This window comes from Acidovorax sp. KKS102, from assembly GCF_000302535.1.
In the GTDB taxonomy this organism is placed as follows: domain Bacteria; phylum Pseudomonadota; class Gammaproteobacteria; order Burkholderiales; family Burkholderiaceae_C; genus Acidovorax.
In genome coordinates this window covers 3,806,580-4,705,163 of sequence record NC_018708.1, presented here as the reverse complement: position 1 = coordinate 4,705,163, position 898,584 = coordinate 3,806,580, and the positions used below count along the sequence as shown (strand labels likewise).

The following is an 898,584-nucleotide window of genomic DNA, read 5'->3' as shown; positions in this document are numbered from 1 at the left end:
CGGACAGGCGCGGGGCGGTGGGTGCCACGGGCGTGGGGTGCACGCCGAGGGGACGTGCAGCGCAAGGGCGCAATGATACCGGCGTACCCCCCAGCATGCCCTGCTCGCCCACGCGCGACCGGTGCCTGACGGTCGCCTGACAGGGGCGCCCCGCGGCCCATGGGGCAGGCCCTGTGCTCCGGGAAACCCCGCTAGGGGCTTTGTTTTCACAATTTGATACTGGTTGGCGAGTCCCTCCCCCACCGGGAGGGGAGTGTTGTGAACCGAGCACCGCCATGAACCCTGTGACCCCGCCTTCCATCGCTTTGACCGCCGCTACGCCCCGGGCGGTCCACGGTCGGTTGCCCCTGCCTGCTTGGGCCGCATGCGCCGCCCTGGCGGTTGCCGGCGTGCTGGCGGGCGCGGCGCTGCTGCCACGGGCGGCGCATGCGCAGGCGGGGGGTAACGCCCCCGCGCGCATCGGCGTGGTAGGGCCGTTCACCGGGCCGTCGGCGGACTTCGGTGTGCCCATGCTCAATGGCATCAAGCTGGCGGTGGATGAGATCAATGCCGTGGGCGGCTACCTCGGCCGCCCGCTGGAGCTGGTCATCAAGGACGACAGGGCCGACCCCGACCAGGGCCGCAAGGTGTCGCAGGAGCTGCTGGCCGAGAAGGTTGTCGCCACCATCGGCTTTTGCAACACCGGCGTGGCGCTCAAGGCCATCGATCTGTTCCAGGACGCCAAAAGCCCGCTCATCGTGCCCTGCGCCACGGGCACGGCCGTCACGGCCAAATACCCCGCGCCCGACAGCTACATCTTCCGCGTGCAGGCGCGCGACGCGATCCAGGCGCCCTTTCTGGTGGACGACATCGTCAAACGCGGCTGGGACAAGGTCGCCATCTTTGCCGACAAGACCGGTTATGGCGAAGGCGGCTACAACGACGTGGTGGCCGCGCTGGCGGCCAAGAACCTCAAACCCGTGCATGTGGCGCGCTTTGACCTGGGGGTGAAGGACCTGACGGCCGAGCTGACTGCGGCGCGCAACGCGGGCGCCAACGTGGTCTACAGCTACACCGTGGGGCCGGAGAACGCCACCATTGCCAACGGCAAGAAGGCGCTTGGCTGGAAGGTGCCGCAGGTGGGGCCATGGCCGCTGTCCTTCCCGTTTTTCCTCGAAGGCGCCAAGGACGCGGCCGAGGGCGCGCTCATGGTGCAGACCTTCATCGCCGAGCCCAGCAACGAGCGCCGGGCATCGTTCCTGTCGAGCTACACCCGCAAGTACCACGGCAAGGTGGCCGTGCCCATGGCGGCAGCCAACGCCTACGACGCCACCTACCTGCTGATGTACTCCTTCCTCGGCATCCGAGACGGCAACCTGAACGGCAAGGCCATCAAGGAGTCGCTGGAGGGCAAGATGAAGACCTACTACGGCGTGGTCACCACCTACGACAAGCCCTTCAGCGCGCAGGACAAGGATGCGATCACGCGCAACATGCTGGTCATGGGCGTGGTCAAGAACGGCGCGATCACCTTTGCCTACCCCGAGGACGCCAAGCGCAACCTCATCGTGCAGCGCAAGCAATAACGAAAAACGGATGCCAGCGCTCGCCAGTGGCGAACCCGCCCACCTGACTTTGCGCTGACCATCTCGGGCGCGGTCGGCCCGGGCCGTTGGCGCAACAAGGACAATCGGCCCGTGCTGTCCGTTCTGCTCGTCACCTTCCCCTTCTTCGCGCTCGTGCTCTGCGGCTACCTCGCCGCACGGCGCAGCGTGCTGCCGCAGCCTGCCATCCCGGGGCTCAACGCCTTCGTGCTGTACTTTGCGCTGCCCTGCATGCTGTACCGCTTTGGCGCCAGCACGCCCATCCACCAACTGCTGGACCCTGCGGTGGCGGGCGTGTATTTGCTGTGTGCCTTGGTGATGGTGTTCGCCACGGTGGCGCTCACGCGCAACGCGCGCATCGGCTGGAACGACGCGGCCTTTGGCGCGCTGGTGGCCGCCTTCCCCAACACCGGCTTCATGGGCGTGCCGCTGCTGGTGGCACTGCTGGGCGCGCAGAGCGCGGGCCCGGCCATCGTCACCATCGTGGTGGACATGGTCATCACCAGCTCGCTGTGCATCGCGCTCTCGCGCCTGGATGGTGCGGGCACCCACGGTGTGGGCGTGGCGCTGAAGAACGCCTTCAGGGGCATGGCCACCAACCCCATGCCCTGGTCGATTGCGTTGGGGGCGCTGGCGTCGGCGCTGCAGTTCAAGCTGCCCGGCCCGGTGGACAAGACCATCGCCATGCTGGCCGACGCGGCCTCGCCCGTCGCGCTGTTCACCATCGGCGCAGTGCTGGCCCGCTCGCAGATGAACCAGCACGAGCAGGTCCCTGCACGGGACTACGTGCCGGTGGCGCTGGCCAAGTTGCTGGTGCACCCGCTGCTGGTGTGGGGCGCAGGCACGGCGGCCATGGCGATGGGGGTACCGCTCACGCCCTTTGCGCTCACGGTGATGGTGCTGCTGGCGGCGCTGCCCAGCGCCAGCAACGTGTCGCTGCTGGCCGAGAAATTCGGCGCCAACAACGGGCGGGTGGCGCGCATCATCCTGGTGTCCACCGCGCTGGCGTTCTTGAGCTTCTCTGCCGCCGTTGCGCTGCTGACCTGAGCCGCCAGGCCGCTGCGGTGCGGTGGGCTCAGGCCGCTGTCCGCGTCTTGCGCCCCACCAGGTACTGCACGCCCAGCATTCCGTAAAACTCCGAGTGTGGCTCTTCGGCCGCCAGGTGAAAAACATCGCCCGCCTGGTACACGCGTTCTGACGTAGCCGTGGCGATGCGGATATCGCCCGACAGGATCAGCGCCTTGGCCTCGAACGGGTGCGTGTGGTCGCCCAGCATGCCGCCGGCCTCGCGGGTCACGGTGACGGCGGGCTCGAAGCCCTCGCGGGCCAGTTCGTCTGCAAATTGTTCGGGGGTCATGGGGTCTCCTGCGGCGGTACGGGGGCAGTGTAGGTGCGGGCTCAAAGCCAGGGTGGGGGCCCGGACTCTCAAAAATGATAGCTACCAGCGCATGATGCACTAGCGCTACTGCCGGATTTGCTTCCATTTTCATGCGGGGATCGCGCGTGGGAGTCGCCCAGCCAACGTGACCGGCCCGCTGCCGTGCCGCAGCTTTGGCCTGCCTGTCGTTGCCTTCCTGAGATGGCTGCCTTGAGAAAACGATACGAAAAAACATTCGACATGGCATGCCTTTTGCGCCGACGATGTGGCGTGGTCAATGGGTGCCCACGAACGGACAACAACAGGAGATTCAAGATGAGGAAGAGGAATATTGCGCTGTGGGCACTCACGCCCGTGGCCGTTGCGCTGGTGCTGTCGGGCTGTGGCAGCGGCTCGGACAACGACCTGGCCGTGGACAACAATGCCCAGAGCTGCTCGGTGGTGTCCAGCTCCGGATCGGCCGTGGTGGTGGGCTCTGGCGTGGCGGGCGACCCGGCCGCGCCCGAGGCGGCATCGGGCTACCGTCTGGGCTACAAGGCCAAGCAATCGAGCAAATACATGGTGGTGGCCAACACCCCGCTGGCCACCAAGGCCGGCTGCGACGTGCTCAAGGCCGGCGGCACGGCGGTGGACGCCGCCGTGGCCGTGCAGGCCGTGCTGGGCCTGGTGGAGCCGCAGTCCAGCACGCTGGCGGGCAGCGCCTTCATGATGTACTACGACGCCAACACCAAGAAGGTCGTGGCGTACGACGGCCGCGAGACCGCCCCTGCTGCCGCCAACGGCTACTACCTGGTACGCCAGGACCAGGGCGATGCCTCGTCCCCCGCGCCCGTGCCCAGCGCCCGGCGCAGCGGCCGCTCCATTGGCGTGCCTGGCGTGATGCGCATGCTGGACATGGCCCACAAGGAACACGGCAAGCTGGGCTGGGACAAGCTGTTCGACGAAGGCATCCAGCTGGCCACCAACGGCTACCGCATTCCGGGCCGCATGGGCGACGCCATCAAGGGCAACGCCGCCAGCCTGGCGCTGGATGCGAATGCGGTCGCCGCCTTCTTCAATGCCGACGGCACACCCAAGGCCACCGGCACCGTGACGACCAACCTGCCGTATGCACAGACGCTGCGCACGCTGGCCAGCGGCGGCGCCAACGCCCTGTACTCCGGCCCTCTGGCCGAAGCGATCGTTGCCAAGGCGGCCCAGTCGGTGGGTGACGATGCGGCCAAGACGCCCATCACCCCCAGCCTGATGACGGTGAACGACCTCAAGAACTACCAGGCCAAGAAGCGCGAACCGGTGTGCACCACCTACCGCGCAAGCTACTACGTCTGCACCATGTCGCCCCCGTCGTCGGGCGGTATTGCCATTGCGCAGGCGCTGGGCATTCTGGAGAACTTCGACCTTTCCAAATACGGCCCCACCAACCCGACCAACGAAGGCGGCGTACCGAGCGTGATGGGCGTGCACCTAGTGTCCGAGGCAGAGCGCCTGGCTTATGCCGACCGCGACAAGTACGTGGCCGACACCGACTTCATCCCGCTGCCCGGCAAGGGCGTGTCCACCATGCTGGACAAGGCCTACCTCAAGCAGCGCGCGGCGCTGATCCAGCCGGACGGCAAGTCGCTGGGAACGGCGTCGGCAGGGGCGCTGGGCGATGTGCCTCTGGGCGTGGACAAGACGGTGGAGCGCGGCACGACGCACTTCTCCATCGTGGATGCCTACGGCAACGTGGTGTCGATGACCTCCACGGTCGAGTCCAGCATGGGCTCGTTCCACATGGTGGGCGGCTTCCTGCTGACCAACCAGCTTACCGACTTCTCGGCCCAGCCGGCTGACGGCGCCGGTGTGCCCATTGCCAACCGCGTGGCGCCCGGCAAGCGCCCCCGCAGCACCATGGCGCCCACGCTGGTGTTCAAGGGCACGGAGCCGGGTGATTTCGTGATGGCCACGGGCTCGCCCGGCGGCGGCACCATCATCCAGTACGTGCTCAAGACCGTGGTCGGCGCGGTGGACTGGAACCTCGATGCCCAGCAAGCCACGTCGCTGGTGAACTTTGGCGCCACCAACAGCACCACCACCAACGTGGACGGCGCCAACACGGCGCTGGACCTCACCGGGCTGATCGACGGCCTCAAGGCCAAGGGCCACACGGTGAACAACGCCGCGCAGTCGAGCGGCGTGTCCACCATCATGCGGGTCAACCGCAACGGCCAGACCCGGCTGGAAGGCGGGGTGGACCCCCGCCGTGAAGGCATCGTGCTGGGTGACGGCGCGCTGTAACCGGCGAACCACGCTCTGACGAGACGGGGGCTGCGTTGAAAAGCGCAGCCCCCGTTGCTTTGTATTGAGGCCGCTGTGTGGGCCTGCCGGGCGGACTTAGATGGCTAGTGGGTCCACGTCCACCAGCCAGCGGATCAACCCCTTGTGCTCCGGCTGGCTGCGCGTGGCTTGCAATATCGGCTGCCAGGCGGCCAGAAAGCGCTGCAGGGTGGCGCGGCTGCTGCTCTCCATCAGCATCTGGGCGCGCTCCACATTGGCAACGCGCTGGATCGTGAGCGGCACGGGCGGGAACAGGATCACTGTGCCATCGGGCAAACCTGGCAACTGCGCGGCGTGGGCGGCGGCGGTGGCCGCGGTCAGAAAGCCCTGCGCCACCTCCTGCGTGCGCGCATCGGCCCGCACCAGCGCCTGGTACGAGAACGGGGGCATGGCCGCCTCTTCGCGCTCCTTGAGCTGCTGGGCGGCGAAGGCTTCGTAGTCGTGCTTGCGCAGCGCCTCGAACACGGCGTGCTGGGGGTGAAAGCTCTGCACCCACATCTCAGGCTGCGTGCCGTGCACCGCTTGGGCGGCCATGTAGGCGGCGTCGCGCCCGGCGCGGCCTGCGGCCTGCATCAGCAGGGCAAACAGCCGTTCTGCGGCGCGGAAGTCGCTGCTGAAGAGTGCGCCATCGGGCTGCACCGCAGCCACCAGCGTGATGCGCCGAAAGTCGTGCCCCTTGGCAATCATCTGCGTGCCCACCAGCACATCCACCTCGCCCGAATGCACCTGCGCCAGTTGCGCCTCCAGCGCGCCTTTGGCTTTGGTGGTGTCAGCGTCGATGCGGGCGATGCGGGCGGGCGTGCGGTCGGGCCGCAGCACCTCCCGCAGCAGCGTGCCCAGCTGCTCCTCCAGCTGCTCGGTGCCCTTGCCCATGGGGTGGATGTCGGGGCTGCCGCAGGTCGGGCAGTGAAACGGCACGCGCACCGTGTAGCCGCAGTGGTGGCAGCGCAGGGTGCGGTCGGTCTTGTGAAACACCTGGTGCGCGCTGCAGTGCGGGCAGTCGCTCTTCCAGCCGCAGTCCACGCAGTGCAGCACGGGCGCGTAGCCCCGGCGGTTCAGCAGGATCATGCTCTGCTCGCCGCGCGCCACGCGTTCGGTGATGGCCTGCAGCAGCGGCGCGCTGAACACGGTGCGGCGGGGCTGCTGGTTCATGTCCACCCGGCGTACGCGGGCCAGGGCCCCGGCGCCGATGCGGCTGGGCATGTGCAGGCGCACGTAGCGGCCGCCCTCGGGGTCTTCGGCCGTGGGCGGGCGGCTGGCGTGCCAGCTCTCCAGCGACGGCGTGGCCGAGCCCAGGATCACCTTCGCGCCCTGCTCGCGTCCGCGCCAGATGGCCAGGTCGCGGGCGGAGTAGCGCGCGCCTTCTTGCTGCTTGTAGCTGGGGTCGTGCTCCTCATCGACCACGATGAGCCTCAGCCCCGGCAGGCTGGCGAACACCGCCATGCGCGTGCCCAGCACGATGCGTGCGCTGCCGCCATGGGCGGCCAGCCAGCTGGCCAGGCGTTGCGGGTTCGTCATGCCGCTGTGCAGCGACACCACGGCGCCGGGGCCGAAGCGCGGCGCAAAGCGGCCTGCAAACCGCTCCTCCAGCTGGGGCGTGAGGTTGATCTCGGGCACCATCACCAGCGCTTGGGCGGTGGGGTCGGCCTCCAGCATCTCCTGCACGCAGCGCAGATACACCTCGGTCTTGCCGCTGCCGGTGCTGCCAAACAGCAGGAAGGGCCCTTTTTCTGCAGAAATTCGGGCCCTGGCGCTTTCCTGCTCTGCGGTGAGTGCTATGTTTTCAATAGTGCCTGAGGCGTCTCCAGCGCCCTTGGCCGGGCGCCGCAGCCGCCGCGCCAACTGCTCGGGGCGCAGGTCGCGCAGCTGGGGGGGCAGCGCGGCCAGCGCCACCTCGCCCAAGGCCCGCTGGTAGTAGCGCGCCGCAAACCCCACCAGTCGGCGCCACGGCGCATCCAGGGGCGCCACACCCTCCAGCACGCCGGCGATGGGGCGCAGGGTGGCGCCATCAGGCAGCTCGCCAGGGGCCTCGTCGGCATCCCACACCACGCCCAGCACCTCGCGCGTGCCCAGGGGCACACGCACCAGCGTTCCGGGTGAGAGCGGGCGCTCACTGGCGTAGCTCAGCAAGTCGCCGACCCCGCTGTGCGAGGGCGTTTGCAGGGCAACGTGGACGATGTAGGTGGGCATAGGCACGGGCTATGGGGTGACTGGCGAGCTTAGTGCGCGTTGTGGATGTGATCTGGAGCTTTGGCGGCTAAGTGCTTGATTTGCCGAGGGTGTGTGAGTAATCCCGGATTTCTGTGGATAACTTTGTTGACATCCCGCCTGGACCCCCGCCCAAGCCGCATGAATACTGGCTGCGAACAGATTGCCCGGAAATGCGGCACTCAAAAAAAATCCTTATGAATCAATCATCTGAAGAAATTTGGCCTCGATTTTTGTGCTAAGCCCATTCGGCGTCTCGATGTTGCGCTGCATCACGTTTTGTGTGCATAAGTCGGACAGCATGGGTTCGTCAAGAGGACAGGCAGCCCCTTTTTGTGCTAGTGCCGTCATCAGATGTTCATGCATTTCTTCGGTTTGGGCTGCAAGTGGTTGATTTGACAGGGTATTTGTAAGAAATCCAGAATTCCTGTGGATAACTTTGTTGATATCCCTTGGGTTTGCCCCGCAAGTCCTTGTCAAATCGTGCTTTGGCTGGATTGCCTGTCAAAAAAGCAGGGGATTTAAATCCTTATGAATCAACGACTTAGTGCGTTGGCAAGGTTTTTTGGCAAGTTGCAGTCTGCTGTCATGCCGGGCGTGAGGATGCTCCATTTTTGTGCATAAGTGCGCTGGCGAGGCGCCTGGATCTGCGACGAAATGCCCGGGGATTGTCGCAGGGCCCGGAGTCTCTGGCGTCCCGGGTGTCACAGCGCTCCATGTCGCTTTGCTTCAAGACGGCGCAGCGGCTTGTGGCGACGATGCCGCCATGGCTACTTACTCTTCTTCCCCCATGACAGAGGCGCCCACCATGGAGCGCGACGGTTTTGTGCTGGCCCGGCTGGACGAGGTGGTGCAAGCGGCGCGCACGGACAGCCTGTGGTTCATGACCTTCGGGCTTAGGGCCTGCTAACCCCTTTTTTGCCAGTGCGAAGGCCTCCCCCGCCACGCCAATCGAGGCGCGCGACGACGCCAAGGCCGGGGCCTTGACTAGGAGTGCAACGACGAGTGGCGTGGCGGGGGAGGCCTTCCCTTCGGGTTGCGAGGCAAACGGGCCACCCGCTGTGTTGCCAAGCCTCGCTGGGGCAGCACCCCAGCTTCGTTTGGCGCCTTGCGTCTGGCCCGTTTGCTTCGCAACGCATCTGGCAAAAAAGGGGTTAGCAGGCCCTAAAGTGCTGCACGGTCGAGATGATGCACGCCGCCATGGCGCGCTACGACCTGGACCGCTTCGGCATCATCCCGCGCTCCAGCCCGCGCCACAGCGACCTGATGATCGTTGCCGGCACCCTCACCAACAAGATGGCGCCCGCCATCCGCAAGGTCTACGACCAGATGCCCGAGCCGCGCTATGTGATCTCCATGGGCTCGTGCGCCAACGGCGGTGGCTACTACCACTACAGCTACTCGGTGGTGCGGGGTTGCGACCGCATCGTGCCGGTGGATGTGTATGTGCCCGGCTGCCCACCCACGGCCGAGGCGCTGCTCTACGGCATCCTGCAGCTGCAGGCCAAGATCAAGCGGCCCCGGGTGATCCAGCGGTAGACGGCGGGTGGTTTAACTGCGCCGCAGCAGCCAGTCCGCATCGTCGCCCGGCCGCTGGGTGTGGGCCTTGAGTGCGGCGGGGGGCCTCTCGAACAATGCACGCGCCTCGCGGCTGAAATGCGCCTGGTCGGCGTAGCCATGGCGCAGCGCGGCGTCGAGGGCCCCGGCGTTGCCATCGCGCATGGCCAGCAGCGCATGTTCGGCGCGCAGCATGCGTTCAATCTCTCCCGGCCTCAGGCCCGTTAGCTGCCGGGTGCGGCGCTGCAGGTGCCGGGGCGTCCAGTCCAGCGTGGAGGCCAGGGCCTGGCGTGCGCCGCGCTGCCATGCCTGGTGCAGCACCTGCAGCCAAGCGGCGTGCCGGTCGGCCACCGCCGCCCAGCGCGGGGTCAGAAAGTCCACGCACAGCGCCTGGCGCGCCCCATGGTCGGGCGCCGTGTGGACGGCCGTTAGAAAGGAGTGCCACTCCTCGGGCAGCCAGGTCACCGCGTCCGTGATGCGGTCGGTCAGCGGCGCCAGGTCCTGCCCGGTCAGCAGCCCCAGCGCGCCGGGCTGGAACGCCAGGCAGAACGAATCGCCATCGCGGGAGGAGACCGAGTGGTAAGGATGACGGTGTGCGCCCGACAGCGTGATGGCCGGTAGGGCCGCTGCCGTAGTCGTGCCCGCACATTCCACGAGCCGGGCCGTGCCCCGCGTGAGCCAGATGATGCCGGGATAGGGGCTGGGCGGCACGCGCGTGTCCGCCGGGGTGTGGGGTGGCTGGCGGCCCAGGTCGCGCCAGAAAAAGGCGCGCACGCAGTCCGCGAGCGCGCCGGGTGGGGCTTGCAGGGCCGAGGCGGGCAGCGCCTGCGGGCCGGTGGGTGGCTCCGCTGGCGGCGGTGCGGGATGTTCCATTGCCATCACCGGGTCCCTGCCGGGTGCGCCGCGCGGCCTGGAGCCCTCGCCCGGGCGATCAGCCCTGGCGCTGCGCGCGCGAGTGGCTGTGCACAGCCTCCACTAATGCCGCCACATGCTCGGGCGGGGTGAACTGGCTGATGCCATGGCCCAGGTTGAAGATGTGCGTGGGGCCGGTGGTGCTGCGGTCGGTGTGGGGCTTGCCAAAGCTGTCGAGCACGGCATGCACCTGGGTGACGATCTGCGCGGGCGGCGCAAACAGCACGTTGGGGTCGATGTTGCCCTGCAGCGCCTTGCCGGGGCCGCCGACCTGCCCGCCGACGATGGAGCGCGCCTTGCCCAGGTGGGCCGTCCAGTCCAGGCCCAGCACCTCGCAGTCGATGTCCTTCATGTCTTCCAGCCAGATGCCGCCGCCCTTGGTGAAGACGATGCGCGGCACGTCCGTGCCATCCACGCCGGTGCGCTTGAGCTGCCCCAGCACGCGCTTGGTATACGCCAGGCTGAATTCCTGGAAGGCGCCATCGGCCAGCACGCCGCCCCAGCTGTCAAAAATCATCACGGCCTGGGCGCCCGCGTCGATCTGGGCGTTGAGGTAGGCGGCTACGCTGTCAGCGTTGATGGCCAGGATGCGGTGCATCAGGTCGGGGCGGCTGTACATCAGCGTCTTGACCAGACGGTAGTCGTCCGATCCCTTGCCCTCGACCATGTAGCAGGCCAGCGTCCAGGGGCTGCCCGAGAAGCCAATCAGCGGGACGCGGCCGTTGAGGGCCTTACGGATGCTGGTCACGGCGTCAAACACGTAGCGCAGCTTGTCCATGTCGGGCACGGCCAGTTCGGCCACTGCGGCCTCGTCGCGCACCTGCTTGGCAAAGCGTGGGCCTTCGCCCTCGGCAAAGCTCAGGCCCAGGCCCATCGCGTCGGGCACGGTGAGGATGTCGCTGAACAGGATGGCCGCGTCCAGGGGAAAACGCTCCAGCGGCTGCAGGGTCACTTCCGTGGCGTAGTCCACATTGGTGGCCAGTCCCATGAAGCTGCCCGCCTGGGCGCGCGTGGCCTTGTACTCCGGCAGATAGCGCCCCGCCTGGCGCATGAGCCACAGGGGTGTGTAGTCGGTGGCCTGACGACGGCAGGCACGCAGGAAGGTGTCGTTGGCAAGGGGGGCGAAGGTCATCCAGCGATTGTCGCAGGCCGACCGGCAGCCTTGGCAACCCCGCCTGGTGTCAGAAATTGACGCGCATCAAGCCAGTGCACCCGCGGAACCGGCTTTGCCGGGCCGCCGGGTGCGTCCCCCCTCAGGGGGAAGACGCGAAGCGGCTCAGGGGGGAGCTATCGTTCAGCGATGTAGTGCGACATCCGCACCACCTCGCCCGGCGCCAAGAACGCCCGCACTTCCGTCTCCAGCGCCTGGTCGGCCATGGTGGCACGGGCGCGCTGGTGCAGGTAGTCGGCCCAGGACTCGACGATGAAGCGCTCCACATAACGCGAGGGCTCGCCCAGGTCCTTGTACACGCGCCAGAAGGTGGCGCCGTCACGGCGGCGCGGGGCCTTCATGCGGCTGATGGTGTCGAGGAAGGCGGCGTCGGTGCCGGGGGCGATGCGGTAGCCCACTTCCACCGCAACCGGGCCCGCCTCCGGCAGCGGCTCGGCCTCGATGAAAAGCTCGTCCCAGGGCGTGGCCTGGGTTACCTCGTGCAGCGCACCCATGCGCAGCGGCATGGGGCGGGCCAGCAGCAGGCCCACACCCATCAATGCGGCGGCGACGCAGAGTGTGGGCGTGAGGCCCAGGATGTCCGACGCCGCGCCCCAGAAGGCCGAGCCCATCGCAAACGCACCCAGCGCCGCCACCATGTGCATGGCCACGGCGCGTGAGCGCACCCATTGCGGCGCGCTGGCCTGGGTGGCGGTGTTGAAGGTGGACATGGCCGACATCCAGGCCGCGCCTGCAAACAGCATGGCGATGTAGACCACCCAGGTGATGTGGGTGAGTGCCGCCACCAGCATGGCGATGCCAAACACGACGCCGCCCACACCCACGATGACCTCCATGCCAAAGCGTGCACGCAGCCGCCCCAGCACCAGGCCCACGCCCACGGCGCCCGTGCCCAGGCAGCCCATCAGCAAACCGAAACCCGGCGCCCCCGTGCCCAGGCGCTGCGCAATCACCGGCAGCAGCGCCCACAGGGCCGAGCCCGCGGCGCTGAAGGCCATCACGCGCACCAGTTGCGCCAGGATCATGCGCGAGTGCCATGCAAACCGCAGGCCGCTGAGCGTGCCGCCCCACAGCCGCTCGGCGGGCAGCTTGGAGGGCGGGTGCGCTTTGGGCGGCCAGCGGCGGATCGACTCCCACATCACCAGGGTGGTGGTCACCGTGACGGCAAACACCCAGCCCGCGCCCAGCTGCGCAAACACCAGCCCTGCCATCGTGGGCCCCACCGCGCGCGCGGCGTTGTAGGCAATGCTCACGGCGGTGATGGCCTGGGGCCATTCGTCACGCGGCACGGGGTCGATGACCGACGAGTTCCACGCGGGCGTCAGCACCGCCGTGCAGCAGCCGCACACAAACACCAGGAACAGCACCGAGGCCGACCCGCCCCAGCCGCCCAGCACCAGCAGCGTGAGCAGTGCACTGGCCCCCGCCTGCGCCAGCAAAGCGCCTGAGATCAGGCGCCGCCGGTCGGTGGTGTCGGCCAGCACACCGGCGGGCAGGGCCAGCAGGAACATGGGCATGAACACGGCGGTCTGCACCAGCGCGGCCAGAAAGGACGAGCCCGTCAGCTCCACCATGAGCCAGGCCGCCGCCATGGTCTGCATGCCACTGCCCACAAAAAAGATGCCGCCACAAATCCACAGGCCCCGGAACGCGGGTTGGCGCAGGGGGCTCCACAAAGAGGTCGAGTGCTGGGACATGAAGGATGGCGTTGGGTGTGCGTGGGTCGTTGTGGGACAAGGGGAGCGCATGCGTGCCGTGGGCGGGTGGCTCAGGGCGGGTTTGAGGATATCGCCGGTTCCCCGTTTTGGGGCAACTCCATCCTGCAAACCCCCTCAATCCACATGCCGTCCACCGCGCAGCCGGTAGGTGCGCGGCACGTCGGTGCGGGTGGCAACCAGCGCTTCGGCACGCCGCTGCATGTCGGCCAGCGCCTGGTCCAGGCCTGCCACCGCCTCGGTACTGAGCCCGGCCAGCAGTTCCTGGTTGAGCGCCTTGACCTGCGGAAACAGCTCGTCGTGCACGGCCTGGCCCGCCGCGGTGAGTGACAACTGGGCCTGGCGCCGGTCGCCAGGCATGGCGTCGCGGGTGATGAGCTTCTTGGTCAGCAGCGAGGTGATGGCGCGCGAGGTGCGGGCCCGGTCCAGCCCCAGGCGCTGGGCCAGCTCGGCCGGGGGCATGCCGGGGTGCTGCGCCAGCATCATCATCAGCCCCCACTCGCGGCGGGTGATGCCGTAGCCGCCTTCGCACAGCCGCACCACCAGGCTGCCCGCCACCGCGATCAGGCGGTTGAGGCGGTACATCAGCAGGTCGTTGGCGGCCTGCGGGTGGGCCAGCCGGTGGCCGGGCGCGGCGGGTGGTTTGGGGGCCGGGGCAGGCATCAGGGTATTTCCGGGCAATGATTGATTAGATCAATTGATTGTGTGGCCAATACAGTCCGGCCATCCACCCCCCTGCGCGGCTGCGCAGGCCCTGCCATCGCCCCTAAAGATTTCGACCATGCGCAAACCCCTTGCTGTTGTGCTGACCGCCGCACTCGCCCTGTGCGCCACCCTGGCCCAGGCGCAGGACACCCCGCTGCGCATCGTGGTGGGCTACGCCCCCGGCGGCGCGACCGACCGTGTGGCCCGCATCGTGGCCGACAAGCTGGGTACCAAGCTTGGCACGCCCGTGATCGTGGAGAACAAGACCGGCGCGGGTGGCCGCCTGTCGGCCCAGGCTGTCAAAGCCGCGCCTGCCAACCAGCCCACGCTGCTGCTGGCCAACCCCGCCGTGATGCTGGTGGCGCCGCTGGTCTTCCCTGACGCGGGCTACGACCCGGAGCGCGACTTCCGCCCCGTGAGCCACGTCAACAGCTACGAATTTGGCGTGGCCGTGGGCAGCGCCGTCCCGGTCAAAGAGCTGCCGCACCTCATGGCCTGGCTCAAGGCCAACCCGGACAAGGCCAACTTCGGCGTGCCCGCCACGGGCAGCCTGCCGCACTTTTTTGGCCTGATGGTGGGCGACGCCGCCAAGGTGCGCGCCGAAGTGGTGGGCTACCGGGGCTCGGCCCCCCTGCTCAACGACCTGCTGGGCGGCCAGGTGCCCGTGGCGTTCGATACGTTTGACACCCTGCTGCCCCAGCACGAGGCGGGCAAGATCCGCATCCTGGCCGTGTCGAGCGCCAAGCGCAGCGCGCTGGCACCCCAGATTCCTACGTTCAAGGAAGCCGGCATGGACCTGGCCGCCACCGGCTGGAACACCTTCTTTGCCCCCATGAGCATGCCCAAGGCGCAGGCCGAGCGCCTGGCAGGCCTGATACATGAGGTGATGAAAGACCCAGACACCCAGCGCAAGTTCGCAACCGCCAAGATGGAGCCCGTGGTAGCGACCATGGCGCAGACCGAAGCCATGCTCAAGGCCTACCGCGCGCAGTGGGCGCCGGTCGTGCAGCGCTCGGGTTTCAAACCTTGATAGGAAGCACCCCCTGAGCGGCTGCGCCGCTTCCCCCTCAAGGGGGACGGCGGCCTCGCTGCGGGGCCGCCCTTGCTAACCGCCCCTCGCATGGGCCGTGCCAGTTGCGCAGGTCGCAGCCCACGTTCAGTGACATTGGATCTCAGAGATGAAAACGCACTCCCGCCCCAATATCATCTTCATCGTTGCCGACGACCTCGGCTATGCCGACCTGGGCTGCTATGGCGGCCGCGAAGCAGCGTTTGGCCCGGTGTCGCCGGTGCTTGACCAGCTGGCGGCCAACGGCCTCAAGCTCACGCAGGGCTATTCCAATTCGCCCGTCTGCTCGCCCACACGTTTTGCGCTGATGACGGCGCGCTACCAATACCGCCTGCGCGGCGCGGCCGAAGAGCCCATCAACAGCAAAAGCCGGGGCAGCACCACGCTGGGCCTGCCACCCGAGCACCCCACGCTGCCGTCGCTGCTGCGCGCATCGGGCTATCGCACGGCGCTGATGGGCAAGTGGCATCTGGGCTACCCGCCTGCGTTCGGGCCGCTGCGCTCGGGCTATGAAGAGTTCTTCGGCCCCATGTCGGGCGGGGTGGACTACTTCACCCACTGCAGCTCCAATGGCGCCCACGACCTGTACCTGGGTGAGGAGGAAAAGCAGCAGGACGGCTACCTCACCGACCTCATCACCGACCATGCGCTCGACTATGTGCAGCGCATGGCGCCGGGCGCGCAGGCCGGCACGCCGTTCTTTTTGAGCCTGCACTACACCGCGCCCCACTGGCCGTGGGAGACGCGCGACGACGAGGCGCTGGCGCAGGAGGTGAAGACGAACCTGTTCCACCTGCACGGCGGCAACATCGAGACCTACCGCCGCATGATCCACCACATGGACGAGGGCATCGGCCGCATCATGGCGCTGCTGGAGGCAAAGGGCCTGGCGCGCGACACGCTGGTGGTGTTTACCAGCGACAACGGTGGCGAGCGCTTCTCGGACAACTGGCCGCTGGTGGGCGGCAAGATGGACCTGACCGAAGGCGGCATCCGCGTGCCCTGGATTGCCCACTGGCCTGCGGTGATTGCGCCGGGCGGCGTGAGCGCGCAGACCTGCATGACCATGGACTGGTCCGCCACCATGCTCGACGCCGCAGGCGCCGCCACGCATACGGACTACCCGCTGGACGGCCGCTCGCTGATGCCGCTGCTGCGCGATGCCAGCCTGCACGACGAGCCCCCGCTGTTCTGGCGCATGAACCACCGGGGCCAGCGCGCCATGCGCCAGGGCGTGTGGAAGTACCTGCGGGTGGACGGCAACGACTACCTGTTCAACCTGGCCGACGACGAACGCGAGCGCGCCAACCGTGCGCCTGTGGAGCCCGACCGCCTGCGGGCCATGCGCGCCGCGTGGGAGGCGTGGAATGCGTCCATGCCCGCCATCCCCGACGATGCGACGGTGAGCCTGGGGTATTCGGTGAAGGACATGCCGCAGCGCTGAAGTTTTAGTATTTTTGACCCCAAGCGCCAGATGAATATGCGCGGGTAGCTATCAATTCAGTAGCGATCCACCCTGTCCCGCCTCCAGCAGCCGCGTGAGCAGCGGGTGCATCACCTTGCGCGCGCTGTAGATCAGGTGGAACTGCTCCTGCACGTCGGGTGCGGTGCCCACCTGCACCAGCCCGTGGGTCTGGGCCAGGTGCTCGCCCAGCGAGACCGGCGCGGGCATCACGCCCATGCCGGTGGCGGCAAAGGTGCTCAAGAGGGCGCTGTCTTCAAACTCCCCGGCAATGTGCGGGCGGATGCGCTCGCGCTCAAGCCAGTGGTCGATGCGCGCGCGCATGGCGGCGTGGTCGGTGGGCAGCAGCACGGGCACCACGGCCAGGCTGTGCGGGAAGTTGTTGGCCGCCGCCTCGGCCCACAGCGGCGGCGCATACCAGGCAATCGCACTCGTGCCCAGCAGCTGGCTGGTGGTACGCAGGGCCGGGTTGGGCGGCGCGGAGCGGTCGGCCAGCACGGCGTCGAGCTTGTGCAGCGCCAGCTCGCCCAAGAGGGGCTGGAACTCGCCCTCGTGGCACAGCAGGCGAAGGTGGGGCTCGTCCAGCACGGGGGTCAGCAGCCGGTGCACGGCCAGCTTGGCAATGCCGTCGGAGATGCCCAGGTTCAGCCGCAGCGTCTGGCCTGTGGCGGCCTCGCGCACGCGCACGGGCAGCAGCTCGCCCAGCGCAAAGATGTGATCGGCCTCGTGCAGCGCGGCCACGCCCGCGTCGGTCAGCACCAGGTTGCGGCCCTCGGTGCGCAGCAGGCTCACGCCCAGCGACTTTTCCAGCTCGCGCACCTGGGCGCTGATGGTCTGCACGGCCATGTCCAGCCGCTCGGCGGCGCGGGCAATGCCGCCCTCCTTGGCCACCACCCAGAAGTAAAAAAGATGGCGGTAGTTGAAGCTCTGGCTCATGGGGTTTTCCGAGGGGAGAAGTCGAGGGAAGGTGTTTGGTTCGTAAAAACCGAACCAATACTACTGTGATCACAGGTTTTAAAGAAGTACCCCGGCCCCTACAGTGCGGGGCTTGGGCGCCCGGCTGGTCTGGGTGTATGAGGGCATCTTTGGAGAAACTCGATGGAAACAATCGGAACGTGGTGGATGTGGGCGGGATTTGCCGTCTTCGTGGTCATCGCCATTGGCGTGGACCTGCTGGTCATGGAGCGCCAGGGCGCGCACAAGGTCACCATGGGCGAGGCCGCGCGCTGGAGCCTGTTGTGGTTCTCGCTGGCCTTTGTGTTCGTGGCCATTCTGTGGTGGTACCTGGACAGCAGCCAGGGCCGCGAGGTCGCCAACACGGTGTCCATGCAGTTCATCACCGGCTACCTGGTGGAGAAGAGCCTGTCGGTGGACAACATCTTCGTCTTCCTGATGCTGTTCAGCTACTTTGCCGTGCCGCCGCAGTACCAAAAGCGCGCGCTCATCATCGGCATCATCGGCGCCATCGTGCTGCGCACGCTGCTCATCCTGGCAGGCGCCTGGCTGCTGGCCACCTTCCACTGGCTGCTGTATGTGTTCGGTGCGTTCCTGGTCGTCACCGGCGTGAAGATGTGGTTTGCCGCTGGGCAGGAGCCTGACATCGCCACCAACCCGGTGCTCAAGTTCCTGAAAAAGCGCATCCGCATCACCGACCAGTTCGATGGTGAAAAGCTCTCCACCCTGATCAACGGCGTCAAGCACTACACGCCCTTGTTCGTGGTGCTGATCCTGATCGGCACGACCGACATCATCTTTGCGGTGGATAGCATCCCGGCCATCTTCGCCATCACCAGCGACCCGTTCATCGTGCTCACAGCCAACATCTTTGCCATCCTGGGCCTGCGTGCGCTGTACTTCCTGCTGGCAGACCTGGCCGACCGCTTCCACCTGCTGGCCTACGGCCTGGCACTGGTCCTGGTCTTCATCGGCGGCAAGATGTTGCTCATCGACTTTGTGAAGATTCCGATTGGCTATGCGTTGCTGGTCACGGCCACGCTGATCGCCGGGTCGATCTTCCTGTCGCTGCGCAATTCGGGCGAGGCGGCCAAGGGCGCCCCACCCGCACTGCCCCCCAAGGCCTGATCGCTGCCGAACCGGGAGACCCGAGCCATGGATCTGATCGAATCGGTGATGCTGTGCATGTTATTGGGCCTGGTGGGGGCCACAGCGATGGCTTACCGCGCGGAGAACGAGCCGCGCGACGTGCGCCTGCTGGTGGGCCTGACCACCTTGTGGGGCGCTGGCACCGCAGTAGCGTTCGTCGCATGATGCAGCCGCTGTGTCGCCTGCGCCGCTGGCTGCGGGCCCTGGAGCCCCGGGCCCGGCAGCTGCTGGACCGCAGCTGGCTGGCGCAGTTCCAGCCCTGGCTGGAGCAGCGCGCGCTGTTCCGCTTTCAGCGCCAGCCGCTGGCGCGCGGGGTGGCGGCGGGCATGTTTTGCGGCCTGATCCCCGGGCCGCTGCAGATCCCGGGCACGCTGCTGGTGTGCGCCTGGCTGCGCGGCAACGTGGTGGCCGGGGGCGTGGCCACCTTCTATACCAACCCGCTCACCACCGTGCCGCTGTATGTGATGGCCTTCTACCTCGGAGCGCTGGTGATGCCCGGCGCGCAGACGCTGCCCGCCTGGAGCAGCGTGGCGCCGGGCGGAGAGTTCACGGTGCAAGCCCTGGGCACCTGGATGCAGGCACTGGGCACGCCGCTTTTGATCGGCCTGCCCACGCTGGGCCTGCTACTCGCGGTGTTGGGCTATGTGACGGTACAGTTGCTGTGGCTCGCGCCTGCCTTGCACCGCAAGCGAAGGCTGGCGCGCAGCCGCTGAGGGGGGTCAGTCGAGTTTTACGCCCACCTTGGTGATGACGCGCCCCCACTTCTCCCGTTCGGTGCGCGCAAAGCTGCCCATCTGGGCAGCGGTGCCGGGCATGGGCTCCACCCCCAGGGCCTGCAGGCGCGCCTTGGTGCGCGTGTCGGCCAGGGCCGTCTGCAGTGCCTTGCTGAAGCTGGCCACCACATCGGCCGGTGCGCCGGTGGGCACCACCAGGCCTTGCCACGCAAAGCCTTCAAACCCTTGCAGGCCCTGCTCGGAAATCGTGGGCACATCGGGCATGGTGGTCACGCGCAGCGGGCTGGCCACGCCAATGGCGCGCACCTTGTTGCCCGCGAGGAACGGGTACACCGTGGCGCTGTCGATCCACATCGCAGGCACCTGGCCGCCGATCACGTCCTGGATGGCCGGGGCCGCACCGCGATACGGCACGTGCGTGAGCCTGAGTCCGCTCTGCTCGCGGAACAGCTCGCCCACCAGGTGGTGCGGGCTGCCGGGGCCGGCGGACGCCCAGTTCACCCCATCGGGCATGCCCTTGGCCCAGGCCATGAACTCCTTGAGGTTCTTGGCCGGCACGCTGTTGGACACCACCAGGAACATCGGAAAGCGCACCAGCAGGCCCACGGGCTGGAAGTCCTTTTCGGCGTTGTAGCTCAGCTTGCTGAACAGGAACGGGTTGGCCGCCAGCGTGGCGAAGTCGGCCGAGAACATCAGGTTGCCGTAGTCCTTGTTGCGCGCTGCGTACTCTGCGGCGATGTTGGTGCCCGCGCCGGGCTTGTTGTTGATGATGATGGTGCGGCCTAGCGTGGCCGACATGGATTCGGCAATGGTGCGCGCCACGATGTCCGAGCCGCCGCCAGCGGCGTAGCCCACGACCCATTCAAGGGGCTTGGAATCCTGGGCGTGGGCCAGGGGCAGGGTGGTGGCCAGGGCCAGGCCCGCGAGGGTGGCGAGGAAATGTTTGCGCTGCATGGTGGTGTTGTCTCCGTTTTGGTCAAGGTTCAAGGCGAGTCGGGCCCTGCACCGTCTGCGCGGTGCTGAAGCCGTGGGGATGAAAAGGGGTTGCGGCTAGGCTGCCACCGCGTGAGTGGGCACCACTGGCGTGATGGCCGGGGTGGTGCGCCGGTCGGCCGTGGGCACGGCGCTGCCGCGCGCCAGTTGCAGCGCGTGCTGCAGCGTGGCCTGGTCGCCGATGTGGTTGGCCAGCAGCAGCACCAGGCGAGCGTTCATGGCGTGGCTTTCGGGCGTGGACAGGCCCTGGTGCGCCGCAATCAGCGCTTCATAAAAGTCGTCGCAGGCCTGCAGGTTCGGTTGGGTGTTCAGCATGGGCATGTTCCTTGTCGTCTTCCTGGTCAGACGGCTGCGGCTGTGGCACGCGCCAGAGCATCACGTACGGCGGCTTCGGTGGGCGTACGCCAGCGCGCACACACATGCTGGTCGGGCCGCACCAGGTACACGGTGCGCGGCAGCGCGTCCAGCCGCTGGGCGGCCAGCGCCTGGTGGTCGATCACGTCGATGCCGATCTGCAGCACCTTCACACCGGGCAGGTCACGCGCCCACACAGGGGCCGGACCAAACACCAGCAGCGTGAAGTCCGGCCCCAGTTCGCGCAGCAGCCAGGTGGGCTGGCCCTGCTTCGTCAACGGTGCATCCAGCAGCACGGCGCCGGGCACCTGCGTGCCCACAAACGCATCGGTGTCGGGCGTGTTCAGCGGCGATGCATGCAGCGTGGCGGGCACCGACAGGCGGCCGCTGTTCACGATGCGGCGTGCAAACGCGTGCTCGCGCGCCAGGTGGAGCACCGCATCGCGGAACAGGCGGCTTACCTCGCTTTTGGGTGTTATGAAGTCAGTGGCGCGGGTGGAATTGCACAGGTTCTCGTCGGCCGCGTATTCGCGCTCTGGCCCATAGGTGGCCACCAGCGCGGGGCTGGCGCGGCCCTGGAGCACCCAGTCCAGCTTCCAGGCCAGGTTCTCGGCATCCTGCACGCCGCTGTTGGCTCCACGCGCACCAAACGGCGAGACTCCATGCGCACTGTCGCCCGCAAAGATGACCCGGCCGTGCACGAACTGGTCCATGCGCAGGCAGGCAAAGGTATAGACGCTGGCCCAGTCCAGCTCGAACTGCGCATCGGCACCCAGCAGCGCCTGCACGCGAGGGATGATGTTCTCGGGCTTCTTTTCTTCCTCGGGGTCCGCGTCCCAGCCCAGCTGGAAGTCGATGCGCCACACGTTGTCGGGCTGGCGGTGCAGCAGCACGCTCTGGTTGGGGTGAAAGGGCGGGTCGAACCAGAACCAGCGCTCGGTGGGAAAGTTCGCCTCATCCGCCAGCTTCACATCGGCGATCAAGAAGCGGTCCTGAAAAATGCGCCCCTTGCTCTCCAGCCTCAGCATCTGCCGCGTGGGCGAGCGCGCGCCGTCGCAGGCCACCAGCCATTGCGCATCCATCTGGTAGGCGCCCTCGGGCGTGTCGATGCTAAGCAGCGCGCCGTCCGCGCGGCTTTGCACCGCAGTGACCTTGTTGTGCCAGCGGATGTCGATGCCCGGCAACTGCAGCGCACGCTCCACCAGGTAGGCCTCGGCGTAGTACTGCTGCAGGTTGATGAAGGCGGGGCGCTCGTGGCCTTCTTCGGGCAGCAGGTTGAATTCATAGAGCTGCTCGTCTTTGAGGAACACCTTGCCCAGGTTCCACGACACGCCCTTGTCCACCATGCGCTGGCCCACACCCAGGCGGTCCCAGATCTCCAGCGTGCGCTTGGCAAAGCAGATGGCGCGCGAGCCGATGGAGAGCTTGTGGTCGTTGTCCAGCACCACCACACGTTGCCCGCGCTGGGCCAGGTCGATGGCGAGCGACAGGCCCACGGGACCTGCGCCGATGACCACGACGGGGTGCTGCGCAGGCGTCGTGCGGTCCTGGTCAGGCGAGCGCACATATCCAAAATCGAGAGCCTGCACCTCGGCGCCGCTGGCGTGGAAGGCCTCTGGGGGAATGTCTCTGGGGTTCATTGTTGTGTCTCCTCCAACCTCGGTGGTTCAGCCTTCCAGGGCCTTCCACATTTGGATGTCGCGCTCGGCGGTCCAGATGCGTGGGTCGGGGTATTGCGTGGCCTCGTCGTACGCACGGGTCACGTCAAACGGCATGCAGTGGTTGAAGATGACCCAGTGGCCGTACTTGGGCTGCAGCTTGGCAAACGTGGCCTCGTACACCTTGCGCAGGTCTTCGCCCTTCGCCGCGCCCTCCTTCACGCTGGCGTATAGGTCGCTGATGAAGGCGCGCGTGCCCGCCAGGCCCGCCTGCACCTGCTCGGGCGTCTGCAGCGCGGCGCCACGGCCGGGCACCAGCTTTTCGGGCTTCAGAGCCGCGATGTTGTCCAGGGTCTGCGGCCAGTCCTGGAAATACGCGTCGCCCGCATACGGCGTGGCGTCGAACTCCACCAGGTCGCCGCTGAACAGGATCTTTTCCTGCGGCAGCCAGGCGACCGTATCGCCCTTGGTGTGGCCCCGACCCAGTTGCAGGATCTGCACCTCCAGCTTGCCCAGCCACAGGGTCATCTTCCTGTTGAAGGTCATGGTCGGCCAGGTCAGGCCGTCGGGCACGCTCTCCACGTTCTGGAACAGGCGCGGAAAGCGGCCGATCTCGCTGTCCTTGTCGAACTGGCCGCGCTCCACGATCAGGTCGCGCGTGTCCTCGCTGGCAATGATGTGCTCGGCGCCGTAGGCGCTGGCCCCCAGCACGCGCACGGCGTGGTAGTGGGAAAGCAGCACGTACTTGATGGGCTTATCCGTCACCTCGCGGATGCGGCGGATCACGTCCTGCGCCATCACGGGCGTGGCCTGGGTGTCGATGACCATCACCGCGTCGTCGCCAATGATGATGCCGGTGTTGGGGTCGCCCTCGGCCGTGTAGGCATAGGCGTGGTCGGAGAGCTTGTCGAAGCTCACCTTCTTCACTTCTAGGTCGGCGGCGGATGCGAAGGTTTTGACGGTGCTCATGGTGGTGATTTGTTAATGGTGAATGCGTTTATCTAAACGGAATGCGTTGATGTTAGGCAAGAAATTCGTTCATGTCTAACGCATTTGTTTAGGTGTAAACCCGAAGGGCATGTGGATGCTGCGCTGCGTGGACAATCGCCCCATGCCCACCACGACTCCCGATCTGCCCCCCGCCGACGACGAAGACACGCCCCGCAGCCCGCGCGGCATCCAGAGCGTGGAGGTGGGTGGCCAGCTGCTGAAGGTGCTGGCGCGCACCGGCCGGCGCATGGCGCTCAAGGACCTGGCCCGCGCAGCGGACATGACAGCCGCCAAGGCCCATCCCTACCTGGTGAGCTTTGGCAAGCTGGGCCTCATCGAGCAGGACGCCGTGAGCGGCCACTACGGCCTGGGCCCCTTGGCCATGCAACTGGGTCTGATCAGCCTGCAGCAGGTGGACCCCGTGCGCCTGGCTATTGCCGAGCTGCCCGCGCTGGCCCAGCGCATCGGCTACACCGTGTCGGCCTCGGTCTGGGGCGACAACGGCCCCACCATAATTCGGGTGGAAGAAGGCCCCACTGCCGTGTACGTGGCCATGCGCCACGGCACCACGGCCTCGGTGCGGCACACGGCCACGGGCAAGGTGTTCGCAGCCTTCGGCCCGCGCGAGCGCGCTGCCGCCGCATTGGCGGCCGAAGGGTTTGCGGGCGCGCTGGACGAGCCCGCATTTGCGGCCGAACTGGAGGCCGTGCGCCAGCACCAGATCAGCGAAGTGACCGACCAGCTTCTGCCCGGCATCAGCGCGCTGGCCACGCCGGTGTTTGATGGGTTCGGGCAGCTGGTGCTGTGCATCGCCGTGATCGGCCCCAGCGCCACGCTGCAGACGGGGCCTGCGAGCCCGGCGGCGCAGCATCTGCGCGAGGCGGCGCGGAGCTTGTCGCAGCGCCTGGGCGCGCCGGTCGGCCCTGTGTAGGCCGTTGGGCGATCAGCCCGCTGCGCGCCCCAGCGCCTGGTCGATGTCCCACAGGATGTCATCCAGGTCTTCAATCCCCACCGACAGCCGCACCATGTCTGCGCTCACGCCCGCGCGGGCCAGTTCCTCTTCGTTCAGCTGGCGGTGCGTGGTCGAGGCAGGGTGGATCACCAGCGTCTTCGCGTCGCCGATGTTGGCGAGGTGGCTTAAAAACTCGCAGGCGTCGATGAACTTCTCGCCCGCCGCAGCGCCCCCCTTCACGCCAAACGTGAGGATGCCCGAGGCGCCCGGTGTACCGTCCACCGCGCGGAACTGTTTTTGCGCCAGGTCGAAATACGGCGAATCCGCCAGACCCGGATAGTTGACCCACGCCACCTGCGGGTGGCTCTGCAAAAACTTCGCCACGGCCAGCGCATTGCGGCAGTGCTCGCGCATGCGCAGGTGCAGGGTTTCGGCGCCCTGCAGCAGCTGCCACGCATTCATGGGCGAGAGCACGCCGCCGAAGGTGCGGTTGACCTCCATGCGCGCCTTCATCGTGTAGCCAAAGTCGCCAAAGGTCTCGTAGAACTTCACGCCGTGGTACGCGCGGCTGGGCTCCACCATCTCGGGGAATTTGCCGTTGTCCCACGGGAACTTGCCACCCTCCACCACCACACCGCCCATGGTGGTGCCGTGGCCGCCGATGTACTTGGTGGCGCTGTGCACCACGATGTCGGCGCCGAGCTGCAAGGGGTTGCACAGGTAGGGGCTGGCCACGGTGTTGTCGATGACGAGCGGCACGCCGTGCGCATGCGCCACCTCGGCCACAGCGGCGATGTCGAGCACGTTGACCAGCGGGTTGCCGATGGTCTCGCCGTACACGGCGCGGGTGTTGGGGCGCATGGCGCGCGCAAAGTTCTCGGGGTCGGCCGGGTCCACAAAGGTGGTCTCGATGCCAAGGCGGCTGAAGCCCACGCCCAGCTGCCCCACCGTGCCGCCATAGAGCGTGCTGGCCGCCACGATGTGGTCGCCGGTTTTGAGGATGGCCAGCAGCGCCGCCATCTGCGCGGCCATGCCGCTGGCGCAGGCGAGCGCCGCGCGGCCGTTTTCAAGGCTGGCGATGCGCTCTTCAAAAACAGCCACCGTGGGGTTGCTGATGCGGCTGTAGACGTTGCCGAAGGTCTGCAGGTTGAACAGGCTGCTCGCGTGCTCGGCGTTGTCGAACACAAAGCTGGTCGTCTGGTGGATGGGCGTGGCGCGCGCGCCGGTCACGGGGTCGGGCTGGGCGCCGGCGTGGATGGCGCGGGTGCCAAAGCCGAAGTGGCGGTCGGCGCCGTTGGATGTGGGCTCTGTCATGGCGGTGGCGCAGCCCGCAGTGCTGCGCAGGGGGTTGGGTGAAGGAATTTGAATGAAATAGGCCGCAAGCGCTAGTGCAATATGCGCTGGCAGCTATCAATTTGCTAGTAAGGCAGCTGCCGCAAGCGCTTGGCGCTGATCACGCGCGTGTTCACGCCCATCCAGCCCAGGCCACCAAACAGCCGTGCGTGTTCGATCTTCACGCAGCGGTTCTGTATGACTTGCAGCCCCGCCGCCTCGGCGCGCAGGCCGGCGGCCTCGTTGAACACGCCCAGCTGCAGCCACAGGCACTGTGCGCCGATGGCGACGGCTTCGTCGGCCAGTGGCGGGATGTCCTCGCTCTTGCGAAAGCAGTCCACCATGCCGATCTTCTGGCCTTGCGCTGCCAGCGCTGCGGCCGCCTCGGTCACGCTGGCGTACGCCGTCTCGCCCAAAATCTGCCCGCCCTCACGCGCCACCAGCGGGTTGACCGGCACGATGCGGTAGCCATGCGCCTGCATGTACTTGGCGGCAAAGTAGCTGGGGCGGTGCCACTGCGGCGAAAGGCCCACCACCGCAATGGTGCGGCAGGCGGTGAGCAGGTGGCGCAGGGTGCTGATGGTGTCGGGGGTGTGGAGCATGCAAACAGTGTACGCATGCCCCGGGACCGTGGAGCAGCGTCACCGCAGCCGGTCAGGCCGGCGACTTGTACTTGATGCTGCACCCATACGGCGCCGTCGTCGCCGCCGAGATCGGCTTGCCCGCCAGCGCTTCGCCCAGCCCCACCTTCACGTAGTTGGTGGCCTTTTCGATGTCGGCCGGGCGGGCCGAGGGGATGCTGTCGATGCCGCCCGCGTAGATCAGCTGGCCCTGCGGGTTGACGATGTACAGGTGCGGCGTGGTGCGGGCGCCGTAGCTCTTGCCCACGGTGCCTTCCTCGTCCATGAGCACGGCGGTGGGGACGGCCTTGCGCTCCTGCTTCCAGGCCATCAGCCTGGCGGGCTCCAGGTAGTCGCTGCTGGCCTTTTCGGTGGAGTTGATGGACAGCCACACCACGCCTTGGCGGGTGGCGTCCTTCTGTGTGGCGGGCATGTTGCCGCTGTCGTAGTGTTTGCGCACGAAGGGGCAGCCGGGGTTGGTCCACTCCAGCACCACGTGTTTGCCCTTGAAGTCCGACAGGCGCACGGTTTTTCCGTTGGTGTCCTTGAGCATGAAGTCGGGCGCGGGCTGGCCCACGGTGGCGGCGGCCTGTGCGCCCAGGGCAACCAGGGCGGCGGTGGCGATCAACGTTCGGCGAAGCAGCTTCATGGCGGGGTCTCCTGAAGGGTTGGCGGGTGGTCGAAAGCGGAAAGGTGGGCTGGGAGCGATCTACAGCTGGGCGATGGTGGCGCGCACCTCGTCCACGCTGAGCACCTCGGTCAGCACCACCGGCGGCTTGCCGGGGCGGTAGAACACGTACACCGGCACGCCGCTGCGGCCCAGCGACGCCAGGGCGGCGGTGATGGCAGGGTCGCGGCGCGTCCAGTCGGCGCGCAGCAGGGCCACGTTCTTGGTTTGCAGGTCGGCGACCACGTTGGCATCCGCCAACGTGGTCTTCTTGTTGTATTGGCAGGTCACGCACCAGGCGGCGGTGAAGTCCACAAACACGGGGCGGCCACCGGCCACGATCTGCTCGGCCGCGCCGGGTGCCCAGGGCTGCCAGCCGGTGTTGGAGACCTGCGGGGACGACGTGGCCGCCTGCGCGGCAGGCATGTTGGTGACGTGCGGCGCAAAGGCCCAGACCAGCAAGGCCATGGCCGCGATGGACACCGTGGCCATCCACACCCGCGCCCGCCCGGCCAGCGACAGGGCCCACACCACCAGCGACAGGCCCACCAGCAGGATCAGCAGCGCACCCGCGCCGTCGATGCCGCTTTGCTGGCCCAGCACCCACACCAGCCAGACCACGGTGGCCAGCATGGGGAAGGCCATGAGCTTGCGGAAGGTGTCCATCCACGCGCCGGGGCGGGGCAGGGCGCGCGCCACGGCGGGCACAAAGCTGGCCGCCAGGTACGGCAGCGCCAGCCCCAGGCCCAGTGCTGCAAACACGGCCAGCGCCTGCGGAGCGGGCAGCGTGGCTGTCAGCCCCATGGACGCGCCCATGAACGGCGCGGTGCAGGGCGAGGCCACGGCCACGGCCAGCACGCCGGTGAGGAAACTGTCGGCCACCGGGTGGCGCGCCTGCAGGCTGGCCACCGAGGACGGCAGGAAATGCCCGAACTCGAACACGCCCGCCAGGTTGAGCGCGATCAGCGTGAACAGCGCCGCCAGCGACGCGACCACGGCAGGCGACTGCAGCTGAAAGCCCCAGCCCACCGCCTCACCCGCCGCACGCAGGCCCAGCATGAGCGCGCCGAGGGCGATGAAGGACAGCACCACACCCGACGTGTAGGCGATGCCACTGATGCGGTGCGCACGCCGGTCTTGCGCGTGCTGGGTGAAGCCCACCACCTTGATCGCCAGCACCGGGAACACGCAGGGCATCAGGTTGAGGATGAGGCCCCCGAGCAAGGCGCCCAGCAGCGCGGCGGTGAGGGTGAGGGACGAGGCGGCGGAGCCCGCAGCTGGTGTTGCCGCGCCGCCTGCCTGCGCTGCATTGGCCTTGAGCGCGGCCTCCAGCGCGGGCGATACCGCAGCCACCGACGCACCCTGCGGCCAGGTGCCCAGCACCTTCAACTCGGCGCGGTAGCCGGTGCGGGTGTCGGGGCTGGTGCCATGGCCCGGGGCCGCCTGCTCGGCCAGCACCACGGGCATCAGGCTGGGGCTGGCACTGCGCTGGGCAGACAGGGGAATCTGCGCGGTCCACACGCTGCCGTTCCAGGCCTGCTTCCACTGCGCGGCGTTGTCGATGACCTCGGCGGTCTCGGGGAACAGGTCCAGCGTCTTGCCGCGCAGCGCCACGGGCAGGCCCTGCACGCTGACGTTGAGCAGATTGCCGTCCGCGATCTGCGCCTGGCTGTCGGGAACGACGCCGTTGGTGCCCGCCAGCACGGGCTGGGGCAGGGCCTTGGCGGCGGCCTCGAAAGCCGCGCCGTTGAGCGCGGTGGTGCTCTGGATGGGCAACTGCAGCGTGAACTCGCCTTCCTCAGGGATGCACTCCTTGCGGCACACCAGCCACGAGGCGCGCAGCTTGATCGTCGCGTCCTTGGCCAGCGGACCGGGCGCAAACGTGCTGGCCACCGTCACGGGCACGGGCAGCAGCACCGTGCCTTCGTAGCCATAGTTGGCCAGCGTGCCGATGGGGATCTTCTTGGGCAGGGGCCAGGCGATCTCGCCCGCGTCCAGCCCGGCGGGCAGCGTCCAGGCCAGGTCGGTGGGCAGGCCGGAGTCGCCGGGGTTCTTCCAGTAGGTGTGCCACTCGGGCTGGTGGGTGATCTGCAGGCCCAGCCACAGCGGCTGGCCGGGCGCCACGCCCTGGGGCGCATGGGCCAGCAGCTCAGCCCGCACGTAGGGCGTTGTGACCACGCTGGTGCCCTGGCCGGTCGTTTGGGTGCCCAATTGGGCGATAGCGCTAGTCCATAAAGCGCTGGCAGCTATAAAAAAGAGAGTGGCTGCAAGGCGGCGGAACAGGCGTGAAGGCATGGTGCAGTGTGGGAGCGGGCGGGGCGGGATTGGTTCCGGCGCTGCCGCCGTTTCGATTCTCGATCCACCATTGTGCTTGGAGCCGTCCATGTCCGTGGAAACTGGCGTGGCCAGTACCAGGGCCCCCGCGCAAGGGCCGCCCCGCCGCGCTGGGGGCGTCCCCCTCCCGCGTAGCGAGAGAGGGGGAAGGCGCCGTAGGCGACTCAGGGGGTGTTGCTCACTGTGTCGCCAGGCTCAAATCCGCACGCGGGGTCCACTTTTCGGGCTGCTTGCCCGATTTGGGCGCGGCCACGAACAGCCGTTCTACCGGCAGCTTTTGCGCCACCAGGTACGCGCGGATCGCCTGGCCGCGCTGCGTGGCCAGCTCGGCGGCCATGGCCTCGGTGGCGGGTTGGTGGGCCAGCAGCAGGGCTTCCATCTCGGGCACCGTGAGGTCCTTGGCCAGGCCGACCAAATTGCGCGGCTTGGGGATGTCAGCGCGGCGGTACACCTCCTTGAGCAGGGCAGGGTACTCGGCGGCGGACACCGGGGCGGTATCCACCGGGTTGGCGCGGCGTTTTTCGGCCAGCACCAGCTGCTGCAGGTGCTCGCGCTGCAGGCCTTCGCGTTCGTCCGGCAGGCTGGCCGTACCGGTCACGGTGATCTTCAGCGCGGGGCGGTCGGCCAGGGCCTTGGCCACCTTGTCCAGGCTCTGCTGCGCCTCGGGCGTGAGGGTGGCGCTGCCAGGGGCAAAGGGCACATGGTTCATCTCCTCGCCACCACCAAACGCGCTGGCCAGCAGGCTGAAGGGCGAGGTCAGCGCCTTGCCGATGAGGTTGACGATGATCTTGAAGATCACCGGGCCGATGCGGAACTGCGGGTCGTTGAGCGAGCCACTGATGGGCAAGTCCAGGTCGATCACGCCGTTTCGGTCGGCCAGCAGGGCCACGGCCAGCTTGACGGGCAGGCTGTTGGGTGCACCCTCCACGGGCTCGCCAAAGGTCAGCTGGTTGAGCACCAGCCGGTTGCTGGCGGTGAGCTGGCCATTGGGCAGCACCTTGTAGTTCACGTCCATGCTGAGCTTGCCGCGCTCAATGCCGTGCCCGGCGTACTTGACGGAATAGGGCGTGAGCGGGGGCAGCTCCAGATCGCGCACCTTGCCGGTGATGTCGAGCGCCAGGGGTTTGGCCAGTGGGTTGAGCTTGCCGGTGACTTCCAGCGACGCCGAGCCCTCGGCACGGCCGCGCAGCTCCAGGTCGGCCAGCACGGGATCTCCACCGGGCGCTTCAGAAGAGAACGCGCTGAGCTTGCCGGTCAGCTCCGAGAGGTCGGCCGAGTAGTTGGGCTTGATGAAAAAGTCGGAGAACAGCACCTTGCCGTTGACCAGGCTCACCGGGCCAAAGACCACCACGGGGGCGAGCGGGTCGGCCTGGGCCACGGCGGCCGTGGGGGTGGCAGCAGGCGCAGCCGATGCGGCCGTGGCGGGGGCCGGTGCCGTGGGTGCTGCTGTGCTGGCCGCAGCGCTGGCTGCGTTGGCCGCCTGGGCCTCAGCCGGGGTCTTGGCAATGTCGCTCAGGTTGATGCGGCCCGCCTCGTTGATCGTGATGCGGGCAAAGAAGTCGACCAGGCTGGTTTCCTTGACCTCCATGCGCGGCGCGGTGCCGGGGGCGGTGGCCACGGCCAGGCCGCGCAGGTTCAGGCTCTTCCAGGCCAGCAGTTCCTCACCCACCTGGGCCTCGGTCTTGGGGGTGAAGGCGGCCGTGCTGTTGGCCCGCAGGTCTTCCACCACCGCATCGCCGCTCAGGCGCAGGCTGACTCCCTTGTCCGTCTGTGCCAGCGCCACCTGGCCCCGGTAGCCCACGTCGGCGCGCAGCAGCTCCACCGACAGCTGGCTGGCCAGGTAGCCGTCCAGTGCGTGCACCGGCAGGCGCGTGGCGTCGAGCTTGCCCTGGGTGGTCAGCGGCTGCAGGGCCAGCGTGCCCTGGTAGTCGATCGTGCCGGGCGCGGCCTTGTTGTTGCCCTTGCCCGGCGCGGCGGCGCGGGCGGTGAGTGTGAAGGCCTCGGGCTTGCTGCCGTCGCTGGCCAGGTTGCGGGCGGTGATGCCCAGGGCGGTCAGGTCCAGCGCCACGGGGCGCGGCTGGGCGTTGTCGGCCAGTGAGACCGTGCCGCCCTGCAGCGAAAAATCGGCCACGCGCAGCTTCCAGGGCGCGGCGTTGCTGGCGGGGGCGGGGTCAGCGGTTGCGGTGGCGCTGCCTTGCGAGGCGGGGGCGGCCTTCTCCGATTTCAGCCAGCGTTCAAACATCCAGCGGCCATCTGCGCCGCGCTCCACTGCCAGTTGCGGCTGGCTGATGGCCAGGCGCTCCAGCGTGGCGCTGCGCGCGTCCAGGGGCACTTCGGCACCTGCAATCTCCAGCTTGCCCAGGCTGGCCAAGGTGGTCTTGCCTTGCTTGACGGCCAGTTGCTCCAGCGCCAGGGGGCCCGCCTTGAGGGTGACACCCGTGGCACCTGCCTGTGCGGCTGCGCCCGTGGGGGCTTGCCAGGTCACACCCACATCACCGCTGAGCTGGCCGGTCACTGTCGGCTCCAGCGCCTGGGCCAAGTAGGGCGCGGCCAGTTGCAGGGCCAGGGCGTTCAGGGTGGCGTTGACCTGCGCCTTCTGGTCCGTGGCTTCGCCGGTGAAGCTGAGCGTGCTGCCCTGCAGATTGAGCCCGCCCTTGAAGGTGAAGGGCTTGGCGTTGTCTTTGGCAAAGGGCAGGGCGACGTCGGCTGCCTCCAGCGCAAATTCGGTGGCCTGCAGGGCGGCGGCGGGGCGCGTGGTGGCATCGGCCCAGCGCAGGGTGCCGCCACGCACGGCGGCCGTGGCGACTTCGACCGACCAGGCGGGGGCGACTGTCTTGGCCTTGGCCTTGCCCGTGGAGGCGGAGGACGCAGGGGCGGAGGCTGTGCTGGCGGTGGTCAGCGGTGAAGATGCCGCGTCGGCCGATGCTGGCGCTGCAGGTGCGGTGGTCTTGTCCTTGGCGGGCGTTGCAGGCTGTGCAGGCGCCGCCAGCTGTGCCAGGTTGATCTGGCCCGCTGCATCGCGTGTGGCCGTGACCACCGGCGCCGTCAGCTCCACATGCTGCAGGCGCACGATCTGCTCCAGCGGGCGCACATCGGCCATGTCGATCTTCAGGCGCTCGTAGCTCAGCAGGTCGGCCCCTTGGCGGTCGGCCATGCGCACACCACTGGCTTGCACGGTGCCGCTCAGCTTCACAGCCATGCGCGGGTGCTGCTCAAAGGCCACCTTCACATCCGCATCCAGCGTGGCACTTTGCACCTTCACGGGCAGGTTGGCGGGCAGGTAGCCCAGGTAGGGCGCCAGGTTCAGCCCATCCAGCCGGATCTGCGCGTCGGCTTTGCCGGTCTGTGCAAACGGCGTGCCCTGGGCCGATGAGTCAAACCGGCTGCCGTCCAGTGTGAACGCCAGGTGGGGCTCCACCTTCACCTCGCGCTGCGAGGGCAGGGTGCTGATGAACGGCACTTTCAGCGCCAGCGCGCGCACCTCGTGGGTCTCGCTGACGGTGTTGTCGATGAAGTCGATGCTGCCGCCGGTGAGCGCCAGGTTGTACAGCGCCAGGCGCGCGGGGTCGGTGTCGGGCTCAGGCTCGCTCTTGGGCGCGGTGACCTTGGCAATGATGTCGTCCACGTCGTAGCGGCCGTCGCCCAGGTGGGTGATGCGCAGGACCGGGTTTTCGATGGTGAAGGCGTCCACCACCGGCGCCAGGCGCAGCAGGGATTGCAGCTCGCCATCGGCATAGATGCGGCCAATGGTCAGCTGCGGGGGCGCACCATTGGCACCCGCCACGGCCACGTCACGCAGCGCAAATTCGAGGCTCCAGGGCTGGAAGTCGATGCCGCCAATGGTCACGGCGCGGCCCAGTTGCTCGGACGCGATGCGCTCCAGCGGGCCCTTGACCAGCGGTGGAATGGCCAGCCAGGTGACCAGCCACAGGGCGATCAGACCCGCCAGCGCGCGGACGGCGGGGCGGAACCAGCGGTGCTGGCGCAGGGTGGCAAACGAGACGGAGCGCAGGGAGATCGGCATGGCGGCAGGCAAGGGTAGGCGCCGCAGCCCCGGGGAGGCCCGGGTATCGCTACCCGGATGCCGGGCTGCTGCTGCGCGCGGGCGCTATTGTCTCCCTTGCTCGCCCGATTACGCAAACCAATGCAACCGGCAGCAGCGGTGGCTCAAGATTGTTGACAGTGGGGTCAGGCGCCGGTTACTGAGCAAAGCCCAGCACCACCCTGCTGGTCGTTGTATGCGCGGAGGGATTCTGGGGTCCCCTCACTTGCGCTGCACGCAAATGAGTGCACACCAAAGAAAAGCGCTCCTCGCTTCGCTCACTGGGCAAAACCCAGCACCACCCGCCGGGTGGTGGCGCTTTTCTTTTCAATCTTTGTAACGACGATGCCGCCGATCTCCGAGGTGTTGGCCACATGCGTGCCGCCGCAGGGCTGCAGATCGATCAGCGGTGCGTCGCCTTCTCCGCCGATGCGGATGGTGCGGATGCGCCCGGTGCCGCGCGGAGGTTGCACGCTCATGCTCTTGACCAGGGCGGGGTTGGCGTCCAGTTCTTCGTCGCTGATCGAGGCCACGGTGAGCGGGTGCGCGGCGGCCACCAGGGTGGCGATGGCGGCGGTGAGCTGCTCCTTGTCCAGCGGGTCGGCCATTGCAAAGTCCAGCCGCGCGTAGTCGGGCGTGATCGAGCAGCCGTTGACCAGCTGCGGCACCACATGGCACAGCAGGTGGCTGGTGGTGTGCAGGCGCATCATGCGGTGGCGGCGCTCCCAGTCGATGCGGGCGGTGACAGTCGTACCGGGCGTGAGCTGCGCCACGCGGTCTTCCTGCCCGGGGGCAGGGACGTGGACGATGTCGCTGGTGGGGTTGCCATCGGCATCTTTGCCCTTGCGGGTGTCGGCAATGGTGATCTGCGTGCCGTCTGCCAGCACCAGCACGCCGCTGTCACCCGCCTGGCCGCCGCCCAGGGGGTAGAACACGGTCTGGTCCAGCACGATGCCGGCATCGGTGACAGCGGTGATGTGGGCGCTGCATTCGCGCAGGTAGGCGTCTTGGCGGAAGAGGTCTTGGGTCATGGTGGCATCTTAGAACCTGTTCCAAGTCTTTTTGGAGTCGCACAAGTACCTTGCCGGGATGGGCCGCCAGGCGCGGGGCGCAGTGGAGAGCTTGGCTATCCACAAGCGCCGCAACGCCGCAGACCGCCCGGCAAGGCACTTGCCCGAAGGGTTGGAGTGAAATCGGGCCGATGAACTCGGAGTTTTGGCGCCCCTGCCGCTTGCATGGGCACGAGCCCATGCGGCGCACCCGAAGCATCCACTCATCCCGATTGCACTCCAATGCGATTTCCAAAAAGACTTGGAACAGGTTCTGAGCGGCGCCGCTGCCCGTTTCCCAGACGCCAACAGCGCCGCTACCATGCACGCATGACTTCTGACGCATTGACTCCCTTGCCCTCCCGCTTCTGGGCCGACTTATCCACCCGTGATTTCGCGGCGCTAAAGGCCAGCGGGCAGGCTGAACAGGTGGTGGCCGTGCTGCCCGTGGCGGCCATCGAGCAGCATGGGCCGCACCTGCCGCTGTCGGTGGATGCGACGCTGCTGCAGGGCGTGATCGATGCCGCGCTGCCGCAGCTGCCCGCCGAGTTGCCCGTGCTGTTCTTGCCGCCACAGAACGTGGGCCTGAGCCCGGAGCACATCCGCTTTCCGGGCACGCTCACGCTGTCGCCCGCTACAGTCATTGCGCTGTGGACCGAGATTGGCGAGTGCGTAGCCCGCGCGGGCATCCAAAAGCTGCTGCTGTTCAACGGCCACGGCGGCCAGGTGAGCGTGATGGACATCGTGGCGCGCGAGCTGCGCACGCGCTGCAACCTCATCGTCTACAGCGCCAGCTGGTTCAGCCTGCCGCTGCCCGATGCGGTGGCGGGCCGTTTCAGCGCCCAGGAGCACCGCTTTGGCATCCATGCGGGCGAGATCGAGACATCGATGATGCTGCACCTGGCGCCCGCCACGGTGCGCATGGAACAGGCGCAGAACTTCCGCTCCACTTCACAAGACCGGTCGGAGCGCTACGCTATCCTGGGCAACGGCAAAAGCGCCAAGCTGGGCTGGCAGATGCAGGACTACCACCCAGCGGGTGCCGTGGGTGACGCGGCCGCAGCCACGGCCGACAAGGGACAAGCGGTGGTGGACGCTGCAGCGCAGCAACTGGTGGCGCTGTTGCAGGAGCTGGAGGCGCTGCCGCTGTCTACCCTGGCGAATGGGCCTGACCTGGTTTGATTTGAATTGCTATCTTATTGATAGCTGCTGGCGCATGATCCACTAGCGCAAGCAGCCTGAAAGGCTCAAAAATCCGAAATATCGGCGCTCAGGCGTGCGTGACCCACTGCGCATGCTCCAGCTCGTTCAGGTGCGGCAGCGTGTTGAACGTCTGCAACATCAACCGCTTGGGCGAGATGGAGAACTCCGTCACCGCGCTGTTGCGGATGCGCATGTTCAGTGCAATGGTCACTTCGGGTGCTGTACCAAGCACCTCGCCCACGGCGGTGGAGATAGGGCTCCCCTGCTTACCATTAGCACGTTCTGGCCCGCGTGATGGTGACGCACATGGTCCAGCGTGCTGTGTGACTGAAGAATCTGGTTGTATGGTCGCTTTGTGAATGAGCCTACCCACCATGACTCACAGCTTTCGAGGCCGTGTTAGCTATTCCAGATTCTCGGGATTTCAGTGAATTGCAGTTGCTGGCCCTCATTCCGCCGCAACCAGCTGCCCCCTGCCCTTGGTCTTGGCCGTGTAGGGGGCGCCATCGGCACATGCCGTTCTGTTTCGCCAAGCCGGCGGACAGACAGTTGCAGGGCGCGGTCCCCGGCTTCGTGACGCGAGTGTCGTTGACCTGCTTGAAATGGTCCAAGTCCAGCATCAGCGCCGTCATGGGCAACTGGTGTTGTGACGCGTGTGCTCGCAGGCTGCTCCTTGGGCGGTGAAGCCGTGCCGGTTGAGCACACTGGTGAGGTCGTCGGTCATCGCCAGCGTGCGCAACTTGTGTTCGGCCTCCGTCCGCCATGCGACCAGCAGGGAGACGGTACCCAGCACCAGGCTCACATTGGTGGCCACAGCAGCTGCCAAGTTGACGGGATGAGGTGCGTGAAAGCTCGGGTCCTGGTCGGTGAAAGCGCCCAGCATGCCCCGCGCCAATTTGAACGCGGCCGAGATGATGAACAGGTTGGCCGCCATGACCGTCATGAGGGTGAGGAAATCCAGTGGCATGCGCTGCGGCCTCGGGCCTGTCGTTTACTGAAAAGCGACTTCGGCAAAGCTGCGCAGCTTGCGGCTGTGCAGGCGGTCCACGCCGCCATTGCGCAGGATCTCGATGGCGCGCATACCGATGCGCAGATGCTGGTCCACACGCTCGCGGTAGAAGTGGTTGGCCATGCCGGGCAGCTTGATCTCGCCGTGCAGGGGCTTGTCGCTCACACACAGCAGGGTGCCATAGGGCACGCGGAAGCGGAAGCCGTTGGCGGCGATGGTGGCGCTTTCCATGTCCAGCGCCACGGCGCGGCTCTGGCTGAAGCGGCGCTGGGGCGTGTTGTCGGGCAGCAGCTCCCAGTTGCGGTTGTCGGTGCTGGCCACAGTGCCGGTGCGCATCACGCGCTTCAGGTCCGCGCCGCTGATTTGCGTGACATCCGCCACCGCCTGCTGCAGCGCCAGCTGGATCTCGGCCAGCGCCGGGATGGGCACCCACAGCGGCAGGTCTTCGTCCAGCACGTGGTCCTCACGCACATAGGCATGCGCCAGCACGTAGTCGCCCAGCTGCTGGCTGTTGCGCAGGCCCGCGCAGTGGCCCAGCATCATCCAGGCATGCGGGCGCAGCACGGCGATGTGGTCGGTGATGGTCTTGGCATTGGCCGGGCCCACGCCGATGTTGACCATGGTGATGCCGCTCGCGTCCTTGCGCACCAGGTGGTAGGCGGGCATCTGCGGCAGGCGGGGCGGGGCCGCGCCCAGCTCGTCGCCCGCCTCGGCACTCAGGCCCACGCGGCGCGTGACCACGTTGCCGGGTTCGATGAAGGCGATGTATTCGCTGTCGGGCTTGGCCATCTCGGCGTGGCCCAGGCGCACGAATTCGTCTATGTAGAACTGGTAGTTCGTGAACAGCACAAAGTTCTGGAACCACTCGGGCGCCGTGCCCGTGTAGTGGCGCAGGCGATGCAGCGAGTAGTCCACGCGCGGCGCGGTGAACAGCGACAGCGGCTGCGCCTCGCCTGGCGCGGCCTGCCAGGTGCCGTTGGCGATGCCGTCGTCCATGGCGGCCAGGTCGGGAAGGTCGAACACGTCGCGCATCAGCATGCGGCGGGCCGGGGTCAGCGTGCCTTCTATGTGATCGTGTTCGGCAAACGAGAAGTGGATCGGGATGGGGTGGGTGCTGGTGCCCACTTCCAGTTCCACGTTGTGCGCCGCGCGCAGCAGGCGGAACTGCTCGGCGTAGTAGTTGGCAAACAGGTCGGGTCGGGTCAGCGTCGTCTCATAGCGCCCGGGGCCCTCCACAAAACCGTAGGCCAGCTTGGTGTCGGCCCGCGCCACGGTGGTGGTGTGCACCCGCACAAACGGGTAGAACGCGCGCACCGCGCCCTCGGGCGTCTCGCCCGCCACAAAACGCTGCATGGCGTCGCGCAGGTGGCCGATTTGTTGCTGGTAAATACGCTGCACCTGGGCCAGTGCGTCGGCCGGGTCGGTGTGGCGGGTGGGGGCGATGAAGTCGGGGATGATGGGCATTCCCCTATTGTCCACAAGCCAGAAGGCCGGGAAGGCAAGGAATGTGTTACCCGCGCAACCAGCGCTCTGTTGCCTCTGCGTCCAAAGGGGCTGACACCACAAACCCCTGGATCAAATCACACCCCAGTCCCGCCAGCAGGTCGATTTGCGCCTGCGTTTCCACTCCCTCGGCCACGGTTTGGAGCTGCAAGCTGCGGCCCATCTGGATGATGGCGGTGACGATGGCCACATCGTCGGTGTTACCGGGGGTGTCGGCCACAAAGGATCGGTCGATCTTGAGCTTGTCGATGGGATAGCGCTTGAGGTAGGCCAGCGATGAATACCCCGTGCCGAAGTCGTCGATGGAGATGCCCACGCCCAGGGCCTTGATCGCGTTCAGGGTGTCCAGCACCTGGCCGGTCTGGTGCATGAGCACGGACTCTGTCAGCTCGATCTCCAGGTACTGCGGGGCGAGGCCGGTTTCGAGCAACACGGCGGCGATCTCGGCGGCTACGTCCCGTTGGCGGAATTCAAGGGCCGAGAGGTTGACGGCCACGGGCACCGGGGCCAGGCCCTCGTCTTGCCAGACCTTGAGCTGGCGACAGGCCTCGCGCATGACCCAGCGGCCGATGGGCGTGATGAGGCCGCGCGATTCAGAGAAGGTGATGAACTCATCCGGCCCGACCAGTCCCCGCTCAGGGTGGCGCCAGCGCACCAGCGCTTCCAGTCCTTGCAGGGTGCCGTCGGCCAGGCGTATCTGTGGTTGGTAGTGCAGCTCGAAGTCGTTGCGGGCGATGGCGTCGCGCAGCAGGCGCTCCTGGTGCAGCACATCGAGGGCGCTGGCGTCCATGCTGGCGGCGTAGAACTGGCGGTTGCCACGCCCACTTTCTTTGGCGTGCTGCATGGCCGCATCGGCACAGCGCAGCAACACGTCGGCACTGGCGCCGTGGTCCGGAAACAGGCTGATGCCGATGGAGGGGGAGATGGTGAGCGGCAGGTGATCGACCGTGAACACGCCATGCATCGAGTCCAGCAGTTTGTCGGCCACCATGGCTGCGTCATCGGGCGTCTGGATGTCGGTCAGTACCACCACAAACTCGTCGCCACCCAGCCGGGCCACCACGTCGGCGTCGCGCACGCCGCTGCGCAGTCGCTCGGCCACGTTGCGCAGCAGCTGGTCGCCCGCGTGGTGGCCCAGCGAGTCGTTCACGGTCTTGAAATGGTCCAGGTTCATGAACAGCACGGCCACGCGGCCGTGGCGCCTGCGTGCCAGTGACAGCACCTGCGACAGCTGCTCCATCAGGAAGTGCCGGTTGGGCAGCTGCGTGAGGGTGTCGTGCAGGGCGATGAAGGCCTCGCGTTCCTGCGCCTGCTTGCGGGCCGTGATGTCGCGCACCACCACGATGCGGTAGTCTGCGTGGTGCAGGGGCATGGTCTTGCCGACGACCTCGACGGGGATCGCATGGCCGTCCTTGTGGCAGATGGTGACCTCGTAAGGGTCCTCCCGTCCGCTGCGGGTGTACTCCAGCGCTGTGGCGCGCCATTCGGGGCTGATGAAGTTGAAGATCGACAGGCCGGTGACTTCTTGCAGGCTGTAGCCTGTGAGCCGGGTGAGCGCCTCGTTGCCGTCGGTGATGAGGCCGTCGCGATGGAACACGATGGCCTCGTCCGTGGCCTCGGTGAACTTGCGCATGCGCTCTTCGCTCTGGCGCACCTCGCGCTCGGCGCGCCAGCGCTCGGTGATGTCGGTGATCAGCACGAAGGAGCCCAGCTGCTGCCCCACGCCGTCAAAGTGCGGAATCAGGTTGACCTCGATCATCCGCACCTCGCCATTGGGCAGGGTCTGCTCGCGGGTGTATTTCACGCGCTCACCGTGCGAGCAACGATCCACGTGCGGCTGAATGGCCTGCCAGGCCTTGTCGCCAATCGCCTCCTGCACCGTGATTCCCAGGATGGATTCGGTGCTGTGGCCGTTGTAGGCGGCGTAGCCCTGGTTGGCAAACTGGCAGCGCAGGCCCGGCAGGTCGTAGTAGGCCATCAGCGCCGGGACCGAGTCGGCAATCAGGCGCAGCAAAGCGTCGCTGGAGCCGCTGGGGCCAGGGGCGGGGGCTGCGTGGGGGCGGTCTTGCATGGGCTGGCGCTGGTGGGGTTCGTTATAGCCGATCCACCTGACTCCCAGCCTTGGGGCAATTCCGCATGTTCGCTGACCGGAGGCGCTGTGCGGCCGGTCTTTCTGTCACCATGCTGCGTTGCCGCAATCACGATCAACAGGAAAGGTGTGGGCGTCCCATGCAGGAGTTTGGCGGGTTTTCCAGCGCGCTGGCCGTATTGGCGAGCGCGGCGGGCTGTGGTTTGCTCATGGGCATCGAGCGCGAGCGCCGCAAGGGCTCCGGGCCCGACCGTGCGTTGGCCGGGGTGCGGTCGTTCACGCTGGCCTCCCTGGCGGGCGCGGCGGCGGCGCTCACGGCCGTGCCTGCGCTGGTGGCGGTGGGGGCTACCCTGGTGGCAGCACTGGCCGTGGTGGCCTATGCGCGCGACCGGTCCGGCGACCCGGGCGTGACCACCGAGATCGCCCTGCTACTGGCCTATGTGATCGGGGTGACCTGCGCGCGCGACCAGCTGCTGGCCGCCGCCCTGGCGGTGGTGGTGACGGGGCTGCTGGCGCTGCGGGACGCGCTGCACCAGTTCTCCAACCAGTGGCTGCAGCCCGGCGAGGTGCGCAGCGGGCTCATTCTGGCCGCGCTGGCCTTGCTGGTGTACCCACTGGCCCCCAACACGCCCCTGTGGCAAGGCGTGCTCAACCCGCAGGTGGTGGTGCGCCTGGTCATCGTGCTGCTGGTGATCCAGTCGCTGGCGCACCTGGCCAAGCGGCTGATGCAGGCACGCCACGCGGTGGCTTTGTCAGCGCTGGCGTCCGGCTTTGTGTCGAGCACCGCCACCATCGGCAGCCTGGGCATGGAGGTGCGCGCGGGCGGGGCCACGGCGCGCGCCAACGCGGGGGCTGCGGTGCTGTCCTGTGTGGCCACCATGGCGCAGATACTGGTGGTGGCCGCCACGGTGCAGCCCCAGTGGCTGGCGCGGCTGTGGCTGCCCGCGCTGGCAGGCGGGTGCGTGGCGGCGGCCGTGGGCTGGTGGGGTGGGCGGGGCGCGGGGCGCCGTATGGCCACGGCGACAGATGCCGGGGTGGATGGGGCTTTGGCCGTCCCACCAGATACCCCCATGTTCAAGCTGCGCGATGCCTTGCTGATCACAGCCCTGCTCACGGGCATCCAGGTTGGGGTGCAGGCGCTCACCGCCTGGCAGGGAGATGCAGGCATGCTGGCTGGTGCACTGCTGGCGGCGCTGGCCGACGTGCACGCTGCCACCGCCGCCGTGCTGGTGCGCGGCGGGCCGGACAGCGCGTTCGCACCCGCCATCGCGCAAGCCCTGATGGCCGCGCTGCTGGTGCATGCGGGCAGCAAATGTGTGGTGGCCCTGGCCAGCGGGGGCTGGCGCTACGCTGTGGCCGTGGCGCCGGGCGTGTTGGCACACACCCTGGCGTTTGTGGGGGTGCTGGCCCTGCAGGCATAGCAGCCTATGGAGGGCGGGCCGGATAATCGGCCCATGACCTCCAAAGAAAATCAAGCCCGCACTGATTTCAGCGCGCTGGCCCTAAGCCCCGCCATGCTGGCCAACCTGCAGCAACTGGGCTACACCACGATGACCCCCATCCAGGCGGCCAGCCTGCCGCCCGCCCTGCTGGGCAAGGACCTGATCGCCCAGGCCAGCACCGGCAGCGGCAAGACGGCCGCGTTTGCCCTGGCCCTGCTGGCCAACCTCAACCCCCGCCGCTTTGCCGTGCAGGCCCTGGTGCTGTGCCCCACGCGCGAGCTGGCCGACCAGGTGACCACCGAGATCCGCCGCCTGGCGCGCGCCGAAGAAAACATCAAGGTCGTGACCCTGTGCGGCGGCGTGCCGCTGCGCGGCCAGATGCTGAGCCTGGAGCATGGCGCCCACATCGTGGTGGGCACGCCTGGCCGCGTGATGGACCACCTGGAGCGCCAGCACCTGACGCTGGAAGCGCTCAACACCCTGGTGCTGGACGAAGCCGACCGCATGCTCGACATGGGCTTCTTCGACGACATCGTCACCGTGGCGCGCCAGTGCCCCAAAGAGCGCCAGACCCTGCTGTTCTCGGCCACTTACCCCGAGGGCATCGCCAAGCTCAGTGCGCAGTTCATGAAGCAGCCCGAGCAGATCACGGTGCAGGCGCAGCATGCCGAAGGCAAGATCGAGCAGCGCTGGTACGAGGTGAAAAACAGCGAGCGCCTGCATGTGGTGTCGCAGTTGCTCAACCATTTTCGGCCCGATTCGTCGATTGCGTTCTGCAACACCAAGCAGCAATGCCGCGACCTCGTGGCTGTGCTGCAGGCCCAGGGCTTCAGCGCGCTGGCGCTGTTTGGCGAGCTGGAGCAGCGTGAGCGCGACCAGGTGCTGGTGCAGTTTGCCAACAAGAGCTGCTCGGTACTGGTGGCCACCGACGTGGCCGCGCGGGGCCTGGACATTGCCAACCTGGCCGCCGTGATCAACGTGGACGTGACGCCCGACCCCGAGGTGCACATCCACCGCATCGGCCGCACGGGCCGGGGCGATGCCGAGGGCCTGGCGCTGAACCTGGCGAGCCTGGACGAGATGGGCAGCGTGGGCAAAATCGAGCAACTGCAGGGCCGCGAGTCGCGCTGGTTCCCGCTGGCGGACCTGACGCCCACGGGCAGCGGCCCGCTGGTGCCGCCCATGGTCACCCTCCAGATCATCGGCGGCCGCAAGGAGAAGATCCGCGCGGGCGACGTGCTGGGCGCGCTGACTGGCGATATGGGCTACACCCGTGAACAGGTGGGCAAGATCAACGTGAACGACTTCTCAACCTACGTGGCCGTGGATCGCGCCATCGGCGCGCAGGCCGCCCAGCGCCTGAACCAGGGCCGCGTGAAGGGCAAGACCGTGAAGGCGCGGCTGGTGAGCGGAAACCAGAAATTTGAGTGAAATTGGCTGGAAGCGCTTATCACATAATCGCTGCCAGCTATCAATTTCATAGAATTTCAGGTCCTTAGACCATAACGATGTCACGCCCAATGCCCCGTTAAGACTGAGCTGTGATCTCGGAGCCAACAAGCCAATTCATCAAAAAAGATGAATCTCATTGCGCGACAACTGCATTTTGCAGTGACCACAATGCCAATGTCCAACTAATAAATGGTCACATGGCTTGTGTCTCAGCACAATAGGAGCGGTGGCAGGCCACAACCATTTGTCTCCCCAGCGCATCATTTCCAGCACGATCGGGAACATGGCGACTCCCTTGCGGGTGAGGCGATATTCCTGGCGCGCCCCGGTGTAGGAGCGAGCGCGCAAAATGCCCAGATTTAGAAGCTCTCCCAGACGGTCACTCAATTGGTTGGGGCCAATGCGCAGGTCTTTTTCAAACTCGGAGAAAAGCTTCAGGCCCTTAAACGCAGCAGCCAGTAGAGCGCTGTTCCACCGATCTCCAATCACGCGCATCAGCGTGTGTGCCTGTGCCGCTGAAGCCTCAGCCAGAGTGCTCTGGCTAGCGCGCCTGAACATGGACTGTGTGCCGGGCTCGATATGCAGATAGCCCGGTCCGGCCTCGGCCTGGGTGTCAAAAGGTTGTATGACTACGCTGCAATGCTGGCACTGCAACTGAGGGCGCATTTTGTGTCCGCAGACCGTATGCATGAGCATGGGACGGGGTTGCTCAACTGGAGGCACGTCGTCCATAACGCCCGTACCCCATTCGGTTTCCCAAAGCCACATGGCTAGAAACATCGGCCAAAGATCCAGGCCCCGTTCTGTCAACCTGTATTCGGGGTGGCCGCCTTCAATGGCGTGGCGTATCAGCAGTTCGTTGGCCACCAACTTGCCAAGCCGATCTGTCAGCACCGCTCGCGAAATTCCGAGCTCACTCACGAAATCGCTGTAACGACGCCGGCCGCGGAACACCGTGCGCAGGATCCGCAAAGTCCATGCGTCACCGATCACTGAAATCGTGCGTTGTGCGCTGCTAGGTGAAGGAAGAAACACGTTGAAGTCGAAGAAAAAAAGGGGGGCAGAGGTGCTACCTGCTTTTATCATGGAAATTTTAGTCTGTCTATGATAGTTTTCGCCATTTTTTTAGTCTTCTAATGAAAGTAATCTGACGCAGATCACCAAACAGTGAAGTAGTCATGAAGGATGTCTTAACCCCCTATTGATCGACGAATTCATGGCTCGCGAAGGTCGGCTTGCCGACCTTCGCGCCTGAGCTCTGAGTCCGTGATGAGAGTGGTCGGGCACGACAGCCGTTCTTGAACACTGCGAATTTGTCCTTTTTTACTTTTCAGTACCCCTTGCCGGTGATGTGCCCCGCTGATGGCCGAACTTCATTCCTTTAAAGAAACCTATGCCAACCACTAACGACATCGTTGTTGTAGAAGCGTTGCGAACCCCCCGGGGCATCGCCAAAGAGACAGGGGCGCTCCATCGGGTGACTCCTATGGAGTTGCTGGCAGGCTTGCTGCGCGAGCTGCGTTCGCGCACTGGCGTGGATACGAACGAGGTGGCTGACGGCGTCTTCGGCTGCGTCACCCAGACCGCAGAGCAGGGCGGCAATATCGGCAAAGCGGCCTGCCTGCTGGCCGACTGGAGTCCGAGCGTCCCAGCGGTCACGATCAACCGCTATTGCGCTTCCGGCTTGAGTGCCGTGAATCTGGCCGCACAACAGGCCCGCAACCTGCAGGGCCTGGCAGTCGCAGGTGGTGTCGAGATGATGTCGCGGGTGCCCATGTTTTCCGACCAGGCCCCGTTCTATACCGACCAGGCCTTGAGCCGGCAGATCGGCTTCATGCCCCCGCCCTGGACATCCGACCTGGTGGCGACCCGCCACAACATCAGCCGTGAGGACTGCGACGCCTATGCGGCGCTGTCGCAGTCGCGTGCTGCAACGGCGCGGCGTGCGGGCGTGGCCAAGTCGATGGTGCCGGTGCGGGATGCGCAAGGCACGCTGCTGCTGGACCACGATGAAAACATCCGTGAATCGAGCACGCAGGAGAAGCTGGCCACCTTGCGCACGGTCTACGAGCCCGGCGCTGGCGGGCTTGATGACTGGGGTTTGCAGCGTGAGCCTGAACTCGGGCGCATCAACCATGTGCACACGGCCGGCAATGCCCCTTGCATGGCCGACGGGGCAAGCGCGGTTTTGCTGGGAACCCAGGAGGCTGCAGCGCGGCTGGGACTGCACGCCCGCGCCCGCATCGTGGCGCACGCAGACGCCTGCGTAGCCCTGACGCAAACCGGGGCGGTCGATGCGACCCGCATGGCGTTGGCGCGTGCCGGCCTCGCCGTGCAGGACATCGATCTGTGGGAGGTGCGGGACTCGTTTGCCGCAATCACCTTGCACTACATCCGGACCCTGGGTATCCCCTTGGACCGCTTCAACGTCAACGGCAGCTCGATTGCGCTGGGTCATCCCATGGGCGCCACGGGGGCGATGCTGGTGAGCTGCCTGCTGGACGAAATGGAGCGCCGCGGTCTGCGCTATGGCGTGGCAGCACTGGCCGGCGCCTCCGGGGTCGCCACTGCCACAGTGTTTGAACGCATTTTCAATTAATCAAGGAGAACTTCGTGCTTGAAATTCACAGCAAGGTCCACCTGACCTGCCTGCCAAGCGACAACCCTTACCTCATCGGCGCATGGGAACCCAGCGACACCGAATGGACCGCAACGTCTCCCGATCTGCAGGTGATTGGCGACATCCCGAAAGACCTCAACGGTGTTTACCTGCGCAACGGCCACAACCAGGTCCATGCTCCCATCGGGAAATACCACCCATTTGACGGGGACGGAATGGTGCATGCCATGCGTTTTCGCGATGGCCAGGTGGAGTACCGTAACCGCTGGACCCGTACCACGGGTTTTCTTGCAGAGCAGGCAGCCGGTCAATCCCTGTGGCCGGGCATCATGGAGCCCAAACGCGCGGTACGCCGTGGCTGGGGATCCATCGGTGCCATGAAGGACAACGCAGGTACCGACGTGATCGTGCATGCGGGCAAGGCCATTGTGACCATGAGCCAGTGCAGCGAGCCGTACCGACTCGATCCGATCACGCTCGAAACGCTGGGCCCCGATCCGGCATGGAGCCGCAGGCTCGGAGACCGAGGGATCAGCTCGCACACCCAGATCGATGAACACACCGGCGAGATGATGTTCTTCAACTACGGTGAGAAAGAGCCGTACTTGAACTACGGCGTGGTCAATGCCCGCAATGAACTGGTGCACTACGAGCCGATTGAGCTGCCCGGAGCGCGTTGGCCGCACGATCTGGGCATGAGCGAGCACTATTGCGTGCTACACGATCTGCCCATGTTCTTCGATCAGGAGGGACTGCGCAAAGGCCAACACCGCCTGAAGTTCCACCGCGATGTGCCGGCACGCTTCGGTGTCATTCCCCGGATGGGAACCAACCGCGACGTGAAGTGGTTTGAAGGCCAGCCCTGCTACATCCTGCACCTGTCGAATACCTACGAATTGGGCGACGAAGTGATCATGGAGGGTTGCATTCAGACCAACCCCGTTCCCGATCTCTCTGCCCTGCCCAAGGAAGGGTACGCACGCATGAACGCCATGCTGGACATGCATCTGCAGGAGACGCGCATGCACCGGTGGCGCTTCAACCTCAGAACGGGCCAGACCCGGGAAGAAGATCTCGACGACGAGGTGACCGAGTTCCCGATGATCAACGGCCGCTACAAGGGGCGGCCGAGCCGGTATTCGTACAACGGCTACATGACGCCCGGCTTCTGGCTGCTGGATGGACTCAAGAAATACGACCTGATGACGGGGCGCACCCAAAGCTGGCGCGCGCCCGAGGGCTGCTACGTGAGTGAAACACCGTTCGCGCCGCGAGATGGCTCCAAGGAAGAGGATGACGGCTACCTGGTGAGTTTCATGACCAACACGCAGACCAAGAAAGCCGAATGCGTGGTGTTCGACGCCAAGGACATCACCAAGGGGCCCATCTGCCAAATCATTTTGCCGGGCCACATGCCCCAGGGCGCCCATGCCTACTGGATGCCCGCCACAGACATCAACGGAGTTTCAGCATGACACAAACCATTAATTCTTCCCTCAGGCTCCCCGACTATGCGGTGCATCACCCCGCAGGAACGGCCAACGGAACCACGGTCTTTCTGTTGCACGGTGCCTTTGGTGCCAAGGAGTACTGGCGTAGCCAGGTACAGGCCATGATCCATGCGGGCTACCGCGTCGTGTCCTGGGATGCACCGGGCTATGGCCTGTCGGTCTTGCCGCCGAGCCTGACGATCGATCACTGTGCGCAGGTTTTGGCCCTGCTGCTCGCCAAAGAGGCTGGCGCCCGCAATGTCGTCATGGGCCACAGCATGGGCGGGATGATTGCCCAGAAAGCATGGGTCTATGCACGCCAGTTCATCCATGGCTATGTGCTGTCGGCTACGAGTGCATCGTTTGGCAGCCCAGATGGCGACTGGCAGAAAGAGTTTGTGCGCCAGCGTGTCGCTCCGTTGGATGCGGGCCAATCGATTCCCGAATATGCCCCCTCCATGTTGCGCTCCATGATGTCCCCGGGGGCCAGTGGCAAGCCGGTCGACTTGCTGATCACCACGGTCAGCGAAATGCGCGAGGAAACCTTCCGCGCGGCCATAGCCGCCATCGTGGGCTACGAGGGCCGCAGCATTTTGGCCGCCATCGACGTACCGGTGCTGTGCATTGCGGGTGAACTCGACGCCACCGCACCTGCGCAGGTGATGCAAAAAATGGCCAGCAAGATCGCAGGGGCGGAATTCTGCAGTATCCAAGAAGTTGGGCATTTTGGTTGGGCGGAAAATCCGGACCGCTTTAACCATGCCGTGCTTGAGTTTTTGCGCACCAGGGGGTTCACGCAATGAGCCGACACAACCCTGCGGACTCCGTCTCCTGTCTTCAACGCACTGCCATGAACTCGCATCATCCCCGTCGCAGAGCGCTGCTCTTGGGTGGTTTGGGTCTCCCGTTTGCTTCTCTGACGCCGCTATTGGCTGGCGCGCAGGTGGCTTGGCCAAACCGGTCAATCACCCTGATTGCACCCAATGCACCAGGAGGGCCTGCGGATACGCTGGCCCGTGCTGTCGCCAACGGCATGAGCAAAATACTGAACGTGCCTGTGGTGGTGGAAAACAAGCCAGGCGCGTCCGGCAAGATTGGTATCCAGGCACTGTTGCGGGCGCCCCGTGATGGCTACACCTTGGCGGTGACTTCGGAAACGGCTCTGTCGGCATTGCCGGTGTTTGACAAGAACGTGGGCTACCAGTCTCCTGCAGATTTCGAACCGTTGTCGTTGGCGGTTCGCACTCCCGCGGTCTGGTGCGTGCACCCGTCGGTGCCTGCGAACAATCTGCGCGAATTGGTGGCCTATGCCAAGGCCAATCCAGGCAAGCTCAACTACGCCAGCTTTGGCAACAACAGCTCGTCGCACCTGGCCTCGGAGAATTTCTTTCGTATTGTTGATGTTCAGCTGACCCACATTCCCTTTAAAAGCGAGACGGAAGGGCTCAACGGACTGCTGTCGGGGCAGGTGCAGGTCATGATGCTTTCGGGGGCATCCAAACCCCACATCGCCGCGAAAAAGATCCGGGGCTTGGCCACTACCAGTACAAGCCGCTGGGGCTTTCTACCAGACATCGTCACCGCGCGAGAAGCAGGAATTCCCGAGCTGGCCAACTACAGCTATGAACCATGGCTGGGCTTCTCCGCGGCAGCCGGCATCCCCAAAGAAATTCGCGATCGCTTGAACAGCGCGCTGCGCCAAAGCATGGACAGCCCTGCTGTCAAAACGATGCTGTCTGGCTTCGGCTACCGAATCATCGCCAGCTCCTCCTCCGAGATGGGTGAGGCGATCCAACATGACCTCACCAGTTATCGGGTGCTGGCCCGTTCCGGCCGTGTCACTCCCGAGTAAGGAAATTGCCATGAGCATTCTCGAAAAGATCCGCGTGTTGGACCTGACCCGGGTGGTTGCTGGTCCGTGGTGCACCCAGGTATTGGCCGATCTGGGCGCCGACGTTATCAAGATCGAACGCCCCGGCGTGGGTGATGACACGCGCCGCACCTCGCCTTTTGTTCAAGACGCCAACGGTAACAAGACCAATGACTCGGCGTTTTTCATGGGCTGCAACCGCGGCAAGCGCTCCGTGACGGTGGACATCGCCACTCCCGAAGGCGTCGCCATCGTGCGTGAGCTAGCGCTCCAGTCCGATGTGTTCATTGAAAACTACAAAGTGGGCGCGCTAAAGCGCTATGGACTGGATTACGAGAGTCTTCGCGCGCTCAACCCTTCCCTAATCTATTGCAGTGTCACAGGCTTTGGGCAGGACGGTCCTTATGCAGAGCGCCCCGCTTATGACTCGGTGTTGCAGGCCATGTGCGGGCTCATGAGTACCTGCGGCCTACCCGACGGAGAGCCCGGCGCAGGACCGATGCGTTCGGCAGTTCCCATCGCAGATATTTTCACCGGCTTGTATGCGGCCATTGCGGTGCTGGCAGCTGTGATCCACAAACAGCAGACGGGGGAAGGCCAATACATCGACACCGCCATGGTGGATGTGACTACGGCCATCAATGGGCATCTGGCGCTGGGTTATCTGATGACCGGGGAGGTGCCGCAACGCCAGGGCAACAACAACCCGATCACCGCACCCTCCGAAGTATTCAAAGCGCTGGGCGGCTACTTCACGATGTCGGCGGGGAACGACGATCAATTCAAACGCATGTTGCAGGTGTTTGAGCTCGACCCGGCTTTGGCGCAGGAGCATCGTTTCGTTTCCAACATACAGCGCATCAAGCACCGCAAAGAACTGCACGAAATCCTTGAAGCCCAGACGTTGAAGAAGTCTGTGGCGCATTGGATCGAGCGGCTCTCCGCCCAGACTGTGCCGTGCGCCCCTATTAACGACATGAAGCAGATGTTTGATGACCCGCAGGTGCGCCACCGCGGTATCGCCCTTGAAGTTACGCATGGCAGTGGCGTACAGGTGCCCACATTGCGCAGCCCGCTCAGGCTGTCGGCCAGTCCTGTGACGCACAGAGCCCCGCCCATGCTGGGGGAACACAGCGATGAAGTCCTGCGCACCGTACTGGGCAGGTCCGCATCGGACATCCATCGCTTGAAAGAGGCGGGGATTGTGTAACGGCATCACCACATGCCTCCAGGAGGCAAGCACTGCCTGCTTGCTAAGAGTGTTATCTGCGTGTTTTTAAATTCAAGTCTGGAAATTAAAAAATGAAGAAATCGTTAATCGCTGCGGCCGCCCTGTCCGTTGTGGGCATCGCTTCGGCACAGTCTTCCGTCACGTTATATGGCGTCTTGGACGCCGCTATCAGCCATTACCGCGGAGAGGGTGCTGGTTCGAAGACCTTCATGACCACCAGTGGCTTCAATAACAGCCGCATTGGTTTTCTTGGCAGCGAAGATCTGGGCGGCGGAATGCGGGCGAGCTTTGTGCTGGAAGCCGGCATCGACAATGACACTGGCGCTGGACAATCCACCAACACCAACAACCAGCCGTCTGGCGGCACACCTGCCGGTGGCCTGACCTTCAACCGCCGTTCCACGGTAAGTTTGTCTGGCCCGTTTGGGGAAGTCCGTCTGGGCCGCGACTACACACCTTCTTTTTGGAATCTACTGCAGTACGACCCCTTCAAGGTAGGTGTTGGCATAGGAACCATGCCGGTACAAGGAAGCACGTCGACGGTATTTCGCGCCTCCAACAGCGTGGGTTACTTTACGCCGGGTTGTGCAGTGGCCGCATACAAGGGCTTGTACGGCCAAGTGATGTACGCCATGGGAGAAAACCCCAGCGGCACTGCCACTTCGTCTGATGGCCGTTACGTCGGGGCACGCATTGGCTATGGCAGTGGCCCTTTCGACATCGCTTTTGGGACCGGCGTGACCAAGAATGCTGCGGCCAATGACTTCACGCAAACCAACCTGGGGGCTGCATACGACTTCGGGGTTGCCCAGGTCATGGGCCAATGGGGTATTCACAAGACCGGTTTGCCCATTGCCGCTCTGGCGCGTGGCACGAAGGCAACCCACTACACGCTCGGTGCGCGCATCCCCTTGGGCTCCGGATATATCCCGGTCTCCTACAGCCATGTTTCCCGCAACGATGCAAACAAGGGTGCTGCACACAAGGTAGCGATTGGCTACGTCTACAACCTGTCTAAGCGGACAGCGCTGTATACAACCTATACAAGCATTTCGAACAAAAATGGTATGGCATTGGGCGTCAATAGCGGCCTGAATGCGGGGCCTGCTCCCATTGCCAGTGGGAATGCCTCTGGTCTCGATTTCGGAATGCGTCATAGTTTTTAAATAGTCCGCCCTGAACAATCCGCAAGCCGTTGATCCGACACGGAGTTCTGCTCATTGATGGGCGCAGGATTTGCAAGGTATGGTTTCGCCAGCACCTGTTTTCTTGCAAATTCTTCTGGGGTAGTCCATGGGTCCCAAGCCTTCACAGCCGCACTCCGGTGAGTTGTTCCGCCCAAGGCTGGACGATCAGCTCAACATGCAGCACCCGCTGGTCAGGCTGGCCGCGCTGATCGACTGGGCCGAGATTGAGCGCACGTTCGCGGTGTCGTTTACTTCCGGGAGGGGGCGGCCTGCCTTGCCTGCGCGCCTGATCGCCGGGCTGCTGTACCTGCAACACACCTTCAATGCTTCCGACGAAGCCGTGGTCAACACCTGGGTGGAGAACCCGTACTGGCAGTTCTTTTGCGGTGAGACCTATCTTCAAACCGAGTTGCCCATCGATCCGAGCAGCCTCACGCGCTGGAGAAAGCGCATTGGCGAAGAAGGCGTGGAGACACTGCTGGCCGCCAGCATTGACGCCGCCCACCGCGGCGGTGTAGTTCGCAGCTCCAGCATGCAGCAAGTGATCGTAGACACCACCGTCATGCCCAAAGCAATCGCCCATCCCACTGACAGCCGTCTGCTGGATAAGAGCCGCAAGCATCTGGTGAAGGCGGCCGAGGACAACGGGCTGCAACTGCGCCAGAACTACAACCGAGTAGCCCCTCGCCTGGCCGCGCAGATTGGGCGCTATGCGCATGCCAAGCAGTTCAAGCGCATGAACAAGGCCGTGCGCACGCTGCGCACCCGTGTTGGCCGGGTACACCGCGAAGTGCAGCGCCAACTGCACATGCTGCCCGAAACGGCCAAAGCCAAGGTCCAGGACCTGCTGCAGCGCACCGGCCGCATCCTGACCCAGCCCGCCAAAGACAAGAACAAGCTGTACGCATTGCATGCACCCGAGGTGGAGTGCATCAGCAAGGGTAAAGCCAGAACCCCCTATGAGTTCGGCGTGAAGGTGAGTGCGACGACCTTGAAGGAAGGGCTGGTGGTGGGCATGCGCTCCATGCCGGGCAACCCCTACGACGGCCACACGCTGGCCGAGACGCTGGAGCAAGTGGGCATTCTCACCGGCACGGACAAACTGCCGACCACGGCCATCGTGGGCAAGGGCTATCGGGGTGCGCAGATCGAAGGCGTGCGCATTCTGATGTCAGGCCAAAAGCGTGGCATCACCCGGACACTCAAGGCCATGATCAAAAGGCGCAGTGCCATCGAGCCGGCGATCGGGCACATGAAGATGGACGGGCGGCTTGCCCGCAATCCGCTCAAGGGCGCGCTGGGCGATGCGTTGCACGCGGTGATGTGCGGTGCCGGGCACAACCTGCGCCTGATCCTGGCCGCGCTGCGGCTTCTATGCGCCTGATTCGGGCTGTCGATGCAGGCGGTCATCGCGGCGCTGCTTGCCGTACCCGGTGACCGCCGCCCCGTCTGCTGCTGAGAACGGAATTGTTCAGGACGGACTATTGATTCTCAGCGTTTGGCCCCTGCCGCTTCCAGCATTTGCACCATCGCGTCAAATCCCCGCTGGCGCGCCAGCTGCAGGGGCGTGGTTCCTTGGCGGTCGGTCAGGGCCTGGCTGGCGCCGGCCTTGAGCAGCGCCTGCAGCGTGGCCTGGTGGCGCGGGCCGCCGTTGCCCAGCACGATGGATTCGATGAGCGCCGTCCAGTGCAGGTTGTTCACATGGTCCAGCGGTGCCCCAGCGGCGATCAGCTGGTGCACCACGCCGTCGTGCCCCAGGTGGGCGGCGGCGATCAAGGCCGTGCCGTCGTAGCGGCTGGTCACCTGCTTCGCGCTGGCGCCCAGTTGCAGCAGCACGCGCAGCGTGGCTTCGTCGTCCGCCACGGCGGCGATCGTCACGGCGTCGTAGCGGTCGTTCTCCAGCGCATTCAGGTCGGCCCCGGCCTGGGCCAGGGCGCGGATCGCTTCGGCCTGCCGGGCAAAGGTGGCCACATGCAGCGGCGTGCGGCCGTAGCCATCGCGGGCATTCACATCGGCCCGCGCCGCGATCAGTTGGGTGAGCCTGGGCACATCGCCCCGCGCCGCAGCCGCATGCAGGCCCTGGTAGGCCGCAGTTTCTGCCGCCGTGGGAGGCACCTGGGCCTGGGCCGGGGTGGCGCAGGCCAGCGCTGTGGCCAGGGCGAAAACAAGGTTCCAGGGCTTCATGGGGGCCTCCGATGGCGTGCGTTGGGGGTGAGGACGGGTGATTACTTCAGCAGATCCTGCACCTTGGCGATGCCTGCCACGGCGCATTGCTCGTCCAGGTGGCCACCGGGTGCACCGCCCACGCCCACGGCACCGATCACTTCGTTGCCCACCTTCACAGGCACGCCGCCGCCCAGCAGCAGGTAGCCGGGGATGTTCACCAGGTTGGCTGCAGCGGGGTTCTTCTGCGCGCCTTCCATCATGGCCAGCGTGGTGTTCTTGGCCGATGCCGAGGTGTAGGCCTTGAGGCGGCTGGCTTCCAGCGTGTGGGGGCCCGCGTTGTCGGCGCGGTGCACGGCACGCACGGTGCCGGCACGGTCCACCACGGTGGCCGTCACGGCGTAGCCGTTGGCGGTGCAGGTGGCCACGGTCTGGGCGGCGATCTGCGTGGCCAGGTCCAGCGACATATTCTTTTCCGTGCGCACGCCTTCGGCGCTGGCGGCGGTGGCGATGAGGGACAGGGTGAGGGCGGCGACGGTGGCGAGGCGGTTTGGCATGGTGTTCTCCAGTGTTTTTGCGTCGGTGCCACCCTTTGTGGCGCCGTGGGAGAACTGTAGAAATTGCCGCCGTTTTCAGCCATTCGGGCGGCTACGCGCGGGCCTCCGTAGAACTACGGAAGGCCTTTGCAGACGGATTCAGGATGCAGCATCCACCAGCGCCGCATACCGCCGGATCAGTTGCGCCAGCGACTCGGCCCCCAGCTTGGCGAACAGGTTGGCGCGGTGCGTTTCCACCGTGCGCGGCGACAGTTCCAGCGCCCGGCCGATTTCCTTGTTGGTGAGGCCTTCAACGATCAGCCCCAGCACTTCACGCTCGCGGGCCGAGAGCTGCGCAAAACGCTCGCGCGCCTGCTGGTCGGCCTGGTGGCGCTCGCGCGAGCGCACATGCTGGCGCACGGCGTTTTGAAGGGCCTCGATCAGCACCTCGTCGTCCACCGGCTTTTCCAGAAACTCGGCCGCCCCGGTCTTGAACGCGCGGCGGCACATCTCCACCGTGCCGTGGCCGGTGAGCAGGATCACGGGCTGGTCCACACCCTGGGCCAGCAGCTGCTCCAGCACCGTGAGGCCGCTGATGCCAGGCATACGCACATCAAGCACGATGGCGCCGATGCTGGCACGGTCGAACCCCGCCATGAACGATTGCGGATCGGCCCAGGTCTGCACGCGCAGGCCCACGGTGCCGATGAGCAGGGCAAGGCCCTCGCGCACGGCGGCATCGTCGTCTACCAGGTGGATCAGGGGCGAGAGGGAGGGGGCGCTATTGGTCATCGGCGGGTGGTGCGACGCTGAGGGTCAGCACAAACTCGGCGCCCCGCTGGGCGGCGGACGGGGGCGTGGCCTCCGGCGCCAGGGCGAGCTGTGCGCCCATGGCCTGCGCCAGGCTATCGCACAGCGTGAGGCCAAGGCCCAGCCCGCCGGTGCGTGTGGTGTAGAAGGGCTCGAACAGGTGCTGGCGCGCCTCGGGCGGGATGCCGGGGCCGTGGTCGCGCACCGACAGGGTCACCTGCCCGCTTTTCGCGCGCGCCATGCTCAGGCGCAGCTGGCGCTCTGCGGGCGGCACCTGCTCCAGCGCCTGCAGCGCGTTCATCAGCAGGTTGTGGACGATCTGCTGCAGGGCCACGGGTTCGGCCAGCGCCGGGGGCAAGTCTGCGGCGGCCAACACCTCGGGCACCACCCCGCGCTGGACCAGCTCGGGCTCCAGCAGGTGTAGCACGTCTTGCACAGCGGTGGGCAGTGCCAGGGGCTGGGCTTGGCCTGCCAGATCGGGCCGCTCCACCAGGCGGCGCAGGCGGCCCACCACGGTGGATGCGCGGCGCGCCTGCTCCACGGCGCGGGCCATGGCGGTCTGTGCGGTGTCTAGATCGGGCGGGTCGTTGGCCAGCAGGCGCTGGGCGGCCTGAGTGCTGGATAGCAGGGCCGTGAGCGGCTGGTTCAGCTCATGCGCCATGCCCGCAGCCAGCTCGCCCAGCGTGTTCAGCCGCGACACCTGGCCCAGGCGCAGCAGCTCTTCGGCCCGTTGCCGCGCCACGCGCTGGCGCCACAAGGCGCGGCCTGCGGCCCACAGCGCTGTGGTCAGCAGGCACCAACCCAGCATGCGCCACCAGGGCAGTTCGTGCAGGCCCACGCTGCGGCGGGCCACCACGTCCAGCGGCTGGCTGGCGGCGGCCAGCAGTTTGTGAAAGTCGTAGGTGCGGATGCCGCTGCCCGGGTCGGCCTGGCCGGGCTGCACCACAAAGGCCGTGCCGCCATGCTCCAGCGTCACGCGCACTGGGCTGGTGGCCATGTCCATAGGCCACTCGTCGGTGGGGATGGTGCTGCGCAGGTCGATGTGCAGCGCATAGCTGGCTGGCGTGCCCGCCAGCACCAGGTAGAAGCGGCCTGCGGGCAGGTTCAGCCCCACCATCGCGGCGTGGCCGGTGCGGCGTGAGGTGGCCTCGGCCACTGCCAGCTCGGCCTGCAGCGCCGGCGGCCAGTCGCTGTGGGCCGAGCGCTGCAGCACGGCCAGGATTTGCGGGTACACCGACGGGAGGCGGGGCAGGGGCGATGCCGCGTTGTGCAGGCTGTCAGCCGCAGCGGCAGCAGGTTGCAGCAGCGCCAGCGTAGCCATGATGGCGTCGTGCTGCACCACGCGCTGGCTCAGCAGCCGATGCACGATGCGTGCGTCGGTCTCGAAGGCTGCATGCAGTTGCTGCAGGCGGTCCACCACCAGCCAGCCGCAACCGATGCAGGCCACGACCACCCACAGCAGCAGGCTGGGCAGGTGCAGGGCGTGTCGGGGCAAAAGGCGACGCCAGGCGGGGAGCATGCGCGGATTCTGGCATGGGGCTGCGTTGCATCAACGCTGGGTGCGCACCCTGGGCGCTCTGTTAAACGGAGCTTAAGGTGCCTCTGGTGTAATTTCTGCTTCGCCTGTTCGCCATTTTTTCGTCTCCCTCGCCTACCCACCATGTCCGCTGCTTCGTCCGCACCTCACCCCTGGCTTTCACCCCGCAACCTGCTGTGGGCCTCGGTGGCCGTGGCGGTAGTCACCATCGCGCTCAAGACGCTGGCCTGGGTGGTCACGGGCTCGGTGGGTTTGCTGTCGGACGCGATGGAGTCGTTTGTGAACCTGGCCAGCGCCATGTTTGCACTGGCCATGGTGACGGTGGCGCAGCGCCCGGCCGATGACGACCACCCCTACGGCCACCACAAGGCCGAATACTTTTCGTCGGGGTTCGAGGGCATCCTCATCATGGGCGTGTCGGCAGGCATCCTGTGGGCAGCCGGGCACCGCTTGTTCGACCCGCAGCCCATCGAGCAGGTGGGCTGGGGCCTGGGCCTTTCGGTGCTCAGCTCGGCCCTCAACGGGTTGCTGGCGTGGGTGATGTTCCGCTCGGCGCGCGAGCACCGCTCCATCGCGCTGGAGGCCGATGCCCGCCACCTGGTCACCGACGTGTGGACCTCGGCTGGTGTGCTGGTGGGCATTGCGGGCGCGGCCCTCACCGGATGGCTGTGGCTGGATGCGGTGGCGGCGATTGCGGTGGCGCTAAACATCCTGAAAGAAGGCGTGGAGCTGGTATGGCGCTCGTCCCAGGGCCTCATGGATTCAGCGGTGGAGCCCGAGGTGCAGTCCACCATCGACGCCACGCTGCAGCAGTTTGTGGCGGCCCAGGCGCCCGGTGCCGTGCGCTTCGACCATGTCTCTACTCGCCGCGCGGGCCAGCGCCAATTTGTGGACATGCACCTGCACATGCCCGCCGACTGGACCTTGCGCCACGCGGCCGAGCTGCGCGGCCAGGTCGAGCGCGCGCTGATGACGGCCGTGCCCGGCCTGCGTGCCACCATCGAACTGCTGCCCACCGATGTGGAGGCGCATTTCGACGACCCCCGTGACGATGTGAAGGATGCCGTGAAGTGATCAGCGTATTGCAACGTGTGCGCGAAGCGCGTGTGGATGTGGACGGGCAGACCGTGGGCGCCATCGGCGCGGGCCTGCTGGTTCTGGTGTGCGCCGAGCGCGGCGACACCGATGCCGAGGCCGACAAGCTGCTGGCCAAGATCCTGAAGCTACGCATCTTTTCGGACGCAGCGGGCAAAATGAACCAGAGCGTGCAGGACATCGGTGGCGGTCTTTTGTTGGTCAGTCAGTTCACCCTGGCGGCCGACACCACCGGCGGCAATCGCCCCAGCTTCACCCAGGCGGCGGCGCCCGATGAAGGGCGGCGCCTGTACGACTACCTGGTGGACCAGGCCCGCAAAGTCCACCCCGTGGTGGCCACCGGCCAGTTTGCGGCCGACATGCAGGTGTATCTGGTCAACGACGGGCCTGTGACGATCCCGCTGCGGATGCCGCCTGCCGTGGTGGACGCCTGAGTGCTGCACAGAGCTGCCTGGGGTGTGCCTGCGCACGGTGAGGCGCTACGATGGGTTTTTAAGGGGAACTCGCATGTACGAAAAGATCCTGGTGCCTGTGGACGGCAGCCCCACTTCGCTCGCGGGCCTGAATGAGGCCATTGCCCTGGCGCGTGTGATGGGCTCCACCATCAAGCTGCTGCATGTGGTGGATGAAATTTCGCTGATGACGAGCTTTGAGGCCGCCATGGCGTTACCGCCCAACGTGTTCGATCTCTTGAAGGAAGCGGGTCAGCAGGTGCTGTCGGATGCCGAGGCGCGGACGAAGGCTGCTGGCATTGCGGTGGAGGCCGAACTGTTCGAGAGTTATTCCGGGCGGGTCAGTGATTTGATCCTCACCAAAGCCAAGGAATGGGGCGCCCAGATCATCGTGCTGGGCACCCATGGCCGACGGGGTGTGGGGCGCATGCTGCTGGGCAGCGACGCCGAGCAGGTGCTGCGCCAGTCCCCTGTGCCTGTGCTGCTGGTGCGCGGCGGCTGACTTTCGTACTGGCTGCGTTCCTGGCAACGGGGTAGGTCAGCCTGTCAGTGCCGCCAGGAAAGCGCGGCCGGATTCAGCAGCCCAGTGACCACGCCGCCCCGGCGCAGCACTTTGGCAGGCAATTGGCGTGCCAAACGGGCACCGCCGTAGCCGTTGGTCTTGATAGGCGGGCGCTACAGGCTATTTGGGTTCTGGTGTCTGCGAAGAAACCAGTGGCGATACAGGCAAAAACCGAAACGCCGTCGACGCCAGCGCCAGCCAGGCCGCAATGGACAGCATGACGGCCGTGTGGGCATCCCAGCCCAAACGCTGGGCGCCGGTGGCCACGATGCCAGTGAACCACTGCATCAGCGCCACGCCCAAAAACATCGCCATGGTGTAGGCTGACAGGGCCCGGCCCGTGAGTGCGGGTGGGTACGAGGCGCGCACATCGGCGTACTGCAGCACGCCGTAGCCCGACAGCAGGCCCATCAGCAAAATCAGCACCACACTGGCCGCAGGGTGCACCCGCAAAAAGGCCAGCAGCATGAACAGCCCGGCCATCAGCAGCGAGGCATTGCCGATCCACCATCGGCGGCGGCCGACGCCCGGGTCCAGCCGGCCCGCCAGCCCGGGGGCGAACAGTGCAATCAGCGACAGCCCCAGCGCCACGTTGCCGCTGTCCACCAGCGTGAGGTGGTAGCGGTCCATCAGCAGCGGCGCCAGCCACAGGCCCCGCAGCGACAAAAACGCAGCGTAGCCCGACATGCCCAGCAGCAGGATGCCCCAGGTGTGCGGCACCGTGAGCAGCTGGCCAAAGCCCAGCAGCGCCTGGCCCCAGGTTTCGCGCTGCGCCGGGGGCGGCACCAGCGGGGCGGGCTCGTGCACCCGCAGCCAGATCAGCAGCCACGACAGCGCGCTGAGCACCGCCAGCACGGCATAGCCCGTGCGCCAGCCGCCGCCGTGCTGCACCAGCCAGGCCAGCGGCGTGCCGGTAAACAGCAGGCCCAGCCCACCCACGCCCATGGCCACGCCCGACAGGTAGGCAAACCGGTCGGCCGGGAAATGCCTTGCAATGAACAGCGTGCACGCCAGAAACGCAGGCGAGCAGCCCACGCCAATCATCAGCTGGCCCACCATCAGCCACGCGTAGCCGGGCGCTGCCGCCGAGAGCGCGGCCCCGCCAATCGCCAGCGGGAAGGCCGTGAGCACCGTGCGCCGCAGGCCCCACAGGTCCAGCCCCACGCCCATCAGCAATTGGGCCACGCCGAACGACAGGCCGAACAACCCGGCAAACGCCCCCAAAGACCCCGGCGACAGCCCGAACTCGGCAGTCAGCCCACGGGCCAGGATGGCGGTGGTGGTGCGAAACGCCTGGCTCAGCGCAAACCCGCTGAGCAGCGTGAGCAGCATGGCCCACAGCACGCGGGTCGGCGGGCGGCCGCTGTCTGCCGTGGGTGTCGGCGTGGGTGCCGATGCCGCCGCAGGCGTGGACCTGGGCGTTGGCTGCGGGGCCGAAGAGCTGCTGCTCACTGCCGCCAGAAGAACACCGCCGCCATCACCAGCCCGGTGACCACGATGCCCCAGCGCAGCACGTTGGCCGGCAGCTTGCGCGCCACGCGTGCGCCGCCGTAGCCCCCGGCGGTGGCGGCCACCATCATCATCAGCGCCTGGGGCCACAGCACGATGCCGCCCGCTGCGTAGATGGCTACCGCAATCGCGGTGAGCAGGGCCGAGACCAGATTCTTCATGCCGTTCATGGCGTTGAGCTGGGTTTGCCCCAGCAGGCCAAACAGCGCCAGCAGCAAGATGCCCAGCCCGCCGTTGAAGTAACCGCCATACCCCGCCACCGCCAGCATGCCCAGGGCCGCCTTCCACGGCGCGGCAGGGCCATGGGCCGACGCACCGGCCCACTGGCGCAGTCGGGCTCCCAGCGCAAACATCGCCGTGGCCGCCAGCAGCAGCCAGGGCACGACCTTGCGGAAGGTGGCGTCGGGCGTGATCAGCAGCAGCGCCGCCCCAGCCGATCCGCCAATGAGGGCCAGCACCACCACCGCCCGCATGGACAGGCCAGGCGGCGGCTGCATGTCTTCCCGAAACCCCCAGGCCCCTGCCATGTAGCCCGGAAGCAGCGCTACCGTGCCCGTTGCATTGGCCACCACGGGCGGCACGCCGGTGAAGACGAGGGCGGGCAGGGTCAGAAAGCTGCCGCCACCGGCGACGGCATTGAGGGCGCCAGCGACGAAGGCGGCAGCGACGAGAAGGGCGGTATCCAAAGTATCTCCTTGGCCACGGCGTAACGCGCGTGGGATTGCACCGATGTTAGGTGGAGATTCGGAGCTGTTGAGTCCGGATTGCGACTGTAAAAGGTGCGACTGCTTTGCCTGCAGCTGCGTTTTAAAGCGACATTTAAAAGTGGGTTGTCCTCCGAGTCGTGGAGGAGCCGTTCGGCAGATCAGGTCGCGTAGGGGTCTTCAAAGCCCAGCTCTTGCAGGATGTCGGTCTCGTACGCCTCCATCTCCTCGGCGTCGGCCTCGCTCGTTTCATGGTCCCAGCCCTGGGCATGCAGCGTGCCATGCACCAGCATGTGGGCGTAGTGCTCTTCCAGGCTCTTGTTCTGCTCCTTGGCCTCCCGCTCAATCACGGGGGCGCAGAGCACCAGGTCGGCGGTCACCACGGGCTCCTGGGTGTAGTCGAACGTGAGCACGTTGGTGGCGTAGTCCTTCTTGCGGTATTCGCGGTTGAGCTGCTGGCCTTCTTCGGCACCCACGATGCGCACGGTGATCTCGGCGTCGGTGGCCAGCGCGTGGCGAATCCAGCGTGTGACCTTATGGCGGGGCAGTACGGCGCGGTGGGCGGCGGCTTCATCAAAGGAGCCGAACTGCAGCGACAGGGAGAGGTGGTTCAGTGGCATGGGAGGCGAATTTGGTGGAAAGCGCTAGAAGAATATACGCTGATTGCTATCAAAAAAGGAGCGAATGATGTTCAGTCCCTGCTGCGCGCAGCGGCTGCGCGGCGGGGGGCGTCGTAGGCGTCCACGATGCGTGCGACCAGCGGGTGGCGCACCACGTCGGCACTGGTGAAGTGGGTGACGGAGATGCCCTTCACGCGCTTCAACACCCGCTCGGCGTCGATCAGGCCGCTCAGCGTTCCCTTGGGCAGGTCGATCTGGCTCACGTCGCCCGTCACCACCGCCTTGGCACCAAAGCCGATGCGGGTGAGGAACATCTTCATCTGCTCGGGCGTGGTGTTCTGCGCCTCGTCCAGGATCACGAAGGCATTGTTCAGCGTGCGCCCGCGCATGAAAGCCAGCGGCGCGATCTCGATGGCGTTGCGCTCGAACGCCTTTTGCACCTTGTCATGCCCCATCAGCTCGTACAGCGCGTCGTACAGCGGGCGCAGGTAAGGGTCCACCTTCTGCGCCAAGTCGCCAGGCAGAAAACCCAGGCGCTCGCCCGCCTCCACCGCCGGGCGGGTCAGCACGATGCGCTGCACGCTGCTGCGCTCCAGCGCATCCACCGCACTGGCCACGGCGAGATACGTCTTGCCGGTGCCCGCAGGGCCGATGCCGAAGGTGATGTCGTGCGTGGCGATGTTCTGCAGGTACAGGTTCTGCGTGGGGGTGCGCCCGCGCAGGTCCGCACGGCGGGTGTTGAGGATGATGGCGTCGTCCGGGGCCTCCAGCAGTTCGCTGTCGCCCGCCAGCATCAGCTGGATGTAGTCCTCGCCGATGGGCCGCTCGGCCATTTCATACAGGGCCTGCAACAGCTCCATCGCCTGCGTGGCTTTGGCCTTGGGGCCGTCGACCTTGAACTGCTCGTGCCGGTGCGCAATGCTCACCTGCAAGGCCACCTCGATGGTGCGCAGGTGCGCATCGGCCGGGCCACACAGGTGAGTAAGCCGGGTGTTGTTGTGGGGGGTGAAGGTGTGGCGCAGGATCACGCGGATAATTCCAGTCAGGCAACGGAAAACGGCAAGAACGACGGCGCGGCATGTCACGCCCGCGTCGCCAAAGGACATCAATGATAGGCAAATTGACCGGCACCCTGCTGGAGAAGAATCCCCCCGAGGTGCTGCTGGACTGCCACGGTGTGGGCTACGAGGTGAATGTGCCCATGAGCACGTTCTACAACCTGCCCGCCGTGGGCGAGCGTGTGAGCCTGCTGACCCAGTTCATCGTGCGCGAGGATGCGCAGCTGCTGTACGGCTTTGCGACCGCCCCCGAGCGGCAGGCGTTTCGCGAGCTGATCAAGATATCAGGCGTGGGGCCGCGCACGGCATTGTCCATCCTGAGTGGCATGGGGGTGGGTGACCTGGCGCAAGCGATTTCGCTGCAGGAGTCGGGGCGGCTGGTGAAGGTGCCCGGCATCGGCAAGAAGACTGCCGAGCGCTTGCTGTTGGAGCTGAAGGGAAAGCTGGGCGCTGACATCGGTGCTGTGCGCGGTGCCGCCAACAGCGATGCGCAAGCCGACATTTTGCAGGCGCTGTTGGCTTTGGGCTACAACGACAAGGAAGCGGCGGCGGCGCTCAAGGCGCTGCCAGTCGATGTGGGTGTGAGCGATGGGATCAAGCTGGCGCTCAAGTCGCTGGCGAAGTGAAGCGCTTATTGGGCCTCGCGAACTAGGCGTCCGTTAGAGGCCTGCACAGGACGTGCGTTGGGTGGCGACACACGCTGCAGCATGCGCAGCTGTGCGGGCCCTACATTGACCGGGGTCTTCATCACAATGCGCAGTACGCCCTCGGTGCAGGGCGGCTGGGTGATGGAGCCTGCGTACTGGTAATAGCGCCGGTCCTGCGGTAGCAGCTCGTCCACGGAAAGCACCGGCTGCGGCAGACGCACGCTGTCTTGCACATCCAGGGGCATATGGGTCCAGATGCGGGTGATGAAGGCGTTGGTGCTTCCCAACTGCATGGGCACGCTCACCACCGCTGTTTGACCGTCAGGTCCCTGGTACACCAGATCGGTTGCCATCGGGTAGTTGTGCTGATGCACGCGCTCTTCAGCAGGGTGGCGAAACTGCAGGCGCACCAAGCGCCAGGGCAGTCCGCGCAGGGTCAGGATGCTGTCGCCTTCCACTTTCAGTTCCACGCCATGCCCGCTGTGCAACACCGTGCCGCCGAAGAGCTGGTGGTTGAAGGGCAGAGGGGGGCGGGACCTGCCTCCACGTCCTGTGCTGTGATGTGGATGGGTGACTGCCGCATTCCCTGGCTGCAGGCTGCGAATTCGGGGTGCAGGTTTCCCCAGGCCTTGGGTCCCCGGTCTCCGCTGCCGTAATCCCAGCGCACGGTGCGTGAGTCTGGTGGCGGTGGAGCGGGGGGAGGTGGCACGGCCGCCGCCAGTTCGGCGGCCCGCGTCTGGATGTAGCGGCGGCTGGCTTCGGGGTCCTGAACGGCAGGGCGGGCCGGGGCCTGTGGGATGGCCATGGTCTTGGCTGGTTTGCTGGGACGCTCGGCCGGGATACGCACCTCCACGCTGGGGATAGGCTCGGCCCGCCGACGCGCACCTGCCGACGTGGTGGGCGCGTTCTTCGTTTTGGCGCGCTGGATGGCTTCGTCGATCCGAGTGGCCAAGTCGGCCTTTTCCTGCGGGTTCTCAATACGGATGGAGCCGCTGGCGGACCGGGCGGGTGAGGGTGGGGGAGTCTGACCGGTCGCAGCGAGGGCGGTAGCGCCACAGGCAACCAACACAGCCAGCTGGTGGAGGAAAAGGGGCCGGGGCAGGCAAGGGGGCGCAGGCATCGTCTTGGTCATGGTCTGGTTCATCTATCGGCGCTGTTCCCGCTTACTTGAACCCCGGGGAATGCTTGGGCGATATAGTGGCAGATTGCATGCCAGCATGGCATTCGCCGCCCAGACATAACTGCCGTGACCATCCAGACCGACGACTTCTCCCCCGCCGCCGCCAAACGCGTCATCTCTGCCGCCCCCGCCTCTCTCCAAGAGGAGGCCATCGAACGCGCCCTGCGCCCCAAGCTCCTGCAGGAGTACGTGGGCCAGGCCAAGGCGCGGGAGCAGCTGGAGATCTTCATCGGCGCTGCGAGGAAGCGTGAGGAGGCGCTGGACCACGTGCTGCTGTTCGGCCCGCCTGGGCTGGGCAAGACCACGCTCTCGCACATCATCGCGGCCGAGCTGGGGGTGAACCTGCGCCAGACCAGCGGACCCGTGCTGGAAAAACCCAAGGACCTGGCCGCACTGCTCACCAACCTGGAAAAGAACGACGTTCTTTTCATTGATGAGATCCACCGCCTCTCGCCCGTGGTGGAGGAAATCCTTTACCCCGCGCTGGAGGACTATCAGATCGACATCATGATCGGCGAGGGGCCGGCAGCGCGCAGCATCAAGCTGGACCTGCAGCCCTTCACCCTGGTGGGTGCGACCACGCGTGCGGGCATGCTGACCAACCCGTTGCGCGACCGCTTCGGCATCGTGGCGCGGCTTGAGTTCTACACGGCCGAGGAGCTGGCGCGCATTGTCCAGCGCAGTGCCGGGTTGCTCCATGCACCGATGGATGAGGAAGGTGGCTTCGAGATCGCCCGCCGCTCGCGCGGCACACCGCGCATTGCCAACCGGCTACTGCGCCGGGTGCGCGACTATGCAGAGGTCAAGGGCGATGGGCGCATTACCAAACCCATTGCCGACAAGGCGTTGGCCATGCTCGATGTGGACCCGCAAGGCTTTGACGTGATGGACCGCAAGCTGCTCGAAGCCGTGATCCACCGCTTCGATGGCGGCCCCGTGGGGCTGGACAACATCGCGGCCAGCATTGGCGAAGAGGCCGGCACCATCGAGGACGTGATCGAGCCCTATCTGATCCAGCAGGGCTTCCTGCAGCGCACGCCGCGCGGGCGCATTGCCACGCTGGCGGCGTTCCGCCACCTGGGGGTCACGCCCCCGAAGGCGAGCGGGCAAGATCTGTTTGGGGTGTGAGGGGCGTGGCAGAGCTGGGCTCTGCGCGGGCTGTGCCCCGCAGCATGCCTGCCACGATCAGCGCCTGTGCAGCGTAATACGTCGCCAGCACCCAGACCTGCGCCATGGGCAGGGGTGTCACGAACCGGTTGGTGGCCAGCAGCGAGTCGCTGAGCATGAAGAATCCGGCGCCGATGGCGACCCACAGCGAGGGGGCGTCGCGCAATACGGTGGCGCGGCCTATCGCCTGGGCCGCCATCAGCGCAATCACCAGCACATAGGCCGCGACCGGCGCGCGCAGTGCAGCCGGCAGCCCACCCGTCCACAGAAAGGCATACATCGCCACGCCTATGCCCAGCGTGGCCGCCAGTGCACCCCGGTGCGGAAACCAGGTCTGCCCGCTTTTGAACAGCGCCACATAGAACAGGTGCGCCACCAGAAAGCTCACCAGACCGGGAATGAAGAAACCCGGGAACATGAGGAACACATCCCCCGCCAAGGACCCGCCCAGGGCTGCCATCAGCAAGACCCAGGGCGTTTTGGAGCCCGACGTGCCTCTTGCGCTAGTCGAATATGCGCTAGTAGCTATCAAAATAATAGCGATTGCCATGGTCAGTGGCTTGAACAGCCAATGCCACTCCGTAAGCCCCAGCGCACTGGTGGCCGTGGCCAGCGCCGCGCTTTGCAGCATCAGCGCCATCAGCATGCCGATGCGCCCCTGCATCACCGCGCCCAGCGACCATTGCACCGTCAGCAGCACGGCAAACCAGAGGGCGTTCTGCACCAGCGGCGCCGCATCGGCCTGCCACAAAAAGGCTGCCACGCCTGTGAGCAGCAGCGCGAACTGCACCAGCGCAAACCACTGCACAGCACGCGACATGGGTGGGTGGTACAGCTGCATCTGCGCCATGCTGAAGGCAGGCTTGGGGAACCGCTCCGCCACATCCGCAGGCCGCCAGCCGGGTGGCTTGATCCAGACCTTGAGCTTGTCGAGCCAGCTGCGCGCGTGCCAGCTGTCGTGCGCCAGTCCTGCGTACACCTGGGCGTTGGCCCACAGCGGGTCCCAGCTGTTGAGCAGGCCGCGCGTGCCGTACACACATTTCTCCTGCGCGTCTTCATCCTTGAAGGTGCCGAACATCCGGTCCCACAGGATCAGGATGCCGCCGTAGTTCTTGTCCAGGTAGGCGTCGTTGACGGCATGGTGCACGCGGTGGTTGCTCGGGCTGCAGAACCAGCGGTCGAACCAGCCCAGGCGCCCCACCTGCTCGGTGTGCACCCAGAACTGGTAGAGCAGGTCAATCAGCGCCACCACGCCAAACACCAGGGGCGGCACACCGGCCAGCGCCATGGGCACATAAAAGACCCAGCCCAGCAGCGCGCCCGAACTGGTCTGGCGCAGCGCGGTGCTGAGGTTGTAGTCCTGGCTCTGGTGGTGCACCGCGTGTGCGGCCCACAGCACGGCTGACTCGTGCCCCATGCGGTGCAGCCAGTAGTAGCAGAAGTCGTAGAACACCAGCGCCAGCAGCCAGCCGGGCAGGCTGGTCCAGAACGCATCGTTGCGCCACAGTGCCACATGCTCGAACAGAGCGGTGTAGATGCCGATGCGCAGCAGGCGCGTGAAGACTGCGCTGGTCTGGCTGAGCATGCCCAGGCTGATGCTGCTCACCGCATCGGCCAGGCGGTAGGTGTTGCGCTGGCGCTTGAAGCCGACGGCCAGTTCGATGGCGATCAGCACAAAGAAGACGGGCGTCGCAAGGACGATGATCTGGCTGGGGCTCATGCTGCCGGATTGTGGTCCAGCAGCCAGCTCTCACTGGGGCAGGTGAACCCCTATAGCGCCGGTGTTTAGAGGGCCGCGCCTACGTCAGCGCACCCCGCGCATCCACGCGGATGATCCGCTCCACCACCCCGTCCATCAGTCCGCCGCGCACGCCGATCAAAAAGTCGTACAGGTTGACCGTGGGATCGCAATGACCCGGAATGAGCCAGAGCATGTGCCCCAAACTGGGCAGGCGGGCGTCGGGAGCGTCCGCATAAAGCAGGCCATGTTCGTCGCCCCCGTTGGCGTAGCGCAGGGTGCGGTCGGCGGGCAGCAGGGCGACGGTGGGCAGGCCCGAGTCGATGGCATGGCTCTTGTGGCCTGCGTCGCACACCGCATGGGTGTCGCGCACCGACACCACCTGGGTCTTGACGTACAGCGCGTGTTCAAACGCGGGCTGCGCGGGATCGCGTTCGTTGCGCGCGTAATCTGCGTCCATGAACAAAAACGAGCCCGCCTGCAACTCGCCAAACACGCCGCTGGCGGCCTCGTGAACCAGGGTGCCTGTGCCTGATCCGGTGATCAGCGGCACGGGCAGCCCGGCGGCTTCGATGAGCTGGCGCGTGTGATCCGCCGCGCGAACGACAGCGGCGATGGTCTCGCGCCGACCCACGCTACTGGCCAGGTGCTGCGCGCGGCCGTGGTAGGCCTGCAGGCCCGCAAAGCGCAGCCGGGGGCTGCGCGACACGGCCAGTGCAAGGGGCACGGCGGCCTCGCCCGGTGGCACGCCGCAGCGGCCTTGGCCCACGTCGATCTCGACCAGCACATCGATGCCCGCATCGCTGCCGGATTGGGCCATGGCTTCGGCCAGGCGGGCGATGCCATCGGCATGGTCCACCGCCACACCCAGGCGCCCGCCGCGTGCCGCCAGCTGCGCGGCCAGCCGCGCCACGCGGTGCAGCTTGGGCATGGCGATGACCTGGTTGGTGATGGTGATGTCATCGACGCCACCGGCGGCCAGCGCCTCGGCCTCGGCCACCTTCTGCACGCACACACCCTGAGCACCCGCGCGTTGCTGCAGCAGCGCGATTTCGGCGCTTTTGTGCAGCTTGGCATGGGGTCGCCAGCGCACCTGGTGCTTGCGTGCGAAGTCGGCCATGCGCTGGATGTTGCGGTCCATGGCGTCCAGGTCCACCACCAGGGCGGGGGTGTCGATCAGGTCCACGCGTTGGCCGACGGTGGTTTGCAAGGCTTCAGGCGTGGTTTTCATCGCGCACGACAATCTGGTCAAGGTGTTGGGTGTCCGCCCAGCCGACGAGGGTCAGGCCGTCAGGCGTCCACAGCAGGCGGTTGATGGCGGCGTTCGCGAGTTGCCAGGTGCGCGGCGCCTGGATGTCCTGGCGCGTGGCCAGGCGGTACAGCACGTCAAGCACGCCGCCATGCGCCACCATCACCACCTGCTCGCCCACATGCTGTTGTGCGAGCGCGGTCACGGTGCGTTCGATGCGGTCACGCAAGGTGACGAGGGACTCGCCGCCCTCGGGCGTGTAGTGCGGGTCGCGCTTGCGCCAGCGCAAGGCGTCCTCGGGCAGTTCGGCCTCGATCTCGGCAAACGTTCGGCCCTGAAAGTGCCCGAAGCTGCGTTCGCGCAGACCCGGCTCGGTCTTCAACGGGGCGCCCGTGGTGCGGGCCACGGCCTGGGCGGTGGCGTGCGCGCGTTGCAGGTCGCTGGAGTAGATGGCGGCAATCGGCTCGCCCACCAGGGCCTGGGCGACCTGGGTGGCCTGCCACAGGCCGGTATCGTTGAGCGGGATGTCCAGGTGGCCCTGGATGCGGGTGTCCACGTTCCAGGCGGTTTCGCCGTGGCGGATGGCAACGATGCGGGTGGCTTGCATGCAGTGGCGGAGTGGCTGAGGATGGGACGTCTCAGGGGGCAGGAGGTGCCAGGGGTATGCGCACTTGGCGGGGCCCCTGGGGCGGTTTTGGAAAGCCGTTGAGGGCCGCATCGAACAGCACGCCATAGACGGCCGGGTCGCTCACCCACACATCTTCGTGCACGGCCGAGGTTTCGTACACCACGGCCTGGGTGCTGGCGTCGCGCATCACGATGCTGACTGCGCGGCGGTGCAGGGGCGTGGGTTCGCCAAAGCGCCACACGCCATGCACGCCCCAGCCCCGCCCATACCAGCCGCCCATGCCCCAGGGGCCGGGCCCGTAAGCGCCGTAGGGGCCATATGGGCGGAAGGGGTCATAGCGCGGCACGGCGTCGGCCTGCACACCCAGCTGCACCAGCAGGCGGGGCGCGGCATCGTCGCGCTGCAGGCCCGCGCGCGCCAGGGCCTGGTCGGCCAGCGCGGCGATGGCGTCGAACGAAGGGGCTTGCTGCGAGGGCAGGCGCTCAATGCGGTACGTGGCGGGGGCGGGCACGGCCGCCAGCGTTGAGAAGCTCTGCACCTGGCCCTCCACCACGCGGGTGGTGCTGCAGCCTGCGAGCAGGGTGACGGTGAGGCCCAGGAGCAGGGCGGGAATCCATCGGCGTTGTGTCATGGTCAGAGTGTCCTGAAACAAGGATCTCCGTGAGAGTGCCGCTGGCCCCGGCAGTTCACGACAGTTGCACCACCTGCACACCCGGCAACGAAGGCGATGGCGCCGCGAACTCTTCCTTGTCAAACGCCTTGTCGCCGTCTTCGCTGGCGATGCCCGTGGCCCGGGCGTTCTTGAAGTCGTACAGGCTGCCGTCCAGCAGGTGCGAGGGCACTACGTTCTGCAGCGCATTGAACATGTTCTCAACCCGGCCGGGGAAGCGCTTTTCCCACTCGCGCAGCATCTCGCCCACCTGCTTGCGCTGCAGGTTCTCCTGGCTGCCGCACAGGTTGCACGGGATGATGGGGAAGTTGCGGTGCGCGGCCCAGCGGGCGGTGTCTTTCTCGGCCACGTAGGCCAGCGGGCGGATCACCACATGCTTGCCGTCGTCGCTCACCAGCTTGGGCGGCATGCTTTTCATCTTGCCGCCAAAGAACATGTTGAGCAGCAGCGTCTGCAAAATGTCGTCGCGGTGGTGGCCCAGCGCGATCTTGGTGCAGCCCAGCTCATCGGCCACGCGGTACAGAATGCCCCGGCGCAGGCGGCTGCACAGGCTGCAGGTGGTCTTGCCCTCGGGGATCAGCTTCTTGACGATGCTGTAGGTGTCTTCGTTCTCGATATGGAACGGCACGCCGGTGCTGGCCAGGTACTCGGGCAGCACATGCTCGGGGAAGCCCGGCTGCTTCTGGTCCAGGTTGACGGCCACCAGGTCAAAGTGGATGGGCGCGCGGGCCTTGAGCTTGAGCAGGATGTCCAGCAGCGCATAACTGTCCTTGCCGCCGGACATGCACACCATGACCTTGTCGCCTTCTTCAATCATGTTGAAGTCGACAATGGCCTTGCCGACCTCGCGGCACAGGCGCTTTTCGAGCTTGTGGGTTTCGCGTTCGATTTTCAGGCGGGCTGCGCCGCGCGTCGCTTCGATGGGCTCTTGCGCCCAGCACGTGGACTGGGCGGAGCCCGGGGGCGGTTGGGGGTCTTCGTTTAATACTTCGCTCATGGTGTCGTCAACAATTGAGTCTGTATTTTGCCTCAGTGGTGTCTGATTTATTTTGAGACGACAAGCAGCAATGCCAATGCTGATGCGGGTTTCAGAGGGTTCATGGGTGTCCACGATTTGATTTTCGATTTGCATATTTGCGATGCTCACGGGTTTCAAAAGCCCGGCGTGGTGCATAAGTGGGGGCAAGCTGCTGTTCGCACAGGTGATGGGGTTTGTGCCTTGGAAGACCTTCTTGCGCATCATCGAGCGTCACGAGGGCGATGCAGGTGTTTTCACCTTGGGATGCGCAGACTTGTTTCGCGTCATGGCGTTCTACCAGCTGGCATGGCGCGAATCGCTGCGCGACATCCACGTCTGCTCGGCGGCCAGTTGCAGCAAGCTGTTTCACATTGGATTGAAGGCGCCACCGGTGCGCTCGACGCCGGCAGATGCGCTGAACTCGCGCGACCGGCGTATCTATCACTATCATGCGCTGGCGCAGCGGCTGATCGTACGGGCCAGAGCCCTGTACGCCCAAGAGCCAACGGTGCCCGACCTTGATGCCAGTGTGTACGTCTTGGATGCCACCACCATCGACCTGTGCCTGGGCTTGTTTGACTGGGCACCGTTTCGTTCGACCAAGACCGCCATCAAGCTGCACACGCTTCTGGACCTGAGTGGGCCATTCCAGCGTGCATTCACATCAGCAATGGCAAGCTTCACAACGTGAACGTGCTCGAAATGCCTGTCGATGCGGGCGCCTATTACGTGATGGATCGTGGATACGTCGACTCTGCTCGCTTGTATGCCATGCATCAGGCTGGCGCATTCTTCGTCACCCGAGCCAAAGCGGGCATGGGCGCGCGGCGCGTTTACTCCGATCTCCTCGACCGCAGCACAGGCAGGGCTTTACGACAATCCGTCGCCTCCGTAGGGCGGCACAGACCCCAGGCCCGCCAGATGGCGGCGCAGGGCGGAGAGGAATGCGGCGGCGGCAGGATTGAGCGGCCTGCTCGGGTCGGTCACGGCTACGATCGTGCGCCTCAATCGAGGGGAGACGAAGCGATGCACCTTCACTTCCGCTCGTTCGAGCAGGCCACGCACGGCGACATGGGGCAGGAGCGTGCAGAAATCGCTCTCGCGCACCAGCTTTAGGATGGCGCTGATGGAATCGATCTCGAGGCTGGGGCTCAGGTGGACATCCTCCGCTTCGGCAAAGTTCTCGATGATCCCGCGCAGACCGTGTCGGCGTGTTGGAAACACCAGCTTCAAGGCCGACATGCCGCTGAAACGCAAGGAAGCAGGCACGTCTGCGTGGGCCGGCCCCATGACCAGAAGCAGATCCTCGTCGGCGATGGTTTCGCTCTTGAGTGTCAATGCCCGCCGTGGCTTGTTGATCACAGCGGCATCGAGTTGGCCGAGCGCCACCGCATCGATGAGGTCGCCGCTGAAGCCATCCGTCATCGACAGTTCGACCTTCGGATGGGCCGGGGAGAATTCCAGGATCGCATCGACCAGGACGCCCTGCGCGATGGTCGCGATCATCCCGAAGCGCACCTCCCCGTTCAGTTCGCCCGTGGCTTCAATTACCTGTTCGCGCGCTCGCTGGTAACCCGTGACGACCGGCAGGAAGAGGCGGTAAAGGCGGCGGCCTTCGGGGGTGGGCTGCATGCCTTGCGGCGTGCGCATGAAGAGACGCTGTCCCACCTCCGCCTCGAGCTTGGCCATCTGCATGCTGAGTGCCGACTGGACGATGTGCAGGCGGCGTGCCGCGCGGGTCACTGAACCGTCCTCGTAGAGGGTGATGAAGTACTGGATTTGCCGGAATTCCATGGTCGTCCAAGGTATCAATAAATCTGATTTTATTCATCATAAAAGGTTAATTGATCTGATACCAACCGACTCCTAGAATCGACGCAAATAGGCAGTCCTGCCCCCCCCAGGCGCTCTGAGAACACTCAATAAACGGAGACAACTTCCATGGTCGCAACCCGTCGCAAGGCTCTGCAAATGCTCGCGGTGCTCGCCGCCTTCGGCACCGATGCCGCCCAGGCGCTGGAGTACCCCACCAAACCAGTGCGCATCGTGGTGCCTTATCCGGCCGGCGGTTTCAACGACACGCTCGGCCGGCTCGCGGCCAAGTACCTGAGTGACTACTGGAAGAAACCGGTGATCGTCGATAACAAGCCAGGTGCCGGCACCATGATCGGCACCAAGGAAGTGGCCGGCGCGGCGGCCGATGGCCACACTATCCTGGTCGTGCAGTTCCCCTACGCCGCCAACCCCTGGCTGTACAAGAACATCGCTTACGACACGCAGAAGGCCTTCGCGCCGGTCCTGCTCGCGGGGCGCTCGCCCATGCTGCTGGTGACCCATGCGCAGGGTCCGTACCGGTCCGCAGCTGAACTCCTTGCTGCGGCCCGCATTAAGCCGAATGCCTTGACCTATGGCTCCTCTGGGGCTGGTTCATCGAACCACCTGGCGATGGCGCTGTTCGAAACCGCCACCGCCACACAGATGCGCCAGATTCCCTACAAGGGGAGCACCCCCATGCTGACCGACCTGGCCGGTGGCCAATTCGATGTGGCCCTGGATCTGCTGCCTCACGCCATGCCCTTCATGCAATCGGGGCGCGTGCGCCCGCTCGCCATCGCAGCACCGAAGCGGTCGCCCCTGCTGCCCGACGTGCCAACGGCCGCAGAAGCCGGAATCCCCGGCTACGAGGTCTCGTCCTGGCATGGCTTCGTGGTGCCATCCGGCACCCCGCCGTCCGTCGTCGATAAGCTCAACAGCGACCTCAACCGGATGCTGCTCGAGGACGAGGTGAAGAAAGCTTTCGCCGCACAGGGTGTCGTGCCCGACGGCGGAACGCCGGCGCAGTTCCGCGGCTTTATCGATGGCCAGATGGCCCTGTGGAAGAAGGTCGTGAGCGACCGCAACATCACTGTGGACTGAGAGGCCGTGCCCGGCTCCACACATGCTTGAAACACCCACTCCCCACCTGGGCCGCCGCGCGCAGCGTGTCGAAGACCGCCCGCTGCTCAGCGGCCGGGGCCGTTACGGTGACGATGCGCCCGTGCGTGCCGGCACGCTGCACGCTGCGGTGCTGCGCTCGCCCCATGCTCACGCCCGGCTGCTGGCCGTTCGTTCCGACAAGGCCATGGCCCTACCCGGCGTGCGCGCCGTCCTGACCGCCGCGGACGTGCAACGCTGGTCCAAGCCCTTCATCGTTGGCGTGAAGGCGCCGATGGAACTGTGGGCCCTGGCCGTGGATAAGGTGCGCTACGTGGGCGAGCCGGTCGCCGTGGTGGTCGCCCAGAGCCGCTATATCGCGGAGGATGCGCTGGAGCTGCTGGAGGCCGACTACGAATCCCTGCCGCCGGTCACGGACATACGCGCCGCGATCGCAGAAGGCGCTCCGGTGCTGCACGAGAAGGTGGGCAGCAATGTGGTGAGCGACCGCAGCTTCCGCTATGGGGACCCCGAACAGGCCTTCGCCAGCGCTCCGCACCGGGTTGCGCTCACGGTCGAATACCCGCGCAACTCCTGCACGCCGATCGAATGCGCGGTGGTGGTGGCGGAGTTCCTCTGCGGGGATGATGGCTACGACGTGCAGTCCAACTTCATGGGGCCGTTCTCGCTGCACACCGTGATGGCGATGGCGCTCAAGGTGCCGGGCAACAAGCTGCGCCACCGCACCTTCCCGGATTCCGGCGGCAGCTTCGGGGTGAAGCAGGCCGTGCTCAACCCCGCTGTGCTGATGTGCCTGGCGGCGCGCAAGGTCGGCGCTCCCGTCAAGTGGGTAGAAGACCGGCTCGAGCACCTGACCGCAGCCACCTCCGCCACCGGCCGCCTGTGCCATGCGGCTGCAGCGGTCGAAGCCGATGGCCGCATTACCGCCTTGTCACTGGACCAGCTCGACGACTGCGGCGGCTACCTGCGCGCGCCCGAGCCCGCCACCTTCTACCGCATGCATGGCTGCCTCACCGGCGCATATGCCATCCCCAACCTCAGCGTACGCAACCGGGTGGTGCTGACCAGCAAGACGCCCACCGGTCTGGTGCGCGGCTTCGGCGGGCCACAGGTGTACTTCGCGCTGGAGCGCCTAGTGCAGCGCATCGCGGTCGAACTCAACCTCGACCCGCTGGACGTCTATCGTCGCAACTTCATTCCTCGCGACGCGTTTCCCTACCGGGCCGCCGCCGGCGCTCTGATTGACTCCGGGGACTACCAGCGCGCCCTGGAGTTGGCGCTGCGCGATGGTCGCCTCGACGAGCTGCGCCAGCGCCAAGCGGCCGCGCGCGGCGAGGGTCGGCTGTACGGCATCGGCTTTGCAGCCATCGTGGAGCCCTCCGTCTCCAACATGGGCTACATCACGACGGTGCTGCCCCGCGAGCAGCGCGCCAAGGCCGGGCCGAAGAACGGCGCCATCGCTGCCGCCACCGTGAGCATCGACCCGCTGGGCGGCGTGACGGTGGTCATCGCCTCCGCGCCGGCCGGTCAGGGCCACCGCACCGTGTGCGCCCAGCTGGCGGCCGACGTCTTCGGCGTCGATCCGGACGAGGTGGCTGTGAACGTTGAATTCGACACCGCCAAGGACGCTTGGTCGGTCGCAGCCGGTAACTACTCCAGCCGCTTCGCCGGTGCCGTGGCGGGCACGCTGCATATTGCTTGCCAGCGCCTGCGGGACAAGCTGGCGCGGATCGCCGCCGCGCAGTTTGGATGCGAGCCCGACCAGATGGTATTTGCAGGCGGCAAGGTCTATCCCAAGGACGCGCCCGAGCGTGGCCAGCCCTTCGGCCGGCTGGCGGCCAGCCCGCACTGGGCGCCCGGCCTGCTGCCCGAGGGCGAACCCGTTGGTTTGCGCGAAACGGCCTTCTGGTCACCGCCGCAGCTGACCGCCCCGGACGAGGACGACCGCGTCAATACGTCGGCGGCCTACGGCTTCGCATTCGACATCTGTGCCGTCGAGGTGGATCGCGCCACCGGCCGCGTCCGCATCGACCGCTACGTCACCACACACGACGCCGGCACCCTCCTGAACCCGGCCCTGGCCGACGGCCAGATTCGCGGCGCCTTCGCCCAGGGACTCGGCGCGGCGCTGATGGAAGAGTTCCGATATGGCAGCGACGGCAGCTTCCAGTCCGGCACCTTCGCCGATTACCTGGTGCCCACCACCTGCGAGGTGCCCGACCCGATCATCGTGCACCTGGAGACTCCCAGCCCGTTCACGCCGCTGGGCGCCAAGGGACTGGGCGAGGGCAACAACATGAGCACGCCGCCCTGCATCGCCAACGCGGTGGCCGACGCGCTCGGCGTGACCAACGTCACGCTGCCTCTGACCCCCTCACGCGTGATGGACCTGCTGGGCTTGGCCGACCCGCCACCCTCCCAGGGCGCTGCGTCGGCCCGGCCAGCGGGCGGCAAGGCCGGCAAGGCCTTGGCGGCGCAAGGTGAGATCCTGCTGCCGGCCGAACCCGAGGCGGTGTTCGCCGTGCTGATGGACCCGGCGGCCCTGGCCAAGGTCATCCCCGGTTGCCATGCACTGCATCAGACCGGCCCCAATCGTTACCGCGCGGACGTGACGGTGGGCGTGGGCATGATCAAGGCGCGCTACGCAGCCGAGATCGCGCTGAGCGACTTGGAGCCGCCGCGCCGCCTGCGGCTGGCCGGCTCCGGCCTGTCCAGTATGGGTGCGGCAAGGGGCAACGGCCTGGTCACGCTCGAGCCCAGGGATGGCGGCACGCTGCTGCGCTACGACTACGAGGCCGAGGTCTCGGGCAAGGTGGCGGCCGTGGGTGGCCGCATGCTGGAGGGCGCGGCCAAAATCGTGCTGCGGCAGCTGTTCGAACAACTCGGCCGGCAGGCGGGCGGCAAGGGTGCCACGCCTTCGGGTTCATGGTGGCAGCGCTTGCTGGCCCGCCTGGGAGCGGCGCGATGAAGCCGGCGGCCTTCGACTACGTGCGCGCGGAAACCGCCGACGAGGCAGTGCAGCAGCTCAAGGCGCTCGGGCCCGAGGCGCGGATCCTGGCCGGCGGCCAGTCGCTGATGGCCGTGCTCAACATGCGGCTGGCGCAGCCCAGCGTGCTGATCGACATCTCGCGCACCGACGACCTGAACTTTGTGCGCAGCGAAGGCAGCATGCTGGCCGTGGGTGCGGCAGCCACGCAAGCGAGCGTGGAATGGCGCTCAACCTTGGCGCGGGAAGTGCCGCTGCTTGCGCAGGCCTTCCCCTTCATCTCGCATTTCCAGGTGCGCAACCGCGGCACCGTGTGCGGCTCTGTGGCCCACGCCGACCCGAGCGCCGAGATCCCGCTGGTGCTGTTGGCGCTGGGCGGCGAGGTGGTGCTGCGCAACGCCAAGAAGCGCCGCACCCTGCCCGCGGGCGAGTTCTTCCAGGGCATGCTGATGACGGCGCGCGCGCCCGACGAACTGGTGGAGCAGGTGCGCTTTCCGCTGGCCCTGCCGGGCCAGCGCAGCGCCTTCACGGAGTTCTCGGCCCGCCACGGCGACTTCGCCATCGTTTCGGCCGCCGCCGTGGTCGACGCGCGCGGCCTCTGTCTCGCCATCGGCGGGGTGTCGGACCGGCCGCGTCTGGCGCAGTGGCCGGCCGGCCTGCGCGGCGCCGAGCTGGACAGCGCCCTCAACGACTTCGCCTGGGAGCTCGAAGCCCAGGACGACGCGCATGCCAGCGCTACCTTCCGCCGCCACCTCGTGCGCCAGCTCGGCGCGCAGGTAATCGCCCAAGTCACGGAGACCTCCCGATGAAGCAGTGCAGCCGCGACCACCAGCACACCGTGCGCCTGACGCTCAACGGCGCCGCCCGCAGCGCAGCCTGCGAGCCGCGCATGCTGCTATCGGACTTCCTGCGCGAAGGCCTGGGCGCGACCGGGACGCACGTGGGCTGCGAGCACGGCGTGTGCGGTGCCTGCACCGTGCAGATCGACGGCGTGGCCGGCCGCTCCTGCCTGACGCTGGCGCTGCAGGTCGACGGCCGCCGCGTCGACACGGTTGAAGGACTGTGCGATGGGGACGGGCCGATGTCCGACCTGCAGGAGGCCTTCAAGCGCCACCACGCCCTGCAGTGCGGCTTCTGCACCGCGGGCATCCTCATGAGCTGCGACGACTATCTCAAGCGTGTCCCGGACCCCAGCGAAGCGCAGGTGCGCGACATGCTGTCGGGCCATCTTTGCCGCTGCACCGGCTACACGCCCATCGTGGCGGCGGTGCTCGAAACCGCGTCGCTGCGCCGCCAGGCCGCGACCACCCCCCACCCCGGAGACTGATCCATGCTCGACCTCGGTACGACCTTCCTACAAAGCGTCGAACGCAGCCCGCACGCGCTTGCCCTAGTGGACAGCGGCGTGCGTCTCACCTATGCGCAGTGGCACGAGCAGATCGGCCGCACCGTGGCGGGTCTACAGCGCCTGGGACTGGGCCGGGGCGACCGGCTGCTGTCGGTGCTGCAGAACCGCCACCAGGCGGCCACGCTGCACTGGGCCTGCCAGTTCCTGGGCGTGGTGATCGTGCCGCTGAACTGGCGCGCCAAGGCCGACGAGATCGACTACTGCCTGGCCGACGCTGAGGCCAAGGCTGTGTTCTTCGACGCCTCCAGCGAGGAGGCCACCCGTGCCAGCGGCGGTGCGCGCGCGCTGCCGCGTATCGGCGTGGGCACGTTAGAAGGCAGCGATGCCACCGGCGATTGGGAGACCCTGCTGGCCGGCCCGGCGTCGCCGCTGCAGACTGCGGCCGATGCCGAGGATTTGTCGCTGATGCTCTACACTTCGGGCACCACCGGCAAGCCCAAGGGCGTGCCGCGCCGCCACCGCCAGGAGCGTGCTGCAGCGCTGGCGCACGTGGCGCAAAACCTCTACCGGCGCGGTGAACGCACGCTGGGCGTGATGCCCCTGTACCACACGATGGGTGTGCGCTCTCTGCTCGCCATGGCGCTGGTCGATGGCGTGTTCGTGTGCATGCCCCGCTTCGATACGCAGGAGGCGCTGGCACTTATGGAGGCCGAGCGCCTGACCTGCCTATACCTAGTGCCCACGCTCTACCACGACCTGCTGACGCAGCGCGAGCGCGCCGGACACGGCAGCGGCCCCGGGCCTGACATCGCTTCCGTGAAGAAACTTGGTTTTGCCGGCGCCCCAATGCACGATGCGCTGCTCAAGCGCCTGCAGGCGGCCTTCCAGCCCGAGCTCTTCGTGAACCACTACGGATCCTCCGAGGTGTACACCTTCTCGGTCCACCAGCAGGCTCTGGACAAGCCCGGCAGCGCCGGCCGTGCCGGCATCAACACCCGGCTGCGCGTGGTGCGCCTGGACGCGTCCGGCGTCGACGACCGCGTGGCCCCCTGGGTGGAGGGTCAGATCATTGCCGACCTGCGCGGCGACGAAGCCTTTGAAGGCTACTGGAAACGCGGGGACGCCAACGCCAAGTCGCTGCGCAGCGGCTGGTACTTCACCGGCGACACCGGCTACCTCGACGAGGACGGCGACCTGTTCGTCACCGGCCGGGTGGACGACATGATCATCAGCGGCGGCGAGAACATCTCGCCGGTCGACATCGAGTCCGTCATCTCGCTGTGCCCCGGCGTCGGCGAAGTGGCTGTGGCCGGGCTGTCGGACGAGCGCTGGGGACAGCGGGTCGTGGCCTTCGTCACCACCCGCGACGGCGGTGCGCCGCTGGATCCGCACGCGCTGGACGCGCACTGCCGCAGCTCCGACCTGCCCAACTTCAAGCGGCCGCGCGAATACGTGTTCGTCGCCGAAATTCCCAAATCCCCCGTCGGCAAGGTGCTGCGCCGCAAGCTCGTGGCGGGTGAGTACACGCCCCTGCCGGCCGGCGAAGACCGTTCCGCCTGATCCCACTTCCCACTTCTCCCCGCACGCTCATGACCACTTTCGCCCCCGCCCCCGCACTTTCCACCGACCTGCGTCGCTGGCTCGCCCACCTGTCCGACACCGGCCGCGTGGCCGTCATCCGCGAAGGTGTGAAACTCGAACACCAGCTGGCCGCCATCGCCAAGCGGCTCGACGGCCGGCAAGCGGTCTATTTCCCCCGGCCCGGCGGACATGACATGCCAGTGGTGTCGGGCTTCATGTCGCGCCGCGGCTGGATTGCCGAAGCCATGGGCGTGACCGAGTCGCAACTGCTGCAGCGCTTCCGCCAGGCCGCCGAGAACCCGCTGCCCTGGCGGGAGGTGCCGACGGGCGAGGCGCTCTGCCAGCAGGTGGTGCAAAAGGGCGTCGATCCGCGCGAGGTGTTGCCCATACCAACCCACAGCGAGCACGACAACGGCCCCTACATCACCGCCGGCCTGGTGATCGCCCGAAACCCGAAGACGGGGGCGCAGAACGTCTCGATCAACCGGATCCAGGTCCACTCCAAGGAGCGCATGGCGATCCTGATGCTGCCGCGCCACCTCTGGGCCTTCTACAAGGAAGCCGAAGCGCGCCAGCAGCCGCTGGACGTGGCGGTGGTGATCGGCGTCGACCCGCTCACGCTGTTGGCCTCGCAGGCCATTGCCCCGCTCGATTGCGACGAGCTGGAGATCGCCGGCGCCCTGCACGGCGCCCCGTTGCGCGTGGTCAAGTGCCTCACCAATGATGTGCGCGTGCCGGCCGACGCCGAGGTGGTGATCGAAGGACGCATCCTGCCGGGCGTGAAGGAGCTGGAAGGCCCCTTCGGCGAGTTTCCCAAGTACTACAGCGCGCGAGAGCACCGCGAGGTGATCCAGGTGGACGCAATCACCCATCGCCGCGATCCGGTCTTCCACACGATCGTCCCCGCCGAGATGGAGCACCTCCTGCTGGGTTCCATCCCGCGCGAGGCGACGCTGCTGGCCCACCTGCAGCGCAGCTTCCCCAACGTGCTGGACGTCCATCTGTCGATTGGCGGTGTCGGCCGCTACCACCTGTTCGTCAAGATCCGGAAGACCCACGAGGGCCAGCCGAAGAACGTGATCTGCGCTGCGTTCGGCGCGCACTACGACATCAAGCAGGTGGTGGTGGTGGACGACGACGTGGAGGTGCACGACCCGCTGCAGGTGGAATGGGCAGTGGCCACGCGCTTTCAGGCCGACCGGGACCTGGTCGTGATCGCCGGGGCGCAAGGCTCGGTGCTTGATCCTTCCACCACGGTGGGCCAGGAATTCGGCGAGAACAGCGCGCCGCCATCCCACCTGCAGGGCATCAGCGCCAAGATGGGCCTGGACGCCACCAAGCCCGTGGTCTACCACGAGCATGTCTTCACCAAAGTGCGCGTGCCGGGTGAGGACACCGAGGACCTGGACGCACTGATCGATACGTCGGCCCGCGTCGACTTTGACACAGGCAAGGTGCAAAGATGACCACAAAGCGCTTGATCGTGGCGATCACCGGTGCCAGCGGCGCCATCTACGGCATCCGCCTGCTGCAGGTGCTGCGCACGCTGCCCGGTTGGGAGACGCACCTGGTGATGTCCGCCTCCGGCGCGCTCACCGCGTCTCAGGAGGTGGACCTCAAGCGCAGTGAGATCGAGGCCCTGGCCGACGAGGTGCACAGCGTCAAGGACATCGGCGCCGCCGTCTCCAGTGGCTCTTTCCGCACCGCCGGCATGGTGGTGGCACCCTGCTCGATGAAGACACTGGCCGGCATCGCGCATGGGCTGGGCGATAACCTGGTCAGCCGCGCCGCAGACGTGGTGCTGAAAGAGCGGCGTCGCCTGGTGCTCCTGGCGCGCGAGACGCCCCTGAACATGGCGCACCTGCGGAACATGGTCGCCGTGACCGAGATGGGCGCCATCGTGTTCCCGCCCGTGCCGGCGTTCTACGTCCGTCCCGCGTCGCTCGATGACATGGTCAACCACACCATCGGTCGCGTGCTGGACCTTTTCGACGTTGAGCACAACGATCTCGTCACACGCTGGGAGGGCCTGCGCCAGCCTCAGCCGGCCGCCCTGGTGCGCATGCCCAATCCCTGAATCCTCTTCTTCCATCGATCACCAAGAGACCTTTATGACCCAACTGACCCACCCGGCCCAAACCCTGCTCGAACATCTGGACGGCTTCAGCGTTCAGATCGACGCCGCGCGCGAGCGCGCAGACATTGTGCTGCACCGTCCGCCCTACAACATCATCTCCATGGCACAGCGCGACCAGCTGCGGCTGGTTTTCGAGTCGCTGGACGAGAACCCGGCCGTGCGGGTGATCGTGCTGCGTGCGCAAGGCGAGCACTTCTCCAGTGGTGGCGACATCAAGGGCTTCCTGGAAGCCTCCCCGGAGCACGTCTCCAAGCTGGCCTGGAACATCGCCGCCCCCGCTCGTTGCAGCAAGCCGGTGATCGCAGCCAACCGGGGCTACTGCTTCGGCGTCGGCTTCGAGATTTCGCTGGCCTGCGATTTCCGCCTGGTGACCGAAACCACGCGCTACGCCTTGCCCGAACAGAAGCTGGGCCAGATCCCCGGCTCCGGCGGATCGGCACGCCTGCAAAAGATGGTGGGCATCACCCGCACGAAGGACATCGTGATGCGCTCGCGCCGAATTCCGGGCCAGCAGGCGCACGAGTGGGGCGTGGCCACCGAATGCGTGCCCGATGCCGAGCTGGAAGCGGCCACCGATCGCCTGGTGGACGAGCTGCGCGCTTTCTCGCCGATTGCGCAACGCACCGCCAAGAAGCTGCTGAACGACACCGAGGACGCCACGCTGACCGTGGCCATCGAGCTGGAAGGCCATTGCTACAGCCGGCTGCGCAGCTCCGATGACTTCCGCGAGGGCGTCGAGGCCTTCCACGGCAAGCGCAATCCCAACTTCATTGGTTCCTGAACGTCGTTCGGATTCGAAGCGCTGCCTCCCATGAAGCATGTAAAACCCGTCAGCAGGCAGGATGCGTGGAACTTCATCGTGGCACGCTATCGCGACCTCACACCCGACGAGTTGAAGCACCTCCACGGACAGCAGGATGCGCATGGGCTGGACATCGTGTTGCATCTGTTTCAGGAGTACTCGGCCTTGCGGCTCGGACGATCACTTACGCCAGGCGAAGTCGCCTCCGCCGAATCGCAAATCGCCGGGTGGCGCTTCGAAGTGATCTTGCCCCTGCGGCGACTGCATCGGGCTCTGAAGGATCCGCCCGGCTTCGCTCCAGTCCAGCCGGAAAGTGCACAGGCGCTTCGTACCCTCATTGCCCGGGCAGAACTGGAGGCCGAGCAGGTCGAGTTGTACGCGCTGTGCGATTGGCTTTCTTCGATGGCGGCCACGCAGACCCATGGCGTCGACCAGCCCCATCGGTGAAGCGTTGGCCACGTTTCCTCAGGAGGATCGATGACGAAAGCACTCAGGATCGCGCAGGGCGGATTCGGACGCCTGGCACTGCTCGACATGGACACCCCGCTGGTTTCGCATGCGCACTCACAGTGCCACGTGATCTTAAAAGCCAGCGGCGCCGATTCCGCGTTCTACGTCAGCGAGGAGCGGCTCCCGGTCACCGACCGAACCGCCATCTTAGTGAATGCCTGGGAGCCGCACTACTTCTACAGCGAGCCGGAGTTTCCGCGTACCGTCTATCTGGCGCTGTACATCGAACCCCGGTGGCTGGCGATGCTGCACGGCCCGCTGCGCCTAGCGGCCCATCCCCGCTTCTTCCCGCGGCCCTGCGTGCAGATTACGCCCCGCATCCGCAAGCTGGCGGATGATCTGATCGGTGACCTGATGTCGCCGATCCCGATGAAGCAGGAGCGCCTGGAGATCGCCTTGTTCGACCTGATGCTGGCGGTCAGCGAACAGTTCTCGGCGTTGGAGAGCATCCAGGACCTGATGCGGCCGGAAGGGTTGCGACTGGCCGATTCGCGTATCCAGCGCGCGCTTAACCACATTAGCGATCACTTGGATCAGGCTCTGGATGCGGACCGGTTGGCCGCCTCCGCGCACCTGTCGCGCGCGCAGTTCTTCGTGCGCTTTCGCCGCTGCACCGGGATGACGCCACACGTCTACGTCAACACCTTGCGGGCCGAAACCGCCTGTCTGCAGCTGGCGCAGGCGGACGATCGAACCAGCCTCGGGCGACTCGCGGAAGACCTGGGTTTTTCCGACCAGGGCCACTTCACGCGCTTCTTCCGTGGCCAGATCGGCGTGACGCCCAGCGAGTACCGGCGCGTGGTGCAGGCGTATTGACTACTTGAGCTTTTCCAGTGTTGCCGCAGAAGGAACACAGACGAGCATTGCCTCGTAGGTGTCGAGAATGTTGTCCAGTGTGAATTTGCGCGTCCACAGGCGCGACGACGCGGGCGCGTCGTCAGCCGGCGCTTCCTTGATCGAGAAAACCGTCGTCGTGTAGATCGCCACCAGTGACATGCGCTGTTCCAGCACCGGGGTAGGGATGTGGGCGAGCAGATTGCGGAAATGCTCGAGGCAGCGGCGATAGCCGGTATTCCACTTGGCGCCAATGTGGGCGCGGAAAAGCTCGCGATGCGTGAGCTGCACGTTCGACAGGAAGCGCAGGTAGGTGCTGCCTTCGGCTTCGGTCACCGTCAGTTGGTACACCGGCCGGACGAAGGCGTCCAGTACGTCACGCACATGGCGCGGGCCACCGTCCGCGGCCATCTGGTCGAGAAGGGCCAGGCGGAAGGCATCTACCTTCTGCGCGCCGTCGACCAGCAGCTCGCCGATCAATTCGTCCTTTGATCCGAAGTGGTACTGCAGCGAAGCCTTGTTGCGCTGCCCGGCCGCCGCAACGATATCGGCCACCGTGACGCCGTCGATGCCGTGCTGCGCGAACAGGCGCTGTGCAACGGCCTTCATCCGAACCTTCGTTTCCCTTCCGTCCGAGCGCACGGGTTTCAATGTTGACATTGTTAGTTAATTGTGTAGACTTAATTAAGGCAGTGTACTTAAATCAATGCCGAAAGGCCAGTCCGGTGCGTCCGTGCCGGATTGCTGTGCGAAATGAAAGGAATCATCATGAATCGCGAAGAGGAAATCGTTGCACGGTCCCTGTCCTACAGGAAGCAATACGTGGAAGACACCCCCGGCTGGTACCGCGGCGAGCTGCACCTGGGCTTCACGCTGGCGTTCACCATCGGTGTGGTCTGGTATTGCGCAGCGCAACTGCAGAACACGACCTGGCAGGAATGGCTGTTCGTCGTGATTCCGATGTTTCTGTTCGGGAACTGGGCGGAGTGGGCCGGGCACCGCTATTTGTTGCACAGCCCCAAGAGCTGGATCAAGCCGGCCTACAAGCGCCACGTCGCAACCCACCACCAGTTCTTCTCCCACAAGACGCTCGATTACAACGGACACAAGGAGTGGCGCGCGTTGCTGTTCCCGCCATTTGCGCCCGTGCTGTTTGTGCTGGCGGCTCTGCCGGCGGCCCTGCTGATCGGCAACCTGTGGTCTGCCAACGCGGGGTACATCGCCATGCTGACGATGGCGTCGTACTTCCTGATGTACGAAGGCCTGCATACCTTGTCGCACCTCGAGCACCCGATTCTGGATCGCCTGCCGCTGGTCAACACGGTGCGGCGCATGCATGTACTTCATCATAACCCTGACTTCATGCACACCCGCAACTTCAACCTCACCTTCCCCATCTGCGATGCGCTGTTCGGGACCAGCGACCTGGACAAGGGGGTGCTGGGTACGCTGTTCAACGGCATGTCGGATGAGGCGCGCAAGGCGGAAGACAAGGCAAAGCTCGTTGCCCAGCAAAACGAACGCGCAAGCACGGTTGCCGAAGCCGAGCCGGCTAGCACCGTGTCGGCCGCGCAGGCGCGTGCCTGAGTTTTGCTCTTGTTCTAACGTGCAAAGGCGAGGGCGCGCGGCGTTCCTCGCCTTTGCCGTTTGCGCTGGGCGATGCTGCGGTTGCACATCGATCCAGACTCTATGGCAAAAAATCAGAGCCTGGGCCAATGCCCGCGAGAGGGCGGCCCGGTAAAGTCGGACACATATAAAGGGCCGCGGTATTTTTTCGTGATGCACGGCGAAACAAGAAACGACGCAAAGAGCGCATCACGCGCTCACCAATCCAAGGAGAAGACAATGCAATTGAAGAAGCTGCTGACCATTTTCGCCGTTGCGCTGGGCACGACCCTGAGCGCTGCGGCCGGAGCAAAGGAATTGAAGGTAGGCCTGATCGTTCCGGCCACCCATGAGTGGACCAAGGCCGCCGCCGCGATGGGCGAGGAGCTCAAGCAAAAGTCCAACGGCAAGTATTCGGTCGCGACCTTCCCGGCCGGCCAGCTGGGCAGCGAAGCGCAGATGATGCAGCAGCTACAGACCGGCGCGCTCGACATGGCCTTCATGACGGTTGCCGAAGTGACCAACCGCGTGCCGGACATGAGCGTGCTGTTCGCACCGTACCTGGTCAAGGATTACCGCCAGGCCGAAATCCTGCTCAACGGCCCCACCGCCCAAAAGATGCTCGAGCGTCTGCCGCGTGAAGTCGGCGCAGTGGGTCTGGGCTACGGCGTTGCATCGATGCGCCTGATGCTCAATGCATTCCCGACCAATAGCGGTGCCGACCTGAAGGGTCGTAAGATGCGCATCACGCCGTTCCCGCCGGTGCGTGACTTCTACCAGTTGCTGGGTGCCGCTTCGACCCCGATGCCGCTGACCGACGTGTACGACTCGCTGGCCAACGGCCAGGTCGATGGCGTGGATGCGGATGCCGAACTGGTGTGGCGCATGAAGTTCTTCGAGCGCGGCAACACCTTGGTGCACTCGAGCCACATGATGTTCCCCGTCGTCGGCCTGATTTCCGGACGCCTGTGGCAACAACTGACACCCGCCGACCGCGAGCTGATTGCCACCTCCGCACGCAAGCACCTCAACAGCCTGTTCTCGACCTATACCTCGGTGGAGGCCGAAATGCTGAAGAACATCGAAGGCACGAAGAAAATCAAGGTGGTGAAGGCCGGTCCCGAGTTCTTCGGCGACGTTCCGCAGAAGTGGGAAGAAATCTGGCTCAAGCGCGCGCCTGTCCTGGCTGACCTGCGCAAGGAAGTCGCCGCCATCAAGTAAGACCGGGTCACGGTTCTTGCGCTCGGGCGGTCCTGTCGGATCGCCCGCCCCCTCGCTGAATTGGAGTTCTCGTGGTTCAAGTCATTCACTGCTTGAGCGATGGCATCCTGCGCGTCGAACGCGGCGCCGTGCGCCTGCTGGCATTCGCACTGCCCCTGATGATCATCGCCAATACCATCGGCCGCGCATTTCGCTCTCCCATCTATTTCATGGATGAACTCGCCATCCATTGCATGGTATGGATCGCCATGATCGGGATGTCGCTGACGCTGAAAACCCGTACCGCCGTATCCGTCACGATGCTGGTCGACGCGGTACCGCTTGCGCTGATGAAGAGCATGAAAGTCCTCATCGACGTCATCATCCTCACCTTCGCCGGCATCCTGATCTACCTGTGCATCAAATGGTTCGACCCCGTTGCGCTGGCACGCGTCGGTTTCGACTTCCAGGAATTTTCCGGGGAAACCTTCAACTTCATGTACCAGGACACCACCAACACCCTGGGCATGAAGAAATTCTGGTTCTGGTTGATCGTGCCGGTCGCCGCGATGACGACCTTCGTGCATGCGCTCTCGAATCTGTTGAAGACGGCCGCGACGCCTGCCGCGGCCTTGAAGGAATTGAGTGCGTCGTCCGGCGCAAGGGGACTCGACTGATGTCTATCGCAGCTATTTTTGCCGTCCTGCTGGCCTTCGGCGTGCCGATCGCGCTGGTGCTGGCCGCCACCGCCCTGGCGTACATTTACCTCAGCGGCAATACCGTGTTGTACCTGTCGTTTCCCCAGGTGCTGTACGGCAGCATGGAGAACTACGGCCTGATCGCCATTCCGCTGTTCATGCTGGTGGGTGAGCTGATGAACGAAGGCGGCATCACGCGCCGCTTGATCGCACTCGCTTCGGTCTTCATCGGCCACGTGCGCGGCGGGCTGGCCTACATCAACATCGTCGCCAACATGTTCCTGGCATCCATCATCGGCTCGGCCAATGCGCAGACCGCGGTGATGTCCCAGGTGATGGTGCCGGAGATGGTGAGCAAGGGTTATTCGCGCGGCTTCGCCACCGCCACCACCTGTGCCGGCGCGCTGCTGGCGCCGATCATTCCGCCGTCGATGCTGTTCGTGATCTTCGGCGTATTGGCACAGGTGTCGATCGGCGACATGTTCATCGCCGGCATCATCCCCGGCCTGTTGCTGGGCTTTACCTTCATGGCGGTGATTGCACTGCTGGGCATGCGCTATCGCTACCCCGACGGCGAGCGTCTGACCAGGAAGCAAAAGGTGAGCAACGTGCTGTCCGCCATTCCGTCGCTGTCGGTTCCCGCAGTGATGATCGGCGGCATCCTGGGCGGCATCACCACGCCTACGGAAGCGGCCGCAGTAGGCGCGCTGATGTCGATCATCGTCGGCCGCTTCGCGCACGGCGACATCAAGACCGACCGCATGGGCGACATGCTCCTGCGGGTGGCGATCAACACCGGCGTCGTGCTGGTCCTGGTGGCCGCAGCCGGTGTGTTCGGCTGGGTCATCGTGTTTGAAAAGGTGCCGCAACAGATCGCGATCATCCTGCAGCAGATGACTTCCGATCCGTTCATCTTCCTGATGCTGGTGATGGTCCTGCTGCTGGGCGTGGGCTGCGTGCTGGACGGGATCGCCGCGCTGATCCTGCTGGTGCCGATCCTGCTGCCGGTCGCAACGCAAGTGTATGGAATCAATCCGTATCACTTCGGCCTGCTGATCTGCGTGAACCTCACTCTGGGGCTGCTGACGCCTCCAGTCGGAGCTGCGCTCTATGTAGCGTCCAGCGTCACCGGGGCGTCGCCAGGCGAGATTCTCAAGCCGCTGGCACCGTTCCTGATCGCGACCGCGGCAATCCTGGTGCTGCTGGCCTGGCAACCCTATCTGGTCACCGCGCTGATCCAGTAAGCAAACCACGCGCCCACCGTGTGTGGGTGCCACAATCATTCAACGGAGAACACCATGAGCAAATTGAAGGACCGCGTCGCCATCGTCACCGGTGGCGCGCAAGGCATCGGTGCGGCCTATGCACGCGCACTGGCGGCTGAAGGCGCACGCGTGGCGGTGGCCGATATCCTCGACTGCACGCCGGTCGCCAAGGAAATCGAAGCCGCCGGCGGCTGCGCGATGGCGATTACCGTCAACGTCGCCGACGAAGCCTCGACCCGTGCAATGGCGCAGGCCGTGGCCGAACACTTCGGCCGCATCGACATCCTGGTCAACAACGCCGCAGTGTACGCGTCGCTGCAGCTCAAGCCCTTCGAGGAAATCGACGTCGCCGAGTGGGACAAGGTGATGGCAGTGAATGTGCGCGGGCCCTTCCTGTGTGCGCGCGCCGTGGTGCCGTTCATGCGTACCCACAAGTACGGCCGCATCGTCAACATTTCCTCCGGCACGCCGTTCAAGGGCACGCCCAACCTGCTGCACTACGTGACGTCGAAGGGCGCGATCCTGGCCCTGACGCGTGCGATCGCGCGCGAAGTCGGCGGCGACGGCATCCTCGTCAACACGCTCGCACCGGGCCTCGTGTTGAGCGAAGGCGTGATCCAGAACGCCGACATGCGCGACAAGCTGACCGGCCCGGTGCTCGCCAGCCGCGCGATCAAGCGCGACCAGATGCCGGAAGACCTGGTCAAGCCGCTGCTGTTCCTGGTGTCCGACGACTGCGCCTTCATGACCGGCGAAACGGTGGTGGTGGACGGCGGTTCGGTCATGCATTGACCGTCCCCGAGATATCCCCTTGCAGCTCAACAATCGGAGAGAGGACAACATGAATGCCACCGCTCAACCCTGGATAGCCGGGCAGTGGGCCGCTGTCGGCGGCCGCGCGGTCGCCGACAGCGTCGACCCCAGCACCGGCAAGGTGCTCGGACAGTTCGCGGACGCCGGAATCGCCACTGCCGAAGCGGCGATCGACGCCGCGCGCATCGCCTTCCTGCGCAGCGACTGGGCGCATGCGCCGCGCTTGCGCGCGGCCGTGATGCTTGAATTCGCCAATCGTGTCGAGCGTCGCGCCGGCGAACTGGCGCTGCTGCTGGCGCAGGAGACCGGCAAGCTGTTGAAGCCGGCGCAGATGGAACTGGCCGGCACCGTGTCGGAGATCCGTTTCTACGCAGGACTGGCGCGCACGATCTTCGGCCGCACCACCGAGGTCGAGCCGGGTACGCTGTCCGTGCTCGCGCGCGAAGCGGCCGGCGTGGCAGGCATCATCGTGCCGTGGAACGCCGCGTCCATCCTGCTGGTGCGCTCGCTGGCGCCCGCGATGGCAGCAGGTTGCACCAGCGTCATCAAGATGGCGCCGCAGGCAGCGCTGTTCCAGACCGAGCTGCTGCGCTGCCTGGTCGAGATTCCGGAGCTGCCGCCCGGCGTCATCAACTTCTACAGCTGCACCAGCAGCCAGCCGAGCGAGGCCCTGGTCACCTCCCCGGATGTCGATGTGATCAGCTTCACCGGCAGCGTGCCGGTCGGCCAGCGCATCATGGCCAGCGCGGCATCGACGCTCAAGCGCTTGAACCTGGAGCTGGGCGGCAAGGCGCCGGGCATCGTGTTCGCGGATGCAGACCCGGCCGCCATCGCACCGCAGCTGGTCGCCGCCGCCACCATCGCCGCCGGACAGCAGTGCACGGCGCTCGACCGGGTCCTGGTGCACGAGTCGCTGCTGGAGCCGCTGCGCGACGCCCTGGCCGCGCACATGCGCAGCATCGCGGTCGGCCCGGCCACCGAGGCCGGAAGCCAGATGGGGCCGTTGATCGACGTCGCCAACCGCGACCGCATCGACCGCCTGGTGGACGAGGCGCGGCACTACGGCGAAGTCATCGTGCGCGGCGAAGTGCTCGGCGGGCGCCTGGCGGGCGGCGCCTTCATCGGCCCCAGCCTGGTCCAGGTCGGCGCGCTCGACTCGCCAATCGTGCAGGAGGAATTCTTCGGGCCGGTGCTCAACCTGGAAAGCTTCCGTGACGAAGCCGAAGCGGTCGCGCGCGCCAACGCCACCCGCTTCGGGCTGTCGGCCAGCGTGTGGACGCACGACGGCGCGCGTGCGCGCCGCGTTGCCCGCGCGCTGCGCAGCGGCACGGTGTGGATCAACACCCACAACAAGCTGCTGCCCGAAGCCGAGACCGGCGGCTTCGGCGCTAGCGGCTATGGCCGCCTGCACGGAGCCGAAGCGATGCTGGAATTCCTAGAGACGAAGCACGTGTATGAAGACATCGGACGTGTGAAGCCGCGCACGGAATCGACGTGAAGTCGGATTGGTGCCCTTGGGTAAACTTGTGGCGAATCCCCAAGTTGCAGCAAGTCTGAGCGTACTGCTTGGTCCGCCCCTCACGTGGCTGGACGAATGAGTTGAAGTGCTGGTCGCGGTCATCTTCGACGGCCTCGGAGCGCCGGGAGCCGTTGAGGGCTAAGGCCCTACCCACTACCCGCCGCTCTCATCAGGCCTGGGAATGGAAAGTCGGGGCTCTGTCAGGCTCGCGAAGGGGGCACAAGCTGCTTTGCGGAGAGTGGACATCCTGTGGATTCTTATCTTCCCATGCAAGAATCAGCGTGTGGAGTGAGGCTTTCGCCAGCCCGCCAGATGTCAGCGCCAAACGCAAGCCTGCAACGTCTGCAGCAGCCCGAGGTGCTGACTCTCAAGCTCTCTGTTCACTGGGCCTTAAATAACCGCACCGTGGCAAGGACCACGCACGCATAACAGCATCCCCATCGTCGGCAAACGCTGGGGGCTGTATGTAAACCCTCTCCCAGTCCGAAGTTGAACTCCCTAAAGCTCCCAGATACATATAGGGTCACCACTGTCCTGTCTCGACGCGAATGGCCACTTCGCAGTCGTCAAAAATTTCGAGTTTGGCAATCTTCACGCGCACGCCCAGCACGCCGGGCAGCTGCATCAGGCGGTTGGCCAGCTTGCCGATCAGGCTCTCCAGCAGGTTCACGTGCTCGGCGGTGCATTCGTCGATGATGATCTGGCGCACACGGCGGTAGTCCAGCACATGGCTGATGTCGTCGTCGCGCGGGGCCAGGGGCTGCACGCCCAGGCTCAGTTCGGCATCGACCTGGATGGGCTGGGGATCGACTTTTTCGTGCTCAAGGATGCCCAGGTTGGCATCAAAGCGCAAACCGGTCAGCGTCAGGATCTGCGTGCCAGTCATCTGGGAAGGGGTCTGTGTCATGGTGGGGGGCTCGTTCTGTGCGCAAGCGCCGGGCTCACATCAGGGAGAAGTCGCGTTCAAATTTCATCAGGTGCTGGCCCCCGTCCACCAGCAGCGTGGTGCCAGTGATGGACTGGTTTTCCAGCGCAAACTTCACGGTGGCTGCCACGTCTTCGGGCGTGGACGAGCGGCCCAGGGGGCTCAGGGCGTGCAGCTGGGCAAACTTTTCGTCGCTCAACATGTGACTGGTCAGCGTGAGTCCGGGCGCCACGCCCACCACGCGCACGCGCGGGGCCAGCGCCAGGGCCAGCATGGTGCCCGCGGCCTCCAGTGCCGCTTTCGAGAGCGTGTAGCTCATGAAGTCAGGGTTCTGGTTCCAGAGCTTCTGGTCCAGCAGGTTGACCACCGCGCCGCGCGCGTCGGCCTCGCCCGCAGCCGCGCGGTCGGCCACATGTCGGTGCAACGCCTGGGCCAGCAGCACCGGCGTGGCCGTGTTGCTGCGCAGGTGCTTTTCCAGCGCGGCAAAGCTGAAGGTCTGCACATCGTCGTGCTCGAACAGCGATGCGCTGTTGACCACCGCGTCCAGTTGGCCAAAGTGCGTGATCACCCGTGGCACCAGGCCGCGCACGGCAGCCTCGTCTTCAAAATCAGCATCAAAATGGGCGCTAGCGCCCGCCAGATCAGCGCAGGCAGCTACGGTATCGATAGCGTCCTGGGCCGAGGCGCGGTAATGCACGGCCACCTGCCAGCCCCCGGCGGCCAATGCCAGGGCAATGCTGCGGCCCAGGCGCTTGGCAGCGCCGGTGACCAGAACGGTGCGTGGACGGGATGTGGGGGACATGTGGTGGACAATGCGGGCCGTGACCCAAAGACCCGACAGTTTAACGACCGCCCTGCACCAGTACATTGCCCAGGCCATTGCCGCCGAGGGCGGATGGCTGGGTTTTGACCGCTTCATGGCCTTGGCGCTGTACACACCCGGCCTGGGCTATTACGCCAACGACTCCACCAAATTTGGCGCCATGCCCGAATCGGGCAGCGACTTTGTGACCGCCCCTGAACTCACGCCCCTGTTCGGCCAGACGCTGGCCGTGCAGGTGGGCGAGGCCCTGGAACGCACCGGCACCCATGAGGTGTGGGAGTTTGGCGCAGGCTCTGGCGCGCTGGCGCTGCAGTTGCTGGATGCGTTGGGCGACCGGGTGCAGCGCTACACCATCGTCGATCTGTCGGGCAGCCTGCGGGCCCGCCAGCAGGCCAAGCTGATTGCCCACGCGCACAAGCTGCGCTGGGTAGATGCCCTGCCCGAAAAGTTCAGCGGCGTGGTGGTGGGCAACGAAGTGCTGGACGCCATGCCCGTGCAACTGCTGGCGCGCCACGGCGGTCAGCAGGGCGGTGTGTGGCATGAGCGCGGTGTGGTGGTGGCCGAAGACGGCAGTTTTGCTTGGGCCGACCGCCCCACGGCCCTGCGCCCGCCCCTCGATATTGAAGGCCCGCAGGACTACCTGACCGAAATCCACGCCCAGGGCGAAGGCTTCATCCGCATGCTGGCCGACCGTCTGGAGCGGGGTGCGGCCTTTTTGCTGGACTATGGCTTTGGCGAAGACGAGTACTACCACCCCCAGCGCCACATGGGCACGGTGATGTGCCACCAGGGCCATTTGGCCGACGGCGACCCGCTGGTGGAGGTGGGGCGCAAAGACATCACCGCCCACGTCAACTTCACCGCCATGGCCCTGGCCGCGCAAGAGGCGGGCCTGCAGGTGCTGGGTTACACCACCCAGGCGCATTTCCTGATCAACTGCGGTTTGCTATCAAAAATGGAGCTGCTTGCGCAAGCAGAGCGGGCGACAGCGGCCAAATTGATCATGGAGCATGAAATGGGCGAGCTGTTCAAGGTGCTGGCCCTGGGCGCGGGCGATGCGTGGGAGCCCGTGGGGTTTGCGCACGGAGACCGGTCGCACCGGCTTTGACCGCGCAGGCACCCCATGCTCCGCTGGCTCATCGTCATCTTCCTCGCGCTGGTGTTCATCAACGGCCTGTCGCCGCTGCTGCAGCGCCTGGGGCTGGGCCGCCTGCCGGGCGACTTCAAGTTCAAGCTGTTTGGGCGCGACTGGTTCATTCCGCTGGCCAGCACCGTGCTGCTCAGCTTTGTGGTCAGCCTGATTGCCAAGTGGGTGTGAGCGGGATTGCAGCAGAGGTCTGAGCGCCCTCTGTGACAGGTGTCGAGGGCTTCAGTCCGCAGCGGCCTGCAGCGCATCCATGAATGCCTTGCGCCACCAGTGCACATCGTGTTCCTTGATGCGCGCCATGAGCCTCTGGTGCCGCGCCTGCCGCTCGGCCAGCGGCATTTGCAGCGCCTGCTGGATGCTGTCGGCCATGCCCTGGGGGTCGTAGGGGTTCACCAGCAGCGCTTCTTTCAGCTGTTCCGCCGCACCCGCAAAGCGTGACAGCACCAGCACGCCGGGGTTGTCCGGGTCTTGCGCCACCACGTATTCCTTGGCCACCAGGTTCATGCCGTCGCGCAGCGGTGTGACCAGCCCCACGGCGGCGGCGCGGCACAGGCCCGGCACACGTTTACGCGCCACCATGCGGTGGATGTAGCGCACGGGCATCCAGTCCAGCTCGCCGTAGTCGCCATTGATCGAGCCGCACAGTCCCTCCAGCTCCTGGCGCAGGTCGGCATACGCGTGCACGTCGTCGCGGCTGGGCGAGGCGATCATGATCATCGTCGCGCTGCCCCGGTTTTCGGGGTAGCGGTCCAGCAGCTCGCGAAAGGCCCGCACGCGGTGCGGGATGCCCTTGGAGTAGTCGAGCCGGTCAATGCCCAGCAGCAGGCGCCGGCGTGAATACTCGTCGCGCATGTTCTCGTAGGTCTCCACCGCGTCGGGGGCGTGCGTGAGGCGCGTGAATTCGTCCACGTCGATGCCGATGGGAAAGGACTGCACCACCACCGTGGCCCCAAACGCGCGCACGCGCTTTTCGTCCACCGCTTCGGCGCCGCCTTCGTTGCGCACATAGCGCGTGAAATGCGCCACATCGGCCTCGCTTTGCAGGCCCACCAGGTCGTAGGCGAACAGCGACCGCATCAGCCACTCGTGCTGAGGGATGGCCGCCATGATGAGCGGCGGCGGCATGGGGATGTGCAGAAAGAAGCCGATGCGCTGCTTGCAGCCCATGGCGCGCAGTTCGGCCGCCAGCGGAATCAGGTGGTAGTCGTGCACCCAGATCACATCGTCGTCGCGCAGCAGCGGCAGCAGCTTGCGCGCAAACATCTGGTTCACGCGGCGGTAGCCTGCGATGTAGCTGGCGTTGAAGTCGGCCAGGTCCAGCCGGTAATGGAACACCGGCCACAGCACGCTGTTGCTGTAGCCGTGGTAGTAGCTGTCGTGGTCTTCGCGGCACAGGTCCACGGTGGCCAGGGTGACGGCACCGGCTTGGCGGGTGTGCAGTTCGCCCTCGCCGGGCGTGCCGCCTTCGACCACGGTGCCGCTCCAGCCAAACCAGAGTCCTCCGGTCTGGTTGAGGGCTTCACCCAGGGCCACAGCCAGGCCCCCGGCGGCGGGTTTGCGGGGATCAGCAAGGCGGTTGGAGATGACGACAAGACGGCTCATGGGGGCCATCATCCGTGCAGACTGCCCCCGGCCGCTGTCGGACAGCGCCTCAAATCACGCTGTCCCAGGGCGCTGACAGGCGCACGGCGGCGTTGATCACGCCCACCATCGAATAGGTCTGCGGGAAGTTGCCCCACATCTCGCGGGTGTCGGGGTGAGTGTCTTCCGACAGCAGGCCCAGCGGATTGCGGGCGGCCAGCATGGTCTCGAAGATGGCCCGCGCCTCGGCCTTGCGGCCAATGCGCGCCAGCGCGTCGATGCGCCAGAAGGTGCAGATGTTGAAGGCCGTTTCGGGCTTGCCAAAGTCGTCGGCCGCCTCGTAGCGGCGCATGTAGGGGCCATCGCACAGGCTCTTTTCCATGGCCTCCACGGTGCTCACAAAACGCGGGTCTTTCGGGTCGATGAGGCCCACCTCGGCCATCAGTAGCACGCTGGCATCCAGCTCATGCCCGCCAAAACTCTCGGCAAACGCCTGGCGTTCTTCGCACCACGATTGGTCGAGAATCTCGGCGCGCATGCGGTCGGCATGCTGCTGCCAGTGGCGGGCGCGGTCGGCCAGTTGCAGCGTGGCGGCGATCTTGGCCAGGCGGTCGCAGGCGGCCCAGCTCATCAGGGCCGACGAGGTGTGCACCCGGGCGCGCGTGCGCAGCTCCCACATGCCCGCGTCGGGCTGGCCGTACACGCGCACGGCGTTGTCGCCCACCTGTTCCAGCCGCTTGAATTCGGCCAGGCCCGCGCGGTGCAGCAGGCGGTGGTCGTGAAAGGCCTGGGCCGCGCCCAGCACGATGTTGCCGTACACGTCGTGCTGAAAATGCTCGGCCGCCTGGTTACCCACGCGCACCGGGCCCATGCCCCGGTAGCCCGCCAGCTGGGGTACAAAACGCTCGGGCAGGTCTTTTTCCAGCCCAATGCCATACAGCGGCTGGATGTGGCCGTCGCCGCCTTCGACCACCACGTTGCTCAGCCAGCGCAGGTAGTCCTCCATGGTGCCCACTTCGGAGATGCTGTTGAGCGCGCGCACCACAAAAAACGCATCACGCAGCCAGCAGTAGCGGTAGTCCCAGTTGCGGCCGCTGTGGGCGGATTCGGGGATGCTGGTGGTCATGGCGGCCACGATGGCGCCGGTCTCTTCGTACAGCGACAGCTTGAGCGTGATGGCTGCACGGATCACCGCATCCTGCCACTCCAGCGGAATGGCCAGCGCACGGCTCCAGCTGCGCCAGTAGGCCGTGGTCTCCTGCTCAAAGTGGCGGGCGGTGTCGGCAATGCCGTCCACCAGCGTCTCGTCGGCGCCCAGCAGAAAGTTGTGTTCGCGCGTGAGCACAAACGCCTGGCCTGAAAGCACATGCGACACCGGCGCGTCGGTGGACAGGCGCAGTGTCATGCCCTCGCCCACATAGCGGATGTGGTTGCTGCCGCGCGTGATCTCGGGCGTGGTCTGGCCCCAGTCGTAGCGCACCTTGAGCGCCACCCGTATGCGCGGCGAGCCCTGGATGGGGCGCACCCGGCGCACCAGCGTCATGGGCCGGAAGTAGCGCGAGCGGCTGTAAAAGCGCGGCGCAAAGTCGGTGATCTCGATGCCATGGCCCGCCTTGTCGAACAACTGCGTGCGCAGGATGGCGGTGTTGGGCTCGTACCACTGGTGGGCCGATGCCAGGTCTTCCAGCTCGATCGCGAAGTGGCTGCCCTCGTCGCCGGGCTGCAGCAGGGCGTTGAACACCGGATCGCCATCAAAGCGCGGCAGGCAGCACCACACCATACGGGCGTGGTCGTCGATCAGTGCGCTGATGGCGCAGTTGCCGATCATCCCGAGGTTGAGCGAGCCCGTCTGGGGCTGTGTGGCGGCGGTGTTCATCGTTCGCGCTCCAGCGTTGTGCGTGCAGACGACAGCCAGCCCCGCAGTGCGGCCGATGTCATGCAGCGGTGTTGTGCCATGGTGGGCCCTTCGCCCACCTTGATGCCCCAGCCGCCCAGCGACTGCACAGCGGCAAAGCCGGCCTCATCGGTGACGTCATCGCCCACAAAGACCGGCGTGCGGCCCGCAAAGGGGGGCTGCGTCATGAAGTCGATGATGGCCTGGCCCTTGTGAACGCCACGGGGTTTCACTTCAAAGACACATTTGCCGCGCAGCAGTTCCACACCGTCCACCTCGCGCATGGCGTGTACCAGCGTGTCGTGGCACAGGGATTCGAGGTGGGGCGCCAGGCGGTAGTGCAGGGCGACGCTGACGCGTTTGGTTTCCACCAGCAGACCGGGGTGGCGCGCGGCCAGGGCCTGGGCGGCCTGCAAGACGGGCTCCAGGGCGGGTGGTGCGGTGGCGGGCACCGAAGTGTCAACGAGGCGGTATTGGGCCCCATGTTCGCTCGCCAGCGGCAGGCGCAGCGGCGCCAGAAATCCGTCGATGTCGGCTTCGGGTCTGCCGGTCACGATGGCCAGCGCACCTCCCAACTGGGCGTGCAGCGATGACAGCGTGGGAATCAGGCCCGATGCGATGCGCACCGCCTCAGGGCGTGGTGCCAGCTCGGTGAGCGTGCCATCGAAATCGAGAAAAAGCGCATGGGCAGTTGTCAGTGTGGGGAGCAGCTGCATGCGCGAAACCATAGCAGACGCTGCAATGCAGGCACGGCCACGAGGGGGATTCAGGGCTGGTAAACGCGTGCAAGGTCTGCGACCGGTTGCAACTGGGGTGGCCGCAGATGGCAACGCGGAGCCTTGAAACGAAGCGCTTGCGGCGCCATGTGATCAGTATGGAATGTCCTGCATAACTCCCTGCAGTCTGTGATAGCGCGGTCTCGGGCCATCCGCTGCGTTGCTTTTTTGGCCCATAGCCCCGCTATGGGCTGCAAAAAGGCGCCTTGCGGCCTGTCCCGATCCGCACTACCACCGACCCGCGAGGGTTATGCAGGACATCCCAAGCTTTTTTGCCACCAACCCTTGCTGCGCCATGACCGAAGCCTTGCACATCGTCTGCCCCCATTGCCACACCACCAACCGCGTGCAGAGCGCCGACCTGGGCAGCGCGCCCGATTGCGGCCAATGCCATCGGCCCCTGTTTGCGGGGGCGCCGCTGGAGCTGGATGCGACCAGCTTTGACAAGCATGTGGCGCGCAGCCACATCCCGGTGCTGGTGGACTTCTGGGCCCCGTGGTGTGGTCCCTGCCGACAGATGGCGCCCGCCTTTGCGCAGGCCGCCCGCGAGCTGGAGCCCCGCGTGCGCCTGGCCAAGCTCAACACCGAAGACCAGCAGGCCATTGCGGCGCGCTATGCCATCCGCAGCATTCCGACCATGATCCTGTTCCAGCAAGGGCGTGAGGTGGCGCGTATTTCGGGCGCGCTGGGGGCGGCCGATATCGTGCGCTGGGTGCGCACCACCGCAGGTTGATGCGCAGCGGTCAGCGGAATCCCAGCACGCGGTCCATCGACACGCTCCCCGCACCGCGCCCCACCAAGTACAACATCAGCCCCGCCCACGACAGATGGGTGGGCCATGCGTCGGGGTAGACAAACAGTTGAATCGTCAGCGTCATGCCCAGCAGCGCCAGGGCTGACAGGCGTGTGAACAGGCCCAGCACCAGCAGCACCGGGAATAGGTGCTCGGCCACTGTAGCCATCTGCGCTGCCAGCTCGGGCGGCAGCACGGGCAGCTTGTATTCGTCGCGGAACAGCGCGTAGGCGCTTTCGGAGATGGTGAACCAGCCCTCGACCTTGGTGCGTGCCGACATCCAGAAGATGCCCGCGATGGCCACCCGGTTGACCAGCGCCAGCAGGCTGTGCGGGGTGAGCGAGGTGGCGGTGTCGGCCAGGCGCGCCAAGAGCAAGCGTGGGCCTTTGGCTGGGGCCGAAGGGAAGTGTGTGCTGGTGGTCATGAAGGGCTCCTCAGCCTGTGCGTGAATCGGTGGGTCAATCGGTGGGTATCAATGCGCCTGCGTCCAGCAAGGTGCTGATCAGGGCAGCGAAGTCGGCGGTGGGTTCGACATTCAGGGCCGACGTGGCGGCGGTTTCCAGCGTGTGGCCCTCGGCGCAGGCGTCCAGAAAGGCCACCCCAGCGCGCGACAGGGGGCACCACACCACTTCGGCACGGGGCCGGGTCAGCAAGGCGCCGTCGCCCGTCCACTCCAGTGCCTCATTGGGATGCAGACCTTCACGGTGGCTCTGCCACAGGGCATAAGCCGGATGCTCTTCACACCAAGCCCAGCGTGCAGCGGGGTGGGGCCGCAGTGATGCTTGGGGCAAGGTGTCGGGGGGCTGCTGTGCCAGCCATTGGCGGTCCACGGCGGTGGCATCTGCCGCCAGATGGCATTCGGTCCAGCATCGGTCCAGGCGCGCCACGGCGCTCAGGTAGGGCAGCTCGGCGGCCGGGGCAAATCCGGCCAGAAAGTCGGCAAACCCTTCGCCATAGCTCACCAGCAGGCCGTTACGCGGCGGCTGGGTGCGGGCGAACACTGCTGCAGCGGCGCGGAACCAGTCGTCACCCACCAGCTGACCCACCGTGGGGTAGTCGGCCTGCAGCGCATCGATGCAGCCCTTGAGCACGGTGTTGCGGTACACGGCAAAGCCCGGTTGGGACTCCAGTGCCGACAGCCAGGGTGCATGGGCCGCCGGGCCGAGCAGCGCGGCAGAAAAGCCGTCCTGGAAGGTGCTCAGCTGCATGTGGTCTCCTCGGGCTGCATGGCAGTGAGCGCGTGGTGGGCCTGGTCGCGCTCTGCCAGCAGTTCGCTGAAGGCGGGCAACTGGTCGTCGCGCTCGATGAGGGTGGGCACCGGGCCAGTGCGTGCAATCACCTGCGCGTACAGCGCCCACACGGCGGGCGCCACGGGTGCATCGTGGCCGTCGATGAGCAGCGTATCGCCATGCACCGGGTCCGCATGGTGGCCCGCCAGGTGGATCTCTGCCACGGCGTGCAGGGGAAACGCGTCGAGGTAGGCCTGCGCGTCAAAACCCAGGTTGTTGGCGCTGATGTGCACGTTGTTCACGTCCAGCAGCAGGGCGCAGCCGGTGCGTCGTACCAGCTCGGCCAAAAACTCGGTCTCCAGCCAGTCGTGGCCGTCGATGTGCAGGTAGTGCGTGGGGTTCTCGATGGCGATGGGGCGTTGCAGCACGTCTTGCGTGCGGGCGATGTTGTCCGCGATGCGCAGCAAGGCGGCCTGTGTGCGCGGAAACGGCAGCAGGTCGGGCAGGTACTGCCCGCGCCAGGTGGACCACGCCAGATGCTCTGAAATGATGGCGGGTTCCACGCGCCTTGCGAGGGCCGCCAGCCGCGCCAGATGGGCCGCGTCGGGCGGCGCATCGGCTGCGAGCGACAGCGAGACGCCATGCAGGGCCACCGGGTGGCGCGCGCGGATGGCATCGAGCCAGGCCAGGCGCGGGCCGCCGTCGGCCAGGTAGTTCTCGGGGTGCACCTCCCACCACAGGCCGGGGGCGGTGCACCGCAGCGCCTCGTCGTAGTGCTGGGGCTTGAGGCCCAGGCCGGCGGTGAGAGCGGGTGCCATGGTCAGCTCTTCATGGGCGTCAGCATGCCCATGCCCTTGGGCGTCTTGATCGTGGTGCAGGTGCCTGCGGGCACAAACTTCCAGGCGTTGCCCTGGTAGTCCATCTTGGACGTGCCTGCGCAGGTGGTGCCGGGGCCTGCGGCGCAGTCGTTCTTGCCGGCCATCGAGACGCCGTAGCACTTCTCCATGGCAGGCTTGGCGCCGTCCATGGGGGCGGCGCTGGTTTGGGCCATGGCGGCGCCAGAGGTCAGGGCCACAAGGGCGAGGGCGCCGAGGCTGAGGGTGCGGGTGGTCATGGTGCGGTTCTCCAAGGGTTGATAAAGGTTGAATCCGACCGGGTGACAGCACAGCGGTTGTTTTGCGTGGCCCGATCTGCGTTGTAATTCGCGCTGTGCAGCCAGCGGGTTACAGCGCTGCGAAAAAAAATCGTGGCGGCATGTACCGCAAAATTTTTTGCACAGCCTGTAACCCATTCGTCCCGGCATCCGAATTGCCTTCAGGGAGACACCATGGAGATAGTGGAAGAGCGCTTGCGCGGCTTGCTGATGCAGGGCCTGGATGCCGATGCAGCTGCCTACCAGCGCTTTCTGAAGGAGTTGAGCGCCCACCTGCGGGCCTTCCTGCGCCGCCGCCTTGCGCAGCGGCCCGATGAGGTGGAAGACTTGGTGCAGGAGACGCTGCTGGCCGTGCACAACCAGCGCCACACGTACCGGCCCGAGATGCCGGTGACGGCCTGGGCGCATGCGATTGCGCGCTACAAGCTCATCGACTGGCTGCGCTCGCATGCCTCCAAGGAGGCTCGCAACGACCCGCTGGACGATGCGGACGAGCTGTTTGCCAGCAGCGACAGCGAGGCTGCCGAGGCGCGGCGCGATCTGGGGCAGTTGCTGCAGACCCTGCCGGACAAGCAGCGCCTGCCGATTGAGTATGTGAAGCTGGAAGGTTTGTCGGTGGTCGAGACGGCGCGCCTTACGGGGCTGTCAGAGTCGGCCGTCAAAGTCGGCGTGCACCGGGGGCTCAAGGCCCTGGCCGCCAGGATCAGAGACATGACTTACGCAAAACAGGGTTCAGGCAAATCGACGGGTTCATCCAGCGGCTCGTCGTCGCATCCTGGTTTGCGCAAGTCCCAGGAGGAATAGCATGAAAACCGATGAATTGATCCACCTGCTGGCGGCGGACGAGCGGCCTGTGCGGCGCACCGCCATCGAGCAACGGTTTGCTGTGGCCAGCGCTGTGGGCATTGCCGGCGCCGGGGGGCTGATGCTGGCGCTGTTCGGTCTGCGGCCTGATCTGTTGGCGACCATGGCGCTGCCCATGTTTTGGGGCAAGCTGATGTTTGCCGCTGCGCTGGCTGCCGCCGGCCTGGCACTACTGCGCCGCATGGCCCGCCCGGGCATGCCGCTGGGTCATGCGCTGCTGTGGCTGGCGGTGCCGCCGTTGCTGCTGTGGGCCATGGCGCTGGGGGCTCTGTGGCAGGTGCCTGCGGCCGAGCGTATGCCGCTGATTCTGGGCAGCACCTGGCGGACTTGCCCGTTCAATATCGCAGCACTGTCCGTGCCGGCGTTTGTTGCGGGCTTCTGGGCGCTGAAGGGCGCCGCCCCTACGCGACTGGCGTGGGCCGGTGCGGGCGCTGGCTTACTGGCAGGTGCGCTGGGGGCGCTGGTGTACGCCTTGCATTGCCCCGAGATGGCCACCCCGTTTTTGGCCGTGTGGTACGTGGTGGGCATGGCCATTCCGACCGTGCTGGGGGCAATCCTGGGGCCACGCTTGCTGCGCTGGTAGGAGCGACTGGCATCGCCAGGGGCACGGCGGTTCAAGGACTGATGCGTTTGTTATAGGCGCGAAACACCGTGTCCAGCGTCCAGCCCAGCGACTCGTAAAGTTTTTGCGCCGTGGTGTTGGTGTGGGCCGTGGTCAGGTCCATGCGCACCTTGCCGTGCGCGCGGGCGGTGGCTTCTGCTGCCAGCAGCAAGCTGCGACCGGCGCCTGTCTTGCGTGCGGACGGCGCCACGAACAGGTCGTACAGCGTGTAGATGGGCGCGGCCTCTACCGAGCAGAACGTGGGGTAGAGCTGGCAAAAGCCCACGGCCGTCTGCGTCCCATCCAACGCCAGAAGGATCACGGACTCTTCCCGCTCCAACCGCTCAGCGATGAAGGCCCGCGCTCCGGCCAGGTCCGGCGCCTGCTCGTAGAACTGCCGGTAGGCGTCAAACAGCGGCGCGATGGTGTCGGCGTCGGCCGTGGTGGCGGGGCGGATGTGCATAGAGGTCATGGGGCGTCGTGATCGCAAGATAGCCAAAAGGCGCACCCTTCCCAGGGCGCGAGCGGACGCGGATTGTAGGGAGGGTTGGACCGATCTTTGCGACGCAGCGCACCGGGTCAGTTGGTTGCGCCGTGCGCCTGGGTTTGCAGCCACTGTGCCACGGCTTCGACCCGTGCCTGGTGGATCAGCGCACCCACCTGCGGGCCGCTCTGGCCCCGGGCGGCGGCCTGCGCAGCAATCTCGCGCGTGATGACCGACTGGACGGCGGCCAGCACGGCCAGCAGGCGGGGGCGCTGCGGGTAGGCAGACTCTTCAAACCCCAGCCGCCCGCGCGCATCGCATTCGCAGGCCAGCAGGATCTCGGCAAACCGCTCGGGCTTGCGGATGGCGTCGCAGCGCTCCAGCAGGCGCACCAGCGCGGCTGCAGACAGGTCCTGGCTGCGGTGGATGTGGCCGTGTTCGCGCGCCACCACATCGGCGGTCTCGCGGCAGTCCACCGGCACGCGCAGGCGCTCGGCCACGTCTTTCAGCAGCTCGGCGCTGCGGGTTTCGTGGTCGATGTGGCGCGGCAGCACATCGGCGGGCGTGGTTCCCTTGCCCAGGTCGTGCGCCAGACAGGCAAAGCGCACGGTGAGCGGCGCCGAGAGCCGCGCGGCCATGTCCAGCACCATCATCAGGTGCACGCCGGTGTCCACCTCGGGGTGGTAGTCGGCCCGCTGGGGCACGCCCCACAGGCGCGCCACCTCGGGCAGCAGCACCTGCAGTGCGCCACATTCGCGCAGCACCTCGAACATGCGGGACGGCTTTTCTTCCATCAGCCCGCGCGCCAGCTCTTGCCACACGCGCTCTGCCACCAGGTGGTCCACCTCGCCATGCGCGACCATCTCGCGCATCAGCTGCATCGTCTCGGGCGCCACCGTGAAGTCGGTGAAGCGCGCCGCAAACCGCGCCACGCGCAGGATGCGTACCGGGTCTTCGCGGAAGGCATCGGTCACATGGCGCAGCACGCGCGCACGGAGGTCTTTTTCGCCGTGGTAGGGGTCAAAAAGACGGGTGGCGCCGGATTCATCTGTGCTGGATGCTATTGAATTGATAGTAAGGTCGCGGCGCGAGAGGTCTTCCTCCAGCGTCACATCGGGCGAGCTCTGCACCACAAAGCCCCGGTAGCCGCGCCCGCTCTTGCGCTCGGTGCGGGCCAGCGCGTATTCCTCGCGTGTTTCGGGGTGCAAAAAGACGGGGAAGTCGCGCCCCACGGGCAGGTAGCCTTGCGCCAGCATCTGTTCGGGCGTGGCGCCCACCACCACCCAGTCGTGGTCATTCACCGGCCGGCCCAGCAGCTTGTCGCGGACCGCGCCGCCCACCATGTAGATTTGCATCGGTGTAGTTTAGGACGAGGGTCGTATAGTCCCGCCACCATGTCCCTATCGTCTGATCTCACCATTGCCCAGCTCAACCCCGACGGCAGCGTGCCCGTGCCCCAGGCTTCTGACGCCGCCGCCAACGCGGCCGCAGAGGCCCTGCAGCGCGAAGCGCAGTTCGAGGCCCTGAAGGCCCAGGTGGAGGGCTTGCAGGAGATCCTGGCCAAGCCGCTCAACGACATCCTGGCCGAACACGACAAGTTCAAGGAGATGGCGGCCGCCTGGGATTCATTCGGTGCCATGTGGATGCTGTCGCAGCGCGCCATGCGCCGCGTGGCCATGGATCTGGCGGCCACGCAGGGCGTGAGCGAAGAGGCGGTGGTGGCCCGTGCGCTGGCCTATGCCAACCAGGTGCTCAATACCGAGGACGAAGACCTGGGCGGCACCATCGCCCCCGCCCAGCTGGCCCACATCGCGCGGCACAAAGCGTTTTTGCGCAAGCAGTTCCGTTAAAGGACCGCCTGTGCGCGGCTTCACTCAGGCGAATACAGGCCTGAAGAAGCTCCGCTCATAGCTCACGATGCAGCCCGTCTCTTCGGCGTAGCGGAAAGCCGCCTGGCAGTCCGCATCCTGCATCGACGCCTCGCGGTAGCGCTCGTAGGCTGCAAGGCTATCGAACGTGAACAGCGCCAGCGCAATGTTGTTGGCGCCCTCGCTGGGCATGAAGTATCCGTGGTGCTGGCCGCCGAACTTCTCGACCAGCGGAATCCACAGTTTTCCGTAGTGTTCAAACTCTTTCAGCTTGCTGGTGTTGAGCACATAGCGCAGGTAGATGGTGACGGCCATGGGGCTCAGCCTTCGGTATGGCGCAGGCGGTACGGTTCTTCGAAGTCCAGAAAGTCCTTCTCGGCCAGCGCCTCGTCGATCCAGGCTTTGACGCCGGGCAGGGCGCGCACGCGGTCCACATAGGCCTGGATGGGCGCAGGCATGGGCAGGGCGTAGGTGTGCAGCCGCATGCACACGGGGGCGAAGTAGGCATCGGCCACGGTGAAGTCGCCAAACAGCAGGGGGCCGCCGTGCTCCTGCAGCAACGCACTCCACATCTCCACCAGGCGCTGCACGTCGGCGCGCACGCCCGGCTTGTCGCGCCAGATCAGGGCGCCGGCGTTGCTAAGGTCGGCCTCGATGTTCATGGGGCAGTGGCTGCGCAGGGCGGTGAAGCCGCTGTGCATCTCGGCGCAGACGCTGCGGGCGCGTGCGCGGGCCTTGGCGTCGGTGGGCCAGAGCTTTTTGTCGGGATGGGTTTCGGCCACGTATTCGGCAATCGCCAGTGTGTCCCACACCACCAGGTCGCCATCGACCAGCACGGGCACCTTGGCAGTCGGGCTCACGGCGCCGATGGTGCGCTTGAACTCGGATTGCGCGTCAAAGCTGTCAAAGCGCACGCGCACTTCTTCAAAGACGATGCCCGCCTGCTTGAGCAGCACCCAGGGGCGCATGGACCAGGACGAGTAGTTCTTGTTGCCGATGTAGAGCTTGAGCATGGTGGGCACCTGAAATGAAGAGGTCAGCCCGCCATGCTAGCCGCTGCGGCGCGCGCCAGCGATGCGAAAAACCGGCCCGACTGATGCGCGGCAGGCATCATAGGCCTTGGTGCCGCCCTGCAAGTGCCCGTAGGCGGCCTGCTGCGCGGTCGCCCACAGGCTCCGAAGGGTCAGACCGGCCAGACCACGCCGTTGTCGTTCAGGATGGCATCGAGTGGCAGGTCGAACTCCTCGGGCTCGAACTCGTCCAGGTAGCCATGGGTAAAGCCCAGGCCCACCGTGAAGGGCTTGGGCTGCAGCGTGGCCAGCGTGCGGTCGTAAAAGCCGCCGCCGTAGCCCAGCCGGTAGCCGCCGGCGGCGTAGCCCACACAGGGCACAAACAGCAGCGTGGGCACGATGACTTCGGTGTCCTTGGGCTTGGGGATGCCGTAAGCGTCTTCTTCCATGGGGCAGCCGGGGTACCAGGCGTGGAAGGTGAGGGTCTTGTGCTGCTTGTTGACCACCGGCAGGCCGATGCGGCGGCGCAGGGGCTCGTCCAGCAGCTCGCCGTCTTCCTTCCAGCGGTGCAGGGCGGGCAGGGGGTCGAACTCGCCCTTGATGGGCCAGTAGGCGCCGATCACCGTGTCCGGCCGGTTCACCAGCCAGATGCGCATCACCTGCTGTAACAGGTCGGCCCGCTGTAGGCGGTCGGGCAGGTTGAGGCGTTCTTCTATCAATGTGCGCCGAAGGGCTGCTTTGTCCATCAGATAATTCCCCCATGCAATTTCTCAGAGCGATTCTGACACCCCTTGTGGCCGCCACCCTGCTGGCCGCCACCGCGCCGCTTGTCATGGCGCAAAACCGTGGTGACGATACCCTGCTGGAGATGCAGCAGGCGTTCCGCAAGGGCGACCGCAACAAACTCGCGCAGTTGCTGCCCGCTGCGCGCGGCCATGCGCTGGAACCCTGGGCGGCCTACTGGGAGCTGCGGGTGCGCCTGGGCGAGGCGTCGCCGCAGGAGATCCAGTCCTTCATGCAGCGCTACGCCGGCACCTACCAGGAAGACCGCCTGCGCAACGACTGGCTGCTGCTGCTGGGTCAGCGGCGCGACTGGAGCCAGTTTGCCGAGCAGCACCCCAGCTACCGCATGTCGGACGACCGCGAGGTGCGCTGCTACGCGCTGCTCATCGACCACATCAAGGGCACGGCACCCGCCACGGTAGCGGACGATGTGCGCAGCAACTGGTACGCCATCCGCGACGCTGACGACGGCTGCAACCATGCGGCGGGCGAGCTGTACACCGCCAAGAAGCTCTCTGCGCTGGACATCTGGCGCAAGGCGCGGCTGGGTGTGGACGCCAACCGGCCCCGTGTGGTGCGCAATGCCGTCGAAATCGTGGCGCCCGATGCGCTGCCCCAGCTCAAGGAAGCGCTCGACACGCCCAGCAAATACCTGCTCGGCCGGGCCACGGCGCGGGGCAAGGTGCGCCAGGAGCTGATCGTGCTGGCACTGATCAAGCTCGCGGGCAGCGACCCGGATGGCGCTGCCCGCCAGCTCGACAGCAAATGGAGCGTTCACCTCTCGCCTGAGGAGCGCAACTGGACCTGGGGCGTGATCGGCAAGGCGGCTGCGCAAAAGCTGTCCAGCGATGCTGTGGGCTACTTTGCCAACGTCACCAAGGACAGCGACCTCAACGACGATCTGCTGGGCTGGAAGGTGCGTGCCGCACTGCGCGCCGGCCAGTGGAAGGCCGTGGCCAAGGCCGTGGACGCCATGGGCCCTGAAGGCCGCCAGGACAGCACCTGGGTGTACTGGAAGGCGCGTGCGCTGCTGGCCGGCAAGCTCAGCGATGCAGACCGTGCCGAGGCGCGCCAGCTGTTCGAAAGCATTGCGGGCACGCGCGGGTTCTATGAGCAGCTGGCGCTGGAGGAGCTGGGCCAGCGCATCAGCGTGCCGCCTGCGCCGGCCCCCCTCACCGCCGAAGAGAAGGCGGCTGCACGCGCCAACCCGGGGCTCAATCGCGCGCTCTACGCCATTTTGCTGGGGCTGCGCAGCGAAGGTGTGCGGGAGTGGAACTACACCACCAACCTGCACCAGCCCGGCGGCATGCCGGACCGCGAACTGCTGGCCGCTGCCGACTTTGCCTGCCAGAGAGAGGTGTGGGACCGGTGCATCAACACCAGCGAGCGCACCAAGGGCGTGATCGAGGTGAACCAGCGCTTCCCCATGCCGTTCCGCAGCACCGTGGTGGAGCGCGCGCAGGGCATCGGCATCGACCCGGCCTACGTGTACGGCCTGATCCGCCAGGAAAGCCGCTTTGTGATGGATGCCCGCTCGCATGTGGGGGCCTCGGGCCTCATGCAGGTGATGCCCGCCACCGCCCGCTGGACGGCCAAGAAGATCGGCCTTACCAACTTCACGCCCGACCAGATCACCGACCGCGACACCAACATCACCATCGGCACCGCCTACCTCAAGCTGGCGCTGGACGACTTTGCAGGCTCCATGCCCATGGCCGCTGCTGCCTACAACGCGGGCCCTGGCCGCCCACGCAGCTGGCGCAACGGCCCGGTGCTGGACGCCGCCATCTGGGCCGAAAACGTGCCCTTTGCCGAGACACGCGACTACGTGAAGAAGGTGCTGTCCAACACCACCAACTACGCGGCCATCCTCACCGGCCTGCCCCAGTCGCTCAAGAGCCGCCTGGGCACCATTGGCCCGCGCGACGCGAACCTGCCCGAGGTGAACAAGGACCTGCCTTGACACCCGGGTGCTCGCCACGCGGGGGCGAGTGGCATTCGATTTGCTATCAATAGAGGAGCTGAAGGCGCATGTTCAACGAGCGCCTCAGCGGGTTTTTATTCAAAAAAGAGAGGGTGTGATGGGCAAACTGGCATGGATGGCCTGTGTGGCCACAATCGGCGCGGCCGTGGCGTGGAGCGCGGGCGCGCAGGCGCAGCCCGTGTACAAATGGGTGGATGCCGATGGCAAGACCCACTACGGATCGCAGCCCCCGCCCGCCAAGCAGGACGCCGAGCCGCTGAAGCTGCAGAGCAACAACGGCACCAGCGGGGGCAGTGGCTCCTCCAGCGGCAAGGGCGCCAGCGCCAAGGCGGGCCAGCAGTACAACCCTGACGGCACCAAAAAGATCTCCAAGGACGTCGAGGAGTTTGGCGAGGGGCTCAAAAAATCGCTGGGCACCGTGGACAGCAAGCAAGTCCCCCTGAACTGCGCCGTGGCCGTGGACAACATCCACTACCAGGCCGACCTGATGCTGGAGGTGGGTCAGAAGAACGTGCGGGACGGCTACATGACCCAGGCGGCTTTCGATGCCACGGCCCCCAAGATCCGCGAAGCCAAGGGCAAGTACAGCGTGTCCGACTGCCAGGGCGCATCGGGCAACAAGAAGTCGTTTTACCAGTGCATGTCCAGCAGCAAGAACCACGTGACGGGCTGCGACAAGCAATACAAACATTGAGGGCGTTGGGCCGACCTTCTCGGTCGGCTTGAGCCTGTGGCAGTGTGTTCAACCCCGCAGGTGCGCAGGTGCAGGCACCACGCCTCACACGTTGTGCAGCACCTCGCCCTGGCGTACCGCAGCGCCTGACCGCACCAGTTCATCCGCCAGGCTCTGTAGCCATTCGGCCTCGGTCTGGGCTGCAAAGTGGCGCGCGCGCAGCATGCCGAAATACGGCGTGGCCTGCGCCCAGGCCGTGAGGTCGGGGATGCCGATCTGCTGCCATTCGAGCAGCTTGTATTTCAGCAGCACCTTGGCCGCGTAGAGCGCGTGTTTGCCCGGGTTGCGCACAAAGCCGTCCAGGCGGCGGCGGGCGCCGTCGATGGCGCGGGGCGCATCGGCAAACACGGGGCCGTGCCCCGGGATCACGACCTGCGGCGACAGCGCCTCAATCAGGTCCAGCGTGGCACCCACCTGGGCAAAGGCATCGTCGCCCTCCAGTTCGGGGAACACCACGCCAAAGCCGTTCTCCCATAGGGCATCGGCTGAGATCAGCACGCGGCCCTGGGGCTCGAACAGCACCACCGAATGGGGGTCGTGCCCGGGCGCGGCGTGCACCTGCCAGGGCTTGTCGCCCAGCAGCACACACGAGCCCGGCACCAGCAGCGTGTCGGCCCGAAAGGGTGGGCACTCCTGCCCGGTGGGCGTGTAGCTCAGCGCGTAGGCATCCCACTGGCGCACATGGTCGGCCTGGCCGGGCGGGATGGCGGTGAGCACGCTGGGCCAGGTCTTTTGCAGCGCGGCGTTGCCGCCGCAGTGGTCGCTGTGCAGGTGGGTGTTGAGGATGCGGTCCAGCGCGCGGCCCTGCAGCGTGCCGCGCACCAGGTCAACGGTTTGATCGGCATGGCTGCAGTAGCCGGTGTCCACGATGGCCGTATCGTGCTGGCCGATGAAGAGGATGTTGTTGGCCGACAGCCAGCCGCGTTCGAGGACGGTGATTTCGGGGGGCAGGAGGTCGTGGGGCTCGGAACTGGGCATGGGGGCAGGCAATAGGTGATGCCCCAGCGTACCCCAGGTGCGCCCTGCCAGACGTTCTCCAAAACCCGCAACGCCCGGCCTGCGGCGAGCCTGGCGGGTTTCACAACGTCAGAACCTCAGAAGGTCACGCCCGCCACCAGGATCACGTTGGCGTACGGCGTGCACTCGCCCGTGCGCACCATCACGCGGGCTTGCTGCGTCAGGCGCTTGAAGTCCTCGTGCGAAACCGCCTGGGGCGTGACCGGCAGCTGGCACCAGGCGGGCAACTGGCCGCCGTTGCGCTCCATGGCTTCGGTGGCGATCACGGCCTTTTCGACCTGCATTTCTTCCAGCACCACCCGCAGCACATCCGCCACGGCGGGGATGCCAGGCGTGAGCGCCAGGTCAACGCGGCGCGGGCCGTTGGGGATGGGCAGGCCCACGTCGCCGATCACCAGCATGTCGCCGTGGCCCAGGGTGGCGATGGCGTGGGAGAGTTCGGCGTGCAGCAGGGCGGTGCGTTTCACAGGGGGCTCCAGGCGGGCGGTTGGGGGCTGTGCGCCACGGCGGCGCGGGTGGGGATGGAGGGCTGGGCGCCGGGCTGGGTGACGCACAGCGCCGATGCGCGGATGCCTTCGCGCACGGCGGCGTCCAGTGGTTCGCCGCGTGCCAGGGCTACGGCCAGCGCGCCCAGGAAGGTGTCACCAGCGGCCGTGGTGTCCACGGCTTTCACGACGAGGCCCGGGTGGTAGCGGTTGCCTGCGGCGTCGGCGGCTACGGCGCCTGCCGCGCCCAGGGTCACCACCACCTGGGCGGGGCCCTTGGCGCGCAGGGCTTGTGCGGCCTGCGCGGCATCGGCGGGCGTGGTCACGTTCTGGCCCGCCAGCGCAGCGGCTTCCACCTCGTTCACGACCAGCGTGTGAACCCGCGGCCACAGGGCCTCGGGCAGGGGCTGGATGGGCGAGGGGTTGAGCACCACGGGGCAGCCAGCGGCATGCGCCATCTCGGCGGCGGCCAGCACCTGGGGCAGGGGCGTTTCAAACTGCAGCACCAGGCCGCCTGCGCCTTGCAGCGCGTTGCCCAGCGCGGCGGCATCCAGCACAAAGCGGCCATTGGCGCCGGGCACGACCACGATACGGTTCTGCCCTGTCGCTTCCACCGTGATGGCGGCTACGCCGGTGGTGGTTGCGGTGTCGGTCTGCACGCCGCTGTGGTCAATGCCGTCGGCATCGAGCCCGGCGCGCAGGGTGTGGCCGTAGCCGTCGTCGCCCACGCGGCCGAACAAGGCCACCTGGGCGCCCTGGCGCGCGCAGGCCACGGCCTGGTTGCCGCCTTTGCCGCCGGGCACCAGGTGCAGGGCGTCGGCCAACACGGTTTCGCCAGGGCCCGGTGCGTGCTGTACCTGCAGCACCAGGTCCATGTTCAGGCTGCCGACGACGGCGATGCGGGGTGTGTGGATGGTGCTCATGATGCACCTCCTGGCGCATGGGCCGTGGAGGCGCGCACGCGCAGCTCGGGCTGCAGCATCACCTTGCGCGCGTCCTGGCGCTTGCCGTCGATGCGCTCCAGCAGCATGTCCACGGCCAGCGCGCCGATGCGCTGCTTGGGCTGGGCCACAGTGGTGAGCGGCGGGCTGGTGAAGGCGGTGAGTTCGATGTCGTCAAAGCCGACGATGGACAACGCCTCGGGCACGCGCAGGTCGCGCTCGTGCGCGGCGCACAGTGCGCCCATGGCCATGAGGTCGTTGCAGACGAAGACGGCGGTGGGGGGCTCGGGCGCGCGCAGCACGGCGTGCATGGCTTCGTAGCCGCCCTGGCTGGTGAAGTTGCCATGCCACAGCAGGCCCTCGCCGGTGCCGCAGCCCGCATCGGCCAGCGCGGTGCGCCAGCCAGCGATGCGCTGTTCGCTGGGGGCAATGCCTTCGGGGCCGCCTATGCAGGCAATGCGGCGGTGGCCCAGCGACAGCAGGTGGCGCGTGGCCAGCAGGCCGCCCTGCATGTGGGCGGTTTCCACCAGGTCGCAGGGCTGTTGCTCGGCGATGTCGATTTCGCGGTCCACCAGCACGGTCGGGATGGACAGGCCCGCGAGCTGCGTGGCCAGCGTGGCGTCGTGCCCGGTGGAGACCACGATGAGCCCGTCAATGCGCCGCTCGGCCAGCACCTGCAGGTAGGTGCCCTGGCGGTGCGCCTCGTCGTTGGTGTTGCACAGGATGACGTTGTAGCCCGCGCCAAAGCAGCGGTCTTCCACGCTGTGCACGATCTCGGCAAAGTAGGGGTTGGAGCTGTTGGGGATGAGCATGCCCAGCGTGCGCGTGTTGTTGCTCTTGAGGCTGCGCGCGATGGCGCTGGGCACGTAGCCCAGAGCGCGGATGGCGGCCTCAACCCGTTCGCGCCCCTCGGGGCTCACGCGGCGGGTGCCGTTGACCACGTGCGACACCGTGGTGACCGACACCTCGGCGTGGCGCGCAACGTCCTTGATAGTAGCCATGCAAAAAGAAGAATGAGGTCGTTGTGGGTGGGGCGGCTGGATGCGGGGTCAGTCTCTCAGACCTTGGCGCGGCGCTGGCGCAGCGTGTCCACAATGACGGCCGCCACGATCACAAAACCCGTGATGATGCGCTTGCTGGGCTCGCTGGCGCCCACCTGGGCCAGGCCCGCCTCCAGCACCGCGATGATGAGCACGCCAAACGCAGTGTTCACCACCGAGCCGCGCCCGCCCATCAGGCTGGTGCCGCCAATCACCACGGCCGCAATCACCTGCAGCTCCATGCCGGTGCCCGCGTTGGGGTCGGCGGCTTCGAGCCGGGCGGATTGCATCAGCCCCGCCAGGCCCGCCAGCAGGCCGGTCATGGCAAACACGATGACGCGGATGGGGCGCGGGTCCACGCCTGCGAGGCGCATGGCTTCTTCATTGGTGCCAATGCCCACCACGCAGCGGCCGAATACGGTGCGCGACAGCACCAGCTGTGCCACCACCACCAGCACCACGGCCAGCAAGAAGGCGAACGAGATGCCGCCAAAGAACGGCGCCGACAGCCACGAGATTGCATCGCCCACGTACTGCGTGCGCGAGTCGGTCACCACATAGGCGCTGCCGCGCACGGCTTCCAGCATGCCCAGCGACACGATGAACGAGGGCAGTCGCCACGCCACCGAAATGGTGCCCGTGATGGTGCCGCACACCAGGCCCGTGGCCAGTGCCAGCGCGGCGGCGGCGGGCACCGTCCAGCCCCATTGCAGGATGGCGGCGGCCGAGGTGGCGGCGGCCAGCGCCATCACCGAGCCCACCGACAGGTCGATGCCCGCAATGATGAGCACAAAGGTCATGCCCACCGCCATCACGGCCAGGGCCGGGATTTCGTTGGCGATGGTGATGAAGGTCTCGGCGCTCCAGAAGTATTCGGACAGCGACGAGAACAGCGCCACCATGCCCGCCAGCACGGCCATCAGGCCCAGGTACGTACCCAGCTGGCTGCGCCAGACCGAGGAGGAAGAGGGCGCCGCAGCGGGCGCGGCAGATGCGGAGGGGGCGTTCATGCGGTGACAGGAGAAGAAGTGGAAGGGGTGGTGCTGGTGCGTCCGCCGGGCTCGGAGAACGCGGCCGCCAGCAGCGATTGCTCGGACCACTCGCCGCGCTCGAACACGGCCACCAGGCGGCCCGCGCTCATCACGCCGATGCGGTCGGCCATGGCCATGAGCTCGCGCAGGTCGGACGACACCATGAGAAGCGCGCGGCCCTCGGCGGCCATCCGGTCCAGCTCGCCATACAGCTCGGCGCGCGCGCCCACGTCCACGCCGCGCGTGGGTTCATCGAGCAGCAGCACGCGGCCTTCGCGGTGCAGCCAGCGGGCGAACACCACCTTTTGCTGGTTGCCGCCCGAGAGTTGCCCTACGGGTTGTTCCGGGCCGTGGCAGCGCACGCGCAGGGTGCGGATGAAGCCCTGCACCAGGCGGCTTTCCAGCCCGCGCTGCAGCCAGCCGCCGCGCGATACGGCCGACAGGTCGGACAGCGTGGCGTTAACGCGGATGGGCTGCGAGAGCAACAGGCCCTGGGATTTGCGGTCTTCGGTGACCAGGCCGACTCCGGCGGCAATGGCCTGCAGCGGCGACGCAAAGCCCCGGTGCCAAGTGCGCGGTGCGGTGGGCGCTGGTGCGGGTGGTTTTGCTATGTTTTGTGTAGCTACTAGCGAATGATCTACTAGCGCTTGCGGCTGTTTTTGCTCTGAAGTCGGGTGCAGCGTCACGCTGCCACGGTCTGCCCGGTCGGCGCCAAACAGCAGGCGGACCAGCTCGGTGCGGCCCGATCCAACCAGCCCGGCAATGCCGAAGATCTCGCCCGCGCGCAGCTCCAGGCTCACGTCCTGCACGGCGGTGCCCCGGCCCAGGTTGTCAGCGCTCATCACCACGGGGCCCACAGGGCGGCGCGGGCGGTGGTCCAGGTCGCTCACCACGCGGCCCACCATGCGCTGCACCAGGTCGTCTTCGCTCATGCCCGCCATGGGGCGCACGTCCACCAGGCGGCCGTCGCGCAGCACGGCCACGCGGTCGGCAATGCGGCGCAGTTCTTCGAGCCGGTGCGACACATAGATGATGGCCACGCCGCGTGCGGTGAGGTGCGCAATCTGCTCAAACAGGTAATTGGTCTCGCGCGGCGTGAGCATGGCCGTGGGCTCGTCGAGCACCAGGATGCGCGTGTCGTCCTGCAGGTTGCGCGCAATCTCCACCATCTGCTGCTGGCCGATGCCCAGCTGCGAGACGGGCGTGGCGGGGTCGATGGTATCGAGCCCGATCTTGGCCAGCTGCGCACGGGCGGCGGCGTGCAGCACATCGCGCTGCAGCCAGCCGAGGCGGTGCGGCAGGCGGCCCATCAACAAATTCTCGGCCACGGTGAGCGTGGGCACAAGGCCCAGCTCCTGCATCACCATGCGCACGCCGTGGCGCTCGGCATCGCGGCGCGACGAGGGCGCGTACGCCTGTCCCGCCAATTGCATGCCGCCGCGCGTGGGCTGTTCTAGCCCGCAGAGGATCTTGGACAGCGTGCTCTTGCCCGCCCCGTTCTCCCCGGTCAGCGCCAGCACCTCGCCCGCAAACAACTCCACGTTCACGCCATCGAGCACGGTGGCGGTGTAGTCCTTGCCCACGGCCTGGATGGCGAGCAGGGGCGTGCGTGGTGAGTCGGGTGACGGGCTGGGCATGGCAGTGTGTACAGTTTTTAATTTTGCAGCGGTGAACAAAGCTCAGCGAAGCGGTTCTGGCTAGGCGCCGTGTCGCAGGCAGTACTGGAAGTACGACAAGACACGGCAACAACGCCAGAAGAGCTTTGTTCTCCGCGCCCGGGCTTACTTGCTGTCTTTAGTCACCAGCACCACATCCGTCTTCACCGTGGCGGGCAACTGGTTTTGCGGCGTCTTGGCGGCCAGGGCCTTCTGCGCGAGTTCGATGCCGAACACGGCCTGCTTGGCGGCGTACTGGTCGGCGGTGGCCAGCACGCGGCCGTCGGCCAGCATGGGCTTGATGGCACCGATGTTGTCGTAGCCCACCACCTGCACCTTGCCGGTCTTGCCAGCGGCCTTCACAGCGGCCACGGCGCCCAGGGCCATGCTGTCGTTGCCCGCCAGCAGGGCGACGAGGTCAGGGTGCTCGCGCATCATGCCGGCGGCCACGGTGTTGCCCTTTTCAATCTCCCAGTTGCCGGACTGCACGCCCACCACGGTGATGTTGGCGGCCTTCATGGCGTCCTGGTAGCCCAGGGTGCGCTGCTGCGCATTGAACGTGGTGGACACGCCTTCGATGATGCCGACCTTGTCACCGGCCTTCAGCGTCTTGGCCAGGTGGTCGCCCACGAGCTTGGCGCCTGCACGGTTGTCGGGGCCCACGAAGGGCACGGTGATGTTCTTTTCCTTCAGCGCATCGGCATCGAGCTGGTTGTCGATGTTGACCACGAGGATGCCCTTGTCGATGGCGGACTTGACCACGGGCACCAGCGCCTTCGAATCCGCCGGGGCCAGCACGATGGCGTTGACCTTTTGCGCCACAGCCTGTTCGATCATCTTGATCTGCGCCGCCGTGTCGGTCTCGTTCTTGATGCCGTTGGCCACCAGCGTGTATTCCTTGGCATGGGCCTTCTGGTGCGCCTTGGCGCCGTCTTCCATGGTGCGGAAGAACTCGTTGGCCAGCGACTTCATGATGAGCGCGATCTTGGGCTTGTCCTGCGCAAATGCAGGGCTGGCCAGCAGGCTGCCCACAACGGCGAGGGCGGCGGCGGTCTGAACGGAACGGCGGGTGAACTTCATGGGGGTTGTCTCCAGGTTGGAATGTGGATAAAGGCAACGCTGAACAAGCCTCTCGCGCCCGGCGCATCCCTGGCTCAGCACGGTCTGCAGCGTCGCAAATCCTCGCGATAGCTACGGCTATCGCTGTGGTTTGCGCCTTGCAGCCCATCCCGATCCAGGGCCCGCCGCATCGCGGAGGCTTATTCAGCGTCGCCCTCAGGCGACCGACAGCCCGGAGAGAAACCCCCGGCAGACTCCGCAAGAAAGGAGCGCCTGCGGCTGCCCGGTGCCTTGTCGCGATCGGGATGATAACGAAAGCAAACGTTTGCGCAAACGTTTGCTAATCAGTAAAAACCCGGAGATGCCGATATTGGAGGATCTGGAGCACGCCGGCGGTTTGCAGTTTTTGCGCCCAAGAAAAAGGGCGCCGAAGCGCCCTGGGGGAGGTTGCCGGGTGCGGCGTTCGGGCCGCCGCGCCCATGAACAAGGTCAGGCCTTGCGCAGTTCCCTGCGCAGAATCTTGCCCACATTGCTCTTGGGCAGCTCGTCGCGGAACTCGATGTACTTGGGGCGCTTGTAGCCGGTGAGGTTCTGGTGGCAGTAGTTGGCCACTTCGTCCTCGGTCAGGGCTGGGTCGCTCTTGATGATGAACACCTTGATGGCCTCGCCCTGCTTTTCGTCGGGCACGCCGATGGCCGCGCATTCGACCACGCCGGGGCACAGGCTGATGACCTGCTCCAGCTCGTTGGGGAACACGTTGAAGCCGCTCACCAGGATCATGTCCTTCTTGCGGTCGATGATGCGGGTGTAGCCCTGCGGGTCCATGATGCCGATGTCGCCCGTGCGCATGAAGCCGTCGGGCGTGAAGGCCTTGGCGTTCTCTTCGGGCTGGTTGTAGTAGCCCACCATCACATTGGGGCCGCGGATGCAGATCTCGCCCGACTCGCCCTGGGGCAGGCTGTTGCCTTCGTCGTCCTTGATGGCAATGTCGATGCCCGGCAGCGGCAGGCCGATGTTGCCGCTGAAGGTGGTGCTGATCACCGGGTTGTTGGTGCCGATGGCGCAGGTCTCGCTCATGCCCCAGCCTTCGATCATGGTGCTGCCGGTCACCTTCTGCCACTGCTTGGCCGTGCCCTCGCTGGCCGCCATGCCCCCGGCCTGCGACACGCACAGGTGCGAGAAGTCCAGCGTCTTGAACTGCGGGTTTTGCAGCAGCGCGTTGAACAGCGTGTTCACCGCAGGCAGCATGTGGAAGGGGCGCTTCTTCAGTTCGGCGATGAACTTGGGAATGTCGCGCGGGTTGGGGATGAGCGTGAGGCTGGAGCCCTGGCGGATGGCCAGCAGGCACAGCGTGAGCGCGAAGATGTGGTACAGCGGCAGCGCGGCAATGCTGTTGGCCTTGGAGAGGTCACCCACCTTGGACAGCGCGGGCGTGAACCAGGCCTCGGCCTGCAGCGTGGCGGCCACGATGTTGCGGTGGGTGAGCACCGCGCCTTTCGACAGGCCCGTGGTGCCACCGGTGTACTGCAGAAAGGCAATCGAATCCAGCGTGGCCTGGCTGGGTGCGAGCGACTTGTGCTCGCCCAGCGACAGCGCCTTCTTGAACGTAACCACCTTGCGCCCATTGGACAGCGGCAGGTCATACGCAGGCACCATCTTGGCCAGGTGGCGCACGGCAAAGGTGATCCATTTGCCAAACCAGAAGCCCAGCAGGTCGCCCATGGACGCCATCACCACATGCTTGACGGCGGTGTGGTCCACGACCTCGGCCAGCGTGTGGGCAAAGTTCTCCAGGATCACGATGGCCGTGGCGCCCGAGTCCTTGAGCTGGTGCTCCAGCTCGCGCGCGGTGTACAGCGGGTTTACGTTCACGCAGGTGTAGCCCGCGCGCAGCACGGCGGCCATGGTCACGCCAAACTGCGGGATGTTGGGCAGCATGATGGCCACGCGCGCGCCGGGCTCCAGCCCCAGGCTCTGCAGATAGGCGCCCAGCGCGGCCGAGCGGCGCTCCAGCTCGCCATAGGTCATCCACTGGTCCATGCAGACCGAGAACGGGCTCGATGCGTGTTTGCGGAACGACTCTTCCAGCAGGTGGGCCACAGAGCGGTATTGCTCGGGCTTCACGTCGTGCGGGACGCCCGGGGGGTAGCTCTTGAGCCAGATCTTTTCCATGCGCTTGATTCCTTCGGTGCCAAATGCCGTTGATAGGTGGGCACAGATTGTGGAAGGCGGGCGCGTTGCGGGCTATCGGGCTTGTCCTAGTGTGTGGTTAAGCTGGGTCCCGCAGGTGACAGGGTCGGCATCGAAGAGCAAATCCATCAGCGCCCGCTCGCGCTGCTCGATGGTGGCCAGAAACTGCTCCACCCCGCCGCGCTGGCGTGCGAGCTGGCCGAAGGTGTCAAACCCGGCCTCCAGAAACTTCTGCAGCGCGCCCATGCCCGCCGCGTTGGCCGGGCCGCGCATCATGCGCAGCATCATCCGCAGCCCGGGCGTGCGCGTGAGGCGCGCCAGGTCATTGCCCATGGCCAGCACGCGCTGTAACTGCTGCTGGCGCGCATGGCGCTGGCCCACGGTGCGCCACGCGGCGGTGTAGCGGGCGGCGTTGTTGGCCGCGTCGGCCCCCTGCACAAGCCAGGCGCGGCCCATGTCCTGGTCCAGCTCCTCTGTCTGCGCGTGCAGCACGGCCAGGGCCACGGCCGCGTTGACGACCGGCTGGGGGAACATGGTCTGCAGCGTGCCCGCGATGCGGCCAAACTGCTGGTCGCGGTCGGTGTAGTCGGTGTCGCTGTACAGCTCTTCCAGAAAAAAGCGCGCTGCGGGACCGAACGCAGGCGAGTCCATCAGGTCCGCATAGGTGCCCCGAAAGCGCCGCGCCTGCAGGCTTTTGACGCTGCCCACCGCCGCCCCCAATGCCGGGTCGCCTGTGCGGTGCAGGCGCAGGGCGGTCACGTCGGCGATGCAGTCGCGGATGGTCTGGGCGGCATCCATGGGGTGGGGTCCTTTCAGCGTTCTGCGGGGTGCGGTGTCGGGCGGTGGTCAGACCGCACAATGCGGCTGGTCGATTACAACATTTGCCCTTACCACCATGATCGCGCGCTGGCAACGAATCCTTCTCCTGTGCATCCTGCTGGCCATGGCCGCCTGGCTGGTGTGGCAATGGCCCCATTCACCGTTGCGTGCTGTGCTTGTGGCACTGGTGCCGCTCAGCATTTACCTGGTGGTGATGGCGGTGGAGTTTGTGCTGATGCATTTCACCAACCGTACCGACGCTGCGCCCCGTGCCCGCCTGTCGCAGGTGGTGGGTGCCTGGTGGGCCGAGGTGTGGGTGGCGCTGCTGGTCTTCTGCTGGCGCCAGCCGTTTCGCCACCAGTCCGTGCCCGACTGGCTGCCTGCGCAGCCGACCGGAAAACGCGGCGTGGTGCTGGTGCACGGCTTCATGTGCAACCGGGGTTTGTGGCTGCCGTGGTTTGCGCAGCTGCAGGCGCGGGGGCATGCCTATGTCGCGGTCAATCTGGAGCCGGTGATGGGCTCGATTGACGAGTACGCGGACATCATTGAAGACGCTGTGCGCAAGGTGACGGCGGCCACGGGGCAGGCGCCGGTGTTGTTGTGCCACAGCATGGGGGGCTTGGCGGCGCGGGCGTGGTTGCGGGCGCACCAGGCGGATGGGCGGGTGCACCGGGTGTTGACGTTGGGCACACCGCATGGGGGCACGTGGCTGGGGCGTTTCAGTCGCGCGGTGAATGGGCGGCAGATGAGCTTGGCGGGGGACTGGGTGGTGGCGTTGCAGCGGGCGGAGCCTGCGGGGCGGGCGGCGTTGTTTACCTGCTGGTATTCGAACTGCGACAACATCGTGTTTCCGGCGACTACAGCGGCGTTAGCGGGGGCGGAACACCGGTTGGTGGAAGGGGTGGCGCATGTGCAGATGGCGTTTGACCCTGGGGTGATGGCGGCTTGTCTGGAGGAGGTTGAATTGGTTCGGAGTGATCCGCTGTTTAAGTCAAACTGATAGCTCAGGCGTGCGTGACCCACTGCGCATGCTCCAGCTCATTGAGGTGCGGCAGCGTGTTGAAGGTCTGCAGCATCAATCGCTTGGGCGAGATGGAGAACTCCGTCACCGCGCTGTTGCGGATGCGCATGTTCAGCGCAATGGTGACCTCGGGCGCCGTGCCCAGCACTTCGCCCACAGCGGTGGAGATGGGGCCGCCGCTGCTCACCAGCAGCACGTTCTGGCCTGCGTGGTGGTGGCGCACATGGTCCAGCGCGCTGCGCACACCGGCCGAAAATTCGTTCCAGCTGGGCATGCCCTGGGGGCTGATGACACCTGCCATCCACTGCGCCAGCGCGTCGCACAGGATGCGGAAGTGCGCGCGGTAGCGCTCGGGCGTGTCGGCCGGGCCCAGGGGCTGGGGGTGGATGGCGGCGATCAGCGCGTGGCTGTCGTATTCGTTGAGGCCTGGCAACTGCAGCGCATTGGGCGTGGTCTGCAGGCCCTCGGCAATGCCTTCCAGCGTCTGTGTGTGGCGGCGCAACGTGCCGGTGATGACGGCGTCAAACCCCAAGCCGCGTGCGCGCCAGTGTTCGCCCAGGCGCACTGCCTGCTGGCGGCCCAGCGCGCTGAGCTGGTCGTAGTCTTCCGCGCCAAACGAGGCCTGGCCGTGGCGCACGAGGTAGAGAGTTCCCATCCGGCGGATTGTGATCAGAACCCGCCGCAGGCGTTTGTCGCAAAAGCGACCGATGCTATTAAATGTGTAGCTTTTTTCGGTTAAATCTGCAAGGGCTTCAGCCCGCCAGAACGTTGCCGAACATGGGCGCATCCACGTTGCCGCCCGTCAACGCCAGGCCCACGTGCAAACCCGGTAGCTGGTCGCGTTCCTGCAGCGCTGCTGCCAGTGCGGCGGCGCCCGCACCCTCCGCCACGTTGTGGGTGTCGGTAAAGATCGCGCGCATGGCGGCGGCCACTTCGGCGTCGCTCACCTGCACGATGTGGTCGATGTGTGGCGCCATCACGGCCAGAGCCTCGGCGTCGGCCACGCGGCAGGCCATGCCGTCGGCGAGCTGGGTGGTCACCGGTGCTTCGACCACATGGCCAGCGGCCAGCGAATCGGCATAGGTGGTGGCGTGGCTGCTGACCACGCCGACCACGCGCACGGGGTGCTGCAGCGCGAGCTTGGCGGCGATGGCCGAGCACGCGCCCGAACCCTGGCCGATGGGCACGTACACCACGTCGAGCTGGGGCACGGCGCGCAAAAACTCCCACCAGTAGGTGCTCACCCCGCGCAGCAGGTCGGGGTGGAAGCTGGGCACCATGTGGGCGCCGCGCTGGGCCGCGAGCTGCATGGCGTGTTCGCGCGCCTCCTGAAAGTCGTCGCCGTGTTCGATGAGCGTGACGCCCAGCGCGCGCATGGCGGCGTTCTTCTCCACCGAGTTGCCGCGCGGCACGACGATGGTGCAGGCCACGCCGTGGCGGCGCGCGGCCCAGCCCATGCTTTGGCCGTGGTTGCCGCGTGTGGCGCTGATGACCTCTTGGGGCAGCGCGCCGCGCTGGGCGAGCTGGTCAAAGTAGGTCAGGCCGCCCCGGATCTTGAACGCGCCCACGGGCGTGTGGTTCTCGTGCTTGAGCCAGCAGTCGGTTCCCAGGCGCTGGCTGAGCAGGCCCCAGCGGTACTGGGGCGTGGCGGCGAAGTCGCGGTACACCACCTCGGCAGCGGCTTCGATGTCGGCCAGGGTGGGCAGCAGGGCGGTGGGGTCGAGGCGGGTGTTCATGCGGCGGCTTTCTTTTCAGTCAACAGTTTGAGGGCGAGCAGACCGAGCACGGTGCCCATGAAGTAGCGCTGCGCACGCATCCAGGCAGCGTTGCGGTTGAGGAACAGCGCCACGCGGGCGGCGCCCAGCACCAGCAGGGCGTTCACGGCGGCACTGGTGCCGATCTGCACGGCGCCCAGCGTCAGGCTTTGCAGCAGCAACTGGCCGCGCTCGGGGTGCAGAAACTGGGGGAAGAACGACAGGTAGAACATGGCCACCTTGGGATTCAGCAGGTTGGTCATGAAGCCCATGAGGAACAGCGTGCGTGGGCGGTCGTGCGGCAGGTTGCGCGCTTCAAACGGCGCGACGCCCCCCGGTTTGACGGCCTGCCAGGCCATCCACAGCAGATAGGCAGCACCGACGTAGCGGATGGCGTCAAACGCCAGCGGCACGGCCGCCAGCAGCGCGGTGAGGCCCAGTGCCGCTGCCAGCAGGTGCGCGACAAAACCCAGCACCACCCCCGTCAGCGAAATGAGCCCGGCACGCGGCCCCTGGGTGAGGCTGCGCGAGACGCAGTACACCATGTTGGGTCCCGGCGTGAGTACCAGCACGAGGGCGGCGAGCGCGAAGAACAGCAATTCCTGCAACGAAAACAGCATGGCGGTTTACTCCTGGGGGGTGAGCGAAGTGAGGGTGACGGGGCCCCGTGGCGTGGAGAGTTGGGCACTGAGGCGCGGAGCGGCGCCCGGCGTGACGAGGACGGAGGTGGCGACACCCACGGCGGTGCACGCGACCTGCAATGTGGCGGCTTGCAGGTGCTGCAGTGCGAGTTGTTCCAGCTGCACGCCGCTCGCGGGCAGGCTGTCGCAGGGGTGCACGGCGCCCCACTGGATGAGGGTGGGCAGGCATCCGTCCATCAGGCGCAGGCCGTCGTCCCGCACGGTGATCTGCCACTGCAGCAGGCCATGGGGCGTGGGGCGGCTGGCGGTGATGACGGCGCCGCGATCCATGTCCAGCGCCGACAACGCGGTGCACGCGGCCTCCACGTCGGGCACGCTCGCCACCCAGTGGATGAGCTGGGGGCCGTGTTGGGCCACCTGGGCCTGCAAATTGGCGTCATCCATGTCAAACCAGCGTCTTGCGTTGGTGGATATTGCCTTGGATGCTCCTGGGTTGATAGCAATGATCTCCAGGTAGGCGCGCGGATGCGTGGGGCTTGCGACGTTGAAGATGCGGTTGTGCGTGCCCATCAGCGGGTGTTCGCCGCCCGCCGTGGGAGTGACGCCCAGCGTGCGTTCGCACCAGGCCACACCGCTGGCCAGGTCGGCCGCCAGCACGACCAGGTGGTCCACGCAGGCGGGTTGCTGGGTGGAGGTGGCGGTCACAGCAGCACCTCACCGGCCATGCAGGTGACCGAGCTGCCGCCGACCCAGATGGTGTCGCCGTCCTGTTGCACGTACACCCGCCCGGCGCGCCCCAGGCAGGTGCCTTGGGCGGCCACATATTGGGCGGGGGCCAGCCCGGCGCCGATGAGCCATTGCGCCAGCGCTGCGTTCAGGCTGCCGGTCACGGGGTCTTCGGCCAGGCCGTTGTTGCCGGGGAAGAAGGCGCGCACTTCAAAGGCGATGCCCTCGGCGTCGGTGCTGCCAATGACACCCACCTTGCCACGCGGGCCGACCACGCCCACGTCCAGCTGGCCAAGGATGCTGGCGTCAGGCTTCAGCGCCAGCACCTGCTCGCTGCTGCGCAGCATCACACCCCGCCAGTTGGGGCCGTTGTCGCACCAGGCGTGGTGCAGGATGTCGCTGCGCGCCACGCCCAGGCCCCGGGCAATCAGCGCCACGTCATCTTCGGCCAGCGGGCCGCTTTGGATGAGGGGCGGCGCGGCGAAGGCCAGGCGCTCGCCGTCCTGGCGCAGCGTGACCAGGCCCACGCCACATTCCTGCACCACCTGGCCCGCGACCTGGGGCCGTCCGCCGGCTTGGAGCCAAGCGTGGCAGCTGCCCAGCGTGGGGTGGCCTGCAAAAGGCAGTTCGCGCCCGGGGCAGAAGATGCGCACGCGGTAGTCGGCACCGGCGGCGCGCCCTTCCGGGGTGGGGGGCAGCAGGAAGGTGGCTTCGGACAGGTTGGTCCAGTTGGTGAAGTCCTGCATGGCTTTGGTGCTGAGGCCGGAGCCGTCCAGCACCACGGCAAGAGGGTTGCCACGGTAGGGTGTGGCGGTGAATACATCGACTTGCTGGAACGGGCGTTGGTGCATGGTGGTCAGGTCCTTGGTCAATCAAACGGGCAGGGAAGCGGGGTGGGCCGGGCACGCCGGGGGCTCACCGGGGTGTGGCCCGGTGTGCAAACTGGTGGTTGTGGCTCGGCGCCCTGGCGAGGCCGAGGGGGCAATCAGCCGCTGGTGCGTAGGGCGGTGCGGTACGGGGTCATAGCAGCACCGTGCCTTCAATGCAGGTGACAGCGCGGCCGCCCACCCACAGCTGGTGGTCATCGTCCTGGCGGATGTGTACGCGGCCGGCGCGGCCCAGGCATTCGCCCTGGGCCACCAGGTAGCTGCGGGGGGCGAGGCCGTCGGCAATCAGCCATTCAGCCAGGCTGGCGTTCAGGGTGCCCGTCACCGGGTCTTCAGGGTTGCCCATGGGGGCGGCAAACGCGCGCACCACCACGCCGGGCTGGGCGGTGTTGCTGGCGGCAGGGCCCACATGGATCACGCCCACGTCCTGACCCAGGTCCTTCAGGCGGGCGTGGTCGGGGTGCAAGCCCAGCACCGTGTCGGCGCTGTCGAGCAGCAGGCCCAGCCACACGGGGCCGTTGTCCAGCATCTGCGCGCCCAGAATCTGCTGCGGACGCAGGCCCAGGGCGCTCGCGATCAGTGGCACCAGCGCGGGGCTGGGGGCGCTGCGCTTGAGCGGGGGCGCGGCAAACGCCAGGGTGTCGCCGCTCAGGGCAATGCGCACCAGGCCCAGCGCACATTCCTGGATCACCATGCCGTCTTGTTGCGGGCGGTGGCCCGCCTGCAGCCAGGCGTGGCAGGTGCCCATTGTGGGGTGGCCCGCAAAAGGCAGCTCGCCATTGGGGCTGAAGATGCGCAGGCGGTAGTCGGCCCCGGCCGCGCGCCCGGCGTCGGTGGGCGGCATCAGAAAGGTGGTTTCCGACAGGTTGGTCCAGGCCGCAAAGCGGCGCATGTCGCTGTCGCTCAGGCCGTCGGCATCCAGCACCACGGCCACGGGGTTGCCGTAGCCGGGGCGGTCGCTGAACACGTCGATCTGCTTGAAGGGGCGCTGGTGCATGGAGAGGCTCACGCGAGAGGCTGATCCAACACGCCCCGGGCGCCGGGGCGGGTGCTGACCGTGTTGTACCACCGCTCCAGATGGGGGTGTGCAGGGCGATCTTGCGGCAGGCCCCACCAGCGGTGGATCTCGCAGCCCACTGGGATGTCGGCCATGGTGAACCGTTCACCCGCCATGAAGGGCTGGCGCGCCAGGTGGGCATCGAGCATCGCCATCAGCGGCTCGGTCAGTGCGACCGATGCGGCGATGAGCGCCTCGTTGCGCTGTGCTGCGGGGGTGCGAATCCACTGGAGGAACGCATCACGCCCGGCGGGGTTCAGCGTGGTCTGTTGCCAGTCCATCCACTGTTCGGCCACAAAGCGCGTGGGCAGGTCTTCGGGGTACAGGTTGCCCAGCGAATGCCGGGCGCACAGATAGCGCACGATGGCGTTGGACTCCCACAGCGTGACGCCCGTGTCCTCGTCCTCAATCAGCGGCACCAGACCGTTGGGGTTGAGGCCCAGGTAGCGTGCCTCGCGCACGATGCCGAACTGGCCGCCCGCGTCGGTGCGCTGCACCGAGGGCAGGCCCAGCTCTTGCACGGCCCACACGACCTTGCGCACGTTGATGGACGACAGGCGCCCCCAGAGCCTCAGCATGGTGAATCAGCCCTTGCTCTCGCGGATCGCCGCAGCCAGGGCGGCGATGCCGGTGGCGATCTGCTCCACGGTGGAGGTGACGAACGACAGGCGCAGAGTGCGGTGGTCGGCGTTGTCGGCATAGAAGGCCGCCCCGGGCACAAAGGCCACATTGCGCTCCACGGCCTTGGGCAGCAGCTCGATGGCGCTCATGCCTTCGGGCAGGCGCACCCACAGGAACATGCCGCCGTCGGGGCGGTTCCAGTGCACGCCCAGGCCTTGCATTTCCTTGTCGAGCGCAGCCAGCATGGCCTCGCACTGCTGCTTGTACAGCGCGCGGATGGTGGGCACGTGGCGGTCCAGGAAGCCGTCCTTCATCACCTCGGCCACCAGGCGCTGGTTGTAGCCGGGGGTGTGCAGGTCGGCCGCCTGCTTGGCTTGCAGCAGCTTGGGGTACACGGCCTTGGGCGCCACGATGTAGCCCAGGCGCAGGCCGGGGGCCAGCACCTTGGAGAACGAGCCCATGTAGATGCAGCCCTCGGGGTTGCGGGCCGTGAGCGGGGCGGGCGGCGGGGCGTCGAACCACAGGTCGCCGTAGGGGTTGTCTTCCACCAGGGGCAGGTTCAGCTCGGCGGCGGCGGCCACCAGCTCGGCGCGTCGTGCGTCGCTCATGGTGCGGCCCGTGGGGTTCTGGAAGTTGGGCAGCACGTACAGGAAACGCGCCTTGTCCGCGCCCGTGCCCACCTTGGCGCGCAGGTCGTCGATCAGCACGCCCTGGTCGTCGCTGGCCACGGACACCACGTTGGGCTCCATGGGCGTGAAGGCCTGCAGCGCGCCCAGGTAGGTGGGGGTTTCCACCAGCACGCGGCTGTTTTCGTCGATGAGGATCTTGGCGATCAGGTCCAGCGCCTGCTGCGAGCCGGTGGTGATCAGGATCTGGTCGGCATCCACGTCCCAGGGCAGGAAGTCAGCAATCGCCTGGCGCAGCGGGCCGTAGCCTTCGCTGGCTGCGTATTGCAGGGCGCCGGGTCCGTCATTGGCCAGCACCGCGGCGGACGCGGCGGCAAACGCGGAGACCGGGAAGGTCTTGGGCGACGGCAGGCCGCCCGCCAGGCTGATGATGCCGGGCTTTTCGGTGACCTTCAGGATTTCGCGAATGACCGAGGGGTTCATGCGCTCGGCACGGCGTGCCAGGGTCCACGTGCTGGTGGTGGGAAGGTCGTTCAGTTTCACTCTCGTCTCCTGCGGGTGGCCGCCTGGGCCGCTACGGTTGCAAAGTTGTTGTCAAAAAATGGGTGTGCAGCAGCCCTGGCGGGGGCGTTCACATCTTTTCAGTCCACGATGAACAGGGTGGCGCCCTGTGGGGATGTGGACCGGTGAGGTTCTGCATTGTCCGCCACCTGGTAGCTCATACCCGGTGTCAGGGTGTACTGCCGGCCGTCGGCCAGCTCGGTGTGCAACTCGCCGCTCAGGCACAAGAGCACATGGCCCTTGGTGCACCAGTGGTCGGACACATAGCCGGGTGTGTACTCGACCATGCGCACGCGCACCTCGCCAAATGTCTGGGTGCGCCATAAGGCCTGGCCCGCTTCGGCGCTTTTTTCTTCGCGCGGAATGCTGGCCCAGTCGGTAGTGGCAAAGGGAATGTTGTTCAACTTCATGCTGCGGGCCTTGGGGTGGCGTGGACGGGCATTCTCTTGCCGAGGAACACCGTGGCGATCACGGCCACGGCAAACACCAGGGTGACGGTATCGAGGTGCTCACCCAGCAGCGGCACCGCAAACAGCAGGCTCAAAAAAGGCTGGATGAGCTGGATCTGGCTGACCCGCACGGCACCCAGCGCCAGGGCGCGGTACCACGCAAAGAAGCCGATCCACATCGAGAACAACGCCACGTACAGAAAGCCCGCCCAGCTCATCGCGCCAATGCTGGAGGGCACGGCCGGCGCAAACCACCAGGCCACGGGCAGCGTGAGTGGCAGGCTGCACACCAGCACCCAGCAAATCACCTGCTCGGCCCCCAGCCGGGGTGTGAGGCGGGCGCCCCCGATGTAGCCCAAAGCGCCCGTGGTCATGGCAATCAGCAGGTAGACGTTGGCCGCCCCCAGGTACAGCCCGCCTGCGCGCCACACCATGAAGCCCAGTACCAGCCCGCTGCCCAGTACCGCGCAGGCCCAGAAGCCTGCCGAGGGCCGCTGCCGGTACCACAGCGCACCCAGCAGGGCGGTGGACAGTGGCAGCAGCGCGGTGACCACCGCGCCATGGGTGCTGGGCACGTGGCGCAGTGCCAGCGCCAGAAACAACGGGAAGCCCACGATCACGCCGAACGCTGTGATGCCCAGTAGCGGCCACTCGGCGCGCACCGGCAGGTTCAGGCGCCCCTGTGCGCGTTGCCATAGCTGGTAGCCGATGGACAGCAGCCCCGCCACGGCGGCACGCCCGAACGTGACGAACCAGGGGGACAGCTGGGGTGCATCGGTAGAGCCCACGGCCAGCCGAGTCATGGGCAAGGTGGCCGCAAACAGCGTGACGCCGACCAGGCCCCAGAGCAGGGCTTCTTTTTCCTGTGTGCGGTTCATAGGGTGAGCATCCAATACGCCGTGAGCACCAGCACGAGTGCCAGCGTGCGGTTGAACCACAGCAGCCGGGTGCCCTGCGCCAGCCACTGGCGCAGCAGCGAACCCACCAGCGCATAGACAAAGTTGCTGGTGAAAGCAAACACCATCATCACGCCGCAGATGATGGCCAGGCGCTCCCCGGGGTTGGAGGCAGGCTGCCCGGCGGCGTTGACCACCCAGCCTGCGCTGAGTGTGAGGGCGAGCATCCAGGCCTTGATGTTGACAAACTGCAGGCCCACACCCTGCCAGAAGGTCACGTTCAGGCGCGATGTGTCGATGGCCGTCATCTGGCCGGCGCGGCTGAGCTTGAAAGCCAGCCACAGCATGTAGGCCACGCCCAGCAGCGTCACAGCCCAGCGCAAGGCGGGCACGCCGGTGATGAGGGCTCCCAGGCCCAGGCCGCTGCCCAGCATGAGCAGCGTCCAGCCCGCTGGCACGGCGAGGCAAAAGCGCAGCGCGCGCTTGAGGCCCAGGTTGGCCGCGAGCGCGGTGGACAAGGTGGTGTTGGGCCCCGGCGAAAAGCTCATGGCGGTGCAAAACAGCAGCAGGGCGGTGAGTTCGGCGACGCTCATGGGGAATGGCAGGGGGTTCTTGTCGGATGTGTGGGTTCAATGTAATCTTGCAAACCAATACATGACCAGTACAGTCATTCAGCGCAGTATTGAATCTGTATTGGTTGCGAAGACAGTACACCACCCGGGGCCTTGCCATGCTGATGAAATCCTCCACCCAGTCGCTCACCGAGCAGTTGTCGACCCGGATCTCGGAGCGCATCCGCAACCGCCTGCTGGCGCCCGGCGCGCGCCTGCCGTCGGTGCGCCAGTGTGCGCAGCAAAACGGGGTGAGCCCGTCTACCGTGGTGGCGGCCTATGACCAGCTGCTGGCCCAGGGGCTGGTGGAGGCGCGCAAGAACCGGGGTTTTTTTGTGCGCGAAAGTGGCCGCGCGGCCCATGCTGCAGACGACGAGGACGCCCCCCCCGTGGACCCCGGGCTGGAGAGTGCGGCCGCCAACTGGAGCACAGCACACTGGTTTGCGGCACGTGCGGCGGGGCGCGCGGGCCCAGGGGTCTCGCCCGTCAACGCCACGGCGCTGATCCGGGGCATGTTCCACAAGATCAGCGACAAGCCCCAGCCCGGCATGGGGGTCTTTCCGCCCGACTGGCTGGAGTCCACCTTCATGCCTGCGGCCGTGCGCAAGGTCACCAACTCACGGGCCCTGCAGGACTTCTCGCTGCAATACGGCGAGCCGCTGGGCGATGCAGGCCTGCGGCGTGTGCTGGCCAAGAAGCTGTCCACGCTCAACGTGCACACGGTGCCCGAGAACATCATCACCACCGTGGGGGCCACCCATGCGCTCGACATCGTGAGCCGCACCCTGCTGCGCCCCGGCGACCCGGTGATGGTGGAGGAGCCTGGCTGGGCGGTGGAGTTTGCGCGCCTGGCCGCCCTGGGCATGCACATCCTGCCCGTGCCGCGCCGCGCCGATGGCCCGGACCTGGAGGTGATGGCGCGCTACTGCGAGGTGCACAAGCCCAAGCTGTACGTGAGCGTGAGCGTGTTCCACAACCCCACGGGCTATTGCCTCACGCCGGGCAGCGCCCACCGCGTGCTGCAACTGGCCAACCAGCACAACTTCCATGTGGTGGAGGACGACACCTACAGCCACATTGCGCCCGAGCACGCCACGCGCCTCACGGCGCTGGATGGCCTGCAACGCACCATCTACGTGAGCGGCTTTGCCAAGATCCTCGCGCCAAACTGGCGCATCGGCTTCATGGCCGCGCCGCCCGCGCTGGTGGAGCAGTTGCTCGACACCAAGCTGCTGGCCACGCTGACCACACCCGCGCTGCTGGAAAAAGCCCTGGCCTTGTGCATCGAGCAGGGCCAGCTGCGCCGCCACGCCGAACGCATTCGCACCCGGCTGGATGCGGCGCGCGCGCGCAGCGTGAAGCTGGCCCTCGGGGCGGGCTGCACCTTTGCGGCCGAGCCGGTGGGCCTGTTTGGCTGGGTGGAGACCGGGGTGGACACCGATGCGCTGTCCCAGCGCATGCTGGACGAGGGCTACCTGCTGGCGCCCGGTGCCCTGTTTCATGCCGAGCGCAAACCCAGCACCCTCATGCGTATCAACTTCGCGACGACGCAGGAGGCGGCGTTTTGGAAGACCTTTGCACGGGTGCGCGACGAGCAGGCCCGGTGAGTCGCTGAGCGCTGCCCCGTCGGGCGAAGCAGGCGCCTCACCGGGTCAACGGGAGGCAGCCTCTGGGGAGGACACGTGCAGACGCTCGACAGGGCTTATTTTCTTTCCACTTCCAGATCAGACAACACCCGCAGCAGCGCGCGATTGACCTCTTCGAGGTCCATCTCGAAGGTCTCGCACAGCTGGCGAATGGCGCTGGCATCGTCGGTCTCCAGCGCACAGGCCATCTGCAGGCCGCCGGTGTAGGGGCCGGTGCGCAGCACGGTGGCGTCGTAGATGCGTTCGGACAGGGGCAGGCGCTTGAGGATGGTGCCGAGGGGCTCGCCCAGCAGCTCGTCGAGCTGGGAGAGCAGGCCGCACAGGTAGATCTCGCGGCGCAGGTCGTTCTCGATGCCCGCGTCCAGCAGCCGTGCCGTGAGCTGGGCACGCATCACCATGGCTTCGCGCACGGGCTGCATGTTGGCCTCGGTACTCGCATGGGGCAGCTGGTCGGACAGCCAGCGCTTGATGGAGCTGTAGCCCATCATCACAAGGCCCCGGCGCAGCGAATCGATACCCGTGCGCAGGCCCAGGGCGGCCGAGTTGGTGTAGACCATGAAGCGGTAGGCGAGCAGCGGATCCTCGCCCATGATGTCTTCAAACGTCTCCAGCGACTGCTCGTCGTCGATGGCCTTCATGAGCTTGAAGATCACCGCGTGTGACGGCTGCTGCGGGTGGTGGCGCAGGCTGTAGAGCACGTCCTCGGTCGGCCAGCCGGCCAGGGCCATCGCGTTGCCCTGGTCCAGGCAGTGTTCCATGAGGGCTCGGCTGGCAATGTTTTCGTACATCTGGCCAGCCAGCACCGGGCTGGGAGCCCGCTTGGCCGCCGGTGGGGGCGCAGCGGCTGCGGCGCTGCCCGGGCGGGGTGGTGTGGTCTGCAATGCGGCCACGGCGTCTTCGGGGCGCAGTGTTAGCAGGCTGTTGTCAAAGCAGCGGGCTATTTCGGGTTCGGGCAACTTGTCCATGTCGCCACGCCACACCAGGCGCAGCCCGCGCTGGTGCGCGGCCTTCACGCGGTCATAAATGGCCGAGTCCGACAGCCACTCGCCGCGCACCTCGATCCATGGCGCGGCACGCGGAGCGTTTTCGAGCAGGTCGCACAGCAGCTGGCGGGTCTGCGCCGAGATCAGCAGCGGCGGCGAACTGGCCGACCACAGCTCCTGCAGCGTGCGCAGCAGGTGGCCACCATCGACGGTGGCCGAGGCCCCGTTATGGGCGTACAACTGGATGCCTGCGAGTTTGCGGGCTCGGTTCCACAGAGGGCGGTAGCCCAGGATCAGGCTACCTAGGACGGATTGGACCATGTGCTCTCAGGCAAAAAACGGGGCCGGCCAGCACGCGCGGGATGGGAGTCGCCGCGTACACCAGCCGGTGCTGCCGCCTGGAGGCACCGGGTGCGCCGGACGCCACGCCCGAACACCCCTGCCGCGCAGGCTGCTAGCCAATAAAGTTGAACAGCGACAACTTCTGAACCTGCGCATAGGACTTGAGTGCAGCCTCATATCCCACCTGCTGGTTCTGGAAGTCCGATATGCCTTTGATCATATCGATATCCTCGGCCCGCGAGCGGTTGTCTTCGAGTTGGATGGCGCGTGTGTCCAGCTCCCCCTCAATGCGATCGGCCCGATTGAGCAGATCGCCGGCTAAGCCACGCGCCGCCTGCAGCCGGTTCATGGCTGCATCGATCTCGTTCAGCCCTCGAGCGATACCTTGCGTCAGCACGCCGGAGTTGGTGCTGCCGTCGGGGTTGTGTGAGTCGCGGATGGCGCCAATGGCGTTCTCTAGCACAGCGAACACATTCGATGGCTGGCTAGGTTTTATGTCAAAGCTGTCGCCTGTGACGGGCGCGCCTGTGAGCTTCAGTGATATTCCGTCGAAGGCTACGTTTGTGGGCGTGGTGTAAGGCTGGGCCGACAGCAAAGTAGCCGATGTCGTGGTATTCGTGACATCGTAGGTCCCCACGCCACCCACCACCGAGAACGTGATGCGGTAATCGTTGCCGGTCAGTGCTGAAGGATTCGTCACCTGCCCCACATCGGTCCAGACGTTGCCCGTGTTGGTGGCGCCCCGCGTCACCTCAAAAATGCCATTGCCGGTCGGCACGCTCATCCAAGCGGCGTCGCCATCGAGCACCTTGGCAATCTGCGTGTTTCCGCTGGCCTGCTGTCCCGGCAGCCCAGCAAAGTTGACCGATGTAGCTGTTCCCGTAAACGGCGCTTGTGCGCTACCCAGCGCCTGAAACAGTGGCTGGCCGTTGGCGTCCTGGCGATTGGCGTAGCCCAGAATCTGGTCGCGCAAGCCTACAAGCTGCTGCACGATGGCGTCACGTTCTGTCTGGGAGTATGCGCCATTGCCGGCGCTGACCACCAGTTCACGAAAGGCTTGCATTGCGTCCCCGGCCTGACCCAGAGCGGATTCCGCCAGCATCATAGTGTTGCGCTGCATGTCCAGCGCGCGCAGATCGGTCTCGTTGCGCGACAAGCGCGTGAGAGCTCGCTCGGCTTGTGCTGCGGCCACTGGATCGTCGCTGGGGCGCACCACGCGCTTGCCAGAAGTCAGGTTTTCCTGCAGATTGGAAAGCGAGGTCTGGCGCTGGCTGATGTTGCGCACAGCCACGTCATATTGGTTGGCGGTGCTGAGCCTGTAAAGGGCGTTGCTCATAGTTGACTCCGTTCAGGTCTGCACAGGTGCCTAGCGGCCCAGACCCTGGATCAGCGTATCGAAGATATTCTGTGCGATCTGGATCATCTTGGCCGAGGCTTGGTATGCCTGCTGGTACTGAATCAGCCGGGCAGCTTCCTCGTCGAGGTTGACACCCGAAACGGCCGTGCGGTCGCGCTCCAGATTGGCTGCGATAGAGGAGGACAGTTCGGCGGCAAATTGTGCACTTTGCGTGCGTGTACCCACCTGCGCCATAGCGCTCGCAAATCCGTCAGACAATGTCGCGCCATCGAACATCGGCACGTCGCGCAAGCCCATCAGCGCACTGGCATTTCCGGTGTCGCGCTTATACCAGTCGCTGTACTGGGGATCGGTGGCGTTGCCGATCATGACGGTGTCGCCGCTTTTTGGTGCGCCCTGCAGTGTGATCTGCCAGCCGTTAATGTTGATGGCTTGCCCGGAGTTGTAACTGTAGACTGGCGGTGGCCCGGGGTGTAGTGGCGCGATAGGTATGGGCGGGTTGGTGGATATTTCCACTGGCGTGCTCGCCGTGCCAGCAATGGTAAAGCCCCCTGTGCCGTCAAAGTTCAGGGTAACGTTGGTGCCAATGGGCGGTGGCGCTAGCGCTGGTATGCCGGTTGCCCGGAGGTTTGTCAGCTGCAGCGTGCCGCCGTTGGTTTTTCCCATCGCGGCGTTGATAGGATTCGCAGCCGCCAGGTCGGCCGGGGAATATTGCAATGACTTGAGCAGCGCAGCCGCACCCACTAAGGGATTTACAAGGAATTTTTCGTTGGCCGCAGCACCCGGGAACGCAACGATTGGCGGTGGGGTGCTCCCATCAGTGAGAGCCAGTCCATCGTTACCCATGATGGTTGTCAGCTCGCCAATGGTGGCAAATGTGAATACCTTGTTGTCCGAGTGCCTTGTGACCGAACCGGCTGTGGTTCCCGTGAATGCGATTTCGTAACTGGACGCCTGCAGCTTGGTAGGGTCGGCGACCTGCAGACCCATGGTGGCTCCCGAAGTGTTGCTACTCCCTGTGGCGGCATTGCCCAGGCTGATCGGTGCGAACAGGTTTTCCCCTGGTTGGCCGTTCAGCGTCAGGCCCAACTTGTTCTGAGAATTCATGGTTTCGCTTATAGCTACCGACATGCGGCCCAAAAGGTTACGCCCCTCTGCAAGGTCGTTGTTCTGGAAGCGCAGCAAGCCTGCTATCTGGCCGCCGCCGAGCATGCTTTCGTTTAGCTCCACCTTGGAGGAAGAGCTGGGTGCCAGAAAACTCAGAACCTTCTTGCCGCTGCCTGCACCAAAGTCAGTCGGGTCGTCAATCGATAGTGTGGCTGGCTGGTTGCCCAGCACCAGCGGCTGGCTACCAGCCACAAACACGCTGACGGTGCCGTCATCTGCAGCTACTTGCGAGGTTTGGATGTGCTGGTTGAGCTCGCGTATGAGCTGGTCACGCTGGTCCAGCAGGTCGTTAGCGGGCTGGCCGTTACCCTTAGCGCGGGCAATCTGCTCGTTGATACCGGCAATGTTTTTGGCCAGGCTGTTGACGGCAAGCATGCCCCCCTTGAGTTGCTCGGCCACGGTGTAGCCAATCTCGTCGAGGCGCTGCGATGCATCGCGCATGCGCGATGCCATTTCATCCATACGCGTCAGGGCCACGTTGCGGGCCGTGAGGTCCAGCGGGCTGCTGACCACATCTGACAGCGCATTCATCATGTCGTTGATAGACGCGCCAATGCCACTGGCACCTCCGCTGAAAACCTCCTGTAATTGCCGTAGGCGGTCCATGCGTACCGTGTCACCTGCATCCACCGCCGAGGCTGCCGTGGACTGGCGAGTGAGCAGTTCGCTGTGGTTGCGCTGGATGGTTTGCACATCTACGCCCTTCCCGATGTAGCCACCGCCCGTGAACTGGCCCTGGACGGTTTGCAGCACCACCGTCTGGCGCGAATAGCCGGGTGTATTGACGTTGGCAATGTTGTGGCCTGCCGTCTGCAAGGCCACCTGGTTGGCCAGCAGGGCGCGGGCGCCGACGTTGAGCAGACTCATGGCTTACCTCGGTTCTTCTCGTCCATCACGCCTGGGCGCGCTGTACACGCAGCGCGCTGTTGATGGCGCCGCTGAGCTTCTTGGCGTACTCGGGGTCGGTGGCGTATCCGGCCTTTTGCAGCTCGGCCGCATAGGCCACGGCAGAACCCGTCTTGGCGGTGGCCTGGGCTTTCTCGTAGCGCGGGTTGTCGGTGATGAGCTTGGCGTAGTCGCGGAACGAGTCCTCGTACGAGTCGTATGCGCGGAACTTGGCCACCACCTTGCGCGGAGTGCCGTTGATGTATTCGGTGGTCGTGATCTCGGCCACCTTGCCAGTCCAGCCCTTGCCGGCCTTGATGCCGAACAGGTTGAACGAGTTGCCGCCATTGGCGGTCTTGATTTCACTCTTGCCCCAGCCGGTTTCGTGCCCGGCCTGGCCCAGCATGAAGCTGGCGGGAATCCCGCTTTCCTGCGCCACGCGCTCGGCGGTGCCGCTGAGGTGCTGCACAAAGCCTTCGCGGCCCTTGGGCACTGGCAGGGTGGTATCGACGGACGAGGTGTTGGCGGAAGCCGCCGACCGGTTCTGTGCCTGCGGCAGGCTGAGCGTGGACGGCACCGAGAAGTTGGTGTCCGCACCGCCCATCTGGCGCGAAAGCTGGCGGGCGATGGCTTCTGATAGACCGCCCTGTAGGCCTGACATGTTGACCGATAGCTGCTGGTCCAGCATGTCCTGGCCCAGGTTGGCCTGCTCGCCTTCCATGAGGCCGGACTTCATCGTGGCGTCGCGCATGCTCTTGATGAGTTCGCGCATGAACAGCGATTCAAACTGCTTGGCCGCCTCGCGCGTGACCTGTGCTCTGTTGGCGGTGCCCGCTTCGTACTTGAGGGAGTTGAGCGAGCGGATATCGACGGCCAGCGCGTTCGACGGGCTGGTGGTGCTACCGGAGGAAGGGAGTGTGAGGGCCATGGTCAAGCCTCTTGCGGTGGGGCACCCACAGGCTGTGAGTCTGGCGCGGCGCAGGCCCGTGCTCCCGTGGAACTGGCTTTGCCAGGCCACCGGGTGCGTTCCCCTCCCGCAGGAGAGGGGGAAGGCGCGAAGCGACTCAGGGGGTGCTTCATTCAGATCACCTCCAGCTCGGCGTTGAGCGCGCCGGCGGCCTTGATGGCCTGCAGGATGGCCAGTAGGTCTCCGGGCGTGGCGCCCAGCGTGTTGAGGGCCTTGACCACGTCGGCCAGCTGTGGCGACGCAGGCATCTGGATCACGTTGCCCGGCTCCTGGTTGATGGTGATGTCGCTCTTTTGCGTGACCACCGTCTGCCCTTGCGAGAGCGGGTTGGGCTGGCTGATGACAGGTGTGCTGCTGATGGTGATCGACAGGTTGCCGTGGGCGATGGCGCATGGCCCCAGCGTGACCGCCTGGTTGAGCACCACCGAGCCCGTGCGGGCGTTGATGACGACCTTGGCCGAGGGGGTGGAGGTTTCGAGCGGCAGCTCCTCCAGGTCGGCAATGAAGCCCACGCGGGCGCCGGGGTCGATGGGCGCGCGCACCTGCACCGTGCGGCCGTCCAGCGCGGTGGCCAGGCCGTTGCCCAGCTTGGCGTTGATCACCTGCGCCACGCGGCGGGCGGTCTGGAAGTCCGAGGCATTCAGGCCCAGGTTGATGGTGTCGCCTTCGTTCAGGGGGGTGGGCACGGCCCGCTCCACCTGCGCGCCCAGCGGAATGCGACCTGCGCTCAGGTGATTGATCTGCACTTTGCTGCCACCGGACGATGCGCCTGCACCGCCCACCACCATGTTGCCCTGTGCCAGCGCATAGATTTCGCCGTCAGCGCCGCGCAGCGGTGTGACGATGAGAGTGCCGCCCTTGAGCGACTTGGCGTTGCCCATGGACGAAACGTTCACGTCGATTTGCTGGCCCGGCTGGGCAAAGGCGGGCAGTTGCGCCGTGACGATTACCGCCGCTACGTTCTTGAGCTGCAACTGCGACGCCGTGCCGGGGGGCAGGCTGATGCCCATCTGCTGCAGGTAGTTGGACATGGCCTGCGTGGTGTAGGGCATCTGCGTGGTCTGGTCGCCCGTGCCGTCCAGCCCCACGACCAGGCCGTAGCCCGTCAGCTGGTTGCTGCGCACGCCCTGCACTGCCGCCACTTCCTTGATGCGCAAGGCCTGTGCAGGCGTTGCCAGACCTGCGGCCGCCAGGGCCAGCAGCAGCCACAGCGCGCGCGCCGTGCGGGTCAGGGGGGAGTGGGACGAGGCTTTCATGGCATTCATTGTGGTGGGCCATGGCCAGAACTAAAACCCAAAAAGAAGCGGGTTCACCGGCTTATTGGCTGGGTCCTTAGCCGCGTTGGCAAGGGGGGCGTAGGCACGGCCTGCGAGCGGTCTGACAGGCCATTTTTGAGCAAAAATGGCCAGAAGCGCTAGTGCAATATGCGCTGATAGCTATCAAATTCGTAGTGAACAAAGGCAACGCCCAGCCTTCCGTCAGATGCCGGAAGGACTGGGGGCATGGGCGCACTGGGCGCACTCAGGGCGCCCGGGCTGGTCAGAACGGCGTGACGGTGTTGAAGAAGCGGCCCATCCAGCCCATGGCCTGGGCTTCGTTCTGTGCGCCGCGTCCGCGCGATTCGACGCGCACGTTGGCCACCTGGGTCGAGTTCACGATGCTGCCGGGTTGTAGCGCGCGGGGGTCCACCGTGCCCGAAAAGCGCAGCACATCCACGTTCTGGTTCACGCCGATCTGCTTCTCGCCGGTGATGACCAGGTGCCCGTTGGGCAGCACATCCACCACCGTGGCGGTGATGGAACCGGTGAAGGTGTTGGCGCTTTCCGTGCCGCCCTTGCCGGAGAACGCATTGCCCGAATTGGCGCCCACGCCCAGCTTGTCGGTGAAGGTCTTGCTGGTGAAGGGCAGGGCCGTCACGCCGGCCGAGACTTCGGAGGTGCGGTCCACCGTGGAGGACGACTTCTGGCTGGCCGTCACGTTTTCCACGATCTGGATGGTCACGTTGTCGCCCACCAGGCGCGCGCGCCGGTCTTCAAACGCGGGGCGGTAGCTGGCGTTGTGGAACAGCCCTCCCGTCACCGGGGGCGGGGTGCGCGGCGCAGCGGCCAGCGGTGGCGGGGTGGTGGGCAGGATGTCCACCGGCGGCGGTGGCGACAGGGTGGCGCAGCCGGCGCACAGCAGTGCTGCGCCCAGCGCGGGGATGCCCGCACGCAGCGAGCCAAGTGCCTGCAGCAGGCGAAGAGGGCGTGTGAAAGTGCGCATGGCGAAGGTCCTGGGCAAAAGCGCGGGGGGCATTCCGGTCACAGCTGGGCGAGTTTGGCCAGCATCTGGTCCGAGGTCTGGATGGCCTTGGAATTCATCTCGTAGGCGCGCTGGGTCTGGATCATGGTGACCAGCTCTTCCACCACGTTGACGTTGGAGGCTTCCAGAAACCCTTGCTTGATGATGCCCAGGCCGTTCGTGCCGGGGGTGCCTTGCTGGGGCTGGCCGGACGCAGCGGATTCCTTGAACAGGTTCTGCCCGATGGGCTCCAGGCCGGCCGGGTTGATGAAGCTGGCCATGGCCAGGTTGCCCACGGTCTGCGGCTGCGTATTGCCCGGCACCGTGACCGCCACGGCACCTTCGGCGCTGATAGTGACGCTGGTGGCATTGGCCGGAATGGTGATGCCGTTGACCACGGGCAGCCCGCTGGACGTGACCATGCGGCCCTGCGCATCGACCTGGAACGAGCCGTCGCGGGTGTAGCCCACGGTGCCGTCGGGCATGGTCACTTCAAAGAAGCCGTTGCCGTTGATGGCGACATCCAGGTTGTTCTTGGACTCCTGAAGGCTGCCCTGCATGAAGTTGCGGCTGGTGGCCACCGTGCGCACGCCCAGGCCCAGGTGCAGGCCGGTGGGCAGCTGGTTCTGCTCGGTGGTGTTGGCGCCCACCTGGCGCAGGTTCTGGTAGATCAGGTCTTCGAACACCGCGTTGTTGCGCTTGTAGCCGGTGGTGGAGACGTTGGCCAGGTTGTGCGAGATGACGTCGAGTTGGGTCTGCTGGGCAGACATGCCGGTCTTGGCGATCCAGAGGGAGTTGATCATGGTGCTTCCTTTTGGCGGGTGCGTGCAGGGTGGGGCAGCGGCATCAGCCGTTCATGCTCAGCAACTGGCTGGCGGTCTTGTCGTTGGTTTCGGCGGTCTGCAGCAGCTTCATCTGCTGCTCGAACTGGCGCGAAGCAGCGATCATCCCGACCATGCATTCGACCGGGTTCACGTTCGAGCCCTCCAGCGCGCCCGACAGCATGCGGGCGTTGGCGTCGTTGGGCATGGGGTCGCCCGAGGTGGTGCGAAACAGCCCGTCGTCGCCGCGTTTGAGCGGGTCTTCGGGCGTGGGCGTGGCCAGCTTGAGGCGGCCAATGGCCTGGGCGGGCTGGCCCGGAATCTTGGAGGTCACGGTGCCGTCCGACCCGAGCGATACATCGGCTCCGGGCGGCACGTCGATGGGCGCGCCGCCGTCCGACAGCACGGGCAGTCCGGTCGGTGTGAGCAGCTGGCCTGTGGCCGACACTTCAAAGCTGCCGGCGCGGGTGTAGGCCTCGGTGCCATCCAGCCCCTGCACGGCAAACCAGGCATTGCCTGCGGCCATGGCGTCGAGGTTGCGGCCGGTGCGCTGCACGGGGCCAGGAGTGTTGACATAGCCCGAAGTGGCCTCCAGCGCAAACACGCGCGTCTTGGCGCCGTCGCCTTGCAGCGGCACCGAGCGGAAGGTGGACATCTCGGCGCGGAACCCGCCGGTGGACACGTTGGCCAGGTTGTTGGACAGCACCGCCTGCCGGTGGGCGGCGGCGTTGGCGCCTGTCATCGAGGTGTAGATGATGCGGTCCATGGGGGCTCTCCGGGGTCCTGTACAGGTTCAGTAGGGGCTCAGTCGATCAGCGCAGGTTGACCAGGGTGGACATCACCTGGTCTTGCGTCTTGATGGTCTGTGCGTTGGCCTGGTAGGCGCGCTGGGCGGTCATCATGTTCACCAGCTCGGCGGTGAGGTCCACGTTGGAGTCCTCCAGGGCGCCCGAGCGCAGGGCGCCGAAATTGCCGTCACCCGGTGTACCCATAACAGCCGGGCCAGAGTCAAACGACTCCACCCAGTTGTTGCCGCCCACGGCCAGTAACCCCTGTGGATTGCGGAAGTTGGCCAAAGCGACTTGTGCTTCTGCACGGGTCACGCCATTGGAGTAGCTGGCCATGACCATGCCGTCATTGGAGATGTTGATGCTTGTGAGATCACCCGAGGCGTAGCCGTCTTGCTTGAGGTCCGCGACAGCGAATTTGCTGCCGAATTGGGTGGCTGCGCTGAGGTCTAATTTGACGTCAAACGGGGGAAGGGCATTCGGATTGGCAGGATCGGGATGTACCCTCAAATTGATATCCTGGCCACTGATAAGTACGCCGGCGTTATCGAACTCAAGCGTTCCCACGGAAGTGGCTGTAGGGCTTAACGAGTCGTAGACCGCCCATTGGTTTGTATTGGTTTTGGAGAAATAGAGATTCACTGGTGTAGCTACGCCTTGTGAATCGAAAACATTGAGTGAGGTGCCGTAAGTGGAGCGTGGTGCGGCGAGCTCTATCGTTTCCGCGCTGCCGCCCACTCGGGAGGATGTGACGCTAAAAGTGTTGCCCAACTGTGTCATTGCCGATAAGTCCGCCGTGACGGGGAATGTCAGAGCGTTGGCTGCAGTCAATGTGAGGGGAATGTTACCCCCCGTAGCGATGTTCCCTGTTGTTGAGTCGAAGGTAACAGTGCCCACGGATGTGGTACTCGTCAGACTGTCAAAGACATTCCATTCACCAGGATTGGACGTTTTCTCGAAATACAGATTCACTGGGATTACGGTCCCTTGTGGATCGAAGACGGTTACTGAGGTGCTGTAAGTGTTGCGTGGAGTGGGTGGAACCGCTGCAGCTGCATCAGTTGCGGTGGCATTGAGGTTGCCGCTGGCTTTGATTGAAGACGTTGCTACTGCCGGGACGGGAGTAGGGGCCTTGACGCGTGCGTCAAGGTTGAGTACAGCGGTGATGCTAGAGGTGGCCTTGGCCTGGATGGGAGCCCCAGTTGGGAAGCTGAGAGCTTGAGCCTCGGAGGTGCTGAGTCCGGTGGTGGAATCCACCTTGAATCCCATTACCTGAGCACCTCCGGTGGTTACCAAGTCGCCTGCCTTATCCAGCTTGAAATTGCCAGCGCGTGTATAGGCGAACGATTCATCCGGCTGCTTCACCTTAAAAAAACCATTGCCGTTAATTGCCACATCGAGGTTGTTACCCGTTACGGTGACGTTGCCCTGTGAGAATTGCTGGGCTACCGCAGCTACTTCGACACCGATACCGTAGCTACTGCCACCAGCAGCTCCCATGGAGGAAGCCATCAAGTCAGCAAATTCCGCACGTGAGGCCTTGAAGCCTGTGGTGTTGGCATTGGCTATGTTGTGGCCAATGACGTCCAGGTTCTTGCTTGAGACGTTCAGGCCCGAAAGACCTTGTTGGAAACCCATGGTGGTACTCCTTAGATGAAACGGAAATTACAGAATGGCCTTGATGCCTGATTGGGCGGTCATGCCACCGCGAGAGAGTTGCATTTGTAAGGTGCCGTTCTCCATGCTGATGGCCGAAACGGTATCTGTCGTCAGGGCTGTAGACGCTACGGTGGCTTCACCATTAGTGGCAAGGACCTTGAAGCGCAGCGAGCTGTTGCCTTGGTATTGGGACGCATCCCACGCAAAGTTGTAGCGGCCCGCTGACAGCGAGCCCATATCGATCGTGCCCACCTCTTTGCCGGTGGAGTCGAGGACCTGAACCTTCACGCTGGCGGCAGAGCCTGCAAGGTCGAAGGCAGCAGTAGCCTTTTTGGTTTCACTGTCGAGCGCAAGATCGTCGCCTCCTACCAGTACCTTACGGCCCACCATGGAGCTGCCCTGCATCAGCTGCTGAGACGCGATTTGGCTGACCAGTCCTTTGACGGTTTCATTGAGCTGCTGAACACCCGTTACTGTGTTGATCTGCGCAATCTGCGAAGTCATCTGGGCGTTGTCCAAGGGGTTCATCGGATCCTGGTTGTTCAACTGCGCAACCAGCAGTTTCAAAAAGCGGTCTTGCGCGGCGGCGGGATCAGTGGATGCGTTGGCCTTTGTGCCGGAGGAGTCCGTCACCGTGGGGGCGTTGGTGGCACTGAGAATCATGGTGGTGTCCTTTTGAAGCAGGCGCTTGCCTTACTGGCCCATCTGCAGGGTCTTGAGGAGCAGCGACTTGGCCGTGTTCATGACCTCGACGTTGTTCTGGTACGAGCGCGAGGCGGAGATCATGTTGACCATCTCCTCCACGGCATTGACGTTGGAGTGGGTCACGTAGCCCTCGGCGTCCGCCGAGGGGTGGCTGGGATCGTGCACACGCCGGCCCGGCACGTTGCTTTCGCTGATGCCGCTGACCTTCACGCCCGCAGAGCTGTCGGCGCCCATGGGCGCTGTCTGGAACACCACTTGGCGTGCCTTATAGGCCTGACCGTCGGGACCGGCCACGGCATCCACGTTGGCCAGGTTGCTGGCCACCACGTTGAGCCGCTGCGACTGCGCGCTGATGGCGCTGCCGGACACATTGAAGATCGAGAACATGGACATGGGGTGGCTCGCTTTCTGAGCTGCTGGGCTGCGTGGTTATTGGCCCTGAATGGCGCTGAGCATGGTTTTGGCGTTGCCGTTGATGAACCGCAGCGTGGCTTCGTAGCGCACGGCGTTGTCCACGAAGTTGGCGCGCTCGCGGTCCAGGTCCACCGAGTTGTTGTCCAGGCTGGGCTGCGTCTGCACGGCGTAGCCGAGAGCGCCTTGCCGGTCGATGCTGGTGCTGGAATTCACGGTGGGCAGCGGAATGTGGTGCGGATCGGTGGTGCCGGCGGTTCCGTACGAGCCGCTGGTGGCCAGCCGCGTGATGGCCGCGCCGGGCGTGCCGGTGGCCGAAGATGTCACGCCCGTGGCCTCGCGCAGCGCATCGCCAAACTTGAAGTCCCGAGCCACATAGCCCGGCGTGTCGGCGTTGGCGATATTGCTGGCGATGGCGCGCTGGCGTTCACCGCGCAGCACCAGGGCGTTGCCGTGAAAATTCAGCTGGTTGGTCATCTTGTCAAGCATGTGTGCCTCACACCGTCGGTTGCAAAGTCGCCAGCCCGAGGGGCCTTTTTGGCGTTGCTTGATTATGGAAACCGCGCCTTTTTTCTAAAGCGCGAAGAAGTGGCAAATGGATGCGCAGTTCCGGGTTTTGCGTTCAAGGCGCGTGCCTATAGTTCTAGGGGTGAAATGGCCTCTGCCTTCCTCTGCGCACTGTGCGCGGGCAGTCTGGCCCGTCGATGCCCAAGGAGGCCCCCATGTCCACCCATTCCCTTTTGATGCATGCCCGCCACGGCGCTGTACTGCGCGGCGCGACCCGTTCGCCCCTGGTGGCCCGTGCCCGCGCTGTGCTGCGCATGCTGTGCTTGCTTGGGAGTGTGGCCGGGGTTCTGCTGGGTACTGCCGGTGTCGCTCATGCCCAGTCGGCGGCGGACCCTGCGGCAGACCTGGGCCCGCTCACCCAGCGCTGGCTGGACGATGCTTTGGCTCGCAACCAGTCCTCCGCACTGCCGCTGCGCATGGAAGTGAGTGTTGGCTCACTGGATTCGCGCCTGCGGCTGGCGCCCTGCGCGCGCGTTGAACCTTATCTCCCTGTGGGTGCTCGCCTGTGGGGCCGAACCCGACTGGGGCTGCGCTGTGTGGAAGGCGCGACCGCATGGAATGTGTTTTTACCCGTCACCATCAAAGCGTTTGGGCCCGCCTGGGTGCTGACGAACAATGTGGCGCCGGGCGCAGTATTGACTGCCAACGACGCCACCGAGGCCGAGGTGGATTGGGCGGCCGATGCCTCCCCCGTTCTGGCCAACCCCGATCTCTGGGTGGGTCAGACCGCCGCTCGCCAGCTCGTGGCGGGTCAGGCGGTGCGCCAGGCCATGGTGCGGGCCCCGCTGCTGTTCAAGGCGGGTGCGCAGGTCAAGGTGGTGGCCCAGGGGCCCGGCTATGCAGTCAGCTCGGCGGGACAGGCGTTGACGGCGGGCTCGGCTGGACAGACTGTGCGCGTACGCATGGAGAATGGGCGTATCGTGAGCGGAACTGTGAACGATTCTGGGACGGTGGACGTCACTCTGTGATGACGCACCGGTAATAAATGGCTAAAGTCCGGGCCAAATGGGTCGAAAACATTGCTACTGATGCCCCACATCCAACGGGGTGGTGGAGAGAGCGATGAAGATAGGTCAAACACCGGAACTGCCGGGCGGGTTGCCGCCGACGGGGCTTGCCAAGCAAGCCAAGGCTCCCGCCAGCGCTGCGGAAGGAGCCACGAAAGACGCACTGGTTGCGTCATCCGCCGGTGTGCCCGTCACTGTGTCCACCGCAGCCCGTGCGCTCAGCCCTACCACCCGCAGCACGGCAGATTTTGACGCAGGGAAGGTCAAGGCTGTGCGCGCTGCCATCGAGAAGGGTGAATTTTCGGTCGACGCGGAAGCCATTGCCGACAAATTGTTGTCCAACGCCCAGGAGATCCTGTCCCGCTCGCGGGGCTGATCGGCGTTTTGTTAGAGGGCGCAATCCGTCGCACAATGCGCCATGACTCTGGAAGAATCTCTCTTAGCTGTTGAACAGCGGATCGAACAAGTCTCCGCCGCACTTCTCGCGGCAGATCCCACCTCCCTGGAAAAACACAGTACGGCTTTGCGCGATGCAGCAGCGGATTTCTCGCGTGCGCTCGAACAAGCCGCAGCGCGTGGCATGCCGCTACCGGCTTCGCTGCAGAAGCGTGCGGATGCCATCCGCACCATGCTGACTTTGCACCGTGATAGCCTGGCCCGGTTGGCCGCCGTCACCGACCGCCAGGCCGCGGGCTTGTTGCCTCCGTCCAATGCAGCTTCTACCTACGGGGATGGCCTGGGCGCGCGCGGAGCTGCGCCAGGCGTGGCGCGCATTTACCGCTCTGCAGGCTGAGCACCAAAGACTTTTCTGAGGGAGGGGCGGGCCGGGGCGCAAGAAGTGCCCTCACAGCCATTCAGTCTGAATGCCTCGTATTGCCCGGCTTGTTGCCCGACGCGCGGACTCAGTGCGCCCGCATCTTGGCGCGCAGGCGGGCAATCGACTGGCTGTGCAACTGGCACACCCGAGACTCGGTCACGCCCAGCACGGCGGCAATTTCCTTGAGGTTCATGTCATGTTCGTAATACATGCCCATGATGTGCTGCTCGCGCTCCGGCAGGGTCTTGATGGCGTTGACCAGTGATGTCTTGAGCCGCTGATCGCGCAGCAGTTCCACCGGGTCGGCCGCGCTGTCGGCGACGTGGCGGTCCAGAAACCCGTCCTCGTCGTCGTTGCCATGCGTCATGTCTTCCAGGTACACCAGCTGGGTGCCCCGCACCTTGCCCAGCAGGTTTTGGTAGTCCGCCAGGCTCATGCCCATTTCGCCGGCTATTTCAGACTCCAGGGGGCTGCGGCCCAGCTTTTGCTCCAGCCGGTGCACGGCGTGCTCGATGTCTTTCTGGCTCTTGCGCGAACTGCGGCTCATCCAGTCACCCTCGCGCAACTCGTCGAGCATGGCACCCCGGATGCGCTGGGTGGCAAAGGTTTCAAACTGCACGCCCTGCGCGACCTCATAGCGCGACAGGGCTTCGGCCAGTCCCATCATGCCGACCTGGATCAAGTCATCCAGCTCGACGTTGGGAGGCAGCTTGGCGATCATGTGGTGCGCAATCCTCCGTACCAGCGGTACATGCTGGCGGATCATGGCATCGCGATCAAGCTGGCCTTTGGCGGTGTACATAGAGAGGGTGTTATGCACTGGTAGGGCGGGTATGCGATCTTGTTCTGGAGCCGCTTGGGGGTGCCATCGCCCGAACTTCATCCGCCTCGCGGGACTGGCGACTGGTCAGACCGTTGGGGGCAGTGCGGGTCAACGTGGGTACGTAGAGGTGCATCACAGGCTCTGGTCAGTGGCTCCGGACAAAATGCGCAGGCATGCCTGTCAAGTTGCTGGGTGTCAGCGCAGCCAGCGCTCCGTTCATGGTGCCCGCATTTTCCAGCAGTTGCAAGGCCAGACGCTGAAGATCCTGGGGGTTCTGCGTGGCAATGGTGGTGGTGCGGATGGGGCCACCCAGATGGCGTTCGGCGCAGGCCTGCAGGGTCATCAACTGGGACTGGGCCTTGCGGCGTTCGGTGGCCGTGTTGCTGTGCAGCAAGGCTGCCACCATGCAGGGCAAGCCCGTGTGCAGCGCGATCTGCTTGAGGCTCTTGTAGCTCGTCATCACCCCCGCTGCGCCGCTGCCCATGACCACCAGCGGCACCGTGGCCGTGTGGGTGAGCAGGGGCCCCAGGGTGGACGCCGGTGCGTGAATCACCATCAGGCCGTAGGTCCTGAAGTAGGGCAACAGGCTTTCCATGGGTGATCGGGCGGTGTCACCGGCCTTGCGGCTCAGGTGCTGCAGCCCCTTGGCCGCTGGAATCACGGCGAGGGAGGATGCGGTGGCGCCCAGGTTCAGGCTGGCACCGTCATTCCATGTGGCGTGTTGCAGCAGGTGCAGCAGCCCGGGGCTGTCGTCGGACTCCTGCGCCGTACCGTCGAGCACCACCACCGGGTAGCCCAGCCGCTGCAGGCTGGCGCAGATCTGCCATAGCGTTTCCAGGCCGCTCGCCGTGTTGCCCTGGCTGGCGACTGCCAGCAGCCGCAGCTCTGCCTGCGGGGTGAGGCTGTGCAGGCTGGCCGCCTGGTGAAAACCCAGATCAAGCATCGACCAGCCCCCCCTCCGTCACGGTGTCGGGAGAGTGCGAAAAAAAGAAGTTCAGGTCCGTGGCCTTGGGGTCGAAGGCCGACTTGGCGGGCGACCGCATGGAGGCGCTGATGAGCTGGTGGGCGTTGGCACGCTCCCAGTCCTCGGGCACGCGCTGGCCGTTGGTCACGCCGCGCAGCACCATCTGGTGGCGGATCAGTGCGTCGATGGCGGGGCCCAGCTTCACGGCCTCGTCCACCTTGGACAGGATGGCCTGTTGCGAGCCGTCGGTTTTGAAGGCGGTTAGCACGTCATCCAGCGTGTCGCCATGGCAGCCGGCGTTGAGCACCAGCAGGCGGTTCACATGGGGCAGGTCCAGCACATCCAGCATGTCGCGCTTGCGGGGGTCCCTGGGGGCCACGCCGGTGGTGTCGATCAACACCATCTTCTTGCCGCTGAGCAGGCCCAGCAGGTCTTGCAGCGCGGCGCGGTCGTGCGCCAGGTGGGCCACGATGCCCAGCATGCGCCCGTAAGTGCGCAGTTGTTCGTGCGCGCCCACACGGTAGGTGTCCAGCGTGATCAGCCCCACACTGCCAGGGCCGTGAATGCGGGCGCACATGGCAGCCAGCTTGGCGGTGGTGGTGGTCTTGCCCACACCCGTAGAGCCCACCATGGCGAAGATGCCGCCCTGTTCATAAAGGGGGGGATCGGTCTGGTCGGTCTTGAGGTTGCGTTCCAGCACCTCCATCAGCCAGCGGACCGATTCGCCCGCCGACAGGTCTTCGGGCATGCGTTCGAGCACGGCGCGGGCCAGCGACGGGGAGTATCCGGCACGGATCATCTTCAGCATCAGGTTGGACTGGATCGGGTTCTGGCGCGCCTGCCCCAGCCAGGCCAGCGTGTTGAAGCGGTCTTCGATCAGCTCCTTCATCGCATGCAGTTCGTTCATCACGCTCTGGTTGTTCGACTGGATCAGGTGGGCGCTGGGAGTCTCCTGCCGGCGGCGTGGTGGCTCGGGCGGAATGTCCATCGGAATGGTGCGCAGCGGGTTGTGGCGCGCCACGGAGGGGGCGGGCATGCGCTCGCGTTCGGGCTCCTGGTCGCGGCTGCGTTCAGACAGTGTCTGGGGCTCCGACGGGCCGTTCAGGGCCTCGTGGCGGCGGCGCAGCATGCGCTCGCGCACATAGTCCTGGAACGACAACGTGCTCATGGCCAGCTGTTCGGTGTCTTCCTCGACCGGGTTGCGGCCCAGGCCCGATGCTGCTGCCGGCTGGCTGGTGCGCGGTGGGGCGCTGCGCGGGGTGCTGGGTGCCAGAAGGGGCGCATTGGACGAAGAGGCGGGGGCACCACCGTCCAGAGCCGACAGCGTGTCTTCGGCCGTGGCCACCACTTCCACGCCGTTGGCCGTGGGGCGGTTGGACAGGATCAGCGTGCCGTCGCCAAAGGCCATGCGCGCCTTGGCCAGAGCCTCCCGGGAGGTGGGGGCGGTAAAGCGTTTGATGTTCATGCTGATGCACCTTTAAGGATCGGCCCAATACGGATGGTGTGGGTCTCTGGAATTTCACTGTGTGCCAGCACCTGCAGGCGGGGCGCCACGCGGCGCACCAGACGGGAGATGGCATTGCGGATCTGGTCGGGAACCAGCAGGCAGGCGGGCAGGCCCATCTCTTCCTGCTTGAGGGCCACTTCAGCGGCCTTCTGTGTGAGGATGTCGGCCACTCCGGGGTCGAGCGCAGGGCCCGCCGTGTTGCCCAGGGCCTGCACCAGAAGGCGCTCCAGGCCGGGTTCGATGGCGATGACGTTGAGCTCGCGGGTGGGGCCGTAGATCTGCTGGACGATGGCAGGCGAGAGCGCAATGCGCACGCGGCGGGCCAGCTCGACGGGGTCGGAGACCGCACCGGCATGCTCGGCCAGCGTCTCGATGATGGTGCGGATATCGCGGATGTGCACAGACTCTTCCAGCAGCAGCTGGAGGACCTTCTGGAACGTTGCGATGGAGACCATTTTGGGGACCACTTCTTCGATGAGCTTGGGGGCCAGCTTGGCCACGTGCTCCACCAGCTGCTGCGTTTCGGTGCGGCTGAGGAGCTTGGCGGCTTGCACTTGCATCAAGTGTGACAAATGGGTGGCCATCACGGTTTCGGAATCAACGACGGTAAAACCCGCCATTTGTGCGGCTTCCTTCTGCCGATCGTCGATCCAGTGTGCTGGCAGGCCAAAGGCGGGGTCGGTGGTGGCCGTGCCGATCAATGGGGTGGTGATGCCGCCTGGGTTGATGGCCAGGAACATGCCGGGGAAGGCTTCGCCTTCGCCCACCACCACGCCGCGCAGCGTGATGCGGTAGCCGCTGGGCTTGAGTTCGAGGTTGTCGCGCACATGCACTGCCGGGGGGAGGAAGCCCACTTCCTGCGCAAACTTGCGGCGCACGCCCTTGATGCGGGTGAGCAGGTCGCCCTGGCGGCTCTTGTCCACCAGGCTGATCAGGCGGTAGCCCAGCTCCAGGCCCAGCAGGTCCACGGGTTGCAGGTCGTCCCAGGTGGCTTCGCCGTCGGTGACCGGTGGCGGAGGGGCCTCGACGACGGGCGGTACCTTCTGGCGCTCGTACATCATCCAGGCGCCATATCCCAGCAGGCCGCCCATGGTCAGGAACACCACATGTGGCATGCCAGGAATCAGGCCCAGCAGGATCAGGATGCCGGCTGTGACACCCAGCACGCGGGGCGACATGAACAGCTGCTGCACGATCTGGCGGCCCATGTCGTGGTCCTTGCCCACGCGGGAGATCACCATGGCGGCGGCCACCGAGATCAGCAGGCCGGGAATCTGCGCTACCAGCGCATCACCAATGGCCAGCAGGATGTAGCTGTCGGCCGCCTGCTTGGCCGACAGGTCGTGCTGCAACACGCCAATCGTGAAGCCGCCAATGATGTTGATGAGCAGAATCAGAATGCCCGCCACGGCATCGCCGCGCACAAACTTGGAGGCGCCGTCCATGGAGCCGAAGAAGTTGGCTTCTTCCGCCACTTCGGCGCGGCGGCGCTTGGCTTCCTTCTCGTCGATCAAGCCAGCGTTCAGGTCGGCATCCACCGCCATCTGTTTGCCGGGCATGGCGTCCAGGGTGAAGCGGGCCGACACTTCGGCAATGCGCTCCGCACCCTTGGTGATCACCACGAAGTTGATCACCACAAGGATCGCAAACACGATCAGACCGACCGCGAAGTTGCCGCCGATCAGGAAGTGGCCGAAGGCCTCGATCACCGCACCGGCAGCACCGGGGCCCTGGTGGCCCTCGAGCAGCACCACGCGCGTCGAGGCCACGTTCAGCGACAGGCGCATCAGCGTCGTCAGCAGCAGCACCGAAGGGAAGGCCGCGAAGTCCAGGGGGCGCAGCATGTAGGCTGCGACCATCATCACCATCAGCGCAACGGCGATGTTGAGCGTGAAGAAGGCATCCAGCAGCCACGGCGGGATGGGCAGCACCATCAACGCCAGAATCGCCACCACCAGTAGGGGGGCCGACAGGCCCTGCAGGGCGCTGGCGTTGGTGCCCGCCCACTGCTGCAAAGACTTTACGGAGGTGTTCATACGGCAGCACCTTGCACCGCGGTGCGGTTCAGCGGATCGAGTTCAGGGGGCACAAAAGGCTCCACCAGGCTGTCGGGCATGCGGCCTTCGCCACGCAGCGCGGCCTTGAGGCGGTACACATACGCCAGCACCTGGGCCACGGCGGTGTAGAGCGTGGCGGGGATGGCCTGGTCCAGCTCGGCATGGGCATACAGCGCGCGGGCCAGCATGGGCGACTGCAGCACGGGCACGTTGTGCTCCCGGGCCACATCGCGGATCTTCATGGCGATGAGGTCGGTGCCGCGCGAGATCACCTGGGGCGCACTCATGGTCTTCTCGTCGTACTTGAGGGCCACCGCATAGTGGGTCGGGTTCATCACCACAAAATCGGCCTTGGGCACGGCGCTCACGCTGGCGCGGTCGGCAATTTCGCGCTGCTTCTGGCGGATGCGGCCCTTGATGTGGGGGTTGCCGTCCGACTCCTTGTGCTCCTGCTTGACTTCCTCGTGAGACATCTTCAGCCGCTCCTTGAAGAAGAACGCCTGCAAAGGCACGTCCACCAAAGCGGCCAGGAACACGACCAGCAACAACAGGCTCATGCCCGAAGTCAGCCAGTCGGCAATCTGGCGAAGGGCCATGGGGGAGGGCTGCAGCACCAGCATGGCAACGGTTTCGATGCTGTTGCCCAGGAACTTCCAGGCCACATAGGTCAGGATGACCGTCATCAGCACCATCTTGGCCACGTTGGCCATCTGCTGCTTGGAAAACAGGTTGGCCAGCCCCGAGATCGGGTTGAGGCGGCTGAACTGGGGGGTGATGGGCTTGGCGCTGAGGATCCAGCCGCCCGCTCCGATGGCGCTGATCAGGGCCGCCGCGCTGGTCAGCGTGGCGAACACTGTGCTCGCGATCACGCCCACGATGACCATGTCCTGCAGCCGCGACAGCATGGTGCCCGGCGCCATCACCGTGGCCGCATTGAACGCCAGCTGCTGGCTCATGGCCCACTGCATGCGGTCCATCAGCTGTGGGGCCAGCAGCAGCATGCATGCGGCGCCCGCGCCCAGAATGGCCAAGTGCGACAGGTCGCGCGAGCGTGCCCCTTGGCCGTCTTCGCGCGCTTTTTGCAGCTTGCGCTCTGACGCGGGGAGGCTTTTTTCTTGGCTGGATTCCATGATGGCATGACGGCTGGGGTCATGCCATTGTCGTGAGCGACCTGGAAATCTAAAGGTGGATAAGGGGGCTGCCGCCCCCTCTTTTCGGTGAGGCCCGGGGTGTTTTCAGTCGCTGGCGGGCGTCTGCCCGCTACGGCCGATGGTCATCAGCATTTTCAAAAATGATAGCGGCTAGGGCATATTGCACTAGCGCTTGAAGCACATTGGGCTGAAAACAGCGTGTCAGAAGCCCAGACTGGCCAGCAGATCGTCCACCTGGGACTGGTCGGTGACCACGTCGGGCGTGTTGTCCGGGTCCACCACCGGGCCTTGCAGGTGGGCCCGGCGGGCGGGCTCGGCGGGTACCTGGGCGTTGGGCGGGGCCGTCTGGATGAGCAGTTGCACCAGTTGCTCTTCAATGGTGGCTGCCAGATTCACCACGCGCGCAATCACCTGGCCGGTGAGGTCGTGAAAATCCTGGGCCATCATGATTTCCGTGAGGTGTGTGTCGGCCTCTTTGGTCACGCGCTCCACATCGGTCAGAAAGTTGAAGATCTCGCCCTTGGCCACAGCCGCCACCGGGTCCGCCACCAGCGAGTTGACGACTCGGCGCGTTTCCGCCGCAATGTAGTCGTGCTGCGCCTTGGCTTGCTCGACGCGGTTGAGCACCTTCTCGGCGGCCTCGCCCGTCAGCCGGGCGATGTATGACAGGCGGCTCTGGGCGTCGGGCAGTTCGCCCATGGAGCCGCGCAGCTTGTCGGCATACCCCAGTTCGTTGAGTGAATCGTGAAGCTGGCGGGTCAGCAGGCCAATCTTGTGGTGAACATCGGCTTCGGCGGCAGGCTGGCTGTTGTCCGGTGTGTCGTCCATGGTGTCATAGCCCCATCTTCTTCAGAATCAAGGTCACTTTCTCTTCCAGAGTTGCCTTGGTGAAGGGTTTGACGATGTAACCCGCAGCACCGCCCTGAGCGGCAGCAACGATGTCTTCCTTGCGGGCTTCGGCGGTCACCATCAGGACGGGCAGGTGCTTGAGCTTGTCGTCCTTCTTGATCTCGGCCAGCAGCTGGAAGCCGTTCATGTTGGGCATGTTGATGTCGGTCACCACAAAATCAAACTTGCTGTTGCGCAGTTTGTTGAGTGCGGCGACACCATCCTCGGCCTCGTCAGCGTCTGAGAACCCGCTCTCCTTGAGCAGGTTGCGAACGATGCGTCGCATGGTGGAGAAGTCGTCAACGATCAAAAAACGAAGGGCTGTGGTCACTTGGGACCCTTTCAGTCGAGATTTACTGTAAGCATTGTCATGGGCGGCAGGTTTGGTGACAAGTCGTAACTGTTACCTGCTTGGGGGGGGATTTTCCCGCTTTTCAGTCAACAGTTCTGTGGACGTGATTTCGGGAATCCCTTTGCCCATGAGCCGTTCTTCGGCCTCCCGGGTCAACACCGTGATGGTGATGCGCCGGTTGGAGGGGGAGCGTGGGTTCTTGGGGTCCAGCAGATCGCTGGCGGCCAAGCCCACCACGCGGCCCAGTTTAGCGTCTGGCATGCCGGCAGAGACCAGCTCTCGGCGCGAGGCGTTGGCCCGGTCTGCCGACAGCTCCCAGTTGCTGTACCCCTTTTCGCTGTTGCCATAGGGCACGGCGTCGGTATGGCCGGCCAGGCTGATGCGGTTTTCAACGCCACCAAGGGCCGCGCCAATTTCGCGGAGGATATCGCGCATGTAGGGTTTTACCAACGCGCTCCCGCTGTCGAACATGGGGCGGTTCTGGTCGTCAATGATCTGGATCTGCAGCCCGTCGGGCGTGATGTCGATGCGGATTTGCGACTTGTACTCGTTCAGGCGCGGGTTTTCTGTGATCAGCGCATCGATCTTGGCCTCCAGGGCCTTGAGACGCTCCTGGTCCTGCTTGGCGCGTTCTGCCCGCGCGGCATCGATGCTCATGCGGCGCTGCTTGGCTTCTTCCACATCGGAACGGCGCACCTGTCCATGCACCTTGGTCAGGTCGTTACCTCCGCCAGGAATCACGCTGGAGCTGTTGCCCGCCCCATCGCCACCTGCCATTGCCACCTTCAGTGGCGACGAAAAATACGCCGCTATGCCCTGCAGCTCGCCTTTCGCGGTGGACCCTAATAGCCACATGAGCAGAAAGAACGCCATCATCGCCGTTACGAAGTCGGCATAAGCAATCTTCCAGGCGCCCCCATGCACCGCGTGCCCGCCTTTCTTGACGCGCTTGATGATGATGGGCTGGAGCTTCTTTTCTGCCATGGCGATAGGGGCGTTGTGGCGCGGCTACTGCATTCGCGGTGGCTACTTCTTGCCCTTCACGTGCCCTTCCAGCTCCGAGAAGCTGGGGCGGACGTTGGAGAACAGCACCTTGCGGCCAAACTCAATGGCCGTGGCCGGGTTGTAGCCCTGCATGCTGGCGAGCAGGGTGGACTTGATGCACTGCAGTTCCTTGGCAGCGTCCTCGGTCTTTTGCTCGACCAGGCCGCCAAGGGGCTCGACGACGCCGTAGGCCAGCAAAATGCCTAGAAACGTGCCGACCAGCGCTGAACCGATCATGCCGCCCAGCACTGAAGGCGGCTGGCCCACCGAGCCCATGGTATTCACCACGCCCAGCACGGCAGCAATGATGCCAAAGGCCGGCAGCGCACCCGCCAACCGCGCCAGCGCTGCTACAGGGGCGTGGGCCTCCTGATGATGGGTGTCGATCTCGTTGTCCATCAACGCTTCGATCTCGTGGGAATTGAGGTTGCCCGACACCATCATGCGCAGGTAATCGGTCATGAACTCGATCACATGGTGATCGTTGCCCACCGTGGGGTACTTCTTGAAAATCTCGGATTCGTTCGGCGTCTCGACATCCTTCTCGATCGCCATCAGCCCCTCTTTACGGGCCTTCTGGAGGATGTCATAGAGCATTGCCATCAGTTCCATGTAGCGTGCTTTGGTGTACTTGGAGCCTTTAAGAGCCATGGGGATGGCAGCCATGGTGGCCTTGAGCACCTTGGGTTGGTTGTTGACCACAAAGGCCCCCAGCGCACCGCCCAGGATTGTGATGATCTCGAAGGGCAAGGCTTTCAGGATCACGGCAATATTTCCACCGTGCATCACATACACGCCGAAGATACAGCCAAAGCTGACGATGTAACCAATGATGACAAGCATGGTGGCGATTTTGGCAGAGTCTTAGGCGCACCGTTGGTGTAAACAAGACTGCGTTGTGCTGCCAGATTGCACCGCTGGCATTTGGTGGTCGTTGCTCGAGGCCGCTGCCTGTCAAAGCTTGCTCCCATTCTTTAATCGTCTCGTCCCGCCAGCACATAGCTAACGGTTTCAGTGAGTGTTAAAGAGTTCTGCGTTCGTGGCGAGCACTTGGCAAGCTCTAATAGCTACTAAAACGATAGTAAACCTGCCTCTTTCACAACCCAAGCCGTCATACCCGACCCGCAATCTATACACAAAAAGTTACGCTAACCCTAAAGTTTGTTGCACCGAGGGCCGATAACAAAAACAACAGGGAATGAAAGCCCTGTCCCCGGTGGCAAAACCAAAATCATAGGTGGCGCGTCAACGGGTTGGGCAGCCAGCGGGTGCTGGCATTTGAGACACCGAAAGCAATACCGCGTCTTCGGGCTTTAAGTTACACAAGGAGCTATCACCATGGCAGCCATCATCAACACCAACGTTCAGTCGCTCAATGCACAGCGCAACCTGGGCATTTCGCAAAACTCGCTGGCTCAGTCCATGCAGCGTCTGTCGTCGGGCTTGCGCATCAACAGCGCCAAGGACGATGCCGCTGGTCTGGCCATTTCGGAGCGATTCAGCACGCAGATCCGTGGTCTGAACGTTGCCACCCGAAATGCCAATGACGGCATCTCTCTGGCGCAAACGGCCGAAGGCGCCATGGCCAGCGTGACCAACAACCTGCAGCGCATGCGCGAGCTGGCTGTGCAATCTGCCAACGCCACCAACAGCAGCACTGACCGTGCGGCACTGCAGGCAGAAGTGTCGCAGCTGAGCCAGGAAATCGACCGCGTGGCCACACAGACCGATTTCAATGGCACCAAGCTGCTGGATGGCTCTTTCTCGGCCCAGGCCTTTCAGGTGGGGGCCAATGCCGGGCAGACCATCACCATTGACTCGATCGCCAGTGCGCGCACCAGCACGCTGGGCAAGTTCCAGGGCATTAACCTGGTGAATCAAACCATTGGTACGCCCAGTGATACCACGGCCGCAGCGACGGTCACTATTGGCAGCGGCTCGGCTATTTCTCTGGGCACGATTGCCAACGATGCCAAGGCGATTGCTTCGGCCATCAATGCAGCGGGCATTTCGGGCATGACTGCTTCGGCCAATGCCACCTCGGTGGCCTCGGTGGCGGCAGACGGCACGGGTGTCACGGCGGGCAACGCCACCATTACCATCAATGGAACTGCTTTGAGTGTGGCGGCGTCAACCAATGCGGCAAGCAATCGGGCCAATGCATTGGCCGCCATCAATGGCGTATCGGCGGTCACGGGGGTGATTGCCACCGACGACGGCTCGGGCCTGAAGCTTGCGGCTGCAGATGGTCGCAACATCACCACCGCGTTTGCCGCAGGTACCGCTACGGGTTCTAGCATGACCGCATTTGGTTTGGCTGCAGCCGGGACAACAGGCGCGACGGTCAATATTTCCTACGCCGCTAGCGGTCAAACGGGCAACGTGGTGTTTGCCAACGCCATGGGCAACCTCAGCACGGCTATCGGCAGCCAAGGGACGGCGGTGGCAGCACTCGACATCTCCACGGTGGGTGGGGCCAACACTGCGCTGACGGCCATTGATGCGGCACTCACCCAGATCAACTCGTCCCGCGCGCAGTTGGGTGCTATCCAGAACCGCTTCAGCTCGACCATCGATAACCTGCAGACGAACAGTGAAAATCTGAGTGCTTCGCGCAGCCGGATCATTGATGCAGACTTCGCGGCGGAAACGGCCAATCTGAGTCGTTCGCAGATCTTGCAGCAGGCGGGTACTGCCATGGTGGCGCAGGCCAACCAGTTGCCGCAAGGCGTGCTGTCTCTGCTGCGTTAAATAGCTAACTGCCAGGGAAAAGCCTCGGCGTCCATGGACGTCGACATTGGGGAAACGGCGCTGAAGTCACGGCTTCAGCGCCGTTTTGTTTTGCTGCTGGTCGCTGGAAATGCGGGAGGATGCCGGTTTACATCTGTGGTTTGCATCTAGCGATGCTCGACAAAATAAAGCCTCATGAGATGAAAGGGCCCTGAGCCTTGCGTCTCAAATCCTGTGGGCACAAAAGGCGGCGGAGCTGTTGCTGGCAGTGCACTGAATTTGGGCTTTATCAAGGAGCTATCACCATGGCAGCCGTCATCAACACCAACGTCCAGTCGCTTAACGCACAGCGCAACTTGGGCATTTCGCAAAACTCGTTGGCTACATCCATGCAGCGCCTGTCGTCGGGCCTGCGCATCAACAGCGCCAAGGACGATGCCGCCGGTCTGGCCATCTCCGAGCGCATGACCACACAAATCCGGGGGCTGAACGTGGCGGTGCGTAACGCCAACGACGGCATCTCTCTGGCGCAAACGGCCGAAGGCGCCATGGCCAGCGTGACCAACAACCTGCAGCGCATGCGTGAATTGGCCGTGCAATCTGCCAACGCCACCAACAGCAGCACTGACCGTGCGGCACTGCAGGCAGAAGTGTCGCAGCTGAGCCAGGAAATCGACCGCGTGGCCACACAGACCGATTTCAATGGCACCAAGCTGCTGGATGGCTCTTTCTCGGCCCAGGCCTTTCAGGTGGGGGCCAATGCCGGGCAGACCATCACCATTGACTCGATCGCCAGTGCGCGCACCAGCACGCTGGGCAAGTTCCAGGGCATTAACCTGGTGAATCAAACCATTGGTACGCCCAGTGATACCACGGCCGCAGCGACGGTCACTATTGGCAGCGGCTCGGCTATTTCTCTGGGCACGATTGCCAACGATGCCAAGGCGATTGCTTCGGCCATCAATGCAGCGGGCATTTCGGGCATGACTGCTTCGGCCAATGCCACCTCGGTGGCCTCGGTGGCGGCAGACGGCACGGGTGTCACGGCGGGCAACGCCACCATTACCATCAATGGAACTGCTTTGAGTGTGGCGGCGTCAACCAATGCGGCAAGCAATCGGGCCAATGCATTGGCCGCCATCAATGGCGTATCGGCGGTCACGGGGGTGATTGCCACCGACGACGGCTCGGGCCTGAAGCTTGCGGCTGCAGATGGTCGCAACATCACCACCGCGTTTGCCGCAGGTACCGCTACGGGTTCTAGCATGACCGCATTTGGTTTGGCTGCAGCCGGGACAACAGGCGCGACGGTCAATATTTCCTACGCCGCTAGCGGTCAAACGGGCAACGTGGTGTTTGCCAACGCCATGGGCAACCTCAGCACGGCTATCGGCAGCCAAGGGACGGCGGTGGCAGCACTCGACATCTCCACGGTGGGTGGGGCCAACACTGCGCTGACGGCCATTGATGCGGCACTCACCCAGATCAACTCGTCCCGCGCGCAGTTGGGTGCTATCCAGAACCGCTTCAGCTCGACCATCGATAACCTGCAGACGAACAGTGAAAATCTGAGTGCTTCGCGCAGCCGCATCATGGATGCCGATTTTGCGCAGGAAACGGCCAATCTGAGTCGTTCGCAGATCTTGCAGCAGGCGGGTACTGCCATGGTGGCGCAGGCCAACCAATTGCCGCAAAATGTGCTCAAGCTCCTGCAGGGTTGAACGGGCAGTGCAAACAGGTTCAAGTTCTGTGTGCCGTTGCCGACAAGACTGTATGGGCTGTGTTTGTTGTGCGTAGTGTGGCCTGAAAGCTGCGCTGCGTCGCAACCGGTTTTGCGTGACCGCAACAGGAGATCGACATGGGCATTTCATCCCCCGGTATAGGCAGCGGCCTGGATATTCAAGGCATTGTTGCCAAACTGGTAGCTCTGGAAAAGCAGCCGCTGCAGCAATTGCAGGTCAGGGCGTCTGGGCTGAGCGCGCGGTTGTCGGCGTATGGTCAGCTGAAATCACAAATTGCTAACCTGCAGGACCAGGCCGCCAAGTTGGCATCTTCTTCCAGTTGGGAGACTATGACGCTGAGTTCCAGCAACTCAAGTGCAGTGGTGGGCACGGCCACCGCAGCTGCAGCGCCCACGGCGTTCAGCATGGAGGTTCGTCAGCTCGCACGCGCCCAGTCGGTGGGGTCTGCGGTTTTTGGCACCGGAGCAACAGTGGGCACGGGCTCACTCAAGATTCAGTTGGGTGCTTGGAGCAAGGGCGACTTCACCCCTGATGTGGCCGACGGCGCGGCAGCGTTTGCGCCAGGGGCCTCCCCTGAGGTTTCCATCGATATCACGGCTGCAGACGATACGTTGGCCAAAGTGGCCGCCAAGATCAATGCCGCCAATGCGGGCGTCAATGCCACGGTGCTGCGCGACGCAGCGGGTGAGCGTTTGTTGGTGCGCTCTACCGCCACTGGTGAAGAGTCGGGTTTTCGCATCCAGGCGATGGACGATGACGGCAATAATACCGATGGCTCTGGGCTTTCCCGCCTGGGCTTCGATCCGGAGAATAGCGCCACTGGTCTATCTCTGACGCAGTCTGCTCGCGACACTTTGGCCACGATCAACGGGGTGGAGGTGAAGTCAAAAAACACGACATTTGCCGATGCCGTTGAGGGCTTGACATTGACCGTCGCCCAAGTGACCACTTCCCCGGTCGAGATTGGAGTCAAGCGTGACACGGCTGGGGCGCGAGGCAACATCACGGCATTCGTGGATTCATACAACGCCCTCAACAATGCGCTCGCGGCGATGACGCGCTACAACCCAGCCGACAAGTCTGCCGGCACGCTGCAGGGGGACTCGACGGCAGTGGGCCTGCAGTCTGCGCTGCGCCAGCTTGTGGGGGGGGCGGGAGCACCTGGCAGTGAATTTGGCAGACTGTCCGATATCGGCGTGCAGTTTCAGGCCGATGGCACTTTGAAAGTCGATGCAACCAAACTTGATGCTGCTATGGCCAAACCCGATGCACTCAAGGCGTTTTTTTCCGCTGACGAGGCTGGTACATCGTCGGACGGAATGGCGACCCGTATCAAGGATTTTGCTGCGGGCATGCTGGGCTCGGACGGCTTGTTTGCTACCAAGACCAAATCCATTCAAAACGCAGTCAAGCGCAATACCGACGATCAGCAGCGGGTGGCCGACCGTGCCAGCCGGCGTGAAGAGCAACTGCTGGCACAGTATGGTCGGCTAGATGCCAACCTGGGTAGGTTGAGCGCGCTCAATACCTATGTAGCACAGCAGGTGACGCAGTGGAACAATACAAAGGGTTGATTGGACTGTTTTAACCTGACTGGCGTGATATCTCAGCCTCCGTTTCATTTGATCCCCTTGGCAAGCTTTAGACAGTTTTTTCGAAGAGTTTTTCAAGGACCGCCCTTGCTTTGATGCGTTCTTCTCTCGCGGATTGGGCGAGACATCAGAGATCAGTCTCTGATTAGGTGTTTTGAGGTACATCCCTTTGTAGGGCGAGCGTCAGCTGCTATTGAATTTGGTTTTTCAAAGTGCGTAATAGCCTGCCTTGCATGATCCTGAAGTGCTACGAAAACTGCTTGAGTTTTCCCAGCAGTTGCCGATATGAATAACAAGTAGCATATGAAGGAGCCGTTGATGTACACCCCCGTCAGTTCTCGCGCAGCTTCGGCCTACCGGCAAGTGGGCGTCCAGTCCGGCGTGGATAGCGCCTCGCCGCACATGTTGATCAAGATGTTGTTTGATGGCCTTATCCAGTCGCTCAACGCCGCACGCGGCGCGCTGCAGCGCGGCGATATTGCCGAAAAGGGCCGCCAGATTGGTAAGGCCGTGCGCATTCTGGAAGAAGGCCTCAAGGGCGGCCTCAACCTTGCGGAGGGTGGTGAAATTGCCCGCAACTTAGCTGCGCTCTATGACTATTGCGTTAACCGCCTCTCCATGGCCAATGTGCATAATGACTTGGCATTGGTAGAGGAGGTGGTGAGTCTGATTACCCCCGTAGCGCAAAGCTGGAATGAAATCGGCCCCAACGGCGCACCGAACTCCGGTGTGGGAGTGTGAACATGACTACCCGGCTGATTGACTATTACAAAGCCATTGAAGACAGCAGCGCCAAGATGCTGGAAGCTGCCAAGCTCAAGGACTGGGACGGCGTGGTGCGCTACGAAGGCGCCTGTGCCGTGCTGATCGAGCAGCTGCGCTTCAAGTCGCAAGAGCACGAGTTGCTGCCTGAGCACCGGCGTGAGAAGACCCGTATCATGCAGCGCATCTTGCGCAACGATGCGCAGATTCGCTGCCTGGCAGAGCCTTGGCTTGCGCAGTTTGAGCATCTGCTCGAGGGTCAGCCCCAGATGATGCATTGAGTGCGTGCTGCGCGGCACGCACAAGCTGCTGCGAGGCCATGACCTGACCGTCGAAGGGGCGTCTATAGAGCTTGAGTGGCTTGTGGGGTGCTGGCCTGCTAGTGGCCAGGCGGTGCCAACCGTGCACCCCAAAGGCGCTCAGCGCTGAACAGAGTGGGCAATTTCGGTCTACAAACGCTCAAATCTCCGAAGTTTAAGCGGCGGTTTCAACAACGAAGTGCACGTTGCCAAAAGGTAGGCCCAGACAAGTAAGTGAAGATGACTTGTGTGACCTGCCAGTCAACCCAAGTGCACCATGAACTACACCCATCTGAGCCAAAGCGAACGTTACCAAATCCAATGCCTGCGCGACGTGGGGCTGTCGATCACACAGACAGCCCTGCGCCTGGGGCGCCACCGCAGCACCATTGCCCGCGAGATCCGGCGCAACAGCGACGCCAGCACAGCCTACCAAGCCCACAACGCCCATCAACAGGCTCTCTCGCGCCAAAGCGGCCAGACCAACGCTCAGCGCTTTGACGGTGCCCAGTGGGAGCTGGTGCTGTCGTATCTGCAGCTGGACCTGTCGCCTCAGCAGGCAGCCGCCCGCCTGGGGCTGGAAAGGCGCCTGCGCATCAGCCACACCTGCATCTACAACCGGCTGCGCCGCATGGGACAAGCTGCACCGCGCCTGCGTTGCGGCCATTGCCGGCGCAAGGCACACAGGGTGCGGGGCAACTGCGCGATCGCGTGGGTATCGCACAGCGCCCCGCCATCGTGGACAAGCGAGCGCGCCTGGGGGATTGGGAGGGCGACACCATCGTCTCGGGTGCGGGTGGGCTGGCAGGGCTGGTGACCCTGACCGAGCGGCGCTCGCGCTACACACTGGCGCAGCGTGTGCAGCGGCGCCAGGCCGAGCCGGTGGGCCAGGCCATCATCGAAATGCTCAGGCCCCATCCCAAGCGCCGCCACACCCTGACGCTGGACAACGGCAAGGAGTTCGCCGAGCACAGGTGGGTGCACAGACGCCTGAAGACGAAGGTGTACTTTGCTGACCCGCACAGCCCCTGGCAGCGAGGACTCAACGAGAACCACAATGGGCTGCTACGCCACTACTTCCCCAAGGGCAGCGATCTGGGCAAGGCCAGCGAGCAAGAGGTGCTCCAAGCCGTGTACCGGCTCAACCACCGACCCCGCAGATGCTTGGGCTGGAAGACTCCGCATGAGGTGTTCCACGGCTACAAAGTGACACCACTTACACTGGGGACTGGCGCACTTCGTTGTTGAAACCGCCAGCCAAATTCGCAACAAGCGATGGTGCGATGCGCCTTTTTTGCTATCAAAAATATAGTTTCTTGCGTTGGCATCAGCGTGATGCTACACAGTTGCCGGTTGAGGGGCGAGGGCTCAATGTCCCGCTCATCGTCACACCTGCATGTTCATGATGTCTGTGTAAGCCTGCACCATGCGGTTGCGCACGTGCAAGGTGGCCTGAAAGCCGATTTGCGCCTTCTGGATGGCCACCATGGTTTCTTCCAGGCTCACGGAGGGGTTTTCCATTTGCACCTCCCTTTGCATCTCTGAAGACTTGTTCTGAGCGGCACTCACCGACTGCAACGCGCCCTTGAGCGCGCCAGAGAAGCCGACTTCATTGCCCGTGGTTTGCGGCGCTGCGGCACGGCGCGCGACGCCAGCGCCCGTCAGCGGGGCAGTTGAGCTGGAGATGCGAAGGTCCATGGCGGTATCCGTAGGGGAATGGCGGTATGCTGCGTATCCTAGCTACCGGCCCAGGATGCATCGCGCTGAATAGATGGCCAAACGGACGGCTTATCCAGCGAACATTGTGGGGGCGTGACCGAATAATCGACCCCACGCCAGGTCTGTTGCAGGGCCTGCTTTAATGGAAAGCAAGATGTCTGCTGTTGCTGAAGTCCCTCTCAATCCGCTCCCGACGCCGGCCAGCCCCAACTGGCTGCAGCGGCTGTCCGCCCTCGACCGGGCACAGCGCATGCGGCTGGGTGCGGGCGTGGCGCTGCTGGTGGCTGCTGCCGTTGCGGCCGTCGTGATGGGGCGCCAGCCCGACTACCGGGTGCTGTTTTCCAACCTGGGCGATAAGGATGGCGGGGCCGTGGTGGCCCAGTTGTCTCAGATGAACGTCCCCTACAAGTATTCCGAGGGTGGCGGCGCCATCCTGATTCCTGCAGAGCGCGTGCACGATGTACGTTTGCGGCTGGCCACGCAGGGTTTGCCCAAGGGCTCCGTCGCGGGTTTTGAACTGATGGAGTCCAACAAATTCGGGATGACGCAGTTTCAGGAGCGTCTGAACTTCCAGCGCGGGTTGGAGGGGGAACTCACCCGGTCCATCCAGGCACTGTCGTCGGTGCAAAGCGCTCGTGTGCACCTGGCCTTGCCCAACCAGAACGGCTTTTTCCGTGAGCAGCAAAAGCCTTCGGCCTCGGTGTTGGTGAGTCTGCATCCCGGGCGCATTCTGGATCGCGCGCAGCTCGCGGGCATCGTGCATCTGGTGGCCTCCAGCGTTCCTGAGCTGGCACCGTCCGCCGTGAGCGTGCTGGACGACACTGGCAAACTGCTCTCCCAGTCCCCCGACAGCACGGCAGGTGCTGAAATCAATGCCCAGCAGCTGTTGTACGTACAGCAGCTGGAGCAGCAGTATTCCCGCCGCATCATGGACATCCTGGAACCAGTGGTTGGCCGCGACAACGTCAAGGCGCAGGTCACGGCGGAAGTGGATTTTTCGCAGACCGAATCCACCTCCGAGCAGTTCCGCCCCAACCAGACGCCGGATTCGAGTGCTGTGCGCAGCCAGCAGGTGCTGGAAAGCCGCGGGAGTGCGACGAAGACCGCTACGGGTGTGGCCGGCGCAGTGGCCAACCAGCCGCCAGCCCCGTCTGCAGCGCCCGTCAACGGCGCTAATCCTGCGCCGAATGCCGGGGGCCAACAGGGCGCAGAAGAAGAGACAAGCAAGCGCGAGTCCACCACCAACTACGAAGTGGACAAGACCGTCAAGGTAGTCCGTGGCAGCACGGGTGCAGTCAAGCGGTTAAGTGCTGCAGTCGTGGTCAACTATCAGTCGGCAGAGGACAAGGGTAAGACAGTGACCAAGGCGCTGACAGCCGAACAGATCGAACAGATGACGGCGCTGGTGCGCGAAACCATTGGGTTCAACCGTGAGCGCGGCGATTCGGTGAATCTGATGAACACACCGTTCCAGGTGACGGCAGTACCCACCACGGATGCGCCGCTGTGGAAGCAGCCGGAGGTAGTGGACCTCGCCAAGACCTTTGCCTGGCCGGTGGGTGCGGTTCTGTTCGCTGCCCTGGTACTGTTGGGCTTGGTGCGTCCTGCGCTCAAAGGCCCCGCACCTGTAAAGTCAACAGTCGGCAAGTCGGTGACTGGTGGTCAACTCGACGCTCTGGAGGCAGAAATGCCTGAGCGCCCGGCATTGGCGGCGCCCGCCCGTAAGGACGAACTTTTGCCTGCGACCCCTGAGCAGCTGCGCTTGGAAGATGCGCGCACGTTGGCCAAGGAGAATCCGGTCGCGGTAGCCAATATTCTCAAGACCTGGCTGAACGGCGATCCAGTTTAGTAGCCGCCACCGATTGCACGGACCACGACCATGGACGACCAAGGACTCCACGATGCCGCCATCATGCTGATGTCCCTCGGCGAGGAAGAGGCGGCCGAGGTGTTCAAGCATTTCTCGCCCAAAGAGGTGCAGAAGCTGGGCGAGACTATCGCGCGCATGCGCTCCGTGTCGCGCGAAAAAGTGGACGAGGTCATCAATAAGTTCTCCAACGCGGCTGCAGCCCAAAGCCTGTTGGTATCCGACACTGGCAACTACGTGCGCGCGGTGCTCAAGCGCGCGCTCGGCGACGACAAGGCTGGTTTGCTCATCGACCGGATTTTGCAGGGGGGAGATGTCTCGGGCATCGAGAGTCTGAAGTGGATGGATCCGCTGTCAGTGGCTGAGCTATTGCGTAACGAGCACCCGCAGATCGTTGCTGCCATCCTGGTGCATCTGGATAGCGATCAGGCATCGGGCATTCTGATGCACCTGTCCGACCGCCAGCGCAGCGAGATTTTGCTTCGCGTGGCCACGCTCGAAGGCATCCAGCCCACGGCCCTCAAGGACCTGAACGAAGTACTTTTCAAGGTGCTAGCGGGCGGGGACAAGATTCGTAAGAGTTCGCTTGGCGGCGTCAAGGCGGCCGCAGAGATCATCAACTTGTTGGGCGGCAACATGGACGCTGTGGTGCTCGAGTCCATTCGTGGCTACGACCCCGACCTGGCCCAGAAGATCATGGACAAGATGTTTGTGTTTGAAGATGTTCTCAAGCTCGACGACAAGGCCATCCAGACAGTGCTCAAGGAAGTGGCATCCGAGACTCTCATCGTGGCCCTCAAGGGTGCGGTGCCCGAACTGCGTGAGAAATTCTTGTCCAACATGTCTTCACGCGCCGCAGAAGCGCTGCGTGAGGATCTCGAGTCGCGTGGTCCCATGCGACTGTCCGAGGTGGAGGCGCAGCAGAAGGAAATTCTCAAGACGGTGCGCCGCCTGTCCGACGAGGGCCAGATCATGATCGGTGGTGGTGGTGATGATGCCTTCGTCTAACCAACGTTCTTATGCACGGTTCATTCCCAGTGAGGAGGTCGGCGACTTCAAACAATGGAAGTTCTCTGCCGTAGATGGGGCCGACCTGGTGGAGCCAGAGGCCGAGCCGGAACCTGTCGTGGAGCTGCCTGTCGAGCTGGATCAAGTGGCGCAGCAGGCCCTTGTCCAACAAGCCTGTGACGATGCGTATGCAGAGGGCTTCGCTCAGGGACAAGCGCAGACGGCGCTCGAATGGCAGCGCCGCATGGATGAATACATTGCCCGGCAGGGGCAAGAGGCGGCGCAGCGTTTGCAGAGCGTGCTGCAAACGCTCGATGCGAGCCTGATCGACATGCAGCAACGGATGGCGCAGCAGGTGCTGGAGCTTGCGTGCGACATCGCGCGCCAGGTGGTGCGCCAGGAACTGTCGGTCAACCCCAATGCCTTGTTGCCCGTGGTGCGAGAGGCTGTTGGCATGCTCGTGACCGAGGGGCGCCCTGCCACGGTGCGGCTCAATCCGGTAGACATGGAGGCCATGGCAGAACCTTTGCGCGAAGAGGTCAATGCACCGGGTGTGCAATGGATGGCGGATGCCGCCGTACCTGCAGGGGGCTGCCTGGTGGAGTCTGCTGGCACCGTCGTCGATGGCAGCATCGACAAGCGTTGGCAGCGTGCCATTGCGTCTTTGGGGTTGCAGTCGCCTTGGGATGACGATGCGGGTGGGGATGGTGATGACCATTGACACTCCTTCGGCCTGGACTCGGTTCATGGACGACGCGCGGGAGCGCGTGGCCGAAGGTGCGCCGCTGGAGACGCGCGGCACACTCACACGGTTGACGGGGCTGGTGCTGGAGGCCGTGGGCATCCGTGTGCCCGTGGGCTCGCAGTGCATGGTGCAAATGCCGGGGCATGCGCCGGTCTTGGCGGAGGTGGTCGGGTTTTCTGCCGACCGCGCATTTCTGATGCCTGCGGGCGACATCCATGGGCTGTCCAGTGGCGCCAGTGTGGTGCCGGCCGCACCGTACATCACCATGCCCCGCTTGGGCGAGCCTCCCCGGCCTGTGCAGCGCGCCGGGGTGCTGCGTCTGCCCATGGGCGATGGATTGCTGGGGCGTGTGGTGGATGCCCAAGGCCTGCCTCTCGATCACGGCGGGCCGGTACAGGATGTCGTGTCGGAGCCCATGGGACGCCGGCAGATCAATGCCATGGACCGGGACCCGGTGCGGGAGCCTCTGGATACCGGTGTGCGCGCCATCAATGCTTTGCTGACCGTAGGGCGAGGTCAGCGCCTGGGGCTGTTTGCAGGCTCTGGGGTGGGCAAGAGTGTGTTGCTAGGCATGATGGCCCGCTACACCCGGGCCGATGTGATCGTGGTCGGACTCATCGGGGAGCGGGGCCGCGAGGTCAAGGAGTTTGTGGAGGACATCCTGGGCGAGGAAGGCCGTGCGCGATCGGTGGTGGTGGCGGCCCCTGCCGATGCGCCCCCTTTGTTGCGCATGCAGGGCGCCTCCTATGCCACTGCCGTGGCCGAGCACTTCCGCGACAAGGGCCAGCACGTGTTGCTGCTCATGGATTCACTCACCCGATACGCGATGGCGCAACGAGAAATTGCACTGGCCATTGGCGAACCGCCTGCCACCAAGGGGTATCCGCCGTCCTGTTTTGCCAAGCTGCCCCAGCTGGTGGAGCGCAGCGGCAACGGCCTGCATGGCGTCGGCTCCATCACGGCGTTTTATACGGTGCTATCGGAGGGCGATGACCAGCAGGACCCCATCGCGGATGCTGCGCGTGCCATTCTGGACGGGCACATTGTGCTGTCACGGGCTTTGGCAGAGACCGGGCATTTCCCGGCCATCGACATCGAGCAATCGGCGTCGCGGGTGATGCACAACGTGGTGTCTCGCGGGCATTTTGATCTGGCGCGGCGGTTCCGTGCGGTGTATTCGCGCTACCAGAAGAGCCGGGACTTGGTGCAGGTGGGCGCTTACATGAGCGGCTCCGATCCGGCGTTGGACGAGGCCATTCGCCTGCAGCCGCAGATGGCGGGCTTTCTGCAGCAGGACATGTTTGAGGCAGCTTCCATGGACCAGAGCGTAGGCGCCATGGCCGCGGTGCTGGATCATTGACGGCCGGCAAGGTAGGCAGCCATGTCCAGTCTCAACGCCCTCTCCGTCGCGGTCGAAGTGGCTTCCCGCAAGCGGGACGATGCCCGCAAGGTTTTGCAGGACACGCTGGCTGCCGAGCAGGCGGCACGTGCCCAGCTCAATCAGCTGGAAGATTACGCCCGAGAGACTGAGTCACGCTGGGGCATGAAGGCCGATACGGCCATGCAGCCCGAAGTGATGTACCACCACTACCAGTTCATGAACAGGCTGGGCCATGCGGCCAGCATTCAGAACGGTGTGGTGGGTGATCAATCTGCGCGGGTGCAAGTTGCGCAGCGCGCGCTGCTGGATGCCGAGCTTCGCTTAGCCAGCCTGCGCAAGGTGGTGGAGAAGAGGCGCAGCGACTTTGCTCTGCAGCAGCAGCGCAGGGATCAGAAACAAACCGACGAGCGCGCCGCGTTGCAGTATCGCAATGTAGGCCAGGAGAATTGAACATGGGACCGACCAAAGTAGCTTCCTCGCAGGGTACCCAGCCCGCCCACACCGCCCGCGCGAAATCGTCGTCTCATTCCGAGACCGTGGAGGCTGGTAAACTCGCAGTTGGAGGCGGTTTTTTCGCGCTGCTGGCGACGTTTGAGGGCGCTACGGATGGTTTGGGCGAGAATACGCAAGGTGACAATGTGATTGATAACCCTTCGCCCGCTCTCGAAAATGCCACTGATGTCGTATCCACGCCCTCAATGGACGCGTCGGCTGTTGGTGCATGGCTCGGCCTGTTCTCTTCGCTGCGACTTCCGAATACAACGGCTTCTGCGTGGCAGTACTCGATTGCTCCGCCGCAAAATACTGAAGGCTCAAGTACGGTCAATAGGCAGACGCTGCTGCATTCACCCCGGCCAGTTGGTCTTAGTCTCGGCGGGACAGTAGCAGTAGCGCAGTCTGGCCCCCAAGGGCTTGCAGCCTCTTCGGTCAGCGCTCTCAGTGAGCCGCTGGGCTCGGCGGCCTCTGCGTGGCAGTATTCGATTGCTCCGTCCCAAAACACTGAGGGCTCAAGTACGGTCAATAGGCAGATGTTGCTGCATCCATCCCCGCCGGTTGGTCTTAGTCTCGGTGGAGCAGTGGCAGTCGCGCAGTCTGACTCCCAAGGGCTTATAGCTTCTTTGGGTAGTGGGCTCGGTGAAAAGTTGTTTGAAGGTATCCCCCAGGGACTGAGCGCGGAGACTGCGAAGTTGGATGCGTCTACAGACCTGGAACCCATACACGGAGCATCTGCTGGGTTCGGACGCGCGTTTTCGCGCACGCAGAGTGGTAGTCCGCAACGCGTCAGCGGTATGGGAGGCTCCGATGCGTCCCTCGGCTCTGCTGCTTTCAGAGACTCGGCAGTGCGTCCCACCAGTGTGCATGGCTTTTCTTCAGCGCTGTTGTCCTCCACTGGAGAGCGGACTTTGATAGGTGGGGTTGCAGGCGGCACGGTGGATCGTTCGAGTGTTACCCAGTCAGTCCCTGTTATCGGCGTGGAGTCGGCAGCACCGCTCGCCGACAGTTTGGTTGCGATGGTCGGATCTGCTCAAGCCGCAGAGTCACCCGCCGACGTTCGTTCTCATAGAAATGGAGAGGGCGCAGGAACTACTGGCGCCTGGTCTGAAGGCGTGTCAGGGCCATCGCCTTCGGATGCGGGTGGCTTCACCGATGCCACGGCGTTAGCGGACCCTAATGCTTTGGGGGCGGAGGAGCAGGTGGCCGAGCAGGTAGCCTACTGGGTGAACCAGAAGACGCAAAACGCAGAGTTGACGCTGCAGCGAGATGGCCACCCCGTGGAGGTGTCGGTGTCCCTGTCGGGCAACGAAGCGCATGTGTCGTTCCGCAGCGATCAGCAGCATACGCGGGAACTGCTGGACCAAAGCATGGCGCAGCTGAGTGATCTGTTGCGCAGCGAGGGTTTGGTACTGTCTGGCATGTCGGTGGGCACTTCGGCACATGGCAGTGAAGGTGGTGGCGAGACCGGGCAGCAGCGTCCCCGCGAAGGAGCGCGTCAGGCGCAGGTGGTGTCTGCTGTTCCAGCAGGTACCACCTCTCTGGCACGTGGTGGTGGGGCTTTGGACCGCGCGGTGGACATCTTCGTTTGATTTGCGGGGGCAGACCCCTTCGCCATTCGCACGGGCGGCGAGCGCGGTGAATGCCATGGTTTTGGGCTTTTATTCTGGCTATTATTGGTTACACCCCCGACCAATAATGGGCTATCCGGTCATGCTCGCACATTGATAGTGCCCGCATCACCTGCTCCATACCGCAAGGAACTCCATCGTGTCAGCCAATACTCCCGCAGCAGCACCCGCCAAGAGCAAGAAGATGCTGTTGATCATCATCGGTGTGGTGGTGGCTGTGCTGGTGATTGGAGGGGGGGCGGCCGCATGGTTCGTCTCCAGCCGGTCCCACGCCGCCGAAGACGAAGAGGGCGGTGGAGCACCTGCAGCGCACAAGGAGTCGCCCAAAGTCGCACCCACCTTCCTGCCCATGGAAAATATGGTGGTCAATCTGGCGGACCCAGGGGGGGATCGTTTTGCACAGATTGGCATCACCTTGGAGGTGGATGACGCCAAAACTGCAGAGCAGGTCAAACAGTACCTGCCTTCGATTCGCAGCGGCATTTTGATGCTGGTGTCCCAGCGCACTTCCTCGGAGCTGCTACAGCGCGAGGGCAAAGAGAAGCTGGCAAACGACATATTGCGTGAGGTCTCGCGGCCCTTGGGCTACTCCGTGCCGTCGGAGCGCGAGCGTGCCAAGGCGGCAGCGGCTACTGAACAGGACGGAGACGCGGAGGAGCGCCCCGCAGCGCGCAAGCGTGCCGAGCGCAATCCTGTGCGCAGGGTACTCTTTTCGAGTTTCATCATCCAATGAGCCCACGGGTTAAGGACCAGCCATGAGTGATTCATTTCTTTCGCAGGAAGAGGTCGATGCCCTTCTGGAAGGGGTCACGGGCGAGAGTCAGAAGTCCGTGGAGGAAGTGGCGGAGGCAGGGGCCGTCCGCAATTACGACATTTCCAGCCAGGAGCGCATCGTTCGTGGCCGCATGCCGACGATGGAAATCGTCAACGAGCGGTTTGCGCGCAACTTCCGCATCGGCCTGTTCAACTTCATCCGGCGCAGCCCGGAAATATCGGTGGGTACCGTGTCCGTTCAGCGCTACAGCGCGTTTCTGCGCGAGCTGGCGGTCCCTACCAATTTCAACATTGTGGCCATCCGCCCCTTGCGTGGCAGCGGGCTCATCGTGTGTGAACCCTCGCTGGTGTTCGGCATCATCGACACGCTGTATGGGGGGGTCGGCAAGTTCCAGACCCGGATCGAGGGGCGTGACTTTTCGCCCACGGAACAACGGGTCATCAACCGGCTGGTTGATGTGATCTGCGCTGAGTATAAGAAGGCATGGCAGGGCATCTACCCGCTGGAGCTGGAGTACCAGCGCTCAGAAATGCAGCCCCAGTTTGCCAACATTGCTACACCCAGCGAAATCGTGGTGTCCACGGCGTTTCAGCTGGAAATCGGAGACCTCTCCGGTGCGATCCATGTCTGCATGCCGTATGCCACGCTGGAGCCGATCCGCGATGTCCTGTATTCGTCCACACAGGGCGATTCCATCGAGGTGGATCGTCGCTGGGTGAACGTGCTCAAGCGCGAAATCCAGTCTGCAGAGGTCACGCTGGTGGCGGAGCTGGCCAAGGCCGATGCCACTGTGGAGCAATTGCTTGCGATGAAGCCTGGTGACTTCATCGAGCTGGACCGTGAGCCCCGCATCCGTGCGTCGATCGGAGGGGTTCCAATTTTTGAATGCCAGTATGGAACCCACAATTCCAAGTACGCCATCCGCATTGAAGAGTGCCTGCGTACGTCGGATATGAGCTGGCTGGGAGAGAAAAATGGCAACTGAAGAAGACAACAAGGACGCTGGTGCGGACGACCCGTTTGCGGGTTGGGCCGAGGCGCTGGAAGAGCAGAAGCGCACGGACGAAAAGCCTGCCGATGCAGAGCAAGGTGGACCGCTGTCTGGTGAGCCCGTGCGGCCGTTTTCCGGCGCCGCGGGTGGCGATACGGTCAACGACATCAACATGGTGCTGGACATCCCGGTGCAGCTGTCCGTGGAACTGGGGCGCACCAAGGTACCAATCAAGTACATCCTCCAGCTGGCGCAAGGCTCGGTGGTGGAACTGGATGCACTGGCGGGGGAGCCCATGGACGTGCTGGTCAATGGCTACCTCATCGCCCAAGGCGAAGTGGTGGTGGTCAATGACAAGTTCGGTATCCGCCTGACTGATGTGGTCACACCTTCGGAACGTTTGCGTCGGGTGAGCCGTGGATAGTGGGAGCATGACCCAGACGCTGTTGGTCGTAGTGCTGTTTGTGGGGGCCATGGCTTTGCTTCCCTGGGCGGTGCGCCGGCTTCAGCAACGACAGTCCTCGGGAGCGCTGGCGGCCGGAGGGGCATCACGCGTGGTATCCGCGGTGGCCGTCGGACCCCAGCAGCGGGTCGTGACGGTGGAGGTGGGGCCTGAAAACGCGCGGACCTGGCTGGTCCTGGGGGTGACTGCACAGCAGGTCAACTGCCTTCATGTGCTGCCCGTGGCCGGCAAGGCGGCCGAGGACGCGAGGGGCGCGTCATTACCGGCAAGCCCATCATTTGCCCAGGAGATGCGAGTTGCGTCGGCTGATGCGGGGAAGTCCGCCCATGTGTGAGCAGGTCTCTCTACGGATAAGGCGCGGAGCTCGGCGGCTAGGTCCATGGGCAGTCGCCGCGGTGGGCTTGATGGCGCAAAGCTCCGTGTGGGCTCAAAATGCCGGCGCGTTGCCGCTGGTGGTCGGCAATGGGCCTTCTGGAACCAGCTACTCGGTGCCCATTCAGACCCTGCTGTTTTTTACGGCACTGTCTTTTTTGCCGGCCGTGTTGCTGATGATGACGGGTTTTACCCGGATCGTGATTGTGTTGTCCCTGCTGCGCCAGGCCTTGGGAACGCAGTCGGCACCGCCCAATCAGGTCATCATTGGCCTGTCGTTGTTCCTCACCTTTTTTGTGATGGGGCCGACGCTTGATCGTGTGTACCAGGACGCCTACGTTCCCTACACCAACAACACCATCGGCTTTGAGCTGGCCCTGGACAGGGCGGAGGCACCCATGCGCAGCTTCATGCTCAAGCAGACGCGGCAATCGGACTTTGCGCTGTTTTCCAGGCTCGCGCGCCTGGACCCGAAAGTGACGGCCGAGACGGCGCCGATCCGTGTGCTGGTACCTGCCTTCGTGACCAGTGAACTCAAGTCGGCGTTCCAGATCGGGTTCATGATCTTCATCCCGTTTCTCGTCATCGACATGGTGGTGTCCAGCATCCTCATGTCATTGGGCATGATGATGTTGTCGCCGGTGCTGGTGGCATTGCCGTTCAAGCTCATGTTGTTCGTGCTGGCGGATGGCTGGAACCTGCTGATTGGCTCGTTGGCCGCCAGCTTCGTCACCTGAGGGATTCCGCCATGACTTCACAAATGGTGCTGACGATTGGGCGCGATGCCCTCACCTTGCTGCTGATGATTTCCATGCCTGTGCTGGGCGTGGTCATGGCGGTGGGCTTGCTGGTGAGTATTTTTCAGGCGGTCACGCAGATTCATGAGGCAACGCTGGCCTTTGTGCCCAAGCTGATTGCGGCGATGGTGGTGTTTGCCATTGCGGGGCCCTGGATGCTCAGTACCCTGGTGGACTTCATTCGCAGGACGATCGAATCGATCCCGTCCATGATCGGATAGCGCCATGGCAACTGGGGCACCAGCTTGTCTGTGGATGACGGCGGACGGCTTGGGTCTGAGTTCGACGTGTAGGGCGGAGGCAACCGGGTCTGCAAAGCGCCGTAGCCAAATCATGGGAGGAGGAGCGTGATTACCTTCTCCGAAGCGCAGATCATGGTGTGGCTGTCTCCCATCCTGTGGCCCTTTTTGCGCGTGCTCGCGTTGTTCTCTGTGGCGCCGGTGTTCTCCATGCGCGTCGTCCCCATGCGGGTGAAGATTGGCTTGGCGTTCTTGGTGGCGCTCTGCGCGCAAGGTGTTCTGGGTGAGCAGCCTGTCATCAGCGTGAACGGTCGTGAGGCGCTGGGCACGGTAGCGCAGCAGGTGGCCGTGGGGCTGGCGATTGGCTTTTCGGTCCGCCTCGTGTTCACGGCGGTCGAACTGGCTGGGGAAATCATTGGGCTGCAGATGGGGCTCAACTTCGCTTCATTCTTTGACCCTACCTCCAATGGACAGATCAGTGCTGTGGCGCGTTTTTTTGGTCATATGTCCATGCTGCTGTTTATTGTCATCAATGGCCACTTGTTGATCTTGATGGCTGTGGTCAAGAGTTTTGACCGCTTTCCTGTGGATGGCAATTTTTTGCAGGCGCTCGGGCAGATGCGCTTGCATGAACTGGGGGCTTCTCTGTTTTCCAGCGCTCTCTGGATTGCCATGCCCATGATCGCGCTGCTGCTGTTCGTCAACCTGACCATGGGCATCATTTCGCGCGTAGCGCCGCAAATGAATATCTACGCAGTGGGCTTCCCCGTCACGCTCACGGTGGGGATGCTGGGGATTGCAGCAACACTGCCGATGCTCGAGCAACCGGTGTTGGCGTTGATGCAGCAGGCTGTGGATCTGTTCTCTGCCGGCAGGTAGTCAATCCAGCTACACCAGTTGGTTACGGATCGCGTAGACCGTCAGTTCCGCGTTGTTCGAAAGCTTCAATTTTTCGAGAACCCGTGATCGGTACACGCTCACCGTTTTGGGGCTCAGCATCAATTCTTCGGCAATGTCCGACAAGCGCCGACCGGAGGCGATCTTGACCAGGGTCTGCAATTCGCGTTCTGACAGTGCCGCGTGGGGGGCCTCGGGTGTGGGCTGGGCCAGACTGTCAGCCAGCATCTGGGCCACTTCGGCGGTGAGGTACTTGCGACCCTGCATCACTGTGCGTACGGCCGCAATCAGCTCCACCGGGTCGCCAGCCTTGTTGGCGTAGCCCTGGGCTCCTGCCTTGAGGCAGCGCAACGCGTATTGATCCTCGGGGTACATCGACACCACCAGCACTTTGATGGTGGAGTGGGTTTCGCGCAGGCTGGCCAATACTTCCAGCCCGCTGCGGCCAGGCATGTTCAGGTCCAGCAGCAGAACATCGCAGGCGGCTGTGCGCAGAACTTCCCGCAGCTCGGAGTACCCGCCTGCTTCGCCGGTCACCTGAATGTCCGGTGCTTCGGCAAGCGTGTCGCGAATGCCACGCCGCAAAACGGCATGGTCGTCGCACAAGACGACATGAATCACTGAGCGTCCCCTGATGCGGATGTGTCTGGAGATGGTAGTGGTACCGAGAGGATGACCGATGTGCCCTGACCCGGACGACTGCTGATATCCAGCCAACCCCCTACGGTACGTGCGCGCTCCTGGAGGCCCTTGAGACCGAAGGCCTTGGGTTTGTCGCGAACTGTGGCATCCATGCCACGGCCGTTGTCCGCGACTTCCAGGGTCAGAACGCCTTCCTTGTCAGACAGCTCAACGTCCACTTTGCCAGGTTGCGCGTGCTTGGAGATATTGGTCAATGCCTCCTGAGCTGTGCGATAGGCCACCAGCTGAACCTCGGGGGGGCAGTCTATGGTGTCGCTGCTGCTCTGCAGTTTCGTGGGAATGCCGGTCCTGCGCTCAAAGCTGGAGGCCAGCCACTGGACAGCCGCCACCAGCCCTTGTTCCAGAATGGGGGGGCGCAGGTTCATCATGATCCGCTGGCTGGCACCAATCGCGTGTTGCAGCATGTCTGCCGCAGATGTGGCATGTTCTTGCATGACCGGGTCGGTGCTGTGACGCCCGATCCATGCCACGTCAAAACGCACTGCGGTGAGGGCTCCGCCAATGTCGTCGTGGATCTCGCGGGCAATGGCGGCGCGCTCTTGTTCGATGGATGTTTGAAGATGCTCGGCCAGTTCGGCCAGGTGACGCTGTGATATCGCCAGCTCTGCAATGGCCTGTTCGCGTGCATTGCGTGCCTCGTGCACTTCCAAAGTCCTGGCAATGACGTGGGGCAGCCGCTGGATATCGTCTTTGAGCAGGTAGTCCGCCACCCCCAACCGCATCGCATCCACCGCTGCAGCTTCGCCGATGGCGCCCGACAGCAGCACAAACGGTGGGTGATGCGGCTTTTGTGCCACATGGGCCCATGCATCCAATGCAGTGAAGCCAGGCAGGCGGTAATCTGCCAGGATGATGTCAAAGTGGCCGCTATCTATCAGATTTTGGAATTCTGCGAGAGTGTCCACCCGCTGGAGGTGGCATTGAAGCCCGGATCGACGCAAAGCACGCGTTGCCAATTCGTGATCGGCCGGTGAATCTTCAAGATGCAGGATTTCAAGGGTCTGGTCTGATGCTGCAAGGCCCATAGGAGCGCTATCATAGGATACAAATTGGAACAAACAAGGGTGTTTGTCCGATTGGGAGGGTTGGGGCGTCAGCGTCCAATGGTCGCGGATGCTCCGGTTTGCACGGAGGCCTTGGCAGGTTACTGATGCATTTATCGTAGTCCTGTGTATTTGCGTGTTTTGCTGCTACGTGCTGCGATGGAGAAACGATGCAATCTACGCTAACAACGCCTGTAGGACCTGCTGTCCAGGTTCCCGTCATGGTAGCGGCAGAGCTGCAGGACTCCTTGCTGGTCGTGATGCATGACTTGCACCGTCTGGAAGGCTTGCTGAACCATGCCACCGACAATCTGTTAGAGCGGTTTGGTGAGGCAAACGCCATGTTGACAGACGCCGTGGTGGCCGATTCACCAGAGCTGGTGGCTGCGCGGACAGCGCTGCGCAGCGCGGTGACTGAGCTGCAGTTCCAGGACATGGCCTCCCAGCTGATATGGCACACCACCAAGGTGTTACAAGGCTGTGCCTTCCGCCTGGCCTCGGAAGCCATGGGGCACGAAGAGGGTGAAGATGCCGCGCCCTTTGCAGAGATGGCGCCTGACAGGCCGAACCCTGTCACCCAAAGCGAGATGGATGCAGGTTCGGTGGACCTGTTCTGACGTTCACATCACTGGTTACCTTATATATTCAAGTCAGTTGGAGCCATACATGCAATCGATCCTTGCCGTTGATGATTCACCTTCCATGCGCAAAATGGTGTCGTTCACCCTGACTGGTGCCGGCTATCACGTCGTGGAGGCAGTGGATGGGCAAGATGCCCTCGAAAAGGCTGAGACGCACAACATCGACTTGGTGTTGGCCGACCAGAACATGCCGCGTCTGGATGGCATTGGGTTGACCCGCAAATTGCGCGAGCACCCCAAATTCAAGACCATTCCCATCCTGATCCTGACGACAGAGTCGAGCGATCAGATGAAGCAGGCGGGTCGTACGGCGGGCGCCACAGGATGGCTGGTGAAACCTTTTGATCCGAATCGCCTGATCGAAGTCATCCAGAAAGTAATCCGCTGAGCCGGGTTGACGGAGATCATTTAGTACACAGGAGCCCACCATGGCGGAAACCTACCAAGAAGGATCAGGTGCAGGCGCTGACTTCGACCTCAGCCAGTTCTATCAGATCTTTTTCGAGGAAGCGGGTGAGAACCTCGACCAGATGGAGCAGATGCTCCTGAATCTGGACCTGAGCAGTGCCAACGACGAAGAGCTCAACGGTATCTTCCGCTGCGCTCACTCGATCAAAGGCGGCTCCGCCACTTTCGGATTTTCGGATGTGGCCGAACTGACCCATCAGATGGAGTCCCTGCTCGATCGCCTGCGCCGTCATGAATTGCAACCCATCCCTCAGATGGTGGATGTTTTGCTGGAATCTGCGGATGCTTCGCGCAGCCTGCTGGCCCGGCATCAGGCGGGTGGGCAGGGTGAAGCGGTTTCCACTACCTCCTTGGTGCGTCGCATCAGTGATCTGGCTGCGGGTTTGGTCCCCGACGACGCCGCGCCTGTGGCTGCCCCTCCGCCTCCTCCTGCGCCCGCGCCTGTCGCGGTCGCCCCGGCTCCCGCACCCAAGGCTTCTGCGCCTGCTGTGCCAGGGCAGGCGCGGCAGCTGGAAATCCAGATCGGTCCACTGGACCGCCCCGAGCAGGCCGATGCGATCAAAGAGTTGTTCAGAGATATCCCTGGTTTGGGCGCAATCCGCGATGTTCCCGGCAGCCAAGCGAATACACGGGTCTTTGCGGTCGAAACGACGTCCACCAACGACGATTTGCTGGACCTGTTTGCGTTCCATGTTGCCAAAGAGCAGGTACTGATTCGTGACGCAGCCGCCTCTGGCGAGGCTGCCGCCGCAGAGGCAGACGACGAGCCGGTGGTTGCCGTAGATACCTCCGGGGGCGAGGCGCCTTACGGATTCTTCAATGGCGCTCCCGGCGCGCCCCATGGTGAGGCTGCAGCGGCCGCTCACGCGCCTGTCGCACAAGCTCCCAAAGCTGCTCCCAAGGCGAGCGCCGAGCCCAAGGTGGCGATGCAGGCGCAGATGGAGTCCACCACCATCCGCGTGGATGTGAAGAAAGTCGATCAACTGATCAACCTGGTGGGTGAACTGGTGATCACGCAGGCCATGCTGGCGCAGAACAGCCGGGGCCTCGATGCTGGGGCCTATCAGCAATTGCTGGCCGGGCTGGCCGATCTGGATCGCAACACACGCGACTTGCAAGAGTCGGTGATGTCGATCCGCATGATTCCAATGTCCATCGTTTTCAGCCGCTTCCCACGCATGCTGCGCGATCTGGCGAACAAGCTGGGCAAGAAGGTGGAACTGGTGACCCTGGGTGAAGCCACCGAATTGGACAAGGGCCTAGTCGAAAAGATCACCGACCCGCTGACCCACCTGGTGCGCAATAGCTGTGATCACGGTATCGAAATGCCGGCCGATCGTCTGGCCAAGGGCAAATCCGAGCACGGCACCATCACCTTGTCTGCGTCGCACCAAGGGGGGTCGATCGTGATCGAGGTGCGTGACGATGGCCGTGGCCTGTCGCGCGAGAAAATTCTCAGCAAGGCCCAGGAGCGCGGCATTGAGGTGTCCGATCAGATGAGCGATGCCGACGTCTGGCAGCTGATTTTTGCTCCAGGCTTCTCCACCGCCGACGAGGTGACGGATGTGTCCGGTCGTGGTGTCGGCATGGACGTGGTCAAACGCAATATTGCAGCGCTCAATGGCTCGGTGGAGATCGATTCGGCAGAGGGCTACGGCATGAAGGTGTCCGTGCGCCTTCCGCTGACGCTCGCCATCATGGATGGCATGTCGGTGGGCGTGGGCGAAGAGGTGTACATCCTTCCCCTGTCGTCGGTGGTGGAATCGTTCCAGGTCAATGCGGACGATGTCAGCACCGTGGCGCAAGGCTCGCAGCTCGTCAAGGTGCGCGACGAATACATGCCTGTCATCGCACTGGAGAAGATCTTCCAGGTCCCGCGCTTTGACCTCAACAAATCCAGCAACATCATGGTGGTGGTTGAGGCGGACGGAAGCCGTGTGGCCTTGCTGGTGGATGAGTTGCTGGGCCAGCACCAGGTGGTCGTCAAGAACCTGGAGTCGAACTATCGCAAGGTGCCCAATGTGTCGGGCGCCACCATTTTGGGTGACGGCACCGTGGCCTTGATTTTGGACACGGGTGGTTTGGTGCGCCGGGCGCGCCACTAGATACAGGTGTGAGCGCCCTGGAGGCGCTGCGCCGCCATGAAAGGAGAATGCACCATGAGTGTGATCGGTAAAACTGCAGACGCTGCACCCACGGGCGCGCGTGAATATCTGACGTTCCGCCTCGACCAGGAAGAGTACGGCATCGACATCCTGAAGGTGCAGGAAATCCGCGGCTACGAACCTCCGACCCGCATTGCGAACGCTCCGGACTTCATCAAGGGCGTGGTCAATTTGCGCGGCACGATTGTTCCTATCGTGGACATGCGCATCAAGTTCAACTGTGCGCAGGCGGACTACAACAGTTTCACCGTGGTCATCATCCTCAACCTGCGCAACCGGGTGGTAGGTATCGTGGTGGACTCGGTGAGCGATGTGATGGAGTTGACGCCAGAGAGCATCCGGTCGGCCCCCGATATCGAGAGCGCGATCGACAACAGCTGCATCCTGGGCCTGGGGTCCGTGGGCGAGCGCATGCTGATCTTGCTGGATATTGAAAAGCTCATGTCCAGCGTGGACATGGGTCTGGTCACAGCCAACGAGTAAGGCGCCGCAGTCAGCAGCCCGTGGTGGCGCAGACGTACCTCAGGCTGTGAGCAAGGCTTGCAGACCTTTTGGAGCGAACAGGACTTCCCCTCGGACGATCAATATGGCCCAAACCACCAGTGCTTCGGCGTCAGTCCGGTCAGGCCCTGCTAGGGTAGATCCTGCATATGCCGCAGCGGCGGCGCCCTCTGGCCCTTTGGCCCAGGGGCGTGAATTTGTCTGGACCAATGCAGACTTTGCCCGTGTACAGGCGCTGATCTATCAGCGCGCTGGCATCAGCTTGCACGATGGCAAGCACGCCATGGTCTACAGCCGCCTGTCGCGGCGGCTGCGCGACACGGGGCATACCAGTTTTCACGACTACCTGAGCTGGCTAGAGACCCACGACGGGCCAGAGTGGCAGGAGTTCGTGAATGCGCTGACCACCAACCTCACGGCATTTTTTCGCGAGCAGCATCATTTCGAGATTTTTGCCTCGCACCTGCGCTCCAAGCCATCTGCCAACTGGCGGGTCTGGTGCAACGCGGCCTCCACGGGCGAAGAGCCGTATTCCATCGTGATCACCGCTCTGGAGGCGCTGGGTGCCAACGCCTCTTTCAAGTTGACAGCCAGTGATATTGATTCGCGTGTGCTGGCCACTGCGGCGCAGGGTGTGTACCGGCTCGACAGCGTCAAGGGTTTGAGTCCGGAGCGTCTGCAGAAATTCTTTCTCAAAGGTAAAGGCGGCAACGCGGGCATGGTCCGCGCCAAGCCGGAGTTGCGGCGCGCCATCGACTTCATGAGTGTGAACCTCATCCGGGACGATTGGCCGTTCAAGGAGCCTTTTGACGTGGTGTTCTGCCGTAACGTGATGATTTACTTTGATGCACCCACGCAGCGGCGCGTGCTCGAAAGAATCCACCGCGTGCTCAAGCCGGGTGGCATGCTGTTTGTGGGGCACGCGGAGAACTTCAGCGAGTCCAAAGATCTGTTCACCCTGCGTGGTAAGACGGTGTACGAGCGCCGCTGACCTGTCCATGTTGTCCTGCACATTGCACCCATGACCAACATTCCCACAGGTTCATCCCTTTCCAGTGCTCCAGCGGTGCCCGGCACGGCCGAAAGGCGCCGCGCTCCGCGCATCGCACCGCTGAGTGCGGACATCTACGCATCAGGCAATGGTCCCGCAAGGGAATCTTCGCTACAGGAACTCAAGGCCCGCAGCCGCAAGCCGGGAGAGGCCTCGTTTTTCTATCTCGATCACCACTTCCAGCACAACGCTGTGAAAGTGCTGCCAGGCGAGTACTTTGTGTCGGATGAGAACATGGTCATCATGACCGTGCTCGGTTCCTGCATCGCTGCCTGCCTCTGGGACAGTCGCGCACGCGTGGGAGGGATGAACCATTTCATGCTACCTGACGGCGACCTGGCGGATGCATCGGGGCGTTATGGCTCCTATGCGATGGAGTTGTTGATCAACGAAATGCTCAAGCTGGGGGCCCGCCGCGAAACCATGCAGGCCAAAATTTTTGGTGGTGCCCAGGTGATGCACAACTTCACCACCATGAACGTGGGTGAGCGCAATACGAATTTTGTGCTGAACTATCTGCACACCGAGCGCATTCCCATCGTCTCCGAGGACGTGCTGGACATCTACCCGCGTAAGGTGGTTTTCTTTCCGGTGACTGGCAAGGCGATGGTGAAGCGGCTGGCACATGCCCATCCCGAAGCACTCGTGGCCCAGGAGGTCCGGGGCAACGCGGCCACCGTGGCCAAGACCACATCGGGTGGTTCTGTGGATCTGTTTTGATAAAGGTTGGAGTGAATGAGCAGGAAAATCCGGGTGATCGTGGTGGACGATTCGGCGCTGGTCCGTAGTCTGCTGTCAGAGATCATCAATCGCCAGCGGGACATGGAGTGCATTGGTACCGCCAATGACCCCCTGGTGGCGCGCGAGATGATTCGCGAACTGGATCCGGATGTCATCACCCTGGATGTCGAGATGCCGCGCATGGATGGCATCGATTTTCTGGGGCGACTCATGCGCCTGCGGCCCACGCCGGTGGTGATGATCTCCACGCTGACCGAGCGTGGCGCGGAGGTCACCATGAAGGCGCTGGAGTTGGGCGCTGTGGACTTTGTGGCCAAACCGCGCGTGGGGCTCGCCAGCGGGCTCAATGATTTGGCGGCGCAGATCGTGGACAAGATCCGCGTTGCTGCCGTGGCGCAGGTGCGCCGCGCTCCGGTGCGTGATGCAGCCCCAGCCGCAGGTTCGGCGGGAAGCGCAGCAGTCGCTCACGCCGCACCGGCTGCGGGCCTGCTGGGGCGTCTCTCCACCGAAAAGCTCATCTGCATCGGCGCATCCACCGGGGGCACGGAGGCCATCAAGGAGGTGCTCGTCCAGATGCCTGCGGATTCACCCGCGATCGTTATCACCCAGCACATGCCCCCCGGGTTCACCACCAGTTTTGCGGCCCGTTTGAACGGGTTGTGTCAGATCACCGTCAAGGAGGCGGTGAATGGCGAGCGCATTCTGCCGGGCCACGCCTACATCGCGCCGGGAGGCACCCAGTTCCATGTGGCCCGCAGTGGTGCCAACTATGTGGCGGTGGTGGACGACGGCCCGCCGGTCAATCGCCACAAGCCCTCGGTCGAGGTGCTCTTCAAGTCCGCTGCGGCGGTGGTGGGGCGCAACGCGTTTGGCATCATGCTCACAGGCATGGGCAATGACGGTGCGGTGGCCATGCGGGAGATGAAAGATGCGGGCAGCTACAACTACGTGCAAGACGAAGCAACCTGCATCGTGTTTGGCATGCCGCGCGAGGCCATTGCCCACGGCGCTGCCGATGAGGTGTTGCCGCTGGGGCAGATCGCTCCGGCCTTGATCGCCCGGTTGCGCGGAACGACGGACCGTTTGCACCATCGCATCTGAGGACTATCGCCCGCTATTGGCGGGGGCTGTGCAATGTCTGCCTCTTTACCTGGCGTTGGGGGCAGACTCGTCACTATTCTGAGAGTGCTGTCCAGCGCTCCAGCGCCGTCATCAGCTCTTCGTCGATGGCGGCAGCGCGGCTGGTCATGGCGGCTGCGCGCGCCGGATCCGTGCCAAAGAGTGACCCGTCGGCCAGTGTGTCATGGAGGGTTTTCTGCTCAGCCTCCAGCGCACTGATCAAGTCGGGCAGCTGCTCCAGTTCGCGCTGCTCTTTGTAGCTAAGCTTCTTTTTTGATAGCTGCGCAGGCTTATTCGATGTGCGCTCCGGTGGGTTTTTGTCTGAAATTTCCGTGGGGAACGGTTTGGCAGGCGCTGCGGCACCGGTTTGAAGCGAGCGGCTGCGCTTGGATTGCAGCAGCCAGTCTTGCACGCCGCCTTCGTACTCGCGCCACAGGCCATTGCCTTCAAAGGCGAGGGTGCTGGTCACCACGTTGTCCAGGAAGGTGCGGTCATGGCTGACCAAGAACACCGTTCCTTCATAGTTGGCGAGCAATTCTTCCAGCAGGTCCAGGGTGTCGATGTCCAGATCGTTCGTGGGTTCATCCAGCACCAGCACATTGGCAGGCCGGGCGAACAGCCGAGCGAGCAGCAGACGGTTGCGTTCCCCGCCGGACAGTGATCGCACCGGCGAGTGGGCGCGCGCTGGGGAGAACAGGAAGTCGCTCAGATAGCTCTTGACGTGCTTGCGCTGGTTGCCGATCTCGATCCATTCGCTGCCTGGGCTGATGAAGTCTTCCAGCGTGGCGTCGAGGTTCACGGCATGACGCATCTGGTCAAAGTAGGCGACCTGCAGGTTGGCTCCTTGCCGGATAGTGCCTTTGTCGGCCTGCAGCTCGCCCAGGATCATTTTGAGCAGCGTGGTTTTGCCTGCGCCGTTCGGGCCGATCAGGCCTACCTTGTCCCCGCGCAGGATCGTCCCGGAAAAGTTGTGGACGATGGTTTTGTCCCCAAAGGCTTTGCTCACCCCTTGCAGTTCTGCCACGATCTTGCCCTGATACCCGTTGGAACTACCGGTGGCGACGTCCATGCGGACGCTGCCCACGACTTCGCGGCGGGCCTCCCGTCGGGCGCGCAACTGCTCCAGGCGGCTGATGCGGCTCTGGCTGCGGGTGCGGCGCGCTTCCACACCGCGCCGAATCCACACTTCTTCTTGTGCCAGCAGCTTGTCGGCCTTGGCGGCGATCACCGCCTCCTGCGCCAGTTGCTCCTCTTTCTGGATCTGGTACTGGGCAAAGTTACCCGGGTAGGAGCGCAGCTGACCGCGGTCCAGTTCCACGATGCGGGTGGCTACACGGTCAAGGAACGACCGGTCGTGGGTGATGGTCACGACGCTGCCCGGGAAATCCAGCAACAGGTCCTCCAGCCACTCGATGGAATCCAGATCCAGGTGGTTGGTGGGTTCGTCCAGCAGCAACACGTCAGGGCGTGCCACCAACGCCTGTGCCAGCGCCACGCGCTTTTTGGTGCCGCCAGAGAGTGTGCCCACCACCGCTTCAGGGTCCAGGTGCAGTCTCTGCAGGGTCTCTTCTACGCGCTGCTCCCAGTTCCAGGCATCGTAGGCCTCGATCTCTGATTGCAAAGCGTCCAGATCCAGGCCGTCCGCCCCAGACAGATATTGATCGCGTATGGCAATCACGCGCTGCAGCCCTTCTGAGGCTGCTTTGAAAATCGTGGCACTCGGGTCCAGCGTTGGCTCTTGCGCGACGAAGGCAATGCGTACCCCTTGTTGAACTTGCAGCGAGCCATCGTCCGGTTTGGCAAGCCCTCCCAGGATTTTGAGAAGGGAAGACTTCCCTGCGCCATTGCGGCCAATCAGGCCTACCCGCTCCGCAGTCTCCAGGGAAAAGCCGGCGTGATCCAGCAGTGCAACGTGCCCAAATGCGAGTTGGGCGTCCAGTAAGGTGATAAGTGCCATAGGGCCGGATTATCCGTGCCGCGCTTGGACGGGGCGGAACACCAGCCAGCGACGGCTTAGTCACTGGACGGTTCAGACTGCAATACCAGGCAAATTTTGAAATCAAAAACTGAGCGGAGTTTTCGTCAGAAGCGGTCGCGCCCCTGCAGGCGAGCGAGGATGCGCAAGTCGTCCCCGATCCGCTCCACCGAATGGAAGCTGAGGGCATGTGCCTCCGCCAGCGACGTCAGAGGAGACATCTGAGCCAATCCCATGCCTTCCCCCATCAGCTTGGGTGCCAGATAGACCAGCAACTCATCGATCAACCCTTCGCGCAGCAGTGAGCCATTGAGCTTGTATCCCGCTTCTACATGCAGTTCATTGATCTCCCGCCGACCCAAGTCTTGCAGCATCGCGGGCAAATCCACCTTGCCGGCCTTGTTCGGCATGGTGATCACTGTTGCGCCCAGGGCTTCTAGCGCGCTGCGCTTCTCTTCGTTGGCAACCGCTGTATAGATATAGGTCCGCCGGCTTGCCCCGAAAAGCAAGGCGTCCAGGGGGACCGCCAATGCGCTGTCGACCAGCACGAGGGCAGGCTGACGCTCTGTGGGAACATCCCGCACATCCAAACGCGGGTTGTCGGCGAGTACGGTGCCGCTGCCCGTCAGTACCGCGCAGGCCCTTGCGCGCCAGGCATGTCCATCGGCTCGGGCAGCGGCGCCGGTGATCCATTGGCTCGCTCCATTGTGCAAGGCGGTCACACCGTCGAGCGAGGCGGCCGCCTTCATGCGGACCCAAGGCGTCTTTCGAATCATCCGGCTGAAAAAACCCAGGTTCAGCTCTCGGGATGCTTCCGCTCCTGGCCCCACCTCTACGGCTACCCCCGCAGCACGCAGGCGCGCGAACCCATTGCCTGCCACTGCGGGGTTGGGGTCGGCAATCGATGCGACAACCTTGGCGACACCCGCCTGAATGAGCGCATCGCAGCAAGGACCTGTGCGCCCGTGGTGTGAGCAAGGTTCTAGCGTGACGTAAGCTGTGGCGCCTTGAGGAGAGTGGCCTCGTTGCTCAGCGTCCCGCAGCGCCATCACCTCGGCATGAGGCCCCCCAGCGCGTTGGGTGGACCCTTGGCCAATGATGGCGCCGTCCTCGGCGACGAGTACGCAGCCTACGCGCGGGTTGGGGGATGTCCTGTAGAGAGCTTCATGGGCGAGCTCTAGTGCCGCCTCTGTGTAATCCGTCATGGTGGGTGTCGATGAAATAGCGGCTCGCATGGGTTGTAGCTAGAGCAGCTTACGCGACGTTCGGTAGGCGGCGACTGATGCTGCGCCTGGGATCGCCCGCCGAAAGAACGCCGCCTTGGTAAACAGACGCTGTGGAGTCTGTTGCTGGTTGCTGCGCTGGTGGTCTGCGTTGATTTTGATGCGATTTGCGGGTTTTCCCTGCTCTGTGGTGTGAAGCGTGCTATAGTCGAGGGCTTCGCTACTGAGGCCTGAGTGCAAAAGTGTTCAGGTTCTCTGGGTGGTTTGTGGTGGTGCTTCGGTGCTGCTGCAGGTGGCTTTGAGGGATGGCGAAGAAAGTTTGGTTTTGTGTTCTGGGTGGGTTAAAAACCGGTATAGAATACAAGGCTTCGCTCGGTGGAGGTGGTTGCTGCAGGTTGCAGGAGTTGCCAAGACGGGGTGAAGAAAAACAAAAAGTTTTGACAGTTCTTCAAAAACTGTGCTATAATTCAAGGCTTCGCTGATCGCAGCGAGGTTTGCAAAATGAAGAAGATTTTGGTCTGATTTGTTTTGCGGGGTCTTTAAAAATATACAGCCGATAAGCGTGGGCGTTTGATGGCGAGTGCCAAGTTCTTTGGAACTAGTGCTTAGCACTACAAACGCTCATGAGAGAGAAGTGAAGTTCACTTCAATTCTTAATTATGAGTTGCTCGAAAGAGCGAAAAAATCAAGATCGAACTGTAGAGTTTGATCCTGGCTCAGATTGAACGCTGGCGGCATGCCTTACACATGCAAGTCGAACGGTAACAGGTCTTCGGATGCTGACGAGTGGCGAACGGGTGAGTAATACATCGGAACGTGCCCGAGAGTGGGGGATAACGAAGCGAAAGCTTTGCTAATACCGCATACGATCTCAGGATGAAAGCAGGGGACCGCAAGGCCTTGCGCTCACGGAGCGGCCGATGGCAGATTAGGTAGTTGGTGGGATAAAAGCTTACCAAGCCGACGATCTGTAGCTGGTCTGAGAGGACGACCAGCCACACTGGGACTGAGACACGGCCCAGACTCCTACGGGAGGCAGCAGTGGGGAATTTTGGACAATGGGCGCAAGCCTGATCCAGCCATGCCGCGTGCAGGATGAAGGCCTTCGGGTTGTAAACTGCTTTTGTACGGAACGAAAAGACTCTGGTTAATACCTGGGGTCCATGACGGTACCGTAAGAATAAGCACCGGCTAACTACGTGCCAGCAGCCGCGGTAATACGTAGGGTGCGAGCGTTAATCGGAATTACTGGGCGTAAAGCGTGCGCAGGCGGTTATGTAAGACAGATGTGAAATCCCCGGGCTCAACCTGGGAACTGCATTTGTGACTGCATAGCTAGAGTACGGCAGAGGGGGATGGAATTCCGCGTGTAGCAGTGAAATGCGTAGATATGCGGAGGAACACCGATGGCGAAGGCAATCCCCTGGGCCTGTACTGACGCTCATGCACGAAAGCGTGGGGAGCAAACAGGATTAGATACCCTGGTAGTCCACGCCCTAAACGATGTCAACTGGTTGTTGGGTCTTCACTGACTCAGTAACGAAGCTAACGCGTGAAGTTGACCGCCTGGGGAGTACGGCCGCAAGGTTGAAACTCAAAGGAATTGACGGGGACCCGCACAAGCGGTGGATGATGTGGTTTAATTCGATGCAACGCGAAAAACCTTACCCACCTTTGACATGTACGGAATCCTTTAGAGATAGAGGAGTGCTCGAAAGAGAGCCGTAACACAGGTGCTGCATGGCTGTCGTCAGCTCGTGTCGTGAGATGTTGGGTTAAGTCCCGCAACGAGCGCAACCCTTGTCATTAGTTGCTACATTCAGTTGGGCACTCTAATGAGACTGCCGGTGACAAACCGGAGGAAGGTGGGGATGACGTCAAGTCCTCATGGCCCTTATAGGTGGGGCTACACACGTCATACAATGGCTGGTACAGAGGGTTGCCAACCCGCGAGGGGGAGCCAATCCCATAAAGCCAGTCGTAGTCCGGATCGCAGTCTGCAACTCGACTGCGTGAAGTCGGAATCGCTAGTAATCGCGGATCAGAATGTCGCGGTGAATACGTTCCCGGGTCTTGTACACACCGCCCGTCACACCATGGGAGCGGGTTCTGCCAGAAGTAGTTAGCCTAACCGTAAGGAGGGCGATTACCACGGCAGGGTTCGTGACTGGGGTGAAGTCGTAACAAGGTAGCCGTATCGGAAGGTGCGGCTGGATCACCTCCTTTCTGGAAAACTGCATTCAATATTGAACGCCCACACTTATCGGTTGTTGGAACAAGCCGCAGACCTGCGAAGGGATTCGCAAGAATGTGGAATGGGTCTGTAGCTCAGCTGGTTAGAGCACCGTCTTGATAAGGCGGGGGTCGTTGGTTCGAGCCCAACTAGACCCACCAAATTCCGATGACTGGATACGGTAAGAGGACACTGGGGGATTAGCTCAGCTGGGAGAGCACCTGCTTTGCAAGCAGGGGGTCGTCGGTTCGATCCCGTCATCCTCCACCAACCACACTTCGGGACTTCAACACCAAAGCTGCTTTGCAAAAGGCTGCTTTGTTGTTGATCAATATCGATTGATCAATCGGCTGTTCTTTAAAAATTCATAGAGTCGAAATCAGAGTTGCTAGGGGAAACTGCACATTCGTAAAGGTTTAGTGCAGACCGTGCCCCTGGTGACAAATTTTTGATTGCGTCAAAACGAATGTTCAATGAGCAAACGTGATTACGAAAGTGATTGCGAAGTAATTTGAACTCAGTAATGACGAATGTTTCTTGATAGTGATATCGAGGAATTATTCACATTACGGCATAACGCGTCAGGTGAAAGACCTGACAAGTCCTTGAAGATGATGGCGATATCTTGAAAGAGATGTCAAAGTTATAGGGTCAAGTGACTAAGAGCATGTGGTGGATGCCTTGGCGATTACAGGCGACGAAAGACGTGATAGCCTGCGATAAGCTTCGGGGAGCTGGCAAATAAGCTTTGATCCGGAGATTTCTGAATGGGGAAACCCACCTCGCAAGAGGTATCGCATACTGAATACATAGGTATGCGAGGCGAACCGGGTGAACTGAAACATCTCAGTAGCTCGAGGAAAAGACATCAACCGAGATTCCGAAAGTAGTGGCGAGCGAAATCGGAAGAGCCTTCTAGTGATAGCACGACTGTTAGCAAAACGGGATGGAAAGCCCGGCCATAGCAGGTGATAGCCCTGTATGCGAAAACAGACGTGTGGTACTAAGTTAGAGAAAAGTAGGGCGGGACACGAGAAATCCTGTCTGAATATGGGGGGACCATCCTCCAAGGCTAAATACTCGTAATCGACCGATAGTGAACCAGTACCGTGAGGGAAAGGCGAAAAGAACCCCGGGAGGGGAGTGAAATAGATCCTGAAACCGCATGCTTACAAAAAGTAGGAGCCCGCAAGGGTGACTGCGTACCTTTTGTATAATGGGTCAGCGACTTACATTCAGTGGCAAGGTTAACCGAATAGGGAAGCCGTAGAGAAATCGAGTCCGAATAGGGCGAATCAGTCGCTGGGTGTAGACCCGAAACCAAGTGATCTATCCATGGCCAGGATGAAGGTGCCGTAACAGGTACTGGAGGTCCGAACCCACTAGTGTTGCAAAACTAGGGGATGAGCTGTGGATAGGGGTGAAAGGCTAAACAAACTTGGAAATAGCTGGTTCTCTCCGAAAACTATTTAGGTAGTGCCTCAAGTATTACCTGCGGGGGTAGAGCACTGTTTAGGCTAGGGGGTCATGGCGACTTACCAAACCTATGCAAACTCCGAATACCGCAGAGTACAGCTTGGGAGACAGAGCACCGGGTGCTAACGTCCGGACTCAAGAGGGAAACAACCCAGACCGCCAGCTAAGGTCCCTAAAATTGGCTAAGTGGGAAACGAAGTGGGAAGGCTAAAACAGTCAGGATGTTGGCTTAGAAGCAGCCATCATTTAAAGAAAGCGTAATAGCTCACTGATCGAGTCGTCCTGCGCGGAAGATGTAACGGGGCTAAGCCAGTTACCGAAGCTGCGGATTTGCAATTTATTGCAAGTGGTAGGAGAGCGTTCTGTAGGCCTGTGAAGGTGTCTGGTAACGGATGCTGGAGGTATCAGAAGTGCGAATGCTGACATGAGTAGCGTTAAAGGGGGTGAAAAGCCCCCTCGCCGTAAGCGCAAGGTTTTCTACGCAACGTTCATCGGCGTAGAGTGAGTCGGCCCCTAAGGCGAGGCAGAGATGCGTAGCTGATGGGAAACAGGTCAATATTCCTGTACCGATCAATAGTGCGATGTGGGGACGGAGAAGGTTAGCTCAGCCAACTGTTGGATATGTTGGTTCAAGCCTGTAGTCGTGCCTGGTAGGCAAATCCGCCGGGCTTAGATGAGGGGTGATAACGAGTCTGCTTGCAGACGAAGTGAGTGATACCCTGCTTCCAGGAAAAGCCACTAAGCTTCAGCTATTGACGACCGTACCGCAAACCGACACTGGTGCGCGAGATGAGTATTCTAAGGCGCTTGAGAGAACTCAGGAGAAGGAACTCGGCAAATTGATACCGTAACTTCGGGAGAAGGTATGCCCCAAGTAGGTGAACTCGTACAGAGGGAGCCCAACGGGGTTGCAAAAAATCGGTGGCTGCGACTGTTTAATAAAAACACAGCACTCTGCAAACACGAAAGTGGACGTATAGGGTGTGACGCCTGCCCGGTGCTGGAAGATTAAATGATGGGGTGCAAGCTCTTGATTGAAGTCCCAGTAAACGGCGGCCGTAACTATAACGGTCCTAAGGTAGCGAAATTCCTTGTCGGGTAAGTTCCGACCTGCACGAATGGCGTAACGATGGCCACACTGTCTCCTCCTGAGACTCAGCGAAGTTGAAATGTTTGTGATGATGCAATCTCCCCGCGGAAAGACGGAAAGACCCCATGAACCTTTACTGTAGCTTTGTATTGGACTTTGAACAGATCTGTGTAGGATAGGTGGGAGGCTTTGAAGTGAGGACGCTAGTTCTCATGGAGCCAACGTTGAAATACCACCCTGGTGTGTTTGAGGTTCTAACCTAGGTCCATTATCTGGATCGGGGACAGTGCATGGTAGGCAGTTTGACTGGGGCGGTCTCCTCCCAAAGCGTAACGGAGGAGTTCGAAGGTACGCTAGTTACGGTCGGACATCGTGACGATAGTGCAATGGCATAAGCGTGCTTAACTGCGAGACTGACAAGTCGAGCAGATGCGAAAGCAGGACATAGTGATCCGGTGGTTCTGTATGGAAGGGCCATCGCTCAACGGATAAAAGGTACTCTGGGGATAACAGGCTGATACCGCCCAAGAGTTCATATCGACGGCGGTGTTTGGCACCTCGATGTCGGCTCATCTCATCCTGGGGCTGTAGCCGGTCCCAAGGGTATGGCTGTTCGCCATTTAAAGAGGTACGTGAGCTGGGTTTAAAACGTCGTGAGACAGTTTGGTCCCTATCTTCCGTGGGCGCTGCAGATTTGAGGAAGCCTGCTCCTAGTACGAGAGGACCGGAGTGGACACACCTCTGGTGTATCGGTTGTCACGCCAGTGGCATTGCCGAGTAGCTAAGTGTGGAAGAGATAACCGCTGAAAGCATCTAAGCGGGAAACTCGTTTCAAGATGAGATCTGCCGGGGCCTTGAGCCCCCTAAAGAGTCGTTCAAGACCAGGACGTTGATAGGCTGGGTGTGGAAGCGCAGTAATGCGTTAAGCTAACCAGTACTAATTGCTCGTGCGGCTTGACCCTATAACTTTGATAGCCAACACGCACACCACAATGGTTGTGTGAAAAGCTCAAAGTCTGTTATGCCAAGTTAGACGCAGTCAAAAGACACAAAATCTGATTCCAGACTCTATGAATTCGTTGTGTTGCCCCAAAGGCAGCACGACAACAAGTTATGCCTGATGACCATAGCAAGTTGGTCCCACTCCTTCCCATCCCGAACAGGACAGTGAAACGACTTTGCGCCGATGATAGTGCGGGTTCCCGTGTGAAAGTAGGTCATCGTCAGGCTCTTACAGCCCAGAAAACCCCAGTCTCATAAAGACTGGGGTTTTTTGCTTTGTAGGTACCAACAATGCGTCAACAGCAATAGACGCTACTCAGCACAAGGGGGACACGGTCTACTTGATCGGCCTCCGCCTCATCGGGCTGCAAGACGCGCGCATACCTAAGCTACTCGGGCCGTTGAGATCAGCGCCGACAAATTGGGACAAATCCATTTCCTCCCATCGAACACAGAGTGAACCGATCGGGAGAACCTCGCGAGAGGCGGCGTTCATTCTTATCTCCAATCGACGAGCACATGAGAGGTACCTGCGGCGATATCTATTCAAAACTCACTGCGCGAAATCTTTGAACACTACCCTGATCGAGAAAACGCTCGAGCTTCCCTTCCATCCACAGATAGTGCAGATGCGCCAAAGCCTCTCCCATGGCGAAAGTCATCTGATGCGTGTCTAACTTGCGCTTAAAGAGAATCGGCAAAGTATCCGCAGCACTCAGGGCGTGGTCACCTGCCGCCTGCAGGATTTCCTCAAGCCGCTCTCGGTGATGGTCTTGGAGTTGTGTGATGCGGGTGGCCAGCCCTGTGAATGGCTTGCCGTGCGATGGCAGTACCAACGTGCTCTCCGGAAGGTCAAGATAGCGCAGCAAGGAGTCTAAAAACAACTGCAGCGGGTTGGCTTCGGGCTCGCTGGCATGGACACTGACATTGGTCGATATACGCGGCAACACCATGTCTCCGCTGATCAGTGTAGTGAGCTCAGCGCAAAACAATGCCATGTGCTCAGGTGCGTGGCCATAACCGCTGATGCAGCGCCAGGCGCGTCCACCGATGTTGAGGATGTCGCCATCCATGAGGCGGTGAAAGCGGCCTGGCAATGCGGGGACCAAGGTTGGAAAGTACGATGAACGGCCACGCACATGGTCCAGAAATGACGCGTCTCGCGCACCGTGCAACGCATAAAAATCCGCCCCTGCTTCCCCGCCAAACCCCTGCGGGTCATAGACAGCAACGCGTGCCACGTTGTAGTCGGTGGCACTGATCCACAAGCGCACATTCCAGCGCTCGCACAGCCAGTGCGCCAGCCCGATATGGTCTGGATGCATGTGGGTCACGATGACGCGCAGGATGGGTAGCCCCTCCAGGCAGTTCGCAAAGACTTGCTCCCACTGGGCGCGGGTTGCAGCGCTGTCGATGCAGCAATCCACGATGGTCCACCCGTCTACCGGCGTGCCGCCAGCATCTGGCTGACGATCGCGCAACAGCCACAGATTGATGTGATCCAGTGCAAAGGGCAGGCCCATGCGGACCCAGCGCACTCCAGGTGCGACTTCCAGGGTGGCGCCCTCGGCGGGGAGCGCGTCGCCGAGCGGGTAGTGGATCTGGTGTTCGAGTGGATTCATGGAGGCAGTGTGATGGGTTAGCATTGACGTTAACGTAAACGTCATGCACTCGATGCATTGTAGAGAGCAGCCGCCATACGACTGTCTCCTGTGCGAACCCGATACCGCTGCGTGCAGCACCCACCATGGCCAATACATACACCATCAGTGACCTCGCCAAAGAGTTTGATCTCACCACCCGGGCGATCCGTTTTTATGAAGACATGGGCTTGTTGCAGCCGGAGCGCACCGGCGCCGCAGGCCGCAACCGGGTTTACAGCGCACGCGACCGCACGCGGCTGCGCTTGACGTTGCGAGCCAAGCGCCTGGGTCTGTCTCTCACCGAGGCCAAGGAGATCATCGATCTCTATGACAGCCCCCGTGACACCGGCGTACAGCTCCGCAAGTTCCTGGACGTGCTGGTGGTTCATCGCAAACAGCTCGAAGAGCAAATGGCCGATTTGCAGGCCAATCTGGAAGAGGTGCGCGAGCACGAAGAAGAGGCGCGCTCGCTACTGGCCAAGGTAGAAAAGCAAAATTGATCCATAATTGACGTTTACGTAAACGTAAATCAGGAGACTGCAGTGAGCACCCCCACCTTTGAGCCGCGTTGCATCGACTTTGCCGACCGCGTGCGCGATAGCTTCGCGCGGCAGGGGGCTATGCAGACGCTTGGCGCGTCGCTCGGGTTGGTGGCGCCGGGTGCTGTGGACATTGAACTTCCCTGGGCTCCCGCGCTGACCCAGCAGCATGGTTTTCTCCATGCGGGCATGGTGTCCACCGCCCTGGATTCGGCCTGCGGATATGCCGGTTTCACTCTCATGGCGGCCGATGCCGCCGTGCTCACCATCGAATTCAAGATCAATCTGCTGGCCCCTGCCAAAGGCGAGCGGTTCCGCATGGAAGGGCGGGTGCTGAAGCCCGGCCGCACCATCACCGTCTGTGAGGGCCGCGCCTTCGCCATCGACGGCAACCAAGAAAAGCTGGTCGCCACCATGGGCTGCACCCTGATGGCGGTGACCGGACGCGACAACATCCAGGGCTGAGCCCTGCCCATTTCCCCACCTTCTACGAGGAGACAAACCCCATGAGCATTCCCGCCAACCTGCCCGGCCTCAACTTCCAGCTGGGCGAAGACATCGATGCCCTGCGCGACGCCGTGCGCGACTTTGCACAGGCCGAAATCGCGCCGCGCGCGGCCGAGATTGACCGCAACGACCAGTTCCCCATGGACCTGTGGCGCAAGATGGGCGACCTGGGCGTACTGGGCATCACGGCGCCAGAGCAATACGGTGGCGCCGCCATGGGCTACCTGGCCCACATGGTCGCCATGGAGGAAATCTCGCGCGCCAGCGCCTCGGTGGGCTTGTCCTACGGTGCGCACAGCAACCTGTGTGTGAACCAGATCAACCGCAACGGCAACGAGGCCCAAAAGGCCAAGTACCTGCCCAAGCTTATCAGCGGCGAGCATGTGGGCGCGCTGGCCATGAGCGAACCCGGCGCAGGCTCTGACGTGATCAGCATGAAGCTCAAGGCCGAAGACAAGGGCGGCTACTACCTGCTCAATGGCAGCAAGATGTGGATCACCAACGGCCCGGATGCCGACACGCTGGTGGTCTACGCCAAGACCGAGCCTGAAATGGGCGCACGCGGCGTCACGGCCTTCCTGATCGAAAAGGGCATGAAGGGCTTCTCCATCGCCCAAAAGCTTGACAAGCTGGGCATGCGCGGCAGCCACACGGGTGAGTTGGTGTTCCAGGATGTAGAAGTGCCCGCAGAGAACGTGCTGGGGGGCGTGAACAACGGCGCCAAGGTGCTGATGAGTGGCCTGGACTACGAACGCGCCGTGCTCACCGGCGGGCCGCTGGGCATCATGCAGTCGGTCATGGACAACGTGATCCCTTACATTCACGACCGCAAGCAGTTCGGCCAAAGCATTGGCGAATTCCAGCTTATCCAGGGCAAGGTGGCCGACATGTACACCGTGCTGCAGGCGGGGCGCTCGTTCGCCTACACCGTGGCCAAGAACCTCGACATGCTCGGGACTGACCATGTGCGCCAGGTTCGCAAGGACTGCGCCAGCGTCATCCTCTGGTGTGCCGAAAAGGCCACCTGGATGGCGGGCGAAGGCGTGCAGATCTATGGTGGCAATGGCTACATCAACGAGTACCCGCTGGGCCGCCTCTGGCGCGATGCCAAGCTGTATGAGATTGGCGCGGGCACCAGCGAGATCCGCCGCATGCTGATCGGCCGCGAGCTGTTTGCCGAAACCTGCTGACCTCTCCGTAACGCCAACCTTTCACCGCAAGGACCCCATGCCCTCCTCCATCGACGACCTGTTTGTTCACAACCGCGCCTGGGCGGCCCAGATGGAGCGGGAGCGGCCTGGCTTCTTCACCAGCCTGCTGGCGCAGCAGAAGCCCAAGTACATGTGGATCGGCTGCTCCGACAGCCGGGTGCCCGCCAACCAGATCACCGGGCTGGAGCCGGGCGAAGTGTTCGTGCACCGCAATGTGGCCAACGTGGTGGTGCCCACGGACCTGAACTGCCTGTCCACCATCCAGTACGCGGTGGACCAGTTGCAGGTGGAGCACCTGATGGTGGTGGGGCACTACGGCTGCGGCGGCGTGCTCGCCGCGCTGCAGGGCACGCGCGTGGGCCTGGCCGACAACTGGATCCGCCACGTGACCGATGTGCGCGACCGCCACCGCGAGCTGATCGCCGCCACCGCGCCCGAATGGCGCCATGACGTGCTGTGCGAGCTGAATGCCATCGAACAGGTGGTGAACATCGCCCAGACCACCGTCATGCTGGACGCCTGGGGCCGCGGCCAGAAGGTGACCCTGCATGGCTGGTGTTACGGGCTCAAGGACGGGCTGATCAACAACCTGCACATGTCGGTGGACAGCACCGAAGGCCTGGAATCGCTGTACAAGGCAGCGATAGCCGGCGTGGCTGCCACCCGGCGGCAGTAAGCAGGGCGCCCCACCACGCATGCGACGGTTGCGCTGACAAGGATGCCTGCCACCATGTTCCCGCAACGCCTGGATGCCCCCCAGGCCTATGGCATTGCCAAGGCCATGATGGACGGCTTCAACCGCCACTACCGGCTGTTCCGCACCGAGTCCGCGCGGGCCAAGCACCGCTTTGAAACCGCCGACTGGCATGGCCAACAGCGGGCGCAGCGCGAGCGCATCGAGTTCTACGACCTGCGGGTGAAGGAATGCGTGCGCCGCCTGGAGAAAGAGTTCGAGGCCGGCGCGCAGCCCATGGATGTGTGGCACCAGGTCAAGCTGCATTACATCGGCTTGCTGGTCAACCACCACCAGCCCGAGCTGGCCGAGACCTTCTTCAACTCGGTCACCACCAAGATCCTGCACCGCACGCATTTCCACAACGACTTCATCTTTGTGCGGCCTGCCGTGAGCACCGAATACATCGAGAACGACGAGCCCGCCGCGCGGCCCACCTACCGCGCCTACTACCCCACACGCGAGACGCTGGGCGACACCTTTCAGGCCATCGTCGAGAACTTCCAGCTCCAGCGCGAGTTTGCCGACCTCCCGCGCGACACCGGCTGTGTGGTGGCCGCCATGCGCAGCCGTCTCGACAAGGTGCGGTTGCGCACCAACTTCCAGATCCAGGTGCTCACCAGCCTGTTCTTTCGCAACAAGGGCGCGTATGTGGTGGGCAAGATCATCAACGGCTTCAACGAGGTGCCGTTTGCGCTGCCCATCCTGCATGACGACAGCGGCAGGCTTTACATCGACGCGGCCCTGTTTGGCGAAGACGACATGCAGATGCTGTTCAGCTTTGCCCGCGCCTACTTCATGGTGGACATGGAGATCCCCAGCGCCTACGTGCAGTTCTTGCGCAGCCTCATGCCGCGCAAGCCGCGGGCCGAGATCTACAACGCCCTGGGCCTGGCCAAGCAAGGCAAGACACTGTTCTACCGCGACTTCCTGTACCACCTGAAGCATTCCAGTGACCAGTTCCGCATCGCGCCGGGCATCAAGGGCATGGTGATGCTGGTGTTCGACCTGCCGAGCTTCCCGTTCGTGTTCAAGCTCATCAAGGACTACTTTCCGCACCAGAAGGAAACCACGCGCGAACAGATCAAGGCCAAGTACCTGCTGGTCAAGCAGCACGACCGCGTAGGCCGCATGGCCGACACGCTGGAGTACAGCGAGGTTGCCTTCCCCCGCGACCGCTTTGACGATGCCCTGATTGCCGAGATCGAGAAGTTCGCCCCCAGCCAGCTCGAAATCAGTGATCGAGATGGCGACGGCCAGACCGAGGTGATCATCAAGCACCTCTATATCGAGCGGCGCATGATCCCGCTCAACATCTACCTGCAGGAAGCGTTCGATACCGGCTTGTCCGACCCGCGCGCACGCCAGCAGATGGAGCACAGCGTCATCGAATACGGCAACGCCATCAAAGACCTCGTGGCCGCCAACATCTTCCCCGGCGACATGCTGTGGAAGAACTTTGGCGTCACGCGCAACGGCAAGGTCGTGTTCTACGACTACGACGAGATTGAATACCTCACCGACTGCAACTTCCGCCGCGTGCCCACGCCGCGCAACGAGGAAGAAGAGATGAGCGGCGAGGTCTGGTACAGCGTGGGCCCGCGCGATGTGTTCCCCGAGACCTTTGGCCCCTTCCTGCTGGGCAACGATGCGGTGCGCGAGGTCTTCATGCAGCACCACGCCGACCTGCTCGATGCCGCGTTCTGGCAGTCGCACAAGGAGCGCATCCAGGCCGGCCAGATGCTCGATGTGTTCCCTTACGACCCGGAGCGGCGCTTTGCGCAGCGCGCGGCGGCGGGCTGAGCGCCCGCCAAGCCCCAATTGTCACCCACCCCTTTTCCTCTGACCCTTACCCAGGAGACCTTCACCATGTCCATCCAAGACCCCATCGTCATCGTCGGCGCCGCACGCACCCCCATGGGCTCGCTGCAGGGCGACTTCTCCAGCCTGGCTGCGCACGACCTGGGCGGTGCGGCCATCAAGGCCGCCATTGAGCGCGCCGGTGTCTCGCCCGACGCTGTGGGCGAAGTGCTGTTTGGCAACTGCCTGATGGCCGGCCAGGGTCAGGCGCCTGCGCGCCAAGCGGCCTTCAAGGGTGGGCTGCCCAAGGGCGCGGGTGCTGTCACCCTCAGCAAGATGTGCGGCTCCGGCATGAAGGCCGCGATGATGGCGCACGACATGCTGCTGGCCGGCACGCACGACGTGATGGTGGCGGGCGGCATGGAGAGCATGACCAACGCCCCCTACCTGCTGCAAAAAGGCCGTGGGGGCTACCGCCTGGGCCATGATCGCATCTTCGACCACATGATGCTCGACGGCCTGGAAGACGCGTACGAAGCGGGCCGCAGTATGGGCACCTTTGGCGAAGACTGCGCTGCAAAGTACCAGTTCACCCGCGAGCAGCAAGACGCGTTTGCTACCGCCAGCGTGCAGCGCGCCAAGGCGGCCACCGAATCCGGCGCGTTCGCGGCCGAGATCGTGCCCGTGACCGTGAAAGACCGCAGCGGCGAGCGCGTGGTGTCGGTGGACGAAGGCCCCGGCAAGGTCAAGCTCGAAAAGATCGCCACGCTCAAGCCCGCGTTCAAGAAAGACGGCACCATCACCGCCGCCTCCAGCTCCAGCATCAACGACGGCGCGGCCGCGCTGGTGATGATGCGCGAGTCCACCGCCAAGAAGCTGGGCGCCAAGCCCCTGGCCCGCATCGTGAGCCACGCCACGCACGCGCAAGAGCCCGAGTGGTTTGCCACCGCCCCGCTGGGCGCCACGCAAAAGGCACTGGCCAAGGCCGGCTGGCAAGTGGGCGACGTGCAGCTGTGGGAAATCAACGAAGCCTTTGCCGTGGTGCCCATGGCGCTGATGAAGGAGCTGGATCTGCCCCACGACAAGGTCAACGTGAACGGCGGCGCCTGCGCGCTGGGCCACCCCATTGGCGCCAGCGGCGCGCGCATCATGGTCACGCTGATCCACGCCCTCAAGGCGCGCGGCCTGACCAAGGGCCTGGCCACGCTGTGCATTGGCGGTGGCGAGGCCACGGCCGTGGCGCTGGAACTCGTCTGAGGCCACAGGCTGGAGATGGGATGATTCCCGACTTTGTACAAGGACCGCGATGACCACTCCCTCTCCCGCCATCGGCGCCTTCTGGCGCGCGTTTTCTGATGCCCAGGCATCGCTCCAGGCCCTGCCGCTGCGCGAGCGCGTGGGGGCGGCCAATGCGCTGATCGATCAGCACCTGGAAGGCCTGGCGCTGGAGATGTCCGGTGACGATGCCGATGCGGTGGTGGACCTCATCGTCACGGCCCACGGCAGCATCGAGCGGTTTCCGCTGGTGGCGCAGGTGGTGGCGACCGCACCCGCGCTGCCGCACTACCGCGTGCGTGCGTTCCGCGAGCGCACCACGCAGCCGGACTTTCCCATCGGCATGGAAGGCTTCGAGCTGTCCACCGCCGAAGTGCTGGTGGCGCTGGAACAGGACGGCGGGCAGGCGGCGCTGGAGATCCGCTTTGGCCGCGAGATTCCCAGCGACTACCAGGACCACGCGCGCAACATGGCGTTCATCATGCTCGACCACGTGCTGGGCGAATATGACTTTGCCGTGAAGGTGGGCGCGGTGGACTTTGTGGGCGCGCCGGACGATGCCCACACCCCCTGGGTGCCGCTGAGCCAGCTGCCCCCGGTGTTCGACCGCTACTGGACGGAGACCCTGGGCCACACCGGCCACTTCCCCACGGGCGAGTCCGAGTGGGACGGGCTGGAGCTGCAGTTTGACTGCCCCATCGACGAGGACGGCAACGAGCTGCCACCCGACGACATCGATAGCGAAGACGCGCCCGAGACCGGCGTGGTCATGGTCAACACCAGTGCCAACGCGGTGGCCATGCGCGCCGACCTGGCCTACGCCCTGACCGTGGACCTGGCCGTGCCCGACAGCGACACCCTGACCGCCGTGCAAGACCTGCAGGACCAGGCCGCTACCGTGCTGCAGGTGCCGCAACTGGGCATTCTGGTGCTGACGCTGATGCGCGCAGGGCGCCGGCAGGCGCTGTACTACGTGAGCGACGAACAGTTGGCCAAGCAGGCGCTGGCTCCCTTGCTGCTGCGCGACGAGGCGGCATCGCTGGAGCTGAAGGTGGCGTACGACCCTGCTTGGTCGGGTTATTTCGAGTACGCCGGCTACCTGTCTGCCTGAGCGTGCGGTGTTGCCTTGATTACTCCTGAATTGATAGCTGTTGGCGCATGATGTACTAGCGCTTGCGGCACATTGGGATTGAAAATGAACTCCATACTCGTGATCGGCGCGTCCCGGGGCATCGGCCTGGAGCTGGTGCGCCAGTACACCGACGCCGGGCGCCGCGTGATCGCCACCGTGCGCGACGACGCCGGCCGCGAACGCGTGCTGGCGCTGGGCGCCGAGGCGCTCACCGTGGATGTAGCCAACCCCGCCAGCGTGAGCGGCCTGGCCTGGCAGCTCGACGGTGAAAAGCTGGACCTGGCGCTGTATGTGGCCGGTGTCATCCGCCGCCCCAACGCGCTCACCCCGCCCACGCAGCAAGACTTTGATGCCGTCATGCACACCAACGTGCTGGGCGCCATGCAGGCCATTCCGCAGGTGGCGCCCCTGGTGGCGGACGCGTGCGGCGTGTTTGCGTTTCTGTCGTCCTCCATGTCGCAGATCGGCAGCGTGCCCAACAGCGGCTCGTGGCTGTACCGCACCAGCAAGGCCGCGCTGAACATGGCCGTGGCCGCCGCGCAGCACGACTACCCCGGCGCCACGCTGGTCACCATCGACCCCGGCTGGGTGCAGACCGACATGGGCGGCGGCGGTGCGCCGCTGACGGTGGAAGACAGTGTGCGCGGCCTGCGCAGCACGCTGGCCAGCGTGACCGCTGCCGACAAGGGCCGCCTGCTGCACCACGATGGCCGCCGCGCTGCCCATTGGTGAGATTTATATATTTCTGAACAACGACTCTGGAGACACTCCCATGCTGCTGACCCAAGACCAGGAAATGATCCGCGACGCAGTGCGCGACTTTGCACAGACCGAGCTGTGGCCGCACGCCGCGCGCTGGGACAAGGAACACCACTTCCCCAAGGAGGCCCACCAGGGCCTCGCCGCGCTGGGTGCCTACGGCATCTGCGTGCCCGAAGAGTTTGGCGGCGCCAACTTGGACTACGTGACGTTGGCCCTGGTGCTGGAAGAAATCGCGGCCGGTGACGGCGGCACCAGCACAGCCATCAGCGTGACCAACTGTCCGGTCAACGCCATCCTCATGCGCTATGGCAACGCGCAGCAAAAGCGCGACTGGCTCACGCCGCTGGCGCGTGGCGAGATGCTGGGCGCGTTCTGCCTGACCGAGCCGCATGTGGGCTCCGACGCCTCAGCGCTGCGCACCACGGCGGTGAAGCAAGGCGATGAATACGTGATCAACGGCGTCAAGCAGTTCATCACCAGCGGCAAGAACGGCCATGTGGCCATCGTGATCGCCGTGACCGACAAGGGCGCGGGCAAGAAGGGCATGAGTGCCTTTCTGGTGCCTACCAGCAACCCCGGCTATGTGGTCGCTCGGCTGGAAGACAAACTGGGCCAGCACAGCAGCGACACGGCGCAGATCAACTTTGACAACTGCCGCATCCCGGCCGAGAACCTGATCGGCGCCGAGGGCGAGGGCTACAAGATCGCCCTGGGCGCACTCGAAGGCGGCCGCATCGGCATCGCCGCCCAAAGCGTGGGTATGGCGCGCAGCGCGTTCGACGCGGCGCTGGCATATTCCAAAGAGCGCGAGAGCTTCGGCACCGCCATCTTCAACCACCAGGCCGTGGGCTTTCGCCTGGCCGACTGCGCCACGCAGATCGAGGCTGCGCGCCAGCTCATCTGGCACGCCGCCGCGCTGCGCGATGCAGGCAAGCCCTGCCTGAAGGAAGCCGCCATGGCCAAGCTGTTTGCGAGCGAGATGGCCGAGCGTGTGTGCAGCGCCGCCATCCAGACGCTGGGTGGCTATGGCGTGGTCAACGACTTCCCTGTGGAGCGCATCTACCGCGACGTGCGCGTGTGCCAGATCTACGAAGGCACGAGCGACGTACAGAAGATCATCATCCAGCGCGCGCTGGCCTGAGAGGCTGAGAGTCTTTGAACCATGTCCGCCTTGCACGCCAAAACGCCCCGGCTCTTCGTTGCAAATGCTCGCCACAGCCCGAGCTATGGCTGTGCTTTGCGCCTCGATCCGAGGCGTTTTGGCGCGCCTTTCGGGCTTGGCTCAAAAACTCTCAGCCTCTGAGCCTGCGCGCCACGGTGCCCGGCCTGCGGTGTGCAGGAGGCCTTTCGGGCGCGGTCCACAACGCTCAGCCCCTGAGGCGCAACTCACGCTCCAGCAGCGCCAGCCGCTCGGGCTCGGCATGGTGCCGGGCCACCGGCTGCACGCTGGCAAACACGGTGCGCCCCATTTCCGCGCGCCCGCTCCAGGCCAAGGCCAGCGCGTAGTCGCAGGTGCACACGGCCAGTGAGGGCCAGGCGCCCGGGGCCTTGCGCACCAGCCCCAGAAATTGCTCACACGCCTTGCCCAGGTGGCTGGCAGCCTCGCTTGCCAGGGCCGGGTCGCGTAGCGCAATCATGCCCCGCACCCAGTCGATGAATGCTTGCCCGTGGGGGGGCAGCATGGCGGGCTGCAGGGTGTCCACGAGGCGCTGCGCTTCGTCGGTGTGGCCCGCGCGGGCCTCGCCCAGGGCCAGGTCCAGCTGCAAAGTGGGCTCTCCCGGCCGCTGCGCCATCAGGTCGCGCAGGCGGGCGGTGAAGCCCGCATGGTCGCCCGTGGCCAGGGGCAGGGTGTAGATGCGGGCCAAGAATTCGTTGTCGTCCGCCGGACGCATGGGGTGGACACGCAAGCGCAGGATGGCGGCGTCCACCCCTTCGGCGCGCGCCTCGAACCAGGCCATGCGCACGGCGGCGTCCCAGGCGGGCTGCCGCAAGAACGCATGCCGTTCGGCTGCACGGGCGAGCCGCTGGGCCAGCACGTCCAGGCGGGGCAGGTCGCCCGTGGCATGAGCGTGCAGCATCTGCTGGTACATGCGCTGAAACTGGTGCATGTAGGCAAACACCCCCAGCGGCGCCAGCATGGCCAGTACCAATATCCCCTGCACCCACGGGCTCCACTGGCGCCACACGGCCAGAGCCACCAGGGCCGCGCACACCAGCAGCCAGATGCGGTTGTTGCGCAGCAGCTGCCGCAGCGTGGTCCACAGGCCAGGGTTCTCCTGGGCTTCGATCTGATCGCGCGCCAGCTGGCGCAGTGCCTTCACGTCCAGTGTGCCCAGTGCGTCGTCAGCCATCTCGGTCATCGCACGGGCATACAGCCCGGAGGTGTGCAACTGCACCTGGGTCAGTGGCGGTTGCTGCAACGCGGCAATGGCCTGCATGGCTTCTTCGGCCGTCTGGGCATGCACGAAGCCCTCGGTAGGGCGGCCTTGCGCATCCTGCGCCTGGTATAGCCAGCGGGGCTGGCCGGGCGGCGGGGTGGTCCCGGTGGTGGTCATGGTGTGGCTCCCTCCTCATATGACTTGCCAGCGTGTCGGTGTCGCCGGTCGATGGCTGCGGATGGTAGGGGGGGCAGGGGATGGCTGCGTGCAGCAGGCAGACGGGCGGTGCACCGCTGGCAGACGGCCGGTGCCGTGGAGGCGCCTATTGGAAAGGCACGGGGTGCTGTTCCCGCTGGCTTTTGCCATGGGCCAGCCACTGCACCAACACCGCATGCAGCTCTGCAGGGTTCACCGGCTTGCGCAGCACCAGGTAGCCCTCGTCCTCGGCGTCCCGCAAGGCGGGCGCGTCGAACTCGCCGCTGACCATCGCGCCGCGGGCGGCAGGGCAGCGTGCCAGCAGCGTGCGCAGGATGTCAAAGCCGCTCTCGCCCGAGCGCAGCCGCTGGTCGCAGAAGATGGCATCTGGCACCAGCCCTTCGTCGAGCCGGGCATGGGCTTCGGCCCCGGTGGAGGCATAGGCTGCCGCCACGCCCCAGGCTTCGAGCATGGCGCGCCAGGCCTTGAGCACCTGGGGGTCATCGTCCAGCACCAGGCATTGGCCCTGCAGCGGGCGGCTCGCCACGGCCTGGTGGTGCGCTGCGGCAGAGGTGGTGGGCGCGCCTGCATCGGTGGCCACATGGGCTGGCAGCCGCAGCCAGAAACGCGAACCCCGCCCCGCCAGCGAGTGCACACCGTAGGCCGCCCCCAACTGCTCGGCACAGCGCGCCACCACGGCCAAACCCAGGCCGTGCCCCGCGTCGTCCATCTGGTCGGCCCGCGATCCCCTGTAGTAGGGGCTGAACACCCGGGCCTGATCTGCGGGGGCGATGCCAATGCCCGCACCTCCACCAGCCAGCCGCCACCGCGTGCGCGGGCACTCACCAGCACCTTGCCCTGCGGCGTGTACCGGATGGCGTTCTGCACCAGGTTCGCCAGCGCCTGGCGCAGCAGCACCGGCTCGGCCCAGACGGTGGCGCCACGGCGCGGCAGCCGCAGCCGCAGGGTCAGGCCGCCCAGGCTGGCCTGCTCGCGAAACAGGCGCACCACATCCGCCAGCAGCGCGCCGAGGTCCACGGCGGTTTTGTGGCCCAGTGGCTGCCCCGACTCCAGGCGCGACAGGTCCAGCAGCGCATTGAACAGCTGGCTCATGGCCTGCATGCTGGCGCGCAGATCGGCCACCAGCGGACGCAGGACCGGGTCGGTATTGCGCAGGCTGATCGTCTCCACCATGAGGGACATGGCGTGCACGGGCTGGCGCAGGTCATGGCTGGCGGTGGCGAGGAACATGTTTTTCTCAGTCAGGGCGCTTTCTGCCTGTCCCCGGGCGGCGGCCAGGGCCTCGTTGGCCGTGCGCGTGCGGCGGTACAGCCAGAAGCTGGCGCCCGCCGCGAGCAGTGCCAGGGCCACAGCCGCCGCCAGTCCTATCTGCTGCATGCGGCGCACGCGCAGCTCGGCATCCTGCACCCGGTTGGCCTGCGCCAGCTGATCGATCTGGCGCTGGCGCTCAGCGCTGTCAAAGCGCTCCTGCAAGGTCGCCACGGCCTGGTCGCGCTCGGTATGGAACAGCTCCTTGGCCAGCGCCTGCTGCTTGCGGGTGGTGGCCATGGCTTCGCGGTACAGGCCCGCTTGTTCATACATGCGCGACAGCTCGCCCAGCAGCTGTTCTTCGATGGGCAGGGAGCCCGCTTCGTGCACAAACCGGATGCCCGCCTCCACCTCGTGCACACCGGCCGCAATGCGGCCCTGCCCCATGAGCGCAAAGCCCAGGTTGGCCTGGGCCAGTGCGGCACCATTCAATTCGTGTGCGTCGCGGTAGGCGGCCAGCGCCTCGCGCATCACAGGCTCCGCCTCCGCATACGCCTTGCGCTGCAGCAGGACGTCGCCCAGGTTGTTCAGCGCCGTGGCCTGGAGCCCGGCCAGCCCTCCTGCGCGCGCAATCTGCAGCGCTTGGCGGTATGCCGCTATGGCCGTGTCGAGGTCGCCCTGCACGTTTTCGACGTTACCCCGGTGCAGGTGCAGCCAGCCCAGCGCTTGCCGGGCATCCAGCTTCTCGGCCAGGGGCAGCGCCTCGCGGATGGTTTGCAGCGCCCGCTCCGGGTTCTTCATGTCGAAATGCAGCAGCTCCAGATGCGTGCGCGACCGCAGCTCTGCCGTGGCCGCCTGGCGAGGCAGCGTGCGCGACAGCTCCAGGCTGCGCAGCAGCTGGGCCAGTGCCTCTTCAAACTGCCCGTTGCCGCTGTGCAGCGCGCCCAGCGTCAGGTGGTACAGCCAGCGCACCCAGGGGTCGCCTACGGTCTCGGCCCCGGCCGCGACTTGCGCCAGCGTCGCCAGCCCCGCACGTGTCTTGCCCGCCACGGCCAGTTGCCGGGCCTCAAAGGCAGCGGCCAGCACCTGCGAGGACATGTCGTTCGACGTGGATGCCAGCGCCTTCAGTTGCGCGATGGCCTCCGTCACCACGGGGGCCTGCCCGGTCTCGAAGGCCGCGTCTGCCAGCGCGGCGTAGTAGGTGCGCCGGGTATCGACATGCGCCGCGCGGGCAAAGCGTGGGGCTGCCGCCTGCAGTGCCTGCACGGTCTCCGCGCTGTTGCGCTGCGACAGGGTCTGCAGGCGGTCCAGCTCGGCCAGGTCCTGGGACGGTGTCTGCGCGCTTGCGGACAGAGCTCCGAACAGGCCCAGCGCAGTGGCCAGCACCCAGGGCCGCAAAAGGCGCATCAGGACAGCTCCAGCCGCCGCCCACGCAGCAGGGTGATGGCCTCCACCCGTGTGCGCACGCGCAGCCGCTCCAGGATGCCCGTCACGTGCTCCTTCACGGTGCTCTCTGCAATGTCGAGCTGCGACGCAATGCGCTTGTTGGGCAGGCCTTGCAGCACCAGCGCAAGGATCTGTCCCTGGCGTGCGGACAGGCCCAACTCTGCCGGTGTCACCGGCAGGTCGCGGCTGCGCGGCGGCTGGCTGCCGATCTGGCCGGGCTCAAACCACACCAGGCCGCCCAGCAAGGCTTCCACCGCCAGGCCAAAGGTGTCGGGTGCGGCCTGCTTGTGGATGAAGCCCTGGGCGCCCGCCTGCCGGGCCTGCGCCATCACCGCAGGGTCATCGTCGCCGCTGATCACCGCAATGGGGGTGCCCGGGCAGTGCGCGCGCACCTGCGCGATCAGGCCCAGCGCCGAGCCCTCGGCCAGCCAGAAATCAACCAGCACGATGGCTGGTGTGCCCCGCGTGCCCACCCAGCGAAGCAGGTCGTCCGCGCCGGAGGCCACCACCACGTCCATCTGCGGCATGCGGGCACGCAGAAATTCGGCCATGCCGTGTGCCACCAGCGGATGGTCGTCGAGGATGAGCGCGTAAGGAGAGGAAGGAGACATGCGGGGGGGCGGGGAGGCAGCCCGGCGGGCGGCCCATACCGAAAGGTATGCCTGCGGGCAAATTCTGCCAAGTGTTCAGCAGGATGGACAGCGCGCAAACCCTACCAGCGTAGGGTTTCGCATGGGAGGGGGTGCTGCACAGAATCCGCGCTCCATTCACCATCACGAGGTTTCTGTTCATGACACGACAAGCCAGCGCAACGGGTGCCGGGCGCACCTGGCACCCCGCAAGTCCTATCTTCCGCTGGGCCCCCCTGGGCCTGGCTGCCGCCTTGCTGGCGGGCTGCGGCGGCGGTGATGACAACAACGGCGCGCCGCCGCCCAGCGCGGGTGTATTCAGCATCGGCGGCGCGGTCAGTGGTCTGGGCGCTGGCAAGACAGTGACGTTGCAGAACGCCGGCAAGGACGACCTGACGGTGAACGCCAATGGCAACTTCGTGTTCGCCACGCGCCTGGACAACGGCATTGCCTATGCCGTCACCGTCAAGACCCAGCCCAGCGGTCAGCGCTGCACCGTGACGGAAGGCACTGGCACGGCCACCGCCAATGTGAGCACCGTGCAGGTGCGCTGCGAGAACCTGGCGGCGGCCACCTATACCGTGGGCGGCTCGGCGAGCGGCCTGGCGGGCGGCACCGTGGTGCTGCAGAACAACGGGCGCGACGACCTGTCGGTTGCCAGCAACGGCGGCTTCACGTTCGGCACGGCACTGGCGGGTGGCACGGCCTACGCCATCACGGTGCGCACGCAGCCTTCGGGCCAGAGCTGCACGGTGCGCAACGGAACGGGCACGGTAGGGTCGGCCAACGTGAGTTCGGTGGACGTGAGCTGCGCGACGGCGGCGCTGGGGCTGCCGGAGGGTGACTGGAAGCAGGGCCAGTGTTCCGTGGTGCGGCCTGGTGTGTGGGGGCGCGTGCTTTGGCGCATTGCCCGACAAAGCGATACCCGGGCAACGGCCGCACAAGGCGTCATGACCTATGCGACGGCCGACTGCTCGGGCCAGGGCACGATCGCGGGGCCGCTCACCGATCTGGGCGTGTTCAACTTCGACCGCAGCGGAAGCACGGCAAGCGCCACAGCTTTCTGGAGCACCTGGGTGACGCCGTCGGGCATCACGTCGCGCTCTGTGTGGACTCGCAAGGGTGCCTATCTGTGCGTGTTCGGAGACAGTACCCCCACGGTGTTTCCCACGGCAGCCAGTGCAGAGGCTTACGCAGACCTCATCATTGCCAACAAGGCCTGCTACACGCAGAACTGAGGGTGCTTGGGCGCTTCCTGGCAAGGGGGCTGCCCTATCGCCCGTCGCGTTCGATGTCTCCGCCGCGTGTGGAAAAGAGAGGCCCCCATGGATTGCCATGGCGGCCTTTTTTCAATGCTGAACCGGTCGACTACTTTGACAGCTCCACCATCGTGGCCGCATCCAGTCTGCCTGACTGCGTGATGCCCCGGCCTTTCTGGAACGCGCGCAGTGCGGATGCGGTCTTGCCGCCCATGGCGCCATCGGGCGTGCCCGCGTTGTAGCCCAGCTCATTCAGGCGAGCCTGCGCGTCGCGCAGCGAAAGCCCGGCGGTGGCTCCATTGCTTTGCGCGGCAGCACGTGCGGCCGATGTCTGCGAGGGCGGTGCGGCGCCGTCCACATTCAGCCGCCCGCCGCCACCCAGGCCCTGGCCCTTCACCGTTTGGGCGCGGTAGTTGCGCAGGGACTGCACCATCTGGTTGAAAGCATCCATGAAGGCGGCCGCAATCACCTTGCCTTCGGCCGTGTTGGAGTAGCCGCCCATGCGCGCGCCGCCCGAGCCGCCCAGGAGCTGCCCCATGGCGCCAAAGTCGGTCTTGGCGGCGCTGCCTTCCGAGGCTGCCACCTGCACGCCCGAGCGGTTGTCGATGAGCGTGAGCAGCGCGCTGGCCTCCTTGGTGTTCATGCTGCCGCCAATGGCTGCCAGCAAGCCGCCTGCGCGGCCACCGACCAGGCCGCCCAGCGATGCGGAGGCACCGCCCGCGTTGTTGTTCTGGAACACGATTTCGGGCGACAGGCCATAGTCCGAGGCGACCATCTGACCCTGGCCGAACTGGCTGCCCTGCCGCATTTCGCCCGACTGCATCAGCGCGCGCTCGCGCGTCATCGCGTTCATGCCGGCTGCGCCCCGCTCCACCACCACAAAGCAGTTGGACTGCTGCACCAGCAGGCGCAGCAGGTTGGCCGTGGGCGGCAGGCGGTACTGGTCGCGCAGGATGGTGTACCAGCCGGCCTGCTGATTTTCGATCAGCGAGACGGTGCCCAGCGGGCTTTCGCAGCGCTCCAGCGAGTCGCTGGCGCCGGTGGACGCACCGCCCGCAGCGCTGCCGGTGGCCACGGTCTTGGCATCGGCGCTGCCCATGCGCATGTTGGTGGTTTCGCAGCCGCTCAGCAGGGCGGCAGCGGCCACGGCTGCGCTGACCGCGCACAGGCGCAGCGGGGTGGAGGAACGGGGCAGGTTGGCAGCGGCACGCGCGCGCCGCAGCGGGGCAGAAAGGGTGATGGTCATGGTGTCGGATGTGGCCGCATGTGCAGCGAAAGGGAGGAACACAAAGTCCTGATCTTTCGCCGTGCGGCCAACCACCGGCAACCCGACAGAAGTAGGGTGGCAGCAGCGTCACACTCGGTCCTGGGTGCGCCACGGCCCGTGGCTGCTGGGTCAGCGGCTGGACAGCGCCGCGCTCTGCAACTGCGCCAGCGTCACGAACTCCAGGGCTCGCGCATGGGTGCACTCCAGGATCACCGGCGGCGCCACACCCGCCTCGTAGGCCTCCTTCCAGCGCAGGGCGCACAGGCACCAGCGGTTGTTGGGCTTGAGGCCTGCAAACCGGTACTCTGGCCGGGGGGTGATGAGGTCGTTGCCCCGCGACAGCGAGAAGTCCAGAAACGCCTGCGTCATGCGTGCGCAGATCACGTGGGTGCCGTGGTCGTGCTCGTCGGTGTTGCAGCAGCCGTCGCGGTAAAAGCCGGTCAGCGGGTCGTAGGAGCAGGGCATCAGCATGGTGCCCAGAACATTCAGTGCAGTCATATCGGATTGTGTGTAGGGGCGTTTGCAGGCGCTGGGCGCGACGGGTCAGCTTTCGTCGCCACGGCGGCGCAGCACCACGGTGATCTGGCCGTTGGTCTCGATGGTGGCGCGTTCTACCTCGTGCTCGTGCAGGCAGCCGCCGGCACGCAGCGCGGCCTCCACGTCGTCGCGGGTCAGCAGCTCCTTGCGCATCAGGGCCTGGTTCAGCTGGCCTTTGTTGATCAGCACCTGCGCCTGGCCGTCCACCCAGCGCCCGATGCGCGGAAAGTGAAACGCCAGCCGGGCCAGGGCCACGTGGCACAGCATCAGCGTGCTGGCGGAGATGAGCCCGCCCACCAGCGAGTTGTCGCCCGCGTTCATCGAGTTTTGCACCGCGTTCGACAGGATCAGCAGCAGGATCAGGTCAAACGGCTCGTACTGGCCCGTCTGCCGCTTGCCCGACAGGCGCATGAACACCAGCAAGAACAGATACACCACCACGCCGCGCACGACAAATTCCCACCACGGCACGCTCATTTCCCACATTGCAAGGTTCCTTGTTGGATGCTTGGGTGCTGGCAGTCTACGGCCTGCCGCGCCCCTTCGATTCGGTGAGCGAAAATCCCGCACTCGCCGTCTTTGCGCGCTCCCCTGGCTTCCCATCGGGGGCCGCCCTTGCTCCTTCTGAAAGAACCGATCTATGCAACGCCGCCAATTCACCCAGGCCAGCCTCGCCGGGGCTCTGCTGTGCGCCACCGCGCAACATGCCTGGGCCCTGTCGCTGGGCAATCTGACCAATGCCGATGCCGCCAGCGGACTCAAGGCCGCGCTGACCCAGGGCGCGCAGGCAGCGGTGTCGCTGCTGGGCCGCAATGACGGTTTTCTGGGCAACCCCAAGGTGCGTATCGGCCTGCCGGGCTACCTGGACGACGCCGCCAAGGTCATGAAGTCCCTGGGCCAGGGCAAGCGCATTGACGAGCTGGTGGTGTCCATCAACCGCGCCGCCGAAGCGGCGGTGCCCATGGGCAAGGACCTGCTGGTGGGCGCGGTGCAAAACATGACGGTGACCGACGCCAAGAACATCCTCACCGGTGGCGACAACTCGGTGACCGCCTTCTTTGCCGAGAAGACGCGCACGCCCCTGGGCCAGCGTTTTCTGCCTGTGGTGAATCAGGCCACCGAGAAGGTCGGCCTCACGCAGAAGTACAACGCCTTCGCCGGCAAGGCCGCGAGTTTTGGCCTGCTGAAAGCCGAAGACGCCAACCTGGCGCAATACGTCACCGGCAAGACGCTGGACGGCCTGTACCTCATGATCGGCGAAGAAGAGCGCAAGATCCGCCAGGACCCGGCCGCCGCCGGCAGCGCCATCGCCCGCAAAGTGTTTGGTGCCTTGCGCTGAGGGGCGTCACGATGTCTTTGCCGCAGCCTAACGACCCCTGCCCTTGCGGGCGCCTGGCGCCTGCGGGCTCGGGTGGCAACAAGGGCAAAAGCGCTACCCCTTTGCCCTTTGCCAGCTGTTGCGGCCGCTACCTGGTCGCGCCTGGGTTGGATGCCTTGGCAGCCCCTGATGCCGAAAGCCTCATGCGGTCGCGCTACACCGCCTTTGTGTGTGAGCGGGCCGACTACCTGCAGGCCACCTGGCACGCCAGCACCCGCCCGGCCACGCTTGACTTTGATGTGGGCGCCAAATGGCTCGGGCTGGACGTGCGCCGATACGCCACCACCGATGCCGACCACGCCGTGGTCGAGTTTGTGGCCCGCTACCGTGTCGCCGGGCGTGCCGTGCGCCTGCACGAGACCAGCCGTTTTGTGCGCGAGGGCGGGCGCTGGTTCTATGTCGATGGAGACCTGCATGGCTGAAATTCAAGCCAAAACCACCCCAGGCGCTAGTACAACGTGCCCCGATAGCTATGAAATTTGAAGCAATCCTGTTTGACTGCGACGGTGTGCTGGTAGACAGCGAGCCCATCACCAACGGCGTGCTGCGCGACATGCTGGCCGAGGCCGGGTGGGTGCTGACGCCCGAAGAGTGCATGCGCCTCTTCATCGGCAAGATGGTGCGCAGCGAGGCCGCGCGCATTGAGCACCACACCGGCCGCCCGCTGACCGACGAATGGATGTCGGCCTTCTACGCGCGCCGCAACGCCGCACTGGAGGCGCAGCTCACCGCCATCGAGCACATCCATGGCGCCGTCGAGCGCGTGCACGCCCACCACGGCGGGCGCATTGCCTGTGCTTCGGGGGCCGACCGCTTCAAGGTTGAGATGCAGCTGGCCAAGGTGGGCCTGGCACCGTACTTTGCGGGCCGCATTTTCAGCGGCCACGAGATGCCCGCCACCAAGCCCGCCCCCGACGTGTACCTGGCCGCCGCCGCAGCGCTGCAGGCCGCGCCCACGCGCTGTGCGGTGGTCGAAGACACGGTCACGGGTGTGACCGCAGGCGTGGCGGCCGGGGCCACCGTGTTTGCCTACGCCCCGCTGGACGACGGTGCCGCGCTGCGGGCTGCGGGCGCGCAGCACGTGTTTCGCAGCATGGCGCAGTTGCCAGAGCTGCTGGGCTGCTGACCGCAGAGCCTGTTTGTGGCCCCCCGCGCGATCGCAAAAAGACTTTGAACAGGTTCTCAGGGCTGCGTATCGGGTGCGGGCGTGGTCGGCACACCTTGCTCTTCAGCGGCACGCACCTGTGCTGCCATCGCCCGCTGGTAACCGGGCCGCTGCTGCAGCCGCTGCCAATAGGCCTGCGTGGCCGGGCCAAATTGCGCACTCAGCCCCAGGTGCTGCGCCAGCAGCAGCGCATAACCCACCGCCACATCCGCCGCCGTGAAGCGGCCTGCACACAGGTAGTCGCTGGTACCGTGGATCAGCGCCGTCTCTACGGCGCGCAGCCGCGCCAGAAACCAGCGGCTGTAGTCCACCACCACCTGCGGCTGCTTGCGCTCTGTTGGTTCAAAACGCCCATAGCGCAGCACCAGCGTCTGCGGAAAGGTCAGCGTGGCATCGCTCATGTGCAGCCAGTTCAGGTACGCGCCATACGCCGGGTGCGTAGGTGCCACATCCAGCCCCGCGTCGGGGTGTGTCGCCGCGAGGTACTGGCACATCGCCGCCGATTCGGTCATGCGCACCTCGTTCGGTGCGGCGCCCTGCACCAGCAGCGGCACCGTGCCCAGCGGGTTCTCCTCCAGAAACCACCGCGCCTTGGCACGCGGCGGGAAGGGCAGCATGTGGAGCTGGTAGGGCAGTTGCAGCTCTTCGAGCATCCACAGGGGGCGGAAGGAGCGGGCGCTGACGCAGTGGTGGAGGTGGAGCATGGGGAAAAGTGGGTTCTGGTCACAGTGCTGTAGACGACGGTGCAGCGATTGGGAAGCAGATGTTGCAACGCGAATCTGGACGTTTCAACCTAGCATACGCAGACTCAAAGAACTCCATGAGTTTGCTTGAACTGGGCAACATCTTCTGCACCGCCTTGGGAAAGACGGCCTCAATGGCGTCAGGGAAGCCCTTGAGCCCATCGACACAGGCAATGAAGATGTCCTGCACGCCCCGGTTGCGCAACTCGGTGACCACCTGCAGCCAGAACTTGGCACCCTCGGTCTGCGCCAGCCACAGACCCAGCACCTCCTTCTCGCCCGTCATGGTGATGCCGATGGCCAGGTACACCGCCTTGACCCGCACCGCGCCCTCGCGCACCTTCACGTGGATTCAGTCCAGATAGACGATGGGGTAAATCGGCTCCAGCGGTCTGGCCTGCCAGGCCTTGACCTCATCGGCCACGGCATCGGTCACCGAGGAAATCAAGCTGGGTGAGACCTCGGTGCCATACATCTCTTCGAGATGGGCCTGTATCTCGCGCACCGTCATGCCACGGGCGTACAGCGAGATGATTTTGTCGTCGAAGCCGGCCCAGCGGGTCTGGTGCTTGGGGATGAGCTGAGGCTCGAAGCTGCCATGGCGGTCGCGTGGCACTTCGATGGGCAATTCGCCGAACTCGCCCTTGAGGGTCTTCTTGCTCTTGCCGTTGCGGGTGTTGCCAGCGGGGTTGGCCACCGCCTCATTGCGTTCATGGCCCAGGTGCTCAGTCAGCTCAGCGTCCAAAGCTCGCTCGACCAGCAGCTTGGTCAACTGCTTGAGCAGTCCGTTCTCGCCGATGAGGTCTTCAGGCTTCTTGTAGTTGGCCAGCAGGCCGCACAGCAGTTCTTCGGGTACGTCGTGTTTCTTGGTGCTCATGGTACATACGGACAGGCCGGCTTGCGCTGGCGGTGGATTGTCCGTTTACACAAAATTCTGCACACCCTCTCGCCAGCTCAACAGCGTGTGAGCGCGCCTCTTCCAATAGCGCGCCATAGAGAACCACTTCGGCACCAAGCGCGCGTGCGATCCACCTTCACCATGGGAGTGAAGCGCGGCATGACGATCTCCGCGTGAATGCCCATGCGCTGCGCGTGATAGGCGACGCCTTGCGCATGGTTGCCGGCGCTCGTGGCAATGACGCCACGAGCGCGTTCTTCCTCTGTCAGCAGGAGCAGCTTGTTGCAAGCCCCCCGCTCCTTAAACGAAGCGGTGTACTGGAGGTTCTTGAACTTCAGGTGGATGCGACAACCTGCCAGGTCGAGAGTAGTTGGGACTCCACGCAAGGGGTTCGGGCAATTTTCCCCTTCAGGCGCCTCGCGGCATCCTCGATCTTCGAAAGCTCAAGCATATTTCTCCCGTGGTCACGCAGACTCGCTGATGCCAGTTACGAAGGTCAACGTGGCACACCGTTGAGAAATGCAGCTTTGATGGACACCGGGTCGTTTTCTTCCAGGCCCAGCACGCGTGCCGTGCGACCCGTGGCTTCGAAGTCGGTATCGCAGAGGATCCCGCTAATCCTGATGAAAGCATCCGTAAGCGGAAGCGGCAGTCCTATTTGTTTGGCCAACGAACTCCAGGTGACCAGACCGAAGGGGATGTCCTCCGTGAAGTAACGGTGGGTCAACGAGTCGGGTTCGGGGAACGCCTGGCGTCCGTAGCCCTGGACAATCCGCTCCACATAAGTGCCGTCGGTGACGCCGTAGGCGGCTTCGAGAAACTGCCAGAAGCTGTGTGTCTTTACGTCAAGAGCTGCCGCTAGAGACAGGCGCTCTTCATCCAGGGCGTTGATGACTTCTGCAATTCTGGGAGTGACCAGCGTGTGCTGAGGGAGCTTGTCCGAGTCCTCCACCGTTTTGATGTTCAATACTGCGGGGGGAACGTGATAGATCGCGTTGCAGTTTCCAAGGCCTACCGAAAGCGTGTCGGTGCCGGCCACGTAGCGATTGCCGAAGTACTGGCTGAGTCGGTTGAGTGCCTTGTCACAGGCCATGTGCGGTATGGTTGCCAGTTGCACGGCTTGCTTGATGGCTCCGATGTAGACCTTGGCAGGACCGCGCAGGCGGCAGGTATAGAGGCTGGTTGGCGTTTCCGCGATCAGGCAGGGAGGACGCCGAGCCGACGCAAAATGCCTCGCGAGTTCCAGCGAACTCCCCAGCACACTGGGCTGGAAAACCACCAATTGCTCCGGCTCCAGCAATGCAGCAAGCTGCTGCGACAAGTATGCATGGGCGAACGCTGGTGCTGCGACGATGACGGTGTCTGCGCCCTTGACCGCCCTCTCGATATCAGTGGTTAGCAGAGGTTTCGCCGCACGGCCTTCCACATCGCCTGATAGCTCGATGCCGCCGGTCGAGTTGATCGCTTCGAAATCGCGTTCCCACCGTGAGTACAGTCGGACATCGTGGCCGAGCAGAGTCATGTGGCCAGCGATGGCTTGGCCAACGTTTCCAGCGCCGACAATTGCAATTTTTCCCATGGGGTATGTTTCTTTCATGCAAGGTTATGAATGCACCGTTCGCATGAAGGGTGCGTGAATGAATTCGTGCCGCACCGCTTGCGGCTGCAACAAACATCCGAATCCGGGCTGTTGTCCCGATTGCCGGGTGAAAACCGGATACGTTCTGTACGGTCTAGGGGAAATTAGTCGGCCGTGATCCGGCCCTTGCGGATGACTTCACCCCACTTTGCGAGATCCGACTTGATCATCGCCGCGAACTGCTCGGGCGTCTTGATGTCGGTTTCGGAGCCCATGGCCTCGTACTGCTTCTTGAAGTTGGGATCCGACAGGATCTCATTGATGGTCGTATTTAGCCTCTTCACGATCGCGGGAGGCATGCCCTTCGGACCGACGATCCCCGCCCAGGTCACCATCTCGAGGTAAGGCGCTCCCGCCTGAGCGACGGTCGGTACGTCGGGCAACCGCGGCGAGCGCGTTGAGCTTGTGATGGCCAACGCACGAATACGGCCCGCCTTGACCTGTGGCTCCATCGAAGTGAAATTGCTGATCATCAGCTGGATATGGCCAGCGGCAAGATCGCCTTCGGCTGCCGGCGCGCTCTTGTATGGCGCATGGACCATCTCGATGCCTGAGTTCATACGCAGCATTTCTGTCAGGACGTGAAGAGACGTACCTTGACCCGTCGAGCCGAAGGAGATCATGTTCGGGTTCGCCTTCGCATATGCGATCAGTTCAACGAGCGTCTTCACCGGTAGGCTCGGCGTAACGCCAACGAGATTCGGCTGCGTAAACAGCGAGGCAATTGGCGTGAAGTCGCTCTCGATGCGATACGGCAGCTGCTTCGCAGTGAGCGTACCCACGATGAACGTGGCGAGGTTGTTGCTGCCGATGGTGTAGCCATCAGGCGCTGCCTTTGCAACCACGTCCATACCAATCGCGCCGGATGCACCGGGCTTGTTTTCAATGACGAACGGCTGCCCCAGCCGCTTGTGGAGCTCGATGGCCAGTGCGCGTGCGTGGTTGTCCGCTGCGCCGCCTGGCGCCGCAGGGACGATCAGTCGGACGGGTTTTTCGGGATACTCCGCACGGGCAGCCTGCAGGGGGGCGAGGACGCCGATCATGAGCGCTGCAGCAAAGCTGGGAATTCGGTACTTCAAGGCGACCTCTACGGTTGATTGATGGTGTACTGGATCCTAGGCAAATCGGTGACCTGCATCCATGCCGCCTGAAGCAACAACCTATTCGCGCGTGGTATGTGTTCGAGCCGCGTCGGTGGCCGACTTGAGCAGCTGGAGCAGCTCCCGCGCAGGCGCTCCCAACCGCGTGTCACTCATCGCGGTCGCGTATACGGTGTAGGTGCATGCAGGCCGAAGCGGCAACGTGATGCCTCCACGCTGGCGGTGCTTGGCACCGGTCAGCGGGTCTACGACCGACACGCCCATTCCACGCAGGACCAACTCACTGACTGTCTGGAAGAGCGACACTTCGATCATTGCGTCGACCGTCACGCCGTTGGCCGACAGCAGCGCATCCAATTGCCGTTGGAATGTGCCGGTTAACGCCACGAATGGCTTTCCTGCGAACTCCTTGACATCGACTTGCTTCGCGGAAGCAGTAAGCCACTTGCTCGTGCCGATGCAGACACAATCGGACGTGAACTCCGCGACGGTCTCGAGGTTGCCGATGGACAGCTTGTCCGCCGTGAGACCAATGTCCGCCTGCCTGTTCCGGACGTTGCGCGCCACCTCGAGGTACGAAGACACCGTGAGACTTACGACGACATCCGGGAACTTGGCGCGCAGGTGCTCGATGATCTCCGGCATCACCGAGTGTCCAATCGAAGGGATGGTACAGATCGATAGCCTCCCAGTCATTTGCTTTTGCAGCTGTGTCGAGAAGCTAGTGATTTCTTCGAGGCCGACGAACGACTGCTGGACCTTCGTCATAAGAACAATGGCTTCGTCGGTAGGCTTGACGCTTCGCCCGCTCTTCTGGAAGAGTGGAAAGCCGACGACCTTTTGCAAGTCAGCGATGAGTCGGCTCATCGAAGGTTGGGGAATCCCCAACGCATCGGCGCCCGCGCTGATGCCGCCATGCAGCATCGCTGCTCTGAACGCCTCTATCATGCGGTGGGTGACGGGTCGCTTTGCCATAGCTTTGCAGTGGATGCTGAGAGATTACGCCATTGCCAGTGTTGACGGTACTGCCGTCAAGAGCCGCGTGTGCATGGCAGCTTGTGGCCGATAGCCGACCTCCATATTACAGAATCGAGTGACGGCAATCAGCCTCAATCGGGCAACTGAGGGAATGTCTTGACGGCACGCATTTGGTCGCAAGCAGTCGAATGCAAGGTGGGGCCATCTGAAGTGGCCCACGAAGCCGCCCAAAATGAGTAACGGTTTCCTGCTCCATATCCCTTTTGTGCTTTTCCCAGTCTTCCTTGTTCTCCAGCAGCAAATCCAACATGCGCTCTGCCACCCGCGCGTGAAAGTCACGCATGCTCTCGCGTTGCTCTGGTGAGCGAACTGCGAGCACGGCCATCAAGTTGAGTATGTGATTTCTATTGCCGCCACGAAAGTCGCCTGACGAGGCGACGTCCCGTATTGCAGTAACGGCGTTCGATTCGAGTTTTCCAAGCTCATTCTCAAGCCAGTCTGGCGCGCGGTCATTGAAATCAAAGCGCATAAAGTCACGTTGAGCACAGACGTTGCGAGTGTTGGCTTCGTAGGTCTTCTGCTCTTTGAAGTCGTGGACTATCACCATGTGATGTTTCCCTCGCTTCCATCCGAAGCCACGCAGATAGCCCTGCGGGACAAAGTGGTGATTGCGGGATTCGGTCATCACGGAATTGTCGCTTGCGCCCTCCGAAACTCCGCCGGCGACTGCCCCGTCCACCCGCGAAACGCCCGGATAAAACTCTTCTCGTTCTCAAACCCCGCCGCCTCCGCCACCTGCTTGATAGGGCGCTGCGTGCGGTGCAGCAGCTCCACCGCGCGGGTGCGGCGCACCTCGTCTTTCAGGCCCTGAAGCGTGGCATCTTCTTCCTTCAACTGCCGGTGCAGCGTGCGCGGCGATACGTGCAGCAGCGCGGCCAGGGATTCGGCGCTGTGCTGGGGCAGGGCGTGGGCGGGCTGGCCCGGCAGGGGGGCGGCCAGCAGTTGGCGCACGCGTTGCACCAGCAGGCGGTCGCGGCGGTAGTGCAGCACGGTCAGGGGCAGGGCGTGCTGCAGCATCTGGCGCAGGGCCTGCTCGTCGCGGCGCAGGGGCAGGTGCAGGTAGCGGGCGTCGAAGTGGATGGCCGTGCTCGGCGCGTGGAAGGTGACGGGGCCCCGGAACAGCACGGCATACGCATCGGCGTGCGGCGGGGCATCAAACGCAAATTCGGCGGCGATGAGGGGGATGCGCGAGTCCACCATCCAGCAGGCCAGGCCGTGGGCATTGCGCAGCACCGACACCAGGCAGAACTCGCGCAGCGCGCCCAGGTCGCGCGCCTCGGTGATGGCCAGGGTGGCAGTGTCGCCGGTGGTGGTGAGGTGCAGCGCAATGTCGTCCGCCAGCAGGCCGTGGTGGCGGCACCAGCGGGCCAGGGCCACCTGCAGCGTGGGTGAGCTGATGGATGCTCGCGCCAGCATGCCGTAGCTGCCCCAGGGCAGGCGGCGGCTGAACCAGCCCAGGGCCTCGTCGTCCAGCTCCTGCATGGCGGCGTCGGAGATCTGTTCCATCTGCCAGGCGGTGATGCGGGCGCTGTCGTCTTGCAGCAGCTGCGGCGCAATCTGTGCCTGGGCCAGGGCGCGTTCGGGGCTCATGCCGCGCCGTTCGTAGGCCAGAACAATGGCGCGCACGAAGGCGATGGGCGTGGCCGCCGGTGCGATGGGCGTAGCGGCGGGGGCTGTGGCGGAAGCAGGCAGGCGGTGGGCGGGTGGGGCAGGTGGTTTCACGTTACAGAGTGTGCCAGCCGTGGCACGATTTGCAACCATTGTGGCAACCCGGCCGGGCCGTGGGCTTCTATGCTTGCCTATGCTTTCGAATGGCTCGCCCTGCGCGCTCTGCCCGCGCTGGCCGGATGACCGAGGAGACAAACCCGTGACGACTGCAGCCGCAACACAATCCGCACCGCTGGTAGACAGCTACGCCCGTGGCGCTACCGATGTTCCCCTGATCGAGCAGACCATCGGCGCCTTCTTTGCCGACATGGTGGCACGCCAGCCCGAGCGCGAGGCGCTGGTCAGCGTGCACCAGGGCCGCTGCTACACCTACGCCCAGTTGCAGACCGAAGCCCACCGCCTGGCCAGCGCGCTGCTGGGCCTGGGGCTCACCCCCGGCGACCGCGTGGGCATCTGGTCGCACAACAACGCCGAATGGGTGCTGATGCAGCTGGCCACCGCGCAGATGGGCCTGGTGCTGGTCAACATCAACCCGGCCTACCGCACGTCCGAGGTGGAATACGCGCTCAACAAGGTGGGCTGCAAGCTGCTGGTGACCATGGCGCGCTTCAAGACCAGCGACTACCTGGGCATGCTGCGCGAGCTGGCGCCCGAGTGGCACCACCAGCTGCCGGGCCAGCTGGGCTCCGTGAAGCTGCCCCACCTGAACACCGTAGTGTGGATCGATGAGGCGGGGCAGGGCGCCGACGAGCCCGGCCTGCTGCGGTTTTCGGACCTGCTGGCACGCGGCAACGCGGCCGACCCGCGCCTGGCGCACATCGCAGCGACGCTGAAGGCCACCGACCCCATCAACATCCAGTTCACCAGCGGCACCACGGGCTTTCCCAAGGGGGCCACGCTCACGCACCGCAACATCCTGAACAACGGCTTCTTCATCGGCGAGTGCATGAAGCTCACGCCCGAAGACCGGCTGTGCATCCCCGTGCCGCTGTACCACTGCTTTGGCATGGTGCTGGGCAACCTGGCGTGCCTCACGCATGGCGCCACCATCGTGTACCCCAACGACGGATTCGACCCGATCACCGTGCTGCAGACGGTGCAGGACGAGCGCTGCACCGGCCTGCATGGCGTGCCCACCATGTTCATTGCCGAGCTGGACCACCCGCGTTTTGCCGAGTTCAACTTGAGCACCCTGCGCACCGGCATCATGGCCGGCTCGCCTTGCCCCACCGAGGTGATGAAGCGCGTGGTGGAGCAGATGAACCTGCGCGAGATCACCATCGCCTACGGCATGACCGAGACCAGCCCCGTGAGCTGCCAAAGCAGCACCGACACGCCTCTGGACAAGCGCGTATCGACCGTGGGCCAGGTACAGCCGCACCTGGAGGTGAAGATCGTGGACCCGGACACCGGCGCGGTGGTGCCCATCGGCCAGCGCGGCGAGTTCTGCACCAAGGGCTACTCCGTCATGCACGGCTACTGGGGCGACAAAGCCAAGACCCGCGAGGCGATTGACGAAGGTGGCTGGATGCACACCGGCGACCTGGCCACCATGGACGCCGAGGGCTACGTGAACATCGTGGGCCGCATCAAAGACATGGTGATCCGCGGCGGCGAGAACATCTACCCGCGCGAGATTGAAGAGTTTTTGTACCGCCACCCGCAGGTGCAGGACGTGCAGGTGGTGGGCGTGCCCGACCAGAAGTACGGCGAAGAACTCTGCGCTTGGATCATCGCCAAGCCCGGCACCCAGCCGACCGAAGACGACATCCGCGCCTTCTGCAAGGGCCAGATCGCGCACTACAAGGTGCCGCGCTACATCCGCTTTGTCACCAGCTTTCCGATGACGGTGACGGGCAAGATCCAGAAGTTCAAGATCCGCGACGAGATGAAGGACCAGCTGGGTCTGGAAGAACAGAAAACCGCTTGAAAGAGCAAGACCGTATGACCATTCTCGACACCCAACTCAACGCCCGCTCGGCGGACTTTCTGGCCAATGCCGCCGCCATGCGTACGCTGGTCGACGACCTGCGCGCCCAGCTCGACAAGGTGGCCCAGGGCGGCGGCGAAGCCGCGCGTGCCAAGCACACCGCACGCGGCAAGCTGCTGCCGCGTGAGCGCGTGCAAATGCTGCTGGACCCCGGTACGCCGTTCCTCGAACTCGCGCCGCTGGCTGCGCTGAACATGTACAACAACGACGCACCCTGCGCGGGGCTCATCGCCGGCATTGGCCGCGTGAGTGGCGTGGACTGCATGATCGTGTGCAACGACGCCACGGTGAAGGGCGGCACCTACTACCCGCTCACCGTCAAGAAGCACCTGCGTGCCCAAGAGGTGGCGCAGCAGAACCACTTGCCCTGCATCTACCTGGTGGACTCCGGCGGCGCCAACCTGCCCAACCAGGACGAGGTGTTCCCCGACCGCGACCACTTCGGCCGCATCTTCTTCAACCAGGCCAACATGAGCGCCATGGGCATCAGCCAGATCGCCGTGGTCATGGGCTCGTGCACGGCGGGCGGCGCCTACGTTCCCGCGATGAGCGACGAGTCCATCATCGTCAAGAACCAGGGCACCATCTTTTTGGGTGGCCCGCCGTTGGTCAAAGCCGCCACGGGCGAGGTGGTGAGCGCCGAAGACCTGGGCGGTGGCGATGTGCACACGCGCCTGTCGGGCGTGGCCGACCACCTCGCGCAGAACGATCTGCACGCACTGCAGCTGGCACGCAATGCGGTGCGAAATTTGAATAAGAACAAGCCTCTAGCGCCCGCAGATCAAGCGCAGGTAGCTCCTAAATTTGCAGCAGAAGAACTCTACGGCGTGATCCCTGTGGACACGCGCAAGCCCTTTGATGTGCGCGAGATCATTGCCCGCATCGTGGATGGCAGCGAGTTCGACGAGTTCAAGGCGCGCTACGGCACCACGCTGGTTTGCGGCTTTGCACGCATCGAGGGGATGATGGTCGGCATCATCGCCAACAACGGCATCTTGTTCAGCGAGTCGGCCCTGAAGGGCGCGCACTTCATCGAGCTGTGCTGCCAGCGCAAGATTCCGCTCGTGTTCCTGCAGAACATCACCGGCTTCATGGTCGGCCGCAAGTACGAAAACGAAGGCATTGCCCGCAACGGTGCCAAGATGGTCACGGCCGTGGCCACGGCGAGCGTTCCCAAGTTCACCATCATCATTGGCGGCAGCTTTGGCGCGGGCAACTACGGCATGTGCGGCCGCGCGTACAGCCCCCGCTTCCTGTGGATGTGGCCCAACGCGCGCATCAGCGTCATGGGCGGCGAGCAGGCCGCTGGCGTGCTGGCCACGGTGAAGCGCGACGGCATCGAGGCCAAGGGCGGGCAGTGGAGCATGGAGGAAGAAGAAGCCTTCAAGGCCCCCATCCGCCGCCAGTACGAAGACCAGGGCCACCCCTACTACGCTACTGCCCGCCTTTGGGACGACGGCGTGATCGACCCCGCCGACACCCGCCGCGTGCTGGCGCTGGGCCTGGCCGCCACGCGCAACGCGCCCATTGAAGACACCAAGTTCGGCCTGTTCCGGATGTAACCCCACCAAAGCCGGAACCGAGAGCTGCGATGGACGCTGTTGACCACTTCACCCAGCTGGCACGCTACAACGTGTGGGCCACGGCGCGCGTGCTCGATGGCGTGCGGGCGCTGCCGGAGGAGGCCTACCGGCGCGACGTAGGCCTGTTCTTCAAAAGCGTCCACGGCACGCTCAACCACCTGCTGGTGGGCGAGCACCATTTATGGTTTGTGCGCTTTGCCGAAGGCATCTCGCCCAAGGTGGCGCTGGACGCCGAGCTGGAGAGTGACCGCGCGCAGCTCGATGCCCGCCTGCGCGAAGGCGCGGACCGTTGGGTGCCGCTGATTGCGTCGTTCTCGCCCGAGCGCTGGACCGGCACGCTCGACTACACCACCATGCGCGGCACGGCGGCATCGCTGCCTTTTGCCGCCACGTTGGCGCATGTGTTCAACCACGGCACACACCACCGGGGCCAGATCACTGCGGCATTGACCGCGCTGGGCCAGCCGTGCCCCGAGCTGGACCTTGTCTACTTTCTGCAAAACCCGTCCAAGCCATGAGCAGCCAGAACCTTTCCATCACCCAGACCGGCGCCGTGGCGCGCATCACGCTCACGCAGCCGGAGATTCGCAACGCGTTCAGCGACGAAGTCATTGCCGAGATCACCGCCGCCTTCATCGATGTGGGTGGGCGCGCCGATGTGCGCGTCGTGGTGCTGGCGGCCGAAGGACCGGCCTTTTGCGCCGGTGCCAACCTCAACTGGATGCGCCGAATGGCCGACTACACGCGCGATGAAAACATCGCCGACGCGGGCAAGCTGGCCGAGATGTTGCGCGTGATTTATGAATGCCCCAAGCCTACGATTGCCCGCGTGCAGGGCGACGTGTACGCCGGGGGCATGGGCCTGGTGGCCGCGTGCGACATGGCCGTGGCAGTGGACACGGCGGGCTTCTGCCTCAGCGAAGTGAAGTTGGGGCTCATCCCCGCCACCATCAGTCCTTATGTGATCCGTGCCATGGGTGCGCGCGCTGCGCACCGTTACTTTCTGACGGCCGAGCGATTTGGCGCGGCCGAGGCGCTGCGCATCGGCTTTGTGCACGAGGTGGTGGCTGCTGATCAGCTCGATGCCAAAGTGGACGAACTGCTCAAGGCCCTGACCGCCGCCAGTCCCAACGCCGTGCGCGTGTGCAAGAAGCTGGTGATGGATGTGGCCGAGCGCGAGATCAACGCCGGGCTGATTGCCGCCACCGTGCAGGGCATCGCCGACATCCGCGCCAGCGACGAGGGCAAGGAAGGCGTGCAGTCGTTCCTCAACAAGCGCAAACCCGCCTGGTTGGGCTGATCGGTACAAGCAGACCATGGACACCCTCTGGTTCAACATCGTGCAGTGGCTCCACACGCTGGGGCTGCATGTGGATGGCGGCACGGCGCGCGCTGTGGGCGATGCGGCGGCCAACGCCACGGCGCAGCTCGACATGCCCGGCCTCCTGGCCCTGGCGGCCGCGCTGGGGTGGGCGAGCGGGTTTCGGCTGTATGCCGTGGTCTTCATCGTGGGCGGGATGGGCGCACTCGGCTGGCTGGCGCTGCCGCCGGGCCTGCAGGTGCTGCAAAGCCCGCTGGTGCTGCTGGTGGCCGGCAGCCTGATGCTGGTCGAATTCTTTGCCGACAAGGTGCCGTGGGTGGACAGCGCCTGGGACGCCGTGCACGCGTTCATCCGCGTGCCGGGGGGCGCGCTGCTGGCTGCAGGCGTGTTCGGTGCCGATAACGCCACGATGGGCGTGGTGGCGGGGCTGCTGGGCGGGTCGCTCGCCGCCACATCGCTGGCCACCAAGATGACCACGCGTGCAGCGGCCAACACTTCGCCGGAGCCGTTCTCCAACTGGGGGCTGTCGTTCTTCGAAGATGGCCTGGTGATCGCCGTGGTCTGGCTCGCCACCCAGCACCCGGTGGCCTTTGGCGTCGCGCTGGTGCTGATGGTGGCCGTGTCGGTGCTGTTGCTGGTGGTGCTGTTCAAGTTTCTGCGCGCCGTGGTGCGGCGCTTGTCTTCTTTCTTTTCTGGTTCTGCCAAGGTGGCCTAAATGTTCAAAAAAATTCTGATTGCCAATCGCGGAGAGATCGCTTGCCGGGTGGCGGCCACTGCGCGTCGTCTTGGTGTGAAGACCGTCGCTGTGTATTCCGACGCCGATGCCAACGCCAAACACGTGGCCGTCTGCGACGAGGCGGTGCACATTGGCGGCAGCGCGCCCAAGGACAGCTATCTGCGCTGGGAGCGCATCATTGAAGCCGCCAAGGCCACGGGCGCGCAGGCCATTCACCCTGGCTACGGCTTTCTGAGCGAGAACGAAGACTTCGCCAAGGCCTGTGCCGACGCGGGCCTGGTCTTCATCGGCCCGCCCGCCAGTGCCATCAATGCCATGGGGCTCAAGGCCGAGTCCAAGCGCCTGATGGAGCAGGCCCAGGTGCCCCTGGTGCCGGGTTACCACGGTGCGGACCAGGACCCCGCGCTGCTGCAACGCGAGGCCGACCGCATTGGCTACCCCGTGCTCATCAAGGCCAGCGCGGGTGGTGGTGGCAAGGGCATGCGTGCCGTGGACAAGGCCGAGGACTTTGCGGCGGCGCTCGAATCGTGCAAGCGCGAAGCCATCAACAGCTTTGGCGACGATGCGGTGCTGGTGGAGAAATACGTGCAGCGCCCCCGCCACATCGAGATCCAGGTGTTTGGCGACACGCACGGCAACTGCGTGTACCTGTTTGAGCGCGACTGCTCGGTGCAGCGCCGCCACCAGAAGGTGCTGGAAGAAGCCCCCGCCCCCGGCATGACGCCGGAGCTGCGTGCTCGCATGGGCGAGGCCGCCGTGGCCGCCGCGCGTGCCGTGAACTACGTGGGTGCGGGCACGGTGGAGTTCATCGTCGAGCAGCCCGGCGGCTACGACGCGCCCGAGCAGATGAAGTTCTACTTCATGGAGATGAACACCCGCCTCCAGGTGGAGCACCCCGTGACCGAAGCCATTACCGGCCTGGACCTGGTGGAGTGGCAGCTGCGCGTGGCGTCGGGCGAACCGCTGCCGCTGAAGCAGGAAGACCTGCGCATCACCGGCCACGCCATCGAGGCGCGCATCTGCGCCGAGAACCCCGACAACAACTTCCTGCCCGCCACCGGCGCGCTGAATGTGTACGCCTTGCCGGAATGCGTGACGTTTGAAAGAGGTGCAGTACGCGTTGATTCCGGCGTGCGCCAGGGCGATGCAATCAGCCCGTTCTACGACTCCATGGTGGCCAAGCTCATCGTGCACGGCGACACGCGCGAGCAGGCGCTGGCGCGGCTCGATGAAGCGCTGGCGCAGACCCACATCGTGGGCCTGGCCACCAACGTACAGTTTCTGCGCCGCGTGGCGAAGACGGCGGCATTCGCGCAGGCCCAGCTCGACACCGCGCTGATCCAACGCGAGCAGGCTGTGCTGTTCCACCAGGAACCCGTGGGTCTGCCGCTGGCTGCGGCTGCCGCCATTGCACAGACCCTGTTGCAAGAGCGTGCCAGCGAAGGCGCCGACCCGTTCAGCCGCCGCGATGGCTTCCACACCCATGGTGTGGTGCAGCGACGGTTCGAGTTCGATTTTGGTGGAGCACATGCCAAGGCCTGGCTGACGTACGAGCGTGGCGGCAATCTGCATCTCGCCGTTGGCGAGGGCGACGCTGCCGTGGCCGGTCCGCTGGTGTTTGCGGCCATTCCCGGCGGCATCGAGCTGCAGTTTGCCGGCCAGCGTACGCGCGCTGCCGTGTATGCGCAGGGCGAGGTGGACCATGTCTTCACTCCGCTGGGTGCCACGCAGATCACGTCCATCGACCTGCTGGCCCATTCGGGCGAGTCGGCGGCCGAAGGCGGGCGCCTGACGGCCCCCATGCCCGGCAAGGTCGTGTCGTTTGCCGTGAAGGCGGGCGATGCCGTGACCAAGGGCCAGCCGCTGGCAGTGATGGAAGCCATGAAGATGGAGCACACGATTGCAGCGCCCGCCGATGGCGTGGTGCAGGAGCTGCTGTATGCCCCCGGCGACCAGGTGACCGAAGGGGCCGAGCTGCTCAAGCTCGTGGTGGCTGAGAAGGCGTAAGCCCCATCGGGGCACCCCGTGCGTGACAGCGCGGGGTGCGCAATGCGGCTACGCTCGGGGCCCATGAAAATCACCTTTTGCTGTACCGATGCCAAGCCCGAGCCCTGGCTCCAGGGCTTTTCCGCCGCGCTGCCCGGCGCTGAGATTTCTGTGTGGCAGCCCGGCGCTCCCCAGGCCGACTATGCCGTCGTCTGGGCCCCGCCCCAGCAGTTCATGGACGAGCAGCCCGCGCTCAAGGCCCTGTTCAACATCGGTGCGGGGGTGGATGCCCTGCTCAAGCTGCGCCTGCCGCCCCAGGCCCTGGTGGTGCGCCTGGACGACGCGGGCATGGCTGTGCAGATGGCCGAATATGTGTGCCATGCGGTCATCCGCCACTTCCGCGAGTTGGACGGCTACGAGGCCGACACGGCCGCCGGGCGCTGGGGTTACCGCAAGCCGCGCCTGCGCAGCGACTACCCCATCGGCGTGATGGGCCTGGGCGTGCTGGGTGAGCGCGTGGCCAAGGCGCTGGCGCAGTTTGACTTTCCGATCAACGGCTGGAGCCGCAGCCCCAAGGCCATTGAGGGTGTGCGCGCGTTTGCGGGGGCGGACCAGTTCAACGATTTTCTGGCCGCAAGCCGCGTTCTGGTCAATCTGCTGCCCCTCACGCCCGACACCGCCGACGTGATCAATAAGGACACGCTGGCCCGGCTGCAGCCCGGCGCCTACGTCATCAACGTGGCGCGCGGAGCGCATCTGGTGGACGGGGATTTGCTGGCCGCGATCGACAGCGGGCATGTGGCGGGCGCCACGCTGGATGTTTTCCGCACTGAGCCGCTGCCCGCGGGCCACCCTTTCTGGACGCACCCCCGCATCACCGTCACGCCACACACCTCGGCGCGCACGTTGCGTGAGGAAAGCATCGCCCAGATCGCGCGCAAGATGGTGGCGCTGGAGCGGGGCGAGGCCGTGGCCGGAGTGGTGAACCCGGGGCGCGGCTACTGAGTCAATGTCCCCGCCGCGCGGGGCTCAATCCACCGTCACGCCCGCATCGCGCACCAGCTTGCCCAGGCGCTGCGCGTCGGCCTTGATCAGCGCGCCAAAGTCGGCGGCGTTGCCCGCCACCACCGGCGTGCCGATGGCTTCCCATTTGGTGCGGAAGGCGGGGTCCTTGAAGATCGCATTCACGGTGGCATTGAGCTTGTCGATGGTGGCTTGCGGGGTGCCCGCGCGCACCGCAATGCCGTGCCAGCCCGTGATCTGGTAGCCCGCAATGCCGGCCTCGGCCATCGTGGGCACGTTCGGCAGGACCTTGGCGCGCTCGCTGGACGTAACGGCCAGCGGGATCAGCTTGCCCGCCTGGATGTGGGGCAGCGAGCTGCCGACGATGTCGAACATCACGTTCACCTGCCCACCGATCAGGTCGTTGAGCGCCGGGCCTGCGCCCCGGTAGGGGATGTGCCCCATCTTCACGCCTGCCATGGTGTTGAACAGCTCCCCTGCCAGATGCTGCGGTGTGCCGTTGCCGGCCGACGCAAAGCTGAGCACCGGCTTGCCCGCCTTGGCCAGGGCCAGAAATTCGGCCAGGGTCTTGACGCCCAGCGAGGGGTGCACCTCCAGCACCAGCGGAAAGGCAGAGAGCTGGATCACTGGCGCCAGATCGGTCAGCGGGTTGAACGGCATGCTCGCGTAAAGCGAGGGGTTCACCGCCATCGGGCCACTGGCCGCCAGCAGCAGCGTGTGGCCGTCAGCGGGAGCCTGCTTGGCGACTTCGGCGCTGCCCGTGTTGCCACCGGCGCCGCCCTTGTTGTCCACCACCACGGGCACGCCCAGGCGGCTTTGCAGCTCGGGTTGCAGCATGCGGGCCATCAGGTCGGTGGGGCCGCCTGGAGGGTAGGGCACTACAAAGCGGATGGTCTTGCTGGGGAACGCGGTAGCGGCCGACTGTGCGGCGGCCTGCCCTGCAAGGCCTAGGGCCAGCGGGATGGCCAGGGCTGCGTGCAGCACGGCGCGGCGGGTGGTGCGAGCCGTGGATGAGGAAATGGGGCGGTGGTGCATGTCTGTCTCCTGTGGGGGTGGATAAGGCCCGTCTGCTGCGGGTTGATGTCGATGGAGGAAGTGAACGGGGGGCTCTCAGGGCGCACCAAAGCGCTGCCGGATGTCGGCGGCGGTGGCCAGCGGGCGGCCCAGCGCATTGGCGGCTTCTACGGCCTGGCGCACCAGTGCGGCGTTGTCGGGCGCAACGCTGCCGTCCTTGCACAGCAGGTTGTTTTCAAACCCCACGCGGGCGTGGCCGCCATACACGGCAGCGGCGGCCACGCAGGCGTTTTCTGCCGCACCGAAGGCGCATACCGCCCAGGGCTCATTGCCGTCGTGGGCGTTCAGAAACGGCAGCAGATCGCGCGGGCTGGAGGTCTGGCCCGCGCTGTAGCGGCCCAGCACGAACAGCAGGAACCACGGTGCATCCGGCACCACGCCACTGGCGCGCAGGGCCTGCCAGCGCCGCAGGTCGGGCACGTCGTACAGGATGACCTGCACCATGGTGTGGCGCTGGGCCAGGCCGGTGAAGAAGCGCTGCAGTCCGGCTTCGCCAATCTCGGGCTTGTCCACCTCGCGCAGGCCGATGGAGACGGCCTCAGGCTGCAACGCCTCCACCATGGCGATCTGCGCCGGGGCCTGGTACACGCCTGCGGCTTCGCTGGTGATCTGGATGACCAGGGCTTCGCCCACGGCCTGGCGCACCACGCGCTGGGCCTCGCGGTAGCCCTCCACATCCAGGCTGTGGCGCCCCTGCGCATCGCGGATGTGCATGTGCAGCATGGCCGCGCCCGCATCCAGGCAGGCCTTGGCCGTAGTCGCCAGCGTGGCGGGGGTGATGGGCACGGCTGGGTGGTCAGCGGGCTGTTTGTACGCGCCGTTGGGAGCCACGGTCACGATCAGCGGGTCGGCCCACTGGCTTGCAGTAGCAGGTGATGCGGGCGATGCGGTCATGAACGATCTCCTGTGTTGGTGGTGTCGGCAGGGCGCTCGATGGTGGGCAGCTCGCTGGCCAGCAGGGCCAGGCCTTGGCGCAGCAACGTGTCGTAGCGCGCACGCTCGGCCTGTTTGCGGTCTTCGGGCCAGTCGAAAAATCCCTTGCCCGTTTTCATGCCCAGCTGGCCCTGGGCTACCTTGTCGCGCAGGGCCTGGGCGGGTATGTCGGTGTTGGAGAGGGTTGGGTACATGGTGGCCGCGGCGGCGGTGTGCACCTCAATGCCCGCATGGTCGCGCTGCAGCACCGGCCCCGCCGCCAGAAAGCGGAAGCCAAAGCCAAAGCGCACGGCGGCGTCCACGTCCTCCGGCGAGGCAATGCCTTCGTCGATGAGGGCAAACGCCTCGCGCGAGAGCGCATGCTGCATGCGGTTGGCCAGAAAGCCGGGCTTGTCCTTTTTGACCAGCACCGGCACGCTGCCGCAGCCGCGCATGAAGGCGTGCAGCCAGGTGCCCAGGGCCGGGTCGCTGCGCTCGCCCAGCACCACCTCCACCAGCGGCACCAGGTGCGCGGGCATGAAGAAGTGCAGGCCCAGCATGCGCTGCGCCGTGACCAGCCCCTGGGCAATGGCGCTAATGGGAAAGCCCGAGCTGTTGCTGGCCAGCACAGCGTTGGCGGGCGCTACGGCTTCCAGCTCGGCAAACAGTTGCTGCTTGGCAGCCAGCTGCTCGGTGATGCATTCGACCACCAGCACCACGCCGGTCCAGTCCACCTCCTGCAGCGAGGCGCATACCTGCACTGGGCCTGCATGGGTGGCTTGGCCTGCGGCGGCCAGCTCCTGGGCGATCTGGGGCAGCAGCCGGTTGCGGCGCTCGGTGTGCGGGTCCACCACCGTGACGTGGGCGCCCCCGCGCGCCAGGACCACGGCCACATCGGCCCCCATGGTGCCTCCGCCCACCACCACCGTGCGGGCGTTGCGAGGCGAACTGTTGTCCATCGTGTCTCCTGTTTATCGCTGAGCGTTTTTGCTTGCAATGCAGTCTAGGTAGCCTGCATTGCGCGGTCCAGACGTCTTTTTCGATAGACTGATCGGCTATGAAGATCAATTGGTCCGCCCGCGAGGTGGATGTGTTCCTGTCGCTGGCCGAGACGCTGAGCTTTCGGCGCACGGCTTTGCAGATGCACCTGTCCCAGTCGGCGGTGTCGGGCACGGTGGCGCGGCTGGAGGAGATGCTGGATGTGCGTCTGTTCGAGCGCACCACGCGCACCGTGCAGCTCACGCTGGCGGGTGAGGTGTTTGCCGAGCAGGCGCGTTTTCTGCGCCACCAGATGGAAGAGACCGTGCGCCGCGTGCAGGAGGTGGCGCAGCTGCAGGTGGGCCGCGTTGCGCTGGCGGCGCTGCCGTCGCTGGCAGCCGGGGCCGTGCCACGGGCCTTTGCCCGGTTTGCCGCGCAATACCCAGGCGTGCAGATGGAGCTGATCGACAGCCTGGCAGGCCCGGCGTTTGACATGGTGCGCGCCGGGCGGGTGGACTTTGCTCTCACCGCCGCCAACCCCGCCTATGCCGACCTGGACTACACCCCGCTGGTGTCCGACCGGTTTGTGCTGCTGCTGCCGCGCACGCATTCCTTGGCCCGTGGGCGGGGCGCCGTGGCCTGGGCCGATGTGGCCGAGCTGCCCCACATCTCCATGCCCGCAGGCACCAGCGTGCGGCAGTACGCGCAAGAGGCCCTGCTGACGCACCGCATCCGCTTTGAACCCCACTACGAGGTGGAGCACCTGGCCACCATCGCGGCCATGGTGGCAGCGGGGCTGGGCGTGAGCGCGCTGCCCGAGCTGGCGGCCCAGGTGGTGCGCAGGCCCGAGGTGGTGACGCGCGCGCTCAAGGCGCCCGTGCTGCACCGGCCTATCGGGCTGATCACGCTGCGCGGGCGGCCGTTGTCACTGGCGGCGCAGGCCATGGTGGCGCTGCTGCGGCAGGAGGTGGAAGACGCTGACAGGCAAGGGGCCTGATGGCGCGTCCGGCGAATGGTCTGGCACGATATGAGGTGGCCCTGCGGCGGCGCTGGCGAGACAATGGCGAGATTCCTTGTCCACCCTTGGTAGCCCCATGAGCATTCCCTCCCGCGTCCGCCTGATCGACGTTGGTCCCCGCGACGGCCTGCAGAACGAAAAGACCCCGGTGCCTGCCGCCGTCAAGATCGAGCTGGTGCACCGTCTGCAGCAGGCGGGCCTGAAAGAGATCGAAGTCACCAGCTACGTCAGCCCCAAGTGGGTACCGCAGATGGCCGACAACCACGAGGTGATGAGCGGCATCACCCGCCAGCCAGGTGTGGCGTATTCGGTGCTCACGCCCAACCTCAAGGGCTTTGAGGCGGCCGTGCTCGACAAGCCCGACGAGATCGTCGTCTTCGGCTCCGCCAGCGAGGCCTTCAGCCAGCGCAACATCAACTGCAGCATTGCCGAGAGCATTGAGCGCTTTGCCCCAGTGGTAGAGGCCGCGTTGGCCGCAGGCATCCGCGTGCGAGGCGCCATGAGCTGCACCGTGGGCTGCCCGTACGAAGGCGATATTGCGCCCGAACGCGTGGCGTACCTGGCGGGGTTGCTCAAAGGCATTGGCGTGCAGCGCGTGGATGTGGCCGACACCATCGGCGTGGGCACGCCGCGCAAGGTGCAAAAGGCGCTGGAGGCGACGCTGCAGCACTTTGGCATCGATGAAGTCTCGGGACACTTCCACGACACCTACGGCCAGGCGCTGTCGAACACGCTGGCCGCGCTGGAGCTGGGTGTGTGGAACTTCCAGTCGTCCGTGGCTGGGCTGGGCGGCTGCCCCTACGCCAAGGGAGCCACCGGCAATGTGGCCACCGAAGATGTGGTCTACATGCTGCAGGGCATGGACATTGAGACCGGCATCGACCTAGACCTGCTCATCGACGCAGGCGCCTACATCAGCGGTTTTCTGGATCGCAAGCCCAACTCACGCGCGGCCAACGCCTTGCTGACCAAGCGCGCGGGCTGACCCCGCTGGTCCAACGCCACCCGGTCGCCGTCAACCGGCGTCCGGGGTGCCGCCCAGCACCTTCCACAGCGTCACGCGGTTGACCTGCTCGGCCTGGCGCAGGCCGATGAGGGTCTGCTGCGCCGCATACAGACTGCGTTGCGCATCCAGCACCGTGAGGTAGTTGTCCACGCCGGCCTTGAACCGCGCCTCCGACAGGTCGAACGCCTTCTGGGTGGAGGCCACCAGCCGCGTCTGCGCGGCGATTCGCTCGTCCCATTGCGCGCGGTCGGCCAGCACATCGGCGGTCTCGCGGAACGCGGTCTGCACGGCTTTCTCGTACTGGGCCACCGCGATGCGCTGGTTGGCCTCGGCCACCTGCACGTTGGCGCGGTTGCGGCCGGCGTCGAAGATCGGCAGGCGGACGAGTGGCACAAAGCTCCAGGTGCCGCTGCCCGCGCCAAATAAGCCGTCCAGCTCACGGCTGCCGGTGCCTATGTTGGCCGTGAGGCTGATGGTGGGGAACAGGGCCGCCCGCGCAGCGCCGATGTTCGCCTCGGCGGCGCGCAGGGCATTTTCAGCGGCCTGTATGTCGGGCCGGGCGAGCAGCACGCTGGAGGCCAGTGGCACCGGTACGGGCTGCAACGCCGCCGGGGCCTGCGCGTCGGCACGCAGCGTGCTGGCAGTGGGCCACAGGGCCGCAGGCACCGGGCCGCCCACCAGCAGTTGCAGGGCGTTGCGGTCGCGCTCCACCTGGGCCAGGTAGGTCGCCACATCGCCGCGTGCAGCGTCTACCGTGGTCTGTGCCTGGGCCAGCACCAGCCCCGATGTGGAGCCGATGGCGTGGATGCGTTCGGTCAGCGCATAGGCCTTCTCGCGGCTGGCCAGGGTGTCGCGCGCCAGTTGCAGCCGGGCCTCATCGGCGGCCAGGGTGAGCCAGGCGTTGGCCACATCGGCAATCAGGCCGGTCTGGATGTTGCGCTGGTTCTGCTGGCTCTGCAGAAATTGCTGCAGCGCCGCCTCGTTGAGGTTGCGCACGCGGCCCCAGAAGTCGATCTCGTAGCTGGCAAAGCCCAGTTGGGCTGTGTACTGCGTGGCGACCTGGGCGGGCGCGGTGGCGCTGCTCATGCCGGCGGCAGTGCGGGCGCGGCTGGCCTGTGCCTGCGCGGTGACGCTGGGCAACAGGTCGGCCCGGGTAATGCCGTACTGGGCGCGGGCCCGCTCGATGGCCTCCACCGCCACGCGCAGGTCGCGGTTGTTGGACAGCGCCAGGGCAATGACATCACGCAGCGGCTGGGCCTGCACCCAGCCCAGCGCAGCAGCCGCTTGCACGCTGGCGTCGCTGGCCATAGTGGGCTGTCCGCCGGTCGTGCCCACGGTGTCAGGCACGGGCAGGGCAGGGGTCTGGTGAGTAGGGGCCAGGTTGCAGCCTGCGAGCAGTGCGGCAGCGGCCAGGGCCGCCGTCATGGCGGCAAGGGTGACGGGCCGACGCTCGCGGCCTGGCGACAAGGGTGGGCGCGTCATGCTGCGCTCTCCTGTGTGGGGTGCGGTGGGGTGGTGGCTGGGGGCGGTGGTGCGTTGTCCTCGCTGCGCGACCGGCTCTTGAACCAGCGGCGAATCAGCAGGAAGAACACCGGCACCAGGAAGATGCCCAGCACGGTGGACGCCAGCATGCCGCCCAGCACGGCGGTACCGATGGCCACCCGCCCGCCCGCACCCGCACCGGTGCCGATGGCCAGCGGGATCACCCCGAAGCCAAACGCCAGCGACGTCATCAGGATGGGCCGCAGGCGCAGTCGCACCGCGGCGACGATGGCGTCAAACAGGTTCTTGCCCTGCTCCTGCAGCTGCACCGCAAACTCGACGATCAGGATCGCGTTTTTGGACGCCAGCCCCACGGTGGTCAGCAGCCCCACCTGAAAGTACACGTCGTTGGTCAGGCCCCGGGTGTAAGTGGCCGCAAGCGCGCCCACCACGCCCAGCGGCACGGCCAGGATCACCGACAGCGGCACGGTCCAGCTCTCGTACAGGGCGGCCAGGCACAGGAACACGAACAGGATCGAGATCGCGTACAGCATGGGGGCCTGGGCCCCTGACTGCCGCTCTTGCAGCGAAGCGCCCGTCCACTCGTAACCGATGCCCGGGGGCAGCGTGCGCAGGATGTCTTCCACGATCTTCATGGCGGCGCCCGAGCTCACGCCTGGTGCCGCGCGGCCTTCCAGCTCGTAGGCCGGGTTGCCGTTGTAGCGCAGCAGCTGCGGCGAGCCGTAGGCCCAGTAGCTGGTCGAGAACGCGCCAAACGGCACCATCTCGCCCTTGCTGTTGCGCACGCTCCAGCGGGCCAAGTCTTGAGGCAGCATGCGCGCTGGCGCGTCGCCCTGGATGTACACGCGCTTGACCCGTTCGTTGTTCAGAAAGTCGTTCACGTAGGTGCCGCCAATGGCGCTGGAGAGCACGCTGTTGATGTCGTTGTACGACAGCCCCAGCGCAGCGGCCTTGCGGTCATCGATCTCCAGGCGCAGTTCGCTGGCATCCTCCAGATTGGTCATGCGCAGGTTGGTCAGCTCGGGCCGTTTGCGTGCTTCGGTCAGGAAGGTGTTGGTGGCGGCCAGCAGCGCCTGGTGGCCCAGGCCGTTCATGTCCTTGATCACGAAGTTGAAGCCCGAGCTGGAGCCCAGGCCCCGCACGGCGGGGGGCATGACGACCAGCACCCGCGCATCACGGATGGATGCGAGGTCGCGCGTGGCCTTGTAGGCGATCTGCGCGGCGGCCTGGTTGGGCAGCGTGCGGTCCTCCCAAGGCTTGAGGCGCACAAAACCGCGTGCCGAGGCTTGGTCGCCGTTGATGCCCGAGACCTGGTAGAAGCTCAGCACATCAGGCTGCTGCGCAAAGTAGTCCCGCACCTGGTCCAGCACGCTTTGCAGCCGCGCATCGGCGGCGCCCGAGGGCAGGTTCACGTTCACATACAGAAAGCCCTGGTCTTCGTCGGGCAGGAAGGAGGTGGGCAGGCGCGCCATGAGCAGCCACACCACGCCACAAACGGCCAGAAAGATCAGCGCCATGCGCTTGGTGCGGCGCAGGGTGTAGGCCACCGTGCCCTGGTAGCGTGCCGCAGTGGCGTCGAAGTGGTGGTTGAACCAGCGGAAGAACCGGTCGTTCAGGCCCAGCAGGCCGCGCCGAATGGGCCGGTCATGCCCAGCCGATGCGGCTGCGGGCTTGAGCAGCGTGGCGCACAGCGCCGGGGTGAGGGTCAGCGCCACAAACACCGACAGCGCCATGGCCGCGACGATGGTGATCGAGAACTGCCGGTAGATCACGCCCGTGGAGCCGCCAAAGAACGCCATGGGCACAAACACCGCCGACAGCGTGACCCCGATACCCACCAGAGCGGGCGTGATCTCGCGCATGGACTGGCGGGTGGCCTCTTTGGCCGATTGGCCGGTCTCGTGCATCACCCGCTCGACGTTTTCAACCACCACGATGGCATCGTCCACCAGCAGGCCGATGGCCAGCACCATGGCAAACATGGTCAGCGTGTTGATCGAATACCCCGCCAGTGACAGCACCCCAAAGGTGCCCAGCAGCACCACCGGCACGGCAATCGCCGGGATCAGCGTGGCGCGGAAGTTCTGCAGGAACACGAACATCACGATCACCACCAGGATCATGGCCTCGCCCAACGCGCTGACCACTTCCTTGATGGAGGCGCGCACGAAGGGCGTGGAGTCCGAGCTGACGAAGTAGTCGATCTGGTTGGGGAAGTAGGGCTTGAGCTCGGCAAGCTTGGCGGCGATGGCGTCGGCCACCTGCATGGCGTTGGCGCCGTCGGCCAGCACGATGCCCATGCCCGCGCCGGGCATGCCGTTGAGCTTGGCCTTCACGGTCAGGTTCTCGGCGCCCAGCTCCACGCGGGCCACGTCCTTGATGGTCACCACCGAGCCGTCGAGGGCCGACTTGAGCACGATGGCCTCGAACTGCTCCACCGTCTTGAGCTTGGTGCGGGCGGTGATGGTGGCGTTGAGCTGCTGGTCGGACACCGCAGGCAGGGCGCCCAGCTGGCCGGCAGACACCTGGGCGTTCTGGGCGTTGAGGGCATTGACCAGGTCCGACGGCATCAGCGCGTACTTCTCCATCTTGGCCGGGTCCATCCAGATGCGCATGGCGTAGTTGGTGCCGAACACCGTCACGTCACCCACGCCGTCGATGCGGCCGATCACATCCACCAGACTGCTGGTCAGGAAGTCGCCGATGTCCACGGCGCTCATGGAGGGGTCTTTGGAGAAGAAGCTGTAGGTGACGAGGAAGTCCTGCCCGCCCTTGTTCACGAACACGCCCCGGCTCTTGACGGCGTCGGGCAGGCGGTTGGTGGCGGCCTGCAGCTTGTTCTGCACCTGCACCTGCGCCACGTCGATGTTGGTGCCGGGCGCGAACGTGAGGGTGGTGCGCGAGCGGCCCGAGGCGTCCGAGGTCGAGCTCATGTAGAGCATGTTGTCGATGCCCTTGAGCTGCTGCTCGATGATCTGCGTGACCGAGTTTTCAACCGTCTCAGCCGAGGCTCCGGTGTATTGCGAGCCGATGGTCACGCGCGGCGGGGCGATGTCGGGGTACTGTTCCAGTGGCAGCGTGACGATGGACAGCGCGCCGCCCAGCATGATGATGATGGCGATGACCCACGCAAAGATGGGCCGGTTGATGAAGAACTGAGCCATGTGCTGCGTCCTTCGTGCTCAGCGGGAGGCTGCCGGAGCGGGATTGGACGCGGGGGCCGACGCGTGCGCGGCACCTGCTGCGGCGGGTGCGTCAGCGCCAGGGGCGCCCTTGCGGCCCTTGGCGGGGGCCTTGGGGTCCACCTCCACCGCGCGCACCTTGTCGCCGGGTTTGACGCGCTGGAAGCCCTCGATCACCACGCGCTCGCCCGCAGCCAGCCCGCCCTGCAGCAGCCACTGGTTGCCCACCGCACGGTCGATACTGATCGGGCGCTTTTCCACCACATCACCGTCCTTGACCACCAGCACGCTGGGCTTGCCGGTGAGGTCGCGGGTCACGGCCTGCTGGGGCACCAGCAGGGCTTCGGGCGCGAGGCCGGTGGGCAGCAGCGCCTGTACGTACATACCGGGCATCAGCGTGCCCTTGGGGTTGGGCACCACGGCACGCAGCGTGACGGTGCCGGTGGTGGCGTTCACGATCACGCCCGCAAACTGCAGCTGGCCGCGCTGCGCGTATTCGGTGCCGTCGTCCAGGCGGATGCGCACGGGGATCTTGTCGCCCTCGACCTTCTGGAATCGGCCTGCGTCCCAGTCCCGCTGCAGCTGCATCAGCTCGGTGGTGGACTGGGTGAAGTCCACGTACATCGGGTCAAGCTGGACGATGGAGGTCAGCGCGTCGGCCTGGTTGGCCGTGACCAGCGCCCCCGGCGTGACGTTGGACAGGCTGATGCGTCCGCTGATCGGGGCTTCGATGCGGCTGTATTTGAGGTTGATGCGCGCCGTGGCCAGGTTGGCCTGGGCCACGGCCACGTCGGAGCGCGACTGGGCGGCGGCGGCCTGGCTTTCTTCAAACGCCTGCTGGCTGATGGCATCGATCTTCACCAGCTCGGCATTGCGCTTGGCCGTGGCCTCCTGGGTGCGCGCGGTGGCCTCGGCCTTGGCCAGGGCGGCCTGCGCGCTGGCCTCGGTGGCGCGCAGCGAGGCGTCGTCGATCTGGTACAGCGGCTGGCCCTGGCGCACCAGCGCGCCTTCGGTGAACAGACGCTTTTGCAGGATGCCCGACACCTGGGGCCGGACCTCGGCCGTGAGCGAGGCGCGGGTACGGCCCGGCAGCGCGGCTTCGAGCTGCTGGCTTTGCTGCTTGAGCGTGACCACGCCCACTTCTGGGGCGGCCTTGGCCGGTGCAGGGGCCTCGTTGGGTTTGCTGCAGCCGGCCAGGATGCCTGCGATCAACAGCATCCCCAGCAACGCTCCCCGGGACGGCAAGGCCCCCAGGGCGGGGCGGGCGGCGCGGCCTGACACGGGATCGGCAGGGGACGGCGCAGACAGGCTCGGGCACGGCAGGGACAACGCGGCATCGTTCATGGGCGTGGGGCTTGGGGCGTGGGGGTGGAAAGTTCGGCGCATTGTGGGGGGCGCACATTTCCTGTTTGTAAAGTGGCCGGATTTGGCCCGGGTGCCGGAGCGCAGCGCAGGGACATGCGGGGCAGGGCGCCAGGCAGGCCCTGGCGCGCGGCAAAATGGAGGGAGACCCGACCGAATCACGCCCCCATGGGGGCCCGCTGGAGACCGATGCGCATGTGTGGAGCCGAACTGAAAAACCTGCCCGAGGGCGTACAGCGTGTGGCTGCCGAGTTGCAGCGGCTCGGCCACCCGCACCTGCCGCAGATGCTGTACGATGCCGCGCGCACTGCGCAGCAGGCCGCTGATGCGCTGGGCATCCTGGTGGGGCAGGTGGCCAAGAGCATCATCTTTCGGCGCAAGAGCGACGACGTGGCGGTGCTGGTGGTCACATCGGGCGACCGCCGCGTGGACGAGAAAAAAGTGGAAGCCCATGTGGGCGGCAAGATCGGCCGCGCCGATGCCGAGTTTGTGAAATCGCGCACCGGCTTCTCGATTGGCGGCGTGTCGCCCGTGGCGCATGCCACGCCGCCCGTCACGCTCATCGACCAGGACCTGCTGCGCTTTGACGTGGTGTGGGCCGCAGCAGGCCACCCCCATGGCGTGTTCCCCTTGCACCCCACGGACCTGCAGCGCCTGACGGGCGCACCCGTGGTGGACGTGGTGCAAGCGCCTGTGGCGGACACCCCCGCGCCCCAGGTGGCCGCATGAATGCTATTGATTTGCTAGCTGCCAAGGCAAAAGAGACTAGCGCTACCGGCCAATTTGACCCCAAAAGTGCCGAGCCAGTGCCTTCGCCCTGCATTTCGGTGTGCCGCATGACGCCCGACCGCAGCCACTGCGAAGGCTGCTTTCGCACGCTGGATGAAATCCGCGCCTGGTCGCGTGCCGACGCTCCGCAGCGGCGCGCCATCTGGGCGCAGTTGTTGCAACGCGCCGGCATTGCCTGGCCCGTGCCGGAGACCGAAGCATGAAGCGCATCACGTTCTACCTGGACTTCATTTCTCCCTATGCCTGGCTCGCGTTTGAGCGCTTGCCCGAGGTGCTGGAAGGGCTGACTTACAGCGTGACCTACCAGCCCGTGCTGCTGGGTGCCCTGCTGCAGCAGCACGGCAACCCCGGCCCTGCGGGCATTGCCCCCAAGCGCGACTGGACCTACCGCCATGTGACCTGGCTGGGCCATGCGCAAGGCACGCCACTGCAGATGCCGGCGCGCCACCCGTTCAACCCGCTGCCCTTGCTGCGCCAGGCCCTGGCCTGCAGCGACGACGGCAGCATCAACCGCTACGTGGCGGGCACGGTGCTGCGCCACGTGTGGCAGGGCGGTGGGGACGCGCTCGACCCCACGCGGCTGGCCGCGCTGGCCGAGGCGTTGGCGGAACAGGTGCGCCCCGGACAGGACGTGAACAGCGACGGCCCCAAGGCCTTGCTGCGCGCCAACACCGAAGCTGCGCAGGCCGCCGGTGTGTTTGGCGTGCCCGCGTTCGGTGTGGATGGCAAGCTGTTCTGGGGGCTGGACGGCCTGCCCATGCTGCGTGCCTACCTCGACGGCGACGCCTGGTTCGACGGCCCCGCCTGGGACGCTGTCAGCCAGCTCCCATCGGGTTTACCCGGCAAGCCCTGAGCAATTTCCGGATGCTGAAAGGGGTGCTGCGGGTTTCACCCTAAGTTGTCAGAGAGCGGTCAGTTTGATGAAAGCTCTTGTTGGTTTCGCGTCAGAGGGTGGTCAGTGCCATCTCCAAGAATGCAAGGGAACGTGTTCGCGGTCTTTTCGGGGCCGCGTTGGAGCGCAATCGGGATGAGTGGATGCCTCGGATGCGCCGCATGGGCTCATGCCCATGCAAGCAGTCGAGGCGCCCAATCGCCCGATTTCGCTCCAACCCTTCGGGCAAGTGTTTTGCCGGGCGGTCTGCGGCGTTGCGGCGCTTGCCAATAGCCGAGCTATTGGCTGCGCACCGCGCCTTGCACCCCATCCCGGCAAGGCACTTGCGCGACCTCGAAAAGACCGCGAACACGTTCCCAAAGCCCGCCGCAGTGCGGTCTGTAACACCAATAGGAGACACACACCATGGCAACTGTTCATCCCGCACCGCGGCCGATGTCGCCCGAAGAGAGGAAGGTCATCTTCGCCTCGTCGCTCGGCACCGTTTTCGAGTGGTACGACTTTTACCTGTACGGCTCGCTCGCAGCCATCATCGCCAAGCAGTTCTTCAGCGGTCTGGATGCCGGTTCGGCGTTCATCTTCGCGCTGCTGGCGTTTGCGGCGGGCTTCATTGTTCGTCCCTTCGGCGCCATCTTCTTCGGCCGCCTGGGCGACATGATTGGCCGCAAGTACACGTTCCTGGTCACCATCCTGATCATGGGCCTGTCCACCTTCATCGTGGGCATCTTGCCGACTTACGCGTCCATCGGTGTGGCCGCTCCCGTCATCCTGATTGCCCTGCGCCTGCTGCAAGGCCTGGCACTGGGCGGTGAGTACGGCGGTGCTGCCACCTATGTGGCCGAGCACGCTCCACACGGCAAGCGCGGCGCCTACACGGCCTGGATCCAGACCACTGCCACGCTGGGCCTGTTCCTGTCGCTGATGGTGATCCTGGGCACCCGCACCGTGCTGGGCGAAGAAGCCTTTGCCGACTGGGGCTGGCGTGTTCCGTTCATCGTGTCGATCCTGCTGCTGGCCATCTCCGTCTGGATCCGTTTGTCGATGAACGAATCGCCGGCCTTCCAGAAGATGAAGGCCGAAGGCAAGACCTCCAAGGCTCCGCTGAAGGAATCCTTCGGTGAGTGGAAGAACCTCAAGATCGTGATCCTGGCACTGGTGGGTCTGACCGCCGGTCAGGCCGTGGTGTGGTACTCGGGCCAGTTCTATGCGCTGTTCTTCCTGACGCAAGCACTGAAGGTCGATGGCGCCACCGCCAACATCTTTGTGGCCGTGTCGCTGCTGATCGGTACGCCGTTCTTCATTGTGTTCGGTGCCCTGTCCGACAAGATCGGCCGCAAGCCCATCATCCTGGCAGGCTGCCTGCTGGCCGCGCTGACGTACTTCCCCGTGTTCGGTGCACTGACCAAGGCGGCCAACCCCGCTCTGGCTGAAGCCCAGGCCAAGAACAAGGTGGTGATCACTGCCGACCCTGCCGAGTGCTCGTTCCAGTTCAACCCCACAGGGACCACCAAGTTCACCAGCTCGTGCGACATCGCCAAGCAGGTGCTGGCGGGCGCTTCGGTGAGCTATGAAAACGCTGTGGCACCCGCTGGCACGGTGGCGACCATCAAGATTGGCGAAACCGCGATCCCCTCGTACTCCAGCAAGGGCCTGAGCGCTGACGAAGCCAAGAAGAAGGACGCCGAGTTCAAGAAGCTCGTGGCCGACGACCTGAAGGCCGCTGGCTACCCCACCAAGGCTGACCCAGCCCGCATCGACAAGGTGATGGTCACCATCATCCTGACCTACCTGGTGCTGCTGGTGACCATGGTGTACGGCCCCATCGCCGCCATGCTGGTCGAAATGTTCCCCACCCGCATCCGCTACACGTCCATGTCCCTGCCGTACCACATCGGTAACGGCTGGTTCGGCGGCCTGCTGCCTACCACGGCGTTTGCCATCGTTGCCCAGACCGGCAACATGTACAACGGCCTGTGGTACCCCATCATCATCGCCGGTGCCACGGTGGTGATCGGTGGTCTGTTCATCAAGGAAACCAAGGACGTTGACATCTACGCCAACGACTGATTGTTACTGACCGGTGTACAGGGCCCGCCCCGTAAGGGTCGGGCCCTGTGTTCCATCAAGGGGCTTGTACCGCGCACCAGTACAACCCACAACCTTGCGCGTTCAGCCAGGCCCCTTGATTGAACAAACCCATCCCAGGAGATATTGATATGTGGAAGATTGTTGTTGGCTTCGTCTTGTTTGCTGCTTTGTCGATGTACGTGATCATCACGGCGGGCGACAAGGCCGACATGGGCGGTGAAAAGCACGGTGCCGATGCGGTGCACGCGCCTGAGGCCCCTGCGAGCGCTGCGGCACCTGCTGCCGCACCTGCACCCGCTGCGGCTCCTGCCTCGGCTGCCAGCGCGCAATAAGCGCATTGCCCGGTATGACAAAGGCCCTGCCAGCAATCGCTGGTAGGGCCTTTTTTTGTGGTGACCTGAGGCTCGGGAGCGTGTGCCGTGTCAGCGCTTGAAGCGGCCGTCCGTGCCGATGATGGACAGGTCGGAGAAGTCCAGCCCGCTGTGGTCGGTAGGGCTGTAGCTCAGCTCCATGCCGCCCAGATCCCACTTCCTGATACTTTCCAACCCCATGTGGAGTTTGGCGCTGTCGGGCTTGGCGCCTGCACGTTTGAGGCCTTCCACGAGTACCTTGGCGCTCACAAAACCCTCCAGCATGGCGGGCGTCAGGTCACCGATATTCTTGGCCTTGGCCAGGTCCATGGCCTCCTTGACCACGGGGTAGTTGAGCGAGCGCTCCGACGGGAACACCTGCGTCACCACCACGCCCCGCGCCTGGTCGCCCAGGGCCTTCACAAACCCGCCCGACGCGTTGTTCGACAGCGTGACGATCTGGCCGGCAACGCCCGCAGCGCGCAGGGCCTTGATGCCATCGACCACTGCCGCGCCCGTGCCGATGAAGATCACGGCCTGGGGCTGCTTGCTGGCCACGCGGGGTGCGATGGCACTGTAGTCGGGCTTGGCGCGGTCAAACTTCTCGATGAACAGCGCCTCGATGTTGTTGGACTTGAAGCCGGCCTGCGCGCCCGCCAGGCCGTCCGCGCCAAACGTGTCGTCCACATGCACCACGCCAATGCGCTGGATGCCCAGCGTGTGCAGGTGCGAAATGGCCTTGGTCACCTCGCGCTGATAGGGCGCACGTACGTTGAACACGTATTTGCTCACCGGCTGGTGCAGCGCAATCGCCCCGGTGGACGGGCCCACCAGCGGCACGCCATGCTGCTCCAGCACCGGGATGATGCCCTGCGTGTGGGGCGTGCCACGGGTCATAAACAGGCCGATCACGCCCTTTTGTTCAATCAGCGTGCGGGTGTTGTCCAGGGTCAGCTTGGGGTCGAACTTGTCGTCCAGCGACAGCACCTCCACCTTCTGTCCGCCCACCCCGCCCTTGGCGTTGATGTGGTCGATGTAGAGGGCGGCTCCTTGCATGGATTCGGCCACCGTGGCGGCGGCCGATCCGGTGATGCCCACCGTCTGGCCGATCAGGATCTGTGCGTGGGCGGAACCGATGCCCAGGGCGGCGGCCAGGGCGCAGAGCGCACCGGCCAGGCCAGTTTTCTTCATGGGGTTGTCTCCTGCGTGTGGAGCGCCCGAGTGTAGGCATGCTCCCGCGCGGGACAACTGTAAAAACGCGTAGGCGGACGTTCAGCGGCGGAAGCGCCCGTCCGTGCCGATGATGGACAGGTCGGCAAAGTCCAGTCCGGTGTGGTCCTCGGGGCTGAAGTTCACCTCCAGCCCGCCCAGGTCCAGCTTCTTGATGCTCTCCAGCGCGGTCTGGATCTTGTCGCGGGTGGGCTTGGGGCCTGCGCGCTTGAGACCTTCGACCAGCACCTTGGCGGCGGCAAAGCCTTCCAGCATGGCGGGGCTGATTTCGGTGAGCCCCTTGGTCTTGGCCAGTTCCTGGGCTTCTTTCACCATCGGGTAGGTCACGGCCCGCTCGTTGGGGAACACCTGGGTCACGATCACGCCCCGCGCGTTGGCCCCCAGGCTTTTGATGAAGCCGCTGGAGGCATTGTTGGACAGCGTCACGATTTGCGCGGCCGAGCCCGCCGTGCGCAGCGCGTTGGTGGCGTCCACCACCGCAGAGCCCGAGGCCACCATCAACACCGCCTGCGCGTCGGCCTTGGCCACCTTGGCGGCAATGGGGGCGAAGTCGGGCTTGGCGCGGTCGAACTTTTCGGACACCACGGCGGTCAGCTTGGCGGCTGCCAAGCCCTTTTGTGCGCCCTGGATGCCGTCCGCCCCAAAGCTGTCGTCCGCATACACCAGCGCCACGCGGCTGATGCCCATGGAGGCCAGGTGGGTGATCGCCTTTTCGGCCTCGCGCTGGTAGGTGGCGCGCACGTTGAAGATGTATTTGCGCACCGGCTGGTGCAGCACCATGGCACCCGTGGACGGCGCCACCAGCACCACGCCGTGCTTGTCCAGCAGGGGCAGGATGGCCTCGGTGTGCGGGGTGCCCCGGTTGAGGAATAGGGCCAAGACGTTCTTGTCCTCAATCAGCGTGCGGGCGTTTTCCGCGGCCAGCTTGGGGTCGAACTTGTCGTCCAGGGAAATCAGCTCGATCTTCTGGCCGTTGACGCCGCCTTTGGCATTGATGGCATCGATGTACAGCAGTGCACCATCAGTGGTCTCCTTCACCCCGGCGGCGACCTGGCCGCTGAACCCTGCTGTCTGGCCGATCAGGATCTGGGCATGGCTGGCTGCACTGGCCGCGAGCGCCAGGACCAAGCCCGCCGCCCGCAGTTGCCATTGTTTTGTCATGGCGGTCTCCTCTTGTTTTGTGTGGAGGCCGCAGTCTAGCCGGATGTTCCCGGCCAGAACACCCGCTTTTCCCTAGCCGCTGCTCCATTGCGCGTGCTTTGTCCATGGTCAAAAGCACCGCAGTGCGCCTCGGGGGTAATCGACGGGCGCGCGCGCAAACCCGGAGTGCGTCCCTAGAATGTCCCGCCTCACCCCAGAAAGACCGCCTCCATGACCCAGGGACAGATCCGCATCCGTGGCGCACGCCAGCACAACCTCAAGAACCTGGACCTGGACATCCGCACGGGCGAGCTCACGGTAGTCACGGGTCCCAGCGGCTCGGGCAAATCCAGCCTGGTGTTCGACACGCTGTATGCCGAGGGGCAGCGCCGGTATGTTGAGACCTTCAGCGCCTACGCGCGCCAGTTCCTGGACCGCATGGACAAGCCGGCGGTGGACAAGGTTGAAGGCGTGCCCCCCGCCATTGCCATCGACCAGACCAACCCGGTGCGCTCGAGCCGCTCCACCGTGGGCACGATGACGGAGCTGAACGACCATCTCAAGCTGTTGTTCGCACGTGCGGGTCAGCTCTTTGACAAGCAGACCGCGCAGCCGGTGCGGCACGACTCGCCGGAGACCATCTATGCCGAGCTGCAGCAGCGCAGTGCGGCCGCCGGAGATCCACGCATCGTGCTGACCTTTCCGGTCGAACTTCCCGGTGGCACTTCCGCCGAGCAGGTGGAGCAATGGCTGTCCGCCAGCGGCTTCACCAAGGTGCAGGCCGAGCGCGAGGTGGCCACGCCCACCGGCCCGCGCAAGGTGCTGGATGTGGTGGCCGACCGCTTCCGCCTGGGCAACGCCGAGAAGGCGCGGGTGATCGAGGCCATTGAGGTGGCACTGAAGCGCGGAACAGGGCGGCTGAATGTGTACCGGCTGGTGGATGAGGGCGAGCCCGAGTTGTGGAGATTTTCGACAGGCCTGCATTGCCCGGACAGCGACTTGCGCTACAGCGACCCCATCCCCTCGATGTTCTCGTTCAACTCCGCCGTGGGCGCGTGCGACAGCTGCCGGGGCTTTGGCCGCGTGATCGGAGTGGACTACGGCCTGGTCATCCCCAACGACAAGCTCACGCTGCGCGCGGGCGCCATCAAGACGATCCAGACCCCCGCATGGCAAGAGGCACAGGACGACCTCATGCGCCACGCCGAGGCCGCAGGCATCCCGCGCGACACGCCCTGGTACAAGCTGACCGACGACCAGAAGAAATGGGTCATCAACGGCGCACCCGGCTACAAAGACGGCCAGTGGAGCAAGCAGTGGTACGGCATCAAGCGCTTCTTTGAATACTTGGAGAGCAAGGCCTACAAGATGCACATCCGTGTGCTCTTGTCCAAGTACCGCAGCTACACGCCGTGCCCCACCTGCGCGGGGGCGCGCCTCAAGACCGAAAGCCTGCTCTGGCGCATCGGCCGCAAGGAAGACGCCGATGCGGTGCTGGATCCCGCCAAACGCTTCTTGCCCGAGGGCGTGCAATGGTCGCGTGAGCAACTCGAAGCGCTGCCCGGCCTGTGCCTGCACGACCTGATGCTGCTGCCCATTGACCGCCTGCGCCAGTTCTTTGACCGCATGCAGCTACCGGTGGGGGACGACGCCAAAGGCGGCGACGCGCAAGCGCTGAAACTGCTGCACGAAGAGATCACCACCCGCCTGCAGTACCTGTGCGACGTGGGCATTGGCTACCTCACGCTCGACCGGCAAAGCCGCACGCTGAGCGGTGGCGAAGTGCAGCGCATCAACCTCACCACGGCACTGGGCACCAGTCTGGTCAACACGCTGTTTGTGCTGGACGAGCCCAGCATCGGCCTGCACCCGCGCGACATGCACCGCATCACCGAGGCCATGCTGCGCCTGCGCGATGCGGGCAACACGCTGGTGGTGGTGGAGCACGACCCGGCGGTGATGCTCGCGGCCGACCGCATGATCGACATGGGCCCCGGCCCGGGCCGCCTGGGCGGGCAGATCGTGTTTGACGGCACCACGGCGGATTTGCGCAAGGCCGACACCCTCACCGGCGCCTACCTGGGCGGCCGCAAGCATGTGGGCTTTGGCTTCAAGCGCATGGTGACGGAATCGACCCCACGCCTCATCCTCGAAGGTGCACGCGAGCACAACCTGAAGGATGTGACGGTCGAATTTCCGCTGCAGCGCCTGGTCACCGTGACCGGCGTGAGCGGCTCGGGCAAGTCGAGCCTGATCCAGGATGTACTGGCCCCCGCGCTGCTGCGGCACTTTGGCAAGGCCACCGACAGCCCCGGCGCGCACGACCGCATGCTGGGTGCGGACCATCTGTCGGACGTGGTGTTCGTGGACCAGTCTCCCATCGGTAAAACTGCCCGATCCAACCCCGTGAGCTATGTGGGCGCGTGGGACAGCATCCGCGAGCTCTTCGCCGTGGCGCCGCTGTCCAAACAACGCAGCTACACCGCTGCCAAGTTCAGCTTCAACAGCGGCGACGGGCGCTGCCCGACCTGCGGCGGCTCGGGCTTCGAACATGTGGAGATGCAGTTCCTGTCGGACGTGTATCTGCGCTGCCCGGACTGCGACGGCAAGCGCTACCGCCCCGAGATTCTGGAGATCACCATCGAGCGCGGCGGGAAGACGCTGAACGTGGCTGATGTGCTGGCGCTCACCGTGGCCGAGGCGGCCGCCGTGTTTGTCAACGACCGCGACGTGATCCGCGCGCTGCAGCCCATCGTGGATGTGGGGCTCGAATACGTGGCGCTGGGCCAGCCGGTGCCGACCTTGTCGGGCGGTGAGGCGCAGCGCCTCAAGCTCGCAGGCTTTCTGGCCGAGGCTGCACGCGTACAAAGCAAATCGCGCCAGACGGTGGCACGCAAGGGCACTCTGTTCCTGTTCGACGAACCCACCACCGGCCTGCACTTCGACGACATCGCCAAGCTCATGCGCGCACTGCGCAAGCTCATCGACGCGGGGCACTCGCTCATCGTCATCGAGCACAACCTGGACGTGATCCGCGCCAGCGACTGGCTCATCGACCTGGGCCCCGAAGGCGGTGACGCGGGTGGTCTGATCGTGGCCGAAGGAACGCCCGAAGACGTGCGAGCGCACGCCACATCCCACACCGGGCAGGCCCTGCGCGACTACGAATTGGCTTTGGGCGTGGGCGGCCATTCGGTGCACGAAAAAGCTGCTGCGCTACGAAAATCAGAGCGCCTTGCGCATATGGATCAAGCGCCAGCGGCCAAAAACGCCATTGAAATCGTCAACGCCAAGGAACACAACCTCAAGAACCTGAGCGTAGACATTCCGCGCGGCAAGTTCAATGTGGTGACCGGCGTGAGCGGCTCGGGCAAGTCCACGCTGGCGTTCGACATCCTGTTCAACGAAGGCCAGCGGCGCTACCTGGAATCGCTCAACGCCTATGCGCGCTCCATCGTGCAGCCTGCGGGCCGGCCCGAGGTGGATGCGGTCTACGGCATCCCGCCCACCGTCGCCATCGAGCAGCGCTTGTCGCGGGGCGGGCGCAAGTCCACCGTGGGCACGACCACCGAGGTGTGGCACTTTTTGCGCCTGCTGTATGTCAAGCTCGGCACGCAACACTGCACCAAAGACGGCGCCGCCGTGCAGCCTCAAACACCCGAGAGCATTGCAGCGCAGCTGCTCACGCAGTTCCGTGGCCAGCACATCGGCCTGCTCGCGCCGCTGGTGATGAACCGCAAGGGCGTGTACACCGAGCTGGCCGACTGGGCCCGTCCGCGTGGCTACACGCACCTGCGGGTGGACGGCAACTTTCTGCCGACCACCAATTTCCCGCGCATCGACCGCTTCAAGGAACACACCATCGAGCTGCCCGTGGCCAGCCTCGATGTGTCGCCCGAGAACGAGGCCCAACTCCGCACCGCGCTGGCCGACGCACTCACGCACGGCAAAGGCGTGGTGCACGTTCTCTCAGGCATTGCAGGCCTGCGTGAAGCCATGGAGGGCGGCCAGCCAACGGCCGGTATTGGCACGCTGCAGGCGTTCTCCACCAAGCGCGCCTGCCCCGTGTGCGCGACGAGCTATGCCGAGCTGGACCCGCGCCTGTTCTCCTACAACAGCAAACACGGCTGGTGCCCCGACTGCGTGGGCACCGGCGTCAAGCTCACCAAAGACCAGCGCAAGGTGTTTGACGACTCGGTGCAGGACGACAAGGAAAAGGGCCGCGAGCAGACCTTTGCCGAGCCTGAGGTGGAAGACCTTGCTGACACGGCCTGCCCGACCTGCAGCGGCACGCGCCTGAACGCCACGGCCCGCGCTGTGCGGTTTGCGGGCGTGGGCATCACCGACATTGCCGCGCTGTCCGTCACGGACGTGCGCCGCTGGGTGGAGACCTTGCGCGTGGAAGGCGGCATGACAGCCCGCGAGGCCGACATCGCCCGCGACCTGGTCCCCGAGATCCAGAGCCGCCTGGAGTTTTTGGAAGAAGTGGGCCTGGGCTACCTCACGCTGGACCGGGGCGCGCCCACGCTCAGCGGGGGCGAGGCGCAGCGCATCCGCCTGGCTGCCCAGCTGGGCAGCAACCTGCAAGGCGTGTGCTACGTGCTGGATGAGCCCACCATCGGCCTGCACGCCCGCGACAACCAGATTCTGCTGAATGCCCTGCACAAGCTGGGCGACAAGGGCAACACGCTGGTGGTGGTGGAGCACGACGAGGACACCATCCGCCGCGCCGACCACATCATCGACATTGGCCCCAGCGCCGGCAAACGCGGCGGGCGCCTGGTGGCGCAGGGTTCGGTGAGCGACCTCACGAACGCAGAAGATTCGCAAACCGGCCGCTACCTGCTGCACGCGATGAAGCACCCGCTGCAACTGCGCCGCAGCATGGTGGCGGGCGAGGTGAGCGCCGAAGCCACGGCCGCCTTTGCTCAGGCCGAAGCCGCAGCGCCCACCGGCCGCCAAAGCGCAGCCGTGAAGAAGCGCGCCGCCCAGGCCGCCGCGCTGGCGGCCGATGCACTCACCGAGGCCAAGGAGCGCGCCGCCATGCGCTGGCTGACGGTGCATGGCGCGCAGCTGCACAACCTGCAAAACGTGACCGCCACCGTGCCGCTGCACCGCCTGGTGGCGGTGACGGGCGTGAGTGGCTCGGGCAAGTCCACCCTGGCGCGCGATGTGCTGCTGGCCAACGTGCAAGCCTGGGTGCAGCAGCGCAGTACCAAGGCCGGGCGCGATGCGATGGACGCAGGCAAGGCGCCGCCGCTGGTGGGCTGCACGGGCCTGTCGGGCTTCGAAAGCATTGACCGCGTGCTGGAGGTGGACCAGACGCCCATCGGCAAGACGCCGCGTTCGTGCCCCGCCACCTACATTGGCTTCTGGGACACCATCCGCAAGCTGTTTGCCGAAACGCTGGAGGCCAAGGCACGCGGCTATGCCGCCGGGCGCTTCAGCTTCAACACCGGCGAAGGCCGCTGCCCCAGCTGCGAAGGTGCGGGCGTGCGCACCATCGAGATGAGCTTTTTGCCTGATGTGAAGGTGCCCTGCGAGACCTGCCACGGCGCGCGCTTCAACCCCGAAACGCTGGCCGTGACCTGGCGCGGCAAGAGCATTGGTGACGTGCTGCAGATGGAGGTGGATGAGGCCGTGGACTTCTTCGCCACCATGCCCAGCATTGCGCACCCGCTGCAGCTCTTGAAGGACGTGGGCCTCGGCTACCTCACGCTGGGCCAGCCGTCGCCCACGCTGTCCGGTGGCGAGGCGCAGCGCATCAAGCTCGTGACCGAGCTGACCAAGGTGCGCGACGAGGTCGGCCGCCGGGGTCAGAAGGCGCCGCACACGCTGTATGTGCTGGACGAGCCCACCGTGGGCCTGCACATGGCTGATGTGGACAAGCTCATCCGTGTGCTGCACCGCCTGGTGGACGGCGGCCATAGTGTGATCGTGATCGAGCACGACCTGGATGTGATCGCCGAGGCCGACTGGATCCTGGACCTGGGACCGGAGGGCGGCAACGCCGGTGGCCGCATCGTGGCGGCCGCTACGCCCGAAGAGGTGGTGGCCGCAGGCACGCACACGGGCAAGGCGCTGGCGCCGGTGCTGGCGCGCTGAGGCGTCGAGGGCAGGGGGCTGTGGGGCTAGGGGCGCACAGCCCCATCGGCCTCTGTCCTACGCACAGCGCGGAACATGGCGCACGTGGCGCCTGGGGTGGTTTTCCTACGATGGGCTGCAGGGGATCGGTTCCCCACCTTCCATCCACATCCCAGGACACACCGCCATGAAAACGCTCCATTTCCTCAAGACCTGTACCGCCCTTGCGGCCACCTCTGTGCTGCTGGTGGCCTGCGGTGGCGGCAACGACGACGACCCATCCCCCAGCAACGAACCCGGCGTGCTCACGGTGAGCAACGCCACCGTTGACGGCCTGAATGGCGTCTACGGCAACGGCGCACTCAACCTCACCGATGTGGACAAGAAGAACCCCATCGGCTCGGTGCCCGAGCTGTGCACCTTCCGCTTTGACGGTGCCAACAAGGTGGGCTCGTCCGCCACCGCGTTCGGCGACATTCGTTACCGCCCGGATGCCACCAGTCTGCACCAGGTGTTCCTGACCTTTGACGGCAAGGAATACGGCAGCGGCGAACCCGCCGACACCGCTGTGGTGCGCGAGAGCGACCAGGTGCGCTTCACCGGCAAGACGCTGACGGCCTCCGACGGATCGGGCGCCACGCTGCGCGTGAGCGGCATCGTGCCGATGCGCCCCAACCGCCCTGCGGGCTGCTAAGCCCCGCGCGCACCGCGCGTTCTACCGATCTCATTCGATCTCATTGCTTGTCTCCCTCCCCGGTCCTTCGGCCGGTTCAGCCCCTGCTGCCCTCGCAGCAGGGGCTTTTTTTGGGGCATGGGGTGAGGGGCCAGCCGCGCTGGGCGGGCGTCATCGCGGGGCCGGGACATTGAAGCTGGCGGCACAATGGGCCAAAGCGTGTGCGGTGTTGCCGTTGCGCTCTACGCCATTCGCAACTGATGTCCACACAACCCCCTGGCTCACCCACCGTGGTGTGGCTGCACCCTGAAGCACCGCCCAAGCCGGCCGAAGGCGCGCCCTGCAACGGCTGCGGTCTGTGCTGCCTGGCCGAGCCCTGCCCTCTGGGCGTGTTGGTGTCGCGCCGTCGCCGGGGCGCCTGTTCGGCCCTTCGCTGGAGCGATGCCGACCAGCGCTACTGGTGCGGCATGGTGGCCGACCCGGCGGCGGTGACGGGCATGGCGCACCCGTGGGCGGTGCGTGCAATGTCGGCGCTGGCCCGGCGCTGGATTGCGTCGGGCATTGGCTGCGATGCGCGGCTGGACGCGCAGGTGCTGCCGCCGGGGCCATGACAGGATGTACTCCTAATTTGATAGCTGTTAGGGCAATATTTACTAGTGCTACCAGGCATTTTTATGTCAAATGGGCCTGTGACGCGCTGGCACAAACCGGTCGCACGCCGCTGGGTGCAAAGCTTGGCAGGGCACGACGGCGTGCTTCACGGGCATGGGGGACCTAGCACCCAAGCCATCAGAATGCGCAGAAAATTGCCGATCTGCCAGTTGCCCCGCACACCATGACCAAGCTTGACGACACCGACCGCGAAATCATCAGCATCCTGCGTGCCGACGCCCGCACCCCGGTCGCCACGCTGGCGCAAAAGCTGCGCGTGTCGCGCGGTACGGTGCAAAACCGCCTGCACAAGATGGAGGAGAGCGGCGTCATCACCGGCTATACCGTGCGCCTGCGTCCCGACTCCGAGCCCCAGCGCATCCGCGCCTGGATGAGCATTGCGGTGGAGGGCAACGCCGCCCCCGCCGTGATCCGCGCGCTGCGTGGCGAGCCCACCGTGGGCACACTGCACACCACCAACGGCCGCTGGGACATCGTGGCCGAGGTGCGCGCCGAGAGCCTAGAGGCGTTTGATGCAGCCCTGGGCCGCATCCGCCTCACGCCCGGCATTGCCAACACCGAGACCAGCATCCTGCTGTCCACCTACAAGGCGTGATGCAGCCCCAGCGGTGTACCAGCGCAAGGGCTGCGCGCTGGCGCCTTGGCGACATGGGCTAGGGGGTTTCCGCATACCCTCGCGGCGCGGCCTGAAGTCCAATAGCGACGTCCTTGTTTTTGCTTTTCAGGAGCCCGCCATGCAACGTCGCCAGATCATCCAATGGGGAGCCGCCAGCCTGGCCGCCCCCGCATTCCTGGCACAGGCCCAGAGCTTTCCCAACAAGCCCATCAAGCTGATCATCGCCTTCCCGGCCGGTGGCCCCACCGACATCACCATGCGGTCGCTGGCCGACAACGCCAGCAAGATCCTGGGCCAGCCCGTGATCGTGGAGAACAAGCCTGGTGCCGGCGGCACATTGCCCGCACAGCAGCTGCAAACTTCTCCAGCCGACGGCTACACGGTGGCTCAGATTCCGCTGGGCGTGTTCCGCCTGCCCTACACCACCAAGATCAACTGGGACCCGGTCAAGGACATCAGCTATGTGCTCAACGTCACCGGCTACGCGTTTGGCCTGGTGGTGCCTGCCGACTCGCCGCTCAAGACCTGGACCCACTTTGTGGCCTGGGCCAAGGCCAACCCGGGCAAGCTGAGCTACGGCTCCACCGGCACCATGACCAGCCCGCACCTGACCATGGAACTCATCGCGCAGCAGCTGGGCATCGAACTGCTGCACGTGCCCTACAAGGGCAGCGCCGACCTTATGCAGTCCATCCTCGGCGGGCAAATCATGGCAGCAGCCGACTCCACCGGCTTTGCGCCGCAGGTCGAGGCCGGCAAGCTGCGCGTGCTCAACACCTGGGGCGCGGAGCGCCTGGCCAAGTTCCCCGATGCGCCCACGCTCAAGGAGCTGGGCCTGAACCTGGTGCAGAACTCGCCGTTTGGCATTGGCGCCCCCAAAGGCACGCCCGATGCGGTGGTGAAGCGCCTGCACGATGCTTTCAAACAGGCCATGGAGCAGGACAGCTACAAGACGGCCCTCGCCCGCTACGACATGGTGCCGATGTACATGAGCACGTCGGCGTACAAGAAGTTTGCGCAGGACACCTTCACGCGCGAGAAGGCGCTGGTAGAGAAATTGGGCTTGGCCAAACCCACCTGAGGCCACTCCCTTCGGAGGGGGCAATGCGTTCCGTGTGATGATCCGCAGCATTGAACGGAACTCACACACGATATGGCATCCCCCTCCGACAGCATCAGCATGGCCCTGTTCTGCGACTTTGAAAACGTCGCCCTGGGCGTGCGCGATGCGCAGTACGAAAAGTTCGACATCAAGCCCATCCTGGAGCGCCTGCTGCTCAAGGGCTCCATCGTGGTCAAGAAGGCCTACTGCGACTGGGAGCGCTACAAGGGCTTCAAGGCCACGATGCACGAGGCGAACTTCGAGCTGATCGAAATCCCGCACGTGCGCCAGTCGGGCAAGAATTCGGCCGACATCCGCCTGGTGGTGGACGCGCTGGACCTCTGCTACACCAAGTCGCACGTCAACACCTTCGTCATCATCAGCGGCGACTCGGACTTTTCGCCGCTGGTGTCCAAGCTGCGCGAGAACAACAAGCAGGTGATCGGTGTGGGCGTGAAGCAGTCCACGTCGGACCTGCTGATTGCCAACTGCGACGAATTCATCTTCTACGACGACCTGGTGCGCGAAAACCAGCGCGCCCAGGCCCGCCGCCAGAGCCCTGGCAGCAATCCGCCACCAGCACCCCGCCGCAGCCCTGAGGAGGAGCGCAGCCGCAAGGAAAGCCAGGACGCGCGCCGCACCCAGGGCGTGGAGCTGGCGGCCGAAACGTTTGAAGCCCTGCTGTCCGAGCGCGGCGACACCGGAAAGATCTGGGCCTCCGTGCTCAAGGAGGCCATCAAGCGCCGCAAGCCCGATTTCAGCGAAGGCCGGTATGGCTTCCGCACCTTTGGCAATCTGCTGGAGGAAGCGCAGGCGCGTGGGCTGCTGGAGTTTGGGCGCGATGAAAAATCGGGTGCGTATGTGTTCCGCAGCCATGGCGGGCCGAGCGCCTCAGCCGCGCCCGCACGGGCTGATGGAGCCGGTGAGCGCCCCAGTGAGCGCACCAGCCAGGGCGGAACCACACGGCATGACTTTCATGCGGTGGCGACGGCTCCCGATCTGCGTTCTGACAGCGGCGAAGGGCAGGGCGCGCAGGGCCGCAGCCGGGGGCGTCGTGGTGAGGGTGCGGAGCGCGCAGATCGCGCCGACATGCGGCCCACGCAGCGCAACGAACACGCTGAATCTGAGCAGGCCGATGCTCCCGCTGAGCGTCCGGCCAGCCGCTATTTCAGCCAGTCTGTACTCCCCGAGGTGGCGGCGCCAGAGCCGGTGATCGACACCACCCCGCAACAAGCGCCGGCTCCTGAGGCAGAAGGGGGTAGTGCAGACACCCCAGAGTTCAGCGCGTCCATCGAAGCCGACGTCTCCGAAGTGGCAACCCCCCGTCGCAGCCGGGCGCGCAGTGGCGATGGAACAAAGTCGGTCGCCAGCCCCCGCAAGGCAGCAGCGCCTCGTTCGCGCAGTGCGCGTGCTGGGGTGGATGCGGGCGATGCGGCCAATGCCGAGTCCCCCGCCGCGGCGCCCGAGGCACCTGCCGCTGAGGCAGAAGGCGGCACGCCCGCCAAGGCCCCGGCTGCCCGTCCCCGCAGCAGGGCCCGTAAACCTGCGACCAAGTCGGCCGAGTAAAGGCTACCGACCCGCTGCGGTCGCTGAGCGCCGCAGCGCCAGCCGCTCTTGCACTTCTTCATAGCGGGGCGGTGTGCAGCCCGCCCGCTCCACACAGTGGCTGGCGCTGGCCAGCGCATGGTGCAGCACGGCGCGCAGCCGGGCCTCCGAAACGGGCGCCGTCAAGCCACCCGGGCGCAAGGTCAGCGCTTCTTCGCCACGCTCAGGCCCTGCCAGCCAGGCGGTGATCAAACCCGCCAGAAAACAGTCGCCTGCACCCACGGTGTCCACCACCGTGATCGGCGCTTCTTCGCGCGCATGCACGCTCAGCCCATCACGCTGCAGAAGCCAGGCGCCGCCCGGCCCCAGCGTGAGCGCGAGCCATTGGGCCTGTGTTTGCTGCTGTAAATAGTGGGCGCGCTCCAATGCGTTGGCGCCCGGAACAGCCAGCGCCTCCAGGTCATCGTCGCTCACCTTGATGAGGTGGGCGTGCTGCAGGGCGGCCATCACATTGGCGCGGTAGGCATCGGCATCGTCCACGGCCGACAGGCGCAGGTTTGCATCCACCACCACCATGCGGCCTGCTACGTGCTGCGCTGCCAGCCAGGGTTGGTAGATGGCAGCGTCCTGCGCCACCAGCGCCAGGCAGCCCGTGGCCACCACCTGCAAGTCGGGCAAGGCAGCGCAAGCGGCAATCAGCGCCGCCGCCGTCACCTGCCGGTCGGCCACGCCGTCGCGGTAGAAGCTGTAACTGGCCTTGCCCTCGGCATCCAGCGCGGCCAGGGCGAGCGCACTGGGCGCACGCACCGGCGCAGGGGCTGCCAGTGCCACGCCCGCATCGTGCAGCCCGCGCGCCAGTTGCCGCCCCAGCATGTCGCCCGACAGCGGGTTGAGGTACAGCGTGCCCACGCCCTGCAGGCCCAAAGCCCTCGTGAGGTTGTAGACCGCCCCGCCCGCGCAGGGCTTGAGGCGGCCATCGGGCTCTTCGATCAGGTCAAACAAGGCCTCGCCCGCCGTGGCCACGCGCAGCGGCGGTGCGGTGGGGGCGGGGCTGGAGTCGGCGGATTGGATAGGGAAAACCATAAGTAAATCCACTTGATTTATTAACTTGCCGGCCACTATAGTTCGATCCCATCCACCCGACAAGAGTGGTTCACCTGCCAGCCGCGCAGCACGGGGCCGACAGGAATCTGCCATCCCAAAACCCGGAGACAACGCCATGCAACGCACCCCCGCCTTCGCGCTTTCTGCCCTTGCCCTCACCGGCGCCCTGGCCTGTGGCCTGGCCCAGGCACAGGCGTCCGAGCCCGTCATCGGCCTCATCACCAAGACCGAGACCAACCCCTTCTTCGTGAAGATGAAAGAGGGCGCCACGGCCGAGGCCAAGAAGCTGGGCGCCAAGCTGGTGTCGGCCGCGGGCAAGACCGATGGCGACAACGCGGGCCAAGTCACGGCCATGGAGAACCTGATCGCTGCAGGCGCCAAGACCATCCTCATCACCCCCAGCGACGCCAAGGCCATCGTGCCCGCCATCAAGAAGGCGCAGGCACGCGGCGTGATGGTGATTGCGCTGGACAGCCCCACCGAGCCCATGGATGCGACGGACGCGCTGTTTGCCACAGACAACTACAAGGCGGGCGAGCTGATCGGCCAATACGCCAAGGCCGCCGCGGCGGGCAAGAAGCCCGTGATCGCCACGCTGGACCTGTTCCCCGGTCACCCCGTGGGCGCACAGCGGCACAACGGCTTCTTGAAGGGCTTTGGCCTGCAGGCTAACGATGCCAAGAGCAACGAACTGTCGCGCCCCGCCGAAGTGGTGTGCATGGCCGACAGCTTTGGCGACCGCGCCAAGGGCCAGACCGGCATGGAAAACTGCCTGCAGAAGAACCCCGACATCAACATCGTCTACACCATCAACGAGCCCGCCGCCGCCGGTGCCTACAACGCGCTCAAGGCCGCAGGCAAGGAGAAGAACGTGCTCATCGTCTCGGTGGACGGCGGCTGCGCAGGCATTGCCGACGTGGGCAAGGGCGTGATCGCCGCCACCAGCCAGCAGTACCCGCTGCGCATGGCGGCCATGGGCGTGGCGGCTGGCGTGGAATACGCCAAGACCGGCAAGAAAGTCAGCGGCTACACCGACACCGGCGTGACGCTGATTGCTGCCAAGCCCATGGCGGGCGTGGACAGCAAGGATGTGAAAACTGGCACCGACCTGTGCTGGGGCGCCAAGTAAGAGCCGTTCGAAAAACTCTTCTGGCGTCGTTGCTGCGTCTTGTCGTACTACCGTACTGCCTGCGACGCAGCGCCTAGCCAGAACCGCTTCGCTGAGTTTTGCGATCGGCTCCCAACCGACAACTGCTTTTTCTGAGCGCCACCTTTGTCCACCCGCACGGAGCCGCCATGTCCTCGACCGCTTCCAAACTACCGCCGCTGGCCACGCTGGGGCCGTTCATCGCGCTGATCCTGGCGTGCGCCTTCTTTGCCACGCAGAGCGAGCGTTTTCTGTCGGCGCAGAACTTCGCGCTCATCCTGCAGCAGGTCATGGTCGTGGCGGTCATTGCCATCGGTCAGACGCTGGTCATCCTCACGGCGGGCATTGATCTGTCGTGCGGCATGGTGATGGCGCTGGGCGGCATCGTCATGACCAAGATGGCGGCGGACTACGGTCTCTCAGCCCCGGTGGCCATTGCCTGCGGCATGGCGGTGACCATGCTGTTCGGTCTGATTAACGGCCTGCTCGTCACCAAGATCAAGCTGCCGCCTTTCATCGTCACGCTGGGCACGCTCAACATCGCGTTTGCCGCCACGCAGCTGTATTCGGGCGCGCAGACCATCACCGACATCCCTGCGGGCATGACCGCGCTGGGCAACACCTTCCAGCTGGGGCAGACCGCCATCGTGTGGGGGGCCGTGCTCATGCTGGCCCTGTACCTCGTCACCTGGTTTGCGCTGCGCGAGACCGCACCCGGCCGCCATGTCTACGCCGTGGGCAACAGCCCCGAAGCCACGCGCCTCACCGGCATTGCCACCGACAAGGTGCTGCTGGGTGTGTATGTGCTGGCGGGCCTGTTCTACGGCATCGCCTCGGTGCTGTCGGTGGCCCGCACCGGCGCGGGCGACCCGAACGCGGGCCAAACCGAAAACCTCGACGCCATCAGCGCCGTAGTGCTGGGCGGCACCAGCCTGTTTGGCGGGCGCGGCGTCATCTTGGGCACGCTGGTGGGTGCGCTGATTGTGGGCGTCTTCCGCAACGGGCTCACGCTCATGGGCGTGTCGTCGGTGTATCAGATCCTGGTCACCGGCATCCTCGTGATCCTGGCCGTGGCCACCGACCAACTCTCGCGCAAAGGAGTGCGTTGATCATGACCAACTCCACCCATACAACAAACGCTCCGCTGGTCATGCAGGCCAAGGGCCTGGTCAAGCGCTACGGCCAAGTCACCGCGCTCGACGGCGCTGACTTTGAACTGCGCGCCGGGGAGATCCTGGCTGTGATCGGTGACAACGGTGCGGGCAAGTCGAGCCTGATCAAGGCGCTGTCCGGCGCCACCGTGCCGGACGAAGGCGAAATCCTGCTTGACGGCCAGCGCATCCAGTTCAAAAGCCCCATCGACGCGCGCCGTGCGGGCATCGAAACCGTGTACCAGGACCTGGCCGTGGCCCCGGCCATGACCATTGCCGAGAACCTGTTCCTGGGCCGTGAGCTGCGCCGCCCGGGCCCCTTGGGCAGCGCACTGCGCATGCTCGACAAGAAGAAGATGCTCGAAGAAAGCGTGGCCCGCATGGCCGAGCTGAAGGTGGGCATCCGCTCCATGACGCAGGCGGTGGAGACGCTCTCGGGCGGCCAGCGCCAGTGCGTGGCTGTGGCGCGCGCCGCAGCGTTTGCGCGGCACGTGGTCATCATGGACGAGCCCACCGCAGCCCTGGGTGTGAAGGAGGGCAACATGGTGCTGGAGCTGATCCGCCGTGTGCGCGACAAGGGCCTGCCCGTCATCCTCATCAGCCACAACATGCCCCATGTGTTCGAGATTGCCGACCGCATCCACATCGCCCGCCTGGGCAAGCGTGCGGCCGTGGTCAATCCCAAGAAGATCAGCATGAGCGATACCGTGGCCGTGATGACGGGAGCGATGGCCGCGTCTGATTTGCCTACTGAATGCCTTGCCTGAAACGCCTCTCATGCTGAAGAACATTGATCCGCTGCTGACCCCCGACCTGCTCAAGGTGCTGGCCGAGATGGGCCACGACGATGCCATCGTGCTGGCCGATGCCAACTTCACCGCCATGAGTCTGGGCGCGGGCAAGCCCGTGCTGCGCCTGCCCGGCATTGGCATGGCGCGCGCCGTGCAAGCGGTGGCCAGCGTGCTCCCCCTGGCGCAGGACGTGCCGCACCCCGTGGCGTACATGCAGGTGGGTGGCACCGAGGTGCCTTATCGCTCAGCCCTGCAGCGCGAAACCATGGACGTGCTGGCGCGTGAGGGCGTGGCCAGCGAGCAGGCCGAGGGCGTGGAGCGTTTTGCGTTCTACGAACGCGTCAAAAAAGCCTATGCCATCGTCGTGACGGGCGAGCGTCAGCCCTGGGGTAACTTCCTGCTGCGCAAGGGCGTCATCGGCGACACTCTGAACGCCTGACCGTTTCAACACCATGCTGGACACCGACGCTTCTCCCTCCGCCGTTGACAACGCCGCCGCCAGCCCCGCGCTGCTGCGCCAGCGCGGCTCCAACCACGTGGGGCTGCGCCAGTTCAACGAGCGCGTGGTGCTGCAGGCCCTGCGCACCCACGGCAGCCTGGCCAAGGCTGAGATGGCGCGCGTCACCGGCCTCACGGCGCAGACCATCGGCCTCATCACCGCCCGGCTCGACGAAGACCAGCTGCTGCGCCGCGAAGCGCCTGTGCGTGGTCGTGTGGGCCAGCCCTCGGTGCCGATTGGCCTGAACCCTGACGGCGCGTTTGCCATCGGCATCAAGATCGGCCGCCGCAGCGCCGACTGGCTGCTGGTGGACTTCACCGGCCATGTGCGCGAGCGCATCGTGCTCGACTACGCCTTCCCCGACATCGACGTGCTGCTGCCCGCCATCCGCACACACCTGAACCAGTTGCTCGACGGCCTGGGCCCTCTGCGCTCGCGCGTGGTGGGTGTGGGCGTAGCCGCGCCGTTCCAGCTGGGTGGCTGGCACCGTATGCTGGGGCTCACCGAAGCGCAGTCCGAAGCCTGGAACAACATCGACCTGGCCGAGCAGGTGCAGCAGATGACCGAGCTGCCTGTGAGTTTTGCCAAGGACACCTCCGCCGCCTGCGTGGCGGAGCTGCTGCAGGGGCGCGGGCGCGATATCCCCAGCTTTCTGTACCTGTTCATGGACACCTTTGTGGGCGGCGGGCTGGTCATCAACTCGCACCTGCACCGGGGCTTGCACGGCAACGCAGGCGCCGTGGCCTCGCTGCCGCTGTCGCCTGCCCAGCCGGGCCAGGCGCCCGCGCAGCTCATCAGCCAGGCATCCCTGTGGGAACTGGAGCAGCGCTTTCGCGAACACGGCCTTGACCCCATGGCCGCCTACGACAAGCGCGTGCTGCAGGCCCCGTGGCTGGAGCACAGCCGGGGCTGGATTGCGCGCGCTGCGGCGGGCTTGGCGCATTGCATCGTCTCGGCCACCGCGTTTTTGGATCTGGACGCCGTGGTCTTTGATGGCGCCGCAGCCCCCGAACTGCTGCAGGCCCTGTGCGAGGGCGCGCGCCACGCGCTGGCCGACTACAACTGGGAAGGCCTGCACCAGCCGCCCCGGTTGGAGCTGGGCACCATAGGCTCCGACGCCCGCGCGCTGGGCGGGGCGCTGCTGCCGCTGCACGCGTGTTTTGCGCCGGATACCGATATCTTTCTCAAGGCTTGATCGGTTTGCTATTGAAATAATAGCTGTGACGGCATATTCCACTAGCGCAAGCGGGCGTTTTCAGTGGCGGTTTCAACAACGAAGTGCACGTTGCCAAAAGGTAGGCCCAGACAAGTAAGTGAAGATGACTTGTGTGACCTGCCAGTCAACCCAAGTGCACCATGAACTACACCCATCTGAGCCAAAGCGAACGTTACCAAATCCAATGCCTGCGCGACGTGGGGCTGTCGATCACACAGACAGCCCTGCGCCTGGGGCGCCACCGCAGCACCATTGCCCGCGAGATCCGGCGCAACAGCGACGCCAGCACAGCCTACCAAGCCCACAACGCCCATCAACAGGCTCTCTCGCGCCAAAGCGGCCAGACCAACGCTCAGCGCTTTGACGGTGCCCAGTGGGAGCTGGTGCTGTCGTATCTGCAGCTGGACCTGTCGCCTCAGCAGGCAGCCGCCCGCCTGGGGCTGGAAAGGCGCCTGCGCATCAGCCACACCTGCATCTACAACCGGCTGCGCCGCATGGGACAAGCTGCACCGCGCCTGCGTTGCGGCCATTGCCGGCGCAAGGCACACAGGGTGCGGGGCAACTGCGCGATCGCGTGGGTATCGCACAGCGCCCCGCCATCGTGGACAAGCGAGCGCGCCTGGGGGATTGGGAGGGCGACACCATCGTCTCGGGTGCGGGTGGGCTGGCAGGGCTGGTGACCCTGACCGAGCGGCGCTCGCGCTACACACTGGCGCAGCGTGTGCAGCGGCGCCAGGCCGAGCCGGTGGGCCAGGCCATCATCGAAATGCTCAGGCCCCATCCCAAGCGCCGCCACACCCTGACGCTGGACAACGGCAAGGAGTTCGCCGAGCACAGGTGGGTGCACAGACGCCTGAAGACGAAGGTGTACTTTGCTGACCCGCACAGCCCCTGGCAGCGAGGACTCAACGAGAACCACAATGGGCTGCTACGCCACTACTTCCCCAAGGGCAGCGATCTGGGCAAGGCCAGCGAGCAAGAGGTGCTCCAAGCCGTGTACCGGCTCAACCACCGACCCCGCAGATGCTTGGGCTGGAAGACTCCGCATGAGGTGTTCCACGGCTACAAAGTGACCCCACTTACACTGGGGACTGGTGCACTTCGTTGTTGAAACCGCCAGTCAAAACTGCTTCTTGGAGGTCTTGCGTGCACTGTTCCGGCCGGGGGCTGGCCTCGTTGCGTGGATCAGCCAGGGGCTGTGGCGACAGCGCCCTGTCGCTTGGTTTGCTCGTCTTTAGCGGTGCGCCAGAATTGCCCTAGCCACTTCCGCAAACCCCGCGCCCCGTTCGCCCTGCGTCACATACCGTGGCAGATGTGAGAGCTGCGGCACAAACCGCGCGATGTTGGCCACGCCCACGCTGTGGATGAAGTGCTGGAACATCGCCTGGTCATTGCCTGAGTCGCCCACAAACACCCAGCGGTCCAGCTCCTGCGCCAGATCGCGCCCCAGCAGCTCGCGCACGATCCAGTTGGCGCCCTGCCATTTGTTGAAGTCCCCAAAGCAGCCGTGGATGTGGATGCTGCTCACCGTGGTCTGCATGCCTTCGCGCTGTAGCAAGTCCAGCACCTGTTGCACGGTCTCGGGCGGGTGCCGGTCGAACTCGGCGTGGTCAAAGGCCAGGTCCGTCTCGCGCCCGGCGCTGTCGCGGCTCAGGGCCACACCTGGCACTTCCGAAGCCACCAGCGCGGCGATCTCACGCATGCGTGCTTGGTTGGCGCTGCGCGTGGCGGCGTCTTGCTGGTAGCGCTTGACCAGCGGTGGTTGAGCGCCAGAGCCCCGGGTAAACGCCACAGCACCGTTCTCCGCCACCATGGCATCCACCGGCCAGGTCGAACCCCCCGGCCCGGCCATGAAGGTTTCACACCAGCCAATCGGCCGCCCGGTGATGGGAATGACCACCAGGCCCGCAGTCTTCAGGTCGGTCAGCGCCTGCAGTGCGTCGGGCGTGACGGCGCCCTCGGTAGTCAGGGTGTCGTCGATATCGGTGAACACGCCCACCAGGTCGCGGCGGGCCGCTGTCGGCCAGAGGTCCAGAGGCTGCATGCGGGCTCAACCGGCCTTCTGCAGCGCCAACCCCGCATGCTCCCGCAGCGGATGGAAGTGGATCTTCGGAAACCGCTCCTGCGCCAGCCGCACGTCATACGGGCTGGTGCACAGGTAAGCCAGCGTGTCCGCCGCGTCGTGCGCCAGTCGCAGTGGGTAGGCATCAGTAAAGGCGCGCAGGTCGGCCGCGTTGTCCGCCGTGATCCATCGTGCGCCCGTGTACTGGCAGCCTTCCAGGCGTACGTCGGCGTCGTACTCCGCCTTCAGGCGGTGTTGCACCACTTCAAACTGCAGCTGGCCCACGGCGCCCAGCAGCATGTTGCCGCCCGCGTCGGGCTTGAAGACCTGGATGGCGCCTTCCTCGCCCAGCTGGGCCAGGCCCTGCTGCAGCTGTTTGGTGCGCAGCGGGTTCTTGAGGACCACGGTCATGAACATTTCGGGCGCGAAGAAGGGCAGGCCGGTGAACTGCAGGTTGGCGCCGTCGGTGATGGTGTCGCCCAGCTGCACGCCGCCGTGGGTGGTGAAGCCAATGATGTCGCCCGCGTAGGCCTCCTCGACCGCCTCGCGGCGCTGGGACATGAAGGTGACGACCGAGGTGGGGCGCAGCTCCTTGCCGGTGCGCTGTACCTTGAGCTTCATGCCCGGCGTGTACTTGCCGCTGGCCACGCGTACGAAGGCGATGCGGTCGCGGTGGTTGGCGTCCATGTTGGCCTGCACCTTGAACACCACGCCGGAGAAACCTTCGTCCTCGGGCTGGATGGTCTTGACGACGGGCTGTTTGTTCACCTCCAGCGTGCTCACGCGCGGGCCGGGCGGCGGGGCCATGTCCACCAGGGCGTCCAGCACTTCCATCACCCCGAAGTTGTTCACGCCGGAGCCGAAGAACACGGGGGTCAGTTTGCCGGCCAGGAAGGCTTCATGGTCCCAGGCGGGCGATGCACCGGTAGCCAGCTCCATGCTGTCCATGGCGGCGTCGAACTCTGCGCCGAAGCGGGCGCGCAGGGTGTCCACATCGGTGAGTGGGATGGATTCGAAGTCCTGCGGGCGACGTTCGCTGCCGGATTCGAACACCGTCATCGTCTTGGTGCGCAAGTTGATGATGCCGCCAAAGCTCTTGCCCTGGCCCACGGGCCAGGTCATGGGGCAGCAGGGCATGCCCAGCTCGCGCTCGACCTCGTCCATGATGTCCAGCGGGTCGCGCACCTCGCGGTCCATCTTGTTCACAAAGGTGATGATGGGCGTGTCGCGCTGGCGGCAGACCTCGATCAGGCGGCGGGTCTGTGCTTCCACACCGTTGGCGGCGTCGATCACCATCAGGGCCGAGTCCACGGCGGTGAGCACGCGGTAGGTGTCTTCCGAGAAGTCCTTGTGGCCGGGCGTGTCGAGCAGGTTGATCACATGCTCGCGGTACAGCATCTGCATGACCGAGCTGGCCACCGAGATGCCGCGCTGCTTTTCGATTTCCATCCAGTCGGAGGTGGCATGGCGGCTGGCCTTGCGGCCCTTGACGGCACCCGCGATCTGGATCGCGCCCGAGAACAGCAGCAGCTTTTCCGTCAGCGTCGTTTTACCGGCGTCGGGGTGGGAAATGATGGCAAAGGTGCGGCGGCGCCGGGTTTCTGGGGCGTAGGACACAGGGGTTCCTGAATGGGATGGGTGCGGGGCAGAGCGCCCTGCGCAAGAAATCTTCGGGCCGGGACCTGCAGGGGTCGCAGGGGCGGCAGTCGCGGGATTTTACTGTTCCGTGCAAGGTCCGGGATGGATTCACCCCCGCGGGCATGGCGCCGGGAATGCACTTGCTTTTATAATCCGCCGATCCGAGGAGCGTTGCAGCGTCCCCAGCACAGGCGGGGCGTGAGGCTCGGAGTCATCTAGCAACGACGCTCATCCACTTCGCGTGCGGTGAGGCGTATCGACCATCCCCTTCGCGCAGTGGCTTTTCAAACATGCTTTGGAGCACACCATCATGAACGCACGCGTCAACGCCCCGGTCAACACCGACTGCATCATTGCCGACATCGGCCTGGCCGAATGGGGCCGCAAAGAGATCCGCATCGCCGAAACCGAAATGCCCGGCCTGATGGCCATCCGTGAAGAATTCGCTGCCAAGCAACCGCTCAAGGGCGCACGCATTACCGGCTCGCTCCACATGACCATCCAGACGGCGGTGCTGATCGAGACCCTGCAGGCGCTGGGAGCGCAAGTGCGCTGGGCCTCGTGCAACATCTTCTCCACGCAAGACCACGCCGCCGCCGCGATTGCTGCCGCTGGCACGCCTGTGTTCGCCATCAAGGGCGAAACCCTGGCCGAATACTGGGACTACACCCACCGCATCTTTGACTTCGGCGCGGCCGGCACCGAAGGCGAAGGCCCCAACCTGATCCTGGACGACGGCGGCGATGCCACGCTGCTGATGCACCTGGGCAAGCGCGCCGAAAAGGACGCCTCGCTGATTGCCAACCCCACCAGCGAAGAAGAAACCTGCCTGTTCGCTTCCATCAAGGCCAAGCTGGCGCAAGACCCGACCTGGTACAGCCGCAAGAGCGCCCAGATCATCGGCGTGACCGAAGAAACCACCACCGGCGTGCACCGCCTGAAGGAAATGTCGGCCAAGGGCTCGCTGATGTTCCGCGCGATCAATGTGAACGACTCGGTGACCAAGTCCAAGTTCGACAACCTGTACGGTTGCCGCGAATCGCTGGTGGACGGCATCAAGCGCGCCACCGACGTGATGATCGCTGGCAAGGTGGCTGTGGTCGCTGGCTACGGCGACGTGGGCAAGGGCAGCGCCCAGGCCCTGCGCGCCCTCAGCGCCCAGGTGTGGGTGACCGAGATTGACCCCATCAACGCCCTGCAGGCCGCTATGGAAGGCTACAAGGTCGTGACCATGGAATACGCGGCCGACAAGGCCGACATCTTTGTGACCACCACCGGTAACAAGGACGTGATCCGCCACGAGCACATGCTGGCCATGAAGGATCAGGCCATCGTCTGCAACATCGGCCACTTCGACAACGAAATCCAGGTCGCCACGCTCGAGCAGTACCAGTGGGAAGAGATCAAGCCCCAGGTGGACCATGTGATCTTCCCGGACGGCAAGCGCATCATCCTGCTGGCCAAGGGCCGTCTGGTGAACCTGGGCTGCGGCACGGGCCACCCCAGCTTTGTGATGTCGTCCAGCTTTGCCAACCAGACCATCGCCCAGATCGAGTTGTTCACCCACAGCGACTACTACGAAAACGGCAAGGTCTACGTGCTGCCCAAGCACCTGGACGAAAAGGTGGCGCGCCTGCACCTCAAGAAGGTGGGCGCCATGCTGACCGAGCTGACCGATGAGCAGGCCGCCTACATCGGCGTGCCCAAGCAAGGCCCCTACAAGCCTGACACCTACCGCTACTGATCCCGGTGCTGCGCGCCCTGGTGACGGGGGGCGCGCACGGTGGTGTGGCGCCGTGATGCTGAGCAATGCCTGATTGCTCATAAATTGATAGCTGCTGGCGCTTGATTCACTAGCGCTACCAGCCGATTTGACTCAAAAAGGATGGGCGCGATGCGCGCAGATGTGTTTTTGGTGGAGCGTGGCCATGCCGCCACGCGCTCGCAGGCGCAGCGCCTGATCGCTTCGGGGGTGGAGTGGCGCTTGACGCCCTTGTCGCCCTGGAACAAGGTGGCCAAGAACGGGGATGACATCCCGTCCGTGGCCGAGGTAAGGCTGCTGGACGATGCCGAGGCCAAATACATCTCGCGTGGCGGGCTCAAGCTCGAAGGCGCCTTGCAGGCCACGGGCCTGGACGTGAAGGGCCTGCGCTGCCTGGATGTGGGGCAGAGCACCGGTGGCTTCACGGACTGCCTGTTGCAACATGGCGCGGCCCAGGTGGTGGGTGTGGATGTGGGGCATGGCCAGTTGCATGAGCGCCTGCGTGACGATGTGCGCGTGGTGGGCGTGGAAGGGATCAATGCCCGCGCCATGACGGCCCAGTCGTTGCTCGAAGGCTGTGAAGCGGCCTTGTCCGAAGAGCTGGTGCAAGACCATGAAGACAACGACACCCAGCCGGTCGCTCCTTACAGCTGGATGCGCAACGGCGGTCTGGTCGATGAAGAATACGACGACAGCGACGATGCCAAAGAGCAAGACGTAGAAGCCTTCAAAGCCGAGCGCGCCGCCAAGGCCCGCGCGCGGGCCGAGGGTACTTTGCCGGTGGTGCGCCAGCGCCGAGCGGGGCGAGAGGATGTGCAGGTCACGCCCGTGTTTGACCTGGTGACGGGTGACCTGTCATTCATCTCGCTCACCCTGGTGCTGCCTGCGCTGGTGCCGTTGCTCGCGCCGCAGGGTGACCTGGTCATGCTGGTCAAGCCCCAGTTTGAATTGCAGCCGGGGCAGGTGGGCAAGGGCGGCATCGTGCGCGACGAGTCCCTGTATGCGGTGGTGGAACAGCGCATCCGCGACTGCTGCGTAGCGCTGGGCCTGGAAGTGCGGGCGTGGATCGACAGCCCGATCCAGGGCGGTGATGGCAATCGAGAGTTTTTTGTACACGCAAGGAGAGCCGCATGAATGCAGCCCACGCGCAAGGCACCGGGTTTCCGGTGAGTTTCGAGTTTTTCCCGCCCAAGACGCCTGAAGGCGCCGACAAGCTGCGCGTGGCGCGCCAGCAGCTGTATGCACTGCATCCAGACTTCTGTTCGGTGACCTACGGCGCAGGGGGCTCCACGCAAGAAGGCACGTTCGGCACGGTGCGCGAGATCCTGTCCGAAGGCGTGGGCGCTGCGTCGCACTTTTCGTGCATCGGGGCCACGCGCCAGTCGGTGCGCGAGCAGCTGGCCACGCTCAAGGCCATGGGCGTCAAGCGCCTGGTGGCACTGCGCGGCGACCTGCCCAGCGGCTACGGCGCGGGCGGCGAGTTCCAGTACGCCAGCGACCTGGTGGCCTTCATCCGCGCCGAAACGGGTCGGGACTTCCACATCGAGGTGGCGGCCTATCCCGAGGTGCATCCCCAGGCCAAGTCGCCCGAGGCGGACCTGCAGGCCTACGTGACCAAGGTGCGGGCGGGGGCGGACTCTGCCATCACCCAGTATTTCTACAACAGCGATGCGTATTTCCGCTTTGTGGAAGACGCGCACCGCCTGGGCGCTGATGTGCCGGTGGTGCCGGGCATCATGCCCATTTCCAGCTCCACGCAGCTGATGCGGTTCTCGGACGCCTGCGGTGCCGAGATTCCGCGCTGGATCCGCCTGCGCCTGCAGTCGTTTGGGGACGACACCGCCAGCATCAAGGCGTTTGGCCTGGATGTGGTGACCGACCTGTGCGACCAGCTGCGCACGGCCGGCGTGCCCGCGCTGCACTTCTACACCATGAACCAAAGCGCCGCGACGCTGGAGATCTGTCGCCGGCTGGGGATCTGATGGTGGGGGGCGAGCAGCCACCTGGCTCTTGTCGCCGCGTGGCCCGGTGTGTGCCGCTGCGGCAGCTGATGGGTCTGTGGTTGCTGTGCAGCGGCCTCGCGGTTGCGCACGCCCAGGGGCTGCAGGCAGAGCCGGACGCGCTGGCCCCCAACCTGCTGTCCGTACCGGGGGAGGCGATGCTGATCGATCCTCCGGCCAAACCGGAACCCAGCACTCCCGGCGGGTCGCCGCTCAGCCTGGAGGCGGACGAGGTGGGGTTGGCCTCGTGGTACGGGGCGCAGTTCCACCGGCGACGTACCGCCAGCGGGGAGCTGTTCGACATGCGTGCGCTCACGGCGGCACACCCCACACTTCCCTTTGGCTCCCGCGTGTGTGTGCGCAGTCAGGCCACGGGGCGTACGGTGATCGTGCGCATCAACGACCGCGGGCCCCACACCCGCAACCGGGTGATCGACCTGAGCCGGGGCGCCGCCGAGGCGTTGGGCATGGTGGGCCTGGGGCTCAAGCCGGTGGAGCTGTTCGCCCTGCAGGACGACGACAAGGATTGTCCGGCGGCACCTTGACGCCAGGCAGAGTACCGGAAGGGGCGGTCAGCCGCCCGATTCCAGCGTGTGGGTGGCGTGTTTGTCCTGTGCTAGCAGCTCGGCCATCTGGGGCAGGGCGTCTTTAAGCGCGGCCTTGAGGGTGTAGGGCGGGTTGATCAGGAACATGCCGCTGGCCGGCAGGCCGGGGCGTTTGGTATCGCCCGTGACGGTTTCCGTGATCTTGCTCGACTTGACGGTGAGCGTGGCGTGCAGCCAGCTCTTGCCCGCCTTGGTGGCCAGTGTCTTCAGGCGGCGGGGCAGGTCGTGGGCTTCGGGGCGCGGGATGATGGGGTACCAGAACGCATAGGTGCCCGTGGCAAAACGCTTGAGCGAATCGGCCGCCATGTCGAGCACCTTGGCGTAGTCGCTCTTGATTTCATAGCTGGGATCGCACAGCACCAGTGCGCGACGGGCCGGTGGAGGCAAAAACTTCTTGATGCCCTCAAAGCCGTCTTCGTGCAGCACCGCCACCTGGCGGCCTGCCTCCAGCTGGGCCACGTTGCCGGCCAGCGCGCGCAGGTCGGTGGGGTGCAGCTCAAACAGCTTGAGCTTGTCGTGGCTACGCAGCAGGCGCTGGGTGATGAAGGGTGAGCCGGGGTACACGCGCAGCGCCTTGCCCTGGTTGAAGTCGCCCACCATGTCCACGTAGGCCTGCAGGGCTGGGGTGAGGGCAGGCGTGGTTGGTGCAAAAAGCCGGGCCACGCCGTCGGCGGCTTCGCCGCTGGTGCTGGCATAGTCCCCGTCCAGCCGGTACAGGCCTGCGCCTGCATGGGTGTCCAGCACGGTCAGCGCCGCGTCTTTCTCGGTAAGGTGTTGCAAGGCAGCAATCAAAACGGTGTGCTTGAGCACATCGGCATGGTTGCCTGCGTGGAAGGCGTGGCGATAACTGAACATGACCCAATGGTAACGAGTGTGTTGTGCGCCGGGCAGCGCCCTTGTCCGGGCGCGGCACAATCGGGGGCCTTGTGGTGGCTGGGGACGTGATGTTTTTGGCAGACAGGCCGTCCTTTGTTAGCCATTTGTTGCCAAATCCGGTGCGGCCATGCCTCATGATCGCGCCTGCGGTGGGGTCCGCTTTCCGCCGTTGCGCTTGTTGTCCCATTGATTTGCCTGTGAAATTGCCAGCCCGCCCCGTCTTCTGACCATGACCGAAAGCTCCAGCACAGCCCCCGCCAGCGGTGTCAGCCATATCGATGCGCTGCCCCCTGGCACACGCCTAGCGGAGTTCGAGATCCTGGGTTTGCTGGGGGTGGGCGGTTTTGGCATGGTCTACAAGGCGTTTGACCATTCCCTGCACCGGGCGGTGGCCATCAAGGAGTACATGCCCTCGGCGCTGGTTGGTCGCGCTGAGGGGCAGTCGCTGTGGGTGCGATCGTCTTCTGACCAGCAGACCTTTAAGGCCGGTTTGCTCTCATTTGTGAATGAGGCGCGGCTGCTGGCGCAGTTCGACCACCCCTCGCTGGTCAAGGTGTTCCGCTTCTGGGAGGCCAACAATACGGCCTACATGGTCATGCCGCTGTATTCGGGCATGACGTTCAAGCAGGCCCGCGCCCAGATGCGCACGCCCCCGCCCGAGGCCTGGCTGCGCAAGCTGCTGTGGTCGGTGCTGGATGCGCTGCGTGTGCTGCACGACGGCAACACGCTGCACCGCGACATCTCGCCAGACAACATCTTCCTGCAGGACAACGGCCCGCCGGTGCTGCTGGACCTGGGTGCCGCCCGGCATGCCATCAATGACCAGGACCGCAAACACACGGCCGTGCTCAAGGTGAATTACGCGCCCATCGAGCAGTATTCCGACGGCGACGAGGAGCTGCGCCAAGGGCCTTGGAGCGATCTGTACTCCCTGGCAGCGGTCATGCACGGCTGTCTGGCCAACGACACGCCCCTGCCTGCCACGCTGCGCTCCATCCGCGACCGCATGGTTTCGTTCTCCCGCATTGCCAAAACCGTCAAGCGGCAGTTTGGTGTGGAGTATTCGGCGCCGTTTGTTGCTGCGATATCGCAGTCCCTGGCCCTGCGGCCCGAGGACCGGCCGCAGAGCATCGATGCCTTTCTCCAGACCATGGAGATGACCTCGGCGCCGGACGATGTGCAGCACTTCGACTTTCGGGCGGAATTGGGCGACATCTGGGTGGAGCCCGCCGACCAGCCTGGCCCGGGGCTGCCCACGCCCACCGTGGATGTGATCTCTGCCCCGGGCATCGTGGCCGAGATCCAGGCGCAGGCCCAGCGCGCGGAAGCGGCCGCAGCGGCACCGTCCCCGGTGCAGGCGGGCCGCCCCGGCGATGACTTTGGCGCGGACACGGTCATGCTGGCCGGTCCTGACACGGTGGCGGCCGATGCGGGCGACACGGTGTTCATCGACGCTGGCGACACCGTGGTCGCTGAGGACGATTCCCGCTTTGAGGACCTGCCGCACCACCGCTCGCCAGGCGCCAGCGGGTCGCGCGCGGTGGAGCGGCGGTCCGCACCCCTGGAGCGGGATCTGGTGCGTGGTCACGGCAAGCCCGCTCCCTCGTCACGGCGCTCGCCCCTGGTGGCCGGCATTGTGGTGGCGGCACTGGTGGCCGTGGTTGCTGGAGGCGCTTGGCGCTGGAGCCAAAGCAGCAAACCGCCGCGCGATGACATCATCACCGAGATGGCCGAGCCGCCAGCGGCAGGGGCTGCGTCAGCGGCCGCGCTGGTGGACGTCAGCGCTCCTGGGACCGCTGGCGCAGACGCAGCGGCCGCGGCCTCGGAAGGCGCTGGCACGCCGGCCGACACGGCTTCTGCCGCAGCCGCTGTTCCCGCCTTTGTGGTCGCCTCGGCGCCCAAGTCCTCCGCCCGTGTCACCAAGCGTGTGACTGCCGAGCCGGCCCCCACCCCCATCGTGGTGCACGAAGAGCCGGTGCCTGCGCCGCCCCCCGTGGTGGCCGAACCCAAGCCCCGTCCTGCGCCGCCACCCCGCCTGCCTTCGCCGCAGGAGGTGTGCGCTGACGCCAATTTCCTGGCCCGCCCCATGTGTATCCACCAGGAGTGCCAGAAACCGTCCCAGGCCAACCAAGCCATTTGCGTGGAGAACCGCCGCCGGTACGAAGCCGAAGAGCAGCGCCGCCGCCAGACGCCCAACTGACCGCTTTGGGGCTTGGACTGCCGCCCACTTGCGCGGCGACCGGGCTCTTTCGTATAATGGAAGGCTTCGCAGCGCTTTTGCGGTCCCGCGGCGAAGACTGTTTGCCACCTAAGAGGCTTCCTTCAGAGAAGCACCGACCGTGGAAAAGGACCCGCCAAACCCCTCTTTCAAGAGAAAACTCATGACAACTACTTTCAGCGCAAAGCCCGCTGAGGTCGTGCACGAGTGGTTTGTGATTGACGCGACCAACAAGGTCCTCGGACGAGTAGCCAGCGAAGTTGCTCTCCGTTTGCGCGGCAAACACAAGGCCATTTACACGCCTCACGTCGATACCGGTGACTTCATCGTCGTTATCAACGCAGCCCAACTCAAGGTCACCGGCACCAAGTCCCTGGACAAGGTGTACTACCGTCACTCGGGTTACCCCGGCGGTATCACGGCCACGAACTTCCGCGACATGCAAGCCAAGCACCCCGGCCGCGCGCTGGAAAAGGCTGTCAAGGGCATGCTGCCCAAGGGCCCCCTTGGCTACGCGATGATCAAGAAACTCAAGGTGTACGGTGGTGCTGAGCATCCACACACCGCCCAGCAGCCCAAAGTGCTGGAAATCTAAGGAGCCTTGAGATGATTGGTGAATGGAACAATGGCACCGGCCGTCGCAAGTCCAGCGTCGCCCGCGTGTTTCTGAAAAAAGGCTCCGGCAAGATCACTGTGAATGGCAAAGACATTCAGCAGTACTTCGGCCGTGAAACCTCGATCATGATTGCCAAGCAACCGCTGGCGTTGACCAACCATGTCGAAAGCTTCGACATCCAGATCAACGTGCACGGTGGCGGTGAATCCGGCCAGGCTGGCGCTGCCCGCCACGGCATCACCCGTGCCCTGATCGATTACGACGCATCCCTGAAGTCCGTCTTGAGCCAAGCCGGCTTCGTGACCCGTGATGCACGCGAAGTCGAACGTAAGAAGGTCGGTCTGCATTCCGCACGCCGCGCCAAGCAGTTCTCCAAGCGTTAAGCATTGGGCCCTGCCGGATGCTGCTCTGGGCAGCATCCACTGCAAAGTGCTCCCTGCGAGTGCTTTACAGAGAAAAACCGCCTTCGGGCGGTTTTTTCGTTTATGGTGCGCTCTTTTCTTTTTTGGGGGAGCGCCTTCCCGGGCCTGCCCGTCGAGCCCATGCGCTTTCGCCTGCTTCGCCGTCGGTTGACCATCAGCGCCCCCCGCGTGGCCATCCGCAGCGCCTTGCCCTGGCCCTTTCGCTGGCTGGCCCTGGCCGTGGTCATGGGTTTTTGCGCCGCCGTAGCGTTGTGGGCCTTCGAGTTCGGCAAGTCCATTGCCGGAATTGATACCGTGTCGCGCGATGAAGTGGTTCAGATGAGGGCAGAGATCAGCCGCCTGCGCGAAGAGGGCCAGGAGCGCCAGACGGTGGCGTTGACCGCCGAAAGTTTGCTGGCCACCGAGCGTGCCGCCAAGGAAAGCCTGATGGCACAGGTACGCCAGCTTGAAGCCGACAACCGCACGCTGCGCGAGGACCTGGGCTTCTTCGAAAAGCTGATCCCTGCCGCCAAGACCGATGGGCTGGCCATTCGCGCGCTGCAGGCGGAGGTGCTGGGCGGGATGCAACTGCGCTGGCAGGTGCTGGTCATCCAGGCGGCCCGCAATGCACCCGAGTTCAACGGGCGCCTGGAACTGGTGCTGGCGGGCACGCTGGACGGCAAACCGTGGACACAGACCCAGCCTCCCCAGGGCCAGCCGCTGCAGGTCAAGCAGTACCGCCGCATCGAGGGGGTGCTCGATCTGCCCCCCCAGGCCGTGGTAAAAACCGTGACCGCGCGCGTGCTGGAGGGCGCCACCGTACGCACCAGCCAGACCATGGCCGTCGAATAGTGCGGGCGGACGGTGGATGCGCTGATCTGGTTTCGATGCCCTCGCCCAGGCAACCTACGCAGCAGCCGCTGCCCACAACCTGCCGATTGGCTGGCACGTTTTCCATTCGCAAGCGGGCTTTTGTACCGCCTGCTCCTTCAGGAGTCTTCCGACCATGTTCTCGCGCAAAAAGCAGCCACCCATCAAAAGCCTGGTGGCACAGGGCACCAAGATCGAAGGCAATGTGCATTTTGCCGAGGGCATGCGCATTGATGGCGATGTGGTCGGCGATATCCGGGCGGCCGCGGACCAGCCCAGCATCCTGGTGATCTCCGAAACCGCGCGGGTCGAGGGCGCGGTGCATGCCGACCACGTGATCATCAACGGCCAGGTGCAGGGCCCCGTGCATGCGGGCGAACTGCTGGAGCTGCAGCCCAAGGCGCAGATCACCGGCAATGTGCATTACAAGGCGCTGGAGATGCACCAGGGGGCCGTGATTGCGGGGCAGTTGATCCCCACGGCGGTGCTGGTGGAGGAAAAGCCCCCACTGAAGTTAGCGTCAAACAGCCAGTGATCTGAATTCCCGAGAGGTTTGCAGTAGTATTCCCTGCAAACCCTGAACCCGGAGTACCCCATGAGCGCAGTTGCCGAAAACATCCAGACCGAAATGCCCGCCCCCATTCTGTTCACCGACAGCGCGGCGGCCAAGGTGGCGGACCTGATTGCCGAAGAAGGCAACCCCGACCTGAAGCTGCGGGTGTTTGTCCAAGGCGGCGGCTGCTCCGGCTTCCAGTATGGTTTCACTTTTGATGAAATCACCAACGAAGACGACACCACCATGACCAAGAACGGTGTGTCGCTGCTCATCGATGCCATGAGCTACCAGTACCTGGTGGGCGCCGAGATCGACTACAAGGAAGACCTGCAAGGCGCGCAGTTCGTGATCAAGAACCCCAACGCCACGACCACCTGCGGCTGCGGCTCCAGCTTCTCGGCTTGAAGATCGTTGTGCCAGGCAAAGACCTGCACCCCCGCTGCTGACTGAATGAACCGCCTTCGGGCGGTTTTTTCATGGGGCCGCTTGTTTCGTTTGGAAAGCTCTGCAACCCATGCATCAGGAACCCTCCCAGAAAGTGCTGCTGTGGCTGGTGGCCGTCGGCTTCTTCATGCAGACGCTGGACGCCACCATCGTCAACACCGCGCTGCCCGCCATGGCGCAGAGCCTGGGCGAGAGCCCGCTGCGCATGCAGTCGGTGGTTGTTGCGTACTCGCTGGCCATGGCGATGCTGATTCCGGCATCGGGCTGGGTGGCCGACCGGTTTGGTGCGCGCCGGGTGTACTTTCTGGCCATCGTGTTTTTTGTGGCGGGCTCGGTGTTTTGTGCGCTGTCGCACAGCCTGACCCAGTTGGTGGCCGCCCGGGTGCTCCAGGGGCTGGGGGGCGCGCTGCTGCTACCGGTGGGGCGCTTGGTGGTGTTGCGCACCTTCCCGCGCGAGAAGTTCTTGCAGGCCATGAGTTTTGTGGCGATCCCCGGGCTGATCGGTCCGCTGATCGGACCGACCCTGGGCGGCTGGCTGGTCGAGGTGGCTTCCTGGCACTGGATCTTTCTGATCAACGTGCCGGTGGGGCTGGTGGGCTGTGCCGCCACCATGCGCTACATGCCCGGGGTGGCTGCGCCGACGGTGGCACGGTTTGACCTGGCGGGCTATCTGATGCTCGCCTTTGGCATGGTGGCGCTGTCGCTGGCGCTGGATGGCTTGGCCAGCCTGGGGTTGCGGCAGGCGAGTGTGCTGGTGCTCATGATCTTCGGGCTGGCCAGCCTGGTGGCCTACTGGCTGCACGCGGCGCGGCGGCCTGACCCGCTGTTTTCGCCCCGGCTGTTCTCGGTGGACACCTTGCGTATCGGGCTGCTGGGCAATCTGTTTGCGCGGCTGGGCAGCTCGTGCATGCCGTTCCTGATTCCGTTGCTGCTGCAGGTCACCATGGGCTATTCGCCGCTGCAGGCGGGCATGATGATGCTGCCCGTGGCGGTGGCGGGCATGTCCATGAAGCGGTTCACCACCACGCTGATCACCCGCTTTGGCTACCGCCAGGTGCTGGTGGGCAACACGCTGCTGGTGGGGGTGACCATGGCCAGTTTCGGGCTGGCGGCGCCCTCGCAACCGCTGTGGGTGCATGTGGTGCAGCTGGCGGTGTTTGGGGCGGTGAACTCGCTGCAGTTCACGGCCATGAACACCGTGACCCTGAAGGACCTGGGGCACGACATGGCCAGCAGCGGCAACAGCCTGCTGTCGATGGTGCAGATGGTGGCCATGGGCATGGGGGTGGCTGCGGCGGGGGCCGTGTTGGCGGCGTTCACCGATTTCTTCCAGCCTTCGGGCACAGCGCAGACCCTGCAAGCCTTTCAGGCCACGTTTGCCTGCATGGGGCTGATCACGGTGGCATCGGCCGGTATCTTCTGGCAACTGTCGCCGCAAGACCGGTCCGGCACCCAGGCAGGCGCCTCGGTCGATGCCGGGGACCACGGCTGATCGCCCTGCCCAGTGCTGCGTGAGCCGACGAATCAGGCCGGGTACACCGCGCCCAGCACGCGAGGGCCCGCGGCGCCCGTCACGCTGGGCAGGTTGCCTGGCGCTCCCTGCAGCGCTTGGCGCGCCAGCCAGGCAAACGCGGCGGCCTCCACCTGCAGGGCAGGCAGGCCCAGCGCATCGGTGGCCACTACCCGCAGGGACGGGCAGGCGGCCTGCAGCCGCTGCATGAGCTGGCCATTGAGCGCGCCACCACCGCATACGGCCAGGGTTTTGCTATTGTTTAGATAGCTATTGGCGCATATTGCACTAGCGCTTGCGGTGAATTCGGTCAATGTAGCCTGCACATCGGCCGCAGCGGCCTGCGCAAAGGGCTGCAGGTGTGCGGCCAGCCAGGCGGGGTTGAACAGGTCGCGCCCTGTGCTCTTGGGGGGCGCCTTGTGCAAATAGGGCTCCTGCAGCAACGCGGCCAGCAGGCCCGGCAGCACCTGTCCGGTGGCGGCCCAGGCGCCGTCCTTGTCAAACGGCTGGCCCGTGTGCTGCTGGCACCAGTGGTCCATCAGGGCGTTGCCCGGGCCGCAGTCGAAGCCCAGCACACTGCCATCTGCCCCCAGCACGCTGAGGTTGGAGATGCCGCCAATGTTCAGCACCAGCACCGTCTCGTCCGGCCGGCCGAACACGCCCTGGTGAAAGGCGGGCACCAGCGGCGCACCCTGGCCGCCTGCAGCCACATCGCGGCTGCGCAGGTCGGCCACTACGGTGATGCCTGTCAGCTCGGCCAGCAGGGCGGGGTTGCCCAACTGCAGGGTGTAGCCTGTGCCGTCAAATTCCTGGGGGCGATGGCGCACCGTCTGCCCGTGGGCGCCTATCGCTCGGATGGCGCTTGCCGGGTGGCCGCTGCGCTGCAGCAGGGTGTGCACCACCTCGGCATAGGCTCGGGATAGCGCATTGTCTGCGAGGGCTGCGCGGTGCAGCTCGTTGTCGCCGGGGGTATTGAGGGCCAGTAGCTCGGCGCGCAGTGCGGGGGCAAAGGCGGCGCTGGCGTGGTGCGTGACCTGCAGGCGCGGGCCTGAGAAATCGGCCAGCACCCCATCGATCCCGTCGAGCGAGGTGCCCGACATCAGGCCGATGTACAGATCGGACATGGCCTGCCGGGTGGGGGGCGTCGTTGGTAAGCCGGGATCAGTCTGCGCTGGCCTGCTCGATGAGCGCGGCCGCGTTCAGCTGAACGCGCATGTTGGCAGCGAGGCGGTCAAACGCAGGGCGGGCGGCTGCAGACACCGGTGCGGCGGCTTCGCTCTGGGCGACGATGGTCATCGGGTCCTGGTGCACGCCATTGACGCGGAACTCGAAGTGCAGGTGCGGGCCGGTGGCCCAGCCGGTGGCGCCCACGGCGCCCAGCGTCTGGCCCTGTTCGACCGACTGGCCCTGGCGCACGTCGATGCGGCTCAGGTGGGCATACACCGTGACATGCTGGTTGCGGTGCTTGACGAACACCACGTTGCCGTAGCCGTTCTGCACACCCGCAAACTCCACCACGCCATCACCCACGGTGCGCACGGCGGTGCCTGTGGGGGCTGCAAAGTCGGTGCCCAGGTGGGCGCGCCAGGTTTGCAGGATGGGGTGCAGGCGCATCTTGAAGCCGCTGGTCACGCGCGAGAACTCGACGGGCGAGGTCAGGTAGGCGCGGCGCATGCTTTCACCGTCCAGCGTGTAGTAGGCGCCCTTGGCGGCGTTGGGCTCCTGGAACCAGATGGCCTGGTGGGTCTTGCCGTTGTTGACGAACTCGGCGCTCAGCACGCGGCCGCTGGACAGAGGCTCGCCGTCGGCTTCCAGGGTTTCGTACACCACCGAGAAGCGGTCGCCCTTGCGCAGCGAGCGCCGGAAGTCGATGTTGCCCGAGAACAGTTCGGCCACCTGCACGGCCACGGCATCGGGGATGTTCGACGCGTCGGTGGCGGCAAACAGCGAACTGTGGATGATGCCGCCCGCCAGACGGCTGTTGGTCGTCATCTTGGCGGTTTCGATGCGGGTCGCAAACTTGTTGTCGCCCGTGCGTTCGACGATCAGGCGGCGGAAGTTGCCGCTGTCGTCCGGCACCCAGCGCACCGTCAGGCGAATCAGGCGGTGGTCGTCGGTGGTTTCGGCTGACACGATGCGGCCGGTGCGGCCCAGCACGTTCTGGCGCACCGGTGTGTCGCTGCGCATGAAGGCAGCGGCGGCCGGGTCGGCCACGCCCATGCGCTGCAGCAGCGACTCGGGGGTGTCGCTGCTGCGCACCTGTTCGGAGCGGAACAGCGAAAAGCTGGGAGCGTCGAGCTGGCCCAACACCATGTTCTCGGCCAGCGACTCGACCGGGTAGTTCACCATGCGCACCGGCAGCTCGGCCGGATCGGGTGCAAAGGAGGCCACGGCAAATGCGCCGCCACCACCCGTCAGCAGGATGGCTGCGACGGCGGCGGTGATGCGTTTGGGATGTTGCTGGATTGTGCGGGACAGCCGGTCAAGCAAAGCGATGCTGGCGGTGCGGACCGTCGTGAGGCCGTGAATCAAAGGTCTATCCCCAGGGTGATTGCGGTTCCGTGGCACACCCCCGGTGCGTATGCGGGGCGGGGCCAGGAGCACAGACTGTCAGGCTGCAGCCATTCGACAGGTTGATGAAAAACAGGTCGAAACGGCGGGCCCACTAGAATCCGCCTCTGCAATGTGGGCTGAAGTATAGCGGTGCATGCTGTCTAGACATCCCAAAAAACCCTTATGAATCAATCTGCTGTTACAACAACCCCGGTCTCTGATGGTGTAAGACAAGCCCTCGAAATCTCGCTGCGCGGTGTGCAAGAGCTGCTGCCACAGGACGAATGGGTCAAGAAGCTGGTGCGCTCGGAGGCCACCGGCCAGCCGCTGCGCATCAAGCTGGGCCTGGACCCCACGGCCCCCGACATCCACATCGGCCACACGGTGGTGCTGAACAAGATGCGGCAATTGCAAGATCTGGGCCACCAGGTCATCTTTCTGATCGGCGACTTCACCAGCCTGATTGGCGACCCCTCGGGCCGCAACAGCACCCGCCCGCCGCTCACGCCCGAGCAGATCAAGGTGAATGCTGAGACTTACTACAAGCAGGCCAGCATGGTGCTGGACCCGGCAAAAACCGAGATTCGCTACAACAGCGAGTGGAGCGAGCCCCTGGGTGCGAGCGGCATGATCCAGCTGGCTTCCCGCTACACCGTGGCCCGGATGATGGAGCGCGACGACTTCCACAAGCGCTTCACCACCGGCCAGTCCATCGCGGTGCATGAGTTCCTGTACCCGCTGATGCAGGGCTACGACTCGGTGGCGTTGAAGAGCGACCTGGAACTGGGCGGCACCGACCAGAAGTTCAACCTGCTCATGGGCCGCCACCTGCAGCAGGAATACGGCCAGGAGCCGCAGTGTGTGCTCACCATGCCGCTGCTGGTGGGCCTGGATGGCGTGGACAAGATGTCCAAGTCCAAGAACAACTACATCGGCATTGCCGAGGACGCCAACACCATGTTCGCCAAGGTGCTGTCGATCAGCGACACCCTGATGTGGGACTGGTTCACCCTGCTGTCGTTCAAGAGCCTGGCCGAGATCGCCGCGCTCAAGGCCGAGGTGGAAGGCGGGCGCAACCCCAAGGACGCCAAGGTCATGCTGGCCAAGGAGATCACCACGCGCTTCCACAGTGCTGCCGCCGCCGACGCGGCGGAGCAGGACTTCATCAACCGCAGCAAGGGCGGCGTGCCCGATGAGATCCCTGAGGTGAGCCTGTCGGGCGCACCGCTGGGCATCGGCGCACTGCTCAAGCAGGCCAACCTGGCCCCCTCGACCAGCGAGGCCAACCGCCTGATCGACGGCGGCGGCGTGCGCGTGGAAGGCAGCGTGGTCAGCGACAAGGGCCTGAAGCTGGCCGCCGGCACCTACGTGGTGCAGGTGGGCAAGCGCAAGTTTGCACGGGTAACGTTGGCCTGATTTGGGGTTAAAACAGCCGCAAGTGCTAGAAAAATATGCGCTGGCAGCTATCAAGATAAAAGCGCTGGGACCGCGAGGTCCAGCGCTTTTTTTATGACCCGTCCAGGTTGTCGTTCAAATCCGGGTCGGGCACATCGCCAATCGCCTGGCGGGTGGCCTCGGCCTGCACCTGCAGCCAGGCGCAAAACGCCTTGATCTCCGGCCGCTGCGCGCTGCGCGGCCCGACCATGAGCCAGTAGGCCAGGGGCGAGTCGATGCGGTGGCCGGGCAGCACCTCCACCAGGTCGCCTGCGGCCAGGGCATCGGCAATCAGCGGCATGCGCGCGAGCGCCAGGCCCTGGCCGGCCAGCGCGGCCTGCACGATCTGGTGGGCGTAGTTGAAGTACAGCCAGCGCTGGGGTTGCAGCTTGGTCAGGTCGCGTGTGTCGAACCAGCGGCGCCAGCTCAGGTATTCCAGGTAGTGCGTGCGGTGGGCGTCGCCCGCCTCGATCAGGGTGAACTGCGCCACATCGGAGGGGGTGCGCAGCGGTTTGCCGCTCTTGAGCAGCCAGGGGCTGGCCACCACGGCCAGTTGCTCGCCGAACAGGCGGATGCCGCCCTGCGTGGCCCCGGCGGGCATGGCGTAGCGCAGGGCCAGGTCCACGTCCGACGTTTCGAGGTCCACCTGTACGTCGCTCGCATCAATGCGGATGTCGATGCCCGGGTTGTCGCGCTGGAACTCCTCCATGCGCGGGATCAGCCACATCGATGCAAAACTGGCCCAGGTGGTGATGGCCACGCTGCGTCGCCCGGCCGTCTGGCGCACCAGGCGCACGGCGGCGTCCATGCGCTCCAGTGCCGGGCCCACGGCGCGCTGCAGCTGTGCGCCCGCGCTGGTCAGCTCCACCGCGCGTGTGTGGCGCAGGAACAGGGGCACGCCCACTTCTTCTTCCAGCGCCTGGATCTGGCGGCTCACGGCCGACTGGGTAAGGGCCAACTCGTCGGCCGCCGCGCGGAAGTTGAGGTGCTTGGCCACGGCCAGGAAAGCGCGCCAGTGCCCTGTGGCCACGGGCCGGGTGCGCAAGACGGCGGGGGAGTATTCGGCAGAGGTCATGGCGGCATTCCTGCAATGGATGATTCATGCGTCGATGGAATGAATAGCGTACCGCGTTTTCATTGGACTGTGTACGGTGCAAGGCGCACCATTCAGGCTCCTCAACACGTTTTACTGAAGCCAAGGAGCCTGTCATGTCCCCCCGCAACGTTCTGGAATCGCAACAATCCGTCCATGCCGCCACGGCTGGCCGTCGCGCGGCCGGTTGCTGGAAACTGGCCACAGGCCAAGCCTTGTCCTTGCGGCCCAACTCCCATGGCGTGCTGCAGATCGCCCAGGGGCAGGCGTGGGTCACCTTGCGCGGCGTATTGGGGGACCTGCCGGGCGCCGCGGTGGACCATGTGCTGCAGCCGGGCGAACAGCTGACGGTTGCGCCGGGGCAGCATGTGGTGATGGAGGCGTGGAATCCCCAGGGCGGCGCGGAGGGGGTGGCCTTCCGCTGGGATGCGCGGACAGCCTCCGCGCTGACAAGGCCCGCCAGCCAGGCCGCCCGGGACTGGGAATGTGGCGTGGTGCAGCCGCTGCGCGACTTGGGACAGGCGCTGGGACAGGGCGGCCGTGCGCTGGGCACGGCGCTGGCCGGTGTGGCCGGCGCTGGGGGGCGGTTTGCCGCTGGCCTGGCCCGGTTTGCTCTGCTTCGGATAGCAGCACCGCTACAGCGCAGAACCGTTTGAGCGGCTCATGCAGGAAAAGCATCAATCGGTGCCGTGCTTTTCATTGGACGTTGTTCTGCAACCAGCGCACCATACGGTCATATTAGGGTTAACCCGGAGAAAGCCATGACAACCTCTCACGCTTTGCATCTGTTTGCATCTTCCCGCGCCACGGGCGCTGCCGCCGGTGAGGCGGGGCAGGTGGCCGCAGGCGCCGCCGTCACCCTGGCCCCCAAGGCCGCGATGACCCTGCGCATTGCCGAAGGCCAGGCCTGGGTCACGCTGGGCCAGGGCCTCGGCGACGGCAGCGACATGTTCCTGTGCGCCGGTCAGTCGCTGCCCGTGGCGGCCGGCCAGTCGGTGGTGGTCGAACCCCTGAACGGCCGCCGCCTGCAGTACCGCTGGGTGCGTGGCGATGCCGCCGATGCGCGCCCTGCCACGTGGTGGCGCCGTGCGTCGGTGGGCAATGGGGCTCCCGCCTGGGGCGACGCCTGCTGCGCCTGATTTGATCCCTGGGGCGCCTTGCTCCCGGTGATGTGACTCTCGAAGGGCTGCCGGTGCTTGTTGAACAAGCGCTGGCAGCCCTTTTTTTATCGGTCCGAAGGGCTGGGGGTACCGTCTTCCAGCCAGTCTGTCAGCTGCGTCTGCAGCGTCTGCATCAGCTCGTTCGACAACGCAGGCTGGGCCGCTGCGGTGGCGCGCGCCAGCACCATCCCGCCCACCATGGTGGCCAGCACATGGATGGCGCGGGCGCGGTCTTGGGGCGATGGCGCGGCGCTGCCGCTCGCATCGGCCGCGCTGTCGGCCAGCAACTGGGCAAACCGCTGGATGTTGCGCTCAATGCCCTGGGCAAACACTTCAGACACCCCGCCGCCCGCCCGTGCGGCGTCCACCGCCAGCGCGGCCACGGGGCAGCCCGAACCCGGCGCGTCGCGGTGTTCGGGTGAGAGGTAGCGCCGGACGCGGTCGCTCACCGTCGCGTGGGGCCGCTCCCCATCCAGCACGGGGATGGACCAGTCGAACGCCTTGGTGCACGCCTCCTGCACCAGCGCTTCTTTGGAGGCGAAATGCCGGTACAGCCCGCCATGCGTCAGCCCGGCATCGCGCGTGATGTCGGCGACGCCCACACCGGTCAGCCCCCGCTCGCGGTACAGGCGGGCTGCTGCGTCCAGGATGCCCTGCCGGTTCTCTGCGGCCTGTGCTTTGGAAACCTTCATGGAAGCCTCTTATTGATTGCGGTCGTACGCAAAATGGGTTTGCGGTTTATGATGACGATTGCAATCATAAACGTGCAGAACCGCTGCACCCAAATGTCTGACGAGGTGAATCCATGCAAAAAGCAAGTGGTGTGTGTAGCAACAAGGGAGTGGCCTGATGCGCCGCGTGGTGGTCACGGGCATGGGCCTGGTGTCGCCGTTGGGCTGTAGCGTGGAGCTGGCCTGGCAGCGCCTGCTGGCCGGGCGCTCCGGCCTGTCGCGCCTGTCGGACGCGGTGACCGAGGGCATCGCTGCCAGGGTCGCGGGGCAGGTGCCCGACGTGACGCAAGACCCCGAGGGCGGCTGGGATGTGGACGCTATCGTCTCGTCCAAGGACCAGCGCAAGATGGACCGCTTCATCCCCTTTGCCCTGGGCGCTGCGCAACAGGCGCTGGCCCAGGCAGGCTGGCCGCCAGCCGACGAGCGGGCGCGTGAGCGCACCTCCACGGTCATCGCCTCGGGCATCGGCGGCTTCGGCGCGATTGCCGAGGCGGTGCGCACCACGGACACGCGCGGGCCGCAGCGGCTGTCGCCGTTCACGGTGCCGTCGTTCCTGGTCAATTTGGCGGCGGGGCAGGTGTCGATCCGCCACGGGCTGAAAGGGCCGCTGGGCGCACCCGTCACCGCGTGCGCCGCCAGCGTGCAGGCGATTGGCGACGCCGCGCGCCTGATCCGCAGCGGCGAGTCCGATGTGGCCGTGTGCGGGGGCAGCGAGGCTGCCATCGACCGCGTGAGCCTGGGCGGCTTTGCAGCGGCCAAGGCATTGGGCACAGCGTTCAATGACACACCCGAGCAGGCCTCACGCCCGTTCGATGCGCAGCGCGACGGCTTTGTGATGGGCGAAGGCGCTGGCATGCTGGTGATCGAGGCGCTGGACCACGCGCTGGCGCGCGGCGCCACGCCGCTGGCCGAGCTGGTGGGCTACGGCACGTCGGCCGACGCGTATCACATCACCTCCGGCCCCGAAGACGGTGACGGCGCCGCGCGCAGCATGCAGGCCGCGCTGGCGCAGGCGGGCCTCACGGCCCAGGACGTGCAGCACCTGAACGCGCACGCCACCTCCACCGGCGTGGGCGACCGGGGCGAGCTGGCCGCCATCCGGCGGGTGTTTGGTGCGAACGCGCCGGTGGCCATCAGCTCCACCAAGTCGGCCACCGGGCACCTGCTGGGCGCAGCAGGCGCGGTGGCCGCCATCTTCACGACGCTGGCGCTGCGCGACCAGGTGGTGCCCGGCACGCTGAACCTGCACCAGCCCGATGCGTTGGCCGAGGGGCTGGACCTGGTCGCGCTGCGGCCCCGGCCCATGGCGCTTACGCACGCCATGCTCAACGGGTTTGGGTTTGGCGGCGTCAACGCTACGCTGATCCTGCGGCGCTGGACCTAGGAAGGGTTTAGAGCGGCTAACAAAACTCTTCTGGCGTCGTTGCTGTGTCTTGTCGTACTGCTCGTACTGCCTGCGACACAGCGCCTAGCCAGAACCGCTTCGCTGAGTTTTGGTAGCCGCTCTTAGTTGAAAGCGGTGCGAGGCTGCGTGTCAGAGCACCAGCTCGCCCCGCACGGCCTCGAACGCGGCGAGCGCCGCGTCGCCATCCAGCAGCTCCATGCGGGCCAGTGCGTCCACGTCTTCGACGGTGCTGAACGCCAGGCTGAAGTGCTGGAATCGCCGCCCCGCCAGGGGGCCGTGGTGCAGCACTTCCACGTTGATGTGGCGGGGGTCGTTGCGGATGCGCTCGATGAGCTTGAGCACGGCTTTTTGCGGGCCCTCCAGCTGCTGGCAAAAGCGCTGTCCGTCAAAGATCAGCAGGCCCGTGATGTCCAGTTCGGCATTCACAAAGCGCGCGCGCCCCGCAATTTCGGCCACCACGCTCAGCGGTTGATCGGGGGCGATGGTGCTCACGTAGAGCACCTCATACAGGGCGGGGGATAGATTCATAGATGCAGCCCAATGTAGGGGGCGCAAGGTGCCCGCGCAATGTCAAAAGACATAGAGGCGACAGCGATGGCACATCGCGTGCAGCTTTGTTGCAACGAGCTGTTTCGGCATGATTCCCGTCCCTAGAATCGCTCCTTCATGAACGCCACCTTGCCCGCCCATGTCTGTCCTCCGGCCTGCACCAATTGCCGGCTGCGCAAGACCGGTGCATTCACCGCCGTGAAGCCGGAGGTGCTGGACTTCATCCAGGGCTTTCGCAGCGAGACCATGGCGGTGGAAGCCGGCGGTGCGCTGGTGCGCGAGAACCAGACCAACGCCAAGCTGTTCACGCTGTATTCCGGCTGGGCGTTTCGCTACAAGACGCTGAGCGACGGGCGCCGCCAGATCCTCAACTTCTTGCTGCCCGGCGATCTGGTCGGGTTGCAGCAGGAGTTTGGCGATGTATCGGCGCACGGCATCGAGGCGCTGACCGACTGCTCGCTGTGCGTGTTCCAGAACGACAGCCTGTGGGCGCTGTTCCGCGAACACCCCCGCCTGGGCTACGACATCACCTGGCTGTCGGCGCACGAGGAGGGCCATGTGGACGACAACCTGCTCACCGCCGGCCGCCGCAACGCCACCGAGCGCGTGGCCATGCTGCTGATGCACCTGTACCGGCGGCTCGACCGCATCGGGCTGGTGGAAGACGGGTCGGTGGGCTTTCCGCTCAACCAGCAGCACATTGCCGATGCGCTCGGGCTGTCGCTGGTGCACACCAACAAGACGCTGCGGCGCCTGGCCCAGCTGGGCCTGCACGAGCTGAAAAACGGGCGGCTGCGCCTGCTCAACACCCGCGCGCTGGCGCGCATTGCCGAGTACTACGACACGCCACCCCGGCTGATGCCGCTGTTGTAGCGCCAGGTTTTGGTTCAAATAGGCCGCAAGCGCCTGTCAATCATGCGCTGAAAGCTATTGTTTATGTAGCATTTTGCGCCCCGTAGGCCGCAGCCGATAATCCAGTCAATGCCCGCGCGCCGGGCTTGTGCCGCGCAACCCCCCTTCCATTTTCATGACCCCAATCGACATCCTCATCATGGCGGCCGGCAAAGGCACGCGCATGAAAAGCCGCATCCCCAAAGTGCTGCAGCGCCTGGCCGGGCGCCCGCTGCTGCACCATGTGCTGGACCAGGCTGCACACCTGCAGGCCCGCAGCGCCATCGTCATCACCGGCCATGGTGCTACAGAAGTAGAAGCAGCTACCGCAAGCGCGACTAGCGCTACCAGCACTTTTGACTTGAAATTCGTGCGGCAGGAGCCACAACTGGGCACCGGCCATGCCGTGCAGCAAGCCGTGCCCCACCTGCGGGACGACGGCACGGCCGTGGTGCTGTCGGGGGATGTGCCGCTGACGCAGGCCGACACCCTGCGCGCGCTGGTGGCGGTCAGCGAAGGCGACAAGCTGGCCCTGCTGACGGTGACCCTGCCCGACCCCACGGGCTACGGCCGCATCGTGCGCAACGCCGACGGCGCCGTGCAAGGCATCGTCGAGCACAAGGACGCCACCGAAGACCAGCGCGCTATCACCGAGGTCTACAGCGGCATCATGGCCGTGCCCGCGCGGCGGCTCACGCCCTGGCTGGCGCGGCTGACCAATAACAACGCCCAGGGCGAGTACTACCTCACCGACATCGTCGCCATGGCCGTGGCCGACGGCGTGCCCGTGGTGGCCCACCGCATCACCGACGCGCTGCAGGTGGCGGGCGTCAACAGCCCGCTGCAACTGGCCGAGTTGGAGCGTGCCCACCAACTGCGTCAGGCCCGCGCGCTGATGGAGCAAGGTGTGCGCCTGGCCGACCCGGCCCGCTTTGACCTGCGCGACGACACCCGCACCGGCGTGCGCGGCGAACTGGTCTGCGGCCAGGACGTGGAGATTGACGTGAATTGCGTCTTCACCGGCCGCGTGGAGCTGGGCGAGGGTGTGAGCATTGGCGCCAACTGCTGCATCGCCAACGCGCGCATCGCAGCGGGCGCAGTGATCCACCCCTATACCCACATCGACGGCGAAAAGGCTGGTGCCACGGTGGGCGAGGGCGCGCTGATTGGCCCCTTTGCCCGCCTGCGCCCTGGCGCCCAACTGGGCCGCGAAGTGCACATCGGCAACTTTGTGGAAGTGAAGAACAGCACGCTGGCCGACGGCGCCAAGGCCAACCACCTGGCCTACCTGGGCGATGCCACGGTGGGCGAACGCGTGAACTACGGCGCGGGCAGCATCACCGCCAACTACGACGGCGCGAACAAGCACCGCACGGTGATCGAGGCCGACGTGCATGTGGGCAGCAACTGCGTGCTGGTGGCGCCCGTGACCATTGGCGCTGGCGGTACGGTAGGCGGCGGCAGCACCATCACCAAGAGCACGGCGCCCGGCGCGCTGAGCGTGGCGCGGGGCAAGCAAATCAGCATTGCGAATTGGGCTCGCCCCACCAAACAACCCAAGCCATGAGCGCCCCAGACGCCAGCATCGATCACGAGCTGCAGCAATTGCAGGGATTGCGCGCCGAACTGGCCCGCAGCCAGCAGCAGGTGGCCGACATGGCGGCTGCGCAGGAGGAGTTCTTGCGCGCCGTCTCGCACGACCTGCGTGCGCCGCTGCGGCATGTGACGTCATACGGCACGCTGGTGCGCGAGGTACTGGGCGACCTGCCGCCCGAGGTGGTGCAGGGCGCCGAGGTGCAAGAGGCCCTGGGCTTCCTCGCCACCATGGACCAGTCCGCCCGCCGCATGGGGCTCATGATCGACGGCCTGCACGCCCTGGTGCGTGCTAGCCGTGCGCCGCTGCGCCTGCAGCCCGTGCCGCTGGCCGATGCCGTTGCCCAGGCGCGCGCCACGCTGGCCCCGGCCGAGGCCGGACGCGCGGTGGAATGGCGGGTGGGCACCGATTTGCCCACGCTGTGGGCCGACCCGACGCTGCTGCAGGATCTGCTGGTGCAACTGCTGGGCAACGCCCTCAAGTTCACGCGCTCCGTGGCGCACCCGTGCATCACGGTGTTGGCGGACGCGGCACCCGCAGGCCAGATCGCCTTCACCGCGCAGGACAACGGCGTGGGCTTTGACCCGGCGCGCGCGGGCAGCTTGTTCGGCGTGTTCCAGCGCCTGCACCGCGAGACGGAGTTCGAGGGGGTGGGCACGGGGCTCGCGCTGTGCCGCGCCATTGCACAGCGCCACGGCGCAGAGGTCAGCGCGACGGCGGTGCCGGGCGCGGGTTGCACGGTGCGGGTGCAGTGGCCGGTGAATCCTGCAGTTGCCGCCGACGAGTCCTGAACCTGAACGCAGTGCTGGTGGCTACACCGCCGGCACCAGCGTCGGTTCCATGCACCCCGCCACCTGATTGCGTCCGCCGTTTTTGGCGACGTACAGCGCCGCATCGGCCGCGTCGATCCACGCGCGCAGGCTGCTGTGGCGGTGGTCGGCCGGGGCCACGCCGATGCTGCTGGTGATGCGCAGTTCGGGCAGGCTGCGCAGGCGCACGCCTTCGGTCTGCTCGCGGATGCGCTGGGCAATGGCCAGGGCGTCGCGCGCATGCATGCCGGGCAGCACGATGGCGAACTCGTCTCCGCCGTAGCGCCCCGCGCAGTCACCGGCGCGCACATTGCCTCGCACCACATGCGCCAGTGCGCGGATGACCTCATCACCCACAGTGTGGCCGTAAGCGTCGTTGATCTCCTTGAAATGGTCGATGTCCAGCATCAGCATGCAGGCGGGCTCGTCGGTGGTGTGGTGGCGGCGCAGCGCGGCCTCTGCCTGCTCTTGCCAGTGGCCGCGCCCGAACAGGCCGGTCAGCGCGTCCACACGGCGCAGTTCGTCCAGCATCTGGTTCTGGCGCGCAGACTGCCGGATGAGCTGGTAACTCACGGCGCTGACCGACAGCGTGTGCAGCGACATCACCGGCAGGCAGGCCACCATCACGCGCATGGAGGTCTCGGGCGCCCAGTGCAGCCCCATGACCGCAGTGCTGGCCACACCGGCCGCCAGCATCACCCACAGGGCGCGCACCCACAGTCCCCGGATGCCGGTGGTGATCTTGTCCACCATGGTCAGGGTGAGCAGCATCACGCTGGGCAGCAGGTTGAAATGCATCAGCGGCACCAGCGCGGCGACCAGCGCCGAGTCGATGAGCAGGTTGCGCACCTCGGCGGCGTACGGGTCGGCGGCGCGGCGCGTGAGCAGGTAGGCCACGTGCGGCCACACCAGCGTGGCCAGCAGCAGCACCGTCCAGGCCAGGGGGGATGCTTGCCGCTCCCACAGCACCGTCGCCACCACCATGCCGCCCAGCCCCATGCCCAGGATGCGCAAGGGGTAGATGCGGCGGGGCATCTGGCGGCGGGGCGTCGGCATGGGGGTGTTGGAGAAGGGCGGTGCTGCCACGGGGGCATCCACCGGCCAGGTAGGTTGAAAGTGCGGGGGAGCTTACAACGCCCGGTCAGGCGATACCAGCAAGAAATGACCGTGGTCCATTCCCATCAGTCGCATGGATGACGTTGCTGGGTGGTGGGATGTGCTGCCGGGCCTGTCAGGGGGGGCTGAGGGGCGAGGTGGTGAGAGGGCGCTGTTGAGGATGCAGGTGGTTTTGCTAATAAATTGATAGCGGCCAGCGTATATCAGTCTAGCGCTACCGGCACTTTGGTCTCAAATTTGGCCCGGCGGGTTGCAAAGAACGCCTTCACATTGCGCACGTTGGCGTCGCCGGTGAGCAGCCGCTGCGACAGCGCCAGGTAGCCCGGCATGTCCCGTGTGTGCACTACCAGCACAAAGTCGGGTCCGGGGGAGACGCGCCAGCACTGCTGCACAGCGGCCTCCTGCACGGCGCGGGCTTCGAAGGCGTCGAGTTGCTCGGCCCCCTGGCGGTCCAGCGACACCTCCACGATGCACGCCAGCCCGTGGCCTTGCAGGGCAGCCAGCCGGTCGGGCTGCAGGATGGCCACCTGCCGCTCGATCAGTCCCGCATCGTGCAGGCGCTTGACGCGGCGCAGGCAGGTGGGGGGCGACACGTGCACCTGTTCGGCCAGGGCCTGGTTGCTTTGCGCGGCATCGGTCTGCAACAGGTTGAGCAGTTGCAAATCAATGGCATCGAGTGGTATGGATTCCATTAAAAATCAGAAAATGAACAAAAATTTCATCATTGATGATTGGTGAAATTAAAGTTCATATTTTTCTAAAAATCAATCAATAATTTTTTTTGACGCTGCCTACCATCGCCGCATCCCATCACATTCCAACCAAAGGCAACCACCATGTGCGGCATCGTCGGCGCAGTCTCCACGCGCAACATCGTTCCCATCCTCGTGCGGGGCCTGCAGCGGCTTGAATACCGGGGCTATGACTCCTGCGGCGTGGCCGTGCATGCGTCCAGTCTCGACGCCACGCGCCCTGCCGGCCTGCAGCGCGCCCGCAGCACCGCCCGCGTGGCCGAGCTGCTGGAGCAGGTGAGCACCGAGCACATCGACGGCGCCACCGGCATCGCCCACACCCGCTGGGCCACCCACGGCGCGCCCGCCGTGCACAACGCCCACCCGCATTTCAGCCACGGCACGGGCGCGGACGCCCATGCGCACGCCGCAGGCCGGGTGGCGCTGGTACACAACGGCATCATCGAGAACCACGAAGAACTGCGCGCCCGCCTGCAGGCTCGTGGCTACGTGTTTGCAAGCCAGACCGACACCGAGGTCATTGCCCACCTGGTGGACAGCCATTACAGCGGCGACCTGTTCGACGCCGTGCGGGCCACCGTGGCCGAACTGCATGGTGCCTATGCCATCGCGGTCATGCACAAGGACGAACCCCACCGCGTGGTGGGGGCACGTGCGGGGTCTCCGTTGATCCTGGGCGTGGGCAAGGACGCCACCGGCGCCTCGTCATCGCGCGAGCACTTTCTGGCCAGCGACGCCATGGCCCTGGCGGGGGTCACCGACCAGATCGTCTATCTGGAAGAGGGCGACCTGGTGGACCTGCAACTGGGCCGCTACTGGATCGTGGGCAAGGACGGCAATGCGCTAACCACCGGGCAGCGCCCCGTGCGCACCGTGCAGGCCCACAGCGGCGCTGCCGAGCTGGGGCCGTATCGCCACTACATGCAAAAGGAAATCTTCGAGCAGCCCCGCGCGATTGCCGACACGCTGGAAGGCCTGGCCGGCATCGTGCCCGAGCTGTTTGATGGTGCGGGCCAGCATGGTGAGCCCGGCGCTGCTGCTTGGCGCGTGTTCAAGGAAATCGACAACGTCTTGATCCTGGCCTGCGGCACCAGCTACTACAGTGGCTGCACCGCCAAATACTGGCTCGAAGAAATCGCCGGCATCCCCACCCAGGTCGAAGTGGCCAGCGAATACCGCTACCGCACCAGCGTGCCCAACCCGCGCACACTGGTCGTCACCATCAGCCAAAGCGGCGAAACCGCCGACACCCTGGCGGCACTGCGCCATGCGCAGTCGTTGGGCATGCACCACACACTCACCATCTGCAACGTCGCCACCAGCGCCATGGTGCGCGAATGCAAGTTGGCCTACATCACCCGCGCTGGGGTCGAGATTGGCGTGGCCAGCACCAAGGCCTTCACCACGCAGCTGGCAGGCCTGTTCTTGTTGACGCTGGCCCTGGCGCAGAGCAAGGGCCGCCTGAGTGAAGAGCAGGAGGCCGCCCACCTCAAGGCCATGCGCCACCTGCCCGTGGCCCTGCAGGCCGTGCTGGCGCTCGAACCCCAGCTCATCAGCTGGGCCGAAGACTTTGCGCGCATGGAAAACGCGCTCTTCCTGGGCCGGGGCCTGCACTACCCCATTGCGCTGGAAGGCGCGCTCAAGCTCAAGGAAATCAGCTACATCCATGCCGAGGCCTACCCAGCCGGCGAACTCAAGCACGGCCCCCTGGCCCTGGTGACCAGCGCCATGCCGGTGGTGACGGTGGCGCCTAACGACGCCCTCTTGGAAAAGCTGAAGAGCAACATGCAGGAGGTGCGCGCCCGCGCCGGCGTGCTGTACGTGCTGGCCGACGGCGACACCCACATCGAAAGCAGCGAAGGCATCCACGTGATCCGCATGCCCGAACACTATGGCGCATTGAGCCCGCTGCTGCACGTGGTGCCACTGCAGCTGCTGGCATACCACACGGCCTGTGCGCGGGGGACGGATGTGGACAAGCCCCGGAACTTGGCCAAGAGCGTCACGGTGGAGTGACGGGGCGGATGGGGGAGAGCCATAATGGGATCGCCTCTATCCTGAAACTCCACTCTGATGCGTGTCACCCAACGTCTTAAAGCCACTTGGAGTGGCGTCGGCAGCCATGTGGTTGTTCTGAGCCACGGGTTTGGTCTGGATCAGACATCGTGGTCCGACCTGCGGCCAACCTTGGATGCACGGTTTCATGTGTTGTCCTATAACTTGGCCGGTTGTGGAGACGACGGGGCCAGCAGTTATCACCGCGACATGCATAACTCGCTCTTTGGTTATGCAGATGATTTGCTGGCTCTGCTGGACGATGCGCAGGTGCAAAAGGTCAGCTATGTGGGGCACTCTGTCAGTGGGATGATTGGCATGATTGCAGCAGTGGCCAGGCCGGATTGTTTCCAGCGCCTGATTCTGTTGCAGCCATCGCCGCGCTACCTCAACGATCCAGATGCCGGGTATGTGGGTGGCTTCGAGCAGGGCGATCTGGATGCTTTGTATGAGGCGATGGCCATGAGCTACCAGACATGGGCTGCTGGCTTTGTTCCGATGGTGATGGGGGTGGACGATCAGCACGTGTTGTCGCGGTTCAGCGAGACGCTCTTCAAGATTCGCCCTGACATCGCGCGTCACATTCTGAGAATGATTTTCCAGTCTGACCACCGCGTCATCGTCCCGCGAGTGCCAGTGCCCACTCATTTCATCCATAGCCGCAAGGATGTGGCCGTGCCTTTGGACGTAGCGCGGTGGTTGCATGCGCATTTGCCGGGTAGCACTTCGGAAACGCTGGAGCTGGAAGGCCACATGCCTCACCTCACGCAGCCTGTGGTCGTACTGGACGCCCTGATGCGTCAACTCTCCCGCGAATAGATCTTGCCCATGACCTCCCCCCATTCGACGCCAGACGATGCCCTGATCGCCTTCCTGCAGGGAGTCAGTGTGCAGTCCCAGTGTCGACTGGCTCTAGCATTGTGGCAGCGAGCGCCCGATGAGGTTGTCCCCCTGTGCAGCGTGCCAAACATCGCGCTGAGTCATACACCCGTCTGGCGCTGGCGGTTGCCGGTATCTCCAAAAACTGGCACACATGCTGTTCAGCGTCTGTCCCGCAAGGAGTTGCCCAGCTTGGTCACTGCGGGCTTGCCGTTCAGTCCGGGTCTTGCGTTATACGTCGATTGCAGTGCGTTTGGCCGGATGGCGGGGGGCGGATTCGTGCTGATATGGGATGAGGCCACGGCATTGTCTGATGGTTTTGCGGATGCAGACCTTGTTGGAGGAGAGGCCACTGTGCAGTGGTTGCGGCCTGTATATGCCCAATTGGTAGATGCGCGGCAATGGGAGGAGCAAAACGCGGAATCGGCGGCGCAGTTTCATCATGTGTTCGACAGTGTCCCGCAGGGAATCGTGGTGTTGTCCGCGCGACATCCGCAAGCGCAGATCAACGCAGCTGCAGCGGCCCTGCTGGGTCTGTCTGCGGGATGGGTGCCGGCCGAGGTTCTGGCCCAAGCCATGCGGGCCACCCGTGAGCGTTGCGACAATGCGGCCGAATTGGAGCAGGCCTATGCTCCTTTGCAGAGCGATTTGGACGCAGAGCTGGTCGCCCGCTGGTTTTTGGATGATTGTGTGTGGCGTGTGGACACGCATCCCATCCTCCAGAGCGGACACAAGGGGCGGGTTTGGTTGTTTCATGACATCACGCCACAAGTTCGACTGGAGCGTGTTCTGCGCATGGAAGCCAACCACGATCCGTTGACCGGACTTTTCAACCGCCGTGCCTTTTTCGACCGTGCCCAAGTGGCCTTCCAGCTACCATCTCCAGGCCCCAGCGACGGGCACCGCCTTGCGCTCGTGATGCTGGACATTGACCACTTCAAAGCGGTCAACGACCTGTATGGACATCCTGCGGGAGATATGGTGCTCAAAGAGGTGGCCCGCCGTGCGAAGTCCGTCTTGCGTGACGGTGATGTCTTGGCCCGTTACGGGGGAGAGGAGCTCATCGTCCTCCTGAACGTCATCAGTAGCGACACAGCCCGCGCTGCCGCCGAGCGCTTGCGAACGGTGATGGATACGGAGCCAGTGCAGGTGGGGGACCAGGCGATCACGGTCAGCGTCAGTGTGGGTCTCGCGCTCCGAAGCAGTGGGTCCGAGACGCTATTGCAGACCATTGAACGGGCCGATGCGAATCTCTACCGGGCAAAGCGACAGGGTCGAAACCGTGTGGTGGATGATGCTGATTGATACCCTCAGGGATTGCATCGCGCGCAGTGGCGCGGATCGGCCCGTGCGATCTTGTTCACCCTGGATTGGTACTCGCAGCGTGGGCAGGACCACACCTCAGCGCGGCAGGATGCGGTAGGCCGTCCGCAGGCAGAGCAGGCAAGCCCCGGTATGCGTTCGGTGACCCAGTAACCTGGGGCGTTGCAGGTTGGGCAGCGCGACTGCAGTCGCTGTAGCAAGTCATGCGCAGCTTGCTCGATGAGGTGCATGCGGGTGGGGTTGGCAAAGGCCCTCAGGTCCGTCTCCACAAAGACCTGGCGGTTGCTGGCCTGGGCTTGGCAGGCATCGAAGCAGTGCCGCAGCCGGTCCCAGTCCGCGATGCCTTTGTGCATGCGGGTATCGTCCTCGCTCTCCGGGCGCAGCACCAGCCGGTGCTGCGGGAAGCCCTCGCGCTGCGCAAATGCCTCCACGGCACTCCAGTCATCGCTCAGCAGGTGCCCGCTGCGCGCAGGCCCTTGTGCCATGCCGACGACTTCGATGCCCATGCGGTCGTCCAGCCAGGCGATCAGCTCCACGTTCCAGGGCACCATTCCTGTGAACGGATCGGGACCAAAGCTGCCCTCGCTGGCCAGGCCGGCATCGAGGCCGGAGAGCTCCATGCCCTTGCGGGCTTTGCGCCGTGCTGCATCCAGTTGCGAGCCCGCACGTGCCGTTTCGCGGGTGAAGGTGCCCAGCAGGTCGGTATCGAACCCGCTGACATGTTCAATCGTGCAACCCAGACCCGGCTCCAGCGCGGGCGCGATGACCCGCTCCTTGCCATGCTGGGTCAGCAAGGCGATGCAGCGGTCTGCATAGGGGCGTGCACTGGGGTGCATCACCAGTTCTCCGTGTGCAGCGGCTCCCAGACACCCTGGTCATAGCGCATCAGGTCGGCGCCTTCCCACCGCCAGAGGTGCAGCCACCCGTGGTCCACCAGTTGCTTGACGACGGCATGTTGATTTATCACTGCGTCGATGGACTGGCGGGGCGCATCAATCACCACGGTCAACCTCAGCGGTTCGTGGGCCCAGCGCTTCCCGTCGTGCACCGACTGCTGCGACAGGCCGATGCGCAGATCGCCGCCGTTGCCTTCAAAGACGCCGATGTTTCCGCCCACCACGTTGTGCAGCACTTTGTTGCCGCTCCCCAGCCGTGTGGGGTCGCAGGTGGATGCGTGGTACTGCCAGTTGATCCAGTGGGTGACCAGCATGGGCGCGGTCATGAGCGCTTCCAGCAGGCTGCCGTCGGGGTCTCTCTGGGCGTCATAGTCGTGCAGAAAGCTGCGTCCTTGTAGCGCAGCGCCCAGCGTCCTGTGCCGGGGTGCGATGACGAAGGCTGCGTTGCCCGCCAGGCCCCATTCCGGGCGTGTCTGGGCGCCATCGTTGGCGCGCCTGCGCAATTGCTTCAGCAAATCGTCGTGCGGTGTCCGTGGGTCGATGTGCAGGTGCGGTGCTCGTTCTCTGCGGACCTGGTCACTGGCATGGTGCAGCACCGGCCGCAGGCTGTCCCACCGTTGGCGAGCGGCTGGGAGCAGCAGGTCCAGGTCAAAGCCCTCGATCTCATCGGTTGTGGTGTTGTGCAGGGCCGCCACGAAGGCTGTGGACTCCGGAATGGCGATGCCTTGTTCCGCCAAGCCCGTACGCACGGCAGGTTCGTTCAGCAGTTGTGCCAGGCTGCGGGCGCTGACTTCGCCGGTCTGGCCGCAGCATGCGCCGCAATCCAGCGCTGCCGCATGGGCGTTGTTGGCCGACTGGCTGCCATGCCCTACCAGCAGTACCAGGGGCGCCAGATATCCGTCCAGCCCCATGGAGCGCAGCACCCGCGCTGCCAGCGACACCTTGGCGCCGATGTCCAGCCCCGTGAGCTGGGGCCGGCACAGGGGGCGATAGCGCGCTGGCAAACCTTCCAGTGCATCGTTGGCCCTGGCTTGCCGGGAGGGCCGCAGCCACTGGCCCAGCTTACCCGCATAGCCCACGCCCGCCGCTTCAACGAACGAGAAAGCCGCCCCCGGCCAGCGGCTGGCAGACAGCCATTGGTCGGCCAGCGCAAAGCGCCTGGAGCGTGCGTTGGTAGCTGCTTCTTGCAGCGTCGCATTAGTCTGCAACGCCCCAGTGGTGGACGGAACGATGCAGTCAGTGGCTTCTACTGCGGGTGCCAACAGGCCCGGCAGGTGGGGCGTGCGAGCGCTGGTGCCCAGCGGTGTGTAGGCGAGGGGCAGGCCAAAAAATCCCGCGAACCCGATGGTCTGTACGGCGGGCCAGATGGCCTCCAGGGACCGCCGTAGTGGCTCGCTGCGCACATCAATACAAAAAGCGGCTTGCACCTCGATCTCGTGCTGGTTGGGCGGGGCACTGCCGGCACCGAGCAGCCGCTGAGCCAACTGGCGCTGGTAGCCGACTTCCAGAGCTACATGCCACACTTCGTCGACCAGCAGAGCCTGCTCTGCCCGTTGCAACAAGGCGGGGGCCTGGCCCCAGGCCTGTTGCAGCGCCTGGAAGGCATGGGTGCCTGCGGCATCGTCCTTGCAATGCAGCAGAACGGCGCCCCACGCCAGGCGGATCGCCAGCAACTCCCGCAGGTGCGGGTCGGTCGTCTGGTTCAGGTGGGCCTGCCAGCCTAGATAGGCGCACCACGAAGCCCAGCCATTCACCGTCAGCAGCACCGACTCCAGATAGTCTGGCCACACCGCCTTGGGAAGGCGCAGCCTGTGCAGTACCCAGCGTTCGGCGTCTTCCCGGGTGGCGGGCAGAGCCTCCAAGGCCTCGGCGAGGTGTGGCAAGCCCATCAGCAGGCCGATGGAGTGGTCGTGCTGCAGAGTCTCGCGCCAGAACGCATACAGGCCCTCTGACCGCTGGGGCTGCCAGTCCGCCTGTGTCTGGTCGAAATACGCGGCACAAGTCTGGCTCACCTGGTGGGTGATGGCCTGGCGCCAGGACAAGCGGGTGTGGCGGTGGGGGGCGTTGTCCAGCACATCGATCAGCAGCGGCAATTGCTCCACAGGCTGGGTGTTGTGTAGGGCCTGTACGCAGTCTTCTGCCGTCAACCCGCAGGCTTGCGCCTGAGGCACCTGGCGGATCGCCTGATCAAGGTCCTGGGCGCTGATGCGTCCTTCCGTCCACGCTTGCAGTTGCCGATCGCGCGCGGGAAAGACCTGAATGCCGCCCAGCGCTGCCATGCGCGCAGCCACCCGGCGCACCGGCATGCCGATGCGCGCCCAGTGCGGGTTGACTGCAATGGCACGGTCCAGGGGCCAGGCCGGCGCGATAGCCTGGCACGCTTGTGCGCAGGCGGTGTCGATGTCGTTGTGCGAGGCCGGGTGCTGCGCGGCGTGCGTGGGCGTTGGCGCCGCGAGCTCCTCGGTGGGGCAGTCGGTCATTGATTCCATCATGGTGTTCTCCGGGTGCAGTGCGGTTCAGGGGGCGGCTCTTTGCAACGGAGTGCCCGGTACACGGGAGACAGCGTCACGCGGGGCAGGGGGTGTCCAGGCCGTGGGCCAGATGTACAGGGCCAGCCGGGTGTACGCCTCGTCGATGTAGAACCCCGCATAGCTCCACCGGCGCCACGTCCGCAGCATGTGGGGCTGCCTTTGCAGCAGCGCCAGAAAGAGGTAAAGGCCTAAAAGTCCGATAAGTGCCAGCCACCCCAGCACGTGCGCCGGAGCATCGCGCAAGCCCAGTGGCACATGGTGGATGGCAACCGCCGCTGCGGTGAGGCCTGCCACCATCACCAACCCCGCCAGGCTGTGCCAGGCCGCAGTCTTGGCGCTGGCCTGGCCCTGAGGCGACCAGAGCAGCGGTGCCCAGGCCAGCCCCAGCACGGCAGACCACCATGCGGGCCAGGGCGCATCCGCCGCCAAGTTCAGCACCACCAGCACGGTGGCCGTGGCGGCGACGGGTGCCAGCGCCAGGCTGATGGCTGTGGGCGGGGTTGCGCTGTGCATGGCCTGCAGCCGGGCTTGCCGAACCGCGTTGGACGCCGACAGAAACACGTGGGCCTTGTACAGCGAGTGGCCCACGAGGTGCAGCGCAGCCAGTGTGTACAAGCCCAGCCCGCATTCGAGCAGCATGAACCCCATCTGCGCCACGGTAGACCAGGCCAGTCGCACCTTGATGCTGATGCGCGTCAGCATCACCATGCCAGCAAGTACGGCCGTGGCCAGCCCAAAAATGACCAGCACGACGCGGGCAGTGGCTGCGTTTTCCAGCAAGGGGGAGAACCGTATCAGCACGAACCCGCCCAGGTTGACCACGCCTGCGTGCAGCAGTGCAGACACCGGCGTGGGCGCCTCCATCACCTGGATCAGCCAGCCATGTACGGGCAACAAGGCCGTCCGCAAGATCACGGCCAGGGTCAGCAACACCGCGCTGGCGTGCAGCAACGGGGACATGCCGTTGCGTGCGATGTGCGCCCACAGGGCCGACAAAGAACCGCTGCCGACTTCCAGCCAGGCCAGTGCCGCCGCACCGACCAGCAGTACGTCGGCCACCCGGTCCGCCATCTGCTTTTTGTGGGCGGCCAGGCTGGCAAAAGCCCGGTCGGGGTAGAAGCACAACAGGTGTTGCAGCGCAATGCCCACCAGAGCCCAGGCGATGGCCAGGACGATCCAGTGGTCTGCCAGCAGCAGCATATGCACGGCAGCCAGCACACCCGCCAGTGCTGCCATGTAGCGCGGCTGGCCGGGCTCTCCCTCCAGGTACCGCGCAGAAAACGCTGCGATGACGGTGCCAAGCAGTTGCACCAGAACCCCCATGCACAAGCCCATCGGCGAGGCCCTGAGCCAGCCTGCGTGGTCCAGACGGCCGATGCCGGCCATGGCAGCAATCGCCGCCAATACAGAACCTGCCAAGGCGGCACCAGACAGGACCAGCATCCAGCGCCACAACGTGGCAACCGAGCCTTTGTGGCACAGCGCCAGCGCCATGGCGGCCAGCATGAGCATGCCCGGTGCCCATGCGCTGGCGTGGGACAAAACGTGAAGAAATGGCATCACTCAACCTCCAGAAACAAGACTGGGGGCGATGATGCTGCGGGGTTATTGTTCTGTAAAATACATTGAAAAGAACAAAAAAATACTAAAAATAGAACAATGAGACTCGATCAACTCAACTTCAACCACCTGTTCTACTTTTGGCGTGTGGCCAAGCTGGGGCACCTCACCCAGGCAGCGCAAGAGCTGCACACGTCCCAGTCTGCGGTGTCCACCCAGATCCGGCAGCTGGAAGAGCGCCTGGGCGAAGAGCTGTTTTTGCGAGAAGGCCGCCGCCTGCTGCTGACCGACACCGGGCAACTGGTGCTGGCATATGCCGAGAACATCTTCGGACTGGGTCAGGAAATGCTGGGGCGCCTGCAGGGCAGCGCGTCGGGGGTGACCCGGCTGCGCGTGGGCAGTGTGGCAACGTTGTCCCGCAACTACCAGGAGAACTGGATCCGCCCCTTGCTGGCCGACCCGTCCGTGGTTCTGACGCTGGAGTCAGGACTACTGGAGGGGTTGATTACCCGCCTGGTGCAGCACCAGCTGGACGTGGTGCTGGCCAATGAGTCAGTGCCTTCCGACTCCGAGCGCCCCTTGCACTGCCAATTTCTCGGCAGCCAGTCCATCTCGCTGGTCGGCCCTGCCAGCGTGTGGCAATCCCGCTCGTTACGCATACCTGAAGATCTGGAGGGTATGGAGGTGGCGCTGCCTGGCCCCCGTCATGCGCTGCGCGCGCAGTTTGAAGCCCTGTGTGCATCGGCCGGGGTAACGCCCCGGTTGCGCGCCGAGGTGGATGACATGGCCATGCTGCGCCTGATCGCCCGTGACAGCGGCTGGCTGACCGTGCTGCCCGAGGTGGTGGTTCAGGACGAGTTGCGCACGGGCATCCTGGTCAAGGTGGGCTACTCCGCCGGGCTGCAGGAGCATTTCTACGCCATCACCACCCGGCATCGGCACCGTATCGAGGTGCTGGAAACCCTGCTGGAACGTTCGTCGGGCCGCATGGGGCCGTCCTGACAGACCCTGCTGGGATTCGTCAAAAGTTTGCCCCACGAAAAAAGCCCCGCAATGGGGGCTCGTTCAGGGGCGATGCAATGTGAGGCGGGTGCGCCGATGACACCTTCGCGCCGCCGCAGGGGATGCGCCCGGCGGTGGCGTCCGAAACGCCCGCATCGGCTTGCATTACATGGCGTTGCCGATTTCGCCGTGGGAGATCTGGCCTGTGCGAACAGCTTCTGCGGCCTGGGCACGCACGGCAGCGCGGTCGGCGGTGGATTGGTAGGTGGCAACACGCGAGCCAGCAGGTTCCATGCTGTGTGTTTTGGCTTCTACCACGGCCTCTGCGCGGACTTCGGCGCGGGTGCGCTGGGTTTCGAATTGGGTGGCGAACTGCGAAGCATCGGCTTCATCAGCGTGGGCGCCCAACGAGGCGAAAGCGGCAACAGCAGCGATGGAGAGGAAGCGTACGGTCTTGTTCATGATGCAAATCCTTGAATAAAAAAGCGTCTCAAAAAAAGCTGGCGTGAATTGCACAAAGTGCTTACGAAAAATGACTTCACTCCGGGTTCGGTGAGTCGCCTGAAGGGTTCGGCTCATCGATGGGATTAACTGTACGCCGATGGTGTTCAATTAAAAACTACTGAGTTTTTAATTGACTATTCTGGTATTCGAAATAATTGGGCTGAGATCTGAATGCACTGAGCGGCGATCTCTGCATGCCTTGCGGCAGCCGTGGCGGGTCAGTGCTTGCTGCGCGCCTTGCGTGCTGGACGGGGGGCGGGGGTGGGGGGCTTGTGGCTCGCCTGATCCAGCCACAGCAACGTGTCCATATGCGCCATGAAGTGGCGCAGATAGTCCGGAGACAGGGTGCGCATCAGGCTGAGGGAGCGAAGCACCAGCTTGTGCGCGTTGAGGGGGCCCGCATTCTCCGGCCCTCGGTGCAGGGCCTGTACCACCTGCTGCTCCGCCGCGATGTGCGACCAAGCCTTGCTGAACTGGTGCACGCTTTTGAGCGCGGGCAATGGAGCGCTGTCCACGGCAAACGGGTTGTCCCCGGCGGCGTTGTGCCGGGGCATTCCCAAGGACTGATTCAGTTGTGCCAGTGCGGAGCCTGCGTTGGCATGGCGTTCGTGGCGGGTTGATGGCGTGGTACGGGGCGGCTTCTGGGGGTAGCTCGCCAGCGCGGCTTCCAGCTTGTGCGCCAGCAGCCGCTGCACGGCGGGCGGCTGGCCGGGCAGGCGGCGTGCCAGCGTCTCCAGATAGTGGAAACGCACGGGGTCGTGATGGTGTGCGCCTGCTGCGCGCAAGGCCTCCAGGCGGGGATCGGTCATGGGGCGCGGGGGGACTCGGCCGGCCGTTGAGGCGCGGCCTTGGGGACGGGCGCCATCTCCACGCGGCGGTTTTGTGCACGGCCTTTTTCGTCGCTGTTGTCAGCCACGGGTTGTTCGGCCCCAAAGGCGGCCGCGAACACCTGGGACGACGGCATGCCTTCATCAATCAGCGCCCGGGTCACGGTGAGTGCGCGCTGGGCCGACAGCTCCAGGTTGTCCGCAAAACGTTTCTGGCTGCCGCGCAGCAACGCGGTGTTGTCGGTGAAGCCGCTGACCATGAGCATTTCATCGCGCTCGCGCAAGTACACCCCCAATGGCTGGACCAGGCTTTTGAGTAACTGTCGTCCCTCGGTACGCAGTTCGTCCGAGCCGGTCGCAAACAGCACACTGCCGCTGATGCCAATGCGTCCGTTGTTCACCGTCACGCGCCCAGCAGCCAGCGGAACGGCCAACGCCTTTTCGAGCGCCATGCGCCGCTGCTCTTCCATCTGGCGCTTTTGCACTTCTTGCTGCAGGCTGGCCACCAGGTCAATCTGCACCACCAGCACGCCGACGAGGATCAGCACAAAAGCACCCAGCAGCCCCGCCATCAGATCGCCGAAGACGGCCCAAACCGGGGCTGTCTGGTCGGTGGCATCGTCCAGAGTGTCGTCCACGCCGATCACGCAGGCACCCCTTGTTCTGCCGTGGCACGGCCATGGAGTCGGCGCAGGTCTTCCACGATGCCTTGTTGTGCGCTGATGCTCAGGTCGATCACCTCGCGGGCCTGTGCCACGTAGTAGGCCAGCTGCTCGTCGCTGCGGCCCATGGACTCGCGAAGCGCGCCCTCCATGCCTTGCAGGCTCTCCACCAGCTTGTCGTTGCTGGCGCTGAACAGGCCCACGCCGTGCTGGAAGGATTCACCGAGGCTGGACAACTCGATGGCGCTGGCTGCCACTTGCGCAGCGACCTCGTCCACCTTGTCTGCCTGTGCGCCCAGGGCCTGTGCAAACTGCTGGCCCGCCTGCTCCAGTACCTGGGCGGCCGAGCCCACCAGGGCGTCAATGGCCGCGCGCTGCTGCACAGCAGCTTCGTTCACGGATTGCAGCAGTGTGCCCAACTGGTGCGTCATGGCCGTGCGCTCGGCCAGTGCGAGGTTGTCGCGTTCGCCCAAGCGTGTCATTTCCTGCCGCAACTGGGTGATGACTTCGGCTGCCGCCTGTGGCACGTCGGAGGCGGTCTGCAGCAGGCGCGTGAGCGGTGCTTCCAGCGCAGCGCCGAGGGTGGCCAGGTGCTCTGCCACGGCGGCTTGCAGGGTCTCCAGGCGGTCCACGGCCGCCTGGCCGCGTACGGCTTCGGCATCGCGCAGGGCGACCAGCTCATCGCGCCACACCTGGGTCAGTGCCTCCATGCGCTGGCCCTGGGCTTGCATCCACTGGGTTTCGGTGTCGATGCGTGTGCGCAGCAGCGCGTCGGATTGCTCCATCAGCGCAGTGGTGCTGCCCAAGGTGCGTTCCACCTGGGCGTTCAGTTGCTGGCTCACCTGTGTGGCAGTCTCCTCCAGCGTTTGCACCAGGGCGCGTTGTTGTTCCACGGTCTGGGTGGCGGCGCGCTGCCATTCGGCGCTGAGCGTGTGCGCCAGGTTCTCCAGGGACTGGCTCCAGTCTGCCAACCGTTGCGTGTCGGCGTCGCGCTGTGCTTGCTGGGCATCGGCGGTTGTGGTTTGCAACGCAGCCAGTAAGGCCTCTGAGCGTTGTTCGAAGGCGCTGCTGGCGGATTGCAGGTGGTGCTCGATCTGCTGGGCGGCTTGGGCGAGTGCCGCGCTGGTGGCCTGGTGTTGTTCGGCAGTCTGTGCCCCGGCGCTCTGCCATTCGCCGCTGATTGTCTGGGCCATCTGGTGCATGGACTGGGTCCAGTCGGCAAGCCGTTGCGCGTCCGCAGATCGTTGCGCACCGTGGGCCTCGGCCACGGTGGCTTGCAGCGTGGTGACCAGTGCTTCGGCCTGCTGTGCAAAGGCCTGGGTGGTGGCCTGCAATTGCCGGTCCATCTGCTGTGCTGCGCGCTCCAAGGCCTGGCCCACCTCCTGCTGTTGGGTCAGGGTGTGGGTGCCTGCACGCTGCCATTCAGCGGCGAGGTTGCGGGCCATGTCCTGCATGGTGTGCTCCCAGCCTTGCAGTCGCCGCTGGTCCACCTCCGCCTGGGCGGCCTGTTGCTGTGCGGCTGATGCGTGCAGGGAGTCCACCAGGGATTTCGAGCGGTCGTCAAAAGCCTGCGTGAGTGTTTGCAATGCGCCCTCGAACTGGGTTGCCAGTGCGCCCTGCGTGCTCGTCTGCTGGTCGAGCGCCTGGGCCCAGGTGTCGGCCACCTTGCGTGCGGTGCCCTCCCATTGCGCGCTGAGGTTTTGCAGCTGCTGACTGGTGTGTTCTCGCAGCCGCTCGTGGGTACGCTGGGACTCTTGTGCCAGCCTCGCCATGGCCTGTTCCACCACCGGGCGCATGGCGGCAGTGGCCTGCTGGGCACTGGTGCTCAGGCTGTCTTGCAGCGATGCGCCCACGGCCTGCGCCAATTGGGTGTAGGCGGCAGAGGCCTCTTTGTGAAACCCCTGCTGTTGCGCCAGCAGCTGGTCGTTGAGCTGGCTGTGGCGGCGCTCCAGCCCCTCCATCATGGCTTGCAGGCGGTCGGCAATCAGCGGCAGGGCCTGGGCCTGCGCTTGCAGGGCCTGCAGGGTGTCCTCCCGCCGTTGGGCGGAAGAGAAGGCACGGAACAGCGTGGGGATGCGTGCATCCAGCTGGCGGACCGACTGCAGCCGTTCACGGCGGCTCAGGGCGGACAACAGGCCCAGCGCGGCCGACGTAGCCACCCCCGCGACGGACGTCCCAAACGACAGGCCCAGTCCCTTGATGGGCGCAGCCAGTGCGTTGCGGATGGATTCCAGGTTGCCAGAGGCCTCCAGGGCGAACACGGCACCGTGGAACGTCACCACCATGCCCACAAAGGTGCCCAGCATGCCCAGCATCACCAGCAGTCCCACCAGGTAGGGCGTGAGCGCGGGGCCCGGCAAGGCCACTCTCTCGCCTTCGATGCGTTGCCGAACCGGGTGGCGCAGTGCCGGGTCCAGTCTTTCCAGCCAGGCCTCCAGCGCAGGAGGCTCTTGATGGGCGTCGAGCGCGCGCGTCAGCGAGGCGGTGGCCGCGCGATACCGCATCAGCTCCCAGGCTCCCAGCAGGTAGGTGGCGGCGATCATCACCGTCATTGCCAGTGCCAGCGGGCTGTGGCCTATAAAACCCCAGCCCACCCAGCCAGCGGCCGCGAGGCCTGTGGCAAAGATGGCTGTCATCACACTCTTGTTCATTCCTGTTGTCCTGTCGTGTCGTTCTGGGCCGCTTCCAGCAGTCCCGTGATCGGTTCCATGCGCGTTTGCAGCTCTGCGGTGAGCAGGGCCTGCATGTCGCGTTCGAAGGCCCACAGCCAGCCTCCTGCCTGCCGCCAGCGCGCAGGCTCATCGGTCAGCCCCTGGGCTGTCAGCCGGTGCTGGTGTTGCCGATGGCGGTGCGCCAGTCGGCGCTCCAGGTGCGCGGGGAGCAAGGCCCACAGCCGCTGCTCGCGCGGTGCCAGCATGTGCTCCATGACGGCGTCCAGCGCCGCTACCTGGCGCAACTTGGGGGTACTCTGTGCGATCGCTTGGCGCACTTGAGCCCTCAGGGGCTGCAGCCGCAGCTCCATCTGCTTTTGCCGGTCCAGATAGCGTGGCGCATGGGTGGCGAAATCCGTCTCCACCATCGGGTCGGGCTCTTCCACGGGCGTGTTGTCCGCCCGGGCCCGCAGCGGTTTGGGTGCAGCGGGCCTGGTGGCCAGTTGGCCTTCGAGATCGGCCCGAACCTTCGCTACCAGGCCGGCGAGTGCCGTCATGTTCAGCACCATGGGTGGGCGTTGTGCACTGCCTGCCTGCGATGGCAGGGTCTCGATCGCGTGTAGCGCCCGGCTGAGCTGGACGGCGTCCACGGTTCCCAGCCATTGGCTCAGCTGCTCTGCCACGTCGGGGGGCTTGACGGCTGGCACCGGACGCGCGGCCCGCTCACTGGCTTCCCGCGTCCATTGCTGGAGCAGGACCACGAGGGCTGAGCTGTTGAGTCGGTGGTGTTGGGTCATCCCGCGAAGGCTGTGCACTGGGTGGGCACGGCCGAGCGGGAGGGTCCGGCGGCGCGTGCATAGGGGAACGGGTCCCCATAGGCAAAGCCTGCTATTTTCGCAGGAACGCAAGGCTGATCGGCCGGTCAGCGTCCGGCGTTGCAGCTGTTACACGACGGAAAGAGCGCCATGCGGCGCCCAGAGGCCCGGCCGCTGGGCCTTTTGGAGGCTCCAGGGCTTCAATTAGAGAGAGGCAGAGAGAGGCCTCAGGCCAAGGCCTTTGCGGCCTCAATACGTTTCCAGGTGCAGTCGGCCTTCGCGCTGCAGCGTCGCGCCCAGGACCTCCCAGCTCAGCCCTGCCTCTTGGGCAATGTCACGCAGTGCCATCACCACGCCTTCTTCCATGCCCTTGAGGCCGCAGACGTAGAAGTGGCTGTTGTCATCGCGCAGCAGGGCCAGCAGGTCGGCGGCGCGCTCGCGCATCAGGTCTTGCACATAGCGCTTGGGCTGCCCGGGCGTGCGGGAGAAAGCCAGGTTGATGTCGATGAAATCCTTGGGCAGGCTTTGCAGTGGGCCGAAGTAGGGCAGTTCCTGCTGCGTGCGTGCGCCGAAGAACAGCAAGAGCTTGCCGCCCTCAAACTTGCCGCTGTTGCGTAGCCTGCGCCGCCACTCGGTCATGGCGCGCATGGGAGCGCTGCCGGTGCCGGTGCAGATCATCACGATGTGCGATCGCGGGTGGTTGGGCATGAGGAAGCTGCTGCCGAACGGCCCCACCACCTGCACCTTGTCGCCCACCTTCAGATCGCACACATAGTTGGAGGCAACGCCTCGCACAGGGTTGCCATCGTGGTCCACGGTCACGCGCTTCACGGTCAGCGCCAGGTTGTTGTAGCCGGGGCGTTCGCCGTTGCGCGGGCTGGCCACCGAGTATTGGCGCGCGTGATGGGGTTTGCCCAGCGCATCGGCGCCCGGCGGGATGATGCCAATCGATTGCCCTTCCAGCACGGGGAGCGGCATGCTGCCGAAGTCGAGCACCACATGGTGGGTCTCGCTCTCAAAACCCGCCTCGGTGCAATTGAAGTTGCCGACCACGGTGGCTGTGGTCGGGTTTTTGGGCGGAAAAAGATTGGTGTAGGGATGGGCTGCAGACCAGGGCGGTACCGTGGCTCCGTACTGTGCGGAGCGAAACACCTGCGTGCCCGGCTCAGCAGGCGCTTCTGGGGCTTGCTGCAGCGCCGTTACCTCTGTGGCGGGCTCTCCGCCTGCTGCGACCAGTTCATGGGGAGCAAGCTCGCCCGGCAGTTCTTCCCAGCTGAACTGCTCTTCAATGCTGTAGGCCCTGCCCACCGGCACCGCGCGCCAGTTGTCGATGGAACCCGTGGGGCAGGGCGATATGCAGGCCATGCAGCCATTGCACACATCTGCCCGCACCACGTAGTTGTTGTCGTCGTGCGTGATCGCATTGACCGGGCAGGTGGCTTCGCAGGTGTTGCAGCGGATGCAGATCTCCGGGTCGATCAGGTGCTGCTTCAGGATGCCGTTGTCGATCAGCGTGTGGGTTTCCATAGTCGTTCTTCGTGCAATGTCTGTCGACGGGTGCTGTGACCTTGCATGCGTTGGCTGGCTTCAGTCGATACAGAGCAAAACCGTTGTGCCTGGCCGCAGGCGCCGGGACACCCCTGGGAGAGGCGGGCGCTGGCGGCTCAGGCTCAGCAGGGGTCAATTGAAACGCACGTACTCGAAATCCACCGGCTGGCGGTTGATGCCCATGACAGGGGGCGCGATCCAGCCGGCGAACTTGCCCGGCTCGACCACGCGGCCCATCAACGACGCCACAAACGCAAAGTCTTCGGGCGTGGGCAGCCATTCGGCCTTGCGTGCGGTCCATTCCGCCTCGCTCACCACGCGGCCGTCGGGCGACATCTTGATGCCAGCCAGCGCGCCGATCTGGCGGTTGAAGGCCTTGTGAGGAACCACCAGGCGGGTGGGAACGCCCGCTTTCTCCAGCACCTTGTTCCACCGGCCCACGCCCGCCATGGAGTCCTTGATGAAGTCGTCGCGCAGCACTTCGTTCAGCGCGTTGAGCACGGGCACTTCTTTTTCCAGCAACTGGCCGTCCTTGACCTCCAGCACCTTGTACGTCTGACCCTTGAGCACGTGGTCGTCGGTGCGTTTGCCTTCTTCGTAGCGACCCTTGAGGCCCGAGCTGTAGAAGGTAGCGGCGTTGCTCGACTGGTCTGCGCCGAACAGGTCGATGGTCACGCTGTAGTGGAAGTTGAGGTAGCGCTGGATGGTGGGCAGGTCGATGGCGCCCGCTGCACGCACCTGCGCAGGGTCATCGGTCTTGAGGTCGTTCATCACCTGCGCAGTGCGCCACAGCACGCGCGAGATGCCGCTCTCGCCCACAAACATGTGGTGGGCCTCTTCGGTCAGCATGAACTTGGTGGTGCGCGCCAGTGGGTCAAAGGCGCTCTCTGCCAGCGCCGAGAGCTGGAACTTGCCGTCGCGATCAGTGAAATAGGTGAACATGAAAAACGCCAGCCAATCCGGCGTCTTTTCATTGAACGCGCCCAGGATGCGCGGGTTGTTCTCGTCGCCGGACTGGCGTTGCAGCAGCGCTTCAGCTTCTTCGCGGCCGTCGCGGCCAAAGTGCTTGTGCAGCAGGTACACCATGGCCCACAGGTGACGGCCCTCTTCCACATTGATCTGGAACAGGTTGCGCAGGTCGTACATGCTGGGCGCCGTCAGGCCCAGGTGGCGCTGCTGCTCTACCGAGGCTGGCTCCGTGTCACCCTGGGTCACGATGATGCGGCGCAGGTTGGCGCGGTGTTCGCCGGGCACGTCTTGCCAGGCTTTTTCGCCTTTGTGGTCGCCAAAGTGGATTTCGCGGTTGGTATCGCCAGGGTTCAGAAAGATGCCCCAGCGGTAGTCGCGCATCTTCACATGGCCAAACTGTGCCCAGCCATTCGGGTCCACGCTCACGGCGGTACGCAGATAAACCTCATGGTTGGTCGATCCCTCAGGGCCCACGTCGTCCCACCAGTTGATGAAGTTGGGCTGCCAACCTTCAAGCGCGCGCTGCAGCGTGCGGTCTTCGCCGAGGTTGACGTTGTTGGGGATCTTCTCGCTGTAGTTGATGCTGCTCATGGGGTGCTCCTCTGGATGGAAATCGAATGCAGGGCAGGGGGTCAGACGCGCGTCTGGTCAAACCCGGCCTTCTGGCCGGTGCCGTAGACCTTGAGCGCGCCCTTCTCGCCCACGGCGTTGGGGCGGTTGAAGATCCAGTTCTGCCACGCGGTCAGGCGCCCGAAGATGCGGGTGTTCATGTTTTCCTTGCTGGCAAAACGCAGGTTGGCCTCCAGGCCGGTCAGCGCGTCGGGCGACATGGCGGCGCGTTCTTCGATGGCGATGCGGATTTCGTCGGCCCAGTCGATGTCGTCGGGGGCAGCCGTGACCAGGCCCAGCGCCAGTGCACTGTCTGCGTCCAGCGGCCGGCCGGCGGCGGCGCGGACCGCTTCCAGTGGGCCCGCCTCTTCATAGAAGCGGCGCTGCAAGCGGCTTTGGTCATTCACCATGGGAAGCAAGCCAAAGTTGAATGCGTTCAGGGTGAGTGTTGGTGCCTGCTCGGGAGCGTCGGGCAGGGCCAGCATGTAGGTACGGTCCGCCGCCAGCGCCAGCTCTGCCAGGGTGCCGGCAAAAGCAGAGCCTGTCTCGATCAGCGCGAAGAGGGTGCGCGAAGACACATCCAGACGGGCAAAGGTGCGCCGCAGTGCGCCGATGGTCTCGCGCACCAGCCAGTGGTTCTGGTGGGCCAGCAGGACGGCATCGCTGGCCAGCACGGCTTGTGCGTCCCCTTCGGTCTTCAGCAGCCAGGTGCCAATGTCCAGCTCGTTGGTGCGCAAGTTCAGGATGGCGTCGTCCAGCTCGCGGGCCATTGCCAGCGGCCACCAGGCGGCGCCCGCTGCTTCAATGGCGGCCGTGTCAGCGGGTTGCGCCCCTTGAGGTGCCCGGATGCACAACGTGGCTGTGCGCCGTGCGCGGTCGATGTCCACCGTTACGTGCTGGTAGCGCATGCCGTCGGCATGGTCCTGCCGCTCCACGCGGGGCAGGACAATGCCTTGTGCGCCGCTGGGGCGGGGGCTGGTCTGTGCATGGGCGGCAGCGCGCTCTTGCACAGTGGCGGCAAATTGCGCGGGCTTGGCAATACGGTCCACCAGGCGCCAGTCCACCGCGCGCTGGCCACGCACACCCTCCACGCTGGTGCAGAAGATATCGGCCAAGTCGTGCCGCACGCGGCGCTTGTCCGTGACGCGTGTCAGCCCACCGGTGCCGGGCAGTACGCCCAGCAAAGGCACTTCGGGCAGCGATACGGCAGACGACCGGTCATCGACCAGGATGATTTCATCGCACGCCAGTGCCAGCTCGTAGCCGCCGCCTGCACAGGCGCCATTCACGGCCGCAATGAACTTGAGGCCCGAGTGTTTGGAGGAGTCTTCAATGCCGTTGCGCGTCTCGTTGGTGAACTTGCAGAAGTTGACCTTCCAGGCGTGGCTGGATACCCCCAGCATGAAGATGTTGGCACCCGAGCAAAAGATGCGGTCCTTGCCGCTGGTGACGATGACGCTGCGCACGTTGGGGTGCTCAAAGCGGATGCGGTTGAGCGCGTCATGCAGCTCAATGTCCACCCCCAGGTCGTAGCTGTTGAGCTTGAGCTTGTAGCCAGGACGGATTCCGCCGTCCTCCGCAATGTCGAGGGACAGCCGCGCAATAGCGCCCTCGACCGACAAGGTCCAGTGGCGGTACTGCGTGGGATCGGTGCGGTAGTCAACGCGTTGTGGAGCGTGGGTGAGGTCTGCCATGAGGTCTCCGTGGAGAATTAATGCAATATAGTGCTTATTGCTTGCTGTTGATGTGCATCATCGTGCATGTTATGCGGTATGTCAATGCATTTTTTTGCCGATGGCAGTCGGGCAGATGTGCAGCGCTACTGAGGGCTGCGCAGGGGTGTGAGGGGGCTAACTGCACAGGCCACCGTGGCGGTGGCGCTGTGCGGTGCCGTGATGGGCGTGGGCGCTGCGGCGTCCGTGTCCGGGCTGCAGCCGCTCAGGGGGAGTGCGGGGTTTTACGCCGCCCGGGCCATGGCCTTGCGCACACTGGCACTCAGGGCTTGCAGGCTTTGCTCGGGCGTCTGGCCGGAGGTGTCCACCGTGATTTCGGCCTTGGAATAAAAAGCAGCGCGCCCGTCCAAGATGCGCTTGAGGTCGTCCATGGCCTCCTTGCTGGCGGCCATCGGGCGCATGTCGCCCTGTGCCACCACCCGCCCCATGTGTTCCTCGGGCGCGGCCCGCAACCACACGGTGGTGCAGTGGGCCAGCAGTTCGTTGAAAGTGGCAGGGTCCGACACGATGCCGCCTGGCGTGGCAAGGACCACCTCGCTGTGGATCTGTATCGTTTCTTCCAGCGCCCTGCGCTCGTAGCGGCGGTAGGCGGTGGTGCCGTACAGGTCGTGGATTTCGCGCACGCTGCACCCTGCGAGGGCCTCGATGGCGCGGCTCAGTTCAATGAACGGTACGTCCAGCTCGCGCGCCAGCAACGGCCCCAGTGTGGATTTGCCAGCCCCCCGCAGACCCACCAGCGCGATGCGGCGGTGCCTTGCTGCGTCGTTGTGCCCCCCGCTCAGCAGCTCGTGCAGCGCCAGGCGCGCGCGGCGCAGTTCGGGCTCGCTGCGGTGTTCCAGCAGTTCGCGGATCAGCAACCATTCGGGCGATTGCGTCGTGAAGTCGCCCACCAGCTCCGCCAGCGAGCAGTGCAGGGCATGGGCCACCTGCTGCAGCACCAGGATGGAGGCATTACCGGTGCCGTACTCCAGGTTGGCCAGGTGGCGCTCCGACACATCGGCAGCCACGGCCACTGCCTTGCGGGTCAGGCCCCGCTGCGCACGCAGGTTGCGAACGCGCTCGCCCAGCGCCACCAGCAGGGGGTTCTTGGGCTCTTCAGCCGATGGCGGCGCACCCTCCTGCGTGGAGGCGGGTGCCAGCAGCCCCGCCGTTTCTGTTTCGTTCATACCCATCCTTTTCATGGAGCACCCTGGCCTTCTCAGGGAAAACGCCATACATGCACTATAGTGCTTGACATGGATCTTTGAGGTAACTATGGTTCGTTAATTGGCAAAATACTGCATGTTTTGGATGCGCGCAAGGCGGTGGATCAAAAACGGTGCAGATTGGGCCCCGACTCTAGCTGCACCCACCGCCCATGTCCGACAAAACTGCATTTCACCAAGCCCTGGCTGATCTGACCGCCCAGCTCGCTGGCAAACCCCTGGATGCCGCGCTCGCGCAATGGCTTAACACTGCACACGGCCCCGCCAGTACCACCTACCAGCGCTTGCGGGAGGCGTGTATTCAGGGTGCGCGTGAGGGGTGGTTGTGTGAACGCGAGGGCGGTGGCATTCGCTATGGCCGGGTGTTCAAGCCCGAAGATGCCCTTCACCGGTTTTCTGTGGACGTGGTGGACATGCAAAACATTGCAGGCCCCCACCACACCCATCCGCAGGGCGAAATCGATTTGATCATGCCGCTGGAGGGCGATGCGGTGTTTGACGGCCACCCTGCCGGATGGTGCGTTTACCCGCCCGGCAGTGCCCACCACCCCACGGTGGCGCACGGCAGGGCGTTGGTGCTGTACCTGCTGCCCGAGGGGCAGATCCAGTTCACCCGCTAGTGCTGGCGCCTGCGCTGCTCCCCCATGGACCTTCTCGCTCAGAAAGAACGACTGCATGACTGAATTGCTCGCCAACCACGTTGCCGGCCGCTGGCAACACGGAACAGGGCCCGGCATCGAGCTGCGCGATCCTGTACTGGGCACCGCCCTGGTGCGGGTGGACGCCACGGGGTTGAACCTGCCCGAGGCCTTTGCGTTTGCCCGCGAACAGGGCGGGACTGCGCTGCGCGCCGCCACTTACCGTGAGCGGGCCGCCATGCTCGGCGCGGTCGCCAAGGTGTTGCAGGCGCACCGCGACAGCTACTACGACATTGCCACTGCCAACTCCGGCACCGTCAAGACGGACTCAGCGGTGGACATCGACGGGGGAATCTTCACCCTCGGCCAATACGCCAGATGGGGTGATGCGCTGGGCGATGTGCGCGTGCTGCGCGACGGGGACGCCATCAGGCTGGGCAAAGAACCGGTCTTTCAGTCGCAGCACCTGCAGGTGCCCCGGCCTGGGGTGGCGCTGTGCATCAACGCGTTCAACTTTCCCGCCTGGGGGCTGTGGGAAAAAGCTGCGCCTGCCTTGCTGTCAGGCATGCCGGTCATCGTCAAGCCAGGCACATCCACAGCGTGGCTGACCCAGCGCATGGTGCAGGACGTGGTGAACGCCGGGGTGTTGCCCGTCGGCGCGCTGTCGGTCATCGCGGGAAGCTCGGCGGGCTTGATGGACGCACTGCAACCGTTTGATGTGGTCTCGTTCACCGGCTCCGCCGAGACGGCGGGCGTTGTGCGGGCGCATCCGGCGGTGGCGCAGCGTTCGGTGCGCGCCAACATCGAGGCGGACAGTCTCAATGCCGCGCTGCTGATGGCTGATGCGGCGCCCGGCAGCGCCGCCTTTGACTTGCTGGTGCGCGAAGTCGTCCGCGAGATGACCGTCAAGTCCGGCCAGAAGTGCACCGCAATCCGCCGCATCCTGGTCCCCTCCACGTTGTACGCTGCGGTGGCCGAGGCGGTCAGCGCCCAACTGGCCAGCGTGGTGGTGGGCAACCCCCGCAACCCGGAAGTGCGCATGGGCTCGCTGGTGAGCCGCGCGCAGTTCGATGGGGTGCAGGCAGGCATTGCCGCCCTGGCCGCCCATACCGATGTCCTGCACGACGGCCGAACCTGCCCTCTAGTGGATGCCGACCCCGCCGTGGCCGCCTGCGTCGGCCCGGTGCTGCTGGGCGCGCGCGATGCCGACCGGGCCTCCATCGTCCATGACGTAGAGGTGTTTGGCCCGGTGGCCACCTTGCTGCCCTACAACGACCTGCCCCATGCGCTGGCCGTTGCGCAGCGTGGCCAGGGCTCGCTGGTGACCTCGCTCTACGGCGCCGACGAAAAGGCCCTGGCCCAGGCCGCCATTGCGCTGGCGGCGAGCAACGGCCGGGTGCATGTGGTGACGCCGGCCGTGGCCACTGCGCACACGGGCCACGGCAATGTCATGCCCATGTCGCTGCATGGCGGGCCCGGCCGGGCTGGCGGTGGTGCCGAGCTGGGCGGCCTGCGGGCGCTGGACTTCTACCACCAGCGCAGTGCGGTGCAGGCCAGCCCCGAAGTGCTCGCGGCGCTGGGCTGCTGACCCCGAACCCACCCCCAAAAACAACGCCATTGCGACGGAGACACGCCATGAACAGCCTTCCGGAACAGTTCAATTTTGCAGAGCATCTGTTCGCCCTGAACCGCGCGCGGGGTGACCGCATTGCTTACATCGACGACCAGGGGACCCTGAGCTACAGCGCGCTGGAAGACCGTGCGCGGCGGCTGGCAGCGGTGCTTGCCAACGCCGGTGTGCGGCGCGAGGAACGCGTGCTGCTGCTGATGCTGGACACCAGCGACTGGCCGGTGGCGTTTCTGGGTTGTCTTTACGCCGGTGTGGTGCCGGTGGCGGTCAACACCCTGCTCAAGCCGGACGACTATGCCTACATGCTGACGCATTGCCGCGCACAGGCAGCGCTGGTCTCTGGAGCATTGCTGCCGGTGCTGAATGAGGCGCTGGCCCTTGCGCCCCACCACGAAGTGCGTGCGTGTGTGGTGTCGCAGCCGCAGGGAGCGTTGGCTGCAGGGACTGTGGACATGCAGGCCGCCATGGCCAACACCCCCGTGCTGGCAGCGCCCGCGCGCACGGGGCCTGACGAGCCAGGGTTCTGGCTTTATTCCTCGGGCTCCACGGGCAAGCCCAAGGGCACGGTGCACACCCAGGGTAGCCTGTGGTGGACGGCCGAGCTGTATGGCAAGGCGGTGCTGGGCCTGACCGACAAGGACGTGTGCTTTTCGGCTGCCAAGCTCTACTTTGCCTATGGGCTGGGCAACAGCCTGACCTTCCCGTTGTCGGTAGGCGCCACAGTGGTGCTGATGGCCGAACGCCCCACGCCAGACGCCACGTTCGAGCGCTGGACGCGCCACCAGCCCACGGTGTTCTTCGGGGCGCCTACCGGTTTTGCCGGCATGCTCGCCTCGCCCCGCCTGCCTTCCCGCAGCGCGGTGGCGCTGCGCATGTGCTCGTCGGCGGGCGAGGCGCTGCCGGCCGAGATTGCACAGCGCTTCAAGGACCATTTCGGGTGCGACATCATTGATGGCATTGGATCGACCGAGATGCTGCACATCTTCCTGTCCAACCGCCCGGGCGATGTGCGCTATGGCAGCACTGGCAAACCGGTGCCGGGTTACGAGATTTCCCTGCGCGGCGAAGACGGCAGCGAGGTGCCGCAGGGCGAGATCGGCGACCTCTACATCCAGGGCCCCAGTGCCGCGCTGATGTACTGGAACAACCGCGCCAAGACCCGCGAGACCTTCCAGGGCGCGTGGACCAAAAGCGGAGACAAGTACGTGCGCGATGCCGAGGGCTATTACACCTACGCCGGGCGCAGCGACGACATGCTCAAGGTCAGCGGCATTTATGTGTCCCCCTTCGAGGTGGAGGCCACGCTGATGCAGCACACCTCCGTGCTGGAGGCGGCCGTGATCGGCACGCAGGACGCCGACGGCCTGACCAAGACCAAGGCGTTTGTGGTGCTCAAAGATGGGCAGGCGGTCACACCAGATGAACTCAAGGCCTTTGTGAAGGAACGCCTGGCGCCCTACAAGTACCCGCGTCTGATCGAGTTCCTGCCCGAGCTGCCCAAGACGGCCACCGGCAAGATCCAGCGCTTTCGGCTGCGCGAACGGGAGCAGCGGGCGTGAATGCCAACGTCGCTGCACCCGGCCCTGTGGGGGCCACAGAGCGCGTGCCCGTGGTCTGGCGCAACCGCACGGTTCATATCGAGTACCAGTGGATAGCCCCCGAGCGCAGCGACGCCCCCTTGGTGGTGTTCCTGCACGAAGGCCTGGGCTCGGTGGCGATGTGGAAGGATTTCCCGCGCCAGCTGTGCGATACGGGCGGGTTGCGGGGGCTGGTGTTCTCCCGCCCCGCGTATGGCCGCTCCACCCCCCGGGGCCCGGACGAGGTATGGGGCGTGGACTTCATGCACCAGCAGGCACATGAGGTAGTGCCTGCATTCCTCGATGCACTGGGAGTGCAGGAGGCCGCTTGGCTCTTTGGCCACAGCGATGGCGCATCGATTGCCCTGTTGATGGCTGCGCGCTGGCCGCAGCGCGTGCAAGGGCTGGTGGTGATGGCGCCACATCTCTTTGTGGAAGACGTGACCGTGCAGAACATCGAACGCGCGCGGGAGGCCTACGAACAGACCGATCTGCGCCACAAGCTGGGGCGCTACCACGACGATGTGGATTCAGCCTTCTGGGGCTGGAACCGTATCTGGCTGGACCCTGCTTTCCGTGCGTGGAACATCGAGCCCGAGGTTGCCCAGATCCGCGCACCCGCGCTGGCCATCCAGGGCTGCGACGACGAGTACGGCACCCTGGCGCAAATCCGGGGCATTGCCCAGCGGTTGCCGAGCACCCGGCTGCTGGAGCTGCCGGACTGTGCGCACTCTCCACACCGCGATCAGCCTGACGCGGTGGTGGCCGCTGCGGTTGCCTTCATCCAAGCGCAACACTGCCCGGCATAGCGGCCCACGGGGCGGTGGCAGGGCAATAGCCCGTGCCCCCAGTGAGTCCAAGCGACAGCGCTATTCCACCTGGCGCCGCAGGCCTTCCAGGTCGGTGACGGTGATGCCGCCGTATTCAATCTCCAGCAGGCCCGCGGCCTGCAGCCGCTTCAGCGCCGCGTTGCAGCGCTGGCGCGACACGCCGGAGAGGTTGGCAATCTCTTCCTGCGACACCTGCAGGTGCGTGTCGCTGCCCGGGTGCAGCCAGGGGTGGAACAGGCCGGCGAGCGCGCGGGCCACCTGGCTGTCGGTGTCGAGCAAATGGTGGGCCGTGAAGTTGCCCAGAAACCAGTGCATGCGCTCGTTGATCTGGCGCAGCAGAAAGTGGTCAAAGCTGCGCTGCGTGGCGTGCAGCCATTCAAAGGTCTCCATCGGCACTAGCGCCACGCGGCTGGGGCGCAATGCGATCACGTCGGCCGTGCGCGGCGTGCCGCGCAGCAAGGTGCCCTCGCCAAACCAGCTCCCCGCCGACAGACCGCCCAGCGTGACCGAGCGGCCATCGCCGGAGGTCACCGTCCACTTCAGCAGCCCCTCGATGGCGCCATACCAGTGCACCGGGGTGTGGCCGCGCCGGCACAGCGCGCCGCCCTGGGGCACTTCGACCTCGCGCACATCGTCCATCACCCGCTGCTGGGCGGCGCTGTCCAGGGCCGGGAACCAGGCGGAGTGCAGCAGCAGATCGGTGAGGGTAGGGGGCGCCAGTTTGACCAGCATGGTGAGAGTGTCTCCTGCGCCCCTGGGTGCTGTACAGGCGCGTGCGCGTATTCCCTGAGTCCAAATGTCATCGCGATGACTGAGTGGCGCGGGGGTACAAAAAATAATGACCGCTCCATCCACAGGAGACACATGATGATGCACACGCGCCGCCAGTTCATGCACCACGTCGGTTGCGCCTCTGCGCTGGGGGCCTTGTCGCCGCTGGCCGCCTGGGCGCAGACCATCGACCAGGTCAAGATCTTCTACGGCTTTCCTGCTGGCAGCGCGGGCGACAGCGTGGCGCGCAGGGTGGGCGAGAAGCTGGCCGCATCGCCCTACACCCGCAACCCTGCGGTGGTGGAAAACAAGCCCGGCGCGGGCGGCCGCATTGCGCTGGAGTCGCTCAAGGGCGCGCCCGCCGATGGCACCGTGCTCACGCTGTCGCCGTTTTCGTGCACCTCCATCTACCCGCATATTTACAGCCGCCTTAGCTACGACCCGGCCAAGGACTTTGTGCCGGTGTCCATCGGCGCCGTCATGCACCATGGTCTGGCCGTGGGGCCGCTGGTGCCCGCCTCCGTCAAGACGGTGAAGGACTTTCTGGCCTGGGCCAAGGCCAACCCCGGGCAGGCGAACTACGGCTCACCTGCAGCGGGCTCCACGCCGCACTTCATCGGTGCGCTGCTGGGCTTGAACAACGGCGTGGACCTCAAGCATGTGCCGTACCGGGGCTCCATCCCGGGGGTGACCGATGTGGTGGGCGGGCAGATCGCGTCGATGGTCACGCCCAGCGGAGACTTCATCCCCAACCACAAGGCGGGCAAGCTGCGGCTGATCGCCACCTCGGGCCAGGCACGGTCGCCGTTTTCGCCCGAGGTCGCCACGTTTGCAGAGCAGGGCTTTCCAGAACTCACGACCGAGGAATGGTTCGGCTTTTACGCACCGGCGCGCACGCCAGCGGCCGTGGTGGCCGCCGCTAACGCCGCCATCAACGCCGCGATCAAGGACAAGGCCGTCATGGACAGCCTGGCCGTGGTGGGGCTCATCGCCAAAGGCTCTACGCCCGCAGAGATGTTGGCCTCGCAACAGGCCGAGTACGAGCGTTGGGGTCCGTTGGTGAAGAAGGTCGGCTTCACGGCCGAGTCTTGAAAGGTCCCGCATGGCACACACCGTGAAGCGCGTGGCCGTAGTGGCCACCGGCACCATTGGCGCAAGCTGGACCGCCTACTTTCTGGCGCAGGGCCTGGACGTGGAGGCCACCGACCCATCGCCCGGGGCTGAGCAGCGACTGCGGGAAGCCGTCGCTGCGCATTGGGTGGCACTGGCGCAGCAGGGGCTGGCGCCGGGCGCCAGCCCGCAGCGCTTGCGCTTTCACGCGCGGCTGGAAGACGCCCTGGCGCAGGCCGATTTTGTGCAAGAGAACGGACCCGAGCGGCTCGACTTCAAGCTGGACCTGTTCCGCCGCATGGATGCCGCGACCCCGGCGCATGTGGTGCTGGCGTCCAGTTCCTCGGGGCTGGCGGTGACGGACATGCAGAAGGATTGCGCGCACCCCGAGCGCGTGGTGCTGGGCCACCCGTTCAATCCGCCGCACATGATCCCGCTGGTCGAAGTGGGCGGCGGCGAGCGCACCACGCCCCAGGCGGTGGCTGATGCGATGGCGTTCTATGCCCACATCGGCAAGCGTCCCATCCAGGTGCGGCGCGAGATCAAGGGGCACATTGCCAACCGCTTGCAGGCCGCTCTGTGGCGAGAGGCCTTCCACCTGGTGGACCGGAGCGTGGCCACCGTGGAAGACATCGACACCGCCATCTCGCAGGGCCCTGGCTTGCGGTGGGCGCTGATGGGACCGTTCATGAACCTGCACCTGTCGGGCGGCGACGGTGGCATTGCCCACCTGCTGGCCCACCTGGGTGGTCCCATCGAAAGCTGGTGGCAGGACCTGGGCGCCCCGTCCATGACCGAAGCCTTGCAGCGCCGGGTGGCCGAAGGTGTGGCGCAGGCGCTGGGTGATCGGCAGGCCAGCGATCTGGCCCGTGCGCGGGATGCCTTGCTCATCGAGCTGTTGCGCGCCAAGCAGGCGTCTGGGCTGCTCGGCCAACCCGACCCTGATCTCGATGCCTGAGGCATCGCGCCTCAGTGTTTGAACCTCCATCGCTCCCGAGAACCCACCATGTACCCAGCCTTTCTTGATGACGAGCGCCAGATTGCCCCTGCGCGCGCAGTGCGCACCCAGTTTGACGATGGTTCTTTCACGCTGCGCTCTCCCATGGCGCTGCAACCCTATGCCCGCTGTGTAGGGGAATGGCTGGAACGCTGGTCCAAAGAGACGCCTGATGCCCTGGCACTGGCAGAGCGGAGCGACAGCGCAGAGGGCTGGCGCAGCCTGACCTACGCCCAGCTGCGCCGCCAGGTGGGCGCCGTGGCGCAGTCGCTGCTGGACCTGCGCTTGCCCGCCGGGCGGCCGATTGCCATCCTGTCCGACAACGCGGTGGACCATGCGGTGCTCATGCTGGCGGCCATGCATGTGGGCATCACCCCTTGCTCGCTGTCGAGCGCATACGCACGCTCCCAGGACCACAGCCGCCTGCACGGCATGCTGTCGGTGCTGGAGCCCAGTCTGGTCTATGCGTCCGATGCCAGCGTCTATGCGCCAGCCCTGCAAGGCTGGGACAGTGGCGCCGTGCGCGTGTTCAGCCGCAACGCCGCTGCGTGTCCGGGGGCGCTGCCTTGGGAGCATCTGCTCGCAGGGCAGGAGACACCCCAGGTGCAGCAGGCCATGCAGGCGCTGCTGCCCGATGACCATGCCAAATACCTGCTCACCTCCGGCTCCACCGGCCGGCCCAAGGTGGTCATCAACACCCATCGCATGCTCTGCGCCAACCAGCAGATGATGGCCCAGGCATGGCGCTTTTTAGCGCATGAAAAGCCGGTGCTGGTGGATTGGCTGCCCTGGAGCCATACCTTTGGCGGCAACCACAACCTCAACATGGTGCTGTGCCACGGAGGCACGCTCTACATCGACGAGGGGCGGCCGATGCCAGGGCTCATCGACAAGACGGTGCGCAACCTGCGCGAGGTGCAGCCCACCATGCTGTTCAACGTGCCCCGGGGCTTTGACATGCTGCTGCCGTTCCTGGAGGCCGACGACCGCCTGGCCGCCGACGTGCTGGCGCGCATGCGGCTCGCCTTTTATGCGGCAGCGGCGCTGGCTCCATCGACCTGGCAGCGCCTGCAAGCCGTTGCCCGGCGCGTGCGCCCCGCGCAGCCCCTGTGGCTCACCACCTCGTGGGGCTCCACAGAGACGGCGCCCGCTGTCACCACCGCGCACTGGCACCTGGAGGGCGCGGGCTGCATTGGCGCACCCTTGCCGGGGCTGGAGCTGAAGCTGGTGCCCAACGGCAGCAAGCTGGAGATGCGCGTGCGGGGCGTGTCGGTGTTTGCGGGTTACCGCAATGCGCCTCGCGAGACGGCCGCCGCGTTCGATCACGAAGGGTTCTACCGCATTGGCGATGCAGGCTATCTGGTGGACGCGGAGCAGCCAGACAAAGGCGTGGTCTTCAACGGACGTGTGGCGGAGGATTTCAAGCTGTCCAGCGGCAGCTGGGTGTCGGTGGGCACCTTGCGGGTGGACTTGGTGTCGCAACTGGCGCCACTGGTGCAGGACATCGTGCTCACCGGGCATGACCGCGACGAGGTGGGCATGCTGGTGTTCCCGTCTGCGGCCGGCGCCGCCGACGCTGCGCGGCTGGAGCAAGCGCTGCAGGCCGTGATGCGCGCGCGCCGCGATGCTGGTGCAGGGTCTTCGCAGTGCCCCACGCGTGCCATGGTGATGGACTCCGCGCCCGATGCAGATGCCGGGGAGATCACCGACAAGGGCTACATCAACCAGGGGGCGGTGCTCTCGCGCCGCGAGGCGGCGGTGCAGGCGTTGTATGCCCAACCTGCAGCGCCAGGGGTCATCAGGGCCTGATTGCGCAAGGCCCAGGGTGTGCATGGGGGCGTCGTCGCGCAGCCGTTGCAAGCTCCACCAAAGAGAAAGGGGCCTTGCGGCCCCTGGTGCTGACGCGAGCGCCTTGTGGCGCTGGGTGCATCAGACGGTTGCGTCCTTCAGCTTCTTCAGGGCGCGGGTCTTGATCTTGACCGAAGCAGGCTTGGCGGGGAACCAGCGCTCTTCACCCGTGAACGGGTCCTTGCCAAAGCGCTTCTTCTTGGCGGGCACTTGTTGCAGGCCGATCTTGAGCACGCCAGGCAGCGTGAATTCGCCAGAGCCCTTCTTGTGCACCGAGCCCAGGATGGCGGCTTCCAGCGCAGCCAGCACGGCCTTGGTGGCCTTGGGTTCCACGCCCGACTGTTCAGCCAGGTGGGCGACCAGCGTGGTCTTGTTGAACGCGGTCTTGATGGGCTTCAGCGCAGCTGCAGCGGCCACGGGCTTAGCGGCGGGCGCAGCCTTTTTGGCTGCAGGGGCTGCCTTCTTGGCGGCGGGTGCTGCGGCCTTGACGGCCACCTTCTTTGCGGGAGCGGGAGTTTTCTTTGCAGTTGCCATGATGTTTTTTCGTTGATTGGAATGACGATGGGCCCTGCCTCTGCGGGCGAGGACCTGCGTGATTTTAGGTGCGATAACGCCAGGCGCGATAGGGCCTGCATGCTGCAGGTGTTTGCAGCCGTTGCATCGATGCGGCATTGCCTGCCGGTGCAGGGCCCGCGAGGTGGTTGCAGGCGGGTGCGCTGCGACCGTTTTTGGTGGCGTGGCCAGGGCCTGTTGACCCTCATTTCGGGGTCGCGAAGGCCCTTGCCGGCGTGCCAATCTGGGCGCGCGACGCCGCTTGTGCATGTGCACACGCCAGGAGCGCAACGACGAGTGGCGCGCCGGCAAGGACCTTCCCTTCGGATTGCCCCTGCCTGGGGGCCGTCTGCGGCGTTGCCCGTGCTTGCAAGGTTCCTACCTTGCTGCGCACCGGCGCCTTGCATCCAGCCCCCAGGCCGGACAACGCGATTCCCGAAATGAGTGTCAACAGGCCCTAGGTCACCGTCTGCCGGCCCAGCACCGCGATCACGTGGCAGCCCGTGCCTGCAATGACGCAGCCATGCCACACAGCGTGGGCATAGCGCACCACAGCATCCATTACGAAAAACACCACGCCAGCTGTGTACGCAGCCCCGCCGATGACCAGCCAGGCGGCACTCACGGCGGGCACATGGGCCATCAGGGGCAGGGCCGCCAGCAGCGCTACCCAACCCATCGCCACATACAAGGCCGTGGACAGCCAAGGTGCTGCGCGCCGCGCCCGCAACTGCAGCCAGCAGCCGACAAGGGCCGCGAGCCATACCAGCACCAGGGCCGTGATGTGGTGCCTGTGGCCTGGCACACTCCATGCAAACGGGGTGAAGCTGCCCGCAATGAACAGGTGAATGGCCGCATGGTCCAGCTGCAGCGCCCATTGCTTGGCCCGCCCCGGCGGCAGTGCGTGGTACAGGGTGGATGCGCCATACAGCAGCGCCATGGTGGCCCCGAACACCAGCACGCCCCAGATGGCGGCAGGACGCGCGGCGGGGGCGGATTGCAGCAGCTGCGGCACGGCAAGGCAGGCGCCCACCAGCGCAGCACCGTGCAGCGCACTGTTGGCCACTTCTTCGTGCAGGTCCTGCGGCCGGTCGCTCACGGCGCTCTCGCTAATGGTGGGCAGGTGTGTGCAGCCGCTCGCGCCACAGCTGCCAGCGCGCGCGCTGCAGGGCTAGAAACTCCACCACGCCCCAGGCCAGTGCACCGGCCAGCATTGCCCAGCCCATGGCCCAGCGGTAGACCTCAGTCTTGCGCGATGGCGGGTACATCGTCGTGATCCCAGCCGGTGGTGCGGGGCAGGTCCAGGCTCAGCCATCCGCGTTCATCGAACAGCTCATCGAGCAGCCGCTGCAGTCCGAACAGTTTCCAGAGCATGGTGCGCCTCTTCCAAAGGGTGGTAACTGCTGGCAAGGTAGCGCCGTTGTGTGACGGTTTCGCGTCGGTTCGCGCAAACCCCACAGGCCCGCCGCAGCGCTGTTCGTGCCGCGCCCCGGGCGCTATCCTCGCCGCGTGGCACGCGCTCTGGCGTGCCGTACACACCGACTTACCCCACACATTGAACATGCTGCCCGAGCTTGCGGCGCTGGAAAAAATCCTCGACCTGGGGGCGCCTCATCTGCAGGTGCAGGTCGTCCAGCAGGTGGCTGTGGCATCGGGGCCGCACTTGCCCATCTATGCCATCGGGTTGGGCAACCCGGCGCTGGACGTGCCTGCGGTGGGGTTCTTTGGCGGTGTGCACGGGCTGGAGCGCATTGGTGCCGAGGTGGTCATTGCCTACCTGCAGAACGTGGTCATGCGCCTGCAGTGGGACACCACCTTGCACCAGCAGCTGGAGCGGGTGCGACTGGTCTTCATGCCCATCGTTAACCCCGGCGGCATGTGGTCTGCCACCCGTGCCAACCCGCGCGGGGTGGACCTGATGCGCAACGCGCCCGTCGATGCGGTGGACCCGGTGCCCTGGGGCGTTGGTGGGCAGCGCGTGAGCGCGGGCCTGCCCTGGTACCGGGGCAGGCTGGGCGAGCCCATGGAGGCCGAGAGCCAGGCGCTGTGCGACGTGGTGATGCAGCAGCTGCTGGCGCGGCCGTTCAGCATTGCGCTGGACTGCCACTCGGGCTTTGGCGTGAAGGACCGGCTGTGGTTCCCGTTTGCCCACACCCGCCGTCCCATTCCGCACCTGGCCGAGCTGCATGCGCTGCAAGACATTTTTCTGCAGGCGCACAGCAATCACCAGTACATCATCGAGCCGCAGAGTGCGCAGTACCTTGCCCACGGCGACCTGTGGGACCACCTGTACCTGCAGGCCTGCCGCGAGGTGCCTGCGCACACCTTCCTGCCCCTCACGCTGGAGATGGGGTCGTGGCTGTGGATCAAGAAGAACCCGCGCCAGCTGTTCTCGCGCAACGGCATCTTCAACCCGCTCATCAACCACCGCCAGCAGCGGGTCCTACGGAGGCACCTGTCGCTGCTCGACTTTCTGTCCCGCGCGGCCTGCAGCCATGCGCGATGGGTGCCAGCGCCCGAGCAGCGTGCACAGCGCCGGGCCGATGCCTTGGCGGCGTGGTACTGAGATGCCCGCGCGCCCACCCCGCCAATGGATCCTGCTGCGCGGGCTGACGCGTGAGGCCGCGCACTGGGGCGCGTTTGCCGAGGGCTTTGCTCAATCGGTGCCGGGCGATGACGTGCTGGCGCTGGACCTGCCGGGCAACGGCGAGTTCCACCATCTGGCGTCACCCTGGTCGGTACAAGGCATGGTGCAGGCCTGCCGCGCAGAGTTGGCGTGCCGTGCCGTGGCACCGCCCTACCACCTGCTGGCCATGTCGCTGGGGGCGATGGTGGCCACCGAATGGGCACGCGTGGCGCCGTACGAGGTGGCAGGCTGCGTGCTCATCAACACCAGTTTGCGGCCGTTCAGTCCGTTCTGGCACCGCCTGCAGCTGCACAACATCGCGCCGCTGCTGCGGCTGGCGTGGCGGTGGCGATCTGCGGAAGCCGCCGAGCAGGTGGTGTGGCAGATCACCAGCCGCAGCGCACCCTCCGGCGCTGCGGGCGTGGTGGCGCGGTGGGCCGCTGTGCGCAGGCAGCGGCCGGTGTCGGCCCGCAATGCCGTGCGCCAGCTGGTGGCGGCCGCGAGGTACTTCGCGCCTACTGCCGCGCCTGTGGATCTTGTGTTGCTGCTGGGCAGCCAGGAGGATCGGCTGGTGTCCAGCCAATGCTCGCAGGCCATTGCGCAGGCCTGGGGGCTGCCGCTGCAGTCGCATCCGTGGGCGGGGCACGACCTGCCGCTGGACGACCCGCAGTGGGTCATCGATGCCGTGCTGCAGTGGCTGTCCAAGAGCGAGTCAACGGACGATTAACAAGAGCTACTGCGTGAGGCCATTCAACCCGCCTTGTGCCACCAGCTCGCGGTACCACTCGGCATAGCCCGCGCTGCTGGGGTGCAGGCCGTCAGCGGCATTCAGCTCCTGGCTGCGGGTCACGAACGGGTCCTGGTCGCGCGGCTTGAGCAAGCGCACATAGTGCACCTGCTGCGCGCTGGCCACCTCGCGCGCCAGGGCATGCAGCGCCTCGGACCGGCGTGACATGGCCCACGACAGGGGCGGCACAAAAAAGGGCGCGTGGCCCACGTTGCCACAAGGCATCAGCACCACCTGCCGCCCCTTCTGGCGTGCCAGCGCCACGGCCTGCTGTACCTGATCGCGCAGCGTGTCCTCGGGGGTGAAGCGGATAACGTCATTGCCACCCGCCAGCACCAGTACCAGGTCATAGCCGCCGTCTGCGCGCTCCAGCTGCTGCACCACGTCGCCAAACTTGGCGCCGTTGGCCGCCAGGTTGTCGATGCGCCATTGGGGATGGTCCTGGCCCATGCGCCCCGGCAGGCTGTCTGCTGCCGTGCTGGCCCCGGTGCCCACAGCGGTGCTGTCGCCCACCACCAGCACGCGCTGCGTGGGTTGTGGGGGCCGCGCGGTATAGGGGCGCGCGTCGCGGGCCAGGTCGGCGGCCGTCCACATGCGCCAGGGGGCACAGCCGGTCAGCAGCAGGGCGCCCGCAGCCACCGCTGCCAAGGTGGCCCATCGGCGGGTGGTGTTGTGGTGCGGGGAGGTCTTTCGCGGCATGGTGCGGGCGCTCAAAGTGGTGGTGCGCCCAGCGTACTGGCAGACCCGGCGACCCTGCGTCGGCGTCGGGCATTCGCGTGCGTAGGACAGTGCAACGCGCCGCGTCCAGACATTGCTATTGCTTGAACACGACGGCGTCCAGCGCCATTGCGCGGATCGCCTCGGCCGCGGTATCGGCCTGGGCGCGGGTGGCGTAAGGCCCCACCCGCACCCGGATGCGGCGGCCCTTGGAATTGTTCAGCTCCTGGCGGAACGCGGGCAGGCCTTCGTTGAGCAGGCGCGCCTGCGTCTTGCGGGCATTGGCTTCCTCGGCAAACAGGCCCACGTTGATGTAGTAGCCCGGGGCTGTGCCCACCGTGGGCAGCGCGGTGTCGGCGCTGGACGCTGCGGCCGCTGGGGCCTTGGGCTTGGCGGATGCAGCGGGGCGGCTGGCGGCCTCACGGCGCGTTGGCGCTGGGGTGCTGACCGCAGCCGTGGGGGCGCGGTTTGATGCTGCGGGTGTGGCGGGCTGGGGGGCGGAGGCTTTGGTGACCGGCGTGGAGGCCTTGGCTGCGGCGGGCGGTGCAGAGGCCGGGGGCTCGGTCGATTTGGGGGTGGCGGGGGGGGCGACTGCTGCAGGTGCGGGGGCTGCAGCGGCAGCAGGGGCCGGGGGCGCTACGGGCGCTGCGGTTGCCTCGGTGGCAGGCGTTGTGGGTGTGGCGGGCGTCTGTTCGGCCTCCGGCGCCGGCAACGCCCCCACGGGGTGGGTTACAGAAGCGGCCTGGGCTGCTGCCGTGGCCTGCGCCACCGTGACGGCGGGCTCTAGTGCCAGCGGTTTCACGTCCGACGGAGAAAGTGCCAGGTAGGCGATCAGTGCGGCCAGGCCCAGCACGACATTCGCCAGTACCAGCACCTGCAGCCGCTTGCGCGAGCTGGCCTGCTTTTCGAGCAGCGCACAGGCTTCGGGCACGGTGCGCGATGCGGCCAGCGCGCGCGCAATGCGCTTGCGGATGTCGGCGTACAGGATGGCGTTGCCGTACAGCCCCGGCACGGCAAAGGCCAGCACCGCAAAGGCGCCCAGCACGCCCAGTTCGATGCCCACGGGCCAGTGCAAGAACGAGCGGCCCACTCCAAACACGATCAGAGCCAGACCCTCGGCCGCCGCCACATAGACCAGCGCAGCGCCCCACAGCTGGCGAAACAGCATCCAGTTCAGGGTGCACAGGCAGGCGGCCCAGTTCCAGGTGGTGGTCGTGCGGCCCGTGTCGTCAAAGCGCTCGAACACCTTCAGGTAGTAGTCCGTGTTCACGGGCCCCAAGGCCAGGCGCGACATGGCGGCCATGGCGTTGTCGGACGGCGAATCGAGCGACATGGCCGGGATGATGGAGGCGACAGGATCCGTGTGGTCGAGCATGGTCGGATTCTGTCATGCACCGGGCGGTGTGTTACCTGCCGCATCGCAAGGTGCTGCGCGGCGGCAACGGGTGCGCGCAGCGTGGTGATGCGCTGCGGGGCGTCTGGGCAGGCCCCTGCATGCCTGCGGGGGCCTTTTTAAGTCAAATCGGCCGCAAGCGCTAGTCGAATATGCGCCAGTAGCTATCAATTAAATAGCGTTTACTATTTGCCCCGCACCAGGGCCATGATCTGGCCCGCGTCCAGCGTGGCCGCCTTCTGCTGAATTTGCGGCAGGTACTGCGTCTGCAACTGCTTGGCGGGCGTGAGCAGGCCCTGAAAGGCCTCGCGCAGCGTGGCGGTGCTCATGACCCGGCCACCGGCGTAGTAGCGCTTGGCCACCTGCCCCAGCGCGTAGGTGGTGGCAAACGAAAACGCCATGCCCGTGGCAGCGCCGCCCAGCCCGCCGAGGGTGCGACCCGCCACCTTGCCCAGCAGTCCGCCCATCAGCTTGCGGCCAAACTGCTCTAGGTACTGCGACGTCATGCCCACGCCGGCGGCGGCGATGAACTCCTTGATGTGGCCCTGGTCCAGCTCCACCCCGTGCGCCTTGCCAATGCCGTAGACCATCTTCACCTGCAGCGGGATGATGGCCATCGACGCCCACGACTGCGGCAGCAGCTCCAGCGCGCCGTTGAGCAGCGCGTAGTTGAGGATGGATTGGTCCAGCTCCGCATCCGGGGCATTGGAATGGACATTGGCGGCTGCCGCCCGGGGCGCTGCCGCAGCGCTGACCACGGGCACCGCCATCGGCACGGCCTTTTCGGCCACGTCCACCAGCGCATCGGCTTGCTGGTCAAATGCCGCCGTCTGCGGGTCGCCCAGCTGCAGCGCCGCCTTGAGGCGGGTCAGAAACTCGCGCTCCGCTGCGGTCTGGCGCCCATCCACATCACACACGCACACGGCCATCTCGTAGGCCAGCTGGCGGTGCATGGGCTCGCTCAGGCCTTGCACGGCGGCCTGCACGCTGGTGCGCTGCAGCAGCACGTCCTGGTAGATGCGCGGCAGGTCGGCCACGCCCCCGTCGCCCGCGAGCGACTGGGCAATGCGGCGGATCTCTTCGCGTTCGGCATCGTTCTTGTTGCCATCGGCAAACGCGGCCAGAAGGGCGATGGTGAGGATGGATTTTTGCTGGTCCAGGGTCATGGTCGTCGTGCGGGAAAAAGAGGTGGGAGGGGTTGCGCACCGCTTGCAGTGCGTCGTGCGGTGGCTTGTGGAGAGGTTCTTAGGCGCAGTCTAGGCAATGCGGTTTCAACGCCACAGCGTGTGGGGGATTGATAGCGCGGGCACCGCATGGCGCCAGCGCTTCGGGTTTTCCCTTGGGTAGTTCGGCGACTGTGCGGACAGCCGTGGCTTGCCTACAGTGCTGCCATCGCGCCGTCGTGGCGCACATCAATGGAGGATGAACATGGGTGCAGCGATGGTGGGTTGGGCGCATTTGCCGTTTGGCCGGCTGGACGGCATGGGGCTGGAAGACCTCATCACCCGCGCGGGCCGCGAGGCCCTGCAGCACGCGGGCATTGACGGCACGGTGGTGGATGGCGTGTGGCTGGGCAACCTCAATGGCGGCTTCACGCCCGATGTGTTTGCCTCGTCGCTGGCCCTGCAGTGCGACGACGCCCTGCGCTGGAAGCCCGCCACGCGGCTGGAGAATGCTTGCGCGTCGGGCTCGGCCGCCCTCTATGCCGCGTGTGATGCGATCGAAGCCGGCCGCGCCCGGGTCGCCCTCGTCATCGGCGCCGAAAAGATGACCGCTGTCTCCGGCGCCGAGACCACGCGCATCCTGGGCGACTGCGGCTACTCCGGCGAGGCGGGCAGTCCGCCCGGTGGCTTCCCGGGCATTTTTGCCTCCATCGCGCAGGACTACTTTGCCGCGCATGGCGACCATTCGGCCACCCTGGCGCGCATCGCCGCCAAGAACCACGCCAACGGCGCGCTCAACCCCTGGGCCCACATGCGCAAGGACCTGGGCTTTGAGTTCTGCAACACCGTGTCCGACCGCAACCCGATGATTGCCGCGCCCCTGCGCAAGACGGACTGCTCTCTGGTGTCCGACGGTGCCGCAGCCATCATCCTGGCGGCCGATGATGCGGTGGCCGATTTCCCCCGCGCCGTGCGACTGCGGGCGCGGGTGCAGGTCAACGACCTCCTGCCCATGGCGCGCCGCCGTGTGGTGGACTTTGAAGGCCCCCGGCGTGCCTGGCAGCAGGCGCTGCAGCAGGCCGGGTGCGCGGTGCATGACCTGTCGCTGGCCGAGGTGCACGACTGCTTCACCATTGCCGAGCTGCTCACGTACGAGGCCATGGGCCTGGCGCCCGCAGGCCAGGGCCACCGCCTGCTCGAAGACGGCACCGTGCTGCGCAGTGGCCGCTTGCCCGTCAACGCGTCGGGCGGGCTCAAGGCCAAGGGCCACCCGATTGGAGCCACGGGCGTGTCGATGCATGTGGTGTCGGCCATGCAGCTCATGGGCGAGGCGGGCGACCTGCAGGTGCCTGGGGCCACGCTAGCGGGCGTGTTCAACATGGGCGGATCGGCCGTGGCCAACTACGTGAGCATTCTGGAGCGCGCCCGATGAACATTGCCCACCTGCTGCGCCGCAGCGCCTTGCTGCACGCCCACCGGCCCGCGCTGCTGCATGGCGACCAGGTGTTGTGGACCTATGGCACGCTGGCCGCCCGCACCGCTGCGCTGGCCGCCCACCTGCGTACACGCTGCGGCGTGGCCCCGGGCGACCGCGTGGCCATCTACGCCGCCAATGCGCCCGAATACCTGGAGGCATTGCACGCCATCCTGTGGGCGGGCGCTGTGTCGGTGCCGGTCAACTACAAGCTGCATGCCAAAGAACTCGCCTACGTGCTGGCCGACTCGGGCGCGCGCATGGTGTTGACCTCTGAAGCGCTGGCCCCCGCCGTGCACGAGGCCGGGGCGCTGCAGGACGCGGTGCTGGTCTTTGGCTCCGACGCATACCGCGCCGCAGTTACCCACACTCCCATGGATGTGTGCGACCGCGCGCCGCACGACGTGGCCTCGCTGTTCTACACCTCGGGCACCACCGGCCGCCCCAAGGGCGTGATGCAGACCCACCGCAACCTGCTGGCCATGACGGCCTGTTACTTCACCGATGTGGACGACATCCTGCCCGGCGACGCCATGGTCTACGCCGCACCCATGTCGCACGGCGCAGGGCTCTACAACTACGCCCAGGTGTTGCGTGGCGAACGGCATGTGGTGCCGCTGTCGGGAGGGTTCGAGCCTGCCGAGCTGGTGCAGTTGGCGGCCAGCGTGGGCCAGCTCACGCTGTTTGCCGCACCCACCATGGTGCACCGCCTGGTGGACCATGTGCGCGCCACGGGCGCCGATGTGTCGGGCTTCAAGACCATCGTCTACGGCGGCGGCCCCATGTACGCCGACGACCTGCGCAACGCCCTGGCCGTGATGGGTAACCGCTTTGCACAGATCTACGGCCAGGGCGAAAGCCCAATGACCATCACCGCCCTGTCGCGCGCCCAGCTGGCCGACCGCGACCACCCTCGTTGGGCCGAACGCATGGTGTCGGTGGGCGTGGCGCAGTCGCTGGTGGAGGTGCGCGTGGTCGATGCCGCAGGCCAGCCTGTGCCTACTGGTGAGACCGGCGAGGTGGTGGTGCGCGGCGACACCGTGATGCCCGGCTACTGGAATAACCCCAACGCCACGGCGCAGACCCTGCGCGAGGGCTGGCTCTACACCGGCGACATGGGCGCGCTGGATGCCGATGGCTTTCTCACCCTCAAGGACCGGTCCAAGGACGTGATCATCTCCGGCGGCAGCAACATCTACCCGCGCGAAGTGGAAGAGGTGCTGCTGCTCCATCCCCGGGTGCGCGAGGTGGCCGTGGTGGGCCAGCGCGATGCGGAATGGGGCGAGGTGGTGGTGGCCTTCCTGGTCGCTGGGGAGGGCGGTGCAGTGCCCGGGGCAGAGCTGGATGCACTGTGCCTGGAGCACATTGCGCGGTTCAAGCGTCCCAAGGAATACCGGTGGGTGGAGGCGCTGCCGAAGAATGCCTATGGGAAGGTGTTGAAGACGGAGTTGCGGAGCAAGGGGTAGTCCTGAGGCGGTGCGGCGCAAAGGACAGCAGCGCGTTGTGACGGCCCGCCATCGCGCCTGGCCTTCGTCGGCGGGTTGTTTGTGGACAGTTGCCTGCGCAAGTTCGTACGCTTTTCAAACCGGCTTTCGACACCAGCGCCAGAACGTGGACCTGCTGACCCCCAGCTCTGCAGCGGCTGCGCCGGTGCGTCCGCCATGGCGCTCCAGCGCTGCCAGGGCCCGTGTGTGCCGATCGGGGTTTTCTGGCGGGTGCTCTGTGGCGGTTGGGGCACCAGGGTTTTGTTCGATGTCTGGCGTCGCCGCAAAGAGTTCCGGGCATTCGTCTCGCAGCCCGCCCCACTCCACGCTGTCGCTGCGGCGGTACTGAGACAGCCATACGGTGATGCGGTCGCACAGGTTTTCCAACTCGCGCACATTGCCGGGCCAGGGATGCTGTTCCATGGCACCTCCCCATTGGGCCAACACTTCAGCGGCGGTGACACCGGACACGCCGACCCGGCTCAGACTGTGGGCCAGCAAACGCGCGGCCAGGACTTGGACGTCGCCCTTGCGATCCCGCAGCGCAGGCAATGCCAGCGTGAGGGTATTGAGCCGGTAGTACAGGTCCTGGCGGAATTGGCGCGCGTTCACCATCTGCAGCAGTGGCTGGTGGGTTGCCGCTATCACGCGCACATCGACCGGGATGGACGTGACGGACCCCAAGCGGGTGATGCGCCGCTCCTGCAAGACGCGCAGCAAGCGGGTTTGCAGCGTGAGTGGCATGTCGCCGATTTCGTCCAGAAACAAGGTTCCCGTGTGGGCTGCTTCAAACAGCCCGCGCTTGCCGCCGCGGCGCGCACCGGTGAACGCACCTTCCTCATGGCCGAACAGTTCGCTTTCGAGCAGCGTTTCCGGGAACGCGGCGCAGTTGATGGCGACAAAGGGGCGGCGCGCCCTCTGGCTCGCGTTGTGCATGGCCTGCGCAAAGAGTTCTTTGCCGGTACCGCTCTCGCCGGTGATCAGAACGCTGAAGTCGGTGGCGGCATAACGGCGGGCTCTGGCGATGGCTTGCAAAAACGCCGGGGCTTGCCCCGCCAGGCTTTCAAAGCGGTGGCGCGCGGCGTGGTCGCTGCGGCGGTGCTGAATGCGCAGGCGGTTGTCTGCCTCGTGGATGGTGCGCGCGTCGTACAAGGTCAGCGCCGCGCCCGTGGTGTGGCCGCCTTCGTAAATGGGCGTGCGATTGGCAATCCAGTCGCGGCCTTGCAGGCGCAGCACCGCGCCATGTTCGGGCTGGCCGCCTTCCAGTGTCTCGCGCAGCGACAGATCGGTGGTGACGGACGCCAGCGGTTCACCCAGGCGCGGCGCACGCACCAGGCCCAAAATGCGTTGCATCGCCGGGTTGATGGCAATGATCTGCTCGGACTGATTCACCGCCAGGACTGCCTCTTGCAGCGTGTGCAGCACCGTGTTGAGCTGTTCGTATCGACCGGCCTCCAGCTGCGCCACCCGCGCCAACTCCAGAGCGTCTTCAAAGCCCTGGCGGATGCTGGCATGCGAATACGCCAGCAACCCGACCAAGCCTGCGTTTTCTGCCAGTTCCACCACCAGACTAGAGCCCACGACCACACGGATTCCATCGCTGTGCAACTGGCGGATGCAATCGCGGGCAGAGTCGGGCGTCTGGTAGGCGTACTGGTGGATGTCGATGTTTAGCAGTCCCTTGACGGATTCCAGTTCCGGGAGGGTGTGGCCGTACATCACGATGCCCACGCGGTCGGCCGTTGCCCTTGCCTTGATGAGCGCCTGCAGGATGTCAAAGCCACTCAACTGGATGGTAGCCACTGGGGCGCTGATCCCGCGCCGCAGCAGGCTGGCGTTGGACCCCGCGCTGACAAAGACATCGACCAGCCCGCTGTCCAGGCGCTGGCGGGCCAGCTCCAGCGCCACCTCAAAGCTGCCATCGATCACCTCGATATCCGCTCTGTCCCGGTATCCCGCCACGATGGGCATGGCCATCAGCCGGATCTGGCGATAGCTCATGAAGCAAAGGCGAGGGCGACTGGCAAGTGGGGTGACGGGGGTTGGCATAGGGCGGACGGTTGTGCGGACGATGCGTTGGCTGTGCAAGCGTTTCAACGACAGGTCGTTGCGTTTCATTCTTGCTTGAGTGAAACACAAATATGAAACATTGGGGCGAATGGTGAAACATGCACGCCGCTGCTGTACGACCTTGCTGCGGGCATGGCCAATCAAATCAATGCCTTACGGCAGGTGGGCGGGCTGGCACGTACTGTGCAGTAGCTGCCTTCATACCACCCTGTTTGCAACATCACTCCATGACCATGTCTGAATCTGCTCCTTCTTCCAAGCCCTCCATGCCCGCTCCCATCTCTTTGCGCCAGCGCCTGACCCAGCCCGGGCTGGTGATCGCCCCCGGGGTGTACGACATGGTGTCGCTGCGGCTGGCCGACACCTTCGGATTTGATGCCTTGTACATGACGGGCTTTGGCACCGTGGCCTCGCACCTGGGCTTGCCAGATGCCGGGCTGGCCACGTATTCGGACATGGTGGGGCGGGTGAAGGCCATGGCAGGCATGGCCCGCTCCCCGTTGATTGCGGACGGCGATACGGGCTATGGCGGTTTGCTCAACGTGCGCCACACGGTGCAGGGCTACGAGGCTGCCGGCGCGCAAGCCATCCAGTTGGAGGACCAGGAATACCCCAAGAAATGTGGTCACACCCCCGGCCGCCGGGTGATCCCGATGGAAGACATGGTGCGCAAGATTCGCGTCGCTGTCGACAGCCGCCTTTCGTCCGATTTCCTGGTCATTGCGCGCACGGACGCCCGCACCACCCTCGGTCTCGATGAAGCCCTGCGCCGGGCAGAGGCATACGCCCGCGCTGGCGCGGACATCCTTTTTGTCGAGTCGCCCGAGAGCGAGGAGGAGATGCGAAAGATCGGCCAAACCGTGGACAAGCCCCTGCTGGCCAACATGGTGGAGGGCGGGCGGACGCCTGTGCTGTCGCACAGCGAGCTGGAGTCTATTGGCTACAAGCTCGCCATCTTTCCGGTGACTGCCTTGCTGGCCGCTACCCAGGCCATGAAGACGGTGTATGCGCAGTTTCGGCGCACGGGCTCGTCGGTGAACAGCGACGCTGGCTTGATGCCCTTTGCGGAATTGACGCAGCTCATGGGTTTCGAGGATGTCTGGGCGTTTGAACGCCAGTACGCCGAGACACCCTGACTTGCGAAGCACACGTCGGCTGAAGCCTTTCACGCCTCGACAAGACGACCCCGAAGCACAACACGAAGGAGACAAACATGAAGCCCCATCCATTTTTTATCCAACACAGCCATGTGCCGCTTGCGTCCGCCATGCAGCGTCGGCGCAAGCTGCTGGCCCTGTCAGCCCTGCTGTGCCTGGGCGCGGTGGCCGGTATGCCCAAGGCCACGCACGCGCAGGACGTGTGGCCCAGCAAACCCCTTCGGCTGATTGTTCCTTTCACGCCCGGGGGCGTTACCGACACCAGCGGGCGTCTGATCGCAGAAAGTCTGGGCAAGCGCCTTGGCCAGCAGATTGTGGTGGACAACAAGCCGGGGGCCTCCGGAAACATTGGCACCGCGCTGGCCAAATCGGCGCCGGCAGACGGCTACACACTGGTACTGGGTTTTGACGGCACCATGGTGATCAACCCGCATGTGTTCTCCAAACTGCCTTTTGATACGGCCAAAGACTTCGCGCCGGTCGGCAAGATTGGGGATGCGACCCTGGTGCTGGTGGCAAACCCTGGCGTGCCGGTCAAGGGCCTGGCCGATGTGATTGCCTTGTCGAAGGCCCAGCCGGGAGGCCTCTCATTTGGCACCTCGGGGACGGGAGGCACCCCCCATATTGCCGGTGAACTGCTCAAGATCCGGACCGGTGCCAACCTGACCCATGTGCCCTACAAAGGTGGCGGCCAAGCCATGACCGATGTGCTGGGAGGCACGATTCCCCTGGTGTACACGGCGGTGGCGGGTGCGCATGGGCACATCAAGTCCGGCAAGCTCAAGGCCATTGCGGTGTCGAGTGCGCAGCGCACCAGCGCGTTGCCCGATGTGCCCACGTTTGTCGAGAGCGGTGTGCCAGACTTTGTCGTCAACTCCTGGGTGGGGCTGCTGGCACCGGTGGGTACGCCGGCGGCGGTCATCACGCGACTCAACACTGAACTGAACGCGGTGCTGAACGATGCCGCCGTGCGCGAGAAATTGCGTGTGATGGGCATCGAGCCGACCCCTGGCACTGCCGAGCAATACCGCGATGAAATCAAGCGGGACCTGGACCGGTATGGTGCCGTGGTGAAGGCGGCTGGCATATCGATCGAATGAGGCGGCTGGTCCTGCACACTTCACCTTTCTCGGAGCAAATCCATGGATCTGAATCTGAAGGACAAACATGTCCTCATCACGGGGGGCAGCAAAGGCATTGGTTATGCCTGTGCGGCGGCGTTTCTGGCCGAAGGGGCGCGCGTCAGCCTGGTATCCCGCAGCACCGAACACCTGGAGGCCGCACGTGGTCGGTTATCGGCGGATGTCCATGGCAGCGCTGGGCGCATCAGCGTCCATGCTGCGGACCTGCAGCAGCCCGAGTCGGCCGCAAAAGCGCTGGTCGACGCTGAAGCCGCCTTCGGGGACGTCGATGTGCTGGTCAACTCTGCAGGGGCTGCCCGGCGCACCCCGCCCGAGGAGCTGAGCGCGCAGGCCTGGCACGACGCGATGAACGCCAAATTCTTCACGTACGTCCACATGGTGGATCTGGTGGTCAAGAAGATGGGCGCGCGGGGCCGGGGAGCCATCGTTAGTGTGGTGGGTGCCGGAGGAAAGGTTGCCAGCCCCATCCATATGCCTGGCGGGGCCGCCAATGCGGCGCTGATGCTCATGAGTGCGGGCATGGCGGCCGCCTATGGGCCGAAGGGCGTGCGCGTGAATGCCGTCAACCCGGGCGCCACCCACACCGAGCGGTTGCAGGCGGGGATGATCGCCACGGCACGCATGCACAACATCTCGGAGCAGGAAGCGCTTGCGCAGGCCACGAGCAAGGTGCCGCTGGGTCGCCTGGCGCAGCCGGAGGAGGTTGCCAACGTGGTGCTCTTTTTGGCGTCCGAGCGTGCCAGCTACGTCACGGGCGTGGTTCTGACGATGGACGGCGCAGCAACGCCCATGGTGGTGTGATACTGGCGGCACACTCTGGTTGGACAGCGCTTCAATCGCTACCGGAGGCGCTCATTAAGCCTGCGGCCTCCGCGGTTTTGAAGCCCGTCCTACCATCCTGGCTTGCCATCCACAGACTTGACCCATGACCACCACCCTCAAAATCGATTTCGTCTCCGATGTCTCCTGCCCCTGGTGCATCATCGGCCTCAAGGCGCTGGAGCAGGCAGCGGACCGGCTTCAGGGCGAGGTCGCGCTGGATCTGCACTTTCAGCCGTTCGAGCTGAATCCGCAGATGGGGCCAGAGGGCCAGGACATTGGCGAGCACCTGCAAGAAAAGTACGGCGCCACGCCCGAGCAGAGCCAGAAGAACCGCGAGGCCATTGCGGCGCGCGGTGCGGCCCTCGGGTTCACCTTCAGCATGGACAAGCGCAGCCGCATCTACAACACCTTTGATGCACACCGCCTGCTGCACTGGGCCGAAGAGAAGGGCGTGCAGGCTGCGCTGAAGAAGGCGCTGTTCAAGGCGTATTTCACCGACGGGCAGGACCCGAGCAACCACGAGGTGCTGGTGCGCGTGGCGAGCGAAGTGGGGCTGGATGCGGCCGAGGCGCGTGCGCTGCTGGCCTCAGACCGCTACGCCGACGAGGTGCGCGAACGCGAGCAGTTCTATCTGCAAAACGGCATCCATTCGGTGCCTGCCATCATCATCAACGAGCGCCACCTGATCCAGGGTGGGCAGCCGGTGGAGGTGTTTGAGCAGGCACTGCGGCAGATTGCCACGCAGGGTTGATTGCTATTTATTTGATAGCTGCTTGGGCATGTTGCACTAGCGCTACCGGCGGTTTTTATCAAAAAAAGGGGCCCAAGGCCCCTTTTTTTGTGTGTGCGCTGTGCCTGGGCAGCTGCGTGGGCCCGTCACTTGCGCAGCGGGATGGCGGTGGCGCGGTCCACCGGCACTGCGGTCACGCTGTTCTGCGGAGAGCCGTCGATGAGCTTGTCGGAGTAGGTGAGGTACACCAGCGTGTTGCGGGCCGGGTCCACCATGCGCACGATGCGCAGGCGCTTGAACAGGATGGACATGCGTTCGCTGAACACTTCTTCCTGCTTTTTCAACGGCTCGGGAAAACTGATGGGCCCCACCTGGCGGCAGGCAATGGAGGCCTCGGCGCGGTCTTCGGCCAGGCCCAGGGTGCCCTTGATGCCGCCGATGCGGGCGCGCGACACGTAGCAGGTCACGCCCTGCACGCCGGGGTCGTCATAGGCCTCGACGATGATGTCGTGGTCGCGGCCGATCCACTGGAAGGCTGTGTCCACGGTGCCGATCTTTTCGGCAGTTGCAGCCTGCGCTGCGCCGCCTGCAAGGGCGGTGAGGGCAGCAAGGGCCACAGCGGCTGCGGCTGCCAGCGTGCGCGCGGCGGTCATGCCGTGGTCTCGCCTTCGGTGCAGCGCTGGGCCAAGTGGGCCAGGGCTTCTTCCACCTGGTCCACCAGCACCAGGCACAGGTCGCCGGGTTGCAGGCGGGCCAGCGCCGCGTCGATGGCGATGAACTCGCCACGGATCTCTTCCACATGCGTGGTGCGGGGGGCGCCCGCCAGGCCTTCGCGCAGCAGGGCCATCACTTCGCCGTCGGCGCGGCCACGCTGGGCGGCGTCCTGGTACAGGATCACGTCATCAAACGCGGCGCCCAAAATCACGGTCTGCTCGCGGATGTCTTCGTCGCGCCGGTCGCCCGCGCCGCTGATGACCACGCTGCGGCGCTTGCCGGGCAGGGCGTCTACGGCCTGCACCAGCGCGCGCATGGCGTCGGGGTTGTGGCCGTAGTCGGCGATCACCGTCGCACCCCGGTAGTCCATGATGTTGAAGCGGCCAGGGGCGTTGTCGCTGTCGTTCACAAAGCCCGACAGGCCCCGGCGGATAGTCTGCCAGGGCATGCCCACGCCCCAGGCTGCGGCCACAGAGGCCATGACGTTCTCGACCTGGAAGCCGATCTTGCCGTTGCGCGTGATGGGCACGTCACGCAGGTGGATGGTCTCGCGCCACGAGCCTTCCGAGGCCACGATGGAGTCGCCATCCACATACACGGTGCGGTGGCCTTGGGCGCGGTGCGTGACCATCACGGGGTGGTGGCGGTCGCTCGCAAAGTAGATGACCTTGCCGGGGCACGACGATGCCATGGCCGCCACGATGGGGTCGGCCGCGTTGAGCACGGCGTAGCCCGTGGGGGCCACGTTCTGCACGATCACGCGCTTGAGCACGGCCAGGTCTTCCACCGTGGTGATGTAGTTCAGGCCCAGGTGGTCGCCCGCGCCGATGTTGGTGACCACGGCCACCTGGCAGCGGTCAAAGCCCAGGCCTTCGCGCAGGATGCCGCCCCGTGCGGTCTCGAACACGGCGGCGTCCACCTCGGGGTGCAGCAGCACGTTGCGGGCGCTCTTGGGGCCGCTGCAGTCGCCGCTGTCGATCTGGCGGCCGTTCACGTACACGCCGTCGGTGTTGGTCATGCCCACGCGCAGGCCCTGTGCGGTGAACAGGTGCGCAATCAGGCGGGCGGTGGTGGTCTTGCCGTTGGTGCCGGTGACGGCCACGGTGGGGATGCGGCCGTCGTCGCCGTAGGCAAACAGCTTGTCCACCATGGCAGCCCCCACGTTGCGGGGCTTGCCGTAGCTGGGCGCCAGGTGCATGCGCAGGCCGGGGGCGGCGTTCACTTCCACAAAGCCGCCGCCTTGCTCTTCGAGCGGGCGCAGCACGGTCTCGGCCACCATGTCCACGCCGCAGATGTGCAGGCCCACCATCTGGGCGGCGGCCACGGCGCGGGCGGCGACCTCGGGGTGCACGTCGTCGGTCACGTCAGTGGCAGTGCCACCGGTGGACAGGTTGGCGTTGTTGCGCAGGATGACGCGCTGGCCTTTTTCGGGCACCGATTCGGGCGTCAGGCCTTGCATGGCCAGGCGGGCCACGGCAATGTCATCCAGGCGGATCTTGGTCAGCGAGGTGGCGTGGCCTTCGCCACGGCGCGGGTCCTGGTTGACCACGTCCACCAGCTGGCGCACGGTGTGTTCGCCATCGCCCAGCACCTGGGGCGGCTCGCGGCGTGCGGCGGCCACCAGCTGGTCGCCCACCACCAGCAGACGGAAGTCGTGGCCGGGCAAAAAGCGCTCGACCATCACGGTGCCGTAGTCGGCGGCGTTCTTGTAGGCTTCTTCGAGCTGTGCGCGGTCGGTGATGTTGACGGTGACGCCCTTGCCCTGGTTGCCGTCTTGCGGCTTGACCACCACGGGCAGGCCGACCTTGAGGGCGACTTCCCAGGCTTCGTCCACGCTGTCCACGGGCTTGCCCAGGGGCACGGGCACACCGGCCGCATGCAGCAGGCGCTTAGTCAGGTCCTTGTCCTGGCCGATGGATTCAGCCACTGCGCTGGTCGAATCGACCTCGGCCGCCTGGATGCGGCGCTGCTTGGAGCCCCAGCCAAACTGCACCAGGCTGCCGCGTGTGAGGCGGCGGTAGGGAATGCCCCGGGCCACGGCGGCTTCGACGATGGAGCCGGTGCTGGGGCCCAGGCGCTCGTCCTCGTCCAGCTCGCGCAGGTCTGCGATCACGGCGTCTGCGTCAAAGCTGCCGTTGCCCAGTGCGGCCTCGACGAGCTGTTGTGCGTATTCAAACGCCTTGCGGCCCACGGCTTCTTCGCTGTATTCGACGACCACCTGGTACACGCCCGCATCGGTGGTGGCGGTGGTGCGCGCAAAGGTCACGGGGCAGCCGGCCTGCGCCTGCAGGGCCAGCGCGGCGGTTTGCAGCACGTGGGCCAGCGACACGTCGCCGCCACCGGTTTCCGGGTGCAGCGCGCCGATGGCAGGGAACAGGGCCCGCAGGCGGGCTTCGAATCCGGCCATCTGGCCCACGGCGCGCTCGTTCTCGGCGCAGGTCACCACGGCCTCGATGGCCATGTGGCGGCTCCAGAGGTTGGGGCCGCGCAGGGCCCGGGTGCGGGTTACATCCATGGAAGTCTCTTTCAGTGGTCCATCAGGGCACAGGGGCCCTGTTCAAGTCGTGGGATGTGAGGTCAAACAACAAAAAGGCAAACGCGCGGCGGGCCATCAAGACCGCAGGGCGGCAGTGGGGACCAACTCGGGCTCGAAGGTCTTGATGCCTGCGCCGATCAGGTCGGGGGCAATGTCTAGCGCCCAGGCCGCGCCGATAGCGGCCAGCAGGGCGTCGGTATCGGGCACTACGGCGTTGCGGCCAAAGGTGAGGTCGGACAGGGCGCCAAGCACATGCTCGGCACTGCCCGTGGCCAGGACCACGCGGCCGTTCTTAACGAAGACCGCGCGGCCGTTGTCCTTGGCGCGGTGCTCGGCAATCACGGGCAGCGTGCCGTCCTGCGCATACAGCACCACATCGCCGTCCGACAGAGGGGCCAGGTCGGCCACCTGGGGGATGGCCGCATTGAGCACCGCAGCGCCTTCTGCCAGCACCACGTCCACCTGGGTGCGCATGACCTTGGTCATCTGGTCCTGTTCGTGCACGTCAAACTCGGCCAGCGTTTCCACGCCGTCCATGTCGGTCACCACGCCCACCTGGCAGCGGTCATAGGCCAGGCCGTCGCGCAAGATGGTGCGGGCGTCGCTTTCGATCACGGCGGCCTGCACCATCTTGTTCATCAGCAGGCGGTGTGCGGCTTCCCAGTGGGCGCAGTCGGTGGCTTCCACAAGGCGGCGGTCCAGAAAGAGTCCATCACGGCAAGCCAGGCCAGTGTGGTGGCCGCTCAGGTGCAGCAGCCAGGCCACCACGCGCGAGATGGTGGCGGTGTTGCGCGTGCCTGCCACGCCCACCAAGGGGATGCGGCCCGCGGGGCCTTCGTCATCGGCATCGGAGGGGAACAGGTGCTCGGCAATCGCCTGCCCCACGGGGCGGGGCGCGCCCACAGCAGGCTTCAAGTGCATGAGCAGGCCGGGGCCTGCGTTCACTTCCACAATCGCGCCACCCTGCGTGTGCAGGGGCTTGGAGATGTCGCGGGCCACCATGTCGATGCCGGCGATGTCCAGGCCCACCACCTTGGCGGCGAGTTGGGCGATGTAGGCCACCTCGGGGTGCACGTCGTCCGTGCAGTCCACGGCCACGTTGCCGTTGCGCTGCACCACCACTTGGCGGCCAGCGGCGGGCACCGAGTCAGCGTCCAGGTCCTGGCGCTTGAGTTCCAGCTGTACCTTGGTGTCGGTGGCCAGGTCGATGATCTCCAGCGGGTACTCTTCCTCATAGCCACGGCGAGGGTCGGAGTTGAGCTGGCTGTCGATGAGTTCCTTGACCGTATTGCGGCCGTTACCGGTGATGCTGACCACCTCGCCGCGTGCGGCGGCGACCACCTTGCCGCCGACCACCAGGATGCGGTGCTCGTCGCCGGGGATGAAGCGCTCCACCATCACGTCGCTGCCCTCGGGGTAGGCCACGTGGTAGGCCGCTTCGATGTCTTCCTTCTTGCGCAGGTCCAGCGTCACGCCCCGGCCGTGGTTCCCATCGGAGGGCTTGACCACCACGGGCAGGCCGATGTCTTGCGCGGCTTCCCAGGCTTCCTCGGGGCTGTTGACCACCTGGCCTTCAGGAATGGGAACGCCGCAGGACTTGAGCAGGCTCTTGGTCAGGTCCTTGTCGCTGGCGATGCCTTCGGCAATCGCGCTGGTGTATTCGGTCTCGGCGGTCCAGATGCGGCGCTGGCGGGCGCCATAGCCCAGCTGCACCAGGTTGCCGTCGTTCAGGCGGATGTGGGGGATGCCCCGGTCGGTGGCGGCGGTGACGATGCAGGCGGTGCTGGGGCCGAGGTACTGGTCGTCCACCTCGGTGCGCACGCGGGCCACGGCGGCTTGCACATCAAAAGGCTGGTCGTTGATGGCCGCCATGATCAGCGCATGGCCCTGGGCCAGTGCCACGCGGGCCACGCTCTCGTCGCGGGCGCGGAACACCATGCGGTACACGCCGCGCTGGCTGGTACTGCGCGTCTGGCCAAAGCCGGTGGGCATGCCCGCTAGGTTGAGCAGCTCGATCACGATGTGCTCTAACACGTGGCCGCACCAGGTGCCCTCCTGCAGGCGTTGCAGGAAGCCGCCGCGTTCGCCCACGCCGCAGTGGTGTTCGATCAGCGCGGGCAGCCACGCCGTCAGGCGGTCATTGAAGCCGGGGATGGTGTTGGAGGGGTAGTCCTCCAGCTCGCCCAGGTCCAGCCAGACTTCCAGGACCGGCCGGTAGGTCCAGATATTGGGGCCCCGCAGGTAGTTGATGCGAAGCAGTTGGATGTCGTTGAGTTTCGCCATGGATTGCAGCGGTTGTGGTTCCGGCCTTGGTAAGGGCTGTGCGGTAGGGGGACGAGAGGGAATTTTGTGGACGATGATTGTGCGCCAGTCCAGCGACTGTGCGCAGTGTCAGCCAAAAGGCGTTCACAGACGTTACAGGAGGATGCCGTCGCACCGTGGCGTGCAGTATCGGTGAGAATTCTTGCTTTCGCGAGAGCGGCCACCGCAGGCAGCCGGTGGCGGAAAACCCAACCAAAAATGCAACATCACCATTCTGTGGACGCCTCGGGTGTCTTTTCTGGCCCTGTGGGGGCCGATTTGCGGGCCATGCTCGCTTCCAAAGAGAACGTGTTGGCAGCTTTGCCGGTTGACCTGAGCGCCACGCTGCGCTTTGCGGCAGGGTGGGTGGTGGTGACGTCCGAACGGCTGCTGGCTTGCGACCCAGGCACCACCACATGGCGCAGCTGGCCTCTGGGTGAGGGCCTGGCGCTCAAGCTGCATGACCACGGTGGAGTGGGCTCGCTGGAGTTGCACAACCCGGCCGAGCGCCTGGCGCAGTGGCGTTTTACGCTGGCGAACCATCCGCAGGCGCTGCGCCTGGTGCAGCGTTTCGATCAGCAATTGTCCCTGGGTGCCGGCAACGTCTCCGCCGATGACGACGAGCCCGCCTGCCCCACCTGCCATGCCCCCCTGCCGCCCGACACTGAAGAATGCCCGGCCTGTGCCCGCGCCCAGCCGCCGCAAACCTCTACCTGGGTGCTGCTGCGCCTGTGGCGTTTTGCCCGGCCCTACCGCAAGCAGCTGGCCGCCGGGTTTGCGCTGACGCTGGCGTCCACCGCCGCCACGCTGGTGCCGCCGTACCTCACCATCCCGCTGATGGACGACATCCTGATCCCGTTCCAGAACGGCAAGCAGATCGACCCCTTGCTGGTGCTGATGTACCTGGGGGGGTTGCTGCTGTCGGCCCTGCTGGCTTGGGGCCTCTCCTGGGCGCGTACTTACATATTGGCGCTGGTGTCCGAGCGCATTGGCGCCGACCTGCGCACTACCACGTACGAGCATCTGCTGCGCCTGTCGCTGGACTACTTTGGTGGCAAGCGCACGGGCGATCTCATGGCGCGCATCGGGTCGGAAACCGACCGCATCAACGTGTTCCTGTCGTTGCATGCGCTCGACTTCATCACCGACGTGCTGATGATCGTGATGACGGCGGCAATTTTGTTCTCCATCAATCCCTGGCTGGCGCTCGTTACGCTGGTGCCGTTGCCCTTCATCGGCTGGATGATCCACACTGTGCGCGACCGCTTGCGCACCGGTTTCGAAAAGATCGACCGCGTGTGGTCCGAGGTGACCAACGTGCTGGCCGACACCATCCCCGGCATTCGCGTGGTGAAGGCCTTTGCGCAGGAAAAGCGCGAGGCCCAGCGTTTCCGCGACGCGAACCAGCACAATCTGGAAGTGAACGACAAGCTCAACAAGACCTGGAGCCTGTTCACGCCCACGGTGTCGCTGCTGACTGAGATCGGGCTGCTGGTGGTCTGGGCGTTCGGCATCTGGCTGGTGTCACGCAACCAGATCACGGTGGGTGTGCTCACCGCGTTCATCGCCTATATCGGGCGGTTCTATGGGCGTCTGGATTCGATGAGCCGCATCGTCTCGGTCACGCAAAAGGCCGCCGCTGGCGCCAAGCGCATTTTTGACATCCTGGACCACGTGAGTAACGTGCCCGACCCTGCCCAGCCCGTCCAGGTGGACAAGGTGCAGGGCGCCATCAGCATGCAGGGCGTGGGCTTCCGCTACGGCAGCCGTGCGGTCATCAAAGGCCTGGATCTGGACATCCGCCCCGGCGAGATGATCGGCCTGGTGGGCCACAGCGGCTCGGGCAAGAGCACGCTGGTCAACCTGATCAGCCGCTTCTATGACGTGAGCGACGGCTCCATCCAGGTCGATGGCATCGACATCCGCCGCTTTGCCGTGGCCGACTACCGCCGCCACATCGGCCTGGTGCTGCAGGAGCCTTTCCTGTTCTTCGGCACCATTGCCGAGAACATCGCCTACGGCAAGCCCGAGGCGACACGCGAGGAAATCGTGGCAGCCGCCCGCGCTGCCCATGCGCACGAGTTCATCCTGCGCCTGCCCCACGGCTATGACTCGCTGGTGGGCGAGCGCGGTCAGGGCCTGTCGGGCGGCGAGCGCCAGCGCATCAGCATTGCGCGTGCGTTGCTGATCGACCCACGCATCTTGATCCTGGACGAGGCCACCTCGGCCGTGGACACCGAGACCGAAAAGGAAATCCAGAAGGCGCTCGACAACCTGGTGCAAGGCCGTACCACGATTGCCATTGCCCACCGCCTGTCCACCCTGCGCAAGGCCGACCGCCTGGTGGTGATGGACCGTGGCGAGGTGGTGGAAGTGGGCCCACACGACGAGCTGATGGAGAAACAGGGCGCCTACTGGCGGCTGTACGAAGCCCAGGCCCGCCGCGCCGAGGAAGACGCGCAGGCCGCAGGCGTGATCATCGACAGCAGCCTGCTGCACCCGGCCCACCCCGCCGGCAACCCCTGAGACGCTGTGAGCAACCCTGCCATGAATGCTTCCCTGACCCCATCGTCGTCTATCCCTGCCTTCCAGCTCACGCGCAACCCGCACGGCCGCCTGGTCCTGACCCTGGCCGACGGCACGGCCCATGAGGGCGTGACCCCCGTGCGTGCTTTTCCCATCGCCGCGCCGGGCGAAGGGCTCTCTCTGGTGGGTGCCGACGGCCATGAACTGCTCTGGGTTCCCCGGCTGGAGGCCGTGACGGGCGCCGCCCGGCAGCTCATTGAAGAAGAACTTGAAGTGCGCGAGTTTGTGCCCACTATCCAGAAAATCCTCGCTGTTTCTAGCTTTTCAACGCCCAGCACCTGGGATGTGGAGACCGACCGGGGGCCCGCCCGCCTGGTGCTCAAGGCCGAAGAGGACATCCGCCGCCTGGGTGGCCGCACCCGGCTGCTCATCGCCGGGGGCGACGGTTTGCAGTTCCGTGTGAAGGACACCACGGCGCTGGACAAGCATTCGCGCCGCCTGCTCGAACGCTTTCTGTGACCTTTTGCGGCGGAGTCAGTCCGGCTCTGCCCATGGCCCAGGCCCAGGCAGCTGTCCTGCCGCCGTGAGTTGTCTGTGCGCTACTGCGCGACCGTGAGCAGGCTCTGAAGAGCAATTAGAAGGGGGCTGCGCCTGCCCTCTTGCGCATTTCCTGAGATTTCCAGGGAACGACCCGACCCTTGCGTATCCCTGCCCCTGCCCGCTCTCTTGCGCTGGGTGATGCACGCCCTGCCAGCGCTCTCTCCCTCTTAGGACTACGTGGTGGTGCTGCGACATTTGCACGTGCACGGCGTACTTCGGCATCCCTTTGGAAGGCTTCTGCTCGCCATTGCTACCCCTGGAAGGCGCTAAACCGTTCCCAAAGGCTGGATTTTTACTAGGGAAAACCCTAAATTTCGGCCAATCGGTGAAAAAGACCTAAATTCACCCTTCTTTTTGCCGTAATGGATGTACGAAGAGGCCGAAAGACCCTCTCCACACTTTTGTTCAACTACGGGCCAATGTCATGCAAATGCCACCTGTCGATCGATCGCCGTCCTGGCGTCCTCAGGGCGCTGATTTGTATTCCACTGGCGCCTCGGGTGCGCCTCCGGTGCGTCCCATCAACGCTCCCAACCCGGTCGAGTCTATGGACCGGCTGGGTGAGGGGGCGATCGTGCGCGAGCCGGACAAACCCTCGGCGCCCGAGGCGCCGAACCGGGACTGGACGGCGGTAAAAAAGAAGGAAACCGTCGAGGAGCCGCCGGAGCCTCCCAAAGAGCCGATCTACAAGCAGCTGCTGGAGTTCATCCAGTCCATGTGGCGCGCCAGCGGCAGCGCGGTAGAGGTAGCTCAGGACGTCAACAAGATGACCTTGCAGGAGCGTCTGGCCCAGCAGGCCAAGAACGAGCCGCTGACCTACACCGACCCCAAGGTCAAGCGCACCGGCGGCGCTTGAGCCACCGGCGCTGCCGGGCTGCCGCCGCGAAGGCGCCCCATTGCGTGTCATGGCGCCCGGTGCAGTTTGGCGAAGCCCCTGTGCAGCGGCAATCTGTGGCGTACAGGTAGCGCATCCCGTGGCCGCCGTTTACGGTGCACACAGAAGCCATGTGTACTGCCTCGGTGCATCCGGTATTTTTGCTATCAAGTAGATAGCTGGCGGCGCATATTGCACTAGCGCTCCAAGTCAATTGGATTCATTTTTGGGGTTTTGCCGCTCGGCAAAGTGCAACCCGCGTTCCTCAGGGACGGGCCTCCGGTGCTGGGGGCGACGCAATAGGGGATGCTGGTGTGGCTGCCGCTTGTGCGGCTGCCCGCTGACGATCGCGCTCGGCGCGGTATTTTGCGGCAAAGGCGCGCACTTCGGCATACGACACAAAGCCATCACCATCCGTATCGGCCTCGTCGAAGGCCGCCGCCAAACGCGGGAACAGTTTCACCTCGGAGCGGCTGAGCTTGCCGTCTCCGTTGAAGTCCAGCATCTTGAATTCGCGCTGGGCCTTCAGTTCGCCCGGGCTCACCGCCGCTGCGGGTTCTGTGGCCGCGTGTGTCTCCACTCGATGGGCAGGTGGTGGTGGGGGTGTTTGTGCCAGGGCTGCACAGGCTGCGAACAGGGCTACCGTCGCGAGGATAGGCTTCTGCAGCCACAGGGGCGCCCAGGATTTGCGAATGCGCAAAGTGTTCTCCTTCAAAGTCTCAATGGCCATGGTGGCACATGAGGGGCGAGGGCGGTGGTTTGCAACCAGGGCTTTGCAGGCTTTCACCGGGCGTTGCAAGTCTTTGCAGATCTTTTCGCAAGGGCCGGGCATGGAGCGGCAGAGCCCGCAAGCTTGCAAGGGAGGCTCCGGCGGTCAGTTCCCCACAACCCGCACCGGATTCGAGATGCCACTGTTCACATGGCCCGCAGGCACATGGCGCGCTGCCGACGTGACGTGACCGGTCTGGTCGTCAAAGAAGAAATCGGGTTCGAATTCACGCAGAAACTCGCCCTTAGGCAGGCCGCCCAGAAACATGGCCTCGTCCACCGCAATGTTCCAGTCCATCAGGGTGCGGATGGCGCGCTCGTGCGCGGGGGCGCTGCGGGCGGTGACGAGCGCGGTGCGGATGCGCATGCCGGTGCCACCTGCCTCGCCTGCCGACTGCAGACGGTGCAAGGCGGCCAGCAGGGGTTTGAACGGGCCGTCGGGCAGGGGCTGCTCGGCCTTGTCGGTTTCGTGTTGCTGGAAGGCGGCCAGCCCTTCCGCCTGGTACACGCGCTCGGCTTCATCGGAAAACAGCACCGCGTCGCCGTCAAAGGCAATCCGCACTTCGTTGGGGTTGGAGTCGCCGGCCTGCACCGACTCCGTCACCACCCGCGCTGCGGGGTAGCCCAGGTGCAGGGCCTCGCGCACATCGGCTTCGTTGGCGGACAGGAACAGGTGCGCGCCCAGTGGCCGCAGGTAGCGAAACGGGTCGCGCCCTTGCGTGAACACACCGCGCTGGATGGAGGGGAGCCCGTGGGCATGGCATGAGCGGAACACGCGCATGCCGCTTACCGGGTCATTGCGCGACAGCAGCACCACCTCCACGCGCTGGTGCTCGGAGGTGTTGAATGCGAGCAGCTTGCGCACCAGCGAAAACGCCACGCCCGGCGCAGCAGGCACGTCGAGCCGCTGGCGCTGCAGGTCCACGTAGGCGCGGTCATTGTCCTTCTCGAAGACGCGGTTCTCTTCCTCAAAATTGAACAGCGCGCGCGAGGAAATCGCGACTACCAGCTTGTCGTCGAGAGTTACAGCCATAAGTTAGAGCGTGTCATGCACTTTTACGTGCCCGCGAAAGCCGGAGAAAGGCCCGGCAACTAGGCGCAGGTCGCGTGGCGGTATGAATACCGCAAGCGGCCTGCAACAACGTTGCCGGGCCTTTCTCCGGCTTTCCCATAGGGTCGGGCCCACAGGCAGGTGCTCGCGGCGTTGCAGCACTTGCCAAGGCGCTTGCCTTGGCGGCGCGCCGCGCCTTGCGATCACCAGCCTGTGGGCCCGACGCGGGTGCGTAAAAGTGCATGACACGCTCTACTTCACAAACTGGTTGAGTTGGATGATCGGCAGCAGCACGGCCAGCACGATGAGCATCACGATCAGGCCCATGCCCACGATGAGCAGCGGCTCCAGGATGGTGGCCAGCGCCATGGCGCGGCGCTGCACCTCGGCCGAGAGCTGGCGGGCTGCGCGCTGCAGCATCACCGGCAGTTGCCCGGTCTGCTCGCCCAGGCGTGCAAACATCGACAGCAGGCCCGGAAAGCGCTTTTTCTGCGCCAGGGCCGATGCCAGCGGAGCGCCTTCGCGCACCAGCACCAGCGCGTCGAGCGCGTCGGCACGCAGCGCGCGGTTGTTCAGTGTTTCTGCGGCGGCCTGCAAGGCCTTCAGGATGGGCACACCGGCGCCCGCCAGCATGGCCAGCGTGCCGGCGAACCGCGCTGCGTTGTAGCCGCGCGCCAGCTTGCCCACCAGGGGCAGATTGAGCCAGGCGGCATCGAATTTCTCGCGAATATGGCCGATGGTGAGCGCCCATCTTGCCCCAATTGCTATCAAAATAGAAGCAATCAGCATCACCCAGCCATAGCTGCGCACAAAGGCGCTCAGGCCCAGCATGGCCACCGTCAGGAACGGCAGCGCGCGCTTGGTGCCTGCAAACACGCTGGCCACCTGCGGCACCACATAGCCCACCAGGAACAGCACGATCACGATGGCCACCAGGGTCACGATGGCCGGGTACAGCGCGGCGCCCACCAGCTTGGCCTTGAGCGCCTGGCGCTCTTCCAGGTCGTCGGCCAGGCGCTCCAGCACCAGGCCCAGGTTGCCGCTGTGTTCGCCCGCGCCGATCACGGCGCAATAGATGTCAGAGAACTCGCGCGGGTGCTGCGACAGCGCGCGGGCAAAGGTGGCGCCCGCGTTGACCTCGGCGCGCAGCGCGGCGACCAGGTGGCGCTGGCGTTCATCGTCGGCTTCTTCGGACAGCGCGGTCAGCGCGCGCTCCAGCGGCAGGCCCGACGACACCAGCCCGGCGATCTGCCGGGTCCAGATGGCCAGCCCGGTCGCGCTGAACACCGGCCGGGTGAAGAGGCGCTGGCCCAGGCTTGCGGACCGGCCGTCCAGCGTTTGGCCGGTCTGCACCATTTCCACCGCCAGCGGCACTAGCGCCTGGGCCCGCAGCAGGCTGCGCGCGGCCTTGGCGGTGTCGGCCTCCAGGAGGCCTTTGCGGGTCTGGCCTTGGGCGTCCAGGGCTTCAAAGGAAAAAGCAGGCATGCAAATGCGGGCGTGGGTGGTGGGGCGTGGGCGTGGAAATCACGCAGTCCTGCAACGGGCAAACATCCGTCGCAGGACCGGCAGCCCCTGATGGTAGCCGCTACCCAAGGCCCAGTGCCTCCACCCAGCTTCCATGCCCGGGGCATGACACAGGTCAAGGCGCTGACGCATTGCGCGCGCAGAATGAAAAGTGATCTGTGGCATCGGGTTGCAGGCGTTTTGAACGAACAAGGGGTCTTTCATGCTGAAGAACAAGGTGGCATTGGTAACGGGCGCATCGTCGGGCATCGGTCGCGCCATTGCGCTGGTGTGGGCGCGCGAAGGTGCCAAGGTGGTGGTGTCGGACGTGAATGTGCAGGCGGGCGAGGAAACCGCCGCGCTGGTGCGCTCCGCCGGGGGCGACGCGATCTTTGTGGCGGCCGACGTGGGCAAGCCCGAGGATTGCGATGCGCTGGTACAGCGCACCGTCGCCCACTACGGCCGCCTGGACGTGGCCTGCAACAACGCGGGCATTGGTGGCCCACAGGCACCGACAGCCGATTACCCGCTGGACGGCTGGGCGCAGGTCATCAACATCAACCTGTCGGGCGTGTTCTACGGCATGAAGTACCAGATCGCCGCGATGCTGAAGAACGGTGGCGGCTCGATCATCAACATGGCGTCCATCCTGGGCTCGGTGGGCTTTGCCACGGCGCCCGCCTACACGGCGGCCAAGCACGGCGTGGTGGGGTTGACCAAGGCGGCGGCCATCGAATACAGCGCGCACGGCGTGCGCATCAATGCGGTGGGCCCAGCGTTTATCCACACGCCCATGATCAGCGGGCTGGAGCAGGACGCCGGCATCAACGCCATGCTGGTCGGAGCCCACCCCATCGGCCGCCTGGGCCAGCCCGAAGAGGTGGCTGAATTGGTGACCTGGCTGGCGTCCAGCAAGGCGTCGTTTGTGACCGGGGCGTATTACCCCGTCGATGGGGGCTATCTGGCGCGCTGAAGCGCGAACAAACGACGGGCGCTCAGGCCGCCACGGCGGCCTGGCCCAGCGTGGCGTGCGCCTGGGCGGCGATGTCCAGCGAGCGCAAACGCAGTGCCGGGTCGTACACGTCGCTCACCAGCATCAGCTCGTCGGCGCCGGTGGCCTCTATCAGGCGCGCCATCCCCGCACGCACTGTGTCCGGCCCACCGATCACGGCTGCAGCCAGAAAGTCGCCAATTGCTGCCCGCTCCTGCGGTTGCAGGCGCGCAGCGTAGCCCTCGATGGGCGGCAGCAGGCGTCGGCGGTCGCCCGTCAAGATGCCCAGCACGCGCTGGTAGGTGCTGCTGGCCAGGTAGTCGGCCTCTTCGTCCGTCGGGGCCGCGATCAGTGGCACGCCAATGGCCACATGGGGCTTGGGCCAGGCAGCGGAAGGGCGGTACAGATTGCGGTACAGGTCGATCGCCTGGTGCAGCATGCGCGGCGCAAAGTGCGAGGCAAAGGCATACGGCAGACCCCGCTCGGCCGCCAGCTGGGCCGAAAACAGGCTGGAGCCCAGCAGCCAGATCGGCACATTGGTGCCAGCGCCGGGCATGGCAATCAGGCGCTGGCCGGGTTCGGCAGGGGCCAGCAGGCGCTGCAGCTCGGCCACGTCGCGCGGAAAGTCTTCTTCGGTCTCCACCCGGTTGCGGCGCAGCGCACGCATGGTGGTGGGGTCGGTGCCGGGCGCGCGGCCCAGGCCCAGGTCGATGCGGCCGGGGTACAGCTCGGCCAGCGTGCCGAAGGCCTCGGCCACCACCAGCGGGGCATGGTTGGGCAGCATCACGCCGCCGGACCCCACGCGGATGCGCGAGGTGCCACCGGCAATGTGGCCCACCAGCACAGCAGTGGCGGAGCTGGCAATGCCCGCCATGTTGTGGTGCTCGGCCAGCCAGTAGCGGGCAAAGCCCAGTTTTTCGGCATGCTGGGCGGTGCGCAGCGCAATCTGCAGCGCATCGGCCACGGTGCCGCCTTCGCGGACGGCCACCAGATCAAGCATGGACAGGGCAGGGCGGCGAGGAGTAGAGGTCATGCCCAGATTGTCCGGCGCGCGCGGCTTTTGCGCAGGCGGTGGGCGTAGAGCTGGCAGTGGCAGCAGGGTTGCCTGCGCCGATTTTTACCAGAGGGTCATTTTTTGGTAGCCAAAACGGCGGAGGCACCACAGAATGTTTCAAGACATTTCCGCGCTGGCTGCCATCCTGCGCTGCGCGGACCAGTCGTGCAAAAGGGATGACGCATGGGTTTTTTCAGCCGCTTGTTCAAGATCCGGGAGCAGGACCCCACCAGCCCCGAGACCACCTGGGCCATGGAAGACAACGGCAGCGAACTGGTGCTGGACGCTGAATACGCGGCCACGCTGATGACCGAGATCGATATCGATGCCGCCATCGCCAGCCACGAGCGTTGGCGCCTGCAGTTGCAGGACATGGTCAACGGCCGCTCCGACGAAGTCATGCGGCCTGAGCGCATCTGTCAGGACGACCGCTGCGACCTGGGCCGCTGGCTCTACGGCACAGGCCGGGTGCGCCTGGGGCATTACCCCGCGTTCGACATGCTGGTTGCGCGGCACAAGTACTTTCACCAGCAGGCGGCCGATGTGGTGACGGCCTTCCAGTCGGGCGACCAGCCCAAGGCGGCACAGTTGCTCAATGGCAGTTGCCGCCACGCGTCCAACCAGGTGCTGCTGCTGCTCAAGGAGCTCAAGCGCGGGCTGGGGCGGTAAGCCCTGCAGATGCTGGAGACGCCGCCCTCAGAGCGTAACCACGTTCTAGCGGCCCGGCCCGTGGCCTACCGCCTATCGTCCGCCGGGCGGCTCCGTGGCGGGCGGGGGCACAGCCAATTGCCACCCGAGTTCGGTGGCTACATCCATGCGGTGTTGTCCATCCAGCGTGTAGTGAATCTGCGTACCCATGGGTGCGTCCAGTTCGGGCAGCAAGGCGTGCAGCGCTACCAGTGCGTCGTTCAGTACTGGTGCGGTGATGTCGATGCGGATGAATTCCGCGATGCGCTTGCCATCCGTGCGCGCCACGCCCAGCGAGTCGCCCCAGCCGATCACCATGCCGACTCCCCGGGCGCGCAGAGCCTGGTCAATCCGGTCTTCGCGCTGGTGCAGCGGGTCCACGGCGTGCCTGGTGAGCGGGATTTTCACGAACAGGAATGCTGGCCGATCATCGGGCGTGGAGAGCACGGCTGGGGTGGGCGGAGGGGCGGAGGCGCTCATGGCCGGGCTGAGGTGGTTTTTGTGGGGGGATGCAGGCGGTCGCTCAATAACTCCGCCCATCCTTGTACATCGCATGCTGCCGCCGGTTCAGCGTGGCGGCTTCGCCCAGGCGGCCCATGGCGGACCCGGCATGGGCGTGGGTGATGGCCATGCCCAGGCCGTCGGCGGCGTCCGTGCCCGGCAGCCCTGGCAGCTGCAGCAGGCGCCGCACCATTTCCTGCACCTGGCTTTTGGCGGCGCGGCCGTGGCCGACCACAGCTTTTTTCATCTGCAGTGCGGTGTATTCGGCCACGGGCAGGTTGCTGGCCACCAGGGCGGTGATGGCGGCGCCGCGTGCCTGCCCCAGCAGCAGCGTGGACTGGGGGTTGACATTGACGAACACGATCTCGACCGAGGCCACATCGGGCTGGTAGCGGGCTGCGACTTCGGTGATGCCGTCGAACAGGATCTTCAGGCGCCCGGGCAGGTCGCCCAGCGCCAGCGTGGTGGTGCGGATAGTGCCGCTGGCCACGTAGCTGAGGTGGTGGCCGTCCATGTCCACCACGCCGAAGCCGGTGGTCTGCAGGCCGGGGTCAATACCAAGGATGCGCATTTGCTCTCGTTTTTATAGCTATTTGGGCAATGGGGACTAGCGCTACCAGTCGATTCTTCTACAAACCGAAGTACCAGCGTGCCGAATGGAAGAACACGGGCGCTGCAAAACACAGCGCGTCCACCCGATCGAGCAGGCCCCCGGCACCGGTGACGGACATGCCCTGCATGCCCCAGCTGGTGATGCCCCGGTCGCGCTTCAACGCCTTCATCACCAGGTGCCCCAGGCTGCCCGCCACGCAGGCCAGCAACGCCATGCCCAGCGCCTGGCCAGGTTTGAAGGGGGTGATGAAAGTGAGCAGCCCGCCCGCGAGGCCGCCGGCGGCCACGCCGGCCAGCCAGCTCGTCCACTGAAAGCTCTGACTCACCTGCGGTGCCACCGGCTTGTGCGGAAAGCGCCGCCCCAGCAGGTGCTGCACCAGCATGCACGTTTGCACCACAAACACCAGGAAGAACACCAGAAACGCGCCCTTGTCGCGGTAGCCCGGAAAGTCCAGCAGCAGCAGCGCCGGCACGTGGCTCATGCCGTACACGCAGACCATGATGCCCCACTGCAGCTTGGCATTGCGCTCCAGAAATCGCTGGGGGTCATTGGCCAGTGCGCTCACCACCGGCAGCGCCAGGAACACATACACGGGGATGAACACGGTGAACAGGTCGAAGTGCTTGCTGCCCACCAGCCAGAACTGCAGGGGCAGCACCACGAAGAACGCCAGCACCAGGCTGCGGTGGTCGCCCCGGCGTGTGGGCGACAGGGTGATGAACTCGCGCAGCGCAAAAAAGCCGACGATGGCGAACAGCACGGTGGCCACTGTCTCGCCCAGTACCCAGCCCACCCAGAACACGATGGCCATGACCCACGAGGTCTTGAGCAGCCCCCAGAAGCGCTTGGCTTCCAGGGCCTGGGCTTCGGCTTCGGGGTCGTCGCTCGGGTGCTCGCGCAGATTGCGCACAAAGGCCCACAGCGTGACGATGGACAGGATGCCGAACACGACCAGGAACAAGGCCCCGATCTGCTGGGTGGCGGTGAGGTTGCGCAGGAATTGGTTCATGTCAGCGCGCGCTCCGGGGCGCAGCGTTCGGCAAGTTCAGGGGCTTCGCACGGGTCATGGTCAGACTTCCCGCAGTGCAATGACGGCGCGGCGCGCGCGATCGAGGAACGGGCGGCGTTCTTCACCCGCTTCGAGCTGAATGGGCGCGCCAAAGGTCACCGAACACAGGATGGGCACTGGCACCACTTCGCCCTTGGGCATCACGCGCTGCACGTTGTTGATCCAGGCGGGCACCAGCACCACCTGCGGAAACATCTGCGCCAGCTTGAACAGGCCCGATTTGAAGGCCTGGGGCTCGTCGCCATGGCCGCGTGTGCCTTCTGGGAAGATCACGATGGAGTCGCCGCTCTCCAGTGCGCGCACCAGCGGGGCCAGCGGGTCGGATTCGGGCAGTGCGGCGCGCAGTTCTTCGGGCGTGGGTGCGCGGGGGGGCGCTTCGGGCGAGGGGTCTGGGCCCCCGGCAGCTGCCGTGTCGGCATCGGCTGCGGCGGCCTGTGTCACGGTGGGATCGGCGGCCACGGGCGCTGCGGGCCGCGCGGGCGTGGCCTGGCGGTCCACATATACGGCGTTGAACACGGCGGTGGTGATCCACTGCCGGAACGGCGTCTTGGTCCAGTAGTCCTTGGCGGCGATGGGCCGTGTGATGCTGCGCAGTTCCTCGGGCAGCGCCGCCCAGATCAGCACCATGTCGGCATGGCTCTGGTGGTTGGCAAAGTAGATACGCTGCTCGGCCTTGGGCGGACAGCCATACCAGCGGGCCTGGGAGCCGGTGAGAAACCGCACGATCCCCAGCAGAAGGAAACTCATCAACTTGGCAAGCATGGCGGGGATGATACGGGCGCCGGGCCAGCATGCCAGGCAAGGACCTGGGCAGCGCTACACCCAGATGCGATAGACCCAGAAAGCTTCGCCCCCATAGATGCCGTCATACAGCGCCTGCGGTGCGTAGCCGGTGATGCGGCGCGTGACGCGGCACAGGTGCGACTGGTCCGAGAACCCGGCGCCCACTGCCACATCGGCCCATTTGACCGAGCCCTGCGCAGCCTCGGCCGCGATGGTGTCGAAGAACGCCTGCTCGGCCTTGCCAAAGCCGCGCAGCTCGCGCAGGGGCAGCCCGGCCCAGCGCTTGATGCGCCGCTCCAACTGGCGCAGGCTGCGGCCGGGGGCGGACAGGGCAGCGCGCTGTGCGAGGTGTGCAGCCCAGTCGCCGTAGCGCTGTGTGGGCAAGGATTGTGCGGGGCGGCAGGCCTGCCAGCGGGGCTCCAGAAAATCTTCCAGGTGCTGCAGGCGGGCCGCGTTGTCGGGCAGGTTCTGCACCGCTTCGCACAGCGCCAGCCAGTCGGGCGGCAACAGCGATTGCGCGTCCACCATGCGATCGGTCAGGGCCCCAGGGTCCACGCCGGTGAGCTGGTGCAGCGCGTCGGGCATGAACATCACCATCATGGCGTGTGTGGGGCCTGCGCAGTAGCTGGAGGTGGGGCGGGTCTGCGGGCCGGCCAGCACCCAGCGGCCGGGGTAGGCCTCGCGCGGGCTGTGCTCTGTGGGCATGGAGTCGGGGCGCTCGGCCACCAGGGCCTCGCTGCGACCTTCAAACCACCAGCTCAAGCTGCACAAGGGGGACGCCGGAAAGCGGTTGATGCGTTGCGCGTCACTGAGTGTGTGGCCCACCGTGCTGCGCGCCATGGCGGCGCGCACGCAGGCCGTGAGGCTGGCGCGCGGCAGCCACAGCTCGCCCGAGGGGATCAGCCCGGCAGGGTGCCGTGGGGAGAGGGGGGCCAAGCTTGCCATGGGGCGCGAGTGTAGGCGACGGGGGCTGTCGCAATCGTTCAATACCAAGTCGTCGCTGCGCTGCAGCATGTGGGGCATGAACTCGCCCACAGTCACCACGTCGTCTGTTTCTTCTGTTGCTTCTCCCACTCCTCCCACCACGCCTGCAAGTCCGCGCGGCCCGCGCAGCCGCTGGTGGGGCCTGCCGCTGCTGCGCGCCATGCGGGCCGACTACCTGGGCTTTGTCACCCAACTGCAGCGCGAGCATGGCGACCTCACCCGCATGCGCTTAGGGTACGAAGATGCGTGGGACCTGATGCACCCTGACCTGGTGCGCGAGGCATTGGTCACCCATGCCGACCAGCTCATCCGCTGGGAGCGTGGCATGGAGGTGTTCGAGGAAGTGTTTGGCCAGAGCGTGCTGGTGACCGAAGGCGACACCTGGCAGCGCCAGCGCCGCATGCTGATGCCCGCCTTCACGCCCAAGCGGGTGGCAGGCTACGCGCAGCTGATGACCGATGCCGCCCGCAGCGCACTCGACACGGCCGTGCCGCCAGGCCAGCCCGGTGCCCAGGTGGCGGTGGATGCGCTGTGGACGGACGTGGCCATGGACGTGATCCTGCGCACGCTGTTCAGCACCTCGGCGCAGGCCGATGCGCGCGAAGCCGCCTGGGCCACGCAGACGCTGTCAGAAGCCGCCTTCCACGAAATGTTCATGCCCTTCACGCTGCCCGACTGGCTGCCCCTGCCGGGCAAGGCTGCCAAGCGGCGCGCCATCCGGTCGCTGAAGGGGCTGGTCTGGCGCCACATCCACGCCCGCCAGGCCGAGGTGGCCGCACCCGGTGCCCCGGAGCGCTCAGACCTGCTGCACATGCTGCTGGCGCTGCGCGACGAGCAAACCGGCGAGGCCTTGTCGGCGCAAGAGGTGTTTGACCAGTGCATCGTCAGCTTCCAGGCCGGGCACGAAACCAGCGCCACCACGCTGCTGTGGTGGACCCTGCTCATGGCCCAGCACCCAGAGGCTGCGCAGCGCGCCCAGGCCGAGGTCGATGCCGTGTTGCAGGGCGGCACCCCCGGCCCCGAGCATCTGGCCCAACTGCCCTGGCTGGGTGCCACGCTCAAAGAGGCGCTGCGCCTGTACCCCCCGATCGCCGCGCTGATGAGCCGCCGCACCACCGCGCCCATCACGCTGGGCGGCGTGCCGGTGCCCCAGGGCGCCATGCTGCGCATCACCCCCTGGGTGTTGCACCGCGATGCGCGCTGGTTTGCCGAGCCGGACCGTTTTGTGCCCGAGCGATTTCTGGACGGCGCGCCACCCATCCCCCGGGGCGCGTGGATTCCGTTTGGCCTGGGGCCGCGCGTGTGCATTGGCCAGCACTTTGCGATGCTGGAGATGACGCTGCTGGCGGCGATGCTGCTGCAGCGCTACACGGTGCGGCTGCCGGAGGGGGGCGCCGTGGGAGCGCCCCGGTTTCAAGTGACACTGCGGCCGGAGGGGACGTCTGCGCTGTGGCTGCAGCGGCGCGATGCGCCGCAGGGGCGATAAGGCGCGCTGTTTAGCGGTGGGTGACGTTCAGGGCAACTCCGCGCCGCCCATGCGCCCCAGGATCGTGCGCGTGCGCCCGGCCAGGTAGGCCGATCCGGGCGTTTTCTCAAAGCGCTTGGGCGCAGGCAGCATCACGGCCAGGCGTGCGGCCTCGGCGGTGTTCAGGCGGCTGGCGCTTTTGCGGAAGTAGTGCTGCGCAGCGGCCTCGGCGCCGAACACGCCCTCGCCCCATTCCACGTTGTTGAGGTAGATCTCCAGGATGCGCTGCTTGGAGAGCAACTGCTCCAGCGCCAGCGTGAGCACGAACTCCTGCCCCTTGCGCAGCAGCGTGCGTTCGCCCGACAGCAGCAGGTTCTTGGCCAGCTGCTGGGTGATGGTGGAGCCGCCCCGGATCTTGGGGGCACGCACCGGGCGCTCGGGGGCGCGGGCCTGCGCCTTGCTGGCCTGGGCTTCGGCCTTGGCGTTGCGCTCCCAGGCTTTTTCGATGGCGTTCCAGTCCACGCCGTCGTGGTTCACAAAACCATCATCCTCCGATGCGATCACCGCGCGCTTGAGGTGGTCGGAGATGTCCGCATACCGCACCCATTGCTGGCGCCAGGGCACATGGCCTTTGCTGGCCAGCAGCGTCCAGGCTTCGGAGCGCTGAAAGGTGGTGGACTCGGGGTTGATGGCCGCCATGGCGGCGATGCGCAGCACAAAGAACAGCTGCAGCGCCACGAAGGCAATCACCAGCAGTCCCAGCCAGCGCAGCACGGCTTTCATCGTGGCGTCCCCGGGGCTCAGGCGGTGGCAGACTGCTGCATCTCGCGCAGCACCTGGGCCGACGGCGGGCGTACGCCGCGCCACAGCAAGAAAGCCTCGGCGGCTTGCTCCACCAGCATGCCCAGGCCGTCGCGGGGCACCGCGCCGTGCTGCCGGGCCCAGTCGAGGAAGCCCTGCGCTGCAGGGCCGTACATCATGTCGTAGGCCAGGGCGCCGGGGCGCAGCACGCTGGCGGGCACCGGGATGCCGCCGCCAGAAAGGCTGCTGGCCGTGGCGTTGATGATTACATCGAAATGGGCCGATAGCGCTAGTGGATCTTGTGCTGATAGCTCTGCTTTTTGTAGCGCGGCCAGGGCACTGTGCGACTGCACCAGCGCCTGCGCCTTGGCCAGGGTGCGGTTGGCCACGGTGATGTGGCGGGCCCCCGCCAGCAACAGCGGGCCCAACACGCCTGCGGCGGCGCCCCCGGCGCCCACCAGCAGCACATCGCGCCCGGCCAGCGACACGCCCGCGTTGCGCGTGATGTCGGCCACCAGGCCCAGGCCGTCGGTGTTGTCAGCGTAGATGCTGCCGTCGGCGCGGAAGGTGAAGGTGTTCGCCGCACCCGCCAGTTGCACGCGCTCGCTGCATTCGGTGGCCAGGCCCGGCGCTTCGGTCTTGAAGGGCACGGTGACGTTGCAGCCGCGCCCGCCCTCAGCGGCAAACGCGCGCACGCCCTGGGCAAAACCGTCCATGGGCACCAAGCGGCGTTCATAGGCAATGTGGTCGCCGGTCAGCTCGGCAAAACGGGCGTGGATGGCGGGCGAGCGACTGTGGGCCACGGGGTTGCCCATCACGCAGTACAGGTCGGCAGGGTGGCTCATGATGGATGACGGCAAAAACGAGACTGAGGGAGGTGCGGGAGGGACATACCCATCGCACGCCGCCGTGACAACAACAAAGTCTGGGAGGGTGCTCGACGGATTCCGAAGCGCGGCTGGCGCCTAGCGGGCGTTTTCTTTCACCATGGTTTCCAGTGTCTGGTCACGGGTGAACTTGAAGCGCGCCACCATGGCGATTTGGTCGTATTCGCGGCGCATTTCGCGGTTGAAGGCGTCAAACGGGCCTGCGGCGCGGGCAATGGCCTCTGCACGGCGGTCCAGTGTGGCGTTGCCAGAGCCCTGCACGATCTCGGTGCCCAGTACACGGCCGTCGTGGTTGACGGTGAGGATCATGGTTAGCTCACCATACAGTTTCTTGCCGCCCTGTTCCGGGAAGTTTTCCGTGCCCTTGTCTTCCACCTTGTGGCGCAGGGTGTCGTAGTAGGCCGCATAGACTTTTTCCTGCGTCGCCGGGCTGATGTAGCGCTTCTTGGGGCGCGAATTTTGGGCGTTGATGCGCTTTTCGATCTCGGCCAGCAGCTTGACGAGCTGGCGGCGCTTTTCCTGCTCGCTGGCCTGTTCGGCGCTCTGGCTGGCCTGGCGCGGATCGGGCACGGGCATGGTGGCCAGTTGCTTGCGCAGCTGGGCCAGCAGCTGGGCCTGCTGCTCCTGCATCGCGTCCATCTTGCGCTGGGCTTCTTCGTAGTCGTCACCCACCGTGGTCAGCGCGGTGTACGGCAGGGGGCTGGTGGCCCGGCCCTTCTCTGCTTCGCCACCGCCCGCCAGGTTGGCCTGGGCAATCGCCTGGGCCTTGTCCGGGCGCTCGTTGGACTTGGCGTTGACCAGAATGACTTCGAGTGGTGTGTCCTGGAACACGCGGTTGAAGCCCTCGGGGTCGATGAAGCGCACCGAGATGAGCGCGGCATGCACGGCGATGGAGACGCCCAGTGCCAGCTGCAGCGTGCTGAAGGTGCGGAGGAAGGCAGGGAGTTTCATCGCCGGCAATTATCAGGGGCTGTCCGGGGGCTTCAAGCGGCCGGTGCTGCCGCAGCGGCATCGGCAGGGGCCTCGTTCACATCCACCGCAATCGCAATCGGGCCGGCCACGGTGTCGTCGTCCTCGGCATCGTCCACGGGGCCATCGTCGCTGGTGTCTGCGGGGTCGTCCAGGCGCTCGATCACGGTGCCGTGGATGTCGAGCGTGATCTCGTCCACCTCGCCCAGCTTGACCTTGAGGCGCGCGCCGCGCGGCAGGTTCTGCGCGCCCAGCACGGGGAAGACCAGCGGAATGTCGTCAGCCCGCACCAAAAAGCTACCGCCCGGGCCTTCCTTGAAGACAGTAGCGTTCAGCTCGGTGATGCCGTTCTGCTCCACATATTTCAGCGTCCAGAAGCGTTCCATGCCCGCCTGGTAGCCGTTGTAGGCGCTGTAGGCCGCGTCAAAGCTGCTGATGATGGAGAACAGGTCGGCGTCCTTGGGCTTGAAGGGCGCGGCCAGCGCGGCCGTCTTGCCGTGGCGCGCGCAGGCAATGATCTGCCACTGGTTGACCAGGTCGGTGTAGCGGCGCAGGGGGGATGTGGCCCACGAATACGCCTTCACGCCGATGCCCGCATGCGGCAGCGCCTTGGTGCCCATGCGCACCTTCACGCCCGGCGCCATGCTGGCCTGGCTGCGGTAGATGCCGGGCACGCCCAGCTCGGCCATCCAGCTACCCCAGGTGCTGTTGGCCACGATCATGGCCTCGGCCACGATCAAATCGAGCGGTGCGCCGCGCTGGCGCACGCTGATCTGCACCTGCTCGTCGCCGGTGGGCTCGGCGCCGTTGTTGCCGACCAGGCGGAAGTTGTAGTCCGGCCGGTTGAAGTTCTCAGGCTTGCCGCGCACGACTTCGCGGCGGGCCTTGAGGTCCTTGGCGAGGCGGTGCAAAAATGATAGCTGCGGGCGCAATTCGGACAAGCGCTTGGGGTCGTTTCGGTGCTCAAACGCCGGGTTGGTGAGCCATTCTTCCGTCACCACGCTGTCGAGCTGGTCGTGGCGCAGGTTGGCGGCCACGTGCACGCGCTCCAGCTTGGTCTCGGAGCCTTTGAACTCCAGCGTGGCTTCGTCGATGGTCACGTACAGCGACACGGCTGGGTTGGCGCGGCCTTCGTCCAGCGTGTAGGTTTGCACCACGTCGTCGGGCAGCATGGTGATCTTGTAGCCCGGCATGTACACGGTGGACAGGCGGGCACGGCCGAGCTGGTCGATAGCGCTGCCGGGCTGGATGGCCAGGCCGGGCGCGGCGATGTGGATGCCCAGCACCACGGTGCCCGTGCCCAGCCCCTGGACGGACAACGCGTCGTCGATTTCGGTGGTCTGCGAGTCGTCGATCGAGTAGGCCTGCGCGGGCGACAGCGGCAGCTCGTCGGCAATGACGGGGGCGGTAACGGCCGGAAAGCCCGTGCCCTTGGGGAAATTCTCGAACAAGAACCGCTTCCAGTGGAACTGGTAGCTGGAATCGATGGCGCCCGCCTTTTGCAGCAGGTCGAGCGGCGCGGTGTGCGTGGTGCGGCTGGCCTCGACCACGGCCTTGTACTCGGGCGCGTTCTTATCGGGCTTGAACAGAATCTTGTAGAGCTGGTCGCGGATGGGCTGCGGGCATTCGCCCCGGCCCAGTTGCGCTGCCCACTCGTCGATCTGCGCGAGGATGGCCTTCTTCTTCTCGATGGCGGCCAGGGCCTGCTGCAGGATCTCGGCCGATGCCTTCTTGAAGCGGCCCTTGCCTGCGCGGCGGAAGTAGTGCGGTGCGTCGTACAGACGGAACAGCGCACCGGCCTGCTGGGCCAGGGTGGCGTTCTCGGAGAAATAGTCCCGCGCCAGGTCGGCAAAGCCAAATTCGTCTTCGGGCGCGAACTCCCAGGCCAGGTCCAGCTCGATGGTCTCGGCCACGGCCTGGGCCTGGGCGACGAGTTCTGCCGGGGCGGGTTTTTCGAACTTCAGGAGGATGTGGGCGGCCTTGACCTTGACCCGTTTGCCCGAGTCCAGCTCCACTTGGGCAGAGGTATCGGCTTCGGACAGGATACGGCCGGCGAGAAATTTGCCGGCTTCTTCAAACAATGCGTGCATGGCGGCGATTGTCCCATGGGCGCCAGCGGGCGCCCGGGCGGCGGCGCATATGATCCATGGCGCGCCTTTTTGCCCCTACCTGCCATCCCATGCCCTTTGCCACCATGGCCACGCCGCTGACTCTGCTGGCACTGGCGCTGCCGTTCCTGTTCTGCTTTACGCAGGCCCCCATCAACAACTTCTGGCCCCTGCTGGCGTCCTGGGGCTGCGGCGCGGTGCTGGTGTTGCTGGCCCTGGCTCGCTGCGGCAGTACGCCGGGGCGGGGTCAGCAGGGGGAGACCGGGGGGGCGCCCGCCCTGGTGTCGAGCCGGATGCTGGCCGCCGGCCTGCTGGTCGCAGCGCTGGCCAGTGCGGCCATCGGGCTGCTGCAGTATTTTGTGGGGGACCCCGGCCTGCCCGGCGTGCAGCCCTCCACCCTGGGGCAGGCCATTGGCAACCTGCGCCAGCGCAACCAGCAGGCAACGTTGCTGAGCCTGGGCGTCTGGGCGCTGCTGTGGGCCCTGGCCCAGATGCAGGCACGTCTGGACCACCCCGGCATCGCCGCCCCTGTGCAGGGAGGAAAGGCCTGGCCCGGGTGGTTGACGGGGTTGCTGGTGGCCTGGGCGTTGGCGTTGCTGGCGATGTCGAGTGCCGCCACGGCCTCACGCACCGGGGCCGTGCAGTGGCTGTTGATGCTGGGGTTGGTGTTGTGCTGGCGCGTGTCGTGGGGGCGCCTGGTCCTGGGGCTGGGACTGGTGGGTTTGATCTTGTACGGCGCAGCGGCCTGGCTGCTGCCCCGCTTGCTGCTGGACTGGACCGGGTTTGCATCGGACGGGCTGTTTGTGCGCATCCTCGACGAAGAGCCAGGCTGCACCAGCCGCCGGGTGCTGTGGGCCAATGTGCTGCACCTGATCGCGCAAAAGCCCTGGGCGGGCTGGGGCTGGGGGGAGCTGGATTACGCACACTACGTCACAGTGTTCCCCGGGGAACGGTTTTGTGTGCTGCTGGACAACGCCCACAACCTGCCCTTGCACTTGGCGGTGGAGCTGGGCGTGCCGGTGGCGCTGATCTTTTGTGCCGCCGTGGTGGTGTGGGTGCTGCGCGAAAAGCCCTGGCGCGAGACCGATCCGGCGCGGCAACTGGCCTGGGGCGTGCTGGCGCTGGTGGGGCTGCACAGCCTGCTGGAGTTTCCGCTGTGGTACGGGCCGTTCCAGCTGGTCACGGTGGTGGCCGTCGCGTTGCTGTGGCGCTGGCAGCTGCCCGGCTGGGCAAGCTCGCTGGGCGCGCGCCGGGGTGCGGCCGCCATCATCTTGGCCGGGCTGGCACTGGGGGCCTATGTGGGCTGGGATTTTTATCGCGTCGGCCAGCTGTACCGGCCGTTGGCCGACCGGCCACCCTCCCTGCGCCAGGACACCGTTCGCAAGGTGGGCAACACCCCTTTCTTCACCGATCAGGTCGATTTTGCGCTGTTGACCACTATCGAGCTTTCACCCAGCAATGCGGGCCAGGTCTTTGGGGTGGCCAATAAGCTGCTGCACTTCTCGCCGGAGCCCCGGGTGATCGAGCCGCTGATCGAAAGCGCCACGATGCTGGGGCTGGACGACGAGGCGGCGTTTCACCTCAAGCGATACCGTGCTGCGTACCCGGCGGACTATGAGCGCTGGCGCGAGCAGGGGCGGCGGATTTCGTCCCACCTGAAGCCCTGACCGCATGCGCTGCGGACGGCTGCCGCGCGTTCAGGCCAGTTGCAGGAAATGGCTCACCAGCGGCAGGTAGTCCCCATAGTTGCCCAGCGCGTGGTCGCCCCCCTCCAGCACCACCTGCTTGGCCTGCGGGTAGCGCCCCACCATCTCACGCCAGTCCAGCACTTCGTCGCCCTTGGCAATGAGGGCCAGTTCGCGGGCGGCAGCGGGGCGGGCCCGCATGTCCAGGGCCTGCAACTCTTCGATGTACTCCGGCAAAAAATAAAAGCGCTCGCTCGGGTCGTGCCAGCTGGTCTGCTCGCCGATGTAGCGGGCGAGGTCGCGTGCCGGGTCCACAGCGGGGTTGAGCATCACGCTGGGGCAACCCGCGTGCTGCGCCACCCAGCTGGCATAGAAGCCGCCCAGCGACGAGCCAATCACGGCCATCGAACGCCGGGGCCAGCTGGCAATGCCCTGCGCCACCAGCGCCATGGCGGCACGGGGCGATGGCGGCAGCTGCGGGCACCAGAAGGTCACGGAGGGGTGGTGGGCCGCCACGTGGGCCGCAGTCTGGCGCGCCTTGGCCGACGAGGGGGACGAGCGAAAACCGTGCAGGTACAGCAGGTGGGTGGTGGTCATGAGACAGAAAGTGATCGGGGCAGGGGAATCACTGCTTTAACCGGGCTGGCGCAGGCATAAGATGTGTGCACCAGGGCGCCACACCGTGCGGCGCCTGGTTTTGCTACCCGCACCATGACCGATTTTGCCCCGCTTTCCACTGCCAGACGATGGGCGCTCGGATCAGGCGACAAGCCGCCTGCGTCGCTGGGGCGGTTTGAACTCAAGAAGCAGCTGGGCCGGGGCGCCCAGGCCACCGTGTGGCTGGCGCTGGACCCGCGCCTGCAGCGCGAGGTGGCCATCAAGCTGATGCGCCCCATGCAGGACCAGGACCCCTCCGTGCTGGAGCAGTGGCTGCGCGAGGCCCGCCACGTGGGGCGTCTGGCCCACCCCTACATCGTGCCGGTGTTTGAGGCCGATGTGCAAGGCGCGCAGCCCTACATCGTGTTCGAGTACGTGCCCGGAAGCACGCTGGCCGAGCACCTGGCCCAGCAGGGGCGCTGCACGCCCCACGATGCCGTGGCGCTCATGGTGGATGTGCTGGATGGCTTGCATGCCGCCCACCAGGCGGGCATCGTGCACCGCGATCTCAAGCCGTCCAACATCATGATCGATGCGCACCGGCACGCCCGGGTGATGGACTTTGGCATGGCGGCCCCTGTGCAGGCCGCACCGGATGCGCAACTGGCGAGCGGCACGCCCGCCTATATGGCGCCGGAGGCTGCGGCGGGCGCCGCGCCCACCCCCGCGATGGACGTGTATTCCGCTGGCTTGGTGCTCATCGAGATGCTGACCGGGCGCCCCCTCATCCACCAAAAGGACACCTGGCAAGCGCTGTACCGCATTGCCAACGAAAACCTGGCCCTGCCCGCCGACCTGGGCCCCGGCGTGGACGATGGCCTGCGCGCCATTCTTCAACGGGCCATGGCGCGTGACCCGGCGCAGCGCTACGCCACGGCGGCGGATTTTCGGGATGCGTTGCGCGCCTGGGCGGCACCGGCCAGTGCGCCATCGGCTGCCAGCAACGCCACGCTGGACTTTTTGCTGCGGCGCATGCGCCACAAGAGTGACTTCCCGGCCTTGTCGGACTCGGTGGCGCGCATCCAGCGGGTGGCCAATTCGGAAGACGACAGCATCAGCGACCTGACCCACGAAATCCTGAAAGACGTGGCGCTCACCAACAAGCTGCTGCGTCTGGTCAATAGCGTGCATTACGCCCACGCCAGCCGGGGCACCATCAGCACCGTGTCGCGCGCAGTGAGTCTGGTGGGCTTCAATGCGGTGCGCAACATGGCGCTGAGCCTGGTGCTGCTGGACCACATGCAGGACAAGGCCCATGCCAGCCAGATGCGCGAGGAATTTTTGCGCGCCATGATGGCGGGCTCGGTCGCGGCCGAACTGTGCAGCACCAGCCAGGCGGCCGAAGAGGCCTTCATCGGCGCGATGTTCCAGAACCTGGGGCGCATGCTGTGCGAGTTCTACTTTCCCGAAGAGGCGCGGCAGGTGCGCAGCCTGGTGGCGTCCGGGCGGCTGGAAGGGGGCGAGGAGGCCGCATCCGTCCAGGTGCTGGGGCTGGGGTTTGAAGACCTGGGTGTGGGCGTGGCGCGCGTCTGGGGCCTGCCCGACAGCCTGCAGCGCTGCATGCGCAAGCCCCTGGGCTCGCCCATGCAGCGTGCGCCCGAGCAGGGCGTGGAGCGTTTGCGCTGGGCTGCCATGGCGGCCAATGAGGTCGCCAGTGCCCTGTTGTTCAGCGAGCCCGCCCAGCTAGAGGGACAACTGGGACAGGTGGCCACACGCTACGCCCGCACGCTGGCGCTGTCGGCCGAGGCCATTGCCGACGCCACGCTGCGCGCGCGGCACAAGCTGGTGGCGCTGGCCGAGGCGCTGGACCTGCGCGTGGACCCCGACACGCCGGCGGCCCGCCTGCTCAAGCTGCCCTCGGCCGCCGGGGCGCAAGCCACACCCGACGACGCCTTGGGTGCCCACGAGTTGCGGGTGACGGAAACCCAGCCCCTGCCCGCTGTGCTGGAGTCTCAAGCGGGTGGCGCAGTGTCGGTAGCGCAGGTCAATGAAGTGCTGGCGGCAGGCATCCAGGACATCACCAACGCGATGGTCGAGAGTTTTCAGCTCAACGATGTGCTGCGAATGATCCTGGAGACCATGTTCCGCGCCCTGGGTTTTCGGCGCATGGTGTTTTGCCTGCGCGAGGCCCGCACCGACATGCTGACCGGCCGCTTCGGCCTGGGGGAGGGCAGCGAGGGGGCCGTCCGGGCCCTCAAGGTGCCGCTCAAGGCCCAGGGCGACCTGTTTGCCGCCGTATGCCTGCGCGGCGCCGACACCCTGATCAACGACGCCACCGAGCCCCGCATGCAGGCGCGCCTTCCCGAGTGGTACCGCAAGGGCGTCAATGCACCGTCGTTCCTGCTGCTGCCGCTGCAAATCAAGGGGCAGCCCTTTGCCCTCATCTATGCCGATCAGGCCACACCGGGGGGCATTGTGGTGGATGACAAGGCCTTGGGCCTGCTGCGCACCCTGCGCAACCAGGCCGTGATGGCCTTCCGGCAGGCGGGGTAGGGCTGCGGCTCGCGATCTCTCTGCCAGGGCGTTGGCTGCTCTGACGCCCGGCATCCGCCGATAATCGGGGAATGGCCGTCGTTTTTGAAAAGCCCACGCTCGTCCAGCGTCTGGCGCCCCTGTTCCGGGGCTTTGACCTCCCCCTCCTGTTGCTGGTTCTGTTGCTGGCCAGCGCCGGGTTGCTGGCTATGTATTCGTCGGGCTATGACCACGGCACGCGGTTTGTGGACCATGGGCGCAACATGCTCATCGCAGGGGCCATCCTGTTCATGGTGGCCCAGGTACCCCCCCAGAAAATCATGGCCTGTGCCGTGCCGCTGTACCTCACCGGCGTGGCCCTGCTGGTGGCGGTGGCGCTGTTTGGCATCACCAAAAAAGGGGCGACGCGCTGGATCAACGTGGGCATCGTCATCCAGCCCAGTGAGATCCTCAAGATCGCCATGCCGCTGATGCTGGCCTGGTGGTTCCAGAAGCGCGAGGGCACGCTGCGCCCGCTGGACTTTGCCGCGGCAGGCCTGCTGCTCGCCGTCCCGGTGGGCCTGGTCATGAAGCAGCCTGACCTGGGCACCTCGCTGCTGGTGCTGGCGGCTGGGCTGTCGGTGATCTTCTTTGCGGGCCTGTCCTGGAAGCTGATCCTGCCGCCGGTGCTGATCGGCGGTGTGGGCATCGCTACCCTGGTGCTGCTGGGTGACCAGCTGTGCGCAGACGGCGTGCGCTGGGTGGTACTGCACGACTATCAGCAGCAGCGCATCTGCACCTTGCTGGACCCCACCCGCGACCCGCTGGGCAAGGGCTTTCACATCATCCAGGGCATGATCGCCATTGGCTCTGGAGGGCTGTGGGGCAAGGGATTCATGGCGGGCACGCAGACCCACCTGGAGTTCATCCCCGAACGCACCACCGACTTCATCTTTGCTGCCTATTCCGAAGAATTTGGCCTGGCAGGCAACCTGTTCCTGCTGGTGTGCTTTCTGCTGCTGGTCTGGCGCGGGCTGGCCATTGCTGCAGGGGCCAGCACCTTGTTCGGTCGCCTCATGGGGGGCGCGGTGTCGATGATTTTCTTCACCTACGCGTTTGTGAACATGGGCATGGTCAGCGGCATTCTGCCGGTGGTGGGCGTGCCCCTGCCCTTCATCAGCTATGGCGGCACGGCCATGGTCACACTGGGGCTGGCACTGGGCATCCTGATGTCGGTGGCGCGGTCCCAGAAGCAGGAAACCAAGGACCCTCTCCCTGCCGCGCTGTAGGGCCTTGTGCAGGCGGTTGCCCGCAGCACGCCCTCGGGGTACAAACCGGCTGGCCAACTGTGTTTTGGTCGCTCAGCATCCGGAGGGTTTCCCATGGCGGCGAAGTTTGAGCTCAAGAAGTCGAAAAACGACAAGTTTGTCTTCAACCTGCTGGCCGCCAACGGCCAGGTCATCCTGACCAGTGAGATGTACGAGTCCCGCGCCAGCGCGCTCAATGGCATCGAAGCGGTGCGCAAAAATGCCCCGAACGATGGTCGTTTTGGACGGCTCAGCGCCAAGAACGGTGCGCCGTATTTCACCTTGAAAGCCGCCAACGGCCAGGTGATTGGCCAAAGCCAGATGTACTCCGGTGCCAAGGCCCGGGACGCGGGCATCGAGTCGGTGCAGGCCCATGCGGCCGAGGCTGGGCTTGACGACCAGACGGCCACCTGACGCAGTGGGCTGCGCTGAAGGAGCGCCGGGTGCACATAGGGGCATGTGGCCACCGCCCGGGCAAGGGCAGGTTGGGCGCCTAAAATGCCTTGATGACTCTCCGCTCCACCACTGCCGCGCCCCAGCGCGCGGCCACCAGCCAGCGCATCGATGTTGCCCGTGAACTGCTGCTGACCCCTTTTGGCCTGGACGAAGGCCACCTTGCCCGCGCATTGGCCGAAATTCGCACCCACCAGGTGGACGATGCGGACCTGTACTTCCAGTACACCCGCAGCGAAGGCTGGAGCCTGGAGGAAGGCATCGTCAAGACCGGCTCCTTCAGCATCGATCAGGGCGTGGGAGTGCGCGCCGTCAGTGGCGAGAAGACAGCCTTTGCGTATTCGGACGACATCTCAGAGGCGTCTTTGCTGGATGCGGCCCGCACCGTGCGGTCTATTTCGGCTGCAGCGCAGGCAGGTAAAGCGCGAGTAGCTCCCAAAAAGGTAGCGGCGAGCCGCAGCCTGTACCCGGGCGTGGACCCCATCGCCTCGCTGGACAGCACGGCCAAGGTGGCGCTGCTGGAGCGGCTGGAGCAGCGCGCCCGCGCCAAGGACCCGCGCGTGGCACAGGTGATGGCAGGGCTGGCCAGCGAATACGACGTGGTGCTGGTAGCGCGCGCCGACGGTACTCTGGCGGCGGATGTGCGCCCGCTGGTGCGGCTGTCCGTCACCGTGATTGCCGAGCAGAACGGTCGCCGCGAGATGGGCTCTGCAGGCGGCGGTGGCCGTTTTGGCCTGGCCTATTTCGACGACGAGCAGATGGGCAAATATGTCGATGAAGCCGTGAACGCGGCCCTGGTCAATCTGGAGTCCCGCCCCGCCCCGGCGGGCGAGATGACCGTGGTGCTGGGCTCGGGCTGGCCCGGCATCCTGCTGCACGAGGCCATTGGCCACGGGCTGGAAGGCGACTTCAACCGCAAGGGCTCGAGTGCTTTCAGCGGCCGCATTGGCCAGCGTGTGGCGGCCAAGGGCGTCACAGTGCTGGACGACGGCACCATTGCCGACCGCCGAGGTTCGCTGAACGTGGACGACGAAGGTCACGCCAGCCAGCGCAACGTGCTGATTGAGGACGGCATCCTGAAGGGCTACATCCAGGACTCCCTGAACGCCCGCCTGATGGGCGTGGCGCCCACCGGTAACGGCCGGCGCGAAAGCTACGCCCACATCCCCATGCCGCGCATGACCAACACCTACATGCTGGGCGGCGACAAGGACCCGCAAGAGATCATCGCCAGCATCAAGAAGGGCCTGTACGCCAGCAACTTCGGTGGCGGGCAGGTGGATATCACCTCGGGCAAGTTCGTGTTCTCGGCCAGCGAGGCGTACTGGGTGGAAAACGGCAAGATCCAGTACCCCGTCAAGGGCGCCACCATCATCGGCAGTGGCCCCGAATCGCTCAAAAAAGTGACCATGATCGGCAACGACATGCGCCTGGACAGCGGCGTGGGCACCTGCGGCAAGGAAGGCCAGAGCGTGCCCGTGGGCGTGGGGCAACCCACGCTGCGCATCGAAGGTCTCACGGTGGGTGGCACGGCCTGAGGGTTGCGTTGGTAGTCTGTCGGCAGACCTTGGGTGGTGCGTGACTTCGCGTTTTCACCTGCTTTTCGGGGCTTGTACTGCGCATTGGCCAGCGCACAATGGGTGACACCATGCCCGCCACGCGCCCCAGTCAACTGCTGACGCTCCAGTCGTTTGGAGATATCAGCCGCTTCTTGCGCGAAGGCGTGGCGGACGAAGATTCACGCCAGCTCCGCGACAGCCTGGGCGTGTTGTCCACGCAGATCGACGAGGCGGTGCGCACCCGCCGCACCAGCACCGACACCACCGAAATCACGCGCCGCGTGGTGGCCTTGTCCCACAGCGCGCGTGAACATCAGCTGTTTTTGACCGGCCTGGGCTCGGCATGGCACGCGCTGTACGAGTTTGGCGCCTACCAGCGCGCACTGCGAGAGCTGCGCAACGCCATTGCTGACTGGCAGTCGATGCTTGAGCAGCGCAGCACCAAAGAAAGCGCCAGTTTCGACCAGTTCGAGCTGCTGGCCTGGCGCACGCTGGGCGAGGCGTTGCTGCTCATTGACATGTACGAGCACCAGAGCAATCCGGCAAGTGATTTGCAGGACATGCCGCCGCCGCGCAAGCCCTCGGCACTGCAGCGCTTGCGGGCATGGTTTCGGGGCTGCCGGCGGTGAATGGCCGGGGCGCCACGTGTTGTAAGCGGGCGCGTGTCGTGCATTCGCAACAGACGGAGGGTGCCGAACCGGCGCACTCCTGTGCTACATTGGCTGCCATGCAAGTTCGTAGCGCGTTTTATTTTTGGTTTTTTATCTCGGTCCCCGGCGGATGAGAGGAAAACGCGCAAGCACACACAACCTCCCCATACCAACCGCCGACGCTGCAAAGCCCGGCGGTTTTTGTTTTTCAGCCCTCCCGTTTTTCCATCCACTCCAACCGACTCCACGAGGAAGCAACCATGACGGCCACTACCAACCCCACCAGCGATGCCTGGTACCGCAGCGTCGAGAAAACCAGCCAGACCGACGACGAACGTATCAAGGACATCACCGTGTTGCCTCCTCCCGAGCATCTGATCCGCTTCTTCCCGATCGGCGGCACGCCGGTCGAGTCGCTGATCACCCGGACCCGCAAGAACATCCACAACATCATGGCGGGCAAAGATGACCGCCTGCTGGTGGTGATTGGCCCTTGCTCCATCCACGACCCTGCCGCTGCTGTCGAGTACGCCCGCCGCCTGATGGCCGTGCGCACCCAGTACGCCGACACACTCGAAATCGTGATGCGCGTGTACTTCGAAAAGCCACGCACTACCGTGGGCTGGAAGGGGCTGATCAACGACCCCTACCTTGACGAAAGCTACCGCATCGATGAAGGCCTGCGCATTGCGCGCCAGCTGCTCATCGAGATCAACCGACTGGGCATGCCTGCCGGCAGCGAGTTCCTGGACGTGATTTCGCCCCAGTACATCGGCGACCTCATCAGCTGGGGCGCGATTGGCGCGCGCACCACCGAGAGCCAGGTGCACCGCGAGCTGGCCTCTGGCATCTCGGCGCCCATCGGCTTCAAGAACGGCACGGACGGCAACATCCGCATCGCCACCGACGCCATCCAGTCGGCGAGCCGGGGCCACCACTTCCTGTCGGTGCACAAGAACGGCCAGGTGGCCATCGTGAACACCAAGGGCAACAAGGACTGCCACGTGATTTTGCGCGGCGGCAAGATGCCCAACTACGACGCTGCCAGTGTGGCCGCTGCCTGCAAGGACCTCGAAGCCGCCAAGCTGCCAGCCACGTTGATGGTGGACTGCAGCCATGCCAACAGCAGCAAGCAGCACGAAAAGCAGCTGGACGTGGCCCGCGACGTGGCGGCCCAGGTGGCCGGCGGTTCGCGCAGCGTGTTCGGCCTGATGATCGAAAGCCACCTGACCGCAGGCGCCCAGAAGTTCACGCCTGGCAAGGACGATCCTTCGGCACTCGAATACGGGAAGAGCATCACCGACGCCTGCTTGGGCTGGGACGCCTCGCTGCAGGCGCTGGCCGAGCTGTCGGACGCCGTCAAGGCACGCCGCGCCCGCTGATCGCTGGCTCCATTGCAAGGTCTAAACTGGGGCCTCTTGCTGCACGCACTCTGCGTGCAGCAGCGGTCACCAGTCACCGCAACAACACAGAAAGGCGATCCATCATGCACAGCGAAGTGTCGGTCAAGCTGGCCGCAAACCAGGAATACCGTTTTGATCTGGAGGGCGCCGAGCCCATGGCCCACGAGGCGGGGCGGCGCTGGCTCGACGATCAGTTCATCGCGCTGGACTGCGAGCCTCTGCGCGCCAGCGGCAAGGTGCTGCTGGCCGACAAGGTGCTGACCGTGGCCCGCGCGGCCGGTGTGGCGCTGATGCAAGACCCCACCTGGTCCCGCGACTTTGCGCGTGCCGCCAGCGCCGCACTCGCCAAGCCCATCGTGCGGGTGGACGTGCCGGGCATGGCGGTCACGTTTTGAACGCCATTTGATAAAAATTGGCTGCTAGCGCTGGTGGAGTATGCGCCAGTAGCTATTATTTTTGTAGTGCTTGCAGCAGCTTGGCGTGGATGCCGCCAAAGCCACCATTGCTCATGCACACCACGTGGTCGCCCGGGCGTGCGGCCTGGGTGACCTGGGCCACCAGCGTATCGATGTCCGGGGCCGTCTGGGCGCACTGGCCGGGCCCGACGCCCAGCGGTGCCAGCGCCTGTGCAGCATCCCAGTCCAGCCCTGCCGTGTGGCAAAAGGCCAGATCGGCGGGCTCCAGCGCCCAGGGCAGCTGGCTTTTCATCGCGCCCAGCTTCATGGTGTTGCTGCGGGGCTCGAACACCGCCAAGATGCGTGCGCCAGCGCCTAAGGTACGGCGCAGGCCGTCAAGCGTGGTGCGCAAGGCGGTAGGGTGGTGGGCAAAGTCGTCGTAGACGGCCACACCGCCCACCGTGCCACGCAATTCCATGCGCCGCTTGACGTTCTGAAAACTGCCCAGAGCGGCCGCGGCCTGTGCGGGCGCCACGCCCACATGGTGGGCCGCCGCGATGGCCGCCAGCGCATTGAGCTGGTTGTGCACGCCGGTCAGTGTCCATTCCACGCGCGCCACGGTTTGCCCCTGGTGCACCACGTCAAAAGCCTGCGGGTCACCCACGGCGTGAAAGTCGCTGACGGCGGCGCCAAAGCTGGTCACCTCGCTCCAGCAGCCGGTGTGTAGCACGCGGGCCAGGCTTTCTTCCAGTCCATTGACCACCACGCGCCCCGACGGAGGAACCGTGCGCACCAGGTGGTGGAACTGGCGCTCGATGGCCGCCAGGTCGTCAAAGATGTCTGCGTGGTCAAACTCCAGGTTGTTCAGCACGGCGGTGCGGGGCCGGTAGTGCACGAACTTGCTGCGCTTGTCGAAAAAGGCGGTGTCGTATTCGTCGGCCTCGATCACGAACAGCGGTGCGGCGCCGAGCGGCGTGGCGGCTGGCGCGGGGCGCTGCGCAGCGCCCAGGCGCGCGGACACGCCAAAGTTCAGCGGCACCCCGCCGATCAGAAAGCCCGGCTGCTGCCCGGCCGACTCCAGAATCCACGCCAGCATCGAGGTGGTGGTGGTCTTGCCGTGCGTGCCGGCCACGGCCAGCACATGGCGACCGTGCAGCACATGCTCGGCCAGCCATTGGGGGCCGCTGGTGTAAGGCAGGCCCGCGTCCAGAATGGCTTCCATCAACGGAAACTTGGGGGAGCCGTCGGCCAGCCGGGCGCGGCTGACAACATTGCCCACCACAAACATGTCGGGCTGGAGCGCGAGCTGGTCGGCGCTGAAGCCTTCGATCAGGTCGATGCCCAGCGCGCGGAGCTGGTCGCTCATGGGTGGGTAGACCCCGGCGTCGCAGCCCGTCACCTTGTGCCCTGCCTCGCGCGCCAGGGCCGCGAGGCCTCCCATGAACGTGCCGCAGATGCCCAGTATGTGTATATGCATGGGCGCAGATTCTAAGGCCGGGGGGGCCTCCTTCAAGGCAAAAAGGACTGCTGGCGCCGACTCTGTCTGCCTGAGGTGCTCTCAAAATAGTAGTTCCCCTGCGCGCCGGTTGTCTGGGTCGCCAGTGCCGCCTGGGGTCATCGGCCGCCGTGTCACGGCTTCGCGCCACAATGCAGGGTCTTTAGTTCTCCACCGCTGCCATGCACACACCCCTGAGCGAAGAAATCGCCCAAACGACCGCCCGCCTGGTGGTGGAGGAGGGGCTGGAATGGGGCCCCGCCAAGCGCCGGGCGCTGCGGCAGATGGGCCTGCCAGCCCGCACCCCGCTGCCTGACAACGATCAGGTGGAAGAGGCGGTGCGGGAGTATATCCAGCTCTTCTGTGCCGACACCCAGCCGCGCGAGCTGCGGGCGTTACGCCAACTGGCCCTGGTGTGGATGGACCGCATGGCGGCCTTTCGGCCGCATCTGGCGGGGGCGGTGTGGCATGGCACGGCCACGCGCCTGTCAGACATTTACCTGCAATTGTTCTGTGATGACCCCAAATCGGCAGAGATCGCGCTGATCGATCATCATGTGGACTACGAACCGCGAACGGTCACTGGCTTTCATGGCGAATCGGTGGAGGCGCTGAGCCTGGGTAGCAAATCGCCCGAGCTCAATGAAATGATCGGTGTGCACCTGCTCATCTATGACCTGGACGACCTGCGGGGTGCGCTCAAACCCGACGCCAAGGGCCGGACACCGCGCGGTGACATCACGGCCGTGCGCCGCTTGCTTCAGGAATCCACGACCCCATGACACAGCCTGCTGAATCTCTCGCCCCGGTGACTCCCGATGTCTCCGCTCCCTCGGCAGCGCGCAGGCGCCTGTTGTATGCGGGGGTGGCTGGGGCTGCGGCTCTGGGTGGCGCGGGCTTCGCATGGTGGAAGTTTCAGCCCCATGCCGTGGAGCCGGGGGCCGAGCAGGCGCTTTGGGGGCTGGAGTTTGAAACGCCCGCCGGTAGCACCGTGGCCATGAAGTCCCTGGCTGGCAAGCCGCTGCTGCTCAATTTTTGGGCCACGTGGTGTCCACCCTGCGTGGAAGAGCTGCCCATGCTCAACGCCTTCTATCGCGAACAATCTGCCAAAGGCTGGCAAGTGCTGGGTTTGGCGATTGACCAGCCCTCGGCGGTGCGCAAGTTTCTGACGCGCATTCCGCTCGATTTTCCGGTGGGGCTGGCTGGTTTGGGCGGCACGGATCTGGGACGGTCGCTGGGCAACCTGACAGGAGGCTTGCCCTTCACGGTGGTCCTGGGCGGGGAGGGGAAGGTGCTGCACCGTAAAATGGGGCAAGTGACCACTCAAGACCTGCAGCTTTGGGCGGGGCTGCGTTGAGGATGCGCGCCCATATACACGGGCTGTATAGGGGTTCTTGACGTGTCTTCTCTCGATGAAACGGCACTTTCCCATGCCGAAGTTCATGAAAAATACGGGTGGAAGACTGCGATAGGGTGAAATTGGAGTAAATTCGCGCCCTATTCAGTTTTATAGCCGTTGGAGCTTCCATGGATCTGCGAAAACTCAAAACCCTCATCGATCTCGTGTCCGAGTCGAACGTCTCTGAACTCGAAATCACGGAAGCCGAGGGCAAAGTCCGCATCGTCAAGAGCGTGGGGGGAGTTGTTCAGCAGTACGTTGCTGCCCCCGTGCAGGCCCCTGTGGCCCCCGCACCCGCTGCTGCACAAGTTGCCGAGCTGCCTGCGCCGTTGACACCCGCAGCCCCAGCGGGCCACATCGTGAAGTCCCCCATGGTGGGCACCTTCTACCGCTCGTCCAGCCCCGGCGCCAAGCCTTTTGTCGAAGTGGGCAGTCAGGTCAAGGAAGGCGAGACCATCTGCATCATCGAGGCCATGAAGATCCTCAACGAGATCGAGGCCGACAAGTCGGGCACTGTGACCCGCATCCTGGGCGAAAACGGCCAGGCCGTGGAATACGGACAACCTTTGTTCGTCATCGAATAAGGCGCGCATGTTCAAGAAAATCCTGGTCGCAAACCGAGGGGAGATTGCCCTTCGCATCCAGCGCGCCTGCAGTGAACTCGGGATCAAGGCCGTGATGGTCTACTCCGAGGCCGACCGCGACGCCAAATACGTCAAGCTGGCTGAAGAGGCTGTCTGCATTGGCCCCGCTCCTTCGCCACTGTCGTACCTCAACATGCCGGCCATCATCTCGGCGGCCGAGGTGACCGATGCCGAAGCCATCCACCCTGGCTACGGTTTCCTGTCCGAGAACGCGGATTTCGCCGAGCGCGTCGAAAAGAGCGGCTTCCAGTTCATCGGCCCTACGCCCGAGTCGATCCGCATCATGGGCGACAAGGTGTCGGCCAAGCAGGCCATGATCCGTGCGGGCGTGCCCTGCGTGCCGGGCTCTGAGGGCGAACTGCCCGACGATCCGGTGCAAATCCGCCGCATCGCCAAGGCCATCGGCTACCCCGTCATCATCAAGGCCGCCGGCGGCGGCGGTGGCCGCGGCATGCGCGTGGTGCACACCGAGGCGGCGCTGGTCAATGCTGTGCAAATGACCAAGGCCGAGGCGGGCGCTGCGTTTGGCAATCCGGCGGTGTACATGGAGAAGTTCCTTCAGAACCCACGCCACATCGAGATCCAGATCCTGGCCGACAAGCACCGCAACGCGGTGTATCTGGGCGAGCGCGACTGCTCCATGCAGCGCCGCCACCAGAAGGTGATCGAAGAGGCTCCGGCCCCTGGCATCCCCCGCAAGCTGATCGAGAAGATTGGCGAGCGCTGCGTGACCGCGTGCAAGAAGATTGGCTACCGTGGTGCGGGCACGTTCGAGTTCCTGTACGAAAACGGCGAGTTCTACTTCATCGAAATGAACACCCGCGTGCAGGTGGAGCACCCTGTGACCGAATGGATCACGGGCGTGGACATCGTGAAGACGCAGATCATGGTGGCGGCTGGCGAAAAGCTGCCCTTCACCCAGCGCCAGATCGAAATCCGCGGCCACGCCATCGAATGCCGGGTGAACGCGGAAGACCCGTACAAGTTCATCCCGTCGCCCGGGCGCATCACCACGTGGCATCCACCGGGTGGCCCTGGCGTGCGCGTGGACTCGCATGCCTACAGCAACTACTTTGTGCCGCCGAACTATGACTCGATGATCGGCAAGATCATCGTGCACGGCGACACGCGTGAGCAGGCCCTGGCCCGCATGCGCACGGCGCTGTCCGAAACGGTGATCGAAGGCATCAACACCAACGTGCCGCTCCACCGCGAGCTGATGGTGGACGCCAAGTTCATGGCGGGTGGCACCAACATTCACTACCTGGAAGAGTGGCTGTCGCAGCACAAGCGCTGAGCAGGCAGACTTGCAGGTCGGTCACATGCTGGCTCCTGGCAACGGGTGCCAGCATTTCACTTTTTTCGAGAGACGCCTATGTTTGAGCTGAGTCTGATGTGCCCCGAGGACCGGATTGAAGCGGTCAGCGATGCGCTGGACGCGCTGGATGCGCTTTCCGTATCGGTGGAGGACGCCGATGCGCAGACCGACGCCGAACAGGCGCTGTTTGGAGAGCCTGGCATGCCGCCGCCCAAGGATGGCTGGCAGCGCAGCCGTGTGGTCGCCTTGTTCCCCTCCGAGGTGGCGGCCCGCGAAGCGCAGCAGTTGCTGGTGGTGCAGGACTTTTTTGTGGGCTGCCAGGTGCTGGGTGTGGCCCAGGTGCCCGAGCAGGACTGGGTGCGGCTGACCCAGTCGCAGTTTGCACCGGTGGACATCACACCCGATTTCTGGATCGTGCCTACCTGGCATGAACTGCCCGCCCAGGCCGTACGCAGCATCCGGCTCGACCCCGGCTTGGCGTTTGGCACGGGCACACACCCCACCACACGCATGTGCCTGCGCTGGATTGCGCGCAACGGCGCTACGCAGCCCGGTCAGGGCAACCCCCTGGGGCGGGTGCTGGACTATGGATGCGGGTCGGGCATTCTGGCCATTGGTGCGGCCAAGTTCGGCGCCACGGACATTGATGCAGTCGATATCGACCCTGCGGCTGTGGAGTCCACCGTACAAAACGCCGAGGCCAATCAGGTCACGCTCAAAGCAGGTCTGCCGGACAAGGCACAAGGCGAATACCAGACGGTGCTGGCCAACATCCTGGCGACGCCGTTGCGGGTGTTGGCCCCGCTGCTGTGCAGCTATGTGGCTGCGGGCGGCCATCTGGTGTTGGCGGGCATTCTGGAGCGCCAGGCGGATGAGCTCAAGGAGGCGTACGCGCCCTGGCTGCCGCTGGAAGTGGCGGACGCAGAGGATGGCTGGATTCTGATGACCGCACGCCGTTGAACGTGCGCGAGCGCTGTTCTGGCGGCCGTGGCATGGCCTCTACAATCCTTCGCTGATGAGCCAGATCACCCGCTGCCCGTCCTGCGCCACCACCTTCAAGGTCGTGGCGGACCAATTGCGCATCTCGGAGGGATGGGTGCGTTGCGGCCAATGCAAGGAGGTATTCGATGCCTCTGCCCATTTGCTGCCGGTGGCGCCTGAAGCGCTGCTGCCCGATGTGTCGCTCACGGACCTGCGGGCGCCCACAGCCCCGGTCGCCCGCAAGCCCGATGCGCTGGGTGCGTGGGGCGGCGGCAAATCCACTGGCGCCGCTCCGCCCGCAGCTGCGAATGCCGTAAAGGCGACCACGCCTGTCACTGGGAGTGTTTCGGAGTCCGCTACCCGGGCAGCGGTGACCAACACGGTTGACGCCCCGCTGTTCAGCGCAGTGCATGATGTAGCTGCAGCTCCTGTGCTGGATATCCCCAGCCCGGCGGTGCCCGCGTTTCTCACGGCAGGCGCTCGCAAGGAAGCCTCTCCCGAAGTTCTGGGGGATGACCTCGTCGCCCCCTTTGCCTGGAGGACCCACAGCGCGCCACGGGCCCCGGCTGCGGTGGATGCCGGGGTAACGCTATCGGCCCCAGTGCCTGCGGAGATCCGGGAGCCGGTCGTGGAACCCAGCACGGCTCTACGCGCTGGCGATTCCGCATTGGATGCGCACGGGTCTGTACATGGACATGGGGATGCCGCGGCGGTGCCCTCGGGTTTGGTGACACCCGTTGCCGGCGAGGAGGCCGGCAGCTTGGCCGGAGGGTCTTTGCCTCCTGTGACCGAGCCCCCCAGCCCTGCTGGTTACGAACTGCCTTTTGCAGAACTTCGCGATTCCGAAGTGACACTGGATGCGTCCTTGGATGCGGATGCCGCTGGCCTCGTCGACCTGTCGGGCGAGCCGATCCATTCAACGGGGGCATCGGAGGCTTTGGCGCCGCAGCCATCCGACCCCAGTGCAGCGCTTCTGCACGAAGTGCGGAAGCCCGCGCCAGCGCCGGTCGCGGAGTCCGTTGCTCTGGCACCTCCGTTGCCTTCCGTCGACTTTGTGCCCAAGGCGGATGCCCCGGAGACGCCGGCTATGGAGCTGGTGAAGGACGATTCGCACGCTGCCATCCTGCGGGCGCGACCTCGGCGCGCTGCAGATGATGACGATGAGGCCGAGGGCCAGGAGTCTGACCCCGAGGTCAGTTTTGTGCTTGCTGCGCGCCGTAAGGCGTTCTGGCGCAAACCTGTCGTGCGGATGGCGTTGGGGCTGGTGTTCTTTATTTCCCTGCTGGGCTTGGCGTTGCAGATTGCCGTGCAGGAACGCGACCGCATTGCCGCGCTGGACGCTCGCACTCGTCCTTGGCTGGTGAAACTGTGCGAGCCCTTGCGCTGCGAGCTTGCTCCCGTGCGCCAGATTGCCGATGTGGTCATCGACAGTTCTTCCTTCAACAAGGCGCGCGGCGACAGCTACCAGCTGGCGCTGACGATGAAGAGCACCGCCACCATCCCCTTGGCCATGCCTGCGGTGGAATTGACCTTGACCGATGCCCAGGACCAGCCCGTGTTGCGGCGGGTCTTGTTGCCCGCCGACATGGCCGCGCCGGCGGAGTTGCCCCCGAAGGGGGAGTGGGGCACCTCGGTGTCGGTGCTCGTGACCACAGGCGGTGCACGTGTGGCGGGCTACCGGCTGCTGGCGTTCTATCCCTGATTTCTACCAACAACTTACCGAGTTTCACTATCTATGGCTGCCCTCATTTGTGGTTCCCTGGCGTTCGACACCATCATGACTTTCGAGGGGCGTTTTGCTGAGCAGATCCTGCCGGATCAACTGCACATCCTGAATGTGTCCTTCCTGGTCCCTTCGCTGCGCCGCGACTTCGGGGGGTGTGCGGGCAATATCGCTTACAGCCTCAAGTTGCTGGGTGGTGAGCCACTGCCCATGGCCATGCTGGGCAGCGACGGTGCCGACTACTTGCAGCGGCTGGAGTCGCTGGGTATCAATGCTCGCCACGTTGGGCAGGTGCAGGACACCTACACCGCACAGGCGATGATCATGACGGACCGTGACAACAACCAGATCACCGCCTTTCACCCCGGTGCCATGATGCAAGCCCATGCCAACCGCATTGGTGCCGACAGCCGTGTCGGCGTGGGGATCATCGCGCCGGATGGGCGCGATGCCATGCTGGAGCATGCAGCCCAGTTCGTCGCGGCAGGCATCCCGTTTGTGTTCGATCCGGGTCAGGGCCTGCCCATGTTCAACGGGCAGGAATTGACCCAGTTCATTGAACAGGCCACCTGGGTCACCGTCAATGACTACGAGGGGAAGATGCTGTGCGACCGCACCGGCTGGTCGCTGGCCGATATCTCCCGCAAGGTGCAGGGGCTGGTGGTGACATTGGGCGCTGAGGGCTGCGAGGTCTGGGTGAATGGTGACAAAACCCATGTCCCCCCCGTGAAACCTGCCGCCGTGGTGGACCCTACGGGCTGTGGCGACGCCTGGCGCGGCGCGCTGCTGTTTGGTTTGGAAAAGGGCTGGCCACTCGTACGTTGTGCCGAATTGGGCAACCGGGTGGGCGCCCTCAAGATCGCGCAGCGTGGCCCACAGAACTACACGCTGGATTTCGATCCGCTGGCATAAGCCACTCAGCCAATGTCGCCCGCGTTGCGGTACGTCGGGCGATACAGCGCTATTTGCTCACCGGGCGACCCTCGGGAGAACCCATACCAAGATGCAGGCGAAAAAAAAACCCGGTGCGTGTGCACCGGGTTGAGCGCGTGGCGCGCCAGGATCAGGGCTTGTTGCCCGTAGGGAAAGGCCAAGCTGCCTGAGGGTTCAGCGTGGTTTGTGCTGCGGGGGCAGCAGCCGCAGGGGCAGGCGCCTTGGGGGCCTTCTTGGCCGGTGCAGCTTTCTTTGCGGGGGCAGCCTTGGCAGGTGCGGCAGCCTTCTTTGCAGCTACGGCCTTCTTGGCGGGAGCGGCTTTCTTTGCCGGTGCTGCTGCCTTCTTGGCAGGTGCAGCCTTCTTCGCAGCTACGGCCTTCTTGGCGGGAGCGGCTTTCTTTGCCGGTGCTGCTGCCTTCTTGGCAGGTGCAGCCTTCTTCGCAGCTACGGCCTTCTTGGCGGGAGCGGCTTTCTTTGCCGGTGCTGCTGCCTTCTTGGCAGGTGCAGCCTTCTTCGCAGCTACGGCCTTCTTGGCGGGAGCGGCTTTCTTTGCCGGTGCTGCTGCCTTCTTCGCAGCTACGGCCTTCTTGGCAGGAGCGGCTTTCTTTGCCGGTGCTGCTGCCTTCTTGGCAGGTGCAGCCTTCTTTGCGGCTACGGGTTTGGCTGTTGCAGCCTTCTTCGCGGGAGCAGCCTTTTTAGCGGCCGGTTTTTTCGCAGTTGCCATCATGTTCTCCTTGGGTCAATTTGCAAAGAGCACTTCCTGTCTGCAGTGGACAGAAAGCGATCCATGGAGATGGATCAAAACTCCATCTCCATGAACACGGGAACGCCCCGCAGGGCAGCACTCTGCGGCGCTGTCGGTGCTGGGCGTGGTGTAAAAATCCATGTGGTGTGGCCTGCAAAAAAAGCGCTAGTCCCAGGACAGCGCACCACCGGACTGGTATTCAATAACCCGGGTCTCGAAGAAGTTGCGTTCCTTCTTGAGGTCGATCATCTCGCTCATCCACGGGAACGGGTTTTCTTCGTTGGGGAACAGTGTCTCCAGCCCGATCTGCGTGGCGCGGCGGTTGGCGATATAGCGCAGGTAGCCCTTGAACATGGAGGCGTTCATGCCCAGCACACCACGGGGCATGGTGTCTTCGGCGTAGCGGTACTCCAGCTCGACAGCCTTGAGGAACAGTGCCTTGATCTCGGCCTTGAATTCCGCCGTCCACAGGTGCGGGTTTTCCAGCTTGAGCTGGTTGATCAGATCGATGCCGAAGTTGCAGTGCATCGACTCGTCGCGCAGGATGTACTGGTACTGCTCCGCAGCGCCTGTCATCTTGTTCTGCCGGCCCAGCGCCAGAATTTGCGTGAAGCCCACGTAGAAGAAAAGGCCTTCCATCAGGCAGGCAAAAACGATCAGCGACTTGAGCAGGGTCTGGTCGGTTTCGGGGGTGCCGGTTTTGAAGGATGGGTCCATGATCGCTTCGATGAAGGGGATCAGGAACTCGTCCTTGTCACGGATCGACTGGACTTCGTTGTAGGCGTTGAAGATCTCGCTCTCATCCAGGCCCAGCGACTCGACGATGTACTGGTAGGCGTGGGTGTGGATCGCTTCTTCGAAGGCCTGGCGCAGCAGGAACTGGCGGCACTCAGGGGCAGTGATGTGGCGGTAGGTGCCCAGCACGATGTTGTTGGCGGCCAGCGAGTCGGCGGTGACGAAGAAACCGAGGTTGCGCTTGATGATGCGGCGCTCGTCGTCGGTCAGGCCGTTGGGGTCCTTCCACAACGCGATGTCGCGCGTCATGTTCACCTCCTGGGGCATCCAGTGGTTGGCGCAGGTGGCCAAGTATTTTTCCCACGCCCACTTGTACTTGAAGGGCACCAACTGGTTGACGTCGGTCTGGCCGTTGATGATGCGCTTGTCGGCTGCATTGACGCGGCGATGCGCTGCGGCGGTGACGGGTGTCGTGGAGGTTTGTGCTGCAGGGGCCGTGGTGCCCACGGGTTGCAGCGAAGGTGTCTGGAAAGCGAGAGGCGGTTGTCCCACCTGGCGGTTGTTGGGCAGACCGCCGTCCAGTTGATTTTGCGATGAGGGCTTGACTTCTTCGTCCCAGGTCAACATAGATTTTCCAGTGTTCGGATTATGAAAGCAGTGCTGCGAAAAGAAAAGCACTGAAGCGTTGTGCAGCAAGGTTTTGTTGCTTCACAGCACCGAAGCAACGCCCCGGGCGATTCCGAAGCGTTGCTCGCAAAGTGCTTACTGGCAGGCCTCGCAGCCAGGATCGTCGATGGCGCAGAACTTCACGTCCGTCGCTGGCACCGCCGCGGCCTGTTGAGCAGCTGCTGCTGCAGCAGCTTCCAGCGGGCTGGGCTGCGCTTGCGCCGTGGCAGAAGCTGCCGATGCGCCGCTGTCTCCACCCGACGACACGGCATTGAGCTGGCGCGTGTTCACGGTGCTCATCTCGACGTGTGTGGCGCTTTGCGTGCGCAGGTAGTAGGTGGTCTTGAGGCCACGGACCCATGCCAGCTTGTAGGTGTCGTCGAGCTTCTTGCCCGATGCGCCAGCCATGTAGATGTTCAGGCTCTGTGCTTGGTCAATCCACTTCTGGCGGCGCGATGCGGCCTCCACCAGCCACTGAGGCTCGACTTCAAAAGCTGTGGAGTACAGCGCCTTGATGTCCTGCGGCACGCGGTCGATGGGATGCAGCGAACCCTTGAAGTGCTTGAGGTCCATGATCATCACGTCATCCCACAGGCCCAGGCGCTTGAGATCGCGCACCAGCCCGCTGTTGATCACGGTGAACTCGCCCGACAGGTTGGACTTGACCGACAGGTTGCCAAACGAGGGTTCGATCGAGGCATCCACGCCGATGATGTTGGAGATGGTGGCAGTGGGCGCAATGGCCACGCAATTGGAGTTGCGCATGCCGTCCTGCGCAATCTTCTTGCGCAGGGCGTCCCAGTCCATCGTGGACGAGCGGTCCACTTCCACATAACCGCCACGGGCCTTGGCAAGCATGTCCAGCGTATCAAACGGCAGGATGCCGCGGTCCCACAGCGAACCCTTGTAGCTGGAGTACTGGCCGCGTTCCTTGGCGAGCTCGGTGGAAGCCCAATAAGCGTAGTAGCAGATGGCTTCCATCGACTTGTCGGCGAATTCCACTGCTTCTTGCGAGGCATAAGGAATGCGCAGCGCATACAGGCTGTCCTGGAAGGCCATCACGCCCAGGCCCACGGGGCGGTGGCGCAGGTTGGAGTCGCGGGCCTTGTTCACGGCGTAGTAGTTGATGTCGATCACGTTGTCCAGCATGCGCATGGCCACGGTGATGGTCTTCTTGAGCTTCTCGTGATCGATCTGGCCGTCTTTGATGTGCTGCAGCAGGTTGACCGAGCCAAGGTTGCAAACGGCAGTTTCGGTATCGCTGGTGTTCAGCGTGATCTCGGTGCACAGGTTGGACGAGTGCACCACGCCAGCGTGCTGCTGGGGCGAGCGCACGTTGCAGGCATCCTTGAACGTGATCCAGGGATGGCCGGTTTCAAACAGCATGGTCAGAATCTTGCGCCAGAGGTCGGTGGCCTGCACGGTCTTGGCGGGCTTGATCTCGCCGCGTGCGGCTTTTTCTTCGTAAGCCACATAGGCCTTTTCAAAGTCGGCGCCGAACAGATCGTGCAGATCCGGCACGTTGGAGGGCGAGAACAGGGTCCAGGTGCCCTTTTCCATCACGCGGCGCATGAACAGGTCGGGAATCCAGTTCGCCGTGTTCATGTCGTGCGTGCGGCGGCGGTCGTCGCCGGTGTTCTTGCGCAGTTCCAGGAACTCTTCGATGTCCAGGTGCCAGGTTTCCAGGTACGTACAGACGGCGCCCTTGCGCTTGCCGCCCTGATTCACCGCCACGGCCGTGTCGTTCACCACCTTCAGGAACGGCACCACGCCTTGCGATTCGCCGTTGGTGCCTTTGATGTGGCTGCCCAGTGCGCGCACGCGCGTCCAGTCGTTGCCCAAGCCGCCCGCGAACTTGGACAGCAGGGCGTTTTCCTTGATGGACTCGTAGATGCCATCGAGGTCGTCCGGCACCGTGGTCAGGTAGCAACTCGACAGCTGTGAGCGCAGCGTACCGCTGTTGAACAGCGTGGGCGTGCTGGACATGAAGTCGAAGCTAGACAGCACTTCGTAGAACTCGATGGCGCGGGCCTCGCGGTCGGTTTCGTTCAGCGCCAGGCCCATGGCCACGCGCATGAAGAAGGCTTGGGGCAGCTCGATGCGGGTCTTCTTGACGTGCAGGAAGTAGCGGTCGTACAGCGTCTGCAGGCCCAGGTAATCGAACTGCAGGTCGCGCTCGGCCTTGAGCGCAGCACCCAGGCGGTTCAGGTCGTATTGCTTGAGCAGGCGCTCGTCCAGCAGCTCGTTGTCCACCCCCTTCTGGATGAAGGTGGGGAAATAGTCCTTGTAGGCCTGGCCCATGTCGCTTTGGGTCACGTCACGCCCCAGCACCTCACGTACTATGGTGTGCAGCAGCAGGCGGGCCGTGGCGTAGGTGTAGTCGGGATCTTTTTCGATCAGGGTGCGGGCGGCCAGAATGGATGCCTTGTAGACCTCGTCCATGGGAACGCCGTCATACAGGTTGCGCATGGTCTCGGCGACGATGGGAGCGGCCTTGATGTCAGCGCCCAGGTTGGCGCAGGCCGACTCGATCAATGCGTGCAGGCGCAGGATGTCCAGCTGCACACGTTGGCCGTTGTCGATCACGTGCATCACCGGGGTGGCGGGAGCGAGCTGTTCCTGGTGGTGGGCGCGCTCCTGCGTGCGGCGCTCGCGGTACAGCACGTAGGCGCGGGCGACTTCGTGGTGCTCGCCGCGCATCAGGCCCAGCTCGACCTGGTCCTGCACATCTTCAATATGGAAGGTGCCGCCGCCCGGGCGCGAGCGCATCAGGGCGCGGACCACGTTCTGGGTGAGCGTATCTACCACCTCGCGCACGCTGGCAGAGGCGGCGCCCTGCGTGCCGTGCACTGCCAGAAACGCCTTCATCATCGCCACTGCAATTTTCTGGGGCTCGAACGGCACCACCGCGCCGTTGCGGCGAATGATCTGGTAATGCGTGAGCGGGTGCCCGGAAGCTGCGGCCGCTGCAGCGTGTGTGGCGGTATCCGCAGAGGTGGTGGGCGATGGGGAAGGCGTGTTCAAAGCAGCTTGCATGGGTGTCCTCTTCTGTGGGCTGTCTGGGGTGGCGTGCGGCCTGGAGCGCCGCCGCAGTGTGTTGGTGCTGCACCGGACTTCAGTCTGGCGCACACTATATATGGTGTGTCGAGGCGGTTCAAGACACTACCGGTAGTGTACCGCTGGAATGAGTCCCCAAAACCGAAACAGCAGGTTCCCAACCCCGTTGCCTTGGCAATAGGCACCTGCGGCGAACCCTTGTAAACGCGATGTGGGCGATGCAAAACCTTGCAGCGGCGTACCTTGGCGGCGGATTTCCTGCGCCAGGCCGCGCTGTGCTTGGCTGCAAAAATATGTGCGAACGCACAAAGAAAAAATTGCCTTGATGCGCCCGTGCGACAGTGAAAGCGCGGCGTCAGCGAAGCTGCTGCGGGCCCGTCTGTGTGCCTTGCGGGAATCGCTGCGCTGGCCAGCCCAGGGCCTGTTGCAGCCTGGACCAGTCAAAGCCCGGGCCGGGGTCAAGCTTACGCCCCGGGGCGATGTGTTCATGCCCCGCGATATGCTCGATGGGGTAACGCTGCGCAATGTCCTGGCAGACCCAGGCCAGTGTCTCGTATTGGGCGGACTCGAAGGTGAGGCCCTCCAGGCCCTCCAGTTCAATGCCGATGGAATCGTCGTTGCACTGGCTCCTGCCTCGGTAGAACGATTGCCCCGCATGCCAGGCTCGCTGGTCGCAATCCACAAACTGCCACAGCGCACCGGTGCGCTCGATGAAAAAATGGGCGGACACCTGCAGTCCGCGAATGCCCTGGTAGTAAGGGTGCGCGTCCCAGTCCAAAGTGTTGGTGAACAGCTGTTGCACAGTGCCGCCGCCGTATTCACCCGGGGGCAGGCTGATGGAGTGCACCACGATCAGGTCCACCCCCGAGGCCTGTACGGGGCGTGGTCCGAAGTTCGGCGATGCCAGCCGCTGGGCTGCCAAGTGCCATCCGCCGTCCCAGTGCGTGGGGGCTGCTGCCGGGGCGCTGTCAGCCCTGGTCGTCATGCGGGTCCTGGTCGTTGGGTACCGCGATGTTCAGCCGGGCAATGCGGTAGCGAATCTGGCGCAGGCTGATGCCCAGGCGTGCCGCCGTGGCCGTGCGATTGAATCCGGATTCTTTGAGCGCGCGGATCAGGATCTCGCGCTCCTGCTGATCCAGCCAGGCCTGCAGGTCGCTGGGGAGGGGCACGGTGCATCCGCTGGCCAGAGGCTGTTGGGTTGGGGCGGTATCGGGCGGGGAGGAGGCTCCGCCAGTCGGAACCTCTGCCGCACTGGCCAACGCGGACGGTGTAGGGCGCGCCCTCTGCACCTCTGCCGCGCCGCTGGGCGCATCCACCTGCAACTCGTCCCCATCGCTCAACGCGACTGCACGGTGCAGCAGGTTTTCCAGCTCGCGTACGTTTCCGGTCAGTGGGTGGGCGGCGATGGCGTTCAGTGCATGGTCGGTGAGCTGGGGTACCGGCATGCCGGACTCGTTGGCAATGCGGGTGAGCAGTGCTGCACACAGTGCGGGCAGATCCTCCCTGCGCTCGCGCAGCGGCGGGATGACGATCTCGATCACATTGAGCCGGTAGTACAGATCCTGGCGGAACCGGCCGGCCTGGACATCGGCCGCCAGGTCGCGGTGGGTGGCGCTGACGATGCGCACGTCCACGGTTTCTTCCTGGGTGGAGCCCAGCGGCCGCACGCTGCGCTCCTGGATGGCGCGCAACAACTTGGATTGCATCGCCAGCGGCAGGTCACCGATTTCGTCGAGGAACAGGGTGCCCCCGCGTGCGGCCTGGAAGTAGCCGTCACGGTCTTGCGAAGCCCCGGTGTAGGAGCCCTTTCGGGCACCAAAGAATTCGGCTTCCAGCAGGTTTTCAGGGATGGCTCCGCAGTTCACGGCGACCAGGGGGCCATCCGCGCGCTGGCTGCTGGCGTGCAAGGCCTGGGCCACCAACTCCTTGCCGGTGCCCGACTCGCCATGGATCAGCACGGGCGCCATGCCGCGCGACACCTTGGCCACGCGCTGTTTGACGTTGCGGATGGCGTCGGACTCGCCCACCAGGCGATCCAGGGCGGCGTTGGCACTGCCGAATTCGCTGGCCGCCGCATTGGGAGACCGGCTGGAGCCGTTGCTGCGTGCCGCACGCGGAGGGGGGACTCCGCCGGTGCCCTGGATGGTCGAGGCCACCACCGAGCGGAACTGCTTGAGGTCCACGGGCTTGGTGAGATAGTCGAAGGCCCCCGCACGCAGCGCCTCGACCGCGTTTTCTGCCGATCCGTAGGCGGTCATGACCACGCAGCGCTCCCGGCGCTGCTGGTCGCGCAGGTCCTGCAGAAGCTCCATGCCAAACCCGTCAGGCAGCCGCATGTCGGTGATCACCGCGTCAAAACGCTGGGCCTTGAGTTGCTCGCGGGCCTCCTGCACGTTGGACGCGGTCTCGACCCGGTAGCCCTCGCGCAGCAAGGTGAGCTCGTACAGGGTGCGCAGATCGGGTTCGTCGTCAACGACAAGGATGGAGGCGGCAGGGGCGTTCATGGAGGCTGCAGTCAGACCACGATGGTGTCAAACAAGGTGGCATTGTCGGCGGGGCGGGTCGTGCGGCGGAAGCCCACGGTGAAGGCGTTGCCTCCGATGTCTCCGCGTGCGGTGGGGCGGTTCAGGCGCTGGTAGCTGATGGAGGCGCCATGGCGCTGGCACAGCTCCCGGCAAATATAGAGGCCCAGGCCGCTGGAGCGGCTCTCGGACGAGAAGAAGGGCTCGAACAGATGCCGCTCCACAGATTTGTCCATGGGCGCTCCGTCGCTCCACACCTGCAGGCTGACCTGGCCGGCAGGCGTATTGCGCGTGGTCACCGACAGCGAGTCGGGCTCCGGGCCCATGTAGCGCAGGGCGTTGTCCAGCAGGTTGACCAGAACGCGACGCAGGTGCTCGGCGTCAAACTCCACCTGGGTGGCACCGGTATCCAGCGACACCACGGCGCGTCGCCGCGCGGGGTCCTGGGCCTGCCAGTCGTTCCAGATCTGGGCGACGGTTTCGTCCAGCACCACGGTGGAGGCGGGGGCGTGGCTGATCTGGTGCTGCACGCGGGCAATGTCCAGCACCTCTTCGGCAATGCGTGCCAGGCGGTCGGCGTTCTGCTGCACCATGTGCGCCAGGCGCTTTTGTGCCGGCTCGTGCAGGTCTTCTTCCAGCAGGGCATTGGCCTGCACGATGGCGGCCAGCGGGTTGCGGATCTCGTGGGCCACGGCGGCAGACATGCGGCCCATGGCCGCGAGTTTTTCGGTGCGCAACCGCGCTTCCATTTCCCGCAAGTCGTGCAGGAACATCACGCACAGCCGCTCGGAGTGCGTCTGCAAGGCCGCATTGCGTGTGGACGTGAGCCAGGTGCGCACATGCAGGCCGGTGGGGCTCTGGCCTTCGTGCAGCAGATCAACATCGGCCGTCTGGGGCTGTTCGTGACGGAAGGTGCGCCGCGCCAGGATCACCAGGGGGTGCCACGGCGCGGTGGAGGTCAGGGCAAACGGCAACTCGGTCAGTGCCACGCCACCCAACAGCTGCAGCCCTGCGGGGTTGGCAATGCGCACCACATCGGTCTCGTCCACCACCAGCACCCCGTCGGTCAGGTTCTGGATGACCAGTGCACTGACCTGCGTTTGCACGCGCGCCGCGATCTGGCTTTGTTGCGCCACTTCCTGTTCGCGCGCCAGGCGGGTGGCCAGCTGGTGCACCAGATAGCTCACGATGAAGTAGCCTGTGCCGGTCAGCGCACTTTGCAGGTAGCGCTGGCCCTCGTCGCCCGTGCTGTACTGGCCCACCCACCAGGCCCAGCCCAGCAGCAGCAGCGTGACTGCGGCAGTGGTGCCCAGGGCCAGGGTCAGCGTGCCCATGACCGCTGCGATCAGGATGGGCAGGCCGAACAGGGGCGTGTAGTTCATGGTGCCCGCATGCAACAACTGCAGCGCAGTGATCGCCGCCAGGTCCACACCAATGGAGGGCAGCCACTGCGGGCCGGCGCCGGGCGACGGCGGGGCTTTACGCGACAGCACCCGCAGCACCATGGTAGCTACGAGGTAGGCGACACAGACCGCAATTACGGTAGGACTCTCCGCTTGGTTGATGAGTTGCCCGGCCCCCTGCAGCACCAAAAGTGCCAGGGCCACCATGACGCGGCCCGTCAGAAAACCGAGCCACAGCCGTGCGAAGGGGGCGTCTGCGGAAGGCGGCAGTGGGCCTGCGGGCGCTGCTTGCATGGTCACAACGGCAAGGCGTCGTTCAGGCCGGGCCCATGCGCCGGTGCTCGGCGCTGCAATAGGCCTGACTGCCCATCATCAGGGCTTCGGCCTGCGGGATGTGCACGCCGCAGTGCGCGCAGGCCAGCATGTCCTGCGGCAGGGCAGGCGGTGTGGGGGGCGCTTTGGGCGCCGCCGCATCAGGGGCGCGGCGGCTGCGCCAGATACCTACGGCCACCGCGATGACGACCAACAAGACCAGGTACTTCATGCGCTGCGGCCCAGAACAACTTCCAATACAAAACGCGAGCCCACATAGGCCAGCAGCAACAGGGCCGAGCCCGCATACAACACACGCACCGCATTGCGGCCCCGCCAGCCAAAGCGGGCACGGCCCAGCAGCAGCGTGGCAAAGGTCAGCCATGAGAGCATTGAAAACACGGCCTTGTGGTCCCACCGCCAGGCCCGGCCATACAGCGTCTCGCCAAACAGCCAACCGGCCAGCAAGGTGGCGGTGAGCAGCACAAACCCCGCCGTCACGAACCGGAAGGTCAGTCGCTCCAGCGTCAGTAGTGGGATGCCGCTGTGCGGGTCTTCAGCCTGCCGGATGTGGCGCTCGGCGCGTGTCATGAGCCAGGCATGCACCACCGCCGCTGCAAACAGGCCATAACACGCAATGCCCAGCGCCAGGTGCAAAGGCAGCCAGGCGGATGCGGTCACGTGCAGCGGCTGCCCGGGGAACAGCATGGCCAGCACGATGGCGGCCGCGCCCAGCCCTGCCAGTACCCAGCGTGACTGCATTTGTGGAAACAACTGCCGTTCCACGGCATAGACCGTGAGCACCAGCCAGGCGGTCATCGACAGCGCGGGCGCAAAACCGAACCGGGGCGCATCGCCCCACAGGCCCCAGACCAGCACCGCGCCGTGCAGCAACCACGCGACCAGCAGCGCATTGCGCGCTGCTGCAGCCCCCAGGCGGGAGGCTGCGGCAGCCGGCACGGCATAGGCCACGGCAGCGGCCAGGGCCAGCAGCCAACTGACGGGGGAGCTACTCGTTAAAATCATGGGCACAGTTTAGCCTTTCGCCCACCGCCAGCGCCCTGGCGGGGCTGCGCACGCAACGCCCTTGTTGACGGCGCGCAGCCAATACCGGAAACACCCCTATGGCCTCCGCCCTTACCGACAAACTCACGCGCCTCGTCAAGGAGATGCGCGGCCAGGCCCGCATCACCGAATCCAACGTGCAGGACATGCTGCGCGAAGTGCGCATGGCGCTGCTCGAAGCCGACGTGGCCCTGCCCGTGGTGCGCGACTTCATCGCCCGCGTGAAGGAAAAGGCCCTGGGCCAGGAGGTGCTGGGCTCGCTCAAGCCCGGGCAGACGCTGGTCAGCATCGTCAACCGCGAACTGGCCGCCACCATGGGCGAGGGCGTGGCCGACATCAATCTGGCCGCCCAGCCGCCTGCCGTGATCCTGATGGCCGGCCTGCAAGGTGCGGGCAAGACCACCACCACGGCCAAGCTGGCCAAGCACCTGATCGAAAAGCGCAAGAAGAAGGTGCTGACCGTGTCGGGCGACGTGTACCGCCCGGCGGCCATCGAGCAGCTCAAGACCGTGACCAAGCAGGCCGGTGCCGAATGGTTCCCCAGCACGCCCGACCAGAAGCCGCTCGACATCGCCCGCGCTGCCCTCGACTACGCCAAGAAGCACTACTTTGACGTGCTGCTGGTCGATACGGCCGGCCGCCTGGCCATCGACGAAGCCTTGATGAAGGAAATCAAGGACCTGCATGCAGCGATCAATCCCGTCGAGACCCTGTTCGTGGTGGATGCCATGCAGGGCCAGGACGCCATCAACACGGCCAAGGCCTTCAAGGAAGCGCTGCCCCTCACCGGCATCGTGCTCACCAAGCTGGACGGCGACTCACGCGGCGGTGCCGCGCTGTCCGTGCGCCAGATCACCGGGGCGCCCATCAAGTTTGCGGGTGTCTCGGAGAAGATCGACGGGCTGGAAGTGTTCGATGCCGAACGCCATGCGGGCCGCATCCTGGGCATGGGCGACATCGTGGCGCTGGTGGAGCAGGTCACCGCCGGGGTGGACATGGAGGCCGCACAAAAGCTGGCGGCCAAGGTCAAGAGCGGTGACGGGTTCGACCTGAACGACTTTCTCTCGCAGATCCAGCAGATGAAGCAGATGGGCGGGCTTTCGAGCCTGATGGACAAGCTGCCCTCTCAGCTCACCGCCAAGGCCGGTTCGCTGGACATGGACAAGGCCGAAAAAGACATCAAGCGCAAGGAAGGCATCATCCAGAGCATGACGCCCCTGGAGCGCCGCAAGCCCGAACTCATCAAGGCCACGCGCAAGAAGCGCATTGCCAATGGCGCGGGCGTGCATGTCCAGGAGGTCAACCGCCTGCTCAAGGAGTTTGAACAGATGCAGGGCATGATGAAGAAGATGAAGGGCGGCGGCCTGATGAAGATGATGAAGCGCATGGGCGGCATGAAGGGCATGGGCGGCGGAGGCATGCCCAAGATGCCTTTCTGAAAGGTTTTCAAGCCTTTTTGGCACCAGGCGCTACAACCATATGCCTGAGCTGCTATGAAAATATGAGTGAACAAAAAAGCCGACATGTGTCGGCTTTTTTATGGCCTGCCCGGCTGGGGGCGGTGGTTCGGTCTGGCACCTCAGGCGGTTTGCAAGGCCATGGGCCGCCCCATGCGCCCCGCATGCAGCCAGGCGCGGCGCAGCACCGGGGGCGACCACGACTCCTCAGGAATCAGCAGCAGTCGCTGGGCACGCAGCGCCCGGCCCAGCGCGATCTGGCTGGTCCACACCGCCAGCGGAATCGCCAGTGCCAGCGGCAAGCCCACGGGCATCAGCCACAACAATGCGCTGCTGTCGATCAGCGCCACGCCCGCTGCCAGCATGGCGATCACGGCGCTCATGGGGGCCAGCTGGCGCACGGCGTGGCGCCAGGGCACGGCATGGGCTTCGCGCGGGGGCGACTTCCACTCCAGCTTCAGGCCGGTCAATGCGATCAGCACGAACAGCGAATGCGCCAGCATGCGCACGGGCGCCTGCAGGATGGCCATGACGCTCTCCAGCACGGCGCTCTTGAGCAGGCTGAAAGCGCCGCCGTACTGCTTTTGCTCGCGGCGCATGAACACCGCAGTCACGCCCAGGATGCGGGGCAGGAACAGCAGGCACAGGGTCCAGGCCCACAGCGCCAGCAGCTCGGCGGGCAGGATGTGCCAGTCCGCCACCAGCTTGGCGCCCGACAGCCACAGGGCCGTGCCCAGCGTGAGGAAGGCCAGCCACAGCGGCGCCGACAGATAGGCCATGGCGCCGGTGATGAACATGGAGCGGTGCACGGGGTGGATGCCGGGCTCGGCCATCAGGCGCGCGTTCTGCAGGTTGCCCTGACACCAGCGCCGGTCGCGCTGCAGTTCGGCCAGCAGGTCGGGCGGCTGCTGCTCGTAGCTGCCGATCAGGTCGGCCACCAGCCACACGTGGTAGCCCGCGCGGCGCATCAGTGCGGCCTCCACAAAGTCGTGCGACATGATGCCGCCAGACAGACCACCCGTGCCCTGGATGGGCGCCAGCGCGCAGTGCTGCATGAAGGGCGCCACGCGGATGATGGCGTTGTGGCCCCAGTAGTGAGATTCGCCCAGCTGCCAGTACTGCATGCCCAGCGTGAACAGGCGGCCCGTGACGCGCGACGCGAACTGCTGCGCGCGGGCGTGCAGCGTGACATGGCCGATGGCCTGCGTGGCGGTCTGGATGATGCCGGCCGTGGGGTGGGCTTCCATCAGCTTGGCCATGGAAACGATGCAGTCGCCGCTCATCACGCTGTCGGCGTCCAGCACCACCATGTAGCGGTAGTCCTTGCCCCAGCGGCGGCAGAAGTCGGCCACGTTGCCTGCTTTGCGGTGCGTGCGGCGCGTGCGCAGGCGGTAGTACACCTGCACCTGGGGCTGCTGGCTGTGCTGCGCCAGGGCGTTGCGCAGCTCTTCCCAGGCAGCGCGCTCGGCGCGGGCAATGGCGGGGTCGTTGCTGTCGGAGAGCACAAACACGTCGAACGTGGTGCCATGGCCGGTGACGGCCACCGACTCGCAGGTGGCCCGCAGCCCGGCAAACACGGTGGCCACGTCTTCGTTGCAGATCGGCATGATGATGGCGGTGCGGGCGTCGGGCGCCAGGGTGTGCCCAGCTACGCTACTTGCCGACAGCGCATGCCGGTCGCCGCGCAGCATCACCCAAAAGCCCATCAGCCCGGTCAAAAAGCCGGTCACCACCCAGGCGGACAGGAGGGCAAACAGCGCGATCTGGCCGTAGCCCAGCCACGCGTTTTCGTAGTCGGGCTGCACGCTGGCAAACAGGGTGCTGGCCAGGGCCGTCGTCAGCACAGTGAGCAGCGCAAACGTCCAGCGGCGGCGCTGCGCTGCGCCTTGCCACGCGGCGGTGGATTCAGCGGGGGCTTGTGCCGCCGTGGTCGGTGCGGGTTGTGGGGATGTACGGCCCGTGAGGCGCAGCAGCACGGCAATGCCCACGCTGTTCCAGAAGCCGCGCCAGGGCAGGGGCACCATGGAGCCGCGGTGCAGGGGCGGTGCCGTCACCGCATTGGGGTGGCGCTCCTCGCGCAGGGTGCTGCGTCGGCTGGGGGTTGGCCGGGGGTAGGCCACACCGCGCCGCGCGACCACGGCAGGGCCGGTGGATGCGTGGGTGCCGTGGGGGTCATGAGGGCTTACTCGGGAAGACTGATGTGCGTCCATGTTTCACTCACAGCGTGGTTGTCGTGTTGGAGAAAAGCGCGCAGCTCGATGGGCCGGTCGGCCTGCAGGCGCTGGATGCGAACGGTCATGCGCCACCCGCCGGTGGCGGGGTTGCGGTAGGCAATGTTTTCCAGCACCTTGGCGTTGGCATCGCTGGTCACAATGGCCTTGAGGGAGGCCTCCGCAGGCAGGGCCTTGAGAGCCGGGCCCTCGAAATCGACCACGTACTGCACCTGCTGGCGCAGAGCCTGGGCCGACAGCTTGGTGTAGCCCATGCCACGGCGCGACTGGGTGGCCCAGGCGCTGGGCGGGCGCTGCTGTTCATCGCCCTGCCAGCTGAGCTCATAGGCAAATTCCAGCGGCTGGCCGGGGGCTGGCATCTGGGCGGGCACCCAGTACGCCACGATGTTGTCGTGCGTCTCGTCGGGCGTATTCAGCTGCACCAGCTCCACACGGCCCGCGCCCCAGTCGTGCAGGGGACGGACCCAGGCGCTGGGGCGGCGCTCGTAGCGGGCTTCCACGTCCTCGTAGCTCGCCCACTGGCGGTCGCGCTGCATCAGGCCAAAGCCCTTGGGGTTTTTGGTGGCGAACGAGGTGACCAGTGTTTGCCGGGGGTTCTGCAGCGGGCGCCACAGCCACTCGCCTTCGCCCGTGGCCACCATGAGTCCGTCGGAGTCATGCACTTCGGGGCGGAAGTCTTCCTTGCGTGGCTGGTTCTCGCCGAAGAAGAACATGCTGGTCAGCGGCGCAACGCCCAGCGTGGCGATGGGTGGGGTGCCCGAGGCGGCGCGCAAAAAAATGCGGCTGCGCACCGTGGTGGTGGTCTGCGCGCCGGGCTGGATGTCAAAGCGGTAGGCGCCCGTTGCGCGTGGCGAGTCGAGCAGTGCGTACACCGTGACCTGGGTGGACAGCGGGTCGGGCCGCACCAGCCAGAACTCGGTGAAGCGGGGAAATTCCTCGCCCCGGCCGCCCACGGTGTCGATGGCCAGCCCGCGTGCCGACAGGCCGTACTGCTGGCCTTGGCCCAGCGCGCGGAAGTAGCTCGCCCCCTGGAAGACCACCAGCTCGTCCTTGTAGGCGCTGGAGTTCAGGTGGTTGTGCAGTCGAAAGCCTGCAAAGCCCAGGTCGCCCCAGGCCTCGGGCCGCAGCTGGTTCTTGCCGTAGTCAAAGTCCGCGCGGCTGTAGGGGATGTGGCGCACGCCCTGGGGCGTCACCTCGTTGATCAGCACCGGCTCTTTCTGGTACAGCCCCAGATGGAAGAACATGGCCTCGTAGGGCAGCTTGTCGGCTCGCCACAGGGCGCGATCGGGGCGCCAGCGGATGTCGCGCACCTGGTCGTAGTTGAGCTGTGCGAGGTCGGCCGGGAGCTTGTCGCTCACGGGCCGGTAGGGTTGGCTGGCGCGTTCGCGGGCGAGGCGGGTCACGCTCTCGAAGTCAAAGCCCTGTGCGTGCGCGCCGCCGGCCAGCAGGGCGGTGGCCAGGGCCATTGCGGGCCCTGCGCGCCTGCCGATCTGGCGAAAAAAGGAGGGAAAAACTGCGTGCATGGCAGGCATAGGGCAAACCCTGTGCCAGCTGCAAAAAACGCTTTGAAATCAATGGTTTGGAGAGGGCTCTGCGTGTAAGCAGTTGTGCAATGGCCTGTAAGCGCCACTCGGCCCCCGCTTTTTGTCGCCGGATGGCGACAAGGGGTGGGTGCTTGGATCAAAACACCCAGTAAATCAATGACTTACTCGTGTCGCTCATCCACGACATCGTCCGCATCGCCTGCATCCTGCTTGAACTGTCCAGGCGTCAGCGCGTGCTTTTGCAGCAGGCGGTAGAACTCGGTGCGGTTGCGTTGCGCCAGCCGCGCAGCATCGGCCACATTGCCATCGGTCATCTTGAGCAGTCCCACCAGGTACTCGCGCTCGAAACGCTGGCGGGCCTCGGCAAAGCTCAGCACCTGGGTGGACGGGGTGCGCAGCGCGCGCTGCACCAGCGTCAGGGGCACCAGGGGGGTGGTGGACAGGGCGCACACCTGCTCGACCACGTTGTAGAGCTGGCGCACGTTGCCTGGCCAGGCGGCGGTGGTCAGTGCCTTGAGCGCCTCGGGCGCAAAGCCAGACAGGCGCTTGTCGTATTTGCGGGACAGGCGGTCCAGAAAGTGATTGGCCAGCAGCGCGATGTCTTCGCGCCGCTCGGCCAGGGTGGGCAGCACCAGCGACACCACATTCAGCCGGTAATACAGGTCCTCGCGGAACTGCGCGCTGGCCATGGCGGCTTCCAGGTCCCGGTGCGTGGCCGAGATGATGCGCACGTCGATGGGCGTGGCCTGGCTGGCACCCACGGGGCGCACGGCGCGCTCCTGCAGCACCCGCAGCAGCTTGACCTGCAGGGCAGGGGGCATGTCGCCAATCTCGTCCAGCAGCAGGGTGCCGCCGTCCGCAGCCTGGAAAAGCCCCTTGTGGTTGCTCACCGCATCGGTGAAGGCGCCTTTGACGTGGCCGAACAGCTCGGACTCCAGCAGCGCCTCGGGGATGGCGCCGCAGTTGACGGCCACAAACGGGCGGGCCGCGCGCGGGCTCGCCCGGTGGATGGCGCGTGCCAGCAGCTCCTTGCCCGAGCCGCTGTCGCCGCGCAGCAGCACGCTGGCGTCCGACTGGGCGACCATGTACGCCTCGGACAACAGGTCCGTCATGCGGTGCGACCGGCTCACGATCTCGGCCCGCCAGTCCTCGTTGGCATGCGGCTGCGCCACGGCAGGGGCGCTGAGCGCCAGCGCCTGCGCGATCTTTTCCAGCAGCTCCTTGCCGTCGTAGGGCTTGGTCAGGTAGGTGAACACCCCGCGCGACGTGGCCTCCACCGCATCGGGAATGGTGCCATGTGCGGTCAGCAGGATCACGGGCAGTGAGGGGTGGCGGGCGCGCACTTCGTCAAACAGGGCCAGGCCGTCGCGCCCCGGCAGGCGCACATCGCTCAGCACGAGCTGCGGGCGGGCAATGTCCAGCTGCGCCAGTGCCGCTTCGGCCGAGCCCACGGCCACCACGTCGTGCCCGGCGGCTTTCAGGCGCAGCGACAGCAGCCGCAGCATGTCGGCGTCGTCGTCCACCACCAGGATGCGGGCGGGTGGGGCGGCGCGGGTGGGGGCGGAAGAGGGCATGGCGGGTAGGTCGGTCAGTGGGCGGGCCGTGGCGCCGCGCCATTACTCGCTGCAGGCGCGGCGGGGGCGGAGGGTGGCGGTGCTGGGCGCGTGCTCAGGCTGCGCTCGATGGCGCGCACGGCCTCCAGGCGTTCGCTGAGCTGGTCATTGCGGCGTTGGCTGTCGCGCAGCTGCTGGGCCTGGCGGTCGAGCTGATCCTCCAGCCGGCGTTGTTGCAGCAGCCGTGCCTCCAGCAGCCGGGCCAGCGGGTGCAAGGGTTGCGCTGCGGCGCCGGTGTTGCCCAGCACGCGCTGCACCAGGCCCAGCGCACGGGCGGTGTCCACGGCCTGGCGCGTTTGTGCCAGGGCCGTGGCCAATAGCAACGGCGTGTCGGCCGTGGCGTCCTCCGCTTCGCTCAGTCGGGCAATTTCCCTGGCGAGTTCGGCCGGGGGCAGCTTGAGCACACGGTCTGTCTGGGCCAGTAGCAGGGCAATGGGGGCGTTGCTATCGGTCTCCGTACCGCGTGCTTCGGTGGCGCCGACTTCGATCGCCGGAGCTACAGGCACGGCAATGATCATGGCCACCGGAGGTGGCTTGGAGGGGGCAGGTGGGTGCGCGGTGGTGGCGCAGCCTGCCAGCACGGTGCCCAGGGCAAGCACCGGCCATCGCAGCGCGTGGGAGGGAAGGGGAGGACTGCTAGGCGGCATGGGGAAGTTCGATGCGAAAGAAGGAGTGTGCGCCTTCGTCCACCAGGCGCACGCTGCCGCCATGGGCCTGCACATATTCCTGCACGATGGACAGACCGATGCCAGTGCCGCGCACGGCATCGTCTGGTTGGCGAACACCCCGGTAAAAGGGTTCAAACACGCGGTCACGATCCACCCGGTCCACGCCGGGGCCTTGGTCAAAGACGTCCAGACGCACATGACCGGGAGGTTGCGAGAGCACCAGCCGCACCGTGCCCTGGGGCGGTGAAAAGCGGATGGCGTTGGACAGCAGATTGCTGACGGCGGAGGTGATCTTGTCGGCGTCAACGGGCATGCGCACGGGCGGCCCCTCTACCCGCACGGTCAGGCCCTTGGCCTGCCACTGCAGCCGCTGGGCCTCGACCTGGGCCTCCAGCAGCGCCAGCAGGTCGGTGTCGCGGCGCTGCAGCTGGCGAGCCTCAAAAGCGGCGGCATTGAAGCGCAGCAGGGCCTCGATCTCACCTTGCAGCTGCAGCGTGTTGTGGTGCAGGATTTGCGCGACCTCGCGCTGGCCTGCAGTGAGTTCGCCTGTCACGCCATCCTGCAGCAATGCCACGCCTTCGCGCAGCGCGGCCAGCGGCGTCTTGAGTTCGTGGGACACATGGCGCAGGAAACGCGCCTTGTCGGCGTCCAGCTCCAGCAGCCGCAGCCGCAGCCACTCCAGTTGCTGGCCCAGCCGGCGAACGTCGTCCGGGCCGGAGATCAGCACCGGCTCGTCCAGCTGGTTTTCGCCCAGCTGACGGATCGCACCCTCCAGTCGCTTGAACGGCCGCGCGAGCCAGATGCCCAGCGACAACGCCAGCACCAGCGCCAGCACAATCGCGCCCACCACCTGGTGCGTCACGCTGCGGCGGCTTTGCTCCACCTCGTCCTGCAGCGCGTTGTTGCGTTGGGTGTTGAGGTCCTGCACCGTCTGCACCATGGTGCCGTGCAAGGTCTCCAGGGCCACAAACTCTTCGGCAACCAGGCGTTCGTTGTCCAGTGCGCGGTCCGGCGGTGCGTCCAGCAGGGCTTTGACGGCATCGAGGTGGGTGCGCCACGCCCCGGTCTGCGCAGCGGGCAGGCCTGCGGCCTGCAAATGGTCGAGCACCGTGAGGGCCTCGACCGCCATGTCGTCGAAGCTGCGGCGCAGGGGCGCATCCCGCAGCACCAGGGACTGCCGCGCCGCGCGCTCCAGGGCCTGGCCGCGCTGGTTCAGGCCCTGTGCGGCTGCAGTCAGCGCAGTGGCCTCGGCTGTGCCGTGGCGGCTGAGCACCATAAGCTGCTCCAGCGTGTGCAAAGCCCGCAGCGAGCTGACCCCCAGCAAGCCGGCAATCAGCACGAACGCCAGCAGCAACAGTTGCTGGAAGGAGAGGCCATGCAACAGGCCTTCGGCGGGTGGCGGTGCCGTGGGCGGTGTGCTGGGGGTGGGCATTGCAGCCAAAAGGGCGCGGGGCGTGCGGGGTGTCGGTACCCGCGCGTCAGCCGGCCAGTGCGGCGGTTTCGTGCGTCAGCACCTCGCCCCGCAGGGTGTAAGCCTTGGCTTCGGTGATGGTCACATCCACCATCTGCCCCACCAGGCGGGGCTGCCCGGCAAAGTTGACCACCCGGTTGCATTCGGTGCGGCCCATCAGCTCGCCCGCATCGCGCTTGGAGGCGCCCTCCACCAGAATGCGCTGCACCGTGCCCACGCGGCTTTCACTGATGGACTTGATGTTGGCGTTGATCACGCCCTGCAGGTGCTGCAGGCGGCGCAGCTTCACGTCGTGCGGCGTGTCGTCGTGCAGACCCGCAGCAGGCGTGCCAGGGCGGGGGCTGAAGATGAAACTGAAGCTGTTGTCAAAGTGGATGTCGTCGATCAGCTTCATCATCTTGTTGAAGTCGTCTTCCGTCTCGCCGGGGAAGCCCACGATGAAGTCGCTGCTCATGGCCAGATCGGGGCGGATGGCGCGCAGCTTGCGCACCGTGCTCTTGTATTCCATGGCGGTGTAGCCGCGCTTCATGGCCATCAAAATGCGGTCGCTGCCGTGCTGCACGGGCAGGTGCAGGTGGCTGGCCAGCTTGGGCAGCTTGGCATAGGCCTCGATTAGCCGGGGCGTGAATTCGTTGGGGTGACTGGTGGTGTAGCGAATGCGTTCGATGCCGGGGATGTCCGACACGTATTCGAGCAGCAGCGCAAAGTCGGCAATCTCGGCCGTGCCACCCATCTTGCCCAGGTAGGCGTTCACGTTCTGGCCCAGCAGGGTGATTTCCTTCACGCCCTGGTCGGCCAGGCCCGCCACTTCGACCAGCACATCGTCAAACGGGCGGCTCACTTCTTCGCCACGGGTGTAGGGCACCACGCAGTAGCTGCAGTATTTGCTGCAGCCTTCCATGATTGACACAAAGGCCGAGGCACCTTCGACGCGCGCGGGCGGCAGGTGGTCGAACTTTTCAATCTCGGGGAAGCTGATGTCCACCTGTGGCTTATCGAGCTGCTCGCGCTGGTTGAGCATCTCGGGCAGGCGGTGCAGGGTTTGCGGGCCAAACACCACGTCCACATACGGGGCGCGCTTGATGATCTCGGCGCCTTCCTGGCTGGCCACGCAGCCTCCCACGCCAATCTTCACGCCGCGCGCCTTCAGGTGCTTGATGCGACCCAGGTCGCTGAAGACCTTCTCTTGCGCTTTCTCGCGCACGGAGCAGGTGTTGAAGAGGATGAGGTCGGCCTCGTCCACGTTCTGGGTGGGCTCATAGCCCTGCGCGGCGTTGAGCACGTCGGCCATCTTGTCCGAGTCGTACTCGTTCATCTGGCAGCCGAAGGTTTTGATGAAGACTTTTTTGGCCATGGCAATTTCGCAAAAAGGCAAGCAAACACCGCGCCCTGCGTGGCGCGGAGACTGTGAAGGGGCAGCGGCGCAGCGGCCTGGCAGTAGCGCGGCGGAGGGGTTACTTCAGCGCGGCGCCCGAGCTGGTCGTGATGTTGGTGATGACGGCGTCACTGCCCTTGCGGGGCTGCGCAGCCTCGCTTTCGGTCAGGATCCAGGCAGCGTGCAGCATGCCGGTGCTGTTCTCCAGCACATAGTTGACCTTGAAGGTCTGGCCCATCACGGTGTGCGCCATGACCAGGGTGTTCTGGGGGCTGAACAGCCGCATGCCCGGGGCCATGCGGATGGTCTTGCCATTGAGTGTGGCTTCGGACGCGGTGTTGATGCTCAACGTGCCACGCAGCGCGGCTTCAGGGAACGGGCGTGAGAGGCCCAGGCCGGGCAGGGTCTGGGCCGAGGCGGGTGCCACGGCGCAGAGGGCTGTGCTGGCCATCACTGCCAGCAATGCAGCTTGGAAAAATCGAGGTGCCCGGCGGGAGGGGGCTGGGCCGGAAGAGCGTGTGGTGCAGCGGTTCATGGTTTACATCCAGGGGCTGAAGGCACAATTTTAGAAGGGGGTTGCCAGCGTGGCACATCCCTCGGACAAGTCAAGCGGCCCGTGCATCAATGGTCACTGGAGCGGGTTCTTGGGCTTGCCTGAAAGAAAAAACCCACAGTGGGTTGCCTCACTGTGGGTTTTTGTATTTGGTGGTCGTAGGTGGACTTGAACCACCGACATCAGCATTATGAATGCTGCGCTCTAACCAACTGAGCTATACGACCGCAGACCAAGATTATAGAACAAAAATTATTGGTGTGTGAAGTTTGCCGTGCGTTTGTTCATGAACGCGTCCATGCCTTCCTTCTGGTCCTGGGTGGCAAACAGCGCGTGGAACAGGCGGCGCTCGAACATCACGCCGTCGGCAAGCGTGCCCTCGAAGGCACGGTTGACCGATTCCTTGGCCGCCATGACGGCAATCTGCGAGAAGCCGGCAATGATGATGGCAGCGCCCCGCGCTTCGTCCATGAGCTTGTCGTAAGCCACTACGCGGCTGACCAGCCCAGCGCGCTCAGCTTCGGTCGCGTCCATCATGCGGCCTGTCAGTGCCATGTCCATGGCCTTGGACTTGCCCACGGCGCGGGGCAGGCGCTGTGTGCCACCGGCACCAGGGATCACGCCCAGCTTGATCTCGGGCTGGCCGAACTTGGCATTGTCCGCAGCGATGATGAAGTCGCACATCATGGCCAGCTCGCAGCCGCCGCCCAGTGCAAAGCCGCTGACGGCTGCAATGACGGGTTTGCGAATGGAGCGGATGGTCTCCCAGTTGCGGGTGATGTAGTCGCCCTTGTAGGTGTCAGCAAAGCTGTACTTGGCCATGGCACCAATGTCCGCGCCCGCCGCAAAAGCCTTTTCGCTGCCGGTGACGATCATGCAGCCGATCTTTTCGTCCGCATCGAAGGCCTTGAGGGCAGCGCCCAGTTCATTCATGAGTTGGTCGTTCAGCGCATTGAGTTGCTTGGGCCTGTTGAGGGTGATGATGCCGACCTTGTCCGCTTCAACGCGCACCTCGATGGTTTCGTAAGCCATGAAATCTCCTGGGGGTTATGGTTGGTTATGAAAGCTGCAGCAATATACCCAAGGCAGTGGGGCTTTGCTGTCGTCAGGTCAGCCAGCGTCCCAGCGCGACGGCGTCTGTCACCGTCAGGCTGATGGTGTCTGGCGCCATGGATGGAGCTGCAGCGTTGCGTCGGCCCTTGGCAGGGACTCCAGTCGACTGGACCGGCGGCATTTCCAAGGGCAGGCGCAGGAGCCGCCCGTCGCGTGCCACCAGGGCCTGCAGGGTGGTGAGGGTCCCCGCGTAGAAAGTGACGTCGTCGAGCTTGCTAATGCGCCAGCCCTGGCCCTGCACTTCTATGCCCAGCCACTCATCGCCGGCAGACATTCCTGCCTTCTCTGCGGCTCCGCCACGCAGCACGGTCTTGATCTGCACGCTGTGGTTCTCGGCTACGCGCAGGCCCAGGCGCTGGGCCAGCTGCGGCCGGTCGGCCTTGAGCGCCACGCCGTGGGCGGCCAGCAGCTCTTCCAGGGGCAGATCGGCAGTGCTATGCACCCAGTGCGCCAGCTCCTTGTCGAATGGCCGCCCGGCCAGGTCGTGGAGCACGGCGCGCAGATCTGCTTCGGTCATCGGCCCGCCCGCGCAGCGCTTCCACAGAGCCTGCATCACATCGTCCAGCGTGGCTTTGCCCTCACGCCGCAGAGCCAGGTCCAGGCACAGGGCCACCAGCGAGCCCTTGGTGTAGTAGCTGACGGTAGTGTTGGGTGTGTTCTCGTCCTGCCGGTAGTACTTCACCCAGGCGTCAAAACTGGCCTGGGCCACAGTTTGTACCGACCGGCCGGGTGTTTGCAGCACCTGGTTGATCGTTTTGGTGATGAGCTTGAGATAGGTGGCGTCGTCCAGCAGCCCGGCGCGGCGCAGCAGCAGGTCGTCGTAGTAGCTGGTGAAGCCCTCGAAGAACCACAGCAACTCGGTGTAGTTCTCCTGCGCATAGTCGTAGCCGGCGAACTCGGCGGGCCGCAAGCGCTTGACGTTCCAGGTGTGAAAGTATTCGTGGCTGATGAGGCCCAGCAGCGTGGTGTAGCCCTCACTGGCCCGCGCCTCGCCCTGACGCGGCAGATCACGCCGTCCGCAAATCAGCGCTGTCGAGTTGCGGTGTTCCAGCCCGCCATAGCCGTCTCCCACGGCGTTGAGCATGAAGACGTAGCTTTTGAAAGGCGCCTTGCCCTCGCGGTGCCAGAAGCGGATGGCGGTTTCGCAAATTTTCTGCGTGTCGGCCAGCAAGCGCTTGCCGTCGAACGACGGAGCCGCACCCGCCACCACAAACTGGTGGGCAATGCCGCAGGCCTTGAAGCGCCCCACCCAGAAGTTGCCCAGCTCCACCGGGCAATCCACCAGCTCGTCGTAGTCGGCCGCCAGATACAGGCCAAAGCCTTGTTTGTCGGCATCCAGGGGCCGTAGGCCAGTGGCGGCAGCCCAGGTCGCCGTGGCAGCCGTGCGTGCCAGCTCCAGGGTGTGGGGCTGCGTCTCCTGGCCATGTACGCGCAGGCACAGACTGGTGCCGTTGAAAAAGCCTCGTGAGGCGTCCAGCCAGGCAGTGCGTACGGAGCTGTCGTAGGCGCACACCTGATAGGTCAGCACCAAGGGCTTTCCCTCTGCGCATTGCACTTGCCAGCGGTGCTTGTCCAGTTGGGCCGTTTGCAAAGCGCGTTGGCCTTGCCGAGCCGCCAGCGCTTGCAGATTCTTGGAGAACTCCCGCACCAGGTAGCTGCCCGGGATCCAGACCGGCAGAGACAGTTCTTGCGATGCCGCTGGCCGCTGCACCGTCAGCGTCACGGTGAACAGATGCGCGTGCAGGTCTGTGGGTTCGACGCGGTAGTGAATGTCTGCAGCAGAGGCTGGGCGGGAGAGGGGCATGGCATGTGCCGCGCAAGGGCCGCGCGGGGTCGTCGGTCGGGGGCTTTCAGCGGCGGGTCAATTGGCGGAGGGGGTGTCGCTGGCGGCTTCGGCCAGGCGCTTTTCCACCTCCTGGGCACCGATGGCGCCGGGCACGCGTGTGCCGTTGGCAAAAATCAGGGTGGGGGTGCCGGTGATTTTGTACTTCTTGCCAAAGGCCAGGTTGCGCTGCAGAGCACTCGTGTCGCAGCTGGCGGCCGGTGCGGGCTTGTCACGCACCATCTGGTCTTGCCATGCCGTGGCCTGGTCCTTGGAACACCAGATGTTGCGCGACTTTTCGGCCGAATCCGGGCTCAGGATGGGGTACAGGAAGAGGTACACCGTCACGTTGTTGATTTGCTGCAGGTCGCGCTCAAAGCGTTTGCAGTACCCACAGTTGGGGTCCTCGAACACGGCCACCTTGCGCTTGCCGTCGCCGCGCACAATGGTCACGGCATCTTTCAGGGGCAGGGCGGAGAAGTTGACCGCTGTCAGCTTGTTGATGCGGTCTTCGGTCAGGTTGCGGCGCGCCTTGGAGTCGATGAGTTCGCCCTGGATCACATAGTCGCCCTTCGCGTCGGTGTAGAACAGGTCGGTGCCGATGCGCACTTCGTACAGACCTTTCATGGGAGTTGGGCGCACTTCGTCGATCTTGTCCATCTGAGGAATACGCTGGGCCAATGCCTTGCGGATGGCGTCCTCTTGCGCCGTGGCGCTCAGGCTCAGGGTGGCTGCCGCGGCGGTCAGCAAAGCAGTGGTCAGTTTCATCGTATTCCTGTCTATCAAACTCGCGCGTTCAGCGCATTCCCATGGCTTGGCGGGCCACAAAATCTTTCAGCATGCCGCTGCGTTCAAAGCCCTTCATGCCCCAATTGCGCAGGGCTTGCCAGGGGGCTTCCTGGCGCGCAAACAGTTGCTGCAATCCATCGGTGGCCAAGCCCATCGCTGCCAGGGCAGCTTTTTGTTGCCGCTCATAGCGGCGCAGCAGTCGCAAGTCAGCCACGCTGCGCCAGTAGTCGCGGGTGCGCAGCACCTCGGCCAGGGCTGTCACATCAGCCAGCCCCAGATTCAGCCCTTGCCCTGCCAGCGGGTGCACGTTGTGGGCGGCATCGCCCGTGAGCACCCAGCTTCGTGCAGCATTTCCGGTAGAGGTCGCGCCGCACCAGCGGTCTGCCTTGGCCAGTTGCAGCGGCCACGTGGCACGCTCTGCAATGAGTTGAACGTTGCCCAGTGTTTGCTGGCTCGCCGTCTGCAACTCTTGCGCAAAAGCGTCGGCAGACAATGCCATCAGCCCGGACACCCGGTCCTCAGGGACGGACCACACCACGGCCACAGAGTTCCCCTGGACGCCCTCCAGCGGCAAAAAAGCCAGAATGCCTTGCGGCGAAAGCCACTGGCGTGCCACCTGTCCATGCGGATGTTCGCAGCGCACCCGCGTGGCAATCGCGTGCTGGGCATAGGGCGTCACGTCAAAGCGCACGCCAAACTCGGCCCGGGTGGTGCTGGCGCGGCCTTCGCACACCACGGTCAGGGGCGCGGCCACCGGGCTGTCCACCACCTCCACCAGGGGCTGAAACCGCACAGCCTGGGCCAGGCGCTCTTCCAGGGCCGGCACATCCACGATCCAGGCGAGTGCTTCCACCCCCTGGGGGGCGGCATCGAAATGCACGCAGCCGTCCTGATCACCCTGTACCTGCATGTGCTTGACGGCGGTGGCGTGTTCAGCATCGGGCCAGCTGCGCAGCGATTCGAGCAGGCTGCGGGACGCTGCATTCAAGGCATAGGCCCTTACGTCGGCGGTCGCCGCGCTGTGTGGGCCCGGGGCGGGCACCAGGGCCACCTTCAGTCGTTCCCGTGCCAGCAACAAGGCCAAAGTTCGGCCCACGATGCCGGTGCCACGAATACAGATATCAAAGGTTGGGGCCATGAGAGGCATTGTAGGAGGGGTCTTACCCCCTGCGATGAGAGGGCAGAATTGCGGTCTGGCCTTTCTGGCCCCCTTCTTCAGGAGCACCCGGCGTGAGTTTCCCTTCCGAGTCTGATCTGTCCGGCACCATTGCGCGGCTGTTTGTGTACCCCGTCAAATCCTGTGCGGGCATCGAGGTGCAGCAGGCGCTGCTCACCGAGACCGGGTTGGATCTGGACCGCGCCTGGATGGTGGTGGATGCGCAGGGCATGTTCCTCACCCAGCGCAGCTTGCCCCGCCTGGCGCTGATCCGGCCCCAGCTCAAGAGCGACGAAATGGTGCTGCGGGCTCCGGGCATGCTGGCATTGCATGTGGCGATCGACGCGGTGGAAGCGCCGGCCACGGTGACCGTCTGGCGCGACACGGTCCCTGCGTGGGACATGGGCCCTGCGGCGGCGCAGTGGTTCAGCGATTTTCTGGGGCAGCCTTGCCGCCTGGTGCGGTTTGACCCAGAGCATCGGCGCCTGTCCAGCCTGGAGTGGACGGGGGGCGTGGAGGTCCCCAACCAGTTTGCCGACGGGTTTCCGCTGCTGGTGACCAGTGAGGCCTCCTTGCAGGACCTTAATGTGCGGCTTGCCGCCGAGGGGCATCCCTCCGTCGGCATGGAGCGGTTCCGGCCCAATGTGGTCTTGGCCGGAGTGGATGCCCACGACGAAGACCGTGTGGACATGATTCACGTGGAGGGCGATGGCACCACCGACGTCCACCTGCAGCCGGTAAAGCCCTGCGCGCGATGCCCCATTCCCGACATCGACCCGGCCACGGCCGAGAGCCATCCGTCGGTGGGTGACACCCTGCGCACCTACCGGCAGGACAAGCGGCTGGACGGCGCCATCACCTTTGGCATGAACGCCATCGTGCGCAGCGGCGCGGGGCAGTGGCTGCGCGTGGGGCAACGCATGGCCGCCGATTTGCGGTTTGAATGAGTGCCTGATGCAGGCCCTCGGCAGCGGGTGCTGGGCGGGCCCGTAAAATCGGCGGTTTGTCTCCAGAACACCAGAAAGCCCTGCCATGAGCCTCCAATGCGGCATCGTGGGCCTGCCCAACGTCGGCAAGTCCACCCTTTTCAACGCGCTGACCAAGGCTGGTATTGCCGCCGAAAACTATCCCTTCTGCACCATCGAGCCCAATGTGGGCGTGGTGGAAGTGCCAGACCCCCGCCTCCAGCAACTGGCCGAGATCATCCACCCAGAGCGCATCGTCCCCGCCATCGTCGAGTTTGTGGACATTGCCGGCCTGGTGGCGGGCGCCAGCCAGGGGGAAGGCCTGGGCAACCAGTTTCTGGCCCACATCCGCGAAACCGACGCCATCGTCAACGTGGTGCGCTGCTTTGAAGACGACAACGTGATCCACGTGGCAGGCCGTGTGGACCCGATCTCGGACATCGAAGTGATCCAGACCGAGCTGTGCCTGGCCGACCTGGGCACGGTCGAGAAAGCCCTGAACCGCTACACCAAGGCCGCCAAGTCGGGCAACGACAAGGATGCCGCCAAGCTGGTGGCGCTGCTCACGCGCATCCAGGCTGCCCTCAACGAAGGCAAGCCCGCCCGCTCGGTCGAGATCACCAAGGAAGAGCAGCCCCTGCTCAAGTCCCTGTGCCTGATCACGGCCAAGCCCGCAATGTTCGTGGGCAACGTGAGCGAAGACGGTTTTGAGAACAACCCGTTCCTGGACCGCCTCAAGGACTACGCGGCCAGCCAGAACGCCCCTGTGGTGGCCATCTGCGCCAAGATGGAAGCCGAGATGGCCGAGATGAGCGACGAAGACCGCGACATGTTCCTGGCCGAAATGGGCCAGACCGAGCCGGGCCTGGCGCGCCTGATCCGTGGCGCTTTCAAGCTGCTGGGCCTGCAGACCTACTTCACGGCAGGCGTGAAGGAAGTGCGCGCATGGACCATCCACATCGGCGATACCGCACCCCAGGCGGCCGGCGTGATCCACGGCGACTTCGAGCGCGGCTTCATCCGCGCGCAGACCATCGCCTTTGAGGACTTCATCGCCTACAAGGGCGAGCAGGGCGCCAAGGATGCCGGCAAGATGCGCGCCGAAGGCAAGGAGTACGTGGTCAAGGATGGTGATGTGCTGAACTTCCTGTTCAACGTCTGACCACCCCCCAGACCCGTGTGGGTCTGCCGTGCTCCCCGCCATCCCTGTCTGCCCTTGGGCTGGCAGGGATTTTTTCTGGCGATGCCGCGTTCGATCCCGCGGCTGTCCACCCATTCACCCGTTCTGGGTTATTTGCGCATGAATACCGGAATCCTCTACGCCGCCCTGGCCTATGTCGCCTGGGGATTGTTCCCGCTGTACTTCAAGCAGGTGGCCGATGTGCCCTCGCTGGAGGTGGTGATGCACCGCACGCTGTGGTCGCTGGTGGTGGTGCTGGGGCTGCTGGCGTTGCGCAGGCAGTGGGCGTGGATGGCGTCGGTGGTGCGCCAGCCGCGTGTGCTGGGGGCCTTTGCGCTGTCGGCAGTGCTGCTGTCGGGCAACTGGCTGACCTACGTATGGGCCGTACAGAACCACCACGTGGTCGATGCGAGCCTGGGGTATTTCATCTTGCCGCTGGTGAATGTGGCGCTGGGCTTCGTGTTCCTGCGCGAGCGCCCCCGGCCTGGGCAATGGCTGGCCGTGGCGGTAGCTGCGGCTGGTGTGCTGTGGCTGGCAGTGCAGGCAGGGCGCCTGCCCTGGATCGCGCTGGTGCTGGCCCTGACTTTCGGGTTCTATGGCCTGTTGCGCAAGGTCGCGGTGTTGGGCGCGCTGGAGGGGCTCACGCTGGAAACCTTGATGCTGGCGCCGGTGGCGGCCGTGGTGCTGGCCTCGTGGAGCTGGCAAGGGCAGGGCGCTCTGGTGCAAGGCGACCTGTCCACGGTGGGGTGGCTGTTGTTGGCTGGGCCCATGACCGCCATTCCTTTGTTGCTGTTTGCCGCCGGTGCCCGGCGCATTCCCATGTCCACCCTGGGCATCCTGCAATACATCTCTCCCAGCCTGCAGTTTGCGTTGGGCGTCTGGGTGTACAACGAGGCCTTTCAGCCTGCGCGTCTGGTGGGCTTTGTGCTGATCTGGGCGGCTTTGGTGGTGTACAGCGTGGAGGGCTGGTGGGCGCGCCAGCGGGCGGTGCTCGCATAGCACGCCTGCGGGTGGGCGGTTGTCGCCTGAGCTACTGCAAACGCGCAGATCGATTTTGTCAGCCACGCGTAAGATCCTGCGATTTGTCTGACGGGTGCCGCATGTGTGTTGCTGCGCCACCTTTCCTTTCTCTTTCAGGCCTGAGCCCGCCACCACATGCTTTTGGGACGCAAAAACCTGTTTTCGGCGACGGATGCCTTCCCGTTGACCGATGCCGTGCTGGAGTTCGACGATTCTTCGTCGGTGGCCGTCCGACCTGGACGGCGCGCACTGGACGGCTTTGGCCCCCGGGGCGAACGCAGCGCTTCGTCCAAGTGGTGGGCCGTGGCAGGGCTGATTGGCCTGTACGCGCTGGCCCTGGCGGGGTTTTACGCCCTGGGCGTGGTGGGGGCTCAGGTGTTATGGGTACTGGCTGGCCTCACGGCTGCGGGCTTTGCCGTTTTCGGTGCCGTGTTCCGGTCGGGCTTGCAGCGCAAGCTCAGGCTGCGGCATCTCAAGCTGGGCATCGTGACCACGGCCATCGGCGGCATGCTGGTGGTGTTTTATCTGGAGCCGGTCACGCAGATCCTGCTGGCGCCGTTCATGTTCGTGGCAGTGGCCTACGCCATCTTCACCGTGCCCCGGCGCACGCTGCTGGTGCTGACGGCCGCTGTGTTGTGCGCCTATGCGGCGGTGATTGCTGCGCACTATGCAGAGCAGGGCAACGACGCCCTGTTGCGGCTGGAGCTGATGCACCTGCTGGCACTGGCCGTATCGGTGCCGGCGTTCATCGTCCTCATGGGCCGCGTGCAGCGGCTGTACCGCAGCCTGTACCAGGCCAGCCGCAAGATCAAGAACATCCAGGAAGACGCGCAGCGCGACACCTTGCTGGGCTGCTTCAACCGCCGCTACATCCTGGCGGCGCTCGAAGAACAAAAGCAGCTGGCCGATGAAAGCGGGATTCCGCTGTGCCTGGCTGTGCTGGACATTGACCACTTCAAACGCATCAACGACGAGCTGGGCCACCTCGGAGGCGACGAGGTGTTGCGCACCTTTGCCCGCATTGCGCAGCAGGGCGTGCGTGGCGGTGATGTGTTTGGGCGGTATGGGGGGGAAGAGTTCTTGCTGATCTTCCCGGCCACCTCGCTGCTGCCCTCGCTCAACACCTGCGAGCGCATCCGGGCCCAGGTGGAGTCGCACGCCTGGACGGACCTGCTCAAGGGCCGCGTGACGGTCTCCATCGGCGTGACGCAGTATGTGCTGGGCGAGTCGGTGCTGGAGTTCTTCTCGCGGTCAGACACCGCCATGTACATGGCCAAGGAGGGCGGGCGCAACCAGGTGGTGGTCGAGGAGCCGATTGCCAAGGGCGACTCGCAGATGTCGGACTTGTCGATTCCCAGCAGCCACGCGTTCTTGTAGGGACTCGCCCGCATGGGCGCACAAGCCCCCGGGCGCCCTGCGCATCGGAGGCATCGACCCACCATGAGTTCATTGCCAAAGCCCATTGCAGCAGGGCTCTGGCCGGCAACCTAAATCGCCAGATGACCAGGCATGAAATACAGCAGCACGCTGGTCATCGCCAGATAGCGCAGAAACTTGCCCACAGCCATGTAGGCCAGGCATTGCCAGAACGGCAGCTTGAGCCAGCCGGCCACCGCGCACAGCGGGTCGCCCACCACCGGCAGCCAGCTCAGCAGGCAGGCGCGCGCGCCAAAGCGCTTGAGCCAGTTCAACGCCTGCACCTCGGTCGCATTGCCTCGCGCCTTGTCCACGGCCTTGTGCGCCCCCAGGCCCATCCACCAGCTCACGCCACCGCCCAGGGTGTTGCCCACGGTGGCGACCAGGATGGCAGGCCAGAAGAGGTCCGGGTTGAGCTTGATCAGGCCAAACACGGCCGGCTCGGAGCCCAGTGGCAGCAGCGTGGCCGAGACAAACGACACCACAAAGACCGTGCTCAGTCCGAACTGCGGCAGGGCCAGCCATTCGAGCAGCTGGTGCATCCAGATTTCCATAGCGGCTGAGTGTAGGGGGCTGCCGGGGCTTCGTTCGCCCCTGGGGCGCTGTCCTACAGCGGCGCGCGCCATCGGCGCATGGCCGGGCTGGAAGGGCTTTTGTATCGTGAAAACACATTGGCCCTGAATGACACACCCAGGAGGTCGCCCATGCTGGCATTGCCCACCACGCCCACTTCCCGCCGCTTGAATCCCACCGCTGCCATGCCGCCAGCGACCCGCTGGTCGTCCGTCGCCGTGGCCCTGCTGCTGTCGGCGTGTGCGCACAGCCCCCAGGCCGCGGTGCCCGCGCCGGGACTGCAAAGCGGGGTCATGCCGTGGGAGCAGACGGCCACCTCGCCCTGCGACAAGGAGCCCACCGCAAGGCCCGCGCTGGAGCGTATTGGCCGTGAGCTGCAGTCCCAAGGGATGGCATTGCAGGCCACCTGCAACGCCGCCAGCGGGGGCTGGGTGGTGCAGGTGCAGGTGGTGGATGGCACCAAGGCCCATAAGGTGGTGCGCGGGCCGCTGGCCGACGGGCAAGCGGTGGACATGGGCACCCCGGCGGGCGCTGCGCGGTCCGAGGCCGCAGCGGGAGCCACGGGCTTTTCCCCCGATGTGTTGCACAACCGCCAGTGGCTGCGTGCGCTCATGGCGCGCCACCAGTTCGACAACCTGCCGGATGCCTGGTGGCATTTCGCGCAGCGGGGTCTGCCGCCGGCGCAGGCTGCAGACACTGATCTCGCCGCACGTTGAAGTGAAGCGCTTTCCCCGGGGCACCTGACCTCAGGGGGAGAGTAGGGCCGCAGGGCCATAGCGGTCCATCAATGAAGCCCTGGCGGCAGATAGAAAGCGCGTGCACCCCATTTCAGTTGCTGAAATTTTGAGCAGGTACAATCCCGCCTCCTTTTTCAGCATCGTTTGCTGCCTCCCCGCTTCCTACCCCGCCCATGCAAATCGGCCACATTCCTTTGGCGAACCGGTTGTTCGTCGCCCCGATGGCGGGCGTCACCGACCGGCCGTTCCGCCAGCTGTGCAAGGCGCTGGGGGCGGGCTATGCGGTGAGTGAGATGGTGACCTCGCGCAAGGACTTGTGGAACAGCCTCAAAACCTCGCGCCGGGCCAACCATGAAGGGGAGCCGGGGCCCATTGCCGTGCAGATTGCCGGCACCGATGCGCCGATGATGGCCGAGGCGGCGGTCTACAACGTGGAACGCGGCGCGCAGATCATCGACATCAACATGGGCTGCCCGGCCAAGAAGGTCTGCAACAAATGGGCGGGTTCTGCGCTGATGCAGAACGAAGCCCTGGCGGTGGAGATTGCCGCTGCGGTGGTCGAGGCCTGCGCGCCTTTCAATGTGCCCGTCACCCTGAAGATGCGCACCGGCTGGTGCCAGGAGCACAAGAACGCTGTGCACCTCGCACGCCAGTTCGAGGCCGTGGGCATCCAGATGCTCACGGTGCACGGCCGCACACGCGAGCAGGGCTACAAAGGTCAAGCCGAGTACGACACCATCGCAGCCGTCAAGGCGGCGGTGAAGGTGCCCGTGGTGGCCAACGGCGACATCACCTCGCCCGAAAAGGCGCGCGATGTGCTGGCCGCCACCGGCGCCGACGCGATCATGATCGGCCGCGCCGCCCAGGGCCGGCCGTGGATCTTCCGCGAGATCGGCCACTTTCTGGCCACGGGCGAACACTTGGCACCACCGCTGGTGGCCGAGGTGCGCCGCCTGCTGCTGGACCACCTGCAAGACCACTACAGCCTGTACGGCGAGCTGACCGGGGTGCGCAGTGCGCGCAAGCACATTGCCTGGTACCTGCGCGCGCTGCCTGGCGGCGAGGCCCTGCGGGCACACATCAATACGATCGAAGACTGCACCACGCAGTGGCAGGCCGTGGCTGACTACCTGGACACCCTGGGCCAGCAGATGGACCGGCTGCCTGCCGCCACCGACGTGGATGCCGACACAGAAGAACAAGAGGGATTGGCTGCATGAGCAAGAAACACATAGAAGAATGCGTGCGCGAGAGCCTGCAGGGCTACTTTCGCGACCTGGGCGGCGAGACGCCCGATGGCATGTACGACATGCTGGTGCGTGTGGTCGAAAGGCCGCTGCTGGAAGTCGTGATGCAGCAGGCCGACAACAACCAGTCGCGCGCCGCCGAATGGCTGGGCCTGAACCGCAACACCCTGCGCAAGAAGCTGGTCGAGCACAAGCTGCTCTAAGAGACTGAGAGTCTCTTGTACGAACCCGCCATGCACGCCAAAACACTCCGGCTCGTCGTTGCAAATGCTCGCCATAGCCCGAGCTATGGCTGTGCTTTGCGCCTAGATCCGAAGCGTTTTCGCGCGCCTTTCGGGCTCGGCCAAAAAACTCTCAGCCTCTGACTGCTCTATAAGACATACAACTACTAAATTAATAGCTGCCAGCGCATGATGCACTAGCGCTACAGCCCGTTTTTATTCAAAACCTCCGCACCACCACCATGAACGCACTCCTCTCCGTCTCTGACAAGACCGGCATCGTCGAATTCGCGCAAGCGCTGCACGCGCTGGGCATCAAGCTGCTGTCCACCGGCGGCACCGCCAAGCTGCTGGCCGACAAGGGCCTGCCCGTGACCGAAGTGGCTGAGGTCACGCAATTCCCCGAAATGCTCGACGGCCGTGTGAAGACGCTGCACCCCAAGGTGCACGGCGGCCTGCTGGCCCGCCGCGAGCTGCCAGAACACATGGCTGCGCTGAAGGAACACGGCATCGACACCATCGACCTGCTGGTGGTCAACCTGTATCCCTTTGAAGCCACCGTGGCCAAGGCTGGCTGCACACTGGCCGACGCCATCGAGAACATCGACATCGGCGGCCCCGCCATGGTGCGCAGCGCCGCCAAGAACTGGAAGGACGTGGGCGTGATCACGTCGGCCGACCAGTACGACGCCGTGCTGGCCGAACTGAAGGCCGGTGGCAAGTTGAGCGACAAGCTGCGCTTTGCGCTGTCGGTGGCCGCGTTCAATCGCATTGCGCAGTACGACGGCGCGATCAGCGACTACCTCTCGTCCGTCACGTTCGAAGCAGAAAAACTGTCGGAAACCTATGTGCCCACGCGCACCCAGTTCCCCGGCCAGAGCAACGGCATCTTCACCAAGGTGCAGGACCTGCGCTATGGCGAAAACAGCCACCAGCAGGCCGCGCTGTACCGCGACCTGCACCCTGCGCCCGGCTCGCTGGTCACCGGCGTGCAGCTGCAGGGCAAGGAGCTGAGCTACAACAACATCGCCGACGCTGATGCCGCGTGGGAATGCGTGAAGAGCTTTGAAGCCGCCGCCTGCGTGATCGTCAAGCACGCCAACCCCTGCGGCGTGGCCGAGGGCCTGGATGCGCTGAGCGCTTACAGCAAGGCCTTCCAGACCGACCCCACCAGCGCTTTCGGCGGCATCATCGCGTTCAACCGCGTGGTGGACGGCGCCGCCGCAGCGCAGGTCAGCAAGCAGTTTGTCGAAGTGCTGATGGCCCCCGACTTCACCGCCGATGCGCTGGAAATCTTCAAGGCCAAGGCCAACGTGCGCCTGCTCAAGATCGCGCTGCCTGCCCACGGTGGCAAGACCGACTGGGAACGTGGCCGCAATGCCATGGACGCCAAGCGCATCGGCTCGGGCCTGCTGCTGCAGACGGCCGACAACCACGAGCTGTCGCTCATCGACCTCAAGGTCGTTACGAAGAAGCAGCCCACGCTGGAAGAAATGGAAGACCTGCTGTTCGCCTGGAAGGTCGCCAAGTACGTCAAGAGCAACGCCATCGTCTTCTGCAAGGGCGGTATGACCATGGGCGTGGGCGCAGGCCAGATGAGCCGCCTCGATTCCGCCCGCATCGCCAGCATCAAGGCGGGCCACGCAGGCCTGACCTTGCAAGGCACGGTTGTGGCGAGCGATGCGTTCTTCCCCTTCCGCGACGGCCTGGACGTGGTGGTGGATGCGGGGGCGACCTGCGTGATCCAGCCCGGTGGCTCGATGCGCGACAACGAAGTGATCGACGCTGCCAACGAGCGCGGCGTGGCCATGGTCTTTAGCGGCGTGCGCCACTTCCGCCACTGAGATGACGGGAATGGCGACGGGGCCTGCAGCGGTGCGCGTGCATGATGCACCGCGACGATGAGACCCCGCCACCCCGGCCCCGCTGGCTGGGGTGGGCCCTGATTGGGTTCATGGCGCTGGTGGTGTTGGGCATGCTCAACCTGGGCTGGCGCATGTTGCAGCCCGTGTCGGGTGCTGGCGGGCAAGGCAGCGCTGCTTCACCGCCCTCCGCATCGGCCGGATTTCGCCTGGTGGAAGCATCCGATTGCCTGCGCTGCCATGGCATGGAGCGCCACTACGTCGGTCCGTCGTTTCAGCAGATTGCAGCGCGGTACCGTGACCGCGCCGACGCGATCGATTACCTGGCCGGCAAGATCCGCAACGGCAGTGTGGGCGCGTGGGGGCGCACCGTGATGCCCCGCCACCCGCAAGTCACGGAAGCCCAGGCGCGTGAGATGGCGCAGTGGCTGGTGTCGCTGCCGGTGCCGGCTGCTGCGGCACCCGGCGCGTCGGCCTCAGAGGCCGCATCGGCGCCACGCTGACGGCGACGGCGACCTGGGCTCCAGGGAGCGAGATTTCTGTCGGAGCTCAGGCCCCAAAGTTCATCGGCAGGCCCACATAGTTTTCCGCCAGCGATACCGAAGCAGCACGCGAGTGCACCAAGTAGTCCAGCTCGGCCTCCTGGATCTTCTGGCCGAACTCGCCCGTTTCTGGAAAGCGGTGCATCAGCGAGGTGAACCACCACGAAAAGCGCTCGGCACGCCACACGCGGCGCAGGCAGCGGTCGGAGTAGGTGTCGATGCCCACGGACGATTTCTCTTTGTAGAACTCGGACAGCGCGGTCCACAGGTAACCCACGTCGCTGGCGGCCAGGTTCAGGCCCTTGGCGCCGGTGGGGGGCACGATGTGGGCCGCGTCGCCGGCCAGGAACATGCGGCCAAAGCGCATGGGCTCGGCCACAAAGCTGCGCAGCGGGGCGATGCTCATCTCCAGCGCCGGACCGGTCACCAGGTTGGCGCGGGCCTCGGGGTCCAGGCGGTTGCCCAGCTCGGTCCAGAACTGGTCGATGGTCCAGTTCTCGACCTTGTCAGTCGTGGGCACCTGCACGTAGTAGCGGCTGCGCGTGGCGCTGCGCATGCTGCACAGCGCAAAGCCGCGCTCGGTGTTGGCGTAGATGAGTTCGTGCGACACGGGCGGTACATCGGCCAGCACGCCCAGCCATCCAAAGGGGTACACGCGCTCGTAGGTCTTGAGCAGGTTGGCCGGTGCGCTGGCGCGGCACACGCCGTGGTAGCCATCGCAGCCCGCGATGAAGTCACAGGCCAGCTCGTGGGTCTGGCCGTCCTTCTGGTAGGTCACGCGCGGGTTTTGACCATCAAAGTCGTGCACTTGCACATTCTGCGCGTCGTACACGGTGGTCAGGCCCGCCGCGGCGCGGGCGTCCATCAGGTCGCGGGTCACTTCGGTCTGGCCGTACACGGTCACGCGGCTGCCGCCGGTCAGTTCGTGCAGGTCGATGCGGTGGCGCTGGCCCTTGAACAGCAGCTCGATGCCATCGTGGGGCAGGCCCTCGGCATGGGCGCGGGCGCTCACGCCTGCCTGGTCCAGCAGGTCCATGCAGACCTTCTCCAGCACCCCGGCACGGATGCGGCCGAGCACGTAGTCGGGGCTGCGCTGCTCGATGATGACGGCGTCAACGCCAGACTTGTGGAGCAACTGACCGAGCAGCAGGCCGGCGGGGCCGGCACCAATGATGGCAACCTGGGTGCGCATGGGAAACCTCTGGGAAAGGGATGTGGAAGCTGGGGAGATACCGAAAACCAATGGCCTTGAGCGTAGGTTGATCCAGATCAACGCGATATCCGACAACGCCGATTTCGTGCGATCAGTCGATGCTTTGTGCGATGATCGCGCAGTCTCCGGGGGGGCTGGAGTTGGCAACTCTGGCCGTCATCGCACCGAGCTGCTGCGGGGCTCCGCCAGCCCTTGCGCCCCGGGTCCATCCACCTGCACTTCACACACCACCGCCCATGGCTTCCACCCCCATCGCCAAGGCAGATTTCATTGAAGGCATGGCCAAGGGCATGGCCGTGCTGGAGAGTTTTGACACCGAGCGCCAGCGCCTGAACTCCACCCTGGCAGCGCAACGCACGGGCCTTACGCGCGCGGCGGCGCGGCGGCACCTGCTGACGCTGGCGTACCTCGGGTACCTGGAGACGGATGGCAGCTACTTCTGGCTGGCTCCCAAGGTGCTGCGGTTTTCGGGCAGCTACCTGGCGTCTGCACGGCTGCCACGCGTGCTGCAGCCCACGCTGAACCGGCTTGCCGCGCAGACCCAGCAGTCGTTTTCGGCGGTGGTGCTTGATGGGGATGAGGTGGTGATCGTGGCGCGCAGCGGCGTGTATGGCGCGCCGGCGCGGGTGCTGGCCTATGGCTTGCACCTGGGCGCGCGGCTGCCGGCCCACCCTACGTCCACCGGGCGGGTGTTGCTGGCGGCGCTGCCCCCGGCGGAGCTGACGGCCTGGCTCAAGAACCGGCCCCTGCACCGCCTCACGCCGCTGACGATCACGCAGGTGGGCCCGCTGCGGCAGGTGATCGCCAAGGTGCGGCGCGACGACTATTGCCTGGCGGTGGAGGAGCACGAGCTGGGCGTGCACGCGCTGGCCGTGCCGCTGCGCAACCTGCAGGGCCACACCGTGGCGGCGCTCAACGTGGTGGCATCGCCCAAGCAGATGGACGAAGGCAGCCTGCAGCGCGACATGCTGCCGTTGCTGCAAGACGCTGCCCGCGAGTTGCGCGGACTGCTGTGAGTCTCCTCTGCTGCAAGCCTCGTCGCCATGAAAAATGGCCCTCGTGAGGGCCATTCAGTGCCAAATTGGCAGGAAGCGCTAGTGCAATATGCGCAGACAGCTATTGTTTTGAGAGCGTCTTGAACACTTCACGCGCTGCAGTCACAGTGGCTGCCACGTCGTCGGCAGTGTGGGCAGCGCTTACAAAACCGGCTTCGTACAGGGCCGGTGCAATGTAGATGCCCCGGTCGAGCAGACCGTGGAACAGCTGGTTGAAGCGCGCGCTGTCGGTCTTGAGCACCTGGGCGTAGTTTTGCGGCAGCTCGGGAAGCAGGAAAAAGCCGAACATGCCGCCCTCGCAGTCGCCGCAGAACGGCACGCCTTCAGCATCGGCGGCCGCTTGTAGTCCATCGACCAGCGAGCGGGTGCGGGCCGACAGCGCATCGAAAAAGTCGGGCTTTTGGATCTCGCGCAGCGTGGCCAGCCCGCAGGCCGTGGCCACCGGGTTGCCCGACAGCGTGCCCGCCTGGTACACGCCGCCCAGTGGCGCGAGGTGTTCCATGATGGCGCGCGGCCCGCCAAAGGCCGCCAGCGGCATGCCGCCGCCGATCACCTTGCCCAGCACGGTGAGGTCGGGTTGGAAGCCGGGGATGCTCTTGGCGTACACGCTTTGGGCGCTGCCCAGGGCCACGCGGAAGCCCGTCATCACTTCGTCGAGCACCAGCAGCGCGCCATACTCGGTGCACAGCTCACGGCAGCGTTTCATGAACGGCACGCTGGCGCGCACCAGGTTCATGTTGCCCGCAATGGGTTCGATCATCACGCAGGCCAGCTCCTTGCCGTGCAGGGCAAAGGCTTCTTCGAGCTGCGGGATGTTGTTGTATTCGAGCACGATGGTGTGCTGCACTACCTCGGGCGGCACACCGGCGCTGGTGGCATTGCCAAACGTGGCCAGGCCCGAGCCGGCCTTGACCAGCAGCGAGTCGGCATGGCCGTGGTAGCAGCCCTCAAACTTGATGAACTTGCTGCGACCCGTGGCGCCGCGCGCAAGGCGAATGGCGCTCATGCCCGCTTCGGTACCCGAGCTGACCAGGCGGATCATCTCCATCGAAGGGACCAGGCTCAGGATCTCTTCGGCCAGCTCCACTTCGCGCTCGGTGGGTGCGCCAAAACTGAAGCCTTCGAGCGCGGCCTTCTGCACGGCCTCCAGCACCGCCGGGTGGCCGTGGCCGAGGATCATCGGGCCCCAGGAGCCGATGTAGTCGATGAAGCGCTGGTCGTTCGCATCCCAGAAGTAGGCGCCTTGCGCACGCTTGACAAAGCGGGGTGTGCCTCCGACCGCCTTGAAGGCCCGCACGGGCGAATTCACGCCTCCGGGGATCAGCGCCTTGGCGCGTTCGAACAGGGGAATATTGAGATCAGTGTTTGGTGTCATGGGGTGGCATCACAAAACCCTCCAGGGCCTGTGTTTCGTCAATCGTGGGTTCTTCTTCGTCGCCGTCGGTCTCTTCGCCCTCGGGCTGCGCCCAGAACATGCGGTCGGGCACGATGTGCCCCATGCCGGGGCGAAAGCCTGCATCCAGGCAGCGGTCCAGATAGCCCAGGGCTTCGCTGGTGGCTTCGCCCAGATCGTTGCCGCTGCCTACCAAGGCGGTGAGCGCTGCCGACAGGGTGTCGCCCGCGCCGGAGAAGGTGGCATCGAACAGCTCGAACTTGCCGCTGCCCAGCACGGTCTGGGGCGAGGCCAGTACGTTCTCGACAAACTGCTCGGGCAAGGGGATGCCAGTGACTAATGTGTAAGGCACGCCCATCTCGGAGGCTGCGCGGGCAATGTCGCGCGCGGTGGGGCTGCGCTCGCCCGTCCAGTCCGGCAGCAGCCAGCGCCACAACGTGCTGTGGTTTCCAACCAACACCGAGGTCTGGGGCAGCAGCAGCTCGCGGAAGGCGTCGAGGTACTCGTCAATCAGCTCGTCGCGCCACCAGGACAGGTTGGGCATGTAGGCGATCACGGGGACTTCGTCGTAGTCGGTCGTGATCTCGGCAATGGTGCTGATGTTCTCGGGGCTGCCCACAAAGCCGACCTTGATCGCCTGCACGGGCAGGTCTTCCAGCACGGCCCGCGCCTGCTCGGACACCGCCTCGTCGTCGAAGCTGAAGTGGTCAAAAATCTGAGCCGTGTCGCGGGCATAGGCCCCGGTGACCACGGCAATCGGGTGTCCGCCGACAGAGGCGATGGTGGTGATGTCGGCGGTCAGTCCGCCCGCTCCACTGGGGTCGCTGGCGTTGAAGACCAGCACACAGGCCGGGCTCGCTTCCTCCGCGTCATCGTCGTCAATATCTGGGATTTCGGAGGGGGGGAGGGAGGCTTTGGTGGTCATGGACCAGATCCTGCTGGAGGGGTGGCACAGAAGCTGCAGGCCGCGGAAATCGCTAGATACAATCGTTGCATTCTATGTGAAGGCCCTTTAAGCTGTGACCGACTTTAAAACTTGGATGTGTTTGATTTGCGGCTGGATTTATGACGAAGCGCAGGGGTCTCCCGAGCACGGCATTGCACCCGGCACGCCTTGGGATCAGGTCCCGATGAACTGGACCTGCCCAGAATGTGGCGCCCGCAAGGAAGATTTCGAGATGGTCCAGATCTGAGGCGCTCCAGCACCATTCGCTGCTGCGTTGTTTATTTTCTCCATCGGGAGCAGTGACAATTGACTACAACAGGCGCATCTTTCAAAGTGCTCGTGGTGGATGACAGCAACACCATCCGTCGAAGCGCCGAGATTTTTCTCAAGCAGGGGGGGCACGAAGTCTTGTTGGCCGACGACGGCTTTGATGCTTTGGCCAAAGTCAATGATTACCAGCCTCAGCTGATTTTTTGCGACATCCTCATGCCCAAGCTCGACGGGTACCAGACCTGCGCCATCATCAAGCGCAATGCCCGTTTTGCAGATACTCCGGTAGTGATGCTGTCCTCCAAGGACGGTGTGTTCGACAAAGCGCGTGGGCGCATGGTTGGCTGCCAAGAATATCTCACCAAGCCGTTTACCAAAGACCAGCTGTTGCAGGCCGTGCAGCAGTTTGGCAATTCCCAACAAGGAGCTATCTAATGCCCATTCAGAAAGTATTGGTCGTCGACGACTCGAAGACCGAGTTGATGTTTTTGACGGACCTGCTTCAGAAAAAAGGCATGCAAGTTCGTACTGCAGAAAATGCCGAGGAGGCATTTCGCCGTCTGGCCGAAGAAAAGCCCGACCTCATCCTGATGGATGTGGTGATGCCCGGCCAAAACGGCTTCCAGCTCACGCGTGCCATTACCCGCGACCCCCTTTACGCTGATGTGCCGATCATCATGTGCACCAGCAAAAATCAGGAAACCGACCGTGTCTGGGGCATGCGCCAAGGTGCGCGCGGCTACATCACCAAGCCGGTGGACCCCGCAGAGCTACAGGCCAAAATCGACGCTCTGAACTGAGGCAGCGGCGCGCTCATGGCAAACCGCGAAGCCCTACGGGAGCTCCAGACCCGACTTGCCAGCCGCTTGCAGGCTGCAAGGTCCGAAGGTACATCTGTGTCCTCCTGGCTGGCTGTAGAGTCCGCCGGGAATTTCTATTTGCTGCCCCTGGGGCAGTCCGGGGAGATCTTCCCTTGGGTATCGGTGCAGGCCGTGCCTTACACCCAGAGCTGGTTTCTGGGTGTGGCCAACCTGCGAGGTGGCCTTGTGGGGGTGGTGGACCTCGCGGGTTTGCTGGGCTTCAAAGCGCCGCGCACCGAGCAAGCGCTGTCCGAGGCCAGTCTGCTCGCGTTCAATGCCGCGCTCGACGTGAATGCCGCCCTGCTAGTGGACCGCTTGGCGGGTCTGCGTGGCACGGATGCGTTTGTGTCGTCCGAGTTGCCGGCCGAGGAATCCCCCAGCTTCTTCGGTACCACTTATATTGATTCCAGTGGTACACGCTGGCAGGAGCTGAACTTGCAGATCCTGTCCCAACATCCCGCTTTCCTGAGCATAAGTGCTTGAGTTTTTCTGTAAGGCTGCACCATGTCCGTCGTCAATCAATTTGGAAAACTGTTCAACCGGAAACCCGTCACGCCTGATACTGGCGGCGCCGCCGGCGTGACCGATGATGGGCGGGACCTTATGGCCACAGGGGCGCTGGATGGCCCGCAACTGAGTGACTCCTACCAGGCCGAAGCGATGAACAGTGTCCAGGGCGATCCTGATGGCTACACATCCGAGCTCACAGCTCATGAAGCCAAAGAAGACCTCATCAGCCTGCCTCTGCTAGGCCGCTCGACCGCCGCAGGCCACCAGCGCCGGCTGCTGGCCTTGCTGGCCGTGGGGGTGGTGGTGCTGGCACTGATCGCCGGTTGGGTGCTGCAGCTGGCCGACCGTTCCGCGCAGCAGCTGGCGGCTACCGGCCAGTCGCTGATGCAGTCGCAACGTCTCGCCAAGTCGGTGTCGCAGGCGCTAGTGGGTAGTCCACAGGCCTTCCCGGACGTGGTGGAAAGCTCGGGCGTGTTGGCCCGCAACGTGCGCGCCCTGAATTCGGGTGACAACGAGCTGGGTGTGCAGTCGCTGGGCGAACCTTTCAAACCCGATCTGGACGCCGTCAACCCCCTGATGGAGCGCGCTGAGCGCAACGCCAGCGTGGTGATGGGCCAGCAAAAGATCCTGACGCAGGTGGGTGACGCTCTGCGCACCATCAACCGCCAGTCGTCCGACCTGCTGGAAATCGCTGAAACGGTGTCGTCGCTCAAGCTGCAACAAAACGCTCCTGCAGCCGAAATCTCCGCCGCAGGCCAGCTGGTGATGTTGACCCAGCGTATTGGTAAGTCTGCTAACGAGTTCCAGACCATGGAAGGCGTGAGCCCCGAGGCCGTGTTTCTGCTGGGCAAGGACTTGAACTCCTTCAAGGAAATTGCGCAAGGCCTGCTGGAAGGCAGCCCTGAATTGCGCCTGTCGGCCACCAAGGACGCGCAGACCCGCGAGCAGTTGGAAGCGCTGATCAAGCTGTACGAACAGACCCGCACCCAGGCCAGCGCCATTCTGGGCAACCTGCAAGGACTGGTGTCTGCCCGCGAAGCGCAGTCCGCCATCGTTGCTGACAGCGAACCCCTGCGCCGCCAGCTCGAAGGCCTGCAGAGCAAGCTGTCCGCCCAGACTGGTCTGGGCGCAGGCCAGTTCGCCGCTCTGGCGCTGGCAGGCTTGTTCGTGCTGCTGTGCGGTATCGGTATTTCGCGCGTTCAGCTGCTGGACAGCCGTGGCCGTCAGGCAGCTGCTGAAAACCAGCAACGCGACGCTAAGCGCCAGGAGCAGGAAGCCAAGCGCGTGAACGACGCCAACCAGGCCGCCATTTTGCGTTTGATGAACGAACTGCAGTCGGTTGCTGAAGGTGACTTGACGCAAGAAGCCACGGTGACGGAAGACATCACCGGCGCTATTGCTGACTCGGTGAACTACACGGTGGAAGAGTTGCGCCAGCTGGTGGGCAGCGTGCAGAACACCGCGACCCGCGTGGCGCAGACGACCGCCCAGGTGGACAACACCTCGACCGAACTGCTGGCGGCATCGACCGAGCAGCTGCGCGAAATTCGCGAAACCGGCCGCTCCGTTCTGGACATGGCGACCCGAATCAACGAGGTGTCCACACAGGCGCAAGAGTCCGCTACGGTGGCCCGTCAGTCGCTGCAAGCTGCGGACTCGGGTCTGCAGGCCGTGCAGAACGCCATCGGCGGTATGAACTCCATCCGCGACCAGATCCAGGACACTTCCAAGCGGATCAAGCGCCTGGGCGAATCGTCGCAGGAGATCGGTGAAATCACCGAGCTGATTTCTGACATTACCGAGCAGACGAACGTGCTGGCTCTGAACGCCGCCATTCAGGCCGCGTCTGCCGGTGAAGCCGGTCGCGGCTTCTCGGTGGTGGCGGAAGAAGTGCAGCGCCTTGCTGAACGCTCCGCAGACGCTACGCGCCAGATCTCGGCGCTGGTGAAGGCCATTCAGACCGACACCCAGGACGCCGTGGCCGCTATGGAGCGCTCCACGCAGGGTGTGGTGGAAGGGGCCCGGCTGTCCGACAGCGCCGGTACCGCACTGACCGAAATCGACCGCGTGTCGCGCCGTCTGGCTGAACTGATTGAGCAGATTTCGTCTTCGACTTCCCGGGAAGCTGTTCTGGCCAACGAAGTGGCCGACAACATCCAGCACATTTTTGCGGTGACCGAACAGACGGGTGAAGGTACCCGCACGACTGCGCAGCAGGTGCGCGAGCTTTCGCACATGGCCGAAGAACTGCGCCAATCGGTGGCACGGTTCAAGATCGCCTGACGCAGCAGTTAGTCATCAACCAGCTGGCTCATTGCAGCCGGGGACGAATCCATGTCATCTATTGATGTCAACAATGCACCGGCCGCCGACGGGACCCAGGGAGATCAGGACCTGGGTCCTTTGGCTTGGGTGCTTGACGAGCTGCGCAAATCGCTGGACGGTGCCGTCAAGGCGATGCGTCGCTTTGTGCGTGATGCCGAGGTAGCACGCGAGTCCGATCTGGCGGCGCTGGACGCTGGCCCCTTGCGCATTGCACGCCAGCAGTTGCACCAGGCCTGCGGCGCGCTGGAAATGGTGGGCATGGGCCCGCCCGCACTGGTGCTGCGGTCCATGGAATCGGCGGTGCAGAAGTTTGTGCAGCGCCCCGAGACCTGCAGCGATGACGCTGCCGCCGTCATCGAGCGTGCCAGTTTTGCACTGATCGAATACCTGGAAACCGTGCTGGCTGGCAAAGCCGTGTCGCCGGTGGCGCTGTTTCCGCAATACCGCGATGCCCAGGCCCTGGCGGGCGCTGATCGTGTTCACCCCGCAGACCTGTGGCCGGTGGAACGCCGTTTCCGCGAACCTGAAGGCGCGGTGTCGCTGCCTCCGTTGCCTTATGGTCCCGAGGCGCGTGCGCGGCTGGATGCTGCAGTGCTGCGCATCGTCAAGTCGGGTGATCTGAAGGCCGCCCTCAGCTTGCGCGACACCTGCCTGGGTTTTGTGGCTGCCCAGACGGATCGGCAAGCGCGCGCGTTCTGGAAAATCTGCGCGGGCTTCTTCGACGCCTTTGGCTCGGGGCTCCTGCCGCCGGATGTGTACGTGAAGCGCGTGGCGTCCCGTGTGCTCATGCAGTACGCCACCCTGGCCAAGGGCGATCCAACGATTGCCGACCGGCTGGTGCAGGATCTGCTGTTCTTCTGCTCGCAGGCGCGGGTGGCAGATCTCCCGGATGACGCTGCGCCCTCGCTGAGGGCGGTTCGCCAGGCTTTTGCGTTGGACCGGTTCAAGCCGGTGGACTACGAGACCGCCCGCTTTGGCCGTTTTGACCCGGCGGTGCTGGCCCAGGCGCGCAAGCGCATTGCCTCCGCCACGGAAACCTGGTCCGCCCTGGCGGGCGGTGACCGAAACAAACTCAAGCCAGCCGCAGACCAGTTCAGTCTGGTGTGCGACTCGCTGCGCAAGCTCCACCCCGGCAGTGAGAACCTGGCGCAGGCGCTGACGCGTGCCCTTGATTCCACCACCCGATCGGGTGAGCCTCCATCGCCCGCGTTGGCCATGGAAGTGGCTACCTCGGTGCTGTACTTGCAAGCGGCCTTTGAAGAGCTGGACACCGCGGACGAACAGATGGAAGCCCGCGCCAGCCGTCTCGCAGAGCGTCTGGACGCGGTCACGGCAGGTGCCGAACCTGAACCGCTCGAGCAATGGATGGAAGAGCTGTACCGCCGGGTCAGCGACAACCAGACCATGGGCAGCGTGGTCGATGAACTCCGCGTGACCCTGGGCGAGGCCGAGAAGGCCATGGACCAGTTTTTCCGAAACCCTAAGGACACCGCTGTGCTGGCGACCGTGCCAGGGCATCTCGCGCAAATGCGTGGCGTGCTGTCGGTGCTGGGGCTGGACCAAGCGTCGCTGGCCGTGGTTCGCATGCGCGACACGGTGGAGCGTCTGCTGATCAACGAGGTGCCCGAAGAAGAACGCCAGGGAGCTTTTGAAAAGCTGGGCAACAGCCTGGGAGCCTTGGGCTTCCTGATCGACATGCTGAGCTACCAGCGCACCATGGCGCGCAAGCTTTTCGTCTACGACGAAGATCTGGGCGAGCTGCGCATCCTCATGGGCAAGACCCGTGCGCGCGCCTCCGATGCGGTGGAAGAGGCTCCAGCCAAGCTGGAAGAGCGTTCAGCCACCGTGGTGCCCGACGTGATTCCACGGTTCCCTGTGCAGGAGCCTGCCAGCGAGCCCACGGACTTTGCGCCGTTCCCTGATTTTGATTCGGCCCCTGCGGCCGATGCTGGCGTGGCGGCTGAGCCCGCCGGCCTGGCCCCGGACATTTCTTTTGACGTTCCGGCCCCTGCCGTGGTGGCCCCTGCGCCAGCCGAGGCGGCGTCCCCGGTGCCCGCCGCTGCGCCCGCCGCAGTGCCCGATGTGGAAGACGAACTGCTCGACGTGTTCCTCGAAGAGGCGCGCGAAGTGGTGGTGAACGGCCTGGCTGCCATCGAGCAGCTGCGGGGCGAGCCCGGTGACCTGAGCGAGCAGACCACACTGCGTCGTGCGTTCCATACGCTCAAGGGCAGTTCGCGCATGGTGGGGCTGAACGACTTTGGCGAAGCCGCCTGGTCGATGGAGCAGGTGCTCAACGTCTGGCTCGCCGAACAAAAGCCCATGCAGCCGAGCCTGCTGCAGCTGTCGACCGACGCCCTGCATGCCTTCAGCAGCTGGGCCGATGACATCGCTGCAGGCCGGGCGACGGGCTGGGACCCCGAGTCTTTCCGCCGATCCGCCGACGCCATGCGTCTGGACGGCACACTGGTGCCGCTGGCCATGGCCTCGGGTGGCGCTGCCGTCCTGGAGCCCGTCCTGGACTCGGCAGTGGCAGACGTCGCAGAGGAGCCCGCACCGGAGCCGACCATGGCTGCGACGGCCCTCCCCACCGAGGCGCTCGAAGACGAACTGATGGTGCCGGACTTCCAGGCCACCGAAATATCGGACCATGTGCCCGAACAGCCTGCCGAAGTCGCCAGCGCTGCGCCAGAGGTGGCCGAGGAGATTGACTTCTCCGTGTTCACCGCAGCACTCAACGAGCCCGCTCCCGAGCCCGCGCCGGCGGTGGATCCGTCCAGCGCAGACTTCGTGCTCGATCTGGAGCTGCCCGATCTGGAACCTGTGTCGGCCGAGATGCCAGCGCCAGCAATGGCTCACGCAGAGCCCGTCGACGCGCCGCTGGAAGTCCCCGCAGACGCTCTGGGCGACGAATTCTTGCTACCGGAAGACCTGGTGCTCGACGCGCCCGAACCGGAAACCGGGGTGGTCACGGAGGCCAGCGTTCCTTCGGACGGGTTGGAAGCGCTGGATGTGGCCGAGCTGGAGAAGCTGCTGGAGGCCGAGTCGGCCGAGGCTGCTGCACTGCAGGCACCTGCCCCCGAGGACGTTGCCGAGGCAAGTCCCGAAGCCTTGCCAGACGACCTCGCTGAAGCAGGGTCCGCGCAAGACGTGGCGAATCTGCTCGATGTCCTGCCGCAGGAAGAAGGCGGCAGCGACGATGCCGTCAAGGTCATCGACACGCTGCGCATTGGCATCCCGCTGTACAACGTGTACCTGAATGAGGCCGATGAATGGTCTCGTCGCCTGGTGACCTGCTTGCAGGAATGGGCGCTGGAGCTGCACGAGCCGCTGCCTGACACGGCCGTGGCCTTGTCGCACTCGCTGGCCGGCAGTTCGGCCACGGTAGGCTTCACCGCGTTGTCCGAAATGGCACGCGTGCTGGAGCACACGCTGCAGCATGTGCAGTTGCAGTCGGGGGGCACCGAGGAACAGGCGTCCGCCTTCATGGCAGCGGCGGAAGACATCCGTCGCCTGCTGCACCAGTTTGCTGCCGGGTTCCTCAAAGAGCCCAGCCCGCAAGCGCTGGCCCAGCTGCGCCAGATTCTGGAAACCGAGGTGGTCAGCACCCAGTCTCCGCCCGAAGAGGATGCGCAGGCCTACCTCGACGCAGCAGAGCAGGAAGCCTCCGAAGCTGCCGCTGCCGGATTGGCACCAGAGCCGGTGGTGCAGGCGCCCGTCGCGGATGCCGCGCCAGAGCCAGCTGCACCAGCCGTACCCGAGCCCGTGTCCACACCTGCCGTGGGCCATGTGGCCCCCGCGCTGTCTGCGGTCATCCACGACCACGATCAGCTCATTGACGATGCCATTGCGCACGCCATTGCCTCGATCCCGGACGCGGACGACGACATCGATGCGATCGACGTCATCGACCCCGACCTGTTCCCCATCTTCGAGGAAGAGGCGGCCGAGTTGCTGCCGCAGCTGGGTGGTGCGCTGCGCCAGTGGGCCTCACGCCCCGATAACCTCAGCGCTCGCAGCGAAGTGTTGCGGGCCCTGCACACGCTCAAGGGCAGTTCGCGACTGGCCGGTGCGATGCGCCTGGGCGAAATGGCCCACCGGCTGGAATCTGCGATCGAGCAACTGGACGCGGAAACCGTCACGGCCGACCAGATCGAGCCGCTGCAAGGCAGTTTCGACGGCCTGCAAGCCAACTTCGAGGCGCTGCGCGCCATTGGCCAGGCTCCCTCGGACGGTGTGGTGGCCCTGCCGGTGGAAGCCGTGCCCGCCGCCCGCGCCAGCGTGGCGGATGTGGAGGCCTCCGTCCCGTCGGCGGCCGTACCGTCTGCCAAGCCGGTGGCGATGACGGCTCCGGCCGTGCGCCTGCCCGGACCCTCGCAGCTGGCGCCCCTGCGGGTGGCTGCCAACCAGTCGGTGCGCGTGCGTGCACAGCTGCTGGACCGCTTGGTCAACCAGGCGGGCGAGGTGATGATCAGCCGTTCGCGCCTCGACGCGCGCCTGGGCCAGTTCCGCAGCTCGCTCACCGATCTGTCGGGCAACCTGGACCGTTTGCGCCAGCAATTGCGCGATATCGAGGTGCAGGCCGAGTCGCAGATGCAGTCGCGCCTGGCGCTGTCCAAGGACTCTGCGGCAGGCTTCGATCCGCTGGAGTTCGACCGCTTCACACGGGTGCAAGAGTTGACCCGCATGATGGCCGAGTCGGTCAATGACGTGGCCACGGTGCAGCGCAATCTGCAACGCGCCATGGAAGGCGCTGAAGATGACTTGATTGCCCAAGGCCGCCAGGCGCGTGAGCTGCAGCGGGATCTGCTGCGCACACGTATGGTGGAGTTCGAGGGGATTGCCGAGCGCTTGTACGCGGTGGTGCGCCAGGCCTCGAAGGAAACCGGCAAGCAGATCAAGCTGGACATCACCGGCGGCTCCATCGAAATGGACCGTGGCGTGCTGGACCGCATGACGCCCGCCTTCGAACATTTGTTGCGCAATTGCGTGGCCCACGGCATTGAAGAGCCTGAAGTGCGCACGGCGGCCGGCAAGCCAGCGTCGGGCACCATCACGGTGGATCTGCACCACGAAGGCAATGACGTATCGGTCGAGTTCCGCGATGACGGAGCGGGTCTGAACCTGCCGCGCATTCGCGAAAAGGCCGTGTCTCAGGGCATCGTGGAGCCCGGCGTGGAGATGAGCGATGCGGATGCGGCCAACCTGATCTTCATGCCAGGCTTCTCGACGGCCTCCGAAGTGACTGGTCTGGCAGGGCGGGGCATCGGCATGGACGTGGTGCGTGCTGAGATCAATGCGCTGGGCGGCCGCATCGAAACCTCCACCGAGGCGGGCAAGGGTGCGGCATTCCGCATGGTGCTGCCGTTGACCACCGCAGTGACGCAGGTGGTGATGCTGCGCTCGGGTGATTTGGCGATCGGCGTTCCGGCCAACGTGGTCGAGATCGTCCGCCGCACCTCGGCCCCTGACTTGGCAGAGGCTTACCGTACCGGCGTGTTTGACGACGGCATGGAGAAAATTCCGTTCTTCTGGTCGGGAGCCCTGCTGCAGTCGTCCAGCCGCAGCACCGAGCCGGCGGGCAAGACCCGCCCGGTGGTGATCTTCCGAAGCGCTGCCCAGCGTGTTGCGATGCACGTGGACGAAGTGCTGGGCAACCAGGAAGTGGTGGTGAAGAACCTGGGGCCGCAGTTGTCCCGTCTGCCGGGTCTGGCGGGCATGTCCGTGCTGGCATCGGGTGCAGTGGTGCTGATCTACAACCCGGTGGCCTTGGCCACGGTGTATGGCGACCAGGTGCGTGCGGCCAGTGCCGACATGGCACCAGCGCCCGACGCCCCCGCCGCAGGCGGCACGGGTAAGGCCGTCGTGTCTCAGCAGTTGTCGGGACCGAGTCAGGTGCCGCTGGTGCTGGTGGTGGATGATTCCATCACCGTGCGCCGCGTGACGCAGCGTCTGCTGCAGCGCGAAGGCTACCGTGTGGCCCTGGCGGCCGATGGTCTGCAGGCGCTGGAGCGCTTGCAGGAAGAGCGCCCGACGGTGGTTCTGTCCGATATCGAAATGCCGCGCATGGACGGCTTCGATCTGGCGCGCAACATCCGTGCAGACGGTGCCTTGCGTGATCTGCCCATCATCATGATCACCTCGCGCATTGCTGAAAAGCACCGCGAGCATGCGATGGAGCTGGGCGTGAACCATTACTTGGGCAAGCCGTATTCGGACGAAGAGCTGCTGAGCCTGATTCAGCACTACGCCCGCATCGCCGCAGCGGCCGAGGCCTGACACCATGCCGGCCCACTCCCGACCCTGCGAGTCAGCCTGGGTCGGGGGTGCTCATTCGTCACCATCGCTTGTGTCCCGTGCATGGATACGGCGGACCGCGTCTCCGTGATGGACCCGCTGGCACCATCCCCATCCCCCGATCCCCGGCTGCTGGCTTGCCTGGCCCTGGTGGCGCGCGAGCGCGCTTCGGACCTCTTTCTGATGGCCGGTGCTGCGCCCACCATCAAGCGGCAGGGCGCCTTCATCCCCATTGCGCAGCAAGTGCTCTCAGCCGACGATGTGCGGCAAATGGCCTATTCCATCCTGCGGGAGGCCCAGCGCAAGGAGTTTGAGGCCACGATGGAATGTGACCTGTCGCTGCAGACCGCCGATGGCGAGCGCTTTCGGGTGAATGTGCACATGCAGCGGGGGCAGGCCGGCATGGTGATTCGCCATGTGATTGCGCGGATTCCCACGCTGGAAGAACTGGGGTTGCCGCCCGTGCTCCAGCGGCTGGCGTTTCTCAAAGGGGGATTGGTGTTGACGGTGGGCTCGGCAGGCTCAGGCAAGACCACCACGCTGGCGGCACTGCTGGACCATCGCAATACGCACACCGGCGGGCACATCCTTACGGTGGAAGACCCCATCGAATACCTGCACAGCCACAAAAAATCCCTGGTGACGCAACGCGAGGTAGGGCTCGATACCCTGTCGTATGACGAAGCGCTGCGCCGCGCCATGCGTGAGGCGCCTAACGTGATCATGATTGGCGAGATCCGCGACCGGGCCACCATGCAGCACGCGCTGCACTACGCCGAATCCGGCCACCTGTGTGTGTCCACCCTGCACGCCAACAACGCCAACCAAGCCGTGCAGCGCATCGTCAACTTCTTCCCCGAGGATGCGCACCGCCAACTGCTCATGGACCTGTCGCTCAACCTGCGCGCCGTGATTGCGCAGCGGCTGGTCCAGGGGCTTGCGGGCCATCTGGTACCCGCTACTGAGATCATGCTGCTGACGCCCTATGTGGCCGAGCTGATCCAGAAGGGGCAGATCGACGAACTCAAGACCGCCATCACCCGCAGCGGCGAGCAGGGCATGTGGAGCTTTGACCAGTCGCTGCTGGGCATGGTGGAGGCGGGCGCGATATCGCCCGAAGAAGCCATCGCCAACGCGGACAACCGCACCGATGTCCGCTTGCGGCTGCGGCTGGCCGCGGGGGCCTCGCTGGGCGGCGAGGGCATGCAGATGGCGCCGGAGGAACCCCCGCCGGACGAACCACCGCCCACGACACATCGCTGACCCACCGTGTGCCCTGCTCAACAGGGCGGGTGTTACCCCCCGGCCGTCTTGACGACGGCGTAGCGCTCCAGCGTGCGCTGCCGCGCTGCGTCATGCTCCACCACGGGCAGGGGGTAGGTGTCACCCAAGCGTACCCCCGCCTCCTGCAACTCCAGCGGCCGCGCCAGCCACGGGGCGTGCAGCGCCTTGGTGGGAAGCGCTGCGAGCAGGGGCAGGTAGCGGCGGATGAACTTGCCCTCCGGGTCGAACTTCTCGCTCTGGCTCACCGGGTTGAAGATGCGGAAATAGGGCTGGGCGTCGCACCCGCTGGAGCTGGCCCACTGCCAGCCGCCGTTGTTGGCGGCCAGGTCGAAGTCATTGAGGTGCGTGGCAAAGTAGGCCTCGCCGCGCCGCCAGTCGATGCCCAGGTCTTTCACCAGAAAGCTGGCCACTACCATGCGTAGGCGGTTGTGCATGTAGCCCGTCTGGTTTATCTGCGCCATGGCGGCGTCCACCAGCGGGTAGCCGGTGCGGCCCTCGCACCAAGCGGCAAACAGGGCATCGGCTTCAGGGCCGGTCTCCCAGGCGATGGCGTCGTAGGCAGGCTTGAAGCTCTGGCCCACCACATGCGGGTGGTGGTGCAGGATCTGGAAGTAGAAGTCCCGCCAGATCAGCTCACTGAGCCAGGTCGTGGCGCCCGGGTTGCCCTCCAGCATCAGGCGGTGCGCCGTGCGCGCGAGCAAGCGCGGCGAGATGGTGCCAAACCGCAGGTGCACGCTCAGGTAGCTGGGCCCTTTCACTGCCGGAAAGTTGCGCGTGTCCTCATACCGCTCGATGCGGCCCAGAAAATCGTCGAACAGCTGCTGTGCGCCCCGGGCTCCCGTGGGCAGGCGCAGCTGGGACAGGTCCGTGGGCTCAAACCCGAGGTCCTGCAAGGTGGGCACGGGCTGGCAATGGGCCTCAGGGCGGGCTGCCAGATGGTGGGCGTGGCGCTCCACCGGATAGCTCTTGAGCTGGAACGCGTCGATCTTCTTGAGCCACGCATTCTTGTACGGCGTGAACACGCTGTACGGGTTGCCCGTCTGCGTCAGCACCTCGCTGCGCTCCAGCAGCGTATGGTCCTTGAACGTGTGAAAGGCCTTGCCGGCGGCCGCCAGGCGCGTGCGTACCAGGCGGTCGCGGTCCAGCGCCTGGGGTTCATCGTCGTGGTTGGCAAAGACGGCCTGCACGTCCAGGGCGCTGACCAGTGCCGGAATGGCATCGCTGGCCACGGCGTGCCACACGATGAGGCCGCCCCTTTCCTGCCCCGAAAGCTCGCGCAGCGTGTCGTCCAGCTCCACCAGCGACTCGCGGATGAACTCCACCCGCCGGTCGGCGCGGGGCAGGGCGTCGAGGATGTGCTTGTCAAAGACGAAGGCGCAGAACACCTGCTCGCAGCGCGTCAGCGCGTGGTACAGGGCGGCCTGGTCGTGGGCGCGCAGGTCGCGGCGGAACCAGACCAGGCCGCGGGGGTAGCGGGGCTCGGGGGAGGAGGGCATGTTCACCGTTAAAATTGCGGGATGTCTTTCGATTCTGCGCCCATCAACCTGACGCATCATTTCCTGATCGCGATGCCCGGCCTGGAAGATGAGTCTTTTGCGCGCAGCGTCGTCTATCTGTGCGAGCACAGCGAGCGCGGTGCGCTCGGCCTCATCATCAACAAGCCCACCGATATCACCCTCAAGGGCCTGTTCGACAAGGTGGACCTGTCCCTGCGCCGCGAGGACCTCACCAAAGAGCCCGTTTTCCAAGGCGGCCCGGTGCAGACCGAGCGCGGTTTTGTACTGCACGAACCCATGCTCATGGACAAGGGGGAAACCGACGAGTCGGCCTATGCCTCCACCATGACCATCCCCGGTGGCCTGGAGATGACCACCTCCAAGGACGTGCTCGAAGCCCTGTCCACGGGCGCCGGCCCCCGCCGCGTGCTCATCACGCTGGGGTACTCGTCCTGGGGCGAGGGCCAGCTCGAATCTGAGTTGGCCGAGAACGCCTGGCTCACCGTGGCGGCCGATCTGTCGGTGATCTTCGACACCCCAGTGCCCGAGCGTTACGACCGGGCCCTGTCGCTCCTGGGCCTGCAGGCCTGGATGCTGTCGCCCGAGGCGGGGCACGCATGACTGGTGCGCCCGCTCAGTCCATTCAGCCGCCAGCCGTTCCTGCGCATTTCCAGACTTTTCTTGCTTTTGATTTCGGGCTCAAGCGCACGGGCGTGGCCTCGGGCAACCGCATGCTCAAGAGCGCCACGCCCCAGCGCACCATCCAGGCCGAGGGCGACGCCCGTTTTGCCCAGGTGGCCGAGCGCATCAAGGAATGGCAGCCTGACGCTTTGGTGATCGGCGTGCCTTACCACCCGGACGGCGCAGCCCACGAAAACACGGCACGTGCGCTCAAGTTCGGGCGCCAGTTGCGTGGCCGCTTTGGTCTGCAGGTGTTTGAGGTGGACGAGCGCTACAGCACCACCGAAGCCATCGCCGGTGGCGCCAAGGATGCCGACGCGGCCTCGGCCTGCATCATCCTGGAACAGTTTTTGAGGAATCTCCCATGACCACCCCATCCCCCGGAATGTCCGGCAGCCTGGTGCTAGACGCCGAGGCGCTGTACCGCGAGCTGCTGCGCGGCGTGCGCAGCATGCTCACCCCCACCACGCGCCTGGCGGGCATTGCCTCGGGCGGTGCCTGGCTGGCCGAGCGCTTGCAAAAAGACCTGGGCCTGGAAGGGCCCGCCGGTGTGCTCTCTTCGGTGATGCACCGCGACGACTTCGCCCAGCGCGGCCTGTCGGCCAGCGCACAGACCGCGCTGCCGTTTGATGTGAACGGAGCCGACGTGCTGGTGCTCGACGACGTGCTCTACACCGGCCGCACCATCCGCGCCGTGCTCAACGAGCTGTTCGACTACGGCCGCCCCGCCAGCGTACGCCTGGCCGTGTTGGTGGACCGGGGTGGGCGCGAGCTGCCCGTGCAGGCCGACTTTGCCGCCGCGCGCGTGGCGCTGCCCGCCGCCCAGTCGCTGGCCCTGGCGCGGGGCGACAGCGGCACCTTCCAATTCCAAGTCCAGGACAAAGACTAAAGAGGCCCGACCGTGCTGCACAAGCGCAACCCCCAACTCAACAAGAACGGCGAGCTGATCCACCTGCTGTCCATCGAGGGCCTGCCGCGCGACATCGTCACGCACATCCTCGACACGGCCGCCAACTTCGTGAGCGTGAACGACCGCGAAGTGAAGAAGGTACCTCTGCTGCGCGGCAAGAGCGTGTTCAACCTGTTCTTCGAGAACAGCACGCGCACCCGCACCACCTTCGAGATCGCGGCCAAGCGCCTGTCGGCGGACGTGATCAACCTGGACATCGCGCGCAGCTCGGCCAGCAAGGGCGAATCGCTGCTCGACACCATCGCCAACCTGAGCGCGATGGCCGCCGACCTGTTCGTGGTGCGGCACAGCGAGTCGGGTGCGCCGTACCTCATCGCCCAGCACGTGGCCCCCCATGTGCACGTGATCAACGCGGGCGACGGCCGCCATGCCCATCCCACGCAGGGGTTGCTGGACATGTACACCATCCGCCACTACAAGAAGGACTTCAGCAACCTCACCGTGGCCATCGTGGGTGACGTGCTGCACTCGCGCGTGGCGCGCTCCGACATCCACGGCCTGACCACCTTGGGCTGTGCCGAAGTGCGCGTGGTGGGCCCGCGCACGCTTGTGCCATCTGACATGGCGCAGATGGGCGTGCGCGTGTGCCACACGCTCGAAGAAGGCATCAAGGACGCCGACGTGGTCATCATGCTGCGCCTGCAGAACGAGCGCATGAGCGGAGCGCTGCTGCCGTCCAGCCAGGAATACTTCAAGAGCTTCGGCCTCACGCAGGAGAAGCTGCAACTGGCCAAGCCCGACGCCATCGTCATGCACCCCGGCCCCATCAACCGTGGCGTGGAGATCGACTCCGCCGTGGTCGATGGCAAGCAGAGCGTGATCCTGCCGCAGGTGACCTTCGGCATCGCAGTGCGCATGGCGGTCATGTCCATCGTCGCGGGGAATGAAGCGTGACCCATCGGGTAATCGCTCCTGTTTTAATAGCTGCTAGCGCATATATCACCGGCGCTATCGGCCTATTTGGCTTGAAATCATGAAGATACTGATCCAGAACGGCCGTGTGATCGACCCCGCCTCGGGCCTTGACCAGACCTGCGACATCGCGCTGGCGGCAGGCCGCATCGTGGGGGTCAACCGCGTGCCGCCCGACTTTGCGCCCAACCGCACCATCAACGCTGCCGGCTGCATCGTGCTGCCCGGCCTGGTGGACCTGGCGGCGCGGCTGCGCGAGCCGGGCCACGAGCACGAAGGCATGCTCGAATCCGAGATGGCCGCAGCCGTGGCCGGCGGCGTGACCAGCCTGGTCTGCCCGCCCGACACCGACCCCGTGCTCGACGAGCCCGGCCTGGTGGAGATGCTCAAGTTCCGCGCCGAGAAACTGCACCAGTCGCGCCTGTTTCCGCTGGGCGCTTTGACCCGCGGTTTGGCCGGCGAGGTGCTGACCGAGATGGCCGAGCTGACCGAGTCCGGCTGCGTGGGCTTTGGCCAGGCCGAGGTGCCGCTGGCCAGCACCCAGGTGCTGCAGCGCGCGCTGCAATACGCCGCCACCTTTGGCTACACGGTGTGGTTGCGCCCGCAGGAGATGCATCTGGGCAAGGGTGTGGCCGCCAGCGGTGCGCTGGCCACGCGGCTGGGCCTGTCGGGCGTGCCCGTGGCGGCCGAGACCATTGCGCTGCACACCATTTTTGAACTGCTCAAGACCACCGGCGCGCGCGTGCACCTGTGCCGCCTCAGCAGCGCTGCGGGTGTGGATCTGGTGCGCCGCGCCAAGGCCGATGGCCTGAAAGTCACGGCCGACGTCAGCATGAACTCGCTGCACCTCACCGAGAACGACATCGGCTTCTTTGACAGCCGCGCGCGCCTGACGCCGCCGTTGCGCCAGCAGCGCGACCGCGACGCCCTGAGTGCAGCGCTGCTCGATGGCACCATCGATGCGCTGGTGTCCGACCACACCCCGGTCGATGAAGACGCCAAGACCCTGCCGTTTGCCGAGGCCGAACCCGGCGCCACGGGCCTGGAGCTGCTGCTGTCGCTGGCACTCAAGTGGTCGCAGGACAGCGGCGTGCCCTTGCAGCGCGCGCTGGCCGTGGTCACCGCCGAGCCCGCACGCGTGCTGGGCAACGCGCTGGGCACCTTGCAGGCCAGCGTGGGCCAGATCGTGGAAGGCGGCGTGGGTGACCTCTGCATCTTCGACCCGCAGGCCGCCTGGACGGTGCAGGACGACGCGCTCGCCAGCCAGGGCAAACACACGCCCTTCTCGGGCTACGAGCTGCCCGGCCGCGTGCGCATGACCCTGGTGGGCGGACAGGTCGCTTTCGACCGCAGCTGAGACGACTCAACGCGATAAGGCCCAGCCGTGAAGTTCCTGCGCGCCAGCTGGCGCCTCTTGCGGCTGCTGGGCCATATTGCCAAGGGCCTGTGGATCGTGGCGCTGCGGTTTCCGTCGCTGTCGCGGGACCAGCAACACGCCCGCGTGCAGGTGTGGTCGATGGAGCTGCTGGCCCATGCGGGCATCAGCCTGCGCATCCTGGGCCAGCCCCCGGTCACTGGCCCGGTGATGCTGGTGGCCAACCACATCTCGTGGCTCGACATCCCGGTGATGCACGCCGCGCGGCACTGCCGCTTTGTCTCCAAGTCCGACGTGCAGGGCTGGCCGCTGATCGGCACCCTGGCCACGGCTGCAGGCACGCTCTACATCGAGCGCAGCTCGCGCCGCGATGCGCTGCGCATGGTGCGCTCCATGCAAGAGGCGCTGGAGCGCGGCGAGGTGCTGGCCGTGTTCCCTGAAGGCACCACGGGCGACGGGCGCGAGATGCTGCCCTTCCACGCCAACCTGCTGCAGGCCGCCGTGGCCGCGCAGGCCCCGGTGCAGCCCGTGGGTCTGCGCTTTGCCGACAAGGCCACCGGCGCCACCAGCTTTGCGCCGAGCTACATCGGCGACGAAACCCTGGTGGGCTCGATCTGGCGCACGCTCAGCGCCCCGCCCATCGAAGCTGTGGTGCACTACGGCCCGCCGGAGCTGGCGGGCGAACGCGACCGGCGTACCTGGACGCAGCACCTGCACGACACGGTCAATAAACTCCGTCGCAGCTGATCGATTGAGTCCGCGGCGCATGACCTGCGTGTATGCATGATGCGAGGGCTAACTGAACGCAGTATTCATTGTCGGTAACCTCAATCGATAGTGCGGTGCATTGCCCCAGTGTCTGATAGCGCTACGCCTAATGTCGGCACTCGTGCTGTGTGTGAAAAAAATCACACTTTTGTAACCAATCGTCTTCAACTGTATAAAAATAATCTATCATGAGCATCTCTTGATAAAAAAGAGATCATCGAATTTTAAATATCCCAGTAAGTTGATCTTTGATTTTGATGGTATTTCAAAATCATTGATTAGTTTTAAGAAATTAATTTTCAAAATGTTCAAAAAATATTTATCCTTATTGATGATTTTGGTTGTGGTTTTTATTTCTGGATGTGGAAAAAGCCTTAGCGGAGTTTATGAGCAAGCCCCAGGTGACAAAGGAATGGTAGATGTAGGTCTTTCTATCGAATTCGTGTCTGGTGAAAAAGCCTACATGAGTGTGATGGGAGTAAAAACTGAGGTCAAATATTCTATTGATGGTAAAAATCTCAAAATAGAGAATGCTGGGGTAAATCAAATAATGACTATTCAGGATGATGGCTCAATTCTCTATCCGCTTCCAATGGTAGGTAATGTGGTTCTGAAGAAGAAATAAAATATTGCTGATTGGTGGGTGTTTTAGAATTCGATGCATAAAAATCAATTTGCTTAGATAAATTAATAACAAAATGATTTTTATAATATCAATCGGTTTGTATAATTTTTTACATCTCTACTAAAGGAGTAGTTAAAAATTATTGCAACTAATCTGCATCTTCGGTGCCTCCATGACTGAGACGCGAACGATTAATAACGCCCGGATATTCCATCCACAATCCGCTTTGGGCGCCACGGATGGCGCTGCGGTGAGTTTGCCTAGCATTCTGGGTAGTACTGTCATCCTGTATTCGCAAGTTGCGCCCACAGCCCTCAGCGCGGGCGTTCTCGCGGCTTTTCTTGGTGTGGCTTGGGTCACATTGTTGACGTCGCAAAGCAGTCGCCCGATTGCATATACGACGCGCTTTTTTGAGGCTGCAACGCTGGCCACGTTAGTGCTTCAGATGGCACATCGTCTGCCGCAGTTTGGTCTGCAAGACACTGAGGCGACACGCCTTGGTTTGTTATGTGGCATATCGGCATTGGCGGGTTTGGTTGTGGGGCTGCTATGGCTGTTGCGTGCGGAGCGGTTGGCGCGATTCATTCCGGCGCCTGTATATAGTGGTTTTGCCAGCAGCATTGCGGTGTCCATCGGCATTTCCCAATGGTCTAGTTTGAAAACGCAGCTCGATCAACCTCAGATGGCCTTGCCGGTTGCTGCTGCGGTTGCCACGGTGGTGGTTAGTGCATTGGTGGTCAAGCGGTTTCGTCCACAATGGCCTGCCTCGGCAGTGGGGCTGTCCGCGGGTATTGCTATTGGCTTGGCCACGGCTTTTTCCGACACTCCGCTGCCCCGATTGATGGAATTTCAGTCGTGGAGCGTTCCGGTGCAGCTCGCCGACTTCACCGGTTTGTGGGGGCCTTCAGAACACCGGTGGTATTGGTGGCTGGATCTGGTGAAAGGTGCAGCCATACTCGGCGCGCTGGTCTTTTTGAACAATGTCGTGACGGGTGAGCAATTAGCTCAGTTGGATGATCGGCGCTTCCTGACTAGCGTAGATAAGACGGTACAGGCCTTTGCGATAGCCAGTGCGGGTGCGCTGGGATCTCCTTCGGTTTCGGGTTCATTGTCGGTCTCGATGATGGCGGCACGCTCTAGGTCGCTGACTGCCATAGCAATGTGCGCCCTGGCGTTACTGTTGGGTGCAATCTGTGCCTCTGGCGCGCTTGTATTGATTCCAGTCGCTGCGCTTTCCGGTCTACTACTGGTGGAGGCATGGCAACTTTGGGACCGCGGCAGTGCCCGGCATGCGCTGCGATTGTTCCGCAACCGTACCGTTGATAGGCACCACAAGGAAGACCTTATGGTTATCGCCGGTGTAATGGCCGCATCTCTGTTGGTTAATATGGTGGCTGCCTTACTGGTGGGGCTACTGCTGGGTCTGGTTCTGCATGCCCATCGCAACACGCAAAAGCCGGTACGACGAACATTGTCTGGCCTTGAAATCCAGTCGAATTGTGCGCGGGCGCCTGCCGAGTTCGAATTCCTTGCACAGCACGGCAGTGAGATTCGGGTGTTGCAGTTGGATAGTCATCAGTTTTTTGCTTCAGCTGCCTTACTGCAGGATGCGGTACGTCAGGTGTTCGTTGAAGCCCGCTTTGTTGTCATGGACTGGGCGGCCGTGCGGCAGATTGACTCCAGTATCGCTCAGGGAATCAGTAGGCTACAGGCACAGGCTCAGCGATTAGGAATCGTGCTCATGCATGCAGGCACGCAGTGGAGGCACAGCAATGTGCATGCGCTGCTGTCCAATGATGTGCCCGAAACACGCATTGCTCCCGATCTGGATAGAGCGTTAGAGACGGTGGAAAACATGCTTTTGCAACGGCTCTTGCCACCGTTCCAAACGGAAGACCAGCAAGGCCATCTGCTTTGGCCTTCGCATCTGACGGACGATGAGAGCCATGTTTTGAGATGCGTGATGACCCTCCATACGTTCGAACCCGGGCATTGTTTTATCCGTGAAGGCGAGTCCAGTGATGCGCTATGGTTCATCACGCGCGGGCAAGCTAGTGTGCAGTTGACGACCGAGGACGGTGCGCACCTGCGCCTCTCTGGGGTGCGCGCCGGGACAGCGGTGGGGCAAATCGGATTTATCGATAAGCAAGTACGTTCAGCCTCCGTTGTGGCAGAAACTGGAGTCGAAGCGATGCGCTTAGGCCGTGCAGCGTTCCAAAAGCTCTCGCATGAGCATCCGGAATTGGTGCAGAAGCTGCTTTCCCAATTGAGTATTGACTTGGCGACGCACCTGAGGGCGGCGAATTTGCACGCTTTGGCGCAGGCGCATCACGTAATGGCTTAGTGCAATGCTGAACAAGCCGTCACGATTTGTCGTGCGGCACTGATCGGTGCTGTTTTTTTGGATTTTTTTCGACTTTGTCGCTCGATCGGGCTATTTGCTGGGCTTTGAGGTGCGATTTTCACCCACACGGATTCATTTTTCCCTGGGGACGCCTCTAGCACTGTCAGCGTTGGTAAGTGCCAAGGCAGTAGATGCACGCTTTGCGTTCTTATGCAGCCCCGATAGTGCACCTCGGTGAAATTCTCACAGCTGCTTGAACGCCGCAAAGACATATTGAAACTCGGGTACCTACCTGAGGTTTGCCGCAGTTCTTCGTTTGTTGAGTTTCATGAACCTCGTCTGCACGACACACGCGCTGTTTGGTGAAACCCACTTTGATCGGGAACATTTCCGGTTTTATGGTGCTGCTCTTTGCTATATGAAGTTTGTTACACTTTGTCTCAACGGTGACGCGGGCTGTGACTCACCATCTGCATCTTCATACGGTGCTCTCCCTCCCGATCTCTTGCGCGTATTGCCTTGAATATGCGTTGTCGGCTCACAATCCTTCAATGAGCACGTGTGTGCCAATGCTTGCCAAGCCCCTGCGTGGTTCCATGCAGCGGCACCAATAGTCCGGTAGTTGCCACCGTCAGCAGCAAGCACAGTAGATTCATCAGCAGATGGTGCTGGTGCCCTTGGACTTTCTTGCTGGCATCAAAGGCCAACTTTCCGCTTTGCCGGCGACCACGGTGGTAATAGGAGTTAGTCAAGGCTCCACTTGGCGGTAAGACGCGTTTTAATCACAGGCGCCACTGCTGGCGCAGACGCTCGTGCAGCGCTTCACACTTACCTTGCTGGGCACTGTGCACAAAGGCCTTTCGCACCTCAAGCCAAGATAGATAGATCTGAGTGGGCAGATTGCGCGAGATATAGATGGTGCGTGGCACCCAGCAATATGTTTCGAAAGCGCTGCGCAGGGAATAAGTTGCAGGCTTGGCTCGTTCGCCTTGTTTGCCTTGAACAAATCGTGGGGAAGCGCATATCCACTGTTTGTAGGTGCAGTCGCATGCCTGCGCAGCTGCTGGGCGAAGGAGCCGCAAGGCGCGGCATACGGTTGGGTGCTGGCGCGCGCCAGTTGTTGTTTAGGCAGCGTGCACTGCGAGCTAGTAGCTTTGGGCGCAGCACGCAGCGTGTAACCGTGCCGGGCGCGTTTCGACCCATTCTCTCAGCCCAACCAGGCACAAATTGCATTGGGGCCTGCGATTGCCGCGCACCACCTCGGGCAAGGTTGCATACTCGCCAAGAGGTAGTGCGGGTAATCGGACTGTCTTTGATTTCGTATTGTTCCTATGGGATCATCACGGCAGGGTGAGAATTTGTCTCTTCTACACCCTGTTGGGCTTGCAGCATGAAGCCAGTCCAAGTTTTAACCCGCTTCCCCCGACTGGAACATTACGCACAAGCAAAGAAAAACTGCTCAAATAAATTGCGCATCAACAACCCCCACTAAAGAGATGGCGGCGGAGGTGTCATCGGGGGTGATCGCTGCTGCAATTGCCATTCCCTTAGAGATAGAGTCTTGAGACGAGTTGTAATTGACTCCCCACTCGATAGATACTTTCTTGGCTACATCCAGTTTGTTGTCTAGCAGTGTTTGTACCCAGTGGAAGGGGTTATTTGGATCGCTGAATGTCGCGCCATGAGCGGCATCCAAGATTGACGATACCAACGCCCCCTTCGAGGCCCGCCCGCTCGACAGTTCGGCACGCCAGAAGCTCAAACCACCAGCATCAGCGCCTTCGGAGCGCCCCAGTACATTTCGGTAGACGATATTAATGAAGTCGTCGTCTGTCATGTCGGCTCTGTAGCCTGTAATGTCCGAGAAGTAGACGCCTGCGTTGTAAAAAGCTTCTGCAATTTGATTGATGGTTTGACCTGATTTGAACGTCTCAATCCAGAACTGCATGCCATCGCCATCCGGCATCCGGTTAAAGAAGGCCACGTAGAGTTCAGCGATACGGTTCAGGCCTGCTTGGGGAATCGAGCTGGCCACCCCGCGGACTGCCAGGTTGAGCGACAAGTCGGTAAATGCAACCCGTTCAACTCCATTCAATGTATCGATACCATCCCGTTGTAGCTGTGTGTCCGTAATCGAAGTCGAACCCGTGATGCGGTCAATCCGGATGCCGTACTGAGCAGCATTGCCGTAGTAAACGGCTGTGTCTAATCCGGAGCCTCCGTTGAGGATGTCGTTTCCGGCAAGTCCAACAAGAATGTCGTTGCCTTCCTGGCCATTGAGTTGGTTGTTGGCAGCATTTCCAAACAGGGTGTTGTCCAAAGCATTCCCTGTTCCTGCGAGGGCAGCGCCAGTCAATGCCAAATTTTCAACATAGGAACCAAACATACCTGGACCGTCAGTGTCGCCCAGGCTGTAGTTGATGGAACTCACCACCCAATCGATACCCCCATCGGGTGTTTCCACAATGTATTGGTTGTTATTGCTGACAACGTAAACGTCATCACCCAAGCCATAGTTCAGAATCTCCACGCCACTGTCGTCGTCAATGATGATGGCGGTGACGACGTTGTTGGCAATCGGCACGGCGGTGCCCGATGCGTCTTTGGCGTAGCTCAGCTCAGAAAGAACGAATCGGCGTTTTCGGCTACGACATCATCGCCGATGGGCACGCGGACAGTCTGGGTGGTGACGCCGGGGGCAAAGCTCAGCGTACCAAAGGTCGTTTCGTATTCGTTTGCATAGGAGGCGGCTGTGCCTGCATTTGTGGTGTAGCTGACCGTGATTGTGCTGGTGGCGGGGGCGTTCAGGCGCACGACGAACTCGGCATAGCCGTCGGCCTCGCTGACGACGATGCTGCCGGTGCTGATGATGGGCAGTGCGATGGCGGGTTGATCGTTGCCGCCGATGAAGGCGGTGCCGACGCCGTCGGCTACCACGACCTCGGAGGTGCCGGTGATCGCACCCAGGTTCAGGTGGAAGTACTCGTTGCCCTCGATGGTCAGGTCATCAAGGATGTTGATGCTCACACGCTGGCTGGTCTGTCCTGCGGCAAAGGAAACGCTGCCGGTGGCGGCGGTGTAGTCGGCTCCTGCAGTGGCCGAAGCATCGGCAGTGCTGTAGGCCACGCTGAAAGCGGTGGAGGCAGCTTTGTTCAGGATCAGGTCAAACGTGGCGATGCCAGCTTTTTCGTCCACCACTACATCGCGTACCGACAGGGATGCCTTTTCGTTGTTGTCGATGGTGCCGTTGCTGTTGATGTCGGCGACCTTGGTGTCGTTATCAATGATGATAGCGCTGGCAGTGGTGTTGGCGATGGACACTACAGCGCCTGAGGCGTCTTTGGCGTTGGAAAGTGTCAGAAAGAACGAATCGGCGTTTTCGGCTACGACATCATCGCCGATGGGCACGCGGACAGTCTGGGTGGTGACGCCGGGGGCAAAGCTCAGCGTACCAAAGGTCGTTTCGTATTCGTTTGCATAGGAGGCGGCTGTGCCTGCATTTGTGGTGTAGCTGACCGTGATTGTGCTGGTGGCGGGGGCGTTCAGGCGCACGACGAACTCGGCATAGCCGTCGGCCTCGCTGACGACGATGCTGCCGGTGCTGATGATGGGCAGTGCGATGGCGGGTTGATCGTTGCCGCCGATGAAGGCGGTGCCGACGCCGTCGGCTACCACGACCTCGGAGGTGCCGGTGATCGCACCCAGGTTCAGGTGGAAGTACTCGTTGCCCTCGATGGTCAGGTCATCAAGGATGTTGATGCTCACACGCTGGCTGGTCTGTCCTGCGGCAAAGGAAACGCTGCCGGTGGCGGCGGTGTAGTCGGCTCCTGCAGTGGCCGAAGCATCGGCAGTGCTGTAGGCCACGCTGAAAGCGGTGGAGGCAGCTTTGTTCAGGATCAGGTCAAACGTGGCGATGCCAGCTTTTTCGTCCACCACTACATCGCGTACCGACAGGGATGCCTTTTCGTTGTTGTCGATGGTGCCGTTGCTGTTGATGTCGGCGACCTTGGTGTCGTTATCAATGATGATAGCGCTGGCAGTGGTGTTGGCGATGGACACTACAGCGCCTGAGGCGTCTTTGGCGTTGGAAAGTGTCAGAAAGAACGAATCGGCGTTTTCGGCTACGACATCATCGCCGATGGGCACGCGGACAGTCTGGGTGGTGACGCCGGGGGCAAAGCTCAGCGTACCAAAGGTCGTTTCGTATTCGTTTGCATAGGAGGCGGCTGTGCCTGCATTTGTGGTGTAGCTGACCGTGATTGTGCTGGTGGCGGGGGCGTTCAGGCGCACGACGAACTCGGCATAGCCGTCGGCCTCGCTGACGACGATGCTGCCGGTGCTGATGATGGGCAGTGCGATGGCGGGTTGATCGTTGCCGCCGATGAAGGCGGTGCCGACGCCGTCGGCTACCACGACCTCGGAGGTGCCGGTGATCGCACCCAGGTTCAGGTGGAAGTACTCGTTGCCCTCGATGGTCAGGTCATCAAGGATGTTGATGCTCACACGCTGGCTGGTCTGTCCTGCGGCAAAGGAAACGCTGCCGGTGGCGGCGGTGTAGTCGGCTCCTGCAGTGGCCGAAGCATCGGCAGTGCTGTAGGCCACGCTGAAAGCGGTGGAGGCAGCTTGCTCAGGACCAGGTCAAACGTGGCGATGCCGGTTTTTTCATCGACCACCACATCGCGCACCGACAGGGACGCCTTCTCGTTGTTGTCGATGGTGCCGTTGCTGTTGATGTCGGCGACCTTGGTGTCGTTGTCAATAATCGTGGCGATGGCAGTGGTGTTGGCAATGGGCACTACAGCGCCTGAGGCGTCTTTGGCGTTGGAGAGCGTCAGAAAGAACGACTCGGCGTTTTCGACCACGACATCATTGCCGATGGGCACGCGCACGGTCTGCGTGGTGACGCCGGGGGCAAAGCTCAGCGTGCCAAAGGTCGTTTCATAGTCAGGCGTATAGGAAACGGCCGAGCCAGAATTGGTGGTGTAGTTGACCGTGATGGTGCTGGTGGCGGGGGCGTTCAGGCGCACGACGAACTCGGCGTAGCCGTCGCCTTCGCTGACGACGATGCTGCCGGTGCTGATGATGGGCAGTGCGATGGCGGGTTGATCGTTGCCGCCGATGAAGGCGGTGCCGACGCCGTCGGCTACCACGACCTCGGAGGTGCCGGTGATCGCACCCAGGTTCAGGTGGAAGTACTCGTTGCCCTCGATGGTCAGGTCATCAAGGATGTTGATGCTCACACGCTGGCTGGTCTGTCCTGCGGCAAAGGAAACGCTGCCGGTGGCGGCGGTGTAGTCGGCTCCTGCAGTGGCCGAAGCATCGGCAGTGCTGTAGGCCACGCTGAAAGCGGTGGAGGCAGCTTGCTCAGGACCAGGTCAAACGTGGCGATGCCGGTTTTTTCATCGACCACCACATCGCGCACCGACAGGGACGCCTTCTCGTTGTTGTCGATGGTGCCGTTGCTGTTGATGTCGGCGACCTTGGTGTCGTTGTCAATAATCGTGGCGATGGCAGTGGTGTTGGCAATGGGCACTACAGCGCCTGAGGCGTCTTTGGCGTTGGAGAGCGTCAGAAAGAACGACTCGGCGTTTTCGACCACGACATCATTGCCGATGGGCACGCGCACGGTCTGCGTGGTGACGCCGGGGGCAAAGCTCAGCGTGCCAAAGGTCGTTTCATAGTCAGGCGTATAGGAAACGGCCGAGCCAGAATTGGTGGTGTAGCTGACCGTGATGGTGCTGGTGCCCGGGGCATTCAGGCGCACGACGAACTCGGCATAGCCGTCGCCTTCGCTGACGACGATGTTGGTGATCGGCAAAAAATAGGCCATTGTGGTTCCTTGAGTAAAGGGGAATTTTGGTTAAATTTGTAAGCTAGATTGTTACAAGGCTCGAACCAGCTAGCTGCGCGAGCGCTTTCGGCCTTGCCATTGAACGTTCAGTGAGGCCATGAGCCGTAGATTTCTCCCGGTTCGCTAGTGCACCCAAGTAGTCATTGCTTGCTCGGTTGTTGTAACGAGAATATATAGAACCAGTGCATAAAAAGTGACTGTTTGATAGTTTTGCGACAGTTGTAGCGTGAAATTTTTCACCATCTTCTAGAGTGTTGACGGTGCAGCCTGACCGTGCTTTTCAAGCACTTTCTGTCACGTCAATTTGCTCCCATGCCATGTTCGCGTTCGCATTGCGGTGTTTCATATATCGAATCAAGGCGGCCCTGCCCGAGAAGCTGGCGGGCCTGCCCCGCACGGGTTTTGATGTGCAGGACGGTGCAGCACTGGGCTTGCCCACCAGCCAGGCCAGCGCGCAATACGGCAACGACGACAAGCAGCTGCGCCTGGAGATCGTGGACGTGGGCGGCCTGGGGCAGATGGCGGTGATGGCCATGGGCATGGCGCAGGGCGAGAAAGAAGACCAGACCAGCGCCGAAAAGACCTGGCAGGAAGGTGGTCGCACCCTGCACCAGCGCTACGACAAGGACGGCAGCCACGCCGAGTTCAAGACCATCCTGAAGAACGGCCTGGTGGTCAGCATCGAAGGCGACAAGATCGGCGTGAAAGAGCTGCGAGCCCTGATGTCGCAGGTGGACCTGAACGGCCTGGAGGGCCTGCAGCGCAAGGGCAAGTCCTGAGCGGAAGGGTGGTTGCTATTGATTTAATAGCTATTCAGGCGCGTTAGACTAGCGCATCCGGCCGATTTTGATCCCAACACCGCCTTAGCCGCGCGGAAACGTCACCACGTGGTCCACCTGGGCGCGGATGCCGATCCACTCGCCCAGCGCGTGGTCGTGGTGGCTGGGCACATGGGCCAGCACCGTGTGGCCGCTGGCCAGGCGCAGGGTGTACAGAAACTCCGAGCCCCGGAACGACTTGCGCACGATCTGCGCCTGCACGGGCGCATGGTCGTCGTGCACGATGTCGTCGGCGCGCAGCAGCACATCACATTCCCCAGCGGGGTAGCTGCTGGGCAGAGGGCACTCGTCCAGGTCGGTCAGGTCGCCTAGAGGAGTTTGTGCCACCACGTTGTTGCCGCGCTGCACCAGCGTGGCCGGCGCAAACACGCCGTGGCCGATGAAGTCCGCCACAAACCGCGTGGCGGGGCGGTGGTACAGGGTGTACGCGTCGTCCCACTGGTGCAGGTGGCCCTCGTTCATCACGCCGATCACATCGCCAATCGCAAACGCCTCGAACTGGTCGTGGGTGACGAACAGGGCCGTGGCGCCAGCGGCTTTCAGGATGCCGCGCACCTCGTGTGCCAGACGCTCGCGCAGGTCCACGTCGAGGTTGGAGAACGGCTCGTCCAGCAGCATGAGTTGTGGGCGCGGTGCCAGCGCGCGGGCCAGTGCCACACGCTGTTGCTGGCCGCCAGAGAGTTCGTGCGGGTAGCGGTGCTCGCTGCCTTCCAGCCCCACAAGCTTCAGCACCTCGGCCACCCGCGCGGCCTGCTCGGCCCGGGGCAGCTGGTGGATGCCAAACGCTACATTGCGGCCCACCGACAGGTGCGGGAATAGCGCGTAGTCCTGGAACACCATGCCGATGCGACGCAGCTCGGGCGGCACGCTCAGGGTGGCGCTGCTGACCACGCTTTTGGTCAGGCGGATCTCGCCGCCCGTCACGGGCTCCAGCCCCGCCACGGCGCGCAGCAGGGTGGTCTTGCCGCAGCCGGAGGGGCCGATCAGCACGCCGATGTCACCCGCTTTCAGGCTGAGCGTGACGCCGTGCACAGCGGCCTGTGCGCGGCCTGCGTAGCGCACTTCGAGTTGGGAGACCTCAAGAAACATATCCGCGCATTTTAGGCGGCGTGGAGTGAATGCTTAAAATTCGCATTTGCATTCCTGGGTGCTGGTGTAGTGTTGCGCGCTGGATGGCACATTGAAGACCGATGGATTTTTGGTCAGGGCAAGGCGCAAACCGCAGCGATACCCGAAGGTATCGCGAGGATTTGCAACGCAGCCCTGGTCGAAAAGACGCGGTTTTTAAGTGCTAGACAGCGTGCAACACTGCACTAAGGTGCCCATGCCTTTGGGCAGGTGTGCGCTTTCTTTCCTCTGCCGAGCCCATCGCCTTGCGCCGTACCCCGTTCTCTGTCTTTCGCAGCATTCCGCTGATCCTGTTTGCGGGCTTTCTGGCCTTGCCAGTGCTGGCGGTACTGGCATCGTGGTTGCCGTTCTCGGCCACGGGGCAGGGCGATGCGCAGGCGGGCGCCATCTTGCGCGAGATGGCATCCACGGTGCTGCCCGGCTATGTGTGGACCACGCTGTGGCTGAGCGTGCTGGTGGCGCTGGGCGCCGCCGTGGTGGGCACACTGGCCGCTGCGGCAGTGACGCTGTTCGACTTTCCGGGCCGCCGCACCTTTGAATGGTTGCTGCTGTTGCCCTTAGCCATGCCCGCCTACGTCACGGCCTATGCGTACACCGACTTTCTGCAGTTCAGCGGCCCGCTGCAGGTGGGCCTGCGCAACACCTTCGGCCTGGAAGGCCGCTTGCTGCCCGAAGTACGCAGCCTGGGCGGCGCCGTATGGGTGTTCATCTTCTCGCTGTACCCGTACGTTTACCTGCTGGCGCGCACGGCCCTGGGGGAGCGCGCTGCCCACCTCATGGAGGCCGCACGCCTGCTGGGCGCACCGCTATCCCGCCGCATCCGCGCCGTGGCCCTGCCGCTGGCGCGCCCGGCTGTGGCGGCGGGCGTGGCGCTGGTGCTGATGGAAACCCTGGCCGACTTCGGCGTGGCCAGCTACTTCGGCATCCAGACCTTCACCACCGGCATCTACAAGGCCTGGCTGTCGATGGACAATCGCTTGGCTGCCGCGCAGCTGGCCACTATGCTGCTGGTGGTGGTGATGGCGCTACTGCACCTGGAGCACCGCGCGCAAAAGCGCATGCGTTTTGCCACCGGTGGCGGGCGCGCAGGCTCGGCCGAGGCGCAGCCGCTGCGGCTGCGGGGCGCGCGCCGCTGGGCGGCCTGGGCCGTCTGTGCCGTGCCTGTGCTCATGGGGTTTGTGGCACCCGTGGCCTTCATGTTGCGGCCGCTGGCGGCGGACTGGTCGGTACTGCCCTGGGAGCGATTCATGGAATGGGCCTGGCACAGCGTGCGCCTGGGCGGCATCACCGCCGCACTGGCCGTCGCCATCGCGCTCGCCCTGGCTTTTGCGGTGCGCCGCCAGCCCGCCGCCGTCACCCGTGGCGTGGTGCAACTGGCCAGTGTGGGGTATGCCGTGCCCGGCGCCGTCATCGTCGTGGGGCTGCTGTTGCCCGTGGGCTGGCTGCAAGCGGCCATGCCGCAGTGGGGCGTGGGCGCGCTGGTCACCGCCACGGCGTTTGGCATTGTGTGGGCCTACCTCGTGCGGTTCTGTGCAGTGGCCCTGCAATCCATGCAGAGCGGCTACGCGCGGATTCCGCCCAGCCTGGACGATTCCGCCCGCATGCTGGGCATGGGCAGCGCAGGCCTGCTGGCGCGCGTGCACTGGCCCCTGCTCAAGCGGTCCACCGCCGCAGCGGCGCTGCTGGTGTTTGTGGATGTGATGAAGGAGCTGCCTGCCACCATGGTGCTGCGCCCCTTCAACAGCGACACCCTGGCCGTGGTGGCCTACCAGCTGGCCCGCGATGAGCGCCTGGGCGAAGCGGCCTTGCCGTCACTGGCGCTGGTGGCCGTGGGGCTGGTGCCGGTGATTTTGCTTAGCCGTACGTTGCGCAGTCGGCACTGACACCAGGACGCCTTAGCGCGCCTGCTTGCGGCGAACTGTTTACTGAGACCCCATGCCCGGCTCACGGGGCAAAGTCAGCGTGAAGCGCGACCCCTGGCCCTCCGAAGAGGACAGTGTGAGCGTGCCCCCCATCAGCACCGCCAACGCCCGCGACAACGCCAGCCCGAGGCCTGTACCGCCGTGCTGGTAGCTCACCTGGTCGCTGCCTTGGCGAAATTTCTCGAAGATGGTTTCGTGCAGGTGCGCGGGGATGCCGGGGCCGGTGTCCACCACGTGGAAGCGCACGGCGTCTGGGCTGGCATCCACCTCGATGGCGACCGAGCCCGTGTCGGTGAACTTCATGGCGTTGGACAGCAGGTTGTTGAGCACCTGCTTGAGCCGCAGACCGTCGCACATCAACGTGTGCGGGGCGTCCGGGGCGATGCGCACATGAAGCGCCAGGTTCTTGTTGGCGGCCGTGACGGCAAAAAAGTCGGCGGTGGACTGAACAATCTCCGCCACGTTTTGCTCGGTGGGGAGATGGGGCATGGCGCCGGCTTCCACCTTGGCCAGGTCCAGGATCTCGGTGAGCAGGGCGTTCAGGTGTTCGGCGGCCTTGCGGATCAGGCTCGCCTGTTCCTTGAAGCGGGGCTGGTCCAGCCGCATTTCCATCAGCTCGGCAAAGCCCCGGATGCTGGTGAGCGGCGTGCGCAACTCGTGCGAGACGGCGGCCAGAAACTCGCTTTTGGCCTGGCTGGCCGAGCGGGCTTCGGCTTCGCTGATGCGCAGGGCGGCGTTCGTGCTTTCGAGCTTGTGCACACTGCGCAGAAAGATGACGGCCGCCCCCACGAGTGCCACGCTGAACAGTGCCATGGTGAACAACGCCACGTTGCGGTTGCCGCGCCACCCGCTCAGGGCCTCGTCGGTACTGGTGGCCACCACCAGCAGCAGCGGGTAGTTGCCCACGCGGCTATAGGCGTAGATGCGCTCGATGCCATCCAGCCCGCTGGCGCGTATGTAGTGGCCGTTGGCCCCCAGTTCTTCGGCGTTGTTGTTGGCGGCACGGGCCACCACCTCGCCCATGCCGATGCTCTGGCCGCCCATGACGCGGGCGCGCACGGCACGGTCGTTACCGACCAGGGTCACGATGCCCGTCTTGCCCAGCTGCACGTCCCGGTACACGTCCTCGAAGTAGCCGGGGTTCACCGAGGCCACCACCAACCCGGCAATGCTGCTGGTGCCATACGAGATGCTGCGCGACAGCTGGATGGTCGCCTTGCCTGAGACCTTGCCCACCACCGGTTTGCCGACGAACAGGCCGCTGGGCGTCATCTGCAGGCGCGCGGCTTCCGTTGCGGTGCGGGTCAGGTGCACCTGCACATGCTCACGCTCCGACAAGTCCACATGGCCTGTTTTTTCGCCGGTAGGGTCGATGTTGCTGCCGACAAACCGGCCATCAGGACCTACCAGCGACAGCTGGGTGAGGATGTCGGGGGCGAGGCCCGTTTCGTTGGCAAAGCGCGTGAAGTCGGCCTTGTCAAAGTCACCTGCCAGCACCGCGTCTCGCATGCGGATCGTGGCCTGGTCTACCGCGGCCATAACCCGCACGGTCTGCTCGCCCAGGCTCAGTGCCAGGTTGCTGTTCTGGCGGATCTGCGCGTTCATCGCATCGCGCCACGACACATTGAGCAAGATGGCCACGGTGGCCCACGCCAGCAACAGCACCAGTGCGGTGCCCAGCACCACCATCGTCCGCAGGGGCAGGCTGGAGTGGGGTGGCCTGGACGGCGCGGGGTGCGCGGTCGGTGGGGGCAATGCAGGGGTATTTGAAGGCGGGGATGCTGGGGCCGTCATGGGCAGGTGTTTCAAAAGGCAACTGCAACCATCATAGGCCTGCGACCTGTCACGGTCACGGCCTTACACCCCGCCCGGTATCGGCCGCAGTTTCACGCCCAGCCTGCGCCACCCCAGTACGACGCCTGTCACGCTCATCACCGCCCCGCCGAGGCTCAGCGCGATGAGCAGCACATCCCACAGCGGTCTGCGCTCCAGCAGGGGCAGCCAGTCCCAGCTGTGCAGCAGGGCAAACAGCCAGCGGCTGGTACGGCGGTGGCTGTCGGTGCGGCTTAGCACCGCACCGGTGTGCGGGTCGATGTGCACCCAGGTGGCGTGCGGGTCGTCGAACACCACGCGCAGCACGGGCAGGGGTTTGTCGACGCCGCCAGTCATGGTGTGGGCAGCGCGGTCGTAGTAGTGCAGGTCGTAGGCCGTTAGCGTTTCGGTGCGCACCACCGCGTGGGGCAGCAGGTGCGCGGCGGCTTCTGCCACAGCACCCGGGGCCCACACGTGCGCGGTGGCGGTGGTGGCGTCCAGCACGGTCGGGGCGCCGGTGGGGCTGTAGGCCAGCACCAGCGTGTGGCCGGCATGGCGCACCCAACGCAGCTCACGGGTGTTGGGCGATGCCGCTGAGAGCAAGGCGTGTACCGTTGCTGCCTGCGCGGGCACTTGCAGGGGGCCGCCATGCATGGCCTGCTGGCGCAGTGGCATTGCACCGCTGTCGAAAATCTTCCACGGGTTCATGGACATGAGGCCGCTGAAGATCCAGGTGAACGTGATGACCGCAAAAACGAGCCCGAACACATGGTGCCAGCGCATCATGAAGCCCCGGTACGGCGTGCGCGCGCCCGTCTTGTACCGGCCCCGGAAGCGCCAGCGCAGCACGCCCACCACCGTGCCCGTCACCGTGAGCGTGATGCCCGCGATGGACAGCCAGTTGACGATGTCCGTCCAGTAGTCGTTGAAGACATTGCCCCGGAAGGGGTAGAGCCAGTGGATCCAGGCGCCTGCGTAGTTCCAGGCGCGCTCTTGCAGCGGCGCATCGCGCACCACCTCGCCCGTGGTGCCCGACACATAGACCACGGTGCCCGCGCTGTCGCCCAGGTGCAGGCGGTGCAGCGGGCGGTGCGCGTCCAACGCGCGCGAGTGGGTGAAGGCGTCTTCGTCGATCGTGCCCTCGTAGTCGATGGACGGGTTGGCTTCCTGCGCAAAGGCGCGGGCCGAGGCGATGGCGTGCGTGGCGTCCGCGCGCTGTAGCCGTTCGCCGGTGATGGCGTCGATGACTGCAGGCGCCGGTGTCCGGTGCGGGCGTGGTGCGGTGTCGCCGGTGGGGGCGGCGGGCACCACCAGGTACACCGCGCGCCCGCCGCTGGCCACGGCCAGCCGCAGGTCCTGCAGCGGGCCTGCCAAGCCTGCGCGCGCCAAGGCGTCAGCAGGCTCCAGCAGGCGCTCCGTGCCCAGCGTGGCGCTGCGAAGGGGCGGCAGATGGGCCAGGCGCTCGGCCTGGGTGAGCTTGGGGTAGCCCACGTACATCATCACCACGCCCGAGAGGAACCACATGGCGAAGAAGGCGCACAGCAGTACGCCCAGCCAGCGGTGGACGAGGTACAGCCAGCGTTTGGCGTGTGGCATGTCGGGTGCTCCGCCTGCGTCAGAACGCGGTGTGCAGCGTCACGTCCAGCGTACGCGGTGCGCCCAGGTAGACCTGGTCGCGCGTCTCGGCCGCGTAGATGCGGTCGGTGGCGTTGCGCACGCGGCCCGTGAGAGTGGTGGACTTGTTGATCTTCCACGCCAGGCCCAGGTCGAGCAGCGTGTACGACGGCCAGAACTTGGTGTTGGCCGCATTGCCATACACCTTGCCCACATGGCGCACGCCTGCGCTGGCGGTGACGGTGGGTGTGATTGCGTACGACGCCCACAGGTTGGCCACCTGCTGCGGCACCAGCTGGGGCACGTTGCCCGCACGCGAAACGCCGCCCTGCACAAAGTTCTCATACCGCGCGCGGACCAGCGACAGGTTGCCCTGCAGCTGCCACCGCGGGGTGGGGCGGATGCCTGCCGACAGCTCGATGCCCTTGGACGACTGCTCGCCTACCAGCACCGTGAGGCTGGGGTTGGACGGGTCTTGCGAGGCGATGTTCTTACGGCGGATGTCAAAGGCTGCCACTGTGGCGCTGCCCTTGCCGTCCCAGAAGTCGAACTTGCTGCCCACCTCGACCTGGCGACCCGTGGTGAGCTCGCTGTTGTTGCGCACATCGGCAAACGAGGCCGAGGCCAGTGAGCCCGAGGGTGGATCGGCCGCGTTGGAAGCCTGCGCATACAGGTTGGCGCCGGGCGCAATGTCCCACACCACGCCCAGGCGGCCGGTGGTGGGGCTGTAGCTGCGGCTGAAGGTGGCGGGCGATGTGGCCGTCACCGCACGGCGGTTCACCAGGTCGAGGTCGATGCGCTCGTGCCGCAGTGCGGTGATGAGGTTCACCCCGGAGGCCATCAGGGTGCGGTTTTCCAGGTACAGCGCGGTGTTGGTGATCTTGTTGTCCTTGTCAGGGGTCAAGACGGGCGACATGCCGGGAATGTCGAAGAAGTTCTCGGTGGAAAAGTGGTAGGGGTTGACCGTGCTCACGGTGACCGAGGGACCGAACGGGAAGCGCGTCTGCTTGTTCACACTCACATCGAGGCCAAAGGTCCAGTCGCTCTTTCTGCCTGCGAGCTGGCCCTGGTAGGTGACCTCCAGCCGGTCGCCCACCAGCTGTTGATCGTGGCGTTGCAACAGCGGGGATGTGCGCGTGACCGTCGTGTTGGCAGCGTTGAAGGTGTAGGTCTCCACGTTGCGGTAGTCGCGCAGGGCGTCGTATATGTAGAACGTGTTCTTGAGCTGCAGCGCATCTGACACGCGCCACTGCGCCACCGAGCGCAGCCACTGCACGCGGTGCTCGTACAGGCCATCGGCGCTGTTGTAGTTCTTGAAGCGCGTGGAGGGGTCGATGGTCAGCGCGCCCACGGCGGGGTTCAGCACCGGCGTGCCCCAGTAGGGGCGGTCCACATGGTCCTTCTGGTACTCGTAGGCCAGCGTGTGGCTGAAGCCTCCGCCCAGGTCCGACAGCAGCGAGGTCGCGAGCTGGGTGGACTGGGTTTGGGTGCCCTCGGTCCAGCTGCCCGCGTTGCGGTGGTTGAGGTCGATGCGCGCGTAGTGCGCGGGGCCTGCAGTGCCGTCGCCGCCTGCGATGCGGCGGTTCAGGCCTACGGATACTTCCTTCATGTCGTAGGAGCCCAGGCGCAGCTGGCCCTCGGCAAAGTCGCTGCGCTCGGCCGTCTTGGTGATGTAGTTGATGGAGCCACCCACGCCGCCCGAGCCGTACAGAAAACTCGACGCGCCGCCGATGGCCTCGACACGGTCGTAGATCCAGCTGTCGACCGCGCGTGTGGCGCTGCCGTATTGCGGATTGATACCGTTGTAGAGCTGTGCGACCGAGTTGCTGGTAAAGCCCCGGTAGTGCGCAGACATCGAACCCGGTGCGTTGTGTGCCACCACGCCTGGCACGGCGCGCAGGATCTCCTGCGTGTCTTGCGCGCCGCGTGCGTCGATGGTGGCGCGGTCCACCACGGTGACGGAGGCCGGGTTATCGCGCACCGTCAGGCCCAGGCGGCTGCCGGTGTCCACGGGCGTGTCCAGGTTGAGCTTGCCGTTGGGAGATGCGGCGGCATCGACCACATCCACGGCCTGCATTGTGGGTGGGGTGTTGGTCTGTGCATGGGCTGCGACAGAGGATAGTGCGCAGGTGGCAAGTACGCCCAGGCACAGAGGGGAAAGGGGCAGGCGCGGCAAGGCCGCAGCGCTGCGCGAAGCAAAAGAAATACGGGACATGAAAACGCTCTTGTCTTGATGCGACAGCGCAGCCAGGCCCGCGTGGGTTGCACGCAGGCCTGCGCCATCTGGAAACCAGCGGGTACAAGTCAGCACCCGACCACCAGGTACCGGGCGCTGCCAACAAGCTTCAGATCAAGAGCGCGATGGGGGCCCGCGTGCGGGCAGGGGGGCTGCAGTGGCGGCCGCGATGCGGGCTGCCTCGACGAGCTGCAGCGCATGGGCCAGGGGGTGGGGCGGCAGCACGGCGGCTACCGGTGTAGGGGGCGGGGCGCTGGGGGTGGAGCACAAGGGGCAGTCCATGCCCATCGCGCCCATTTCGACGGTGCCATCTTCGGTCTGCACCAGCAGCTTGATGGCGCCCGTGCCCGAGCAGATCACCTCAAAGGCCTGGGGGTGCACCAGCGGCGATGCGATGGCCACCCCCATCGACGCCACGAACCATGCGAGCACCCACAGGCGCAGCGCAGAGAAGGTTCGGAGGGCGGTCATGGGGCGCGATGATAGCGGCTGCCGTCGTGGCCGGAATCAGCGGCGCAGAGCAGCCAAATTGTTGTTGCTATACAAATAATAGCTGCCAGCGCATGATTCACTAGCGCTTGCGGTCGATTTGGCTGAAAACCGTTGGCGAATGACCTTTGCGATGCCCGTGCGCGCCAGCGCGGTGCAGGCGCCTGGCCTCGCCACTCCGGGGCTGGAGTGGCGTCGCGGGCGCAGGCTTGTGTCGCGCCCGCCTCAGGCCTGCGTGTAAGCGGTCTTCACCGTGGTGTAGAACTCCGCCGCGTAGCGCCCTTGCTCGCGCGGGCCGTAGCTGCTGCCCTTGCGGCCACCGAAGGGCACGTGGTAGTCCACGCCCGCCGTGGGCAGGTTCACCATCACCATGCCGGCTTGCGCGTGGCGCTTGAAGTGCGTGGCGTGCTTGAGGCTGGTGGTGGCGATGCCGCTGGCCAGGCCAAAAGGCGTGTCGTTGGCCAGGGCCAGCGCCTCTTCGTAGTTCTTGGCGCGCAACACGCTCACCACGGGGCCAAAGATCTCTTCGCGGTTGATGCGCATGCCGGGCGTGGTCTCGGTGAACAGGGCGGGTCGCAGGTAGAAGCCGGGCGCGCCGTCGGCGTTCTTCTCCAGTGCCTCGCCGCCGTAGGCGAGCTTGGCGCCTTCCTGCTGGCCGATGCCGATGTATTCCAGGTCTTGCGCCAGCTGGCGGTCGTCCACCACGGGGCCGATGTCGGTGCCGGCCTTGCGGGCGTCATCCACCTTCAGGGTCTTCATCTTCTCGACCATGGCGGCCACGAAGCGGTCGTGGATGCCTTCGGTCACGATCACGCGGCTGCTGGCGGTGCAGCGCTGGCCGGTGGAGAAGAAGCCGCTGTTGATGGCCGCGCCTACGGCCACGTTCAGGTCCGCGTCGTCCAGCACCACAAACGGGTTCTTGCCGCCCATCTCCAGCTGCACCTTGGCGCCGCGTGGCACACAGGCCGCCGCCACACGCTGGCCGGTGCCGACGGAGCCGGTAAAGCTCACGCCCGCAATGCGCTCGTCTTCGAGCAGCACGGCGCCCACGTCTGAACCGCGACCCATCACCAGGTTGAATACACCGGCGGGCAGGCCCGCGCGGTGCAGGATGTCGGCCAGCGCCCAGGCAGAGCCCGGCACCACCTCGGCGGGCTTGAAGACCACCGTGTTGCCGTAGGCCAGGGCCGGGGCGATCTTCCAGGCCGGGATGGCGATGGGGAAGTTCCACGGCGTGATGATACCGATGGTGCCCAGCGGCTCGCGTGTGATCTCGATGCCCACGCCGGGACGCACGGAGGGGATCATCTCGCCGCCAGGGCGCAGCGCCTCGCCCGCAAAGAACTTGAAGATGGCCGCCGCGCGGCCCACTTCGCCGATGGCTTCGGGCAGGGTCTTGCCTTCTTCGCGGGCCAGCAGGTCGCCCAACTCTGCCTTGCGGGCAATGATCTCGTTGCCCACTGCGTCGAGGATGTCAAAGCGCTGCTGGGGCGTGGACAGGCTCCAGGCCGGGAAGGCCGCGTGTGCTGCGGCGACGGCGTCGAGTGCCTGCTCGCGGCTGGCCACGGCGTAGTCGCCGATCACGTCGCGCGTGTCGGAGGGGTTGGTGTTCTGGTACGTGCGGACGCCTTCGGTCCAGTTGCCGGCGATCAGGTTTGCGTGCATGGCGGTGGTGGTGTGAAAGGGTGGGTGGTTGAAGAAAGTCGGATCAAAGCCCAGGGGCCAGGACGGCGTGGCCGAGAGCGCTGTCCGCTGCGGGCGGCGTCCATCCAGGCCACTTGGGGTACCAATGCGGGGCAATGGTGGATTTGTTGTATGTCATCGTACAACATAAGCGCATCTATGGGTACTTCGGGTAACTACTCATGAGATCACTCCTTGCCGCCTGGGCCCTGCTGTCGTATCTGGCTCATCGGACCCGCAGGGCGACAGGTCAGCGCGCCGGGTGGGCGGCATTGCCGGGTCCCCCGGACTTCAGCCGGCCTCGGCCTGCGCGCGCCGGCGGCGTTCGCGGCTGTTGGCCAGGTGGGTGCGCATGGCAGCGCGGGCGGCGTCGGGGTCCTGGCCGACGATGGCGTCGTAGATGCTTTCGTGCTCTCCATTCACGCGGCGCAGGTACTGCCTGCGCTCGTCATTAGGGGCCTCCACCGAGTCCAGCCGCGCGCGCGGAATGATCATGCTGCCCAGCGTGCCCATCAGCTCGGCAAAGTGGCTGTTCTGCGTGGCGCGTGCGATCTCCAGGTGAAACTGAAAGTCTGCCGCCACCGCGTCGCGCCCGGCGTCCACGGCTGCTGCCACGGCGTCCAGCGCCTCGCGCATCGTCTTGAGGTTGGCGGGGGTGCGGCGCTGCGCCGCCAGCGCGGCGGCTTCGGTTTCTACGCCGATGCGCAGCTCCAGCACTGCAATCACATCGCGCAGGGTGCTGAACTGGTCGGGGGTGATCTTGAAGCCAGGGGCCTGCCCGAGACCCAGCACAAACGTGCCGATGCCATGCCGTGTCTCTACCAGGCCGGACGCCTGCAGCTTGGAAATGGCCTCGCGCACCACCGTGCGGCTGACGTTGAACTCGGCCATGATCGCGGCCTCGGTGGGCAGCTTGTCGCCCAGTGCCAGGCGCCCGTCGCGGATGCGGTCACCCAGGGAGTCCACCAGCTCCAGGGCCAGGGTGCGGGGCTTGCGGCGTGGGGCAATGTCGGTGCTCATGTCTCGGTGTTATCCCTATGTGTTGGACGGGTTGAAAGGAGTACATTGCCTCCTCGTTGTATGACAACTGATGACGTTCAACCACTTGTAACGCCACTGTACCAAGAACCTCCGCAAAAGCCATGCCCTGTCACCCGACACCGATCCGTTTTCAACGCTTGTTATTGACCGGGGCCGCTGGCGGACTGGGGCGTGAATTGCGCACGCGCCTGAAGGCGTACTGCACCACCTTGCGCCTGTCCGACATCGCCGACCTGGGCAGCGAGGCGCCGGGCGAAGAACTGCGCCCCGCGCGGTTGGAAGACGCCAGTGCCATGTTGCCGCTGCTCGAGGGCGTGGACGCCGTGGTGCACCTGGGGGGCGTGTCCACCGAGCAGCCCTGGGACCCCATCCTGCAGGCCAACATCGTGGGGGCGTACAACCTCTATGAGGCCGTTCGCAAGCAAGGCGTCAAGCGCGTGGTGTTTGCCAGCTCCAACCACGTGACCGGCTTTTACCGCCAGGACGAAGTGGTGGGCCTGCGCGACCCGGCGCGGCCCGATGGCCTGTATGGCCTATCCAAGGCGTTTGGCGAGGACCTCTCGCGCTTTTACTTTGACCGCTACGGCATTGAAACCGTGTGCCTGCGCATCGGCTCCTCCTTCCCCGAGCCGCGCAACCGCCGCATGTTGGCCACGTGGATGAGCTACGACGACCTGGAGCGCCTGGTGGTGGCCAGCCTCACGGCGCCGGTGGTGGGTCACAGCATCATCTATGGCATGGGCGACAACACCACCACCTGGTGGGACAACACACTCGCCCGCCACATCGGCTACCGCCCGCAGGACAGCTCCGAGCCCTTCCGCGCCAAGGTGGAGGCAGCAGACCCGCAGCCCGACCTGACCGACCCGGCCGTGATCTTCCAGGGCGGGCCGTTTGTGCGCACCGGTCCGTTCGAGTGAGCGAACCCATGGAACTCTTGCTGCCTCACCACAAGGACCAGGTGGGCGAAAGCCCGCTGTGGAGCCCTGCCGAGCAGGCGCTGTACTGGGTGGACATTGAAGGCCGCGCGCTGCGCCGCCTGCGCTGGGCCGATCGGCAACTGATGAGCTGGACGACCCCTGAGCGGCTGGCCTGTATTGCGCTGCATGCGAGCGGCGGGCTCATCGCTGGCATGGACACCAGCGTCTTCCACCTGCAGCCTGCCGACGACGGCACTTCTTTGGTCTGCACCCTTATCTCTGCCGTGCAGCACCCGCAAGCCGGCATGCGCTTCAACGACGGCCGCTGTGACCGCCAAGGGCGCTTCTGGGCTGGCACCATGGTGCGCGACATGTCGCTGGCCCAGCCTGCGGGCGGCTTGTACCGACAGGATGCACGCGGCCTCTCGGCGCCGCAAGTGCAGGGCCTGGTCACCCAGAACGGCCTGGCCTTCAGCCCGGATGGCGCCACCATGTACCTCAGCGACAGCCACCCCAGTGTGCAGAAAATCTGGTCGCTGGACCTGCACGACGACGGCAGCCTGGGGCCGCGCCGCGAGTTCGTGGACATGCGCGAACTGCCGGGCCGGCCCGACGGCGCTGCCATCGACACCGACGGTTGCTACTGGATCTGCGCCAACGATGCAGGCCTGGTGCATCGCTTCACGCCATCGGGCGTGCTGGACCGCTCGCTGGCCGTGCCGGTCAGCAAGCCCTCGATGTGCAGCTTTGGCGGGCCCGACATGGACCTGCTGTTCATCACCTCCATCCGCCCCGGCCAGCCGCAGGGCAACGATACAGCCCACGGCGGCGCGGTCTTCGTGACCCGCCCGGGCGCCCAAGGGCTCGCAGAAGCCCCGTACCAGAGCGCGTGAGCGCAGCGCGCCAACCCCATTCAACCCAGGAGACAAAGCACCATGAACGTTCCACACCTCTTTGGCCGCGTGGCCATCGCCGCCGGCATCCTGCTTGGCAGCCTGGCCGCGCAGGCCACCGAGTTCCGCTCGTCCGACATCCATCCCGAGGACTACCCCACCGTGCTGGCCGTGCGCCACATGGGTGAGACGCTGTCCAAGGCCACCGGCGGCAAGCACAGCATCAAGGTGTACGCCAAGGGCTCGCTCGGCATCGAGAAGGACACCATCGAGCAGACCAAACTGGGCGCCATCGCCATGACGCGCGTGAACGTCGCGCCCATGAACAATATCTGTCCTGCCACCATGGTGCCCACCATGCCCTTCCTGTTCCGCGACAAGGAGCACATGCGCAAGGTGCTGGACGGCGCCATCGGCGACGAGATCCTGAAGGACTGCGAATCGCAGGGCTTTGTGGGCCTGGCGTTCTATGACTCCGGCGCACGCTCGATCTACACCGTCAAGAAGCCCATCAAGACCCTGGCCGACGTGAAGGGCCTGAAGGTGCGCGTGCAGCAGAGCGACCTGTGGGTTTCGCTGCTCGAAGCCATGGGCGCCAACGCCACCCCCATGCCCTTTGGTGAGGTGTACACCGCGCTCAAGACGGGCCTGGTGGACGCCGCCGAGAACAACTACCCCAGCTACGAAAGCTCGCGCCATTTCGAAGTGGCCAAGTACTTCAACAAGACCGAGCACTCCATGGCGCCCGAGATCCTGCTGTTCAGCAAGCGCGTGTGGGACAAGCTGAGCGCCGACGAGCAAAAGGCGATCCGCGCAGCCGCCAAGGAGTCGGTGGTGTACATGCGCAAGCTCTGGGACGAGCGGGAGGAGAAGTCGCTGGCCGTCGTCAAGGCTGGTGGCGCTGACATCGTGGAAGTGGACAAGGCGCCCTTCAAGGCGGCCATGAAGCCGGTGTACGACAAGTTCCTGAAGGACCCCAAGCTCCAGGACATGGTCAAGCGCATCGACGCGGTCCAGTGACCCTGGCCATCCCTGCCGCAGGGCCCGACGCCCGGCGGCAGGTTTCTTTGTTTGCCTTCTGAATGTTCCTTCTATGTACACGCGACTCTGTGCCTTCATCGCGCGCACCTGCCTGAAGCTTGGCGTGGGGGGGCTTGTCCTCCTGGTGTGCGCCGTGCTCTACCAGGTGATCGGCCGCTACATCTTCAACGACACACCCACCTGGGCCGAGAGCGGTGCCGTGCTGCTGGTGCTGTACGTGACCATGCTGGGCATGGCTGTGGGCGTGCGTGATGCGGGCCACATCGGCCTCGAATCCTTCCTGGTGCTGGCGCCCGATTGGCTGCGCACCAAGCTCGAGTTGCTGATCCACGCCCTGGTGCTGCTGTTCGGCATCGTCATGGCCTGGAACTGCGGTGTGCTGGCTGAATCCGTGGCGCCCTACAAGATTCCCACGCTGGGCATCTCCGAAGCCTTCAAGTACGTGCCGCCCGCCATGGCCGGCGTGCTGGTGGCCATGTTCTCGCTGGAGCACATCATCGCCATCCTGCGTGGCGTTGAAGTCGAGCCTGCCTGGCACTAAAGAGACTGGGAATCCCTTGTCCATGCCCGCCTTGCACGCCAAAACGCCCCGGCTCGTCGTTGCAAATGCTCGCCATAGCGCTGGCTATGGCTGCGCTTTGCGCCTAGATCCGGAGCGTTGTGGCGCGCCTTTCGGGCACAGCCAAGGAATTCCCAGCCTCTAAGTCCGCTCCTTAAACGTCTTCATAAAAATTCCATCACCATCATGGCGTTGACCATCCTGTGCGTGAGCTTCACGCTGCTGCTGCTGCTGGGCGTGCCCGTGGCCTTCTCGATCGGCCTGTCCTCGCTGGCCACCATCCTGTACGAAGGCCTGCCGCTGGCGGTGGGCTTCCAGCAGATGATTTCGGGCATGAACCCGTTCTCGTTTCTGGCGATCCCGTTCTTCATCTTCGCGGGCGAGATCATGATGTACGGCGGCATTGCCGACCGCATCGTCAACTTTGCCAAGAGCGTGGCGGGCCATGTGCGTGGCGGCCTGGGCATGAGCAATGTGCTGGCTTGCACGCTGTTTGGCGGTGTCTCGGGCTCGCCGGTGGCCGACGTGTCCGCCATGGGCGCCGTGCTCATTCCGCAGATGAAAAAAGAGGGCTACCACGCTGACTACGCGGTGAACGTGACCACCCACGCTTCGCTGGTGGGCGCGCTTATGCCCACGTCGCACAACCTGATCATCTTCACGTTGGCTGCTGGGGGCAAGGTGAGCATTGCGGCGCTGATCCTCGCGGGCATCGTGCCGGCCCTGCTGCTGACCATCTGCAATCTCGCAGCCGCCTATTTCGTAGCCGTCAAGCGCGGCTACCCCGCTGGCACCTTCCCGGGCTGGGAGATTGTGTGGATCTCGTTCCGCGCCTCGGTGCCCGGCCTGGCGGTGGTGGTCATCATCATCGCGGGCATTTTGTCGGGGGCGTTCACCGCCACCGAGTCGGCGTCGGTGGCGGTGCTGTGGGCGTTGATCCTTTCGGTCTTCGTCTACAAAAAGCTCACGCGCGAGCAGTTCCTCAAGGCCGCGTCCAAGGCCGTCAAGACCACGGGCACAGTGCTGCTGCTCATCGGCATCTCATCCATGTTCGGCTACCTCATCGGCCTCTACGGTGTGGCCGAACTCACGGGCGATGCGCTCAAGTCCATGACCACCTCGCCCTGGGTGATCTTCCTGTCGGTGAACATCATCCTGTTCGTGCTGGGCACCTTTCTCGACATGGCGGCCACCATCCTCATCTGCACGCCCATCTTTTTGCCGATCTGCCAGCAGTTCGGCATGAGCACGGAGCAGTTCGGCATCGTCATGCTGATCAACTGTGCGCTGGGCCTGAACACGCCGCCCGTGGGCACCACGCAGTTCATCGGCTGCACCATCGGGGGCGTGTCGGTGGGCGAGGTGATGAAGACTATCTGGCCGTTCTACAGTGCGCTCATCGTGGCGCTGATGCTGGTGACCTATGTGCCGCAGTTTTCGATGTGGCTGCCAGACCTGGTGCTGAAAGGAGGCACCCCCTGAGCCGCTTCGCGTCTTCCCCCTCTCCTTCGGGAGGGGGACGCACCCAGTGGCCTGGCGAAGCCAGTTCCACGGGTGCACTGGCTTGCGCTGCGCCGATTTTGCCGGCCGCTGACGGCGCCTTGCGCCATGGAACACTGAGATGAGCAGTCCTTTGACCATCCGCATGCATGCGGAAGACAACGTCGCCATCGTCGCCAACGACGGTGGCCTGCCTGCAGGCACCCTGCTGCCAGCCGGTGTGCCGGGCGCAGGCATCACGCTGCGCGACAAGGTGCCGCAGGGCCACAAGGTGGCGCTGGCAGACATCTCTGAAGGCGGCGTGGTGCGCCGCTACAACGTGCCCATCGGCTATGCGCTCAAAGACATCGCGGCGGGCAGCTGGGTGCACGAGCGCCTGCTGCAGATGCCTTCGGCCCGCGCGCTCGAAGGCCTGCCCATGGCCACCGTGAAGCCCCCGGTGCTCGAACCCCTCACAGGCTACACCTTCGAGGGTTATCGCAATGCCGATGGCTCGGTGGGCACGCGCAACATCCTGGCCATCACCACCACCGTGCAGTGCGTGGCCGGTGTGGTGGCGCAGGCCGTGCGCCGCATCAAGGCCGAGCTGCTGCCTTTGTTTCCCCATGTGGACGATGTGATCGGCCTGGAGCACACCTACGGCTGCGGCGTGGCGATTGATGCTCCCGATGCCATCATCCCCATCCGCACGCTGCGCAACATCAGCCTCAACCCCAACTTTGGGGGCGAGGTCATGGTGGTGAGCCTGGGCTGCGAAAAGCTGCAGCCCGACCGCCTGCTGCCCCCGGGCAGCTTCCCCATCACTGACGAGCGCGATGCGGCTCTGGGCCCCGAGACGGTGTGCCTGCAGGCCGACGAGCATGTGGGCTTCATGTCCATGCTCGACCACATTGTGCAAAGCGCGCGTCCCCACCTGGAGCGCCTGAACGCCCGCCGCCGCGAGACCATCCCCGCCAGCGAGCTGGTGCTGGGTGTGCAGTGCGGTGGCAGTGATGCGTTCTCGGGTGTCACTGCCAACCCTGCTGTGGGCTTCTGCGCCGACCTGCTGGTGCGCGCTGGCGCCACGGTGATGTTCAGCGAGAACACCGAGGTGCGCGACGCCGTGGAGCAGCTCACCAGCCGCGCCGCCACGCCCGAGGTGGCTGACGCTATCGTGCGCGAGCTGGGCTGGTACGACCGCTATCTGGACCGGGGCCGTGTGGACCGCGCGGCCAACACCACGCCGGGCAACAAGGCGGGCGGGCTGTCCAACATCGCCGAGAAGGCCATGGGCTCCATCATCAAGAGCGGCACTGCGCCCATTGCGCATGTGCTGGCGCCGGGCGAGAAGTTGCGCCGCGACCAGCGCGGCCTGGTGTACGCCGCCACGCCCGCGAGCGACTTCATCTGCGGCACGCTGCAACTGGCTGCGGGCATGAACTTGCACGTGTTCACCACGGGCCGGGGCACGCCCTACGGCCTGGCTGAATGCCCGGTGGTCAAGGTGGCCACGCGCACTGACCTGGCGCGCCGCTGGCACGACCTGATGGACATCAATGCCGGCAAGATCGCTGATGGCGAGGCCACCATCGAACAGCTAGGCTGGGAGATGTTCCACATGCTGCTCGACGTGGCCAGCGGCCGCAAGAAGACCTGGGCCGAGCAATGGCAGCTGCACAACGCGTTGGTGCTGTTCAACCCGGCGCCGGTGACCTGAAGTTTTAGGGGCTATGGCCCCTTGTGTTCTCCCTTTAACAGCCCTTGCCTGCAAGGGCTGTTGTCCTTGAAAGACCGCATCTCATGGGGCATTCCCGATTTTCCGACCGCAAGGTCGTCGTGGCGCTGGCGCTGCTGTGCTGTCTGCTCTGGGGCAGCTCGTACCCCGCCATCAAGACCGGCTATGCCTGGTTCGGCATCGCCCGCAATGACATCCCCACACAGCTCGTATTCGCAGGCTGGCGGTTTCTGGGGGCCGGTCTGATTCTGCTGGCCTGGGCCGTTGCCACGCGCAAGGCCATCTGGGGCCTGGGGCCCGGGGCAGGGCGCCAGCTGGTGGTGCTGGGCCTGGCGCAGACCACGCTGCAGTACGTGTTCTTCTACGTGGGCCTGGCGCATACCACGGGCGTCAAAGGCTCCATCATGAACGCCACGGGCACCTTCTTCAGCGTGCTGCTGGCGCACTGGGTGTATCACAACGACCGGCTGAGCCACGCCAAGCTCTGGGGCTGCGTGGTGGGTTTTGCGGGCGTGATGGTGGTGAACCTGGGGCGCGGCACGCTGGACCTGGACTTCACGCTGCTGGGCGAGGGCTTTGTGGTGATCGCCGCGTTCGTGCTGGCGGCCGCCAGCATCTACGGCAAGCAGGTGTCGCAGCGCATGGACTCGGTGGTGATGACGGGCTGGCAACTGGGCCTGGGCGGTGTGGCGCTGCTGGCCATCGGCTGGGCGCTGGGGGGCTCGCTCACGGGTTTCACCGCGGGCTCGACCGTGCTGCTGGTGTATCTGGCGCTGCTGTCGTCGGCCGCTTTTTCGCTGTGGAGCATTTTGCTCAAGCACAACCGCGTGAGCCAGGTCACGGTGTTCAACTTCACCGTGCCGATCTTTGGCGCGGCGTTGTCGGCGCTGTTTTTGGGCGAGGCACTGTGGGAGTGGAAAAACCTGCTGGCCCTGGTGCTGGTGTGTGTGGGCATCTGGCTCGTCACGCGTGATACGGCCAGTGCCACCAAATAGACTCGGCCCATGGCTTACACACTTTCCCGCGAAGCGTTTAAACAAGAGCTGCACGGCCAGCGCACGGACCTCTTCACCCTGCGCAGCCCCGGCGGCCTTCAGGTGGCCGTGAGCAACTATGGCGCGCGCTTGGTGCAGGTGGCGGTGCCCGACGGTCAGGGTGCTCTGGCCGATGTGGCGCTGGGCTACGACAGCCTGCAAGGCTACCTGGACGGCCAGCTCTCCATGGGCGCACTCATTGGCCGCTGGGCGGGGCGGCTGCGTGCGGGCACGCTGACCCTGCCGGACGGATCGCACCGGCAACTGCCCACTAACAGCGGGCCACACCACCACCATGGGGGCCCGCGCGGCAGCCGCTTTCAGGTGTTTGCGGTGGAGCAGGTACAGGCCGATGCACTCACCCTGAGCCACACCTTCCGCACCGAAGACGACGGCGTGCCCGGCACGGTGTGCGTGCGGCTCCACCTGCAGGTCACGGCCGACAACGCGCTGCACATGGCCTGGACGGCCGAGGTGCTGGATGCGCCCACGGTGCTTAATCTCACCGGGCATGCGTTCTTTAACCTGGCAGGCCAGGGCAGCACCCACGGCCACACCCTGCAGGTGCCCGCCAGCCGCTACGTGCCATTGGCCGCTGACGTGTGCCCCACGGGCGGGCTGTCGGGAGTGCAGGGCACGCCGTTCGACTTCCGCCAGCCCCGCCGTGTGGCGGATGCCATCGCAACACCCCATGAGCAGCTGGCTGTGGCGGGCGGGCTGGACCACTACCTAGTGCTGGACGAACAGGCTCCGCCCCTTGCCCCTCCGTCGTCATCCATCACTCCAACGGGCTTGCGCCTGGCCGCGCTGCTGAGCGAGCCGGTGAGCCGCCGTGCGATGGAGGTGTGGAGCACCGCCCCTGGCGTGCAGGTGTATGCAGGCCACGGCCTCAAGGCCGACCCCGCCCGGGACCTGGGGCGTGGAGCGGGGCAGGGCGGCTGGCTGTGGCAGCCGGGCGACGGTATCTGCCTGGAGCCCATGGAGTACCCCGATGCGCCCAACCACGCGGGCTTTCTGGTGCGCTGGTGGCAGCCGGGCGAGGTGGTGCGGGGCGCCATCGTGTACCGCTTCGTCAGTGGTTGAAGGCCCGTAGTGGGGTGGCATGGGAGGCCCGTGCCGCGCTACCATGCCGCCTGGCTTTTAACCAAGGTGGCTCATGCACATGTCCAACGCCCCCAGCACCCAGTGGAAAGAAGTGGTGGCACCCGATGAAGCCCAGCGCTTTGCGGGCTACGCGCGCCAGTTTGCCGAGCTGCAGGCACGCAAGTCGCAAAAATATGGCAACGGGCGGGGCCTGCACCGCAAGCAACTCACGGCCGCGTATGGCCGCCTGGAGGTGCTGGGCGATCTGCCCGCGTTTGCCGCCCAGGGCTTGTTCGCGCGGCCGGCGCAGTACGACGTGCGGGTGCGGCTGAGCAACGGCGGCATGGACAAGGCGGCGGACCACAAACCCGACATCCGGGGCTTTGCGATTAGTGTGCGCGGCGTGCAGGGCGACTCCGCGTTGGGCAACGGGCCCGCCAAAAGCCAGGACTTCCTGCTCATCAACCAGGAAAAGTTCGCCTTTCCCCAAAGCGCCGAGTTTGTGGATTTTGTGATCGCTGCGTCGCATGGCGGCGGCGCGTTGATCAAGTTTCTGGTGCAGCGCCACGGCTTGCTGGGGGCGGCCCGGCAGATCGCCAGGACGGTCAAGACCTTCGGGCGGCCCTTTGGCGGTTTTGCATCCCATCCCATGTTCAGCGCTGCGCCCATCGCGTGTGGGCCCTATGCAGTGCGTGTGCGCCTCGTGCCCCATGCGTCCAACGGCGCGCCCGTCAGGCAGGTGCAGCACGACTGGGATGCCGAATTCTCCGGCCGCCTGCGCCAGCAAGACCTGCAGTGGGACCTGCAGCTGCAGCCGTTTGTGGACGAGGCCACCACCCCCATTGAAGACGCCAGCGTGGACTGGCCCACGCCCTACACCACCGTGGCCCGGCTCACCCTGCCACGGCAGGACCCGGCCGCCGATGCAGCCCTGGCCGCCGAGGTGGAAGCTGCTGTGTTCGACCCCTGGCAGGCGCTGGCTGCGCACCGGCCCCTGGGCGACGTGATGCGGGCCCGCAAGGTGGTGTATTTCGAGAGCCAGAAAGGCCGTGGCGCCGCGTGACCTGCGGGGTGCTGCGACCGGGGCGCTTCGTGAGGAGCGCTCCCACATGACTCAGAAAAGCAAAAAGGGACTTTGAACAGCTTCTAAGTTTCGTCTAAGTGTTGGTGCCCACACTGCCCTCCATCGCAACTCCGATTGGAAAGGCACCACACCATGAACACGACAACGCTGACCTCCACCCCCCGCCGCCTCATCCTGGCCCTGGTGGCCGCCGGTGCGGTGGGTGCCACGGGCGCAGGCCTCATCACCGGGCACCAGGCCCGCGCCCTGACCCCGCCCCCCGCCATCGTGGCCCAGACGCCCGCCGCCCCCGGCGGGGCCTTGCCCAGCTTCGCTCAGATCACTGCGCAAAACGGCCCGGCAGTGGTCAACATCAGCGTGACGGGCAGCACTAAGGCCGCCATGGCCGATGACGACGGTGAAGACGAAGGCCAGCCCGCCGCGCGCCAGGGCCGGGCACCGCAAATGGACCCCAACGATCCGTTCTACCAGTTCTTCCGCCAGTTCGGCTTTCCGGGCGGCATGGGGCCACAGGCCCAGCCCAACGTACCCACGCACGGCCAGGGCTCGGGCTTTATCGTCAGCCCCGATGGCCTGGTGCTGACCAACGCGCATGTGGTCAAGGGTGCCAGCGAAGTCATCGTCAAGCTCACCGACCGGCGCGAGTTCCGCGCCAAGGTGCTGGGCTCTGACCCCAAGACCGACGTGGCCGTGCTCAAGATCGACGCCAAGAACCTGCCCACCGTGCGCCTGGGCAGCACCCGCGACCTGCAGGTAGGCGAGTGGGTGCTGGCCATTGGCTCGCCCTTTGGCTTTGAAAACAGCGTGACGGCCGGCGTGGTCAGTGCCAAGGGCCGGTCACTGCCCGACGACAGCCTGGTGCCCTTCATCCAGACCGACGTGGCGGTCAACCCCGGCAACTCCGGTGGTCCGCTGTTCAACGCCCGTGGCGAGGTGGTGGGCATCAACTCGCAGATCTACAGTCGCTCGGGCGGCTACCAGGGGGTGTCGTTCTCCATCCCCATCGAGCTGGCCGCCAAGATCAAGGACCAGATCGTTGCCACCGGCAAGGTGCGCCACGCGCAACTGGGCGTGGCAGTGCAGGAGGTGAACCAGGCGTTTGCCGAGTCGTTCAACCTCGACAAGCCCGAAGGCGCGCTGGTGGCCAGCGTCAGCAAGGGCAGCCCGGCTGAGAAGGCCGGCCTGCAGGCGGGCGACGTGATCCGCCAGGTGGACGGCCAGCCCATCGTCGCTTCGGGCGACCTGCCCGCCTGGGTGGGCCAGGCGCAGCCGGGCCAGCAGGCCAAGTTGTCGGTGTGGCGCCAGGGCAAGCCGCTGGAGCTGACCGCCACCCTGGGCGACGCCAGCGACAAGGCAGTCAAGCAGGCGCGCAACGATGACGCCGTGGGCAAGGGCCAACTGGGTCTGTCGCTGCGCCCGCTGGACCCGCAGGAGCGGCGTGCGGCGGGCCTCAATGAAGGCCTGGTCATCGAGCAGGCACGGGGCCCCGCTGCTGCGGCCGGTGTGCAGCCGGGCGACGTGCTGCTGGCCATCAACGGTGCGCCCATCAAGGACATCACGCAGGTGCGTGCCGCCATGGCCAAGGCGGGCAAGTCGGTGGCGCTGCTGATTGAGCGCGACGGCGACAAGATCTTTGTGCCTGTGCGCCTGGGCTGACCCATGGCCTGCGCCCGCCGTCGGTTGGTACCCTGCGGCGGGCGCTGCGCATCAGCGCGGCAGGGGCTCTACTTCCTTCGTCCAGCGGTCGATCAGGCGGCGGCGTTCGGCAGCCTTGCCGTATTTCTCGAAGTCGTATTTGATGAGCTTCACGTTGTCCAGCGTCGGGATGCGCGGGTCCATCTTGAAGGTCTTGTTGGCAGGCACCTGGTAGCTGCCCACCTGCGCGCCCACGGCCTGACCTTCGGGGCTCATCAGCCAGTCGTAATATTTCTTGGCGTTGTCCATGTTGCGCGCGCCCTTGACCAGCGCAATGCCGCCCACCTCGTAGCTGGTGCCTTCACAAGGCGCCTGGGTTTTTACCGGGTACTTGTCGGCCTTCCATTTTTCAAAGTTGAACATGAAGGTGATGCCCACACCCACCTCGCCCTTGGCCACGTTGGGCGCCTGCGCCTGGCCGCTGCGGGTGTAGGTGGTGGTGTTCTTGTGCAGGGCCTTGAGGTAGTCGAACGCCTTGTCTTCGCCCATCAGCTGCACCAGCCCCGCAATCACGGTATAGGCCGTGCCGCTGGAGGCGGGGTGCGAGATTTCTACCTCGCCCTTGTAGGCGGGCTTGATCACGTCGGACCAGCACTGGGGCTCGGGCAGCTTTTTCTTCTTGAGCGTTTCGGTGTTGTAGCCAAAGCCGATGGCCGAGCTGTAAAAGCCTCCGACCTGGTGGCCCGACATGGCGTACTGGCGCACGCTCCAGCTATGCAGGTCATGCAGGTAGGCAGGGCGGTATTCGGCCAGCAGGCCCTGCTCGGCCGCCTGCAGGAACGGATCACCCGTGCCTCCCCACCAGATGTCGGTCTTGGGGTTGTTGGCCTCGGCGCGCAGCTGCGCGGCAATCTCGCCCGTGCCTTTGTGAGCCTGGTTCACCTTGATGCCGGTCTTCCGGGTGAACTCCTTGGCGGCTGCTTCGCACCAGGGCGCGTCGGTGCTGCACAGCGCGTTGACCACGCCCTGTGCCTGGGCGCCCGTGGCAGACAGCGCGGCCAGCGCAACGGCTGCAGCAACGTGGTGGAGAGGAGGGAATGTGATTGGAATTGCCATCGGTCTTGCTCCTTGTGTGTTGTCGTAATGGCCCGGCCCCTGGGGCGGGCGGTGTGCGCGTGGCGCTTTCATTGTGACAGTGATGTGTCAAATTCAAGTCGTTCTGGCAGCTCGGTGCTGCGCCAGCGCCCATGCCGCCGCTATCCTTGGCAGCCAGCCCTTTTCCTGCAGTCCTGACCGACCGACCTTTCTGCCCCCTTGCCATGCGCCTGCTGCTTGTTGAAGACGATTCCATGATCGGCGAAGCCGTGCTGGACCTGCTGCGCGCCGAGCAGTACGCGGTGGACTGGGCGCGCGATGGCGACGCGGCCGATACGGCACTGCGCACCCAGGCATACGACCTGGTGCTGCTGGACCTGGGCCTGCCCAAACGCGACGGCCTGGCCGTGCTGCGCGACCTGCGCGCCCGCAAAAACCGCACCCCCGTGCTGGTAGCCACCGCGCGCGATGCCGTGGCGCAGCGTATCGAGGGGCTGGATGCCGGGGCCGATGACTATGTGCTCAAGCCCTATGACCTGGACGAGCTGCTGGCCCGCATCCGCGCCCTGCTGCGCCGCGCAGCGGGCCGGGCCGAACCGGTGTACGAGCACCAGGGCGTCAGCATCAACCCCGCCACGCGCGAGGTGACCGTGCGCGGCACACCGGTGGTGCTGTCGGGGCGCGAATGGGCGGTGCTGGAGCCGCTCATTGCGCGGCCCGGCATGGTGCTGTCGCGCCAGCAGCTGGAGGACAAGCTCTACGGCTGGGGCGACGAGGTGAGCAGCAACGCGGTGGAGGTCTATATCCACGGCCTGCGCAAGAAGCTGGGGCCCGAGCTGGTGCTGAACGTGCGCGGTGTCGGGTATCTGGTACCGAAGATGTGATGGAAAAAATCTCACGCACCTTTCAGGCCCTGCTCCCGCGCTCCTTGCGCATGCGGCTGCTGATGTTCTTGCTCGCCGCCATCGTGCTGGCCGGGGCGGTGCAGGGCGCACTGGCCTACCGGGGGGCGCTGGAAGAGGCCGATGCGCTGTTCGACTACCACATGCAGCAAACCGCGCTGGCCCTGCGCTCGGGCCTGCCGGTGGATGCGCAGGGTCTGGGCCCCGGGCTGGACCCCGAGGACGAAAACCACGAATTCATCGTGCAGGTGTGGACTAACGAGGGCCTGCGCATTTTTGAATCCGCCGTGGGCGCTGCCCTGCCGCAGATTGCCGTGCTGGGCTTTACCAACGTGCAGGCGCGTGGCGGCACCTACCGGGTGTTCTCCATGCAGACGCGCTCGCAGGTCATCCAGGTGGCGCAGAACATGGCCGCGCGGCGCGACATGGCCCGCAGCCTGGCACTGCGCACGCTGGCGCCGCTGGCCATCATGGCGCCGCTCTTGGTGCTGGCCGTGTGGTGGGGCGTGAGCCGGTCGCTGGCCCCGGTGGAGCGCGTGCGCCGCCAGCTGGCACAGCGCCAGGCCGACGACCTCTCGCCCGTGAGCGATGCGCAGCTGCCCGACGAGGTGCAGCCGCTGGTGAGCGAACTCAACCTGCTGTTCGAGCGTGTGCAGCACGCGTTTGAGGCGCAGCAACACTTTGTGGCCGACGCCGCGCACGAGCTGCGCTCCCCCCTAGCTGCACTGCGCCTGCAACTGCAGGGCCTGCAGCGTGCGGGTGACGACGCCGCGCGTGCGGCCGCCATCGAACGCCTGTCGGCCGGCATCGAGCGCGCCACGCGCCTGGTCGAGCAGCTGCTCACCCTGGCGCGGCAGGAGGCCAGCACGGCCGTGAATGACCCCGTAGACCTGCGCGCCACAGCGCAATTGGCGCTGGCCGACGTGGCCCCCGCCGCCCAGGCGCGCAGCATGGATGTGGGCCTGCTGGACTCTGACGCGGCCACCGTCACCGGCAACGCCGAGGCCCTGCGCATGCTGGCCCGCAACCTGCTGGACAACGCCATCAAATACAGCCCGCCCGGCGGCCAAGTGGACCTGCAGGTGCGCAGCGAGGGCGACCACGCCGTGCTCACCGTGGAAGACAGCGGCCCCGGCATTGCCCCCGAGCACCGCGAGCGTGCCATGCAGCGGTTTGTGCGCGTCACCGCCGACGGTGCCCCCGGCAGCGGCCTGGGCCTGGCCATCGTGCAGGCCATTGCCCAAGGCCATGGCGCCACCGTGGTGCTGGACAGCTCGCCGCGCCTGGGCGGCTTGCGGGTGACCGTGCGGTTTGCGGCTCCCAAGCCCTGAGCTGTGTGATGCCCTGTTTGCTATGAATTGCATAGCGTTTCAGGCATGTTGCACTAGCGCTACCGGCCAAAAAGCCTTCATAAGCACCCGCAGAGTGCTTCAAAGCGCCTCGTCACGTGTGCGCCACACCGCCAGGGGCCTGCCCCGCACAATGCGGGGGTAGCGCGCAGGCTGTGCCGGTTCCCGATCTGCCTGCACCCACTTCCACCTCAGCAAACACGCATCGGCATGAACTTCATCGTTTTGGGCGCAGGCGCCATTGGTTGTTATGTGGGTGGGCGCCTGGCCGCGCACGGCCAGCCCGTGTGCCTGGTGGGGCGGCCGCATGCGCTGGAGCCCATCGCGCAGCACGGCCTGAAGGTCACCGACCTGGACGGCTTTGACCGCACCGTGCCTGCGTCCTCATTGCAACTGGCCCCCACGCTGGCTGACGCCGCGCCCGGTGCCGACAGCGTCATCCTGCTGTGCGTCAAAAGCGGCGCCACCGAGTCGGCCGCGCGCGAGCTGGCGGCGGCCTGTGCGCCCGGCACCCCGGTGATCTCGCTGCAAAACGGCGTGGACAACGTGGCCCGCATCGCCGATTTGGCGCCCGGCCTGAACGTGCTGGCTGGCATGGTGCCCTACAACGTGGTGCTGCGCGGCGCGCACGTACACCGCGCTACCGCAGGCTATCTGCAGCTGCAGAGTGATGCGGTCACCGAGCGCATCGCGCCGCTGTTCAATGCCGCCGGCTTGGCCACCACGCTGCCGTCAGACATCCGCGCCGTGCAGTGGGGCAAGCTGCTGCTCAACCTCAACAACCCGGTCAACGCGCTGTCCGACCTGCCCCTGCGGCAAGAGCTGCTGGACCGCGACTGCCGCCGCGTCTTTGCCGCGCTGCAGACCGAGGCGCTGCGCGTGATGGCGCGCGCGGGCATCACCCCCGCCCAGGTCACCGCCGTGTCGCCCACGCTGCTGCCCCATGTGCTGCGCCTGCCCAACTGGCTGTTCACGCGGCTGGCCAAGCGCATGCTGCTGATCGACGCCACGGCGCGCTCGTCGATGTGGGACGACCTCGAAGCCGGGCGCGTGACCGAGATCGACGCGCTGTGCGGCGCTGTGGTGCGGCTGGCCGCGCAGCAGGGCATGGCAGCGCCGCTCAATGCGCGCATGTGCGAGCTGCTGGGCGGGCCGCGCCAGCGCCTCACGGGCAAGCAGATGCGCCAGATGCTGGGGCTGTGATTGCGGTTATGGCTTCGTGATCAGGCCACGGTTGCTGCGCTGTCCAGCGGCACGCGCAGCCCCGTCTTCAGGCTGGCCAGCGCCACCGAGGTCCGAAAGCGCTTGATGTTGTCATCCCCCTCAAACAGCCGCCGCGTCAGCGCCTCGTAGTCCGCCATCGACGCCACGTTCACCACCAGCAGGTAGTCCGCCTCGCCCGTCACGCTGTAGCACTGCTGCACCGCGTCTTCGGCCGCAATGCGTGCGCGCAGCGGGGCGGTGCGGTCGGGGCGTTCGTTGTCCAGATGCACATCCAGCACGATGGTCAGCGGCTTGCCCACCTTCACCGGGTCCAGCACGGCCACATTGGCGCGGATCACGCCGCTGTCCTTGAGCCGCTGAATGCGCCGCTGCACCGCAGGCGCCGACAGGTTCACCGCCTGCGCAATCGCGCGCTGGGGCGTGGTGTTGTCGGCCTGTAGGATGTCAAGAATCGCGAGGTCAAAGCGGTCAAGTGCTGTCGGAGTGGCCATGGGGGTTCCTTGGAACGGGCTCTGAGGGTGAGCGAAAGTTGCGCGCAAGCCCCGAAATTCGAGTCAAAAGCACGCCGAGGTCGCACTATATTTTCAGCCCATGAGCGCTTCACCTCTCCGTTCTCTTCTGCACCGCTTCTTCCCCTTCCTGGCGGTACTGGGCTCCGTCACCGCACTGGGCATTGGTACCTCATGGGCCAAGCACTGGCTGTTTCCGGTGGTGGGGGCGCAGGGCACCACCGCCGTGCGCGTGGGCTTTTCGGCGCTGCTGGTATTGCTGCTGTGGCGGCCCTGGCGCTGGCACCTGTCGCGCGCGGACGCGCGGGCCGTCATGCTCTATGGCGCGGCGCTGGGCGGCATGAACCTCATGTTTTACATGTCGCTGCGCACCTTGCCGTTTGGCCTGGCGGTGGCCATCGAGTTTGCGGGACCGCTGGCGGTGGCGATCTGGTCATCGCGCCGCGCGGTGGATTTTGTGTGGGTGGCGCTGGCCATCGCCGGCCTGGGCATGCTGCTGCCGCTGGGGCTCAACGGCAGCACATTGGACCCGGTGGGCGTCTTCTACGCCCTGGGCGCGGCCGTGTTCTGGGGGTTGTACATCGTGTTCGGCAAGCGCGCCGGGCATCTGCACGCGGGGCATTCGGTATCGCTGGGCCTGCTGGTGGCCGCGCTGGTGGTGGTGCCCGTGGGCGTGGTGCATGCGGGCGCGGCGCTGCTGTCGCCCGCCGTGCTGCTCATTGGCGTGGCGGTGGCGGCGGTGTCCAGCGCCATCCCGATCTCGCTGGAGATGATGGCTTTGAAACGCCTGCCCAAAGAGGCCTTCGGCATCATGATCAGCATGGAGCCCGCCGTGGCCGCACTGGTGGCCATGGCGCTGCTGGGCGAGCACCTGAGCGCGGTGCAGTGGCTGGCCATTGGTTGCATCATGGCTGCATCGATGGGCAGTGCCATGACGGCTGCGCGGCCCGCTGCTGCCGACCGCACGGCGCCGCAAGCGGCCTGAAGGCGCGGGCTGGCGGAGCGGGGCTGCCAAGCGGGCGGTGCCATGGCACGGCGCATTGCCTGACAGGCGTGCGGTCTGCCGGCTGGCTTGATCGGTTGGGTTGCAGGGCTAAAAAAGGACTGTGACGGCACCCCCTTGGCGCCGTCGCCCCATGTCCAAGGAGCCCATCATGATTCCCCCTACCACCCCTTCCACTGCGGTCACCGCACCCGTTGACGAAGACCTGGCCGAGCAAGCACGCCCCGGCTACGGCATCCCATCGCAAGACCCCCGAACCGGCGCCCAGACCGCGCTGGAGCCTGAAGACGCAGAGCGCGAAGCCCACTCCGCCTTGATGGGCGGCGGCATGATGGCCGGCGCCGCAGCCGGTGCCGCCGTGGGCGTGGCCGTCGCGGGCCCGGTGGGTGTTGTGGTCGGTAGCACCTTGGGCGGCATTGCCGGTGCGCTGGGAGGTGCTGCAGCGGGCACCATGGTCAGCCCGGATGAGCCTTTGGCCAATGCTGTGGAAGACGATCACCTTGCGCAGTCTGCGCGAGGGCCTGCAAACAAGAGGGACTCGAAGTAAGGCCGCCAAGGCAGCCACGCGCCGATTGGAGCAGGGCGCGTATTGTGTGCGGATGCTTCAGATTTGATAGCTGCTAGCGCATATTGCACTAGCGCTTACAGCCATTTTGGCTATGAATCTGGTCCCCTCGACAGGAATCGAACCTGTATCTAGCGCTTAGGAGGCACTCGTTCTATCCATTGAACTACGAGGAGGCGAGGCAGCCGCGCATTGTAGTGGCGCGCGGGGGGGCTTCCTGGCCGCCGGGTCCTCAGTCGTATTTCACGGTGTAGATGATGTCCACCGCGCTTTTCTCGCCGGTTTGCCCGCGCAGCGTGAGACGGCGGGACAAGTCGTAAAAGATGTAGAGCGTGCCCAGCGTGCCCGACAGGCTGCGCTCATACGTCACGTACAGGTCTTTGGACAGGCGCTTGCCGAAGGTGAGGGCGGCGGCGCTGGCATCTTCGCCCGTGGTGGCACCGCGAAAGCCGATTTCGTCCAGGCCCAGGCGGCTGGCGGCGTTGGCGGTGGGGCTCTGGCCGCCGTTGCGGCCCAGCAGCGCCAGTGCGGCTTGTTGCAGCACGGCCGCTTCGGCGCCTCCGGCCGAGGCATTGCGGCCCAGCACTACCCACGACAGTTTTTCGGCATCGGGCAGTTCAGGGTCGGAGTACAGCGTGACGCGCGGCGCCTGTGCACTGCCCGTGACCTGCACGCCCGCGCGCACGCTGATGTTGGGGCGCAGCGCCAGGATGTCGAGCGAGGGGTTGTTGTACGGGCCGTTGAAGCGGATGAGACCTGTCTCCACGTCCAGCATCTGCCCCCAGGCGCGGTAGCGGCCTTGATCGGTGCGGACCTCGCCGGTCACGCGGGGCGGGGCGCCGGGCACGGCGCTGCTGCGGATGTCCACCTCGCCCGTCAGCCGGGTGGTGATGCCCTGGCCTTGCAGCGCAAAGTCGCGCCCCAGGTTGAGGGTGATGGCGATGTCGGGCGGCTTGGCGGTCTCTGCCTGCGCGGCCACTTGGTTGGCCTTGGCGGCGGCCTGGGCCTTGGCCTGGTCTTCGCGGTCCTTGGCGGCGGAGCGCACGACCACGTCCGAGCCCAGGCGCGGCGCGGATTCATCCGGCAGGATGATGGTGGCGCGGTCGGTGGTGAGCTTGCCGCGCAGGCTGATCTGGCCCTGCTGCAACTGGGCCTGCAACTGGCCCGACACGCTGACCTGCCGGTCGGCACGCACCAGCACTTGCAGGGCCTTGGCCTCGGCCTGCAGGGACATGGTGATGCCCGACAGGCCAGTGCCTGCCGTGGCGCTGTCGCCCCAGGCCACACGGCCGGTGGCGGTCAACGTGCCACCGTCTTGTGCTGCGGCCGTGCGGTTGCCGCTGAAGCCTGCAATGCGCGCGCTGCTGCCCCGCCCGCCTTGCAAGCGGAACTCGGTGATGTTGAGCTGGTTCCCCTGCAGCGTGGCGCGCAGGCGGCCGCCTTGCAGGTCCACGCCATCCACCACCGAGCGCACTGCCATGTCGTCGGCTCCCAGGGTGCCTGCCCAGCGCGGCGCATCGCGCGTGCCCGACAGGGTGGCGCTGGCATCCAGCGTGCCGCGTACACGCCAGCCGGGCGGCGCCAGCGCAGACCACACGCCCACGTCGGGCAGGCGGGCGCGCAAGGTGCCGGCCAGTGGTGCGTCGGCAGGCCAGGTGATAGGGGCACCGGCGTTGGCCGCGGACAGGCGCGTGCTGGCGGTGGCGTCGATCTCGCCCGCGCGGTCGCTTGCCCAGAGCAGGCGCGCGCGCAGCGTGTCGCCTTCGGCGGTGACCGTGATTTCTGCCTGGCGCACACCGGCGGGAGTGCCTGGGGCGCTTGATGCGCTGGATGCGCCTGCAGGCGGCGTGGCCGCAGTCGCCAGCACGGTGGTGGCTCCGGCGCCGGTGCCCTGGCCGCTGCTTTGCACCGCTGTGACGGCCGTGGCATCGCCCGCGAGGATGCGCAGGTCGCCACTGGCGCGGCGCAGGCTGGCGCTGGCGCGCAGGGCGTCGCCCGTGGTGTCCACACTCCATTGCCCGTCAAGCACGATGCTGCTGGCCAGCCCCATGCGCGCAAGCAACGGCTGCGCGGGCCGGCCCGCGGCGGCGGGCGTCTCGCCCAGGCCCAGCGCATCCACCCAGGCCATGGGCAGGCCCTGCAGCGTGCCCTGCGTTTGCAACCGCAGGGGGGTGTTGGATGCCGTGGCGGCAGACCATTGCACCGGCGACCAGCGCAGCGCCACGGTGCCCGGCAAGGGGCCTGTGACCCGGGCCTGACCGGCCGATGCCTGCAGGCTGAGGGCGCTGGTGGTGGGCGATGGTGCCGCACGCCCGCTGGCCGGTGACCTGGGGGCTCCAGGGGTAGGGGTGCCGGTGCGCACGGTCAGGCCCAGGGGCTCAGCCAGTTGCAGCGTCCACGGCCCGGGGCGTTGGGCGGCCTGGGCCTGCAGGCGCAGTTCGCTGACCTGCAACTGCCATTGCCCGGCACCCACCAGGGTGCTGGCAAGGCGGGTCTGCACCGTGGTCTGCAGGGCCTGGGGCGCTGGCGTGCGGACCTCGCCGGTCAACGCCAGGGAGGCCTGCGCCAGGTTGCCCCCCAGTTCGACTTTGAAGGCGCGCAGTTGCAGGGCTTGCCCGGCGGATGTGCCGCCGCTGGCGTTGGTGGTGGCCGGGAGCGTCAGGTCCAGCTGGGGGGTGTTCAGCGTGGCCTGCAGATCAAAGCGGTCGGGGTTGCGGGCGGGTGCGCTGTTGGCGGTGGCAGTCTGAAGTTGCTCAGTCAACGTCTGCCATCCACCCTTCCAGCGCGCGGTGATCTGTAAGGCGCCCTGGGCGCTGACCCCGTGCAGAGTGCGCTGTACGGTGGTGCCCACCACGGGCAGGCCGGCCAGCCAACGCTGCGTGAGTGCTGCATCGGTCCACTGCAGCTGCAGGTCGCCAGCGCCGCTGCGCGGGGCCAGTGTGCCTTGTGCCTGTGCGGTGGCGCCGGGCACTGCCAGGGTGACCTTGCCTTGCGCAGATTGGGTGCCCAGTGCGACCTGCAGCGCGGTGGTTTCCACGCGGGCCTGCAGTGCGTCCAGCAACAAGCGGTCCAGCCGCACCGTGCCGCCGTCGGCGGCCTGCCAGGTGCCTTGTGTGCTGAAGGTGTTGATGCGCAGCAGTGCTCCCGCTGCTGCCCTGGTCTTTGTGGTTGCAGCGCGCGCCGCCGTGCCGGTGTCTGCTCGCACGTCGGCACTGAAGCGCACGGCGTCGCCCTGGGTTTGCGCGGTGACGCGGCCGGAGAGCGGGGCTGCAGCCAGCAGCGTGTGCAGGGTGTCGGGGCGCAGCGCGCGCAGGGTGGCCTGGCCCTCCAGCGCGTGGGTGGCGGGGGTGTAGTGGCCTTGCGCGGTGATGCTGCCCGTGCCCGCCTGCAGGGTGGCGTTGGGCACCGTCCAGCGGGTACCGTCGTAGCTGGCGCTGGCGTCCAAGGCGGTCAGGGGCAGGCGGGTGGTGTCCCAGGGGCCGGGCAGGTCGTTGCGCAGCGCGGCCTGCAGGCTCCAGCCTGCTGTGCCTGCCGTGCCCGCGCCGCCGGATGTGGGCCCGGCTTGCAGCGTGCCGTGCAGCTGCGTGACCGGTGCCTGCGGCCACAGGGCCGCCAAGTTGACGGCGCGCAACGTGGCGTTGGCGGACTGCAGGGGTTGCTGCGCCCAGGGTGCCAGCGTGGCGGCCAGATCGGCCTGCATGGGGTCGGCAGTGGGCGCAGGGGTTGTGCGTGGGGTAGGAGGTTTTGATGCGCCCGGTTGGCTGGCGGGCGCGGCGGCGGGTGGTGTGGCGGCTTCGCTGGTCGGCTCGGGCTTCAGGCGTGCCTGCAGTTGCAGCTGCGCAGCGGCGGTGGCCAGTGTGCCCTGCAGCGTGGCGTGGGCGCCCACCTGCAGCGCAGCGCCGCCCCCGGGTACGCCGGTGCGCACGGTGCCATCCAAGGTGGCATCCAGCGCCATGGGGGCTTGTGCGTCCAGCGTGGCGCGGGCGCTGTACTGGCCCTGGGCCAGCTCCACTGCGCCGATGGTCAGGCGGTGCTGGCGGCCATCAAACCGGTAGTCGCCCACCAGGCCCTGGGCTTCCACGGCGGGTGACCCGGCCCACACAAGCTGGTCGACCCGGAACGGCACGCCCAGCTGCAGCGGCAGCACCAGGCTGGTAAGGGGCGTGGGGGGTGGCTCGGGTGTGTCAGTGGTTTTGGGCTGGGGGGTGATCGCCACGCGGGCGGCATGCACCTCGCCCAGCTCCAGGCGGCGCTGCAGCAAGGGGGCTAGCTGCCAGCCCAGGCGGATGTCGGTCACTTCCACCGCCAGGGTAGGACTGCTCCAGCGCAGCCAGCCAATGTGCCCGCCGCTGCGCAGCGAGCCACTGACATCGCGGCTCTCCAGCTGCTGGTTGGCAGGCAGGTATTGCGCTGCACGGGCCAGCGTGGTGGCCAGCGACGTGCCGCTGCCCGCCCACCACCACAGCAGCGCGCTGGCCGCTAGCAGCAAGGCCAGCAGCGTTACCAGCAGCCAGCCCACGGCCCGCAGCCAGCGCGGCATGCGAGGGGGTTGAGGGCGGGGTGCCGACGAGGACCCGGCGCTGAAGTCCGACGCGCGGGCGCGGGGCTTGGGAGTGTGGGGGGCGTCGCTCATCGCCATCAGAAGCTGAACCCCAGGCGCAGGTGCAGCCGCACCTCTTTGGTCTTGACGCCGTAGGCCAGGTCGGCCTGCAGCGGGCCCACGGGGCTGCGCCAGCGCACGCCGGCACCCACGCCCACGCGCGGGCTCAGGTCACCCACCTTGTCGGCCACGGCACCGGCGTCCACAAACAGCGTGCTTTCCCAGTCGGTCATCGCCCCTTTGTAGACGATGGGGCGTTGCCATTCCACGCTGCCCACGGCCAGGTAGCGGCCCCCGTACAGCTGGCCGTTGTCGGTGCGCGCGCCGATGCTGCGGTAGCCGTAGCCGCGCACGGTGGTGTCGCCGCCCGTCACAAACAGCTGCGTGACGGGGATCTGCGCGCCCTCGCGCGCCAGCACCGCGCCGGCCTCGGCCCGCAGGGCCACACGGGCATTGCGGCCGATGCCTGCGTCGTCCTGCACGCGCCCTGCGGGGAGGAAGGACTGCCACCGCACCAGGGAGCGCACAAACGGGTCGCGCTCGGGCCGCAGCGTGGTGCCCAGGCCCAGCTCCACCGCCAGGCCGTGGCCGCGCGCGGGGGCGGTCAGGCTGTTGAAGTAGCGGCCCGTCCACCCGTAGTTGATGCTCAGGGCGGTGCTGGTGTCGGAGGGCGACCGCGTGTTGTCAGTCAGGCCCTGGCTGTTGGCGTAGTCGTACTGCAGGAAGTAGTTGCGGTCGATGGATTTGGTGCTTTTGCTGCGGCCCGCGCGCAAGCGGCCGCTGTTCACGTCGTAGTCGCCCGTGGCCTCGCGCAGCAACTGGCCGCCCGCAAACCAGCGCCAGCCGTTGTCGCTGGGCAGGTCCGTCCATTCGGTGTTGGCGAGCTTGGTTTCGCGGTCGAGCGCGAGTTTGGTCACCGCGCGCCAGCCAAGGACGGGCATCTGGTTGTGGATGTGTTCCAGGGACAGGCGTGCGCCGCTGTCGGTCGAGAAGCCCGGGCCAAAGACCAGCTTCTGCATCGGGGCCTCACGCACCTGGGCCACGACGGGGGCGGCCTGCGGGTCGGTGCCTTCGGTGTCGAGGGTGAGGAACACGGCGTCGTAGTAGCCGCTGCTGGCCAGGCGCAGCTGGGCATCCAGCATTTCGGCCTCGTCATACACGGCGCCCGTGGGCAGGCGCGCCAGGCGCCGCGCACCGTCGCTGTCGTAGCGCTGGCTGCCCTGCACGCGCAAGGGACCGAAGCGGTAGGCGGGGCCGGGGTCGTAGCTCACGCCCAGCTGGGCTTCGTGCCGGTCGGCATCGATCTCGGCCCGGCTGTTGGCGATGCGGGCCGTGGGGTAGCGCCGGGCCTGCAACTGGCGCAGCCCGTCGGTTTTGGCGCTGTCCCAGGCCGACTGGGTGAAGGGCTGCCCGGGGGCGAGGGACCAGTTGCGCTGCAGGCGCTGTTGCCGTCGCGCCAGGGTGTCCTTGTCGGCTTCGTCGGTGCCTGCCACCGTGATGTCGGCCCGGGCAATGCGGGTTTGGGGGCCGGGCTCCACGGTGACCGTGACGGTGCGGGGCGCGCCCTTGCGGGTGCCCGCAGTCTCCTGCGCCTCGGTCAGCTCCACGGTGATGGTGGGCGCAAAGTAGCCCAGGGTGCCCAGCAGTTCGCGCGCGTTGGCGTCGGTGGCGCCCAGGAGGCGCTGCAGCTCGTTGGCCTGCAGGTCGGGCAGCTGGCGAAAGCGCTGCAGCTCCAGGTGGCGCTCCAGTGTCTCGCGCACCGCGTCGGGGGCGCGCACCACCACGTCAAACGATGGGGCACCACTGCTGGCTTCGGGGCTGATCAGGTCGCTGTGGGTGTCGCCGGTCGTGGGCTCATCGGCACGCGGCAGCAGGCTGCAGCCGCTCAGGCACAGCGCGCCGGAAAGCAGCAACGCCGACCACAGGGCCGGCGTTGGGGTACTAACAGTGGCGGGGCGCAAAACGCGAAGGGGCACGGTGCGAGAGGATGTGTCAGGGGATCGTGTGGGGAGGGCAAGCCTGTCAGCCCGCCCAATGCATCCCCGACTATGCCCTGAAACGGCAGCGCCCCCTGTCGGACAGATGCTCACAAGGCATCAATCCGTGCTGCGGCGCCTATTTGGACAGCAGCCGCATCGTCTCTTCCAGCCCCTTGAGCGACAACGGGTACATGCGGTTGCCCACCAGCTGCTGGATGATGCTGATGCTTTGGCGGTACTGCCACACGCCCTGGGGCTCGGGGTTGATCCACGCAAACTTGGGGAAAGCGTGCGTGAGGCGTTGGATCCACTCCGCGCCCGGCTCTTCGTTGTTGTATTCCACGCTGCCGCCGGGCTGCAGGATCTCGTACGGGCTCATGGTCGCGTCGCCCACAAAGATCAGCTTGTAGTCCTTGTTGTACTTGCGGATGATGTCCCAGGTCGGGAACTTCTCGGCAAAGCGGCGGCGGTTGTTCTTCCACATGAAGTCATAGACGCAGTTGTGGAAGTAATAGAACTCCAGGTGCTTGAACTCGCTCTTGACCGCGCTGAACAGCTCCTCGACGCGCTGAACGTGTTCGTCCATGGTGCCGCCCACGTCCATCAGCAGCAGCACCTTCACGTTGTTGTGCCGCTCGGGCACCATCTTGATGTCCAGGTAGCCCGCGTTGGCGGCCGTGCTGCGGATGGTGTCGGGCAGGTCCAGCTCCAGCTCATGCCCTTCGCGCGCAAACTTGCGCAGGCGGCGCAGCGCCACCTTGATGTTGCGTGTGCCCAGCTCCTGCTGGTCGTCGTAGTCCTTGTAGGCGCGCTGCTCCCACACCTTCACGGCACTCTTGTTCTTGCCCGCGCCGCCAATGCGCACGCCCTGTGGGTTGTAGCCGCCGTGCCCAAACGGGCTGGTGCCGCCGGTGCCGATCCACTTGTTGCCGCCTTCGTGGCGTTCTTTCTGTTCTTCGAGGCGCTTCTTCAGCGTCTCCATGAGTTCGTCCCAGCCCATCTTCTCGATGGCGGCTTTCTGCTCGGGCGTGAGTTCGTTCTCCAGGATCTTGCGCAGCCAGTCGGCCGGGATCTGCTTGGTGAAGTCGGCCACCATTTCGACGCCCTTGAAGTAGGCGCCGAAGGCCCGGTCGAACTTGTCGTAGTGCTTCTCGTCCTTGACCAGCGTGAGGCGCGAGAGGTTGTAGAAATCGTCCAGGCTCCACGCGTCATCTGACTTGGGGCCCACCACACCGGCCTGCAGCGCTTCGAGCAGGGTGAGGTATTCCTTGACCGACACGGGCAGCTTGGCCGAGCGCAGGGTGTAGAAGAAGTCGATGAGCATGATTTGGGCCTCTAGCGCTAGTGTTTATTGCGCGTGACGCTCTAAAAGATATAGCAGCTGCGCCTTGGCCTCCGGCCATTCGCCAGCACGCATGCTGTACATCACCGTATCGCGGATGGTGCCGTCGCGACGCAGCGCGTGGCCGCGCAGCACGCCGTCTTTCTTGGCGCCCAGGCGTTCGATGGCGCGTTGCGACGCAAAGTTGTAGTTGTCGGTGCGCCAGCCCACCACATGGCAGCCCAGCGTGTCGAACGCGTGGCCCATCATCAGCAGCTTGGCGGTGGTGTTGACGTGGGTGCGCTGCACGCTGTGGCGGTACCAAGTCCAGCCGATTTCCACGCGTTTCACGGCGGGCACGATGTCGTGGTAGCTGGTGGAACCGAGCACTTTGTCGGTGGCATCTTCCACCACGGCAAAGGCAAAGCGGTTGCCGTCTTCGCGCATCTTGAGCGCGGCTTCGATGTACGCGGAGGTGTCCTGCGGCTCGGGCACCGAGGTGATGCGCAGCTTCCACAGCTCGCCATCGGCAGCAGCGGCCCGCAAGCCGTCTTCGTGGGCCAGCGCCAGCGGCTCCAGGCGGACGCCGCGATCCCGCAGCGTGACAGGTTCTACAAAAGCCATGGGTCTCTACCCTTTGATCATCAGTCTTTGGATGGCTGGCTGCGGCGGCTGTTCTGCCAGCGCCGAGCCCCATGCAGGCCCAGGCCGCCGCCGATACCCACGAGGGCGATTCCCACCAGGCTGCCGGTGCCGTAGCCAGGCGCGAAAATGTCGAGCCCGAGCAGCTGGCCGAGCCAGAAGCCCAGTAGCGCACCCCCCACAAAGCCCACGGCATCCGCAACGCCGTTGACCAGCAGCTGGCGGGTGTTGTCGTGGCCGTTGCTGTAGCTCACTCAGCGGTTCCTCTGGTTCATGAACACCAGCTTTTCAAACAGGCTCACGTCCTGTTCGTTCTTGAGCAGCGCGCCCACCAGCGGGGGCACGGCCACCTTGTTGTCGGCGCTTTGCAGGGCGGTGAGCGGAATGTCTTCGGCCACCAGCAGCTTGAGCCAGTCGATCAGCTCGCTGGTCGAAGGTTTCTTTTTCAGGCCGGGCAGGTTGCGCACGTCATAGAACGTCTTCATCGCCACGGTGAGCAGTTCGCTCTTGAGCGTGGGGAAGTGCACGTTGATGATCTGCCGCATGGTGTCGGCTTCGGGGAACTTGATGAAGTGGAAGAAGCAGCGGCGCAGAAACGCGTCGGGCAATTCCTTTTCGTTGTTCGAGGTGATGAACACCAGCGGGCGGTGCTTGGCCTTGATGAGTTCGCGCGTTTCGTAGCAGTAGAACTCCATGCGGTCGATTTCGCGCAGCAGGTCGTTCGGGAATTCGATGTCGGCCTTGTCGATCTCGTCGATCAGCAGCGCTACGGGGCGGTCGGCCGTGAAGGCCTGCCACAGCACGCCCTGGATGATGTAGTTGCGGATGTTCTTCACGCGCTCGGCGCTGTCGCCATCGTTGAGCTGGCTGTCCCGCAAGCGACTCACTGCGTCATATTCATACAGGCCCTGCTGGGCCTTGGTGGTGGACTTGATGTGCCACTGCAGCAGGGGCATGTCCAGCGCCTGCGCCACTTCCTCGGCCAGCATCGTCTTGCCCGTGCCGGGCTCGCCCTTGATCAGCAGCGGCCGTTGCAGCGTGATGGCGGCATTGACGGCAAGCATCAGGTCTTGGGTGGCGACGTAGTTCTGGGAGCCTTGGAATTTCATGGGGGAAAACACCGGATCGTTGATGAATGGGCTTGACAGGGCGCTGGCTATAATCAACGGCTGATCAGAGCCCAGAGCTGAACTTCCACGAGATTGTGCGCGCAAAATGAACAAAACGTTGACCACGCTATTTGCCCTGGCTGTCGCTTCCGTGACCGCCTTGTCCCACGCCCAGGAAGCCAAGGGCGACGTGGAATCCGGCAAGCAAAAGATTGCCATGTGCATTGGGTGCCACGGCATTCCAGGCTACCAAGCCAGCTTCCCGGAGGTGCACAAGGTGCCCATGATCTCGGGCCAAAGCGCCAAGTACATTTCGGCAGCGCTGGTCGCCTACCAAAAGGGTGAGCGCAAGCACCCCACCATGCGCGGCATCGCCGAGTCGCTGTCCGAGAAGGACATCGCTGATGTGTCGGCCTATTACGAACAACACGGCAAGACCGGCGCCGAGCTGCCTGCCAAGCCAGCGCGCGAACCCAGCGTGCAAGTGGCCGAGCTGCTGAAGAAGGGCGCTTGCGTGTCTTGCCACGGCGACAACTTCGCCAAGCCCATCGACCCGTCTTATCCCAAGATCGCTGGCCAGCACGCTGATTACCTGTTCGTCGCTCTCAAGTCCTACAAGGTCGAGAAGAACGCCAACGTGGGTCGTGGCAACGCCATCATGGGCGGTGTGGCCAAGCAGTTCACCAACGCCGAGCTGAAGGCTTTGGCCAACTACGTGAGCAGCCTGGACGGCGACCTGCACACAGTGCCCCAGTCGCGCTTCCGTTGATCAGCAGTCTTGCTGAGCGCAACAAAAAAGCCCGCTTCGGCGGGCTTTTTGCTGGGCGACTGAATCGTCAACGACTGGCGGCCCATGCCCCCACCGCCAGACACACGCAAGCCGTGACCGTCAGGCGCCATCGCAGCGGCAAGTACCACGCAGGAAGCGCGGTACGCGCAGCCAGCCGATGGTCTTGCACCAGGTGCGCAGCAAAGCCTGCGATCAGCAGCACCGACCCTGCTACAGGGGGCAATAACATGGCAGGCCAGGCCATCAGCGATGGCACCACGCTCCATACAAAGCAGCGTGTGCGCTCTGGGGCGCTCAGCCCGCTTTGTGCCATGGCGAAGCCCCAGTGCAGAGCGCCCACAAAACTCAGAATCACCGCGCCGTAGGCCAGCAGCGCTGCGCTCCACCACGGTGCGCTGGGTGACCACAGGCCCACGGCTGCCAGCGCCAGGAACGGCAGCAGGCCGCCGTAGCCCAGCCAGGCCACTGCCGGCGGGATAGGGGCGGAGGAGGGCGAAGGCAAAGGTGGTGTGGGCGTGTGGATATGCGTCGACATGAAAGCCTCCAGATGTGTGTCTGCATTGTCTGGAAAGTGAGACTCCCGAGTGCCATGCATGGTTGTGCGTGCCAGCCAGCCGTCTTTTCGCGGGTGCCTCAAGCCCTATGCCTACAAAGCAGCCCGGTATCGCCAGTTAAAATATTCGCTGGGTGTCGGCGCCATGGTGGCCCGGCAGGTTCATGCGCTGGTCGGGCCGCCGCGCGGCTTTTCTGCGACCCATGAACTCATCCCCTACCCTGATCCAGGTGGTTGGTGCCGTCCTTTTCGGCCTGGCCATTCTTCACACCTTCTCCACCAAGTATTTCGAGCACCTTGCGCACACGCAGCCCCGGCACGCGGGCATCTGGCATCTGCTGGGCGAGGTAGAGGTCGTCTTCGGCTTTTGGGCGATGGTGCTCATGCTGTTCATGTTCTCCATCAGCGGCAAGCAGGAAGCCACGGCCTACCTGGACTCGCGCAATTTCACCGAGCCGCTGTTCGTGTTCGCGATCATGGTGATCGCCGCGACCCGGCCCATCCTGGAATTGTCTGGGGTCCTCGTCCGGACGCTTGCCGCCTTGTTGCCGGTGCAGCGCGGCATGGCCATGTACTTCGTGGTGCTGGCGTTCGTGCCTCTGCTCGGGTCGTTCATTACCGAACCGGCGGCCATGACGCTGGCCGCGCTGATGCTGCGGGACACGCTGTTCTCTCATCCCATCTCCAGCCGGCTCAAGTATTCGACCATCGGCGTGCTGTTCGTGAACATCTCGATTGGTGGAACGCTCACTTCCTTTGCGGCGCCACCCGTCCTGATGGTGGCTGCCAAGTGGAACTGGGACATTGGGTTCATGCTGTCCAACTTCGGCTGGAAGGCAGCAGTGGCTGTACTCATCAATGCAGCCATCGCGATGCTGATCTTCCGCAACCAGCTGGGCCACATGGGCCGCAAGATCCCTGTCTCCGAGTCCCCCGTGCCGTGGACCGTGGCGGGCGTGCACCTTGCCTTCCTGGTGCTGGTGGTGGTGTTTGCCCACCATCCCGCCGTGTTCCTGGGCCTGTTCCTGTTCTTCATGGGGTTCACCACGGCGTACCAGCGCTACCAAAGCCCGCTGATCTTGCGCGAGGCGCTGCTGGTGGCGTTCTTCCTGGCTGGGCTGGTGGTGCTGGGCGGCCTGCAGCAATGGTGGCTGCAGCCCCTGCTCATGAAGATGGATGCCAACGCTGTGTTCTTTGGCGCCGCGGCACTCACCGCGTTCACCGACAACGCTGCGCTGACCTACCTGGGCTCGCTGGTCGAAGGTCTGAGTGACGAGTTCAAGGTGGCCCTGGTGGCGGGCGCCGTGACGGGGGGCGGCCTGACGGTGATTGCCAATGCGCCCAACCCGGCAGGTGCATCCATCCTGAAGGAGAAATTCTCGGACGGCGTCATCAATCCGCTGGGTCTGCTGCTGGGGGCCTTGCCGCCTACGCTGGTGGCGGTGACGGCGTTTCGGGTGCTGTAGTGTTATGAGACGGTCAGCGATCAGCCAGCACCGCCTGGTTGGTCATGGCTTCACAGATGGATCGGATCTGAGGGCGCATCAGCCGGGCCACCTCATCACGCCGGTGCGATTCGAGCCTTCCTGAAATGGCGGCCACGCTGATGGCGGCGATGGGATTGTCCGGGGGGAAGGCAATGCCAATGGCGGCTGTGCCAGGGGTGACCACGCTGTCCAGAAACGCGTACCCCTTGTCGCGGCCCACCTTGATCGCTTCGCGCAGGTAGGGGGCTGTGACGAACCCGTACTTCTCATACTTGGGCGCGTTGGCATCGATGATGGATTCGGCCTCATCCGGCGGAAGTGCGCACAGGATGGCTAACCCGCCCGCTCCCACGCCCAGAGGGCGGCGAATGCCCACGTCCAGCGCCAGCGACTTGATCGGATAGTCGCCCAGTGCACGGTGGGTGCACACCGCCTCCAATCCGCTGCGTTCGCTCAGGTAGATGGTGTCCTGCGTCACTTCGGCCAGCTTCTGCAGCGCGCCGTCACACAGTTCCGACAGTCGGTAGCGGGGCCGTGCGAGCAAGCCCAGCTCATACAGCAGCGGTCCCAGGTAGTACTTGCGCGTGTGCATGTCCCGGTTCAACAAACCTTCTGCCTCCAAGCGATGAAGCATGCGAAAGCAGGTCGATTGCGGCAGCCCGCTTGTGGCTGCTATTTCGCCGATACGCATCCCGCCCCTTCCACGAGACGCCACGATGCGGAGCATCTGTACTACCCGTTCAATGCTTTGGGTACCTGTTTTAGAGTTTCCACTATGTGGCGGTTCTTTTGTCTCTAAGGGGACTTCTATGGCATTTTTATTCATGATGTCTTTGTAGTTTGTATCCACATAGTGGGCAATATAGGGTTTACCCAGAGGGTTTGAGCGCCGTTTGATTTTTTAATAAGTTATCAAACGATTTGTTCAACTTCCACATAGTGGATAACTGGGTAAAGCCGCATGTCTTACACGATGACTGAAAAGATCCTCGCCCGGGTTGCAGGAGTGCCTGCCGTCAGGGCGGGTGACGAGATCCTGGCAAGGCCGGATTTCGTGATTGCCTACGACTTTCCGGGCTATACCGATGTGTTCTTCAAGGAGGCCAAAGAGGAGTTCGGTGTGGACAAGGTGCCGAGCCCTGAGCGCTTTGTGCTGTTCATCGACCACATGGTCCCGGCCGCTGCTCCCAAGGAGGAAGAACTCCACAAGATCACCCGCGCCTGGGGCAAGGAGCAGGGTGTGCCTGTGCATGAGCGCGAAGGCATTGGCCACCAGGTGTCGGCCGAGCTGGGTTACGCCACGCCGGGTGCCTTTGCAGTGCACTTTGACGGGCATGTGAGCCAGTTGGGCGCGTTTGGTACCCTGGCGATGGGCGCCCGCAAGAGCGTGCTGGAGACCTTTGTCTCCGAGCGCATGGCGCTCGTGGTGCCCGGCACCGTCAAGATCGAAGTCACCGGTACAGTGCAGCCCGGCGTGATGGCGCGGGACATCTTCCACCACCTGGTGCGGGTGATGGGGCCTTCTTCCTGCCGCTTCAAGGTGGTGGAGCTGTGCGGCCCTGTGATTGACGCCATGAGCATCGAAGGCCGCCAGACGATCTGCGGCCAGGCCATGTTCCTGGGCGCGACGACGATGCTGATCGCGCCCGATGCCAAGACGCTCGAATATGCCAAGGGCCGCGCCAAGATCGCTCTGGACCCGGTGTACCCTGATGCCGACGCGCACTACGACCGTGTCGTGACCGTGGATGTGAGCGATCTGGCCCCCATCGTGGTGGCGCCGCCCAGCCCCGCCAACACGCGGGACCTGACCGAATACGCGGGCCTGGAAGTGCACATGGGCTATCTGGGCAGCTGCGCCAGCGGGCGGCTGGAGGATCTGCGCGTTGCAGCGCAGGTGCTCAAGGGTCGCAAGATCAAGCCGGGCTTCCAGCTGCATGTGGTGCCCACCTCGCAGGCCATCATGTCGCAGGCCGCCAGCGAAGGCCTGATCTCCACCCTGGTGGACGCAGGTGCATTCATCAGCTCGTCCAGCTGCGACTACTGCTATGGCCGCATCGCCACCATGACGGATGGCCAGCGCGCTGTCTCCACCGGCACGCTCAACACGCCCGGCCGCATGGGCAGTGCCGATTCCGAAATCTTCATCTGCAACGCCGCGGTGGTGGCTGCATCGGCCCTGGAGGGCTGCATCACCGACCCCCGGCCCTACCTCGCCAACACCGAAGGGAGCGCAGCATGACCCTGCCCACATTGCACGGCCGCGCGGCCTGGATCTTTACCGAAGACGACTACGACATCGACCTGATCGTTGGCATCAAGAACATCAAGATCACCGACATCAACGAGCTGGCAGCGGTCACCATGGCCAGCTACGACCCTGACTTTGCCCAGTCTGTCAACAAAGGCGATCTGCTGGTAGGCGGGCAGAACTTTGGCTATGGCCACCCGCATTACCCGGCCATGCGCGCCATGCGCCACCTGGGCGTGGCAGGCGTGATTGCCGAGTCGTTCTCTCCCGGCTTCTTCCGGGGCGAGATCAGCATGGGGTTCCCGCTGATCACCTGCCCGGGCATCCGTGCGGCGACGCAGCGGTGGGACACCCTGCAGGTGGATTGGGAGCGCGGCGTGGTGGTCAACCAGCGCACGGGGCAGACACTGCCGTTCGAGCCCTGGTCGTCCACCGAACGCGCCACCATCGAGGCGGGTGGGTTCACGCCCTATCTCAAGGCCCGGCTGGCACGCGAGCGTGCTGCCGCAGCGTGACGCGCAAGGGCTCAATATGTTGCAAATGATCGTGAGCGGCGTCGCCCTGGGCGCCATCTATGGGCTCATCGCTCTGGGCATCGTGATGGTGTTCAAGGCGACGGGCATCCTCAACTTCGCGCATGGTGAGGCGGCCATGCTCTCGGCCTTTGTGGCCTACACCCTGTTCAAGCTGGGTCTGCCGCTGTGGGCGGTGGTGCCGCTCACGTTGCTCTTTGGCGCAGCGCTGGGCATGGCGATCGAGCGGTTCATCATCCGCCGCTTCATTGGCAAGGCGCTGCTGTCGTCTGCGATCTGCACGCTGGGCCTGTTCCTGGTGTTTGGTGACCTGGCCATCTGGGTGTGGGGCAAGGACACGCAGGAGCTGCCCAGCATCTTCCCGGCCGCGCCCATCGACATCGGGGGCGTGATCGTTTCGGGCATCGACCTGGGCATCGTGGCCGTGTGCGCCACGCTGGCCGCCCTGCTGTTTGCGTTCTTCCGCTTTACGCGGCTGGGTATCGCCATGCAGGCGACGATGGAAAACCCCACGGCTGCGCGCCTCATGGGCATTCCGATCAAGCGCATCTATGCGTTGGCTTGGGCGCTGTCGCACGTGATCGCAGCTACGGCGGGCTTGCTGATTGCGCCGCTGACTTTCGTGCACTTTTCGATGATGCAGCACGCACTTCACTTCGCGTTCGCTGCTGCCGTGCTGGGTGGCATTGGCAGCATGCCAGGCGCGCTCCTGGGCGGCGTGATCATTGGTGTGTCGTCAAACCTCACTGGCGCCTACGTGTCCTCGGCCTGGAAGGACGCCGTGCCATTCATCGTGATGCTGGTCATCCTGATCCTGCGTCCCCACGGTTTGCTGGCCCGCGCCCAGATCAAGAAGGTCTAAGGAGCCGCCATGACCAAAGTCTTTGACGCATACCCCTGGCTCGGCCCGGTGCTGTTCGTGCTGGCCTTCGTGCTGGCGCCTCTGGTGCCCGGTGGCTACGTGCTGTACATCTTCACGCTCGTCATCATCTACACGCTGGCTTCGTTCGGCACCAACATCCTCACGGGCTACACCAACCTGATCTCCATGGCGGGTGCCGTGTTCTTCGGCATCGGTGCCTATGGCTCGGCCATCCTCACCACGCACTTTGGCGTGCCTCTGGTGCTGTCGATGTTCATTGCCGCCAGCATCGCCACCGTGGTGGGCTTGCTGCTGGCGCTCCCCGTGCTGCGACTGGAAGAGGTGTTCCTGGCGATTGCCACGCTGGGGTTTGTGATGATCTCGGTAGAGATCGCCAAGTCCAGCGGTGACATGTCGGGCGGTGAGAACGGCATGGGCGCGCCTGGCCCCACCTTGTTTGATTGGGCGCTGGACGAGCGCGCGTACCACGTGTTCACCGCCGTCGTGCTGGCGGGGGCGCTGTGGATTGCGCGCAATCTGGCACGCAGCCGCTTCGGGCGGGGCTTTCTGGCCATCAAGGGCAGTGAGACGGCCGCTCGCGCTCTGGGCCTGAACACCACAGCGCTCAAGCTGGTGGCGTTTGGCGTTTGCGCTTTCTACACCGGGCTGTCAGGCGCTTTGTACGCGCCGCTGGTGCGCTTTATCGACCCATCGCTCTTCAGCATCATGGTGTCGATCAGCTTCGTCTCGATGGTCATCGTGGGCGGTCTGGGTTCCATCCTGGGCTCAGTGCTGGGCGCGGTGTTTGTCATCGGCGCGCCGCAGTTGCTCACGTACCTCGGGTTCGATCAGTTCCAGCGCGCACTGTACGGCGTGGCCATGATCCTGGCGTTGATGTTCCTGCCCGATGGGCTGGCCAGCCTCTTCAAGCGAAAGCGTCTGCCCGGTGCGGATGCAGCGCAGAGCGGGGGTGTGCGATGAGGGTAATGGACGCCAAGACCTTGCCGTCGCAGGCGCCGGTATCGGCAGTATCCGGCCGACCAACGCCGTTGCTCAGCATCAAGGGTGTGCGCATGGCGTTCGGCGGCATCGTGGCCGTGCAGGATGTGAGTTTCGATGTGATGCCCGGCACGGTACATGCATTGATCGGGCCCAACGGCGCAGGCAAGACGACGATGCTCAACTGCATCAGTCGCTTCTACACGCCCCAGCAAGGCGCTATGCGGTATCGCACACCCGCGGGTGAAGTGGAGCTGCTGGGTTGCAAGGCCCACCAGGTGGCGCGACTGGGCATTGCCCGCACGTTCCAGAACCTGGAGCTTTTTGCGGAACTCACGGTGTTCGACAACGTGCTGATCGCCCGCTCGATGGCGATGCGCGCCACGCTGGTGGAGGCTTTGCTGGGCCTGCCGCGCCAGCGCCGCGAGGAGCGTGCAGAACGTGAGCGCGTCGAGACCGTGCTCGAAAAGCTCAACCTGCAAGCCCATGCCCACGCCGTGGTGCGCGACCTGCCCTATGGCACGCAAAAGCTGGTGGAGCTGGCCCGTGCCATGGCGCTGGAGCCGCGCCTGATGTTGCTGGACGAGCCCGCTGCGGGCATGAACAACCGCGAGATCGATGCCCTGGGTGAAACGCTCAAGCGGCTGCAGGCCAGCACGCAAGCGACGCTGCTGCTCATCGAGCACAGCATGCCGCTGGTAATGTCCATCTCGGACACGATCACTGTCATGCACAACGGCGCGTTTCTGGCACAGGGCACACCCAGAGAAATCGAAAACCATCCCGCCGTGGTCGAGGCGTATCTCGGAGGAGGCAAGAGTGGCAAACGGCGTTGAGACATCCAGTGCACCGGCACTGCTGAGCGTGGACAACCTGAGCGCGGGCTACGGAAAGATCCGCGCGCTACACGGCGTCAGCCTGCGTGTGCCTCAGGCCCGCATCGTGTGTGTGCTGGGCGCCAATGGGGCCGGCAAGACCACGTTGATGCGTGCGCTCTCGGGCCTGTTGCCGGTCAGCGAGGGGCAGGCCATTTATGATGGCCAGTCCATTGCCAACGTGCCTGCCGAAGCACTGGTGCGCCGCGGCATTGCCCATGTGCCGCAAGGCCGCATGGTGTTTGCGCAGCTTACGGTGCGCGACAACCTGGTACTGGGCGGGTACACCCGTCCCGCCGCCGAGGTACGCGATGACATCGACCGTGTGCTGGGCTATTTCCCCCGGCTCAAGGAGCGCATCACATCGCGTGCCGGAACCCTGTCCGGCGGCGAGCAGCAGATGCTGGCCATTGCCCGGGGTCTGCTGGCCAAGCCACGCCTGCTGATGCTGGACGAACCATCCATGGGCGTTGCGCCCATCCTGAAGGACGCCATCTTCGAAACGCTGCGCGACATCCGCGACCGCGAAAACCTCACGCTGCTGATCGTGGAGCAGGACGCCGACATTGCGCTCGACATCTCCGATGAAGGCTACGTCATTGAGACCGGCCGCGTGGTGATGCAAGGGCCCGCTGCCGAACTGGCGGGCAATGAAGACATCCGCCGCGCCTACCTGGGGGGCTGACGCCAACCCACACCTCCCTATTCCTTTCCCCATGTTCCCTTCCCACCGATAAACACAGGAGACAAACCATGAGTCACTTCATTCCACGCCGTACCCTGCTGGCCGCAGCGGCCGCCTCGCTGATTGCTGCATCCTTCAGTGCCCAGGCATTCGAAAACAAGGAAGAGGGCGTGCTGACCCAGGAGATCGTTCTGGGCTCATCGCAGCCGCTGTCGGGCACGCTGGCCTACATGGGCAAGGCCGTGGATGAGGGCATGCGCACCTACTTCGACATGGTCAACGAGCAGGGCGGCGTCAACGGCCGCAAGATCAAGCTGATCACCTATGACGACGAACTCAAGCCCGCCAAGTCGGTGGCCAATGCGAAGCTGCTGGTCGAGCGCGACAAGGTGTTCGCGATGGTTGGCAATATCGGCCACGCCACCAACATCAGCGCCTACGAATACAGCTCCACCAAGAAGGTTCCCACCATCGGCGCGCTGAGCATCTCGGACCTGACCTCCAACCCGCCGCGCGACCTGCTGTACGTGCTGCCATCGCCCCAGTCCACCGAGACGGCGGCCTACATCGACCACGCGGTCGAGGTGCTCAAGGCCAAGAAGATCGCGATGCTTTACCAGAACGACGGCTGGGGCAAGCCAGCCTACGACATTGCCGTGCAGCGCATGGAAAAGCACGGCATGAAGCTGGTTGAGGCGCAGACCTTCGAGCGGTTTGCGACCGACCTTACCTCGCAGGTGTTCAAGCTCAAGCAGGCCGAGCCCGATGTAGTCATCGTCTACGCGCTGGGTCAGGAGGCCGTGCAGTTCTTCCGCGGTGCCGAAAAACTGGGCTGGAAGCCTACGGTGTTCGGTGCGGGCGGGCTCAACGACCCCAAATTCATCGAGCTGCTGGGCAAGACGCAGTCCAAGCTGTACGTGGCTTCGTACTACGACGCGGTGGACGGCAACAACCCGGCCATCCAGTCGTTCTTCCAGCGCTACGCCAAGCTGTACCCCAAGTCGGCACCCACGTCGATGGCGCTGATGGGCTATTCGTCGGCCGCTGTGACCGTCGAGGCGCTGAAGCGTGCCGGTGCCGAGCCCAGCCGTGCCAAGGTGGTTGCTGAGCTAGATGGCATGAAGGATTTTGACCAGAAGATCGGCCCCAAGATCACCTTCCAGCCTATCAGTGCTGGTGGTTATGCGCGGCGCGGCCAGACAGGCGTGGCGCTGATGGAGCTCAAGGACCAGAAGTTCGTGTCCATGGGCAGCTATATCGACCCTGTGAAGCGCTGAGGACCTGACCATGACCAAGAGCTTGCGACAACAGCTGCGTGCGCGCATCCAGTCAGGCCCGACCTTCTGGATGGCGGGCGCGCAAGACGCCCTGTCGGCCCTGCTGGTGGACCAGTCGGACTTTGACGGGATTTTCACCACCGGCTTTGGCATCTCGGCATCCTTGCTGGGCCAGCCAGACATGGAGGTCTACACGTTGACCGAAAACGTGGGCGTGGTGCACAACATCGTCAATGTGGTGAAGAAACCGGTGTTTGCAGATGCCGACACCGGATACGGCAACGTCATCAACGTTGCCCGTACAGTGCGTGAGTTCGAGAAGGCGGGTGTGGCTGCGATCTCGATCGAAGACCAGATCAGTCCCAAGCGCTGCCCGGCGGCGGCGGCCGTGACGCCCGTGGTCTCCATCCCCGACGCTGTAGCGCGCATCAAGGCAGCGGTGGATGCTCGCCATGACCCGGACTTCCTGATCGTGGCCCGCACCGATGTGGCCGACCCCGAGGAGGCTATCGAGCGTGCCGTGCGTTTTGCCGAGGCCGGTGCGGACCTGATCCAGCCCATCTCGCGCACCTTCAAGGGCTATGAGGATTTGGTGCGCTTGCGCAATGCCTCGGGCCGTCGGCTGTCGCTGCAGCTCATGCAGGGGCTGTGGATGTCGCGCCTGACGCGCTCGCAGATCGAAGAGGTGGCAGCCTTTGCGACCTACCCGGTGGTGACGCTGATGAGCACGGTGCATGCTTTGCAGAAGAATCTGGCGACGCTGTCGGCACGTCGCACGGGCGATGTGGACGGTTTGCCCTGTGGACAGACCAGCATGGCCGACTTCAAGGAAGTGATTGGCTGGAAGGCGATGGAAGAGCGCCAGACGCATTACGAAACGGCTTGATCGTCCCCGAAGGGCTTTCACCACCAAAAACAAAGGCCAGTGCTCATGGGGCGCTGGCCTTTGTCGCTTTCTCAGAGGCTTGCTGGATCAATCGCGCGTGGCGCGGCGTTGCACGGCGGCAATGTAGGCATTGCCATCCGGCGGGCGGCCGGAGCGCTGGCTTTCCCACAGCATCTCGCCCAGGCAGTCCATGGCGGCGTGGTGTGCGTCGTGCAGCGAGTCGAGGCGTGCCGTCAGCAACTCCACCGCCTGGCGGATACCACGGGGCTGGTCGATGCTGCACTGTTCACTGATCGACAGGTGCATCGACAGGTGCAAAAACGGATTGGTCTGACCCGGTGTTTCGTCGTAGTTTCGCGCCACGGCGGCGTCGGCATCCGACAGGTCGCCATGGTATTCGGGGTGCTCGGCGATCCACAGGCTGGCCAAAGTTTCGATGGCTTCCATGGGGGCGCCGCTCTGGGTCTTGGCGTGCACGCCGCACAGAAAGCGGCGCACATCGGCTTGGGAGGGGCTGAACATGGAGCGTGAGGGTAGCACGCAGGGCAAGGGCTTGGCATGCGCAGGGGCGGTAAGTACGGAGGACAGAGATTGGGCCGTGCGGGTCGCGCCTGTGCGCTACAGGGCGCCGGGGCGGCGTCCTACGCGGGCGGCGGGCTCGCGCACCTACATTGGGCTGGCGCAAAGGCAGGGAGCCGGGACCCCTTTGTCGCAGTCCTCAAAACCCGGCATGTTGGGAGAACTGTCATGAAGGCAATGCGAATTGTGGGTGTCCTGCTGCTGGTGCTGGGCCTGGCCGGGTTTTTGACCGGTGGTTTCAGCTTTACCAAGGACACCACCCAGGCCAAGCTGGGGCCGCTGGAACTCACCGTGAAGGAAAAAGAGTCCGTCAACATTCCGCAGTGGATGAGCCTGGGCGCGATGGTGCTGGGCGGCGTGGTGTTGGTGCTGGGCTTTCGCAAGAACTGAGGTCACCCATCGTTCACCCGTCGTGGCGAGCGGCTGGGGTTGCGGCTCCGGCCCTTGCCCTATCCACGTAAGACGAGTGTTGGTGCTTCAGTTTCAGGCGCTCGTCGCGATGGGTGACCCCCAACTCCCGTTGAGGATGCTCCGTTCGTCCCAAGGCGCCTATCCCCGCGGCGCCCCCATCATGCGCGAAATGGTCCGCGCCGCACTCAGCAGCGCGGGCAGCAGGCTCTCCTGCATCATGGCCGCACTCGTGCGGTTGGCCTGACCGCTGATGTTGAGCGCCGCCACCGTCTGCCCTGTGCGGTTGGTCAGAGGCGCAGCAATCGAAATCAAACCCTCTTCCAGCTCCTGGTTCACCAGGCACCAGCCTTGCTGTCGCGCCTGGCGGATGTGGGCCAGCAACGCCTCCATATCCGTGGTGGTGTGCGCGGTAAAGCGTTGCAGGGGGTGGCCCTGCAGCCGGGCCTGCAGTTCGTCGTCCGGCAACCCGGCCAGCAGCATGCGGCCCATGGAGGTCCAGCACGCGGGCAGGCGCGAGCCCACGCCCAGCGTGGTGCGCATGATCTTGTGCGTGGGCACGCGCAGCACATAGACGATGTCCAGGCCGTCGAGCACGGCGGCCGATGACGACTCGCGCACCTCTTCCACCAGGTCTTCCATCACCGGCTCGGCCAGGTTCCAGATGGGCAGCGAGGACAGGTATGCAAACCCCAAATCCAGGATGCGCGGGCTCAGGCGAAACAGCTTGCCGTCCGTTTCCACATAGCCCAGCGTCTGCAGCGTGAGCAGGATCCGGCGCGCGCCTGCGCGGGTCAGGCCCGTCTGCGCGGCGACTTCACTCAAGGTTTGCTGCGGTGTGGCCGCGCTGAACGAGCGGATCACCTCCAGCCCGCGCGCGAACGACTGCACATAGCTGTCGCTGGGTTTGGGGTCTTTGGCTTCAGGGGTTTGGAAATTCATACGTATGCCAACTATAATTCTTTAAGCGAACATTTGTTCTATATACGAACAAATTTCAGAGAAACGAGACAATACAAGCAAACCAAGAAAGCGTTGCAATGATCAACAAACTGGCGGACTCGGTGGCCCAGGCCCTTGCGGGGGTGAAGGATGGTGCCACGGTGTTGATAGGCGGGTTCGGCACGGCCGGCATTCCGGGTGAGCTGATCGACGGCCTCATCGCCCAGGGGGCACGCGACCTCACTGTGGTCAACAACAACGCCGGCAATGCCGACCAGGGTCTGGCCGCGCTGCTCAAGGCCGGGCAGGTGCGCAAGATCATCTGCAGCTTTCCGCGCCAGGTCGACAGCTATGTGTTCGATGAGCTGTACCGCAGCGGCAAGCTCGAACTCGAACTCGTGCCCCAGGGCAATCTGGCCGAGCGCCTGCGCGCTGCGGGCGCGGGCATTGGCGCTTTCTTCTGCCCGACGGCCTACGGCACTGAATTGGCGGCGGGCAAGGAGACGCGCGAGATCAATGGCAAACACTACGTGCTGGAGTACCCCATCCACGGCGACGTGGCCCTGATCAAGGCGGAAAAGGGCGACCGCTGGGGCAACCTCACCTACCGCATGTCGGCGCGCAACTTCGGCCCTGTGATGGCCACGGCTGCCAAGACCACGATTGCCACCGTGCATGAGGTGGTGGAGCTGGGCGCGCTGGACCCGGAGGCCATCGTCACCCCCGGCATCTACGTCACGCATGTCGTCAAGATCGACCGCACGGCCACGCAGGCGGGCGGATTCAAGAAATCCGCGTGATATTGGCCGCAAGCGCAGGAAGAATAAGCATGAGCAGCTATCAAAAGCGTAGTAAGGACGAGTTGGCGAAACGCGTGGCGCAAGACATCCACGACGGCGCCTACGTCAACCTGGGCATCGGCCAACCCACCCTGGTGGCCAACCACATCCCCGCCGGCCGCGAGGTCATCCTGCAGAGCGAAAACGGCATCCTGGGTATGGGCCCGGCGCCCGCTGCGGGGCTGGAGGACTACGACCTCATCAACGCGGGCAAGCAGCCGGTGACCTTGCTGCCTGGCGGCGCGTACTTCCACCACGCCGACAGCTTCGCGATGATGCGCGGCGGCCACCTGGACATCTGCGTGCTGGGCGCCTTCCAGGTGTCGGCCACGGGCGATCTGGCCAACTGGAGCACGGGCGAGCCCGGCGCCATCCCCGCCGTGGGCGGCGCGATGGACCTGGCCATCGGCGCCAAGCAGACCTGGGTGATGATGGACCTGCTGACCAAGCAGGGCGCGAGCAAGATCGTGACGCAGTGCACCTACCCGCTCACCGGTGTCGCGTGCGTGAAGCGCATCTACACCGATCTGTGCACACTGGCCTGCACGCCCACCGGGTTGCAGCTCATCGACACCGTGCCCGGGCTGTCGCTGGCCGAGCTGGAGCAACTGGTGGGCCTGCCCATCTGGGCCCCGCAGACCACGGCGGCCTGACCGCACCTATCAAACCCACCCGAGAACCGAGGAGACAAAAACCATGACGACCCGCCAAGCCTTCATCTGCGACGCGATCCGCACCCCCTTCGGCCGCTACGGCGGTGCGCTCAGCAGCGTGCGCACCGACGACCTGGGCGCCATTCCCATCAAGGCGCTGATGGAGCGCAACCCCGGCGTGGACTGGGCGGCGGTGACCGACGTGCTCTACGGCTGCGCCAACCAGGCTGGTGAAGACAACCGCAACGTGGCCCACATGAGCAGCCTGCTCGCGGGCCTGCCCATCGACGTGCCCGGCGCCACCGTCAACCGCCTGTGCGGCTCGGGGCTCGACGCCGTGGGTACTGCAGCGCGCGCCATCAAGGCGGGCGAGGCGGGCCTGATGATCGCGGGCGGCGTGGAGAGCATGAGCCGCGCGCCCTTCGTCATGCCCAAGGCCGAGAGCGCTTTCAGCCGCAACAACGCGGTGTATGACACGACGATTGGCTGGCGCTTCATCAACAAGCTGATGAAGGAAAAGTACGGTGTGGATTCGATGCCCGAAACCGCGGAGAACGTGGCGACCGACTTCAAGATCGAGCGCGAAGCCCAGGACCAGATGGCCCTGCGCAGCCAGCTCAACGCCGTGGCTGCTATCAAGGCCGGCCACCTGGCGCGCGAGATCGTGCCGGTGCACATCCCGCAAAAGAAGGGCGAAGCCATCATCGTGAGCCAGGACGAACACCCGCGTGAGACCAGCATCGAAGCGCTGGCCAAGCTCAAGGGCGTGGTGCGCCCCGATGGCACGGTGACGGCGGGCAACGCCAGCGGCGTGAACGACGGCGCCTGCGCGCTGCTGCTGGCCGATGAAGCCAACGCCGCCAAGTATGGCCTCAAGCCCCGCGCCCGCGTGGTGGGCATGGCCGTGGCCGGTGTGGCGCCGCGCATCATGGGCTTTGGCCCCACGCCTGCCACCCTGAAGGTGCTGGCGCAGACGGGTCTGACCATCGACCACATGGATGTGATCGAACTCAACGAAGCCTTTGCCGCGCAAGGCTTGGCCGTGCTGCGTGCGCTGGGCATCAAGGACGACGACGCCCGCGTGAACGCCTGGGGCGGCGCCATTGCGCTGGGCCACCCGCTGGGCGCCAGCGGCGCGCGCCTGGTCACCACCGCCGTCAACCGCCTGCACGAACACGCCGGGAAGTACGCGCTGTGCACCATGTGCATCGGCGTGGGCCAGGGCATTGCCGTGATTCTGGAGCGCGTGTGACCGTGATTGAGCGCAACCCCACGCCGGTCACCGTCATCACCGGTGCCAGCAACGGCATCGGCCGCGCGATTGCCGAGGCCGTGCTGGCCCAGGGCCACGCCGTGGTCAATCTGGACTACGTGCTGCCCAGCTGGAGCCACCCGCGTCTCATCTCGTACCAGGGCGACCTGACCAATGAAGCCTCGACCCGCGAACGCGCGGCCGAGATCGCGGCCAAACACAACGTCACGGCGCTGGTGAACAACGCGGGCGCCACGCGCCCCGGCACCATCGACACCGCGACCACCGCGCAGCTGGATGACGTGGTGGGCCTGCATCTGCGCGCGCCCATGCTGCTGGTGCAAGCCTTTTTGCCCACACTGCGCGCCTGCGGCCAGGGCCGCATCGTCAACATGTCGTCGCGCGCCGCGCTGGGCAAGGGCGAGCGCATCGTCTACTCCGCCACCAAGGCCGGAATGATCGGCATGACACGCACGCTGGCCATGGAGCTGGGGCGTGACGGCATCACCGTCAACGCGATTGGCCCCGGCCCCATCGCCACCGAGCTGTTCCGCCAGAGCAACCCCGACGGTGCGCCGCAAACGCAGCGCATCCTGAACAGCATCGCCGTGGGCCGCATGGGCACGCCCGATGACGTGGCACGCGCGGCGCTGTTCTTCCTCTCGCCCGACAACGGTTTCGTGACCGGGCAAGTGTTGTACGTGTGCGGAGGCACCACGCTGGGAGTGGCGCCTGTTTAGAGCGGCTAACAAAGCTCTTCTGGCGTCGTTGCTGTGTCTTGTCGTACTGCTCGTACTGCCTGCGACACAGCGCCTAGCTAGAACCGCTTCGCTGAGTTTTGTTAGCCGCTCTTAGCAACTTGAACTGATCTTCCCTGCCGCCCCGCAAGGGGCACACCCCTGTTCTCGCCCGGAGGCCTCGGCGCCCGGTTGAGGCCACGGCGCGGCCGGATGTCGCGTCCGTGAGACCCCTTTCATCCACCTTCTTGAAGGAGACAAACCATGACCCGTTCCATCCAAACCACCCGCCGTTTCGCGCTGTCGGCCGCTGCCTGCGCGGGTATAGCCGCTATCGCAGGTGCGGGCCTGCTGGGCAGCAGCGCTGCACTGGCCCAGGCCTATCCCAGCAAGCCCGTCACCATCGTCGTGCCTTTCGCCGCAGGCGGCACCACCGACATCCTGGCCCGCATCATCGGCCAGGCGCTGACCACCGAGCTGGGCCAGTCGGTCATCGTGGACAATCGCGCGGGCGCGGGCGGCAACATCGGCGGCGCCATGGCGGCCAAGGCGCCGGCAGATGGCTACACCCTCTTCATGGGCACGGTGGGCACCCACGCCATCAACGCCAGCCTGTACAAGAAGATGCCGTTTGACCCTATCAAGGACTTCGCGCCGCTGACGCGCGTGGCCAATGTGCCCAACCTGCTGGTGGCCAACCCCGCCCAGCCCTACAAGACGGTGAAGGAACTGATCGCCTACGCCAAGGCCAACCCCGGCAAGGTCAACTTTGGCTCGTCGGGCAACGGCAGCTCCATCCACCTGTCGGGCGAGCTGTTCAAGAGCCTCGCCAAGGTGGACATGGTGCACGTGCCCTACAAGGGCAGCGCCCCGGCCGTGACCGACCTGCTGGGCAACCAGATTGGCATCATGTTCGACAACATGCCCTCGGCCATCCAGCATGTGCGCAGCGGCAAGCTGGTGCCCATTGCAGTGACCACGGCCAAGCGCTCGCCCGAGCTGCCCAACGTGCCCACCATCGCCGAAGCGGGCGTGCCGGGCTATGAAGCCACCTCGTGGTTCGGCATGTTTGCACCCGCAGGCACACCCGGGCCGGTGCTGGCTAAGCTCAACTCCGCACTGGTCAAGGTGCTGAACCAGGCCGATGTGAAGAAGAAGATCAACGAGCAGGGCGCAGAGACCTACAGCGAAACGCCCGAGCAGTTCGCTGCTTTCATCCAGGCCGAGTCGGTCAAGTGGGGCAAGGTCGTGAAGGAATCTGGGGCGAGCCTGGACTAAGCGCTACTGAGATTTTTCAGCTACCAAATTGATAGCTGCTACCGCGTGTACAACAGGCGGTAGCAGCTATTTTTGTTTTATATCAGGCAGCCGGGCTCACTGCACCCGGTACACACGCCCCGTCTGCGCACCTTCCACGCTGCGCTGGTAGGCCAGCGCCACGCGCGCGGCGGGAACGGGCTCGAACCCCGGGAAGAACGGCCCGTAGCTGCCCATGGATTCGGCCAGCACTGTGGGGCTGATGGCGTTGATGCGCAGGCCGCGCGGTAGCTCGATGGCGGCGGCGGCCACAAAGCCTTCGATGGCCGCGTTCACTGCCGTGGCGCTGGCGCCGTTGCGGATGGGCTCGATGGAAAGCACGCCGCTGATCAGCGTGATGGAGCCGCCATCGTTCAAGTATTTATGGCCCACCAGCGCCAGTTGCACCTGGCCCAGCAATTTGTCTTGCAGGCCGATGTTGAACTGCTCGGGCGTCATCTCCGCCAGCGGGCCAAAGTACAGATTGCCCGCTGTGCTCACGATGGCATCGACTTTGCCCACCGCCTCGAACAGTTGGGCGACCGCGCCTGGCTGCGAGAAGTCCGCACGGTGCGTGCCACTGCTGCGGCCCACGGTGATCACGTCGTGGCGCGCGCCCAGGTTGGCCAGCACGGCTTGGCCGATGGTGCCGCTGGCGCCGATGAGAAGAATCTTGGACATGGTGTTTTCCTTTGGTGTCAAAAAGGGGTTGATGAGGAACTGACAGCCCGATTCTTTTGCTAATCAATCAATGCATAAAGTGCCTGCAAGTTATGCTTGTGCTAACCATTGATTAGTAATTGAGGGAGTTGCCATGGACAAGCTGCGCAACATGGAAGTCATGGTGGCGGTGGTGGAGGCGGGCAGCTTTGCCGCCGCCGCGCGCCAGCTGCAGATATCGGCCGTGATGGTGGGCAAGCACATCCAGCAGCTCGAAGCCCACCTGGGCGCCCGCCTGTTCCAGCGCAGCACCCGCCAGAACAGCCTGACCGAGGTGGGCGCCGCGTTCTACGAAGACAGCAAACGCGTGCTGGAGCAGGTGCGCTGGGCCGAGTCGGCCGTGGAGCGCAGCCGCGCCGTGCCCCAGGGCCTGCTGCGGGTGAGTGCGCCCTTCACGCTGGGCAACCATGTGATCGCGCCGCTGGTGGCCGACTTTCTGCAGCGCCACGACCAGGTCCGCGTGGACCTGCAGCTCACCGACAGTGTGGTGGACCTGGCAGGCGAGGGTTTTGACGTGGCCGTGCGCATTGGCCAGGTGGTGAACGAGGGCTTGGTGGCACGCCCGCTGCGTCCCTACCGCATGGTGATTGCCGCGGCCCCTGCCTACCTGCAGCGCCACGGCACGCCCAGGCGCGCGGCCGACCTGGCGCAGCACCAGTGCCTGAGCCACTCGGTGTGGCAACGCCGGGTGGAGTGGACGCTGCGCGACGGCGAGGAGGAGTTCTTCTGGCCTGAGAACGCACGCTTTGTGTGCAACCAGGGCGACGGCCTGCGCCAGGCGGCACTGCGCGGCCTGGGCCTCATCATGCAGCCCGAAGTGCTATTGGCCGACGACCTGGCCAGCGGTGCGCTGGTGCCGGTGATGCAGCACTGCCTGCCCGTGCCGCGCCCGGTGCACTTGGTCTATGCGCCCGACCGGCGGCAACTGCCCAAGCTGGCGCGGTTTGTGGAGTTTGTGGTGGCTGCGCTGGGCACCGCCTGAGCGGTGCGGTTCAGGTTTTGACTACTGTGGCCTGCGGCCCAGGGCCGCTCACTCCACCGCGTTGCTGGGCACTTCAGGCCCGATCTTGAACACCCCGCTCACCCGCGCACAGGGTACGCCGTCGGCGGTGACCAGGCCCTGCGCAAACACCAGCGAGCGTGTGATGCGCAGCGGCTCGGCCTCGCCCTCCACCCAGGCGCCCAGCGGGGCGGGGGCCAGGTAGTCGATCTGCAGGCTGATGGTGGGCAGGAAGCGGTTTGACACCTGGTCGCTTTTGCGGTGCACCGACAGGGGTACCAGCATGTCGCAAAAGGTGGCCATCATGCCGCCGTGCAGGTTGCCCATGGGATTGGTGTGGCGCGGCTCCACGCGAAAGCCGAACTTCACCACGTTGCCCTGGTGCAGCACATACAGCGGGCCGTTGTGCTGGATGTAAGGGCCGCCCGCCACCAGCGGGGCAAAGCCCTCGGGAAGGGGGGCAGTGGTGGCGTTCTCGGGGGCGTGCGTCATCAGCGGGCTTCCTTTTCAATGTCGTTGGCAAAACTAGCGTCCTGCAGGCTGCTGCGGGTGGCGTCGCCCTGCAGCCAGCCGCTGTACACCGTGCGAAAGTCGGCCACGATCTGCGCGAGGGGCATGTCGTCAAACGCGCCGCGCTGGTGCACGTATTCCATGTGGCGTGCGCCCGACTTGTCGAACGGGTGATAGATGGAATCGTTCTCGCCGTCGAACTCCAGCGGCAGCAGGCCGAAGCGCTCGCACAGCTCGATGTTGAAGGCCGGTGTGGCCTTGCGCCAGGCGCCATCGAGCCAGATGTCGGTGTAGCCGTGCCAGATGAAGAGGTCGGTCTTCATGGTCTCGCGCATGCGCTCGGTGCTGAGGTGGTTGCGCACGTCGGCAAAGCCCATGCGCGCCGGGATGCCCGCCGCGCGGCACACAGCGGTGAGTAGCGCGGCCTTGGGCACGCACCAGCCGTAACCGTTGGCCAGCACGGTGCTGGCGGTCATGCCCTGGGGCGACAGGTCGATGCGGTAAGGGTCGTAGCGAAAGCCGTCGCGCACAGCCAGGTACAGGGCCACGGCGCGCTCGCGGTCGGTGGTGCCGCGTGCGTGTTGGGCGGCAAAGGCCTGGATGGCGGGGGCGTCGCTGTCGATGAGGGCCGTGGCGCGCAGGTGGGTGGGCGTGGGTGCGGTGGTCATTGTGGTGTGTCTCCTGCAGTCGGACGGGGGCCAGTGTGCGGGCCCCGGGCTCCTGATGCTGTCACAGGCGCGCCAGCCTTGCTCGGCAGGGCTGTATGCGCCTGTCACACCCGCCAGGCGGGTAGCTCCCAGTTGCGCCACACCGCCAGCCCGCGCAGCCCGGCCGTGAGCACCACGCAGGCCACCAGCGGCGCCCAGTCGGGCGCCTGCAGGTGGCGCAGGGCCACATCGGCCCAGCCGCCGGCAAAGGCGCACAGAGCGTAGGGCCGGTGGTCGCTGAAGGCCTGGGGCACCTCGTTGCACAGCACATCGCGCAGCACGCCGCCAAACACGCCGGTGATCACGCCCATCATCACGCCGATGATGGGCGGCATGCCAACGGCGGTGGCAATGTCCACGCCCACAGCGGCAAACAGGCCCAGGCCGATGGCATCGGGCAGCAGCATGGCGCGTTCGGTGGGCTCAAAGTGCCGCTGGCGCATGAACAGCATGGCGCCAATGCACAGCGCCAGAATGCCCCACACAAATTCGGTGTGGCGAATCCAGAAAAAGGGCCGCTGGTCGAGCAAGAGGTCGCGCAGCGTGCCTCCGCCAAACGCGGCCACGAAGGCCGCCACACACACGCCCACGGCATCCAGCCGCTTGCGTGCGGCGGCCATCACGCCCGACAGTGCGAACGCCACGGTGGCGGCCACCTCCAGAACGAGACGCAAGGTCTGAATCCATGGGGCATCGAGTGGAATGTTCATGGGCGCTGTTCGGGCGTAGCGATGTGGGTACGAGGGGCTAAGGACAGCAACTGTTTGGGGACTCTATGCTATGGAAGATATAGCTATGAATCTCAATTTTTCAGTCGCTTGCAGCCTTCCTTTCTAGCTCTGGCGCGCTGACTGGCCTGCTGTGCCCATCGCCATCTGCGCCCCTTCCATACCCCGGGTAATCCCCCCCCGTGGCGTTCAGCGCCGCACTCTCCTGCCGCTCCCTTGCCATCTGCTCCGCAAACTGGTTGCGGCCTTCGCGCGCCACGGCAATGAACTTGGCGCGGTCCTTGTGGTGCGGGTACATGCGGTCGGCCAGCGCGATGTTGTGGGTGCGAAATCGCTGGGTGATGGCGGTGGCCTGCGCGGGGGGCAGGCCCATCAGCTCCAGCACGGTGTGGGCGCTTTGCAGGCTGGACTCGAACAGCTCGCGCTGCACCAGTGTCACGCCCAGGTCGCGCAGCTTGTTCCAGTGGGTCACATCCCGTGCGCGGGCCACGATCTGCAGGTGGGGGAAGTGCTCGCGCGCCAGCTTGGCGATTTGCAGGGACTGCTCGGCATCGTCCACGGCCACCACCAGGATGCGCGCGTGTTCGGCCCCGGCAATGCGCAGCAGGTCGAGGCGGGTGGCGTCGCCGTAGAACACGCGGTAGCCAAAGGTGCGCGCCACCTCCAGCATGTCGACGCTGTGGTCCAGCACGGTGGTGGGGATGCCCTGGGCCAGCAGCACGCGCGAGACGATCTGCCCGTAGCGGCCGAAGCCCGCGATGATGATGGGCGCCTCTTGGGGTTCGGAGATTTCCTCGGCCTGGGGCTTGGCGGTCTTGAGCTGGGAATAGCGGCGCAGCAGCACGCGGTCCAGCAGCACCAGCAGCAGCGGGCTGATCAGCATCGACAACGCCACGGCGCCAATCAGCAGCGAGGCAGTTTCGGCGGGGAACACGCTGGCACCCGCAGCAGCCTGGAACACCACAAACGCGAACTCGCCGCCCTGCGCCAGCAGCAGGGTGAAGACGGGGCGCTCCTGGTAGGGAATCTCGACCACCTTGGCCAGTGCGTAGATGACCACCGCCTTGGCCGCCAGAAAGCCGACCAGGATGGCGGCCATGAGGCCGGGCGAGCGCAAGATGACACCGAAGTCAATGCTCATGCCCACGGCGATGAAGAACAGCCCGAGCAGCAGGCCCTTGAAGGGCTCGATGTCGGCCTCCAGCTCGCGCCGGTATTCGCTGTCGGCCAGCAGCACGCCGGCGAGGAAGGCGCCCAGCGCCATTGACAGGCCCACCAGCACCATCAGGTAGGCAATGCCCACCACCAGCAGCAGCGCGGCGGCGGTGAAGATTTCGGGGGTTTTGCTCTTGGCGATCCAGCGCAGCACGGGGCGCAGCAGCAGGCGCCCGCCCAGGATGATGGCCGCGATCACGCCGACGATCTTGAGCACCTCCAGCACCATCTCGCCCGGGGTGTGGCCTGCGCCCTCACCGGCGGCCGCGCCCAGCACGGGCAGCAAGGCCAGGATGGGGATGGCAGCCACGTCCTGGAACAGCAGGATCGAGAAGCCGGCCTGGCCGCTTTGTGTGCGCATCAGGTTGCGCTCGGCCAGCGATTGCAGCGCAATGGCTGTGGACGACAGCGCCAGGCCCAGCGCGCCCACCAGGCTCACGCGCCAGGGCAGGCCGGCCAGCGCACCCAGCGCGAACAGCACTGCCGCGCAGCCCAGCACCTGGGCGGTGCCGGTGCCAAAAATGGGGTGGCGCAGCGCCCACAGGCGGCTGGGTTGCAGCTCCAGCCCGACCAGGAACAGCATGAGCACCACGCCAAACTCGGCAAAGTGCAGGATGTCCTGCACGTTGCTCACCAGCCCCAGGCCCCAGGGCCCGATGGCGATGCCCGCTGCCAGGTAGCCAATGATGGCGCCGAGGCCCATCGCCTTGGCAATGGGCACGGCCAGCACGGCGGCGGTGAGGTACAGGAAACCGTAGGTGAGCCAGGTGGGGGCGTGTTCCATGGATGGGCGTGCGCTTGGGGGTCGTCGTGGGGAGGCAGAACACCGCGCCCCCGATGAGTGGGGCGGGTGTGGCAGATTCTGGCACCGCTGCAAGGCGTTGGGTTGGGTGCCGTGGGTTGGATATATGATGCTATTTATTTGATAGCTATTAAGGCATGATTATCTAGCGCCTGAGCCTGTTTTTATGCAGATCATGGTGCATGGAGCCCCGCGTTGCTAAGATGCGGGCCCTTCTTCGCACACAGGCACGGTGACCCATGGATTTGCAGACTTGGCTGGCTTTTTTTGCGGCGTCTTGCCTGATTGCGGTGTCGCCGGGCTCGGGGGCCGTGTTGTCGATGAGCCATGGTCTGTCGTTCGGCGTGCGCAAGACGGGCGCCACCATCGTGGGCCTGCAGCTGGGGCTGCTGCTGATTTTGCTGATTGCTGGGGCGGGTGTGGGCTCGCTGCTGCTGGCGTCCGAGGTGGCGTTCAGCATCGTCAAGGTGCTGGGCGCGTGTTACCTGATCTATGTGGGCTTCTGCCAGTGGCGGGCTGGCGACCAATCGCCGGTGCAAGGGGATGAGACCGAGTCGGCGGGCACCTGGCAAAAGCGCTGCCTCACCGGTTTTCTGACCAACGCCACCAACCCCAAGGGCATCATCTTCATGGTGGCCGTGCTGCCCCAGTTCATGACCGACACGCGTCCGCTGTGGATGCAGCTGCTGGTGATGGCCGCCACCACCGTGACGGTGGACGTGGTGGTCATGCACGGCTACGCTGCGGGGGCCAGTGCCCTGCGCCGTCTGATGCGCAGTGCGCGGGCCGTGCGGGCGCAGAACCGCGTGTTCGGAGGTTTGCTGATGGCGGTGGGGGCGGGGCTGTTCTTCGTCAAGCGCGGCGGCCAGCACGCCTGAGGCGGCTGCGGCACCGCTGGAGTGTCAGAGGGTGCTTCTGATTTGATAGCTGCTAGCGCATATGGATATTGCGCTTGAGGCTGATTTGGCTTGTATTTTCATGGACCTGCAGATTCCAAGGAGCTTGTCATGCCAGTAGTTGTTGTCGCCAACCCGAAGGGCGGCGTGGGCAAGTCCACGCTGTCCACCAACATCGCGGGCTACTTTGCCAGCCAGGGGCATCCCGTGATCCTGGGCGACACCGACCGGCAGCAGTCCGCCCGGCTGTGGCTGGGCCTGCGCCCGCCCGCTGCGCGCCCCATCGGCAGCTGGGACACCAGCTCGGACGTCATCAGCCGCCCGCCAAAGGGCACGACGCACGCGGTGCTGGATACGCCCGCCGGCCTGCACGGCTGGCGCCTGAACGACGTGCTCAAGCTGGCCGACAAGGTCATTGTGCCGCTGCAGCCCAGCGTGTTCGACATTTTTGCCACGCGGGCCTTTCTGGACCAGTTGGCCGAGCACCGCCACGCCGCCGGGGTGCCCGTGGGCATCGTCGGCATGCGGGTGGATGCGCGCACCAAGGCGGCCGAGCAACTGCACCACTTTGTGGACAGCCTGGGGTTTCCGGTGCTGGGCTATCTGCGCGACACGCAAAACTACATCCACCTGGCAGCACACGGCCTCACGCTGTTTGACGTGGCCCCCGGCCGTGTGGCGCGCGACCTGGAGCAGTGGCAAGGGATCTGCACGTGGCTCAATTCTTGAAGGACAGCGTGAAGCACGACGTACATCCATCCCCCCGGGAAAACACCTGTCACCCGGCAGACAAGGCGCGCCAGAGCGCGGGGCTACATTGCAACGATGAAAATCTTCCGCTCTTATTCCGAAGTCAGCGCCTGTGTGGGCCAGGAGGTCGCTGTGACCGACTGGATCACCATCACGCAGGAGCAGGTCAACCTGTTCGCCGAGGCCACGGGCGACCACCAGTGGATCCACGTGGACCCGGAGCGTGCCAAGGCCGGGCCATTTGGCGCGCCCATTGCGCACGGGTTTCTCACGCTGTCGCTGATTCCCAAGTTCTTCGAAGTGGGCCTCACGATCGAGGGGGCACGCATGGGCGTGAACTACGGGCTCAACAAGGTGCGCTTCACGGCGCCGGTGCCGGTGGGCAGCCGCTTGCGCGCGCGCCTCACGCTGCAGGCTGCCGAGCCCGTGGCGCCCGATGGCATGCAGATGACCTGGCTGGTCACTGTGGAGCGCGAGGGCAGCGACAAGCCGGTGTGCGTGGCCGAATCGCTGGCGCGCAACTTCGGCGCCCCGGCCTGAGCCGGGTTGCCATCGGGCAGGAGGTCTGAACCATGGACCGCCTGCAAGCCATGAAAATTTTCGAACGCGTGGTGGAGGAGGGCGGCTTTGCCGCCGCCGCCCGCGCCATGGACATGTCGCCCCCCGTGGTCACCCGCATGGTGGCCGAGCTGGAGCAGCACCTGGGCACACGCCTGCTGCAGCGCACCACCCGCAAGCTGGCGCTCACCGACGCGGGGGAGTCGTACCTGCAGCGGGTGCGCGCCATCCTGCACGAGATCGACGACGCCGAGGCCGCCGCTGCCGCCAGCACGCGCGATCTGCGCGGCACCATCCGCATCGTGGCGGCGCCGGTGCTGGCCACCAACTTTCTGGCCCCCATGGTGGCGGTGTGGCATGCCTACTATCCCAAGCTCATGCTCGACATCAGCATGGACGCCTATGCCTCCAGCCGTGTGGATGAGTTCGACGTGACCATCATGGTGGCGGGCGAGGACTTCGACGCCAACATCGTCGCGCGTCCTCTGGTGCAGGGTGAGGCGATCGTGGTGGCGTCTCCTGACTACCTGGAACGCCGGGGCATTCCGCGTGAGCCGCAAGACCTGATTCACCACGACTACCTGCGCGATTCGAGCGCGCCCGTGCGCCTGCAGTCAGGGCCTGGCCGCAAGCTGCGCCTGCAGTCGCTGCGGGCGGACGTGCCAGACGAAGAGGTGGACGCACCGGCGGTGCTGCAGTCCGTCAGTACCGAGCTGCTGATGCGCGCCGCTGTGGATGGGGCGGGCGTGGCTGTCACGTCGCGCCTGCTGGCCGAGGAGCACCTGGCCCGGGGCGAGCTGGTGCACATCTTGCCGGGCTGGATCTTTTCGCGTTACACGATCTATGCGGCGCTGCCCTCGGGCCGCATGCTGCCCGCGCGCACGCGGGTGTTTCTGGACTTCCTGGCCGAACACGTGCCCCGCGCCATGGCGGAAAAGTCCGGCCAGCTCAGTTGAGCTGTGCGAACCCGCTGATGATCGTGCCCTCGGGCTCGACCATCACCTGCCCATCAGGCATGGCAAAGCTGTTCTGCCGCCAGGCCTCGAACACGGTGACCGCCACGGCGTTGGACAAATTGAGGCTGCGCTGACCGGGCACCATGGGCAGGCGCAGGCGCTGCGCTGGTGGGAAGCTCTCGCGCAACTCGGGGGGCAGCCCCCGCGTTTCCGCGCCAAACACCAGCCAGTCGCCGGGCAGAAAGCAGGTGGAGTGCACGGGTTGCGAGCCGTGGGTGGTCATCGCAAACATCCGGGTCGGGTCCGGCTGGGTGTCCCGCAGAAAGGCCGTCCAGCCTGCATGGACCTGCACGCTGGCATATTCGTGGTAATCCAGCCCTGCACGACGCATCTGGCGGTCTTCCATCGAGAACCCCAGGGGCTCGATCAGGTGCAGCGAGCACCCGGTGTTGGCCGCCAGGCGAATCACATTGCCGGTGTTGGGCGGAATCTCGGGTTCGACGAGGACGATATGGAACATGACCGCCATTGTCATCGTTGGACCTGTGAGTTGAGCAACCGCTCGTAATCAAAAGTATCCCTTTAGTACCTGTTCGGTGTCTGTTCGGTGCCGGTTCGGTACCTGTCTGGCGCTTTTCAGTCCAGCCCCGTGCGCGCCAGCACAGCGACCGTGACGTGAGCCACGCCTGCCTCGCGCAGTGCCAAGGTGGCTGCATGCAGGGTGGCGCCCGTGGTCATCACGTCGTCGATCAGTACCACCCGCTGGCCACGCAGGCTGGCTGCGCGGGCGGGTTCCACGGCGAAGGCGCCGCGCAGATTGCGCAGCCGCTGCACCCGGGGCAGGCCGCTTTGGGCCTCGGTGGCGTGCAGGCGCAATAACGTGTGGCAGTCCGCCTTGGCACCAGCCAGTTGCCTTGCCAGAACGGCTGACTGGTTGAAGCCCCGCTCGCGCAGGCGCTCGGTGGACAGGGGGACTGCCAGCACCCGGTCGGCCGCCTCCAGTGCCGGCTCCATCCAGGGCGTGCTGCGCATCAGGGTGGCCAAGGCCCTGCCCCATCCCGGGTCGCCCCTGAACTTGAACTGCGCCAGAGCGTCGGCCCAGGGGTACGCGTAGTCTACGGCGGCAATGCAGGCGTCGAAGCTGGGCGGGTTCTGGAGGCAGGCGCCGCACACAGCAACCCCTTCGGGCACCCTCAGCGCGCAGCGCTGGCAACGCGTGGCAGGCTGGGCAAACCGCATCACACACGCATTGCAGACACGCTGGGACGGCCAGGCGTGGCACACGGCGCACTGGCTAGGCACTTTGTCCACCCAGGCGTGGAGGCGGCGTGAAATCCCTGGCAAACCCAAAAAGAGCATGAATCAATATACTCGCGCGTCCTTCTGCCCCGCCCATGTCCTCCGAGCGCCCCCCCACCATTGATCCTGTTGCCGCAGCCCGCTGGCATGCTGCGGCCCCGGCCGCGTCCCCCTGGCTGCACGAAGAGGTGGCGCGCCGCATGGAGGACCGGTTGCAGTGGATTCGCCAGGCACCCGCCTCCTGGTGCCATTGGGACCCAGTGCGTGGGGGTCTGCAGGCGCATGCCCTGGTGAGTGCTCGCTACCCGCAGGCGCGTTGCCAGGTGTATGAGACCAGCGCGCATTGCGAACCTGTGGCGAGGCAGGCATTGGCCAAGCCCTGGTGGAACCCCGCCCGCTGGGGTGCCGGGGCCTTGCAAATGGGGCCGCCGGCCGATGCCAGCGTGCAGATGTTGTGGTCCAACATGGCGCTGCACATGGCGGCCGACCCGCAAGACCTGATCGGCCGCTGGCACCGTGCCCTGGCGGTGGATGGCTATCTGATGTTCTCGTGTCTCGGACCGGACACCCTCCGTGAGCTGCACGGCGTGTATGCCGCCATGGGGTGGCCGCCCGCGGGCCATGCCTTCACCGACATGCATGACTGGGGAGACATGCTGGTGCACGCCGGTTTTGCAGAGCCGGTGATGGACATGGAGCGCATCACGCTCACCTTTGCCACGCCCGAGCGGCTGGTTCAAGAGCTGCGCGAGCTGGGTGCGAATTTGCATCCTGATCGCTTTCCCTCATTGCGCGCACGGCGCTGGCGCGACAAGCTCTACCAAGTGCTGTCCGAGCGTCTGGCCGATCCGGGCCAGGGAGGTCAGTTGGCACTGACTTTTGAAATCATCTATGGCCATGCCTTCAAGCCTGCACCCCGGGTGCGCGTCAGTTCCAGCAGTGCGGTGTCGCTGCAGGACATGCGCGCCATGTTGCGCAAGGGCGGCACTGAGAACTAACCTGTAACGGCGTGTCAATGACTTGGAACAAGGCACGCTACAATTCTTGGCTATTGAGATTTCGGGCATCTTCCCGCGCAATTTGGCAGGCTGTGCTTGTTGTGCCCAAGGCGCAACGTGTGCTGCAGCCGGCAGTCTTGTGAGCACTCACGGTGACGGGCTTGGTTTTTCGTTTTGCCACGGTGTCGGGTCAGCGCATTGACTGGCGTCTGGTTCGCAATTGTTCGGTCACGCCGACGCAATTGGGCTGGATGTATCTGTCGTTGTGTGTGGTGTCCCTGGGAATCGCGACATTCTTCTGGATGCTCGGCGCTCACCTGGTGATGCCCTTCGCCTGGCTCGAAATCGTGGCAGTAGGGATTGCATTCGCCATGTACGGTCGCCATGCGGCGGATGGCGAGAGGATTTCATTGCAGGGCTCACGCCTTGTGGTGGAGCTGGAGACAGCAGGCAGGCTGGAGCGCGCGGAGTTTGACCGGAGCCGGGTTCGCGTAGAGCCCAAGACGGGAGACCATTCGCTGATCACGCTGTCTGCACAGGGCCGTACGGTGGAGGTGGGGCGCTATGTGCGCCCAGAGCTCCGGCCGGCCTTGGCATCGGAGATCCGCATGGCCTTGCGCGCTGCCTGACCCCACGCAGGCGCGCGAAAGGGATTGGTTAAATTGAGGCTTAGAAGTAAGTGAGAACTATGAAGAGCATTTCCAACAAGCTGGCTTCTCTGCTGCTGATTGCCGGTGCATGGGTGGGCTCCGCAGCCCATGCCGTTCAGGACCTGCCTGGCGGCCCTGCAGTCAACCAGCTGAACCTGGCGCCGCCCGTCACCAAGATCGCAGAAGAGCAGCATTTTCTGCACTGGATGATGCTGATCATCTGCACGGTGATCTTTGTTGCAGTGTTCTCCGTGATGTTCTACTCGATCTGGAAGCATCGTCGCTCCAAGGGTGCGAAGGCTGCCAACTTCCACGAGTCGGTGACGGTTGAAGTGGTCTGGACCATTGTGCCGTTCATCATCGTGATCCTCATGGCCTTGCCCGCCACCAAGGTGTTGGTCGCCCAGAAGGACACCACCAACGCCGACCTCACGATCAAGACCACGGGCTACCAGTGGAAATGGGGCTATGACTACATCACCGGCGAAGGCGAAGGCTTGGCCTTCATCTCCACACTGGACAGCAGCCACCGTGTGATGTCTGACAGCGGCAACGTCAAGGACGCCCCCGCCAACTACCTGCTCAAGGTGGACAACCCCATGGTGGTCCCGGTCAACAAGAAGATCCGCATCATCACCACGGCCAACGACGTGATCCACGCCTTCATGGTGCCTGCCTTCGGCATCAAGCAGGACGCGATCCCTGGCTTTGTGCGTGACACCTGGTTCCGTGCCGAGAAGATCGGCGACTACTACGGGCAGTGCGCAGAACTGTGCGGCAAGGAACACGCCTACATGCCCATCCACGTGAAGGTGGTGTCCGCCGAGGACTACACCGCCTGGGTGGCCGAACAAAAGAAGAAGGCCGCAGCCAAGCTGGACGACCCCACGAAGGTGTGGGCGCTGGACGACATCCTCAAGCGCGGCGAGAAGGTGTATGCGGCCAACTGCGCTGCCTGCCACCAAGCCAACGGCAAGGGCGCTGGCCCCATCAAGCCACTCGACGGTGCTGCCGTGGTGCTGGATGCCGACCATGCCAAGCAGATCCAGGTCTTGCTCAAGGGCCAGAACAATGGCGCCATGCCTGCATGGGCGCAGCTGAGCGACACCGACATCGCCGCCGTGGTCACCTACACCAAGAACAACTGGTCCAACAAGACCGGCCAGCTGGTGCAGCCTGCTGAAGTTCTGGCCCTCCGTGGCAAGTAATCATCGCCCCATCGTATTGAGGAATTCACCATGAGCGCAGTACTCGACAACCACGGGCACGCTGGCGACCACGCACACGACGGCCACGACCACCATGGCCCCACCGGCTGGCGCCGCTGGGTGTTCGCCACCAACCACAAAGACATCGGTACGCTGTACCTGCTGTTCTCGTTCACCATGCTGATGGTCGGCGGCATCCTGGCGCTGCTGATCCGCGCCGAGCTGTTCCAGCCCGGCCTGCAACTGGTGAACCCGGAGCTGTTCAACCAGCTCACCACCATGCACGGCCTGATCATGGTGTTCGGCGCGATCATGCCGGCCTTCGTGGGCTTTGCGAACTGGATGATTCCGCTGCAGATCGGCGCCTCCGACATGGCCTTCGCGCGCATGAACAACTTCAGCTTCTGGCTGATGATTCCTGCCGCACTGATGCTGGTCAGCTCGTTCTTCATGCCCGGCGGCGCTCCCGCTGCCGGCTGGACGCTGTACGCACCGCTGACGCTGCAAATGGGTCCTTCCATGGATGCCGGCATCTTCGCGATGCACATCCTGGGTGCCTCGTCCATCATGGGCTCGATCAACATCATCGTGACCATCCTGAACATGCGCGCCCCTGGCATGACGCTGATGAAGATGCCCATGTTCGCCTGGACCTGGCTCATCACCGCCTATCTGCTGATTGCCGTGATGCCTGTGCTGGCCGGCGCGATCACCATGACGCTGACGGACCGTCACTTCGGCACCAGCTTCTTCAACCCCGCCGGTGGCGGTGACCCGGTGATGTACCAGCACATCTTCTGGTTCTTCGGTCACCCCGAGGTGTACATCATGATCTTGCCGGCTTTCGGCATCATCAGCCAGATCGTGCCCGCATTCAGCCGCAAGAAGCTGTTCGGCTATGCCTCCATGGTGTACGCCACTTCGTCCATCGCCATCCTGTCGTTCATCGTGTGGGCCCACCACATGTTCACGACCGGCATGCCTGTGACGGGCCAGCTGTTCTTTATGTACGCCACGATGCTGATCTCCGTGCCTACGGCCGTGAAGATCTTCAACTGGATCGCCACCATGTGGCGCGGTTCGATGACGTTTGAAACCCCCATGCTGTTTGCCGTGGGCTTCATCTTCGTGTTCACCATGGGTGGTTTCACTGGCCTGATCCTGGCCATGGCCCCCATCGACATCCAGCTGCAAGACACCTATTACGTGGTGGCCCACTTCCACTACGTGCTCGTGGCCGGTTCGCTGTTCTCCATGTTTGCTGGCGTGTACTACTGGCTGCCCAAGTGGACCGGCGTGATGTATTCCGAAACCCGTGGCCAGATCCACTTCTGGGGCTCGCTGATCACGTTCAACATCACCTTCTTCCCGATGCACTTCCTGGGGCTGGCTGGCATGCCCCGTCGTTATGCCGACTACCCCATGCAGTTCGCTGACTTCAACGCGATTGCCTCGGTGGGCGCGTTTGGCTTCGGTCTGATGCAGGTGTACTTCTTCCTGGCTGTGGTGTTGCCTGCCATGCGCGGTAACGGCGCCAAGGCCCCTGCCAAGCCATGGGACGGTGCCGAGGGCCTGGAGTGGGAAGTTCCTTCCCCCGCGCCTTTCCACACGTTTGAGAATCCTCCCAAGCTGGACGCCACTGCAACCCGCGTGATTGGCTGAACACCATGTCCATGACCCCCGAGCAAAAGAAGAACAACCTGCGGCTGGCGCTGATCCTGGCGTCCGTGGCGGTGGTGTTCTTTGTCGGGTTCATGGTCAAGGTGGTCTTGCTGTCCCGCTGAGCCACCGGCTTACCCCATGAGCCTGCACCGCGAAAACGCCAAGATGGTCGGCAAGCTGGTCGTGATTGCGGCCGGCATGTTCGCCTTCGGCTACGTGCTGATCCCCATCTACAAGCACATCTGCGAAGTGACGGGCATCAACATCCTGTCGCTGTCGGAGCGGCAGGTGCCCGGCAACGGTGTGGCCGGCAAGGATGTGCGCGTTCCCGCCAACACCCAGGTGGACAAGTCGCGCACCATCACGGTGGAGTTCGACGCGAACTCGCGCGGTCCGTGGGACTTCAAGCCGGCGCAGCGTTCCGTGCAGGTGCACCCTGGTGAGCTGACGACGGTGATGTACGAGTTCCAGAACGTGCAGAACCGCCGCATGGCCGCCCAGGCCATTCCCAGTTACGCGCCCCGGCAGGCCGCTGCGCATTTCAACAAGCTGGAATGCTTTTGCTTCAATCAGTACACCCTGGAGCCTGGTGAAAAGAAAACATGGCCCGTAGCGTTCGTGATTGATCCGAAACTGTCCAAAGACGTCACCACGATCACGCTGTCGTACACCTTCTTTGAAGTGGGCGGCAAGACACCCGCAGCCCCCGAATCAACGGCTGCTACCGTTGTGCCGGGTGCCAATGCGGCGGCCTTGCAAGGAGCGGGCTCATGAGCGCGCCTCTCGGGCCATCGGCAGACGTGAAGCCGTCGCAACGCAAAGGCTCGTTGCTGCGCACGGTGCGCGCGGTGGCATGGTCGCTGATTGGCTTGCGCAAAGGCAGCGAGTACCAGCAAGATGTCGAAAAACTCAACCCGATCCACATCATCGTGGTGGGGTTGATGGCGGTTTTTTTGCTGGTGATGGGCCTGATCGGGCTGGTGAACTGGGTCGTGTGAGTGTGTTGGCTGGTTTGTGCGAACAAATACTGAAAACAAAGATTTTGAGAATCAGGAGCTGAAATGAGTGCATCAACCCACGGCGGAACCCCGTACTACTATGTGCCCGCCGAGTCTCGCCACCCGGTGATGGCCGCGGCCGGTCTGTTCTTTGTGATCCTGGGCGCTGGCCAGTGGATCAATGGTCACGACTGGGGCAAATATTCGCTGGCCGTGGGGCTGGTGTGGTGGCTGTTCACGCTGTACCAGTGGTTTGGCGATGCAGTGCGCGAGAGCGAAGGCGGCCTGTACGGTCACAAGATCGATCTGTCGTACCGCTGGAGCATGAGCTGGTTCATCTTCTCCGAGGTGATGTTCTTTGGAGCGTTCTTCACCGCCCTGTGGTGGGCGCGCTCCCACTCGGTCCCCGCGCTGGGCAGCCTGGACAACGCGCTGCTGTGGCCCGACTTCAAGGCCGTCTGGCCCAGCATGGCTGCCGGTGTCACGGCATCGCCCGCCGGCATCATCGAGCCCTTCCAAACCGTAGGCCCCTTCTGGCTGCCCACGATCAACACCGCGCTGCTGTTGACCTCGGGCGTGACGCTGACCATTGCCCACCACGCCCTGCGTGAAAACCAACGTGGCAAGACCATCGGCTTCATGTGGGCCACGGTGCTGCTGGGCTTCGTGTTCCTGCTGGTGCAGGGTTACGAGTACTACCACCTCTACACCGACCTGAACCTCAAGCTCAGTTCGGGTGTGTTTGGTTCCACGTTCTTTATGCTCACCGGGTTCCACGGCTTCCACGTGTTCCTGGGTATGCTGATGCTGCTGGTGATCACGCTGCGCCTGCAAAAGGGCCACTTCACGGCCGACAAGCACTTTGGCTTTGAAGGTGCTGCCTGGTACTGGCACTTTGTGGACGTGGTGTGGCTGGGCCTGTACGTGCTGGTCTACTGGATGTAAGCCAGGTCCGGACGCCATCAAAAAAAGCGCCTCGCGGCGCTTTTTTTGTTCTACCGCTCGGTGGTGCGGGGCAGTAGTGGCCTGTGATGGGCGCAGGTTCTCCGGTTGGTGTGTCAAGCCCCAGGGTCAACGGGTGGCGGGCAGCCCGGTGGGCTGGATGTATCCCAGCTGCCAGGCCACCAGAATGCACAAGAACAGCACGATGGACAGCCCCACACGCACCGCCAGCGCCTTGGCCATGTGGTTGCCCTTGCTCTTGTCGTCGCGTCCGTTGCGCATCATGAAGAACAGGGCGGATGCCAGGCTGGCCAAAATGGCGATGAACGCCAGCACTACGAGGTATTTCATGGAGCGTATTATCCTGTGACCCCCCTTCGCCGTCCTGCGGGCCTGCGTTTTTGGCTCATTACCCTGGCTGCCGTGGTGGGCATGCTGGTCACCGCCTCTTTGGGACGTTGGCAGTTGTCGCGCGCCGCCCAGAAAGAGTCGCTGCAGGCGATGCTGGATGCGCGGGCCAGCCAGCCGGCCATAGACGGGCGTACGCTGACGGACGCGACTAGCGCGACGCCCGAGGCGCAACAAGCCCTCGTACACCGTGCTGTTGTGCTGCAGGGGCGCTGGCTGCCTGAGCACACGGTGTATCTGGACAACCGGCAGATGCAGGGGCGCCCTGGGTTTTTTGTGCTCACGCCACTGCAGCTTTCTGGTGGGGGCGCTGGAGTGGTGCTGGTGCAGCGCGGATGGGTGGCTCGGAATTTTCAGGACCGTACCCAGCTGCCTTCCGTGACCACGCCGGCGGATGCCGAGGTGCGCATTCAAGGTCGTGTGGCCTTGTCGCCCTCGCGGCTGTACGAATTCCAAGGGGGCGATAGTGCACAGGGGTCTTCCCGCATCCGGCAAAATCTGGACTTGGCAGCGTTCCGCACCGAGACCGGTCTGGCGCTCGCCCCCCTCACGGTGTTGCAGACGGGCCCAGTGGGCGACGCGGGCGATGGCCTGCTGCGCGACTGGCCTGTGGTCGGCGCAGGTGTCGAAAAACACTACGGTTACGCATTTCAATGGTTCGGGCTCTGTGGCCTGATAGCACTGCTTTATGTCTGGTTCCAAATCGTCCGACGGTTCATTCGCCCGCGCAGCCAGCCTGCCGCCTGACTCACAGGCGGGTGCCCGTGCGGAGCACCCGCTGGGGCTGACCGTACACACCTTGCCCGAGGCGGGGGAGGCCGTCGCAACCGCTCAGCGTGCGCGCCATGGGCGCTGGAAGATGCTGGGCGTGCTCCTGATCTGCGCCGCGCCAGTGGTCGCCTCGTACTTCACCTACTACGTGATCCGCCCGGAGGGTCGGCGCGTTTATGGCGAGCTGATCAACCCCCAGCGCACCGTGCCTGCGCTCACCGCCTCCACGCTTGATGGCGGGGCCAAGCGGCTGGAGTCGCTCAAAGGCCAATGGCTGCTGGTGAGTGTGGCCGGGGGCGATTGCGATCCGGCCTGCCAGAAGCACCTGTACCTGCAGCGCCAGCTGCGCGAGAGCCTGGGCAAAGAGAAAGACCGGGTGGACTGGGTCTGGCTGATCAACGACAACGCCTTGCCTCCAGCCGCCCTCACCCCCGCCCTGCAGCAAGCCACTGTCTTGCGGGTCGATCCCAGTGCCCTCAAGGCATGGCTGGAGCCGGCCCCGGGCCAGCAACTGGCAGACCACCTCTATGTGGTGGACCCGATGGGCAACTGGATGATGCGTTTTCCGGCGGCCATGGACACCAGTGGCGCCGCCAAGGCCAAGCGGGACCTGGAGCGGCTGCTGCGCGCTTCTTCTTCGTGGGACGAGCCGGGGCGGCCGGTCAAGCCATGACCGATACCCAACCGCTGTACGACCTGGCCCCAGTGTTCGAGCTGATGCTGCTCGGCCTGGTGATTGCGCTGGGGCCGCTGGTCTGGGTGTGGGCGCGCAATCGCCGCAGCACGCCCATGCGGCGCTTGCAGGCGCTCACGGTGCTCACGCTGTTCCTCACGTTTGATCTGGTGCTGTTCGGCGCCTTCACACGCTTGACCGATTCGGGCCTGGGTTGTCCCGACTGGCCCGGCTGTTATGGCAGCGCCAGCCCGGTGGGTGCCCGCGCCGAGATTGCGGCCGCCCAGGAGGCCATGCCGACCGGCCCCGTGACGCACGGCAAGGCCTGGATCGAGATGATCCACCGTTACTTGGCCACAGGTGTGGGGGTGCTGATCATTGTGATCACTGTGTCGTCCTGGGTACAGCAACGGCGTGCCCGGCGCGATGGCGGACAGCAGGCGCCTCCGCTCAGCCCCTGGTGGCCCACGGTGACCTTGTTGTGGGTGTGCCTGCAGGGTGCGTTCGGCGCACTCACGGTGACCATGAAACTCTTTCCTGCCATCGTCACCCTGCATCTGATCGGTGGCCTGGTGCTGCTGGCCATGCTGTGTGTGCAGGCCGTGCGCCATACCCACAGTGCCCAGGGGCGCTCACCGGTGACCTTATCCCCCGTGCTGCGCTGGGGGCTGGTACTGACAACGCTGCTGTTGGCCCTGCAGGTGGTGCTGGGGGGCTGGGTCAGCACCAACTATGCGGTGCTGGCATGCACCACCTTCCCCACCTGCCAGGGCAGCTGGTGGCCCGCCATGGACTTTGCGCAGGGCTTCCAGATCTGGCGCAAGCTGGGCATGTTGCAAGACGGTAGCCACATCAGCTTTGCTGCGCTCACCGCCATTCATTACGTGCACCGCCTGATGGCCTATGTGGTGCTGCTGGCACTGGGCCTGGTGGCCTGGCGCTTCCATCGCAATGGCGTGTTGCCCACGCAGGCCCGGTGGATTGGCTGTCTGGCCTTGCTGCAGCTGGTGACGGGTTTGTCCAACGTGGTGCTGGACTGGCCCCTGGTGGCCGCGGTGTTGCATACCGGCGGCGCCGCTGCCCTGGTGGTGGTGCTGACCTGGTCCTTGGTGTCCAGCCGCGCGGCACCTGCGCCCCGAGAGTTTTCCGCGCCCACGGGCGCATCGAGAGTATCTGCATGAGTGTTGCCCCCTCCGCCGTTGCTGCGCCGCCCTCGCGGTTCCAGCAGTTTTATGCGCTGACCAAGCCCCGCGTGGTGCAGCTCATCGTCTTTTGTGCGCTGATTGGCATGGTGCTGGCCGTGCCCGGCCTGCCCAACGCTGCGCAACTGGCCCACATGGCGCTGGCGTGCCTGGGCGTGTGGCTGGTGGCCGGTGCTGCGGCCGCATTCAATTGCATCGTCGAGCAGGGTATCGACGCCAAGATGAAGCGCACCGCCTGGCGCCCGACGGCCAAGGGCGAGCTGTCCAACGCGCAGACGCTGCTGTTCTCAGCCGCCCTCTGTGCCGTAGGCTCCGTGCTGCTGTACGTCTGGATCAACCCGCTGACCATGTGGCTCACCTTTGCCACCTTTGTGGGTTATGCGGTGGTCTACACCGTGATCCTCAAGCCCCTCACGCCCCAGAACATCGTGATCGGCGGCGCCTCCGGGGCCATGCCACCAGTGTTGGGCTGGGCAGCCATGACCAACGATGTGGGGCCCGAGGCGCTCATCCTCTTCCTCATCATCTTTTTGTGGACGCCGCCGCATTTCTGGGCGCTGGCCTTGTACCGGGTGGAGGACTACCGCAAGTCCGGCCTGCCCATGCTGCCCGTCACGCACGGCAACGAGTTCACGCGGTTGCAGGTGTTCCTGTACACGCTGATCTTGCTGGCCGGGTGCATGATGCCGTTCATCTACGGCATGAGTTCATGGATCTATCTGGCTGCCGCTGTGCTGCTCAGCCTCGGTTTCTGCGGGTACGCGTTCGCGCTATGGCGCAATTATTCGGACGCTCTGGCCCGCAAGACCTTCCGCTTCTCCCTTATCCACCTGAGCGTGCTGTTTGCGGCACTGCTGGTGGACCACTATGTGCTGTGATGATCTCCATGCAGAAACGAAACGCTCTTCAATTGATAGCGGCTGGTGCAATATCCATATGCGCTACAGGCCTCCTGGGTGCATGTTCCGAGAAAAAGGCCGAATTCCGGGGCGTGGACGTCACCGGTGCTGAGTACGCCCGCGACATTCCACTGACCGACCACAACGGCCAGCCACGCCACATCAAGGACTTTGCCGGCAAAGTGGTGGTGGTGTTCTTCGGCTACACCCAGTGCCCCGACGTGTGTCCCACGTCGATGCAGGAGCTGGCCGAGGTCAAGCAGATGCTGGGCAAGGACGCAGGTCGTCTGCAGGGCATTTTTGTGACGGTGGACCCGGAGCGCGACACGCCCGAAGTGCTCAAGGCCTACATGGCCAATTTCGACCCGAGCTTCTTGGCGCTGTACGGCACACCCGAGCAGCTGGCCGCCGTCGCCAAGGACTTCAAGATCTATTACAAGAAAGTCGATGGCAAGACGCCCACCAGCTACACCATGGACCACTCTGCAGGTAGCTACGTGTACGACCCCGCAGGGCGCCTGCGGGTCTACAACCGCTATGGCAGCGGCGCACAGGCCCTGGCGGCCGATGTGAAGGTGTTGTTGGCCGAGGCCGGGGGCTGAGCCCCTCCAGCCCCTGAGTGACCCGGGGCCTGTCCCAGGCCGCCGTTATGCGAGGCACTGTGCGGCCCCGCATGAGCTGATGCTCTTGGGCCTTATTCGGCCTTGATGCCCCGCATCGCAATCACGCCGCCCAGCAGATTGGTGTCGGCCTTGATGCGGTTCGCCAGGCCTTCGGGAGACGAGCCCACCGTCTGCCACCCTTGCTGGAAGAGCTTGCTGCGCACGTCCTCGCTGCGGGCGATTTCGCTGAGCAGCGCGGCCAGCTTGGCCTGGATGGGCTTGGGCATGGTGGAGGGCGCTGCGAAGGCGTTCCAGATCTCCAGGTTGAAGTTGCTGATACCAGCCTCTGCCAGGCTCGGCACATCGGGGGCCAGCGGGCTGCGTCCGGACGAGGTCACGCCGATCGCGCGCAGCTTGCCCGCACGCACCTGGGCCTGGGCCAGCGCCGGGGGCAGCAGCGCCATCTGCAGCTGGCCGCCCAGCATCGCGTTGGCCACCTGCGGATAGCCGGGGTAGGGCACATGCACGGGGTTGATGTTGCTGCGCGCCTTGAGCAGTTCGGTGCCGATGTGGCCCACGGTGCCCACGCCGGGCGTGCCATAGCTCCACTTGTCGCCCCCGTTGCGTGCGGCCACGAAGAAGTCCCGCGCAGTGCCGTTGGCAGCCACGCCGGGCTGGTTGACGGGGGCCGTGAGGATCAGCGGCGAGGTGCCGATCAGGCTCAGTGGTGCCAGGTCCTTGATCGGGTCATACGGAACGGCCGGGTTCAGCAGCTTGGCAATCGTCATGTTGCCGTTGATCATCAGCCCGATGGTGTGATCGTCACGGGCCTTGGCCACAGCGTCGGCGCCGATGTTGCCGCCTGCGCCCACCTTGTTGTCCACGATCACGGGCTGGCCCAAGGCCTTGGAAAGGGGCTCCGAGAACGTGCGCGCCGTCAGGTCCGGTGACGAACCGGCTGGAAAGCCCACAATGATCTTCAGCGGCTTGGTCGGCCAGGCCAGTGGCGCGGGCGCCGTAGCGGCAGCCTTGCCGGCGCTTTGCGCCAGCGCCCACGGGGACGCGGCAGCCAGGGCGATCAACAGCGAAGCACGGCGGGAAACACGGCCGGTAAAGGCGGGACGTGAGGGCATGGGGTGCAATCTCCTTGAAGGTTATTCGGGGGCCCAAACGACGCGGGGCCCCAGAACTGGGGCCCCACGAGGCAACTTCTGCAGCCGGGGATATTAACCCCGCTGCCCGGCCCGGTCAGGCGTATTCGGCCAGAGCCTTTTTCATCTTCTTCATGGCGGCCACTTCGATCTGGCGAATGCGCTCGGCGCTCACGCCGTACACGGCGGCCAGGTCGTGCAGCGTCATGCCGCCGCTGCCATCGTCGTTGACCTTGAGCCAGCGCTCTTCCACAATGCGTCGGCTGCGGTCGTCCAGGCTGGCCAGGGCGTTGGCAATGCCGTCGGTGGCCAAGGCGTCGCGCTGGCGCGACTCGATCATGGCGGTGGGTTCGTGCGATGCGTCGGCCAGGTAGGCAATGGGGCCAAACGCCTGCTCGCCGTCATCGGCCGGGGCCGGGTCCAGCAGCACATCACCACCCGCCATGCGGGTTTCCATCTCGATGACTTCTTCGCGCTTCACGTTGAGCTGCGCAGCCACGGCGTCGATCTCATGGTCTGACAGGGTGTCACGGTGCGTAGCGACATCGGCGGCCGAGGCGTCGGCCTTGAAGCCCTGCTTCATGGAGCGCAGGTTGAAGAACAGCTTGCGCTGTGCCTTGGTGGTGGCCACCTTGACCATGCGCCAGTTCTTCAGGATGTATTCGTGAATCTCGGCCTTGATCCAGTGCATGGCGTAGCTCACCAGGCGCACACCCTGGTCGGGGTCAAAGCGCTTGACGGCCTTCATCAGGCCCACATTGCCTTCCTGGATCAGGTCGCCATGGGGCAGGCCGTACCCGAGGTACTGGCGTGCAATCGAGACCACCAGACGCAGGTGCGACATCACCAGCCGGCCGGCGGCATCCAGATCGTTGTTGTCCTTGAGTTGGCGTGCGTAGGTCTGCTCTTCTTCGTGCGTGAGCAGGGGCAGGCGGTTGACGGCCGAAATATAGGCGTCCAGGTTGCCCAAGGGGGGCACCAGCGCCCAGGGATTGGCGGGTGCCAGAGACATCGTCGCGGTTCCAGATTGAATGTTCATTCCGGGAATCCTTTCCTCTAAGCCATCATATTAGCACTCTCTCTGATTGAGTGCTAAGCCCGGAGTTCCCGTCGGGTTGCTCCTTGATACCGTTTGACATCTCTGAGTCAAATTGGCATCAAGTGCTGGTACAGCATGCCTTTGAAGCTATCAAAAGCATAGTAATCTACTCTCCATGAGTCGCCTTCAAACGATCAGGTCCACCTGCTGCACCGTGCCCACGCTGCCGTCTTCCCGCAGGTAGGCGCTGGTGGAGCGCACGGTGCCCAGGCTGGCGTTGTCGGCGGTGCGCAGGGCAAAGGGGGTGGCGATGGCGTGGGTGGAGAGTGCGCCCACGCCCACGTCGGCCAGGGTGCGCAGGTTCCCAGCCCCCTCGGTGCCCTCCGCCGAGGGAGTCCACACCTGGAGCTGCTGAAAGACCGGGTCGGCCTCGTCAATCCAGCCGTTGCCGTCGCTGTCATAGGCGGCCAGCTCGGCAAAGCCGTTGCCGGTGCCGGGGCCGAACAGCTCCCGGCCGTTGTCGATGCGGCCGTTGTGGTTCAGGTCCAGGGCGAGGTAGCCCCGGTTGCCTGCGAGCAGGGGCACTTTGTCGGTCTGGCCGTCACTGTCCAGGTCAAACGCGAAGCGCAGGTCCTGCAACTGTGCGGCCGAGCCGTCGAAGTTGATGACCAGCGGGTCGACCACCGCGGCGTCGCCCAGGCGGAGGCTGAATGACGATTCCTGGCGGTAACTTCGCTGCATGTCCAGCTGCAGGCTGAAGCGGATTTCCTGCCCGTCGGCAGTGCGCACCATGCCCTGGGCGGTGAATTGGGTGCTTTCGGTTTCTACGACCACTTCGCGTTGCTCTACCAGCAGGCCCCACCCGGCACGCGGGCGGCCTGCCTCGGCCGCAGGCGTGGTGGCCGGGCGGCTCGTGGGCAAGAAGGGTGGGGACGGTACGGGTTCCGTCTGGCCGGTGTACACCCGCACCTGCACGCCCGTCATGCGGGCAATCAGGTCGCGGATCATGGCCAGCTGGGGTGTCAGTCCGTCGTCCGGGCTGCTGTCTGTAGCGGTGGCCGTGGCCGCGTCGGCTTCCTGTGCAGCGCGGGCCAGGCGTGCTGCGCTGGAAATTTGTACGGCGGGTGCCGCCCGGCTAGGGCCAGGGGCGCTGATGGGGCGGCGGTCGCCCACCCAGGCCTCCATGCGGCTGCTTTGGGTGTGCATGCGGCTGGCCGCATGCTGGGCCTGCATCTGCAGTGCGGACGATTCAATCTTCATGGGACACCTCCACGGTTTCCACACAGAGATATCGACGCCACAACACGGGAACTTGAACGGCGCCAAGCCCGTTTCCATTCGTCGCTGGTGCCCCGTGGCGGGCGCGGTGGCGTCTCAGCCTCCCTATACGCCCTGCCGCACCCGGCTTTCAAAGTCTTTCAGCGTGAGCGGGCGGCCAAACAGGTAGCCCTGAAAGGCCTGGCAGCCGTGCGCCAGCAGAAACTGGTGGTGGGCGGTGGTCTCCACCCCTTCAGCAATTACGGACAGGCCCAGGCTGCCGGCCAGCGCGATGATGGAGCGGGCGATGGCGGCGTCGCTGGCGTCCAGCAGCACGTCGCGCACAAAACCCTGGTCGATCTTGATCTGGTCCAGTGGCAGGCGCTTGAGGTAGCTGAGCGACGAGTACCCCGTGCCAAAGTCGTCCAGCGAAAACCCCAGGCCGTGGGCCTTGAGGGCGCGCATGGTGGCGATCACGCTGTCCACGTTGTCCAGCAGCAGGCTTTCGGTCAGCTCCAGCTTGATCTGTGCCGGGTTGGCGCCGGTCTGCCGCACCAGCGCCAGCACCTGGGCCACAAAGTCGTCCTGCAGGAATTGGCGCGCGCTCACGTTGATGGCCAGGCTCAGGTGTGCAAACAGCGGGTCTTGCTGCCAGCGGGCCTGCTGGCGCAGGGCGGTTTCCATGACCCATTGCCCCAGTGGCAGGATCAGGCCCGACTCCTCGGCCAGCGGGATGAACTCTGACGGTGGCACCATGCCCTGCACCGGGTGCTGCCAGCGCACCAGGGCCTCTGCGCCGGTCACGCGCCCCTGGCTGTCCACCTGCGGCTGGTACAGCAGCAGGAACTGGGAGCGCCGCAGGCCGTTGTGCAGCTCGGTCTCCAGCAGGGCGCGGCGGTTCACGGCCTGCTGCATGTCGGGGTCAAAAAAGCGCAGTGTGTTGCGCCCGTCGTCCTTGGCACGGTACATGGCCATGTCGGCCTGCTTAAGCACTTCGTCCACCGAGTCGCGCTGGTGATTGAGCAGGGTCACGCCGATGCTGGCGGTGAAGTGGTGTTCGTGCCCCGCCAGCTCGTAGGGCTGGCGCAATTGCGCCAGGATCAGCTCGCCCAGCGTGCGCGCCTGCGCGGCGGCCTCGGGGGCGTCGCTGCTCAGGTTCTGCAGCACCACCACAAACTCGTCGCCCCCCAAGCGGGCCACGGTGTCCTGCTCGCGCACGCAGCTGCGCAGGCGCTGGGCCACGTCCTTGAGCAGCAGGTCACCTACCTCGTGGCCCCGGGTGTCGTTCAGGGTCTTGAAGTTGTCCAAGTCCACAAACAGCACGGCCGTGGTCAGGCCTGATCGGGCTCCGTTGACCAGCACCTGCTGCAGCCGGTCCACCAGCAGGCGGCGGTTGGGCAGCTGGGTGAGCGCGTCGTAGAACGCCAGGTAGCGGGCCTCGTCCTCAGCGGCCTTGCGGCCCGAGATGTCGATGTCGATGCAGAACATCTCGGGCGGGTGGCCTAGTACCTGGATGTAGGCATGGCTGGAGAACACATGCACTGGCGTGCCATCCTTGCGCTGCAGCTGCAGCTCGCCCGCCGGGATCACCTCGCCGGTGGCGAACATGTGCTGCATGTGCGCTCGTACGTCGTTGCGCATGGGCGGGGGGATGATGAGGTCGAGCAGATTGGCACCGATGGCCTCCTCGGCGGTGTAGCCGTACAGCTGTTCGGACGCCTGGTTCCAGTAGCTGGTGGTGCCGTCCTGCAGGTAGCCCTGTACCGAGATGGACGGAATATTGCGCAGCAGCGAGCGAAAACGCAGCTCGGACTCGCGCAGCGCACTTTCTGCCTGCTTGCGCTTGGTGATGTCGCGGGCCAGAAACACCACGGCCGCCTGGTCGCCCACCTGCACGCCCAGGGGCTGGGTGCGCCCCTCAAACTGGCGCAGCCCTGACAGGGTCTGCATTTCATATTCCACGCTGTGGGTCTGGCCAGACTGCAGCGTGTCCCGGATGAGCTGCATGAACCGTTCGGCCTGCTCGGCGGGCAGCACGTCGTGCAGCCGCTGGCCCACCAGCACCGGGGCGCTGGCCACCAGGGCGGAGTCGTTGGGGGACAGCACCTCGACATACCGGCCCTGGGCATCCAGCACCAGCAGCACATCAGGAATGGCCTGTGTGATGGCATGCAGGCGCGCGGCCGTGCCGGTCAGCGCGCGTTCGGTGGCCATGCGCTGCTCCACGTCGTGCAGCAACAGGCCCAGCACCACGGTGGCGGGGGTGAAGGTCAGCAGATAGGGCAGGGCCAGCGTCTGGTTGATGCGCTGCACGGCCTCGGCGGGCAGCAGCTGAAACAGCGCGATCACCGCCGTGTGCAGCAGCAGCCCGAACAGTGCCAGGGTGACGGGCTCCACACCCAGCCGCCCCCGGGCGCGGCCCTCGCGGTACACCAGCCCCATGGCAGTGCACAGCCCGATCACCATCAGCCCCACCTCGGCCCCGGCGCCCCCCAACCACAGGCGGCCCGTGGCCGCCATCAGCGCCGCGATGCCCGCCACCAGCGGGCCGCCAAACAGGCCGGCCATGCTCAGCACCACCGACCGTGCATCAAAGATCACACCCGGCATCAGCACCACCGGGGTGAGCATGCCCACCACGCAGATGCCGCCGAAGATCAGTCCCGAAAAGACCTGGCCCACCCACGGGTGCTGGCGCCAGACGCGGATGTTGAACCCGTGCAGAAAGCACAGCGCCAGTAGCAGCGCAACGCCTTTGACCAGCTCAATGAACATGGGCCTCCGTGCTTTCCAAGGGGAAAGCCCATGATGGAGGAAACGTTGCGATCCGTAAACGTGTAAATGGCCCCGGATGGGGCCATTTCTAAGGAGAAGGCTGTGCCGCTGAGGCTCAGCTCAGCAAGGCCTGGGCAAATTCGCGGGCGTTGAAGGTTTCCAGGTCTTCGAGCTTTTCGCCCACACCGATGAAGTACACCGGGATGGGGCGCTCCTGCGCGATGGCGGCCAGCACGCCGCCCTTGGCCGTGCCATCGAGCTTGGTGACGATCAGGCCGGTGAGCTGCAGCGCGTCGTCAAACGCGCGCACCTGGGCCAGGGCGTTCTGGCCGGTGTTGCCGTCGATCACCAGCAGCACCTCGTGCGGGGCCGTGGCATCGGCCTTGGTGACCACGCGGCGGATCTTCTTCAGCTCTTCCATCAGGTGCAGTTGCGTGGGCAGGCGGCCGGCAGTGTCCACCAGCACCACGTCCTTGCCGCGCGCCTTGCCGGCGGTCACGGCATCAAAGCTCACGGCAGCGGGGTCACCGCCTTCCTGGCTCACGATCTCGACCGTGTTGCGGTCAGCCCACACACCGAGCTGCTCGCGCGCAGCGGCACGGAAGGTGTCGGCGGCGGCCAGCAGCACGGCGGCACCTTCGTCTGCCAGATGTTTGGTGAGCTTGCCGATCGAAGTGGTCTTGCCCGCACCGTTCACGCCGGCCACCATGATCACGGTGGGGGTGTGCTCGCCAATCACCAGGGCTTTTTCGAGCGGGCGCAACAGGTCGGCCAGTGCATCGGCCAGCAGGCCTTTGACGGCCGCAGGGTCGGTGGTCTTGCTGTCCTTCACACGGCGCTTGAGGTCCGTTAACAGGTGGGTAGTGGCTTTCACGCCGGTGTCGGCCATCAGCAGGGCCTCTTCCAGCTCCTCGTACAGCGCGTCATCGATCTGCGTGCCGGTGAAGACGGTGGCAATGCTGCTACCGGTCTTGCGCAGGCCAGCCTTGAGGCGGTCGAGCCAGCCTTTGCGCTCGGGCGCCGGGGCGGGGGGCGCAGCCGAGGCCGCAGGTGCCGCCACGGGCGCAGGCGGTGGCGTGATGGGCGCGGGCGGAGTCACCGGCGCGGGGGCGGCAACAGGAACCGGGGGCGCGACGGGGGGGAATGCTGGGCTTGTGGCCACTGGACCAGCGGCCGGTACGGTAACTGCAGGCGCGGCAGGGGGCGGTGTGACGATCGGCGCCACCGGTGGCACGGCTACGGGCGCCGGAGCGGGCTCGATGGCGGGCGCGGGTGCTGCGGGGGGCGGCGCAGCGGGCTCGGGCGCTTTGCTGCCAAACGGATTGCGCAGCCAGCCAAAACCGCCCGGGGCGGGCGCCGCCACGGGCGCGGGTGCGACTGGCGCAGGGGCGGTAGGGGGCGCCACGGCCGGCGTGGCGGGTGAGGGCGGCGCTACGGGCGCCTCCACGGCGGGCGCCGGTGCGCCTACCGGCTGGGCCGGGGCGGGCGCATCGGTGGGGGCGGGCGAAGGAGCGGGCTTTTTCTTGAAAAAACTGAACATTGGCGGGTTCTTAGAATCTCCCCATTCTATGAAACGCGCTTTCACCCTTCTGGGCCTGCTGGCCTGCCTCTCGTCCGGGGCTGCCTTTGCGGCCACCACCCCGGTGTCTCAACCCTCCAGCGCGCCGTCTGCCACGGCCTCAGGTGCGCAGCAGTTCACGCTAAAGAACGGCATGCAGCTCATCGTGCAGCCTGACCGCCGCGCGCCGACGGCGGTGCACATGGTCTGGGTGCGTGTGGGCTCGATGGACGAGGTGGACGGCACCTCGGGCGTGGCCCATGCGCTGGAGCACATGATGTTCAAGGGCACCAAGACCTTGCCGCCGGGCGAGTTCTCGCGCCGCGTGGCGGCGCTGGGCGGGCGGGAGAACGCATTCACCAGCCGCGACTACACCGGCTACTACCAGCAGATCCCGTCCAACCGGCTGGAGGACGTGATGAAGCTCGAATCGGACCGGTTTGCCAACAACCACTGGCCCGACGAGGAGTTCAAGAAAGAGATCGAGGTCGTCAAGGAAGAGCGGCGTCTGCGCACCGAAGACCAGCCCCGCGCCGTACTGGCCGAACAGCTGTTTGCTGCCACCTTCAACGCGTCGCCCTACCGCCGCCCCATCGTGGGCTGGATGAGCGACCTGGACGCGATGACGCCTGAGGACGTGCGCGCCTTCCACCGCCAGTGGTACACCCCCACCAACGCCGCCGTCGTGGTGGCAGGTGATGTGGATGTGGCCCAGGTGCGTGCCCTGGCCGAGAAGTACTACGGCAGCCTGCCCGTGCACGCGCTGCCCGCGCGCAAGCCGCGCACCGAGCCCGAGCAGAAGGGCCTGCGCCGCATCGCCGTCAAGGCCCCGGCCGAGCAGGCCTATGTGGCCCTGGCCTTCCGCGCGCCCAGCCTGGACCGCGTGGACAACCTTACCGACGAAGACCGCGACGCCCTCGCGCTGATGGTGCTGTCGGCCGTATTCAACGGCTACGACGGTGCCCGGCTGGACCGCGCACTGACACAGGGCCCCAACCGCGTGGCCGACAGCGCCAGCAGCTCCGCCATGGTGACGGGGCGCGGCCCCAGCCTGTTCATGCTCAGCGGCGTGCCCGCTGCGGGCAAGACGGCCCAGCAGGTCGAAGACGCGCTGCGCGCCGAGGTGACCCGGGTGGCGAAGGAGGGGGTGAGTGAGGCCGAGCTGAACCGCGTCAAGACGCAATGGATCGCCTCCACCGTGTACGAGCGCGACTCGGTGATGAGCCAGGCGCAGGAGCTGGGCGGCAACTGGGTGCAGGGCTTTCCGCTGGACGCCAACGAGCGCCTGCTGGCCCTGCTGCGCACCGTGACCCCGGCGCAGGTGCAGGCCGTTGCCGCCAAGTATTTTGGCGACGACCAGCTCACAGTGGCCACACTGCTGCCCCAGCCGCTGGACGCCCCCCGCGCCCGCCCCCAGCTGCCCCCGGGCGCTGCCATCCGCTGAAACCGCCCTGCGGAAACTGCCCATGATTACTATCAAAAACATAGCTGTCCGTGCTTTATGCACTAGCGCTATCGCCCTTTTTTCCTCCAATTCGGCCTGGGCGCTGCTGCCCATCCAGCACTGGACGGAGCCCAATGGGGCCAAGGTCTATCTGGTCGAAAGCCCGGTCATCCCCATGGTGGACGTGCAGATCGACTTTGACGCCGGTACGCGCCGCGACCCGGCAGGCCAGTCCGGCCTGGCCAATGCGGTGGCCGCCATGGCCAGCAAGGGCGTGAAGTCCGGGCGCGACGCCACCGCCGAGCCGGCGCTGGACGAAAACGGCCTGGGCGAGGCCTGGGCCGACCTGGGCGCCAGCTTTGAAGCCAATGCCGACAACGACTCGCTGCACTACGTGCTGCGCTCGCTGACCGACCCGCCGCTGCTGGAACGCGCCGCACGCCTGGCGGCCCGCCAGATTGCCGAGCCCGTGACGACCGACGACGTCTGGCAACGCGACCGCGCCCGCTGGAGCGCCAGCCTGAAAGAAGCCAACACGCGCCCCGCCACCGTGGCCAACCATGCGTTTGCCGCTGCGGTGTATGGCAGCCACCCCTACGGCGTGCGCACCACCGAAGAAACGCTGGCCCGCATCAGCGTGGCCGACATGCAGGCCTTTCACGCACAGTACGTGGCCGCCTGCCGTGCCAAGGTCAGCATCGTGGGCGCCGTATCGCGTGCCCAGGCGCAGACGCTGGTGGCTACGCTGCTGTCGCGCCTGCCTGCCACTGCAGGCTGCGCACCGCTGCCGCCGGTGGGCGAGGTGGCGGCGCTGACGGCGCCTGCCGAGAAGGCCATCCCATTTGCGTCGGCCCAGGCCCATGTGCTGATCGGCCAGCCGGGCTTCCAGCGCCGCGACCCGGACTTCCTCGCGCTGCTGGTGGGCAACCACATCCTGGGTGGCGGCGGTTTTGTCTCGCGCCTGACCCACGAGGTGCGCGAAAAGCGCGGCCTGAGCTATAGCGTCTACAGCTACTTTGCGCCTGGCCTGCACGCCGGGGCCTTCACCGTGGGCCTGCAGACGCGCCCCGACCAGGCCGCTCAGGCCGTACAGGTCTCGCGCGACGTGATCGCCCGCTTTGTGGCCGAAGGCCCCACCGAGGCCGAGCTGCGCGCCGCCAAGGACAACCTCATCGGCGGCTTTGCGCTGCGCATCGACAGCAACAAGAAGCTGCTGGGCAACGTGGCCAACATCGCCTGGAACGACCTGCCGCTGGACTACCTGGACCAGTGGGCCAAAAAGGTCGAGGCCCTCACGGTGGCCGACGTGCGCACCGCCATGGCCCAAAAGCTGCAGCCTGACCGCATGGTGACCGTGGTGGTGGGAGGCAAGCAGCCATGAGCCGATCCACCCTGCGCGGCAGCGCCATCACCGCCGAAATCCGCAAGGCCCAGGCCGCCGCCGCTGCGGCCCCCGTGGACCCCAAGGCCGCCAAGAAAAATCCCAAGGACAAAGCTGCTGCGGCGGCCGCCCCCAAGGGCGCGGGCGAAATCCGCATCATCGGCGGGCAATGGAAGCGCACCCGCCTGCCCGTGGCCCAGCGCCCCGGCCTGCGCCCCACGCCCGACCGCGTGCGCGAAACCCTGTTCAACTGGCTGGGCCAGGACCTGGCGGGCTGGCGCTGCCTGGATGCGTTTGCAGGCACGGGCGCGCTGGGGCTCGAAGCCGCCTCGCGCGGCGCCGCATTGGTGCTGCTGGTGGAAAACGATGCGGCGCTGGTCGCCCAGCTGCAGGTTCTGCAGGCCAAGCTGCAGGCCAGCGCCGTACGCGTGCAGCGCGGCGACGGCGTGTCTGCACTGAAGCAGGCCACACCCGCCAGCCTGGACCTGGTGCTGCTGGACCCACCATTCGATGGGCCGTTTTTCGAGCCCGCCCTGCAGGCGGCCAGCCAGGTCGTGGCGGCCGGGGGCTTCATCTACCTCGAAGCGCCTCGCGTGTGGGCAGATGAGGAACTGGCGGCAGTGGGGCTGTTTGTGCACCGCCACCTGAAAGCTGGGGCCGTCCATGCGCATTTGCTGCGCCCTGTGGCGGCCGCTGCGGCCTGAGCCCAACCGGTTCATGTTGCACTGCATAATGCGCGCACGCGGCCCGGCGGGCCCTGCGGGGAGCGCCCCGGGGGCCGGGGCCAACGTCAATCGCCAGACAGGAGACAACCAGCCATGGCCCAGAACGTGCTCGCCGTGTACCCCGGAACCTTCGACCCCATCACCCTGGGCCATGAAGATGTGGTGCGCAGAGCCACCCAGTTGTTTGAACGTGTGATCGTGGCCGTGGCGGCGGGCCACCACAAGAAGACCCTGTTCTCGCTGGAAGAACGCATCGACATGGTGCGCGAGGCCGTGAAGATGTATCCCCAGGTGCAGGTCGAGCCCTTCTCGGGCCTGCTGCGCGACTTTGTGGTGTCGCGCGGCGGCAAGGCCATGGTGCGCGGCCTGCGCGCCGTGACCGACTTTGACTACGAGTTCCAGCTCGCGGGCATGAACCGCAGCCTGATGCCGCAGGTTGAAACCGTGTTCCTCACCCCCAGCGACAAGTACCAGTTCATCAGCAGCACCTTTGTGCGCGAGATCGCGGTGCTGGGCGGCGAGGTGACCAAGTTCGTGTCGCCCTCGGTCGAGGAGCGGCTGGCGGTCAAGGTGCGCAGCCTGGCAGCGCCGGGCGGCTGAGGACATTGTCCGAAATGCACCAAGAGCCCCTGTTTGGGCTCTTTTGTGCCGATAGCGCTAGTGCAATATGCCTGGGCTGCTATCAAAATCATAGTTTATAGATCCTGTGGCCTCAGTCCATGGCGGGCGGCAGCCTCGCCGCAATGGCGTGTGCCTGCGCGCGCAGGGCCTCCAGCATGGGCACGACCTCGGGCAACGGTGGGCGGTACAGCGGCAGCAGCGCCGTCACGCTGAACGGGATGGAAAACGCCAGCCGCCGCAGCACCAGTCGCTCGCTGGCGGCGGCCAGGGCGGTGACCGGGTTGACGATGGCGATGCCCAGGCCCTGCTCGACCATGGCGCACACTGCGGCGGCGCTGTGGGTCTCCACGCGAAGCGTGCGCTCCACGCCCGCCTCGGCAAACCGGGCGTCGATCAGGCGGCGGTAGGGGTCTTCGGCCGAGAGGCTCACAAAAAACTCGCCCGCAAAGTCGGCCAGGTCCAGCACCGGCTGGTGCGCGAGTGCGTGGCCTGCGGGCAGCACGGCCACCTCGTCCAGCGTCAGCAGCACCTCCGCCCGCGTGCCGGGTGGGGCGGTGGTCTGCTCGCACAGGCCCAGGTCAAACCGCTGGGCACTCATCCATTCTTCGAGCAGGGGCGATTCCTGTGGCGTGACAGATAAGCGCGTTGTGGAGTGTGCCTCGGAGTGCGACCGCATCAGCCGTGCCGCCGCGCCCGGCAGCAGCGCATGGGCCAGCGCGGGCAGGCACAGCACCGACAACTGCACGGCCCCCGACCGGCCCAGCGCCACGGCCCGGTCCACCACACGCTCCAGCCCCTGCCAGGACCGCTGCACCTCGTCCCACAGCGCCAGCGCCCGCGCATTGGGGCGCAGGCGGCCCTGCACGCGCTCGAACAGGGCGTAGCCCAGCAGCGATTCGAGCCGCGCCAGCTCGCGGCTCACGGTGGGCTGCGAGCTGTGCAGCAGGTCGGCCGCGCCGGTGGCGCTGCCTGCGGTCATCACGGCGCGGAAGACCTCGATGTGGCGGTGGGTGATGCGGTGGGTGGTACGGTAATTCAGTGGGGGCTCGGTCATGCCAGTCATGCGCTGAGCATATCCATATTGAATGGATGGCGTAAATCAAAGCATTCGACTGAATGCGTGGATGGCGGCATCATCCGCGCATCGTTCACGCTGAGAGCGGCTAACAAAACTCTTCTGGCGTCGTTGCTGTGTCTTGTCGTACTGCTCGTACTGCCTGCAACACAGCGCCTGGCCAGAACCGCTTTGCTGAGTTTTGTTAGCCGCTCTTAGTACCCTTGGAGCCTCCCCATGTCCAACCCCTTTTCGCCCGCCCAGCTCTGGGCCCTGGCCGACCAGTTTGGCACCCCGCTGTGGGTGTATGACGCGGCTACCATCCGCCAGCGCATTGCGCAGGTGTCCAACTTCGAGACCATCCGCTTCGCGCAAAAGGCCTGCTCCAACATCCACATCCTCAAGCTGATGCGCGAGCAGGGCGTGAAGGTGGATGCGGTCTCGCGCGGCGAGATTCTGCGCGCGCTGGCGGCGGGCTACGTGGCCGGTGGCGAGCCGTCTGAGATCGTCTTCACCGCCGACCTGTTCGACGCCGCCACGCTCGACTGCGTGGTGGAGCATGGCGTACCCGTCAACGCAGGCTCCATCGACATGCTGCACCAGCTGGGCGCGCGCTCGCCGGGCCACGCGGTGTGGCTGCGCATCAACCCAGGCTTTGGCCACGGCCACAGCAACAAGACCAACACCGGCGGCGAGCACAGCAAGCACGGCATTTGGCACACCGACCTGCCTGCGGCGCTGGTAGCGATTGCGCAGCACGGCCTGAAGCTGGTGGGCCTGCACATGCACATCGGCTCGGGCGTGGACTACAGCCACCTGCAGGAAGTGTGCGGCGCCATGGTCAACCTGGTGCGCACGGCGCATGCGGCGGGGCATGACCTGCACGCCATCTCGGCGGGCGGTGGCCTGTCCATCCCCTATCGCAGCGGTGACCCGGTGGTGGACACGCAGCATTACCATGGCCTGTGGGACGCCGCGCGCCAGCAAGCCGAGGCCATCGTGGGCCACAAGCTCGGCCTGGAGATCGAGCCCGGCCGCTTTCTGGTGGCCGAATCCGGCGTGCTGCTGGGCCAGGTGCGCGCCACCAAGAACGCGGGCAGCAACCACTTCGTGCTGGTCGATACCGGCTTCAATGAACTCATGCGCCCGTCCATGTACGGCAGCTACCACGCCATGAGCGTGCTGCGCCGCGACGGCTCCACGGCCGCCGAGCAGCCCACGGTGGTGGCGGGCCCGCTGTGCGAGTCGGGCGACGTGTTCACCCAAGGCGACGGCGGCGTGGTGCTGCCACGCGACCTGCCTGCCGCGCAGGTGGGTGATCTGCTGGTGATCCACGACACGGGCGCGTACGGCGCCAGCATGTCCTCCAACTACAACACGCGGCCCTTGATTGCCGAGGTGCTGGTGGACGGCGGCCAGGCCCGCCTGATCCGCCGCCGTCAGACGGTGGACGAGCTGCTGGCGCTGGAACTGGGGCTGTAAGCCCGGCCGCAGCGCTGGCCTCCTACGCTGTGGGGTGGATCTGCCACAGGTCCAGGTAGGTGAGGGCCTACGGGTTTGGGGTGCAAAGCCGGACAAGGGGCGGCCGGGGTGAGAAATACAGTGAAACCACCTGAACTTCTCACCCTTTCAAGGAGATTCCCATGCCTCTCATTGCCTGGCTACTTGGCGTCCCGCTGTCGGTTGTGCTGCTGCTGATGTTGTTTGGGGTGTTCTGAATCCAGACCCCGGTGCGCATTGCAAACAGCGCCGCAAAAAAGGCCCCTGAGGAATTCCGCAGGGGCCTTTTGTCTTGGGGGAGCAGTATGGGATCACATCAGCTCAGAGGCCGGCCCGCGCCCCATGAGCGTGACAACCGCATCGGCCGGCGTGAGCTGGCCATCCAACAGCGCCACCACCGCGCGGGTGATGGGCATGTCCACCTCCAGCGCTGCTGCCCGCTGCGCCACCGTGCGGGCGCTGTAAACGCCCTCGGCCACATGGCCCAGCGACTCGACGGCCTGGGGCAGGGTTTTGCCCTCGGCCAGCAACATGCCCACGCGCCGGTTGCGGGACAGGTCGCCCGTGGCGGTCAGCACCAGGTCGCCCAGGCCCGACAGGCCCATGAAGGTATCGGGGCGCGCGCCCAGCGCCAGGCCCAGCCGCGTCATCTCGGCCAGGCCGCGCGTGATGAGCGCGGCGCGGGCGTTCAGCCCCAGCGCCAGCCCGTCGCACAGGCCGGTGGCAATGGCCAGCACGTTCTTCACCGCGCCACCCACCTCCACGCCCACGATGTCTTCGTTGGCATACACGCGCACGCTGGGGCTGTGGAAGGCACTGACCAGCGCATCGCGCACCTGCGCATGGGGGCTGGCTGCCACCAGGGCGGTGGGCTGGCCCAGCGCCACTTCTTGCGCAAAGCTGGGGCCGCTGAATACGCCTGCTATTAAATCAGGAGCTATCTGCGCTTGTATCTCGTGCGCCAGCAGCCCAAAAGATGCCGGGTCGGTCCCCGCAGGCACGGCTTCAAACCCCTTGCACAGCCAGGCCACGGGCGCAGCGCAGCCGTGCAGGGTCTGCAGCATGCCGCGCAAAGCGGCCATGGGTGTGGCCACGATGACGAGGTCGGCGCCGGTCCATAGCGCAGCAAAGTCGCCATGGGCCAGCGTGAGGGAGGGGGGGAGGGTGATGCCGGGCAGGTAACGCGCGTTGTGCCGCTGCGTCTGCATCTGGGCCGCCTGGGCGGCATCGCGCGCCCACAAGGTGACGGCATGGCCTGCGGGGTGCTGGGCGGCACTCATGGCCACCGCCGTCCCCCAGGCTCCAGCGCCCAATACTATGATTTTCATAGCTGTATGCGCTTATTCATCCAGCACCACAGGCATAAATGCCTGTGAATGCTTACTGCGTGATGATGGGCGAAGCTTGGCCAGCAGCTTGGGCTTGCTGTTGCTCGTACATGGCCTGGAAGTTGATTTCAGCCAGGTGCACAGGCGGAAAGCCAGCGCGGTTGATCAGGTCGGCCACGTTGCCGCGCAGGTAGGGGTACACGATCTGGGGGCAGGCGATGCCCATGATGGGGCCCATCTGGTCCTGGGGCACATTGCGGATTTCGAAGATGCCGGCTTGCTTGGCTTCGACCAGGAACACGGTCTTGTCCTTGATCTTGGTCTGCACGGTGGCCGTGACGGCCACTTCGAAGATGCCTTCGGCCACAGGGGTGGCTTCCACGCCGAGCTGGATGTCCACGCTGGGCTGCTCTTGTTCGAGCAGGATGGCGGGGGAGTTGGGCTGCTCCAGCGACATGTCCTTCAGGTAGACGCGCTGGATCTGGAACACGGGGTTTTCTTCGGTTGCCATGGTGAAGTCTCTTTGCTCTTACGAAATTGCTAGCAAAACAAAACCCGCCGGGGAGCAGCTCCCGCAGCGGGCACATGGGGCTGCATTATGCAGCGCCCAGACAGGGGGTCAGGCGCCGAGCAGGGGCATCAGCTCGCCACGGCTGTCCAGCGCCACCAGATCGTCGTGGCCACCCACATGGGTGTCGCCGATGTAGATCTGCGGCACCGTGCGGCGACCGGTGATTTCCATCATGTGGCTGCGCGCGGCGGGGTCTGTGTCGATGCGGATCTCCTCGATCTGCTCCACGCCCTTGGACTTGAGGATCTGCTTGGCCCGGATGCAATAGGGGCAGACGGCGGTGGTGTACATCTTCACGGGTTGCATGGCGAACCTTCCTCTTTCTTCCTGTGGGACTGAAAAACCAGTCGCAAGACTAGCGCTGACCGAATAACTGGGGGCGGATCAGGCTTTTTCCACAGGCAGGCTGGCTTCGCGCCAGGCCTTCATGCCGCCGGCCATGGCCTGGGCGTTGTCGTAGCCCAGCTTTTTGGCAATGCCGACAGCGCGATTGGCGCGGGCGCCGCTGGCACAGACCAGCACCACGGGCAGGGCCTTGTTCTTGACCACGGTGGGCAGGCGCTCTTCCAGTTGGGAGACGGGCACGTTCTTGGCGCCGGTGACGTGGCCGGCCGCGAATTCGTCGGCTTCGCAAACGTCGATGACCACCGCTTTTTCGCGGTTGATGAGCTGCACGGCGCGTGCGGGTGTCAGCGAGCCGCCACTGGCGTTCTGCAGGACCGGCCACAGCAACATGCTGCCCGAAGCCAGTGCAACGAGGAACAGATACCAGTTATCAATAATGAATTTCACGAAGCTTCCTTGGGTTGGCGAACCGCGTAATTCTAGAATGCCGGGTTTGGTCTGCTTTTTCTTTAGCCCGTATTTCCTGGGGAAACCATGTACAAGCTCGTTTTGATCCGCCACGGCGAATCCACCTGGAACCTTGAAAACCGCTTCACCGGCTGGACCGATGTGGATCTCACGCCCACCGGCGTCTCCCAGGCCATGTCGGCCGGCAAGCTGCTCAAGGCCGAGGGCTACGAGTTCGATCTGGCGTTCACCAGCGTGCTCAAGCGCGCCATCCACACCCTCTGGTACACGCTCGACGAAATGGACTGCACCTGGCTGCCCGTGGTCAAGGACTGGCGCCTGAACGAGCGCCACTATGGCGCCCTGCAGGGCCTGAACAAGGCCGACATGGCCAAGCAATACGGCGACGAGCAGGTGCTGGTGTGGCGCCGCAGCTATGACACGCCGCCGCCCGCACTGGAAGCCACCGACCCCCGCAGCGAGCGCGGCGACCGCCGCTACGCCGGTGTGGCTGCCGAGAACGTGCCCTTGACCGAGTGCCTGAAAGACACCGTGGCCCGCGTGCTGCCGTTCTGGAACGAGGCCATGGCGCCCGCCATCCGTTCGGGCAAGCGGGTGGTGGTGGCAGCGCACGGCAACTCCATCCGCGCGCTGGTGAAGTACCTGGACAACATCTCCGAGACCGACATCGTGGGCCTGAACATTCCCAACGGGATTCCACTGGTATACGAGCTCGACGCCGACCTCAAGCCCATCCGTCACTACTATCTGGGCGATGCCGAAGCGGCGGCCAAGGCTGCAGCTGCCGTGGCATCGCAGGGCAAAGCGTAAATCGCAGGTAAAGAGCGGGGAAAACCCCGCTTATCCCCGCCAAAGTGAGCGTGCATGCGGAACTGCAGCGGGTTTGGCCCTTCCAAGGTGTATATTGGTTTCGAAGCGGTAAAAGGTGTTGTATGGGCCACAAACTCAAGATTGCAGGATGGGTATCGGTAGGTGTGGTGGCGGGTGCGCTCACCACGGTGTCACTGCAAACGGTGGCGCGCGGCGCCATGACACCGCTACCACTTGAGGAAATCCAGCAACTCTCCGCCGTGTTTGGTCTGGTCAAGACCGATTACGTCGAGCCGGTGGATGACAAGAAGCTCATCACCGACGCCATCTCCGGCATGGTGTCCAGCTTGGACCCGCACTCCCAGTATTTCGACAAGAAGTCCTTCAAGGAATTCCGCGAGGGCACGTCCGGCCGCTTCGTGGGCGTGGGCATCGAGATCACGCAGGAAGACGGCCTGATCAAGATCGTGTCGCCCATCGAGGGCTCTCCCGCCTTCCGTGCCGGTCTCAAAACCAATGACTTGATCACCAAGATCGACGAGACCGCCGTCAAGGGCCTGGCGCTGAATGACGCCGTCAAGCGCATGCGCGGCGAGCCCAGTACCAAGGTCACGCTCACCATCTTCCGCAAGGATGAGAACCGCACGTTCCCTGTCACCATCACCCGCGAAGAGATCAAGACCCAGTCCGTCAAGGGCAAGGTGATCGAGCCGGGCTACGCCTGGATCCGCCTGTCTCAATTCCAGGAACGCACGGTGGACGACTTTGTGCGCAAGGTGGAAGAGGTCTACAAGCAGGAGCCCAACCTCAAGGGCCTGGTGCTGGACTTGCGCAACGACCCGGGCGGCCTGCTGGATGCCGCCGTGGCCATCTCTGCGGCCTTCTTGCCCGAGAACGTGACGGTGGTGACCACCAACGGCCAGCTGGCCGACAGCAAGGCCACCTACAAGGCCGCGCCCGACTACTACCAGCGCCGGGGCGGCGGTGATCCGCTCAAGCGCCTGCCTGCATCCCTCAAGTCGGTGCCTCTGGTGGTGTTGGTCAATGAAGGCTCTGCCTCCGCCAGCGAAATCGTGGCGGGCGCATTGCAGGACCACAAGCGCGCCACCATCATGGGCAGCCAGACTTTTGGCAAGGGCTCGGTGCAGACCGTGCGGCCGCTGGGCCCTGACACGGGCATCAAGCTGACCACCGCCCGCTACTACACCCCCAGCGGCAAGTCGATCCAGGCCAAGGGCATCGTGCCCGACGTGATGATTGACGAGTCGGAAGAAGGCAACATCTTCGCCGCCCTGCGCATGCGCGAGGCGGACCTGGACAAGCACCTGAACAGCGGCCAGGGTGAAGAGAAGAAGGACGAGGCTCGCGAGAAAGCCCGCGAGGAAGCCCGCAAGCGCATGGAAGAAGAGGCCAAGAAGCCTGCGGCCGACCGCAAGGTGCCCGAGTTTGGCTCCGACAAGGACTTCCAGTTGGTGCAGGCCCTCAACCAGCTCAAGGGCCGCCCTGTGCTGGTCAGCAAGACGCTGACAGAGCGTAAGGAAGAAAAGAAAGAGAATTGAGCCCTTCGCGCTCTGACCCCGGGCTGGATTTCGCGAGGAATCCAGCCTTTTTCATGTCCGCCTGTTTCACCGTTGATTTTTTGGCCGCTGCAGGCCTGCCTTCCCATGACCGATGACCAGCTCCTGCGCTATTCCCGCCACATCCTGCTCGACGAGGTGGGCATCGAGGGGCAGGAGCGGGTGTTGGAAGCCCATGCTCTCATCATCGGCGCTGGCGGGTTGGGGTCGCCCGCTGCGCTGTACTTGGCTTCCGCCGGTGTGGGCCACATCACACTCGTCGATGACGACGTGGTGGACCTGACCAACCTGCAGCGCCAGATTGCGCACACCACCGCGCGCGTGGGCAGTCCCAAGGTCCAGTCGGCGGCGCAGGCCATGGCCGACATCAACCCCGAGGTGCAGGTCACCGCACTGCAGGCCCGGGTGCATGCGGCGGCTCTCGACAGTCTGGTGCGCGATGCCACAGTGGTACTCGACTGCAGCGACAACTATGCGACCCGCCAGGCGGTCAATGCCGCGTGTGTGCGTCACAACAAACCCTTGGTGGCGGGGGCTGTGATCCAGTTCGATGGGCAGATCACGGTGGTGGACCCGCGCGATGCGCGGTCGCCTTGTTATGCCTGCATCTTCCCGCCCGACGCGGAGTTCGAAGAAGTCCGCTGCTCCACGATGGGGGTGTTTGCACCGCTGGTGGGTGTGGTGGGCGCGATGCAGGCGGCCGAAGCGCTCAAGCTCATTGCGGGGGTGGGGCAGTCGCTGGCGGGTCGGCTGCTCATGCTGGATGGCCGGGCCATGGAGTGGAACACCATGCGGGTGCAGCGCCATGCCGACTGTCCGGTATGTGTTGCGCGGTAGGACTCTTCCTACATGGCCAGCGTGCTGTGGCTGGCAGAATCCGGCGGACAGAAGCCTTAAATTCAAGGCTAGGACAGGGTGATCTGCGCTGTCCGTACAGATGGACCCGCCCGTGAAACTGCGCACCTACATTGTTGAAGACAACGCCACCATCCGAGAGAACCTGATCGGGACTCTGGAGGAGTTGGCGTCTGTGGAAGCAGTGGGCGTGGCAGAAACGGAAGACGAGGGCACGAACTGGTTGTCCACCCACCCCGAGGAATGGGACTTGGCCATCGTCGATCTGTTCTTGCGGCAAGGCAGCGGGCTGGGTGTGTTGGCGGCTTGCCGTACGCGTCGGCCGGGGCAAAAGATGGTCGTGCTCAGCAACTACGCCACGCCCGATGTGCGCATGCGCTGTGCGCAACTGGGCGTGGATGCGGTGTTCGACAAGTCCAACGAGATCGATGCCCTGGTGGACTATTGCGTGCAACACAGCAGCCTGTCGCACACCATGGGCGCAACCAGCAGCGGCGGAGCGCCAGCTGCCTCATCAGGCGCGGCGCAGTGACACCACCCGCCGCCGCGTGCGTAGGTGCATGCGGTGGTCGCGGTGTTTGCTTTTCTTCCCTTTTTTGGAGTGCGGCAGGTGACCTTGCCCGAGCCCTGCGAGGCAGCAGGGCGCAGGCAGGCGAGGCGATGTCAGTCGATCAGGCGATTCTTGAGCGCGTAATAGGTGAGGTCGCTGTTGGACGACAGGCTCATTTTTTCCATCAGGCGTGTGCGGTAGGTGCTCACCGTCTTCACGCTCAGCGACAGCGACTTGGCAATGTCCCCCGCCGTCTCTCCCTTGGCCAGCTTGAGAAACACCTGGAACTCGCGCTCCGACAGCTGCTCATGCGGCGGCGCGTCGTCCTTGCGGTTGAGTTGCTGCGCAAGCAGCTCGGCAACGGCAGGCGTCAGGTAACGGCGGCCCAGCGCGATGGTGCGGATGGCTTCCACAATTTCCGACGGCTCGCACTCCTTGTTCAGGTAGCCGCTCGCGCCCTGGCGGATCAGGTTGATCGCATAGTGTTCTTCGGGGTACCCGCTCAGAATCAGGATGCCCATGTCAGGCGCCTTGGCGCGCAGCATGGCCAGGGCATCCAGCCCGCTTTGGCCGGGCATCGACAGGTCCATCAGCAGTACATCGATTTCCTTGTTGCGCACCAGGTCGATGGCCTCGCGGCCGTTGGCGGCTTCGCCCTCGACCCGAAGGTCCACATGCTCGGACAGGAACTGCTTGAGCCCGGAACGAACAATCGCATGGTCATCCACAATGCCGATCTTGATCATTGATGCTTCTTTCGAGGCGGCAGCCACAGACTGCCGGTGTGTGTTGAAGTCCAGATGCCCCATCGTGTCATGGCACGGCAGGGGCGTCAAAACGGTAGTCGGTCATTATCCAGAATAAGCGTATGAATCTCCAAGAAAACACCCGGCGTTGGTTACCAAAAGTCCGACAGATGGCCTTGAGCCTGCCCATGGCGCTGCTGGCGGCCATGGTGCTGGTGGGCATCAATGAAACGGGGCACATGCGTTCGCAAGATGCGGTGGAGCAATTGGCCCAGGGGCTCACCACACGGTCTGATGTGAACAAGCTGTTGCAGAGCATGCTGGACGCAGAAACCGGCCAACGCGGCTATCTGCTCACGGGCAATGAAACCTACCTGGAGCCCTACGACAAGGCCGTGGCCACCGTGCAGACCAATCTCGACAGCCTGCGCATGCGATTCATGGATGCGCCTGCAGACATGCAGGAGTTTGCGCTGCTATCGCGGCAGATATCGCGCAAGCTGGCCGAGATGGAATTGAGCTTGCGCCTGCGCCGCCAGGGCAACGAAGACGCGTGGAAGTTCATCCTCAACACCGATGTGGGCAAGGAACACATGGAGGCGATCCGCCAACATGCGCAAGAGCTCATCGCCCGCAGCGACAAGCGCCTGCAGCAGGGCCGCGAGCAGATCGAGCAGTCGCTGATGCTGTCGCGCATCGGCATTGCCACCGTCACCGCCATCGGCCTGCTGGCCTTTTACATGTACCTGCGCCAGACGCAGGCAGTGCAAACGGTGAACCTGCGCGAGCAAGAGGTGCTGGAGCGCGAGCGCGACCGTCTGGAGGGCCTGGTGCGGGACCGCACCGCCACGTTGTCTGAGCTGGCCAACCACCTGCAGCAGGTGCGGGAAGAAGAGCGCGGCCATCTGGCGCGAGAGCTGCATGACGAACTGGGCGCGTTGCTGACAGCCGCCAAGCTCGATGTGGCGCGCCTCAAGTCCAAGATCGACGCCACCGCACCCGATGTGTCGGAGCGGCTCAAGCACCTGACGGAGACGCTCAACAGCGGCATTGCGCTCAAGCGCCGCATCATTGAAGACCTGCGGCCTTCGTCCCTGTCGAACCTGGGGCTCACGGCCGCGCTGGAGATCCTGACGCGCGAATACGCCGAGCGCGCGGGCATCGACGTGGAGACCAGCCTGGAGCCGGTGCAATTGCCCGATGCAGCGCAGCTTACGGTGTACCGTATGGTGCAGGAGGCGCTGACCAATATCGGCAAGTACGCCAAGGCCAGCAAGGTACTGGTGTCGGTGCACGGCTACCCCACCCATGTGGCGGTGCAGGTGCGCGACGATGGTGTGGGTTTCGACCCGGGCACCGTCCGCCCCACCTCGCACGGCTTGGCTGGCATGCGCCACCGGGTCGAGGCGGCGGGTGGGCGCCTCACGCTCACCTCGCGCCCAGGGAACGGCACGCTGCTATCGGCTGTTTTGCCGCTGCCGCGCAATGCCTCAGATACACGCCGCGACGCCGCTGCGCACGACGCCTGAAAGCCAGGCTTGCGGCTTTTCCCATCCCTATTCTTTCCCTCTCGCCGCGATGCAAGGCAAACCGGGTACGGCCATCACGGGCACAGGGCGCTGCACCTGGGCCGCAGTATCGCCCTGCGCGGCGCAGCCGTCGGTATCTGCCCGTGCGTGCCGTCCTACACCACCCCCACTGCGCCGCCGACACGGGGGCGCGCCGCACACCGGCATTCAGGGCTGCGGGCGATACCTACAGTTGACCCCAGGCGCTGAGGTTTTGGCGCCACCCGATCTGCCGGCAAGCCGGCCACCCATAAGGAGATGGAAATGTTGCACTACGCAGTTGTTTTTCTGGTGATCGCGCTGATTGCAGCCCTCTTCGGTTTTGGCGGTATTGCTGCCGGCGCCGTGGGCATCGCAAAGATTCTGTTCTTTGTGTTCGTGATCATGGCCGTGGTCACCTTCGTGCTGGGTCTGCTCAAAAAGGGGTAAGCCTGGCCTGACGGCCCGGCCTTCGCCCCATCCCCTCGCGCATTCCCCTTTTGCATATTCCAAGGAGTTTTCTGATGAGCCTTCAGACCACAACCGACAAAGTGACGACTGGCGTTCGCAACCTCACCGATGACGTGCTGCAAAGCGCCCAGGAGGCCGTGCAGACCACCCGTGCTGGCGCAGACCAGTCGCTCGACAAGGCAGAAGCCAGCGTGCGTGCCCTGCGCCGCCAAGCCGACCCCGCTATTGACGACCTGGCCGCCCGTGCCCAGGACCTGGCCGCCCGCAGCATTGACTATTGCGCCGAGACCAGCGCGCGTGCACGCCGCCAGATGCAGCAGGCGGCAGAAGCCACCAGCAAGTACGTGGCCGAGCAGCCCGGCAAGTCGCTGGTGATTGCCGCCGCATCGGGTGCCCTGCTGGCCACCGTGGCGATGTGGATGACGCGCCGCCGCGATGCATACTGAGCGTTGAAGGTGGGTGATGCCGGTGTTCGTCCGCCGGTGCCTCGCCAGCGCTGATCTTTTTTGTCCCCTTTTCCCACAGTCCGCCGGTCGCGGAGGGTGCAACAGACCGGTGGATTGAATATGTCCCAGCACCCGCGTTCCCAACCATTCTTGAACAAGGAAAACACCATGAAATACGCACGTGCCCTCGCTTTCGCCGCAGTCGCTGGCATCACCATCGTTACGGCCACGGGCTGTTCGGTGGCTCGCGAACAGCAGACTGTGGGTTCTTATGTGGATGACGCCGGCATCACCGCCGCCGTGAAGGCCAAGATGGCCGAAGACAAGAACGTGTCCGCCACCTCCATCAGCGTAGAAACGCTGAACGGCACGGTGCAGCTGTCGGGTTTTGCCAAGTCGCAGACCGAAAAGAACCAGGCAGAAAACATTGCCCGCAACACCAAGCACGTGCGCGAAGTGCGCAACAGCATCGTTGTGCGCCCCTGACCGGACGGGGCTTGCGCCACGCGCATGGGCCTAGCGCTCCCGCCTGATGGCGTTACCCCCTGAAGCAGGCTCCAGGCATGTCCCGGGGCCTGTTTTTTTATGGGCCCACCCTGTTGATGTATCGGGTGGAACCTGCACTGTTCATTCACCTTGCTCCGGGCCACGGGGTATAAGCTCCACACCATGCGGGTATTCAATTGCGACCATTGCGGTCATCTGGTTTTTTTTGACAGCGTGCAGTGCCTGCATTGCGGCAGTGCGCTGGCATTTCTGCCCGATGTGCTGACCATGGCTGCACTGACCCTTGCGCCACAGGATGGTGCAGACCTGTGGCGCCGCCGGGGCAGGCAGGGCGACGCTCATTCCAGCGGGCGCCTGTACCGCATGTGCCGCAACCACACGGACCACCAAGCCTGCAACTTTGCGATACCTGTCCATGACTTCACAGAGCTGTGTGTGTCGTGCCGCCAGACCCGTGTGATGCCCGACCTGTCTGAGCCTGCGAACATGGGGCGCTGGATGCAGATCGAAGCCGCCAAGCGGCGGCTGTTCTACAGCCTGGCCCGCCTGGGGCTGGAGCCTGCGCCCGGCGGCACAAGCCCGGTGTTTGAATTTTTGGCGGAGGTGCCGGGCGGCCCACCCGTGCTGACGGGCCACAACAACGGCACCATCACCCTCAACGTGGCGGAGGCCGATGACGATGAGCGTGCGCGCCGCCGCATCGCGCTGGGTGAGCCCTACCGCACGCTGATTGGCCATTTGCGCCATGAGTCCGGGCACTTCTACTGGGACCAGCTGGTGCGCGATGGCGGGCGGCTGGACGACTTTCGCCAGATGTTTGGTGACGAGCGCCAGGACTATGCAGCGGCCCTGGAGGCGCACTACGCCAAGGGCAATGACGGCAACGACTGGGCCGACCACCATGTGAGCGCCTACGCCGCCGCGCACCCCTGGGAAGACTGGGCCGAAACCTGGGCGCACTACCTGCACATGATCGACCTGCTGGAAACCTCGGCCAGCTATGCCACCGAGGTCACCGTGCCCGGGATTTACGGCCCGCAGCGCAGCAGCGCCATCGACCCCTTTGCCAGTCCGGCGCCCGACTTCCAGTCCATGGTGCAGCACCTGGTGCCGCTGACGCTGCTGCTCAACAGCCTCACACGCAGCCTGGGGCAGCCCGACGCCTACCCGTTTGCGCTGGCAAGCGCGGTGTTGGCCAAGCTGCGCTTTGTGCACGACATGGTGCGCGAAGCGGCCGCGCGGCCGGCCCCTGTGGCCGCTTCGGCCCCCGTTCCGCCAGCCCCACCTGCTGCCCCTCAAGGTGTCAAAAAGAATAGCAAATCAGCCAATAAAGACCGGCGCTAGCAGGCGGTTTGGCTGAAATTTGGCTGCCACGCCGTCCGCAGGGCCTTAAAACGGCCTGGAACTTGCTTGAGGGCTTGCAGGAGATTGGCTCTCATGCAGAAGTTCGACGAGATGGTTACCCGGCTGCCCCTGGCCGGCCTGGACGGTGCGGCAGGCTGGGCGGGCAGCGATGTACGGCCCCACTATGCGCGGTTTGCGCAATGGCTGGCGCGCCAGAGCGCCGAGTCCATGCAGGCGCGCCGCGCCGAGGCCGAGGTCATCTTCCGGCGCGTGGGCATCACCTTCGCCGTCTACGGCGCCAAGGACGAGGACGGCGCGGGCACCGAGCGGCTCATCCCCTTCGACCTGATCCCCCGCATCATTCCGCAGCAGGAATGGGCGCACATGCAGCGGGGCCTGGTGCAGCGGGTCACGGCGCTCAATCGCTTCATCCACGACGTGTACCACGGCCAGGACATCCTGCGCGCAGGCATCGTGCCTGCCGAGCAGATCCTGCGCAACGCCCAGTTCCGGCCGGAGATGGTCGGCGTTCATGTGCCGCTCGACATCTACTCCCACATCAGCGGCATCGACATCGTGCGGGCACCGGATGCGGCAGGCGAGGGCGTGTACTACGTGCTGGAAGACAACCTGCGTGTGCCCAGCGGCGTGAGCTACATGCTCGAAGACCGCAAGATGATGATGCGGCTGTTCCCCGAACTGTTCGCTCAGCACCAGGTGGCACCGGTGGCGCATTACCCGGACTTGCTGCTGGACACCCTGCGCGCCAGCGCCCCGGCCGGCGCGGCCGACCCGACCGTGGTAGTGCTGACCCCCGGCATGTACAACAGCGCCTATTTCGAGCACGCCTTCCTCGCGCAGCAGATGGGCGTGGAGCTGGTCGAGGGGCAGGACCTCGTGGTCAAGGACCAGTTTGTGTACATGCGCACCACGCGTGGCCTGCAGCGGGTGGATGTGATCTACCGCCGGGTGGATGACGATTTCCTCGACCCCGACGTTTTCCGCCCCACCTCCACCCTGGGCTGTGCGGGGCTCATGGCCGCCTACTGGGCGGGCAATGTCGCCATCTGCAACGCCGTGGGCACGGGCGTGGCCGACGACAAGTCCATCTACCCCTACGTGCCGGACATGATCCGCTTCTACCTGGGGGAGGAGCCCATCCTGCAGAACGTCCCCACCTGGATGTGCCGCAAGCCGGACGACCTGCGGTACGTGCTGGACCATCTGCACGAACTGGTGGTGAAGGAGGTGCACGGCGCGGGCGGCTACGGCATGCTGATTGGCCCCGCAGCCACCCGGGCCGAGATCGACGCTTTCCGCGCAGCAGTCATCGCCAAGCCCGACGGCTACATCGCCCAGCCCACGCTGAGCCTCTCCAGCTGCCCTACCTATGTGGACAGCGGCATTGCTCCCCGCCACATCGACCTGCGGCCCTTTGTGCTCAGCGGCCAGAAGGTGCAGATGGTGGCGGGCGGCTTGACGCGCGTGGCTCTCAAGGAGGGATCGCTGGTGGTCAATTCATCGCAGGGTGGAGGCACCAAAGACACCTGGGTGCTGGGCGACCAGCCTGCGGCAGCGCAGGCCTCGTCCCTGCCCATGCAAACACAAAGCCAAGGGAGGGAATGACCATGCTGAGCCGTACTGCCGATCATTTGTTCTGGATGGCCCGTTATACCGAGCGGGCAGAAAAGCCCTGCGCCGCGGGGCTTTCGAAAAAATGCCGCAAGCGTGTGCCACACGCTCGGGGTTCTCTGCCCTCGTCCGAGAAGGAGCTCACATGCTAAGCCGCACCGCTGATCATTTGTTCTGGATGGCCCGTTACACCGAAAGGGCAGAAAGGCCCTGCGCAGCGGGGCTTTCGAAAAAATACGGCAAGCGTGTGCAACACGCTCGGGGTTCTCTGCCCTCGTCCAAGAAGGAGATCACATGCTGAGCCGCACCGCCGATCATTTGTTCTGGATGGCCCGTTACACCGAAAGGGCAGAGAACACCGCCCGGATGCTGGACGTCAACTACCAGAGCGCTTTGCTGCCCCAATCGACCGAGGTCGCCACCCTCGGCTGGCAGGGCTTGCTGTCCATCAGCGAGCTGCTGCCCGCCTACACCGCCCAGCACGGCGAGGTGACGCCCGCCAAGGTGCTCGACTTCATGGTCAAGGACCCGAGCAACCCCTCGTCCATCGTGGCCTGCCTGCAGGCCGCGCGCGAGAACGCGCGGGCGGTGCGCGGGGCGCTCAACACCGAGGCCTGGGAGATCCAGAACCAGACCTGGCTTGAAGTGAACCGCCTGATTGCGAGCGGTGCGTTGGAGCAGGACCCTGCACGGTTCTTCGAATGGGTGAAGTTCCGCTCGCACCTGTCGCGCGGGGTGACGGTGGGCACCATGCTGCAGGACGAGGCGCTGCACTTCATGCGGCTGGGCACGTTTCTGGAGCGGGCCGACAACACGGCGCGGCTGCTGGACGTGAAGTTTCACGCGGTGCAAAGCGACTTCAGGGGCGCGGCCGCGGCGCAGGACCAAGACTATGACTTCTATCACTGGAGCGCCATCTTGCTCAGCGTGTCGGGCTTCGAGACCTACCGCAAGGTGTACCGCGATGTGATCACCCCCGAGCGTGTGGCCGAGCTGCTGATCCTGCGGGCCGACATGCCCCGCTCATTGCACGCCTGCATGAAGGAGGTGCTGGGCAACCTCGACATGCTAGCCAGCGGCCAGTCGGCCGAGACCCAGCGGCACGCGGGGCGGCTGCTGGCGCACCTCAGGTTCGCGCGCATCGATGAAATCCTGACCCATGGCCTGCACGCCTACCTCACCCAGTTCCTGGAGCGGGTGAACGACCTGGGGGCGCGGATCAGCCGGGACTTCCTGGTGCCTGCGGCGGTGTGAGGGGGGCGTCTGACGCAGTCAGTGCAGCGGCCGCAGCACCAGTGGCCGCGGCTTCGGGCACCGGCTCCACCGTCACCCCCACCTGCAGCACATGGTGGTCGCCGCCGTGGATCACACCGCGCAGCGGCGACACGTCCGAAAAATCGCGGCCGATGGCTAGCGTCACATAGTCCTCGCCCGCCGGCCGGTCGTTGGTGGGGTCCAGGTCAAACCAGGCGTTCTCGACCAGCGCGCCGCCCCTGTCATCCGCTGAAGGCGACCACACCGACACCCAGGCGTGCGATGCATCGGCGCCCACCAGCCGGGGTTGGCCGGGCGGGGGCTCGGTCAGCAGGTAGCCGCTGACATACCGAGCCGCGAGGCCCAGGCTGCGCAGGCAGCCAATCATCACGTGGGCAAAGTCCTGGCACACGCCCCGGCGCAGCCGCAGCGATTCGAGCGCGGGCGTACCCGCGTCGGTGGCATTGGCGGTGTAGGCAAAGTCGGCATGGATGCGCGACATCAGGTGGCTGGCGGCCTGCATCAGCGGGCGGCCGGGTGTAAAGCTCTCGGCGGCATAGGCCACAAAGTCGGCGTGCCGGGGAATGTAGGGCGAGGCAAAGCTGAACTCGGTGGCCGCGTGGTAGGGCTGGCCGCGCCGGTAGCTCAGCCGCTCGCGCACGGCATCCCAGGGCTCGCCGGGCGGCGCGGCGGGCACGGGCAGGGTCTCCAGCAGGCTTTCGGCGCGCACCCGCAGTTGCTCGTGGGTGAAGGGCAGGCTGAAGAACGTGCGGGTGTTGCCAAACACGTCCTGCACCATGTTGCACTGGGTTGGGGCGGGGTCCACCTGCAGGCTGTGGGTCAGCACGCGCTGCACCATGCCGGTGCGCGGGCGCAGATGGGCCATGTGCTGGGCGTTCTGCACCGTGGGGGTGTAGTGGTACACCGTTTCGTGGATGACGCGCAGCTTCATGGTCAAGCTCCCACGCTATGGCGAAGTGCATCGATGGAGTGGGTGAAGTAGCGCGTGGCTAGCACATCCGACAGTCCCAACACGCCCCGCACACAGCGGCCCAGATAGTCCTCCAGCGCGGCATGGCGGCCCTCGGCATCCTGTGTGCATAGGGCCACCAGCGACAGGTCGGAGGCCTCGGGGATGCCCATGGCGGCGGATTCGCCGGGCGTGCCCGCAGCCGCTTCGATCTTGGCAATGCGCCCGCGCAGCGTCTGCGCCACCCAGGCCAGCGAGCGGGGGTTGTCGCGGTCGATCACCAGCAGGTCCAGCAGCGCGGGCATGTCGCGCCGCTGCTGGTACTGCGCGTGGAACGTGATGGTGCTGTCAAACAGCGCCACCATGGCCTCAAAGCCGCCTTCATCGTGCACGGCGCCGGTCTGCAGGCCGCTTTCCAGTGCCGAGGCCAGAAAGCCCAGGCGCTCCAGATGCCGCCCGATGGACAGCAGGCGCCAGCCGTCGTCGCGGGTCATGCGGTCGGTCTGCTGGCCGGTCATGGCGGCGGTGTGGCCGCTCAGCACTTCCAACTGGCGCAGCGCATCCAGCGGCGAATAGTCGCCGTCGTCTTCGGCCCCGGTGCGGGGCGCAAAAAACTCCGCCTCGGCCCGCACGATGAGGTTCCAGTGCTCTTGCGACAGGCGGTCGCGCACGGCCGATGCGGCGCCCAGAATGCCGCGCAGGTTGAAGCCCACGCTGGTCACCTGAGCGGGCTGCGTCAGCCCGGCGATCAGCGAGCGCTCGAACACGCGCCGCGCCTGCCCCGCCGCCGGCACCGTGGGCAGCACCAGCCCCTGGCTCACGCCGATGGCGCTGAGCCAGGCCAGCAGCGGTTGCGAGGTCTGGTCCTCGCCGTTCAGGCATTGCAGCGTGATGCGCGCCAGGCGCGTGACGTTCTCGGTGCGCTCGGTGTAGCGGCCCAGCCAGAACAGGTTTTCAGCCGCGCGGCTGGTCACCTGGCGGCTGCGCTGCACCACGGCGGGCGCGGCCTGGTTGTGGGCCAGCAGCGTGGTGGTGTCCACGGGGCCATCGGTTTGCACCCACACATCGGCGCTGCTGCCGCCGCGCTGCATGGACGTGATGCCGCTGTCGCCTTGGGCCAGGCGGGCCAGCCCGCCCGGCAACACGCGCCAGGAGCCCGGGCCATCACACACTGCAAACACGCGCAGCATCACCGAGCGGGGGGCGATGGGGCTGCTATTCGGCGCGGCATCCTCCGTGTCCTTCGTGCGCCAGGTGGGCATTTGCGACAGCGGCAGGTGGGCCTGCACGGTGTATTCATCGCCCTGCGCTTCGATGCGCGCAGACCACTGCATCAGGTCTTGCGCCGACAGCGCGCCGCCCAACACAGGCACGCGCTGCGCCATGGGCCAGGTGGGGCGAATCACGCTGTGCGCGAGCTGCGGCAGCACCGCCTGCATGGCCGAGCGTTCGCCACACCACCAGGTGGGCAGCGACGGCAGGGCCAGCTCTTCGCCCAGCAGGTGACGCGACAGCGCGGGCATAAAGCCCAGCAGCGCCGACGATTCGAGGAACGCCGAGCCCGGCGCATTGGCCACCAGCACGTTGCCCGCGCGGATGGCCTGTAGCAAGCCGGGCACGCCCAGGCGCGAGTCGCTGCGCAGCTCCAGCGGGTCTAGAAACTCGTCGTCCAGGCGCTTCAGGATGCCGTGCACCGGCTGCAGGCCGTGCAGGGTCTTGAGGTACAGGCGCGCGTCGCGCACCGTAAGGTCGTTGCCCTCCACCAGCGTCAGGCCCAGATAGCGCGCCAGGTAGGCATGCTCAAAATAGGTCTCGTTGTACGGGCCGGGCGTGAGCAGCACGATGCGCGCATCGGCCCCCGCAGGGCTCATCTGCCGCAGCCCGTCGAGCAACGCGCGGTAGGTGGCGGCCAGGCGCTGCACATGCATCTGGCTGAACGCCTCGGGGAACAGGCGCGAGATGAGCAGCCGGTTCTCCAGCAAATACCCTAGGCCCGAGGGCGCCTGCGTGCGCTGCGTGACCACCCACCAGTCGCCCTGCGCATCGCGCGCCATGTCGAACGCGGCGATGTGCAGATGGGTGCCGCCCACGGGCTGCACGCCGTGCATGGCGCGCAGGTAGCCGGGGTGCCCCTGCACCAGGGCGCTGGGCAGCAGGCCGCTGCGCAGCAGCTCCTGCGGGCCATACACGTCGGCCATCACGCGGTCGAGCAGGCGGGCGCGCTGCAACACGCCGCGCTCGATGTGCGCCCAGTCGCCCTGCGAGAGGATCAGCGGGAACAGGTCCACCGACCAGGGCCGCTGCGGGCCGTCGGCATCGGCATAGACGTTGTAGGTGATGCCGTTGTCGCGCACCTGGCGCTGCAGGCTCTGCATGCGCCGGTCCAGGTCCTGAAAGCCCTCAGGGCCCAATTGATCAAAAAATTGGGCCCAGGCGCTAGTGATGTTTGGGTTGTTTGCTATTGATTGAGAAGTTGATGCTGCGGTGGCCGTGCTGGATGCGTCCGGCACACGGGCACCCCGCAACTCGTCAAAATGCCCGGCCGCCGCTGCAGGCGCCAGCGCAGCCGCCCATTGGGCCGCGCTGTCGGAAGGGTCGGGGGGGGGAAGGCTGTCGTTGAGATGGTTCACTGCGCTCGATTTTCGGGCATTTGGTCTCGGGCACTCTGCGGGTTACCCGCAGCGTCGAAACTGGCGCGGCCCAGGCCAGGGACGCCGAGCAAGGGCCGTCCCGCAGCGAGGGCGTCGTCCCCCTTCAAGGGGGAAGGCGCCGCAGGCGACTCAGGGGGTGGCTTTCCTACGGCCGCATCTTGCGCCGCAGATCCAGCGTGAACGGAAACTCCCGGCTGCCCGGCAGCTCAATCGTCGCAGGCGGCACCGCCAGCCGCCCCGGCGTGTGGCCCATGCGCGAGAAGCGCGCCAGGCGGCGGCTTTCGGCCTCGTACGCGTTGACCGGGAAGGTGTCGTAGTTGCGCCCACCCGGGTGCGCCACGTGGTACTGGCAGCCGCCCAGCGACCGGTTCATCCAGGTGTCCACGATGTCAAACGTGAGCGGTGCGTGGGCGCCAATGGTGGGGTGCAGGGCCGAGGGCGGGTTCCAGGCCTTGTAGCGCACACCCGCTACAAACTCGCCGGTCGTGCCCGTGCTTTGCAGGGGCAGCGGCTGGCCGTTGACGGTGACCACATGGCGGCTTTCGTTCATGCCCGTCACGCGCACCTCGATGCGCTCCAGCGACGAGTCCACGTAGCGCACCGTGCCACCGGCAGAGCCTTCCTCGCCCATCACATGCCAGGGCTCCAGCGCGTTGCGCAGGGTCAGCTCCACGCCCATCGATTGGACAGTGCCGACCATGGGGAAGCGGAACTCGAACTGCGGCGCAAACCAGGCGGGGTCAAACGCGTAGCCTGCGGCGTTCATCTCGGCCACCACATCGTGCATGTCCTGCTGGATGAAGGTGGGCAGCATCCAGCGGTCGTGCAGCTCGGTGCCCCAACGGGCGGCGGGGGCGCGGTAGGGCGCCTTCCAGAAGCGGGCGATCAGGGCGCGCAGCAGCAACTGCTGCACCACGCTCATGTGGGCATGGGGCGGCATCTCAAAGGCGCGCAGCTCCAGCAGGCCCAGGCGGCCGGTGCTGCTGTCGGGCGAGAACATCTTGTCGATGCTGAACTCGCTGCGGTGCGTGTTGCCGGTCACATCCACCAGGATGTTGCGCAGCGTGCGGTCCACCAGCCAGGGCGGCATGTCCTGGCCATAGATCGCGCGGTTGGCTTCGATCTCGCGCAGGGCGATTTCCAGTTCGTAGAGCTGGTCGTTGCGGGCCTCGTCCACACGCGGCGACTGGCTGGTGGGGCCAATGAACAGGCCGCTGAACAGGTAGCTCAGGCTCGGGTGGTTGTGCCAGTACAGCAGCAGGCTGGCCAGCAGCTCGGGCTTGCGCAAGAAGGGCGAGTCGGCCGGTGTGGCGCCGCCCATCACAAAGTGGTTGCCGCCGCCGGTGCCGGTGTGGCGGCCATCGGTCATGAACTTCTCGGCCGACAGGCGGGTCTCCCACGCGGCTTGGTAAAGAAACTCGGTGTGCTGCACCAGCTCCTTCCAGTGGCTGGCGGGGTGGATGTTCACCTCGATCACGCCGGGGTCGGGCGTCACGGCCAGCACCTTCAGGCGTGCGTCGCGCGGCGGCGGGTAGCCTTCCAGCACGATCTTCATGCCCAGTTCTTCGGCCGTGGCCTCGATGGCCGCCAGCAGGTCCAGGTAGTCCTCCAGGCGCGCCAGCGGGGGCATGAAGACGTAGAGCACGCCGTACTTCTCACCCACCTTCTCGGCCTTGGGGCCGCTGGCGCGGCGCGGGTCGCGCACTTCCACACACAGGGCAGTGCGCGACAGGCCTGCGGCCGACTGGAACTTGCCCGGGGGCTGCATGCCCGCATGCGGGTCGGGCTGCCCGGCCTGGCGTGCGTGGTCGCCGCCTGCGGTGCCTTGCACCACGCGGCGTGCTTCGCCCGGTGCGGTGGCGCCCGCCAGGTAGGGCAGGTCACGGTCGCCGGTGACGGGGCCCGCTGGAAGGGAATACCGCGCCCGCAGCGTGGTCGCAGCGGGCAGTGGGCCTTGCGGTGCGGTCGGGTCTTGCGGGATCAGGTGCTCGGTGTCCGACGCCTTCACCCAGGGCAGGGCGTCCAGCGGCAGGCGGTAGCCCATGGGCGAATCGCCGGGGATGAGCAGCATGCGGTCGTCGCGGAAGAACCAGGGCCCGGTGCTCCACACACTGCCCGCCAGCGTGCCCGCACCCACACCCGCCTGCAGCGGCAGCACATAGCCCACCACGCTGTCGAGCTTTTGCTCAAACACGCGGCGCAGGCGGGCGCGCTCCAGCTCATCGTCCAGGCGCGCGTCGAACGGGTCCACGTTGATGGGCAGGCGCCGCTCGCGCCACAGGTAATAGAAGGTGTCTTCGTAACCGGGCTGAATGTAGCGGTCGGTGATCCCCAGCTTGCGCGTGAGCGTACGCACAAAGCGCTCGGCGTCGGCACTGGTGTAGTGCGAGGGATCACGCTCGTCGGCAAACAGCGCGGGGTTCTGCCACGCGGGCTGGCCGTCGGCGCGCCAGCAGATCGACAGCGCCCAGCGCGGCAACTGCTCGCCGGGGTACCACTTGCCCTGGCCAAAGTGCAAAAAACCGCCCCGGCCGTATTCGGCGCGCAGCTTGTGCGTGAGTTCGGTGGCAAAGCCGCGTTTGGTGGGGCCCAGGGCATCGGTGTTCCACTCGGGCGCGTCGCGGTCGCCCACGGCCACAAAGGTGGGCTCGCCACCCATGGTCAGGCGCACATCGCCTGCTACCAGGTCGGCGTCCACCTGCTCGCCCAGCGCCAGCACGGCCTGCCACTGGTCTTCGGTGTAGGGCTTGGTCACGCGGGGGGATTCGTAAATGCGCGTCACGCGCATCTCGTGACTGAAGTCCACCTCGGCCTTGTCCACGCCGCCTTCAATCGGCGCGGCCCCCGAGGGCTGCGGCGTGCAGGCCAGCGGGATGTGGCCCTCTCCCGCCATCAGGCCGCTGGTGGCATCCAGGCCAATCCAGCCCGCGCCGGGCAGGTAGACCTCGCACCAGGCGTGCAGGTCGGTGAAGTCGTGGTCGGTGCCACTGGGGCCATCTAGCGCCTTCACATCGGGGGTCAGCTGGATCAGGTAGCCCGACACAAACCGCGCCGCCAGCCCCAGGTGGCGCAGCAGCTGCACCAGCAGCCAGCCCGAGTCGCGGCACGAGCCGCTGGCCTTTTGCAGCGTCTCCTCGGGCGTCTGCACGCCGGGCTCCAGGCGGATCAGGTAGCGAATGTCCTGCGACACCTGCTGGTTCAGCTTGACCAGAAAGTCCACTGTGCGCCGTTTGCTGCGGTCGATCTTGTCCAGGTACGCCTGCACCAGCGGCGTCATCGGCTCGGTGGCCAGGTAGGGCGCCAGCTCCTGCTGCACATCGCTGCTGTACTTGAAGGGGATGTGCTCGGCCTCGGGCTCCAGGAAGAAGTCGAACGGGTTGTACACCGCCATCTCCACCACCAGGTCCACGGTGACCTTGAACTCACGTGTCTTCTCGGGGAAGACGAGCCGTGCCTGGTAGTTGGCAAACGGATCCTGCTGCCAGTTGATGAAGTGCTGCGCGGGCTCGACCTTGAGCGAGTACGAAATCACATTGCTGCGGCAATGGGGCGCAGGCCGCAATCGGATCGTCTGCGGCCCGAGGCCGACCAGCCGGTCGTATTGGTAATGCGTGACGTGGTGGAGCGCGGCGTGGATGGGCATATGCAGGCCATGCTAGCAAGTCCCGAGCCATCGCGGGCAACTATTCCGGGGGCGGTGACAAGCGGCCATCGGCTGTTCACAATGTGCGGTCCGTGCCCCGCTGCTGGGGCTGTCTGCATGCTTCTCATCGTGCACCAACTTGGTGATGCCTCTTTTCATCCATGTCCCACTCCCCCCAACTTCTGCTCCTGCCCGGTCTGGCCGCCGATGAACGCATGTGGCGCGGCGTGCTGCCGCTGCTGCCCGCCGCGCTGCGCCCCGAGGTCGCCACCGCCCACCAGGATGTGAACCTGCATCGCATCGAGGACTTTGCCGCACGGCTGCTGGCACAGCACGCGGGGCCGCTGGTGCTGGCCGGTGCGTCGATGGGCGGCATGATCGCCATGGAGGCCGCGCGCCAGGCGCCGCAGCGGGTTGCGGGGCTGGCCTTGCTGGGCACCACCGCGCGACCCGAGACACCCGACATGCGCGCCCTGCGCGAAGGTGCCATCGAACTGTTTGAACAGGGCCGGGTGCGCGAGGTCATCGAGCCCAACGTGGCCCTGGCCTTCCACCCCGTGAACGCCGCCAAGGCGGAGCTGGTGCAGGCCTATCTGGACTTTGTGCTGGACGCGGGCCCCGACCACCTGGTGCGCCAGAACCGTGCCGTGATCCACCGCCCCGATGCGCGCTTGCACCTGCCTCAGGTAGCTTGCCCCGTGCTGGTGGTGTGTGGCGCAGCCGACCAGCTCACGCCGCCCGAATGCTCGGCAGAGATTGCGGCGCTGGTGCCCGCTGCCGAACACCACCTGCTACCCGACAGCGGCCACATGCTGACCATGGAGCAGCCGGAGGTGGTGACCGGCTTGCTGGTGCAGTGGCTGGGCCGCAATGGATGGATTTGATCTAGTGCTTGAGGTTTTTTTGGCCGCTACCGCGCGATGGGTAAGCTCTGATAGCTATTGAATTAATAGCTAATCAAAACTCCAGGTTGTCAATCAACCGCGTGCTGCCCAGCCGCGCAGCACCCAGCGCCACCAGCGTGCCTGCCGCATCCTCGGCCGTGGCGGGCAGCAAGTCGGCGCGGCGGCGCACCGTGAGGTAGTCGGGCGCCCAGCCCCGCGCGCGCAGCGCGTCCTGCGCCTGGGCCTCCAGCGCGCTGCGGTCGCTGGCATCCAGCCACTGCTGCGCCAGCCGCTTCAGGGCCTGCGACAGGGCCACGGCCTCCTGGCGTTCTTCCAGGCTGAGGTAGCCATTGCGCGAACTCAGGGCCAGCCCATCGGCCGCGCGGCAGGTTTCGCCCGCCACGATCTCGATGGGCAGCGCAAACTGCCGCACCATGTGGCGGATCACCATGAGCTGCTGGTAGTCCTTCTTGCCAAACACGGCCACGCCACCGGTGGCGCCCAGCACGCAGGCAAACAGCTTCATCACCACCGTGCTCACGCCCACAAAAAAGCCGGGGCGGAAGTGGCCTTCGAGCATGTCGGCGAGCTGCGGGTCGGGGTGCACCTTGAAGGTCTGGGGCTCGGGGTACAGGTCCGCCTCGCGCGGGGCAAACAGCACATCGCAACCGGCGGCCTGCAGTTTTGCGCAGTCGGCCTCCCAGGTGCGCGGGTAGCTGTCAAAGTCCTCGTGCGGCAGAAACTGCAGGCGGTTCACAAAGATGCTGGCTACGGTCACATCGCCCAGGGGTTGGGCCTGGCGCACCAGGGCGATATGCCCCTCATGCAAGTTGCCCATGGTGGGCACAAAAGCCGGGCGGCGGTAGGGGGCCAGGGCCTGGCGCAGGTCGGCAATGGAGCGGGCAATCAGCATGGGGTGGGAGGGTCAGAGAGATAAGAAAAGGGCTCACCAGGCGTGCACAGCGTTGTCCGGGAAACGCCCTTGCTTCACGGCCTGCACATAGGCCTCCATGGCGCGGCGCACGCTGCCCGCGTCCTGCATGAAGTTGTGGACAAACTTCGGCATCTTCCCGAGGTTCATGCCCAGCATGTCGTGCAACACCAGCACCTGCCCGGCCGTGCCGTTGCCTGCGCCGATGCCGATGGTGTGGCAGTGCGGCAGCTCGGCCGTGAGGTCGGCGGCCAGCGCAGCGGGCACCATCTCCAGCACCAGCATGGCGGCGCCTGCGTCCTGCAACTCATGCGCCTCTTTGCGCAGCGTGCGGGCGGCATCGTCGGTCTTGCCCTGCACGCGGTAGCCGCCCAGGGCATGCACCGTCTGCGGCGTCAGGCCCAGGTGGGCGCACACCGGCACGCCGCGCTGCACCAGGAATTCCACTGTGGGCGCCGTCCAGCCCCCACCTTCGAGCTTGACCATGTGCGCCCCGGCCTGCATCAGCACGCAGGCGCTGCGCAGCGCCTGCTCGCGGCTTTCGGCATAGGTGCCATAGGGCAGGTCGGCCACCAGCCAGGCCGTGCCCTGCACGCGGTGCAGGCCGCGCGCCACGCTGGCCGTGTGGTAGGCCATGGTGTCGAGTTGAACACCCACGGTGCTGGGCAGGCCCTGGCACACCATGCCCAGCGAGTCGCCCACCAGGATGCATTCCACCCCCGCCGCATCGGCCACGGCCGCAAAGGTGGCGTCGTAGGCGGTGAGCATGGTGATTTTTTCGCCCGCTGCGCGCATCTGCGCCAGGCGCGGCAGGCTCACGGGGCGGCGCTCGGGCAGGGGCGATGCAGGCGGCAGCGTGCCGTAGGGCGTGGCAGAAACAGGGCTGGTGGCGGTCATGGAGCGCGGTAGGGCCAAAAAATTGCCGCGAGTCTATGCGACCAATACTGGGTGTACTTATTGGTTTCCTGCGCGGGCAGGGCGGGCCTGCGCTGGCACAGTGGCCTTTGCGTTCCCGGTATGCTCGCGGCCCATGACAGCAGCGACACCCCCCGCGAAAAGCACTATGAGAGACAACGATGTAAAGGCCCTGGCCCAGGCCGACGTGGCCCGCGCTCTGGCCGAAGACGTGGGCACCGGTGACCTCACCGCCGGCCTGATCGACCCCGCCCGCCGCGCCCGCGCGCGCATCCTGGCGCGCGAAGCCGCCGTGATCTGCGGCGCCCCTTGGGCTGAAGCGGCCTTGCGCGCCCTCGACCCCACGGTGCAGATCACCTGGCATGTGGCCGAAGGCCAGCGCTGCGCCCCCGACCAGGTGGTGCTGGAGCTGGAAGGCCAGGCCCGCGCACTGCTGAGCGCCGAGCGCACCGCACTCAACTTTCTGCAGCTGCTCTCGGCCGTCGCCACCAAAACCCGCACCTATGTGGATGTGGTGGCGGGTACGCGCGCGCAGATCGTGGACACGCGCAAGACCCTTCCCGGCCTGCGCCTGGCGCAAAAGTACGCCGTGCGCGTGGGTGGCGGCACCAACCACCGCATTGGCCTGCACGATGCGGTGTTGATCAAAGAGAACCACATTGCAGCCGCCGGTAGCGTGACGGCGGTGCTGCGCGCCGCACAGGCCGTGGCCGCGCAGGCGACTTTCATCGAGATCGAAGTCGAAACCCTGGAGCAGCTGACCGAGGCGCTGAATGCGGGTGCCAAGATGGTGTTGCTGGACAACATACCGCTGCCCATGCTGCGCGAGGCGGTGCGCATCAATGCGGGCCGCGCGATTCTGGAAATCTCGGGCGGTGTCACGCTCGAAGGCCTGCGCGAACTGGCCGAGACCGGCGTGGACCGCATCTCCATCGGCACGCTGACCAAAGACGTGAAGGCCACCGACTTTTCGATGCGCCTGCAGGAGCTGGCATGAGCACCGCAACCCTGAACCGCATCGACGTCGAATACGAGCAGCCTGACGAGGCGACATCGGGCGCCGTCTGTTCCACCAAACACGCCTGGGCGCGCGTGCCGCCCGAGCCGTCGCAGGCAGAACGCGCCGCGCTCAAAGACAAGATCCGCCGTCTGCTCAAGGAAAAAAATGCGGTCATGGTGTCGCACTACTATGTGCACCCGGACCTGCAGGACCTGGCCGAGGAAACCGGCGGCCTGGTGAGCGACTCGCTGGAGATGGCCCGCTTTGGCCGGGACCACGCGGCGCAGACCCTGGTGGTGAGCGGCGTGCGCTTCATGGGCGAGACGGCCAAGATCCTGAGCCCGGAAAAGACCGTGCTCATGCCCGACCTGGACGCCACCTGCTCGCTGGACCTGGGCTGCCCCATCGACGAATTCAGCGCGTTCTGCGACCAGCACCCCGACCGCACTGTGGTCGTCTACGCCAACACCAGCGCGGCGGTGAAGGCGCGTGCTGACTGGCTGGTGACATCGAGCTGCGCGCTCGACATCGTGAGCGCCCTCAAGGCCGCAGGCCAGAAGATCCTGTGGGCGCCCGACCGCCACCTGGGCGCATACATCCAGCGCGAGACAGGCGCCGACATGGTGTTCTGGAACGGTGCCTGCATCGTGCATGACGAGTTCAAGGCGCTGGAGCTGGAGCTGCTGAAAAAGCAGCACCCACAGGCCAAAGTGCTGGTCCACCCCGAAAGCCCCGCCGACGTGGTGGCCCTGGCCGACGCCGTGGGCTCCACCAGCGCCATCCTCAAAGCCGCGCGCGAGATGGATGCCACCGAGTTCATCGTGGCCACCGACAACGGCATGATGCACAAGCTGCGCACGCTCAACCCTGGCAAGACCTTCTACGAAGCGCCCACGGCGGGCAACAGCGCCACCTGCAAGAGCTGCGCGCACTGCCCCTGGATGGCGATGAACGGCCTGGCCGATGTGGCCCGGGTGCTGGAGACCGGTGCGAACGCTGTGCACGTGGACCCCGCACTGATTCCGCGTGCGCGTCAGCCGATTGACCGCATGCTGGCCTTCACGGCGGCGCTCAGGAATGGTCAACCCACCGGCGCACTGGTGCCCCACCTGGGCGCTGCTTGAGTGCGCACGACGCGTTGATGTTTGCTCATGTTTTGATAGCTACAGGCGCATGATCCACTAACGCCTCCGCCTGCTTTGACTTCTAGTTGCCACATTGACTTCACCCAGCCGCTGAGCGCAGGCGCCGCGCGCCTGCGCCACCGGTTTGAGGCCCCGCGCGAGGTGCTGGTGGCCCAGGCACAGCACGAGGTGCGCGGTGTGCTCGACGCCGTGTTTGCCGCCGCACAGCAAGGACGCTGGTGCGTGGGCCATGTGCGCTACGAGGCCGCCCCGGCCTTCGATGCCGCATTGCAGACCCATGCGGCCGACGGCCCGCTGGCCTGGTTTGCCGTGTACGACGCGCCCCAACCCGGGACCGACGACGCGGCGGATGCGGCGGCAGCAACCCCTGCGCAGGTGGTGTGGGACGACAGCCCCGAGCGCGAGGCGTTTGACGCCGCACTGGCGCAGATCCAGCAGGCCATCGCGGCGGGCGAGCTGTACCAGGTCAACTACACCGCGCCCTTTCGCGGCACGTTGCAGGGCTCGCCGCAGGCCCTGTTTGCTGCGTTGCTGCGCGCGCAGCCCGGGGGCTATGCCGCTTACCTGCAGGCGGGTGACGAGCAAGTGCTGTCGGTGTCGCCCGAGCTGTTTTTTGACTGGCTGGACGCGCCGGAAGGCGGCACCCTGCTGGCCCGCCCGATGAAGGGTACGGCCCCGCGTGGCGCCACCCCCGAGCAGGACGCGCAGCAGGCCGAGCACCTGCGCACGGCGCCCAAGGAGCGTGCCGAGAACGTGATGATCGTGGACCTGCTGCGCAACGACATGTCGCGCATTGCGCTACCGCACAGCGTGCAGGTGCCTGCGCTGTTTGCCACGCAGGCCTTGCCCACGGTGTGGCAGATGACCTCGGACGTGACGGCGCACACGCGGCCCGGCACCACGCTGACGGATGTGTTTGCGGCGCTGTTCCCTTGTGGCTCCGTCACGGGGGCGCCCAAGGTGCGCGCCATGCAGATGATCCGCGCGCTGGAGCCCGCGCCACGCGGCGTCTATTGCGGCGCGGTGGGCGTGGTGCGGCCGGGCGGCTCTGCGGGGCCGGACGGCCTGCACCCGGTGGCGGCCACCTTCAACGTGCCCATCCGCACCGTGGTGCTGCGTGGCGTGGGTTCGGGTGTGGGTGTGGGTGTGGGTTCGGGTACGGGTACGGGTACGGGTACGGATGCCTCCCCCGCCGTGGCCGAGGCCACCTGCGGCATTGGCAGCGGCATCACCTCCGGTGCCGAGGCGGGCGCCGAATGGGCCGAGTGGCACCACAAGCGCGCCTTTGTCGAGCGGGCCAGCGCTCCGTTCGAGGTGCTCGAAACCCTGGGCTTGCACCACGGCAAATTCGTGCACGCTGACCAGCATGTGCGCCGAATGGGCGAGGCGGCTGCGCATTTCGGATTTGCGTTCAACGCCCACGCGGTGCGCCAGGAGCTGCAGATTGCCGCCCTGCAACACCGCGATGGCGACTGGCGGGTGCGCCTGCTGCTGGCGGCGGACGGCAGCGCACGCGCCGAGGCCTTTGCGCTGCAGACCACGGCAGTGCCTGTGCGCCTGCAACTGGCGCTGCGCCCCTTTGCGGCCGCACACAGCGAGTTTGTGCGCTACAAGACCACGCGGCGCGCGCACTACGCGGCGTTTGCACCCACCACCCCCGGCGTGTTCGACACGGTGCTGTGGAACGAGGCAGGCGAGATCACCGAAGGCACCTTTGGCAACATCGCCGCGCTCATCGATGGGCGCTGGGTGACGCCGCCCCTGTCCTGCGGCCTGCTGCCCGGCGTGGGCCGCGCCGTCGCACTGCAGGACGGCCACGTGGTGGAGGCCGTGCTGCGCGTGGCCGACATTCCCCGCGTGCAAGGCTGGGCGTTCATCAACAGCCTGCGCGGCTGGCTGGACGCCACGCTGGACGCGTAGCGAGCCCTTTTCCCTCTATCTCCCTGTTGGCAAGCAGGTGCCCACGGCGCCTGGCGGTCGTGGCCTTAGCCGTTCCAACCCGCATCCTGTGCATCAGGATGTGACGCTCCTTGTCGGGTCTGTGGGCGCTGCCATGTTGCCCGCTCGTTCTGACAGCTGCGTCTTGCGAGGCCTGTGGCTTCGGCTGGGCCGATGCGCCCCTTGCATCCCGCTACCTCCTGTGCGCTTGCTTACACCGCATTGCGCCCGGCCCACAGGCCTATAGGACACGGCCTACAAAAAGCGCTGCGGGCCCCCACGAACATGAACCCACACAAGACGCGTTTCAACGCTTTGTGTGCAACCTTTGTTCAACCCTTTCGACAGGAGCCACCATGTCTCAGCACAACCCGCAGAACCAGCACAACACCCCCTCGTCTCAGCGCCAGTCGCCCGCCGGGCAGCAGCAGGCCGAGCAGAGCACGGGCAGCCACAGCAACCGCCAGCAAGGCGCCCGCAACGACGCGGACACTCATGCCCAGGGCCGCGACCAAAAGCAGCAAGGCAGCCGCGACTCGCACAAGAGCCAGCCGTGAAACCGGGCAGGCCGCAACAGCATGTGGCCAGCCGCACCTTTCCCTCCCCATTCACTTTGATTTTTTGACTTTCCCATTGACCGCAAGGAGAACACCATGGGCTACAGAGACAGCGACGACAGCAACTTTTCCCGCCATGGCATGGGCCGCGATGCCGACGACATGCGCTTTAACGAGCGCGGTGACCACCAGGGCTACGGCAGCGAAGACCATCGCGGCAGCAGCCCTGGCGGTTACCGGCAGGGGTTCGAGAACCGCAATGACCGCAGCGACCGCTATGAGCAAGAACGCTACGGCCAGGAACGTTATGGCCAATACGGCCTGAACCGCAGCCGTGGCGAATCGCAGGGCTACCCACGCTCGGGGCGCGAAGGCTTTGGCTCGTATGGATCTCAGGACCGCCCGGGCTACGCCAACGGCCCAGGCCGTCAATACCAGGCATGGGGCGCCCCGTATGACAGCCAAGGCTATCGCGATGACGAAGGGCGCTTTGCCTCGCCCTATCGCGATGATGAACGCGGCCAGGGTGGCTATGGCAACGCCTACGGCTTCACCCGCAATGCATCGCCTGCCCAACAGAACCGCGGCCATCGCGATCCCGACTACCAGCAGTGGCGCGACGAGCAACTGCGCATGCTGGATGACGACTACGACAGCTGGCGCAAGGAGCGCTACCAGAAGTTTTCGGATGACTTCAGCCAGTGGCGCTCCAGCCGCACCAGCGGCAGTTCGGGTCAGCAGCAGCCCGGCCAGCAGAACCAGAAAGGCGCGGGCTCCCAGAGCGCATCCAGCACTGCGTCTGGCGGCAACCAGGGCAATACCGGAAAGTCCAAGGATGCCAGCTGACCGTTGCTGCGACTGAAGTGGCCGGGCCGGGGCAGTGTGTACTGCCCCGGCCCGGTCGTTGAACTCGCCGTCCGTACCACCGTGGGCGCACTGGCCTCGAAGCCCAGGCGCCCCTTTTTTGGCTCCGGTTGACCTGGAGCCCCCTGTCGGCAGAAAGACATGCCGCCGTGACCGCATCCGTCCCCTTCGCTCCCGGCCACCAAGGGCGCGATCCATGCCTTTACCAAGGCGCTGGCGCACAACCTGGCCGACCGGGGCATTCGCGTGAATGCGGTGGCGCCGGGGCCGGTGTGGGCACCGCTGATCCCGGCGGACCGCCCGGCCGAAGAGTTGGAAAAGGTTGGCGTCATAACGCACCTGGGCCGCCCGGCGCAACCCGAGGAAATCTCGCCCGCCTACGTGTTCCTGGCGGCGCCTTGTTGCTCCAGCTACATCACGGGCATCGTGCTGCCCATCACCGGCAACGCAGGCGACGGGGCCTGAGTCCGGTGAGCGGGGGCCGCGTCAGAGCCGTTCTTTGGCGTACGAACCCCGGTCCATATCGACGATCTCCACACTCAGCTGCACCAGCACGCCCTGCGGCCGGGGCGTGCGTTCGCGCAGCACGGCGGCAATGAGGTCAGACAGCTCTTTCTTGGCCTCGGGTGTGCGCCCGGCGAGCAAGCGCAACTGGGCATGCACAAAGGCGCGGTTGGCGGGCGCAATGCCGATCTCGAAGCTGTCGGCCACGATGAAGCGAGTCTTCAGGTCCGCCTCGTCCTGCACCTGGGGATGGGCGCACAGGGCGGCGTTGAGGGCGGTCAGCGTTTCGGCTTCGGGGTAGTGGGGCAGATTGGCCGAGTATTCGATGGTCAGGTGGGGCATGGAATCGTCTCGCTGAAGGGATAAGAAGGGGCCTGCGTGGGGAGGTGGCCTGGGCTGTGCATGGTACTGCGGTGCATCAGCGGTTGAGTGACTGCATTGCCAGCGCATGCAGCGCCTCTATCAACTGCGCAACGTCGTCGGTGGTGTGCGCGGCCGACAGCGCAATGCGCAGCCGCGCCGTGCCTGTCGGCACGGTGGGCGGGCGGATGGCAGGCACCCACAGGCCTTGGGCGCGCAGGCCTTCCATCACCGCCAGCGCGGCTTCATTGCTGCCAATGATCAGCGCCTGCACCGGCGTGCGCGAGGGCAGCAGGTGCCAGCCCAGGGGGGCAGGCAGTGTGGCCAGGCCCTGGCGCAGCTGTGCGATGAGTCCGTCCAGGTGCGCGCGCCGGTCGTCGGCCGCCTCCATGAGATGCAGGCTCTGGCGCAGCGCGCTCGCCAGCAGCGGCGGGGCAGCGGTGGCAAAGATGTAGGTGCGCGTTTTCTGCAGCAGCCATTCGACGAGCGCGGCATCCCCCGCCACAAACGCACCGGCCACGCCCGCTGCCTTGCCCAGTGTGGCCATGTACAGCACGCGGCGCGAGGCATTGGGCCCTGTTAGCCCGGCCTGTGCCAGACTGCCGCGCCCCTGAGGCCCCAGCACGCCAAAGCCGTGGGCATCGTCCAGCAGCAGCAGGGCGTCATAACGCTCGCACAGCGCCAGCAGGGCCGGGATGTCGATCAGGTCGCCGTCCATGCTGAACACGGCGTCGCTGATGACCAGCTTGCGCCGCGCAGGGCTGGCGCCGAGTTGGGCTTCCAGCGCAGCCAGGTCGGCATGTGGATAGCGGTGGATGGTGGCGCGCGACAGGCGGGCACCGTCGATCAGGCAGGCGTGGTTGAGCGCGTCGGAGAACAGCGCATCGCCATCGCCCACCAGCGCCGGGATGATGCCGGTGTTGGTGGCATAGCCCGCATAGAAGTACAGCGCGCGGGGCAGTTGCACGTAGGCGGCCAGGTCGTGCTCCAGCGCATCGTTGGCGGCGCTGTGGCCGCTGACCAGGGGCGATCCGCCAGAGCCCACGCCAAAACGCGCAGTGGCCTCGCACGCGGCCTGGGCCAGTGCAGGGTGGCTGGCCAGGCCCAGGTAGTCGTTGCTGCAAAAGGCCAGCATGGGCTGGCCGTCCACCCGCAGGCGGGCGCCGCCTGCGGGCTCCACCACACGACGGCGGCGCAGCAGGTGGGCGCGTTCGATGTCGGCCAGCCGCGCAGGGATCTCGTCGAGCCAGGACGCTTGTGGCGCGGTGGGGGCCGTCATCGCCAGTCCTTCGGCAGATCAAACACCAGGCTGCCGGGTTCCGGCAGTTCCTGGTACGGCACATCGGCCAGCAGTGGTGCATTCAGCCGTGCTCGCAGGTAGGCGATGTTGTCTTCCACCGCCTCCATGTCGGGGTCCACGCGGTTGGCCACCCAGCCCGCCAGCGTGAGGCCGCGCGCGCGGATGGCCTCGGCCGTGAGCAGGGCGTGGTTCAGGCAGCCCAGGCGCAGGCCCACCACCAGCACCACGGGCAGCGCCAGGGCCTGGGCGAGGTCGGCGCCCGTGAGTGTGTCGGTGAGCGGCACATGAAAGCCGCCTGCTCCCTCTACCACCACGGCATCCGCCTGGGCGGCGAGCGCCTGGTAGCTGCGCACGATGGCGGTGATGTCGATCTGCACGCCCGCCCGCGCCGCAGCGATGTGGGGCGAGAGCGGGTCGGGCAGCAGCACGGGGTTGTCCAGCGCTGGCGGCACGGCCAGGGTGGAGGCCGAGCGCAGTGCGATCGCGTCTTCACTGGCCCAGTCGTCCCCCCAGGGCACCAGGCCAGCCGCCACAGGCTTCATGCCCACCACGCGGCGGTGGTGGCGCGCCAGCGCGTGCAGCAGCCCGGCGGACACCAGCGTCTTGCCGACACCGGTATCGGTGCCGGTCACAAAACATCCCATCATCAACTTTCCTCCTGCAGGGTGGCGTTCAGTGCATCCAGCGCGCCATGGGCCAGGCATTGCACCGCCTCGTCGTCGAGCGCATAGGGCGGCATGGCGTACAGCGTTTTCCCAATCGGCCGCAGCACCAGTCCCCGCGCCATGGCGTGCTGGTGGTAGCGGCGCGCAAAGTCGGGCAGGGGTGTGTCCACATCCCAGGCCCAGATCATTCCGATGCGGCGTGCATGCCGCACGCGTGGGTGCTGGTTGAGCGATGCGCAGGCAGCGTCGATGCGCTGCGCCAGCGCCCTGTTGGCGTTCAGCGCATCCAGCTGCTCAAACAGTTCCAGCGTGGCCAGCGCTGCGCGGCAGGCCAGCGGGTTGCCGGTGTACGAGTGCGAATGCAGAAAGCCGCGCGCCACGTCGTCATCGTAGAACGCGGCGTACACCGCGTCCGTCGTCAGCACGGCCGACAGGGGCAGCGTGCCGCCCGTGAGGCCTTTGGACAGGCAAATGAAATCCGGCCGGATGCCTGCCTGCTGGTGCGCGAACATCGTGCCCGTGCGGCCAAAGCCCACGGCGATTTCATCGACCACCAAGTGGACCTCGTAGCGGTCGCACAGTGCGCGCGCCAGGCACAGGTATTCGGGGTCGTGCAGTGCCATGCCGGCGGCGCACTGCACCAGGGGTTCGACGATGAGTGCGGCCGTGGTGGTGTGGTGTTCTTGCAGCCAGGCTTGCAGCGCGGCGGCGGCGCGCCGGGCCACGTCCTGTGCGGTTTCGCCCGGGGCTGCGCCGCGTGCATCGGGGCTGGGAACGGTGTCGGCCAGGCGCACCAGCGGGGCATAGGCCTCGCGGAAGATCGCGATGTCGGTCACGGCCAGCGCGCCCACGGTTTCGCCGTGGTAGCCGCCTGCCAGGCCCACGAAACGGCTCTTGGCGGGGCGGCCAGTGTTGCGCCAGTAGTGCGCGCTCATCTTGAGCGCAATCTCGGTGGCGGCTGCGCCGTCGCTGCCGTAGAACGCGTGGCCCAGGCCGGTGAGCGCGGCCAGGCGTTCTGACAGCTCCACCACGGGCGCATGGGTGAAGCCCGCGAGCATCACATGGTCCAGCCGGCCGAGCTGGTCCACCAGCGCCGCCTGGATGTGCGGGTGGCTGTGGCCGAACAGGTTGACCCACCAGGAGCTGATGCCGTCCAGATAGCGCTGGCCGGCGGTGCCATAGAGCCACGGGCCCTGGGCGCGGGCAATGGCCACGGGCGGCTGCGCCTCGTGCCGCTTCATCTGCGTGCAGGGGTGCCAGACGCTGGCCAGGCTGCGGGCCACCAGCCCGTCGTGCGTGGGCTGCATGGTCAGACGGCCTGGGTGGGCACGGCGTGGCGCAGTGCGGTCTGGCGGTTGTGCTCGTCCACAAACACCAGCTGCGGTTGGTGTGTGGCCACCTGGTCTTCGTGCACCTGGGCAAAGGCCGCAATGATGATGAGATCGCCTGTGGACGCGCGGCGTGCGGCCGAACCGTTGACCGAGATCATGCCGCTGCCGCGCTGGCCCCTGATGGCGTAGGTGACAAAACGCTCGCCGTTGTTGATGTTCCAGATGTGGATCTGCTCGTTCTCGGCGATGTTGGCGGCGTCCAGCAGGTCTTCGTCGATGGCGCACGAGCCTTCGTTGTGCAGCTCGCACTGGGTCACGGCCACGCGGTGGATCTTGGATTTGAGCAGAGTGCGGAACATCGGCTTCCTTGAATGAAGTCTGTGGATGGGGGAGTGCCTGCCGGAGGCAGGGCCGTGGCCGGTCAGGGCTGCGTAAAGTCCAGCGCGCAGCTGTCGCCCAGTGCCTCGCGCCACACGCGCACGCGGCTCACGCTGGCGCGCAAGTCGGTGGGCAGTGCCTGGGCGATGAACAGGCACAGGTTTTCCAGCGTCGGCGTGCCCAGGCCGGGCACCTCGTCGAGCATGTGGTGGTCCAGCTGCTCGCGCACCACGGCCAGGCCCTGGCGCAGCAGGCCCAGGTCCAGCACCATGCCGGTGGCGGGGTCGCGCGGGCCGGTCAGGAACACTTCGGCATGGTAGGTGTGGCCGTGCACGCGGCGGCTGCCTTCGGCCTCGATCTCGCGGCGCAGGGTGTGGGCGGCGTCGAAGAAGAAGCTCTGGGAGATGGTGAACAACATACGGTGATTTAGAAGGACTTGGAGAGGCTAACAAAGCTCAGCGAAGCGGCCCTGGCTAGGCGTTCCGCCGCAGGCAGTACCCGTAGTACCAGCACTAGGGAAGGGCGGGACAACGACGCCAGGGGAGTTTTGTTGGCCTCTCTCACCGGATGCCGGTGAGCTTGTGGGTTTGCAGGCTGAGGCGCCATGCAGGGTGGGCCAGGCAGGCGTTAATGCAGGCGGCAGTGTTCTGGCGCTGCAGCAGGCCGTCCATGGGCTGCAGGAATCGGTGGGTGAACTGCGTGTCCTGCTCCAGCGCTTGCAGGTCAAAGCCGGGCTGGGGCCAGACGAGTTTCAGCTCCTGCCCGCTGCGCTGCACCCACGGGGCACCGGCCTTGGGGCTGATGCACAGCCAGTCGATACCTTCGGGGGCGGCAACCGTGCCGTTGCTTTCGACGGCGATGCGGAACTGCTGGGCGTGCAGCGCGTCGATCAGCGCCGCATCGACCTGCAGCAGGGGCTCGCCACCGGTCAGCACCACCAGTCGGTGGCCCGCGCCCGCAGGCCATTGCGCAGCGATCAGCTCGGCTAACGCGGCGGCTGTCTCGAACTTGCCGCCCAGCGTGCCGTCGGTGCCCACAAAGTCGGTGTCGCAGAACTGGCAGATAGCCTGCGCGCGGTCCTGCTCGCGGCCCGTCCAGAGGTTGCAGCCTGCAAAGCGGCAGAACACGGCGGGTGTGCCCGCCTGGCCGCCTTCGCCTTGCAGGGTGTAGAAAATTTCTTTGACGCTGTAGGTCATCGGGCCACCGGTGGTACGAGAAGGGTGGGGGCGGCCGGCGCTGCCACCTCGGGGTAGTCGCGGCTGAAATGCAGGCCCCGGCTTTCGCGGCGCAGCTGGGCGCTTTTCACGATGAGGTCGGCCACCTGCACCAGGTTGCGCAGCTCCAGCAGGTCGCGCGTGACGTGGAAGTGCGCGTAGAACTCCTGGATCTCGCCCTGCAGCATCGCAATGCGGTGCGCGGCGCGCTCCAGCCGCTTGTTGGTGCGCACGATGCCCACGTAGTCCCACATGAAGCGGCGCAGCTCGTCCCAGTTGTGGGAGATGACGACGGACTCGTCGGCATCGGTCACGCGGCTGTCGTCCCACGCGGGCACGGTGGGCAGTTCGGTGGTCGGGGCTGCCGCGATGGCCTGCGCAGCGGCGCGGGCGAACACCATGCATTCGAGCAGCGAGTTGCTGGCCAGGCGGTTGGCGCCGTGCAGGCCGGTGCAGGCCACCTCACCCACGGCGTACAGGCCTGGCAGGTCGGTGCGGCCCGCCAGGTCGGTCAGCACGCCGCCGCAGGTGAAGTGGGCCGTGGGCACCACGGGGATGGGTTCCTTCGTGATGTCGATGCCCAGTGACGCGCAGTGCGCCAGGATGTTCGGAAAGTGTTCCTGCAAAAACGCAGGGCTCTGGTGCGAGATGTCCAGGTGCACGCAATCGAGGCCGTGCTTTTTCATCTCGAAGTCAATGGCGCGGGCCACCACGTCGCGCGGGGCCAGTTCGGCGCGGGGGTCGTGGTCCAGCATGAAGCGCGTGCCTCCGGCTGATGGGGGCAGCTTGAGTTGCCCGCCTTCGCCGCGCACCGCCTCGCTGATGAGGAAGGACTTTTCGTGCGGATGGTAGAGGCCCGTGGGGTGGAACTGGATGAACTCCATGTTCGCCACGCGGCAGCCTGCGCGCCAGGCGGCGGCAATGCCGTCGCCGGTGGCCGTGTCGGGGTTGGTGGTGTACAGGTACACCTTGCCCGCGCCGCCTGTCGCCAAAATGGTTTGCGGTGCGCGGAAGGTCACGACCTCGTCGGTGTCGCTGTCCAGCGCGTACAGCCCCAGGCAGCGGTGGCCCGGCAGGCCGAGCTTGCGCGTGGTGATCAGATCCACCAGCGTGTGCTGCTCGAACAGCGTGATGCCGGGCGTGGCGCGCACCACGTCGATCAGCGTGCGCTGCACCGCCGCGCCGGTGGCGTCGGTCACATGGGCAATGCGGCGCGCGCTGTGGCCGCCTTCGCGCGTGAGGTGCAGCTGGTCGCCTTCGAGCGTGAAGGGCACGCCCAGGGCGCGCAACCAGGCGATGGATTCGGGCGCGTTCTCCACCACAAAGCGCGTGGTGGCCAGGTCGCACAGGCCTGCGCCGGCGACCAGCGTGTCTTCGATGTGCGCGGCAAAGCTGTCGTCATCGGCCAGCACGGCAGCAATGCCGCCCTGGGCCCAGCCGCTGGAGCCGTCTTGCAGTGTGCGCTTGGTGATCACGGCCACGCGGTGCGTGGGGGCCAGGTGCAGCGCGGCGGAGAGGCCTGCGAGGCCGCTGCCTACAATGAGAACGTCGAAGTCGTGGGATGCCATGGCTTGCGGGTAAGGGGTAATGCCACGGCCACCGGCCAGGGCCGTGAACAGTGGGAGGCGGCGCTAGGCCGGCGTGTAGGCCAGGCGCACGTAGATGGGCGCAAAAGCTTCGGCCTGCGTGATCTCGATCAGCGTCTCTTTGGCCAGCTCCAGCAGCGCGATGAAGGTCACCACCAGCACGGTGCTGCCTTTTTCGGGCTCGAAGAGTTCTTCAAACTCCACAAAGCGGCGGCCCTGCAGGGTCTTGAGTACCATGCTCATGTACTCGCGCACGCTCAGTTCTTCGCGCGTGATCTTGTGGTGCTGTACGAGCTTGGCGCGCTTCAAAATGTCGCGCCATGCCTCTTGCAGCTCCACCACATGCACGTCCGGAAAGCGCGGCTGCAGGCTCTGCTCGATGTAGACCTGGGCCTTCAAAAAGTCGCGGCCGTACTGCGGCAGGTTGGCCAGGCGCATGGCGGCCATCTTCATCTGCTCGTATTCAAGCAGGCGGCGCACCAGCTCGGCACGCGGGTCTTCGGGTTCCTCGCCGCCTTCCTGCTTCTTGGGCGGCAGCAGCATGCGCGACTTGATCTCGATCAGCATGGCGGCCATCAGCAAATACTCGGCCGCCAGTTCCAGGTTGCGGCTGCGGATCTCGTCCACATACGCCAGGTACTGCTTGGTCACCCCCACCATGGGGATGTCGAGGATGTTGAAATTCTGCTTGCGGATCAGGTACAGCAGCAAATCCAGCGGGCCTTCAAAGGCTTCGAGGAAGACCTCGAGCGCGTCAGGCGGGATGTACAGGTCCTGCGGCAGCGCAAACAGCGGCTCGCCATACAGGCGCGCCAGGGCCACCTGATCGACCACATCGGGCATGCCGGCCCCATCCAGCGAGGGCGCGCCGGGCGAGTCTGCCGCTTCGGCTGCGTTCGCGGTGGTCATGATCTGCTATTGAATCAGTAGCTGCCAGCGCAATAAATACCTGCGCTTGCGGCTAAAAACATGCTCAATCGGCGTTGGTCTGGTACACGTAGGGCTTCTGGGGCACCTGGGCGTCGCGGTACTCGCCCCAGATCTTGCGGTCCACTTGCTTGTCCCACAGCAGGGCACGGCCGGCTTGCTGCTGCTGGTCCAGCTCGGGACGGCTTGCCTTGAGCTGGTTGATGAACTGGGTGGCGTCGGATTGGTAGTCGGGGCGGCGGAAAATAGACATGGACTGTGAACTCTTTCTTGGAACGCGTCAGGCACAGTGATGCACCGAAGGTCCAAGATTTTACCGGGACGAATTTATGCGCTTGATATATCGCTCGGCCGCCATGGCTGCGGCCACCTTTTCCCTGCTGGTGCTTGCCGCCTGCGACCCGCAACGCATCAGCGAGCTCAAAGAGGGCGTTTCGACCGAAGCCGACGTGCGCGACCGCTTCGGTGCCCCCGAGAATGTGTGGGACGAGCCCGGTGGCGCGCGCACCTTTGAGTACAACCGCCAGCCTGCCGGCCAGGTCAACTACATGATCACCATCGGCCCCGACGGCCGCATGACCGCGCTGCGCCAGGTGCTGACGCCCGAGACCTTTGCGCGCGTGTCGCCCGGCATGCGCATGGACGAGGTGCGTCGCCTGCTGGGCAAGCCCGCCAAGGTCACGCCCTACGAGCTGAAAAAGGAGACCTGGGCCGACTGGCGCTACCTGGAGGCCCCCAACCAGTCCAAGGTCTTCACGGTGGTCTATGGGCCCGACCAGTTCGTGCTGCGCACGCAGTCGGGGGCGGACACGGACGCACCGGAGTTCAAGGGCGGGAAGTAGCGGCACCTTCGCGCACTGGCCCGCTCTGGCCCGCACTGGCGCGTTGCTTGCTTCTCATCTTGCAGACTGACCGCTGGATGCGCGCCGGGCTGCCCCCAAGTTCCTAGTGCTCCACCGGCGGAAAGCCTCCGCGCCTTTGCCACGCCACCCATCGCTGAACGCCCATGTCCGATACCCCGCCCACCGCCAACGACACTGCCCCGCCGCTGTCCGCCCTGCGCCATGGCGCCTTTGAAGATGCCCAGGCCCTGTTCGCAGGCACCTTGTTTGTGGCCATGGCGCTCATGCTGTTCAACCAGGCGGGGCTGCTGGTGGGCGGCACGGCGGGCGTGGCGTTCTTGCTGCATTACGTCACCGGCATTTCGTTTGGCAAGCTGTTCTTTGTGGTCAACCTGCCGTTCTATTGGTTCGCCTGGACGCGCATGGGGCGCGAGTTCACGATCAAGACCTTTGTCTGCGTGGGCCTGCTGTCGCTGCTTACCGAGCTGTTCCCGCACGTGATGCATGTGGACTACCTGAACCCGCTGTTCGCCTCGTTGCTGGGCGGGCTGCTGCTGGGCACGGGCTGCCTGTTCCTGGCACGCCACCGATCCAGCCTGGGCGGGGCCACGGTGGTGTCGCTGTACCTGCAAGGCCGCTACGGCATGCGTGCGGGCAAGGTGCAGATGATGATTGACGGCACAGTGGTGCTGCTCGCGCTGTTTGTGGTGCCGGTGGACCGTGTGGCGTATTCAGTGCTGGCGGTGCTGGTGATGAGCGGGTTCTTGTGGATCAGCCACCGGCCAGGGCGGTACACGGGAGGCTGAACGTTGCTCAGTGCGCAGGCCGAGTGGATTCCAGGATCTGAATGCCACTGTTGTCCGGGGCTGGGTTGCTGGACACGGCATCTGCAGCCATCCCGACGCCTTTGCCCATCACCCGGACGGTGCCCACTGTGGCATCTGCCGCCAACCCTACGGCCGAGGCCGTGACGCTCACGGCAGTGTTGGCCACCGTCACCACCGTGCAGCCCGCGAGCGCGGGCATGGCAACAAACAGAGGCAGGGCTTTTGCGGCCATCGCCGCCCGGTACACCACAGGGCGCATGGGGCCGCCGTGCTCAGCGCACCCGCATGCCGGGCGTGGCGCCCGGCCAGGGGTTGAGCACGTAGATGCCGGGGTTGGCTTTCTCGTCGCCATGGCTGGCGGCCAGCACCATGCCTTCGCTCACGCCAAACTTCATCTTGCGTGGGGCCAGGTTGGCCACCACCACGGTGTGTTTGCCGATCAGGTCGGCGGGTTGGTAGGCGCTGGCAATGCCTGAGAAGACATTGCGCGTGCGGCCTTCGCCCACGTCCAGCGTCAGGCGCAGCAGCTTGGTGGAACCTTCCACCGGCTCGCAGTTCACGATCAGCGCGATGCGCAGGTCGATCTTGGTGAAGTCGTCGATGGTGATCGTGGGGGCGAGTTCTTCACCACCAGGGGATGCTACGGTTTCTGTAGCTGCTTGCGCTGGGGGCTCAAACAGTGCTTCAAGCTGCTCGGGCGTCACGCGCTGCATCAGGTGCTGGTAGGGCTGGATGGCTTGCACATCGCCCGCTGCGTTCCACTGCTGCATGTTCACGCCCACAAAGCCTTGCACCGCCTGGGCCAGACCCGGCAGCACGGGGGCCAAGTAGCGGGTGAGGGTGGCAAAGGCGTTGACCAGCACCGAGCACACCTGGTGCAGCGCCTCGTTGTTGGCGGCGTCCTTGGCCAGGTCCCAGGGCTTGTTCTGGTCCACGTAGGCGTTGACCTTGTCGGCCAGCAGCATGATTTCGCGCGTGGCCTTGCTGTATTCGCGCGTTTCGTACATCTGCGCGATGGCGTCGCTGGCACCGCGCACCTCGGCCAGCAGGGCAGCGCCTGTGGTGCCAAAGTTGCTGGTGAGCTTGCCGTCAAAGCGCTTGGTCAAGAAGCCCGCTGCGCGGCTGGCGATGTTCACGTACTTGCCGATCAGGTCGCTGTTCACGCGCAGCATGAAGTCTTCGGCATTGAAGTCGATGTCTTCGTTGCGCGCGCTCAGCTTGGCGGCCAGGTAGTAGCGCAGCCACTCGGCGTTCATGCCCAGGCTCAGGTACTTGAGCGGGTCCAGGCCGGTGCCACGGCTTTTGCTCATCTTCTCGCCGTTGTTCACCGTGAGGAAGCCGTGCACGAACACGTTGTTGGGCGTCTTGCGGCCGCTGAAGTGCAGCATGGCGGGCCAGAACAGGGTGTGGAAGGTAACGATGTCCTTGCCGATGAAGTGGTACTGCTCCATGGCCGGGTCGGCCATGTAGGCGTCGTAGCTTTCGCCGCGCTTTTCCAGCAGGTTCTTCAGCGACGCGAGGTAGCCCACGGGCGCATCGAGCCACACGTAGAAGTATTTGCCTGGCGCATCCGGGATCTCGATGCCGAAGTAGGGGGCGTCGCGGCTGATGTCCCAGTCGCCCAGGCCTTCGCTGGTGGTGCCGTCGGGGTTGGTGCGGACGGTGAACCATTCCTTGATCTTGTTGGCCACCTCGGGCTGCAGCTTGCCGTCCTGCGTCCAGTTCTCCAGAAACTCCACGCAGCGCGGGTCCGAGAGCTTGAAGAAGAAATGCTCGGAGTGCTTGAGCTCGGGCTTGGCGCCGGAGAGGGCCGAGAAGGGGTTGATCAGGTCGGTGGGCGCGTACACCGTGCCGCACACCTCGCAGTTGTCGCCGTACTGGTCCTTGGCGTGGCACTTGGGGCATTCGCCCTTGATGTAGCGGTCGGGCAGGAACATGTTCTTCTCGGGGTCGAAGAACTGTTCGATGGTGCGCACCTCAATCAGGCTGCCGTCGGCGCGGTCGCGCAGGTCGCGGTAGATCTGGCGGGCCAGGTCGTGGTTTTCTGGCGCGTCGGTGCTGTGCCAGTTGTCAAAGCTGATGTGAAAGCCGTCCAGGTACTGCTTGCGGCCCGCAGCGATGTCGGCCACAAACTGCTGGGGTGTCTTGCCGGCCTTTTCGGCGGCAATCATGATGGGCGCGCCGTGGGTGTCGTCGGCCCCCACAAAGTTCACCGCGTTGCCCTGCATTCGCTGGAACCGCACCCAGATGTCGGCCTGGATGTATTCCATGATGTGGCCGATGTGGAAGTTGCCGTTGGCATAGGGCAGGGCGGTGGTAACGAAGAGTTTGCGGGCGGAGGTCGTCATGGAGTGCGGCTTTCTCAGGCGGAGCCCGTGATTTTAGGCGGTCGGCAGTGTCCTTGACCGCTGCAGGCGCTGCACCGGATAGGCCCGGTCGCGCAGGTGCCAGCCGTGGCCTGTGCGCCAGCCTCTGACGGCGCCACAATGCCTCGCAGTCAAATAATCATGAGGAGACAACACATGGCCAGAACATGGGCAAAACGGGTGGGGTGGGGCGTGGGTGGCGCGATATTGGTGGTGGCTGCCTATCTGGCGGCGTGGCCTGTGCCCATTCAGCCGGTGGCCTGGACTGCACCTGCCGCCCCTGGCTACCAGGGCGTGCACGCCCCCAACCAGCGCCTGGCCCAGCTGAACATCATTGATCTCAAAGGCGAGGTGGGCCCCGAGCACATCGCCTTTAGCAAGGACGGCAAGCTCTACACCACGGTGCTCAGCGGCAACATCCTGCGCATGAACCCCGACGGCTCGGGCCAGGAGGTGTTTGCCAACACCGGCGGGCGGGTGCTGGGCTTTGACTTTGATGCGGCAGGTAACTTGATCGCGGCAGATGCGGTTAAGGGCCTGCTGTCCATCGCGCCCGATGGCAAAGTGACCGTGCTGGCCGACAAGGTGGGTAACGGCCCCATCCGCTACGCCGACGCCGTAGTGGTGGCCCAGAACGGCAAGATGTACCTGAGCGATGCCTCCACCCGCTTTGCCCCCAAGGACTGGGGCGGTACGTTTGAAGCCAGCGTGCTCGACATCCTGGAGCAGGCCAGCACGGGCCGGGTGATCGAATACGACCCAGCCACGCGCAGCACGCGCGTGGTGGCCCGGGGCATCAGCTTTGCCAACGGCGTGGCGCTGAGCCAGGACGAAAAGCACCTGTTCGTCAACGAAACCGGCAAGTACCGGGTGTGGAAGATTGCGGTGGACGCGAATGATCTGGACATCGGCCAGCCAGGCTCCCAGGCTCGGGTGCTGCTGGACAACCTGCCCGGCTACCCCGACAACCTGATGCGTGGGCAGGGCGGCAAGGTGTGGCTGGGTTTTGCCAAGCCGCGCGGCGCGGCCATCGACAACATGGCGGGCAAGCCCTGGCTGCGCAGCCTGACCTTGCGCCTGCCGCGTGCGCTGTGGCCCATCCCCCAGCCCTACGGCCATGTGATCGCATTCACCGATGACGGCAAGGTGGTGGCCGACCTGCAGGACCCGAGCGGCGCCTACCCCGAGACTACGGCCATCACCGAGACGGCCGACCGGCTGTATGTGCAGAGCCTGCACGCACATGGCCTGGGCTGGTTGCCCAACAAGCCTTAGGGCTCAAGCCCTGGGACGCCTCAGACGGGTTCCCCGTGGTGTCTGGTCTGCACCTCGGCACCGGTATCCGTCCACCCAAAAAACCGGCACACCTCGGCCCGCATGGCCAGAGTGTCGGCCCGGCCCAGGGCCATCAGCTCCTGCGTGTAGCCGGACTCGAACAGCAGGTAGCTGGCCAGCGCCGCGCCGCGCACATCGGCCATGTTGGAGGTGACTCCAAGCGCGCCCAGCATGGTGCGCACGGGGCCCGGCAGATCGCCCACGTGGCGCGCCGCCACGGCGTCCAGGCGCTGGGAGGGGGCGATCACCAGCAGCTCGACGGGGCGCAGTGCGCTGTGCAGGCGCTTTTCTTCGGGGATGAGGGACAGGGTCTGGTTGATGCGCTGCACGCGCTCCACGTCCACCGCCAGCGCGTCCAGAAAGATGTTGGACAGCGCATGCCCCGCGATCTGCGCCAGTGTGGGGTAGTTGGGTGTGGGGTTGACGGCAGCGTCGCCCTTGGGCTCGTGCATGCGGCCCGCGCCGATCACCAGGATGCGCTCGGCCCCCAGGTGGATGGCCGGGGCGATGGGAGCCGACTGGCGCATGGAGCCGTCCCCAAAGTATTCGATGTGGTCATCCACCTCAATGCCCTTGGCCGGAAAGATGAAGGGAATGGCCGAGGACGCGAGCAGATGCTCGTGCGTGATGCGGTCGCTGGCGGCCTTGCGCTGCGAACGCACCCAGGGCTTGACGGGCGTGGCCGCTTCAAAAAAGGTGACGTGCTCGCCCGAGCTGTAGCTCGACGCCGTCACGGCCAGCGCGGTGAGATGCCCTTTGCGGATCAGCCGGGGCAGGCGCACCAGTGGCACCATCTTGACCAGCAGCTTCTCCAGCGGCGTGTTGTCCAGCAGCGATTTGGGCCGCATGCGCCGCCAGCGCGCCAGGGCCCAGCCCAGCGACACCAGCGTGAGCCAGCGCGCGCCGCTGCGCATCACGCTCAGCGAATCGGCGCCATACACCTGGCTGGCATGGAACTGGCGCCACACGCGCGCGATGCGGCGCACCGCGCGGTCAAAGTGGTCGGCCCCGCAGGCCAGCGCGGCCGCATTGATGGCCCCCGCCGAGGTGCCGGTGATGATGGGAAAGGGGTTAGGCCCATGCGCTTCCCCACAGGCTTGGCGCAGGTCGGCAATCGCTTCCAGCACCCCCACCTGGTAGGCGGCACGGGCACCGCCGCCGGTCAGCAGCAGGCCCGTGGCGGGTGCAGAGGGCGCGGTGCCAAGGGCTGCGGTGGGGGTTGTGGATGACATGGACGGTTGGAGGGTGTGAGGCCCCCAGTGTGGAGGGGTGCCCAGGCGCGGTTCATGTGGGAAAACCCGCATGTGCGGGCCACCCCACAGGGGGTTGGGGGGGTTAACGCTGCTTGAGCAGCAACTGCGCCACCGCGTCACCTTGCAGCACCACGATGCCGTGCTCGCGGGCAAATGCCTGGGCGTTCTCGCTGACCTGGCCCAGGGCGGCCACGTACACGCCCGCTGAAGCATCGGCTGCGGTCATGGCCGTGTGCAGCTCCCGCAGCGGCTCCACCCCGTGGGTGGCCGCTTTCCAGCGTTTGGCGCTGACCAGCGTGGTCTTGCCGCCCTGGCTCAGGCGCATGTCGGCCCCGGTGGCGTTGTTGCCGGTCAGGCGTTCCACGCTGTAGCCCGCGCGCTCCCAGGCGGTGGCCAGGGTGTCGGCAAAGCTGCGCCAGGGCATGCTGCCCACGGCCTCCAGCATTTCCACGACCTTGGCGGGGTTGGGCGCGCGCAGTTGCCGCCAGGCGGCCATGCAGCCCACCACAAAGATGGGGAAGCCCGCCAGCGCGCCTACCACAAAGTATTCCTTGGGCAGCAACGCCCCGGCCGCCAGCGTGATGAGGCCCACCACCACAAAGCTGATCCACCACGGCGAGCGCAGCAGGACGGCAAACAGGGAGTTTTCGGACATCTTGAATTTCACGGGAGGCCTTTTGGGGGAGAGTGCGATGGTGCAATGCGGTGCGCATTGTCCTTCAGCGGCAGGGGGCGGGAGCTTGGGAATAGACTACCGGCCCCACAGGAGTTATTTGAATGTCAGTCACCGAACAGGGCCTTTTGGCCGCACTTTCCAGCGTGCTGGACCCCCACACGGGCAAGGATTTTGTCAGCACTCGCGCCCTGCGCAACCTGCAGATCACCGGTGGCGACGTGGCGTTTGACGTGGAACTGGGCTACCCCGCCAAGAGCCTGGTGCCCGAGCTGCGCCGCCAGCTGGTGGCCGCCGCCAAGGGCGTGGCCGGGGTGGACAACGTGTCGGTCAACATCACCACCAAGGTCATCGCCCACGCCGTGCAGCGCGGTGTGCAGCTCTTGCCCCAGGTCAAGAACATCATCGCCGTGGCCTCGGGCAAGGGCGGCGTGGGCAAGAGCACCACGGCTGCCAACCTGGCCCTGGCCCTGGCCGCTGAGGGCGCCAGTGTGGGCGTGCTGGACGCCGACATCTACGGCCCCAGCCAACCCATGATGCTGGGCATCAACCGCCGCCCCGAAAGCGACGACGGCAAGACCATGGAGCCGCTGGAGAACTACGGCGTGCAGGTCATGTCCATCGGTTTTCTGGTGGACCAGGACGAAGCCATGATCTGGCGCGGCCCCATGGCCACCCAGGCGCTGGAGCAACTGCTGCGCCAGACCAACTGGAAAGACCTGGACTACCTCATCATCGACATGCCGCCCGGCACCGGCGACATCCAGCTCACCCTGAGCCAGCGCGTGCCCATGACCGGCGCCGTCATCGTCACCACCCCGCAAGACATCGCGCTGCTGGACGCGAAGAAGGGCATCAAGATGTTCGAAAAGGTGGGCGTGCCCATCCTCGGCATCGTCGAGAACATGGCTGCCCACGTGTGCAGCAACTGCGGTCATGTGGAGCACATCTTTGGCGCCGATGGCGGCAAGAAGATGGCCGCCGACTACGGCATGGACTACCTGGGCGCGTTGCCGCTGAACATGAGCATCCGCCTGCAGGCCGACAGCGGCAAGCCCACGGTGGTGGCCGACCCCGACGGCGAAGTCGCGGCCATCTACAAGAAGGTGGCGCGCGATGTGGCGGTGAAGATCGCCCAGCAAGCCAAGGACTTCTCCAGCAAGTTCCCCACCATCTCGATCAGCAAGAACACCTGATCCTCCCGAGCCGCCTGAGCCGCCTCACTGCGCCATGAACCTGCTCGCGTCCCTGCGCTACCTGGTGGCGCTGCACGAGCACCGGCACTTTGGCCGGGCGGCGCAGGCCTGTCATATCACGCAGCCGGCCCTGTCCAACGCGCTGCGCGCGCTGGAAAAGGAGTTTGGCGTGGTGGTGGTGCGCCGGGGCCGCAGCTTCGAGGGCTTCACCCCTGAGGGTGAGCGCGTGCTGGCCACGGCCCAGCGCATGCTGCACGAGCACCAGGTGCTGCAGCAGGACCTGAGCAGCGACGCCGCCCACCCGCGCGGCACGCTGCGCCTGGGCGCCGTGCCCACGGCCATGCCCATCCTCGCTCGGTTTGCGGCGCAGTTGCAGGCGCGGCACCCGGGCATCGTGCCGGTGGCGCTGTCGATGAGCTCGCAGGCGCTGGAGGCGGGGCTGGAAAACATTTCGCTGGACCTGGCGCTGGGCTACACCGAACGCATGCCCGCACGCGGCGGCCCGCTGCGGGCCTGGCCGCAGTATGTGGAGCATTACTTTCTGCTGCGTCGCGCGTCGCGCCCCAAGGGTTCGCCGCGCGGGCTGCAGATCGGCCCGCCCATGGCCTGGGCCGATGCGGCGGCGCTGCCGCTGTGCCTGCTCACCCCCGAGATGCACAACCGCAGCCTGGTCGATGGCGCATTCCGCGCCGCAGGCGCCACGGTCATGCCCGCCATGGAAACCGATTCGGTACTGACCCTGGCGCTGAGTGTGGTGGCGGGCACCGTGTGCAGCGTGCTGCCCGGTGCGCTGGTTGATGCCGTGCGCGGCCATGACGGGCTGGAGGCGCTGCCGCTTACCACTCCGGTGCTCACTACGCCCATCGGCTTCATGTCGCACCGGCAGGTGCAGCCTACGCGCGCCCTCGATGCCGCGCTGGCACTGGCGCAGGACGCGGATTGGCTGCAGCACGCCGCAGCGCACAGTGGACTTCTGGTCGCTGATTGATCGCTAACCGCAAGGGTCGCGGTGGCTGATTCACAGGCCGTTGTTAACGCGGCTGTTTCATTTGTTTTTGTGATCGACCCATGTGCATCGGCAATTTGACGCCGCAGGCGCCCGTGGCCGACACTGCGACGGCCCGGGCACCCTATGCAGGTGCCTGCATACAACCCCATCAACGCTCCCACGTCCCCGGTCCATGCACCTTGCCCCCGAAGCACCAACCGTCGCCGTTGTGTCGGTCAACGACATGCGCGAGCGCATTCGCCGCAAAAGCCGCCTCAAGGGCCGCCAGCCCGAAGACGCTGCGATGGCCGACGTGGCGCAGTTGCTGGGCCCGCGCCCGGCCACCGGCTTTCGGCGCGACCTGCTCATTGAGTATTTGCACCGCCTGAACGACCACTTTGGTGTGCTGCACGACCGGCACCTGGTGGCGCTCGCCAAGCAGATGAACCTACCCATGGCCGAGGTGTATGAGGTGGCGAGTTTCTACCACCACTTCGAGATCGTGCGCGGTGAAGACGCCCAGGCGCCGCGCCTGGTGCTGCGGGTGTGCGACAGCCTGAGCTGCAGCATGGCGGGCGCGCGCGAGCTGCTGGCCGCGCTGCCCGAACGCCTGCGTGCGGCCGGGCAGGGTGACGTGCAGGTGTTGGCCGTGCCCTGCGTGGGCCGGTGCGAACAGGCGCCGGTGGCCGTGGTGCACCAGTGCCCGGTGCCGCATGCCACGGTGGATGCGGTGCTGGAAACGGTCAGTTTGAAGCCAAATCGGGCTGTGGCGCTTCATCCACAAGCGCCAGCAGCTATCAATTTTGATGTTGCAGCGCTCGCTGAGCAGAGCGTTCCCGCCCAGCCGGAAGGCATCAGCCCTGCCTACGCCGACCTCGCCGCGTACCGCGAGCAAGGCGGCTACCAGACCGCCGCCGCGCTGGTCAACGGCGAAATGGATGCCGAGGCCGTGCTGGCCGCCATGGAAGACTCCGGCCTGCGTGGCCTGGGCGGCGCAGGCTTCCCGGCCGGGCGCAAGTGGCGCATCGTGCGCGACCAGCCTGCGCCACGACTCATGGCCGTCAACATTGACGAAGGCGAGCCCGGCACCTTCAAGGACCGCACCTACCTCGAACGCGACCCGCACCGCTTTCTGGAAGGCGTGCTCATCGCCGCCCAGGTGGTGGGCACCGAGGCCATCTATATCTACCTGCGCGACGAGTACCACGGCTGCCGCGCGCTGCTGCAGGCGGCGCTGGACGACCTGCGCGCCGAGCCGCCGTGCCCGCTGCCACACATCGAGCTGCGACGCGGTGCGGGCGCCTACATCTGCGGCGAAGAGTCGGCCATGATCGAGAGCATCGAGGGCAAACGCGGCGAACCCCGCATGCGCCCGCCCTACATCGCGCAGGTGGGGCTGTTTGGCCGCCCCACGCTGGAGCACAACTTTGAAACCCTGTACTGGGTGCGCGACATCGTGGAGCGTGGCCCGCAGTGGTTTGCCAGCTTTGGCCGCCACGGCCGCAAGGGCCTGCGCAGCTTCAGCGTGAGTGGCAGGGTCAAGCACCCCGGCGTCAAGCTCGCACCTGCGGGCATCACTCTGCAGGAACTCATCGACGAATACTGCGGCGGCATGCAGGAAGGCCACCAGCTCTATGCCTACCTGCCCGGCGGCGCCTCGGGCGGCATCTTGCCTTCCAGCCTGAACCAGATTCCGCTCGACTTCGACACGCTGCAGCCTTACGGCTGCTTCATCGGCTCGGCCGCTGTCATCGTGCTCAGCCAGCACGACCGTGCGCGCGATGCCGCACTGAACGTGATGCGCTTTTTTGAACACGAAAGCTGCGGCCAGTGCACCCCTTGCCGCGTGGGCACGGCCAAGGCGGCCACGCTGATGCAGGCACCGCAGTGGGATGAAGAACTGCTGGACGACCTGGCGCAGGTGATGGGCGATGCGTCCATTTGCGGCCTGGGTCAGGCGGCACCCAACCCGATCCGCTGCATCCACAAATACTTTGCGCATGAGGTGGGCGAGGGGCCCTGGCCGGGCGACCTGCCCAAGCCGCGCAACAGCCCGCTGGCGGAGCAACTGCCCCAAGGAGGCCAGCCATGAGCGCGCTGCCCCACACTCCAGGCGTGGCCTTCGAGCTGGACGGCCAGCCCGTCACCGCCAACCCCGGCGAAACCATCCTCAAAGCGGCGCAGCGCCACGGCGTGGAGATTCCGCACCTCTGCTACACCGACGGCATGCGCCCCGATGGCAACTGCCGTGCCTGCGTGGTCGAGATTGCGGGTGAGCGCACGCTGGCGCCCAGCTGCTGCCGCGCACCCACCGAAGGCATGAAGGTGCAGGCGGCCAGCCCCCGCGCCCGCAAAAGCCAGCAGATGGTGGTGGAGATGCTGCTGTCTGACATGCCGGACGTGGGCTATCAATGGAACGATAACGAACCAGATACTCCTGAATTAATAGCTGTTGGCGCATGTGCATCTAGCGCTACAGGCGGATTTGATTCAAAAACTGCCCCGGCGGTAGGTCAGCATGGCGAATTGAGTGCTTGGGCTGATCGCCTGGGCGTGACCGTGCGCCCCGCGCTCCAGGCCCTGCGCCGCGAGCAACCTGCGCCCGACCTCAGCCACCCCGCCATGGCTGTGAACCTGGACGCCTGCATCCAGTGCAACCGCTGCGTGCGCGCCTGCCGCGAAGAGCAGGTGAACGGCGTGATTGGCTACGCGCTGCGCGGCGCGGAGAGCAAGATCGTCTTCGACCTCGACGACCCCATGGCCGAAAGCACCTGCGTGGCCTGCGGCGAATGCGTGCAGGCCTGCCCCACCGGTGCGCTCAGCCCCAAGACGCACATCGGCTCGCAAAAGGTGGACCGCAAGGTCGATTCGGTCTGCCCGTTTTGCGGCGTGGGCTGTCTCATCACCTACAACGTGCGCGATGAAAAGATCATCAGCGTCGAAGGCCGCAACGGCCCCGCCAACCACGGCCGCCTGTGCGTGAAGGGGCGGTTTGGTTTTGACTACGCGCACCATCCGGACCGCCTCACGGTGCCGCTGATCCGCAAGCCCGGCGTGCCCAAGGAGGTGCGCCCCTACGGTGCCGACTGGCGCGATACCTTCCGCGAAGCGACCTGGGACGAGGCGCTGGACCTTGCCGCAGGCCAGCTCAAGACCCTGCGCGACACCCACGGCCCTAAGGCGTTGGCGGGCTTTGGCTCGGCCAAGGGCAGCAACGAAGAGGCCTACCTGTTCCAGAAGCTGGTGCGCACCGGCTTTGGCAGCAACAACGTGGACCACTGCACGCGGCTGTGCCATGCCTCCAGCGTGGCTGCGCTACTCGAAGGCGTGGGCTCGGGCGCAGTGAGCAACCCGGTGAACGACGTGGAACATGCCGAGCTGATCTTTGTGATTGGCTCCAACCCCACGGCCAACCACCCCGTGGCCGCGACCTGGCTGAAGAACGCCGCCCAGCGCGGGGCCAGAATCGTGCTGGCCGACCCGCGCGTGACGGACATCGGCCGCCACGCGTGGCGCACGCTGCAGTTCAAGGCCGACACCGACGTGGCCATGCTCAACGCATTGATCCACACGGTGATCGATGAGGGCCTGGTGGATGAAGCCTTCATCCAGGATCGCGCCAACAACTTCGAGGCCCTCAAGGCCAACGTGATGGGCTGCAGCCCCGAGGCCATGGCGCCGGTGTGCGGCATCCCGGCCGAGACGCTGCGCGAGGTGGCGCGGGCGTTTGCCACGGCGAAGGCATCGATGATTTTGTGGGGCATGGGCGTGAGCCAGCACGTGCACGGCACGGACAACGCGCGCTGCCTGATCGCGCTGTGCGCTGTCACCGGCCAGATCGGCAAGCCCGGCTCGGGTCTGCACCCGCTGCGCGGCCAGAACAACGTGCAGGGCGCGAGCGACGCGGGCCTGATCCCCATGATGTTCCCCAACTACCAGCGTGTGGACAACGCCGGGGCACATGCGTGGTTTGAAGAATTCTGGGGGACGAAGCTCGATGAAGCGCCGGGCTACACCGTGGTCGAGATCATGCACAAGGCCCTGGCGCCGGACAGCGACCCGCACAAGGTGCGCGGCATGTACATCATGGGCGAGAACCCCGCGATGAGCGACCCCGACCTGAACCACGCGCGCCATGCGCTGGCCAGCCTGCAACACCTGGTGGTGCAGGACATCTTTTTGACCGAAACCGCGTGGCTGGCCAACGTGGTGTTGCCCGCCAGCGCCTGGCCCGAAAAGACCGGCACCGCCAGCAACACCGACCGCATGGTGCAGATGGGCCGCCGCGCGCTGAACCCGCCGGGTGACGCGCGCCCGGACCTGTGGATCATTCAGCAGATCGCGCAGCGCATGGGACTGGGCTGGAACTACGAGGGCGAAGAATCCGGCGTGGCCGCCGTGTACGACGAAATGCGCCAGGCCATGCACGCCAGCATCGAGGGCATCACCTGGGACCGGCTGGAGCGCGACTCCAGCGTGACCTACCCCTGCCTCACGCCCGATGACCCCGGCCAGCCCATTGTCTTCATCGACAAATTCCCCACGCCCACAGGTCGCCTGCAGCTGGTGCCCGCCAGCGTGATCCCGGCGGCCGAAAAGCCCGACGCCGACTTTCCGCTCGTGCTCATCACCGGCCGCCAACTGGAGCATTGGCACACCGGCAGCATGACGCGGCGCAGTACCGTGCTAGACGCCATCGAGCCCATGGCCACGGCCTCGCTGCACGGCGACGAGCTGGCGCGGCTTGGGGTGGAGCCCGGATCGCTGGTGGGTATTCGTTCCCGGCGTGGCATGGTGCAGGTGCGCGTGCGGCGGGACGACGGCACGCCGCATGGCACGGTATTCATGCCGTTTGCGTATGTGGAAGCCGCAGCCAACCTGCTCACCAATGCGGCGCTGGACCCGTTTGGCAAGATCCCCGAGTTCAAATATTGCGCCGTGGCCGTGGAGCGGCTGGAAGTCGCTGCAAGCTGACGGTGCGCGAGGGGGCTTTACGGGCATTGCCGCCGATGGCGCGGCTCCAGGGGTACAGTCAGCGCCCATGACTGAGCGCCCCTACACCGACGTTGCCGTGATCATGCGGTGCGAGCATATCGATAACCGCTGGCAGCCCTGGCGGTGGTCGCTGGCCGAGGTGGTGGTCCACGAACCCACCTTCGGTAGCGAACCCCGGCCGCTGATCCAGGACGAGCGCGAGCAGCGCTGGTTGTTCCCCGGCTTTCGCGTGGAGCTGTTCCGTGACGATGCCGAGGGCTACCACCTCAACCTCACTTCCCCGGCTCCCTGCTGGTTTGTGATGTGGCGGCGCGATGAAGACACGGGCACCGGCGCCATCCCCCTGGCCCGTCCCGTGGCGGTGAGCCTGAGCTATCACGACGCAGGCCGCTGGCTGGACGCGCAGGAAACCGTGGAGCAGGTGCCTGCCGACCCCGAGGTGGTGGAGGCGCTGCGTACCTTTGTGGCCGAGCATTACCAGCCCGAGCCCAAGCGCCGTAAGCGCCCGGACAGCTTCCGTACCTTGCAGGACCGCTTTGGCAACCCGGCCTCGGTGTCCACCGAGAAGCTCCGTGGTGGAGGCGGAGGGGGCGGCCATGGCTGATGGATTCCTCGGGCGCTGGTCGCGCCGCAAGCAGGATGTGCAGGCGGGTAAGCCTGTGCAGGACCCTCCGTCGCCTGCACGCACCCCTGCACCGCAGATAGCGCCTCCAAGCCCGTCGCCAGCGCCAGTGTCTGCGGCTGCACCAGCTGCCCCCGTCACCCCGGCACCCGATGCGCCACCACCGCCCACGCTGGCGGATGCCGAGGCGCTCACCCCCGCATCGGACTTCAAGCCCTTCGTGTCCCGCGCGGTGTCGCCCGAGGTGCGCAACCTGGCCATGAAGAAGCTGTTTGCCGACCCGCACTTCAATGTGATGGACGGTCTGGACATCTACGTCGGCGACTACACCCAGCCCGACCCGCTGCCCGCGGGCATGCTGCGCAAGATGGCCAGCGCACATGCGCTGGGATTTTTTGACCACGAGAAAAAGGCATCGGCCACTGCACCCGGTCTGCCGGGCGAACAGGCACCGGATGCGGCTGCTGTGGCCCCAATATCCCCGCCGGCCAGTCAGTCTCGGGATGATGCGGAGGCGCAAGGCCCCGCAGACGTGGCACAGTCCCGGGTATGCAACGCTGTTCCTAGCGTTCCTTCCAGCGAGCCTGAGGTGGCCCCGCGCCCTGCCCAGGATGCGGTGGTCACGCCAGCCAGCCATACCCACAATGACCACGACGCTCATTTGCGACTGCAACCAGACGATGCCCCTCAACGCCAAGGCGTTGGGCGAGGCACTGCATGAAGACCTGACCCTTCACTCTACCCTGTGCCGGCGTGACGCAGGGGCGTTCCAAAAGGCCATCCAGTCCGGGCAGGACGTGGTGGTGGCCTGCACCCAGGAGCAGCGCCTGTTTGGCGACCTGGGCCAGCAGACCGAAGGGGCGGTGTCGCCCATCCGGTTTGTGAACATCCGCGAAACCGGGGGCTGGAGCCGCGATGCCGCCAAGGCCAGCCCCAAGATCGCCGCCCTGCTGGCCGCAGCGCGTTTGCCCGACCCGCCACCCGTGCCTACGGTCACCTACAAGAGCACGGGCCGCTTGCTCATCATCGGCCCGCTGGACCAGGCCGAGCAGGCCGCTGCCCTGGTGTCGGATGTGCTGGATGTCACGCTGTTCACCCAGGGCCCCGGCAACGCCGGTGGCGCGCAGGCGCGGCGCTACCCGGTGCTGGGTGGGCGCATCACAGGGCTCACAGGCTGGCTGGGTGCGTTTGAGCTGCAGTGGTCTGCCGACAACCCCATCGACCTGGACCTGTGCACGCGCTGCAATGCCTGCGTGGCGGCTTGTCCTGAAAATGCCATCGGTCTTGACTACCAGATCGACATGGCCGCCTGCCAGTCTCACCGCGCCTGCGTGAAGGTGTGTCAGGTCGCTGGGGCTATCGACTTCACTCGCGATGCCACGGCGCAGACCGAGCGTTTTGACCTGGTGCTGGACCTGCGTGCGCCCACCGCCACGCCCACCTTTTTGCAGCATGCGCTGCCGCAGGGTTACCTGCGCTGGGACGGGCGGGACCTGGGCACGCTGCTCAAGCTGCGCGAGCTGGTGGGTGAGTTCGAGAAGCCCAAGTTTTTTGCCTACAAACAAAAGCTATGCGCCCACAGCCGCAACGAAACCGTGGGCTGCAATGCGTGCGTGGACATCTGCTCGGCCGAGGCCATCGCCAGCGACAAGAGCCGCCAGCAAATCAAGGTGAACCCCAACCTGTGTGTGGGCTGCGGCGCCTGCACCACCGTGTGCCCCACGGGCGCGCTGACCTATGCCTACCCCAGCGCAACGGATCAGGGCACCAAGCTCAAGACGCTGCTGTCCACCTACGCGGCTGCCGGTGGCAAGGATGCGGTGGTGCTGCTTCACAGCCAGGAGCGCGGCCAGTCGCTGGTCGAAGAACTGGGCCGTGCTGCCCAGCTCAAGTTGGCACAGGGCGTGCCTGCCAATGTGATCCCGGTGGCACTGTGGCACACGGCCAGCACGGGGGTAGACCTTTGGCTGAGTGCCATCGCCTACGGCGCCTCGCAAGTGGTGGTGCTGAGCACCGACGAAGAAGCCCCGCAGTACCTCGATGGTCTGCAGGCGCAAATGGATGTGGCGCAGGCCATCCTGCGCGGCCTGGGCTACACCGGCACCCATGTGCAGTTGCTGCGCGCCAACCACCCTACCGCGCTGGACGCAGCACTGCAGGCCCTGGGCCAGACGCGCCAGAAGACCCCGGCCGTGGTGGCCCGCTTTGCGGTGGCCCAGGAGAAGCGCAGCACGCTGGAGATGGCGCTCGACCACCTGACGGAGCAAGCCCCCATGCCCGTGGCCGAGCGGCCTGCCGCTATTGCGCTGCCCGCGGTGGGCTCCCCTCTGGGCACCATCGAGGTCAACAAGGACCGCTGCACCCTGTGCCTGAGCTGCGTGAGCGCCTGCCCGGCCAGTGCGCTGCAGGACAACCCGCAACTGCCGCAATTGCGCTTCATCGAAAAGAACTGCGTGCAGTGTGGCCTGTGCGCCACCACCTGCCCGGAAGACGCCATTACCCTGCAACCGCGTCTGCTGCTCACGCCCGAGCGCGCGCAACTGCGGGTGCTCAATGAAGCCAAGCCCTGGGCCTGTGTGCGTTGCGGCAAACCCTTTGGCACGGTGAAGGCCATCGAGGCCATGCTCGGCAAGCTCTCGGGCCACCCCATGTTCCAGGGCGAGGCGCTGGAACGCCTGAAGATGTGCAGCGACTGCCGTGTGATCGACCTGTATTCCGCACAAAACGAGACGAAAGTGACCGACCTGTGAGCGCCCCATCCACCTTGACCCCCTTGGGCGGCAGCTCTGCGCTCGATGAGGAAACTGCCCGCGCCGAGCTGTACGGTTTGTTATCGCAGCTGTATTACGCGGCGCCCAGCCCGGAGCTGTTGTCCGCCTTGCGCGTGGCCGTGACCGAGGCGCCCGCCAACGGGGGCTTTTTGCAGGAGCCCTGGCAGCAACTCGTCGCAGCGTCGCGTGCGCTCAGCGACGCTGAGATTGCGCAGGAGTTTGATCGGCTGTTTGGCGGCGTGGGCAAGCCTGAAGTGTTTCTGTACGGCTCGCACTACCTCAGCGGGTTTCTCAATGAAAAGCCGCTAGCGCGCCTGCGCACCGATCTGCAGCAACTGGGCCTAGCGCGGGACGACACCATGCCCGAGACCGAGGACCATGTGGCCTACCTGCTGGAGGTGATGCGCTACTTGATCGCGGGAGACGATGTAGCTGTCTGCAACCTGACATCCCAGCGTGAATTTTTTTCAACGCATCTGCAGCCCTGGGTTTTGCAACTCTGCGATGCCTTGGCTGCACAGCCCCAAGCACGGTTTTATGCGGCTGTGGCGCACTTCACGCGGGCCTTTGTGTCGGTGGAGACCCAGGGCTTCGACATGTTGGATTGATCCCTGGGAGTGCTCGTAAACCCTAGTTCGACCGCTACAAAAGATGAGTGTGTTACTGGGAGTTGTAAAGCCCGATGGCGGGTTTTTACGCACTGACATAGACTGTATGAATTCCGTTTCATAGCTGCCAGCCTTTCTGGAGACAAGCATGCAGAACAGCCAGCCAAATTCCTCCCGCCGGAGCTTCTTCTCCGGTGCTGCCACCGTAGGTGCTGCCGCAGCAGCCGTGGTGGCCCTTCCCCAAGTGGCTCCGTCCGATGCCGTGGTGTCCGAACCCGCGCGCGTCGCTCCCGAAAAGGGCGGTGGTTACCACCTGTCTGCCCGCGTGAAGCAGTACTACAAGACCACCCAACTCTGACATCGGGGCACGCCATGTTGCTAACCAAGAAGTCTTCCCATTCCGTGCAGGGCAACAGCTCTGCATCTCCTTTTGTGCACAGCCTGCGCCGTGGCCTGTCGCAGGCCCTGCCCACCATGGACCGCCGCTCGTTCCTGCGTCGCTCCGGTCTGGGGGTGGGCGTGGGCATCGCCGCGTCCCAGCTCACGCTGGTCAAGAAATCCAACGCCGCCGAAGGTGCCAAGGTTGGCATCGGCGACAGCAAGATCGAAGTACGTCGCACCGTGTGCACCCACTGCTCGGTGGGTTGCGCCGTGGATGCGGTGGTTGAGAACGGTGTGTGGGTGCGCCAGGAGGCGGTGTTCGACTCGCCCATCAACCTGGGCGCCCACTGCGCCAAGGGCGCGGCCTTGCGTGAGCACGGCCACGGCGAGTACCGCCTGCGTTACCCCATGAAGCTCGTCAACGGCAAGTACGAGCGCATCAGCTGGGACACGGCACTGAACGAGATCACCGCCAAGATGCAGGAGCTGCGCAAGGCCAGCGGCCCTGACAGCGTGTACTTCGTGGGTTCGTCCAAGCACAACAACGAACAGGCCTACCTGCTGCGCAAGTTCGTGAGCTTCTGGGGCACCAACAACTGCGACCACCAGGCGCGCATTTGCCACTCGACCACGGTGGCTGGTGTGGCGAACACCTGGGGCTATGGCGCCATGACCAATTCGTACAACGACATGCAGAACAGCAAGGTCGCTCTGTACATCGGCTCCAATGCGGCCGAGGCCCATCCGGTGTCCATGCTGCACATGCTGCACGCCAAGGAAACCGGCTGCAAGATGATCGTGGTGGACCCCCGCTTCACCCGCACAGCGGCCAAGGCCGACGAGTACGTGCGCATCCGCTCGGGCACCGACATTCCCTTCCTGTTCGGTCTGCTGTACCACATCTTCAAGAACGGTTGGGAAGACAAGAAGTACATCAACGACCGTGTCTATGGCATGGACAAGGTGCGCGACGAAGTGCTGGCCAAGTGGACCCCGGACAAGGTGGAAGAAGCCTGTGGCGTCAAGGAAGACCAGATGTTCAAGGTCGCCAAGATGCTGCACGACAACAACCCCGGCACCATCGTCTGGTGTATGGGGCAGACCCAGCACACCATCGGCAACGCCATGGTGCGTGCGTCGTGCATCCTGCAACTGGCCCTGGGCAACGTCGGCAAGAGCGGCGGCGGCACCAACATCTTCCGTGGCCACGACAACGTGCAGGGCGCGACCGACGTCGGCCCTAACCCCGATTCGCTGCCTGGCTACTACGGCCTGGCCGAGGGTTCGTGGAAGCACTTCGCCAATGTGTGGGGTGTGGACTTCGAGTGGATCAAGAAGCAGTACGCATCGCCCGCGATGATGACCAAGAACGGCATCACCGTGTCGCGCTGGATCGACGGCGTGCTGGAGAACAACGAGCTGATCGATCAGGACTCCAACCTGCGCGGCGTGTTCTTCTGGGGCCATGCGCCCAACTCGCAAACCCGTGGCCTCGAAATGAAGCGCGCCATGGACAAGCTGGACCTGCTGGTGGTGGTGGACCCCTATCCATCGGCCACCGCCGCCATGGCCGCCATGCCCGGCAAGGCCGAGGACCTGAACCCCAACCGCGCGGTGTACCTGCTGCCAGCGGCCACGCAGTTCGAGACCAGCGGATCGTGCACCGCCTCTAACCGTTCCATCCAGTGGCGCGAGAAGGTGATCGAGCCGCTGTGGGAGAGCCGCTCCGACCACATGATCATGTACCAGTTCGCGCAAAAGCTCGGCTTTGCCGATGAGCTGTGCAAGAACTACAAGATGCAGAAGGTTAAGGGCATGGACGAGCCCGTGCCCGAGGACATCCTGCGCGAAATCAACAAGTCGGTCTGGACCATTGGCTACACCGGCCAAAGCCCTGAGCGCCTGAAGGCCCACATGAAGAACATGCACTTGTTCGACGTGAAGACCCTCAAGGCCAAGGGCGGCAAGGACAAGGAAACCGGCTACGACTTTGGCGGCGACTACTTTGGCCTGCCTTGGCCCTGCTACGGCACGCCCGAGCTCAAGCACCCTGGCTCGCCCAACCTGTACGACACCTCCAAGCACGTGATGGATGGTGGTGGCAACTTCCGCGCGAACTTCGGGGTAGAAAAAGACGGCGTCAACCTGCTGGCCGAAGACGGCTCGCATTCGCTGGGCTGCGAGATCACCACGGGCTACCCCGAGTTCGACCACGTGCTGCTGAAAAAGCTGGGCTGGTGGGACGACCTGAGCGATGCCGAGAAGGCCAAGGCCGAAGGCAAGAACTGGAAGACCGACCCCACGGGCGCGATCATCCGTGTGGCCCTGAAGCATGGTTGCCATCCTTTTGGCAACGCCAAAGCGCGCGCTGTGGTGTGGAACTTCCCTGATGCCATTCCGCAGCACCGCGAGCCCCTGTATGGAACGCGGCCGGACCTCATGGCCAAGTACCCCACCCACGACGACAAGAAGGCCTTCTGGCGCCTGCCCACGCTCTACAAGACCGTGCAGGAAAAGAACATTGCCGACAAGGTGAGCGAGAAGTTCCCGCTCATCATGAGCTCGGGCCGTCTGGTCGAGTACGAAGGCGGTGGCGAGGAAACCCGCTCCAACCCCTGGCTGGCAGAGTTGCAGCAGGAATCGTTTGTCGAGATCAACCCCAAGACCGCTGCGGACCGGGGCATTCGCAACGGCGAGCGCGTGTGGCTCAGTTCGCCCACGGGCGCCCGCATCAACGTGCAGGCGCTGGTCACCGAGCGTGTGGCACCCGACACGGTGTGGATGCCTTTCCACTTCTCGGGCCGCTGGCAAGGGGCGGACATGCTGGCGTATTACCCCAAGGGCGCAGCGCCCGTGGTGCGCGGTGAAGCCGTGAACACGGCCACCACCTATGGCTACGACAGCGTGACCATGATGCAAGAAACCAAGACCACGATCTGCAACGTGGAACGCGCCTGATCGCGCCACGCAAGGAGACACACATGGCACGAATGAAATTCATCTGCGACGCAGAGCGCTGCATCGAGTGCAACGGCTGCGTGACCGCCTGCAAGAACGAACACGAAGTACCTTGGGGCGTGAACCGCCGTCGCGTGGTCACCCTGAACGACGGTGTGCCGGGCGAGAAGTCCATCTCGGTGGCCTGCATGCATTGCAGCGATGCACCCTGCATGGCCGTTTGTCCCGTCAATTGCTTCTACCGCACCGAAGAGGGCGTGGTGCTGCACGACAAGGACGTGTGTATCGGCTGCGGCTACTGCAGCTATGCCTGCCCCTTCGGCGCACCGCAGTTCCCCGCGTCCGGCACTTTTGGTGTGCGCGGCAAGATGGATAAGTGCACCTTCTGCGCCGGTGGTCCTGAGACCCACGGCAGCCAGGCCGAGTTTGAAAAGTACGGCCGCAACCGGCTGGCCGAGGGCAAACTGCCCGCCTGCGCTGAAATGTGTTCGACCAAGGCCCTGCTGGCCGGTGATGGCGATGTGGTGGCGGACATCTTCCGCAACCGCGTGGTGCAGCGCGGCAAGGGTGCCGAGGTGTGGGGCTGGGGTACGGCCTATGGCTCACAACAGGCAGGCCAGCCTGCAGGAGGCAAGTCATGATGCAGCGCACCGTACACCTGACCCTGGCCGCTGCGGTGGCCGCTCTTGCACTCACAGCCTGCGGCGAGAAACCGCAGACCGGCATGGGCATCCGCAGCGATGCTCCTCCTTACGCGGGCACTGGCAGCAACTTTACGCAGCCTGGCTGGAAAGCCGGTGACAAATCCAGCTGGGAAGCGCAGTTGAAAGCGCGCCAGCAGTACGGCCAGAACGAATACACCCGCACCCAGGCGAAGTGAGGTCCACCATGAAATACATCGTGTGGTCCATGGCCCTGGCGGCAAGTCTGGCCTGTGGGCTGGCTGGCGCACAGGCGCAGCCAGCTGCGCCGGACGCAGCGGCAGCGGCCCCCTCGGCGCCTGCTGCCGGCACCGCGCCCGCTGCCGTGGGCGGCGTGCAAAGCCAGAACATCTTTCAGGTCAAACCCGACGCCAGCGCTGATCCCAAATACGCGGAACAGAGCAACGGCGAACGCATGAAGGTGCAGCCCGGTAACAACGCACCCATGTGGCGCCAGGTCGGGCAGGGCGTGACGGGCTACAGCAGCCTGCCGGTGACCCAGGCGCCCGAGGCGGGCAACCTGATTCAGCGCTTTGTGCAGTACCCCGGCTCGCGGGTGACCAACGCGGGCGAAGCCTGGCGGCAGGTGCGCAACAACTGGATCATTCCGTACGGTGGGTCGTTGCTGCTGATCGTGGCGGGTGCGATTGCGCTGTTTTACTGGCGCAAGGGCATGATCATGTTGCACGGCGCCGAGACGGGCCGCAAGATCGAGCGCTTCACGCCCTTCGAGCGGTCGGCACACTGGGCGAATGCCATTGCTTTCGTGGCCCTGGCGTTGTCCGGCCTGGTGATGGCGTTTGGCAAGTTCTTCCTGCTGCCGGTGATGGGCAGCACGCTGTTTGGCTGGCTGACCTACGCGCTCAAGAACGTGCACAACTTTGCGGGTCCCTTGTTCGCGGTCTCTCTGATCATCGTGTTCTTCACGTTTGTGAAAGACAACCTGCCCACCAAGGAAGACATCACCTGGATCGTGAAAGGCGGTGGTCTGCTGTCGGGTCACGAGGTTCCTTCGCATCGCTTCAACGCGGGCGAAAAGGTGGTCTTCTGGGCTGGCGTGCTGGGGCTGGGCTTCATCGTGGTCGCCTCGGGGTTGGTGCTCGACAAGCTGATCCCCGGCCTGATCTATGAGCGCGGCACCATGCAGATCGCACACATGGTGCATGCCGTGGCGACGGTGGTGATGATGGTGATGTTCATGGGCCACATCTACATGGGCACCGTGGGCATGCAGGGCGCCTACAAGGCCATGCGCACGGGCTACGTTGATGAGACCTGGGCCAAGGAGCACCACGAGCTGTGGTACGACGACATCCAGGCTGGCAAGATCCCCAAACAGCGCAGCGCGACCGCCCCCGCCGGGGAAGCCGCTGCAGGCAAGCCCGTTCAGGCATGAGGCGCTCCATGACAACAATGCAATTCCTCACCCCCAAAACCGTGGTGGCGCTGTGCGCCGCCGGCTTGTGCACGCTGGCGTCCGCCAAGCTGCCGGCTCCATCCCCCGAGGCCGCTGCCAAGGCCGCCGAAGCTGCCGCCAAGGCCGCATGGGCCGGCAAGGTGGACAACTACAAGCTGTGCCTGTCGCAAGACAAGGTGGCCGCGCACTACCGCAAGACCACGCCCTCGGCCAAGCCAGCGGCTGCTGGTGGAGCGGCTTGCGCAGATCCCGGCCCCTTCGCCTACACACCGCCAGCCGCCAAACCGGCCGAGGCTGCAGGCGCCCATTCGCCACCAGGCACGGCCAGCAGCCCTCCCAGCACGCAGGTGCCCGCAGCAGCGGCTGCGCCTGCCTCCAAGTCCTGACGCACGTTGTCGCTTCAGGCCACGGGCCGCGTTCCCTTGTGGGGCGCGGCTTTTTTGTGGGCGGTGGTGCGAAGGGTGCCTGACGGGGCCCACGTGCCGGGGCGCCGTGGCGCAACCACTTCGCAACCTATTCCCTTTCGCCCACCGCTGGCGTCTTGCACTGCGTATATTTGCCCCATGAGTTCTTCGTCTGCCCCTTCCGGCTCGTCCATGCCCTCGCTGCCGCGCTTGACGCGGGCCCATGCCCCGCTGACCCACGCCGTGGAGATCGTGAATGAGCTGGGCGAGCGCGAGCAGGTGCAGATCCCTGCCGAGCGTCCATTGACGATTTATGTGGACAAGCGCGAGCTCGTCACGCTGATGACATTGGGAGCGCAACCGGAGTTGCTGGTGCTGGGCTACTTGCGCAACCAGCGGCTCGTCGAGTCGGTGTTCGACATTGAATCCATCACGGTCGATTGGGAGGTGCATGCGGCTGCCGTGCGCACGCGCCACGGTATTGCGCGCATTGAAGAGCGCACGGCCAGCAAGGTCGTCACCACGGGCTGCGGGCAAGGCAGCGTGTTTGGCGGGCTGATGGACGAAGTGGACCGCATTCAGTTGCCCGACGCCCGCCTGACCCAGGGCCAGCTTTACGGCATCGTCAATGCGATTCGCCTCAAGGAGACCACCTACAAGTCGTCCGGCTCGGTCCACGGCTGCGCGTTGTTCCAGGGCGAAGAGTTGCTCACCTTTGTGGAGGATGTCGGACGCCACAACGCCATCGACACCATCGCCGGCTGGATGTGGATGAACCCTGAAAAGCCTGCGTCAGGCAGCCCCGCTGAAGGCTCTGCGCCCGTTCCCATGTCGGGGGCGGACAAGGTGTTTTACACCACGGGCCGCCTCACCAGCGAGATGGTCATTAAGTCCGCGCAGATGGGGGTGCCCATCGTGGTATCCCGCAGCGGCATGACACAGATGGGCCACGCCGTGGCCCAGCAGTTGGGCCTGTGCGCCATTGGGCGCGCCACGAATCGCCGCTTTGTCTGCTACAGCGGTGCGCACCGCCTGGTTCTGCAGCCGGAGCTGGCGCAGGCACCCGTTGTGCCACCCGCGCAGAGTGCTGGCCCACGCTGAGGCCCAGAGGCGCTGGGCGTGCACCGCCGGATGGGGCAGGACGAAAAAAAGCCGGCGTCTGAGCGCCGGCTTTTCATTGTGGGCTGTCAGGGCTTAGTAGCGACCGCCGCCAAAGCCGCCGTTGCCATAGCCAACGTCCGAGCGCTTGTTGGTGTTGTAACCCGAGGCGCTATAGCCACCGGCGCCGCCGGTGGTTTCACGGGGGCGGGCGAGGTTGACCACGATCGAGCGTCCATCCACGGACATGCCGTGCAGTGCGCGGATGGCCGCCTGGGCCACTTCAGCATTGGCCATTTCCACGAATCCAAAGCCTTTGGAGCGGCCGGTTTCGCGGTCCATCATGACCTTGGCGGAAGACACGCCGCCGAACTCGGCGAAGTTGCTTTCGAGGGTGGCGTCGGTCACGGAGTAGGGCAGGTTGCCCACGTAGATTTTGCTGCTCATGGAAGAGCCTTTCTGAGGTGTGGTGCGCACGAAAAGCGTACCGTGGGGAGACAGCTGCGCGCGCCGGCTGGCCTGGCAACTGAAGGGGTGGAAGGGTGACTGGTGAAAACGATCTGGCGTTTGCAGATCAATCCATCAGCACACAGGCGGGTGCGCCATGCAGGTCTGGAGCCAACCCTGGGTGACTGCAAAGAGCCGCGCCGCCTCGCGCGAGGCAAAGGCTTTGTCAAAACGGAACACGCGGCAGTAGCTGCCGTTGCCTGCGGCGCGCTGGACCGAGAAGGAGGCGCGAAAGCCGCCGCAGTCGGTGGGGTGTGTCGCGGGCGAAACGACGTACTGGCCCATGGAGATGGCGTTATTTGAAATCTGTTGCATTCGGGAACGCAGACCTGCACAGGTTTGCGCGAGCATCGATGGACTCGGTGGGCTGCAGCTCTTCAGACCCACTGGGCGACAAGCGTCGCCAAAGGCGTCCCGCCTGGGACGTTGAAATCGCGTGGAGGCAGGGGTTGCGATGACAGCTCGCGTCGTGAGCGGTAACTGCAACAAGCCGAATTATGCTCCATGAGTTATTTAATATCAAATCAATATTATTTTTAGTTTTATTTTGCCGCTGGGAAGGCCCTTGCCAGCGGTACGAGCGCCGGGGCAATGGCGCCATGGAGCAGGCTATGGATTGCTCAGCTCAGGGGCTCGCGGAGTGGCGCGCAGCCTCCGAGTTTCGGCTGCGATCATGCGCATCGAGACGTCAACCTGCGATGGCATGATGCGCGCATGAAAGACCTGAACGCCAGCAGCAGCACCTGGGCCGACACGTTACCCAGCCAATGGGGCCCCGAGTTGGCCCACACGGAAATTGAAGTTCCTTTGGGCCGATCGCCGCAAGACCCGCCGCCATCGCTGGTAGGCAGGGCGGCTCTTGCGCCGGAACGCCTTTCGCTGTGGGGCTGGATGCGCGAGGGATTGCGCGCGGCCTTGTTCCTTGCGCCGCGCACGGGGGCCGCAGCGCCTACGCCCTGGCAATTGCTGGTGCTGTCGCTGATCAGCGCGGCGCTGCTGGTGGGGGCCGCACGGTGGCAGGTGGTGGGCCCTGCGCAGTTCAGCCTGCGGGGTTGGCTTGCACCCATGTGGAGCGGCCTGGTGCTGCTGTGGCTGGCATGGTGGGCCATGGCGCCCGCACAGCGAGCGCCGGCCCTGGCGGGCGAGCCTGGATCCCTTGGCCTTTCCGGCGGATTGGCGGCCTGGTATGTGCTCTCGGCATGGGCCCCTCTGGGCCCCTTGCTGGTGCTGTATGTGTTGATGGGGATGGCGGTTCACCAGCCGGAGTGGTGGAGCGGCGCGGTGGCCAGCATCGTTTTCTGGGTCGCCTATGGTGTGCTCACTGTGTGGGTGCTGGCCGCCCTGGTGGTTGTGAGCGCACGCTTCATCCGCTCCCGTGTGCGAACCGCGGTGTTTGGGCTGGCGATGGCCGCAGTGGTGGGCGTGGGCATGTGGCAGTTTCAGGACCAGCCCTGGGAGGAGGACGCCCAGGCGCTGGCGGATGCCTCTGCGCAGTCTGCCGACGGTGCTCCGCCTCCGGAACCTGCACACCTGACGCTGTCACAGGGCCTGTTTGAAGACCAGCAGCTGCTGTGGCAACAGCAGGTGGAGGCCTTGGCGCCAGAGCGCCCTGGGGTGACGGATGTGTACGGGCTGCTGTTTGCCCCCTATGCAGATGAAAACGTGTTCCGCCGCGAAAGCAGCATGGTCAGCGCGCTGCTGCAGGAGCGGTTTGACGCCCAGGGGCGGGTGCTGCACCTGCTCAACCATGCGGACACTGCGCAGACCCACCCGTGGGCAACGCCCGAGAACCTGCAGCGCGCCATTGCGGCCCTGGCCGCACGCATGGACCGTGAGCACGATGTGCTGGTGATCTACATGACCTCGCACGGCGCGCGCAACCATGAGCTGGCGGCGTCGCATTGGCCGCTGGAGGTGCCGCCGGTGACACCCGAGATGCTGCGTGCAGCGCTCGATGAGGCGGGCATCCGCAACCGGGTGATCGCGGTGTCCGCATGCTTCTCCGGAGGCTGGATCGAACCGCTGGCCACGGACAGCACCCTGATCATGACGGCGGCCGATGCCACCCACACCTCGTATGGCTGCGGCAGGTTGTCGGAGCTTACCTTTTTTGGCCGCGCGGTGTTCCATGAGCAACTGCGCCAGACCCATTCCTTTACCGAGGCATTTGCCAAAGCGGTCCCGCTGATCCAGCAGCGCGAGGTCGAGGCCGGAAAGGCCGATGGCTTCTCGAACCCGCAGATCCGCGTGGGCCCCCAGATCACCCCGGTGTTGCAGGCCCTGGAGCAACGGCTGCAGGCGCTGGCGACCAACGCCACCAACGAAATCCCCGCCGTGGCAGCGGACACGGCAGAACCGGCGCTGGCCACGGCTGCGGCGACCCCGTCCGCTGCCGGCCCCACCGCGCGGCCCTGACGGTTGGCCTTGAGCCGGTGCTAACACCCCACAGACCGCCAGCCCGTTGGCTTTGCGCTAAGGTCCGCCCATGAACCTGTCTTTTTTGCGCCTTGGCTGGCGCACCCTGGCCCGGGACCTGCGTGCGGGCGAGTTGCGCCTGCTGATCGTGGCCGTCACCCTGGCCGTAGCCGCGCTCACCTCGGTGGGGTTTTTTGCGGATCGCCTTCAAGGGGGTCTGCAGCGCGATGCCCTGCAGCTACTGGGGGGCGACGCGGTGGTGGCCAGCGACAACCCGACGCCAGCGGCTTTTGTGGAGCGCGCCAAGGCGCTCGGGCTTCAGTCGGTGACCACGCTGGGCTTTCCGACCATGGGTCGTGCCAGCGATGCGCAGGGTGGTGCCAGCAAGCTGGTGGCTCTCAAGAGTGTGCAGCCGGGCTACCCGCTGCGCGGCAGCCTCACGGTGGCCGATGCTCCTGGCGCGCTGGAGCAGCCGACGCGCGACATCCCGGCGCCTGGCGAAGTGTGGGTGGATGCGCCGCTGCTGGAATCGCTCAACCTTGCCATGGGCGACAGGCTGTTGCTGGGCGATGCGCAATTGCGCATTGCGCGCATCATCGTCATCGAGCCGGACCGGGGTGCGGGCTTCATGAGCTTTGCGCCGCGGGTGATGGTCAACGAACGTGACCTGCCCGCCACGGGCCTGGTGCAGCCCGCCAGCCGCCTGACGTATCGCTTTGCCGTCATCGGCCCGGCACCTGCCATCCAGGCGTTCAATGAGTGGGCAGTGGCCGAGGCCAAGAAGCCCGAAGTGCACGGCGTGCGCGTGGAGTCGCTGGAAAGCGGCCGGCCCGAGATGCGCCAGACGCTGGACCGTGCCCAGAAATTCCTGAGTCTGGTGGCGCTGCTGGCAGCATTGCTGTCTGCGGTTGCCGTGGCGCTGGCCGCGCGCGGGTTTGCGGCGGAGCACCTTGATGCCTCGGCCATGTTGCGCGTGCTGGGGCAGAGCCAGCGCACCATTGCGGGCGCCTACACCACCGAATTTGCGCTGATCGGATTGTTTGCCAGCTCGTTGGGTGTGGCGCTGGGCTACGTGGTGCACTACGCCTTTGTGCTGCTGCTGGCGGGCCTGGTGGAGTCGGCCCTGCCGCCGCCCAGCCTGTGGCCGGTGGTGTTTGGCCTGGGCATGGGGCTCACGCTGTTGTTGGCGTTTGGCTTGCCTCCGGTACTGCAACTGGCTCAGGTGCCGCCGCTGAGGGTGATCCGGCGCGATGTGGGCGGGCTCAAACCCGCCTCGCTGGCCGTGCTGGGTGTCGGCATTGCAGGCTTTGCGGCGCTGTTGCTCGCAGTCAGCAGCGACATCAAGCTGGGGCTGATTGCCGTGGGGGGCTTCGCGGGCGCGGTGGCGCTGTTTGCGGGGTTGTCGTGGGTGGCAGTCAAGCTGCTGCGCAAGAGTGTGAATGAGGCCACGGCCCCGCGCTGGCTGGTGCTGGCCACGCGGCAGATCTCTGCACGCCCGGCCTATGCCGTGGTGCAGGTCAGCAGCCTGGCGGTGGGCTTGCTGGCCCTGGTGCTGCTGGTGCTGCTGCGCACCGACCTCATCAGCAGCTGGCGCAAGGCGACGCCGCCCGACGCGCCCAACCGTTTTGTCATCAACGTGATGCCAGACCAGTCCGATGCGTTTCAGCAGACGCTCAAGGACAGCGGCGTGGCGCGCTATGACTGGTACCCCATGATCCGGGGCCGCCTGGTGGCCGTGAACGGCAAGCCGGTCGGCCCCGACAACTACACCGACGACCGCGCAAAGCGCCTGGTGGACCGCGAATTCAATCTCTCCAACGCCGTGGAGGCGCCCCCCCACAACCAGGTGGTGGCCGGGCGCTGGACGCCCGGCGAGGAGGGCGCCATCAGCGTGGAAGAAGGTATCGCCCAGACGCTGGGCCTGCAGCTGGGCGATCGTTTGCAGTTCGATATGGGCGGCGTACAGGACGAGGCCCGCATCACCAGCCTGCGCAAGGTGGACTGGGGCTCCATGCGCGCCAATTTCTTTGTGATGTACCCGGTGGCAGAGGTCAAGAACGTTCCGGTCACCTACCTGGCCGCCTACCGCGCCCCCGAAACCCACGGTTTTGACAATGCGCTGGTGCGCCAGTTTCCCAACATCACCAATGTGGACATGGGCGCCACCATTGCCCAGGTACAGCGGGTGCTGGAGCAGGTGATCCGGGCGGTGGAGTTTCTGTTTGCCTTCACGCTCGCGGCCGGGCTGGTGGTGCTGTTTGCTGCCGTCACCGCCACCCGCGAGGAGCGCGCACGGGAGTACGCCATCATGCGGGCCGTGGGTGCCCGGGCCAGCCTGCTGCGCCAGGTGCAGCGGGCCGAACTGGTGGGCGTGGGTCTGCTGGCGGGCTTTCTGGCCAGTGCTGTGGCCGTGGGCGTGGGCTGGGCACTGGCCCGCTACGTTTTTGACTTCACCTGGACGGCTGCTCCCTGGGTGCCGCTGGCGGGGGCACTGGCAGGCGCAGTGCTGGCGCTGGCTGCGGGCTGGTGGGGCCTGCGTGAGGTGCTGCTGCGCCCCGTGGTGGATACGCTGAGGCGCGCCGCTGAATAACGCGCTGGCACACAGGTCCAGTGCACTACCTGGACAGGCGGTGGGTCTCATGGGGCGGCTTTTGCCGCCCTCGGTGGCAGAGCACGTTCTTTGGATGTTTAGCCGGCCCGCCGTCCAGACAATGCCTGGCCGACCACACAACGCCCGCACGCGAAGCAAGGGGTTGCGGAACGTTGCCCCCTAGGGCTGATATTTGCGCAAAACGGGCAATAGCGCCGGTTGAATATACGCTGTTAGCTATCAAATAAATAGCGAACGCGTGCCAATGCGCTGACTGCGTTTACCGCATTTTTGCCGCTCCGGGCCTAAAAAATCGCTTTTTGGGCCACCGGTGCGACAATAGAGGGCTAAATGACAAGTTCCTTTTCCAATCTATCGCTGGCTGAGCCGCTGGCGCGCGCCGTAGCCGAAATGGGCTACGAGTCCATGACGCCCATCCAGGCGCAGGCCATCCCGGTGGTGCTCACCGGCCAAGACGTGATGGGCGCCGCCCAGACCGGCACCGGCAAAACGGCTGCCTTCTCGCTGCCCCTGCTGCAGCGTCTGCTCAAGCACGAGAACAGCTCTACATCCCCTGCGCGCCATCCCGTGCGCGCCCTGGTGCTGCTGCCCACCCGCGAGCTGGCGGACCAGGTGGCCCAGCAGATCGCCCTGTACGCCAAGCACACCAAGCTGCGCAGCACCGTGGTGTTTGGCGGCATGGACATGAAGCCCCAGACCATCGAACTGAAAAAGGGCGTCGAAGTGCTGGTGGCCACCCCCGGCCGCCTGCTGGACCATATTGAAGCCAAGAACGCGGTGCTCAACCAGGTCGAGTACGTGGTGCTCGACGAGGCCGACCGCATGCTGGACATCGGCTTCCTGCCCGATCTGCAGCGTATCCTGAGCTACCTGCCCAAGCAGCGCACCACGCTGCTGTTCAGCGCCACCTTCTCACCCGAGATCAAGCGTCTGGCCGGCAGCTACCTGCAAAACCCCATCACCATCGAGGTGGCCCGGCCGAACGAAACGGCCTCTACCGTGGAACAGCGCTTCTACAGCGCTAACGACGATGACAAGCGCCGCGCCATCCACCATGTGCTCAAGACCCGTGGCATCAAGCAGGCGTTCATCTTCGTGAACAGCAAGCTCGGCTGCGCCCGTTTGGCGCGCAGTCTGGAGCGCGAGGGCCTCAAGACCGCCGCGCTGCACGGTGACAAGAGCCAGGACGAGCGTCTGAAGGCGCTGGAAGCCTTCAAGAAGGGCGAAGTCGATCTGCTGGTGTGTACCGATGTGGCCGCGCGCGGCCTCGACATCAAGGACGTGCCTGCGGTGTTCAACTTCGACGTGCCGTTCAACGCCGAAGACTATGTGCACCGCATCGGCCGCACGGGCCGTGCGGGCGCGTCGGGTTTGGCCGTCACGCTGGTGTCGGGCAGCGATGCCCGCCTGGTGGCCGACATCGAGAAGCTGATCAAGAAAAAGATCGATCTCGAAGCCATCGAGTACGAAGAAGACCGCCCCCGCGGCCGCATCAATGACGGCCGCCGCGCATGGCGCGAATCTGGCGAGGCCGGAGACCCGCGCGACGTGATTCCCGCCGCCGTGCGCGAACGCAACGAGCGCCGCGAGCCGCGTGAACACCACCGAGGCTTCCGCCCAGCGGTGGCATCGCGTGACCCCTTCTTTGAAAAGCCTTACGAACCCAGCAATGAGGATACCGCCCCCGCCTGGGAGGCCGCAGCCAAGTCGCCCGCGCGCAGCAGCATTTCGGCCAACATCAAACCCAAGCGCAAAGTGGCCGCCTTGTTCAAGGCTGTGCAGCCGGAAACCTCCACGCAATAAGCGCAAGCGCTCTCTTTGCGCTGACTGCCGTGTTGACTGTCCCGGGTTTGTTTTCCGCCCGGGCCTCTCATCTCCCTAGCGCCTGCTCTCTCTAGTCCGGCTGCTGCGCCTGTTCGCAGTGCACCTGCAGCAGCTCGCGGTCAGCCAGCGTCTTGCCAAAACGCACGGCGCTCAGGCAGCCTCCCCACACACAGCCGGTGTCCAGGCCCAGCAGGTCGCTGCGGTTGAGCCACCCCAGCGTGGACCAGTGGCCAAAGGCCATCAAGGTGCCAGCGGTGCGCCGACCCGGCACGTCAAACCAGGGCATCAGGCCCTCCGGGGCGGCGCTGGCGCTCTCGGTGCTCTCAAAATCCATCACACCGTCCGATGAGCAAAAGCGCATGCGCGTCAATGCGTTGACGATCACGCGCAGCCGGTCCGTGCCGGTGAGTGCGTCATCCCAGTGATCGGGCGTGTTGCCGTACATGGCGTGCAGAAAGGCGGGCAAATCTGGGCTGCGCAGCACATCCTGCACCTCCTGCGCGCGTGCCAGCGTGTCTGCGGTGCTCCAGGCAGGGAGCACGCCTGCATGCACCATCAGCAGGGTCTGACCGGAATGCTCGTGGGCCCGCGCCAAGGGTTGATGACGCAGCCATTCGAGCAAAGCGCTGCGGTCCGGGGCGTCGAACACCGAGGCCAAGGTATCGCGGCGCGACGGCTTGCGTGCGCCATGTGCGGCAGCGAGCAAGTGCAGGTCGTGGTTGCCCAGCAGGCAGCGGATGGCATCCCCCTGCTGCATGCAGCGGCGCAACACTGCGGCGGAGTCGGGGCCGCGGTTGACGAGGTCCCCGAGCAGGTACACCGTGTCCCGGCTGGCAGAAAAGCCGATGGTGTCCAGCAGGCGCCCCAGAGCGCCGTCGCAGCCCTGGATGTCGCCGATACAGTAAATAGCCATGATGGTCTGGGGTCGTAAAAGGTGTGGAGTGAAGCCTTGATTTTCTGCTGAGGCGCAACGGGCTTCGCGCGAGGCTTTTCACGTGGAGCACCGTCCCTCACTGCGCAGAGGGTGTCGGGGAGCGTGGGTTGCCTGGATGGGCGCATGCGTGTCTGCTAACCCAGGGTGTGCCAGCATATTCAGACCCTTGCCCGAGGGAGATAGTGCACGCCATTACATCGCAGCCGCATTTTGATGGCGGAAGCTGTGCGTTTATCTGCCGTAGACGAAAAGAGGATGTGTATGGGCCGCATATTTCAAACCCTGGGAGGGCAGGCCAACGCATTGAGCTGTATTGCTGCACATCGGAAGTGCTTTTTGAAAGTTTTATGGGGCTTTGCGCCAGGAGATAGCCTGCTGACGAATATGCAAGGCCCATTTCTGTGGTTTCTTAATGCAAAATTTTTACCTCGGCATCTGGCATGCCTTCTGTTATTCATATAATCGTCAAGTCTCCAACCCTAATTCCTTATTCAGACACCATGACCAGCTACAAAGAACTTTTGAAGCAGCGTGAAGCCCTTGAGCAGCAAATCAGCGAAGCCCGTCGCCGGGAATTGGCGGATGCTGTGTCCCAAGTTCGCTCTCTGGTGGCCGAATATGGTTTGACCGCCCAGGACGTGTTTCCAGCCGGCAAGGCCGCTGGCAAGACCGGCCGCAGCTCCACGGCGGGCACCAAGGTGGCTCCCAAGTACCGCGACCCAGCCACCGGCCAGACATGGACGGGCCGTGGTAAAGCGCCCAAGTGGATTCAGAACGAAAACCGCGAAAAGTTCGCCATCTGAGAATCTGCACCCCCTGTGCCCAAAAATAGCCCGCTACTGCGGGCTATTTTTTTGGGCGTGGCATGGTTGGAGGTTTTGGGGCATGGCTATCGCGTCCCTTCCGGCATCTGGAGTACCGGTACATCCCATAGCCGCTAAAAATCCGCATGCTGCTCCTATTGGGGGGTTATCGCGATGCAGACCGCGCAGGCCTCAAGCCGACCATCGCGCCAAACAAGTGTCGGCGTGTTGTCGGCACTCGGGCGCTCGGTGGTCAATCCGCAGCATATTGCTGCGCCATCTCCCGCAGTACCTGCGCGGTAAATGCATCGGCCGGGAAAAACGATTCCACGGCCAGTTCCTGCAGGGTCACATCCACCGGGGTGCCGAATATGGTCGTGGTGCTGATGAGGGACAACATGCCCTGCACGCTTTCAAAACAAAACGGCATCACGACTCCCAACATTTCTCCGGCCATGACGAGCGGGGGCGATTCCTCGGGTGCGGGATATTCGAGCAGCTCTGCCTGCAGGGCCAACAAGGCGGGGTCGGCCGTGGCATAAATCTGCTGGCGCAGGCGCTCGAAGAGGTGGTGGCGCCATTGGGCCAGATTGGCGATGCGTGAGGCCAGTCCGTCCGGGTGCAGGCTCAGGCGAAATACGTTGACTGGGGGCGCGAGCAGTTCGGGGCTGACATGTGCAGCCAGCAGGGCTTGTGCAGCGCGGTTGGCGGCCACCACGTTCCAGCAGCGGTCCAGTGCGATGGCGGGGCAGGGTTCGTGGCCCTTGAGGACCAATTCCACCGCCTGGCGCGCGGCGGCCAGTGCCGGGTCGTCCAGCGCGCGCTCGCGGTACATGGGCGCGTAGCCAGCTGCCACCAGCAGTGTGTTGCGCTCTCGCAGCGGGATGGCCAGGCGCTCGCACAGGCGCAGCACCATGTCGCGACTGGGGTTGGTGCGGCCGGTCTCCATGAAGCTCACGTGCCGCGTGGAGATGTCCGCCTCGTCGGCCAGCTCCAGCTGGCTCAGGTGCCGCTGCTGGCGCCAGGTGCGCAGGTGGTCCCCAAAACTGGCGGGCCCAGGTGTTGCCGCGCGGTGCGGCAGCGGGTGGCGCGGAGTGCGACGGGAGGGCGGGGAAGGTGTGGACGTCATGCCCAGCATCCTAGGCCCAAGCTGCGCAGCGGCCATTACCTGGCACGTTATCGACGCCATGCGCCTCGGCGGCAACCATGCAGGCTTCTTCAACCCTCCAAGGAGCTTGTCATGTTCAACCTGCTGTCTTCCCCCGCCTTCTTGCGTGCCCTGGTCTGGTTCGATGCGTCCACCGGGCTGCTGCTGGGCGCTTTGCATCTGCTGCTGACGGCGTCATTGGCCGAATGGCTGGGGCTGCCGTCCGGCCTGCTGGTGGTGTCGGGCGTCTTGCTGCTGGGCTACGCCGCGCTGGCCACCCGCATTGCCCGTGCGCAAACCATGCCGCGTGGCAGCCTGTGGGTGCTGATCGTTGCCAATTTCGGGTGGGCGCTGGCCAGCCTGGCGCTGCTGCTGGACAATGCCGTCGCACCCACATTCTTGGGCCAGGCCTATCTGGTGGTGCATGTGGTTTCGGTGGCAGTCATTGCCGAGCTGCAGTGGATGGGGGTGCGCCGCCTGCCTGCATGGGCGGTAGCCTAGTGGGCAATTGCTATGAATTTAATAGCTATCAGGGCATGTTCATGTAGCATTGGGCGACTTTTTCCTTGAAAAGGTGGGTAACGCGTCGCCTGAGCCCTTACGATGGGTCTGTGGGCACGGGGGCACATACCCCCAGCGATTGCACCGTCATGGGGGACTGCCAGAATAGGCGCTGTCGCCTTTTCATCAAGGAGTTCGCCATGGCCTCATCGCCCAAGCCGCCAGCCACCCCATCGTCCCGGCCCGCCCGCCACGCCTTTGCCAACACGCTCAAGGGCTTCAAGACCGCATCGGGCAAGGAGGGCAAGTTCTACTCCCTGCCCGCGCTGGCCAAGCAGTTCCCGCAGATCCAGCGCTTGCCGGTGTCCATCCGCATCGTGCTCGAATCGGTGCTGCGCAATTGCGATGGCCGCAAGGTGACGCCGGAGCATGTGGAGCAACTGGCCCGCTGGGCGCCCAATGCCGAGCGCAAGGACGAGATCCCCTTCGTCGTCTCGCGCGTCGTACTGCAGGACTTCACCGGCGTGCCGCTGCTGGCCGACCTGGCCGCCATGCGCAGCGTGGCCGCCAAGCTGGGCAAGAACCCCAAGAAGATCGAACCCCTGGTGCCCGTGGACCTGGTGGTGGACCACTCCATCATGGTGGACCACTACGGCAAGAAGAATTCGCTCGACCTGAACATGAAGCTCGAATTCCAGCGCAACCGCGAGCGCTACGAGTTCATGAAATGGGGCATGCAGGCCTTTGACACCTTTGGTGTGGTGCCTCCGGGCTTCGGTATCGTGCACCAAGTCAACCTCGAATACCTGGCGCGTGGCGTGCACAAGCGCAAGGACCATGTTTACTACCCCGACACCCTGGTGGGCACCGACAGCCACACCACCATGATCAACGGCATTGGCGTGGTGGGCTGGGGCGTGGGCGGTATCGAGGCCGAGGCCGCCATGCTGGGCCAGCCCGTGTACTTCCTCACCCCCGATGTGGTGGGCTTTGAGATGACGGGCCAGCTGCGCGAGGGCGTGACCGCCACCGACCTGGTGCTCACGGTGACCGAGCTGCTGCGCCAGCACAAGGTGGTGGGCAAGTTCGTCGAATTTTTCGGTGAAGGCACGCGCACCCTGGCGTTGCCCGACCGCGCCACCATCGGCAACATGGCGCCCGAATACGGCGCCACCATGGGCTTCTTCCCGGTCGATGAAAAGACCATCGACTACTTCAAGGGCACGGGCCGCACCAAGGGCGAGATCGAGGCTTTCGAGGCCTACTTCAAGGCCCAGGGCCTGTTTGGCGTGCCCCTGGCCGGCGAGGTGGACTACTCGCAGGTCGTGACGCTGGACCTGGGCAGCGTGACGCCCAGTTTGGCGGGCCCCAAGCGCCCCCAGGACCGTATCGAACTCGGCAAGGTCAGCAGCCAGTTTGCCGACCTGTTCAGCAAGCCCAATGCACAAAACGGCTTCAACCGCCCGGCGGAGCTGTTGCACACGCGGTTCCACATCCACCGCGCTGCAGAGGTGGTGACTGATGTGACCCCCGACGGCAAGCCCACACCCGCCGGGGCGCCGCGTTCGGTGGTGGAGATGGAGGCCAACAAACCCGCGCTGGCCACGGCCCGCGACCACGCCCAAGCCACCACGCTGCCCAGCAAGGGGGCCGACCCCACGGTGGGCAACGGCGATGTGCTGATTGCCGCTATCACCAGCTGCACCAACACCAGCAACCCCAGCGTGCTGCTGGCCGCAGGCCTGCTGGCCAAGAAGGCGGTGGAGGCGGGGCTCAAGGTACAGCCGCACATCAAGACCTCGCTGGCCCCCGGCTCGCGCATCGTCACCGAATACCTCACGCAGACCGGCTTGCTGCCCTACCTGGAAAAGCTGGGCTTTGCGCTGGCGGGCTATGGCTGCACCACCTGCATCGGCAACGCGGGCGACCTCACGCCCGAGCTGAACGAGGTCATCACCAGCAACGACCTGGTGTGCGCGGCCGTGCTGTCGGGCAACCGCAACTTCGAGGCGCGCATCCACCCCAACCTCAAGGCCAACTTCCTGGCCAGCCCGCCGCTGGTGGTGGCCTACGCCATTGCCGGGACCGTGCTCAAGGACCTGATGACCGAGCCGGTGGGCCAAGGCAAAGGGGGCAAGGACATCTACCTGGGCGATATCTGGCCCAGCAGCGACGAGGTCCATGCACTGCTCAAGTACGCCATGAACGGCAAGGCCTTCCGCGAGAACTATTCCAAGGTGGCCTCCGACCCCGGCAAGCTGTGGGAGAAGATCAAGGGCGTGAGCGGCACGGCCTACACCTGGCCCGCCAGCACCTACATTGCCGAGCCGCCGTTTTTTGCCCAGTTTGCGCTCGACCAGGGCGCGGCGGCCGCGTCGGCGGTGCACGGAGCGCGCATCATGGCGCTGTTTGGCGACTCCATCACCACCGACCACATCTCGCCCGCTGGTTCCATCAAGGAGAGTTCGCCCGCCGGCCAATGGCTGCTGCAGCACGGTGTGCAAAAGGCAGACTTCAACAGCTACGGCGCCCGCCGTGGTAACCATGACGTGATGGTGCGCGGCACCTTCGCCAATGTGCGCATCAAGAACCTGATGATCCCGCCCACCGCTGATGGCTCGCGCGAGGAGGGTGGCGTCACGGTGTTCCAAAACGAGGGCGCGCTGCAGGGCGAGAAGATGTTCATCTTCGACGCTGCCATGCAGTACATGGCGCAGGGCACGCCCACCGTGATTTTTGCGGGGGAAGAGTACGGCACTGGCTCCAGCCGCGACTGGGCTGCCAAGGGCACCCAGCTGCTCGGCATCAAGGCCGTGGTGGCGCGCAGCTTCGAGCGCATCCACCGCTCCAATCTGGTGGGCATGGGGGTGCTGCCGCTGCAATTCAAGGCGGGCGATTCGTGGGAAACGCTGGGCCTGACGGGCAACGAGGTGATCGACGTGGTGCCCGACGCTGCACTCACGCCGCAAAGCGATGCGCGCCTGGTCATCCACCGGGCCGATGGCACGCGGCAGGAGGTGACGGTGACCCTGCGCATCGACACCCCCATCGAGGTGGACTACTACCAGGCCGGGGGCATCCTGCCCTTTGTGCTGCGCCAGCTGCTGGAGGGGTGAAAGGGGGCCGCCGCGCCCCGTACTGATGCGTGCGCGCAACGCCAGTGCGGGGTGCTGTCCTGCGCTGTCTGGAACGGGGCTTCGGCCCCGTTTTTCATGGGGCGAGCGCTCTGGTTATTTCCTTACGCGTAGATACACTTGTGACGTTGCGCGGCCATTTCGCCGGCACTGCCTTTCACCCCTTTGCCCATGCCCCCTCCCACCAGCTCTCCGACCGCGCGCATGCCCTGGTCGGATGCACCCGCCATCACTGTGGTGTTGGTGGTGGCATTGCTGGCGCTGGTCGTGGTGCCACTGGCGCAGATGCTGGGCGATGGGGCAGGCGCGCAGCACGGGCTGGAGCCGCTGCTGGAGTTGGTGGCGGTGCTGCTGGGGTTGCTGGTGGTGTCCGTGTCCCTGCATGCGCTGGAGGCGCAGGAGCAGGCGCGCGCCAATGTGCTGGTAGTGGGCTTTGGCGTGGCGGCGGCATGCAACTTTCTGCACGGCGTGCTGGTGCATTCCGGCCCCGTGCACATGCCCCCGGGCAGTGCCGACATGTCGCTGTGGCTGAGCAGTTGGGCGCGTGTGGCCGAGGCGCTGACCCTGGGGCTCACCGCCACGCGCCTGTCGGCCCCCGGCCCGGCCCGTGCGTGGCTGGCGGCAGCGGGGGGCGTCACGCTGGTACTTGCGGGGGCGGCGCTGGGACCGCTGCCCCACTGGTTTGCCCATGCTGCAGACGGGGCCTTGCGCCAGGTGGTGGCTGTGGGGCTGGCCCTGGCACTGGCCGCCAGTGCGGTGTTGCTGTACCGCCGCAGCCACAGCGAAGAGGCGCCGCGCGAGCGCCTGTTTGCCTGGGCGGCCGGAGCGTTCGTGTGTGGTGAGGTCACCGTGGGCTCGCTGGGCGGGCATTCGACGCTGGGTGGGGTCTTGTCCCATGGCTTTCGGGTGGTGGCGTATGCGCTGTTGTACCAGGCGGTGTTTGACGCAGGCATTCGTCGCCCGTTTGCACGCATCCAGGAGGCCGAAAGCCGTTTGCGCGAGAGCGAGGGGCGTCTGTCACTGCTCGGGCGCAACCTGCCGCACAGCGTGTTGTTCCAGATCGTGCGCGAGCTGGATGGCCGGGTGCATTTTGTGCACATGGGAGACGCCATCGAGCGGCTGAACGGTGTGCGGGTCGAAGACGTGCTGCAGGACCCGCGCGTGCTGTACCGGCAGATCCTTCCTGAAGACATCGACCGCCTGCGCCAGGCGGAGCGCCAGTCCTACCTGTCCATGACCAGCCTGGAGGCGGTGTTTCGGGTGCGCCGCACCGACGGCCAGGTGCGCTGGATGCACCTGAGTTCGTCGCCGCGCCGGTTGCAGGATGGCCGGGTGCTGTGGGATGGCGTGCAGACCGACATCACCGCCCACCATCAGGCTGAAGAGGCCGCGCACGCCCAGCAGGCGCTCATGGCCAACACGCTGCGCCATGTGCCGGGCGGTGTGTCTCGGATCGACCGGGACTTGCGCGTGCTGTACGTCAATGAGCAGCAGGCCCGCTGGCTCTACACCACGCCCCAGGCGCTGGAAGGACAGCTGCTGCGGGATGTGATCCCTCCCGAAGTGTTCGCGCGCATCCACCCGCACCTTGAAAAGGCCTTTGCGGGCGAGACGGCGGTGTTTGAGAACCGCATTGATGGCCCCGACGGCACCCAGTTCCGCCACACCACCATCGCCCCCGAGAGCGTGACGGCGCAAGGGGTGGCAGCCGTGGTGCTGTTTGCCTACGACTTGACGGCGCTCAAGCGCATCGAACAGGAACTGGCCCAGCAGAAGGCGCACCTGGCCAGCGTGGTCAACGCCATGCCGGACATGGTGTTCATGAAGGACACCAACGGGGTGTACCTGTCGGTCAACCCGGTGTTTGAGCGTTTTGCCGGCCGGCCGGAGAGCCAGGTCGTGGGCTGCAGCGACTTTGACCTGGTGGCGCCCGCCGACGCCGAGCGCTTTCGCAAGTACGACCAGCGCGCCATGCAGGCCTGGCAACCGTTGGTGTACGAGGAGACGCTCACCTTCGCGGAAGACGGCTACCAGGGCCAGTTCGAGACCATCAAGACACCCATCCGTGACTTGCACGGCCGCGTGACGGGCATCCTGGGCGTGTGCCGCGACATCACCGATCGCAAACGTGCCGAGCAAGAAATCGAACGCCTGGCCTTCTACGACGCCCTCACGGGCCTGCCCAACCGCCGCCTGCTCCTGGACCGCCTGCAACGCTCCATCGCTGCCTGCCAGCGCACCCGCAATCTCGGCGCCCTGCTGTTCATCGACCTCGACAACTTCAAGGACTTGAACGACACCCTGGGCCACGACATGGGCGACCAGCTCCTGGCCCAGGTCGCCGCCCGCCTGGTGGGCAGCGTGCGCGAAGCCGACACCGTCGCCCGCTTTGGCGGCGACGAATTCGTCGTCATGCTCGAAGCCCTGGCCCCCGACCTGCAAAACGCCGCCACCCAGGCAGAAACCGTCGCAGAAAAACTCCTGGCCAGCCTGAACCAGCCCTTCAACCTGGACGGCGCCCAGCACTACAGCACCCCCAGCATCGGCATCACCCTCTTTGGCGACGAACGCCTCACCGTGGACGAACTCTTGAAGCGCGCCGACCTGGCCATGTACCAGGCCAAAGCCGCAGGCCGCAACACCCAGAGATTCTTCGACCCCGACATGCAGGCAGCGGTGAACGCCCGCTCCAACCTCGAAGCCGACCTGCGCCAGGGCCTGGCCCGGGGCGAGCTGCTCGTGCACTACCAGCCTGTGGTCGACCACCACGCCCGCCTGCTGGGCGCAGAAGCCCTCGTGCGCTGGCGCCACCCCCAGCGCGGCATGATCAGCCCGGCCGACTTCATCCCCCTGGCAGAACAGACCGGCCTCATCCTCCCCCTGGGCCAATACGTGCTCCAGACCGCCTGCGAACAACTGCAGCGCTGGAGCCAACACCCGGACACCGCCCACCTGTCCATCTCCGTGAACGTCAGCGCCCGCCAATTTCGGCAACCGGGCTTCGTGGCCGAAGTGCTGCAAACCTTGAAGAACCACAACGCCGACCCCCGGCAGCTCAAACTCGAACTCACCGAAAGCCTGCTGCTGGGAGACATCGAAGACACCATCGCACGCATGGTGCAACTCAAAAGCGAAGGCGTGGGCTTTGCGCTGGACGACTTCGGCACCGGCTACTCTAGCCTGAGCTACCTCAAGCGCCTGCCGCTGGACCAGGTGAAGATCGACCAGAGCTTCGTGCGGGACGTGCTGACGGACCCGAACGACGCGGCGATAGTTCGGACCATCCTGGCGCTGGCCAAGAGCCTGGACCTGGAGGTGGTGGCCGAGGGGGTGGAGACGACGGGGCAGTTGTCGTTCCTGAGGCTGCATGGGTGCGAGGGGTTCCAGGGGTATCTGTTTGGAAGGCCCGGGCCGGTCGAGCTGTTTGAGCGTGAGTATTTACCAGGCCACTCGGCACCCTCGCTGGCCACCACGCTGCCCGCACGGCAGGAGCAACGGCCATGAACGGCGTGGGCATCCTGTGGGTGGACATCGATACCCAGCACGCAGCGGCTGCGCGGCGACTGATCGCGGCGCGCTACCCGGACTGGCGAGTGGTCAACAGCCCTACGCCCGAAACCGCCAAGGCCCCCCTCGCCAGCCAGGCCTGGGACGCCGTGGTGTTGTGCCTCAAACCCAGCGACCAGGAACTGCCCGGCCTGCTGGAGCTGTGCGCGGGCCGCCCGGTGCTGATGTGCATCGATGCAGCGCAAGAGGCCCTGGCCGCGCGCGCGTTCCGCTGCGGGCTGGGCGACTATGTGCTGCGCGAGGCCGACGGCGCTGCACACCTGAGCGAGCTGCTCAACCGCCTGGTGGCGCTGGTGCAGGGCGCGCAGGGGCAGGGCCAGCCCGTGCGCATGGTGGACGCCCGCATCTGGCAAGAGGCGTTGACCATGCTGCAGGAACAGCGCTCGGCCCTGCAGGCCACGCTGGCCAGCATGAGCCAGGGCATCTTCAAGACCGGGCCCGATGGCCGCATCACCGTCTACAACGAGCGCGTGCTGGAGCTGCTGAATTTGCCCGAATCACTGATGGCCACCCGCCCCACGCTGGCCGACCTGACGCGTGTGCAGGCCGAGCGCGGCGACTTTGGCGAGGGCTACAGCCTGGTGGACCGGCGAGGGCACGACTACGTGGCCCAGGGCGCAGTGGCTCCGGCCCCGGCCTTGTACTGGCGCACCACGCGCGATGGCCGCACGTTCGAGGTGCGCACCACCTCGCTGGCCGATGGCAGCCTGGTGCGCACCTTTGCCGACGTGAGCGACTACGTGCGTGTGGAGAACGAGCTGCGCGAGAGCGAGGCGCGCTTCCGGTCCCTGAGCGATCTGTCGTCCGACTGGTATTGGGAGCACGACGCCGAGGGGCGCTTTGTGCAGCTGGCCGGGGACCTGAGCGTGAACGGCATCCCGCTGTCGGACGTGATGGGGCGCACACGCTGGGAGATCGGCGCCCTGAACATGACCGATGCCGACTGGGCTGCGCACCGCGCCGTGCTGGCAGCACACCAGCCGTTCCGCGACCTGGAGCTGCAACGCCGGCGCGCGGATGGCAGCATGCACTGGATCTCGGTCAGCGGGGTCCCCGTGTTCGATGCCAATGGCGCCCTGCGTGGCTACCGGGGGGTGGGCCGCGACATCACGGAGCGCAAGCAGGTCGAAAGCCAGATCGAACGTCTGGCGTTCTATGACTCGCTGACGGGCCTGCCCAACCGCCGCCTGCTGGTGGACCGGCTGCAACATGCCACGGCGGCGGTGGCACGCTCTGGCACCCAGGGTGCCCTGCTGTTCATCGACCTCGACAATTTCAAGGACCTCAACGACACCCTGGGCCACGACACTGGCGACCAGCTGCTGCTGCAGGTGGCGCAGCGGCTCAAGGGTTGCGTGCGGGAGTCCGACACCGTGGCCCGCTTTGGGGGTGACGAGTTCGTGGTGCTGGTGGAGGGCCTCAGCGCCGACCCCGCCCATGCCAGCGCCGAGGCCGCGCTGGTGGCCAGCCACATCACCACCACGCTGGGCAAACCTTACGCGCTGGGCGATGCCAGTCACCACAGCACACCCAGCATCGGCATTGCGCTGTTCGGCCAGCAGACCGTGAGCGTGGACGAGTTGCTCAAACATGCGGATCTGGCCATGTACCAGGCCAAGGCGGCGGGACGCAACACCCAGCGCTTCTTCGACCCCGACATGCAAGCGGCCGTGAGCAACCGTTCGGCCCTGGAGGCCGACCTGCGCCGGGGCCTGCAAGAAAAGGAACTGGTGCTGTACTACCAGCCGGTGGTGGATGGCAAAGGCCGCTTGCAGGGTGCCGAGGCCCTGGTGCGCTGGCGTCACCCGCGCAGGGGCATGGTGTCCCCCGCCGAATTCATTCCGCTGGCCGAGCAGACTGGGCTCATCCTGCCTCTGGGCCAATGGGTGCTGGAAGCGGCGTGCGCACAGCTGGTGGCCTGGTCGCGCAGCTCACTCACCCGGCAGTTCTTCCTGTCGGTGAACGTGAGCGTGCGGCAGTTCCGCCAGCCGGACTTTGTGGAGCAGGTGCTGGGCGTGCTGGACGCCACGGGCGCCAACCCGGAGCGCCTGAAGCTCGAACTCACCGAGAGCCTTTTGATGGCCGATGTCGAGGACGTGATTGCGCGCATGGAGCACCTGCGCCGCTATGGCGTGGGCTTCTCGCTGGATGACTTTGGTACGGGCTATTCCAGCCTGAGTTACCTCAAGCGGCTGCCGCTTGACCAGCTCAAGATCGACCAGGGTTTTGTGCGCGACCTGCAGACCGACCCCAACGACGCCGCCATCGTGCGCACCATCCTGGCCTTGGCCGACAGCCTGGACCTGGCGGTTGTGGCCGAGGGCGTAGAGACCACAGGCCAGCTCGAATTTTTGCAGCGCTACGGCTGCAAGGCTTTTCAGGGCTATCTGTTTGGTCGGCCCATGCCCGCCGAGGTGCTGGAGCGTGCGCTGCGGCCTGCGCTATGACCTGCGTTAAGACAAAGGCCCGCCAGCGCGCGCAGTTCACAATCGCGCCATGAAAAAACAGGTGTTGGTCGCCGGTGGCGGCATTGGCGGCTTGGCCGCTGCGTTGGGTGCATCGCGTGCCGGATGGGAGGTGCGGCTGTACGAGCGTGCTGCTGCCTTCAGCGAAGTGGGTGCGGGCGTGCAGATCGGGCCCAACGTGGTGCGCCGCTTGCAGGCCTGGGGCCTGCAGCAGCCGCTGCAAGCGGTAGCGGCCTTCCCCAGCCGCTTGCAGGTGCGCAATGCCGTCAGCGGCAAAGAACTGGCCGTGTTGCCCCTGGGGCCCACGGCGGTGGAGCGCTACGGCGCGGCCTACGCCACCATCCATCGTGCGGACCTGCATGGCCTGCTGCTGTCTGCCGTGACCCAATACACCGACACGCAACTGCACCTGGACCATGCGATCGAAAGCTTTGCCGATGCCGACGGCGTGGTGACCGTGCGCACCAGCCGGGGCAAGCAGGTCGAGGGCGATGCCCTGATCGGTGCCGATGGCCTGTGGAGCCGCACGCGCACCCAGCTCCTGGGCGCCGTGCCGCCACGCGTGACGGGACACCTGGCCTACCGCGCGCTGGTGCCACAGCATGCGCTGCCCGATGCCTTGCGCACAGCGCAGGTCACCGCTTGGCTGGGCCCACGCCTGCATGCGGTGCAGTACCCCGTGCGCCGGGGCGAGCTGCAGAACCTGGTGGTCATCGTGCAAGGGCCTGCACCGCAAGACCTGGAGAGCTGGGACCACGCCGCCAACGCCGCAGGCCTGGAGCATGCGCTGCAAGGCACCTGCACCGCGCTGCAGGACGTGGTGCGCAGCGTGAGCGCCGTGGGTGGCGCTGGCTGGCGCCTGTGGCCCTTGTGCGACCGCCCGCCGGTGCGCAGCGCCGACGAGATGGCACAAGGCCTGGTGGCCCTGCTGGGCGATGCCGCGCACCCCATGCGGCCGTACCTGGCGCAGGGGGCTGGCATGGCCATTGAAGACGCGGCCGAGCTGCAGCGGGCGTTGGCCATGCACGACCTCGATGTACCGCTGCGCCTGCGCCGCTATGCGCTGAACCGCTGGCAGCGCAACGCGCGGGTGCAGGCCAGGTCCACGCGCAATGGTCGCATCTTCCACGCCACAGGGCCCGTGCGCTGGGGGCGCGACCTGTCGTTGCGCCTGCTGGGTGAACGCGTGCTGGATGTGCCGTGGCTCTACCGGGGCGATGGTTCCAGCGCCAGCTCGTTGTGATGGGGAGTGTGGGCAGGCCCTGCGAATAAGCCTCAGGCGCAGGGGGCGCGTACGGGGCTTTGGAAGAACCTCCCGGTTGTCAGGACATTCCCTATCCGGGGCAACCCCTGCCAGTGTTTTGCAGGGTGAACTTCGCGCAGTGTGCCACGCTCTATCCCTGTGTGTGCAACGCCACAAAAAGGCCAGTCACATGCCCGCGAATTGGCTGTTCAAGCGCAGTTCGTGGTGCTACAAAGTATCAAGCCGGTAGCGATTGCCAATGCAACACCGTGGTACCACCTGAGCCCGCCAGGGGTGCCGCCACAGGAGGTCGTATGGATGCCATCAGCAACTTCGCCGCGCGCTACGCCCGTAGCCGCGAAGAGGAAATGTCGATCGACGAGTACCTCGCCGAGTGCAAACGTGATCCCATGGCCTACGCCACATCGGCCCAGCGCATGCTGGCCGCTATTGGCGAGCCCGAGATGGTGGACACGCGCAACGACCCGCGCCTGTCGCGGCTCTTTGCCAACAAGGTCATCAAGCGCTATCCGGCCTTCACCGAGTTCTACGGCATGGAGGAGTCCATCGAACAGGTGGTGAGCTTCTTCCGCCATGCCGCGCAGGGGCTGGAAGAGCGCAAGCAGATCCTTTACCTGCTGGGCCCTGTGGGTGGCGGCAAAAGCTCCATTGCCGAGCGCCTCAAGGCGCTGATGCAGAAGGTGCCGTTCTATGCCCTCAAGGGATCGCCGGTCAATGAATCGCCGCTGGGCCTGTTCGATGCCGCAGAAGATGGCCCCGTGCTGGAGGAGCAGTTCGGCATTCCGCGCCGCTACCTGCAGCGCGTGCTGTCGCCCTGGGCGGTGAAGCGGCTGGAAGAGTACGGTGGCGACATCCGCCAGTTCCGGGTGGTCAAGCGCTACCCCAGCGTGCTCAAGCAGGTGGGCATCGCCAAGACCGAGCCGGGCGACGAGAACAACCAGGACATCTCCAGCCTGGTGGGCAAGGTGGACATCCGCAAGCTCGAAACCTTTGCGCAGGACGATACCGACGCCTACAGCTACAGCGGCGGCCTGTGTTTGGCCAACCAAGGGCTGCTCGAATTCGTGGAAATGTTCAAGGCGCCCATCAAGGTGTTGCACCCGCTGCTCACGGCTACGCAGGAGGGCAACTACAAGGGCACCGAAGGTTTTGGAGCGATTCCGTTTGACGGCGTGGTGCTGGCCCACAGCAACGAAAGCGAGTGGAAGGCGTTTCGCAACAACAAGAACAACGAGGCGTTTCTCGACCGCATCTACATCGTCAAGGTGCCGTACTGCCTGCGCGTGAGCGAGGAGATCCGCATCTACGAAAAGCTCATCCGCGAATCGTCGCTGGGCAACGCCGTGTGTGCGCCCGGTACGCTCAAGATGATGGCCCAGTTCGCCATCCTCACGCGGTTGAAGGAGCCCGAGAACTCCAGCATCTTCAGCAAGATGCAGGTGTACGACGGCGAGAGCCTCAAGGACACCGACCCGCGCGCCAAGAGCTACCAGGAGTACCGCGACTACGCGGGCGTGGACGAGGGCATGACGGGCATCTCCACCCGCTTTGCGTTCAAGATTTTGTCCAAGGTGTTCAACTTCGACAGCGCCGAGGTGGCCGCCAACCCGGTGCATTTGATGTATGTGCTGGAGCAGCAGATCGAGCGCGAGCAGTTCGCCACCGATCTGGAGACCAAGTACACCGGCTACATCAAGGAGTTCCTGTCGCCGCGCTACGCCGAGTTCATCGGCAAGGAGATCCAGACGGCGTACCTGGAAAGCTACAGCGAGTACGGCCAGAACATCTTCGACCGCTACGTCACCTACGCCGACTACTGGATTCAGGACAACGAGTACCGCGACACCGACACCGGCGAGGTGTTCGACCGCAGTGCGCTCAACGCCGAGCTGGAGAAGATCGAGAAGCCCGCAGGCATCGCCAACCCCAAGGACTTCCGCAACGAGATCGTCAACTTCGTGCTGCGGGCGCGCGCCAACAACCAGGGCAAGAACCCGAGCTGGACCAGCTACGAAAAACTGCGGCTGGTGATCGAGAAGAAGATGTTCTCCAACACCGAAGAGCTGCTGCCGGTGATCAGCTTCAACGCCAAGGCCAGCGCCGAAGAGGCCCGCAAGCACGAGGACTTTGTCACCCGCATGGTCAACAAGGGCTACACGCCCAAGCAGGTGCGGCTACTGTGCGAGTGGTACTTGCGGGTGCGCAAGAGTAGCTAGGGTCGGTGCCAGGGCCACAGGCCCTGTATGGGGAACGGGAGCAACGGATGGCATTGCAAATCATCGACCGCAGGCTCGCTGGCAAGAACAAGTCGGTGGGCAACCGTGAGCGATTTGTTCGCCGCTACAAAGAGCAGATCGCGGATGCGGTGCGCCGTGCCGTCTCGCAACGTGGCATCCGCGATATGGAGCAGGCCGAGAACATCACCATCCCGCGCAAGGACATCAGCGAGCCTGTGTTCCACCACGGCCAGGGCGGCATCCGCGACACCGTGCACCCTGGCAATGCAGAGCATGTGCGCGGCGACCGCATCGAGCGGCCCCAGGGCGGTGCGGGCGGGCGTGGGTCGCAGGCCAGCGACAGCGGCGAGGGCGAGGACGACTTCACCTTCACGCTGACCAAAGAAGAGTTCATGCAACTCTTTTTTGAAGACTTGGCGCTGCCGCACCTGATGCGCACCCACATCGGCGAGAACCCGCAATGGAAGTCGCGCCGCGCAGGCTACAGCCAGGACGGCATCCCCAACAACCTGGCCGTGCTGCGCACCATGCGCGGCGCCTTGGGCCGGCGCATTGCGCTGGGCAAGTCGGCGCATCGCGAGCTGCTGGCGCTGCAGGCCGAACTGGACGCGCTGCTTGCGCAGGACGACGGAACCAGCGAGGCGGTGGCCGAGCTGCAGCGCCGCATCGACGCGCTCACGGCGCGCATCGGCAAGATTCCATACCTCGACCCCATCGACCTGCGCTTTCGCGCGCGCACGCCGGTGCCTGTGCCCAGCAGCCAGGCGGTGATGTTCTGCGTGATGGATGTGTCGGGCTCCATGGATGAGACGCGCAAGGACCTGGCCAAGCGGTTCTTCATCCTGCTGTACCTGTTTCTCACGCGGCACTACGAGACGATCGACATCGTGTTCATCCGCCACCACACCCAGGCGGCCGAGGTGAGCGAGGAGCAGTTTTTCCACTCCACCGAAAGCGGCGGCACTGTGGTGAGCAGCGCGCTGGTGCTGCTGGACCAGATCATCCGTGCGCGCTACCCGCAGGGCGACTGGAACATCTACGTGGCCCAGGCCAGCGACGGCGACAACTTCACCAACGACAGCGGCATCTGCCGCAACCTGTTGGTGGACAAGATCCTGCCGCTGGTGCGCTACTTTGCCTATGTACAGGTGGCCGAGGAAGAACAGAACCTGTGGGACGAGTACAGCCAGCTCGCGCCGCTGTACTCGCACTTTGCGATGCGCAAGGTCTCCGCACCCGGCGACATCTACCCCGTGTTCCGCGACCTGTTCAAGAAAGAGGGGGTGGCCGCATGAACAACGTGGTGCAGTACCCCGTGCTGGAGCGCCGCCAGAGCGACAACCCCTGGAAGGCCGCTGCCGTGGGCGAGCGCCGCCACCGCGCCGTGCCCGGCCAGCCTCTGCCTGCGGGTGCGCGGCCTGCGGAGCCATTGCCCGACCCGAGCGACTGGACGTTCGAGCTGATCGAGCGCTACCACGTGGCCATCGCCGCCACGGCCGAGCGCTTTGGCCTGGACACCTACCCCAATCAGCTGGAGATCATCACCGCCGAACAGATGATGGACGCCTACTCCAGCGTGGGCATGCCGGTGAATTACCGGCACTGGAGCTACGGCAAGGAGTTTTTGGCCACCGAGCGGCGCTACCGGCGCGGGCACATGGGGCTGGCGTACGAGATCGTCATCAACTCCAACCCCTGCATCAGCTACCTGATGGAGGAGAACACCACCGCCATGCAGGCGCTGGTCATTGCCCACGCCGCCTACGGGCACAACAGCTTCTTCAAGGGCAACTACCTGTTCCGCATGTGGACCGATGCGTCCAGCATCATCGACTACCTGGTGTATGCCAAGGACTACGTGGCCCAGTGCGAGGAGCGCTACGGCACGGGCGAAGTGGAGCGGCTGCTGGACTCGTGCCATGCCCTGGCCAACTTTGGCGTGGACCGCTATCGCCGCCCCTCCAAGAAGAACCTGGCGCGCGAACGCCTGGAGCGCGAGCAGCGCGAAGCTTACGCCCAGCAGCAGGTCAACGAGCTGTGGCGCACCTTGCCCACCCGCCCCGGCAAGGAGGATGCGGCGCAAGAGCACAACCGCTTTCCGCAGGAGCCGCAGGAGAACATCCTGTACTTCATCGAAAAGAACGCTCCCCTGCTGGAGCCCTGGCAGCGCGAGATCGTGCGCATCGTGCGCAAGATCGCACAGTATTTCTATCCGCAGCGCCAGACCCAGGTGATGAACGAAGGCTGGGCCACCTTCTGGCACTACACGCTGCTCAACACGCTGTACGACGAGGGGTATCTGAGTGATGGCGTGATGATCGAATGGCTGGGCTCGCACACCAACGTGGTCTACCAGCCGCCCGTGGGGCACCGTGCCTACAGCGGCATCAACCCCTATGCGCTGGGCTTTGCCATGTACCGCGACATCCAGCGCATCTGCCAGAACCCCACAGCGGAAGACCGGCACTGGTTCCCCGACATCGCAGGCACCCCCTGGCTGCCTGCGCTGGACCATGCGATGCGCAACTTCAAGGACGAGAGCTTTATCGGCCAGTACCTCAGCCCGCACCTGATGCGCGAGATGCGCCTGTTCGCGCTGCATGACGACGCCGCCGAGCGCGACCTGGTGGTCAGCGAGATCCATGACGAGAACGGCTACCGCAGCCTGCGCCAGCTGCTGTCACAGCAGTACGACCTGGGCACGCGTGAGCCCAACATCCAGGTGTGGAACGTAAACCTGCGCGGCGACCGCAGCCTGACCTTGCGCCACACCCAGTACCAGGGCCGCCCGCTGGCCGACGACACGCACGAGGTGCTCAAGCACGTGGCGCGGCTGTGGGGCTTTGGGGTGCAGATCGAGAGTGCGGACGCCGATGGCAACCACCCGGTGCTGCTGCACCAGGTGCCCGCCTCCGCCACCTGACCGGGCTGCGCTGGTACCTGCGCCGCGGGTGAAGGATTGTTGCTCTGTTTTTGATAGCTGCTGGCGCATGATGCACTAGCGCTACCGCCAGATTGGACTCAAAAATCAGGCGAAGCGGCCTTGGCCCGTGGCGCACGGGCCTGCAGCGGGCAGTCGGTAGCCACACGCTCGGCCAACGTCTGGCGCAGGGCCTGCAGCGCGGCAATGCGGTCGTCAATCTCCTGCAGCTTGGCGGCCAGCACCTGCGCCAATGCGGGGCCGGGCTCGGCGGCGTCCCAGATGGCGGGCAGCCGGTCGCCGATCTCCGCCAGGGTAAAGCCCAGCTGCTGTGCGGTGCGGATGTACTGCACCAGCGTCACCACCTCGGGCGGGTAGTCGCGGTAGCCGTTGTCCAGGCGCCGCGCGCGAATCAGGCCCTGCTGTTCATAAAAGCGCAGCGCCTCGCGGCTCAGGCCCGAGGTCGTGGCCAGTTCACCGATCAGCATGATCCCGCTCCCCTCACAAAGTGCTTGACCCTGAAGCGTACTTCAAGGTGGAAACTCGGGGCCTCATTGATCCATTCACAGAGGTTTCCTGTCATGCACATCCCCGCTTTCGCTTCCGGCCGTTATCTGCGCATCGTGCGCGCCAGCGGCTGGTACGACCTGCTCGTCACCTGGCCTTTTGCCTTGCCCTGGACCTTTACCTGGCTCTATGCCCAGCTGAACCTGTTGGCCCAGGCGCTCGCATTGCCCGGTACCTTGCACCCCTTGGACACCACGCACATGCTGCTGGCCAACCTGCTGGGCTCGGTGGTGGTGGTGTGGTCGGTGGCGCGCATCGTGGCGCCCACGGTGCTGCTGGGGTGGCTGGATGGCGTGGCGCGGTTTCTGTTTGCGGCCTGGCAGATCTACGCGGTGGCACACGGCGCCAATGCCATCGTGCTGGGTTTCACCGCCTTCGAGTTGTTGTTTGGCGTGCTGCAATGTTGGCGTGTAGCAGGTGCCCGCGCGGCGCTGTGCCCGCCTGACCCCGCGCGGGTGAATGAGCTGGTCAATGGGCGGGCGCGGGCAGCAGCCTGAAGGCCAGTGCACCCACCACCAGCATGGCCGCAATGGTCAGCATCACCGCCACGTACGGGTCTGCACCCTGTGCGGCGGCGATGGAGGCCGCCACGCCCGTCACCCACTGCATCAGCGCCACGCCCAGGAACAGCGCCATGGTGAACACCGCCATGGCGCGCCCTGTGACCGCAGGGGCGTAGGCCGAGCGCACGTCCGAATACTGCAGCACCATGTAGCCCGACAGCAGGCCCACGGCCACGGAGCCGCCCACGTCCAGCCATTCGGCATGCAGAAAGCCCATGGCTGCAAACAGCGCCGCCAGGAGGGCCGTAAAGCCCAACAGCCAGCGCCTGCGCCGTGTGGGGCCGGGGTCCAGCCGACCAAAAAAGGCCGGGCTGAACAGCGACACCAGCGATGACAGCATGGCCACATTGCCGCTGGCCACCAGCGAATAGCCGTGCCGCTCGATCAGCAGTGGGCCTAGCCACAGTCCACGCAGCGTGAGGAACGAGGCATAGGTCATCAGCGCCAGCAGCATGATGCCGGCGGTGTGCGGCAGCAGGAACAGCGCGCCAAAGCCGCGCACCGCCTGCAGCACCGATTCGCGCGGAGCGGCCTCGTCGATGGGTTGTTCGGGTTCGTGCACCTTCCAGAAGATCAGCAGCCAGGCCAGCGCCGCCAGGCCCGCCAGCACGCCAAACCCCATGCGCCAGGACGACTGCTGCACCAGCCAGGCCAGTGGCGTGCCGGTGAACAGCATGCCCAGTCCGCCCACCCCCATGGCCACTCCGGACACCATGGCAAACCGCGACGCCGGAAAGTAGCGTGCGATGAACACCGTACACACCAAAAATGCGGGTGCGCAGCCCACACCGATCAGCACCTGCCCCAGCAGCACCGCGCCATAGCCCGGTGCCAGTGCCGACAGCACCGCGCCCGCAATGGTCAGCGGAAACGCCACCAGCAGCGTGCGCCGCACGCCGTACAGGTCGATGCCGATGCCCATGAACAGCTGCATGGTGCCAAAGGCAAACGCAAACGCCCCGGCAAACACCCCCAGCGCCTGTGCCGTCAGACCGAACTCGGCCCGCAAGCCCGTCGCCATGATGGCCGTGATGGTGCGAAACGCCTGGCTCAGCGCAAAGCCTGTCACCAGCGCCAGCAGCATGGCCCATGCGGCGCGGGGGGCAAGAAGCGGTGGGGAGGGCGGCGAAGGGGGCACGGGGACGGTCTCCAGGGCAGATGGCGGTGGCGTTTGGGAGCGGCTCTCCCTCGGCCATCAGGCCCGGTGAGGTTACCTGCAGAGCAGAACCGCCGCTGTCGCCGACGGACGGGGCGGCGCCCGCCGAGCAGCGCCCGCAGGTGGGCTGGTTCGCAGGCTCTTAGGGTATGTCCCAGTCTGCCCGCTGCATACCCCACCAAACGCATCGGATGTTGCCCGTTTTGGGGTGCTTGTGCCAGCAATCGGACGTTTACGCGGTGGATTGGGCTTTTGAATGCACCCAATCGGGCCTCGTCTGCGGGTCGCAGGCGCCGTCATGAGGGCGCCACAGGGCGTTGGCAGACTTTAGAGGAGGCTCTCGATGTGGGGATGACCCCAATGACGGTGCCGGGGGCGTGGGGCACTCTTGTGTCCATGCGCTGCACCGGGTGTTGGTCACGGTTCTGGAATCGCAGATTTCGGTCTCTCGCAATCAGGATGGTGCAGGTGGTGGTGAATGGCAAGGTTTGTGCTTAGTGGCAGCCAGGGGCGCTGAAAAGGCCCTGTGGGCCGGTGGCCACAAGCCGTTGGATGGAAGTTATCGGGCGCGCTGCGAGGCTGCGCCGCGATGTCAGGAGTGACCGATGAAGACGATGGTTTTGCTGGGTTCGGGTGCGTTGGCTACCCTGTTGTTGTCGGGCTGCGCAAGCCAGCCCCCTGCCATGCAGGCGTTCAGCGCCCCCGCCGACGGCAGCAGCATGCAATACGCCTGCGGCAATGGCGAAAAGGTCGAGATGCAGTTCTACCCCGAGCAAGGCCGCAGCGTGATGCGCCGCAGCGGCTGGACGGTGGAACTGCCCAAGCAGCCGGCTGACAGCGGCTACGCCTACAGCAACGGCCCCACCACGGTGCTGGGCAAGGGCAACGAACTGACGATTCAGATTGGACACCTGGCACCGATCTGGTGCCGCAGCAACCGCGGCATGATGGTGGCGGGCGTCCAGTAGTCGACACACCCTCGGCAAGCGACGGTCTTGTGGTTGTCGGCGGGGGCGCCCAAAGCGCCCCCGTTTTTTATTCATCGTTTCCACCAAGCCGTGACAGCGCTGGTTGACCATCGTGGCGGCCAGCAGCTGCTGTGGTTCGCACTCAGAGATCCGTGCGCAGTTTCCAGATCTCGGGGAAGAGCACTACATCCAGCATCTTGCGCAGGTAGCTCACCCCGCCCGTGCCGCCCGTGCCGCGCTTGAAGCCGATCACGCGCTCCACGGTAGTCACGTGGCGGAAGCGCCATAGGCGGAAGGCGTCTTCCAGGTCTGTCAGTTCTTCGCCCAGCTGGTACAGGTCCCAATGTTTTTCGGGGTTGCGGTACACGGTGAGCCAGGCCTGCTCCACCCCATCGTTTTCTACATAGGGCTGCGTCCAGTCGCGCTCAGTGTGGCTGGCGGGCACGGCCAGGCCACGCCGCGCCATCAGGCGCAGGGCCTCGTCGTACAGCGACGGGGCTTCGTAAGCCGCCTGCACCAGCGCCAGCAGGTCGGCGCGGTGCTCGTGGGGCTTGAGCATGGCGCGGTTCTTGTTGCCCATCGAGAACTCGATGCAGCGGTACTGGTAGCTCTGAAAGCCGCTGGATTGGCCCAGGTACGGCCGCATGGCGCTGTATTCGGGCGGCGTCATGGTGGCCAGCACGTCCCACGCGTGCACCAGCTGCTCCATGATCTTGCTCACGCGCGCCAGCATCTTGAAAGCAGGCGGCAGCTCGTCGCGCGCAATGTGGCCGATGGCCGCGCGCAGCTCATGCAGCATGAGCTTCATCCACAGCTCGCTGGTCTGGTGCTGCACGATGAACAGCATCTCGTCGTGCGCGGGCGACAGCGGCTTTTGCGCGGTGAGGATGGCGTCGAGCTGCAGGTAGTCGCCGTAGCTCATGCTTTGGCTGAAGTCGAGCTGGGCGCGCTCCTCGTGCACGATGGATTCGGGCAGGGCGGCAGATGCCGCGTTGTTGTTGTCACCCGCAGGGGTTTGCGAGAAAGGGCACATGATGTTGGTTTGCCTTTCCGATCAGGTGACGGCGTGCGTCTGGTTGAACTCGGCCTTCTGCCACTCGCCGCTCTCCAGCACTTGGCGCATGTGCTCCACGGCATTCCACACGTCTTCAAAGCCCAGGTACAGCGGCGTGAAGCCAAAGCGCAGGATGTCCTTGTGGCCAGTGCCGCCGTCTCCCTTGCCTGCATCAGGAGCCGCGCCGGACCCGGCGCGGAAGTCGCCAATCACGCCGCGCGCAATCAGCGCCTGCACGATGGCGTAGGCACCGCTGCCCTGGCCGCCTACGCCAGCCCCTTCGTCGCGCGTCAGGCACACCTGCGAGCCGCGCTGGGCATGGTCACGCGGCGTGGCCAGGCCCAGGCCGTGGCCCGCGCAGCGCTCTTCCACCAGCTGGATGAACAGGTCAGTCAGCGCCAGCGACTTGGTGCGCAGCGCGGCCATGCCGCCCAGGCCTTGAGCGGCGGTGAATACATCCAGCCCGCATTGCAGGGCCGACAGGCTGATGATCGGCTGCGTGCCACACAGGTAGCGTGTGATGCCCGGGGCGGGCTGGTAGTCGGGCGTGAAGGCAAAGGGTGCAGCGTGGCCCCACCAGCCGGACAGCGGCTGCATGAACTTCAAGTCCGGGCGGTTGGCATGGCGTGGATGCACCCACACAAAGGCCGGTGCACCGGGGCCGCCGTTCAAATATTTGTAGCCGCAGCCGATGGAGAAGTCGGCGCCCGCGCCGTTCAGGTCCACAGGGACCGCGCCCGCGCTGTGCGCCAGGTCCCACACGCACAGAATGCCCTGGGCGTGCGCCGCAGCGGTGATGGCAGCCATGTCGTGCATGGCGCCGGTGCGGTAGTTCACGTGCGTCAGCATCAGCACGGCCACGTCGCTGGTCAGCGATGCGGCAATTTCTTCAGGCTCCACCAGCACCAGCTCCAGCCCGCGTTCCTTGCACAGGCCTTCGGCAATGTAGAGGTCGGTGGGGAAGTTGCTGCGCTCGCTCACGATGCGCTTGCGGGCGGGGCTGTCTTCGCGGGCAATGTTGAGCGCCGCGCTCAGCACCTTGTAAAGGTTGATGGAGGTGCTGTCGGTGCACACCACTTCATCCTTGCCTGCGCCGATCAGCGGGGCAAGCTGGTTGCCCAGGCGCTGGGGCAGGTCAAACCAGCTGGCGGTGTTCCACGATTTGATGAGGTCGGTGCCCCATTCGCGGGTGACCACATCGGCCACGCGCGCAGCGGCGGCCTTGGGGGCCACGCCCAGCGAATTGCCGTCGAGGTAGATCACGCCCGGTGGCAGGGCAAAGTGGTCGCGCAGAGCGCGCAGCGGGTCTTGGGCGTCGCGGGTGCGGCAGTCTTGAAAGGTGATGGGCATGGGCGTTGGGAGAGGTGATTGCTATGTTATTGATAGCTTTTGGCGCATGTTGTATTAGCGCTGCCAGCCAAAAATGCTTGAAATTCTGTGGATCGCGCTAGTCCAGCGCCCGCAGCACGGCCCGCACGGGGGATGCATCGGCCGTGGTCAGCTTCAGCGGCAGGGCGATGAGTTCGTAGTCGCCTTCGGGCACGGCGTCGAGCACCAGGTTTTCTAGCACCCGCAGGCCCCGGCGGCGGATGACCTGGTGGCTGTCCAGCGTCTTGCTGTCGGCCGGGTCGATGCTGGCGGTGTCGATGCCCACCAGCAGCACGCCCAGGTCAGCCAGGCGCTCGATGGTCTCGGGCGCGTAAGCGGCCAGCTGGGCGTCCCAGCGGTCCACAGGCATGTGTTCGTAGGTGCGCACCAGCACGCGCGTGGGCAGGGTGCCGTTCACCGCGTGGGCGATGTGCTCCCAGGTGATCAGCGGGCCGCAGCCGATGGCGTGGATCACGCGGCAAGGGCCCAGAAAGGCGTCGAGCGATACATCGCCAATGCTGGCGCCCTGCGCGTCGTAGTGCAGCGGTGCATCAGCGTGGGCGCCCACATGGGGCGACATCGTGATGGCGCTCACATTGACCGGGCAGCCGGGGCCGATGGTGGCGCACCACTGCTGGCTGTAGGCCGTGTCGCCGGGGAACACGGGGCTGCCCGCGTGCACGGGCGGCGAGATATCCCAAAGCCGGCGGGCGGTGGGGGAGGAAGGCGTTGACATGGGACAAAGTTTGCATGTCCCGAAAAAACCGTGGTGTCGGTTATTTCCAACACCACGTCGATTTTTTGTTGAGGTCTAAACTATTTTGATGCGGCAGTAGCCCGGCTGCTGGAAGGGTGCCACCTTCACAGAATCAGGCCTTCCTCCAGCGGCGCCAGTCCGTGCCGCGCCCGCGCCTTGTGGCAGGCGTAGTCGCCCGCCGAGAACTCGCGGCAGGGCGCGGGGCGCAGTTCGTAAATGCTGCACGCCACCTGCTGGCCCACCTGGCCAGTCAGCGCGGCGCAGCGGATGGGCACCTGCTCCGTGCCCCGCATGCGGCAGGTGCTGCCGTTCACATCCAGTGCCAGACCGTCGGGCACCGAGCCGCCCATGGCCTGCATCTCGTACACGGCAAAGTCCACGCGAAAGCTGGCGCAGCAGGCGCCGCAGCTGAGGCACGGGTGGGCGGAATCGGCGGTGGTCATGGTGGTCGCGTCGTCGGACATGCAGTGCGTGCGTTCGGCCTGCGGCGGGGCCATCAGGCGCTGTGGGGGAGGGGAATGCTAACGAAAAAGCCCACGCCTTTGCCATTCAAACCCACGCCGATCTGCGCCTGCCCGCCCATGCGCAGCACCGCCTGCCGCACGATGGCCAGGCCCAGGCCCGAGCCATTGGCGGCATGGCCCGTGCCACGGTAAAAGCGTTCGAACACCCGCTGCTGCTCGCTGGCCGGGATGCCCGGCCCGTCGTCCTGCACTGCCAGCTGCAGCGCCGCGCCCTCGCGTCGCAGCGCCACCGCCACGTTGCCGCCGTGGGGCGTGTAGCGCAGCGCGTTGTCGATGAGGTTGTGGGCGATGGACTCGAACGCAGGCTGGTCGAGCCGCGCGGGCAAGGTGTCGGGCGCGTCCAGCGACAGCTCGATCTGCCGCGCGATGGCCTGCGGCGCAGCCTGTGCCAGCGCGCCACGCAGCCATTGCGCCATGTCCAGGTCGCGCGCTGCGGGGCGCTGCGCGTCGTCCAGCGCGGCCAGGTCCAGCAGTTGCTGCGCCAGGTGCGAGGTGCGGGCGATGGCCTGCTCCAGGTGGGCCTGGGCCTGCGTGCGTTCCTCTTCGCTGGGCGAGCGGGCCATCACATGGGCCTGGGCGGTGATCACGGCCAGCGGTGTGCGGATCTCGTGCGCTGCGTCCTGCACAAAGGCGCGCTCGCGTTCCACCTTTTGCCGCAGCTGGGCGAAGAGGTGGTCCAGCGACTGCTCTAGCGGCTTCAGTTCGCGATGACGGGCGTTGAAACCCACCGATTGCAGGTCGTCCTGCCCGCGCTGCGCAATGCGGCTGGCCAGTTGCTGCAGCGGCCGTAGGCCATGGCGTACCGACAGCCACACTGCCAGCAGCACAAAGGGCGACGCCAGCAGCAGGTAGGGCAGCAGCGCGCGGCCGTTGTACTGCAGGAAGTTGGAGTCGGTGCGCTTGGTCTCGAACACCCGCAGCACCCAGCGCGCATTGCGGCCGGTGTAGATGCGGAATGACCGGCCTTGCAGGGCGGCTTCTTCAATAAAAGGCTCAGCGCGTTGTGAGGCGGGCGGCACGGCCACGTTCTGCAGCCCCGGCGATGCAAACACGCGCTGGCCCGATGCCGCGTCCAGCAGCTCGTGCATCTGCACCCCGGGCAGCAGCCCGATCTGGCGGCGGCGGATGTTGGTCCAGTGGTCGGTGGCCGCCACGGCCGTGGCGGCGTGCGCGGGGTCGGTGATGGAGGCCAGCGAGTCCAGCACCGCGTCGCCGTATTTCATCAGGCCCGGGTCGCGGGTGATGGTGTGCTTGTAGTTGACGAAGTTGTAGCCCAGCAGCACCGCCCACACCACCACAAACGCCACCAGCACCGAGGCCACGCTGCGACGCATCAGCGTGGGCTCGGCCAGCCAGGCCCATGCGCTGCCCAATGCGTGCTTCATCGTCGTGGTCATGCCTGCAGCAGATAGCCCACGCCCCGCACCGTGCGGATCAGCTCCGCACCGATCTTGCGGCGCAGGTTGGACACATGCACTTCAATGGCGGCAAAGTCCACCGGCTCGCCCAGCGGGTCCAGCCGCTGCGACAGCACGCTTTTGGACACCACCACGCCGGGCTCGCGCGCCAGCTCCAGCAGCAGCTGGAACTCGCGGGGCGACACGTCCAGCACCGCACCGTTGCGCTGCACCGCGTGGCGGCGCGGCTCGATCACCAGCTCGCCCAGCACCCAGCGCTCGCTGGCCTGGCGCGCACTGCGGCGCAGCACGGCGCGGATGCGGGACATCAGCTCGGCTGTGGCAAAGGGCTTGATCACAAAGTCGTCCGCCCCACCGTCCAGGCCCGCCAGTCGGTCCTCCACGGCCGAGCGGGCCGTGATCACGATGATGGGTACCTGTCCGCCGTCACCCATCTGCGCACGCCAGCGCGCCAGCAGATCGAAGCCACTGCCGTCGGGCAGCGTCAGGTCCAGCAGCACGCAGTCGATGGTGGTGGCATCCACGGTGGCCGGGGCGTCCACCGCGCGGCGCAGCCACTCGCTGGTCAGGCCCTCCACCTTCAGCGCGGACTGCAGCGCCCGGCCCAGGTCCAGATCGTCTTCGATGAGCAGGATGTGCATGGGGCGATTGTGGCGGGCCGCAGCTTAAGCCATGCCAAACGTAGAGGGCAGGCACAGAAGTTCCTGCCACCGCGGGCGCCACTTTGGGTAGAGTGGGCGCAGCGCAAGCCCCAGCCGCCCCACCAGGGCGCCATGGACGGGCGCTGCACTGCAGTCAACCCTCCGCTGACAGAAAGAAAGGTATTCCTATGCAGATTGGCTTTATCGGACTGGGCGTCATGGGCCTTCCCATGGCACTGAACCTGGCGCGCGCCGGCACCCCGTTGTGGGTGTGGAACCGGTCGCCCGAGAAATGTGAGCTTCTGCGCGCCGCTGGCGCGCAAGTGGGCGCAACGCCCGCCGAGATCTGCGCGCAGGCGCAGGTCATCATCCTCATGCTGGCCAACGAACCGGCCATGGATGAGGCACTGCAGCGCGGCACGCCGGGTTTTGCCACCCAGGTGCGGGACCGGATCATCGTGCACATGGGCACTACGTCACCCGAGTATTCCAAGGCACTGGAGCAGGACATCCTGGCCGCCGGCGGGCGCTATGTCGAGGCGCCTGTCTCGGGCTCGCGCAAGCCGGCAGAGGCCGGACAGCTGGTGGGCATGCTGGCGGGCGACCCGGCCAGCGTGCAGGCGGTGCAGCCGTTGCTGGCGCCCATGTGCCGCACCACCTTCGTGTGCGGGGCGGTGCCGTCGGCCTTGCTGATGAAGTTGTCGGTGAACCTTTTTCTCATCACCATGGTGACTGGCCTGTGCGAAGCCGCGCACTTTGCCGACCGCAATGGCCTGGACATGGAGCTGTTCCGCTCGGTGCTCGATGCGGGCCCCATGGCCAGCAGCGTGTCGCAGATGAAGCTGGCCAAGCTGGTTGCGCGCGACTTCGAGGTGCAGGCCGCCATCCACGACGTGCTCAAGAACAACCAGCTCGTGGCCCAGGCGGCTCGCAGTGCACGGCTGGCATCGCCGCTGCTGGACGCGTGCCACGCACTGTTCGCGCAGACCGCTGACATGGGCCTGGGGCAGGAGGACATGGTGGCGGTGGTCAGGGCGCTGGAGGCGCGTACCGAGGCGCTGTAGCGGAGCACTTCGCCCGCAGCACGCAGCGATATGCGTGCCGGTATGGCGACCCGGCCCTTTGGCTGGCGCAAAGGTTGGGCATTCCACAATGCCGCCATGTTGTACGAGATGAGGAGGAGTTCCATGGCGCCAAGATGGATAGGGTGGTGTGCGGTGTTGTCGGCAGTTTTGTTGGCGGGCTGTGCCAGTGGCCCGACGCATCCCGCACTGGCAGGAGCCCAGCTGCCCGAATTGATCCCCGTGCGCGACTTCGTCGCCAGCCGCCAGTCCACCGGCGGCTACCGTGTGTCGCCCGATGGAAAGCGCATTGCCTGGTTTGGCACCGATGGCGTGGTGCCTGCGATCTGGGTGCAGTCCATCGATGGGGGCGACGCCAAGGCGTTTCGCATCCGTGCGCGCGCCATTCGCTTCAGTGCCGACAGCCGCTGGCTCGGCATCACGGCCGACCCCACGGGCGATGAAAACACCCGCATCTATGCGGGCGCGGTCGAGGGCCCCGGTACCGACTTGCGCGAGCTGATGCCTGCACCGCGTTCAGTGGCGCATTTTGCGGAGGCGGTGGATGCCTCGCCCGACTTCATCGTCACCTCCAACCAGCGCGACAAGAAGGTGTTTGACCTGTACCGCGTGAACCCGGCAGGTGGCGCGCCGGTGCTGCTGGCCACCAACCCCGGCAACGTGAACTGGTGGGGCGTGGACACCACGGGCCAGCTGCGCGCCCGGGCACAGATCCAGGGCGAGCAAGTGCTGCTGGAGCGGCCCGGCACAGCACAGGGCACCTGGGTGACGGTGGCAGAGCGCAGCCGGTGGGACACGCTGAATATCTTTGGCCTGCACGACGAGGGGCGCAAGGCCTGGGCCCTGTCGAACCGGGGACGAGACAAGCTGGCGCTGGTGCGGCTGAACCTGACCACGGGTGGCGAGGAGGAGTGGTTTGCCTCGCCCGATGTGGACCTGGACGACGTGACACTCAGCCGCCGCACCCGCGAGCCCTTATTGGCTTATTTCATGCCCGTGACCCGTCCTGCCTGGCGTTGACACGAGGACCTTTCAAAAAGGGTATGTGTCATGGAATCAAGTGTCAAACGCACGCAGCGCGACTACACACTGGCCTTTAAGTTGGCGGTGGTGGAGCAGGTGGAAAAAGGCGAGCTCACGTACAAACAGGCGCAGCAGCACTACGGCATCCAGGGTCGCTCGACGGTTCTGGTCTGGCTGCGCAAGCACGGTCGCCTGGGCTGGAGTCCTGCGGCATCATCTGCATCATGCCGCTAGACAAGACCAAAGGACCGCACGCCCGAGCAGCAGATCAAGGCGCTGCAGGTGCAGCTCGCACAGGCGCAGGAGAAGGCCAGGCTATTCGAAGCCGTCATCGACGTGCTGCGCAAGGACTATGGGGTGCGCATCGTAAAAAAGCCTTTGGGCAAGTCCTCGCGCAAAACCTCATCGCAGGGTTGAGCGTGAAGAGGGCTTGCCAGCATATGGGCCACAGCCGTCAGGCGTATTACCAGGGTAGGCGCCGCGAGGCCGATCGCTTGGCGAATGCGCAGACGGTGGTGGAGTTGGTGCGCGAGCAGCGCATGCGCCAACCACGCATAGGCACGCGCAAGCTGCACCACTTATTGCAGGAGCCGCTACAGCGCCGAGGCATCGACTTGGGCCGCGATGCAATGTTCGACGTCCTGCGCAATGCCAGGCTGCTGGTGGCACCCCGGCGGGCGTATCACAAGACAACAGACAGTCACCACCGCTTCAGGCACCATCCGAACCTTCTCAAGGTAGGGCCGCAACAGATCCACGCCAGCGGCAGCGAGCAGGTCTGGGTGGCTGACATCACCTACTTGCCCACACACGGCAAGTTCGTCTATCTGAGCCTGGTCACGGATGCGTATTCCAGGAAGATCGTCGGCTGGCACGTGCATGAGAGCCTGCAGACCGAAGAGGTGGCGCAGGCCATGAAGATGGCGCTCTCGGGGCGACAGAGCAGCCGACAGTTGGTGCACCACTCCGACAGGGGTATCCAGTACTGCGCGACGTACTACCAGGCCCTGCACAAGCGCCACGGCGTGATCTGCTCGATGACGGACGGCTACGACTGCTACCAGAACGCGCTGGCCGAGCGGGTCAATGGCATCTTGAAGAGTGAGTTCTTGCTGCAGCGCCCCGCCGATCTGGGGCAGGCCAGACGCATGGTCGAGCAGTCAGTCGACATCTATAACTGCGAGCGACCGCATCTGTCGCTGAAAATGCAAACGCCCGATGCAGTGCATCGGGCGTCATTGGCCGGATAGTCCGGCTGGAGTTTTTAACCGTCCTGGGTGTCAACGCTATTCAGGACGGGTCACCGGCTACCCGGCGCGCAAGGTGTTCGACCCTGCGCTGGATGCCCGGCTGTCTGCGCTGGCCGGTGACAAGCCTGCAGAGGTGCTGGTGACCAGCCTGGACCAGACCGACAAGGTGCTCACGGTGGCGGTGGCCACCGACCGGGGCACGCGCAACTACCTGCTGCGCGATGGGCACGAGCCCCGCTTCCTGGGCGAGAACCGCCTGAGCCTGATTGCCAAGGACCTGGCCCCCACCGCGCCCATCACCTACACCGCGCGCGATGGTCTCACCATCCACGGCTACCTCACGCTGCCCGTGGGCGCAGCGCCGCAGCGGCTGCCCACCGTGCTGCTGGTGCATGGCGGCCCGTGGCGGCGCGACCGCTGGGGTGATGGTTTCACCAACCGCGCCATGCAGCAATTTCTGGCCAACCGGGGCTATGCGGTGCTGCAGGTCAACTACCGGGGCTCCAGCGGCTACGGCCGCAACCACATGGAAAAAGCCCGGGGCGAGTTCGCGGGCCGCATGCACGACGATCTGGTGGACGGCGTGCGCTGGGCGGTGGAGCGCGGCGTGGCCGACCCGCAGCGCGTGGCAATCTATGGCGCCAGCTACGGCGGCTATTCGGCCCTGGTGGGCGCCACCTTCACGCCCGAAGTCTTTGCCTGCGCCGTGGATGTGGTGGGCGTGACGGACATCGCACGCCTGCTGGAAGCTGCTCCGCCCTATTGGGAGCTGGGCCTGCCCTGGTGGCACCGCTATGTGGGCAACCCGGCCGTGCCGGAAGACCGTGCGCGCATGGACGCGAAGTCGCCCCTGTACCGGGCGGAGCATGCGCAAAAGCCCATCCTCATCATGCACGGCGTGAACGACCCGCGCGTGAAGCTGGAGCAGTCCGAATGGATGGTGGCGGCCCTGCGCAAGGCGGGCAAAGAGGTGGACTACGTCACCTTCAAAGGGGACGGCCACGGCAACCAGCGCTGGCCCAACAACCTCACCATGTACCGCAAGACCGAGGACTTCCTCGCCCAATGCCTGGGTGGGCGGACCAGTGGTTTTGACTACTACCAGCTGGGCGCGTGGGCGTTCTGATGGGGCAGGCCGTCACTTGGTTGCTTGCCCGTTGGGAGCAGCGCGGCTGCGGGGTTGCCACCGCACTGGTCTTGGCCGCCGCGTGTGGTGCGGCAGGCGCCCAGCCCGTTGCACCAGCGGGCGCGGCCTCGGCTGCTGTAGAGGGTGCCGCCCCTGCGGCTCCGGTCTACACCCGTGCGCGGCTGGTGTCTGTGGAGTTGGATGCGAGCGGCAACGCCACGCTTGTGCGGCTCAAGCTGCTGCCCCGCGCCAAGCTGCCGTTCACCACACAGACCTTCCGGGTGGCCAACCCCGCGTTGCTGCACGGCATTTCGCAGGGAGCCTGGGTGCAGTTCACTGCCCGGCACATCGATGGCGAAAACACGCTCACGTCCATCCGCGTTACGGCGGAGTGCAAGCGGTTGGAGCCATGTGACTGACTGCCCGGCAGGGCAAGGGCCACTGCAGCTTGCGCTGCATCAAGGAGAGATTGCGACGGCGACCACTGCGATACAGATATTGGTAGAATGAGAATCACTATTATTTGTATCGAGGCCAGTCACCATGAAAACCATGGACGATGGCGCTGCGGCGCGGTTGCATCTTCCTACGCAGCAGAACCTGTCCTCGCGGCTGGATCAATTGCCGCGCCGTGCCTTGGGCCGGGTCACGGGCTTGTTGCCCGCGCAGGACGCGCAAGAGCACAGCATGCTGCTGCGCTTGCTGGAGATCGGCTTTCTGCCCGGTGAAACCGTACAGGTGGTCGCGCGCGGCGGCTGGGGCGGCGACCCCATCGCGGTGCGCGTCGGGCAGGCCACGTTTGCGCTGCGCCGCCAGGAGGCCTCCATGGTGCAGGTGCAGCCGCTGGATGACGCCACCCTGCCTGCCAAGGAGCTGGTATGAACGCCCAGGCCACTGTGCAGCCCACCCCCGCCGATGCGCCCCTGCGCATAGCGCTGCTGGGCAACCCCAACTGCGGCAAGACCGCGCTGTTCAACCTGCTCACCGGCGCGCGCCAGAAGGTGGCCAACTACGCGGGCGTGACGGTGGAGCGCAAGGAAGGCCTGCTGCAGACCGCCGCCGGCCGCCGCGTGCGCGTGCTGGACCTGCCGGGCGCCTACAGCCTGCATGCACACAGCGTGGACGAGGCCATCACCCGCGACATCGTGCGCGGGCGCCGCGCGGGCGAGCCCGTGCCTGATGTGCTGGTGTGCGTGACGGATGCCACCCACCTGCGCCTGAACCTGCGCCTGGTGCTGGAGGCGCGCGCCCTGGGCCTGCCCATGGTGCTGGTGCTCAACATGATGGACGTGGCTGAGCGCCAGGGCATCGCCATCGACCGCGAGGCGCTGTCGCGCGAGCTGGGCATGCCCGTGCTGGCCACCGTGGGCGTGCGCGGCAACGGCGCCCAGGAGCTGGTGCGGTGGCTGGACAGTGCCAACCTGCAGCAACTGCAGCGCCCGGTGGTGGCGCCCGATGCGGCGGCACGCCTGGACGCGAGCGATCTGGAGGCGCAAAACGACGTCATCCGCACCCACCAAGAGGTGCGGCGCATTCTGGACCAGGCCGTGCGCGTGCCGGTGGTCAGCCTGCGAACGGACGACCGCATCGATGCGGTGGTACTGCACCCGGTGTGGGGCATGTTGATCCTGGCGGCCACGCTGTTCCTGATGTTCCAGGCGGTGTTCAGCTGGGCCGAGCTGCCCAAGTCGTGGATCGAAGATGGCGTGGGCTGGCTGGCAGCCCTGGTCAACGCCCACATGGCCGACGGCCCCTTGCGCAGCCTGCTGACCGACGGGGTGCTGGCGGGCGCGGGCGGGGTGCTGGTGTTTTTGCCGCAAATCCTGTTCCTGTTCCTGTTCATCCTGGCGCTGGAGGATTCGGGCTATCTGCCGCGTGCGGCGTTCTTGCTGGACCGCGTGATGGGCACGGTGGGTCTGTCGGGCCGCTCGTTCATCCCGCTGCTGTCGAGTTTTGCCTGCGCCGTGCCAGGCGTGATGGCCACACGCTCCATCACCCACTGGCGCGACCGGCTGGTGACCATCATGATCGCCCCGCTCATGACCTGCTCGGCGCGTCTGCCGGTGTATGCGTTGCTGATTGCGGCCTTCATCCCCGAGCGCACCGTGGCGGGGGTGTTCAACCTGCAGGGCGTGGTGCTGTTTGCGCTGTATGTGGCGGGCATCGTCAGCGCCATGGCCGTGGCGGCGGTGGCCAAGCTGGCCCGCAGCGACACGCGCGCCACGCCGCTGATGATGGAGCTGCCCGCATACCGCTGGCCCAGCGTGCGGGGCCTGGCTTATGGGCTGTACGAGCGGGCGGTGATTTTCATCAAGCGGGTGGGCGGCATCATCCTGGCCGTCACCGTGTTGTTGTGGTTCCTGTCCACCTACCCCGGCGCGCCAGAAGGCGCCACGCAGCCCGCCATCACCTACAGCCTGGCCGGCCAGCTGGGCCGCCTGCTGGAAGTCATCGTCGCGCCGATTGGCTTCAACTGGCAGATTGCCATTGCGCTGGTGCCTGGCATGGCGGCGCGCGAGGTGGCGGTGAGCGCACTGGGCACGGTGTACGCGCTGTCTGCCACGGGCGACGAGGTGGCCAGCCAGCTGGGGTCGCTGATTGCGGGCTCGTGGTCGCTGGCTACCGCGCTGTCGCTGATGGCCTGGTATGTGTTTGCGCCCCAGTGCATCTCCACCATCGCCGCCGTGCGGCGTGAGACCAACGGCTGGCGCTACCCGCTGCTCATGGTGGGGTATCTGTTTGCCATGGCGTATGCCGCCAGCTTTGTGACCTACCGCGTGGCGCTGGCGCTGGGCGGGGGCTGAGGAGAAACGTTGTGATGGCCCAGCAAGTCATCGTTGGTCTGATCGTGCTCGCTGCGGCGCTCTATGTGCTCTGGCGGTACCTGCCTGGGCGCTGGCGCCAGGGGTTGGGCAAGGTCCACCCGGGGTTGGTCCAGTCGCCGGGCTGTGGCGCGAGCGATGGTGGGTGCAGCAGCTGCGGCAGTTGTGCGGCGCCATCCGATGCAGCAGCTTCAAAACCCGTGGCCATGCCCGTTCGTCGCGGGCCTGCTTCTTAGTGAGTGCTATCTTTTAGATAGCTAATGGCGCATGATTCACTAGCGCTGCAGGCCGTTTTGGCTCCAATTAACTACTGGCACAGCTGGCCCTGGCCCAGCGCGCTCAGCGCCTGTTGCAGGTTGGCGCGCGCCTGGGCCTCGTAGCGCTGCGCAAAGTAGTCCGTGCCGTAGATGTGCGGGCGATCCAGAAACCCCTGCAGCACCGCGCTGCGCCCCGCCACATAACGCGGCCAGCGCACAAAGAAGTATTCACGCCGCACGTTGCGTTCGAACTGTCGGTACACCGCGTCGTTCTGGCCCAGTATGGCCAAGTCGATGTCCACCACCCACAACGCATCGCCGGTGAGTGGGCCCGGGGTGTGGCGGGTGTCCATCACCTGCTGGTGCACGGTCTCGGCCAGCGTGGTGGGCAGCCCTTGGCTCAGCAGAAACTGGTGCGCCCGGTCGGCGCTGCGCTCTTCGTTGTGTGCACTCCACGGCCAATAGATGGCGTCGTGGTACCACAGGGCGAGGGCCACAGCATGGGGGTCATGGATCGCGCCGGGTTGGTGGTCCTGCACCGCCTGCAGGTGCCGCAGGCAGGCCCGCAGGTGGGTGGTGTCGTGGTAGGCGCGGGGCCAGCGAGCCCAGCTGCGCAGCAGGCGCCGGCCTTCAGCACGCCAAGCGGGCGTGTCGCGCCCCAGCGCTTGGCCCAAGGCCTGCCAGTGCGCCAGCAATTCGGCGCTGTAGGCGGGCTGGCGGCGCCAGGGCATGGGGCTGTCAGGCCAGTTTGCCCAAGAGCAGATATTCCATCAGGGCCTTCTGGACGTGCATCCGATTCTCCGCTTCGTCCCACACCACCGACTGCGGCCCGTCGATCACGTCGGCCTCAACCTCCTCGCCCCGGTGTGCGGGCAGGCAGTGCATGAAGAGGGCGTCGGGTTGGGCGGCGGCCATCATTTCGGTGTCCACGCACCAGTCGGCAAAGGCCTTCTTGCGCGCTTCGTTCTCGGCTTCGTAGCCCATGCTGGTCCACACATCGGTGGTGACCAGATCGGCGCCCCGGCAGGCTTCCATGGGGTTGCTAAAGAATTGATAGCTGCCCGCGCTGATTCCATGGGCGCCAGCGGCCAATTTTTCGTCCACTTCGTAGCCGCGTGGCGTGCTCACATGCACCTTGAAGCCCAGCAGCGACGCCGCCTGCAGCCAGGTGTTGGCCATGTTGTTGCCATCGCCCACCCAGGCCACCGTCTTGCCCTGGATAGAGCCACGGTGCTCGATGTAGGTGAAGATGTCCGCCAGGATCTGGCAGGGGTGGTATTCGTTGGTCAGGCCGTTGATCACGGGCACGCGCGAGTTGGCGGCAAAACGCTCGATCTTGCTTTGCTCGTAGGTGCGGATCATCACCAGGTCGGTCATGCGGCTGATGACCTTGGCGCTGTCCTCGATGGGCTCGGCGCGGCCCAGCTGGCTGTCGCCCGTGGTCAGGTGCACCACACTGCCTCCGAGCTGGTACATGCCCGCCTCAAAGCTCACGCGCGTGCGGGTGCTGGCCTTCTCGAAGATCATGGCCAGCGTGCGGTCCACCAGCGGGTGGTGCTTTTCGTAGGCCTTGAACTTCTTCTTGATGAGCGCGGCGCGCTCGAACAGGTAGGCGTACTCGTCGGCGGTGAGGTCGGTGAACTGCAGGTAATGTTTCAGCGTCGTCATGGCAGTGGGACTATTCTTCATTCAGCCAGGATGGCTTTGACCAGCGGGGTCAGCTTGGCGACGATTTCGTCGGCTTCGGCGGTGGTGAGGATCAGCGGGGGCACCAGGCGGATCACGCTGTCGGCCGTGACCGACAGCAGCAGGCCTGCCTCGGCCGCGCGGCCAATCAGTGCGCCGCAGGGCTTGTTCAGCTCAATGCCCAGCATCAGGCCCTGTCCCCGGATCTCCTTCACACCGGGCAGGCTGCCCAGCTCGCGCTGCAGTGCCGCCTTGAGGTGCTCACCCACCGTGGTGGCATTTTGCAGCAGGCCGTCTTCTTCCATGATGCGAATGGTTTCGACCCCGGCGCGCATGGCCAGCGGGTTGCCGCCAAAGGTGGTGCCGTGGTTGCCGGGCTGCAGCACGTTGGCGGCTTTGGGGCCCGCCACCACCGCGCCAATCGGCACACCCGAGCCCAGGCCTTTGGCCAGCGGCATCACGTCGGGCACGATGCCGGCCCACTGGTGGGCAAACCACTTGCCGGTGCGGCCCATGCCGCACTGCACTTCGTCGATCATCATCAGCCAGCCGCGCTCATCGCACAGTTTGCGCAACTGCTGCAGGTATTCCACGCGCATGGGGTTGATGCCGCCTTCGCCCTGGATGGTCTCGAAGAACACGGCCACCACGTTGGGGTTGCCTTCGGTGGCCTTCTTGATGGCTTCGATGTCGTTGAGCGGCACGCGGATGAAGCCCTCGACCAGCGGGCCGAAGCCGCTGTAGATCTTGGGGTTGCCGGTGGCCGACATGGTGGCAATCGAGCGGCCGTGGAAGGCCTTTTCGTACACCACGATCTCGGGCTTGGCGATGCCCTTGTCCACGCCGAACTTGCGTGCAATCTTCAGGGCCGCCTCATTGGCCTCCAGGCCCGAGTTGCAGAAGAAGACGTTCTGCATGCCCGACAGCTCCACCAGCTTGGTGGCCAGCTGCTCCTGCAGGGGCGAGTGGTAGTAGTTGGAGGTGTGGATCAGCTTGGTGATCTGGTCCTGCAGCGCGGGCACCAGCTTGGCGTGGTTGTGGCCCAGCGTGTTCACGGCAATGCCGCCCAGCCCGTCCAGGTATTCCTTGCCGTTCACGTCCCACACGCGGCTGCCTTGTCCACGGGCCAGCGCGATTGGTACGCGGCCATAGGTGTTCATCACGTGGGGCGAAGCTGCCTCAATGAAAGCGGTCATGCGGAAATCTCCAGACGGTGCAGTGGCGAAAAAACGAGTCACGATTCTAGGGGGAGCAGGGCGACGGTCTGTTGACGATTGCGCATCACTGCAATGCACCTTGCTAGCCGACTTTGGCCCGCTTGGTGGAGCCTGGCATAGGGATTAGAGGGGTAGCTCTTATATAAGAGTTAGAATGTCGCGCTGCGGTGCAGCATGCAGTGATCCTGCGTCTGAACCCTCACTACCACTCCAATCCCCGATGGTTTCCCCCTCCTCCAAAGAAGTCTTCATCCAGGGCATCACCCACGACGGGAAAACCTTTCGTCCCAGCGACTGGGCCGAGCGGCTGGCCGGGGTGATGAGCAGCTTTCGCCCCGGTGGAGCCCGGCCGGGCAGCCACTTGAGCTATTCGCCCTGGTGCATTCCCACCACGCTCAATGGCGTGAAATGTGTGGTGGTGCACCGCGACCTGCAGGGGCACGAACCCATGGCCTGGGACTTCGTGATCAATTTCGCCCGCGACAACAACTTGCAGGTGGCCGAGGCCTGCCTGCTGCCCGACGTTCCACCGCTTCCAAAGCCCTGAGCGCGTGTGTACCGGAGCGCCGAAGGTAGTGGGCGCCCTCCTGGCACCCCTCAATAGCGCACGATGAGCGCAACGATGCCGAGGAACGCAGCCACCGCCGGTTCCATGCCGGGCAAGTCGATCACAAGCTCCCGTTTGAAGGTGATGGCCGACCTCTCCCGGATGCACCCCAGCGGTTGTCCTGTGGACAGGTGGGTGACCGGGAAGTTCTTTGTGAGCCAGCCGGAAGACGTCCCTACCTCCATATCAGCTGGCTGCGTCATCACGATGCGCGGCAGGCGCTGGCCAGCGCTTTGGCCCAGAACTTCTGCCTGGGCGTGGATGGATTCGTCGGCGGTTTCGAGCGTGTAGCGGATGTCGCTGACGTATCCCCGGCTCAGGTAGCAATGCCGCACCCTCCAGGCCTGGCCATGTAAGGTCATCTGAATGTCGCCCTTGGCGGCATCTTCGGCGCTGAAGACGCGCAACCGGGCATTTTTGGCCTGCGCAAACCACGCGTAGTGGAATTTACCCACCACCAGGCTTTCGGTGTCATCCAGAAACTCGTAGGCAAAACCATCCAACGCTGATTTCTGACGCAGGATCATGGGGCCTCGTGGAGTGGGGGGTATTGCCGGGCAATGTAGCCGGTTGCTCTGTGGACGCCCACAACGAAAAAACCGCCCGAAGGCGGTTTGTTCGTTTTTTTGCTGGCAGCGCACCCGTTACAAACGGCGAACGGCAGGTGCCGTTCGGGCTGTGTGCCTGCCGGGGCAGGCGATGAATTGATTAAGCGGCTGCGGGTGCCAGGGCTTTCACCTTGGCAGACAGACGGCTCTTGTCGCGAGCAGCCTTGTTCTTGTGGAAGATGCCCTTGTCAGCCACGGTGTCCACCACGGCTTGCATCTTGGCGAACAGTTCGGTCGCCTTGGTCTTGTCGCCAGCCAGAACAGCCTTTTCGACGTTCTTGACAGCGGTACGGTATTTGGAACGCAGCGAGGTGTTTGCAGCGTTGATCTTGACGTCCTGACGGACGCGCTTGCGGCCCGACGCCAGGCGCGGGTTCTTCTTCTTGGGTTTTGCGGATGCCATTGTTTAGTTCCTTGGGTCTGTGGATGATGCCAGCAAAGCCCGCGATTATAGCCCAGAGCCTTTCGTTGCGCCACTGCGGCAACACTTCACGCCCACTTCACCCACTTCCTGCTCGCCTCACACGCACCGTTCACAGTGGGTGATCCACTCCCTCGTGAAGGATCGTCCTTTGAAGATACCGTCGCCCTCTGGGGCCGCTCGGCCCGCTGCCAGTGCGCGCCTGCAAGCGCATACACTCCCGCCGGTGTCACTGTTCAAAGCCGCCTCCACCGTTTCCCTGTTGACCCTCGTCTCCCGCATCACGGGGCTGGTGCGCGAGTTGCTCATGGCCTCCGTCTTCGGGGTCAGTGCCATGACGGACGCTTTCAATGTGGCGTTCCGCATTCCCAACCTGTTCCGCCGCGTGCTGGGCGAGGGCGCCTTCAGCCAGGCTTTTGTGCCGGTGCTGGCTGCCACCCGGGCCGAGGAGGGCGACGACGGCGCCAAGGCGCTGATCGACCATGTGGGCACCTTGCTGGCCTGGACGCTGGTGCTGCTGTGCATCGCCGGTGTGCTGGGCGCGCCCTGGATGGTGTGGGCCATGGCCAGTGGCATGAAACAGTCCCCCCAGGGTTTTGATGCGGCCGTCACGATGACGCGCTGGATGTTCCCCTACATCGGCTTCATGTCGCTGGTGGCGCTGGCGGGGGGCATTCTCAATACCTGGAAGAAGTTTGCGGTGCCCGCCGCCTCGCCGGTGCTGCTCAACATCGCCCTTATCCTGTCCATCACGCTGGGCGCGCCCTTGTTTGCACGCCACGGCATTGAGCCCATCTATGCCCAGGCAGCGGGCGTGATGCTGGGCGGCCTGCTGCAACTGGGCATTCAGGTGCCTGCGCTGCTGCGCCTGGGGTTGCTGCCGCGCATTGGGGTGCGCTGGGCGGCCATCCGTGCGGCCTGGGCCGACCCCACCACCCGCAAGGTGGCGCGCCTGATGCTGCCCGCCTTGCTGGGGGTGAGCGTGGCGCAGGTTTCGCTGCTCATCAATACGCAGATTGCCTCGCACCTGGCCACTGGCAGCGTGAGCTGGATCACCTATGCCGACCGCCTGATGGAGCTGCCCACCGCCCTGTTGGGCGTGGCGTTGGGCGTGGTGCTGATGCCGCAGCTGGCCAGTGCCCGCGCCAAGCAGGATGACGAACGCTATTCGGGCATGCTCGACTGGGGGCTGCGGCTGGTGGTGGTGCTGTCGGTGCCCTGCATGGTGGCACTGCTGGTGTTTGCCAAGCCCCTGGTGGCCGTGCTCTACCACTACGGCGCCTTTGCCGACCGGGATGTGCAGCAGACCACGCTCGCGCTGGCGGGCTACGGGGTGGGCATTGTGGGCATCGTGGCCATCAAGGTGCTGGCGCCAGGCTACTTTGCCAAGCACGACATGCGTACCCCCATGCTGATTGCGGTGGCGGTGCTGGTGTTCACGCAGATGATGAACCTGGTGCTGGTGCCCTATTTGCAGCATGCCGCGCTGACGCTGTCCATCGGCGTGGGGGCGGTCATCAACGCCACGTGGCTGCTGGTGGGACTGCTGCGGCGTGGCAGCTACCGGCCCCTGCCGGGCTGGGGGCGGTTTGCCCTGCAGGTGGTGGCTGCCAGCGCCTTGCTGGCCGTGCTGCTGGCTTGGGGTGCGCAGCACTTCGACTGGGTGGAAATGAAAGCGCAGCGCCTTCAGCGCATCGGCCTGCTGGCCGCGATGATGGTGGCCGCTGCGGTGCTGTACTTTGGCGCCCTGTGGGCCGCCGGGCTGAAGCTGCGCCAGCTGCTGCGCCGCTGACCGGCAGCTGCCCGTTTGGCCTCCGAAATACCCTGCAAAGCCCGTGCTTCTGTGGCTTGACGCCATGGCAGCGGCCCCGTACAAAGCTGCCATGTCCTTGAGCCTTTCTGTGCCCACCTCGCTGGAGTACTTTGCATCGCTGGTGCAGAGCGACGACCACTTTCCCTTGCTCGAAGCGGCCGCCAGCCTTGCGCAGGATGAATACCCCGAGTTCGATGTGCAGCAACTGCTGGGCGACGTGGACCAGCTGCAGGCCCGCATCAAGCGCCGCCTGCCCGCTGATGCACCCGCGCTGCAGCGGCTGCGGACGCTCAACCAGTTCTTTTTTGCCGACCTGGGTTTTGGCGGCAACATCAACAACTACTACGACCCCGAAAACAGCTACCTGAATGCCGTGCTGCGCACGCGCCGGGGCATTCCCATCAGCCTGGCCGTGCTGTGGATGGAACTGGCCCAGGGGCTGGGCCTGCACGCGCGGGGCATTGCGTTCCCGGGGCACTTCATGGTCAAGGTGCTGCTGCCCAAGGGCCAAGTGGTGCTGGACCCGATCTCGGGTCAGTCCCTGAGCCGCGAGGAACTGGCCGAGCGGCTGGAGCCCTACAAGCGCCGCAACGGCCTGGTGGACGACTACGATGTGCCGCTGGGCCTGTACCTGCAAGCCGCCACGCCGCGCGACATCATTGCGCGCATGCTGCGCAACCTCAAGGAAGTGCACCGCACCCAGCAGGACTGGCAGCGGCTGATTGCCGTGCTGGACCGGCTGATCGTGTTGTTGCCCGAGGCCTGGGGCGAGCGGCGCGACCGGGGCCTCGCGCATGCCGAGCGCGGCAACACGGCCGAGGCCGTGGCTGACCTGGAGGCCTATCTGGCCCACAGTGAAGACGGGCTTGACCTGGACCTTATCGCCGACCGGCTGAGCGCGCTGCGCAACGCCAACGGGTGAACCCCGGCGGCCGACTCCCCAGACAGTTTTAGAACGGCGTGCTGTCTGCAGGCAGCGCCGCCTGCAGTTGCGCTACCTGGCGGCGCAGCTCGGTGTTCTCCGCCGTCAGCTCTGCCACACGCTGGCGAAGGGCGTGCAACTCGTCGGTGTTCCCTTCGGCACCGGCGGCTGTCTCAGCATGGGCTTTGTCGTCTGATGGCGCCTCCTCGCGTGGCTTGCGCTTGTTGAGTTCGCGCACCCGCTTCGCTGCCTGCTTGAGTTCGTCCTTACCGGCCACTGCGGCTGCCACCTGTTCCTCGGCGGGCAGAGTAGCCACAGCGGCTGCGGCGTTGATGGAGATGGTGCCGGACTTGACGGCGGCCACCAGCTCGGGGGCCGCCTGTTTCTGGATTTTTTCGATCATCACCACCTGGCTGCTGCTCAGCCGCGCAGCCTTGGCAATGGCCTCTCGGCTGTTCAGCGGGTCGGGGGCGGGCAGGGCGGCTGCGGCCTCGGGCACATCCGCCGTGGGGGTGGCCTCTGCAGTGTCTGTGGCAGTGGCTGCGCGCGCCTTGCGCTCGGCCATGATCTCGCGCTTGCGCAGGGCCAGCACGCCGCGCTGGAAGTCGGACACGCTGCGGCGGCCCAGGTGCTGGTCGATCATCCACAGGTGCACGTCTTCCATCGACTGAAAGCGCGGGTTCTGCACGGTCTGGAAAGGCAGGCCATGCTTCTGGCAGATGCCGTAGCGGTTGTGCCCGTCCACCAGCACATCGCCCCACAGCACCAGTGCGTCGCGGCAGCCTTCGGTGAGGATGCTGCGCTCCAGCGCGTCGTGTTCGTCGGGCGTCAGGGGTTCGATGTAGGCTTTGAGTTCTTCGTTGACGACGATGTTCATGGTGGCAGGCGGTCCGGGGAGCTGGGCAAGGGGCGGCATTGTAGTGGGGCTAGCCACCGGGCCTGTCTTGCTTGTCGGGCGATCAAACCTGCCGACTGCCGAACAGTCCCACCTACTTACTGATCGCGCGTGCCCCGCAGGGCCAGCCAGCCCGCCACCGCCGTGAAGGCCGCCACCACGGCCACGATGATCCAGAAGCCGTGGCCGTTGTCCGCCAGCGGCACGCCGCCCACATTCATGCCAAACAGGCCGGCCAGGATGTTGATGGGCAAGGCCAGCACGGTCACCACCGTCAACACAAACAGGCTGCGGCTGTTGGCCTCCTGCACGCTGGCGGCAATTTCCTCCTGCAGCAGCTTGATGCGTTCCTGCAGGCCCTGCATGTCGCGCAGCACCACCGAGAACTCTTCGGTCGAATCGCGCAGCTCCTGCGCATCGTCGGCGCCCATCCAGGCCGGAGGGTGCTGCAGCAGGCGGAACAGCGCAGCAGGCTCGGGGGCCAGCAGCCGCTGCAGCCGCACCAGCAGGCGCCGCAGCACGCCCAGCCGTGCGCGCTTGTGGTCCAGGCGGCCAGCCAGCAGCGCGTCTTCCACATCGTCGATGCGCTGGGTCACACCCCGCACGATGTCCACGAGGCCTGACGCCTGCGTGCGCATCAGTTCGGCCAACAGCGCCACGCTGGAGCACGGAGCATTGCCGCTGCGCACCGTGGTGCGCAGCGCATCCACCGACCGCAGCGGTCGTGTGCGCCCGGTCACCATCAGGTGGGGCGCCACGCTGGTCCACAGCGTGGCGATGTCCGAGGGCTCGAACGCAAAATCAAAGTGGGCGTCGTTGAGCACCGCAATCAGCGTGTCATCGTCGCGTTCGATGCGCGTGGACACCGAGCGGTCCTTGAGCGCATCAAAAAAGGCTTCCGGCAGATGGGCATGCCGCTCCATCCAGCGCACCGCCTGCGCGTGGCTCAGGTTGAAGTGCAGCCACAGAAACTGGTCCGACGGCGCAGCACCGGCCTGCAGGCTCGCCAGCCACAGCGCAGCCTGGGCCGAATCCACCTCCTGGGGTGGGGTATCGGTGCCCAGCAGATAGCCGCAGATCAGCCCGGCGGCGTCTGCGCCGTAGTTCTGGCTGGCACTGGCGGGGAAAGGGTTGGACAAAGACAGGGAGTGGTCTGCGGGCGGCACGGCCTCGCATGCTGGCCTGTGGTTGTGACAGCGTTGTGACGGATCACGCCAGTGTCACGGCGCTGTCACCGCAGCGGTCCACCATCGCGCATCTGTTTTGCACTACTGCCGGATGGTTGCCCATGTTCCACAACAACGCCCTCGACACACAGGAGCTGATGCAATGCATCGCCAACGACCTCGTTGACAGCTACGACGAAGAGATTGAGCTGGAGATCGAAGACCGCGAGGTCGATGACATCGGCGCCCCCAGCCCCGGCGACAAACTGGCGCGCCAGCAGTACTTCAAGGACCTGTTTCGCCTGCAGGGCGAGCTGGTCAAGCTGCAGGACTGGGTGCAGCACAGCCGCCAGAAGGTGGTGATCCTGTTCGAGGGGCGCGATGCCGCAGGCAAGGGCGGTGTCATCAAGCGCATCACGCAGCGCCTGAACCCCCGTGTGGCCCGCGTGGCCGCGCTGCCCGCGCCCAACGACCGCGAGCGCACGCAGTGGTACTTCCAGCGCTATGTGGCGCATCTGCCTGCGGCGGGCGAGATGGTGCTGTTTGACCGCAGCTGGTACAACCGTGCGGGCGTCGAAAGGGTGATGGGCTTTTGCACCGACGACGAATACGAGGAGTTCTTCCGCACCGTGCCCGAGTTTGAAAAGATGCTGGTGCGTTCGGGCATCACGCTGGTCAAATACTGGTTCTCCATCACCGATGAAGAGCAGCACCTGCGTTTCCTCGGCCGCATCCACGACCCGCTCAAGCAGTGGAAGCTCAGCCCCATGGACCTGGAAAGCCGCGTGCGCTGGGAGGCCTACACCAAGGCCAAGGAGACCATGCTGGAGCGCACCCACATCCCCGAAGCACCCTGGTGGGTGGTGCAGGCGGTGGACAAGAAAAAGGCGCGCCTGAACTGCATTGCGCACCTGCTGTCACAGCTGCCGTACCAGGAGGTGCCACACCCGCCCGTGGTGCTGCCCGACCGCGTGCGCAACCCCGAATACCTGCGCCAGCCCGTGCCTGCCAGCATGTACGTGCCAGAGATCTATTGAGATGGAGGCACCCGGCGGGCTGCGCGGTGGGGGCGCGGCTATCTGTCCTTCAGCAGGCCAATGGTGGCGATCACGTCCCGCACCTTGAAGGGCTTGATCAGCACCCGCCGCACCTGCAAGGCCTTCATCTTCACGGCGGTGGACGCATCCACCTGCGTGGTGGTCACCGCCACCGGCACATCGGCGCTGACAGCCAGGGTGTCGTTGCGCACCTGCTCCAGCAGGGCGACAGCCTCTTGCTCCTGCTCGTCCAGCGAGACGATCACGCCCGCATAGCTCTGATGGCTCAGCCGCTGCTGGGCCATGCGCACGCTGTTCACCTGCCGCACCACGGGCAGGTTCAGCTGGCGGGCCGTGGCCACGATGATGCTGCCGGTCAGCGAACTGGGTTCGACCAGCAGGATGTCCTGGGGGCTGCGGTCGCTCATGGGGCGGGTGCTCCCTGTTCGCGCCGCACCAGCTCTTCCACCGCCAGATCGCGCAGCGAGCCCAGGATGGCCAGATCGATGTCGTCCAGGGTGCGTGGTTTGTTATCGATCAGGCACAGCGTGCCCACGTTCTGCCCGCCGGGCAGCTTGAGCGGGGCGCCGGCATAGAACTGGATGTGGGGATCGCCCGTCACCAGCGGGTTGTCGATGAAGCGCTCGTCCTGGTTCACATCGGGCACCACCATGATGTCGTCCTGCAGGATGGCGTGGCCGCAGAACGAGATGCCCCGCGAGGTCTCGCACTGGTCCATGCCCACGCGGGACTTGAACCACTGGCGGTCGTCGTCGATGAGCGAGAGCAGCGCCGTGGGCACGTCGAACTCCTGCGCGGCGAAGGCTGTCAGGCGGTCAAACCGCTCCTCGGGGGGCGTGTCCAGAATCAGCAGCTGGCGCAGGGCCTGCAGGCGATCGGGCTCGTTGGCGGGGCGGGGTGGTTCTTGCATGGTGGCGACCCGGCGGGTGGTGCGGCAAAGGGCTTGATTATGGGCGGGTGCCGTGTCGCGTGCATCGCGCGGCATCACGCAGGACGGGCCCCTCAGTGGCTGCGCGCATTGCCCTGTGATGGCGTGCCGCCGCGCCCGAACTGGTGCCAGGCCCGGCGCAGCTGCGTGTCGGAGCTGAACCCCGCCATCAGCGCCGCCTGCGTCACGTTCTGGCCGGACCGCAGCGCGGCCTCGGCCGTGGCCAGGCGGATGCGGCGCAGGTATTGCAGCGGTGCGATGCCCGCATGTTCCAGAAACAGCCGCGTCAGATGCCGGGGTGAGGTGTGGGCCACCTCGGCCATCTGCGGCACGCTCCAGTCGGCCTGGGGTTGTTGCCCCACGGCGTCCTGCACGCGGTGCAGGGCCGGGTGCAGGTGGTTGCGGTGGTGCAGAAAGGGCGAAAACTCCGGGTCGTTGGGCCCCCGGCGCAGCGCCACCACCATGGCCTGTGCCACCTGGGCTGCCAGCGCGGGGCCGCAGGTGTCCGAGATGCGGTGCAGCAGCAGGTCGATGCCCGTGGTCACGCCCGCGCTGCTGTACACCGCGCCATCGGCCACAAACACGCGGTTGGCCACCACGTCGCAGCGCGGGTCCACGGCGGCCAGCTCTTCCAGGTGCTGGTGGTGCGTGGTGGCGCGGCGCCCCGTCAGCAGGCCGGCGTGGGCGGCCAGCACCGAGCCCGCGCACACGGTGATCAGCTCCAGCTGCCCTGCCACAGGGCGCAGCCCGCGCAGCCAGTGCAGCAGTTCGCGGGCCTCGTCACCGTCCACCGCGATGTGCTGCCCTGCCAGGCCCACCAGCACCACCCAGGCGGGGCTGGGCAGGGTGGCGGGCAGTGGCTCCAGCCGGGTGAGCACGGCGCCGACCGACGAGACAGACTCGGGCGTGGGGCTCACAAAGTGTTGCACAAACCGCTCGGGCTGGCCTTGCTTGGCCAGGGTCTGGTTGGCGATGCGCAGCGCCTCGGCGGGGCCCGCCCAGTCCAGCACCAGGCTGCCCGGCAGCAGGGCGAAATAGACGTGGATGGGGGAGGGGACCGGGTTCGGCATTGATGGCGTTGAGTGGCTAAAAGCGTGTCATGGATGAGGGTTCCAGGGCGTGTCCATCTGGCGGGCCGTGCGCTCGGCCAGCGCCGCGCCCAGCAGTCGGGTGACCAGGTGCAGGCTCATGTCGATGCCCGCGCTGATGCCAGCGGACGTGACCAGCGCGCCCCGGTCCACCCAGCGCAGATTCTCCAACACGTCGAGCGCGGGGTACTGCGTGCGCAGGTCGGCAATGTCCTCCCAGTGCGTGGTCGCCGGGCCTTCGGTCAGCACCCCGGCTGCGGCCAGGATGAAGGCCCCCGTGCACACCGAGGCCGTGATCTGCGCGGCCCCAGCCGCCTGGGCCACCCAGGCGCGGGTGGCGGGGCAGGCGGCAGCGGCATCGACCACGCCGCCGGGCACGATCAGCACATCGGGTGCGGCGGCGCTGGCAAAGTCCGCATCGGGCAACACGCGCAGGCCCGCGCGGGCGCGCACCGGGGCCATGCTGCGGGCCACACACTGCATCACGAACGGTGCGACGGCCTCCGGGTGTTGCCGCTGGTGCATGCGGCTGGCGGTGGTGAAGACCTCATAGGGCCCGCCCAGGTCCAGGGCCTCCACGTCATCGAACACCAGGATGGCGACCTGCAACGATTGAGCGCTCATGCGGCCGCCCGGTCCAGCGCCTGCTGCACGGTGCACAGCGTGGCAAAGCGGCCCTGCAGCACGGTGGCGGTGCGGATCTTGATGTCGGCGGCTGCCAGCACCTGGCCGTCGGGCTGGACCATGTCCCAGGTCAGGGTGGCGTCGGTCACGTAGTCCACGTCCCAGCCCAGGTCGGACGCGTGGCGCGTGGTGGTTTCGCAGCACTGTTCGGTGCGGATGCCGCTGATGATCAGGCGCTGAATGCCATGGCGCGTGAGCCACACATCCAGCCCCGTACCCACCAGCGCGCTGTGGCGCGACTTGGTGAAGGTGGCCGCCGCCTCGAAAGGCGCCAGGCCATCGAGCGCACGCACCTGGCCGGAGGCCTGCGAGAACGGGTTCTCGGCCACTTCGGGGCCGTCGCTGTGGAACACGCGCAGCACCGGGATGCCCTGGGCGACGCAACCGGCGATCAGCGCGTTCTGCGCCTGCAGGTAGGCGGGCAGGTCGCGTTCGGTGAAGAAGGGGCGGTGGCGGAAGGATTCCTGGACATCAATCACTATCAGACAGGTTTTCATGGAAGGCTCGCAGAGGCAGTGGTTGGGATGCGCTTATCTTCCGTGCGCAGCGAGCCGACGTCCGAACCGCCGAGGACAGGATTCGATCAATTTCAGCCATCAGCATTTTGCTGGCGAAGTGGCCTGGCTGTCGCCGCTTGCCGGGTGGGGTGGCCTGGGTTGCCGCTGGAGGGTGGTTTGAAGAAAAAGCAGCCTCAAGCGCTAGTGAATCATGCCCTGATAGCTATAAAAAACGTAGCAATTCGCCAGGGATGGCAAGAAGCTGTTAAGGTGCCTAGGGTTTTCCCTGTGTTTTGAACATCGCCCGCACGCCCTCCTGCCTATGCCCCGCCGCTCCCGCCTGTTTTCCCTGTCGTCCCTGGCACGGGCCTACCAGCGCAATCTCAAGGCCTTTGCACGTGCGGCAGGGGCGGCCAGCAAGCCCGTGCGGGTCAAAGCGGTGTCAAAGCTGCGCGCTGCACCGCGCAAAAGTACGGTGGCCCCAGTGCCGCCTATCGCCCGTACGCCGCGCGCGGCCACCAAGCCGGTGCCGCTGCGGGGCGAGTGGATCTCTGGCGTGGCCCCGGGCCCGGCAGGGGCGCGGCGGTTCCATGCCTACGTGCCCACCGGGCTGGCCGTGCGCCCGGACGAAAAGCTGCCGCTGCTGGTCATGCTGCACGGCTGCGGCCAAACGGCGCGGGACATTGCCGCCGTCTCTCGCATGAACCGGCTGGCGGCGCGACATCGATTTGTGGTGCTGTACCCCGAGCAAGAGCGCGTGGCCAACGCCCAGGGTTGCTGGAACTGGTTTGAACGCCGCAACGGCCGTGCCGAGGCCGAAGCCGCCACGCTGCTGGCTGCAGTGGACAAGGTGGCGCGCCGCCTGCCGGTGGACCTGGCGCGGGTGGCGGTGGCCGGGCTGTCGGCCGGCGCCAGCATGGCGGTGCTGATGGCGGCGCTGTTCCCCCACCGGTTCTGCGCCGTGGCCATGCATTCGGGCGTGGCGCCCGGCACGGCCGAATCGGCCGCCACCGCCCTGGTGGCCATGCATGGCCGCCGCGAAGCCCATTTGCCCGACCTTCTTGCGTCTACCGCTGCAGCCTCCCCGGTGCTACCCGTCGGCGCCCCTGCGGTCTTGCCTCCGCTGCTGATCGTGCACGGCGATGCCGATGGCGTGGTGTCGGTGCGCAACGCGGCAGTCACCGCGCAGCTGTGGGCTGGTGCATTGGGCGCGCGGGCGGGGGCTGTGCGTACCTTGCAGCGGGGCCAGCGCTACCCCATGCGGGTGACCGAGTTCAAGGCCCGGGGCCGCACCGTGGTGGCGCTGCGCGAGGTGGTCGGGCTGGCGCATGCCTGGAGTGGCGGCGCTGCCCAGCGGCCCTACAGCGACCCGGCCGGGCCGGATGCGTCAGCGCTCATCTGGGCCTTTGTGGCCCGGCAATTCGGAAAATAAGCAAGAAAATGGCCGCAAGCGCTAGTGCGTATTGCGCTAGCTGCTATCAAAAAATGACTGATACAGCCTAGGGCTGCCTCCTGGGCACGGTGAGCAACCCCGGGGTCACACCAGCCGTGCGGCCACCAGTTCCTTCTTGAGGTAGGCGTAGAACAGCGGCGCCGCCACCAGCCCCGCAGGGCCAAACACGGCCTCGGCCACGAACATCACACTCAGAAGCTCCCACACGCCCATCTGGGTGCGGCGGCCCACCACCTTGGCGTTGATCACGTATTCGGCCTTGTGGATCAGGATCAAAAAACCCAGGCAGGCGGCGGCTGCGAGCGGTGACACCGACAGCCCCACGATGGTGATCACCACGTTGCACACCAGATTGCCCACGATGGGCACCAGCCCGGCCACGAAGGTGAAGGTGATCAGCACCGGCGTGTAGGGCAGTTGCAGCCCCCAGATGGGCAGCACAAACAGCAGGAACAGGGCGGTGAGCAGGGTGTTGAACGCCGCGATCCAGAACTGCGCCGCCACGATCTGGCGGAACGCCTCGCCAAACAGCGTGATGCGCAGCTTGAGCTGCTGGGCCAGCGGGCCGCGCGCCAGCACCGGCGGGCGCACGGCGGCGAGCGCGCCGATGAGCAGGCCCACATAGGCAAACAGCACCCCGGCGAGCCAGGCCCGCCCCGCCATGGCCAGCGCACCGGCCTTGGCGCCCAGATAGCTGGCAATGATGCGCTGGATGTCGGCCACACCCTCGGGCAGGTGGGCGGCCATGTCGGCGGGGAGCTTCAGGCGCAGCTCCAGCACCGTGCGGGCCATGTAGGTGAGCAGTTCCTGGTACTGCTGCGGTGCACTGACCAGGTAGCCGCGCGAATGGGTCAGGCCCAGCGCCAGCAGGGCCAGCGGTAGCAGCATTACCAGGCCTGCAGCGGTGACCTGCGCCACGCGCAGGTGGGTGGCGGACGGTGTGGTCTGGCGCTGAATGCGGCCCAGCCCTGCGGCAAACCAGCCCGTGAGCGCACGGGTGAGCAAAAAGCCCAGGCACACGCACAGCAGCCCGGGCAGCAGGCCACGCCACATCACCAGCAGCAGCACAGCGGCCACCAGCAGGTAGCTGGCCACCACGATGCCCTGGTTCAGGGCGCGCGGCGGCAGGGTGGTGGGCGTGGGCTCAGTCTGCGCTGAGGGGGCGGGGGCTGGAGCGGGGCGCTGCGCCATGCGCGGTGAGGGGCAGTGTTCCAGGCTGGGTGTGTGTCAGGCCACCACCACGGCGGCGCCTTCGCCACGTGCTGCAATCGTGCCGATCGCGTAGACCTGCTCGCCGGCCGCACGCAGCGTGGCGGCCGTGGCTTCGGCGTTGGCCGCATCCACCACCACCACCATGCCGATGCCGTTGTTGAAGGTGCGGTTCATCTCGATGTCGTCGATGCCCGCCGTCTTCTGCAGCCAGGCGAACAGCTCGGTCTGGGGCCAGCTGCCCTTCTTCAGGTGCGCGGCAGTGCCGTCGGGCAGCACGCGGGGGATGTTCTCCAGCAAACCACCGCCGGTGATGTGGGCCAGGGCCTTGATGGGGTGAGCGGCCAGCGCGGCCAGCACGTTCTTCACGTACAGGCGGGTGGGCTCCATGATGGCCTGCTTGAAAGGCTTGCCGTCCAACGTGGCGGGCACGGTGCCAGCGGCTTCGGCACGGTCAATGCACTTGCGCACCAGCGAAAAACCATTGGAGTGCACACCGGCCGAGGCCAAGCCCAGCACCACGTCGCCGGGCTTCACGTCCTTGCCGGTCAGGATCTTGGACTTTTCGACCGCGCCTACGGCAAAGCCGGCCAGGTCGTACTCGCCCGCAGGGTACATGCCGGGCATTTCAGCGGTTTCGCCGCCGATCAGCGCGCAACCGGAGAGTTCGCAGCCCTTGGCAATGCCGCCGACCACGGCGGCGGCCGTGTCCACGTCCAGCTTGCCGCAGGCAAAGTAGTCCAGGAAGAACAGTGGCTCGGCGCCCTGCACCAGCACATCGTTCACGCTCATGGCCACCAGGTCGATGCCCACGGTGTCGTGCATGTTCCATTCAAACGCCAGCTTGAGCTTGGTGCCCACGCCATCGGTGCCGGAGACCAGCACGGGCTCCTTGTAGCGCTTGGGCACTTCAAACAGTGCGCCAAAGCCGCCGATGCCCGCCAGCACGCCTTCGCGCATGGTCTTCTTGGCCAGCGGCCTGATGCGCTCGACCAGGGCGTCGCCCGCGTCGATGTCAACGCCGGCGTCTTTGTAGGAGATGGGGGTGGAGGGGGCAGAAGAGCTCATGGATGGTGTGGTGCTGGTAGGCCCGCCGGGCGGGCTGGAATCTAGGGATTTTAAGGGGCACGCCTCGGCGCTCTCACTCAGCCCTGTGTGGCAGGGGGCTTTGGCGTGCGGCCGTGCCGGGCAGATTGCACCAGCACACCGACCAGCGCCAGCGTGGCAAACAGCATTCCGGCGCCAAACGTGGCGCTGGCGCCCAGCCGGTCCCACAGCAGGCCCGCCAGGCCGCTGGCCACCAACAGCGCCACGCCGCTGACCAGGTTGAACATGCCAAACGCCGTGCCCCGCAGGTCGGCCGGTGCGGTGTCGGCCACCATGGTGGCCAGCAGCCCCTGTGTCATGGCCATGTGCAGGCCCCACAGCGCAATGCCCAGCCAGGCGGCGGCGCCCCGGTCGCTGAAGGCCAGCAGCGCATCGGCCGCGATCAGCACCACCAGCCCCCAGGCCAGCAGCGTGGTGTGGCGGGTGCTGTCTGCCAGCTTGCCCAGGGGGTAGGCGCCCAGCGCAAACACCACGTTCATCAGCACCAGCACCAGGGGCGTCCAGGCCAGGGGCAGGCCGCCCTGCTGTACGCGCAGCACCAGAAACGCCTCGCTGAAGCGGGCCAGCGTGAACACGGCGCCCAGCGCCACCACCCACCAGTAGGCGCCACCCAGGCGGCGCAGGTTCTCGCGGCGGATGGGGTTGGTGCGCATGGCGCTGGCGGCGCGCTCGGGCTCTTGCACGCCCACCAGCAGCAGGGCCACACACAGGGCCGCCGGAATCACCGCCACCCAGAACACGGCGCGGAAGTCATTGGCCCACAGCAGCATCAGCCCCATGGCCAGCAGCGGGCCCAAAAAGGCGCCCGCGGTGTCCAGCGACTGCCGCAGCCCGAACGCCGCGCCCCGCATGCCGGGCGGCGCCAGGTCGGCCACCAGTGCATCGCGCGGCGCGCCGCGGATGCCCTTGCCCACGCGGTCGATGAGGCGCGCGGTGACCACCCAGCCCACGGTGGGCGCGATGGCAAACAGCGGCTTGGACAGCGCCCCGAGTCCGTAGCCCAGCACCGCCAGCGGCTTGCGCCGCCCCCACCAGTCGCTCAGTACGCCCGAGAACACCTTGAGCACTAGCGCCGTGGCCTCGGCCGCGCCCTCGATGAGGCCCACAGCCAGCATGCTGACCCCCAGCGAGGCGACCAGGAACACGGGCAGCAGGCTGTGGATCATCTCGGAAGACACGTCCATCAGCAGACTGACAAAGCCCAGTGCCCAGATGCTCGCGGGCAGGCGCTTTGCGGGGGATGCGGGAGGTGTCATGGTGCAAGGCAGGCGAGGGTGGGGCCGAGCGGCGGCTCAGGGGGCTGGCAGCAGACTAAAATCGCGGCCATTGTCGCCCAGCCCCTGCCAGGGAGCCGGTCGGTGACCACGCGCCGTACGCCACTTTGTCGCCGCGCCTGGCCGGAGTCATCGACGGCCCGGTGCCTTCCCACCCACTTGTGATGCCGCTGCTGACCCTCTTCCTGACCGCCGCTTCCGCACCTTCTGCCACGGTTCAGCCTGCGCTGTGCGGGTGCCGCGCATGACGATGAAGCAACTGGCGCTGGACATCGGCCTGGCCACCGGGCCGACCCTGGAGCGGTTTTTTGCCGGGCCCAACGAGGCCGCGCTGCAGCACCTGCGCCTGGCCGCCGGGGCGGGCAGCAGCGAAACCACGCGGTCGCCGGTGCCCACCTACCTGTGGGGCGAGCCGGGCAGCGGCAAGACCCATTTGCTGCAGGCCGTGCGCCAGGCCCTGCGAGAGCAGGGCTCCAGCGTGGGCTGGCTGGACCCCACGGTGGGCGAGCCGCCAGACTTTGACGAGCGCTGGGCCGCCGTTGTCATGGACGACGTGCATCTGTACGACACCGCCCAGCAGGCCACGGCCTTCAACTGGTTCGTCAACGCCATCAGTCCCGCCAGCGGCAGCCAGCGCTGGGTGCTGGCGGCGGGCGACCTGCCCCCCGCCGACCTGCCGCTGCGCGACGACCTGCGCAGCCGTCTGGGCTGGGGCCATGTGTTCCAGCTGCAACTGCTGGGCGAGGCCGAGCGCCGCGCCGTGCTGCGCCAGGAGGCCGACGCGCGCGGCGTGTTCCTGGGCGACGAAGTCATGGACTACATGCTCAACCGCTTTTCGCGCGACCTGGGCAGCCTGATGCAGTTGCTGGACCAGCTCGACGCGTTTGCCCTGCGCACCCAGCGCGCCATCACGATTCCGCTGCTCAAGACGATGCTCGAATCGGAATGAAAAATGAGGGACAACCCCCTGAGCGGCTGCGCCGCTTCCCCCTTCTCTCGCTGTGCTGCGCACTGCGGGAAGGGGGCCGCCGCCAGCGCAGCGCCGCATGCGCGGCTTGGCTGCCCTTGCGCGGCGGCCGCTGGCTTTGGGTAGCGACAGTTTTTGCAACCGCTCGCGCAGCGCAACTTATTGAATGACTGAAATGCAAAGAAGCCGCCTTCGCTTGGCGCTGTTCGACCTGGACCACACGCTGCTGCCGCTCGATTCTGACTACGAGTGGGGTGAGTTCACCATCCGCATCGGCTGGAACGACCCGGTGGAGTTCGCGCGCCGCAACGACGAGTTCTATGCCCACTACCAGGCTGGCACGCTCGACGTGCACGACTACGTGCGCTTTGCCACCGAGGCCGTGCGCCTGCGCGGGCCCGAGGCCGCAGCAGCGGCGCACCAGCAGTTCATGCGCGAGGTCATCACCCCCGCCATCAAGCCCCAGGCGCTCGACCTGATACGCCAGCACCAGGCGGCGGGTGACGAGGTGCTGATCGTCACCGCCACCAACGAGTTCGTGACCACGCCCATCGCCCAGGCCCTGGGCGTGCCGCAGCTCCTGGCCGTGCAACTGGTGCGTGATGCCAGCGGCTGGTACACCGGCGAGATCGACGGCATCCCGACCATGCGCGAAGGCAAGGTGCGCCGCATGGAACAATGGCTGGCCGAGCGGCAGCTCAGCTGGGCCGACGTGGAGAGCACGTTCTACAGCGATTCCATGAACGACGTGCCCCTGCTGGAGAAGGTGAACCACCCGGTCGCCACCAACCCCGACCCGCGCCTGCGCGCCCTGGCCCAGGAGCGCGGCTGGCGCATACTGGACCTGTTCTTGGCACCCTCCGCCGAGCCCGCCAGCCAGACGGCCTCCTGACCCCTGCGCGCGCAGCCCCCTGATATCTCCCTACCCATGATCAAGAAGTTCATCGACAAACTGCTGGGCAAATCGACGCCCGGTACTTCGGGCGGCAAGCCCCATTTCGGCAAGCGCGAAGAGGTGCCTGCCAGCGTGCATGGCATCAACCCCGAACTGGTGGACCGCCGCGCGGCCGAGGTCGTGCAGACGCTCAAGGACGCGGGCTTCGAGGCCTACATCGTGGGTGGGGCCGTGCGCGACCTGCTGCTGGGCCTGCGCCCCAAGGACTTTGACGTGGCCACCAATGCCACGCCCGAGCAGGTCAAGGGCCTGTTCCGCCGCGCCTTCATCATCGGCAAGCGCTTTCGCATCGTGCATGTGGTGCATGGCCGGGGCCGCGAGCACGAGGTGATTGAGGTCTCCACCTTCCGCGCCTACCTTGACAACAGCGCCGCAGGCCAGGTCAGCGGCAACGAAAAAACCTCCAAGGCGCAGCTTGCGGGCATGCAGCACGCCGTGGACGCCAGCGGCCGCGTGCTGCGCGACAACGTCTGGGGCCCGCAGGACGAAGACGCCACGCGCCGCGACTTCACCGTCAACGCCATGTACTACGACCCGGTGAGCCAGATCGTGGTGGACTACCACAAGGGCATCCAGGACGCGAAGAAGAAGACGCTGCGCATGATTGGCGACCCCGCCACGCGCTACCGCGAAGACCCGGTGCGCATCATCCGCGCCGTGCGTTTTGCCGCCAAGCTCAGCCCGCTGGGCTTCACCATCGACGCCAAGTCGGCCGCCCCCCTGGTGCAGTCGCAGGCCCTGTTGGCCGAGGTGCCCCAAAGCCGCATGTTTGACGAAATGCTCAAGCTGCTGCAAACCGGCCACGCCATCGCCACCATCGAGCAGCTCAAGAAGCTGGGCATGGCCAAGGGCATCTACCCGCTGCTGGACGTGGCCGTGGAGCGCGCTGACACACCGTTTGTGAAAGCCGCCCTGGTGGACACCGACCGCCGCGTGAACGAAGGCAAGCCCGTGGCCCCCAGCTTCTTGCTGGCCTGCGTGCTGTGGGAAGACGTGCGCAACGGTTGGCAGGAGCGCCTGAACCAGCGCCAGCACCCGTTGCCCGCATTGCAAGAGGCCATCGACGAAGTGTTCGACAAGCGCATCGGCGACGTGTCGGGCCGGGGCAAGCTGGCCGCCGACATGCGCGAGATCTGGGTCATGCAGCCGCGCTTTGAAAAGCGCGTGGGCAACACGCCGTTCGGCATGGTCATGCAGCCGCGTTTCCGGGCCGGGTTCGACTTCATGCGCCTGCGTGCCGATGTGGGCGAGGTAGAGGAAGCGCTGGCCGAGTGGTGGCAGGATTTCCAGGCGGCCGACGACGAGCGCCGCGACGACCTGATGGACCAGGCCAAGGAAGAACAGCGGGCCCGCCAGAAGGCGCAGCAGCCAGTCGTCAAGCGCGTGCCTCGCAATGCACCCGTGGCGGCCCAGCGTGCTGCGAGCCCTGCAGGGGATGCGGAGGTGTCGGAAGAGGGCACGGAGTTTGCCACCGAAGGCAGCGCCCCCAAAAAGCGCCGCCGCCGTCGCCGCAAACCCGGTGGTGGGGCGGGCGGTGGTCAAGGCGCTGCGCCTGCCGCTGCAGGCGAGTGAGTGATTCAGTGAGTCTGCGGGACGTGGGCGCACAGCCCACCCTGGTCTACGTCGGCCTGGGCGCCAACCTGGGCGAGCGCGAAGCCGCCCTGCGCAAGGCCCTGGCTACCCTGGGCCAATACCCAGGCACCCGCGTGCTGCGGGTGTCGCCGCTCTATGGCAGCGCACCCGTGGATGCCGGTGGGCCTGACTACCTGAACGCCGTGGCCGAAGTGGCCACCACCCTCACCCCCGAGGCCCTGCTGCAGGCGCTGCAGGCCATCGAACAGTCCGCCGGGCGCGAGCGCCCCTACCGCAATGCACCCCGCACGCTGGACCTGGACATCCTGTGGTTTGGCGACCAGGTGATCGACACCCCCACCCTCACCGTGCCCCACCCCCGCATGGCCGAACGCGCGTTTGTACTGCGTCCTTTGGCCGATCTGGTGCCGGAGCGCCTGGCAGCGGAAGCCCTGCAGGCGGTGACCACGCAGAGCATCTACCCGCTGGCCGACGGGCGCTGGGCCGAGGGTGTGGTGGGTGGTGCTTGCTCCTGAATCAGGAGCTACTTGCGCTTGATGGACGGGCGCAAGAGGCCAAAAAAGCTTAAAAACCTGCTTGCCCTGCGCCGGGCTTACCCATACCGGGTGATGCGGGTGATGCCCCACACCAGCGCCACCGTGGAACCGGATCCGCCGGGCCACGGATCGCGTCTCCCTGGTTGGAAGACGCGCAGCAGCTCAGGGGTCAATCCACCTTCGCGCCCGACGCCTTCACCACCTGCTGGTACTTGGCGCGTTCGCTGGCCATGAAGCTGTCGAACTGCTGCGGCGTGGTGGCCACGGGTTCGGCCAGCAGGGCGGCAAAACGGGTCTTGGTCTCGGGCGCATTCAGTGCCGCCACAAAGGCCTTGTTCAGCTTGTCGATGATGGGCTTGGGGGTGGCCGCAGGCGCCACCAGGCCCCACCAGGTGTCGATGGAGAAGCCCTTGAAAGTCGCGGACAGCGGCGGAACGCCCGGCAGCGATGCCGAGGCGTCGAGCGAGGTCACGGCCAGGGCCTTCAGCTTGCCCGCGCGGATATTGGGTGCAGCGGCGGCCAGGTTGTCGATGTTGAATTCCACCTCGCCCGCCAGCAGCGCCAGCTGGGCCGGGTTGGCGCCCCGGTAGGGGATGTGCAGGGCATAAATGCCAGCGCGCTGCTTGAACATTTCGCCCGCCAGGTGGCCCGCGCTGCCGTTACCGCCGCTGCCGTAGTTGAGCTTGGCGGGGTTGGCCTTGGCGTAGGCGATCAGGTCGGCCACGGTGTGGATCTTGAGTTGCTCAGCCTTGGCGGCGTTCATGACCAGCACGTTGGGCACACGCACCATCTGCGTGATGCCCGCAAAGTCCTTGCCCGCGTCATACGGCATGCGCGCATACAGCCAGGGGTTGACTGCATGGGTGGCGGTGGCGGCGATGCCGATGGTCAGGCCATCGGGTGCGGCCTTGGCAATGGCGTCGGCGCCGATGTTGCCGCCCGCACCGCCCTTGTTGTCGATGATCACTGTGCCCAGCGAATCGCGCACGCGCTCGGCCAGCGCGCGGGCCGTCACGTCGATGGGGCCGCCGGGGGCATACGGCACGATCAGGCGGATGGGCTGGCCCGTGTCCTGCGCCGAAGCGATGGAGGGAGAAAACACCGTTGCGGCGGCAACGGCGCTGGCGAGGAGGATGTTTCTGCGGTTCATGGGTGCCATTGTGCAAAAAATTCGTAAGAAAGCTTATGAATCCCTGAGGGGGTGATGGTCAGGCGAGGACGTTTGTGCCATATGAGGCGCGCTGAGGGCCACGCCCAGGTCTTCCACCAGCATGCCCAGCTCGTGCGACGAACGGATGTCCAGCTTCAGGAAGATGGCGGACCGGTGCGTGTCCACGGTGCGCGGGTCGATGGGGCGCTCCGGGTCACGCTGCGCCAGTGCGCGGGCCACTTCCTTGCTGCTGAGGCCGGTGCCCAGCAGTTGGGCCACCTCTTGCTGGCGTGGGCTCAGGGCGTTCCAGCGCTCGCGCAGTTGCTGCTGCCGTTGCGCCTGCCGTGCCTGCGCTTGCGACAGCGCGGAGGCTTTCTCCACAGCGGCCAGCAAGGTGGCTTCGTTGCAGGGCTTTTCGAGCCAGTCCACCGCCCCTTGCTTGACGGCTGCGACGGCGGAGGACAGCTCGCCATGGGCCGACAGGAACACGGTCTTGAGCGCGCTGTGGCGCTGGCCGAGTTCGTGGAATACCTGCAGCCCGCTCAGGCCCTCCATGCGCAGGTCCAGCAGCACGCAGCCGGGGTGGTCCAGCGCTGCCTCTGCCAGGAAGGACTCGCCGCCGCCAAAAGTGTGCACCGTGTACCCGCGCGCCAACAGCAGGGCCGCCAGCGATTGGCGCACACCTTCGTCGTCGTCCACGATGTAGACCACGGTGTCATCGGGCGGCTCGGCGGCGGTGGGGAGGGTGTCGTGGGTCATGGTGCGTCGGCATTCCCAGGGGTTCTCAGGGGGGACTCAGGTGCGTTGGCGAGCGGCAGGCGGATTTCAAAAATGGCGCCACCGCCCTCGCGGTTGCGGGCCTGCAGCTGGCCGCCCATGCTCTCAATGATGGAGCGGCAGATGTTGAGGCCCAGGCCCAGCCCGTCGGAACGGGTGGTGAAAAAAGGCTCGAACAGGCGCTCGGCGATGCCGGGCGGCAGGCCCGGGCCCCGGTCGAGCACCTGCACCAGCGCGTGGCCCGGGTCTGCGGCCAAACGCAGCCGCAGTTCGTGCCCTTCGGGCGGGGGCTCGTGCGTCTGCATGGCCTGCAGGGCGTTCAGGCCCAGGTTGATCACCACCTGTTCGAGCAGCACGCGGTCGGCATGCACCTGCAAAGGGGCTGCGGCCTGCTCGACGCGCACCGCAATCCCCTGGCGCCGGGCCTCGGCGCGCAGCAGCAGCTCCAGCGACTGCTCCACGATGGCCGACAGGTCGCAGGGCTCGCGGCTTTCAGGGTGCTGGCGCACCCAGCGGCGGATGCGGCCCACGATGTCGGCTGCCCGGAGCGCCTGGGCCGACAGGGCTTCGAGGCTGTCGTTCAGTGGCCCGGTCTTGCCCTGGGCGGCCAGCGCGCGTGCAGCCGCCGCGTAGTTGACCAGGGCTGCCAGCGGCTGGTTCAGTTCGTGCGCCAGGGTGGAGGCCATCTCGCCCACCGTGATCACGCGCTGCACCCGCTGCAGCTGGGTTTCGCGCTGCTGCTGCTGTTCCTCGGCCCGCTTTTGCGCGGTGATGTTGACCACCGAGCTCATCCAGCCGATGTGCTGGCCGCTGCCGTCGATGAGGCGCGTGGTGTAGAACATGGTGTAAACGTCCGACCCGTCGCGGTGCCGCAGGCGGTTCTCCCGCCCATGGGGAAACGCGTTGCCGGCCAGTACGGTGTCGCTGTCGTTCCAGTGCCGGTCGAGGTCGTCGGGGTGCCAGTAGGGGTAGGGCGGCAGCTGGCCGATGAGTTCGTCAGCCCGGTAGCCCACCATGTCGCACATGGCGGCGTTGACGTAGACGATGCGGCCTTCGAGGTCGCGCGCGCGCATGCCCACCAGCAGTGAGTCTTCCATGGACTGGCGGAACGCCTGGGCCTGCTGCAGCGCGTGGGTGCGTTCCTGCACGCGCTGCTCCAGTTCGATGCGGGCCAGTCGGGTCTCTGCCAGCCGCCGCTCGCGCAGTCGCCAGTAGAGCGCGCCCAGCACCAGCAGCCCCGAGGCCAGCGTGGCCAGCGCCCAGGCTTGCTGCCGTGCCAACGCCACCACGCGGCTGTCGGCGGTGACGGTGAGGGTCCAGCCCAGGTCAGGCAGTTTTTCCTCAAAGGCCAGATACCGCTTGCCGCCAGGGCCGTCCAGGCGCAGTTCGGCGCCGGGCGAGTCGTCCTGGGGGCGCAGGGTCCAGGGCACGGTGCGTGGTGCCCAGCCCGTGCCGTACTGTTCGTTGTGCTGCAGCTGCTGTACCAGCGGCGCGGGCAGGGGGCGGCTGGTGCGGTAGAGCCAGTCGGGCACGGAGCCCAGAAACACAATGCCCTGCTCGTCCGTCACGAACACTGGGTCACGCAACTGGGCCCAGGGGTCTGAGATGGGCTCCATGCGCACCTTGACCGCTACCACGCCGATCACCCGGCCCGCTTCGACCACCGGGGCGGAGACAAACAGGCCGGGCTCGCCCGTGGTTTTGCCCACGCCATAAAAGCGACCCGTCTGGCCTGCCAGGGCGTCGCGAAAGTAAGGGCGATTGCCGTAGTTCTGGTGCACAAAGCTGTTGGGGGTATCCCAGTTGCTGGACGCGAGCGTGAGGCCCTGCGGGTCCATCACGTACAACATGTCAGAGCCCGCGTGCTGGTTCACCGCCTGCAGGTAGGCGTTGGCGGCGTCCCGCACGGCCTGTGATGCGGGCCGCTGCAGTAGCCGCCGCACCAGCGGGTGCTGCGCGGCCGTGAAGGGCAGGTAGTTGTACCGCGTGGCCACGCCGCGCAGCGCCAGGGCTTGTACCTCGCCCAAGCGGCGAAGGTTGTCCCACTGGGCATCGCGTTCGCTTTGCTCGGCCCATTCGCCTGCGCCCCACACCAGCAGCGCTGCCAGGCACAGCAGCGTGGCAATGAAGCCGGCGCGCCGGGCCTGGGGCCAGCGCTGCTGCGCGCCCTGCGGGGTGGGCTGGGCGGGCGCTGGGCGCACGGTCAGTGGGGCGGCTGGTGCCGTGGGGGGGGGCCAGGTCAGCCGCCGTGCTTGTCGGCTTCTGAGGTGAAGGCGTCGGCAAAGAACTCCTCGGGCGGCAGGCCGCGTTGGGCGCTGTAGGCATCGCGGGCGGATTCGACCACGATGGGGGCGCCGCAGGCATAGACCTGGTGGCCCGAGAGGTCTGCAAAATCATCCAGCACCGCCTGGTGCACAAAGCCGGTGCGGCCCGTCCAGCCGTCCTCGGGCAGCGCATTGGAAATGACCGGAACGTAGCGCAGCCACGGTAGCTCTGCCACGCGGGCCTGCACCCAGTCTGCCAGATACAGGTCGCCCGGGCGACGGCCGCCCCAGTACAACACGGTGGGGCGGCTGATGCCCTTGAACTGCAGGTGCTCGATCAGTGCCTTGATGGGGGCAAAGCCGGTGCCGGATGCCAGCAGCACGATGGGCTTGTCTGAGTCTTCGCGCAGGAAGAAGCTGCCGAACGGGCCCTCGACACGCAGGATTTCCTTCTCTTTCATCGCGCCGAACACATGGTCGGTGAACTTGCCGCCCGGCATGTGGCGGATGTGTAGTTCCACGCCCGGCGCCTCGGCCTGGGTGTGCGGCGCGTTGGCCATCGAGTAGGCCCTGCGCGCACCGTCGCGCAGGATGAATTCAATGTACTGGCCCGCGTGGTAGCGGAAGGTGTCTGCCGCAGGCAACTGCAGGCGCACCTGCATCACGTCGTGCGACTTCTTTTCGAGCGAGGCCACGCGCACGGGCATCTTTTTGATGGGGTAGGCACTTTCGTCGGTGACCTGGCGTGATTCGAGCACCACGTCGGACAGCGGCTGCGCGCAGCAGGTCAGCACCAGGCCTGCGGCTTCTTCGTCGGCCGAGAGGGCCTTGGACTGGTGGGCGCCGTGCTGCACGGTGCCGCTGATTTTTTTGCATTTGCACGAGCCGCAGGCGCCGTCCTTGCAGCCATAAGGCAGGCCCACGCCGCTGCGGATGGCGGCGGCCAGGATGGCTTCGCCCGCATTGGCACTGAAAGCGCGGCCGCTGGGCTGCACGGTGATCTGGAAAACGGACTCAGCACTGGTCATGGAGTGGGTATCCTCGGGGGCTCTTGTAGTCAACGGACGGTCCCGATTTTGCCTTCAAACCAAAACCCCCTCGGCGCCCTGCCAGCCCGCTTTCGCCGCGAACGCCTGCTGATCGTGGGCTGTGGTGATGTAGGTCAACGGGTGCTGCGCAATTTGCAGACGGGCCCTGGGGCTGGCCGCATGCAGGTGCTGGCGCTGACCTCCAGCGCAGGGCGGGTGGCGGGGCTGCGTGCGCAGGGCGCCCGCCCGCTGGTGGGCAACTTAGATGATGCGGGGACGTTGCGCAGGCTGTCTGGCCTGGCCACGCGCGTGCTGCATCTGGCGCCACCGCCGGGCGAGGGCGCAGGGGGTGATGCCTGGTGGCGCGACCCGCGCACCGTGGCGCTGACCCGGGCGCTGCGGCTGCGCAGCCTGCCCGTGTCACTGGCGTATGCGTCCACCAGCGGCGTATATGGCGACTGCCAGGGCGCCCTGGTGCCGGAGACGCGGACCGTGGCCCCTGGCACACCGCGCGCCCAGCGCCGAGTGAATGCCGAGCGCGCCGTGCGCCACCTGGGCCGTGCCGGCGTGCGGGCCACGCTGCTGCGCATTCCGGGCATCTATGCGCCTGACCGGGAGGGGGGCACTCCGGAGGCGCGTCTGCGCCGGGGCACGCCCGTGCTGGTGGCCGAGGACGATGTGTTCACCAACCACATCCACGCCGATGATCTGGCCCGCGCCTGCATGGCGGCGGTGTGGAAGGGACGACCGCAGCGCGCCTACAACGTGAGTGATTCCACCCACATGAAGATGGGCGACTACTTTGACCTGGCAGCGGACCTGTATGGTCTGCCGCGCCCCCCGCGTGTGCCACGCAGCACGGCGCAGGAGCAGCTGTCGCTGATGCTGTTGAGCTTCATGAGCGAATCGCGCCGGCTGGACAACCAGCGCATGCTGCGCGAGTTGGGGCTGCGGTTGCGTTACCCCAGCGTGGCCGAAGGGCTGCGGGCCTGAGAAGCCGCGCAAGAGCCTTGAAGGTTGCTCAATCCACCTTCAACGGGCGCCCAATCAGCGGGGGTAGCTGTTGCCCTGCGCGTCGTAGCAGCGGAACACGTTGCACTGCGTGAATTTTTTTGGGGCTGGTGTGGGCGGCGGTGGCTGCACGGGCGCAGGCCGCACCGGGTAGTACGGTGGGGGAACGACCACCACGGGTGCCGTGGTGTTGGACCGGGGACGGGATTTCTCCACCTCTGCATAGCCCTGGGGGCCCAGGCAGTCCAGGTCGACCTGTCGTTGCGCCGCCTCCACCCGCAGGTTTTGTTCGTAGCCGCCACCCGTGGCGCTGCTCAGCACCACATCCAGGTTCCGCCGCGAGCGAGCGCACTCCGGAGAGCGCGCATAGTCGATCGTCTTGGCCGGGGCCACGTTGTCACGCGGTGCGTTGCGCCGGGACTCGGCCTCTGCAGCCGTTGCTTCAGCCTGCAGTCGCTGCTGTTTGCGGGCCAGCGCTTCGGCAGCTTCTTCGCGCTCCTGCTGGATCTCTTGTGGGGTTTTGCGGGCCTCCACCTCGCGCTCGGTGGCGCCGCTGGCGCACTTGCCGTCGGTGTAGGTGACCTTGCCCGTGGCGGCATCGGTGCAGCGTATCACTTGCGCCTGGGTTCCCAAGGGAGCCCAAGCACCCAGGAAGACCACGCACAGACCGGTGATGAGGATGTGTTTGCGTGGCTTCATGGTGATGAAAAAGTGACTGGGACAGCGGGGTCAGCGAGAGGCCATCAAGGCTTTTCCTGGCTGTTGGACTGCTGGCGCGAGCGCCAGTCGTACGGGCTCGGGGTATAGCTGTCAGGCGCCAGACGACCGGGGCGGTTCTCGCGGTTACGGCGGTCTTCGGCGGCGCGGCGGTCCCGTTCGGCCTGCTCGCGGCGGGCCTGATCTTGCTCACGGGCGCGGCGGTCGGCTTCCCGCGCTTGCTGGTCGCGCCGCTCACGTTCGCGGGCGGCCCGGTCGCGTTCGGCGCGGTCGCGCTCACGCTCCCTTTCACGCCAGTCACCGCGGTTGCGGTCGTTGTCCCAGCGGTTGTCGTCGCGGTCACGTCCGCCGTAGTACACGGCGGGCGGTGGGGCCGAATAGATCACGCCGGGCGCGCGGTACACGGGCGGGGCCTGGTACACCGGCTGCGGCGCGCTGTAGATGTAGCCGGGCTGTTCGTACACGGGGTAGCGTGGAGCGTCGTAGTACGGGTCGCCGGGCACGGTGGCGCACCCTGTCACCAGGGCCCCCAGAACCGTGGCCGAAAGGATGCGTGTGATGGTGTAGGTCATGGTATTCAGACTCCGGCCGGAATGGCGCGTTCCGCCCCGTCCGTAAAGCCCATGAAAAGCGCTCCGGTGGAGCGTTACAAATTTCAGGAGCCTGGCACAGGGGTGCCAATCACTTTAGCGCGTGGGGCGGGCTTTTGGTTGACCCGGCATCCGCACAGGTGCCAAGCAAGGCGGTAACAACCCGTGAGGACAAGCGCCGACCTTGGGTTGATGTCAGCAAGAATGATAGCTGCCGAGCCATATGCAATTGGCGCTACAAGCTGTTTTGGCGCGGTGTAGCATCCGTCAAAACACCAACGGCCCCGCAGGGCCGTCGTGATCAGGAAATGGAGCGCCGGTTTACTTGGGCAGCACGCGGCGGATGGTCTCCGCCAGGTCTTCGGCCACAAACTTGGCCACATAACCGTCAGCCCCGACGCTGCGCACATGGTCTTCGTTGGCCGAGCCCGACAGCGAGGAGTGGATGACCACCGGTAGCCCGTGAAAACGGGCGTCCTGCTTGATGTTGCGCGTCAGCGTGAAGCCGTCCATCTCGGGCATTTCCAGGTCGGTCAGCACCATGGCCACGCGGTCCAGCACGGTTTTGCCTTCGGCCTCGGCGCTCTTGGCGATGGCATTGAGCCGGTCCCAGGCCTCCTTGCCGGACTTGACCATTTCGTAGGGTGCGTTGAGCACCTTGAGTTCTTGCTCGATGAGCGAGCGGGCGACGAACGAGTCGTCAGCTGCCAGGATGATGCAGCCGGGCTTGAGTTTGAGCTTGGCGCCCACCTTTTCCTCGGTGACCTCATGACCGTCAGAAGGCGAGATCATTTGCAGGATCGCCTCCACGTCCAGCACCTGGGCCAGGCGGGACTCGTCGGTGTTGCCATCCAGGCGGGCAATGCTGGTCACCAGCTTGCCGGCTGCGCCGCTGGTCTCTGCCGACAGCACCTGCTTCCAGTCCAGGCGCACGATGTCTTCCACCGACTCGACCGCAAACGCTTGGGTGGTGCGCGCGTATTCGGTCACCAGCATGATATTCAGGCCCGTCTGGGGCTTGCAGCCGACGATGGAGGGCAGGTCCAGCACCGGAATCACCTGTCCGCGCAGGTTGACCACCCCCAGCGAATGGGCCGTGGTGCCAGCGATCGGCGTGATGCTGGGCATGGCCACGATCTCGCGGATCTTGAAGACGTTGATGCCGAACAGCTCGGACTTGCCCAAGGCGCTATCGATGCCCAGGCGGAACAGCAACAGCTCGAACTTGTTGGTGCTGGTGAGGTTGGTCCGCTCGTCGATGTCCTGCTGGATGGCTTTCATGTTGGATCCTTCGCGCGGTAATGAAGATACGAAGATACGCGCTTTTACAAATTCTAGGACCCAAACGGCATGCGCAGTGCGCTAAATCTTCAGGCAATACCCGAATAGTGCGCTGCAGCATCCGTGCGTGGCGGCGCCGTCACACCCTGTCCGGCGTGACGGGCTCAAAGTGCACAACCGTGGGAAACGGATCGTAAAAATGGTGCAGCAGCCGCTTCCATTCCTGGTACTGGGCGGACTGGCGGAACCCCACCTCGTGGTCGGTCAGGGTGGCCCAGCGCACCAGCAGCACATAGTCCTGCGGTCGCTCCATGCAATGGCCCAGCTCATGGGACAAATAGCCGGGCATGGACGCAATGATGCGCTGCGCCTGGGCAAAAGCCTGCTCAAACGCGCTGTTCTGACCGGTGCGGACAGTGAGGTGGGCAACTTCAAGAATCATGGATGTCTCCGCAACGGTCTGGTCAAGATATCAGCCACTGTGCAAGGTCTGCCGCAGGGGCGTGGCGTTGCCGTGGGGCTTCCGCGCAGTAGTGGGCTGGCAGGGTTTCACAGTATCGCCGGGCCTCAGTCCGAAATGCCCGGCACCTGCTTCAGGTAGGCGTGCAGCGCTGCAATCGCCTGGCGCACCTTTGCGGGCTGGGCATCGCGCTGGGGCGTGACGGCCCAGATATCCAGCGTGCCAAATGACCACTCCGGCAGCAGCCGCACCAGCCGGCCGACTTGCAGTGCTTCATGCGAATCCATGCTGCCCACCAGCGCCAGCCCCAGTCCGGCCTCGCACATCTGCTGGATCGAGAGCTGGTTGTTGCTGGCAATGCGCGGCTCCACCCGCAGCGCGCGGGGCTCGCCGGTGGGGCTGCGCAGGTCGATGAGCAGCCCACCCCCCTCCCTCGCAAAGCCCAGCCAGCTGTGGGACAGCAGCGCGTCCGGGTGCTGTGGCATGCCATGTGCGGCCACCCATTCGGGCGACGCGCACAGATACCAACTCATGCCCCCCAGGCGCCGTGCGGCCCAGGTCGAATCCGCCAGGCGCCCGTAGCGCACCGCCAGATCGATGCGGGCGTTGATGAGGTCGATGGTGGAGTCGTCCACCAGCAGCCGCAGGCGCAGCGCCGGGTGCGCGGCCAGCAGTTCTCCCAGGGCGGGCGCAATGTGCCGCGCAAAACCTACGGTGGCTGACATCCGCAACTCGCCACTGGGCGCATCGCGCGAGGCCGCCAGCTCGGCCCGCGCCTGCTCCGCCGCCGCCCACATGGCAGCGCAGCGCGCGTGGTACCGCTGGCCTGCCTCGGTCAGCGCCAGCTTGCGTGTGGAGCGGTGCAGCAGCGTCACGCCGCCGTCGCTTTCGAGCTTGCGCACCTGCTGGCTCACCGCCGAGGTGCTCATGCCCAGGGCGCGCGCGGCGCCGCTCATCGAGCCGTGTTGCACCACAGCGGCAAACACGGCCATGCGTTTGAGGTCTTCCATCAGGGGCGGCGGGGGTGTGTGGAGTTGATTGTGAAGCAGGGCTTCAAAGAAAAGGCTGTTTTAGCCCTCTACCGCGTGCTTTGACAAGTTTCTATTCTCACTGCATCGCAACTTTGACCCCAAGGACACCGTATGAACATCGCCCTGATTGGTGCCACCGGCTTTGTCGGCTCGGCCGTGCTGAACGAACTGCTGCAACGCGTTCACCGCGTGACCGTGCTGGCCCGCAACCCGGCCAAGCTCACCCCCCGCGAAGGCCTGACCGTGGTCGCCGCCGACGCGCAGGACGCTGCCCAGGTGGCCAAGGCGGTCGCTGGCCACGACGCCGTGGTCAGCGCCTACAACCCTGGCTGGACGGTGCCAGACATCCACGACCAGTTCCTCAAGGGCACGCGCGCCATCATCGACGGCACCAAGGCCGCCGGTGTGCGCCGACTGCTGGTGGTGGGCGGCGCAGGCAGCCTGTTTGTGGCGCCTGGCGTGCAGCTGGTGGATACGCCCCAGTTCCCTGCTGAATGGAAGCAGGGTGCCCTGGCCGCCCGCGAGGCGCTGAACTGGATCCGCACCGAAAACACGCTGGACTGGACCTTCCTCTCGCCCCCCATCCTGCTGCAACCTGGCGAGCGCACCGGCCAGTACCGACTGGGCGACGAGGCCCCGCTGATGAATGGTGACCAGCCCGGTAGCATCAGCGTGGCTGACCTGGCGGTGGCAATGGCCGACGAGCTGGAAACGCCGCGCCATGTGCAAAAGCGGTTCACGGTGGCGAACTGAATGGTGCCCGGGAGTGATTAACTCCTGATTTGATAGCTGCAAGCGAAATATCCACTAGCGCTTGCGGCATTTTTTGCTTCAAACCTGTAGATTCATCCCGTAAACCACCGCATCGGCACCAGCACCAGCGACGGAAACAGCACCATCAAGAACATCACCGCGAACTGCGCCACCATGAACGGAATCACGCCCCGCGTCACGTCATCCATGCGCATCTTGCCCACTCCGGCCACCACGTTCAGCACCGTGCCCACGGGCGGGGTGATGAGCCCGATGGCGTTGTTGATGATGAACAGCACGCCGAAGTAGACCGGGTCGATGCCCGCAGCCTTCACCACCGGCATCAGCACGGGCGTCAGGATGAGGATGGTGGGTGTCATGTCCATGGCGGTGCCCACGGCCATCACCAGCACCATGATGGCGATGAGCAGCAGCGTGGGGTGCTCCATCAGCGGCTTGAGCAGGCCCACCAGCTGGCGCGGGATGTCGGCCACGGTGATGAGCCAGGCGCTGACCATGGCGGCCGCCACCAGGAACATGATCACCGCCGTAGTTTTGGCGGCGCTGGTGAACACCTCGGTCAGCTGGCGCCAGTGCAGCTCGCGGTACACCACCGTTGCCACAAACAGGGCGTAAACCGCAGCCACCGCCGCCGCCTCTGTGGGCGTGAACACGCCCATCTTCAAGCCCACAATCACGATGACGGGCAGGAACAACGCCCAGGTCGATTCCTTGAGCGCCTGCAGCTTCTCGGCCGTGGAGGCCTTGGGCGGCGGCGTGACGTTTTCGCGCTGCGACACCCAGTACCAGGTGACCGCAATCGCGAGGCCCATCAGCAGGCCCGGGACGATGCCCGCCAGGAACAGCTTGCTGATCGACACATTGGCTGCCACGCCAAACACCACGAAGCCGATGGAAGGCGGAATGACCGGCGCAATGATGCCGGCCGAGGCAATCAGCCCGCCCGCGCGCGCCTTGTCGTGCCCCGCCTTCACCATCATGGGCAGCAGCAGGGCTGCCAGTGCTGCCGTGTCGGCCACGGCCGAACCCGACAGCGCCGCCAGCATGCAGGCGGCCAGGATAGCCACAAAGCCCAGCCCGCCGCGCTTGTGCCCGACCAGCGTGAGCGCGAGCTTGACGATGCGCTGCGACAGCCCACCCACGTTCATGATTTCGCCCGCCAGCATGAAGAAGGGCACCGCCAGCAGCGGAAAGCTGTCGGCGCCGTTGATCACGTTCTGCGCCAGGATCTGTGCGTCAAACAGGTCCAGGTGCCACATGAGGGCGACGCCGGACACCAGCAGCGCGTAGGCAATCGGCACGCCAATGGCCATGGCGGCCAGCAGGGAGCCGAGGAAGATAAAAACGGTCATGGAAGAGCGCTCCAGGTCATTGCGGTGTGGGGCTCACTGGCGCGAGGCCGTGGGCGCGGGGGCTGCGTGTGGCAGCTGGCTGCCCACGGCGGCCAGTTCTTCGGACTCGGTGATCTGCACCAGTTCGCTGTCCGGCATCTGCCCCGACACAATGCGCCACAGGTCCAGCGCCAGCAGCAGGCCCGCCGCCACGGCAAACACCACGCCCGACGCATAGAAGATGGCCATGGACGCACCCGTGACCGGTGCATCCACATCCCAGTTGATGCGCGCCTGCGCCAGTGCGCCGCTGAACAGCAGCCAGGTGCACCAGATCATCAGCGCGTAGCTCAGGGCCAGGCAAATGCGCTGGCCCAGCGGCGGCAAGCGCGCCAGCAGAAAATCCGTGCCCAGGTGGCCCCGCTCGTGCACCGCCACGATGGCGCCCAGAAAGGTGATCCACACAAACAGCCAGCGCGAGACCTCCTCGCTGATGGCAATGCCGGAGTTGAACGCATAGCGCAGCACGACATTGCCGAACACCATGGCCACCATCACGGCCAGCGCCAGGGCGATGAGCAGGTTGATCCAGCGGCAGCATCGGTCGATGAAGGCATTCAGCATGGGTGTCTCCTGTTTTCCTTTTGCGCCTCAGAGCGCCGTGCCCTGCAGCAGCCCGCGCTGCGCCAGATTGGCCATGAAGGCGCGCAGGCCAAAGCGCCAGGGCGGCGCGGCCTCGCTGTGTGCCACGCGGTTGTGCAGGCCGCCCAGCCACGCGCTCTGGATGGACACCAGGTCGCCCAGGTGGTGGGTGAAGCCGCCACCCGGCTGGTCGCGGTCTTCGATGGGGGCGAACAGCGTGCCCATGAACAGCATGAACCCGTCCGGGTACTGGTGCGCGGCCAGCGTCTGCGCCACCAGATCGGTAGGGTCGCGGCTGATGCTGGCCATGGTGTTGATGCCGCGCAGCTCAAAGCCGTCCGCGCCCTCCACGCGCAGGTGTACCGTCTCCTTGCGCACCTGTTCCAGCCCGAAGCTTGCGTCGAACAAGCGGATGAACGGGCCCAGCGCGCACGATGCGTTGTTGTCCTTGGCCTTGCCCAGCAGCAGGGCGCTGCGGCCCTCGATGTCGCGCAGGTTCACGTCGTTGCCCAGCGTGGCGCCCACGATCTGGCCCCGGCTGTTCACCGCCAGCACCACCTCGGGCTCGGGGTTGTTCCAGGCCGAATCGGAGCGGATGCCGATGTCATCGCCACAGCCCACCGACGCCAGCACCGGCGCCTTGGTGAACACCTCGGCGTCGGGGCCGATGCCCACCTCCAGGTACTGCGACCACAGGCCTTTGTCCTGCAGCAGCGCCTTCAGTCGCATCGCCTCGGGCGAGCCGGGGCGGATGTCCGCCAGGTTCTGGTCGATGAGGCCGATGACCTGGCTGCGCAGGCCCTGCGCGCGGGTGGCGTCGCCGCGCGCCTGCTCTTCGATCACGCGCTCAATGAGGCTGGCCGCAAAGGTCACGCCCGCAGCCTTCACCACCTGCAAATCGCACGGGGCCAGCAGCCAGGGACGGGTAGTGTCGCGCGCGCCGGGTTGGCTGTTGGCCAGCAGGTCTTCCACGCTGCACAGGTACTGGCCCGTGGCGGTGCGCGCAGCCTCGGCAGGTGCCAGGGTGTCCAGCAGCGTGCTCATGGTGGGGTAGTGCGCGCTGAGGTCAAAAACACCTTCGGGCCGCAGTGCCACAACCGCGGGGCCAGAAACGGCGCCACTGGGCGCCCACACGCGGCCGACCAGTGTGCCTTGCAGGCCATCGTCGGGGAGCACTTGCAACGCGGCTTGGGGCGCACGGGCCCGTTCGGCAACTGCCGCTGCCGTCATGTTATTCATGGAGAGTCCTTTTGAAAAGAACCGGGTGAGCGCGAGTGCCTCACCTGGTCGTTGTCAGTGGTTGTGGCGTGGCGTCTTTTCGGCAATGCGCTGAAACTCCAGCGCAAAGTCCAGCGTCGCGCCATCGGCCAGTTGCCCCGTTTTCTCGCGGTACAGCGCTTCCCACGGCGATTGGCTCGCGGGGACGGGTGGGGCGGGCAGGTCACGCTTTCGGCGCGCTATCTCTTCGGAGGCGACCAGCGCATCGCAGCGGCCGGTGTTCAGGTCGATGCGGATCGTGTCGCCGCTTTGCAGCCAACTCAGCCCTCCGCCCACGGCGCTTTCGGGCGATGCGTTGAGGATGGACGGGCTGTCCGCCGTGCCCGACTGGCGCCCGTCGCCCAGTGTGGGCAACGTGTTGACGCCGCGCCGGATCAGCGCGTCGGGTGGCTGCATGTTCACCACCTCGGCCGAGCCCGGCCAGCCGATCGGGCCCGCGCCGCGCATGACCAGGATGCAACCTTCGTCGATGTCGAGCGCCGGGTCGTTGATGCGCGCGTGGTAGTCGTCCGCGCCCTCGAACACCACGGCGCGGGCTTCAAAGATGCCCTCTTGACCCGGGCGGCTGAGGTAGCGCTGGCGGAAGGCTTCGGAGATCACCGAGGTCTTCATGATGCCGAAATCGAAAAGGTTGCCGCTGAGCACCATGAAGCCGGCCTTTTCCATCAGCGGCTGATGGAACGGGCGGATCACCTCGCGGTCATGGGTCTCGCGGCCCTGCAGGTTCTCGCCGATGGTCTTGCCCGTCACGCTGGCGCAGTCGGCATGCAGTTTGCCCGCCTGCTGCAGCTCCCACATCAGCGCGGGCACACCGCCAGCGCGGAAGAAGCGCTCGCCCAGAAATTGGCCCGCAGGCTGCATGTTCAGCAGCAGGGGCAAGTCGTAGGCGTGGTCGGTCCAGTCCTGTGCATCGAGCTGCACGCCCGCGTGGCGCGCCATGGCCATGATGTGCACCTGCGCGTTGCTGCTGCCGCCCGCCACGCTCACTACCGACAGCGCGTTCAGAAAGCTTTCGCGCGTCAGGATGCGCGAGGGGCGCAGGTCCTCGTACGCCATCTCCACAATGCGCCGCCCGGTTTCGTACGCCATCTGCCCGCGCTCGCGGTACGGTGCCGGGATGGCCGCACAGCCGGGCAATGACAAGCCCAGCGCCTCGGCCACCGCGTTCATGGTCGAGGCCGTGCCCATGGTGTTGCAGTGCCCGGCGGAGGGCGCGCTGTTGCAGGCGCGCTGCAAGAATTCTTCCTCGTCGATTTCGCCCGCCGCGAGCTGGCGGCGGCTGCGCCAGATCACGGTGCCCGAGCCCACCAGCTGACCCTCGTGCCAGCCGTCCAGCATCGGCCCGCCCGAGAGCACGATGGCCGGGATGTCCACGGTGGACGCCGCCATGACGCCCGCGGGCGTGGTCTTGTCGCAGCCCGTGGTCAGCACCACCGCATCGATGGGGTAGCCGTACAGGATCTCCACCAGGCCCAGGTAGGCCAGGTTGCGGTCCAGTGCGGCCGTGGGGCGGCGGCAGTTTTCAAAGATGGGATGGACTGGGAACTCCATCGGGATGCCGCCCGCATCGCGGATGCCGTCGCGCACGCGGCGCGCCAGGTCCAGGTGGATGCGGTTGCAGGGCGACAGGTCGCTGCCCGTCTGCGCAATGCCGATGATGGGGCGGCCCGAGCGCAGTTCTTCGGGCGTGAGCCCGTAGTTCATGAACCGCTCCAGATACAGCGCGGTCATGTCCGAGCGCTCGGGCGCGGCAAACCATTCGCGGGAGCGGAAGGGGCGGCGGGGTATTTTTGTCATGGGGTCGGGGCGTCGCAAAAGAGGGGCTGGGCGCAGCCGGACGCTGCGCCCCGGGAAGCGTGCAAATTACTTGCCGCCCCGCGCCTTGGCCAGTTCGCCCATCAGCTCGCTGGTGGTCTCTTCGCCAAACTCCTTGCCGTACTTGGCCAGCACGGGCTGCAGCTTGGTGCGCAGCTTGGCCTGTTCGGCGGCGGGCAGCTCGGTGATCTGCATCCCGGCCTTCTTCAGCTCACCCAGTGCGGTTTCGCTGAAGGCGCGGATGGTCTTGCGCTCGAACACCGTGGCCTCGCGCGCGGCCTCCTGCACGATCTTCTTCTCGTCGGCCGAGAGGCCGTCCCAGGTTTTCTTGGAGATGAGCAGCACCCAGGCGCTGTACATGTGGCGCGACAGCACCAGGTGCTTTTGCACCTCATAGAACTTGCTGGCCAGGATGGTGGCGGGCGGGTTCTCCTGGCCGTCCACGGCCTTTTGCTCCATGGCGGTGTACAGCTCGGTGAACGGCATGGGCGTGGCGTTGGTGCCCAGGGCATTGAAGGTGTCGAGGAACAAGGGGCTCTGGATCACGCGCAGTTTCAGGCCCGCCAGGTCGTCGGCCGTGTTGATGGCCCGGCGCGAGTTGGTCACGTGGCGAAAGCCGTTCTCCCAGAAGCCCAGGCCGATCAGGCCCTTGTCGGGCAGCATGGCCAGCAGTTTCTGGCCGAAGGGGCCGTCCAGCACTGCGTCGGCTTCTGCCTCGTTGTTGAAGGTGAGCGGCAGGTTCAGCACGCCAAAGGGCTTGATCAGCGACATCAGCGTGGACGAATCCGGGATCGTCATCTCCAGCGTGCCGCCGCGCAGGGCAGACGTCATGCTCACGTCGTTGCCCAAAGCGCCGCTGGCAAACAGCTTGGCATTCATCTTGCCGCCGCTTTTGGCCTGCAGGCGCTCGGCAAAGTGCCGCACGGCCTGGGCCTGCGGGTGGTCGTCGCTCAGGCCGATGCCGACCTTGAAGGTGTGTTCCTTGACTTGCGCGGCGACGGGTGCGGCGAGGGCCGCCAGCAGCGTGGCGCCGAGTGCCAAGGATTTGGCGAGGGAAGTGAATTGCATGGTGTCTTGTCTCCGTTGGAATGGCTGACCCCGTTGGCGAGGCCTTTGGCGCCTGCGGCTTTTTGGGGCCAGCCGTTATCGACGCAGAGACAAGGTTAGGTTTCGCGCCCCGGCCGGTCCACTGAATGTTTTGCGACAATCCATTCCAAACGCTTATGAGTCCAGACGAATTTCCGGGTAAACCCTTGTCTTTGGCGCAGGCCTGCGCGCGGCTGCGCTTTCGGCATTTGCAGTTTCTGGACATCCTGGGCCGCACGCGCAATCTGCGGCTCACGGCCGAGCAGATGCACGTCACGCAGCCTGCGGCCACCAAGATCCTGATGGACATCGAGGAGATCCTGGAGGCGCGCCTGTTCGACCGCCTCTCGCGCGGCATGCGGCCCAACGAGCTGGGGCTCTTCACGCTGCGCTACGCCAGCGCCGCGCTCGATGGGCAGCGCAAGTTTGTCGACGAGTTCAACGCGCTCAAGCAGGGCGGCCACGGCCATGTGACGGTGGGCGCCATCACCGGGTCGGCTGCGCATGTGCTGGTGGCGTCGGTGGTCGAGATCCAGCGCCTGCGGCCCCTCTTGGTCATCAAGATCCTGGAGCAGAGCAGCGACCAGCTCATCGCCTGGTTGGCCGAACGCAAGATCGATCTGATGATTGGCCGCTTCACCACCGAGGACCAGCGCAGCCAGTTCCACTACGAGCACCTGTCGGCCGAGCCGCTGCATGTGGTGGGCGGACAGCACCACCCGCTGCGCGGCGCCACCGACCTGTCCCTGACCGAGCTGGCGCACTGGCCGTGGATTCTGTACCCCGCCTCCACGGCCGTGCGCAAGGTGTCGGACGACCTGTTTGGCGGCGCGGGCCTGGCGCTCACGGCGGGGGTGGTGGAGACGCCGTCCTTTTTGTTTGCGCTGGAGCTGATGAACACCACGCACATGATGTCGCTGCAGCCTGCCGCGCTGATCCAGAAATACGTGGACCGGGGCCTGCTCTCGCGCATCCCCGTTGAGCTGCCCGACCGCATGCCCAGCTATGGCCTCATCACCCGCCTGGGCGAGCCGCCCACGCCCTCGGCCCAGGCCTTTATCGACGTGCTGCGTGAAACGGCGGGGGTGGCGCCGGACGTTTTGGGCGAGTAACCAAGCCTGCGCCATGCGTGGTCTTTTCGATAACCAATGGTTATTGAAAATCAGGGCCACCGGGCCCTGCCGTTATGCTCTGCGCCCTTTCCCGCAATCCAGGCCTTTTTCTCCATGACCGACGCACACGACACGCCCGACACCATCCAGGAACCCCGCTGCTGGAGCGACGGGCGCTGGACGGCGCAGGTCATCAAGAACGAGGACGACGATGGCTGGGCCGTGGCCATGACCTTGAAGGGCGAGGCCGAGCCCGCACTGGTGGGCCCCTGGACCATGGGCCGCGACAAGAAGAACCCCAAGCCGCTCGATGTGTCGGCCTTCCACACCCTGGTCAAGACCGCGAGCGAGGTGGTGCGCCGCCATGAGCAGCAACTGCACGCGCAGCTGAACAAAAGCGTGCACATCACCACCGCCGACGGCCAGCGCTTGCGCGTGGCGTTGGTCATCGTGCCCGATGAAGAAGGCGCCACAGCCACGCTGAGCGCGCAGGACGAGCTGGGTGAAGAGCTTGCCCGTGCGTCCGCGCCGCCCACCTTCAAGCTCACGCCCGCCAGCGCAGCGGCCTGGGCCGAAGGCGGGTTTCAGCGCGTGCGCTGAGCAGGCATCGGCGTTCTGCACACCCCGAGCCCCAGAAGCCGCCACTGCCAGTGCAGGCAATCGCCTGCGCGACGGCATCGAGCCATCCACCCGCCTAAAATCTCACCCGTCGGCCCCGAATGACCTTCGGGGCCGACAGCGTTCTCAGGGCGGGGCGGAATTCCCCACCGGCGGTATTTGTTGGCTGAAAGGCTGGCAAGAGCCCGCGAGCGCCTGCGGAGCCGTTCTTCGGAACAGGCCTGCAGGGTCAGCAGATCTGGTGCGAAACCAGAGCCGACGGTCACAGTCCGGATGAAAGAGATCGCGAAACCCACAGCACCCGCCATGGGTGGCTGGGCCTTTGGCGTTTGCTTGCGTGCTTTTTGCCCGCTGGTCAGCGCCTGAGGCCTGCGCCGCCCTGTGCAGGTGCAGTGCTCGCGCGCGCCCTGATTCTGGTACGACCTGTTTTGAGGAACCCATGAATCAGTCTTCTGCTACTTCTTCCGTCTCTCCCCTGGCCCCCGTCGCCGCCCACCGTGGCGCCCGCGTGGCCATCATCAGTGCCAGCTGGCACCAGGACATCGTGCACCAGGCCCGCGACGCCGCCCTGGCCGAGTTCGACCGCCACGGCCTGCCGCCCGCGCAGGTGGCGCTGTTCGATGTGCCCGGTGCGTTCGAGATTCCGCTTTTGGCCCGCAAGCTCGCGCGCAGCGGGCGCTACGACGCCATCGTGGCCTGTGCGCTGGTGGTCAACGGCGGCATCTACCGCCACGAGTTTGTCACCACCGCCGTCATCGACGGCCTGATGCGCGTGCAGCTCGACACCGAGGTGCCCGTGATGTCGGCCGTGCTCACGCCGCGCGACTTCCACGACCACGAGGACCATGTGCGCTTCTTCCGCGAGCATTTCGTGAAGAAGGGCACTGAGGTGGCCCAGGCCTGCCTGCAGACCATGGCCTACCTGCGCAAGCTGGCCTCGCCCACGCTGGCGACTGTGCAGCAGGCAACCCCTGCGCTGGCTGAAGCCTGAGAAGGCGCCATTTGCTACTATTTTGGTAGCTACTGGCGCATGATGCACTAGCGCTTCAGGCCGATTGGGCTTGAAATGGCCGCGCCATGTCAGCTTGCGGCCAACCGGGGCTGGCGTTGGCCCGCAGTGGGCATGCGGGAGGCGGTGGACGGGCTCGTCTGCGCATCTGCCAGCCGGAACACTGCCACCGCCTGCACCAGCTGCTGCGCCTGCATCTTCAGGCTGTCGGCAGCTGCTGCGCTTTGTTCGACCAACGCCGCGTTTTGCTGCGTGGCCTGGTCCATCTGCATCACCGCTTCGCCCACCTGGGCCACGCCCGCGCTTTGCTCGCTGCTGGCGGCGCTGATCTCGCCCACGATGTCGGTCACGCGGCGGATGGCGCTCACCACCTCGTTCATCGTCGCGCCGGCCTTGTCCACCAGCGTGGTACCCAGCTCCACACGCTCCACGCTGGCGTGGATCAGGGTCTTGATCTCCTTGGCGGCGTCCGCGCTGCGCTGGGCGAGGTTGCGCACCTCGCTGGCCACCACCGCAAAGCCGCGTCCCTGTTCGCCTGCACGGGCGGCCTCCACGGCGGCGTTCAGCGCGAGGATGTTGGTCTGAAAGGCGATGCCATCGATGACCGAGATGATGTCGGCGATCTTCTTGCTGCTGTCGTTGATGCCCTTCATGGTGGTCACCACCTCGGCCACCACGTCGCCGCCTTGCACGGCCACGGTGCTGGCGCTCACGGCCAGCTGGTTGGCGGTGCGGGCGTTTTCGGCATTGGCCTGCACGGTGGAGCTGAGTTCTTCCATCGATGCCGATGTTTCCTCCAGCGCACTGGCCTGCTGCTCGGTGCGGGCGCTCAGGTCGTTGTTGCCCAGCGCGATCTCGGTGCTGGCAGCGGCCACGCTGTCGGCGTTGTTGCGTACGTTGCTCACCACCTGCGACAGGCTTTTCTGCATGCCGTGCAGCGCGTTCAGCAGCAGGGCGATCTCGTCCTTGCCCTGCACATGGCGCGCCACCGTCAGGTCGCCGCTGGCCACGGCCTGCGACACGCGCACCGCGTTGTCCAGCGGGTTCACCACCGTGCGGCTGAAGGCAATGGCGCCTGCTATGCCCAGCGCGCACACCACCAGCATCACCACCAGGCTGATGGTGGTGGCGCGCTGCGCAGTGGCGGCGGCACGTTCGGCCACGGCGCTGCTGGCCTTTGCGATCAGGTCGCCCGCCTGGTCCAGCAGTTGCGAGGGCTCGCGGTCCATGCCCGCCACGGCCTTGTCGCCCGCCTGTGGGTCGTGGTCGGCGGCCTTGAAGGCTTCCAACCCCTTGCGGTAGGCGGTGCCCATGCGTTCGTGGGCCTGGGCAAACTGCAACACGCGTTCGCGGCCCTCGCCCGGGGGCAGGGCGGCGACGAGCTTTTGCGCCTCGTCCTTGATGGTCTGTTCCCGCTTTTCAAACGCGGCCCAATAGCGCGTGAGCTGGGCCGGGTCCTTGCCGCGCAGCAGCACGTTTTTCCACTCCTGCACCTGCACCTTGAAGTTGTTGAGCATGCCCGCCGCCATGCGCTCATGCTCAAAGCTCTGGGCCACCGTGGTCTGGTAGGTGTCGAGCGCCTGGTTCAGACGGCTGATGCCAAACAGGGCCGCTGCAAACAGCAAGAGCAGCGACACGGTGAAGGCCAGGGGGAGCTTGAGGCTGAGCTTCATGAGGAACTCCTTGAGGGTCCAAGAAACGTAGCGTTGGGGCTTGGGGGCCGCCATCCTGGTCCAATGGCTCGCTGACACGCGGGGCCGCAGGCGAGGTCTTTTCGGGATTATGGAGAGAGATGTAAATTTTTGTATATGTCTTTTTGCCGTGGGGCAGGCATGTGCGGAATCAGGCCAGTCGCTGACGAAATGCGGCTTGGATAAACAAAACGGCCTTGCCGGTGAGGGCAAGGCCGTGGGGTGGTCAGGGCATCGCGCAAGCCGATGCGGTGAGGGCTGGCTACACGACCCCGCTGGCTCGCAGCGCAGCAATGCGCTCCGCATCCAGCCCCATCTCCCGCAGCACCTCGTCGGTGTGCTGGCCCAGTGCCGGTGGCGCATTGCGCAGCACGGGTGGGGTGGCCGACAGGCGCAGCGGGCTGGCCACGCCGGTGATCTGCTGCACGTTGTCGGTGGCGGCCTCGCCGTCCTTCCAGCGCGGCAGCGTCACGGCCAGGCCACGGGCCTGCACCTGGGCGTCGTCAAACGCCTGGGCGATGGTGTTGATGGGGCCGCAGGGCACGGCCTTGTTTTCCAGCAGCGTGATCCAGTCGGCCGTGGTGCGCGTGCGGGTCACGGCCTCCATGGCGGGGATCAGTGCGGCACGGTTTTGCACGCGCAGCGTGTTGGTGGCAAAGCGCGGGTCGCTGGCCCACTGGGGCTGTTCGGCCGCTGCACAAAAGCGCTGGAACTGCCCGTCGTTGCCGATCGCCAGCAGCATGTTGCCGTCGGCGGTGGGGAAATCTTGGTAGGGCGCCAGGCTGGGGTGGCTGTTGCCCATACGGCCGGGCGCTTTGCCGGTGGCCAAAAAGCCCGAGGCCTGGTTGGCCAGAACGGCCATGCCTACGTCCAGCAGCGCCATGTCGATGTGCTGGCCCTGGCCCGTGCCGTTCACCGCGTTGTCGCGCACGTGCAGCGCGGCCAGGATGGCGTTGCTAGCGTAGAGGCCGGTGAACAGGTCGATGACGGCCACGCCCACACGCATGGGGCCACCGCCGGGCTGGTTGTCGGCCTGGCCGGTGATGCTCATCAGGCCCGTCATGGCCTGCACCATCAGGTCGTAGCCCGCGCGTTCCGCATACGGGCCGTCTTGCCCAAAGCCGGTGACGGAGCAGTAAATGAGGCGCGGGTTGAGTGCGCGCAGGCTTTCATGGTCCAGGCCGTACTGCTTGAGGCCGCCGACCTTGAAGTTCTCCACCACGATGTCCGCCTCCAGCGCCATTTGCCTGATGAGCGCCTGGCCCTCGGGCGAGGCCATGTCGATGGTGACGGAGCGCTTGTTGCGGTTGCAGGCGGTGTAGTAGCTGGCCTGGTTCGTGTCGTTGCCGTCGGCGTCCTTCAAGAAGGGCGGGCCCCACTGGCGCGTGTCGTCGCCCACGCCGGGGCGCTCCACCTTGACCACGTCCGCGCCCAGGTCGGCCAGCACCTGCGTGCACCAGGGGCCCGCGAGCACGCGGGAGAGGTCGAGCACCTTGATGCCTGCGAGGGCGCCTGGGGCGGTAGAAGAGGTGGTCATGGGGTGTTTACTATGAAATTAATAGCTGTCAGCGCATGATGGACTAGCGCTACAAGGCAAAAACACCGCAAAGGCGGTGTTTTTGCCGGTTCTCGGGGCGCAGGCCGATCAGTTGGCGAACGCGGCGATGCCCGTCTGGGCGCGGCCCAGGATGAGGGCGTGCACATCGTGCGTGCCTTCGTAGGTGTTCACCACTTCCAGGTTCACCAGGTGGCGGGCCACGCCGAACTCGTCGCTGATGCCGTTGCCGCCCATCATGTCGCGGGCCAGGCGGGCAATGTCCAGCGCCTTGCCGCAGCTGTTGCGCTTGATGATGGAAGTGCCTTCCACGCTGGCCGTGCCCGCGTCCTTCATGCGGCCAAACTGCAGGCAGGCCTGCAGGCCGATGGCGATCTCGGTCTGCATGTCGGCCAGCTTCTTCTGGATGAGCTGGTTGGCAGCCAGGGGGCGGCCAAACTGCTTGCGGTCCAGCGTGTACTGGCGGGCGGTGTGCCAGCAGAACTCGGCGGCACCCAGCGCACCCCAGGCGATGCCGTAGCGCGCGCTGTTCAGGCAGGTGAAGGGGCCCTTCAAGCCCTGCACTTCAGGGAAGGCGTTTTCTTCGGGCACGAACACGTCGTCCATCACGATCTCGCCGGTAATCGACGCACGCAGGCCCACCTTGCCGTGGATGGCAGGGGCTGTCAGGCCCTTCATGCCCTTTTCCAGCACAAAGCCGCGGATGGGGCCCACGGCGCCGCCTTCGGACACTTCCTTGGCCCAGACCACGAACACGTCGGCCACGGGGCTGTTGGTGATCCACATCTTGCTGCCCTTGAGCTTGTAGCCACCATCGACCTTGTAGGCGCGCGTGGCCATGCTGCCGGGGTCGGAGCCGTGGTCGGGCTCGGTCAGGCCAAAGCAGCCAATCCACTCGCCGCTCGCCAGCTTGGGCAGGTACTTCTGGCGCTGGGCTTCGCTGCCGAATTCATAAATGGGCACCATCACCAGCGACGACTGCACGCTGGCCATCGAGCGATAGCCCGAATCCACACGCTCCACTTCGCGGGCGATCAGACCGTAGGCCACATACGACAGGCCGGGGCCGCCGTACTGCTCGGGGATGGTGGGGCCCAAGAGGCCCACTTCGCCCATCTCGCGGAAGATGCTCACGTCCATCTTTTCGTGGCGGAAGGCGTCCAGCACGCGGGGTGCCAGCTTGTCCTGGCAATACGCTGCGGCGGCGTCGCGGATGGCGCGCTCGTCGTCGGTCAGTTGCTGGCTCAGGAGGAAAGGATCATCCCATTGAAAAGCGGCGTGGGCCATGTGTGTCTCCAGGTCGGAAGGGGGGAAGAAAAAAACGAATCTGGAACGTATCGTAGGCCTGGGGGCGGTGGCCCGCAAGCGAGTTCTTTTCATCCAGACATGCGTTTATGGAATGTATGGAATACTTGTCGCAGCCAGCTTCAAGGGCTGGTGGCTTCTTCACAAGTTCCTCTTCATCATGCGCCGCAACATTCCATCGACCCAGGCCCTAGCCTGTTTTGAAGTGGCCGCCCGCCACGAGAGCTACACCCGCGCCGCGCAGGAGCTGTCGCTCACCCAAAGCGCGGTGTCGCGCCAGATCCAGGTGCTGGAAGAGTTTTTGGGCGTGGCACTGTTTCGCCGCACGCGCCACGGCGTGGTGCTGACGCCTGCGGGCGCGCACTATGGCCGCCAGGTGGCGCGCTGGCTGCAGGGGCTGGAGCGCGACACGCTGGACGTGATGGCCCACCAGGGCGAGGGCGGCACCCTTACGCTGGCCGCGGTGCCCACCTTTGCCACGCGCTGGCTCATCCCGCGCCTGCCGCAGCTGGCGCAGGCGCATCCCGATATCGTGGTGCACATTGACACGCAGACGCGGCCTTTCTTGTTTGCCGACACGACGTTTGATGCCGCGCTGTACGCGGGCACGCCCGAGCAGGTCGCCAACTGGCCCGGCGTACAGGCCCAGCTGCTGATGCATGAAGACGTGGTGCCCGTGTGCAGCCCGCGCCTGCTCGAATCCGCCGCGCCGCGGGGCCGGGGCCGCGCCCACCAGCCCGTGGCCGCCGAGGCGCTGGCCGAGCTGCCGCTGCTGCAGCAAAGCACGCGCCCGTATGGGTGGCGCCAGTGGTTCGAGGCCATGGCAGTGGATGCGCCGCATGCGCTCGATGGCCCGCGCTACGAGCTGTTCTCCATGCTGGCCGTGGCCGCCACGCATGGCATGGGCGTGGCGCTGATCCCGCCGCTGCTCATCGAGGCAGAGCTTGCCAGCGGCGAGCTGGTGGTGGCCTGCAACCGCCCGCTGCGCGGCGAGCGGGCGTACTACCTCATCAGCCCCACGCAGGCACAGCCGCCGGTGCTGGCCACGTTTGCGCGCTGGCTGCAGCAGATGGCCGAGACGGCGGGTGCCCCGGTGGCGGGTTGATGCGCTTGCGTCCACCCGGGCGGTGAACTAATCTGGTTGCGCGGAAGTCTGTCTTTCATTCAGCAACCTTGTTGGAGAGCGACCCCCATGACCACTTACCACGCTCCGCATTTCGATCCCACGGTGGATGAGATCGAAACACTGAAGCAGCTTGAAATGGGCGAAGTCATCACGCTGCCCCATGCGCTCAAAGACCATGTCTCCGGGCGACTGCTCGAATGGGGCTTCATCACCAAGGGGACGGGCGGCGAGCTGGCCATCACCGCCAGTGGCCGCCAGTTGATCCGGCGACAGGACAACTGACTCCCAGCTCACCCAGTCTTTGGTTCGCAGCCCTCATGGGGCTGTACTGGCTGGGCTGGCTGGGTTCGGGCCGGGGCGCATCCGGGTGAAATCCTGGTCTGCGGGCCGGGGTATCCGTGCCCTGTGGCCGCCGTGGCGGGCTTCGGGCCTATCCTGCACTGTCCCGTTGTTCTGGAGCTGCCGTGCCCGCTGTGTCCCGCCTGCGCACCACCCTGTGCATTGCCGCCCTGGCCTTGGCCGGTGCATTGCTGGCGGGCTGCAGCACGGTGCGCCTGGCCTACAACCAGGTACCCCACCTAGCGTACTGGCAGCTCAACCGTTACCTTGACCTGTCGGACGCGCAGACAGAGCGCGTGCGTGGCGACCTGGGCGAGCTGCACCGCTGGCACCGCGACACCATGCTGCCCCAGCATGCCGAGCTGTTGCAAAGGGTGCAGCAGCAGTTGCCTGCCACCATCACTGCCGAGCAGGCCTGCCGCATTTACGAGAAAGCCCGCGCCCAGTTAGATAAGGTGCTGGCCCAGGCCGAGCCCAAGGTGGTGTGGCTGGCGTCGCAGCTGACCGAGGCGCAGATCCGCAACCTGGAGCGCAAGCAGGCCGACAGCAATGCCGACTGGAAATCCGAATGGCTGGACCCGCCGCCCGACAAGCTGCGCGAGCGCCGCTTCAAGGACCTCTCATCGCGGCTCGAAACCTTTTATGGCCCGCTGGACGAGCCGCAGAAGGCCGTGTTGCGCGCCTTCGTAGCCCAGTCGGTCTTCGACCCGCAGCGCACCTATGCCGAGCGCGTGCGCCGGCAAAAGGACCTGGTGCAGGTGCTGCGCAGCATCCAGGCCGACCGCAGCAACACCGCCCAGGCCCGCACGCTGATGCTGGGCTTTCTGGACCGCGTGGTGACGTCGCCGGACGGTGCCTACCAGCGCTACGCGCAAGCGCTGGTGGCCGAGGGCTGCGAAGGGTTTGCGCGCCTGCACAACGCCATGACGCCAGCCCACCGGCTGCGCGCGGCGCAATCACTCAAGGGCTATGAGCAGGACTTCTTGTTGCTGGCTGCGCGCTGAGGTGCCGTGCCATTGACCATGCGCACACGTTGCGGGGTCGTGAGGATCAGCAGAACATCATCGCCAGCAGGGCCGCATCCTCGGCCATGTTCTGCAGGGCATAACCCGCCAGCCGGTAGGCCAGCACGGTGGCGTGCGCGATCAGATCCTGGGCGGTCATGGCGATGGCTGGGTGTGCGGGGCTGGAGTGTGCAGAAATCACATGCCGCTGCTACAGCAGCTGACCAGCAAAAAGGCCGATAGCTCGTGGAAGCTACCGGCCTTGTTGACTGTGGTGCCCGGGGCCGGAATCGAACCGGCACGCCTTGCGGCGGGGGATTTTGAGTCCCCTGCGTCTACCAATTTCACCACCCGGGCGGAATATGTGAAGCCCTGAATTATGGCACAGTAGGGCGTATGAAATATCCGACGATTGAAGACGCGGTAGGCAACACGCCGCTGGTGGCGCTGCAGCGCATTGGGGCCCAGGACAACGCCGCGCGGGGCAATGTGGTGCTCGGCAAGCTGGAAGGCAACAACCCGGCGGGGTCCGTCAAGGACCGGCCTGCACTGTCGATGATCCGCCGCGCCGAAGAGCGTGGCGACATCCGCCCTGGCGACACGCTGATCGAGGCCACGTCGGGCAATACCGGCATCGCTTTGGCGATGGCCGCGGCCATCAAGGGCTACCGCATGGTGCTGGTGATGCCGGAGGACTTATCCATCGAACGCGCCCAGACCATGAAGGCCTTTGGCGCAGAACTGGTGCTCACGCCCAAGAGCGGCGGCATGGAGCACGCCCGCGACCTGGCCGAGGCCATGCAAAAGCGTGGTGAGGGCAAGGTGCTGGACCAGTTTGGCAACCCCGACAACCCCCGCATTCACTACGAAACCACAGGCCCCGAGATCTGGGAGCAGACCGGCGGGCGCATCACCCACTTTGTGAGCGCCATGGGCACCACGGGCACCATCACGGGCGTGTCGCGGTTCCTCAAGGAGAAGAACCCCGCCATCCAGATCATTGGCGCCCAGCCCGAGGAAGGCTCGCGCATCCCGGGCATCCGTAAGTGGCCGCAGGAGTACCTGCCCAAGATTTATGACGCCAGCACGGTCGATGAGCTGGTGTATGTGAGCCAGGACAGCGCCGAGGACATGTGCCGCCGCCTCGCGCGCGAAGAGGGCATTTTTGCCGGCATCTCGGCTGCAGGCGCGTGCTGGGTGGCGCAGCAGATCGCTGCGCGCGACAGCAATGCCACCATCGTCTTCATCGTGTGCGACCGGGGCGACCGGTATTTGTCGACCGGGGTGTTTCCTGCATGACCGGTGGTGCGGGGTGCAGGATGGGCTCCTCGGGCGTCGCCAGGTGCCTTTGCACAGGGTTTTAAATCAAAATGGCTGCTAGCGCTAGTTGAATATGCCTCAGTAGCTACATAAAAGATAGCATATGCACTACGAAGTCCGTTTTTGCCCCCACTGCGCGACCGAGCTGCAGCCCATCACGCTGGCCGAAGATGGCGGCGACAAGGAGCGCCTGCGCTGCCCCGCCTGCGGCTGGACACACTGGAACAACCCCACGCCCGTGCTGGCTGCCATTGTGGAGATCGACGGCAAGGTGCTGCTGGCGCGCAACGCGGCGTGGCCGGGCAAGATGTTTGCGCTGATCACCGGCTTCATGGAGGCAGGCGAGTCACCCCAGGAAGGCATTGCGCGCGAGGTCAAGGAAGAGACCAACCTCGATGTGCAGTCCACCACCCTGGTGGGGGCCTACGAGTTTTTGCGCATGAACCAGGTCATCATTGCCTACCACGTGGTGGCCACGGGGCAGGTCAAATTGTCACCCGAACTGGTGGACTACCGGCTGTACGATCTGCCAGATCTCAAATGCTGGCCTGCGGGCACGGGCTACGCGCTGGCCGACTGGCTGCGCACGCGCGGCCATGAACCGGTGTTTTTCACCGCCGAAGAAAATGCAGAACGCCGCCGTGGGCTGGACGAACAAGCCCCGGCCGCGACGCCGCCAAAGGACTGATGACCATGGACATTCACAAAGAAATCGACACCCGGGGCCTGAACTGCCCCTTGCCCATCCTCAAGGCCAAGAAGGCACTGTCGGACATGGCCAGCGGCCAGCTGCTCAAGGTGGTGGCCACCGACAACGGATCGCTGCGCGACTTTCAGGCGTTTGCCAAGCAGACCGGCAATGAGCTGGTGGAGCAGCAGACGGTGGGCGAGGAGTACATCCACGTCCTGCGCCGCCGTTGAACGCAAAAATAGCTGCCAGCGCTGGTTGCATCAGCGCTGGCAGCTATCAATTTTGATCTCAATCGAGAGCTTGGACGGCCGGGTTTACAGCGCCAGGTTCTTCAGGTAGCCCCGGAAGTGCGCCCCCACCTGCGGGTGTTGCAGGGCCAGTTCCACTGTCGCTTCCAGAAATCCTTCCTTGCTGCCGCAGTCGTAGCGCTTGCCTTCGTACTGAAACGCATACACCGCCTCGCTGTGCATCAGGCGCGCAATGCCGTCGGTGAGCTGGATCTCGCCGCCCACGCCCCGTGGCTGGTTGCGGATCTCGTCAAACACCCCAGGCGTGAGGATGTAGCGGCCCGCCACGCCCATGCGCGAGGGGGCCTCGGCGGCCTTGGGCTTTTCCACAATGCGCTGGATGCGGATCAGCGGGCCACCGGCGGGCTCGCCCGCCACGATGCCGTATTTGTGCACATGGTCCTCGGGTACCTCTTGCACGGCGATCACCGAGCGGCCTTGCTGGCGGAAGGCGGTTGCCATCTGCGCCAGCACCGGCTGCCCACCCTGGGGGCCCACCATCAAATCGTCGGCCAGCAGCACGGCAAACGGCTCCTTGCCCACCAGCGGCTCGGCGCACAGCACGGCGTGGCCCAGGCCCAGGGAGCGGGGCTGGCGCACAAAGGCGCAGTCCATGTCGCTGGGCTGGATGGAGCGCACCAACTCCAGCAACTCCTTCTTGCCGGCCGCTTCCAGCTCGGCCTCCAGTTCGTAGGCGGTGTCGAAGTGGTCTTCAATGGCGCGCTTGCTGCGGCCGGTCACGAAGATCATGTGGCGGATGCCGGCGGCGTAGGCCTCTTCCACCGCGTACTGGATCAGCGGCTTGTCCACCACGGGCAGCATCTCTTTGGGGCTGGCCTTGGTGGCGGGCAGAAAGCGTGTGCCCAGTCCGGCAACGGGGAAAACGGCTTTGCGAACGGTGGTGGCAACAGTCATGGGACTCCTCTGGACGGATGAGGCGGTGTGTGGGCTGCAAGGCAGCCGCACGCACACCGGCAGAACATGAAAACAAGGCAATCGGCCCGCGCAGGGCGGGCCGCCATGGCGCAGTATGGCCCGGGTTTTAGCCCAGCCGTGTCAGCTGATCGCGCAATCTGCCCAGCGTGGCGCCGAAGTCGGCAATGCGCTTTTTCTCCTGCTCGATCACCGCCGCAGGCGCCTTGGCCACAAAGGCCTCGTTGGACAGCTTGTTGTTGGCCTTGGTGATCTCGCCATCGATGCGGGCGATTTCCTTGGACAGGCGGGCCTTCTCGGCCGCCACGTCGATCTCCATGTACAGGCACATGCGGGCGTCGCCCACCACGGCCACGGGCGCGGCCTGTGCGGCAGCGGCCCAGGCGGCTTCGTCGTCAAACACCTTGACCTCGCTGAGCTTGGCCAGCGCCTGCAGCACCGGGCCCACGCCACGCATGAACTCGGTGTCGCCCACCACGTACAGGGGCAGGCGGGTGGAGGGAGACACGTTCATCTCGCCGCGCAGCGCGCGGCACGCGTCCACGAGACCCTTCACGCGGCCCATGTGGGCAATCGCAGCTTCGTCGATCTTGGCCGGTTGGGCTTCGGGATAGCGCGCGATGCTGACCGACTCGCCAGGGATGCCCGCCACGGGTGCCACCACCTGCCACAGGGCTTCGGTGATGAACGGGATGATGGGGTGGGCCAGGCGCAGGATGGCTTCGAGCGTGCGGATCAGCGTGCGGCGCGTGGCGCGCTGCTGCGCTTCGGTGCCGTTCTGGATCTGCACCTTGGCGATTTCCAGGTACCAGTCGCAGTACTCATTCCAGACAAAGTCATAGATCGTATTGGCCACGTTGTCGAGGCGGTACTCTTCAAAGCCCTTGGCGACTTCGGCCTCAGTCTTTTGCAGCAGCGAGGTGATCCAGCGGTCGGCCTGGCTGAACTCCATGTAGCCGTGGGCGCTGCCACCGGGCTGGCATTCTTCCTTGGTGTGCTCTTTCAGGCCGCAGTCTTGGCCTTCGCAGTTCATCAGCACGAAGCGGCTGGCGTTCCAGAGCTTGTTGCAGAAGTTGCGGTAGCCCTCGCAGCGCTTGCTGTCGAAGTTGATGCTGCGGCCCAGCGATGCCAGCGCCGCGAAGGTAAAGCGCAGCGCATCGGCGCCATAGGCCGGAATGCCTTCGGGGAATTCCTTCTGCGTGTTCTTGCGCACGGTGGGCGCAGTCTCGGGCTTGCGCAGGCCCGTAGTGCGCTTGTCCAGCAGCGGCTCCAGTGCAATGCCGTCGATCAGGTCCACCGGGTCGAGCACGTTGCCCTCGGACTTGCTCATCTTCTTGCCCTGCGCGTCGCGCACCAGGCCGTGGATGTACACGTGCTTGAACGGCACACGGCCGGTGAAGTGCGTGGTCATCATGATCATCCGGGCGACCCAGAAGAAGATGATGTCGTAGCCCGTGACCAGCACGGTGCTGGGCAGGTACAGGTTGAAGTCGTCGGTTTCGGCGGTGCCTTGGTTCGGCCAGCCCATGGTGCTGAAGGGCACGAGCGCGGACGAGTACCAGGTGTCGAGCACGTCCTCGTCGCGGCGCAGCTTTTTGCCAGGGGCCTTGGCCTGCGCCTCGGCTTCGGTGCGGGCGACGATCACGTTGCCGTCTTCGTCGTACCAGGCCGGGATCTGGTGGCCCCACCACAGCTGGCGGCTGATGCACCAGTCCTGGATGTTGTTCATCCACTGGTTGTAGGTGTTCACCCAGTTCTCGGGCACGAACTTCACATCACCGCTGGCTACGGCATCAATGGCTTTTTGCGCAATGCTCTTGCCGGTGGGGTCCTGGTCGGACACCTTGCTCATGGCGACAAACCACTGGTCGGTCAGCATGGGCTCGATCACCTGGCCGGTGCGGGTGCAGATGGGCACCATGAGCTTGTGCTTCTTCACCTCCACCAGCGCGCCGATGGCTTCGAGGTCCGCCACCACGGCCTTGCGGGCCACGAAGCGGTCCATGCCCTGGTACTTGGCGGGCGCGTTCTCGTTGATGGTGGCTTGCAACGTCAGCACCACGATCATGGGCAGCTTGTGGCGCTGGCCCACGGCGTAGTCGTTCTGGTCGTGCGCAGGCGTCACCTTCACCACGCCCGTGCCGAATTCCTTGTCCACGTACTCGTCGGCGATCACCGGGATCTGGCGGTCGCACAGCGGCAGGTTGACCATCTTGCCGATGAGGTGCGTGTAGCGCGCATCCTCGGGGTGCACCATGAGCGCCACGTCGCCCAGCATGGTTTCGGGGCGGGTGGTGGCCACCGTCAGGCTGCCTGATCCATCGGCCAGCGGGTAGGCGATGTGCCACATCGAGCCGTCTTTTTCTTCGCTCTCGACTTCCAGGTCGGACACGGCGGACTGCAGCTTCGGGTCCCAGTTCACCAGGCGCTTGCCGCGGTAGATCAGGCCCTGTTCGTAGAGCTTCACGAAGGTGTCGGTGACCACCTTGGAGAGCTTGTCATCCATGGTGAAGTATTCACGGCTCCAGTCCACGCTGTCGCCCATGCGGCGCATCTGCGTGGTGATGGTGTTGCCGGACTTTTCCTTCCACTCCCACACCTTGCTCACAAAGTTCTTGCGCGCCTCGGGCGGGGTGGGGCCCATGTCGTAGCGGCTGATGCCCTGCTCCTGCAACTGGCGCTCCACCACGATCTGCGTGGCGATGCCTGCGTGGTCGGTGCCCGGCACCCAGACCGTGTTGAAGCCCTTCATGCGGTGGTAGCGCGTGAGGCTGTCCATGATCGTCTGGTTGAACGCATGGCCCATGTGCAGCGTGCCCGTGACGTTGGGCGGGGGCAGCTGGATGGAGAAGGCGGGCTCGCCCGCCTGGGGCTGACCCGTGCCACGGTGGCCTGCGGTGCCATACCCGCGCTTTTCCCATTCGGGGCCCCAGTGGGCTTCCAGTGCAGCGGGTTCAAACGACTTGGACAGGCTTTCAAGGCCGGGTTGTGGTTGGGGCGTGCTCATGGGTCTGGCAGTGGGGTGTGGCAGTGGGGGCAGTGGGGCGGAGCGGTCGCAGGGAGCGCTCCGACGAACAAGAGGGTGAACCGCACATTTTAAGGGACCGCCACCCCGGCGCTGGCCCTGCGGGGGCTTGGGCCGTTTGGCCATTGCGCGCCGTCTGTCGGCCGATTCTTTCCAATGGTTACCTTGTGACTGGGTGCGCGGGTGGATGGGTCCTGATAATCCCGGCCGATAGAGCGAGGAGGGCGCGGCAACGCGAACCAAGTTCTCACGAATTACAACAAGGACCGGTGCGGTGGCTTGCGGGGGGCGTTCAGCCTTCCGGTGCCACGGTGCCGGGCCGTCACAACCATCCGAACCTATGACGTTTCAATCTGCCTGGCGCCTGGGCCTGGTCAAGGTCTTTGCCTATGCGCTGCTGGCGCTGTTTCTGGTGCCTGCGGTGACCTACGTGTTCACCCGCCATGTCCAGACCGACCAGGACACCCGTTTTGTGGCCGGCATCAGCCAGCGCATCGATGCCGAAAAGGGCCTGCCCGCCGACGAGAAGCAGGCGCGCAAGGACTACTACCGCAGCAATCCGCCGTCCACCATTTGCAGCAATGCAGACCCCGACGCCCGCGAATACCGCGAGGCGCTCTGCGACACCTTCTCGGATGTCTGGCAGTTCCACATGGCGCGCAAGCTGTCGCTGTGGACGCTGGTGGCCAGCGCGGCGCTGCTATTGGCGGTGCTGGGGCTGGGGGCGCTGGCGTTTGCCGACCGCACGCTGCAGTACGCGAGCTTTGTGGCGGGCTGGCGCCTGACGTCCTGGGCCAGTGCTACGGCGCTGGTGTTGCAAGGGACGATGGCGGTGTGGCTGTCGTTCTGGGTCACCGCGTTTTTCTTCCACAAGTACTCGCCCAAGCTGGTGTTGTTTGTAGGCTTTGCCGTGGGGGCCGGGGTGCTGGTGGCGGTGGCGGGCATCTTCAAGCGCGTGCAGTCCAGCAACCAGGTTGTGGGCGAGCTGGTGGCCGAGGCCGATGCTCCGCTGCTGTGGCAGCGCATTCGCCACCTGGCGCAGCGCCTGAAGACCGAGCCACCCCGGCACATCGTTGCTGGCATCGATGCCAACTTCTTTGTGACCGAGGCCCCGATCACCGTGGGCCAGCAAACCCTTACGGGCCGCACGCTGTTTGTGAGCCTGCCGCTGCTGCGCATCCTGGACCAGACCGAGGCTGACGCCGTGCTGGGCCATGAACTGGCCCACCTGCGCGGGGGCGACACGCGGCGCAGCGCGCAGCTGGGGCCCAAGCTGGTGCAGTTTGACCACTACCGCCACGCCATCCGCACCGGCGGGCTGTCGGCCATGGCGTCGCCGCTGCTGGACCTGTACCGCACCATCTTCGAGATCGCCCTGGCCAGCGACAGCCGCGAGCGCGAGTTCAAGGCCGACCGCCTGGCGGCCAAGCTGGTGAGCCCGGCGGCGATTGCACAGTCGCTGGTCAAGATTGCCGCCTACGCCCAGTACCGCTACCGCATCGAGGACGAACTGTTCGGCCGCAACGAGCGGCACGACAACAGCACGCTGGGCATTGCCAGTTTTGTGGCCCAGGGCTTGGCGCCGTACGCGGCATCGCCCGACTTTGTGGATGCGATGAAGACGGCCAATGTGCCGCACCCTTTCGACTCGCACCCCGCCATGCCCGAGCGCCTGCGCAACGTCGGCATGGCCCTCAAAGAGCGTGACTACGGCGCTATTGCCGTGCGTGCGCCCGCCACCACCTGGGTGCAGGAGATATTGACCGCCGACGCGATTGAGCAGCGGCTGTGGAGCGCTTACGAGCAGCAGTTTGCGCAAGACCACGAGCGCAGCCTGGCCTACCGCTACGAGCCCGCCAACGAGCAGGAGCGGGCCCTGGTGTTGCAGTACTTTCCGCCCGTGGTGTTTGCCCTCAAGGGCGATGCGACGGTGGAGGTGAGCATCGACGGCATCCGCACCTCGGCCGATGAGACCACGGTGTTCTGGGACGCCATCAAGGGTCTGGAATTCAAGGAAAGCAGCTTTGGCAACGCGCTGATCGTGACCCACCCCGAGAAGAACGCCCTGGGCCTGGGCGCCAAGACCAGCAAGATCAAGCTGCCCGGCCTCAAGAAGGACAAGGACCAGTTCAACGCCGTGGTGAGCCACTACTGGCAGCGCCACCAGATCATGCGGGCGCAGCAACAGGCAGCGGCATAATTGCTATCTTTTGTATAGCTGATCGGGCAATGGGATGTAGCGCTTCAGCGCTATAAGAACCTGTTCAAGATCTTTTAGGGGATTGCATTGGAGTGCAACCGGGATGAGTGGATGCTTCGGATGCGCAGCATCGGCTCGTGCCCATGCAAGCAGCCGTGGCTTCCAATCACCCGATTTCACTCCAACCCTTCGGGCAAGTGCCTTGCCGAGCGGTCTGCGGCGTTGCGGCGCTTGTTGATAGCCGGGCTATCCACTGCGCACCGCGCCTTGCGTCCCATCCCGGCAAGGTACTTGCGCGACCCCGAAAAGATCTTGAACAGGTTCTAAGGCTCAAAACCCCATCGCAAAGCGGTGGGAGGGCCGTTTGACGGGGCTGCGCACCCCCTCCAGCGCAGCCAGCCCCGCGGACCGTGGAGGCCTGGGGTCAGGTTGGCTTACTTGCGCACAAACTCCGGCCGGTCGTTCTGCTGGGGCTTGAGCGGCGCGGCCACCTTGCCTTCGGCGCGTTCCTTGCGCCATTGCTCCTTGCGCGCCGTCCACTCGCGCAGGCGGGCGTGGGCCACGGTGCTGTCTTTTTCCATCTGCTCGTCATTGGCCAGCTGGGCCGACAGCTCCAGGCGAATGCCGTTGGGATCGAAGAAATAGATGCTCTTGAAGATGTGGTGGTCCGTCACGCCCAGCACTTCCACACCATGCGCCTCGAGGCGCTGCTTGGTGTTCTCCAGCTCCTGCACGGTGTTCACGCGGAACGCGATGTGGTTGACCCACAGGGGCGTGTTGGGCGAGGGCTCGGCCTTCACGTCGTCGCCCAGGTCGAAAAAGGCGATGAACGAGCCGTCCTGCAGGCGGAAGAAGAAGTGGGTGTAGGGGCAGTACTCGCCGGTGCTGGGCACATAGTCGCTCTGGATGATGTGGTACAGCGGCAAGCCCAGGATGTCTTCATAGAACTGGCGCGTTTCCTCGGCGTCGCGGGCCTTGTAGGCGTAGTGGTGCAACTGCTGGATGGGGGCGGGTGCCGGCAGGCTGGCCAGGTCGGTCGGGTTCAGAACGGCGTTCATGCAGAGTCTCCTCAAATCGGTGAGTGCAATTCTACTATTCGTAATTGATTTACGTTAAGTTAATTTTTTATACCCGGAAGGCTGGCAGATGAGGGCGGGCTGGCCCAAAGAAAAAGCCACCCGGCGCAAGGCGCACGGGTGGCTGGTCGCAAGCAGCCGGAGGCAGGGCGGAGCAAGTCAGACCGCTGCGCCCCAGGCCCGCTCGGCCTGGTTTACTGCTTCACGGCTTCGATCTGCACCACCAGGCGCACGTTCTTGGGGAAGCCCCATTCCACGCCGTAGTTCATGCCCCACTGGGTGCGGTCGATGGTGGCTTCAAAGTCGCCGCCGCACACTTCGCGCTTGAGCATGGGGCTGTCGTAGCAGTTGAACTGGTTGGCCTTCAGGGTCAGGGGGGCGGTCTTGCCCAGCAGCGTGAGCTGGCCTTCCACGCTGGCGACCTTGTCACCGTTGAAGACGAACTTGCTAGAGACAAACTTCATCGTGGGGTGCTTGGCCGCGTCGAACAGGTCGGCGCTTTGCAGGTGCTTGTCAAACGCAGGGGTGCCCGTGTTCACCGAGGTCACGTCGAACGTGATCTCTGCCTTGCCCGACTTGCCTGCCTTGTCGAACTGGACGGTGCCTTCCTTCTTGTCGAAGCGGCCACGGTTCACGGCAGCTCCAAAGTGGCTGATTTCGAACGAGGCGAAGGTGTGCGTCGGGTCGATGGCGTAGTTGGCCGATTGGGCTTGGGCAGCACCGGCGAACAGGGTGGCAGCGGCGGCCAGGGCGAAGAGCGACTTGCGCATGGAAACTCCTGATGGGTCAAAAAGGAAAGGACAAAGGGAAAGGGGAGGCCGCTAGCAGCGGCGGCCAAATGCAAAGGGGCGCAGCGCTCAGAGCTTGCCGATGCCGGTCAGCGCGAGCTTGAACTTGACCTGTACGTCGTCGGCCACCATGGAGGTGTCGGCCCACTCGTTCTCGCCGATCTTGAAGGCCAGCCGCTTGATGGGCAGCGCGCCTGTGGCGGTGGTGGTGGTGCCGTTCTGGGTCAGCGTCACGGGCACCACCACGTTCTGGCTGTTGCCCTTGATGGTGAGCGCACCTGCCACTTCAAACTTGCCGCCGCCCAGGGCCTTGATGCTGGACGACACGAACTGGGCCTGCGGGAACTTGGGCACGTTGAACCAAGCGGGCTTGGGCAGCTCCGCATCGGTCTCGCGCGAGCCCAGCGTGGCGCTGCCGGTGTCCACTGTGAACGCGATCTTGCTGGTGGCCAGCTTGGCGGGGTCAAACGCGACCTGTGCGCTGAACTTCTTGAACTGGCCTTCGAGCGGCACACCCATCTGGCGGGCGGTGAACTGCACCTCGCTTTGTGCGGGCACCAGTTGCTGCTGGGCCAGGGCGGCCTGCGCGCCAGCGGCGAGCGCAGCGCCGATCACGATGCGGGACAGGGTAGTGGACAGTTGCATGCAGAAACTCCGTTCAAATCTCAAAAAAGGTGAAAGCGGCGGCCGGGGCGCGGATGGGTGCGTGGCCTTTGGGCTGGCCAGGCGCCGGCCTTGCGGGGCGGCGGCGCCTGAAGGGCGGAAGCGGGTTATTTCCCCGGCAGCATGCGGTGCAGCAGGCCGTCCCGGTCTACCAGATGGTGCTTGAGCGCGGCGGCGATGTGCAGCACGGCCAGTGCAGCCAGTGCAAACGCGGTGTACTGGTGCCAGGGCTTGATGGCCTCGGCCAGGTCCTTGCTCACCGGCACAAAGTCGGGCAGCTGCCACAGGCCCAGGAACACGATGGGAAACCCCGCTGCCGAGCTGTAGGCCCAGCCAATCAGGGGCACGGCAAAGAACAGCATGTACAGCAGATGGTGGGTGCCGTGGTGCGCCAGCTTCTGCCAGCCGGGCATGGTCATCTCAACCACCTTGGGCAGCGCCGGGGGGCGGTGCGTGATGCGCCACAGCAGGCGCAGCGCCGACAGCACCAGGATCGTCACGCCGGCCCATTTGTGCCAGTTGTAGAGCTTGAGCCGCTGGGGCGAAAAAGGCAGGTCGGCCATGTAGACGCCGACGCCAAACAGCGCGATCAGCGCCAGGCCCAGCACCCAGTGCAACAGCATGGCCGCGCGCGTGTAGCGGCGGGGGGTGTCGAGGGTCGTGGTGGCAGTGGCTGTCATCAGCGAATCAAAAAAGTGCGTGTGAAAAAGAGAGGGAGCGCGGGCTGCGAAGGCCATCCCGTGAGGTACCGCCATAGTGCGGCGATGGGGCAGTGTAGGAAGCGCTGGCGACGATCTGCTTCAGGCAGATTGACGCTTTAGTTCAAATTTATTGAACCGATAGGCCTTGAGCGCTCAAAGTTCCCCAATGCTGTGGAAATTTTGTAGCGCAGCCATAGGGCACGTTGGCACTGCACCGGCGTGGAGCCTGCAGCGCACACGCTGGTGCACGCGCGCGGCCAGTGAATGCAAGGGGCGGCGGTTGAAAAAGCACAGCGGTGAAGGCCGCTGTGCAGGTGCGGAAGGCGCTGCAGCGCCCCTGCGGTGCCTGCCTGGGTAATGCCTAGGTAATGCCTCGGAAAGGGGCTTGTCGGCTTATCGGGCCAGCGCAGCCTGCTTCCAGGCGCTGGCAGCGGCGGTGTCGTCGCCGCGTTGCTCGGCCAGCTCGGCCAGGTGGCGCCAGGCGCTGGCACGCAACTGGGGGTCGCTGAGCTGCTGCGTTGCCTGTGTCAGCAACTGGTGGGCCTTGCCCCACAGCTGGCGCTTGAGGCACGCCATGCCCGCCAGGTACTGCAGGCGCGCGTCGCGCGGGTTGGCCTGCTGGGCCGATTCGATGCGGGCCAGCCAGGGGGCATCAAGCGCATCCAGCCCCGCCTCCAGCGCGCGCACCAGCTTGAGGGCGTGCTGCTCGGCCAGGGCATCGGGCAGCGCGACCATGCGGTCCCACACGGGCAGCAGCCAGGCCCGCACCTGGGTGGCATCACCGCCCAGGGCCGCCAGCCGCTGGGCGGCATGGATGGCCAGTTCGGGCATGTTGCGCTCGCTGGTTTCCAGCGACAGCCAGATCTGCTGCAGCTGGGCCGTGTCGTGCGCGCTGTTGATGAGTTCGGTGGCCAGGCCGCGCACGATGCTCTGCGCCGCATTGGGCGAGAACGCGCGGTGCTTGCCCAGCAGGCGTGCGGTGTCCAGCGCCTCTTGGGTCTGGCGTGCCAGCCGCGTCGCCTTGAGCTTGATGCGCAAGGCCAGGGTGCGGCGGGCAGCCCCCTGGGGCAGGGCTGCCAGGCGGTCGAGCGCTGCAGGGGCATCGCGGTCGTCCAGCGACCAGCGGGCGGCGCGCATCTGGGCGCCTTCGTGCATTTCCTGCTCGTTGACGGAGCCGCGCATGGGGGCTTCCTGCAGTGCGTCCTGCAAGTGGCTTTCGCGCGTGGCGCGGTCTTGCAGCGCGTGTGACGCCTCGGCGGCGATCATGTGGGCCAGCGCGCGCAGCTGCTTGCCGTGGGGCACGGCCTCGCCGCTGGCCTCCAGGGCGTGTTCTTGCGACAGTGCCGCCACAGCGGCCTTGCGCGAGCGGATGAACCGGCCGCCCAGCATGTGGGTCAGCGCGTCGAGCAGCGCGCCATGCATGGCGCGCTCTTTTTGTTGCACGCGCCAGCGGCGTGCCTGGTGCGGAAGTTCCAGCAGTGCCGCCAGGGCCCGCAGCGCCGCGTACACGGTGACGAAACCGCCGACCAGCAGCAACACCACCATGTTGAGCGACAGGTCGATGCGGTAGGGCGGCCAGTACAGGGTGACCGTACCCTGGTTGTTGCCCGCAAACAGTGCGGCCGCAACCGCCACCCCGAACAAGCCCAGAAGCCAAAGTGCTGCGCGCATGGTGTCAACGTCCGGCAGCGGCAGTGGCCAGGGCCGACAGGGTTTCGTCCAGGCGCGGCAACTCGGCCGCCTTCATGCTGGCCTGGGCCTGCTGCAGGGTCGAAGCCACGTTCTGCGTGCGGCGCGATGCGGGGTCGAAATATTTGTTGAGGGCTGCGGTGGCCGCCGCCAGGTCCGAACGGGCGGACTCGAACTGCCGGGCCAGGATGCCCAGGCGCGCGTTGAGCAGCTTGAACTTGAGGTTTTCGCGCAGGAAGAAGGTCTGTTCGGGGGCCAGCAAGATGGCCTCGGGCTGGTCGATGCGGCTCACGCGCACCAGGCTGCGGGCCTCGTCGCGCACCACCTCCCAGCTGCGCTGCAGGGCCGCCTGCCACCACGCCAGGCCCTCGGTGGGGGCGGGGGCGCTGCCGGGCATTGCGGGGCCGGTGGACAGGCGCTTGGTCGAGGCGGCCTGGGCCACGGCATTGAGCACGGGCAAATCGTCCACTTGGCGCACCAGCTCGTCCAGGCGGGCGAGCAGGCCGGCGGTGTCGGTCACGGTGGCGCGGGTCAGCCGGTCCAGGTCGCGGCCGATGGCGCGCTGCACAGGGGCCAGGCGGGGCTGGGCAGACCGCTCGATGCGCTGGTTGGCGCTTTTGAGGGCGGCCACCAGGGGCTCCAGGCTGCCGGTCAGCTGGGCCTGCTGTTGCGCCAGACGGATGGCCGACTCAATGTCCACTACCAGGTTTTCATCGCGCGAGCGCGACAGGCTTTGCATGAGTTCTTCGAGCTGGCTGCGCTGCAGGGCGACTTCGCTCACGCGGGCCTCGGCCACCGACAGGCGTGCGGCCGTGTCGCGCACCAGCTCTTCGGCCTGGCGGGCCATGGTGCGGGCCTCGATGGCCAGGGCGCCCGAGTCGGCGGACTGTCGGGCCAGTTGTTCCTGGATGGCGCTGAGCTTTTGCCACAGCAGGCCGCTGCTGACCAGTGCAGCCACCGCCACGGTGCCCAGCAGTAAGGTCATGGCGCCGCTCCGGCCGGTGGCGGCGGGGGCAGCGGCCGAGGGGGCCGGGCTCACTGCCGGCGCGCCCACGGCGGCAGCCACAGGGGCTGGAGGGGGCGTGGGGGGCAGATCGTCAGGAGGCGCAGAACTCATGCGGCCGATTCTATCGAGGCCACCACGTCTTCCAGCGCCGGACGGCATTCCCGCACGGTGCCAAAGCCCGCTGCGCGGGCCGCTTCGGCGATGCGCGGGTGGGTGGCCAGCGCATGGGCGGCGCCCCATTGCTGGCCCGGCAGGGCCTCGGGCAGGTGGGCCACCGCCTCGGAGCTGCTCAGCAGCCAGACGGAGCCATCTTGGGCTGCCTGTTGCGCCAGCGCCACCTCTTGCGCCGTGAAGCGGGGGGCGCCGCGTTGGTAGGCCACCACAAACTCCACCTGGCCACCCCGCGCCGCGATCTGCTGGGCCAGCCACTCGCGGCCGTTGCCTTGGGGCGATTCGTGTGCGCCCTGGGGTGTGGCGGATCGGCCGCGCACGATCAGCACGCGGTCGCCGGGCTGCACCTGGCGGGCCACCTGCTGCCATAGTGCCTCCGAGTCGAACTGGGGTGCGTCGGGCGCAGGCCCGTCGATGGCGCTGCGCGGTACGCCCGCCTGCTCCAGCGCGCGGGCTGTGCCCGGGCCGGGTGCCCATGCTCTTGTTTTTGTAGCTGTCAGGGCATGAATATCTAGCGCTACAGGGCGTTTTTGCTCAAAAAAGTGCACCACGGCATTGCCGCTCACAAACATCAGGGCACGGTAGGTGTCGACGTTGGCGCGGGCCGTGTCCAGCGCCTGCTGCATGGCGGTGTCCGTGCAGGGACCAATCGCAATCAGGGGCAGCGCCACAGCCTGTATGCCGTGTGCGCCCAGTTGCGTGACCCAGTGCGCCGCTTCGCGGGCGGGGCGTGTGACGATGACCCGGGGCGCTGAGGTGCCCATCTCAGGCCGGGGTGATGCCGCGCGCACCCCCAGCACGCAGGCGTTGCGCAATCGCGTCGCCCAGGGCTTCTGCCTGCGCCAGCGTGGTGACCGCGGCGGAGGCCTGGGCGCGCACCAGCGGGGCTTTGTCCTCGGGGTCGCCCCAGGCGGCGTCCAGCTGCAGCACGCCCTGGGTGAAGGTGCCGTGCGCTGCCAGGGGCATCGAGCAGCTGCCGCCCATGGCGCGGCTGACGGCGCGCTCGGCGGCCACGGTCAGCCAGGTGGTCTGGTGCGCCAGCGGCGCCAGCGCGTCGATCAGGTCTTGCCGGTCGCTGCGCACCTCGATGCCCAGCGCGCCCTGGCCTGCCGCGGGCAGCATCGCATTGGGTTCGAAGGTGGTGCGTATCCGGGCTTCCAGCCCCAGGCGCTTGAGGCCTGCGGCCGCCAGCACGATGGCGTCGTACTGGCCTTCGTCCAGCTTGCGCAGGCGGGTGTCGAGGTTGCCGCGCAGGGGCTCGATCTTCAGGTCAGGCCGCAGGGCCTGCAGCAGCACCTGACGGCGCAGGCTCGATGTGCCCACCACGGCACCCTGCGGCAGCGCGTCCAGGTTCTCGTAGCGGGGGGAGACAAAGGCATCGCGCGGGTCTTCGCGCTCCATCACGCAGGCCAGGGCAAAGCCCTCGGGCAGCTCCATGGGCACGTCCTTGAGCGAGTGCACGGCAATGTGGGCGCGGCCTTCTTCCAGCGCCACTTCCAGCTCTTTCACAAACAGGCCCTTGCCACCCACCTTGCTGAGGGACTTGTCCAGAATCTGGTCGCCCTTGGTGGTCATGCCCAGCAATTGCACGCTGTGGCCCCGGGCTTCGAGCAGCGCTTTGACATGCTCGGCCTGCCACAGTGCAAGGCGACTTTCGCGCGTGGCGATGACGATGGGATGCGTTGGCGAGGGGCTCAAGTTCGTAACCTGTTTGTAATTATTCAGCGGCGCAGGATGCTAGCATGCGCCCGCACTGGGGCTGGTGCGGCCTGCGGCCATGCGGGCTCCACGCGCCAGGCCATCCCACCCATCCCGGAGACTCCCGCATGAAACGATCCGACAAGGACCAGCCCCTGATTGACGACATCCGCCTGCTGGGCCGCATTCTGGGAGACGTGATCCGTGAACAGGAGGGGGTGGAGGCCTACGAGCTGGTCGAGCAGGTGCGCAAGCTCTCTGTGGCCTTCCGCCGCGACGCCGACCAGGAGGCCGACCGCGCGCTCAAGAAGCTGCTCAAGTCCCTGTCGGGCGACCAGACGGTGAGCGTGATCCGCGCCTTCACCTACTTCAGCCACCTGGCCAACCTGGCCGAAGACCGCCACCATATCCGCCGCCGCGCCGTGCACGAGCGTGCGGGCGACACGCAAGAGGGCAGCATCGAGGTCGCCCTCTCGCGCCTGCGCTGGGCCGGCATCGCGCCCAAGACCATTTCGCAAACGCTGGCCGGTAGCTATGTGGCGCCCGTGCTGACCGCCCACCCTACCGAAGTGCAGCGCAAGAGCATTCTGGACGCCGAGCGCGACATTGCACAGTTGCTCGCCACGCGCGACGACATCCAGGTGCGCGCACAGCTCTACAACAGTGCCAAGGATGCGCTCACCCCGCGCGAACTGGCCGCCAACGAAGCCCTGTTGCGTGCCCGCGTGGCCCAGCTGTGGCAAACGCGCCTGCTGCGCTACAGCAAGCTCACCGTGGCCGACGAAATCGAAAACGCGCTGTCGTATTACGAAGCCACCTTTCTGCGCGAGATCCCCAAGATCTACGCGGACCTGGAAAACGAGCTGGGCCAGTACCCGGTGCACAGCTTCTTGCGCATGGGCCAGTGGATTGGTGGGGACCGCGACGGCAACCCCAATGTGACGGCGCAAACCCTGCAATACGCCCTGAGCCGCCAGGCCGAAGTGGCCCTGCGCCACTACCTGACCGAGGTGCACTACCTGGGCGGCGAGCTGTCGCTGTCGGCCCGCCTGGTGCAGGTGTCGGCCGAGATGGAGGCCCTGGCCCAGCGCTCGCCCGACACCAACGAGCACCGCGTGGACGAGCCCTACCGCCGTGCACTCACTGGGATCTATGCGCGTCTGGCCGCATCGCTGAAAGACCTGACCGGTGGCGAAGCCGCGCGCCATGCCGTGGCGCCACAAAACGCCTACGCCAGCGCCGAAGAGTTCCTGGCCGACCTGCGCGTGATCGAAGCGTCACTGAAGTCCCACCACGGCGAAGCGCTGGCCGCAGAGCGCCTGCACCCGCTGATCCGCGCCGTGCAGGTGTTTGGCTTTCATCTGGCCACGGTGGATTTGCGCCAAAGCTCCGACAAACACGAAGAAGTGGTGGCCGAGCTGCTGGCCAAGGCGCGCATCGAACCCAACTACGCCAGCCTGCAAGAAGCCGCCAAGCGCGCCCTGTTGATCAAGCTGCTGAACGACGCGCGCCCGCTGCGCGTGGTAGGCGCCGAGTATTCCGCGCACGCCCAGGGAGAGCTGGCCATCTTTGAAACCGCCCGCGTGATGCGCGAGCGCTTTGGGCATGAGGCGATTCGCCACTACATCATCAGCCACACCGAGACGGTGAGCGACCTGCTGGAGGTGCTGCTGCTGCAAAAGGAAGTGGGGCTGATGAGCGGGACCTTGGACACCGAGTCCAAGAACCACCTCATCGTGGTGCCGCTGTTCGAAACCATCGAAGATCTGCGCAATGCCGCGCCCATCATGCGCGAGTTCTATGCGCTGCCCGGCGTGGCAGCCCTGGTGCAGCGCAGCGGTGGTGAGCAGGACATCATGCTCGGCTACAGCGACAGCAACAAGGACGGCGGCATCTTCACCAGCAACTGGGAGCTGTACCGCGCCGAGATCGCCCTCGTCGAACTCTTCGACGAACTCGCCACCAGCCATGGCATCCAGCTGCGCATGTTCCATGGCCGGGGCGGCACCGTGGGCCGGGGCGGTGGCCCGAGCTACCAGGCCATCCTGGCCCAGCCCCCCGGTACCGTGCGTGGGCAGATCCGCCTGACGGAGCAGGGCGAGGTCATTGCGTCGAAATACGCCAACCCCGAAATCGGCCGGCGCAACCTGGAGACGTTGGTCGCCGCCACGCTCGAAGCCACCCTGCTGCAGCCCACCAAGCCTGCGACCAAGGCCTTCCTGGACGCCGCCGCGCAGCTCTCGCTGGCCAGCATGGGCAGCTACCGCGCGCTGGTGTACGAAACGCCCGGCTTCACCGACTACTTCTTCAACTCCACGCCCATCCGCGAGATCGCCGAACTCAACATCGGCTCGCGCCCTGCATCGCGCAAGGCCAGCCAGAAGATCGAAGACCTGCGCGCCATTCCCTGGGGCTTCAGCTGGGGCCAATGCCGTCTCACGCTGCCCGGCTGGTTCGGCTTTGGCTCGGCGGTGGAAGCCTTCATCAACACCGAAGGCAAGGACCCCAAGGCCCAGTTGGCGCTGCTGCAGAAGATGTACCGCCAGTGGCCGTTCTTCCGCACCCTGCTGTCCAACATGGACATGGTGCTGGCCAAGAGCGACCTGGCCCTGGCCTCGCGCTACAGCGAACTCGTCACCGACGCCCGCTTGCGCAAAAAGGTGTTCACCAGCATTGAGGCCGAGTGGCACCGCACGGCCGACGCGCTCACCCGCATCACGGGCGACAAGCAGCGCCTGACGCACAACACGGCGCTGGCGCGGTCCATCAAGCACCGCTTCCCTTACATCGATCCCCTGCATCACTTGCAGGTCGAGCTGGTGCGCCGCTGGCGTGCAGGGCAGGGGGATGAGCGGGTGCAGACAGGGATTCACATCTCCATCAACGGGATTGCGGCGGGGCTGCGCAATACGGGCTGATCGAACCGCAAAGCAGTCCCGTCTTCGCATCTGGACCTGCCGCCTGCGCGGCGCGAACCCATAACAAAAAGGGCTCCTAATGGGAGCCCCGTTTGTTTGGCCAGTGCGGGAGCGTGCGTTGAAAACACCTCCCATGGCAGCAGCACCCGCACCGCGCGAAGTGCCACCACCATGGGAAGTCCCGCAACTGCGTCAATCGGTCATGCGATTACATGGCGCTGAATTCGCCCGAAGGGATCTGGCCAGTGCGCACAGCTTCAGCAGCCTGGGCACGCACAGCAGCGCGGTCAGCGGTGGACTTGTAGGTCACCACACGCGAACCAGCAGGCTCGATGCTACGTGTTTGTGCCACGGTAGCGGCTTCGGCAGCCACTTCAGCGCGGGTGCGGTTGGTGTCGAACTTCAGGGCGAATTGCGAGCCATCGGCTTCGTCAGCATGGGCGCCAAAAGCAGCGAAACCGGCAACAGCGGCGACGGAGAGGAAACGGGCGGTCTTGTTCATGATGAAAATCCTTGAAAGTTAAAAAGCGTCTCAAAAAAGCCGGGTCAAAAACCATTTCTGAACCGGGTTCGGTGAGTCGCCTTGCGGGTTCGGCTCATCGATGGGATGAACTGTACGCCGATGGTGTTCAGGGAAAAACCACCCAGTCGCGAACTAACTGTTCCAGTATTGGAAACAATCTTCAACGACAGTTGGGTGGCGCAGTTGCGCCCTGGTGTTCGGTAATTCGGGGAGCTGCATCTCTGGTGCGAAGCCAGAGTCCACGTGTGGAACAGGTGCAGAGATACGGACGGCCCGAGCCGCAGTGACGGCGTCAGTGGCAGACGCTGCGTCGCTCGGTGGCCAAGTCGCTCAGTCGCCCAGCAACTCGCCCACGGCCTTTAGGTCTTCCACCCGGTCGCACACGGCCTTCACGGCCATCATCACCGGGATGCCCAGAAGCAGGCCCCACAGGCCCCACAGCCAGCCCCAGGCCAGCACGCTGATGAACACGGCCACGGGGCTCATGCTGCTGGTGCGGCTGGTCAGCCAAGGCGTGAGCAAGTTGCCGATCAGCGTGTGGATGACCAGCGAGGCACCGCCAATGGCCATGGCCATGTCGAGCGTGCCGAATTGCAAGAACGCCACCAGGGCCGACGCCCCTGTGACCAGGGCCGAGCCGATGTACGGCGCGAGGTTGAGCACCGCGGCCACCACGCCCCACACAGCTGCGTTTTCCAGACCCAGTGCCCAATAGGCCGCGCCAGTGGCCAGGCCGACAAGTACGCTGGTGAACACCTGCAGCAGCAGATAACGCTGTATCTGCTGCGTGATGTCCTGCAGCACATGGATGGTGACCTTGCGCCGCTCCAGGCTGGTGCCCGCAATGCGCAGCAGCTTGTCGCGAAACAGGTTGCCTGAGGCGAGGGCAAAGTAGGTCAGAAACACCACCACCATCAGCTGCCCCAGGGCCGACATCAGGCCCATGGTGCCGCTCCATAGGTAGTCGCGGATGTTGAAAGGTGGGCGCTCCACGATCACCCGCTGCACGCCCCGGCGGGGCGCTGTGGTAGCGGTGCTGTTTTCGTTGGCGGCCTGCTCGATCTGGGTGGCCGCCTTCTGCACGGTGTCCAGCGGGCTGCTGCCACCCGCGCGCGCCTTGAGGTTGTCACGCACTTTTTTGGCGGCGACGGGCACCGAGTCCACCAGTTGCGCCGCCCCGTCACTGAGCGACCAGGCCGTGCTGGCCAGCCCGGCAACGATGGCCACCAGCAACACCCCCGCCCCCAGCGCCCGCGGCACATGCCACCGGGCCATCATCTCCACGGCGGGCCGCAGCGCAATGGTCAGCAGCAGGCTCAGCATGATCGGAATGAACACCGCGCTGGCCCAGTGCAGCAGCGCCACGCTGGCAAACAGTGCCAGCAGGGCGAGGGAGAGGTTGCGCACGTCCACGGGCATGTGGAGCATGAGGGGGGCTGCGTGGGGCGCTGGCGCCGAGACCGGAGGCGCAGGGACTGTGGGTGCGGCTGCGTGTGCGTCGGCTGAAGCGCGGCGCGATAAATGCGCCTTTGGCGGTGCGATAAATAGGCGGTCGGTGAATTGCCAGTGATGAAACGAAATTGCACCACAGAAAACAGGATTCAGAACAGTCCGGCAGGTTCGGCTTGGCGGTCCCAGCTGTAGATCACCAGTTCCCCCCGCTCAACCCTGTTTGCGCCACCACCCACGGTGTAGTCCAACTTGAGCGCCTCCATCTCGAACCCCGCGAAGCACTCCCGGATCGCCGGATGGTCGTTGATGCTTACAACCGCCTTGCCCTTGATCGCCTTGAGCTTGGCCGCCATGGCCACGTATTGTTCCCAGGAGAACGGCACACCGTACCCCTCGGTCTCCCAGTACGGCGGGTCTAAATAGAACAAGGTGTGCGGGCGGTCGTAGCGGTCAATGCAAGCCGCCCAGTCCAGGTTCTCGATATAGGTGCCGCTGGCCAAGCGTAGGTGCGCGGCCGACAGGTTCTCTTCGATCCGTAGCAAGTTGATCGCCGGGGCTGTGGTGGCGGTACCGAAGGTCTGGCCAGCCACCTTGCCGCCGAAGCTTTGCTGCTGCAGGTAAAAGAACCGGGCCGCGCGTTGCACGTCGGTCAGCGTTTCGGGGCGGGTCTCCTGCAGCCACTTGAACACCTGGCGGCTGGTGAGCGCCCATTTGAACTGGCGCACGAACTCCTCAAGGTGGTGGGTGACCACGCGGTAGAGGTTGACCAGGTCGCCATTCACGTCGTTCAGCACCTCGACGTCGGCCGGGTGGCGCGCGAAGAACACGGCCGCACCGCCAGCGAAGACCTCCACGTAGCAGCTATGGGGCGGGAACCTGCTCAGCAACAGGTCTACGAGTCGGCGTTTGCCGCCGATCCAGGGAATGATGGGTGTCGTCATGATGGATTCCATCTGTCGACGCTCCCTGGCGTGCTGGTGGGGGGCTCATGGCCCTCAAGTGGTTCATGCCACCACAGCGGGGGCATTTGATGGTGAGGGCTGTAAAGATTCCCTCACCCAACTTTCGGCGGCATGCGCCGCATCTGATTTCTTCCATTGCAAGCCTGTTTCCGTGGGTGAAACATCCGATAGACTCGCGGCACTCTGTACAGGGTGGCGGGCCTTGTCGGCTTGCAGGCTACTTCTGCAGGTTGGGGCTGTTGCCGGTGTTGACGCACCGGCAGGGGCCGCCCGTCTTTTTTATGCTGGCCAGCCCTCCATCACATTGATGGCAGACAGCGCAGCCAGGTCGTCGGCAGCAGCGTCGATATCGCCCTCGATCCGCTGGCGCACCCCTGTAAGAGTGCCGTGTATCGTGCGATAGGCGTTGTCCAGCGCCACGATGCGCAGGGCCAGCTCGCTGCGATCCAGACCGCGCGCACTCGCCGCAGCGTCGATCCAGGGCGTGAACGCTGACGGGTCGGCCTGCAGCGCCCGGGCCTCGCTGATCTGCACGGGCCAGCTCTCACGCTCGCTGTCTGGATAGCCTGCAGAAATCGCATGGGTCCGGCGCTCGTACTCCGCAAACAACTCGGCGCGCAGCTCTGCCGCACGGGCCTGGGCGCGGGCCGCGTCGCGGGCGGCAACGTACTGTGCCCATGCCGCTTCATCGCGCACCTGCCACTGCCCGCCCAGGTAGCACCAGTGGCCTGCTGCGTAGTCGGGGTTGTCGGGCACGTCGACCAGGTGTGCATGGTTGTCTGCGGTAATACCAGGCGCGCGCCGAGCACCGACCAGCCCAGCCTCACTGATGCGCACAGCGGCCGCGTCCTCCAGCAGAAAAATGACCAGCCCGTTGTCTTTTTGAATGATGGCCTGCATTACATATTCCCCGTGAGAAGCAGTTCGGTGGCCGACAGAGCGACGCCCGCTCGGCGCGAGCCCGTTTGCTGCAGCTCGCCCAAGTCGTCGATGTAGTACGTGTAGCCTGTTGCCAGGCCGCTCAGGCCCGACGCAACTCCGCCCTTTGTGATGACAAGGCCCTGCGCCCCGTCTGCAATCGCTGCGGCGGTGATACCGATCCAGGCGTTGGCGTTGGTCACGCTGTCACCCGTATCCCAAACGCGTGTGGTTTTCAGGTTGGAGTTGCCCGCGTCCACATAGGCAAACACCGCTTTGTCCTCGCTGCTGTTGTAAGTCATCACCGGAACGCTGCTGGTGCTGGTGTTGATGTATGTCGTGGGTCCGAACACCAGCGTGCTGCCAGTGACGGCCGCCGAGGCCGTGCGCGCGTACGCCGTGCTGGACTCAAGCCCAAAGAACACAAGTTCGCCTTTGACGATGTCGTAAGCAAACGGCTGCTGCGCGTTATCCACGCTGCCCCCGCTCCAGAAAGTTGCTGCGGTGGCAAACGTCATCGCCACAGATACCGCAGTGCCCGAGAGCGCCAGCATCGCCAACACCGAACTGGTGGTGTTGTTCCCAGCGACGACCACAAAGCGGTCCGCACTGGGCACGTACTCCATCCATGCCGTCTGTCGGGCATCAAAACTACCCGAGACCGTCACCGCAGTCCGCGCCGTCAAGGCCGTGGCATTGACTGTCAAGGCCCTGGCCGCGTAGGCCGTCATCGCTGTGGCGTAGCTCACCACCACCTCCGGAACGCCAGGTCGCGAGCAGACTGCACCGGCAAAGTAAGACCCCGAAGTGGTGCCTGCGGATACCGCCGTGCCCGACGTCATCACCCCGCTGGCCACCTGCACAGCGACTGCATTGATGTTCGTGGTGGTTGACAGGTACAGCACCACGATCTTGTTCTGGTGGGCGTTGTAGCAAAGGCTGAGCCGGGTGCCCCCCGTGGGGGCCACTGCCGCGCCCAGGCTCTGCGCACTGCCCAGGCTGATCGTACTGCCCGAGATGGTGCCCAGCTGCAAGTAAGCAGCCGATGCGTTAAAGAACGTCATGCACACAACGGACTCGACCGGGTGCCAGCAGATGCGATTGAGCGAGCCCGTCGGCAGCGCAGTGCCCGCACCCCAAGTTGTTGTGCCCGTGTTGCCGTCCACGGTGCCGACATGCAAGTGGGTCGTGGTCAGCAGCACCACTTTGTTGCTGCCGGGGCAATCGATCATCTGCACGAAGTCGCCGCTGATCGCGGGCGTTTGCTCCGCGCCAAGGGCGCCAGGGTTGACCGAATAGCCCACGGTGCTGACACTGCCGTTGCTGTTGAGCACCACCACTTTGTTCGCAGCCACCGCCCCCTGGGCTGTCATGCGGCGACGGCCCGTGGCCAAGCGCTGTGCAAACGCCGTAGTTGCCAACTGCGTGGAATCCGTCTCGGGCGTGGCGGTTGGCGCCGTTGGAATCCCGGTCAACGCGGGGCTGGCGAGCGGGGCCTTTGCTGCCAGGGCGCTGGTCATGGTGGCGGCAAAGTTGGCATCGTTGCCAAGCGCAGCCGCCAACTCATTGAGCGTATCGAGCGCAGCGGGCGAGCTGTTGATCAGGGCCGTCACTGCAGCGCGCACGAAAGCCGTGCTTGCCACCTGGGTGGTGTTCGTCCCTGGTGCTGCGGTTGGCGTCGTGGGTATGCCGGTGAGCGCGGGGCTCTCCAGCGTCTTGTTCGTGAGCGTCTGGATGCCCGTGGGCGTGACGAATGCCGCCGCATCCACCGCCGCTGTCATGCTGATGGACCAGGCGCTGGGTGTTCCTGTGCCGGTGCTGCTGTAAACCTCTACCTGCAGCGCACCGGTCTCTACGTTGTAGGCCGTGCAGGTGGTCAGCATCCGGTTGGTGGGCACGGCCGAATCGGCCAGCACAAGGTCCATGCCCGGCACGAAGCCCTTGCCCGGCTGCACGACCAGGTTCTTGATGCCCGGTGTGAAATCCAGCAGTGTGGCGCTGGTGGCCGATACGCCCAGCGCAAACGCACTGCCCTTGGCGTTCAGCGCCTCGGTCCAAGGATTGAGCTTCGACAACAGGTCGTCCATGTCGCCTTGGAACGTCAGAGGGTTCCGCGAGCTTGGAACGACATCAAAGAGGGGGATGCTCATGGTCAAATTTGCTCCAGTGAGAGGTGCACGATGACTTTGGGTCCTTGGGGTGCCGACAGCTTGAACCGGGTATAGAAACCAGTGATCAGCAGCATGTCGAACAAGGGGTTGACGGGATCGTCCAGACCTGAATACAGGGTCGTGACGTTGTTGAGCGCATCACGCGCGGCCAGGACACGGCTGGCGTACTTGACCGGCAGTGCCAGCGTCTGATCGGTCAGGGGCAGGTTGCGCCGGGTCACCTTCGTGGCTTCGCCGTTGATGCCCCGGTCCACAGTTGAGTAATTGCGGCCGTCGTTCTCGGCGCCCCACTGGACGGTGCCCAGCCAGATGTAATTGCCCACCACAAGGCTGCCGCACTTGACGTTGCCGCTGTCGGCTTCCAGCTCAATCGTGAGGACGATGTCCGAAAACGGCGGAATGTCGTAGACAACGTGCGCAGACCGGGTGCTGAACTCTTTAAAGCAGTACTCGTAGGCGTCGAAGGCCTCGCGCGTGTTCAGGTCGATGGTCTTCGGGCCATACACAACGCCACCGCCGAACACGCTTGTTCCGGTGATCCTCAACCGATTGGCCTTCAGACCCGTCACACCCAGGGAATTGACACGCTGCCCGGGCTTGATGGTGACGACCATGGGACCGTCAACAACGGTCTGGCGGTTGTTGTCAAGGTCGAACATCGCTGCCCGGTTGGTGGGGCCTGCATCAATCCACCAGTCGGTCTGCTTGGCGGGCAGCACGGGCAGCGGTTTGCCCTGGTTGCCTGCCTGGCGGCTCTCGTAGACCCGCTCGTTGGCCGAAGCCGTCGCGCCCAGTGGATAAGTAGTTGCTGCGTTGTAAGGCGTCTCGGTGGGCCCTATCGCGCGCCACCAGAGGGGCGATGTGCCGGGCGCATTGCCGAGGTTGCCGGGCTGCAGCGACTCATAAATCTTGTAGTCGGCCACCACCTGCACGATGGCGCCAAAGCCGTAGGTGCTGCCCAGCGCATAGGCCGGAGGGTTGTGCACGGCGGTGGCCGTGCTGGACACCAGCCGCTGTGGCGTGATATTGACCGGGAGGGTCGCTCTCATACGAATGCCTCCGTCTGCATGGCCCGGCCTTTGCGGGTGACGGAGCTGATCGTGTCTGCCGTTTCGCCGCTGCTCTCGCTGATTGCTTCCAGGAATCTGTCGTGCTTCTCGATGGCCCGTTGCACATCGCGCAGGGCTGCAACCACGTCGGCATTGCCTTCCCCGACCGATGCACCGCGCTGCAGGATTTGCATGACCTGGCGGTTGTCGGCGGCGGTGAAGATGCGCTCGCCCTCATGCACGATGGCGGGCATCGTGTATGGGATGTAGTTACTGCCGATGTCGAAGCCCGGCAACCCGAGCTTGCGCAGATACGGCGTCACGTAGTCCGACTGGGCGCTACCGGCCTGCTCGCGGGCAGCGGTGGCGGCCGACGCCAGGAAGGTGGACGTGAACTGATCCATCGCCACGCGACCGCTGGACAGCTCGGCAGTCCAGAAGGCAAGGCCCTGCGGATCGATCTGATTGACGGCGGAACCCACCCCGGAGCGCCCAATGGAGGCATAGGCCGAGCGCACCGTACTGTCGATGGTGCTTTGTGCTGACAGGGCGCCGATGGCTTTTTGCGCCTCCGCCGACAGCCCGAGCGCCGTGCCCAGCGTTGCCAGCATGTTGGGCTGCAGGCCCACAGCGCTGCCCAGCGTGCCAATGGTGCCCATTGCCGCATCGCCCAGGCCCAGGGCTCCGCCCAGTGTGCCAATGGTGCCCAGCGCCGCATCGCCAATCCCCACGGCGCTGTCCAATGCGCCCACGGTGCCCATTGCAGCGCTACCAAAACCCAGCGCACCGCCCAGCGTGCCAATCGTGCCCAGCGCTTCGTCGCCGATACCCATGCTGCCCGACAGCGCATTGATGATGCTGCGCGCAAAGGGCGAGATGCCGATCTGCTCGGACAGCGCGTCCACCGTTTTGAGCGCATCGCCAGAGAAGCCCACAAGCGTGCGCATGGCGGCCATCGCTTCTTCGGTCCTTTGCGCCAGGCCAATGGCCGTGCCCAGCAGTGCGGCTTTGTCGGCGTCCCAGCCCAGGGCGGTGGCCAGGGGCAGCATCTGCGATGTGTCCACCCCCAGCGCCGTGGCCCACGCCTCGCGCGTTGCCGGGTCTACGCCCAGGGCCGTCTGCAGTGCAAAAGCCGTTTCGGCGTTGAAGCCCAGCGCACCCTGCAGTTGCTGGAACTGGATGGGCGACAGGCCCAGGCTGTCGGCCAGCGATGCCATGAGGTCAGGTGGCGCGCCCAGCGCTTGCCCGAGGGATTCATAGACCTGCGGAGCCACGGACACGTTGAGCGCTTGCGAGAGACTTTCCAGGTCACTGTCCGACAGGCCGAGCGCCCCTTGCAATTGCAGAATGACAGCGTCCGAGACGCCCAGGGCCACGGCAAAGTCACCGGGAGATGCGCCCGTCTGGCCCGCAGCCAGCGCCTTGACCAGGTCTTCAGACAGGCCCAGTTTGTCCAGGGCCGCCAAGGCCACCTCCAGCCGACTGTTCGCGGCCGCCTGCTCGGCGGTGGCCGCGTCATAGGCCGCCCGCAGCTTGGCGATCTCGTCGCCCACCAGGTCGGTGGATTCCAGGAGGGATGTGCCGGTCTCGGCCGCCAACTGGGCATAGCGCGCCTGATCGGCCTGTGCGGTGGCCACAGCAGTCTGCGCGTCGGCAATCTGTTGTTCCAGCGTCTTGGCTGCTCCTGGCGCGCCCACGGTGGGCAGGCTGTCGGCAACGCCCTGCAGGGTGGTACGCACCCGGGCGACCTCGCGGGCGTATTCCAGGTCGGAGCCTGCCATGGTGCGTGCGGCATCCAGGTAGGCGCTGGCCACCCCCGTGAGACGTTCGCGCGAGGCGGCATCGCCCCCTTGGGCCAGCACGGCGGTGCTCTGCAGCTCGGCCGCCAGCATCTCTTTGCGCGTTGCGGGGTCCAGGCCGCTTTGTGCGCCGGTGCGCAGGCTTGCCAGGTAGTCGGTCAGGGTGCCCGCAAAGCTGCGGGTGGCGTCGGCCGACTGCTCTAACAAGTCGGCCAGCGTGGCCTGGGCGTCGGCCACCTTGCCTTGGGAGGCTGCGTAAGCGTCGGCGATGGCTGTGTGGGCCGTGTTCACCCCTGCGTCCGCGTTTTGCGCGTTCTGGCGCATGCTGGCGATGCTGCTGGCCACGTTGCCCAGCGCTCCCTGCAGCGCCGAGCGTGTTGCCGCGGCAGACTTGACGAGCTGGTCGAACTGCGCCGACAGGCCCATGAGGCTGGCGTACATGCGGCGCCCGCTCTCGGTGGTCAGGTCCTGCGCCTCGATCCGGGCCCGCAGCTCCTCATTGGAGCGAGGCAGTTGCTGGCCCAGCGCGGCAAAGGACTTGGTGAGCATGCGCGTCAGATCGGCGGCGCGCTCGGATTCGCTGTGGAAGGTTGCGTAGTACTGGGCGGTGACGCTGGTGAAGGCATCCAGCCCTCCGAACATGTCGGCCAGGCTGCTGGCCATGTCGGCCCCTGCCAGGCTGTTGGCGTAGAGCGTGTCGCCCATGCCGTCAAAAATGCCGTTGACGGTGGTCAGGCTGGTGGCCAGGCGCGTGAGGGTGTCTATCGCTTCCTCGCCCGCCCGTGCGTATTCGCTGGCAGCGTACCGGGTGGTGGTGACCATGTCCTGGACTTCGCGATATGCCCAGTTGCCACCTTCGGCGCCGCTTCCGTCACTCTCGCCCACCATGCGCGTGATCGCAGTGGTGGTGCTCTCCCAGGTGCCCAGCACCTGTTGTGCCAGCTCGTTGCTGCCCTTTGCCAGGGCATCCTGGAACGCTTGCTGGATGCCAGCCTCGTCCAGGCCGTTGGTGCTGAACTTGAGCGCAGTCGTGAAGCCCGCAATGCGGTCGGTCTGCAGCCCCAGCGCGTCGGCGAACAGACCCACCTGGATTTGCGTGGACTTGAAGGTGGCGGCGATCTGGCGCTCGACCTCCGGGTCCAGCTCGCCCGTCACCGTCTTGTCGCTGCGGAACCAGCCGCCCTTGTAGAACTGGTAGCTGTTGCCCTCAAAACCCGCGCTGCCGCCCAGCGTGCCCTCCACGCCCGTGTCTTTGAGCTTGCGGCCGAAGGCGCGGTTGATGAGGCCGCCCACCACGCCAGCGATGGGGCCAAAGAACGCGCTGGCGATGCCCGACAGAACGTTGACGGTGTTGCCGCCCGTGCTGTAGCCGTTGGAAATGGCCGAGCTGATGCCATACCCTGCCAGGCCACTGCCCAACATGCCCAGGCCCGAGCCGATGGACTGCCCCAGCGACGTGAGCTGCCCACCGGCAGGAACGTAGGCCGATGGGTTGTTGCCCATGATGGCCGCCGAGTTGGACAGGCCGATGCTCTGCCCAAAGCTGCTGCCCGCCAGCTTGGCGAACCCGGCTGTGATGCTGCTGGAAACGCCCGTAGTGAGCGCCGAGTAGGCCGACGACAGCAGGTTGGCAGAGCCCAACAGGCTGCTGCCCTGGGATGCGGCCGAAGAGCCACTGCCGGTGGCCCCCGCCAAAAAGCCTGCCAGAGGCTTCATGAAGGGGTCAAGCACGATGCGGAAGGCCGTGGTGCGCAGCATGCCCACCACGTATTCCTTGAGGGACTTGCCGCCCGCCATGGCCGCATTGGTCAGGCCCTGCTCGTACTGCTCGGTGACCCGCTTGAGCTCTTCGCGCAGATCGCGCACGTGGTCCAGTTCGGCGCGGGCCGTTGCGTTCGTGCGGGCCTGTGCAGCCGTGGCGCGGGCTCGGGCGGCCTGTTCGTCGCGGTCGGCCTGGGTGAAGCCCTGGTTGCGGTCGATGGCTTCGAGCTGGCGTTCCAGCTCCAGCTGGATGCGCAGGTACTCGACAGCGAGGGCGCGCTGTGAGGCCGTACCGGTCACCGTCTGGCGCTCCACCTCCAGCAGCTGCGTGGCTTCGCCCACGCCTCGGGCGTAGTCGGTGACCGCCTGGCGACCGGCATATACGGCCTGGGTGCGGGCCACCTCGGCCTGGGCGATTTCATCGGCGATCTGCTGCTGCACGGCGTACTGCGCCTGCATGACCTTCAGTTCGGCCTCACGCGCTGCCTTGATGCCGGGCTGCTTGGCGAGCAGCTTCTCCTGCTCTTGGGTCAACTGTTCGGCAGTGAGCTTGCCGTCCTTGAACTGCTTGTTCAGGCGCTCCCAGTCCTTGTAGAAGTCGCCAGACAGGCCGGCTAGCTCTGCCAGCAAAGACTTCTGCTGCTCCAGCTCACGGGCCGCAGAGCCAGCCGCGCCCTTGTCGGCCACGCGCTTCTTGTAGGCAGCGATTTGGCGCTCAATGTCGCGCTCTATTTCGAGCTGCTCTTTGCCTGCCGCCTTGCCCGCAGCCATACCCACATTGCGAATTCGGTTGATCTCCTCTTCCTGCTGCTGCTGCTTGGATTTGTTGGCGTTGACGATCTTCGCCCACTCAGCCTCATGCTCTACAGCTTTGGCACCCTGGGCTTGAGCTGCGGCGTTGTCGTTGGCCAGCGTGATCTTCTTTTCCAGCAAGCGGATCTGTTCCTTGAGATCGGCCGTCGCCTGGCCCTCCTTAAAGCCAGGACGGGCATTGCGCTCTTCCTGGCGGGCCAGGTTCTCCCGGAGCTGGGCGAGATTCTGCTGGTCGGTGTTTGCACGGCCCACTCCCAGCATCCAGTCCCAGGCTCCCTTGGCCGCACTTGCAACGCCCATCCATGCGCGCTCGATGTAGCCGAGGTTGGCAACCATTTCATTCTTTCGGGCTTCCATCGCGGCCATGTAGGCCTGTTGCGCGGCGGCCCCGGCTTCTTCTTTTCGGCCCTGTTCTTCCAGAGCGCGAATGTGCTCGTAGACGGCGACTGTCAGATGGTGGTACTGCTCATTGAGCTTGAGGCTCGCCTGCAGGGGTGCCTTGCCCAGTTGCTCCAGGTGGTCCACCGTGGCTTTGACCGGCTGGCCGACGTACTTCTCCAGCCCCATGGCCGTCTGGGTGAACTGCTGCAGGTTCTCGCGCGCCACCGCACCGCTACCCGCCATTTGGGTCAGCGCAGCGGCGGCAGCGCCCTGCGTACCCGTGACCTCGCTGATCGCTCGCGCCATGTCGGTGAGCTGGCCCACCGTGGTGCCTGCGGCGTTGCCGCTCATCACAATGGATGCGCGGTAGCCATCGGCCTCCTGGGAGCCTTGGTAGTACGCCAGTGCGAGCACGCCTGCGGCGGCGGCGGCAAGCGTGAGCGGGTTGACAAGGCCGAACACGTAGCCGGTCAGGGCTTTGGCGGCGGGAATGGCTCCGCCGAACATGTCTTTGAGCTGGCCGCCCTGCTGCAGGAACACCGTGAGCGGCGCCTGGCCGCCCTGGATGCTCGTGACGATGTCAGTGAACTGTGCGGGCACGCCGCGCAGCGCGGCAGCGGTTTGCCGGGCGGAGATGGTGGTTTGGCCCAGCGCCGCCTGGGCGATTCCCCCCGCTTTCGCGGCCTGTTGGCTGGCACTGTCTGCGGCGGTGCCGAAGGCCTTGGCGGCGGGTATGCCACTGTTCAGCGCGGTCTTGACGGCGTCGCCCTGGCGGGCTACACCGGCTAGCCCGGTCTGCGCCGCCTGGAAATTGGCGGCCGCGCCGGACAGCGGCTGCGGAATGGCCCCCAGCGCCACCGCCGCCTGGCGCCCCGAGAAGGTGAGCTTGTCGATGGCGGCAGCGGCTGTGCTTCCGTTGCTGGCGGCCTGGCCCAGGCTGTCCAGCTTGCCCACAATGGACTGAACGCCCTGGGCCGCGCCGGAGGCACTGCCAGAAACCTGTGCTGCGAAAGCCTGCGCTGTCTGGCCCGCCTTGGTGAACTCGGCGGTGTACTGTGTGGAGTCCACATGCAGTTTGACACCCACCTTGAATTCATTGGACATGCGCCGCTTTCCTTCTTTTGCCGCTTACCGTTGGTTGAGAAACTTGCGTGCCTCGGCTTCGAGTACGCGAACCATCCAGAACACATTGCGCCGGTGCTTGGGCTTCACATTCAGCATGTGCATGACCGACTGCATGGCTGTGGCGTCTATGCCGTCGTAATGCACCAGGCCAACGCCGATGAGTACGCGCCAGTTGCGGTCACAGGCGGTGAACACCTCCCAAGCCCGCCACAACTCGGGCGGCAACTCAAAGTCACCTTCCTGGCTGGCGCATTCGGCCCGGGCGACCTGGTTCGCCTCCATGGCCTTGTCGGGGTCGGCTCCAAGCTGCTGCCACTGGGCGCGCAGATCGGCGTCTTCTTCCTCAGTATTGGCCTCGCCGCCCCCCGCGCTCAGATAGTGGTGGCGGACGGCGGCTCGGAGTTTTTTGCGACTTCTGCCGCCTCGCGCGCCTTGCGGCCGTTCTCAAAGTACGCCTCCACCAGAGCCGCTTCGAACCCGTCCCAGTCTTCTACCAACTCCGCGCGCTGCTGCTCGGTGTAAGGTACCGCGCTACCGGCCTTGTCCTTGAGCTCCCAGTCCACCAGCAGGCGGTCCAGGAACTCCTTGTCGGTGATCTTCTTGGCGGTCAGATCGGCTTCGAGCTGCTTGCGCTCGCTGGTCTTGAGGCGCTTGAAGCGGGCCTTGAAATGAACGATTTCCGGTTTGCCCAGGTCGCCCACCAGGGTGAGGCGGGCGGCGGCCCAAAAAGCGACGGATGCGAGAACGACGGACATGGGTGTGATCCTTGTTGAAATGCTGTTGCAGGGGGTAAAAGAAGCAGGCGCGATCAGGTCGCTCAGACGGTGATGGACCACTCGTCGTTGCCCGCATCGCTCGGGATGAAGCGCAGAGGCACGGTGATCATCTGGATACCGTCTTGCTCACCGAACGTGGGCTTGCCGATCTGTGCGAGCGGCGCCGCAATGGAGATCGTGTTGACGGCGGCCTGGCCGTGTTTGAGCAGCAGAGGCACCTTGGCACTCGTGCGGGCCATCTCGATCCAGTTCTTGGTGGCCACGGACGTGTTGCGGAAAGTCACCGTGCCGGTGGAGACGCGGCCGGTGATTTCGGTTGTGTCCACGCCCATCAGGTCTTGCTTGACCACCTGGTTGCCGAAGTCGAACTGGAAGCTGCTGGCCGCTGCGTTGTAGCCGTCCAGGCTCAAAGTGGTATTGAGCTTGTTCACGCCCAACGGCCGCAGGAACTTCACATAGCTCACAGCAGGCATGGAGCCGACGTCTTCCACCGGGTAGAACGCGCCGGTGAACTCAAACTGCCACTTCGGGATTTGCTTGGCGTCCACCATGGATTTGGCGTTGGCGCGGGCCCCTGCCATCTTGTAGAGCAGCTTGTCCACCACGGCATAGATGGTCACGCTCTCCATGCCATCGGTGACAGGTGCGAAGACAGTCCCAGCGTCGGGATCTGGCGCGGGGGTGTTGGTCACGCTGGCGGCGCTGGCGCGCAACAGCGTGGCCCAGCCCGGCAGGTCGCCCACGGTGCCCACACCTGCAAAGCCCACGCTGAACGCGATCTTGCGGTACAGGGTGACCAGCGTCGTTTCGGATGCGCCGAAGTACGGGCGGATCACGCCCTGGTCCACCTCGTCGCCCTCGATGGGAGTCAGGGTGACATCGGACACCTCGATGGCGTCTGCGGCCACGGGCACGACGATGGTGCCCACGGTGGCTTCAATGGCCACCAGAACGGCCATCTTCTTGATGAATTTTGGGTCGCTCATTTGCGCTCCTTGGTGGTTTCAGGTTGGGTTTGTTCGACCTGCACGCGGCGGCCGTTCGTCATGCGGTACAGGCCGCCGTGGCCGTGGTACCGGTCCGGCGCGCTCTTGGCGGCCGGGGCGGGCTGAACCACGGCAATGGCTCCGGTGTCTGCGGCGGCGCTGGCCGTCGGTGCGGCCGCTTCTTCGGCCGTGGTGTTGGTTGATTTGCCATTGGCTTTGCTCACGGATTGCTCCTGTAGTACGTGGTCAAGGAAAACTCGTCGCTCCACCAGAGGTGGCCGTCGCCCTGGAACTGCACCAGCTCGCCGCCCGCAAACGTGACGGGCTCGCCGGTATCGGCATCGGGCACCCAGCCCACCAGCGCTGCGCGCACCTGGGCGCGCACGGCCTCCAGCTCCAGCAGCACGTCCAGGCCCTGGGCGCTGCGGGCGGTGTCCAGCACGATCAGCACGCCGAACAGCACGCCAATGAGCTGATCCACGGTGCCGGTATGGGGCAATTCATGGCCCCGGTCGGCCAGCGGTATGAGGTACAGCGCGGGGGCCGCGACCATGCCGCGCATGGCGGCGTCCAGGCTGGTGGCGCCGTCGATCTCGCGCATGCCGGAAACCTGCGCCTTGAGTCGGTCGAGAACGTCTTGCACCCACATGGCCGGTTACCGGAAGGCCCGCAGCTCATGGCGCGAGAACACGGGCGGCGCAGCGTCAAAGCGCACGTCGGTGCTGGTGGCGTTGGCGGGGGCCTCAGGGTCGTTGGCGCCCAGGCTCAGCTTGCCCGCAGCCACGCGGTCGAGCATCTTCAAGGCGTCGCGGTAGTCGCGGGCTACCGGGTCTTTGGCCTCATCCGTCACGCGGCGGCCGTTGAGCAGGTAGCGCGAAATGGAGCGTGCCCAAGCCGTCAGCAGGCTTTTGCCGGTGGACGTGGGGGGCAGGTTCAGGGGCAGTGTGTAGCCGCGTTGCGCAAGGTGGCCGTCGATCACGGCACCGGCCTCAGCCACGGCGTCTTGCACGCGCTGCAGGGCTGCGTCGGCGGCAGCGAGCTGCGGGGCCGTCCAGGCCGAGCGGTCTGCGCCGCGCAGCGTGGCGTCCATCAAGGCGAAGTCCACCACAGGCGTGGCATCGCTGCTGGCCGCGAGAGCGATCTCCCGGGCGCCTGGGCGTTCGGCCAGTTCGGCGGTGGTGATGTAGGGCATGGTGGGGAAGAAATCAAAATGCCGGGGCTAATCCAAAACCCTTCCCGTTATCCAGCCCCGGCTTGAGGTTGGCGGTGGAGTTCTCCCTGAGCTCCCTGCGCGCATGGAGAACGACGCGCGCAGATCAAAGCCCTTCGCTGGGGTGGTATCAGGTCCCTGTTTCGCTGCCATCGGCGCCGTCGCGGGCGGCAAGTTCGCCCACCTGCTCTTCGGGCACTTCCATGAGCTGGGCGACCAGCATGGGTTCGCGGTCGATCTGCTCGAACTGCTCGCGGGTCAGCTCTTGCACCGGCACAAAGGTGGTGCCGTGCCATTCGCGTCCCGCGCGGCGGAAGCCGTCGCGCTTGGTGATGACCTGCAGCACCTGGCGCATGCCGGGGGCGGGATCGCCGGGCAAAGCGGTCTGGACGGTTTTGGCGGCTACGGCTGCAGCGGTCTTGTTTCGGTTGGCGGTTGCCATGGGCGTTGCTCCTAAGTGGGTTGGGCCGGGGGGCGATCAGGCGGTGAGCCAGGGGCAGACGACAACCTTGGAGAGGTTGCGCATCACGTTGCTGGCACCGTTTGCCAGGCGCTCGGCCTGCACCACTTCCAGCGCTACCTGCTCCAGGGCGGGAGGCACCCACAGTTCGGCGCTGCGGATGACCAGTGGCTTGCCGTTGTCGCCCATGAAGGACTGATGGGCGGCGCGTGCATCGGCATAGCTGTCCACGTCCAGCGTCTGCTTGCTGGCATAGGCGAGCTGCCACAGGCCCAGGCCCGCGTTACCGCGCCCGTCTGCACCCCAAACGAATTCGTTGCGGCTGAAGACGTTGTCGTCGCTCAGGCTGGTCTTGGCCTGGAAGCCGTAGTCGCGGCGCTTCTGGTAAATGATGGGCTTGATGACCTTGGTGTTGTCCACCAGGAACCAGGCCGCGCCGCTGCCGCCCTGGAAGTTGCTCACGCTGGTCTGGTTACCAGGGGCGCCCACCGGGTGGTCGGTGTCGAAGAAGTACTGGCCGTCGTAGCAAGGCGTGGTGAAGCCCGCGTTGAGCATGGCGAACACCAGCTCGTCGGGGTGCAGCGCGGCGTCTTGCCCCAGCTGCTCGATGACGGGTTTGTAGACGCCGTATTGGTCGTCCTCGATCTCGTCCCGGCCCACCGATACGGTGTTTTCAAAGGTCTTGTTCTTGATGGCGTAGTCGTGCGCGACCAGGTTCTGGTACTGGCGCTCGCCGATCCATTCGCGGAACTTGGTGATTTTGCCCAGCCAGCCGTACTTTTGCTCGCTGGTGGTGCTGGGCACCAGGGTGGCGATCTGCGACCACATGGGGGCAGCGCTGGCCAGGCCACCGGCGAAGGCGGCGCTGAACGACTGGTTGAGGATGGCGAGGTTGCCGTGATTGATGATCATGATGGGTTGAAACTCCGTTGCAGTTGGAATCAGCGGAAATCGACCCAGACGCCATCGGCATCCACGTCGAACACCTTGCCCGCCACGCTGCGGGTGTTGGTGCCGTTGGTTTTGGCGACCGTCTGGTCGTCCACGATGTAGCAGTCGCTGCCCACGTCGGTCAGCGCGATGGCGTCGGCCGATGCCGAGTTGGCAAAACGGTGCGGGCCCTTGCGGCAGCGCACACGGATGGCGCCCGCAATGCCCGCGCTGTTGTCGGCACGGCGCTCGGCAACGCCAACGGCTTTGAGCGTGGTTGCGGTGGCGCCAGGCACGGCGTAGCCACCGGCATTGATGCAGACGATGGAGCCGCCCCAGATGCGGGTGGTGGCGGCCACAGGCGGCTCGACCTGGTTGCCGTCGCGGCGCGACGTGTTGCGGTCTTGGGTGAGTGCAGTCATGGGACTTCGATCTCCGGTGGGTGATGGGATGGGCTGCGATCAGGCGGCGGCGCCTGTGGCCATGGCAGTGCCCGCCTTGCGGTAGGCCTCGGGCGTGATGCCCATGGAGTTGCACACGGCCAGCTCGTCGGCGCTGAGCTGCTGGTCGCCACTGGCGGTGGCAGTGGGCGCCTTGCCACCCGTCTGCGTGCCCGCCAGGGCCGGGATGGGCTTGGACGCTCCGATGAAGGCCGTAAGGGCCGCAATGTCCTTCTTGCCCATGTCGCGAGCCCAGGTTTCCAGTGTGGGCAGCAGACGGCCATCAGCCAACGCAGGCTTGATCAGCGCATCGACGTCGGTTTCGACCTGGCGCGATGTGAGCGCAGCAATCTGGCCCTGCATGGCAGTGACCGTTTCGATGGGCACCCACTTGGTTGGGTCAGGTGCACCTGGCTGGGATTGCGCCAGGCTGGCGCAGGCGGCCGTGGCCACCTCGGGCGTGGCATCAGCCGGGAGCTTGAGCGCGGTGCAGACGGCCGTGGCCACGTTAGCGCGGGCCTGCAGGGGCTGCAGCGGACCGAGGGCGGTGAGCGCTGCAATGGCGGCGGGCTCGGTGGTGGTTTCAGGCAGGCCAAGGGCGGCCAGCAAGGCTTTGAGCAAGGGGTTCACGGAAGGCTCCTGTCGTGGAGGGTTGGAGGGAAGGAAAGCGGCGGTCGCGGCGGCTACCAGGGAGAGTGGCTCCATGCCGCTGATGCCCGGGTCGTTGGTGAGCGCTCCCATGTGCACGGCGAGCACCGTGCCGGTGATTTCGTCGTACTCAAAGACGGGGGAGAAGTAGAGGTACTCGCCCGCCTTGATGTAGTCGCGGGCGCGGGCTGTCAGCTCGGCCACGGCGTACAAACCCTGGCCGTCAACCCAGCGCAGATCACGAATCCAGCCCGCTGCGGGTGCGGGCTGGCCGTTCTGTTCCTTCTTGAGGGTCTGGTGCTCGTAGTCGATGACCGGGGGCTTGCCCCGGGTCTTGAATCGCTCGATGACGTGTTGCGCGCTGGCGGCGTCGATGCGCCAGGCGCCGGGCTTCAGCTCGCGCCCATCGTTGGGCTTGAAGGTGCCCGCTGGGGTGAGCTGCAGCATGACCGTGCCGCCCGTCGTTTGCGCGGTCTTGGCAGGCACGCCGAATGTGCAGGCGGCGATGGCCAGGGCGGCGGCGCCTGCGCTGCAGATGGCGATGCGGGTGCTACGGGAGGCGGTGCGTTGATGCATGCCGCGACTGTCGCGCCGCAAGCCATGCTGCGCTAAATCGAGTGCTCCATAGATTCGCAGTAAAGAAAAAGCCCCGCGCGCGCGAGGCGGGCGAGGCTCAGCACTGTGTTGATGGCGCTAGTGCGCTTCAGTCCTCTAGCTGTAACTGACCTTGCCGTAACAGCATCTGTTGCTTGCGCCATTCCGATTCGATCTGCCTGACGCGCGACTCTGTCAGACCTGTTGCATCGGCTACCTGTTTGTAACTCAGCCTTTGCCCCAGCAAGTCAATCACTCTTCGCGCACGGGCGCTACTCATTACATCCGCCCCCACTGGTATGTAGGGCTGCGATCCGCCGAGGTCCTGAGCGATGCCCAACGTGAGCGCCACAGCCAGGCGCGCCAAGTCATTGGCCTGCCCAGCTCCTGGCGCTGAGAGCAATGTGATGAAGTGGCTGGTGGCGAGGTCGCGCCATGTTGCGGGCCAACCGGGCGGAATAAGCTCTTCCAGCGGAGCCAGCTGCTCTTGAGTCAGCTGATTCAAGTCCATTCTCTCGAACGTTTCAACCATGCTCACCTCCACGTAGTTGCCAAGCCTTCAGCGCCTCAATCAAGGTATCCAGCTGGGCCGCATTGGCGAACGCCAGCGCACTCACATGCACCGTACGGGCCACCCAGGCGTTGAGGGCTTTCGGGCTGGTGTCATGGACCAGGCCGTCGCGGTGCAGCTGGTGCCACAGCGCCCACACCTTGCGCTCGCGGGGGCTGGCTGCGGCCTTGGCCTGGGCAAACGTGCGGCCGGGCGAGCGGCGGCGCAACGGCGTGGCCACGCCCGAACGCTCGGCCAGGTTTTGCATGTGGTCGCGCACGGCTTGGCGCTCCTTGTCCGTCAGGTCCTTGCTGCTGGTCTTTTGGGTCAAGTTCTTGAGCAGCGCGCGGTAGTCATCGTCCGTGAGCTGCAGCTTGGACTTGAGGACGTGGATGGCGGCGGTGTGGTTGCTCATGACAGCGCCCCGCACTTGCGCGAATACTCCATGAACGCCAAGACTTTTACCTTTTTTCGATCAACAGCATCAACATCCAGCGGCAGCACCGGTACTCCTGCCTCTTCGAGCATCTCGGCAACCGCGATCAAATCGCTAAGCTCCTGGCGGATGCGTTGTGTGTTGGACAGCTCTTGACCTGGCTGCACTTCGTCGCAGCCAAACCGCATGGCTTTGGTCGCCCGTTGCGCAACTTCAACGGCCTCTTCGGCAAGGCACGCCAGGAGGTATTCGGTGCGGTTCACTTCGCGCCCCCCAACACCAGCGGCCCAAGCCACCAGTTCCACAACCCCAGCAGGCTGCACAGCAAAAAGACCCAGTGCTGCACATGCAGGGGCCACTGACGCTGCCAGGCGCTCACGGTGAGCCAGCCAAGGTTGCTGACCAGGAACGCGCCGAACCCCCAGCCGGGGTATGCGGGCATGGCGAGCAACAGGGTTCCGGCAACACCGAACAGCGCAGCCAGGCAAGAGAGGATGAGTGCCGGGATTTTCATGATTAAGCGTTTGTGGGTTCTGGAGACCTTGGAGCCCTTCAGGCCCCAATCCCCCACGATTTCAGTTTGGGACGATTTGGGAGGGGTTTCTGGCCTTTGGCGGGCGATTCGCGCTAGCGATCAGGACTGCACCTCGCCGCCCAGCGCATCAAGCACATCCGGGATCAACTTCCCCAGCTCGCCCGTGGCGATCGCCACATCGGCATCAAAGCCTCCGTCGTCGGCCTTGGTGCCTTCAAAGACCGTGTCCAGAAGCCGCACCTTGCGAATTTGCAGGTTGTCAGTCAGCACGAACGACACGCGGTCGTCCCAAGTCAACGCCAGACGCGTTGGCAGTTTTCCCGCATCAATGTGGGCCTGCACCTCTTCGATGTCCAGCGGGTGGCGGGCATATCGCACCACTGCCTTTTCCTCTCCCGCACTTTTAAGCTCGCATTCGCGGTCTACGGTAAAGCCCGTTGGCGGTTCTTGCTCCTTGAGCCAGTGGGCCATCGCAGCCTGTGGGCTGGTCTGGGTGTCGAGCATGGACACCGACAAGCCGGGTAGCGCCTCGACCAGGTGCGTGACCACCTCGTCGGCTCGGCCTTGGCTGGACGTGTCCAGCACCAGCAGGCGCGATGCCGGGGAGATCCACACCCACATGTGCGCCTGCTTTGTCAGCGCCATGGGCAGCAGGTCAAGCCGCGCCTCATCCTTCAGCTCCTTGCTCTCCTTCTTGCCAGGCTTGCGGCCTGTTTCCTTTTCAACGCGCTCGGCCTTCTCCTTGACCTTGCGGCTCAGCGCGGAGCCGGGGAGCACTTTGGATTCGGTCATGAAGCGCAATATCCACTGCCCGGCAACACCCTCGGCAAATGCACCATGAGCCTCTCCGCGAGGAGGAATCCAACCAACCGACTTCTCTTGCGTTGGGCCACACTCAGCGAAAGGAGTCTTCACCAGCGCCTGCTCGACCTGGTCAAGAGTTGCGGACCACTGAGGGGCGATGCGGTAGATGATGAGGTTTGCGAACATGTCTTGCTCCTAGTGAAATAGAACCGGTGTTGTCGGACACCGGAAACCGGGTATCGCTGCGCTAGCCCCTTGCGGGGAGGAGGTCTCGTGGTGGCGGGAATGGCACCAGCACGGCAGCACTCAATACCTGCGGCAGTTGCGGCCCTGTGGAAAGACCGTGGCACACACCGCTTGCCACACCGGCCTGGCGCGCCCCAAAGCGGCCGGTTGCGCGTGGCGAATCAATCCTCGTCGTCCGTCAGGTCGGCTCCAACGTCTGGCGTCACGGTGAATGGCAGCGTGCCCAGTTCAATTAGCGAGGCTTCCACCCCGAGCTTGAAAAACAGCGCCTCTCGCTTGGACATGGGCATACCGTCGTTGTCGTCGCCGACCTTGAGCAGAGTCCCTTCCTTGGACCCCGCCTGGACATCGCGCAGATTGCTGACCTTCTTGGCGTGCCAGGCGCGAAGGAACTCTACGAATTCGAGCATCTCGGTGCTTTGGGGGGCCTGAAACTCCAACGCCACACGGGCCAGCCCCAGCGCCAGCGCATCTATTTCCTTGCCCGTGAGATGCCCGCCTACCGGGTGCACGCTCAAGTACTCACGCAAGGCACTGGCGGCATCGCCATCGGCATCAGCGCGAGATGCATGGTGCGCAAGCAGCCCCGCCGCCGAACGCAGCAATGCCCGCATCTGTGAGCTACCGCCAACGTCACCGCCATCCGCCACATGCAACAGCCACTCGGCACACCGCTTGGCTTCGCGGGCATCTTCAAGCGCATCCAATGGGCGAGGGAAGCCAAACGCGGCCACCCGTGCCACCACGTTGTTGGCCGCGTGGTGCCAGCTGCGCATCTGCTCGCTGCGCAGCTTGTTCCATTCGGGCGATGCAATGCCCGTGACGCGGTGCAGCTCCTTCGCAAATGCGGTGTACGCGCATTCGCCCAGGTGGCTCATCGTTTCTGGCGTGCTCATGCCGCACTGCCTTGCTGCACAGGCTGGTGCTGATTGCAAACGGCCTGAACGGTGGTGCCAAAGCCGCCCTTGTTGCAGCGCCATGGATAGACGTCGTTGTAGGCGCCGGTCCGTGTAGCTTGCTCCCCATGGGCGCAGTTGCGGCAGCAGGGGCGCTGCATGGCGGTCTGGTAGCCCATGGCCACCTTAGCGCGGTCGATGGGAGTGGTACGCATCACGCACCCTCCGCCTGGGCTTCTTTAATGGCCGCGTTGATCAGGTTGTTCACGGCCTTCTCCACGGTGCTGTCCACGCTCTTGATCAAGGGCTGGTCACCGTCGCCCTCCACCGTCACGCCCAGGCGCTTGCGCAGGCCGGGCTCCAACTGGGCCAGCACGCTGGCCACGGGCTTTTCTGTGGTCTTGATGAGCAGCTCGACCTGGTCAGGCGAGATCTCGCCTGCCTCGGCCATGCGCTTGATGCGTATGCAGACCTTGGCGTCGTCCTCCCAGGTCAGGGAACCAGACGAAGCCTGCATACCGAACTTGATCCCGTCCACCACATAGCTGCGCGGCTTGGTGAACAGATCCTGGTTGGCCTTGATCAGCTCGGCCAGCTCGGCGTGCTCCTTGGCGATCTGGCGCGACACCCGCTTGATATCGGACATGGCGCCGTTCTTGACGGTGTCGATGTTCGCCTGCAGGGTGATCATCAGTGCGGACAGCTTGTCGCGCGCTTCGCTCAGGGTGGCTGCGCGTTTCTGGATTTCTTGGAGAGTTGCCATGGTTTGCTCCGGTCAGTGGATGTGAGTTGCGCCTGCGGTCATAGGCGTAGTGGTGTTTTCGATGAGGTCCGCCACTTGGCGGGCGGTAGCTGCGGCCGAGCGAGCGCAGCAGGGGTGGCATACGGCCACAGACACATAAGCGCTGATCAGCGCCTCCAGTGCCACTCGGTGCGTCCGCTGCTCGCTGACGATCTCGACTAAGCGGTGAGCCAAGGCTGTCACTTCGGAAAGGTGCTGAGTGCGGTTATCTGGCATGGCCATGCTCCCCGTCAGCAGCGGTAGCCCACGCTCTGGCAGGCGCGGAAGTCCAGGGCACCAGGGCGCAGCGCCGGGCCGCGTGCGGGCACGTAGGTGCCAGACATCACATCGACCCGGCGCGGGCCAGCTACGGGCAGCGCAGGTTCTTGCTGGCGGGGGGATTTTTCTGCGACTGTTCGCACGGGCGTTGCCCGAGCGCTGGCGCGCAGAAACCAAGCCTTGTCGCCAGCGGCGTCCCACGTGAAGTCGAGCCAGCCCAGGTCTACAAGATTGCCCAGGCGCTTGAGCAGTTGGGTGCGGCTCATGTCCTGGAAGTGGGCGCGCAGAGCGGCAGCAGTGCTGGTGCCGTGCTCCTTGAGGTGATTGATGAGCGCAACGCTTTCTGGGCTCATGGTGGATTTGCGGGTCATTGGGCGGTGCCTTTCTTGCGTTCGATTTCGGCGCGCATAGCGCGAACCATGGGGGACACCCCAGCAGGTGCCGGTGCGGCCGGTACTGGGCGTGGTGCGGCGGTGGGCGCAGGCTGCTGCACCAGGTCGGCCACGCTCTTGGGGCCGTTGACGGTGGCGGCGCGGGGGCCGGTGCGCAGGTCTTGCTCGCGCTGCTGCTCGGCCTGGCCTTCATGCCTGTCGGCCATGCCTGCCAGAATGGCGAACAAGTAGCCGTGGCCCTTCATGGGCAGCTCCAGGCGCTGGGCGTCGCGGGCGGAAAGCATCTGATCGATGGCCATGGCCCAGGCCGTGCGCGGTGCAGGCCAATCGCGGCCCTTCCAGCTGATGGCCTCGCGCTCCAGATCGGGCAACAGTTGCAGGATCAGCTTGATTTTTTTGGCCGCCGTCAGCCGCTGCTTGGGCGGTGTGAACAAGGCCAGGTACTGCAGCACACGGCCACCCAGCGGGATGCTGACAGCCGCCAGGCGGGCCAGGGCGCGCTGGTCGCCTTCGTGAGCAAACAGCACCGCAAGGTCAAGCTCGGTACCGCAGACGGGGCAGGACAGATCAGCGCTCACAGCGGCCAGCCTTTCGCTTGCAGTACCCCAGCGGCGAAGCCGATCAGCCCCGCTACAGCCAGGCACGCGGCAATGTCCAGCACCAGACGCTGCCAGCCAGCCAGGCGCTTGCGGCGGTGCGGACCGCCATCGATGGCGCCAGGCGCGAAGTAGTAGCCGCCAGGCGGAAGCGTCTCCGTGTCATGGTGGCAAGTGCAGCCCTGGTCTGTGCGGCCGTGGCATACACCCAGCTCGTGGCAGGAGCGGCTGGTGCGGCTCATGCGGCCCCCTTGCGCGAGCAGCGCAGCAGCACAGTGGAGAGGCGACGCACGTCGATCTTGGCGGCATCAGGAAACAGGCCAGCAGCGCGCAAAGCAGCAGCTGCGCCGTGCTGATAGAAACCCACGTGCACGCCCTGGCTAGCGTCGGTCATGGTGATGGTGATGTGGTAGCTGTGCATGGCTCAGCAGCTCCCAATGACCTGGGCGTCCACCTGGGGCCAGCCTGCGCGGGTGGCGGCATTCATTGCGCGGCAGACCAGGTTGTTGACCACAAGGGGATAGCACTCGCTGCGGGCGTCCGTGGGCTTGCCGCCGCGTGGGATGTGCACCAGTCGGGCGCGGATGGCGTCGGCTGCGTCAGGGGCGAAAACGTCCTCATACTTGAGGTCAAACCGGGCGAACTTGTGGCGCAGGTAGCTCTCCAGCTCCCCGTCCAGCGGCTCCAGCTCCACCACCTCGCAGCGCTGGGCGACTTCCCGCACGTCCGCGTTCTGGCTGCCCAGCCGGTCGCGCAGCTCGGGCTGGCCGATCAGAGCCACGCCGATCAGACGCTGCATGCCGTCCTTGAGCTCAATGAAGCGCTTGAGGTGCTTGAGCGTGGCGCTGGGCAGGCAGTGCGCCTCCTCAATCACCAGCAGGTGGCGACGGCCTGCGCGGCGGCTGGCCTTGAGAAGGTCGTGCACCTGGCGGAAGCGTGCCTCGGGGCTGCTCTTGACCTTGAGCTGAGGGTCGAGGGCAGCAGCGATGGCCTCGGCGATGTGGCTGGACTTGAGCGTCTTGCCCTTCTGGTCGCTGGCCTCCATGGCCAGCACGTAGGGGCGAATGATCACGATGTCGCGCTTGTCGGCCTTGATACGCTCTTCCAGGTCTTCGGCCAGCGTGGTCTTGCCTGCGCCGCTCTCGCCGACCACGGCCACAAAGCCGTGGTGCTGGGCGCAATCGGTGAGCGTGGCGCGCACGTAGCGCACGCTGGATGTCTGGTGCACGTCGTCAGGGCTCTGCACATCGTCTTGAAATGGGTTGCGGGGCAGGTTGAAGTGTTTGCGGGCTTCAGGGCTCAGCGCGGTGTTTTGCAGTAGCATGGTTTCCTCCTCGGGGGTTTCGGTTGGTTTCGGGACTTCAGGGGCGGCCCCGTCGAGGTACGAACTCGCCGGGGCCAACTTATTTGCGGGCGTGAAAAGCGCCAGCAGTTGGGCAGGGGTAGCGCCGTGCTTGCGCAGGCACTGCTCCAGGGATTTGCGGGCCTGGGTTTCGCCACGGGCGGGCCACACACCGTGAACAACCAGGCGGCTCAACGCTGAGCGGCTCATGCCGCTGTCGCGCCGCACCTGTGCCTGGCTGATGCCCAGGGCGTCGAACACAGGGGCCAAGCTCATGACGCACCTCCAGCCACCACACGCAGGCCACTGCGCACAGTGAGACGGGCTTGCAGGTCCTGCAGCTCGTCTTCGGGGATGCCGTCTGGATACCAGGCGCGCACCTGGGCGCTGGTCTCGCGGTTCATCGTCACGCCCATCCGCCCCAGCTCGGCTGCGGCCTCAAAGGGGCTGAGTACGCGGGCTGGAGCTTTCTGTGTGGAGACAGTGGTCTGCAGATCTGTGCCACGGCGGGGCAGGAAGGTACGCTCGGGCGCCTGGTCGATGACTTTGCCGGGGTCGATGCGGCCACCGAAGGGCACGGCTTTGGCCTTGCGCTTGGCTTCGACCTCGGCGTCCGATTTGGCGTCGTAGGCGAAGCGATCTACCTCTTTGCGGTTGGCTTCGAGCTGGGTGTCTGCGGGCCGCTTCCAGTCTTCACCGATGACATTGGCGTCCGAGCGGAACCCGGCGTCGTCGCGCACCACCAGCGGGATGCTGTGCAGCACCTCATTGCCCTCGGCATCGGTATCCACCACCATCGCGGCTTCCAGCACCCAAGGGTTGAGCGTGATGTGCAGCTTTTCGCCCACCATCACGTTCGGAACACCACGCACATCAAATTCACGGCCCTTGTAGGAGACAGTCAGGAAGTCGGTCACCTTGCGGGTCTCGGGCGTCTCGGTAAGCAGGGCCTGGCAGATTTCGACAGGTGGCGCCACACGCAGCTGCTCGGCCGTGATGGCCATCCATGCGTCGTAGCGGGTTTTGCCGTGGCGGCTGTGCATCTTGGTGGCGTTGAACCACCGTGCCCAGCGCTGGGCTTGTGCGTTGAGTTCAGCCAGGTCGCGCACTGGGCGCAGACGCAGCCCGCTTTCAAAGCTGCGTTCGATCAGGTCGCGGGTCTTTTCGACTTGGCCGGTGGCGCGGGCGTTACCTGGGGCGTGGGCAATAGTCTTGACCTGCAGGCGCCGCGCCAGGTTAGTGAACAGGCCGCTGGTGTTGGCGCTGCCCATGTCCATCATCAGCAGAAAGGGCACGCCGTGGAACGGATCATCCTCGCGCTTTTGGATGGCGCTGATGAAGCAGTCAGCCAGGTTGGTGCCGCTCTCGGCGCCCATCACGTACTGGAGGTAGATGGCAGAGCTGGCGTGGTCGGTGATTTCGTAGGACCACACCCGGTCAGCCTCAATGCGTTTGAGGTTGGCAGGTTTGTTTTTGTAGAACTTGTCCCTCTCCATCACCTGCAGGCCGCTCTCGGCCTCAGTGCGGGCGTTCAGGTAGTACAGGACGCACAGGCTGGCATCGACCTGCCAGACGTGGTTGGGGTGCAGGCTCTTGAGCTCGACGGCAGGTGTGGGCCGGTTGAGCTGGTCGGGGTGCAGGTTGTAGTGGCGCAGCGCACGGGCAATAGCGCTGTCGCTGAGAGGGACCAGCTCGCCGGTGGCGGGGTCGGCGCGCTCAGCACGCACCTCGCCGTTGGCGCGCATCACTTCCACGGCCTGGCCGATGGACATCAGGCGCTTGTTGGACTTGCGGTGGCTGGTCATGAGCGCAGCACTGATGGCCACAGCTTCATCGCGGGTCAGCGACACATCGCCTGCATCGCTGCGCTTTTTGCGTTCTGGCTTCACGGTGATCTTTCCAAGATGGCGGTGCAAGGTGGCGGTGCTCATTCCCAGCTCGGCGCAGGCTGCCGCATAGATGGCCTGCTTGCCGCCGTGTGGAGCCGCCTGTGCGGCCTGGAGCACTTGCGCCAGACGGCCGACGATCACGGGGTTGAGCGACATGGGTTTGTGGTCTCCGCGCGCTTACTTGGCCCACTGAGCGACTTCGCCTGCCAGGGCTACGTCTGCTGCGTTGGACACATCAGGCAGGTTGAACTCCTCGCGCAGGATGCTGATCTCGGCCTGCAGCTGACCGACCAGCCCGGCCATGAACACATCCAGGTCCCTAACTTCCTGGCCGTTCTCCACGCTGAGCGCTGCCAGGGCGGCGCGTACACCGCCGCGAATGGCACCAAGGGCGTCATCTGCAATGGCTGTGGCCTCTTTCATCAGGTGCTGGCGCTGCTCATCGGGCGGGAGCTTTTCGATGCGCTTGACCTGGGCGCGCAGCTTGTCCATGGCGGTGTTCTTGTCTGCCAGTACCTTTTCGACGGCGCCCTTCTCCTCGCGCGCCTCGCGCAAGGCTGTACGCAATTCGCTGGCGCTCATCTTTTCGACGTCGTCCATCTCGGCCAGGTTTTCCAGCACATCGTCGTCGTGGGTGACCAGCTCCAGGAACGCGCTGGCGCTTTTGACTTGGGTACTCAAAAGTGCCAAATTGGCACTTTTTGCCGTTTTTGTTGCCGCTTGCATGAAGCGGTAGGCCGTACGGCGCGAAAACCCCAGCAGCTCCAAACGATCGTCAAACTCCCCGCGCTGAGTCAGTTCGCGGAGGACCAACAAGCGCTTGCCGGTTTCCAGAATGGCCTCGACGGTACGGCGCTGGTAGAAGCGAATCTCGTCTTCGAGGGCGCCCACTGTGACGGCTCCCTGGTATCCAATTTGCTGTGCTATGGCCACCGCGCCAGCGTTGGCTTCAATGCTCATCAAAGCCAACTGATTGGCAGCGTCCATGGTCTGGCCAATGGCGACGGTGTCGGCGATGACTTCTTTGCTTGCGGGAGCGGGTGTTGTGTTGCGTGCCATGAATGTCTCTTGCGCTTGAGTGGTTGGTTTGGGTGAAAGTGGTTAAGGGCTTTAGCGGCTGTAGCGCTCGACCTGGTCGGTCGGTACCGAATAGCGAGCACTGAGGTCGTCGAGTTGCTGTTTGGCTCGGTTCAGGTTGGTGCCCACCGTGACGGCGATGCGCACGAAAGACACCCCTAGGCGCCAGCGGTTGGTACCCGCCACCTGCTCGACGTAGCCAGTGGTCGCCAGGGCGGGTAGGTTCTGGCTGACCCAGCTGGGCGGCACGCTGAGGCCCTTTGCGATCTCACCGGGGGCGAGGCCCAGCACCTCGTGCCCGGCCAGCAGGCGGAAAAGGTCGCAGGTCTTACGTATGGGGCCCGCTAGGGCGTAGGTCTTTTCAGACATTTTCAAAACTCCAGTTCAGGGGTGGCGTACTGCGCCACGTTGTGGTGATGTGCGGCGACTTGCTGCAGGTGGTTGCGTAGGGCATCCAGGGTGGCGGCAGGGTCGGCTTTGCCGTCTGCCTGGTAGAAGTCGGTGAGCAACTGCAGCGCTTGGGCAAAGCCGGTGTTCAGCTCCACCAGTTCGGCAGGCTGTGCCTTGCGCCCGCTGGGTATGTCCACGAGCAGCTTGTCGTCTGTGGCGGCCATCCAGCGGGCCACCAACTTGATGCCGCAGGCATGCTCGTAGGCGGGCACCAGCACCAGGGGCATACGCCCATTGGCAATCCACTTGTAGAGCACCCAGTGGTCTTCCAGACCCATTCGCTCGGCGATGCGCTCCACACTCAGGTTGTGACGCTCCAACGCAAAGTCCTTGCAGCCCTTGAGGGCGTCGCGCAGCGTGGCTGGTTGCCACCGTTTCCAATTGCGGCGGGTCATTGGAAGTGCCCCCTGCTCGTGGTGCCCAGGCCGTCCAAACAAATGCTCGGTGAGGTGCTGGTGCGCACTTCTTGGCAGTGAGAAAGTTCATCCATCAACCGAATGGAGGACGGAATGGACACAGTAGATTTCGAGGAGCTGGCAGGCCGGTTGGAAGGCGTGAGCCGGGCCGTGCTGCACATCGCTGCTGCGCTGGAGATCAAGGGCCTCATTGATGGCCCCCAGTTGTCTCAGGCGTGGCGATCAGCTTTGCCGCTGCCGGGCTTTGAGGTGGCAGGCCGCACGCTGCAGGAACTTGCGCTTGCGCTGGACGGCGCACGTAACCGGCGCCAATCACCGGGCGCGTGATGTCGAAGCCAAAAAGGTCTCGGCGATTTGTTACATTGGGTGTAGAACGCACCACGTTGGACCTCACGCGGCCGCAAGCTGACGGGTACCAACGGCGCGGGAGATCTCGCCCTCTTTGAGGCCGAGCTGCACCGCAATGTTGTGGGCATCACCGCGCAGGCATTTGAGGCGCGGGTTGACCTCGTTGTCGGCCAAGATGGCAATGGCCATGTTGGGGCTGTAGCCGTTTTGTTTGGCCCAGCCCGAGATGGACCAGCCTTTGCGGGCGAACTCCTCGCGGACTTCAGCGCGGGTTTTGACCATGGTGGTTGGCGTCCTATTTGTTGTGCATCAGTTGGCGCTGCTGCATTGGTTTGTTTGTTGTTGTGTGAATTATGCGGCACGTTTGTTCCGCTTTGCAATAGATATTTAGGAATATTTGTGCCTTCCATTTCTGATCGATTGACAGAGGGGCGAAAGGCGCTAGGGCTAAGCCAGCAGGCACTGGCTGATCACGTCGGTATCTCCGCTCGGTCCCAGCGCAACTACGAGTCGGGTGAGCGGATTCCCGACGCTGACTACTTGGCAGCACTGGTGGGTCTCGGGATGGACGTCGTCTACATCCTTACCGGCCAGCACGCTGAGGGCGCTAGACCTGGACAGGTGCTATCTGCGGAAGAGGAAACGCTGCTGAGCTACTTCAGGGATGCATCAAAGGAGGTGCGGCGTGCAGCGCTCGGCGCTTTGCTCGGAGCCAGCATCCCGGCTGCAGGCCAGGCGCGTGGCAGTGGTCAGAACGTGGTCGGCGATAACGCAATTCAGATTGGCAGCGTGACCGGCAAAGCGCGTATCAAAAACAGATGAGGTGAACTTTGGGTGAGCTACCGAGGCAGCTTCTGGCGTGGATTGCCAAGTTGCTGCCGAAACAAAAAGTACAGGGAGATGGCGCGATTCAGGTGGGCAAGGTGGAGGGAGGAATGCAGGTGGTTCACCAGCACTTCTACCCCTCGCCTCCAGAAGCGCAGCCGGGGGGCAAAGTGGGCGCGGAGAGGGCGCAGTCAGCTACAGCGGCGCAGCGTGAATTGTTGACCTTGATGAAGCCACTCAACAAAGCCGCGCGCATCAAGGTGCTCGATTTCATGCGGCGGGAGTTCGACACCCCGATGGTCATTGAGTTGAAGCCAGATCAGGTGTACCGGGTTCGTAGGTATGTCGAAACTATCAACAGCCGCAGAAGGGAGAGGGCATGAGTGTTTGCGAGCCCTTGCGCCGTTTTCGGTGTATCCGATCCATCATCCGATTTTTTAGAGGGGAGTAATCAATGCAGCCGATTTTTGGGTTTTTGCTCTTTGGGGCCGCCACCCTGATTGCGTCAATTGTTGCGAGTAAGCGAGGCCGTTCCGGCATTCTTGTTTTCGTGCTCTGTGTAGTCGCTGGCTTCATCCTGGTAGTCGTCACAAACAATGCGGGCGGAGGCGCCGTCGGAGCTGCTTTTGCTGCATTCATCGCTCCCATCGCTGCATTGATCTGGGCCACGTCCACCCAGAGCAGTGAGCAGCTGGCTGTCACTACGGGAGAGCATGGCGATTTCAAGAAGTGCCCGTTCTGCGCAGAATCCATTCGCAAAGAGGCGGTGAAATGCAAGCACTGCGGTAGCACGCTGGAAAGCGCCGCTTAGGCGGATGCGTAACGTGCGGATCTTGCTCATTGCGTGCCTGCTCGCTGTGGCATTTGCGTCAGGGGCAAATGCCCGTATCCCACGGTCCAGCGCAGCAGTGGCCGAGTTCAAGCGCCAGAACGCATGCCCCATCAACAGCGCTACGCGCGGCCCATGCCCCGGCTATGAGGTGGACCATATCGTCCCGCTATGTGCTGGCGGGCTGGACACTCCAGCCAACATGCAGTGGCTTACGCGCCAGGCACATCGGGAAAAGACAAAAGTGGATGTGATGCGCTGTCGCCGGAGCTTCGGAAGAAGCCCCCAACCATGACCGAAAAACTCAACGCAGCCTAGGAGGCAAAGATGACTTACACCGAATGCTGGGATGAATATGAACGGCTTGATGTACTCGTACGTGAGCTGAGAAATCGCCTGCCAGCAAACCCGAACCAGATCCCTGAAGCTGACTTTGAGCGACTGTGGAAATTGATTGACGAGCGCGATGCGTTGATACCGATCATTAAGGATCAAAACCCAAGAAGTGCTCGGTGAAAAGTCTCAACCAATTAGACGGTGCGGGTGAGTAAAGTCACTGAGCGATGGGCTTACCGCAGAGTGCGTAACGAAACGCAGTATGCCCACCTCTTCAATCAAGTAGTGACTTTAGTACGTACGTCGCGCCACGGGAAACATTGAAGGTGGTGTTTGGATATGACAAGAAATATCGGTGCAAACGCAGCGGGCCGCGTTTTCAATATTTTTAACCGATTTCGGGGGGCTCGGAGCAAAGGTGGACGGGCGTCAGCCCTATGGTTGGAGGTCCTTGGCATCAGCCCGACAGGGAGCGAAGCGCGAGATTCGATCATCGTTGCACGGCACCTTGACGTGCTGATGCGAGAGCTGGACGTAATCTCGAAAACCTATGCAGCGATGGAACTCCCCGCCGATCTGTTAGAGCAGTATCAATTGAATATACATAACGCTCTACAGATCGACCTGCTGCCGCATTCAAAAGAAAACACAGTGCAATATTTGACTGAGGTAGTACTCCTCAGTTTGCGCTGGTGGTCAATCGTGATGCCCGATGATGACATTGCAGTAGTCGGAGAGGACATGGCAGCGCTTAGCGGTCATATCGACGCCCTTGAACAAGCACTTGCAAAGGACGGCATCCCCGCAGGCCTACGTGCATATGCCGAGCGGCTTTTAGAGGAGTTACGAGCGGCAATCGTCATGACTGCGATCGAAGGCGTCAAACCACTGCGCGAGGCTGTCAGAAAAGCTGTGAGCGACGCCCATTTTGAAGAGGATAGTATCAAAGCAGAGTTGGCAGGTGCGGAAGAACGTCCAGAGGTTTAGTCCGTTCTCGACAACATTGGGTCGGCCGTGAAGAAGGCTGCAGACATGGTTGGTGATGGAGAAAGGCTCGCCAAGAGCTATGGGTACTTTTTGGGTAAAGCCCAGGAGGTCGGCGAGTTGATTTCCAGCGCTATCAGCGCCTGAAGCTGTCGATGGGCAAGTAAGGCACGGACATGAGTGATGTTTGCCGCCCTTGCGTGAGACCGCAAAGGCCTTCTACTTGGCCACTGCAGACGCGGAGACCTCCATGCACGCAAAGCAGCTGCAACGCGTAGACGTGGTGAAGAAATGGAGAAATTCGTTCGACGCACTTGAGTCTGCGGTGATTGATGTTTCTGAATCTGTCAGATAGATGTTCGTCACGATAGGCGCCTTGGCTCGGCAACAAACAATGGCGCGCTCCATTTAGCGGGCCTCACGCGCGCGCGGCACAGTGCCGTGCATGGAAACCTACCGTATCGCAATAGCGGCCCTGGCGCTCTCGGCCACAGGTCTTGTCTACATCGCCCAGCGCGAGGGCTACAGCGAGCAGGCCTACCCTGACCCCGTCCACGGCGCCAAGGTGGCCACAGCGGGTTTCGGTACGACGGGCGCTGATATCAAGATGGGCAGTACTTTGCCGCCAGTGCGCGCGCTGGTGCGCCTGCGCGCTGATGCCAGCGAGAAGGAGCTGGCGCTCAAGCGCTGCATGGGTGAAGTAGCGCTCTTCCCGCGCGAGTGGGACGCCTTTGTTGGTCTGGCCTACAACACCGGTAGCACGCCGGTGTGCTTGAACAATGAGCGCAGCGGGCCCAGCACCATCGTGCGGCGCCTCCAGGCCGGGGACCATAAGGGCGCATGCGAGGCCATCCTGCTCTACGACCGCGCGGGCCCGGTCAACAAGCCACAAGACCGTTGCAGCCACCCAGATAACCGCACCTGCAGAGGCGTTTGGACAGACCGCCTGCGCCTGCACGCGATGTGCCTTGGGGAGCCGGTGCAATGAGTGCCCGGTTGATCACCTATGGCGTGCTGCTGTGCGCCGCCATCGTGGCCGTCAAGGCTTGGCAAGCCCACCTGGTGGCACAAGGCGATGCGCGCGGCGCTGCCCGCGTGCAGGCTGCTTGGGACACCCAGGAGAACGCGCGCAACGACGCTACGGCGCGTGACAACGCCACCAAGTTCCGTAATGCCGAAAGGACCGCGTATGAAGACGCAAAACGTGAGGCTGCGCGCCGCGCTCGCGATGCTGCCGCTGCTACTGCTGTGCGTGAGCTGCGCGCCCAAATTACCGAGCTCAACAGCCGCGCCAATCCCTACCCGCCAGGAGACGCCGGCATTGCCGCCTGCTCTCGCGAAGCCTCCACAGCCAGAGAGCTATTCGGAGAGAGCGCTGGCGCGTATCAAGAGCTGGCAGCGGAGGCTGATGGACTCCGAGACCAGGTGATTGGGCTCCAGGACTTCACACGCAGCGTGTGCCGCGCAAGTGAGAAAGCTGCAGACGCCTCAAGGGAGATGAGTAATGGTCTTTGAGGTAACGCTAGGCAATGTCATCACCCTGGTGGCGCTGGTGATCGCTGCCATGTGGGCACTCTTCAAGCTGGTGAACGTGCAGCAGGAACGAAGGCTGAATGACCGCTTCGACACGTTGACCAACGCGATGGAAGCCGTTGCGAAATCTCAGGAGCGCAATGCGGATGCCACAGCCCAACTTGAGCGCGATTTCCACAAACACCAGGTTGATCTGGCGAGGGACTACGTGCGGCGCGATGACTTCGTACGCCACATGGGCAGCTTGGAAACGCGCATCGACAACTTCGCGCTGCGGGTGGAACGCGCGCTCAATCAATTGATGGGGGGACGTTAATGATCGACATGGCAAAAACTCGCCGCGAGGACATGCGCTGGCATCTGCTCTCGGCGATCAATCTGAGCCGCCCGGCTGGGATCTACACCGAGCCGCTGCTTGCCATCGTGCGAGCGGTGTATCCAGACGCCACGCACCAAGAAGTACGTGTGAACCTTGACTACTTGGAAGAGCGCGAAATGGTGCGCATCAGCAAGGACCCCGTGGACCGCTGGACGGTCGATTTGACGCGCACTGGCATCGACTTCGTTGAATACAACATCGACGCGCAGCCCGGCGTGTCGCGGCCCAAGATTACGCAGGCGTAGCCATGGCACCACGAAGCAAGGTACACACGCTGCCGCCCGAGCTCAAAGAGTGGCTGGATACCGAGCTCGTGCGGCGCGGCTTTGGCGACTATGTGCAGCTTGCGGCTGATCTCAAGGCGCGCGGCGCAGATGTGTCCAAGTCCGCGCTGCAGCGCTATGGATCGCCCTTTGAGCGCAGCCTGGCGAAGGTGAAGATGGCAAGCGAGCAGGCCCGCGCCATAGTGGATGCAGCGCCGGATGATGAGGACAAGCTGGGGTCCGCGGTGGTGCGGGTGACGCAGGAGAAGATCCTGAATCTGCTGATGGACATTGACATCGACGCCGAGGACGTTGATATCAACAAGTTGTTTAAGAACGCTGCAGAGATCGGCAAGGCGTCTGTCACGCAGAAGAAGTTCAGCTTGGAGGTGCGAAGGGAAATCGAGGAAGCCACCCGCAAGAAGATGCTGGCCGAGCAAGAGGCCAATCTGCAGGAGGTCGCCAAGGCACAGGGTATGGATGAGGCCCAGGTGGACTTTTGGCGGCGCAAGTTCCTCGGGGTCGGGTCATGAACGCTTTCTTCCAAGTGTTGGCCGCTGTTCTGTTCATCCTGCTGGAGCGCGGCAGGCATGTCCGTGGCCCTTGGCGCCGTCGAGAGTGGCGCAATGTGCTGGTGCAGTCCTTTTGGCTGGCCCTGGCGGTCGCCTGTGTCTTGAGCGGCCCGGCACTGGGCTTGGTGCTCCTGTGGCGGTCGCTCCAATGAACGCCATCAAGCCGCTGGCCACCACACTGCGCACGCTGGAATGGGACGACCTCCCGCCCAGCGTGCGGTCCATTCCTGACGGCTTCAACCCCCTGGACGATGGCGTGCTGATGAAGCACCAACGCGAGGTGGCCGCTATCCAGGCGGCCATCATTGCCGTGCCCAAGGGGCGCCGCACTGGCATCACCTTCGGCACCATGCTCAACAAGACGCTGGTGGCCGCCGCCCGCAAGAGCGCCGGGGGCGACAACGTCTACTACATCGGCGATACAAAGGAAAAAGGCCTCGAAGCCATCGGCTACTGCGCCAAGTTCGCCCGCGTCATCGCCCAGGCCCAGGGCCAGGGCATTTCCGGGGTCGAGGAGTTCCTGTTCGAAGACCAGGACGACAGCGGCAAGACCCGCCACATCACGGCCTACCGCATCCGCTTTGCCTCGGGCTTCCAGGTGTGCGCGCTCTCCAGCCGTCCCGCCAACATTCGGGGCCTGCAGGGCCACGTGGTCATCGACGAGGCCGCCTTCCACCCCGACGTTCAGGGCGTGCTCGACGCCGCCACCGCTCTGCTGATCTGGGGCGGCCAGATCACCGTCATCAGCTCGCACAACGGCAAGAACAACCCCTTCGCCCAGTTCTGCCGCGACATCGAGGCGGGCCGATATGGTGCCGATGCCCGCGTGGTCACCGTCACGTTTGACGATGCCGTAGCAAACGGCCTGTACGAGCGCGTCTGCTTCATGAAAGGCACCCCGCCCACCCTCGAAGGTAAGCAAGCCTGGTACAGCAAGATTCGCAACGGCTACGGCGTGCGCAAGGCTGCCATGCGCGAAGAGCTGGACGCCATCCCGCGCGACGGCAGCGGCGTCTGTCTGCCCGGTGTTTGGATCGAGCAGGCCATGACGCTGCCGCCGGAGCGAATCCTGCGCCTCGCGTTGGATGACGACTTTGTGCGCAAGAGCCCTGAGGAGCGCGCAGCTTGGGCCACCGACTGGATCGAGCGCTACCTGGCGCCCGAGCTTGCACGGCTGGACAAGGGCGAGCGCCACGTGTTTTCTCACGACTATGCGCGGCATCGGGACTTTTCGAGCTGGGGCGCTATTGCCCTTGCCGCAGGCATGCGGCGGCGCCTTCCCCTGTCGGTCGAAATGCACAAGGTGCCCTATGCCCAGCAGCGGCAAATCACCTGGTACGCCATTGAGCGTCTGCCACGCCGCTGCGGCGGCGCCATGGACGCCACCGGCTCGGGCGAAGCGCTGGCAGAGGAAACCGCCGACAAGTTCGGCCATGGCCATGTGCACCAGGTCAAGCTCAACCGAGCCTGGTACGGCACCTGGATGCCCAAGCTGGTGCAAGGTTTTGCAGACGGGATGATCGACATTCCCGCCGACCCGAGCCTCGCCCAGGACTTGCGGGCCATTGAAGAGGTGGACGGCATCGCCATGGTCAGCAAAGTTCGCCGCGCCGACGTGAAGGACCCTGAGTTGTTCCGCCACGGCGACGGCGCTGTGATGCTCTGCCTAGGCTGGTTCGCCACGCTCAACCTGAGCGCCGCCATCGACTTCACTCCCTTGCCCGCGCTGCCGCGCGGCTTTGACAACCTCGGCGCGGCCGACAACAGCGACGAGGCCGAGGATTACCTCCGCCTGGTCGAGCCGCGCGCTACCTGGTAGGCACCCCCATGGCAACTTCCCGCATCCTCGGCCCGGACGGCCAGCCCATCAAAATGCCCGACCTGGCAGAACCGCAGACAGCCAGGCTGGCCCACCTGCAGCGCGAGCTGCAGAGCCACCCCACGCGCGGCCTCACGCCCTCACGCCTGGCAAAGATTCTGGACGCCGCCGAGAACGGCGACCTGGTCGCCCAGTTCGAGCTGTTCGAGGACATGGAAGAAAAGGACGGCCACATTGCCGCCGAGATGGGCAAGCGCCGCCGCGCCTGCGTGCTCGACTGGAACGTGGTGCCGCCCGAGGGCGCCGACGCGGCCGAGAAGAAGGCCGCCGAGCAGCTCGGCGAGCTGCTCACCGAGATCCCGGACTTTGAGGACATGGTCTTCGACCTCACCGACGCCATCGGCAAGGGCTACGCCTGCCTTGAGCTGGAATGGCATCGCGTGGAGGGCCTGTGGGTGCCCAAGACCATCACCCACCGCCCGCAGTCCTGGTTCACACTCAACCGGGGCTATCGGCAAGAGCTGCGCCTGCGCACCAACACCGTCAGCACCACCGAGGCCGGGCCGGTGCAGGGCGACCCCCTCACACCCTTTGGCTGGATCACGCATGTGCACAAGGCCAAGAGCGGCTATCTGGAGCGCTCGGCACTGTTCCGCCAACTGGTGTGGACCTACCTTTTCAAGAACTACAGCGTGGGCGACCTTGCCGAGTTCCTGGAGATTTACGGCATCCCGGTGCGCATCGGCAAATACCCCGCCAGTGCCAGCGAAAAAGAGAAGGCCACGCTGCTGCGCGCGCTTGCAGCCGTGGGGCACAACGCGGCGGGCATCATCCCCGACGGCATGCTGATCGAGTTTGAGAACGCGGCAACGGGCGACCCGGACGCGTTCATGGCCATGATCGACTGGTGCGAAAAGAACCAGTCCAAAGTGATCCTGGGCGGCACGCTGACCAGCGGGGCAGACGGCAAGAGCAGCACCAACGCTCTGGGCAACGTCCACAACGAAGTGCGCAAGGACCTGCGCGACGGCGACATACGCCAGGCCAACACCACCCTCACGCGCGATCTGGTGTTTGCCGTGGCCTCGCTCAACGGCCTGGCACCGGGCGGCCTGCGCCGCGCGCCCCAGTTCCGCCTGAACGCCCAGGAGCGCGAAGACCTCGGCAGCTTCTCCACTGCGCTACCCGCGCTGGTGAACATGGGTGTGCGTCCCCCCGTGGCCTGGGTGCATGAGCGCTTGGGCATCCCCGTGGCGCAGGGCAATGAACCGGTGCTGATGCCCGCAGGCACTGCCTCAGCAGCCCCCACGGGCACCGCTGCCGCAACCGCAACGCCACCCGCGCTCACCGGCACGGCCGCGCCCGGCATGCTTCCGCCCCCTCAGCAGATGCAGCCGCAACTGGCCGCCAACCTGGCTCCCGCCGTCAGCACCTGGCTCGACCAGGTGCGCGAGCTGGTCATGCGCGCCCAGTCGCTCGCGGAGATCCGCGACGGCCTGGACGCACTGCTGCCCGACATGACGCTCGACCAGTACGCCGCCGCCATGGCCGTCGCCCTGCGCACCGCTGAAATGGCGGGGCGCTACGAGGTCATGCAGGAGGTATCTGGAGGCGGGGGCTAGACGCATGGCTACAGCAGCCTACGGATCGCTCCCCTTCGCCGAGCAGGCCGATTTTTTCCGCCGCAAGCTCAACGTCCCCACCGATGGCTGGACCGACATCTACACCCGCGAGCACGACTGGGCTTTTGTGGTGGCCGGGGCCAACCGCGACGCCATCGTTACGGACTTTCGCGCCGCCGTGGAGAAGGCCATCTCGGGCGGCAGCACCCTGGAAGACTTCCGCAAGGACTTCGACAGCATCGTGGCCCGCCATGGCTGGGACTACAACGGCGGGCGCAACTGGCGCAGCCGCGTCATCTACGACACCAACCTGGCCACCAGCTACGCGGCCGGGCGTTGGCAGCAGCTGCAGGCCGCGCCGTACTGGCAGTACGACCACCAGGATTGGGTGGAGAACCCACGCCCCCAGCATGTGAGCTGGGACGGCCTGGTGCTGGAGCGGGAGAACTCCTTCTGGCAAACCCACTTCCCGCCCAACGGCTGGGGATGCCATTGCAAGGTGCGCGGCCTGTGGCCCCGCGATCTGCAGCGCCTGGGAAAGTCCGGGCCCGACCAGGCGCCCGAGGTCAACCTTGTGGAGCGCACCATCGGCCAGCGCAGCGCCCTGGGCCCGCGCCAGGTGCAGGTGCCTGAGGGCATCGACCCCGGCTTTGAATACGCCCCCGGCGCCACCAGGCTGCGCAGCGCCATCCCGCCAGAGCGGCCCGAGCCTCCCATGCCCGGCAGCGCAGGAGGCCACGGCCTGCCGAATCTGCGGCCGTCCGACCCGCTACCGCTGGCGCGAGCATTCCATTCCTCTGAACTGGCCCCCGCAGGGCTCCAGCCCGAGGACTACGCGCGGTCTTTCCTGCAAAGCCTGAACGTCGACGGCGATGGGCCAGCCATCATCAAGGACGTGATGGGCGAGCGCATTGTGGTGGGCATGGACCTGTTTCAGACGCCTGACGGGCGTTGGAAGACGCTCAAGCAGGACCGTGGCCGCTACATGCCATTGCTGGCCCGCGCTTTCCTAGAACCTGACGAAATATGGGTGCGCGTGGAATGGCTGTACGCGCAACAGCGCGCCGTGGTTCGGCGCCGCTATGTGGCGGCATTCGATCTCGAAGGGCACGACACTGCCGGGCTTGCGGTATTTGACCTGGGTCCGGATGGCTGGACCGGGGTGACAACCTTCCAAGGAACCTCCCAATCTTGGGACGACTGGCGTGTCGGTGCGCGCTTGTACCAACGCGTGAAAACCGCCTACAGAAATGAGTAACCCGGCACAGCGCCACGTACCGGGTCCTTCCGAGCGTAGGGTTGGCGGGCCTGGCGCGGCCGTCTCACTCGATGAAGTAGCACCATTGTAGGAGTTTTGCCCCATGGCCGGAACCCACATCAAGTCCACCGTCAACGACGCCCAGGCCCGCGCCATGCTGGCCCGCCTGGGCGAGCCCGGCACCGATGACCTCATGCCCCGCCTGGGCGAGTACCTGCAGGCCAGCACCCAAAAGCGCTTCAAGGTCCAGACCGCCCCGGACGGCACCGCGTGGCAACCATTGCAACCCCGTTACGCCAGGCGGAAAAAGTACGCCAAGGACAAGGTGCTCACCCTGCGCGGCTACCTGCGCAGCGGCATCCACTACCAGGTGACTGGGGATGCAGAGGTCGAGGTGGGCAGCAACACCAAGTACGCGGCCATCCACCAATTTGGCGGTGAGATCGACATGCCCGAGCGCCAGGCCAGCGTGCGCTACCGCAGCGTCGCCGGAAGAACCCTGTTCGCCAGCAAGAAGCACAAGAGGGTGACCGAAAAGACGGTGACGGTTCCGGTCCACTTCGTGAAGATCCCGGCACGTCCATTCCTGGGCATCAGCACAGCGGACGACAGCGAGATCCGGGACATTGTTCTGAACTGGGTTGTAAAGCGCAGCAAATAGGGTCCTGGCTCCCAATACTCCCAGCCCGCTGCCGCCGACCATGGCGGCATGTTCTCGGGGCTCGGTAACATACTCGCGCTGGGTCCCGTCGTCGCCATCTCCGTAATTGCTTGGGCCATTGCCGGTGCTCTCAAGTAGTTTTTCACTACCCTATGCCACGCAGCACATCCATCAATTCCTTGCCTGCCGAGTTACAGGATCAGTTGCGGGGGCGTTTGCTCGCAACAGGATTCGCCCAGTTTGAAGAGCACTCCGAATGGCTTCGACGCGAGGGTTTTTCTATTTCCAAGTCCGCGATCCATCGCTACGCTACCGCTCACGCGACAGCCATCATGGCCCAACAGCGAACCGACAGTTCGCTATCCCTTGTGGAGTCACGCATTCGGTGCTTGGAGATTGCGAGTTCGCTGGCGCCTAGCACGACAGCCGACTTGATGCGCGATGCCGAAGAGCTGCTCAAGTGGGTCTACAGGCCCTGACACGGGGTTTCCTGTTGCGAAATGGATTTTTATAAGACCCGGCCCACTTCTACCCTGATGAACCCGGTTCTACCCATTTATCGCGCCTCTCACTCTTTCTTTATCTCACTCCCGTTCAGTCGGCGGCTGGCGTGTGGCTGGCATCTGCTGCGACCTGGCTGGTCACCGCCGGGTCGGAGCTGCCATCGTCAACGCCGGTTGTCGTTGGGCTGGTGGGTGCTGAAGGAGCGGCAGAGGGCGCGGTCATGCGCGGATTGTGCGGCAGGCCGGGTACGGGCTTTGTAGGTGGCCATCCCATCGCCAGCGGCGTTGGCAAAGTGCGACGGAAAACGGGCTTTGTTCCCGCGATGGTGCTTTGCCAAGGCCATTAGGATGATGCGATGCAATTGGACGGCATCACAACATGACAAGGGGCGTGTGCGCATGAATCCTCAACACTCCCTCCGTGGACGCGTGTTCGCGACGGCAGCACTGGCGGTGTTGCTGGGCGGATGCTCGTCGCTGGATGTTCCGCGTGCCGACAACTATCCGGCCACCGACCAGAAGAAAGCGCGCGCCGTGCACCACTGGGATGTGTTGGCCGACGACGTGGCGGGTCGCATCGCGGGCAAGATCAGCGCCTGGCCAGCTGGCGAGTACCCCATCTATCTGGCTCCGAGCCCTGGCGACACCAGCTTCAATAATGGCTTTCGCAAGCTGCTGATCACGCGCCTGCTGGATCGCGGCGTAGTGCTGTCCACGCAACCGACGGCAGTCACGCTCACATTCGAAACCCAGGTGGTCCAGCACAACGCCCGCGTGCAAACCTGGGGACCCATGCCGTGGACACGTCTGGCGCTGGGCGTGGGCGTGGCGCGAGACTGGTATCTGTTCCGCCAGGGCGCTGGCTCCATGCTGGCGGGTGTTGCCGCCCTTGGCGCGGTGACGGACCTCACGCAATACGCCATCGACGGATCTGCCGCAGGCGGGCCGACGCGCACAGAGGTGCTCATCACGACATCCCTCGAAAGTGGCGACCGCTACCTCGCGAGCACGGCAGATGTGTACTACGTCGAACCCGATGATTCGCCGCTGTACAAGACGCAGTTGCCACCGCCTCCACCACCACCGCCTCCCCCACCCACCCCCGTAAAAACCTGGCGGGTGGTTGCACCATGATGCGCCGTTTCCAACCCGGCAAGCTCAAGTCCATGTGGTGCCTGGGCATGGTCGCTGTGTCGGCCCTGGCGCTGCAGGGCTGTTCGACCAACCCGGTCCACAGCTACTACTACGGCAACAGTGCGGGCGGCATGTCGCGCACGGACCTGATTGAGGTCAACGAACGGGCGACAGATGCCTTGCTGCTCAGCGCGCCGCTGGACGCGAGCCAGCCGGTGCTGGTTGCCACCTTGGTGAATGTGGACCGGCTCAACGAGTCGTCGCGGCTGGGGCGCATCTTTTCGGAGCAGATTGCGGGGCGCATGGTGCAGCGCGGCCTGCGCGTGACGGAGGTGAAGCTGCGTGACAACCTGGTGCTGCACCGCGAGCAGGGCGAGTTGCTGCTGTCGCGCGAGGTGCGGGAGGTCAGCCAGGCGCAGAACGCACAGGCCGTGGTGGTGGGCACGTACGCAGTGTCGGCCTCGGTGGTGTACATCAGCCTCAAGCTGGTGAACCCGGTGGGCAACCAGGTGATTGCTGCACACAACTACGCGGTGCCTGCGGACGAGAACGTGCGGACCTTGCTGGCCGGGCGTTGATGGATGGGTAACGGTTTGGTGCTCTGCCTTGCACCACATTCCATCCGCAGAAAGCAGAAAGCACAAAGCACAAAGGCCCCAAGCAGGGCCTTGTTTGCTATCTAATCAATAGCTATCGCGGCAATAGGTACTAGCGCATCGGGCACTTTTGGCTCAAAAATCACGCCAAGGTGTCAATGCAGCATCAGTGCGCCGGCGGTCTTGCTCTTGCCTGCACGGGCGGGCGGGTTGCATAGGCCGCAGGTGAAGTGGCGGTTCTCGTACAGCTCGGTCACGAACTGGCCGCTGCACTGGCTGCACTTGGTGCGGGTCAGCATGCCGGCGTCCACAAATTTCACCAGGCGCCAGGCGCGGGTGAAGGACAGCAGGGGCTCGATCTCGGCCGTGGCGACTTGTTCGTTGTACAGGCGGTAGGCCTTGGTCAGCAGCTCCACCGAGTCCAGGTCCACGCCTTTGGACAGATATTCGTAGATGTTCAGGAACAGCGAGCTGTGGATGTTCTCTTGCCACGTCAGGAACCAGTCGGTGGAAAAGGGCAACTGGCCTTTGGAGGGTGACTTGCCAGCGATCTCCTTGTACAGGCGGATCAGGCGTTCATACGACAGCGTGGTCTCGGACTCCAGCACCTGCATGCGGGCGCCCATCTGGATCAGCATGGCTGCGCGTTCGATCTGCTTGGATTCGTTCAGAACGCTTTTGACAGGGGCTTTGGCGGCGGCGGTGGTGGTGGAGGACATGGCGGGCTTTCGGTGAGAACGGGACAACGCTGTGGGCTAGTGCTTCAGAGCACTTCCGACACGCGGCTGGCCATCAGGATGTTGGCGTGCAGGGTGTTGGTGGCGTCGTTGCCCACCTTCTTGGCCGAGTGGTTGGTCAGCAAGCTCCACACGAGGTTGTCGTCCACGCGGAAGCTGCAAAGTAGCGTGTTGCGGGAGGCCAGTTTCATCACTTGCGCTGCGGACAGCGAAGCGAGAATATCGGCAGACTCTTCGTTCATGCCCAGACGGAAAACTGCTTCGGCCTTGTCCTGACGGATCAGGGTTTGGGCCAGCATCAGGTAGGTGAGGTTGGCTTCGCGGATTTCAGCGAGGATTTGTTCGTTGGTCATGGCGGCTTCCTTTTTTCCAGTACCGGGTCTTGCGTTGCCTGCTGACTGCAGGTTTTGCGTGATCCGTTGAAATGGATTGTGAAACCGCCCCAATCAGAAATTAAGTCGGGGTTTGGCTGCGCCGCGTGTCTGGTTTCGCGGTGGGCTGTGTAGGAATTTGCCCTACATGCAGATCAGGCGTTGGCTGGCTTTCAAGAGGGGCGCATCTGCTGCACTGGCAGGCACCGGTCCCCGAATTCTGCTCATGGTTTTGATAGCGCCTGCAAAACCATCTTTTTTGCGCTTTTGCAACCCGCGGCGTCCGTTAGACGCCGCAACTGGGGCGTTTCAACCCTTTTCGACTGGGCGCGTGGGGTCTGAACACCATTCGCTCCAGCTGCCCGCGAACAGTGCGGTGTGCCCCAGGCCGGCAATCTCCATGGCCAGCAGATTGGGCACCGCGCTCACGCCGCTGCCGCACTGGTGCACCACGGTTGCAGGATTGCGGCCTGCCAGCAGGGCATCGAACTCTGCGCGCAGTGTGGCTGCGGGTTTGAAGCGGCCGTCGGCGCCGATGTTTTCGGCAAACGGCCGGTTGAGTGCTCCCGGAATGTGGCCGGCCACCGGGTCCAGCGGCTCCACCTCGCCCCGGTAGCGGGCACCGGCGCGGGCGTCGATCACGGTTTGGTCTGCGGGGCTCTGCAGGCGGGCCAGAACATCGCTGGCCGTGGCCAGCTGGCGCAAGGGCTCGTTCAGTGCAAAGTGGGACTGGAAGTGCGAGGGCTCTTCGCCGCTGTTGACTGCGCCCCCTGCGGCCTGCCAGGCCTGTAGCCCGCCGTCGAGCACGGCCACGGCGTCATGGCCCGCCCACTTGAGCATCCACCACAGGCGGCCGCAATAGTTGGCGCCCTGGCGGTCGTAGACCACGGCCTGCATGTTGTTGGCAAAACCCACGCTGGACAGCCACATGGCAAACCGTTCGCGGCTGGGCAGCGGGTGGCGGCCGCCCGATGCGGGCTGGTCGGCCTCCTGCGCCGTCACAGTGCCGGTGGCGCCGGGTGCGCCGTGCTTGGCGCTAAGGTCGTTGTCCAGGTTGGCATACACAGCACCGGGGATGTGGGCCTGTGCATATTGCTGCGCGCCGGCGGTCGGTTGCATGAGTTCGAAGCTGCAGTCAAACACCATCAGCGGCGCACCGCTGGCGATAAGGGCTTGCAGGTCGGGGGCGGAGATGAGCGTGGTGTAGGTGGTCATCGGCAGAGTGGGTGCAAAGCAACCGGTAGGACGGGGAGCCCTCTATTGTGGCGATCCCGATCGGCTGTGTCCTCGCCAGCGCGCACGGGTTTTTGTATCGGTCAGTGTTCTTCGGCCGGTGCGCCGGGTGCGGCCCGGGCCCGCAAGATGGTGGCCACAATGCCGCTGCCCACGATGAGGACCATGCCGATCCAGCCGATGGGCGGAATCTTGTCACCAAACAAAGCCACGCTGTAGATGCCCGCAAACACGATGCCTGAATACTGCAGGTTGGCCACCACCAGCGTGCCGCGCTGGGTCTTGGCGCTGGCATAGGCGCGCGTCATGCACAGCTGCCCGCCCGCAGCCAGCACGCCGATGGGCAGCAGCCACAGCGCTTGCCAGCCCGGCCAGTCCGACATGCCGGTGAACAACATGGCCACGCCGCCCGCGACTGCAGAGCCCACCGCAAAGTAGAAGACGGTGCGCGATTCAGGTTCGCCGAGGCGCGACAGCGCCACCACTTGCATGTAGGCAAAGGCGGCTGACAGGCCCGACATCAGACCGATCATCCCGGCAAAGGCCTGGTTCTGGTCCAGGCTGGGGCGCAGCATCAGCACCACGCCGACGAACCCGGTGAGCACCGTCAGCACCAGCGGGCCTTGCAGGGCGGGCCGGGGCGTGGCGGCAGAAGGCCGCCAGGCCAGCAGCGTGCCACCGACCAGGAAGGCCGCGATCCACACGCTGCTCATGTAGTTGAGCGTCATGGCGGTGGCCAGCGGCAGGTGCGCAATGGCGTAGAACCACGCACCCAGCGACGCCACCCCCACGAGGCTACGCCAGGCGTGCATGCCGGGGTACCGTGTGGCGAGCGTCACGTTTTGTGAGCGTGACAGCAGCCACAGGATGAACATGCCGATCAGCCCCCGGTAACACACCAGCTCCGCCGAGTTGAAGAAGTCCGAGGCGATCTTGACGCACACGCCCATGCTGGCAAACAGGAACGCGGCCAACACCATCCAAAGGGCTTGCATCGGGTTGTGATCTCTTGAGGGGCGCCGTGGAGCGCACAAATGAAAATAGCTGCCAGCGCTTATTTTTTAAGCACTGGTAGCTATTGTAATGAGAGCAAGCCCCGGCGGGCCTGCAGATTGGCGGGGTTTTGCCTCTGTATTCAGCGTTTTGCCGCAGCCGGGTCGATGGTGCCGCTCCCCATGGCCTCGCGGTACCACTCGTGGAAGTGCTGCATGCCGTCCTCCATGGGGCTCTGGTAAGGGCCCACCTCGTTGTCGCCACGGGCCAGCAAAGCCTTGCGGCCGGCGTCCATGCGCTCGCCGATTTCGTCGTCCTCGATGCAGGTCTCCATATAGGCAGCTTTCTGCGCCTCGACGAATTCGCGCTCGAAAGCGGCGATTTCCTCGGGGTAGTAGAACTCCACCATGTTCAGCGTCTTGGTCGGGCTGATGGGGTGCAGCGTGGACACCGTGAGCACATGCGGGTACCACTCGATCATGATGTGTGGGTACAGCGTGAGCCAGATGGCGCCGTACTTCGGCGGCTTGCCTTCGCGGTAGTCCAGCAGCGCCTTGTGCCAGCGCTCGTACACCGGGCTGCCCGCCTTGCCCAGGCGGTTGGCAACGCCCACGGTCTGCACCGAATAGTTCTTGCCAAACTCCCAGCGCAGGTCGTCGCAGGTGACGAATTGCCCCAAGCCCGGATGGAACGGGCCGACGTGGTAATCCTCCAGATAGACCTCGATGAAGGTCTTCCAGTTGTAGTTGCACTCGTGCAGCTCCACGTGGTCGAGCACGTAGCCATCAAAGTCCAGGTCGGCGCGGGGTCCCATCTGGGCCAGGTCGGCGGCTACGTCATAGCCGTTGTCTTCAAAGATGAGGCCATTCCATTCGCGCAGCTTGTAATTGTTGAGGTTCAAGCATGGGTCGTGCGCGAAGTGCGGCGCGCCCAGCAACTCGCCTTTGGGGTTGTACGTCCAGCGGTGCAAAGGGCACACGATGTTGCCGCCCGCGCTGCCCTTTTGCTGGGTGTTCAGCGATCCCTTGCCTTTGAGCATGACCGCTTGCCGATGGCGGCACACATTGGAGATCAGCTCTATGCCGCCCTGGGCGTTGCGCACCAAAGCGCGGCCCTCGCCCTCCTGGGGCAGTGCGTAGTAGTCGCCCGCGTGGGGCACAGCCAATTGATGCCCCACGTAGCGGGGCCCGCGCTGGAAGATGGTCTCCAGCTCGCGCTGGAACAGCGCATCGTCAAAGTAGCTCGAAACTGGTAGTTGGCTTGCGGCCTGCTGCAGTTGAAGACTTAAATCAGACATGGGTGACCTGACCTAAAGACTCCCCACAGAGAGAGTGCGGGAGGTGCGCCGGCGAAGGCGCATCTGGAAAAAGAAAACCGGCTAGGGTGGGTAGCCGGCTCGACGGGAATGGGATTATAGGCGGTGGGGTTATTCCCGCACCCCCGCTACGTGAATAGAAAACACCGGTTCCATCAAAAATAGAGGCCTCCCACGGATCGGCCGCTGTCTGACACGGGCGCCACAGCGCTGCGCCTAAAATCACCGGTTTTTCACCCGCGCACTGCCGCCCCCTCCATGCCCAAGGCCCCCGCAACCCCTGCTCCTCCCGCCGAACCTGCCAGCTACGAGGCGGCCCTGGAGGAGCTGGAGCAACTCGTGGCCCGCATTGAATCGGGCCAGTTGCCGCTGGACCAGATGCTGGCGGGCTACCAGCGCGGCGCCACCTTGCTGGCGTTTTGCCGCCACCGGCTCGATGCCGTGCAGGACCAGATCAAGGTGCTGGACGACGGCCAGCTGCAACCATGGAACCAGGAATGAGCGCATTTCCGATGACTTCCTCGACGGTGTTGAACCCGCCCCTGGATACGAATCTCTGGAGCCAGAATCACCTCGCCCGTGTGGAGCAGGCGCTGTCCTTGTGGGTGGGCGACGGCGCTCCTGCAGGGCTGGGCGACGCCATGCGTTACGCCGTGCTGGATGGCGGCAAGCGCCTGCGGCCCCTGCTGGTTTTGGCTGCGTACGAGGCGGCACTCAGCGGTTCCTCGGATTCCGCCGCACCTGAGGGCGCGGCGGTTCTAGGAGCTTTGGATGAAGCCGCCTTGCGGGCCGCGTGCGCGGTGGAGCTGATCCACGCCTATTCGCTGGTCCACGACGACATGCCCTGCATGGACAACGACGTGCTGCGCCGTGGCAAGCCCACCGTGCATGTGCAGTTTGGCGAAGCCCAGGCCCTGCTGGCGGGCGACGCACTGCAGGCCTTCGCGTTTGAACTGCTGACCCCCGACAACACGTTGATCCCCGCCGCCACGCAGGCGGCCCTGTGCCGGCTGCTCGCGCGGGCTGCGGGCTCGGCCGGCATGGCGGGTGGCCAGGCGATTGACCTGGCCAGCGTGGGCGTGGCGCTGACCGAGGTGCAACTGCGCCAGATGCACCGCCTCAAGACGGGCGCCTTGCTTCAGGGCAGCGTGCTCATGGGGGCCCTGTGCGGGCACGCGGCGCCCGCTGCCTACCAGGCACTGTCCGACTACGGCGCTGCCATGGGGCTGGCGTTCCAGGTGGTGGACGACATCCTGGATGTGGTGGCGGACTCTGCCACCCTGGGGAAAACGGCTGGCAAGGACGCGGCCGCAGACAAACCCACCTACGTCTCGTTGCTTGGTCTGGAGCGTGCGCAGGCTTACGCGCAGGAACTGCTGGCCGAGGCCCATGCAGCGCTGGGGCGCAGTGGCCTGCCCGACACCCGTGCCCTGGCAGCTCTGGCGGACATGGTCGTGCGCCGCTCGCACTGAGCCCGGCCCTGGTCCTTTGCGACTCCATGAATGTCCAAATGCCTGCCAGTGCTTGAATCTCTTGCGCTGGTAGCTATCAAAAGAATAGTCAATGTCCACGACACCCTTTCCCTTGCTGCAGACCATCAATGACCCGGCAGACCTGCGTCGGCTCTCGCGCGCTGACCTCAAGGTGCTGGCGACCGAGTTGCGCGAGTTCGTGCTGCAGAGCGTGTCGCAGACCGGTGGCCACCTCAGCTCCAACCTGGGCACGGTGGAGCTGACCGTGGCCTTGCACCATGTCTTCAACACCCCGGAAGACCGCCTGGTGTGGGACGTGGGCCACCAAACCTACCCGCACAAGATCCTGACCGGCCGCCGCGACCGCATGCACACGCTGCGCCAGCTGGGCGGTATCTCGGGCTTTCCGCAGCGCGCCGAGAGCGTCTACGACACCTTTGGCACGGCGCATTCCAGCACCAGCATCTCGGCAGCCTTGGGCATGGCACTGGCCGCCAAGCGCAAGGGCGACAACCGCCATGCGGTGGCCATCATTGGTGATGGCGCGATGAGCGCTGGCATGGCGTTTGAGGCGCTCAACAACGCGGGCGTGGCCGACTGCAACCTGCTGGTGGTGCTGAACGACAACGACATGAGCATCAGCCCCCCTGTGGGCGCTCTCAACCGCTACCTTGCGCAGCTGATGAGCGGGCAGTTTTATGCCGCCGCCAAGAACGTGGGCAAAACCGTGCTGCGCCCGGTGCCGCCCCTGCTCGAATTTGCCAAGCGCTTCGAGCAGCAGGCCAAGGGCATGGTGGTGCCCGCCACGCTGTTCGAGAAATTCGGCTTCAATTACATCGGCCCCATCGACGGGCACGACCTCGACTCGCTGATCCCTACGCTGGAGAACATCAAGAGCCTGAAGGGCCCGCAGTTCCTGCACGTGGTCACCAAGAAGGGCCAGGGCTACAAGCTGGCCGAGGCCGACCCCGTGGCCTACCACGGCCCCGGCAAGTTCGACCCCAGCGTGGGCCTGACCAAGCCTGCCACGCCCCCCAAGCAGACGTTCACCCAGGTGTTCGGCCAGTGGTTGTGCGACATGGCGGCGCAAGACCCGCGGCTCGTGGGCATCACCCCGGCCATGCGCGAGGGCTCGGGCATGGTCGAGTTTGAAAAGCGCTTTCCGGACCGCTACTACGACGTGGGCATCGCCGAGCAGCATGCCGTCACATTTGCAGCAGGCATGGCCTGCGAAGGCGTGAAGCCTGTGGTGGCCATCTACTCCACCTTTTTGCAGCGCGGCTACGACCAGTTGATTCACGACGTGGCCCTGCAGAACCTGCCCGTGGTGTTTGCGCTGGACCGCGCGGGCCTGGTGGGCGCTGACGGTGCCACGCATGCAGGCGCTTACGACATCCCGTTCGTGCGCTGCATTCCGAACATGAGCATGGCCTGTCCCGCCGACGAGCGCGAGTGCCGACAGTTGCTCAGCAGTGCGTTTGAGCAGGATCACCCCGTGGCCGTGCGTTACCCGCGCGGCAGCGGCGCAGGTGTGGCGCCGCTTGCAGCGCTCGACGGTCTGCCGTTCGGCAAGGGCGAGATCCGCCGTGAGCGCAAGGGCGAGGCCGACGGCAAGGCGCCCCGCATTGCCATCCTGGCATTTGGCACCTTGCTGTACCCCGCGCTCGAAGTGGGCGAGGCGTTGGATGCCACCGTGGTCAACATGCGCTGGGCCAAGCCCATTGACGAAGCCTTGCTGCGCAAAGTGGCGGAGCGCCACGATGCGCTTGTGACGGTGGAAGAGGGCGCCATCATGGGTGGTGCGGGCAGTGCAGTGACCGAGGCGCTCAACGCCATGGGCATCGTGCGCCCCGTGCTGCAGCTGGGGCTGCCCGATGTCTTCATCGAACATGGCGACCCGGCCAAGTTGCTGGCGCTGCAAGGGCTGGATGCGGCGGGCATCCGTGCATCGATTACCGCCCGGTTTTTGCCTGGCAACGCGGGCTGAACGGAGTCGGGCTGCGGGCAGCGCGTCGCGCTGGCCGTGGGTTCCGTGAGGGCTTTCGCACTGCTGTCGCGCAGATGCTTGCAGAACCCTGAAGGTGTGTGTTGAGGCCGGAATTTCGCGGGAAAACCCGCAAAAGTCCTGGGGGTCATGTTCCTACAATGGTTCCGGCTGAAACATGTCCTTGGTGAGCCGCGCACAACGCGTGCGCACCAAGTTTTGCAATCAATATATCGGAGAGAACCTCATGGATCGTCGTTCAATCATCAAGCACGCTGGCATCGCCGGTGTGCTGGCTGCAGGCGCTGCGCCCGCCGTCCACGCCCAGGCTGCCATTCGCTGGCGTCTGGCCTCCAGCTTCCCCAAGTCGCTGGACACCATCTATGGCGGCGCTGATGTGTTCTCCAAGGCCGTCAAGGCCATGTCGGGTGGCAAGTTTGAAATCTCCGTGCACGCTGGTGGCGAGCTGATGCCTCCCTTCGGCGTGGTGGACGGCGTGCAGCAAGGCACCGTGGAAATGGCACACACCGTGCCTTACTACTTCTACGGCAAGAACCCCGCTTTCGCGCTGGGCTCGGCAGTGCCTTTCGGCTTCAATGCCCGCCAGATGAACGCCTGGATGTTGCACGGCAATGGCCGCAAACTCATGAACGAGTTCTACGGCGGCTTCAACATGATCAGCTTTGCAGGTGGCAACACCGGCACGCAGATGGGTGGCTGGTTCCGCAAGGAAATCAAGTCGCCTGCCGACTTCAAGGGCATGAAGATGCGCCTGGGCGGCGGCCTGATCGGTGAAGTGATGCAGAAGCTGGGTGCAGTGCCCCAGAGCATCCCTGGCGGCGAAATCTACCAAGCCCTCGAAAAGGGCACGCTGGACGCTGCCGAGTGGGTGGGTCCTTACGACGACCAGAAGCTGGGCTTCAACAAGGTCGCTCCGTTCTACTACTACCCCGGCTGGTGGGAAGGCGGTCCTGAAGTGGACTTCTTCGTCAACCAGAAGGCGTTTGACGGCCTGTCGGCTGAGAACAAGGCCATCATCGAAGCCGCTACCAATGTGGCCCACGTGGACATGCTGGCCAAGTACGACGCGCTGAACCCCACGGCCCTGAAGCAGCTCGTGGCCGCCAAGACCAAGGTGCTGCCTTTCTCGCAAGCCGTGATGGACGCTTCGTTCAAGGCTTCGATGGAAGTGTTCGCCGAGAACGACGCCAAGAGCCCCGAGTGGAAGAAGATCTACGCCGACATGCGTGCCTTCCAGCGCGACCAGATCCTCTGGTTCCGCTTTGCTGAAGCCCGCTACGACACCTTCATGTCCGCACAGAAGATCTGATGGCCCCGCTGCGGCGCAAGCCGCAGGGCATGTCGATCAGAAAACCCGCCCGGTTCGCCTGGCGGGTTTTTTTGCGTCTGGTGTATGGGGGTTGGATGCTCGATACCGAGGTGCTGCGGGGCAGGAGACGCTGCTGGGTCTCACGCGATATTCGGTCGGCTGGGGCTCAAGGTGTCGCCTCTGTTGCTGTGATCGGCATGTTTGCGCGATCGCTCGGTAGACGCTTGCCAGCGGGTTCAGTGGTCCGCTGAGGGCAACACCTCAAGGCGTAGCGGCCTGTGTGCTGTGAGACTGGTCGGATCAGCGTGAATTGGCTCCTTGGGTTGTAGGTAGGACGATGGGTCGCCTGTTGGCAGCGTTGCCTTCGGCTACGCGCTGCACGAGACAAGCCCATGAAAAAAGCCCCGGCAGACGCTATCTGCCGGGGCTTCTTTGGTTTCAAGGGCTGGTCAACAGCCCTGAGGGTTCATCCGATCACTTCTTCTCGTTGGCCATCGAGTCTTGCAGGGCCTTGAGCGGGTCGTCTGCTGCAGGGGCTGCAGCGTCGCCAGGGGCCGCGCTGGCACCTTCCATGCCTGCGGTGGGGTCGGTGGCCTCGGGGGCTCCGGCCGCATCGGGCATGGTGGCTTCCATTTCCATGCGCACCTTGTCCAGGTCGTAGACCTCGGCTTTGTCCAGCCCGCTGGAGACGATCCCAGGGAAGGCGATGATCAGGCCCACCATCATCAACTGGATGATCAGGAATGGGATGGCACCCCAGTAGATCTGCGGCGTGGTCACCGGCGCAATCATCTTCTTGGTGACCTTGTCGAGGTACTCCTTCGCCGGGGCCACGCTGCGCAGGTAGAACAGCGCGAAGCCGAACGGTGGGTGCATGAACGAGGTCTGCATGTTCACGGCCAGCAGCACCCCGAACCAGATCAGGTCGATGCCCAGCTTGTTGGCCACCGGGGCCAGCAGCGGCACCACGATGAAGGACAGCTCAAAGAAGTCCAGGAAGAACGCCAGGAAGAACACCATGATGTTCACGACGATCAGGAAGCCCAGCTGTCCACCAGGCAGGCCGGTCAGCAGGTGTTCCACCCACAGCGGGCCGTCCACGCCCTGGAAGGTCAGGCCGAACATGGTCGCGCCCACCAGGATGAACACCACAAAACACGACAGCTTGGTGGTGGTGGTGACTGCCTGCTTGAGCAGCGAGAAGCTCAGGCGACCACGGATGATGGCCATGATGCCCGCGCCCAGTGCGCCCATGGCGCCGCCTTCGGTGGGGGTTGCAACGCCCAGGAAGATGGTGCCCAGCACCAGGAAGATCAGCAGCAGCGGGGGGATCAGCACGAACGTCACGCGTTCCGCCGCCTTGGACAGCAGGCCCAGGCGGGTGATCTTGTTGACGCTGGCGACCACGAAGGCCAGGGCCACGCCAAAGCACATGGCCACGACGATGGTTTCGTCCAGCGCCACGCGTTCCACCGTCTCGCCCGACCACCAGGTGTGCAGGGCGGCCATGTTCTTGGCCACATACATCGAGGCGGCCACGCAGATGCCGGTCAGCACCAGCAGGGAGGTCACGCCACTCTTGCCGTTTTCGTCACGCAGCGTACGGGCTTCGGGAGGGATGGCAGGCACCCATTGGGGCTTGAAGATCGCCAGCAGGATGACGTACAGCGCATAGAAGCCGGTGAGCATCAGGCCGGGCAGGAAGGCGCCCTTGTACATGTCGCCCACGCTGCGACCCATCTGGTCGGCAATGATGATCAGCACCAGCGACGGCGGAATGATCTGTGCGAGCGTGCCGGACGCAGCAATCACGCCCGCAGCCAGCCGGCGGTCATAGCCATAGCGCAGCATGATGGGCAGCGAGATCAGGCCCATCGAGATCACCGATGCGGCCACCACGCCCGTGGTGGCTGCCAGCAGCGCGCCCACGAAGATCACGGCCAGAGCCAGGCCACCGCGGATGGGGCCAAACAGCTGACCAATGGTGTCCAGCAGGTCTTCCGCCATCCCGCTTCGCTCCAATATGAGCCCCATGAGCGTGAAGAACGGAATGGCCAGCAGGGTGTCGTTCTGCATGATGCCGAAGATGCGCAGCGGCACGGCTTGCAGCAGGGCTTCGGGCAGCACGTTGAGTTCGATGCCGATGAAGGCGAAGAACAGTCCGCAGGCGCCCAGGCTGAACGCGACGGGGAAGCCGACCAGCAAGAAGCAGATGAGCCCCGCGAACATGATCGGGGCGAGGTTGTGGGCAATAAATTCCATGGTGTGTGCTCCGCTCAGTGGGCCTCGGCCTTGTTCTTGCCATTGCCCTTGGCCGCTTCGGCCAGGTTGCGGATGGATTCAGCCAGTTCTTCCTCGGCCGTCTTTTCGACCTTCTTGACCGTCGGGTCTTCGATCAGGCCTTGCAGGAAGCCCAGGCGCTTGATGAGTTCAGAGATGCCTTGCAGCCACAGCAGCGTGAAGCCCAGGGGCATCATCAGGTACACAGGCCAGCGGATCAGGCCGCCCGCGTTGTTGGACATTTCGCCCGACGCGAGAGCGCGCGTGAAGAACGGAACCCCGTACCAGAGCACGGCCAGGCACATGGGCGTGAGGAAGACGATGTAGCCGAACACGTCGATCCAGATCTGCGTGCGCTTGGAAAAGCGGCTCGAGATCACGTCCACCTTCACATGCTCGCCCTGCAGCAGCGTGTAGCCTGCTGCCAGCAGGAACGACGCAGCAAACAGGTACCACTGCACTTCCAGGAAGGCGTTGGAGCTGATGTTGAACGCCTTGCGCACCACGGCGTTCACGCCGCTGATGACCGTGGAGGCCAGGATCAGCCAGACCACGTACTTGCCGACCTGGGTGTTAAGCCAGTCGATCCCTCTTGATAACTTCAATAGAGCCTGCATGGTGTCTCCAATAAAAAGGCTGTGTGTGCGAGATGCCCAGCCCCCGCGCGGGTGGGCGCTGGGGCTGGGCATGCTGTGACGACGGCGCGATTCTACGGAGCACTGTAGGCGGAGTCTGACAGCAGCGTGACGGTGTTATCCCGCAGCGGCTGCTTATTCTTTAGCTATCAAAACTGCAGCAATTAGGGTTTCTTCCTAGGCGCTGAGGCGCGCTTTTTCCGCGCGAATTGCCACCACGGCAGCACGGTGCTCATGGGCAGCACCTCGCCGCAGTGCCAGGCGCTGTAGCCCGGCAGCGTGGCCATGTGCGCCAGCCACTCGGGGGTTTGCAGCAGGTTGCGCAGCGCCAGCGTGGCAGGCTGGTCCAGGCTGTCTTTCAGGCACGCCAGGTGGTAGCGCTCGTGCACCAGGGGGACAAAGTCCAGCCCCCGCGCGCGGGCCGCCAGCTCGATGCCCATGCCCGCATCGGCCGCCCCTGCGGCCACGGCCTGGGCAATGGCGGTGTGGGAGGGTTCGTTGAGGGCGTAGCCCACGATGCTCTCCGGGTCCATGCCCGCCTGCGCCAGCAAGTCGTCCAGCAGCACCCGCGTGCCCGAGCCCAGCGGCCGGTTGATGAAGCGGGCGCCGGTGCGGGCCACATCGGCCAGGCTGTGCAGGCCCAGCGGGTTGCCGGGCGCCACCATGAGCCCCTGGGTGCGCTGCGCAAAGCCAATGATCTTGTGCAGCCCGGGCTGAAGCAGCGGCTGGTAGGTGCGCGCCGTGAGCGACTGCGCAGCCGCATCGGCCACGGTGTGAAAGCCCGCCAGGGTGCAGCGCCCCTCGTTCAGCGCACGGATGGCGTCCACGCTGCCAGTGAACCGGATGTCGAGGTGCAGTGCGCCCACATCGGTCTGTGTGGCGGCATGGGCGCGCAGCGCTGCCAGTGCGTCGTCGTGGCTGGCATACAGGGTGAGCACGTGGGCATTGGGGTCGAAGGCCACGGCAAATGCACGCTCCAGGTCGGCGTGCAGCGCGGCAATCTGCGGCGCCAGGCGCGCCTGGGCCTGGCGTTCGGCCCACAGCAGCTTGCTGCCGAACTCGCTGAGCTGCGCCGACTGGCCCTTGCCCCAGATGATCAATTCGCCGCCCAGCTGGTCTTCCCAGCGCTTGAGGGCGCCCCAGACATGGCGGTAGGACAGGTCCAGCGCGCGCGCGGCGCCTGAGATGGAGCCGCGCTCGGCCACTGCCTGCAGCAGCTCGGGCAGCGGGTTGCGGATGAGCGCAGTGCCCGCGTCCCGGCTGAGTGTGTAATGAAGTTGGACCCTATGCACGGGAGTTCATATCGCTGGATATTGGATGGGTGCCTACGATAGCCCAAACCGATCCCTGGCCCATGTCCACCCTCACCGAAAGCGCGACCACAGCGCTTGAACTCACCCTCTCGTCCGACCCCGTCCTCTGGACCATCGTGGGCCGCTCCTTGTCCGTCAGCGCCACCGCCTGCCTGATGGCCTGCGGGGTGGGCCTGGTGCTGGGCGCGTGGTTGGGCGTCGCTCGCTTCGCCGGTCGTGGCGCCGTGCTGGCCGTGCTCAACACCTTGCTGGCCGTGCCGTCGGTGGTGGTGGGGCTGGTGGTGTACCTGGTGCTGTCGCGCAGCGGGCCGCTGGGCTCGCTGGGCTGGCTGTTCAGCTTCAAGGCCATGGTGCTGGCGCAGGCCATCTTGGTGCTGCCGGTGGTCACCGCGCTCACACGCCAGACGGTGGAAGATGCCGAGCGCGCGCATGGCGAGCAACTGCGTTCCATGGGGGCGGGCCCGCTGCTGCGCAGCCTGCTGCTGGCCTGGGACGAGCGCTATGCGCTGCTCACCGTGCTGCTCGCATCGTTTGGCCGCGCCATCTCCGAGGTGGGCGCGGTGATGATCGTGGGGGGCAACATCGACGGCTTCACGCGGGTGATGACCACCGCCATCGCGCTGGAGACCAGCAAGGGAGACCTGCCGCTGGCGCTGGCGCTGGGCATGATCCTGCTGGCCGTGGTGCTGGCGCTGAATGTGCTGATTGCGTTGCTGCGGCGATGGCGCGAGCGGGTCGATGGCTCGGCCTCCAGTACGCCGGTGGGAGTAGCCGCATGAGTGGACCTGTGCCAAACCCCTGGGTGGATCTGCGCCAGGTGACCGTGCGCTACGGCCGTGTGCAGGCGCTGGACCATGTCACGCTGCGCATCGCGCCCGGCGAGCGCGTGGCGCTGGTGGGCGCCAACGGCAGTGGCAAGAGCACCCTGCTGCGTGTGCTGCATGGCCTGGCCGATACACATGGGGGCGGCCTGCAGTGCGATGCATCGCTGCGCCAGGCCATGCTGTTCCAGCGCCCGCACATGCTGCGCACCAGCGCCCAGAACAACGTGGCGCTGGCCCTGTGGCTGCGTGGCACCCGCTGGCGCGATGCGCGCCCGCTGGCCCTGACGGCCTTGCAGCGGGTGGGCCTGCAGGGCATCGCGGCGCAGAACGCACGCACCCTGTCGGGCGGCCAGCAGCAGCGGGTGGCGCTGGCCCGCGCGTGGGCCCTGCGGCCCGACGTTTTGCTGCTGGACGAGCCCACCGCCAGCCTCGACCCCCATGCCAAGCGCGAGGTCGAGGCCCTGATGGCCGACTTTGCGGCCAGCCATGGCGCTGCCGGTCCGGCGCACCCCGTGACTATGGTGTTCAGCAGCCACAACCTGGGGCAGGTCAAGCGCTTGGCCAGCCGCGTGATCTACATGGAGCACGGCCGCCTGGTGGCGGACTTGCCGGTGCACGATTTTTTCAACGGCCCCTTGCCGGAGGCCGCCCGTTTGTTTGTCAAAGGAGAGCTGGTATGACGAGTTTTAGGTCTTTTCGCGCGGTAGCGCTAGTGTCCAAAGCGGTAGCGGCTATCGTTTTTGTAGCGTCTGGTTCTGCATTCGCGCAGAGCATCACCATGGCGTCCACCACCTCCACCGAGCAGTCGGGCCTGTTTGGCTACCTGCTGCCCGAGTTCAAGAAGGCCAGTGGCCTTGACATCAAGGTGGTGGCGCTGGGCACCGGGCAGGCGCTCGACATGGCGCGCCGGGGTGACGCCGACGTGCTGTTTGTGCATGACCAGGTGGCCGAAGAAAAGTTTGTGGCCGATGGCTGGGGCGTGAAACGCTACCCCGTGATGTACAACGACTTCATCCTCATCGGCCCCAAGAACGACCCGGCGGGCACCAAAGGCAAGGACATCGTGCAGGCGCTGCAGAGGCTGGCCGCCACCAACGGCAACTTCATCTCGCGCGGCGACAAGAGCGGCACCCACGCGGCCGAGCTGCGCTACTGGAAGCTGGCCGGTGCCGAGGCCGCCAAGGGCAGCGGCTACAAGGAATGTGGCTGCGGCATGGGGCCCGCGCTGAACATTGCGGCATCGAGCGGCGCCTACGTGCTGGCCGACCGTGGCACCTGGCTCAATTTCAAGAACCGTGCGGACTTGGCCATTCTGGTCGAGGGCGACACCAAGCTCTTCAACCAGTACGGCGTGATGGTCGTGAACCCCGCCAAGCACCCGCATGTGAAGGTGCAGGACGCGCAGAAGTTTGTGGACTGGGTGGTGTCGCCCGCCGGCCAGCAAGCCATTGCGGGCTACAAGATCGGTGGCGAGCAGCTGTTCTTCCCTAACGCGGCGCAGTGAGCGGTCTCCATGGCAACACGTTCACAGGCGTCACTCGCCGCTGCAGCCGCTGGTCTGACCTGGGCCCTGGCCGGTTGTTCGGCGGGCCCTGCCAAGGTGCCCATGGCTGATGCGGCCCCCGTGCAGGTGTATGCCGCTGGCAGCTTGCGCGAGGCGTTTACCGAGATCGCGCGCGACCACGAGGCCCGCACGGGCCAGAAGGTGGCGCTGACCTTCGGCGCCTCGGGCCTGCTGCGCGAGCGCATCGAAAAGGGCGAGCCTGCACAGGTCTTTGCCTCAGCCGATGCCGACCACCCGCAGCGCCTGGCCGCCCAGGGTGGCTGGCAGGCGCCCGTGGTGTTCACGCGCAATGCGCTGTGTGCGCTGACCAGCGAGCAGATCAGCGCCACCCCCGACACCCTGCTGGCCACTTTGCTGCGCAGCGATGTGCGCGTGGGCACCTCCACGCCCAAGGCCGACCCGTCGGGCGACTACGCCTGGGCGCTGTTCCGCCAGGCCGACAAGGTTCAGCCCGGTGCCTACGCCCAGCTGGACGCCAAGGCCCTGAAGCTCACGGGCGGTGCGGATTCGCCCAAGCCACCTGCGGGCCGGGGCACCTATGCCTGGGTGATGGACCAGCGCCAGGCCGACGTGTTTCTGACCTACTGCACCAACGCCGTGGCCGCCCAGGCCGAGGTGCCGCGCCTGCGCGTGGTGCAGTTGCCGACCGCGCTGCAAGTGGGCGCGGTCTACGGCCTGACCGTGCGTGCCGATGCGCTTGCTGCAGCGCAGGCGTTTGCCAGTGCGCTGAGCCAACCGCCTGCTCAGGCGGTGTTGCAACGCCTGGGGTTTGGGCAGCCCTGAACGCGGGCTGCCGACTGGCTGTGAGTGTGTGCACACGCCGCGTCTGCCTGCCTGGTGGGGTGGCGCGGCGTGTGTCGTTTAGACCTGTTGCCTGCAGCGCTCAGTCGTCGTCACGGTGATGGCTGCTGCGCCAGATGGCGCGCACCAGCCACAGGCCACACACCACCGCGCCGAAGAACCCCAGGAAGCCAAACGCGGGCAGGCCGAACAGCGTAGGTCCGCCCTTCACGGTCATCACGATGGACGAGCCGATGATCAGCGCCGCAATCACCAGCGCCATTGCCAGACGGTTGGCTGACCGGTCGATCTGGTCGCCCACACGCTTGAGGTGCGCCAGCTCGATGCCCACCTGCAGGTGCCCACGCCGCGCGTTGCGCAGCAGCCGCCCGATGTCGTCCGGCAACTGCTCCACCGTGGCCAATGCGCGCCGCAAGGTGCTCCAGGCGCGTCCGGCCAGCACCTTGGGCTCGTAGCGCGCGCGCACCACCTGCTTGAGCAAGGGCAGGGCTTCGGTCGCCATGTGAAAGTCTGGGTCGAGGTTGCGGCCCATGCCTTCAAGCGAAATGAAGGCCTTGATCAGCAGTGCGAGGTCGGACGGCAGCCCCAGGTGGTGTTCACGCAGGATGGCCGTCACATCGGCCAGCATCTGCCCCAGGCTCAGCTGCGCCAGGGGCACGCCGTGGTACTGGTCCACAAAGGCCTCGATCTCGGTCTCTAGCTGGCCCAGGTTCAGGCCCTGCGCGTCGCCCGTCCAGTCCAGCAGCACGTCGGCCACGGCTTGCGGCTGGTGCTCGACCAGGCCGAGCAGCAGCTGCAGCAGCTCGTCGCGCCGGCGCTGCGACAGGCGGCCCACCATGCCGAAGTCAATGAAGGCAATGCGGTTGCCGGGCAGGTAAAACACATTGCCCGGGTGCGGGTCTGCGTGGAACACACCGTCCCTGACGATCATCTGCAGCACCGCCTGCGCGCCGCGCTGCGCCAGCACCGTGCGGTCAAAGCCGGCCTCGGGTGTCAGCGCGGCCAGGGCGCCGCCGGGCGTGCCGTCGATGAAGTCCTGCACGTTGATGCGTTCGCGGGTGTAGGCCCAGTGCACGCGTGGGATAACGATGTGGGGCAGCACGGCCATGTTGGTGGCAATGCGCTCGGCCTGGCGGCATTCGCCCGCCAGGTCCAGTTCGCGGCGCAGCGAACGGGCGAACTCGCGCACCAGCTGCTGGGGCCGGTACGGTTTGAGCGCGGGCAGCTCGGCCTCGGCCAGCGCGGCCAGGCGCTGCAGCAGGCGCAGGTCGGCCTGGATGGTGTCTGCAATGCCGGGACGGCGGATCTTGACGATGACCTCGCTGCCGTCCTGCAGACGGGCGCGGTGCACTTGCGCAATCGATGCGGCGGCCAGCGGCGTGGTGTCGAACCAGGCAAACACGGCTTCGGGCTCGGCACCCAGGTCTTCGCGCAGCTGCGGGCGCAAGGCGTCGATGGGCAAAGCGGGCACATTGCTGTGCAGCTTCTCGAACTCGGCAATCCATTCCGGGCCAAACAGGTCGGCCCGCCCCGCGAGGATCTGGCCAAATTTGACAAACGCGGGGCCCAGCTCTTCGAGTGCCAGGCGCACCTGCACCGGCGGCTCCACGCGGGCCAGGTCGGCAGCGTGTGTCCAGTTCAGCGCCTGGCCCGCGCGCTCCAGGCGGTCGGTCAGGCCCAGGCGGCGCACGGTGTCGCCAAACCCGTGGCGCACCATCACGCCCAGGATTTCTTTCAGGCGCCCCAGGTCGCGGGCGGTGTCCAGCGTCTCGATCAGCATGGAGCGATCATAGGTTCAGAAGGTCAGGGTGGGTTTGTTCACCATCAGGTAGAACACCACGGCCATGGCCACAAAGGCCGGGTAGCCCAATGCCTCCCACCAGCGGGCGTAGCGCCAGTACAGGGGCGGCAGCACGCCATCACCGTTCGCGGCCTGCGCTGCCTCTGCAGTCTCTCTCGCCATATCCCGCATGCGCAGCTGCAGCCACACCACGGGCAGCCAGCAGGCACCCGCCACCAGGTACAGCGCAATGGAGACGGCGAGCCACGGCGTGCTCCAGGGCAGGCCCGCCATGGCTGCCATGGCCAGCCCCGTGGCGGGCTGGATGAACACCGTGGGCGTGGTGAACCACCAGTCCGCCCGCACCACCAGGCGCGTGACCACCGCCTGTGCCTGCACATTGCCGCTGCGGTTGGTAAAGAACATGTAGAACGCCGAGCCCAGCCCGGTGCCCACCAGCAGCACGCTGGAGATGATGTGCAGCCATTTGAGCGTGAGGTACAGGCTCATGGCTTTTGCAGAGAAGTGGCCTCGTCTTGCAGCAGCACCCACAGGATGGCGGCAATCGGCAGGTTTTTGGTCAGCGGTCCGAAGGGGTGCAGCCACCAGGCTGGTTGTATGGCCGTGGCCAGCAGTGTCATGGCCAGCATCATCAGCAAAGCAGCGCCATACGCTTTGCGGCCCGGGCGGAGCGCCAGCCACAGCCCCAGCACCGCATCGGCCGCCGCCCCGGCCAGGATGATGGCAGTGGGCAGCCACAGGGCGTGGCCCCCGGCCCAGGCTGTGGGCAGCCCTGCCAGCAACTCGCGGCTTTGGCCGTGCAGCTCCCACACGCTGACCACGGCGGTGGCCAGCCAGACGACCACGAGGCTGGCGCGCAGCAGCTGAGCCGACGCGCGGTTCATGGGGTGACCTTCTGTGCTGCGGCTTTCGCGACACCCTGCGTCTGTTGCCAGTCTGCAATGTCGGCAGCACGGACCGCCAGGAACTGCGCCAGGCGCTGGAACCGCTGGCGCGTCTTGCGGACAAAGACCCAGTCCACCACAGGCTCCATCACCGTCCGCAAGGCTGCCGGGCCGACTTGAAAGGTGTAGGTGTAGATCAGCAGGGACTGGTGGGGGCCCTGCGCCTGGTGGCGCATGGAGGCGGCCCACTGGGTGAAGGGAAACGATTGGCCCACCATGGCCGCAGCCGCAACCACAGGGCGGTCATAGCTGACGAACTGCGTGCGCATGGACAGCGCCCGCAATGCACCGGCGCCCAGGTTCTCGGTGGTGGCGCCCACACTGGGGCAGGGCGCACCGCTTTCCACGCTGGTGCGGCGCACCAGCGAATCCCACTGGCACCGCCACTCGTGGTAGTGAAAGGCATCGAACACAACGTCGGCCCGCGCTGGCATGGGGAAGGTCAATTTCCGGTGGGCCATCGGCTCATTCCTCCACCACATCGGTCACCATGCCCCACTTCGCAAACTCGGGGGCAAAGGCCTCCAGGGGCAGAAGGCTGGTGCTGGTGTGTGCCCCGGTGGGTAGCGGCTGCCCGGCTGCGAGCTGGCGGGCCAGCAGGATGGCGGCCATGCAGGGGATCTCGGGGCCGTGGTCGTTATCGGCCGCAATGTGCCATGCGCGGCGCCGGGGCTGGCCTTGTGCGTCGGCACCCGCCACACGCACCACCATGCCGCCCAGCGGCGTGCCCAGAAAGTCCAGCGCGCCGCCCGCGTGGTGCATCAGCCAGGCCAGCTTCTCGGGGTGGGGCAGTACGCCCCAGCGGCGCAGCGTTGCCAGGGTGGCAAAGGCTCTCTGCGCCAGGCCAACCTCCAGGGCCGCGCGGAAGGTGACGCGGTCGCGCGCCCGGTAGTGGGCGGGAAAGATCTCCAGGTCCGGGATGTCGCAGACCGCCCCCAGGCGAGGGCGCAGCCGCTGGAACTGGACGGGGCTGGGCCGCGCCCAGCCGCTGTGCGGCTGCCACCGGCCACCATCCCACACATCAATAGGCAGGCCGCAGTAGCTCAGCACCGCCGCCAGCGTGGCCTGGCCCCGGGGCGCCCGTTGCGCAGGGGCAATGCAGATGTCGATGCTGTCAATGCGCTGCCAGCCCGCGCACAGGTGGTCGATAACAGCCGAAGACAGCGCTGGCACCGTGCTGGCGCCAGCAACGGCCGTGCGCCCGGCGGCAGCGAATGCTGCCTGCATGGCGGCAGGAAAATCGCACACAAACCGGCGACCGTCGGCCAGGTCGATGTAGTGCGCGCCCGCCTCGGCCGTCGCCTGGGCCACGTTGTAGGCCTGCGCCTGAAAAGGGCCTGCCGTATGGATGACCAGACCCACACCCCACTCGCGCAAGGTGGTGGCCAGGCCGGGCGCCTGGTGGTCCAGCGCCACGCCCTGGGCGCCGTGGCCCAGCGCGTCCGCCAGGGCCTTCGCTTGCAATGCGTCCCGGCCCGCCACCAGCAGGGCCATGTGGTGGCGTGTGGCCTCATCGCTCACCAGCGCGCGGCAGATGCGCGCCCCAAAGTTGCCGTAGCCGCCCAGGATCAGGGTTTTCATTGCAGCCATGGGGGTCATGCGCCCGAGGCCCAATACATGCTGGGCTGCGTGGGCACAAAGGAGGTATCGCTGCCTCTGCCACTGCCCGGCGTGTGCAGCAAGGCCTGCAGGGCGGTGCGCTGCGACTGCAGTTGCGTGCGGTGCCAGGTGGGTACGTCAGGCGCTGCAATGGGGCGGCTGAACAGGTAGCCCTGGATGTGGTGCAGCCCGGCAGCGGCCAGGGCCCGCAGCTCCTCCGGCGTCTCTACCCCCTCGACCACTACCGACAGGCCCAGGTCCCGCGCCAGGGCGCAGATGTGCCGCAGCAGTTTCTGACGGCGGCGGTCTTGCGGCAATTGGCGCACGAACAGGCGGTCGCACTTGATGCCCGCAATGGGGAGCTCCGCCAGCATGCCCAGCGACGAATAACCGGCGCCAAAGTCGTCCATCAGCACGGCCACGCCCAGGGCGCTCAGCGCGCTGATGGCCGCCACCATCTGGGGGCCCAGCGCAATGACGGCATGCTCGGTCATTTCGAGCTTCAGGGTGCGCGGGGGCAGGCCGCGCTGGGCCAGCTGCAGGCCCAGCCAGGGCGCAAAGCTCTCGTGCATCAGCGTGACTGGTGCCACATTGACGCTGATGGCCACTGCATCCAGCCCCTGCGCCCGCCAGTTGCACAGATGGTCGAGCGCATTGCGCACAATCATGCGGTCCACCTCCGCCGTCTTGCCCTGCAGCTCGCACACCAGCAAGAAGGTTTCGGGGTTGATGCGGCCCAGGGTGGTGTCGGTCAGCCGCAGCAGTGCCTCCAGCTGCACCCCGCTGCGCTGGGTGTGGATGATGGGCTGGAAATGCAGGGCCAGGTTGTCGGGGTGCAGCAGCTGGTCCAGGTGGTCGGCAATCAGCGACTGCTGAATGTCGCTGTGGGCGTTGTGGGCCAGCGCCGAGGTGCGCATCATTGACAGCCCGCGCCGCAGCAACTGCTGGCGCCCCGCGTCCGAGCGCAGGTTGCTCAGATGCTCCATGGCCACCGCCATCGCAAACACCAGCATCACAACGAGCAAGGCAGCTCCATCGGACGCCGCATCGCGGTCGCCCTGGTGCAGGGGAAAGGTATTGACCAACAGCCAGTGCAGCACCAGGATCGCGCCGCCGCACAGCAGCTTGTCTAACCAGTTCTGGGCGCGGTAGCGGGGGGTGAGCACACTGAGCTTGGCGGCGCGATGGCGGATGGCGCAGTAGCACGAAATGCCGGTGGCAATGCCCAGCGACAGCACAGTGGCCAGCAGGTTGATCTGCCCGAAACTCTGCACATGGCTGCTGGTGATGGTGAAGTGCCCGGCCAGCGTGCCCACCGCCAGCCACAGGCTGGCCAGTGCAATGCGGCGTTTGCTGGCGCCGGTGCTGAGGGTGGGGATGGTGAGCCGCGCACTCACCACCATGATGACCAGGCCGCTGAGCGCGGGGACCAGCTCCAGCACGTGGTGCGACAGCTCGTTGTACAGGAACAGGCCGACCACATCCAGCGCCCACACGATGGAGCCAATGCACAGGGCTGCGTGCGATGCACTAATGCGGCGGCTGGACGGGTCCACGGAATACGCGGTGTGCTCCACCAACTGCTGGCACACGTGCACGACCAGTGCCGCAAAGACCCAGAACAGCAGGCTCTGCAGCAGTGGCGGAAACCCCACCACAAACACCTGCATGGCGCCCTGCCAGATTGAAACCAAATCGTCCACGTGCTCCCGCCCTTTTTTGTATGCGGGTCATCATACGACCGTGGGGCGGGGCCAACGCGTAACAGCCTGTGGCGGGTGCGTGCTCCCGGGCGATTGGCTGCCATCCGGGAAGGGCGTGGGTTTCCAGTGATTTTTTGGATGCCATTTCCAATAATTCAACAATCGTTGTATTATCGATTAATGCAAGAAACCGATGTTGTCCGAGCCCTCGCAGCCTTGGCCCAGGAGGTGCGCCTGCGGGTCTTTCGTGCGCTGGTGGTGGCGGGCCCTGCGGGGCTGACCCCCGGTGATCTGGCCGCCCAGTTGGAGGTGGCGCCCAACACCCTGTCCTTTCACCTCAAGGAGCTGTCGCATGCCGGGCTCATCAGCCAGGAGCGACAGGGCCGCAACCTGATCTACCGCGCCGCGTTCGACACCATGAACGCACTGCTGGCCTACCTCACCGAAAACTGCTGCGAAGGTCAGGGCTGCGCGCCTGCCGACGCGGCCGCGTCCTGCCATTGCTAACCGTTGCTGACCGTCTCTGTCCACCCCCCCGAGGAGAACCCCATGAAACGCTTCCACGCCCATGTGCATGTCGATGACCTGGCCCAGAGCATCGCGTTCTATTCCAAGCTGTTTGCTGCGGCACCCACGCGGGTGGAGGCTGACTACGCCAAGTGGATGCTGGAGGACCCGCGCGTCAACTTCGCCATCTCCACGCGGGGCACCACGCCAGGCCTGGACCACTTTGGCCTGCAGACCGACGACGCTGCGGAGCTGGCCGAACTGAAGGCCCGTGCCGAGGCCGCCGACATGGCGTTGCTCGACGAGGGCAACACCACCTGCTGCTACGCCCGCAGCGAAAAGCACTGGGTGACCGACCCGCAGGGCATTGCGTGGGAGCACTTCCATACGCTGGGGGACATCCCGGTCTTCAACGAAGCCGCGCCGTCTTCCGCAGCGGGAGCCTGCTGCACGCCTGCGGCGGCAGCCCCTGCGCCAGCGGCGCCTCGGGCGGCGTGCTGCGGCCCGGCCACGGCCACAAACTCCAAAACCAGCTGCTGCTGAGACCGCCGCATGACCGCCTTGAACGTTCTCTTCCTCTGCACCCACAACTCGGCCCGCAGCATCCTGGCCGAGGCCTTGCTCAACGACATGGCACCGGGCAGGTTCCACGCGTATTCGGCGGGCAGCAGCCCGCGCGACAACCAGCAACCCAACCCGCTGGGCCTGGAGGTGCTGCGTGCCGCCGGCATCTCGACCGAAGGCCTGCGCAGCAAAAGCTGGGACGAGTTTGCCGCCCCGGGCGCACCCGTGATGGACCTCATCATCACCGTCTGCGACAACGCGGCGGGCGAGGTCTGCCCCATCTGGCCGGGCCACCCGGCCACTGCGCACTGGGGCTACGCCGACCCGTCCGCAGGGGAGGGCTCGGACGATGAAAAGCGCGAGGCTTTCCGCAAAACCTTGCACGCCATCCACCAGCGGCTGGAGCTGCTCATCAACCTGCCTGCCGACAAGCTCGAAAAGACCCTGCTGCAGCACACCGCGCGCGAGCTGTCGCGTGCCGCCGCCACACCATGACGGGGCGTTGCGAACCGGCCGGCGCGCCCGTGCCGGCCCCCATGAGCGTGTTTGAGCGCTACCTCACGGTGTGGGTGTTGCTGTGCATCGTGGTGGGCATTGCGCTCGGGCAGTTCTTGCCATCGGTGTTCCAGGCCGTCGGCCGCATGGAGATCGCCAAGGTCAACTTGCCCGTGGGCCTGCTGATCTGGGTGATGGTGATCCCCATGCTGGTGAAGGTGGACTTTTCTGCGCTGGGCGAAGTGCGCAAGCATGCCCGGGGCATTGGCGTGACGCTAGTGGTGAACTGGCTGGTCAAGCCGTTTTCGATGGCGCTGCTGGGCTGGCTGTTCATCCGCCACTGGTTTGCGCCCTACCTGCCTGCCGACCAGCTGGACAGCTACATCGCGGGCCTCATCCTGCTGGCGGCTGCTCCCTGCACGGCCATGGTGTTCGTGTGGAGCCGCCTCACTGGCGGCGACCCGCTGTTCACGCTGTCGCAGGTGGCACTGAACGACAGCATCATGTTGGTCGCGTTTGCGCCGCTGGTGGCGTTCTTGCTGGGCATCTCGGCCATCACCGTGCCGTGGAACACCTTGCTGACTTCGGTGGTGCTCTACATCGTGATCCCGGTCTTGCTGGCCCAGTGGCTGCGCCGGTCGCTGCTGGCCCAGGGGCAGGCGGTGTTCGATGCCGTCATGGCGCGCATGGGGCCTTGGTCCATTGCCGCATTGCTGGCCACGCTGGTGCTGCTGTTTGCGTTCCAGGGCCAGGCCATCCTGCAGCAGCCGCTGGTGATTGCGCTGCTGGCCGTACCCATCCTGACCCAGGTGTTTTTCAACGCGGGGCTGGCCTACTGGCTCAACCGCGCAGTGGGGGAAAAGCACAGCGTGGCCTGTCCATCGGCACTGATCGGCGCCTCCAACTTTTTCGAGCTGGCGGTGGCCGCCGCCATCAGCCTGTTCGGCTTTCACTCGGGCGCCGCGCTGGCCACCGTGGTGGGCGTGTTGATCGAGGTGCCGGTGATGCTGCTGGTAGTGCACATCGTCAACCGCAGCAAGCGGTGGTACGAGCGGGCGTGAGTAGCGCGGCGCAGCCCGTCCGCACGCTCAGCCCCTCGCCGTGAGCAACGCCACCGCCTTGCGGGCCAGTGGCGCTGCCAGCATCACCGCCGGGAAGGCGAACAGCCACCCGGTCAGCCATGCGCCCGCCCAGAGGCTCACAAAGTCCTGCTGCGGCTGCAGCGCGCGAAAGGTGGAGATGCCCGACACCAGCAGCGACATCACGCCCGACAAGATCAGGCTGAACAGCACCGGGCCATAGCGGGCGGGGATCATGCCGCCACCTCTTCGCCAGTCTGGCGTGCGGCTGCACCGCCCACACCGCCCAGGCGCTGCAGTGTCTCTGCGAAATGCTGGCCGAACATGCGGGCGGTTTTGGTGTCACCGGGCACAAACGCATCGGCCGCCGCCCCATGGCCCGCCTGCGCCATCAGGCCCGACCAGGAGCCGAGCCGGTTGGCCGCCTCGTCGTACGGCACCCCGGCATGCTGCTCGGGCAGGATGGGGTTGCCCACCCACACCATGCCGTGCTGCATGGCAAACACCCACATCGACATCAGCGTGGACTGCTTGTCGCCCGCTGGCAGTGACGACACGGTAAAGCCCGCCGCCAGCTTGTTCTTGAGCTGATGCGTCTTCCACAGGCGACCTGTGGAATCCATGAAGGTCTTGAACGGCCCGGAGACTCCGCCCAGGTAGGTGGGCGAGCCAAGGATGACGCCGTCGTAGCGCAGCAGGCGGTCAGGTGCCTGCGCCAGGTCTTCGGCCCGGACCAGTTCAGCGAGGATGCCCGGCACGGCGCGTGCGCCGTCCAGCACGTGGTGGGCAATGTGCGCGGTGTGGTCGTGGGCGCTGTGATAAACGATGGCAATGTGTTGCATGGTGTGGTTTCCTTGAGAGTGATTTCGGGGGCAAGGCGCGGGACAGGTCAGCGTGAAATCAATGCGATGACCAGCGCGGAGAGATACAGGCCCAGGCCAAACACGGTGTGGTTGGCCAAACTGCGCAGGCAGTTCTTGAGCGGGGTGGGCGTTCGCGATGCCGCAAAGCCCGAGCCCATGGCGGGCTGCATCACTAAGAGCGGCGCCGCCACGGTGCCCATGCCCACGGCCAGCGCGGGCAGCAGGGTGGGGCTGTGGACCCAGGCGTCGCCCTGCAGAGACAGCAGTACCCCGGCAAAAGCCACGCCCACGGCGTAGTGCGTGAGCCAGCCCCAGGCCAGCTCGCCGCGCACCGGAGCCGCCTTGGCGATGGCGGCGTGGGCGACTTGCCCGCGCACCAGGTGGCCTACCCAGCGGCCGATGAAAGCGAAGTTGAGCGTGGGCACCCCCAGCCTTTTGAGCAGCAACAGCCAGGCATCCATGACGGCGGTGGCGCCAATGCCCAGGAGCATGGCGAGGGGAATGTCTTGCAGTGAGAGAGTCATCAAAACACCTCGGAAAGTTGACGGGAGAAGGTTTTGAACGGAATATAGAAGTTCAAGTAAACTTGAGGTCAAGAGGTTTTTTCATGGACATTGCCGAAGTCGCCAAACGCTCCGGTCTGCGGGCGTCCACGCTGCGGTATTACGAGGAGAAGGGGCTGATCCAGTCGGTAGGGCAACCCGGCGAGCGCCGCCGGTTTGCGCCTGGCGTGATGGACCAGCTGGCGCTGATTGCGCTGGGGCAATCGGCCGGGTTCTCGCTGGACGACATCCGGTCGATGTTTTTGCCCAGTGGAGAGCCGAACATCGACCGGCAGCTGCTGTCAAGCAAGGCCGACGAGCTTGACACCATGGTCAAGCGCCTCAAGGCCATGAGCAACGGCCTGCGGCACGCGGCCGCCTGCCCGGCCGAGAGCCATGCGCAATGCCCGTCCTTCCAGCGGCTGCTGAAAGCCGCCGCTGACGGAGCGCTGGAGCGCCAGCAGCGGCGCAGCGCGCAGCCCGTGGTGGGCCTGCGCCGGCCGCGTGCCTGAGCGGCCCGAGGCGCCTCGGTTGATGGGGTGATTGAGTTGCTATCTATTTAATAGCTGCTCAGGCATATTGCACTAGCGCTATCGGCCCAAAAGGCTTGAAGTGGAGGCGCCGGAAGCTTGCACAGCGGTGTGGGCCGCAGCGCGGGCCCGTCACCCGCCCTTGGGGGCGCCCAGCTTGCGGTACACCGTGGCGCGGCTGATGCCCAGCGCACGCGCCGCCTCGGCCACGTTGCCGCGCGCCTCCTGCACCGCGCGGCGGATCATTGCGACCTCGGCCTCGCGCAACGGGGCGGGCGCCGATGCAATGCCTGGCACCGCTGCCGTGTGGGTGTCGCCCACGGTGCGGGCGTGCGCAGGCAGCTGCGCCAGGGCGTGCAGCCGCAGGCCCGACCAAAGCGGCAAATCCAGCGGCTCTCTGCGCTGCTGCCGGGCCGCGTCGAACAGCATGGTCCAGGGCATGGCCAGCAGGTCGCTGCAGTGGGTGCGGGTGCCGGGCAGGCCGGGGGTGCGCAGGGGGTGGGGCACGAGCTGGCGGGCCATGCTGTTGGCGCCCACCACGCAGCCGTCGGCGTCCAGCGTCAGCAGGCCGTCGCCTTCGCCGCCCAGCGGGCAGCCCGGCCAGTTCAGGCGCAGCAGCAGGGAGTGGGGCAGCTGCAGCAGCAGCGCGTCTTCCATGGCGCGGGCCGAGCGGGCCACCAGGTGGCGCAGCTCGGGCCGCTCGGGCACATCCACACCCGTCAGATCCAGCATGCCCATGCAGCGGCCCTGTGGGTCGAACAGCGGCGCCCCGGCGCAGCTGTAGCTGGCGTTGTCGTCAAAGAAATGCTCGCCCCGGTGCAGCCACACGGGCTGCAGCTCTTCCAGCGCGGCGCCGATGGCAGTGGTGCCCACGGCGGCTTCCGACAGATCAATGCCCACCCGGCCGATGGCGCTGGCGCGCGGGTCGCTCCGATCGCAATGGCCTTGCACATCGACGACGATGCCACGTGCATCGGTCAGCATGGCGAAGTAGCGCATGCCCGCAATGGCACGGGTCAGCTGCTCCAGTACCGGCCGGGCCGCGCGCAGCAGGTGATGGTGCTGCTCCTGGCTGTGGCGCAGCGCCGTGGCGCTGACGGCGTCAAACGCCACGCGCCGCGTGGGCTCCAGGCCCCGCGCCAGGCAGCGCTGCCAAGACCGTGCAATCCACGGCTCCACCTCGGCGTGCACGGGCGCTGCACCGTCGGACAGCAGGCTCTGGCGCGCCCGCGCAATCAGCGCGTGGCGGTCAGCAGCGGGGTGGGGCGCGGAGATCAGCATGGTGAACAGGCTCCTGGAGGTCCGCATGATGCGCCGGTGTGCAGTGCAGCATGTTTCATTTTGAGAATATCCAGCCAGGGGCCCTGGAAATCTAGGGTTGTCCCTAGGGATGGTCGTTGGGGCGCGGCAGAAGATGCGCGAGCGATGAGCGTGACTCTGATCCCCTCCGCGAGGTCGTGAGCGCGCTCCTATCCAGCCAGAACCACTCCAGGAGACAGCCAGATGCAAGTCCAGTTCACGGTCAACGGGCGCGCTGCCAGTGTTGACGTCCCTCCCAATACCCTGCTTGTCCATGCGCTGCGAGAGCACCTGATGCTCACCGGCACCCATGTGGGCTGTGACACCAGCCAGTGCGGCGCCTGCACCGTGCATGTGAACGGCCGGGCCGTCAAATCCTGCGCCATGCTGGCGGTGCAGGCGCAGGGGGCCGAGGTGACGACCATCGAAGGCATGGCGTCGGCAGACGGCACCATGCACCCCATGCAGGCGGCGTTCAAGGAGTGCCACGGCCTGCAGTGCGGCTTCTGCACGCCGGGCATGGTGATGAGTGCGGTGGACCTGTGCAAGAACCATCCCAATGCCAGCGAAGGCGAGATCCGCGAGCTGCTCGAAGGCAACATCTGCCGCTGCACCGGCTACCAGAACATCGTGCGCGCAGTGCAGGTCGGCCAGAAGGCCATGGCCGGCGCCTGAGCGCGCCCGCCGTTCCCACACCAGAACAATCCAAGGAGACAAGACCATGGGTGCATCCGACTTTTCCAAGCTGCCGCACATCGGCGAATCGCTCAAGCGCAAGGAAGACTACCGCTTCCTGACCGGCGCAGGCCAATACACCGACGACGTGGTGCTGGCCGCGCAAAGCCATGCGGTGTTCGTGCGTTCACCGCACGCCCACGCCAAGATCAACAGCATCAACATTGACGCCGCCAAGGCCGCGCCCGGCGTGCTAGGCGTGTTCATCGGCGCCGATGTGGCCGCCGACAACATCAACGGCCTGCCCTGCGGCTGGCTCATCACCAGCACCAACGGCGAGCCCATGAAGGAGCCGCCGCACCCCATCCTGGCCCAGGGCAAGGTGCGCTACGTGGGCGACCACGTGGCCATGGTGGTGGCGCTGACCCAGCAGCAGGCGCGCGACGCGGCCGAGCTGGTGGAGGTGGACTACGACGTGCTGCCTGCCGTGGTGAACGTGGCCGACGCTGCGTCGGGCGCCGTGGCCGGTGCGGCGGTGCATGACATTGCGCCCGACAACCACTGCTTCAAGTGGGCCATTGGCGACAAGGGCGGCGTGGATGCCGCATTTGCCAACGCCGCCCACGTCACCAAGCTCGACCTGATCAACAACCGCCTGATCCCCAACGCCATGGAGCCACGTGCGGCCATCGGCAGCTACAACCGGGCGAGCGACGAATACACCCTCTACGTCAGCAACCAGAACCCGCACGTCGAGCGCCTACTGATGACGGCCTTTGTGATGGGCCTGCCCGAGCACAAGGTGCGCGTGATCGCGCCCGATGTGGGCGGGGGCTTCGGCTCCAAGATCTATCTGTACGCTGAGGACGTGTGCCTGACCTGGGCGGCAAAAAAGCTCAACCGCAACATCAAGTGGGTGGCGGACCGCAGCGAGGCGTTCCTCTCCGATGCGCATGGCCGCGACCACGTGAGCCATGCCGAAATGGCGATGGACAAGGACGGCAAATTCCTGGCCATGCGTGTGCACACCGATGCCAACCTGGGTGCCTACCTCAGCACCTTTGCCAGTGCGGTGCCCACCATTCTTTACGCCACGCTGCTGGCGGGTCAGTACAGCACGCCTCAGGTGTATGTAGAAGTGGACTCGTGGTTCACCAACACTGCGCCGGTGGACGCCTACCGGGGCGCAGGCCGCCCTGAGGCTACCTATCTGCTGGAGCGCCTAGTCACCCGCTGCGCGTGGGAGATGGGCCTCTCGCAAGACGAAATCCGCCGTCGCAATTTCATCCAGACCTTTCCGTACCAGACGCCGGTGGCGCTGCAGTACGACACGGGCGACTTCCATGCCTGCATGGACGGTGCCAACAAGCTGGCCGATGTGGCAGGCTTTGAGCAGCGCAAGGCCGCCAGTGCGGCCAAGGGACTGCTGCGGGGCATCGGCTACTCGTCGTACATTGAGGCCTGTGGCATTGCGCCCTCCAACATCGCGGGCGCCCTGGGCGCGCGGGCGGGCCTGTTTGAATGCGGCGAGGTGCGTGTGCACCCCACCGGCAGCGTGACGGTGTTCACCGGCTCGCACAGCCACGGCCAGGGCCACGAGACCACCTTTGCGCAGGTGGTGGCGGCGCGCCTGGGCATTCCGGTCGAGAACGTGGACATCGTGCACGGCGACACGGGCCGCGTGCCGTTCGGCATGGGCACCTACGGCTCGCGCTCCATTAGCGTGGGCGGGGCGGCCATCATGAAGGCGCTGGATAAGATCGAGGCCAAGGCCAAGAAGATTGCCGCACATTTGATGGAGGCCAGCGACGCCGACATCGACTTCAGCGGCGGCGAATTCACCGTGCGGGGCACGGACAAGAAGATACCGTTCGGTCAGGTGGCACTCACGGCCTATGTGCCGCACAACTACCCGCTCGACAAGCTGGAGCCGGGCCTGAACGAAACCGCGTTCTACGACCCGACCAACTTCACCTTCCCCGCAGGCACCTACATCTGCGAGGTGGAGATCGACCCGCAGACCGGCGTGACGCGCGTGGACAAGTTCACGGCGGTGGACGACTTCGGCACCATCATCAACCCCATGATCGTGGAAGGCCAGGTGCACGGCGGACTGGTGCAGGGCATTGGTCAGGCGTTGCTGGAGAACTGCGTGTACGACCGCGAAACCGGCCAGCTGCTCACCGGCAGCTTCATGGACTACGCCATGCCGCGCGCTGACGACTTCCCCGAGTTCAAGCTGGCCCATGTGTGCACCCCCTGCACCCACAACCCGCTGGGCACCAAGGGCTGCGGCGAGGCTGGGGCCATCGGCTCGCCACCGGCGGTGATCAACGCCGTGCTCGATGCGCTGCGACCTCTGGGCGTGAAGGACTTCGACATGCCCGCGTCGCCGCACCGCGTGTGGGAAGCCATTCAGTCCGCCAAGGCATAAGGAGACCAACCATGTACGCATTCACCTTTGAGGCTCCTTCCTCCACCGCTGCTGCCGCGCAGCTCATCGCCCAGGGCGGAAAGCTGCTGGCCGGCGGGCAAAGCCTGCTGCCGTCCATGCGCCTGCGCCTGGCCAACCCCGAAAAGATCGTGGACCTGAATGGCGTTGCCGAGCTGGCGGGCATCCGCCGTGAAGGCAACGCGCTGGTCATTGGCGCCATGACGCGCCACATGGACGTGGCGGCCAGCAGCGAGGTCAAGGCAGCCATCCCGGCGCTGGCCGACCTGGCCGCACACATTGGCGACCGCCAGGTGCGCGCACGGGGCACGCTGGGCGGCTCCGTGGCCAACAACGACCCTGCCGCCTGCTACCCCAGCGCGGTGCTGGGCCTGGGCGCCACGGTCATCACCAACCGCCGCGAGATCCAAGCCGACGACTTCTTCGTGGGCATGTACACCACGGCGCTGGAGGAGGGCGAGATCATTACTGCCATCCGCTTCCCCATCCCTAAGCGTGCCGCGTACATGAAGTTCAAGCAGGCGGCGTCGCGATTCTCGCTGGTGGGTGTGTTTGTGGCGCAGACCGACAGTGGCGTGCGCGTGGCCGTCACCGGTGCGGCCAGCAGCGTGTTTCGCCATGCGGGGCTGGAGGCAGCGCTCAACCAGAGCTTCACGCCGCAGTCGGCGGCCAGCGTGAAGATCGACGCGAGCGATTTGAACGCCGACATCCACGCCAGCGCTGCCTACCGCGCCAACCTCATCAGCGTGCAAACGCAGCGCGCTGTGCAGCAGATGCTGGGATGACATGAGGGCAACCCCGCTACCGTGGTGCGGCACCCGGTGGCGGGCTTTTGAGTGAAATTGGCTGCTAGCGCTGGAAGAACATGCGCTGGCAGCTATGAATTAGATAGCAATGAACTCTTTTAACGCCGCGCCGGTTCCGGCTTCCATCGACGCCCTGGTGCAGGCCCTGCAAAGCGTGGGCTATTTTGCCGACCGTCGCCTAGCCACGGCGGTGTTTCTGGCGCTCAAGCTGCAGCGGCCTTTGCTGCTGGAGGGCGAGCCCGGCGTGGGCAAGACGGCGCTGGCCAAAGCCCTCTCGGAAGTGCTGTCGCGCAGCCTGATCCGCCTGCAGTGCTACGACGGCCTGGAGCAGCGCGAGGCGTTGTACGAGTGGAATTACGCTGCTCAGTTGCTGCACATGCGCGCAGCCGAGGGGCAGGGCGGTGCCGACATGGCGCAGGTGGAGCGCGAGGTGTACCAGGACCGCTACCTCATCCGCCGCCCTTTGCTGCAGGCGCTGCAGGCGCCAGCGCCCGGCGCCGTGCTGCTGATCGACGAGGTGGACCGCGCGGACGAGCCCTTTGAGGCCTTTTTGCTCGAGTACCTGGGCGAGTACCAGGTGAGCATTCCCGAGATTGGCACCGTGCGCGCCACGGCCACGCCCGTCACCATTCTCACCAGCAACCGTACGCGCGACCTGCACGACGCCGTCAAGCGCCGCTGCTTGTACCACTGGCTGGACTACCCCGAGCGCGAGCGCGAGCTGGCCATCGTGCGCGCCCAGGTGCCGGGTGCGAGTGAGGCGTTGGCCCTGCAGGTGGCAGACTTTGTGGGGCGACTGCGCAGCCAGCCGTTTGCCAACGCCTTTCAGCGCGCACCGGGCATTGCCGAGAGCGTGGAATGGGCCAAGGCGCTGGTGGCCCTCGACACCCTCGTGGTGGACCCCGAGGTGGTGTCCGATACCGCAGGCATCCTGTTCAAGCAGCGCGAGGATGTCGCGGCGCTCACCCGCGACATGGCGGTGCAGTTGCTGCAACCCGCCGATGCCGATGCATGAGAGCCGTCCCATGGCTGAGGGCGCGATGTTCTCCCAACTCGGCGATGCCCGCACCGGCAAGCTGGCCGACAACCTGAGCGGCTTTGGCCGCACGCTGCGTCGCGCTGGCGTGCGGGTGGACGCTGCCCGCATGGCGCTGGCCCAGCAGGCGGTGATGCTGGTGGGCCTGCAGCGCGAGGACTTCAGCGCCGCACTGGAGGCCGTGCTGGTCAGCCGCGAGCAAGACCGCATGGTGTTCCGCGAGCTGTTTGACGCCTACTTTCGCAATCCCAACGTCGCACAAAAGCTGCTGGCGCAGATGCTGCCCAGCGCCGAGTCCAAGGCCGAGCCCGTCAAACGCCGCCCGCGTGTGAGCGAGGCACTGGCGCCCGTGCGTGCCGCGCGCAACGCACCGCCCGCGCGCGAAGAAGACAAGATCGAATTCGATGCCGCCATGACGGCCAGCGACCTGCAGCGCCTGCGGCAGGCTGACTTCAACCAGCTCTCGGCCAGCGAATACATCCTGGTGGAGCGCCTGGCGCGCGACGTGCCCTTGCCCTTGCCGCACTACGCCGCCCGCCGCACCCGGCCGGGCGCACGCGGCAGCCGCCCGCACTGGCCCGGCGCCATGCACCATGCGGCGCGCAGTGGGGGCGAGGTGCTGCACATCCCGTTGCTGCAGCGGCGCCAGCAACCGCTGCCGCTGCTGGTGCTGGTGGATGTGTCGGGATCGATGGAGCGCTACGCGCGTTTGCTGCTGGCCTTCTTGCACGCGGCCACCGCACCGCGCCACACCGGCGCCGCCGTGCGCCGGGACGTGTTTGCGTTTGGCACCGGCTTGACCGATCTCACGCCCGCCTTCCGCCTGGCCGATACGGATGCGATGCTGGAGACGGCCAGCCATGCCATCACCGACTTTGCGGGCGGTACCCGCATGGGCGACAGCCTGGGCCAGCTGCGCCTGCAGCACGCGCGGCGCCTGGTGGGGCGGCGCACGCTGGTGCTGCTGATCAGCGACGGACTGGACACGGGCACGCCCGAGGTGCTGGAGCGCGAGCTGGCCTGGCTGCGCCGCCACTGCGGCCGCCTGCTGTGGCTCAACCCCCTGCTGCGCTACGAGGGCTATGCCCCCACGGCGCGCGGTGCGTCAGTTCTGTACCGCCAGGCCCACGGCATGGTGGCCGTGCACAACCTGAGCCACCTGAAGGACCTGGCTGCCAGCCTGGCGAGCGTGCTGCGGCAATGACGGCGCCGTGCCCCACGCCGCACTGAGTCCAGCCATGCAGCGGACCGATTGAATTCCCACAACATCCACACACATTAAAGACCGAGAGGACCCACCATGGAAATGCAAGCCAGCCGAACCCTTGCCGTCAGCCAGCAACAGGCCTGGGAGGCGCTCAACGACCCCGAAGTGCTCAAGCTGTGCATTCCCGGTTGCGACAAGGTCGAGCCCACGGGCGAGAACCAGTATTCGGTGGCCATGGCGCTCAAGATCGGGCCTGTGTCGGCCAAATTTGCGGGCAAGATCACGCTGTCCGACATCGTGCCGCCCGAGAGCTACAACATTGCCTTTGAAGGCTCTGGCGGCGTGGCGGGCTTTGGCAAGGGCAACGCCCAGGTCAAGTTGGTGCCCCTGCCCGCCGATGCGGCCGGTCAGGCCAGCTGTGAGTTGCACTACACCGTACACGCCTCGGTGGGCGGCAAGATCGCGCAGCTGGGCCAGCGCCTCATCGACGGCGCCGCCAAAAGCATGGCCGAGGACTTCTTCAAGCGGTTTGACGACGAGATGCAGCGCCGCTTTCCGCGCGCTGAAGCCCCTTCAGCAGATGCAGCGGCAAGTGCCGATGCCGTCACCCAGCCAAGCACAGTGCAAGAGGGTGGTGCCACCCAGGGCGGCGGTATCCCTGCGTGGATGTGGGGTGTTGGCGTGGCGGCCCTCGTATTGCTGGCCTGGTGGTTCAATCGGGGCTGATTGCCCGGGGCAGCGGAAGGAAGTGAGTCATGGAAAATTTGGACGTCGTCGTGCTGCGCACACTGCAGGGCTGGCGGGCCGCAGGGCGCCGTGCGCTGCTGGCCACGGTGGTGCGCACATGGGGCTCATCGCCCCGGCCCGTGGGCTCGATCATGGCGCTGTGCGAGGACGGCGCGGTGGTCGGGTCGGTGTCGGGCGGGTGCATTGAAGACGATTTGATCGACCGCCACACCCGCGCCTATGCACAGGCGGGTGCGGCGGCAGACGGTACCGACCACCGCATCCCCAGCGGTCCGCCATCGTTCGTCAAATACGGCGTCAGCGCCGACGAGGCCCACCGCTTTGGCCTGCCCTGCGGCGGCACGCTGGAGCTGCTGCTGGAGTACGACCCCGATCCCACCCTGCTGGCCGACTTGATTGCCCAGCTGGCCGCTGGGCGCCTGGTGCAGCGCACTGTGCGCCTGTCTGACGGCACCGTGACCCTGGCGCCCACCCAGGCCCCCGAGGATCTCAAGGTGGATGCGCAGCAGCTCACCAACACCTTCGGCCCCGAGTACCGCATGTTGCTCATCGGTGCGGGGCAGCTCACCGAATACCTGGCCACCATGGCCTTGTTCAACGGCTTTGCCGTGACGGTGTGCGACCCGCGCGAGGAGTACCGGGGCAGCTGGAGCGTGCCCGGCGCCACCGTGGTGAGCGACATGCCCGACGATGTGGTGCTGGCCTTCAAGCCTGACCGCCGCACCTGCGTGGTGGCCCTCACGCACGACCCCAAGCTGGACGACCTGGCGCTGCTGGAGGCGCTGAACACCGAGGCGTTCTACGTGGGCGGTATTGGCTCGCGCCGCAACAACGAGGCGCGGCGCGCCCGCATGATCGAGCACTTCGACCAGACCGAAGCCAGCCTGCAGCGCCTGCGCGGGCCCATTGGCATCTACATCGGCAGCAAGACACCGCCCGAGATTGCGGTGAGCGTGATGGCCGAGATTTTGGCCGTGAAGAACGGCGTGACCTTGCCGCGTGACATGGAAGTGGCCCAGGCCAAGAACGACCGGGAGCTGGCCCACAACGACCCGGGCGCCCTGGTGTGCGGCGTGCGGTAGCTCGGTTCGTCCCCGAGGTCAGTGCTGCACCGGTGGCACCTGGGCCTGCAGCTGCCGCTGCACGTGCCTGAGCAGACCTTCGCAGGCGTCTTCCACCAGGTCCAGCACCTCTTCAAAACCTTGGCTGCCGCCGTAGTACGGGTCGGGCACCACCGGGCTGTCGAACTGCAGGCAGAACTCCGTCATGCGCCGCAGCTTGTGCGCGTGTGCGGGTGGGCACAGGTCTTGTGCCAGGGCGAGGTTGTCCCAGTCCATGGCCAGGATCAGGTCGTACCGCGCAAAGTCCGCATCCGTGATCTGCCGGGCCCGCAGGTCCGACAGGTCATAGCCGCGCTGCGCCGCGTGGCGCTGGGTGCGGGTGTCGGGCGGCTCGCCGGGGTGGTAGTTGTGCGTGCCGGCCGAATCCACCATCACGCTGTGCGCCAGACCGCTGTGGGTGATCTTGTGGCGGAACACGCCGTGGGCTGTGGGGCTGCGGCAGATGTTGCCCATGCACACGAACAGGATGGCGTAGCGGGACATGGTGATGGTCGCGTACGTTCAGGCCTCGATCACCACCGGGCCGCCCTTGGCAATGCCGCGCTGGTAGGCCGGGCGGGCATGCATGCGCTCCAGGTAGGCCTGCAGGTGCGGGCAGCGGCTTGCGTCGTTGGCGCGGGACATCAGCGCCTCCACCGCAAAGCTCATCTGAAAATCCGCAATGGTCAGGTGCTCCCCGGCAAACCAGCGGTGGGTGCCCAGGTGCTCTTCAATGAATGCCAGCGCCGTGTCCACGTTGGGGTCGATGAGCTTTTGCTGCACCGTGCCGCACAGCGCGCGCGCAATGGGCTTCACGAAGAAGGGCATGGGCTGGGTGGGGATGGTCTTGAACACCAGCTTCATCACCAGCCAGTTCATCAGCGAGCCCTCGGCATAGTGCATCCAGAAGCGGCACTGGCGGTGTTCGGCGGTGCGTGGCGCGGGCTGCAGGTGGGCCAAGTCGCCCCGGGCTTGCTCGCCATAGGTTTCCACCAGGTACTCGATGATCGCACCCGATTCGGCGATCACTTCGTCGCCATCCGTGATGACCGGTGACTTGCCCAGGGGGTGAATGGCCTTGAGCGCCAGTGGGGCCAGCTTGGTGGCCTTGTCGCGCGCGTAGATCTTGAGCTCGTAGGGCACGCCCAGCTCTTCCAACAGCCAGAGAATGCGCTGCGAGCGCGAGGTTTCGAGGTGGTGCAGGGTGATCATGGCCGCCATCTTATTGAAGAGTGGGCCGAATCCACCCTGCCTCGGTCCTTGTTTTTTGCGCGAGCTTTGGCTGATCTGGTGGGTTCAGGCGGTGCGGCGCCGCTGCTGCCCGATGGAGCGCTGCATCCACTGCACGTACAGGTCCACAGAAAGCAGCACAGCCATCGCAAAGGCGCAAGCGGCCACGGTGGGCCCCAGACCCAGCGAACTGACCAGCCAGGTGCCCTGCACGGTGGCAAAGCGGTTGGGGGTGGTGCAGATGAACTCGGCCGCGCCCATACCGGTGTAGTGCATGGCGCACACGGCAGCGGCCATGAGCAGGGCGGCCCCTGCGCGGCTGGCCATGCTGCGGGTGTTGAAGGCCAGCCATAGGGCGGCCGTGCCTGCTGCCACCGCGATGAGCACTGAAAGCGCCACGGTGCGCAGGTCCCAGTTGATGTAGCCGCCAATCTTCATGCCGTACATGCCCAGGTAGTGCATGCCCGCCACACCCAGGCCCAACAACAACCCTGCGCCCAGAATGCGTGCCAGGTCCCGAGGCGCCTTGGACACGACGATGAGTGCGGCCGAGGTGCAGACCACAGCAGCCACCAGGGACACCGCGCTTTCGACAATGCCATAGCTACTGGCCACATCCAGCCGCAGCGCCACCATGCCCACAAAGTGCATGGACCACACGCCGATCCCACCCAGGGCCACACCCGCCGTGACTGCGGCTGCGCGGTTCAGCGAGCCATCCTGGTAGCGGATGCGCCGCGTGACCATCAGCGCGATCAGCGAACCGATGAACGCCAGTGCGAACGAGGCGGCGACGAGGTGGGGGCGGTATTCGGAGACAACGGTGGAGTCCATGGAGAGCTGCCTGTGAGGGGTGAAAAAGGGGGGCGTTTCACACCGCTCAGGGAGCAGTTGAAACCAATTGTTTCTATATTAGACCAATTGGTTATTTTTTGCTCTGAATGGTTATTTTTGGGAAAATGGTGCCGTCGCCCGATGAGGTGTGCGTTTCATTTGGGGGTGGCTGGGTGGGAGATCGCCCACTGCCGGACCTCTGCAAGGCCACGCGGTGGGCCTGCAGCGCCGCTGGCGCCGGATCAGAGTTGGAGGAGGAACGCCCGCAGCAGGCGCCAATGCTCCAGGCACGCCTCGGGGGCGGGCTGGGCGGCCGCGTTTTCCAGCTGGCGGGCGCGCACGCTCTGGGACGGGTGGCCGAGGGTGAGCAGCACGGTGGCCAGGCTGTGTGCCAGACGGCGCAGCGCGGGCCAGTCTTGTGCCGTGCAGGCGGCATCGCCTTGCCGTATGTCGGCGGGGAACTGCTGCAGGCAGCTGGCGCGGTAGGCCTTGAACAGAAACTCGTCGCCCGCAAAGTGGGTGGCAATGGCCTGCGCCTCGTCGTCGCCCGCTTCACCGGCCGGCGTGGTGGTTGTGGCCGGCGCATTGGCAGGGGGCTCAGCCACCAGCGCCAATGCATCGGTCACACAGGCCTCCAGCTCAGCCACCGATGCGGGTTTGGACACCATGCGCCATACCTTCATGGCCAGCAGTTGCTCGCGCACGGGTGGCGTCAGGCCTGCGCTGAACACTGCGACAGGAATCCGGCGTCCGTGCACGGGCTCTTGCAGTAGCCGCTGTACGAGGTCAATGCCGGACTCGCCGGGCAGCATGAGGTCGGTGATGATGAGTTCCACCCCCCCGGCGTGCAGCGCCTGCATGGCGTCCGGCACATTGGCGCAGGTCACCAGCTCGATCGGAAGCTCCTCCAGCGCCATCTGCACAAAGCGCGCGATGGAGCTGTCGTCTTCCACCAGCAGGACCTTGGGCGCGCTCATGCGGGCACCTGGGCCTGTGGAATACACGCTGCCAGTGCGCTCGGCAGCTCGGCCACCAGCCGGGGTTTGTGAATGACCTTCACGCCCTGCAGGGCGAACGCGTAGGGCTCGCGCTGTTGCTCGTCGAGTGAGGTGACCACGATAAGGTGGCTGCGCGCAAACTGGGGGTGCGAACGCAGCGTGGTGATCAGGGTGGCGCCGTCAATGCCCGGCAGCAGGATGTCCACGATCAGCACCTCGGGCTGTATCTGCCCATACAGCGCCAGACCGGTGATGCCATCGTTGGCCACCTGCAACTGCACACCCGGAAAGTGTTGCTGCACGATGAGGCCGACCAGATTCTGGAAATGGATCGAGTCTTCAATCAGCAGGATCTGCGGCGCGCGCCCTTTGGCGGGGGCCACGGGCGGTGCCAGAGGGTGGCGGCTGGCCACCGGCGTGTCGGCTGCGGGTGCCGGGGCCGCGCCCCCGGCGCCGTGGGCGGTCATCCAGCGTTCCACCGATGCGCGGGAGATACGGCGATGTCCGCCCGGCGTCTTCCAGGCCTCCAGCTCGTTGCGGTCCACCATCAGCTGGACGGACCGTACGGCCATGCCCAGCATCTTGGCGACTTCGAGCGTTGTGTAGTGGTCGGCCATGGCGCGCTCCGCGAGGGAATGGTCAGATTGCATAGATCGCGCATTTTCTCCTAATTTTTTCAAACATACGTCTTGTATTTGATAAAAATGATTGATATGATTCTATCAATGGCAAAAAAACACCCTGATCTGTGCTTTTTTGTATTTCCAAGCCGACCTCTGCCCCACAAGGGTTCCCGCCATGAAAAAGATCCTCATCGTCGAAGACCACATCGATATCCGCAAGCTGCTCAAGATGACGCTGGAGTTTGATGACTTCGAGATCCACGAAGCCGCCACGGGCGACGCGGGCTGGGTGCTGGCCCAGGAGCTGCAGCCGGACATCGTGCTGCTCGACGTGATGATGCCGGGCACCCTGAACGGCCTGGATGTGTGCCGCCGCATCAAATCGGCCCCGGGCATGCGCCACACCAAGGTGATCATGCTGACGGCCCGGGTGCAGTCGGATGACCGGGCGGCAGGTTTCGCGGCAGGCGCCGACGACTACCTGATGAAGCCCTTCAGCACGCTGCAGGTGCTGGAGACCATCTACCGCATGGAGGCAGCGCAGTGACTTCGCTCCCAGTGCTGGAGCCTGCTCCCCAGGCTCCGCCAGACACCCGGTGCTTTGACGAGGCCGCAGCGGCGCAGATGGAGCGTTTTGTGCGTGACTTTGGCCGCATGTACCGGGAGCGCAACGAAGCGCTGCGCGAGGTCACCCGCGCGCACCACGCGGCACTGCTGCACCTGTCGGCCGCCGCAGACCTCAAAGACGATGACACCGGCGTGCACATCGTGCGCATCGGCTATCTGGCCGAGGCACTGGCCCTCGCGCTGGGGCAGACGGTGGGCTACGCCCGCATGCTGCGCAAGGCGGCGCCCATGCATGACATCGGCAAGATCGGCACCCCGGACAGCGTGCTCAAGAAGCCCGGCAAGCTCACCCCGGAAGAGCGCCAGACCATGAACTGCCATGCCGCCATGGGTGCCGAGATCCTCGGGCGTTCGCAGATTCCCGTCTTTCGCATGGCGGCCGAGGTGGCGCTCACGCACCACGAACGCTACGACGGCCAGGGCTACCCTGCAGGCCTGGCGGGCGATGCCATTCCGCTGTCGGGCCGCATCACGGCCGTGGTGGACTTTTTTGACGCACTGACGATGGACCGGGTGTATCGCCCCGCCTTCACCGTGCCGGTGGCGCTGGAGATGCTGGCAGCCGAGCGTGGGCGCGCGTTTGACCCGGTGATCGTGGACACGTTTTTGGCGCATGCTGCGGCCATTGACGCACTGCGGTGCAAGATCACGCAGGAATGCCCGTCGTTCGATGCACTGATCGATGCGCCCTGACCCTTTTTTGGCCGCTCTGCGGCAGGCCACTGTGGGTACGGTGGTTGGATTGATTCAAGGATTCCCCATGATGATGACGATGATGCAGTGGCTGAAACCGGGGGCACGTGCCATCACCCGCCTGCTGCTGGCGGCGTGCGCCACCAGCGCGCTGGCAGGGCCTGTGGCCGACCGGGTCCAGAGCCAGTCGGTGCTGCGCGTGTGTGTGTGGCCGGACTACTACGGCGTGACCTTTCGCCACCCGCGCACGCAGCAGCTGGGCGGCATCGACATTGACCTGTCGGGCGAGCTGGCGCGCGATCTCAAGGCCCGGGTCGAATACGTGGACTCTTCCTTTCCCACCCTCATTGATGACCTGAACCAGGACCGTTGTGACGTGGCCATGTTCGCCATTGGCATGCTGCCCCAGCGCATGGAGAAGCTGGCTTTCACCCAGCCCTATATGCGCAGCGACATCTACGGCATCACAACCAAGACCAACACGGTCATCAAGCAGTGGGCCGACATCGACAAGCCGGGCGTGCTGGTGGGTGTGCAGGCAGGCACGTTCATGGAGCCCATCATGGCCCAGCGCCTCAAGCAGGCCACGCTGGTGCGCATCCAGTTGCCCGCAACCCGGGAGCGCGAACTGACGGCCGGGCGCATTGACGTGTTCATGACCGACTACCCCTACAGCCGGCGCCTGATGGACAACGCCGACTGGGCCCGGCTCATCGAGTCGCCCGAACCGTTCTCGGTGCTGCCCTACGGCTATGCGGTCAAGCGCGGCGACGCGGCGTGGCTGGCCACGGTCGAGGCCTTTGTAGCCCGTATCAAGGCAGATGGCCGCCTGCAGCGTGCGGCCTCCCAGAACGGCCTGAGCGCCATCGTGGTGCGCTGACATGGCAGCTCTTCAGCCTCTCTCCCGGCGCTGGGCTCGACTGCGCGCGTGGGTGTTGCAGACCAGCCACCTGGTCCTGGTCATCGGGGGGCTGTCGGCATTGGCGGCGTTGGTGGGGGTGGGTGCGTTGGCCGTGAACGACTTTCGCACGGTGCGCATCAGCCACCAGAACCATGCAGCCATGCTGGCCCGGGTGCTGGAGGACCAGGCCACGCGCACCATACAGACGGCCGAGCTGGCATTGGAGTCACTGGCTACATCGCCCGCCCTCACGGCTGTGGCCTCCGAGCCCCGGCGCATGCAGGACGCCCTGGGACAGGCACTGGCTGCGCTTTCGTTTCTCCGGGGGCTGGCCGTCGTGGACGCAGGGGGGCGAGTGATCGCAAGCACATTGCCGGGCGATGCTGAGAGTTTTGTGGACCTGGCCCAGTTGGGCCCGCCGGTGGCGGTGGGGCGGACGGTGCAGGGCGGCCTCACGCCGGGCCGCAGTCTGCAAAGCGTGCGCCTGGGGGGCAAAGCGGTGGCAGCGCCTGCCGGGGTGGCTTTCATCCCTGTGATGCATGGCTACAAAACGGAAGCCGGGCAAGTGCTGGTGCTGGTGGCCTTGGTCAACCCTGATTCACTGTCCAACTTTCAGCACCTCACGCTGGAGTCCGAGATTTTTGATTCCGTGGTGACGGCATACAACGGCCTGGTGCTGGCGACCTCGGGGGCAGCGGCGGCACTCGCGGGCACGCGGGTGAATCACATCCCCGTGTTCAGCCAGTTCTTGCCCCGGCAGGAACATGCCACCTACCTGGGCGCGGGTGTGCTGGGTGAGCGGCAGATCGTCAGCTTTCGAGCCTCGGCCGCCTTGCCGCTCGTGGTGGTGGTGGAGACCTCGTACCAGGCCGTTGTGAAGAGCTGGCTGGCGGACGCCAGAGCGTTGCTCGGCATCGGCCTGGCCCTGGTGGCGCTGGTGCTGGTGTTGACCGTTGCGATATGGCGGGGCATCCGCACCCGTGAGCGGGCGCGGCTGGCCATTGATGCGGCGCAAGCCCGTATTGCCCGTAACGAGCGGGACCTGTCGGTGCTCATGCGCAGCGTGCAGGAGCTGATCTTTCGCACCGATGCCCAGGGCGTGATCACCTATGTGAACGCCCACTGGACCGTCATGACGGGCACGTCCCCCGACCGCGCCATTGGCAAGCGCCTGCACGATCTGGTGGAGCCGCAAAGCCGCAACGAGGTGGTGCGGGCCATCGATCCGCGATCGCCCGATGGCGTGCGGGTGTGCCAGGTGCTGTCCCGCTCTGCGGCGGGCAAGGAAATGACATTCAAGGTGGCGGTGGTGCCCTTGGTGGCGTCCGGGCGCGTGATCGGTTTTGCAGGCAGCGCGGTGGATGAAACCGAACGCTGGATGGCCCAGCAGCAGCTGCAGGCGCAGATCGCTTTCCAGGATCTGCTACTGGAGACCAATCCGCTGCCCATCTCCGTGACCGATGCGCAGGACCGCTTTGTGCGCGTGAACAAGGCGTGGGAGGAATACAAGGGCCGCGAGCGCGTCACCGTGCTGGGCAAGGCTGTGGCCGAATGCCTGCCCCCTGACGAAGTCAAGGTACACCAGTCGGCCAACAAGCAGTTGCTGCGTTGGGGCGGACGGACGCTGGTGGAAACACAGGTGCGCCATGGGGACGGATCGCGCCGCGATACGCGCCTGGCCAAGGCGGCCATTGCGGATGAACATGGCCAGGTCACCGGCGTGCTCACCATCCTGATGGATGTGAGCGAGTTCCGCGAGGCCGAGCGCGCCACTCAAGAAGCGCGTGATGCGGCCGAAGAGGCGTCACGTGCCAAGTCGGAGTTCGTGGCCAACATGAGCCACGAGCTGCGCACGCCGCTGCAATCCATTCTGGGCTTTGCCGAGCTGGGCATGTTGCGTGGCCGCACCCAGCCCAAGCTGGCGGGCATGTTTGAAGACATCCATTCCGCAGGCCAGCGCATGCTCACGCTGGTGAACGACTTGCTGGAGGTCTCCAAGCTGGAGAGTACGGTGGGGACCTTCCACATGGAGCGCATCGACTTGCGCGGTGTGGTGCGCCCCGTGATCCGCGAACTGGAGCCCTTGCTGGAGCGTAGCCATCTGATGATGGACTTGCGCATGCCCGACCTTCCGCTGGTGGCCAAGGCCGACCCGCTGCGCTTTCAGCAGGTGATCCGAAATGTGGTGGCCAACGCGATCAAGTTTTCCCCGCCTGGAAGCACCATCACGCTGGAGGGCTACGCGGACCCCCAGGGCCAGACGCACCTGGTGGTGCGCGACGAAGGCCCGGGCATTCCCCCGTCAGAGCTGCACAGTATTTTTGAAGCCTTTGTGCAGTCCAGCAAAACCAAGGATGGTTCGGGCGGCACCGGCCTGGGCTTGGCCATTTGCCGCAAGATCGTCGAGGCCATGGGTGGGCGGATCTTCGCCGAGAACGTGCCCGCCAGCGGCGCCGCGTTCCACATCATTCTCCCCGCCAGAGGCCAGGCGGAAACCATGCCCGCACCGCTGGAATGAGCAGGGGGAATAGGCAGTGCAACGCCCACAAAAAAGCCCTCGGAGGAGGGCGTTTTTGTAGATGCTGGCGGGACGCCGCAGCGCCCCGGGTGGCCGATCAGCCGCCCTTGCGCGAACGCTTGCCAGGGTTCTTCTTGCTGCGCGTGGCGACACCACGCTCCAGGCTCACGCGCTGGCCGCGGCCGGGGGTGTTCAGCGTCACGCCGGGCAGTGGCTTGGGTTGGGGGGTGCGCTTGCGGTCTGCTTCGGTGACGATCTTGTTGCCCATGATTGGTCTCTGAGAAAGTGGAGAAAAGGGCCATATTAGGCCACAGGTGCAGCGCGGGCCCCAAAAGGGGTGGCACCACGTCTTGCAAGGAAAGGGGCTGAAGGTTCAGCCGGGCAGGGCCCATCGCGCCAGAACCTGAGGGGCAGCGCCACCCTGTTGGCGCAATATGAGAGCCTCGCCAGAGCGCGTGCTGTCCTGCGCCAGGTCGGCCTGTACAAACATGTGGCTCACCCACACTTCAAACCGGCCGCTGCGTGCGGAGGCGGTGGCCAGCGCGTCGCGCAGAGCGCGGAGATGGGCCGCTCCGGTCGTCTCGGGATAGCCCCGGGGCGAGCCCAGCGGCGCCCAGACCTGGGGTGCGCCAAAGGCCAGCGTGGCGGTGTCGATGCACCGGCACCAGGGGCTGGACAACACCTTGGCTGGCTGCAACTGCCGCGCCTGAAACCATTCGCCAATGCGGCGCGCCTGGGCCCGGCCTTCGTCGCTCAGGTTGCGCTGGGTGCCGCAGTCGCCCAGACGGAACCCTGGCGGATCGAACGTGCCAGGGGCCAGCGCGTGGCGGAACAGCGCGACCACGCCGCCCTGGCGCAGCAAGGCTTCTGCTCCCGCCTCCTGAGCGGCCCAGCTTTGCAAGGCCGCGATACCCAGGACGCCACCCACGGCGCCCGACGCGCCCCTGCCCAGCAGGGTGCGCCGCGTGAGGCGTGCGCCGTCCGCACCCGCCGTACCCCCGGCAGCGTCGGTGTCTGTATCAGGCCGCAGGCTGGAAGGCATAGCCATTGCCCGATGCCGCCATGCGGCCAAACGCGGGGAACGGGAAGTGGAAGCCACCCAGCATGGCGTTGCTGGCGGTGATGCGGGCAAACACTTCGCGCCGTACCTTGCGGGCTGCCTCGGCATCCATGTCAAAGGTAACGGCCCAGTCGGGGTTGCGCGCGAACAGCGCGGGCACGTTGGTCAGGTCTGCCACATAGAAGAAGTTCTGGCCTGCCGACTTCAGCTCAAACAGCGTGTGGCCAGGTGTGTGGCCATAAGCGGCCACCGACTGGATGCCCGGCGCCACTTCGTTGCCCGCTTCAAAACGCACCAGCGTGTCGGCCGGCATGGTGGCAAAGGTGCGGCGTGCGTTTTCGAACGCGCCCTTCATGCCGGCGGGGGCCGCCGCCATGCGCGCATCGTCCATCCAGAAGGCGTGTTCCGCCGCCGGCACCATCACCTTGGCCTTGGGGAAGGTCCATTCGCCCGCCTTGTTGCGCAGACCGTTGATGTGGTCCCCATGGAAGTGGCTGATGAGCACGGTGTCGATGTCCGAAGCCTGCATGCCAGCGGCACGCAGGCTGTCGAGCAGCTTGCCGGTGGTGGGGCCGCCAAACTCGCCCAGCCCGGTATCGATGAGGATCTTGCGCGCCCCCGCCACCACCAGGAACGGAGTGTAGGGCACGTCGATGTAGTCGGTGGGCAGGTTCTGCGATGCGAGCAGCGCACGCACTTCGGCCAGCGGCGCGTTCTTCACAAACTCTTCGCCCAGGGGGCGGCGCGTGATGCCGTCGTTCAGTGCAATCACTTCCACATCGCCCACCTTCATGCGCTTGAAGCCTGGGCTGGGCAGGGTGGGCGTACCAAAGTTGGGGGCGTTCTGAGCCCAGACGGGCACAAATGAGCCCGCAGCGTAAACGGTGGTGGCCAGGCTCGCGCCCAGGAAGTGACGGCGTGACAGCATGAAACTCTCCAGTCTTGGGTTGAACTAATGAGTCGCAACTGTAACGCCGGACCTCATAAAGGCGGGGCCTGGTGCACTAACCTGTTTGCAACGTGGGGCTTTTTGTCGCTAATTGGGGATAAGGATGTCCTGCATCACTCCCTGCGGTCTGTGATAGCGCGGCCTCGGGCCATCCGCTGCGTTGCTTTTTTTGCCAATAGCTCGGCTATTGGCTGCAAAAAGACGCCTTGCGGCCTGTCCCGATCCGCACTATCACCGACTCGCGAGGGTGATGCAGGACATCCTTTACCCTTTGGTCTGACTTGGGGAGACGGGCCGTGAAGAGGCGGCTCATTCCATTTCGAAGGCTTCGCGCAACGCGGTGCAGAAGTCGCTGCTGCCGCTGAGGGTCAGGGTCAGCGTGGTGCGTGGTGGCGCGGCACTGCTGGTGGTCGTGTGCAGTTGCCCGGTCGCTTCGTCAAAGGACAGGGTCAGCGGGCTCTGCACTTCTTGCACGCCATGCAGGTCGTAGTGCCAGGTGCCGCCGTCTTCCAGCGGTGTGCAGGCGCCAGGCCAGTGTGCATGCGCCCAGGCCAGCACGGCGGCGATCTCGCTCTGCAAAGCGGGCAGTTGGGCGGGCAACACGCTGGCCATGGCATCCAGGGTGCCGTTGCCATCAGCGTCTTCGCTGTAGTCAAAGTCGAGGTAGTTCAGTGGCATGGTGAGAGCTGGTGTTGGTTGAATGCGTCAGGGACTTGCCGCGTGAGGGCTCAAGCCCAGGTCCGGCCCAGCGCCTGTGCGGCCTCTCCCAGCCGGGGCACCAGTTGCAGCGCCCGCGTCAGTGGCATGCGGGCAGAGGGTGCCTGCAGGGCCACGGCGCTGCGCACCTGGCGCCGCCCACCGGCCAACACGGGCACGGCCACACAGACGAGGCCGTCCACAAACTCCTCGGCATCGGTGGCATAGCCTTGCCGCAGGATCTGCTCCAGCTCGGCCTCCAGCGCGGCGCGGTCGGTGAGGGTGGTGGCGGTGTGGCGGGTGAGGGGCAGACCGTCGAGGATGGCGGCCCGGCGTGCGGGCGACAGGTGGGCCAGAAACAGCTTGCCGCTGGCCGAGCAGTGGATGGGCACGCGGGTGCCGGGCCGCAGTTCCATGCGCAGCGGAAAGGCTGACTCCACCCGGTCCAGGTAGATCACTTCAGCGCCGCTCAACGCCGTGAGGTTGCAGCTTTCGCCAATGTCGGCCACCAGTTGCCGCAGCACTGCGTGGCGCACCCCAGGCTGGGTGCCCGCGCTCAGCGTGCTTTCTGCCAGGCGCAGCAGGCGCGGGGCGGGGGTGTAGCGCCGCCCGTCGGGCTCGCGTGCCAGCAGGCCGCCTGCTTCCAGCTGGCCCAGCATGCGATGCACGCTGGGCTTGGGCCAGCCGGTGGCCTCGATGGCATCGCCCAGGCTGAAGGGCTGGCCGTGCGCGCACATCGTTTCCAGCAGTTCAAACAGGCGCAGGCTGGGCGGTGTGTTGGCCATAAATCTCGGAATTCGAGACGAATTCATAAAACATTTCGGGATTATTCAGCATTGTGGCTAAGCTGCAAACCCAATTCACCGGGAGCTTCATGACCGCCTCTTTCCAGAACGTAGTGCTCACCGGCGCCTGTGGCGGGCTGGGCCATGCGCTGGCGCGCGAGCTGATCGGCCAGGGCGCTGCCATGGCGCTGGTAGGCCTGAACCGGCCCGTGCTGGAGACCCTGGCCGCGCTGGCGCCAGAGCGCTGCACCGTCTATACGCCCGATGTAGCCGACACCACCGCGATGCAGGCCATGGCCGCCGACTGGATGGGCCGCCGGGGGACGCCTGACCTCGTCATCGCCAATGCGGGGGTGGCCGGTGGTTTTGACACCGCCCAGGCCGACGACCTGGCCGTGATGCGGCGCATGCTGGAGATCAACCTGCTGGGCGCTGCCACCACCTTCCAGCCCTTTGTGGCAGCCCTGCGCGCGCAGCGGCGCGGCGCGCTGGTGGGTGTGGCCAGCATTGCGGGCTGGCGGGGCATGCCGGGCAACGGTGCGTACTGCGCCAGTAAGGGTGGGCTGATCCGTTACCTGGAGAGTCTGCGTGCCGAGCTGCGCAGCGATTCCATCGTGGTGAGCACGGTCAGCCCCGGCTATCTGCGCACCGCGCTCACCGCAGGCAACCGTTTTGCCATGCCCGGCCTGTTGGAGCCCGAGGACGCGGCGCGAGCCTTGCTGGCCGCTGTGGCCCGGGGGCGCACCCACATCGTGCTGCCCGCGCGCATCGGCTGGCTGGCGCGCCTGTTGAACCTGTTGCCCGACGCCCTGCACGACCGGCTGCTGCTGGGCCAGCCGCGCAAGCCGCGCGTGGGCGAGGCGGGGGCCACCGCCATTCCGGGGCTGCCCGTGCGCGCCGACAAGAACATCGACACCTGAGAGAGAAAACAGCGAATGACGACAACAACAACGATGCCGGAGACAAGCCCTGCAACGCCCGCAGCGCATGACCTGCGCGGTCACATCGCCCTCATCGGCGCCGGCCCCAGCGGGCTGGCCGCCGCGCGCAACCTGCAGAAGCTGGGTGTGCCTTTTCAGGGCTTTGAAGCGCACACCGATGTGGGAGGGCTGTGGAACATCGACAACCCGCGCAGCACCGTTTACGAATCGGCGCACCTGATTTCGAGCAAGCACACCACGGAGTTCACCGAGTTCCCCATGCGCCCCGAGGTGGCCGACTACCCAAGCCACCGGGACATGCGCCAGTATTTCTTCGACTTTGCAGAGCACTTTGGCCTGCGCCAGCACTACTGGTTTGGCACGCGCGTGCTCCGGGTCGAGCCGGTGGGCGAGGGCGCTGCGCCGCTGTGGCGCGTGACGTGGACGCAGCAAGGTGGCCCCGCGCAAACCGCAGAGTTCAAGGGCGTGGTGATTGCCAACGGCACGCTGGCCGAACCCAGCATGCCCCGCTTTGAGGGGCACTTTGACGGGGAGCTGCTGCACACCAGCGCCTACAAAAGTGCCGAGCTGTTCAAGGGCAAGCGCGTGCTGGTGGTGGGCGCGGGCAACTCGGGCTGCGACATTGCCGTGGACGCGGTGCACTACGCGCGCAGCGTGGACATCTCGGTGCGGCGCGGCTATTACTTTGTGCCCAAGTATGTGTTCGGCAAGCCTGCAGACACGCTGGGCGGCAAGTTCAAGATGCCGCCCTGGCTCAAGCAGAAGGTGGACAGCGTGGTGCTGCAATGGTTCACCGGCGACCCTGCGCGCTTTGGCTTGCCCAAGCCCGACTACAAGATGTACGAGTCGCACCCGGTGGTCAACTCGCTGGTGCTGCACCATCTGGGCCATGGCGACATCCACGTCAAACCCGACATCGCGCGTTTCGAAGGCCACACGGTGCACTTCAAGAACGGCAGCGCGCAGGACTACGACCTGGTGCTCTGCGCCACCGGGTACAAGCTGCATTACCCCTTCATCGACCACAGCCTGCTCAACTGGCAGGGCATGGCGCCGCAGCTCTACCTCAACATCCTGTCACCCCGGTTCGACAACCTGGCCGTGATGGGCATGATCGAGGCCAGCGGCATCGGCTGGCAGGGCCGCTATGAACAAGCGGAGCTGGTGGCGCGCTTCTTCAAGGCGCAGGCCGAGGGCTCGCCGCGCGCCGAGGCCCTGCGAAAGGCCAAGGCCGGGCCGCCGCCCGATCTGTCGGGTGGCTTCAAGTACCTCCAGCTCGAACGCATGGCGTACTACGTGCACAAGGACACCTACCGCAACGCGGTGCGCGCTGCCGCCGCAGCCCTGGAATGAAAGCCCCCCTGAGGCGCTGCGCGCCTTCCCCCCGCTCTCGCAGCGCTGCGCACTGCGGGCAAGGGGACGACGCCCTCGCTGCGGGGCGGCCCTTGCTTGGCGTCCCGCGCTGTCGCTGCGACAGTTTCGTGCGTTGCGCGTTTCGCAATACGCGGTGCAGAACTGAACTCAAAGGTTATCTATGCTGCCCGTAGACGAAATACGCCTCAACTTCAACCCCGCGTCGCTGGTGGTGCTCAATGGGGTGCTGGGTTTTCTCATGTTCGGCATTGCGCTGGATACGCGCGTGGCCGACTTCAAGCGCGTGCTGCGCATGCCGGGTGCCATGGCGGTAGGCATTGCCGCGCAGTTCATCGTGTTGCCTGCGGTAACCTTTGCGCTCACGCTGCTGCTCAAGCCCGGGCCCAGCATTGCGCTGGGCATGATCCTGGTGGCCTGCTGTCCGCCCGGCAATGTGAGCAATATCCTCACCCACCGCGCGGGGGGCAATGTGGCGCTGTCGGTGTCGATGACGGCCATCTCCAACGCGCTGGCCATCGTGCTCATGCCGCTCAACTTTGCGTTCTGGGGTGGCATGCACCCCACGGCGGCGCCGCTGCTGCGCAGCATTGCGCTCGACCCGCTGGAAATGGCAGGGCACATCGTGGTGATCATTGGGCTGCCCTTTGTGCTGGGCATCCTCTGTGCCGAAAAGCTGCCGCGCCTCACACAGCGCGTGAACAAGCCCGTGCGCATCCTCAGCTTTCTGTGCCTCATCGGCTTCATCGTGGGCGCGGTGGCGGGCAACTGGCGCTACTTTCTCGACTACGTGGGCCTGGTGCTGCTGGCTGTGGCACTGCACGATGCGCTGGCCTTCGGCACCGGCTACGCCTGCGCGCGGCTCAGTGGCTTGCCCGACTACGACCGGCGTGCGGTGAGCATTGAGGTGGGCATTCGCAATGCAGGCCTGGGCCTGGTGCTGATCTTCAGCTTCTTTGGCGGGCTGGGCGGCATGGCCGTGGTGGCGGGCGTGTGGGGCTTCTGGGACATCATCGCGGGGCTGACTTTGGCGGGCTGGTGGGGGCGCAGGCCGGCGCAGATACCGCCGGCCGACACCCTCCGGGAGCAGCGCACATGACCGGCGTGTTGTGGGAAAGCCGCCGCATTCTGGTCACCGGCGCAGACGGCTTTCTGGGCCGCAGCGTGGTGGCTGCACTGGCGCGTGAAGGGGTAGGGACCATCGTGGCGGCTGATGTGCGTGAGGTGCCCGCTGAGCGTCGCCTGCCCGGTGTGACCTACCGGGTGCAGGACGTGCGCGACCCTGCTTTGGCGCAGACGCTGGCGGACCATGCCATCGACAGCGTGGTGCACCTGGCGTCCATCGTCACGCCCGGCAAGGGCTCCAGCCGCGAGTTTGAATATTCGGTGGACGTGCTGGGCAGCCAGAACGTGCTGGACGCCTGTGTGGCCACTGGCGTGAAGCAGCTGGTCGTCAGCTCCAGCGGCGCGGCGTACGGTTACCACGCTGACAACCCCGCATGGTTGCGCGAGACCGACGCGCTGCGGGGCAACGAGGTGTTTGCCTATTCACACCACAAGCGGCTGGTGGAAGAGATGCTGGCGCAATACCGCACGCAGCACCCGGGGCTGGCGCAAACGGTGCTGCGCATCGGCACCATCCTGGGTGAGCGGGTGGACAACCAGATCACCGCCTTGTTTGAAAAGCCGCGCCTGCTCGCCATCCGGGGCAGCGAGAGCCCGTTTGTCTTCATCTGGGACGAAGACGTGACTGGCGCCATCCTGCATTCGCTGCGCACGCAGCGGGCGGGCTGCTTCAACCTGGCGGGCGATGGTGCTTTGCCTCTGCGCGAGATCGCCCGGCGCCTGGGCAAACCCGTGCTGGAACTGCCCGCCGGGCTGCTGCGCACGGCGCTGGCCGTGGGCTCCGCGCTCGGTGTCAGCCGCTACGGACCCGAGCAGCTCGACTTTTTGCGCTACCGGCCCGTGCTGCTGAACACAGCACTCAAGGAGGTGCTGGGCTATGTGCCGGGCAAAACCAGCGCCCAGGCGTTCGACGCCTTTGTCGCTGCCCGGGCGCGGCAGGGCCGTCCGGTGGGTGCGGGCGCTGCGGTGGCGGCAGCATGAGTGCGCCAGCGGCCTTGAGCCGTGGCGACCTGTTGCGCGCCCTGGCGGTGGTGGTCATCTGGGGGCTGAACTTTGTGGTGATGAAGCTCGGCCTGCAAGGCCTGAGCCCCATGCTGCTGGGCGCGCTGCGCTTCACAGCGGCATCGTTGCCCTTTTTGCTCTTTGTGCCGCGCCCGGCTTTGCCCTGGCGCTTTGTGGTGGGCTACGGGCTGGCGCAGGGGCTGGGGCAGTTCGGCTTTCTGTTTCTGGGCCTGCAGCTGGGCATGACGGCGGGCATGGCGTCGGTGGTGATGCAGACCCAGGCGTTCTTCACCTTGTTGCTGGCTGCGCCGTTGCTGGGGGAGCGCGCCAAGCCCTGGCAGTGGGGCGGCTTGTTGCTGGCGTTCGGCGGCTTGATGACCATCGGCCTCGCGCATGGCGAGGGGCCGGGCCAGATGACGCTGGCGGGGTTTGTGCTCACCCTCGGCGCCGCATTTATGTGGGCGGTGTCCAATCTGGTGGCACGCCGCGCGGCGCAGGCTGGGGCGTATGCGCCGTTTCCGTTCATCGTGTGGAGCAGTGTGGTGCCCATCGGGCCGTTTTTTGCGCTGGCGTTGTGGAGCGATGGCTCCGCCGCCGTCTGGGGACAGCTGCAGTCTTTGAATGGCACGGGGTTGCTGGCCGTGGCCTACCTGGCCTTTCTGGCTACTTTGCTGGCCTACACGCTGTGGACGCAGCTGCTGCAGCGCCATGCAGCTGGGCGGGTCACGCCGTTTTCGTTGCTGGTGCCGGTGGTGGGGCTGTGGGCGGCCTACGCCTTTCTGGGTGAAACGCCTGCGCCCCTGCAGTGGGCGGGGGCGGTTGCAGTGCTCTGTGGGCTGGTGGTGAACCAGGTGGGGGGCTTGTGGTGGGCCCGGCGTGCGGCAGCTTCCTAGAATGGCCGCTTTCCGCATCGAGGAGGCAGGGTGGCTGAGAGCGCGTTTTTGTGGGTGAAAGGGCTGCGGTTTGCGTACCCGGAGTGTGCGGTGCTGGACAACCTGTCGCTGGCCTGGCCCCCGGGCCTGGCTCTGGTGCGCGGTGATGAAAGCACCGGCAAAACTACGCTGCTGCGCGTGCTGGCTGGTGCGCTGACAGCGCAGGCTGGCAGCATCACGCTGCAGGGCGTGGACCTGATCCGAGCCGCCAAGGCCTCGGCCCCCCGGGTGTTCTGGGCGGACCCGCGATCCAGCGAGTGGGACCCGTTCACGGCTCGGGGTTGGCTCGACAGCCTGCCCGCGCGCTACCCCCTGTGGGATGCGGCAGCCCTGGTGGAGCACATCGACGGGTTCAGCCTGCACGAGCATCTGGACAAGCCTTTTTATGCCCTGTCTACCGGCAGCAAGCGCAAGGTGCTCATGGCCGGGGCCTTCGCGTCGAATGCACAGCTGACCCTGATCGACGAGCCGGTGGGAGGGCTGGACAAACCTTCCGTCCGTTACCTCGCGCAGGCACTGGCGTCGCAGGCGGCCCGATCAGACCGCCTGACCGTGGTGGCGCACTACGAAGCCCTGCCCGATGTGCCCTGGGGCTCGGTGCTGGATCTGTAAGAACCTGTTCTAAGGCGTTGTGAGGTGGTAGAGGGCGCCTTGGGGGCATGTGCTCTGTGGTCGGCCGTGTAGGCAGGGTCTGCCGTAGACTGCGGTGCTGACCGTTCCCCCTCACATACGCCTCACCCTGCAAGGACCGTCCCATGGATGCGCTGCTATTTGTTCCGGTTGCCATCGCCATCTCGCTCACCCCGGGGCCCAACAACTTCTGTGGCCTCAACAACGGCATCCGCGCAGGCGTGGGTCCCGCGATGATCGCCACGGTGGGCCGTGCAGCAGCCTTTGCCATTTTTCTGACGGTGTCCGCGGTGGGGCTGGGGGCGATGCTGCTGGCGTCCGAAGCGGCGTTCACTGCGGTGAAGTGGGTGGGTGCTGCCTACCTGTTCTGGCTGGGCTGGAAGGCCTGGCACAGCCGCGAGTTCAGCGGCCTGGCACTGGAGGATGCGCCCGGCGGTGCCCCGGCATCGGGCCAGCCGGCACCGTTCTCTTTGCGCGCGCTCATTACCCAGGAGTTTCTGCTGGGCATCACCAACCCCAAAGCCATCATCCTGTTTGCGGCGATCTTTCCGCAGTTCATCGACCCCGCGCAGCCTGCAGCGCACCAGTTTCTGGTGCTGGGCTCCATCTATCTGGGCAGTGAATTCGTGTCGACCGCTGTGTACGCCAGCTTCGGGCGCCAGATCCGCCGATTCATCCGCACCTCGCGCGGCGTGGCCCGGCTGAACAAGGCCACAGGCGGCTTCTTCATGGGCGCTGGCGGCCTTCTGCTGGCCACCAACCGCTGATTTCGCCCCCCTGGCGGGGCTGAACCGATACATCGGTAAACCCCGCCCAAAGCGCGCGTAAATCCCCGGTAAAGGGGGCCTGCCGGACGGCAGCCCCGGGGGATGCGCTGGCTACCATACCCCTTCGCTCATTCCTGGTTGCGCCCCACCATGCCCCTGAACCGTTCGTTGATCCGTCCACAGAGGCCCGCAAGATTGCAGTCCGGCAAGCTGCGTTGGACCTCCGCGTTGTTGATGGCCGCCATTGCGCTGGCGGCGGTGGGAGGTGGTGCCTGGTGGTGGAAGCAGCGCCAGGATGCAGCGGCTGCAGCCACCGCTGGCGGTGCCGCCACGAGCCCGAATGCGGCGCGCAGGCCGGGCGGTGGCCCCGGGCGCTTTGGCGGCGGCAACGTGCAGCCCGTGTCGGTAGGCACCGTGCAGCGGGGCGATGTGCGGGTGGTGGTGAGTGCCATCGGCACCATGAGCGCCCGCGCCACGGCCGTGGTGCGGGCCAAGGTGAGCGGTGAACTGACGTCGGTGCGCTTTAAAGAGGGCGATGAGGTGCGTGCTGGCCAGGTGCTGGCCGAGATCGACGCACGCAGCTACCAGGCTGCGCTGTCGCAGGCCCAGGGCACGCTGCAGCGCGACCAGGCGCTGCTCAAGAATGCGCAGCTCGACCTCAAGCGGTACCAGGACCTGCTGGCACGCGACTCCATTGCCAGCCAGCAGGTGGACACCCAGGCCGCACTGGTGCGGCAGCTGGAAGGCACCGTGGCCTCGGACCAGGCGCAGGTGGACGCCGCGCGCCTGCAACTGAGCTACACCCAGGTCACCGCGCCATTCGCGGGCCGGCTGGGCCTGCGCCAGGCCGACAAGGGCAACGTGGTGGGGCCGAGCGATGCCAACGGCATCGTCACCATCAACCAGGTGCGGCCTATTGATGCAGCGTTCTCCGTGCCCGAGGCGCACCTGCCCCAGATGCGCCGCCGTATGGCCGCTGGCGAGGAGCTGCCCGTGGAGCTGTGGGACCGCGACAGCCGCCGCCAGCTGGCCAAGGGCCGTGTGGTGGCGCTGGACAACGCCATTGACAGCGCCACCGGCACCATCAAGGTCAAGGCCGCTTTTGCCAATGAAGACGGCGCCTTGTACCCCAACCAGTTCGTCAATGTGCGCCTGCAGGTCAACCTGCTCCAGGGCGTGCTGACCGTGCCGGCCACGGCCGTGCAGAACAACTATGTCTACCTGGTGCAGGAAGACAGCACCGTGACCCAGCGCCGCATCCGCGTGGGCGTGACCGACGGCGACCGCGTGAGCGTCGAAGGCGAGCTGCGCGAGGGCGAGCAGGTGGTCACGGACGGCATTGACCGCCTGCGCGAAGGCGCCAAGGTTGCCGTCATTGATGCCGGTGCTGTCACCCGTGCCGACCAGGCGGCCCAGGACCAGGCTGCGCAGCGGCGCGCTTTCATCGCCTCCCTGCCCCCTGATGTGCGCGAAAAGCTGCAGAAGATGAGCCCCGAAGAGCGCCGCGCCTTCCTGCGTGAGCGGCGGGCACAGATGGGTGCGGGCGGCGGCGGCGCCCCAGCGTCGGCGGCCTCTGCTGCTGCATCTTCCGCGTCAGGTGTGGGTACTCCCGCCGCTGCCCCGGCGTCCGCCCCGCAGGGCTCTGCAGCGCCCCCACAGCAGCGCAGCGAAGCACCAGCCCGTGCTGCTGCACCGCAAGCCTCCCCAGGCGCGGCGGCGCCTGCAGCGTCTGCGGCCCCCTTAGCACCTGCTGATCGCGCTGCAGAACCTCCACGGGGGATCCCTCCGCAGGTGAAGGCGCTGCTGGACCAGATGCCCGCTGACGAGCGCGCCCGTGTGATGGCAATGCCGCAGGAAGAGCGCCGTGCCTACATCCGCGAGCGGCTGCAGCAGCAGCCGCCGTCCCCAGGTGGCGCGGCCAGCCCGGCGCGCTGAGCGCAACGGTACCCCGGTTTCTCCCCTGCCTGTTTTGCCAGCGCACCCGTCGCCATGAACCTGTCGCGCCTCTTCATCCTGCGCCCCATCGCCACCGCGCTGCTGATGGTGGCGATCCTGATCGCAGGGCTGATGGCCTACCGGCTGCTGCCCACCTCGGCCCTGCCCGAGGTGGACTACCCCACCATCCAGGTCACCACGCTGTACCCGGGCGCGAGCCCGGACGTGATGACCTCCAACGTCACGGCCCCGCTGGAGCGGCAGTTCGGCCAGATGCCGGGGCTGTCGCAAATGTCGTCCACCAGCTCGGGCGGGGCTTCGGTGATCACACTGCGTTTTGCGCTCGACATGGCGCTGGATGTAGCCGAGCAACAGGTACAGGCGGCCATCAACGCAGGCAGCAACCTGCTGCCCAGCGACCTGCCCATGCCGCCGCTGTACAGCAAGGTCAACCCGGCCGATGCGCCCATCCTCACGCTGGCCATCACCTCGCCCTCGCTGCCCGTGATCCGCGTGAACGACCTGGTGGAAAACCGCCTGGCACCCAAGCTGTCGCAGGTGCAGGGCGTGGGTCTGGTGGCGATTGCGGGCGGGCGCCGCCCGGCCGTGCGCATCCAGGCCAACCCCACGGCGCTGGCGCAGCTGGGCCTCACGCTGGAAGACGTGCGCACCTCCATCGCCGCGGCCAACGTCAAGCAGGCCAAGGGCGGCTTTGACGGCCCGGCCCGTGCGTCCACCATTGATGCCAACGACCAGCTGCAGTCGGCGGCTGAATACCGCGACCTCATCATCGCCTTCAAGAATGGCGCCCCCGTGCGCCTGAAGGACGTGGCCGAAACGGTGGACGATGCCGAGAACACCCGGCTCGCCGCCTGGGCGGGCACGGCTGACACGGGCGCCAAGCCCGGCGTGATCCTCAACATCCGCCGCCAGCCCGGTGCCAACGTGATCGACACGGTGGACCGCATCAAGGCCCTGCTGCCGCAACTGCAAAGCACCTTGCCAGCGTCGCTGGATGTGCAGGTGCTGACCGACCGCACGGTCACGGTGCGCGCCTCGGTGCACGACATGCAGGTGGAGCTGGGCCTGGCCGTGCTGCTGGTGGTGACGGTGATCTTTGTCTTCCTGCGCAGCCCCTCGGCCACGCTGATCCCGAGCGTGGCCGTGCCGCTATCGCTCATCGGCACCTGCGGCGTGATGTACCTGGCGGGGTTTTCGATCAACAACCTCACGCTGATGGCGCTGACCATCTCCACCGGTTTTGTGGTGGACGATGCCATCGTGATGATCGAAAACATTGCCCGCTATGTGGAAGAGGGCGAGGCACCGCTCGCGGCCGCGCTCAAGGGCTCGCAACAGATCGGCTTCACCATCATCTCGCTCACCATCTCGCTGATCGCCGTGCTGATCCCGTTGCTGTTCATGGGCGATGTGGTGGGGCGGCTGTTCCATGAGTTCGCCATCACGCTGGCCGTGTCCATTTTGATCTCGGCCGTGGTGTCGCTCACGCTCACGCCCATGCTGTGCGCGCGCCTGCTGCGCCATACGCCCGAGGAGAGCCACGGCCGCCTGTACCGCGCTACGGGCCATTTCTTTGACCGCACCATCGCCGGCTATGGCCGCATGCTGGGCTGGGTGCTGAACCACCGGGGCACCACCTGGCTGGTGTTTGCGGCCACGCTGGCGCTCACCGTGGTGCTGTACCTGTTCATCCCCAAGGGCTTCTTTCCGGTGCAGGACACCGGCACGCTGCAGGCCACCACCGAGGCCGACCAGTCGATCTCGTTTGCCGGCATGGCCGAGCGCCAGCAGGCCGTGGCCGAACGGCTGCTGCAAGACCCCGCCGTGCGCAGCGTCTCGTCGTTCATCGGCGTCGACGGCGCCAACACCACGCTCAACACCGGCCGCCTGCTGATCGACCTGCAGCCGCATGCACAGCGCGACAAGGCCGGTGTGGTGCAGCAGCGCCTGGCCGAGCGTGTGCAGAACCTGCCGGGCATCCGCCTGTTCATCCAGCCCGTGCAGGACCTGACCATTGAAGACCGGGTGGCACGCACGCAATACCAGTGGCTGCTGTCGTCGCCCGACATGCAGCAGCTGACCACCAGCACCACCGAGCTGCTGCGCCGTCTGCGCGCCTTGCCCGAGCTGACGGATGTGGCCAGCGACCTGCAGGACCAAGGCCGCCAGGCTTATGTGCAAATCGACCGCGCCCAGGCCAGCCGCCTGGGCGTGACGGTGGCGGGTATTGATGCGGCGCTGTACAACGCCTTTGGCCAGCGGCTGATCTCGACCATCTTCACACAGTCCAACCAGTACCGCGTGGTGTTGGAGGTGGCGCCGCAGTTCAAGGTGGGGCCCGAGGCGCTGCAGAGCATTTATGTGCCCTCCAGCGTGGGGGCTCCGGTACCGCTGTCGTCGGTGGCGCGCATCGAGGAGCGCAACATGCCCCTGGTGGTCAACCACGTGGGCCAGTTGCCGGCTGCCACCATTTCGTTCAACACCGCGCAGGGGGTATCGCTGGGCAATGCCGTGGCCGCCATCGAGCGCGAGAAGGCGGCCGTGCAGGCCGAAGGGCAATTGCCGCTGTCGGTGGAGACGAGTTTCCAGGGTGCGGCGCTGGCGTTCCAGGCGTCGTTGTCGAACACGCTGCTGCTGATTCTGGCGGCGGTGGTCACCATGTACATCGTGCTGGGCGTGCTGTACGAGAGCACGGTTCACCCGGTCACGATCTTGTCCACGCTGCCCTCGGCTGGGGTGGGCGCGTTGCTGGCGCTGATGGCGGCGCGGCTGGACCTGGACATCATTGCCATCATCGGCATCGTGCTGCTGATCGGCATCGTGAAGAAGAACGCGATCATGATGATCGACTTTGCGCTGGAGGCGCAGCGGGACGAGGGTCTGAGTGCGCGTGATGCGATTTACCAGGCATGTCTGTTGCGGTTTCGGCCGATTTTGATGACGACGTTGGCGGCGTTGCTGGGGGCGTTGCCGATGATGTTGGGGACGGGTGTGGGCAGTGAGCTTCGGCATCCGCTGGGGGTGACGATGGTGGGGGGGCTGATCCTGAGTCAGTTGCTCACGCTGTTCACGACGCCGGTGATTTACCTCACGTTTGAGGGGTGGGCGCAGCGGTGGCGTGGGCGTTCCGAGGTCGTGAATGCCTGAAGCGTTGGCCCTTATGAATAGCGTGCTTGGTTTGAGCGCGGGAGCCGGGTTGTCGCCCCGGCGGGCGAGGTACTTTTCTTTGCTTCGCCAAAGAAAAGTACCCAAAAGAAAGGCGACCCCCAGTCTGCGACCCCTTCGCGATGCGAAGGGGCAAACCTGCATCGGGGCGGTTGCGGGGTGCGCCGTGGAACTCGCTTTGCGCTGCGCGCGCCGCTCGGACAGCCACGGCGAGTCAGTTCACGAGGCATGGGCGCTTCGACGCCCATGCTCACCCCGCAACCGCCCCGACGCAGGCGCAGCCAGCAGGGGCGGGGAGCCAAACATCCAAACAGCCGGACATCCATTCGGGCCATCGCTGCGCTCGGCTTGGCCTGCGCAGCGCGTGGCGCTTGCGCCCGCGAGTTGGGGCCGAGCGCAGCGCAGCGAAGCAAAGGCTCGTGTGGATGTTTGGTTCCCCTTGCCCCTCTGGATGCGCCGAGGAGCGCAGGGTTTGGCGGATCAGGGCTCGCGATTGTCTGAGCGAAGCGAGTTCGAGCGAGACCCCGCCAAACCCGAGCACCGCAGGTTGCCCCGGCGCGCAGCGGCGGGGACGCAGACAGTGGGGTCGCCCTTTCTTTGGTTCCTTTCTTTCGGCGACGCGAAAGAAAGGGACTCGCATGCCGGGCGACTCCCGGCCTCCGCCCTCAACAAAGGCATGCGGCCCAATCAGCGCCCCAAAGAAAACACTACAAAAACAATAGCTACCAGCGCTTATCCCACTAGCGCATCCAGCCAAAAACACCCAAAAACCACCCGGAGAGCTCACCCATGAGCCTCTCCACCCCCTTCATCCACCGCCCCATCGGCACCATGCTCCTCACCCTGGGCCTGGCCCTGGCGGGTGCCGTGTCGTTCTTCCTGCTGCCCGTGGCCCCGCTGCCGCAGGTGGACTACCCCACCATCTCGGTCAGCGCCAGCCTGCCCGGCGCCAGCCCCGACACCATGGCCGCCACCGTCGCCACGCCCCTGGAACGGTCGCTGGGCGCCATTGCGGGCGTCACCGAGATCACCTCGCGCTCCATCCTGGGCAGCACTTCCATCACGCTGCAGTTCGACCTGGACCGCAACGTGGACAGTGCCGCGCGCGATGTGCAGGCCGCCATCAACGCCGCACGCACGCTGCTGCCCACGGGCATGCCCAGCAACCCGACCTACCGCAAGGTCAACCCGGCCGACTCGCCCATCATGATCCTGGCGCTCACGTCGGACCTGCTCACGCGCGGGCAGATGTACGACGCAGCCTCTACCGTGCTGGCGCAAAAGCTCTCGCAGGTCGAGGGCGTGGGCCAGGCCACGGTGAGCGGGGGCGCGCTGCCCGCCGTGCGCGTGGAGCTGGACCCGGTGCGGCTCGCGTCCAACGGCATCTCGCTGGAACAGGTGCGCAGTGCCATCGTCAGCACCAACGCCAACCGCCCGCTGGGCGCGGTGGAGCGCGAGGACCACTACTGGCAGGTGGCCACCAACGACCAGGCCCGTGTGGCGGCCGACTACGCCCCGCTGGTGCTGCGCTGGAAAAATGGGCAGGCCGTGCGCCTGCAGGACGTGGCCGATGTGGTGGACTCGGTGCAGGACGTGCGCAACTTCGGTGTGGCCAACGGCAAGCCGGCGGTGCTGCTGCAGGTCTACAAGCAGCCCGGCGCCAACATCCTCGAAGCCGTGGAGCGCGTGCGCTCGCTGCTGCCCGCGCTGCAGGCCTCCATCCCGGCGGCTATCGACATCGAGGTGGTGTCCGACCGCACACCCACGCTGCGTGCGTCGGTCAAAGAGGTGGAGCGCGCGCTGCTGATTGCGGTGGCGCTGGTGGTGCTGGTGGTGTTCCTGTTCTTGCGCAACGGGCGTGCCACGCTCATCCCCAGCGTGGCGGTGCCGGTGTCGCTGGCCGGCACGTTTGGTGTGATGTATTTGGCGGGTTACACGCTCGACAACCTCTCGCTGATGGCGCTCACGGTGGCCACGGGCTTTGTGGTGGACGATGCCATCGTGGTGCTGGAGAACATCATGCGCCACATGGAGCGTGGCAAGACCGCGCTGCGGGCGTCGCTGGACGGCGCGCGCGAGATCGGCTTTACCGTGGTGTCGATGAGCATCTCGCTGATTGCGGTGTTCGTGCCCATCTTGTTCATGGGCGGCATCGTGGGGCGGTTTTTCCGCGAGTTCGCCATCGTCATGTCCTCGGCCATCCTGGTGTCGATGGTGGTGTCGCTCACCACCACGCCCATGATGTGTGCAGCGCTGCTCAAGCCCCACAGCCCGGCCCCGGCGCGGCGCTTCAGCTATCGGATCGGTCGCTGGGTGGACCGTATCCAGGTGCGGGGCATGCGCCTGTACCGCCGCAGCCTGGCCTGGTGCCTGCGCCACCAGCCTGTGGCCTTGCTGGCGCTGGCGTGTGTGGTGGGGCTCAACGTGTACCTCTACACCGCCATCGACAAGGGCTTCATGCCCGAGCAGGACACCGGGCGCATCTCGGGCTTCATCCGCGCCGACCAGGCCACGTCCTACCAGGCCATGGAGCAGCGGCTGCAGCGTTTCCTGTCCATCGTGCAGGCCGACCCGGCCGTGGAGCATGTGACCGGCTTCACGGGCGGCTGGCAGCGCAATGCGGCGCAGATGTTCATGACCCTCAAGCGCGGACCGGGGCAGGAGAGCTCGGAGACCGTGATAACGCGGCTGCGCGAGCAGCTCAAGAACGAGCCGGGCGCGCGCCTGTTCCTGGTGCCGCAGCGCGACATCCGCATTGGTGGGCGGCAGAGCGGTGCATCCTTCGACTACACCCTGCAGGCCGACGACATTGGCGACCTGCGCACCTGGGAGCCGCGCATCCGCCAGGTGCTGAGCCAGTTGCCCGAATTGGAAGACGTGAACAGTGACGTGCAGGACTTTGGCCTGCAGACCTCGCTGGTCATCGACCGCGATGCGGTCACGCGCCTGGGCCTGACCATGGCACAGATCGACGCCACGCTGAACAACGCCTTCGGCCAGCGCCAGGTGGGCGTGATCTACAACCCGCTCAACCAGTACCGCGTGGTGATGGAGGCCGCGCCGCGCTACCTGCAGAACCCCGAGACGCTGCGCGGCTTCTTCTTCGTCAACAGCCAGGGGCAGCAGATTCCGCTCACGGCGTTTGCGCGCATCACCACCACCAACACGCCGCTATCAGTCAACCACGACCGGGGCACACCCGCCAGCAGCATCAGCTTCAGCCTGGCGCCGGGGGTGTCGCTGTCGCAGGCTACTGAGGCGGTGAACAACGCGGTGGCCGAGCTGGGCGTGCCGGTGTCGGTGCGCGGTTCGTTCAGCGGCACGGCGGGGGCGTTTCAGGATGCACTGGCGGGCCAGCCGCTGCTGATCCTGGCGGCCATCATCACCATCTATCTGGTGCTGGGCATGTTGTACGAGAGCCTGGTGCATCCCATCACCATCCTGTCCACGCTGCCGTCTGCGGGCGTGGGCGCGTTGCTGGCACTCATGCTGTTCAAGACGGAGTTCTCGCTCATCGCACTCATTGGCGTGATCCTGCTGATCGGCATCGTGAAGAAGAACGCGATCATGATGATCGACTTTGCCCTCACGCGGCAACGCCAGCAGGGCGAGCCGGGCCGGGCGCCCGTCACCGCAGCGCAGGCCATCTACCGCGCATGCAACCTGCGGCTGCGCCCCATTCTGATGACCACCGTGGCCGCCATCTTTGGGGCCCTGCCACTGGCCCTGGGGCGGGGCGATGGTGCCGAGCTGCGCCAGCCGCTGGGCATTGCGATTGTGGGCGGCCTGCTGGTAAGCCAGTGGCTCACGCTCTACACGACGCCGGTGGTGTATGTGGCGCTCGACCGGCTGCGTGCGCGCGTGCTGCGCGCGGTGGGGCGGCGACGCAAGCCAGCGGGCGCCGCGCCTGCGGCCCCGGTGGTATTGCAAGGAAACGACGGATGACCTCTTTCACTTTTTCACGCCAGGTCACCTGGCCTGCGGCGCAGGTCAGGCGGGCTGCCATGCCTGCGTTGCTGGCCAGTGGCCTGTGGCTGGCGGGCTGCGCGCAGACGCCGCCGTACGAGCGGCCCGCCATGGACATTCCGGCCGCCTACAAAGAGCAGGCCGCCGCCCAGGCCCAGGGCATCTGGAAGCCCGCGCAGCCGCAGGCCTCCACGGCTCCGCCCGAGACCTGGTGGACCGTGTACGGCGACGCCGTGCTGGACCGCCTGCAGCAGCAGGCCGAGGCCAACAGCCCCACCCTGGCGCAAAGCGCCGCCCGCCTGCGCGCGGCCCAGGCGGCCGTTACCAGCAGTGGCGCAGCGGCCTTGCCCACCGTGGGGGCTAATGCCAGCAGCAGCCGTGCGCGCAGCGGCACACAGCTGTCCAGCCAGGGCGACGGTAGCAGCACCGCCCGCATCAGCACCAGCCATTCGCTGGGCCTTACCGCCAGCTGGGAGCTGGACCTGTGGGGGCGCGTCTCCGCCGGGGTGAGTGCGGCCCAGGCCAGCGCCCAGGCCAGCGCCGACGATCTGGCCGCTGCGCGCCTGTCGCTGCAGGCGGCCGTGGCGCAGACGTATTTTTCACTGCGTGCAGCCGAGGCACAGGCGGCGTTGCTGGGCGAGACGCTCAAAGCCTACGACCGTAGCTGGGAGCTGACGCGCAACCGCCAGGCGGCGGGTGTGGCCTCCAGCGCCGATGTGGCCCAGGCCGAGGCGCAGTACAAGTCCACCCAGGTGCAACTGCTGGAGGCCCAAACCACGCGCAGCCAGCTGGAGCACGCGCTGGCCGCGCTGCTGGGGCAGGCGCCTGCCGCCTTTGCGCTGGAACCCACCGCTGCGCTGCCCGCACCGGCCGATGTGCCCCAGGCCCTGCCGTCCGACCTGCTGCAGCGCCGTCCGGACATTGCTGCTGCAGAACGCCGCGTGGCGGCGGCCAATGCGCAGATCGGCGTGGCGCGTGCGGCGTATTTCCCCACGCTCACGCTGTCGGCCGCGGGCGGATACCGGGGGGCGCCGCTGGCGGATCTGTTCAGTGCACCCAACCTGTTCTGGTCGCTGGGGCCGGCGCTGGCGGTGTCGCTTTTTGATGGCGGTGCGCGCAGTGCGGCGGTGGAGTCCGCCCGTGCCAACCACGCGCAGGTCACAGCCGCCTACCGCCAGACGGTGCTGACCGCGCTGCAGGAGGTGGAGGACAACCTCACGGCCGCTGCCGCGCTGGCGCAGGAGGAGCAACTGCAGCGCGAGGCCACCGCCGCCGCCCAGCGTGCGCTGGACGTGGTGGAGAACCAGTACCGTGCGGGCACCGTGGGCTACCTGAACGTGCTGGCGGCCCAGACCACCGTGCTGTCATCGCAGCGGAGCCTGATCGACGTAAAAAGCCGCCGCCTGACGGCCGTGAACGCGCTGCTGAAGAACGTGGCCGGGCGCTGGGAGGCGCTGCCGCCCGCTTGACGCCCGCGTCAAGTCCACGTCAGGCCCGCTTGAACTGCGGGCGCAGCTACATCGCCTTGAACAGGTGCGCGTAGAGGCGGCTCACCGGCAGCCGCTCGGGCCGCCCGCGCAGGCTGAGGTGCTGCTTGCCCGCCTCGTCGCGCGTGACGGTGGCAATGTGAGTGGCGCGCACCAGGGTGCTGCGGTGCACCTGCCAGAACTCCTGCGGATCGAGCTGCTCGATCAGCTCCTTGAGCGCGGTGCGGATCAGGTATTCACGCTCGGCGGTGAGCACGCGCACGTACTTGTCGGCCGCCTCGAAATACACCACCTCTGCCACCGGCACCATGTGGATCTGGGTGCCGTGGCTGGCCTGGATCACGCTCAGCCGCGTGGCGGCAGCAGCAGGCGCGGCGGCGGGCGCAGTGCCCACGCCGGGTGCGCCCAGCAGCGCGCGCAGCTGGGCCATGGTGGCTTCGAGTTCGGGCGAGGGCAACGCCCCCGACGGTGCAGCGGGCGGTACGCTAGTAGCTGCGACGGCCGAAGCACGCTGCGCCAGCAGGCCCTGCACCTTGGCCACGGTGCGGGCCAGCCGGTCGGCCTGGATGGGCTTGAGCAGGTAGTCCACCGCCTGCGCTTCAAACGCCTGCACGGCGTACTGGTCGTAGGCCGTGGCAAACACCAGCGCCGGAAAGGGCTGGTCATTCGGCCATGCATCGGCCAGCTCGGCGGCCGCCTCGATGCCGCTCTGGCCGGGCATGCGGATGTCGAAGAACAGCACGTCCGGCCGCAACGCCAGCGCCTGCCGCACGGCCGAGCGGCCGTCGCCCACCACGGCCACCACTTGCAGCTCTGGCCACGCGCGGGTCAGGTCCTGCTGCAGGGCGGCGGCCAGCAGCGGTTCATCTTCGGCAATCAGGGCGCGTGAGACGGGCTCTGTCATGGTGTGACGGCAGATTTCAAGGGAAAAGTGACGGTAGCGCTAGTACCGCTTGGCTGAACAGCTATCAATTCAAGAGCGCCTGCGGAACCGTGCAGCGTGGCCAGGCGTTCGCGCACCTGGGCCAGGCCAAAGCTCTGGCCGGGGCCCGGGGCGGGCAGTGTGGCGGGCAGGCCTGCGCCGGTGTCTTGCACCTCGATGACCAGCAACGGGCCGTGGGGGCTCTCCTGGGTGGTGGCGCGCACGGTGATGTGGCCGCCTTCCACCTGGGGCTCCAGCCCGTGGCGGATGGCGTTCTCCACCAGCGGCTGCAGCAGCAGGGGCGGCACCGGCACATCGCGCAGGGCATCAGGCAGGTCCAGGGTGTAGGCCATGCGTGGCCCCATGCGCACGGCCATCAGCTCCAGATAGTCGCGCAGGCGCTCAAACTCCAAGGCCAGCGGATGCTGGGTGCTGCGCGATGCGCTGAGCGTGGCGCGCAGGTAGGCAATCATGCGGTCCAGCATGTGCTGCGCCCGGGCCGGGTCGGTGCCGATGAGCACGCGCAGGTTGGCCAGGGTGTTGAACAGCATGTGGGGTTCCAGCTGTGTCTCCAGCAGCTTCAGGCGCGATTCGCTGGCGTACATGCGCGCCTCGGCCATCTTGCCTTCCAGGTACGCCGACTTGTTGACCGCGTAGAAGTAGAACGTGCCCACCAGCCCCGCAATGGCGGTGATGAGGATGGACGTGCGCTGGTCAGCGCCGGAGATCAAGGAGCCCGCCGGGTAGAAGTGAAAGTAGTGCACGCAGAGCGTGTCTGCCAGCAAGGTGCCGGCCAGGTAGCCCACGACGATGCCTACCAGGACCAGCGCAATGCCCTGCCAGCCGTGCGGCCAGCCGGTTTCGGCGGCGGACGGTATCAGCTCGCGCCCCAGGTCGATGATGGCCCAGGTGAAGGTGCCGATCAGCACCGAATACACCACCGGTGGCCCGTAGGGCTTGTCGGGCATGAACGTGCACTGGATGGTGGCAACCACCAGGGTGAAGGCCACCACCTGCAGGTAGTGCCGCAGCTTGCTGACCCCGTTGAACTCGCGGTGCAGCTTCATGGCCGGTCTTGGCGGCGCTGCAGGGCCTCGCGCTCGCGCTGCACCATGCGCTCGCGCAGGCCGCTGCCAGTGCCCAGCAAAAACACCGACACCCCATGCAGCACCAGCCCCAGCCCCCAGCCCAGCAGCGGGTACACCGACCACGGGCGGGTGCCAAACGCATAGCGCGACATGGCAAAGATGAGGGCGTTGACCAGCACAAAGGCCATCGCATGCACGTACCAGCCCAGCTTGGCGTTGGCGCGGCGGCGGGCGAGTCGGTCGAGGTCTTCGGGTGTCATGGGCATGGAGCTTGGCATTCTAGGCGGCGCAACGGACGCGACAACGCGCCAGCATGGGCGTGGTCAGGGGCGTTGCGACGGCGTCGCCGGTTTCAGCGGCTGCAGATGCTTGGCAAAGAACGCCACGGTGCTTGCATCCACCTGCGGCAGCACGCTGCGGTCAAAGCCGGGCGGATCGCCCAGCAGCTCTCGCGTCAGGTCGTTCATGCGGTCCAGCGGCGGCATGGGCGACAGCATGATGCCGTGGCTGCCGTCCTGCAGGTCGGCAAGGTGGGTGCAGCGGTCCTGGCACGCGGCCAGCACAGCGCTGCTGTGAAAGCGGGGGATCTGGTTCACGTCCTTGCCTGCGGTGATGAGCCCTAGCGCGATGCGTGGGGTGGCCAGACTGCCCATGTCGAAGTCGGCTGCAAACGGCACCACGGCCACCGTGGCCGCCACGCGCGGGTCGGTGTGTGCATACAGCGTCTCGTCGCCAAACCGATGGCGGATGATGGTGATGGCCACGGCCTTTTTGATGCCGTCCAGCCAGTTGCCGTGCAGGCGGGTGGTGAAGCCGACGCAGGACGAAAAATCCTCCGCCAGATGGGCCTCGCAGTGCTGCTTGAAGCGGGCGGGCGACCATTGCCCCCCGGCAAACACCAGGGCGGTGTGGCCACCGGCCGAGCCTCCGAAAACGCCCACCTTGTCCAGCGCCAGCAGCGGCGCCAGGCGCGCATCCTGCGCCACGGCGTCCACGGCGCGGGAGACTTCGGCGGGGCGGCGCTTCCAGCTCTCCGGGCCCGGGGTGGAGTGGTCTTTGTAGTTGTCGCCCGCATGCTCTGGCAAGGCCACCACAAACCCTGCCTGCACCAGCGCACGCGCCAGGTCGGTGTGTACCCAGGGGCTGCCGCCCGAGCCGTGCGACACCACCACCAGTCGGCCGTTGCCAGGCACGGGAGTGCCCTGCCAGGCCAGCTGCAGCGCAAAGGGGCCGCGCTGCACGGGCTGGTCGGCCTCTTGTGCGGGGTAGAACACCGTGACGGGGCCGTCGCCCTGCTGTCCGGGCAACTCTGCGAGGCCCACGCCCGCATGGGCAGGGTTGGCCGTGATGACCGCGGCGGCCAGCAAGGCCAGGCACCAGGCCATCCAGGTTTTTGTCATGGCCGTGTGTTTGTAGTTGGGAGTCATCGTCAGCCGATCAGCGGGGATTCTGCGAAGCAGCCAGGCGATCGCGTTCTGCCTGCACCATGCGCTCGTGCAGGTCGCTGCCGCCTGCCAGAAAGAACACCACCACGCCGTGGATGGCCAGGCCAATGCCCCAGCCCAGGGCGGGGAACACTGCCCAGTGCCGTCCGCTGCCCACCGACAGGGCGACCAGCAAGAGGTTGACGAGGAGGTACACGCTGGCATGGATGTACCAGCCCATTTTGGCCCCGGCACGGCGGCGGGCCAGGCGTTCGATGGGGTCGGTCGTGAGTGTGTCGTGGCGCATGGAGTGCTCCTGTGCAGGGGGATGGTGGTGGGGGCTCAGGCGGTGGCGGGCGATGTGGCCAGGGGGGCGCTGCGTTGCACCAGCTTCCACAGCCGCAGCGCGCGGGCTGCAAACAGGCCGTTGAACACGCCATACAGCGCAGCGATCTGCAGCGCGAAGCCGCTGTCACGGGCCAGCGCGGGTTGCAGGGCCAGTTCCACCCCCACGAGGTATTTGGTGAGGAAGATGCCCAGAATCAGCGCCAGCGGCATGGCGCTACCCGGAATGTAGAAGCAGCGCGACTTGCTTTCGTACAGCGTGCCCTGGGGCGCCGCTGGTTGCAGCCACAGCGCCACGCCGGCAATCAGCACGGCGGCGGCCAGCCAGGCGCCCACCGGCAGCAGGGCCTGGCCCGCAGCGCCAAAGGCCGAGGCGATGCCGTACACCGACAGACCGGTCATCGCCACTGGCATGACCATGGCCCGCACCAGGCTCACGTTGCGGGCCAGCAGCTGGCTGCCGCCCAGCCAAATCAGACCGACCAGCAGGGCCCAGACCCAGTAAGGCGTGTTTTCGATGATGCGACCCAGCATCTGGGGTTGTTGGACAAGGAGGTTGAGCAGCATGGTGGTCGTCCTGTAAACAATGAAGGGAGGGGAGGGGTGTCAGATCAGTCCGAGTGCGGACCAGACCGTGTGGCCCAGAAAACGCCCAGGCAGCAACGTGAACACCCCGGCGACCACGCAGGCACCGATGTAGGTGCGCTGCATCATCTTGCGGTGGCCCACAACGTTGCGGCGGGCCAGATAGACAAAGGCCATGACCAGCATCCCCAGCGTCACCGGAATCAGCAGGTGAATGAGCCCAAAGCTTCCGAGGCGGGGGCCGCCGCCACCGGAAATGAAGAGGGCCGACACGGCAGTGGCGACCATCAGGGTCACCCAGGCGTAGCCAGCCGCGCGGTGAATGCGGGGGCGCTGCGTGGCGCCTTGGCGGGCCCAGAGGGCAATGGGGCCGATGGCAACGGCCGCCAGGGCGGCGGCCATGTGGATGGCGATGACGGGTGTGATTTGCATGGTGGGGCTCCTGACGGGTTCGATGGGGTGGACTGTGCCGGGAGCCCCCAGAGGCAGCCAGTGCCTTGCGACGAAATGCAGCCTTCGGGCCGTGAAATGCACGGGCGTGGCGTGAGTTGCGGGCCGTTTTTGCGCTGAAAGCGGCCCGCACAGGTGACAGAAGGGCCCCGCCGCCCGCTGCGCCAGCACGCCCGGCGGATAATCCCGCACCTATTTGCAAGGAGTGCGCGTGGACGTTGTATTGCTGGTCAAGGCCGCCATCATGGGGGTGGTCGAGGGGTTGACGGAGTTTTTGCCCATCTCTTCCACCGGGCACCTGATCCTGGCCGGGTCGCTGCTGGGGTTTGACGATGCCAAGGCCAAGGTGTTCGACATTGCCATCCAGACGGGCGCCATTTTTGCGGTGATTCTGGTGTACTGGGCCAAGATCCGTTCCACGCTGGTGGCCTTGCCCACCGAGCGCCAGGCGCAGCGGTTTGCGCTCAACGTGTTCATCGCCTTCGTGCCGGCCGTGGTGCTGGGTTTGCTGTTTGGCAAGGCCATCAAGGCGCACCTGTTCACGCCCGTGGTGGTGGCCAGCACCTTCATCATCGGCGGCTTCATCATCCTGTGGGCCGAGCGGCGACCGCCCTCGGCCACCCGCATCCACAGCGTGGACGCGATGACGCCGCTGGATGCCATCAAAGTCGGCCTGGTGCAGTGCCTGGCCATGATTCCGGGCACCAGCCGCAGCGGGGCCACCATCATCGGCGGCATGCTGCTGGGCCTGTCGCGCCAGGCGGCTACCGATTTTTCGTTCTTCCTGGCCATTCCCACGCTGATCGGGGCGGGGGTGTACAGCCTGTACAAAGAACGCGCGCTGCTGTCGGCAGCCGACATCCCGCTGTTTGCCACGGGGCTGGTGTTCTCCTTTCTCAGCGCCTGGCTGTGCGTGCGCTGGTTGTTGCGCTACATCAGTACCCACAGCTTTGTGCCGTTTGCCTACTACCGCATCGTGTTCGGCGTCATCGTTTTGGTGACTGCGTGGACGGGCTGGGTGCAGTGGGCCGACTGATAATTAGGTCATGCGTTTCACTACCGGTCGGGTCTCCGCTTCCTTGATTTCCTTGCGGGCGATGGCGCTTGCGGGCTTGTGCGTCAGCCCCTGGGTGAGCGCCCAGGGCTTGCCGGAGACTCCCGGCACGGACACCGCTGTGTCCGACAAGGCAGAGAGCCAGCAGGCCGCTGCGCCCAAATTCAACTACGCGATTGGCGCCATCGTGGGCAGCAGCCCCGACTATGCGGGTGGCGACGGCCGCAAGAACAGCCTGCGTCCCGCCTGGGCCATCGAGTACGGCCGGTTTCGCCTGAGCACCTCGCGCGGTAGCGCCTTCATGGGCCATGGCCTGGGGCCCCGCGAGTCCGGCGCCAGCGCCACGCTGGCGCAGAGCGACCGCTTTAGCCTGAGCGCAGCCTTGCGCATCGACAAGGGCCGCGATGGCTCGGATGCGCCCATTCTGGTGGGGCTGCCGTCGGTGCGGTCCACCCTGCGGGCGCGGATCAGCGCAGGCTATGCCATCACCGACCGCTGGGCCGTGGGCGCCGGGGTCTCGCAAGACATCCTGGGCCGCGATGGCGGCGCGCAGTGGTCCACCAGCATTGGCTACACCTGGCCTGTGACGGAGCAGACCAAGGTCAGCTTTGGGGCGGGCGCGAGCTTTGGGGACCGCACCTACCTGCGAGGGCATTTTGGGGTGCCTGCGGGCAGCAACAGCCCCTTGCCCGCGTTCGAGCCACGCGGTGGGCTGTACAGCGTCGACGCCGGGGTGGAGGTGATGACGGCGCTCAACCGGCACTGGGTGGTGCTGGGCGCGGCCCGGGTGTCGCAGTTGCAGGGCGATGCGCGCCGCAGCCCGCTGACCGTGCAGCCGGTGGGTTACTCGGTCTCGGTGGGCTTGGCTTATCGCTGCTGCCGCTAGGCCGTCCCCGGCGGCAAGGGGCGGCTGGGAGAGGGAGCGGCTGGCGAAAGTGCTAAGCTGCCGCTCACAGACAGTTACGCCCAGGCGGCCGCACCCTGTGCCATCACCCTCTCAGGGTATCTCTCAGGATGTATGAGGCCGCCTCTTCGCTGATCCTCTCCCCCATTGGGGTATTGCCGCATGACGCCAGAAGCGCCTGAGTTGTCCACGCACCCGGAGACCGCCCGCAAGCAGGTATGGTCCAAGGCAGACCTGCTGGATGTGATCACCCGCAGCGCGGGCGCCACCATGGCTGTGATCGACCGCAGCCTGTCGATGATCTATGTGAACGACGAATACGCGCGCTGGTTCGGCACCGTGCCGGAGGAACTGGTCGGCAAGACGCTGGTGGAGGTGTATGGCGAGCAGGATTGCGCCCGTTTCATGCCCTTTGTGAACCGGGTGCTCAGCGGCGAGCGGGTGCAGTACCAGCGCATGCTGCGAACGCCGTATGGCTTTGACGAGTGGCGCACCATCTGCCTGACGCCCTGGCACAACCCGCAAGGCGCGATTGACGGTTTCATCACCACGGCGCTGGACGTGCACGAGCTGCAGGTCACCATGAATGCGCTGCGCGCGGCCAACCAGCGCCTGTCGTCCCACATGGAGAACAGCCCCCTGGCCGTGGTGGAGATGGACCACCAGCTGCAGCTGCTGCATTGCTCGCAGCGCGCGGTGCAACTGCTGGGCTGGCTGCATGTGGCGGGGCTGGAGGGGCGGCTGCTGACGGACCTGCTGGCCCCCGCATCGATGGACGACAGCCTGCAGCAGGCGCTGCAGCGGCTGCAGTCCGGCCAGGAGTCGCAGAACCGGGCCGAGACCTGTTTTGTGCGCAGCGATGGCACTGAGGTGCACTGCGAGTGGTTCAACTCCGCCTTGACCGACGCAGACGGCCAGGTGACCTCGATCATGGCGCTGGTGCAGGATGTGTCCGCCAAGATCCAGATCGCCCGGCAGCAGCACTACCTGGCCAACCACGACTCGCTGACCGGGTTGCTCAACCGCGCTGCTTTCCAGGGGCGGCTGGAGCAGTCGCTGCTGCATGCGCGGCACACCGACGGGTCGGTGGCGCTGTTGTTCATTGACCTCGACGGGTTCAAGCACGTGAACGACGCCGAAGGCCACCGCGCGGGCGATGAGGTGCTGCGCATCGTGGCCCAGCGCATTGCCAGCACGGTGCGTGCGGGCGACACCATGGCGCGGCTCGGGGGCGACGAGTTTCTGGTGATGTTGGACCGCGAGGTGACGCGTGAGGTCACCGATACCATCGGCCACCGCATCATCGACGCCCTGCAGCAGGGAATGACGGTGGACGGACGCGAGCTGCGCATTGGAGCCAGCATTGGTGTGGCGGTGTACCCCCCGCTGGAGGGAGACATCGACGCGCTGATGAACCGCGCCGACCAGGCCATGTACTCAGCCAAGCGGGCAGGCAAGGGCCGCCTGCATTACGCGCAGACGGCCTGATCTAACGGGCCTCTTAGCGTGCCCCCTCGGGGCAGGTGCATCACCTCACCGCATCACCGCATTGGCGCGTTACGGCAGCCGAATGCTTTGCTGGAAGTGGAAGAAGTTGCCAGGGTCGTAGGCCACCTTGACCTGCTGAAGCTGCGGGTAGGCGGGGCCCCAGTAGGCCGAGGCAAAGTCGGTCAGCCGCGCATCCGGATAGTTCTGGTACACGTGGCCGTTCAGGAACGGCCGCACCAGCTGCATGAAGCCGTCGAGCCAGGCTTCCATCTGGGCGCGTTCGGCCGGGTTGCGCCAGAACACATCCACCACCAGGTCAGCGTCCACATTGCGATGCACAAAGGCGCTGTCGCCCACAGGGTAGCGGTTGATGGCGCCGCCGTAGGGCTCCAGATACGCCAGCGACCAGGGGTTGGGCGAGGTCTTGAAGTAGTCGATGATGCGTTGCCAGTCGGCGGGCGAGAGCCGGGTATTGATGTATCCGCTGGCCTTGGTTTCGGCGATGCCGTCCGGCAGGTTGTCGGGCAGGGTGTAGGGGTGGTCTTCCAGCCACACGTTCATGTCGGGGTAGGTGCCGGTCTTGTCCACCAGCAGCTGCGCGCTGGGGATGGCCATCAGCGGTGCAATGGCTGCCAGCCCTTCCTCGCGGCTGCCGCAGAACATGCCTTGCACCATGTACACGGGCACACCGTTCTGGAAGCCGAGGTTCATCATGTAGCCCAAGGCGTCGGGCGCACCGGTCTTCATGTAGCCAGCCTGCAGCAGCGTGAGTACCTGGGCCGCGTGCACGGCGTCCCAGCTGATGGCCCAGGCCCACACCTGGTCCAGTCTCTGCATGCGGTAGGTCACCTGCAGCACCACGCCAAAGTTGCCGCCCGTGCCGCCGCGCAGGGCCCAGTAGAGGTCAGGGTGCTCCTGCGCGCTGGCAGTGACGATGGTGCCGTTGGCCAGCGCCACACGGAAGGAGTCCACCAGATCGCTCTGGATGCCGAACGCACGCGAGGTGTAGCCGTAACCGCCGCCTTGCACAAAGCCCCCCACGCACACACTGCCACAGGCGCCCGTGGGCACATGCCAGCCCGTATGGTTCATGGCGCCGTTGAAGTGGTCGAAGTCGGTGCCGGGCAGCACGTGCACGCGTTCGCGCGCAGGGTCTAGCACCACGCCCTGCAGGTCGCTCAGGTCCACCACCATGCCGCTGTTGACCGAGTAGCCTGCCGTGCTGTGGCCACCACAACGCACGGCCACCCACACGCCGTAGGTGCGGGCCACGGCCAGGCACTCCAGCACATCGTTTTCGCAGGCGCAAAAGACGATGATCTCCGGGTACGACTGGAAGGCCGGGTTCGACTCCTGCCGCGCTGCGTTGTAGTCGGGGCTGGAGGGCAGCACGATGCGCCCTACGATCCGCGCCTCCAGCGCGGCCACCGCCTCCCACGTGAGCACCGGTGCGCTGGCCTGCGCCGCGCTCAATGCCGGCTGTTTTGCCGCCAAAGATAAAAAGTGCGCGACGCGTGCGTCTTTGGCGAGGCGGGCCGAACTTTTGCGATGGGCCATGGCGAGCGATCCTTCAGGAAGTTGCGAAGCCCCGGGTGTACCGGAGCCGGATCGCTTTGACCAGAGGGAAATGGCTGGCGCATGTTGTCGGCCTGCATCCGTGCCCGCAGGGCGGGGCTGTCAGGCGGAGGACAGTGCAAGGTCGCCCGTGTTGCGCCGCAGGCAGAACTTGCCGCCCTGTTTGCCGCTGTACATGGCGGCGTCGGCCAGCTTGAGCAGGCCAATCGCGTCAGTGCTGTCGTGTGGTGCGATGGCGTACCCAATGGTCAGACCGATCTCCACCTGCACGTTGTTCAGCGAAAACGGCGAACGGAATGCGTCCAGCAGCTTGTGCCCCAGCTCCTGTGCCTGTTGCAGGCTCTGCAACTGTCCGGCCATCACCACGAACTCGTCCCCGCCGAGGCGCGCCACCAGGTCGCTCTGGCGCACATGGCCCTGCAGGCGCCGTGTCACGGCCACGAGCAGTTCGTCGCCCACATCGTGGCCATGCTGGTCGTTGACGGGTTTGAACCCGTCAAGGTCCATCACGTACACCGCGAGCATTTTTTCGGCACTGCAACGCGAAAGCGCGGACGCAAGCGAGATATTGAGCCCGCGCCGGTTGGGCAGGCCGGTGAGCGGATCGGTGTGGGCGAGGGATCGCATCACGTCACGCTCGCGGTTGGCGTCCAGCGCCTCCAGCCGCAGCGCCTTGGTGCGAAGGCCCAGCACGCGCATGAACAGCAGCATGTCCAGCGTGGCGCCAAACTGGAAGGAGTGCAGCGTCCAGAAATTCACAGGTACCCATCCCTGGATCACGCCAATGACCGTGGCAGTCGCCAGAAAGTACACCATCCAGGCGAGCAGCAAGGTAGAGCCGACCGGGTCTCCCAGCCGTGCGCGGCGCACCGCCCCCGGGATGCCCATGAGCGCAGGCACCAGCCCCAGGATGCTGACGATGCCCGTCACTGCGCGGGTGCTGAGCAGGTCGAGGGCATAGAGGGCGGCCAGCACCACGCACAGCACAGCACCGCCCCGCATGCTGCGCAGTAGCCGGCTGCGGGGCCGGTCACCGGCCAGGGCCTGGCTGATGAAGAGAAAGGAGCCGCAGGTGGCTGTGAGCGCGGCCAGGCTGGCGGCATGCAGTTCCGCCCAAGGCATGTCGCGCCACAGGTATTGGGTGCCCAGGCCAAACAGGTGCAGCGAAAACAGCAGGCTGCCCGTGATGAGCAGTGCGTACTGGATGAACAGCACGTCCCGCAAATTGAGCCACTGCGCCAGGCTGTAGATCAGCAGGCACAGCGCCAGCCCTGTGAGAATGCCTTGCAGCATTTGCTCGTTCAGTGCCTTGCTGTGCCAGGTGGTGGGTTTGTTCAGAGTGATAGGGAGCACCATGGCACCCCGGGTTTCCACACGCAGCAGTAGGTCGTAGGCATGCCCTGGCAGCATGGTCAATGGCAGGGCGTGCGTGCGGCTGCGCAGCGGGCGCTGTGTGTAGGGCTGCAGGCTGCCCAGCGTGGCCTGCTGGGTGACGTGACCGTCTGCAGCCAGGTACACCTCGATGCGCTGCAGCACGGGATAGTCGATATCCAGCACCCACAGGCCGTTGGAGGCTACCGGCACGGTGACCGGGATGCGCACCCACACCGGTTCCGCCCGCACGCCCAGGGTGCCGCTGGTGCCGGGTGGGGTTTGAAAGCGGGCCAATTCCGCAAGAACATCATTCACGAGCAAGGTGCCGGAGGGGTCTGGCAGCACGGTGACTGCAGGCCAGGCCTCGATGGAGAGCAGGTCATCCCGCAGTTCGAGGGGCGCAGCCCGGGCATTGGTCGGGAATGCTCCCATCAGCAGACACAGTCCCGCCAACAGGCAGACCGCACGCCACCAGCTTGCCAGAACCGGGCGGTGACCAAAGCCACTGAAGCGCGTGTAAGTCATGAGGTCAGCGCCAGTTCGCCCGGATTGCGGCGGATGCAGTGTTTGCCGCTCTCCTTGCCTGCATACATGGCGGCATCCGCCAGCCGGACCAGATGCTGCGCATCGTCGCTGTCCAACGGTGCCAGTGCGTAGCCGATGGTGAGGCCCACCTGAATGGACAGGTGGCTCAGCCGGAATGGCTGTTCAAACGCATGCAGCAAGGATTGCCCCAATTCCTGGGCCTGCTGGGGGGTGGCCAGTTCGCGCGCCATGACGATGAACTCGTCGCCGCCCAGGCGGGCTACCAGGTCGGTGTGCTGTCGCACGTTGGCCTGCAGCCGGTGGCCCACGGCCACCAGCAGGTCATCGCCCACATCGTGGCCATAGGTGTCGTTGACCGGCTTGAAACCGTCCAGGTCCATGAGGTAAACGGCCACCAGGCGCTGGGGGCTGGCCTGTGCCAGCGCCGACTGCAGCGCCATTTGCATGCCGCGCCGGTTGCTGAGCCCGGTGAGCGAGTCGGTGTAGGCGAGTGAGCGCATGGTGTCGCGCTCGCGCAGCGCCTCGGAGGCCGCTTGGCGCAAGGCGGCAGAGCGCTGGCCGAGTACCCGCAGGAACAGCAGCATGTCGGCAGCCGCCCCGAGCTGGAAGGAGTGCAGCGTCCAGAAGTTGACGGGCAGCAGGCCTTGCACCAGACACACCATGGTCACTGCTGCCGTGAAGTACGCGACCCAGGCCGCGAGCAACGTGGTGCTGACGGAGTCCCCCCGACGTGCACGCGCTACGGCGATGGGCAGGCTGATGAGCGAGGGCAGGGGGCCCAACACGCTGATGATGGCGGTGGTGGTCCGGGTGTTGATCAGGTCAACCAGGAAGGCCGCGAGCAGCACGAGGCTCAGCACTGCGCCCGCCTGCATCACCCGCAGGAACCGGCTGTGGGGCATGTGGCCCATGAGCGCATGGCCCATGAAGAGGAAAGAGCCCGCAATGGCCAGCAGCCCTGCCGCCCCTGCGGCGTGGACCTCGATCCATAGCTGGTCGCTCCACAGGAATTGGGTCCCCACACCGAAGAACTGCAGCGAGAACACTGCACTGCCCACCACCAGCATGCAGTAGTAGAGGAACAGCTTTTCGCGCTGGCTGGCCCATTGGGTAAAGCTGTAGACCACCAGGCACAGGGCCAGCCCGGCCAGCACGCCCTGGAACATCTGCTCGCGCAGAGACCGGTGCACCAGATAAGGTGCCTTGCTCAGGGTGATGGGCAGGATCATTGCGCCCGAAGTCTGTACGCGGATCAGCAGCTGATAGGGCGTGTCCGCCGCCAGGTCCAGCGTCATCGCCGGGGTGCGGCCGCGCAGCGGGCGCTCGGAGTAAGGCCGCAAATTGCCCAGCGCCGCGTGCTGAATCAGCTGGCCTTGCTGGGTGAGGTAGATATCAACTTCATTGAGCACCGCAAAGTCGATGTTCACGATCCATTCATTGCCCGACGCCACGCGCGACATCAGCGGCACCCGCAGCCAAATGGCCTCCTTGCGCACACCCAGGCTGCCGCCACGGCTCGGGGGCTCTGCAAACTCGGGCAAACGTGCCAGCGCGTCCTGCACGCCCCATTGCTGTGAAGGGTCGGCCAGTAGGGTGGCTACGGACCAGACGTTGACCGGGCGGGAGTCGGCGGGCAGCACGAGCGGGCCGGGGGCTGCGGCCCGCGCGGTGGCGGGCAGGGACAGCACGTGCCAGATTGCCAGTAACAGCAGCCACAGCAGAGGGCGTGGGAGTGTGGGCCGACCAGTGGGCCGATTGGTGGGCAGGGCGTTGCGATGCATCGTCGTCATGCCAGTGCTGCCGTGGCGGGGATGCGCTGCAACGAGTGCTTGCCGCGTTGTTTGCCTGCGTACATCGCGGCATCTGCATACCGCAGAAGGCCCTGCGGTTCGTCGCTGTCCAGCGGCGCGAGCGCGTACCCGATGGTCAGGCCCACCTGGATGCGCAAATGGCTCAGCGTGAGCGGATGCTCAAAGGCCCGCAGCAGCGAACGGCCCAAGTCCTCGGCCTGCTCGGGCGTGGCCAGGTCGCGGGCCATGATGATGAACTCGTCCCCGCCAAGCCGTGCGACCAGGTCTGTCTGGTGCCGCACATTGGCCTGGAGGCGGTGGCCCACTGCGACCAGCAGATCGTCCCCCACATCATGGCCGTGCGCATCGTTGATCGGCTTGAACCCATCCAGGTCCATCAGGTAGACCGCAACCAGCCGCTGGGGTGAGCAGTGGGCTAGCGCGGCGTGCAACGCGTGCTGGAGACCGCGCCGGTTGCTCAGACCGGTGAGCGGATCGGTGTTGGCCAGCGACTGCATCAGATCGCGCTCGCGCATGGCCTCCTGGGCTTGGGCCTGGACCGCCCGGGCGCGCAGGCCCAGCACGCGGAAGAACAGCAGCATGTCCAGGGTGGCGCCGATCTGGAACGAGTGCAGTGTCCAGAAGTTGGCAGATACCCAGCCCTGCACCAGGCACACCATCACACCGGCAGCGATGCCAAAGGCGATCCAGGCCACCAGCAAGGTGGCGCCAATGGGGTCTTTCTGCCGCACGCGCGCCAGAGCTGCTGGAAGGCTGATGAACGAGGGCAGTGCGCCCGCAAGACTCATGAACGCAATCGCAAACGGCACAGTCAACCAGCCCAGCACCAAGGCAATGCAGACCGCTGCCGTGATGCCTGCACCCACCCGCATGGTGCGCGCATACCGGCTGTTGGGGTTGTCTCCAGCCAGTGTGTGACCGAGGAAAAGGAACGACCCGGTCAGCGCCATCAGCCCGGCTGCTGGGCCGGAGTACCGGTCCATCCAAGGGTTGTTGGGCCACAGATACTGCGGGCCAATACCAAAGAACTGCAGCGAGAAGCCCGCACTGCCCAGCACGACCAGTGCATAAAAGCCGAACATGCGGTCACGCTGCGTGACCCACTGAATCAGGCTGTACGCAAGCAGGCAAAAAGCCAGTCCGTTGAGGAGCCCTTGAAGGATCTGCTCACCCAAGGCGTGGCGCAGGTGAATGGGCATTTCGCTGACCGTGATGGGCAGAATCAGCGGGCCCGTGGCCTGCACGCGTACCAGCAGGTCGTACTGTTGTCCGGGCTGCAGGTCGAAGGCCATGGCGGGCGTTCGGCCTGCCAGTTGCGCTGGATCGGATTGGCGTGCGCGGGCCTGCTGCAGCACCTTGCCTCCCTGGGCCAGATACAGGTCGGCCCTCAGCGAGCTGTAGCCGAGGTTGACAACCCAGGACGTGCGCTGCGCCTCGCGCGCAACGATGGGAATGTGCAGCCACATGGCCGCCTTGTGCACGCCCAGCGAGTTGCCGGGGCGCGCCGGCGGTTTGAACTCGCCCAGGCGGTTCAACATGTCCTCGACCGAGAGCTGGTAGGTGGGGTCGGCCTGGAGTGTTACGGCTTCCCAGGCGTCCACTTCCGGCCTGTCGTGCGTGAGCACCAAGGGCTCGCCTGCCTGCACTTGCCCAGGCAACGCGGTGAGCACCAGCAGGCACAGCACCATGCTCGCCACGCCGCAACCCGCACGCCAAAGGCGGGCCAGCATCGGGAGGTTGCGCAACGCGGGAGGCATGAGCGATGGCGCTATCGCGCTATGGCGTGGTGGCTTGAGGTGCCTGGCCTGCTGCACCTGCTTGTGTGGACTGGGCCTTGCTGGCGAGGCCGCGACTCCAACTGCCGGAGGTGGTCAACCGATCCTCGATGCGGTTGAGCCAGCCGGGGGCATGGGGGTCGTCGCTCCAGCTGTGCACCACGGTGTCCACCTGGTTGAGCAGCTCGGTGGGCAGTTGCAGCGGGCGCGTCTGGCTCATCAGCACCCGGCTCATGAAGTGGTAGCCCAGGGCCCGCGTGAGCATGCGAACGATCGAGAAACGCGGCAGCAGCGAACCCACCACCGCATCGATGGCGCGGGCCAGCAGCAGAACGCACCAGAACAGCAAGGCCGACAGCCAAGGCACGGGCTGGTTCAACCCCAGGTCCTCGGCGGTTTCTCGCCCGCACAGGTAGCGGGTCATGAGCTGCGGGAAGGGTTTGACGATGCGCCAGGGCAGCGCGTTGGCCATGGTCTGCATCAGCGCCTGGCCCAGCGCCGGGCGCGGGTCGGGTGTGACCGGCTCGGCGCGGCCGCGCGCCTGCATGAGCGCCATCAGCGCATCGCCCTGGGTCATGGTCTCCACCATCAGGGAGCGGTCAATGCCCAGCACGTGGCCCACCACATTCCAGGCATGCAGGTAAGCCTCCTCGTCGTGGGCGGGCAGCCCGAGACCCAGCCTACGCAGGCTGCGCAGGAACACATAACCGAAGGTCAGCAGCGTGTAGGCCAGCTCCTCCTGGTTGCAAGGAAGGCCTTTGGCGGCGAGGTTCCAGCCGCGTGCATAGAGCGTCTGGTACATCATGGACCGACCTCCGCCTGCGGGGGCAACGCCAGGCACGACGAGGCCGTCTCCGCCCGCCTGCCATTGCGCCATGGCATGTTCGGGGCTGCCGTGCAGGATGAGATTGCGCACCGTCGCGTGGATCAGCCGCACCTTGAGCACCTGCGCCACGCCAGCGCCGCGTTGGCTGAGGCCGCCATGCAGCATCACCGGGAAGATCATGGCGGCGGTGGAGCGGATGCGGTACTCAGTGTTCTGCTCCAGCTGGCCGGTGGTGTGCAGCACGCTCGACAGGTCCGGCACCACATAACACTCGGGCAGGCTGGCGCAGAACAGCAGGATGCACGACAGCGCCCCGTGGTCCATGAACAGTTTTTCAGCGCGCTCGATCTTGCGGGCATCAGCCCAGGGGGGGAGCACCTGCGCCGCCTGCACGTAGTGGTTCAGTGCCTCGGCCATCTCGGCAGTCACATAGCCTTTGGCGGCCTTGTCACCTTCTCCCACCTGCACCGGGCCTTCTGTTGCTTGCCAATGGGTCAACGTGGCGTTGTCGGCCCACTGGCTGAACAGCAGGTTGACCGTGTTGATGTGCGCCCACTGCGGGGCGTCGGCGGCCACGTCGCCGTGGGGCCACGGCCCCAGGATCTTGGCGATGGTCTCATCGGCCAGCGGATCGGCGTGGTGCTGCATGGGGGCCAGGTCAGCGGCTGGCAGGTGGGGGCTGGAGTGGGTTCCGGTCATGGGGCGACCTTACCCGGAGCGCGCCAGCGTTGGAAGCCCGCCAGCGCGCACAGCAGCGGAATCCCCATGGCGAAAGCGGCGATGGTCCGGATCTCCACCGGGTTGCCCAGAATCATCTGGAGCACCATGCCCGCCGCGTAGATAGATAGCGGCACCATCGCATGGCGCCGCAGGAAGGGGCTGGCGGGCTGCGGCGGGCGCTGGCGCACCGACATGCGAAAGCCGAAGACGATCACAAAAGCCACAAACACCCAGCCAAAAAAGCCCTGCACGGTTTCTCCAAACCAGGCGCCATCGGTCTTGGCCATGATCCACGCCTTCAGGGTGTACACAAAGTAGGGGTCTGCGCCCAGGTCGAACGCAGTCACGATCATGGCCGCCAGAAATGACAGCATGGCGGCATTGCCTAGCCCGGGTGCGCCGTCCACCGCCGATTGCCAGACGATGAGGTTGCTGATCACATAGCCCGCATACGTCAGCGCAAACCACATCATGGGGATCACCAGTGGCACATCCAGCAAGCGGGGGCCCAGCACGTCGGTGTAGGTGTAGTGCCCGAAAAACCAGCCCCTGCTGGAGCCCATCTGTTCCGCAAACCACCCTAGGCAGACCGCAATCAACACAAACTGCAGCGCTGCGCGGGTGCCCAGCAGGTGCGCGGCGCTGGCCCAGCAGCAGGCAAACATCAGCACCGAGGCGATGACGATGGCGATGGTGGTGTCGTTGTGGGTGCGAATCGCGGTAGCGATGACAAAAGCGGCAAGAAGCGCAAAGCTGAGCGCGGGTAAGCGCCCGGCCGTCGAGGGCGGTGCAGACATGTCGGGTGTATCACGCTGTAACAATTTCACCAGTGTAGGGGATTGGTGCGTGGTGTGTGTCCCCTGTTTCCCCTGATCCAGGGGCTCTGGCGGCTGCTTATTCGCCCCCCAGCGTCTGAATTTGGTGGTAGGCAGCACCCGGCGACCCTGGCCGGGGTCTCTTTGAACAGGTCCTCGGCAGCGGCTCAGCGCTGCAGGGGGGTGAGCGCGGCCAGGTTGAGCAGGGCCGCCTCGATGGCGGCCGCCGTGGCCACGGGCTGCTCCATGGGGAACAGGTGGCTGCCGTCCAGCATCATGGTGCGGCCCTCGGTCACACGCAGTGTCATGGCCATCCCGACCTGCTTCATCTCGTCCGAGTCGCGCCCGCCGATGAAGGCGGCCGGGCACTGCAGCGGGTGCTTGCTCAGCAGCCGGCCCAGGTTGTGGGGCAGCGTGTTGTAGATAGCCGTTTCCACCGCGCGGTCGAAGCCCAGCACGCGTTTGCCGTCCTGGTCCTGCAGGCCATGGGTGATGTAATCGTGCAACACCTCGGGGTGCCAGCGGGCAAACGCCTTTTTCTTTCGGAAGTGCTCCAGCGCTTCTTCATTGCTGGCCCAGCTGAAGCGGCGCTGGCGGCTGACGCGGCCTGGCGATATCGAGCCCACCACCTGGGTCCGCTTGGCCACGCCCACCACGTTGGCCTTCCAGCCGCCAATGAGCGGTGAGTCGATCAGCAGCACGCCGCGCACCAGCTCGGGGTGGCGCGCTGCCGCCATCACGCTGAGGAATCCGCCCAGCGAATGGCCCACCAGGAACACCCGCTGGCCGAGGCGCTGCACCTCGGGACCGGCAAAGTCGGCCAGTTGCTGCACCAGGTGGGGCCAGTTGCTGGTTACCGGGTATTGGGGGTCGTGGCCATAGCGCTCGACCGCGCTGACTTCAAACCCCCGGGTCTTGAGGTGCTGGAAGAGCACGCGGTAGGTGCTGGCCGGAAAACTGTTGGCGTGCGAGAAAACGATGGGCAGCATGGAGGTGGTGGCAGGGCTGCAGGGCCGACCGGCAAAGGCGTGCGCGGCCGGGATGCAGCGGGCGCGCAGGCCTGCGGCAGGGCGTCAGATCAGCCGGTCGGTGTGGTTGGTGATCTTCTTGAGCGGCTTGCTGCGCGATGGGGTGACCATGATCGGCACTTCGGTCGCGCCGCCGCTCCAGGCCGGGTCTTCGATGCTGTCGAACACCTGGCGCAGCTTCTGGCCCCAACTGTCGTGCAGCATGCGGAAGTAGGGGTTGTTCTCGTCGATGCAGATCACCTTGTCGGTGGCAAAGCGGTCGGCCTCGTACACCACCAGATCCAGCGGCAGGCCCACCGACAGGTTGGACTTGAGCGTGCTGTCCATCGACACCAGCGCGCACTTGGCGGCCTCGTCCAGCGGAGTCTCGGGCGTGAGCACGCGGTCGAGCACGGGCTTGCCGTATTTGGATTCGCCCACCTGGAAGTACGGCGTCTCTGACGTTGCCTCGATGAAGTTACCCGCCGAGTAGACCTGGAACAGGCGCATGCCCTCGCCCTTGATCTGGCCGCCAAACACCAGGGACACGTTGAAGTCCACACCCGAGCGCTTGAGGGCGGCACCGTCGCGCTCGTGCACGTGGCGCACGGCAGCGCCCAGCACACGGGCGGCGTCAAACATGCTCTTGGCGTTCCAGATCGTGATGGCCTCGCCCGACTCGCTGTCCTTGATCTGCTCGGTCTGCAGGATCTCGCGCACCGACTGCGAGATGGACAGGTTGCCCGCTGACAGCAGCACCATGAAGCGGTCGCCCGTCTTCTCATAGACCATCATCTTGCGGAACGAGCTGATCTGGTCCAGGCCGGCATTGGTGCGGGAATCGGACAGGAAAACCAGCCCGGCGTTGAGTTTGATGGCGACGCAGTACGTCATGGAGCAATGGGGTTCGTTGGAGGGAGAGAACCCGCGAGTTTAGTCGCCCAAGCCACCGAGGCCTTGCACCCCTATCGGGTGCCCCCGAATGACCAAGGCTGCAGTTGATGCAAAAATGATAGCAATTGAGGCATATAGCACTAGCGCTTGAGGCGAATCAGGCTTAAAAAAGCCTCCCTATGCGCTGCCAGAGGCCCCTTTGACAGCGTTCTGCTGGGCAGGCTGTGCGCCGTGTCAGCCCAGCATCTTCTTGAGCTGGTACAGCGCGTCCAGCGCTTCGCGGGGGCTCATCGCGTCGGGGTTGATGCCGGCCAGCGCGGCTTCCACCGGGCTGGCGACCACGCTCTCGGGCACCTCGGGGGCGGCGAACAGGTCCACCTGCAACTCATCCTCGCCCGCGCGTTCTTCGAGCGCCGCCAGCGCATGGCGAGCGTGGTGCAGCACGGGCGAGGGCATGCCCGCCAGCTTGGCCACCTGAATCCCGTAGCTGCGGCTGGCTGGGCCGGGCTGAATCTCGTGCAGGAACACGATGTCCGCGCCGCTCTCGGTGGCACTCACATGCATGTTGATCGCATGGCGCGCCTTGGCAGGCAGCTCGGTCAGTTCGAAGTAGTGCGTGGCAAACAGCGTGAAGGCGCGGGTCTTGTCATGCAGGTGCGTGGCGATGCCACTGGCCAGCGCCAAGCCGTCGAACGTGCTGGTGCCCCGGCCGATCTCGTCCATCAGCACCAGGCTGTGGGGCGTGGCGGCGTGCAGGATCTGCGCGGCCTCGGTCATCTCCAGCATGAAGGTGGACTGCGCGTTGGCCAGGTCGTCGGCCGCGCCGATGCGGGTGTGGATGGCGTCAATGGGGCCCAGGCGGCAGCTCGCGGCAGGCACATGGCTGCCCATGCTGGCCAGCAGCACGATCAGCGCCACCTGCCGCATGTAGGTCGATTTACCGCCCATGTTGGGGCCGGTGATGACCTGCATGCGCGTGTTGGCGTTGAGCCGCGTGTGGTTGGCGATGAAGCTGCCGCTGGATGTCTCGGCCAGGCGGGCTTCGACCACGGGGTGACGGCCGCCCTCGATCTCGATGCAGGGCTCGGGCACGAACTGGGGCGCGCACCAGTTCAGGGTGAGGGATCGCTCGGCCAGCGTGCACAGCACATCGAGCGTGGCCAGCGCCTGCGCCAGACGGGTCAGCTGCGGAATGTGGGGCTGCAGCTGGTCCAGGATCTGCTCGTACAGCCACTTCTCGCGCGCCAGTGCACGCTCGCTGGCCGATAGGGCCTTGTCTTCAAACGCCTTGAGTTCGGGCGTGATGAAGCGCTCGGCGTTTTTCAGCGTCTGGCGGCGGCGGTAGTCATCGGGCACCTTCTCGACATGGCTGCTGGTGACCTCGATGTAGAAGCCATGCACCTTGTTGAACTGCACGCGCAGGTTGGGGATACCGGTGCGGGCTTTCTCGCGGACTTCCAGGTCGAGCAAGAAGGCGTCGCAATTGGTCTGGATGGCGCGCAGCTCGTCCAGCTCGGTGTCGAAGCCGTTGGCGATCACGCCGCCGTCGCGCACCAGGGCAGCTGGCTCTTCGGCAATCGCGGCCTGCAGCAATGCCATGCAACCCTCGGGCGGCTGCAGGTGGCTGAAGATTTGCATCAAAAAGGGCTCTGGTGCTCGTCCATTGAGCGCAAGCAGCTCTGCTTTTTGTAGCGTCTTGCCCAGCGCGACCAGCTCGCGCGGGCGCACCTGGCGCAGCGCAATGCGGGCGGTGATGCGCTCCACATCGCTCACGCCCTTGAGTTCGCTGCGCAGTGTGGACCAGGGGCCCGCACCGCCACCTGCGCCGCCCGCGCCCCGCAAGGCTGTGGTGGCCGACAGGCGCTGGCGTGCCTCGGCGCGGTCACGGCGGGGCTCCAGCAGCCAGGTCTTGAGCAGGCGGCTGCCCATGCCCGTCATGCAGGTGTCCAGCAGCGAGAACAGCGTGGGCGCATCGTCGCCACGCAGGGTCTTCACCAGCTCCAGATTGCGGCGTGTGGTGGCGGGCAGGTCAATGAGGTCGTCGTTGCGCTGCACCTGCACGCTGTGCACGTGGGTCAGCGTGCGGCCCTGTGTGTGTTCGGCATACGTGAGCAGTCCGGCGGCGGCGGCGTGGGCCTCGCCCAGGTCTTGCGCACCCCAGGCCTGCAGGCTGGCGGCGCCCAGGTTTTCGAGCAGCTTGCGCTCGCCCAGGGCGCTGTCAAACTGCCAGTCGGGCCGCAGGCTCATGGGGCAGGTGAAGGCGCCTCCTTGGCGCAGCACCTGCAGTTGTTGCTCAAAGCGTTCGGTCACGCCTGCGCTGTAGATCAGCTCGCTGGGCGCCACGCGCGCCAGCCAGGCGCCCAGTTCGTCCAGCGCGCATTCGGCCAGGAACACGCGGCCCTGCGTCACGCTCAGCCAGGCCAGGCCACAGCGCGCGCGGGGCGCCTGGTGCACGGCCATCAGCAGCGATTCGGATTTGTCGGACAGCAGCTCGGTGTCGGTCAGCGTGCCGGGCGTGACCACGCGCACCACCTTGCGCTCCACCGGGCCCTTGCTCGCGCCCACCTCGCCCACCTGCTCGGCAATGGCCACCGACTCGCCCATCTTGATGAGGCGCGCCAGATAGTTCTCCAGCGCGTGGAACGGCACCCCCGCCATCACCACCGGCTGCCCGCCCGACTGGCCGCGCTGCGTGAGTGTGATGTCGAGCAGGCGCGCGGCCTTTTCGGCGTCTTGCCAGAAGACTTCGTAGAAGTCGCCCATGCGGTAGAACAGCAGCGTCTCGGGGTACCCGGCCTTGAGGGCCAGGTACTGCTGCATCATGGGGGTGTGGTGTTCGAGCGTGTCGGACATGCAGGGGGTGGCAGGAATGAGGCGTGGACTGTAGCAGTTCGGTCATCGGGTTTCCCCTTGGTGAATTCCACTGCGTTCTGCCAAGATGTTACGTTTTGACATACTCTTGGCTGTATGCTGGCAGCTTGACCCTGAACGGAGCCATCCTCCGTTTGCGCATTGGTGTTTCAACCCCTGGATTCAGAGGCTTCAGAGCGACCGTGATCTCGTCCGAACTGCTGACCGACCTCCTCGCCCCTGCCGGGGACGGCCTCATCGAGCCCATGGCGCAGGCGCGCCTGCAAGCGCTGGTGGATGCAGTGCCAGTGGCACTCATGGAGTTCCGTCTGCAGGACGGCCGACTGCTGCTGCTGGCCGCCAACGCCGCGGCCCGGCGCATGCCGGGGCTGGGCGCGGTGCGGCACCCTGGCGTGGACGCATCCGAGGTGTTCGACCTGCTGGCCAACACACCCTTGATGGACCAGTTGCTCGGCGTGGTGCGCGTGGGTGCACCGCTGGAATGCCGCCAGGTGGTGCGCGAGCCCGGCCGGCTGTTGCTGGCCTGGGACTTGTCGGCTCGCCGCGTGACGAATGACTGCATCGTGGTCACGGTGCGTGATGCCTCGGAGGCCGAGAATCTGCGAGTGTCGCTGGCCGCGTCCGAACGCGCGCTGGAAGAAGTGCGGCGCGAGCTGCGCGAACAGACCGATGTGTTCAACACCATGGAGAGTCTGGCGCGCACCGGCCATTGGCGGCGCATTGAAGACCCGGGCGAAACCGTGCTGCTCTGGTCGCCCGGCCTGTGCAATATTGCCGGGTTTGAGCAGCAGGAATGGGTGGACCCCGAGCGCGCAGTGAGCGGCATCCTGCCGGAAGACCGGCACGTGTTCGACAAGATCCGCGAGCGTGGGTCCGGGCTGGACGTGGAGTACCGCTGGCGCCGGCCGGACGGTGAAGTGCGCTGGATGCGCTCGCGCGTGCAGCGCACGCTGCCGCGTGACGGTGTGCAGGTGGTCATGGGCGTGGTGCAGGACGTGACAGACGAGCACCGCGCTGCAGAGCAGTTGCGTGAGCAACTGTTGTTCATCCAGCGTATTGCCAGCCGCATTCCTGGCTTCATCTACGAATACCGGCAGCATTCCGATGGCAGCACCAGTGTGCAGTACATCAGCGATGCCGTGCGCGAATTCATGGGTGTGGAGCCCCACGAGGTGACCGCTGACCATGGCGTGCTCTCGCACCGCGTGATTGCGGAAGACCTGCCGCTGGTGCAACGCTCGGCCATGTTGTCCGTGCGCAAGCTGGTGCCCTGGCAGTGTGAATACCGTGTGCGGATGAATGACGGAAGCGTGCGCTGGCACATGACCAATGCCATTCCGCACCGCGAGGCCGATGGCTCGGTGGTGTCGCATGGATTCACCATGGATATCACGGACCGTAAGCTGGCCGAACAAGAAATCGAACGCCTGGCCTTCTACGACGCGCTCACGGGCCTGCCCAACCGCCGCCTGCTCCTGGACCGCCTGCAACGCTCCATCGCTGCCTGCCAGCGCACCCGCAATCTCGGCGCCCTGCTGTTCATCGACCTCGACAACTTCAAGGACTTGAACGACACCCTGGGCCACGACATGGGCGACCAGCTCCTGGCCCAGGTCGCCGCCCGCCTGGTGGGCAGCGTGCGCGAAGCCGACACCGTCGCCCGCTTTGGCGGCGACGAATTCGTCGTCATGCTCGAAGCCCTGGCCCCCGACCTGCAAAACGCCGCCACCCAGGCAGAAACCGTCGCAGAAAAACTCCTGGCCAGCCTGAACCAGCCCTTCAACCTGGACGGCGCCCAGCACTACAGCACCCCCAGCATCGGCATCACCCTCTTTGGCGACGAACGCCTCACCGTGGACGAACTCTTGAAGCGCGCCGACCTGGCCATGTACCAGGCCAAAGCCGCAGGCCGCAACACCCAGAGATTCTTCGACCCCGACATGCAGGCAGCGGTGAACGCCCGCTCCAACCTCGAAGCCGACCTGCGCCAGGGCCTGGCCCGGGGCGAGCTGCTCGTGCACTACCAGCCTGTGGTCGACCACCACGCCCGCCTGCTGGGCGCAGAAGCCCTCGTGCGCTGGCGCCACCCCCAGCGCGGCATGATCAGCCCGGCCGACTTCATCCCCCTGGCAGAACAGACCGGCCTCATCCTCCCCCTGGGCCAATACGTGCTCCAGACCGCCTGCGAACAACTGCAGCGCTGGAGCCAACACCCGGACACCGCCCACCTGTCCATCTCCGTGAACGTCAGCGCCCGCCAATTTCGGCAACCGGGCTTCGTGGCCGAAGTGCTGCAAACCTTGAAGAACCACAACGCCGACCCCCGGCAGCTCAAACTCGAACTCACCGAAAGCCTGCTGCTGGGAGACATCGAAGACACCATCGCACGCATGGTGCAACTCAAAAGCGAAGGCGTGGGCTTTGCGCTGGACGACTTCGGCACCGGCTACTCTAGCCTGAGCTACCTCAAGCGCCTGCCGCTGGACCAGGTGAAGATCGACCAGAGCTTCGTGCGGGACGTGCTGACGGACCCGAACGACGCGGCGATAGTTCGGACCATCCTGGCGCTGGCCAAGAGCCTGGACCTGGAGGTGGTGGCCGAGGGGGTGGAGACGACGGGGCAGCTGTCGTTCCTGAGGCTGCACGGGTGCGAGGGGTTCCAGGGGTATCTGTTTGGAAGGCCCGGGCCGGCGGAGACTATCGATGCATTGCTGGACCCCGCAGGCTGACAGTAGTGGGCCAACAGGGCAGGGGGCCCGCGTGGCGAGGACGTAGGCATGTGGTTTGACAAGCTTCTGGACCGCAAAGCGCCAGGCCTGCGTGGCTTGCTGCTGGTCATAGTCCTCGCATTGATGGGCGCAGTGCTGGTGGTGCAGGGGGCGCAACACTGGCGTGCCGGCGAACGGTCTGCCGAACGCTCTCGCTTGTTGCAGCAAACGGCAGACACCTTGCAAGCACAGACCACCGGTGGCTCCATGCTGGGGGCGGTGTCTTTGATGGGGCTGAGCGAGCCGCTGCTCAAGGACATGGCGCTGGGCCGCTTGCCCCCCGATCACCCCGAAGCACTGTCCCGCCTGGCCGTGGCGCGGGGGCGCTTTCTGGTGCAGGGCGTGTATGTCATGTCGGCAGACGGCACCGTGGTGGCCCATGAGACGCCGGGCGAAAGGTCCACGGGCTTGAACCTCGCGTTTCGCCCCTATTTCCAGCAGGCCATCCAGGGCGCGACCAGCGTGTATGCGGCCATTGGCAGCAACACCCAGGAGCGCGGGCTGTACTACGCGGCGCCGCTGTACGAGAGCGACACGCCTTCGAGCAACATCATCGGCGTGGTGATGTTCAAGGTGGGCTTTGAGCCGGTGGACCTGCTGCTCAAGCGCGCGGGCCTGCCCATGGTGTTGCTGTCGCCGCAGGGTGTGGCATTTGCAGCCACCCGGCCCGAATGGCAGTTTGCGGTGGCACCGCCGCTCACGCAGGCGCGTATCGACGCCATCCGGGCCACGCGTCAGTTCGGCCGCCACTTTGACAACGGCGTGGCGTCTGCGCTGCCGTTTGCGGCCGATGCGGGTGAGGTGCAGATCAATGGGGTACCCCATGCGGTCGAGCGCCGGGCCATCGACTGGCACGACCCGACCGGTGAGTGGCAACTGGTGGCGCTGGACGACATCAGCGCCTTGATGACGTTATCACAGCGCGCCCGCATCGGGGCTGTGGCCTTTGTGCTGTTTTGCCTGCTGGGCCTGTTGCTGCTGGACTTGCTGCGCAGCCGCGCGCGGGTGGCCAGCGCGCTGGAGCGCTTCCGGGTGCTGGGGACCGCGCTGGAGAGCAGCCCCGTGTCGGTGGTGATCACCGACGGCGACGGCCGCATCGACTGGGTCAACCCCCAGTACGAGCGCAACACCGGGTATTCGCTCGACGAGGTGCGGGGCAAAAAGCCCTCCCTGGTGGCCAGCGGCCAGACGCCCGCGCAGACCTACCAACTGATGTGGTCGGCACTGCTGTCGGGTAAATCCTGGCAAGGCCAGTTCGTCAACCGGCGCAAGGACGGGAGCATCTACCACGACGAGGCCACGCTGTCCCCCGTGTTTGACGGGCGTGGCAAGCGCATCGGTATTGTGGGTTTGCACGAGGACGTGTCCGAGCGCATCCAGGCGCAAAAGGAGCTGGAGCGCCGCGAGCGCCTGCTCAACGAACTGTTGGAGCAACAGACCGCCATCTTCGACAACGCGCCGCCCATCGTGCTGGTGTGCGATGGGCAGTTCCGCCAGTTCAACCCGGCGTTTGTGGACCTCATGGGCGGCACGGCATCCCAGCTGCTGGGGCTCGGTGTGTCGGTGCTGTTCGGTGGTGCGGGCCATGCCGACCTGTTCACCGCCCGCGTCACGCCCGCATTGGCGTCGGGCCAGGCGCTGCGCGAGACCGCGACGCTGTACCGGCTGGATGGCACCCGGTTCGAGGCACGCCTGGCGGGCCGCAGCCTGAAGATGGACGACTTTGGCACCGCCTCGATCTGGGTGATTGAAGACGTCAGCGAACAGCGGCGCGCAGAACAAGTCATTCAGCAGGCCCAGGAGCGCCTGGAGCTGGCGCAGGAGGCGGGCAAGATCGGGGTGTTCGACCTGAACCTGGTCACCGGCGAAATCGTCTGGTCCGACAAGCTGGCGCAGATGATGGGGCTGCCGCCCGGCACCCAGCCCGACGGACGAGACTTCTGGCTCAACTGCCTGCATCCCGAGGACCGCGACCAGGCGGGCGCTTATTTCGACAGCTGCCTGGCTGGCACCGAGGATTACCTGCGCGACTCCTGGCGCATCGTGCGCCCGGACGGAGAGGTGCGCTGGTTCCTGGAGGCCGCACGCATTTTCCGCAACGCCCAGGGCCAGCCCGTGCGGGTGGTGGGGGTCAACGTGGATATCCACGATCAGAAGCTCCTGGAGGAACAGGTGGCGGGGCAGCTGGATTTCCAGCAGGCGCTGATCGATGCCATCCCCGTGCCCCTGTTCTACAAAGGGGCAGACGGGCGGTACATCGGGGTGAACCGTGCCTACGAGCAGGCCTTCGGGGTGACGCGCGAGGCGCTCATCGGCAAGACGGTGATGGACCTGGACTACCTGCCGCAAGAGACCCGCACGCGCTTCGAGCAGGACGCGGTACAGGCCATGGAAGGCGAGCGCAAGGTGCACCGTGAGGTCGACTTGCCGTATGCCGACGGTGAGCTGCACCACACGCTGTTCTGGCTGCATGGCTTTGCTCGCCCGGATGGCACGGCGGGCGGCACCATCGGCACCTTTGTGGACATCACCGACCGCCAGCGCGCTGAACAGGAACTGCGGCGCGCCAAGGAGCTGGCCGAGGAATCCACTGCGCTCAAGTCCAACTTCCTGGCCAACATGAGCCACGAGATCCGCACGCCGATGAACGCGATCATCGGCATGTCGCATCTGGCGCTCAAGTCGGGCCTGAGCCCGCGCCAGCATGACTATGTGAGCAAGATCCAGCAGGCGGGCCAGCACCTGCTGGGCGTTATCAACGACATCCTGGACTTCTCCAAGATCGAGGCGGGCAAGCTGGTGGTGGAGCGCCAGCCGTTCCTGCTGGACCGCATGCTCGAAAGCGTGTCCGACGTGGTGGGCTACAAGGCCGGAGCCAAGGGACTGGAGCTGGTCTGCGATGTGGCCAGCGACGTGCCCCCCAACCTGGTGGGCGACGCGCTGCGCCTGGGCCAGATCCTCATCAACTACGCCAACAACGCCATCAAGTTCACGGAGTCGGGCGAGATCAGCATTGCCGTGCGTTTGGTGGAGGAGATGGGAAACCAGGTGCGGCTGCGTTTCGAGGTGCGTGACACCGGCATCGGGCTCACCGACGAGCAGATGGCGCGCCTGTTCCAGAGCTTCCAGCAGGCGGACACCTCCACCACGCGCCGCTACGGCGGCACCGGCCTGGGGCTGGCGATCTGCAAGAGCCTGGCCGAGCTGATGGGCGGCGAGGTGGGCGTGGAAAGCCGCTTTGGCAAGGGTTCCACCTTCTGGGTGTCGGTGCCGCTGGAGCGCGGCGCGCCGGCGCGGGTGCTGCTGCCACCGCCCGACCTGCGGGGCACCCGGGTGCTGGTGGTGGACGACAACCACACGGCGGCCACGGTGCTGTCCGACATGCTGCAAGCCATGGGTTTTGTGGTGGAACAGGCGCATTCGGGCCTGGAGGCGCTGGACCGGCTGCGCGAGTCCATGGCCCATCAGCAGCCGTTTGGGCTGTTGCTGCTGGACTGGCACATGCCGGGCATGGATGGCGTGGAGCTGGCCGGCCACATCCGCAGCCTGGGCATGCCCAAGGTGCCGCAGATGCTGATGGTGACTGCCTACGGGCGCGAGGACGTGATGCGGGCCGCACGTGCGCAGGGCATTGAAACCGTGCTCATCAAGCCCGTCAATGCCTCGCTGCTGTTCGACACCCTGATGCAGCCGCTGGAGGCATCGGGCTCGGAGCGACGCCGTGCGGTCACCCCCGCCCCTGCGGCCGATGAACTGCCCCTGGACATCCGGGGCGCCAGCGTGCTGCTCGTCGAGGACAACGCGCTCAACCAGATGGTGGCGATGGAGCTGCTGCTGGACGCGGGCTTCGCCGTGGACGTGGCAGAAAACGGGCAGATCGCCATCGACCACATTGAGCGCAAGCACTACGACGCCGTGCTCATGGACATGCAGATGCCCGTCATGGACGGCGAGACCGCCACGCGCCTGCTGCGCGGCAACCCGCGTTATGCGCAGTTGCCCATCATCGCGATGACGGCCAACGCCATGGAGGCGGACCGGCAGCGCTGCTTTGCGGCCGGCATGAACGACCATGTGGCCAAGCCCATCGAGCCTGCGGCCCTGTGGGCTGCGCTGGCCCGATGGATTCGCCCCCGCGAGGGGCTGGGTGCCGCGGTACCACCCGTGCGCAGCAATGCGGCGCCAGTGGCGGCATCGGTGGCGGCAGGGGCCGCCAGTGCAACGGCCGCAGGCTGGCTACCGGTAGATGTTCCTGATCTGCCGGGCCTGGACACCAACCTGGGCCTGCAGCGTGCGTTGGGCAAGACGGGTCTGTATGCCGAGATGCTGCGCCGCTTTGTACAAGGGCAGGCCCCGGTGCTGCCAGAGCTGCAGCGCGCCCTCGCGGTGTATGACGTAGCGCTGGCCGAGCGCCTGGCCCACACGCTGCGGTCGGTGGCCGCCAACATTGGCGCGCAGGCCGTGTCGGACCGCGCGCAGGCGCTGGAGCACGCGCTGCGCTTTCGCCATGGCAACGAGGCCATCGTGCCGTTGCTGGCGGAGCTGCGCGCTGCGCTACAGCCGCTGCTGCAGGGGCTTCAGGACTGGGTGCTGCAAGCGGTGCAGGGGCAAGCGGCAGCGGAGCCCGGTATGGCGCGATCTGCGGGCGTATCTGGGCCGGGCATGACGCCCGCCGAGGCCGAACACCATTTGCGCCACTTGCTGGAGCAGGACGATCCTGCAGCCACTGAATTTTTCCAACACAATGGTGTGGTGCTCAAGGCGGCGCTGGGGAGCGCTTTCCAGGCTGTTGAAAAGCACACCCTGAACTTTGATTTCGAGCAGGCACTGGAGGCCATGGCTGCGGTGCCTGGCTCCGAATCCACCGCCCTCGAATCCCCCTGAACGGCACTTACGCAGGACATTTGCATGGACAACGCGCCTTTTGCCTCTAGCCCGGCGACCTTGGTAGAAAAGCCGATTGCCACCGTGCTCGTGGTGGACGACACGCCCGAAAACCTCACCCTCATGGGCAGCCTGCTGCGCGAGCACTACCTGGTCAAGGTGGCGAACCACGGTGAGAAGGCGCTCAAGATTGCCCAGTCGGCCACGCCGCCCGATCTGATCCTGCTGGACATCATGATGCCTGAGGTGGATGGCTACGAGGTCTGCCGCCGCCTGAAGGAGGCACCCGCCACGCGCGACATCCCGGTGATCTTCCTCACGGCGCGCTCCGACACCGACGACGAGCGCATGGGACTGGCGCTGGGCGCGGTGGACTACATCACCAAACCCATCAGCCCGCCCATCCTGCTGGCCCGCGTCAACACCCACCTGGCGCTCAAGGCCACGGCTGATTTCCTGCGCGACAAAAGCGCTTATCTGGAGCGCGAGGTGGCCATGCGCACGCTGGAGGTGCAGGCCATCCAGGACGTGACCATCATGGCCATGACCTCTCTGGCCGAGACGCGTGACAACGAAACCGGCAACCACATCCGCCGCACCCAGCTGTATGTGAAGACGCTGGCCGAGCGCCTGCGCCATCACCCCCGTTTTGAGCATCTGCTCAACGACCGCATGATCGAGCTGCTCTACAAGTCGGCGCCGTTGCACGACATCGGCAAGATCGGCATCCCCGACAGCATCCTGCTCAAGCCCGGCAAGCTCACGGTGGAAGAATTTGAGGTGATGAAGACCCACACCACGCTGGGCCGCGACGCGATCGAAGAGGCCGAGCGGCGCCTGGGCATGCGCGTGGCGTTTTTGAGCGTGTCCAAGGAGATCGCCTACAGCCACCAGGAAAAGTGGGACGGCTCCGGCTACCCGCAGGGCTTGGCGGGCGATGCCATCCCGGTGTCGGCCCGCCTGATGGCCGTGGCCGACGTGTACGACGCGCTCATTAGCAAGCGGGTGTACAAGCCCGCGTTTTCGCACGACCAGGCCTGCAGCACCATCGTGCGGGGCAAGGGTACCCACTTCGACCCCGACATGGTGGATGCGTTTGTGGACATTGCGGAAGACTTCCGCAGCATTGCGCAGAAATATCCAGACCCCGCCTAGCGCCTCGCCCCGAAGGGCGAGGGCACGGAAGATCAGAACGGCGCGTCTTCGCCCTTGGCGGCGTCGGCCTGCGGGGCGGCTGGTTCTGCTGCATCCGCGCCTTCGTTAGTGTCTTGGGTCTCGGTGGCTGGCGCATCGGCCGCAGCCGCCTGGCGCACAGCCGCCTTGTCGCCAGCGCTCGCAAACTTGCTGTACTTGCCCAGGATGGGCACCAGCTGGCCGTACACGCGGGGGTTGCCCGCCAGGCACTCGCGCTGCTCCAGGAAGTCGGCTTCGCCCGTGAAATTGCCCACCAGGCCGCCGGCCTCAGTCACCAGCAGCGAGCCCGCTGCCACGTCCCAGATCGACAGACCCGTTTCAAAGAAGCCGTCGGTGAAGCCCGCAGCCACATAGGCCAGGTCCAGCGCAGCGGCGCCGGGGCGGCGCAGGCCGGCGGTGCGCTGCATCACGTCGGCCATCATGTTCAGGTAGCTCTTGAAGTTGTCGCCGGGGCGGAAAGGGAAGCCTGTGGAGATCAGACAGTCCTTGAGCTGGGTGCGCTTGCTCACGCGGATGCGGCGCTCGTTCAGGAAGGCGCCGCGGCCCTTGGTGGCGGTGAACAGGTCGTTACGGGTGGGGTCGTACACCACGGCCTGCTCGATCTTGCCCTTCACGGCCAGCGCAATGCTGATGCAGTACACAGGGAAGCCGTGGATGAAGTTGGTGGTGCCGTCCAGCGGGTCGATGATCCAGACGAACTCCGAATCCCTGGCGCCGTATTCCTTGCCCGACTCTTCCGCCAGGATGCCGTGGCCGGGGTATGCCGTCAGCAGCGTCTCGATAATGATCTTTTCGGAGGCGTGGTCCACCTCGGTCACAAAGTCATTGATCTGCTTTTGCGAGATCCGCACCGATTCCACGTCCAGGGCCGCGCGGTTGATGATGGCGCCGGCGGCGCGTGCAGCCTTGATGGCCACGTTGAGCATGGGGTGCAGAGTAGACGACATAAATTGTGGTGGTTGGCAGCGCACGGCCAGGGTGGCGCGGGCGTCTGCGTACAGGATGAGCGGGGAGGTCCGACCCGTCCCGGCGATGCGGGCGGCGACAATAGAGGGCAGGATTTTACCCGCAGAGCCCTTTTTTGCCTAACCGGCCGCTTTCTCCCTCTCGCCCCGCCCGTCCATGAAGACCCGTTTTGTCCTGATCAACACCAGCCACGCCGGCAATGTGGGCGCCGCCGCCCGCGCCATGAAAACCATGGGGTTTGACGACCTGGTGCTGGTCGGTCCACGCTGGGCCAACGTGCTGCGGCGCGAGGAAACCATCCAGCGCGCCAGCGGCGCCCTCGATGTGCTGAACAACGCTCGCATCGTCGCCACGCTGGACGAGGCCCTGGACGGCATGAGCCACTTGTGCGCCACGGCCATGACGCCCCGCGACTTCGGCCCGCCCACGGCCGCGCCACGTGCCCACTTTGAAATGCTATTAAAAAGTGAGCTGCTCAGGCATGAAGCACTAGCGCAAGAGGCCCAAAACCCTTCAAATTCATCCGGCGACACCCCTGCAGACCCGGGCGCGGCCCCGCAAGCCGGCGTGGCCTTTCTCTTCGGGTCCGAGCGGTTCGGCATGACCAACGAAGACGTGTACCGCTGCCATGTAGCGCTGTCGATTCCCACCAACCCGGGTTTCGGCTCGCTCAACCTGGGAGCAGCCATCCAGGTGATCGCCTACGAATGGCGCCAGGCATTGGGCGGTTTTGCGGTGCAGGACGCCACCCCGCCGCGCGCGCTGGCCGACGCGGCGCAGGTGGCGGGGATGCTGGGCCACTGGGAGCAGGCGCTCACCTCCATCGGCTTCCTGGACCCGGCCGCGCCCAAGAAGCTCATGCCCCGCCTTAACCAGCTTTTCAACCGCGCGCAGCTCAGCCCCGAGGAAATCCACATCTTGAGAGGTGTCGCCAAAGCCATGATCGAGACGGCGCAGGCGAAACGATAGACTGTGCAGCCCATTTACAAATAACCATAACAACCAATGCTCGCCCGCCTGCGCTCCGATATCCAGTGCATCCTCGACCGCGATCCTGCCGCGCGCAGCACGTGGGAGGTGATCACCTGTTATCCGGGCCTGCACGCGATCTGGCTGCACCGCCCCGCGCACTGGTGCTGGCACCACGGCCTCAAGTGGCTGGGGCGTTTCATCTCGCACTTTGCGCGCTGGTTCACCGGCATCGAGATCCATCCCGGCGCCAAGATCGGCGAGCGCGTGTTCTTTGACCATGCCATGGGCGTGGTGGTGGGCGAGACCGCCGAGATCGGCGATGGCTGCACCATCTACCAGGGCGTGACGCTGGGCGGCACTTCGCTGTACAAGGGCACCAAGCGCCACCCCACGCTGGGCAAGGACGTGGTGGTGAGCGCGGGCGCCAAGGTGCTGGGTGGCTTTGAGGTGGGTGATGGTGCCAAGATCGGCTCCAACGCCGTGGTCATCAAGCCGGTGCCTGCAGGCGCCACGGCGGTGGGTATCCCGGCGCGCATCATCCCGTCCAAAGAGGGGCAGAGTGCCGACGTGACCGAATCCCAGCCGGCGCGCAAGTTCACCGCCTATGGCATTACGCAGGAAGACGACCCACTGTCGCAGGCCATGCGCGGCTTGATCGACAACGCCTCATCGCAAGAGCATCAGATTGCGCTGCTGTGGCAGGCCATCGAAAAACTCTCGGCCGCCAACCAGCAGGCCAAGGACTGCGTGCCTTGCGACGCGGCGATTAAGGAGCAGTTCGAGGCGGGCAAGCTCAACGAGTTGGTGGGCAAGTAGGCCTGCAGCGAGTTGGGTGCTGGGCCGCCGCGACACCTGCGGCTATCGCTTCTCGTAGAAGGCGATCAGCGGCGGATCAAAAGCGGCATGGTCGAGTTGCCACAGTCCCAGAGGGCCCCGCAGAAAAGGTATCTGGTAGTCACTGCCTGGGGGAAACTGATCCCAGTACTCCCGTGCGCGCGGGAAGTACATGCGGGGCAGGCCCAGGGACAGGTCGACCGGTTCCAGCCGCGTGGCGGAAGTCACGCGGTAGGTATAGGCCTGCGTCGGTCCGTCTGCAAGCCATTGGTCCACGCGCTTGGCGGCGGGCAGTGCAGCGCCCAGCGCCGCGAGGGCGACGAAGGTGCCCACCACCATGGATTCCCGGGCGGGGACTCCCCCGCGGTTCATGAAGAGGTAGCACGACAGCAGCAGAACGCCGGCCCCAGCAGCTGCGCCCAGTGGTAGCAGGGGGCTTACCAGCATGTTCAGCAACTGCGCATCGGTCAGTTCGAAGCGGCTGATGACGAAGGTGTCGATCAGGCTGAAAAGGAAAAGCGCGAAGAACGCGGCCACCATGCTGATGCTGCGGGGGTTCTTCTCCAGGGCAAAGTCCGTGGTCTGTTGCTCGTCAAGTGCGTAGTCCGGGAAGGCGCTGCGAAATATGTCTGACAGCGCCTCGCGCGAAGGCAGCGCGTACATGCCGGTATCCGCACAAAACAACAGCGCCCCGCGCGGGGTGTTCAGCTCGGCCCAATACAGGTTGCCCGCGCGCAGGTGCCGGTTACCAAGCCATTGCACGCTGGCGCTGGCCTTGTCGATAGACGATTCGAATGGGCGGTGGCCCTTCAGCCAGAAACCTTTGATGCGCAGTGTCTCGCCGTCGTCAATCAGCACACCCTTGGCTTCAAACGGCATGATGCGCAGCCAGCTCTTATAGAAACCAGGCCGTGCCAGATTGATGCGCCAGTAGTGCTGCCCCTTCAGGCCTTGCACCAGCGCATCCTGCCGCTGTTTCATGCTGCGGTTTCGCCAGTACAGGTAGCCAAGCAGGACCAGCAGCGGCAGATGGACAAGCCAGAGGTATTTCATAGCAGGTCCGAACTGCTACCGATGCGTACTGAGAAAGCGTATAGCGCCACAGTGTCGGGCTGTCCGGCGATCAGATGGATGTGCGCGGTGCGCGAATCGCCGTCTTGGGCCGGAACGCCTTGCACACCTCATCGCGCGTTTCCAGGTAAGGCCCGCCGATCAGGTCGATGCAGTAGGGCACTGCAGCAAAGATGCCCGGCACGATCTGCTTGCCGTCGGCGTCCTTCAGTCCCTCCAGTGTCTCGGCAATCGCCTTGGGCTGGCCGGGCAGATTGATGATGAGGCTGTTTCCACGGATCACTGCCACTTGGCGCGAGAGGATGGCCGTGGGAACGAACTTCAGGCTGATCTGGCGCATCTGCTCGCCAAAGCCGGGCATCTCCTTGTGCGCCACAGCCAGCGTGGCCTCGGGCGTTACATCGCGCAGTGCGGGGCCGGTGCCACCCGTGGTCAGCACCAACGCGCAACCGGCGTCCACCAACTCGATCAGCGTGGCGCTGATGCCGGCCTGTTCATCGGGGATCAGACGCGGCTCGAAGGTGATGGGGTTGTGCAGCGCACGCGTGAGCCAGTCCTGCAGTGCGGGCAGGCCCTTGTCTTCATAAACGCCAGTGCTGGCGCGGTCGCTGATGGAGACGATGCCGATCTTGACGGCGTCGTGGACGGCTTCACTCATCGTCGTTGTCCTCGTCGGTGTCGCCGGCATCTGCCGTGCCGGTGCCGCCCAGGTGCTCGCGCACCAGCTGGAACAGCTCGCGGTACGCACGGCCCTTGCGGGGCGCCAGGCCTTGCGAGACCTGGACATTGGCCTCTTTGCCTGCGGGCTGTGCGTCCTTGCGAGCCTGGCGGATCAGCGCGCGCAGCTGCTGGGTGTCGGTGGTGGGGTGCTCGGCCATCCAGGCGGCCAGCGTGTCGTCATCGGCGATCAGGCGGTCGCGCCATTGTTCGGCCAGGTGCAGCTGCAGCTTTTCGGTGGCAGAGCCCTTGTGCTGCTCTTCCAGGGCCTGTCGGGCGGCCTGCACCAGCTCGGGTTCGAGCTTGCGCATGAGCTTGCCCACGTACTGCATCTGGCGGCGCTTGCCTTCAAAGTTGGTGATGCGCTTGGCCTCGGCCAGCGCCTCCACCAGCTTGTCGGGCAGGCCCACGGCGTCGAACAGGTCGGCGCGCAGGGTCAGCAACTCCTTGCCCAGGTCCTGCAGTTCATCGCTCTCGCGCTTGAGATCGGTGCGGCTGGCATCGGGCGTGCCTTTGAGTTCGGCCTTGAGCTGGATGTCCAGTTCGCTGCCTTCGGCAACGAACTGGCCTCGCACAAAGTAGCCTTTTTTGGGTTTGCGTGACATGGGTGGTGGGGGCAAAAAACGAGTGGCGCAGAGCGCGCCACAGTGGCAAGTATCATAGCTGCCGCTATGAACAAACCCTCCAACCGCGCCCCGCGCACCCCTGGCGCGCTGACCGCCGCGCCCGCAGCCGCCACCTCTCGCACCCCTGACAGCGGCTTCAGCTACAGCCGCCCGTTTTTTGAAGAGCTGGTGGACCGCGCCCTGGCGCATGCCAAAAAGCTGGGCGCCACCGATGCAGGCGCTGAGGCGTCCGAAGGCTGCGGCCTCTCGGTCAGCGTGCGCAAGGGCGAGCTGGAGAACGTGGAGCGCAACCGCGACAAGTCGCTGGGCGTGACGGTCTACATCGGCCACCGCCGGGGCAACGCGAGCACGTCAGACTTTTCGACCAAGGCGATCGAGCAGACCGTGCAGGCGGCCTACGACATCGCCCGCTTCACGGCCGAAGATCCCGTGGCTGGTCTGCCCGATGCCGACGACATCGCGCCTGCTGACACGCACCGCGACCTGCAACTCTTCCACCCTTGGGCCATCACCAGCGAAGAGGCTGCAGAGATGGCCATGGCCTGCGAAGCCGCCGCATTCAAGACGCACCGCCGCATCACCAACAGCGAAGGCGCGGGCGTGTCGGCCCAGCAAAGCCATTTCTTCAGCGCTCACACGCGCGGCTTTCGCGGCGGCTATGCCAGTTCGCGCCACAGCTTCTCGGTGGCACCCATCGCTTCGCTGCCCGGCAAGAACGGCGAGATGCAGCGCGATGCCTGGTACAGCTCCATGCGCAATGCGGCCGACCTGGCATCGCCCGAGGCCGTGGGCCGCTACGCAGCGCAGCGCGCGCTGAGCCGCCTGGGCAGCCGCAAGATCCCCACCACACAGTGCCCCGTGCTGTTTGAATCGACGCTGGCCTCAGGCCTGCTGGGCGGTTTTGTGCAGGCCATCAGTGGCGGCTCGCTGTACCGCAAGAGCAGCTTCTTGCTCGACTCGCTGGGCAAGATGGTCTTCCCCAAGCACATCGACATCCTCGAAGACCCGTTCATTCTGGGCGGCAAGGGCAGCTCGCCGTTTGACGAGGAAGGCGTGCGCGTGGCGCCGCGCAAGGTCGTCAAAGGCGGTCGGGTGGAAGGCTATTTCCTGTCGAGCTACTCGGCCCGCAAGCTGGGCATGAAGACCACCGGCAACGCCGGGGGCTCGCACAACCTGGTGATGACCTCGCGCCTCACGCAGGCCAGCGACAACCTGGACGCCATGCTGCAAAAGCTGGGCACCGGCCTGTTTGTGGTGGAGCTGATGGGCCAGGGCGTGAACTACGTGACGGGCGACTATTCGCGCGGCGCCAGCGGCTTCTGGGTGGAGAACGGCAAGATCGCCTTCCCGGTGCACGAGATCACCATCGCGGGCAACCTGAAAGACATGCTCAAGGGCATCGAGGCCGTGGGCGCGGATGCCTACAACTACGGCGCCAAGACGGTGGGCTCCATCCTGGTCAACCGCATGAAGGTGGCGGGCAGCTGATCTTTATGGCTGCCGCAGGCGGATGCTGCAAGTTGCTGATGTGAGACAAGTTTCGGCAGCTTTCCTGTCCCCCCAGGCCCTCGTGACTGCGAGGGCCTTTTTTCATGGATGTCGGCGTCAGCTGGCACTGCGGGGCTTGGCCGCCCAGGTGTCTTTCTTGCCGCGCATGCCCACGGGCAGCGCGAGGCCCACGCGGTGCCGGGACATCGCGCCCCGGGGCGCAAGATGGGCCAGCATCAGCGCCGCTGCATCGGCATAGGGCACGATCATCTGCGGCACCTTCGACGCAAAGAGCAATAGCAACAGCGGGCTGGGGAGCCTGCCTGCAAAGGACGGCATAGAGACCGGCAGCTGGTCCGCAGCAATGCGCAGCCGGTCGATGCCGAGCGCGGCTTGGTCCACCATCGGCCCGGGGCACAGCAGCCGCCAGTCAATGGGGGACGTGTTCAGGCGCTCAAAGTTCTTCCGGTGCGGCCAATAGGTGTCGCGCACCTTGGGCAGTTCAACCCCCCGGCGGCCTGTCTGGCCGATGTCGAGCACGGCGGCGCCCGCCATGAACCAGCAGATCGGCCGCTCGGAAGGCGCCAGGGATTCCACACTGGAAACAACGCGGTCCACAAGATCGACAAATGCGCGGCCTTCGGTGACCAGCCCCGCGCAGTTGATCAGTGCCTCGTGGCCCCGAACCAAGTCGGCCAAAGCGCCGGTGGCTACCGTGCCCAGGTCCACAGGGTGCACCGTGATGCGTGACCGCAGGTCCGGGGGCAGCTTGGCGGGGTTGCGCACGATGACCGATACCTGGTGGCCGGCTGCCACAGCCTGCTGCAGCACGTGGCGGCCGAGGGAGCCCGTGGCTCCCAGGATGAGAAGACGCTTCATGGTGGATGGTTCGCGAAGAGATGAATGATGGGGGCTGCCGACGGCCGGGCGGCCATCGACGGGCGATGCCGCGATGATTCCATGCCCTTGTCTCGGCAGCACCCGCAGCGGGTGAGGCCCATCGCGAAGACGGTGACTTTGTTCACGGTGCTTGTGTTCACCTGTGGTGCCTCGCAAGTCTTGCCTGCCTCTGTACCGGCGGTGCAGGAGTGCCGCCAGACAGGCGATATGCTGCACCCACCATGCCCTCCGTGCCCCCGAAGCCCCCAGTCAAAGGCGAAGCCGCCCACCCGATTGCGCCCCAAGACCCGGCGCTTTTGCGCCGCCTGTTGCGCGCCAAGGACCACATGGACGCTGCGTCGCACGAGGCCTGGCCAGTCCAGCGGCTGGCGGAGGTGAGCGGCGTCTCGGAGGCGCATTTCGCCCGGTCCTTCCGGCAGGCCTTTGGCATCCCGCCCCACCGCTACCTGCTGACACGCCGCATCGAGCAAGCCACCACGCTGCTGCGAGACACGGACCTGCCCATCACCGAGATCGCGTTTGCCACAGGCTGGGAGAGCCTGGGCACCTTTGGGCGCACCTTCCGTGACATCACGGGGCACAGCCCCAGTGTGGTGCGCCAGCAGGCCCATGCCACTGTGGAGGCACTGGACAAGGTACCCGTCTGCGTTTTGAAGGCTGCGCAACGTCCCGACCTCATCACCGCAGTTTCGGAGAAGCGCCGCCGCCAGGCCGCAGGTACAAAGCCGACATCAGCAACAAACCAGGAGATCTGATGACGACGAACCAAGGCATTGGTGTGGTGGGCGTGTATGTGGACGACCATGATGAAGCGCTCGCGTTTTACGTGGGCAAGCTCGGGTTTCGCGTGCACACGGACGTGCGCAACGGGCCCTACCGCTGGCTGACGGTGCAGCACCCTGACCAGCCAGGCTTTCAGCTGGGCTTGTTCAGGCCCGGCCCACCGATCCATGATGAAGCCACAGCGCAAACTTTGCGCGCGATGGTGGCCAAAGGTGCCATGCCTGCGCTGGTGCTTCATGTTGCGGACTGCCGCGCCGACTATGCCCGGCTGCGGGATCTGGGCGTGGAGTTCACACAGGAGCCCGTGGACCGGTACGGCAATGTGGACGCAGGCTTTCGCGACCCGGCGGGCAACGGCTGGAAGATGATCCAGCTGGCCGCTGGAGGTGCGCAATGAGCGCCGGTGCGGGCATCCGGCGGTTTCATCGCTGGGTGTCGATGGCGTTCACGCCAGGGCGTGCCACCCTTCAATTCCCCCGCGCGCTGGCCGCGCAATGCGGATGGATGCGCGAAGGGGGGCGCAGCCAATAGCTGGCTATTGGCAAGCCACCTGACAAAGCAGACGCCGCATTGCGCAGCCAGCCCGAAGGGAAAGCCATCCAGGCCGCGCATTGCGTCGTTGTCCTTCGCTTGTGTAGCGGGGCTACACGGCACTCAGGGCGCCTAGCACTGCACGGCCTGGATGGCTTTCGCGTGGGGGAATTGAAGGGTGACACGCCCTGGCCGTCATCGCCAATTTTGTGGTCCGTGCTCAGAGGGGAGGCAACCCGCCGGACTGGGTGACCTATGCGCCCCTGCCGCCGCTGGCGCTGCTGTTGTTGACGGGGTTGTACCTGTTCGTGCAGCCCTACCTGCAGCGGCTTGCTGCCGGGTCTTCTGCCCGGCCTGCCCAGGGCTTGCCGCCCGCGTGACGGCGCGCGGTGTGCTCCGCCATCACTCTGCGAAATCCGCAAATTCCGCCAGCAACTCCAGCACGCCCTCCACCGCCGGGGAGGGCGGCGGCTGGTGGCGGTGCGCCACGGCCATGGGGCGCATCAGCGGCGGCTGCAGGGGGCGGATCTGCACGCCGGGCGTGCCCTGCAGGTCTTCCACCTCTTCCATCGGTAGCAAGGCGGCACACTGGCTGGCCACGGCCAGGCTTTTGAGGGCGCCGGGGTAGCTCAGCGCCAGAAACGGGCGCGGGTGATGCCCCGCTTGGCCAAACCAGTTGGCGATCAGCCCGTGCATCTGCGTGGCGGGCGCAAAGGATGCCCAGCGGCGGCGGGCCAGCCAGTCGGGGCCGATACGGTCGGGTGCCTCCCACGCGGCGGGCAGCAGGGCCACCATGGGGTCGTTGCGCCAGGGTGTTTGCTTGACTTCGGCCAGCGGGGGCTGGGGGCTGGCGACGATGGCAATGTCCAACGTGCCCGCCTTGAGGCGCTGCATCGACTCGGCCGAGCCCACGGCCTCCAGGCGGATTTCCACCCCCGGGCTGCGCACCGCCAGCGCCTCCAGCATGCGCGGCAGCAGCCGGGTGCTGACGCCCGCCGACACGCCCACCCGCACCATGCCTTCGCGGCCCGACGCGTGGCGCCGCACGCGTTCCACCAGGTCATCGCTGGCCAGCAACAGCTGGCGGCCTTCGCGCACCAGCACCTCGCCAGCGGGGGTGAGGTCGGCCTGCCGCCGCCCGCGCACCACCAGCTCGGCGCCCAGGCGCGATTCCAGTTCCTTGATGTGCATGCTCACCGTGGGCGGCGCGAGGTGCAACGCCTGCGCGGCAGCCGCAAAGGTGCCCAGGTCGGCGATGGCGATCAGGGTCTGCAGCTGGTCGAGGTTGAGGTTACGCATCAGGATTTGTGAAGTGAATCGTCATTGAATTCAACTTTACAGATGGTAAGCCCGGCGAGAGCATTGCGGGGCCATGAAACACCCGCATTCCTCCACCACCGCTGCCAGAGCCGTTTCCAATCCCCACCTGGTGGGCCGCCAGCGACCCGCGCGATCGGTTGCCGTGGTCTTTGTTCTGCGCGCCCTGCAGGGAGCCATGGCGGGCGCGCGCAACGCCAGGGACCGTCTGGCGGCTGCTGCGGCGCGTGCCGAGCAGCGCGTCACCGAGCAGTTCAAGGTGCCTCCAGGAGGAGGGTGAGAGCCATTTTTGAATGAAATGTGTGTGTAGCGCAGGTAGTTCATGCGCTGACAGCTATCAATTCAGGAGCGACTGGCCGCCAGCCGTCATTCGGTCTGTGCACTCACTCTCGCCGCGACGGCCTCACCCACCTGCGTCGTGCTGGCCGTGCCGCCCAGGTCCGGCGTGCGTGGCCCGTCCTTGATCGTCTCGTCAATGGCGCTCACGATCGCATCGTGCGCCTGCCGACCTGCGCCCTGGCCGTGGGTAAGGAAGTCCAGCATCAGCGCACCCGACCAGATCATCGCAATCGGATTGGCGATGTTTTTGCCGTAAATGTCCGGCGCTGAGCCGTGCACGGGCTCGAACAGGCTGGGGAAGTGGCGCTCGGGGTTCAGGTTGGCCGAGGGGGCCAGGCCAATGGTGCCGGTGGTGGCGGGGCCCAGGTCGCTCAGGATGTCGCCGAACAGGTTGGTGGCAGCCACCACGTCGAAGCGGCCGGGTTGCAGCACGAAGCGGGCGGTGAGGATGTCGATGTGCTGCTTGTCCAGCGTGACCTCGGGGTAGCCTTGGGCCACGTCGTCAGCGCGCTGGTCCCACCAGGGCATGCTGATGGCGATGCCGTTGCTTTTGGTGGCCAGGGTGACGTGCTTTTTGGAGCGGCTTTGGGCCAGGTCAAAGGAGAACTTCAAAAGGCGGTTGGCGCCGTGGCGGGAGTAGACCGACTCCTGGATCACGATCTCGCGGTCGGTGCCTTCGTACATCACGCCACCCAGCGAGGTGTATTCACCCTCGGTGTTCTCGCGCACCACGTAGTAGTCGATGTCGCCGGGCTTTCGGCCGGCCAGGGGGCAGGGCACGCCCTCGAACAAGCGCACAGGGCGCAGGTTGATGTACTGGTCGAATTCGCGGCGAAACTTGAGCAGCGAACCCCAGAGGGACACATGGTCGGGCACGGTGGCAGGCCAGCCGACGGCGCCGAAGAAGATGGCGTCCATGCCCGACAGCTGTGCTTTCCAGTCGTCCGGCATCATTTTTCCGTGGGCCGCGTAGTAGTCGCAGCTGGCCCAGTCGATGGTGGTGGTTTCGAGCGCGATGCCAAAGCGTTTGGCAGCGGCCAACACCACGCGCAGGCCTTCGGGCATCACCTCCTTGCCAATGCCGTCTCCGGCGATGAGGGCGATGCGGTAGGTTTTGGCGGGGGCGGAAGAGGTCATCAAGTGGTCCTTGCAATGGCGTCGGGGATGCGGCTGCAGGGCGCAGCCAGCGGTATGGCGTGCATTGTTTCCAGCGCTGCCGATAACTACAATCCGCCAACTGTGGCTTCATCATTCACACTTCGTGCATAAAAATCCTGCAGCGGAAGACCTGCGCGTGTTCACGGCCGTGGTGCGCAAGGCGAGCTTTGGCGGCGCTGCCACCGAGCTGGGGACTTCACCCGCCTACGTCAGCAAGCGTATTCGCCTGCTGGAGCAGGACTTGCAGGTCAAGCTGCTGCATCGCACCACCCGCCGCGTGGCGGTGACGGAGGAGGGTGAGCGCGTCTTCCACTGGGCGCAGCGCATTCTGGACGACATGGAGCAGCTGATGCAGGAGGTGGCGGTGACGCGCAGCGAGCCGCGCGGGTTGCTGCGGGTGAGCAGCAGCTTCGGCTTTGGCCGCCAGATCGTGGCGCCCGCGCTGTCACGGCTGGTGGAACAGCACCCGGGGCTGCAGGTGCGGCTGGAGGTGTTCGACCGGCTGGTGGATGTGGCGGGTGAAGGGTTTGATCTGGATGTGCGCGTGGGCGACGAGATTGCGCCGCACCTCATTGCCCGCCGCCTGGCCGACAACCACCGCGTGTTGTGTGCGGCGCCCGCCTACCTGCAGCGCAAGGGCACGCCGCGCACGGTGGCCGACCTGGCGGCGCACGACTGCCTGGTGATCAAGGAGCGCGACCACCCCTTTGGCGTGTGGCGCCTGCGCAGCGGCGCACAGGAAGAATCGGTCAAGGTGCGCGGCCCGCTGTCAGCCAACAACGGCGAGATGGCCGTGCAGTGGGCGGTGGATGGGCGCGGTGTGGTACTGCGCTCGCTGTGGGATGTGGGCGCGCACCTGCAGGCGGGACGCCTGGTGCAGGTGCTGCCGCAGTGGCAGCAGGAGGCGAATGTGTGGGCCGTCTACCCCACGCGGCTGGAGCGCTCGGCCAAGGTGCGGGTGTGCGTGGAGTTTCTGCAGGCGTATTTCCGCGCCGGGTGGGCGGTGCGGGGCGCAGAGGCCGGAGCGGGTGCAAACGCCCCAGGTTGAAGCAAAAATAGCTGCAAGCGCCCGTGCTACAAGCGCTAGCAGCTATCAAAAAGATACCGGTCGTGCCATCGGCTCGACCGCAGGGGCGATCAGCCCGCCAGCGCGGCCTTCACCGCAGCCGACACCTGGCCCATGTCGGCCTTGCCCGCCAGGCGGGTCTTGACCACACCCATCACCTTGCCCATGTCGCCAGGGCCCGATGCGCCCACCTCAGCCACGATGGCCTTCACAGCGGCCAGCGTTTCCTCGGCCGACATGCGCTCAGGCAGGTAGGCCTGCAGCACCGCCATCTCGGCCTTTTCCTTGTCGGCCAGGTCCTGGCGGCCAGCGCCTTCAAAGGCGGTGATGGAGTCCTTGCGCTGCTTGATCAGCTTGTCCACGATGGCGACCACGGCGGCATCGTCCAGGGTGATGCGCTCGTCCACTTCCTTCTGCTTCATCGCGGCCTGCAGCAGGCGGATGGTGCCCAGGCGCTCGCTGTCCTTGGCGCGCATGGCGGTTTTCATGTCTTCGGTGATCTGGTCCTTGAGGCTCATGAGGCTTTTCCTTTGTCTTTGTGTGGGTCAGGCAGGGACTTAGGGTTTGCAAAAAGCCCCTCTGGCTAGGCGTAGTGCCGCAGACAGTAGTCTCGCTACGGCAAGGCGCTACAACGACGCCAGAGGGGTTTTTTGCAAACCCGAAAAAACAAAAACCCGCGCTTGGCGTCCCTAGCGCGGGTTTGTCGGCACTCCGTATCAGGACGGTGCCAGAGCGGTACTTAGTACAGCTTCTTGGGCAGTTGCATGCTGCGAACGCGCTTGTAGTGACGCTTCACGGCAGCAGCCTTCTTGCGCTTGCGCTCGGCGGTGGGCTTTTCGTAGAACTCACGGGCGCGCAGGTCGGTCAGCAGGCCGAGCTTTTCAATGGTGCGCTTGAAGCGGCGCAGTGCAACGTCAAAGGGTTCGTTTTCTTTTACGCGGATCGTAGTCATTAGCTAATGTTTTCCAAATGGTGCCTGCAGAGGGGCTTGGGGAGATCGGGCCTCAAGTCCGTACAAAGCGGTTTCCCCGTCTGTAACTAGTATTTGGCCGACGGGGCATTGCCAGCAAAGCCGGAGATTATAGCCTTTATCCACGCCCAGAGCGCAAGGATTGCCGGTCTGTCCCCGAACAGGGCGTCCAGTGGGCTTCTCACAGCCGGGCCGCACCGCAATGGCGCGGAAGTTGCTTCGTGTTGTAACACTCCTATTCACCGGTGGAGAGCCCTGGCCATCCGCCCGGGCGGCCCCGCCGCAGACACCATGGCATTCATGCACCGCGTATCGGGTTGGCTGGGCCGGCTCAGTGTGGGCCGCAAGCTCATGCTCATCTATCTGCTGGACCTGACGGCGGTGATCTACGTCTCCAGCATCCTGATCCACGAAAAGTACCTGGCGATCGACTTCACGCGCAAGGAAGTGGTGGGCACGACCTATGCAGCGGTGGTGCGCGACGGGCTGATGGGGCAGTTTCTGGACGCGTCGCAGCAACCGCCGCTGGTGGCCGACGTGCTCACCCGGCTCGAGGCGGTGCGCGCGGCCCACGACGAGCAGCTGCGCACCGCCGATGTCGCCCAGCGGTTTGGCGTGGCGCTGCAGCAGCTGGCGGGGCCGTCCCCGGAGGGCTCGCCCACCGTCGATCCGCAGACGCTCACCCGCCAGCGCAGCCAGTTGCTGCGCGAGGGCCGCGAGCTGCTCACCACCGTGGGCAACCAGTCCAACCTGATTCTGGACCCGGACCTGGACAGCTACTACGTGATGTCGCTGGTGGTGCTGCGGTTTCCCGAGCTGCTGCAGGCGGTGCATGACACCGTCAGCTTTCTGAATGCGGCGCCATCGCGGCGCGGGCCGCAATGGTCGTCCGAGCTGCTGACGCTGGTGGGGCGGCTGGATGCGGTGATGCTGGGCATCGAGTCGGACTACAACCAGGCGTTCATCGCGGGCTCGCCCGAGATGCGGGCCGCGCTGGTGCGCCAGCGTGAGGCGCTCAAGGCGGCGCAGGAGGGCTTTCAGGCCTTGCTGCAGGGCATTGCATCGGGCGAGTCGCGGCTGACGGTGGCGCAAGTGGGTGTGCAGGAGGCCCTCGTGCTGGGCGCGCTGCGCGATGCGTGGTCGGTGGGCATTGTGGACCTGGAGCGCCTGCTGAACCAGCGCGCCGACAGCCTGTTTGCCCGCATGTGGCTGCATTTGGGCACGGCGCTGGTGCTGCTGGGTTGCATCCTTTCGCTCGTCACCCTGGTCGCGCGCCAGATCGCCAAGCCGCTGCAGCAACTGGCCCGTGTGGCCGACGAGGTGCGCAAGAGCGGCGACCACACGCTGCGCGCGCAGTGGAACAGTCGCGACGAAATCGGCCGCCTGGTCACCGCGTTCAACGAGATGCTGTCGCAGCTCGACCGCGACCGCCTGCTGCAGCAAGAGCTGGCCGCCAGCGCCCGCGCGGCCGAGGCGCAGCGCGAGCTGGTGGAGGCCTTCCCCATTCCCATGGTCGTCACGTCCATCCCCGAGCACGAGGTGCTGCATTCCAACGCGCCCGCCGCCCACTGGCTGGGGGGCCGCAAGACCGACCCCTGGGCCGTGGGGCTGGAGCCCGGCGTGCGCGCGCGCTTCTTCCAACGTCTGGCGGACCAGGGATCGGTCGACGAGTTTGAAGTGCGCTGGAAGGGCAGCCCCGAGCCCTCCTGGGCCGTGCTGTCGGCGCGGCGCCTGCAGTTCCAGGGGCGCGACTCGGTGCTCACGGCCTTCACGCCCATCAACGTGCTCAAGGTGATGGAGCAGCGCCTGGAGCTGTGGGCCAAGGTGTTCGAGGCCTCGTCCGAGGGCATCATCATCATGAACGCCGAGCAGCAGATCATCAGCGTGAACAAGGCGTTCTGCCGCAGCACGCACTACGACTTCTACGAGGTCATTGGCGAGGACCTGGGCTTTCTGCTGGAAGAGTCGGGCTCCGAGCCGCTGTCCGCGCAGATCCAGCGCACCATGCTCGACAAGGAGTCGTGGCAGGGCGAGGTGCGGTTTCGCCGCCGCTCGGGCGAGACCTACCCGGCCTGGCTCATGGTGTCGGCCGTGCGCGAGGGCAAGGGCGGCGCGGTGGCCAACCACATCGGCATCGCCATCGACATCACCGACCGCAAGCTCAACGAGGAGCGCATCCAGTTCCTGGCGCACCACGATGTGCTCACCGAGCTGCCCAACCGGTCACTGTGCGTGCAGCGCCTGCAGATGGCGCTGGCGCAGGCGCCCATCACGGGTGAAAAGGTCGCGGTGCTGTTCATCGACCTGGACCGCTTCAAGGCCATCAACGACACGCTGGGCCACCACATTGGCGACGGCCTGCTGCGCTCGGTGGCTGCGCGCCTCACGCAGGCCGTGCGCAGCCGCGACACCGTGAGCCGCCTGGGCGGCGACGAGTTTGTGGTGGTGATGCGCGACGTGGCCGGGCGCGAGGATGTGCAGCAGCTGGTAGAGCGGCGGCTGATCCCGCTCATCCGCCAGAGCCATCCGGTGGAAGGGCACGAGCTGAACGTGTCCTGCAGCGTGGGCATCGCCGTCTACCCCGAGGATGGCAGCGACATCGACGAACTCATGCGCCGCGCCGACGCAGCCATGTACGAGGCCAAAACCACCGGCCGCGACATGGCGCTGTTCTATTCGATGGAGACCGACCAGCGCGCGGTGGCCCGCCAGACCATGGAGCAGCAACTGCGCCGCGCGCTGGAGCGCCACGAGCTGAGCCTGCACTATCAGCCCCGCCTGAGCGCCCAGGGTGCCCAGCTGCTGGGCGTGGAGGCGCTGCTGCGCTGGACCAGTCCGGTGCTGGGCTCCATACCGCCCAGCGAGTTCATCCCCATCGCCGAAGAGACCGGCATGATCCGCGCCATTGGCAGCTGGGTGCTGCAACAGGCGTGCGAGCAGTGGGTGCGCTGGCAGCAACTGGTGCTGGATGCGGGCGTGGGCGATGCCGCGTCGCCGCACCCGCTGGCCCGGGTGTCGATCTCGGTCAACCTGTCGGCCGCGCAGATGTCCGACCCCGCGCTGGTCGCCGACATCGAGGCACTGCTGCTGCGCACCGGCATGCCCGCGCACCGGCTGGAGTTGGAGATCACCGAGTCTCAACTGATGGACAACGCCCATGCGGCCGAGCAGCAACTGGCGGCGCTCAAGGCGCTGGGGGTGCAACTGTCCATCGACGACTTTGGCACCGGGTATTCCAGCCTGGCCTACCTCAAGCGCTTTGACATCGACCGCCTCAAGGTGGACAAATCCTTTGTGCGCGACATGCTCGCCAACCCTGCCGACATGGCCATCACCCGCGCCATCATCGCGCTGGGCCACACACTGGGGCTGCGCATCGTGGCCGAGGGCGTGGAAGACCTGGCCACGGCCCAGGTGCTGAGTGCGCTGGATTGCGAGGAGCTGCAGGGCTACCACTTCAGCCGGCCGCTGCCCGTGCCGGAGCTGGAGGCCTGGGCCTGCCAACACCAGCCCTCGGGCGCGCCGGTGCGGGAGGCCGCTGTGCTGGCCTGATGGACTTTTACGGGGCCGTCAGTGCGCAGCGCCAGCAGGTTCTGCCTGCGGCAGTGGCAGCGCCTGCGCACAGGCATGCGCGCTGGCCCAGGCCCATTGAAAGTTGTAGCCGCCCAGCCAGCCCGTCACGTCCACCACTTCGCCAATGAAGTACAGCCCCGGCTGGGCCTTGCACTCCATGGTCTGCTGCGACAGCGCCTTGGTGTCCACGCCGCCCAGCGTCACCTCGGCCTTCTTGTAGCCCTCGGTGCCCGTGGGCGTCAGCTCCCAGCGCGCCAGTTGCTCGGCCAGGCGTGCCAGGGCCTTGTCGCTGGCTTCGTTGATGGGGCGCTGCCAATCAGCCTCGCGGCTGGCCCAGGCATCGGCCAAGCGGCTGGGCACCAGGGTGGCCAGCTCGTTGGCAACCAGCTTGCGCGAACGGGCCTTGCCCTGCGCCAGCGCGGCGGGCAGGTCCACCGTGGGCGCGAGGTTGATGGCCAGCGGCGTGCCCTCTTGCCAGTAGCTGGAGATCTGCAGCACCGCCGGGCCCGACAGGCCCCGGTGGGTGAACAGCAGGTCTTCGTCAAACGCCATGCGGGACTTCTTGGCACCCGTGCTGATCTGCACCGGCAGCGCCAGCCCTGCCAGCTGCGCATACGGCGCCCAGCCCGCGCCGTCAAAGGTCAGAGGCACCAGGCCCGGCTTGCGCTCGACGAGCGGGATGTTGAACTGCTGCGCGAGCCGGTAGCCCAAGTCGGTGGCACCGATCTTGGGGATGGACAGGCCGCCCGTGGCAATGACCAGCGCACCCGCCGACACCGAACCGCGATCAGTATCAATTTGATAGCTGCCCCGGCATGATTCACTAGCGCTTGAGGCCAAAAAGGCTATTTTTTTGACGCCACAGGGCTGCCAGCGGGTCACGCCGCCCGCCTCACACTCGGCCAGCAGCATGGCGATGATGTCCTCGGCCGAGCGGTCGGCAAACAGCTGGCCCTTGTGCTTTTCGTGAAACGGGATGCCGTGCTTTTGCACCAGCGCGATGAAGTCGGCGGGTGTGTAGCGCGACAGCGCCGAGCGGCAGAACTGCGGGTTCTGCCCCACAAAGTGCTTGTGCGGCGCGGCCGGGTCCAGGTCGCGGTTGGTGAAGTTGCAGCGCCCACCGCCCGAGATGCGGATCTTCTCGGCCACCTTGTCCGCATGGTCGATGAGCAAGACCTTCAGCCCCCGCTGGCCCGCTTGGCCCGCGCAGAACAGGCCGGCAGCGCCGGCGCCGATGATGATGGCGTCAAAAAATGGGATCGTCGGCACGGCGTGTGGATGCGGTTGGGAAAGGGGCTGATTGTGCCGACTTTGACCGCTCCGCTGCCTGCTACCCGTGGAGCACGCGCGGCCCATGCCAGTGACCGCCGCGCAAGGGCCGCCCCGCCGCGCTGGCGGTGTCCCCCTTCCCGAATTGCGTAGCAATTCGAGAGAAGGGGGAAGCGGCGCAGCCGCTCAGGGGGATGGTCAGAATTTCGCGCGCAAGGTCACGCTCAAGTTGCGCGGGTCGGCATAGTTGCCGTAGTCCAGGTTGGCCCAGTACTTCTGGTTGGTCACGTTGTTCACCGCCAGCGTGGCGCTCACCTTGGGGTTGAACTGCCAGGACGCGCGCAGGTTGAGGATGGCCTTGGGCGACTGCTTCACCGTCACCGTGCCGCTGGGGTGCGGGATGTTGAAGCCCTCGATGGCGCTTTGCCAGGTCAGGTTGCCGCCCACCGACAGCGGCGCGAGCGCGCCCGACAGTTGGTAGTCCGTGCCCAGTTGCAGCAGGTAATCGGGCATGTTGGCGTAGATGAGGTCGGTGGGAGCACGCGTGACCTTGGCGCGGGTCAGGCCCGCGCTCAAGCGCCACTGCCGGGTGGCCATGCCTGCAAACTCCAGCTCGAAGCCGGTGGACTTCGTGCCGTTCACGGCCACGTAGGGCAGGCTGCCGTCAGGCAGCGGGGTGGTGATGGCGCTGTCGCGCACGCCGAAGTTGTCCTGCTTGGTCTGGAACACCGCAAAGTGCGCCTGGATGCGGCGCTCGAACAGCTCGGCCTTGAGGCCGGCCTCGGCATTGCTGCCGATGACGGGCGACAGCGGATTGTTGTTGCGGTCTTTGTAGTTCTGCGGGTTGAAGATGCGCGCGTAGCTGGCGTAGGCCGACAGCGTGGGTGTGATGTCGTACACGGCGCCGATGAAGGGCGTGACCTTGCGGTTCTCGTCCTGAATGGCCGAGCGGCCCGCATAGGCGCCCGTGGTGCCATAGGTGTCGGAGTGGCGGTGCCAGTCGGTCAGGCGCAGGCCGGTAAGCACCGACAGCGGGTCGGCCAAGCGCCAGCGTGCCGAGGCGAACAGGCCCGTCTGCTGCGTGATCAGCGTGCGCCAGGCGCCGGTCTTGGAATAGGTGGGCGCGGGCGCGTTGCCATCCCAGGTGTAGATGTTGGGGATCACGTAGCTCCAGCCCGCCACCGAGGTGTAGCCATCGGTGCGCGTGGCGGTGCGGGTGGAGCTCATGCCCACCACCAGGTCGTGCTTGCGGCCGCCCAGTTCGAACTTGCCCGACAGGTAGGCGTCCACCGTGTCCTGCGTTTCGCTGCCGCCGCTCACGGAGGCATACAGGGTCGTGCCCGCGCCGGTCACCGGGTTGATGAAGGGGGCCTGGCTGGTGGTGGCGCCATAGCCGTAGGTGCTCAGGCGGAAGGTGTCGCCCTTGGTGTGGTTCAGCGCGGCCTTAAGGCTCCAGTCGTCGTTGAGTTGGTGGTCCAGCGTGGCGTAGAGCGTGCCGGAGGTACGCTCCCAGCGCGTCCACGATGGCGAGAAGCTGGTGGAGATCGGCAGGTCGATGGGCACGCCCGTGGTAGCAAAACGCGGGATGGTGCCCCAGATCGGCGCCTTGGGGTCGTTGGACTGGCGCTGGTAGCCCACCGACACCACGGTGGATGGGCCGATGTCGGCCTCCACCGCCGCCAGCAGGGCGGTCTTGTCCTCGGAGTAGCGGTCGCGGAAGCTCTCTTTCTTCTGCGGGGCCACGACCAGGCGGCTGCGCACGCTGCCGTCGCTGTTGAGCGGTGCGTTGATGTCCAGCTCGCCCCGGTACAGGTTCCACGACCCGGCGGTGAGCGCTACAGACGCGGCGAACTCGCGCTGCGGGCGCTTGCGGATCATGTTGATGGTGGCCGACGGCACGCCCACACCGGTCTGGATGCCGTTGGCGCCGCGCACGATGTCGATGCGCTCGTACAGCGCGGTGTCGAACTCCTGGTTGGTGCTGCTGCTGTAGCTGGGCAGGCCGTCGGTCTGGAAGTCGGTGATCTGGAAGCCGCGCGCGTAGTACAGCGGGCGCTGCGTGTCGTAGAAGCTCACGGCAATGCCGTTCACGTTGCGCAGCACGCTGTCGATGCTGGTGAGCGACTGGCGCTCGATCTGCGCGCGCGTCACCGTGCTGACGGACTGCGGCGTTTCACGCGGTGTGAGCTGCAGGCGGGTGGACGCGCTCTCGCGCGCGCCCGACACAGTGACGCTGTCCAGCGCCTTGGGCTCCACGACCTGGTCGGTGCTGGTGGCGCCTGCAGGCGAGGTCTCGGTGGCATCTGCGGGTGACCCGGCGGTGGTCTGGGCACCTGCGGTGCCCATCATGTTGGCTGCGAGGAAGGCGGCCACCGCCAGAGGATGGAGGGCACAGACAAAGTTTCTGCGGGGTGCGTGCATGAGAGGGCTCCTGAGGGAAATGCGTTGGCAGGCTGGCTGGCAACGCTCCTCCGACGGGATGCACGGCTGGCTGGAATTTGTAAAATTTTAAATACAAATGCGAACTATTCGCAAAAACATGGCAGATATGGCACCCAAGGTGCGGGTTTTTGTTGTTCTGGCAGCACAACTCACCGGGAGGGACGCAGCCCGCTGCACCTAGTAGCCGGGTGGTGCCTTTGCGTGGCGCTGTGGTGGTGACTGCGGCACGGCTACGCGGTGTGCCATGTCTTGCAGACCCGCTGGCGCCGAAGCCGCCAGCGACTGCTGATGCGGCGCTTACTGCCGGTACACCCCGCCCGTGCCCACCACCGCAATGTCCACGTAGTTGGACCCATGGTGGTTCTGCGGGCTGAACTGGTAGCTGAAACCGCCCAGGTCCAGGTTGCCCAGGCCCTCCATGGCCGTGACCAGGCTGGCGCGTGTGACACCGGGGCCCGCAGCACGCAGGCCTTCGATGAGCACACGGGCGTCCATGTAGCCGGTATAGCGGTCGTAGTCCGCCGGCTTGTCGTGGCGCTTCATGGAGGCCTGGAAGTCGCGCGTGAGGGCAATGGTGGGCTTGGTGGGGGACGGACCGGTGCGCGCCACGGCAAGTCCACGCGCGTCGTCGCCCAGCGCCTTGAGCACGGCGCTGCCTGCACCCAGCGACAAGGTATAGATGGGCACGCCGAGGTGCGCGCGGTTGGCCCGCACATATGCCACCACGGATGGGCCGGCCGCCACCAGCAGCACGGCCTGGGGCTTTTGTGTGGCCAGGGCTTTGGCAGCATCGTTCGCGTCTTCACCCGAAGAGGCCAGTGCGTGCGAGCCGGCCAGCGCAGCACCCTCGGCGGCAATCGTCTTTTCGACCAGGGGCAGCAGCAGTTTGCCGAAGTCATTGTTTTCGTAGGCCACTGCGATGCGCGAGGTCTGCACGGCCACCAGATTGCGCACGATCTTCACCAGCTCGTCGGCATAGCTGGCGCGGGTGGTGAAGAGGTAGGGGTGCTGCTGCGCGCGCACGGCAGGGCTACCCGTGTACACCGAGATCAGCGGCAGCTTGGCCTGCGCCAGGTAGGGCAGCAGCGTCATCACCTGCGAGGTCCCGGCCACACCAAACAGCGCCAGCACTCCGTCCTTTTCGCTCAGCTGCTTGGCGTTGTCCAGCGCACGGCGGGCGTCAAAACCATCGTCCAGCGACACCAGCCGGATCTTGCGGCCGCCGATGCCGCCCTTGGCATTGGCGTCCTCCACAGCGGCCTCCTGCCCCTCATGGATGGGCGACAGGAACGGCGCCATGCCGCCAGACAGCGCGGTAGATCGGCCAATGAGGATGTCTCCCTTGCCGCCTGCAGTGGACTGTGCGCGCGCGGGAAGGCTGGCCAGGGCGGCGCCCCCCGCCAGCGCCAAGACCAGGCTGCGGCGGCGCGCCAGGGGCAGCCGCTGCTCGGCGGGCTCAACATTCACATTTGGGGTGGTCATCACGCGGTGTCTCCTGCTCAGAACGGGCCACAGCGGCCCCAGCGAGCGGCGATGGTAGGAGGGCAGCACGCAGCGTGCGCACCGGGTTTGTACCGGGGAGGCGTCATGTGAGGGACAGGTGCCTATCTCCGGCGGCGCTGTCTGCGACTGCGCCTGGCGGTGCGCGCCAGCCCATGTGTGCATCGCGGTAGCATGCGGCATGGACCTGCCAAGGAAGACACCATGACTCTGATCCGCTACGCCCTCTGTGCCCTGGCGCTGGGCTGCCTGTCCCCGGCGTGGGCCATCAACAAATGCACGGACGCCAACGGCAAGGTGTCGTTCCAGGACGCACCCTGTGTAGGGGAGGGCGAGAAGATCGAAGTGCGCCCCACCACCCGTGGCGCCACCCCGGTGCCGCCCGCAGCAGCACCCGTGGGTGAGGGCGCATTCGGCCCCACCTGGCAGCGCAAGAACTACCTGCAGACCCAGGGCATCCCGCAGGCCCGCGCCGCTGTCGAACGCAACCAGCGTGAATGCACGGCCCCGCCCGGCGCTGTGGCCACGGCGGGCCCCCTGCGGCGCGGCAATCTGCCGGCAGGCAACCAGTTCGTGCAGGAGGGCGCGGAAAAGGCCGCCGATGCCAAGGCCGCGTGTGAGGAACGGACCGAGGCTTTGCGCGAGCAACTGCGGGTGCTGGAGCGAGAGCTGGCGGCGATGCCCTGAGACAGCGTCTCAGTCAATGAGGAGCCCTCACCCCTTCCAGGTGAACGGAAACTTGAACTGCTTCACAAAGCCGTTGGGCACGTAGTCGCCCAGCACGCCGTAGTGCTCGGGCCAGAGCTTGGTGCTTTTGACGGCGGTACCAAACAGGTAGTCCAGAAACGCGAAGTGCGCGGCGTAGTTCTTGTCCAGCGCCTCCTGGTCCTGGCTGTGGTGCCAGTGGTGGAAGTTGGGCGTGACCAGCACGTAGCGCAGCGGCCCCAGGCGCACGCTCACATTGGCGTGGTTGAACACCGCCTGGAAGCCCACCACCACGATGTACGCATCGATCACTTCCTTGCTGAAGCCCAGCACATAGATGGGGGCCAGCACCAACGTGCGGGTGATCAGCAGCTCCAGGATGTGCTGGCGCGAGCCGGCCATCCAGTCCATGCTTTTGACGCTGTGGTGCACGGCGTGCAAGCGCCACAGCAGCGGCACCTCGTGGTAGGCGCGGTGCGTCCAGTACTGCACCAGGTCGGCCACCAGAATGATGAGGAACAGCGCCACCCAGAAGTTCAGGCCCTGCACCCAGCCGCGAATGCCGTCGCTGGCCGCCCAGCCAAAGAACTTGTGCACGATGAGGTTGGTGGCCAACAGCACAAAGCCCACCACCATGTGGTTGACGATGAAGTGGTGAAAGTCCGTCTGCCACTCGGCGCGGAAGATGGGCTGGTCCTTGCGCAGAGCGAACAGCTTCTCGATGAAGATGAAGATCAGCGAGCTGCCCAGCAGGTCGAGGATGAACCAGTCGAGGCCGATGTACGGCGTGTTGTCGGGAAAGTTCGGGTCCACCTCCACCTTGTGGCCGCCCAGCAGCGCAGTGATCGCCACGATGGCAAACGCAAAGGTGGCCAGCCAGCGGGCGCGGTTGAACACAATGTTGACCAGCGAGATGCCGCCCGCAATCGCCATGGCCACCAGCATGATGTTGCGGATCACCGTCACGTCGTAGCTTTTGCGCAGCTGTGGCGTGGTGAGGTACTCGGGAAAGTGAAAGGCCAGCACGCCCAGAAAGCACAGGATGGCCAGCGTGAGCGCAATCACGCCCGACACCAGTCCCTTGCCGGTGCGCAATGCGCCATGGCTTTCGGTGAATTCGTTGAGTTTTTCTAGTTCGATCATCGGTTCCTCCTCGCACCCGATCTGCAGGTGCTGCGCGAGTGTAGCGAAGCCGCCACCCGCAGTGCCAGGGGCTCAACTTGCACGCGACGCAGCGCGCATGGCTTTCTAAAATCGCTGCATGAACATCCCTTCACACCAACTGAGCATGACCGTGCTCATGTCGCCCGACATGGCCAACTTTTCGGGCAACGTGCACGGCGGCGCCATCCTCAAGCTGCTGGACCAGGTGGCGTACTCGTGCGCCAGCCGCTATTCGGGCTGCTACACCGTGACGCTGAGCGTGGACCAGGTGATGTTCTTGCAGCCCATCCATGTGGGCGAGCTGGTGACCTTTCTGGCCAGCGTGAACTACACGGGCAGCTCGTCGATGGAAGTCGGCATTAAGGTGGTGGCCGAAGAGATCCGTTCGCAGGTGGTGCGGCACGTCAACAGCTGCTTCTTCACCATGGTGGCTGTGGACGAGGCGCGCAAGCCCGTGCAGGTGCCGCCACTGACGCCCTCCACCCCCGACGAGCGCCGCCGCTGGGACGCTGCGTTGATGCGCAAGACGCTGCGCAAGGAGCTGGCGCAGCGGTTTCAACAGGTGCGCGAAACCGCCGGGCAGTAGTGCGTTGAGGGGGCGCCTTGAGTGGGCGCCTTGAATGGACGGCATCGAAGGCCCTGGGTCCATCGCCCCGGGCCTTCTCTTTTTCTCGCCCACGCTCAGCCGCTCAGGCCGCGCTGCGGCTGCGTCCGGCCAGCGACACGGCCTGCAGTGACAGGCCATCGATCTCGTTGGTGATGCCCGACAGCACATTGGCCACCACTGCAAACTCGCGCCCGTGCTGCCCGGCACGCGCCGCCATCACCTGCGCGTTGAAGCTGACCACCTTGGCCTCGCGCGCCACGGTCTGGATTGAGGCCACGATGCCCGCCAGCTCTTTCATCAAGGTTTCGGACTGCGCCTTGCTCACCTGGTCGAACGCCGTGGTGGCCGTGTTGAGGGCGTCGAGCACGCCATCGGTGGTTTCCACCAAGCGGGCCAGTGCGTCTTCCACGCGCGGGCTCTGGCGCTCGGCCAGGTCCAGCGCTGTGCCGACCTGCTGCGCAAACGCGTCGATGGTGGCGCCCACACCCTGGGGGCCGTGGTAGGCCTTGCGGATGATCTCGGCACTGGTGGCATCCAGGTGGCGTGGCGTGTCCACCAGCCGTGCCTGGCTGTCGGTGAACAGGGTGAGCGAGCTGCGCGCGGCCTTCAGGTGCAGGTCGCTGCCGCGTGCGGCCAGCACGGTCTGCAGCACCATGCGCTGCGACAGCATGCGCTGGCGTGCCGCCAGGTTGACGAGTGACATGCCCGCGTCGCGCGAGGGAGCCTGTGTGGAAGACGACAGCGTGGGCAGGCTGGAAGTGCGTGCAGGGAGGGGAAAGGCTGCCATGGTGCTCCTTGTGCGGGTTGCATTCAGATGCATGCTTTCAAGCAATACCCGGGCCAATGTGCATGCAGGCGCGTGACCCAATGCGGTGCTGTGTAGAGGGAGGCCGTGCTGAATGAAACACGCGACGGCGCAGCGCGTAGGCACGCCTTGGAGCGCCTTGTTTTGCGCCCGTGCACGGTGCATCCCCGACCTGCGCAGCGGGCAATCGGGCCGGTGGACTTGTGGAGGTCGTTGAGTGCGTTCAGCCCGCGCGCCGGGCCTGCAACGGCGCTGCACCCGCGTCCTGCACGGCCAGCGCAACACCGCGCACCACATCGCCCACCACGATCACCGAAGGGCTGGCCAGCCCTTCGCGGGTGATGGTGGCGTGCAGTGAACCCAGGGTGGTGATGGCATGCCGCTGGTGCGGCAGGCTCGCGTGCTGGATGACGGCCACAGGCGTATCGGCGGGCAGGCCGGTGAGCAGTTCCTGCTCGATGGTGGCGGCGCCGCTCACGCCCATGTAGATGACCAGCGTGAGCTTGGCGTCGCGCGCCGTGGCGGCCAGTTGGCGCCAGTCAGTGCCCGCGTCGCCGGGCTTGGCGTGGCCGGTGACAAACACCACGCCATGGGCATGCTCGCGGTGCGTGAGCGGTGCGCCCAGCGAGGTCAGCCCGGCGAGCCCTGCGGTGATGCCGTTGATGACGGTGACCTCAACACCTGCAGCGCGCAGGTGCTCCACCTCTTCGCCGCCGCGGCCAAAGATGAACGGGTCGCCGCCCTTGAGGCGCACCACGTTCTCGCCTTCGTTCACGGCCATCAGCATGAGCTTTTCGATGAAGGCCTGGGGCGTGCTTTTGCAGCCGCCGCGCTTGCCTACGTAGACGATGCGCGCCGTGGGCGAGGCATGTGCCACGATGGCATCGCTCACCAGGTCATCCACCAGCAGCACCGTGGCAGCCTGGATGGCCTTGAGCGCCTTCAGGGTGAGCAGCTCCGGGTCACCCGGGCCTGCGCCTACCAGCGTGCAACGGCCGCCGGTGCCCAGGTCGGGTGGGGCTGTGGGCGGTATGGTGGAAGGCGTGGGGCGGGTCATGGGGATGTCTCCGAAGCAGTTTGACCAGCAACGTGCAAGATGTGTTCCACCTGCCGCTTGATGGCGGGTGGAATCGGTAACTCGCCCGCCAGCACCTGGCGTGTGTAGGTGGCCGTAGTGACCACATCGATCTCGGCGGGCAGGCCCGGCACCTCGCTGGCCGTGCCCGGTTGCTGTGCCTCCAGCACCGTGTGTTCGCCGCGCACAAAGCCGTCGTAGCGCGGCGTGCGGCGTGGGTCGGTAGCGACCTCGCCCTCCAGCCCGCGCGAGAGCAAGGCGTTCATGCCCAGCGTGCGGAAGGTGGTCTGCAGCATCTCGAAATATTCGGGGTGGGTGTATGCGGTGACTACCACCGACGGCCCTGCGCAAGGGCTCATCAGCTTGACCACGCTGTGCCCCGGGTTGCGCAGACCCACCACCTCGCGCACTGCCAGCAGGCGCGCCAGCCCCGCGTGCAGGTGCTGGGTATGGATATGGCGCACCGTGCCGTTTGCTATCTTTTCAGGAGCTATCAGGGCAGGTACTTCTAGCGCATCAAGCACATCCGATGCCAAAACGCGCCGCGCCTCGGTGCGCATGCCGTGCAGCAGCACGGGCAACCCTTCACGGGCCAGCAGCAGCGCCAGCAGCGGCGTCAGCACCGGCAGCTTGCGCGCGCCGTTGTAGCTGGGCAGCACGATGAGCGGGCGGTCGGTGGCGGGCAGCAGCGCCAGGCGCTGGTGCGTGGCATCCAGAAAGCCGCACATCTCTTCAGACGTCTCGCCCTTGATGCGCATGGCCAGGCAGAAGGCGCCGATCTCCAGGTCGGTCACGGCGCCGTCCAGCACCTGGCCGAACAGGTCTGCAGCCTGCTCGCGCGACAGCGGCTTGGCGCCGCGCGCGCCGCGTCCGATTTCCTTGATGTACTGGGCGATGGCCATGGTTCTTTGTGGCGGGACTTGTGAAACAGGGCTCTAGTGTGGTGTTGCACGCTATCTGGCACTGCAAACCGTGTCTTTTCGGCCAGGGCTGCGTTGCAAATCCTCGCGATACCTCCGGGTATCGCTGTGGTTTGCGCCTTGCCCTGACCAAAAATCCATCGGTTTTCATGTGCCAGTTAGCGTGCAATACCACACTGGCGTCGTTATCTCGGCTTGCCGTACAAGGTGTACTGTCTGCGCCGAAAGCGCCTAGCTGGAGCCCTGTTGCACAAGTCCTGGTGGGGTTTGTTGGTCTGAGGTCTATTTTCCTGCAAGCAAGAGAACTTTTGGTTATATGACGGCCTGCGCGAACGGCTTGGATGCCAGCGGCCCCGTGGCCCGCACCATGCGCTTGAGTTCGGGCACGCACGAGCCGCAGTTGGTGCCGCAGCGCAGTTGCCCTTGCAACTGGGCCAGGCGGTCGTCGTCGGTGCCGTGGCAGTGCGCCAGTTGGGCGGTGATGGCGGCGTCTGTCACGTTGAAGCAGGTGCACACCGGCTTGCCGCGCGACTGCACGGCCACAGGGGCCTTGGCGCCGGGCACCAGCAGCAGGCGGCCGTAGGTCTGTGCGGGCAGTTCTTCCTGCAGCAGGGTCTTGAGCCAGCCTTCGGCGCTGGTGTCGCCCGCGAGCACGATGCCTTCGAGCGTGGTGTTGTCGCCCTGGCGCGCCAGCCGTGCGGCCCGGCGCTGGCCGCGTTTTTTGTCGGCGTAGCGCAGCGTGTCTGCGCCTGCCATGCCCAGCAGGGCTTCGATCTGTGCGATCAGCGCGTCGGGCGGTGCCTCGTGGGCGGCGGCGCGCAGCAGCACCCCGGTGCGCTCGCGGCCGGGCTCATCCAGCGGGGTGTTGTTGCTGAAGGGCACGCAGCTCGCGAACGGGAACTGCGCCATCAGCGCAGACAGCGCTTCGCGTGTGGCCTGGGTTTTGTCGGCGGGCAGCCATGCCATGGCCAGCAGCGTCCACGGCAGTTCGGCCTTGAGCACCTTGACGGCGGCGTGTTTCAGCTCGGGCTGTTTGGAGGTGGGGCAGAACGCCGAGGTGGTGAGCGCATTCACGCCCGCCAGCCGTTCGCCGGTGGAAGACACGCCGCTCAAAAACTCGCTGCCCCAATGCATCGCCATGAACACCTGCGACAGGCCCAGCGTGGTGTCGGCTTGCACGGGCACCACGATGGAGCCGCGCTTGCTGGTCACGTGCACCAGGTCGCCGCTGGCGAGCTTGCGCCGCTCCATGTCCTGCGGGTGCATCTGCAGACTGGGTTCGGCCACATGGCCAAACAAGCGGCCCAGCGTGCCGGTGCGGGTCATGCCGTGCCACTGGTCGCGCAGACGGCCGGTGGTCAGGCTGAAGGGGTAGCGCGACTCGCGGGGCTCTGCGGTGGGCTGCCATGCGTGGGCGGCAAAACGCGCGCGGCCATCAGCGGTGGGGAAGATGCCGTCTTGGTACAGGCGTGCCTTGCCGGTGGGGGCGCCTTCAGGCAGCGGCCACTGCTGCGGGCCTTGCGCTTCAAGCATGTCCCACGACAAACCGGTGATATCCAGGTCGCGCCCGCGTGTGCTTTCTCGGTGTTCGTTCCAGACCGCTTCGGCACCTGCGTCGGCAGCGTCGGTGGCGTAGGGGAACAGCGTCGGCGCGCCGGGCCGCAGGCGCGCCTCCAGCTGGTGCGCAAACTGCACCGCAATGGCCCAGTCGTGCCGCGCCAGGCCGGGCGCAGGCACGGCAGTGCGCACGCGCGAGATGCGGCGCTCGCTGTTGGTCACGGTGCCGGTTTTCTCGCCCCAGGTGGTGGCGGGCAGCAGCAGGTCTGCGTAGTCGCAGGTGGCTGCCGTGGCAAAGGCCTCTTGCACCACCACAAACTCGGCGCGTTGCAGCGCGCGGCGCACGGTGGCCTGGTCGGGCATGCTTTGCGCGGGGTTGGTGCAAGCAATCCACAGGGCCTTGATCTCGCCGTCGGCAGCGGCCTGGAACATCTCCACCGCCGTCTTGCCGGGCTTGGATGGCACATCGGCCACGCCCCACAGCGCGGCGACTTCGGCGCGGTGCTGCGGGTTGGCCAGGTCGCGGTGGGCGCTGAGCAGGTTGGCCAGGCCGCCGACTTCGCGCCCACCCATGGCGTTGGGCTGGCCCGTCAGGCTGAAGGGGCCGGCGCCGGGCTTGCCGATCTGCGCGGTGGCCAGGTGCAGGTTGATGAGCGCAGCGTTTTTGGCGGTGCCGCTGCTGCTCTGGTTCAGGCCCTGGCAGTACAGGCTCAAGGTCGCTTTGGACGTTGCGAACCACTTGGCCGCCGTGGTCAGGTCGGCCACGCTGATGCCGCAGGTCTGCGCCACGCGCTCGGGCGTGCAGTCGCGCACCAGGGCCTTGAGTTCGTCAAAGCCCGTGGTGTGCGCGGCGATGTATTCGGCGTCGGTCCAGCCCTCCCACAGCATCAGGTGCAGCATGCCGTTGAACAGCATCACGTCGCTGCCGGGCTGGATGGGCAAGAACAGGTCGGCCATGCCGGCCGTGTCGGTGCGGCGCGGGTCGGCCACGATGACCTTCATGCCCGGGTTGGCGGCGCGTGCGTCTTCGATGCGGCGGAACAGAATGGGGTGCGCCCAGGCCGCGTTGCTGCCCACGATGAACAGGCACTGCGCGTGTTTCACGTCGTCGTAGCAGGCGGGCGGCGCGTCGGCGCCCAGGGTCTGCTTGTAGCCCGCCACCGCGCTGCTCATGCACAGGCGCGAGTTGGTGTCGATGTTGTTGGTGCCGATCAGGCCCTTGGCGAGTTTGTTGAAGACGTAGTAGTCCTCCGTCAGCAACTGGCCGCTGACGTAAAAGCCCACGGCGTCAGGGCCGTACTGGGCGATGGTGTGGGCGAACTTGTCTGCGGCCAGCGCCAGTGCGGCGTCCCAGGTCACGGGCAGGGCGGCTTCGTTGCGCTGTGCGCGTTGCAGGGGGTGCAGCAGGCGGGTTTGCAGGGTGACCGGACTGGTGGCGGTGAGGTGCAGGGTCGAGCCCTTGGTGCACAGGCGGCCAAAGTTGGCGGGGTGTGTGGGGTCGCCGCGCACACCGGTGATCTGGGTGCCTGTGCTTTCGATGATCACGCCGCAGCCTACGCCGCAGTAGGGGCAGGTGGATTTGGTTTCTTGCATGGCGTGGTTGGGGTTGTTTTGGCCTCAGGCGCTAGTGCATGTTGCGCTGTCAGCTATTGTTTTGATAGGGTTGTCGTGTCCTCGCCGGGTACGCATGCGGCGCCTGGGGCGCAACACTCTCCACCGCTCACACGCCCACCGTTCTGCGCGCAGGCCCTGCGATGGGGCGCGTCAAATCCGTGGCCACCGTCGCCAGCTCGCTCGCGTCCAGGTACACCGCGCCGTCTTCCACCTTCACGGCAAACTTCGGCGTGCAGCCCTCATCGGGCGCCGAGGCCTGGCCGTCGCACAGGCCAATGGTCCAGTTGTGCAGGGGGCACGCCACATGGGTGCCAAACACGATGCCCTGGCTCAGCGGGCCGCCCTTGTGCGGGCAGCGGTCCAGCAGCGCGAACACGCCACCGGCGTCGTTGCGGAAGATGGCCACGTCCAGGCCCTGGGGGCGCGCCACGCGGCGTGAGCCCAGCACGGGGATGTCGTCCACCCGGCAGATCAGCTTCCATTCAGGGGTTGGGTTGTTGGTGGTCATGGGAATCGTCCTTGGTGTTGTTCGGTGGGATGTCAGGGGCGCGCAGGGGGCCGTTGCAGGACAGGCCTTCAGCTGCTGCCCAGCGCTGCATACAGGCCGGTCACGCGGTCCATGCTGGCGAGCAGGTTTTCGCTGCTCACAAACACTTCAGACACCTGGCGGAAGGTGTTGTTGCTGGTGCCCAGGCGTTGCAACGCGGCGTCAAAAAACACCCACTGGCCATCGGCCAGCAAAAGCTCTTGGCGGATGCGGTTGGTGGCCTGCGGCGCGTTGCGCAGCAGCTCGGTGGCGCTGATGAACTCGTCGCGCGCCTTGGCGATCTCGGTGGTGGCGGTGGAGGTGTCCACCCCCAGCATGGCCGACAGGCAGAACTTGGCCATGCGCTGGCTCAGCATGCGCTGGCGGCCTGCCACGTTGACCAGCTTGCCCACGGGCTTGCCCGAGGCGGCTTCGTACTGCACGGTGCCCTGGTGGGCCAGGGCCAGCACCTTGGCGTCGGCCTGCAGCAGGGCGGCCGCGCCGTCGCGCGACGGCGCGGTGCCCAGCAGCGTGGCCTTGTGGTCGGTCCAGGCCGATTCCAGCTTGGTGTAGGTGTCGCGGATGGTGGGCGAGGGCGCGTATGCCTTGAGTTCGCCCAGCTGGCGCTCGAACAGCGCCAACGACTGGTCCAGCACGGCGCGTGCAGCAGGCGTGTCGGATTTGTGCGCCAACGCCAGCCAGGCCTTGCCCATGCGCTGGCTCAGCATGCGCTGGCGACCTGCCTTGTTGATGGCGTCGTTCAGGTCGGTGACCTGGGCCTGGGCGGTGCCCAGCGACATGATGCCCAGGGTGCTCCAGGCCGTGGTGTAGCCGGCGGCGGTCAGCAAGGTGCGGCGTTGCATGGTGTGGGGCTCCGGGCGCTTCAGGCAGCGGTCAGCGGGGCAAACTGGCGCGTGTCCACGGCTGCCTTGTCAAACTCGAACCAGGGGTCGGGCTCGCCGTCCAGCGCGAACTGCAGCTGCTCCCACAGCGCCTTGCGGCCTTCGTGGTCTTCCAGAATGCGCTTTTTCACATAGTCCAGGCCCACGCGGCTCACGTAGTGCACGGTGCGCTCCAGGTACCAGCCTTCCTGGCGGTACAGCTCGCAGAACGCGCCGGTGTACTCCAGCACTTCCTCGGCGGTTTTCAGCTTGGTGAAGAAGTGCGCCACCTCGGTCTTGATGCCGCCGTTGCCAGCGATGTACATCTCCCAGCCGCTGTCCACGCCGATGATGCCCACGTCCTTGATGCCGGCTTCTGCGCAGTTGCGCGGGCAGCCGCTCACCGCAAACTTGACCTTGTGCGGGGCGTACATGCGCCACATGGCGCGCTCCAGGTCCTTGCCCATCTGCGTGCTGTCCTGCGTGCCCATGCGGCACCACTCGCTGCCCACACAGGTCTTTACGGTGCGCAGCGCCTTGGCATAGGCGTGGCCGCTGGGCATGCCGATGTCCTTCCACACGTTGACCAGGTCTTCCTTCTTCACGCCCAAGAGGTCAATGCGCTGGCCGCCTGTGACCTTCACGGTGGGGATGTGGTACTTGTCCACCGCATCGGCAATGCGGCGCAGCTCGTCGGCCGTGGTCTCGCCGCCCCACATGCGGGGGATGACGCTGTAGGTGCCATCTTTTTGGATGTTGGCGTGGCTGCGCTCGTTGATGGCGCGGCTTTGCGGGTCGTCCTTGGCGTCCTTGGGCCAGGTGCTGATGAGGTAGTAGTTGACGGCGGGGCGGCAGCTGGCGCAGCCGTTGGGCGTCTTCCATTCCATGAACTCGAAAACGTCGCCAATGCTCAGCAGCTTGTTGGCACGGATCGCGTCGCGCACCGCCTGGTGTCCGTGGTCGGTGCAGCCGCACATGGCCTTGGTCCTGGGCGTGGCGCTGTAGTCGCCACCGGCGGTGAACATGATGATCTGCTCGACCAGGCCCGTGCACGAACCGCACGATGCGCTGGCCTTGGTGTGCTTGCGCACTTCGTCGAGCGTGAACAGGCCCTTGTCCTTGATGGCCTTGCAGATGGCGCCCTTGGTCACGCCGTTGCAGCCGCAGACCTCGTCGCTGTCCTGCATGGCGGCGGCCTTGCTCTGGCCCTGGTGGCCGGTGTCGCCCAGGTGCGATTCGCCAAACATCAGCTTGTCGCGGATGTCGCTCACGCTGCGGCCATCGCGCAGCAGCTTGAAGTACCAGCTGCCGTCCACCGTGTCGCCATACAGGCAGGCGCCCACCAGCTTGTCGTCCTTGATGACCAGCTTTTTGTACACACCGCCAAAGGGGTCGCTCATCACGATCTCTTCGGTGTTCTCGCCGCCCTGGAAGTCGCCTGCACTGAACAGGTCAATCCCCGTCACCTTGAGCTTGGTGGACGTGAGCGATCCCTGGTAGCGGCCGATGCCGAACTCGGCCAGATGGTTGGCCAGCACCTTGCCCTGCTCAAACAGCGGCGCCACCAGACCATAGGCAATCCCCCGGTGGGCAGCGCATTCGCCCACGGCGTAAATGCGCGCATCGGTGGTGGTTTGCAGCGTGTCGCTCACCACAATGCCGCGGTTCACGTGCAGGCGGATTTTTTCGGCCAGTGCTGTGTTGGGGCGAATGCCCACGGCCATCACCACCAGGTCGGCGGGCACCTCGGTGCCGTCCTTGAACTTGACGGCGCACACGCGGCCCTCGGCGTTGCCGACCAGCTCCTGGGTCTGCGCCTTCATCAGGAACTGCATGCCGCGCTCTTGCAGCGACTTTTGCAGCATCTTGCCGGCCACGTCGTCCAGTTGGCGCTCCATCAGCCAGTCGCCCACGTGCACCACGCTCACTTGCATGCCGCGCTTCATCAGGCCGTTGGCGGCTTCCAGGCCCAGCAGGCCACCGCCGATGACCACGGCGTGCTTGTAGGTGGCAGCGGCGTCGATCATGGCCTGTGTGTCGGCAATGTCGCGGTAGGCCAGCACGCCCTGGAGGTCTTTGCCGGGCACGGGCAGGATGAAGGGGTTGGAGCCCGTGGCCATGATGAGGCGGTCGTACTCGGCGGTGATCACGTCACCGTCTTTGCTGGTGGCGGTGACCACGCGGCGCACGCGGTCCACATCGGTCACGGTGAAGCCGGTGTGCAGCGTGATGTGGTTGTCGGCGTACCACTGCCAGTCGTTGAGGATGATTTCGTCAATCGTCTGCTCGCCCGCCAGCACGGGCGACAGCAGAATGCGGTTGTAGTTGGGGTGCGGCTCGGCCCCGAAGACCGTGATGTCATACAGATCGGGGGCAATCTTGAGCAGCTCTTCCAGCGTGCGCACACCGGCCATGCCGTTCCCCACCATCACCAGTTTGAGCTTTTTCATCGTGACTCCGTCGGTTCCATCGCCTGGGCGATGCCAAAAACAAAAAAGGCGTCCACACGATGCAGCTCCGACCTTTCATCGAAACCGCATGTGGGGACGCCTTCGTCCATACAACCCCTTGGTGCGCCGTTGCACCGCTGAATTGCGTGGCCCCGTGGGGCCGTTGCTTTGGGTAAGCAATGGCCGTGCCAGAGTTTGTGCACTGATCTGGGGTGACAGCACAGGGGCCCGCCCTGCGCAGCACGCGTTGGGGGGCGGTAGCCGTGGACCGGGCTGCGCGCAGCGGTGCATGCATGCACCAGCTTGGGCATGGAACCTGCATGGAGGTGGTGCATGAGTTTTGAACTGGACATCGGCCACACCTCGCAGGCTGGGCGCAACGAAGTCAATGAAGACTTTGCCGCCCTGTTGCAGGGGCAGGGGCGCGACCGCGAACGCGGCGCCATCGCTGCCATTGCCGATGGCGTGAGCACCGGGGGCAACGGGCGCGAAGCCGCCCAGACCACGGTGAACACGCTGGTGAACGACTACTTCGCCACGCCCGACACCTGGGACACCACCGTGGCGCTGGACCGAATCCTGAGCGCGCACAACGGCTGGCTCGCGTCGATGAACCGGCGCCGCCAGCCCGCCGTGGGCCTGACCACGCTCACCGCCATCGTGCTGCGCGGCCAGTCGTACACGCTGGCCCATGTGGGTGACACGCGCGCCTATCTGCTGCGGGGCGGCCGGCTGCAGCTGCTGACGACCGACCATGTGATGGCGCAGCGCGACTTTGCGCATCAGCTCACCCGCGCCATGGGCCTGGACGACCATGTGGTGGTGGACTACAGCCAGGGCGAACTGCACAGCGGCGACCTGCTGGTGCTGCTGTCCGATGGCGTGCACGGCAGCTTGCCCGAGCGTGAGCTGCGCCAGCTTCTGCGGGCGGACGCGAGCGCCCAGGCACTGAGCGACGAGATCACGCGCGCAGCCCTGCGCCGGGGCAGCACCGACAACGTGACCGCACTGGTGGTGCGGGTGCAAGGGGTGCTGGAGGCCACCTTGCAGGACGAGTCCCGCCGAGCCCTGCAGTTGCCGGTGTTGCCCTTGCTTAAAGTGGGTGACCCCGTGGATGGCCTGGTGGTGACCGCGCTGGTG

823 protein-coding genes, 5 tRNA genes, 3 rRNA genes, 9 pseudogenes and 2 riboswitches (1 of these 842 cut by a window edge) are annotated in these 898,584 nt (G+C 65.5%); of the genes and pseudogenes, 420 read left to right on the top strand and 420 right to left on the bottom strand.

The features are described 5' to 3' along the window. Window positions 1–275 precede the first annotated feature (275 nt). Window positions 276–1,565 carry an ABC transporter substrate-binding protein gene (locus C380_RS21555; protein ID WP_015015964.1) on the top strand — a complete coding sequence of 430 codons (1,290 nt, stop codon included), beginning with the start codon at window positions 276–278 and terminating at the stop codon, window positions 1,563–1,565. Window positions 1,566–1,676: 111 nt separating this feature from the next. Beyond that, a complete protein-coding gene (locus C380_RS21550; RefSeq protein WP_015015963.1) occupies window positions 1,677–2,630 on the top strand; it encodes an AEC family transporter in 954 nt (317 codons plus the stop codon). 28 nt (window positions 2,631–2,658) lie between these two features. Here the strand turns inward: C380_RS21550 and C380_RS21545 are convergent, their stop codons facing one another. Then, entirely contained in the window at window positions 2,659–2,940 is a 282-nt protein-coding gene (locus C380_RS21545) for a cupin domain-containing protein (protein ID WP_015015962.1), read from the bottom strand. A gap of 336 nt (window positions 2,941–3,276) precedes the next feature. Here C380_RS21545 and C380_RS21540 point away from each other — a divergent pair, with 336 nt between their 5' ends. Then, window positions 3,277–5,238: a gamma-glutamyltransferase family protein gene (locus tag C380_RS21540; protein ID WP_015015961.1), complete on the top strand. Its 1,962-nt coding sequence runs from the start codon at window positions 3,277–3,279 to the stop codon at window positions 5,236–5,238. A gap of 96 nt (window positions 5,239–5,334) precedes the next feature. On the opposite strand, the gene priA is transcribed toward C380_RS21540, so the two are convergent. Beyond that, window positions 5,335–7,467, bottom strand: coding sequence for a primosomal protein N' (priA, locus tag C380_RS21535; RefSeq protein WP_015015960.1), 2,133 nt, complete (start codon window positions 7,465–7,467; stop codon window positions 5,335–5,337). 784 nt (window positions 7,468–8,251) lie between these two features. On the opposite strand from priA, the gene C380_RS24790 reads away from it, so the two are divergent. Beyond that, window positions 8,252–8,395, top strand: coding sequence for a hypothetical protein (locus C380_RS24790; protein ID WP_015015959.1), 144 nt, complete (start codon window positions 8,252–8,254; stop codon window positions 8,393–8,395). A gap of 254 nt (window positions 8,396–8,649) precedes the next feature. After that, window positions 8,650–9,024: pseudogene (locus tag C380_RS21530) on the top strand (NADH-quinone oxidoreductase subunit B family protein); the annotation flags it as partial. A gap of 12 nt (window positions 9,025–9,036) precedes the next feature. On the opposite strand, the gene C380_RS21525 reads toward C380_RS21530, so the two are convergent. From C380_RS21525 to C380_RS21510, 4 genes are all read right to left on the bottom strand, one after another. Then, window positions 9,037–9,921: a helix-turn-helix transcriptional regulator gene (locus C380_RS21525; protein ID WP_015015957.1), complete on the bottom strand. Its 885-nt coding sequence runs from the start codon at window positions 9,919–9,921 to the stop codon at window positions 9,037–9,039. A gap of 52 nt (window positions 9,922–9,973) precedes the next feature. Next, window positions 9,974–11,086 carry a uroporphyrinogen decarboxylase gene (gene hemE / locus C380_RS21520; protein ID WP_015015956.1) on the bottom strand — a complete coding sequence of 371 codons (1,113 nt, stop codon included), beginning with the start codon at window positions 11,084–11,086 and terminating at the stop codon, window positions 9,974–9,976. 155 nt (window positions 11,087–11,241) lie between these two features. Next, window positions 11,242–12,822, bottom strand: coding sequence for an MFS transporter (locus C380_RS21515; protein WP_043565737.1), 1,581 nt, complete (start codon window positions 12,820–12,822; stop codon window positions 11,242–11,244). Between the two features lie 135 nt (window positions 12,823–12,957). Further along, a complete protein-coding gene (locus C380_RS21510; protein ID WP_015015954.1) occupies window positions 12,958–13,503 on the bottom strand; it encodes a MarR family transcriptional regulator in 546 nt (181 codons plus the stop codon). A 118-nt stretch (window positions 13,504–13,621) separates the two neighbouring features. Here C380_RS21510 and C380_RS21505 point away from each other — a divergent pair, with 118 nt between their 5' ends. Continuing rightward, entirely contained in the window at window positions 13,622–14,575 is a 954-nt protein-coding gene (locus C380_RS21505) for a Bug family tripartite tricarboxylate transporter substrate binding protein (protein ID WP_015015953.1), read from the top strand. A gap of 148 nt (window positions 14,576–14,723) precedes the next feature. After that, on the top strand, window positions 14,724–16,058 hold the full coding sequence (locus C380_RS21500; RefSeq protein WP_015015952.1) for a sulfatase: 1,335 nt from the start codon (window positions 14,724–14,726) through the stop codon (window positions 16,056–16,058). Between the two features lie 51 nt (window positions 16,059–16,109). Here C380_RS21500 and C380_RS21495 read toward each other — a convergent pair whose 3' ends face one another. Continuing rightward, complete coding sequence (locus C380_RS21495) at window positions 16,110–17,012, bottom strand: LysR family transcriptional regulator (RefSeq protein WP_015015951.1); 903 nt, start codon at window positions 17,010–17,012, stop codon at window positions 16,110–16,112. 162 nt (window positions 17,013–17,174) lie between these two features. Here C380_RS21495 and C380_RS21490 point away from each other — a divergent pair, with 162 nt between their 5' ends. The 3 genes from C380_RS21490 to C380_RS21485 are packed head-to-tail and all read left to right on the top strand — an operon-like array spanning window position 17,175 to window position 18,892. Beyond that, on the top strand, window positions 17,175–18,158 hold the full coding sequence (locus C380_RS21490; protein ID WP_043565735.1) for a TerC family protein: 984 nt from the start codon (window positions 17,175–17,177) through the stop codon (window positions 18,156–18,158). Between the two features lie 27 nt (window positions 18,159–18,185). After that, window positions 18,186–18,344 (top strand): hypothetical protein, encoded by a 159-nt coding sequence (locus C380_RS25370; protein WP_167514376.1) that lies wholly within the window; start codon window positions 18,186–18,188, stop codon window positions 18,342–18,344. Continuing rightward, a complete protein-coding gene (locus tag C380_RS21485) occupies window positions 18,341–18,892 on the top strand; it encodes a DUF2062 domain-containing protein (RefSeq protein ID WP_015015949.1) in 552 nt (183 codons plus the stop codon). The genes C380_RS25370 and C380_RS21485 overlap by 4 nt, the downstream gene beginning before the upstream one ends. Before the next feature lie 6 nt (window positions 18,893–18,898). On the opposite strand, the gene C380_RS21480 is transcribed toward C380_RS21485, so the two are convergent. The 4 genes from C380_RS21480 to C380_RS21465 all read right to left on the bottom strand — a co-directional run bounded on the left by C380_RS21480 (window position 18,899) and on the right by C380_RS21465 (window position 22,887). Further along, on the bottom strand, window positions 18,899–19,867 hold the full coding sequence (locus tag C380_RS21480; protein ID WP_015015948.1) for a tripartite tricarboxylate transporter substrate binding protein: 969 nt from the start codon (window positions 19,865–19,867) through the stop codon (window positions 18,899–18,901). A gap of 96 nt (window positions 19,868–19,963) precedes the next feature. Continuing rightward, a complete protein-coding gene (locus C380_RS21475) occupies window positions 19,964–20,221 on the bottom strand; it encodes a DUF2783 domain-containing protein (protein WP_015015947.1) in 258 nt (85 codons plus the stop codon). Window positions 20,222–20,247: 26 nt separating this feature from the next. Then, the gene (locus C380_RS21470; RefSeq protein ID WP_015015946.1) at window positions 20,248–21,900 is read right to left on the bottom strand and encodes an FAD-dependent oxidoreductase; all 1,653 of its coding nucleotides are present in this window, start codon (window positions 21,898–21,900) and stop codon (window positions 20,248–20,250) included. A 27-nt stretch (window positions 21,901–21,927) separates the two neighbouring features. Next, on the bottom strand, window positions 21,928–22,887 hold the full coding sequence (locus C380_RS21465) for an MBL fold metallo-hydrolase (RefSeq protein ID WP_015015945.1): 960 nt from the start codon (window positions 22,885–22,887) through the stop codon (window positions 21,928–21,930). 142 nt (window positions 22,888–23,029) lie between these two features. Between C380_RS21465 and C380_RS21460 the strand changes: the two genes are divergently transcribed. Beyond that, on the top strand, window positions 23,030–23,839 hold the full coding sequence (locus tag C380_RS21460) for an IclR family transcriptional regulator (protein WP_043565733.1): 810 nt from the start codon (window positions 23,030–23,032) through the stop codon (window positions 23,837–23,839). A gap of 12 nt (window positions 23,840–23,851) precedes the next feature. Here the strand turns inward: C380_RS21460 and C380_RS21455 are convergent, their stop codons facing one another. The 6 genes from C380_RS21455 to C380_RS21430 form a co-directional block, all read right to left on the bottom strand. Beyond that, complete coding sequence (locus C380_RS21455; RefSeq protein ID WP_015015943.1) at window positions 23,852–25,174, bottom strand: O-acetylhomoserine aminocarboxypropyltransferase/cysteine synthase family protein; 1,323 nt, start codon at window positions 25,172–25,174, stop codon at window positions 23,852–23,854. A gap of 104 nt (window positions 25,175–25,278) precedes the next feature. Next, window positions 25,279–25,794 (bottom strand): CoA-binding protein, encoded by a 516-nt coding sequence (locus C380_RS21450; RefSeq protein WP_015015942.1) that lies wholly within the window; start codon window positions 25,792–25,794, stop codon window positions 25,279–25,281. Window positions 25,795–25,846: 52 nt separating this feature from the next. Next, a complete protein-coding gene (locus C380_RS21445; protein ID WP_015015941.1) occupies window positions 25,847–26,461 on the bottom strand; it encodes a thioredoxin family protein in 615 nt (204 codons plus the stop codon). Window positions 26,462–26,521: 60 nt separating this feature from the next. Next, complete coding sequence (locus tag C380_RS21440) at window positions 26,522–28,774, bottom strand: protein-disulfide reductase DsbD (RefSeq protein ID WP_015015940.1); 2,253 nt, start codon at window positions 28,772–28,774, stop codon at window positions 26,522–26,524. Window positions 28,775–28,991: 217 nt separating this feature from the next. Next, the gene (locus tag C380_RS21435; protein WP_015015939.1) at window positions 28,992–32,837 is read right to left on the bottom strand and encodes a DUF748 domain-containing protein; all 3,846 of its coding nucleotides are present in this window, start codon (window positions 32,835–32,837) and stop codon (window positions 28,992–28,994) included. 296 nt (window positions 32,838–33,133) lie between these two features. After that, window positions 33,134–33,886, bottom strand: coding sequence for an alanyl-tRNA editing protein (locus tag C380_RS21430; RefSeq protein ID WP_015015938.1), 753 nt, complete (start codon window positions 33,884–33,886; stop codon window positions 33,134–33,136). Between the two features lie 348 nt (window positions 33,887–34,234). Here C380_RS21430 and C380_RS21425 point away from each other — a divergent pair, with 348 nt between their 5' ends. Continuing rightward, window positions 34,235–35,086 carry a creatininase family protein gene (locus C380_RS21425; protein WP_043565730.1) on the top strand — a complete coding sequence of 284 codons (852 nt, stop codon included), beginning with the start codon at window positions 34,235–34,237 and terminating at the stop codon, window positions 35,084–35,086. A gap of 88 nt (window positions 35,087–35,174) precedes the next feature. Here the strand turns inward: C380_RS21425 and C380_RS21420 are convergent. The 4 genes and pseudogenes from C380_RS21420 to C380_RS21405 all read right to left on the bottom strand — a co-directional run. Then, a pseudogene (locus C380_RS21420) lies at window positions 35,175–35,428 on the bottom strand (histidine phosphatase family protein); the annotation flags it as partial. 307 nt (window positions 35,429–35,735) lie between these two features. Continuing rightward, entirely contained in the window at window positions 35,736–36,074 is a 339-nt protein-coding gene (locus C380_RS21415; RefSeq protein ID WP_015015935.1) for a hypothetical protein, read from the bottom strand. Window positions 36,075–36,098: 24 nt separating this feature from the next. Next, window positions 36,099–37,580 (bottom strand): AMP nucleosidase, encoded by a 1,482-nt coding sequence (locus tag C380_RS21410; RefSeq protein ID WP_015015934.1) that lies wholly within the window; start codon window positions 37,578–37,580, stop codon window positions 36,099–36,101. 46 nt (window positions 37,581–37,626) lie between these two features. Then, complete coding sequence (locus tag C380_RS21405) at window positions 37,627–39,690, bottom strand: bifunctional diguanylate cyclase/phosphodiesterase (RefSeq protein ID WP_015015933.1); 2,064 nt, start codon at window positions 39,688–39,690, stop codon at window positions 37,627–37,629. Between the two features lie 158 nt (window positions 39,691–39,848). Between C380_RS21405 and C380_RS21400 the strand changes: the two genes are divergently transcribed. Both C380_RS21400 and dbpA read left to right on the top strand, forming a co-directional pair. Beyond that, entirely contained in the window at window positions 39,849–41,129 is a 1,281-nt protein-coding gene (locus tag C380_RS21400; protein WP_015015932.1) for a DUF4010 domain-containing protein, read from the top strand. 33 nt (window positions 41,130–41,162) lie between these two features. Then, window positions 41,163–42,581: an ATP-dependent RNA helicase DbpA gene (dbpA, locus tag C380_RS21395; protein ID WP_043565728.1), complete on the top strand. Its 1,419-nt coding sequence runs from the start codon at window positions 41,163–41,165 to the stop codon at window positions 42,579–42,581. Between the two features lie 138 nt (window positions 42,582–42,719). On the opposite strand, the gene C380_RS21390 is transcribed toward dbpA, so the two are convergent. Beyond that, entirely contained in the window at window positions 42,720–43,688 is a 969-nt protein-coding gene (locus C380_RS21390; RefSeq protein ID WP_043565726.1) for a helix-turn-helix domain-containing protein, read from the bottom strand. 307 nt (window positions 43,689–43,995) lie between these two features. On the opposite strand from C380_RS21390, the gene C380_RS21385 reads away from it, so the two are divergent. The 7 genes from C380_RS21385 (at window position 43,996) to C380_RS21355 (ending at window position 52,384) form a co-directional block, all read left to right on the top strand. Next, window positions 43,996–45,201 carry an acetyl-CoA C-acyltransferase gene (locus C380_RS21385; RefSeq protein WP_015015929.1) on the top strand — a complete coding sequence of 402 codons (1,206 nt, stop codon included), beginning with the start codon at window positions 43,996–43,998 and terminating at the stop codon, window positions 45,199–45,201. Between the two features lie 14 nt (window positions 45,202–45,215). Beyond that, window positions 45,216–46,697 (top strand): carotenoid oxygenase family protein, encoded by a 1,482-nt coding sequence (locus C380_RS21380; protein WP_015015928.1) that lies wholly within the window; start codon window positions 45,216–45,218, stop codon window positions 46,695–46,697. Next, window positions 46,694–47,515 carry an alpha/beta fold hydrolase gene (locus C380_RS21375; RefSeq protein WP_083871637.1) on the top strand — a complete coding sequence of 274 codons (822 nt, stop codon included), beginning with the start codon at window positions 46,694–46,696 and terminating at the stop codon, window positions 47,513–47,515. Before C380_RS21380 ends, C380_RS21375 begins: the two co-directional genes overlap by 4 nt. 47 nt (window positions 47,516–47,562) lie before the next feature. After that, window positions 47,563–48,564 (top strand): tripartite tricarboxylate transporter substrate binding protein, encoded by a 1,002-nt coding sequence (locus C380_RS21370; protein WP_168162380.1) that lies wholly within the window; start codon window positions 47,563–47,565, stop codon window positions 48,562–48,564. 10 nt (window positions 48,565–48,574) lie between these two features. Continuing rightward, on the top strand, window positions 48,575–49,792 hold the full coding sequence (locus C380_RS21365; RefSeq protein WP_015015925.1) for a CaiB/BaiF CoA-transferase family protein: 1,218 nt from the start codon (window positions 48,575–48,577) through the stop codon (window positions 49,790–49,792). Between the two features lie 92 nt (window positions 49,793–49,884). After that, window positions 49,885–50,979, top strand: a complete 1,095-nt coding sequence (locus C380_RS21360) for a porin (protein WP_015015924.1) — start codon at window positions 49,885–49,887, stop codon at window positions 50,977–50,979. Window positions 50,980–51,106: 127 nt separating this feature from the next. After that, on the top strand, window positions 51,107–52,384 hold the full coding sequence (locus C380_RS21355) for an IS5 family transposase (protein WP_043565724.1): 1,278 nt from the start codon (window positions 51,107–51,109) through the stop codon (window positions 52,382–52,384). A gap of 107 nt (window positions 52,385–52,491) precedes the next feature. On the opposite strand, the gene C380_RS21350 is transcribed toward C380_RS21355, so the two are convergent. The 4 genes from C380_RS21350 to C380_RS21335 all read right to left on the bottom strand — a co-directional run bounded on the left by C380_RS21350 (window position 52,492) and on the right by C380_RS21335 (window position 56,028). Then, window positions 52,492–53,184 carry an ankyrin repeat domain-containing protein gene (locus C380_RS21350; RefSeq protein ID WP_015015922.1) on the bottom strand — a complete coding sequence of 231 codons (693 nt, stop codon included), beginning with the start codon at window positions 53,182–53,184 and terminating at the stop codon, window positions 52,492–52,494. Window positions 53,185–53,225: 41 nt separating this feature from the next. Next, complete coding sequence (locus C380_RS21345; protein WP_015015921.1) at window positions 53,226–53,720, bottom strand: heme-binding protein; 495 nt, start codon at window positions 53,718–53,720, stop codon at window positions 53,226–53,228. Between the two features lie 138 nt (window positions 53,721–53,858). Continuing rightward, window positions 53,859–54,491 (bottom strand): response regulator transcription factor, encoded by a 633-nt coding sequence (locus C380_RS21340; protein WP_015015920.1) that lies wholly within the window; start codon window positions 54,489–54,491, stop codon window positions 53,859–53,861. Then, complete coding sequence (locus C380_RS21335) at window positions 54,481–56,028, bottom strand: sensor histidine kinase (protein WP_015015919.1); 1,548 nt, start codon at window positions 56,026–56,028, stop codon at window positions 54,481–54,483. The genes C380_RS21340 and C380_RS21335 overlap by 11 nt, the downstream gene beginning before the upstream one ends. Window positions 56,029–56,169: 141 nt before the next feature. Here C380_RS21335 and C380_RS21330 point away from each other — a divergent pair, with 141 nt between their 5' ends. The 3 genes from C380_RS21330 to C380_RS21320 all read left to right on the top strand — a co-directional run bounded on the left by C380_RS21330 (window position 56,170) and on the right by C380_RS21320 (window position 58,095). Further along, on the top strand, window positions 56,170–57,120 hold the full coding sequence (locus tag C380_RS21330; RefSeq protein WP_015015918.1) for a cation diffusion facilitator family transporter: 951 nt from the start codon (window positions 56,170–56,172) through the stop codon (window positions 57,118–57,120). After that, window positions 57,117–57,575: a D-aminoacyl-tRNA deacylase gene (gene dtd, locus C380_RS21325; protein WP_015015917.1), complete on the top strand. Its 459-nt coding sequence runs from the start codon at window positions 57,117–57,119 to the stop codon at window positions 57,573–57,575. The genes C380_RS21330 and dtd overlap by 4 nt, the downstream gene beginning before the upstream one ends. Window positions 57,576–57,648: 73 nt before the next feature. Further along, window positions 57,649–58,095 carry a universal stress protein gene (locus tag C380_RS21320; RefSeq protein ID WP_015015916.1) on the top strand — a complete coding sequence of 149 codons (447 nt, stop codon included), beginning with the start codon at window positions 57,649–57,651 and terminating at the stop codon, window positions 58,093–58,095. A gap of 180 nt (window positions 58,096–58,275) precedes the next feature. On the opposite strand, the gene C380_RS21315 is transcribed toward C380_RS21320, so the two are convergent. The 4 genes from C380_RS21315 to C380_RS21300 form a co-directional block, all read right to left on the bottom strand. After that, window positions 58,276–59,607 carry a nitrate/nitrite transporter gene (locus tag C380_RS21315; RefSeq protein ID WP_015015915.1) on the bottom strand — a complete coding sequence of 444 codons (1,332 nt, stop codon included), beginning with the start codon at window positions 59,605–59,607 and terminating at the stop codon, window positions 58,276–58,278. After that, window positions 59,604–60,350 carry a sulfite exporter TauE/SafE family protein gene (locus tag C380_RS21310; RefSeq protein WP_015015914.1) on the bottom strand — a complete coding sequence of 249 codons (747 nt, stop codon included), beginning with the start codon at window positions 60,348–60,350 and terminating at the stop codon, window positions 59,604–59,606. The genes C380_RS21315 and C380_RS21310 overlap by 4 nt, the downstream gene beginning before the upstream one ends. 179 nt (window positions 60,351–60,529) lie before the next feature. Next, window positions 60,530–60,988: an rRNA maturation RNase YbeY gene (gene ybeY, locus C380_RS21305; RefSeq protein ID WP_015015913.1), complete on the bottom strand. Its 459-nt coding sequence runs from the start codon at window positions 60,986–60,988 to the stop codon at window positions 60,530–60,532. A 71-nt stretch (window positions 60,989–61,059) separates the two neighbouring features. After that, the gene (locus tag C380_RS21300) at window positions 61,060–62,016 is read right to left on the bottom strand and encodes a PhoH family protein (RefSeq protein ID WP_015015912.1); all 957 of its coding nucleotides are present in this window, start codon (window positions 62,014–62,016) and stop codon (window positions 61,060–61,062) included. Window positions 62,017–62,096: 80 nt separating this feature from the next. Between C380_RS21300 and ruvA the strand changes: the two genes are divergently transcribed. Further along, entirely contained in the window at window positions 62,097–62,672 is a 576-nt protein-coding gene (gene ruvA / locus C380_RS21295) for a Holliday junction branch migration protein RuvA (protein ID WP_015015911.1), read from the top strand. Window positions 62,673–62,677: 5 nt separating this feature from the next. On the opposite strand, the gene C380_RS21290 is transcribed toward ruvA, so the two are convergent. Both C380_RS21290 and C380_RS25165 read right to left on the bottom strand, forming a co-directional pair. Next, complete coding sequence (locus C380_RS21290; RefSeq protein WP_148280003.1) at window positions 62,678–63,163, bottom strand: carbonic anhydrase family protein; 486 nt, start codon at window positions 63,161–63,163, stop codon at window positions 62,678–62,680. After that, on the bottom strand, window positions 63,154–63,825 hold the full coding sequence (locus tag C380_RS25165) for a hypothetical protein (RefSeq protein WP_148280002.1): 672 nt from the start codon (window positions 63,823–63,825) through the stop codon (window positions 63,154–63,156). The genes C380_RS21290 and C380_RS25165 overlap by 10 nt, the downstream gene beginning before the upstream one ends. Before the next feature lie 114 nt (window positions 63,826–63,939). On the opposite strand from C380_RS25165, the gene ruvB reads away from it, so the two are divergent. Beyond that, window positions 63,940–65,001 carry a Holliday junction branch migration DNA helicase RuvB gene (gene ruvB / locus C380_RS21280; protein ID WP_015015908.1) on the top strand — a complete coding sequence of 354 codons (1,062 nt, stop codon included), beginning with the start codon at window positions 63,940–63,942 and terminating at the stop codon, window positions 64,999–65,001. Here ruvB and C380_RS21275 read toward each other — a convergent pair. The 5 genes from C380_RS21275 to ttcA all read right to left on the bottom strand — a co-directional run bounded on the left by C380_RS21275 (window position 64,958) and on the right by ttcA (window position 70,322). Then, window positions 64,958–66,760: a lysoplasmalogenase family protein gene (locus C380_RS21275; protein WP_015015907.1), complete on the bottom strand. Its 1,803-nt coding sequence runs from the start codon at window positions 66,758–66,760 to the stop codon at window positions 64,958–64,960. The genes ruvB and C380_RS21275 overlap by 44 nt on opposite strands. 79 nt (window positions 66,761–66,839) lie before the next feature. Then, window positions 66,840–68,009: a DSD1 family PLP-dependent enzyme gene (locus C380_RS21270; protein ID WP_015015906.1), complete on the bottom strand. Its 1,170-nt coding sequence runs from the start codon at window positions 68,007–68,009 to the stop codon at window positions 66,840–66,842. Then, window positions 67,993–68,634, bottom strand: coding sequence for a histidine phosphatase family protein (locus C380_RS21265; protein WP_015015905.1), 642 nt, complete (start codon window positions 68,632–68,634; stop codon window positions 67,993–67,995). The genes C380_RS21270 and C380_RS21265 overlap by 17 nt, the downstream gene beginning before the upstream one ends. 31 nt (window positions 68,635–68,665) lie before the next feature. After that, on the bottom strand, window positions 68,666–69,286 hold the full coding sequence (locus C380_RS21260; protein WP_015015904.1) for a DUF4136 domain-containing protein: 621 nt from the start codon (window positions 69,284–69,286) through the stop codon (window positions 68,666–68,668). Between the two features lie 55 nt (window positions 69,287–69,341). Then, window positions 69,342–70,322, bottom strand: a complete 981-nt coding sequence (ttcA, locus tag C380_RS21255; RefSeq protein ID WP_015015903.1) for a tRNA 2-thiocytidine(32) synthetase TtcA — start codon at window positions 70,320–70,322, stop codon at window positions 69,342–69,344. Between the two features lie 175 nt (window positions 70,323–70,497). On the opposite strand from ttcA, the pseudogene C380_RS21250 reads away from it, so the two are divergent. Beyond that, window positions 70,498–71,240: pseudogene (locus C380_RS21250) on the top strand (DUF4372 domain-containing protein); the annotation flags it as partial. Here C380_RS21250 and C380_RS21245 read toward each other — a convergent pair. Next, a complete protein-coding gene (locus tag C380_RS21245) occupies window positions 71,214–72,137 on the bottom strand; it encodes a LysR family transcriptional regulator (protein ID WP_015015901.1) in 924 nt (307 codons plus the stop codon). The pseudogene C380_RS21250 and the gene C380_RS21245 sit on opposite strands and share 27 nt — an antisense overlap. Window positions 72,138–72,284: 147 nt before the next feature. On the opposite strand from C380_RS21245, the gene C380_RS21240 reads away from it, so the two are divergent. The 10 genes from C380_RS21240 to C380_RS21195 are packed head-to-tail and all read left to right on the top strand — an operon-like array spanning window position 72,285 to window position 83,457. Then, complete coding sequence (locus C380_RS21240; protein ID WP_015015900.1) at window positions 72,285–73,259, top strand: tripartite tricarboxylate transporter substrate binding protein; 975 nt, start codon at window positions 72,285–72,287, stop codon at window positions 73,257–73,259. A gap of 22 nt (window positions 73,260–73,281) precedes the next feature. Next, complete coding sequence (locus C380_RS21235) at window positions 73,282–76,245, top strand: molybdopterin cofactor-binding domain-containing protein (protein ID WP_015015899.1); 2,964 nt, start codon at window positions 73,282–73,284, stop codon at window positions 76,243–76,245. Continuing rightward, entirely contained in the window at window positions 76,242–77,072 is an 831-nt protein-coding gene (locus tag C380_RS21230; RefSeq protein WP_015015898.1) for a xanthine dehydrogenase family protein subunit M, read from the top strand. Before C380_RS21235 ends, C380_RS21230 begins: the two co-directional genes overlap by 4 nt. Then, a complete protein-coding gene (locus C380_RS21225) occupies window positions 77,069–77,590 on the top strand; it encodes a (2Fe-2S)-binding protein (RefSeq protein ID WP_015015897.1) in 522 nt (173 codons plus the stop codon). Before C380_RS21230 ends, C380_RS21225 begins: the two co-directional genes overlap by 4 nt. Before the next feature lie 3 nt (window positions 77,591–77,593). Further along, on the top strand, window positions 77,594–79,171 hold the full coding sequence (locus tag C380_RS21220) for an AMP-binding protein (RefSeq protein WP_015015896.1): 1,578 nt from the start codon (window positions 77,594–77,596) through the stop codon (window positions 79,169–79,171). Between the two features lie 29 nt (window positions 79,172–79,200). Next, the gene (locus C380_RS21215; RefSeq protein ID WP_015015895.1) at window positions 79,201–80,658 is read left to right on the top strand and encodes a UbiD family decarboxylase; all 1,458 of its coding nucleotides are present in this window, start codon (window positions 79,201–79,203) and stop codon (window positions 80,656–80,658) included. Continuing rightward, window positions 80,655–81,269: a UbiX family flavin prenyltransferase gene (locus C380_RS21210; protein ID WP_015015894.1), complete on the top strand. Its 615-nt coding sequence runs from the start codon at window positions 80,655–80,657 to the stop codon at window positions 81,267–81,269. Before C380_RS21215 ends, C380_RS21210 begins: the two co-directional genes overlap by 4 nt. Before the next feature lie 34 nt (window positions 81,270–81,303). After that, window positions 81,304–82,110: an enoyl-CoA hydratase/isomerase family protein gene (locus C380_RS21205; protein ID WP_015015893.1), complete on the top strand. Its 807-nt coding sequence runs from the start codon at window positions 81,304–81,306 to the stop codon at window positions 82,108–82,110. 30 nt (window positions 82,111–82,140) lie between these two features. Next, on the top strand, window positions 82,141–82,578 hold the full coding sequence (locus C380_RS21200; RefSeq protein ID WP_015015892.1) for a DUF2390 domain-containing protein: 438 nt from the start codon (window positions 82,141–82,143) through the stop codon (window positions 82,576–82,578). Window positions 82,579–82,608: 30 nt separating this feature from the next. Continuing rightward, entirely contained in the window at window positions 82,609–83,457 is an 849-nt protein-coding gene (locus tag C380_RS21195; protein ID WP_015015891.1) for an AraC family transcriptional regulator, read from the top strand. On the opposite strand, the gene C380_RS21190 is transcribed toward C380_RS21195, so the two are convergent. Next, window positions 83,458–84,135, bottom strand: a complete 678-nt coding sequence (locus C380_RS21190; RefSeq protein WP_238544053.1) for a TetR/AcrR family transcriptional regulator — start codon at window positions 84,133–84,135, stop codon at window positions 83,458–83,460. A 108-nt stretch (window positions 84,136–84,243) separates the two neighbouring features. Between C380_RS21190 and C380_RS21185 the strand changes: the two genes are divergently transcribed. The 6 genes from C380_RS21185 (at window position 84,244) to C380_RS21160 (ending at window position 90,554) form a co-directional block, all read left to right on the top strand. Continuing rightward, window positions 84,244–85,062, top strand: coding sequence for a hypothetical protein (locus C380_RS21185; RefSeq protein ID WP_015015889.1), 819 nt, complete (start codon window positions 84,244–84,246; stop codon window positions 85,060–85,062). Window positions 85,063–85,320: 258 nt separating this feature from the next. Then, the gene (locus tag C380_RS21180) at window positions 85,321–86,301 is read left to right on the top strand and encodes a TRAP transporter substrate-binding protein (protein WP_008904489.1); all 981 of its coding nucleotides are present in this window, start codon (window positions 85,321–85,323) and stop codon (window positions 86,299–86,301) included. A gap of 92 nt (window positions 86,302–86,393) precedes the next feature. After that, the gene (locus tag C380_RS21175) at window positions 86,394–86,957 is read left to right on the top strand and encodes a TRAP transporter small permease (RefSeq protein ID WP_148280082.1); all 564 of its coding nucleotides are present in this window, start codon (window positions 86,394–86,396) and stop codon (window positions 86,955–86,957) included. Continuing rightward, on the top strand, window positions 86,957–88,222 hold the full coding sequence (locus C380_RS21170; RefSeq protein ID WP_008904487.1) for a TRAP transporter large permease: 1,266 nt from the start codon (window positions 86,957–86,959) through the stop codon (window positions 88,220–88,222). Before C380_RS21175 ends, C380_RS21170 begins: the two co-directional genes overlap by 1 nt. Window positions 88,223–88,276: 54 nt before the next feature. After that, window positions 88,277–89,035 carry an SDR family NAD(P)-dependent oxidoreductase gene (locus tag C380_RS21165; RefSeq protein WP_008904486.1) on the top strand — a complete coding sequence of 253 codons (759 nt, stop codon included), beginning with the start codon at window positions 88,277–88,279 and terminating at the stop codon, window positions 89,033–89,035. A gap of 49 nt (window positions 89,036–89,084) precedes the next feature. Continuing rightward, entirely contained in the window at window positions 89,085–90,554 is a 1,470-nt protein-coding gene (locus tag C380_RS21160; protein WP_015015887.1) for an aldehyde dehydrogenase family protein, read from the top strand. A 544-nt stretch (window positions 90,555–91,098) separates the two neighbouring features. On the opposite strand, the gene C380_RS21155 is transcribed toward C380_RS21160, so the two are convergent. Together C380_RS21155 and C380_RS21150 are read right to left on the bottom strand one after the other, a co-directional pair. Further along, entirely contained in the window at window positions 91,099–91,482 is a 384-nt protein-coding gene (locus tag C380_RS21155; protein WP_015015886.1) for a dihydroneopterin aldolase, read from the bottom strand. A gap of 34 nt (window positions 91,483–91,516) precedes the next feature. Beyond that, a complete protein-coding gene (locus C380_RS21150) occupies window positions 91,517–92,302 on the bottom strand; it encodes an SDR family oxidoreductase (RefSeq protein ID WP_015015885.1) in 786 nt (261 codons plus the stop codon). A 10-nt stretch (window positions 92,303–92,312) separates the two neighbouring features. Between C380_RS21150 and C380_RS21145 the strand changes: the two genes are divergently transcribed. Next, window positions 92,313–93,431 (top strand): class I SAM-dependent methyltransferase, encoded by a 1,119-nt coding sequence (locus tag C380_RS21145; protein WP_015015884.1) that lies wholly within the window; start codon window positions 92,313–92,315, stop codon window positions 93,429–93,431. A 15-nt stretch (window positions 93,432–93,446) separates the two neighbouring features. Continuing rightward, window positions 93,447–93,641: a DUF2905 domain-containing protein gene (locus C380_RS21140; protein ID WP_015015883.1), complete on the top strand. Its 195-nt coding sequence runs from the start codon at window positions 93,447–93,449 to the stop codon at window positions 93,639–93,641. 51 nt (window positions 93,642–93,692) lie between these two features. On the opposite strand, the gene otsA is transcribed toward C380_RS21140, so the two are convergent. From otsA to otsB, 3 genes are read right to left on the bottom strand one after another with little or no spacing between them, the layout of a single operon-like run. Further along, window positions 93,693–95,072 carry an alpha,alpha-trehalose-phosphate synthase (UDP-forming) gene (gene otsA, locus C380_RS21135; protein WP_015015882.1) on the bottom strand — a complete coding sequence of 460 codons (1,380 nt, stop codon included), beginning with the start codon at window positions 95,070–95,072 and terminating at the stop codon, window positions 93,693–93,695. 49 nt (window positions 95,073–95,121) lie between these two features. Beyond that, window positions 95,122–96,927 carry a glycoside hydrolase family 15 protein gene (locus tag C380_RS21130; RefSeq protein ID WP_015015881.1) on the bottom strand — a complete coding sequence of 602 codons (1,806 nt, stop codon included), beginning with the start codon at window positions 96,925–96,927 and terminating at the stop codon, window positions 95,122–95,124. Continuing rightward, a complete protein-coding gene (gene otsB / locus C380_RS21125; protein WP_043566976.1) occupies window positions 96,924–97,661 on the bottom strand; it encodes a trehalose-phosphatase in 738 nt (245 codons plus the stop codon). Before otsB ends, C380_RS21130 begins: the two co-directional genes overlap by 4 nt. A 355-nt stretch (window positions 97,662–98,016) precedes the next feature. Here otsB and trxC point away from each other — a divergent pair, with 355 nt between their 5' ends. Beyond that, entirely contained in the window at window positions 98,017–98,454 is a 438-nt protein-coding gene (gene trxC / locus C380_RS21120) for a thioredoxin TrxC (protein ID WP_015015879.1), read from the top strand. A gap of 10 nt (window positions 98,455–98,464) precedes the next feature. Here the strand turns inward: trxC and C380_RS21115 are convergent, their stop codons facing one another. The 4 genes from C380_RS21115 to C380_RS21100 are packed head-to-tail and all read right to left on the bottom strand — an operon-like array spanning window position 98,465 to window position 100,857. Continuing rightward, window positions 98,465–98,938: a DoxX family protein gene (locus C380_RS21115; RefSeq protein ID WP_015015878.1), complete on the bottom strand. Its 474-nt coding sequence runs from the start codon at window positions 98,936–98,938 to the stop codon at window positions 98,465–98,467. A gap of 34 nt (window positions 98,939–98,972) precedes the next feature. Next, window positions 98,973–99,722, bottom strand: a complete 750-nt coding sequence (locus C380_RS21110) for a DNA-binding domain-containing protein (protein ID WP_015015877.1) — start codon at window positions 99,720–99,722, stop codon at window positions 98,973–98,975. Further along, window positions 99,713–100,561 (bottom strand): DUF692 domain-containing protein, encoded by an 849-nt coding sequence (locus C380_RS21105; protein ID WP_015015876.1) that lies wholly within the window; start codon window positions 100,559–100,561, stop codon window positions 99,713–99,715. The genes C380_RS21110 and C380_RS21105 overlap by 10 nt, the downstream gene beginning before the upstream one ends. Before the next feature lie 2 nt (window positions 100,562–100,563). After that, complete coding sequence (locus C380_RS21100; RefSeq protein ID WP_015015875.1) at window positions 100,564–100,857, bottom strand: DUF2282 domain-containing protein; 294 nt, start codon at window positions 100,855–100,857, stop codon at window positions 100,564–100,566. Between the two features lie 213 nt (window positions 100,858–101,070). Here C380_RS21100 and C380_RS21095 point away from each other — a divergent pair, with 213 nt between their 5' ends. Together C380_RS21095 and C380_RS21090 are read left to right on the top strand one after the other, a co-directional pair. Further along, entirely contained in the window at window positions 101,071–101,700 is a 630-nt protein-coding gene (locus C380_RS21095; protein WP_015015874.1) for a sigma-70 family RNA polymerase sigma factor, read from the top strand. A 1-nt stretch (window position 101,701) separates the two neighbouring features. Beyond that, the gene (locus C380_RS21090) at window positions 101,702–102,343 is read left to right on the top strand and encodes an NrsF family protein (RefSeq protein ID WP_015015873.1); all 642 of its coding nucleotides are present in this window, start codon (window positions 101,702–101,704) and stop codon (window positions 102,341–102,343) included. Between the two features lie 31 nt (window positions 102,344–102,374). Here C380_RS21090 and C380_RS21085 read toward each other — a convergent pair whose 3' ends face one another. Next, window positions 102,375–102,833 (bottom strand): GNAT family N-acetyltransferase, encoded by a 459-nt coding sequence (locus tag C380_RS21085; protein WP_015015872.1) that lies wholly within the window; start codon window positions 102,831–102,833, stop codon window positions 102,375–102,377. Between the two features lie 107 nt (window positions 102,834–102,940). Further along, window positions 102,941–104,200: a multifunctional CCA addition/repair protein gene (locus C380_RS21080; RefSeq protein WP_015015871.1), complete on the bottom strand. Its 1,260-nt coding sequence runs from the start codon at window positions 104,198–104,200 to the stop codon at window positions 102,941–102,943. 39 nt (window positions 104,201–104,239) lie between these two features. On the opposite strand from C380_RS21080, the gene C380_RS21075 reads away from it, so the two are divergent. Beyond that, on the top strand, window positions 104,240–104,695 hold the full coding sequence (locus C380_RS21075) for a hypothetical protein (RefSeq protein WP_015015870.1): 456 nt from the start codon (window positions 104,240–104,242) through the stop codon (window positions 104,693–104,695). A gap of 24 nt (window positions 104,696–104,719) precedes the next feature. Here the strand turns inward: C380_RS21075 and C380_RS21070 are convergent, their stop codons facing one another. From C380_RS21070 to C380_RS21060, 3 genes are all read right to left on the bottom strand, one after another. Beyond that, complete coding sequence (locus C380_RS21070; protein ID WP_015015869.1) at window positions 104,720–105,028, bottom strand: NIPSNAP family protein; 309 nt, start codon at window positions 105,026–105,028, stop codon at window positions 104,720–104,722. Window positions 105,029–105,033: 5 nt separating this feature from the next. After that, window positions 105,034–105,726: a glutathione S-transferase family protein gene (locus C380_RS21065; protein ID WP_015015868.1), complete on the bottom strand. Its 693-nt coding sequence runs from the start codon at window positions 105,724–105,726 to the stop codon at window positions 105,034–105,036. Window positions 105,727–105,896: 170 nt separating this feature from the next. Beyond that, entirely contained in the window at window positions 105,897–106,469 is a 573-nt protein-coding gene (locus tag C380_RS21060; protein WP_015015867.1) for a 5-formyltetrahydrofolate cyclo-ligase, read from the bottom strand. Between the two features lie 14 nt (window positions 106,470–106,483). Here C380_RS21060 and C380_RS21055 point away from each other — a divergent pair, with 14 nt between their 5' ends. Then, the gene (locus C380_RS21055) at window positions 106,484–108,469 is read left to right on the top strand and encodes a lytic transglycosylase domain-containing protein (RefSeq protein ID WP_015015866.1); all 1,986 of its coding nucleotides are present in this window, start codon (window positions 106,484–106,486) and stop codon (window positions 108,467–108,469) included. A gap of 118 nt (window positions 108,470–108,587) precedes the next feature. Then, window positions 108,588–109,184: a DUF4124 domain-containing protein gene (locus tag C380_RS21050; protein WP_015015865.1), complete on the top strand. Its 597-nt coding sequence runs from the start codon at window positions 108,588–108,590 to the stop codon at window positions 109,182–109,184. An 84-nt stretch (window positions 109,185–109,268) separates the two neighbouring features. Here C380_RS21050 and C380_RS21045 read toward each other — a convergent pair whose 3' ends face one another. From C380_RS21045 to C380_RS21005, 9 genes are all read right to left on the bottom strand, one after another. Further along, complete coding sequence (locus C380_RS21045) at window positions 109,269–110,201, bottom strand: MBL fold metallo-hydrolase (RefSeq protein ID WP_015015864.1); 933 nt, start codon at window positions 110,199–110,201, stop codon at window positions 109,269–109,271. Between the two features lie 116 nt (window positions 110,202–110,317). Next, window positions 110,318–110,707 (bottom strand): D-ribose pyranase, encoded by a 390-nt coding sequence (gene rbsD / locus C380_RS21040; RefSeq protein WP_015015863.1) that lies wholly within the window; start codon window positions 110,705–110,707, stop codon window positions 110,318–110,320. Next, window positions 110,704–111,648, bottom strand: a complete 945-nt coding sequence (rbsK, locus tag C380_RS21035) for a ribokinase (protein WP_015015862.1) — start codon at window positions 111,646–111,648, stop codon at window positions 110,704–110,706. The genes rbsD and rbsK overlap by 4 nt, the downstream gene beginning before the upstream one ends. Next, window positions 111,645–112,667 carry a LacI family DNA-binding transcriptional regulator gene (locus C380_RS21030; protein ID WP_015015861.1) on the bottom strand — a complete coding sequence of 341 codons (1,023 nt, stop codon included), beginning with the start codon at window positions 112,665–112,667 and terminating at the stop codon, window positions 111,645–111,647. Before C380_RS21030 ends, rbsK begins: the two co-directional genes overlap by 4 nt. Before the next feature lie 56 nt (window positions 112,668–112,723). Continuing rightward, a complete protein-coding gene (locus C380_RS21025; protein ID WP_015015860.1) occupies window positions 112,724–113,716 on the bottom strand; it encodes an ABC transporter permease in 993 nt (330 codons plus the stop codon). After that, window positions 113,713–115,374, bottom strand: a complete 1,662-nt coding sequence (locus C380_RS21020) for a sugar ABC transporter ATP-binding protein (RefSeq protein WP_015015859.1) — start codon at window positions 115,372–115,374, stop codon at window positions 113,713–113,715. The genes C380_RS21025 and C380_RS21020 overlap by 4 nt, the downstream gene beginning before the upstream one ends. A 144-nt stretch (window positions 115,375–115,518) precedes the next feature. After that, entirely contained in the window at window positions 115,519–116,472 is a 954-nt protein-coding gene (locus tag C380_RS21015) for a sugar ABC transporter substrate-binding protein (protein ID WP_015015858.1), read from the bottom strand. 468 nt (window positions 116,473–116,940) lie between these two features. Further along, on the bottom strand, window positions 116,941–118,623 hold the full coding sequence (locus C380_RS21010) for an AMP-binding protein (protein ID WP_015015857.1): 1,683 nt from the start codon (window positions 118,621–118,623) through the stop codon (window positions 116,941–116,943). 72 nt (window positions 118,624–118,695) lie between these two features. Then, complete coding sequence (locus tag C380_RS21005) at window positions 118,696–119,439, bottom strand: hypothetical protein (protein ID WP_015015856.1); 744 nt, start codon at window positions 119,437–119,439, stop codon at window positions 118,696–118,698. Between the two features lie 97 nt (window positions 119,440–119,536). Between C380_RS21005 and C380_RS21000 the strand changes: the two genes are divergently transcribed. Further along, the gene (locus tag C380_RS21000) at window positions 119,537–120,460 is read left to right on the top strand and encodes a triacylglycerol lipase (RefSeq protein WP_015015855.1); all 924 of its coding nucleotides are present in this window, start codon (window positions 119,537–119,539) and stop codon (window positions 120,458–120,460) included. Window positions 120,461–120,464: 4 nt separating this feature from the next. On the opposite strand, the gene C380_RS20995 is transcribed toward C380_RS21000, so the two are convergent. From C380_RS20995 to C380_RS20945, 11 genes are all read right to left on the bottom strand, one after another. Continuing rightward, window positions 120,465–121,136, bottom strand: a complete 672-nt coding sequence (locus tag C380_RS20995) for a histidine phosphatase family protein (protein ID WP_015015854.1) — start codon at window positions 121,134–121,136, stop codon at window positions 120,465–120,467. A gap of 97 nt (window positions 121,137–121,233) precedes the next feature. Continuing rightward, entirely contained in the window at window positions 121,234–122,217 is a 984-nt protein-coding gene (locus C380_RS20990) for a threonine dehydratase (RefSeq protein ID WP_015015853.1), read from the bottom strand. Further along, window positions 122,214–122,855, bottom strand: coding sequence for a LysE family translocator (locus C380_RS20985; protein WP_015015852.1), 642 nt, complete (start codon window positions 122,853–122,855; stop codon window positions 122,214–122,216). Before C380_RS20985 ends, C380_RS20990 begins: the two co-directional genes overlap by 4 nt. Before the next feature lie 6 nt (window positions 122,856–122,861). Further along, a complete protein-coding gene (locus C380_RS20980; RefSeq protein ID WP_015015851.1) occupies window positions 122,862–123,581 on the bottom strand; it encodes a VOC family protein in 720 nt (239 codons plus the stop codon). After that, a complete protein-coding gene (locus C380_RS20975) occupies window positions 123,578–124,453 on the bottom strand; it encodes a PhzF family phenazine biosynthesis protein (RefSeq protein ID WP_015015850.1) in 876 nt (291 codons plus the stop codon). Before C380_RS20975 ends, C380_RS20980 begins: the two co-directional genes overlap by 4 nt. 169 nt (window positions 124,454–124,622) lie before the next feature. Further along, window positions 124,623–125,486, bottom strand: coding sequence for a PhzF family phenazine biosynthesis protein (locus C380_RS20970; protein WP_015015849.1), 864 nt, complete (start codon window positions 125,484–125,486; stop codon window positions 124,623–124,625). Between the two features lie 8 nt (window positions 125,487–125,494). Beyond that, the gene (locus C380_RS20965) at window positions 125,495–126,124 is read right to left on the bottom strand and encodes a glutathione S-transferase (protein ID WP_015015848.1); all 630 of its coding nucleotides are present in this window, start codon (window positions 126,122–126,124) and stop codon (window positions 125,495–125,497) included. A 6-nt stretch (window positions 126,125–126,130) separates the two neighbouring features. Continuing rightward, window positions 126,131–127,336: a PLP-dependent aminotransferase family protein gene (locus C380_RS20960; RefSeq protein ID WP_015015847.1), complete on the bottom strand. Its 1,206-nt coding sequence runs from the start codon at window positions 127,334–127,336 to the stop codon at window positions 126,131–126,133. A gap of 98 nt (window positions 127,337–127,434) precedes the next feature. Beyond that, a complete protein-coding gene (locus tag C380_RS20955) occupies window positions 127,435–127,764 on the bottom strand; it encodes a DHCW motif cupin fold protein (RefSeq protein ID WP_015015846.1) in 330 nt (109 codons plus the stop codon). After that, window positions 127,761–128,681, bottom strand: coding sequence for a DMT family transporter (locus C380_RS20950; RefSeq protein WP_015015845.1), 921 nt, complete (start codon window positions 128,679–128,681; stop codon window positions 127,761–127,763). Before C380_RS20950 ends, C380_RS20955 begins: the two co-directional genes overlap by 4 nt. After that, entirely contained in the window at window positions 128,678–129,292 is a 615-nt protein-coding gene (locus C380_RS20945; protein WP_015015844.1) for a LysE family translocator, read from the bottom strand. Before C380_RS20945 ends, C380_RS20950 begins: the two co-directional genes overlap by 4 nt. Window positions 129,293–129,429: 137 nt before the next feature. On the opposite strand from C380_RS20945, the gene C380_RS20940 reads away from it, so the two are divergent. Next, window positions 129,430–130,917: a PLP-dependent aminotransferase family protein gene (locus tag C380_RS20940; protein WP_015015843.1), complete on the top strand. Its 1,488-nt coding sequence runs from the start codon at window positions 129,430–129,432 to the stop codon at window positions 130,915–130,917. 95 nt (window positions 130,918–131,012) lie between these two features. Here the strand turns inward: C380_RS20940 and C380_RS20935 are convergent, their stop codons facing one another. The 12 genes from C380_RS20935 to flgB form a co-directional block, all read right to left on the bottom strand. After that, window positions 131,013–132,260, bottom strand: coding sequence for an HDOD domain-containing protein (locus tag C380_RS20935; protein ID WP_015015842.1), 1,248 nt, complete (start codon window positions 132,258–132,260; stop codon window positions 131,013–131,015). Between the two features lie 133 nt (window positions 132,261–132,393). Then, window positions 132,394–133,617 carry a flagellar hook-associated protein FlgL gene (gene flgL / locus C380_RS20930; RefSeq protein WP_015015841.1) on the bottom strand — a complete coding sequence of 408 codons (1,224 nt, stop codon included), beginning with the start codon at window positions 133,615–133,617 and terminating at the stop codon, window positions 132,394–132,396. A gap of 30 nt (window positions 133,618–133,647) precedes the next feature. Then, complete coding sequence (flgK, locus tag C380_RS20925) at window positions 133,648–135,672, bottom strand: flagellar hook-associated protein FlgK (RefSeq protein WP_015015840.1); 2,025 nt, start codon at window positions 135,670–135,672, stop codon at window positions 133,648–133,650. A gap of 25 nt (window positions 135,673–135,697) precedes the next feature. Beyond that, on the bottom strand, window positions 135,698–136,618 hold the full coding sequence (flgJ, locus tag C380_RS20920) for a flagellar assembly peptidoglycan hydrolase FlgJ (RefSeq protein WP_015015839.1): 921 nt from the start codon (window positions 136,616–136,618) through the stop codon (window positions 135,698–135,700). Window positions 136,619–136,770: 152 nt separating this feature from the next. Then, window positions 136,771–137,913: a flagellar basal body P-ring protein FlgI gene (locus C380_RS20915; protein WP_015015838.1), complete on the bottom strand. Its 1,143-nt coding sequence runs from the start codon at window positions 137,911–137,913 to the stop codon at window positions 136,771–136,773. Window positions 137,914–138,196: 283 nt separating this feature from the next. After that, window positions 138,197–138,919, bottom strand: a complete 723-nt coding sequence (locus C380_RS20910) for a flagellar basal body L-ring protein FlgH (RefSeq protein ID WP_015015837.1) — start codon at window positions 138,917–138,919, stop codon at window positions 138,197–138,199. Window positions 138,920–138,957: 38 nt separating this feature from the next. Beyond that, window positions 138,958–139,740 carry a flagellar basal-body rod protein FlgG gene (gene flgG / locus C380_RS20905; RefSeq protein ID WP_015015836.1) on the bottom strand — a complete coding sequence of 261 codons (783 nt, stop codon included), beginning with the start codon at window positions 139,738–139,740 and terminating at the stop codon, window positions 138,958–138,960. Window positions 139,741–139,783: 43 nt separating this feature from the next. Continuing rightward, complete coding sequence (flgF, locus tag C380_RS20900; RefSeq protein ID WP_015015835.1) at window positions 139,784–140,524, bottom strand: flagellar basal-body rod protein FlgF; 741 nt, start codon at window positions 140,522–140,524, stop codon at window positions 139,784–139,786. A gap of 46 nt (window positions 140,525–140,570) precedes the next feature. Beyond that, window positions 140,571–142,184 carry a flagellar hook protein FlgE gene (locus C380_RS20895; RefSeq protein WP_015015834.1) on the bottom strand — a complete coding sequence of 538 codons (1,614 nt, stop codon included), beginning with the start codon at window positions 142,182–142,184 and terminating at the stop codon, window positions 140,571–140,573. A gap of 27 nt (window positions 142,185–142,211) precedes the next feature. Further along, a complete protein-coding gene (locus tag C380_RS20890) occupies window positions 142,212–142,868 on the bottom strand; it encodes a flagellar hook assembly protein FlgD (protein ID WP_015015833.1) in 657 nt (218 codons plus the stop codon). Window positions 142,869–142,898: 30 nt separating this feature from the next. Further along, a complete protein-coding gene (gene flgC / locus C380_RS20885) occupies window positions 142,899–143,303 on the bottom strand; it encodes a flagellar basal body rod protein FlgC (RefSeq protein WP_015015832.1) in 405 nt (134 codons plus the stop codon). A gap of 36 nt (window positions 143,304–143,339) precedes the next feature. Then, on the bottom strand, window positions 143,340–143,810 hold the full coding sequence (gene flgB / locus C380_RS20880; RefSeq protein ID WP_015015831.1) for a flagellar basal body rod protein FlgB: 471 nt from the start codon (window positions 143,808–143,810) through the stop codon (window positions 143,340–143,342). Window positions 143,811–144,043: 233 nt separating this feature from the next. On the opposite strand from flgB, the gene flgA reads away from it, so the two are divergent. The 3 genes from flgA to C380_RS20865 all read left to right on the top strand — a co-directional run bounded on the left by flgA (window position 144,044) and on the right by C380_RS20865 (window position 145,688). Beyond that, window positions 144,044–144,856, top strand: a complete 813-nt coding sequence (gene flgA, locus C380_RS20875) for a flagellar basal body P-ring formation chaperone FlgA (RefSeq protein WP_015015830.1) — start codon at window positions 144,044–144,046, stop codon at window positions 144,854–144,856. Window positions 144,857–144,950: 94 nt separating this feature from the next. Further along, entirely contained in the window at window positions 144,951–145,271 is a 321-nt protein-coding gene (flgM, locus tag C380_RS20870) for a flagellar biosynthesis anti-sigma factor FlgM (RefSeq protein WP_015015829.1), read from the top strand. Window positions 145,272–145,313: 42 nt separating this feature from the next. After that, a complete protein-coding gene (locus C380_RS20865; RefSeq protein WP_015015828.1) occupies window positions 145,314–145,688 on the top strand; it encodes a hypothetical protein in 375 nt (124 codons plus the stop codon). A 109-nt stretch (window positions 145,689–145,797) separates the two neighbouring features. On the opposite strand, the gene C380_RS20860 is transcribed toward C380_RS20865, so the two are convergent. From C380_RS20860 to motA, 9 genes are all read right to left on the bottom strand, one after another. Beyond that, window positions 145,798–146,514 carry an RNA polymerase sigma factor FliA gene (locus C380_RS20860; RefSeq protein WP_015015827.1) on the bottom strand — a complete coding sequence of 239 codons (717 nt, stop codon included), beginning with the start codon at window positions 146,512–146,514 and terminating at the stop codon, window positions 145,798–145,800. A gap of 166 nt (window positions 146,515–146,680) precedes the next feature. Next, window positions 146,681–147,478: a hypothetical protein gene (locus C380_RS20855; protein WP_015015826.1), complete on the bottom strand. Its 798-nt coding sequence runs from the start codon at window positions 147,476–147,478 to the stop codon at window positions 146,681–146,683. Then, complete coding sequence (gene flhF / locus C380_RS20850) at window positions 147,471–148,964, bottom strand: flagellar biosynthesis protein FlhF (protein WP_015015825.1); 1,494 nt, start codon at window positions 148,962–148,964, stop codon at window positions 147,471–147,473. Before flhF ends, C380_RS20855 begins: the two co-directional genes overlap by 8 nt. Beyond that, complete coding sequence (gene flhA / locus C380_RS20845; RefSeq protein ID WP_015015824.1) at window positions 148,961–151,042, bottom strand: flagellar biosynthesis protein FlhA; 2,082 nt, start codon at window positions 151,040–151,042, stop codon at window positions 148,961–148,963. Before flhA ends, flhF begins: the two co-directional genes overlap by 4 nt. After that, entirely contained in the window at window positions 151,039–152,193 is a 1,155-nt protein-coding gene (locus C380_RS20840; RefSeq protein ID WP_015015823.1) for a flagellar biosynthesis protein FlhB, read from the bottom strand. Before C380_RS20840 ends, flhA begins: the two co-directional genes overlap by 4 nt. 222 nt (window positions 152,194–152,415) lie before the next feature. Beyond that, the gene (locus tag C380_RS20835; RefSeq protein ID WP_015015822.1) at window positions 152,416–153,042 is read right to left on the bottom strand and encodes a protein phosphatase CheZ; all 627 of its coding nucleotides are present in this window, start codon (window positions 153,040–153,042) and stop codon (window positions 152,416–152,418) included. Window positions 153,043–153,046: 4 nt separating this feature from the next. Beyond that, window positions 153,047–153,433, bottom strand: a complete 387-nt coding sequence (gene cheY, locus C380_RS20830) for a chemotaxis response regulator CheY (RefSeq protein WP_015015821.1) — start codon at window positions 153,431–153,433, stop codon at window positions 153,047–153,049. Between the two features lie 72 nt (window positions 153,434–153,505). After that, complete coding sequence (motB, locus tag C380_RS20825; protein ID WP_015015820.1) at window positions 153,506–154,438, bottom strand: flagellar motor protein MotB; 933 nt, start codon at window positions 154,436–154,438, stop codon at window positions 153,506–153,508. A gap of 42 nt (window positions 154,439–154,480) precedes the next feature. After that, window positions 154,481–155,341, bottom strand: coding sequence for a flagellar motor stator protein MotA (gene motA / locus C380_RS20820; protein ID WP_015015819.1), 861 nt, complete (start codon window positions 155,339–155,341; stop codon window positions 154,481–154,483). Window positions 155,342–155,836: 495 nt separating this feature from the next. Here motA and C380_RS20815 point away from each other — a divergent pair, with 495 nt between their 5' ends. The 7 genes from C380_RS20815 (at window position 155,837) to C380_RS25945 (ending at window position 162,871) form a co-directional block, all read left to right on the top strand. Then, entirely contained in the window at window positions 155,837–157,249 is a 1,413-nt protein-coding gene (locus C380_RS20815) for a flagellin (RefSeq protein WP_015015818.1), read from the top strand. Between the two features lie 284 nt (window positions 157,250–157,533). Continuing rightward, on the top strand, window positions 157,534–158,949 hold the full coding sequence (locus tag C380_RS20810; RefSeq protein ID WP_015015817.1) for a flagellin: 1,416 nt from the start codon (window positions 157,534–157,536) through the stop codon (window positions 158,947–158,949). Window positions 158,950–159,086: 137 nt separating this feature from the next. After that, window positions 159,087–160,544, top strand: a complete 1,458-nt coding sequence (gene fliD, locus C380_RS20805; protein ID WP_015015816.1) for a flagellar filament capping protein FliD — start codon at window positions 159,087–159,089, stop codon at window positions 160,542–160,544. 336 nt (window positions 160,545–160,880) lie between these two features. Then, window positions 160,881–161,303 (top strand): flagellar export chaperone FliS, encoded by a 423-nt coding sequence (gene fliS / locus C380_RS20800; protein WP_015015815.1) that lies wholly within the window; start codon window positions 160,881–160,883, stop codon window positions 161,301–161,303. A gap of 2 nt (window positions 161,304–161,305) precedes the next feature. Next, window positions 161,306–161,605, top strand: a complete 300-nt coding sequence (locus C380_RS20795; RefSeq protein WP_015015814.1) for a flagellar protein FliT — start codon at window positions 161,306–161,308, stop codon at window positions 161,603–161,605. 295 nt (window positions 161,606–161,900) lie between these two features. After that, on the top strand, window positions 161,901–162,440 hold the full coding sequence (locus C380_RS25950) for a helix-turn-helix domain-containing protein (RefSeq protein WP_015011973.1): 540 nt from the start codon (window positions 161,901–161,903) through the stop codon (window positions 162,438–162,440). Then, entirely contained in the window at window positions 162,335–162,871 is a 537-nt protein-coding gene (locus C380_RS25945) for an IS30 family transposase (protein ID WP_015012306.1), read from the top strand. The genes C380_RS25950 and C380_RS25945 overlap by 106 nt, the downstream gene beginning before the upstream one ends. A gap of 138 nt (window positions 162,872–163,009) precedes the next feature. Here C380_RS25945 and fliE read toward each other — a convergent pair whose 3' ends face one another. Then, window positions 163,010–163,321 (bottom strand): flagellar hook-basal body complex protein FliE, encoded by a 312-nt coding sequence (fliE, locus tag C380_RS20785; RefSeq protein WP_015015813.1) that lies wholly within the window; start codon window positions 163,319–163,321, stop codon window positions 163,010–163,012. A 175-nt stretch (window positions 163,322–163,496) separates the two neighbouring features. Here fliE and fliF point away from each other — a divergent pair, with 175 nt between their 5' ends. The 13 genes from fliF to fliR all read left to right on the top strand — a co-directional run bounded on the left by fliF (window position 163,497) and on the right by fliR (window position 174,982). Beyond that, window positions 163,497–165,191, top strand: a complete 1,695-nt coding sequence (gene fliF / locus C380_RS20780) for a flagellar basal-body MS-ring/collar protein FliF (protein WP_015015812.1) — start codon at window positions 163,497–163,499, stop codon at window positions 165,189–165,191. A gap of 30 nt (window positions 165,192–165,221) precedes the next feature. After that, window positions 165,222–166,217 carry a flagellar motor switch protein FliG gene (gene fliG, locus C380_RS20775; protein WP_015015811.1) on the top strand — a complete coding sequence of 332 codons (996 nt, stop codon included), beginning with the start codon at window positions 165,222–165,224 and terminating at the stop codon, window positions 166,215–166,217. Continuing rightward, entirely contained in the window at window positions 166,201–166,938 is a 738-nt protein-coding gene (locus C380_RS20770) for a flagellar assembly protein FliH (RefSeq protein ID WP_193353835.1), read from the top strand. Before fliG ends, C380_RS20770 begins: the two co-directional genes overlap by 17 nt. After that, window positions 166,928–168,322, top strand: coding sequence for a flagellar protein export ATPase FliI (gene fliI, locus C380_RS20765; RefSeq protein ID WP_043566962.1), 1,395 nt, complete (start codon window positions 166,928–166,930; stop codon window positions 168,320–168,322). The genes C380_RS20770 and fliI overlap by 11 nt, the downstream gene beginning before the upstream one ends. A gap of 21 nt (window positions 168,323–168,343) precedes the next feature. Continuing rightward, window positions 168,344–168,793, top strand: coding sequence for a flagellar export protein FliJ (locus C380_RS20760; RefSeq protein ID WP_015015808.1), 450 nt, complete (start codon window positions 168,344–168,346; stop codon window positions 168,791–168,793). A gap of 1,157 nt (window positions 168,794–169,950) precedes the next feature. Beyond that, window positions 169,951–170,427, top strand: coding sequence for a flagellar hook-length control protein FliK (locus C380_RS20755; RefSeq protein ID WP_238544052.1), 477 nt, complete (start codon window positions 169,951–169,953; stop codon window positions 170,425–170,427). Between the two features lie 178 nt (window positions 170,428–170,605). Then, window positions 170,606–171,199, top strand: a complete 594-nt coding sequence (fliL, locus tag C380_RS20750) for a flagellar basal body-associated protein FliL (protein WP_015015806.1) — start codon at window positions 170,606–170,608, stop codon at window positions 171,197–171,199. Between the two features lie 22 nt (window positions 171,200–171,221). Further along, on the top strand, window positions 171,222–172,226 hold the full coding sequence (fliM, locus tag C380_RS20745) for a flagellar motor switch protein FliM (protein ID WP_015015805.1): 1,005 nt from the start codon (window positions 171,222–171,224) through the stop codon (window positions 172,224–172,226). Continuing rightward, window positions 172,216–172,656, top strand: coding sequence for a flagellar motor switch protein FliN (gene fliN / locus C380_RS20740; RefSeq protein WP_015015804.1), 441 nt, complete (start codon window positions 172,216–172,218; stop codon window positions 172,654–172,656). Before fliM ends, fliN begins: the two co-directional genes overlap by 11 nt. Window positions 172,657–172,663: 7 nt before the next feature. Then, entirely contained in the window at window positions 172,664–173,029 is a 366-nt protein-coding gene (locus tag C380_RS20735; RefSeq protein WP_015015803.1) for a flagellar biosynthetic protein FliO, read from the top strand. Between the two features lie 70 nt (window positions 173,030–173,099). Further along, window positions 173,100–173,804 carry a flagellar type III secretion system pore protein FliP gene (gene fliP, locus C380_RS20730; protein WP_015015802.1) on the top strand — a complete coding sequence of 235 codons (705 nt, stop codon included), beginning with the start codon at window positions 173,100–173,102 and terminating at the stop codon, window positions 173,802–173,804. An 11-nt stretch (window positions 173,805–173,815) separates the two neighbouring features. After that, window positions 173,816–174,085, top strand: a complete 270-nt coding sequence (gene fliQ / locus C380_RS20725; RefSeq protein ID WP_015015801.1) for a flagellar biosynthesis protein FliQ — start codon at window positions 173,816–173,818, stop codon at window positions 174,083–174,085. Window positions 174,086–174,211: 126 nt separating this feature from the next. Beyond that, entirely contained in the window at window positions 174,212–174,982 is a 771-nt protein-coding gene (fliR, locus tag C380_RS20720; RefSeq protein WP_015015800.1) for a flagellar biosynthetic protein FliR, read from the top strand. Between the two features lie 9 nt (window positions 174,983–174,991). On the opposite strand, the gene C380_RS20715 is transcribed toward fliR, so the two are convergent. After that, on the bottom strand, window positions 174,992–175,621 hold the full coding sequence (locus C380_RS20715; protein WP_015015799.1) for a response regulator transcription factor: 630 nt from the start codon (window positions 175,619–175,621) through the stop codon (window positions 174,992–174,994). After that, window positions 175,618–176,727: an ATP-binding protein gene (locus C380_RS20710; protein WP_043565703.1), complete on the bottom strand. Its 1,110-nt coding sequence runs from the start codon at window positions 176,725–176,727 to the stop codon at window positions 175,618–175,620. Before C380_RS20710 ends, C380_RS20715 begins: the two co-directional genes overlap by 4 nt. 188 nt (window positions 176,728–176,915) lie before the next feature. Here C380_RS20710 and C380_RS20705 point away from each other — a divergent pair, with 188 nt between their 5' ends. From C380_RS20705 to C380_RS20675, 7 genes are all read left to right on the top strand, one after another. Then, a complete protein-coding gene (locus C380_RS20705; protein WP_015015797.1) occupies window positions 176,916–177,362 on the top strand; it encodes a hypothetical protein in 447 nt (148 codons plus the stop codon). A 49-nt stretch (window positions 177,363–177,411) separates the two neighbouring features. Next, window positions 177,412–177,774 (top strand): response regulator, encoded by a 363-nt coding sequence (locus C380_RS20700; RefSeq protein WP_015015796.1) that lies wholly within the window; start codon window positions 177,412–177,414, stop codon window positions 177,772–177,774. A gap of 40 nt (window positions 177,775–177,814) precedes the next feature. After that, complete coding sequence (locus C380_RS20695; protein ID WP_015015795.1) at window positions 177,815–179,959, top strand: chemotaxis protein CheA; 2,145 nt, start codon at window positions 177,815–177,817, stop codon at window positions 179,957–179,959. 54 nt (window positions 179,960–180,013) lie between these two features. After that, window positions 180,014–180,502, top strand: a complete 489-nt coding sequence (locus C380_RS20690) for a chemotaxis protein CheW (RefSeq protein ID WP_015015794.1) — start codon at window positions 180,014–180,016, stop codon at window positions 180,500–180,502. Between the two features lie 103 nt (window positions 180,503–180,605). After that, window positions 180,606–181,511 (top strand): CheR family methyltransferase, encoded by a 906-nt coding sequence (locus C380_RS20685; RefSeq protein ID WP_043565699.1) that lies wholly within the window; start codon window positions 180,606–180,608, stop codon window positions 181,509–181,511. A gap of 30 nt (window positions 181,512–181,541) precedes the next feature. Then, window positions 181,542–182,291 (top strand): chemoreceptor glutamine deamidase CheD, encoded by a 750-nt coding sequence (cheD, locus tag C380_RS20680; RefSeq protein WP_015015792.1) that lies wholly within the window; start codon window positions 181,542–181,544, stop codon window positions 182,289–182,291. Window positions 182,292–182,306: 15 nt separating this feature from the next. Then, the gene (locus C380_RS20675; RefSeq protein WP_015015791.1) at window positions 182,307–183,413 is read left to right on the top strand and encodes a chemotaxis response regulator protein-glutamate methylesterase; all 1,107 of its coding nucleotides are present in this window, start codon (window positions 182,307–182,309) and stop codon (window positions 183,411–183,413) included. Between the two features lie 73 nt (window positions 183,414–183,486). On the opposite strand, the gene C380_RS20670 is transcribed toward C380_RS20675, so the two are convergent. Continuing rightward, window positions 183,487–185,388 (bottom strand): ATP-binding cassette domain-containing protein, encoded by a 1,902-nt coding sequence (locus C380_RS20670; protein ID WP_015015790.1) that lies wholly within the window; start codon window positions 185,386–185,388, stop codon window positions 183,487–183,489. 125 nt (window positions 185,389–185,513) lie between these two features. Further along, window positions 185,514–186,611: a bifunctional diaminohydroxyphosphoribosylaminopyrimidine deaminase/5-amino-6-(5-phosphoribosylamino)uracil reductase RibD gene (gene ribD, locus C380_RS20665; RefSeq protein WP_043565697.1), complete on the bottom strand. Its 1,098-nt coding sequence runs from the start codon at window positions 186,609–186,611 to the stop codon at window positions 185,514–185,516. A gap of 711 nt (window positions 186,612–187,322) precedes the next feature. Here ribD and C380_RS20660 point away from each other — a divergent pair. The 5 genes from C380_RS20660 (at window position 187,323) to rrf (ending at window position 192,657) form a co-directional block, all read left to right on the top strand. Further along, window positions 187,323–188,855 (top strand): 16S ribosomal RNA (locus C380_RS20660). 91 nt (window positions 188,856–188,946) lie between these two features. Then, window positions 188,947–189,023, top strand: a tRNA-Ile gene (locus tag C380_RS20655). 33 nt (window positions 189,024–189,056) lie between these two features. Continuing rightward, window positions 189,057–189,132 (top strand) — tRNA-Ala (locus C380_RS20650). 379 nt (window positions 189,133–189,511) lie between these two features. Further along, a 23S ribosomal RNA gene (locus C380_RS20645) occupies window positions 189,512–192,390 on the top strand. 154 nt (window positions 192,391–192,544) lie between these two features. Continuing rightward, a 5S ribosomal RNA gene (gene rrf, locus C380_RS20640) occupies window positions 192,545–192,657 on the top strand. The 16S, 23S and 5S rRNA genes sit together here with 2 tRNA genes alongside, the layout of an rRNA operon. A gap of 315 nt (window positions 192,658–192,972) precedes the next feature. Here rrf and C380_RS20635 read toward each other — a convergent pair. After that, the gene (locus C380_RS20635; RefSeq protein ID WP_015015788.1) at window positions 192,973–194,052 is read right to left on the bottom strand and encodes an MBL fold metallo-hydrolase; all 1,080 of its coding nucleotides are present in this window, start codon (window positions 194,050–194,052) and stop codon (window positions 192,973–192,975) included. A gap of 125 nt (window positions 194,053–194,177) precedes the next feature. Here C380_RS20635 and C380_RS20630 point away from each other — a divergent pair, with 125 nt between their 5' ends. The 9 genes from C380_RS20630 (at window position 194,178) to C380_RS20590 (ending at window position 203,173) form a co-directional block, all read left to right on the top strand. Continuing rightward, window positions 194,178–194,573: a MerR family DNA-binding transcriptional regulator gene (locus C380_RS20630; RefSeq protein WP_015015787.1), complete on the top strand. Its 396-nt coding sequence runs from the start codon at window positions 194,178–194,180 to the stop codon at window positions 194,571–194,573. A 42-nt stretch (window positions 194,574–194,615) separates the two neighbouring features. Beyond that, window positions 194,616–195,077: a PaaI family thioesterase gene (locus C380_RS20625; protein WP_015015786.1), complete on the top strand. Its 462-nt coding sequence runs from the start codon at window positions 194,616–194,618 to the stop codon at window positions 195,075–195,077. Between the two features lie 41 nt (window positions 195,078–195,118). Then, window positions 195,119–196,309 carry an isovaleryl-CoA dehydrogenase gene (locus tag C380_RS20620; RefSeq protein WP_015015785.1) on the top strand — a complete coding sequence of 397 codons (1,191 nt, stop codon included), beginning with the start codon at window positions 195,119–195,121 and terminating at the stop codon, window positions 196,307–196,309. Window positions 196,310–196,346: 37 nt separating this feature from the next. Beyond that, window positions 196,347–197,006: a carbonate dehydratase gene (can, locus tag C380_RS20615; RefSeq protein ID WP_015015784.1), complete on the top strand. Its 660-nt coding sequence runs from the start codon at window positions 196,347–196,349 to the stop codon at window positions 197,004–197,006. Window positions 197,007–197,060: 54 nt separating this feature from the next. Further along, window positions 197,061–198,866, top strand: coding sequence for a bifunctional isocitrate dehydrogenase kinase/phosphatase (gene aceK, locus C380_RS20610; protein WP_015015783.1), 1,806 nt, complete (start codon window positions 197,061–197,063; stop codon window positions 198,864–198,866). Between the two features lie 66 nt (window positions 198,867–198,932). After that, complete coding sequence (locus C380_RS20605; protein ID WP_015015782.1) at window positions 198,933–200,120, top strand: acetyl-CoA C-acyltransferase; 1,188 nt, start codon at window positions 198,933–198,935, stop codon at window positions 200,118–200,120. Between the two features lie 49 nt (window positions 200,121–200,169). Next, window positions 200,170–201,249 (top strand): DUF695 domain-containing protein, encoded by a 1,080-nt coding sequence (locus C380_RS20600; RefSeq protein ID WP_015015781.1) that lies wholly within the window; start codon window positions 200,170–200,172, stop codon window positions 201,247–201,249. A gap of 84 nt (window positions 201,250–201,333) precedes the next feature. After that, entirely contained in the window at window positions 201,334–202,002 is a 669-nt protein-coding gene (locus tag C380_RS20595) for an SDR family oxidoreductase (RefSeq protein WP_015015780.1), read from the top strand. A 40-nt stretch (window positions 202,003–202,042) separates the two neighbouring features. Further along, on the top strand, window positions 202,043–203,173 hold the full coding sequence (locus C380_RS20590) for an acyl-CoA dehydrogenase family protein (RefSeq protein WP_015015779.1): 1,131 nt from the start codon (window positions 202,043–202,045) through the stop codon (window positions 203,171–203,173). Window positions 203,174–203,399: 226 nt separating this feature from the next. Here C380_RS20590 and C380_RS20585 read toward each other — a convergent pair whose 3' ends face one another. From C380_RS20585 to C380_RS20575, 4 genes and pseudogenes are all read right to left on the bottom strand, one after another. Next, entirely contained in the window at window positions 203,400–204,587 is a 1,188-nt protein-coding gene (locus C380_RS20585; protein ID WP_015015778.1) for a hypothetical protein, read from the bottom strand. Window positions 204,588–204,732: 145 nt separating this feature from the next. Beyond that, complete coding sequence (locus tag C380_RS25940; RefSeq protein ID WP_369750505.1) at window positions 204,733–205,374, bottom strand: response regulator; 642 nt, start codon at window positions 205,372–205,374, stop codon at window positions 204,733–204,735. 305 nt (window positions 205,375–205,679) lie between these two features. Then, window positions 205,680–206,675 (bottom strand): annotated as a pseudogene (locus C380_RS25935) (tetratricopeptide repeat protein); the annotation flags it as partial. A 605-nt stretch (window positions 206,676–207,280) separates the two neighbouring features. After that, window positions 207,281–207,931, bottom strand: coding sequence for a response regulator transcription factor (locus tag C380_RS20575; protein WP_043565694.1), 651 nt, complete (start codon window positions 207,929–207,931; stop codon window positions 207,281–207,283). Between the two features lie 179 nt (window positions 207,932–208,110). Here C380_RS20575 and C380_RS20570 point away from each other — a divergent pair, with 179 nt between their 5' ends. Continuing rightward, window positions 208,111–209,187 carry a hypothetical protein gene (locus C380_RS20570; protein WP_015015775.1) on the top strand — a complete coding sequence of 359 codons (1,077 nt, stop codon included), beginning with the start codon at window positions 208,111–208,113 and terminating at the stop codon, window positions 209,185–209,187. Window positions 209,188–209,317: 130 nt separating this feature from the next. Here C380_RS20570 and C380_RS20565 read toward each other — a convergent pair whose 3' ends face one another. From C380_RS20565 to C380_RS20555, 3 genes are all read right to left on the bottom strand, one after another. Beyond that, entirely contained in the window at window positions 209,318–210,454 is a 1,137-nt protein-coding gene (locus C380_RS20565) for a peptidoglycan-binding domain-containing protein (RefSeq protein WP_083871689.1), read from the bottom strand. A 150-nt stretch (window positions 210,455–210,604) separates the two neighbouring features. Then, a complete protein-coding gene (locus tag C380_RS20560) occupies window positions 210,605–210,973 on the bottom strand; it encodes a DUF2237 family protein (RefSeq protein WP_015015773.1) in 369 nt (122 codons plus the stop codon). A gap of 45 nt (window positions 210,974–211,018) precedes the next feature. After that, entirely contained in the window at window positions 211,019–211,498 is a 480-nt protein-coding gene (locus C380_RS20555) for a DUF421 domain-containing protein (protein ID WP_015015772.1), read from the bottom strand. 154 nt (window positions 211,499–211,652) lie between these two features. Between C380_RS20555 and C380_RS20550 the strand changes: the two genes are divergently transcribed. Genes C380_RS20550 through C380_RS20540 form a run of 3 tightly spaced genes read left to right on the top strand, consistent with a single transcriptional unit; the run spans window position 211,653 to window position 213,516 of the window. After that, on the top strand, window positions 211,653–212,351 hold the full coding sequence (locus C380_RS20550; protein WP_015015771.1) for a DUF4197 domain-containing protein: 699 nt from the start codon (window positions 211,653–211,655) through the stop codon (window positions 212,349–212,351). Between the two features lie 11 nt (window positions 212,352–212,362). Then, a complete protein-coding gene (locus tag C380_RS20545) occupies window positions 212,363–212,812 on the top strand; it encodes a YchJ family protein (protein ID WP_015015770.1) in 450 nt (149 codons plus the stop codon). A gap of 50 nt (window positions 212,813–212,862) precedes the next feature. Further along, the gene (locus C380_RS20540; protein WP_015015769.1) at window positions 212,863–213,516 is read left to right on the top strand and encodes an HAD family phosphatase; all 654 of its coding nucleotides are present in this window, start codon (window positions 212,863–212,865) and stop codon (window positions 213,514–213,516) included. Window positions 213,517–213,572: 56 nt separating this feature from the next. Here the strand turns inward: C380_RS20540 and C380_RS20535 are convergent, their stop codons facing one another. The 8 genes and pseudogenes from C380_RS20535 to C380_RS20505 all read right to left on the bottom strand — a co-directional run bounded on the left by C380_RS20535 (window position 213,573) and on the right by C380_RS20505 (window position 220,734). Beyond that, on the bottom strand, window positions 213,573–214,259 hold the full coding sequence (locus C380_RS20535) for a glutathione S-transferase family protein (protein ID WP_015015768.1): 687 nt from the start codon (window positions 214,257–214,259) through the stop codon (window positions 213,573–213,575). Between the two features lie 154 nt (window positions 214,260–214,413). Further along, window positions 214,414–215,175, bottom strand: a pseudogene (locus tag C380_RS20530) (IS256 family transposase); the annotation flags it as partial. 70 nt (window positions 215,176–215,245) lie between these two features. Beyond that, window positions 215,246–215,647, bottom strand: a pseudogene (locus tag C380_RS24720) (pyridoxal-phosphate dependent enzyme); the annotation flags it as partial. A 45-nt stretch (window positions 215,648–215,692) separates the two neighbouring features. Next, a complete protein-coding gene (locus tag C380_RS20525; RefSeq protein WP_083871635.1) occupies window positions 215,693–216,793 on the bottom strand; it encodes an NAD/NADP-dependent octopine/nopaline dehydrogenase family protein in 1,101 nt (366 codons plus the stop codon). Window positions 216,794–216,939: 146 nt separating this feature from the next. Further along, window positions 216,940–217,914, bottom strand: a complete 975-nt coding sequence (locus C380_RS20520) for a tripartite tricarboxylate transporter substrate binding protein (protein WP_043565690.1) — start codon at window positions 217,912–217,914, stop codon at window positions 216,940–216,942. A gap of 81 nt (window positions 217,915–217,995) precedes the next feature. Next, window positions 217,996–218,910, bottom strand: a complete 915-nt coding sequence (locus C380_RS20515) for a LysR family transcriptional regulator (RefSeq protein WP_015015765.1) — start codon at window positions 218,908–218,910, stop codon at window positions 217,996–217,998. A gap of 106 nt (window positions 218,911–219,016) precedes the next feature. Then, window positions 219,017–219,598, bottom strand: a complete 582-nt coding sequence (locus tag C380_RS20510) for a DUF4238 domain-containing protein (protein ID WP_015015764.1) — start codon at window positions 219,596–219,598, stop codon at window positions 219,017–219,019. Continuing rightward, window positions 219,598–220,734: an AraC family transcriptional regulator gene (locus tag C380_RS20505; RefSeq protein WP_015015763.1), complete on the bottom strand. Its 1,137-nt coding sequence runs from the start codon at window positions 220,732–220,734 to the stop codon at window positions 219,598–219,600. Before C380_RS20505 ends, C380_RS20510 begins: the two co-directional genes overlap by 1 nt. Before the next feature lie 106 nt (window positions 220,735–220,840). On the opposite strand from C380_RS20505, the gene C380_RS20500 reads away from it, so the two are divergent. The 7 genes from C380_RS20500 (at window position 220,841) to C380_RS20470 (ending at window position 229,262) form a co-directional block, all read left to right on the top strand. Continuing rightward, window positions 220,841–222,571: an AMP-binding protein gene (locus tag C380_RS20500; RefSeq protein ID WP_015015762.1), complete on the top strand. Its 1,731-nt coding sequence runs from the start codon at window positions 220,841–220,843 to the stop codon at window positions 222,569–222,571. 14 nt (window positions 222,572–222,585) lie between these two features. Beyond that, window positions 222,586–224,193: a carboxyl transferase domain-containing protein gene (locus tag C380_RS20495; RefSeq protein ID WP_015015761.1), complete on the top strand. Its 1,608-nt coding sequence runs from the start codon at window positions 222,586–222,588 to the stop codon at window positions 224,191–224,193. 29 nt (window positions 224,194–224,222) lie between these two features. Further along, a complete protein-coding gene (locus C380_RS20490) occupies window positions 224,223–224,732 on the top strand; it encodes a DinB family protein (protein ID WP_015015760.1) in 510 nt (169 codons plus the stop codon). Next, window positions 224,729–225,514 carry an enoyl-CoA hydratase/isomerase family protein gene (locus C380_RS20485; protein ID WP_015015759.1) on the top strand — a complete coding sequence of 262 codons (786 nt, stop codon included), beginning with the start codon at window positions 224,729–224,731 and terminating at the stop codon, window positions 225,512–225,514. The genes C380_RS20490 and C380_RS20485 overlap by 4 nt, the downstream gene beginning before the upstream one ends. A gap of 16 nt (window positions 225,515–225,530) precedes the next feature. After that, on the top strand, window positions 225,531–226,250 hold the full coding sequence (locus tag C380_RS20480; RefSeq protein WP_015015758.1) for a DUF4126 domain-containing protein: 720 nt from the start codon (window positions 225,531–225,533) through the stop codon (window positions 226,248–226,250). Continuing rightward, window positions 226,251–228,278 (top strand): acetyl-CoA carboxylase biotin carboxylase subunit, encoded by a 2,028-nt coding sequence (locus C380_RS20475; protein WP_015015757.1) that lies wholly within the window; start codon window positions 226,251–226,253, stop codon window positions 228,276–228,278. Between the two features lie 63 nt (window positions 228,279–228,341). After that, window positions 228,342–229,262, top strand: coding sequence for a glyoxylate/hydroxypyruvate reductase A (locus tag C380_RS20470; RefSeq protein ID WP_015015756.1), 921 nt, complete (start codon window positions 228,342–228,344; stop codon window positions 229,260–229,262). A 24-nt stretch (window positions 229,263–229,286) separates the two neighbouring features. On the opposite strand, the gene C380_RS20465 is transcribed toward C380_RS20470, so the two are convergent. The 3 genes from C380_RS20465 to C380_RS20455 form a co-directional block, all read right to left on the bottom strand. Then, window positions 229,287–230,315, bottom strand: coding sequence for a tripartite tricarboxylate transporter substrate binding protein (locus C380_RS20465; protein WP_015015755.1), 1,029 nt, complete (start codon window positions 230,313–230,315; stop codon window positions 229,287–229,289). Window positions 230,316–230,390: 75 nt separating this feature from the next. After that, window positions 230,391–231,248: a 3-keto-5-aminohexanoate cleavage protein gene (locus tag C380_RS20460; RefSeq protein ID WP_015015754.1), complete on the bottom strand. Its 858-nt coding sequence runs from the start codon at window positions 231,246–231,248 to the stop codon at window positions 230,391–230,393. Beyond that, the gene (locus C380_RS20455; RefSeq protein ID WP_015015753.1) at window positions 231,245–232,225 is read right to left on the bottom strand and encodes a 3-hydroxyacyl-CoA dehydrogenase family protein; all 981 of its coding nucleotides are present in this window, start codon (window positions 232,223–232,225) and stop codon (window positions 231,245–231,247) included. Before C380_RS20455 ends, C380_RS20460 begins: the two co-directional genes overlap by 4 nt. A 98-nt stretch (window positions 232,226–232,323) precedes the next feature. On the opposite strand from C380_RS20455, the gene C380_RS20450 reads away from it, so the two are divergent. After that, window positions 232,324–233,241, top strand: coding sequence for a LysR family transcriptional regulator (locus tag C380_RS20450; protein WP_015015752.1), 918 nt, complete (start codon window positions 232,324–232,326; stop codon window positions 233,239–233,241). A 97-nt stretch (window positions 233,242–233,338) separates the two neighbouring features. Beyond that, on the top strand, window positions 233,339–234,247 hold the full coding sequence (locus C380_RS20445; protein WP_015015751.1) for a hydroxymethylglutaryl-CoA lyase: 909 nt from the start codon (window positions 233,339–233,341) through the stop codon (window positions 234,245–234,247). Between the two features lie 30 nt (window positions 234,248–234,277). On the opposite strand, the gene C380_RS20440 is transcribed toward C380_RS20445, so the two are convergent. From C380_RS20440 to C380_RS20430, 3 genes are read right to left on the bottom strand one after another with little or no spacing between them, the layout of a single operon-like run. Then, entirely contained in the window at window positions 234,278–235,750 is a 1,473-nt protein-coding gene (locus C380_RS20440) for an efflux transporter outer membrane subunit (RefSeq protein ID WP_015015750.1), read from the bottom strand. After that, window positions 235,747–238,935, bottom strand: coding sequence for an efflux RND transporter permease subunit (locus C380_RS20435; protein WP_015015749.1), 3,189 nt, complete (start codon window positions 238,933–238,935; stop codon window positions 235,747–235,749). The genes C380_RS20440 and C380_RS20435 overlap by 4 nt, the downstream gene beginning before the upstream one ends. An 18-nt stretch (window positions 238,936–238,953) precedes the next feature. Continuing rightward, on the bottom strand, window positions 238,954–240,297 hold the full coding sequence (locus C380_RS20430; RefSeq protein ID WP_051022595.1) for an efflux RND transporter periplasmic adaptor subunit: 1,344 nt from the start codon (window positions 240,295–240,297) through the stop codon (window positions 238,954–238,956). Window positions 240,298–240,510: 213 nt separating this feature from the next. On the opposite strand from C380_RS20430, the gene C380_RS20425 reads away from it, so the two are divergent. From C380_RS20425 to C380_RS20405, 5 genes are all read left to right on the top strand, one after another. Then, window positions 240,511–241,044, top strand: a complete 534-nt coding sequence (locus C380_RS20425; RefSeq protein ID WP_043566956.1) for a YbaK/EbsC family protein — start codon at window positions 240,511–240,513, stop codon at window positions 241,042–241,044. Further along, entirely contained in the window at window positions 241,041–241,307 is a 267-nt protein-coding gene (locus C380_RS20420; protein WP_015015746.1) for a DUF1289 domain-containing protein, read from the top strand. The genes C380_RS20425 and C380_RS20420 overlap by 4 nt, the downstream gene beginning before the upstream one ends. Then, entirely contained in the window at window positions 241,304–241,957 is a 654-nt protein-coding gene (locus tag C380_RS20415) for a 2-hydroxychromene-2-carboxylate isomerase (RefSeq protein ID WP_015015745.1), read from the top strand. The genes C380_RS20420 and C380_RS20415 overlap by 4 nt, the downstream gene beginning before the upstream one ends. A 444-nt stretch (window positions 241,958–242,401) precedes the next feature. Next, window positions 242,402–244,063 carry an MFS transporter gene (locus C380_RS20410; RefSeq protein WP_015015744.1) on the top strand — a complete coding sequence of 554 codons (1,662 nt, stop codon included), beginning with the start codon at window positions 242,402–242,404 and terminating at the stop codon, window positions 244,061–244,063. 149 nt (window positions 244,064–244,212) lie between these two features. Beyond that, entirely contained in the window at window positions 244,213–244,416 is a 204-nt protein-coding gene (locus C380_RS20405) for a hypothetical protein (protein WP_015015743.1), read from the top strand. Between the two features lie 90 nt (window positions 244,417–244,506). Here C380_RS20405 and C380_RS20400 read toward each other — a convergent pair whose 3' ends face one another. Both C380_RS20400 and C380_RS20395 read right to left on the bottom strand, forming a co-directional pair. Next, window positions 244,507–245,625 carry an ABC transporter substrate-binding protein gene (locus tag C380_RS20400; protein WP_015015742.1) on the bottom strand — a complete coding sequence of 373 codons (1,119 nt, stop codon included), beginning with the start codon at window positions 245,623–245,625 and terminating at the stop codon, window positions 244,507–244,509. 81 nt (window positions 245,626–245,706) lie between these two features. Next, the gene (locus C380_RS20395; RefSeq protein ID WP_015015741.1) at window positions 245,707–246,825 is read right to left on the bottom strand and encodes an ABC transporter substrate-binding protein; all 1,119 of its coding nucleotides are present in this window, start codon (window positions 246,823–246,825) and stop codon (window positions 245,707–245,709) included. A gap of 210 nt (window positions 246,826–247,035) precedes the next feature. Here C380_RS20395 and uvrA point away from each other — a divergent pair, with 210 nt between their 5' ends. The 6 genes from uvrA (at window position 247,036) to C380_RS20365 (ending at window position 257,517) form a co-directional block, all read left to right on the top strand. Then, window positions 247,036–252,909 carry an excinuclease ABC subunit UvrA gene (gene uvrA, locus C380_RS20390; RefSeq protein ID WP_015015740.1) on the top strand — a complete coding sequence of 1,958 codons (5,874 nt, stop codon included), beginning with the start codon at window positions 247,036–247,038 and terminating at the stop codon, window positions 252,907–252,909. 166 nt (window positions 252,910–253,075) lie between these two features. Next, complete coding sequence (locus C380_RS20385) at window positions 253,076–253,582, top strand: hypothetical protein (RefSeq protein ID WP_015015739.1); 507 nt, start codon at window positions 253,076–253,078, stop codon at window positions 253,580–253,582. A 239-nt stretch (window positions 253,583–253,821) separates the two neighbouring features. Beyond that, entirely contained in the window at window positions 253,822–254,172 is a 351-nt protein-coding gene (locus C380_RS20380) for a hypothetical protein (protein ID WP_015015738.1), read from the top strand. A 224-nt stretch (window positions 254,173–254,396) separates the two neighbouring features. After that, on the top strand, window positions 254,397–254,828 hold the full coding sequence (locus C380_RS20375; protein ID WP_015015737.1) for an Lrp/AsnC family transcriptional regulator: 432 nt from the start codon (window positions 254,397–254,399) through the stop codon (window positions 254,826–254,828). Between the two features lie 139 nt (window positions 254,829–254,967). Next, window positions 254,968–255,930 (top strand): tripartite tricarboxylate transporter substrate binding protein, encoded by a 963-nt coding sequence (locus C380_RS20370; RefSeq protein WP_015015736.1) that lies wholly within the window; start codon window positions 254,968–254,970, stop codon window positions 255,928–255,930. A 72-nt stretch (window positions 255,931–256,002) separates the two neighbouring features. Then, the gene (locus C380_RS20365; protein WP_015015735.1) at window positions 256,003–257,517 is read left to right on the top strand and encodes an NYN domain-containing protein; all 1,515 of its coding nucleotides are present in this window, start codon (window positions 256,003–256,005) and stop codon (window positions 257,515–257,517) included. A gap of 3 nt (window positions 257,518–257,520) precedes the next feature. On the opposite strand, the gene C380_RS20360 is transcribed toward C380_RS20365, so the two are convergent. After that, window positions 257,521–258,579: a PfkB family carbohydrate kinase gene (locus C380_RS20360; protein WP_015015734.1), complete on the bottom strand. Its 1,059-nt coding sequence runs from the start codon at window positions 258,577–258,579 to the stop codon at window positions 257,521–257,523. A 136-nt stretch (window positions 258,580–258,715) separates the two neighbouring features. Between C380_RS20360 and C380_RS20355 the strand changes: the two genes are divergently transcribed. The 7 genes from C380_RS20355 (at window position 258,716) to C380_RS25925 (ending at window position 264,515) form a co-directional block, all read left to right on the top strand. After that, window positions 258,716–259,729, top strand: coding sequence for a sugar ABC transporter substrate-binding protein (locus C380_RS20355; RefSeq protein ID WP_015015733.1), 1,014 nt, complete (start codon window positions 258,716–258,718; stop codon window positions 259,727–259,729). Between the two features lie 167 nt (window positions 259,730–259,896). After that, window positions 259,897–260,856 carry an ABC transporter permease gene (locus C380_RS20350; RefSeq protein ID WP_015015732.1) on the top strand — a complete coding sequence of 320 codons (960 nt, stop codon included), beginning with the start codon at window positions 259,897–259,899 and terminating at the stop codon, window positions 260,854–260,856. Window positions 260,857–260,858: 2 nt separating this feature from the next. Further along, window positions 260,859–261,665, top strand: a complete 807-nt coding sequence (locus C380_RS20345; protein ID WP_015015731.1) for an ATP-binding cassette domain-containing protein — start codon at window positions 260,859–260,861, stop codon at window positions 261,663–261,665. Between the two features lie 10 nt (window positions 261,666–261,675). After that, window positions 261,676–262,128 (top strand): RbsD/FucU family protein, encoded by a 453-nt coding sequence (locus tag C380_RS20340; protein WP_015015730.1) that lies wholly within the window; start codon window positions 261,676–261,678, stop codon window positions 262,126–262,128. A 13-nt stretch (window positions 262,129–262,141) separates the two neighbouring features. After that, complete coding sequence (locus C380_RS20335; protein ID WP_015015729.1) at window positions 262,142–263,383, top strand: ROK family transcriptional regulator; 1,242 nt, start codon at window positions 262,142–262,144, stop codon at window positions 263,381–263,383. 161 nt (window positions 263,384–263,544) lie between these two features. After that, window positions 263,545–264,084 carry a helix-turn-helix domain-containing protein gene (locus C380_RS25930; protein WP_015011973.1) on the top strand — a complete coding sequence of 180 codons (540 nt, stop codon included), beginning with the start codon at window positions 263,545–263,547 and terminating at the stop codon, window positions 264,082–264,084. Further along, a complete protein-coding gene (locus C380_RS25925; protein WP_015012306.1) occupies window positions 263,979–264,515 on the top strand; it encodes an IS30 family transposase in 537 nt (178 codons plus the stop codon). The genes C380_RS25930 and C380_RS25925 overlap by 106 nt, the downstream gene beginning before the upstream one ends. 123 nt (window positions 264,516–264,638) lie before the next feature. Here C380_RS25925 and C380_RS20325 read toward each other — a convergent pair whose 3' ends face one another. Together C380_RS20325 and C380_RS20320 are read right to left on the bottom strand one after the other, a co-directional pair. Further along, the gene (locus C380_RS20325) at window positions 264,639–265,448 is read right to left on the bottom strand and encodes an HAD-IIB family hydrolase (RefSeq protein WP_015015728.1); all 810 of its coding nucleotides are present in this window, start codon (window positions 265,446–265,448) and stop codon (window positions 264,639–264,641) included. Between the two features lie 6 nt (window positions 265,449–265,454). Continuing rightward, window positions 265,455–267,083, bottom strand: coding sequence for a peptide chain release factor 3 (locus C380_RS20320; RefSeq protein ID WP_015015727.1), 1,629 nt, complete (start codon window positions 267,081–267,083; stop codon window positions 265,455–265,457). 178 nt (window positions 267,084–267,261) lie between these two features. Next, a riboswitch (S-adenosyl-L-homocysteine riboswitch) is annotated at window positions 267,262–267,341 on the top strand. 73 nt (window positions 267,342–267,414) lie between these two features. On the opposite strand from C380_RS20320, the gene ahcY reads away from it, so the two are divergent. From ahcY to C380_RS20300, 4 genes are all read left to right on the top strand, one after another. Beyond that, entirely contained in the window at window positions 267,415–268,848 is a 1,434-nt protein-coding gene (gene ahcY, locus C380_RS20315) for an adenosylhomocysteinase (RefSeq protein ID WP_015015726.1), read from the top strand. A gap of 150 nt (window positions 268,849–268,998) precedes the next feature. Next, complete coding sequence (locus C380_RS20310) at window positions 268,999–270,000, top strand: TlyA family RNA methyltransferase (RefSeq protein WP_015015725.1); 1,002 nt, start codon at window positions 268,999–269,001, stop codon at window positions 269,998–270,000. Then, the gene (gene metF, locus C380_RS20305; protein ID WP_015015724.1) at window positions 269,997–270,848 is read left to right on the top strand and encodes a methylenetetrahydrofolate reductase [NAD(P)H]; all 852 of its coding nucleotides are present in this window, start codon (window positions 269,997–269,999) and stop codon (window positions 270,846–270,848) included. The genes C380_RS20310 and metF overlap by 4 nt, the downstream gene beginning before the upstream one ends. 68 nt (window positions 270,849–270,916) lie before the next feature. After that, entirely contained in the window at window positions 270,917–271,411 is a 495-nt protein-coding gene (locus C380_RS20300; RefSeq protein ID WP_238544051.1) for a septal ring lytic transglycosylase RlpA family protein, read from the top strand. A 27-nt stretch (window positions 271,412–271,438) separates the two neighbouring features. On the opposite strand, the gene C380_RS20295 is transcribed toward C380_RS20300, so the two are convergent. Beyond that, window positions 271,439–272,326, bottom strand: a complete 888-nt coding sequence (locus C380_RS20295; RefSeq protein ID WP_015015722.1) for a 23S rRNA (adenine(2030)-N(6))-methyltransferase RlmJ — start codon at window positions 272,324–272,326, stop codon at window positions 271,439–271,441. Window positions 272,327–272,576: 250 nt separating this feature from the next. Here C380_RS20295 and C380_RS20290 point away from each other — a divergent pair, with 250 nt between their 5' ends. The 7 genes from C380_RS20290 to mdtD all read left to right on the top strand — a co-directional run bounded on the left by C380_RS20290 (window position 272,577) and on the right by mdtD (window position 278,944). Further along, a complete protein-coding gene (locus tag C380_RS20290; protein ID WP_015015721.1) occupies window positions 272,577–274,547 on the top strand; it encodes a serine/threonine-protein kinase in 1,971 nt (656 codons plus the stop codon). Between the two features lie 181 nt (window positions 274,548–274,728). Next, window positions 274,729–275,160, top strand: coding sequence for a 50S ribosomal protein L13 (gene rplM, locus C380_RS20285; RefSeq protein ID WP_015015720.1), 432 nt, complete (start codon window positions 274,729–274,731; stop codon window positions 275,158–275,160). Between the two features lie 11 nt (window positions 275,161–275,171). Continuing rightward, the gene (rpsI, locus tag C380_RS20280; RefSeq protein ID WP_015015719.1) at window positions 275,172–275,564 is read left to right on the top strand and encodes a 30S ribosomal protein S9; all 393 of its coding nucleotides are present in this window, start codon (window positions 275,172–275,174) and stop codon (window positions 275,562–275,564) included. 159 nt (window positions 275,565–275,723) lie between these two features. Continuing rightward, on the top strand, window positions 275,724–276,434 hold the full coding sequence (locus C380_RS20275) for a DUF6776 family protein (protein ID WP_043566953.1): 711 nt from the start codon (window positions 275,724–275,726) through the stop codon (window positions 276,432–276,434). A gap of 154 nt (window positions 276,435–276,588) precedes the next feature. Then, entirely contained in the window at window positions 276,589–276,987 is a 399-nt protein-coding gene (locus tag C380_RS20270; protein ID WP_015015717.1) for a polymer-forming cytoskeletal protein, read from the top strand. A 60-nt stretch (window positions 276,988–277,047) separates the two neighbouring features. Next, on the top strand, window positions 277,048–277,413 hold the full coding sequence (gene erpA / locus C380_RS20265; protein WP_008907234.1) for an iron-sulfur cluster insertion protein ErpA: 366 nt from the start codon (window positions 277,048–277,050) through the stop codon (window positions 277,411–277,413). 109 nt (window positions 277,414–277,522) lie between these two features. Continuing rightward, entirely contained in the window at window positions 277,523–278,944 is a 1,422-nt protein-coding gene (gene mdtD, locus C380_RS20260; RefSeq protein WP_015015716.1) for a multidrug transporter subunit MdtD, read from the top strand. Window positions 278,945–278,976: 32 nt separating this feature from the next. Here the strand turns inward: mdtD and C380_RS20255 are convergent, their stop codons facing one another. Both C380_RS20255 and C380_RS20250 read right to left on the bottom strand, forming a co-directional pair. Continuing rightward, window positions 278,977–280,086: an anhydro-N-acetylmuramic acid kinase gene (locus tag C380_RS20255; RefSeq protein WP_015015715.1), complete on the bottom strand. Its 1,110-nt coding sequence runs from the start codon at window positions 280,084–280,086 to the stop codon at window positions 278,977–278,979. A 37-nt stretch (window positions 280,087–280,123) separates the two neighbouring features. Beyond that, window positions 280,124–281,494, bottom strand: coding sequence for a M23 family metallopeptidase (locus tag C380_RS20250; protein ID WP_015015714.1), 1,371 nt, complete (start codon window positions 281,492–281,494; stop codon window positions 280,124–280,126). 204 nt (window positions 281,495–281,698) lie between these two features. Here C380_RS20250 and tyrS point away from each other — a divergent pair, with 204 nt between their 5' ends. After that, on the top strand, window positions 281,699–282,931 hold the full coding sequence (tyrS, locus tag C380_RS20245) for a tyrosine--tRNA ligase (protein ID WP_015015713.1): 1,233 nt from the start codon (window positions 281,699–281,701) through the stop codon (window positions 282,929–282,931). Window positions 282,932–283,022: 91 nt separating this feature from the next. Here the strand turns inward: tyrS and C380_RS20240 are convergent, their stop codons facing one another. Then, window positions 283,023–284,024, bottom strand: coding sequence for a LysR substrate-binding domain-containing protein (locus C380_RS20240; RefSeq protein ID WP_015015712.1), 1,002 nt, complete (start codon window positions 284,022–284,024; stop codon window positions 283,023–283,025). A gap of 134 nt (window positions 284,025–284,158) precedes the next feature. On the opposite strand from C380_RS20240, the gene C380_RS24120 reads away from it, so the two are divergent. Beyond that, window positions 284,159–284,698 (top strand): DUF2917 domain-containing protein, encoded by a 540-nt coding sequence (locus C380_RS24120; protein ID WP_015015711.1) that lies wholly within the window; start codon window positions 284,159–284,161, stop codon window positions 284,696–284,698. 105 nt (window positions 284,699–284,803) lie between these two features. Beyond that, window positions 284,804–285,181: a DUF2917 domain-containing protein gene (locus C380_RS20230; protein WP_015015710.1), complete on the top strand. Its 378-nt coding sequence runs from the start codon at window positions 284,804–284,806 to the stop codon at window positions 285,179–285,181. Between the two features lie 86 nt (window positions 285,182–285,267). On the opposite strand, the gene C380_RS20225 is transcribed toward C380_RS20230, so the two are convergent. Further along, complete coding sequence (locus tag C380_RS20225; RefSeq protein ID WP_015015709.1) at window positions 285,268–285,894, bottom strand: TetR/AcrR family transcriptional regulator; 627 nt, start codon at window positions 285,892–285,894, stop codon at window positions 285,268–285,270. Window positions 285,895–286,051: 157 nt separating this feature from the next. Between C380_RS20225 and fabF the strand changes: the two genes are divergently transcribed. After that, entirely contained in the window at window positions 286,052–287,317 is a 1,266-nt protein-coding gene (gene fabF / locus C380_RS20220; protein ID WP_015015708.1) for a beta-ketoacyl-ACP synthase II, read from the top strand. Between the two features lie 150 nt (window positions 287,318–287,467). Here fabF and C380_RS20215 read toward each other — a convergent pair whose 3' ends face one another. Further along, window positions 287,468–287,866 (bottom strand): BLUF domain-containing protein, encoded by a 399-nt coding sequence (locus C380_RS20215; protein ID WP_015015707.1) that lies wholly within the window; start codon window positions 287,864–287,866, stop codon window positions 287,468–287,470. 138 nt (window positions 287,867–288,004) lie between these two features. Here C380_RS20215 and C380_RS20210 point away from each other — a divergent pair, with 138 nt between their 5' ends. The 3 genes from C380_RS20210 to C380_RS20200 all read left to right on the top strand — a co-directional run bounded on the left by C380_RS20210 (window position 288,005) and on the right by C380_RS20200 (window position 291,163). After that, on the top strand, window positions 288,005–288,760 hold the full coding sequence (locus C380_RS20210; RefSeq protein WP_015015706.1) for a Crp/Fnr family transcriptional regulator: 756 nt from the start codon (window positions 288,005–288,007) through the stop codon (window positions 288,758–288,760). Window positions 288,761–288,914: 154 nt separating this feature from the next. Next, on the top strand, window positions 288,915–290,345 hold the full coding sequence (glmU, locus tag C380_RS20205) for a bifunctional UDP-N-acetylglucosamine diphosphorylase/glucosamine-1-phosphate N-acetyltransferase GlmU (RefSeq protein WP_015015705.1): 1,431 nt from the start codon (window positions 288,915–288,917) through the stop codon (window positions 290,343–290,345). Continuing rightward, on the top strand, window positions 290,342–291,163 hold the full coding sequence (locus tag C380_RS20200; RefSeq protein WP_015015704.1) for an ATP-binding protein: 822 nt from the start codon (window positions 290,342–290,344) through the stop codon (window positions 291,161–291,163). Before glmU ends, C380_RS20200 begins: the two co-directional genes overlap by 4 nt. Before the next feature lie 21 nt (window positions 291,164–291,184). Here the strand turns inward: C380_RS20200 and C380_RS20195 are convergent, their stop codons facing one another. Beyond that, window positions 291,185–292,237 (bottom strand): diguanylate cyclase, encoded by a 1,053-nt coding sequence (locus tag C380_RS20195; protein WP_043566949.1) that lies wholly within the window; start codon window positions 292,235–292,237, stop codon window positions 291,185–291,187. 263 nt (window positions 292,238–292,500) lie between these two features. Beyond that, complete coding sequence (locus C380_RS20190) at window positions 292,501–292,989, bottom strand: Lrp/AsnC family transcriptional regulator (RefSeq protein WP_015015702.1); 489 nt, start codon at window positions 292,987–292,989, stop codon at window positions 292,501–292,503. 144 nt (window positions 292,990–293,133) lie between these two features. Between C380_RS20190 and glmS the strand changes: the two genes are divergently transcribed. The 3 genes from glmS to C380_RS24115 are packed head-to-tail and all read left to right on the top strand — an operon-like array spanning window position 293,134 to window position 297,288. After that, window positions 293,134–295,065, top strand: coding sequence for a glutamine--fructose-6-phosphate transaminase (isomerizing) (gene glmS / locus C380_RS20185; RefSeq protein ID WP_015015701.1), 1,932 nt, complete (start codon window positions 293,134–293,136; stop codon window positions 295,063–295,065). A 57-nt stretch (window positions 295,066–295,122) separates the two neighbouring features. After that, window positions 295,123–295,923 carry an alpha/beta fold hydrolase gene (locus C380_RS20180; protein WP_015015700.1) on the top strand — a complete coding sequence of 267 codons (801 nt, stop codon included), beginning with the start codon at window positions 295,123–295,125 and terminating at the stop codon, window positions 295,921–295,923. A 9-nt stretch (window positions 295,924–295,932) separates the two neighbouring features. Then, window positions 295,933–297,288 carry a GGDEF domain-containing protein gene (locus tag C380_RS24115; RefSeq protein WP_015015699.1) on the top strand — a complete coding sequence of 452 codons (1,356 nt, stop codon included), beginning with the start codon at window positions 295,933–295,935 and terminating at the stop codon, window positions 297,286–297,288. Between the two features lie 5 nt (window positions 297,289–297,293). On the opposite strand, the gene C380_RS20170 is transcribed toward C380_RS24115, so the two are convergent. Genes C380_RS20170 through C380_RS20160 form a run of 3 tightly spaced genes read right to left on the bottom strand, consistent with a single transcriptional unit; the run spans window position 297,294 to window position 302,293 of the window. Continuing rightward, complete coding sequence (locus C380_RS20170) at window positions 297,294–298,142, bottom strand: DUF6671 family protein (protein WP_015015698.1); 849 nt, start codon at window positions 298,140–298,142, stop codon at window positions 297,294–297,296. Then, window positions 298,142–300,694, bottom strand: coding sequence for a YbcC family protein (locus C380_RS20165; protein WP_015015697.1), 2,553 nt, complete (start codon window positions 300,692–300,694; stop codon window positions 298,142–298,144). The genes C380_RS20170 and C380_RS20165 overlap by 1 nt, the downstream gene beginning before the upstream one ends. A 24-nt stretch (window positions 300,695–300,718) precedes the next feature. After that, window positions 300,719–302,293, bottom strand: a complete 1,575-nt coding sequence (locus tag C380_RS20160) for an NADH-quinone oxidoreductase subunit L (protein ID WP_043565680.1) — start codon at window positions 302,291–302,293, stop codon at window positions 300,719–300,721. Window positions 302,294–302,392: 99 nt separating this feature from the next. Here C380_RS20160 and C380_RS20155 point away from each other — a divergent pair, with 99 nt between their 5' ends. After that, window positions 302,393–303,295 (top strand): LysR family transcriptional regulator, encoded by a 903-nt coding sequence (locus tag C380_RS20155; RefSeq protein WP_015015695.1) that lies wholly within the window; start codon window positions 302,393–302,395, stop codon window positions 303,293–303,295. Window positions 303,296–303,460: 165 nt separating this feature from the next. Here C380_RS20155 and C380_RS20150 read toward each other — a convergent pair whose 3' ends face one another. The 9 genes from C380_RS20150 to C380_RS20110 all read right to left on the bottom strand — a co-directional run bounded on the left by C380_RS20150 (window position 303,461) and on the right by C380_RS20110 (window position 314,779). Continuing rightward, window positions 303,461–303,757: a DUF4148 domain-containing protein gene (locus C380_RS20150; protein WP_015015694.1), complete on the bottom strand. Its 297-nt coding sequence runs from the start codon at window positions 303,755–303,757 to the stop codon at window positions 303,461–303,463. Between the two features lie 260 nt (window positions 303,758–304,017). Further along, window positions 304,018–304,608, bottom strand: coding sequence for a DUF2894 domain-containing protein (locus tag C380_RS20145; protein ID WP_015015693.1), 591 nt, complete (start codon window positions 304,606–304,608; stop codon window positions 304,018–304,020). Beyond that, window positions 304,605–305,273 carry an OmpA family protein gene (locus tag C380_RS20140; RefSeq protein ID WP_015015692.1) on the bottom strand — a complete coding sequence of 223 codons (669 nt, stop codon included), beginning with the start codon at window positions 305,271–305,273 and terminating at the stop codon, window positions 304,605–304,607. The genes C380_RS20145 and C380_RS20140 overlap by 4 nt, the downstream gene beginning before the upstream one ends. Further along, window positions 305,270–307,939, bottom strand: a complete 2,670-nt coding sequence (locus tag C380_RS20135) for a DUF802 domain-containing protein (protein WP_015015691.1) — start codon at window positions 307,937–307,939, stop codon at window positions 305,270–305,272. Before C380_RS20135 ends, C380_RS20140 begins: the two co-directional genes overlap by 4 nt. Further along, a complete protein-coding gene (locus C380_RS20130; RefSeq protein ID WP_015015690.1) occupies window positions 307,936–308,736 on the bottom strand; it encodes a DUF3348 family protein in 801 nt (266 codons plus the stop codon). Before C380_RS20130 ends, C380_RS20135 begins: the two co-directional genes overlap by 4 nt. A 267-nt stretch (window positions 308,737–309,003) precedes the next feature. After that, the gene (boxA, locus tag C380_RS20125) at window positions 309,004–310,281 is read right to left on the bottom strand and encodes a benzoyl-CoA 2,3-epoxidase subunit BoxA (RefSeq protein WP_015015689.1); all 1,278 of its coding nucleotides are present in this window, start codon (window positions 310,279–310,281) and stop codon (window positions 309,004–309,006) included. A gap of 153 nt (window positions 310,282–310,434) precedes the next feature. Continuing rightward, window positions 310,435–311,862 (bottom strand): benzoyl-CoA 2,3-epoxidase subunit BoxB, encoded by a 1,428-nt coding sequence (boxB, locus tag C380_RS20120; RefSeq protein WP_015015688.1) that lies wholly within the window; start codon window positions 311,860–311,862, stop codon window positions 310,435–310,437. Between the two features lie 41 nt (window positions 311,863–311,903). Continuing rightward, entirely contained in the window at window positions 311,904–313,574 is a 1,671-nt protein-coding gene (gene boxC, locus C380_RS20115) for a 2,3-epoxybenzoyl-CoA dihydrolase (RefSeq protein ID WP_015015687.1), read from the bottom strand. A 263-nt stretch (window positions 313,575–313,837) separates the two neighbouring features. Further along, window positions 313,838–314,779 carry a helix-turn-helix transcriptional regulator gene (locus C380_RS20110; protein ID WP_015015686.1) on the bottom strand — a complete coding sequence of 314 codons (942 nt, stop codon included), beginning with the start codon at window positions 314,777–314,779 and terminating at the stop codon, window positions 313,838–313,840. A 191-nt stretch (window positions 314,780–314,970) separates the two neighbouring features. Here C380_RS20110 and C380_RS20105 point away from each other — a divergent pair, with 191 nt between their 5' ends. Genes C380_RS20105 through C380_RS20090 form a run of 4 tightly spaced genes read left to right on the top strand, consistent with a single transcriptional unit; the run spans window position 314,971 to window position 319,472 of the window. Then, complete coding sequence (locus C380_RS20105; protein ID WP_015015685.1) at window positions 314,971–315,438, top strand: DUF4863 family protein; 468 nt, start codon at window positions 314,971–314,973, stop codon at window positions 315,436–315,438. Between the two features lie 55 nt (window positions 315,439–315,493). Next, complete coding sequence (locus tag C380_RS20100) at window positions 315,494–317,044, top strand: 3,4-dehydroadipyl-CoA semialdehyde dehydrogenase (protein WP_015015684.1); 1,551 nt, start codon at window positions 315,494–315,496, stop codon at window positions 317,042–317,044. Between the two features lie 47 nt (window positions 317,045–317,091). Then, window positions 317,092–318,645, top strand: a complete 1,554-nt coding sequence (locus C380_RS20095; protein ID WP_015015683.1) for a benzoate-CoA ligase family protein — start codon at window positions 317,092–317,094, stop codon at window positions 318,643–318,645. Continuing rightward, window positions 318,642–319,472 (top strand): alpha/beta fold hydrolase, encoded by an 831-nt coding sequence (locus C380_RS20090; RefSeq protein ID WP_015015682.1) that lies wholly within the window; start codon window positions 318,642–318,644, stop codon window positions 319,470–319,472. Before C380_RS20095 ends, C380_RS20090 begins: the two co-directional genes overlap by 4 nt. 60 nt (window positions 319,473–319,532) lie before the next feature. Here the strand turns inward: C380_RS20090 and C380_RS20085 are convergent, their stop codons facing one another. Next, a complete protein-coding gene (locus C380_RS20085; protein ID WP_015015681.1) occupies window positions 319,533–320,225 on the bottom strand; it encodes a Crp/Fnr family transcriptional regulator in 693 nt (230 codons plus the stop codon). A 138-nt stretch (window positions 320,226–320,363) separates the two neighbouring features. Between C380_RS20085 and C380_RS20080 the strand changes: the two genes are divergently transcribed. From C380_RS20080 to C380_RS20070, 3 genes are read left to right on the top strand one after another with little or no spacing between them, the layout of a single operon-like run. Next, entirely contained in the window at window positions 320,364–321,356 is a 993-nt protein-coding gene (locus C380_RS20080) for a Bug family tripartite tricarboxylate transporter substrate binding protein (protein WP_043566941.1), read from the top strand. Between the two features lie 10 nt (window positions 321,357–321,366). Next, window positions 321,367–322,332, top strand: a complete 966-nt coding sequence (locus C380_RS20075; RefSeq protein WP_015015679.1) for a 3-hydroxyacyl-CoA dehydrogenase NAD-binding domain-containing protein — start codon at window positions 321,367–321,369, stop codon at window positions 322,330–322,332. 48 nt (window positions 322,333–322,380) lie between these two features. Continuing rightward, window positions 322,381–324,180 (top strand): feruloyl-CoA synthase, encoded by a 1,800-nt coding sequence (locus C380_RS20070; protein WP_015015678.1) that lies wholly within the window; start codon window positions 322,381–322,383, stop codon window positions 324,178–324,180. 120 nt (window positions 324,181–324,300) lie between these two features. Here C380_RS20070 and C380_RS20065 read toward each other — a convergent pair whose 3' ends face one another. From C380_RS20065 to C380_RS25715, 4 genes are all read right to left on the bottom strand, one after another. Continuing rightward, window positions 324,301–324,753, bottom strand: a complete 453-nt coding sequence (locus tag C380_RS20065; RefSeq protein WP_015015677.1) for an HU family DNA-binding protein — start codon at window positions 324,751–324,753, stop codon at window positions 324,301–324,303. Between the two features lie 475 nt (window positions 324,754–325,228). Beyond that, window positions 325,229–325,870, bottom strand: a complete 642-nt coding sequence (locus C380_RS20060; protein WP_015015676.1) for a hemolysin III family protein — start codon at window positions 325,868–325,870, stop codon at window positions 325,229–325,231. 10 nt (window positions 325,871–325,880) lie between these two features. Next, window positions 325,881–326,039, bottom strand: a complete 159-nt coding sequence (locus C380_RS25365; RefSeq protein WP_168162379.1) for a hypothetical protein — start codon at window positions 326,037–326,039, stop codon at window positions 325,881–325,883. After that, window positions 326,014–326,145 (bottom strand): hypothetical protein, encoded by a 132-nt coding sequence (locus tag C380_RS25715; RefSeq protein WP_255342784.1) that lies wholly within the window; start codon window positions 326,143–326,145, stop codon window positions 326,014–326,016. The genes C380_RS25365 and C380_RS25715 overlap by 26 nt, the downstream gene beginning before the upstream one ends. Window positions 326,146–326,332: 187 nt before the next feature. On the opposite strand from C380_RS25715, the gene C380_RS20055 reads away from it, so the two are divergent. Both C380_RS20055 and C380_RS20050 read left to right on the top strand, forming a co-directional pair. Continuing rightward, window positions 326,333–327,337 carry a M14 family zinc carboxypeptidase gene (locus C380_RS20055; RefSeq protein ID WP_015015675.1) on the top strand — a complete coding sequence of 335 codons (1,005 nt, stop codon included), beginning with the start codon at window positions 326,333–326,335 and terminating at the stop codon, window positions 327,335–327,337. 1 nt (window position 327,338) lies between these two features. Next, window positions 327,339–328,124: an alpha/beta fold hydrolase gene (locus C380_RS20050; RefSeq protein ID WP_015015674.1), complete on the top strand. Its 786-nt coding sequence runs from the start codon at window positions 327,339–327,341 to the stop codon at window positions 328,122–328,124. 6 nt (window positions 328,125–328,130) lie between these two features. Here the strand turns inward: C380_RS20050 and C380_RS20045 are convergent, their stop codons facing one another. The 3 genes from C380_RS20045 to C380_RS20035 form a co-directional block, all read right to left on the bottom strand. Further along, window positions 328,131–328,883 (bottom strand): SGNH/GDSL hydrolase family protein, encoded by a 753-nt coding sequence (locus tag C380_RS20045; protein ID WP_015015673.1) that lies wholly within the window; start codon window positions 328,881–328,883, stop codon window positions 328,131–328,133. Window positions 328,884–328,998: 115 nt separating this feature from the next. Continuing rightward, window positions 328,999–330,276, bottom strand: coding sequence for an SPOR domain-containing protein (locus C380_RS25710; protein WP_015015672.1), 1,278 nt, complete (start codon window positions 330,274–330,276; stop codon window positions 328,999–329,001). 203 nt (window positions 330,277–330,479) lie between these two features. Next, window positions 330,480–331,460, bottom strand: a complete 981-nt coding sequence (locus C380_RS20035) for a YcjF family protein (RefSeq protein ID WP_015015671.1) — start codon at window positions 331,458–331,460, stop codon at window positions 330,480–330,482. Window positions 331,461–331,722: 262 nt separating this feature from the next. On the opposite strand from C380_RS20035, the gene C380_RS20030 reads away from it, so the two are divergent. Next, window positions 331,723–332,889, top strand: coding sequence for an acetyl-CoA acetyltransferase (locus C380_RS20030; protein WP_043566939.1), 1,167 nt, complete (start codon window positions 331,723–331,725; stop codon window positions 332,887–332,889). Next, a complete protein-coding gene (locus C380_RS20025; protein ID WP_015015669.1) occupies window positions 332,886–334,397 on the top strand; it encodes an AMP-binding protein in 1,512 nt (503 codons plus the stop codon). The genes C380_RS20030 and C380_RS20025 overlap by 4 nt, the downstream gene beginning before the upstream one ends. Before the next feature lie 114 nt (window positions 334,398–334,511). On the opposite strand, the gene prpR is transcribed toward C380_RS20025, so the two are convergent. Next, complete coding sequence (gene prpR, locus C380_RS20020; RefSeq protein ID WP_043565678.1) at window positions 334,512–336,464, bottom strand: propionate catabolism operon regulatory protein PrpR; 1,953 nt, start codon at window positions 336,462–336,464, stop codon at window positions 334,512–334,514. Window positions 336,465–336,712: 248 nt separating this feature from the next. On the opposite strand from prpR, the gene C380_RS20015 reads away from it, so the two are divergent. The 4 genes from C380_RS20015 (at window position 336,713) to C380_RS20000 (ending at window position 340,357) form a co-directional block, all read left to right on the top strand. Then, window positions 336,713–337,621 (top strand): oxaloacetate decarboxylase, encoded by a 909-nt coding sequence (locus tag C380_RS20015; protein ID WP_015015667.1) that lies wholly within the window; start codon window positions 336,713–336,715, stop codon window positions 337,619–337,621. A gap of 131 nt (window positions 337,622–337,752) precedes the next feature. Continuing rightward, window positions 337,753–338,742, top strand: a complete 990-nt coding sequence (locus tag C380_RS20010; RefSeq protein ID WP_043566934.1) for a tripartite tricarboxylate transporter substrate binding protein — start codon at window positions 337,753–337,755, stop codon at window positions 338,740–338,742. 42 nt (window positions 338,743–338,784) lie between these two features. Continuing rightward, window positions 338,785–339,585, top strand: coding sequence for an SDR family oxidoreductase (locus C380_RS20005; protein ID WP_015015665.1), 801 nt, complete (start codon window positions 338,785–338,787; stop codon window positions 339,583–339,585). 124 nt (window positions 339,586–339,709) lie between these two features. Continuing rightward, window positions 339,710–340,357 carry a DsbA family oxidoreductase gene (locus C380_RS20000; RefSeq protein WP_015015664.1) on the top strand — a complete coding sequence of 216 codons (648 nt, stop codon included), beginning with the start codon at window positions 339,710–339,712 and terminating at the stop codon, window positions 340,355–340,357. A gap of 125 nt (window positions 340,358–340,482) precedes the next feature. Here C380_RS20000 and C380_RS19995 read toward each other — a convergent pair whose 3' ends face one another. From C380_RS19995 to cphA (C380_RS19985), 3 genes are all read right to left on the bottom strand, one after another. After that, window positions 340,483–340,989, bottom strand: coding sequence for a CreA family protein (locus tag C380_RS19995; protein ID WP_015015663.1), 507 nt, complete (start codon window positions 340,987–340,989; stop codon window positions 340,483–340,485). Continuing rightward, window positions 340,986–343,565: a cyanophycin synthetase gene (gene cphA / locus C380_RS19990; protein WP_015015662.1), complete on the bottom strand. Its 2,580-nt coding sequence runs from the start codon at window positions 343,563–343,565 to the stop codon at window positions 340,986–340,988. Before cphA (C380_RS19990) ends, C380_RS19995 begins: the two co-directional genes overlap by 4 nt. A gap of 96 nt (window positions 343,566–343,661) precedes the next feature. Then, on the bottom strand, window positions 343,662–345,869 hold the full coding sequence (gene cphA, locus C380_RS19985; protein ID WP_015015661.1) for a cyanophycin synthetase: 2,208 nt from the start codon (window positions 345,867–345,869) through the stop codon (window positions 343,662–343,664). Between the two features lie 237 nt (window positions 345,870–346,106). Here cphA (C380_RS19985) and C380_RS19980 point away from each other — a divergent pair, with 237 nt between their 5' ends. From C380_RS19980 to C380_RS19970, 3 genes are all read left to right on the top strand, one after another. Beyond that, the gene (locus C380_RS19980) at window positions 346,107–348,413 is read left to right on the top strand and encodes an ABC transporter ATP-binding protein (RefSeq protein ID WP_015015660.1); all 2,307 of its coding nucleotides are present in this window, start codon (window positions 346,107–346,109) and stop codon (window positions 348,411–348,413) included. Between the two features lie 21 nt (window positions 348,414–348,434). Continuing rightward, the gene (locus C380_RS19975) at window positions 348,435–348,932 is read left to right on the top strand and encodes a DUF1854 domain-containing protein (RefSeq protein ID WP_015015659.1); all 498 of its coding nucleotides are present in this window, start codon (window positions 348,435–348,437) and stop codon (window positions 348,930–348,932) included. Between the two features lie 505 nt (window positions 348,933–349,437). After that, window positions 349,438–349,869, top strand: coding sequence for a hypothetical protein (locus C380_RS19970; protein WP_015015658.1), 432 nt, complete (start codon window positions 349,438–349,440; stop codon window positions 349,867–349,869). Window positions 349,870–350,152: 283 nt separating this feature from the next. Here C380_RS19970 and C380_RS19965 read toward each other — a convergent pair whose 3' ends face one another. The 3 genes from C380_RS19965 to gspF form a co-directional block, all read right to left on the bottom strand. Next, window positions 350,153–350,587, bottom strand: coding sequence for an EF-hand domain-containing protein (locus C380_RS19965; RefSeq protein ID WP_043566931.1), 435 nt, complete (start codon window positions 350,585–350,587; stop codon window positions 350,153–350,155). A gap of 174 nt (window positions 350,588–350,761) precedes the next feature. Continuing rightward, window positions 350,762–351,688, bottom strand: a complete 927-nt coding sequence (locus tag C380_RS19960) for a 5'-nucleotidase (RefSeq protein WP_015015656.1) — start codon at window positions 351,686–351,688, stop codon at window positions 350,762–350,764. A 270-nt stretch (window positions 351,689–351,958) separates the two neighbouring features. Beyond that, window positions 351,959–353,191: a type II secretion system inner membrane protein GspF gene (gene gspF / locus C380_RS19955; RefSeq protein ID WP_015015655.1), complete on the bottom strand. Its 1,233-nt coding sequence runs from the start codon at window positions 353,189–353,191 to the stop codon at window positions 351,959–351,961. Between the two features lie 241 nt (window positions 353,192–353,432). Between gspF and C380_RS19950 the strand changes: the two genes are divergently transcribed. Continuing rightward, complete coding sequence (locus C380_RS19950; protein WP_015015654.1) at window positions 353,433–354,182, top strand: SDR family NAD(P)-dependent oxidoreductase; 750 nt, start codon at window positions 353,433–353,435, stop codon at window positions 354,180–354,182. Window positions 354,183–354,204: 22 nt separating this feature from the next. Here C380_RS19950 and C380_RS19945 read toward each other — a convergent pair whose 3' ends face one another. Then, entirely contained in the window at window positions 354,205–355,233 is a 1,029-nt protein-coding gene (locus C380_RS19945) for an LLM class flavin-dependent oxidoreductase (protein WP_015015653.1), read from the bottom strand. 204 nt (window positions 355,234–355,437) lie between these two features. Here C380_RS19945 and C380_RS19940 point away from each other — a divergent pair, with 204 nt between their 5' ends. After that, window positions 355,438–355,923: a CZB domain-containing protein gene (locus C380_RS19940; protein ID WP_015015652.1), complete on the top strand. Its 486-nt coding sequence runs from the start codon at window positions 355,438–355,440 to the stop codon at window positions 355,921–355,923. Window positions 355,924–355,995: 72 nt separating this feature from the next. On the opposite strand, the gene C380_RS24110 is transcribed toward C380_RS19940, so the two are convergent. The 5 genes from C380_RS24110 to C380_RS19915 are packed head-to-tail and all read right to left on the bottom strand — an operon-like array spanning window position 355,996 to window position 359,852. Beyond that, a complete protein-coding gene (locus tag C380_RS24110; RefSeq protein ID WP_015015651.1) occupies window positions 355,996–356,421 on the bottom strand; it encodes a hypothetical protein in 426 nt (141 codons plus the stop codon). A gap of 43 nt (window positions 356,422–356,464) precedes the next feature. After that, entirely contained in the window at window positions 356,465–357,013 is a 549-nt protein-coding gene (gene ruvC / locus C380_RS19930) for a crossover junction endodeoxyribonuclease RuvC (RefSeq protein WP_015015650.1), read from the bottom strand. Window positions 357,014–357,071: 58 nt separating this feature from the next. Further along, window positions 357,072–358,064, bottom strand: a complete 993-nt coding sequence (locus tag C380_RS19925) for a phosphatidate cytidylyltransferase (RefSeq protein WP_015015649.1) — start codon at window positions 358,062–358,064, stop codon at window positions 357,072–357,074. 60 nt (window positions 358,065–358,124) lie between these two features. Further along, window positions 358,125–358,886 carry a 1-acyl-sn-glycerol-3-phosphate acyltransferase gene (locus tag C380_RS19920; protein ID WP_015015648.1) on the bottom strand — a complete coding sequence of 254 codons (762 nt, stop codon included), beginning with the start codon at window positions 358,884–358,886 and terminating at the stop codon, window positions 358,125–358,127. A 54-nt stretch (window positions 358,887–358,940) separates the two neighbouring features. Further along, window positions 358,941–359,852, bottom strand: coding sequence for a helix-turn-helix domain-containing protein (locus tag C380_RS19915; RefSeq protein ID WP_238544049.1), 912 nt, complete (start codon window positions 359,850–359,852; stop codon window positions 358,941–358,943). Window positions 359,853–359,928: 76 nt separating this feature from the next. On the opposite strand from C380_RS19915, the gene C380_RS19910 reads away from it, so the two are divergent. Further along, the gene (locus C380_RS19910; protein ID WP_083871634.1) at window positions 359,929–361,377 is read left to right on the top strand and encodes a cytochrome P450; all 1,449 of its coding nucleotides are present in this window, start codon (window positions 359,929–359,931) and stop codon (window positions 361,375–361,377) included. A gap of 27 nt (window positions 361,378–361,404) precedes the next feature. Here C380_RS19910 and mtgA read toward each other — a convergent pair whose 3' ends face one another. The 4 genes from mtgA to C380_RS19890 all read right to left on the bottom strand — a co-directional run bounded on the left by mtgA (window position 361,405) and on the right by C380_RS19890 (window position 366,103). Next, window positions 361,405–362,139 (bottom strand): monofunctional biosynthetic peptidoglycan transglycosylase, encoded by a 735-nt coding sequence (mtgA, locus tag C380_RS19905; protein ID WP_015015645.1) that lies wholly within the window; start codon window positions 362,137–362,139, stop codon window positions 361,405–361,407. Between the two features lie 17 nt (window positions 362,140–362,156). Next, window positions 362,157–363,002: a shikimate dehydrogenase gene (gene aroE / locus C380_RS19900; RefSeq protein ID WP_015015644.1), complete on the bottom strand. Its 846-nt coding sequence runs from the start codon at window positions 363,000–363,002 to the stop codon at window positions 362,157–362,159. Window positions 363,003–363,122: 120 nt separating this feature from the next. Further along, window positions 363,123–363,995, bottom strand: a complete 873-nt coding sequence (locus tag C380_RS19895; protein WP_015015643.1) for a TonB family protein — start codon at window positions 363,993–363,995, stop codon at window positions 363,123–363,125. A gap of 32 nt (window positions 363,996–364,027) precedes the next feature. Beyond that, entirely contained in the window at window positions 364,028–366,103 is a 2,076-nt protein-coding gene (locus tag C380_RS19890; RefSeq protein WP_015015642.1) for a ribonuclease catalytic domain-containing protein, read from the bottom strand. Window positions 366,104–366,192: 89 nt separating this feature from the next. On the opposite strand from C380_RS19890, the gene C380_RS19885 reads away from it, so the two are divergent. Continuing rightward, on the top strand, window positions 366,193–367,788 hold the full coding sequence (locus tag C380_RS19885; RefSeq protein WP_043565672.1) for a Wzy polymerase domain-containing protein: 1,596 nt from the start codon (window positions 366,193–366,195) through the stop codon (window positions 367,786–367,788). Window positions 367,789–367,818: 30 nt separating this feature from the next. Here C380_RS19885 and C380_RS19880 read toward each other — a convergent pair whose 3' ends face one another. Further along, window positions 367,819–368,403 (bottom strand): YqiA/YcfP family alpha/beta fold hydrolase, encoded by a 585-nt coding sequence (locus C380_RS19880; RefSeq protein WP_015015640.1) that lies wholly within the window; start codon window positions 368,401–368,403, stop codon window positions 367,819–367,821. 114 nt (window positions 368,404–368,517) lie between these two features. On the opposite strand from C380_RS19880, the gene C380_RS19875 reads away from it, so the two are divergent. The 7 genes from C380_RS19875 (at window position 368,518) to C380_RS19845 (ending at window position 376,681) form a co-directional block, all read left to right on the top strand. Next, window positions 368,518–370,956, top strand: coding sequence for a serine/threonine protein kinase (locus tag C380_RS19875; protein WP_015015639.1), 2,439 nt, complete (start codon window positions 368,518–368,520; stop codon window positions 370,954–370,956). A 71-nt stretch (window positions 370,957–371,027) separates the two neighbouring features. Next, the gene (gene rodA, locus C380_RS19870; protein WP_015015638.1) at window positions 371,028–372,203 is read left to right on the top strand and encodes a rod shape-determining protein RodA; all 1,176 of its coding nucleotides are present in this window, start codon (window positions 371,028–371,030) and stop codon (window positions 372,201–372,203) included. Window positions 372,204–372,296: 93 nt separating this feature from the next. Next, entirely contained in the window at window positions 372,297–372,635 is a 339-nt protein-coding gene (locus C380_RS19865; protein ID WP_015015637.1) for a YegP family protein, read from the top strand. 92 nt (window positions 372,636–372,727) lie between these two features. Continuing rightward, window positions 372,728–374,212, top strand: a complete 1,485-nt coding sequence (gene tldD, locus C380_RS19860; RefSeq protein WP_015015636.1) for a metalloprotease TldD — start codon at window positions 372,728–372,730, stop codon at window positions 374,210–374,212. Between the two features lie 110 nt (window positions 374,213–374,322). Beyond that, complete coding sequence (locus C380_RS19855; protein WP_043566923.1) at window positions 374,323–374,862, top strand: hypothetical protein; 540 nt, start codon at window positions 374,323–374,325, stop codon at window positions 374,860–374,862. Between the two features lie 281 nt (window positions 374,863–375,143). Beyond that, entirely contained in the window at window positions 375,144–376,265 is a 1,122-nt protein-coding gene (locus C380_RS19850; RefSeq protein WP_015015634.1) for a 3-deoxy-7-phosphoheptulonate synthase, read from the top strand. Window positions 376,266–376,369: 104 nt separating this feature from the next. Next, window positions 376,370–376,681, top strand: coding sequence for a hypothetical protein (locus tag C380_RS19845; protein ID WP_015015633.1), 312 nt, complete (start codon window positions 376,370–376,372; stop codon window positions 376,679–376,681). A gap of 55 nt (window positions 376,682–376,736) precedes the next feature. Here C380_RS19845 and mpl read toward each other — a convergent pair whose 3' ends face one another. After that, the gene (mpl, locus tag C380_RS19840) at window positions 376,737–378,158 is read right to left on the bottom strand and encodes a UDP-N-acetylmuramate:L-alanyl-gamma-D-glutamyl-meso-diaminopimelate ligase (RefSeq protein WP_015015632.1); all 1,422 of its coding nucleotides are present in this window, start codon (window positions 378,156–378,158) and stop codon (window positions 376,737–376,739) included. A 200-nt stretch (window positions 378,159–378,358) separates the two neighbouring features. On the opposite strand from mpl, the gene C380_RS19835 reads away from it, so the two are divergent. The 7 genes from C380_RS19835 (at window position 378,359) to C380_RS19805 (ending at window position 385,153) form a co-directional block, all read left to right on the top strand. Beyond that, a complete protein-coding gene (locus C380_RS19835; protein WP_015015631.1) occupies window positions 378,359–378,958 on the top strand; it encodes a hypothetical protein in 600 nt (199 codons plus the stop codon). After that, window positions 378,955–379,533 carry a TlpA disulfide reductase family protein gene (locus C380_RS19830; RefSeq protein ID WP_015015630.1) on the top strand — a complete coding sequence of 193 codons (579 nt, stop codon included), beginning with the start codon at window positions 378,955–378,957 and terminating at the stop codon, window positions 379,531–379,533. The genes C380_RS19835 and C380_RS19830 overlap by 4 nt, the downstream gene beginning before the upstream one ends. 170 nt (window positions 379,534–379,703) lie before the next feature. Beyond that, window positions 379,704–380,159: an acetyl-CoA carboxylase biotin carboxyl carrier protein gene (gene accB / locus C380_RS19825; RefSeq protein ID WP_015015629.1), complete on the top strand. Its 456-nt coding sequence runs from the start codon at window positions 379,704–379,706 to the stop codon at window positions 380,157–380,159. 7 nt (window positions 380,160–380,166) lie between these two features. Continuing rightward, window positions 380,167–381,516: an acetyl-CoA carboxylase biotin carboxylase subunit gene (accC, locus tag C380_RS19820; RefSeq protein WP_015015628.1), complete on the top strand. Its 1,350-nt coding sequence runs from the start codon at window positions 380,167–380,169 to the stop codon at window positions 381,514–381,516. 78 nt (window positions 381,517–381,594) lie between these two features. After that, window positions 381,595–382,497 (top strand): 50S ribosomal protein L11 methyltransferase, encoded by a 903-nt coding sequence (gene prmA / locus C380_RS19815; protein WP_015015627.1) that lies wholly within the window; start codon window positions 381,595–381,597, stop codon window positions 382,495–382,497. Window positions 382,498–382,552: 55 nt separating this feature from the next. Then, a complete protein-coding gene (locus C380_RS24705; RefSeq protein WP_015015626.1) occupies window positions 382,553–384,220 on the top strand; it encodes a zinc-ribbon and DUF3426 domain-containing protein in 1,668 nt (555 codons plus the stop codon). 33 nt (window positions 384,221–384,253) lie between these two features. After that, on the top strand, window positions 384,254–385,153 hold the full coding sequence (locus C380_RS19805; protein WP_015015625.1) for a carbohydrate kinase family protein: 900 nt from the start codon (window positions 384,254–384,256) through the stop codon (window positions 385,151–385,153). Between the two features lie 151 nt (window positions 385,154–385,304). On the opposite strand, the gene C380_RS19800 is transcribed toward C380_RS19805, so the two are convergent. The 8 genes from C380_RS19800 to C380_RS19765 all read right to left on the bottom strand — a co-directional run bounded on the left by C380_RS19800 (window position 385,305) and on the right by C380_RS19765 (window position 395,640). Continuing rightward, entirely contained in the window at window positions 385,305–385,898 is a 594-nt protein-coding gene (locus tag C380_RS19800; RefSeq protein ID WP_015015624.1) for a hypothetical protein, read from the bottom strand. Between the two features lie 186 nt (window positions 385,899–386,084). Next, window positions 386,085–387,281, bottom strand: coding sequence for a ribonucleotide-diphosphate reductase subunit beta (locus C380_RS19795; RefSeq protein ID WP_015015623.1), 1,197 nt, complete (start codon window positions 387,279–387,281; stop codon window positions 386,085–386,087). 135 nt (window positions 387,282–387,416) lie between these two features. After that, entirely contained in the window at window positions 387,417–390,356 is a 2,940-nt protein-coding gene (locus C380_RS19790) for a ribonucleoside-diphosphate reductase subunit alpha (RefSeq protein ID WP_015015622.1), read from the bottom strand. Between the two features lie 376 nt (window positions 390,357–390,732). Next, window positions 390,733–391,362 carry a 1,6-anhydro-N-acetylmuramyl-L-alanine amidase AmpD gene (gene ampD / locus C380_RS19785; RefSeq protein ID WP_015015621.1) on the bottom strand — a complete coding sequence of 210 codons (630 nt, stop codon included), beginning with the start codon at window positions 391,360–391,362 and terminating at the stop codon, window positions 390,733–390,735. After that, window positions 391,346–392,881 carry a sigma-54 dependent transcriptional regulator gene (locus C380_RS19780; RefSeq protein ID WP_015015620.1) on the bottom strand — a complete coding sequence of 512 codons (1,536 nt, stop codon included), beginning with the start codon at window positions 392,879–392,881 and terminating at the stop codon, window positions 391,346–391,348. Before C380_RS19780 ends, ampD begins: the two co-directional genes overlap by 17 nt. Window positions 392,882–392,892: 11 nt before the next feature. Continuing rightward, a complete protein-coding gene (locus tag C380_RS19775) occupies window positions 392,893–394,596 on the bottom strand; it encodes a nitrogen regulation protein NR(II) (protein ID WP_015015619.1) in 1,704 nt (567 codons plus the stop codon). Window positions 394,597–394,618: 22 nt separating this feature from the next. Beyond that, window positions 394,619–394,846 (bottom strand): PP0621 family protein, encoded by a 228-nt coding sequence (locus C380_RS19770; protein WP_015015618.1) that lies wholly within the window; start codon window positions 394,844–394,846, stop codon window positions 394,619–394,621. Continuing rightward, the gene (locus C380_RS19765; RefSeq protein ID WP_015015617.1) at window positions 394,843–395,640 is read right to left on the bottom strand and encodes an inner membrane protein YpjD; all 798 of its coding nucleotides are present in this window, start codon (window positions 395,638–395,640) and stop codon (window positions 394,843–394,845) included. The genes C380_RS19770 and C380_RS19765 overlap by 4 nt, the downstream gene beginning before the upstream one ends. A 98-nt stretch (window positions 395,641–395,738) precedes the next feature. Between C380_RS19765 and ffh the strand changes: the two genes are divergently transcribed. Then, window positions 395,739–397,118 carry a signal recognition particle protein gene (gene ffh / locus C380_RS19760; protein ID WP_015015616.1) on the top strand — a complete coding sequence of 460 codons (1,380 nt, stop codon included), beginning with the start codon at window positions 395,739–395,741 and terminating at the stop codon, window positions 397,116–397,118. A gap of 140 nt (window positions 397,119–397,258) precedes the next feature. On the opposite strand, the gene mdoH is transcribed toward ffh, so the two are convergent. The 12 genes from mdoH to C380_RS19700 form a co-directional block, all read right to left on the bottom strand. After that, window positions 397,259–399,346 (bottom strand): glucans biosynthesis glucosyltransferase MdoH, encoded by a 2,088-nt coding sequence (gene mdoH / locus C380_RS19755; protein WP_015015615.1) that lies wholly within the window; start codon window positions 399,344–399,346, stop codon window positions 397,259–397,261. Then, window positions 399,319–400,833, bottom strand: coding sequence for a glucan biosynthesis protein G (locus C380_RS19750; RefSeq protein WP_015015614.1), 1,515 nt, complete (start codon window positions 400,831–400,833; stop codon window positions 399,319–399,321). Before C380_RS19750 ends, mdoH begins: the two co-directional genes overlap by 28 nt. A 239-nt stretch (window positions 400,834–401,072) precedes the next feature. Then, complete coding sequence (locus C380_RS19745; protein WP_015015613.1) at window positions 401,073–402,485, bottom strand: sigma 54-interacting transcriptional regulator; 1,413 nt, start codon at window positions 402,483–402,485, stop codon at window positions 401,073–401,075. 14 nt (window positions 402,486–402,499) lie between these two features. Beyond that, window positions 402,500–403,171, bottom strand: coding sequence for a hypothetical protein (locus C380_RS19740; RefSeq protein WP_238544048.1), 672 nt, complete (start codon window positions 403,169–403,171; stop codon window positions 402,500–402,502). Continuing rightward, a complete protein-coding gene (locus C380_RS19735) occupies window positions 403,161–404,624 on the bottom strand; it encodes an ATP-binding protein (protein ID WP_015015611.1) in 1,464 nt (487 codons plus the stop codon). Before C380_RS19735 ends, C380_RS19740 begins: the two co-directional genes overlap by 11 nt. A gap of 46 nt (window positions 404,625–404,670) precedes the next feature. Beyond that, window positions 404,671–406,017 (bottom strand): tRNA (N6-isopentenyl adenosine(37)-C2)-methylthiotransferase MiaB, encoded by a 1,347-nt coding sequence (gene miaB, locus C380_RS19730; RefSeq protein WP_015015610.1) that lies wholly within the window; start codon window positions 406,015–406,017, stop codon window positions 404,671–404,673. 100 nt (window positions 406,018–406,117) lie between these two features. Beyond that, window positions 406,118–406,489, bottom strand: a complete 372-nt coding sequence (locus C380_RS19725) for a hypothetical protein (protein WP_015015609.1) — start codon at window positions 406,487–406,489, stop codon at window positions 406,118–406,120. Between the two features lie 252 nt (window positions 406,490–406,741). Continuing rightward, window positions 406,742–406,818: transfer RNA gene (locus tag C380_RS19720), tRNA-Met, on the bottom strand. Window positions 406,819–406,843: 25 nt separating this feature from the next. Beyond that, complete coding sequence (locus tag C380_RS19715; protein ID WP_015015608.1) at window positions 406,844–407,623, bottom strand: enoyl-CoA hydratase; 780 nt, start codon at window positions 407,621–407,623, stop codon at window positions 406,844–406,846. A 73-nt stretch (window positions 407,624–407,696) separates the two neighbouring features. Beyond that, entirely contained in the window at window positions 407,697–409,508 is a 1,812-nt protein-coding gene (locus C380_RS19710; RefSeq protein WP_015015607.1) for a M61 family metallopeptidase, read from the bottom strand. Between the two features lie 57 nt (window positions 409,509–409,565). Further along, window positions 409,566–410,294, bottom strand: coding sequence for a DsbC family protein (locus C380_RS19705; protein WP_015015606.1), 729 nt, complete (start codon window positions 410,292–410,294; stop codon window positions 409,566–409,568). A 28-nt stretch (window positions 410,295–410,322) separates the two neighbouring features. Then, window positions 410,323–411,462: an FAD-dependent monooxygenase gene (locus C380_RS19700; RefSeq protein ID WP_043565665.1), complete on the bottom strand. Its 1,140-nt coding sequence runs from the start codon at window positions 411,460–411,462 to the stop codon at window positions 410,323–410,325. Between the two features lie 83 nt (window positions 411,463–411,545). On the opposite strand from C380_RS19700, the gene C380_RS19695 reads away from it, so the two are divergent. From C380_RS19695 to C380_RS19680, 4 genes are all read left to right on the top strand, one after another. Continuing rightward, window positions 411,546–412,418: an MOSC domain-containing protein gene (locus C380_RS19695; protein WP_015015604.1), complete on the top strand. Its 873-nt coding sequence runs from the start codon at window positions 411,546–411,548 to the stop codon at window positions 412,416–412,418. Between the two features lie 85 nt (window positions 412,419–412,503). Beyond that, on the top strand, window positions 412,504–413,598 hold the full coding sequence (ychF, locus tag C380_RS19690) for a redox-regulated ATPase YchF (RefSeq protein ID WP_015015603.1): 1,095 nt from the start codon (window positions 412,504–412,506) through the stop codon (window positions 413,596–413,598). A gap of 138 nt (window positions 413,599–413,736) precedes the next feature. Then, the gene (rarD, locus tag C380_RS19685) at window positions 413,737–414,615 is read left to right on the top strand and encodes an EamA family transporter RarD (protein WP_015015602.1); all 879 of its coding nucleotides are present in this window, start codon (window positions 413,737–413,739) and stop codon (window positions 414,613–414,615) included. A gap of 156 nt (window positions 414,616–414,771) precedes the next feature. After that, window positions 414,772–416,013: a diguanylate cyclase gene (locus C380_RS19680; protein ID WP_015015601.1), complete on the top strand. Its 1,242-nt coding sequence runs from the start codon at window positions 414,772–414,774 to the stop codon at window positions 416,011–416,013. Between the two features lie 110 nt (window positions 416,014–416,123). On the opposite strand, the gene C380_RS19675 is transcribed toward C380_RS19680, so the two are convergent. Further along, window positions 416,124–416,606: a YqaA family protein gene (locus tag C380_RS19675; RefSeq protein ID WP_043565663.1), complete on the bottom strand. Its 483-nt coding sequence runs from the start codon at window positions 416,604–416,606 to the stop codon at window positions 416,124–416,126. 150 nt (window positions 416,607–416,756) lie between these two features. On the opposite strand from C380_RS19675, the gene C380_RS19670 reads away from it, so the two are divergent. The 5 genes from C380_RS19670 to C380_RS19650 all read left to right on the top strand — a co-directional run bounded on the left by C380_RS19670 (window position 416,757) and on the right by C380_RS19650 (window position 421,195). Continuing rightward, complete coding sequence (locus C380_RS19670; protein ID WP_015015599.1) at window positions 416,757–417,341, top strand: M15 family metallopeptidase; 585 nt, start codon at window positions 416,757–416,759, stop codon at window positions 417,339–417,341. Between the two features lie 194 nt (window positions 417,342–417,535). After that, window positions 417,536–418,582, top strand: a complete 1,047-nt coding sequence (gene dusB / locus C380_RS19665; RefSeq protein ID WP_043565661.1) for a tRNA dihydrouridine synthase DusB — start codon at window positions 417,536–417,538, stop codon at window positions 418,580–418,582. After that, window positions 418,579–418,812, top strand: a complete 234-nt coding sequence (locus C380_RS19660; RefSeq protein WP_015015597.1) for a Fis family transcriptional regulator — start codon at window positions 418,579–418,581, stop codon at window positions 418,810–418,812. The genes dusB and C380_RS19660 overlap by 4 nt, the downstream gene beginning before the upstream one ends. A 260-nt stretch (window positions 418,813–419,072) precedes the next feature. Then, window positions 419,073–420,674, top strand: coding sequence for a bifunctional phosphoribosylaminoimidazolecarboxamide formyltransferase/IMP cyclohydrolase (gene purH, locus C380_RS19655; protein WP_015015596.1), 1,602 nt, complete (start codon window positions 419,073–419,075; stop codon window positions 420,672–420,674). Between the two features lie 41 nt (window positions 420,675–420,715). Then, on the top strand, window positions 420,716–421,195 hold the full coding sequence (locus C380_RS19650; RefSeq protein ID WP_015015595.1) for a c-type cytochrome: 480 nt from the start codon (window positions 420,716–420,718) through the stop codon (window positions 421,193–421,195). Window positions 421,196–421,241: 46 nt separating this feature from the next. Here C380_RS19650 and pobA read toward each other — a convergent pair whose 3' ends face one another. Continuing rightward, on the bottom strand, window positions 421,242–422,426 hold the full coding sequence (pobA, locus tag C380_RS19645) for a 4-hydroxybenzoate 3-monooxygenase (RefSeq protein ID WP_015015594.1): 1,185 nt from the start codon (window positions 422,424–422,426) through the stop codon (window positions 421,242–421,244). A gap of 257 nt (window positions 422,427–422,683) precedes the next feature. On the opposite strand from pobA, the gene C380_RS19640 reads away from it, so the two are divergent. Beyond that, window positions 422,684–423,463 (top strand): IclR family transcriptional regulator C-terminal domain-containing protein, encoded by a 780-nt coding sequence (locus C380_RS19640; protein WP_015015593.1) that lies wholly within the window; start codon window positions 422,684–422,686, stop codon window positions 423,461–423,463. Window positions 423,464–423,563: 100 nt separating this feature from the next. Here C380_RS19640 and hemL read toward each other — a convergent pair whose 3' ends face one another. After that, window positions 423,564–424,877, bottom strand: a complete 1,314-nt coding sequence (gene hemL, locus C380_RS19635; RefSeq protein ID WP_015015592.1) for a glutamate-1-semialdehyde 2,1-aminomutase — start codon at window positions 424,875–424,877, stop codon at window positions 423,564–423,566. After that, a complete protein-coding gene (locus C380_RS19630) occupies window positions 424,861–425,820 on the bottom strand; it encodes a bifunctional hydroxymethylpyrimidine kinase/phosphomethylpyrimidine kinase (RefSeq protein ID WP_015015591.1) in 960 nt (319 codons plus the stop codon). Before C380_RS19630 ends, hemL begins: the two co-directional genes overlap by 17 nt. Window positions 425,821–425,914: 94 nt before the next feature. Between C380_RS19630 and C380_RS24700 the strand changes: the two genes are divergently transcribed. The 7 genes from C380_RS24700 (at window position 425,915) to C380_RS19600 (ending at window position 437,363) form a co-directional block, all read left to right on the top strand. Further along, a complete protein-coding gene (locus C380_RS24700; protein ID WP_015015590.1) occupies window positions 425,915–426,088 on the top strand; it encodes a rubredoxin in 174 nt (57 codons plus the stop codon). 59 nt (window positions 426,089–426,147) lie between these two features. Then, a complete protein-coding gene (locus tag C380_RS19625; protein ID WP_015015589.1) occupies window positions 426,148–426,546 on the top strand; it encodes a PleD family two-component system response regulator in 399 nt (132 codons plus the stop codon). After that, the gene (locus C380_RS19620; protein ID WP_005796104.1) at window positions 426,546–426,911 is read left to right on the top strand and encodes a PleD family two-component system response regulator; all 366 of its coding nucleotides are present in this window, start codon (window positions 426,546–426,548) and stop codon (window positions 426,909–426,911) included. The genes C380_RS19625 and C380_RS19620 overlap by 1 nt, the downstream gene beginning before the upstream one ends. A gap of 15 nt (window positions 426,912–426,926) precedes the next feature. After that, window positions 426,927–427,454 (top strand): chemotaxis protein CheW, encoded by a 528-nt coding sequence (locus C380_RS19615; RefSeq protein WP_015015588.1) that lies wholly within the window; start codon window positions 426,927–426,929, stop codon window positions 427,452–427,454. A 21-nt stretch (window positions 427,455–427,475) separates the two neighbouring features. Further along, complete coding sequence (locus tag C380_RS19610) at window positions 427,476–429,764, top strand: methyl-accepting chemotaxis protein (RefSeq protein WP_015015587.1); 2,289 nt, start codon at window positions 427,476–427,478, stop codon at window positions 429,762–429,764. Window positions 429,765–429,815: 51 nt separating this feature from the next. Further along, complete coding sequence (locus C380_RS19605; RefSeq protein ID WP_015015586.1) at window positions 429,816–436,082, top strand: Hpt domain-containing protein; 6,267 nt, start codon at window positions 429,816–429,818, stop codon at window positions 436,080–436,082. A gap of 108 nt (window positions 436,083–436,190) precedes the next feature. Continuing rightward, complete coding sequence (locus tag C380_RS19600; RefSeq protein WP_015015585.1) at window positions 436,191–437,363, top strand: PilT/PilU family type 4a pilus ATPase; 1,173 nt, start codon at window positions 436,191–436,193, stop codon at window positions 437,361–437,363. A 32-nt stretch (window positions 437,364–437,395) separates the two neighbouring features. On the opposite strand, the gene C380_RS19595 is transcribed toward C380_RS19600, so the two are convergent. After that, a complete protein-coding gene (locus C380_RS19595; protein ID WP_043565658.1) occupies window positions 437,396–438,880 on the bottom strand; it encodes a deoxyribodipyrimidine photo-lyase in 1,485 nt (494 codons plus the stop codon). Window positions 438,881–438,901: 21 nt separating this feature from the next. Here C380_RS19595 and C380_RS19590 point away from each other — a divergent pair, with 21 nt between their 5' ends. The 8 genes from C380_RS19590 to C380_RS19560 all read left to right on the top strand — a co-directional run bounded on the left by C380_RS19590 (window position 438,902) and on the right by C380_RS19560 (window position 446,555). After that, window positions 438,902–439,501, top strand: a complete 600-nt coding sequence (locus tag C380_RS19590; protein WP_015015583.1) for a YqgE/AlgH family protein — start codon at window positions 438,902–438,904, stop codon at window positions 439,499–439,501. Then, window positions 439,498–439,929 (top strand): Holliday junction resolvase RuvX, encoded by a 432-nt coding sequence (ruvX, locus tag C380_RS19585; RefSeq protein ID WP_015015582.1) that lies wholly within the window; start codon window positions 439,498–439,500, stop codon window positions 439,927–439,929. Before C380_RS19590 ends, ruvX begins: the two co-directional genes overlap by 4 nt. Next, complete coding sequence (gene pyrR / locus C380_RS19580; RefSeq protein ID WP_015015581.1) at window positions 439,926–440,450, top strand: bifunctional pyr operon transcriptional regulator/uracil phosphoribosyltransferase PyrR; 525 nt, start codon at window positions 439,926–439,928, stop codon at window positions 440,448–440,450. Before ruvX ends, pyrR begins: the two co-directional genes overlap by 4 nt. Window positions 440,451–440,462: 12 nt before the next feature. Further along, window positions 440,463–441,425: an aspartate carbamoyltransferase catalytic subunit gene (locus C380_RS19575; RefSeq protein ID WP_015015580.1), complete on the top strand. Its 963-nt coding sequence runs from the start codon at window positions 440,463–440,465 to the stop codon at window positions 441,423–441,425. Window positions 441,426–441,504: 79 nt separating this feature from the next. Next, window positions 441,505–442,800 carry a dihydroorotase gene (locus tag C380_RS19570; RefSeq protein ID WP_015015579.1) on the top strand — a complete coding sequence of 432 codons (1,296 nt, stop codon included), beginning with the start codon at window positions 441,505–441,507 and terminating at the stop codon, window positions 442,798–442,800. Between the two features lie 27 nt (window positions 442,801–442,827). Beyond that, window positions 442,828–443,565 (top strand): 1-acyl-sn-glycerol-3-phosphate acyltransferase, encoded by a 738-nt coding sequence (locus tag C380_RS19565; protein WP_015015578.1) that lies wholly within the window; start codon window positions 442,828–442,830, stop codon window positions 443,563–443,565. Window positions 443,566–443,890: 325 nt separating this feature from the next. Next, window positions 443,891–444,211: a hypothetical protein gene (locus C380_RS25160; protein ID WP_148279999.1), complete on the top strand. Its 321-nt coding sequence runs from the start codon at window positions 443,891–443,893 to the stop codon at window positions 444,209–444,211. Window positions 444,212–444,383: 172 nt separating this feature from the next. After that, window positions 444,384–446,555 carry a cyclic nucleotide-binding domain-containing protein gene (locus C380_RS19560; RefSeq protein WP_043565656.1) on the top strand — a complete coding sequence of 724 codons (2,172 nt, stop codon included), beginning with the start codon at window positions 444,384–444,386 and terminating at the stop codon, window positions 446,553–446,555. Window positions 446,556–448,014: 1,459 nt separating this feature from the next. Here C380_RS19560 and C380_RS25360 read toward each other — a convergent pair. Genes C380_RS25360 through C380_RS19540 form a run of 4 tightly spaced genes read right to left on the bottom strand, consistent with a single transcriptional unit; the run spans window position 448,015 to window position 452,385 of the window. Further along, window positions 448,015–449,139 (bottom strand): DUF4214 domain-containing protein, encoded by a 1,125-nt coding sequence (locus C380_RS25360; RefSeq protein ID WP_015015576.1) that lies wholly within the window; start codon window positions 449,137–449,139, stop codon window positions 448,015–448,017. Window positions 449,140–449,168: 29 nt separating this feature from the next. Further along, the gene (locus tag C380_RS19550; RefSeq protein ID WP_083871633.1) at window positions 449,169–451,157 is read right to left on the bottom strand and encodes a Calx-beta domain-containing protein; all 1,989 of its coding nucleotides are present in this window, start codon (window positions 451,155–451,157) and stop codon (window positions 449,169–449,171) included. Further along, window positions 451,055–451,894, bottom strand: a complete 840-nt coding sequence (locus tag C380_RS19545) for a Calx-beta domain-containing protein (protein ID WP_083871632.1) — start codon at window positions 451,892–451,894, stop codon at window positions 451,055–451,057. The genes C380_RS19550 and C380_RS19545 overlap by 103 nt, the downstream gene beginning before the upstream one ends. Next, window positions 451,792–452,385, bottom strand: a complete 594-nt coding sequence (locus tag C380_RS19540; protein WP_015015573.1) for a Calx-beta domain-containing protein — start codon at window positions 452,383–452,385, stop codon at window positions 451,792–451,794. Before C380_RS19540 ends, C380_RS19545 begins: the two co-directional genes overlap by 103 nt. Before the next feature lie 338 nt (window positions 452,386–452,723). Here C380_RS19540 and C380_RS19535 point away from each other — a divergent pair, with 338 nt between their 5' ends. Beyond that, window positions 452,724–453,185, top strand: coding sequence for a hypothetical protein (locus C380_RS19535; RefSeq protein ID WP_015015572.1), 462 nt, complete (start codon window positions 452,724–452,726; stop codon window positions 453,183–453,185). 84 nt (window positions 453,186–453,269) lie between these two features. Here C380_RS19535 and C380_RS19530 read toward each other — a convergent pair whose 3' ends face one another. Next, window positions 453,270–454,334 carry an ABC transporter ATP-binding protein gene (locus tag C380_RS19530; protein ID WP_015015571.1) on the bottom strand — a complete coding sequence of 355 codons (1,065 nt, stop codon included), beginning with the start codon at window positions 454,332–454,334 and terminating at the stop codon, window positions 453,270–453,272. Window positions 454,335–454,618: 284 nt separating this feature from the next. Between C380_RS19530 and C380_RS19525 the strand changes: the two genes are divergently transcribed. Then, window positions 454,619–456,256 (top strand): iron ABC transporter permease, encoded by a 1,638-nt coding sequence (locus tag C380_RS19525; protein WP_043566911.1) that lies wholly within the window; start codon window positions 454,619–454,621, stop codon window positions 456,254–456,256. Between the two features lie 39 nt (window positions 456,257–456,295). Here the strand turns inward: C380_RS19525 and C380_RS19520 are convergent, their stop codons facing one another. The 6 genes from C380_RS19520 to C380_RS19495 form a co-directional block, all read right to left on the bottom strand. Further along, window positions 456,296–457,984 carry an ATP-binding protein gene (locus C380_RS19520; protein WP_015015569.1) on the bottom strand — a complete coding sequence of 563 codons (1,689 nt, stop codon included), beginning with the start codon at window positions 457,982–457,984 and terminating at the stop codon, window positions 456,296–456,298. A 168-nt stretch (window positions 457,985–458,152) separates the two neighbouring features. Further along, window positions 458,153–459,703 (bottom strand): PepSY-associated TM helix domain-containing protein, encoded by a 1,551-nt coding sequence (locus C380_RS19515; protein ID WP_015015568.1) that lies wholly within the window; start codon window positions 459,701–459,703, stop codon window positions 458,153–458,155. A 19-nt stretch (window positions 459,704–459,722) separates the two neighbouring features. Continuing rightward, window positions 459,723–461,936 (bottom strand): TonB-dependent siderophore receptor, encoded by a 2,214-nt coding sequence (locus C380_RS19510; protein ID WP_043566908.1) that lies wholly within the window; start codon window positions 461,934–461,936, stop codon window positions 459,723–459,725. A gap of 135 nt (window positions 461,937–462,071) precedes the next feature. Beyond that, a complete protein-coding gene (locus C380_RS19505; protein WP_015015566.1) occupies window positions 462,072–462,428 on the bottom strand; it encodes a DUF2946 family protein in 357 nt (118 codons plus the stop codon). Window positions 462,429–462,671: 243 nt separating this feature from the next. Then, a complete protein-coding gene (locus C380_RS19500; RefSeq protein WP_015015565.1) occupies window positions 462,672–464,111 on the bottom strand; it encodes an aldehyde dehydrogenase family protein in 1,440 nt (479 codons plus the stop codon). A 309-nt stretch (window positions 464,112–464,420) separates the two neighbouring features. Continuing rightward, window positions 464,421–465,149, bottom strand: a complete 729-nt coding sequence (locus C380_RS19495) for a FadR/GntR family transcriptional regulator (RefSeq protein ID WP_015015564.1) — start codon at window positions 465,147–465,149, stop codon at window positions 464,421–464,423. Window positions 465,150–465,271: 122 nt separating this feature from the next. Between C380_RS19495 and C380_RS19490 the strand changes: the two genes are divergently transcribed. From C380_RS19490 to C380_RS19445, 10 genes are all read left to right on the top strand, one after another. Further along, complete coding sequence (locus C380_RS19490; RefSeq protein ID WP_015015563.1) at window positions 465,272–466,090, top strand: NAD(P)-dependent oxidoreductase; 819 nt, start codon at window positions 465,272–465,274, stop codon at window positions 466,088–466,090. A gap of 8 nt (window positions 466,091–466,098) precedes the next feature. Continuing rightward, a complete protein-coding gene (locus tag C380_RS19485; RefSeq protein WP_015015562.1) occupies window positions 466,099–466,983 on the top strand; it encodes an SMP-30/gluconolactonase/LRE family protein in 885 nt (294 codons plus the stop codon). 42 nt (window positions 466,984–467,025) lie between these two features. Continuing rightward, window positions 467,026–468,003 carry a TRAP transporter substrate-binding protein gene (locus C380_RS19480; protein ID WP_015015561.1) on the top strand — a complete coding sequence of 326 codons (978 nt, stop codon included), beginning with the start codon at window positions 467,026–467,028 and terminating at the stop codon, window positions 468,001–468,003. 73 nt (window positions 468,004–468,076) lie between these two features. After that, on the top strand, window positions 468,077–468,565 hold the full coding sequence (locus tag C380_RS19475; protein WP_015015560.1) for a TRAP transporter small permease: 489 nt from the start codon (window positions 468,077–468,079) through the stop codon (window positions 468,563–468,565). 204 nt (window positions 468,566–468,769) lie between these two features. Then, entirely contained in the window at window positions 468,770–470,065 is a 1,296-nt protein-coding gene (locus tag C380_RS19470) for a TRAP transporter large permease (protein WP_015015559.1), read from the top strand. A gap of 139 nt (window positions 470,066–470,204) precedes the next feature. After that, window positions 470,205–471,779 (top strand): galactarate dehydratase, encoded by a 1,575-nt coding sequence (gene garD / locus C380_RS19465; RefSeq protein ID WP_015015558.1) that lies wholly within the window; start codon window positions 470,205–470,207, stop codon window positions 471,777–471,779. A gap of 83 nt (window positions 471,780–471,862) precedes the next feature. Next, window positions 471,863–472,792, top strand: a complete 930-nt coding sequence (locus C380_RS19460; RefSeq protein ID WP_015015557.1) for a DMT family transporter — start codon at window positions 471,863–471,865, stop codon at window positions 472,790–472,792. Between the two features lie 9 nt (window positions 472,793–472,801). Next, the gene (locus C380_RS19455; RefSeq protein ID WP_015015556.1) at window positions 472,802–473,914 is read left to right on the top strand and encodes an aldose epimerase family protein; all 1,113 of its coding nucleotides are present in this window, start codon (window positions 472,802–472,804) and stop codon (window positions 473,912–473,914) included. Between the two features lie 79 nt (window positions 473,915–473,993). Next, window positions 473,994–474,977, top strand: a complete 984-nt coding sequence (locus C380_RS19450) for a catalase (protein ID WP_168162378.1) — start codon at window positions 473,994–473,996, stop codon at window positions 474,975–474,977. A gap of 153 nt (window positions 474,978–475,130) precedes the next feature. After that, the gene (locus tag C380_RS19445) at window positions 475,131–476,654 is read left to right on the top strand and encodes a DegQ family serine endoprotease (RefSeq protein ID WP_015015554.1); all 1,524 of its coding nucleotides are present in this window, start codon (window positions 475,131–475,133) and stop codon (window positions 476,652–476,654) included. A gap of 51 nt (window positions 476,655–476,705) precedes the next feature. Here the strand turns inward: C380_RS19445 and C380_RS19440 are convergent, their stop codons facing one another. Further along, on the bottom strand, window positions 476,706–477,749 hold the full coding sequence (locus C380_RS19440; protein WP_015015553.1) for an ABC transporter substrate-binding protein: 1,044 nt from the start codon (window positions 477,747–477,749) through the stop codon (window positions 476,706–476,708). Window positions 477,750–477,952: 203 nt separating this feature from the next. Here C380_RS19440 and C380_RS19435 point away from each other — a divergent pair, with 203 nt between their 5' ends. From C380_RS19435 to C380_RS19425, 3 genes are all read left to right on the top strand, one after another. Then, complete coding sequence (locus tag C380_RS19435; protein ID WP_015015552.1) at window positions 477,953–478,612, top strand: response regulator transcription factor; 660 nt, start codon at window positions 477,953–477,955, stop codon at window positions 478,610–478,612. Continuing rightward, entirely contained in the window at window positions 478,612–479,961 is a 1,350-nt protein-coding gene (locus C380_RS19430) for an ATP-binding protein (protein ID WP_015015551.1), read from the top strand. The genes C380_RS19435 and C380_RS19430 overlap by 1 nt, the downstream gene beginning before the upstream one ends. A gap of 228 nt (window positions 479,962–480,189) precedes the next feature. Beyond that, window positions 480,190–481,182, top strand: a complete 993-nt coding sequence (locus C380_RS19425; RefSeq protein WP_015015550.1) for a 2-dehydropantoate 2-reductase — start codon at window positions 480,190–480,192, stop codon at window positions 481,180–481,182. Window positions 481,183–481,202: 20 nt separating this feature from the next. Here C380_RS19425 and C380_RS19420 read toward each other — a convergent pair whose 3' ends face one another. Beyond that, on the bottom strand, window positions 481,203–481,694 hold the full coding sequence (locus tag C380_RS19420; protein ID WP_015015549.1) for an Lrp/AsnC family transcriptional regulator: 492 nt from the start codon (window positions 481,692–481,694) through the stop codon (window positions 481,203–481,205). A 100-nt stretch (window positions 481,695–481,794) separates the two neighbouring features. Here C380_RS19420 and C380_RS19415 point away from each other — a divergent pair, with 100 nt between their 5' ends. Continuing rightward, a complete protein-coding gene (locus tag C380_RS19415; RefSeq protein ID WP_015015548.1) occupies window positions 481,795–482,697 on the top strand; it encodes an EamA family transporter in 903 nt (300 codons plus the stop codon). Between the two features lie 169 nt (window positions 482,698–482,866). Next, entirely contained in the window at window positions 482,867–483,262 is a 396-nt protein-coding gene (locus C380_RS19410) for a hypothetical protein (protein WP_015015547.1), read from the top strand. A 119-nt stretch (window positions 483,263–483,381) separates the two neighbouring features. On the opposite strand, the gene C380_RS19405 is transcribed toward C380_RS19410, so the two are convergent. The 7 genes from C380_RS19405 to C380_RS19375 form a co-directional block, all read right to left on the bottom strand. Beyond that, window positions 483,382–483,456: transfer RNA gene (locus tag C380_RS19405), tRNA-Arg, on the bottom strand. Between the two features lie 56 nt (window positions 483,457–483,512). Beyond that, window positions 483,513–487,919: a translocation/assembly module TamB domain-containing protein gene (locus C380_RS19400; RefSeq protein ID WP_015015546.1), complete on the bottom strand. Its 4,407-nt coding sequence runs from the start codon at window positions 487,917–487,919 to the stop codon at window positions 483,513–483,515. Continuing rightward, window positions 487,919–489,856, bottom strand: coding sequence for an autotransporter assembly complex family protein (locus C380_RS19395; RefSeq protein WP_085944666.1), 1,938 nt, complete (start codon window positions 489,854–489,856; stop codon window positions 487,919–487,921). The genes C380_RS19400 and C380_RS19395 overlap by 1 nt, the downstream gene beginning before the upstream one ends. A gap of 139 nt (window positions 489,857–489,995) precedes the next feature. Beyond that, entirely contained in the window at window positions 489,996–491,183 is a 1,188-nt protein-coding gene (locus tag C380_RS19390; RefSeq protein WP_015015544.1) for a VWA domain-containing protein, read from the bottom strand. Between the two features lie 24 nt (window positions 491,184–491,207). Further along, window positions 491,208–491,804 carry a GNAT family N-acetyltransferase gene (locus C380_RS19385; protein ID WP_015015543.1) on the bottom strand — a complete coding sequence of 199 codons (597 nt, stop codon included), beginning with the start codon at window positions 491,802–491,804 and terminating at the stop codon, window positions 491,208–491,210. A gap of 20 nt (window positions 491,805–491,824) precedes the next feature. Next, entirely contained in the window at window positions 491,825–492,076 is a 252-nt protein-coding gene (locus C380_RS19380) for a hypothetical protein (protein WP_015015542.1), read from the bottom strand. Continuing rightward, window positions 492,077–492,931 carry a MoxR family ATPase gene (locus C380_RS19375; RefSeq protein WP_015015541.1) on the bottom strand — a complete coding sequence of 285 codons (855 nt, stop codon included), beginning with the start codon at window positions 492,929–492,931 and terminating at the stop codon, window positions 492,077–492,079. 106 nt (window positions 492,932–493,037) lie between these two features. Between C380_RS19375 and C380_RS19370 the strand changes: the two genes are divergently transcribed. Then, window positions 493,038–493,700: a cytochrome c gene (locus tag C380_RS19370; protein WP_015015540.1), complete on the top strand. Its 663-nt coding sequence runs from the start codon at window positions 493,038–493,040 to the stop codon at window positions 493,698–493,700. A gap of 67 nt (window positions 493,701–493,767) precedes the next feature. On the opposite strand, the gene C380_RS19365 is transcribed toward C380_RS19370, so the two are convergent. Further along, complete coding sequence (locus C380_RS19365) at window positions 493,768–494,256, bottom strand: DUF3429 domain-containing protein (RefSeq protein WP_015015539.1); 489 nt, start codon at window positions 494,254–494,256, stop codon at window positions 493,768–493,770. Between the two features lie 221 nt (window positions 494,257–494,477). Between C380_RS19365 and C380_RS19360 the strand changes: the two genes are divergently transcribed. Beyond that, a complete protein-coding gene (locus tag C380_RS19360) occupies window positions 494,478–495,740 on the top strand; it encodes a putative Na+/H+ antiporter (RefSeq protein WP_043566898.1) in 1,263 nt (420 codons plus the stop codon). 13 nt (window positions 495,741–495,753) lie between these two features. Here C380_RS19360 and C380_RS19355 read toward each other — a convergent pair whose 3' ends face one another. Continuing rightward, a complete protein-coding gene (locus tag C380_RS19355; RefSeq protein ID WP_238544127.1) occupies window positions 495,754–496,353 on the bottom strand; it encodes an IclR family transcriptional regulator in 600 nt (199 codons plus the stop codon). 12 nt (window positions 496,354–496,365) lie between these two features. Next, a pseudogene (locus C380_RS25920) lies at window positions 496,366–496,587 on the bottom strand (helix-turn-helix domain-containing protein); the annotation flags it as partial. A 135-nt stretch (window positions 496,588–496,722) separates the two neighbouring features. Here C380_RS25920 and C380_RS19350 point away from each other — a divergent pair. The 8 genes from C380_RS19350 to C380_RS19315 all read left to right on the top strand — a co-directional run bounded on the left by C380_RS19350 (window position 496,723) and on the right by C380_RS19315 (window position 504,129). Beyond that, the gene (locus tag C380_RS19350) at window positions 496,723–498,003 is read left to right on the top strand and encodes an aconitase family protein (RefSeq protein WP_043565647.1); all 1,281 of its coding nucleotides are present in this window, start codon (window positions 496,723–496,725) and stop codon (window positions 498,001–498,003) included. Next, complete coding sequence (locus tag C380_RS19345) at window positions 498,000–498,527, top strand: 3-isopropylmalate dehydratase (protein ID WP_015015535.1); 528 nt, start codon at window positions 498,000–498,002, stop codon at window positions 498,525–498,527. Before C380_RS19350 ends, C380_RS19345 begins: the two co-directional genes overlap by 4 nt. Window positions 498,528–498,543: 16 nt before the next feature. Next, window positions 498,544–499,407, top strand: coding sequence for a branched-chain amino acid ABC transporter permease (locus C380_RS19340; protein ID WP_043566893.1), 864 nt, complete (start codon window positions 498,544–498,546; stop codon window positions 499,405–499,407). Window positions 499,408–499,416: 9 nt separating this feature from the next. Further along, entirely contained in the window at window positions 499,417–500,388 is a 972-nt protein-coding gene (locus C380_RS19335; protein ID WP_015015533.1) for a branched-chain amino acid ABC transporter permease, read from the top strand. 5 nt (window positions 500,389–500,393) lie between these two features. Then, window positions 500,394–501,242, top strand: coding sequence for an ABC transporter ATP-binding protein (locus C380_RS19330; protein ID WP_015015532.1), 849 nt, complete (start codon window positions 500,394–500,396; stop codon window positions 501,240–501,242). Further along, window positions 501,226–501,966, top strand: coding sequence for an ABC transporter ATP-binding protein (locus C380_RS19325; RefSeq protein WP_015015531.1), 741 nt, complete (start codon window positions 501,226–501,228; stop codon window positions 501,964–501,966). Before C380_RS19330 ends, C380_RS19325 begins: the two co-directional genes overlap by 17 nt. Window positions 501,967–502,034: 68 nt before the next feature. Next, window positions 502,035–503,243: an ABC transporter substrate-binding protein gene (locus C380_RS19320; RefSeq protein WP_015015530.1), complete on the top strand. Its 1,209-nt coding sequence runs from the start codon at window positions 502,035–502,037 to the stop codon at window positions 503,241–503,243. 10 nt (window positions 503,244–503,253) lie between these two features. Then, entirely contained in the window at window positions 503,254–504,129 is an 876-nt protein-coding gene (locus tag C380_RS19315; RefSeq protein ID WP_015015529.1) for an oxaloacetate decarboxylase, read from the top strand. 87 nt (window positions 504,130–504,216) lie between these two features. Here C380_RS19315 and C380_RS19310 read toward each other — a convergent pair whose 3' ends face one another. Beyond that, the gene (locus C380_RS19310; RefSeq protein WP_015015528.1) at window positions 504,217–504,651 is read right to left on the bottom strand and encodes a DUF1841 family protein; all 435 of its coding nucleotides are present in this window, start codon (window positions 504,649–504,651) and stop codon (window positions 504,217–504,219) included. 225 nt (window positions 504,652–504,876) lie between these two features. On the opposite strand from C380_RS19310, the gene C380_RS19305 reads away from it, so the two are divergent. Beyond that, complete coding sequence (locus tag C380_RS19305) at window positions 504,877–505,098, top strand: hypothetical protein (RefSeq protein ID WP_015015527.1); 222 nt, start codon at window positions 504,877–504,879, stop codon at window positions 505,096–505,098. Between the two features lie 159 nt (window positions 505,099–505,257). On the opposite strand, the gene C380_RS19300 is transcribed toward C380_RS19305, so the two are convergent. After that, on the bottom strand, window positions 505,258–506,058 hold the full coding sequence (locus tag C380_RS19300) for an IclR family transcriptional regulator C-terminal domain-containing protein (protein WP_015015526.1): 801 nt from the start codon (window positions 506,056–506,058) through the stop codon (window positions 505,258–505,260). Window positions 506,059–506,156: 98 nt separating this feature from the next. Between C380_RS19300 and C380_RS19295 the strand changes: the two genes are divergently transcribed. The 5 genes from C380_RS19295 to C380_RS19275 all read left to right on the top strand — a co-directional run bounded on the left by C380_RS19295 (window position 506,157) and on the right by C380_RS19275 (window position 510,817). Next, window positions 506,157–506,858, top strand: a complete 702-nt coding sequence (locus tag C380_RS19295; RefSeq protein WP_015015525.1) for a 3-oxoacid CoA-transferase subunit A — start codon at window positions 506,157–506,159, stop codon at window positions 506,856–506,858. A gap of 29 nt (window positions 506,859–506,887) precedes the next feature. Further along, window positions 506,888–507,550: a 3-oxoacid CoA-transferase subunit B gene (locus tag C380_RS19290; RefSeq protein ID WP_015015524.1), complete on the top strand. Its 663-nt coding sequence runs from the start codon at window positions 506,888–506,890 to the stop codon at window positions 507,548–507,550. Window positions 507,551–507,593: 43 nt separating this feature from the next. Continuing rightward, window positions 507,594–508,802 carry a 3-oxoadipyl-CoA thiolase gene (gene pcaF, locus C380_RS19285; RefSeq protein WP_015015523.1) on the top strand — a complete coding sequence of 403 codons (1,209 nt, stop codon included), beginning with the start codon at window positions 507,594–507,596 and terminating at the stop codon, window positions 508,800–508,802. Further along, window positions 508,799–509,542 carry an SDR family NAD(P)-dependent oxidoreductase gene (locus C380_RS19280; protein WP_015015522.1) on the top strand — a complete coding sequence of 248 codons (744 nt, stop codon included), beginning with the start codon at window positions 508,799–508,801 and terminating at the stop codon, window positions 509,540–509,542. The genes pcaF and C380_RS19280 overlap by 4 nt, the downstream gene beginning before the upstream one ends. A 261-nt stretch (window positions 509,543–509,803) precedes the next feature. Beyond that, a complete protein-coding gene (locus C380_RS19275) occupies window positions 509,804–510,817 on the top strand; it encodes a tripartite tricarboxylate transporter substrate binding protein (RefSeq protein WP_015015521.1) in 1,014 nt (337 codons plus the stop codon). Between the two features lie 96 nt (window positions 510,818–510,913). On the opposite strand, the gene C380_RS19270 is transcribed toward C380_RS19275, so the two are convergent. Continuing rightward, window positions 510,914–511,516 (bottom strand): short chain dehydrogenase, encoded by a 603-nt coding sequence (locus C380_RS19270; protein ID WP_015015520.1) that lies wholly within the window; start codon window positions 511,514–511,516, stop codon window positions 510,914–510,916. Between the two features lie 133 nt (window positions 511,517–511,649). Here C380_RS19270 and C380_RS19265 point away from each other — a divergent pair, with 133 nt between their 5' ends. Beyond that, a complete protein-coding gene (locus C380_RS19265; RefSeq protein WP_015015519.1) occupies window positions 511,650–512,537 on the top strand; it encodes a LysR family transcriptional regulator in 888 nt (295 codons plus the stop codon). A gap of 48 nt (window positions 512,538–512,585) precedes the next feature. Here the strand turns inward: C380_RS19265 and C380_RS19260 are convergent, their stop codons facing one another. From C380_RS19260 to kefC, 4 genes are all read right to left on the bottom strand, one after another. Then, window positions 512,586–513,047 (bottom strand): PaaI family thioesterase, encoded by a 462-nt coding sequence (locus C380_RS19260; protein ID WP_015015518.1) that lies wholly within the window; start codon window positions 513,045–513,047, stop codon window positions 512,586–512,588. Further along, entirely contained in the window at window positions 513,047–513,733 is a 687-nt protein-coding gene (locus C380_RS19255; protein ID WP_015015517.1) for a transglutaminase family protein, read from the bottom strand. The genes C380_RS19260 and C380_RS19255 overlap by 1 nt, the downstream gene beginning before the upstream one ends. Before the next feature lie 104 nt (window positions 513,734–513,837). Further along, on the bottom strand, window positions 513,838–514,482 hold the full coding sequence (locus C380_RS19250) for a trimeric intracellular cation channel family protein (protein WP_015015516.1): 645 nt from the start codon (window positions 514,480–514,482) through the stop codon (window positions 513,838–513,840). 100 nt (window positions 514,483–514,582) lie between these two features. After that, window positions 514,583–516,499 carry a glutathione-regulated potassium-efflux system protein KefC gene (kefC, locus tag C380_RS19245; RefSeq protein ID WP_015015515.1) on the bottom strand — a complete coding sequence of 639 codons (1,917 nt, stop codon included), beginning with the start codon at window positions 516,497–516,499 and terminating at the stop codon, window positions 514,583–514,585. Between the two features lie 257 nt (window positions 516,500–516,756). Between kefC and C380_RS19240 the strand changes: the two genes are divergently transcribed. The 4 genes from C380_RS19240 (at window position 516,757) to C380_RS19225 (ending at window position 519,677) form a co-directional block, all read left to right on the top strand. Then, the gene (locus tag C380_RS19240) at window positions 516,757–517,395 is read left to right on the top strand and encodes a LysE family translocator (RefSeq protein WP_015015514.1); all 639 of its coding nucleotides are present in this window, start codon (window positions 516,757–516,759) and stop codon (window positions 517,393–517,395) included. A gap of 129 nt (window positions 517,396–517,524) precedes the next feature. After that, window positions 517,525–518,142 (top strand): ParA family protein, encoded by a 618-nt coding sequence (locus C380_RS19235; RefSeq protein WP_015015513.1) that lies wholly within the window; start codon window positions 517,525–517,527, stop codon window positions 518,140–518,142. Between the two features lie 96 nt (window positions 518,143–518,238). Then, a complete protein-coding gene (locus C380_RS19230) occupies window positions 518,239–518,703 on the top strand; it encodes a MaoC family dehydratase (protein ID WP_015015512.1) in 465 nt (154 codons plus the stop codon). A gap of 32 nt (window positions 518,704–518,735) precedes the next feature. Continuing rightward, window positions 518,736–519,677 carry a LysR family transcriptional regulator gene (locus C380_RS19225; RefSeq protein WP_015015511.1) on the top strand — a complete coding sequence of 314 codons (942 nt, stop codon included), beginning with the start codon at window positions 518,736–518,738 and terminating at the stop codon, window positions 519,675–519,677. On the opposite strand, the gene C380_RS19220 is transcribed toward C380_RS19225, so the two are convergent. Continuing rightward, window positions 519,670–520,197: a tRNA (cytidine(34)-2'-O)-methyltransferase gene (locus tag C380_RS19220; protein ID WP_015015510.1), complete on the bottom strand. Its 528-nt coding sequence runs from the start codon at window positions 520,195–520,197 to the stop codon at window positions 519,670–519,672. The genes C380_RS19225 and C380_RS19220 overlap by 8 nt on opposite strands. A 116-nt stretch (window positions 520,198–520,313) precedes the next feature. Then, window positions 520,314–521,036: a ComF family protein gene (locus C380_RS19215; protein WP_015015509.1), complete on the bottom strand. Its 723-nt coding sequence runs from the start codon at window positions 521,034–521,036 to the stop codon at window positions 520,314–520,316. A gap of 35 nt (window positions 521,037–521,071) precedes the next feature. Here C380_RS19215 and C380_RS19210 point away from each other — a divergent pair, with 35 nt between their 5' ends. The 8 genes from C380_RS19210 to C380_RS19180 all read left to right on the top strand — a co-directional run bounded on the left by C380_RS19210 (window position 521,072) and on the right by C380_RS19180 (window position 527,437). Beyond that, entirely contained in the window at window positions 521,072–521,974 is a 903-nt protein-coding gene (locus C380_RS19210; protein WP_015015508.1) for a methyltransferase domain-containing protein, read from the top strand. A 152-nt stretch (window positions 521,975–522,126) separates the two neighbouring features. Continuing rightward, window positions 522,127–522,603, top strand: a complete 477-nt coding sequence (locus tag C380_RS19205; protein WP_015015507.1) for a DUF2244 domain-containing protein — start codon at window positions 522,127–522,129, stop codon at window positions 522,601–522,603. A gap of 59 nt (window positions 522,604–522,662) precedes the next feature. After that, on the top strand, window positions 522,663–523,832 hold the full coding sequence (coxB, locus tag C380_RS19200) for a cytochrome c oxidase subunit II (RefSeq protein ID WP_015015506.1): 1,170 nt from the start codon (window positions 522,663–522,665) through the stop codon (window positions 523,830–523,832). 30 nt (window positions 523,833–523,862) lie between these two features. Beyond that, the gene (ctaD, locus tag C380_RS19195; RefSeq protein WP_015015505.1) at window positions 523,863–525,494 is read left to right on the top strand and encodes a cytochrome c oxidase subunit I; all 1,632 of its coding nucleotides are present in this window, start codon (window positions 523,863–523,865) and stop codon (window positions 525,492–525,494) included. 11 nt (window positions 525,495–525,505) lie between these two features. Further along, complete coding sequence (locus C380_RS25665) at window positions 525,506–525,616, top strand: cytochrome oxidase small assembly protein (protein ID WP_015015504.1); 111 nt, start codon at window positions 525,506–525,508, stop codon at window positions 525,614–525,616. A gap of 16 nt (window positions 525,617–525,632) precedes the next feature. Next, complete coding sequence (locus tag C380_RS19190; RefSeq protein ID WP_015015503.1) at window positions 525,633–526,268, top strand: cytochrome c oxidase assembly protein; 636 nt, start codon at window positions 525,633–525,635, stop codon at window positions 526,266–526,268. After that, window positions 526,265–526,492, top strand: a complete 228-nt coding sequence (locus C380_RS19185; RefSeq protein WP_015015502.1) for a DUF2970 domain-containing protein — start codon at window positions 526,265–526,267, stop codon at window positions 526,490–526,492. Before C380_RS19190 ends, C380_RS19185 begins: the two co-directional genes overlap by 4 nt. A gap of 63 nt (window positions 526,493–526,555) precedes the next feature. After that, window positions 526,556–527,437, top strand: a complete 882-nt coding sequence (locus tag C380_RS19180; protein ID WP_015015501.1) for a cytochrome c oxidase subunit 3 — start codon at window positions 526,556–526,558, stop codon at window positions 527,435–527,437. A gap of 126 nt (window positions 527,438–527,563) precedes the next feature. Here C380_RS19180 and C380_RS19175 read toward each other — a convergent pair whose 3' ends face one another. Next, window positions 527,564–527,785, bottom strand: coding sequence for a twin transmembrane helix small protein (locus C380_RS19175; RefSeq protein ID WP_015015500.1), 222 nt, complete (start codon window positions 527,783–527,785; stop codon window positions 527,564–527,566). A 15-nt stretch (window positions 527,786–527,800) separates the two neighbouring features. Between C380_RS19175 and C380_RS19170 the strand changes: the two genes are divergently transcribed. Genes C380_RS19170 through C380_RS19150 form a run of 5 tightly spaced genes read left to right on the top strand, consistent with a single transcriptional unit; the run spans window position 527,801 to window position 531,989 of the window. After that, window positions 527,801–528,589, top strand: a complete 789-nt coding sequence (locus C380_RS19170) for an SURF1 family protein (protein ID WP_015015499.1) — start codon at window positions 527,801–527,803, stop codon at window positions 528,587–528,589. After that, on the top strand, window positions 528,531–529,286 hold the full coding sequence (locus C380_RS19165) for a hypothetical protein (protein WP_015015498.1): 756 nt from the start codon (window positions 528,531–528,533) through the stop codon (window positions 529,284–529,286). Before C380_RS19170 ends, C380_RS19165 begins: the two co-directional genes overlap by 59 nt. Further along, on the top strand, window positions 529,283–530,467 hold the full coding sequence (locus tag C380_RS19160; protein WP_015015497.1) for a heme A synthase: 1,185 nt from the start codon (window positions 529,283–529,285) through the stop codon (window positions 530,465–530,467). The genes C380_RS19165 and C380_RS19160 overlap by 4 nt, the downstream gene beginning before the upstream one ends. Then, a complete protein-coding gene (cyoE, locus tag C380_RS19155) occupies window positions 530,464–531,366 on the top strand; it encodes a heme o synthase (protein WP_015015496.1) in 903 nt (300 codons plus the stop codon). Before C380_RS19160 ends, cyoE begins: the two co-directional genes overlap by 4 nt. Before the next feature lie 8 nt (window positions 531,367–531,374). Next, window positions 531,375–531,989: an SCO family protein gene (locus tag C380_RS19150; RefSeq protein ID WP_168162377.1), complete on the top strand. Its 615-nt coding sequence runs from the start codon at window positions 531,375–531,377 to the stop codon at window positions 531,987–531,989. Window positions 531,990–532,081: 92 nt separating this feature from the next. Here C380_RS19150 and C380_RS19145 read toward each other — a convergent pair whose 3' ends face one another. From C380_RS19145 to ftsY, 5 genes are all read right to left on the bottom strand, one after another. Further along, window positions 532,082–533,122 carry a tripartite tricarboxylate transporter substrate binding protein gene (locus C380_RS19145; RefSeq protein ID WP_015015494.1) on the bottom strand — a complete coding sequence of 347 codons (1,041 nt, stop codon included), beginning with the start codon at window positions 533,120–533,122 and terminating at the stop codon, window positions 532,082–532,084. Window positions 533,123–533,237: 115 nt separating this feature from the next. Then, entirely contained in the window at window positions 533,238–534,179 is a 942-nt protein-coding gene (gene rpoH, locus C380_RS19140; protein ID WP_043565643.1) for an RNA polymerase sigma factor RpoH, read from the bottom strand. 186 nt (window positions 534,180–534,365) lie between these two features. Further along, complete coding sequence (locus C380_RS19135) at window positions 534,366–535,439, bottom strand: VCBS repeat-containing protein (protein WP_015015492.1); 1,074 nt, start codon at window positions 535,437–535,439, stop codon at window positions 534,366–534,368. 123 nt (window positions 535,440–535,562) lie between these two features. Next, entirely contained in the window at window positions 535,563–538,211 is a 2,649-nt protein-coding gene (locus tag C380_RS19130) for an EAL domain-containing protein (protein ID WP_015015491.1), read from the bottom strand. Window positions 538,212–538,326: 115 nt separating this feature from the next. Beyond that, window positions 538,327–539,751 carry a signal recognition particle-docking protein FtsY gene (gene ftsY / locus C380_RS19125; protein WP_015015490.1) on the bottom strand — a complete coding sequence of 475 codons (1,425 nt, stop codon included), beginning with the start codon at window positions 539,749–539,751 and terminating at the stop codon, window positions 538,327–538,329. Window positions 539,752–539,779: 28 nt separating this feature from the next. Between ftsY and C380_RS19120 the strand changes: the two genes are divergently transcribed. From C380_RS19120 to coaD, 4 genes are all read left to right on the top strand, one after another. After that, window positions 539,780–541,213 carry a pitrilysin family protein gene (locus C380_RS19120; protein ID WP_015015489.1) on the top strand — a complete coding sequence of 478 codons (1,434 nt, stop codon included), beginning with the start codon at window positions 539,780–539,782 and terminating at the stop codon, window positions 541,211–541,213. A 22-nt stretch (window positions 541,214–541,235) separates the two neighbouring features. Beyond that, window positions 541,236–542,594, top strand: coding sequence for a pitrilysin family protein (locus C380_RS19115; protein WP_015015488.1), 1,359 nt, complete (start codon window positions 541,236–541,238; stop codon window positions 542,592–542,594). Beyond that, on the top strand, window positions 542,591–543,298 hold the full coding sequence (rsmD, locus tag C380_RS19110; RefSeq protein WP_015015487.1) for a 16S rRNA (guanine(966)-N(2))-methyltransferase RsmD: 708 nt from the start codon (window positions 542,591–542,593) through the stop codon (window positions 543,296–543,298). Before C380_RS19115 ends, rsmD begins: the two co-directional genes overlap by 4 nt. A 114-nt stretch (window positions 543,299–543,412) precedes the next feature. Continuing rightward, window positions 543,413–543,919, top strand: a complete 507-nt coding sequence (coaD, locus tag C380_RS19105; RefSeq protein WP_015015486.1) for a pantetheine-phosphate adenylyltransferase — start codon at window positions 543,413–543,415, stop codon at window positions 543,917–543,919. A 112-nt stretch (window positions 543,920–544,031) separates the two neighbouring features. On the opposite strand, the gene C380_RS19100 is transcribed toward coaD, so the two are convergent. Then, the gene (locus C380_RS19100; RefSeq protein WP_043566883.1) at window positions 544,032–544,994 is read right to left on the bottom strand and encodes a LysR family transcriptional regulator; all 963 of its coding nucleotides are present in this window, start codon (window positions 544,992–544,994) and stop codon (window positions 544,032–544,034) included. Between the two features lie 237 nt (window positions 544,995–545,231). On the opposite strand from C380_RS19100, the gene lysA reads away from it, so the two are divergent. Next, window positions 545,232–546,476, top strand: a complete 1,245-nt coding sequence (lysA, locus tag C380_RS19095; protein WP_015015484.1) for a diaminopimelate decarboxylase — start codon at window positions 545,232–545,234, stop codon at window positions 546,474–546,476. Window positions 546,477–546,805: 329 nt separating this feature from the next. Here the strand turns inward: lysA and C380_RS19090 are convergent, their stop codons facing one another. The 4 genes from C380_RS19090 to C380_RS19075 all read right to left on the bottom strand — a co-directional run bounded on the left by C380_RS19090 (window position 546,806) and on the right by C380_RS19075 (window position 549,185). Beyond that, window positions 546,806–547,822: an NAD(P)H-dependent glycerol-3-phosphate dehydrogenase gene (locus C380_RS19090; RefSeq protein ID WP_015015483.1), complete on the bottom strand. Its 1,017-nt coding sequence runs from the start codon at window positions 547,820–547,822 to the stop codon at window positions 546,806–546,808. Between the two features lie 52 nt (window positions 547,823–547,874). Further along, a complete protein-coding gene (gene secB, locus C380_RS19085; RefSeq protein ID WP_015015482.1) occupies window positions 547,875–548,333 on the bottom strand; it encodes a protein-export chaperone SecB in 459 nt (152 codons plus the stop codon). A 108-nt stretch (window positions 548,334–548,441) separates the two neighbouring features. Next, a complete protein-coding gene (gene grxC, locus C380_RS19080) occupies window positions 548,442–548,699 on the bottom strand; it encodes a glutaredoxin 3 (protein WP_015015481.1) in 258 nt (85 codons plus the stop codon). Between the two features lie 78 nt (window positions 548,700–548,777). Further along, the gene (locus C380_RS19075; RefSeq protein ID WP_015015480.1) at window positions 548,778–549,185 is read right to left on the bottom strand and encodes a rhodanese-like domain-containing protein; all 408 of its coding nucleotides are present in this window, start codon (window positions 549,183–549,185) and stop codon (window positions 548,778–548,780) included. An 87-nt stretch (window positions 549,186–549,272) separates the two neighbouring features. Here C380_RS19075 and gpmA point away from each other — a divergent pair, with 87 nt between their 5' ends. The 4 genes from gpmA to C380_RS19055 all read left to right on the top strand — a co-directional run bounded on the left by gpmA (window position 549,273) and on the right by C380_RS19055 (window position 552,980). Beyond that, on the top strand, window positions 549,273–550,016 hold the full coding sequence (gene gpmA, locus C380_RS19070) for a 2,3-diphosphoglycerate-dependent phosphoglycerate mutase (RefSeq protein WP_015015479.1): 744 nt from the start codon (window positions 549,273–549,275) through the stop codon (window positions 550,014–550,016). Between the two features lie 122 nt (window positions 550,017–550,138). After that, window positions 550,139–551,575, top strand: coding sequence for a S41 family peptidase (locus C380_RS19065; protein WP_015015478.1), 1,437 nt, complete (start codon window positions 550,139–550,141; stop codon window positions 551,573–551,575). 105 nt (window positions 551,576–551,680) lie between these two features. Further along, complete coding sequence (locus C380_RS19060) at window positions 551,681–552,430, top strand: HesA/MoeB/ThiF family protein (protein ID WP_015015477.1); 750 nt, start codon at window positions 551,681–551,683, stop codon at window positions 552,428–552,430. A gap of 112 nt (window positions 552,431–552,542) precedes the next feature. Further along, window positions 552,543–552,980, top strand: a complete 438-nt coding sequence (locus C380_RS19055; protein ID WP_043566880.1) for a response regulator — start codon at window positions 552,543–552,545, stop codon at window positions 552,978–552,980. 131 nt (window positions 552,981–553,111) lie between these two features. Here C380_RS19055 and C380_RS19050 read toward each other — a convergent pair whose 3' ends face one another. Beyond that, on the bottom strand, window positions 553,112–553,744 hold the full coding sequence (locus C380_RS19050; RefSeq protein ID WP_015015475.1) for a response regulator transcription factor: 633 nt from the start codon (window positions 553,742–553,744) through the stop codon (window positions 553,112–553,114). Window positions 553,745–553,866: 122 nt separating this feature from the next. Here C380_RS19050 and C380_RS19045 point away from each other — a divergent pair, with 122 nt between their 5' ends. The 9 genes from C380_RS19045 (at window position 553,867) to C380_RS19015 (ending at window position 560,945) form a co-directional block, all read left to right on the top strand. Next, window positions 553,867–555,273, top strand: a complete 1,407-nt coding sequence (locus C380_RS19045; RefSeq protein ID WP_051022589.1) for a CHASE3 domain-containing protein — start codon at window positions 553,867–553,869, stop codon at window positions 555,271–555,273. A gap of 303 nt (window positions 555,274–555,576) precedes the next feature. After that, entirely contained in the window at window positions 555,577–555,741 is a 165-nt protein-coding gene (locus C380_RS24695; RefSeq protein WP_010463174.1) for a DUF1328 domain-containing protein, read from the top strand. A 74-nt stretch (window positions 555,742–555,815) separates the two neighbouring features. Beyond that, window positions 555,816–556,208: a hypothetical protein gene (locus tag C380_RS19035; protein WP_015015473.1), complete on the top strand. Its 393-nt coding sequence runs from the start codon at window positions 555,816–555,818 to the stop codon at window positions 556,206–556,208. Between the two features lie 168 nt (window positions 556,209–556,376). Beyond that, window positions 556,377–556,694 (top strand): BON domain-containing protein, encoded by a 318-nt coding sequence (locus C380_RS19030; RefSeq protein WP_015015472.1) that lies wholly within the window; start codon window positions 556,377–556,379, stop codon window positions 556,692–556,694. 183 nt (window positions 556,695–556,877) lie between these two features. After that, the gene (locus C380_RS19025) at window positions 556,878–558,059 is read left to right on the top strand and encodes a putative zinc-binding metallopeptidase (protein ID WP_015015471.1); all 1,182 of its coding nucleotides are present in this window, start codon (window positions 556,878–556,880) and stop codon (window positions 558,057–558,059) included. 93 nt (window positions 558,060–558,152) lie between these two features. Next, the gene (locus C380_RS19020) at window positions 558,153–559,685 is read left to right on the top strand and encodes a circularly permuted type 2 ATP-grasp protein (protein ID WP_015015470.1); all 1,533 of its coding nucleotides are present in this window, start codon (window positions 558,153–558,155) and stop codon (window positions 559,683–559,685) included. Further along, window positions 559,682–559,843, top strand: a complete 162-nt coding sequence (locus C380_RS25915; protein WP_369750470.1) for an alpha-E domain-containing protein — start codon at window positions 559,682–559,684, stop codon at window positions 559,841–559,843. Before C380_RS19020 ends, C380_RS25915 begins: the two co-directional genes overlap by 4 nt. Continuing rightward, the gene (locus C380_RS25910) at window positions 559,777–559,992 is read left to right on the top strand and encodes an alpha-E domain-containing protein (protein WP_148279997.1); all 216 of its coding nucleotides are present in this window, start codon (window positions 559,777–559,779) and stop codon (window positions 559,990–559,992) included. The genes C380_RS25915 and C380_RS25910 overlap by 67 nt, the downstream gene beginning before the upstream one ends. Next, window positions 559,986–560,945, top strand: a complete 960-nt coding sequence (locus C380_RS19015; RefSeq protein ID WP_015015467.1) for an alpha-E domain-containing protein — start codon at window positions 559,986–559,988, stop codon at window positions 560,943–560,945. The genes C380_RS25910 and C380_RS19015 overlap by 7 nt, the downstream gene beginning before the upstream one ends. Here the strand turns inward: C380_RS19015 and C380_RS19010 are convergent. The 3 genes from C380_RS19010 to C380_RS19000 all read right to left on the bottom strand — a co-directional run bounded on the left by C380_RS19010 (window position 560,911) and on the right by C380_RS19000 (window position 568,209). Then, the gene (locus tag C380_RS19010; RefSeq protein WP_015015466.1) at window positions 560,911–561,897 is read right to left on the bottom strand and encodes a transglutaminase family protein; all 987 of its coding nucleotides are present in this window, start codon (window positions 561,895–561,897) and stop codon (window positions 560,911–560,913) included. The genes C380_RS19015 and C380_RS19010 overlap by 35 nt on opposite strands. 2 nt (window positions 561,898–561,899) lie before the next feature. Then, a complete protein-coding gene (locus C380_RS19005) occupies window positions 561,900–564,545 on the bottom strand; it encodes a circularly permuted type 2 ATP-grasp protein (RefSeq protein WP_015015465.1) in 2,646 nt (881 codons plus the stop codon). Between the two features lie 166 nt (window positions 564,546–564,711). Beyond that, window positions 564,712–568,209, bottom strand: a complete 3,498-nt coding sequence (locus tag C380_RS19000) for a DUF2126 domain-containing protein (protein WP_015015464.1) — start codon at window positions 568,207–568,209, stop codon at window positions 564,712–564,714. Between the two features lie 161 nt (window positions 568,210–568,370). Here C380_RS19000 and C380_RS18995 point away from each other — a divergent pair, with 161 nt between their 5' ends. Next, window positions 568,371–569,093 (top strand): alpha/beta fold hydrolase, encoded by a 723-nt coding sequence (locus C380_RS18995; RefSeq protein WP_015015463.1) that lies wholly within the window; start codon window positions 568,371–568,373, stop codon window positions 569,091–569,093. A gap of 73 nt (window positions 569,094–569,166) precedes the next feature. Here C380_RS18995 and panC read toward each other — a convergent pair whose 3' ends face one another. Further along, the gene (panC, locus tag C380_RS18990; RefSeq protein ID WP_015015462.1) at window positions 569,167–570,006 is read right to left on the bottom strand and encodes a pantoate--beta-alanine ligase; all 840 of its coding nucleotides are present in this window, start codon (window positions 570,004–570,006) and stop codon (window positions 569,167–569,169) included. Window positions 570,007–570,039: 33 nt separating this feature from the next. Beyond that, window positions 570,040–570,921 (bottom strand): 3-methyl-2-oxobutanoate hydroxymethyltransferase, encoded by an 882-nt coding sequence (gene panB, locus C380_RS18985; protein ID WP_015015461.1) that lies wholly within the window; start codon window positions 570,919–570,921, stop codon window positions 570,040–570,042. Between the two features lie 166 nt (window positions 570,922–571,087). Here panB and nadC point away from each other — a divergent pair, with 166 nt between their 5' ends. The 6 genes and pseudogenes from nadC to C380_RS18955 form a co-directional block, all read left to right on the top strand. Continuing rightward, a complete protein-coding gene (gene nadC, locus C380_RS18980) occupies window positions 571,088–571,936 on the top strand; it encodes a carboxylating nicotinate-nucleotide diphosphorylase (protein WP_015015460.1) in 849 nt (282 codons plus the stop codon). Beyond that, window positions 571,933–573,063 carry a quinolinate synthase NadA gene (gene nadA, locus C380_RS18975; protein WP_015015459.1) on the top strand — a complete coding sequence of 377 codons (1,131 nt, stop codon included), beginning with the start codon at window positions 571,933–571,935 and terminating at the stop codon, window positions 573,061–573,063. Before nadC ends, nadA begins: the two co-directional genes overlap by 4 nt. A 75-nt stretch (window positions 573,064–573,138) precedes the next feature. After that, the gene (locus C380_RS18970; protein ID WP_015015458.1) at window positions 573,139–575,004 is read left to right on the top strand and encodes a chorismate-binding protein; all 1,866 of its coding nucleotides are present in this window, start codon (window positions 573,139–573,141) and stop codon (window positions 575,002–575,004) included. A gap of 374 nt (window positions 575,005–575,378) precedes the next feature. Further along, window positions 575,379–575,579, top strand: a complete 201-nt coding sequence (locus tag C380_RS18965) for a hypothetical protein (RefSeq protein ID WP_015015457.1) — start codon at window positions 575,379–575,381, stop codon at window positions 575,577–575,579. A gap of 96 nt (window positions 575,580–575,675) precedes the next feature. Next, a complete protein-coding gene (locus C380_RS18960; protein ID WP_015015456.1) occupies window positions 575,676–576,425 on the top strand; it encodes a hypothetical protein in 750 nt (249 codons plus the stop codon). 195 nt (window positions 576,426–576,620) lie between these two features. After that, a pseudogene (locus tag C380_RS18955) lies at window positions 576,621–576,908 on the top strand (SDR family oxidoreductase); the annotation flags it as partial. A gap of 21 nt (window positions 576,909–576,929) precedes the next feature. Here C380_RS18955 and C380_RS18950 read toward each other — a convergent pair. The 10 genes from C380_RS18950 to C380_RS18905 form a co-directional block, all read right to left on the bottom strand. Continuing rightward, entirely contained in the window at window positions 576,930–577,289 is a 360-nt protein-coding gene (locus C380_RS18950; protein ID WP_015015454.1) for a 5-carboxymethyl-2-hydroxymuconate Delta-isomerase, read from the bottom strand. Between the two features lie 76 nt (window positions 577,290–577,365). Beyond that, window positions 577,366–578,586 carry an 8-amino-7-oxononanoate synthase gene (gene bioF / locus C380_RS18945; RefSeq protein WP_015015453.1) on the bottom strand — a complete coding sequence of 407 codons (1,221 nt, stop codon included), beginning with the start codon at window positions 578,584–578,586 and terminating at the stop codon, window positions 577,366–577,368. Then, entirely contained in the window at window positions 578,583–579,254 is a 672-nt protein-coding gene (gene bioD, locus C380_RS18940; RefSeq protein ID WP_015015452.1) for a dethiobiotin synthase, read from the bottom strand. The genes bioF and bioD overlap by 4 nt, the downstream gene beginning before the upstream one ends. Continuing rightward, window positions 579,254–580,579, bottom strand: coding sequence for an adenosylmethionine--8-amino-7-oxononanoate transaminase (gene bioA, locus C380_RS18935; protein WP_015015451.1), 1,326 nt, complete (start codon window positions 580,577–580,579; stop codon window positions 579,254–579,256). The genes bioD and bioA overlap by 1 nt, the downstream gene beginning before the upstream one ends. A 2-nt stretch (window positions 580,580–580,581) precedes the next feature. Further along, on the bottom strand, window positions 580,582–580,962 hold the full coding sequence (gene panD / locus C380_RS18930; RefSeq protein WP_015015450.1) for an aspartate 1-decarboxylase: 381 nt from the start codon (window positions 580,960–580,962) through the stop codon (window positions 580,582–580,584). Window positions 580,963–581,024: 62 nt separating this feature from the next. Next, complete coding sequence (locus C380_RS18925; RefSeq protein ID WP_015015449.1) at window positions 581,025–581,399, bottom strand: 6-carboxytetrahydropterin synthase; 375 nt, start codon at window positions 581,397–581,399, stop codon at window positions 581,025–581,027. A gap of 142 nt (window positions 581,400–581,541) precedes the next feature. Next, on the bottom strand, window positions 581,542–582,177 hold the full coding sequence (gene queE / locus C380_RS18920) for a 7-carboxy-7-deazaguanine synthase (protein WP_015015448.1): 636 nt from the start codon (window positions 582,175–582,177) through the stop codon (window positions 581,542–581,544). Continuing rightward, window positions 582,174–583,763: an L-aspartate oxidase gene (nadB, locus tag C380_RS18915; RefSeq protein ID WP_015015447.1), complete on the bottom strand. Its 1,590-nt coding sequence runs from the start codon at window positions 583,761–583,763 to the stop codon at window positions 582,174–582,176. The genes queE and nadB overlap by 4 nt, the downstream gene beginning before the upstream one ends. Before the next feature lie 63 nt (window positions 583,764–583,826). After that, entirely contained in the window at window positions 583,827–584,690 is an 864-nt protein-coding gene (locus C380_RS18910; RefSeq protein WP_015015446.1) for a ScpA family protein, read from the bottom strand. 64 nt (window positions 584,691–584,754) lie between these two features. Then, window positions 584,755–584,961: a DUF3460 family protein gene (locus tag C380_RS18905; RefSeq protein ID WP_015015445.1), complete on the bottom strand. Its 207-nt coding sequence runs from the start codon at window positions 584,959–584,961 to the stop codon at window positions 584,755–584,757. Between the two features lie 76 nt (window positions 584,962–585,037). On the opposite strand from C380_RS18905, the gene C380_RS18900 reads away from it, so the two are divergent. Further along, complete coding sequence (locus C380_RS18900) at window positions 585,038–585,550, top strand: hypothetical protein (protein WP_015015444.1); 513 nt, start codon at window positions 585,038–585,040, stop codon at window positions 585,548–585,550. A gap of 164 nt (window positions 585,551–585,714) precedes the next feature. Continuing rightward, window positions 585,715–586,356: a YitT family protein gene (locus tag C380_RS18895; RefSeq protein ID WP_015015443.1), complete on the top strand. Its 642-nt coding sequence runs from the start codon at window positions 585,715–585,717 to the stop codon at window positions 586,354–586,356. Between the two features lie 7 nt (window positions 586,357–586,363). Here C380_RS18895 and C380_RS18890 read toward each other — a convergent pair whose 3' ends face one another. Together C380_RS18890 and metG are read right to left on the bottom strand one after the other, a co-directional pair. Further along, on the bottom strand, window positions 586,364–586,636 hold the full coding sequence (locus tag C380_RS18890; protein WP_015015442.1) for a hypothetical protein: 273 nt from the start codon (window positions 586,634–586,636) through the stop codon (window positions 586,364–586,366). 13 nt (window positions 586,637–586,649) lie between these two features. Then, complete coding sequence (gene metG / locus C380_RS18885; protein WP_015015441.1) at window positions 586,650–588,725, bottom strand: methionine--tRNA ligase; 2,076 nt, start codon at window positions 588,723–588,725, stop codon at window positions 586,650–586,652. Between the two features lie 174 nt (window positions 588,726–588,899). On the opposite strand from metG, the gene C380_RS18880 reads away from it, so the two are divergent. After that, complete coding sequence (locus C380_RS18880; RefSeq protein WP_051022587.1) at window positions 588,900–590,018, top strand: SMP-30/gluconolactonase/LRE family protein; 1,119 nt, start codon at window positions 588,900–588,902, stop codon at window positions 590,016–590,018. 20 nt (window positions 590,019–590,038) lie between these two features. On the opposite strand, the gene C380_RS18875 is transcribed toward C380_RS18880, so the two are convergent. Continuing rightward, window positions 590,039–591,310, bottom strand: coding sequence for a patatin-like phospholipase family protein (locus C380_RS18875; RefSeq protein WP_015015439.1), 1,272 nt, complete (start codon window positions 591,308–591,310; stop codon window positions 590,039–590,041). Window positions 591,311–591,413: 103 nt separating this feature from the next. Beyond that, entirely contained in the window at window positions 591,414–591,986 is a 573-nt protein-coding gene (locus C380_RS18870) for a restriction endonuclease (RefSeq protein WP_015015438.1), read from the bottom strand. A gap of 122 nt (window positions 591,987–592,108) precedes the next feature. Here C380_RS18870 and apbC point away from each other — a divergent pair, with 122 nt between their 5' ends. The 15 genes from apbC to C380_RS18795 all read left to right on the top strand — a co-directional run bounded on the left by apbC (window position 592,109) and on the right by C380_RS18795 (window position 610,146). Next, window positions 592,109–593,200 carry an iron-sulfur cluster carrier protein ApbC gene (gene apbC / locus C380_RS18865; RefSeq protein WP_015015437.1) on the top strand — a complete coding sequence of 364 codons (1,092 nt, stop codon included), beginning with the start codon at window positions 592,109–592,111 and terminating at the stop codon, window positions 593,198–593,200. A 34-nt stretch (window positions 593,201–593,234) separates the two neighbouring features. Beyond that, a complete protein-coding gene (locus C380_RS18860) occupies window positions 593,235–594,188 on the top strand; it encodes a LysR substrate-binding domain-containing protein (protein WP_015015436.1) in 954 nt (317 codons plus the stop codon). 193 nt (window positions 594,189–594,381) lie between these two features. Next, on the top strand, window positions 594,382–596,280 hold the full coding sequence (locus tag C380_RS18855) for an NAD(P)H-dependent oxidoreductase subunit E (protein ID WP_015015435.1): 1,899 nt from the start codon (window positions 594,382–594,384) through the stop codon (window positions 596,278–596,280). Further along, entirely contained in the window at window positions 596,277–599,162 is a 2,886-nt protein-coding gene (gene fdhF / locus C380_RS18850; RefSeq protein WP_015015434.1) for a formate dehydrogenase subunit alpha, read from the top strand. The genes C380_RS18855 and fdhF overlap by 4 nt, the downstream gene beginning before the upstream one ends. A 67-nt stretch (window positions 599,163–599,229) precedes the next feature. After that, complete coding sequence (locus C380_RS18845) at window positions 599,230–599,787, top strand: DUF3305 domain-containing protein (protein ID WP_015015433.1); 558 nt, start codon at window positions 599,230–599,232, stop codon at window positions 599,785–599,787. Then, entirely contained in the window at window positions 599,780–600,526 is a 747-nt protein-coding gene (locus C380_RS18840; RefSeq protein WP_043566870.1) for a DUF3306 domain-containing protein, read from the top strand. Before C380_RS18845 ends, C380_RS18840 begins: the two co-directional genes overlap by 8 nt. Continuing rightward, window positions 600,486–602,555, top strand: coding sequence for a 4Fe-4S binding protein (locus tag C380_RS18835; RefSeq protein ID WP_015015431.1), 2,070 nt, complete (start codon window positions 600,486–600,488; stop codon window positions 602,553–602,555). The genes C380_RS18840 and C380_RS18835 overlap by 41 nt, the downstream gene beginning before the upstream one ends. Beyond that, window positions 602,552–603,184: a molecular chaperone gene (locus tag C380_RS18830; protein WP_015015430.1), complete on the top strand. Its 633-nt coding sequence runs from the start codon at window positions 602,552–602,554 to the stop codon at window positions 603,182–603,184. The genes C380_RS18835 and C380_RS18830 overlap by 4 nt, the downstream gene beginning before the upstream one ends. Window positions 603,185–603,332: 148 nt before the next feature. Next, window positions 603,333–603,542 carry a hypothetical protein gene (locus C380_RS18825; protein ID WP_015015429.1) on the top strand — a complete coding sequence of 70 codons (210 nt, stop codon included), beginning with the start codon at window positions 603,333–603,335 and terminating at the stop codon, window positions 603,540–603,542. Between the two features lie 14 nt (window positions 603,543–603,556). Further along, on the top strand, window positions 603,557–606,523 hold the full coding sequence (locus tag C380_RS18820; protein ID WP_015015428.1) for a formate dehydrogenase subunit alpha: 2,967 nt from the start codon (window positions 603,557–603,559) through the stop codon (window positions 606,521–606,523). 23 nt (window positions 606,524–606,546) lie between these two features. After that, the gene (gene fdh3B, locus C380_RS18815; protein WP_015015427.1) at window positions 606,547–607,164 is read left to right on the top strand and encodes a formate dehydrogenase FDH3 subunit beta; all 618 of its coding nucleotides are present in this window, start codon (window positions 606,547–606,549) and stop codon (window positions 607,162–607,164) included. Next, window positions 607,161–607,403 carry a hypothetical protein gene (locus C380_RS18810; RefSeq protein ID WP_015015426.1) on the top strand — a complete coding sequence of 81 codons (243 nt, stop codon included), beginning with the start codon at window positions 607,161–607,163 and terminating at the stop codon, window positions 607,401–607,403. Before fdh3B ends, C380_RS18810 begins: the two co-directional genes overlap by 4 nt. A gap of 8 nt (window positions 607,404–607,411) precedes the next feature. Continuing rightward, on the top strand, window positions 607,412–608,620 hold the full coding sequence (locus tag C380_RS18805) for a formate dehydrogenase subunit gamma (protein ID WP_015015425.1): 1,209 nt from the start codon (window positions 607,412–607,414) through the stop codon (window positions 608,618–608,620). A gap of 17 nt (window positions 608,621–608,637) precedes the next feature. Further along, complete coding sequence (locus C380_RS18800) at window positions 608,638–609,027, top strand: hypothetical protein (RefSeq protein WP_015015424.1); 390 nt, start codon at window positions 608,638–608,640, stop codon at window positions 609,025–609,027. A gap of 210 nt (window positions 609,028–609,237) precedes the next feature. Next, window positions 609,238–610,146, top strand: coding sequence for a formate dehydrogenase accessory sulfurtransferase FdhD (locus C380_RS18795; protein ID WP_015015423.1), 909 nt, complete (start codon window positions 609,238–609,240; stop codon window positions 610,144–610,146). A gap of 93 nt (window positions 610,147–610,239) precedes the next feature. On the opposite strand, the gene C380_RS18790 is transcribed toward C380_RS18795, so the two are convergent. Beyond that, on the bottom strand, window positions 610,240–610,590 hold the full coding sequence (locus C380_RS18790) for an RNA-binding protein (RefSeq protein WP_015015422.1): 351 nt from the start codon (window positions 610,588–610,590) through the stop codon (window positions 610,240–610,242). Between the two features lie 135 nt (window positions 610,591–610,725). Continuing rightward, window positions 610,726–610,965, bottom strand: a complete 240-nt coding sequence (locus C380_RS18785) for a hypothetical protein (RefSeq protein WP_193353832.1) — start codon at window positions 610,963–610,965, stop codon at window positions 610,726–610,728. A 399-nt stretch (window positions 610,966–611,364) separates the two neighbouring features. Between C380_RS18785 and C380_RS18780 the strand changes: the two genes are divergently transcribed. From C380_RS18780 to C380_RS18770, 3 genes are all read left to right on the top strand, one after another. Then, window positions 611,365–613,065 (top strand): C13 family peptidase, encoded by a 1,701-nt coding sequence (locus tag C380_RS18780; protein ID WP_015015420.1) that lies wholly within the window; start codon window positions 611,365–611,367, stop codon window positions 613,063–613,065. Between the two features lie 70 nt (window positions 613,066–613,135). Next, on the top strand, window positions 613,136–615,655 hold the full coding sequence (locus C380_RS18775; RefSeq protein WP_015015419.1) for an ABC transporter permease: 2,520 nt from the start codon (window positions 613,136–613,138) through the stop codon (window positions 615,653–615,655). Window positions 615,656–616,006: 351 nt separating this feature from the next. Next, window positions 616,007–617,479 carry a DEAD/DEAH box helicase gene (locus tag C380_RS18770; protein ID WP_015015418.1) on the top strand — a complete coding sequence of 491 codons (1,473 nt, stop codon included), beginning with the start codon at window positions 616,007–616,009 and terminating at the stop codon, window positions 617,477–617,479. A gap of 91 nt (window positions 617,480–617,570) precedes the next feature. Here the strand turns inward: C380_RS18770 and C380_RS18765 are convergent, their stop codons facing one another. Beyond that, on the bottom strand, window positions 617,571–618,413 hold the full coding sequence (locus tag C380_RS18765; RefSeq protein ID WP_015015417.1) for a symmetrical bis(5'-nucleosyl)-tetraphosphatase: 843 nt from the start codon (window positions 618,411–618,413) through the stop codon (window positions 617,571–617,573). 521 nt (window positions 618,414–618,934) lie between these two features. On the opposite strand from C380_RS18765, the gene C380_RS18760 reads away from it, so the two are divergent. Beyond that, window positions 618,935–619,237 (top strand): H-NS histone family protein, encoded by a 303-nt coding sequence (locus C380_RS18760; protein ID WP_015015416.1) that lies wholly within the window; start codon window positions 618,935–618,937, stop codon window positions 619,235–619,237. Between the two features lie 253 nt (window positions 619,238–619,490). Here C380_RS18760 and C380_RS18755 read toward each other — a convergent pair whose 3' ends face one another. Further along, complete coding sequence (locus C380_RS18755) at window positions 619,491–620,366, bottom strand: helix-turn-helix domain-containing protein (RefSeq protein ID WP_015015415.1); 876 nt, start codon at window positions 620,364–620,366, stop codon at window positions 619,491–619,493. A gap of 111 nt (window positions 620,367–620,477) precedes the next feature. On the opposite strand from C380_RS18755, the gene C380_RS18750 reads away from it, so the two are divergent. From C380_RS18750 to C380_RS18715, 8 genes are all read left to right on the top strand, one after another. Further along, window positions 620,478–620,885, top strand: coding sequence for a hypothetical protein (locus tag C380_RS18750; protein WP_015015414.1), 408 nt, complete (start codon window positions 620,478–620,480; stop codon window positions 620,883–620,885). 200 nt (window positions 620,886–621,085) lie between these two features. Further along, on the top strand, window positions 621,086–624,001 hold the full coding sequence (locus C380_RS18745) for an aconitate hydratase (RefSeq protein WP_015015413.1): 2,916 nt from the start codon (window positions 621,086–621,088) through the stop codon (window positions 623,999–624,001). A 189-nt stretch (window positions 624,002–624,190) separates the two neighbouring features. Further along, on the top strand, window positions 624,191–627,523 hold the full coding sequence (locus C380_RS18740) for an EAL domain-containing protein (RefSeq protein WP_051022586.1): 3,333 nt from the start codon (window positions 624,191–624,193) through the stop codon (window positions 627,521–627,523). After that, on the top strand, window positions 627,520–630,033 hold the full coding sequence (locus C380_RS18735) for a bifunctional diguanylate cyclase/phosphodiesterase (RefSeq protein ID WP_015015411.1): 2,514 nt from the start codon (window positions 627,520–627,522) through the stop codon (window positions 630,031–630,033). The genes C380_RS18740 and C380_RS18735 overlap by 4 nt, the downstream gene beginning before the upstream one ends. Before the next feature lie 49 nt (window positions 630,034–630,082). Then, window positions 630,083–631,294 (top strand): FAD-dependent monooxygenase, encoded by a 1,212-nt coding sequence (locus tag C380_RS18730; RefSeq protein ID WP_015015410.1) that lies wholly within the window; start codon window positions 630,083–630,085, stop codon window positions 631,292–631,294. A gap of 314 nt (window positions 631,295–631,608) precedes the next feature. Beyond that, a complete protein-coding gene (locus C380_RS18725) occupies window positions 631,609–633,531 on the top strand; it encodes a PrkA family serine protein kinase (RefSeq protein WP_015015409.1) in 1,923 nt (640 codons plus the stop codon). Window positions 633,532–633,578: 47 nt separating this feature from the next. Further along, window positions 633,579–634,847, top strand: a complete 1,269-nt coding sequence (locus C380_RS18720; protein ID WP_015015408.1) for a YeaH/YhbH family protein — start codon at window positions 633,579–633,581, stop codon at window positions 634,845–634,847. Further along, window positions 634,844–636,475 (top strand): SpoVR family protein, encoded by a 1,632-nt coding sequence (locus C380_RS18715; RefSeq protein WP_015015407.1) that lies wholly within the window; start codon window positions 634,844–634,846, stop codon window positions 636,473–636,475. Before C380_RS18720 ends, C380_RS18715 begins: the two co-directional genes overlap by 4 nt. Before the next feature lie 98 nt (window positions 636,476–636,573). Here the strand turns inward: C380_RS18715 and C380_RS18710 are convergent, their stop codons facing one another. Then, on the bottom strand, window positions 636,574–636,960 hold the full coding sequence (locus C380_RS18710; protein ID WP_015015406.1) for a MerR family transcriptional regulator: 387 nt from the start codon (window positions 636,958–636,960) through the stop codon (window positions 636,574–636,576). Window positions 636,961–637,053: 93 nt separating this feature from the next. Between C380_RS18710 and C380_RS18705 the strand changes: the two genes are divergently transcribed. Beyond that, a complete protein-coding gene (locus C380_RS18705) occupies window positions 637,054–637,536 on the top strand; it encodes a hypothetical protein (protein WP_015015405.1) in 483 nt (160 codons plus the stop codon). On the opposite strand, the gene C380_RS18700 is transcribed toward C380_RS18705, so the two are convergent. Further along, on the bottom strand, window positions 637,508–638,686 hold the full coding sequence (locus tag C380_RS18700; RefSeq protein WP_015015404.1) for a nitrate/nitrite transporter: 1,179 nt from the start codon (window positions 638,684–638,686) through the stop codon (window positions 637,508–637,510). The two genes, C380_RS18705 and C380_RS18700, sit on opposite strands and share 29 nt — an antisense overlap. 677 nt (window positions 638,687–639,363) lie before the next feature. On the opposite strand from C380_RS18700, the gene C380_RS18695 reads away from it, so the two are divergent. Next, entirely contained in the window at window positions 639,364–639,726 is a 363-nt protein-coding gene (locus C380_RS18695; RefSeq protein ID WP_015015403.1) for an MliC family protein, read from the top strand. A gap of 142 nt (window positions 639,727–639,868) precedes the next feature. On the opposite strand, the gene kynA is transcribed toward C380_RS18695, so the two are convergent. From kynA to C380_RS18665, 6 genes are all read right to left on the bottom strand, one after another. After that, window positions 639,869–640,759 (bottom strand): tryptophan 2,3-dioxygenase, encoded by an 891-nt coding sequence (gene kynA, locus C380_RS18690; protein WP_015015402.1) that lies wholly within the window; start codon window positions 640,757–640,759, stop codon window positions 639,869–639,871. A 21-nt stretch (window positions 640,760–640,780) separates the two neighbouring features. Then, the gene (kynU, locus tag C380_RS18685) at window positions 640,781–642,130 is read right to left on the bottom strand and encodes a kynureninase (RefSeq protein WP_015015401.1); all 1,350 of its coding nucleotides are present in this window, start codon (window positions 642,128–642,130) and stop codon (window positions 640,781–640,783) included. 97 nt (window positions 642,131–642,227) lie between these two features. After that, window positions 642,228–642,884 (bottom strand): arylformamidase, encoded by a 657-nt coding sequence (gene kynB / locus C380_RS18680; protein WP_015015400.1) that lies wholly within the window; start codon window positions 642,882–642,884, stop codon window positions 642,228–642,230. Window positions 642,885–643,009: 125 nt separating this feature from the next. Beyond that, a complete protein-coding gene (locus C380_RS18675) occupies window positions 643,010–643,369 on the bottom strand; it encodes a YkgJ family cysteine cluster protein (protein WP_238544045.1) in 360 nt (119 codons plus the stop codon). A gap of 32 nt (window positions 643,370–643,401) precedes the next feature. Continuing rightward, window positions 643,402–644,814 (bottom strand): HAMP domain-containing sensor histidine kinase, encoded by a 1,413-nt coding sequence (locus C380_RS18670; protein ID WP_015015398.1) that lies wholly within the window; start codon window positions 644,812–644,814, stop codon window positions 643,402–643,404. 8 nt (window positions 644,815–644,822) lie between these two features. Then, complete coding sequence (locus tag C380_RS18665; RefSeq protein WP_015015397.1) at window positions 644,823–645,488, bottom strand: response regulator transcription factor; 666 nt, start codon at window positions 645,486–645,488, stop codon at window positions 644,823–644,825. Window positions 645,489–645,676: 188 nt separating this feature from the next. Here C380_RS18665 and C380_RS18660 point away from each other — a divergent pair, with 188 nt between their 5' ends. From C380_RS18660 to C380_RS18625, 7 genes and pseudogenes are all read left to right on the top strand, one after another. Then, window positions 645,677–646,552: an NAD(P)-dependent oxidoreductase gene (locus C380_RS18660; protein WP_015015396.1), complete on the top strand. Its 876-nt coding sequence runs from the start codon at window positions 645,677–645,679 to the stop codon at window positions 646,550–646,552. 123 nt (window positions 646,553–646,675) lie between these two features. After that, the gene (locus C380_RS18655; RefSeq protein WP_168162376.1) at window positions 646,676–647,590 is read left to right on the top strand and encodes a PD40 domain-containing protein; all 915 of its coding nucleotides are present in this window, start codon (window positions 646,676–646,678) and stop codon (window positions 647,588–647,590) included. Window positions 647,591–647,620: 30 nt separating this feature from the next. Further along, window positions 647,621–648,843 (top strand): annotated as a pseudogene (locus C380_RS18645) (IS3 family transposase). A gap of 73 nt (window positions 648,844–648,916) precedes the next feature. Beyond that, the gene (locus C380_RS18640) at window positions 648,917–649,969 is read left to right on the top strand and encodes a S9 family peptidase (RefSeq protein ID WP_015015394.1); all 1,053 of its coding nucleotides are present in this window, start codon (window positions 648,917–648,919) and stop codon (window positions 649,967–649,969) included. Then, complete coding sequence (locus C380_RS18635) at window positions 649,957–650,388, top strand: copper-binding protein (protein WP_238544044.1); 432 nt, start codon at window positions 649,957–649,959, stop codon at window positions 650,386–650,388. The genes C380_RS18640 and C380_RS18635 overlap by 13 nt, the downstream gene beginning before the upstream one ends. 133 nt (window positions 650,389–650,521) lie before the next feature. Then, window positions 650,522–650,851 (top strand): FeoA family protein, encoded by a 330-nt coding sequence (locus tag C380_RS18630; protein WP_051022746.1) that lies wholly within the window; start codon window positions 650,522–650,524, stop codon window positions 650,849–650,851. Then, window positions 650,848–652,773 carry a ferrous iron transporter B gene (locus tag C380_RS18625; protein WP_015015391.1) on the top strand — a complete coding sequence of 642 codons (1,926 nt, stop codon included), beginning with the start codon at window positions 650,848–650,850 and terminating at the stop codon, window positions 652,771–652,773. The genes C380_RS18630 and C380_RS18625 overlap by 4 nt, the downstream gene beginning before the upstream one ends. A 325-nt stretch (window positions 652,774–653,098) precedes the next feature. Here C380_RS18625 and C380_RS18620 read toward each other — a convergent pair whose 3' ends face one another. From C380_RS18620 to C380_RS18610, 3 genes are read right to left on the bottom strand one after another with little or no spacing between them, the layout of a single operon-like run. Then, entirely contained in the window at window positions 653,099–653,779 is a 681-nt protein-coding gene (locus C380_RS18620) for a hypothetical protein (RefSeq protein WP_015015390.1), read from the bottom strand. 7 nt (window positions 653,780–653,786) lie between these two features. Further along, complete coding sequence (gene argF, locus C380_RS18615; protein WP_015015389.1) at window positions 653,787–654,716, bottom strand: ornithine carbamoyltransferase; 930 nt, start codon at window positions 654,714–654,716, stop codon at window positions 653,787–653,789. Window positions 654,717–654,733: 17 nt separating this feature from the next. Further along, window positions 654,734–655,930, bottom strand: coding sequence for an aspartate aminotransferase family protein (locus tag C380_RS18610; RefSeq protein ID WP_015015388.1), 1,197 nt, complete (start codon window positions 655,928–655,930; stop codon window positions 654,734–654,736). A gap of 241 nt (window positions 655,931–656,171) precedes the next feature. Between C380_RS18610 and C380_RS18605 the strand changes: the two genes are divergently transcribed. Continuing rightward, entirely contained in the window at window positions 656,172–656,498 is a 327-nt protein-coding gene (locus C380_RS18605) for a DUF3579 domain-containing protein (RefSeq protein ID WP_015015387.1), read from the top strand. A 50-nt stretch (window positions 656,499–656,548) separates the two neighbouring features. On the opposite strand, the gene C380_RS18600 is transcribed toward C380_RS18605, so the two are convergent. Together C380_RS18600 and rpsT are read right to left on the bottom strand one after the other, a co-directional pair. Beyond that, window positions 656,549–657,085 (bottom strand): hypothetical protein, encoded by a 537-nt coding sequence (locus C380_RS18600; protein WP_015015386.1) that lies wholly within the window; start codon window positions 657,083–657,085, stop codon window positions 656,549–656,551. A gap of 181 nt (window positions 657,086–657,266) precedes the next feature. Then, window positions 657,267–657,569, bottom strand: coding sequence for a 30S ribosomal protein S20 (rpsT, locus tag C380_RS18595; RefSeq protein ID WP_015015385.1), 303 nt, complete (start codon window positions 657,567–657,569; stop codon window positions 657,267–657,269). A 244-nt stretch (window positions 657,570–657,813) separates the two neighbouring features. Between rpsT and murJ the strand changes: the two genes are divergently transcribed. Further along, window positions 657,814–659,379, top strand: coding sequence for a murein biosynthesis integral membrane protein MurJ (murJ, locus tag C380_RS18590; RefSeq protein ID WP_015015384.1), 1,566 nt, complete (start codon window positions 657,814–657,816; stop codon window positions 659,377–659,379). A 91-nt stretch (window positions 659,380–659,470) separates the two neighbouring features. Next, window positions 659,471–660,322 carry a SirB1 family protein gene (locus C380_RS18585; protein WP_015015383.1) on the top strand — a complete coding sequence of 284 codons (852 nt, stop codon included), beginning with the start codon at window positions 659,471–659,473 and terminating at the stop codon, window positions 660,320–660,322. A gap of 28 nt (window positions 660,323–660,350) precedes the next feature. Here C380_RS18585 and C380_RS18580 read toward each other — a convergent pair whose 3' ends face one another. Both C380_RS18580 and C380_RS18575 read right to left on the bottom strand, forming a co-directional pair. Further along, window positions 660,351–661,199 carry a hypothetical protein gene (locus C380_RS18580; protein ID WP_015015382.1) on the bottom strand — a complete coding sequence of 283 codons (849 nt, stop codon included), beginning with the start codon at window positions 661,197–661,199 and terminating at the stop codon, window positions 660,351–660,353. 116 nt (window positions 661,200–661,315) lie between these two features. Continuing rightward, window positions 661,316–662,356, bottom strand: a complete 1,041-nt coding sequence (locus C380_RS18575) for a transporter (RefSeq protein ID WP_043566848.1) — start codon at window positions 662,354–662,356, stop codon at window positions 661,316–661,318. A gap of 149 nt (window positions 662,357–662,505) precedes the next feature. Here C380_RS18575 and ppk2 point away from each other — a divergent pair, with 149 nt between their 5' ends. Next, window positions 662,506–663,420: a polyphosphate kinase 2 gene (gene ppk2 / locus C380_RS18570; protein WP_015015380.1), complete on the top strand. Its 915-nt coding sequence runs from the start codon at window positions 662,506–662,508 to the stop codon at window positions 663,418–663,420. Window positions 663,421–663,458: 38 nt separating this feature from the next. On the opposite strand, the gene C380_RS18565 is transcribed toward ppk2, so the two are convergent. The 5 genes from C380_RS18565 to C380_RS18545 all read right to left on the bottom strand — a co-directional run bounded on the left by C380_RS18565 (window position 663,459) and on the right by C380_RS18545 (window position 666,638). After that, window positions 663,459–663,848 carry a response regulator gene (locus C380_RS18565; RefSeq protein WP_015015379.1) on the bottom strand — a complete coding sequence of 130 codons (390 nt, stop codon included), beginning with the start codon at window positions 663,846–663,848 and terminating at the stop codon, window positions 663,459–663,461. Next, complete coding sequence (locus C380_RS18560; protein ID WP_083871683.1) at window positions 663,845–664,351, bottom strand: GAF domain-containing protein; 507 nt, start codon at window positions 664,349–664,351, stop codon at window positions 663,845–663,847. The genes C380_RS18565 and C380_RS18560 overlap by 4 nt, the downstream gene beginning before the upstream one ends. A gap of 92 nt (window positions 664,352–664,443) precedes the next feature. After that, window positions 664,444–665,439 (bottom strand): GlxA family transcriptional regulator, encoded by a 996-nt coding sequence (locus tag C380_RS18555; RefSeq protein ID WP_015015377.1) that lies wholly within the window; start codon window positions 665,437–665,439, stop codon window positions 664,444–664,446. 27 nt (window positions 665,440–665,466) lie between these two features. Beyond that, window positions 665,467–666,081 carry a DJ-1/PfpI family protein gene (locus C380_RS18550; protein WP_015015376.1) on the bottom strand — a complete coding sequence of 205 codons (615 nt, stop codon included), beginning with the start codon at window positions 666,079–666,081 and terminating at the stop codon, window positions 665,467–665,469. Continuing rightward, entirely contained in the window at window positions 666,078–666,638 is a 561-nt protein-coding gene (locus C380_RS18545) for an isochorismatase family protein (RefSeq protein WP_015015375.1), read from the bottom strand. The genes C380_RS18550 and C380_RS18545 overlap by 4 nt, the downstream gene beginning before the upstream one ends. Window positions 666,639–666,960: 322 nt before the next feature. Between C380_RS18545 and C380_RS18540 the strand changes: the two genes are divergently transcribed. Continuing rightward, window positions 666,961–668,070: a PHB depolymerase family esterase gene (locus tag C380_RS18540; RefSeq protein ID WP_015015374.1), complete on the top strand. Its 1,110-nt coding sequence runs from the start codon at window positions 666,961–666,963 to the stop codon at window positions 668,068–668,070. A 105-nt stretch (window positions 668,071–668,175) separates the two neighbouring features. Here C380_RS18540 and C380_RS18535 read toward each other — a convergent pair whose 3' ends face one another. The 3 genes from C380_RS18535 to C380_RS18525 form a co-directional block, all read right to left on the bottom strand. After that, window positions 668,176–669,282 carry an AI-2E family transporter gene (locus tag C380_RS18535; RefSeq protein ID WP_015015373.1) on the bottom strand — a complete coding sequence of 369 codons (1,107 nt, stop codon included), beginning with the start codon at window positions 669,280–669,282 and terminating at the stop codon, window positions 668,176–668,178. A 36-nt stretch (window positions 669,283–669,318) separates the two neighbouring features. Next, window positions 669,319–670,368: a phosphoribosylformylglycinamidine cyclo-ligase gene (gene purM / locus C380_RS18530; protein ID WP_015015372.1), complete on the bottom strand. Its 1,050-nt coding sequence runs from the start codon at window positions 670,366–670,368 to the stop codon at window positions 669,319–669,321. A 77-nt stretch (window positions 670,369–670,445) separates the two neighbouring features. After that, window positions 670,446–671,663, bottom strand: a complete 1,218-nt coding sequence (locus C380_RS18525) for an MFS transporter (RefSeq protein WP_015015371.1) — start codon at window positions 671,661–671,663, stop codon at window positions 670,446–670,448. A gap of 268 nt (window positions 671,664–671,931) precedes the next feature. Here C380_RS18525 and hda point away from each other — a divergent pair, with 268 nt between their 5' ends. The 4 genes from hda (at window position 671,932) to folK (ending at window position 675,711) form a co-directional block, all read left to right on the top strand. Further along, complete coding sequence (hda, locus tag C380_RS18520; protein ID WP_015015370.1) at window positions 671,932–672,630, top strand: DnaA regulatory inactivator Hda; 699 nt, start codon at window positions 671,932–671,934, stop codon at window positions 672,628–672,630. Window positions 672,631–672,823: 193 nt separating this feature from the next. Continuing rightward, on the top strand, window positions 672,824–673,540 hold the full coding sequence (locus tag C380_RS18515; RefSeq protein WP_369750469.1) for an HAD family hydrolase: 717 nt from the start codon (window positions 672,824–672,826) through the stop codon (window positions 673,538–673,540). A 36-nt stretch (window positions 673,541–673,576) separates the two neighbouring features. After that, a complete protein-coding gene (gene pcnB / locus C380_RS18510) occupies window positions 673,577–675,175 on the top strand; it encodes a polynucleotide adenylyltransferase PcnB (protein ID WP_015015368.1) in 1,599 nt (532 codons plus the stop codon). 8 nt (window positions 675,176–675,183) lie between these two features. Next, complete coding sequence (gene folK / locus C380_RS18505) at window positions 675,184–675,711, top strand: 2-amino-4-hydroxy-6-hydroxymethyldihydropteridine diphosphokinase (RefSeq protein ID WP_015015367.1); 528 nt, start codon at window positions 675,184–675,186, stop codon at window positions 675,709–675,711. Window positions 675,712–675,901: 190 nt separating this feature from the next. Here folK and C380_RS18500 read toward each other — a convergent pair whose 3' ends face one another. The 4 genes from C380_RS18500 to C380_RS18485 are packed head-to-tail and all read right to left on the bottom strand — an operon-like array spanning window position 675,902 to window position 680,951. After that, a complete protein-coding gene (locus C380_RS18500; protein WP_015015366.1) occupies window positions 675,902–676,882 on the bottom strand; it encodes a tripartite tricarboxylate transporter substrate binding protein in 981 nt (326 codons plus the stop codon). Window positions 676,883–676,915: 33 nt separating this feature from the next. Next, on the bottom strand, window positions 676,916–677,641 hold the full coding sequence (locus C380_RS18495) for a response regulator transcription factor (RefSeq protein ID WP_015015365.1): 726 nt from the start codon (window positions 677,639–677,641) through the stop codon (window positions 676,916–676,918). Beyond that, window positions 677,638–679,860 (bottom strand): ATP-binding protein, encoded by a 2,223-nt coding sequence (locus C380_RS18490; RefSeq protein ID WP_015015364.1) that lies wholly within the window; start codon window positions 679,858–679,860, stop codon window positions 677,638–677,640. Before C380_RS18490 ends, C380_RS18495 begins: the two co-directional genes overlap by 4 nt. A gap of 38 nt (window positions 679,861–679,898) precedes the next feature. Beyond that, the gene (locus tag C380_RS18485; RefSeq protein ID WP_015015363.1) at window positions 679,899–680,951 is read right to left on the bottom strand and encodes a CDP-6-deoxy-delta-3,4-glucoseen reductase; all 1,053 of its coding nucleotides are present in this window, start codon (window positions 680,949–680,951) and stop codon (window positions 679,899–679,901) included. Between the two features lie 48 nt (window positions 680,952–680,999). Here C380_RS18485 and C380_RS18480 point away from each other — a divergent pair, with 48 nt between their 5' ends. Beyond that, a complete protein-coding gene (locus C380_RS18480) occupies window positions 681,000–681,944 on the top strand; it encodes an NAD-dependent epimerase/dehydratase family protein (protein WP_015015362.1) in 945 nt (314 codons plus the stop codon). A gap of 54 nt (window positions 681,945–681,998) precedes the next feature. Here C380_RS18480 and C380_RS18475 read toward each other — a convergent pair whose 3' ends face one another. The 5 genes from C380_RS18475 to C380_RS18455 all read right to left on the bottom strand — a co-directional run bounded on the left by C380_RS18475 (window position 681,999) and on the right by C380_RS18455 (window position 686,020). Continuing rightward, window positions 681,999–682,661, bottom strand: a complete 663-nt coding sequence (locus tag C380_RS18475) for a DUF4124 domain-containing protein (protein ID WP_015015361.1) — start codon at window positions 682,659–682,661, stop codon at window positions 681,999–682,001. A 44-nt stretch (window positions 682,662–682,705) separates the two neighbouring features. Beyond that, the gene (locus C380_RS18470; protein ID WP_015015360.1) at window positions 682,706–683,251 is read right to left on the bottom strand and encodes a hypothetical protein; all 546 of its coding nucleotides are present in this window, start codon (window positions 683,249–683,251) and stop codon (window positions 682,706–682,708) included. Between the two features lie 339 nt (window positions 683,252–683,590). Continuing rightward, window positions 683,591–684,550, bottom strand: a complete 960-nt coding sequence (locus C380_RS18465) for a chemotaxis protein (RefSeq protein WP_015015359.1) — start codon at window positions 684,548–684,550, stop codon at window positions 683,591–683,593. A gap of 139 nt (window positions 684,551–684,689) precedes the next feature. Beyond that, window positions 684,690–684,992 (bottom strand): antibiotic biosynthesis monooxygenase, encoded by a 303-nt coding sequence (locus C380_RS18460; RefSeq protein WP_015015358.1) that lies wholly within the window; start codon window positions 684,990–684,992, stop codon window positions 684,690–684,692. A 125-nt stretch (window positions 684,993–685,117) separates the two neighbouring features. Continuing rightward, the gene (locus C380_RS18455; protein WP_015015357.1) at window positions 685,118–686,020 is read right to left on the bottom strand and encodes a LysR family transcriptional regulator; all 903 of its coding nucleotides are present in this window, start codon (window positions 686,018–686,020) and stop codon (window positions 685,118–685,120) included. A gap of 132 nt (window positions 686,021–686,152) precedes the next feature. Here C380_RS18455 and C380_RS18450 point away from each other — a divergent pair, with 132 nt between their 5' ends. Then, on the top strand, window positions 686,153–686,794 hold the full coding sequence (locus tag C380_RS18450) for an NAD(P)-dependent oxidoreductase (protein WP_015015356.1): 642 nt from the start codon (window positions 686,153–686,155) through the stop codon (window positions 686,792–686,794). Window positions 686,795–686,886: 92 nt separating this feature from the next. Here the strand turns inward: C380_RS18450 and C380_RS18445 are convergent, their stop codons facing one another. From C380_RS18445 to C380_RS18425, 5 genes are all read right to left on the bottom strand, one after another. Beyond that, window positions 686,887–688,167, bottom strand: coding sequence for a TRAP transporter large permease subunit (locus tag C380_RS18445; RefSeq protein ID WP_015015355.1), 1,281 nt, complete (start codon window positions 688,165–688,167; stop codon window positions 686,887–686,889). A 33-nt stretch (window positions 688,168–688,200) separates the two neighbouring features. After that, the gene (locus tag C380_RS18440) at window positions 688,201–688,770 is read right to left on the bottom strand and encodes a TRAP transporter small permease (protein ID WP_015015354.1); all 570 of its coding nucleotides are present in this window, start codon (window positions 688,768–688,770) and stop codon (window positions 688,201–688,203) included. A 27-nt stretch (window positions 688,771–688,797) separates the two neighbouring features. Continuing rightward, on the bottom strand, window positions 688,798–690,027 hold the full coding sequence (locus C380_RS18435) for a fumarylacetoacetate hydrolase family protein (RefSeq protein ID WP_015015353.1): 1,230 nt from the start codon (window positions 690,025–690,027) through the stop codon (window positions 688,798–688,800). Window positions 690,028–690,081: 54 nt separating this feature from the next. Further along, window positions 690,082–691,863, bottom strand: coding sequence for an IlvD/Edd family dehydratase (locus tag C380_RS18430; RefSeq protein ID WP_015015352.1), 1,782 nt, complete (start codon window positions 691,861–691,863; stop codon window positions 690,082–690,084). A 66-nt stretch (window positions 691,864–691,929) separates the two neighbouring features. Then, the gene (locus tag C380_RS18425) at window positions 691,930–692,949 is read right to left on the bottom strand and encodes a TRAP transporter substrate-binding protein (RefSeq protein ID WP_015015351.1); all 1,020 of its coding nucleotides are present in this window, start codon (window positions 692,947–692,949) and stop codon (window positions 691,930–691,932) included. 155 nt (window positions 692,950–693,104) lie between these two features. Here C380_RS18425 and C380_RS18420 point away from each other — a divergent pair, with 155 nt between their 5' ends. From C380_RS18420 to C380_RS18410, 3 genes are all read left to right on the top strand, one after another. Continuing rightward, the gene (locus C380_RS18420) at window positions 693,105–694,079 is read left to right on the top strand and encodes a LysR family transcriptional regulator (protein WP_015015350.1); all 975 of its coding nucleotides are present in this window, start codon (window positions 693,105–693,107) and stop codon (window positions 694,077–694,079) included. A 114-nt stretch (window positions 694,080–694,193) separates the two neighbouring features. Further along, window positions 694,194–694,679 (top strand): hypothetical protein, encoded by a 486-nt coding sequence (locus tag C380_RS18415; RefSeq protein WP_015015349.1) that lies wholly within the window; start codon window positions 694,194–694,196, stop codon window positions 694,677–694,679. Window positions 694,680–694,815: 136 nt separating this feature from the next. Continuing rightward, window positions 694,816–694,986, top strand: a riboswitch (FMN riboswitch). A 150-nt stretch (window positions 694,987–695,136) separates the two neighbouring features. Next, on the top strand, window positions 695,137–695,688 hold the full coding sequence (locus tag C380_RS18410) for a 6,7-dimethyl-8-ribityllumazine synthase (protein WP_043565627.1): 552 nt from the start codon (window positions 695,137–695,139) through the stop codon (window positions 695,686–695,688). Window positions 695,689–695,777: 89 nt separating this feature from the next. Here the strand turns inward: C380_RS18410 and C380_RS18405 are convergent, their stop codons facing one another. The 3 genes from C380_RS18405 to C380_RS18395 form a co-directional block, all read right to left on the bottom strand. Next, window positions 695,778–697,379 carry a methyl-accepting chemotaxis protein gene (locus C380_RS18405; protein ID WP_015015347.1) on the bottom strand — a complete coding sequence of 534 codons (1,602 nt, stop codon included), beginning with the start codon at window positions 697,377–697,379 and terminating at the stop codon, window positions 695,778–695,780. A gap of 280 nt (window positions 697,380–697,659) precedes the next feature. Next, a complete protein-coding gene (locus tag C380_RS18400; protein ID WP_015015346.1) occupies window positions 697,660–698,934 on the bottom strand; it encodes a CaiB/BaiF CoA-transferase family protein in 1,275 nt (424 codons plus the stop codon). Window positions 698,935–699,042: 108 nt separating this feature from the next. Then, window positions 699,043–700,239 (bottom strand): acyl-CoA dehydrogenase, encoded by a 1,197-nt coding sequence (locus C380_RS18395; protein ID WP_015015345.1) that lies wholly within the window; start codon window positions 700,237–700,239, stop codon window positions 699,043–699,045. Between the two features lie 178 nt (window positions 700,240–700,417). On the opposite strand from C380_RS18395, the gene C380_RS18390 reads away from it, so the two are divergent. The 3 genes from C380_RS18390 to C380_RS18380 all read left to right on the top strand — a co-directional run bounded on the left by C380_RS18390 (window position 700,418) and on the right by C380_RS18380 (window position 702,726). Beyond that, on the top strand, window positions 700,418–701,362 hold the full coding sequence (locus C380_RS18390) for a LysR family transcriptional regulator (protein ID WP_043566832.1): 945 nt from the start codon (window positions 700,418–700,420) through the stop codon (window positions 701,360–701,362). Between the two features lie 87 nt (window positions 701,363–701,449). Beyond that, complete coding sequence (locus tag C380_RS18385; RefSeq protein ID WP_015015343.1) at window positions 701,450–701,665, top strand: hypothetical protein; 216 nt, start codon at window positions 701,450–701,452, stop codon at window positions 701,663–701,665. 182 nt (window positions 701,666–701,847) lie between these two features. Then, on the top strand, window positions 701,848–702,726 hold the full coding sequence (locus C380_RS18380) for a DUF6279 family lipoprotein (RefSeq protein WP_015015342.1): 879 nt from the start codon (window positions 701,848–701,850) through the stop codon (window positions 702,724–702,726). A 272-nt stretch (window positions 702,727–702,998) separates the two neighbouring features. On the opposite strand, the gene C380_RS18375 is transcribed toward C380_RS18380, so the two are convergent. Then, a tRNA-Leu gene (locus C380_RS18375) sits at window positions 702,999–703,083 on the bottom strand. A 39-nt stretch (window positions 703,084–703,122) separates the two neighbouring features. Here C380_RS18375 and cysM point away from each other — a divergent pair. The 3 genes from cysM to C380_RS18360 all read left to right on the top strand — a co-directional run bounded on the left by cysM (window position 703,123) and on the right by C380_RS18360 (window position 704,967). Continuing rightward, entirely contained in the window at window positions 703,123–704,025 is a 903-nt protein-coding gene (cysM, locus tag C380_RS18370; protein WP_015015341.1) for a cysteine synthase CysM, read from the top strand. A gap of 124 nt (window positions 704,026–704,149) precedes the next feature. Next, complete coding sequence (locus C380_RS18365) at window positions 704,150–704,734, top strand: NUDIX domain-containing protein (RefSeq protein ID WP_015015340.1); 585 nt, start codon at window positions 704,150–704,152, stop codon at window positions 704,732–704,734. 5 nt (window positions 704,735–704,739) lie between these two features. Further along, entirely contained in the window at window positions 704,740–704,967 is a 228-nt protein-coding gene (locus tag C380_RS18360; protein ID WP_015015339.1) for a sulfurtransferase TusA family protein, read from the top strand. 84 nt (window positions 704,968–705,051) lie between these two features. Here the strand turns inward: C380_RS18360 and galU are convergent, their stop codons facing one another. Both galU and C380_RS18350 read right to left on the bottom strand, forming a co-directional pair. After that, window positions 705,052–705,939: a UTP--glucose-1-phosphate uridylyltransferase GalU gene (gene galU / locus C380_RS18355; RefSeq protein ID WP_015015338.1), complete on the bottom strand. Its 888-nt coding sequence runs from the start codon at window positions 705,937–705,939 to the stop codon at window positions 705,052–705,054. Window positions 705,940–706,066: 127 nt separating this feature from the next. After that, window positions 706,067–708,964 carry a valine--tRNA ligase gene (locus C380_RS18350; protein WP_015015337.1) on the bottom strand — a complete coding sequence of 966 codons (2,898 nt, stop codon included), beginning with the start codon at window positions 708,962–708,964 and terminating at the stop codon, window positions 706,067–706,069. A 358-nt stretch (window positions 708,965–709,322) separates the two neighbouring features. Here C380_RS18350 and C380_RS18345 point away from each other — a divergent pair, with 358 nt between their 5' ends. Continuing rightward, entirely contained in the window at window positions 709,323–711,182 is a 1,860-nt protein-coding gene (locus C380_RS18345) for a M48 family metallopeptidase (protein ID WP_015015336.1), read from the top strand. A 434-nt stretch (window positions 711,183–711,616) separates the two neighbouring features. On the opposite strand, the gene C380_RS18340 is transcribed toward C380_RS18345, so the two are convergent. From C380_RS18340 to hemC, 8 genes are all read right to left on the bottom strand, one after another. Then, window positions 711,617–712,240, bottom strand: a complete 624-nt coding sequence (locus C380_RS18340; protein WP_015015335.1) for a VOC family protein — start codon at window positions 712,238–712,240, stop codon at window positions 711,617–711,619. A gap of 212 nt (window positions 712,241–712,452) precedes the next feature. Further along, window positions 712,453–713,028 carry a YceI family protein gene (locus C380_RS18335; protein ID WP_015015334.1) on the bottom strand — a complete coding sequence of 192 codons (576 nt, stop codon included), beginning with the start codon at window positions 713,026–713,028 and terminating at the stop codon, window positions 712,453–712,455. Between the two features lie 87 nt (window positions 713,029–713,115). Continuing rightward, entirely contained in the window at window positions 713,116–713,691 is a 576-nt protein-coding gene (locus C380_RS18330) for a YceI family protein (RefSeq protein ID WP_015015333.1), read from the bottom strand. A gap of 125 nt (window positions 713,692–713,816) precedes the next feature. Continuing rightward, on the bottom strand, window positions 713,817–714,389 hold the full coding sequence (locus C380_RS18325; protein ID WP_043566828.1) for a cytochrome b: 573 nt from the start codon (window positions 714,387–714,389) through the stop codon (window positions 713,817–713,819). Window positions 714,390–714,803: 414 nt separating this feature from the next. After that, window positions 714,804–716,081, bottom strand: coding sequence for a heme biosynthesis protein HemY (locus tag C380_RS18320; RefSeq protein ID WP_015015331.1), 1,278 nt, complete (start codon window positions 716,079–716,081; stop codon window positions 714,804–714,806). A gap of 4 nt (window positions 716,082–716,085) precedes the next feature. After that, window positions 716,086–717,216 (bottom strand): uroporphyrinogen-III C-methyltransferase, encoded by a 1,131-nt coding sequence (locus C380_RS18315; protein ID WP_015015330.1) that lies wholly within the window; start codon window positions 717,214–717,216, stop codon window positions 716,086–716,088. Beyond that, the gene (locus C380_RS18310; RefSeq protein ID WP_015015329.1) at window positions 717,213–718,040 is read right to left on the bottom strand and encodes a uroporphyrinogen-III synthase; all 828 of its coding nucleotides are present in this window, start codon (window positions 718,038–718,040) and stop codon (window positions 717,213–717,215) included. The genes C380_RS18315 and C380_RS18310 overlap by 4 nt, the downstream gene beginning before the upstream one ends. Before the next feature lies 1 nt (window position 718,041). Next, window positions 718,042–718,974 (bottom strand): hydroxymethylbilane synthase, encoded by a 933-nt coding sequence (hemC, locus tag C380_RS18305; protein ID WP_015015328.1) that lies wholly within the window; start codon window positions 718,972–718,974, stop codon window positions 718,042–718,044. 128 nt (window positions 718,975–719,102) lie between these two features. Here hemC and ppc point away from each other — a divergent pair, with 128 nt between their 5' ends. Continuing rightward, window positions 719,103–721,892: a phosphoenolpyruvate carboxylase gene (gene ppc / locus C380_RS18300; protein ID WP_015015327.1), complete on the top strand. Its 2,790-nt coding sequence runs from the start codon at window positions 719,103–719,105 to the stop codon at window positions 721,890–721,892. A 208-nt stretch (window positions 721,893–722,100) separates the two neighbouring features. Here the strand turns inward: ppc and C380_RS18295 are convergent, their stop codons facing one another. The 36 genes from C380_RS18295 to C380_RS18130 all read right to left on the bottom strand — a co-directional run bounded on the left by C380_RS18295 (window position 722,101) and on the right by C380_RS18130 (window position 751,558). After that, window positions 722,101–722,394, bottom strand: coding sequence for a hypothetical protein (locus C380_RS18295; protein WP_015015326.1), 294 nt, complete (start codon window positions 722,392–722,394; stop codon window positions 722,101–722,103). A gap of 351 nt (window positions 722,395–722,745) precedes the next feature. Continuing rightward, window positions 722,746–723,957 (bottom strand): AI-2E family transporter, encoded by a 1,212-nt coding sequence (locus C380_RS18290; RefSeq protein ID WP_369750504.1) that lies wholly within the window; start codon window positions 723,955–723,957, stop codon window positions 722,746–722,748. 59 nt (window positions 723,958–724,016) lie between these two features. Further along, window positions 724,017–724,808: a DNA adenine methylase gene (locus C380_RS18285; RefSeq protein ID WP_043566824.1), complete on the bottom strand. Its 792-nt coding sequence runs from the start codon at window positions 724,806–724,808 to the stop codon at window positions 724,017–724,019. Then, on the bottom strand, window positions 724,729–724,965 hold the full coding sequence (locus tag C380_RS24675) for a Com family DNA-binding transcriptional regulator (protein WP_015015323.1): 237 nt from the start codon (window positions 724,963–724,965) through the stop codon (window positions 724,729–724,731). The genes C380_RS18285 and C380_RS24675 overlap by 80 nt, the downstream gene beginning before the upstream one ends. A gap of 143 nt (window positions 724,966–725,108) precedes the next feature. Then, on the bottom strand, window positions 725,109–725,729 hold the full coding sequence (locus C380_RS25660; protein ID WP_015015322.1) for a hypothetical protein: 621 nt from the start codon (window positions 725,727–725,729) through the stop codon (window positions 725,109–725,111). Then, window positions 725,729–727,897, bottom strand: a complete 2,169-nt coding sequence (locus tag C380_RS24095; protein WP_051022569.1) for a hypothetical protein — start codon at window positions 727,895–727,897, stop codon at window positions 725,729–725,731. Before C380_RS24095 ends, C380_RS25660 begins: the two co-directional genes overlap by 1 nt. A 2-nt stretch (window positions 727,898–727,899) precedes the next feature. Beyond that, on the bottom strand, window positions 727,900–728,967 hold the full coding sequence (locus tag C380_RS18270) for a hypothetical protein (RefSeq protein ID WP_015015320.1): 1,068 nt from the start codon (window positions 728,965–728,967) through the stop codon (window positions 727,900–727,902). Further along, window positions 728,964–734,825, bottom strand: a complete 5,862-nt coding sequence (locus C380_RS18265; protein WP_015015319.1) for a phage tail length tape measure family protein — start codon at window positions 734,823–734,825, stop codon at window positions 728,964–728,966. Before C380_RS18265 ends, C380_RS18270 begins: the two co-directional genes overlap by 4 nt. A gap of 24 nt (window positions 734,826–734,849) precedes the next feature. Next, window positions 734,850–735,128 (bottom strand): DUF1799 domain-containing protein, encoded by a 279-nt coding sequence (locus tag C380_RS18260; protein WP_015015318.1) that lies wholly within the window; start codon window positions 735,126–735,128, stop codon window positions 734,850–734,852. 89 nt (window positions 735,129–735,217) lie between these two features. After that, on the bottom strand, window positions 735,218–735,601 hold the full coding sequence (locus tag C380_RS18255; RefSeq protein ID WP_015015317.1) for a hypothetical protein: 384 nt from the start codon (window positions 735,599–735,601) through the stop codon (window positions 735,218–735,220). A gap of 62 nt (window positions 735,602–735,663) precedes the next feature. Then, window positions 735,664–736,608: a hypothetical protein gene (locus C380_RS18250; RefSeq protein WP_015015316.1), complete on the bottom strand. Its 945-nt coding sequence runs from the start codon at window positions 736,606–736,608 to the stop codon at window positions 735,664–735,666. Further along, a complete protein-coding gene (locus C380_RS18245; RefSeq protein ID WP_015015315.1) occupies window positions 736,605–736,832 on the bottom strand; it encodes a hypothetical protein in 228 nt (75 codons plus the stop codon). Before C380_RS18245 ends, C380_RS18250 begins: the two co-directional genes overlap by 4 nt. After that, window positions 736,829–737,257, bottom strand: coding sequence for a hypothetical protein (locus C380_RS18240; RefSeq protein ID WP_015015314.1), 429 nt, complete (start codon window positions 737,255–737,257; stop codon window positions 736,829–736,831). Before C380_RS18240 ends, C380_RS18245 begins: the two co-directional genes overlap by 4 nt. A gap of 6 nt (window positions 737,258–737,263) precedes the next feature. Beyond that, window positions 737,264–737,800, bottom strand: coding sequence for a gp436 family protein (locus tag C380_RS18235; RefSeq protein WP_015015313.1), 537 nt, complete (start codon window positions 737,798–737,800; stop codon window positions 737,264–737,266). Between the two features lie 148 nt (window positions 737,801–737,948). Continuing rightward, on the bottom strand, window positions 737,949–738,260 hold the full coding sequence (locus tag C380_RS18230; RefSeq protein ID WP_015015312.1) for a hypothetical protein: 312 nt from the start codon (window positions 738,258–738,260) through the stop codon (window positions 737,949–737,951). A gap of 36 nt (window positions 738,261–738,296) precedes the next feature. After that, window positions 738,297–739,190: a Mu-like prophage major head subunit gpT family protein gene (locus tag C380_RS18225; RefSeq protein ID WP_015015311.1), complete on the bottom strand. Its 894-nt coding sequence runs from the start codon at window positions 739,188–739,190 to the stop codon at window positions 738,297–738,299. Window positions 739,191–739,219: 29 nt separating this feature from the next. Then, window positions 739,220–739,630: a hypothetical protein gene (locus C380_RS18220; RefSeq protein WP_015015310.1), complete on the bottom strand. Its 411-nt coding sequence runs from the start codon at window positions 739,628–739,630 to the stop codon at window positions 739,220–739,222. A 39-nt stretch (window positions 739,631–739,669) separates the two neighbouring features. Further along, window positions 739,670–740,872, bottom strand: coding sequence for a phage protease (locus C380_RS18215; RefSeq protein WP_015015309.1), 1,203 nt, complete (start codon window positions 740,870–740,872; stop codon window positions 739,670–739,672). Between the two features lie 127 nt (window positions 740,873–740,999). Then, window positions 741,000–741,422, bottom strand: a complete 423-nt coding sequence (locus tag C380_RS18210; RefSeq protein WP_015015308.1) for a hypothetical protein — start codon at window positions 741,420–741,422, stop codon at window positions 741,000–741,002. Continuing rightward, window positions 741,415–741,855 carry a regulatory protein GemA gene (locus tag C380_RS18205; RefSeq protein WP_015015307.1) on the bottom strand — a complete coding sequence of 147 codons (441 nt, stop codon included), beginning with the start codon at window positions 741,853–741,855 and terminating at the stop codon, window positions 741,415–741,417. Before C380_RS18205 ends, C380_RS18210 begins: the two co-directional genes overlap by 8 nt. Next, a complete protein-coding gene (locus C380_RS18200; RefSeq protein ID WP_015015306.1) occupies window positions 741,852–742,139 on the bottom strand; it encodes a hypothetical protein in 288 nt (95 codons plus the stop codon). The genes C380_RS18205 and C380_RS18200 overlap by 4 nt, the downstream gene beginning before the upstream one ends. Further along, entirely contained in the window at window positions 742,136–742,390 is a 255-nt protein-coding gene (locus C380_RS18195; RefSeq protein ID WP_015015305.1) for a hypothetical protein, read from the bottom strand. The genes C380_RS18200 and C380_RS18195 overlap by 4 nt, the downstream gene beginning before the upstream one ends. A gap of 120 nt (window positions 742,391–742,510) precedes the next feature. After that, window positions 742,511–743,401 carry a recombination-associated protein RdgC gene (locus tag C380_RS18190; protein WP_015015304.1) on the bottom strand — a complete coding sequence of 297 codons (891 nt, stop codon included), beginning with the start codon at window positions 743,399–743,401 and terminating at the stop codon, window positions 742,511–742,513. A gap of 221 nt (window positions 743,402–743,622) precedes the next feature. Then, window positions 743,623–744,357 carry a hypothetical protein gene (locus C380_RS18185; RefSeq protein ID WP_043565619.1) on the bottom strand — a complete coding sequence of 245 codons (735 nt, stop codon included), beginning with the start codon at window positions 744,355–744,357 and terminating at the stop codon, window positions 743,623–743,625. Further along, window positions 744,354–744,572, bottom strand: a complete 219-nt coding sequence (locus C380_RS18180) for a hypothetical protein (protein WP_015015302.1) — start codon at window positions 744,570–744,572, stop codon at window positions 744,354–744,356. The genes C380_RS18185 and C380_RS18180 overlap by 4 nt, the downstream gene beginning before the upstream one ends. Next, the gene (locus C380_RS18175; RefSeq protein ID WP_015015301.1) at window positions 744,572–745,120 is read right to left on the bottom strand and encodes a hypothetical protein; all 549 of its coding nucleotides are present in this window, start codon (window positions 745,118–745,120) and stop codon (window positions 744,572–744,574) included. The genes C380_RS18180 and C380_RS18175 overlap by 1 nt, the downstream gene beginning before the upstream one ends. 12 nt (window positions 745,121–745,132) lie before the next feature. Next, window positions 745,133–745,333, bottom strand: a complete 201-nt coding sequence (locus tag C380_RS25145; RefSeq protein ID WP_148279993.1) for a hypothetical protein — start codon at window positions 745,331–745,333, stop codon at window positions 745,133–745,135. 56 nt (window positions 745,334–745,389) lie between these two features. Continuing rightward, the gene (locus C380_RS18170; RefSeq protein ID WP_015015300.1) at window positions 745,390–745,788 is read right to left on the bottom strand and encodes a hypothetical protein; all 399 of its coding nucleotides are present in this window, start codon (window positions 745,786–745,788) and stop codon (window positions 745,390–745,392) included. Beyond that, window positions 745,785–746,387, bottom strand: coding sequence for a hypothetical protein (locus C380_RS25405; RefSeq protein ID WP_015015299.1), 603 nt, complete (start codon window positions 746,385–746,387; stop codon window positions 745,785–745,787). The genes C380_RS18170 and C380_RS25405 overlap by 4 nt, the downstream gene beginning before the upstream one ends. Beyond that, window positions 746,384–746,647, bottom strand: a complete 264-nt coding sequence (locus C380_RS18160; RefSeq protein ID WP_015015298.1) for a hypothetical protein — start codon at window positions 746,645–746,647, stop codon at window positions 746,384–746,386. Before C380_RS18160 ends, C380_RS25405 begins: the two co-directional genes overlap by 4 nt. Beyond that, complete coding sequence (locus tag C380_RS18155; protein WP_015015297.1) at window positions 746,644–746,826, bottom strand: hypothetical protein; 183 nt, start codon at window positions 746,824–746,826, stop codon at window positions 746,644–746,646. The genes C380_RS18160 and C380_RS18155 overlap by 4 nt, the downstream gene beginning before the upstream one ends. A 3-nt stretch (window positions 746,827–746,829) precedes the next feature. Beyond that, window positions 746,830–748,023: an ExeA family protein gene (locus C380_RS18150; RefSeq protein WP_015015296.1), complete on the bottom strand. Its 1,194-nt coding sequence runs from the start codon at window positions 748,021–748,023 to the stop codon at window positions 746,830–746,832. Then, window positions 748,020–749,792, bottom strand: a complete 1,773-nt coding sequence (locus tag C380_RS18145; protein ID WP_015015295.1) for a DDE-type integrase/transposase/recombinase — start codon at window positions 749,790–749,792, stop codon at window positions 748,020–748,022. The genes C380_RS18150 and C380_RS18145 overlap by 4 nt, the downstream gene beginning before the upstream one ends. 21 nt (window positions 749,793–749,813) lie before the next feature. Then, window positions 749,814–750,695, bottom strand: coding sequence for a DUF3102 domain-containing protein (locus C380_RS18140; RefSeq protein WP_015015294.1), 882 nt, complete (start codon window positions 750,693–750,695; stop codon window positions 749,814–749,816). Between the two features lie 51 nt (window positions 750,696–750,746). After that, window positions 750,747–751,082, bottom strand: coding sequence for an IclR family transcriptional regulator (locus tag C380_RS18135; RefSeq protein ID WP_015015293.1), 336 nt, complete (start codon window positions 751,080–751,082; stop codon window positions 750,747–750,749). A gap of 2 nt (window positions 751,083–751,084) precedes the next feature. Beyond that, a complete protein-coding gene (locus C380_RS18130) occupies window positions 751,085–751,558 on the bottom strand; it encodes a hypothetical protein (protein WP_015015292.1) in 474 nt (157 codons plus the stop codon). A gap of 114 nt (window positions 751,559–751,672) precedes the next feature. Here C380_RS18130 and C380_RS18125 point away from each other — a divergent pair, with 114 nt between their 5' ends. After that, the gene (locus C380_RS18125; protein WP_015015291.1) at window positions 751,673–751,906 is read left to right on the top strand and encodes a hypothetical protein; all 234 of its coding nucleotides are present in this window, start codon (window positions 751,673–751,675) and stop codon (window positions 751,904–751,906) included. 63 nt (window positions 751,907–751,969) lie between these two features. On the opposite strand, the gene C380_RS18120 is transcribed toward C380_RS18125, so the two are convergent. Then, entirely contained in the window at window positions 751,970–752,209 is a 240-nt protein-coding gene (locus C380_RS18120; RefSeq protein ID WP_015015290.1) for a hypothetical protein, read from the bottom strand. A gap of 117 nt (window positions 752,210–752,326) precedes the next feature. Between C380_RS18120 and C380_RS18115 the strand changes: the two genes are divergently transcribed. Both C380_RS18115 and C380_RS18110 read left to right on the top strand, forming a co-directional pair. Then, window positions 752,327–752,749, top strand: a complete 423-nt coding sequence (locus tag C380_RS18115; RefSeq protein WP_015015289.1) for a helix-turn-helix domain-containing protein — start codon at window positions 752,327–752,329, stop codon at window positions 752,747–752,749. A 50-nt stretch (window positions 752,750–752,799) separates the two neighbouring features. Further along, a complete protein-coding gene (locus tag C380_RS18110) occupies window positions 752,800–753,135 on the top strand; it encodes a hypothetical protein (protein ID WP_148279992.1) in 336 nt (111 codons plus the stop codon). A 122-nt stretch (window positions 753,136–753,257) separates the two neighbouring features. On the opposite strand, the gene C380_RS25355 is transcribed toward C380_RS18110, so the two are convergent. Continuing rightward, window positions 753,258–753,593 carry a hypothetical protein gene (locus C380_RS25355; protein WP_168162375.1) on the bottom strand — a complete coding sequence of 112 codons (336 nt, stop codon included), beginning with the start codon at window positions 753,591–753,593 and terminating at the stop codon, window positions 753,258–753,260. A gap of 315 nt (window positions 753,594–753,908) precedes the next feature. Here C380_RS25355 and C380_RS25135 point away from each other — a divergent pair, with 315 nt between their 5' ends. The 13 genes from C380_RS25135 (at window position 753,909) to C380_RS25905 (ending at window position 763,487) form a co-directional block, all read left to right on the top strand. Continuing rightward, entirely contained in the window at window positions 753,909–754,097 is a 189-nt protein-coding gene (locus tag C380_RS25135; protein WP_148279991.1) for a hypothetical protein, read from the top strand. Window positions 754,098–754,256: 159 nt separating this feature from the next. Then, window positions 754,257–754,904, top strand: a complete 648-nt coding sequence (locus tag C380_RS18100) for a hypothetical protein (RefSeq protein ID WP_015015285.1) — start codon at window positions 754,257–754,259, stop codon at window positions 754,902–754,904. Window positions 754,905–755,346: 442 nt separating this feature from the next. Next, window positions 755,347–755,889 (top strand): lysozyme, encoded by a 543-nt coding sequence (locus C380_RS18095; protein WP_015015284.1) that lies wholly within the window; start codon window positions 755,347–755,349, stop codon window positions 755,887–755,889. Next, on the top strand, window positions 755,886–756,416 hold the full coding sequence (locus C380_RS18090) for a hypothetical protein (protein WP_015015283.1): 531 nt from the start codon (window positions 755,886–755,888) through the stop codon (window positions 756,414–756,416). Before C380_RS18095 ends, C380_RS18090 begins: the two co-directional genes overlap by 4 nt. Continuing rightward, window positions 756,406–756,750, top strand: coding sequence for a hypothetical protein (locus tag C380_RS18085; protein WP_015015282.1), 345 nt, complete (start codon window positions 756,406–756,408; stop codon window positions 756,748–756,750). The genes C380_RS18090 and C380_RS18085 overlap by 11 nt, the downstream gene beginning before the upstream one ends. An 8-nt stretch (window positions 756,751–756,758) precedes the next feature. Then, window positions 756,759–757,058 (top strand): hypothetical protein, encoded by a 300-nt coding sequence (locus C380_RS18080; protein WP_238544043.1) that lies wholly within the window; start codon window positions 756,759–756,761, stop codon window positions 757,056–757,058. Window positions 757,059–757,060: 2 nt separating this feature from the next. Then, window positions 757,061–757,609, top strand: coding sequence for a DUF3486 family protein (locus C380_RS18075; RefSeq protein ID WP_015015280.1), 549 nt, complete (start codon window positions 757,061–757,063; stop codon window positions 757,607–757,609). Continuing rightward, window positions 757,606–757,800 carry a hypothetical protein gene (locus C380_RS18070; protein ID WP_015015279.1) on the top strand — a complete coding sequence of 65 codons (195 nt, stop codon included), beginning with the start codon at window positions 757,606–757,608 and terminating at the stop codon, window positions 757,798–757,800. Before C380_RS18075 ends, C380_RS18070 begins: the two co-directional genes overlap by 4 nt. Beyond that, entirely contained in the window at window positions 757,797–759,467 is a 1,671-nt protein-coding gene (locus tag C380_RS18065) for a hypothetical protein (RefSeq protein ID WP_015015278.1), read from the top strand. Before C380_RS18070 ends, C380_RS18065 begins: the two co-directional genes overlap by 4 nt. A gap of 8 nt (window positions 759,468–759,475) precedes the next feature. After that, entirely contained in the window at window positions 759,476–761,089 is a 1,614-nt protein-coding gene (locus tag C380_RS18060) for a DUF935 domain-containing protein (RefSeq protein ID WP_015015277.1), read from the top strand. 4 nt (window positions 761,090–761,093) lie between these two features. Beyond that, complete coding sequence (locus C380_RS18055; protein WP_015015276.1) at window positions 761,094–762,347, top strand: PBECR2 nuclease fold domain-containing protein; 1,254 nt, start codon at window positions 761,094–761,096, stop codon at window positions 762,345–762,347. 103 nt (window positions 762,348–762,450) lie between these two features. After that, on the top strand, window positions 762,451–763,008 hold the full coding sequence (locus C380_RS18050; RefSeq protein ID WP_015015275.1) for a phage virion morphogenesis protein: 558 nt from the start codon (window positions 762,451–762,453) through the stop codon (window positions 763,006–763,008). Window positions 763,009–763,160: 152 nt separating this feature from the next. Then, window positions 763,161–763,487: a phage protein Gp27 family protein gene (locus C380_RS25905; RefSeq protein WP_043565611.1), complete on the top strand. Its 327-nt coding sequence runs from the start codon at window positions 763,161–763,163 to the stop codon at window positions 763,485–763,487. Window positions 763,488–763,602: 115 nt separating this feature from the next. Here the strand turns inward: C380_RS25905 and C380_RS25705 are convergent, their stop codons facing one another. Beyond that, window positions 763,603–763,734, bottom strand: coding sequence for a hypothetical protein (locus C380_RS25705; protein WP_255342783.1), 132 nt, complete (start codon window positions 763,732–763,734; stop codon window positions 763,603–763,605). A 176-nt stretch (window positions 763,735–763,910) separates the two neighbouring features. On the opposite strand from C380_RS25705, the gene C380_RS18035 reads away from it, so the two are divergent. Together C380_RS18035 and C380_RS18030 are read left to right on the top strand one after the other, a co-directional pair. Beyond that, window positions 763,911–764,645: a hypothetical protein gene (locus C380_RS18035; RefSeq protein ID WP_043565609.1), complete on the top strand. Its 735-nt coding sequence runs from the start codon at window positions 763,911–763,913 to the stop codon at window positions 764,643–764,645. Continuing rightward, on the top strand, window positions 764,642–765,223 hold the full coding sequence (locus C380_RS18030) for a FlgO family outer membrane protein (protein WP_015015272.1): 582 nt from the start codon (window positions 764,642–764,644) through the stop codon (window positions 765,221–765,223). The genes C380_RS18035 and C380_RS18030 overlap by 4 nt, the downstream gene beginning before the upstream one ends. Before the next feature lie 173 nt (window positions 765,224–765,396). Here C380_RS18030 and flhC read toward each other — a convergent pair whose 3' ends face one another. The 5 genes from flhC to C380_RS18005 all read right to left on the bottom strand — a co-directional run bounded on the left by flhC (window position 765,397) and on the right by C380_RS18005 (window position 769,872). Next, complete coding sequence (gene flhC / locus C380_RS18025) at window positions 765,397–765,960, bottom strand: flagellar transcriptional regulator FlhC (protein ID WP_015015271.1); 564 nt, start codon at window positions 765,958–765,960, stop codon at window positions 765,397–765,399. Between the two features lie 44 nt (window positions 765,961–766,004). After that, window positions 766,005–766,331 (bottom strand): flagellar transcriptional regulator FlhD, encoded by a 327-nt coding sequence (gene flhD / locus C380_RS18020; protein WP_015015270.1) that lies wholly within the window; start codon window positions 766,329–766,331, stop codon window positions 766,005–766,007. A gap of 327 nt (window positions 766,332–766,658) precedes the next feature. Next, the gene (locus C380_RS18015; protein ID WP_015015269.1) at window positions 766,659–767,564 is read right to left on the bottom strand and encodes a sulfurtransferase; all 906 of its coding nucleotides are present in this window, start codon (window positions 767,562–767,564) and stop codon (window positions 766,659–766,661) included. Between the two features lie 101 nt (window positions 767,565–767,665). Then, window positions 767,666–768,577, bottom strand: a complete 912-nt coding sequence (locus tag C380_RS18010; RefSeq protein WP_015015268.1) for a DMT family transporter — start codon at window positions 768,575–768,577, stop codon at window positions 767,666–767,668. Window positions 768,578–768,717: 140 nt separating this feature from the next. Continuing rightward, window positions 768,718–769,872 carry an aromatic ring-hydroxylating dioxygenase subunit alpha gene (locus tag C380_RS18005; protein ID WP_015015267.1) on the bottom strand — a complete coding sequence of 385 codons (1,155 nt, stop codon included), beginning with the start codon at window positions 769,870–769,872 and terminating at the stop codon, window positions 768,718–768,720. A 276-nt stretch (window positions 769,873–770,148) separates the two neighbouring features. On the opposite strand from C380_RS18005, the gene xseB reads away from it, so the two are divergent. The 4 genes from xseB (at window position 770,149) to C380_RS17985 (ending at window position 774,676) form a co-directional block, all read left to right on the top strand. Continuing rightward, entirely contained in the window at window positions 770,149–770,391 is a 243-nt protein-coding gene (xseB, locus tag C380_RS18000; RefSeq protein WP_015015266.1) for an exodeoxyribonuclease VII small subunit, read from the top strand. Then, window positions 770,388–771,362, top strand: coding sequence for a polyprenyl synthetase family protein (locus C380_RS17995; RefSeq protein ID WP_015015265.1), 975 nt, complete (start codon window positions 770,388–770,390; stop codon window positions 771,360–771,362). The genes xseB and C380_RS17995 overlap by 4 nt, the downstream gene beginning before the upstream one ends. 91 nt (window positions 771,363–771,453) lie before the next feature. After that, on the top strand, window positions 771,454–773,349 hold the full coding sequence (dxs, locus tag C380_RS17990) for a 1-deoxy-D-xylulose-5-phosphate synthase (protein WP_015015264.1): 1,896 nt from the start codon (window positions 771,454–771,456) through the stop codon (window positions 773,347–773,349). 244 nt (window positions 773,350–773,593) lie between these two features. Then, window positions 773,594–774,676, top strand: coding sequence for a TRAP transporter substrate-binding protein (locus C380_RS17985; protein ID WP_015015263.1), 1,083 nt, complete (start codon window positions 773,594–773,596; stop codon window positions 774,674–774,676). Between the two features lie 474 nt (window positions 774,677–775,150). Here the strand turns inward: C380_RS17985 and C380_RS17980 are convergent, their stop codons facing one another. From C380_RS17980 to C380_RS17970, 3 genes are all read right to left on the bottom strand, one after another. Next, entirely contained in the window at window positions 775,151–776,938 is a 1,788-nt protein-coding gene (locus C380_RS17980) for a TRAP transporter large permease subunit (protein WP_015015262.1), read from the bottom strand. Between the two features lie 14 nt (window positions 776,939–776,952). Continuing rightward, window positions 776,953–777,573 (bottom strand): TRAP transporter small permease subunit, encoded by a 621-nt coding sequence (locus C380_RS17975; protein WP_043565607.1) that lies wholly within the window; start codon window positions 777,571–777,573, stop codon window positions 776,953–776,955. 182 nt (window positions 777,574–777,755) lie between these two features. Continuing rightward, complete coding sequence (locus tag C380_RS17970; protein ID WP_015015260.1) at window positions 777,756–778,883, bottom strand: substrate-binding domain-containing protein; 1,128 nt, start codon at window positions 778,881–778,883, stop codon at window positions 777,756–777,758. A gap of 62 nt (window positions 778,884–778,945) precedes the next feature. Here C380_RS17970 and C380_RS17965 point away from each other — a divergent pair, with 62 nt between their 5' ends. From C380_RS17965 to C380_RS17950, 4 genes are read left to right on the top strand one after another with little or no spacing between them, the layout of a single operon-like run. Continuing rightward, window positions 778,946–779,683 carry an ABC transporter permease gene (locus C380_RS17965; protein WP_015015259.1) on the top strand — a complete coding sequence of 246 codons (738 nt, stop codon included), beginning with the start codon at window positions 778,946–778,948 and terminating at the stop codon, window positions 779,681–779,683. Next, window positions 779,680–780,408, top strand: coding sequence for a phosphate ABC transporter ATP-binding protein (locus C380_RS17960; RefSeq protein WP_043565605.1), 729 nt, complete (start codon window positions 779,680–779,682; stop codon window positions 780,406–780,408). Before C380_RS17965 ends, C380_RS17960 begins: the two co-directional genes overlap by 4 nt. Then, on the top strand, window positions 780,405–781,232 hold the full coding sequence (locus C380_RS17955; RefSeq protein WP_043565603.1) for an extracellular solute-binding protein: 828 nt from the start codon (window positions 780,405–780,407) through the stop codon (window positions 781,230–781,232). The genes C380_RS17960 and C380_RS17955 overlap by 4 nt, the downstream gene beginning before the upstream one ends. Window positions 781,233–781,241: 9 nt before the next feature. Continuing rightward, window positions 781,242–782,075 carry a molybdate ABC transporter substrate-binding protein gene (locus C380_RS17950; protein ID WP_015015256.1) on the top strand — a complete coding sequence of 278 codons (834 nt, stop codon included), beginning with the start codon at window positions 781,242–781,244 and terminating at the stop codon, window positions 782,073–782,075. A 100-nt stretch (window positions 782,076–782,175) separates the two neighbouring features. Here the strand turns inward: C380_RS17950 and C380_RS17945 are convergent, their stop codons facing one another. The 6 genes from C380_RS17945 to C380_RS17920 are packed head-to-tail and all read right to left on the bottom strand — an operon-like array spanning window position 782,176 to window position 788,140. Beyond that, complete coding sequence (locus tag C380_RS17945; RefSeq protein ID WP_015015255.1) at window positions 782,176–783,873, bottom strand: AarF/ABC1/UbiB kinase family protein; 1,698 nt, start codon at window positions 783,871–783,873, stop codon at window positions 782,176–782,178. A gap of 15 nt (window positions 783,874–783,888) precedes the next feature. Beyond that, window positions 783,889–784,383, bottom strand: a complete 495-nt coding sequence (locus C380_RS17940; RefSeq protein WP_015015254.1) for a DUF2269 domain-containing protein — start codon at window positions 784,381–784,383, stop codon at window positions 783,889–783,891. Further along, window positions 784,380–784,778, bottom strand: a complete 399-nt coding sequence (locus C380_RS17935) for a DoxX-like family protein (protein WP_015015253.1) — start codon at window positions 784,776–784,778, stop codon at window positions 784,380–784,382. Before C380_RS17935 ends, C380_RS17940 begins: the two co-directional genes overlap by 4 nt. Continuing rightward, window positions 784,775–785,299, bottom strand: coding sequence for an SRPBCC family protein (locus C380_RS17930; protein ID WP_015015252.1), 525 nt, complete (start codon window positions 785,297–785,299; stop codon window positions 784,775–784,777). The genes C380_RS17935 and C380_RS17930 overlap by 4 nt, the downstream gene beginning before the upstream one ends. Window positions 785,300–785,303: 4 nt before the next feature. After that, entirely contained in the window at window positions 785,304–786,419 is a 1,116-nt protein-coding gene (locus C380_RS17925; RefSeq protein WP_015015251.1) for a saccharopine dehydrogenase family protein, read from the bottom strand. Between the two features lie 14 nt (window positions 786,420–786,433). Further along, window positions 786,434–788,140 carry an EAL domain-containing protein gene (locus C380_RS17920; protein ID WP_015015250.1) on the bottom strand — a complete coding sequence of 569 codons (1,707 nt, stop codon included), beginning with the start codon at window positions 788,138–788,140 and terminating at the stop codon, window positions 786,434–786,436. Window positions 788,141–788,320: 180 nt separating this feature from the next. Here C380_RS17920 and C380_RS17915 point away from each other — a divergent pair, with 180 nt between their 5' ends. From C380_RS17915 to arsB, 4 genes are read left to right on the top strand one after another with little or no spacing between them, the layout of a single operon-like run. Then, the gene (locus C380_RS17915; protein ID WP_015015249.1) at window positions 788,321–788,647 is read left to right on the top strand and encodes a helix-turn-helix transcriptional regulator; all 327 of its coding nucleotides are present in this window, start codon (window positions 788,321–788,323) and stop codon (window positions 788,645–788,647) included. A gap of 42 nt (window positions 788,648–788,689) precedes the next feature. Continuing rightward, a complete protein-coding gene (locus C380_RS17910; protein WP_015015248.1) occupies window positions 788,690–789,190 on the top strand; it encodes an ArsI/CadI family heavy metal resistance metalloenzyme in 501 nt (166 codons plus the stop codon). A 9-nt stretch (window positions 789,191–789,199) separates the two neighbouring features. Further along, the gene (locus C380_RS17905) at window positions 789,200–789,706 is read left to right on the top strand and encodes an arsenate reductase ArsC (protein ID WP_015015247.1); all 507 of its coding nucleotides are present in this window, start codon (window positions 789,200–789,202) and stop codon (window positions 789,704–789,706) included. Continuing rightward, window positions 789,703–790,767 (top strand): ACR3 family arsenite efflux transporter, encoded by a 1,065-nt coding sequence (gene arsB / locus C380_RS17900; protein WP_015015246.1) that lies wholly within the window; start codon window positions 789,703–789,705, stop codon window positions 790,765–790,767. The genes C380_RS17905 and arsB overlap by 4 nt, the downstream gene beginning before the upstream one ends. Window positions 790,768–790,794: 27 nt before the next feature. On the opposite strand, the gene C380_RS17895 is transcribed toward arsB, so the two are convergent. The 3 genes from C380_RS17895 to C380_RS17885 are packed head-to-tail and all read right to left on the bottom strand — an operon-like array spanning window position 790,795 to window position 792,139. Then, on the bottom strand, window positions 790,795–791,022 hold the full coding sequence (locus C380_RS17895) for a DUF2798 domain-containing protein (RefSeq protein ID WP_015015245.1): 228 nt from the start codon (window positions 791,020–791,022) through the stop codon (window positions 790,795–790,797). Then, a complete protein-coding gene (locus tag C380_RS17890) occupies window positions 791,019–791,627 on the bottom strand; it encodes a flavodoxin family protein (RefSeq protein ID WP_015015244.1) in 609 nt (202 codons plus the stop codon). Before C380_RS17890 ends, C380_RS17895 begins: the two co-directional genes overlap by 4 nt. Before the next feature lie 47 nt (window positions 791,628–791,674). Continuing rightward, window positions 791,675–792,139: a DUF2938 domain-containing protein gene (locus C380_RS17885; RefSeq protein WP_015015243.1), complete on the bottom strand. Its 465-nt coding sequence runs from the start codon at window positions 792,137–792,139 to the stop codon at window positions 791,675–791,677. A 116-nt stretch (window positions 792,140–792,255) separates the two neighbouring features. Between C380_RS17885 and C380_RS17880 the strand changes: the two genes are divergently transcribed. Next, complete coding sequence (locus tag C380_RS17880) at window positions 792,256–792,702, top strand: helix-turn-helix domain-containing protein (RefSeq protein ID WP_015015242.1); 447 nt, start codon at window positions 792,256–792,258, stop codon at window positions 792,700–792,702. A gap of 150 nt (window positions 792,703–792,852) precedes the next feature. Here C380_RS17880 and C380_RS17875 read toward each other — a convergent pair whose 3' ends face one another. Then, on the bottom strand, window positions 792,853–794,001 hold the full coding sequence (locus C380_RS17875) for a helix-turn-helix domain-containing protein (protein WP_015015241.1): 1,149 nt from the start codon (window positions 793,999–794,001) through the stop codon (window positions 792,853–792,855). Between the two features lie 222 nt (window positions 794,002–794,223). Between C380_RS17875 and C380_RS17870 the strand changes: the two genes are divergently transcribed. From C380_RS17870 to C380_RS17840, 7 genes are all read left to right on the top strand, one after another. Then, the gene (locus tag C380_RS17870; RefSeq protein WP_015015240.1) at window positions 794,224–794,694 is read left to right on the top strand and encodes a (2Fe-2S)-binding protein; all 471 of its coding nucleotides are present in this window, start codon (window positions 794,224–794,226) and stop codon (window positions 794,692–794,694) included. A 46-nt stretch (window positions 794,695–794,740) separates the two neighbouring features. Continuing rightward, window positions 794,741–797,128 carry a xanthine dehydrogenase family protein molybdopterin-binding subunit gene (locus C380_RS17865; protein ID WP_015015239.1) on the top strand — a complete coding sequence of 796 codons (2,388 nt, stop codon included), beginning with the start codon at window positions 794,741–794,743 and terminating at the stop codon, window positions 797,126–797,128. Window positions 797,129–797,139: 11 nt separating this feature from the next. Continuing rightward, on the top strand, window positions 797,140–797,931 hold the full coding sequence (locus C380_RS17860) for a xanthine dehydrogenase family protein subunit M (RefSeq protein WP_015015238.1): 792 nt from the start codon (window positions 797,140–797,142) through the stop codon (window positions 797,929–797,931). A 109-nt stretch (window positions 797,932–798,040) separates the two neighbouring features. Beyond that, window positions 798,041–798,967, top strand: coding sequence for a MoxR family ATPase (locus C380_RS17855; protein ID WP_015015237.1), 927 nt, complete (start codon window positions 798,041–798,043; stop codon window positions 798,965–798,967). A gap of 10 nt (window positions 798,968–798,977) precedes the next feature. Further along, window positions 798,978–800,192, top strand: coding sequence for a VWA domain-containing protein (locus tag C380_RS17850; protein WP_015015236.1), 1,215 nt, complete (start codon window positions 798,978–798,980; stop codon window positions 800,190–800,192). A 96-nt stretch (window positions 800,193–800,288) separates the two neighbouring features. Further along, window positions 800,289–800,921: a CoxG family protein gene (locus tag C380_RS17845; RefSeq protein WP_015015235.1), complete on the top strand. Its 633-nt coding sequence runs from the start codon at window positions 800,289–800,291 to the stop codon at window positions 800,919–800,921. Between the two features lie 29 nt (window positions 800,922–800,950). Beyond that, window positions 800,951–802,024: an XdhC family protein gene (locus C380_RS17840; RefSeq protein ID WP_015015234.1), complete on the top strand. Its 1,074-nt coding sequence runs from the start codon at window positions 800,951–800,953 to the stop codon at window positions 802,022–802,024. 18 nt (window positions 802,025–802,042) lie between these two features. Here C380_RS17840 and C380_RS17835 read toward each other — a convergent pair whose 3' ends face one another. The 5 genes from C380_RS17835 to C380_RS17815 all read right to left on the bottom strand — a co-directional run bounded on the left by C380_RS17835 (window position 802,043) and on the right by C380_RS17815 (window position 805,754). Next, window positions 802,043–802,546, bottom strand: a complete 504-nt coding sequence (locus C380_RS17835) for a low molecular weight protein-tyrosine-phosphatase (RefSeq protein WP_015015233.1) — start codon at window positions 802,544–802,546, stop codon at window positions 802,043–802,045. A gap of 18 nt (window positions 802,547–802,564) precedes the next feature. Next, on the bottom strand, window positions 802,565–803,254 hold the full coding sequence (locus C380_RS17830) for a glutathione S-transferase family protein (protein ID WP_015015232.1): 690 nt from the start codon (window positions 803,252–803,254) through the stop codon (window positions 802,565–802,567). An 84-nt stretch (window positions 803,255–803,338) separates the two neighbouring features. After that, window positions 803,339–804,106, bottom strand: a complete 768-nt coding sequence (locus C380_RS17825) for an MHYT domain-containing protein (RefSeq protein ID WP_015015231.1) — start codon at window positions 804,104–804,106, stop codon at window positions 803,339–803,341. Window positions 804,107–804,348: 242 nt separating this feature from the next. Then, window positions 804,349–805,083: a response regulator gene (locus tag C380_RS17820; RefSeq protein WP_015015230.1), complete on the bottom strand. Its 735-nt coding sequence runs from the start codon at window positions 805,081–805,083 to the stop codon at window positions 804,349–804,351. Beyond that, the gene (locus C380_RS17815; protein ID WP_015015229.1) at window positions 805,080–805,754 is read right to left on the bottom strand and encodes an excisionase family DNA-binding protein; all 675 of its coding nucleotides are present in this window, start codon (window positions 805,752–805,754) and stop codon (window positions 805,080–805,082) included. Before C380_RS17815 ends, C380_RS17820 begins: the two co-directional genes overlap by 4 nt. A 148-nt stretch (window positions 805,755–805,902) precedes the next feature. Here C380_RS17815 and C380_RS17810 point away from each other — a divergent pair, with 148 nt between their 5' ends. The 4 genes from C380_RS17810 to C380_RS17795 all read left to right on the top strand — a co-directional run bounded on the left by C380_RS17810 (window position 805,903) and on the right by C380_RS17795 (window position 810,466). Beyond that, the gene (locus C380_RS17810) at window positions 805,903–806,274 is read left to right on the top strand and encodes a response regulator transcription factor (RefSeq protein ID WP_015015228.1); all 372 of its coding nucleotides are present in this window, start codon (window positions 805,903–805,905) and stop codon (window positions 806,272–806,274) included. Between the two features lie 77 nt (window positions 806,275–806,351). Continuing rightward, window positions 806,352–807,047, top strand: a complete 696-nt coding sequence (locus tag C380_RS17805) for an HD-GYP domain-containing protein (protein ID WP_083871677.1) — start codon at window positions 806,352–806,354, stop codon at window positions 807,045–807,047. 67 nt (window positions 807,048–807,114) lie between these two features. After that, a complete protein-coding gene (locus C380_RS17800) occupies window positions 807,115–807,927 on the top strand; it encodes an ABC transporter substrate-binding protein (protein ID WP_015015226.1) in 813 nt (270 codons plus the stop codon). Between the two features lies 1 nt (window position 807,928). Then, a complete protein-coding gene (locus C380_RS17795) occupies window positions 807,929–810,466 on the top strand; it encodes a PAS domain S-box protein (protein ID WP_015015225.1) in 2,538 nt (845 codons plus the stop codon). Between the two features lie 97 nt (window positions 810,467–810,563). On the opposite strand, the gene C380_RS25350 is transcribed toward C380_RS17795, so the two are convergent. From C380_RS25350 to C380_RS17775, 5 genes are all read right to left on the bottom strand, one after another. Further along, window positions 810,564–810,734, bottom strand: a complete 171-nt coding sequence (locus C380_RS25350) for a hypothetical protein (protein WP_015015224.1) — start codon at window positions 810,732–810,734, stop codon at window positions 810,564–810,566. A 105-nt stretch (window positions 810,735–810,839) separates the two neighbouring features. Further along, window positions 810,840–811,508 carry a histidine phosphatase family protein gene (locus tag C380_RS17790; protein WP_015015223.1) on the bottom strand — a complete coding sequence of 223 codons (669 nt, stop codon included), beginning with the start codon at window positions 811,506–811,508 and terminating at the stop codon, window positions 810,840–810,842. Further along, on the bottom strand, window positions 811,486–812,454 hold the full coding sequence (locus C380_RS17785) for an MBL fold metallo-hydrolase (RefSeq protein WP_015015222.1): 969 nt from the start codon (window positions 812,452–812,454) through the stop codon (window positions 811,486–811,488). Before C380_RS17785 ends, C380_RS17790 begins: the two co-directional genes overlap by 23 nt. A gap of 330 nt (window positions 812,455–812,784) precedes the next feature. Beyond that, window positions 812,785–813,153: a hypothetical protein gene (locus tag C380_RS17780; protein WP_015015221.1), complete on the bottom strand. Its 369-nt coding sequence runs from the start codon at window positions 813,151–813,153 to the stop codon at window positions 812,785–812,787. 50 nt (window positions 813,154–813,203) lie between these two features. Then, window positions 813,204–813,956 carry an IclR family transcriptional regulator gene (locus tag C380_RS17775; RefSeq protein WP_015015220.1) on the bottom strand — a complete coding sequence of 251 codons (753 nt, stop codon included), beginning with the start codon at window positions 813,954–813,956 and terminating at the stop codon, window positions 813,204–813,206. Between the two features lie 89 nt (window positions 813,957–814,045). Between C380_RS17775 and C380_RS17770 the strand changes: the two genes are divergently transcribed. From C380_RS17770 to C380_RS17720, 11 genes are all read left to right on the top strand, one after another. Further along, window positions 814,046–814,876, top strand: coding sequence for an SDR family oxidoreductase (locus C380_RS17770; RefSeq protein ID WP_015015219.1), 831 nt, complete (start codon window positions 814,046–814,048; stop codon window positions 814,874–814,876). A gap of 15 nt (window positions 814,877–814,891) precedes the next feature. Next, the gene (locus tag C380_RS17765; protein ID WP_238544040.1) at window positions 814,892–816,250 is read left to right on the top strand and encodes an NAD(P)/FAD-dependent oxidoreductase; all 1,359 of its coding nucleotides are present in this window, start codon (window positions 814,892–814,894) and stop codon (window positions 816,248–816,250) included. Window positions 816,251–816,431: 181 nt separating this feature from the next. After that, window positions 816,432–817,367, top strand: coding sequence for a bile acid:sodium symporter family protein (locus C380_RS17760; protein WP_015015217.1), 936 nt, complete (start codon window positions 816,432–816,434; stop codon window positions 817,365–817,367). Next, on the top strand, window positions 817,364–818,374 hold the full coding sequence (locus C380_RS17755) for an SDR family oxidoreductase (RefSeq protein ID WP_015015216.1): 1,011 nt from the start codon (window positions 817,364–817,366) through the stop codon (window positions 818,372–818,374). Before C380_RS17760 ends, C380_RS17755 begins: the two co-directional genes overlap by 4 nt. Next, on the top strand, window positions 818,371–819,288 hold the full coding sequence (locus tag C380_RS17750) for an EamA family transporter (protein WP_043565594.1): 918 nt from the start codon (window positions 818,371–818,373) through the stop codon (window positions 819,286–819,288). Before C380_RS17755 ends, C380_RS17750 begins: the two co-directional genes overlap by 4 nt. Before the next feature lie 30 nt (window positions 819,289–819,318). Continuing rightward, entirely contained in the window at window positions 819,319–819,939 is a 621-nt protein-coding gene (locus C380_RS17745; RefSeq protein ID WP_015015214.1) for an ATP-binding cassette domain-containing protein, read from the top strand. Between the two features lie 143 nt (window positions 819,940–820,082). Further along, window positions 820,083–820,724 carry a LysE family translocator gene (locus C380_RS17740; protein ID WP_015015213.1) on the top strand — a complete coding sequence of 214 codons (642 nt, stop codon included), beginning with the start codon at window positions 820,083–820,085 and terminating at the stop codon, window positions 820,722–820,724. Window positions 820,725–820,874: 150 nt separating this feature from the next. Then, window positions 820,875–822,659: an efflux RND transporter periplasmic adaptor subunit gene (locus tag C380_RS17735; protein ID WP_051022566.1), complete on the top strand. Its 1,785-nt coding sequence runs from the start codon at window positions 820,875–820,877 to the stop codon at window positions 822,657–822,659. A gap of 54 nt (window positions 822,660–822,713) precedes the next feature. Continuing rightward, complete coding sequence (locus C380_RS17730) at window positions 822,714–825,827, top strand: MdtB/MuxB family multidrug efflux RND transporter permease subunit (protein ID WP_015015211.1); 3,114 nt, start codon at window positions 822,714–822,716, stop codon at window positions 825,825–825,827. An 807-nt stretch (window positions 825,828–826,634) separates the two neighbouring features. Beyond that, entirely contained in the window at window positions 826,635–829,790 is a 3,156-nt protein-coding gene (locus C380_RS17725; RefSeq protein ID WP_015015210.1) for an efflux RND transporter permease subunit, read from the top strand. Continuing rightward, the gene (locus C380_RS17720; RefSeq protein ID WP_015015209.1) at window positions 829,787–831,280 is read left to right on the top strand and encodes an efflux transporter outer membrane subunit; all 1,494 of its coding nucleotides are present in this window, start codon (window positions 829,787–829,789) and stop codon (window positions 831,278–831,280) included. Before C380_RS17725 ends, C380_RS17720 begins: the two co-directional genes overlap by 4 nt. Window positions 831,281–831,326: 46 nt before the next feature. On the opposite strand, the gene C380_RS17715 is transcribed toward C380_RS17720, so the two are convergent. From C380_RS17715 to C380_RS17685, 7 genes are read right to left on the bottom strand one after another with little or no spacing between them, the layout of a single operon-like run. Beyond that, window positions 831,327–832,202, bottom strand: a complete 876-nt coding sequence (locus tag C380_RS17715; RefSeq protein ID WP_015015208.1) for a LytTR family DNA-binding domain-containing protein — start codon at window positions 832,200–832,202, stop codon at window positions 831,327–831,329. Further along, on the bottom strand, window positions 832,199–833,287 hold the full coding sequence (locus C380_RS17710) for a sensor histidine kinase (protein WP_015015207.1): 1,089 nt from the start codon (window positions 833,285–833,287) through the stop codon (window positions 832,199–832,201). The genes C380_RS17715 and C380_RS17710 overlap by 4 nt, the downstream gene beginning before the upstream one ends. Then, complete coding sequence (locus tag C380_RS17705; protein WP_015015206.1) at window positions 833,284–833,574, bottom strand: 2TM domain-containing protein; 291 nt, start codon at window positions 833,572–833,574, stop codon at window positions 833,284–833,286. Before C380_RS17705 ends, C380_RS17710 begins: the two co-directional genes overlap by 4 nt. Before the next feature lie 57 nt (window positions 833,575–833,631). Further along, window positions 833,632–834,708, bottom strand: coding sequence for an alpha/beta hydrolase family protein (locus tag C380_RS17700; protein WP_369750466.1), 1,077 nt, complete (start codon window positions 834,706–834,708; stop codon window positions 833,632–833,634). A 37-nt stretch (window positions 834,709–834,745) separates the two neighbouring features. Continuing rightward, on the bottom strand, window positions 834,746–835,039 hold the full coding sequence (locus tag C380_RS17695) for a 2TM domain-containing protein (protein WP_015015204.1): 294 nt from the start codon (window positions 835,037–835,039) through the stop codon (window positions 834,746–834,748). A 35-nt stretch (window positions 835,040–835,074) separates the two neighbouring features. Next, window positions 835,075–835,644: a DUF6622 family protein gene (locus C380_RS17690; RefSeq protein WP_015015203.1), complete on the bottom strand. Its 570-nt coding sequence runs from the start codon at window positions 835,642–835,644 to the stop codon at window positions 835,075–835,077. Between the two features lie 39 nt (window positions 835,645–835,683). Continuing rightward, window positions 835,684–836,094, bottom strand: a complete 411-nt coding sequence (locus C380_RS17685; protein ID WP_015015202.1) for a DUF2306 domain-containing protein — start codon at window positions 836,092–836,094, stop codon at window positions 835,684–835,686. A 229-nt stretch (window positions 836,095–836,323) separates the two neighbouring features. Here C380_RS17685 and C380_RS17680 point away from each other — a divergent pair, with 229 nt between their 5' ends. Continuing rightward, a complete protein-coding gene (locus C380_RS17680) occupies window positions 836,324–837,148 on the top strand; it encodes an undecaprenyl-diphosphate phosphatase (RefSeq protein WP_015015201.1) in 825 nt (274 codons plus the stop codon). Between the two features lie 3 nt (window positions 837,149–837,151). Here the strand turns inward: C380_RS17680 and C380_RS25655 are convergent, their stop codons facing one another. Continuing rightward, window positions 837,152–837,298, bottom strand: a complete 147-nt coding sequence (locus tag C380_RS25655; RefSeq protein ID WP_238544038.1) for a hypothetical protein — start codon at window positions 837,296–837,298, stop codon at window positions 837,152–837,154. On the opposite strand from C380_RS25655, the gene C380_RS17675 reads away from it, so the two are divergent. Together C380_RS17675 and C380_RS17670 are read left to right on the top strand one after the other, a co-directional pair. Next, entirely contained in the window at window positions 837,288–838,052 is a 765-nt protein-coding gene (locus C380_RS17675; RefSeq protein WP_238544037.1) for a MipA/OmpV family protein, read from the top strand. The genes C380_RS25655 and C380_RS17675 overlap by 11 nt on opposite strands. Before the next feature lie 180 nt (window positions 838,053–838,232). Continuing rightward, the gene (locus C380_RS17670; protein WP_015015199.1) at window positions 838,233–839,558 is read left to right on the top strand and encodes a diguanylate cyclase domain-containing protein; all 1,326 of its coding nucleotides are present in this window, start codon (window positions 838,233–838,235) and stop codon (window positions 839,556–839,558) included. Window positions 839,559–839,627: 69 nt separating this feature from the next. Here C380_RS17670 and C380_RS17665 read toward each other — a convergent pair whose 3' ends face one another. The 9 genes from C380_RS17665 to mutS form a co-directional block, all read right to left on the bottom strand. Next, window positions 839,628–841,115: an FAD-binding oxidoreductase gene (locus C380_RS17665; protein WP_015015198.1), complete on the bottom strand. Its 1,488-nt coding sequence runs from the start codon at window positions 841,113–841,115 to the stop codon at window positions 839,628–839,630. A 120-nt stretch (window positions 841,116–841,235) separates the two neighbouring features. Further along, window positions 841,236–843,032, bottom strand: a complete 1,797-nt coding sequence (locus tag C380_RS17660) for a diguanylate cyclase (protein ID WP_015015197.1) — start codon at window positions 843,030–843,032, stop codon at window positions 841,236–841,238. After that, window positions 843,029–844,843, bottom strand: a complete 1,815-nt coding sequence (locus tag C380_RS17655; protein ID WP_238544036.1) for a diguanylate cyclase — start codon at window positions 844,841–844,843, stop codon at window positions 843,029–843,031. The genes C380_RS17660 and C380_RS17655 overlap by 4 nt, the downstream gene beginning before the upstream one ends. Beyond that, on the bottom strand, window positions 844,840–846,594 hold the full coding sequence (locus tag C380_RS17650) for a diguanylate cyclase (RefSeq protein ID WP_043565589.1): 1,755 nt from the start codon (window positions 846,592–846,594) through the stop codon (window positions 844,840–844,842). The genes C380_RS17655 and C380_RS17650 overlap by 4 nt, the downstream gene beginning before the upstream one ends. 46 nt (window positions 846,595–846,640) lie before the next feature. Then, a complete protein-coding gene (locus C380_RS17645; RefSeq protein WP_015015194.1) occupies window positions 846,641–848,164 on the bottom strand; it encodes an oxygenase MpaB family protein in 1,524 nt (507 codons plus the stop codon). Beyond that, window positions 848,161–848,982, bottom strand: a complete 822-nt coding sequence (locus C380_RS17640) for a carotenoid biosynthesis protein (RefSeq protein WP_015015193.1) — start codon at window positions 848,980–848,982, stop codon at window positions 848,161–848,163. Before C380_RS17640 ends, C380_RS17645 begins: the two co-directional genes overlap by 4 nt. 185 nt (window positions 848,983–849,167) lie before the next feature. Next, window positions 849,168–849,989, bottom strand: a complete 822-nt coding sequence (locus C380_RS17635) for an alpha/beta fold hydrolase (protein WP_015015192.1) — start codon at window positions 849,987–849,989, stop codon at window positions 849,168–849,170. Between the two features lie 84 nt (window positions 849,990–850,073). Then, a complete protein-coding gene (locus C380_RS17630) occupies window positions 850,074–850,901 on the bottom strand; it encodes a proteasome-type protease (RefSeq protein ID WP_015015191.1) in 828 nt (275 codons plus the stop codon). Window positions 850,902–851,135: 234 nt separating this feature from the next. Then, window positions 851,136–853,754 carry a DNA mismatch repair protein MutS gene (mutS, locus tag C380_RS17625; RefSeq protein WP_015015190.1) on the bottom strand — a complete coding sequence of 873 codons (2,619 nt, stop codon included), beginning with the start codon at window positions 853,752–853,754 and terminating at the stop codon, window positions 851,136–851,138. A gap of 200 nt (window positions 853,755–853,954) precedes the next feature. Here mutS and C380_RS17620 point away from each other — a divergent pair, with 200 nt between their 5' ends. From C380_RS17620 to C380_RS17610, 3 genes are read left to right on the top strand one after another with little or no spacing between them, the layout of a single operon-like run. Continuing rightward, entirely contained in the window at window positions 853,955–856,501 is a 2,547-nt protein-coding gene (locus tag C380_RS17620) for a bifunctional diguanylate cyclase/phosphodiesterase (protein WP_015015189.1), read from the top strand. Between the two features lie 48 nt (window positions 856,502–856,549). Further along, window positions 856,550–861,424 carry a PAS domain S-box protein gene (locus C380_RS17615; protein ID WP_015015188.1) on the top strand — a complete coding sequence of 1,625 codons (4,875 nt, stop codon included), beginning with the start codon at window positions 856,550–856,552 and terminating at the stop codon, window positions 861,422–861,424. 24 nt (window positions 861,425–861,448) lie between these two features. Beyond that, on the top strand, window positions 861,449–862,579 hold the full coding sequence (locus tag C380_RS17610) for a two-component system response regulator (protein ID WP_015015187.1): 1,131 nt from the start codon (window positions 861,449–861,451) through the stop codon (window positions 862,577–862,579). A 32-nt stretch (window positions 862,580–862,611) separates the two neighbouring features. On the opposite strand, the gene C380_RS17605 is transcribed toward C380_RS17610, so the two are convergent. Beyond that, complete coding sequence (locus C380_RS17605; protein ID WP_043565586.1) at window positions 862,612–863,565, bottom strand: inositol monophosphatase family protein; 954 nt, start codon at window positions 863,563–863,565, stop codon at window positions 862,612–862,614. 175 nt (window positions 863,566–863,740) lie between these two features. Here C380_RS17605 and C380_RS17600 point away from each other — a divergent pair, with 175 nt between their 5' ends. After that, complete coding sequence (locus tag C380_RS17600) at window positions 863,741–864,553, top strand: RNA methyltransferase (RefSeq protein WP_015015185.1); 813 nt, start codon at window positions 863,741–863,743, stop codon at window positions 864,551–864,553. Between the two features lie 36 nt (window positions 864,554–864,589). Beyond that, complete coding sequence (gene cysE, locus C380_RS17595; RefSeq protein ID WP_015015184.1) at window positions 864,590–865,372, top strand: serine O-acetyltransferase; 783 nt, start codon at window positions 864,590–864,592, stop codon at window positions 865,370–865,372. Between the two features lie 42 nt (window positions 865,373–865,414). Here cysE and C380_RS17590 read toward each other — a convergent pair whose 3' ends face one another. The 3 genes from C380_RS17590 to yjgA form a co-directional block, all read right to left on the bottom strand. Then, window positions 865,415–866,443, bottom strand: coding sequence for a hypothetical protein (locus C380_RS17590; protein WP_015015183.1), 1,029 nt, complete (start codon window positions 866,441–866,443; stop codon window positions 865,415–865,417). 70 nt (window positions 866,444–866,513) lie between these two features. Then, window positions 866,514–867,119: a molybdopterin adenylyltransferase gene (gene mog, locus C380_RS17585; protein WP_015015182.1), complete on the bottom strand. Its 606-nt coding sequence runs from the start codon at window positions 867,117–867,119 to the stop codon at window positions 866,514–866,516. After that, a complete protein-coding gene (yjgA, locus tag C380_RS17580) occupies window positions 867,112–867,783 on the bottom strand; it encodes a ribosome biogenesis factor YjgA (protein ID WP_015015181.1) in 672 nt (223 codons plus the stop codon). Before yjgA ends, mog begins: the two co-directional genes overlap by 8 nt. Before the next feature lie 66 nt (window positions 867,784–867,849). Here yjgA and pmbA point away from each other — a divergent pair, with 66 nt between their 5' ends. After that, window positions 867,850–869,292, top strand: coding sequence for a metalloprotease PmbA (gene pmbA, locus C380_RS17575; RefSeq protein WP_015015180.1), 1,443 nt, complete (start codon window positions 867,850–867,852; stop codon window positions 869,290–869,292). A 117-nt stretch (window positions 869,293–869,409) separates the two neighbouring features. Here pmbA and C380_RS17570 read toward each other — a convergent pair whose 3' ends face one another. Beyond that, window positions 869,410–870,171, bottom strand: coding sequence for an NAD(P)-dependent oxidoreductase (locus C380_RS17570; protein WP_015015179.1), 762 nt, complete (start codon window positions 870,169–870,171; stop codon window positions 869,410–869,412). 242 nt (window positions 870,172–870,413) lie between these two features. Between C380_RS17570 and C380_RS17565 the strand changes: the two genes are divergently transcribed. The 3 genes from C380_RS17565 (at window position 870,414) to C380_RS25700 (ending at window position 871,886) form a co-directional block, all read left to right on the top strand. Continuing rightward, window positions 870,414–870,947 carry a helix-turn-helix domain-containing protein gene (locus C380_RS17565; RefSeq protein WP_015015178.1) on the top strand — a complete coding sequence of 178 codons (534 nt, stop codon included), beginning with the start codon at window positions 870,414–870,416 and terminating at the stop codon, window positions 870,945–870,947. After that, a complete protein-coding gene (locus tag C380_RS17560; RefSeq protein ID WP_015015177.1) occupies window positions 870,947–871,372 on the top strand; it encodes a VOC family protein in 426 nt (141 codons plus the stop codon). The genes C380_RS17565 and C380_RS17560 overlap by 1 nt, the downstream gene beginning before the upstream one ends. A gap of 382 nt (window positions 871,373–871,754) precedes the next feature. Further along, complete coding sequence (locus tag C380_RS25700) at window positions 871,755–871,886, top strand: hypothetical protein (protein WP_255342782.1); 132 nt, start codon at window positions 871,755–871,757, stop codon at window positions 871,884–871,886. A 22-nt stretch (window positions 871,887–871,908) separates the two neighbouring features. Here the strand turns inward: C380_RS25700 and C380_RS17550 are convergent, their stop codons facing one another. Then, the gene (locus C380_RS17550; RefSeq protein ID WP_015015176.1) at window positions 871,909–872,805 is read right to left on the bottom strand and encodes a LysR family transcriptional regulator; all 897 of its coding nucleotides are present in this window, start codon (window positions 872,803–872,805) and stop codon (window positions 871,909–871,911) included. A gap of 73 nt (window positions 872,806–872,878) precedes the next feature. Here C380_RS17550 and C380_RS17545 point away from each other — a divergent pair, with 73 nt between their 5' ends. Beyond that, window positions 872,879–873,103 (top strand): hypothetical protein, encoded by a 225-nt coding sequence (locus tag C380_RS17545; protein ID WP_015015175.1) that lies wholly within the window; start codon window positions 872,879–872,881, stop codon window positions 873,101–873,103. 86 nt (window positions 873,104–873,189) lie between these two features. Here the strand turns inward: C380_RS17545 and C380_RS17540 are convergent, their stop codons facing one another. Beyond that, complete coding sequence (locus tag C380_RS17540; RefSeq protein ID WP_015015174.1) at window positions 873,190–874,299, bottom strand: tartrate dehydrogenase; 1,110 nt, start codon at window positions 874,297–874,299, stop codon at window positions 873,190–873,192. A gap of 124 nt (window positions 874,300–874,423) precedes the next feature. Between C380_RS17540 and C380_RS17535 the strand changes: the two genes are divergently transcribed. Next, window positions 874,424–875,368 (top strand): LysR substrate-binding domain-containing protein, encoded by a 945-nt coding sequence (locus C380_RS17535; RefSeq protein WP_015015173.1) that lies wholly within the window; start codon window positions 874,424–874,426, stop codon window positions 875,366–875,368. 89 nt (window positions 875,369–875,457) lie between these two features. Here C380_RS17535 and C380_RS17530 read toward each other — a convergent pair whose 3' ends face one another. Both C380_RS17530 and rpsU read right to left on the bottom strand, forming a co-directional pair. After that, window positions 875,458–875,904: a GatB/YqeY domain-containing protein gene (locus tag C380_RS17530; protein ID WP_015015172.1), complete on the bottom strand. Its 447-nt coding sequence runs from the start codon at window positions 875,902–875,904 to the stop codon at window positions 875,458–875,460. A gap of 221 nt (window positions 875,905–876,125) precedes the next feature. Next, window positions 876,126–876,338, bottom strand: coding sequence for a 30S ribosomal protein S21 (rpsU, locus tag C380_RS17525; protein ID WP_007833691.1), 213 nt, complete (start codon window positions 876,336–876,338; stop codon window positions 876,126–876,128). A 309-nt stretch (window positions 876,339–876,647) separates the two neighbouring features. On the opposite strand from rpsU, the gene C380_RS17520 reads away from it, so the two are divergent. After that, window positions 876,648–879,908: an EAL domain-containing protein gene (locus C380_RS17520; RefSeq protein ID WP_015015171.1), complete on the top strand. Its 3,261-nt coding sequence runs from the start codon at window positions 876,648–876,650 to the stop codon at window positions 879,906–879,908. Window positions 879,909–879,926: 18 nt separating this feature from the next. Here the strand turns inward: C380_RS17520 and C380_RS17515 are convergent, their stop codons facing one another. The 3 genes from C380_RS17515 to C380_RS17505 all read right to left on the bottom strand — a co-directional run bounded on the left by C380_RS17515 (window position 879,927) and on the right by C380_RS17505 (window position 885,122). After that, entirely contained in the window at window positions 879,927–881,198 is a 1,272-nt protein-coding gene (locus C380_RS17515; RefSeq protein ID WP_015015170.1) for an NAD(P)/FAD-dependent oxidoreductase, read from the bottom strand. 198 nt (window positions 881,199–881,396) lie between these two features. Continuing rightward, entirely contained in the window at window positions 881,397–883,619 is a 2,223-nt protein-coding gene (locus C380_RS17510) for a TonB-dependent siderophore receptor (protein ID WP_015015169.1), read from the bottom strand. 318 nt (window positions 883,620–883,937) lie between these two features. Next, the gene (locus C380_RS17505) at window positions 883,938–885,122 is read right to left on the bottom strand and encodes an ABC transporter substrate-binding protein (protein WP_015015168.1); all 1,185 of its coding nucleotides are present in this window, start codon (window positions 885,120–885,122) and stop codon (window positions 883,938–883,940) included. A 222-nt stretch (window positions 885,123–885,344) separates the two neighbouring features. On the opposite strand from C380_RS17505, the gene C380_RS17500 reads away from it, so the two are divergent. Continuing rightward, complete coding sequence (locus C380_RS17500) at window positions 885,345–885,827, top strand: DUF4124 domain-containing protein (RefSeq protein WP_015015167.1); 483 nt, start codon at window positions 885,345–885,347, stop codon at window positions 885,825–885,827. 27 nt (window positions 885,828–885,854) lie between these two features. Here C380_RS17500 and C380_RS17495 read toward each other — a convergent pair whose 3' ends face one another. Continuing rightward, the gene (locus C380_RS17495; protein ID WP_015015166.1) at window positions 885,855–886,988 is read right to left on the bottom strand and encodes a sterol desaturase family protein; all 1,134 of its coding nucleotides are present in this window, start codon (window positions 886,986–886,988) and stop codon (window positions 885,855–885,857) included. A gap of 118 nt (window positions 886,989–887,106) precedes the next feature. Here C380_RS17495 and C380_RS17490 point away from each other — a divergent pair, with 118 nt between their 5' ends. Further along, a complete protein-coding gene (locus C380_RS17490; RefSeq protein ID WP_015015165.1) occupies window positions 887,107–887,595 on the top strand; it encodes an acyl-CoA thioesterase in 489 nt (162 codons plus the stop codon). 103 nt (window positions 887,596–887,698) lie between these two features. Here the strand turns inward: C380_RS17490 and C380_RS17485 are convergent, their stop codons facing one another. From C380_RS17485 to nirB, 7 genes are all read right to left on the bottom strand, one after another. Continuing rightward, window positions 887,699–888,403 (bottom strand): type IV pili methyl-accepting chemotaxis transducer N-terminal domain-containing protein, encoded by a 705-nt coding sequence (locus tag C380_RS17485; protein WP_015015164.1) that lies wholly within the window; start codon window positions 888,401–888,403, stop codon window positions 887,699–887,701. A 241-nt stretch (window positions 888,404–888,644) separates the two neighbouring features. Next, window positions 888,645–889,478, bottom strand: a complete 834-nt coding sequence (cobA, locus tag C380_RS17480; protein ID WP_015015163.1) for a uroporphyrinogen-III C-methyltransferase — start codon at window positions 889,476–889,478, stop codon at window positions 888,645–888,647. Next, complete coding sequence (ybiB, locus tag C380_RS17475; protein WP_015015162.1) at window positions 889,475–890,398, bottom strand: DNA-binding protein YbiB; 924 nt, start codon at window positions 890,396–890,398, stop codon at window positions 889,475–889,477. The genes cobA and ybiB overlap by 4 nt, the downstream gene beginning before the upstream one ends. Before the next feature lie 330 nt (window positions 890,399–890,728). Continuing rightward, window positions 890,729–893,566: a nitrate reductase gene (locus tag C380_RS17470; RefSeq protein ID WP_015015161.1), complete on the bottom strand. Its 2,838-nt coding sequence runs from the start codon at window positions 893,564–893,566 to the stop codon at window positions 890,729–890,731. A 127-nt stretch (window positions 893,567–893,693) separates the two neighbouring features. Continuing rightward, window positions 893,694–894,095, bottom strand: a complete 402-nt coding sequence (nirD, locus tag C380_RS17465) for a nitrite reductase small subunit NirD (protein ID WP_005798149.1) — start codon at window positions 894,093–894,095, stop codon at window positions 893,694–893,696. A 68-nt stretch (window positions 894,096–894,163) separates the two neighbouring features. Then, window positions 894,164–894,976: a type IV pili methyl-accepting chemotaxis transducer N-terminal domain-containing protein gene (locus C380_RS17460; protein WP_015015160.1), complete on the bottom strand. Its 813-nt coding sequence runs from the start codon at window positions 894,974–894,976 to the stop codon at window positions 894,164–894,166. A gap of 20 nt (window positions 894,977–894,996) precedes the next feature. Further along, on the bottom strand, window positions 894,997–897,444 hold the full coding sequence (gene nirB / locus C380_RS17455) for a nitrite reductase large subunit NirB (protein ID WP_015015159.1): 2,448 nt from the start codon (window positions 897,442–897,444) through the stop codon (window positions 894,997–894,999). 333 nt (window positions 897,445–897,777) lie between these two features. Between nirB and C380_RS17450 the strand changes: the two genes are divergently transcribed. Next, window positions 897,778–898,584: the 5' end (the start) of a bifunctional protein-serine/threonine kinase/phosphatase gene (locus C380_RS17450; protein ID WP_015015158.1), read on the top strand. Its footprint extends 951 nt past the window's final position; 807 of the gene's 1,758 nt are visible here — the first part of the coding sequence; the start codon lies at window positions 897,778–897,780; its stop codon lies beyond the right edge, outside the window.

What these genes read in the sequence shown, in the direction of transcription:
- C380_RS17785 (WP_015015222.1), bottom strand. Translation starts at nt 812,454, where the DNA reads ATGCTGTCACGCCGTCACTTCCTGGGCGCGAGCCTGGCCACCACCGTT.
- C380_RS21425 (WP_043565730.1), top strand. Translation starts at nt 34,235, where the DNA reads ATGACTTCTGACGCATTGACTCCCTTGCCCTCCCGCTTCTGGGCCGAC.
- C380_RS18625 (WP_015015391.1), top strand. Translation starts at nt 650,848, where the DNA reads ATGAACGCCCAGGCCACTGTGCAGCCCACCCCCGCCGATGCGCCCCTG.
- C380_RS18485 (WP_015015363.1), bottom strand. Translation starts at nt 680,951, where the DNA reads ATGACCAGTGCTGAGTCCGTTTTCCAGATCACCGTGCAGCCCAGCGGC.
- C380_RS19385 (WP_015015543.1), bottom strand. Translation starts at nt 491,804, where the DNA reads ATGGCTTTTGTAGAACCTGTCACGCTGCGGGATCGCGGCGTCCGCCTG.
- C380_RS19600 (WP_015015585.1), top strand. Translation starts at nt 436,191, where the DNA reads ATGGACCCGCTGGCACCATCCCCATCCCCCGATCCCCGGCTGCTGGCT.
- C380_RS25705 (WP_255342783.1), bottom strand. Translation starts at nt 763,734, where the DNA reads ATGACCGCGCCCTCTGCCGCTCCTTCAGCACCCACCAGCCCAACGACA.
- C380_RS25350 (WP_015015224.1), bottom strand. Translation starts at nt 810,734, where the DNA reads ATGGGCAACAAGATCGTCACCGAAGCAGACCGCAAGCGCACCCCCCAA.
- C380_RS17935 (WP_015015253.1), bottom strand. Translation starts at nt 784,778, where the DNA reads ATGAACCGCGCGTCGGCTCAGCTGCTGCGCGCCAGCCTCGTGGTCGTC.
- C380_RS18560 (WP_083871683.1), bottom strand. Translation starts at nt 664,351, where the DNA reads ATGCAAGAACCACCCCGCCCCGCCAACGAGCCCGATCGCCTGCAGGCC.
- C380_RS18015 (WP_015015269.1), bottom strand. Translation starts at nt 767,564, where the DNA reads ATGACCACCTACACCACGCTCATCTCCGCCCCCGACCTGCAAGCCCTT.
- C380_RS25915 (WP_369750470.1), top strand. Translation starts at nt 559,682, where the DNA reads ATGACCATGCTGAGCCGTACTGCCGATCATTTGTTCTGGATGGCCCGT.
- C380_RS18240 (WP_015015314.1), bottom strand. Translation starts at nt 737,257, where the DNA reads ATGTGGGTGCAAGACGTTCTCGACCGACTCAAGGCGCAGGTTTCCGGC.
- C380_RS18175 (WP_015015301.1), bottom strand. Translation starts at nt 745,120, where the DNA reads ATGGCAACTCTCCAAGAAATCCAGAAACGCGCAGCCACCCTGAGCGAA.
- C380_RS20275 (WP_043566953.1), top strand. Translation starts at nt 275,724, where the DNA reads ATGCGCTTTCGCCTGCTTCGCCGTCGGTTGACCATCAGCGCCCCCCGC.
- C380_RS18895 (WP_015015443.1), top strand. Translation starts at nt 585,715, where the DNA reads ATGTCCGATACCCCGCCCACCGCCAACGACACTGCCCCGCCGCTGTCC.
- C380_RS21015 (WP_015015858.1), bottom strand. Translation starts at nt 116,472, where the DNA reads ATGAAGTTCACCCGCCGTTCCGTTCAGACCGCCGCCGCCCTCGCCGTT.
- C380_RS18910 (WP_015015446.1), bottom strand. Translation starts at nt 584,690, where the DNA reads ATGACCACCGCGAACGCAGCCGAAGCGGCAGACTCGCCCGGCGCGCCC.
- C380_RS21330 (WP_015015918.1), top strand. Translation starts at nt 56,170, where the DNA reads ATGTCCGCTGCTTCGTCCGCACCTCACCCCTGGCTTTCACCCCGCAAC.
- glmS (WP_015015701.1), top strand. Translation starts at nt 293,134, where the DNA reads ATGTGCGGCATCGTCGGCGCAGTCTCCACGCGCAACATCGTTCCCATC.
- C380_RS19530 (WP_015015571.1), bottom strand. Translation starts at nt 454,334, where the DNA reads ATGTTTCTTGAGGTCTCCCAACTCGAAGTGCGCTACGCAGGCCGCGCA.
- tldD (WP_015015636.1), top strand. Translation starts at nt 372,728, where the DNA reads ATGACTCTCCGCTCCACCACTGCCGCGCCCCAGCGCGCGGCCACCAGC.
- C380_RS20290 (WP_015015721.1), top strand. Translation starts at nt 272,577, where the DNA reads ATGACCGAAAGCTCCAGCACAGCCCCCGCCAGCGGTGTCAGCCATATC.
- C380_RS17610 (WP_015015187.1), top strand. Translation starts at nt 861,449, where the DNA reads ATGGACAACGCGCCTTTTGCCTCTAGCCCGGCGACCTTGGTAGAAAAG.
- C380_RS18125 (WP_015015291.1), top strand. Translation starts at nt 751,673, where the DNA reads ATGGACACAGTAGATTTCGAGGAGCTGGCAGGCCGGTTGGAAGGCGTG.
- nadC (WP_015015460.1), top strand. Translation starts at nt 571,088, where the DNA reads ATGAGAGACAACGATGTAAAGGCCCTGGCCCAGGCCGACGTGGCCCGC.
- C380_RS20210 (WP_015015706.1), top strand. Translation starts at nt 288,005, where the DNA reads ATGAACGCCACCTTGCCCGCCCATGTCTGTCCTCCGGCCTGCACCAAT.
- C380_RS24120 (WP_015015711.1), top strand. Translation starts at nt 284,159, where the DNA reads ATGTCCCCCCGCAACGTTCTGGAATCGCAACAATCCGTCCATGCCGCC.
- C380_RS17895 (WP_015015245.1), bottom strand. Translation starts at nt 791,022, where the DNA reads ATGATCCCCGCCCGCTATGGCCCGGTGCTGTTCAGCCTGATCTTGTCG.
- pobA (WP_015015594.1), bottom strand. Translation starts at nt 422,426, where the DNA reads ATGCGCACCCAGGTTGCCATCATTGGTGCCGGCCCCGCCGGCCTGCTG.
- C380_RS21150 (WP_015015885.1), bottom strand. Translation starts at nt 92,302, where the DNA reads ATGTCCCCCACATCCCGTCCACGCACCGTTCTGGTCACCGGCGCTGCC.
- arsB (WP_015015246.1), top strand. Translation starts at nt 789,703, where the DNA reads ATGACGGGGCGTTGCGAACCGGCCGGCGCGCCCGTGCCGGCCCCCATG.
- C380_RS21470 (WP_015015946.1), bottom strand. Translation starts at nt 21,900, where the DNA reads ATGAACCCCAGAGACATTCCCCCAGAGGCCTTCCACGCCAGCGGCGCC.
- C380_RS19360 (WP_043566898.1), top strand. Translation starts at nt 494,478, where the DNA reads ATGAACTCATCCCCTACCCTGATCCAGGTGGTTGGTGCCGTCCTTTTC.
- C380_RS17825 (WP_015015231.1), bottom strand. Translation starts at nt 804,106, where the DNA reads ATGGACTCCACCGTTGTCTCCGAATACCGCCCCCACCTCGTCGCCGCC.
- ttcA (WP_015015903.1), bottom strand. Translation starts at nt 70,322, where the DNA reads ATGAGCGAAGTATTAAACGAAGACCCCCAACCGCCCCCGGGCTCCGCC.
- C380_RS19210 (WP_015015508.1), top strand. Translation starts at nt 521,072, where the DNA reads ATGTCCTCCGAGCGCCCCCCCACCATTGATCCTGTTGCCGCAGCCCGC.
- C380_RS24695 (WP_010463174.1), top strand. Translation starts at nt 555,577, where the DNA reads ATGTTGCACTACGCAGTTGTTTTTCTGGTGATCGCGCTGATTGCAGCC.
- C380_RS17700 (WP_369750466.1), bottom strand. Translation starts at nt 834,708, where the DNA reads ATGACAAAAACCTGGATGGCCTGGTGCCTGGCCTTGCTGGCCGCCGCG.
- C380_RS18580 (WP_015015382.1), bottom strand. Translation starts at nt 661,199, where the DNA reads ATGAACATCGTCGTCAACGAAGAACTCAAAGCCTACATCGAACCCCTG.
- C380_RS19310 (WP_015015528.1), bottom strand. Translation starts at nt 504,651, where the DNA reads ATGTTCAGCCCCTCCCAAGCCGATGTGCGCCGCTTTCTGTGCGGCGTG.
- C380_RS19745 (WP_015015613.1), bottom strand. Translation starts at nt 402,485, where the DNA reads ATGCCCTCTTCCGCCCCCACCCGCGCCGCCCCACCCGCCCGCATCCTG.
- C380_RS18855 (WP_015015435.1), top strand. Translation starts at nt 594,382, where the DNA reads ATGCACCTTGCCCCCGAAGCACCAACCGTCGCCGTTGTGTCGGTCAAC.
- C380_RS17820 (WP_015015230.1), bottom strand. Translation starts at nt 805,083, where the DNA reads ATGAGCGCGCCCAAGGTCCTGCTGGTGGAAGACGACAGCTCCATCGCG.
- C380_RS20935 (WP_015015842.1), bottom strand. Translation starts at nt 132,260, where the DNA reads ATGGTCCAATCCGTCCTAGGTAGCCTGATCCTGGGCTACCGCCCTCTG.
- C380_RS20160 (WP_043565680.1), bottom strand. Translation starts at nt 302,293, where the DNA reads ATGCCATTTCTTCACGTTTTGTCCCACGCCAGCGCATGGGCACCGGGC.
- C380_RS20010 (WP_043566934.1), top strand. Translation starts at nt 337,753, where the DNA reads ATGCAGCGTCGGCGCAAGCTGCTGGCCCTGTCAGCCCTGCTGTGCCTG.
- C380_RS17490 (WP_015015165.1), top strand. Translation starts at nt 887,107, where the DNA reads ATGAACATCCCTTCACACCAACTGAGCATGACCGTGCTCATGTCGCCC.
- C380_RS19700 (WP_043565665.1), bottom strand. Translation starts at nt 411,462, where the DNA reads ATGCCTCTCATGGCCCCAACCTTTGATATCTGTATTCGTGGCACCGGC.
- C380_RS20985 (WP_015015852.1), bottom strand. Translation starts at nt 122,855, where the DNA reads ATGCTGTTTTCGTTGCAGGAATTGCTGTTCTTCGCGCTCGCCGCCCTC.
- C380_RS20675 (WP_015015791.1), top strand. Translation starts at nt 182,307, where the DNA reads ATGAGCAGGAAAATCCGGGTGATCGTGGTGGACGATTCGGCGCTGGTC.
- C380_RS19725 (WP_015015609.1), bottom strand. Translation starts at nt 406,489, where the DNA reads ATGGCCAGCACAGCCCTCTGCGCCGTGGCACCCGCCTCGGCCCAGACC.
- C380_RS19455 (WP_015015556.1), top strand. Translation starts at nt 472,802, where the DNA reads ATGGCTTACACACTTTCCCGCGAAGCGTTTAAACAAGAGCTGCACGGC.
- C380_RS20345 (WP_015015731.1), top strand. Translation starts at nt 260,859, where the DNA reads ATGACCAACTCCACCCATACAACAAACGCTCCGCTGGTCATGCAGGCC.
- C380_RS20325 (WP_015015728.1), bottom strand. Translation starts at nt 265,448, where the DNA reads ATGCAGCCTCTGGACCTCTGGCCGACAGCGGCCCGCCGCGACCTGGTG.
- C380_RS20050 (WP_015015674.1), top strand. Translation starts at nt 327,339, where the DNA reads ATGCCCGCGCGCCCACCCCGCCAATGGATCCTGCTGCGCGGGCTGACG.
- C380_RS21510 (WP_015015954.1), bottom strand. Translation starts at nt 13,503, where the DNA reads ATGCCTGCCCCGGCCCCCAAACCACCCGCCGCGCCCGGCCACCGGCTG.
- C380_RS18765 (WP_015015417.1), bottom strand. Translation starts at nt 618,413, where the DNA reads ATGGCTATTTACTGTATCGGCGACATCCAGGGCTGCGACGGCGCTCTG.
- C380_RS17685 (WP_015015202.1), bottom strand. Translation starts at nt 836,094, where the DNA reads ATGCAAATCACACCCGTCATCGCCATCCACATGGCCGCCGCCCTGGCG.
- C380_RS19420 (WP_015015549.1), bottom strand. Translation starts at nt 481,694, where the DNA reads ATGGCCACTCCGACAGCACTTGACCGCTTTGACCTCGCGATTCTTGAC.
- C380_RS19470 (WP_015015559.1), top strand. Translation starts at nt 468,770, where the DNA reads ATGGCGTTGACCATCCTGTGCGTGAGCTTCACGCTGCTGCTGCTGCTG.
- C380_RS18420 (WP_015015350.1), top strand. Translation starts at nt 693,105, where the DNA reads ATGAGTCCAGACGAATTTCCGGGTAAACCCTTGTCTTTGGCGCAGGCC.
- C380_RS20215 (WP_015015707.1), bottom strand. Translation starts at nt 287,866, where the DNA reads ATGAATCTATCCCCCGCCCTGTATGAGGTGCTCTACGTGAGCACCATC.
- C380_RS18880 (WP_051022587.1), top strand. Translation starts at nt 588,900, where the DNA reads ATGGCCAGAACATGGGCAAAACGGGTGGGGTGGGGCGTGGGTGGCGCG.
- C380_RS21010 (WP_015015857.1), bottom strand. Translation starts at nt 118,623, where the DNA reads ATGGAAAAGATCTGGCTCAAGAGCTACCCCCCGGGCGTCCCGCACGAC.
- C380_RS19305 (WP_015015527.1), top strand. Translation starts at nt 504,877, where the DNA reads ATGAAGGCAATGCGAATTGTGGGTGTCCTGCTGCTGGTGCTGGGCCTG.
- C380_RS19060 (WP_015015477.1), top strand. Translation starts at nt 551,681, where the DNA reads ATGACCGATGACCAGCTCCTGCGCTATTCCCGCCACATCCTGCTCGAC.
- C380_RS20080 (WP_043566941.1), top strand. Translation starts at nt 320,364, where the DNA reads ATGCACACGCGCCGCCAGTTCATGCACCACGTCGGTTGCGCCTCTGCG.
- C380_RS20760 (WP_015015808.1), top strand. Translation starts at nt 168,344, where the DNA reads ATGTCCAGTCTCAACGCCCTCTCCGTCGCGGTCGAAGTGGCTTCCCGC.
- C380_RS21000 (WP_015015855.1), top strand. Translation starts at nt 119,537, where the DNA reads ATGATCGCGCGCTGGCAACGAATCCTTCTCCTGTGCATCCTGCTGGCC.
- C380_RS18205 (WP_015015307.1), bottom strand. Translation starts at nt 741,855, where the DNA reads ATGAGCAACCACACCGCCGCCATCCACGTCCTCAAGTCCAAGCTGCAG.
- C380_RS20495 (WP_015015761.1), top strand. Translation starts at nt 222,586, where the DNA reads ATGACCATTCTCGACACCCAACTCAACGCCCGCTCGGCGGACTTTCTG.
- C380_RS18120 (WP_015015290.1), bottom strand. Translation starts at nt 752,209, where the DNA reads ATGGTCAAAACCCGCGCTGAAGTCCGCGAGGAGTTCGCCCGCAAAGGC.
- C380_RS19415 (WP_015015548.1), top strand. Translation starts at nt 481,795, where the DNA reads ATGAGCGCTTCACCTCTCCGTTCTCTTCTGCACCGCTTCTTCCCCTTC.
- C380_RS20045 (WP_015015673.1), bottom strand. Translation starts at nt 328,883, where the DNA reads ATGCCGCGAAAGACCTCCCCGCACCACAACACCACCCGCCGATGGGCC.
- C380_RS19795 (WP_015015623.1), bottom strand. Translation starts at nt 387,281, where the DNA reads ATGTTGACCTGGGACGAAGAAGTCAAGCCCTCATCGCAAAATCAACTG.
- C380_RS17600 (WP_015015185.1), top strand. Translation starts at nt 863,741, where the DNA reads ATGAAGACCCGTTTTGTCCTGATCAACACCAGCCACGCCGGCAATGTG.
- C380_RS20565 (WP_083871689.1), bottom strand. Translation starts at nt 210,454, where the DNA reads ATGACCATCACCCTTTCTGCCCCGCTGCGGCGCGCGCGTGCCGCTGCC.
- C380_RS19590 (WP_015015583.1), top strand. Translation starts at nt 438,902, where the DNA reads ATGTCTTTCGATTCTGCGCCCATCAACCTGACGCATCATTTCCTGATC.
- hda (WP_015015370.1), top strand. Translation starts at nt 671,932, where the DNA reads ATGAAGCAACTGGCGCTGGACATCGGCCTGGCCACCGGGCCGACCCTG.
- C380_RS17850 (WP_015015236.1), top strand. Translation starts at nt 798,978, where the DNA reads ATGGCTGAGGGCGCGATGTTCTCCCAACTCGGCGATGCCCGCACCGGC.
- flgL (WP_015015841.1), bottom strand. Translation starts at nt 133,617, where the DNA reads ATGAGCAACGCCCTTTACAGGCTCAGCACCGCCAACCAATATGACGTG.
- C380_RS17925 (WP_015015251.1), bottom strand. Translation starts at nt 786,419, where the DNA reads ATGAAAACCCTGATCCTGGGCGGCTACGGCAACTTTGGGGCGCGCATC.
- C380_RS20795 (WP_015015814.1), top strand. Translation starts at nt 161,306, where the DNA reads ATGACTACCCGGCTGATTGACTATTACAAAGCCATTGAAGACAGCAGC.
- panD (WP_015015450.1), bottom strand. Translation starts at nt 580,962, where the DNA reads ATGTTCCGCACTCTGCTCAAATCCAAGATCCACCGCGTGGCCGTGACC.
- C380_RS20295 (WP_015015722.1), bottom strand. Translation starts at nt 272,326, where the DNA reads ATGTTCAGTTATCGCCACGCCTTCCACGCAGGCAACCATGCCGATGTG.
- C380_RS19270 (WP_015015520.1), bottom strand. Translation starts at nt 511,516, where the DNA reads ATGTCCAAGATTCTTCTCATCGGCGCCAGCGGCACCATCGGCCAAGCC.
- C380_RS21355 (WP_043565724.1), top strand. Translation starts at nt 51,107, where the DNA reads ATGGGTCCCAAGCCTTCACAGCCGCACTCCGGTGAGTTGTTCCGCCCA.
- C380_RS17985 (WP_015015263.1), top strand. Translation starts at nt 773,594, where the DNA reads ATGGATCGTCGTTCAATCATCAAGCACGCTGGCATCGCCGGTGTGCTG.
- C380_RS17995 (WP_015015265.1), top strand. Translation starts at nt 770,388, where the DNA reads ATGAGCGCATTTCCGATGACTTCCTCGACGGTGTTGAACCCGCCCCTG.
- C380_RS20810 (WP_015015817.1), top strand. Translation starts at nt 157,534, where the DNA reads ATGGCAGCCGTCATCAACACCAACGTCCAGTCGCTTAACGCACAGCGC.
- C380_RS19320 (WP_015015530.1), top strand. Translation starts at nt 502,035, where the DNA reads ATGAGTCACTTCATTCCACGCCGTACCCTGCTGGCCGCAGCGGCCGCC.
- C380_RS19735 (WP_015015611.1), bottom strand. Translation starts at nt 404,624, where the DNA reads ATGCCCACCCCCAGCACACCGCCCACGGCACCGCCACCCGCCGAAGGC.
- C380_RS18075 (WP_015015280.1), top strand. Translation starts at nt 757,061, where the DNA reads ATGGCACCACGAAGCAAGGTACACACGCTGCCGCCCGAGCTCAAAGAG.
- C380_RS19365 (WP_015015539.1), bottom strand. Translation starts at nt 494,256, where the DNA reads ATGTCGACGCATATCCACACGCCCACACCACCTTTGCCTTCGCCCTCC.
- C380_RS18220 (WP_015015310.1), bottom strand. Translation starts at nt 739,630, where the DNA reads ATGACTGCACTCACCCAAGACCGCAACACGTCGCGCCGCGACGGCAAC.
- C380_RS19920 (WP_015015648.1), bottom strand. Translation starts at nt 358,886, where the DNA reads ATGCTTGCCAAGTTGATGAGTTTCCTTCTGCTGGGGATCGTGCGGTTT.
- C380_RS19895 (WP_015015643.1), bottom strand. Translation starts at nt 363,995, where the DNA reads ATGAAACTCCCTGCCTTCCTCCGCACCTTCAGCACGCTGCAGCTGGCA.
- C380_RS21075 (WP_015015870.1), top strand. Translation starts at nt 104,240, where the DNA reads ATGTCCCTATCGTCTGATCTCACCATTGCCCAGCTCAACCCCGACGGC.
- C380_RS19775 (WP_015015619.1), bottom strand. Translation starts at nt 394,596, where the DNA reads ATGCAAGCAGCGCCCGCAGGCCCACTGCCGCCTTCCGCAGACGCCCCC.
- uvrA (WP_015015740.1), top strand. Translation starts at nt 247,036, where the DNA reads ATGACCCAGGGACAGATCCGCATCCGTGGCGCACGCCAGCACAACCTC.
- mdoH (WP_015015615.1), bottom strand. Translation starts at nt 399,346, where the DNA reads ATGGACGCACATCAGTCTTCCCGAGTAAGCCCTCATGACCCCCACGGC.
- C380_RS20970 (WP_015015849.1), bottom strand. Translation starts at nt 125,486, where the DNA reads ATGCACCAGCGCCCCTTCAAGCAGATCGACGTGTTCAGCGACCGCCCC.
- C380_RS25165 (WP_148280002.1), bottom strand. Translation starts at nt 63,825, where the DNA reads ATGACCAAGACGATGCCTGCGCCCCCTTGCCTGCCCCGGCCCCTTTTC.
- C380_RS21270 (WP_015015906.1), bottom strand. Translation starts at nt 68,009, where the DNA reads ATGAAAACCACGCCTGAAGCCTTGCAAACCACCGTCGGCCAACGCGTG.
- C380_RS20405 (WP_015015743.1), top strand. Translation starts at nt 244,213, where the DNA reads ATGTGGAAGATTGTTGTTGGCTTCGTCTTGTTTGCTGCTTTGTCGATG.
- ampD (WP_015015621.1), bottom strand. Translation starts at nt 391,362, where the DNA reads ATGACGACCAGGGCTGACAGCGCCCCGGCAGCAGCCCCCACGCACTGG.
- C380_RS18555 (WP_015015377.1), bottom strand. Translation starts at nt 665,439, where the DNA reads ATGCCGAACCCGGTCCCCTCCCCCATCCACGTCTATTTCGCCCTGCTG.
- C380_RS20700 (WP_015015796.1), top strand. Translation starts at nt 177,412, where the DNA reads ATGCAATCGATCCTTGCCGTTGATGATTCACCTTCCATGCGCAAAATG.
- C380_RS18030 (WP_015015272.1), top strand. Translation starts at nt 764,642, where the DNA reads ATGATGCGCCGTTTCCAACCCGGCAAGCTCAAGTCCATGTGGTGCCTG.
- C380_RS21185 (WP_015015889.1), top strand. Translation starts at nt 84,244, where the DNA reads ATGAATCGCGAAGAGGAAATCGTTGCACGGTCCCTGTCCTACAGGAAG.
- C380_RS17485 (WP_015015164.1), bottom strand. Translation starts at nt 888,403, where the DNA reads ATGGCAGCCTTTCCCCTCCCTGCACGCACTTCCAGCCTGCCCACGCTG.
- queE (WP_015015448.1), bottom strand. Translation starts at nt 582,177, where the DNA reads ATGACCTACAGCGTCAAAGAAATTTTCTACACCCTGCAAGGCGAAGGC.
- C380_RS18340 (WP_015015335.1), bottom strand. Translation starts at nt 712,240, where the DNA reads ATGAACGCCGTTCTGAACCCGACCGACCTGGCCAGCCTGCCGGCACCC.
- C380_RS19265 (WP_015015519.1), top strand. Translation starts at nt 511,650, where the DNA reads ATGGACAAGCTGCGCAACATGGAAGTCATGGTGGCGGTGGTGGAGGCG.
- C380_RS19915 (WP_238544049.1), bottom strand. Translation starts at nt 359,852, where the DNA reads ATGGCAAGCTTGGCCCCCCTCTCCCCACGGCACCCTGCCGGGCTGATC.
- C380_RS18755 (WP_015015415.1), bottom strand. Translation starts at nt 620,366, where the DNA reads ATGACGTCCACACCTTCCCCGCCCTCCCGTCGCACTCCGCGCCACCCG.
- mog (WP_015015182.1), bottom strand. Translation starts at nt 867,119, where the DNA reads ATGAGTGAAGCCGTCCACGACGCCGTCAAGATCGGCATCGTCTCCATC.
- C380_RS21245 (WP_015015901.1), bottom strand. Translation starts at nt 72,137, where the DNA reads ATGGAATTCCGGCAAATCCAGTACTTCATCACCCTCTACGAGGACGGT.
- ahcY (WP_015015726.1), top strand. Translation starts at nt 267,415, where the DNA reads ATGAACGCACGCGTCAACGCCCCGGTCAACACCGACTGCATCATTGCC.
- C380_RS18720 (WP_015015408.1), top strand. Translation starts at nt 633,579, where the DNA reads ATGGCATTGCAAATCATCGACCGCAGGCTCGCTGGCAAGAACAAGTCG.
- C380_RS18805 (WP_015015425.1), top strand. Translation starts at nt 607,412, where the DNA reads ATGAAATACATCGTGTGGTCCATGGCCCTGGCGGCAAGTCTGGCCTGT.
- C380_RS19975 (WP_015015659.1), top strand. Translation starts at nt 348,435, where the DNA reads ATGAATGCTTCCCTGACCCCATCGTCGTCTATCCCTGCCTTCCAGCTC.
- C380_RS17980 (WP_015015262.1), bottom strand. Translation starts at nt 776,938, where the DNA reads ATGGAATTTATTGCCCACAACCTCGCCCCGATCATGTTCGCGGGGCTC.
- C380_RS21475 (WP_015015947.1), bottom strand. Translation starts at nt 20,221, where the DNA reads ATGCTGAACACCCAACCGAACCTGCAGGCCTGCGACGACTTTTATGAA.
- C380_RS17570 (WP_015015179.1), bottom strand. Translation starts at nt 870,171, where the DNA reads ATGAAGCGTCTTCTCATCCTGGGAGCCACGGGCTCCCTCGGCCGCCAC.
- C380_RS17590 (WP_015015183.1), bottom strand. Translation starts at nt 866,443, where the DNA reads ATGAAATACCTCTGGCTTGTCCATCTGCCGCTGCTGGTCCTGCTTGGC.
- C380_RS18055 (WP_015015276.1), top strand. Translation starts at nt 761,094, where the DNA reads ATGGCTACAGCAGCCTACGGATCGCTCCCCTTCGCCGAGCAGGCCGAT.
- cheD (WP_015015792.1), top strand. Translation starts at nt 181,542, where the DNA reads ATGACCAACATTCCCACAGGTTCATCCCTTTCCAGTGCTCCAGCGGTG.
- C380_RS19800 (WP_015015624.1), bottom strand. Translation starts at nt 385,898, where the DNA reads ATGGCAACTGCGAAAAAACCGGCCGCTAAAAAGGCTGCTCCCGCGAAG.
- C380_RS20400 (WP_015015742.1), bottom strand. Translation starts at nt 245,625, where the DNA reads ATGAAGAAAACTGGCCTGGCCGGTGCGCTCTGCGCCCTGGCCGCCGCC.
- miaB (WP_015015610.1), bottom strand. Translation starts at nt 406,017, where the DNA reads ATGGCCAAAAAAGTCTTCATCAAAACCTTCGGCTGCCAGATGAACGAG.
- C380_RS21375 (WP_083871637.1), top strand. Translation starts at nt 46,694, where the DNA reads ATGACACAAACCATTAATTCTTCCCTCAGGCTCCCCGACTATGCGGTG.
- C380_RS18195 (WP_015015305.1), bottom strand. Translation starts at nt 742,390, where the DNA reads ATGAAAATCCCGGCACTCATCCTCTCTTGCCTGGCTGCGCTGTTCGGT.
- C380_RS18135 (WP_015015293.1), bottom strand. Translation starts at nt 751,082, where the DNA reads ATGTCTGAAAAGACCTACGCCCTAGCGGGCCCCATACGTAAGACCTGC.
- C380_RS17690 (WP_015015203.1), bottom strand. Translation starts at nt 835,644, where the DNA reads ATGCTGCTCAACCTCCTTGTCCAACAACCCCAGATGCTGGGTCGCATC.
- C380_RS18255 (WP_015015317.1), bottom strand. Translation starts at nt 735,601, where the DNA reads ATGTCCGTCGTTCTCGCATCCGTCGCTTTTTGGGCCGCCGCCCGCCTC.
- C380_RS24110 (WP_015015651.1), bottom strand. Translation starts at nt 356,421, where the DNA reads ATGAGCGCCTCCGCCCCTCCGCCCACCCCAGCCGTGCTCTCCACGCCC.
- flhF (WP_015015825.1), bottom strand. Translation starts at nt 148,964, where the DNA reads ATGAACATCAAACGCTTTACCGCCCCCACCTCCCGGGAGGCTCTGGCC.
- C380_RS21200 (WP_015015892.1), top strand. Translation starts at nt 82,141, where the DNA reads ATGAAGCATGTAAAACCCGTCAGCAGGCAGGATGCGTGGAACTTCATC.
- prmA (WP_015015627.1), top strand. Translation starts at nt 381,595, where the DNA reads ATGTTTGAGCTGAGTCTGATGTGCCCCGAGGACCGGATTGAAGCGGTC.
- C380_RS19475 (WP_015015560.1), top strand. Translation starts at nt 468,077, where the DNA reads ATGTACACGCGACTCTGTGCCTTCATCGCGCGCACCTGCCTGAAGCTT.
- aroE (WP_015015644.1), bottom strand. Translation starts at nt 363,002, where the DNA reads ATGAGCCACCCTGCCGACCTGTACTGCGTGATGGGCAACCCCGTGGCC.
- accB (WP_015015629.1), top strand. Translation starts at nt 379,704, where the DNA reads ATGGATCTGCGAAAACTCAAAACCCTCATCGATCTCGTGTCCGAGTCG.
- C380_RS21210 (WP_015015894.1), top strand. Translation starts at nt 80,655, where the DNA reads ATGACCACAAAGCGCTTGATCGTGGCGATCACCGGTGCCAGCGGCGCC.
- fliS (WP_015015815.1), top strand. Translation starts at nt 160,881, where the DNA reads ATGTACACCCCCGTCAGTTCTCGCGCAGCTTCGGCCTACCGGCAAGTG.
- C380_RS18400 (WP_015015346.1), bottom strand. Translation starts at nt 698,934, where the DNA reads ATGACCACCTCTTCTACCGCCCCAGGCGCCCTCGCAGGCATCAAGGTG.
- C380_RS17665 (WP_015015198.1), bottom strand. Translation starts at nt 841,115, where the DNA reads ATGGCCCATCGCAAAAGTTCGGCCCGCCTCGCCAAAGACGCACGCGTC.
- C380_RS18265 (WP_015015319.1), bottom strand. Translation starts at nt 734,825, where the DNA reads ATGTCCAATGAATTCAAGGTGGGTGTCAAACTGCATGTGGACTCCACA.
- C380_RS18700 (WP_015015404.1), bottom strand. Translation starts at nt 638,686, where the DNA reads ATGCTGCTGGCGCTGGTGACAGGCTTTGCGCTGAGCCAGGCGTTTCGC.
- C380_RS19480 (WP_015015561.1), top strand. Translation starts at nt 467,026, where the DNA reads ATGAACGTTCCACACCTCTTTGGCCGCGTGGCCATCGCCGCCGGCATC.
- C380_RS18695 (WP_015015403.1), top strand. Translation starts at nt 639,364, where the DNA reads ATGAAGACGATGGTTTTGCTGGGTTCGGGTGCGTTGGCTACCCTGTTG.
- C380_RS19215 (WP_015015509.1), bottom strand. Translation starts at nt 521,036, where the DNA reads ATGCTCTTTTTGGGTTTGCCAGGGATTTCACGCCGCCTCCACGCCTGG.
- fliF (WP_015015812.1), top strand. Translation starts at nt 163,497, where the DNA reads ATGTCTGCTGTTGCTGAAGTCCCTCTCAATCCGCTCCCGACGCCGGCC.
- fliP (WP_015015802.1), top strand. Translation starts at nt 173,100, where the DNA reads ATGGCGCAAAGCTCCGTGTGGGCTCAAAATGCCGGCGCGTTGCCGCTG.
- C380_RS21515 (WP_043565737.1), bottom strand. Translation starts at nt 12,822, where the DNA reads ATGTCCCAGCACTCGACCTCTTTGTGGAGCCCCCTGCGCCAACCCGCG.
- C380_RS18210 (WP_015015308.1), bottom strand. Translation starts at nt 741,422, where the DNA reads ATGGTTGAAACGTTCGAGAGAATGGACTTGAATCAGCTGACTCAAGAG.
- C380_RS18320 (WP_015015331.1), bottom strand. Translation starts at nt 716,081, where the DNA reads ATGCGCGCAGCACTTTGGCTTCTGGGCTTGTTCGGGGTGGCGGTTGCG.
- C380_RS21085 (WP_015015872.1), bottom strand. Translation starts at nt 102,833, where the DNA reads ATGACCTCTATGCACATCCGCCCCGCCACCACGGCCGACGCCGACACC.
- pmbA (WP_015015180.1), top strand. Translation starts at nt 867,850, where the DNA reads ATGAACAAACCCTCCAACCGCGCCCCGCGCACCCCTGGCGCGCTGACC.
- C380_RS18770 (WP_015015418.1), top strand. Translation starts at nt 616,007, where the DNA reads ATGACAAGTTCCTTTTCCAATCTATCGCTGGCTGAGCCGCTGGCGCGC.
- C380_RS19240 (WP_015015514.1), top strand. Translation starts at nt 516,757, where the DNA reads ATGGATTTGCAGACTTGGCTGGCTTTTTTTGCGGCGTCTTGCCTGATT.
- C380_RS17875 (WP_015015241.1), bottom strand. Translation starts at nt 794,001, where the DNA reads ATGCTGATCTCCGCGCCCCACCCCGCTGCTGACCGCCACGCGCTGATT.
- C380_RS21055 (WP_015015866.1), top strand. Translation starts at nt 106,484, where the DNA reads ATGCAATTTCTCAGAGCGATTCTGACACCCCTTGTGGCCGCCACCCTG.
- C380_RS20100 (WP_015015684.1), top strand. Translation starts at nt 315,494, where the DNA reads ATGACTGAATTGCTCGCCAACCACGTTGCCGGCCGCTGGCAACACGGA.
- ybiB (WP_015015162.1), bottom strand. Translation starts at nt 890,398, where the DNA reads ATGGCCATCGCCCAGTACATCAAGGAAATCGGACGCGGCGCGCGCGGC.
- fliQ (WP_015015801.1), top strand. Translation starts at nt 173,816, where the DNA reads ATGACTTCACAAATGGTGCTGACGATTGGGCGCGATGCCCTCACCTTG.
- rpsU (WP_007833691.1), bottom strand. Translation starts at nt 876,338, where the DNA reads ATGACTACGATCCGCGTAAAAGAAAACGAACCCTTTGACGTTGCACTG.
- C380_RS19765 (WP_015015617.1), bottom strand. Translation starts at nt 395,640, where the DNA reads ATGATTTTAACGAGTAGCTCCCCCGTCAGTTGGCTGCTGGCCCTGGCC.
- C380_RS19115 (WP_015015488.1), top strand. Translation starts at nt 541,236, where the DNA reads ATGATTACTATCAAAAACATAGCTGTCCGTGCTTTATGCACTAGCGCT.
- C380_RS18820 (WP_015015428.1), top strand. Translation starts at nt 603,557, where the DNA reads ATGTTGCTAACCAAGAAGTCTTCCCATTCCGTGCAGGGCAACAGCTCT.
- boxB (WP_015015688.1), bottom strand. Translation starts at nt 311,862, where the DNA reads ATGAGCAGCATCAACTACAGCGAGAAGATCCCCAACAACGTCAACCTC.
- erpA (WP_008907234.1), top strand. Translation starts at nt 277,048, where the DNA reads ATGAGCGCAGTTGCCGAAAACATCCAGACCGAAATGCCCGCCCCCATT.
- C380_RS21275 (WP_015015907.1), bottom strand. Translation starts at nt 66,760, where the DNA reads ATGAGCCCCAGCCAGATCATCGTCCTTGCGACGCCCGTCTTCTTTGTG.
- C380_RS19890 (WP_015015642.1), bottom strand. Translation starts at nt 366,103, where the DNA reads ATGCACGCATTGTTTGAAGAAGCCGGCAAATTTCTCGCCGGCCGTATC.
- C380_RS19275 (WP_015015521.1), top strand. Translation starts at nt 509,804, where the DNA reads ATGACCCGTTCCATCCAAACCACCCGCCGTTTCGCGCTGTCGGCCGCT.
- C380_RS20605 (WP_015015782.1), top strand. Translation starts at nt 198,933, where the DNA reads ATGTCCATCCAAGACCCCATCGTCATCGTCGGCGCCGCACGCACCCCC.
- C380_RS21365 (WP_015015925.1), top strand. Translation starts at nt 48,575, where the DNA reads ATGAGCATTCTCGAAAAGATCCGCGTGTTGGACCTGACCCGGGTGGTT.
- C380_RS21095 (WP_015015874.1), top strand. Translation starts at nt 101,071, where the DNA reads ATGGAGATAGTGGAAGAGCGCTTGCGCGGCTTGCTGATGCAGGGCCTG.
- C380_RS20025 (WP_015015669.1), top strand. Translation starts at nt 332,886, where the DNA reads ATGAACATTGCCCACCTGCTGCGCCGCAGCGCCTTGCTGCACGCCCAC.
- C380_RS19615 (WP_015015588.1), top strand. Translation starts at nt 426,927, where the DNA reads ATGGCAAACCGCGAAGCCCTACGGGAGCTCCAGACCCGACTTGCCAGC.
- C380_RS24790 (WP_015015959.1), top strand. Translation starts at nt 8,252, where the DNA reads ATGGCTACTTACTCTTCTTCCCCCATGACAGAGGCGCCCACCATGGAG.
- tyrS (WP_015015713.1), top strand. Translation starts at nt 281,699, where the DNA reads ATGAATCAATCTGCTGTTACAACAACCCCGGTCTCTGATGGTGTAAGA.
- C380_RS20000 (WP_015015664.1), top strand. Translation starts at nt 339,710, where the DNA reads ATGACCACCACCCTCAAAATCGATTTCGTCTCCGATGTCTCCTGCCCC.
- C380_RS20990 (WP_015015853.1), bottom strand. Translation starts at nt 122,217, where the DNA reads ATGAACACCCGCCTCGACCCCACCGCCCTGCTGCCCACCCTGGCCGAC.
- fliN (WP_015015804.1), top strand. Translation starts at nt 172,216, where the DNA reads ATGGCAACTGAAGAAGACAACAAGGACGCTGGTGCGGACGACCCGTTT.
- C380_RS19805 (WP_015015625.1), top strand. Translation starts at nt 384,254, where the DNA reads ATGGCTGCCCTCATTTGTGGTTCCCTGGCGTTCGACACCATCATGACT.
- C380_RS18705 (WP_015015405.1), top strand. Translation starts at nt 637,054, where the DNA reads ATGCACATCCCCGCTTTCGCTTCCGGCCGTTATCTGCGCATCGTGCGC.
- C380_RS17500 (WP_015015167.1), top strand. Translation starts at nt 885,345, where the DNA reads ATGACTCTGATCCGCTACGCCCTCTGTGCCCTGGCGCTGGGCTGCCTG.
- C380_RS19225 (WP_015015511.1), top strand. Translation starts at nt 518,736, where the DNA reads ATGGACCGCCTGCAAGCCATGAAAATTTTCGAACGCGTGGTGGAGGAG.
- C380_RS18525 (WP_015015371.1), bottom strand. Translation starts at nt 671,663, where the DNA reads ATGACACCTCCCGCATCCCCCGCAAAGCGCCTGCCCGCGAGCATCTGG.
- C380_RS18825 (WP_015015429.1), top strand. Translation starts at nt 603,333, where the DNA reads ATGCAGAACAGCCAGCCAAATTCCTCCCGCCGGAGCTTCTTCTCCGGT.
- C380_RS21500 (WP_015015952.1), top strand. Translation starts at nt 14,724, where the DNA reads ATGAAAACGCACTCCCGCCCCAATATCATCTTCATCGTTGCCGACGAC.
- C380_RS18735 (WP_015015411.1), top strand. Translation starts at nt 627,520, where the DNA reads ATGAACGGCGTGGGCATCCTGTGGGTGGACATCGATACCCAGCACGCA.
- C380_RS19520 (WP_015015569.1), bottom strand. Translation starts at nt 457,984, where the DNA reads ATGGTGGTGCTGGGCACCGCACTGGTGCTGTTGCTGGCGTGGGCCACC.
- C380_RS18085 (WP_015015282.1), top strand. Translation starts at nt 756,406, where the DNA reads ATGGTCTTTGAGGTAACGCTAGGCAATGTCATCACCCTGGTGGCGCTG.
- C380_RS19330 (WP_015015532.1), top strand. Translation starts at nt 500,394, where the DNA reads ATGGACGCCAAGACCTTGCCGTCGCAGGCGCCGGTATCGGCAGTATCC.
- C380_RS20955 (WP_015015846.1), bottom strand. Translation starts at nt 127,764, where the DNA reads ATGAAGTTGAACAACATTCCCTTTGCCACTACCGACTGGGCCAGCATT.
- C380_RS20070 (WP_015015678.1), top strand. Translation starts at nt 322,381, where the DNA reads ATGTACCCAGCCTTTCTTGATGACGAGCGCCAGATTGCCCCTGCGCGC.
- C380_RS20440 (WP_015015750.1), bottom strand. Translation starts at nt 235,750, where the DNA reads ATGACGCGCCCACCCTTGTCGCCAGGCCGCGAGCGTCGGCCCGTCACC.
- fdhF (WP_015015434.1), top strand. Translation starts at nt 596,277, where the DNA reads ATGAGCGCGCTGCCCCACACTCCAGGCGTGGCCTTCGAGCTGGACGGC.
- C380_RS17795 (WP_015015225.1), top strand. Translation starts at nt 807,929, where the DNA reads ATGGCAGCTCTTCAGCCTCTCTCCCGGCGCTGGGCTCGACTGCGCGCG.
- nirB (WP_015015159.1), bottom strand. Translation starts at nt 897,444, where the DNA reads ATGAAAAAGCTCAAACTGGTGATGGTGGGGAACGGCATGGCCGGTGTG.
- C380_RS18455 (WP_015015357.1), bottom strand. Translation starts at nt 686,020, where the DNA reads ATGGAAGACCTCAAACGCATGGCCGTGTTTGCCGCTGTGGTGCAACAC.
- C380_RS25905 (WP_043565611.1), top strand. Translation starts at nt 763,161, where the DNA reads ATGCCACGCAGCACATCCATCAATTCCTTGCCTGCCGAGTTACAGGAT.
- C380_RS25930 (WP_015011973.1), top strand. Translation starts at nt 263,545, where the DNA reads ATGAACTACACCCATCTGAGCCAAAGCGAACGTTACCAAATCCAATGC.
- fliD (WP_015015816.1), top strand. Translation starts at nt 159,087, where the DNA reads ATGGGCATTTCATCCCCCGGTATAGGCAGCGGCCTGGATATTCAAGGC.
- C380_RS18960 (WP_015015456.1), top strand. Translation starts at nt 575,676, where the DNA reads ATGGGCTACAGAGACAGCGACGACAGCAACTTTTCCCGCCATGGCATG.
- C380_RS25715 (WP_255342784.1), bottom strand. Translation starts at nt 326,145, where the DNA reads ATGCTCTGGAAACTGTTCGGACTGCAGCGGCTGCTCGATGAGCTGTTC.
- C380_RS20470 (WP_015015756.1), top strand. Translation starts at nt 228,342, where the DNA reads ATGAAAATCACCTTTTGCTGTACCGATGCCAAGCCCGAGCCCTGGCTC.
- C380_RS18005 (WP_015015267.1), bottom strand. Translation starts at nt 769,872, where the DNA reads ATGTCTGATTTAAGTCTTCAACTGCAGCAGGCCGCAAGCCAACTACCA.
- C380_RS20590 (WP_015015779.1), top strand. Translation starts at nt 202,043, where the DNA reads ATGCTGCTGACCCAAGACCAGGAAATGATCCGCGACGCAGTGCGCGAC.
- C380_RS21360 (WP_015015924.1), top strand. Translation starts at nt 49,885, where the DNA reads ATGAAGAAATCGTTAATCGCTGCGGCCGCCCTGTCCGTTGTGGGCATC.
- xseB (WP_015015266.1), top strand. Translation starts at nt 770,149, where the DNA reads ATGCCCAAGGCCCCCGCAACCCCTGCTCCTCCCGCCGAACCTGCCAGC.
- C380_RS20255 (WP_015015715.1), bottom strand. Translation starts at nt 280,086, where the DNA reads ATGTCCGATCTGTACATCGGCCTGATGTCGGGCACCTCGCTCGACGGG.
- motA (WP_015015819.1), bottom strand. Translation starts at nt 155,341, where the DNA reads ATGCTTGTCATCATTGGTTACATCGTCAGCTTTGGCTGTATCTTCGGC.
- C380_RS20230 (WP_015015710.1), top strand. Translation starts at nt 284,804, where the DNA reads ATGACAACCTCTCACGCTTTGCATCTGTTTGCATCTTCCCGCGCCACG.
- C380_RS18465 (WP_015015359.1), bottom strand. Translation starts at nt 684,550, where the DNA reads ATGAAAGCCATCCAGCAGGACATCGACGAGCGGACCAACCTCACCAGC.
- aceK (WP_015015783.1), top strand. Translation starts at nt 197,061, where the DNA reads ATGTTCCCGCAACGCCTGGATGCCCCCCAGGCCTATGGCATTGCCAAG.
- C380_RS20735 (WP_015015803.1), top strand. Translation starts at nt 172,664, where the DNA reads ATGACCCAGACGCTGTTGGTCGTAGTGCTGTTTGTGGGGGCCATGGCT.
- C380_RS20350 (WP_015015732.1), top strand. Translation starts at nt 259,897, where the DNA reads ATGTCCTCGACCGCTTCCAAACTACCGCCGCTGGCCACGCTGGGGCCG.
- C380_RS21080 (WP_015015871.1), bottom strand. Translation starts at nt 104,200, where the DNA reads ATGCAAATCTACATGGTGGGCGGCGCGGTCCGCGACAAGCTGCTGGGC.
- C380_RS19050 (WP_015015475.1), bottom strand. Translation starts at nt 553,744, where the DNA reads ATGATCAAGATCGGCATTGTGGATGACCATGCGATTGTTCGTTCCGGG.
- C380_RS19045 (WP_051022589.1), top strand. Translation starts at nt 553,867, where the DNA reads ATGAATCTCCAAGAAAACACCCGGCGTTGGTTACCAAAAGTCCGACAG.
- C380_RS19030 (WP_015015472.1), top strand. Translation starts at nt 556,377, where the DNA reads ATGAAATACGCACGTGCCCTCGCTTTCGCCGCAGTCGCTGGCATCACC.
- C380_RS17545 (WP_015015175.1), top strand. Translation starts at nt 872,879, where the DNA reads ATGAAACACCCGCATTCCTCCACCACCGCTGCCAGAGCCGTTTCCAAT.
- C380_RS18330 (WP_015015333.1), bottom strand. Translation starts at nt 713,691, where the DNA reads ATGCAACTGTCCACTACCCTGTCCCGCATCGTGATCGGCGCTGCGCTC.
- C380_RS19445 (WP_015015554.1), top strand. Translation starts at nt 475,131, where the DNA reads ATGAACACGACAACGCTGACCTCCACCCCCCGCCGCCTCATCCTGGCC.
- C380_RS19790 (WP_015015622.1), bottom strand. Translation starts at nt 390,356, where the DNA reads ATGCAAGCTGCTTTGAACACGCCTTCCCCATCGCCCACCACCTCTGCG.
- cphA (WP_015015662.1), bottom strand. Translation starts at nt 343,565, where the DNA reads ATGGATGTAACCCGCACCCGGGCCCTGCGCGGCCCCAACCTCTGGAGC.
- C380_RS18925 (WP_015015449.1), bottom strand. Translation starts at nt 581,399, where the DNA reads ATGTTGTTCACCATCTCCCAGAGCTTCTTCTTCGACGCCGCCCACACC.
- C380_RS21490 (WP_043565735.1), top strand. Translation starts at nt 17,175, where the DNA reads ATGGAAACAATCGGAACGTGGTGGATGTGGGCGGGATTTGCCGTCTTC.
- C380_RS20630 (WP_015015787.1), top strand. Translation starts at nt 194,178, where the DNA reads ATGGCCAATACATACACCATCAGTGACCTCGCCAAAGAGTTTGATCTC.
- C380_RS18425 (WP_015015351.1), bottom strand. Translation starts at nt 692,949, where the DNA reads ATGCAATTCACTTCCCTCGCCAAATCCTTGGCACTCGGCGCCACGCTG.
- C380_RS17840 (WP_015015234.1), top strand. Translation starts at nt 800,951, where the DNA reads ATGGAAAATTTGGACGTCGTCGTGCTGCGCACACTGCAGGGCTGGCGG.
- C380_RS21390 (WP_043565726.1), bottom strand. Translation starts at nt 43,688, where the DNA reads ATGATAAAAGCAGGTAGCACCTCTGCCCCCCTTTTTTTCTTCGACTTC.
- C380_RS19015 (WP_015015467.1), top strand. Translation starts at nt 559,986, where the DNA reads ATGCTGAGCCGCACCGCCGATCATTTGTTCTGGATGGCCCGTTACACC.
- garD (WP_015015558.1), top strand. Translation starts at nt 470,205, where the DNA reads ATGAGCAGTCCTTTGACCATCCGCATGCATGCGGAAGACAACGTCGCC.
- C380_RS19345 (WP_015015535.1), top strand. Translation starts at nt 498,000, where the DNA reads ATGACCCTGCCCACATTGCACGGCCGCGCGGCCTGGATCTTTACCGAA.
- C380_RS19020 (WP_015015470.1), top strand. Translation starts at nt 558,153, where the DNA reads ATGCAGAAGTTCGACGAGATGGTTACCCGGCTGCCCCTGGCCGGCCTG.
- C380_RS20450 (WP_015015752.1), top strand. Translation starts at nt 232,324, where the DNA reads ATGAAGATCAATTGGTCCGCCCGCGAGGTGGATGTGTTCCTGTCGCTG.
- C380_RS19390 (WP_015015544.1), bottom strand. Translation starts at nt 491,183, where the DNA reads ATGCTCATCGACTTCTTCTACACCCTGCGCTCGGCCAAGCTGCCCGTG.
- C380_RS21465 (WP_015015945.1), bottom strand. Translation starts at nt 22,887, where the DNA reads ATGAGCACCGTCAAAACCTTCGCATCCGCCGCCGACCTAGAAGTGAAG.
- C380_RS18335 (WP_015015334.1), bottom strand. Translation starts at nt 713,028, where the DNA reads ATGCGCAAGTCGCTCTTCGCCCTGGCCGCCGCTGCCACCCTGTTCGCC.
- C380_RS20190 (WP_015015702.1), bottom strand. Translation starts at nt 292,989, where the DNA reads ATGGAATCCATACCACTCGATGCCATTGATTTGCAACTGCTCAACCTG.
- secB (WP_015015482.1), bottom strand. Translation starts at nt 548,333, where the DNA reads ATGGCAACCGAAGAAAACCCCGTGTTCCAGATCCAGCGCGTCTACCTG.
- C380_RS17540 (WP_015015174.1), bottom strand. Translation starts at nt 874,299, where the DNA reads ATGACCTCTTCCGCCCCCGCCAAAACCTACCGCATCGCCCTCATCGCC.
- C380_RS18745 (WP_015015413.1), top strand. Translation starts at nt 621,086, where the DNA reads ATGGCCTCATCGCCCAAGCCGCCAGCCACCCCATCGTCCCGGCCCGCC.
- C380_RS19770 (WP_015015618.1), bottom strand. Translation starts at nt 394,846, where the DNA reads ATGAAGTACCTGGTCTTGTTGGTCGTCATCGCGGTGGCCGTAGGTATC.
- C380_RS21505 (WP_015015953.1), top strand. Translation starts at nt 13,622, where the DNA reads ATGCGCAAACCCCTTGCTGTTGTGCTGACCGCCGCACTCGCCCTGTGC.
- C380_RS18095 (WP_015015284.1), top strand. Translation starts at nt 755,347, where the DNA reads ATGGAAACCTACCGTATCGCAATAGCGGCCCTGGCGCTCTCGGCCACA.
- C380_RS24705 (WP_015015626.1), top strand. Translation starts at nt 382,553, where the DNA reads ATGAGCCAGATCACCCGCTGCCCGTCCTGCGCCACCACCTTCAAGGTC.
- C380_RS19515 (WP_015015568.1), bottom strand. Translation starts at nt 459,703, where the DNA reads ATGCCACACGCCAAACGCTGGCTGTACCTCGTCCACCGCTGGCTGGGC.
- C380_RS18620 (WP_015015390.1), bottom strand. Translation starts at nt 653,779, where the DNA reads ATGCCCTGGCGCCGCCAGCCCGCCTACAGCGCCGAATTGCTGGCGCAC.
- ruvC (WP_015015650.1), bottom strand. Translation starts at nt 357,013, where the DNA reads ATGCGCATCCTTGGTATTGACCCCGGCCTGCAGACCACCGGCTTCGGC.
- C380_RS17975 (WP_043565607.1), bottom strand. Translation starts at nt 777,573, where the DNA reads ATGCAGGCTCTATTGAAGTTATCAAGAGGGATCGACTGGCTTAACACC.
- C380_RS21525 (WP_015015957.1), bottom strand. Translation starts at nt 9,921, where the DNA reads ATGGCAATGGAACATCCCGCACCGCCGCCAGCGGAGCCACCCACCGGC.
- boxC (WP_015015687.1), bottom strand. Translation starts at nt 313,574, where the DNA reads ATGGCAGACCTCACCCACGCTCCACAACGCGTTGACTACCGCACCGAT.
- C380_RS19570 (WP_015015579.1), top strand. Translation starts at nt 441,505, where the DNA reads ATGAAGATACTGATCCAGAACGGCCGTGTGATCGACCCCGCCTCGGGC.
- C380_RS20965 (WP_015015848.1), bottom strand. Translation starts at nt 126,124, where the DNA reads ATGCTGAGGCTCTGGGGGCGCCTGTCGTCCATCAACGTGCGCAAGGTC.
- C380_RS18675 (WP_238544045.1), bottom strand. Translation starts at nt 643,369, where the DNA reads ATGTCCGACGACGCGACCACCATGACCACCGCCGATTCCGCCCACCCG.
- C380_RS18295 (WP_015015326.1), bottom strand. Translation starts at nt 722,394, where the DNA reads ATGAACAAGACCGCCCGTTTCCTCTCCGTCGCCGCTGTTGCCGGTTTC.
- C380_RS20485 (WP_015015759.1), top strand. Translation starts at nt 224,729, where the DNA reads ATGAGCAGCCAGAACCTTTCCATCACCCAGACCGGCGCCGTGGCGCGC.
- C380_RS17615 (WP_015015188.1), top strand. Translation starts at nt 856,550, where the DNA reads ATGTGGTTTGACAAGCTTCTGGACCGCAAAGCGCCAGGCCTGCGTGGC.
- C380_RS21440 (WP_015015940.1), bottom strand. Translation starts at nt 28,774, where the DNA reads ATGCCTTCACGCCTGTTCCGCCGCCTTGCAGCCACTCTCTTTTTTATA.
- flhA (WP_015015824.1), bottom strand. Translation starts at nt 151,042, where the DNA reads ATGAACACCTCCGTAAAGTCTTTGCAGCAGTGGGCGGGCACCAACGCC.
- C380_RS17780 (WP_015015221.1), bottom strand. Translation starts at nt 813,153, where the DNA reads ATGCCACTGAACTACCTCGACTTTGACTACAGCGAAGACGCTGATGGC.
- C380_RS18845 (WP_015015433.1), top strand. Translation starts at nt 599,230, where the DNA reads ATGACTGAGCGCCCCTACACCGACGTTGCCGTGATCATGCGGTGCGAG.
- C380_RS18090 (WP_015015283.1), top strand. Translation starts at nt 755,886, where the DNA reads ATGAGTGCCCGGTTGATCACCTATGGCGTGCTGCTGTGCGCCGCCATC.
- flgJ (WP_015015839.1), bottom strand. Translation starts at nt 136,618, where the DNA reads ATGGCCCTCACACTCCCTTCCTCCGGTAGCACCACCAGCCCGTCGAAC.
- C380_RS21060 (WP_015015867.1), bottom strand. Translation starts at nt 106,469, where the DNA reads ATGGACAAAGCAGCCCTTCGGCGCACATTGATAGAAGAACGCCTCAAC.
- C380_RS18875 (WP_015015439.1), bottom strand. Translation starts at nt 591,310, where the DNA reads ATGTCATCCACAACCCCCACCGCAGCCCTTGGCACCGCGCCCTCTGCA.
- C380_RS20860 (WP_015015827.1), bottom strand. Translation starts at nt 146,514, where the DNA reads ATGTACACCGCCAAAGGCCAGCTTGATCGCGATGCCATGATCCGCCAG.
- C380_RS20380 (WP_015015738.1), top strand. Translation starts at nt 253,822, where the DNA reads ATGTCCACACAACCCCCTGGCTCACCCACCGTGGTGTGGCTGCACCCT.
- C380_RS18710 (WP_015015406.1), bottom strand. Translation starts at nt 636,960, where the DNA reads ATGCTGATCGGTGAACTGGCCACGACCTCGGGCCTGAGCCGCGAGGCG.
- panB (WP_015015461.1), bottom strand. Translation starts at nt 570,921, where the DNA reads ATGACCGCCACCAGCCCTGTTTCTGCCACGCCCTACGGCACGCTGCCG.
- C380_RS17950 (WP_015015256.1), top strand. Translation starts at nt 781,242, where the DNA reads ATGGCAACACGTTCACAGGCGTCACTCGCCGCTGCAGCCGCTGGTCTG.
- argF (WP_015015389.1), bottom strand. Translation starts at nt 654,716, where the DNA reads ATGACGACGCTGAAACATTACCTGCAGTTCACCGACCTCACCGCCGAC.
- C380_RS21025 (WP_015015860.1), bottom strand. Translation starts at nt 113,716, where the DNA reads ATGAACGCCCCCTCCGCATCTGCCGCGCCCGCTGCGGCGCCCTCTTCC.
- pcnB (WP_015015368.1), top strand. Translation starts at nt 673,577, where the DNA reads ATGATCAAGAAGTTCATCGACAAACTGCTGGGCAAATCGACGCCCGGT.
- C380_RS18130 (WP_015015292.1), bottom strand. Translation starts at nt 751,558, where the DNA reads ATGACCCGCCGCAATTGGAAACGGTGGCAACCAGCCACGCTGCGCGAC.
- C380_RS19605 (WP_015015586.1), top strand. Translation starts at nt 429,816, where the DNA reads ATGTCATCTATTGATGTCAACAATGCACCGGCCGCCGACGGGACCCAG.
- C380_RS18585 (WP_015015383.1), top strand. Translation starts at nt 659,471, where the DNA reads ATGTCCTTGAGCCTTTCTGTGCCCACCTCGCTGGAGTACTTTGCATCG.
- C380_RS18630 (WP_051022746.1), top strand. Translation starts at nt 650,522, where the DNA reads ATGGACGATGGCGCTGCGGCGCGGTTGCATCTTCCTACGCAGCAGAAC.
- C380_RS19960 (WP_015015656.1), bottom strand. Translation starts at nt 351,688, where the DNA reads ATGGCTGTAACTCTCGACGACAAGCTGGTAGTCGCGATTTCCTCGCGC.
- coaD (WP_015015486.1), top strand. Translation starts at nt 543,413, where the DNA reads ATGGCCCAGAACGTGCTCGCCGTGTACCCCGGAACCTTCGACCCCATC.
- C380_RS18470 (WP_015015360.1), bottom strand. Translation starts at nt 683,251, where the DNA reads ATGACCTACACCATCACACGCATCCTTTCGGCCACGGTTCTGGGGGCC.
- C380_RS18080 (WP_238544043.1), top strand. Translation starts at nt 756,759, where the DNA reads ATGGCAAAAACTCGCCGCGAGGACATGCGCTGGCATCTGCTCTCGGCG.
- C380_RS18140 (WP_015015294.1), bottom strand. Translation starts at nt 750,695, where the DNA reads ATGGCACGCAACACAACACCCGCTCCCGCAAGCAAAGAAGTCATCGCC.
- motB (WP_015015820.1), bottom strand. Translation starts at nt 154,438, where the DNA reads ATGGCAGAAAAGAAGCTCCAGCCCATCATCATCAAGCGCGTCAAGAAA.
- C380_RS19740 (WP_238544048.1), bottom strand. Translation starts at nt 403,171, where the DNA reads ATGCCGCCTAGCAGTCCTCCCCTTCCCTCCCACGCGCTGCGATGGCCG.
- C380_RS19175 (WP_015015500.1), bottom strand. Translation starts at nt 527,785, where the DNA reads ATGAAATACCTCGTAGTGCTGGCGTTCATCGCCATTTTGGCCAGCCTG.
- fabF (WP_015015708.1), top strand. Translation starts at nt 286,052, where the DNA reads ATGCGCCGCGTGGTGGTCACGGGCATGGGCCTGGTGTCGCCGTTGGGC.
- C380_RS18155 (WP_015015297.1), bottom strand. Translation starts at nt 746,826, where the DNA reads ATGCACAGCTACCACATCACCATCACCATGACCGACGCTAGCCAGGGC.
- C380_RS17630 (WP_015015191.1), bottom strand. Translation starts at nt 850,901, where the DNA reads ATGACGTACTGCGTCGCCATCAAACTCAACGCCGGGCTGGTTTTCCTG.
- C380_RS18725 (WP_015015409.1), top strand. Translation starts at nt 631,609, where the DNA reads ATGGATGCCATCAGCAACTTCGCCGCGCGCTACGCCCGTAGCCGCGAA.
- C380_RS18540 (WP_015015374.1), top strand. Translation starts at nt 666,961, where the DNA reads ATGCCCCGCCGCTCCCGCCTGTTTTCCCTGTCGTCCCTGGCACGGGCC.
- C380_RS17730 (WP_015015211.1), top strand. Translation starts at nt 822,714, where the DNA reads ATGAACCTGTCGCGCCTCTTCATCCTGCGCCCCATCGCCACCGCGCTG.
- C380_RS20370 (WP_015015736.1), top strand. Translation starts at nt 254,968, where the DNA reads ATGCAACGTCGCCAGATCATCCAATGGGGAGCCGCCAGCCTGGCCGCC.
- C380_RS18440 (WP_015015354.1), bottom strand. Translation starts at nt 688,770, where the DNA reads ATGCTGAATGCCTTCATCGACCGATGCTGCCGCTGGATCAACCTGCTC.
- C380_RS19460 (WP_015015557.1), top strand. Translation starts at nt 471,863, where the DNA reads ATGGGGCATTCCCGATTTTCCGACCGCAAGGTCGTCGTGGCGCTGGCG.
- C380_RS18365 (WP_015015340.1), top strand. Translation starts at nt 704,150, where the DNA reads ATGCACTACGAAGTCCGTTTTTGCCCCCACTGCGCGACCGAGCTGCAG.
- C380_RS20465 (WP_015015755.1), bottom strand. Translation starts at nt 230,315, where the DNA reads ATGCACCACCGCCCCATTTCCTCATCCACGGCTCGCACCACCCGCCGC.
- C380_RS17510 (WP_015015169.1), bottom strand. Translation starts at nt 883,619, where the DNA reads ATGCACGCACCCCGCAGAAACTTTGTCTGTGCCCTCCATCCTCTGGCG.
- C380_RS20635 (WP_015015788.1), bottom strand. Translation starts at nt 194,052, where the DNA reads ATGAATCCACTCGAACACCAGATCCACTACCCGCTCGGCGACGCGCTC.
- C380_RS20200 (WP_015015704.1), top strand. Translation starts at nt 290,342, where the DNA reads ATGAGCGCCCCAGACGCCAGCATCGATCACGAGCTGCAGCAATTGCAG.
- rplM (WP_015015720.1), top strand. Translation starts at nt 274,729, where the DNA reads ATGACAACTACTTTCAGCGCAAAGCCCGCTGAGGTCGTGCACGAGTGG.
- rpoH (WP_043565643.1), bottom strand. Translation starts at nt 534,179, where the DNA reads ATGAACATTCAATCTGGAACCGCGACGATGTCTCTGGCACCCGCCAAT.
- ruvX (WP_015015582.1), top strand. Translation starts at nt 439,498, where the DNA reads ATGACTGGTGCGCCCGCTCAGTCCATTCAGCCGCCAGCCGTTCCTGCG.
- C380_RS19750 (WP_015015614.1), bottom strand. Translation starts at nt 400,833, where the DNA reads ATGGCCCTGGCCACCGCCCTGCTGGCCGGCGGCGCGCACGCACAGGGC.
- C380_RS17655 (WP_238544036.1), bottom strand. Translation starts at nt 844,843, where the DNA reads ATGACGACGATGCATCGCAACGCCCTGCCCACCAATCGGCCCACTGGT.
- C380_RS18610 (WP_015015388.1), bottom strand. Translation starts at nt 655,930, where the DNA reads ATGACCGCTTTCATTGAGGCAGCTTCGCCCCACGTGATGAACACCTAT.
- dusB (WP_043565661.1), top strand. Translation starts at nt 417,536, where the DNA reads ATGCAAATCGGCCACATTCCTTTGGCGAACCGGTTGTTCGTCGCCCCG.
- C380_RS20545 (WP_015015770.1), top strand. Translation starts at nt 212,363, where the DNA reads ATGTCTTTGCCGCAGCCTAACGACCCCTGCCCTTGCGGGCGCCTGGCG.
- C380_RS20075 (WP_015015679.1), top strand. Translation starts at nt 321,367, where the DNA reads ATGGCACACACCGTGAAGCGCGTGGCCGTAGTGGCCACCGGCACCATT.
- C380_RS20340 (WP_015015730.1), top strand. Translation starts at nt 261,676, where the DNA reads ATGCTGAAGAACATTGATCCGCTGCTGACCCCCGACCTGCTCAAGGTG.
- cysE (WP_015015184.1), top strand. Translation starts at nt 864,590, where the DNA reads ATGCTCGCCCGCCTGCGCTCCGATATCCAGTGCATCCTCGACCGCGAT.
- C380_RS19680 (WP_015015601.1), top strand. Translation starts at nt 414,772, where the DNA reads ATGCTTTTGGGACGCAAAAACCTGTTTTCGGCGACGGATGCCTTCCCG.
- C380_RS21370 (WP_168162380.1), top strand. Translation starts at nt 47,563, where the DNA reads ATGAACTCGCATCATCCCCGTCGCAGAGCGCTGCTCTTGGGTGGTTTG.
- C380_RS20195 (WP_043566949.1), bottom strand. Translation starts at nt 292,237, where the DNA reads ATGCCGACGCCCCGCCGCCAGATGCCCCGCCGCATCTACCCCTTGCGC.
- C380_RS17645 (WP_015015194.1), bottom strand. Translation starts at nt 848,164, where the DNA reads ATGACCGGAACCCACTCCAGCCCCCACCTGCCAGCCGCTGACCTGGCC.
- C380_RS21220 (WP_015015896.1), top strand. Translation starts at nt 77,594, where the DNA reads ATGCTCGACCTCGGTACGACCTTCCTACAAAGCGTCGAACGCAGCCCG.
- C380_RS20890 (WP_015015833.1), bottom strand. Translation starts at nt 142,868, where the DNA reads ATGATTCTCAGTGCCACCAACGCCCCCACGGTGACGGACTCCTCCGGC.
- C380_RS20415 (WP_015015745.1), top strand. Translation starts at nt 241,304, where the DNA reads ATGAAGCGCATCACGTTCTACCTGGACTTCATTTCTCCCTATGCCTGG.
- C380_RS17955 (WP_043565603.1), top strand. Translation starts at nt 780,405, where the DNA reads ATGACGAGTTTTAGGTCTTTTCGCGCGGTAGCGCTAGTGTCCAAAGCG.
- C380_RS19315 (WP_015015529.1), top strand. Translation starts at nt 503,254, where the DNA reads ATGACCAAGAGCTTGCGACAACAGCTGCGTGCGCGCATCCAGTCAGGC.
- C380_RS20085 (WP_015015681.1), bottom strand. Translation starts at nt 320,225, where the DNA reads ATGCTGGTCAAACTGGCGCCCCCTACCCTCACCGATCTGCTGCTGCAC.
- C380_RS19145 (WP_015015494.1), bottom strand. Translation starts at nt 533,122, where the DNA reads ATGCCCTCACGTCCCGCCTTTACCGGCCGTGTTTCCCGCCGTGCTTCG.
- C380_RS17855 (WP_015015237.1), top strand. Translation starts at nt 798,041, where the DNA reads ATGAACTCTTTTAACGCCGCGCCGGTTCCGGCTTCCATCGACGCCCTG.
- flgB (WP_015015831.1), bottom strand. Translation starts at nt 143,810, where the DNA reads ATGCTTGACAAGATGACCAACCAGCTGAATTTTCACGGCAACGCCCTG.
- C380_RS19235 (WP_015015513.1), top strand. Translation starts at nt 517,525, where the DNA reads ATGCCAGTAGTTGTTGTCGCCAACCCGAAGGGCGGCGTGGGCAAGTCC.
- C380_RS19150 (WP_168162377.1), top strand. Translation starts at nt 531,375, where the DNA reads ATGCAGAAACGAAACGCTCTTCAATTGATAGCGGCTGGTGCAATATCC.
- C380_RS20155 (WP_015015695.1), top strand. Translation starts at nt 302,393, where the DNA reads ATGAGACTCGATCAACTCAACTTCAACCACCTGTTCTACTTTTGGCGT.
- C380_RS18405 (WP_015015347.1), bottom strand. Translation starts at nt 697,379, where the DNA reads ATGAAGCTCAGCCTCAAGCTCCCCCTGGCCTTCACCGTGTCGCTGCTC.
- C380_RS19980 (WP_015015660.1), top strand. Translation starts at nt 346,107, where the DNA reads ATGCAACATCACCATTCTGTGGACGCCTCGGGTGTCTTTTCTGGCCCT.
- can (WP_015015784.1), top strand. Translation starts at nt 196,347, where the DNA reads ATGCCCTCCTCCATCGACGACCTGTTTGTTCACAACCGCGCCTGGGCG.
- C380_RS19430 (WP_015015551.1), top strand. Translation starts at nt 478,612, where the DNA reads ATGGAAAAAATCTCACGCACCTTTCAGGCCCTGCTCCCGCGCTCCTTG.
- mpl (WP_015015632.1), bottom strand. Translation starts at nt 378,158, where the DNA reads ATGCATATACACATACTGGGCATCTGCGGCACGTTCATGGGAGGCCTC.
- C380_RS21335 (WP_015015919.1), bottom strand. Translation starts at nt 56,028, where the DNA reads ATGCTCCCCGCCTGGCGTCGCCTTTTGCCCCGACACGCCCTGCACCTG.
- pcaF (WP_015015523.1), top strand. Translation starts at nt 507,594, where the DNA reads ATGACGACCCGCCAAGCCTTCATCTGCGACGCGATCCGCACCCCCTTC.
- dxs (WP_015015264.1), top strand. Translation starts at nt 771,454, where the DNA reads ATGTCCACGACACCCTTTCCCTTGCTGCAGACCATCAATGACCCGGCA.
- C380_RS19335 (WP_015015533.1), top strand. Translation starts at nt 499,417, where the DNA reads ATGACCAAAGTCTTTGACGCATACCCCTGGCTCGGCCCGGTGCTGTTC.
- C380_RS17930 (WP_015015252.1), bottom strand. Translation starts at nt 785,299, where the DNA reads ATGGCCCACCGGAAATTGACCTTCCCCATGCCAGCGCGGGCCGACGTT.
- C380_RS18890 (WP_015015442.1), bottom strand. Translation starts at nt 586,636, where the DNA reads ATGCGCCCTGTGGTGTACCGGGCGGCGATGGCCGCAAAAGCCCTGCCT.
- C380_RS18385 (WP_015015343.1), top strand. Translation starts at nt 701,450, where the DNA reads ATGACCACTTACCACGCTCCGCATTTCGATCCCACGGTGGATGAGATC.
- flhC (WP_015015271.1), bottom strand. Translation starts at nt 765,960, where the DNA reads ATGTCCTCCACCACCACCGCCGCCGCCAAAGCCCCTGTCAAAAGCGTT.
- ftsY (WP_015015490.1), bottom strand. Translation starts at nt 539,751, where the DNA reads ATGTTCAGTTTTTTCAAGAAAAAGCCCGCTCCTTCGCCCGCCCCCACC.
- C380_RS18785 (WP_193353832.1), bottom strand. Translation starts at nt 610,965, where the DNA reads ATGCAACAGATTTCAAATAACGCCATCTCCATGGGCCAGTACGTCGTT.
- C380_RS21405 (WP_015015933.1), bottom strand. Translation starts at nt 39,690, where the DNA reads ATGCAAGACCGCCCCCACGCAGCCCCCGCCCCTGGCCCCAGCGGCTCC.
- C380_RS18145 (WP_015015295.1), bottom strand. Translation starts at nt 749,792, where the DNA reads ATGTCGCTCAACCCCGTGATCGTCGGCCGTCTGGCGCAAGTGCTCCAG.
- C380_RS17860 (WP_015015238.1), top strand. Translation starts at nt 797,140, where the DNA reads ATGTACGCATTCACCTTTGAGGCTCCTTCCTCCACCGCTGCTGCCGCG.
- C380_RS18605 (WP_015015387.1), top strand. Translation starts at nt 656,172, where the DNA reads ATGGTTTCCCCCTCCTCCAAAGAAGTCTTCATCCAGGGCATCACCCAC.
- C380_RS18350 (WP_015015337.1), bottom strand. Translation starts at nt 708,964, where the DNA reads ATGAGCACGCCCCAACCACAACCCGGCCTTGAAAGCCTGTCCAAGTCG.
- C380_RS17550 (WP_015015176.1), bottom strand. Translation starts at nt 872,805, where the DNA reads ATGCGTAACCTCAACCTCGACCAGCTGCAGACCCTGATCGCCATCGCC.
- nadB (WP_015015447.1), bottom strand. Translation starts at nt 583,763, where the DNA reads ATGGCATCCCACGACTTCGACGTTCTCATTGTAGGCAGCGGCCTCGCA.
- cyoE (WP_015015496.1), top strand. Translation starts at nt 530,464, where the DNA reads ATGAGTGTTGCCCCCTCCGCCGTTGCTGCGCCGCCCTCGCGGTTCCAG.
- C380_RS19230 (WP_015015512.1), top strand. Translation starts at nt 518,239, where the DNA reads ATGAAAATCTTCCGCTCTTATTCCGAAGTCAGCGCCTGTGTGGGCCAG.
- flgK (WP_015015840.1), bottom strand. Translation starts at nt 135,672, where the DNA reads ATGAGTCTGCTCAACGTCGGCGCCCGCGCCCTGCTGGCCAACCAGGTG.
- C380_RS20335 (WP_015015729.1), top strand. Translation starts at nt 262,142, where the DNA reads ATGCTGGACACCGACGCTTCTCCCTCCGCCGTTGACAACGCCGCCGCC.
- C380_RS17495 (WP_015015166.1), bottom strand. Translation starts at nt 886,988, where the DNA reads ATGATCGAACTAGAAAAACTCAACGAATTCACCGAAAGCCATGGCGCA.
- fliE (WP_015015813.1), bottom strand. Translation starts at nt 163,321, where the DNA reads ATGGACCTTCGCATCTCCAGCTCAACTGCCCCGCTGACGGGCGCTGGC.
- C380_RS21130 (WP_015015881.1), bottom strand. Translation starts at nt 96,927, where the DNA reads ATGAACACCGCCGCCACACAGCCCCAGACGGGCTCGCTCAACCTCGGG.
- C380_RS20420 (WP_015015746.1), top strand. Translation starts at nt 241,041, where the DNA reads ATGAATGCTATTGATTTGCTAGCTGCCAAGGCAAAAGAGACTAGCGCT.
- C380_RS20480 (WP_015015758.1), top strand. Translation starts at nt 225,531, where the DNA reads ATGGACACCCTCTGGTTCAACATCGTGCAGTGGCTCCACACGCTGGGG.
- flgC (WP_015015832.1), bottom strand. Translation starts at nt 143,303, where the DNA reads ATGTCCATGTTCTCGATCTTCAATGTGTCCGGCAGCGCCATCAGCGCG.
- C380_RS19190 (WP_015015503.1), top strand. Translation starts at nt 525,633, where the DNA reads ATGAGCCTGCACCGCGAAAACGCCAAGATGGTCGGCAAGCTGGTCGTG.
- C380_RS18860 (WP_015015436.1), top strand. Translation starts at nt 593,235, where the DNA reads ATGAACCTGCTCGCGTCCCTGCGCTACCTGGTGGCGCTGCACGAGCAC.
- C380_RS19970 (WP_015015658.1), top strand. Translation starts at nt 349,438, where the DNA reads ATGCAAATGCCACCTGTCGATCGATCGCCGTCCTGGCGTCCTCAGGGC.
- C380_RS19250 (WP_015015516.1), bottom strand. Translation starts at nt 514,482, where the DNA reads ATGAACATTCCACTCGATGCCCCATGGATTCAGACCTTGCGTCTCGTT.
- C380_RS17910 (WP_015015248.1), top strand. Translation starts at nt 788,690, where the DNA reads ATGAAACGCTTCCACGCCCATGTGCATGTCGATGACCTGGCCCAGAGC.
- C380_RS20910 (WP_015015837.1), bottom strand. Translation starts at nt 138,919, where the DNA reads ATGCGCACTTTCACACGCCCTCTTCGCCTGCTGCAGGCACTTGGCTCG.
- C380_RS18760 (WP_015015416.1), top strand. Translation starts at nt 618,935, where the DNA reads ATGACCAGCTACAAAGAACTTTTGAAGCAGCGTGAAGCCCTTGAGCAG.
- mutS (WP_015015190.1), bottom strand. Translation starts at nt 853,754, where the DNA reads ATGTCCGACACGCTCGAACACCACACCCCCATGATGCAGCAGTACCTG.
- C380_RS20855 (WP_015015826.1), bottom strand. Translation starts at nt 147,478, where the DNA reads ATGCTTGATCTGGGTTTTCACCAGGCGGCCAGCCTGCACAGCCTCACC.
- C380_RS18905 (WP_015015445.1), bottom strand. Translation starts at nt 584,961, where the DNA reads ATGTCTATTTTCCGCCGCCCCGACTACCAATCCGACGCCACCCAGTTC.
- C380_RS21030 (WP_015015861.1), bottom strand. Translation starts at nt 112,667, where the DNA reads ATGGCTACTATCAAGGACGTTGCGCGCCACGCCGAGGTGTCGGTCACC.
- C380_RS19300 (WP_015015526.1), bottom strand. Translation starts at nt 506,058, where the DNA reads ATGAATTTCCAAACCCCTGAAGCCAAAGACCCCAAACCCAGCGACAGC.
- C380_RS18395 (WP_015015345.1), bottom strand. Translation starts at nt 700,239, where the DNA reads ATGGCCCACGCCGCTTTTCAATGGGATGATCCTTTCCTCCTGAGCCAG.
- accC (WP_015015628.1), top strand. Translation starts at nt 380,167, where the DNA reads ATGTTCAAGAAAATCCTGGTCGCAAACCGAGGGGAGATTGCCCTTCGC.
- C380_RS20310 (WP_015015725.1), top strand. Translation starts at nt 268,999, where the DNA reads ATGCGCGCAGATGTGTTTTTGGTGGAGCGTGGCCATGCCGCCACGCGC.
- C380_RS18260 (WP_015015318.1), bottom strand. Translation starts at nt 735,128, where the DNA reads ATGGAGGCGAACCAGGTCGCCCGGGCCGAATGCGCCAGCCAGGAAGGT.
- C380_RS20670 (WP_015015790.1), bottom strand. Translation starts at nt 185,388, where the DNA reads ATGGCACTTATCACCTTACTGGACGCCCAACTCGCATTTGGGCACGTT.
- flgM (WP_015015829.1), top strand. Translation starts at nt 144,951, where the DNA reads ATGAAGATAGGTCAAACACCGGAACTGCCGGGCGGGTTGCCGCCGACG.
- C380_RS20270 (WP_015015717.1), top strand. Translation starts at nt 276,589, where the DNA reads ATGTTCTCGCGCAAAAAGCAGCCACCCATCAAAAGCCTGGTGGCACAG.
- C380_RS21485 (WP_015015949.1), top strand. Translation starts at nt 18,341, where the DNA reads ATGATGCAGCCGCTGTGTCGCCTGCGCCGCTGGCTGCGGGCCCTGGAG.
- C380_RS18780 (WP_015015420.1), top strand. Translation starts at nt 611,365, where the DNA reads ATGAAAGACCTGAACGCCAGCAGCAGCACCTGGGCCGACACGTTACCC.
- ctaD (WP_015015505.1), top strand. Translation starts at nt 523,863, where the DNA reads ATGAGCGCAGTACTCGACAACCACGGGCACGCTGGCGACCACGCACAC.
- C380_RS20945 (WP_015015844.1), bottom strand. Translation starts at nt 129,292, where the DNA reads ATGAGCGTCGCCGAACTCACCGCCCTGCTGCTGTTTTGCACCGCCATG.
- metF (WP_015015724.1), top strand. Translation starts at nt 269,997, where the DNA reads ATGAATGCAGCCCACGCGCAAGGCACCGGGTTTCCGGTGAGTTTCGAG.
- C380_RS17775 (WP_015015220.1), bottom strand. Translation starts at nt 813,956, where the DNA reads ATGGCCAACACACCGCCCAGCCTGCGCCTGTTTGAACTGCTGGAAACG.
- C380_RS19375 (WP_015015541.1), bottom strand. Translation starts at nt 492,931, where the DNA reads ATGAAATTCCAAGGCTCCCAGAACTACGTCGCCACCCAAGACCTGATG.
- C380_RS20540 (WP_015015769.1), top strand. Translation starts at nt 212,863, where the DNA reads ATGAAATTTGAAGCAATCCTGTTTGACTGCGACGGTGTGCTGGTAGAC.
- C380_RS18670 (WP_015015398.1), bottom strand. Translation starts at nt 644,814, where the DNA reads ATGAAGCACGCATTGGGCAGCGCATGGGCCTGGCTGGCCGAGCCCACG.
- C380_RS20425 (WP_043566956.1), top strand. Translation starts at nt 240,511, where the DNA reads ATGTGTGGAGCCGAACTGAAAAACCTGCCCGAGGGCGTACAGCGTGTG.
- C380_RS20360 (WP_015015734.1), bottom strand. Translation starts at nt 258,579, where the DNA reads ATGGTTTTCCCTATCCAATCCGCCGACTCCAGCCCCGCCCCCACCGCA.
- C380_RS18345 (WP_015015336.1), top strand. Translation starts at nt 709,323, where the DNA reads ATGACGTTTCAATCTGCCTGGCGCCTGGGCCTGGTCAAGGTCTTTGCC.
- C380_RS18050 (WP_015015275.1), top strand. Translation starts at nt 762,451, where the DNA reads ATGGCCGGAACCCACATCAAGTCCACCGTCAACGACGCCCAGGCCCGC.
- C380_RS19875 (WP_015015639.1), top strand. Translation starts at nt 368,518, where the DNA reads ATGACCGATTTTGCCCCGCTTTCCACTGCCAGACGATGGGCGCTCGGA.
- C380_RS20165 (WP_015015697.1), bottom strand. Translation starts at nt 300,694, where the DNA reads ATGATGGAATCAATGACCGACTGCCCCACCGAGGAGCTCGCGGCGCCA.
- C380_RS20095 (WP_015015683.1), top strand. Translation starts at nt 317,092, where the DNA reads ATGAACAGCCTTCCGGAACAGTTCAATTTTGCAGAGCATCTGTTCGCC.
- C380_RS18325 (WP_043566828.1), bottom strand. Translation starts at nt 714,389, where the DNA reads ATGACAGCCACTGCCACCACGACCCTCGACACCCCCCGCCGCTACACG.
- C380_RS19710 (WP_015015607.1), bottom strand. Translation starts at nt 409,508, where the DNA reads ATGCCCCTCTCCCGCCCAGCCTCTGCTGCAGACATTCACTACCGCGTC.
- C380_RS20815 (WP_015015818.1), top strand. Translation starts at nt 155,837, where the DNA reads ATGGCAGCCATCATCAACACCAACGTTCAGTCGCTCAATGCACAGCGC.
- C380_RS18775 (WP_015015419.1), top strand. Translation starts at nt 613,136, where the DNA reads ATGAACCTGTCTTTTTTGCGCCTTGGCTGGCGCACCCTGGCCCGGGAC.
- C380_RS17715 (WP_015015208.1), bottom strand. Translation starts at nt 832,202, where the DNA reads ATGACAGAGCCCGTCTCACGCGCCCTGATTGCCGAAGATGAACCGCTG.
- lysA (WP_015015484.1), top strand. Translation starts at nt 545,232, where the DNA reads ATGTCCAACCCCTTTTCGCCCGCCCAGCTCTGGGCCCTGGCCGACCAG.
- C380_RS20865 (WP_015015828.1), top strand. Translation starts at nt 145,314, where the DNA reads ATGACTCTGGAAGAATCTCTCTTAGCTGTTGAACAGCGGATCGAACAA.
- C380_RS21065 (WP_015015868.1), bottom strand. Translation starts at nt 105,726, where the DNA reads ATGCTCAAGCTCTACATCGGCAACAAGAACTACTCGTCCTGGTCCATG.
- C380_RS19630 (WP_015015591.1), bottom strand. Translation starts at nt 425,820, where the DNA reads ATGACCACCAAAGCCTCCCTCCCCCCCTCCGAAATCCCAGATATTGAC.
- C380_RS17940 (WP_015015254.1), bottom strand. Translation starts at nt 784,383, where the DNA reads ATGAGCCTGTACCTCACGCTCAAATGGCTGCACATCATCTCCAGCGTG.
- C380_RS20560 (WP_015015773.1), bottom strand. Translation starts at nt 210,973, where the DNA reads ATGACTGCACTGAATGTTCTGGGCACCATGCTGATGCCCTGCTCCTAC.
- C380_RS18545 (WP_015015375.1), bottom strand. Translation starts at nt 666,638, where the DNA reads ATGAAAACCTGTCTGATAGTGATTGATGTCCAGGAATCCTTCCGCCAC.
- C380_RS21495 (WP_015015951.1), bottom strand. Translation starts at nt 17,012, where the DNA reads ATGAGCCAGAGCTTCAACTACCGCCATCTTTTTTACTTCTGGGTGGTG.
- C380_RS21455 (WP_015015943.1), bottom strand. Translation starts at nt 25,174, where the DNA reads ATGACAGAGCCCACATCCAACGGCGCCGACCGCCACTTCGGCTTTGGC.
- C380_RS20535 (WP_015015768.1), bottom strand. Translation starts at nt 214,259, where the DNA reads ATGCTCCACCTCCACCACTGCGTCAGCGCCCGCTCCTTCCGCCCCCTG.
- C380_RS21155 (WP_015015886.1), bottom strand. Translation starts at nt 91,482, where the DNA reads ATGACACAGACCCCTTCCCAGATGACTGGCACGCAGATCCTGACGCTG.
- nirD (WP_005798149.1), bottom strand. Translation starts at nt 894,095, where the DNA reads ATGACCACCAACAACCCAACCCCTGAATGGAAGCTGATCTGCCGGGTG.
- C380_RS20690 (WP_015015794.1), top strand. Translation starts at nt 180,014, where the DNA reads ATGAGTGTGATCGGTAAAACTGCAGACGCTGCACCCACGGGCGCGCGT.
- C380_RS18475 (WP_015015361.1), bottom strand. Translation starts at nt 682,661, where the DNA reads ATGAAGCCACGCAAACACATCCTCATCACCGGTCTGTGCGTGGTCTTC.
- C380_RS18430 (WP_015015352.1), bottom strand. Translation starts at nt 691,863, where the DNA reads ATGACAAAAATACCCCGCCGCCCCTTCCGCTCCCGCGAATGGTTTGCC.
- C380_RS18410 (WP_043565627.1), top strand. Translation starts at nt 695,137, where the DNA reads ATGAATCAGTCTTCTGCTACTTCTTCCGTCTCTCCCCTGGCCCCCGTC.
- nadA (WP_015015459.1), top strand. Translation starts at nt 571,933, where the DNA reads ATGAGCACCGCAACCCTGAACCGCATCGACGTCGAATACGAGCAGCCT.
- C380_RS17560 (WP_015015177.1), top strand. Translation starts at nt 870,947, where the DNA reads ATGACGACGAACCAAGGCATTGGTGTGGTGGGCGTGTATGTGGACGAC.
- C380_RS21400 (WP_015015932.1), top strand. Translation starts at nt 39,849, where the DNA reads ATGCAGGAGTTTGGCGGGTTTTCCAGCGCGCTGGCCGTATTGGCGAGC.
- C380_RS21430 (WP_015015938.1), bottom strand. Translation starts at nt 33,886, where the DNA reads ATGACCCAAGACCTCTTCCGCCAAGACGCCTACCTGCGCGAATGCAGC.
- C380_RS20695 (WP_015015795.1), top strand. Translation starts at nt 177,815, where the DNA reads ATGGCGGAAACCTACCAAGAAGGATCAGGTGCAGGCGCTGACTTCGAC.
- C380_RS21045 (WP_015015864.1), bottom strand. Translation starts at nt 110,201, where the DNA reads ATGCCCAGTTCCGAGCCCCACGACCTCCTGCCCCCCGAAATCACCGTC.
- C380_RS21180 (WP_008904489.1), top strand. Translation starts at nt 85,321, where the DNA reads ATGCAATTGAAGAAGCTGCTGACCATTTTCGCCGTTGCGCTGGGCACG.
- C380_RS20555 (WP_015015772.1), bottom strand. Translation starts at nt 211,498, where the DNA reads ATGTGGGAAATGAGCGTGCCGTGGTGGGAATTTGTCGTGCGCGGCGTG.
- C380_RS21100 (WP_015015875.1), bottom strand. Translation starts at nt 100,857, where the DNA reads ATGACCACCCGCACCCTCAGCCTCGGCGCCCTCGCCCTTGTGGCCCTG.
- cphA (WP_015015661.1), bottom strand. Translation starts at nt 345,869, where the DNA reads ATGGCGAAACTCAACGACATCCAACTGCTTCGCATCAACTACCTGCGG.
- C380_RS18010 (WP_015015268.1), bottom strand. Translation starts at nt 768,577, where the DNA reads ATGCAAGCCCTTTGGATGGTGTTGGCCGCGTTCCTGTTTGCCAGCATG.
- C380_RS18600 (WP_015015386.1), bottom strand. Translation starts at nt 657,085, where the DNA reads ATGATCCTGCGTCAGAAATCAGCGTTGGATGGTTTTGCCTACGAGTTT.
- C380_RS21235 (WP_015015899.1), top strand. Translation starts at nt 73,282, where the DNA reads ATGCTTGAAACACCCACTCCCCACCTGGGCCGCCGCGCGCAGCGTGTC.
- C380_RS17720 (WP_015015209.1), top strand. Translation starts at nt 829,787, where the DNA reads ATGACCTCTTTCACTTTTTCACGCCAGGTCACCTGGCCTGCGGCGCAG.
- C380_RS19425 (WP_015015550.1), top strand. Translation starts at nt 480,190, where the DNA reads ATGAACTTCATCGTTTTGGGCGCAGGCGCCATTGGTTGTTATGTGGGT.
- C380_RS19400 (WP_015015546.1), bottom strand. Translation starts at nt 487,919, where the DNA reads ATGGCGATGAGCGACGCCCCCCACACTCCCAAGCCCCGCGCCCGCGCG.
- C380_RS25365 (WP_168162379.1), bottom strand. Translation starts at nt 326,039, where the DNA reads ATGTACCCGCCATCGCGCAAGACTGAGGTCTACCGCTGGGCCATGGGC.
- C380_RS21240 (WP_015015900.1), top strand. Translation starts at nt 72,285, where the DNA reads ATGGTCGCAACCCGTCGCAAGGCTCTGCAAATGCTCGCGGTGCTCGCC.
- C380_RS20895 (WP_015015834.1), bottom strand. Translation starts at nt 142,184, where the DNA reads ATGGGTTTCCAACAAGGTCTTTCGGGCCTGAACGTCTCAAGCAAGAAC.
- C380_RS20620 (WP_015015785.1), top strand. Translation starts at nt 195,119, where the DNA reads ATGAGCATTCCCGCCAACCTGCCCGGCCTCAACTTCCAGCTGGGCGAA.
- fliG (WP_015015811.1), top strand. Translation starts at nt 165,222, where the DNA reads ATGGACGACCAAGGACTCCACGATGCCGCCATCATGCTGATGTCCCTC.
- C380_RS17865 (WP_015015239.1), top strand. Translation starts at nt 794,741, where the DNA reads ATGGGTGCATCCGACTTTTCCAAGCTGCCGCACATCGGCGAATCGCTC.
- C380_RS19910 (WP_083871634.1), top strand. Translation starts at nt 359,929, where the DNA reads ATGAACTCGCCCACAGTCACCACGTCGTCTGTTTCTTCTGTTGCTTCT.
- C380_RS25665 (WP_015015504.1), top strand. Translation starts at nt 525,506, where the DNA reads ATGACCCCCGAGCAAAAGAAGAACAACCTGCGGCTGGCGCTGATCCTG.
- C380_RS21415 (WP_015015935.1), bottom strand. Translation starts at nt 36,074, where the DNA reads ATGCCACTGGATTTCCTCACCCTCATGACGGTCATGGCGGCCAACCTG.
- flgG (WP_015015836.1), bottom strand. Translation starts at nt 139,740, where the DNA reads ATGATCAACTCCCTCTGGATCGCCAAGACCGGCATGTCTGCCCAGCAG.
- C380_RS19660 (WP_015015597.1), top strand. Translation starts at nt 418,579, where the DNA reads ATGAGCAAGAAACACATAGAAGAATGCGTGCGCGAGAGCCTGCAGGGC.
- C380_RS19885 (WP_043565672.1), top strand. Translation starts at nt 366,193, where the DNA reads ATGCCCTTTGCCACCATGGCCACGCCGCTGACTCTGCTGGCACTGGCG.
- C380_RS20005 (WP_015015665.1), top strand. Translation starts at nt 338,785, where the DNA reads ATGGATCTGAATCTGAAGGACAAACATGTCCTCATCACGGGGGGCAGC.
- bioD (WP_015015452.1), bottom strand. Translation starts at nt 579,254, where the DNA reads ATGATGGGATGTTTTGTGACCGGCACCGATACCGGTGTCGGCAAGACG.
- C380_RS19500 (WP_015015565.1), bottom strand. Translation starts at nt 464,111, where the DNA reads ATGCACGCAAACCTGATCGCCGGCAACTGGACCGAAGGCGTCCGCACG.
- C380_RS21320 (WP_015015916.1), top strand. Translation starts at nt 57,649, where the DNA reads ATGTACGAAAAGATCCTGGTGCCTGTGGACGGCAGCCCCACTTCGCTC.
- rpsT (WP_015015385.1), bottom strand. Translation starts at nt 657,569, where the DNA reads ATGGCATCCGCAAAACCCAAGAAGAAGAACCCGCGCCTGGCGTCGGGC.
- C380_RS17760 (WP_015015217.1), top strand. Translation starts at nt 816,432, where the DNA reads ATGCTGCCCGTAGACGAAATACGCCTCAACTTCAACCCCGCGTCGCTG.
- C380_RS18550 (WP_015015376.1), bottom strand. Translation starts at nt 666,081, where the DNA reads ATGAGCGCTCAATCGTTGCAGGTCGCCATCCTGGTGTTCGATGACGTG.
- C380_RS19995 (WP_015015663.1), bottom strand. Translation starts at nt 340,989, where the DNA reads ATGACCGCCGCGCGCACGCTGGCAGCCGCAGCCGCTGTGGCCCTTGCT.
- C380_RS19675 (WP_043565663.1), bottom strand. Translation starts at nt 416,606, where the DNA reads ATGGAAATCTGGATGCACCAGCTGCTCGAATGGCTGGCCCTGCCGCAG.
- C380_RS17880 (WP_015015242.1), top strand. Translation starts at nt 792,256, where the DNA reads ATGGACATTGCCGAAGTCGCCAAACGCTCCGGTCTGCGGGCGTCCACG.
- C380_RS18150 (WP_015015296.1), bottom strand. Translation starts at nt 748,023, where the DNA reads ATGAGCTTGGCCCCTGTGTTCGACGCCCTGGGCATCAGCCAGGCACAG.
- C380_RS19845 (WP_015015633.1), top strand. Translation starts at nt 376,370, where the DNA reads ATGCACAGCGAAGTGTCGGTCAAGCTGGCCGCAAACCAGGAATACCGT.
- hemL (WP_015015592.1), bottom strand. Translation starts at nt 424,877, where the DNA reads ATGACACCAAACACTGATCTCAATATTCCCCTGTTCGAACGCGCCAAG.
- C380_RS19510 (WP_043566908.1), bottom strand. Translation starts at nt 461,936, where the DNA reads ATGTCCCGTATTTCTTTTGCTTCGCGCAGCGCTGCGGCCTTGCCGCGC.
- ppk2 (WP_015015380.1), top strand. Translation starts at nt 662,506, where the DNA reads ATGTTCCACAACAACGCCCTCGACACACAGGAGCTGATGCAATGCATC.
- C380_RS17765 (WP_238544040.1), top strand. Translation starts at nt 814,892, where the DNA reads ATGACGACAACAACAACGATGCCGGAGACAAGCCCTGCAACGCCCGCA.
- C380_RS19940 (WP_015015652.1), top strand. Translation starts at nt 355,438, where the DNA reads ATGGGTTTTTTCAGCCGCTTGTTCAAGATCCGGGAGCAGGACCCCACC.
- C380_RS17890 (WP_015015244.1), bottom strand. Translation starts at nt 791,627, where the DNA reads ATGCAACACATTGCCATCGTTTATCACAGCGCCCACGACCACACCGCG.
- C380_RS18180 (WP_015015302.1), bottom strand. Translation starts at nt 744,572, where the DNA reads ATGCGTACCACTCCCATCGACCGCGCTAAGGTGGCCATGGGCTACCAG.
- C380_RS20595 (WP_015015780.1), top strand. Translation starts at nt 201,334, where the DNA reads ATGAACTCCATACTCGTGATCGGCGCGTCCCGGGGCATCGGCCTGGAG.
- C380_RS17705 (WP_015015206.1), bottom strand. Translation starts at nt 833,574, where the DNA reads ATGCCCATGACACCCGAAGACCTCGACCGACTCGCCCGCCGCCGCGCC.
- C380_RS21115 (WP_015015878.1), bottom strand. Translation starts at nt 98,938, where the DNA reads ATGACCACCAGCACACACTTCCCTTCGGCCCCAGCCAAAGGCCCACGC.
- C380_RS20550 (WP_015015771.1), top strand. Translation starts at nt 211,653, where the DNA reads ATGCAACGCCGCCAATTCACCCAGGCCAGCCTCGCCGGGGCTCTGCTG.
- C380_RS24675 (WP_015015323.1), bottom strand. Translation starts at nt 724,965, where the DNA reads ATGGAAGAAATCAGATGCGGCGCATGCCGCCGAAAGTTGGGTGAGGGA.
- C380_RS19065 (WP_015015478.1), top strand. Translation starts at nt 550,139, where the DNA reads ATGGGCCACAAACTCAAGATTGCAGGATGGGTATCGGTAGGTGTGGTG.
- C380_RS19780 (WP_015015620.1), bottom strand. Translation starts at nt 392,881, where the DNA reads ATGAACGCCCCTGCCGCCTCCATCCTTGTCGTTGACGACGAACCCGAT.
- C380_RS19830 (WP_015015630.1), top strand. Translation starts at nt 378,955, where the DNA reads ATGACACAGCCTGCTGAATCTCTCGCCCCGGTGACTCCCGATGTCTCC.
- C380_RS19290 (WP_015015524.1), top strand. Translation starts at nt 506,888, where the DNA reads ATGAGCAGCTATCAAAAGCGTAGTAAGGACGAGTTGGCGAAACGCGTG.
- C380_RS20835 (WP_015015822.1), bottom strand. Translation starts at nt 153,042, where the DNA reads ATGGACGACACACCGGACAACAGCCAGCCTGCCGCCGAAGCCGATGTT.
- C380_RS19180 (WP_015015501.1), top strand. Translation starts at nt 526,556, where the DNA reads ATGAGTGCATCAACCCACGGCGGAACCCCGTACTACTATGTGCCCGCC.
- C380_RS17530 (WP_015015172.1), bottom strand. Translation starts at nt 875,904, where the DNA reads ATGAGCCTCAAGGACCAGATCACCGAAGACATGAAAACCGCCATGCGC.
- C380_RS19035 (WP_015015473.1), top strand. Translation starts at nt 555,816, where the DNA reads ATGAGCCTTCAGACCACAACCGACAAAGTGACGACTGGCGTTCGCAAC.
- C380_RS17805 (WP_083871677.1), top strand. Translation starts at nt 806,352, where the DNA reads ATGGAGCGTTTTGTGCGTGACTTTGGCCGCATGTACCGGGAGCGCAAC.
- C380_RS18750 (WP_015015414.1), top strand. Translation starts at nt 620,478, where the DNA reads ATGTTCAACCTGCTGTCTTCCCCCGCCTTCTTGCGTGCCCTGGTCTGG.
- C380_RS19560 (WP_043565656.1), top strand. Translation starts at nt 444,384, where the DNA reads ATGACTGAGACGCGAACGATTAATAACGCCCGGATATTCCATCCACAA.
- C380_RS19120 (WP_015015489.1), top strand. Translation starts at nt 539,780, where the DNA reads ATGAAACGCGCTTTCACCCTTCTGGGCCTGCTGGCCTGCCTCTCGTCC.
- C380_RS17885 (WP_015015243.1), bottom strand. Translation starts at nt 792,139, where the DNA reads ATGCTCCTGGGCATTGGCGCCACCGCCGTCATGGATGCCTGGCTGTTG.
- C380_RS21340 (WP_015015920.1), bottom strand. Translation starts at nt 54,491, where the DNA reads ATGACCAATAGCGCCCCCTCCCTCTCGCCCCTGATCCACCTGGTAGAC.
- C380_RS19295 (WP_015015525.1), top strand. Translation starts at nt 506,157, where the DNA reads ATGATCAACAAACTGGCGGACTCGGTGGCCCAGGCCCTTGCGGGGGTG.
- C380_RS18060 (WP_015015277.1), top strand. Translation starts at nt 759,476, where the DNA reads ATGGCAACTTCCCGCATCCTCGGCCCGGACGGCCAGCCCATCAAAATG.
- C380_RS17650 (WP_043565589.1), bottom strand. Translation starts at nt 846,594, where the DNA reads ATGCTGGCCCGCCTTTGGCGTGCGGGTTGCGGCGTGGCGAGCATGGTG.
- C380_RS20355 (WP_015015733.1), top strand. Translation starts at nt 258,716, where the DNA reads ATGCAACGCACCCCCGCCTTCGCGCTTTCTGCCCTTGCCCTCACCGGC.
- C380_RS19705 (WP_015015606.1), bottom strand. Translation starts at nt 410,294, where the DNA reads ATGAAACTGACCACTGCTTTGCTGACCGCCGCGGCAGCCACCCTGAGC.
- C380_RS20685 (WP_043565699.1), top strand. Translation starts at nt 180,606, where the DNA reads ATGGCCCAAACCACCAGTGCTTCGGCGTCAGTCCGGTCAGGCCCTGCT.
- trxC (WP_015015879.1), top strand. Translation starts at nt 98,017, where the DNA reads ATGACCGAAGCCTTGCACATCGTCTGCCCCCATTGCCACACCACCAAC.
- C380_RS21385 (WP_015015929.1), top strand. Translation starts at nt 43,996, where the DNA reads ATGCCAACCACTAACGACATCGTTGTTGTAGAAGCGTTGCGAACCCCC.
- galU (WP_015015338.1), bottom strand. Translation starts at nt 705,939, where the DNA reads ATGACTGTTGCCACCACCGTTCGCAAAGCCGTTTTCCCCGTTGCCGGA.
- C380_RS20130 (WP_015015690.1), bottom strand. Translation starts at nt 308,736, where the DNA reads ATGACCCAACACCACCGACTCAACAGCTCAGCCCTCGTGGTCCTGCTC.
- C380_RS17905 (WP_015015247.1), top strand. Translation starts at nt 789,200, where the DNA reads ATGACCGCCTTGAACGTTCTCTTCCTCTGCACCCACAACTCGGCCCGC.
- C380_RS20915 (WP_015015838.1), bottom strand. Translation starts at nt 137,913, where the DNA reads ATGAAAGCCTCGTCCCACTCCCCCCTGACCCGCACGGCGCGCGCGCTG.
- metG (WP_015015441.1), bottom strand. Translation starts at nt 588,725, where the DNA reads ATGACGACCTCCGCCCGCAAACTCTTCGTTACCACCGCCCTGCCCTAT.
- C380_RS25710 (WP_015015672.1), bottom strand. Translation starts at nt 330,276, where the DNA reads ATGCTCGACCACACGGATCCTGTCGCCTCCATCATCCCGGCCATGTCG.
- C380_RS18435 (WP_015015353.1), bottom strand. Translation starts at nt 690,027, where the DNA reads ATGAATAACATGACGGCAGCGGCAGTTGCCGAACGGGCCCGTGCGCCC.
- C380_RS17945 (WP_015015255.1), bottom strand. Translation starts at nt 783,873, where the DNA reads ATGCTGATCGAGACGCTGGACACCGCCCGCGACCTGGGGCGCCTGAAA.
- C380_RS19165 (WP_015015498.1), top strand. Translation starts at nt 528,531, where the DNA reads ATGTCTGGTTCCAAATCGTCCGACGGTTCATTCGCCCGCGCAGCCAGC.
- C380_RS20490 (WP_015015760.1), top strand. Translation starts at nt 224,223, where the DNA reads ATGGACGCTGTTGACCACTTCACCCAGCTGGCACGCTACAACGTGTGG.
- C380_RS21545 (WP_015015962.1), bottom strand. Translation starts at nt 2,940, where the DNA reads ATGACCCCCGAACAATTTGCAGACGAACTGGCCCGCGAGGGCTTCGAG.
- C380_RS20940 (WP_015015843.1), top strand. Translation starts at nt 129,430, where the DNA reads ATGCTGATGAAATCCTCCACCCAGTCGCTCACCGAGCAGTTGTCGACC.
- C380_RS21555 (WP_015015964.1), top strand. Translation starts at nt 276, where the DNA reads ATGAACCCTGTGACCCCGCCTTCCATCGCTTTGACCGCCGCTACGCCC.
- C380_RS17670 (WP_015015199.1), top strand. Translation starts at nt 838,233, where the DNA reads ATGACGCCAGAAGCGCCTGAGTTGTCCACGCACCCGGAGACCGCCCGC.
- flhD (WP_015015270.1), bottom strand. Translation starts at nt 766,331, where the DNA reads ATGACCAACGAACAAATCCTCGCTGAAATCCGCGAAGCCAACCTCACC.
- C380_RS19135 (WP_015015492.1), bottom strand. Translation starts at nt 535,439, where the DNA reads ATGAAGATTGAATCGTCCGCACTGCAGATGCAGGCCCAGCATGCGGCC.
- C380_RS20410 (WP_015015744.1), top strand. Translation starts at nt 242,402, where the DNA reads ATGGCAACTGTTCATCCCGCACCGCGGCCGATGTCGCCCGAAGAGAGG.
- C380_RS18235 (WP_015015313.1), bottom strand. Translation starts at nt 737,800, where the DNA reads ATGCCCTACATCACCACCGCCGAACTGGCCGAACGCCCAGGCGCCCGG.
- kynB (WP_015015400.1), bottom strand. Translation starts at nt 642,884, where the DNA reads ATGTCAACGCCTTCCTCCCCCACCGCCCGCCGGCTTTGGGATATCTCG.
- C380_RS18285 (WP_043566824.1), bottom strand. Translation starts at nt 724,808, where the DNA reads ATGACGACACCCATCATTCCCTGGATCGGCGGCAAACGCCGACTCGTA.
- C380_RS21225 (WP_015015897.1), top strand. Translation starts at nt 77,069, where the DNA reads ATGAAGCAGTGCAGCCGCGACCACCAGCACACCGTGCGCCTGACGCTC.
- C380_RS20600 (WP_015015781.1), top strand. Translation starts at nt 200,170, where the DNA reads ATGACCACTCCCTCTCCCGCCATCGGCGCCTTCTGGCGCGCGTTTTCT.
- C380_RS18190 (WP_015015304.1), bottom strand. Translation starts at nt 743,401, where the DNA reads ATGTTCGCAAACCTCATCATCTACCGCATCGCCCCTCAGTGGTCCGCA.
- fliI (WP_043566962.1), top strand. Translation starts at nt 166,928, where the DNA reads ATGACCATTGACACTCCTTCGGCCTGGACTCGGTTCATGGACGACGCG.
- C380_RS20445 (WP_015015751.1), top strand. Translation starts at nt 233,339, where the DNA reads ATGAGCATTCCCTCCCGCGTCCGCCTGATCGACGTTGGTCCCCGCGAC.
- C380_RS18310 (WP_015015329.1), bottom strand. Translation starts at nt 718,040, where the DNA reads ATGGGCACCTCAGCGCCCCGGGTCATCGTCACACGCCCCGCCCGCGAA.
- C380_RS21230 (WP_015015898.1), top strand. Translation starts at nt 76,242, where the DNA reads ATGAAGCCGGCGGCCTTCGACTACGTGCGCGCGGAAACCGCCGACGAG.
- C380_RS18965 (WP_015015457.1), top strand. Translation starts at nt 575,379, where the DNA reads ATGTCTCAGCACAACCCGCAGAACCAGCACAACACCCCCTCGTCTCAG.
- C380_RS21145 (WP_015015884.1), top strand. Translation starts at nt 92,313, where the DNA reads ATGCGGGCCGTGACCCAAAGACCCGACAGTTTAACGACCGCCCTGCAC.
- C380_RS21140 (WP_015015883.1), top strand. Translation starts at nt 93,447, where the DNA reads ATGCTCCGCTGGCTCATCGTCATCTTCCTCGCGCTGGTGTTCATCAAC.
- C380_RS20840 (WP_015015823.1), bottom strand. Translation starts at nt 152,193, where the DNA reads ATGGAATCCAGCCAAGAAAAAAGCCTCCCCGCGTCAGAGCGCAAGCTG.
- rbsK (WP_015015862.1), bottom strand. Translation starts at nt 111,648, where the DNA reads ATGAGCACCATCCACACACCCCGCATCGCCGTCGTCGGCAGCCTGAAC.
- C380_RS20385 (WP_015015739.1), top strand. Translation starts at nt 253,076, where the DNA reads ATGAAAACGCTCCATTTCCTCAAGACCTGTACCGCCCTTGCGGCCACC.
- C380_RS20585 (WP_015015778.1), bottom strand. Translation starts at nt 204,587, where the DNA reads ATGACCACCACCGGGACCACCCCGCCGCCCGGCCAGCCCCGCTGGCTA.
- C380_RS18065 (WP_015015278.1), top strand. Translation starts at nt 757,797, where the DNA reads ATGAACGCCATCAAGCCGCTGGCCACCACACTGCGCACGCTGGAATGG.
- C380_RS17755 (WP_015015216.1), top strand. Translation starts at nt 817,364, where the DNA reads ATGACCGGCGTGTTGTGGGAAAGCCGCCGCATTCTGGTCACCGGCGCA.
- C380_RS21540 (WP_015015961.1), top strand. Translation starts at nt 3,277, where the DNA reads ATGAGGAAGAGGAATATTGCGCTGTGGGCACTCACGCCCGTGGCCGTT.
- C380_RS25660 (WP_015015322.1), bottom strand. Translation starts at nt 725,729, where the DNA reads ATGCAGGCCATCATTCAAAAAGACAACGGGCTGGTCATTTTTCTGCTG.
- C380_RS17915 (WP_015015249.1), top strand. Translation starts at nt 788,321, where the DNA reads ATGCAAGAAACCGATGTTGTCCGAGCCCTCGCAGCCTTGGCCCAGGAG.
- C380_RS18810 (WP_015015426.1), top strand. Translation starts at nt 607,161, where the DNA reads ATGATGCAGCGCACCGTACACCTGACCCTGGCCGCTGCGGTGGCCGCT.
- C380_RS19640 (WP_015015593.1), top strand. Translation starts at nt 422,684, where the DNA reads ATGGCTTCCACCCCCATCGCCAAGGCAGATTTCATTGAAGGCATGGCC.
- C380_RS21165 (WP_008904486.1), top strand. Translation starts at nt 88,277, where the DNA reads ATGAGCAAATTGAAGGACCGCGTCGCCATCGTCACCGGTGGCGCGCAA.
- priA (WP_015015960.1), bottom strand. Translation starts at nt 7,467, where the DNA reads ATGCCCACCTACATCGTCCACGTTGCCCTGCAAACGCCCTCGCACAGC.
- C380_RS19350 (WP_043565647.1), top strand. Translation starts at nt 496,723, where the DNA reads ATGTCTTACACGATGACTGAAAAGATCCTCGCCCGGGTTGCAGGAGTG.
- C380_RS20575 (WP_043565694.1), bottom strand. Translation starts at nt 207,931, where the DNA reads ATGTCTCCTTCCTCTCCTTACGCGCTCATCCTCGACGACCATCCGCTG.
- C380_RS21195 (WP_015015891.1), top strand. Translation starts at nt 82,609, where the DNA reads ATGACGAAAGCACTCAGGATCGCGCAGGGCGGATTCGGACGCCTGGCA.
- C380_RS18840 (WP_043566870.1), top strand. Translation starts at nt 599,780, where the DNA reads ATGGCTGATGGATTCCTCGGGCGCTGGTCGCGCCGCAAGCAGGATGTG.
- C380_RS19000 (WP_015015464.1), bottom strand. Translation starts at nt 568,209, where the DNA reads ATGCCCATCCACGCCGCGCTCCACCACGTCACGCATTACCAATACGAC.
- pyrR (WP_015015581.1), top strand. Translation starts at nt 439,926, where the DNA reads ATGACCACCCCATCCCCCGGAATGTCCGGCAGCCTGGTGCTAGACGCC.
- C380_RS17710 (WP_015015207.1), bottom strand. Translation starts at nt 833,287, where the DNA reads ATGAAGCTGCACCGCGAGTTCAACGGGGTCAGCAAGCTGCGGCACTAC.
- C380_RS21450 (WP_015015942.1), bottom strand. Translation starts at nt 25,794, where the DNA reads ATGCTCCACACCCCCGACACCATCAGCACCCTGCGCCACCTGCTCACC.
- C380_RS17460 (WP_015015160.1), bottom strand. Translation starts at nt 894,976, where the DNA reads ATGCAACGCCGCACCTTGCTGACCGCCGCCGGCTACACCACGGCCTGG.
- C380_RS18790 (WP_015015422.1), bottom strand. Translation starts at nt 610,590, where the DNA reads ATGAGCAGCAAAATCTACGTGGGCAACCTGCCCTACTCCGTGACCGAC.
- C380_RS19620 (WP_005796104.1), top strand. Translation starts at nt 426,546, where the DNA reads ATGCCCATTCAGAAAGTATTGGTCGTCGACGACTCGAAGACCGAGTTG.
- C380_RS18900 (WP_015015444.1), top strand. Translation starts at nt 585,038, where the DNA reads ATGCGCTTGATATATCGCTCGGCCGCCATGGCTGCGGCCACCTTTTCC.
- C380_RS19220 (WP_015015510.1), bottom strand. Translation starts at nt 520,197, where the DNA reads ATGTTCCATATCGTCCTCGTCGAACCCGAGATTCCGCCCAACACCGGC.
- C380_RS19450 (WP_168162378.1), top strand. Translation starts at nt 473,994, where the DNA reads ATGTCCAACGCCCCCAGCACCCAGTGGAAAGAAGTGGTGGCACCCGAT.
- C380_RS19505 (WP_015015566.1), bottom strand. Translation starts at nt 462,428, where the DNA reads ATGACCGCCCTCCGAACCTTCTCTGCGCTGCGCCTGTGGGTGCTCGCA.
- C380_RS17740 (WP_015015213.1), top strand. Translation starts at nt 820,083, where the DNA reads ATGGATGCGCTGCTATTTGTTCCGGTTGCCATCGCCATCTCGCTCACC.
- C380_RS21435 (WP_015015939.1), bottom strand. Translation starts at nt 32,837, where the DNA reads ATGCCGATCTCCCTGCGCTCCGTCTCGTTTGCCACCCTGCGCCAGCAC.
- C380_RS17695 (WP_015015204.1), bottom strand. Translation starts at nt 835,039, where the DNA reads ATGCGCCACGACACACTCACGACCGACCCCATCGAACGCCTGGCCCGC.
- C380_RS18360 (WP_015015339.1), top strand. Translation starts at nt 704,740, where the DNA reads ATGGACATTCACAAAGAAATCGACACCCGGGGCCTGAACTGCCCCTTG.
- apbC (WP_015015437.1), top strand. Translation starts at nt 592,109, where the DNA reads ATGTCAGTCACCGAACAGGGCCTTTTGGCCGCACTTTCCAGCGTGCTG.
- C380_RS19340 (WP_043566893.1), top strand. Translation starts at nt 498,544, where the DNA reads ATGTTGCAAATGATCGTGAGCGGCGTCGCCCTGGGCGCCATCTATGGG.
- C380_RS18160 (WP_015015298.1), bottom strand. Translation starts at nt 746,647, where the DNA reads ATGAGCCGCACCAGCCGCTCCTGCCACGAGCTGGGTGTATGCCACGGC.
- C380_RS18215 (WP_015015309.1), bottom strand. Translation starts at nt 740,872, where the DNA reads ATGCATCAACGCACCGCCTCCCGTAGCACCCGCATCGCCATCTGCAGC.
- yjgA (WP_015015181.1), bottom strand. Translation starts at nt 867,783, where the DNA reads ATGTCACGCAAACCCAAAAAAGGCTACTTTGTGCGAGGCCAGTTCGTT.
- ruvA (WP_015015911.1), top strand. Translation starts at nt 62,097, where the DNA reads ATGATAGGCAAATTGACCGGCACCCTGCTGGAGAAGAATCCCCCCGAG.
- C380_RS20525 (WP_083871635.1), bottom strand. Translation starts at nt 216,793, where the DNA reads ATGAAAGAAACATACCCCATGGGAAAAATTGCAATTGTCGGCGCTGGA.
- C380_RS17725 (WP_015015210.1), top strand. Translation starts at nt 826,635, where the DNA reads ATGAGCCTCTCCACCCCCTTCATCCACCGCCCCATCGGCACCATGCTC.
- C380_RS20110 (WP_015015686.1), bottom strand. Translation starts at nt 314,779, where the DNA reads ATGAACGAAACAGAAACGGCGGGGCTGCTGGCACCCGCCTCCACGCAG.
- C380_RS19925 (WP_015015649.1), bottom strand. Translation starts at nt 358,064, where the DNA reads ATGAACCAATTCCTGCGCAACCTCACCGCCACCCAGCAGATCGGGGCC.
- C380_RS18565 (WP_015015379.1), bottom strand. Translation starts at nt 663,848, where the DNA reads ATGAGCGACCGCAGCCCCCAGGACATCCTGCTGGTCGAACCCAGTTCG.
- C380_RS17965 (WP_015015259.1), top strand. Translation starts at nt 778,946, where the DNA reads ATGTCCACCCTCACCGAAAGCGCGACCACAGCGCTTGAACTCACCCTC.
- rpsI (WP_015015719.1), top strand. Translation starts at nt 275,172, where the DNA reads ATGATTGGTGAATGGAACAATGGCACCGGCCGTCGCAAGTCCAGCGTC.
- kynA (WP_015015402.1), bottom strand. Translation starts at nt 640,759, where the DNA reads ATGTGCCCTTTCTCGCAAACCCCTGCGGGTGACAACAACAACGCGGCA.
- C380_RS25160 (WP_148279999.1), top strand. Translation starts at nt 443,891, where the DNA reads ATGTTCAAAAAATATTTATCCTTATTGATGATTTTGGTTGTGGTTTTT.
- otsB (WP_043566976.1), bottom strand. Translation starts at nt 97,661, where the DNA reads ATGCAGCTGCTCCCCACACTGACAACTGCCCATGCGCTTTTTCTCGAT.
- fdh3B (WP_015015427.1), top strand. Translation starts at nt 606,547, where the DNA reads ATGGCACGAATGAAATTCATCTGCGACGCAGAGCGCTGCATCGAGTGC.
- cysM (WP_015015341.1), top strand. Translation starts at nt 703,123, where the DNA reads ATGAAATATCCGACGATTGAAGACGCGGTAGGCAACACGCCGCTGGTG.
- C380_RS20365 (WP_015015735.1), top strand. Translation starts at nt 256,003, where the DNA reads ATGGCATCCCCCTCCGACAGCATCAGCATGGCCCTGTTCTGCGACTTT.
- C380_RS18415 (WP_015015349.1), top strand. Translation starts at nt 694,194, where the DNA reads ATGACCGACGCACACGACACGCCCGACACCATCCAGGAACCCCGCTGC.
- gpmA (WP_015015479.1), top strand. Translation starts at nt 549,273, where the DNA reads ATGTACAAGCTCGTTTTGATCCGCCACGGCGAATCCACCTGGAACCTT.
- mdtD (WP_015015716.1), top strand. Translation starts at nt 277,523, where the DNA reads ATGCATCAGGAACCCTCCCAGAAAGTGCTGCTGTGGCTGGTGGCCGTC.
- C380_RS19650 (WP_015015595.1), top strand. Translation starts at nt 420,716, where the DNA reads ATGATGCACCGCGACGATGAGACCCCGCCACCCCGGCCCCGCTGGCTG.
- purM (WP_015015372.1), bottom strand. Translation starts at nt 670,368, where the DNA reads ATGAGCTCTTCTGCCCCCTCCACCCCCATCTCCTACAAAGACGCCGGC.
- C380_RS20055 (WP_015015675.1), top strand. Translation starts at nt 326,333, where the DNA reads ATGCTGCCCGAGCTTGCGGCGCTGGAAAAAATCCTCGACCTGGGGGCG.
- C380_RS20170 (WP_015015698.1), bottom strand. Translation starts at nt 298,142, where the DNA reads ATGCACCCCAGTGCACGCCCCTATGCAGACCGCTGCATCGCCTTGCTG.
- C380_RS18655 (WP_168162376.1), top strand. Translation starts at nt 646,676, where the DNA reads ATGGCGCCAAGATGGATAGGGTGGTGTGCGGTGTTGTCGGCAGTTTTG.
- C380_RS20505 (WP_015015763.1), bottom strand. Translation starts at nt 220,734, where the DNA reads ATGGTTGCAAATCGTGCCACGGCTGGCACACTCTGTAACGTGAAACCA.
- C380_RS20515 (WP_015015765.1), bottom strand. Translation starts at nt 218,910, where the DNA reads ATGGCAAAGCGACCCGTCACCCACCGCATGATAGAGGCGTTCAGAGCA.
- C380_RS24095 (WP_051022569.1), bottom strand. Translation starts at nt 727,897, where the DNA reads ATGAGCATCCCCCTCTTTGATGTCGTTCCAAGCTCGCGGAACCCTCTG.
- glmU (WP_015015705.1), top strand. Translation starts at nt 288,915, where the DNA reads ATGACCCCAATCGACATCCTCATCATGGCGGCCGGCAAAGGCACGCGC.
- C380_RS17835 (WP_015015233.1), bottom strand. Translation starts at nt 802,546, where the DNA reads ATGTCCCGCTACGCCATCCTGTTCGTGTGCATGGGCAACATCTGCCGC.
- kefC (WP_015015515.1), bottom strand. Translation starts at nt 516,499, where the DNA reads ATGGAACACGCCCCCACCTGGCTCACCTACGGTTTCCTGTACCTCACC.
- C380_RS20225 (WP_015015709.1), bottom strand. Translation starts at nt 285,894, where the DNA reads ATGAAGGTTTCCAAAGCACAGGCCGCAGAGAACCGGCAGGGCATCCTG.
- C380_RS18315 (WP_015015330.1), bottom strand. Translation starts at nt 717,216, where the DNA reads ATGAGTTCTGCGCCTCCTGACGATCTGCCCCCCACGCCCCCTCCAGCC.
- C380_RS18500 (WP_015015366.1), bottom strand. Translation starts at nt 676,882, where the DNA reads ATGAACCGCAGAAACATCCTCCTCGCCAGCGCCGTTGCCGCCGCAACG.
- C380_RS17870 (WP_015015240.1), top strand. Translation starts at nt 794,224, where the DNA reads ATGCAAGTCCAGTTCACGGTCAACGGGCGCGCTGCCAGTGTTGACGTC.
- C380_RS19130 (WP_015015491.1), bottom strand. Translation starts at nt 538,211, where the DNA reads ATGTTCATTGAGCTGGTCAAAGGCGTTGCGCTGCTACTGGCGCTGTGC.
- C380_RS19435 (WP_015015552.1), top strand. Translation starts at nt 477,953, where the DNA reads ATGCGCCTGCTGCTTGTTGAAGACGATTCCATGATCGGCGAAGCCGTG.
- C380_RS17640 (WP_015015193.1), bottom strand. Translation starts at nt 848,982, where the DNA reads ATGTCTGCACCGCCCTCGACGGCCGGGCGCTTACCCGCGCTCAGCTTT.
- C380_RS19850 (WP_015015634.1), top strand. Translation starts at nt 375,144, where the DNA reads ATGACGGCCACTACCAACCCCACCAGCGATGCCTGGTACCGCAGCGTC.
- C380_RS21190 (WP_238544053.1), bottom strand. Translation starts at nt 84,135, where the DNA reads ATGTCAACATTGAAACCCGTGCGCTCGGACGGAAGGGAAACGAAGGTT.
- C380_RS19010 (WP_015015466.1), bottom strand. Translation starts at nt 561,897, where the DNA reads ATGAAGCTGCGCGTCATCCACGAAACGGTGTACCACTACACCCCCACG.
- C380_RS25355 (WP_168162375.1), bottom strand. Translation starts at nt 753,593, where the DNA reads ATGAGCAAGATCCGCACGTTACGCATCCGCCTAAGCGGCGCTTTCCAG.
- C380_RS25135 (WP_148279991.1), top strand. Translation starts at nt 753,909, where the DNA reads ATGACTTACACCGAATGCTGGGATGAATATGAACGGCTTGATGTACTC.
- C380_RS21215 (WP_015015895.1), top strand. Translation starts at nt 79,201, where the DNA reads ATGACCACTTTCGCCCCCGCCCCCGCACTTTCCACCGACCTGCGTCGC.
- C380_RS17635 (WP_015015192.1), bottom strand. Translation starts at nt 849,989, where the DNA reads ATGCTGCCCATCGTTTTCTCGCACGCCAACAGTTTTCCGGCCAGCACC.
- C380_RS18460 (WP_015015358.1), bottom strand. Translation starts at nt 684,992, where the DNA reads ATGATTCTTGAAGTTGCCCACCTCACTGTCCGCACCGGTCAGAACAGC.
- C380_RS19440 (WP_015015553.1), bottom strand. Translation starts at nt 477,749, where the DNA reads ATGGCAATTCCAATCACATTCCCTCCTCTCCACCACGTTGCTGCAGCC.
- C380_RS17505 (WP_015015168.1), bottom strand. Translation starts at nt 885,122, where the DNA reads ATGACCACCCCAAATGTGAATGTTGAGCCCGCCGAGCAGCGGCTGCCC.
- C380_RS18230 (WP_015015312.1), bottom strand. Translation starts at nt 738,260, where the DNA reads ATGGCAACCGCCAACCGAAACAAGACCGCTGCAGCCGTAGCCGCCAAA.
- gspF (WP_015015655.1), bottom strand. Translation starts at nt 353,191, where the DNA reads ATGCCTGCTTTTTCCTTTGAAGCCCTGGACGCCCAAGGCCAGACCCGC.
- hemE (WP_015015956.1), bottom strand. Translation starts at nt 11,086, where the DNA reads ATGACCTTCGCCCCCCTTGCCAACGACACCTTCCTGCGTGCCTGCCGT.
- panC (WP_015015462.1), bottom strand. Translation starts at nt 570,006, where the DNA reads ATGCTGATTGCCCGCTCCATTGCCGACCTGCGCCAGGCCCTGGCCCCC.
- C380_RS20975 (WP_015015850.1), bottom strand. Translation starts at nt 124,453, where the DNA reads ATGCACCAACGCCCGTTCCAGCAAGTCGATGTATTCACCGCCACACCC.
- C380_RS20455 (WP_015015753.1), bottom strand. Translation starts at nt 232,225, where the DNA reads ATGGACAACAGTTCGCCTCGCAACGCCCGCACGGTGGTGGTGGGCGGA.
- C380_RS21110 (WP_015015877.1), bottom strand. Translation starts at nt 99,722, where the DNA reads ATGCAGCTGAGCACCTTCCAGGACGGCTTTTCTGCCGCGCTGCTCGGC.
- ppc (WP_015015327.1), top strand. Translation starts at nt 719,103, where the DNA reads ATGAAACGATCCGACAAGGACCAGCCCCTGATTGACGACATCCGCCTG.
- C380_RS17520 (WP_015015171.1), top strand. Translation starts at nt 876,648, where the DNA reads ATGGCATTCATGCACCGCGTATCGGGTTGGCTGGGCCGGCTCAGTGTG.
- C380_RS20705 (WP_015015797.1), top strand. Translation starts at nt 176,916, where the DNA reads ATGCAATCTACGCTAACAACGCCTGTAGGACCTGCTGTCCAGGTTCCC.
- ffh (WP_015015616.1), top strand. Translation starts at nt 395,739, where the DNA reads ATGGCCTCCGCCCTTACCGACAAACTCACGCGCCTCGTCAAGGAGATG.
- C380_RS19370 (WP_015015540.1), top strand. Translation starts at nt 493,038, where the DNA reads ATGAACAAAACGTTGACCACGCTATTTGCCCTGGCTGTCGCTTCCGTG.
- C380_RS20950 (WP_015015845.1), bottom strand. Translation starts at nt 128,681, where the DNA reads ATGAACCGCACACAGGAAAAAGAAGCCCTGCTCTGGGGCCTGGTCGGC.
- C380_RS17750 (WP_043565594.1), top strand. Translation starts at nt 818,371, where the DNA reads ATGAGTGCGCCAGCGGCCTTGAGCCGTGGCGACCTGTTGCGCGCCCTG.
- C380_RS25950 (WP_015011973.1), top strand. Translation starts at nt 161,901, where the DNA reads ATGAACTACACCCATCTGAGCCAAAGCGAACGTTACCAAATCCAATGC.
- C380_RS19100 (WP_043566883.1), bottom strand. Translation starts at nt 544,994, where the DNA reads ATGACCGAGCCCCCACTGAATTACCGTACCACCCACCGCATCACCCAC.
- C380_RS19540 (WP_015015573.1), bottom strand. Translation starts at nt 452,385, where the DNA reads ATGGCCTATTTTTTGCCGATCACCAACATCGTCGTCAGCGAAGGCGAC.
- C380_RS19670 (WP_015015599.1), top strand. Translation starts at nt 416,757, where the DNA reads ATGCTGGCATTGCCCACCACGCCCACTTCCCGCCGCTTGAATCCCACC.
- C380_RS20015 (WP_015015667.1), top strand. Translation starts at nt 336,713, where the DNA reads ATGACCATGTCTGAATCTGCTCCTTCTTCCAAGCCCTCCATGCCCGCT.
- C380_RS21345 (WP_015015921.1), bottom strand. Translation starts at nt 53,720, where the DNA reads ATGCCAAACCGCCTCGCCACCGTCGCCGCCCTCACCCTGTCCCTCATC.
- C380_RS17735 (WP_051022566.1), top strand. Translation starts at nt 820,875, where the DNA reads ATGCCCCTGAACCGTTCGTTGATCCGTCCACAGAGGCCCGCAAGATTG.
- C380_RS20035 (WP_015015671.1), bottom strand. Translation starts at nt 331,460, where the DNA reads ATGACCCTGGACCAGCAAAAATCCATCCTCACCATCGCCCTTCTGGCC.
- C380_RS21445 (WP_015015941.1), bottom strand. Translation starts at nt 26,461, where the DNA reads ATGAAGCTGCTTCGCCGAACGTTGATCGCCACCGCCGCCCTGGTTGCC.
- rarD (WP_015015602.1), top strand. Translation starts at nt 413,737, where the DNA reads ATGAATACCGGAATCCTCTACGCCGCCCTGGCCTATGTCGCCTGGGGA.
- C380_RS21205 (WP_015015893.1), top strand. Translation starts at nt 81,304, where the DNA reads ATGACCCAACTGACCCACCCGGCCCAAACCCTGCTCGAACATCTGGAC.
- C380_RS20065 (WP_015015677.1), bottom strand. Translation starts at nt 324,753, where the DNA reads ATGGCAACTGCAAAGAAAACTCCCGCTCCCGCAAAGAAGGTGGCCGTC.
- C380_RS20510 (WP_015015764.1), bottom strand. Translation starts at nt 219,598, where the DNA reads ATGACCGAATCCCGCAATCACCACTTTGTCCCGCAGGGCTATCTGCGT.
- mtgA (WP_015015645.1), bottom strand. Translation starts at nt 362,139, where the DNA reads ATGAAAGCCGTGCTGCGCTGGCTGGGACTGCTGGTGATTGCCTTCGTG.
- C380_RS19160 (WP_015015497.1), top strand. Translation starts at nt 529,283, where the DNA reads ATGACCGATACCCAACCGCTGTACGACCTGGCCCCAGTGTTCGAGCTG.
- C380_RS18535 (WP_015015373.1), bottom strand. Translation starts at nt 669,282, where the DNA reads ATGGCGCAGCGCCCCGCTCCAGCCCCCGCCCCCTCAGCGCAGACTGAG.
- C380_RS17800 (WP_015015226.1), top strand. Translation starts at nt 807,115, where the DNA reads ATGATGATGACGATGATGCAGTGGCTGAAACCGGGGGCACGTGCCATC.
- C380_RS17830 (WP_015015232.1), bottom strand. Translation starts at nt 803,254, where the DNA reads ATGATCACCCTGCACCACCTCGAAACCTCGCGCTCGCAGCGCATTCTC.
- flgA (WP_015015830.1), top strand. Translation starts at nt 144,044, where the DNA reads ATGTCCACCCATTCCCTTTTGATGCATGCCCGCCACGGCGCTGTACTG.
- cobA (WP_015015163.1), bottom strand. Translation starts at nt 889,478, where the DNA reads ATGACCCGCCCCACGCCTTCCACCATACCGCCCACAGCCCCACCCGAC.
- C380_RS25370 (WP_167514376.1), top strand. Translation starts at nt 18,186, where the DNA reads ATGGATCTGATCGAATCGGTGATGCTGTGCATGTTATTGGGCCTGGTG.
- C380_RS17565 (WP_015015178.1), top strand. Translation starts at nt 870,414, where the DNA reads ATGCCCTCCGTGCCCCCGAAGCCCCCAGTCAAAGGCGAAGCCGCCCAC.
- C380_RS20150 (WP_015015694.1), bottom strand. Translation starts at nt 303,757, where the DNA reads ATGAACAAGACCGTACGCTTCCTCTCCATCGCTGCTGTTGCCGCTTTC.
- flgF (WP_015015835.1), bottom strand. Translation starts at nt 140,524, where the DNA reads ATGGACCGCATCATCTACACCTCGATGACAGGCGCCAACGCCGCCGCC.
- C380_RS19025 (WP_015015471.1), top strand. Translation starts at nt 556,878, where the DNA reads ATGCGGGTATTCAATTGCGACCATTGCGGTCATCTGGTTTTTTTTGAC.
- C380_RS17660 (WP_015015197.1), bottom strand. Translation starts at nt 843,032, where the DNA reads ATGACTTACACGCGCTTCAGTGGCTTTGGTCACCGCCCGGTTCTGGCA.
- C380_RS21005 (WP_015015856.1), bottom strand. Translation starts at nt 119,439, where the DNA reads ATGGATGCCGCCCAGACCATCCGCGACTGCATCGCCGACGTGACCGCC.
- C380_RS19595 (WP_043565658.1), bottom strand. Translation starts at nt 438,880, where the DNA reads ATGCCCTCCTCCCCCGAGCCCCGCTACCCCCGCGGCCTGGTCTGGTTC.
- C380_RS18740 (WP_051022586.1), top strand. Translation starts at nt 624,191, where the DNA reads ATGCCCCCTCCCACCAGCTCTCCGACCGCGCGCATGCCCTGGTCGGAT.
- C380_RS20395 (WP_015015741.1), bottom strand. Translation starts at nt 246,825, where the DNA reads ATGACAAAACAATGGCAACTGCGGGCGGCGGGCTTGGTCCTGGCGCTC.
- C380_RS17770 (WP_015015219.1), top strand. Translation starts at nt 814,046, where the DNA reads ATGACCGCCTCTTTCCAGAACGTAGTGCTCACCGGCGCCTGTGGCGGG.
- C380_RS18100 (WP_015015285.1), top strand. Translation starts at nt 754,257, where the DNA reads ATGACAAGAAATATCGGTGCAAACGCAGCGGGCCGCGTTTTCAATATT.
- C380_RS17605 (WP_043565586.1), bottom strand. Translation starts at nt 863,565, where the DNA reads ATGTCGTCTACTCTGCACCCCATGCTCAACGTGGCCATCAAGGCTGCA.
- C380_RS21070 (WP_015015869.1), bottom strand. Translation starts at nt 105,028, where the DNA reads ATGGCCGTCACCATCTACCTGCGCTATGTGCTCAACACCAGCAAGCTG.
- C380_RS18185 (WP_043565619.1), bottom strand. Translation starts at nt 744,357, where the DNA reads ATGAGCACGCCAGAAACGATGAGCCACCTGGGCGAATGCGCGTACACC.
- C380_RS19255 (WP_015015517.1), bottom strand. Translation starts at nt 513,733, where the DNA reads ATGACCACCGCACCCACGCCCACCCACCTGCGCGCCACGGCCCTCATC.
- C380_RS18950 (WP_015015454.1), bottom strand. Translation starts at nt 577,289, where the DNA reads ATGCCCCACCTGACCATCGAATACTCGGCCAATCTGCCCCACTACCCC.
- C380_RS18270 (WP_015015320.1), bottom strand. Translation starts at nt 728,967, where the DNA reads ATGAGAGCGACCCTCCCGGTCAATATCACGCCACAGCGGCTGGTGTCC.
- C380_RS18795 (WP_015015423.1), top strand. Translation starts at nt 609,238, where the DNA reads ATGCCCTCGCTGCCGCGCTTGACGCGGGCCCATGCCCCGCTGACCCAC.
- purH (WP_015015596.1), top strand. Translation starts at nt 419,073, where the DNA reads ATGAACGCACTCCTCTCCGTCTCTGACAAGACCGGCATCGTCGAATTC.
- C380_RS17810 (WP_015015228.1), top strand. Translation starts at nt 805,903, where the DNA reads ATGAAAAAGATCCTCATCGTCGAAGACCACATCGATATCCGCAAGCTG.
- C380_RS19610 (WP_015015587.1), top strand. Translation starts at nt 427,476, where the DNA reads ATGTCCGTCGTCAATCAATTTGGAAAACTGTTCAACCGGAAACCCGTC.
- C380_RS20995 (WP_015015854.1), bottom strand. Translation starts at nt 121,136, where the DNA reads ATGGGAACTCTCTACCTCGTGCGCCACGGCCAGGCCTCGTTTGGCGCG.
- C380_RS21410 (WP_015015934.1), bottom strand. Translation starts at nt 37,580, where the DNA reads ATGCCCATCATCCCCGACTTCATCGCCCCCACCCGCCACACCGACCCG.
- C380_RS21480 (WP_015015948.1), bottom strand. Translation starts at nt 19,867, where the DNA reads ATGCAGCGCAAACATTTCCTCGCCACCCTCGCGGGCCTGGCCCTGGCC.
- C380_RS18835 (WP_015015431.1), top strand. Translation starts at nt 600,486, where the DNA reads ATGCCCCTCAACGCCAAGGCGTTGGGCGAGGCACTGCATGAAGACCTG.
- C380_RS21260 (WP_015015904.1), bottom strand. Translation starts at nt 69,286, where the DNA reads ATGACACAACGCCGATGGATTCCCGCCCTGCTCCTGGGCCTCACCGTC.
- C380_RS17790 (WP_015015223.1), bottom strand. Translation starts at nt 811,508, where the DNA reads ATGCCTTCCAGCCTGCGGCCTGATACAGACACCGACGCTGCCGGGGGT.
- C380_RS18660 (WP_015015396.1), top strand. Translation starts at nt 645,677, where the DNA reads ATGCAGATTGGCTTTATCGGACTGGGCGTCATGGGCCTTCCCATGGCA.
- otsA (WP_015015882.1), bottom strand. Translation starts at nt 95,072, where the DNA reads ATGAGCCGTCTTGTCGTCATCTCCAACCGCCTTGCTGATCCCCGCAAA.
- C380_RS20240 (WP_015015712.1), bottom strand. Translation starts at nt 284,024, where the DNA reads ATGACCTCTGCCGAATACTCCCCCGCCGTCTTGCGCACCCGGCCCGTG.
- C380_RS20105 (WP_015015685.1), top strand. Translation starts at nt 314,971, where the DNA reads ATGTCCGACAAAACTGCATTTCACCAAGCCCTGGCTGATCTGACCGCC.
- C380_RS20375 (WP_015015737.1), top strand. Translation starts at nt 254,397, where the DNA reads ATGACCAAGCTTGACGACACCGACCGCGAAATCATCAGCATCCTGCGT.
- C380_RS21090 (WP_015015873.1), top strand. Translation starts at nt 101,702, where the DNA reads ATGAAAACCGATGAATTGATCCACCTGCTGGCGGCGGACGAGCGGCCT.
- C380_RS18170 (WP_015015300.1), bottom strand. Translation starts at nt 745,788, where the DNA reads ATGACCCGCAAATCCACCATGAGCCCAGAAAGCGTTGCGCTCATCAAT.
- C380_RS18800 (WP_015015424.1), top strand. Translation starts at nt 608,638, where the DNA reads ATGCAATTCCTCACCCCCAAAACCGTGGTGGCGCTGTGCGCCGCCGGC.
- C380_RS17470 (WP_015015161.1), bottom strand. Translation starts at nt 893,566, where the DNA reads ATGCAAGAAACCAAATCCACCTGCCCCTACTGCGGCGTAGGCTGCGGC.
- C380_RS18390 (WP_043566832.1), top strand. Translation starts at nt 700,418, where the DNA reads ATGCGCCGCAACATTCCATCGACCCAGGCCCTAGCCTGTTTTGAAGTG.
- C380_RS19090 (WP_015015483.1), bottom strand. Translation starts at nt 547,822, where the DNA reads ATGAAAATCATAGTATTGGGCGCTGGAGCCTGGGGGACGGCGGTGGCC.
- C380_RS18665 (WP_015015397.1), bottom strand. Translation starts at nt 645,488, where the DNA reads ATGCACATCCTGCTCATCGAAGACGATCTGGACCTGGGCCGGGCGCTG.
- coxB (WP_015015506.1), top strand. Translation starts at nt 522,663, where the DNA reads ATGAAGAGCATTTCCAACAAGCTGGCTTCTCTGCTGCTGATTGCCGGT.
- C380_RS19865 (WP_015015637.1), top strand. Translation starts at nt 372,297, where the DNA reads ATGGCGGCGAAGTTTGAGCTCAAGAAGTCGAAAAACGACAAGTTTGTC.
- C380_RS19945 (WP_015015653.1), bottom strand. Translation starts at nt 355,233, where the DNA reads ATGACCTCTACTCCTCGCCGCCCTGCCCTGTCCATGCTTGATCTGGTG.
- C380_RS17845 (WP_015015235.1), top strand. Translation starts at nt 800,289, where the DNA reads ATGGAAATGCAAGCCAGCCGAACCCTTGCCGTCAGCCAGCAACAGGCC.
- C380_RS19410 (WP_015015547.1), top strand. Translation starts at nt 482,867, where the DNA reads ATGATTCCCCCTACCACCCCTTCCACTGCGGTCACCGCACCCGTTGAC.
- C380_RS21050 (WP_015015865.1), top strand. Translation starts at nt 108,588, where the DNA reads ATGGGCAAACTGGCATGGATGGCCTGTGTGGCCACAATCGGCGCGGCC.
- C380_RS18715 (WP_015015407.1), top strand. Translation starts at nt 634,844, where the DNA reads ATGAACAACGTGGTGCAGTACCCCGTGCTGGAGCGCCGCCAGAGCGAC.
- rodA (WP_015015638.1), top strand. Translation starts at nt 371,028, where the DNA reads ATGGCCGTCGTTTTTGAAAAGCCCACGCTCGTCCAGCGTCTGGCGCCC.
- C380_RS20030 (WP_043566939.1), top strand. Translation starts at nt 331,723, where the DNA reads ATGGGTGCAGCGATGGTGGGTTGGGCGCATTTGCCGTTTGGCCGGCTG.
- C380_RS17815 (WP_015015229.1), bottom strand. Translation starts at nt 805,754, where the DNA reads ATGCAATCTGACCATTCCCTCGCGGAGCGCGCCATGGCCGACCACTAC.
- C380_RS20710 (WP_043565703.1), bottom strand. Translation starts at nt 176,727, where the DNA reads ATGGGCCTTGCAGCATCAGACCAGACCCTTGAAATCCTGCATCTTGAA.
- C380_RS20430 (WP_051022595.1), bottom strand. Translation starts at nt 240,297, where the DNA reads ATGAACGATGCCGCGTTGTCCCTGCCGTGCCCGAGCCTGTCTGCGCCG.
- C380_RS20570 (WP_015015775.1), top strand. Translation starts at nt 208,111, where the DNA reads ATGACACGACAAGCCAGCGCAACGGGTGCCGGGCGCACCTGGCACCCC.
- C380_RS18730 (WP_015015410.1), top strand. Translation starts at nt 630,083, where the DNA reads ATGAAAAAACAGGTGTTGGTCGCCGGTGGCGGCATTGGCGGCTTGGCC.
- C380_RS19855 (WP_043566923.1), top strand. Translation starts at nt 374,323, where the DNA reads ATGCCCGCCACGCGCCCCAGTCAACTGCTGACGCTCCAGTCGTTTGGA.
- kynU (WP_015015401.1), bottom strand. Translation starts at nt 642,130, where the DNA reads ATGCCCATCACCTTTCAAGACTGCCGCACCCGCGACGCCCAAGACCCG.
- C380_RS19495 (WP_015015564.1), bottom strand. Translation starts at nt 465,149, where the DNA reads ATGAGCACCGACATTGCCCCACGCCGCAAGCCCCGCACCCTGGCCCTG.
- prpR (WP_043565678.1), bottom strand. Translation starts at nt 336,464, where the DNA reads ATGCCAACCCCCGTCACCCCACTTGCCAGTCGCCCTCGCCTTTGCTTC.
- boxA (WP_015015689.1), bottom strand. Translation starts at nt 310,281, where the DNA reads ATGGAAACCCACACGCTGATCGACAACGGCATCCTGAAGCAGCACCTG.
- C380_RS25910 (WP_148279997.1), top strand. Translation starts at nt 559,777, where the DNA reads ATGCCGCAAGCGTGTGCCACACGCTCGGGGTTCTCTGCCCTCGTCCGA.
- C380_RS18070 (WP_015015279.1), top strand. Translation starts at nt 757,606, where the DNA reads ATGAACGCTTTCTTCCAAGTGTTGGCCGCTGTTCTGTTCATCCTGCTG.
- C380_RS21105 (WP_015015876.1), bottom strand. Translation starts at nt 100,561, where the DNA reads ATGGCACCCGCTCTCACCGCCGGCCTGGGCCTCAAGCCCCAGCACTAC.
- C380_RS18445 (WP_015015355.1), bottom strand. Translation starts at nt 688,167, where the DNA reads ATGACCGTTTTTATCTTCCTCGGCTCCCTGCTGGCCGCCATGGCCATT.
- ychF (WP_015015603.1), top strand. Translation starts at nt 412,504, where the DNA reads ATGAGCCTCCAATGCGGCATCGTGGGCCTGCCCAACGTCGGCAAGTCC.
- ybeY (WP_015015913.1), bottom strand. Translation starts at nt 60,988, where the DNA reads ATGCCACTGAACCACCTCTCCCTGTCGCTGCAGTTCGGCTCCTTTGAT.
- C380_RS18035 (WP_043565609.1), top strand. Translation starts at nt 763,911, where the DNA reads ATGAATCCTCAACACTCCCTCCGTGGACGCGTGTTCGCGACGGCAGCA.
- dbpA (WP_043565728.1), top strand. Translation starts at nt 41,163, where the DNA reads ATGACCTCCAAAGAAAATCAAGCCCGCACTGATTTCAGCGCGCTGGCC.
- C380_RS20770 (WP_193353835.1), top strand. Translation starts at nt 166,201, where the DNA reads ATGATGCCTTCGTCTAACCAACGTTCTTATGCACGGTTCATTCCCAGT.
- C380_RS20180 (WP_015015700.1), top strand. Translation starts at nt 295,123, where the DNA reads ATGCGTGTCACCCAACGTCTTAAAGCCACTTGGAGTGGCGTCGGCAGC.
- C380_RS19355 (WP_238544127.1), bottom strand. Translation starts at nt 496,353, where the DNA reads ATGCACACGCGCAAGTACTACCTGGGACCGCTGCTGTATGAGCTGGGC.
- C380_RS20435 (WP_015015749.1), bottom strand. Translation starts at nt 238,935, where the DNA reads ATGGCTCAGTTCTTCATCAACCGGCCCATCTTTGCGTGGGTCATCGCC.
- C380_RS21460 (WP_043565733.1), top strand. Translation starts at nt 23,030, where the DNA reads ATGCCCACCACGACTCCCGATCTGCCCCCCGCCGACGACGAAGACACG.
- C380_RS18225 (WP_015015311.1), bottom strand. Translation starts at nt 739,190, where the DNA reads ATGATCATCAATCACGGCAACCTCGCCATCCTCAACCAGTCGTTCAGC.
- C380_RS18870 (WP_015015438.1), bottom strand. Translation starts at nt 591,986, where the DNA reads ATGTCCGAAAACTCCCTGTTTGCCGTCCTGCTGCGCTCGCCGTGGTGG.
- fliM (WP_015015805.1), top strand. Translation starts at nt 171,222, where the DNA reads ATGAGTGATTCATTTCTTTCGCAGGAAGAGGTCGATGCCCTTCTGGAA.
- C380_RS20145 (WP_015015693.1), bottom strand. Translation starts at nt 304,608, where the DNA reads ATGACCGATCCCCGCCTGGAGGCCTTGCGCGCAGCAGGCGCACACCAT.
- C380_RS19715 (WP_015015608.1), bottom strand. Translation starts at nt 407,623, where the DNA reads ATGGCTTACGAAACCATCGAGGTGCGCGTTGAAGCGGACAAGGTCGGC.
- C380_RS21170 (WP_008904487.1), top strand. Translation starts at nt 86,957, where the DNA reads ATGTCTATCGCAGCTATTTTTGCCGTCCTGCTGGCCTTCGGCGTGCCG.
- C380_RS19835 (WP_015015631.1), top strand. Translation starts at nt 378,359, where the DNA reads ATGCACACACCCCTGAGCGAAGAAATCGCCCAAACGACCGCCCGCCTG.
- C380_RS20300 (WP_238544051.1), top strand. Translation starts at nt 270,917, where the DNA reads ATGGGTCTGTGGTTGCTGTGCAGCGGCCTCGCGGTTGCGCACGCCCAG.
- ribD (WP_043565697.1), bottom strand. Translation starts at nt 186,611, where the DNA reads ATGACGGATTACACAGAGGCGGCACTAGAGCTCGCCCATGAAGCTCTC.
- C380_RS20135 (WP_015015691.1), bottom strand. Translation starts at nt 307,939, where the DNA reads ATGAACAAGAGTGTGATGACAGCCATCTTTGCCACAGGCCTCGCGGCC.
- C380_RS18515 (WP_369750469.1), top strand. Translation starts at nt 672,824, where the DNA reads ATGCAAAGAAGCCGCCTTCGCTTGGCGCTGTTCGACCTGGACCACACG.
- C380_RS19535 (WP_015015572.1), top strand. Translation starts at nt 452,724, where the DNA reads ATGTTCGCGTTCGCATTGCGGTGTTTCATATATCGAATCAAGGCGGCC.
- C380_RS19185 (WP_015015502.1), top strand. Translation starts at nt 526,265, where the DNA reads ATGAGCGCGCCTCTCGGGCCATCGGCAGACGTGAAGCCGTCGCAACGC.
- C380_RS17960 (WP_043565605.1), top strand. Translation starts at nt 779,680, where the DNA reads ATGAGTGGACCTGTGCCAAACCCCTGGGTGGATCTGCGCCAGGTGACC.
- C380_RS21350 (WP_015015922.1), bottom strand. Translation starts at nt 53,184, where the DNA reads ATGAAGCCCTGGAACCTTGTTTTCGCCCTGGCCACAGCGCTGGCCTGC.
- C380_RS19880 (WP_015015640.1), bottom strand. Translation starts at nt 368,403, where the DNA reads ATGACCACCACCCACCTGCTGTACCTGCACGGTTTTCGCTCGTCCCCC.
- C380_RS18250 (WP_015015316.1), bottom strand. Translation starts at nt 736,608, where the DNA reads ATGAGCGACCCAAAATTCATCAAGAAGATGGCCGTTCTGGTGGCCATT.
- C380_RS21160 (WP_015015887.1), top strand. Translation starts at nt 89,085, where the DNA reads ATGAATGCCACCGCTCAACCCTGGATAGCCGGGCAGTGGGCCGCTGTC.
- grxC (WP_015015481.1), bottom strand. Translation starts at nt 548,699, where the DNA reads ATGCAACCCGTGAAGATGTACACCACCGCCGTCTGCCCCTATTGCATC.
- C380_RS20475 (WP_015015757.1), top strand. Translation starts at nt 226,251, where the DNA reads ATGTTCAAAAAAATTCTGATTGCCAATCGCGGAGAGATCGCTTGCCGG.
- bioA (WP_015015451.1), bottom strand. Translation starts at nt 580,579, where the DNA reads ATGCAGCCCACGCACGACGGGCTGGTGGCCCGCAGCCTGGCCAGCGTC.
- C380_RS19485 (WP_015015562.1), top strand. Translation starts at nt 466,099, where the DNA reads ATGGAACTCTTGCTGCCTCACCACAAGGACCAGGTGGGCGAAAGCCCG.
- C380_RS19260 (WP_015015518.1), bottom strand. Translation starts at nt 513,047, where the DNA reads ATGACGCACGCCCCCGAGAACGCCACCACTGCCCCCCTTCCCGAGGGC.
- C380_RS24115 (WP_015015699.1), top strand. Translation starts at nt 295,933, where the DNA reads ATGACCTCCCCCCATTCGACGCCAGACGATGCCCTGATCGCCTTCCTG.
- C380_RS19950 (WP_015015654.1), top strand. Translation starts at nt 353,433, where the DNA reads ATGCTGAAGAACAAGGTGGCATTGGTAACGGGCGCATCGTCGGGCATC.
- C380_RS20460 (WP_015015754.1), bottom strand. Translation starts at nt 231,248, where the DNA reads ATGACCGCATCGCCCGCATCACCTGCTACTGCAAGCCAGTGGGCCGAC.
- rsmD (WP_015015487.1), top strand. Translation starts at nt 542,591, where the DNA reads ATGAGCCGATCCACCCTGCGCGGCAGCGCCATCACCGCCGAAATCCGC.
- C380_RS18995 (WP_015015463.1), top strand. Translation starts at nt 568,371, where the DNA reads ATGTCCCACTCCCCCCAACTTCTGCTCCTGCCCGGTCTGGCCGCCGAT.
- C380_RS19490 (WP_015015563.1), top strand. Translation starts at nt 465,272, where the DNA reads ATGCCCTGTCACCCGACACCGATCCGTTTTCAACGCTTGTTATTGACC.
- bioF (WP_015015453.1), bottom strand. Translation starts at nt 578,586, where the DNA reads ATGACGGCCCCCACCGCGCCACAAGCGTCCTGGCTCGACGAGATCCCT.
- C380_RS21020 (WP_015015859.1), bottom strand. Translation starts at nt 115,374, where the DNA reads ATGCCCAGCCCGTCACCCGACTCACCACGCACGCCCCTGCTCGCCATC.
- C380_RS21265 (WP_015015905.1), bottom strand. Translation starts at nt 68,634, where the DNA reads ATGCAAGCCACCCGCATCGTTGCCATCCGCCACGGCGAAACCGCCTGG.
- C380_RS18495 (WP_015015365.1), bottom strand. Translation starts at nt 677,641, where the DNA reads ATGACCCACGACACCCTCCCCACCGCCGCCGAGCCGCCCGATGACACC.
- C380_RS18450 (WP_015015356.1), top strand. Translation starts at nt 686,153, where the DNA reads ATGAACATCGCCCTGATTGGTGCCACCGGCTTTGTCGGCTCGGCCGTG.